Here is a 753,892-nt window from a genome sequence, read left to right as displayed (position 1 = left end):
GGACCAGTAGGGCCAGTAGGACCAGTAGGGCCAGTAGGACCAGTAGGACCAGTAGGACCAGTAGGACCAGTAGGGCCAGTAGGACCAGTAGGGCCAGTAGGACCAGTAGGACCAGTAGGACCAGTAGGGCCAGTAGGGCCAGTAGGACCAGTAGGGCCAGTAGGACCAGTAGGACCAGTAGGGCCAGTAGGACCAGTAGGGCCAGTAGGACCAGTAGGGCCAGTAGGACCAGTAGGACCAGTAGGACCAGTAGGACCAGTAGGACCAGTAGGGCCAGTAGGACCAGTAGGGCCAGTAGGACCAGTAGGACCAGTAGGACCAGTAGGGCCAGTAGGACCAGTAGGACCAGTAGGACCAGTAGGGCCAGTAGGACCAGTAGGACCAGTAGGGCCAGTAGGACCAGTAGGACCAGTAGGACCAGTAGGGCCAGTAGGACCAGTAGGACCAGTAGGACCAGTAGGGCCAGTAGGACCAGTAGGGCCAGTAGGACCAGTAGGACCAGTAGGGCCAGTAGGGCCAGTAGGACCAGTAGGGCCAGTAGGACCAGTAGGGCCAGTAGGACCAGTAGGACCAGCAGGGCCTATGAAGCATATAGGGTCACAACATTTGCATGAATGATTGCAATTGCAATCCCATTCACAACAATCATTGTCTATATTCCAATTATCGCAATCACAGCTATGGTCGTGGCAACTTCTAGATCTGTGATTACTTGATTGTCTAGATAATTTATTTTTCTCCATGTAATAAAATCCTCTCATAAATTAATATTTGGTGCACTTTATTATATGATTGCAAAACCCAAGATGTTACAAGGTTCTACTTGATTTAATCAAATGATTTTTATTAAATGAAGAACTTAAAATTATTTATAACATAGATTAAATAATAAGGAAATAAAACAATAGATTAATTTTGGGAGGCAAGGATGAAGGTAAGTATAATAATACATGTATATAATGTAGAAAAGTATATAGATGAATGTATACTAAGTGCGATAAATCAAACATTAGATGACATAGAAATAATAGCTATAGATGATAAATCAACAGATTCAAGTTTAGATATATTAAATAAATATAAAGAAAAATATGACTTTGTAAAAGTAATACCAAATGAAAAAAATATGGGGATATCGGCTACTAGAAACATTGGAATACAAAGTGCTAAAGGAGAGTATGTATACTTTTTAGATAGCAATGATTGTTTAGATAAAGATGCCATGGGAATTTGCTATAAAAAAGCGAAAGAATATGATTTAGATATAGTTAAATTTGATACAAAATTATTTGAGGATAAGGGATGTAGGATAAATGATTTTAATGAAAGTTATAAAATTATAGAAGCTGAATGTATTAAAGGCGAAGATTTTTTAAAAAAATATTTTACAACAGGAGATTATAATAATCTTGATATATCGAATTTGTATAAAAGAGATTTCATAATTCAAAATAATCTTTTCTTATGTGAAGGAATATTAGATGAAAATAAATTATGCTCTTTTCAATTATTTTTATTAGCTAATAGAGTTTTATATATACCTAAAAAGCTATGTTTCAAAAAAATTAGAGATGATTATATACAGATATCGGATAATTGTAAAAAAAGATTAGAAGATACAGAAACTATATTAAGCGAAATGTACAGATTTTATATGAATAATAAAGATTTATTTAAATCAAATATATCCGATCATATAAAAAATTATATAAAATTTATATTTGATAAAACTATTATACTTTGTGAAAGAGGTAATTTAATAGATGATAGAAGTAGAATAATTGAAAAATTTAAAATAGATGATGAAATTTCATATGAAGAGCCTAATAATAAGAAAAACATATTATTTTTAATGTATTTTTTATACGATGGAGGGGCAGAAAAGGCTCTAATGTCAATATTGGATAATTTAGATTATTCAAAATATAACGTGGATCTAGTATTATTAGCGAAAGAAAAAGAGTATATATACAACATAAATGAAAATGTAAATGTAATTTATATTTATGATAGCCCAGATCAATTAGATCGAGATTATTTATCTGGGAATTTTAATTTAGAATTTAAAAAAGAATATGATGTAGAGATAAGTTTTTTAGGCATATTTACAACATGGGTAATTTGTAGATATGGAAATCCAAATGCAAAGAAAATAACTTGGCTTCATACTGATTTTTCTTTAACTGTAGGTGGAAATACAGTAGATTATGTAAAAGATATATATGGAAGGATGGATAAAATTATAAGCGTATCTGATGGTGTAAGTAAATCATTTACAGATTTTGTAGGAGATAGTTTTAACTCAAAATTACAAAGAATATATGTTCCTACTGATATATATCAAATACGTAAATTATCATTAGAAGATATAGAATATAAAAAAAATAAATTTACTATAATGTCAATAGGAAGATTATCATCAGAAAAAGGATTTGATAGATTAATTAAAGTTCACAAAAGACTATTAGATGATGGAATAGATAATGAACTACTAATAATAGGTAGTGGAGCGGAGGAAGAAAATCTCAAAAGTTTAGTAAAGGAGTTAGAGTTAGAAAATAGCTGTAGACTAATTGAATATCAAAAAAATCCTTATCCATGGATAAAAATGTGTGATGTATTTGTATCGGCATCTTATACAGAAGCATTACCACTTGCAATTATAGAAGCTATGGTATTGGGAAAAGTGGTAGTTGCAACAGATACACATGGATCTAGAGCTTTATTTAAAGATAAATTAGGACTTATGGTTTCAAATAGTGAAGATGGCTTATATTATGGGCTTAGACTTATGATACTAAATCAAGAAATAAGAGAATTATATACAAAAAATTTAAAGGAAGTAGAAAAATTTGATTTTGACAAGTTTATTGTTATGCCTGAAATAGAAAAATTGCTTGACGAAATAAAAAACTAAGCAGGTGCTTAAATTGTACATTAGATAAAAGTTATTTAAATTATAAATATCTAAAAAACTGTATTAAAAAAATTTAAAGATGATTATATTTATACTTTGTGAAAGAGGTAATCTAATGGATGATAAAAATAGAATGATTGAAAAATTTAAAGTAGATGATGAAATTTCATATGAAGGGTCTAATAATAAAAAAAATATATTATTTTTGATGTATATGTTATACGGGGGAGGGGCAGAAAAGGCTTTAATGTCAATATTAGATAATCTAGATTATTCAAAATACAATGTAGATTTAGTGGTATTGGCAAAAGAAAATAGTTACTTATACAATATAAATGAAAAGGTAAATGTAGTATATATGTATGATACTTTAAGGGAAATGTATGAGGAATATGCAAACGGAAATTTCAATTTAGAATTAGGAGCGAAATATGATGTAGAAATAGGCTTTTTAGATTTATTTACAACATGGGCAATTTGTAGGTTTGGAAGTCCAACTGCAAAAAAAATAACTTGGCTTCATGGTGATTTTAAAGTAGTTGTAGGTGCAAATACAGTAGATTATGCAAGAGATATATATGGGAGAATGGATAAAATTATAAGTGTATCTGATGGTGTAAGTAAATCATTTATAGATTTTATAGGAGATGGATTGAATTCAAAGCTGCAAAGAATTTATGTTCCTATTGATATATATCAAATACGCAAATTATCATTAGAAGATATAGAATATAAAAAAAGTAAGTTTACTATAATGTCAATAGGAAGATTATCATCAGAAAAAGGATTCGATAGATTAATTAAAGTTCATAAAAGACTGATAGATGAAGGAATAGACCATGAATTAATAATAATAGGTAGTGGAGCGGAAGAAGAAAATCTCAAAAATTTAATAAATAATCTAGGCCTAGAAAGTAGTTGTAAACTAATTGAATATCAAAAAAATCCTTATCCATGGATAAAGATGTGTGATGTGTTTGTATCACCATCTTATCAAGAAGCATTGGGCATTGCAATTATAGAAGCTATGGTATTAGAAAAACCAGTAGTTGCAACAGATAACCATGGACCTAGAAGTTTATTTAAAGATAAATTAGGGCTTATGGTTTCAAATAGCGAAGAGGGCTTATATTATGGGCTTAGACTTATGATATTAAATCAAGAAATAAGAGAAATATATACAAGAAACTTAAAAAAAGTAGAACATTTTGACTTTGATAAGTCTATTGTTATGCCTGAAATAGAAAGGTTGCTTGATGAAATAAAAATATGATAGATATTATAATTTTAACGTACAAAAATTATTTAAATTATAGATAGTTTTAGGGGGTAATCATGAAGGTAAGTATAATAATACCTGTATATAACGTAGAAAAGTATATAGATGAATGTATTTTAAGTGCGATAAATCAAACATTAGATGATATAGAAATAATAGTTATAGATGATAAATCAACAGATTCAAGTTTAGATATATTAAATAAATATAAAGAAAAATATGACTTTGTAAAAATAATATCAAATGAAAAAAATATAGGCATATCTGCTATTAGAAATATTGGAATACAAAATGCTAAAGGAGAGTATATATACTTTTTAGATATCGATGATTATTTAGATGAAGATGCTATGAAAATTTGTTATGAAAAAGCTAAAGAATATGATTTAGATATGGTCAAATTTGATACTAAAGTATCTGAGGAAAATGATTTTAATGAGAGCTGTAAAAATATAGAATCTGAATGTATTAAAGGTGAAGATTTTTTAAAAAAATATTTTACAACAGCAGACTATAATAATCTTGATATATCGAATTTGTATAAAAGAGATTTCATAATTCAAAATAATCTTTTCTTTTATGAAGGAATATTAGATGAGAGTAAATTGTATTCTATTCAATCGTTTTTATTAGCTAAGAGGGTTTTATATATACCTAAAAAACTATGTTTAAGAAGAATTAGAGATAATTATATAGTGGTATCGGATAACTGTAAAAAAAGATTAGAAGATACAGAATCTATACTAAGAGAAATGTGCAGATTTTATATAAATAATAAAGATTTGTTTAAATCAGATGTAGCAGATAATATAAAAAATCATATAAAATTTATGTTTAATAAAGCTATTATGCTTTGTGAAAGAGGCAATTTAATAGATGATAAAAATAGGATAATTAAAAAATTTAAAATAGGTGATGAAATTATTTTAAAGGAACTAGAATTTGAAGAGAAAATTTCATATAAAGAATATAATAAGAAAAATATTTTATTTGTAATGTATCTTTTATCTGATGGAGGAGCAGAAAAGGCTTTAATGTCGATACTAGATAATCTAGATTATTCAAAATATAATGTAGATTTAGTAGTCTTAGCAAAAGAAAAAAGTTACTTATATGATATAAATGAAAATGTGAATGTAGTGTATATGTATGATACTGTAGATGAAATGTATAAGGAATACTTAAGTGGAAATTTTAATTTAGAATTAGAAAAAAAATATGATGTAGAAATAGGTTTTTTAGGTATATTTACAACATGGGTAATTTGTAGATTTGGAACTCCAAATGCAAAGAAAATAACTTGGCTTCATGGTGATTTTTCTTTGATGGTATGCGGAAATTCAAAAGATTATGTAACTGATATATATGGAAGAATGGACAAAATTATAAGTGTATCTGATGGAGTAAGTAAATCATTTACAGATTTTGTAGGAAATGGTCTAAATTCAAAACTACAAAGAATATACGTTCCTAATGATGTATCTAAAATACGTGAATTATCGTTAGAATATATAAAATACAAAAAAAGTAAATTTACTATAATGTCTATAGGTAGATTGGGATCAGAAAAAGGATTTGATAGATTAATTAAAGTTCATAAAAAACTAATAGATGAAAGAATAGACCATGAGTTAATAATACTAGGTAGTGGAGAAGAAGAAGAAAATTTAAGAAAACTAGTGAAAGATTTGAAGTTAGAAAGTAGCTGTAAATTAATTGAATATCAAAAAAATCCTTATCCATGGGTAAAAATGTGTGATGTGTTTGTATCACCGTCTTATGCAGAAGCATTAGGCCTTGCAATCATAGAGGCTATGGTATTAGGAAAACCAGTAGTTGCAACAGATAATCATGGATCAAGGGCTTTATTTAAAGATAAATTAGGTCTTATGGTTTCAAATAGTGAAGATGGATTATACTATGGACTTAGACTTATGATATTAAATAAAGATATAAGGGATTTATATATAAGAAATTTAAAGGAAGTAGAAAAATTTGATTTTGATAAGTCTATTGTTATGCCTGAAATAGAAAAATTATTTGATGGAGGCAAAGAATGATTTCTATAAGTTTATGCATGATATTAAAAAATGAAGAAGATGTTATAGGAAGATGTTTAGATTGTGTAAAAGACATAGTAGATGAAATTATAATAGTAGATACAGGCTCAACAGATAAAACAAAAGAAATAGTTAAAAAATACACTGATAAAATCTATGATTTTAAATGGATAGATGATTTTGCTGCCGCTAGAAATTATTCTTTTAGTAAAGCTACAAAAGACTATATATTTTGGATAGATGCAGATGAGGTATTATTTAAAGAAGATCAAATCAAGTTATTAGATATAAAGAAAAATTTAACTTCTAATATAGACACAGTTACAATGACAGACCACAGAGGATTAGATGAAAGTGGAGAACCATTGTTAAGATATAAAAGAAATAGATTAGTTAAAAGAAAAAATAATTTTAAATGGGTTGGATTTATACATGAATACTTAGGAGTTAGTGGGAATGTATATGAAAGTGAAGTAGCAATAACACATCAAAAACTACATGATGCAGGAGATAGGAATCTTAGAATTTATAGAAAAAAATTAGATGAAGGTCATAAATTATCAACAAGAGATATTTATTATTACGGAAAAGAGCTTTATTATAATAAGTTTTACGATGATGCTATAAAAATTCTTACTGAATTTAGTAATATGGATGTGTGGGTAGAAGAAAAAATAGATGCTATGTGTAAGGTATCTGATTGTTATTTTTTTAAAGGTGATTACAAAAATGCTAGGGAAAGTATATATAAAACTTTTGAATATACATCTCCTAGAGCTGAAGCAGTGTATAGATTAGCAGATTGCTTTAAAGAGGAAGGTAGATATGAAGAAGCAATAAGTTGGTATGAAAGTATATTCAACTTGGAAATGCCAAAAAATTGTTATGGATTTATTTCTCCAGAATATTGGACTTGGAAACCTCACCTTCAACTTACTGTTTGTTATTATACAATAAATAAAATAGAAAAAGCTATAAAACATCATAATGAGGCTTATAAGATTAACCCTAATAATGAGTATATAGCTCAAAATGAGCAGTTTTTTAACAATGAGCAATAAATTATAAAATTTACATTTATTTATATATATGAATCTTATTAAATAGTATTATTTTTTTTAGAGAGTTTATAAAAAAATAAACTCTCTAGATTATTTTGTTGAAATTTGTTAGAATAATGGAGTATTAGTTAATTTTATAAATCTAAGAAAATTAGAGGAATATAAAGATATTTATAGAATTAATAAATATGTGATAAATTAAATATATCTATTGTAGGTTTTTAGAAATAAGATTAAAAGGGAAAGAGGTTAAAATCCTCTGCAGTCCCCGCTACTGTGAAGCTGATGAAACTTTCAAATACCACTGTAATGTATATTATGGGAAGGGAAAGGAGTAAAATGAAGCCAAGCCAGGAGACCTGCCTACAGTAATTAAATTAGTTTCTTCGGGATGAAGGAAAATAATTAAAAAAGTAATATCTTGGTTTTTTATAGGCTTAGGTATTATTTAAGATGTTATTTAAATCCTAATCCAAAAGTTAGGATTTTTTTTGTACCTGATAAACTTAAAAACTATATTTAAATTTATAAATTAATTTATCACAAAAATTTATATTATTTATAATAAAAAGTGAGGTACTAAAATGAATTATTTAACACTATCCGTAGTAGCCGGTGTTTTAATTGTACTGTTAAACCCGACTACATCAAGCGCTATGCATATCATGGAAGGATTTTTACCAGTAAAATGGTCAATACTTTGGACCATAGTATTTATTCCATTTTTCGTATATGGATTAAAGGCAATTAATGAAATAGTTAAAAAAGATCCAAAGAAAAAGGTATTATTAGCATTAGCAGGAGCTTTTGTATTTGTATTATCAGCACTAAAAATACCATCATTAACAGGTAGTTGTTCACACCCTACTGGAGTAGGATTAGGAGCAATATTATTTGGGCCAGCTGTTATGGCTGTAATAGGGACAATAGCATTATTATTCCAAGCAATATTACTTGCACATGGTGGACTTACTACATTAGGAGCTAATGCTTTTTCAATGGCAATAGTTGGACCTATAGTTTCATATTTAATATTTAAGTTTTGTAGAAAAAGAAATTTAAGTATTGGTGTGAGTGTATTTTTAGCAGCGGCATTAGGCGATTTAGCTACATACACTGTTACAGCAATACAATTAGCACTAGCATTTCCTGATCCTGCAGGAGGAGTGATTGGATCTGCAGTTAAATTCTTAGGAGTATTTTTCACGACTCAAATACCTATAGCTATAGCAGAAGGATTATTAACTACTTTAGTATATAATTTAATAACACAAAATAATGAAGAAGGAGTTGAAGATAATGAGTGCAAATTCGAAAACTAAAACTAAAAACTTTATATTACTTGCTTTAACAATAATACTTATAATAACTCCTTTACTTTTAAATTCTAAAGCTGAGTATGGGGGAGCTGACGGAGAAGCAGAAAATTTAATTTCTGAAATAAACCCAGATTATAAACCATGGTTTAGTAGCTTATACGAACCACCTAGTGGAGAAATAGAAAGTTTATTATTCTCTACACAAGCAGCAATAGGAGCTGGATTTATAGGATATTATTTAGGTTCTAGAAAAGGTAAAAAAGGTAAATGCTAGAAATTGATAAATGTGCTTATAATAGCAATCTAACAAATGCTAATCCAATGATTAAAGTAGGTGTTACTTTTATTTTTATGGCAATTTCTTTAATAACTAATAGTATTAGTCTACATTTATTAATAATGTTATTTATAAGCATGTTAATTGTGTTTTTAGCAAGAGTTGATATTAAATTGTATATAAAGTGCTTAAAGATACCTATATATTTTTTAATTATAGGAACTACACTTAATTTAGTTAATATATCTTTTGAAAATAAAGATTTTTTATTTGATATAAAAATATTTAGTTTTTATATAGGTACGACTAAATTTGCAATTGAGAATTCTATACATATATTACTAAGAGCTATGAGCTCAGTTATATCTATTTATTTTTTAATACTTACTACTCCATTTAATCAGTTAATAATTATATTTAAAAAATTGCATATTCCAGATACATTATTAGAACTTATGGTTTTAATGTATAGATTTATATTTATTTTCTTAGAAGAAGTAAAAAATATATATAAATCACAGCAATTAAAATTTGGGTATACAAATTTAAAAAACTCGTATAATTCAACGGCACTACTTATAAAAGTCTTGTTTTTTAGAATGATGAAAAGATATGAGGAAATGAGTATAACTTTAGATATAAAGTTGTATGATGGGAAATTTCATATATAGGAGAGAACTATGTTTAAGGTAAGTAATTTAACATACAAGTACGATAAATCAAATAAGGCAATAGATAATATAAGTTTAGATTTCTCAAATGGAAATATGATTGGAATAATTGGAGCAAATGGTTCTGGAAAATCCACTTTATTTATGAATTTAGTAGGTATCTTAAAACCGTCTGATGGAAAGATATTTTATAATAATAAAGAATTAAGTTATAAGAAAAAAGATTTATATAACTTAAGAAAAGAAGTAGGTATAGTATTTCAAGACCCAGATAAGCAAATATTTTATTCAAGAGTATATGACGATGTTGCTTTTTCTTTAAGAAACATTGGTTTGGATGAAAAAGAAGTAGATAAAAAAGTACATAGAGCATTAGAGCTTGTTAATGCCCTAGATTTAATAAATAAGCCAGTACATTTTTTAAGTTATGGTCAGAAAAAGAGAATAGCAATAGCATCTGTAATAGCTATGGAAAATAAAGTAGTTCTTTTAGATGAACCAACAGCAGGGCTTGATCCTGAAAGTACAAAGGCTATAGTAAAAATATTAAAAGATTTATGTGATAAAGGAATTAAAATAGCTATATCAAGTCATGATATGGATTTGATATATGAAATTTGTGATTACATATATGTGCTTAATAAAGGAAATGTAGTAATAGAAGGAGATTGTGAAACTGTATTTAAAGAAGATAAAGCTATAGTAAATGCTGGATTAAATCTTCCTTGGCTTGTAAAAGTTCATAAGAATATGAATTTACCTTTATTTAAAAAAGAAGAAGAACTTTATATCTACTTTAATAGTTTAAAAAATAATATTTCTTTAAATGATTAATATTTTGATTAAAAAATTCTTAGATTTATTCTAAGAATTTTTTTGTTTTACACAAAATAAATATATAGTATATACTAAATGGTGTTTTTTTATAAAAAATATGATTTTTTTTATAAAAATAGTTGCACAAAAAAGGAAAAAAGTATATAGTATAACATATAAAGAATAAATTAAATAAATAATATATACTAAATAATGATGGAGGTAATGTTAATGTGTACTTTAATAGCATATGGAAGTAATAATGGAATAACTAAAAATTTAGCAATGTCTTTATCAGAAAAATTAGATTTAGAGGTTGATGTTAGAAATACAAAATATAATTCATCTTTTTATTTAGATAAATATGACAATATTTTAATAGGTATAAACTTAGTTAATGGAGAAATATCTAATGAAATTAAAAAATTTATAGAAAATAATATAGAAGATTTTCAGTTTAAAAAATTAGGATTTTTCACTATAAATAAAGATGATAATCAAATAAATACTATAGATACAAGTTTACCTAAAGAGTTTAAAAATTTAATAGACTTTGAAGGTCATTTTAGTAAAGCTTATTTAGATGAGATAAATTCTTTTGTAGAAACATTAAATCAAAAATTAGCATAACTTGTATATATTAATAAATGCCTATAATGTCTTATATAAAAATATATATTCTAATAAATCACTAGCCAAAATTTAGGCTAGTGATTTTTAATTTTAAAAATGGGTATTATATAAGTAGTTAAATTGTAGATATAATACTTTCAATATATTATTATATAAATAGAGTAAAAATAAATTTTTAGTTAACACTAACGGGATACGCTAAGGAGATATAAATATGGGAAGATTATTAGAATTAAATATGGAATCAGATGCACTTGAACTTGCAAGAAATTTTTGTAGAGATAATGACCTTATGCTTTTAAGTAATAGTATAGAAGATGAAAGTTTACTTGTAATGGATAGAAATTGTGTTACAAAGAGAATATATATAAAAGATGGCGAGTGGTCATTATAATAAAAAAGCATGAGTAAAGTATAACTCATGCTTTTTTATTATAATTTTTTAATTTAATTTGTATATTTTAATTATTCTGTGTCTTCTACGTATTCTAAAATATCACCTGGCTGACATTCTAAAATTTTACATAAACTATTTAACGTAGTAAATCTAACAGCTTTTGCTTTATTTTTCTTTAAAATTGAAAGATTGGCCATGGTAATTCCAAGTTTCTCAGAAAGCTCAGTTGAGCTCATCTTTCTCTTTGCCATCATTACATCTAGGTTAACTATAATAGCCATATTGACCTCCTTATATAGTCTTGTCATTTTCATCTTTTATTTCAATAGCCATAACGAACAATTTACCTAATACTAAACTTAAAAAGCCTATTGCTAAGGATATAAATGAAACTACAACTGATGGAATGATAGTTAATGCATAAAGATATATTCCAAAGAAATAGTATAAACCTATTTGAACAATATTAAATATAAAAATTTCACTAAATGCACATATAGATATTGTTTTTAAGTATTTAGGTATATTTTTAGAAAATGGTTCTTTTTTGTCTATTAATTTGCAAAGTTTTTTTAAGTTAAATAGTGCTATAACATAAGGTATAGCGCATATGTATATGCCTATTGAGATAACCATAGGCATATTACTTCCTACTATGCCTAAAGAACTTTTAAATATAGCAGTTAATCCTAATGGAATAAATAGCAGTACGATAAATGTTAATATTATACCAACTAAGACAATGCTATTTAAAATTTTTGAATTAAGAGATTTATTCATGTATTACTACCTCCGTTTTTTATTTTACAATATTTTTTAATGTTGTACTATATGTAGCTAGAAATTACTTTTATTTAAAAATTAAGTATTTAAATACTTGAAAATAAATAATTAAAAATTAGTTTTTAAATTTGATTTAATAATTTTTTATCATAGATATTATTAACTTTTCATTTTTACTCCTTTCTAAGCATTATAATTTTAAAATTATCCTAAAAATCTCATTTGTCTATTCTAGAATACAATTTATGTTGTTAAAAGTCAATAATTATTTATTGTTTTTCGATAAAAAATTATTGACTAACTTATTTACATATTGTATCTTAAGTAGGGGTTGATCGATTTTACCTAGGACAAAATAAGTAAATTCAAAAGGAGAAACAAATGAAAAAATTAAAAAAAGTATTAATAATATTAGCGATAGTAGTTTTAGGATTAGTTGCAGTCATTCGCTTTTTTGGACCGAGTGATGTAGTTGTACTTACAGAAGAAGAAGAAAAACAACAACAACAAGAACAAATAAAGAAATTTCAAAATGTAAATATTAAAGGATTTAAAGCAAAGGATTTAAATAACAAAGAAATCGATTCTGATATATTTAGTAAAAATAAATTAACTATGGTAAATATTTGGGCTACATGGTGTGGGCCATGTATAGATGAAATGCCAGAAATTTCAAAGCTAAATAGAGATTTGCCAAAAGGTACTAGCATAATTTCAATTTGTATTGATGCAGGAGATGGCAAAGAGTATTTAGATATTGCAAAAGATGTAATGAAAAAATCAAATGCTAATTTTACAACATTAATTCCAGATGAGTTTTTAAAGAAAAATTTAACTGATGGTATACAAATTTTGCCTACAACAATATTTGTAGATAGTGAAGGAAAAGTTGTGGGGACTCCTCACTTTGGAGGAAATACAGCTAATGATTATAGCAAATCTATTAATGATCGTTTGAAATTGATGGAGGAAAAATAATGATTAAAAATATAAATTATTGTAGTAAATATATTTTACTACTAATTTCAATCATTTTTATTTATATTGGTATATTAAGAAACGAACACCTTGTAGTTTTAAAAAAGGCTGTTAAAATTTGTCTTGAATGTATTGGAGTGGGATAATGAAAAGAAGTTATATTCAAATTGTGGCAACCGCACTTTCAAATGGGTATGTTGCTGGATTTTTCAAAGGAAAGATTTACACAGGAAAAACAAAGTATTTTTGCACACCAGGATTAAATTGCTATTCGTGCCCAGGGGCAGTAGGGTCTTGTCCAATAGGTTCTTTACAAGCAGTGTTAGGAGGAAGCAGTTTTAGTTTTTCTTATTATATAGTTGGCATAATGATACTATTTGGAGTAATTTTAGGTAGATTTATATGTGGATTTTTATGTCCTTTTGGATTTTTACAAGATTTAATTTATAAAATTAAGACTCCAAAGATAAAAGTTAAAAAAAGTATTGATAAATCTTTAAGATATGTTAAATATATTGTACTTATTGTTCCTGTTGTGGTTTTTTTCTATATTTGTAACTAATGAATTTGGAACAGCACAACCACATTTTTGTCAATGGATTTGTCCAGCTGGAACTTTAGAGGGTGGAATACCACTTTTAATAAAAAATGAAGGTTTGAGAAATATGGTAGGATTTTTGTTTAACTGGAAGATGAGTTTACTTATATTAACTATAGTTTTTTCTATATTTATATATAGACCATTTTGTAAATATATTTGCCCATTAGGTGCTTTTTACTCACTTTTTAATAAGTTAAGTTTTTATAAAATCAACATTGATAGTATTAAGTGTGATGGATGTAAGGCTTGTGAAAGAGTTTGTAAAATGAATGTAGAGTTAACAAAAGATTGTAATTTGGGGGAATGTATTCGCTGTGGTGATTGCAAAAGGGTATGTTCTAAAGGCGCTATTTCATTGGGATTGAGTATGAAAAAATAATATAAGTATAAAGAGTTTATTTGATAGAAATAAGTAATTTCAATTAATACACTCTTTTAGACCAATTAGGAAACTGATCTTTAATTAAATTTTTTATTTAAGAAATTAATATTATGAGGTCATTAATTAAGTTACATCACTTGTAATTTATAGAGTATTAATCTGAAAATGATATATAATGTTTTTAGTAAAAAAGTACCTAACATGAATTAGGTACTTTCTTTTTACATTTGTATATTATTCTTCTAATACTATTTTGAAATAAATAATACTCTTTTGATAGTTGTTCTATGGATACGTTTTCATTAGCTTATTATAGCATGATATTTATTTTAATTGAAATAAACTATTTGCAAAGGAAAATTTAAGCTAACCTATGTGTTTTTTAACTTTACATATACCAAATTTTTGTAAAAGGTCATCCCATATATCCCCAAAGCTACAACCTATAATTAATTCAAATACTGTAATATATATAAAATAAATTGGAATTATAATTAGATATTTTTTGAAGTTTTTATTAAGATTAATCATCTTATCACCACCAAACTATAGATTTAAATTATACAAATATTATACAACTTTTTTTATTAATTGAGGAGTTTTATAATAATTTGATGAAATTTAATTAGATATTTTATAAGGTACTTTTAGTAAAATATAGTTAATCAAATTTAAATATTTAATGATTATTTAAGATTAAGATAAACTTAATTTAAGTTTTGGTGTTTAAGATAGACTTATAATTTTTTTATAAGGAGATAAATTGTATGAATATTAAAATATATAAAAAAATATTTATTGTTTTAACTATATCATTAGGAATTATAGGGGTAGTAGGATGTGAATCATTAGATAATGTTAAAAGTCAAAATAAGATATATACAAATTCAGATATAAAAAAAGAGATTAAAACTTCTTTAGAAAATATTATGTCACAATCTTTTATTACTACAAAAGAGTTATTTAGTAATAAGGATTTAGATAAGAACGATTTATCATGTATTAAAAATTTATCTGATAAAATTCAAAGTGACGAAAAACTATTTGATAAAATTTCAAATAATACAAATTCAAATGAAAGTAAAAATCTTGCAGAGAGTATATGCAATTCATACAAAAAAATTAGGGATTCTATTAATGAATTTATAAAAGAGATTAAAGCCGATAAAGCAAAAGGGTATACAAAAGCTACTAATGATATATTAGTTGAAATTACAAAGTTATATAGCATATATAGTTCTATAAAGTAAATATATAAATAAAATAGTTATTTAAAATATAAAAAAGGTGTAGCCCAAAATACTTACTACACCTTTTAATTTATTAATAATTATAATATAACCACAGGTTTAATTAAATCTTTTGGTTTATCTTTCATTAACATTAAAGCATCTTCTATTTTATCAAATCCATAAAAACGATGAGTAATTAGTTTTGAAGTATCTAAACGATTTGTTTGTAAAAGTTTAGCTAATTTTTCCATACGAAGTCTTCCACCTGGCATTAATCCGCCTGAAATAGTTTTATGACCCATACCACATCCCCATTCAACACGTGGGATTTTAACATATTCCCCTGAACCAAGGTAATTTACATTTCCGATTATTCCACCAGGTTTTACTATAGAAATAGCTTGAGCCATAGTATCTACATCACCACCGGCTACGATAACTTTATCAACACCTTTTCCATGAGTTTTTGACATAATCTGTTCTACAATATCTCCTTCACGGTAATTTATAATATCTGTTGCACCATATTCTTTCGCAATTTCTATACAATTTGGACGAGAACCAACTGCATATAAATCAGATGCTCCACGAAGTGCTGCTCCAGCAACAGCCATAAGACCAACAGGACCAATACCAATAACACATACACTATCACCAAATTGAACATCTGCTAATTCTACACCATGAAAACCTGTAGGAACCATGTCACTAAGCATAACTGCATCTGCTATATCTATTCCTTCTGGTAATACTGCTAAGTTTGCATCAGCCTCATTTACATGAAAATATTCCCCAAAAACTCCATCTTTGAAATTACTGAATTTCCAGCCAGCAAGCATGCCACCAGAATGCATTGAATATCCTGCTTGTGCTTCTAATGATCCCCAATCAGGTGTTATTGCAGGAACAATAACTTTATCGCCAACTTTTATATCTTTTACAAGTGAACCTATCTCTACTACCTCTCCGACAGCTTCATGCCCAAGAATCATGTTATGACGTTCACCAATTGCACCTTCCCATACAGTGTGAATATCTGATGTACAAGGTGAAATAGCGAGAGGACGAACAATAGCATCTAAAGGACCACATAGTGGTCTTTCTTTTTCAATCCAACCTGTTTTTCCTATACCAAGCATTGCAAAACCTTTCATTTTCAGTACCCCCTTAGACAATTATTTAACACTCTTATCTTAGATTGTAGCACACTTTACATGGAAATAAAGCTTTTTCATAAAAATATAAATCTTTTTTTGTAATAAGGACTAGAAATTGATAATCTAAGTGTGAATATATTATCAGATACAAACTGAATACTATAGTTTGATAAATATGGAGTAGCGTAGGCTTAATTATTGAATTTTTTAATTGATAGAGTAGTGAACTATAAATTATTTTAAAAATAATATAATTAAAGCCAGACTATATTTTAATTTTAAATTTTAAAAATATAGTTTGGCTTATGATTTTCTATAATTTATATTTAATTTTTTTCTGATGGTAATTTTTTATATGATCTAAACTCTATAACTAGCATTATAAATGCTATTACAATTGATGTTGCATCAGATATAGATTGTGCATACCAAATTCCATTTAATTGCATAAATTTAGGTAAAATTAATATCATTGGTATTAAAACTAAAACTTGTCTTAATAAACTTAAAAACATTGCTTGTTTTGCTTTTCCAATTGATTGTAGATAATTTGTACCTAAAACTATTATAGGTAATAAAGGTAGCATTAAGCAGTATTTTCTTAAACCATTAGATGTTACTGCTACTAATTTAGGATCACTATTAAACATGACAACGTAAAATTCTGGGTACATCCAGATAGATATAAATCCGAAAGTTAATAAAATTATTCCAAATATTAAAGATAAGGTAAAAGCCTTTTTAGATCTATCATATTGTTTTTTTCCGTAGTTAAAACCTATTATAGGTTGTGAACCTTGATTTATACCATATAGAGGCATTAAGAATATCATAGCTATTGATGCTATAGTAGCCATAGCTCCAATACCTATATCTCCTCCATATACTTTTAAAGCATTATTACTTATAACTTGAACTAAACTTGCAGCTATTTGCATTGAAAATGGTGAAATACCAATTCCAAATATTGCTTTTATAATATCTTTATCTAATTTTAAATTTTCTTTTTTAAAAGTTAAATTAGATTTACCTTTTATATAATAGTTTAATCCTAATATAGCTGTTACAATTTGAGCTATTACAGTTGCTAATGCTGCTCCTTGTATTCCAATTTTAAGTACAAAAATAAATATATAGTCAAGTACTATATTTACTATACAACCTATAACCATTATCATTGCAGAAAGTCTAGGATTTCCATCTCCTCTTATAGTTGCATTTAATGAAAATGCCATTATATTAAATACAGAACCTAGTAAGATTATATTACAAAATGATTTTGCATAATATAAAGACTGATCACTAGCACCAAATGCTAAAAGGATTTTATTTGCAAATAATATACCAATTAAAGTTAAAATTAAACCTATAATTGCTGATAGTGTAATTGAGTTTGCTAAGATTTTATCTGCATCATCCTTTTTTCCTTGACCTAATTTAATAGATATAACTGTTGTAGAGCCGATACCTATAAGCATACCAAAAGCTAATAAAATTGTCGTTATAGGCATGGTTACACCTACACCAGCTATTGCTAAAGGGCCAGCTCCTGGCATGTTTCCGATAAATATTCTATCAATTACATTGTATAAGGCATTTACTAGCATACTTATAATTGCAGGGATAGAGTATTTTAAGAGTAGTTTACCAATTGGTTCACTACCTAATAAATTTTGTGTTTCATTCATAGTTAAACCTCCTGATGTCTTTATGTTACTTTAAGTTTTTATAAGCCTCATCTGCATTTAAAGAAACTTGCTTTAATACTTTTAAGGCTATTTCTTTTTCATGTTCATCTAAGCCTTTTGTTAGTTTTTTTTCCCATTCACTTAATAGTGTATAGGCTTCTTTTTCTAACGATTTTGCTTTATCTGTTAAGAATAGATTATATAATCTTTTGTCAGATTCATCTTTTCTTTTTACTATATAGCCTAATTCTTCTAGTTTTTTTACACATCTTGTTACACCAGCTTTATCTAGACTTAATTCTTCTGATAAAAAGTCTTGTGTCTTTCCATCTCCTCTATATAAAACTACTAAACACAGTAATTGTGTATTGTTAATGCCGTATTTATTTGTTAGCCTGCTTATATAGATACTAGATCTTCTAGATATCTTTGAGGTGAATTTTCCAATATGACCAGTGTTACTTTTAACCATAGATTACGCTCCTAATACATTTGAAATAGTTGACTTATCAACTATATTAATATATATATAATTAATTGATTTGTCAACTAATGTCGTTTTTACCCAATAATACTCGTAATAAAAGAATTAATCGAATAAATTTAGAATAAAATTTATTTGATTAATTTTTTTATGATATATTTTTATAATTCCATATAAAGAATATGAGATACCTAGTAATTGGTGTAAATTTTAAATGTTATCTATATCTGCAGTATTTTTAATTAATGCAATATATAGTTAACATTTTGAAATGTATATCATACATTATGTAATATAAGGAGGTCATTGATATATATGAAAAATAAAAAAATGAAAATGGCTCGTATTGAGTGTGATATGAAACAAGTGGATTTAGCAAAAGCTGTAGGTGTGACAAGGCAAACTATTGGATTAATTGAATCAGGAGATTACAATCCTACACTTAATCTTTGTATAGCAATATGTAAAGTACTTGGAAAAACATTAAATGATTTATTTTGGGAGGAATAAAAATGAAAAAAAAGAAAATTCAAGATGAAAGAGTTTTATCACAAAAAAGAAAAATTGGAAATGATGCATTTCAAATAATTTCTTTAGGCTTGTTTTTATCAGTTTTAGTTCAACAATATATTTTTGATGCACCATTTTCACAATATGCAGTTGAGATGATTCTACTTATAACTGTTTCTTTGTATGTTATAGTACGTAATATAATGGTAGGAAATGATATTTTTAATTCTAATAAAGTAAATCAAAGGGTTGTTATTATAAATAGCATTATTTGCGGAATTATAATAACCATTGTAAATACTATTCTTAACTATATAAAATTTAGAGAAATATTTACAACTGATATTGTTAATTCAGTAGTTGTTTCATTAGTCACTTTTGTATGTGCATCTGTTGTATCATTTGTAGTTCTTCAGATATTATATGTTATAAATAAAAGAAAACAAATTCAAATTGAAATACAACTAGAAGATGACGATGAAAAAAATTAGTGTAATATAGAAAAGAAAATAAGCTTATACTTTTGTATAAGAGATTGGAAATAATTTTTATATATTGTTAATTAAGGAATATACAAGGGGGATGTTATGAAACATAAAGGAACAAAAAGAATAGAAACTGAAAATTTAATTTTGAGAAAGTTTGAATTATCAGATGCAAAGGCTATGTATGAAAATTGGGCGAGTGATTCTGAAGTTACAAAGTTTCTTACTTGGAAACCAATTGATAGCATTGAAGTTTCAAAGCATGTTATAAAAAGCTGGATAGATGAATATGAAAATGAAAATTTTTACCAATGGGCTATTACATTAAAATCATATGGAGATGATCCTATTGGATGCATAAGTATTGTACGCCAAGATGAAGAAATAGGTATGGTTCAGGTTGGTTATTGTATAGGAAAGAAATGGTGGAATCAAGGAATTACTTCAGAAGCGCTAAAGGCATTAATTAAGTATTTTATAACTGAAGTTAAAGCAAATCGTATTGAAGCAAGACATGATCCTCTTAATTTAAACTCAGGGAAAGTAATGAAAAAATGTAAAATGAAATATGAAGGCACAATGAGAAAAGCAGATATAAATAATCAAGGAATTTGTGATTATTCTATGTACGCTTTACTTGCTGAAGATTATATTAGTGAAGACTTTTAATTTAATTATAATTGTATATTAAGAACTATAAAAAGGGGGAATTAGTATGTATTTTAAAAAACTAATTGGAAATAAAATTTATTTATCTCCGATTGATAAAAATGATTATCCAAAGTATACAAAGTGGATAAATGACATGGAAGTTAGTTTGGGGATGACTTTTGCAAACATGCTAATTGATGAAGAATCTGAGAAAAATGCATTAGAGAGATTAGCAAAAGCACAATTTAATTTTGCTATAATACTTAAAGAAAATGATGTAGTTATTGGAAATGTAGGATTTCCAAAATTAGATTATATTAATCGTACTGGAGAAGTAGGAATATTTATAGGAGATAAAAATTATTGGGGAAATGGATATGGTAAGGAAGCATTAGAATTGTTATTAGATTTTGGTTTTAATTTACTAAATTTAAATAACATATATCTTAAAGTATATTCGTTTAATACACAAGCGATAAAATGTTATAAAAAAATTGGATTTAAAGAAGCTGGAAAATTACGAGAAGCTAAAATTATTGGTGGTAATAAATATGATGAAATATATATGGATATATTAGCTAAAGAATTTAAATCTCCATATGTATTATCAATTTTAGAAAATAAAATTAACTCATAGAAAAAGGCACATTAATATTACTGTGCCTTTAATTTATTTTAAAATAAAAATTTTATTTAAAAATAAATCTTATCTTTTATATAGCATGCCTGTATTCCTTAGGAGTCATACCATTATACTTTTTAAATATAGAAGAATAATAAGTATGATTATTATAACCTACTGATAATGCAACATCTAAAATAGAATCATTATTTTCAAGTAAATATTCCTTACTTTTTTCAACCCTAATTCTATTTAAAAAATCAGAAAATGTATAACCAGTTTCTTTTTTAAATACATGGCAAAAATAACTTTTATTCAAGTTTAGATACTCACAAACTGTATCTAATTTTATATCTGTATAATAGTTTCTATGTATAAAGTCTATTGCATCTTTTATATATGTGCTAAATTTTGCTTTTTTAGAAAGCTTATCTTTTATCATATTCTCTAGCATTGAAGTTATATATTCTACGCATGAGTGGGGTTTATATGGAATATCAAATTCTTTAAAATCATTTTCAGTTTTAAATGGACCTATTAAAAAATATCCATTTTTCTTAGGATTATTTAATATAGGCATTATTATAAAATGAATATTATTTATATACTTAAGGTTAATATTAGATATTAAATTTGGACTTATATCATTTAATACACCTAAGTTTTTACATAGTTTATAAAGATTATCAGAGTACCCCTTACTGTTTATTACTTTCAAATTGTTATCTAAAAGCTGTATAGGTATTTCTACACAAGCATAAAAATCACATAATATATTTTCAAAACACTTCATTAATCAATCTCCTTTTAATACGAATATATTTATAAAATTCAATAATATAGTTAAAGAAATAAATTTCAATAGATTATAAAATGTAATTGTAAATGATAATTAATATCAAATAAAATAAACATAATAATATTATGAAAGAAATTGAGGGGAAAGTCAATGAGAAAAATAGCTATATACGGAAAAGGTGGTATAGGAAAATCAACTACTACATCAAATTTATCCGCAGCTTTATCGAATTTAGGATATAAGGTAATGCAAATAGGATGTGATCCTAAAGCAGATTCTACTAAAAACTTAATGAAAGGTGAATTTATACCTACAGTACTAGATGTAATGGATAAAAAAGGTGATGAAGTTAAGTTAGAAGATATAGTATTTGAAGGATATAATGGAGTGCTTTGTGTGGAGGCAGGAGGACCAACACCAGGAGTTGGGTGTGCAGGTAGAGGAATAATAGCAGCTTTTGAAAAGCTAGAAGAATTAAATGCATTTGAAAATTATAAGCCAGACATAGTTATATATGATGTACTTGGAGATGTTGTATGTGGAGGATTTTCAATGCCAATAAGAAATGGATATGCTAAAGAAGTATATATAGTAACATCTGGAGAAATGATGTCTATGTATGCAGCAAGCAACATTTCAACTGCTGTAAATCAATTTAAAAATAGAGGATATGCATCTTTAAAAGGTCTTATATTAAATGCTAAAAACGTTGAAAATGAAATAGATTTAGTTGAGAATTTAGCAAATGAAATAGATAGTGAAGTATTTCATTATGTACCAAGAGAAAAAATGGTTCAAATATCAGAAAATGATGGAAAGACAGTTATAGAAAAAGATAAAAATTGCGAAATGGCAAATGTTTACTTAGAATTAGCTAAAAAGATAGTAGGTTAAAAACAAATAAATAAAACAAATAAAATAAAACAAAGTAATTACGGAGGGGAAATATTATGAAATTTAGAAAGTTAGCATCAGTTTTTATGGTATCAGCATTATTTTTAACAGGATGCCAAGCATCAAGTACAGGTCAAGATAAAGAAAGTAGTAAAGATAATAAAAAAGTTAGTGTTGTTTCGGCAACAGTATCAGCAACTCAAGTTTTAGATAAATTAGATGCAAATGTTTTAGGTGTTCCTACAACTAAAATGGATTTACCTGAAAAGCTTAAAGATTTGCCAAAGGTTGGGCAAGCAATGAGTCCAGATTTAGAAATAGTAGCATCATTAGAGCCAGATGTGTTCGTTATGGATAATATGTTTAAGGAAAAAGTTGAAGAAAGTATGAAAAAGTATGATTTAAATACGTTCTTCTTTGATACAAGTACATATACAAACTTTGTAAATAGTATAAAAAAATTAGGAGCTGAGATTAATCAAACAGAAGAAGCTACAAAACTTGTAAATGAATTAAAAGAGGTAGAAAAAGAAGCAGTTAAAAATAAAAATGGAGAAGCTCCTACAGTAGCGATAATATTTGGTGGAGGAGAAAACTTCATGTTAGCTACTGAAACATCTTACTTAGGGGATTTAGCTAAGACTGTTGGGGCTAAAAATATAACTAGTAATTTAGATACAAATGTGAAATCTCCATATATACAATTTAGTTTAGAGCAAATATTAGAACAAAATCCTGATTACATATTAAGATTTGCACATGGAGAAATAGAGCAAACTAAGAAAGCTTTTGATACAGCTTTTGATAAAAATCCAGCATATAAAGAATTAGATGCTGTTAAAAACAACAAAGTAATAGATTTAGATCCAAGTATATTTAATGTATCTGCTAACTTACAAGTTAAAGAAGCTATAAAAACTCTTGGAGAAACATTCTACGGTAAATAATTATGAAACTTAATAAAAAGTATTTAACAATAGGAATATCATTAATATTGCTACTTATCCTTTTAGTTTTACTAACTACTGTTGGTAGTGTTAACTTAAGTTTTGGTGAGATTATTAGTGCACTTATTAATGATGATAATAAAATGGTAACTACCATAGTTTATAAAATGAGATTACCAAGAAACATACTGGCTGTATTAGTTGGAGCTAATTTAGCTGTAAGTGGAGTTTTACTTCAGTCAGTTATGAAAAATCCATTGGCAGACCCTGGGATAACTGGGGTTTCCACTGGAGCTAGTGTTGCAGCAATTATTATATTACTAGTTGCACCACAATTTACAAACATATTGCCAATAGCAGCTTTCATAGGAGGAGCTATAGCTTGTATGTTGGTATTTTTAATGGCTTATAAAAATGGATTAAAACCAGGTAGGATAGTTTTAGCAGGGGTAGCTATAAACACTATATTAGGAGGGGTAATTTCATATTTATCAACTATGTATAGTGACAGAATCCAAAGTGCTATGCTTTGGTTAAATGGTAGTTTGGCTACTAAAACTTGGGCAGATGTTGAAATGTTATTTATATATTCAATAGTAGGACTTATAGTATCACTACTTCTTATAAGAAGTGCAAATGTATTACAACTAGGTGATGATGCAGCTACAAACCTAGGATTTAATGTTAACTTAACTAGATTATTAATATCGGTAGTTGCAGTATTTTTAGCAGCAACTTCAACAGCAGTAGTTGGAGTGATAAGCTTTGTAGGGCTTATAGTACCACACATATCAAGAATGATAATGGGAAGTGACCATAAATTTACTATACCTTTTAGTATTATTTTAGGAAGTATGGTGCTTTTAGTTGCAGATACTCTAGGAAGAACTATAGGAGGAGCAGTAGAAATACCAGTTGGTGTAATAATGTCTATAGTTGGAGGACCATTCTTTTTATATTTATTAAGAAAGAGAGGTAACTTTTAATGATTAGCTGTGAAAATTTAAAAGTTGGATATGAAGAAAGAGTAATAATTGATAACTTAAGTTTAAGCATTAAAAAAGGTGAAGTAGTGTCTATAATAGGACCTAATGGATGTGGAAAATCTACACTACTTAAAAGTTTATCTAGGATGATAAAACCAATAAGTGGTGATATATATATACAAAATGAAAATATAAAAAGTTTAAAAAGTAAAACTATATCTCAGAAGGTGTGTTTATTATCTCAGCATAATGATGCACCTGGAGATTTAACTGTTGAAGAATTAGTTTACTTTGGAAGAATACCTCATAAAAAATGGTATGAAAGTAAAAGTAAATCAGATGAAGAATTAGTTAATTGGGCAATAGAAAATACAGGATTAACAAGATATAAAAACACTCCTATAAGTTCATTATCAGGAGGAGAAAGACAAAGGGCATATATTGCTCAAGCTCTTTGCCAAAAACCAGATGTTCTTTTATTAGATGAGCCAACTACTTATTTGGATATATCTTATCAATTAGAACTTATGGAATTAGTAAGAGAAATAAATGAAAAGCTTAATATAACAATAGTTATGGTGCTTCATGAACTAAACCAAGCAAGCAAGTATAGTGATAGGCTAGTTATTATGAAAAGTGGGGAGATTGTTTCTGATGGGTGCCCAAAAGAGATAATAAATAAAGAAACTATTAAAAAGGTATATAACATAGATTGTGATATAGATAATGATCCAATTTCTAATAAGCCAAGAATACATCCTATTCAAACAATAAAAATAGCTTAGGGAAAGGAATAAATATGTATAGTTTAGACGTTTTAAATAAATTAGATGAAATAAATGATGATAAAGATATAAAATCTTTATCACATGCAATATTTCCAGGGACACACTGTCCATTATTTGGGGTAGCGCTTACAGCAAGTTATATAAAAAATATGCCATTAGTAGTTGTTGGAACTAGCGAATGCACATATTATACTAAAAACTTTGCATATCATAGGCAAAAGGGGAATGATAGTGTATATTCAATAGCACTTAAAGAAAAAGATGTAGTGTTTGGAGCTCAAAAAAAAGTTGAAAAAGCTATAAAACAAATTATAGAAATAGAAAATCCAGATGCGATAATGATAGTTACAACTTGTGTTCCAGAACTTATAGGAGAAGATTATTCATCAATTGAATACAGCTTAAGTGAAGAAGTTGATATACCAATATTTGTAGTAAATACAGAGCATTTTAAATGTAATTCTCATATACCAGGAATGACTAGAGCTTTAAAATCTTTAGGTAGTGCTATGAGTAAATCAGAAACTCAAGAAGGTGTAAATATATTAGGTCATAGACAAGCAGAAGTTGAAAAAACTGAACTTGTAAAAATACTTAAAGATAACAACATAAAAATAAATACTGTTATACCATCTAAGTGTGATATAGAAGATATTAAAAATGCTTCAAGTGCAAAGTTAAATATAGTAACTGATATGATAGCACTAGATTTAGCTGAGTATATGAAAAAGAAGTTTGATATAGATTATATATACTTTGATAAGCACATGAACAAAGAAATAATATTTAAAAACTATGAAAAATTAGGTGAAATATTAGATATAAATTTAAATGAAAAATTAAATGAAGAAAGAAAAATGTATGATGAACTTTTCTTAAGTTTAAGTGAAATTTTAAAAGATAAAAAATTAATATATGGAAATACTCCAATGATGTCTTTTGAAACAGTGGACTTTTTAAGTGATTTAGGAGCAATTCCTTTATTTGTTCAAGTTAGAGAATTATATGAACAAGATAAAGTCTTTAAAGAAAACTTAATTAAAAAAGGATACAATCCATATATAAGTAGAATAGCAAATATTGCTCCACTTAGACATTTATATGACACTATAGGAGCTGATTTATATATAGGTCATGAAAATCCTATGTTACTTAAAGAAAAAGGTCTTATGCAAATAACTCTTGATTCACATGCACAAAAAATTGGATATGAGTTACCAATAGGTATGATGAAAGATTTAATAAAATTATTTGAAATGAAAAACAACAATAGGGGAGGGATGATGCATGCAAGCGTATAAGTATTTCCCAGTGGCAAATGATAGAATGGGGATAATTTGGACATTATCTTCTGTAAAAGATGCTTGCGTTATAGAGTTTGGACCAGCAGGAACAACTCACTATGCAGTAGAAGGTATAGGAAGTTTAAATGGTGAAGATGAAGCAAAAATATATTCTACTCATATGGACCAAAGTGATGTTACTTTTGGAAAATATGAAAGACTTGAAAAAGCAATAGTAGAAATTGATGAAAATATTTCACCTAAATACATATTTGTTATGGCATCATCAATATCATCAATTATTGGAGCTGATATAATAAGTGTATGTGAAACTTTGAAAAATTCAACAAATGCAAAGTTAATACCAATAACTACAGGTGGATTAAAAGATGATTACAATGTAGGGGTAGAGTATGCATTAGAGATGTTAGTTAGTGAAATTGTAAAGGAAAATTCTAAGGATATAAATAAATATAATATATTAGGATCTAATATTGATAAGTATAATTATTTATCTGATACAAAAGAGATAGAAAGAATTATGAAAGGTTTATTTGATAAAGAATTAAATACAACTTTTACAGCTAATACAAGTATAGAAGAAATTGAAAATGCATCAAAAGCATCATTAAATATAGTAATTAGAAAAGAAGCTTTAAAAGCTGCTGAGTATATGAAAGAAAAGTATAACATTCCTTATGTTTATAAGAATATATATGGATTAAAAAATACTATTAAATTTATAGAAGCTGTTAAACAAATGGATGGATATGAATTAAATGAAGAAAAGTACAATGAAGAAATAAATTTTGTTAAGAAAAATATGTTTGGAATAAAAAGAAAGTTTTATTTCTATGAAGAAACTAAAGACTGTGCTGTGTTTGGTGATTATGACACAGTTATAGGAATTAGTGATATGTTAAGTGAATTAGGATTTAATATTGATAGAAAAGAAATCCTTTATAAAACTAATTGTGAAGATGAAGAAATTTTAATAAGTACTTCAGAGTTAGAGAGAATGAAGTATTTAAAAGATAAAGAATTATTAATGCTTTTAGGTGATGGACCTAGTATAGATATGAATCATAATTCAAAGTTAGATTTACAAGTTAGTAATCCGAATTTAGAGAAGATAAATATATATCCATATACTCCTTTTGTTGGCTTTAGAGGATGTTTATATATTATGGAAAAGATTTTAAATATAAAAGCTTAGGAGAGATAATATGCAAAAGTTATTAAATACACAAAAGAGTTTAATGATAAGTTCATTAAGTAAAGATAATCAACCAGAAATAAGTTATGCTCCTTTTGTAATGAAGGATAAAGAAATATATATTTATATAAGTAAAGCAGCAAATCATTATTACAATTTAATTGATAATAAGAATTGTTCAGTTATGGCTATAGAAGATGAAAGTGCATGTAAAACTATATTTGCAAGACAAAGAGTAAGTTTTAATTGTGAAGCAAGTATTTTAAAGGAAGATGTTGAAAGTATTTTTGAAGAGTTCGAAAACGTTCACGGATCTTCGATGATGATGGTTTTAAAGAATTTAGATTTTGATGTTTTTAAGTTAGATATAAAAAGAGGAAGACTTGTTAAAGGTTTTGGGCAAGCTTTTGATATTTTAGTTAATGATGGTGAATTTGAGCTAAACCAAGTTATGGGAATGGGTCATAAGTAGGGCTTTGGGTAGTAGTATGATTACAGCACCTTCCTTCACTATAAAGCCTGATAGGGCATAGGCTTTAACGTTTCGTCAGGTTGCTATAATCATACTTACAACTCCTTCGCCAGTTGGAATAAAAAAAGAGGATATCGCGAAATACGATATCCTCTTTATAATTAATAATGATTTTTTTAGAAAAATTTAATTATATTCATTTAAAAAATCTATAAATAGTTTCTTCATGTCTTCAAGATTTTCACTATCTGTATTTATGATATGACCTGTTTTACCATAAGTTAAATTGTACTCTTGTTTATAATAATCTTGAATATCCCAACCTATATCTTTTGCATCTTTAGTTTTTGTAGTTATAAGGTCATGAACAGTTTTTATGTTTTTGCTATCACTTAGATAAATGTTATTTATTTTTTCATCTTTATTAAATACTACAGTAATAGATTCATAGTCATTAACTTTTATTTCAAATGTAGCTCTATCTTTATCGTATGGATTTTCTAATTTCTTAAAATCTGGATTAAATTCAACTAGATCATTAATTGTAAAGTTATCTTTAGATTCAATTGCTTTAAGTAAATTTAGATAAATTTTATATGCATTACCATTAGATTGGTCTAATTTAAGTATTTTAGAGATTTTATCTAAATCGTTAATATATTCAGTAGCAATTTCTAATGAAACAGCTTTTTTATTAGAGGAAATATTTAAGTTAGATAATGTAATTGAGTTTATACTAGGATTTTTAATATTAATTTTGTATTCAATATTTTGAGCATAATAAGATTTTTGTTTATTTAGTTTATTATAATAAACTTTTATTTGTTCATTATTTTTTTCATATATATCAACCATATTATTAAAGTCTAATTCTTCAGTTTTTACTAATGATAAATCTTTAATTTTACTTCTTAGTTTTTCTATAGATATATTTTTATCCATAAATTCAATTAAATCGAAAAAAGTATTTTGAAATTCACTTAATTTATAATTATTTAAAGATATACTTTCAGTTGTAAGTGCATAGGATGTAGCATTTGGATATATAAAAGGGGATAATGCTCCAATTGTTAATACACCTATAGTTGTACATATTAATTTTTTATAAGTAGTTTTTTTTATAAGTTTTAAATTCATTAATTTAGCCTCCATATATTTTAAATTTTAACTCTGGGATGCTTTTTGATATGTTATAAAGCTTATTTAAAAAGATTCATTTATTGGTTGTTTGTATATTTCTTCATATTAACTTTAAAACCTTTAATTATGAATAATTTAATTGAAATTTATTTTTTAATATATTTATAAAACTTAACTTTAATTAACTATTTTCGACATATTTTTTTATAAAAATTTAATATTAATATGATATTTTTAAAGAATATATACTTTAATGTACTGTTTTAACTAGATTTAATTTTTTGCATATTTATGAGATAATATAAAAATAGAAATAATAATTTTGGAGATGATAATATGAATTCTAAAATAGAAAAACTAGTTAAACTAATTGATGAAAGTAACAATATTGTTTTCTTCGGAGGAGCAGGAACTTCTACAGAATCAGGTATTCCAGACTTTAGAAGTTCTAATGGATTATTTAATGAAAAACTAAATAAAAGATTTACACCTGAGCAATTAGTTTCTCATTCTTTTTATGTGATGCACCCTGAGGAATTCTTTAGTTTTTATAAAGAAAAGCTTATATACAAAGATGCAAAACCTAACAATGCACACATAGCACTTGCAGAGCTTGAAAAAAGAGGAAAATTAAAAGCTACAATTACTCAAAACATAGATGGACTTCATCAAATGGCAGGAAGTAAAAATGTTTTTGAATTACATGGATCTGTTCATAGAAATTACTGTGAAAATTGTGGGAAATTTTATGACTTAGACGGTATGCTTAATTTAGAGGGAACTATACCTCATTGTGAAGAATGTGGTTCTATTGTAAAACCAGATGTAGTTTTATACGAAGAAGCTTTAGATGATGAGGTTATTAAGAATGCTGTATCGGCTATAAGTAGTGCTGATTTATTGATAATTGGTGGGACTTCATTAGTTGTTTATCCTGCTGCTGGATTTATTAATTACTTCAAAGGTAAAAATATTGTTGTAATAAATAGAGATGATATAAATATTAATAAAAATAATACTTTAGTAATAAATGAATCAATAGGTGAAGTACTTAAGGAAGCTATCTTAGACTAAATTATTTTAAATAGTGTTAAATTTATACACTATTAAACTAATAAAAAGATGACTAATTTAGCCATCTTTTTATTAGTTTAATATTTAATACTTTCTCTTTAGCAAATCTAAATTCTTTGACTTTTTCACATACTTTTCATAGATTCTATTTTTGGAATTTCAATAGATAGCTGTAAAACAACTATATTAAATATCACCCATAGTGTTGCAAATAAATAACCAGCTATTACACCACTTGGATTTTGGATGTTTAAAGAAATATCAAATATTCCCATAGCTAAACAAATTAATATAGAAATAAATACAGATATATTTTTAATAATTAATCTTTTGTTGTATTTAATTATAAAGTATAATATTGTTCCAACTAATGTTGATATAAAAAAAATATCTTCACTAGGGAAACTATACTTAATAAACTCACGGATTGTAACGTGTAAATTATTAAATTCAAAAGTTTTATTTATTAACTCTATTATAACTGTGCCACCTAATACAGTTATAAGCACAAAACCCATGTTTTTATACTTATTTTCTCTCTTAAATAATATCCAAGCTATTAAAACTACTATTGTAAAAATACCTATGTATATAAAAGAAATAAATCTAAATATATCTATATTTTTAATTATTTCCTTTGAAAAAATAGCTTTAATAATTATTTTTGTAACTTTATCAAATAAACCTAGTTTATGGTTCATAAAATTGTTTATTAGTTCAAATCCTTTTACAAGAAGGTATGTATATCCAATGGCTAAAAGAATTAATATCAATTTTAATTTACCAAGAGAATTATAAAGTATGAAAATACTACTTATTTTCTTATAGATAAATTCACTTATATTTATATTGTATTTTTTATATAAATATATAATAGTAACTATAATCCCTATAATGATTACTCCTAAAACTAGATATTTTGATGCGTATGTATGAAGCAACTTATAGTTATGACCCAAAGCTTTACCTAGAGATATAAATGTAAAAGTCCAAATTAAAGCTCCTAAATATGCATGTAATGCAAATTTTTTATATTTTAAGTTTGTTATTCCAGATACATAACCTGTAATGTGTCTAAGACCAGGTATGAAAAAAGCAATTATTAATAATTTATTGCCATACTTATCAAACCAAGTAGTTGCTTTTTTAATATGTTTTGAGTGTATATGAACGTATTTTCCATATTTAGTTACAATCTCTATATCTAAAAACTTTCCTATTAAATATGAAGTAGTAATCCCACATATTGTTCCAACACTTGCAAATAATATGCTTGTTAGATAGTTTAATTTTCCTTGAAAAGCTAAAAACCCACAGTAACTCATTAGTAATTCTCCTGGCAGAGGAAGTGCCATCAATTCTAAGTATAATGCTATAAAAATAATAATATATCCATAATCATTTAATAGTTGTGTTAAGCTATGCATGTTTATTACTCCTTAATATAAATCTTTAGTTATTTGTCGTATATATTAGCTTATACCCTTATATGGAAGTATAAAAGAGGGCATAGTGAAATACTATACCCTCTTTTTTTAAAAAATAATTAGTTTATAGATTATACTAGTGTAAAATACAATCTTGGAATGAAGTCAAATATTATTATGGAAGTTAACATAAACATACAACCTTTTATTCTATATGTATTAAAAATTACATCCTCATTATTATTTTTGCTTTTTATTCCTCCATATATATTTAATATATTTACTAGAATAAGTCCTAAAGTATTAAACCAATTTCCGTTATTTAAATTTTCTTTAATATTTCCATTCTTTGTGCAGAAATATATAATAAGCAATGATATTAGTATTGAAAAGTAAAAAAGAAATTTTCCTAATTTATCATTACTTTTATTATTCATTGTTATCCCCCTTAAATTTATCATAAATACTATTTCTATCTTTTTGGACAAAAATTGTTTTTTTCATAATCCAACTCCCTTTTGAAATAATCAATATGTAAATATATTATCATATTAAATAAACTTAAAAATATAAATTATTTTGTATTTTTAAAATTAAATATAATTAACACTGAATATGTTTTTTTATATAATTTAAGGGCAATTAGATTAAAAAAATCCAATTGCCCTTAATAATAATAGCAAATAAATTAATTAATGAGTGTGTTATTGTGATTTACTTGCCATATAGACATATTATAACATAAATTAAAGAAAGTGTTATGTATGTAAAAAATATGATAAATATTTATTTTATGATGTTAGCACAAAGTAATATAGTATCTTTGCGTTATTCTATCTTCTTTGGCAATTTCATTTTCCAGTTTACCACCATTATTTATTATAGTTTTTGCTGAGGCAATATTGTTTTTGTCGCAGGTAATTAAAACTTTTTTAATTCCTAAATTTACACATTCTTTTAAGGCTAAATTTAGCATTTCGGTTGCGTAGCCTTTTTGTCTTTCAGATTTCCTAACACTATATCCTATATGACCACCAAAATTTAATAAATAATCATTTAATCTATGTCTAATATCAATCATGCCAACTAATTTATTTTCATTGTTAAAAGCAAGGTATGTAGTTGGTGGAACAAATCCATCTCCTACAGTTTCTTCTTTTAAATTATCTTGAACTGATTTATACCAATTTTCAAAAGTTTTGGCAGTGCTTAATCCAGCTGAACCATCCATACTATCTTTGTTTTCAAGAAACTCTTTTTTATAATCTAGAATAATTTTTTTGTGTTCTTTTTTGGGTAAAATTAATTTTAATCTACTCATTTACCACCTCCCAATATTTAAATAAAGGTTTTAATTTAAGTATAGACTTGGAAATAATTGTAGTAAATAAAATAATGTGTTTAAAGTAATTTATATTTAAAATAAATTAACTATATGTAAAAATGTGTTTTTGGGGATTAGACTTTAGTTTAGGATGAAAAATTCTAAACATTCAACTACAATTTAAAGAAAGTATATGTTTGATAGTATAAATAATTATCAGGGGGGGAGTATGAAGAGTTTAGAGGAAAAAATTAAAAATTATTATGAAGGTTATGATGAGGATAGTAGGTTAATTATTGAAAAGATGATGGATGAAAATGAAATTAAAAAAATTATACATATAGGAACTGATGGTATAGAAGATATGCTTAGAGCGAGTGTAAATGAATTTACAGATGAAGAATTTAATTTATGGATTAAATTTCATTTAGATACTTGTGAAAATCCTAATTTAATAGGATATAGTAAGCACTGATTATATATTGGGAGAAAAAATAATTAAATTATAAATAGGTATCAATTATGAATTAATTTGTGTATTTAATATATAAATAGAAATTTGAAGGGTAGAGGATTTTAAATGAATATTGCTATTTGGATTGCTATAGGAGCTGCTATTTTATGCAGTATAGTTGCTATCAATAAAAAAGATAAGAAATAAATTTTAAATAAACATAAAGCTCTTAAAACTTAAAAAATAGATTTTAAGGGCTATTTTTTATAATTGATTAATGTAACTAAATAAGTCTTTCAAGGTTATAATTTAAATAAATTGATAAACTATAGGAATAAAAAATATCGGAGGGGGATAAATGAAATATATTGACGATATTACTAAATTTATATTTATAAGTGATGAACTAAAAAAATCAGATATTATTTTTATTCCAGGTGGGTCATATGCAGAAATTGCAGAAACAGCAGCTATGCTTTGGAATGATGGATATGCATCATTTATACTACCATCAGGGAAGTTTGGTGTTAATAGAGGATATTTTCCAGGGCCTCGTTCAAAGTCTAATGTATATAATAAAATTTATGATACAGAGTGGGAATTTTTAAATGATGTGTTGATTAAAAATGGAGTAAAACAACAATATATATTAAGAGAAGATAAAGCTACATATACTTTTGAAAATGCTATTTTTTCAAAAAAAATTACTGATGAGTTAGATATTGATGTAAATACAGCAATAATATGTTGTAAGGCTTTTCATGCAAGAAGATGTCTCATGTGTTATGAAAGTGTTTATCCAAATACAAAATTTATAGTATATCCCACAGAAACTCAAGGCATAAATAAACATAATTGGTTTAATACAAAAGAAGGAATTGATAAAGTAATGGGAGAGGTTGAAAGGTGTGGTAGTCAATTTAAAGATGTAATTAAAGAGTATTATCTAACACAAAAAGAGAGCAATAACTTTTAATGTTATTGCTCTCTTAGTTTGCAATTTAATTACATTTAAAGTATGTACTATAACTTTTTTAACATATTTTAAAAGAACCTATTACTGTTGTTCCATCTTTTTCATAAACAGGAATAGATTTATAATAGCCATGTTTTTTTACTTTTTTTTCTACCATTTTAGTATAAGCTACTGCTTCTTCTGGATTTTTAGGTTGATTGGCTGTGTCGTAAAAATCATCTTTATAGACATATCCACTTTTACCATTATCTGCTTCAACTAATATTAAGTCTGGTTCATTACCGTACTCTGTATTAGCTAAATTACTGCCATAAGTTTGACCTTTTTCATTAATTTTTATTTCAAATTTATTTTCATTAATATCTAGGTTAGTAAGTTTATTTTGAGAATTATCGAAGGTATCTAAACTCGTAAATATTAACCCACCTACAATTATTAATCCCAATATATGCACTTTTTTTAATTTCATTTTAAATCTCCTTTTTAACTTAGAAAATTATAATCTTATCATTAATTTAAGTAAAATCAGTATTACTATTAAAAATCTGATGATTAAAATCAAAAAACAATAATTTATAATATATTCTACATAATAGAAATATTTCCTTTTGGATATATCAGAAGAAGAGCTTAGAACAAATTTGATTTTTTATAAAAAATTTAGTATAATTAATTTAATAATAAATTAAATAACAAGCTAGGAATAACGACACATGTGGTGCTTTGCACGTAAATCTGATTACGGTACAAAAGCGCATATGTGTCTTTTTTTGTTGTTTAAAAAATTAAAATAATTATTTTATTAGAAAGAAAGGAAGATGTTTTATGCCAACAACAAAATTTCAACAATGTTTTTTTGCTGTTTTAACCGTAGCAATAACGGTACCTTTATTTGTATTTTACAATATTGCAATTGAAATGGGAGGAATGTCTAATCAAGTATTTATAGCTTCTGTAAAAGTGATTCCAATTGAATTTGTATTTGCAATTTTACTTGAAATGTTTATAGCTGGTCCACTTTCACAAAAGATAGCTTTTAGTATTGTAAATCCAAGAGAAGATAAGCCATATATAATAACTACAGCAATGATATGTTCAACGGTGGTTTTAATGTGCCCAATGATGTCACTTGTTGCAGCTTTTCTTTTTAATGGTATGACTACAGAAATTATTACGCAGTGGATGCAAAATATAGTGATTAATTTCCCATTTGCATTTTTTACACAGTTATTTTTCATACAACCACTTGTAAGATTTATTTTTAGAAATATTTTTAAAAGTCAGCTTAATAAGGAAAATCAGTGTGTAGGAAATGAAGTTATGTAATTATATATAATTTTATATAATAAGGTATAGGTTTATATTAAGAACATAAATTAAAAAAATATAATGATTATAAAAAGAGTGTATCTAATAAAACTAAGTAATTTAAATAGATATACTCTTTTATTTTTAACTATATCATGAATCTAAATTTTAGAGAGTGTTATATTTCAGTGCCAAATTTATAGATTTCAGTCCATTTTAAAATTAAAAGTTACAATTTATGATATTCTATAAGTAAATTAATTTACCAAGATTTTAAAGGTTAAACTTAGGAGGATTTGTATATGTCAAATTTTTTAAAAACACATATTAGTACAAACAAATATATATGGAAACTTTTAAAAGTTTTTAATTCTTCTGATAATCCAAAGTTTATATTGAGACTAGCAAATATCTCTAAATTTTTTAGGATTATCATTTTAGGGTTGTTAGGATTAGTAGAAGTTCCTGTTCTTTATAAAAATTACAGATAAAAAATATAAAATACTATTCTCAAAAAACATATTTAAAGATATCTAGTAAAAAAGCCATTATAATTCAAATAAATGAATTCTAATGGCTTTAAATTTTACGGGTAGTTTACATATTTACATTAGTCTTCTTGTATAAAACTGGTATTGCCGCTACTATAAGTATCATACCCATAAAAGCGGGTGCGGCATGGCCAAGTGATACATAGATTTGACCTCCAATGATAGGACCAATCATTCTTGCTAAGGCCTGAATAGATTGGCTACCTCCTTGAATCCTTCCTTGTTCACTAGAATCAACAGACTTAGATAGCATACCATTAAATGAAGGCCCAAAGATTGAATCACCAAAACCAAATATAAACATTCCAGCGATAAAAATAGGGTAGAATGAAAATAAAGACGATGCTGCAATAAGACTGTAGCCTATAATCTCCGAAACCATTCCAAGAATTGCTATCTGTTTATCACTAAGTATTTTCAAAAGCTTTGGCATTATGAAACCTTGTGAAATGATATCTTGAAAGCCCATAATTGAAAACATAAGTCCGATTATTGCAGGCTTCCAATTGAAAGTATCCATTGTAAATTGTGAAAAAACTGCCTGTAAAGATCCGTTGGGTATCCAAAGTAAGAATGCTGAAATAAGTAGCATTTTTAAGTTTTTCATAGAAAGTATATTTGCAAGTTGTGTAAATGGATTCATTCTTACAAAGGTAATCTCTTTAAGTCTATTATTAATATCAAGACTTTCAGGCATACAAAATGCTCCATAAACAACATTTAGTAAAGTTATTATTGCTCCAAAATACATAGGTACAGAATAACCAAACTTGGCAAGAAATCCCCCTAGAGTTGGTCCAATAACCGTTCCTAGACCTACAACTGCACTGACCCATCCAAAGTATTTGGTTCTTTGTTTTGGAGGAATGATGTCTGCAAAATATGCAAAGATAGTGCTTATGCTACCTCCTGTTATACCTTCTATTATGCGCCCAGCAAATAGTACCCATAGTGCTCCTCCTATACCAAAAACTAAGTACCCAATTGCAGACCCTAAAAGGCATACTAAGAGCAATGGACGACGACCATACTTGTCACTTAAAGCTCCAAGTACGGGAGCTGCAAAAAATACGCAGACCGCATAAACAGAGGTAAGAAGAGTAACAAATATAGCTTGTTGTCCAGGAGTACTTGTATAAGGCTGAACTAAAAATGGAACGACAGGCATTATGATACTAAAGCCTATTCCGCAAAGAAACACAGAGATAAGACCAAATATTAAAGCGTGTTTATCTATAGTTTGTTCTATATTTTGTTTATCCTTTGATTTAAATTTAAACATTTAAATACTCCTTTCAAAAGTTATTATTTTGGTTCCTTGGAAACAAATTTATCGTATCATCATTTTGTTTCCTTGTCAACAAAATGGTGATAAAAAAATACAGCCCGTTCTCAATAGAGTTGGGCTGTTTGTATTTTATTTTCATTATTTAAATTTATTTTGACTTAATATCTATACCAGCTTTCTTTATTTCTGAATCCAAATGCTTACTATACTTTTCTATGAAACTAAGCATACTGTCAAATTGTTCCTCAGTTATTTGTTCAAATACGACTTTATCACGCTCTTGAAACTCTTTGTGCAGTTTTTCATGGATTTTATAAACTTCTTTACCTTGCTCAGTAAGTCTAAAATAGATTTCTTTTTTGTTATCTGGTTTTTGGTAGCTTTCGATAATGCCTTTTTTTAGGAGCTTCTTAGTTATTTTACTCATGGCACCCCTAGTCATATAAAAGGACTCTGCAAGTTTTGTTACGTTGGAATCCACATTTCTTCCAATGTATTCGATGCAATGTACTTCAGAAGACTTATAACTTTTAAGACTATCTTCCATCTTAAACTTATTAAGCCAAACCATCTTGTTAAATAAGTCCCTAAAACCCATTATGACCTGTTCTTCTTTGTTCATGACTTGTCCTCCCAGCCGTTGGCGTATTAACAATATTATATTAAAGTTTTGTTTCTATTTCAACGATATTAGAATATAAAGGTATATAGCTATTCTCATATTTGAGAGTAGCTTTTTTAATTTTAAGATAAGATTTAATTAGGATTTAAAGTAAAATATAAGGGTTTAAATAAAAAAATATTTATGTGTAACTAATGTTACGGAAATTTAATGGTAGAAATTGTATTCTATGTATACCACGTAAATATCATCAAATTGGAGGTAGATACTATGAAACATATAAATATATAGTAAACTACCTCCCAAAAATCTTAGTATATAAATATTTATAATATAACAAATACTTTCTTAAAATAAATTATTGTAAATAAAATATATAAAAAATTAAAAAAAGGAGACAAAATAAAATGAAAGCTTTTGTAGATAGAGACACTTGTATAGGATGTGGAGCATGTGAAATGACTTGCCCAGAAGTATTTAGTATGGATGATGAAGGTAAATCTGTTCCTGTAAAAGAAGATATATCTGAAAATTTATTAGAATCAGCTCAAGATGCTAAAGATGATTGTCCTGTTTCGGCTATAACTATAAATTAATTACAAAAAATAAAGGGAGAAATAAATGATTAATCCAAATTTAGCAAGACAACATAATGAACTTTATAAATTATTAGCTGAAATGAAATCTTTAGGATATAATATAGAATCTAATGCTGATAAAATTGCATTAAATATAAATTTATTAGCTGGAAAGATTAACATTCACTTGCAATCAGAAGATAAATATTTATACTCATTACTTTTAAACTCTCAACATACAGAGGTTAGAAAAATTGCAAAAGATTTTATTGCAGAGATGGGTCATATAGCCAAGACATTTAATGAGTTTAAAATTAAATTTAATACTAAAAATAAAATTTTAAATAATATAAATGAATTTAAGTTAGAATATCCAAAGATAATGAATGCTATTTCTAATAGACTTAATAAAGAAGATAAAAAATTATATGTACTATTATAAATATAATTAAATACATAATAAAAAAGAGAGGATAGTTAGTATAATAGGACTAATTATCCTCTCTTTTTTATTATGAGATGAAGTTTTGAAGAGACACAATTTTTACTAAACAGTTTCATTAAGATATTAATGCAGCTGTTTAAATTATTCAATAAGGTTTATACTATAAGAAAGTTTACAGTTGTTATACATAGTAAAATAAACTATAAGTAATTAAATTATGAACTAGAAAATATAAGGAGATTCAAAAGATGATAAATAATGATACCAACAAATCTTGGGCTATTAGAACATCTACAGACGAATTACTAAATTTTATTATATTTACAGGATGTATGTATAACTTAATTGATGACAAATATTTCAATGAATCAAATAGACCTTGGCCTACTAGTATATTAAATTCAGATTGTAAAAATTTGAATAATGATAAATTAAAATCACAATGGAAACTATGGTTTAATAGTGTAATAGATAAAAAAAGTAATAATATCAACCCAAATAAAATGTGTACACTTATTACTCAAATATATGATGTAAATGATTTTTTAGAACTTGAATATATAGAACTTAGAGAATGTTGTAAAAAATCATATCCATTTTTCATTGAGTGGTGGAATATGCAAGCTGGAGGCAACGCAGCTATTTCTTTCTATGAAATTATAGGGGGTGATAAATTTTGTAATTATATTGAAGAATTAGAATGTAAATTGAATAAAAAAGCTAAGATATTTAATCTTTATATAGATATAGTATATACAGGAGTACCTGATGTATTAGATGTAAATGATGAATATATAATAGTAACTCCTAATGGATATATAAGTTTAGATAAAAAGTGGTGGATAGATAAATTAATTAAGCTAAATGTATTTTAACTATATTGCTTTACAATATAGTAACTTAAATGATAATATATAGCTATATTGTAAAGCAATATAGCTATACAAGAAGGGGAGTGATTATTTTGAAAAATACAATTTCTTCTCAAATGTTAAAAGGTATACTCGAAGGATGTATCTTAAAAATTATAGGTCAAAAAGAAGTCTATGGATATGAAATGAATTTGAAATTAAAAGAATATGGGATTTCAACAGTATCAGATGGAACCATATATCCCTTATTATTGAAACTTCAAAAGCAAGGATTAATAGTAGGTGAGATGAGAAGTTCAGATGAAGGTCCTATGAGAAAGTACTATAGCCTTACTGATAAAGGTAAATTACAACTAGAAATATTTGAGAAAGAATGGGAAGTATTATCAAATAGCGTTAACAATATTTTAAGCATTAAATAAATGGGGAGGATAATATGGGAAACGCAAAAGAACTTATAGAACTTAATAATACATACAGAGAACAATTAAATGAAGAAAATAAAGAATTTTATGATGACATATTAGTTTATATTAGAGCAAAAAGTTTTTTTAAAGATGAAAGACAGGTGGAAGAATCTTTACTTGAAATTTTAACAGATATTATAGAAGCTCAAAATCAAGAAGTTAAAGCTAGTGATTATTTTGGAAAAAATCCAAAGGAAATTAGTGATGAAATATTAAAAAATACAAATAAGATGTCTTTTAAAGATATGATTAAATTAATTTTGAGTACTATGGGATTATATACTTTAGTTACAGTATTACCAAAACTAATAAATCCTAGTGAAGGTTTAGATTTAGGTAAATTTTTTATAGGGTTAGTGATTACATTTTTATTTGTAGAATTTATCATAAATTTTGTTGGTAATACAGTTTACTCAAATAAGTCAAAAAAATTTACATTTACTATAGTTGCTTTGTTTTGTATATATATATGTTTAATTATATCAATGAAACAATTTTTACCTACTATGCTTGAAATTAAATTAACAGGAGTTGTTGGTATTACCATAATTTCAATATTGGGAGTTGTGGGAATAATATATGGTTTAAAAGAAAAGTTATTTTATTCATTTTTACCTATTATTTTAGTAGCTTGTACTTTAGGTATATTAAATAGATTAGAGTTTACCAAGTTTTTAATAAATGAAGAACCTGGAAAGACTATATCTATATTAGCTATGGTAATAGCATTTGTATTAATGTATTTAATAACGTATTTACAAACTAGAGATAAAAAAAATAAAGAATCACAAAAGTAAATATTTTTAAAATAGCTAAAAAAGTGATAAGTTAAAACTTATCACTTTTTTTATTACTTATGATATTTAAAGTTTATAGCTTTAAACTTAATAAATTCCTTATATAAAAATAGGCTTAAAATTGTATAACAAATCATATTCCCTAAATATATACTATTAAGTTTTAAATTAGTTAATTTTACTAATAAATATATTAATACCATGCTTAAAATTGATATGACAGATGAATATACAAATACTAATTTTTCTTTATTAAGTGCTTGAAGGCTATAAGTTAAAATTGTCTTTAGGATATTCATAAAATTAGCAACTACTAAAATAAACATATATTTTGAAGACATTGATATAACTTCATAATCATTGGTTAAAATTTTAGGGATAGAATTTTTAAAAATTATTATGATTGAGCAAAAAATTATATAAATATATATAGGTCTTTTAATACAAGAGTTAATAATAGTTTGTATTTTACTTATATTATTAGCACCAAATTCTTCGCTTACCAAAGTTAATGATACTTGCCCATAAGCATACATAGGCATTAAGGCTATATTTATAATATTAAAAAGTAAGTTATAAACAGCTACTTCTAGTAAACCTATTTGAGCTAAAATATAGGTCATTACAAATACTAATAGTGCTGATTCTATAAATTCTTGTAACATTATAGGAATAGATATTGAAAATATTTCTTTGGTATTTTTAAATAATTTTATTTTAGTTTTTTTAATTAATTTGAATTTTTTAATTACTATTAAGTAATATAATACACATAAAATTAGTGATAGAACTGATCCTATAGCATTGCCTTTTATACCTAATGCTGGAAATCCTAATTTTCCAAATATAAGTATATAATCAAGTAAAACATTTGAAGTACAAGAAATTATGCCTCCATAAAGTATAAATTTTGTTTCTCCTATTATTTTAAAATAAGATGATAAGTTAAATATAATCAAATTTATTCCTAAGGATAAACTAAAAATATTTAAATATTTTACAGAGTCTATTAATGTATTGTCTTTTAAATTAAATATATTTTGTAATACAGATTTACCAAATATTAATGATAAAGTCGTAAAAATAACTCCAATTATTAAGCTATTTAATAAATTAGAGCATAAGCTATTGTTTAAATTTTCAATATCATTTTTACCTTTTGCCCTAGAACCTACTATATTTAAGCCTATGGAAATAGCTCCTAGTACTCCTGTTATTTCATATATATTGTTACCTATTATACCGACAGATGCAAAACCTTCCATATAAGTTCTCCCAATCATAGCTTGGTCGCATAATGTAATAACCATAGAAGTAATATTGTTTAACATTAATGGAATTGCTAATTTATTTATTTTCATATTTTGACCACCCTTCTTTTTTAAAATTTAAAAAAGAAGGGATTTAAAAAGCAGATACAAAAGATCACCACCTTTTTATTTATATTAATAATATATTGCTAAGGATTTTAAAGTATAAATAGACTTATTTGAATTTTAATAGATATGGTTAAAATTAAAAAAGTATTTAATGTTAAGGGAAAAGGGGGTATAGTGAAATGCTATACCCTCTTAAAGTAATGATATAATATTTTTTTGATGGTAAAATTGGTGAAGATATTACTTTTTTTACAAATTCGCACAAGTCATATCCACCCACAACTAAAAAATTGAATGTGAATTTAAAATATAGATTGTTGTATATCTTAAAACATATACTTAAATTAATTAAACTCAGTTATAATGAATATTAGAAAGGAGGTTAAATTGATATGAAAGAAAGGATAGGTATTATTAAAATACTATTTATGTTTTTGATTTTAACAACATGTATAATAAAGAATTTCGATTTAACTAAAACACAAAACCTTGAAGATACTAAAACAAAGACAACTCAGAACAATACACAAAATCAGTCACAAAGCCATCAGTTTAATATGCTTCTACCAAACATATTTGAAAATCCTAAAATAGATACACCATTACCTAATGCACTTAGCGAAATACAAATTGAAAATTTAAGTTAAATCCCTTTTTAAGTTTAGGCTATGTTAGCTAACTTTGTGATAATTGATTCATAAATAGCAACTGTCTCATATATTAAGGTGGGTTCTCAATATTGATGTATTGAAATTACTAAATTTTAAGATTTATTATCACATAATTATTTAACATAGCCTTATTTTAAAATTAATTTCATGGTTTTAACTTTATATTATTAACATTTGGCTTTGAATATCAAAAAACATTTAGCTACTAGATATCCTATAATTGCTAATCCAATTCCAGATACACTTAAACTTGGTTCTATATCTTCAAATAAAAATCCTGCCACTAAACCAATTCCACCAAATATACATGCGACTTGCCAACAGAAACTGTCTTCAGTTGTTTCAATTTCTTCTTCATCATAAATCAATGAATCTGTGGTTACATCAAATATTGTAGCAATTGATTTTAAGTTTTCAATATCAGGCATACTATTTTGAGATTCCCATTTAGTAATAGCTTGCCTTGATACATTAAGTTTTTCTGCTAAATTTTCTTGTGAAAGTTCATGCTTTATTCTTAATGATTTTAATTTTTCTCCAAAATTCATTGCATCCCTCCTAGAACATAATCAATATTTTAAACTTCCTATACATGCTTTTTATAGCAATTGAAGTATTGCATCAATAAAATCTTTAATAATTTGCTTTACATTTCTTTCTGGAAATAAGCCTGTTTTTTTCATATACTTTCCTCCTTTTATGTCTTTTATATTATAACAAATGTATAAATTTACCTTTTAAATTTGGAGTAAAGCATGTAATTTACGCACTAAAATATAACTAATTATTAAAATTTACTTTATAGCATAGTTAAAATTAATATATAATTACATAAAAGTAATTAAATTTTAAAGGGGGATTTGGATATGGAGGATTGGCGAAAAAATAGAATTGAATCAGCGAAAAATGGTACTAATCCAATGTTAATGATTGAAACAAATGGGGGATATGCAGTTTTTGGAGATACACAATTTTTACCTGGATATTGCGTTTTATTACCTAAAAAGAATGTATTTTCTTTAAATGATTTAACTTTAGAAGAAAGAGAAGCTTTTTTACTTGATATGAGTATTTTAGGTGATGCAATTATTAAAGTTTGTAATCCAATTAGAGTTAATTATGACATTTTAGGGAATACAGATAAATTTTTACATGGTCATGTTTTTCCTCGTTATGAGTGGGAAAGTGAAGAGCGAAAGAAAAAGCCAGTATGGTTATATGATGAGTCTAATTGGTTTGACTGTGAAAAACTTTATGATGAAAATAAGCATAAAGAAATAAGAGAAAATATAACTCAATATTTAAAAGATTATTATAGCAAAGTTTAATAAAAGTGAAGGAATATTAATATGAAAATTAAATTAATTATGTGTTTTTTTATTGTAATGGTTTTTGCATGTGGTTGTTCTAAAGAAAAAAATGCATTAAATAATAATGAAATAAATAAAACTGAAATTGAAAAAACTCAAAACATATCTAAATTTCCAGAAGAAATAGTATTAGTTGATGAGGATAATTTACAAATAAATGCAATTAGTAAAGACTTTGTAAATAATAAAGGTCAGATTTTATTAAAGATAATTAACAAGTCAGATGAAAAATTTACTATTTCTTTAGATAAGTTATATTTTAGTGAAATTGAGAAAAAAGCAAATCTTTCATGTGAAATAGATTCTAATTCTACTATTAATGAATATATAAAGATTGAAGATATACATAGTTTAGAGGATTTAAATGATAAAATAGAAGGAGCTTTTATTTTAAATGGTAATGAAAATAATCAATATAAATTTTTATTCAAAACTTAAACACATAAGGATTATGTGTTTGTAATAAAGTTTATGCCCTTAAAATCTATTTAAATAGATTCTAAGGGCATTTTTATTAGATATATTTAAATAAGTTTTTAGGACATAGTATTTTCAAAAGTACCCATGAAAATATCTATTTTAGTGGACATATTGTTAAGCTCTAAATTCTGTTATAATTAAATTAACAATTATTGTATATTTAACGGAGGGGGATAACATGAGAAAGTGTTTAAGATGTGATGAATAAAAGTAAAATTTTTAGCATTTTAATTGCGATTTTTTTATTAAGTTTAGGTTTTGTTGGTTGTGACAAAATGCAAATTACTTTGCCAAGTGAAGCTGATTTAGAAAGCATAATTTTATCGGAATCTACAGAAGGAAATAATGTACAAATTACAATTACTGGTAATGAGGAAATTAAAAGTATTATTGATAACATTAAATTGAATTCTAAAAAAATAAATACTGAATCTGTTAATGACACACCAACAAATGTAGACTATTATATAAAATTAGAGTTTTACCATTCTACAGATGGAAGTAGTGTAGCTTATGTGTATAAAACAAAAGACGGATATTATATTGAACAGCCTTATATCGGCATTTGGGAGATAACACAAAAATCATATGACAATACAGATAAATTACTCAATGCTAAATAGTATAAATTCCAATTTATCAAGTAGATTTAATAGACAATATTATAATAACGAGTTTAATTTATAAATAGTACAAGTAATAAGTAAAAGGAGAATTTATTATATGAACGGAAAAATAATACTAAATTTAGCAATAAGTTTAGATGGATATATAGCAGATGAAAATGGAGGATTTGATTGGATAGTTGGAGATGGAAATAATACATTAAATACAAAAAATAAATGGGACTATTCAGAATTTTTAGGTGATATTGATATTGTAGTTATGGGGAAAAATTGCTATGACCAAGGTTTTCATAACGATTATAAAGACAAAGAAGTATATATAGCAACTTCTAAAAAAATAGATAATTACGAAAACTACCATTTTATAAGTGGTAACATAGTAGAGATTATAAATAATTTAAAAAATCAAGGTAAAAATATATTCTTATTCGGTGGAGGTAGATTAGTTGACAACTTTGTTAAAGCTAATATTATAGATGAGTATATTATAGGAATAATACCTACTATTTTAGGTAAAGGAAGAAAGTTATTCTTAGAAAATAATCCTAAGATAGATTTATCTCTTCAGTATTATTCTGTTGAAGATGGTATTATAGTGATGAAATATTCAAAAAGAAATAAATAAACTTAATATTTTAGTTTATAATATTAATATATTTTCAATGTTTCTAGCCTTTTTCACTTATTATTTATAACGAAATTGTCTAACAGAGCCAAATGATAAAATAGAAGGAGCTTTTATTTTAAATGGTAATGAAAATAATCAATATAAATTTCTATTAAAAACTTAAACACTCATGTATTTGTAATAAAGTTAATGCCCTTAAAATCCAAATAAATGGATTCTAAGGGCATTTTTATTATTAATAGCTAAATAAGTTTTTAGGGAGTATTTATAATCTCTTATCTAATATTCTAAATACTACAATTCCACATATATATATAAATGCCCATATAATACTTAATGTAATTATTACAATTTTATTTACATTCATAATAGTAAATATCGGAATTAAAATTGCTAATAAAAAAAATAATATTATATATGTTATTCTAGCAGATTTTTCTCTTAACATTATTTTTCTTTCATCTTTCAAATTTATTTGTTCTTTTTTTAGTTTTTCCTCATATTTTGGTTTGTTTTCTGGTTTACTCCAATAGAAATACTTATAAATCATAAAAAGTCCTGGAACTATACCTCCTCCTGCTATTGCTCCAATAATTTCATCATTTTCTATACTTGGTCCGAATAATCCAAATAATATAGCACATATCCCTACAGCTAAATAGCATAGTCCTATATACAGAGTACTTTTTTTCATATTAATCCTCCTCATAAATAAATATTTCTTCAATTGACATATTAAAGTAGCGTGCAATTTTAAAAGCTAAAATAATAGATGGATTATATCTTCCATTCTCTAATGAACCTATTGTTTGTCTAGTTACCTCTAAAGCGTTTGCCAATTCTTCTTGAGTTACTTTTTTTTGCTTTCTAATTTCCTCAAGTCTATTTTTCATTCACTAACAAATCCTTTCTATTTAAAAATGGAAAGTTAACTTTACATAAATTGTAATATTTTTCCTAAGTTACGTCAAGTTAACTTTCCCTTTGGATTGGATATGTACCAATACCTAAAATTTTTAATTGATAGACTAGATTAAATAAAGATAATGCTTTTAAATAAGTTTTTTAAGAGTATATGCAAAAACAGGTATAAATACATATTATGGTCCTGCGTTTGTATTATTATTTGTAGAATTAGATTCTTTTGAATGGATTAAATGGGAAAGTAAATCTAGAGAAAAAGGAAAAAAGAGAGCATAAATGTATTATTTGATGAGTATTTAAACTAAAAAAGACAGGTTCCGATGCCTGCCTTTTTTAATATATAAGTAATATTTTAGTAGAAGTATAATAGAAAAATTAAGTAGAAAAATATGAAAAAGTAATTGGATTTACATATGATATTATATACAGATTTTATTATTTAATACCTATAAATTAAAATTTTTTTGAAATTATAATTAATACTATAATTTTTAAAAATAAATTTATTTACATACTCAAACTTGAACTACTATTACTTAATAAATTACTCAATCCATCAAAATTATTTCCTGCTATAACTAATGTATCTTGAGGCAGGATACTAGTCGATCCATTTGGAATTAGTACTTCTCCTTTTCGTTTTATCATTACAATAAGAATATCCTCAGGTATATTAGAATCCATTATAGCTTTGTTTGCAATAGCACTACTATGATCAATAGTTATTTCCATTAATTTTGTACCTATTTCTTCTCTATAATCATTAAATGTTTTTAATACTGGAGATTCATCATCAATTAAATCAAGTTTCTTGGCGACAAAAGGTAAAAGTGTACCTTGTAATGCAACAGAAAAAAGTGCAACAAAGAATACTACATGGAAAATATCACTTTCTATTACAACTCCATAAGTTACTGCATAGATTGCAAAAACTATTGAAGCAGCTCCCCTAAGTCCTACCCAAGATACAAATATTTGTTGTTTTAAAGGAATTTTAAACCAACTTAATATACTAAAAGTTGCAATTGGTCTTGCTACAAATATCATAAACACAGATATAGAAACACCTTTTATAATAACTGAAGGCAATTTAGATGGGAATGCTAACAATCCTAGTATGAAAAATAGCATTATTTGCATAATCCATGATATTCCATCAAAGAATTGAAATATACTTTTTTTATGTGGTATTTTGCTATTACCTACCATAAGACCACTAATATATACAGCTAAATATCCATTTCCCCCAACATGTTCACTTAAAGCATAAGATAAAACTGCAATTCCCATAATAAATATTGGGTAAAATCCATCTATTTCAAAATGGATATGTCTTAATAAATAAATTGTAAGTTTAGATAATAAAACTGCTACTATAACTGCTACTATAACTTGATTTAATAACATAGGTATTATAGTTCCATATCCTTTATTTCCAATTAGCCCTAGTATGATTACAGTTAGCATATATGCTAAAGGGTCATTACTTCCACTTTCAACTTCTAATATTGAAGCAATGGATCCTTTTAAATTTAGCTTTTGAGAACGTAATATTGCAAATACTGATGCAGCATCTGTAGATGCAACTATTGATCCTATCAGTAACCCCTCTAATAAAGAGGTATCAAATACTTTAAAGCAAAATATACCTGTTAAACCAGCAGTTATAACAACTCCAAGAGTTGATAAAAGTATAGAAGGTATGGCAACTGGTTTTGCCATTTCCCAGCTAGTACCAAATCCTCCATAAAACATTATAAATACTAATCCAATGGAGCATAATTGTCTTGTTAATTCGTAGTTGTCAAAATATATTCCAACAATACCGTCAGAGCCAAATAGCATTCCTAAGATTATAAAAATCAAAAGAATAGGAACCCCAAATTTATATAAAATTTTGCTTGAAGTTATGCATATTAGTAAAACTAACGCACACATTATCATTAAACTTATCAAACATTTACCCCCTTTTTAATTTTAGTTTGTTAAATTTTTAATTTTAATTTGAATTTTTAGAATCATTACAGGCAGGATTTTAGAATAATTCACATATTAAAAATTACAGCAGTATTTATATATTATTATGCTTAAACTTAAATTTTTGTCCTTTAATTTAAGATTAATATAAAATTAATAATAATTCTATAATATATATTTTTTTATTTGTAAAATCTATGTTAAGTAAATTAATAACCTTAAAAAATTTTAAATTTAATTAAAACTATCAACAATTTTCTACAAAAAACGAATATAATAGTAAAAGGATTTGGATTATAATGTCAAACTAAGGGAATATATTATTAAAGAAAGTGTATTTTTAGTGCTTAAATATTTTAGATAAATAATAAATAAATTTTTAGAAAGAGGAGGTGAGTTGTAAAATGAGAAAGATTCAAAAAAATATAATTTTAAATAGATTAAAAGGCATAGTTTATATATCTTTGATAAGTATTTTTTTCATTCAATTAATAGAATCAAATCTTTCAAAAGAACTAAAGGATACTACAATTGAAGTAAATACTCAAATTTCAAAAAAAATATCACTAGATATAAATAATAATATGGATAAGTTATGTTACATAGATAGATATATAAAAAATGAAATTTATGAACATAAAGCCAAATATGATGAAAATGAATTATTAAGAAAGATAAATTTTATAAGTGATGGTAAGTTATTTAAATACATAGGTATAGTAAACAAAAATGGATATATTGATTTTGGTACTGATCAAAAAGTATATGTAGGAGATAGAAAATACTTTAAGGATGCTCTTTTAGGAAAAAGTACAGTAAGTGATTTAGTAGAAGATAGGTTTAACAATGAACCATCTATAGTATATTCAAAACCAATAATAATAAATAATGAAGTTAAAGGTGTTATAGTTGGAGTTCAAAGTGAAGAAATTTTACAAAAAAGTTTAGTTGAAAATGTCTTTCCAGATAATATAACTGTAGATATAGTCAGTAAAAATGGTAGACTTTTAATAACTTCAAAAGGAGAAGAAACACTTTATGCAAGTTATATAAAAAAGGGCATATCTAAATATAATGAACAAAACTTTCAAGTATTTAAAAAAGGAAATGTAAAATATGTAATATCATTTAATAAAATAAAAGAAAGTGATTGGTATGTTGTTACAGTAGCATCTGTAAAACAAGCATTTAAAGGTGCATATAATACAATTAGTTTAGCTAGAATATCTATTGTAGTAATACTAATTTCATATATAATTTCATCAACATTAAGAGATTTTAAAAAAGCCAGACAGTTAAAAGAACTGAAAGGCAAAGATGGATTAACAAATCTTAGAAATTTAGAAAATTTTAAAACAGACTGTTGTAAAATTTTAAAAAATAGTAAAAGTGAAGATAAGTATGTGAATATAGTTTTTGATATAAAAAATTTCAAAAGTATAAATGAACTATTTGACTATAAAATAGGAGATAAAATTTTAGTAGGAATTGCTGAAAATATAAGAACTATAGAATTTGAAAATATTAGTGGAAGAATAGGTGAAGATATATTTTCAATATTATTTAAAGTAAAAGATGTAAATGATTTAGATAGTAAAATAAAGTATTTGAAAGATAAGATTTCACTTTATTTTGATAAGAAAAATAAAATAGATTTAGAACTAAATGTTGGAGTATTTAAAATAATAGACAAAGAAATGGAAATAGGTAAAATTATAGATAATTCAAATGCTGCAAGAATGGAAGCCAAAAAACATAGAGAATGTCTATATTATGTATATAATGATGAATTAGAATTAAAAATCCATCAAGAACTAATTGTAAAAAAAGATTTAAAAAATGCATTTAAAAATAAAGAAATAGAAATTTTATATCAACCTAAGGTTAATATTCATACAGAAGAAATAGAAGCTGTGGAAGCTTTAATAAGATGGAATCATAATACTTTAGGATATATTTCACCAGAAATATTTATACCTATAGCAGAGGAAAATGGAGACATCAATTTAATAGGAAGATGGGTTATAAAAGAAGTTTGCAAAGAGTTAAGACAATGCAAGGACAATAATGAAAAAATTGTGCCAGTTGCTATAAATCTTTCAAGAAGAGAATTATATCAAGTAAATTTAATTAAATATATATCAAATATGATTGAAAAATACGATATTGAACCTGAACTTTTAGAATTTGAAATTACAGAAACTGCAGATGTTAATGATTCTAAAATGATAAATAAACAAGTTGAAGATATAAGAAAATTAGGTATGAAAATAGCAATTGATGATTTTGGTAAAGGTCATTCAACTTTAGAAAATTTAAAAAATCTAGAAGTAGATACGGTAAAAATTGATAGATATTTATCACTAGATATAGAAACAAGTGAAAAATCTAGAAAACTTTTAGAGTTAATAATTAATCTTGCAAAAGAATATAACTTTGAAGTTGTATGTGAAGGAATTGAAAATATGAACCAAATTAATATTTTAAAAAATCTAAAATGTAATATTGTTCAAGGCTATGTGTATTATAAACCACTTCGTATAGATAAGTTAAAAGAAATACTTAATTAATATAAAAAAATCCTATATATAAACATAATTTTTCATGTTTAATATATAGGATTTTTTTATTATATTTATATATAATATTTATTAATTTTAAATACTTTCACCAGGAAATTCATCAATTTCACTTTCAGGTATTTCACTAGAAAAATCCTCGACTTCATTTTCAGATGTTTCACTAGGAAAATCTTTAATCTTACTTACAGGCATTTCTTTATCAAAATCCCAAGGATCTCTTACGATTAATTTGTTTGCAAATGGTATGAATGTTGAAAGTAGTGTTGAAATTAATAGTAACTGACAGAACCAAACTAAAGGCATAACTTGCATAGGAGATACTTTTCCATTTGTGAAACTAGTTAAAATTAACATTTGAGCACCATAAGGTAAAAATCCTTGTAAAATAGAAGAAACAGTACTTAAAATAGCAGCGCTTCGTCTAGGGTCAACTTTGTATCTATAACAAAGTTTTTTAGCAACAGGACCATTTATTATAATGGCAACTGTATTATTTGCAACAGCTATGTCTGTTAAGGCAACTAAAACACCTATACCGATTTCTGCTGATTTTTTATCTTTAATAAACTTTTGAACAGCTACAAGAAGTGCCTCTATACCACCAGCATGAGTTACCATTTCGGCAAGACCACCTGTTAAAAGAGATAATAAGAAGATATCTGTCATATTTGTAAAACCTGTATAAATACTTTTTACAAAAGTTAATATTGTTAAATCTCCATAATACATTCCTATTGCTCCAGCTAAAAATATTCCCCCAGTTAAAACTAAAAATACATTCATTCCAGCAACTGCTAATACCAATACAAATAAATAAGGTAAAACTTTAACTAAGTTAAAATCATAAGCTTGCATTGTAGCAGGAACTTCTGGTTTACCAAATACAAATAGTAAAACAATTGTAATAATGGCTGGAACCAAACTTAAATAAAAGTTTATTCTAAACTTATCTTTCATATCACAACCTTGTGTTCTTGTAGAAGCTATTGTAGTATCTGAAATTATAGAAAGGTTATCTCCAAGCATTGCTCCACCTAAAACACAAGCCATTACAAGAGGAAGAGAAGCACCAGTTTTTTCAGCTACTGCAACTGCAATTGGACCAATTGCTGCAATACATCCTACTGAAGTACCTGTAGCAGTAGATATGAAACTAGAAATTAAAAATATACCAATTACGATAAATTGTGAAGGTATGTATGTTAAACCTAAGTTTACTGTTGAATCAACACCACCCATTTGTTGGCAAACACTGGCAAAGGCACCAGCTAATAAATATATTACACACATTATTATAATGTTTGAGTTACCACAACCTTTAACAAAAATATCAAATTTTTCATCAATAGAACCTTTAATTAAGAAAAAAGCGGCTAGAACACCACAACTGACAGCTACGGGAGCTGGGAATTGATAAAAGGCCATTTCTACGCCTTGAGCTTGAAGAATTATACCACTTCCTAAATAAACTGCTATAAAAATTAAAAATGGAATTAAAGCTTTAAAACTCGGTTTGACTTTTTCTTCTTTTCTCATAAGAATTCTCCTTTGTATTAAAATTGTGACAATTAAGACTTTAAAAAAATTGAACCTAGCTTAATTAAACTAGGTTCAATTTTAAAGCCTAAAGTAAATCTAAGGCTTGTTTTAAATCATCTATTATATCTTCAGGGTCTTCAAGACCTACAGAAATTCTTATTAATCCATCTGAAATTCCAGCTTCAGCTCTTTCTTCTGCTGTATAAGGAGAGTGAGTCATTGAAGCAGGGTGTTGTATTAATGTCTCGCAATCACCTAAGCTAACTGCAAGAGCACATAATTCTAAAGAGTTAAGTAATTTTTTACCTGCCTCTAAGCCACCTTTAACTTCAAATGCTATCATACCACCTGGTAAATCCATTTGTTTTTTAGCTAATTCACGTTGAGGGAAGCTTTCAAGTCCAGGATAATTAACTTTTACTACATTTTTATGTCCTTCTAGGAACTTAGCAACTTCTAGTGCATTTTTACTATGTCTATCCATTCTAATTTGTAAAGTTTTCATACCTCTTAATATTAAGTAAGCATCAAATGGGCTAAGTACAGCACCTGTCATATCTTTAACACCAAATAATCTTACTTGGTTTATAAAGTCTTGTTTACCAACAACAAAACCTGCTATAACGTCTCCATGTCCGTTTAAGTACTTAGTTGCTGAGTGAAGTACAACATCAGCTCCCCATTCTAGAGGTCTTTGTATGTAAGGTGTACAGAAAGTATTATCTACCATAACTATACAATCTTTCTTTTCATGAGCTATTTTAGCAACAGCTTCTATATCTATTAATTTTAAGTCTGGATTTGCTGGAGTTTCTAAATAAACAACTCTAGTGTTTTCTTTCATAGCAGCTTTAACTTCTTCTAAATTAGAAGCATCTACAAAAGTTACTTCAACTCCATATCTTGTTAATCCATGATTTAATAATGCAAATGTGCATCCATATAAAGTTTTAGACGCAACTACATGGTCTCCAGCTTTTAAGGCTGTCCATAATGCTGAAGATATAGCTCCTATTCCTGATGCAGTAGACATACAAGCCTCTGCGCCTTCTAGTAAAGCTACTTTTTCTTCTAATTGAGTATTAGTTGGATTTCCTAATCTTGAATATATGTACCCACCTTCTTGAAGTGCAAATCTTCTTCCACCTTGTTCCGCACTATCAAATACGAATGTTGATGTTTGGCATATTGGTGTAGTTAATGCTCCAGATACAGGGTCTTTATGATGTCCTCCATGTATCGCTCTTGTAGCAAATTTTTTGTTTTTTAAGTTTTCCATAGTAATTCTCCTCCTAGATTTGATTAAATAGTAGTGTCTTACTTTGTGAAAACGATTACTTGCGTCTTCTCCTTTAATATAGCACTATTGGAATTTATATACAAATTCAAAAATTTTCAATAAACTTAACATAATAAAAAAATTTCAGATTAAAAATAGGAAAACGTATATAATGAATTATTCTTACTTAAAAAATTTTTTATATATATAAATTTTACTTTATTTATTTCAAAGTTTATACAAAATTAAAAAAATGTTAAAAGTTTCACTACTATAGCTTAAGTTACTGTAATTTCAAGGGATATGAGGAGAGTATAAAAAAACCTATATAGAAACACATCTTTTTCGTGTTTACTATATAGGGTTAATATTAATCTTATTTTAAGGTGAAATTAAAATTTATATTAAAGATTCATGATATAAAAGATTATCATTACTATATAAATACAAAATTTTATCTGAAAATTTTATATAACCCTTATCTTTTTTTATAAAATTAAGCTTAGACATAAGCATAGGATAAGGAACTTCAAGACTATCTGCTAAATCATAAAGATTTGTTTCATATTTTAATTTTTCAACAAGCTCACTATCAGGAATTAAAAAATTACAAGCCCATTTAAGAGCCTTTAATTCCATAGTATCAAGATTAACTCTATCTGTATAATGAGTAAGAACTCCAACAAAATTTCCATCAGTAGTAAAATGATGACCAAGTTCTTCTGATAAAACTTCTAGAGTTTTCTTTTTATCACCTAAAATTATTTTATTTAAAGTTATAATAGGTGGGTAGCCTTCCATTTTTGTATAAAGACCTAACAAAGAAGGCATTAAAGTTGCAGTTTCAAGAACTATCCCATTTTCCTCACATAATTCATATAACTTGTCTAATTTATCCATAAACAATTATCCCCCTAAACATATAAAAAACTAATCTTTCTTTGGATATTTAAACATAAGATAGTTAAGATAACTTTCTAACTGTTCTCTAGCTTCATCTGATAAATCCTCACATAAATTAACCTTTTGACCGTCACTAGTTGTAAAGTATTCTTGTTTATCAAAATCTTTTTCATAAGAATTACTTCTATGAGTTGCAATAGTCATATCCTTATTATCTAGCGTTTTAACTGAATTAGGAACACCTATTAAATAATCTGTTGTAACATTAAAAAACTGTGCTAATAAATTTAGCTTATCAAAATCTGGGTGTTTATCCTTAGTTTCATATCCTGCAATAGTTGCTCTTCCAACACCTAAAAAATCTCCAACTTGTTGCTGAGTAACATTTTTTTCTATTCTTAAATCTTTTAATCTTTGACCAAACGACATGAAAATTCACCTCCAATTACTTTTATATAAAAAATATAAAAATTTATATTATTAATTAAGAATTTATTCAAAATTTTATTGAATATATGTAACGGATTATATACTTATATTTTATATAAAATGTGTCTTAGTGTAAACAAAAATGTGACTCTTATATAAATTTTATAGACAAGGTAACAAAACGTAACTATAATCATAAATATAAAGTCGTGGCTAAAAGACACGATAAATACTTTGGTAACATAAAGACACTTAAAATAAAAGGGGGGAGAAAAATGAGAATAAATTTAAAAGAAGCTAGAAAAAGCAAAAACCTAACTCAACTTCAAGTTGCAAACAAGCTAAACATAGACAGGTCATATTACACAAAAATAGAAAGAGGACAAAGAACACCATCATTAGATATTGCTTTAAAAATTAAAGAAGTTCTAAATTATGAAAGTGATGATATTTTTAAAAACAATTAGGAGGTATTTATATGGAGATTTTTAAAAATAAGGATTTTGGGGAAATCATGGTGCTAAATACAAACAACAAAGAGTACTTTGATGCAGTAGAATGTTGTAGGATTTTAGGTTATTTAAATCCTCATGATGCGATAAATAGACATTGTAAAAAGAAGGGAATAACTTTTTACGAGATAGGCATAGTTTCTGGCAAAAAAAGAAATGGAGAAGACATTATCCAATATGTTAATAGAAAGTTTATAGATGAATCAAATTTATATAGATTAATTATAAAGTCAAAGCTTGAAACTGCTAACAGATTTGAAAGTTGGATATTTGAAGAGGTACTTCCAACCATTAGAAAGCAGGGGGCATATTTAGATAACAAAATTATAAACAATATAATAAATAACCCAGATTTTTTAGAAAACCTAATTGATAGTTTAATAAATAAAAATAATTCTTATAAAGAATTTATAAAAGTCATAGAAGAAACAAAAGAAGTTATAAGCATAGGAACTTTTGCTAAAGTTTTAAGCAACAACAATATACATATTGGAAGAAATAGACTTTTCTTTTGGTTTAGAGAAAATGGATATTTGATTAAAAATGGAATAGATAAAAATCTTCCAAAACAGAAATACATAGACAGAGGATATTTTAAGGTTATAGAAAAAATAATCAAAACTGAAAATGGAGAAAAGTTACAAGCAACAACTAGGATAACTGGGAAAGGACAGACTTACTTTATAAATAAAATAAAAACAGATTATATGAGTGTTTTAAATAAGGAAATTGATAATTGTAATTAAAAGGGGGGTATTATGAAAAAATTTTTAGATGCAAAGATTATATACAATACTAAAAACATGAGTAAAGCTGAGTGGCTAGAAAAAAGAAGATGTGGAATAGGTGGTTCTGATGCTTCAAGCATTGTTAATATGAGTCCTTTTAAAAGTAGGGCTAGTGTTTATATAGATAAATTACATAGTAATAATTATGAAGAATGTGAAAGTTTTAGAATGGAGTTGGGAAATAAGTTAGAAGATTTTGTGGCTCGTGAGTTTATGATAAGAACTGGTAAAAAGGTAAGAAATGTAAATGGAATTTTAAGAAATGATAAATATCCATTTGCTATTGCAAACATTGATAGATATGTATTTGGAGAAAAAGCAATATTAGAGTGTAAGGTTACTAATTCTTTTCAAAAGAAAGAATGGGAAAAACAAGTTCCTATTCATTATCAAATACAATGCCTTCATTATATGGCAGTTACAGGAGCTAGTTGTTGTTACGTTGCAGCACTTATTGGAAATGAGGATTTTGTTATTCATAAATTAGAAAGAGATGAAGAACTTATAAATTACTTAATGGAAGAAGAAGAAAAGTTTTGGAAGGAATATATTTTAGGAGATAAAGTTCCAATTCCTGATGGTAGTGAAGATTATTCTAGGTTTTTAAAAAATAAATATAAAAATCCAAAAAATGAAAGTATTATTCTTTTTATGAAAGAAGAAAAAATCAATAGATATGATGAAGTTTTAAAGCTTATTAAGGAACTTGATTTGGAGAAAAAGTATATTGAACAAGTTATTCAAAATGAGATGGGAGATTATGAAGTAGCTTTTGTTGGAGATAGAAAGATTACTTGGAAAAATCAAAGTAGGTCTAGTTTTGACACTAGAAAATTTAAAGCTGATTTTCCTGAAATTGCTAGTGATTATGTAAAGACTACTACTTCTAGGGTGTTTAGGATGTAGATATTTAGCTTGTTTCGTGGTGGGGGGTGTTATATAGTATTTTCCTTCACTGTAAAGCCTAAAACATGGCTTTAACGTTTCGTCAAATACTATATAACACCTTACCTAGAATTGTAAGGCTTTAGATTAAAATAAATTTATTTATAAATAAAGTTAGAAAAATTACTATAATTAGTCTTATTATACTTTGATAGTCTAGTTTTCCTGTTTTTTTGTAGTCAATGTAATAATCTAAAGCTGTATATATTAAGAGTAGTATTAAAGTTATGACTCCTAGCAACTTATTACCGTAATCTAAAAACATTAAAAAAACTACAAAGGTCATAAAAATAAGACAATATTGCAAAATTTTTAGTTTAGATATATTTTGTGGTTTTAATATAAAAATCACATCCTTAAATTGTATGTTAAGTAAATTATAGTTACATATTTTTTAATTTTCAATAAAGGGGGAATTTTTTATGAATAATTTAAAAAAGGAAATAAAAAAGAAGGAAGAAAAGCTTGAAAATTTGGAGATAAAGCCTGTTTATGCTATGAAGCAAATTATGATAAAGATGAAAAATGATATAGAAAGTAGGCTTTTAAGTAATATTGATTTTGATAAGTTTTTAAATAAAGCTATTAATGTTTTTAATTCCAATGAAAATTTTAAGTCTTGTGAGATTATGACTTTTATTAATGCTATGGTTAAGTGTGCTAGTTTAAATCTTGAGCCTAATAGTGTTTTAGGACAGGCTTATCTTGTACCAGTAAAGTTTGGTGATGATTGTAAGGTTGAGTTTCAAATAGGTTATAAAGGAATGATAGAGCTTGCTTATAGAAGTGGAAAGGTTAAAAGTTTGTATGCTAATGAGGTTAAGGCTAATGATGAGTTTTATATTGATTATGGATTAGAGCAAAAGTTAGTACATAGACCATGCCTAATTGGTGATAGGGGAGAGGTTATAGGCTATTATGCTGTTTATCATTTAGACTCAATGGGATCTAGTTTTGTGTTTATGACTCGTGATGAAATTTTAAGTCACTCTAAGAAGTATAGTAAAATCTTTGGGATTGATTTGTGGGAAAGTGAATTTGATGCTATGGCAAAGAAAACTGTTATAAAGAAGTTACTTAAATATGCTCCTTTAAGTATAGATTTGCAAAAGTCAGTTTTATTAGATGAAAGTATAAAGACTAATTTACAAGGGGGAATATAGATGGCTGTTTATAGGCATATTCATATAGATTTTTGGCAAGATGGTTTTATTTTAGATTTAACTCCTGAGGAGAAGTATTTTTATATGTATCTTATGACTAATAGTAAGACAAGCCAATGTGGAATTTATGAGCTTCCAAAGAGAATTATAGAAACGGAAACTGGATATAACAGAGAAACTGTAGAGAAGCTACTTTCTAGATTTGAGGATTATGGGAAAGTTGTTTATAGTGAGGAAACTAAGGAAGTGTTTTTAAAAAATTGGATTAAGCATAACAAAGTAGTTAGCCCTAAGGTTAGAAAGTGTATAGAAAAAGAGCTTAAAAATATTAAAAGCGATTATCTTGTAGATTTATTTTTAAAAGAGTGTGATAGGTATGGATACAGTATAGATACAGTTAATTTAAAATCTAATAAGGCTATGGATAGTGTATGTATACCCATAGTTGAAGTTGATTTAAGTTTAAGTAACCACTATGGGGAAAAAGAAAAAGAAAAAGAAAAAGAAAAACAAAAACAAAAAGAAAAAGAAAAACAAAAACAAAAAATAGAAAGTGAAAAAGAAAGTATAGGTATGTATATAAAAAATAATATAGATGAGTATGCAAAGCTTTATGAAGAAAATATAGGACTTATAAATGGAATAGTTGGAGAGTGGTTAATTGAGTTAAGTGAAGATGTAGATATTAAACTTTTTAAAAGAGCTATAGAAATAGCTACAGATAATAAAAGGTGTAATAAGGGGTATGTTAATGGAATTATTAGACAGTGGAGAGAAAATAATATAAAAACTTTTGATAATTTAAAAGAGTATGAAGCTAGAAAGCAAAACAAAGGGGGAAGTGAAGGTGGAAAGTATGAACAGTCTAAGTATCAAAGAGAGCTTAAAAAAGAGGACTCAAACCTTTATAGAAAGCCAACAGAAGAAGAAATCAGGGAACTTAGAGCATTTATTGAAGAAGAAATATAAATGTGAAAAATGTAGGGATTTAACTTTTATACTAGATGGGGATAATGCAACTTATTGTGAGTGTAGAGCTTTAAGAGAAGCTAAAGATATTTTAAAATCAAGTGGAATAAGTGATGAATTTAGGAAAAAGACTTTTGATAGTTTTAACTATACTTATGATATTCAAGTTATAGATGCTTATAGAAAAGCTAGGGAATATGTAAAAAAATTTGATGAGATAAAAAACAGTAGGAGAAATTCTATAATGTTTTTAGGGCAAGTGGGTTCGGGGAAAACTCATTTGTCCCTTGCTATTGCCAATAGTCTTATGAATGATTGTGTGGGAGTTTTGTATATGCCTTATAGGGATGTTATAACTTATATTAAGCAAAATATTATGGATAAAGAAGTTTATGAAAGTATTGTTAGCAGGTATAAAAATGCAAAGGTGCTTTTGATAGATGATTTGTTTAAGGGGAGTATTAGTAAAAGTGATGTAAATATTATGTTTGAGATAGTGAATTTTAGATATTTTAATAATTTGCCTATGATTGTAAGTTGTGAGATGGGAATTGATGAGATTTTAGATGTTGATGAAGCTGTGGGGAGTAGGCTTTATGAGATGAGTAGGGGTTATTTGGTGGAGTTTAAGGGGAAGAAGCTTAATTATAGGATGTATAGATAAAAATAAAAGAAACAAAAAAATAAGGAGTGAAGATAAGTATATCTTTACTCCCAATTTTTTATTTATTTAAAAGTTCTTTCTTTTTCATTTCAAATTCTTCTTTAGTTATTGCATCTATATCTAATAACTCTTTATATTCTTTGATTTGCGCAGGAATAGACTTTTCACTAACATTTATGCTAGTTGTTTTATCTAAGTCATCTGCATCAGAATTATCTCCAAGAATTACTCTAAGTCGCTTTAACCCCTTTAAAATTTCCATATAGTTTTCTTGAGCTTCTTCGAGTTCATATGATGAATATCTAAAAGTTAAATCTTCTGTAGAGTTTGTTGTATGAATATATACAATTATTGACTCAATGATTTCTTTAACTTTATTATTAGAACTTTCATATGCACTTCCTATAGTTGCATTGTTAACACAAATTTCTAGTTTAAGTATAGAGTTAAAATCTATAATTTTTTTTGTTTCATAATTATTATGCCCTATACAAATTGTTTTATTTTTAAGCACAATTAATTGGCTTTCTTCGCTATATTTGCTTAAGTTAATATCTATATTATCATTTCCACCAATTTCATCAAGAATATTTTTACTTCTGTCAATACTTGATTCTTCCTTAACAGATTTTCTATCTGTTTCTTTCCAAAACCATAAAAACATGAGAAGTAATACAAATCCTATAATTTCTTTTAATGTCAACTAAGTTCCTCCTTGTATAAATGTAATTTATCTATATAATATCAATATTAGATATAAAAATCTAGATTCAAATTCCATTTAATGGAAAATAATACTTTTAATAAATGTTTCAAATATAGTAGAAGATACCATCAAATATTTGTTGAAGTTACACTATTAAATAAAAAGATAAATCTCTTTGAAGTGTTCTTAATTTTTATTTTAATATATATTAAGTATCTGGAATTCAATCAAAAGATGAAACTGAATAGATGCATATGTTTCCTATTCTAATGATTATATAAATCATCTAGTGAGGAAGTAATCTAATTGACTAAGATAAATAAGTTAAGATAATTATAAGCATAAAATAAGGAGTAAAGATAAGTATATCTTTACTCCTTATTTATTTAAAAGTTCTTTCTTTTTCATTTCAAATTCTTCTTTAGTTATTGCATCTATATCTAATAATTCTTTATATTCTTTGATTTGCGCAGGAATAGACTTTTCATTAAAATTTATGCTGGTTGTTTTATCTAAGTCATCCATACCATAAGTATCTCCAAGAAGTACTTTAAGTCGTTTTAAACCTTTTAGTATTTCGTTATAGTTTACTTGAGCTTCTTCAAGCTCACATGATGAATATCTAAAAACTAGTTCTTCCGTATATTCAGCTGTATGGATATATACAAATATTGATTCAATAATTTCTCTAACCGTATTTTCAGAGTATTGATGAGCAGTTCCTACGTTTGCATTATTTATTCTAATTTCTAGTTTAATAACAGAATCGAAATCTATAAATTTTTCAGTTTCATAATTATTATGTCCTATATGAATAGTTTTATTTTTAAGAACAATTAATTGACTTTCATCCCCATATTTACTTAAGTTGACATCTATATTATCAACACCACCAATTTTATCAAGAATATCTTGACTTCTGTCTGTACTGGCTTCCTCTAGTTTTAATTTTTCTTGTGTATCTGAAGTTTTTACTAACCAAATACCAAAAATCCCAAATAGAATAACTGCACATCCAAGTATCTTAGAATAAGCAACAAAAAATATTATCCCAAAAAATATTATTAGTATACCTGTAGACAATATAAAAAACCTCCCATTTTGCAATTAAATAAACTTTTCTATATTATACCAATATTAAATATTTAATACTATATTAAAATTTACAGAAAATGCGAAAAGTTTATTTTCAAGAATGACAGTTCATCATCAACAGAAAAAAATGAACAAACAATTATGAGATAGCATTGAGAACTTGAAGTTAAATATTAGCAATCTAAGCATATGTTTTGAGGATGGATTAATAAATTTAAATATATAATATTTTTTATACAGAGGTATTTTCTTTTTTTAAATGTAAAAAACTTAAAAAGGACTATGAATTTTAATTCACAGTCCTTCAAATACATCTAAATTTTTAAACTAGTTGATTTTGTGTTTAAACTTTCTGGTGGGAATAACTTAAAAAATATTGTTCTCGCAGATGGCGAAACAATCAATAAATTCAATGGTATTGCAAATACAAAATTTTTAACTATATTACTACCATAAGCTGAAAGTAAGTGTTCATTAAACCCTACATTTACAACAGCTCCATAAAATGACATCCATAATACCATACCACACCCCATAAAAAAGGTCATACAAATAGCTTTCTTTTTAATAGAATCATTAGGTTTAATTATTTTAGGCATTATTTTGCTTACAATTTTCCCAACTATAAAAACATCTCCTACTAGTGCAAATAAAAAGGCAGGAATAAATCCTAATACAGCATGCTTAAGCACATTAAAAGATAAACCTTCCATTAAAGCAATGTTATAACAGCTCATTATAAATACCATTGATGTACATATCATTAAAATAAATATAAAATGTTCTACTTTATTTTTTCCCAAATCATTCATCTCCTTATAATAGTTTGTAAACTTAGTTGACAAAAACTATTATAAATTCTTTGATTAAATATGTCAATTAGGTTGACAAAAATAATGATAATATTAAATTTATAATGTATAATATTCTTAATTGAATATAATATATTTTTAATATAGGAGAAAAAGATGAATTCATATTTAGATAATTTAAATTTAATAGATTTATTAAGTGAAAAACATGCTCAACTTCGTAAAATTGTTAGGGATAAATGGAGTGAAAATGCTGGAGAATATATTACAGACACAGAATCATATATTATAGCTTTACTTGAAAGAAAGCCTATGACAGCTTCGCAACTTGCTAGAATAATTGATATATCTAGGCAAGGGGCACATAAAAATACTAAAAATCTAATTGCAAAAGGATATATAGAAATAGAAAATTGTGATAGCTCTTCAAGAGATAAAACACTTACACTAACTGAAAAAGGTGAAAAATTTTGTAAAGAAACTTTAGTTTTAAAAAATCAATTAGAAAAATCAATTGAAGAAGTTATTGGTACTGAAAATTTAACAGTTTTAAAGTCATGTCTTAAAGAAACTTGGTTTTAATTACCTTAAAATAAAAACTTACTTATAATAGTTACACTAAAAGTCATTGTAAAATATTTTTTTAAGTGTATAATGTATAAAATTAAACAATCAGAAGGGGAATTAACTTGAGTAAAAAAACTATTATTGGAGGCTATATACTAATTGTAATGATGGTAATTTTAGTGTCTATATCTTATTCTTCTAAGATAGATAATCCATTTATTGGACTAAAAGGAATGGCACAAATATCTATCGGCAAAGAAAAAGTCGAAAAAATTTCAGATGAACCACTAAGATATATAAGTAAATCATATGAAGATTTTACAAGTTATATGGAGTCAAAGGGTTATACTGTTGAGCAAATGGGAAGAGGCTTTCAACTGCAAAAAGGTAATGAAAGTAAACTATTAGTATCTGAAGGTTTCATGGGAATGTATGAAATATTTAGCGAATAAAAAGATGGCATCTAATGCCATCTTTTTATTGTTTAAATAATGTTAAATTTCAACACTATATTAAACATAGCCTAATTTTAAAATTTATATTTATACAAATTACTTAGTCTTTATAACATTAATATTCTTACTCAATTCATTAATACTATAACAAAGCACATAAAGCTTCCTCTCAATCCTAATTAATAAATACATACTAATAACAATAGGAAAAACAATATTAGCAATAAGTATTTGAACATCAGAACTCACAAAAATACATACTTCCTTATCCTCACAAAAAAAGTGGCTATAGTAAAGATGGCGAAGGATTAGCGAAGAAATTATATGGATTCTGACGCAACGTTAAAGCCACGCCTCACCGGCTTTACAGTGAAGGAAGAACCATATAATTTCAAGCTAACCCGAAGCCCCCTAACTAGCCACCAACTAACCCACAACTAAATCAAACTCAGTAAGCATTTGAAAAAACACCCTATAAACTACTTATAAATTCTATTTAATAAAGCTAATTATTATTGTTTGCAAAATATAGAAATGATACAATGTGAATAAATAGTAGGGGCTATTAAAAAGGGGGAGATTTATAAATGAATATTAAAAAAAATCATAAAGTAGAGGATATTTCAAAGTATTTAATTGAAAACTTTAACGCCACAGAAATTACAATAGATGAATTTTTAACAAACAATCAAGACATAAGTGAAGATACATTTGAAGATATTTCAAAAATTTTAAAAATAGAAGATGAAAATATTATTCAAAGTTTATTAAGTGAAAATGAAAAAGAAGAAATACAAATTACAATAGAACATTTAAATAAAATAGAAGAGGATTTAAAAGAAGATTGCTCTTCATATGTTAATAAAATAAGCACAGGCAAGCTAATAATTATAATTTTAGAAAGCAAAGATAAAACAACTTTATCTGGATTTATTATGGAAGGCGCTGGTCAAAAATTATTTGATTATTTAATGGGTTTAATTGATGAACCTATTGAAAAAACTTCTAACCCAATAGATGAATTAATAGAAGAATTAAGTCATTTTAGACCTTATGGAAAATACTTTAAGTAAACATAAAAAAGTGAGAGTATTACAAACATACACTCACTTTTTTATATTTATACAAAATTATCTTAAAACTTAAAATACACTACTTAGCTTTCATAACATTAATATTTTTACTCAATTCATTAATACTATCACTAAGCACCTGAAGCTTTCCCTCAATTCTAATTAATAAATACATACTAATAGCAATAGGAAAACCAACATTGGCAATAAGTGTTTGAATTTCAGAACTCATAAAAATACCTCCCTTCACATAAAAAAAGTGGCAAAGCAAGATGGCGAAGGATTAGCGAAGAAATTATATGGATTCTGACGCAACGTTAAAGCCACGCCTCACCGGCTTTACAGTGAAGGAAGAACCATATAATTTCAAGCTAACCCGAAGCCCCTAACTAGCCACAAACTAATCCACAACTAAATCAAACTCAGTAGTATCAGTAACAACTATCTTAGCCTCAACAGCACGAACTAAACTAGAATCATAATGATTAAATATATCCTTAGAAACTATCAAGTCCATACAAGCTTTTATCTCAGCCTCTGTTATATCTTCTCTAGGATCATCAACAGATATAGAAACACCTCTACCTAAATCAGTCATAAAACTCATAACAAGCTTTTTCTTAACCTCCATAAAAACACCTCCTTTCAACTAAACTAAATACTAACTAATTCAAAATAGTATTATCTTGCTTTAAAATTTCAAGCTCATCATGAACCTGAAGATTTATAATAGCCTTAGCAACATCTAATACATCTTGACTAGTAGCATCAGGACGAACATTATTATAAGTCCTACTTTTTACAATAGTCTTACCATCATCATTAAGACCAGCATCTAACTTTATCTTTAAAGCTGATGGATTCTTAGTTTCAGAAACTGCCATTTAAATCACCTCCTTAACTTGTTAACATAAGTATAGAGGTGACATAGAAAAATCATCAAAGAAAGTATTTGAGAAAAAAATAAAACGTATCACTTAATTGTGATACGTTTTATTTACTTGCGATATAGTCAATTCTAAATAACTAAGCTTCACTTTTTTGAGCTATTTTTTCTGTCGTTCTTTTGTCTATTTCTTTTTTTAGCTCTTTTAAATAAGGAGAAAAATCAACCTTATCCGAACCATAAGTAAACTGTAAGTCATATTCTAGCGGAATCCAAGTACTAATATCCGCCTCGTTATGTTGAATGACTGCTTCTAAATTATCTAATGCTTTGTAAAGCTTTGCTTCATCAGTCTTACGTTCATTCATTTCCTTTAAAAGTTCTGTGAATTCCTCACGATAAGGAGTAGGGAAAGTTGAAATCCATTTAAAAAATGCCTCATCCTCTTTTTTACTATCTTCTTCTTTTTTCTCAAAAGTAGGAATATCACCAGTAAAGGCTTCCCCTAAATCATGAATTAAACACATACGAATTACCTTGTCCATATCAATATCCGGGAATTCATCACGCATTAATAATGCCATTAATGCAATACGCCAGCTATGTTCTGCCACACTTTCATGACGTCCGCTTGATGTCCATGAGTGCCTAGTATTGCATTTTAGTTTTTCTGCTACTGTTAATATATCTAGAAATGTCGCTGTATTCACACCAAGTTCCCCCTAGAATTTTTATTTATGAAATATTATAACAAATATACTTATAAATTCATATTTATCTATATGATATCTAAAATATATTTACTTCGCATTATATAATAAAGGCAACCTTTGAGCCAACTAGCCACACCACTTCTTTTAAAATAGCTAATATAATTAAATAAAAGGAGTGAAAAAAATGATTGAAAAAATAACTATCAAAGAAATACCCCAAAACAATCAAGATTTAGCTCAACTAATAGGAATAGAAAACTTTAAAAAACTAGTAAAATACATGGGAGGAAGTTCCATATACATACCAAAAGAACAAACCTTAATCCTAAGCTTAAGAAATAAAAATATAAAAAAAGAATTTAATGGAGATATAAAAATTTTATCTAGAAAATATCAAATAAGCCAATCACAAATAAGAAATATACTAAAAGAAAAGTAATAGAAGGTATAGTGTTTTAATATATCCTCTTAAACAGTACATTTAAAACATAAGTAATAAAAGTGATTTATAATAAAATGACTAAATTTCAAAAAAATAAACAAAATATATTATAATAATACATCTTTTGAGGTGATAAAATGAGTATCTCCAAATTAATTTTATTAATTTTTGCTGTTTTATTAGGTGGATATAATGTATATACTCTTTATAAAAAAGATCAAGGGTAAAATATCTATACTTTAGATGTATTTGTTTATATTGTATTAAAAAAATAGTGTATCTGCCGAAATTAATATATTTCATAAGATACACTATTTTTACTTTTATATTTCTATAAAAATATTTCCCACTAAAGCACTGGATAATAGAATAGTATTTTTTCATCTTATATATTAAGTAAACTATTGTTGATGAAAAATAATGTTTTGAAAAAAATAAACGATTTAGTCCAAAATAAATACATTTTAGTCCACTTTTAAGATTTTTTTAAATCTATAAGTTAAAATAAATCATAGATTTTTCAACTCATATAAGTTTAAAAAATTTATAAAGCATTTAAAAAGGAGTTTTATTATGACATTTTTTAGTTTATTGATTAACTGGGGACAGACTTTATTAATTGGGATTCCTTCACTAATTATCATCTATTTATTATCTGGAAAGAAACCTATATCAAAATCAAAAGTAAAAGAACAAAAATTTTTAATTCGTAGTAATTCAGTATCACAAAGTTGGATTGCTCTTATGATTACAATGATATTTGGAACATTTTATGATTTTTACAATGGTACAAATGTTGAAATTTTAAAATATTCTTCACTAATGTATTTATTAACAGGAATAATTGTATATGCTATTTCTTATATTTTAAATAGAAGAAGGTTTATTTAAGTGATATATAGCATTTAAAAAGAAATTAAAATAAAAAGCTATCTATTATTAATAATATATGCTATAATAATACTTGTAGCGATACAAATAAATTAAAAGAGACCTAGAAATAGGTTCATAGGAGTATATTTAATGATAAATGGAACAGTAAAATGGTTTAACAATGAAAAAGGATTTGGTTTTATATCAGTAGAAGGTGGAGATGATGTATTCGTACATTTTTCAGCTATACAAACTGATGGGTTTAAATCATTAGAAGAAGGTCAACAAGTAAACTTTAATATAGTTAAAGGTGCTAGAGGTCCTCAAGCAGAGAATGTAACTATATTATAATATATATATATTTTCGGGAAAAAGACACATCGAGTGTCTTTTTTTTTATGCTAATTAATAATTTGAATATTATATTTATAAATTATAATGTATTAAATTTCAATATCATGCCAAAACATAGCCTTAATTTAAATTAATGATTGAATAATTCTGTATCACCTATTATATTATTTATATAACAAATGATATAAAATTATAATAATAGGGGGATAATCATATGCTAAAAATTATTAATTTATCTAAATCATATAAAAATAAGAAAGCAATAGATAATATTTCCATTGAAGTAAATAAAGGAGAATTATTTGGTTTTATTGGACACAATGGAGCAGGAAAAACAACTACAATAAAATCAATAGTGGGTATACACAATTTTGAAGAAGGCGATATATTAATAAACTCAAAGTCAATTAAGAAAAATCCCATTGAATGCAAAAAAGATATCGCTTATATTCCAGATAATCCAGATATTTATGAATCTCTAACTGGAATACAATATCTAAACTTTATGGCAGATATTTTTGAAGTAAGTAAAAATGAAAGAGAAGAAAAAATAAAATACTATTCAGAAAAGTTTGAAATAAATAAATCTTTAGGAGATTTAATATCATCTTATTCACATGGTATGAAGCAAAAACTAGTTATAATTTCAGCTTTAATTCATAGTCCTAAAATATTAATATTAGATGAACCTTTTGTTGGATTAGACCCAAAGGCATCATTTATCCTAAAGGAAATCATGAGAGATTTTTGCAATAATGGAGGCTGTATATTTTTCTCAACTCATGTATTAGAAGTAGCTGAAAAAATATGTGATAAAATAGGAATAATTAAAGGTGGTAAATTAATCGCTTATGGCAATACAAATGAAGTAAAAGGGGATAAATCACTTGAAAATATATTTATGGAGATGATTGAGAATGAATAATTTAGCACTTTTAATGAAAATAAATATATTAAATCTAATAGGATATAACAAATTAAAAAATGGTGGTAAAAAAGAAAAGAATAAGGCAGTAGGTATGGCCTTATTAATAGCTTTAACCACAGTAATATTAGTAACATCTGGATTTTCATTATGTTTTTATCTATCAGATTTTTTAATACAAATTAATCAAATAGAGCTACTACTTATAATAGGTATAATTGGATGTAGTTTTTCTACATTATTTACATCTTTATATAAAGCATCTTCATATCTTTTTCAAAGTAAAGACTATGAAATGTTAGCAAGTCTACCAATAAAACAATCTACAATATTAAGTAGTAAAATATTAATACTTATTTTAAATAATTATTTATTTGCAAGTGCTTTTATTTTGATACCAGGTATTGTATTTTTTATAAAAGTAGATACAAGTTTATTATATATACCATTTTTAATTATATTAACTTTAGCAACACCAATAATACCTATTTTAGTTTCATCTTTAATCGCATTTTTAATAACAAATGTATCTTCAAGAAGTAAAAAGAATAATTTCGTTTCAATAATATTAAACTTAGTATTAGTAGCTGTAGTTATGTTATTATCTTTTAATCTTCAAAATATAATAATGAATTTAGTACAAAATAGTTCATCAATTATTGAAGTGACGAAAAAGATATACCCTCCAGCTTATTACTTTGTAGATGCACTTAAAAATATTAACATTATATCGCTATTAATATTTTTATTAATATCTATATTACCAACGGCACTATTTATATTTGTATTTGCAGATAACTTTAATAAAATTAATAGCAAATTAAGTGAAACGTATAAAGCAAATAATTATAAGTTTAAAGAATTAAAAACTTCAAAATCTGTAATAGCCTTATTAAGGAAAGAAGTAAATAGATATTTATCTTCAACTATTTATGTTATAAATAGCTCTATAGGTATGATATTACTACCTATATTTGCAATAGCAATAGTATATGTAGGATATGATAAAATAGCACAATTACTTGAGATGAGTGTAGTAGTGGATATGATGAAAATTCAAATTATAGGATTAATAGCCTTTTGTATAATTATGACTAATACATCTTGCGTATCAATATCTCTTGAAGGGAAAAACCTATGGATATTAAAATCATCTCCTATAGATGAAATGGAAATATTTAAAAGTAAAATATTATTAAATATACTGTTAACCATTCCAATATCAGTAATAAGCTTTTTAGTAATTGCAATAAAATTAAATTTTGAACTTAAGACAATTGTTGTAGTAATACTTTCAATAGTACTATTATCAATATTTATTGCAATATTAGGACTATTTATAAATTTACTTTATCCAAAACTTGAGTTTACTAGTGATGTTCAAGTTGTTAAACAAAGTGCTAGTGTAATAATATCAATGATTAGTAATATACTATATGTAGCTATGCTTTGTGGCATAAGTTATATATTAAAAATAAATAATTTTGAGTTCTTCTTAATAATATCAAATAGTATAACTTTTATTAGTATATTAGTTTTATATAAACTATTAAAAACTAAAGGAGTAGAATTATTCAAAAACTTATAATAAAAAGTCTGGGTATAAACCTAGGCTTTTTTATATATAAATATTAAAAACTTAAATTAATCTACACTCTTAAAATTTTACTCACAATCTATATAAAATTTGATGAATAACTGTATCTTAATGAAATTTTCTATATTTGCTAATTAACTTTAGTTTGTATGAATATTAAAAAAATTCCATAAAAATATTCATTTTAATGTAAAGCAATATTAATAATATGGTATTATTTAACCATAATGTGTAGATTTGGGGGATTTTATGAAGAAAGAGATATTTAAAAGAGAAGAGGTAAAATTAGGAGTTGCATTGATAATTCTAGGATGGATATTTGAGTTATTTGTAAAAGATGGAATGAACATATCAATTTTAATAATGTTTTCATACCTAGGTCACAAATACATTGGGGGAAGTAAAAGCGAAGAATTATATAAAAACTATGAATTTATAGATGAAGAAAAATTCAAAAATGGATTAAAGAAATTCGCTATATTTGTAGATATATACGTAGTAATTAGGATAGTCAGTATAATTTTAAGTAAATACAATGGATACACCATGATAGAAACTTCATTAATTTTTATTTTACTAATACCTTATGAAAACTATTTATCTAAAAAGTACGTTAAATGTATTCACAATAAAGACGAAAATATTAAGAGAGTATTTATAAAATACAAATTTATAACAATAATTCTGTGTATAGCCTTTATGATTTTTACAATAGCATTTTTTAAAGATATAAATGAAGGAAAAGAAAAAGGATTTGTTAAAGTCTTTAATTATGAATATAGTTTAACTTTAAAAAACAATAAAAGAGAAGTTTTAACAAAATCAAATTCTATAGAATCAAAAGCTATTGAAAATAATAAAAATGAAAAATACTTTGATACATATATAAATAAAGCTAAAAGATGGATAGATTTTAAAGTTTTAAAAGTATATTCTTATTTTGGAATGGGATTTATGTTTTTAATGATTCTAATTCAAAATATAAAATACAAAACTGAATATGAAGTAATTTCAACTATACAAATGGTTTTTATAACTGGATTTATAATATTTTCTATGATTGGAATTAACGATATTCACAGTAATATTGAAGATGATTTATTAACTTATATGAGTGAAAATATACATTAGAAAATAAAAAGGAAAACTAACTTACTTAAAAGATAGTTTTCCTTTTTATATTTAACTTTTAATTTTAGATATAAAATTTTCATCATTAGAAAAAATATCAACACCTCTATCATCATATAAAAAGAAAATATTTTTACTTTTATTATCCATAATAAAAACAGAGCAATCTAAAACTGTATCTTCACATATATCAGAAAGAATTATTTTTTCAAAAAGCAATTTAACATCTATTTTATTCGTATTCCAAACATATCTTGTACCGTTGAAATTTTCATCATCATCACTCCACTTAAAATAGTAAACAGAGCATTTAGCTGAATCTAAACAACTTTCTATAAATTCTTTTTCACCTTTATTATAACTGCTGTATTTGTCTTCAAATAAAACTGTTAAATCATTTGAAAATCCACATTTTTTCCATAAATCGTATGCACACTTAACACATAAGTCTACATATTCAGGTCTACAAATAGCTTCATCATTATCATAAATTTCATAATAAGGAGATTCATCTTCAGCTAAATAAAATGAAATACGATTTTTAGTTTTATTTAGGTAATTAATAATTAAATCGTTTTTATATAAATCCATTAAATTTTCATCCTTTACTAAAATTTAAATTATAATATACAATCATTTAAACTCTTATTCAATTATAACATTATTTATAAAATATATATTTAAAATTAAAGCTAAAATTTGTAACATTGGTGAAAAAAACTAAAATAAAATGACTTTGAGATGATAAATAAGAAAATAAGTGTAATAACAAGTTGGTTGCTTACAAAAATTATCCTAGTAGAGCATAGTGATAGGTATTATCCAAAATTAAAGAAAATATGGAGTTATGATTAGATTCGTAGTAAGTAATAATGAAGGATTGTATTATACAAAAATAAAAGCTAATATAAAACTATATATTATTTATAAACAAAAATGGGGGAATTATGGAGAACTTTTTAAGAATCTTATTTGGTGTAGAGAGAGTAAAATTGACAGAAGTACAAGAAAAAATTAATAAGTGTAATATAAATAAAAATCAGCTTATACTATCTTCATGTGGGTCAGGAAAAACAGAAGCTTCTTACTACATGGTAAAAAAATGGAATAAAAAAGTATTGTATGCATATCCTATGAAAACTTTAGCGAGTTCTATACACAATAGGCTAAATAAATATGAACAAATACTTAATTCTGGCAAAGTATGGACAATACAACATTCAAGTGCTAATGAAGATAAATTTTTAAGTGGAGATATGTGTATAACAACTATAGATCAAGTTTTATCTGGATACTTAGCAATAGGTACACAGTCATTTATAAAAGGTAAAAATGTTGTAATAAGTAACTTTATATTTGATGAGATACAATTATTTGAACCAGGCAAAACTTTGAAAACTACTATATGTATGCTTGACAAACTTAAAGATAATGGTAATAAATTTGTCATAATGACAGCTACGATGCCTAAAAAACTAATAGATTTTTTAGCAGATAGATATGATATGCAAGTTACTATAACTGATAAGCCATCTGTAGATAATAGAGAAGTAAAGTTATACTACCAAGAAGATTTAAATATAAAAAAAATTGAAGATTTTGATACAAAACAGATAATAATATGTAACTCTCAAAAAGAACAAGAAGAGATATACAACAATATTAACAATAAAGACAGAGTCATACTTTTAAATAATAAACTTTTAAAAGAAGATAGGGAAAACATAGAGATGCTAGTATTTAAATACTTTGGAAAGGAAAGTGAAGAAAATGATAAGATATTGATAACTACTCAAATAGTAGAAGCTGGTATGGATATATCTGCAACAAGGATGTATTCGTCATTATCTCCTATAGATAGCTTAATACAACGAGAAGGAAGAGTTTGTCGTTGGGGAGGAAATGGGGAGTTAATTGTTTTTAATGGATTTTATGATATATATGATAAACAAGTATGTGAAAATACATTAAAAAAAATAGAGTCAAATCAAGGCCTTATATTTAATTGGGGTACTCAAAAGAAGTGGGTAAATGATATTTTGAATCCATTTTATGAAGAGCATCTTAAAGACTTAAAAAGATTTAGTAAATTTACAATGAAAAGTGGAAATAGAAATGACTTAATAAGAGATATAGAGAATATAAACATAATAGTTTCTAAATTTTATAATAAGGAAGACTTTGAAAAGTGTAGTATATCTATATCTAGAAATACGTTGAAAAAACTATCTACCAATAATACCTTCTATAAAATAAAAGGAAAAGAAGTAGTAGAGATAAGTGAAAGAGATATAGACAATGGAGATACTATAATCATTGAAGGTAATGATTGTATATATGATAAAGTAGGATTTAGATTTAAAGAAGGGTTTGTTGCTAATGAATTTCCATGTGAAAACAAAGAAAAGATAAAGATAAAGTTTGGGGATTACATAAAAGAGCCTTGGATATATCATGCATTAGCTACTAAAGAAATAATGAGATACAAGTTAATAAATTCTAATTTTAAAACATGGACAAATGAAGAAATAGAAAGATATTCTACATTAGGAGCTCTTCATGACTTAGGAAAATTAAATAAAGATTGGCAAAAGTTCATTGGAATGGATGATAAACCTTTAGCTCATAATGTATTCGCCAAACGAAATAGTTCATTAATAAAAGATGCTAGACACAATTTAATATCTGCTTTAGCAATAGATGGATTAATAAATAAAAAGTTAGAGTTTAATCTCATTATAAATCATCATGGAAGAATAATGCCTACTAAAACAATTGAAAATACTAGATATTATGATATGGTAGATGGATATGATGAACTTGTGGCAAAAGTTGGATATGAAGGATTGGTTATAAAGTCACAGCGCAATATAGATATATTAGATAAGCATTTAATGACACCTTCAGATAAAGATTGGGTAGATTTTATATATCTTGAAGGTATATTGATGGAGTCTGATATTGAGGCTATAGATAAAGTGAGAGAATATGAATTAAATAAGTAATTAGTTTATTTTTAATATCTAAAATTACAAATAATGAAATAAGAAAGAACTCTAGAAATAGGGTTCTTTTTTATTGTAGGATGGCTGTGCTTTTAAATATCTGTATGTAAAATATAAATTAAAGTATAAATATGAAGCAAAAATATAGAAAATGAAAATAGATTTAGGACTAATATGAGATATTTGATATAAATTTCTACATAAATTTACAAGGAAGAAGGATTATTATAGAAAAAATGGAATATTATAATTATAAAATATTAATATTATACATGATTAGTTTAACTTATTTTAATATTTAAATAGAGGTGTTATTACTTAAGTAAGAAAGAGGGGGTTGAAGTTGAGGATTAAGGTTAGTGGGGATATAATATCTAAAACAAATATAAATAAAAATAATTATCATCATGGCACATATGCTATGATTTTAGATAAAATAGATGAGAATTTGGCACACAATATACATAACCAAGACTCTAAAGAATACAGATTATTTACTTTTTCGAATATATATATGAAAGAAAATAAGTTTCATATATATATATCAGGATCAGATAACATAATAAACAGCTTTATAGTAAATATAGAAAGAAATAACATAGTTAGAGTAGAGGATATGGTTTTAGCTATAAATAGAATTACTCCATGCAAAGAGCTTATAAAAAAGGACAAGTATTTACTTAAGGGAAAAATAATAACTACAGAAGTTGTTGATGGCAAAAAGAAATTATTAGTATCGGATAAAGATATAAATACTAAACTTAAACTTGTGTCACAAGGTAAGCTAAAATCTATGGGTGTAGATGGAGATATACAATTTGATATACTTAAAAAAAATATTAAAACTTCAAAATATAGGCAAGGAGTTCATATAAAAAGTTATGATGTATTGTTATTAGTATCTGGAGAGTATGAAGCTATTAAAACTATATATGAAGTAGGCATAGGGGAAAATACTGCTTCTGGACATGGGTTGTTGTGGGAGGTATAAGATGACTACTTTAAAAATTTTAAAAGAAGAAAATGAAGTTATGGAGTTATCCATAGCAAATGGACTTTTTTATATACTTAGGGAAAATGATATAGAGTGTAGTCTAATAAATAAAGAAGCTGCTTACATAATAGAAATAAATGGAGATGTAGATTATGAAGAAGATCTATTATTTCCTGAGATGACTAAAGAAAAAATTACAAATAAAAATAGTACTATGAATAAATCTGAATTAGAGAAAATTCTAGTAAAGGTAAATCAATATCTAAACAACCCTAATTACTTAGGCGAAATATTTAAATATTATGAAAGTTTAGATGAGAGTATGCTATCTAAAGATATACTATCTAAAGATGGTGCTTTATTTATAGGTACATCAACCTATACAAAAGGAGTTAGAGGGTATAGTGTAGCAGGAGCTAGCTCATTAAAAATACCATTATATAAAAAACTTATATCATTTGTTGGATTCTTAATGGCTGCTAGCTATTTTTCTATAAAGGATGTAGTTGAAGTTAACCCAATTTTAATACCTAAAAATACAGACGAATTCATAAGGGCAGAATTTATCTCTTATCGAGATAAAGAAACTGGAGATACAAGACATCTAAGGATGATAAGTAAAAAAGATCCTAAAACCATATCTCTAAGTAGACTGTATTTATTAAGTTTAAAAAAGTTAGCACAAAAAACTATACTAGAAGGATATGAAGGTATATGGCTAATACAAGTAGTACCCACAGCTAATAAACCTTTAAATGATAAAACTATAAAACTTCCAGTACATAATTTATCTATAGAATTTATAGATGAACTACTTAAAAAAGTAGAATATTCAAGTACAGATAGAGATGCAAAATTAGCACTATGTGATTATTTATTAAATCAAGACTTTGAAAGCTTTTCAAATATGATATGTGCTTTTTCAAAGAGTCAAACAATTATGATTGATAAATATTTTGAGGAGATGATAGGGATGAGAACAGAGAAGGAAAGTTATATATATAGTAATGAAAGTATAAGAGTTTTAGGAAGAGGATTAAATAGACTTATAAGAGACAAAGTTGGATTTTCTATACAAGTAAACTTACTTAGCTGCTCAAATAAACAACAGCTAATAGAGATAATAAGAGATTTAAATTTATTATACTTTAGAAAGTATAAATCATACTTACTAAATGATAAAAGTTATATAGAAGTGTTAGATTTGGTTGAAGATACTAAAACATTAAAAATAGTAAGAGATTCTATATTAACTTTTAGTACTATATATATAAATTCAAAAAAATATGATGAATAGGGGGATATGCACATGCGAGATTTAAATAATATATGTAAAGATGATTACATGTGGAAGATACAATTTGCTATAAGATTAGATTTGGTTGCAGAAGCTTTAAATAATGAAGATAATCTAGGAAATGTTACTAAGCCTAGAATGATTAAGCTTAATGAAGAAGAAATAAGAAATGCTATAAGTGGAAATATGTTTTCACATATATTTACTAAAAACTTAAGAACATTAGCTGATATAAACGAACTATGTGATACATGTAAAATATTTTCACCTATGAAAAATGGAAAAATAAAAAGTATTGATAAATCACTTTCTTTAAGTGGAAATAGAGTAAAAGATTGTATAATAGATGATATATGTGGATTTATGAATGCAGGTAAAGGACAAAATGAAAAAAGAAATAAGGTATTAAGCTTTGCATGGGCAATAGCAACAGAAGGTACATGTGATACAGTACTCTATAATAGAGTAGATCCTACAGATAAAAATAGTAAAACAAAAGATGAACAAGAAAAAATTATAGATGATAAAGGAAATGAAATAATAGATACAACATCAGAAGCTAATACAAATAAAGATCAGAATGCACAAATGATTTTTCATAGACCTATAAGAAGTTCTGAGTATGCTATAATGACTCAAATAAACTTATCAAGAGTAGGATTTGACGATCAAAAGCAAAAATATGTATTCGAAGATAAAAACATAATTAAAGAAAGAATAAAGAAAGTTTTAATAGCTTATAGAAATACGCTACTAGATATAGAGGGAGCTATGTGTTCTACAAATATGCCACATTTAAAAGGGATATCAGGTGTAGTTGTTGAAAAAACATCTGCTAAAGAACTTATGAGTAAATATTCACCATTAAATGAAGATTTTAAAGAAGTACATGCTAAAGCATCTAAAGGTAAAGAATTTAACAATATACAAGAATTTATAAATGTTATAGATGAGTTATTGGATGAGTCATATTTAGATTACATGATAAATAGAAATATTGAATATGTAAATAAGACTTTCAACGAATAATAATAGGGAGGAATACTTGTGCTAAAAGTAACTTACACTGTACCTTCTGTATTTTCAATAAAGAAATTTAATGATAGTCATCTAGCAGCTCGAAGTTATGAGTATCCAATGTTAACTACTATTAGAGGAGCTATACTTGGGTCTGTAATAGAAAGAAAAGGAAGATTAGCTGCTGAGAAAATATTTAGAAAACTTAAAAATATACAGATATTTATTCAATATCCAAATAGTTTTACTATAGGTCAACAAAAGATAAAGAGAATGTCCAATAAAGGCTATGAATATAAATATAGTGAAGAAAGTAAAGGCGATTGGGAAGGAAAATATACTGTAGGAATAAGAGAGTATGTATATACTGATAAAATAGTTTTTTATATAGATGAAAGTATAGATGATATTATAGAGTATCTTGTTAATATAGATAGGATAGGGGATAGCGAAAGCTTAGTTATGCTTGAAAGTATTGAAAAAGCAACTGAAATGGAGAATGTTTTAGTTGAATGGAATGAAAGTATAGGATATGACACTAGGCTATATGAGCTATATGATTGGGAAACTAAGTTAAATAAAAAAGGTGATAAAGATAGTGGTATGAACTTTGAAGATGTATATATATTTAGTGAGAAGAAAAAGGCTAAATATATAAAAAGGTTGTGTTATATAAAAGATAAAATTGCAGTGAGCGGTATTTTATTAGATAATAATGGAGCATAGTAAATTACAGTGTTTCAGATAGATATATATAAATATAAGAAAACTGAATTGAAGGTTCACTGCAAAATTTAGCTGAAATAAAGTTATATGTATTGAAATAACTGGGTTTGATTTAGGGTTAATATAAAACTATATGTTATTTAAATAAAGAAATATCTGACTTAGCAAAATCATTTGCTAGCGGTTAATATAAAACTATATGTTATTTAAATACTTCTCCGCTGTTGGGAGAAATGCTTTTATTAAATGTTAATATAAAACTATATGTTATTTAAATTATAACAAGTGTTATACACCCGTTATAAGGTTTCTTTAGTTAATATAAAACTATATGTTATTTAAATGGTAGTGGAGAAGTAGGAGTTATCACAGATAAATTTTGTTAATATAAAACTATATGTTATTTAAATTGTAGCACGGGCAAGCGAGCGACCTTGTGCGAGCGATAGTTAATATAAAACTATATGTTATTTAAATTTTACAAGTTCACCTACGTAATAAACACCGTCATTGCGTTAATATAAAACTATATGTTATTTAAATTTGAAAGATATTTCATATATATTTGTATCTCATTCGCGTTAATATAAAACTATATGTTATTTAAATTTTCTAGTTATAGTTACACTATCAGATATGCCATTGAAGTTAATATAAAACTATATGTTATTTAAATCGTTCTCATTTTCTAAGTCTTGAACTTTATCTATCATGTTAATATAAAACTATATGTTATTTAAAAAAAGTAAAAATAGATTTTCTGGAAGGTTTATTAAATGTTAATATAAAACTATATGTTATTTAAATGCAGAGCTTGAATATATAGTTATTGAATTAGCTATAGCGTTAATATAAAACTATATGTTATTTAAATTGAAGCATTCATTTGGGAGTGCTTTGTCAATGTAATGGTTAATATAAAACTATATGTTATTTAAATGAAAACATGCCCCCAACATTAACTGTTAAAATGGACATATTAATATAAAACTGTATGTTATTTAAATCCATGAGTATCTCCTGTTATATATATATTGTAATAATTATTAATATAAAACTAAATGTTATTTAAACGGGTAGGGGTAATACCCTGGTCATATTTATCATAAAAAAATTAATATAAAACTATATGTTATTTAAATTCATTCAGAAGTGTGGAGTTTAGCAACAGAACAACAACTTTAATACTTAAAAAAATATATATGAAGTTTTTTTATGATTTTGAATATTTTTAATTATATTTATTATGTAGGGAGTATTTACATCTAGAAGAGATATGTCTATTTTATTACTTAGCATTTTCAGAATGTCTTTTTTGTTTTCATATTCAAGTGTTATGGGTTATTGTACTTAGAGATTCTTAGTATTTTTAGTTTATAGGCCGATATTAATTTTCCTTAGTACTTTTTCGTCATTGAAGTATGAAATTTATAATAGATAAAAGGGGTATAGTGAAACACTATATCCTCTTTTTATTATCTACAAAAAGATAATTTTTATTAAATTTTAATTTATTTTAATTATTTAAAGCTAAAATTAGAGGAAAATAAAATTAGAAAGTAAATTGTATATAAAGTGATAAATTATAGAATTTGTAATTATAAACAAAGGGGGGAATCACTTTATATGATAAAACACCTAGGAACTAAAACAATAGATACAGATAGACTTATCTTAAGAAGATTTGAAATAAGTGATGCTAATGATATGTTTAAAAATTGGGCATCAGATGCTGAAGTTTCTAAATTTTTATCATGGGATTCACACAAAGACGTTATGGTTACTAAATCACTTTTAGATTATTGGATTAGTGAATATAGTGATGATAAAACTTATCATTGGGCTATTGAACTTAAAGAACTTAAAGAAGTTATTGGGGATATTAAGGCATATAATTTAAAGGATAAGCGTTCTTCTTGCGAAGTAGGTTATTGTTTATCAAGACAGTTTTGGAATAAAGGAATTATGAGTGAAGCATTAAATTCAGTTATTAAGTATTTATTCGAGGAAATAAATTTAAATAGAATTGTAGCTATGCATAATACTGAAAATATTGCTTCAGGTAAAGTAATGATAAAAAATAATATGAAGTATAAAGGGACTTTAAAACAAGTAGGTCAGTTAAATGGTAATTTCTATGATTTAAGCCTTTACTCAATTTTAAAATCTGAATGGAAATCTTAAGGATAAAATGTTAATGTCAGAAGGGAAACTATCCCTCGTTTAGAAAATGCTAAGTACAATCCTTTACTTGAATTAGCAGTCTTTATTTAAAATCGAGGGTTATATTTTGCAGAAGTAACAGAACTTGGAGATTTACCAAATCTTGAAATAGAGGAAATTCAATTTTTTGATAACTTGCCAAGTGAATTAACTTATCCAGAAATTCAGCCTTGTTTACTTGATAAAGTAATTAAATACATTAATGACTAGCATAAAAATATATATTTTAATGCTATAGGAGGGATTAGAATAGAAATTAAATATACCAATACATTAGAAGATTATAAATTATCATATAAATTAGATCCAAAAATAAATAAGCGTTCTTATATAGTATATTGCATATTTTTAATAGTTTTGTTTTCTATGGCTATATTTTGGGGACTAAAACTAACTTTAGATATAATATCAGAACCTTATTTAATACGTTATTACTATCTTTATTTCATAATTATATTTATTGCTCTATTAATTGTGTTTAAAAGAGAAAATCTTATCTTTAATAATAAGCACTTTCAGAAAAGGGTTAAATCTAAAATTAGAGAAATTACATGTATACTTGAAAAAGATAAACTTATATATAAGTATGATACTATAACAAAAACAATTTTACCTGAAGACATTTATAAGGTTATTGAAGAAAACGATACTGTTTATATAGTTAGCTCAAATAAAACAATTCTTTTAATAATTCCTAATAGTGCTTTTAAAGATATTTCACAAAAAAATGAATTTGTAAAAATAATAAAAGAGTTCAATTCTTAGAAATTAAATATGTAGACCTTGTAATAAGGGGGAATAAAGATAGAAATTAAATATACTAATACTGTAAAAGATTATAAATTAGCATATAAATTAATAAATAAATTAGATAAAAATTTATTTCACCATATGTTTTTATTAATGAAAATATTGTGTATCATACTAATAGTTTTTGCCTTGGAGATAATCATTCAAATAATTAGACATCCTGACTTGATAGGTTATTATTGCATACAACTTGTATTTATATGTATATGTATTATAGCTACATATAATACAGAAGATTTATGTGTTAATATTTTTTCTAAAAAGGCTATTAAATCTAAAATAAAAGAAAAAGTATGTACGCTAAATCAAGAAAAACTTGTATGCACTGATAAAAACACTGTAATTGAAATTTATCCTAAGGACCTTAATAATATTATAGAAAAAAATAATACAATTTATATATTTGGTGCTAACAATACACTATATTTAATGATACCTAACAATGCATTTAAAAGCGATAATCAGAAACGTGAATTTTTACAAATACTAAAGGGATTTAACTAATAAAAGTTAAATCCCTTTGTACTTAAATGTAGAGTATAGATCTATAAGCAGTGTAACTTTGAAAAGGTAAAAAATATTAAAACAGTATTACAGTTTATGATTAAAAATAAATCTAATACTAAGAAATTTAAGTATGAAAAAATACAAATAGATATAATAGTTAAATCTAAAAAAGAGTTATATACACCTAGGGTTAAACTAATCTGATTATCTATATAATTAAGGGGGAGTAACTAAAACATATAAAATATATAAACGTATTTTTAGAGTTTTTCAAAAGCCTAAGTCTTATAACTAAAGTTGATACAATCATTGGAATAATAGCATTTATAATTGCTATATCAAGCTATAAAGTTAATAAAGATAAATTGAAAAAAGATAAGATTATTTATAATCAGCAAATGAAATAAAAATAGCAAAAAAATATGATACTCTAAAAAAAGAATCACAAGGACATAGGAATAAAAGAAATTTAGAAATTATCAATCAAATGAGCTTAGAAAAGAGTTATCTAAATGGGTAAGTCCTGGATTAAATGAATATGGGGATATATATTTATTTTTAGTTGACACTCTTACATATCCATATATCCTATAAAATTTTCCTTTTGTTATAAATTTTAGGAGTGCTTTTGAAACTAAGATATGACACCCTTTAATATATTGAAAATACTAGACATAAAAAAAGGTATCAATACCGTTAAGTTATGACACTGTTTTTTATCCCTATAATAAAAACACCTAATTTTTTATTTATTATTTCTATGCTTATTAATATATTCTAGTAATGCAGCTCCCATTAAATCATGTTTATCTATAGGCTTGTTTTCTTCTACTAGCTCATTAAACATATCCCACACTTTTTCATTTATTCTTATAGTAGTTCTTTTAATTGGAGCTTCTGGAAGATCTATTTTTATTCCCTCTACTACTTCGATTACATTTGTATTACTTTTATCATCTTTAGACTTAAACCATTCTATAATATCCCTTAATGTTTCAGTTTCATTTGATAAATAAATAATGTTATCTTTAATATCAGTAAAATTTATTACACTTGTATTCTCTGATGTATTACTTGGTTCATTGTTATTTATTTTTTTGTATGCTCTCGGGGATTACATTTATCATCTTGGAGTACGAATTCATTTACAACTCGCTTATATCCTCGATTTGTGATGTATTTTCTAATAGTACTTTCATTTACTCCTAAGCTATCTGAAACTTTTTTTAAGCTACCTAATTCTAATAATTTTTCATTTATATAACCTACAATATCATCTATTTTACACTTTTTTAAATCACTCCAAATCATAATATTCCTCCTATATATTACATATGATTACATGTGTAATATACTATCATACACACTCTATTTCCTCTATAAAAATAAAAAAAAGCGAGAGTCATAAACTCCAGATTTTTATTTTTTATCTATATTTTGATTGATTACATTAACATTTATATTTACGTCTAAATTTTGAATTACTAATGTACATCTAAGTGTAAATGTTAAACTTATTGCTATAACTAGTGATTTAAATTTGTTCGTCTTTTGTTTTTTCATATTTTTTCCTCCATAATTTATTCAATATATTTAGCTGGAGTATCCCTGCTCGTAATTCATATACCTACTAACTTTTACATATTGTCAAAGTTCATTTAAACTTTTTTGAAATTAATCATAAATTTTGAATTTCTATTTCTACTATTTACACGATTTTTCAAAACGTAAAAGTGTAATCTCATATTTTCATCTTTCATAAGTACCTAAAGAAAGAACTTTAAAATTGTAATTTTACTCCACATTTTGACCATTTTATTCCATTTCTGTTGAAAAATTTGCAAAATTAAATTAATATATCAACTTACAGCGAAAATTTAATGGCATAAAAATTATACAAAGATAGGAGTATGAAAAAATGAATAAAAAATTATTTTTTTCAGCAATTGCGGTTTTCTTAGCACTTACAGTTATATTTATTAAACCATCATTTGCTGTTGAAGAAAACAACACCGCAATTGATTTTAGAGGTGGATTATTAGACGGAAAAACTCTTCGTTTAGGAGCTTGTCCAGGTTATTTAATGTATGATGCCAAGAAAGCAACAGATAATGACCTTTCTACATACGAAAATTTACCAAAATATGATCCATATGGCAGTGATATAGACCATCTAGTTTATATTTTAAACCAACCTGTACATATTAAAGCTTTTAGGCTAAAAACAGAAAATCCCGAAAGCACATTAGATCTATTTTTGCATAAAAAGATAGATAAGGATGTCAAGAAAATTACAATCTCAGCAAAAGATGGTTCTTTACAAAAATTAGATGAAGAATTTAAGGACTATGATGTAGAGTGTATAGCTCTTCGTAATTCTGGAAAAGTTGATGACAAAATATATGAATTTAATGTTTATACAGATGATAAAGAAACAACAAAATCAGTATTAGATATAGAACCAGTAAAAGAAAAGATTAAATTAAATGAAGAAGCAATCGCTAATTTAACTATTAATAACATAACTGAAATAGCAGCAGAAGATATAAGCTTAAAGTATGATAATGAAAAGCTTAAATTTATAAGCTTTGAAGAAGTAGAAGGAGTTAAATTAGTAAAAGATATACAAGATGATAAAAATGGAAAATTAAGAGTCATATTAGCAAGCAAGGGCGAAGCAAATATAATTAATTCTAAAAAAACATTACTTAAATTAAAATTTAAAGGAATCAAAAAAGGAGAGGCTATTGTAGATGTAACAAAAGGTAGAGTCTCTGATGGGATTGAAATGGAAAAAGATTTAACAGATAAGCAATGTGATGAAGGAAAAATAATCATAGAGGAAATAAAAGATGTAAATAAAAGTGGTGAGTTTACACTTTTGGATTTAGCTATTGATGCCAGGCATTTAAACAAAAACCCTAAAGCTCAAGAATTATCTAAATACAACACAGATATATCTATAAATGATGCTATAGATGAAAATGATTTATTAGAAATAGGTAAGTTAATGATAGATAATCCAAGCTATGAGCCAAATAAATACTAATATGACTAATAAATAGCAGGAGAGCACCGTGATCTTCTGCTATTTGCTTCTATAACTTGAAGGTATTTCTATTAAATTATAATTATCTAGTCTTGAACTCATTTAAAAAATAGGATCATTAGAATCTATTTTAACTTGATTAGATAGCAACTCATAATCCTCGAGTAGATAATTCATTATGCTTTTCCCTTCCATGAAGTCAAAAACAAAAAGTACCCACTTTAATGAGTACTTTGTATCTATATAAATTTAATTATTGTTGATTTGCAACTTCTAATTAAATACCTACTAATCCAGCTCCTACTGCTAATATAAATGGAACTATCATTAAACTTCCTAATATTATTGTCATGTATAATTCCTCCAAATGTTTTATTTATTTGATAAGTCTATTATACATACTAACCATTAAAAAAGCCTTTCAGAAACCTTAAGTTATGAAACTCTTTTGATTATTTTTGGAATAAAAAAGTCGTATTGGAAGCACGACTTTTTTATCTGTTTTAAAGAGTTAATATCAACAAGATATTTAAACAGAGACTGTTATTGCCTGAGAAATAAACATTTTCATAATACTAATTATTTTGGATTTTAAAAATATTTTCTAATAACTCTATTAAAAACATATAAAATCTTTCTACTGACTCTATATCAATATGTTCATTAATTGTATGAACATCAAATATATTAGGACCAAAACTTATTATCTCAACATCACTTGGTAATTTTTCTTTAAATACTCCACACTCCAACCCAGCATGCAATGCATTTACTATAGGATTTATATTAAATAATTTTTTATATATTTCTACGCTTAAATCTTTTATTTTTGAATTTGAATTATATGGCCACTCTGGATATTCTCCATATTTGTTAGTTTCAAATCCCATAATTTCACTTATAATTTCAATTTTATTTATAATTTCATACAATTTACTTCTTAATGAACTTCTTAAATCCATTTTAAACTTTATTTTATTACCTTCTGTTTTTATTATTCCTAAATTTATACTACTTTCAACTAATCCATCAATATCTTCACTCATTGTTTGTATTCCATCTGGAAGTAATACTAAAAAATCTATTACCTTATTTGTTATTTCTTTAGTAAATTGATTTTTTTCATTTTCAAAAGCTATTTCATCTATATTTATAAATAAATTTTCAGATTTATATTCATTCATAAATATTTCTTTAATTTTTAGACATTTTTCTTTAACAATATTCTTATCACATTCACTTACACTGATTATAGAACAACAAACGTTTGGGATAGAATTGTATTTATCACCCCCGTCAATTGAAATTATATTAATATCCACTTCTTTTTTTAATGCAAATAGTAATCTTGCCATTAATTTATTTGCATTTGCTCTTTTTCTATCAGCTTGTATTCCTGAGTGTCCTCCCAACAATCCTCCAATTTCTATTTTATATGTAGGATTTTTAATTTCTTCAAACTCTAATAATAACTCTGAGTCCATTAAAATTCCACCAGCACATCCTAATGTAAATACTCCTTCTTCTTCTGAGTCGATATTTAAAAGAATTTTACCTTCTAATAAATTTGTATCTAAATTTTGCGCTCCGTTCATAGTTGTTTCTTCTTCAGTAGTAAAAATAAATTCTAATTTAGGATGTTTTATATCATCTGAATCTAATATTGCTAATCCGTATGCAATAGCGATTCCATTATCTCCACCTAGTGTTGTATTATTTGCATACAAATACTTATTATCTACTAATTTTAATTCCAAAGGATCACTTGTAAAATCATGATTACTATCATTTGATTTTACACATACCATATCCATATGACCTTGAATTATGACAGGTTGCAAATCTTCATATCCCTTTGTTGCCTCTTTTTTTATTATTATATTAAAAGAACTATCTTGTATTACGTCTAAATTCCTATCTTTAGCAAATTTTAAAAGATAATTACTTATATTTTTTTCATTTCCAGAATTACGTGGTATCATTGAAATTTGTTTAAAGAAATAAAATACTTTTTCAGATTTTAAGTTTTTAATTAGCTCCATTATTATTCCCTCCAATTTGATAATCCTTAGTTAAGTTTATACTAACATTAAATAAAAAAGTTTTAAATAGTGACTCTAATTAATATTGGACAAAAAAATTCTATATTTTAATTCATTTTAAAATACGATATCTATTTTTACTATCTACAAAATATAATTTTTACTAAATTTTAGTTTATGCAAATTATTTAAAGCTAAAATTAGAGGAAATTAAAATTATAAAGTAAATTGTATATAAAGTGATAAATTATAGAACTTGTAATTATAAACAAAGGTGAAAATCACTTTATATGGTAAAACACCTAAGAAGTAAAACAATAAATACAGATAAAACTTATCATTGGGCTATTGAACTTAAATAGAATTGTAGCTATTCATAATACTGAAAATATTGCCTCAGGTAAAGTAACGATAAAAAATAATATGAAGTATAAAGGGACTTTAAAACAAGTAGGCAAGTTAAATGGTAATTTCTATGATTTAAATCTTTACTCAATTTTAAAATCTGAATGGAAATCTTAAGGATAAAATGTTAATTATTTTAGGAGGATATAATGAATTTAAAACCAGTTAAGCTTACTGAAGAATTGGCTAAGGAAATAACTACTTGAAGTTATGAAGAAGAGTATGAGATATATAATTTGCCTTCATGGGATGAAATTATAAATAAGCAAATTTCTTTGTGTAAGAAAGAAAAAAGAGAAAATTTTATTGGATATTTAAATGAAGAAAATAATTTAATTGGATTTGTAAACTTAGTAGATGAAGGTGATTCTGTGTTTTTGGGAATAGGTGTTAAACCTGAATACTGTGGTGCTGGAATAGGAAAGCAAATAATTAAGATGGCTTTAGATGAATGTAGTAAAAGATATGAAAGTAAACCAATTATTTTAGAGGTTAGAAGCTGGAACAAAAGGGCTATTAAATGTTATGAATCTCAAGGTTTTAAAATAGTTAAGATTAAAAAGCAGGAAACCTATGCTGGGTTTGGTGAATTTTTTGTTATGAAGTATGAATATAGGTAATTGAATTTTAAAAATATTAATTAAGTGTATTAAGTTTTTGTAATTATATATTTCATAAATTTAATAAATAACTGTGCTCTAGTACTTATATGTATTGAATCACTAGAGTACAGTTTTTTTAATTTAAAATTCAACTAATGGTTAAAAAAACTAAACTATTACTTAACTAGAGTTCCATTGTTTAGCCATTTACAAATATGTATAATTTAAAATATAAGATAAAAATCTATAAATTTAAAAGGAGATAGTATGAAATTGCATATTGGGGGAGTTATATATAAATTAAGAAAAGAAAAAGGTGTAACACAAGAGGTTTTTGCCAATACAGTAGGAGTATCTGTAGCAGCTGTATCAAAATGGGAAAATGAAAATTCCTATCCAGATATAACTATGCTACCTTCAATAGCTAGATTCTTTAATACTACAATAGATAAGCTTTTAAGCTATGAAATAGAAATTTCTAATGAAGAAGTTATGAAACTTATGAAAAAATGTTCAACTATATTTGAAACAGATAGTGTTGAAAACGGAATAAAGGCTTGTGAAGATTATATAAGACTGTATCCAAATAATATGTTTTTAAAGTTTAGAATAGGTTCTTTATATATGATGTCTTTAGCTAGTGCCACTAACGAAGATGAAGCAAATATTATGATTAATAAGGCTATACAATTACTAGAAATATCTTCTAAAAGTGATACACAGGAAATAAGTGAAACTTCAAAGTATATATTAAGTTCTTTATATACTATGAATAACCAAGAAGATAAGGCAGAAGAAGTTTTGTTGAGTTTACCTAAGGTGAATATGGATAGAGAAGATATGTTGATTGGATTATATATTAATCAAGGTAAATATGATAAAGCAAAAAAGAATTTAAGAGATTTGACATATAAAAAAATAAGTAATCTAATAACTTCTTTAGATTGGTATGTTAGTTTAGCTTACAAGGAAGATAATATATCAAAAGTTAAGGATATTTTAGATCTTAAAGATAAACTTATAGAAATCTTTGACTTAGAAGATGTGTATGGAACTAGTAGAAATTTAATGTTTGCTGATTTATATGCAAAAGAAAAAAACATAGAAAAAACTTTAGATTATATTGAAAATATTGTAGAAAATTTAAATAAAGATTATAACTTTAATAATCATTTACTATTTGATGGAATAGAGTTATTCAAAGGAGTTCAATCTAAAGGATATCTTGTATTAAGTCTAAAAAAACTACTAATAAATGATGATAGATATGAATTTATAAAGGAAAATGAAAGATATAAAAATATAGTTGAAAAGTTAGAAGACATAAGTCTGAATTAATTATAATTAAAGCTTAATATGAAAATATATCTATACTAAAACAGGTCTTTTTTTACATATAATATAACTATAATAATAAAATGGAGGAATATAAATGAAACTTCCAATATTAGAAACTAGTAGATTATATTTAAGAGAAATTACCGATGATGATGCAAATGATATATTTGAATATTTATCTAATGATAGGGTTACTAGATATTTAGGAAAAGATTCATTAACTAATATTGATGAAGCATATGATATAATTAACAAAATTAAGATTAACTATGATGAACGTAGAGGTATAAGATGGGGAATAATACATAAAGAAAGCAAAAAATTAATAGGCACTATTGGATATGATGCAATGCATATTAAAAATAAAAGAGCAGAGATAGGATATGATATTAACTTAAGTTTTTGGAGACAGGGATTTGCAACAGAAGCTATAAATAAAGTAATAGAGTTTGGATTTAGTAAATTAGATTTAAATAGAAAGGGATTAATTTATAATTTATATAAATTATATACTAGGGGCTAAAGACATTTCTAATTGAGAAAAAATTAAGATGAAAGATTAAATAAAAAAAATAATAAATTTTAAAGGGGGATTATTATTTGAAAAAAATCCAAATATTAGAGTCTAATAATCAGTTAATAGATAGTCAAATCAATACATTAGATATACTTAAATTTGATGAACTTAATGATTTGAAGAAATACGTTTATGAATCAATTGATTTATCCAATTTAAATGAATTAGAAATATTTATTGAAGTAATGAAATGGGTAAGTGAGCGCTTAGTTCATGATGGTGTAAATGATGCTGGAAATACATCTTCATTAGAAATATTAAAGAGAGCATCTAATGGTGAAAGATTCAGATGTGTAGAGTATGCAAAAGTTGCTAAAGATATATTGCTATCTATGGGATATATTGCTAGAACACTAAATATCCAAAGCAAGGATGCTGACTACGGAGGAGTAGGTCAAGGTCATGTAGTAACTGAAGTATGGTCAAACAATTTAAATAAATGGATTTTCCTTGATGTTCAATTCAATTGTTATGCAATTAAGGATAATTTGCCTCTTAGTTATTATGAAGTTTTTAAATCATTAGATGATATATCATTTATATTTTTAGGTGATAATCCTAAAATTGATGAAAAGAGATATATAGAATTTATTAAAAAATACTTTGGATATATTAAAGTAAAACGTATTTTAAATGGTATTGAATCTCAATTATTTTTACATCTAGATGGAGAACGTCAATTACTAACTTTTCAAGCTATGGAATTATCAAATGCGATATTCACTAAAAAATTAGATGAAATTTATTTTAATCCTAATAGAACAGCTATTTTATTTGAGTATAAGGATTCTATTGATGTTAGCAAAATTATAAAAGAAAATAATATAGTTTCAGAAGAAGATTTTAAAGCAAATTACGATTTATTTTGTGCTAAACCTAATTTTACATTAAGATTTATTAGCAATACTCCTAATATTGATTATTATGAATTACAGATAAATGAAAATGATTCAGTAAAAATAATAAAAAATACATATGACTGGAGTCTTAATGAAGGTATTAACAAGATTAAAGTATGTTCTGTGAACAAACAAGGTATAAAAGGAAGCATTACAGAAATGAAGATACTTTATAATTAATGTTTAAAAAATATTTGTTTTAATATAGATAAATCAAACTACTTTTTAGAGGGTATAGTATTTTACTATACCCTCTTTTTCGGTAATATTTAGGGATATATTAAAATTTATTTAAAAATATATTGTAGAAAGAAAAATAACCTGCTACATTTTAATTATCAAAAGGTAATATAAAGGGGAATATTAGGGATGAGAATTAAAAAAATTTTACCTATAATAGCAGTATCGCTATCAATAGGTATATTAACAGGATGTACAGAAACAAAAACAAAAAGTACAAAAATAAATATACTTGCAACAACAGACTTGCATGGGTCCGTTCCATATAACATGGCAGAGCACATAAGAAAAGAAAGAGAAAATGATCCAAACATATCATTAGTAGATGCAGGAGATTTTTTTGATAGTGACAGCGGTGGAGCTATGGATAAATATTTTTCTGATAGGCGTAGTAAGAAGCAAACTGAAATCGTTACGTTTGAAAATAAGTATGTAGAGTTTCCACTAGCAAAAGATATGAATGAAGTAGGCTATGATGCAGTAGTACTTGGAAATCATGAATTTGTATCAAACAATAAATTTCATTTAGATAATATGATATCTGACTTTGAAAAAAATAATATAGACGTATTATCAGCAAATACTTATAAACAAAACGGTGAAAGCTACACAAAACCATATACTATAAAACAAATAGACACTGAATATGGACAAGTTAAGTTAGGCATATTAGGGCTTACTATAAAAGAAGTTAATGAGGGAGAACCGGGAGACGAAAAACGAGATTTAAAAGACATAGAAAGTTATGCTGGAAAGTTATATATGAATGACTTAGTTGAAGATGCTAAGAAATGGACAAAGATAATGGAAGAAAAAGAAAATCCAGATATAATAGTTGCGGTAGCACATAGTGGAGAAAAACCAAAAAAGCCTAAACACCCAGGTAATAGAATACAAGAATTAGCACAAGAATTAGATGGAATAGATGCAATAGTTGCAGGTCATACTCATACAGCTTTTGAACAACATGACTATAAAAATAAAAGTGGTGAAAATGTAATAGTAACACAGCCTGGAAAACATGGAGAATGTATATCTAAAATAACTTTTGAATTAGAAAAAGATAAAGAAAAGTGGAGAGTAAAAGACAAGTATGTTAAGCTAACAGAGTTTGAAAAAGATAAAAGTTATGATTATGCAAATGAATTAATGGATAAAATTGCAGATATAAAAAGGGGAACAAAAGAGATAAATTTAAAAGAAATAACTCCATTTGAATGGGATAAAGCATATGTATTTGATAAAAACACGACAATAGAAGAAATATATGAAAAAGTAGGATATAAGTGGAAAAGTTTAGCCCAGCAGGAAAAAGGATATGAACTTCAAATTGTATTTATGAAAGATGAAAAAGTTGTATCTTATTTAATTGGAGATAAAGATAAAATAGGGATTAGTATGAAGTTTGATAAATCAAATTATAAAGATGGTATTATAGAAATTGAGCCAAATAAGAATGATAAGTTTAGTGTTAAAAAAGGACAAGAAGATTTTGAAACTCATTTAACTTATATATAGAAATAAATAAGCAATTTGTGAGATAGACATGTATATGAAATAAATTATATATGAATGACTTGGTAGAAGATGCTAAAAAATGAGTCAAAGTAATGAAGGAAAAAGAAAAAGCAGATATAGTAGTAGCAAAACTGTAATAGTAACTCAACATGGAAAGTATGGAGAATGTATATCTAAAATTAATTTTAAGCATAGTGTTATACGTAACTGTATAAAAATGGATATAATATATTTATATATGAAATATGAAAATAGGAGTGATATAAAGTGTATTATTTTGAACATTCATATTATCTAGGTATATTGATGACAATTGTAGGATTGATTATGAGATATGGAGCAGGGGAAAGACCTAATTCATCAGGTTATAAAACATGGAGTTCTTGTAAGAATGGTACTAATTGGGTTATTGCAAATAAGTACGCAGGAAAACTAGGCATAATTTGTGGATTTATTTATACTATAATTTTCTACTTTCTAGATAGATTTTTTAATTTCAAAAATGAAGTAGGTATATCATTGTTTGTATTTTTTACAGTATTTGTGCTTATTATCATAGCCACAGAAATTCGTTTATATAAAGAAAATAAAAAATCACACTAAGTTTGAGTAGTTAAAACTAAGTAATTATATTGAATATATAAATTGGATATTATTTAGAGGGTATAGTGAAATACTATACCCTTTTTTGCTTTAAATTAAGATGCTAATATTTAAAACTTTGGATAAAATACTTTTTTATATATAATATAAGTATTAGTAACAGAATTTCAAGGGGAGATTATTTATGGAAAAAATTATTATCATAGAAGATGAAGAAAAAATAAGAAATGAATTAAAATGCTTTTTAACTAATTATGATTATGAAGTTATTACCATTTCAGACTTTGAAAATGTAGTAGACGAAGTTTTAAGTTTAGAAGCCCATCTAATTTTATTAGATATAAACCTTCCAGTTTGTGATGGTTATTACTTATGTAGAAAAATCAGAGAAAAATCAGACATTCCAATAATTGTAGTTACAAGTAGAGATACTGAAATGGATGAATTAATGAGTATGAACTTAGGTGCTGATGATTTTGTAACAAAACCATACAACACACAAATTCTACTTGCACGCATAAACTCACTTTTAAAAAGAACTTACAAAAAAACTAATCCAGAAATTATTAAATACAAAGATTTAGAACTAGATTTATCTAAAAATAGTGTAAGCTTTAAAAATCAAGAAGTAGAGCTTACTAAAAATGAGTTTAGAATACTAAATTGTCTTATTAAAAATGAAGGAAAGATAGTTTCAAGAGGAGATTTAATGGATTATTTATGGGACCTAGATTTATTTATAGATGACAATACCCTTACAGTTAATATAAATAGACTTAGAAAGAAATTAAGTGAAATTGGATGTAGTGGATACATAGAAACTAAAAGGGGGAGAGGCTATATAATGCCGTAACTATGAATATAAAAGATTATTTAAAAGATAGAATCTTAGCTATATTATTAAATTTTATATTTTTTGCTTTTGTAATTTTTATACTAAAATCATCTCAAGTTGAAAGAGTAACAATAATTTTTACAACTATGCTTTGGATAGCTTTAAGTGGTATAGAATTTTTTTATGGATATTTTAAAAAGAAAAGTTACTACGATCAAGTAATAAATTCTTTAAAGGAACTAGATAAAAAATATTTACTACCAGTAGTTATAAAAAGACCATCTTTTTGTGAAGGAAAAATTTTATATGATGTACTTAGCATTACAGATAAATCTATGAATGAAGAAGTCAATAAATATAAATTTAATCAAGAAGAATACAGAGAATACCTTGATTTATGGGTACATGAAATAAAAACTCCAATAGCAGCTAGTAAGCTAGTTATAGAAAACAATAAAAATGAACATACCTTAAGTATTTTAGAAGAAATAGAAAAAGTAGAAGGTTTTATAGAACAAGCTCTTTATTATTCAAAGTCCAATGAAGTTGAAATAGATTACATAATAAAAGAAACAGATTTAAGAAAGTGTATAAATAATACTATCAAAAGAAATAAAAAATTAATTAGAGAAAAGAGAATTTGTATAGATATAGAAGATTTTAGAGAGACAGTTTATTGTGATGGAAAATGGATGGAGTTTATACTAAATCAAATTATAGTAAATTCTATAAAATACATAGGAGATAAAACTATAAATAAAAAGCTAGAAAAAGAACTTCCAAAGATAACTATATACACAAAGATTAAAGATAATAGTCTAGAATTATACATAAAGGATAATGGAATTGGAATTGATAAAAAGGATTTAAAGAAAGTTTTTAACAAAGGATTTACAGGGATTAACGGAAGAAAACTAAAAAAATCAACAGGAATGGGACTTTATATATCAAAACGATTAGCACAAAAAATGTATTTAGGCTTAGATATATATTCTGTGGTTAATGAAGAAACCACTGTAAAAATAACATTTCCAAAAAGTAATATGATTCAAATATAAACAACCTTACATTATCGTAAGATAGTCGTAAGGTTATCTTATTAATTAAATCCTCTAAAGACTATAAAATAAAGTTATAAATTAAAAAATATGGAGGAGATAAGATGAGTACAGTTCTTAAAGTTAAAAATATAGAAAAATATTATGGGAATAAGAAGAATTTAACAAAAGCTATTAATAATATTTCATTTGAAGTTGATAAGGGTGAATTTATAGGAATTATGGGACCTAGTGGAAGTGGTAAAACTACACTTTTAAATTGTATAGCAACAATAGATAAGGTAACTACTGGAAACATACAAATTGAAGATAAGGATATAACAACTTTATCAAGAAAAAATATAGAAAAGTTTAGAAGAGAACACTTAGGATTTATATTTCAAGAGTTTAACTTACTAGATACTTTAACTGTATATGAAAATATATCCTTAGCATTATCTATATTAGGAGTAAAGGGGTCTGAAATAGATAAAAGAGTAAAAAGTGTAGCAAATAGGCTGGGAATAGCAGATATATTAAGTAAGTTTCCATACGAAATATCAGGAGGACAAAAGCAAAGAGTAGCATGTGCAAGATCTATAATAAATGAACCGTCTTTAATTCTTGCAGACGAACCAACGGGAGCTCTAGATTCAAAATCAGCAAGAGTTTTACTTGAAAATTTATCTGAATTAAATGAAAGTATGAATTCTACAATAATGATGGTAACTCATGATGCTTTTACAGCTAGTTATTGTAAAAGAATTTTATTTATAAAAGATGGGAAAATCTTTAATGAATTGATAAGAGGAAATGATGATAGAAAAGAATTTTTCAAAAGAATCATAGAAGTTGTTACTCTTTTAGGAGGTGACAATAACAATGTTATTTAAGCTTTCCAAAAGAAATGTTCAAAGAAGTATGAAAGATTATAGTATTTACTTTTTTACACTTGTTCTAGGAGTTTGTATATTTTACATATTCAACTCAGTAGAAGCTCAAACAGCTATGATGGATATGACAGAAAATCAAAAAATGTTAATGAAAAGTTTAGATATGATAATTTCAATAGTATCAGTTTTTGTGTCTTTCATATTAGGATTTTTAATAATATATGCAAATAACTTTATAATCAAAAAAAGAAATAGAGAATTTGGTATATATATGACACTAGGTATTAGTAGAAGTAAAATTGCCTTTATGCTATTTTATGAAACTATAATAGTTGGGTTTATGTCTTTAGCATTAGGACTATTTATAGGTGTATTTTTATCTCAAGGATTAGCTTCAGTTACTGCAAAATTATTTTCAGTGGATATGAAAAAATATCAATTTGTATTTTCAAAAGAAGCTTGTATAAAAACAATAATATATTTTAGTATAATATTTTTTATAACTATGATTCTAAATTTTGTAGTAGTTTCAAGATATAAACTTATAAATTTAATAAATAGTCAAAGAAAAAATGAAAAGTTAAAAGGCACAAACTTAATATTATCTGTAGCACTGTTTATAATATCTATAGTTTGTTTAGGATTTGCATATAAATTAATTTTAGAAAATGCTCTTGTAGACATAACAGATAATAATTTTAATTTATCTATACTTTTAGGTATTGTAGGTACAGTATTATTTTTTAGGTCTTTGGCAGGATTTTTTATAAAATTAGTTCAAAATGATAAAAACTTATATCTAAAAAATCTTAACACTTTCACTTTAAGACAATTAAACAGTAAAATTAATACAAACTATATATCAATGAGTATTATATGTTTAATGTTATTTATATCAATTGGTATGTATTCTACAGCAATAGGGCTAAAAAATGCTATGGAAAAATCAGCAGAATCTCAAACCCCATATGATATAACTGTCATAGAAGCATACAATCCTAAGGAAAAGACAAACTATAGTAATGAAAAATTAAGTGAAATACTTAAAAAATTAGATTTAAATGTAAATGATTATTCAAAAGAATATTTAGATTATAATTTTTACAAATCTCCTATAAAGTTTATTAAAATGTTTGAAAATACTTCAGATAATTTTTTATCTAAGCAATTAAAAGTTACGATGAATTATAATATTCCTATTATAAAATTATCAGATTATAATAAGCTAAATAAAATGGCAGGTAAAAAACCAATAAATTTAAAAGATAAAGAAGTAGTTTTTGTTACAAATTCATCTACTATGGAAAATCCAATAAAAGAATATATAAAAAATAATAAAAGTATAAAAATAGGAAATGATGAATTTAAAATAAATGAAAACTATAAGTATGAATCTTTAGAAAATGATTTAGCAAAAGATAATTTTATAACATTTTTAGTTGAAGATAAATACGCAGATAAATATGATATAAGTCAAAAATGTTTAAGTTTTAATTATGTAGGAGATAAAAAAGATACAGAAAATAAGTTAACTAAAAATCTTGAAAAAAGTGAAAATAAACAAATTCAATATCAAAAAGACCATGGTTCAAACTTATTCTTTATAAGTAAACAAATAGTTTTAGACATTAATATGTCTAATGCAGCTATGTTTTTATATATAGGCTTATATATAGGAATAATATTTTTAATATCTAGTGCAGCAGTACTTGCACTTAACCAATTATCAGGAGCAACAGAAAGTTTAGGAAGATATGAAATACTTAAAAAACTTGGAGTAAGCTCAAAAATGATAAACAAATCAATTTTTATACAAGTATTTATATATTTCTCACTTCCAATAGCTTTAGCCTTAGTTCATAGTTATTTTGGAATAAAGGTGGCAAATAATTTAATTAAAATATTTGGAGACTATGATACAGTAGGAACTAATATATTTGCAGTAATAAGTATATGTGTAATTTATGCTATATACTTCTTTGGAACATATAAAGGATATAAGCGTATTGTAAATAAAAATAATTAATTAGAACAAAAAGAGGGATATGTCAAAATATAGGTAGTTTAAAAAAGAAAAAATTAACCCTATTGTTGGTGATGCGGTTATAGTTTATGCATCGATGAAATTGTTATCTAAAATAGATCAAAATAAATTTACAATATAAAAAGGAGTAACGTTTTGTTACTCCTTTTTGCTTTTTAATTTTCTTCAACAGTTTTACGACCTACAAAGTCTGCATATTGAGGTGTTCCAAGATGATAACCACCAGAAACTTCTAATATTGAACCTGTAATATAAGATGAGCTTTCACTAGCAAAGAATAAAACTGCATTTGCAATATCTTCAGGGGTCCCCATTCTATTTAAAGGTACATGAGATAAGAATGATTTTCTAAATGACTCTGGCATATTATCTAAAGCAGCATCAGTTGCAGTTAAACCTGGTAAAACAGCATTACATCTTATATTATGTCGTCCATATTGCATAGCTATTTGCTGAGTTATATTATTAACTGCAGACTTTGAAACACCATATCCTATTCTAGATATATCAGGTACTGTACCTCCTATTGAAGATATGTTAACTATGCTTCCACCACCATTTTCTATCATATGAGGAACCACTAATTTTGATATTCTATAAACACTTCCTACATTGTATTCAAGTAATTCAAAGAATGTTTCTTCACTTCCATTTACTAAATCTAAGTCAGTTTCAGGTCTTCCAGTTCCAAAGTTATTAACTAATATATCTATTTTACCTTCATTTTTTATAACTGTATCAACCATTTCTTTATAACTATCTATGTTATATGCATCAAAGAATACTGGTATCATAGTTAATCCTTCTTTTGCATATTTATCACATATTTCTTGTGTAACTTCTAATCTTCTAACACCCATATAAACTTTGGCACCGTTTTCAGCTAAACTTAAAGCACTCGCTAACCCTATACCTCTAGTTGCTGATGTTACTAATGCTATTTTATTTACTAAAGTCTTCATATCAATCTCTCCATTCCTTTAACAAATTTATAAAGCAAAACTTATATGTAATAAAATCTTATTAAGACTACTCTAATCCTATTAGAATATTTTGTCAATTATTATTTAAAAATTCACAAAAGTAAGACTTATTCAGTTGTTTTTTTAGGTAGATTTGTGTTAGGAGCTAAAATAAATTTAATTAAATTGTTATTAAATAGCATTTAATAGTAAATAATAAATATATTAAATATATTTTAGATAAAAAAATAACTTGAATTTTCAGAAAAATAGAACTACAATATATTTGAAATAATATAAAAAGGAGGATTAAAATGAAAAATTACTTTGTTGATAAAATGTTTAAAATTAGACAATATTCATTCAATATTTCAGAATATAAAGCTGTTAATGGGATAAGTGCGTCTAAAATTAAATATTTGAGCCAATAGAGTAAGTTATAAATTTTAATCCAGATATAATAAATTAAGAATATATATCCGGGCAAGTTTATATTTGCTCGGATTTTTTAGTACACAAATTTACCTTAATTTGTCATGCCTTTAAACCCGAGCAAAAATTTGCTTGGTTTTTTTAATGGAGGTTTTAATTATGATAGAACTAGAAATAAAAAATTTGAAAAAGTATTATGGAGCAAATTTAATATTTGAAGACATTAACTTTGATGTGAAAAGCAAAGAAAGAGTAGCTATAGTAGGGAGAAATGGGTGTGGGAAAAGTAGTATATTCAAAATAATAGTTAATAAAGAAAACCAAGATAAAGGAGAATTATTAATAAGAAAAAATCTAAAAATAGGATACCTAGAATAAATACCAGAATTTGAGAATTACAAGGTAAAAGAAATCTTAAACCTAGGATTTCCTCACTTAATAGAACTAGAAGAAAAACTAAGACTTCTAGAAAAAATATGGAAAATACAGATTGTGATATGGAAAAAACTCTTAAAAAATATAGCAATCTTCAAGAAGAATATGAAAACCTAGGAGTGTATGAAAAAGAAACTATAATTTCTAAGGTATGTACTGGATTAAATATAAATGAAGATTTCTTAGAATCAGAATTTGACTCTTTAAGTGGAGGAGAAAAAACTAGAGTTATGCTTGGAAAAATTTTAGTTGAAAGCCCAGATCTTCTTTTACTTGACGAACCTACAAATCATCTTGATATGAAATCTGTAGAATGGCTTGAGAGCTACTTAAAAGACTATACTGGAAGTGTAATTATAGTATCTCATGATAGATACTTTTTAGATAAAGTTGTAAACAAAGTTGTTGAAATTGAAAACCTAACTTCAAAAACATATATAGGAAATTACACAAGCTATTTAAATCAAAAAGAAGAAATTTTAAACTTATCAAATCACCAATATAAAGAACAACAAAAGAAAATAAAAGATATGGAAGAATCCATAAAACGATTAAAAGTATTTTCTAGAAATGGAGATAATGAAAAATTCGTAAAAAGAGCACAAAGCATGCAAAATAGATTGGATAAAATGGAAAAGATAGAAAATCCAAATAAGAAATTAGATAATATGAAAATAAACATAACAAATAATACAAAACAATCTCAAGATGTAATTTATATAAAAGACGGCAAAAAGTCCTTTGGAGAAAAACTATTATTTAAAGATGTAGAATTTTTAGTAAGAAAAGGAGAAAACATAGCTTTAATAGGTGAAAATGGATGTGGAAAATCAACTCTTATAAAAATTATTTTACAAGAGGAACAACTAGATAGTGGAAGCATAAAAGTATCAAATAGCTCTAAAATAGGGTATTTACCACAAAATGTAGAATTTGAGGATGAGGAAAAAAGCATATTAGATTGGTTTAGACAAGATTTAAACATACTAGAAGGTAAGGCTAGGGAATATTTAGCTAAATATATGTTTTATAAAGAAGATGTGTTTAAAAAAGTTAAATTTCTTTCAGGAGGAGAAAAATGAAGACTTAAGCTTAGTAAAATACTTTACTTTGATGTTAATTTGCTAATACTAGATGAACCTACAAATCATCTAGACATTGAAAGTATAAACAACTTAGAAAATGTTTTAAAAGACTTTAATGGAAGTATATTCTTTGTATCTCATGATAGATACTTTATAAATAAAATTTGTAATAGAATTTTATCAATAGAAGATAATAAAATTTTAAATTGGAATGGAAACTATGACTATTACAAAGAAAAAAGGTAAGAGTTAAGTTAAAAGAGGGTATAGTAAAACACTATACCCTCTTTTAATCAGTAATAAAATCAATAAACTCACTAGCTAAAGTAGAAAGATTAGAATTTTTAAGCTTAATCCATCCAAGAGTAATTTTAGGCAAATTATCAATTTTTATATACTTTCCTTTATGAGAGTCATCGGAAAAGAGCTTTGTACAACTATTATCAAGTTTTAAAATAATAGTTACAGCATTTATAGACTCCATAGTGTAAGTTAAAGCGCCATAATCAGAAACAAAAATATGATTTTTAAAAGAAAGCTCATTTTTATAAATTTCAGTAGAATACAAAGCATTATAATCATCTTGATTACAAGTAACAAGTGGATAATCAAGTAAATCTTTTATACTTAAATTATCTTTATTATATAGTGGATGAGTATCTAAAATATAACCATGTAGCTGACCACAAGTAATAAAATTAAACTCAACATTTTTAGATTTAAAAAGTTTTTCCCACAAATCCATATGTTCATTTGATATAGAAATAATACCAACATCAGCATTTTTTCTAGATACGTCATCTAAAACTTCAAAATAATGAGAGTGATTTATCTTAAAATTAGTAATATAATCTTTATAATTAGAATGTAGCTTTAAAAATTTATCCATAACAAAAGAAAAAGATTGAGTAGATAAAGAAAAACTAACAGGAGCCAAAGATCTATGACCTTTACCTATTAAATTAATATTTTCTATATTTTTATAAATTGATTCAGCATATTTTAAAAACTCAGCACCTTGAGAAGTAACTACAACACCTCTTGGTAACCTTTCAAAAATTTTAAAACCAAGCTCATCTTCTAAATTTTTTATAGACGAACTTAAATTTGGTTGAGTTAAAAAAAGATTTTTAGAAGCCTTACTCATTGACCCAAATTGAGCTATTTCCAAAGCGTATGTAATTTGTTCAAGTTTCATTTTATTCCTCCAAAACTAGGTATAAATAAATTTTATATCTATGTATAAAAAATATATATTTTTTTAAAATTAAAACTGGTAGTAGTATTAAATTATACCTTAAGTAAAAAACATATCAAGACTATTAAAAATAGATAATAAACATTGGAGGGAAAAATTATGCTAAACTATGAAGAAAATATAAGTGAATATATTATTAAATGTAGAAGAGATTTACATAAAATACCTGAAGTTGGATTAAACTTACCTAAAACAGTAGATTATGTAAAAAAAGAACTTGATAAAATGAATATAGAATATAAAGAATTTAAAAACTGTACAGGACTTTCAGCAATAATAGGTAAAAAAGAAGGTAAAGCAATAGCTTTAAGAGCAGATATGGACGCACTTCCTATAAAAGAAGAAACAGATATTGATTTTAAATCAACTAACGGCAATATGCATGGATGTGGTCACGATACACATACATCAATGTTACTTGGAGCAGCTAAAATTTTAAAAGCTAACGAAGATAAATTAAACGGAAAAGTAAAACTTATATTCCAACCAGGTGAAGAAGAAGGTGGGGGAGCAAAAGTAATGATAGAAGAAGGTGTATTAGAAAATCCAAAAGTAGATGCAATGATTGCTCAACATATAATGCCCCTACCAATACTTAAACCAGGTCAAATGGTAGTTAAAAAAGGTGCAATGATGGCATCATCAGATAGATTTAAAATAAAAGTTATAGGAAAAGGAGGCCATGCATCAACACCAGAGCTTACAAAAGACCCTATATTTATGGCAAATCAAATAATGAATATGATGCAAGGTATGTTAACTAGGGAAAATGATGCTCAAAACCCAGTGGTTGTAAGTATATCAAACATTAAAAGTGAACAACCAGAAACACCAGTTTATAATATAATTCCTAATTATGTTGAAATATTAGGAACTGTTAGATGCTTAGAAAGTGAATCAAGAGATTTTATAAACAAAAGATTAGAAGAAATAGTTGATGGAGTTACTAAAACAATGGGTGGAAGTTATGAATATAATTATGAATATGGGTATCCAGCACTTTATAATAACAATAAAATGACTGATTTTATATTAAATACTTGTAATAAATTATATGGACAACATTCTATGATAGCTTTACCAAAAGGTGCTATGGGAAGTGAAGATGCAGCATATTATTTTGAAAAAGTACCAGGGGTTTATTATGGATTAAACACAGCAGTAGAAGGAGAAGATGTATATCCACTTCACAATCCTAAAATGAAAGTAAATGAAAGTGTACTTGAAAAAGGATGCATGTTATTAGCTGAGGGAGCTATAAACTTTTTAAATAGTGATATAAAATTATAATTTTTAATAAATTTCAAAACAAGAATTGTACTATATATTTAGAATTATTGTAAAATAATATACAATACGTTACAATAAAATAATAAAAAATATACTAAATCAGGGGGATTAAAAAATGGAATTAAAACCATTAATAGGGATTTCATACGAACTTATATTTCAAATATTTAATACAATTCTTATTTTAGCAATTTTAATACTAATTATATATATGATATATAACTTTATAAACAAAGTTAGAAATAAAAATAAATATCAAAATAGAATTATAGAATTAGAAAGTAAAGTAAAAGAATTAGAAAACAAAATAAATAATAACAAAGTATAAATTTGTAAATATTTAGAAAAATATACAAAGAAAAAGCCTTATGTTATCATACTGTATGAGAGCTAAAAACATACAGAGGGGGCATAAAAATGTTTAAAAAGTCAATATTTATACCATTAATAGGAAGCTTATTAATATTAACGGGATGTGAAAAAAATTTATCATCATATAACAAAATGATGGATGATGCAAAAGCATCTATTGTAAATAATGACTATGAAAAAGCTGAAGGAATGTTTGATTTAGCACTGGAGAAAAAATCTGATGATAAAGAAGCAAAAATATTAAAAGAACAAACTGAAAAATTAATAAATGCAGTAAAAATGCAAAAAGAGAAAAATTCAGAAGCAGCAAAAAAATTATGTAATGAAATAGATAGTATGGATAGCAAATCAGATGTAGTTAAAAACCAAGCCAATAAACTAAAACAAGAATTAGATAGTTTAAAAAATTTAGATAATAAAGAAGAAAGTTCAAATCAAAAAAGTAAAACTTCAAAAAGTGAAAATGGCATACTTGCAGATAAAAAATACAAATACATAGCAAAACTAGGAGAAATTCAAGATGAGATAGATTCTTATGCTGAAAACTATGAAACAACTCCAGCTATGAAAGAAGGGGAAGCTACTGCATTAAAACTTTGGGACTCAGCATTAAATGAAATATATCAAGAAATAAAAGAAAATACTAATCCTAAAGAAATGGAAATCATAAAACAAAGCCAATTAGATTGGATAAAATATAGAGACAAAGAAGCTGAAGATGGTTCTCTTTCAGGTATAGCTTATGACTCTGCATTAGCAGAGCTTACAAAACAAAGATGTTATGAATTAGTAAATACATATATGAAATAAAAAAGAGGTTGGAAATTTCCAATCTCTTTTTAAATTTCATATAAATAAAATAAAAAACTAATTAGATATCTAAATAGTATTGAAATTAAGTTCTGTTTGTTATACTATATATATAACAAACAGAACTTAATTTAATACAGAAAAGTAAAATTATAACTAGGGAGGAATATCAATGAACGACATAGGGCTTTTGATAATTATGTTACCAACAATATTTTTTACTTATATATATTTAATAAGTGCAGATTTCACTGGAGGAAGTAAATTTTTTTATGGGGTTAGATTATATGGTTTAGTTTTAAGTAAAGAAGATAAGCAAAAAGTAATGAAGCCCTTTAAAAGATGGGTAAGAATATCTTTTTTAATATTTATAATTTTAATTTTAATAGGAGTTTGTACATTAAAAAACAATTTTAAATCATTTATAGATACGATATTCACAGTATACGCTATATTTACGGAAGGACTTTTACTTATAACTTACACTAAAGTTAAAAAATTAAGTCAAAGGTTAATGAAAGAATCAGACTATAAAGAAGAAGAATTACCAAAGAGAACCATAACTTTAGACACAAGATTATTAAATGAAAAAATAAAAATACAAAATAAATTTAAATTAATATTTTCAGTATTATTATTTATATCAGTATTAGCTATAGTATACTTAGCTATAAATTACAATAATCTTCCAAATTTCATACCAACAGATTTTTCAGGAGACTCAACTCCAACAGATTTTGTACCTAAAAACTTAAAAACTGTTTTTGGTGTAGAAATTGCTGGGTTTATAATGATAATATTATTAGGATTTATAGCAATGACTTGTTTAGGTGATGTATCATCTATAAAAAAAGAAAAGTTAGAAAATAGTAAAAATAAAATACTTAAGTATATAAATAACATAGGGTACTCTTTCGTAGCAATAACCTTATGTATAGAGTTTGTAACAACTATAGTTCCTATAATAGCATTTAATCAATATAAATTCCCTGGATATATAATTATATTAGGAATACTTATTTTTATAGGAAGTCTTTTAAATCTTTTTTATTCTTACTTTATGTTAAGTTCATTTAAAGTAAAAGAAAAAGTTGATTATAGCAGTGATGATAGTAAATGGATATGTGGATATTTTTACTTTAACAAAGAAGATCCAACTTTCATAGTAAAAAGAAGATTAGGACCAGGATATACTGTAAACTTATTACATAAAAAAGTTAAAGCTTTAGTAGCTGTAATATTAATATTTTTTATAATAAATAAAATCTTATAAAAATAACCCCTACTAAAAAATATTAAGTAGGGGTTATTATATAAATTTAATTATTTTTTTAAGTCTATTACATTTTGAATTAAAGCCTTACATCTACCGCAACCAGTACCTGCTTTAGTAACTTCTCCAACTTTATCAACTGTATCTGCACCATTTTTAACAGCACTTACAACTTCTTCAAGTGAAACATTCTTACATCCACAAACAGATGCTAATATTTTTTCAATTTCACCAGCACATCTACCACAACCAGTAGAAGCACCTGTCATTTCCTTTATTTCATCTAAAGTACGAGCACCATTTATCATTGCCTTTCTTATATCTATGTAACTAACATTTTTGCAATGACATATTATTTTATCTCCAGCCATAATTAATCTCCTTTTTAATTAATTTAAAATTTAAATTTCATATCATTATAATATGATACCCATATTTATACAATTTAAATTAAAAATATTTAAAAAATTTTATAAATTGATTATATAAACCACTAATACATAAAACTTAACTATAAGTGGTACTTTAAGCAATCACATATTAAACATATACTAATAATATAAATAAACATGAAAATTATAAAAATTAATGACATAAAAGAAATCAATTAGGAGTGAGATATATATGAAAATAGCGATAGTAATGGGTGGGATATCTTCTGAAAGAGAAGTATCTTTAAAATCTGGAGAAGCTGTATTTAATGGCATAGATAAAAATAAATATGAAGTAGTAAAAGTAGTATTAGACGATAAAAAAGATATATTTACTAAAATAACAGACGATATAGACTTTGCATTTTTAGCACTTCACGGAAAGTTCGGAGAAGATGGATGTGTACAATCAATACTAGAAGCAATGGATATACCATACTCAGGATGTGGACCATTAACAAGTGCTTTATGTATGGATAAAAACATGACTAAAAAAATACTAAGAGATTCTAACTTACCAACAGCACCTTGGACAGTAGTTAGAAGTGTTGAAGAAATAGACTATGAAGAAATAGAAAAAATAGGATATCCAGTATTTATAAAACCAAATAGTGGAGGTTCTAGTGTAGCAACATTTTTAGTAAAATCAAAAGACGAAGTATTAAATGCAGTTGAAAAAGGTCTTGAAGTTGACGATTGTGTAATGATAGAAAAATATATAAAAGGTGGAGAATACACATCATTTATATTAAATGGAGAAGTATTCCCAACAATTTCTATAAAAGCTAACTCAGAGTTTTTCGACTTTGAATCAAAATATAGCCAAAATGGTGCAACAGAAGAAGTAGTATACTTAGAAGAAAAATTACAAGATGAGATAAATGAAATATCTAAAGGATGTTGGAAAGCATTTAATTGTAAGGCATACGTAAGAGTTGACGTTATAATAAGTGATGGTGTTCCATATGTTCTTGAATTAAATACATTACCAGGAATGACACAAACAAGCTTAATTCCAAGAAGTGCAAAAGCTAAAGGAATAGAATTTAGTCAATTAATAGAAAAAATAATAGAGTATTCTTTAAACTAAATCATACAAAGCTAGGCAGTGCAATTGAAAGTTAATCAGAAAAAATGAATTTTTAAATTTGATAAAAAGAAAGTCTTTTATAGACTTTCTTTTTTTATGAATAAAATTTATTAAACTAAAGTTTGCTATATATAACTTCCTAAGATTTAAAATTAACTTTTTTTAAAATTTTAATAAAAAATAGTAAAATAGTTACATATTTTTACAAAAATTGGGTAAATATTACATATAAATAAATATAGAGTCACATAAATATAATAAAAATTAAATCCTTTTTAGATGACAATATAATTTTTAGGAGGTAGGACATGTTAAACGAAAATGACAAAGTCAAAAATTCTATGAAAGACATAGAAGAAAAAGCAAAAGAATTTAAAGAATCAACAAGAAAAACCATGGAAAATATAGAAAAGGATGTTAAAGAAACTTTAGAAGCTTCTGATAGACAAAGAGCAGATATAGTTGATGAAATGATGACACCATTTGAAGAAGACGAAGATGTCAAAAAAGCAATAGAAGAAATAGAACAAAACAACGAAAATGAAAAAGATATAACTGAAGAACCTAACAAACCTGAAGAAGGCATAACTTATGGCTCAGTAAAATATAACAAAGGAAAATTAGAATATAAACCTTGTAAAATAGTTAAAAGCTTAGATATAACATCTAAAATAATATTAGTATTAGCTGTAATATCTATGATAATAATAGCAATGCAAAAACAACCTGTACTAGGTACATTTGGCCAATACACAGGATATGAATGGCAACCTATATCTTTAGCATATGGACTTATAAGTGGATTTAGTGGATACGTATTTTACATATTAGTTAATGCTGCATCTAAATTAATAGATGATATAAATAAAAATAGACAATTAAAAGAATTTGAAATTTTAAGCAAATTACAAGAAAATGAAAACAACTAAAATATTAAGTTTTAAATTATAAAATAAACTTAATAAAAAAATCTTGGAATATATAATTATGTATTTCAAGATTTTTTTATTTACTTACATAATAACTTTAGTTTTTCAATATCAACTATCTTTATTACACCTCTTGAAAGCTTGACTAAATTATCTTTTTCAAATCTTTTTAGCATTCTACTAATAACTTCCCTAGCAGAACCTAAATCATTTGCTATACTATCATGAGTGATATAAATGTCATTAGAATTATTTAAGTAGTATTGATTTATTAAATAATTTGAAAGTCTATTATCTAAACTAAAAAACACCACCTGTTCAAGTACATTCATTACTTCTGATAATTTATTTTGAGTTAGATTGAGAAAGAAGTTTTGAACATTAATATTTTTACTCGAAAGATCTTTAAAAAAGTTACTATCAATTATAATAACTGAGGAATCTCTTTCAGCTTCAAGGTTTATATCGCATGTAAGATTTTGAAATACACATGAAGCTGATAGCATACATATATCAAGATCAAACAATCTAAATAATGTTATTTCTTTTCCTGAATATGAAGATAAAAAACTTCTAAGCTGACCATTTACTACTAACAAAACTCCAGTACAAGCTTTATCTTTAGAATATATAAATTCACCCTTACTATAATTTTGTATATAACTTGAGGAAAAAAGTTTTTCTACTTCATTTTTAGATAAATCTTTGAAAAAGGGTAAATTATTTTTTAAATATGATTCTTTATTTATATTTTTCATAACATCACATCCTAACTTACTTAAATTCTATATAAAAAATACTTATTAGTATATATTTATTTAAAATTATTTATATAAATTTATTGTACTTAACTTATATATTAACTTATTAAAATATATATTTTATGTGATAATATCACAGAATGAAAATATCTATTATCATAATATAAATTATGTCTTAAAAATATAAATTAAAAGGAGATATAAAAATGACAAAACCATCAGTATATCATAGTCAAGGATACACATGTGCAGAATCATTAATAAAGTCTTATAATGAAGAATACAATACAGACATACCAATATCAATAGGAAGTGGAATGGGTGTTGGAATGACTGTAGGAAGCATTTGTGGAGCTGTAAATGCAGCTATTGTTATAATAGGATTTTTAAAAGGTAGAAATGATAAATTAGATGAAAATGAAGCTAGAAAATATTCAAGAGAGTTAATGAGTAAGGTTAGAGAAAAATATGATACAGAAATATGTAAAGATTTAAAGAGAAATAAAATTGGATGTGAAGAAATAATAAATTTCACATATGATTCTTTAAAAGAGATATTAGGAAACTAAAATTATTTATATACAAGGTGATTTTTACAATATTAGTAGAAATCATCTTTTTTAGTTTGGAGATTATAAAGGTTATTGATTTTAGCGTATATAGCAATAGCTTAGGTTATTTTTACTTGTTATTACTATATACACTAAAATCATATCATATTTGTATAATAGCCTTTAACAATAATTTAAAAAATTTTTCTAGTTAACTGAATAAGTTACTAACTCATTTTCTCTGACATTTTCTAAAGAGAATTCCATTGTATCTATATGGTTAAAAACACGTAAATATAATTTTCCTAAAGTTTGGTCATATGCACACATATAACTTGTAAAATCTGACTCATCTTTATCTTCAGAAAAACGTACAGCTCCCCTTGGAACCCAAACAGAATTTAAAACACTAAATAATTGACTTGGTGCTTCTTCATCACTAACTTCTCCTATAAGATTTCTTAAATATGCTGCACGTACAAATCTTGATGGTGAAGTATAATCTCCTGGTAATCCAAGCATACCTGAACCATTTGAAATTGGTGTAATTAATGTATTATTATTTAAATGATTTTGTTGTCTATTAAATCCTTGTACTTGAATATAATTTCCTAAATTAGTCATATGCCAATCGAATGTTGGATTATTAGTCATTACACCTACATTATTATCAAAAACTCTAAAACGTCCATTATTTGTTGGTTCTAATACAACTGAATTACCCATTTTATCTGTAAAAGTATAATGGGCAGTTATAGGGTTTCCTTTACCTAACTCTCCTAATGAAGGAATATCATCACCAGTAACGGCAACTTTTGATATGTTTTCTTTTATTTCATTAACACTTTCAAAGTTACTTAAAATCCAAGGAATTATTTCACCACTATTAATAGCTGTAAGTCCTTCCTTTTCTATATTATCTTTTTTATCCCATGTACATGCATTTAAAAATAAAAGTCCTCCAGCAAGCCCTTTTTCATTTACTCCATCAAAAAATAAAGTAGAGTTTGATAAAGTTATACCTAAAAAAGCATATTTTGTTTTCCATGGGTTACTTTGTGTATCTAAAGTGAAATTTTTAGGAACAATAGTTACTTTTGAATCAACATCAAATGGATTAAAAGAAGTATCTAACGTTCTTCCCCAATAAAAATTATTTTTGTTACTTGAAATGTGAACATGTGTACACATTTAAATCATCTCCTATCAAGTTATTATAACCTTTTGTCTAGTATTTTTATATCCTAAATTAACCATTTCAAACAGAAATCAACTAAGTAACTTTAAGTGAATTTTTAAAATTGCTAATTTTTTCATAACATAACTTTGAGATTGATAATTCTATTATTTAATTTAGTTAATATTACTTATTAAGCAAAGTATTAATATCTTTTTATTTTATTTGAAAAATTTTCTAAAATAGTGTTTAATTTAATCAAAAAAAGGTATATATCTAATATAGAAAACTAAACAAATCAAATCTTAGATTAAAAACAGATCTCCTTAAGGAGATAAATATCCTAAGAGCTTAAATGCTATTTGCAGTGAGACTCTAAATGGGTTAATTATTTATAATAGAGAATCTAAATTTGATTTATTTAGTTTTCTTTTTTATATAACTATCAAAAATGTAAGAATTATTTAAGTTTAGTGCAAGGCTTTTTTAAGGTTCAGCATATATAATATACTTATCAAATAAATAAAACATTGGGAGTGATTATATATGACAATAATATTAGGAAGTTTAATGATAGTACCATTTATATTAGCAGCAGGAGCTGGATTATTAGGAAATCAATTAGAAAGTATAAATGAACAATAATTAATATATAGATATAAAGCATCCATAAATCTGGATGCTTTTTTTATTTTATATAAATAAAAAAGATATAAAAATATATTGTTAATAGATTAGATTTGATAAATATATAATTTCCTATTAATAATTTTTTAAGAACAACATATAGCTGATTAACCTAATTTATATATTATTAAAAGTCTTGAAAGTAAGTAATATTTTATAAAAATTCATAAAACAATATGTTTTATGTCTTAAAAATCAATAAAATAAACTAAAGTTTAAAAGTTATATAATTGGTGTTATATGATTTTATATATATGTTTGCATATATTTTTTTAGATTGATACAATTGACTTTTTGTACTAGTTATATGATATAATTTTATTGTGATTACTACATATGGTATAAAAATTTATTAACGTATACAATATGAAATTATAAAAGTCAGCACTTTTGTATAATAAAATTTAATCAATCAAGATGTATTAGACAAAAGGAAATTTTATGAATAAAAAAAATTTTTATACTTTATCACTTATAATTCAATCAATAAAATGCATAGGTTCTTTATTAATTGAATGGTATAAGTAAAAATAAAGGTTGCTATTTAGCAACCTTTATTTTTTATTCTAAATACAGTATAAAGATTTTTTTTATAATTAGTCCCATGAACTTCCCATATAATTAGAGAATTCATATAAAGCCTTAAAATATAAATCCAAATCAGAACTATTTAGTTTACGAATTGTATCCCAAAATTCTTGCTTAGAAATATCAAATCTGCTAAAAATTTCATTATTATTATTTTCGCTATTTTTAAGTGAAAAAATTGAAAACTCATATCCTATATGGTTCTTATAACAACCTTGTGCTAATATATTTCCAATGAATAAATAATTTTCATTTAATTTTACAGACATTCTATTAAGGGTTTGATTATACCTTTCCATAAATAGTATTCACCTCCTAACTAAGTAAAAATAACATTTCCTTTAAAATCTTTCAATATCTAAAACATAAAATAATATCTTTTATGTCATAAGAAATCAAATAAAAAATAACTAAATTAGTCAAATCTCTAAGTTAATTCTACAAATTTCAACATACCTTTTGTGATATTATTAATAAATATCAAATATATATAGTTAGAAAGGAAATTTTATGGATTTATATTTAGTCGTAAAAGGGGCAATAGAATGGCTCGTAAATACAGATAATACAAATTTGACAAACATAATAACATCTATAGGGGTAATATCTAGTTTAATATTTTCTATAATAACCCTTCGAGATTCTAAAAAGGCACAAATAGAACAACAAAAGGAAATTGAAAATAATAGATTTCAAGAGCAAAGAGGAATATTGCAAGTTTACACAGTTACTAATGATGTATCATCTAAGTTGAGTCTAGATTGTATGATTGTTAAAAATATTGGGAGATCGCCCTTGAAAATAACTAAGTTTAAACCTAATGATGAGTTTATGAGTATAGAAAAAGAAAACTGGAAAACTTCTATACTTAGTAAAACCAATATTTGGATATCCCCTGGTCAAACATATAAATATCTATGTAATTTAGATGAGCATATGCATAATAAAAAAAATGATTTAGAAATTTTTTCTGTATATTACGAGTATGAAACATTAGGGGAAAAATTTGAGGAGACTATAAATGACCTAAATTACAAGTATGGCGATCCAGTTAAACTCTATAGTAAATCACCTAATATAGATCAAACGCTCGAAGAAATAAAATATCAACTCTATGTAATGAATACTAAATAAAGAAATGAAAGAGGCATAAAAGTATTACTTTTATGCCTTTTTTTATTTTATCTTTCGAATTCATAAACTTTATAAATACATCTATACCTGTAGTACTATATTTCTTTAGAATTTTATTAAATCCTGATAGTTACTTTAATAAACTATCAAAAATGTAAGAAATGTTTAAGGTTCCTGCAAGGCTTTTTTAAGGTTCAGCATATATAATATACTTATCAAATAAATAAAACATTGGGAGTGATTATATATGACAATAATATTAGGAAGTTTAATGATAGTACCATTTATATTAGCAGTAGGAGCTGGATTAGTAGGAAATCAATTAGAAAGTATAAATGAACAATAATTAATATATAGATATAAAGCATCCATTAACTTGGATGCTTTTTTTATTTTATATGAATAAAAAAGGCTATAAAATATAGCCTTAATAGATTGGATTTGACAAATCAAAAACTCTGAAATTATGATTTATACTTAGCCTGTGATATCAATTGAGTCATTGTACCCATCGGACAATAAACACACCAAGACCTAGGCTTATACAAAATCATAGTTACTACACCAAGAATAGTAGAGGTAACCATTATACTATAAAATCCAAATGCAAACTGAGCAACCCATGAACTAACCATAGAAGTATTAACCCAGTTCCAAGGTAGCTTAAAAGACCAAAGTATCTGAATAACTTCCTTTAACTCACTAGCACCACTAAAAACTAAATAAGTATTAAACAACATAATAAAAAACATACTCATAAAAAATGTTAAAAATCCATACCTAAACCACTTACTTCTCAAAAATACAGGAATATTTTTATTTCTAGATAAATTTAACTTACTTCCCATAAGATTAAGTAACTGACCCCTACCACAGTAAGTATTACAATAAGTTTTACCACCACCAGCTATAGAAATAATTAGTGGTATTAAAAAGCATAATAACCCTAACCAAGCAAATAATATATTAAAAATTCCTAAAAACAAATAAGTTAAACTTAATATCCACATATAATCTTTAAATTTTCTCTTATTCTTTTTCATAATTATTCATCAATCTCCATCATTTTAATTTCTATTACAGATGCAGGGCAAACTTTAGTACATTTACCACATCCAACACATTTACTTAAATTTATTTTTGCAAATACACCTTGTTCAATATTTATAAGTTGAAAAGGGCAGACCTTAACACAAGTACCACAGGCAACACAATAGTCTTTATCTACTACTGCTTTCTTTTTATTTTTTAACATTACTAAACCCTCCATATATATTATCTAATTAAATTATATTATTTCGGTTTTAAAAGATATGTAACTATATCACTAAGTTAGATAATTATTAAAAAATTTTAATAATACTTTTAACTTATATTAATCTTTATTTAAAGTAGATTTCATAATTCATATATATAATAAGCTCATAAGAAAAAATACAAGTAACTTGGAGGAAACAAAATGAAAAGAGAAGATATAAAAAATAAATTAGAAACTTATAAAAACGAAGGATTTGAAAAAAGTAAAGAAATGATAAAAGAGAAAAAAGGAAAAATTAAAAAATTTGCAATACTTACACTAACAGGATCTATAGTACTAGCTGGTATAGGAGCAGGAACTGCTTTTGCTTTTGTAAAATCAAACACTAAATATTCACAAGAAAAGTTAAAAGAAATAGCTTTAAGTAAAATACCTGGAGAAGTTGTTGGAGTTAAAAAAGATATAGACGAAGATAGCATGTCATTAACATATGAATTTAAGATAAAGGATAAAAACAATATGTTAAATGAAATTGAGTTAGACTCAAAAACTGGAGCTATAATAGATATTGAAAATCATAATGACCATAAGGATTACGACGACAATGACCATAAGAAATACAATAGTAATGACAAAAACTATAGCTACAATGATTTAAAAGCTAATATAAAATTTTCACAAGAAGATGCTAAAAAAATAGCTTTAGAGAAAGTTTCTGGAGAAGTTTTAAAAGTTAAAGAAGAGATAGATGAAGATAACAATTCATTAGTATATGAATTTAAAATAAAAACTAAAGATAATACAATAAAAGAAGTTGAAGTAGACTCAAAAATGGGTAATATAGTAGATATAGATAATCATGATGATGATTTTAATTTAGAAAATCAAAATAATAAAGTTGATTCTAATAAAGATTTAAAAAAATAAAAAGATAAGAAGGTGAGTTTTTGTATAAAATATTAATAATAGAAGACGAAGAAAATATAGCATCATTTATTAATATGGAACTATCATATGAAGGCTATAAGGTGGATACCTGTAATGATGGAAAAGAGGGTTTAAACAAAGCCTTAGAAAGTGATTATGATATGATTATACTAGATTTAATGCTACCAACGTTAAATGGGTTAGAGGTTTGCAGACGTCTAAGAAAATCAAAAAACACACCTGTAATAATGTTAACGGCTAGAGATAGCGTTATGGATAAAGTATCAGGACTTCAAATAGGAGCTGATGATTATATTGCTAAGCCATTTGCAATAGAAGAATTATTAGCAAGGATTGAATGTATTTTAAGAAGAGTTAATTTAAATAAAAAAAGTGATAATATATTAGAATTTAAAGATATAGTAATAGATATAGAAGCTAGAATAGTAAAATATTGTGATGAAGTAATTAATTTAACTACTACTGAATATGAACTTTTAGTACAATTAATAAAAAATCAAAATAAAGTATTAAGTAGAGACTATTTACTAGAGCATGTATGGGGATATGATTATGATGCAGAAACTAATGTAGTAGATGTTTATATAAGACATTTAAGAAACAAGCTTAAAAATAGTGATTATATCCAAACTGTTCGTGGTGTAGGATACGTTATAAGGTAGTATGAAGAAAATAAAAAAAATCTCAACCTTTTGGAAAATGTCTTTTATATCCTTTATATCTATAGTATTAATATTTTTAATTACCTATGTGTCACAATTTATAGTATTTAGAATATGGACTGTAAAATATGAAAAAGAAGAAATAGAATCTAGAGCTAGAGAACTTGAACTATTGTTAAATAATAATGATTCAAATGATATTCATGAAAAAATAGTAGATTCTATGGACATAAATGCTATTATTTATAACTCAAATAACGAAATTTTATTAAATACAATGGATAAAATACCTAAAGATTTTAAATATAAGAAACCTTCATCAGTAAAATCAGATGTAATATTTGATATGGATGATGACAAGATAAATTTAATTTCACCTATAAATATAAAAAATAATAATTACTATATGTATATAGAAAAAGAAAGTGATTTATTTGGTGATTTTTTAGAAAGTACAATACCTATAATAATTATTATGCTAATAGTTGGATTGATAATTAGTTTAATAGCTGGAATGTATATATCAAAACAATTTATTAAAAAACTAAATAATTTAAGCAGTACTATGAAAAAAATTCAAGAAAAAGGAATTTCAAATAGGGTAGCTATACAAAATCCAAAGGATGATTTTGATAAGGTAAATATAATTTTTAATGATATGATGGACTCAGTAGAAAACTCATTTGAAGTACAAAAACAATTTGTACAAGATGCATCTCATGAGCTTAGAACACCACTTACTATTTTAAAAGGTCATTTAAAGATGCTAGATAGATGGGGAAAAAACGATCCAGAAATTTTAGATAAGTCATTAAAAATTAGCCTAGAAGAAGTAGACAGACTAACTAAACTTGTAAATGATTTACTTGAACTAGGAAAGTTAGACAAAAAAAATAACTTAGATGAAGAAATAATTAAAATAAATTTATCTAAAATTATAAACGAAGTCATATATGACTTTGAAATTATAAGAAAAGATGTAGTTTTTGACTTTGAAAGTAATGAACTATTATATATTTATATGAGTCAAAAACATTTTAAGCAACTTCTTATAATATTTATTGATAATGCTATAAAATACTGTGATAAAGATGAAAAACATATAAAAATAAGAGTATACGAAGAAAATGATAGAGTTAATATATCAATAAAAGACAATGGAATAGGAATAGAAAAAGATGAAATTCCAAAGATAACGGACAAGTTTTATAGAGTGGATAAATCGAGAAAATACAATAATAGCTTTGGAATAGGCTTATCTATAGCATCACAAATAATAAATATATATAACTGTAAATTAGAAATTAAAAGTGAAGTTGGAGTAGGAACAGAAATTATTATACAAAGCGATATAAAGCAAGGATAAGATTTAAATTATCCTTGTTTTTTTATTGCAAAGATTATCAAAAAGCTTTTAATTGCAAAACATATACAATAATTGATATTATAGTAAGTAACAGTGAGGTGATAAATTGTTATTTTCAGACTTAAAATTAAATGATAAGGAACCAATTTACATTCAAATAAAAAATTACATAGATATTATGATAAACAAAGGGTTAATACCGAATAACAGCAAGCTACCTTCTACAAGAGAGCTTAGTCAATTTTTAAATGTAAGTAGAAACTCTATAATATCAGCATATGAAGAATTAAAAGCTGATGGAACAATATATTCAGTTTCAGGTAAAGGAACTTTTGTAAATCACGAAAATACTACTTCAAATAATTCTTGGAATATAGATTTTGAAAGCTTTGAAAATGAATATAGTAAAATAGCAAATGAAATGGATATTGTAAAAAATGAAATACCTTGGAGGTCTGATTTAGTATCTTTTAAAAGCATATCTCCAAATGGTGATTTATTTGATATAGATGAACTTAAAAAATCCTTTTTAAATAGGATAGCATTAGAAGGGCATAAAATACTAAATTATGGTTATGCAAAAGGATATAAACCACTTATAGATTATTTATTAAGCTATATGAATACAAAAGGGGTAGACACTACCAATAAAGATATATTAATAACTAATGGATTTACAGAAGGTCTTGATTTATTACTATCTTCTTTTACAGAAAAAGGAGATTATATAATATGCGAAAATCCAACTCACAATACAGCAATAAAAATATTTAAATCATTAGGATTAAATATAGTGGGTATAGATATAAATAAAGATGGTCTAGATTTTAAAATGCTAGAAGAGAAGCTATATAGTTTAAAAAATGAAAAAGATATAAAAATAAAATTTGCATATATAACTCCGTCTTATCATAATCCAACAGGAACAGTTATGAGTCCAGAGGATAGATATGAATTTTATAACTTAATGAAAAAACACAATATAGCTATAATTGAAGATGGATTTAATGAAGAATTATTATATTCAAGTTCACATATATTCCCAATAGCATCATTAGATAATCTAAATAATGGGGTAATATATATAGGAAGCTTTTCAAAAATATTATTCCCAGGACTTAGAATAGGATGGATATTATGTGATAAAAATGTTATATCAAGACTTGAAAGTGTGAAAAGATGCAAAAGCATACATGTATCTTTTTTAGATCAAGCAATATTATATGATTATTTAAGTAACGGAGCTTTTGACAAATATGTAAAAAAGATTAAAAAGTTTTATGGAGATAAATTTAACTTTGCATATGATTGTGTAAAAAAATATATACCTAATGATTATATTCTAGGGGAAGGTGGACTTCATATTTTTATTAAATTAAAAAATATAGATTCAAGAAAATTATTAAATATATGCTACGAAAAAGGCGTAATATTTATGCCAGGAGATATATTTTACACAGATGATAAAGGAAAGGACACATTAAGATTAGGAATTTCAAGACTTTCTTTAGAAGATATAGAAAAGGGAATAAAAATAATTGGAGATAGTGTAAAAGAATTAAATTAAAATTTTAGTTATTTTAAATTTCTTAATGGATATTAAAAAAAATATCCATTAAGAAATAGTATCTTTATCTTTTTTAGATCTATATAATTTATTATCAACTAATTTCAATGCTTCATCAAAATTTATATTATTTTTATTAAAATGAGTTATACCAAAACTACAAGTAACATTAATTTTATTGTTTTCATATATAAAATCTGTACTTTTAATAAGATTTTTTAAATTCTTAATTATTTTATAAGTTTCTCTAACAGAAACGTTTTCGATAACGGCTATAAACTCATCTCCACCATATCTACAAGTCCAGCCATTAAAAGTTTTAATATAGTTATCTAATAAATGGGCAACTTCTTTAAGAACATAATCACCACATAAATGCCCATAAGTATCGTTAATAGATTTAAACTTATCAATATCTAACATTACTAAACTAATTGAAAAATTTGATTTGGATAAATTTTTTAAAGCAACTGGGAGATGTTCATCTAGATATCTTCTATTAAAAATTTTAGTTAACTCATCTGTAACCACAATAGTATTAAGTCTATCTATTTCGCGTTTGAGCTCGTCAATTGTTTTATCTTTGTAAAGAGAAAGCATAGTATCATTAGTCACATCCTTTATAAGTTCAATAACATAATTATTTTCATTTAATTTAAATGGTGCAGCTATTATCATATATGTTTTATCGTCTAAAGTCTCTAATTTAGTAAATGAAGCGTTTTCATTTAAAGCTCTCATAGAGATACAATTAGAACATGGAGTTTGATTTTTCCAATAATCATAGCATTTATGACTTTCTGTGGGTCTAATAGTATTGTCAAAGTTTATAATTCTTTTATTTTTAGGATCGATTATTCTTTGAATTATAAACACATTCTTCAAAATCTCAATGCCATTATTTTCAAGAGTCAAACAAATTTCACTTCCTTCCTTAAATAACCCTATTAAATATTATAAAGTGTTATCTATTTATTTGCAAATTTTAGGTTATAATAGTTATTTTTTACAAATAAATAAAATTAAACCTCATAATTTTAGTATATAAACTAAAAAATATGAGATTTAATTTAAAAAGAGTATTAAATTTTACATTAATTTAAATCTAGTAAATAGCTTAATTTATTTATTATCTAAAATAACTATAGACCTAGGTTGTTTGGACTTTCTTTTTATGTAGCCAAGTTTTTCAAGCTTTTGCAAATGGCAAAAAACAGTAGAAGAAGAACTTAAATTAACGCCTTTAGCAATTTCTCGAATAGAAGGTGGGTACCCTGTTTTTGCAGTTGATGATTTTATAAAGTTTAAAATCTCAACCTGCTTATAATATAATTTAGAATACATATGAGTACTACCTCCTTATATTAAATATATGTAAAATTGAGTATAAGATAATTATATAATAACACTTTTTAACAAAAAAATCAAACATATGTTTGGGATGGAATTTAAATTATTGAAAATAATAATATAGTTAAAAACTTATACTTTGATATATAATAGTATATGAATTAATATCAAAAGTGAGGATGCTACAATGTTAAGAAAAGATGAATTTTTAGAAAATTATCAAATAACTGAACAAGAATTAAAAGAAAATAATATAAATTGGAATGAAATAGAAAAAATATATGAAGACTATATAATATATAGAAAAAGTTATGAAACTCAAGCAGAATTAATAGCTACAATACTTAGAAGCCATCCTAAAGTTCACTCTGTAAAAACTAGAGTTAAAGACCCAGAGCATTTAATAGAAAAGATAATAAGAAAAGTAGAAAATAGAAGAAAAAAATACGGTAAAGATTTTCATTTTACAGTAGATAATTATAAAAGTGAAATAACAGATTTAGTTGGTATAAGAGTCATACATATATTTAAAGAAGATTGGGAGGAAATCCATAGTTTTATAACTAGCATGTGGAAAGTTCTTGAAATTGTTTCAAATGTGCGTGAAGGAGATAATACTAAAAAATTTGAAGAGTTAGGAATAGAAGTTTGTTCAAGAATATCAGGTTATAGATCTGTTCATTATTTAATAGAATCTTATCCAACTACACAAAAGATAATAGCTGAAATTCAAGTTAGAACAATATTTGAAGAAGGTTATGGAGAAATAGACCATCAACTTAGATATTCACATAAACAAATACCAGAAGTTTTAGCACAAAATTTAATGCTTTTAAATAGAATAGCAGGAAGCTCAGATGAAATGGCATCTTTAATAAATGTATTAAGTAAAAGCATAGAAGATGTTAAAACTGAATATGAAGAAAAATTAAAAGAAAAAGATAAAGAAATACAAGAGTTATTAAAAATAATAGAAGATAAAAATAACAAATGATAACAAATTTAAATTATTGTGGAAAACATTATAATTTATGATATTATATATATTAATAATTAACTTAAGGTAAAAATTTTAATAAAAAGTTAATTAATAAAATGAATGGAGATGAAAAAATAATGGGATTTTTTAAAAGACTTAAAAATGTTGTAGAAGCCAAAGCTAACAAAGCTATTGAAAAGCATGAAGACCCAATAGAAATGTTAGAGTTATCAATTAATAAAAAAGAAAAATTACTTCAAGATGCTAAAAAACAATGTGCAAACTTTATAGCATCAGTAGATAATATAAGAAATGAAAAGAAAACTTTAGAAGAAAGAATAGATAAATATGAGCAAGCTACTAAAGCTGCTTTATTAAAAGAAGATAATGAAAAGGCTCAAACTTTTGTTAAACAAAAACTAGAAATACAAGAAAAATTAACTCAAACAGTAGAAAGAATTCAAACACAAGATAAAAAGATACAAGAAATCAAGTTTAAAATAGAAGAATTAGAACTTGAAATATCTAAAATGAAATCTAAAAAACAAGAATTAGCTACAAGACTTGATGTTGCTGAGATAAACAATGAAATAAATGAAACATTATCAGGTCTTAGTGATGACCATGGTATAAACTTAGATGAACTTGAAAAGAAAGTTCAACAAAAAGAAAGCTATGGTAAAGCACTTGAAGATATGAAGCCCAAAAATGAAGATTCTATGCTTGATGATTATATTAATAACTCACCTGTAGTTGACTCTAAGGTTGAAGATGAACTTGAGAGAATAAAAAGAGAAATGAATAAATAATTACTACTTAAGGTAGATGGTCAAAGGCTATCTACCTTTTTGGGGAGGGAAACGACATGAATGAAAAGATACTACAAGAAAAGAAAAAATACGATAAGCTATATACTGATTTAGTATTTTCTGTAAATGATTTAAAACAAATTTTAAGCGATAAAGAATTAAATAAAAGAGTTTTTATTAGAAAAGTAGATGACCTTTCTGAATACATGTCTTTTTTAAACAAATTAGAAAAAGAAGATGAACAAGATGATAAAGGTTTATTTTCTAAAATATTTAAGAAAAAATCAGATATTGATACGCAAATCCAAGCTTATTTAACTAAAGATAAAAGAGAATCTATAAATAAACTTGATAAATGTGCTAAATGCAAATGTATAAACTGTGTAAGTGAGTGCCCTTTTAACAGATGCATAAACTGTAGAGAATTAGAATATACTTATGAATGTGATAAAGAAAAATTTTGTTTCACAAAATCAACTGATACTGTAACTTTATACAATGAAGATGAAGAATTTAAATTTGATGTTAAAGGATACTTAATAGAAAAACATGAAGATGGATCTTTAAGTAGATATGTATATTTAGTAGATATTAAAGACAATGATAATCAGCAATTATTACAATACTATAAATTTAAAGGTGAAGAAAGTTATGACTCTGTAATAGAGGGAGATGATGATAGCAATTTAGATAGACTATATAATAAGTTTATAGAAATGGGGTTAAATGTATAATGAAGAATTTAAAAAGAAATATTACCCTTTTTTTAACTTTATTTATATTTACAATAACTTGTGCATTTAGTTTTTCAATTGATAAATCCTATGCTAATACTTATGAAAAAGGAAAAAATACACTAGAATATCAAGTTGCTAAAGGAAGTTCGCATAGTTCGAGGCCAAGGATAAGCTCAAGTTCAAGTAAAAGTAGTTATAGACCTAGTTCAGGAACTTTCAAATCAAAAAGTAGTACGACAAAGTCTAGTTCAAGTGGTTTTACAACAAAACCAAAATCAGATGCTATAAAACCAAAATCAAGTAGTCTAAAGCCAGATTCAGGTAAATTTAGCACAAAGCCAACACCTAAAAGTGAAAGCTCAGATAGTGATGTACAAAAACCAAAATCAAGTAGTATAAAACCAGATTCAGGTAAGTTTAGTACAAAGCCAAGCACAAAACCTAATACAAATAGCAATGATGAATCAGAGTCTAGTAATAATAAAAAGTATTATGATGACGATTATAGAGGTTCAAGAAGAACCTATATACCACATAGTTATGGCGGAGGATTTTTTGGATTTGGTGGATACAATCCATTTAGATATATGGGATACAGACTTGGAATAAGACCTATTATAATGGATGTAGTTTTAATAATAACTGTATTAATAGTTTTATATATAATAATAGATTTTATAAGAAGTAGAAAAAATAGATAAAAATGGAAATTAAATTAAAAAATTAGATTAAATTTCATATATAAGGGCATATAATAAATAAAGTCTAATTAACCACTTATAAATTAAAAAAGCTAAGTTAGTATATAAAAACACTTAAATATAATTTCTTCTGAGAGTTATATAATAACTAAAGTATTTAAATTAAAATTTAAAGGCATACTCTCTTAGTATGTCTTTTTTGTATTTTACATAAAAAATTAATCATCAAATTATACATATATACAAGGAAATGAATATGAAATGTAGAACTATATACTAAAATGAATTAATTTATCCAAGTGGTAAAAATTTAGAAATTATAAGTAAGGAGAAGTAAAATGAAAAAAAGAATTTTAGCATTAATAACAGGTATTTTTGTAGTAATGATGGCTGTTGTTGGATGTGGTCAAAAAGATGTTGTAATAAAAGATAGAGAAGGAAATGATTTTAAAGTTCCAGCTAAAGTTGATAGAATAATATCAACAGCTCCATCAAATACAGAAATATTAGTTGAATTAGGATTAGCTGATAAATTGGTTGCTGTAGATAAATATTCTGCTGATGTAGCAGGTTTACCTAAAAACATTAAATTAATAGATTTTTCAAATCCAGATCCTGAGGCAATAATATCATTAAACCCAGACATGATAATAGCATCAGGACACAATAAAACTGAAAAAGGACAAGATCCATTTAAAGTTATTAGTGAAGCAGGTATAAGTGTTGCTTATATACCAAGTAGTACAAGCATAAATGGTATATATGATGATATAATGTTTATAGCTGATATAACAGGAACTAAAGAAAAAGGTCAAAAAATAGTTGATAACATGAAAAATGAAATTAACGAAATAGCTAAAATTGGAAAAACTATAAAAACTAAGAAAAAAGTATACTTTGAAATAGGACCTTCACCAAACTTATATAGCTTTGGAGATGCAACATTCTTAAATGAAATGATAAACTTAGTTGGTGGAGAAAATATATTTGTAGATCAAAATGGATGGGTATCACCAAGTGCAGAATCTGTAATAGAAAAAAATCCAGATGTAATATTAACTAATGTAAATTATGTTCCAGATGCAGTTAAAGAAATAAAAGGCCGTGAAGGATGGCAAAACATAGCAGCAGTAAAAAATGGAAAAGTATACTTAGTAGATACAAATTCATCTTCTAGACCATCTCAAAATATAGTAAAAGCATTAAAACAAATGGCGGAGTTTATAAATCCAGATGCATATGCAAAACAAAAATAAACAATTAGTGATACTATCAATACCGTTAGTATTTCTAATATTTAGTATTGGAACTTCCATAGGGAGTTCCAATATTCATGTATTAGACACTATTAGTATAATACTTAATAAGATATTTAACATACCTTTAAAAGAAGGAATAGACCCAAAAGACATATCAATAATATGGTTACTTAGACTACCAAGAGTATTACTAGCATTTATGGTAGGAGGCTGTTTAGGAGTTAGCGGTTGTGTAGTTCAATCAATTCTAAAAAATGAATTAGCATCACCTTATACACTAGGAGTATCTTCGGGAGCTTCACTAGGTGCAGGTCTTGTTATAATTCTTGGTATATCAATACCATTTCTCGGGCAATTAACTCTTCCTGTAATAGGTTTTTTATGTGGATTATTAACAGTATATGCAGTAGTAATTTTTTCTTCTAAGATAGATAAAACTATGGCAAATAATACTATTATACTAGCAGGTATGGTATTTTCACTATTTGTAAATGCATTACTTACAACACTTACGGCAATTTTTAGCGAAGACATAAAAAGTATAAGTCTTTGGCAAATGGGTAGTTTTTCTATGAAGGGATGGTCATATGTAAAAGCCTTAATTCCATTTTTAATAATAGGCATCATAGGAGTTTTAAAATATACTAAGGAAATGGATATATTAACATTTGGCGAAGAACAAGCAAAAGCAGTAGGCGTTGATACAAGTAAAGTTAAGAAAAATTTATTTATATTTACTGCAGTTTTAACAGGAAGTGCAATATCTTTAAGTGGAACTATAGGATTTGTAGATTTAATAGCACCACATGTAGTAAGAAAAATATTTGGTTCAAAACATAAATACGTTATACCAATGTCTTTTGTATTTGGAGGTTCATTAATGGTTATAACAGATTTAATAGCAAGAACTATTATTTCCCCAGCAGAACTTCCAGTTGGAGCAATAACAGCTATAATAGGTGCACCATTCTTTGCATATGTGTACTTTAGCAAAGGAAAGAAGTGATAAAATGCTAGAAGTAAAAAATCTTTATTGTGGGTATGATGATACTTTTATCATAAAAAATGTTAATTTTAAAGTTGAAAAAGGAAAAAATCTTTGTATAGTAGGACCTAATGGATGTGGTAAAAGTACGCTTTTAAAATCTATAGCAAACATCTTAGATTACAAAGGAAGTATAACAATAGATAATATGGAAGTTCGTAATTTTTCAAGAAAAGAACTTGCAAAAAAAGTAGGGCTAATGAGCCAAATAACTCAAATTTATTTTCCATACACTATATATGAAACTGTTGCACTTGGAAGATATGCTCATTCAAAAGGCATTTTTAATTCTTTAAGTAAAAAAGATAAAAATATTATTTTAGATTCTATTGATAAAGTAGGGCTTTTAGATATAAAAGACAAGCATATTAATGAATTAAGTGGAGGGCAATTACAAAGAGTATTTTTAGCTAGAACATTTGCTCAAGACCCAGATGTAATATTATTAGATGAACCTACAAATCACCTTGATTTAAAATATCAAATAGAATTACTACAACATTTATCAAAGTGGACTAAAGAAAAAAATAAGATAGTTATTGGAGTAATTCATGATTTAAATTTAGTTCACTATTTTAGTGATGATGTTTGTTTATTAAACCATGGAGAAATAATTTGTCATGGAAATTCTAAAGATGTATTTAATGGAGAGCATTTAAAAGATGTATATAATATAGATATAAAAAAATTCATGCTAGATGTACTTGAAAAATGGAAATAGTTATGCTTTTGGCATAGCTATTTTTTAATTATTAATATATTTTAAAAGGATATTATTTATAGTTAAAGAATATATATAAGCTATATATTTAAAGTTAGGAGAGGATAATATGCTTTTAAAGTTAAATAATGAGCATAAAGATATAGTTTTAAATTATGTAGCAAAAGAACCTAGCATAAATTTATTTATAATAGGTGATATTGAACAATATGGATTTGATAAAGATTTTCAAGATGTTTGGGGAAAGTTTGACGATGAAAATAAATTAAAAGGTGTTTTATTAAGATTTACAAATAACTTCGTTCCATATATAGAGAACTTAAATGAAGATGTATCAGAATTTAAAGAAATCATAAAATCATATAAAGGAAATAAAATTATATCAGGAAAAGATACTATAATAGAGAAATTCAAAGATGTAATAGACGATTATGAAGAAAAGCCTACTTACTTTTGTGAATTAAGAGATAATAAAAAACTTCTACCATGGGATGATAGTATAAAACTTGGGAAAGAAGAAGATGCAAATAGAATATATGATTTATTAATCACAATAGAAGAATTTAATGTAAAAGATAGTGTTGATACTATAAGAGATAGGATACAAGACAATAGTAAAATAGTTTATTATATAGAAAATGATGATAAAGAAATTATAACTATGTCACAAGTAGTAGCAGAAAATAGCAAATCTGCAATGATAGTAGGTGTAGCAACTAGAAAAGGATATAGAGAAAAAGGATATATGAGTAAATGTTTATCAAAATTATGTAATGATTTACTAGAAAGAAATAAGTTTTTATGTTTATTTTATGATAATCCAAAGGCAGGAAAAGTATACCACAAATTAGGATTTAAAGAGATAGGAATATGGACCATGTTGGTTGAAAGAGTATAGATATTTAGATTAGTCAATATATAAGATAAATTAAAAAAACTCCATAATATTATGGAGTTTTTTATTAATTTTTAGCAAACTTTCTTAATTTAAAGCTTCCAGCAGTAACAAATACAAGGCCTATAAGAAGTATCGCTATTAAATTAAAAGTTATATTTGAAGTAGATAAGCTTTCTATTGTCCAATAAAGAGGAGATAATTTAGCTAAGTTATTTAAAAATGATAAATTCTTACTCAAATTATCAAACATCGGTATTATAGATAAAAACATTATAAATATAGAATATATTATAGATACAATTGATACACTAGCTTCATTTTTAAATATTCTAGTCAAAGCTACAATAAATCCAGTAGCTGTAAAACTATTAGCAATAACCATAATAAACATATTAAAACTTATACTTATATCTAGTATAAACTTTAAAATTATTAAAACTAATAAACAACTTAATGATTGTAATAAAAATAAAGCAAAAAAGATACTAAATATTATTTCTATATTTTTATTTTTAGTAGATATCATTCGAGTTAATACATTATTAGAACGAAGATCTAGCAAATCTTTACATAAAACTCCAGAGTTTGCATATAGCCAATAGCAAACAAGTAAAATTGTAATTAGAGATTGTATATCTTCAAACTTATCTTTATCAACTATATTAGCAGTTACAAGTTTAGAATTTATATTAGGGTCAATTTTTTCTTTAAGTTTATCATTTATAAAGTTTTCAATTAGTGACTCATGCCAAATACTACCTCCTCCATCTTTGGTTTTATAGGCTTTTATAGAAGGTTTTACAGACTTATCTATATCACTTGAAAAGTTATTATTAAGAACAAATACAACAGATGTATCATTATTTTCTAATAAATTCATCGCCTCATCTTTCTTATCATAACTAAAAATATCTTTATTATCTATTTTAAGTTTTTTAATAAGCTCAGTTTCATATTTACCATTTGCATTACAAACAATTGAAACATTTGGCGAATACATAGAAGTATTATCACTACTATTAAATAAATTTACAAACATTACCAAAGTAAAAGGAATAACAATCAGTCCTATAAGCAAAGACGTATTTTTAATGTATCTTTTTAAGTTAGCAAAAGTTAATCTAAGTACGTTCATTTAAAGTTCCCTCCAACTATATTTTTCTTTTATAAATGTAGCTAAAAATAATACTAAGGATAAAATCAACATTATAAAAATAGTAAAACTTACAGAGCCTAATGTATTATTAATTGAAAATTTCATAAAAAGCTCACTTATTAAATTTAGTGGAGAAAATTTAATAAAACTAGACAAACCATTTGAAATAGGAAAGAATATACCTCCTAATATAATTTGAATAATCATGATTATACTAATTATTATTGATCCTAATGTTTTAGAAAAAAATGAAGCTATAAATATAGAAATACAAGCTACAAGAGTACAAGAAACTAAGCTGATTATAAATAAATATATTAAATTTTCATCAAAGGCTATATTTAAAAACCTATTAATTAATATATATATAATCACAAATACTAAAGCATATATAACAGATATTAAAAAATCGTATATAAGTTGAGTAGTTCTTTTTATAGGAAAAGAATACATTCTCTTATTAATGCCGTTGCTTTGTGTTATATAGTTAGCAGAAACATTGTTACTCATAAAAATCAATAATAAAAACACTAGCATTGATATAGCATAATATTCATTAGAACTTTGATTTTTAGCAGATTTTATAAAAGTAGTGCTTATACTAGCTTTACTAAATATATTAGCACTTTTATTATCTAAATCTAAATTGCTTAAATATAAATTTTCATGGTAATCATCTACAATATCTTTTAAAAGATTATCTACAGATCCTCTATTTTCTAATTTTTTTATATTTATATTTATTGATTTTTTATTATTTAAACTTTTTTCATAGTTTTTAGGAATAATTAAATTTAAATCGGCATCATCATCATTTATATAAAATAAATTTTTAGTATCATTAATAATAAAATCTTTTAAAGCCATAGATGCATTAGATTTATCATTGTCAGTAATTTTTATAGGTATAGGGTCTACAGATATAGAACTTTCAAAATTAGCATTTAAAATATTACCAAGAAATAATGAAAGTACAAGTGGTAAAAGTAAAAATGTAGAAAATGTAATTAAAAAATTACTTTTTAAAGATTTAAAAAGCATTTTTATATTGGCTAATAATCTCATAAACATCCTCCCTTTATCTTAAAGACTTGCCTGTAAGATTTAAAAATACATCTTCAAGGGTATAATCTTCATAGGATATTTTAATTATAAGTGCATTATTTTTCTCTACAACACCTAAAGACTTTGATAATACAAATTTATTATCTACAGATAAGATTAAACTATTTTCATTTTCAACTACACTTAAAACACCACTTACATTTTTTAAATCATAAATTAAGTTAGCAGATATATTATTAACATCCAAAATCAATTTACTATTACTAAATACTAGCGATTTTAAATAAGCTTTATCACCAAAAGCAACTTCGCGACCTTCATCTATTATAAATATTTTAGAACAAAGATTTTCAACTTCTTCCATATAATGAGAAGTATAAATTATAGTAGTATTTTGTTCTTTTGATAAATTTTTAAGTATTGAAAATATATAATTTCTCGATTGAGCATCAACTCCAACAGTAGGTTCATCAAGTATTAATATTTTAGGGTGGTGAAGCATAGCTATAACTATATTTAATCTTCTTTTCATACCACCAGAAAGTTTTTTTACTTTTTTCTTTTTAACTTCAGTAAGTCCTGCTATTTCTAGTGCTTCATTTACTCTTTCTTTTAACAATTTACCTTTAAGACCATACAAAGCACCAAAGTATTCTAAATTATCATAAGGTGTTAAATGCTCAATTATAGCTAGCTCTTGAGGAACTAGACCTATCATAGATTTTACTTTTACAGGATTTTTAATTAAATCAATACCACCTATAACAATAGAGCCATTGTTTGGAAGCATAAGGTTAGTCATTATATTAATTAAAGTAGATTTTCCAGCACCATTAGGTCCTATAAGTCCAAATATTTCACCTTCATTAACATCAAAGTTAATATTATCTAGTGCAATTTTATCATTAAACCTTTTAGTTATATTTTTAATTTCTATAATACTCATAACAATCTCCTTAAAATATTTATTTATTAATTCTAATAACATTATATAAAAGTAAAAAATCAAAATCTATTACATTAAGTCATTAAAAAAAGTGACCTAAGTCACTTTTAAAGTAATGTAATAATTTAAATAAATAATAAAATTTAAAGACGATAGTCAAGTTTAAAAATTTTTGAAAAGTTATTTTAGCTAAAATTGTGCTTTGATAGGAATCGCAATTTTAGTTATATAATCTTTTGAAGTATAAGATGTCAAACTATCTAAAATACCATATTCAAAAGAAGGTCCAATCATTTTATAATTATTTTTATTAATATTTTTTATTAAAATTTCATAAGTTTTGCCTATACTTGAATATTCACCTTTATGCAAAGCTACAGCATAAAGTCCTTTAGACTTTTCAATAACATTTTCACCTTTTAATTTTTTATAAAGTGGAAAAAATACAGAATCAGCAGTGGTATATTTTTTAAGCAATAAATTTTCAAGAGCAATTATAGTGCCTAACTGATAATAGTAAGGGTATTTATTGTTAGTTACAGTTGTTAACAACTTTTTAAAAGCTATATCAGTTTGCAAAAGGTCAAAAGGAGCTTCAACTTTTTGTAAAACTAAATATTCTAATTCCATTTCTTCAAAATAAACATCATTTTTATAATTATCTAAACTTTCTATTGTATCTATTTTATTTTCTAGTCTTTTAATAGTTCTTTGAATATTTTTAACCTGTTCATCTAATTTTATTTTTTGTTGTTTTAAAAGATGTAGTGCTTTATTATCATCTCTTTTAACTAAAAATTCTTTTATTTCTTTTATAGGTATACCGATTTCTCTTAAAATTAAAATGCTATCTAAAACTTCTAATTGTTCTGAAGTATAATATCTATAACCATTATTTTCATCAACAATATTAGGTTTAAATAAATCTATATTATCATAATATATTAATGTTTGTTTGCTCATACCATGAAGCTTTGCTAACTCACCTACTGTAAATTTCATATATAACACCTGCCATTTTTATTTTAAATTTTTCTTGACAATATAGTTACTATATCCTTCACAATTATTAATGTCAAGTAATATCAATTATTTAAAAATAATAGAGGTGTAAAAATGGAAGATGTATTTGCTAAAAAACAAAATTATAGGCAGTTTTTAAGATATGTATTGCCATCAATTATTACAATGATATTTTTATCATTTTATACAACTATAGATGGATTTTTTGTATCAAGATATGTAAACTCAGATGCTTTAGCATCAATAAATATTGTTATACCAATAACTTGTGTTGTATTTGGTATAGCAGTAATGTTAGCTACAGGTTCTGGGGCACTAGTTGGTATAAAACTTGGTGAAAAAGATAAAATTGGAGCTAATCAACTATTTTCATTTATAACAGTTACATTACTTATTATAGGTATAGTACTTACTGTTTTTGGTGTAATATTTTTAGAACCTATATTAATGTTTTTAGGAACAACTGATAGGTTACTACCATATGCAAAATCTTATGGACTAATAACTGTACTTATGACAATTCCTATGATGTTTAAGTTATACTTTGAGTATTACACTCGTGTAGATGGAAGCCCTAAAGTAGCACTTTTAATGTCTAGTTTAGGATTATTTTTAAATGTAGTTTTCGATTTTTTATTTATAGTAGTATTAAAAATGGGAATAGCAGGAGCTGGACTAGGAACATATATAGCAATAACTTTATCAGCGCTAGTAGGATTATTTTATTTTAAAGGAAGTAAATCACTTTTAAAATTTACAAAACCAAAAGTAGATTTTAAAGCTTTATTTAATTCTTGCTATAATGGAAGTTCAGAAATGTTTACAGAATTATCAACAGGTATAACTACATTTTTATTTAATAAAAGTATATTAACATTTAGTGGAGAAAATGGAATAGCAGCAATGTCTATTATAATTTATATGTACTATTTCTTTATAGCAGTATACTTTGGAGTAGCAGTTGGAATATCTCCTATGATTAGTTATAACTTTGGAGCTAAAAATAAGGAAAAAATAAAAGAAAGTTTAAGACATAGTTTTGTAACTATTGGATGGAGTTCTGTGGTTATATTTTTAATTTCAATGTTTTTAGGAGAAAATATAATAGGATTATTTACAAGGGATTTAGAAGTATATAAAATTGCTGTTTCAGGTATTAAATTATTTTCTTATGGATTTTTAATTATAGGACTTAATGTATTTATGTCTGGATACTTTACAGCAATAGGAAATGGGCAGGTATCTGCAATAATATCAGTATTAAGATCACTTATATTTGTAGTAGCTACAATAACAATACTTCCAGGATTTATAGGTGTAAATGGAATATGGTTAGCTATACCTATAGCAGAATTACTTACTATATTTTTCTCACTAACTTTTTATTTTAGAAAAGGAAGAGATATATTGGAAGAAAAAGGTTGTAAACAGAGGCAAACTCCACTAAGAAATTAAACTTAATAACTTATGGCAGTTAAGTATAAAAAAGGATTATAGCTTAAATTTAAGCTATAATCTTTTTTTAAGATACTATTTTATTTTTAAAAGCAAATATAGCTATTTGAGTTCTATCACGAAGATTAAGTTTACTAAGAATATTAGTTATATTATTTTTTATAGTACCTTCTGATAAATATAAATTCTCACTTATTTCTTTATTGGTAAGTCCATTAGCTATTAAAGATATAATATCTATCTCTTTTTGTGTTAAATTAAATTCTTTGATAACTTTATCTACACATATACTGCTTTCACTAGAAATAATCTTACTTATAACACTTTTATCAAGTACTACATTACCATAAAAACTAGATTTTATCCCTTCATACAAAACTTCATCTGAACTATCTTTTAATAAATAACCAGAAGCTCCAAATTTCATAGCATTTTTAATATACTCATCATCATTAAAAGTAGTAAGAACTAATACACATATAGAATTATCATATTCTTTTATAAGTCTAGTTCCTAAAACTCCATCACAAACTTTCATTCTAATATCCATTAATACTAAATCAACATTATTATTTTTGCAAAACTCTAAAGCATCATATCCATTAGAACAATCCCCTATAACTTCTAAATCATCATAAGAAGATAATATAATTTTTAATCCACTTCTAATTAATTTTTCATCATCAACTATTAAAATTTTTATTTTACTCAATGAAATTACCCCCAGTATTTTTAGGAAAAGTTGCTCTTATAAGAAATCCATCTTCTACATTAAAAAATTCAACCTTTCCCTTTAACTCGTAAATTCTTTCAGAAATACTATTTAAACCATTACCTTTTACAATACTTTTACATCCTAAACCATTATCTTTAATATTAAGTATTAATTCATTAGAATTAAAGGTTATAAAAATATCAATTTTACTACATTTACCATGTCTTATAGCATTAGATAAAGCTTCTTGTATAACTCTATATAAAGTTATAGACTGAACGCTTGATAAGCTCCAAGTATTTTTAGATATAGTCAATTTGACATCTGTATTAGTTAGTTTAGAAAAGTTTTTTACTAATTCATCTATTTTAAATAGATTTTGATAATTCTCATATTCAGTAGGCTTTAACTTTGATATGGCAGTTCTTACTTCACTAAAGCTATCTTTAACAAAATCACGAAGTTCATCAACTAATTCATATAAAGGCGGATTATTTTTTAATAAACGCTTTATAGCTTCAAGTTGAATTATTGTAGTAGATAAAGAATGACCAACACTATCATGTATTTCTCTTGATATTCTATTACGTTCTTTTAATATAGCAAGCTCTTCAACTGAATTTATATATATTTCTAAATCTTGATTAGCTCTTTTTAATTTGTCTTCTGAGATTCTTAGTTTATCATAAGTATTTTGATATTTTAGCTTATTTAAATTTTCCTTATATATGTATAAGCTCATTAAAGTAATTATTAAAAGTACAGATATATCTTTTAATAAATAAAGTATAGAAGTATTTAGATTAATTAAAATAAAGCTTATAAATGTAAGTAAAAACATTATATATTTAATTTTATTTTCAAATAAAAAAGATATATCAAATATTATTGGTATAAAGTAAAAAAAGCTAATACTATTTGTAAATTTAGATAAAAAATAAATTAAAATCAAATCAATAAATAAAGATATTATTTTAAAATTATTATTATTTTTTAGGTTAAAATATCTAAGTTGATTATTTATCATAAAAGCAAAAAAATAAAATATCAATAAGTCATCAACCTTAGAATTTTGACTTAAAATATCTATTATTATTACAAACAAAGGTATATATCTAACTGATATAGACAATGTATTTTTACTCATTAAATCCTCCTATAATTTAGGCATTTAAAAATTTATACTACACTTATAATAATTTAGATTAAGTTTTTATTCAACAAAATTACATATATATAACAATTTCGTTATTTGATTAAATTAACATTTTTGTGTAAAATTTAGATATATAAAAAGGACATCAAGGAGAACTTAGTATGAGTTTGAGAGAATTTGAATATATAGATGAATCAATAGAAATACTTAAAGAAATAACACCTACCCTTAATATGTTATCAGAAGAATTAATAGTTTACTTTGAAAATATACTTAATGAATATGAACAAGAGTATCTAAATGTTAATTCAAGAGTAAAGTCTGAATATAGTTTAAGAGAAAAAATAATAAGAAATAAATATTTAAAAAAATATAAAAATCCTAAAGAATTGATACATAATTTATCAGACTTAATAGGTGTTAGATTAGAATGTAGATTTATAGAAGAAGAAAGAAAGATATATAAATTATTAAAAAATTATTTTAATAAAACAGAAGATAATATTTATTATTATAATGAAGAAAATGAAAATATAAGAATAAGACTTGATAAAGAACAGCCAAGAAAGCAAAAAAATGGATTTGAAATATATAGAATAGATGGATTATTTTTATATAGTGATAAAAAAATTAGTTTTGAAATACAAATAAAATCGATGGTAAACATATTTTGGAGCGATATAGAACATAATGTTATTTACAAAAATAATGCTTATTTAATGATGGATAAATTTTTAAGTGATGTATTAGCATCTATAAAAAACAACTTGACAATGATTGATAATCAATTGTTGTCAGTTTCTAAAACTTTTAGTTCGACAACAACTAAAGATAAAGCATCACAGCAAAAATCCATGGAAAAGTTTTTGGCAAAAATAGCTTATGATACATTTGCTGAAAAAATGGAAGAAAATATAGGTTTTATAATAGACTTTAAAAAACCTTGTGAAACTATAATAAACTATTCTTTTAATAAAAATAATGAAGGTGTAGATTTTAAAGAAGATACTACCATACAAGGGCTTATAAGAATAAATGAAATTTCTAAAAAGGATATTGATTTTAATTCAAAAATAAGATTTGGTAAACTTCCAAAATTTGAAGATGAATTTTGCGAAAGACTTGGAAATTTTATAATACCTAAGTTAAACTGTGAGTTTATATGGAATTTATTTTTTAGAATACTATTTGAAGTAGAGCCACTTAACAATAAAAAAGACTTTGAAAACTTTATTTTATTTATAAAAGAAAAAGTAGTTTCTATAAAACATCAAGCAAAACTTGAGTTAAAATTTAATACTAACAGTAAACATATATTAAATGACATATATATGAAAGTTGTAGATACTTTAATAGAAATTGATTCTATTGAGATTGTATATGAGGAAAATTTAGATAGTATAAATAATATAACTAAAAAAATAATAAATGATATTTGTAAAAATGTAGATTCATATAAAGAATATGAATCTAAAAAAGAAAAGTATATGGAACTTATGAGCAAAAAAATAAAAGATGCTATACATGATTAAATCTAAAAAAGAGATACATTTTTGTAAAAGTATCTCTTTTTTTATATAATTAAATTAAAAATTTGATGATTTTAATTTAAAATATTCATTTTTATCAATACAATAAATTAGATGTTTCATTTTTTTATTATCATATATTTTTATATAACTATCTTGTATTTTCATATTTAATCTATTTGCTACATTACAAGAATTAATATTACTAGGTCTTATTTGTGCAATAACTTTATCAGCATTAAGTTTAGAAAAAGCATAATCAATACAAGCTTTAATACCTTCAGTTGCATACCCATATCCCCAGGCATTTTTATTTAGTATGTATGCTACGCCTATAAATGAATCATTATTTATATATTCAATTAAAGGCCCCATTACACCAATGACTTTATTATCATTTTTATTTAAAGTTAAAAAGTAACTATATCCTTCATCATCATATCTTTTTAAATTTTCATTTATCCAATTTCTAACTTCTTCATCTGAAAAAGATTTTTCCCATGCATACATAACTTCAATATCTTGGAGTATATTAGCAATTTCTCTATAATCATTTTCTGAAATTTTTCTTAAAATCAACCTATCTGTTTCTATTATTATATCTTTCATAAATTGAGTCCCCTTTTTAGATAAAGTATATCACATGATTATTGAAAAAATTCAAAAAAAAGAATACACTTATATTGGGATAGACAAAAAGAGAATGAGAAGAGGGGAATTTAATGGGAAATAAGGGTAAGGTAAAGCTCAGTAAGAATATTAAATTATTTCTTGCTATAAATCTTATAGCTTCTTTTGCTATGGGAATTTTTAATATGTTTGTGGGGATATATCTAAAAGAAATAGGATATCAAGAACAATTTGTTGGAAATATACTTTCAATTAACACTTTTTCAATAGCTATAGCATCTATACTAAGTGCTTACTTAATAGAAAGAATCGGTAGAAAGAAAAGCTTTTACTTAGGTTTTCTATGTATAGCTATTGGATCTAGTTTTATAGTACTTGTTAATAATCCAATCTTAATAGTAGTTATGGCAATAATAAATGGATTTGGTATGAGTATGAAATCAACAGCAGAAGGAATGTATATACTTGAAAATACCACAGAAAAAGAAAGAGTTTCTGTATTTAGTACAAATTTTATAATATCTAATGCTGGTATGATGAGTGCATCATTTTTAGGAGGCGTGATGTCTTCTTATTTAAGCAATTACTTTACATCGAGTGAAGCTATAAAGTATGTATTTATAATATCTGCAATTTTATCTATATTAGCGTTAGTTCCTATATATTTTATGAAAGAACCAGAAAACTTAGAGACTAGAAGTTTAAAAGATTGTTTTAAAGGATATGTATCTATATTTAATAAAAAAGTTGCAAATTTTATGATATATCAATTTTTAATTGGTATAGGTGCAGGTATAATAGTTCCATTTTTTAGTGTTTATTTAAAATATTCAATGAATATAGAAGATAGTATCGTTGGAACTATACTTTCTATATCTCAGTTTGGATGTATTATAGGTGGTATGGTTATTCCTTTTATGTCATCAAAATTTGGAAAAGTTAAATCAGTTATTATTTGTCAGTTATTATCTATACCATTTTTATTATCAATTGCTTTTCCTCAGGGAATAATAATAATAACGATATCATTTTTTATGAGAAATGGACTTATGAATATGGCTATGCCATTAATACAAAACTTATCAATGGAAATGGTTTCAGATAAAGAAAGAACTAATATGAGTAGTTTAATATCTTTATCCAGTAATATAAGTAGAGCCATAGGAATAGCCATTGGCGGATTTTTAATGGAAAATATATCTTATACTGTTCCGTATTATTTTACAGTAGGATTTTATATAATAGCAGTTATATTATTTAGTCATATTTATAAAAGTGAACTTGAGTTTAAGAGAAATTATGAACTTTAAGAATGCAGATTTTAAAGATGGGGTTTTAACTATGATTCATGATGAAAATCCAATGAATCATATGACTACTATTAAATTAAGTTACATATCTAAATAGTAAATTACAATGAAAATTTTAATCAATAAAAAAGGCACATTACTTATTAATGTGTCTTTAACTATATCTTAAATAAAATCTATGCCATATTAACTTGCATTCGAGGTATTATGATTTATTATATATATGTAACTACCTCGTATAATGAGGTATATATAAGGAGGTGAAATTATGGAACTAAATAAAGAAGTTCTAAAAGGTCATATAGATACATTAATATTGGCAATTTTAGATGAAAAAGATTCATATGGATATGAAATAGCAAAAATAGTTAGAGAAAAAACTACATTTGAACTTAAAGACGGAACTATGTATATATCTCTTAAAAGGCTTGAATCAAAAGGATTGATAAAATCTTATTGGGGAAATGAACAAGGTGCAGGAAGTAGAAGAAAATATTATCACATAACTGAAGAAGGAAAAGAAGCTTTAGATATAAAGATAAAAGAATGGAATTTTGTGCAAAATATTATGAATAAATTTTTAAAGGGGAGATTATAGACTATGAAAATAATTGATGAATATTTAAATTCTTTATATATAAATGATAGAAGTAAAGAAGTTAAAGATTTAAAAGAAGAGTTAAGAGGACATTTAGTAACATAAACTAATGAATTTATTTCTAAGGGATATTCAGAAGAAGATGCACAACATGAAGCTATAAATCAATTTGATGATGGGACAGATATGTTAAAGGATTTACATAAAGCCCTTAATGAAAGTAAAAAGGATAATGAAAAACTAAATAAGAAATTTATAAATATCTTTAGAAATATTTTTATATTATCATTAATCGTAGGGCTTGCAACTATGGTTTATGCAGATAGATTAGTTGATAAAGTAGAGTATCTAGCATATGATTTACGTGGAAAACTTTATAAAGCAGGTATTGAAGACAGAATAGATAAGCCAGAAACATATAAAAAGCAATTTGAAAATATATTAAAAGATAAAGAATTTAAATATATAAGATTTGCTAATATTACTTTAGCTTCTGAGAAAAAACCTATTTATGATATAGTGATAATTCAAATCAAACTAAATCTATGGCTATGAGAGGGGTGAGTTTAGGTATTCCAGATAAAAATGGAAGATCGGCCCAACTTGACCTGGGAATAGATTATAGACCTGTTTTAAGAGCTGGGAGTTTTTTTAATTGAGTTTTCTATGTTGGAGTACTTTCTTTAATTATTTATATAGTTTTATTAGTAAGATATAAATTTAAATTTAAAACAACTTTGATTTATAAAAAAGCTTAATGCACTGAGAGTTGGGTTAATTAATTTTGAAGGTAAAATGTTATTTATGAAAAATAAAGTATTACTTGGGGCATTGGGTTTACCTACATTATTAATATCTAGATATAGTTTTACAAAAACGACAAAGATTTTAATCAATAAAAAAGGCACATTATCTATTAATGTGTCTTTAACTATGTCCTAAACAAAATATATTTATTAATAAATATTTATAATTATATTAACTTGTAGTTAAAAAATTTGAATAAAAGTTAAATTTTAGTAAATTGTTTATTCTTAAAAGGTAATATATACTAATTATATAGTATCAAAGGGGGAAAAGATATGGAAAGCTTAAAAATAGGAGAAGTTATAAAAAAACTTAGAAAAGATAAAGGTATGACACAAGAAGATTTAGCTCAGTATGTAGGTGTATCAACTCCAGCTATATCAAAATGGGAAAGTGGTACAACTTATCCAGATATAACTATACTACCCATATTAGCTAATTTGTTTGAAGTTACCATAGATAATCTACTAAACTACAAAGCAGAATTAGAAGATAGTGAAATAATAAAAATAGTTAAAGAATGTGAAGCTTATATTATAAATTCAGACATAGATGGATATTTAGATATACATAAAAAATACATAAGAAAATATCCTTCAAACTATAAGTTACACTATGGATTAGTAGGACTTCATGTTATGGCTTATGCAAATATAACTGATGAAAATGTACGAGAAAACTTAGTTGAAGATAGTATAAAGATACTAGAAAACTCTGTGAAAAACACTAAAGATATGAAAATTAAAGAAGCATCACTAACTTTAATAAGCAGCCAATATTTATTAAAAAATCAAGCTGATAAAGCAGAAGAAGCTATAAAAAAGATATATAAACCAACTTGTAATCCCAATATGGTACTACCTATTATATATACTGAACAAGGCAAAGTAGAACAAGCAAGAAAATTAATGCAAGAAAATTTGCAAACAGCATTAATAGAAGCTATGGGAGCAGCTATAGCACTTGGAACAAACTACTATAATTATAAAGATGGAAAAGAATTAGATTATATTGATTTTGATAAAGCTCAAAAATACTTTGAATTATCTATAGAGATTAAAAAAATATTTGAAGATGAACAAATGACATACTTAAGCTTCATGAGTTTAGCACATATATATTTAAGGCAAGGGGATATAGAAAAAGCTATAAATACTTTAAAGGAAATGATGGTAATTGTTAGAAAGTACAATTTAAATAAGTTTAAAAGTCCAAATACTAAATGGTGTTTTGATAAATTAGATAAAGTAGAAGATAATACAAATGCTTATGATGCATATGAGTTTTTAATAATGAGCTTATTAAAAGACTTTGATGAAATAAAAGATAACAAAGATTTTATTAATATAATAAAAGAAATAAAAGAATTAAAATCTAAAAATAGCTAAATAAAAAGGTTGTGAAAAAATGGGAATTGAAATTTTAAAATTATTAGTAGGAGCAGGAGCAATACTATTAATAGGAACTAGCTTTGCCATATTTGAAAATAGGAGAAGATTAAAGTACATAAAGTTAAATATAATAAATCAGTATGGAAAAGAAATCGACTTAGATGAAGTAATGATAAAAATGAATAACGTATCAAGTTATTTTAGAAATAAAAATGAAAAAAATACAATAGATAATATAACTTGGAATGATTTAAATATGGATGATGTATTTAAGAAGATAAACAATACTCAATGCACAGCAGGACAAGAAGTACTATATGATATATTAAGAAAGCCATTATATAATAAAGAAGTTTTAATTAAAAGAGATAAAGTTATAGATTACTTTAGAAATAATGAAAAAGAAAGACAAGCTATACAGCTTATTTTAGGTAAACTTGGAAAAAGCGATGAATTATATATAACTAATTGTTTATTTAATGAAGCTGATGATAGTAAAAGTAAACTATTAAAATATAGATTAATATCGTGGCTACCAACACTTAGTTTATTATTACTTCTTATAAATCCTATGTTCTTGGCACTAACTATAGGACTTGCAGTAGTAAATGTATTCATAAGTCAGCGAAGTAAAGTTAAAAATTATGATGCTAGTGGATTTAGCTATATGATAAGCATTATAAACGTAGCTAATAAAATAAAAAATATGAATATTAAAGAAATAGAAGAAAATGTATATAGTATAGAAAAAAACTTAAATAATGTTAAGCATATAAAAAGAAAAAGTGTTGGAAGTGAAACTAAATCTATTATGAGTGATATGGATGTATTTTCTGAGTATGCAAATTTAATATTTTTAAAAGAATTAAAAACTTATGAGAAAGTTAAAAATACTATTATAAAAAATAAAGAAGATTTAAAAGCTATATATGAATATGTTGGAATGATAGATGCTTTAATAGCTATAGCATCTTTTAGAGATAGTTTAAGTTTTTATATTAAGCCGATACTTACTAAATCAAAATCAAAAAAAGAAAATTATATAGAATTTGAAAAAATTTATCATCCACTTATAAAAAATCCAGTACTAAACAGCGGGAATTTTTCAAGAGGTGTATTACTTACAGGGTCTAATGCTTCTGGAAAATCTACTTTTATAAAGACAGTAGCTATAAATGCTATCTTAGCTCAAACTATATATACTTGTTTTGCAAAAGAATATAAATCATCATATTTTAATATATATACATCTATGGCTCTAAAAGATGATATAAATAGTAGCGAAAGTTATTATATAGTTGAAATTAAATCTTTAAAAAGGATATTAGATAGTATAAATAATGATATACCTTGCTTATGTTTTGTAGATGAAATTCTTAGAGGAACAAATACAGTTGAAAGGATAGCATCATCAAGTGAGGTTTTAAAAAGTATAGAAAATGATAATACTATATGTTTTGCAGCAACTCATGATGTAGAGCTTACCTATATACTTGAAGATTTATTTGACAATTACCATTTTGAGGAGACTATAACAGATGATGATATTAAATTTGATTATAAGCTTCATACTGGTCGTGCTGAAACTAGAAATGCTATTAAATTATTAGGATTCATGGGATATGATAAAGATTTAGTTGCTAGAGCTGATAGTAGGGCAAAGATGTTTTTAGAAAATGGAGATTGGGAAAATTTTAATAAATATTCACAAATATAAAGCACTTACTTTTTTTAAGTAAGTGCTTTCTTATGCTTGAAATTATAATATATACAAAACATCATAAGTTTTACTTATGATGTTTTGTATATATTTGTATTATCTTTTTATCTAATAAAAATATATAATTATTTAAAAATACTAAATATTTATAAAAATCATTATAAAATTAAAGAAGGAGATATTCTTATGAAAAATAAAAAAGGTCTATTGACATTAGTAATTATTTTTATAGCAGCAAATTTGAGAGGACCTTTAACTATGGTTGGCCCGTTAATACCATATTTGAAAAAAAGTTTTACATGTGACGATTCAATATTTGGACTGTTAACATCAATACCATTACTTGGATTTGCAGTAATTTCAATAATTGCCCCAAAAATAGATAATAAATTTGGTAAAAAAGCTACTATTAAGGGGAGTTTAATATTAATTATAATAGGACTTATAGTAAGATCTTTAGGGTTAGTTAGTACTTTATTTATAGGAAGTATTTTACTTGCTATAGGAATTGGTATATCAAATGTAGTTTTACCAAGTGTTATAGTTGAAAATTCTAAAAAAGATGAAGTGGGAAAATTAACTGGTACTTTTACAATGACTATGGGACTATTTAGTGCGGTTGGATCTGGCTCAAGTATTTTTCTTTACTCAATTTTAGGATGGAGATTAACTTTTGAAGCTTTTATCATAACAACATCTATAGCATTAGCTCTTTGGATAGTTTTTAGTAAAAATATGAATAAAAAAGATGAAAAAACAAATCAAGAAAATGATATTAAAATATCAACTATGTTAAAATCTAAATTAGTAATAGCAATAGCACTGTTTATGGGTATTCAATCGTGGATTGCATATGCAATATTTGCATGGGTACCTTCAATATTGATAAACAGAGGAGTGTCTGCAAGCTTTTCAGCATTAGCATTAATGACCATACAATTATGTAGTATGCCTACAATGTATATAATCCCAATTATAGCAGGAAAGAAAAAAAGTCAAAGTAAATTTGTAACTCTTACAACTATAATTTCACTAATAGGATGTTTATCATTATTTACATCTAATATTCCTACACTTATAATAGGATTAGTTCTTATGGGAGTAGGACAAGGTGCTAGTTTAAGTTTCGCATATTTATTCTTTGCAGTAAGGTCAAAGAGTTCAGCAGAAACATCAGCTTTATCTGGAGTATCACAAGCTATAGGATATTTTTTAGGAGCAACAGGGCCAATACTTTTTGGTTCGATACATGATATAACTAATTCATGGACAAGCTCACTAATTTTAATGATATTTATGCATATTATTTTATTACTTGTAGGTATAATATCAGGTAGAGATAGAAAAATATAAAATATATCATTTTATTAAAAAAATATGGAGATTAACATATGGATTTAAGAAAAATAGAATATTTTTTAGCAGCTGTAGAATACGGAAGTTTCACACAAGCTGCTAAAAATTGCAACATATCACAAACTGCTATAAGTCAACAAATTCAATCTATAGAAAATGAATTAGGAATACAATTATTTGATAGAAGTGAATACAGAGCAAAGCTTACATTTGCTGGTAAAAAGTTTTGCAGAAGATGTAAACATATTATAAATGATTATTACAATGCAGTTGAAGAAATAAAATCATTAGAAAATGGATATTCAGGAAATATAAATATAGGAATTTCTGGAATCATTGAAAAAAGTTTTTTACAAAAAATTTTACAAAACTATAGTCAAAATAATCCTAATATAAATATTGAATTAAAAGAAAATAATCCAAACAACTTAGTTGAAAATGCTAAAAAAAACAACTTAGATATAGTATTTGGAAATGAAAGTAAGCTAAAAGAATTAGAAGAATTTGAGTTATATTCAGTTTTTGATTGTGAGATGTATGTTATTACATCTAAGGACCATCATTGGAATAATCGATTTGAAGTTACTGGAAAGGATTTAGAATCAGAACCACTTATAATTTTTTCTAAGGAATTTAGCTCAAGTTATCATAAAGATACTATAAAGTATTTTGAGAATGATGGATTTGAACCCAATATAACTAAATTGGTTGACTCTTTTGGAGAGTTAATTTTTATGGTAAGCATTAACAGAGGGATAGCTGTTTTACCAAAAGAATCACTTTATAAAGTTGAAAGTGTAAATGCTTTTAAATTAAACAAATCACATCACAAATTTGAATATTGTATTGCAAGAAATAAAAATAGTAAAAATAAACATGTGGATGTATTTGTACAAAATGTATTAGATTTTTTCAATAATGAAGGAGATAAAATTATATAATATATTTAATATTTTTGATTTTCCCAAAATACAGATTAAAGTAAGTAATAACAACATTACTTACTTTTTTGTTTTTAAGCTTAAAATTTTATTTAATTATAATTCTAATACAAAGTTATGGATAATAAATTTATAGAAGATACAATTAAATAAAAATTGGGGGGGATATATGGATATATTAAAATACAATAGAGACGCTTGGGATAATGAAGTCAAGATAGGAAACAAATGGACGATACCAGTAAGTTCAGAAGAAGTAGAAAAAGCTAGAAAAGGAGAATTTAAATTATTATTAACACCTACAAAACCAGTTCCTAAAGAATGGATAGGAGATATAAATGGCAAAAACGTACTTTGCCTAGCTTCAGGTGGAGGTCAACAAGGACCTATATTTTCAGCATTAGGTTCTAAAGTTACTGTATTTGACAATAGTAAAGAACAGCTTTTAAAAGATAATATGGTAGCAAATAGAGATAACTTAGACATAAAATTAGAACAAGGGGATATGAGAGATTTATCAAGATTTGAAAATGAAGGTTTTGATTTTATATTCCACCCGGTATCAAATAGTTTTGTAGATAATATTGAACAAACTTGGAATGAGTGCTATAGAGTATTAAAAAAAGGTGGAATTTTAATATCTGGATTTGCAAATCCAATTTCATATATATTTGACTTATATGAATGGGAAAAAAATAATAAGCTAGTTGTAAGCAATAGCATTCCTTATTCAGATATAGAACAACTTTCTCAAAAGCAATTAGAAGAAAGAATAAATACTCATGATACATTAGAATTCGGACATTCGCTACAAAGCCAAATAGGCGGACAAATTGATGCTGGATTTATAATATGTGGATTTTATGAAGACAATTCTGGTGGTGGGTTATTGGATGAATATATAGATACATATATTGCTACTAAAGCAATTAAATTATAGGCTAAATATGCTAAATATAAGGCTGATAATACGAAATATACAACTTACCATCATGGGAAAATATGATTGAATAGAGATTAATTAAAAAAAACAGTCTAAAATATTATCTAAATAAGATGGTATTTTAGACTGTTCTTTTTTAAGATTTATCTTTGACTATATTATTTTCTTTACTATCTTGTTTTATTTCCCATTCAATAACAAAAGTCATAAGTACTCTAAGTAAAAATACAGCACCTAAAATTACAAGTTCATCTAATGTTTTAACAAGTACTGTTTTTAAAATTTCAGCAGCTAATTTGAATTCTAATCCAGTTGCCATAGCAGTTGCAAATTGATGTTTAAAACCATACTTTTTACTAAAAAGATTATTACTTAAATAAAAGTAAAAAGCTTTAAAAGCACCTATTGTTATAATTATTACGCCCATAATTTCAAATATACTAACCAATATAGGAATATATTTAGTCATTACCTCTTCTAACATAATATCCTCCTAAGTTAAAATTATAACTATTTATATAATTAACTTATTTATCAATTATATTTATTAAATACACCTTTTTTATCAAGTAAAAGAATAATTATTATACCTAAAATTAAAATAAGTGTAGAACAAAGACCAGCTTCAGGACCAAAAGAACCACCTGAAATAAGACTATTTCCAGTTAGATTAAAATCAAATAAGCTTCCTACATTGACATTTAAACCACTAACTTCAAAACCAAATAAATTTCCTTGAGCAAAATTCCAAGCACTGTGAATACCACAAGCACCCCAAAGGTCGTTAGTTTTTATTACATATAAACCAAATAAATATCCAACTAATATTATGTTTAAAATTGCTACATAATTTACATTAGGATTAAGTAGATGTAGAGCTCCAAAAAATACAGAAGAAATAAACAGTCCAAATTTTATACCATATCTAGCGCCTAAAACATTCATAAGCCATCCTCTAGTTAATATTTCTTCCGTACCACCTTGAATTATCCATCCAATTAATAACACAAATACGTTAACTAAGGCAAGTTTACCTATTGGCTGAGTTGGAGTTATATTTATTTTAGCAAACCCAAATAAATATAATATTAAAACAACTAGTCCCATTAATATCAATCCTATTAAAAATCCAATAACATATTTTTTTAGCCACTTTTCTTTAGAAAAACCAATAGATGAAATTTTTCTTTTTTCTATTTTTTTTACTCTGAAAAATACTAATAAAGATATTCCCAAAAAACTAAGCAAAGAAGCTAAAAGTGCTATAAAATTAAATGAAAAAATATGGGAGACACTTAAAAAAATAACAAGTGGTGTAATTATAAGTGAACCAAGTATAGCTCCTACATTTAAAAATACTAAAGCTAGGATAATAGCCCAAATTAAATTAGGCAGCTTCTTAGAATATCTAGCTTTATCGACTAAACTTTCATTTTTAATAAACATAAAAAACCCCCATTAATAAAATATATTTTACTATCAATATTATTTTAACATATATTTTATAAGTTAATAAAATTACAGAAATCTTATAAAAAATGGAATATTTAAATAAATATTGGAAATACTAACTCAGAGAAAAAACTTCATAAGGAGTGTGGTATTATGTTATTAAGACAAATAGCATTAGTATTAGTTATAATAGGAGCTTTAAACTGGGGAACTATAGGTCTATTTAATTTAGACTTTGTAGGAAATTTATTTGGTGGAACTTATTCAATGATAAGTAAAAGTATATTTACATTAGTAGGATTAGCTGGTTTATATTCTATATACACGCTATTTACGTTAAATGATGATAATCGTAAATAACAAAAATATAGTGAAAGATTAAAAGCTTACATCAAAAATAAGGTGTGAGCTTTTTATTTTAGTTAGAAAACTTAAAAAATAAATAAATATTATTGACTCTATACCTACTATAGACTTTATAATTTGATTTAGGAAAAATTATAGGAGGTATAATATGGTTAAAGAATTTTTAAGTTATGCCATTCCATCATCATTGGCAATGTTTATATCGTCATTATATACTGTTATAGATGGAATTTTTGTAGGTCAAGGTGTTGGAAGCTCGGCTTTAGCTGCTGTAAATATAGTACTTCCTTTTACTGTTGTATTATTTGGAATTGCAAATATGCTAGCAGTAGGTGGAGGAGCATTAGTATCTAAAAATGTAGGTGCTGATGAAGTTGATAAAGCAGTAGATATATTTAGACAGGTATTTAAATTATTATTAATAATAAGTATAATAACAAGTTTAGTATGTATTATATTTAATAAACCTATAGTAAGAATGTTAGGAGCAACTGAGAATTTAGAGCCATTAGCAGCTGATTATCTTTTATACTATGCAATATTTTGTACACCTAACTTAGTAGGTATAGTACTTAATAGTTTTGTTAGAAATGATAATAGACCAAAGCTTGCTATGGTTTCGACTATTGCAGGAGCTATAACTAATGTAATACTTGATTATGTATTTATATTCCCTTTAGCTATGGGTATAAAAGGAGCAGCAATAGCTACGGGTCTTGGGCAGATAGTTACAGTGCTTATATTACTTCCTCATTTTATAAAGAAAAGAGGATATTTAAGCTTTGGAAATACATCTTTAGACAAAGCTACTATAAAAGAAGTTTTAAATGTAGGATTCCCATCATTTTTTGGTCAGGCAAGTTTCTCTATAATAGTATTTTTACACAATATAGCTTTATCAAACTTTATGGGAGAAATAGGTATATCAACATATAGTATAATAAATTATATAACTACAAATATATATATGGTTTTACTAGGATTAACATTTGGAGCACAACCACTTATAAGTTACAATTTCGGTAGAAGAGATTCTAAGAAAATGTTAAAGTTTTATAGCATAAACTGTAAGTGTTCACTTATAGTTAGTATAAGTGCAGCTTTAATATGTTTTGTATTTGGTAGAAGTATAGTTGGTATATTTACAACAGATGCTCAAATAGCTAAACTTGGATATCATGGTATCAAAATAGCATGTTTAGCTTATATAATAGGTAGTATAAACTTAAACACTTTAGTTTACTATCAAGCTATAGAAATACCAAAATTCTCAAATTTAATTTGTTTATTTAGATCAATGGTATTTTTACCAATTTGCTTAATAGTATTACCTAAATTATTCGGACTAAATGGTATATGGTCAAGTGTATTAGTTTCAGAATCTATAACATTTATAGTTATGTACGTAATTGCAAATGTTAAACGATACACTGCAAAAGTTATAAATGAAAATGAAAAAATAGAAAGTAACATTTCAGTAGAAGAATTTTCTAATATTTAATATAATAAAAGCTACCCTTATTTAAATAGGGGTAGCTTTTATATGTTAAAATATATTAGAGGTGATGAAATGGGGAAGTATTTATCAATTGGCCAGATGGCTAAATTAAACAATATATCTGTTCAGACTCTGAGGCACTATGAAAAAGTAGGTTTGCTTAAACCATCATATACAAATAAAGAGACAGGATATAGATATTATTCAATGAAAGATTTTAATACTATATACTTAATAAAACAGTGTAAAGCTATGGGTATGTCGTTAGATGAGATTAAAGAAGTTACAAATAACTATAAATCTTTAGAATCTATATTTGATATATTAGGAAATCAAAAGAAAATGATTAATGAAAAGATAAAAGAATTAGAAAATATTAAAAATAAAGTTGAATCTCTTGAAAATAAAATAGGATTTTCATTAGTACAAGGTATAAATAAAGTATTTGTAAAACATAATGAAGAAAGAAAATTTAAAATATATAATTATAAAGATAGATATACAGATGAATTTGAAATAAATTTAAGTAAAGTATTATTAGAAGTGGAAAGAGATTATGAAAATGTAAATGCTGAAATATCTTTTACTACATCTTATAAAGAAATAAAATTAAATGGAAATATAGTATACAACAATGTAATGATAAATTTAGGGGAAAATGTACCTTATAAAGATGAGAATATAATATCTATACCTAAAGGAAATTATTTAACTATGTATTTTGATGATGCTTATAGAGATTCAGGAAAGTATTACGATATAATTATGGACTATATTAAAAAGAATAATATAGAGCCTAAAAGTGATTTTCATGAGATATACATAATGACTAGAGTCGGGATGAATGGTAAGGAAAAGTCATTAGGTCAAATAGAAATTTTAATATAAAATTTAATAAAAGGATACCTTTAGCACTGAGTATAAAACTCTGTGCTTTTTATTTTAAAAAAAAATTTTAAAAAAACTTGTTTTAAAATACCCATAGGGGGTATAATGTAATAGAATCACTTTTAAAGTGAGAAATATTATAATAATAAATTAAATAAGGATGGTGAGGACCAGTGGATGTAAATACACAAAAAGACAGCTACCAAATAACAGGTATGACCTGTGCATCTTGTGCTAAAGCTGTCGAAAGAGCAGTAAAAAAAATAGACGGGGTAGAAGATCAAAATGTAAATATAGCAACCGAAAAAATGACTATACAGTATGATAAAAATAAGGTTAGCTTTGATGATATAAAATCTGCCGTTGAAAAAGCGGGTTATGGAATAAAGTCGGAAAATAAAAATAAAAAACTAGACATAAAAATAGAAGGAATGACGTGTCAATCTTGTGCTAAAGCGGTAGAGAGAAGCATAAAAAAGCTTGATGGAATAGAAGATGTAAATGTAAATATAGCAACAGATAGAGCAACTATAAACTATAATCCATCGATAGTAAAAATTTCACAAATAAAAGGCGCAGTAGAAAAAGCTGGATATAAAGTTGTGGATGAAGCTAAAAAGTTGGATATAAAAATAGAAGGAATGACATGCCAATCTTGCGCTAAAGCAGTAGAGAGAAACATAAAAAAACTTGATGGAATAGAAAGTGTAAATGTAAATATAGCAACAGATAGAGCAACTATACAATATGATCAGTCAAAAGTTAAAGTTTCACAGATAAAAAGTGCAGTAGAAAAGGCTGGATATAAAGTTATAGATGAAGCTAAAAAAGAAGCTATAGATGAAGATAGATTAAGAAAAGAAAAGGAATTAAAGGTATTAAAAACTAAACTTATAATATCAATAATATTTGCAATACCATTACTATATATAGCTATGGGACCTATGATGCCAAAACCATTTGGCCCACTACCTATACCAGAATTTATAAATCCTATGACTAATACTTTAAACTATGCATTAATTCAATTAATACTAGTTATACCAATAGTAGGAGCTGGATATAAATTCTACATTAATGGTACTAAAGCAATGCTTGCAAAAAGTCCTAATATGGATTCTTTAGTTGCAGTAGGAACAGCTGCAGCACTTTTATATAGTATATATACAACAATTCAATTAGCAAGTACAGATACTATGACTATGTCAGGGCATCATCATCAATTATACTATGAAAGTGCAGGTATAATAATAGCTTTAATATTATTTGGAAAATATTTAGAATCAAGATCTAAAGGTAAAACTTCAGAAGCTATAAAAAAACTTATGGGACTTCAACCAAAGACTGCTATAGTAGTTAAAAATAACGAAGAAATTGAAATACCTATAGATGAAGTTGAAGAAGGAGATATAATAGTTGTTAAGCCAGGTAGCAAAATACCTGTAGATGGTGTAGTTATAGAAGGACATACATCAGTTGATGAATCTATGTTAACTGGAGAAAGTATGCCAGTTAGTAAAAAAGTTGGAGATAGGGTAACAGGTGCAAGTATTAATAAAAACGGAAATATAAGATTTAAAGCTGATAAAGTTGGAGATGATACAGCATTAGCTCAAATAATAAAATTAGTAGAAGATGCACAAGGGACAAAAGCTCCTATAGCAAAATTAGCTGATACAGTATCTGGATATTTTGTACCAGCAGTTTTAACTATAGCTGTAATAAGTGCTCTAGCTTGGTTTTTCATAGGTGGAAAAGATGTAGTATTCTCACTTACAATATTTATATCAGTATTAGTTATAGCGTGTCCTTGTGCACTAGGGCTTGCAACACCAACAGCTATAATGGTTGGTACTGGTAAAGGTGCAGAAAATGGTATATTAATAAAAGGTGGAGAAGCATTAGAATCTGCTCATAAAATAGATACCATAATATTTGACAAAACAGGGACTATAACAGAGGGTAAACCTGTTGTAACAGATATAATAACTACAAATGTAGTAAATGAAAAAGAACTTTTACAAATTGCTGCAAGTGCAGAAAAAGGATCAGAACATCCACTTGGAGAAGCAATAGTAAAAAAAGGTGAGGAAGAAAAAATAGAGTTTTTAACTTTAAGTAACTTTAATTCTATAACAGGTCACGGTATAGAAGTTACAATAGATAATCATCAAGTATTACTTGGTAATAAAAAACTTATGAATGACAGAAATATAAGTTTAGAAGATTTACACATACAATCAGATAAGTTAGCTAGTGAAGGTAAAACACCTATGTATATAGCAATAGATAACAATATAGCTGGTATAATAGCTGTTGCAGATATAGTTAAAGAAAGTAGTAAAAAAGCAGTAGAAAGGTTACATGATATGGGAATCAAAGTAGCTATGGTTACTGGAGATAATCAAAAAACAGCTAATGCAATAGCTAAAGAAGTAGGAATAGACATAGTATTAGCAGAAGTATTACCAGAAGATAAAGCAAATGAAGTTAAAAAACTTCAAGATGTAGGAAACTTTGTAGCTATGGTTGGAGATGGTATAAACGATGCTCCAGCATTAGCAAAAGCAGATATAGGTATAGCTATAGGAAGTGGTACAGATGTTGCCATAGAATCTGCAAGTATAGTTTTAATGAGAAGTGACTTAATGGATGTTCCAAATGCTATTAAATTAAGTAAAGAAACTATTAAAAACATTAAACAAAACTTATTCTGGGCATTTGGATACAACACTATAGGTATACCAGTAGCAGCAGGAGTATTATACTTATTTGGTGGACCACTTTTAAATCCTATGATAGCAGCAGCTGCTATGAGTTTAAGTTCAGTTTCTGTTGTTGGTAATGCACTAAGACTTAGAAATTTCAAAGCATATAAATAAAATTAAAGCTACCTAATTTTAGGTAGCTTTTTTATTAGTTAAAAAAATTGTACTTGTTAAAAAAGAAATTGTATGGGTACAAATATTATTGAGTCTTTAAATATAATTACTTATAATTGATGATATAAGGACTTGTTATTGGGAGGTATAATAAAATGAACAATGAAACGAAAAAAATTGTACTAAATGGATTAATGATAGCATTAGTATGTATAGCAACAATGACTATTCAAATTCCTATGCCAGGAACGAATGGTTATGTTAACATAGGTGATAGTGTAATATTTATATCATCAATTTTATTTGGGCCTGTAGTAGGTATGATTGCAGGAGGAATAGGTTCAGCATTAGCAGATATTTTAAGTGGATATGAACACTGGGCAATATTTACTCTTATTATAAAAGGATTAGAAGGATATGTAGTAGGAATTGTTATAAGAAATCACTATACTACTATAAAAAGTTTATTTGCAACAGCTTTAGGAACTATAACTATGGTAACTGGATATTTTTTAGCTGGAATAATCTTAAAAGGAAGCATAATAATTTCAGCAGCATCTATACCAGGTAACTTAATTCAAGGAATAGTATGTATGGCTATAGCTATTTTACTTTCACATTCTTTAGCAAAAGTAAAATATGTTAAGACTTTTAAAGCTCATTCTTAGTATTTAAGTCATATAAAATATAAATTATTATTAAAATAATTTTAAGTAAACATGTTAATAAATTATAAATAAAAAAGACAGGTCTTAAACCTGTCTTTTTGAGTAGTAGAAGAATTTAAATGCATATAAAAGCTTTTCTTTTTGTTTTAATTATATAAATATAATATAGAAATATTTAAGTAATCAAAAAAGTATTTGAAAAACGTCCATGATAGATTATAATAGGTTAGTATAAATAATATTGAAGATACACAATCAACGTGCAAATACTTATGCAAATAATTGACTTAAGGAGACTTACATGGATAAACTTCATTATTTTTTTAGAAAATCTATAGGACAAAATCATTTTGCTACATTTGGCAAATTACATCTAATTATATTAAGTATAGCTTTATTAGTTAGCATGTTTATTATTATAAGAAAAGAAGAAAGTAGAGTTTTTGAACTTTTTGTTGGAGTTGTTTTATTATTTCAACAAATAGTATTATATTTTTGGTATTTCAGAGAAAATTACCATCCACTACAAGAAGGATTACCTTTATTTCATTGTAGAATAGCTATAATTACTTTATTGATAGGATTAATCTTTAAAAAAGATTTTATGGCTAAGATGGGTTCTTATTGGGGAATTTTTGGATCACTATCAGCTATATTATTTCCAGCGCTTGACCCATTTTCATTTCCACATATAACTCAATTTTCATACTTTATAGGACATGTGTTTTTACTTTGGGGTTCTATTTATCTATTATTTGTAAAAAATGTAGGAATGAATAAATATGAATTTAAGAAAATAGTTATCATAACAAATATATATCATGCATTAATATTTATTCTAAATCATATAATAGGATCTAACTATGCATTTATGAGTACATCTCCTATCGGTATAGGAAACAATTTAAATCCATATTTATATGGTCTTATAGTTATGATGATATTTAATATAATTTTAAGTTTAGAATATATAATTATCAATAAAAAACAAGATAAAGAATTAGAAGAATGCTATGATGTGGAAGTTTTAAATACTTAAATTAAAAGGTATGTCATAAAAAATGACATACCTTTTTTAAACTTCAAATTCTTTTTTATTAATACATCTAAATAATGTACTTCTACTATGACCAACCGCCCATATACATACCAATGTTAAACAAAAGGCAATGCCTAGATCCATAATATTTATCATGGAAAAGCAAATACGCATAAGTATCATATAGCAAATACCCATAAAAACTATGTAATTAACGCTAAACAATAAATCTACCATTTTTTCATGCCATCCATACAAATATAGTCTACGAGATTTAATAAGGTTTCTACCCAGATGTTTAATTTCTGAAAATATAGTTTTAATAGAATAAATAAGTATTGAAATTGAAAGCACACTTATACTATATGGAATTTTATAGATAAAGATAATAACACCTGAAAATCCTAGAATAAATAAAGCTAATAATATTTTTTTCAATATATACTTTATAAACATAAATGCAATTATACATGCTATTATGATTAAAATTATTTCCAAAAACTTCACCCCTTTTAAACTTACTGTAAAAACAATTCAATATATATTATTTTCTAAAATTTAGTAAATACTCATTTTTTACAATATTTATAATAAATGATATAAAAATTGTTAATAAAGAAAAAAACAAACCAAGCATTAAAAATAAAAAAATATATAAATTAATCTTAAAAACAATACTACTTGTAAATATATTAGACACCCCTAGTATCTTACCTAAAAATGTAATTACAAAAACAACAATAAAACAAACTAATAAACCCTTAAAACTACCTTTTAAATCTGCCAAACTTAAAGTCATATGAGTAGATATAGAATATATTAAAAATAACATAATCAAATGATTTACATTAAAAATATAATCAAAGGAAAATATAGTCTTAAGTAATAAAAAAACATCATGACCTAAAAGGTCAAAAAAGCCTGAGTAATTAGATGATTGAAGATAATTAGTATATAAACCTATATTCATATAATTTAAAAACATAGTATAAATATTATTAGAGAATATAATGAACAATAGCCATATAGTTAAAGTTCCCAAAATCATAGGAGCAATACCTATAAAGAAATTTCCAACCTGCTGATAAATACTATTAGGATTATAAGTGCTTCTAACAAAGCCCAATATACCATCTTCTTTATATTTTCTAGGTCTAAACAACTCAATTTTAACTATTTTATGATTAAATATCAAAGCCATAATCAGATGACTAACTTCATGTACTACAGTACCTATAAAGCCTGTAAAAATTATAAACTTTTCTCCTAATGATCGTTGAATTAACTGATTATTTTTATTTTCAATTACATTAAAAATAAAACCAAATATCACAAAAATTCCTAAAATACTAGCTAAATTAGCAAAACTATCTATTAAAATATTAAAAAAAATCATAAATCCTACCTCATCTTTTAATAATATAAGTAGATTTTACCATAATATAAATACTTTTAATAAAATATCTTTGATAAAATCAAGTCAACTTATATATAAGAATCGATTGTTATACAATATTTTAGAGAAAATAAGATACAATTAGAGAGAAAGAAGAGATAATATGGAAGATATTTTATAATAGAGGATGAAAAAGTTTTAAGTATAAAAATACAAGTTATAATTAATATAGCCTAGGATTAATACAATTAATATTAACACTAGGCTAAAAGTGTATTTAATTAAAAATCACGAGTAACATCATGTATCCATTTACCTCTGGCAACCCTAAATGCACCAATGAAGCTTTTTAGTATTTCATCACTTCTAATAATTAAAAATACTAAAACTATAGGAAGTTTTAGAACAAAAGCAGCTATAAAACCTAGTGGAATAGCGATAAACCATAAAAAACTCATTTCAAGCAAAAATACAAACCTATTATCTCCACCACCTCGTAATATTCCCATTAAAATATTAGCAGATAATGCTCTAAAAATTGAAACTATAGAAGTTGCTATCATAATTTCACAAGCAATAGCTTTAGTGTCATCAGATATATTATATAAATTAACTGCTATAGGTCGTAAAAAGTAAATTGTAAGACCAGCTAAAATTCCCATAAATATACTAAGTATACAAATAGTATTTGCATATTCCATAACCTTTTTTTTGTCTCCTTCACCAACAGTATTTCCAATAATTACAGAAGATGCACTTGATAATCCATGTATAAATAAAGTTGCAAATTGATTTACAACATTATTTATACTATTTGCAGCTACAACATTTGTACCCATTCTAGCTACTATAATACAAATCATAGAAGATCCTATTGCCCAAAAAAATTCATTAAGTATTATAGGTGTAGAAACTTTTATAAAATCTTTAAACATTACTTTATCTAATAATTTAAGATGTTTAAATTTAAACTTTATTTTACTTTCAAACTTAGACATAAATATTAAAATAACAAGAATTTCACTACACCTAGATAAAACAGTAGCAATAGCAGCTCCAGCTACTCCTAATGAAGGAAATCCTAAATTACCAAATATTAAAACCCAGTTTAAAAATATATTAACAACCAAAGCCACACTATATACTAAAAGTGATATTTTAATAGTTTTAACAGATCTAAGTATTGTTATGGTACAACTTGTTAGAGCATAGAGTATATAACCTAAAGAAATTATTCTTAGATATGTTGCACCTTCAACAATAACTAATTTATCATCTGTAAATATAGATATTAGTTGTTTTGAGAAAAAAAATGATATAAAAGTAAAAAAAATAGCTAAAAGGAGACATATTCTATACATTATAGCCATAATTTTGTGAATTGACTTTATATCTTTTTTTCCAAAGTACTGAGCTCCCATAACGCTAGATGCACTACCAACACCAAATATTATAACTGCTAGTATAAAAAATATATTATTTCCTATAGCTGAAGCAGACAAGCTAATTTCACCAAGTCTACCAAGCATAATAGTATCAACCATACTAATAGCAAAGGTTATTAGATTTTGAGTAGCTATTGGTAGTGATATGCTGAATATAGATTTATAAAATGAACTGTCTCTTGTTAATGTCAATAAAAACTCAGTCCTTTCTTAAAAGTCTCTTTATTAGCTTTTCATATATGTTAAAATTAATTCATAAATGGTAGTAATATATTGTTGTATAATAAAGGTAGTTCATGATAAATTCACATAAAAGTTGTAAAATATAAATAGTAAATTGAAGTAATAATAGGAGATTGATAATGAAAAATAAAAATATATTAGTAATAGAAGATGATAATAATATACAAGAACTTATAGTAGAATTTTTAACAGCAGAGGGATATAATGTAAAATCTGCTAATGATGGACTTGAAGGTATACAAGCTTTTAAAAAAGAAGAATTTGATTTAGTTATATTAGATGTAATGATGCCTAATTTAGATGGATATGGAGTTTGTAAAATGATAAGACAATCTTCAAATGTTCCAATAATATTTTTAACTGCACTTAATCAAGAAAGTGATCAAATAAAAGGTTTTGATTTAATGTGTGACGATTATATAACAAAACCATTTTCATTTACACTATTAATGAAAAGAGTAGAAGCAATTCTTAGAAGAACTAGTAATGAAAATGAATCAAATATATTGAACTTTGAAAAATTGACCCTAGATTTAGATACTTATCAAGTTAAACTTGGAGATAAACCTATAGAACTAACTTTAAAGGAATTTAATATATTAAAAACTTTAATAGAGAGTTATCCACAAGTCGTAACTAGAGAAAATTTACTAGATAGTGTTTGGGGATATGATTACTATGGTGATACAAGGGTTGTTGACGCACATATAAAAAATATAAGAAAAAAAATAGAATTACCATATATAAAAACAGTGAAAGGAATAGGGTATAGTCTTGACAAAAATTAGAGATAAATGGGATGATTTAGCAATAAATAGAAAAATATTTATAATAATAACAACTCTATCTATTGGTCTTATAGTAACTATATATCTAATTTTATCTCTTTTACTTCCATCATATTATGAAAGGTATAAAATAAAATCCTTGGACAATAGACTTATGATTTTATCAGCTAAATCACAAAATCATAATTTAATTAGTTTAAAAGAAGATTTATATAGATTATCACAAAGTGAAAATGTGGGAGTGTTATTAAGAGATGCTAGAGGTGTGGTTGAATATGGAAATAAAGAATTATCATTTTTACCATATTCAAATAATATAAGTGATTCTTATAAAAATCATAAAAAAACTATAGTATTATATATAAAAAATAGTAAAATGCCATATTATCTAGATACAAGCATGCCTTTACAACCAGTAGATGAAGCAACTACTGTAATACTTGATTTAATGCCTATAATATTATGTGTAGCTATAGTTTTATCTACTATAACATCTTATGTATTTTCAAAGTGGATAACAAAGCCACTTATAAACATTATAGAAAATGAAAGAATGCAAGAAGCTAGAAGAAAAGAATTTATAGCTACAGTATCGCATGAACTTAAAACTCCGATAACAATAATAAGTGGACAACTAGAAGGTATGATTTATAACGTAGGAAAATATAAAGATAGAGACACTTACCTAAAAAAATCTTATGAATCTACTCAAGAGTTAAAAACTTTAGTAGAAGAAATGATACAGGTATCAAAATTTGAAATAATAGAAAAAAAGCCTGAAACTAAAGAAATAGATTTATTCAATTTAATAAATAGACTTATAAAAAGACAAATATACTTGATAGAAGAAAAAGAAATAAATTTAGATGTGAAAATGGATAGTGAAGTAGTTGTAAAAGCAGATGAAGAGCGTATAGCAAAGGCTATAAATAATTTAATAAATAATGCTATTAAATATTCACCACAAAAGGCTGATTTAATAATAAGATTATATAAAAAAGAAAATCCAATCTTAGAAATAGAAAACACAGGAGTTACAATAGATGAAAAGCATAAAGATAAATTATTTAAGCCTTTTTACAGGGTGGAAAAGTCGAGAAATAGAAAAACTGGAGGTAGTGGTTTAGGCTTATATATTGTAAGTCAAATACTTAGAGAGCATGGTTTTAAATATAATATTAAAAATGGAAAAGATTCTGTTATATTTACCATAGAATTTAACAAAGATTAATATTATCTCGATCCTTTGAGCGTTAAGTTCAAGGGATTTTTTATTTGTCCACTAATTTTCTTAAAAATTAGTGGACAAATAAATACTAACTGTATATACTGATTATATACAGTTAGTATAATATAAACAATTGATGAAAGGAGCAAATATGAATATAATAATTTCTAACTCATCAGATATTCCTATATATCAGCAAATAGTTAATCAAATGAGAGAAGCTATAATATCTAACAATTTAGAACAAGGTCAAAGTTTACCTTCTATAAGAAGTTTAGCTAAAGATTTAAATATAAGTGTTATAACCACAAAAAGAGCATATGAAGAACTTGAAAGACGAGGGTTTATAGATATAGTACCCGGTAAGGGGAGTTTTGTTGCTATATTTAAAAAAGAATTAGTATATGAAGAAAAGGTAAAAGAAATAGAAACTAAGGTTGAAGAAATTATTGAAATATCAAGAATGATAAATCTTAGTAAAGAAGAAATTATTGAAATATTTAATGTAATTTATGAGGGGTGATAAAATGCTTAGGGTTAAAAATGTTAGTAAAAGTTTTAAAAATTTTAAATTAAAAAATATAAATCTAAACCTAGAAGAAGGCTTTATAATGGGGATAATTGGGCCTAATGGTTCAGGAAAAACTACACTTATAAAAATGATAATGGGACTTATTCAAAGTGATAGTGGAAGTATAAGTTTATTTGGTAAAAGTATAGAAAAAAATCCTATAGATATAAAAAATGATATAGGGTTTGTATATGACAGTTTAGATTTTTATGATCATTTAAAAGTTAAAGATTATAAAAAGATAAATTCATTATTTTATAAAAACTTTGAAAGTAATAAATTTGATTATTATTTAGATAAATTTAATATAAATAAAAATTCATATATAAAAACTTTATCAAAAGGTCAAAGTAGTAAACTTATGTTGACTAATGCACTTAGTCATAATGCAAAACTTTTAATATTAGATGAGCCAACAGCAGGACTTGACCCAATAGTTAGAAAAGAATTTCTAGGGTATTTACAAGAGTTTATAGAAGAAGGAAGTAAAGGTGTAATTATATCAACTCATAACACAGAAGAACTTGATAAAATAGCAGATTACATAACTTTTATTAATAATGGGGAACAAGTTTTTAGCACAGATAAAGAAACACTAAGGGAAAACTATAAGATTATAAATGGAACTAAAGAGCAAATAGATAATATGAATAAAAATGTAGTTGGAAAGAAACATTTAAAATACTACAGTGAGGCTTTAGTTAAAATAGATGAAAGCATGAAACATTATAACGAAATAAAGGATATGAACAATGACAAAATAAAATCACCTAATATAGAAGATATAATGTATTACTATGTAAAGGGGGAGAGTTAATGATTAATTTAATTAAAAAAGATTTTATAGTTAGTATTAGGGGAGAGGGTATACGTAATATAAAATATTTATTAGTATTTTTATTTATGTACTTTTTTTTAAACTCAGCATCATATTATATAACTCCAGTTTTTATAAGTTATCTTATAGTAGCTAATACTTTTTATAATGATTATAAATCAAATAATATGAACTATATAAATAGTATACCAGTAAGTAAAGAAGACATAGTATATTCAAAATATATATTAGCTTTTATAGTTATAATTTTAGTAACTACTATATGTAGTTTGATTAATTTTATACTAGAGCCAATATTTCATAGAAGTAGCGTTTTAAATGATATATATTTTTCTTTAAGTATATTTATATTAATAATATCTATAGTTTTACCTATGTATTTTAAGTTTGGGTATCATAATATAAGAAACATAGCAGGGGGATTAAGTGTAGTTATATTTTTTATAGCATTTATACCTATGGATATGATAGCTACAATGATATATCATTCAAGTATATCAAATGAATCAAGTTATATTTCATTTTCAGGTTCTTTTAGTAACTTATTAAATTTTTTAGTTAACCAATTTAGAGTTATGAATATAAGTATGCCGATTATAGTTATGACAATATCTATTATATTTATACTATCTATGTACATATCTTTAAAAATTATAAATAAAAAAAATAATAAAATAAAAACTAATAAATTTATAAAGCTATCATTTATTATAATTATAATATCTACATTATTTGTTTTAGGAAACAAATTTATATTTAAGAATTTAATACATGAAAATGATTATTTAATAAAAAATGATTTTGAAATTGATATAAAATTAAATAAGAAGTATGAAACTAAAAATGGTCTTAAATTAAGATTTAAGATAGAAAATCCAACTAAATATACATTTAGATTAGAAGAATCTTATATAACTTTTGATATGTATAAAGATAAAAATAAAGAGATGATGACAAATTCACCACTAAAGATTGATATGAAATATCCATTTGAAGAAAGTGATATAAACTGGCCACTATTTTCTAAAGGCATAAAGCCTCATAGTTATACATACATGGAATATACAATACCAAAGGGATTAAACTTAGATGATGATTATTTTTCACTAGATTCAATTGTATATGATATAGAGGGCCAATTTGTAGTTGATTTACCATTTACAGATGGAGGATATATTACAATAAGACCTGATTTTAATATGGGAGGATCAATGAGTGAAGTATCTTTATCAGAATTAAATAAAGATAATAAATAAAATATAAAAATACTATTTGAGGCAAATATAAATTGTTTTAAATAGTATTTTTTATTGCTTAACAATATTTATAGTATAATATACTAATAAATATTTAAATATAAAGGGGGAAAAACTTTGTTTAGTAATATAACTAATAAAAAAATATACCAACAAGTAATAAATCAAATACAAGATATGATATTATCAGGAAAATTAAAAAAAGGGGACAAGCTTATGTCAGAACGTGAATTGTCTGAAAAAATGGGAGTTAGTAGAACATCGATAAGAGAAGCTTTAAGAGTTTTAGAAACTATGGGAATAATAGAAAGTAGGCAAGGAGAAGGTAACTTTATTTGCAACAATATAGAATCATCTCTTATACAACCTATTTCGATGATGTTTATATTAAATAACGGAAGTTATGAGGAGATATTAGAGCTAAGAAATATGATAGAGCTTGAAGCTGTTAAATTAGCTGCTATAAGGGGAACAGAAGAAGAATTTGAAGAGTTGAAAATGATTTCGCAAAATTTAACAAATAATGACGAGAATTGTGATAAAGAAGACATTGATAAAAAGATTCACTACAAAATAGCTTGTATGAGCAAGAACTTTTTAATCAAAAGTTTATACAAAATATCACTAAATTTACTTGAGGATTTCATAGTGAACTCAAGACAAAAAATAGTAAATCACTATAATGAAGAAGAAATTTTAAATAATCAACATAAAAAAATTTGTGATGCAATAATAGCTAGAGAGCCTGAAAATGCTTATAAGTACATGAAAGAACATTTAGATTTAATAAAAATTACTATGGATAAAATATAGATTTCAAGAAAATTTGGAATCTATATTTTTTTATAAAAAATTTAAAAAATGTAAGCTAAAAATTGAAAGTAAATAAAAAATTAAATAATACTATATATTTTGTTAATACATAAACAATACTTGTAAATTATTATGAAGTTTACTATCATAAAAGTACAAACTGGTAAGACCATAATACCAATAAAATTTAAGTTAAAATGTATATATCAATTCATTAAAAACATTAAACTTTATAATTTAACAACCTTCAGGAAAACGATTTAAAAATATTAAAAGATAGTATACCTTGAAGATTTATATTTCAATAGGAGGGAAATAAATGAAGATAAAAGTACCTTACTCAAAGTCTGGTATGAATATAAATATACCAGATGAAAACATGCTAAAAGTTTTGCAGTCTAAAGCTCATGATTTTAAAACAACGCTTAGTCAAGATGAAATTGTAAAAAAAGCTTTAGAAAAACCAATAGGAAGTGATAAGTTAGAGGAACTAGTAAAAGGCAAAAAAAGTATGGTTATAATTACTAGTGACCATACAAGACCAGTACCAAGTAAAGTCACATTACCTATAATGTTAAAAAAAATAAGAAGTTCAAATCCTGATATAGATATAAAAATAATAATATCAACAGGGTGTCATAGACCAAGTACAAGAGAAGAACTTGTATATAAAATGGGAGAAAAGATAGTAGATAATGAACAAATAATAATGCATTTTGCAACAGATGAAAAATCTATGATTAAGGTAGGTACTCTTCCTTCAGGTGGAGACCTAATTGTAAATAAAGCTATAGTTGAAACAGACTTATTAATAGCTGAAGGATTTATAGAACCACATTTCTTTGCTGGATTTTCTGGAGGAAGAAAAAGTGTGCTTCCAGGAGTAGCATCAGTTAAAACAATAATGTATAACCACTGTTCTGAATTTATAGACAGTCCTTATGCTAGAACAGGTAACCTTGAAAATAATCCAATTCATAAAGATATGTTATATGCAGCGAAAAGTGTTAATTTAGCATTTATATTAAATGTAGTTATAGATAAAGATAAAAAAGTTATAGGGGCATTTGCAGGAGATGTAGAAAAGGCACATAAAAGTGGATGTGATTTTGTAACTAAACTATCTAAAGTAGATGCAGTAGATGCAGATATTGTAATTAGTACAAATGGAGGATATCCTTTAGATCAAAACATATACCAAACAGTAAAAGGAATGACCGCAGCAGAGGCTACATGCAAGGAAGGTGGAGTAATAATTATGATATCTGCTTGTAATGATGGCCATGGAGGTCAGTCTTTTTATGATAGTGTAGCAAATGCATCTTCACCTACAGAAATACTTGAAAAAGTAAGAAAAATTCCAAAAAATGAAACTATACCAGATCAATGGGAATTTCAAATACTAGCAAGAATCTTAGAAAAATTTACTGTAATCATGGTTACAGATTTATGTGATCCAAATATGATTAAAAGTATGTATATGAAACACGCAAGTAGCTTTGACGAAGCCCTTAAAATGGCTTTTGACATAAAAGGTAAAAATGCTAAAGTAGCTTTAATACCTGATGGGGTATCAGTAATAGTAAAGTAAAGGGGGAAATAATATGGAAATCTTAGTATGTATAAAACAAGTTCCAGGAACATCAGAAGTAGAAGTAGATGAGAAAACAGGAGTCTTAAAAAGAGATGGAGTAGATTCTAAAATGAATCCATATGATTTATATGCTTTAGAAACAGCTTTAAGAATCAAAAAAGAAAACGATGCCAAGGTTAAAGTTTTGAGTATGGGACCTCCTCAAGCAAAACAAGTAATTCATGAAGCTTTTATGATGGGTGCAGATAAAGGTGCTTTAGTAAGTGATAGAAAATTTGCTGGTGCTGATGTACTTGCAACTTCATATACAATTTCACAAGGTATTAAAAAATTTGGAGATACTGATTTAATAATTTGTGGTAAACAAACTACAGATGGAGATACAGCTCAAGTTGGACCAGAAATAGCAGAGTTTTTAAATATACCTCATGTTACTAATGTAACGAAATTAATAGAAACAAAAGAAAATAGTATAGTAGTAGAAGTAGATATGCCTAATACTAGTGAAATTTGTGAAGTCAAATTTCCTTGCTTAATAACTGTAGAAAAAGAAATTTTCCAACCAAGATTACCTTCTTTTAAATTAAAAATGAAAACTAAAGATAAAGAGATACCTATGATTAGTCTTAAAGATTTTGATGATAAAGATGAAAAACATTATGGACTTAATGGTTCTCCAACTCAAGTTTTAAAAATATTCCCACCAACATCAGACATAGAAAAAGAAGTATGGACAGGTGATGGTGATGAAATAGCATCTAAATTACTTAACAAAATAAAAGAGTTAAAGTTATTATAGGGGGGATTTAAAGTGGCAAAAATAGTTATAAATCAAGATAAAGTTAAAGATATTCAAAAAGTATTAGACATATGTCCTTTTGGGGCTATAGAATTAAATGATGGTAAATTAGAAATAGGTGCTGGATGCAAGATGTGTAAATTATGTGTAAGAACAGGACCTGAAGGTGTATTTGAATTTGTAGAAGATGAAGTTGTTAAAATAAATAAAGATGAATGGAAAGGTATAGCAGTATACGTTGACCATCATGAAGGAGATATACATCCAGTAACATTTGAGTTAATAGGAAAAGCAAAAGAAATGGCTAAAAAAATTAATCAACCAGTTTACTGTGTATTTGTTGGAAACAATATAAAAGATAAAACAGATATATTACTTTCTTATGGAGTAGATGAAGTATTTGTATATGACAATAAAAATTTAGAAGATTTTAGAATAGAGCCATATACTGCATGTGTAGAAGATTTTATAAATAAAGTTAAGCCAACTATATTATTATTTGGTGGAACTACACTTGGAAGAAGTTTAGCACCAAGACTTGCTGCTAGATTTAAAACAGGTCTAACAGCAGATTGTACAATACTTGATGTACAAGAAAATACTGATCTTGACCAAATAAGACCAGCTTTTGGTGGAAATATAATGGCTCACATACATACGCCAAATCATAGACCTCAATTTGCAACAGTTAGATACAAAATATTTACAGCTCCAGAAAAAGTTGAAAATCCAACTGGAAAAGTTACACTATGTGATATAGATGAAAATAAATTAAATTCTAAGATAGATGTTTTAAAGGTTAATAATAAAAATAAAGAAGTAGGAATAGAAGATGCAGAAGTTATAATAGTTGGAAGTAGAGCCATAAAGAAAAAAGAAGATATGGATATGCTTTATAAACTAGCAGACTTATTAGGAGGTCAAGTAGCAGGAACTAGACCTTTAGTAGAAGCAGGATGGATAGATGCTAAAAAGCAAATAGGATTAAGTGGTAGAACTGTAAAACCTAAACTTATAATAACTTGTGGAGTATCAGGTGCTATACAATTTACTGCTGGTATGAATGGTTCTAATTGCATAATATCTATTAATAAAGATGAAAAAGCTCCTATATTTGATACAGCTCATTATGCCATAGTAGGAGATATTTACGATGTAATACCTAAACTTATTGAAGATATAGAATTAGAACAATCAAATAATGATCAAGTTGCAGTTTCAGTAGAATAAGGATTGGGGGAAATCATGATGTATAAAAAAATAGATGAAAAAGATATTGAATTTTTAAGAAATTTATGTGGATATGAAAATGTTTTAGTTGGAGAAAATATAAATGAAGATTACTCTCATGATGAATTAGGGGGAGTTGAAAAGTATCCAGAAGTACTAGTAAATGTTCATAGTACAGAAGCGGTTTCTAAAATAATGAAATATGCATATGAAAACAACATACCTATAACTCCAAGAGGTCAAGGAACAGGATTAGTTGGAGCAGCAGTTGCAATTTATGGTGGTATAATGATTAACTTAAGTCAAATGAATAAAATTCTAGAACTAGATGAAGAAAACTTAACTTTAACAGTAGAACCAGGTGTGTTACTTATGACTATAGGTCAATATGTAACTGAAAAAGATTTATTCTATCCGCCAGATCCAGGAGAAAAAAGTGCTACAATAGGAGGTAATATAAATACTAATGCAGGTGGAATGAGAGCTGTTAAGTATGGAGTTACAAGAGATTATGTAAGAGGACTAGAAGTAGTACTTCCAAATGGAGAAGTTATAAATGTTGGTGGCAAAGTTGTTAAAAACAGTTCAGGATATAGTATAAAAGATTTAATAGTAGGTTCAGAAGGTACTTTAGGAATAGTAACTAAAGCTATATTAAAACTATTACCATTACCTAAAAAAGATATAAGTTTACTTGTACCATTTCCAGATTTAGTTACAGCTATAGAAACTGTTCCAAAAATTATAAAATCTAAGTCTATACCAACTGCCATAGAATTTATGGAAAGAGAGGTAATACTTGCTGCTGAAGAGTTCTTAGGAAAAAAATTCCCAGACAATACTTCAGATGCATATTTATTATTAAAATTTGATGGAAATAGTAAGGAAGACATTGAAAAAGAATATGATAAAGTAGCTAAACTTTGTTTAGAATGTGGAGCATATGATGTATTTATATCAGACACTCAAGAAAGAAATGAATCTATATGGTCAGCAAGAGGAGCATTTCTTGAAGCAATAAAAGCAACTACAACTGAAATGGATGAATGTGACGTTGTTGTTCCAAGAGATAAAGTTGCAGAATTTATAAGATTTACAAATGAACTTCAAGAAAAATTTAATATAAGAATAAAAAGCTTTGGCCATGCCGGAGATGGAAACCTTCACATATATATATTAAGAGATGATTTAGAAAAAAATGAATGGGATAAGAAATTAACAAAAACTTTTGAAAAAATGTATGAAAAATCTAGAGAACTTAATGGGCAAGTTTCTGGAGAACATGGTATAGGCTATGCTAAAAAAGAATATTTACATGAATCTCAAAGTCAAGCATATATGGATTTAATAAAAAATATAAAAATGGCATTTGACCATAAAAATATTTTAAATCCAGGTAAAATCTATTAATTAAATAAAAAATGTAAATAATGCCTCAAAATAATTTATATGAATTATTTTGAGGCATTATTTTTGATAAATTTTATTTTTTGTATATACAAAATCATAAAAATATAGTAGAATAATAAAACAATAAAAAAGTTAGATTTCTAATTAAAAACTGGAGGCAGTCATGAATAAAAAAATACTTATAATAACAACATTAATATCAACTATGATTTTAACAGGATGTTCAAGTAATGACATAAAGAAAAAAGAAAAGACAGAATCAGAAAAAGCAAGTATAAACACTGATGTGGGCAAAAAAATAAGAGAAAAATTTGATGAAATAGATACAGACTCATATGTAAGTTCATTAGTTGATTTTGCTCATGGTTTTTCTGATAAGGTAGATTCAGCAAAAAATACATTAAAAGATGCAAATAAAGCATTGGATTCAGCAAGTGGTTTAGGAGAATCTATAGGTTCAAAACTTAATAGTGCAAATAATAAAATAGATAATGCTGAAAATAGTGTAAACTCAGCAAAACAGAACGTTAATAACAAATTAAATAAAATAGAAAATAAAGCAAATGATGCTTATAAAAAAGGAAATGAAATAAAAGATACAGTTGATAAAGCTAGTGATAAATTAAAAGAAATAGATAAAAATTTAGAAAATAAAAAAGACAAAATAAATGATGGAAAGAACAAAATAGATAATGCAACAAATGATGCATTAAATAAAGGGCAAGAAGTAAAAAGTAAAGTAAATGAGGCTAAAGATAAAGTTTTAGAAGTTAAAGATAAAGTAACTAATAATAAAGATAAAATTAGTAATATAAAAAATGAAGCTTTAGACAAAGCTAAATTAGTTAAAGATATGTTAGGTGAAAACTAAAAATTAAATTATAGTTAACATAAAAATTTAGATTTTGCAAAAAGAGAGTATAAAATATAATTTTATACTCTCTTTTTAATTTTATTAAACTTGCATTTTATGAACATTTATAGCAGATGGACCTTTTGGTTCATCTATAACATCAAAACTAACTTCTTCACCTTCATGCAAATCTTTACAATGTCCATTTTCTTTTACATTAGAATGATGGACAAAAACATCATTTCCATCATTAGCAGATATAAATCCATATCCTCTATCATTGTCAAACCATTTAACTACACCAGTAAATTTAGACATATTAAAGCTCCTTTTTAATGAAAATTAGATAATTTAATAAGTTATCTAAAAATAGTATTTACTATAAAAAGTTTTTTAATAGTGGAAAATATATACCAAAAGAATATAACCTAAAAAATTTTTTAAAGTTAAAATGTAGGTTCATCTATTTTATTACCACGAACATATCTATGAAGGATATGTCTATCATCTCCAATATATATAAATCTTTCCAATCTTTCGATTAAGTTATAATTATCATGGTTTAATTCACTATCATCTATTATTAAAGCATCAAATTCGTAATCTTTTTCAAAACTTCCAACCTTACCAAAGAAACTTCCACCACCTTTAGTAGCTATGTAAAAAGCTTCTGAAAGGTTTAAAAAATCAAGTTCTTTATTAGAATTTACCCAGCAAATCTTAGAACACTGTATAGCATAAACTATCATTTTAAAAATAGATAAATCATGTCCTCCACTAACATCAGAACCAAGAGATAGAGGTATATTTTTATCTAAAAATTTTCTTATAGGCATAACACCACTACCTACATTTAAGTTTGATGTAGGACAGTGAACAGCCATTACATTATTATTTTTCATAAGATTTAATTCTTCATCACTAGAATAAACACAATGAGCCATTAGAGTTTTAGTTTGACCAAATAAATTAAATTTATCATAAGCATCACCATAAAATCTACAATCAGGTTGAAGATTTTTAACCCACTCAATTTCTCCAAGATTTTCAGATAAATGAGATTGAGTTTCTACGTTGTATTCAAGTGCAAGGTTTCCTAATTCTCTTAAAAGTTCACTATCACAGCTAGGGATAAATCTAGGTGTTATAATTGGTTTTACTAAAGAATCTTTACTAAAATTCATATTTAATATATCTTTAGTATCCTCAATAGATTTTTTAGTATTTTCTAAAAGTGAATCTGGACAATTAATATTCATATTAACTTTACCAACGAAAGCTCCAAGACCAGAGGCTTTAAAAATATCCATAAGTCTTATAGAAGCTTCTTTATGTACTGTTGCAAATACAGCAATCCTAGTAGTTCCTTTTTTCCAAACTTCTTTTACAAATCTTTTATACATTTTATCAGCATATTCTATATCAGCATATTTAGATTCTTCAGGAAAAGTATAGTCATTAAGCCAAGGAATTAACTCTTTATCCATAGCCATACCTAAATTTCTAAATTGAGGTGCATGACAGTGTAGATCGTTCATACCAGGGATTATTAACTTATCCTTATAATCTATAATTTCGTTATTTATATATTCTTTTGGAAGTTTATTAAAAACGTTTACAACTTTACCTCTATTAACTACTATAAATCCATTTTCTATTATTTCAAATTTATTTTTATTTTTCGTGAAAATTATATTCCCCTTATATATTTTCATCATAAAACCCTCCTAATTATGTTTAAAGTTATAAAAACTTACAATAGTCATTATAATATATGTACATTTTAATGTAAATGTATAAAAAAGTTCGGAATTGAGTATTTGCATTAAATTACATTTATTATATTAACCATTATAAAAGATAGGATATGAAGTTTATTTGAAGAATAGTATATATAAGCGATTTAATATAAATAGATATTTCAATATATGACAAAATTTAATTATGGGTGATTTGGGATTAGCCTTTGAGTGTGCAATAAATTTATAGTATAGTAGTTATAAGAGCAAGGAGGTAAAAATTTGAAAAATTTGTTTAAAAAACTTCCAACTTTACAGACAGATAGATTAATTTTAAGAAAGGTAGATATATACGATTTAAATACATTATTTATATGTTTATCTAATGAATATGTAAGCAAACATATGCTTGTCGATTTTGATAAAAATATTGATTCAACTCATAAATTTTTAAATTCAATTCTAGATGGATACAAAAATGATAAACCTACTCCATGGGCAGTAGCATTAAAAGAAAATAATGAGTTAATAGGAATTTGTGGATTTTCTAAATATGATGAAAAAAATAAAAAAGCAGAGGTGGGATATATACTAAATTTTGATTATTGGAATATGGGAATAACTACAGAAGCATTACAAAAAGTTATAGATTTTGGATTTAACAATATGAATTTAAAAAAAATTGAAGCTAGATGTGTATCAGGAAATTTAGCATCTGAAAAAGTAATGATTAAAAGTGGTATGAAGCTAGATGGAATACTTAGGAGTGATAAATTATATAAGGGAAATTTTATTGATTTAAAATTATATTCAATTTTAGAAAATGATAAACTTATTTATGAAAATGTAGAAGACTAAAAAGATTATCGTATTTATAAATGTTTTTTATTTGTCATATATGTTATAATATTAAGACAACTATGTTTAAATAAAGGTGGGCTAAAAATGAAGGTAGTAAGAGAAGCTATATCCTCACCGTACCTAGATTATGGTATTGATGAGGATATAGTTATTCATGAAGGAAATTTTTGCATTTACCTAGACAAGCTATATAAATGTAAGGGCCGGATCTACTATAAAATTAGTTCTCCCGTATGTATAAATTTTGAAGCTAAAATACTAGATTATAAAAGCAAAGATTTAGAACCTTTCAAAGATGAATTTTTAGAAGGAATTTTAGAAGTACATGGATATCAACCTATTCATGCAACTATAAATAGTATAAATAAAAATTATATAGATGGATATGTAAGTAGTGGTTTAATAAAATCCAAAAATAGATATGTAGATTATGTAGATTTTCATATTGTAAATTTTGATAAGAAACAAGGGAAATTAATAAAGTCTTTAGATAAGTTATTTGCTGGAAGAATAGAATTTGAAGTTAGTGGATATGAAATAACTATAGACAAACGATATGACTATAGAAAGGAATTATACGAAGAATTAAGGTTTAAAAATGGAAGTATAATAACTCATATTGGAAGAATAAAGAGAAAAGACAATAAGCCATTTAAATCAACATATATATTTAAATTATTAGATGAAATAACTGATGCACTTAGCTTTTTAGCTGGCAGATACGTAGGTATATGTTTAGTTAGAGGATATAAAGATGGAAAGAACAATTTTAGGTTATGGAAAGAATCTATAGTAACTCCATTTAAATATGTTCCAACTTGGGCTGATACAATAGCTAATCATCATAATATAGAAAAATATATAAATTTAATGTGTAGAAAATTACATGATTCTTACTATGGACCAGCACTTAAACATGTTATAGACTGGTATATAGAATCTCTAGATAATATTAGTATAGAAAACAATGTTGTTTCAATACAAATAGCACTTGAAACACTTTCTTATGTTGTAGTTGTTGAAAAATCAAAAGTTTTAAGTGACATAGAGTTTGAACAAAATACTGCATCAGATAATATAAGATTATTACTAAAAATATGTAATATATATAATGGAAAAGAAGAATTAAATGAATTTAATGACTATATTAAAAATAAATTTGATGATGGAATAGATATATTTACATATTTTAGGAATAAAATAGTTCATCCTACTAGAAAAACGAAAAGAGCTAACTTAACGGTTGAAGATATGTGGAATATACTTCAAATAGGAACAAGATATGTAGAACTAGCAGTATTGTACATAATTAACTATAAGGGTGAGTATTCAAATCGATTAAAAGAAAGATGGTATGGTGAAGTTGAGGTAGTGCCTTGGAATGAATAAAATTAGATTTATTTAAAAAATGTTTTAAACTTTCTAAATATGTGTAATAATATAAAAAAGACAGTAAAGGAAAGTGGTAAATATGCTAAAATTTTATGGATATTCTAGATGATCAACAGTTAGAAAGGCCAAGGCTTGGCTTAATGAAAATAATATAGACTTTGAGGAAATAGAAATTGTAAAAAATCCTCCAAGTAAAGAAGAATTAGAAACTATGTACAAAGCTGGTACATATGAACTAAAAAAATTCTTTAATACAAGTGGAGTAAAATATAGAGAGTTAGGTCTTAAAGATGTAGTTAAGACTGAAAGTGATGATAAGCTTTTAGAAATACTAGCAAGTGATGGAATGCTTATAAAAAGACCTATAGCATTTGATGGGAAAAATGTACTTATAGGATTTAAAGAAGAAGAATGGAAAGAAAAACTTTTAAATAAATAATTATAAAAAAGAACTCTATATTAGAGTTCTTTTTTATGTTTTATGAAAAATTATAATATGAATTACTTTATAAAATGTGTTGACAATAAGTATATTTAAGGTATATAAATTTTCGGTATGTATAAAGTAATGCCTTCTAAATTAGTAATAGCATCGTAAATAATTTTTGCATTATCTTCTAAACTATTATTAGAAAGTTCTAGATTTAAAATAATCGTAGATAAATTCTTAATTTCTAAAATATTAGTATCTTCTATAAACCCAATCTTAATGTTTTTATTACACCTAAGTAAATTTTCTAAATGTTTTAACTTAATAGTCATATTATCCCCCCTAATAAATTTATAATATAACATGATAGTAAAAAACTCAAATAAAAACAAATTATTACAATATCGACACATCTTCTAAAATATTTGATTAAAAAGTATATATTGTATATAATTAAAGGTACTATAAAATGGGAGAGTGTATGGGAATGAATACTTCAAACAAGCTAGAGGTATTAAAAGATAAACTTAAAGAACTTGAAAGTGTTATAATTGCATTTTCAGGAGGAGTAGATAGTACTTTTTTATTAAAAGTAGCACATGATACACTAGGAGATAAATGTATAGCTGTAACAATACATGCTATGATGCATTCAAATAGAGAAATAGAAGAAGCTAAGGCTTATACAAAGGCTTTGGGTGTTAAACATATAGTTTTAGAAATTGATAATTTTGATATTAAAGAGTTTATAGATAATGATGAAAAGAGATGCTATTACTGTAAAAAAGCCATTTTTACAAATATAAAAAATATAGCAAAAGAGAGTAATATAAATTACGTTTTAGATGGAACGAACTTAGATGATTTAGGAGACTATAGACCAGGACTTAAGGCTTTAGAAGAATTAGATATAAAAAGTCTTTTAAAGGATAGCTTATTAACTAAAGAAGATATAAGAATCCTATCAAAAGAATTAAATGTACCTACATTTAATAAGCCTGCATTTGCATGTTTAGCCACTAGAATACCTTATGGAGAAACTATAACAAATGATAAGCTTAGAATGATAGAAAAAAGCGAAGAATATTTACAAGATTTAGGTTTTAAACAGTTCAGGGTAAGAACACATAATGATCTAGCAAGAATAGAAGTTGAAGAAAATGAGATACATAAATTTTTTGATAAAGAGTTACTAAAAAATACACATAATAAGTTAAAAGAGATAGGATTTAAATATGTATCCTTAGACTTATTAGGCTATCGTATGGGTAGCATGAATGAAGGAATCAAGCATTAGGAGGAAGCATGAAAAATTATACATTAATAACACCGTGTTTTTTCGGCATAGAAAAAATACTTAAAAATGAGATAACAAATTTAGGATATGAAATAATAAAAACAGAAGATGGTAGAATAACATACAAAACTGATGAAAAAGGTATAGCTATGTCTAACATATGGTTAAGAACAGCTGAGAGAGTACTTTTAAAAGTTGCTGAGTTTGAAGCTAAGACTTTCAATGACTTATTTGAAAATACTAAAGCTATAAACTGGTCAAAATATATTCCATATGGTGGAGAATTTCCTGTATCTAAAGCATCATCAATAAAATCTAAACTTTTTTCTACACCAGATATACAAGCGATAGTTAAAAAGGCTGTAGTTGAAAGCTTAAAAATAAGTTATCAAGAAGATGGTATGCTGCCAGAAACTAAAGAAAAATATCCAATACAAGTATTTATTCACAAAGATATAGTAACATTAGCAATAGATACTAGTGGAATGGCTCTTCATAAAAGAGGTTATAGAGAAGTATCAACTAAAGCACCATTAAGAGAGACTATGGCATCAGCTATGGTACAATTAACACCATGGCAACCAGGTAGAATATTAGTAGACCCTATGTGTGGTTCTGGAACTATAGTTATAGAAGCTGCTATGCTTGGACTTAATATGGCACCAGGGTTAAATCGTGAGTTTATAGCTGAAAAGTGGACTACTATGGATAAAAAGATATGGTGGGATGTAAGAAAAGAAGCCTTTGATAAAATGAACACAGATACAGACTTTAAAATCTACGGTTATGATATAGACAAAGAAGCTGTAATGATAGCAAGAAAAAATGCAGAGCTTGCTGGAGTTGAAGATTATGTAGAGTTTAAGGTGTTTAATGCTAAAAACTTTGAAAGTGAAGAAAAGTTTGGATTTATAATAACTAACCCTCCTTATGGAGAAAGACTTGAAGATAAACAAACTGTTAAAAAGTTATATAAAGATTTAGGATATGCATTTAAAGAACTTAAAACTTGGTCTTATTATATGGTAACTTCATATGAAGACTTTGAAAATGCTTTTAATAAAAAAGCTACTAAGAAAAGAAAACTATATAATGGTAGATTAAAAACTTATATATACCAATATATAGGACCTAAGCCACCAAAATATATAAATAATAACAAATAATTACAAGCCCTCTGAAATATACATATAATGTATAAATAAATTTTAGGGGGAGATATATATGAGAATATCATCAAAAAAAAGTAAAAAGGTTCAACCTAGAAAAAGAGTTAATAAAACTAAAAACAAAAATAAAATAAAAGAAACTTCTAACGAAGAAGTTGTACCAAATGAAGATGTTATATTAAATGAAATTATAGATAAAGAAGATAAAGAGGTTGAAATTGTATTAAATGATTTAGTTCCTGAAAGAGAAAAAGAAAACTATGGAATGAAAAAAAATTCTAAAAATAAGACTAAAAAAGGTGGAATAAAATTGAATATGAATTTATTCCCAAAATCAAAAAAGTCCACTAATTCTTCTAAAAATCATAAAGATAATGATGTTATAAGAAGTGAGCAAATAGCAAATATTAAAGAAGAAGAAACTTTGGAAGAAATAAATAACTCTGAAGAATAAATTAAAATAAGGGCTTAGTTATACCTAAGCCCTTATTTTAAAAGCTTATTAAATTTAAGGATGTGGATTTAATGAATAAAGAATTAATTTTAAAAGAAATTAGTAGTCATTTAATAGAAGATGAAAAACCATCTATATATATAAAAAACATAATATCAAATAAAATTTATGATATTGAGCTTATAGACAAGCTATCAATGCTTGAAAATATAGATCAAAATCCAAAATATCACCCTGAAGGAAATGTATTAAATCATGTTTTAATGGTAGTTGATAATGCTTCAAAACTTAAAAAGAATTCTAGTGATAAGCTTGTACTTATGTGGGGAGCATTACTTCATGATATTGGAAAACTTACAACTACAAGGATTAGAAAAGGAAGAATTACTTCTTATAATCATGATGTTGAAGGTGAAAAAGCTTCAAAGTTAATATTGGACAAGTTAACTGATGATGAAGATTTTAAATATAAGGTATCTAAATTAGTTAGGTATCATATGCAGCCATTATTTTTTGATAAAAATTTACCATTTTTTAGTTATAAAGATATGATAAGAGATACAGATTACAAAGAAATAGCAATTTTATCAACAGCTGATAGATTGGGTAGAGGCAATATAACCAAAGAAGTTGAGGCTAAGGAACTTGAAAACATAGAGAGGTTTAAAGCTTATTTGAGAAACAGAGAGGGGAAATAAATGAAGTTATTTAAATTAATTGTAGTAGTTTTGTGTGCTGGATTATTTAATGTAGGATGTACTAGTACAGAATCTCCAGAACAGTTAATAAAAAAGCCTATATATGATGAGCAACAAAAAAAATTATATGATAAAATAAATGCTGAATTGGAAAAAGATGCAACTACTTTACTACCTAAAAATTCTTCTGAAGTATCAATTATAAATAGTGTTGACTTAGATAATAATGGTTCAAAAGAATTAGTTGTATTTAAAAAATATGAAGATGTAGATGAAGGAAATAATAAAGTTGGATTTGATATTTTAAACGATAGTCAAAATAGTAGTTACTCAAAAACTGATGAATATTTAGTTAATGGTGATAGTATAGAGTATGCTAATTTCTATGATTTAGATAATGATGGTTATAAAGAAATAATTTTATTTACTAAAAAAGGGAATAAAACTAAATTGGAAATATGTAGGTTTAAAAATAATAAAATCACTAGATTAAGTACGTTTGATCCAAGTTGGATAAAAAATTACAATGAATACAGTGAGATGAAAATAAAAGTAAAAGATTTAGATAATGACAAAAAACCATACATAATAATAACAAGTTTTAATCCACAAACACATGAGATGGCAGTTAGTGTAACGTATTTTGATAAATATATAAAACTTAAAGATTTTGCTTTAATTAATGATGTTAAGAGTTTAGATAATACCTATATAGATATAAAAAAAGTTAGTAAAGATAAAAAAGGAATTGTTGTAAGCACAAAACCATTTACAGGAAATGATTCATATATCACTCAAATATTATATTTAGATGATAATAAACTATTAAAAGCTTTTGATGAAAAAGATATAAAAACTAAAAATCCATATTATATGCCTGTACAAGATATAAATGATGATGGAATAGTTGATATACCAATAATAAACAATAATACAAAAGGATATAATAAAAAATTGTCATCTAATGTTAGTTGGTACGATTGGAATGGAAAATCAAAAGAAAATTCAAAACTTATATTTATAAGTCAAATTTATTACAATTATGTAAATAATTTTAAGTTATTTTTACCAAATAGTTTAGCAGATAAAGTATATGTAGAAGAAAATATCAAAGATAATAAAACTTACTTTGAATTTCTTTATTATGATGAAAAACAAAAAGAACCTATAAAATTATTTACTATAGTTAAAGTAGTAAAAAATAAAATAGATAACAATAGCCATTCAAGTACAAATACAAACACAAATAATACTGGATTTATAATACGTGAAAATGAAAATGAATCATTTATGTTATTAGTTAATAATCAAGGGATTTTAGATAAATTAGATATATCTAATGATGCTTTAAAATCATATTTCTTAGAAATTTATTAATTTAGAGGGAGGAAGTATTATGAGTGAAAAAATATTAGTTTTAGAAGATGAAATAGGTATAAGAAGTTTTGTAAGTATTAACTTAAAAAGAGAAGGATATGAAGTAATAGAAGCAGGAACTGGACAAGAAGCCATAGATAAAATATCTAATGAAAAAAATATATCTATAGCTTTACTTGATGTAATGTTGCCTGATATGAGCGGAATAGAAGTATGTAAATATATAAGAACTAATTTTGATTCAGTTGGTATAATAATGCTTACAGCTAAATCTCAAGAAGAAGATAAAATAGAAGGATTTATATCTGGGGCTGATGATTACATGGTTAAGCCTTTTAGTATAAAAGAATTACTTATGAGAGTAAGTGCACTTTCAAGAAGAATAAATAGAGAAGCAAATAGTAAAAACAAAAGTGTAATGGAAAGTGGACCATTTGTATTAGATTTAGAAAAAAGAAAGTTGATTAAAAATAATGTAGAGATAGAATTAACTCCAACAGAATTTTCTATAGTGAAATTTTTAATAACTAATGAAAAGCAATCTCTAAGTAGAGATCAAATACTAGATGAAGTATGGGGAACTAACTATTTATATGATTTTAAAATAGTTGATGTAAATATAAGAAGAATAAGAAACAAAATAGAAGATGATCCATCAAAACCTAAATTTATACAAACTGTTTGGGGATATGGTTACTGCTGGAGAAAGGAAAATGAGTAGTGATACACTTTGAAGGACTTAGGAAAAAGATAATAAAAAATTACTTTATAATAATAATAATTACAGTAACTTTATTTGAAGGGTTATTTATATTTTATGCTCAAAATTATTACTATGATTCTGTAAGACAAACTCTTAGGCATCAAGCTAAAACTATTGAAGATTTATATAGTAGATACTATATGGGTGATATTTCCTTTGAGCAAAAAATAAATAATATATTTGAGAAAAAAGATATAAATACAAACTCAGAAATGGCTGTAGAGATAATAAATAAAGATAAAAATATAATAATAGATCAATATGGATTTAGAAGCAATCAAAAAGCTCATTATGAAGATGTGGATCAAGCACTTAAAAATAATATAACAACAACTACTTATAGAACAAAAAGTACTGGAGAACATGTAATGAGCATATCTGTTCCTTTAAAGTTTAACAATCAAATAGAAGGAATAGTAAGATATACTGTATCACTTAATGAGATAGATAATACTATATTTAAAATAATTTTAGGGCTTATATTAGCAGGTATATTTATACTATTAATAGCCATCTCTATAAGTTTAAAATTTGCATATACATTAATAGATCCTTTAAGTGAGCTTAAAAAATTTGCTAATGAATTAGCACATGGTAACTATAATATAAAATTAAAACCAAGAGCTATAATTGATGATGAAATTGGTGAGCTAGCAGAAACTTTTGAGCATATGGCAAAGGAAATTGATAAAAGTGAAAAGTTAAAAGAGGAGTTTATATCTTCAATTTCTCATGAACTTAGAACACCTTTAACATCTATAAAGGGATGGAGTGAAACATTGGGATATGAAGGTATTGGAAAAGAAGAATTGGATTTAGGTCTAGGTATTATACAAGATGAAACAGAAAGGCTTATAAAACTTGTTGAAGAACTTTTAGATTTCTCAAGATTATCATCAGATAGAATTAAGTTACAAATAGATATGGTAGATGTATGTTCATTAGCTAATAGTGTTGTTAATCAACTTAAAGTTAAAGCAAATGAACAAAATATATCTTTAACTTACGAATTTGCAAATAATAATATGAAAATGATACAAGGAGATAAAAATAGATTAAGACAAGTTCTTATAAACTTAGTTCAAAACTCTTTAAAGTTTACTGATATGCAAGGTTATGTAAAAGTTATTGTAGATCAAAATGAAGAATATACAATTATACAAGTTATAGACAATGGAGAAGGAATAGAAGAACATAACTTAGAAAAAGTATTAGATAAATTTTTCCAAGAAAATTATAACAAAGCAGGAAGCGGATTAGGACTTGCTATAAGTAATGAAATAGTAAAACTTCATGATGGAGAAATGAATATAGAAAGTAAAAAAGGTGAAGGTACATGTATTACATTTACACTTAAAAATATACTAGTAGAGTCTGTGTAGAAAGAGGATTAATATGAGAAATATAAAACTAATCATAGAATATGATGGTTCAAGATATAAAGGATTTCAAAGACTTAAGGATAATGAAAACACTATACAAGGAAAAATAGAATCTGTGCTTAGCAAAATGCTTGATGAACATATAGAGATAATAGGTTCAGGAAGAACTGATATGGGAGTTCATGCTTACAATCAAGTGGCTAATTTTAAAACTAGTTCTACTATCTCAGTAGAAAAAATAAGTGATTACTTATATAAATACTTGCCAGAAGATATTGTTGTAAAAGAAGTTAAAGAAGTTAGTGACAGGTTTCATTCTAGATATAATGCTAAACAAAAAGTATATTTATATAAAATAAATAATGCTAAACATCATGACGTATTTCTTAGGAAATACAGTACTCACATAGACAAGCAATTAGATATAGAGTTAATGAAAAAAGCTAGTGAGTGCCTAATAGGAGAACATGATTTTACTAGTTTTGCATCTTCAAAGTCAAAGAAAAAATCAAATGTACGTAATATTCACAGTATAAATATTAATAAAAATAAAGATGTAATAGATATATATGTAGAAGGTAATGGTTTTTTATACAACATGGTTAGAATAATAGTAGGTGCATTAATAGATGTAGGTTTACATAAAAAAACACCCGAAGATATTAAAGTTATGTTAGAAGCTAAGGATAGAAGTAAAGCTTCAGACACTGCACCAGCTAAAGGATTATATTTATATTCTGTTAAATATTAAAATTAGGCAGCTTTTAGCTGCCTGATTTATTTTTTGGAGGATTTTATGTATTACACATATATAATAACTTGTAAAAATGAAACATATTATATAGGGTACACAAGTGATATAAAAAGAAGAATGGAAGAACATAAAAAGGGTATAAATTCTAAATATACTAGAGCTAATGGATTTAAAAAATTAGAGATATATTGGACAAGTAAAACTAAAAGTGAAGCTATGAAACTAGAATGCTTTTTAAAAAAATTAACTAGAATAAATAAAACTAAAATTATAGAAAATCCTAATCTTTTATACGAAAAATATTGTATCGATAAAGATAAGTATGTATTAGGAAAATAAGAAAGCGAAAATTGATATAAATTTTACTTGGCTTAAAGTTAAATTATATAAATGAAATATAAAATAAAATTAAAAATAAAATTTAAAATATATATTGCTTTCTATGGCGAAAAATGATATTTTAAGTATGTAAACGTTTTACTTAACTTAGGGAGAGGGGGAAGGTGTATTTTACACCTATGGATATAATGGAAAAAGGATTAAAGATTGTTACAATTGGTGGAGGATCTAGCTATACACCAGAGCTTGTTGAAGGTTTTATAAAAAGACATAATGAGTTACCTGTAAAGGAATTATGGCTAGTCGATATTAAAGATGGGGAAGAAAAATTAGAGATAGTCGGAAATCTAGCAAAAAGAATGGTAAAAAAAGCTGGCATAGATATGACTATACATACAACGTTAGATAGAAGAAAAGCTTTAGTAGATGCAGATTTTGTAACTACTCAGTTAAGAGTAGGACTACTAGATGCTAGAATTAAAGATGAAAGAATACCACTATCACATGGAATTATAGGGCAAGAAACTAATGGTCCTGGAGGATTTTTTAAAGCTTTAAGAACAGTTCCAGTAATATTAGATATAATAAAAGATATAGAAGAACTTTGTCCAAATGCTTGGTTAATAAACTTTACAAACCCAGCAGGAATAATAACTGAGATGGTATTTACTCATACTAACTTCAAAAGATTTATAGGGCTTTGTAATGTACCTATAGGGGTAAAAGCAGGAGTTGCAGAAGCTTTAGGAGTTGAAAAAGAAGATTTAGATGTTACATTTGCAGGACTTAATCATATGGTATATGGAGTTAAGGCTTGTTTAAATGGAGTAGATATAACTGAAGAAGCTATAGAAAAATTTGCAAATTCTGAAATGAGTATGAGAAATATAAAATCAACAGCACCTTTTAATCCAAGATTTATAAAATCACTAGGAGCTATACCTTGTCCATATCATAGATATTACTATAAGACTAAGGATATGCTAGAACACGAATTAAATGAATTTGCTAAAGGTCAAACTCGTGCAGAAGTTGTTAAAGCATTAGAGGAAGATTTGTTTGAATTATACAAAGATGAAAACTTAGATATAAAGCCACCACAACTAGAAAAAAGAGGTGGAGCATACTACAGTGACGCAGCTTGTAATTTAATAAATTCTATATACAACGATAAAAAAGATATACAAGTTGTAAATACTTTAAATAAAGGTGCTATAAAAAATATAGGTTATAATCATGCAGTAGAAATAAGTTCAGTTATAACTAAAGAAGGTCCTATGCCATTAGCTATAGGGGAAATGCCAGTAGGAACTATTGGGCTTTTAAATCAAATAAAATCATTTGAAATTTTAACAGCTAAAGCTGCTGTTTTAGGGGATTATGATATTTCAATACAAGCTCTTTCTATAAATCCACTTGTTACAAGCGATGAATTAGCTGAGACTATTATGAATGAAATGTTAATAGCACATGAAAGATATTTGCCTCAATTTGAAGAAAAAATAGAACAACTAAAGGCAGGTGCAGCTAATGACTAAATTAATAATAAATGCAGATGACTTTGGATATTGCGAAGGTGTAAATCAAGGTATAATATCTGCACATAAAAATGGGGTTATAAATTCTTGTACAATAATGGCAGGGATGCCAGGGTTTAATCAAGCAGTAGAACTTTTAAAGGAAAATAAAGAGCTTGGATGTGGAGTACATATGACTTTAAGTTGTTATAAACCTGTTTTAAATACTCATAAGACTTTAGTGGATGAAAATGGATTTTTCTTTAAAAGGATAACTAAAGAAAAAGCTAATGAATTTGATTTAGATGAACTATATAATGAATTTTGTGCACAAATAGATAAGGCTATAAATGCAGGAATAAAAATAACTCATTTAGATAGTCATCACCATGTACATACATTAGAAGAGTTTAGACCAGTAATAGAGAAGATATTAAAAAAATATGATTTACCTATAAGAGGTGGATTTGAGTATGAGCTTAAATATGACAAAATAGTTCCTATGTTAGGAAGTTTTTATAGTAAAAATGTAGAAGCCGATTACTTTGAAAAACATATCGATGAAATTAAACAATATAAAGTTGTAGATGTTATGAGTCATCCAGCATTTGTAGATGCATTTTTATCAAAATCAACTTCTTACTCAATTGAGAGAACTAAAGAGCATGAGATTTTAACTTCAGAGGAGCTTAAAAAGTTTTTTGAAAGTAATGATATAAAAATAACTAATTATAGAAATATAGGGGAAAGTGAAGGTAGTAAAATATGAATGAAAAAATATTTGAAATATCATTTGGAATAATAGGTCATGCAGGAGATGCAAAGAGCACTGCACATGAAGCATTAGCCGAAGCTAAAGAAGGTAATTTTGAAAAGGCTAGAGAACTTTTAAAAGAGGCTAGTGAAACTTTAAATAAGGCACATAGATTCCAAACAGAGTTAATACAAGCTGAAGCTACTGGAGAAAAAACTGAAATGGGGGTTGTTTTAGTTCATTCTCAAGATCATTTAATGACAACTATGAACTTTTTACAATTAGCTAAAGAGTTTGTAGATATGTATGAATTTATATCTAAAAAATTAGGTTAATAAATAAAAAATAAGAGCGCTAATACTAGCGCTCTTATTTTTTATTTATTATAAGGTGTTTTTTTACCAGGAGCATAAGGAACAGGCTTTACTTTACTAGGAGCTACTCCCATTTCACCTTTAGGGCCTTTGGAGCCAGCTTCACCTTTTTCACCTTTGGAACCAGCTTCGCCTTTTTCACCTTTAGGACCTTTGGAACCAGCTTCGCCTTTTTCGCCTTTAGGGCCTTTGGAACCAGCTTCGCCTTTTTCACCTTTAGGGCCTTGAGAACCAGCTTCACCTTTTTCGCCTTTAGGACCTTGAGAACCAGTTTCGCCTTTTTCGCCTTTAGGACCTTGAGAACCAGCTTCGCCTTTTTCACCTTTAGGACCTTTGGAACCAGCTTCACCTTTTTCGCCTTTAGGACCTTGAGGACCAGCTTCGCCTTTTTCGCCTTTAGGACCTTGAGGACCAGCTTCGCCTTTTTCACCTTTAGGACCTTGAGCTCCAGGTAACGTTAATATTTCTAAAGTATTTATATTACATAATGGATTAATATATACTTCTTTACCAAAATCAACGTAATCTATAGCTGATAATTTTACGCATATAGGACCTTTACCAGAAGAAGTCATTCCATATACACTACAAGGTGTTATTTTCATTATTTTAAGTCTTAATATACAATCACTACATGATAATTTAAAACCAAGTGTTCTTCCGATGCAATTTACTAAATTTTTATACAAATCTAGTTCACATGGATAATAAGTATACATAGGTTTAGAAGGTTTTGTATACTCATCTTCATTACAATAATCTAAATAATAGTACTTAGATTTACATTTACTAGGTTTACAATAATTACAGTCACAATTTTTATGCATTTAAAACACTCCATATTAATTTATTTAATAGTCTTATCCTATCATTATACATATATGCAATTTGCATTTTATTTGAAACTAATTTTAAAAATATATATGAATAATTAAATTATTTAAAACATAAGCATAAAATAAGTTATTATATATATAATCGTAGCCCTCTAATGTAAAAATAAGTCATATGAACATTGAAAAAACTATAATAAATAAAATAAAACATAAAATTAAAATAAATTGTAAAAATTTTTAAAAAAATACAATTTACTGTTTCTTTTTTTTAAAATATAATGTAAAATATAGTTAAAGAAAACGTTAACAAAATAAAACCTTAAGTAAGGGGTGAAAATATGGATTATCAAGATAAAATACTAAAGGTTATAATTCATGCTGGAAATGCTAAATCACATATATATGAAGCATTACATTATGCTAAAAAGAATGATTTTAAAAAATGTGATGAATACATGGAAAGTGCAAATGAAGAAATATTAGCAGCACAAAAAATACAAACGAGTTTAATCAATAAAGATTCAGAGGGGAAAAATATAGAGATAAGTATACTTTTAATACATTCTCAAGATCATTTAATGACTTGTTTAAGTGAAAGAAATTTAGTAAAAGAAATTATAGATTTAAGAAAAGAAATAGGCTTAAAAAATAATTAAAATATATAGGTTTTTAGGAGGAAATTAAAATGAACAAAAAAATATATTTATTCTGTAGTGCAGGTATGTCAACAAGCTTATTAGCGAGTAAAATGCAAAATGTTGCAAATCAACATAATTTACCAATAGAGGTAGAAGCATTTCCATATTCTGAAATAGATAAAATAGTAGAACAAAAAAATCCAGATTGCATATTACTTGGACCACAAGTTAAATTTATGTTAAAAGAAGTTCAAGCTAAATTTAACGAAAAAACTCCGGTAGATGTTATAAATAGTGTAGATTATGGTTCTATGAATGGGGAAAAGGTTTTAAAAACGGCTATAAAAATGATAAAAGCTCGTCAAGCTAAGTAATAGGTTTTAATATTTTATGACTAAGGGAGTTTAAGGGGCAAAATCAAAGTTGATATTAAAGAAGCTAATTTAAATTAATTATTATTTATTAGCTTCTTTTATATAAAATTACATATTACATTAGGGGGTAAACATGAATAAGTTTATGTCAACTTTAGAAAAGATGCTTATGCCTATGGCCGAAAAAATCGGTAAGAATAAGTATCTAGTAGCAATAAGAGATGGATTTTTAGTGTCATCTCCACTACTAATAGTAGGGTCGTTTTTCTTACTAATAGCAAACTTTCCAATACCAGGATGGAATGAGTTTTGGGCAAAGTTTTTCGGAGAAAATTGGGCAAGTGGATTAGCTCATGTAACAGCATCTACATTTGATGTAATGACTATTCTTGCAATTATAGGAATAGCTTTTTCGTTTGCTAAACAAATTAAAGCAGATGCTATACAAGCAGCTGCAGTTGCATTAGTTGCATTTTTCATAATAACACCATTTAAAATACCTTATACTCCAGAAGGTATGGACGTTGTATATGAAGTAGGTGGAATACCATTAGGATGGATGGGATCTAAGGGTATGTTTGTTGGAATGATAACTTCTTTCGTATCAGTTGCTATATTCCAATGGGTAGTTAATAGGGGTTGGACTATAAAAATGCCAGAGGGAGTTCCTCCAACTGTTTCTAAGTCATTCGCTGCATTAATACCAAGTGCTATAATAATGATAATATTCTTTTCAATAAAAACTGGATTCGAGTTAACTCCATATGGAAATATACATGAATTTATATATAAGTTTTTACAAATGCCATTGTTAAAGTTAGGAAATACTTTAACGGCTACAGTAATATCTTACATATTCTTACACTTATTCTGGTTCTTTGGAATAAATGGATCAAGTGTTGTTGGTGCAGTTTATAATCCAATATTAAAGTTATTATCAGCTGAAAACTTAGAGGCTTTCCAAGCTGGAAAAGAAATACCTAACATAATAACTGGACAGTTCCAAGATATGTTTGCAACTTTTGGAGGTGGAGGAAGTACACTTTCTTTATTAATTGTAATGCTACTTGTATGTAAAAGTAAGCGTATAAAAGAATTAGCTAAGTTATCTTTCTTACCTGGAGTATTTGGTATAAATGAACCTATAATATTTGGTTTACCTATAATGTTAAATCCAATATTATTAATACCATTTATGTTTGTTCCTATGTTTAACCAGATAGTTACTTACTTCTGTATGGATAATGGATTGGTACCATTAACTAATGGTGTTCAAATACCTTGGACAACTCCAATAATATTTAGCGGATTCTTAGTAAGTGGATGGCAAGCATCAGTACTTCAAGTATTGCTTTTAATAGTGGGATGTTTTATGTATATGCCATTTATAAAAATGTTAGATAAACAATATTTATCTGAAGAACAAAATAATGTTGAAGAAGAAGATGATTTATCATTTGAAGATTTAGAATTTTAATTTAGGAGATAACTAATATGACTAAAATAGTTCTTATATTAGATCAAATACAAGCTGGTGCTGGTGGTAAAGAAAAAGCAAATATACCACCAGGTGGGAAAAAGACTCCATTAGGACCAGGAGTAATGATGGAATCTTATCTAAAAGAAGTTGATTCAAAAGTTGTAGCAAGTCTTTATTGTGGGGATGAATATTTTATAAATAACCAAGAAGAAGTAACTTCTAAAATGGTTGCCATGGTAAAAAAAATAAATCCAGATGTAGTAGTTTGTGGACCAGCATTTAACTATGAAAACTTTGCTAAAATGTCAGCTATAGTAGCTAAAAGTATAAATGATAATACTGATATAAAAGCTTTTGCTGCAATGTCTGTTGAAAATACTGAAATTTTAGAAAAATATAAAGATGAAATATTAATAGTTAAGACACCTAAAAAAGGTGGTATAGGACTTAATGAATCCTTAAAAAATATTTGCCAAATGGCGAAAAAACTTGCTGAGAATGAAGATATATCTACATTAAGACAAGAAGTTTGCTTCTAAAAATAAAGCCTTGGGAAACCAAGGCTTTTATTAAAAATAAGTATTAAAACAAAAATTAAAATAAAAATTAAAATATAAGTAAAATATGGAGGAAAGATATATGTGGGGAATAATAGCTACTTGGAGAATGGCAATAGAAGGAATAACAGAAAGCTCAGAAAAATTAAATGAAGGAATGGAAGCAGGAGATGCTATAGAACTTGCTATTAAAAGAGTAGAAGATTTTCCGTTTTATAAGTCTGTAGGCTATGGTGGGCTTCCTAATGAAAACTGTGAAGTAGAATTAGATGCTGCATACATGGATGGAGATACTCTTTCAATAGGTGCAGTAGCTGGGATAAGAGATTTTGCAAATCCTATATCAATAGCTAGAAAATTAAGTGATGAAAAAGTAAATTGTTTTTTAGTAGGAACTGGAGCAGAGGAATATGCTCATAAAAATGGATTTGAAAGAAAAAATATGTTAACTGATAGAGCTAAACAACACTACAATAAAAGAAAAAAAGAAACTTTAGAACAAGGACTAAGTCCATATGTAGGGCATGATACTGTAGGTATGGTTACATTAGATGGTAATGGTAAAATGTGTGCAGCAACTTCTACTAGTGGATTATTTATGAAAAAAAGTGGTAGAGTAGGAGATTCTCCATTATCAGGTTCTGGATTTTACGTTGATAGTGAGATAGGTGGAGCAACTGCTACAGGTCTTGGGGAAGATCTTATGAAAGGTTGTATATCATATGAAATAGTTAGGCTTATGAAAGAAGGGTTAACTCCGCAACAAGCTTGCGATAAAGCTGTTAACGAATTGGATGAACTTCTTATAAAAAGAAGAGGTAAAGCAGGAGATTTATCACTAGTTGCAATGAATAATAAAGGTGAATGGGGAGTAGCTACTAATATACCAAACTTTAGTTTTTCAGTAGCTACAAAAGATCATGAACCTACAGTTTATGTAAGTAATAGAATAGATGGTAAGAGTGTGCACGAAGTAGCATCAAAAGAGTGGTTAGATGCATATGCTGCTAGAATTATAGCACCTATAGAATAAATAAGAATTGGGGAAATTTTATGGATATCTTAAATAATCAAATAGATGAATTAAAAAATGACTTGTTAAATGATATTGTAGATATGGTAAAAATACCTAGTGTTGAAGGGGAACCGCTAGATGGTTTCCCTTTTGGAAAAAATGTTGGAAAAGCATTAGACAAAGCACTTGAAATATCACAAAAACTAGGATTTAAAACTAAAAATATTGATGGATACATGGGATATGCTGAATTTGGAGAAGGTGAAGATTACGTAGCAGTAGTTGGACATCTAGATGTAGTACCAGAAGGTAGTGGTTGGAAGTATGAGCCATATGGGGGAGAAATAGACAACGGAAAAATTTATGGTAGAGGTGTATTAGACAATAAAGGACCTATAATAAGTGCTTTGTATGGATTAAAAGCAATAGCTAATTCTAATATTAAGCTAGATAAAAAAGTTAGAATAATTTTTGGAACTAATGAAGAAACAGGATTTAATGATATACCATATTACTTAAGTAAAGAAAAACCACCTATAATGGGATTTACTCCAGATTGTAAATACCCTGTAGTGTATGGTGAAAGAGGTATAGGAAGATTAAATATAAAAAAGAAAATTAATTTATCTGGTATAAACGTGTATGGCGATTTTAGGGCTAACGTGATACCAGATAATTGTAATATAGATATACCAAAGATATATATACATGAAGATATTATATGCTATTTAGAAGATAGAACTAGTATAGAAAATGATACTATAAAGATAAGCGACAAAATAGATATAAAAATAAATAGTGAAACTATAACTATAAGCGCTTATGGGAAGCAAGCTCCAGCTAATGCACCGCAAGTTGGAGAAAATGCTATAACTAATGTTATTAAATATTTATTAGAAGAGAACTTTATAAATGATGAAGAATTAAATAATTTCTTCAAATTTATAGATAAATACTTCTACAATGAGTATTATGGAGAAAAATTAGGTATAAATTTTGAAGATAAATTAACTGGAAAGTTATATTTAGCTCCTTATGAGTTAAAATGCAATAATGAAGAAATAACTTTTAGCTTTGGGGTTAGATACCCTATGACTTGCAAGATAGATTATATAACAGATGCTATAAAAAAAGTATTAGACTTTAATATAGTTTTAAATATAGAGAGAAACTTTAATCCAGTAAACTTTGATAAAGATTCACATTTAGTTAAAAGTTTACAACTTGCATATGAAAGAGTTACAGGATTAGATGGAACGCCAACGACTACAAGTGGTGGAACTTATGCTAAAGTTATGCCGAATATAGTTCCTTTTGGTCCTTCATTTCCTGGGCAAAAGGGTATAGCACATAATCATGATGAATATATGGATATAGATGATATAATATTAAATGCTAAAATATTTGCAAATGCTATTTATGAGTTAGCTAAGGAGGACAAATGTTAGAAATTATAGGGATGAGTGTAGAGGATGCAATAGCTATAGAAAAATGTGGAGCAGATAGAATTGAACTTGTAAGTGCATTAACAGAAGGTGGATTAACACCAAGTTTTGGACTTATAGAAGCTGTAGTTAACAAGGTAAATATACCTGTTAATGTTATGATAAGACATCATGCTAAGAGTTTTGTTTATAGTGATGAAGATATAAGTATAATGGTAAGGGATATAGAAAAAGTAAAAGAAATAGGTGCTAATGGTGTTGTATTTGGAATGCTAGATAGTAACAATAACATAAGAGAGGATCAACTTATAACATTACTAGAAGCAGCTAAAGGATTAGATGTTACATATCATAGAGCTATAGATGAAACTGATGTGATTAAGTCTATTAATATATTAAATAAATATAATGGAATAACTAATGTATTAACGTCAGCAGGAAAAGGAAATATAGCTGATAATATAGATAAAATAAATCAGATGAAAAAAAACTCTAAGCACATAAAAGTTTTATTAGGAGGAGGCTTAAATTTTGATAATATAAGAAATATAAAAGAGCTAACTCAAAATACAGATTTTCATTTTGGAACAGCAGTTAGAGTAGATAAAAGTCCTTTTGGGGAAATTGATGAGGAAAAATTGATTAAACTTGTTAATATATTAAATAATTAGTTTCAAAGAGATAAGCAAAATAAAACATTTTTGCTTATCTTTTTTATTATTTAACAAAATGACGACAATACCAAATAATTGCATTAATTTGAAAGAGCTAGATGATATATGTTAAAATATAGTAGTATAGAAAAATATTGAAAAAATATTAATGCATAGAGGAGATTGTAAAAGTGAGCAAACAACTTAATAAATTTACTAAGGGTATCGTCACTTTTGGAATAATATCAGCAGCAACTACTGTAGGTAGCGTGATTCCAGTAAGTGCTAATGGAAATTTAGAATCAGAACTTACATTTGTGATGGATAAATATAAATCAGAAAATATAGAAATGGAAGATGGGATATCACTAAGACAAGGAGAAAAACTTGATTTATCAGCTAATCCAAATTGGGAAGTATCAAACAATAATACCGTACAGATTAGTGAAAATGGTATCGTAACACCTATAAATCCAGGTACAGTATTTTTAAGTCAAAAAATAGGAGATAAAGTACATATAATAGAAGTTCATGTATCTAAAAATACAATAAGATCATATAATTTTGCATCTAGTCCAAAAGTAAATAGAAACTATTATAAAGTGTTTGTTGATCCAGGTCATGGAGGACAAGATAGTGGAGCTGTTGGAAATGGGCACTATGAAGATGAACTTAATCTGGAAGTTGCTAAAAAAGTAGCGCAGAAACTAATAGCTAAGGGTATTGAAGTTAAAATGAGCAGAATAAGTGATAACTTTATATCTTTAAGTGAAAGAGCTAATATGGCAAATCAGTATGCACCAGATGTATTTATATCTATACACCAAAATTCATCAGATTCAACTAGTGCTAATGGTATAGAAACTTACTATCATACAAATAAGGGAGATCATAGACCTTATGCACAAGATATACAAACTAATGCTATAAATGAAACAGGCGTTAGAAGTAGAGGTATTAAAAGAGCAAACTTTGCAGTTTTAAGAGAAACTAATATGCCAGCTGCATTATTTGAGAGTGGATTTATAACTAATCCAACTGAATCAGCAAATTTATCAGATCCTGCATATCAAGATAAGTTAGCTACTGGTATAGCTAATGGAATAGAAAAATACTTAAAAGAAAACATAACACTTAATGGAGATGTAAATAAACCTATTGAACCAGAGACTCCTGAAAATCCAGATCAAAATAATCAAGTTATAGATACAGGAATAGTAACAGCAACAAGTTTAAATGTAAGAAGTGGATCTGGAGCAAATTATTCTAAAATAGGGTCATTAAAAAATGGAGAAAAAGTAGAAATAGTAGAAAGTCAGAATGGATGGCATAAAATAAAATATAATGGAGGATATGGATACGTATCAGGAGATTATATAAAAATAGATGGTTCTATAGTAGCACCACCAACTAATGAAGAACAAAATAAGCCAACGGTAAAAAATACAGGAACAGTAACAGCTAATAGCTTAAATGTAAGAAATGGATATGGAGCAAGTTATGCTAAGATAGGGTCATTAAAAAACGGAGAAAAAGTAGAAATAGTAGAAAGTAAAAATGGATGGCATAAAATAAAATATAATGGAGGATATGGATACGTATCAGGAGATTATATAAAAATAGATGGTTCTATAGTAGCACCACCAACTAATGAAGAACAAAATAAGCCAACGGTAAAAAATACAGGAACAGTAACAGCTAATAGCTTAAATGTAAGAAATGGATATGGAGCAAGTTATGCTAAGATAGGGTCATTAAAAAACGGAGAAAAAGTAGAAATAGTAGAAAGTAAAAATGGATGGCATAAAATAAAATATAATGGAGGATATGGATACATATCAGGAGATTATATAAAAATAGATGGTTCTGTAGTAGCACCACCAGCTAATGAAGAACAAAACAAGCCAATAGTAAAAAATACAGGAATAGTAACAGCTACTAGGCTTAATGTGAGAAGTGGATATGGGACAAATTATCCTGTAATAGGATCTTTATCAAATGGAGCAACAGTAGAGATTATAGGAAGCCAAAATGGATGGTATAAGATAAAATATAATGGAGGATATGGATACATAACAGGGCAATATATAAAAACATCAAGTAGTGCAATTAATGAATCTTTAACAATATCTAAGTCTGGAACAGTAACGGCAACGAGTTTAAATATAAGAAATGGCTATGGATCTAATAAAACTATAATAGGTTCGTTAAAAGATGGTACTAAGGTAGAGATAGTAGAAAGTAAAAATGGATGGCATAAGATAAAATATAATGGAGGATACGGATACGTATCAGGAGATTACATAAAAATAGGATAGATTTATTTTAAAGGAGTATATAAAATATAACTTATTTTGAATTTTATATACTCCTGATTTGTATATTTTATATATTAGTTTTAAATGTTATAATAATAACAAATATACATATAAAAATCCTGAAAGGAGTTTAACATGATATACTTAAACAAGGAAGATATACTAAAATCAATAACATTAGATGAATTTATGGATGCAGTAGAAGAAGCTTATAAAATATATGCAGATAAATCATTTAATATGCCTGATAGAATACAAGTAGAAAATGATGATTTAACAACACTTTATATGCCATGCTTTACAAAAAAAGCGTTTGGGACAAAAATACTTACTGTTGCCCCTAATAATGCTAAAATAAACAAGCCAGTTATAGATGGGGTTATGTTAGTAAATGATATAGAAACTGGTGAGATGGTTTGTATGATGGACGGGAAAACACTTACAGCAGCTAGAACTGGAGCTGTAGGAGGAGTAGGAGTTAGATATACTACAAGTGAAGATGTAAAAACTCTAGGATTAATTGGGACAGGAGTACAAGGTTTTTATCAAGTTTTATATGCATGTAAAGCGAGAAATATAAAGACTGTATATCTATATAATAGAACAAAGGAGAAGGCTATTAAGTTACAAGAAGAACTAAAAAAAGAATTAGAAAACGTAGATGTAATTGTAGTTAATAGCTCTTTAGAATTATTAAAAAATAGTGAAGTTATAATAACTGCTACAACTTCATACCAACCAGTTATAGATAACCAAAAAGAGTTACTAAAAGGAAAACATATAATAGCTATAGGATCGTATAAACCTGATATGAGAGAGTTACCAGATGCTTTGTTTGAAGTTGTAGATAAAGTTATAGTTGATACTGATTTTGCGAAAGAAGAAAGTGGAGATTTATACTTACCTATAAAAAATAATCTTATAAAATCTGAAGATATAGAAAATATGGGGGATTTCATTAGGGACAATAAAGAATTTGATGTAAATAATAAAACGACATTATATAAATCAGTAGGTATGGGTTTATTTGATATGGTAGTAGCTAATAAAATATATAAAAAAGCTATTGAAAAAGGTATAGGACAAAATATAAATTTATAATAGTTAATAGTATGAATAGTTTTTTATTTATGAGATAAGACAAAAAATGCTTAAATATTTTATTTAAGCATTTTTTATTCTATTTCAAAAGGATTTTTTTCAAACTCATTTATTCTATCTAAATAATGTTTAGGTGAAACGCCATAAGATTTTTTAAAAGCTCTAACAAAACTGGAGTAATCTTTAAAACCACACTCAATACATGCATCACTCATAAGATAACCTTTTTTTATTAATGACTTAGCATATATAAGTCGTTTCTGAACTATATAGCTATGTAGTGAACTGCCAGTTTGAGATTTGAATTTTCTCATTAAATAATATTTACTCATAAAAAATTTATTAGCTATTGTATCTATTGATAAATCTTTATTTAAATTTTCATTTATATAATTAAATATTTGCTGAATAGTTTCATCATATTCAACATCATCTGAAGTATTATCATTTTTAAGAGACAATCTATTAATTAGCACTAAAAATTGCATAAATAAAGAGTTTTTAAGTATAACATGACCAAAATCACTAGAATTATCAGCAGCTTTAATACTAAATAATAAATTTTTTATATTATCTAAGTCAGTTTGATTAAGTCTAAGTAAATTAGATTTATTTTTGCTAGATATATTAAAGCAAGTAAATAAATCATCACCGTAATTGTGGCTTTCTATATATTTAGGATTAATCCAAATAACTATTCTTTCATAAAATTTTTCAGGATTTATAATTGGTTTATGGATTTCTGTATTACTTACAAATAAAATATCCCAAGGTTTTAATTTATAAGATTTTCCTTCAACCAAATAATCCACATCTCCAGAGATTAAAATTGTAATTTTATTAAATTCATGATGATGGTAATCAAATTTAATATCCTTCATATCTTTTATATGGAAAATTTTAAAATTTTCGTTTAAATATCCAACCTTATCTATATTTTCTTTACTTATATCCATAAAATACGACCTTTCATATTTACAATTAATATAACTTAAGTATGTGAACTTGTAATATACTATATATATTATAGCATTTTTTGCAATATGAAAAGTAACTTAATCACTGGAAATTGAAAAATTAAGTAGAAATTTAAAAATAAAAATATCATTTTTGGTTAAAAATATAAAAAATAAACAAATAAAAAAGAATGAAATCCTTTCTTTTTTTATCATACATAAACGAAATTATGATATAATAGAGTGTATTTAACTGACCGAAGGGGGCAAGACATGAAGAAATATTATTTATATTATGTGCTTATATATGGAGGATTAGGTGCTTTTATACCATATATAGTTCCATATTTAGATGGAGCACTAAATCTATCTGCATCGCAAATAGGAATAATAACATCTGTCCCATCTATAATAGGTATATTAGTAGTACCATTATGGGGAATTATAACGGATGCAACTAAACAAGATAAAAAAATACTTGGAATATGTGTAGCTATAAACTGTGTAATAATGGGTATGTATTCTAGTGTTAAGATGTTCCCAATATTACTTTTAGTAGCGACTTTAGCTGAAGCTTTTAGATATGCAATATCTCCTTTAGCTGATAATATAGCTACAGATTACTGTAAACATAATAATGTAAACTATGGAATAATAAGAAGTGGTGGATCTGTAGGATTTGCTTTAATAAGTTTTTTAACTGGACAACTTATAAAAGTAACTTCAAATTCTAGAATAATATTTTTAGTATATATAACACTATTTATAGTATCTTTATTAGTACTTCCTTTTTTAAATTCTAAAAAGTATGATGAAGAAGAAAAAATGGAAACATCTACTTTAAAGAAAGATTTAAAAGAGTTATTGAAAGATAAGTCATATTTATGGTTATTACTTATAGTAATAAGTACTATAAGTATTAGTGAAGTTACTAATGCATATCAAGGTCTATATTTAATAGAACTAGGTGCAAGTCAAGGAGATATAGGAACATTAGTAATATTTACTGCTTTACCTGAAATATTCTTTATGGCAAAAATTAATAAGTTAGTATTAAAATATGGATATAAGAATGTATTTAAAATAGGTATATTAACATTCTTACTTAGATGGATAACTTGCTTATTTGCAAGTTCACCAACAATGTTTATAATTACAGCACCACTTACAGCACTTGCATTTTCAATTATGCTAGTAGCATATATAGGTTACATAAAAGAAAAATTCTCAAGTGAAATACAAGCAACAGCTTTAACAATAACATCAATGGCTATAGGAATATCATCATCTATTATAAAGTTACCAGTAGGACTTGGTATTGATGTGTTCGGACTTAAGATATTATATATAATGTCAATTGCTATAACATTTATAGGATTTATAGTTTGTATGTTAAAAAAAGAAAAATCTGATGAAATAAAACTATAGGTTAATTTTAACCTATAGTTTTTTTACTATATATAAAAATTAAGGAAGATATAAAAGTTGAATTTTAATAAATTAACTATTACTAAAAAAATTTCATAATATAACAAAATTACATAGACAATTTTATAACAATATAGTATATTTAAGTTAAGGAAAATGTTTACAAAAAGAGAGGGATAGAATGAACGAACATATAGGAGCTAAAATAAAACATTTAAGAACACAACGAAAAATGACTTTAAAAGATTTAAGTGAAAAAACTAATTTATCTATAGGTTTTTTGTCACAACTAGAAAGAGGATTAACAAGTATAGCAACAGATACTTTAGGAACTATAGCTGATGTATTTGAAGTTGAACTATCTTATTTCTTTTTAAAGCCAAGAACAAAGAAAAAAGCAATAATTAGAAGTTATGAAAAAGAAGTATTTAATATATGTACATCAGGATGCATTCAATATAATTTGTCAAATGACTTAAATGAAAAAAAAATGCTACCTAGACTTGTTGATATACTTCCTAATAATACTGATGAAGATATACAATCATATATGCACGAAGGAGAAGAATTTATATATGTACTAGAAGGAACTTTGACTTTATTTTTAGATGGAGAACAACATGAACTTTACCCTGGAGATAGCATACACTATAATTCTTCACGAAATCACAACTGGGCAAATTACACAAATAAAATGGTTAGAATAGTAGTTGTTGCAACACCAAACCCTTTTAATAATAAGAAAAAATAATATTTGCAGGTGATTAGATGAAAAAACCATTAATAATAAATATACAAAAATATAGTTTACATGATGGAGATGGTATTAGAACTACTATATTTTTTAAGGGATGTCCACTAGAATGTATATGGTGTCATAACCCAGAAAGCCAAGAATATAATAAAGAAGTTTTATATAATGAAGAAAAGTGTTTAAGATGTGAAACTTGTATTAAAAAATGTCCTAATAATGCTATATATACAAAAGAAAATTTGATATGTCTAGATAAAGAAAATTGTAAATTTTGTGAAACTTGTATAGATTATTGTTTAAATAATGCTAGAGAAATAGTAGGTAAAACTTATGAGATAAAAGATTTAATCAAAGAAATAACAAAAGATATGATGTTTTATGAAGAATCTAATGGAGGAGTTACATTATCTGGGGGAGAGGTAATGACTCAAGATATCGAATATATAAAAAGTTTAGTTATTTTATGTAAAGAAAAAGGAATAAATGTAGCTATAGATACATGTGGATATGCAAAATTTGAAAACTATGAAGCTATACTACCATTTGTAGATACTTTTTTATATGATATAAAGCTAATAGACAATGAAAAACATAAGTTATTTACTAATAAGCCTAACGATTTAATATTAGACAATTTAGTTAAATTAAGTGAAAAAGGTGCAAATATAAATATAAGAATACCTTTAATAGAAGGAGTTAATGTTGATAGAGATAATAAGGAAATTATAAAAATAATAGATTTCATAAAATTTTTAAATATCAAAAAAGTTAATTTATTGCCATACCATAATATAGGTATGCATAAATATAAAAAGCTTTATATGAATTACGAAGGCGAAAATTTAAGCAGACCTTCGGATGAAAAATTAGAAGAGATAAAAGCATTATTCGAAAAAAATAATTTTAATACAAAGATTGGGGGATAACTTTATGGAAAGAGGGAGTTTTGATAGAACTAAGAAGTTAAGAAAGCAAAGTGTTGATACACAACCATTTATAACTATTGAAAGAGCAAAACTTATAACTGAAGGATATAAAAAATATGAAGGAAGTGTTGAAATACCAGTACTTAGAGCATTAGCATTTAAGCATTATATGGAAAATAGAACTCTTTGTATAAATGATGGAGAGCTTATAGTTGGAGAAAAAGGGGATTCACCACAAAGTACACCTACTTATCCAGAATTATGTTGTCATACAATGGAAGATTTAGACATAATGGATAAAAGAGAAATTATATCATTTAAAGTAAGTGATGAAGTTAAAAAAATTCATGAAGAAGAAATAATACCTTTTTGGAAAAACAGACAAATAAGACAGAAAATAGTAAACTCTATGGAAAAAGAATGGTTAGATTGCTATGAATCTGGAATATTTACTGAGTTTATGGAACAAAGAGCACCAGGTCATACTGTTTGTGGAGGGAGTATATACAAAAAAGGATTCTTAGATTTTAAAAATGAGATTGAAGAAGAAATATCAAAATTAGATTTTATAAATGATAGTAATGCATATGATAAAAAATCACAATTAGAAGGTATGTCTATTGCTTGTGATGCAATAATATCTTATGGAAAACGTTATGCTGAATATGCTAGAGAATTAGCATCTAAAGAAAAGGATGAAAAAAAGAAAGATGATTTATTATTAATAGCAAAAAATTGTGATGTAGTTCCAGCTAATAAGCCAGAAACATTTCATCAAGCAGTACAAATGTATTGGTTTGTGCATGTTGGGGTTACAACCGAACTTAACATATGGGATGCATTTAGTCCAGGAAGATTTGATCAACATTTAAATCCTTTTTATGAAAAAGATGTTGATGACAATATATTAAATAGAGAAAAAGCTAAGGAAATATTAGAGTGTTTATGGGTTAAATTTAATAATCAACCAGCACCTCCAAAAGTAGGAGTTACGCTAAAAGAAAGTGGAACTTATACTGATTTTGCCAACATAAATACTGGTGGAATAACAGAAGATGGTAAAGATGGAGTTAATGATGTAAGTTATATAATACTAGATGTAATGGATGAAATGAAGTTATTACAACCAAGTTCAAATGTTCAGATAAGTAGAAAAACTCCAAGTAAATTTTTAAAAAGAGCTTGTGAAATATCTAGAAAAGGCTGGGGTCAACCAGCATTTTATAATACAGAAGCTATAATGCAAGAATTATTAGAGGCAGGAAAAACTATAGAAGATGCTAGATGTGGTGGAACTAGCGGATGTGTTGAAACTGGATGCTATGGTAAAGAAGCTTATATACTTACTGGATATTTAAATTTACCTAAAATACTTGAAATAACTTTAAATAATGGTATAGATCCAATGACTAATAAGAAGCTAGGTATAGAAACTGGAGATGCTAGAGAATTTAAATCGTATGAAGAATTATTTGAAGCTTTTAAAGCTCAATTACATCATTTTGTCAATATAAAGGTTAAAGGAAATAATGTAATAGAAAAAATATATCAAAAGCATATGCCAGCTCCTTTAATGAGTGTTATAGTAGAAGGGTGTATTAAAAATGCCAAAGACTATAATGCAGGAGGAGCAAAATACAATACTAAATATATACAAGGGGTTGGAATAGGAACTATAACAGACAGTTTAAGTGCAATAAAATACAATGTATTTGATAAGAAAAAATTTAGCATGGATGAGTTATTAAAAGCATTAAGTGATAATTTTAAAGAACATGAAGCTATATATAATATGGTAGTTAATAAAACTCCTAAATATGGTAATGATGATGACTATGCAGATGATTTGATGAAGGATACATTTGATGCATTTTACAATGAAGTTACAGGAAGAAAATCTCCACTAGGAGCTGATTATAGAATAAATATGTTACCTACAACTTGCCATGTATATTTTGGGGAAGTTATGGGAGCTAGTGCAAATGGAAGACTTAGTCAAAAACCATTATCAGAAGGGATATCTCCAGAAAAAGGAGCAGATACATTTGGACCAACAGCAGTTATAAAATCTTGTTCTAAGATGGATCATTTAAAAACTGGAGGAACTTTACTTAATCAAAGATTTGCACCTGCAGTTGTAGAAGGTGAACAAGGACTTGATAATATGGCTAATTTAATTAGAACATATTTTAATATGGATGGACATCATATACAATTTAATGTATTTGATAAAAATATTTTATTAGCAGCTCAAAAAAATCCGGATGAATACAAAGATCTAATAGTTAGAGTTGCAGGATATAGTGATCACTTTAATAATTTAAGTAGAGCACTTCAAGATGAAATAATAGGAAGAACTGAACAAACTTTCTAAAATAGCTAAAAAAGGGTATGTTTTAAGAATTAACATAAAGTATAAAATTTACTTAAACAATTCTTAAGACAGACCCTATATTTGTTTAATCAAAATGATAAATTTATAACATATAATAAGGAGAGATTTTAAATATGGATAAGAAAATTGGTTTTATAGGTTCAGGGAATATGGCTAAGGCTATGATAGGTGGAATAGTTAAATCAAAATTGGTAGACTCAAATAATGTAATAGCTTCTGATTTAAATGAGTTAGTACTTGAAAATGTTAAAAATGAATATGGCATAAATGTAACTACAAACTCTAAAGAAGTAGTGAAATTTAGTGATATAGTTATAGTAGCTGTAAAGCCTAATGTTTATGATATAGTTTTAGAAGGTGTTAAAGAACTAATAGACAATGAAAAAATAATAGTTACAATAGCTGCAGGAAAAACTATAGAATCAATAGAAAATGTTATAGGTAATGATAAAAAAGTTATAAGAACTATGCCAAATACACCAGCACTTGTAAATGAAGGAATGAGTGCACTTTGCAAAAATAAAAATATAACAGATGAAGAATTAAATATAGTCAAAGAAATTTTTAATTCATTTGGTAAAGCTGAAATAGTAAATGAATATTTAATAGATTCTGTAATAGGTGTTAGTGGTTCAGCACCAGCATATGTATTTATGTTTATAGAAGCTATGGCAGATGCTGCTGTTTTAGCTGGAATGCCAAGAAATCAAGCTTATACATTTGCAGCTCAAGCTGTTATGGGTTCTGCAAAGATGGTTCTTGAAACAGATAAACATCCAGGCGAATTAAAAGATATGGTGTGTTCTCCAGGAGGAACTACAATAGAAGCAGTTAAAACTTTAGAAGCAGAAGGGTTTAGAAGTGCAGTTATAAAAGCAATAGGTGACTGTATAGAAAAATCTAAAGAAATGAGTAAATAATAAAAAAGATGTCTTAAAATTATAATAAATTTTAAGACATCTTTTTTATAGTATATGATCAAGATTATACCTTTCAGATTCTATCATACGATGTAGATATATTTTTATATTTTCTATTTGTTCTAAACAGCTTCCTATATCTTTTAAATAGATACCATCAGATAATATATTAAAAGATAGTTCGATATCTCCTAAATGAGAATGATTTAAAAATTTAAACCAATGTCTAGAGTCTTTCATAAAATTTTTCTTTATTTTGTTATTTAATTTATCGCATTCTTGCCAATCTTCATTTTTTACATATACTTCAAGCTTATTTAAAGATTCTACATAGGTATCTGCAAAATCTTCTGCTTTAAAAGATACAAATAAGCCTAAACTAACAAGTAATATAGTCCAAATCATAGTAAAGATAATAGATTTCAATATATCACCTCTTAAGTAATTATTTTCTTTGTATGAAAAAATTGTCTTTTTCATCTAATATACAAATTAAAGTATCAGAAATAGAGTTGATATTATTTTTTTTAAGTTCTGATAAAAGCCAATTCGTATTTTTATTTATACTTTCAAGATTACATTTTATTAATCGACCATCTAATATCAAAGGAATAGGTAAGTGATTAAAGTTTTCTTTAGGAATTTTTTCATAGCCAGGATTAGGAACTATACTAAGATTTCCATCAGTTTCAAGTATTACATAATAAACATCTTTTAAGTTAAAGTACCCCTGAATTCTAAGTTGTTCTAAAAGTTCATCCATAGTTACTCTTTCAAGTTTTAAAGCATTGTAATTAATTTTACCTTTATCTATAAGGATAGCAGGTTTTCCATTTAATAAGAGTCTAAAACTTCTACATTTTAAAGTTAAATAAGAAATTATTATTTGCATAAATACTAAACCAGTAATAGCTGCAATTCCATAAACTATAGGAATTTCATTATTTTGCATAGGGATAGCAGCAACTTCAGCAATTAAAAGAGTTATAACTAAATCAAAAGAATTCATTTCAGCTATTTCGCCTTTTCCCATAATACGAAGTGATATTAAAACTGCTATATAAAGAACTATACTTCTAATTAAAACAACAATCATAGACTACCATCCTTTATTATATATTTAACGTTGAATTAGATATATAATATTATTTGTAATTATTTAAAATATATACAGTTAAAAATTAAATGATATCTTTAAAATAATTTATAAATTTGGTATAATTAATTTTAAATTCAAAAAATCGACAACAAAATATATAATGAAGTAATTTAAGGAGGGCTAGTTGTGGCTAAAAGAAAACAAGTACACGTTCCTATAGAAAAAATACAAGAACAAGATAGATTTATAGAGGCAATAGCTGAAACTACTAATAGATATTATGCTATACATGGAAGAAAGCCAAGATATATGATACAAACTTTTGGATGTCAAATGAATGAACATGACTCTGAAAAGTTATGTGCAATGCTTGAGGAAATGGGTTATACTCAAGGATTAACTGCAGCTGAGTGTGAATTAGTAATTTACAATACTTGTGCAGTAAGAGAAAATGCAGAGCTTAAAGTTTACGGAAATTTAGGACAATTAAAACCTTTAAAGAAGAAAAATCCAGATTTAAAAATAGCTGTATGTGGATGTATGATGCAACAAAGTCATGTAGTAGATGAAATAAAAACTAAATATAGACATGTAGATCTAGTATTTGGTACACATAACTTATACAAATTCCCTGAGTTATTAGCAAGTTCTATGGACTCACAAAGAACGTTAATAGATGTTTGGGATGTTGATGGAGAAGTTGTAGAAGGTCTTAGAAGTAATAGAAAATTTGAATTAAAAGCATTTGTAAATATAATGTATGGATGTAATAATTTCTGTACTTACTGTATAGTACCGTATACTAGAGGTAGAGAAAGAAGTAGAACTCCAGAAGATATAATAAATGAGATAAAAGAATTAGTTGCAAACGGAACAAAAGAAGTAACATTACTTGGACAAAATGTTGACTCATACGGTAAAACATTAGAAAATCCAATAAGATTTGACCAATTATTAAGAATGGTAAATGATATAGAAGGATTAGAAAGAGTAAGATTTATGACTTCTCATCCAAAAGATATATCTGATGAAGTTATATATGCAATAAGAGATTGTGATAAAGTTTGTGAATTTTTACATTTACCAATTCAGTGTGGAAGTACTAAATTACTTAAAGCAATGAATAGACATTACACTAAAGAATATTACTTAGAAATAATAGAAAAAGCTAGAAAAGAAGTTCCAGATATAGCTTTCTCTACTGACCTGATGATAGGGTTCCCAGGAGAAACTGAAGAAGATTTACTTGATACAATAGATGTAGTTAAAAAAGTTAGATATGATTCTGCATTTACATTTATATATTCAAAGAGACAAGGAACACCTGCTGCTAAAATGGAAAATCAAATACCTGAAAATATAAAACATGAAAGATTTAATAAAGTATTAGAAGAAGTAAATAAAATCTGTGAAGAAATAAGTAAATCATATGAAGGAAAAACTGTTGAAGTTTTAGTTGAAGGAAAAAGTAAAACAGATGACAATAAATTTACTGGTAGAACAAGACAAAACAAACTAGTTAATTTTGAATCTGACAGAGAAGATATAATAGGAACTCTTGTAAATGTTAAAATTACAGAGTCAAAGACATTCTCATTAAACGGAATAATGGTAGATTAGAAAATTATTTAAAAAAAACAGCCACAAAGGCTGTTTTTTTATGTATAATATAGTTGTAAATGATATATAAGTTAATTAATTTTATATACATGAAATCGTATATAACTATCTAGGAAAATGTTATCATTTAGGGGTTGATGTTATATATGATGTATCTAAAATTAAAATATAAATTATTTGGCAGAATGGAGATAGAGTTATGGGAAGTAAAATTGTTAAAAAGAAAAAACTAACAGATAGTATTTATCTAATGGATATAGAAGCTCCAAGAGTTGCAAAAGCTTCTAAGCCAGGACAATTTATTATTGTAAAAAATGATGAAAAAGGTGAGAGGATACCTCTTACAATAGCTGACTATGACACTAATAAGGGAACGGTTAGTATAGTATTCCAAACTGTTGGAGCTAGTACTAAACAACTTGAAACATTTGAAGAAGGGGATTATGTTGCTGATTTTGTTGGACCATTAGGCATGCCTAGTGAGTTTGTTGAAGAAGACATAAATGAATTAAAAAATAAAAAAATGATATTTGTAGCTGGAGGAGTTGGAGCTGCACCAGTATATCCACAAGTTAAGTGGTTTAAAGAACATGGAATAGATGTTGATGTTATAGTTGGATCTAGGACAAAAGATTTATTAATTTTAGAAGATGAAATGAGAGAAGTCGCTGGAAATCTTTATATTTGCACAGATGATGGTACATATGGATTTAATGGAAGAGTTACAGATTGCTTAAAAGATTTAGTTGAAAATCAAGGTAAAAAGTATGATCATGCAGTGGTTATAGGACCTATGATAATGATGAAATTTATGTGTATGTTAACTAAAGATTTAGGTATACCTACTACAGTAAGTTTAAACCCTATAATGGTTGATGGAACAGGAATGTGTGGAGCATGCAGAGTTAATGTTGGTGGTAAAATAAAATTTGCATGCGTAGATGGGCCTGAATTTGATGGGCACTTAGTTAATTTTGACGAGTCTATGAGAAGACAGGCTATGTATAAAACAGAAGAAGGAAGAGCCATACTAAAACAAGAAGAAGGGGATACGCATCAACATGGCGGATGCGGATGTGGAGGTAATTAATCATGAGCAAAGTTAAAGTACCAGTTAGACACCAAGAAGCTGAAGTTAGAGTTAAAAATTTCGATGAAGTTTGTTTAGGATATAATAAAGAAGAAGCAATACAAGAAGCTAGTAGATGCTTAGAATGTAAAAAACCAAGATGTGTAACTGGATGTCCAGTTGAAATTAATATACCGGGATTTATTGGTAAATTAAAAGAGGGTGACATTGAAGGTGCTGCTAAAGTAATAGCTAAAGATAGTTCACTTCCTGCTGTATGTGGAAGGGTTTGCCCTCAGGAAAATCAATGTGAGGGAGTATGTGTTCTTGGAATAAAATCAGATGCAGTAGCAATAGGAAAATTAGAAAAGTTTGTTGCAGATTATTCTAGAGAACATAATTTTGATTTAGCTATAAAACAAGAACCAAATAATATAAAAGTTGCTGTCATAGGAAGTGGTCCTGCTGGGCTTGCTTGTGCAGGTGACTTAGCTAAATTAGGGTATGATGTTACTATATTTGAAGCAATGCATGAACCTGGTGGAGTTTTAACTTATGGAATTCCTGAATTTAGATTACCTAAAGATGGTGTTGTGAAGCCAGAAATAGAAAATATAAAAAATTTAGGTGTACATATAGAAACAAATATAATAATAGGAAGAACTATAACTATAGATGAATTATTAAATGAAGAAGGATTTGAAGCTGTATTTATAGGTTCAGGGGCAGGACTACCTAAGTTTATGGGAATAGCAGGAGAAAATGCTAATGGAGTATGCTCTGCTAATGAATTTTTAACAAGAGTAAATTTAATGAAAGCATATAGAGAAGATTATATGACTCCAGTAAGAGCTGGTAAAAGTGTTGCAGTAATAGGAGGAGGAAATGTTGCTATGGATGCTGCTAGAACTGCAGCTAGATTAGGAGCAGAAACTCACATAGTATATAGAAGAGGAGAAGCAGAGCTTCCTGCTAGACTTGAAGAAGTTCACCATGCTAAGGAAGAAGGAGTAATATTTGATACTTTAACTAATCCAGTAGAAATTTTAACTGATGAAAATGGAGAAGTTAAAGGTATGGTATGTGTAAAAATGGAATTAGGAGAAGCTGATGCATCAGGAAGAAGAAGACCTAAACCTATAGAAAACTCTGAGTTTATTATGGAAGTAGATACAGTTATTATGGCTCTTGGAACATCTCCAAATCCATTAATAACATCTACTACAGAAGGTTTAGATACAAATAAATGGGAATGTATAGTAGCTGATGACAATGGTGTAACTTCTAAAGATGGAGTTTTTGCTGGAGGAGATGCAGTTACAGGTGCAGCAACAGTTATATCTGCGATGGGTGCTGGTAGAAAAGCAGCAAAAGCGATAAATGAATATTTAAAAAATAAAACAGCTGAAAATGCTAATATATAGTTGATAAAAATGAGTATCTCAAAGTGCAATTTAACATTTAGAGATACTCATTTTTTAAATATTTATTTTAATAACTTTAAAAAATTATCAAGTATTTTACCGGTTATTCCCCATATAACATAGTTTTTATACATATAAAATAAAGAATCATAGTATCCTCCTTGAAACTTATAGTTTTTTTTATGAGGAATTAATTCATAAGGAAAATTTTTATTTGGGATAACCTTAACTTCATTTTCATATTTAATAGGTTCATTTTCCAGTAAGTGAGATATAGGAACTAAAAATATATGGTCTACTTCATCTTTATTTATATTTAATATATCTATATTTTTTATAATTCCAACAAATGGATGAATTATAAGATTTGAAGGACTTATAAATAAATCAAGTTCACTTAAAATTTCAATATTGCTAGAAATTGTTCCTAATTCTTCACAGGTTTCTCGTACACAAGCTTCATAGGGAGTTTCATTAACTTCTATTTTTCCTCCAGGAAAAGATATTTCACTAGGTTGAGATTTTAAAGTTTTAGAACGTACTTCAAATAATATAAAGTGAGAATCTTTTAGTTTAATTATTGGTATTAAAACAGATGCTTTTTTCATATTTTCATGGCCATTTATATATGGAGTATAATCTTTAAAAATGTCTTTTAAATCTTTTATCAATGTAAATACCTCGATTCTTATTTTAGTTATATTACTATTATATAACTAAGGTCAGTTTATACACTTAAAAACTTGTAAAAATATATATTCAAAGTTTAAAATATATAAAAATTAATAGCTTATTATAGTGAATAAGCCACTAAAACCTTAAAAATACATGACTAAATTAAAAATTTATGTATAATATTAAATAGGATATTAAATAGTAAGGAGAATTTAAGATGACTGAAGACAACAATGTTCAATCAATAGAGAATATAATAAAAGATAATAATTTAAAAGTATGTTTAAAATATGACAAAAATTACATAGAGATACCTAACATTTTAATAGAAAAATACAAAGATGAAACATCTATTATAAATGATTACATAAGAATATATAATAATTTAACAAAGCTTAAAGAATATATAAGTAAATACTTATTTGATGAAAACAGTAGTATAAGTATAGAAAAAATAGGGAACTTATTACTTAATATAAAATCAGAAGAAAATCTAGAAAAAATACAACCTTACATTAATATAAATATAAATAAATTAGAAGAGAAGTTTAAATATTTATTAGCTTACTTTAATGTAAGAATAGAAGAAATTAATACTTTAAAAGAAGAAATAAAACTTAATTATATAAACAATTCTTATAATGAAGGTAATATTTTGGATAAATCTTATTTAGATGAATTAATATACAAAATTCAAAGTTCAAGAATGTATACTTTAATAAAAAAATCAAGATATGGTTCTATATCTAAAGAATACAACTTATTAGATTTAAGTGATATAACTGATTATAATACAGAAGAAATGGGAGGAGAATATAGTCCTATCTTAGTAATATATAAACCTGCTAAGTATGTAAGAGGAGAGTATGTACTTGATGATATAAATTATATATACATAAAGAGGCAACCATTAAAGGCGCTTATACATCAAGAAAAATTAAATGAAAAAGGTAGAGATGGCATGGGTGCTATAACATATATAAAACTTAAGCATGATTTAACTAATGAAAACTTACAAGAAATAATGGCTGAGCTATATGTTTATGGACAACAAAATAATATATCTTTTGAAAATATAAAACTAGCAGACATAACATCTAATAAAGTATGGTTAACAGCAGATAGATTAAAAAAAGAATTTAAGGAGCTTAGATATTATCACAAAAATTTAACTCAAAAAGTAAAAGATATATATGATTCTACAGGAGTTTATTATACACAAATAAGTGGTAAATATATATTTAGCACAAGGGAATTTTTACATTGTTACAAAGCATATAAAAATAAAGATATAAATGGATAGATAAAAATAAGTAGCTAACATATATTAGCTACTTATTTTTATCTAATTCATATTTAAACTACTTTGTATTCAGTTTTCTTACACTCTTCAATAGTAGCGTTACATTTAATTAAAGTTTCTTCTTTAGATAAAACTTTAAGCCTATTTGGACTATCATATATAACTTAAAAAATATCTACAGTCATACTTTCTATATAAACTTTTTTTATACTATCAACTTCATCTATAACACGTCTAAATGCAGTAAAAATTTATGAGGTAGATGATAGATTAGGGAGTACTGAAGTTGGTAAAGACGTAGATATATCTATATTTACAGAAAATCCTATGGAAGTTTTTACTGAAACTTTATATATAATATAAGAATTAGATAATATAACAATAAAAAGTGCATTAAAATAAAGTATTTATTTTAATGCACTTTTTATTATTGTGTAAATACAAAATATTATGATTTTTAGTGACAGAAAAAGAAGATAAAAAGTAAGTAATTTACAATACATTTGATAATAAAATATATTAAAGTGGGAGGATGATTATACATGACATTTAAAAGAAAAATATCAATTATGGCGCTAATTACAATTTTATCTTTATCTATGTTAGGTGGATGCACTAGTAATGAAAATAGCGGTAAAACAATTAATTCAGCAGAATTATTAAAAAATAAAGATGCAAGACTTGCAATAACAATGGCAGTAGACAAAGAAAAAATAACTGATATTATATTAAATAATGGATCAAATCCTATAAACTATTATACTCCAGAAGGATTAGCTATTAATAATGAAGGAAAAGACTATATAGATAAAATAAAAAATATGGGAAGAGGATATAATTTAAAGCTAGCTATAACACATTGGGATAAAGCCAAAGATGAACTAGATTTTGATAAAGTAACTATAGAAGTACTTACATCAGATGCCGAAAGTAGCAAAAGAGTAGGTGAGTTCTTTCAAAATCAACTGCAAAATAATTTAGAAGGATTGAAAGTAGAGCTAAAGCAAGTTCCTTTTAAACAAAAACAACAGTTAGAATCTGAAAGAGATTATGATTTAGTATATAGTTCATGGGTAGCTGATTATCCAGATCCTTTAACATTTTTAGAAACATTTACTACTAACGGTAAATTTGGTAAAAATAGTGGTTATGATAGCAAAGAGTATAATAAATTGATAGAAGAAGGTAAAAATGAAGCTACAATTGATGGTAGTTGGGATAAGTATTCAAAAGCAGAAGAGATATTACTTAGTGATGCTTTTATAATGCCATTATTTCAAAGCAGTAGTGCCTATATACAAAAAGAATATGTTGATGGAATAACTATAATTCCATATGGAGCAAAATATGCATATAAATGGGCTAGTGTAAATGGGAGAAATGAGTTAAACTTAACTAGCAATTCAGATATACCATCACTAGATATGAGTAGAGCTACAGATTCATTATCATTTAGTGCTGCAAATAATGTAATGGAAGGGCTTGTGAGAGTAGATAATAATGGTAATGTAGTAGAAGGGATAGCTAAATCTTGGAAGTCATCAGAAGATAAGAAAACTTGGACTTTTAATTTAAGAAAAAATGCTAAATGGAGTAATGGTGATAATGTAAGTGCTTATGATTTTGAGTATGCATTTAAAAGAACGTTAAACCCAGATACAGCTTCTCAGTACGGATTTATAATGTATGATATCGTTGGAGCAAAAGATTATAATATAGGAAAAACTAAAGATGCTGAAACTGTAGGAGTTAAGGCTATAGATGACTATACCTTAGAAGTTAATTTAGTAAGACCTGTAAATTATTTTGATAAACTTATGTCATTTCCAGTATTTTTTCCACAGAATGAAAAATTTGTAAAAGGGCAAGGAGACAAATATGGAACAACTAGTAAATCAACATTATATAATGGACCGTTTACATTGACTAAATGGAAATTAGATGACGTTTATGTTATGAGTAAGAATAAAGGTTATTGGGATAAAGATACTGTAAAATTAGAATCAGTCAATACAAAAATAGTAAAAGAAGGATCTGCTGATGTAAACTTATATGAAAATGGAGATATAGATTTTGTAGGTATAACCAATGAATTTATTGATAAGTATAAAAATACTGAAGAATTTATGACTAGTAAAAATGCAACTACATTTTTTATGCTTATAAATGGAAATAAGGAAAATTAACTTATATAATAAAAGGCTATGATTTATAATCATAGCCCTGATAAAAATTAAAATTCAAAGGAAATTATATTTAAACATAAGCTATGAATAAATATAATTTCCAACTTTTAGTCTTTAGTAATATGCAAGTTTAAATTTATATATAGGATATACTAGTAGTCATAACCTCTTCTATTTTTTTTACAATGTTCATAATTATCTCTTTCATAGTAGTCATTTTTTTTCCAATTATCTTTTTCTCTATAATAGTCATTTTCATAGCATTTATCATTATAATATTTGCAATCATATTTAGTTTTATGATCATAGTGATAAACATCATATTCATAGAAGTGATCTGTAACATAATCATAATCAGTTATATAATAATGGTTACATTTTTTGTAGTAATTGTCATAGTAATTTTTATTTTCAACACAGTAGTCTTTACCATCTATATATTTACAATCTTCATAATGATTAACTTTGCCCTTCATTTTTTTACAGCAATCATCATGATGATGTTTTTTACATTCACAATGACATTTTTCATGTCTATCGTGTTCTCTACATTCATGTCTGTCATGTTCTTTCCAGTCACAATGACATTTTTCATGTCTATCGTGTTCTCTACATTCATGTCTGTCATGTTCTTTCCAGTCACAATGACATTTTTCATGTCTATCATGTTCTCTACACTCATGTCGGTCACATTTTTTAAAGTCATACTTGTTATCATATTCATTATAATATCCCATCGATAATAACCTCACTTATTTTATATTTTTTATAGTAAATCCAAGCAGGTAAATAAGCTTTCTTGACTTAAGACCCTTCTTGAAAATCACTATAATACAATATATGGAGAAACACATATAAATGTGACAATTTATAGAAAAAAATAAAAAATAAAAAATAAAAATACATGAAAATATCTAAAAATAACATATAGAATTTATAATGAGTATGTTAATATTAATACATAAAAAAACCCCTTGATTTAAAGGGGTTAATTTAACAATATATAGTTTATAGTAAATTCAATAAGCTAACAAAGTGAAAATTTATTAGAATTTATAATTTTCTTTATATTTTTTACAGTATTCACAGTTACATTTTTCATAGTATTCGTCTTTTTTACCATACTCATCTTCATTATAGTAATTATCTTTTTTGTAGCAATCTTTTTCTTTGTAGTAGTCATCTTTCTTATAATAGTCATTTTCATAGCATTTATCTTGATAATATTTGCAATCATATTTAGTTTTATGATCATAGTGATAAACATCATATTCATAGTAATGATCTGTAATATAATCATAATCAGTTATATAATAATGATTGTATTTTTTATAATAATTATCATAGTAATTTTTATTTTCAATACAATAGTCTTTACCATCTATATATTTGCAATCTTCATAATGATTAACTTCACCTTTTATTTTTTTGCAGCAATCATCATTATGATGATGTTTTTTGCATTCACAATGACATTTTTCATTTCTATCATATTTTTTATAGTCATATTTATTGTCATATTCATTATAGTATTCCATGGATAATAACCTCTCCTATTTTATTATTTTTATAGTAAAATTAAGAAGTGTGCTAAACTTAATTTAGTTTCTATCTTGAAAATTACTATAATACTATATATGGAGAAACGTATATAAATGTGATGCTTTATAAAAAAAATATATAAAAGATAATAATATAGATATAAATATAAGTACTTAAATATGATATAATATGTAGAACATAGAGGAGGAAGAGCGTATGAATATAGAGAAAAATAAATTAACTCCTATGATGAGGCAATATTTTGAAGTTAAAGATAGATATAAAGATTGTATAATGTTTTTTAGACTTGGAGATTTTTATGAAATGTTTTTTGAAGATGCAATAGTAGCTTCAAAGACTTTAGAAATAGCTCTAACAGGAAGAGAATGTGGTATGAGTGAGAGAGCACCTATGTGTGGAGTACCATTTCATTCATCTCAAAACTATATATCAAGGTTAGTTGAAAATGGATATAAAGTAGCTATCTGTGAACAAGTTGAAGATGTAAGTGCATCAAAGGGAATAGTCAAAAGAGATGTTGTAAGAGTTATAACACCAGGGACTGTACTTGAAGGGAATTTACTAGAAAATAAAAAAAATAACTACTTATTAGCGATGTATACTAAAAATGACAAAATAGGAATTTCTTATACTGATATAAGTACTGGAGAAGTTAACTCAACTTACTTAAATGAAGATAAATTAGTAGAAGAAATAGCTAAAATACATCCAACAGAGATAATAGCTAATGATGTTAATACAATAGAACAAATAAGAAATATAGCTAGTTTAAGTAATATATATATAAATGAAAACTTTGATGAAAGTTACCTAAATGAAAATATATTAGGTAAGTATTTTAATAAAGAATACTTAGAAAAATTAAATATGGATGAATATGGACTTATAAGTTCAAGTTTATGTATAATCCTAAATTATATATATAACACTCAAAAGCAAGTAACATCTAATATAAACAATATAAATATATATAACTCACAAGAATACATGATATTAGATATGTTCACTAGAAATAATCTAGAGTTAACTTCAACTATAAGAGGTAATGCTAAAAAGGGTTCATTACTTCATGTTCTAGATAAAACTTCTACAGCTATGGGTGGTAGAATGCTTAGAAAGTATGTAGAAGAGCCATTAGTAAATAAAGTGAAAATAGAAAAAAGACTTAATGTAATAGAAGAATTAAAAGAAGATTTTATGTTAAGAGAAGATTTAATAGATGTATTAAAAAATGTATATGATATAGAAAGAATATGTGGAAAAATAGCATTTGAAAAAGTTACTCCTAAGGAAATGATACATTTAAAAAATTCTGTAGAAAAACTTCCAATGCTTAAAAATATAATAAATTCATCAAATGCAGATATACTTAAAAAGTATATATCAAATATGGATGATTTAAATGATATATATTCTTTAATAGATAGTGCCATACTTGAAGACCCATCTATAACTATAAAAGATGGGAATATAATAAAATCTGAATTTAATGATGAACTAAATGATTTAAGAGATATCTCTAAAAATGGAGCCTTTATGATAAAGGAAATTGAAAATAGAGAAAAAGAAAAAACAGGAGTTAAATCATTAAAGGTAGGATTTAACAAAGTATTTGGTTATTATATAGAAATAACTAAAGCTAATTTAGCTAGTGCAAATATAGATGATAGTTATATAAGAAAACAAACGTTAAGTAATGCAGAAAGATATATAACTAGTGAATTAAAAGAAATAGAAGATAAAATTTTAAATGCTGAAGAAAAAATAAAAAGCTTAGAGTATGAGATATTTGTAAATATAAGAAATAATATATACGAAAATATAGATAGAATACAATCAGTAGCAAAAACTATAGCTAATATAGATGTATTTGTTTCATTAGCTACTGTTGCTTATATAAATAATTATGTAAAACCTATAATAAATGAAGATAATAAACTTGATATAAAAAATGGTCGTCATCCTGTGGTTGAAAGCATTGTAGGAGAAGAAAACTTCGTTCCAAATGACACATATTTAAATCAAGGTGAAAATATTATAAATATAATAACAGGTCCAAATATGGCAGGGAAATCTACTTATATGAGACAAACTGCAGTTATAGCTTTGATGGCTCATATTGGTTCATTTGTTCCAGCAGAGTATGCAAATATTCCAATATTAGATAGAATATTTACTAGAGTTGGAGCTAGTGATGATTTATCTCAGGGTCAATCTACATTTATGGTTGAGATGACAGAAGTTTCTCAGATACTTAAAAATGCAACAGATAAAAGTTTAGTAATCCTTGATGAAATCGGTCGTGGAACTAGTACTTATGATGGTATAAGTTTAGCTTGGTCTATAGTTGAATATATACAAAAAAATATTAAATGTAAAACTTTATTTGCAACACACTATCATGAATTAGTCGAACTTGAAGATGAATTTAGTGATGTTAAAAATTATTCAGTTGCAGTGTGTGAAAATAATGATGGAATAGTATTTTTAAGAAAAATTATAGAAGGTGGAGCGGATAAAAGTTACGGTATATATGTTGCAGAACTTGCTAAGTTACCACAAGAAGTTATAAAAAGGTCAAAAGAAATACTAATAGATTTAGAGAAAAATCATATACAAAATAATTTAAAAGAAAGTAGTAACGATAAAGATTTATCAAATAGTACAAATTTAAACGTATCTGTAAATAACAACGAATTTAAATCAGATGTTATAGATAAAGAATTATATGATAGTTTAAAATTAGAATATGATAATTTAAAAGATAAAATAAATCAAAAAGAAGAAAAATATATTTTAGATATTGAAAAACTAGAAAGTGAAGTAAATAAACTTAAAAAAGAAAATTCTAACACAGATGAAGTTGCTATAACACAAATATCATTTGACACAATTTATGATAATGATTTAATTAATGATATTAAAAATTTAGATATTTTAAATATGACACCATTAGATGCTATGAATGCTTTATATAATTTACAAAGTAAAGCTAAAAAAATTAAGTAAATTTATAAATAATAAGGATTATAGCTAACTATAGTCCTTATTATAATTTTAAAAATTAAATAAAAGTAAATTTCAATATAAAGTGAGGTGAATATATGGCTAGAATTAATATATTAGACGAAGCTACTATAAATCAATTACAAGCTGGGGAGGTTGTAGAAAGACCTTCTTCTGTTGTTAAAGAACTTGTAGAAAATTCAGTAGATGCAGGTAGCAAAAAAATAATAGTTGAGATTGAAGATGGTGGTAAGAAATTTATTAGAATAACCGACAATGGTAGTGGGATAGATTCTAGTGAAGTTGAAAAAAGTTTTTTAAGACATGCTACAAGTAAAATTAATAAAATTGATGATTTATACGATTTATATTCTTTAGGATTTAGAGGTGAGGCTCTAGCTTCCATAGCTTCTGTGGCTAAAATAGAAATGATTACTAGACCTAAAGATGAGCCTGTAGGAACTAAAATTTTAGTTGAAGGTGGAAATATAAAACTAAAAGAACCAGTAGGTACGAACAATGGGACAACTATTATGGTTCGAGATTTATTTTTTAATACTCCTGTTAGACAAAAGTTTTTAAAATCAACTCATGCTGAAACTATAAATATAAGTGACTTAATAAACAAGTTAGCAATAGGAAATCCTAATGTCAGTATAAAATATGTAAATAATAAAAAAACTATGTTAAATTCACCAGGTGATGGTAAACTTATAAACACTATAAGAAGTATTTATGGAAAAGATATAACTGAAAATTTAATAGAGTTAAACCATGAAAGTCAGTTTTTTAAGATAAGTGGTTATATAGGAAATAATAATGTGTATAGAGCAAATAAAAATCTTCAACACATATATATAAATAAAAGATATGTAAAAAGTAAAGTTATATTAGACGCTATAAGTGAAGGATATAAATCACTTATACCTATAAATAAACATGCAGTTTGTTTTTTAAATATAGAAATAGATCCATCTAAAATAGATGTTAATATACATCCAACTAAGCTTGAACTTAAATTTGAAAATGAACAACAAATATATGTAGAGCTTAAAGAGTATATAAGAAGTTCTTTAATAAGGTCTAACTTAATAGGTAAGTATGAAACTTTTGATAAAAAGGAAAATCTAATATCAAAGCCTATAACTAGTCCTAAAAAAATAGAAAATAAAAGTGAGCAAATTAATGTTGATAACTTAAATCAAGGAATACTAAATAACTTAGAAAAAGAATATAAAAATCAAACATATAATTTTGAAGAACTAGAAGAGAGAAATAAGCTTGAAAAAGAATTTAAAGAATCTAAAAATACAATAAATCAATTAAAAACTGATGAAGTTATAGTTTTAGATGAAGCTATAGATTTAAATAAAGTATATAGTTTTAATGATTTACTAGAACTTGAAAAAAAAGAGGAAGCAAAAAAATTAGATGATGATATTTATAAAAAAAATAATGAGATATATACACAATCTAATAATTTAGAAAATCAAAGTATAAATGAAGATAGTATATCTTATGAAAAAAATATGCATCAACCTGAATTTATTGAAGATAAAAAACATCAGTTTTGTCTTAATGAATATATAGTTATAGGGATAATATTTAAAACTTATATAATACTTCAAAGAGGAAGCAATATGTATTTACTAGATCAGCATGCAGCACATGAAAGAGTATTATATGAAAGATATATGGACAAGTTTTATAATATGGATATAAATATGCAAATGTTACTTGATCCTATAGTTTTAGAACTATCTACAACAGATATGTTAAAAATTGAAAAGAACATAGATTTATTTATGAAATTCGGGTTTGAAATAGAGATATTTGGTAAAAATCATATAATGATAAGATGTGTACCAACAATATTTGGAACTCCAGAATCAGAAAAATTTATCTTAGATATAATTGATAATATAGATGAGATAAATAACAATTATGAACTTAAAGGTGAAAAATTTGCATCTATGGCTTGTAAATCAGCTATAAAGGCTAATGATACTATATATGAAGAAGAAATAAATAGTTTATTAAAACAAATAGAAATGTGTAAAAACCCTTTTACATGTCCGCATGGTAGACCAATATTTGTAGAGATATCAAAGACAGAAATAGAAAAAATGTTTAAAAGAATTATGTAAGAAAGAAGGGGAGAGCATGAAGAAAATACCTTTAGTTATACTAACAGGGCCAACAGCAGTTGGTAAGACGAACTTATCAATACAACTAGCAAAGAAACTTAATATGGATATTATATCAGCTGATTCTATGCAAATATATAAATATATGGATATAGGAAGTGCCAAGGTAACGACTAATGAGATGCAAGGAATTAAACATTATTTAATAGATGAAGTTAATCCTGATTTTAGTTTTTCTGTTTCAGAGTTTCAAAAAATGGCTAATAATTATATAGATGAAATAGTAAAAAATAATAAAATTCCTTTAGTAACTGGGGGTACAGGACTTTATTTAAATTCACTTATATATAATATGGATTTTGCAAAATCTGATGCAGATAATAAACTAAGGGAATCTTTAAGATTAGAACTTGAAGAAAAAGGTATAGATTATATGCATAATAAGTTAAAAGAATTAGACGAAGAGGCAGCAAATAGAATTCATAAAAATAATACTAAAAGAGTTATAAGAGCACTTGAAGTTTGTTTAAGCGGGAAAAAAATGAGTGATTTTAGTAATGATCTTAAACTAAATGAAAAATATGAACCTATAATAATAGTATTAAATAGAGATAGAAGTCATTTGTATAAAAGAATAGATATGCGTGTTGATTTAATGATTAAAGAAGGTTTGGAAGATGAAGTTAAAAAATTAATATCTATGGGATATACAAAAGATTTAATATCTATGCAAGGTATAGGATATAAAGAAATAATAAAATATTTAGATGGCGAGTATAGCTATGATGAAGCTATAGAAATTATAAAACGCGATTCAAGAAGATATGCTAAAAGACAATTGACATGGTTTAGAAGATATAAAGATGCAATGTGGTTTGACTTAGATGAATATAAGGATGAAAAAATACTTTTAAATGATGTAATTACTTATATTGAAAAAAAGGTAAATCTTGTGTAATATAGAATATAATATATATAAAATAAATTAAATATGATAAATCATTTTGGAGGGTATTAAACTAATGAAAAGTACAGTTTTAAATTTACAGGACTTATTCCTAAATAATGCAAGAAAAGAAAGAATACCTGTAACAATTTTTTTAATGAATGGAGTTCAAGTTAAGGGATACGTTAAGGGATTTGATAGCTATATAGTATTATTAGAAGGTGAAAATAAGCAACAAAATCTTATATATAAGCATGCAGTATCTACTATAATACCAGGAAAACCTATGAATTTTAATAATAACAATAATAACAATAATCAAGGATACAACAAAAATTACAACGAAAATAAATAATTAATAAGATATATTTAAATTGAAAATCTTGAAAGCTTATAGCTTTCAAGATTTTTTTATTTAAAAATTTTTTATATTATAAAACATAAAATGTTTAATTAACAAAATATAAAGTTATATTAATAATCTTTAATTTATATAATTTATTAGATTATATAAAGAGAGAAGTGATAATATGAATTATTTAAGTTATTTAAATATAAGAAACTTTAGAGGAGTTAAAAACCTAGAACTTAATGATTTATCAACTATAAATATAATAGTAGGAGATAATAATAGTGGGAAAACTTCTCTTTTAGAAGCTATATCTCTTTTAGAAAATCCAGATAGTATAAGGCATATGCTTGTTAATGCATCGAAAAGAGATAGTAATAACACATCAAAATTTGAACTTTTTTTAGAGATGTTTCCTAAAAACCAAGATGAAAATAAAGGTATACATATAAATTCAATTATAAATAAATGCGAAAATGAATTGGAGATAAAAGGTAATTTAAGTGATATTATAGACTTTAATGAAAATGATGCAAATTTTGACTGTAAAGTATTTGAAGGTATCGTTAGGTTAAAGCAAAATGATGAAGAGCTAATAAATAAAGAAATATATATTCAAGAAAATAAGCAACTAAGATCTAGTGGAAGTTATTATCTTATAAAAATAGTATATGTAACTCCATATGATCACTTTAGAGAAAATGTGTTAAATAATACAATAGAAGTTATAAAAGATGGAGACAAAGATAAATTAATCAAATTACTTCAAATGTTTGATGAAAATATTTTAAGTTTTGAGGTTTTGCCTAATAGATATATGAATAATTCATCTATTTATATAAATCATAAAAAATATAAATTAATACCTTTATCTAGTTTTGGAGATGGTGTAAAAAAAGTAATAACACTAGCTTCAGCAATAGTTAGTGCTAAAGATGGAATTTTATTAATAGATGAAATAGAAACAGCTATTTACAAAGATATGGTAAGTGAGGTTTTTAGATGGTTTGTAAAGGCTTGTATAGAATATAAAGTTCAATTGATTTCAACTACTCATAGTTTAGAAGTAATAGATGCAATGATTGAAGGTATAGGTAATAAACTAGATGATTTAACATGTTTTAGAATAGAATCTATTAATGATAATATATACACAACTAGATTTTCAGGTAGTAAGTTAAAAGATATAAGAACTATTCTAGGGCAGGATGTGAGGTAATGAAGAATATATTATTTTTCGTTGAAGGAGTACATGATGCTAATTGTATAGCTAAGATATTAGATATTAATAATTTTAAAGAAATAAAGAGTATTGATAAGTTACCTGATATATGGAAAAGAAAAATATCTAGAACATATCCTTTTGTAAAAGATAGATTAGATAGATATATACTTATACCAACATATTTTAAAAATAAAAATATTATAGTAGTAATTATTTGTGCAAATGGAGAAAGTAGGCTTATAAAGGAAATAGATTTATACATTAGCAATATGAATAAATCTGAACTTGGTCAGATAAAAAGTATATGTGCAATTTTTGATGCAGACCAAAATCTTGCAAAGCAAAGCTTTGAAGAAAAATTTAAAATAAATATGAATGATATGATTATAAAAAAGAGTGATTTTATAAAAGGAAATATTAATATAAAGGGAGAAGATATAAGTTTATATAATTATTTTTTTCCAAACAATGACCAAAAAGGAACTTTAGAAGATTTGCTACTAGAAGGAGCTGAAATTGTTTATAAAGATTTATTAGATGAAGTAAATTGTTACATAAGTAGTATTGAAGATAAGTATAAATACAATTGGAGTATATCTAGTGAAAATAAGGTAAGAGTTGGGTGTATAGCAAATGTATTTCAACCTGGAAGTGCAAATCAAAATTCTATAAGACATGATGATTGGATAAGTGATAAAAGTATATCTTATAGTAAATCTATTAATACTTTTTATAAATTTATTGTTGATATAATAAATAATTAAAAAGTATTTTAAAATTTATATAATATAAAACTAAAAAAATTAATTTTATATGTTTTAAATTTTAATTATTGGGTATATATAAAATGAAAAAAGTAACTATATAAAAATTATTTTATACATATTTAGATAATAATGAAAAAAGTAAACAAATGAAAAGTGAGGTTATAACAATGGGAAGCTGTAATTCATGTCCTTCAAAAGGAAATTGCAATAAACAAGAAACATGCAATATAGAAAATAATCCTAATAATAAAATAAAAAAAATTATAGGTGTAATGAGTGGTAAAGGTGGAGTTGGAAAATCTACTGTAACGGCACTTATAGCTAAAAAGTTAAATAAAATGGGCTATAAAGTAGGTATACTAGATGCAGATATAACTGGACCAAGCATACCAAGACTTATGGGAGTTCAAAATGAAAGAGCAACCTCTCCAAACGGAAAAGATATATATCCTATAATAACTAAAGATAATATAAAAACAATGTCTATAAACTTTATGGTAGGAGATGAAAATCAGGCCATAGTATGGAAAGGCCCTATAATAAGCAATACTGTTAAACAATTTTATAAAGATGTAATGTGGGAAGAATTAGATTATTTACTAATAGATATGCCTCCAGGAACAGGAGATGTTCCTTTAACAGTTATGCAAAATATACCTATAAATGGTGTTGTTATGGTGTCAGTTCCACAAGATATGATATCTATGATAGTTGCAAAAGCTGTAAACATGGCTAAAATGCTTGATGTTAAAGTATTAGGTGTAGTTGAAAATATGAGTTATATTCAATGCCCAGATTGTAATAAAAAGATACATTTATTTGATGGGGAAGAAACTGAAAAATTCTTAAAAGAAATGAACTTAGATCTTTTAGGAGAACTTCCTATGACAAAGGAAATAGTTAATATAACTCATAATGGAGTTGACAATATAAGCTCAGAATTAGATGGAGTTTTAAATTCTATAGTTGAAAAAATAAAATAAACTTATTTAAATAAAATAAAAAAACTACCTTAAATTTAAGGTAGTTTTTTTATTTTATTTAAATAATGCATAAGAAAAGAAAAATGAAATTGAAGTATTTTATAAATTAAAAAACGGAATTTTAAAAATAAATTGAAAATTTAAAAATATTTGTTGTAGTTGATAGAATTAATGTGCTACCATTATAGCAAATAGAAAAAAGGGGGATGTTTTATGGGAAAAGCAGAAGTTAAAAAAAGGAGTCTTTTGATGAAATGTCTAGACTCAGTAGAATATATAGGAAATAAGTTGCCACACCCAGTTACATTATTTGCAATGCTTTGTGTGGCAATAGCAATTATATCTGCAATAGCAGAAAAGATGGATTTAAGTGTAACAGCAGAACTTATAAATAGAGAAACAATGAAAGTTGAAGAACAAACTATAAAAGCGATTAGTTTATTAAATGGAGCTGGGTTTAAATATATGTTAGAAAATGCAGTAACTAACTTTACATCATTTGCTCCTTTAGGCGTAGTGTTAGTAGGTATGTTAGGAATTGGGATTGCAGAAAGTTCAGGATACATAGGGACACTTCTTAAAAAAATTGTAAGTATAACACCAGCAAAGCTGATAGTTCCAACGGTTGTATTCCTTGGAATAATGTCAAATGTGGCGTCTGATGCAGGCTATGTTATATTAATTCCTCTTGGTGCTTTAGTTTTTATGGCTTATGGAAGACATCCTTTAGCTGGTATAGCTGCAGCTTTTGCAGGGGTTTCTGGAGGATTTAGTGCAAACTTACTTATAGGAACTGTTGATCCTATGCTTGCAGGAATAACAAATGAAGCAGCTCATATAATAGACCCAACAGTAAATATAAGTGCTACTGCAAATTATTTTTTTATGTTTGTATCAACATTTTTAATTACTATATTAGGAACTTTGATAACTACTAAAATTATAGAGCCTAAACTTGGAAAATATAATAGTAAAGATGCTAAATTTTCAGATGGAATGTCAAGAGCTAATGATTTACAAACTATAAAACCTGAAGAAGCTAAGGCTATGAAAGCTGCAAACTTAACTTTATTATTTATGGTAGTAGGATTAATAATACTTGTAGCTATGCCAAATTCATTTTTAAGAAATTTAGAAAAACCAAACTTCTTAAATTCTATAGTAGACCACTCTACTTTGATGAATGGTCTTATACCGATAATAGCTATACTATTTTTTGTACCATCTGTAGTTTATGGAAAAATAGCTAAAACTGTAAAAAGTGAAAAAGAAATAGCAGCTCATATGAGTAAAGCAATGAGTTCTATGGGTGGATATTTATGTTTAGCATTTGTTGCATCACAATTTATAAAATATTTTGAGTATACAAATTTAGGTACAATAATAGCGGTAAGAGGGGCTGAATTCTTACAATCAATAAATATAGGTGCAATACCATTATTAGTAGGATTTGTATTTATAACAGGATTTATAAATTTATTTATGGGATCTGCATCAGCTAAATGGGCTATAATGGCACCAGTATTTATACCTATGTTTTTAAAATTAGGAATAAGTTCAGATGTTGTTCAAGCGGCATATAGAATAGCAGATAGTTCAACAAATATAATTTCACCTCTTATGAGTTACTTTGCAATGGTTATAGTATTTATGCAAGCTTACAAGAAAGATACTGGAATAGGAACTGTAATATCACTTATGTTACCATACTCTATGACATTCTTAATAGCTTGGACTATACTATTTATAGTTTGGATGGTTACTGGAATACCGATAGGATTTTAGGTTAATATAAAAAGAGTTATTTTTTAGATAACTCTTTTTTAATTGTTATAAATTTTATGAAGTTTAACTTTTATTGAGATTTTAAAAAAATTTGATATTAGATTTTTCTAAATTTAATAAATATCTTATTTTGAGGATTTTATATTTAACTATATTTGCTATAATTTCACGCATAGCCACATTTTTAGGACTTGGGACTATGGAGATTAATAGTGGATTTAGCTTTTATGATAAGCTAAATAGTTTATTATTATGATTTAATTGTAAACTTATGTAACCTTTAAATATGTTTAATTGTGATAGAATTAATATAAATATAACTATTAATTAGGAGGAATTAAATGTTAGTATTGACTACTGAAAATATTCCAGGAAAGAAGATAACGGAGGTTATTGGTTTAGTAAAAGGAAGTACTGTAAGAGCAAAACATATAGGGAAAGATATAGGGGCTAGTTTTAAACAATTAGTTGGAGGAGAACTAACAGGATATGATGAAATGCTAGAAGAAGCTAGAAAAATATCTATAGAAAGAATGGTAGAAGAAGCTAAAAATAAAGGAGCCAATGCTATAATAGGGTTTAGATTAACTTCAGCTGCAGTTATGCAAGGAGCAGCTGAAATGCTAGCGTATGGAACTGCAGTAATTATAGAAGACAATGAGTAATTTTTTATATAATATAGGAATGTTAGTAATTTACATTTATGCAGTTATATTTATAGGTATTGTAATATTTCTTATTCTAAAAATTAAAGAAAGAAAACGATAAAATAAAAATAATATCTAGATAAGTATGATAATTTTTAAAATAAAAAATCTATAGAAATTTCTATAGATTTTTTGTTTTAAAAATTATATATATTTTGAAATAAATACTTTATGATGAAAAAGTAAACTATTATAATATAGTATACTGAATAATTAAACAAAGTTGTTTGAATAAAAAGCAACAAGGAGGTACAACTATGGAATTTATACTAAATATATTACAAAGCATAGATATCCCACTTTGGATAAGAAATAAAAAAAATCAAATTATTTTTATAAATGATAGTTTACAAAAAAAATTTGATATAAATATAGATGATATAAATTCTAATTTAGAAAAAAGTGAAAGCAAAGAATTAAAAAGTTTATATAAAATGATGATTATGCCTAAATTTAATTCATCTTTTACATATGAAATAAAAGATAAAATATATAAACCATTAATTCTTTTTTGTGATGATAAATCAAAGAATGAAGTAGCAATATTAATAGATATAACTGATGTTTCTTTAAAATCTAATAATCAACAAGTAAATATGTTAAAAAGTGTAATAGATAATATACCTGAATTGATTTTTTATAAAGATGATAAACTTAGATATGTTAGTATAAACAAAGAATTTAAAAAATTTTACGAAAAAATAGGGGTTAAAGATATAATAGGTAAAACAGATTTAGAATTTTCGATAGATAGCAACTTTACTAGAGCATGTAAAGAGCATGATGATATAGTTTTAAAAACAAAAGAAACATTATATTCAGAAGAAGAATTCCTTATACCGGGAAAAGATGAGTTTTGCACTATAAACAGTGTAAAAACACCTATAATAGGAGAAGATGGTAATGTATTAGGATTAATTGGAGTTGCAAGAGATATAACAGAACAAAAAAAATTAGAAAAAAAACTTAGATATTTAAGTTATACAGATAGATTAACAAATTTATATAATAGAGCATATTTTGATGAAAAAGTAAGTGAGTTTATAGAAAATAAAAAATTTCCTATAGGAGTTGTAATAGGGGATGTTAATGGGCTTAAAATAGTTAACGATACATTAGGTCACTTAGATGGAGATAGGCTTTTAAAAGAAATGTCTAGCGTACTTAAAGAAGTATGTGGTGACAATGGATTGGTATTTAGGTGGGGTGGAGATGAATTTATAACACTTATTCCAAATTCAACAGAAAAAGATTGTATAGAATTTATAGAGAAAGTAAATAACCTTTGTGATAAAAAAATTTATGATAATTTTAAATTAAGCATATCACAAGGACATTCTATGATTAATGAACATACAAATTTAGATGATGCATTAAGAGAAGCTGAAGATAAAGTATATAGACAAAAAATATTAGATAACAAAAGTGTTAGAGTATCTATATTAAATACTTTAAGAGAAAGTTTAGAAGAAAAGAATCTAGAAACACAAGAACATACAAAAAGGGTTGCTAAGTATTCTGTAAAGGTAGGAAAGGCCTTAGGATTAAACGATGAAATCTTGGAGAAATTAGCTTTGGTTGGAGAGCTTCATGATATAGGAAAAATTGGTATACCAGAACATATATTATTAAAACCTGAAAAACTAACAAATGATGAGTATGAAATTATGAAAACTCATGCTGAAAAAGGTTATAGATTAGCATTATTACTTCCAGAATTAAGCTATATCGCAAGGGATATATTAACTCATCATGAAAGATGGGATGGAAGAGGGTATCCACTTGGACTTAAAGGAGAAGAAATACCATTAGTTGCTCGAATAGTTTCTGTTATAGACTCATTTGATGCTATGACAAATGACAGGATACATGAAAGAAGAATAAGTAAGTATAAAGCTATCAAAGAAATTAAAGCATGTTCAGGTAAGCAATTTGATCCTAAAATAGTGGAAGTATTTTCAAATATAATTGAAAATGAATTATAAAAATAAAAAAAAATGAATAAATTTAAAAAAGTATTGACAAAATAAATATAATAATCATATTATTAAATTAAGTAAATAAACTAATGCGTTGATGAGAAAAAGTAAAATTAATGTAGTCTTACAGAGAGTTTCCGGTTGGTGAGAGGAGCAAAGGCAAGTTAATTTGAATACCTCTCTAAGCAGCACTCCGAAAGATAACAACCAGTAGGCAGTAGCCGTATTTTGCACACGTTATAGTGCTAGAGTATCCCAAAGTAATTGGCGTACTTGAAGAGGTCGTTATCGTGAGGTAATGATAAATTAAGGTGGTAACACGTGAGTAGTACTCTCGTCCTTTTATATAAGGATGGGAGTTTTTTTATTGTATTGGCGCCGTATAATAATTAAATTACTATCCTTAAAGATTAAATATTAAATTTAAATTTTAGGAGGATTAATTATGAAAGATATACAGGAGCAAATAAGAATCATATCTAAAGGTGTAGATGAAATAATAGGTCTAGAAGATCTTAAAAATAAATTAGAATTATCACAAAAAGAAAATAAACCATTAACTGTTAAGTTAGGACTAGACCCTAGTGCACCAGATATACATTTAGGTCATACTGTTGTTTTAAGAAAAATGAAGCAATTACAAGACTTAGGTCATAAAGTAGTAATAATTATAGGGGACTTTACAGGAAAAATAGGAGATCCAACTGGAAAATCTAAAGCTAGAAAAGCACTTACAACAGAGCAAGTATTAGAAAATGCTAAAACATACGAAGAGCAAATACTTAAAATTTTAGACAAAGATAAAACAGAGATAGTTTTTAATAGTAAATGGTTATCTAAATTAAGTTTTGAAGAAGTTATATGGTTAGCATCAACGACTACAGTAGCTAGAATGCTTGAAAGAGAAGATTTTAAAAATAGATACGAGAGTCAAACTCCAATATCTTTGCATGAGTTTTTCTACCCTTTAATGCAAGGGTTTGATTCAGTTGAAATAAAAGCTGATATAGAATTAGGAGGAACAGATCAAAGGTTTAATGTTTTAATGGGAAGATCTTTACAAAAAGCATTTAATCAAGATTCTCAGGTAACTATATTTATGCCATTATTAGAAGGATTAGATGGAAAAAATAAAATGAGTAAAAGTTTAGGTAATTACATTGGAATAGATGAAGAAGCTAGTGTAATGTATGAAAAAGCGATGACTATACCAGATGATTTAATAATAAAATACTATGAACTTGTAACAGATATACATCCTGATATAGTAGATGATATAAAAAGAAACTTAGAGGAAAATAAAGTAAATCCTAGAGATATAAAAATGAATTTAGCTAAAGAAATAGTGAGACTATATCATGGAGAAGAAAAGTCTAATGAAGCTGAAAATAGATTTAAAGAAGTTTACCAAAAAGGTCAAATACCTAATGATATAAAAACTGTAGAAATTTTAAAAGAAAAATTTGATTTAATAGAAGAATTAGTTAAAAATAATTTAGTAAGCAGTAAAAGTGAAGTTAGAAGACTTATAACACAGGGTGGTATAAAAGTAAATAATGAAAAATTAGAAGATATCAATAAATTAAATATATCTGATACTATGATAATACAAATCGGTAAGAAAAAGTTTATAAAGCTATGCATTAAATAATATTTTATAGAAAATAAACATTTATTTAATATAAATTAATTAATATGAGTATATAGTTTAAATTTAAAACTATATACTCATATTAAAAAAAATTAATAAAAATCTGGTTTTTTATCGTTTAATTCATCTTGTCTTTTTTTTACTACATTTTTAACTTCTTCTTCACTTAAATTTGATTTAGCTATTATATCTGATATTCCCATATTGCTTTCAAGCATTCTTTTTACATGTTCAACAGCTTTTTCATATTCACCTTTTTTTAAAGTATGACTCATATAAACACATCCTTTCTAAACTTAGATTTCCACAAAAAACTTAAGTTATGACTGTAAAATAATACACATAAAAATATTAATATTAATAAAAATTGATATTAAAAGAATATACAGGTATAATTATTTTATAATAAAATTAAATAAAAGGAGGGAATAATAAATAGTTTGTCAAATGAAATAAATAATGTATAATATTAAAATGAGAAACATGGTATAATTAAAAAAATAGAAAAATTAAGTTGCTTTATAAAGGGAGTTATAATATGAGTAATATAAAAATAATCTGCGATACAATGAATGATGTGCCAAAGAACATAATGGATAATTATGATATAGAAATACTTCCTGCTACAATCATATTTGAAGGAAAAGAATATAAAGCAGGAGTAGATATAGATGGAGATGAATTTTACAAGTTATTAAGAAGCACACAAAGTATACCATCGACATCACAAGTAACTTATGCTACGTTTAAGGAAATTTTTGAAAAGTACGTAAGCGAAGGTAAAAAAGTTTTATATCTAGCAGGTTCTTCTGCAGCATCAGGAACTTATCAATCAGCTATGTTAGCTAAAAGCGATATAGAAGGAGACGTATATATATTTGATACATATGGACTTTCTATTGGAGGTGGCCTTTTAATAGGTGAAGCAGCAAAGCTTGCAAGTGAAGGTCATGATATGGACTACATAATGAGTAAATTAGAAGAATACAAAGAGAAAGTACAAGTATATTTTTCAGTTGATTCATTAGATTATCTACAAAAAGGTGGAAGAATATCTGGAACTAAAGCTGCAATAGGTACTCTTCTTAATATAAAACCTATATTAAAAATAGAAGATGGATTAGTTAAGCAAAAAACTCAAGTGAGAGGAAGCAAAAAGATAATATCAACATTAATAGAACAATTAAGATCTGAAGTAGGAGATAATTTTTCTGATAAAGATGTATATGTTGGATATGGAGATGACATAGAAGAACATAAAAAGTTTATGGAAAAAGTAAAAGAAGAATTAAATCCAAGAAATGTATATCCATTTAGAATAGGAGCTTGTGTTGCTTGTCACTCAGGACCTAGTGTTTTAGGAATTGGATGTTTTAAATAAGGAATCATAATATATTTATAAATACAAAAGCCCTCTAAATTTAGAGGGCTTTTATTTGCAATTTTTTTGAATATATCGTAATGAGCTTTTCATATCATTAAATTCATTTTTAGGAATTATCAATCTTTCTATACCATTATAAAAACCATATACATCAAATATTTTATCCACTTTAACTTGTATAATATTATCTATAATATCTATATAAATGCATTTAGAATATTTAGTAAAAGATTTAAATATAAGTAATTTATTACTAGTTAATTTAATCATTTTAAATCCATTAAGAAATAAATTATTATTTAAAAAATTTATAAATTCATCCATATAACTACCTCCAATTTAAAGTATTGACATACAAATAAATTTATATAACTTATATCGTAGTAAAAATCTTTATCTTGTATAAATTTACCTATTGTAGTAAATTAAAATCGTAAATGAGTGACATAATATATACTACTTAGGAGGATTAAGCTATGAAGATTAATAAAGATAAATTCATATATGAATTTACTAGAAATCAAGCTACTCATGAAGAAATACATGAAAATATATTAGAAGGTATGAATGTTCACGGTGCGAATTTTATAATATTAATATGTGCAATAATAATAGCATCAGTAGGACTTAATATGAATGCAACAGCAGTAATTATAGGTGCTATGTTAATATCTCCTTTGATGGGTTCTATAATAGGGATTGGATATGGAGTAGGAACATACAATGTTAAATTATTAAAAGATGCATTTAAAATATTAATGCTTTCAATTGGAATAAGTATAGTAACATCAACACTTTACTTTTCTTTAACACCAATAACAACAGCAGGTAGTGAAATATTATCAAGAACTAGTCCAACAATATGGGACGTTATAATAGCATTTGTGGGAGGTACTGCTGGAATGATAGGTATAACTCGCAACAAACCTAGTAATGTTATACCAGGAGTTGCTATAGCAACTGCACTTATGCCTCCTCTTTGTACAGCAGGTTATGGACTTGCCACTAAGCAGTATGACATATTTTTAGGTGCAGGATATTTATTTTTTATAAATTGTTTTTTTATAACAATATCAACACTTATGGTTACAAAAGCTTTAAATATACCAACTAGAATAAACATATGTGATGAAAAACAAAAAAACGTTAAGAAATTTATAATAATAGCATCTATTATAGTAATAATACCTAGTATGTTTTCTGCTTTTAACATGATAAGAGAAACCATAGATGAAAGTAACTTAAATACTTTTATTAATCAAGAGTTAAATGGACAATATGTAATAAGTAAAAATATAAGTGAAAAAGATAATACAATAACTTTGGCTCTTATGGGTAAAAGAATATCTAATAGTCAATTAGATGAATTACAACAAAGCCTTCATCATTATGGATTTAGCAATAAGAAATTAATTATTAAACAAGATGATAACAATTTTAATGATATAGAAAAATATATAAATGATATAAAAAATAAAAATAGTGATTTTATAAAAGATAATAATATTTCTAATAAGAAAGAAGAAAACAATAAAGAAATATCTAATAAAACAGAAGTAGAAACTATATCTAGCGAACTAAAAGCTATATATCCTAGAATAAATGACGTATATGTAGGATATGTATTTGGAGAACAGGATAAAAATAAAGAAATACCTATACTTATAATATATAGTGAAGATAATTCTTTAAATAGAAATATAGAAACTATTAAAAATTGGTTTAAAACAAGAGTTAAGGCAGATGATGTTAAAGTTTATATACAAAATCCTACTATAAAAGAAGAAGTTGAAACTAACAATTAATAGTAACCTATTTTAATACTTAATACTGGAGGAATATATGAATAAAACTATAGGAGTACTAGCTCATGTAGATGCTGGAAAAACCACGTTTTGTGAACAGTTACTATATCATACAAAGTCAATTAGAAACAGAGGGAGAGTAGACAATAAAGATACCTTTTTAGATAATCATGAAATAGAAAGGCAAAGAGGAATAACCATATTTTCAGAACAAGGAAAATTTATATATAATAACTCAAATTATAATTTAATAGACACTCCAGGACATATAGACTTTTCACCAGATATGGAAAGAGCTATAAGTATAATGGATTATGCAATTGTAATAATAAGTGCTGTAGAAAAAATACAACCACACACTAAAACAGTTTTTAGGTTGCTTAAAAAACATAATATTCCTGTATTTTTCTTTGGGAATAAAATAGACAGAGAAGGTGCAAATATTGAGAAGTTAATAGAAGATATAAAATTAAATTTAAGTGAAGATGTAATAGATATAAGCATTAATTTGAATATAGACAATGAAATAAATTTAAGTGAAGAAATTATCGAATTTATAGCTGAAAGAGATGAAGAATTACTTGATAAATATTTAAATGGAGAATATGATAAAGAACTTTGGATAAATAAATTAATAAAAAGTATAAAAAATTGTGATATATACCCATTTTTTAAAGGTTCAGCATTGCAAGATATAGGTATAGAAGATTTTATAAAAAAGTTAGATTATTTGACATATACCAATTACCAAGGAAATAATAATTTTATAGGTAAGGTATACAAAGTTAGATATGACGAAAATAAAAATAGATTAACTTATATAAAAGCTATTAGTGGGAATTTAAAAGTTAAAGACGAACTTAAATATATAATAAAGGATGAAGTAATTACTGAAAAAATAAATAATATAAGAGTGTATAATTCAAATAAATATGAAAATGTCAATGAAGTTTTTGCAGGTCAAATATTTGCGGTTACAGGACTAACTAATATTAAGCCAAATGAATATATATTAGATAAAAATTTAGATATAAATAAATTTTACGAAAATTACAGTATAGATAAAGAAATTGATATAGTACCAACACTTAAGTCTAAAATTAAATTTGATGAAAGCCTTAATATAAAAGAAGTGTTAAATGTATTTAAAATATTAAATGATGAAGAACCAGCATTAAATGTAAAATGGAATGAAAATTTAAAAGAAGTACATATTCATGTTATGGGAAAGATACAGCTAGAAATATTAAAAGAGATAGTTAAGAATAGATTTAATATAGATGTAGATTTTGGGAAATGTGAAATATTATATAAAGAGACTTTAAAAGTAAAAACTATAGGATATGGACATTTTGAACCATTAGGACATTATGCTGAAGTTCATTTACTTATAGAGCCATCTACTAGAAATAGTGGGATTATATTTAAAAGCAATGCTCATGTGGATGATTTAACTATAGGGCATCAAAATCTAATTAAAACTCATATATTTGAAAAAGAACACAATGGAATACTTGGTGGATATCCTCTTACAGATATTAATATAACACTAATTACAGGAAGAGCACATACTAAACATACTAGTGGTGGAGATTTTAGGCAAGCGACTCTTAGGGCGTTAAGGCAGGGTCTTGAACAAGTTGACAATTTATTACTAGAACCATTTTATAAATTTAAAATTGATATAGGCATTGATTATATAGGAAGAGTATTATCTGATATACAAAAAATGAGTGGTACTTTTAAAGATCCTATTATAAGTGAAGAAACGTGTATTATAGAAGGTAGGGGACCTGTATCTACATTTATGGACTATCAATTGGAATTAATTAGCTTTAGTAAGGGAACTGGAAGCATCAGTTTTATATTTGATGGATATGATGAATGTCATAATAGGGATGAAATTTTAGAAAATAGAAATTATGATAAAGACAGTGATAGTGAGTATACTTCAAATTCTATATTCTGTTCTAAGGGACAAGGATATATAGTAAAAGGAAGAGAAGCTAAAGAATATATGCATTGTTTAAAATAACTTTAAATAAACTACTTAATGATAGTATTCTAACTAAAATATAGGTTAGTATATTAACTTAGGTAGTTTATTTTTTATTAAAATATCATAAAATCAAAGCTTATATATAATAATTTCAAATGGAATATGTATATGTATTCATTAATATAATATAAAGGTTATATAATATATTTATAGGGGGGATAGTTTGTGAAAACATGCAAAAACTGTGGCAAAATCTTAGAACAAGAAGCTCGTTTTTGTGATGGATGTGGTTATGATACTACTAAAGAATTATATAAAAAACCTATGAAAAAGAAAAATAACTTATCAAAAGTAGTTGTGGCTTTATTACTTTTAGGTATAATAGCTGTAATATTATTTTTCACACTTAAAGATACAATTTTATTAAGTTATTATATTAAAAAAGGAGATATAGAAAGTTCTAATATAAAATCTATTGATTATTATATTAAAGCTATAGATATTAAATATACAGAAGAGTTAGTGGAGAAAATAAGAAAAGAAGTAAGTGAATGTAGAAGTTTTGAAGAAGAACTAATTAAATTAGAAAAGATTTTAAATAGTAAAGATTTGAGTAGTATGTATATTGAAAATTATGTAAAAAAAGCAGAAGAACATTTTGAGAATGGAGATTATGACCAAACCTTAAAATATTTATCAAAAGCTAAAGAATATAATTTTAAACAAGAAAATTTTAAATATTATAATAAGCTAATGGAAATTCAAAATCAAAAAATTAATGAACATATAAAAGTAAATAACTTACATGAAAATAATAATGAATATATTATATATGATAGTCATATTAGATATCTAACTAAATCGGAACTATATAAATACAGTAAACATGAATTAGCATTAATTAGAAATGAGATATTTGCAAGATATGGATATATATTTAATAAAGATGAATATTTCAATTATTTTATCAATACTAGTTGGTATATCCCAAATCCAAATTTTAATGGGAGTATAAATGAATTAAATACGATAGAAAGGTATAACGTTGAACTTATAAAAAGTTTAGAGCAAGGCTATTAAGGGGGAGAGTTTTTGTATTGTAAAAATTGTGGAAGTAAGTTAAATGAAAATGCTAATGTTTGTACTAATTGCGGAGTAAAAGTAGGAAATGGCAATAGCTTTTGTAAGTTTTGTGGGAATGAAACTAATAAAGATTCAAAATTTTGTATAAATTGTGGAAATGAATTAAATAAGCCATATATACCAAAGAATACAAATAATAATAAAAATATATATTGCAAAAATTGTTCTAATGAAATGAGTTCACAAGCATCTGTTTGTACTAAATGTGGGGTTAAAAGAGGAAATGGAAATTCTTATTGTCCAGAATGCGGAAAAGAAACTGATAAAAATGCAGATGTATGTGTTAATTGTGGAGTTAATTTAAATAACAAGTTTTCAGTTATAAATAGTATAAATAAATCAAATTCTAAAGTTGGTTCTGTAGGTAGTAAGAGTAAATTATTAGCTATAGTACTATGTTTGATATTTGGAACAATGGGAGTTCATAGATTTTATGTAGGTGATAATTCTCAAGGATTTATTATACTAGCACTTACTTTATCTGGAATAGTTACTTGTGGAATAACTACTATAATTAGTTGTATATGGGTGATTGTAGACTTTATATTAATAATATTAGATAAGATAACAGATGAAAATGGCGAAGCTCTTCAGTGGTAAAAGAATTAGGTTGTGTGTATATATAACAGGAATTATAACTATATATTCTATACCTATTAGTTTTATCGAAAGCAGAAGTTTTTGCCTGTGGTATAATTTACTTGAGAAAAAATGTTTTGGTTGTGGAATGACTAGGTCATTTTTTAATTTATCTAGATTTAAAATATTAAAAGCTATAGATTATAATTTTATGATAGTTTTTATGATTATCCCTATATGTTTAATTATTAAGGATATGTTTAATATATTAAGGTATGAGTTAAAAAAATTAAATAAAAAATTGATTAATAAAAGAAGTATGTAGAAAATTTTCTGCATACTTCTTTTATTGCTATTTATATACAATATGTTACAATAATATACGGCTAAAAACATATTAGGAGGAAGATAATGGTCATTTTAAAAAAATTTCGTAAAGTTATAACGCCGATGATAATTATATTTGTGATTATATCAATATCAGGTTGTTCAAAAGATAAAATTACTGAAGTTAAAAATAAAACTAATGTAAAAGCTTATAATAATGAAAACTTATTAAATACAGAAAATCAAGAAGCACAACTTCACTTTATAAATACTGGAAATAGTGATGCTATACTTATAAAACAAGGAAATCAAGCAGCACTAATAGATGGTGGAGATAATGATGATGAACAAAGAGTTGTAAATTATCTTAAAAATAATGGTGTTAAAGAATTAGAATATGTATTTGCAACACATCCACATGCAGATCATATAGGTGGACTTGATGCAGTAGTAAAAGAAATACCTGTAAAAAATGTATATGTGAGTAATGGAAGTGCAAATTCAAAAACATATTCAGATTTTATAAATGCTATGGCAAATAAAGGATTACATCCTAGTGTGCCGTTATTAAATAGTGAATTTAAATTAGGAACATCAAAATTTAAAGTTTTATCTGTAGCAAATAGTGATGATCCTAATAATAATTCAATAGTACTTGAATATACAAATGGAAATGATAAAGTACTTTTAATGGGGGATGCAGAGTCTGAAATAGAATCTAAGATAAATGTAGAAGATGTTGATTTGTTAAAAGTAGGTCATCATGGATCTCATAGTAGTTCAACTCCTTCATTTATAAATAAAGTAAATCCAGAATATGCTGTTATAACAGCTGGTGAAAACAATAAATATGGACATCCCCATAAAGAAACTATGGAGACTTTAAAAAGTAGAAATATCGAAGTACATAGAAGTGATGAGTGTGGAAATATAATATTTATATCTACTGGAAATGGCTTAAAAGTAGATTGTAAAAAAGGAAGTTATAAAAGTGGTAGTGAAAAAGGATATATAGTTACTTCTAATGATAATTCAAGTGATAAGAACTATAGTAAACACTCTAAAAATAATATATCAGCTACAAAGCCAAAAACATCACAAAAGTTAGAACAAGAACCTGTAAAAAATAAAGGAAAAATTGTTTATTGGACACCAAACGGAAAGTCATATCATACAACTAAACAATGTTCTGCATTAAGTAAAAGTAAAACTATACTTTCTGGAACACAATCTGAATCAGGTAAAAGTGATCCTTGCGATAGATGTCATTAAAACAAAAAACAAATAATTGAAAAATATATTATAACTAATATTTTGATTGAACAATTTGTAGATTCCTGTTATATTATAATACTGTAAATAAATTAGCAAAAATTTAAATTATAGAATTTAGACACAAGGTTTTAGCATCAGGAGGCAAAAATGATAGATATAGCAGATTTAAGATTTGAATTTATAGAGCAGGGAGAGTCTAAAGAAGTTGATTTTATGGGACTTTGTCAAATAACAGAAGACCTTTTATGGTACTGTGAAGATACAGATAATATAGTATTTGGATTTGAAGATGATAGTGAATATAGATTAAGTATAGATGAAGACACAGAATATGAAGATATACAAGATTTTTTTGATAATATAGCTGAAGATCAATGTATATCTGATAGTGTAAGTATAAAATTATTAAATAGTAGAGACTAATTAAACATAATAAAAAGCTAGTAATTTTTACTAGCTTTTTATTATGTTTAATTTACTGAGAGTTAAATGCAAAAAAATAAAAACATAAAAATATTTCTAAAAAACGTATACATATTTGAAATAAGTGTTATAATAAGTATTACAGTAGTTAAAAAGATTACTGATATTAAATAAATGAAGCAAAAGTTTCATGTAGGTATTTAGGAGAACATTTCAATGACTAATGGAATAGTAAAATGGTTTAATAGTGAAAAAGGATTTGGATTCATATCAGTAGAAGGTGGAGATGATGTATTCGCTCACTTCTCAGCTATACAAAAAGATGGATTCAAAACTTTAGAAGAAGGTCAAAAAGTAAGCTTTAATATAGTTGAAGGTGCTAGAGGTCCTCAAGCAGAAAACATAACTATATTATAATTATAAATTGTCTTTAATAAGATCCCGATTAGGGGTCTTTTTTAATTTCTATAATAATTATTTTTTATTTTTAATTAATATATTATTATAATAATATATTAATTTTCAGAATATAATGAATATAAAGTTTTTAAAATTTTAAAGGGGGGATTATATATGGTTTTATTTAATCCAGTAGTGATTTCTATTGCTGTAATGATAGTTCTTTGTTTATTTAAATTCAATGTATTTTTATCAATACTTGTATCAGCAATAGTTGCAGGAGTTTGTTCAGGTATGCCAATAGGAGATACTATGAGCATTTTAGTTGGGGGAATGGGGGGAAATGCCGAAACAGCATTAAGTTATATATTACTTGGAGCTTTAGCTGCAGCAGTTAGCAAAACAGGGCTTGCATCAATTTTAGCGAAAAAAATATCTAAAATAGTTAAGGGCAAAAAATTAACACTTATCTTATTAATAGCGTTCATGTCATGCTTTTCACAAAATCTTATTCCAGTACACATAGCATTTATACCGATATTAATTCCATCACTGTTAGGTCTTATGAATAAATTAAAAATAGATAGAAGAGGTGTAGCTTGTGCATTAACCTTCGGATTAAAAACTCCATATATTGCAATTCCGGTTGGATTTGGATTAATATTTCAAAATATTATAAGAGATCAAATGATAGCTAATGGAATGGAAATAACTACAGGCATGGTGACTAGTGTAATGTGGATAGCTGCAATAGGAATGATTTTAGGTTTATTAGTAGCTGTATTTATAACTTATAGAAAGCCAAGAGATTATAAAGATAAAACTATAGAAGAGATTGAAGAAAATGAAATAGAAGAAAAAATGACTAGCAAGCATTGGTTTGCACTTTTAGGAGCTGTAACTGCATTTATTGTACAAATTTTAACAGGATCATTACCTCTTGGAGGTCTTTGTGCGATAATAGTGTTATTTGTAAGTGGAGCTATCAAATTTGATGAAATAGATGAATTAGTTGATGGTGGGGTAAAGATGATGGGTCTTATAGGATTTATCATGCTCGTAGCTGCAGGTTATGGTAGTGTATTAAGAGAAACTGGAGCTGTTGAAAGTTTAGTAGCATCTGTTTCAGGTTTAGTTGGGAATAGTAAACTTATAGGGGCTTTATTAATGCTTTTAGTTGGACTTTTAGTTACTATGGGCATAGGAAGTTCTTTTGGAACATTACCTATAATAGCTGCTATATACTGTCCATTAGGGGTTAGTTTAGGATTTAGTGTAAAAGCAATAATACTTTTGATAGGAGTTGCAGGAGCACTCGGAGATGCAGGCTCTCCAGCATCTGATAGTACACTAGGACCAACAGCAGGGCTTAATGCTGATAAACAACATGATCATATTTGGGATACTTGTGTTCCAACATTTATACATTATAATATACCGTTGTTAATATTTGGAGTAATAGGTGCAATGATATTATAAAATATATTAAAAAGCTTATCTAAAATAATTAATTGAAAGTAACTATTATTTTAGATAAGCTTTTATTTATTATACACTAAAGAGATTTTTATAAATGCCGATATAGCAAACAGTGTATCTAATCTTTTTATTCATATCAAATATTTATTTTAGTTAAAAATATGGGGAGAATTATGAAGACAATAGAAGTATTAAAAGCATTAAGGAAATATATTAAAGAAATATACGAGGTTATATACAATTTAAAAAGGGACAAAGAAGATGATGTGTTAAAAGAATTAGTAATTCAAGTATATAAAAACAGGACTGAATTGAAAAAGTGTATAAAAAAAGAAAGTTTTATAAGGGACAAAACTATATATTCTTTAGTTATTAATTTAACTAAAGAAGAGAGAAAATCACTTTTAGAAAAATTAAATATGTTTAATGATGTGGATATTGAAAACGTAGAAGATGTATATAAAGCTGTAAAAAGTAATTATCATAATTTAATTTTAAATAAGGAATTAAAAGTACCTATAGATTTGGAAGAAACTATAGAAAAATATGTTTATGATATCATAAACGAAAGAAATAAAAGTTGTGCTAAATATATGATTTTTTTTATTATGATTGTATTATTTACAGGATTTATAGCTTGATTGTATTATAAATAAAAAAACTAGTTTATATAAACTAGTTTTTTTATTTTATATATGCGTTATAAAATTTTGTAGTAATTGTTAATATAACTTAAAAAATAAGAGTAATTAAAGTCTATACAATAAATATAAAGAGAAAATGTATATAAAATAATTAATTAAGATAAAATATTACATTTTATCTTAATTAATTTGATTTATTTTAAAAAATTCAAAAAAAATTAAAATATAATTAAATTTTCTGAAAAAGTAAGTTTTCTAAATAATGTGATATAATGAAATCAATCAAACAAAAGGAGGGTGAACTCTAATGAGTGGTAAAAAATTACCTAAAGGAGCTTATGGAGGAGTATCAGGAAAAGATTACGTTCCTTACATAACAGACAAATCTAGAACGGGTGCAAATATAGCTGTATTAATCATTGGGATTATCTTAGCAGTTATTTTCTCAGCATCTACAGCATATTCAGGAATGAAAGCTGGTCTTACAGTTGCTGCAGGGATTCCTGGTTCTATAATCGGTTCAGCATTCATCGCAGCCTTCGCTAGCGGAAAAGGTATTCTAGGGAAAAATATAGTACAAGGTATGGCCAGTGGTGGAGAATCAGTTGCCAGTGGTATGATTTTCGTACTACCTGCTATCTTATTAATTGGTAGCCAAGTTTCATTTTTAGAAGGATTCATAGTTGGAATAGGTGGAGTTTTATTTGGTATTGGAGTTGCATCCCTTGTTCATAACTATTTAATTATTGAAGAACATGGTAAACTTATGTACCCAGAATCAATGGCAATTTCTGAAACACTTGTTGCTTCAGATGGTGGCGGAGATTCAATGAAATATATGGGTATGGGATTTGGTATAAGTGGACTAATTACTGTATTAACAGGTTCATTCTTAAACGTAGCCAATAACGTTATAAGTTTTATTGGAAACAAGTTTTATAAATTTAAATTTGAAGTTGAAGTTAATCCACTTCTTTTAGGAATTGGATTTATAGTAGGACTTGAAGTAGCATTAACAATGTTTGCAGGTTCTTTATTATCACATTTTGGTATTATGCCTTTAATAGGATACTTTACTGATATGGCAGGAGAAGGAGCTAAAGTATGGAATGACCCAACAATGGCTATTAACCAAATGGATGTAAATGCTATAGCTGGTAACTATGTAAAATACATAGGAGCTGGTATGATGCTTTGTGGAGGTATAATAGGTGCAGTTAAACTTATACCAACTATAATAGCTTCTGTAAAAGAAACATTAAAAGCTAAATCATCAACATCAGGAGATGCTGATGCAAACTCAACTCTTCAAAATATAATTTTATTAAGTGGAGCTGTAATTGCATTTGTAGCAGCATTCTTCATTTCAGGAAGTATAGTGATGGCAATAGTGGGAGTTATAGTATCTCTTTTATTAGCAGCATTATTTGTTATAGTTGCTGGACGTTTAACAGGTACAATAGGTACATCAAATCTTCCAGTATCTGGTATGACAATAGCATCTTTAGTTATAGCAACATTAGTATTTGTTATAATGGGATGGACTGATTTAGCAGATAACAAATCATTATTATTATTTGGTACATTCATAGTTGTTTCTATATCTATAGCTGGTGGATATACTCAATCTCAAAAAGTAACTTACATAATAGGTGGTAGTAAAAATGAAATGCAAAAATATTTTGCAATAGCTGGTATAGTAGGTGTAATAGTTGTTGTAGGTACAACAATATTACTTTCAGATCAACTTGCAGTTGCAGGAGATAATCCTCCATTTGCACTACCTCAAGCAAACTTAATATCAACACTTACTTCAGGTATAATGTCTGGTCAATTACCTTGGGTTATGGTAATCGTTGGAGTATTTATGGCAATAGTTTTATATTTCCTAGACTTACCTATAATGACTGTTGCTATAGGATTTTATTTACCAATTGCAACAACTTCTATAATATTAGTAGGAGCATTAATCCGTGTATTTGTTGAAAAAACTTCTAAGAGTGAAAAAGAAAAAGAAGTTAAAGTTTCTAATGGTATAAGTTTATCATCTGGACTTGTTGCAGGTGGTTCTATAATAGGATTAGTAGGTATAATATTACAAGTATCAGGTGTTATAAAAGGAGCTGGACCTAGTGGATTTGCTGCTGGAAATATGATGGCAACAATTCTATTAATAGTGTTAGTTGGTCTTACTACATGGCCAATTGTTACATCTAAGGTAAAGAATAAAGAATAATGAAAAATAATGAAGATGTTTTAAATATAATATTTAAAAAAAGTGACAAAATCGAATATGAAGTAAATGAAGAGGAAATTGTTACAATACTTGAAAAACAAGATCATAAAATACAAAGATTTTTTAGAAAATTAAAATTTAAAATTCCTATGTATAAAAAGACTGAGCTTGATAAATATGGTAGTTTTGTATTTTTACAAATTGATGGTAAAAAGACTGTTAAAGAAATTGGTGAAAATTTAGAACTAAAATATAAAAAAGAAGCTCATCCACTTTATGAAAGGTTACTTCTTTTTTTAAATCATATAGATGTTAATTGTCATTACATTGAAAAAATAAATTAAAAATAAAAAGGATATCTTAAAATACATTGTTATAAAAACAATAAGTTTTAAGATATCCTCTTTTTATATATTCTAATGTCTATTGTATAATTCGTATACTTTGTTCCAATCTATAATTTTCCACATGTTTTTTACATATTCAGCTCTAAGATTTTGATATTTTAAATAATAAGCATGTTCCCAAACATCAATTGTAAGTATAGGAATTAACCCATCTTGAAGAGTAGTATCTTGGTTTGATGTTGCTTTAATAAATAAGTTTTTATCTTTATCCATAACTAAAGATGCATACCCTGATCCAAATAGACCTATAGCTTTTTTATTTAATTCATCTTTTAAACTTTCAACACTTCCAAAAGTTTGGTTTATTTTTTCTAATAAATTTCCACCTGGCATTGTAAATGCTCTTGGAGATAAAATAGAGAAATATAAGTTATGATTATAAACTCCGCCACCCTGATTTATAACACCTTGTCTTATTTCTTCTGGTAACTCAGATGCATTTTTAAGTAATTCTTCTAAAGTTTTTCCTAGCGTAAATTTTTCATAACCTTTTAAAAGATTATTTAAATTATTTACGTAAGTTTGAAGATGTTTACTATAGTGAGTTTCTATAGTTTTAGCATCTATATGTGGTTCTAATTCATCAAATTCATATGGTAATATTATTTTATCATACATTTTAAACACCTCTTTCTTAGTAATACCATATATATTCCCATTAAATATACAATATAAACCAATTAAATTAAAATTTTTTAAAAGCTTGTTAAGGTATAAAAGTAAATAGTAAATATCATAAACTTAACCATTTTTACTTTTTATCATTATTTATATATAATGATATTAGAAAGCATATTAACAAATAAGTTTTATAAAGTCATAAGGAGATATTTTATGAAAATAACATTTATTCATAAAGATAGAGAAATAAGCTTTAATATAATATATAGAAAAAGAAAGACTATGAGTTTAGAAATTAAACCAGACGGTGTTATTAATGTATTAGCTCCAAATGGAGTGGACAAGAACTTTATAATAGATAGAGTAAAAGATAAAGCTGACTGGATAGTCAAAAAATTAGATGAACTTGAAGATAAAAATGATAAAAAGATTATAAGAAATTATGAAAATGGAGATGTATTTTTGTATCTAGGCAAAGAGTATAAACTTCAAGTTATAATTGATAAAAACTTAATAAGACCTAAAGTAAATTTAGAAAATGAAAAACTAGTAGTTAGAACTAATATTGACAATAAAGAATATATTCAACAAAGTTTAAAAAGATGGTATGCTGATGAAACTTTAGATATAGTAAAAAAAAGAATTGATTATTATAAAAAATATTTTAAAGATAGTGTAACTTCTATTAAGATTAAAGATCAAAAAACAAGATGGGCTAGTTGTACTTATAAAAATGAAATATTATTTAATTTAAGATGTTCTATGGCACCTATTAAAATAATTGATTATATAGTGGTTCATGAAATGTGTCATATGGAACATAGAAATCACTCTAAAGATTTTTATAATGCAGTAGGACAAGTTATACCAGATTATAAACAGAAAATTAAATGGCTAAAAGATAATGGCATAAAAATGAATATTTAAAGAATAAGTGGAAAATAATTATATAAAAGTTGAAATGAAAAAATTTAGAAAATTAAAAAAGTAATTGACAAACTAAATTTAAGTGTATATCATTAAAAATATAAACAAATAAAAAGTTAAATTAAATGCTATGAAAAGGAAAGTAACTTTAAGAATACTTTTACAGAGAGCTTTTATTGGTGAGAAAAAGCAAAGGATATTAAAGTGAAAATGGCCTTGGAGCTGTGTACCGAGATCTTTTAGATTTAGGCTACAACGGGTTCACCCGTTACAGTGATAGAGTATAACCAAAATTTTGGCGTACTTGATGAGGTTTGTATTGTGAGATACAAATAAATTAGGATGGTAACACGAAGTCAACTCTCGTTCCTAAGATTAATTTCTTAGGGGTGGGAGTTTTTTAATACCCAAAATTAAGGTTAGCAAGTAAAAAAATATAAAGAAGGGAAGATTAATAGTATGAAAAAAGAAATTAAAAAAGGAAATCCATTAGCATTATTACCACTAGGAATATTTTTAATATTGTTTGTAGGTAGTGGGATTATAACTGGAGATTTTTATAAAATGCCAGCTTTAGTAGCATTTTTAGTAGCAGGGGGAGTAGCTTTACTATTTAATAAAAAAGAAAGCTTAGAAACTAAAATGAATGTATTTTGCAAAGGAGCAGGAGATAATAACATTATCTTAATGGTAATAATATTTTTACTTGCAGGTGCATTTTCAAGTGTAGCTAAAGCAATGGGTGGAGTAGATTCAACAGTAAACTTAAGTTTATCTATACTACCATCTAACCTTTTAGTAGCAGGACTGTTTATAATAGGATGCTTTATATCTATATCTATGGGAACTTCAGTTGGAACAATTGCAGCACTTTCGCCTATTGCACTTGGAATTGCACAAAAAACTGGCATACCAGTTCCTTTAGTAATAGGAGCAGTTGTAGGTGGAGCGATGTTTGGAGATAACTTATCTATGATATCAGATACAACTATAGCGGCAGTAAGAACACAAGGTTGTGAATTAAAAGATAAGTTTAAAGTAAACTTTTTAATAGTTTTACCAGCAGCTATAGCTACAGCTATATTATTGACTCTAGTAACATTAGGTTATAAAAGTGCAGGGAGCCAAACTTATGAATATGAAATAATAAAAGTATTACCATATATATTAGTTTTAACAGGTGCTTTACTTGGAGTAAATGTATTTGCTTTACTTGGAGGTGGAATTTTATTTGCAGGAATTATAGGACTTTTTTCAAAATCTTTTGATTTACTAGGACTTATAGGTGCAGTATCTGAGGGAATGGCTGGAATGTATGAATTAAGTCTTTTAGTTTTAGTAGTTGGTGGAGTTGTAGCGCTTATTAAATTTAATGGTGGTATAGATTATATACTTTATTTTATAACTAGTAAAATAAAAAGTAAAAAAGGTGCGGAGTTTGGGATTGCAGCATTAGTTAGTATAATAGATTTATGTACGGCTAATAATACTATAGCAATAGTGACAGCAGGACCTTTAGCTAAAGATATTGCTGATAAATATGATATAGAACCAAGAAAAACTGCTAGTATATTAGATATATTTTCATCTTGCTGGCAAGGGGTTATCCCTTATGGAGCTCAACTTTTAACAGCAGCAGGTATAGCTGGTATATCTCCAGTTGAGATATTAGGATATCTTTATTATCCAGGATTAATGTTTTTATGTGGTATAGCATCTATTGCCTTTTCACAAGTAGTACTTAGAAAATCTAAATTAGAAGAAACTATATAACAAAAAAGAACTGTTAAATTTTATATAAGTTTAACAGTTCTTTTTTGTTAATTAGATTTTAGTTAATATAATTTCATCATTTTTAAGTTTAATATTATAATCCGAAAATATAACTAAAGTTTCATGTAGCCCAACACTAGAAATTACACCCATAGCTTCCATAAAAGTAATATTACCCATATCAGAAATCATAGGAGCAAAACCTATAAATCCTAAAAATGCAGAATCATAACTTTTACTTTTAAGAGAGTATTTACATCTATTTCTATCACTATTTTTTATAACTACATTATCAAGAACTTTAAGGCCTTTGATTATTTTTTTATCATCAATAATAATTGTCTTTTCTTGATTATCAAGAGCTTTACTCAACATAGCTTTGTTATTTACTTTATCCATATAAATATCCTTTCTAAAACACTATAAAATAATACCAATATTATAACATTAAATTATAAATTATGAAGTTAAAGCTAAAATTTTGAGGATACAAATCTTAGAATTATTTTTGAAAAAATATATTAAAAGTTATTGATAATCAATTTCAAAAATGCTACCATATACAATATAGTGATAATTAATATCAATTGAAATAAATATATATAATATTTACTGTAAATAAGGGAGGAAATGAATGAGTATTTATGAATTAAATGTAGGTGGTAGTGGTGTAGTAGATTATATAGATGGGGAAAATGATTTTACTAAAAGATTATTGGCATTGGGATGTACAAAAGGAACTTATATAACATTAAAAAAAATAGCACCTTTGGGGGATCCGATAATAATTAATTTTAGGGGATTTGATATAGCATTAAGAAAAAAAGAAGCTAAATATATAAAAATAAAGTAATTAATTAGGGGGATAATTATGATTAAGGTAGCTTTACTAGGTAATCCAAATGTAGGTAAAACTACAATATTTAATGCACTTACAGGCCTTAAACAAAGAGTTGGAAATTGGCCAGGAGTAACAATAGAAAAACGTGAAGGTAAGTTAGGAAATGATATAAATATTGTTGATTTGCCAGGGATATATGCAATGGATACATATTCAAATGAAGAAAAAATTTCTAAAAACTATTTAGAGAATGAAGATGTAGATGTAATAGTAAACATAGTAGATGCATCTAATTTATCTAGAAACTTATATTTAACTACTCAACTGATGAAATACAATAAGCCTATAATATTAGTTTTAAATATGATAGATATGGCAAAAAGTAAGGGAATAGATATAGATGTTAAAAAATTAGAAAAAGAGCTAGGAGTAAAGGTAGTTTGTATGGTAGCTAAGAAAAAAGTAGATAGCACTATAATTAAACAAGATATCATAGAAGCTTCTAAATCACTAGTTATATATAAAAACTACCCAGAAGAAGAAATAAAGGTATATAACGAATTAGAAAAAACTTTAAGTAAATGTCTAAATACTAAAAAAGAAAATAAAAAAACTTTAAGTGATAAGATAGATAATGTTGTTTTAAATCCAATATTTGCATATCCAATATTTATAGGACTTTTATACATACTATTTAAATTTACTTTTGATTGGGTAGGAGGACCATTACAAGAGTTTTTTGCAGGAGCAATAGAAACATACATACAAACACCAGTAAGTGAAATGATGGTAAATTCAAGTGAATGGTTTTATTCTTTAATAGTAGATGGAATAATAGGAGGTCTTGGAGGAGCATTACCGTTTTTCCCACTAATATTTGTATTATTTTTAGGAATAACTTTACTTGAAGATAGTGGATATATGTCTAGGATAGCTTTTTTAATGGATAAAGTAATGGTTAAGGTTGGATTATCGGGAAAAACATTTATACCTATGGTTATGGGAATAGGCTGTTCTTCACCAGCTATAATGGCAACTAGGACATTAGATAGTGAACAAGATAGAAAAATAACTGCACTTATAGCACCACTTATGACTTGTGGAGCTAAGTTACCTATATATGCAATATTTGCATCAATATTCTTTCCAAAAAATGAAGCAATAGTTACGACTTCACTATATTTAGTAGGTATAGTGGTTGCAATAGGAGTTGCATTATTTATAACTAGAAGTCAAAATAGTTATACTTCAGCACCATTTATACTAGAACTTCCTAAATATTCAATGCCAAAAGTTTCTCAATTGCTTAAAAATACTTGGAATAAATCTAAAGGTTTCTTAGTTAGAGTTTGTACTATAATGTTTGCTATGTCTATAGTGATATGGGGATTATCTTCATTTAACTTTAGTGGATTTACAGCTGAAATAAATGAAAGCTTCTTAGCACACCTTGGAAACTTGGTATCACCTTTGTTTAAACCACTTGGATTTGGTGATTGGAGAGCGGGTGTAGCTATATTAACAGGACTTTCGGCTAAAGAAATAGTAGTAGCTACTATGGAAATTTTATATGGCGATTTAAATACGGTATTGCCAACATTGTTTACTTCAGTAAGTGCATACGGATTTTTAATATTTAGTTCATTATATACTCCATGTATAGCAGCACTTGCAACTATGCAAAAAGAGTATGGAACTAAGATGACTTTAATATCATTTTCTTATCAATTCTTTATTGCATGGGTTGGAGCTTTTTATGTATATCAAATAGGAAGTTTAATAACTATAGGGTTTAATATTTCAAATATTATTAACTTAATTGTAGGAACTATAGTTATATTAGGTATATGTTTTGTTATTTATAAGAAATTACAAAAATTAAATTTAAATAAAGAATTAAATTTAAAAGCAAAATTAGAAACAGTTATATAATTAAGTAAAGATGGTGATTTTATGTGCGTATTGATTTTAGGTGGTCACGAATGTATGGAGAAAGATTATAAAAAGATGCTAAATGAAAAGGGATATAATACTAAAATATATACGAAGATGCCTTCAGGACTTAAAAAAAGAATTGGAACCCCTGATGCTATAGTATTATTTATGTCAACAATATCTCATAGCATGGCAGAGATGGCGATAAGAGATGCAAGAAAGAAAAAAATACCTGTTATAAAGGTTAAAAATAGTAGTAAGGTAGCATTTAGTACTTGTATAAAAGATATCGATAGATGTCTAGGAAATTGTAGTGAATGTAAGCTAAAATGTAGGAGCTAGTCAATTTTGACTAGCTTTTTTATTTTAAAATTGTTTACAATAAAGTTAAAGATTAGAAAAATTACTATTAATTTTCTAACTATTAATATAAAATTAAACTATGTCTAAAATTTAACTTAAAAAAGTTAAGTACATAAAGAATAAAGATAATATATATTTTAAATTTAGGGAGATGAATTTTATGAATAAGAAAAAATTAATTATAGGGATAATAGTAGCTATTATAATTTACCATATATTTGCATTAGGTTTAAAATTAGATGAAACTGGTTTCCATGGATTAATTCAATATGGAGATAACTTTATTAATTTATTTTAATGTTTAAAAATGATTATAAATCAATAATTTAAGATAATAAAAATCCATTATATAAATTTATATAATGGATTTTTTTATATGATTTTGGAAAAATTTATAAATATGTTAAAATAATAAGAGAATATTAAATTCAATTTATAAAAATGTAAAAATGAGGTAAAAAGATGGGAAATAAGACATTAGTAAATTTTGAAGAAATACAAAAATTAACTTCAATAGATACAAAGACATTAGTAGAAAGAACATTGAAATTAGCAGAAGAAGTGGGAGAAGCATCACAAGCAGTATTAAGTCATTCTAATGCTTGTGGATGTGGATATAAAAATAAATCAAAAGAAGATATAGTTGAAGAATGTTTAGATGTTATAATAGTTGCTAGCTCAATAATAAGCCAAAGTTATGATAATAATGTAGATATAGAAAGTATAAAAAATGTTTATAACAAAAAACTTAATAAGTGGAAAGAAAAATGCGAGTGTAAAAATGATTAACTAGAAATGATATAAAAAGGTAATAAGGGGATGGAGAATATGAGATTAATAAGTTTAATAGTATTAACTAGTGTATTAGCATTAATGGTTGGATGTAATAGTGATGGAAATAAAAATGAAAATTTAAATGTTTCTAATCAAAAACACTCAAATGAAAATTATGTTGAAAACAACATAAAAAAAGAAGAAAATGATAAAAAAGATTTAAAACAAAAATTAAAAGAAAAATCTTATAGTAGTGAGTCAAATCCTAAAGAACTTACTATGGAAGAATCTTTAAAATATGTAAAAAGTGTTTTACCTAAAGGAATTGAAGAAATTGAAAGTAAATTTGAAAAAGAAGTTGGTGTAACAGAAGTAATATATAAATGTGGAGATTCTAAGTTTGAAGTAAGGTACATGCATCCATATAAACAAGATGGAAATATGGTAGATGAATATGATTTAAATAAAACTGTTGGAATAAGTTTTAAAGAACTAGATAAATAATTAGAAATATTTATAGATTTATATTTTAAATAAATATAAAAGCTGTATCATAAGAAAATGATACAGCTTTACTTATTTTTAATTAGAAATTAAAAATAAGTAAAGCTAATATATAAAATTTGTTGCTAATTAATAAAAAATTCTATAAAGAATCTTTAGAAAATCTTTAGATTTATATACAACTTATCTTAAAAAATTGATACTAACATAAAGGTATAGAAAATCTTTTAAAGGAGGTTAAAACAAAATGTTAAAAACAATGAATGCCTTATGATATTATATACTAGAGAAAATAATATAGTGGGGTAAAGATAATGAATTTTAATATTTTAGTTGTAGAAGATGAAAAAGACATAGCTTATGCTATAAAAGCTTATTTAAATAATCAAGGATATAAAGTATTTATTGGAAACAATGGGATAGAAGGTCTAGAGATATTAGAAAAAGAAACTATACATTTAGGTATTGTAGATATAATGATGCCTAAAATGGATGGTATAGAATTTACTATGAAATTAAGAGAAAATTATGATTTTCCAGTAATAATGTTATCAGCAAAATCTGAAGAAATAGACAAAATAACAGGTCTTAATATAGGGGCTGATGATTATATCACAAAACCATTTAGACCTCTTGAACTTTTAGCCAGAGTTAATTCTCAGCTTAGAAGATATAAAAAATTTTTAAATGTTGTTCAAAAAAGTGTAAATGATGAAAATTTGTATACAATAGGAGGACTAGAACTAGATATAAACACTAAAGAAGTAAGTGTTGATGGTAATTTTGTAAAAACAACTCCTATAGAATTTAAAATATTAACTTTACTTATGAAAAATCCAGGAAGGGTATTTTCAGCAGATGAAATATATGAAAAGGTATGGAAAGAAAGAGCAGTAAACACAGATACAATTATGGTTCATGTAAGAAATATAAGAGAAAAAATAGAAGTGAACCCTAAAAATCCAAAATATTTGAAGGTGGTGTGGGGCGTTGGATACAAAATTGAAAAGCAATAAAACTGCTATAAGTATAATAATAATTATGACAATACTTATAGCTTCAATTGGAATGGTATTAGTATATCCTAATATAAAAAAAGATAGTGATAAATTTTCCTATAATGTTTATGAAGAAAATTATAATTTGATAGATAGTATTGAAAAGTCTATATATAGTCTTTATTATAAGTTATATGATGAAAATAATAATAAAATAAGACCATCAGAACTTATGTTAGAGTTAAAACCAGGAGTAGATAGCACTTATACTGAAGATAAAATGGTAGCTAGAGATAGTTTTGATGAGGATATAGATCAAAATAATGAATATATAAATTCAAATTTAAGAAACTTAGAATATTGCGTATTAGATAAAGAAAATAAGTTAGTAAAACAGAATATGAATTTAGCATTAAATTCATTAGATGGGGATAAAAGCAATAGTTTAAAAGAAAAATTAAAGAATGAATATAGCTTTTATATGATATTAGATTTTGACGATAAAGGAAATATGAAGATTGAGGATATATATGGAGTTAATAAAAATAAGATAGAGCATCAGTTAAGTATAGGTTCAGAAAATAACTTATTTGATTATGATGTAGACAGTAATTATAACTTAAAACCTATAAAAAATATGAAATATGTATATGCAATACCTAAAAATCTTAAGTACATAGATGATATATCTAATAGTGAACAAAGAGCAAAAGATTATTCTTATACTAAGGCTTCATATTTATTTATAAATATAGCTATAACATTTGTTATACTAGTAGCTATAATAATTCCATATAAAGAATTAAAAGAGATAAAGATATTTAAAAAAATATTTAATATACCTATAGAAATATTATTAATAGTAATATATTTAACTTATATATATATATATTGTGAATCTAATCAATTAATAATTAAAACTGTAAATAACGATTCAATTATAAAATTTACACAGCTACAAGTAAGTCAAGATTTTTCAAATATAGTAAATTATTTATTAAATGTTGCCTATTGGTCAGTTTTATTTTCTATAGTATTTATATCAATAGTTTTATTAAAGCATATCTTAAAATCTAATACTAAGAAATACTTAAAAGAAAATTCATTAATTTATAAAATATCAAATTCTATAATTAATAAGTTAAAAGATGCTTACAATATTGAAATAGGTAGGGAAAATAATAAAAAACTGATAACTATATTACTTATAAATTTAATAGTAGTAGGTTTAATATGCGCTACATGGTTTTTTGGACTAGTATTATTACTTCCAATATACACTATTTGTTTATATATGATTATTAAAAAGAAATATTCAATAATAAATAAAGATTATAAAAAGCTATTAAATATAACCAAGGATATTGCAAATGGAAATTTAAATACTAATCTAGAAGAAGATTTAGGTACCTTTAATTTATTAAAAAATGAAATAGGTAATATTCAAATCGGATTTAAAAAGGCCGTAGATGAAGAAGTAAAAAGTCAAAAAATGAAAACGGAGTTAATATCTAATGTTAGTCATGATTTAAAAACTCCTTTAACATCTATAATAACCTATGTAGATTTATTAAAGGATGAAAACTTAAGTGATGAAAAACGTAAGTTGTATATAGATACATTAGATAGAAAATCTGAAAGGTTAAGAGTTTTAATAGATGATTTATTTGAAGTTAGTAAAGCTAACAGTGGAAATGTAAGTTTAAATATTGTCGATGTAGATATAGTTTCTCTTATGAAACAAACTTTACTTGAAGTTGAGGATAAAATGAAATCTTCAAATTTAACACTAAGAAATAATTTCCCAGATGAAAAAGTAATACTTAAGTTAGATAGTCAGCGTATGTTTAGAGTATTTGAGAATTTATTAATTAATATAACTAAATACGCTATGCCAAACTCTAGAGTATATATTGATATAATAGATAAAACTAATAAAGTTGAAATAAGTTTTAAGAATATGACAGCTGAAGAGATTACTTTTAATGTGAATGAATTAGTTGAAAGATTTGTAAGAGGGGATAAAGCTAGAAATACAGAAGGAAGTGGACTTGGGCTTGCTATAGCTAAGAGCTTTGTAGAACTTCAAGGTGGAAGCATTGATGTTAGCATTGATGGAGATTTATTTAAAGTTGTTATAGTTTTAAAAAAATAAATTATTTAATAAATTTAAACCTTGTTAAAATAATGAAATTAAAAAATGATTTAAACGGTAAAATAAAAAGAAGATATAATATATTATATCTTCTTTTATATTATGAAAAAATATTTATAAACATTATTATAGTAGGGAGTGCCACTAAGTCTATTAAGAAAGCGCACACTATAGGAATTGTGAAAAATGCTCTTTGAGAATATCCATATCTACTACATATTGAATTTAAATTCGCAAGTGCATTTGGAGTAGCGCCAAGTTCATGACCTATAAATCCACCAACCATAACAGCTGAATCATAATCTTTACCTAATAATTTAAACATTACAAATACAGTAAACAATACTATAAATAACACTTGCATTAAAACTATAATTAACATTGGAAGTCCAAGTGTTTCTAATTCCCAAAGTTTAATACTCATAAGTGCCATAGTTAAAAATAGTTTTAAACTAACATTACCTAAAAGTTCAAAATATGAGTAATCGACTTTAACAACTTTAAATACATCATTAGTATTTCTAAATATCATAGCTACTATAATACCACCAACATATTCTGGCAGCACATATCCTGTAAGTGTAGTTAAAAATCCACTAATCATATATCCAATAGTCATACAAGTACTTATTATAAATAAATGCTTTATAAATTCTGATGTATCTAACTTAGATGCAGTTGGAAGTGATGCATCTGAATCTGTAACCTCACTATGTATACCTTCCTCATCAGGAATTCCTTCATGAAAATTTACAACAGGTTCTTCTTTAGGCTTTAACTTATATTTTTCTATTAAAAATCTAGAAGTTGGAGCACCAACTAATCCTCCAGATATAAGACCTAAAGTTGCAGCAGCAAGCCCTATTGTATTAGCACCTGTAATTCCCATTGCTTCTAGTGTTGGACCAAAAGTGGCACTTGTACCATGACCACCACCCATTGATATGGCCCCACACATAAGACCAAGTAATGGTTCAATTCCTGTTAAAAACGCACCTAATAATCCGATGATATTTTGTGCAAATATAAGTATTATACAAAATATCCAATATGTAAATACTGACTTTCCGCCTTTTTTTATAAGTGTGAAACTTGCATCTATACCTACAGTTGAGAAAAAGGCGACCATAAATGTAGATTGAAGACTAGTGTCTAATACAATATTTAATATATTAAATTGCTTAAGTAAAAATACTAAAATTGAAAATAGTATACCTCCTATAACAGGACCTGGTATACAGAGTTTATCTATTATCGAAATACGTTTTCTAATAAACCTACCAAGTATCATTAAGAAACAAGCTAGTGATATGGTAGCGACAATATTTAAATTAAGGGTAAAGATTCCTTTGACATAACTAAATTCCATTAAATCACTCCTTTATTTTGTTAAATTGTGTAATTAGATATCTAACTATTATAACATAAAATTATAAAAAAGTAAAATGTTATAATTTTATTTTTAAATAAATTTAATTTTTTAGTTAATTATTATATAAGCTATATTAATTTATACCAAAAAATGATTATATATACAGATACGTAGTCTTTTATATTAATTAATAAATCTACGTAAATATAATTATTTTTATATTGTAAATTTAATATTAAAGATTAGTAGGTTTATAAATTATTAGCTTATTTTTGATATTTTAACCAATAATAGATACTCATAAAATTAGAAGATTATATAAAACTCAAAGTTAAGATTATTTTCTAAAATCGCCTAAATTAGGATAGGATTTAAGTTATAAAACTTAAGTTCAGATTCTATTTTATTTAGTGGACTCAATCTAGGAATCAAATAATAATAATCATTATCAAATATTATGCGAAATGTATTGAAAACGATTATTAATTATGATAAGATAATTACAGTTTGGAGAGTAAGGAGAAAATAAAAATGAATAAAATTAAAAAGTATATATATGTAACAGTAGGATTATTATCATTTGCAATAGGAGCAATAGGAGTGATACTACCAATACTTCCTACAACGCCATTTTTATTATTAGCGTCCTTTTGTTTTGTTAGAGGTTCTGAAAAATTTGATAGATGGTTTAAATCAACTAAGATGTATAAAAAGCATCTAGAAAGCTTTGTAAATGAAAAAGCTATGACAATGAAACAAAAGGTAATTATATTATTATTTGTAAACATAATGTTAGCAATACCAATTATATTAGTAGATAACTTACATATGAGATTGTTTTTATTAGGACTAATTTGCATTAAGCTATATTATTTTATATTTAAAATAAAAACAATAAAGCCTTGTAGCGTTAATGAGTAGAGATTAAGTAATATTAGGTAGGTTATTTGTAAATATTAATTGATAATAATAATCATATGCATGAATGGGATATTAAAAATTTTTAATTTTAAAATAAGAAAGAAGTAAAAGGAGATTTAAATGTTACACAGATTAGGATCAATATTTTTTTTATTAGCTATAATAACTAGTTTTTTTAAGTATTTTAAATTTATAAACAACAAATTAAGTTTAAAGCTACATCTTGCAACAGGTACCATAGGTGCACTAGCAATGATTATTTATTCATTAGTAGATTTTGTTAAGGATAAAGAAATTACAATTTTACTAGTAGGTCTAACTAGTATATTAATAATATTATCTGGAACTAACAAGGTGAGAAAAAAATATAAATGGTTGCATTTAATATCAGTTATAGGTTTTGCAGGAGCACTTGCATTTCACATAATCAGTTAATATAAAAGGAGGAATTATTTATGATAAACAAAAGATTGCTTTCGCTTAGTAAAGAATCTCAAAAATATGTATATCTTACAGTTTTAATGAACTGGATATCTATAATATGTAATATCGGAATAGTACTATTTGTAGGTAATATAATAGATAAATTACATAATAATGATTTAAACTTTAATACAGGAGTTTATGTACTTTACTTAGGTTCATTAATATTAATAAGATTTGTATGCAATTATATGTCAGGAAGATTTTCTTATTATTCATCAGCAAATGTAAGAACATCTATTAGAGAAAGCATCTATAAGAAATTATTAAAATTAGGTGTGAATTACAATGATACAATATCAACTTCTTCAATTGTTCAAATAGCAGTAGATGGAGTAGAAGCACTTGAAATTTATTTTGGTAGATACTTACCTCAATTATTTTACAGCTTATTAGCACCACTTACTTTATTTTTAGTTATTGCACCTATAAGTTTTAAAGCCGCAATAGTACTTTTAATATGTGTGCCACTAATACCCATATCAATAGCAGCTGTAATGAAATTTGCTAAAAAACTTTTAAGTAAATATTGGGGTATATACACTAACTTAGGAGATTCTTTCCTAGAAAATCTTCAAGGTCTTACAACTTTAAAAATATTTGATTTAGATGAAGAAAAAAATCAAGAGATGAATAAAGAAGCAGAAACTTTTAGAAATATAACAATGAAAGTTTTATCAATGCAATTAAATTCTATAACAATAATGGACTTAATAGCATTTGGGGGTTCAGCAATAGGTATATTAATAGCTGTTACTGAATTTTACAATGGGAACATTACAATAGGATCAACAGTTGTAATAATACTATTATCATCAGAATTTTTTATACCAATGAGACTTTTAGGATCATTTTTCCATGTAGCTATGAATGGATTAGCTGCAGCTGATAAGATTTTTGATTTACTTGATACTAAGGTTGAAGCTGAAAAAGAATTATCTGATAAGGATAAAGAAAAGTTAGAGAATATTTCTATATCAATAAATAATGTTGATTTTAGCTATGATAATGAAAGAAAAGTTTTACATAATGTCAATGTAGATATAAAAAATAAGTCTATGGTTGCTTTAGTAGGAGAAAGTGGATGTGGAAAAAGTACAATAACTAATTTACTTTTAAAATTAAATAAAGTTGATAAAGGGGAGATTTTATTAAATGGAATAAATCTAAACAATATACCATTTGATGAATTAAGAAAAAAGGTTAGTTTTATAAGCCATAGCTCATATATATTTAATTCTACAATAGAAGAAAACTTAAGAATGGGCAATGAATGTGCAACTGAAGAAGAATTATATAGTGCCCTTAAAAAAGCAAATTTATATGAATTTGTAATGGGATTAGAGAAAAAATTACAAACTCCAGTTGGAGAAAATGGATCATTCTTATCTGGAGGTCAAAAGCAGAGATTAGCTTTAGCCAGAATGATACTTACAAACCCAGAAGTTTATATATTTGATGAAGCTACATCAAATGTAGATGTTGAAAGTGAAGATTCAATACTTGAAACAATATATGCACTATCTAAAGAAAAAACAGTAGTAGTCATATCACATAGATTAGCTAATATAAAGAATGCAGATAAAATATATGTATTAGAAAAAGGGTATATAGTTGAGAGTGGAAATCATGATAATTTAATGAAGAATAATTCAGTGTATGCTAATTTATACACAAATCAAGAAAAATTAGAAGATATATACAAAGAAGATGTAACTAGGGAGGTGGCTATAAGTGAATAAGGAAAGAAAGAGGTTATCTGGTGGAAAGATAATGCTTAGACTTATAAAAATATTAAAGCCATTAGTGCCTGTAATGATGATAACAATAAGTTTTGGAGTATTAGGATTTTTAGCAGCTATAGCTATAACTACTTTTGGAGCAGTAGCTATGGGAAATATTATAGGTTTGGATATGGGATATACTTTACAAACTTGTGTAAAAATAATAATTGTATGTGGAGTTATTAGAGGAATACTAAGATACATAGAGCAATATTCAGGTCATTATATAGCATTCAAAATACTTGCCATACTTAGAGATAAGGTGTATAAAGCTTTAAGGAAGTTAGCTCCTGCTAAGCTTGAAAGTAAGGAAAAAGGAAATCTAATATCAGTTATAACAAGTGATATCGAGTTACTTGAAGTATTTTATGCTCATACCATAGCACCAATAGCAATAGCTATAATTACATCAGCTATAATAGCAGTATTTTTATATAATATAAATCCATACTTTGGAATAATAGGAGTAGTTTTTTATATAATAGTAGGATATATAATACCAGTTTTATCTTCTAAGTTGGGAAGTGAAGCAGGATTTGATTATAGAAATGAATTTGGAAAAACTAATAGTTTCCTGTTAGATTCATTAAAAGGGATAAAAGAAATACTATTATTTGGGCAAGGAAACAATAGATTAAACTCAATAAACGAAAATAGTAATAAATTAAATGAAAAGATGAAGGTCATAAAAGGCCATGAAGGTTTAATAAGAGCTTTAACTGATATAACGATAATGATAGCAATACTTACAACACTTTATGCAGGTGTTACATTATACAAATCTCAATCTATAAACCTAGGACAATTAGTAGTAGCTTTAGTTTTACTTTCTAGTTCATTTGGTCCTACTGTGGCACTAAGTAACTTATCAAACAACTTAATGCATACATTTGCTTGTGCACAAAGATTATTTGATATACTAGATGAAGTACCTGCTGTTTGTGAGGTAGCTGGAAATGATGATTTAGAAATGAATAATACTAATATAAATAATTTAGAATTTAAGTATTTAGATAGAGAAGAAGTACTGCTTAAAGATGTAAATCTTAACATTAAAAAAGGTGATAAGATTGCAATAATCGGTGAAAGTGGATGTGGAAAGAGTACACTTTTAAAACTTATGATGAGATTTTGGGATGTAGATAAGGGAAGTATTGAAATAGACAATAAAAATATAAAAGCTATTCCAACAAAGTCTTTAAGAAAATCACAATCATTAGTAAGTCAAGAGACATTTTTATTTAATGATACAATTGAAAATAACCTAAAGATTGGTAAAAAAGATGCAACTCGTGAAGAAATAATAAGTGCTTGTAAAAAAGCATCTATACATGAGTTTATAGAAACACTACCAAAGGGATATGAAACTAATGTTGGAGAAATAGGTTCAAACCTTTCATCAGGAGAAAGACAAAGATTAGGTATAGCAAGAGCATTTTTACATAATCCACAAGTTTTAATTCTTGATGAACCAACTAGCAATTTGGATACTCTTAATGAAGCTCAAATATTAAGAAGTATAAAAGAAGAATCAGATGATAAGACAATAATAATGGTATCACATAGGAAATCAAGTACATCTATATGTGATAAAAAAGTTTATGTAAAAGATAATACACTTAAGTTTAACTATTAAAAGTATAATCTCGATTAATTAGAAAATTGTGAGTATAACTCTAAAAGATATTGATTAAAATCAATATCTTTTTTATGTAAATTTTATTTTAGACATGTAAATCTTATAAATAGAAGATTTTGAAATGAAATATATTGAGTGTAGGATTATTAAATATATTGATGAAAAATATAAAAGATAACAAATTTCAATAAAATTATAAAATATTAAAAATATTATAATGTAGACAATATGTGTCAACATTATTTACTATTATCTAAATATAGCTTATCTAAATATCAATAAGTTTAATATATAGATTAAAAGGGGTAAGAAATAAATACTTAATTCAATTGATGAATTAATCTATCAAATATGTAAAAGAATAAATTAAAATCTAAAAATAAAGAAGGTAGAGTTATGAATAAGTTTATAGAACAAGCTAAGTTAATAAAAGAAGATATGATAGTTTATAGAAGAACTATTCATAGTAATCCTGAGGTTGGGGCTAAATTACCTAAAACAAAAACTTATGTGATGGATAAATTAAGAAAATTAGGATATGATCCTAAGGAAATATGTGAAAGTGGTATAGTAGCCACAATTAAAGGAGATAAACCAGGAAAAACTTTTTTATTAAGAGCAGATATGGATGCATTACCAATGAAGGAAGAAACTGAATGTGATTTTAAATCAACTAATGGATGTATGCATTCATGTGGTCATGATATGCATACAGCAATGCTTTTAGGTGCAGCTAAGTTACTAAAACAAAATCAAGATCAAATAGAAGGTACTATTAAATTAGTATTCCAACCGGATGAAGAAGGATTTACAGGTGCCAAGAAGATGATACAAGCAGGTGTACTTGAAAACCCTAAAGTTGATGCAGCCATGGCAATGCATATACACTCTGGAACACCTTCAAATGTAATATTATGTGGCTTAGGAACTAGCATAGCAGGATGTAATAGATTTAGAATTGTTGTAAAAGGATCTGGATGTCATGGAGCTATGCCTGAAACAGGAGTAGACCCCATAAATATAGCTGCTCATATTTACTTGTCTTTACAAGAAATAATAAGTAGAGAAATATCAGCTACTAAGCCGGCTGTTGTGACAATTGGTAAATTTGTTGGAGGAGATGCACCAAATATAATACCAGGAGAGGTTGTTATGGAAGGTACTATCAGAAGTTTAGACAAGGAAGTAGGAGAATTTATATTTAACAGAATAAATGATATAGTTACATCTACTGCTAAAATGTTTAGAGGAGAAGCTGAGTTAATAGAGTTATCTTCAGTACCACCATTAACTAACGATAATAATTTAGCTTATGAAATTACTAATTATATGAAAGATTTAGTAGGAGAACAATCAGTTATATTATTTGAATCTGGAGGAATGGGATCAGAAGATTTTGCTTCTTATTCATATGAAGTTCCAAGCTTATATGTTATGCTAGGTGCAGGTTCAAAACAAGAGAATACTTTATTTGGAGAACCAATGCATAATGAGAAGGTTGTATTTAATGAAGATATATTACCTACAGGAGCAGCTATTTATGCGTATAGTGCAATAATGTGGTTAAAAAATAATAAGTAAATATATAATTAGTAGGTTGAAAGGAAGTATTAATGAGATTATTAGATATTTTATTTTATCTATTAAGGTGTAATTCTAAAGTTACAATTAAGGAGTTATCTGAAATTTTTAATGTATCTACTAAAACAATAAGAAGGGATTTAGATAAGTTATCAATACTAGGAATACCTATAATTATATATAGAGGTGTAAACGGAGGAGTAGAGATTGATAAAAACTATATAATATCAAAGTATATACTAAAATATAGTGATTATGGATCTTTAATATTTGCATTGTATATAGGTGAAAAAATAAGTAAGGATATAAGTGAATCTTTTTTGATTGAAAAATTTAAGTTCGTAGATAATGATAGATGTTCTAAAATTTTAAGTAATCTTAGAGAACGATTTATAATAGATTTATATGAAGAAGAGTTTGACACTAAAAATGAAATATGCAAAGAAATTGATAGATCTTTAGATAATAAGTCATTTATACAATTAGAAGTAAAAGGTAATAAGTTTGAAGTATATCCAATCTCTTATGTACTAAGAAAAGAAGGTTTATGTTTATATTGCTATAGAGAAGAGTATATGATTATTTTAATTAATAAAATATCTAATGCTATGATGTGTAATAAAAGTTATGAAGGTACTATAATCAGCTATTCTGAAAATAAAGATAAAATAAAATTTATTTAATTGCATTTTTATAATAAAGTTTAAGAAAATTATTAGATTAGTAAAAAGTTATTTAGTAAGTGTAAAAATAAATGACTATGTAGAAAATTATAAAGATAAATTGTGTGTATGATTATTGCGAATCATATATAACATTGAAATACACAAAAAATGTATTGTTTTTTACAATACATTTTTTATTTTTGATAATTATAATAAATCAACATAAGATATAGTTGATTTTATAGTAGGAGGGATGGAACTATTGAAGATATAAGTTTAGTATGGATTTTATTGTAGATATTTGTAGTTTTATGTATTGAAAAAATATATACATCACAATATAATGAAAATGCAACATAACATAAAAATTAAAAAAGGATGTGTTATATTGAGGGATACAATATTATTAGAAGAAATAATAAATATAGAGTCATTTCAAAAAATACAAGATGATATAGCTAAAGCTACAGATGTAGCTATAATAATGGTAGATTATAAGGGTAAACCAATAACAAGACATAGCAACTGTACAAAATTTTGCTGTATGGTTAGAGAAATAAATGAATATTCGGCTTTATGTGAAAAGTGTGATTCTAGAGGAGGAGTAGAATCTGCTAGAATTAAAGAAGCATATATATATAAATGTCATAAAGGGTTAGTAGATCTTGCTGTACCTATAATAGTTAGGGGTCAATATTTAGGAGCTATGATGGCAGGTCAGATTTTAGTAGAGGAAAATGATAATCTTGAATTAGAAGAAGTTGTAAAAGTAGACAATACTTTCAAAAATTTGGATAAAAGATTAAAAAAAGAACTTGAGATAGAATATAGTAAACTACCTATTTTAAATTTTGACAAGATAAAATCCATAGCGCAGATGATGTTTCATATAAGTAATTATATAGTAGAAGAAGCATTACTTAAGATGTCCTTAAATGAAATTAACTACGAACATGATAATGAACAAAAGGAAAATAAAGATAGTAGTAAATGTATAGATATAGAAGAAGTAGATGCAAAGGAAAATGTTAATTTAATGATTAACGAAGATGATGGAAAATCTCCAATTATGAAAGCTATTGAATATATTGATAATAACATTTATGAAAGTATAACTTTAAAAAAAATATCTTTTATATGTAATTTAAGTCAATGCTATTTTAGTAAATTATTTAAAAAGGAAACAGGAATTAATTTTATTGAATATTTAAATATGAAAAAGATAGCAAAAGCAAAGCAATTGTTAATAAATACTGATAAAGCAATAAATAATATTTCTTTAGATTTAGGATTTGAAGACTGTGGTTATTTTATAAGGATATTTAAAAAGTTAGAGGGAACAACTCCAAAAAAATTTAGGGATATGTATAAAAAACTAGTGCAATTTAAAAAATAGGATTTTTTTGCTCTTTTTTACCTTTGATACAAAAAAATCCTATTTTTAAAGTTAAAATAGACTAAAATTTTACATAAAAAGTTAAAATATTAAGATGTATTTAATAAGAAAAAAAGTTAAAATTATATCAAGGAAAACGAAAACCTTAAATCAAGGAAGCACACGAAATTGAGCCTCAATAGATTTGAAGCTTTAGCTAAATGTTCAGATTGACAGATATAAATTGGAGGAATATAAAATGGGCAGAATGTATGATTATTTAGTACCAAGTGTTAACTTTATGGGACCAGGATGTTTAAAAGTTATCGGTGAAAGAGCTAAAATGTTAGGTGGAAAGAAAGTTTTAATAGTTACAGATAAATTTTTAAGAACTCAAGAAAATGGAGCAGTTGAACAAACTATAAAATATTTAACACAAGAAGGTATTGAAGTTGTTATATACGATGGAACTGAACCAAATCCAAAAGATACAAATGTAGCTGATGGCTTAAAAATATTCAAAGATGAAAACTGTGATATGATAGTTACAGTAGGTGGAGGTTCTTCTCATGACTGTGGTAAAGGTATAGGTATAGCTGCAACTCATGAAGGTGATTTATATGAATATGCAGGTATAGAAACATTAACTAATGCATTACCGCCAATATTAGCAGTAAATACAACAGCAGGAACTGGAAGTGAAGTTACTAGACACTGTGTTATAACTAATACAAAAACTAAGGTTAAATATGTTATAGTAAGTTGGAGAAACTTACCATTAGTATCTTTTAATGATCCAGAATTAATGATTGGAAAACCAGCAGGACTTACTGCAGCTACAGGAATGGATGCATTAACTCATGCAGTAGAAGCTTATGTTTCTAAAGATGCTAACCCTGTAACAGATGCATCTGCTATACAATCAATAAAATTAATATCTAATAACTTAAGACAAGCAGTTGCTATGGGTGAGAATTTAGAAGCTAGAACAAATATGGCTTACGCATCATTATTAGCTGGTATGGCGTTTAACAATGCTAACTTAGGTTATGTTCATGCTATGGCTCACCAATTAGGTGGATTATACGACATGCCACACGGTGTTGCTAATGCAATGTTATTACCTCATGTTTGTAAGTACAATATAATATCTAACCCACAAAAGTTTGCCGATATAGCTGAATTTATGGGAGAAAACATAGTTGGGTTATCAGTTCATGAATCAGCTGAAAAAGCAATAGATGCAATGTTTAGATTATCTAAAGATATAGGAATACCAACTTCATTAAAAGAAATGGGAATAAAAGAAGAAGATTTCGAATATATGGCTGAAATGGCTCTTAAAGATGGAAATGCATTTAGTAATCCAAGAAAAGGTAACAAACAAGATATAATAAATATATTTAAAGCAGCATATTAATAAAAATATCTCCTTTCAGAACTGAGAGGGGAATTTTTATGGGTGAGATTGGGATAAGTTTTTGCAGGTCTAATGTAAAGACTAGCACATTTTTCAAGTAGCTAACTTGATTGAAAATATAGTTTAATATCAGTTATACCATTTACATGTGAAACTGTAGTTTTATAATATGATAATCAATAATTATAGGTTTAAATGTTGAATAATATGTTTTTTATATTTATAAATAAAAAATAAAAATTAATAAAATAGTAGATATGATTATAATGAATCGTATCCACCATTGAAATTCACAAAAAAGGTATTGATAGATTTAACTATCAATACCTTTTTTATATAGGAAAAATGCAAAAGTAGGAAGAGTATGATAAAATAAAAAAAAGAAAGGAGCGATTATATGAATAGAATATCTAAAAAGATAGATGGATATTTTTTAGGACTAATATTAGAATTATTTATAATTACGGTGTTATTTGTATTTAACTCAAAATTTCAAATACAAAGTTTAAGTTTTATAATGTTTTGCATAACATTTTTCACTATAATTGTAACTTACACAGGAGGAATAATAGTGGGGCTTATATCTACATCAATAGCTATATTTATGTATGCAGCATATATATTTTACATAAGTTTAGCAAATAGTGTAGAGATAACATATATTTCTTATTTATGGATGGTATTTATGCCAATAGTATCTTACACAACTGGAAAATTTACGAACAGTATAAATAATCTTCAACAATCAAACATTAAATTAGAAAGGGAATATGAAAACTTAGTTACTATACATGAAGACACAGGATTATTCAATGTAAAAGCATTTTATATGAACTTGGAAAGAGAAATTAGTAAGGCCAAAAGACATAAAACTGAACTTACTTTAATGCTTGTAAAATTATCATATTATAAAGAAACAAAGAAAATACTTGGAGAATCTAAAACTAATAAACTAATGAAAGATATAAGTAACATAATAACAAAGTCTACAAGAATCGAAGATGAAAGATACACAATAGAAAATGATACTATAGCTATTATAATGCCAAATACGGGGGAAAACGGTGCTAATATAGTGAAAGAAAGAATAAAAACAGGTATAGGTGAAATTAGTTTAAGTCTAAAAAACAATAAAAACTATATAAATATAGACACAAAAATAGCAGCATTAGAATACAAAAAAGGTATACAGTCTCCTATTGAATTCAAAACATATGTACAAGAGGAGCTACAATATGATGTTTAAAAGAACTTTTATAATATCGATAATTTTTATCTCATGTATAATTTTATCAAGTACAAATTTAATTTATGGTGATGACAGTATAAATAAAAAATCTCTTATAGTATATGAAACTAAAACAAATTTTAATTCTAATATTAATACAGTAAATCATCTTAATGAACTATTATATGTATTCAATAAAGATGTAAAAAGTATTAATATAGATGATTATAAAAAAGGAAATTTAAATAATTATGATTATATATTCGTTATAAATATAAATAATGATATAGGTAATAAAATATTTATAGAAGATATTGTTAATAGCAATAAGAATATATACTGGATAGGGGATAAAATTGAAAATTTACTAGAATATAAGAAGAATAAATTTTCAATAAAATATATAGGTAAAAATAATAATATAACAAATCTAAATTACAAGGATAATAATATAATTTTAGAAAATAAGAATAATTATAACATAGTAAAACCATCTAATGAAAGTAAAATTATTTCTACTATGAATGATGGATATAACTCTTATCCATTTGTATTAAAAGAAAAGAACTTATATTATATATCGAATTGGGACATGTATGAATCCTATATATTTGAAGATACGTTAAATGACTTCTTCGAAAAAAAATCTTTTAGTGAAAGCAAAATATTTGTAAGAATAGAAGATGTAAATCCTTTTTCAGACATAACTAAGCTAAAAGAAATATCTAATTATCTATACGAAGAAAACATTCCATTTATAATATCTTTAACACCTACACATATGCAAAAAAATAGTAAAAAAATGATTATGATAGATGATAAGCTTATAAATACTATAAAGTATATGCAACAAAAAGGTGGAAGTGTCATATTAAATGGATATTCACACAACATAAAAAATAAATCAAAAAAAGCAGAGTATGAGTTTTATAATGAAAAAGTATTAAATAGCAATAATACAGACTTAAACACATATGTTAAAGATAGATTATTAAGTGGTATAAGAATATGTATTGAAAATGATATATATCCTTTAGGCTTTGAAGCACAAAAAGATGCAATGACTCAAGCGGGATATAAAGAAATTAAAAAATACATATCAACATATGTAGGTAGATATCAGAATAATGATGAAGTTTTTGAGATAAGTACATTTCCATATATGATAAAGGATAGTAAAAACTTTAATATATTAATACCTGAAAATTTAGGATATTTATCTAGTGATTATAAACTATCATTAGATAAAATAAAGTATAATTATTATAAATTATCTATGGTAAGAGGATATACTGGAGGTTTTTACTTTAATCCCAATATAAATATAAATTATTTAAAAGAATGTATAGACTATTTTAAATCTAAAAATGTAAGCTTTTTAGATTTAAAAAAGAATACTAATTATATAAATATATATGATATAAAAATAAACTCAAATAATAATATAAAAGCAAGTTATGATAAATCTAAATCAATAATAAAAACTGAAAATAATAAAACATTTAATAAAGTTATAAGAAATATAAATGATATAGTTCTTAAATTTGTTATTGCAGTATTAATAGTATTTATACTGATATTTATAGTATTTAAGATTATCAACAGACAAAAGTTTATAAGGAGATAACTATGATAGGTTTGGTAGATATTATATTTTTAATTTCATTAGCATCTATATGGGCAATACTTTTAATAAATATAATATTAGCTATAAATGGATACATCTATTACTTAAGGAGTCTTAAATTTAAAGATGAGAAGTTAAAAGAGTACCCATTTGTATCAATATTAGTACCAGCACATAACGAAGGAAAAGTAATAGGAAAAACAGTAGAATCATTATTATTATTAGATTATCCAAGAGATAAAATGGAGCTTATAGTGATAAATGATAATTCTAGTGATGACTCGAAGGAAATATTAGAATCTATAAAAAATAGATATAGAAACTATAATTTTACGATTATAAATACTGACAATAAAACAGGTGGTAAAGGGAAATCAAATGCACTAAATATTGGATATAAAATATCAAAGGGAGAGTATATTGCAATATATGATGCGGACAATACACCAGAAAAAACTGCTTTAAGATACTTGATACAGACCATTGTTAAAGATGAAAAATTAGGAGCAGTTATAGGGAAATTTAGAACTCGAAATAAACATAAAAATATACTAACAAAGTTTATAAATATAGAAACTTTAAGTTTTCAATGGATAGCACAAGCAGGTAGAAAACAATTATTAGGTCTTTGTACAATACCTGGTACAAACTTTGTACTTAGAAAAAGTACTATGGAAAATTTAGGTGGATGGGATACAAAAGCAATAGCAGAGGATACTGAAATAAGTTTTAGAATTTATAAAATGGGACAACGAATAACTTATGTTCCTCAAGCAGTAACTTGGGAACAAGAACCAGAAACAGTAAATGTATGGATAAAGCAAAGAACAAGATGGGTAAAAGGAAATATATATGTACTACTTAAGTATATTACTAATCTATTTAAGGGTAAACAAAATCGAGTTTTATTTGATATATTATATTTTTTCTCTGTATATTTTTTATTTTTAACATCAGTTGTATTATCAGACATAATATTTTTACTAGGAATATTTAAAATAGTAGTTATAAATATACCTTTTAACTTTTTTACTATATGGATGTTATCATACATACTATTTATAGTACAGGTATCTATAACACTTAGTATGGAAAAAGGAGAAAGCACCTTAAGTAATATATTTTTAGTTGGGCTTATGTACTTTACATATTCTCAAATGTGGTTAATTGTTGCTATAAAAGGAATGATAGGGTATTTTTTAGATGCCATACACAAAAGAGAAGTAAAATGGTATAAAACAGAAAGGTTTTAGGAGAAAATAAAATGAGATTAATAACAATAATGATATCATTAATTATTAGTTTTACAAGCTTTGATATAGTTTTTGCACAGGAAAATGTAAAAAATTATAAATTTGAAAATGATATAACTATGAGTGGGGTTATAAGTAGTACTAACAAATATTTTGATTTGCCTCAAAATGTATCAATTAAAGATGCTAAAATAAATTTAGTGTATACAAAAAGTGAACTATTAGATGTAGATTATTCTACAATAACGATAATTGTAAATGATGTGCCTATACACTCAGAAAGGTTAAGTGGAAACAAGGAATATAAGAAGAAAATAAGTATAGACATACCAAAAGATTTAATAAAAAGAGGATACAATGAAGTAGAAATAAAGGCATATAAGACCATCTCTGATAAGATTTGTAGGGACGATTCAAATACGGCTAACTGGTTAGTAATACATAAAGAATCTGATATAAGCTTATCTTATAACTATAAGCCAGTATCAAATTTAATAAGTGAATACAAAGATACTTACATAAATTTAAATACAGGTAATGAATTAGAAACAAGCATATTAATACCAGATAACTATTCAAATGAAGAATTAACTTCTGCTATGATATTTGCTAATGATTTTGGCGAAAAAATAAAATATGAAAATATAGACTTTAATATAAGTACATACTCTCAGTTTAAAAATAAAGACAAAAATATTATATATATAGGTAAAGAAAGTAACACTTCAATTGACATACTTAACTTGTTAACAGAAAAAGAAAAAGAAAATATAAATAATAATTGTGTTATAAAAAATGTAAACTCAATATTTGATAAAAATAAAAAAATGCTTCTTTTAATATCAAATAATGAAGAATTACTTAAAAAAGCAAGTAAACTTATAAGTAGTGAAGATTTAATAAATGAAATAAATGAAGATAGTATATTAATAAATAAAGATACAGATGTAAATGATATATATGATTATAAAAGTAAAAATACATTATCTTTTAAAGACTTAGGGTATGATAATATCACATTAAAGGGGCCATTTACACAAGAAGCAATAATTGATATAAATGTACCTAAAAGTAAAGAAGTAAAAGAAGGTAGTAGCATAAATTTAGACTTTAGATATGGTGAAAATTTAGATTTTGAAAGATCTCTAGTAACTATATATGTAAATAATATACCGATAGGTAGCAAGAAGTTAAGTAAGGAAAATGCTAATAATGATACATTAAAATTGAATTTTCCCAAAGAGATTTTAGGTCAAAATTATTATCAAATAAAAGTTGTATTTAATCTAGAATTGTTAGATTTAGCTTGCGTAACTAGAGATACTGATAATCCATTTGCATATATATCAAATGAATCATATATAAAATTTGATTATAATGATATTAATAATTTAACTATGACAAATTACCCATATCCATTCGCAAAGGATGATAAGGTTAATGATTTAGTTGTTGTGGTACCAGATAAGTTAAACTCAACAGAGTTGACGCAAATAGGTAGTATAATATCTTATATAGGACATAGTGTTAAATATAATAATGGAGATATGAAATTTATAAAATCAAGCGAATTAAATTCAGATGATAAAAAGGGGAATTTAATAATAATTGGAACTCCAAACAATAATCTACTTATAAAAGATGTAAATAAATACATGAATTTAAAATTTAATAAAGACTATACAGGATTTGAAAATAATAAAAAGATAAAGTTTATAGGAGATTATTCAAAAGAATTGGCAACAATACAAATGTTAAAATCACCATATAATAATGAGAAAGGAATGATGATTTTAGCATCAACACAGATGAAAGATTTAAAATTAAGTAGCAGATACTTAAGTGATTTAGATCTTACAAAATCGCTAAAAGGAGATACAATAGTAATTGATAGGGAAGGTAAAATAAAAGATTTAAATTATAGTTTAGATGATGTAGATGAAGATAAAGAAATAAAAGAATCTAATAAATTGGATGATGATAGTAAGACGTTTATAATAATATCAGGGGTATTATTTTTAATGGTTGCAACAGCAACAGTTTTATTAGCATTAAAGTATAAAAAATAGAAACGATAAATTAAAATATAAAATACTAAGCATTAATTAATGCTTAGTATTTTATACTTTATAAAGATAGGAGAAATATGAAAAAATATGTATTAATAATAGTTAGCTCATTAATAATATTAGGTATTTTCTTTGTTGGCAAAAATAATAATAAAGATAACTATATAAAAGAAAAAATAAAATCTGTTAATTTATCAACCGATTATGATATAGAACAGACCTTAAAAGATGTGGATAATTTAAATGTAAACACTGTTAATGTACCTATAGTTATAAATATACCTAATTTAAACTCCAATAATATGAATATAGATGATAACAGCAAGAAAAAAGCAATAGAACTAATAAAAATACTAAATTCAAAGAATATAAATGTTATATTAGAAGCATATCCATGGATAGATAATGGTAGTAAATATGAGACTGATTATAATCCTAAAAATAAGAAAAAATTCTTTGAGGATTGGAAAAACATATTATATACTTTGATTAAAGAAATAGCGAATAAATATGATGTGGACATAATGATTGTAGCATCAAATTTTTCAAAGCTAGAGAGTTATGAAGATAGTTGGTGTGATATAGTCAAATTTGTTAAAGGAAGATTTAATGGTGAAGTCACATATAAAACTACATGGTGGTATACGGCTACATGGGACAAAAAAAGCAAGGATGATTATTATAAAAAGCTTAACAATAAAGTATTTTCAAAAGTTGATTTTATATCAATAGCAGCTTATTTTGAACTTAGTGATAAAAAAGAAAATACAGTTCAAGAATTAGTAAACTGTCTAAGATCTACTACTATATATAATAGAAATCAAAATGTAGTAGAAGAAATAAACAAATTTTATGAAAAATATAACAAAGAAATTTATTTTGCAGAATTAGGATTTCCTAGAAAAGATAATGCAGCAACACAACCTTGGAATAGCGAAGTATCTAACATAGAAAATGATAAAGAACAGGCAAGGTGTTTTAAAGCATATAAAACTGTATTTGAAGATAAAAAATATATAAAAGGGTTCTCTATATTTGCGGTAGGGGAAAAAGGAAAGGATAAATATTTTTATCCTTCAAATGAAAGTATAGAGGTTATATCTAGTTGGTACAATTAATGTGTAGAGATAAAAAGAGATATTATTGATTAAAATAATATCTCTTTTTTGATTTAAAAAATATGAAGTTAATGAAATATAAATCAATGTCTTATAGATTGTATTTTTAAAAGTCTGAGTGTTATTTTTGTACTTAGGGTATTTATTTTATATAGGTTAAAACTTAAGTTATATTATCATGTAAGTTCTTTAAGCAAATAGTCTTAAAAGTAAACTATTTTTACGAAATTATTTTCTTTTATAGTTAATATATTTTTTATTCTAACAATAAATTTTGACAAAATAAAAGAGTGTAGATTTTATCTACATCTTAAGTACAATAATATATTAATTAACAAATACTATAACATATAGAGTTATTTTAACCCTAAATCTGAAAGCATCTGTGATATTCCATAAATCTCATCATATTTAGAATAATACTCCTTAAACACATCTTCTACATAAGAATCTCGATAAACCTCAAATTTAATACCTTTAAACTCAGATTTAATACAATTTAAAGTAGTATTATTTAAATAATTTTTCAATCTTAATATATAGTCTTTTATATCTTCTTGAGGTAAGACTTTTAACTTTTCAATATTTTGAGCAACTATATATGCAGATTGGTTTATTTCTTCCGAAGAAACACTTTCACTTAATTTAGTTTTTAACTTTTCAATCATTTCTTCAGTAAATTCTAAATCATCTATGTTTTTACCTTCTAAAATTTCTTGTACTTTATCTAAAATCATGGCATCATCCCATGCATACTTACTAGAAGTATATTTATTGTTAAATTCATCTTTCATTTTATAAATCTCCTAAGTTTAATTTAATATTATTATATCAAAATTACACAATTTTATCATTAGTGGTAATTAATATGAAGCTCATATACCTTTAAGTACAGGAGCTTTTAAATTATCAGAAATTCTGAAAATACCTTTTTAAGTATGTATATTGTATTTTGTAATTTTAAGTTTTATTACGTTGAATTATAAATCTGAGACATTTAAACTACACTCTAAAACCGTAGCTGTAGATGAATTTTTAAATAAAAAAAGTAGGACAATATGTTAATTTATAAGATTAAATATATAAGATATGTAATGTTAAATTTATTTTACAATTATATTTTAAAAAAATACTTAATATATGAGAGTAAAAACCGAAAGTATAATTAATCGATTAAAAAAGCAAAGCTTTAAAAAGATATAAAAATAAAAGGAGGAACAATAAATTATGTCTGGTTTAATTTTTTTAATACTAGGTTTCGGTTTTTTAATACTAGGTTTTGTAGGTGAAGGAGGTCATACGACAGCACTACTTTCATGGACTTCGTTTGTAATTGTTTTTGGAGGAACGATTGGTTCTTTAGGTACATCTTTCACTATGAAACAAATAAAAAATATAGGTAGAATTTTACGTGTAGCTTTCACTAGAAAGTCAACAGATTTAGTAGAGCTAATTTTTTATTTTGATCATGTGCTAAGTAAAGTAAGAAAAGATGGTTTTTTAGGCCTTGAAGAGGAATTACAGGAAGATGAAAACATGAATCCTTTTATAAAAAAAGGGCTTCAATCAGCAGTTGATGGTGTGAAGCCTGAAGATATTAGAAACATGTTAGAAATCGAGGCAGCAATGAGTTTTAAAAGACATAAAATTGGTGCAGCTATGTTTGACTCTGCTGGAGGAACAGCACCTACTATGGGTATCGTTGGTACTGTATTAGGTTTAGTACATGTTCTTGGAGGACTAGCTAAAGCAGATATGAATGCATTAGGTGGTAGTATATCAGCTGCATTCTTAGCTACACTTTATGGGCTTGGTAGTGCAAACTTAATATTTCTTCCAATAGGAACTAGACTTAAAAATTTAGCTAAGGCTGAACAATTAGAAAAAGATATTATAATAGAAGCTATATCATTAATTCAAGAAAATGTAAGTCCAACTACTTTAAGAGATACACTTAAAGGTTTTCTAGATAAAAAAGATCAAGTTAAATTAGAATCAAGATATTTTGGAGATGGAAATAAGGAGGTTACAAAGAGTGCATAAAGAAAAAAAGTATGTGGAAGAAGAAGAAGAAGAACATGAAAATCATGAACGTTGGTTACTTTCTTATGCAGACTTTATAACGCTGTTAATGATTTTCTTTATAATAATGTATGCAATGAGTACTATAGATAAAGCAAAGTATGAAAAGCTTACAACAGCGCTAAATCAAGCAATGGGTGATGGTAGTGCTATTGCAGACACTGGAAGTAAAATGGGTGGAGAAATAGGCAACGGATTATCTGAAGATGCAAAATTAAAAAAAGTAAAAGAAAATTTAGATAAATATTTAAAAGAGAATAATCTTTCTAATAGCGTTAGTACTACTATAGAAAAAAGAGGATTAGTTGTTAGTTTTAAAGATTCTTTATTCTTTGATAGTGGTAGGGCAGAAGTAAGACCAGAACAAATTGATAAACTTATTAAGATAAGTAAAATTATAAATCAAGCTATGGGAAGTGGCAGTTATATAAGGGTTGAAGGTCATACCGACTCTGTTCCTGTTCATAATGAAGTATATAAATCTAACTGGGATTTATCAGTAATGAGAGCTAGTAATGTCGCACAAATTTTAATTAAAAAAGCAGATATAAAACCAGAAAAATTATCAGCAATAGGTTATGGCGAATATAGACCAAAAGCTGACAATAGTACAGCAGAAGGTAAGTCAACTAACAGAAGAGTAGATATATTAATTATGAATTCAAAGTTTAATGAAGTTGAAAACAATAAAAAATAAATCTAATGAATTTTGCTAAAGAGTTAGTTATTAAAGATGAATTTATTTTCCCAATGAATTTAACTTAGAATTTATTGGGAAAATGAGTTTCTTAGAAAAAACACCTGAAGGATAGTATTTAATAAAGAAAGTATTTAGTATAATAATGAAGATTAAACACTTATTTAATAAGTGTTTTTATTTTACCTAAAATTTATGAAATTATATGTGGATAAATCAAGTTTTAAATTATGAAACCATTGCATATTTGTATATATAACCTTCAAGGACATCAGAAAAATAAAATTAGATAGTTAATGGAATTTAATGGTTGGATTGTTATGGAGATTTGTTACTTTTATGGTATACTATTTATAAAAGGAAGTATAAAAATCAAAGCATATATTGAAATGGAATAGAAGTTTTGAATAGTCTTATTAAGGAGCTAATGTTCCTAATGTCAAATTGGAGGGGGAAACATGAAAATTACTGAAGGATACATGCCTTTTGAAGGTTTTAAAACCTATTACCGTATAGTAGGTGAAGCAACAGAAGGAAAGAAACCATTAGTACTGCTTCACGGAGGACCAGGTTCTACACATAACTACTTTGAGGTATTAGACAAAGTAGCAAAAAGTGGTAGACAAGTAATAATGTATGACCAAATTGGTTGTGGGAACTCATTTGTAGAAGGTCACCCTGAATTATTTAATGCTGACACTTGGATAAAAGAACTTATTGAACTAAGAAAACATCTAGGACTTGAAGAAATTCATTTATTAGGGCAATCTTGGGGAGGTATGCAAGCTATTTGGTATGCTATTGAGCATAAACCAAAGGGGATTAAGTCATATATTCTTTCATCTACTCTTTCTTCAGCAAAACTTTGGGAAAAAGAGCAAAAAAGAAGAATTTCATATATGGATGAAGCTGACCAAAAGGCTTTACTTGATGCAGTAAATACTGGAGATTATTCCAGTAAAGAATATAGTGATGCATTAGATAAGTTTATGGAAATGTACTGTGCAGGTAAGGTAACTGAAGGTTCTCCAGAATGTTTAAGAAGACCTAAAAAATCAGGGTCTGAAGCATACATTGTAGGATGGGGACAAAATGAATTTTCTCCTACAGGAACTCTTTCTGGATATGAGTTTACAGATAGATTAAATGAAATAAAAGAACCTTGTTTAATAACTAGTGGAGCAATAGATTTATGTTCACCATATATTGCAAAAACTATGTATGACAGAATTCCTAATAGTAAATGGGAACTATTTGAATATTCAAGACATATGCCATTTGTTGAAGAAAATGATAAATATATAGAAGTTTTAACCAAATGGTTAGATGAAAATGATTAAGATTATATAAATTCACATAGAGAAATAGATTAAACATATATGTTTAATCTATTTTTTTATATACTTTTAATTAGGGTTACCGAAAGTAAAAAAGTACATTAGCAATTTTGTTAGTGTACTTTTTAAATTACAAAATATTGCAAATGATAACATTTTTGAATTTAAAATCATAATATATATAGCACTATAATTTTAACATCATAAGGGGGTACATCATGGATAATTCTTGTAAGAAATATGATATCAATAAAATATTTTCTAGTTATAACCCATCTAAGCCAAATGCATATGCTAAAATAAAAGGAGGACCTTTGGCTCCGTGTATAAGGGGAATAGTATACTTATACCAACTAGAAGATGGAGTATATGTAAAAGCTTATATAACAGGAATTCCTAATATAAATAATCAGACTAGTTCCTTCCATGGATTCCATATTCATGAGGTTGGAGATTGTACTGTAGGAAATGAAAGCGATCCATTTACTGCTGCAAAATCTCATTATAATCTAACTAAAGTAGATCATCCAATGCATGCAGGAGATTTACCACCAATTTTATCTGCTGATGGAATAGGAGTTCTTTCTACATTTACTAATAGATTTACTGTAAATGACGTTATAGGAAAATCTTTTATACTTCATAGTGGGTATGATGATTTTACTACACAACCTGCAGGAAATTCAGGTTCTAGATGGGCTTGCGGGGTTATTGTTTCTTATACGGGATAATATAATTAGTAATGTTATTTGATGTATATAAATATAAAAAACTCATATCCAATATATATGAGTTTTTTATTGAGCTTATTTATAACTTTAATCAAAATCAAATATATGTAATAATAGACTTATATCAATACAGCAGGGGGGAAAAGAATGAAAAAAGAAATATATGAAAAACTAGATGAACTACAAATAAAATACAAAGTACTAGAACATGATGAAGTCTTTACGGCAGATGAATTTTATAGCGTAACTAAAGACATGCCAGGACATCACTGTAAAAACTTGTTTCTAAAAAACTCTAACAAAAGCCAAAACTATTTAGTAGTAGTAAAACATGATAAATCAGTAGATTTAAAAGATATAAGAGCACAAATAGGAAGTAGCAGGCTTTCATTTGACTCGCCCGAAAAATTATACGAACTGATGAAGGTAACACCTGGAAGTGTAAATCCATTCAGTATTATAAATGATGTAAATAGTGAAGTAGAAGTATTAATAGACAGTGATTTACTAGATGGTCAAAATCTTAACTTTCATCCTGCTATAAACACAGAGACATTTAATATATCTGGTGATGATTTTAATAAATTTTTAAACTACATTGATAACAATGTAATTAAAGTTAATATATAAATTAAATCTAAAGTTTGAAATCACAGTAGAAAGGATTGATATATACATGGAATACATACCAACCAAAACAATTGTATCTAACTATAAAGACAACCCACGCTGGTTTGGAATAAACTACAATATGAACATATATAAAGGATGTTGCCATGGATGTATATATTGCGATTCTAGAAGCAATTGTTATCAAATTATAGATTTTGACAGAGTTAGAATTAAAGAAAATTCAATTGAAATAATAAAAAAAGATTTAACATCAAAGAGAAAAAAAGGTGTAGTAGGAACTGGAGCCATGAGTGATCCATATAATCCTTTTGAAGAAAAATACCTTTTAACAAGACAAGCTCTAAAACTATTAGATGAACATAGATTCGGAATAGCAATAACTACTAAAAGTGACTTAATAGTTAGAGATATAGATATATTAAAGAGAATACAAAAGCATTCTCCTAATTTAGTAAAAATCACAATAACTACTTTTGATGATGAACTTTGCAAAAAAATTGAACCAAATGTATCTACAACATCTGATAGATTTAAGGCTTTAAAAAAGTTATCAGATAATAATATATATTCAGGTGTATTATTAATGCCAATACTACCATTTATAAATGATACTGAGGAAAATATCAGAAATATTATAAAAAGGGCTTATGAATGTGGAGCTAAATTTATTTTTAGTTATGGAATAGGAGTTACTTTAAGAAGCAATCAAAGAGAATATTATTTTGAGCAACTAAGAAAAATATTTCCAAATCAAATGTTAGATGAAAAATATATAAAAACTTATGGAGAACAATATGAAAATTCCTCATTAAAATCAGAGCGTTTATGGAAAGTATTTAAAGAAGAGTGCGAAAAATACAATTTATTATATGATATGAAAGACATTATAAAAGACTATAAAAGTAGATATGAAAATTCTCAAATTACTTGGTTTTAATAATTTATTTATATCTAAGGAGGAATTTGGATGACACAAAGATATTACTACTACTGCGATTCACCTATAGGAATACTAGAAATAAGCACAACAGAAGAGGAATTAATATCAATTTTATATGTAGATGAAAAAAGAGAAAATACAGAACAACCAAAAATTTTAAAAGAAGTAATAAAACAGATACAAGAGTATTTTAATGGAGAGAGAAAAGAATTTAATATAAAAATTAAACTTAAAGGAACTGAGTTTCAAGAAAAAGTTTGGAATGCTTTAACACATATTCCTTACGGAGAAACTGTATCTTATAAATATATAGCAACAAAAATAGGAAATGAAAAAGCTGTAAGAGCAGTTGGAAATACCAACGGTAGAAATGTTATAAATATAGTTGTACCTTGTCATAGGGTTATAGGAGCTAATAAAAGTCTTACTGGCTATGGTGGAGGATTAGATAGAAAGCTATGGCTTTTACAACATGAAGAAAAATTTTCAAAAACTAAACAGTAAAGAGATTAAAGCTGATTTCTATATTTTATAGAAATCAGCTTTTTTAATTATTAAAATTCATATAAAAAATTTAAGAAGGGAAGTATGAAGTTACCTATTGAAGTAGCTGATAAAGAAGGAAATTTTTCAATCCTATAACAGAAGATAAGGTAGTTCTAAGTTATATAAGTATAGGTGAAGTATCATTAGCAGGATTATATAAATACGAAAAAACGTAAAAAATAAAAGCTGAAATTTCAACAAAAACCCCTAAGTAATTATAAAATTAAAAAAGAAGAATTGTTCAACTTATGAATTTACTATTTATAATTCAAAATAAAAAAGATAGGAGATAAACATGTCTTTTTACCTAATATTTATACTACTAATATTTTTTTAAAACTTATTAACATAATAAAGAAGTATAAGTTAGAAGAATGAAAAATTATTATAGATATAAAATACTAAATTTAATTTATATAAATTAAAAATTACCTGGTAGATATAAAAAGTGAAATTAAACTATATACATTATAGGCTTAATAAAAATATAATTAAAGTTTTATATGAAAATCAACGATAACATTTAATATGGAGTATATTTAATTATATTTTTTATAAAATGAAAGTCTAGTAGAATTACTGAGTTAGTCTTTTAAGTGGGGAAAACAAATATAGAAAGGCAGTAGAAATGAAGAAATTAGCAATTATAAGTATTATAGTGGGAGTTATAAGTGTGACATTAACAGTAGCTTTTTTTATTATGAAATTAAATAATAATGAATTAGTTACGGATAATTCACCAAAGAAAGTTTGTAAAACTGAAAGCAAAAAAACTGAAAAGAAGAAATCTGAAGAGAAAAAGGTTACAAAAACGGATGATGTTCAAAAAATAGAAACTAAAGTTAAACAAGCAAATAAAATAAAGTATAAAAATGGGAAAATACCTAATTTTATAGGATGCAATCAAATTCAGGTGTATGAATTTGCTAAAGAACATGGCATAAAATATGAGTTAGATCAAGCTGTACCTACACCAGTATATAATTTAAAAGGAACAGTTGCTAAACAATCAATTGAAGCAGGTAAAGATATTAAAAAAGAAGAAACATTGAAAATAAGTATATATATATTTGATGGACACTATAATCCTTTGGTTGGAGAAGACCCTTGTCATGATGAAAATGGAAATTTAATAAAAAGTAGTAAATAGAGAAAGTAACATTATAAATAAATTTATAAAAGTAGGATTCAAGGAGATTAGAACAAATGTGTGAGATTAATATCAATTAATTTTAATAGTGGTGGAGGATAATCAGGAGGATCTGGATCAAGAGGTGGTTCTTCAAATTATATGTAACAATCTAATCCTAATTCAGGAGGAGTAGCGACGCTTGCAATGAGCACCACTATTATAATAATATCTAAAACTGATTATATAATTAGTTGGGTTAAAGTAACAAAAAAGAAAAAATAATGTAGACGTGTATTAATGGATTTAAATAAATACAACTCTAATTGGGAGTTGGATAAAATAAATAAAGATATAAAAGATGCTTTTTATATTATGTCAAAAGCTTGGACAAATATGGATCAAGATATAGCAATAGAATACTCAACTAAAAAACTTTATGAAAATCATAAAACTAAACTTGAATGGATGAAAATAAGAAATGAAAGAAATATATTGAAAATGGAAAAATTAATTTCTGCTAAGGTAATTGGAATAGAAAAAAATAATTACGAAAATGTAGATATTATATGGGTATATATAATAGGTTCTATGATAGATTATATAGAAAGAGATGGCCGTATAGTAGGTGGAAATAAATTTAGTTCAAAACCATATGTAGAGTAGTGGAAGTTTAATCAAAAAAATGGAATATGGGTATTAGACGAAATAAAACAACAAGGAAATCCGATTGAATTAGACGAAATTACTATAAAAGTATAAAATTAAATTAATATTAATATATCTCTCTTTATATTTAAATAAATATAAAGAGAGATTTTTTATGTAATTAACAAATATAAATAAGTTTGAAGATTACCCTAGCTATAATAAAGTAGTTAGGATTTTTCATATTACTTAATTGTAAAAATATGGTATAATTAATCTCTAATATACAAATATCCATGATTTTAGTATATGGTATTTTCAGTTATTTAATTATATATGTAAAAATAGAATGAGTTAAGAAATATAAAAGTAAATTAAGGAGGGAAGTTAAATGGGGAAATCTAAATCAAAAATAAAATCGTTATCTGGACCTAAACTAATAAGAATTTTATTTCCAGAAATTCAAGTGATAGATCATATAAAAGAAAATGGGATGATAAATAAAGAATACTTTAAAAAGAATAAGAAAGTATTAAATAATAATATTATGAATACTAAGGATAAGATAGGGGAAAAAGTTGTTTCTAATAAAGATAAAATAAGTAGTTTTAATGAACAATTAGTTTCAAATATGTCAAGTGATTCCAAAAATATTAAAGCTAGCAAAACAGTAAATATTAATAATACAAATAAGGAAGAATTAGACAAGGTATTTAACCTAGTAGAAAATACACTTTCAGATTATGTACTTGGCCAAAAAGAATACTTATCCAAGTTAGCAATTGCATTTAAAAGGCCATTTGTATACGGAAATAAAAATGGTGTAAGTAATACAATTTTAGTAACTGGACCAAAAGGATCTGGTAGACACTTATCAATAAAAGCTATAACTAAATTTTTAAAAGAAGAAAAAATAATAAAAAGAAATGGAGTATATTCAATAGATCTTTCAAAATATAAACTTGAAAAAGATGCAGATAATTTATTTTTATCAGATCTTTATAATGCACTTTATGGTAGTGAACAGGTAGTTGTATTTGATAACTTTGAAAAGTGCCATCAAAGTGTTTTAGACTTGCTTAGCAAACTGGTAATAGATGAGAAGATTAAACTAAATAGAAGATATATGGATCAACTAGGACAATTGGTAGATGTTACAGGAAAAGGTAATCTTACTTTGAATACTACAGATGAGATTTTAGCAAATGGAAAGTATTTAGTGTTTATAACTGAAAAAAATGAGGAATATATTAAAAATACATTTTCAAATAATTTTATGAAAAAAATAAACGATATTATAAGCACAGTAGAACTTACTAGAGAAAGTTTATCTATAATTTGTAAGTTTATTTTAAATGAATACAAAACAAAGATAAATAATAATTTACATATATCTATAGAATTTGATAATTCTGTATTAAATTATGTACTTGAAAAATTTGATAAAAGCATAGGTGCTCATGGGTTAGATGAATTTGTTGAAAAACATATATATGCTCCTTTAGTTGAACTAGAACTAACAGGAAAAATAAATAATGATTATATATATGAATTAAAATTAGAAAATGATGAATTAGTATTAGTTAATCAATTAGAATCTATAAAATTATCATCTATATTAAAAGTTACTGAATCAGATAGTTTATCTGACTTAAATAAAGAACTAGATAATATAATTGGATTAAGTAGTGTGAAGGAATTTATAAGAAAATTAGAAGATAATATAAAAATTCAAAACATAAGAAAAAACAATGGAGCTAAAGAAGCTAAATTATCTCTACATATGATATTTACCGGAAATCCAGGTACAGGTAAAACTACTATGGCTAGAATAATGGCTAAATATTTAAAGGCGCTAGGGTACTTATCTAGTGGACACTTAGTTGAAGTTTCTAGAAATGATTTAGTAGGTCAATATGTAGGAGAAACTGCACAAAAGACTATGAATAAAGTTAACTATGCTATGGGAGGAATTTTATTTATAGATGAGGCTTATGCCATAGCTAGAGATGAAAATGATATCTTTGGAATCGAAGCAGTAGATACTATTGTAAAAGCAGTTGAAGATAACAGAGATAACTTAGTAGTTATATTAGCTGGATACACTAAAGAAATGGAGAATTTCTTAAAAACTAATAGTGGACTTAAGTCTAGATTTAATTATAATGTTGAGTTTGAAGATTATACTCCTATTGAATTGCTTGAAATATCTAAAGTTATAGCAAAATCAAATGGATATACAATAGATGAAAACTTAGATGATAGTTTAATAGAATTATTTGAAGGTAAGCAGATAAAAGGTAAAAATGATAGTGGAAACGGAAGATTAGCAAGAAACATAATAGAACAGGCTATTGCAAATCAATCAAATAGATTAGCTAAATTAGATGAAAAAGATATAAATAAAGATGAAGTAAATAAACTTACAATAAGTGATTTTGGACTAGATAAAAAAGAATCATTTAATCTTGAAGAAGAATTAAGTCAGGTTGTAGGATTATATGAAGTAAAAGAATTTGTAAAAAATTTAGAAAAACAATTAATAGCAAAAGAGAAGAGAAAGCAAGTTGGAGTAAATGTGGAATTATCTCAGTCTCTTAATATGATATTTACAGGAAATCCAGGAACAGGAAAGACTACAGTTGCAAGACTTATAGGAAATCTTATGAAAAACATGGGAATATTAAAATCTGGACAAGTTATAGAAACTGATAGAAGTGGTCTTATAGGACAATATGCAGGTGAAACTACTAAGAAAACGACAGAAGTATTCAAATCAGCTTTAGGAGGAGTATTATTTATAGATGAAGCTTATGCATTAATGTCTTCTGAGAATGACCCTTTAGGAAAAGAAGCTGTAGATACTTTAGTTAAACTCATAGAAGATTTTAGAGAAGATATAGTAGTTATACTTGCAGGGTATGATAAAGAAATGAAAGACTTTTTAAATACAAATTCAGGATTAGAATCTAGATTTCCTTTAAGTATAAACTTTAAAGATTATGATATAGAGGAGTTAGTAAAAATAGGAAAGTTAATGATAAATAGTAAAGGATTTATCTTAGATGGAAATTCAGAAGATGAACTTGAAGATGCTATAAAAAAAGAAAAACATAAAAATTCAACTCAATCTGGAAATGGAAGAATGGTAAGAAATATAATAGAAAAAGCAATAAGAAACCAATCCTCAAGAATTGCTGAGATGGATATAATTGATGAACAGTCAGCTGTATTATTAAAAGAAGAAGATTTTGGCATTTATGCTAAATCAGAAGAAAACTTCAATTTAGATGAAAAGTTAAATGAAGTTGTAGGTCTTAATGAAGTTAAAGAATTTATAAGAAGCCTTCAAGCACAACTTAAAATAAGAGAACAGAGAAAATCTTTAGGGTTACCAGTAGATGAATCACAAACTCTTCATATGATATTTAAAGGAAATCCAGGAACAGGTAAAACTACGATGGCAAGAATAGTTGGAGAAGTTCTGTATAGTATGGGAGTGTTAAATAGTAAGACTTTTGTTGAAACAGATAGAAGTGGATTAGTTGCTGGCTATGTAGGGCAAACAGCTATAAAAACTAAAGAAAAAATAGAGTCAGCAATTGGAGGAATATTATTTATAGATGAAGCTTATGCTTTAGCACAAGATGCAGGAAGTGGTAGTGGATTTGGAAAAGAAGCTATAGATGCTTTGGTAAAAGGGATGGATGATAATAGAGATAATTTACTAGTTATACTAGCTGGATATAGTGATGATATGGATAAATTTTTAGATACAAACCCAGGACTAAAGTCTAGATTTGCAAATATCATAGAATTTAAAGATTATTCAGTTGATGATTTACTGATTATTGCAGATAACTTATTTAGGAATAAAGGATATGTAATAACTAAAGAAGCCAGATTAAAAATGAAAGATATATTTAAAGAAGCTTGTAAAGTTTCTGATTTTGGGAATGGTAGATACGTTAGAAATATATTTGAAAAAGCAGTAAGAAACCAAGCTGTAAGACTTGAAAAAATTGATAATTTAACTAAAGAGTATCTTGTTACTATTGAAGCGTGTGATGTATCTGAAGTTAATTTATAGGAAAGAGGTGAAACTATGAAATTTATATTTAAGATAGTAAGTAATGTAATAACAGTAGCTTATGGTGTAATTTGTATGCCATTATTGGCACTTATTTGTATATTTTTCCCAATCATGACCATAGTAGATGCTTTTAAAATAATAAGTACAGGATATACAGTTTACGGAGATTATATTTCACTACTTATAGGTATGTTAATGATTATGTATATTTCTTTAAGGTTTAGAGCACTAAGAAGAATATATAGTATTTTTCCATCTTTATTTGAAACTCTTAAATATTTAATTATATCAAGTATTTTTATAGGCTTAGGAACTGAAATATTAAACTGGAGTTATGAAGTATTAACTCCAGGTAGAAAAATTTTTGGAATAGTATCATTTGTAATATCAATAGTACTTTGGAGAGTGTTTGTATCGATATATTATAAAAAAAGACCGCTTTCAAAAACTATGTTAGAAGATGTAGAAAAAATGCAAAATTATAATGAAGAACTTATCTAATGGGGGTTATAATGAAAAAGTTTAATAAAAATATACAAAATGAGTTTGAAGAATTAAGTGATACTAATACAAAGAAATCAAAACCAGATGAAATCATAGATAAAGTAAATATATATGAAGAAGATTCATATAAACAATTTAAAGATGATGAAGAGAAGGATGAATATATAACTCCTTCTATGAAAAAGTTTAGAACAGTTATAGGTGGTATATGTATAGCAATGTTTATATTTTTTATGTTTCAAGGAGTATTAAATCAGGATTATAGGGATAATTTAACCTCTGGAGCTATAGAAAATATAAAAGTAGGAGATATATTAAGTAAAGAAAATTTAAAGCTTGATGCGAAAGATGCATCTATAGATGTTGCAAGCGGATTTGGAAATTTAGAAATAGCAATTTGGAATTTTGCAGAAAAAGAAGATAATGACTACGTTCAAGTATTTATAGATGGAGTGGCACAAGGAGCACCTTTTTCAATTAGACATAAACCAGTAAAAATAAGTGTTCCAGACAAAGGGGTTATACAAGTACAAGGTGTAAGAGATGGAAGTAATAATGGTATTACCTATGCTGTTCATTTCAATAAAACAGGAGAAACATATTTAAACACGGTACCATTAAACTCTAAGAATACATATACAATTATAAGTAAATAGCCATAACTATATAATAACTATGCTAATATTACAGTAAAAAATTAAAATGAATTGAACATAATAAAATAGATGTTTAGAGAAAATAAAAGTTCTGCATATTTATATAGTATAAATAACAGACCAGTATCAATTGCAATGGTTAGTGGAGTGTTTGAATATAAAATAGGTCTGGCTATAGGTTATGGAGTTCTTGTAATATTAATAACTACGATACTTAGTTTTTTAATTCAAAAAATAGGAACTATAAAATAATCATTTTTAATCTTTCAAAAATATTATTTTATTAAAAAGCTTTAGTTAAAGTTTTAATAGGCGTATAAATATATAAAATAATGTAGTATGGAGGATAAAATGGCATATAAATGGACTGATGACTTACTAACGGGAAGTACTCAAATTGATAATGAACATAAAGAACTTATAAAAGCAATTAATGATTTATTAGAAGCTTGTAGCAAAGGGAAAGGAAGAGCTGAACTAGAAAAAACAGTAAAATTCTTATCTTCTTATACAAAAACTCACTTTGCTCATGAAGAAGTTTTACAAATAAAATCTAAATATCCAGATTATAATAATCATAAAAAACACCATCAACACTTTATATATACTGTTGAAAATATAAATAAAAAGCTTTTAGAAAATGGGCCGAGTATTGTTTTGGTTGGAGAAATCAACAGTAAAGTTGCAAATTGGATAATTAATCATATAAAAAAAGAAGATGTTAAAGTAGCAGAACATATAAGAAACAACTCTAAATAAGTTTATATATAACGAAATAAAGCGAAAATTTATCACATGGAAATAAACTTAAGTTGATAATAGATAGTAAATGTGCTAAAATTACAATAAAAAATTAAAAGAAAGGGAATGGAATAAAAGAAAATGAACATATAATTTACTTTTTAAATTTACAGTATTATAAATTTTTAAAACCTACTTTGGTAGGGATATTTATGATGCTTAAATTAAGGAGAGTAAATTATAAATTTTACTTTTATTTGCTGTACCTATTAATAGAGTCTCTCCTTATATTTAAGTGCAAATAAGGAGGGATTTTTTATGTTATTAGTAAGCATAGATAAATTAAAAAAATATTATTTAGATCGATTAATACTAGACATATATAAATTTGAAATACAAGAAAATGATAAAATAGGATTAGTTGGAGCTAATGGAGCAGGAAAAACAACTTTGATAAAAACATTAATAAGAGATACTGATATAGATGAAGGACATGTATACTTAACAAATAGCTATTCCTATGTAAGTCAAAATGAGGATATAAAAGATTTATACATTGACAATAAAATAAAAAGTTTATTAAATGCACCAAATAAATTTGAAGATTACTTATCTGGTGGAGAAAAAGTAAAATTAAAAATTGTAAATGCATTAAAAGAAAAAAAGAAATTGATAATAGCTGATGAGCCAACTTCAAACTTAGACCAAGAAAGTATTAAAATTTTAGAAAAAATGTTAAAAAATCATAATGGAGCACTATTGTTAGTGTCCCATGATAGGCAATTTTTAGATTCCTTATGTAATACAATAGTTGAAATAGATGAAGGAAAAATAAAAGTATATAAAGGAAATTACACAACTTATTTAAAGCTTAAAGAAAAAGAGGTAAAAAGACAAGAGTTTGAGCATGAACAATACAAAATAGAGAAAAACAGATTAGAAAATGCTAAAATTCAAAAAAATGAACTTAAAAATAGTATAAGAAAAACTCCAAAGAGAATGGGAAACTCTGAAGCTAGGCTTCATAAGATGGGAGGGCAAAGAGGAAAGAAAAACTTAGATGGAAATATAAAAGCTATACAAAGTAGAATTGATAAATTGGAAGTAAAAGAAAAACCAAAGAATATTAATCAAATAAAAATATATATTCAAGATGGTATGGAGATAGTAAGTAAGAATTTAATAGAAGTAAAAGATTTAACTTTAAAAGTAGATGAAAAACTTTTGCTAAATGATGTTTCCTTCAAGATAAAAAGAAATAAAAAAATTGCTTTAATAGGTGAAAATGGTTGTGGCAAAAGTAGCTTAATAAAAGAAATTCTAAAAAATAACAATGAAGCTATCAAAATAAATGAAAGAGTAAAGATAGGATACTTTTCTCAAAGTCAAGATACACTAAACATGAATAAAAGTATATTAGATAATATAAAAGAAGTATCTTCTTTTGACGAAACTTTCATAAGAATAAATTTAAATTTATTTGGATTTAAAGGTGATGAGGTTTATAAAAAAGTAGGAGTTTTAAGTGGAGGAGAGAAAGTTAAAGTAGCTTTATGTAAAATAATATTAGAAGACAATAATTTACTATTATTAGATGAGCCAACTAATTATTTAGATATTATCTCAATGGAAGCTTTGGAAAAATCCTTAAGAAGTACAAATAAAACTATGTTAATAGTATCTCATGATAGAAGCTTTATTAGTTCTGTTTGTGACTATATAATTGAAATTAAAGATAAAAGTTTAAGGGAGTTTAATGGCAATTTAAATGAATATGAAAAGTCAAAAACTATAGTAAAGCTTGATAAACAAGAACAAATAGACAAAGATAAAATTTTAGTTTTAGAAAACAAATTAAGCCATATAATATCTATGCTATGTATAGAAGATAATATAAATAAAAAGCAAGAATATGAAAAAGAATATGAAAGCTTATTAAATAAAATAAATAAATTGAAAAATAAATAATGTATCAAATATTTATATAGCCATATGAAATATGTAGAAGTAAAAAGTTTTTTTAGTAATAAAAAAGGATGTAGATAAATTTATCTACATCCTTTTTAAAATAAAGTTAAAAATTAATTATACGTTAAGCACATTTTCACTATCTAAATTAAGTGCAATCTCAATGCCTTCAAGAGTAGTGTTTAAAGCTACACGAGGGCTTTTCGCATCTCCAATAATATGGAAAGGTATTTCTAAATCTCTACATTTTGATTGAACGTCTTCTAAAGCTACTGAAGTTGCACCAAGAGCAACCACTACAGCATCACAATTAACGCTAGTTTCAGTTTCATCTTTAACATATACAACTTCATTTTCTTTTATTTCCATAACCTTAGCATTAGTAACTTGATTAACACCTATTACATACATGTTTTCAAGCATATTCATACTTCTAATCCAGCCTAAATCTCCACCTAATCTTTCAGCTTCATCAATAATTGTACATTTTACGCCTTTATTAGTTAAGTATTGAGCAGTTTCTAAACCTACCATTTTTCCGCCAAGTATAACCACATTACCAGAAAGTTCTGCACTACCAGATAAAACTTCTTCATAAGTAAATACGTTTTTACTTTCTATACCTTTTATTTCAGGTTTTGAAGCAACAGCACCAGTTGCTATTATTACTTCATCAGGATTAATTTGAGATATTAATTCAGGAGTTACAACAGTATTCAATCTAACATCAACACATAAACGAGTAGATTCTTTAGCTTCCCAATTAACAGCATCAAGCATCTCACCTTTATATGGAGCAGCTCCAGCTAAGTTAAATTGACCACCTAATTTATTGCTAGCTTCACATAAAATTGGGTTATGACCTCTAACTTTTAGCATGTTAGCAGTCATCATACCACCTATACCACCACCAGCTATTAAAACTGTCTTAGGGCTAGTTGTTTTAGTAATAGGTTGACCTTCTTTACCAACCATAGGATTTCTCATACAAGTAATTGTAGGAATATTTGGATTCATTATAGAGTCAAAGCACCCCTTCAAGCAACCAACACATAAACGTATACTATCAGTTTTACCATCTCTTGCTTTATTACAGAATTCATGATCTGTAATTTGACCACGACCTATGGCAACTAAATCGCATTTTTCTTCTTCTATAAATTTATTTGCAATTTCTGGATGATTGATTCTACCAACTCCAACAACAGGCATTTTAATAGAATCACGTATTTTTTTTACATTTTCAATGTTATATCCACGAGGAGTGTCAATTGAAGGAACTTCATATTTTAAAGCTGCAGACTTATTATTACCTCTTGAAATATCAATTACATCAACACCTTCAGCTTTAGCCATCTTTAAAAACTCAATTACATCTTCTATAGTAAGTCCATTTTGAACATAATCATCTAATGCATCTACGCGCATAAATAAAGGCATAGTTTCTGGCATATTAGCACGCATAGTACGAATAACTTCAAGTGAAAATCTTGCTCTATTTTCTAAAGAACCACTATATTCATCATCACGTTTATTAAAAGCAGCACTTAAGAATGTATGAGGAAGGTAAGTATGAGCAGCATGGAATTCTATAGCATCACAGCCAGCTTCTACTGCCATTTTAGTTGATTTTCCATAACAATCAACAATTTCTTTTATATCTTTATGAGTCATACCTTCTGTAACCATAGGAGTTCTATCTTTTGGAAGTAGAGCTATTGCAACTTGACCACCATGCCAAATTTGAACACCTATTTTACCACCAACGCTATGTACGTTATCTATAAGTTTTTTCATACCTTCAAAATGTTCATCTTTGTAAAGGGCTAAATAACCATTACCATGAGTACTTGTGTGTATAGCACAAACCTCAGTAAAATTAAGTCCACATCCACCTTTCGCAATTGCTACGTGATAATCAATTAATTTTTGAGTAACAAGTCCAGTAGGAGAAGCCATTTTTGTCATCATTGCTGGAAGTATTACACGGTTTTTTATTTCTAAATCTTTTATTTTAAATGGAGAAAATAAAGAATTATAGCTCATAATAATATCACCTTTCACTATTAAAATTTATTATTTAGTTATACGTTATACTTATAAAATTACATTACAATTCCACCGTCAATATTTAATATTGCACCAGTAGTATATGAAGAATCCTCTGAAGCAAGGTATACATAAGCACCAGCCATTTCATAAGGTTCAGCCATTTTTCCAAGTGGAGTCATTTGTCTCATATATTCAACCATTTGATCTGTAACAAATTCTTTTACCATTTCAGTAGCCACAGAACCAGGAGCAACAGCATTAACTCTTATATTGTATTTACCAAGTTCTCTAGCAAATGATCTTGTAAGACCATTTACAGCAAATTTAGAAGCTGTATAAGCACATTGTCTTCCAGCACCATTTACACTTACTAAAGAGCTTGTGTTAATTATATTACCACCGTGGGCTTTCATAATTTTAACAGCTGCTCTTGTGCAACGGAATATTCCTGTAACATTTACGTCCATAACTTTTTCAAATTCTTCATCTGTCATTAAATCAACATCTTTTGTAGCTGTAATACCAGCATTATTGACTAATATGTCAACATAGCCCCATTTATCAACTACTTGTTTAAACATTTCATTGATTTCATCATTATTTGACATATTTGCATGAACTGCCATAACATCAGCATTAGGATATTTTTCTTGGATAAGATTTAGTGCTTTATTTGCAGTTTCAGCTTTACTTCCACATATTGCAACTTTAGCACCTTCTTTGACATATCTATCAACTATAGCAAAACCAATACCACGTGATCCACCAGTAACAATTGCAACTTTATTTTTTAGTTTCATAAAATTAATTCCTTTCAAATTTAGTTTATATGTTATTTACAAAACAGTTACAATGGATTTATAAACTAGAGAAGATAAAACAAAACTAAAAAATTTAATTTAAGATGATAAATAAATTTTTATTCAATTAATAGAATTGAGTATTCGAAATAATTATATTATTAGAAATGATTAAAATTTTCAAAACAACTATTGAGATAATCGTAAGATACATAATTTAATTTGTCAATAAATTTTTAAAAAATTAAAATTATAAATTTTTATAAAAAATTAAAAAAAGCTGCAAAATTTAATATTTGCAACTTTTTTAACTATTAGAAAGCAAATCAGATATTGTTTTTGAAATATCTAATAAATCTTTAATAATATCTTGTTTATGAAACTTATTTAAGTAAGATTTGTGTCCGTATATGCTAAGTGTTGCTATAGCTTTCCCATTATTTAAAATAGGTGCACAGTAGCAAAGTTCATCGAAATGATACTCCCCAGATTCATAAGCATAACCATCATTTTTTACCTTTTTTAAGTAAGTAACTAAATCATCAATATTTGTAAAAAAGTTATCCTTGAATCTGCTATTAGATACTTTTGAAAGGTAAATCTGTATTGCTTTATTACAAGACTCCAACTGGCAGTTATAAGCTAACATACAATGAGCCACAGCAGGACGATAAGCCTCGCAATTTAGAGGGTCATCATGTAGTGAATAAAAAGTTGTAGTGTAGTAACCAGAGTAGTTTCCTATCACAAAAACATTTGAACCTTCAATTACAGATAAAGAAACTGAATTGTTGTATTTTTCAGCTAAAAATGCCATATATGGTCTTGCAGTAGTAGCTAATGGTAAATTATTAGCAGCTGAAAATCCAAGAACAAGAGCTTTATTACCTATTGTATACAGACCTGTTTTAGGATCTTTTGACAAAAAATCTTTTTGATACATTGTGGTTAAAGTTCTATGAACAGTACTTCTGTGTAAGTTCATAATTTCAGCAATAGAAGAAACGGACATTTTACCACCATTTGCATGAATAAGACTTAACATATCTAAAGCCCTATCTAAACTTTGTAAAGAAGACAAACTTATATAAACCCCTTTCGAAATATATAATTTTTTCTTATAGTATAGCATAATTTAATGAAAATTAAAAAAATAATAAAAAACTATTCCACATAGCGCAACAACTGAAAAATAAATAATAGCTAAAAAATTTGAAAAATAAATTAAGCATATAATAAAAATACTGAATTTACAATGTATTAATAATTTTTCATAAGAAAATAGTTTGAAAATAATGTTGCGGTATATGGAAAGTATTGCTAGAATAAAATTGAAATATATTTTAATCACTTAAAAACTTATTATTTTCAGTAAAATTCAAAACAGTTACATTTAAATCAATTCAAATATAATCAGATTAAATTCAATTAATTCAAAATAATAAAATTTAAAACAACTAAATTGGAAATAATTACACTTAATTAAATTCAAAACAACTATTAAAATTTATTTAGGGGAGAAGTAATTATGGATAATTTTAAACTATATACACCAATTAACATCGGTAATGTTGAAATAAAAAACAGAGTTTTAATGGCACCTATGAGCCTTGGTTATGAAGAAAAAGATGGAAATGTAAGTTCCAGACTTAAAGACTTCTGGATTGAAAGAGCCAAAGGTGGAGTAGGTCTTATTGTTGTAGATGCAGTTACAGTAGATAGCTCAGTTCCATATCTAGGATTTACAATTAGTTTAGGAGAAGATAAATTTATTCCTACATTTAAAGAATTTGTAGCTGAAATTCATGCTAATGGTTCAAAATTATTTCCTCAAATTACACACCCGGGACCTGAATCTATTTCATGGATGTTTGGTAAAACACCAGTAGCTTCTTCAAACTATATAAATGGTTTAGGAAAATCAGTTAGAGAACTTAAAGTAGAAGAAATTGAATCTATAATTGAACAATATGGTGATGCTGCAAGAAGAGCTAAAGAAGCAGGTTGCGATGGAGTAGAGTTTCACTGTGCCCATGCATATATGTTAGCAGGTTCTTTCTTATCGCCGCTTAGAAATAAAAGAACAGATTGCTATGGAGGAAATTTAGACGGTAGAGCTAAATTTGCTCTTGATGTAATTAAAAATATAAAGAAAAAAGCTGGAGATGATTTCCCTATACTTATGAGAATTTCAGGTGATGAAAGAGTATTAGGTGGAAACACATTAAATGATATGTTGTATTTAGTGCCTAAATTTGTAGAAGCGGGGATAGATGCTTTTGAAATTTCTGGTGGAACTCAATATGAATTATGTTGGAAGATAATTCCTTGCCACTATGAATCACCAGGAGTAAACATAAAAGAAGCTGAAGCTATTAAAAAAGTTTCTAAAGTACCTGTATTTGTAGTTGGCAAGATTAATGATATAAAACTTGGTGAAAATTTAGTTGAAAGAGACGTTGTAGATGGAGTAGTATTTGGTAGACCTTTACTTGCTGATCCTGAACTTGTAAATAAAGGATTTGAAGGAAGATATGAAGATATAAGACCATGTGCAAGTTGTGGTGGACCTTGTATAACAAGAGAAAGATCTAACCCAGTTGCAAAATGTGCGATAAATCCTGAGCTTGGTCGTGAAAAAGAAATGGCTATTACAGAAGCAAAAATAAAGAAAAATGTAGTAATAGTAGGTGGTGGACCAGCTGGATTAGAAACTGCAAGAATTGCAGCTAAAAGAGGTCACAAAGTTATTTTAATTGAAAAGTCAGATAGACTTGGAGGTCAAATAAATCTTGCATCTATTCCTCCTCACAAACAAGATTTAACAAGATGGGTTAAATACTTAAAAACTCAAGTTGAAAAATCTAATGTTGAAGTAAAATTAAATACAGAAGCAACAGCTGAATATATACAAAAATTAAATGCAGATATATGTATTATCTCAACTGGTTCAACTCCATTTATACCAAAAGTAAAAGGCATAGAAAATATTGAGGTTATTACAGGTAGTGATGTATTATCTGCAAAAGTTAAAGATGCAATACATGGAAAGGTTCTTGTAGTTGGAGGCAGTCTTGTAGGATGTGAAGTTACAGAAACAATATTGCACAATGCAGTAGGACCTGTACAAATCCATATGATTGAAATGTTAGGTGAAATTGCACCAAATCTATGCCCAAATAATAAGGTACCTCTTATAAAAATGCTTAATGAAAAAGGTGTTGTAATGAGTACTAATACAAAACTTTTAGAAATCACAGAAGATGGTACAAAAGTTATAGTTGAAAAAGATGGAAAAGAAGAAGTGCTAAGTGGATTTAGTAAAATAATTTTCTGTTGTGGTGCAAAACCAGTAAATAATTTAGCAGAGGAGCTAAAAGATATTGAAGTACATGTTATAGGAGATGCAAATAAGCCAGGACAAGTGCATCATGCTATTGAGGCAGGAGCAACACTTGCAAGAAAAATAGGAGATGTAGAAAATCCAGATGGCGAAAAAGTACTTGCAAATTAAAAAAGGGGGAGACAGTATGAGTACGATTGAAAAGCTAGAAAAAAGATTAATAGAGATGGAAAAAGAAATTACAAGACTTAAAGATATAGAAGCTATAAAAAGTTTAAAGGGAAAATATTTACGTTGTTTAGATTCAAAGTTATGGGATACAATAGGAGAATGTTTTTGTGAGGATGTAACTACAAGTTACTCAGATGGAAAACTTTCTTTTACAGGAAAAGAAGAAGTTGTAAATTTCTTTAGAACTTGTATGCCACCAGAACATATAACTATGCATCAATGTCATACTCCTGAAATCGAGTTTGAAAGTGATACTAAAGCTTTTGCATACTGGTATTTAGGAGATAATTTAATATTATTAGATAGAAACATGGGAATCAGAGGCGGAGCATTTTATCGTGAAAGCTATGAAAAAATTAATGGAGAGTGGAAGATAAAAACAATTGGATATAAACGTACATTTGAAGAAAGATGGGATAGAAACGATCCCAAAAGTGCAAAAATTACTTATAATATGCATAGTAAAGAATAAAATAAAAACAGGTATTGATAAAAATCAATACCTGTTTTTATTTTATAGATTTTTTATATTTTATAAATTTGATATTCATAGTAATGTAGGATTTGCAATTTTTATATAAAATTATTATATCTTAAATAACCAAGTTATTAACTATTATGTAGGAGATAAAGCTTTTGTATTAAATATAGTGATGGTTTTATTTTTAATAATATGCATTTATATATGTTATTTTGATGGTACGTATTATACATTTAAAAGAAATATTTAAAATTAGAATAGTACAATTAGAATATATAATACATCAAAAATAATAAAACTAGCTAATATTTATTATTTGTGTTATAATAAATATTGTAGTAATACAAAAGTAAATCAAGAAAAATCTTGATCGGTTTATAGGAGATAGTCAAAATGACTAATGGAATAGTAAAATGGTTTAATAACGAAAAAGGTTTTGGATTTATATCAGTAGAAGGTGGAGATGATGTATTTGCTCATTTCTCAGCTATACAAACTGATGGATTCAAATCATTAGAAGAAGGTCAAAGAGTAAACTTTAATATAGTTAAAGGTGCTAGAGGTCCTCAAGCTGAAAACATAACTATATTATAATATATATATTGTTTTTAAAGATCCTTGCGAGGGTCTTTTTTTATATATTTAAAAATAGAGTACAAGTATAATCAGATTTATTGATTTTTATTTTTATATATAAAATATAAAGGAAGATGGGAGATGTAGAGGATGTATAAGATTGGAGAATATATTATTTATGGAAATGATGGGGTATGTAAGGTAGAAGATGTGGGTGTACTCAATATTTCAGGTATTAACAAAAAAAGAATTTACTATACACTTAAACCATTATATGAAAATGGGAAAATATTCACACCAATAGATACTAGTGTCTTTATGAGAAGTTTAATTAATTATGAAGAAGTTCAACAATTAATTGAAAGTATCCCTTATATAAAAGACAAAAAATGTAATGAGAAAAATTCAAGGTTATTACAAATTTATTATAAAAATCTATTGCAAACTCATGAATGTTCAGACTTATTAACTTTAATAGCAGGTATTTATGAAAAAAAAGATAAGGCTATGAAAAATGGGAAAAAACTTGGGCAAATAGATAATAGGTTTATGAAAGTAGCTGAAGGTCTAATCAATGATGAGTTTTCAGTTGTTTTAGGAATACCTAGAGAAGAAGTAGCAGACTACATTAAAGAAAAAATAAAAGAGTATGAAAATAAATAGTGAGTCCATAATTAAATTTATACACTCTTACTTAAATATTGTTACTGTTTTTTAATAAATACAACATTAAAATTTCAATAAATATAATAACAATATTTAAATAAATGGCATATATAAAATAAGTAAGTATTTTAATATTTATATAAAAATTAAATTAAGGGGGAGTGGATATGTTTGATAATATATCTATCACTGGAATTACATCTTTAGATAAATATCCAAACTCTAAATGTGAAAAATACTATAAACAATGTTTAGATGATATTATGTTATGTATTCCAGATGAAAAGCCTGATATAGAGTGCATAAACGAGGTTAATGCTAAAATATGTATTGAGGATTACTCTGTTTTAAATACGATATTAGGTCCTAAATTATTTATAACAGGTAAAAAAAATATCAAAATAATATATACAGCTGATAATTGTCAACAATCTCTTCACTCAGCTCATTGGAGTATTCCATTTTGTGAATTTGTATTGTTAAAAGACCTTTGTTATGATGAGTGCAAAGACATCATAGAATCTATTTTTATTGGATTAGAGAATATATGTGTTAGACATTTTGAAAAAAATATTATTGATATTTCTTTGCTATTTATTATTTGTCCTAAATTATATAATTTTAGTTATTGTCAAGATTGCAGAAATTATTGTAATAATAACCCAAATAAATATTATCAAGACATAGAAGAATATATTTATAGAGAAGATAAAGCATATGGGGGTAATGCAAGTCATGATTTTTATGATTCAAAATGGAATAAACACTACAAGTAAAATATAAATAAAAAAACATTACTGAAAATTAAAACTTTCAGTAATGTTTTTTTATTTATATTTTAAATATTGAATTACCTTCTTTAATTGTTTCTAAAATTTTTATATCTTTAATATCCATAGGATTAACTTTTAATGGGTTTTTATCTAAAATAATTAAATCTGCTAATTTACCTTCTTTTATGGCATCTAGTGGAGCAATTCTTTCATCTTCGCCTAATAATAATTTATTTTTAGTTACTCTATTTACAGAATACCATATAGTTTCTAACATATTAGGTTTTATAACTGGAGAGTCTTGATTGAGTGTAAATCTTATATATTTTTTTCAAGCAAGAATTAGCAAGGCTTATTTCACTAGCTCTTTTAAAACCAAAGTTTTTAATATGAATATCTCCCCAATGGTAAACATGGGCTAAAAAGAAAGATTGTATCATTTTAAGAGATTTTACTGAATCGAATTGATCTTTAGGAAGCAATTAAGCATGTATAATTACAGGTCTGATTTCATTATCTAAATTACATCTAAATCTATCATTTGTGTATTTTTACTTGTGAATTTTAATAAATCATTTTTTCTCCAACTTTAAATATTTTACCATCTTTAACTAAAATTGAATAATGTTTCTCTTTAGCATTATTTAACATTATACTATAAATTTATATTAATTAAAATTATCTCATATATAAGTAATAAGCTATATCTAAAAAGATAAATAACATATATGAGTTGATATTCATTTAAAATAAATGATATTATTTGTTTACTAAATAAATTTATGGGGAGGGAAAAATCATGAAGCAAAATAAATATGATGATAATGAATTTTTCAAAAAATATAGCCAAATGGATCGTTCGACCAAAGGTCTTGAATCAGCAGGGGAGTGGCATATTTTAAAAAATATGTTTCCATTATTTAAAGGTAAAAAAGTTTTAGATCTTGGATGTGGGTTTGGATGGCATTGTAGGTATGCAGCTGAACAAGGGGCAGCTTCAGTACTTGGAATTGATATATCAAAAAATATGTTAAACCGTGCAAAGGAAAACACAAATTATAATAATATAGAATACAGGTGTATATCTATAGAAGATATAAATTTTTCGAAAGAGAAATTTGATATAGTAATTAGTTCTTTAGTATTTCACTATATAAAAGATTTTGATAAGATATGTAAAATTATTTATAATAGTATGAATGACAATGGAGATTTTATATTTTCCGTTGAACATCCGATATTTACATCAAATGAAACTCAAGATTGGAATTACTCAAAAGATGGTGATATACTAAATTGGCCAATTGATAATTATCAAAGTGAAGGTATTAGAAATACAAAATTCTTAGGAGAAGATGTTATAAAATATCATAGAACTTTTGAAAATTATATAAATACACTTATTAAAACTGGATTTAATATTATACAAATTTCTGAACCAGTACCATCAAAACATATGGTAGATGAAAATCCATACTTTAAAAATGAGTTTAAAAGACCAATGTTTCTTATGATATCAGCTAAAAAGAGATAAAAATATGCAAATATCACAGGATATAATAAATATATAAAAAAGCTATTTTAAAATAGCTTTTTTATAATCTCATTTTTACATGAGGTATATTGCACTCATCATAAATATCAGATATTTCGTTAAACCCAAGGGATGAATATAGATTTTTTATGTATTCTTGAGCTGATAAAGTTATATGTTCTTCTTTTAAATTATTTTTGACAAAATTAATAGCTTCAATCATCATATCACGGGCTATACCATATCCTCGAGATTCTTTTAAAACTAATACACGACCGATAGATACATCTTCATAAGAACTAAATTCTTTTGGTATTATTCTGGCGTAAGCAACTATGTTATCATTTTTTTCGAGAAAAATATGATAACAATTTTTATCTACATCATCAAAATCATTTTCTTCAAATATATGTTGTTCACATGCAAAAACTTCATATCTAGCTTTAGCTATTTCATAAAACTCATTTGTACTTAAATCTTTAAAATGTTTTATTTTATACATACAATTATCTTCCTTTCAATAAATAAATTTAAGCATATAAATATATAATAACGTAATGAATATATAATTAGAAGTAGAGATAGTAATTTACAAAACATAGATAATTTACTATTATATAATCAAACAATAAAAGTTATGACTAAAGAAAGGGGAAAATATGAAAAAATTACTAATATCAATTATAATGTTTATGACTGTTGTAATTTTAACAGGTTGTGTAGATTCAGATATAACTTTAAATGTGGATAAAAAAGGAAATATAAGTGTATCTACTCAAATATTAAGTAACGATTATTTAATGGAAAATATAAAAGAGCAAGATTTAAAATCAAAATTTGATAATGTTGAAAAAATAAAAGAATCAGGAAAAAGTGGTTTTAAAATAACTGAAAATCTAGGAAATATTACCGATTTAAAAATAAAGGATAACAAAAACCTTAGTGAATATGCTGACATTATAGACATAAAGAAAAATGAGAAATTCTTATACTCAATGTATGATGTTAATATAAAATTAAAAGACTATATGCAAAAAAATATGAGTAAAGAAGAAATGGGAGTGCTTAATTTATTTGGTTCAGGATTTAATTTAGGACTTCATTTAAATGTACCAATAGAACTTACTGAATCAAATGCTACATCTAACTCTGTAAAAAATGGCATATACACATATAACTGGGACTTTACATTAAATAATTTAAATAACATACATGTGGAGGGAAAAGTACCGAATATAAAAAATATATTAATATTATCAGTAGCTATACTAATATTAATAATAGTATTAGCAATATTAATAATAAGAAAAATTAAAAACAAAGAAGATAAAAAATAGTTGGCAAGTTGCCAACTATTTTTTACTAAATTATGAATATAGTCTATAAACTAAAAATCTTTCACAACAATCTTTTTCATATAATCCATGTAGTCTAACTTCTTCAAATAGTAAAAATCCTGTATTATTTTCAAGAAAATATATATAATCTTCAGAAGGATAATAAAGTATTAAATCTATAACTCTTGGATTTTCGTCATAAGAATCTAAAATATTGTTTATGATTTTTCTAAATATATTAATTGAGAAAGGATTAAAAAAGTAAAATTTATTTTCTAAAGGTTTAATTTTATAATCTTGACCTAGCATACACTTAAAATCTATTTGAGTAGATAACCTTTTATGTTTATCTAAGTAATTCTCTTTATTAATTAAACAGTCTTTGTAATAATTTTCATCCATTTCAATTCCAGTAACACTACATTTAAAAAAACTATTTAGATAAAATATAAGTCTTCCTTTACCACATCCAAAGTCAACTACATAATCACTTTTATTCATAGTATAATTTTTAAATAATATATCAAGGGCGATGTATGAGGTAGCTTGATAAGGATGATAATGAGTTATACTTTCATCCCAAAGTTTCTCACCTGTAGTATTTATATTTAATAATTTCTCATAAAACTTTTCATCCATTTAATTTCCTCTTTCATTAATAAATATTAATTACTATATTGTATAGCTTTTTAAGTATATAGACAACAGTATATTAAATATTTGTAATATTATATGCATATCTTTTAGTTTTTACATTTTTTATGTATAATAATAATAAGTAAAGTCTAGGGGGTAGTGAATGTATTATAATAACAATTTAAAACAACTTAACATAGGATTATGTGTAATTATATTTATATGTGCCTTTTTATCCATGTTAAAAATAATTGCAGGGGAATTTATAACTAAAATGATATTAGTTGGCTTATCGCTTCAACAAATAACATTAGCTTATAATGAATACAAATTAAAGAAAACACATAGAGCGGTTTTTTCTTTATTTGTAGCTATACTTATAGGAATAGTTTTTATAAAAATATCTAAATAAACAGGAGGAGTATCATGGTTAAATTAATAGCAACTGATATGGATGGGACATTACTAAATAGTAATCACGAAATTCCAAATGACTTTAAGGAAACTATAGAAGCTTTAAAAGAAAGAAATATAATATTTGCTATATCTACAGGAAGAAATTATTTAGATATAGTTTATAAATTCAATGAGTATAAAGATGAATTACTATTTATATGCGAAAATGGAACAGCTATATATTATAAAGACAAGTGTATATATTCTAAGTTCTTGGAAAAAGATACTATAGACAAACTTGTAAAAATAGGTCGTGATGTAAAAGATGCATACCCTGTGCTTTGTGGAACAAAGGGGTTATATTTAGAAGATGATAAATCAATAGAATTGCTTAATATACATTTTCCAATGAATGTTCCAGTTATAAAAGTAGATTCATTACTAGATGTAGATGATGTAATATTTAAAGTTAATATGTTTGATATGCAAGATGCAGAAACAAATAGTTATTCTAGATTTAAAAAAGAAAATATAGAAAATGTAACATTAACTCCATCAGGTAAATATTGGCTAGATATGTATAGCTTAGGAGCTAACAAAGGAATAGCAATAAAAAAAGTACAAGAGATGTTTGATATAAGTTATGGAGAAACTATGGTTTTTGGAGATCATTTAAATGATATAGAAATGATGAAAAGTGCGTATTATAGTTATGCCATGAAAAATGGACATAATGATGTAAAAAAAATCGCTAATTTTGAAACTAAGTACACTAATGAAGAATGTGGAGTTACTAAAACTATACAAGAAGAAGTTATACAAAAGGAAACATTATCATTATAAAAAAACTATCTTAAAATACTAAGCTTTATATGTATTTTAAGATAGTTTTTTTATTTAAATAAATTTAGTAAATATTGTTGCGAGTGATATTGAATTATTATACTATTGTATTAAGTAATTAATACAATGAGGAAGTGATAAAACTTGACCTGGGAATTTGACAATAATAAACCTATATATTTACAACTAGTAGATATATTAAAATTTAAAATAATATCAGGGGAATTTGAAATAGGATCTAAATTAAATTCTGTAAGAGATATGGCATCAGAAGCAGAAGTTAATCCGAATACTATGCAAAGAGCATTGGCAGAGCTAGAGAGGGAAGGGCTACTACATAGTCAAAGAACAAGTGGAAGATTTGTAACAAGTGACGAAGATAAGATAAAAAACATGAGAAAAGAAATAGCAGACAAAGAAATAAATTCATTAAAAGAAAAATTAATCCAATTAGGATATAAAAAAGATGAAATTATAAACATTATAAAAATTAATATAATGGAGGGGTAATAATGAATGAAAGTATAGTGGAATTTGAGGGAGTATATAAAAAATATGGGGATAAGGAATTATTTAAAGATTTAAATATAAATATTTCAAAGAGAAAGATAGTAGGACTATTAGGACCAAATGGAAGTGGTAAAACCACTATGATAAAAATGATAAATGGATTAACTCAATGTGATAAAGGCAAAGTTAAAATAAATGGATTAAAGCCATCAGTAAAAACTAAAGAAATAATATCTTACCTACCAGATAGAAATCATTTAAACGAAGATATGAGAGTTAAGGAAATTTTAAAGTTTTTTAGTGATTTTTATAAAGATTTTGACATAAAAAAAGCTAAAAATATGATTAAAAACCTTAACATAGATATAAATGAAAAAATAAAGTCTATGTCAAAAGGAACTAAGGAAAAAGTAGCATTAATATTGGTTATGTCAAGAAATGCGAAATTATATATATTAGATGAACCGATAGGTGGGGTAGATCCAGCATCAAGAGCTTATATAATAAAAACTATATTAAAAAATTTTAATGAAGACTCAACTCTTTTAATATCCACACATCTTATAAATGAAATTGAAAATATATGTGATGAAGTAATAATAATTTCTAATGGAAAAATTATATTAAAGGGTGAAGTAGATGATATAAGAGGAAATAAAGGTATGTCTATAGATGCTTTATTTAAGGAGGAGTTTAAATGTTAAGAAAACTACTGAAATATGAGCTAAGAGCAACTGCTAAAGTTTTAGTACCAATGTATATTTCTATATTAGGTATGTGTATTATAAACAGTATATTTATAAGCAGTGAAATATCATTATCTAACAAAAAAATTTTTGGTATAGTTACTATGGCATTGCTTGTAGCATTAATTACGTTAACAATAGTAATATGTATACAAAGGTTTAAAAAGAATTTATTAGAAGATGAAGGATATTTAATGTTTACTCTTCCTTTAAGTAGTACTAAGTTAATACTATCTAAATATATATCGGCTGTATTATGGATTATGGGAACTATTATAGTTACTTTAATTTCATATAGTTTATTTATGATTCAACAGGCGACATCTATAGGAATGATATATGGTTCAGGAATTACATTTTATATAGGTGATAAAATGATTAGTTTTCAAGAGTTAACACGTACTAATAAAGATTTAATAGTTATTATACTTTCAATATTATTGCTTATAAGTATAGTATCTATAATAATATTTATAGTTTATAATTCAATTGCAATATCTCAATTATCTATATTTGCTAAGTACAAAAACATCTCATCAATTTTGATTTTTATTACAATAAGTAGCTTAGTAACTATTTTAAATACAATAAATAATAATATAGGATTAAAACCAGATATTTCAAATTTAGAATTTATGGGAGCATTTATCAAAGTAATGACTCTTGGAATATTACAAAATATATTTTTAATTATTATTTTGTTTTTAATTTTAAATTATACATTAAATAAGAAGCTTAATTTAAACTAATAAGGTAAATTTTATATCGTTTAAAAAACTTCAAAAATCATAACCTAATCTTAAGAAATTAAGAAAGGGTGATTATATGAAAAAATCTAAAAAATATGATGAGTATAAAAACGAAGCTCAATCATTACAAGCTATGGTAAATCATAATCAAAGAAATCAAGCATTTGAATCAGAATACGAAGAAAGTCAAACAGTAGACAAAAAAGTATCATCAAAAAGACAAGGAGCTTTAACTAAGCAAATAACTAACTAAAATATACATTTAAAGGTAGCCTAAAAAGCTACCTTATTTTTATTTAATAATTATTAAATATTTAGTAGGTATATTAATATGAAAAATAGAATTATTATTAAGAAGATTAAATTTATTTTTAAAATTTAATAATAAGGGGGATAACATGGAAAAATTAAACTTTAGACAAATACATTTAGATTTTCATACAAGTGAATATATTGATGATATAGGTATTGATTTTGATAGCAATAAATTTGCTCAAACTCTTGATAAAGCATGTGTAAATTCCATAACATGTTTTGCAAGATGTCATCATGGATGGCTATATTACCCATCTAGAAATAAACCAGATATGATTCACCCAAATTTAAAAAATAAAAATTTATTAATTGAACAAATAAAAGCATGTCATGAACTAAACATAAAAGTACCAATTTACACGACTGTCCAATGGGATGGATATATAAGTGAAAATTATCCTCAGTGGTTAAGTAAAGATTTCAAAGGAAATCCAATTTGTACTCAGAATGTAGAAAAGCCACATTTTTACAATACAATATGTTTAAATTCACCATATAGAGAATATTTTAAAGAACACATAATTGATATAATTGAATCAGTAGGATGTGAAAATATAGATGGATTTTTTATGGATATTTTATTTGCAGTAGACTGTAGTTGTGATTATTGTAAAGAAAAGATGAAGAATTTAAATATAGATATTAACATAAAAGAAGAAAGACTAGCTTATTCAAATATAATGTTAAATGAATTTAGAAAAGAAGTAACAGATTTAATAAACTCTAAAGTAAAAGATGCTACTATTTTTTATAATAGCTCACATATAGGACCTAGATTTTGGGATTCTTTAGATTCATTTACACATCTAGAGCTAGAGTCACTTCCAAGTGGAGGATGGGGTTATGATCATTTCCCAACAACTGTAAGATTTGCAAGACTTTTAGGAAAGGAAATATTAGGTATGACAGGGAAGTTCCATACTTATTGGGGAGACTTCCATTCTTTAAAAAACCAAGCAGCCTTAGAGTTTGAATGTTTTAACATGCTAGCACAAGGATGTAAATGTTCAATTGGAGATCAATTGCATCCAAATGGGAATTTATCCAAATCAGCTTATGATTTAATAGGAAAAGTATATAAATCTGTTAAAGAAAAAGAAAAATATTTATCAAATGTTAAAGTTATATCTGAAATTGGATTATTAACACCAGAAGGTTTTAACAATGAAAAAGGAACATCTCAAGCTTTAGTAGGAGCTGTTAGAATGTTACAAGAATTATCATATCAATTTGATATTATTGATATGAATATTGATTTTAATAACTACAAATTAATAATCATACCGGATACTATAAAAGGAAATTTAAAATTAAAAGAAAGACTTGAAGCTTATGTGGAAAATGGAGGAAAAGTAATAGGAAGCTATGAAAGTTTAGATTTAAATGAAGAAATAGATTTCTTTGGAAATAAGCGATTAGGAAAATCAAAGTATGATAGAGACTTTATAAAGCCAAATGATAAAATAGGAAGGAGCTTGCCAAAAGAAGAATTTGTAATGTACTTAAGTAAAATAGATACAAAGTGTGTTAATTCAACTATCTTATTAGATACAATAAATCCATATTTTAATAGGGGAGAAGATGGAAAGTTCTGTTCTCACCAACACACTCCATCTAGTAAAAAAATAGGTAATCCAGCTGCTACTTTACATAAAAATAAAATTTATTTTGCTCATCCTATATTTAGTATATATAGAAAAAATGCAGCTAGATGGTGTAAAGAAATTATAAAAGATGCAATTGATTTATTAATGAATAGCAAACTGGTAAGCCACAATGGACCATCTACAATATTATCAACATTACAATATGATTTAGACAACAATGGTTATGTACTACATTTACTTCATTACATAACAGAAAAAAGATCTCAAGATATTTATACTATAGAAGATATAATACCTTTATTTGATACTGAATTTACTTTAGAAATAGAGGATTTTAATATAAGTAGTATTAGAAAATACCAAAGTGATGAAAGTATAAACTTTATTAAAGATAATAACAAAATTAAGTTTAAAATTGATAAAATTTATGGACATGAAATGATAATAATTAGATAAAATTAAAGTAATATAAAGACTGTAGTTTAAAAATAATAAACTACAGTCTTTATTATTTTTAACAAAAAATATATAATAAAAGTCATGACTTAAAAGAAATTAGGTGGGTAAATGGATTTTAAAATAGTAAATGAAGTATTACTACAAAACATAGATAAGTATAGATTAGATAGAGGAAGAGACTATTACAATCAAGGTTACATAGAAGAAAGTAATTATTCTAAAGAAGAAAATAAAATTAGTTTTTATGGAAGCATAGTTTCTAAATACCAAAGAGACATTTATGATAGCTTTTTAATTATAGACATAGATAATAAAGAGATTATAAGTAGTGGTTGTACTTGTGAAGACTTCAATCAAAACACTACACTCCACAATAACTTTATATGTAAGCACATAGCATCAATCACTTTAAAAGGAATTGATGAGCTAAAAGTAAATATAGTTGATAATTTAAAGCTAAAAACTCTTGATATAAAAGAAAAAACTAAACCTAAAGTAAATACAAGATTTATAAATAAAGATTTATTGAATTATTTTAAAGTAATTCCAAAGGAAAAAGTTAATATAGAAGTAGATATAACAAATTACCTAAATGATACATTGGAAGCAGAATTTAAAATAGGCAATGATAAAATGTATGCGCTAAAAGATTTTAAGCAATTTGCAGCAGCGAGAATAGAAGGAAACAGCATAGTTTATGGAAGAAGTTTTGTATACGATCCTAAAAGTAGTTATTTTGAGGATGATGAAAATTTGGCACAGTTTATAGAAGACTATGGATTAAGTTTAGCTGATAATATAAATGCAAGAAAAAATAGATATATGATATTAAACTCAAGTTTACTTAAAAGGCTTATGGAGTGTATGAAGTATAAAGAATTTACTTTTAATTTTGACAGAAAAACTTATAATCCACAAATCATAGATGGTAATGTTCCAATAAATGTAGATATAAAAAAAGTAGAAGATAAAATAGTTATATCAAGTAATAAGAAACTACCAATACCTTTATCCGATAAAGGAGATGTAGTGTTTTATGAATGTAATATTTATTTGCTTTCAGATATGAATGGAATTTATTATAAAAAGATATACGAGGTTTTAAAAGAATATAAAACTATAGCGTTTGAAAAAGAAGAAATAAGTGAATGTCTAACAAGTTTGATACCAAAACTTAAAGAAATATCAAAAAGTATAAATATAGATGACAGTATAACTAATAATATAGCAAAAGATTTAATTGTAAAATATTACTTTGATTTAGAAGAATCTAAAATAATTTGCAATGTAAAAATGTACTACGAAGGTGAAGATGAAGGTAAATTTGTAATTAGAGATGTTGAAAAAGAAGAAGCAGCCATATATAGACTATATACAAATTATTTTGAAAAAGACAAAGATAAGTATGTATTTAGAGGTACAGATGCGCAACTATATGACTTTTTAAGTAAAGAAATAAATAGGCTTAAAAACATTGGAGAAGTTTATTATTCAGATAAATTCAAAGAAAAAAAGGTATATAATTCTTCTAATATAAAAGTTGGATTGGGCGAAGAAATAAATCACTACTTAGAATTTAAATTTAAGATAGAAGATGTAGATAGCAAAGAATATAAAGAAATACTAAAAGCATTTAAAGCTAATAAAAGATTTTATAAACTTAAAAATGGAAACTTCATAAATCTAGAAGAAGATGAAACTAAAGAAATGTTTAAACTTATGGAAAGTTTAGGTTTTACTAATAACATAAAAGAAATGAATATACACCAAAGTAAAGCTATGTATATAAATGAAATATTAACAGAAAAGAAACTTCCATATATAGATGGTATTGAAAATGTTAATAAAATAATTGATAAGTTCAACAATATTGAAAATATAGTTTATGAAGTTCCTGGTGATTTAAAAGCTAATCTTAGAGACTATCAATTAGAAGGTTTTAATTGGTTTAAAACACTAGATTATTGTGGATTTGGGGGTATACTAGCAGATGAGATGGGTTTAGGTAAAACTCTTCAAACCATAACATTTTTACTGTCTAAAAAAGGATGTAAAAGTATTGTCATAACTCCAACATCACTTATACATAACTGGAAAAGTGAGTTTGAAAATTTTGCGCCAAGCTTAAACATAGGTATAGTTCATGGAAGTAAAAAAGAAAGAGAATCAATAATTGATAATCTTGAGAACATAGATGTGTTACTAACTACATATGGTTCACTAAGAAATGACTGTGAAAAATATGAAAATATAAATTTTGATTATATAATTATAGATGAAGCTCAAAATATTAAAAACCCAACATCTATAACTACTGATGCAGTTAAAAGTATAAAAGCTAAATGTAAATTTGCACTTACAGGTACACCTATAGAAAATAATTTATTAGAATTATGGTCAATTTTTGATTTCATAATGCCAGGGTATTTATACAATGTAAGTAAGTTTAATGCTATCTTTATAAGAGATGAAAGTAATATTATAAGATTAAAAAAACTTATAAAACCTTTCATTCTAAGAAGAACTAAAAAGCAGGTTATAAAAGAATTGTCTGATAAAATTGAAAAAAAGTTTTTAGTAGAATTAAGTAAAGAACAAAGAAAAATATATAAAACTTACGTAGATGAAATACAAAGAAAGCTACAAGATAAATATGAAAGTAATGATAAAATTACTGTATTGTCTTATTTAACTAAGCTTAGACAATTATGCTTAGATCCAAGCTTAATTGTAACTGACTATAAAGGAAAAAGCTCAAAAATAAGTGCTTGTATAGAAATACTAAAAGACATCATAGAAAATGATGATAAAGTATTGGTATTTTCTCAATTTACAAGTGTATTACAAAATATAGCAGTTGTCCTTGATAAAGAAAACATAGAATATAATTATTTAGATGGACAAACTAAAGCTACAGATAGAATTAAATTAGTAGATGATTTTAATAAAAATATTAATAAAAAAGTGTTTTTAATATCTTTAAAAGCAGGAGGAACAGGACTAAATTTAACTTCTGCAAATACAGTAATTCACTTTGATCCATGGTGGAACATATCAGTTGAAAATCAAGCAAGTGATAGAGCACATAGATTTGGACAAAAACAAACAGTAGAAGTTATAAAATTAATAGCTAAAGGAACAATAGAAGAAAAAATTGTTAAGCTTCAAGAAAACAAAAGCAAGTTAATAGATGATATAATAAGTAATGAATTGTCAGATTCAGGAGTGCTTAAAAATTTATCTAATGATGCAATATTAGATTTATTGACATAAATAGAAAGGTAAAATAATATGAGTAAAAAAATATTTAACGGAAAGAAACTAAAAAATGCTAGAGTATATAGAGGAAAGACTGTAGATGTTTTAGCAAAGGAAACTAAAATAAACAAAAAGGATATATTAGCTTTTGAAGGAGATAAATATAAGCCAACATTAGAAAATGAAATGAAATTAGCTAATGCCTTAAGTTTCCCAAAAGATTACTTTAGTGAAAAAGATGCTGTAAATGTAGTAGTTGAAAATACGCATATTAGAACGGAATCTACATTACCAAGAGTGGATGATATAGCTTTAAAAGAAAAATTAGTAATGACTCACAGATTACTTAAATTTATACAAGGATATATAAAATTCCCTGAAATGAATTTACCTAATAATTTAAATAGAAATGATGATATAGAAGAATTAGCTCAAAAAGTAAGAGAATTTTTTGATTTAGGCAATGGACCTATAGGAAATATGGTTAGTTTACTTGAAATAAATGGTATATTTATATCAGCTACAAATATAGACAAAAAAGGGGCTTTAGCTTTTAGTCAAAAACAAAGTATCGACAAAGAATCTAGATACTTTATAGCTTTAGGAAATGACAAAAAATCAGCTCCTATAAGAAATTACGACTTAGCTTATGAATTGGCATATATAATATCAGTTGAAGCAAATATCCAATCTAAAAAGTTTTCAAAAGATGAATTCGCATGTGCATTTTTAATGCCAAAAGAAAGCTTTTTAGAAGATTTAGAAGGAGTACATGAATTAGAAGATTATATAGAGCTAAAGAAAAAGTGGATAGTTCCTATATGGGCTATGATTTTAAGAGGATATCAATTAGGAAAAGTAAGTTACAAAAAATATATGTATTTAATGAATCAAATTGATAAAAAAGGATGGTCTAAAAAAGAGCCATTAGATGATAATATAAAATCTACTCATCCAATATTACTTAAAAAATCATTTGATATGTTAATTGAAAGTAAATTAATGAATGAAGGATTATTTATGAATAATTTAGCTAACTATGGTCTTAGCATATATCCACAAGATATAGAAGAGTTATTTGGATTAAAAGAAGGAACTTTATCTAAAAATATAAATAAATATAATAAAGATAATGTTAGAACAGTTAACTTTAGAAAATAAATTAAGATAGGGATGATTTTTGTCATCCCTTAAAAAACATATTAAAATCTACATTAATATAAGCACATAACCCATAGCCACTATTGCAACAGAACACCAAGTTATACCACCTAAAATCATAGGTTTTGCACCTTTTGTAAACAAATCTTTTATATTTATTTTATAACCAACACCTACCAAAGCAGTAGTTACCAAGAATTTATAACCTTTTTTGAAAAATGGAGATATGGATTCAGGAAAAAATCCAAATGTATTTAGTATAGCCATACCTAAAAAGCCTAGTATAAACCAAGGGAATACATCTATAATTATTTTCCCAAAAGATTTTTTAGGTTCATTAGATGAATCGCCTAAAGCGTTTGCGCTTACAAGCTGAGCTTCTTTTCTTTTTTCATTTACAACAACGATTGTAAATACAATAGCTACTACAACTAAGAAAGTAGTCCTAGTAAGTTTAACTATAACTGGTAATTCAGCAGCAGAAGATATACCTATAAGTTTTGCAAAAGTATCACCAGCAGCAACAACACTAGATGTATCACTTATAGCTGTACCAGCAAGTAAGCCAAATTGATCTGGAGTTAAGTTTAAGCTATTAGCTATAAATGGAAATGCTAGAGCCGCAAAAACATCAAATAAAAATATTGCTGTCAAAGCATAAGCCATTTCATCATCATTTGCATTTATTATTGGACTAACAGTAGCTATAGCAGTGCCTCCACATATAGCAGTACCAGATCCAACCAATCTTCTTGTATTTATAGAAACTCCTAGAGCTTTACCAACCAATAAGGCAGTTAAGAATGATATACATATATTTGTAATAATTAGTGGAAGTGCATTTCCACCAGTGTGAATTATTGCATTAAAGTTAAGTGTAGCACCAGCTAAAATAATACCAAACTTTAAAAGTTTTTTTGCTGCATATGTCGTTCCTTTTTTATAGTCTCCTTTTGCAGGCTTTATATTTCCTAATAAAGCGCCTAGAAATAAACCTATCATAGGTGCACCAACTATATGTTGAAGATTTCCTAAAAATGTAGAAATACTAGCTAAAATTGCACAAACTCCTAATCCCATCAACATTCCTGTTGACATAAAAACCCCCCCTAAAAATAAATATTGTTAATTAAATATTTATCCAGCTCTTGATTTGAATTATAGTGCTAAAGAAAAGGTTTTTGCAACAGGTTTTTTAAAATTAAAAAATTAAAATAAATAAAAATATAAATTTAAAATTTCTAAAACGTGAGAATTAACAGTAGTTAAGGTGTTTAAAAATTGTTTATTTTATTAAAAAAGTCCACATATTCTGAAGCGAATATAGAATCTTTTAAATATATAAAATTAAATTCATGAGATAACTTCATAGAATTTATATCTAGCATTATCAATTCTTTTTTTTCTAATTCATCCATTACAGCAACTTTATAAATTATAGATATACCAAAATTATTTTTTACTAAATCTTTTATTAAATTAATATTACCTACTTGAAGTAGGGAGTTAAAATTTTTATGAGAATAATTTTGTTCATAAAGCCACAGCTCAAAGATATCTCGGCTACCTGAACCTTGTTCTCGAAGAATTAAACTTTCTCCAAATAAGTCCTCAATAGATAAATTGGATTTTTTAGCAAGGTGATTTTCAGGAGAAGCAATAAAAATAAAATCTTCATAACTAAATAAGTGAGTTTCATAATCTGCTTTATTAAAATGACCTTCAATAAAACAAAATTCTAAAACACCTTTTTTTAGCATATCCAATAATGTTTTTGTATTATCAACAACCATGGATAAATTAGCATTTGGACAATCTCTTAAATAATTTTTTATAATATTTGGCATAACAAATTCACCAATACTACGAGTTGCCCCAAATGATAAAGATTTAGATATACATTTTGAATTTTTTAAATCATTTTCAATAGATAAAGACATGGTTTTTAATTTTAAAATATTATTTAAAAAATCTTGACCTAGCTTAGTTAGAATTAAATTTTTTCCTATGTAATCAAATAATTTTATATTATATTTAGATTCTATGTATTTGATATGTTGGCTAACGGCAGGTTGAGTAATGCATAGTCTCTTTGCCGTTTTTGTATAACTTCTAGTTTCACATAAGTCTATAAATGTTTTTAATCTAAAATCTATCATAGTATCCCCCAATACACTTTTGATAAATAAAGTGTACTATAAGTTAAATTTATAAATCAATAAGATTTTATAATTTTACATTATACTATACAGTTGATACACTTTAGTTAAATAGAACTTGTTAAAAATATAATTAATATAAATTCTTGGAGGGGTAATATGAAAGTATTAGTAATTGGGGGAGTTGCTGCAGGCACTAAAACAGCTGCAAAACTAAAACGTGAAAATAGAGATTTAGATGTAACTCTTATAACTAAGGGGGAGAATATTTCATATGCAGGATGTGGACTTCCATATTATGTCGGTGGAGTTATAGAAAATAAATCAGATTTGATAGTAAACACTCCTAAGAGTTTTTCTGATTTAACTCAGGTAGAAGTTAAAACAGGAATAGAGGCTTTATCTATAGATAGAAATGAAAAAATAGTAAATGCAATAAATTTAAATAATAATGAAGAAGTTAAATTTAATTATGATAAATTGGTTATAGCAACAGGTGCAGATCCAGTAAAACCACCTATAGAAGGAATAGATTTGGAAGGAGTTTATTATATGAGAACTCCAAATGATGCTATAGCTGTTCGTGAAGTTGTTGAAAATGATAATGTAAAAAGAGCTGTGGTAGTAGGAGGAGGATTCATAGGACTTGAAGTTGCTGAAAATCTTCATGAAATGGGAATTAAAACGACTTTGGTTGAAGCTATGGACCACATAATGCCAGGCTTTGATGATGAGGTATGTTCTTATGTTGAAGATGAATTAATGGAAAATGGAATAATGGTTTTAACAGGAGAAAGATTAATTTCTATAGAAGGAGATAATAAAGTAAAGAAAGTAAGAACAGATAAAAGAGCTATGAAGGCAGATATTATAGTAATGGCTGTTGGCATAAGAGCTAATACAAAGATTGCAAGTGATTGTGGTTTAGAATTAGAGACAAACAAAACTATAAAAGTTAATGAATATATGCAAACTAATGATGAAGATATATATGCAGTAGGTGATTGTGTAACAGTAAAAAATATACTAAGTGGAAAGTCTGTATGGTCTCCAATGGGATCATCTGCAAATAAAGAAGGAAGATGTGTTGCTAAAACTATAAGCGGAGAAAAGACTCCATTTAACGGCGTATTAGGAACTGGAATAGTAAAATTATTAAATTTAAATGCAGCAAGAACTGGACTAACTGAAAAAGATGCAAAAAATTTAGGCTATGAAGTAGAAAGTGTCATAGTTCCAATAGATGATAAAGCACATTATTATCCAGATTCTAAAATGATAATTATCAAGCTTATAGCAGATAAAAACAGTAAAAGGGTATTAGGAGCTCAAATATTTGGAGAAGGAAATGTTGATAAACAAATAGATATAGTAGCAACAGCAATAACTTTTAATGCTACAATTGGTGATTTACAAAATCTAGATTTAGCATATGCACCACCTTTTTCAACAGCTATACACCCATTAGGACATGTGGCAAATGTACTTTTAAATAAAATTGATGGAGCTGTAAAAATAGTAAGGTACAATGATTTTATTGAAAATCAAGAAGATTATAAATTAGCAGATGTAAATAAAAAACCTCAATTAGAAGGTATACCATTTATAGATTTAGCAACACTAAATGGAAAATTAGATGAGTTTGAGTATGATGATAAAATTCTTTTAGTCTGTGCCAGAGGTAAAAGAGCTTATTTAGCATACAATAGAATGAAGCATTTTGGATATAAAGATGTACAAATTTTAGAAGGTGGATTAGCTTTAAATAGAGAGATAAATACTGAAATGGGGGTAAATTAATTATGAAAATAACAGATGCAATGAGAAAAGAAGTTAAGGGGCAAGGATTTTTATCAAATAATGATGGAAAACATTTTTCTTGTAGGGTTATAACTGAAAATGGAGCTATAACTGCAGATCAATTAATAAATGTTGCAGAAATAGCTAAGAAGTACGGAAGTGGAGATATATCATTAACATCAAGACTTACTTTAGAAATACCTGGAATTAAATATGAAGATATAGAAAATACTAAAGAGCATTTAAAAAAGGATAATTTAGTTTCAGGTGGAACTGGTTCTAGAGTAAGACCTATAGTTCCATGTAAAGGCACAGTTTGCACATTTGGACTTTGCGATACACAGGGAATAGGAACTAAGCTTCATAAAGAGTTTTATGAAAAATGGTATGATGTAAAATTACCACACAAATTTAAAATAGGAGTTGGAGGATGTCCAAATAACTGTATAAAGCCTAGTTTAAATGATTTTGGAGTAATAGGACAGTTTGTACCAGACTTTGATGAAGATATGTGTTCAGGATGTAAAAAATGTGCTCCTAGAGATACTTGTAAGGTAGGAGCTATAAGCATAGTTGATGGTAAAGCTTTCATAGATAGAGAAAAATGCAATAACTGTGGGTTATGTATAGGAAAATGTCATTTTGATGCAATTGATGAAGGGAAAAAAGGTTTAAAGATATACTTAGGAGGTAAATGGGGTAAAGCTTCAAGACCAGGAACTCCTATATCAGGAATACATAGTGAAGAAGAAATGATGAATATATTAGAAAAAACTCTTCTTATATATAGAGAACAAGGTAAAACAGGAGAACGTTTTGGGGACATGATAGATAGAATAGGTGTTGAAAACATAGAAGTTCAAGTTTTAGGAGATGAAGTACTTGAAAGAAAAGAAGAAATATTAGAAGCTCAATTGCATACTGTAGGTGGAGCTACTTGTTAATTAAAAAAACTTGCAAAATTTTAATTTTGCAAGTTTTTTTATGTTTAATTTTAATATGAATTTAGAGAATTTTTAAGATTTTATAGACATATTCTTACGGATAAGGTATATTTTTAATGTATATTGTATACTTGAATAATTTTCTAAAATAGGAAAAGTTTATTTTGGACATATTAAATAAGTAAATATGAGTAAAGGAGATACACTATATGGCGAAAAAAGGAAAAGAGTTTGAAGAGGATCCTAGATATAAACAATGTAATAAAGAGGCTATAATGGGACTAGTATTAGGTATAGTCAATTTAATATGGTGGTTTGGATTTGGCTATGGTTTAGGATCAAAACCTGTATCAGAATATACATATATGTTTGGTTTTCCATCATGGTTTTTTATGAGTTGTATAGTAGGAGGAGTACTATTTTCTATACTAACCGTTATAATGATAAATAAATTTTTCAAAAATATGTCATTGGACGGATTAAGTGAAGATGAGTTAAAAGAATATAGAAAGGAATATAAATAATGAAATCTATAAACTTTCAAGTTTTAATTCCTATTATAATATACTTTATAGTTGTGTTTGTAGTAGGTTTTTATTCAATGAAATTTGTAAATAGAGCTAAAAATAAAGCTGCCGGAGAAAAAGGATTTATGGATGAATACATGACAGGTGGAAGAGATTTAGGTGGGTTTGTTTTAGCTATGACATTGGTTACAACTTATTTAAGTGCAGGAAGTTTTATTGGAGGACCTGGAACGGCTTATACTCAAGGATTAGGATGGGTATTTTTAGCTATGGCTCAAATGCCAACAGGTTATTTTACGCTTGCAGTTCTTGGTAAAAAATTTGCAATTATAGCTAGAAAAATAAATGCAGTGACAATCACTGATTTTTTAAGAGAAAGATATAAATCAGACTCAGTAGTTATATTAACATCTATATCTATAGTAGTATTTTTTATAGCAGCGATGGCAGCACAATGGGTAGGAGCAGCAAGACTTTTACAAGGAGCTATTGGAATTGATTATAAATTAGCTCTTACAGCTTTTGGAATAACAGTAATTGTACATACAGTAATAGGTGGATTTAGAGCTGTCACTATATCTGATGCAATACAAGGAGTAATAATGACGATTGCAACCATTGCAATATTTATAGGAACACTAATAGCTGGTGGAGGAGTAGAGAGAATTATAAATAATATGCAAAGTATAAATAAAGGACTTATAACTCCGTTTGGTGTAACTCCAGGGCATATGAGTATGGCATGGGTAACTTCTTTTTGGATTTTAGTTGGGTTTGCAGTAGTTGGTATCCCATCTGTTTCTCAAAGGGCTATGAGTTATAAAGATACTAAGAGTTTGCATGATGGAATAAAATATGGAACTATAGTATCTATGGTATTACTTTTAGGAATGCATTTAGTAGGTGCTTTTTCTAGAACTTTAGTTACAGGTATTGAATCCGGAGATTTAGTTATTCCAACTATAACTATTCAATTATTTCCACCTGTAATAGCAGGTATAGTTTTAGCAGGACCACTAGCTTCAATAATGTCGACTGTTGATTCTCAACTATTAGTTGCTTCTGGTTCTATAGTAAATGATATATATACTAACTATATAAATCCTAAAATAAAAAAAGATGCTAAAAAAACTGCTACTATAAGTTTATTAGTTACAACAGTTTTAGGTATAATTATATACATTGTAGCTATAAAACCACCAGATTTAATAGTATGGTTAAACCTATATGCAAATGCAGGAATAATAGCTACATTTTTATGGCCAATTGTTTTAGGACTATACTGGAAAAGGGCAAATGCAAGTGGAGCTATAGCATCTATAATAACTGGTATTTTAACATATATATTATTTAGCTATACTTGGCCAAGACCATTTGGGATGCACACTATAGTTCTTCCTTTATTAATATCACTACTTTCTTTTATTATAGTATCTAAAATTACAAAACCTCCAACAGATGATACAATTGAAACTTTCTGGGGAGTTTATAAAAAATAGACAATCAAATTTTCATAAGTTTTATTGAATTGACTACATTTTGACGACTTAGCTTTTTATGCTAGGTCGTTTTTTCGTTAATTATAGCACACTTTCAATTACATCAACAGTATTTTTATCTAACTTTTCGCTACTAGTGACATAATTTTGCAGTGTAGTTGTAACGTTACTATGTCTCATTCTATTTTGAATAGCTTTAATTGGGATATTATTATCTAGCATTAATTGAGCGTGACAATGTCTGAATGCATGTGGATTTGCATGTATGTTAAGGTCTATGGATATTCGCTCAACTATATAGCTCAAATTTATAAAAGTCATAGGTCTATACTCTGTATTTATACAAACAAAATTATGATTTAATTTCTTACAATCTATAAAATGTTTGTATGAAAGCAATTCATTGAATAAAGTTTCTGTCATCAATATATCAGCTACGGATGATGCAGTTTTACATTCAACTAACTCTATTTTACCTTTAGCATATAATGCTTGATGTCTAACCTTAATAATTCTATTTTCAAAGTCGATGTTTTCCCATTGTAAACCTAAACACTCACCACGTCTTAAACCAGTGTGTAAAAATATAAGGTAAGCAATGTAAAAATTAAAATAATAATTTTCTTTTAAATAAATCAATACTTTTTTTGCGTCATCTAATGATATTCTATTAATCTTAGGATCTTTAAATTTATACTTTATTTTTACATACTTAGATGGGTTATCTTTTAAGAATTCATAAGGATAAACACTCATATCTAAACTTAACTTTAATACTTTAAAAATAGACTCTAATGTTTTTTTAGATAAACCTTTATCAAATAATGAATCAAGGAAACTCTGTATTATAGCTGGAGTTAATTGATTAAGATAATAGCTACCTAGAAAAGGGCTAATATGGTTTTTGATGAAATTACGATAAGTATGTTGGGTGTTATATCTGCATGATTTGCAAACATAATTATCATACCAATATTGTAAATATTCATCTACGCTTATTTTATTTTCAGATATTACTCTTCCAGAAGTTTCAAAATCTGATATAGCTTGAATTAGTGCCAATTCGCATTCTTTTTTTGTTTTAAATCCCGATTTACTTTTACGTTTACGCTTTACTTTACCATTTTTATCAACTGTTCTACCAATTTCAAATGAGTATTCATAGTAATTACCTCTTTTTCTTACACTTCCTTTCATTTTATTTCATCACCTCACACATTAATATAGCACATACATTTATTTCAATTCAATAAGTATAATTTGGAGGATTTTAGATATTTATATAGAATTAAGTATTAAACTACATATATAGAAAGGAGATTTCATGAAATTAGATACAAAGCAGAAAGTACTAGTAGCAATATATACGGAGTATCAAAAAGATATTCCCAATATGAGCAACAATATTAAAGCTAAAGAACTAGGCATAGACGGAGAGGTCTTTGTAATAGCTTTAGACAAACTCATGAATGAAGGCTTAATTACTGGAGTATATTTTAATAAAGTTAATAATAAGATTTTAGCTACATGTATGGATGAACTAATGATGACTAGAGATGGCATTGAATATGTAGAAACTAAATTAGGTATAGAAAAAACATTAAGTGGAACAGAAAAAGTTCAAGAAATGGCTAAAAAAAGTGTTAACTGGGGATGGCATGAATTTAAGGATATAACGGTTAAAGTTTTATCTGAAATGGGAAAGCATGGAATAGATAAAGCTATGGGTAATTAGAATTAATGCTATAAAATCAGGGGGATTGCTATGAGTAAAGGAAACCAAGTAGATATGATAGAAATAACGTATAAAGACGGTAAAAAGATAAAAATACATGATATATCTTGTGAAAACTTTGATAAAGCGAAACAATGGGTAGAAGACTTTAATAAAGGATTGAAAGTAGAAGATTTAGTTGTAGACAATAAAGATAATACATTTTTAAGACAAAGTGAGATAGAATTAGCAATATTTAATAAGGCTCAAGCTAGGATATTTTGGTAATGTGCAAGTATATGAATTAACTTAAAGCCTATTATATGTAGAGAAGGGTGCTGTATTTCAAAGCCCCTTTTTTATTTTTTTATGATGAATAACAAAAAGTGAGATTTTATTTCCTATTATAATTATGAATGCAAGTAAAACATGCACAAAATCCTTAGGTTAGAGGCATATATAGTGAAGGGGTATAAAAGTATAATACGATAAAAATAACCACGATATATCGCAATTATAAGGTATATATATTGTAAGGGTAGCCAATTAAGGCTATATTTTTTTATGCGTAAAAATTGTCGATATTTGTTTTATGAAAGTTAGTAGAAACGTATTGAATTAAATTACGACTCGTAATATAATGTGATTAAGAGGTGAAGATAGTGAAAGAAAAAAGAGACTTAAATATTATGTTTGCAAAATCTGGATCTGGAGGAAAAACAACTAGATTAACTCTACCAATGAAATGGATTAAATCAATGGACATAACAGAAGATGAAAGATCAGTAGAAGTCATATATGATGACGAAGATAAGTCGATAATCATCAAGAAAAAGTAAAGTCTATCCCTACTCGAAAGGGTAGGGAAATCACACCTCAATAAAACACTAAAAAATAAAAAAGGCACTACTCCAAAAAGGATATAGCACCTATACTCGCAATATAGATTATATCCCTTTGAGAGAAGAGTGTCAAATAAAAACAAGGGGAGAAATGAATATGAAAAACTTATTAACAGAAATGAAAAACAAATTAACTAATGTAGAAGGTGCGAAGGCTTTCTATAATTTATTAGATGAATTACAATTAGATAATTACACAGAAATAACAAAATTTAGTGATGAAAATATCTATTATACAGTAGCTAGATTTGTATTAGATGACTCTATAGAAATATTACTACAATACGAACCGAATTTTTATGACTATGACGATAAAGATTTGGAATGGATACCAAATTTAATAATAAATGACTATAAAAAAGAAGTAGCATAAATACATGAAAATTTGGAATTATTTGTACAGATGAGGAGAGACATAAAATGAATGAGATAAATACTTTTGGTATTTTATTAAAAAAGATGGAAGAAAATTTTGTATCTAATTTACCTGGAGATTATCAATTTGTAAAAATCTTCAAGGAATTAGAAAAATATAAAGAAATTGCATGGGCAGAAAAGATATTAAGTGTAGAATATGAATCAATAGAAAATAAATGGGCTTATTGGATAGTAGGTAAGTTTAAAATAATATTTATAGAACATAACAATAGACATATAAGAATGTATGACGTGGTATTGCAATATGAGTATGATGGGTTTGATATACCAACTAAGCCAACTTTGGTTGTAAGTGATATAACGGATCAATATAAAAAAGAATTAGACGAAAAGATTAATCACTACGATGGGGACTTTGATATATAAATCATTAAAACATTGAAATTTCAACATTCGCCAGAGATGAGCGGAAATATATAAATGAAACTCAGTTATATGATTTTATGTTGGAGATATCGTAAAAAGTGCAACTTTTTTTCCTATTATAATTATGAAGGTACACTCATCCAGGGTATCTCAATGTAAAGATTGTAATTAATAAAAAAATTCGAAAAAAATAACCACGATATATCGCAGTTATAGGGTATATAGAATAGAACGGTAGACCAAAAACAGTTACGAAATCCTTCGATTATAAGGTATATATATTGTAAGGGGTTACAATTAGGACGGATACCCCTAAATTGAGGGGTAATATATTAAAAATTTGGAGGTAAAAGGGAATATGGAACAAATTAAAATTAGAGAAGTTTATCAGAAAAAAGGAAAATTTGAATTAAAGACAGATGTAAATGTTGATGGAACTATTACACTAGGTAGAAGTATGTTCTTAGATATTTTTGAGATTTATATGAAGGATAAGTTAAATAAAGAAGATTACAAAATAGGAGAACAAATAAATGAGATTATAAAGGTACATTTACCTAGCGAAGATAAAGAGGCGGAAGATATATTAAATAAAGGAATAGAATTTGATAACAAACATTATTTATATCTAGTTACTTCAGCAGGCTTAATGAAGAAATCAGATATGGAACTTAAAACTGAGTGTGAATGTTTCTTCATAGAAGATACGTATAAAGATTTTAGAAGTATATTTGAAAGGGTAATATCTTTAGATAAATTAGAAAAGTTAAAAGATAAAAAGCCTATAGCTATAAATAAAGATATCTTATCAAGGATTAGTTTAAGCTTATCTTCGGGGGATAAGGTTTATTTACCAGACATGAAAGTATGTGTATTACCAGAAATGGAATATGAGTTCTTCAACAACTATTTACAATTACCTTCTAAGAAAGAAAAAAATAAGAATGGTAAAAAGATAGATGTATTAGATATAGAAAAAATTACAGCAACATATGAGTCAGGAGATAAAAATTCAATATTAGAAAAGTTTACAATAGAAGATCAAAAAGAAGATCCTATAACACACGTAGCTTTAGATGGTGCAGGTTTTATAAGTCCAGAATACATGGAGATTGTAAAAGAACAATTAAATGACAAGTATAAAGCTAAAATAGATTATGATTTAAGCTGGGTAGGTATTAGAACATCTATGGCTACAAAAGGATTACTTATAAAATTTGACTTTAAAAAATACTTAAAAGAAGAACATGGATTAGAAAATTTAATAGTTAAAGATTTTTGGAACAATGAAGTAGACTTAATGAAAATGGATTGTATAATGAATGCTAGTCAATGCAAATTTGCTAAATTATATGATAGTTATGAAGAATATAAAGGCTTAGTTGAAAGTCTAGGAAGAGGTAGATTAGGAGAATACGGAATTAAAGAAATATTCGAGAGTTTATACATAATTAAATACAATAAAAAACAAGCTAAACATTCTACGGAGACAAACTATCAAATTTTATCAAATATCGCAATCTCTCCTGATGAACTTGATAAAATAGCAGATGAGCATGAGCAAGTATTTAAGAATGCATTAATAGAAACAGATAATGATATAAGTGCAGCAGCTAGAAGACTTATATTAGGTGATGTAGTAGATGAAGATAAGGATGAATTAAGTGCTAGTACAAAAGCACATAAGATATTACAACATGATGATAGCATGAATGAATTAGCATCAACTTTTAACCTTGTAAAGAACTTAGTAAACAAAAAAGTTAATACTCTTGCTGGAGGATCAATAGCACTAGAAGGTAACTATAAAACTATAATGAAAGATCCAATATCTTATATAGACAGTTTAGTTGCATTAAAAGATAATCCTGAAAACTACCTATATAAGAAAGTTAAGAATGAAGATGGAATAGAAGTAGAAAAGTTAAAAGGAATTAAAGGGAAGATATCTAAAAATGGACTACAACCTAATACAAATTACTGTCCAGGAGAGTTAGGAAATAGGACTTTATGTCGTTGTCCGTTAGCAACTGCAACTGAAGTGATTGCAACAAAATTTGTGAAAAATAAAATGTTAGATAAATACTTTGGAGACCTTGCTAATGATATACTTTTTTATGCATTTGACGATACGATGATGAGACAATCAGGAGCAGATGAGGATTTAGATATAACAATTTCATTATCATCACCTATTATATATAACAGTGTAATAGAAGACATAGATGAAAATGGAGTTAAATGGGTATTTAGGAACTCAATAGATGGTGGAACAGATGAGCAAATATACAATAATGAGAACTTATATAAAGCTATAGTAGCAGGTAGAGGAAATAAAATAGGACAAATTTCAAACATATCTGCCATATTATCTGGAGTTAGAATGCAGAAACAATTACCTGATTTAAAATTAAAAAGTGGAGAGTTAATATCTGAATTTGATTTAAGAAAAAGAATTAATGATAAGTATAATAAGTTACATCAAGCTATAGAAGCTGATAAAACTTTAGATGAAATTGATAAAGCTAATGAGCTAAAGAAATTAAATGAGAATAGAAATATGGAAATAGCTATAGTTCTTGCTAATGCCGAAAAAATGAATGAGAAATATACAGATGAAGATCATAAACAGAATATAATAAATAATTTTCAAGCTAATAAAGTAGATATGTATATAGTTTTACAAATTTCAATGTTAGCTATAGATTCACCTAAAACTGGATTATCTATTGATAAAGAAGAAAAATTTATGAAAGAATACATAGCTAAAAAAGATGGAGTAAGAGAACTAAAACCTTTATATATCTACCATGCAAAATATAAACAAGCTGATAAATCTGTGAAATATAATCAAGTTGAATATACAGACAGTCTTTTAAATAACTTTTGTAGAAGAATTATGACAACATATGGATTTAAGGCTAGAGAGGCTTTAAGCAAGGACTATAAAGATAAAAAAATAATAGGCTTATTAAGAAAAATTAAGGGAGAAGTTAATGATGAAGTTAAAGAAAAAATAGAAAAAATAAATAATGATTATCATGATAAATTAGATAATGCAGAAATTGAATTTAAAGGAATGAAAATTAAAATTAATGAAGTAATAAAAGACTTTAGAGAAGAAAGAAAGATTGAAAAATATAAAACTGATGAATCGTATGCATTTGATATAGAAGATAAATTAAAGATATTATATGATTTAAGAAGACCTGTTTACGATAGAATATTACTTGAAACTGATGACTTAATTAAAGAAGTGATACTAGATAAATATCCAACTAAGGTAGTATTAAAGGCATTAGGAGAAGCAAAAGGGAATAAAAAGTATCGTGGGAATTATGTAAATATCAAGTCTACTTTTATAACGAATCATTTCTTTGATCTATTAGATGAATATATGACTGAAAAATTTGATAGTAAACATGCATTTATAGAGGATGAAAATGGTAATTATAGACATCTATTTAAAAACTACTCTAAAAAGGAAGATATAGAGCTTAAAAAAGAGAAGTTAGGCGAAAAACAAATGAATAGAATAGGTGTTAAGAATGGAGATACAGTACCTCTTAAAACAGACCTTAAAATATTAAGTGAAGAGGATAAAAATAAGATAAATATTAATGAAATTAGAGTAGTTACATTTAAAGACGGTTATTTATTAGCTGAAAATGAGGATAAAATTCAAATTTCATTAGGTAAAGTATATGACAATAGTAATAAAGGTAAATACTATCCTGAAGAAAATAGAGACTTTAAAGTTAAGTCGGCCAATATATATCCTAATAGGAAAATGGATAAAGCAGGAATAGAGTTTCACTTGTGGTATTAAAACATATGAGGGTTAGGAATAATTTTCTTAACCTTCTATTATTCTCATAAGGTGCATCGTAACAAACATTGTTACTCGCACATAGGGATGACGAAGAAAGAATATTTACATAGTATTTAAATTTACATACTTATTGAATAACTATAGTTTTTAATATTTGAAGTTATATAACTGTTACGTAGATTTACATAAAAATTGAGTATTGAAGATTATATTTAATTAATAAGTATGCAAATAGTATTTTCAGGAGGTAAGGTATGAGAATATTTGATTTTAAACAAGCAGATTGGTTAATAAAAAATGGTTGTAGAGTGATAGGAGCAGGAAAAGGTAAAAAGGACGGACAAAAATACATATTATTTGATTCAGACGATTATTTTAAATCAATGTTTAAAAAATATAAAGAGAATTTATGTAAGAATAATTAATAAAGGTGGTACATATGGTTATGGAAAAATTATGGTTATCGGAGGCAATGTTAAAGAAGGCGGAGAATGGTGAAAAATTAGAACGTGGGGTTTTAAATATAATAAACTCTCATGCAGGAAGTGGTAAAACTCAATTCATATACAAGGAGTTATTAAAAAACTCTAAAGAATATGTTTCAAATTTAAATTGGAATTATAGTTATAATTTAGATAAATGTATGATGGTATGTGATACATCAACTCTAGTAGACTCTAATTTATTAGATGAAGAAAATAAAGGTAGAGTTAAGATATTAAAAGCTGGGGAATTAAGTAAGTCTAAAAAAAATTATGGATTTGAAAAAATAATAAAAAATAATGGTGAGTGTGGCAAAATGCTTGTTATTACATATCACACACTTGGATTTTTATTAGAAAATAAAGATTGTGAAAATTTGATAAAAGATAACTTCCATTTAATAATATTTGATGAAATCCATAATTTGTTTTTATATGCTAATAAATATGATAATGATAAAAATGGATACAAGTATAGTAGAGTAATACAAAATATTAAGGAAATGATATCTAATAATATATTAATTATTGGACTAACAGCTACCCTAGTAAATACAGAGCATAAACTAGATATGAACGGTGTGAAGAGTAGAATAATATTTAATAAAGAAGATTTAGAAAAAATCATATGTTATGAAGAAGGTGAGAAGTTTTATATTAAATCTGCTTTTAACATAATTAAGGAGTATATTTTAAATAAAGATGAGATATTTGGAAAAGGTGAAAAATTACTGATATATACTAATAAAATAGATCAAGCTGATAAATATAAACAATTATTTATCAAATATGGAATTAAAGCAGAATGGCTATCTTCTAAAAATGCAACAGAAAAAGATAAAATTACATTAAGAATGAATGATTATCAAATTGAACTTAGAAAACAACTATTAGAAGGAAATGATAGAATAAAAAGAGGTATTTTACCTAAGAATATAGATGTTTTAATTATAAATGCTGCTTACGAAACGGGATGGAATTTATATGATGATAAAATTCAACATGTAGTAGTAGATGATATAAAAGATTATACTCAAATACAGGCTAGGAATAGAGTAAGACATGATATAAAAAAATTATATATTAAAGGGGTTTATGATATACAACCATTATGGACTGAATCTGATTTTTATAATAGATGTGAATATGTAGGTATATTAGGAAGATATAAACTTATAAATAATAAAGGATACAGTCCAAGGTATCGCATAGGTGAAAACACAGAGAATTATTTATACACTCCCAATCTCATAAGTAAAATTGATGAAAAGTACTTTAATATAAAATTAACAGATGAAATAAAGGATGAATTAGTTGAGAGATATGGAGTACAATATGTTGACATGAAAGATGAGCCTAAAATAAAAGATGTTATCAAAGACATAAATTCAAGATTAGAATATATAGTTCATAAAAATAAAAAAGGAACTTGGATATTTAAAACAAATGAAATTAAAGAATATATGATAAATAATAATATTGAAAAATATTCAGAAATTGTAGGCGAACAATACAGGAAAAACTTAAATAAAAAAAATAAAATAATTAAGAGAAAAGAAGATAAACCAAGTAAAAAACAAAAAGAAAGATCTGATTTAAAAGTTAAGTCTAAACAACTTAAAGAAGAAGGAAAAAGTATAAGAGAGATTGCTAATATTTTAGGTGTTAGCAAGTCTACAGTAGGAAGATGGCTAAAAGAATAGGTGTCCCATTTCTATAGGGGAAATTGGGGAAAAGCAGTATATCTATTATATAATTATTGAGTTTGCCCCCTTTTTTTAATAGAAATGGGACAGTATAAAAGTAATTAAAAGAATATATTTTCGCTAAGAACTTTGGTTTTTAAGTTCGTAGCGAGGGTGTAAACAGGTTTATCGTTTACGCCCAAAAGAATACAAGAGAACTCATAATAGGGTTCTTTTTTTATGTAAAAATTTAATTGAAAGAAGGTAAAATTATGAAAATAGATTTAATGGTTGCGCAAGAATATATAGCTAAATATAGAGATGAACTAACAAGAATAGAAAATGAAATTGATGAATTATGTCTTGATTATTACGAGGGCGAAGAGTTAAAAGACCAAAAGGTAGAAGAATTTATTTTATCTAAGATTAAAGAAGATGGAATTGAATTTGAGGAGGACAATGAATATGATGAATTTATTGACTTCTAAGGATTTAGATTGGTTTGAGTGTGAGATTAAAGAAACGAAAGTATACATATTAAGCTTTGATATAGATCATGATTTATATTTAGTAGAAAATAGAGTATTTAAGTGTAATAAAAGGTCAAATGAGTTAACTTTAGAATTTGAAAATGATGACTTAGATGAGCTATTAAATGAGATAGAAGATTATTGTAAGAATTCAGGAATTAAATCCTTCTGGAGTCCTGATGAGATGTGGAAAAATTACAAACTATCACCCAAACAAAAGGCTCTTAGTAAGAGTTGGGATGTGAAATTTAATAATTCTTGGGATTTTCATAAATATATGAGTAAATATATAGCTTATAAAGTATTAAATGAGATGTTATAGGCACTTCGCAACAAAGGTTGTTGCTTGTGCATAGGGATGGTGAGAAGACTATATTACTTTTGTATAGTTCTTTAACAAAATTTAATTTGACTATGTAGGCTAGGATGATGAGGATTATCTTAGCCTACCTCCAATTTTTATATGATTTGATAATTTAAAAATTCTTTTTACCTATGCTGGAGTGTGTAGAGGTGCATGCTTCAGCAACCTTTTGAATTATTAAATGATATAAAAATACATTTGCAGTATTAAAACATAATTCTTAAATAATAGAATTCATTTTAATCCTCCCCAATAAGCATGGCTTTTATGAGTCATGTTTTAATATTGCAAAATTTAATCATATGTACTCTCCTTAATGCAGTTTGTGTAGTTCTGCTTAAAAAATTACACACCAATCAAAAACGTGGGTTAGGCCACGAATAAATAACAAATAAAGGTAGGTAATAGGAATATGAAGAGAGATTTACAAGTACAAGGGACAAATAATGAAGAAATGAGAATAAGTACAAGAGAAATAGCTGATATGTTAAAAACAACACATGATATGGTACTTAGAAAGTTAGACGGTAGAAAAGATAGACGCGGAATAATAGCTATTTTAACTGACAACCAAATGGTCGTGAGTGATTATTTTATAGAAAGTACATATGTTGACGCAAGCGGAAAAACAAACAGAGAATACTTAGTATCTAAAATGGGATGTGACTTTTTAGCAAATAAGTTTCAAGGTGAAAAAGGAATGATATTTACAGCTAAGTATGTTAAAAAGTTTCATACTATGCAAAATACATTAAAAGAAGTAAGAGTAGAATCATATATGATAGAAGATCCAATTGCTAGAGCTCAGGCATGGATAAGAGAGCAGCAAGAAAAGAAGGAAGTAGAATTAAAGTTAATACACACTTCTAAAATATTAGATGAAGTAGTTAATAATAATATAACATTTGATGCTTTCAACAAGGAATTAAGTAAGATTATAAATACTATATCTAGACATGTAGGTACTGACTCAGGTTATATATACGGATCATTCTATTCTTTTATAAATAATAAGCTAGGTATAAACTTAACAACTAGACAGACACATAAGAAAAGAAAGTTGAATGAAGAATATTTTGCTAGAACAGGAAGATATTATAAAGACTCTACATTAAAGACTAAAGTATCTAAGTTAAGTTGTATAAAAGTGTCAGAGTATGAACAGGTATTAGAAGTTGCAAAATCATTTGCAGTTGATAATGGAGTAGATATAACAAATTATAATAAATTAACAATAAAAACAGCGTAAAATTCCTCCTTTAATTCTTTTAGGGATTATATATAGAGTTTAGGTACGGTCTCTTAAAAACTGTACCTCCAATTAAAGTGAAGGGGATAGTTTGAATATGAACTTAGAAAAAATAAAAGATAGTATAACTAGTTTCAGTGTCCAATTTAATCAAGCAGAAAAGGGTTTGAGTTATATAGCAATGTTAGATGAGAATGTTGTTAGCAACTATTTTAAATTATATGAGGGCATTGATTTAAATGATAAAGAGCTATTAGAAAATTTAGTAGTTGAAGACATTAAAACTAATTATTTAAGACAATTTATAAAAGAAAATTACAGTACATTATCAGTGCTTGGATTTATAAATGAAGATGAAAATAAGATAATGAAGGAGTTAATATAAGATGAAAGATGTAGAAATAATAGGATGGAGTTCAAATGTAGAGGCAATAATATTTTATCCTCAAAATAGTAAAACATGGCATACATATGTTATGGATAGTTTCACGATTAAAAAGTCAAATATAACAGAAATAAATAATCACGATATTGTTGAATTACATATGAATTATAAGTTAGGTAGCCCTAAATTATCGAAACTTAATAAAAGACTAGTCAATTATGATAATGGATATATGGAAATTATAGTAAGGAATAGAGTATATAAGATTAATGACTTTTATTTCAAACAGGAACTGGAAGGTAGTATAGTGTTTGAAGTTTGTGGTTTAATAAGTAAAGAAGATAGAGATTATAATAAGTATCCATCTCGTAAAAAAAGTAATGAAGATATTAAGATAGAAAAGTTGAATGTAGAATTAAACAAGAAGGACAATAAGAATAAAGGAATCAAGATTAAACGCATAACTAAATCTGAACAAATACTTAGAGAGTTAGACTTTGGAAGAGGCATGACTACAGACATATTAATAGACAGAATAAAAGAGTTAGATAAAATTATTCCTGGTAGATATGAAGGATACTTAGTAAATAAAGGTAAAGAAGAAATGTTTTATTCAGATATATTTGTAGAAAATTTATTAAGGAAAGAGTTTAATAAGTATTTAGATGATGGAAAGGTTGTGATATAAATGTTAAATATACCTGGCCAAAATCAAGAAGGAATGTTAAGTACACCTGTTAAAATAGTTTTAGATAGTGAGAGACTAATAGAAGATATGAGAAATCATATACTAAAAGAATTAGAAGAATATTTAAAGAACATAGATTTTAATAATTATATTAAGAGATAGTCGATTTTATTTTAGGCTATCTCTATTTTTATAGGAGGTAATTTTATGAAGAATGCATTTATTTTTAGAGGAGATATATACAGTTTCAAAAAGGCAGATATAGGAGTTTACATAGATGTATGTAAGTATTTAGATATTAACATAGTAGAACTACATAGAAGACTCAATGATGCAGACTTAGAGGCTATGTTAACTGTCATATATTACAGTTTAAGCAATAGTAAAGAGTTAACAATAGAAGACTTAAAGAGTATGAGTCTAGAAGAGTATGAACTTGTATCTCAAATGTTTAGTGAGGTTCAAAAGTAATGTCAGACTTGGTTAAGTGTCAATATTGTATGAAGATACATGATAGAGAGTATGAGTGCAATGCAAAGAGTAAACATAAGAGAATCAAAAGAATAAATAGATATAACGATGAGAGATACAAAGTATATAATGATTGCTACAATACAAGGCAATGGAAGAGAGTAAGGGAAGAAGTATTAAAGGACAATAACTATATGTGTGAAGTGTGTAGAGAACTAGGCAAGTTGAACCATATAGACATACAAGTACATCACATAGATAAAGTGAAAAATAATAAAGAAAAAATGTATGATAAAGATAATTTAATTGTTGTATGTAGAGATCATCATAGAGAGATTGAAGGAATGAATGAAAATAAAATAGTTGAGTATGTAAATTTACTTAAAGCTAATTTAATTAAGGATTAGTTTTAAAAATTATAGTTTAGATTTAATTTAGCTATAAATATATGTGAAACTGATAAAGATTAATAATTGCTATAAGGGGGAGTGTCCAAACTCATTAAAAACGTGGGAAACGAACAGACGGAAGGGGTTTTCTTTACACAAAATGCAATTTTGAGCTTTTCGTAACCCCCATAAAAAGTAAGGGTAGATTTTGTCTACTCTATTTTAGTATGTAAAAATATAAGCGAGGTGAAATAGATGGCAATGCCAAGTAAACCAGTAGAATTACTAGGTCGAGGATATTCAAAAGAAGAAATTGAAAATAGAAAATTAGCAGAACAAACTTTACAAGGTAATTCTGATAAAGTTAATATACCACCTAGATGGTTATGTAAGGACGGAAAAAAAGAATATAAGAAACTAGTTAAGGAACTTGAAAATGCTAAGATACTTACTAATGTTGATATAGGTGTTGTTGCTACGGTAGCCGACGCTTATGTTAAAATGGCTCAAGCCAATAAAATTATACAAGAAGAAGGATTGATAATTACAAAGTTATCTGATAGGGGTAGTGAAAGTTTAATAGAGCATCCAGCTACAAAAATATACAAGCAGTATAATTCTATATATAAGCAATTCTTATCAGAGATAGGATTATCACCTGCATCAAGGGCTAAATTAAGTATTATCAATGTTGAAAAGGAGAAAGAAAAGAAAAATCCTGTACTTCAAGCTTTAAAAAAGAGAAGTGATACATAATGTATGATTCATATAAAGATTTAAAGTCTTATAAATGGGCTTTAGATGTAATTGAAGGTAGGTTTTTAGCAAATAAATATGTAAAACTAGAGTGTAAAAGATATATTGATAGATTAGAAAATCCTCCAGAGGGTTATTTTTTTGACTTAAATGAGATAGAAATATTACATAGTTTACTTCAAAATATAAACTTTGGAACAGGAGAAGGCGTACAAGGAAAGCCATTTTATGATCATTTAGCAGGATTTCAATTCTTTATACTAGATAATATATGGGGATTTGTAGATTATGAAGGAATAAGAATGATTCAAGATGTTACATTGTTAATGGGTAGAAAGTCAGCTAAATCAGTGTTGAGTGCTTTATTAGAAATATTAATACTGCTTACAGCAGATAAATTCTCACAACATGCATTAGGGGGGTTAACTAGAAATATATCAGCATTAATTAAAGAAGATATTAAGAAAATTATTAAAAATAGTCCTTATATTAAACCTTTATTTAAAATACAAAGAGATAGTATAACTTGTTTGCATAATGAAGCAATACTTAAAAACTTATCTGGTGAAGCAAATAATGAACAAGGATTATTATTATCGAGTTATGTTATGGATGAGGTTGGAAATCAAAAAACACATGATCTAATATCAGCATTAAAATTATCTCAGATGTCAACTAGACAAAGATTGAGTATAAATATATCTACAGGATATCCTTATGAAATTAATGTTATGAGGGATCTGTGTGATTTACATAAAAAGAATTTAGATGGACTATTAGAAGATGAAGGTATGTTTTCACTAATGTTTGAGCTTGATGAGGAAGATATAAAAACTGGTGAATGGCTAGATAATCATAAATTATGGATTAAAGCATCTCCACTTCAAATGACACTAGAAAAAGGTATTAAATTCTTAGAAGGTGAGTTTAAAAAGGCATTAGAATTACCTGGGGCTATGTCAGAGTTTAAGAATAGAATACTGAATATGTGGGTTAATTCCAATATTGGACATTCATATATTAGTGTTGATGATATAAAGACATGTAAAATAGATGGATATAACTGGAAAGATAAAGATGTAATAGTTGGATTAGATTTAAGTTTAAGTTTTGACAACACATCCGTAGTAGTTATGACTAAAGATAAAGATGATTTTATATCTCAGAGCTGGTGTTTTATACCTAAGAATAAGATAGAAGAGAAGTGTAAAGTAGAAAAGGTTGACTATAGAAGATTTATAGAAAAAGAGAATTGTTTTGGCTGTGGAGAAAATAAAATAAGTTATGGATTTGTAGAAAATTTTATATTTCAGTTGGAAGAAAATTTAGGTTGCAATATTAAATATATAGCTTACGATAAACACAATGCTCCATCATCAGTAGATAAGTTTAAAGAGGCAGGATATAAATGTGTTGAAATTGAACAAAGTTTTTTAACGTTACATAAACCTACAAAATTAATGAAAGAATCAGTCGCAGATGGATTATTTAAATTTGTTGATAATGATTTATTTGTGCTTAATGTTAGTAATGCTAAAGAAGTTTGGAATCCTAGTGGAAGTTTATCAATGATTAGTAAAAGGAATAGCCAATTTAAGATAGATATGTTGGCGGCTACATTAAATTGTTTTGCTATTATAGATGAACTAAATACTAAAAAAGCAGATTATTCAGTGTTCATAGGATAGAAGGAGGTGAAATATTGGGATTACTTAGAGATTTAATAAGTGGTAAGAAAGATAAAGTAGAGACAGATATGAGTTCTGATATTAGTAAAACAGGGTTTGATGGATATTCTGATACTAAAGAAGATATTGCTCTGAAGATAAGTGCATTAAATAATGGATTATCCTTAATATCTGAGACATTAGCTAGTTTACCTATATACAAATATCATAGGCTAGAAGATGGATCAAAAGTAAGGGTAAGTGATGATAAATTGCACTATCTACTAAATGTTGCTTGTAATCAAAGTACATCGTCATTTAATATGAAAGATACTTTTTTAAGACAAGCTATATTAGAGGGTAATGGATATTTATATATTCAAAGAAAAGGAAACAGTATATCGAGTTTGCATTTAGTTGAAGATGTTCAGCCAAAAAAGTATATGACTGAAGATGGTTTATCTTGTACATATGAGTTTAAATTAGGGGATAGGGAAATGACTTGCAATAACTACGAAATGATAAACTTAGCTAGATACAGTAAAAATGGGATAGAAGGTAAGGGAATACTTGAACATGGTTCAGATGTGTTAGGAATAGCAAATTCATTAAATCAATACCAGGGCGCAACTCTTGAAAATGGTGCATTTATAAAAGGGATGATGAAAGTGCCTTCTGAAATGAATGCTGATGATAAACGTAACTTAACTTCTAAAATGAGAGAGTTTTTTGCTGGAAAATCTAATGGTACAGTTATGGTTTTAAATAAAGATATAGATTTTATGCCAATTTCATTAAGCCCTAGCGATATTGAGGCATTAAAATCAAGTGAATTTAGTGTTGATGAAATAGCAAGATTATTAAAAGTCCCTCCTGATATGTTAAAAGGCACAGCTAATAGAAGTGAGCAAAGTGATTTATATTTTTTAAAGTATTGTTTATTAGCATACATTAGACAAGTAGAAGAGGTATTTAATCATTATTTACTGCTTGAAAGTGAGAAAAATGGTGAGTATTTTTTTGAATTTAATATAGATAATTTGTTAAGAACTGATAAATCTACTGAAATGAAATATTATAAAGATGGTGTTGAAGGTGGCATATTTACTATAAACGAGGCTAGAAATAAGTTAAATAAGAAATCAATTAAAGGTGCAGATACATTACTACTATCTAAGTTCAATATGATTATTGATGAAAATGGTGAGAAATGGAATACTCAATCAGTTACAAAATTAAATGATATTAAGAAAGAGGTGATAGAGGAATATGAATAAACTCGAATTTAGAAATGATTTTGACATAGAACTTAGGGCAATTGATAACACTGAAAATAAGATGATTATAGAAGGTATAGTTAATGTTGTAGGTCAAAAAAGTAAAGTTATTTGGGGTGAATTTCAGGAAATAATAGCAAAAGGAACATTTGAAAAAGCTATAAATAGAAGTATAGAAAATAACAAAGATATATTTTTATTATTCAATCATAACTCAAACAACTTAATGGCTAGTATGAAGTCTAAAACATTACAACTTGAAGAACGAGAAGAAGGTTTATGGATGAGAGCAGAACTACCAGCAACTCAACTCAATAAAGATTGTTATGAATTAATAAAATCTAAAATATTAAGAGAGTTTAGTTTTGGATTCTGGGGAGTGGAAGACAATTGGACTTATGATGAAAAGGATATGAGAATAAGAACAATAACAGATTTAAATTTAGAAGAAATATCACTGGTTAGTGTTGGAGCTTATAATGATACTACTGTTCAAGCGCGAAGTATAGAATTAAGTAAAATACTACCTAAAAAAGAAGAAGTAAATATGGATTTTTACAAAGCTAAAGTAAAATTACATGAATTAAAATAATAAAGCACTCGAACTAGGGTGTTATTTTTATGCAAAAGAAATAATGGTAATAGTCGGTCGGGGCTATAAATTGAAAGGAATTTACTATGAAAATAAAACAATTACAAGAAAATAGAAATTTAATAGTAGAAGAAATGACTAATATGACTAAAGAAGAAAGAAGTTTTGATCTTAAATTATTTAAGGAAAAAGAAGCTGAAATTGAAAGAATAGATGAAGAAATACGAGCATTAGAAACTGTTGCTAAGCTAAATAAAGTTGAAACTAAAATAGAAGAAAGAAAGGGCGCTGATAAAGTGGAGTTAAGAAGTGAAATAAAAAACGGAAATGAAATAAAATTAGAAGAAAGAGCTAATGAGTATACTAAAGGAACAGATGGTAAAGTTATAAAAACTACATATGCAGATTCTATACTAAAGGGACTAGAGTATGTATCTCCATTATATTCTAAAGTGAGAAAGATTACTGTAAAAGGAGATCATGTTATTCCTGTTGCAAAAGGTAATTTAGGAGAATTCGTATTAACAGAAGAGCTAGGAGAATATGTTGCAAAGAAACAAAATTTTGAAACTGTAGATTTACATTCAGAAAAGATAACGAACTTAGTTATTGCATCAAATGAAATTTTAGAAGATAATGACTATGATTTAGAAGGATTTTTAAAGCAAGAGTTGACTGATTCGCTAGCTAGAAGTTTAGATAAATTAATAGTTAAAGGAAATTCAAAATTAAAAGGATTAGATGGTGTAAATGAATCTGAAGGAGCTCATAAGGTAGTTCAATCATCTAATGGAGTAATAAGCGCAGATGATATAGTGGATATATATCATGCATTACCATTGGCTTATAGAAAAGATGCATGTTGGATATTAAATGATCAAACTTGTAAAGCATTATCTAAATTAAAAGATTCTCAAGATAGACCTCTTTTAGTAAATTCATATGCAGATGTTCCTTTTGGAGAAACTTACAGATTACTAGGAAAACCTGTAATAGTTAACGATTATGTAGAAGGATTAAATGCTGGAGAAAATAAGAAAGCTATATTATTTGCAAATCTCAATAAGGCTATAGTTGTTGGTTTAAGAAAGAATTTAACTATACAAAAAGATACATCCGTTGGATTTTTAAATGATTCTACTGCTATAAAAGCTAATGCTAGATTAGATATAAAAAGATTATTAGGTGAAGCAGTGGCTTATTTAGAGTGTGTAAATTAAATTTGGGGTAGGTGAAATATCCTACCTCTAATATCATTTGGAGGTGATGCAATGGCAACTAAATCTATAATAATACTTAGAAATTTTTCACATGTTTCTACATGTGCTTATGTAAGAGGAGAACATCATAGAATAAATGAGGATTTAGCTAATCAGTTTATAAAAGCTAATTTGGCTGCACCTTGTAACCATAATCATGTTGAAGAAAATGAAGGGATAGTAGATGTTCCTGACTATATAAATGCAGAATCAAAATCTAAAACTAGAGGTAGAAGAAAGAAGGTTGATAACTAATGAATGATGAGAAAGCTAAGTTTTCAACTATAAATATATCACACTGTAAAAAGCATCTAAATATAGAGGAGGAGTTTACGGAAGATGATTTTCTTATAGAGATATGTTTGCATGCTGCGAAAGATTATATTAAGAATTATACATCTCTAACAGTTGAGCAATTAGATGATATAGACTCTATAGTAATAGCCATACTAGTGTTAGTTTCAGATTTTTATTCAAGACGTTCTGCTGCATTTGGATATGATAATAATCGTATTAACTTTATATTAAAGTCCATTTTAGATATGTATAGGAAGTGGTTGTAATGATAAATCCAGGCGAATTAAGACAAGTTATAGAGATACAGGATTTTTCAACTATAACTGATGTAAATGGATTTGAAATAACAGACTATAAGACTATATATAAATTAAGAGCTAAAGTAAAAACTCAAGGAACTAAGGAGTTTATGAGTGCAGATAAAGCAACTACAAAGTTAACCTTACATGTAATATGTCGTAAAAGGAGAAATATAGATTCTGATAAATTTCTACTATATAAAAATAAAAGGTACAATATAAGGCATGTACATATTTTAGAAGATGGTCAATTTCTTCAACTTACTATAGAGGGGGTTGAATAATGGCTTTAAAATGCAACGGAATGGATAATTTATTATCTAAATTCTTGGAGTTGGAAAAAAAGGCTCAAAGAGGAATGGCTGATAAGGCATTAGATAAATCTGCGGATATAATTAAAGAAGAAATTATATCAATAGCACCAGAAGGTAAAACTGGTAAATTAAAAGCTAGTATAGAAAAAGGTAATCTTAAAGGATCGGGAACTAATAGAACTATTGATATAGGTAATTTGAATGCAGACTCGGAAGTTGCAAGATATTTTTATTATCAAGAGAATGGAACAAGTGTTATGCTAGCTAAGAAATTTATGAAAAGAGGATTTCAAAACTCGGTTAAGGATGCTAATGAGGCAATTAAAGAAGTAATTAAAAGTGAATTGAGGTGATAAAGTGATTAATAAAAAAATTAAGGACGCTTTAAGCCCATTAAATATACCAACTTTTTACATGAAGTGTGGAAAACAATCAGATAAGTATATTTTATTTAATATTTACAATGAAAAAGATACGGATAGATTTGATAATAAAAACTTATCAGAAACTTACTATATAGCTTTGAATTATTGGTATACAAATCCTGCTGATTTAAAGTTATATAAAGAAGTTAAGAAATTAATGAAACAGAATAGATTTAAATTTGATGATAGTAGAGATTTACAAGATGGGGACTACTTTGGAAAAAATTTAGATTTCATATATAAAGAATTTATAAGTGCAGACGTTCAATAAGAGCGTCTTTTTTAATTAAAAAATAAAAAGGATACGGTGATAATAATATGAGTTTAGAACAAAAAATAATGTACGGATTTAGTGATATACATGTGGCGAAATTAACAGATGGAGAATATGCTACACCAGTAGCTATAGAAGGGGGGAAATCTGTCGAGGCAGAATTAAGTTTCGAACATACTCCTTTCTATGCAGATAATAGAGAAGTTGCAAGAATAGGTGGTTTTGCAGGAGGAGAAGGAACTTTAGGAGTTTTATCTTTAACTTCAACAGAATATAATCTTTTATTTGGGCATACTAAAGTTGGAGCAGATGGATATGTAGTAAAATCAAACGATGTTGCTCCAGCAGTAGCATTAATGTTTAGCAGAGAGAAATTAGACGGAACTAAAACAGGGTATTGTTTATATAATGTTAAATTTAAACCAACTTCAATATCCGCAACTACAATGGAAGAAGGTAAGGTTGAGGAAGAACCTATAGAATTAGAGTTTACAATAGGAGAAACTTCTGATAGAAAAATATATTATGTAGATAAAGTCACACCAACTTTCTTTGATAAAGTACCTGTAAATCCAGCTGAATAATATATTAGAGGTAGAGTTAAATCTACCTCTTTTTTATGTGTAGAAAGTGGTGATTAGATGATAGAACAAAAAGTGATGTATGGGTTAGATAATATATATGTTGCGAAATTAAACGGTGATAGATACTATACACCGATAAGGATAAAAGGCGCAAAAAGTATAGAGGCACAACTAGACTTTAAAACAGAAATTAAAAAAGCAGGTAAAAGAAATATAAGATTTACTAATTTTGAAGGAGGATCTGGAATTTTATCAGTTATGGGGTTGACTACAGATGAGTATAATCTTCTTTTTGGACATTCAGTAGAAAAAAATAAAGTTACTGTAACAACTACAGATACTTCTCCATATTTAGCATTAATGTTTAATAAAGAAAGGTATGATGGCTCAAAATTAGGATACTGCTTATATAAAGTTATTTTTAAGCCAGTAAATATTGGTGCTAGGACGATAGAAAATGGGATTGCGACAGAAGAAAATATAGACGTAGAATTTGATATAGAACATAATGATGGGAAAATTTATTACATGGATAATTGCGACGAGTCATTTTTTGATTCAGTGAGAATATAGAAAAAGGAAGGTAATGATATATGAACAATACAGTTGAAATAGTATTAGCAGAACAAATTTATAATGGGAAAATGGACATGAGATGTTTAGCAAATGTACAAGCAGAAATGAGAAAGCAAGGTATAGAAATGTCTATGCAAGATATATTTAATGCTATAACTAAACAAGATTTAAATATAGTTTTAGAGATAGTTGTACAATCAATACAAAGATGCCATAAGCAAATAAAAAGAGCATCTATAGAAGATAAGATTACTTTTGCAGAGATGGAAAATATATTTACATATATAGCGAAGTTAGCAGAAGTGAGTATGCCAAAATCTAATGAGGGAAAGTCAGAAGAGGTGAAATAGATCCTCGAAACAAAAGTGAAGATTGGGACTTTGATTATTTAGAATATTTATTTTATCATGTACTTCAGTTTAATCATGTAGATTTTTGGGAAATAACACCTAGATATTTATTTAAGATGATAGATGTACATGTGAAATTTAATAGTCCAAGTAAATCTAAAAATAATAAAAATTATGATAGTAGAGAGATTTTATAAGTAGGGATATAGCTCATATGGGTTGTATCCCTATTTTTTTACAATAGGTGGTGATAAATTGAGTGATGTAATTAGTAAACTGTCCGTACAGTTAGCATTAGAAAGTGGATCTTTTGCTAAACAAATGTCGGCAATTAATAAAGAAGTTAAAAACTTAGATAGAGATTTTAAAAGTGCTGGGAAAGGTGTAGAAGGATTCGAAAAGACATTTGTGGGATTAGATGCTAAGATAACAAAAACATCTAAACAATTAGATTTATATTCAACGAAATTAGATAAGCAAAAGGAAGCATACACTAAATTAGAAAGTACAGTAGAAAAACAAATTAGTAAATTAAATGAACTAGAACAAGCTAATCAAAAAGGGTCGGATGAATGGAATAAGACAGCGGAATTAGTTCAAAAGAATAGTGAAAAACTTAATAAATTAGGGAGCGATATTAACTCTACCGAATCAAATATATCTAAACTTACTTCAGAATTAAATCAAACACAACAAGAATTTCAACAGTTAGGACAAAAAACAGAAACTTTAGATGATAAATTAGCTAAAATAAGCCAAAGTGCTACTTTAGCTGAATCTGAATTTAATAGATTAGCTAGTGAATTAAAACAAAGCGGTGGATATTTTTCTAGATTAGGCAATGAAATGGATAGATTATCAAGCCAAATTGATAGTGGAAAGTCTAAAATAAATGCATATGAACAAGAAATATCTAAAATAGGAAATGTATTAGAAAAAGCTAAATTAGAACATAATGAACTAGGGCAAGCTATCAATAAATGTGAACAAGAATTAAATCAAGCTAAAAGTTCATATGGAGAAAATTCTAATGAGGCGTTACAACTAAAGACTAAACTTTTACAGTTAAAGGATAGTTATAATCATCTAGAAACGGAAATAGAACAAAATGAAAATTCATTAAACGGATATCAAACTGAATTAAATAATACAGTAGCAGATGTAAATAGACTGAGTAATGAATTAAGAACAATGCCTTTTAATAGAGTTGGAACTGATATGAAAACTATGGGGCAAAATATAAAGGGTGTAGGACAAGACTTAATGCCTATTACATTAGCTATAGGTGGAGTTGGAGTAGCATCTGCTAAAGCTAGTTTAGACTTTGAATCTGCATTTACGGGAGTTATAAAAACAGTAGATATGACAACCTCTGAAATGAAAAACATGGAAGATGGTATTAGAAACTTATCTAAGCAGATGCCAACTGCTGCAACTGAAATAGCTGGAGTAGCTGAAGCTGCCGGACAATTAGGTATTAAAAAGGAAAGTATACTAAGTTTCACTAAAACTATGGTAATGCTTGGAGATACTACTAACTTAAGTGCAGATGAAGCAGCATCTTCTTTAGCTAGATTAGCAAATATTACTGGTATGCCTCAAAGTGAATTTGATAAATTAGGTAGTACAGTAGTTGCATTAGGTAATAACATGGCTACAACAGAAGCAGATATTGTTGCTATGGGGTTAAGATTAGCTGGAGCTGGTAGTCAAGTTGGTATGACAGAAGCACAAATAATGTCTTTCTCAGCAGCACTATCAAGTGTAGGTATTGAAGCTGAGGCTGGTGGTAGTGCTTTCTCTAAAGTAATGATAGAAATGCAATTAGCTACTGAAAAAGGCGGAGAGAAGTTAAATAATTTTGCAAAAGTTGCTGGTATGAGTGCTAGTGATTTTAAAAAGGCTTTTGAAACTGATGCAGCAGGTGCAATATTATCTTTTGTACAAGGTTTAGGAAGTGCTGAAGAAAGAGGTTTAAGTGCAATAGGTATCTTAGATGATATGGGTATCTCTGAGGTTAGATTAAGAGACTCTTTGTTAAGAGCAGCAGGTGCAAGTGGAGTATTCTCTGAAGCATTACAAATAGGAACAGGTGCATGGGAAGAAAACAATGCACTGACTAAAGAAGCAGAAACTAGATATAATACAAATGCTTCTAAATTAGAAATTATGAAAAATAAGATGATTGATGCTGCGGTAACTATAGGTAATAACTTAATGCCTGCTATTTTAAGTTGTGCAGAATGGGTAGCTAATCTATCTGAAAAATTCGCAGGATTAGATAGTGGAACTCAAACTGCAATATTGGCTATAGCTGGATTAGCAGCAGTAATACCACCTTTATTAATTTTATTTGGTAGTACTATAACTGCTGTTGGAACAATTGCAACTGCATTTAGTGGGACAGGTGCAACAGCAGGCTTATTATCAGGTGCAATGGGAGCGTTAAGTTCAATTGCATTACCAGCAGTAGTTGCTGCATTAGGATTACTTGCTATAGCTGTTGGAGATAGTTCAGATACACTTTTAATGCTTCAAGACAAATTTGGAAGTCTTGGGGTTATAGTTGGAGGAGTTTGTGAGTTCATATCAGGAATATGGGCTGCTACTTTTTCTCAGTTAGCAAATGTAGCTCAATTAGGTATGGATTTAATAGCAGCTTGTATAGACGGGCCAGGAGGGCAAACTGTTAAGCAGGCATGGGATGACTATAATAATAGAACAATAGCATTACAAGAAGAAGCTGCCGATAAGTTAACTCTAACAACAACTAGAGGATTATCTCAAATGCGTAATGCAACTGATGAACAATTAAATGGTTGTATTACAACAATGGATTCTATACTAAGTCAAGTTCCAGCTATAGTTGATGGAAATTATAAACAAGCAGCATCTACAGTAGCAACTCAATTAGCAACTATGGATTCAACTCAAATATCTACGCTTCAAGCCATGAATGATACCACAAGAATGATGTTCCAAGGTATAAAAGAAGGAATGAATGTAGATGAAGCAACAACTCAGGTTATGAATAATCTTAAGTTAATGCAAGCGAATGGAAAACTAAATACTGAGACTCTTGAAAAAGACGTTTCTTCTGCGATGGAAACCATGAAAAAGAACATGGATAACAAAACTAAAGAAGGATCAAAAGCTATAGACAAAAACACTAAAGAGGCAAAAGATAAGGCTAGTAAGAATACTAAAGACTTGGCAAAAGACGTAGATAAAAATACTAAGGATGCTAAATCTAATGCCGATAAGAACACTAAAGATGCAGCAAATTCAGTAAAAACTAACACTGATAAAATGGCTAAAAATGCAAAGACAAACACTTCTAAAGTAGCAACAGATACAAGCACAGATTTTAAGAAGGCTAATAAGTCTATACAACAAGAATCTACTAACATGTACAACGGAGCAAAACAATCATTTACTAAACTGGCGGAAATAGCTAAACAAGCAGGAAGTGATATGTACAATGGAGTTTCAAAGTCAGCACAAAAAATGGTTCAAAGTGCAAAATCTAGTGCAAGTGATATGTATCGAGGAGTTACCACTTCAACTAGACAGATGGCAAATCAAGCTATATCAGATTGGAATAGAGTAAGGAGTGCATATAGTAGTCCTATTCGTGGAGTTATCAATGTTACTAAGACTCAGACTCAAATAAATAAAACTATAAATGAAACCGTAACTAGAGCTATGAATCAGGCTAGAACATTTGCAAGTAATAATACATTTGATATGCCTATCGCAATAAGATCATCTATAGACGCATTTAAGGTAAGTAGTGAAGATCAACAGATATTAGAGCAGCAATTGAGAACTACTAAATCAGTAGAAGAAAAGATAACTGAAATATTAAGAAAAGAGATTGAAAAGAGAAAGAAATTAATTGATAGTGAGTCTAAAAATAGAATTGATGCAATAAACAAACAAAAAGATGCTTATAATGACGTAAGAAAACAAATTGATTATGAAAATGATTATAACGATCAATTAAATAAAATCAAAGACTTACAAAAGCAATATGATAATATATCAGGAGATAATTCATTAGGCGCTAAGAAAAAGCTTGACTCGATATTAAAACAAATAGAAACAGAACAAAAAAGATTAGAAGATTTAGTTCAGTCTAAAATCGACTCTGATATAAACTCTGCTTTTGATGATGAAATACATAGAATAGAAGCTGAAGCAAATAAAGCTAAGAATGAATTAGATAACTTACTAGAACCAGATGCTTTAAGAGATTTTATAAATCAGACATTAGAAAGTGGAGTTTTTGAACATATCAACGGAGAGGTTTCTAGTTTAAAAGATGCTATGCTTGAATTTGTTGATGAATATGGGGACGGGTTAAGTAGTATAGGAACTTTGATAAAGTCAGAACTAATAGAAAATCTTAACATAGCTATAGAAACTATGAAAAATATGACTAATGTATTAGGTCAATTAGGAGTAGGACAGTATAGAGTTAATACAAGATCTCTATCTTTGGCTGGAATAGATTATTATTCAGATAGATATAGAAATAAACAGGTTTCAAAAAATAAAGATTCAAAAAAGAAAAGTAGCGGTGGAGTATCTATAAATATTAATGCACCTATGATAAATATCGAAGGAAATGCCGATGAGTCTTTAGTTAATGATTTAAAAAGTTTGGAAAATAGATTAGTTGAAAAGATAGCCCAAGAAATAATGAGTAAGCTCAATGGAAGATAGAGAGGTATATTAATTATACCTCTTTTTTTTATGTAAAATTAAATTATAAAGGGGATTGTACAAAAATGGGTTTAATAAATATAGATGAATTATTAAAATTAGATAGATTTAGAGATTTAAAAGAAGATGATAGAGTAATAAAAAAAGGAATAATAGATGAAATTATTAGGCAAGCATATGAAAGTAGGAAACAAAAGTATGCATATAACGCTAAAAAGAAAAAATATGAAATGGTATATGGTACTTATATTAGACATAGAGAATTTGAAAAAGAAAGTTATCTTGATCTATTTTTTAGAACTGTAGAAAAGATAGTTAAAGAATTACATAAAGGTTCAATTTGGGACGATGAAGGAAAAGAAGAATACTTACAAGAAGCAAGAGTTTTAGGTTACATAGCTTTAAATGATTTAGTAAATGGTAAATTTAATAGTAGTTTAGAGAAAAGAGGAATCACAGTAAATTCAGTTGAAGATTTTAAAGAAATACTAAAAGACGAAGAAAAAATAAATGCAATGTGTGCTATGATGTACACCGTTATTAAAAATTTATTAAGAAAACAATTATATCAACATGACAATCAGGGATATTATTTAGAATACTATTGGGATGAAAAAGAGAAGAAAAACATGACTAGAAAAGTAGATAAAGACAATATAAGTTTTGAAATGAACGCTTATAAAGAAGATGACAATGGAAAAACTTTAATTGATAAAATAGGAGAATCAGATTATTATACTATAGATGGTGATGAAAATGACTCTAACAATATATTAGGTTACTTAGTTAGTAAAATAGATTCTATACTTATGAAAAAGCAGAGAGAAACACTAAGTAAATTTGATGAAGATGGTAATTATTTAGGTGCATTCGGCAATTCAAATAGAAAACAAGCTAAAGAATCAATGATGAAATCTTTAAATAAATATGCTAAAACAGATAGAATGTTATACTTATCTAAAGACAGCTATAATGTAAGAGATATTGAATTTATTAAACTCTTTGAAATGATAGTTTTATGTGATAAAAGAAGTGAACAATTTAAATTGATAGCTACAGAATTAGATAATAATAAAACACTATCAAATCTTATATATAATTTAAGTGTAGATATTTATAAACCTATAATTCAATTCAAAAATACAAATCAAATTAATTATAAATACTTAAATACTAAATTTTTAAAGCTACTATATACACTTTTAAATGAGTACAATAATAAAGTTGAAGATAAGTTTTTCATAGAACATTTTGATTTAGATGAAGATGATAAAGTAAAATTTTACATAGATAGATATGTAATGTCATTTGGATTATTAGCTAGAAAAGATAATAAATATGAAATTGTAACAGTAAATCAATTAAGAGAGTTTGTTAACACTGTAAAAGGAGCTAACTATAATAAAACTAAACAGTTAAATAAATATTTAGCAGAAATAGGGTACAATTTAATAACAGATAAAAGAACTTCATGCAAGGATAATATATCATGCTATAAAATCGAGAGGCTATAGATATTCATTAATTTGAGTATTTATAGCCTAATTTTTTCAATAGTATTAAATTGATTGTTCGCAATTATCTGAGTTTTGTTGTATTTGAGAATCGCTTATATTGCCATAAAAATAATTATATGTATAATTTTTAGATGTAGCTATTTCTCTTTCTTTACTTGTAAATGTCATATTTTCACCTAAAATGCCACTACACTCAAGATCTAAAGACCACTCAAGTATTCTATTCTTAACATTGTCAGATATATTTTTAACCTTAGATTTTCCAACAGATAATACATATTTAAAATCATATCCAGTTGAATTTCTTAAATGATTTTCAAAAGTTTCAGGGTAAGATAAAGTCAAGTGCTGTAAACTATTATTTTCTTTAACTAAGTATTCTAACTCTGGTAAAGAATTTTTACATTTAAGTTTTGTTAAAAACTCAACTTCATTATCATTGCTAAGTACAACAGGTATGTAAACGCCACTATAAATGTTAAGAGCTAAACATTCCCCTTTAAGTACTCTATATTTAGGAAGTTCTATATTGATATCTTTATATCCATTTAATTCTGCATAAATCCAGTTTTCAGCATCTTTAATATATAACTTTTTAGATAATACTAATGCATGTCTAAGCAAATCAGAAACTGAAATATTTGAATCTAAACACTTTTGTTGTAATTCTAATACTAAGCTTGACATATAAACCTCCTATTGAAACTGAGATAATTGATAGATTAAACCAGAAGCAAGTAAATTCCCAGATGCTCCTTCTAATACAGTTTTTATAGAAGCAAGTCCTGATTTTATAATACTTGGTTTAGAATTTGTTTTTTCAAGTTCACATTCTACATTTTTTAAAATATTTTCAATAGTATCTAATTTAGCAGACTCTAAAGGTATACTTGATAAATTTTGCTTTAACGTATCATTTAACCAAGCTTTAAGTTCTTCTCTTTTATCATAAACTTCATTCATATTCATAGTTTGAGTTGAATTTTGAACATGTTGTTGTATTTGAGAATGAGAGATATCTCCATAAAAGTTATTTATAGAAGAAGATGTAATTTTTTCTTTATGAATATTCTCTTTTTCAACTTTAACTTGATAATGAGATTGGATACTTCCCATTCCAGAAATAAAACCTCTATCTTTTACTATATAATTTTCGCGTAGGTTATTTGGTAATATACGAACTAGTGTATCTCCTTCTTCTATTGGAATTGATATATCATTTATTAAAATCAAATTCGTTTGTACGCAAGATTTTATATCTTTATATACATCACCGTTTAATTTTAATAAATCTACTTTATCTCTCATAATACGATTACTAAACATAAGAATGACCCCCTTTTTATTGATCAATTAATTTTCTTATATATATATTAGCATAAAATTCCAATATAGAATAATTCATCTTAAATGTTTTTGTCCAAGCAACTTTTGTGCGATTACACATATAATGTATTAGGAACAAACAAACACAATCAAATTTAGTTGAGAAAGGGTGATAACTCACATGTCAAAAAAAAGAAGCGAGGAAGTGAGAATACCTGTATCTTTTAAAAAGACACCAGAGGAATTAAGCATTTATAACTACATCAAAGATAATTCGGCAATGATAGGTCAAAGTGCTTTTATTAAACAATTAGTAATGGAAGAAATGAAACGTAAAGGTGAATGGAAGTTTTAATTAAAATTAAAGGACTCCAGGAGTGCAGTCCATAGAGTCCAAACCTCAAGTGAATTAAAAAATATAATTCGATAATATATTCTATAAATATCTATGATATCCTTTAATTAATGTAATGAATTCTGAATTAAATCTAAGATTCCAACCAAAGAGAACCAGCCTAATGCTTTCCACAAGTGAGGATTCATCATCCTTAAACACCTCCAGATAAATTCTATGAGATTATTATAACCAAAATAGGAGGATCATATTATGAAGATATTAGTAAATGGTAACACAATAACTGAAATGGTATGTGGTCAAGTTTCTAAAGTTAGAGAGTATAAAAAAGTTGAATTAGTTGAATGTGATTTTTATTCAAGAGAAGATGTACTTTTAATTGATAAATTCATAGGACACATCAAGAGAAATAAAGTGATGTATAAGAGGTTAGTAATTCTAATTACAATATTAATTAATTCAAGTACTATAACTGTATATGCTACTGGCGGATTAGGAGATATGGCTATAACTATCATAGATAAGTTAACATATTTAGCTAAATATGCATGTATGGGAATGGGAATCAAGGAAATGATTATTTGCTTATTGAATGGTGGGAACATGAGAGAAGCATCATTTGCAGGTATTCAATTTTGGATAGGTTATTTGTTTTTAGAGTTTTATCCTACTTTATATGATTTTAAATTTTAGGAGGTATGTATATGAGTCCTTTTAAACAAACTTTTGATGTAGAATGGAACTTTAATCCATTTAAAGGAGTAGAAGAGTTTTTCTCAAATAAATGGAATGAGTTTTTAACGGAATTAATAACTACTATAACAGAATTAAGCTCAGATGTATGTTTAATAGCTGGATTAGTAGCTGCAATATTATTTATATTCGGATGGAAGAAAGGAAAAGATATACCAATATTAGCATGGGCTATACATCTTATAATACAAATCATAGGGAAGGTGATTCTAGGTGTTTAAGAATCAAGTCAAATCAATGTCACTTAGTAAATATATCCAGATTAAAAAAGAAGAATATTCAATATATCAACTAATACCTACTAAATCAAATAAGAATAATTCAACAGATTCAATAGCAGCATTAGTTAACAAAATGTTTATTAAGGCAGATAAGTTAATTAAAAGAGAAGATAAGAAACTTATAATACAAAGTTACATGAAATCTAGTTATTATATCCATATTACTAAGGAAGAAGTACAATTCTATTTTATAGTACCTACAGTCCATAACATGAAATTTAGAACTAAGTTCGGAGAATGCTGGAAGAATATAGAGATTAAACAAGTCGATAACATACCTATAGATATCAATTCATGTTCAAAATATGAGTTAACGTATACTCATAATGATATATTAAGTCTCAATGTAGACAAAAGAAGTAATGATTTATTGAACGCTAATATGGCAGTTATAGATATCTTAGATAACGATGACATGACGGGAATATTCTATAATTTTATACCAACAGGAGATAGAGAGGATACTTATTTCAAAAAGTTATATAGAGACAATATAGAGAAGTTTGAAAAAGGGCATTCACTTAAGAAAACTAAAGATATAGCAGATATAGGAATAGGAGCTTTAAAGTTTATAATATCTTATTTTGAGGACTTTATAGGAAGCATTCAATCTAATAAAAAAGCCAAAAAGAAAGAACTATTTCTTAATGTTAATAAAATACCATCTAGTAGCACTAAAAGAAAAGCTAGTAGAGATATATGTAAGAGTCAAACTCTAGTAATATCTAAATCTAAAAATAATAAGAAGGAAAAAGAAATAGGAATAAGTATGTGTAACAGCTTTAAATCTATATCAGATGACAATGAATTTCGTTATAAGGAAGTTAAAAAAGATATTGATATTATGAGACCAGTTATTAATAATGTAGCTATAAATAAGACTACAGTAGAAGAGTGTCAGAATTTTATTAGCTTACCAGGTAGAGAATTAATTGAACAGTATAAAATGATAAATCATAATAAAGTACTAGAGCGTAAAATACCTAAGTGTCTCGAAGATGGAGAGATTAGAATAGGAACGGTTAAATGCAAAGATACAATACAGAAAGCATATTATTCTACAGATAATCAGATATCAAGATTAGGTAGAGTATTATTAGGAAGTATGGGAGCCGGTAAAGATTATTATATGGTAAATATGGCTAAAGATATTATTGCAGCAAATAGAGGACTTATAGTAATTGATTATATAGATCAATGTCAATTAGCTAACAATATAAAAGCTATAACTCCACCTGATAAATTATTAGAAATAGACTGCTCTAACATAAATCAACTCCAATCGTTCGTATTTAATGAACACAAGATAAATCCAAATTTAGATGATTATTCTAAAATAGCTATAGCTATGCAAAAGTCAGAACAAATTCAAATATTATTAGATGCTATAAATGATGATAACACAAAATTAACCCCTAGAATGCTAAGATACCTTTATGCAGCAGGTACAGTAGTATTTTATCTTAAAGAAAACGCAAGCTTTAAAGATGTAATAGATATACTGACTAATCCTAGAAAGAGAGGAAATTTAATAAATCAATTAAGCGAAAATGCAAAAAGTATATTAGTTGATGAATTAGATGATCTTAGAGACTTAACTAAAACTACTAAATCTGGTGTAGAAAACTATGATTCTAAAATTGATGGTATCATAGATAGAGTATCATGGCTTAAGACTAATATGTATACTAAGATTGCTTATTCTAAAGATAGTTCTAGTAATATTGACTTTGTAGATGCTATAAATCAGGGTAAAGTGATATTAATTAAAATTCCTGAAAAACAATTTAACTCTAGAGTAATTCGCAATGTTATAGCTACATTCTATTTAAGTAAAATATGGTTAGCAAAACAATTAGGAGCTACTGAAGTAAAAACAGAGCTATTCGTAAATGAAATACATCAAAGCTATAATTGTCAGCTACTTATGGAAAATATATTAGTTGAGTCTAGAAAATTTAATCTTGTGCCAACTTTAGCTATGCATTATTTGAGCCAATGTACTAGTAAGTGTAAAAATGCCATATTAGCAAGTGGATCATCATTTCTACTTATATCAGGTTGTGATGTTAAGGCATTTAATGAATTAAGAACTCACTTTGAAAAAGATGGCTATGATGAAACTGATATAGTGGAATTAGAAAGATATAATGCATTATGTTTAATAAAAAATGAAGATACAAACTATAGTTCTTTTGTAGCTAAACTACCTGCTTAAAATTGTGGGTAGTTTTTTATTTAATTATATAAGTTCACATCTTGTGAAAAAATTGAAATTCCAATGATTTATATGTATATATAAAATTGAACAGACTGAGCCCAAGACCACTCTAAACGATTAAGCTGGTCGTTCATTACATCTAAACAAGTTTAGAACGCTTACGCTTGCTATTCACTTGCTTAATAGAGTGTATGAAAAAAGTAGGTTAAATTGTGCATGTCCTAATATAAAATTTTATTTTTTATATGCTTCCAGCTTAGTTGTGTAAATTTAATTTTCATTAGGTTAAAAAATAATAAAATAGAGATGTTAACATTAAATTACTTAAAACATATATTAAATTTTGAGAATGTGTTTTATATAAACAAAGAAAATAATTCGCTTTAATTCATTAAATCATACAGATATAAACATAATTTCATGTCAAATAAATATTTAGTATCATCATTAAAATGAAATTTTTGGAGGCATTTATTATGAAAATAAAGAGTTTAATAGCAGGATTAATGGTAATAGGAAGTTTAATAATGGTAGGTTGCGAAAGTGTAGAAAGTGAAGAAATCGAAGAACTATCTAAAGCTGAAACTAATGCTATAGAATGTGCTAAAGCAGATGCTGAGGAATTTAATGATACTATAATTAGTATTGCGGTGATAGATAGATTGGAAGATCTTACAAACGAATATGATGTGTTTTCAACAATGGATTATATTAATGAAATCACAAAACATATAAACTTTGATGATATACCTGAGGAAGAAGAAGTTGATGTTTTAAATAGACAGTGGGATGAAAGAAATTTATTAATCAAAGCAACAGAGTCATTAAATCAAGAGTTTGAAAAATATGGATGTCATGTTATATTAAAACCTGTTCATGGTGTAGATCATATATATGAAGGTACTATATATAATAAAGAAACTGGGGAACAAGTTGGTATAGTTAATCAGTTTGATACACTTACTAACGAATATAATTACTTATTCTATTAAAATTACTATTTTATTTGCTTACCACCTTACCATTTTGGGAACGTGCTATATTACATATGTGAAATACTATTTTAGTAACTCATATTGGGTATGGATAAACAACAAACCCATTAGAATTACTAAAATAGATTATATATGTAATAAATTTAATCTATAATCATAGGTGTATATAAATTAATGTTTACTAATGAATTATCCTTTAATATTAATCTTATTCTTTTATCATTATTCTTTTTTCTAAATAAAATTCACCAAAAGCAACATAAGCTTGTGATATAGAACTAATTTTAATTTGAAATGAGTTAGTTGAACTTTTTTTAGTCATATCTTTAAATCCAGATATCATAATAGAATCATTTTTATAAACTGCTGATTAAAAGTTAAAAGGATTAAGACAATTTATTACTAAATTACCTCCTAAATTAAACTTAAATCAAGCTAATATATCTCATGAAGAAAATGATAAATCCAATGTGATTCAATTCCCAAGTAAAATTAGTTAATAATTTTTTTCTTAAAGTGGAACATTTATCTTGTACAGTTTCATATAGTTTATTAAATGAAACTTGTTGAAGTAATAAACTATATGAACCTACTATATAAAAGTGTAATTAGCTTGTACTATAACTAAAATATATTAAGATATATCTTTAATGTATTCATACATTTTCTCCACTTTTTCTATTCTGTCGTTTATCATATTTATATAATCATAAGCACATGTCTTTTTTTCTGAACTAAAGCAATTATATTTACCTGATAGGTTAGCTATTTTTTCACTATCCTTAGTATCAAACCCTAGTTGATTTGTAAACTCAACAAGTGCATTACTAAGATTAGAATGAATCTCGTCTAATACAACAATCATATCATCACCAATACTATTAATTTTTTCGTTCTTAGTACAGTTATATTGAAGGAATGATTTAAGCTCATTAGTTAATTCTATGTTGTGTTTTATATCCTTTATAGTTGGTTCTAAGTATCCTAACTGAACTCCTTTATTCTTAACTTTTAAACTATCAATTGGGCTAAAAATAATAGTTGGTTCTTTTTCTAATTCTATAAACTCGTTTTTCTTAATATAAGTTTTTAAACTCTTAACATACTTTTTCGTATCAATTTCGTTTATTTCATTAGCTGATATATTAAAAGTACCAAGAGAGAATAGAGTAGCTCCAAGTGCTAATGTTAATATTATTTTTTTCATATTATCACCTCATCTAAAAGTTTTGACAAGATTAATCTTCCCAATATGAATGAAATACATACCTACAAGGGCTTAAAATTTAATTTTTATAACCTCTTAACATCACAGCTAGTGATCTTAATGTAAAATTTTGAACGGGGACATATTAGACGTTCATTTATTGTGCAGTCCATCTTCTGTTAAAAACCACATTTCTCTATTTTGACCTGCTCGGAATAATATTCCGTTCAGTTTTTCATCTTCGGTACTGTCAAATAGACAGTTTGTTTTTCAGCTTCATATACTGAAGGTCGCAGCTACAGACCTTAAAATTCTATATTCCTATATTCAATTAATGCATATACTAAAATGGCATCAATAAGCCATAGAAGACATGTGCTGGCTAAAAGGAGTAATTCAAATCCATATTTAAACACCTCCACGTGTAAATTATAGCCTTATTTAAGTTTATCTAAACAAAGCACATATAAAATCCCAGAAGGAGAATGTAGTTTTGTTGTAGACTTTGTTATATGCTGCACGTTTAGGATCTCTAAGCCATCCCATACCTTTACGTCCATATCCAGGGATAACAGCTTTCTTAACAATCCTCTTAGCTTTACCTGTGGTTCTAGCACTAGTCATTTTCTTTATACTTGGTTTTCTTATTCCATATCTCATAACTCAATACTCCTTATTTAAATTTATTTTACCAACCAAAAGATAATGCTTCTATATCTTCTTTTTCTTTAGCTAAATAAATCTCATAGAAATAAGAGAATGTCATTCCAGCTTTTGCTATTGTTAAGTCTATTGATTTAATAGCTATATCATAAACACATTCATTTAACATTTTTATTTGGGCTTCTGAAACAAGTATATTAAATTCTATAAATTTATGCATAAGAGCTTTTGTATGTTCTGTCATGTATTGAGTATCACTTAGTAAGTTTACTTTTTCTTGAGTAGTTTTAGTTTCATTAAGTTGTATTTCATAAGCTTTTGTTTTTTTCTTTTCAATGCCATTTATAACAACAACTGATTTTTTAAATTCAGTCTTACTAAAATCAGTCTTACTCAATTCTTTATTACTTGACGGTAATTCTGACTGTTCAAGTACGGTACTTTCGACTGTTCTTGTACGGTCAATTTTGCCGTTCAAAGTATTTCCAATAGTTTCAGCGTTTTCTTTTCTGTATTTCTCAATTCTTAATCTTTCCGATTCCTTTTTGTCATCAACTACTTTTTTAAATTCACTTCTATATAAATTTATATTTTCCTTATTAGTTTCAACTATATTTAAGTAAAGTCTATTAGCCTTACCCAAACCTTGTCTTATTTCTTCAAGTAAATTGTAACTTACCAATTCTTTTTTTACATCTCTACCTTTTTTCTCAGATAAGTTTAATATTTCAGCTATAGATTTATCATCAAAGTAAATAAATATATCTCCGTTTTCATCTATGAATCTAGTATCATTTTTTTCAGTAGCATTCCATACAGATAGACGAGTTCTTTCTAATAAAATACCGTAGAGAATTTTAGCATCATTAGAAAGTCCTTTTTTACCAATTTCTTTATTTGGTTTATACTTTGGTTCGTATATTAATGCTGATGGTACCTCTATGTACAATTTTTCTAATTCTTGGCTTATATTAAATCTCTTATTTTTGATAGTCATCTTTTTTCTCCTATTTATGCATAGAAGAAACCTTCAGCACATTCCAAATTTGTTCTTGCATAAAATTAAACTAGTTTGTTATACTATTAGTAATTATATATGATTTATGCAAGTTTTTTGGATTGCTCTTATCTACTGCGAATAGATAAGGGCTTCTTCTATTTTTACCTGTTGTTTTATTTATTTAATTTAGAATGAAAATTTGATTGTCAACAGAGCGTCTACATTTTGTCTACGTAAGTTAAATTAATGAAATAAGAGATTATAATAAAATGTTTTAAATAGTAATAATAACTTTGTTTTTAAGTGAACATATATATTATTTAGCTATACTTGGCCAAGACCATTTGGGATGCACACTATAGTTCTTCCTTTATTAATATCACTACTTTCTTTTATTATAGTATCTAAAATTACAAAACCTCCAACAGATGATACAATTGAAACTTTCTGGGGAGTTTATAAAAAATAGTTTAAAAGCTATCCTTTTAATATATTAAAAGGATAGCTTTTTTATTTATAATCTTATAAATTTGGGCAACCATATAATATAAAGTAAAAATTTTATAAAATAACAAGTAGATGATTGTTAGTATGTAAATATTATAATCATTGAAAAACATAATGATTATAATAGAAAGAATCAATTTCTAATTTGTAGAAAAATGTCATAAAATAAAAATATAGAAAAAATACTTTTATTTCATTGGAAAAGGAGACATAATATGAAAAGTTATAAACAAGTATTATTAGATGAAATTCCAGCTTTTAGAGAAAAAGGGCATAAGTTTTTAGAAAAAGAAATGTCAAAGATGGATTTTAAACATGCTTCTGGAGGTATGGGGGTTTACGCTCAACGTGATGGACAAAGTTTTATGATAAGACTTAGAGTTGCATCAGGAATTTTAAATTTAGAACAATTAAAGTTAGTTCAATATTTTTCACATAAATATAATTTAGAGCAAATACATTTAACTACTCGTCAAGCAATACAACTGCATGGATTAACTATAGATGAAGTTTGTGACATAATGGAAGAAGGTATACATAAGGATATGTACACTAGAGGTGGAGGTGGTAACTTCCCAAGAAACGTTGCTATATCACCTTTATCAGGGGTAGATCCAGAAGAAGCTTTTGATGTAACACCTTATGCAACAAAAGTAAATGAACACTTTATGAGTAAAATCACTACTTATAAATTACCTAGAAAATTAAAAGTATCTTTTTCAAGTTCACCTAAAGATGCAGCAAACGCTACTATAAATGATTTAGGATTCTTAGCAGTAAAAAAAGACGGAAAAGATTATTTTAGATTATTTATAGCTGGTGGAATGGGTAAAAATCCTATAAAAGGTGCTGAATTTGATGAACTAGTTGAGCCAAAAGATGTATTATATCATGTAGAAGCTATGACTAATTTATTTATAGAAAAAGGTAATTATGAAAATAAAAACAAAGCTCGTACAAGATATATACTTATGGAAATGGGAGAAGAAGCTTTAATAGAGTGTTATAAAAAACACTTAAAAGAAGTTAAGGAAAAATGCAATTTAGATTTAAACTTAACTCCTAAAGAATATAATAAAAAGGGTATAGAATCTAATATAAAAGACAATAGATTATTTAGTCAAAAACAAAATGGATTATATTCAGTTTATGTTCATCCAGTAAATGGACAATTAAAAGTATCAGATTTAGATAAAATAATAGATACTGTAAAAGATATGGATGATATAGAAATAAGACTTGCTATGAGTGAAGGATTCTATATAAGGAATTTAAATGGAGAAGAAGCTAAAATAGTTTTAGATTTAACTGAAAACATGACTGGAAAATATAAAATAGAACAAAGTACAGCGTGTATAGGAGTGCCTATTTGTCAGATGGGTATAGCAGAAAGTCAAGATACTTTAAGTGAAATAATAGCTTATTTGAAAGAGAAAAACTATACAAGTGACACATTACCAAGAATACACATTTCAGGATGTAATAACTCTTGTGCAACACATCAAGTATCTCCTATAGGATTTGCTGGTAAGAAAAAAAGAGTTAATGATAAAACAGAAGATGCATTTGAACTTCATATGGGAGGATGCGTAGGAGAAGATAAAACTAAGTTAGGTAAAGTATATGGAGATATATTAAGAAAAGATGTGCCAAACTTCTTATATGATATGTCAAAAGCAATAGAAAGCTCTAACTTAGAGTTTTATGAATATTTATCTCAAAATGAAGATGAAGTAAATGAAATAGTAAATAAATATTTAGTATAATAAATAAAGAACTCTATAAATTTATAGGGTTCTTTTTTGTAATAATCTTGGCTTTAAAGGAAAAGCTAAATCTATAAATTTGTATTTGAAAGGAGAATTATATGAAGGTAAGGCTAGGATATGTAGCTATAGCTTTAAATTTACCAAAGGTAACTTCATCAAGCACATTAACTTATGCTAGATATACTAAATTAAATAATAGTATAGATAGAGTAAATAAACTTAAGGAAGTTACAAGATCAAATATAGAAGATTTAGAAAAAATTTTAAGATATAATATTAATAATAATATACATTTTTATAGAATTACATCTAACTTGATTCCCTTAGGGACACATCCAGAAGTAAACTTTCAATATAGAAAGTATTTCAAAAAAGATTTTGAGTATATAGGCAAACTTATAAAAGATAATAATATGAGGGTTGATACGCATCCAGACCAATTTAATGTAATAAATAGTTTACGAGATGAGGTTGTAGAAAATACTATAAAAAGTTTAAAATTTCAAAGTCGATTATTTGATGATATCAATTATAAAAATGGAAAAATGGTAATTCATATAGGTAGTTCACAAGGTGGAAAAGAAGAGAGTATTAAGCGATTTGTAAATAATTTAAAGTATTTTCCTAAAGAGGTTGTAAGTAGGTTGATTTTAGAAAATGATGATAAAGTATTTAGTGCTAGAGATGTACTTGATATATGTAAGAGTGTAAAATTACCTATGGTTTTAGATGTTCATCATCATATATGTAAAAATGATGGAGAAAAATTAAGTGATATAATAAATGAGGTTTTTGATACTTGGAAGAATGAAGAATTACCTCCAAAAATTCATTTTTCAAGTCCTAAGGAATTTGATAATGATAGAAAACATGCAGATTTTATAGATAGTAAAAGTTTTATGAATTTTATATACTTAGCAAAAGAAAAGAGTAATAGAAATTTTGATATTATGATAGAAGCTAAGAAAAAGGATTTAGCGTTATTAAAATTAGTTGAGGATATAAAATATTTAGATAAAGATATAAAATTTATAGATAATTCAACCTTTGAGATATAAAAAAGCTCCCTATAGGGAGCTTTTAATTACTTTTTAGGTTTAAATGAGCTTTTTAAAGGAACTATTCTATTAAATACTAACTTATCTTCAGTAGTATATTTATCATCTACATTAAAGAATCCATGTCTTACAAATTGGAATTTATCTTGAGGTTTAGCATTTTCTATAGCAGTTTTTTCTACAAGACCTTGAACAATTTCAAGTGAATTAGGATTAATTTGTTCTAAGAAATGCTTACCTTCATTTTCAGGAGCATCATCTAATATTAATGGTTCAAATAATCTAAATTCACAAGGAACACAAGAAGCAGCATCTACCCAGTGAATTGTCGCTTTAACTTTACGTCCAGTAAATCCAGAACCACTCTTAGTTTCAGGATCGTATGTACAATGTATTTCAGTTACATTTCCCTCTTCATCAGTTATAAAGTCATTACACTTAACAAAGTAAGCACCTTTTAATCTAACTTCGTTTCCAGGGAATAGTCTGAAGTACTTCTTAACTGGTTCTATCATAAAGTCTTCTTGTTCTATATATATTTCTCTAGAGAATGGAACTAATCTCTTTCCTTTAGTTTCATCTTTAGCATTGTTTTCTATCTCAAGCATTTCAACTTGGCCTTCTGGATAGTTAGTTATAACTAATTTAAGGGGTTTTAAAACACCCATAGCAAGAGGAGCTTTAGGTTGTAAATCTTCTCTTACAAAGTAATCTAACATTTGGCTATCAACAGTAGAATCAGCTTTAGCTACACCTATTTCATTACAGAAATTTCTTATAGCTTCTGGAGTATAACCTCTTCTTCTAAGACCTGCTATAGTCGGCATACGAGGATCATCCCATCCGTCAGTTACACCTTCATCAACAAGTTGCTTTAATTTTCTTTTACTCATAACAGTATTTGTAAGGTTAAGTCTTGCAAATTCTATTTGACGAGGAACTTTAGGCATTTCGCATTCAGCTACAACCCAATCATATAAAGGTCTTTGATCTTCGAACTCTAAAGAACATAGGGAGTGAGTGATTCCCTCTATAGCATCTTCTAATGGATGAGCAAAAGCATACATAGGATATATACACCATTTATCACCAGTGTTGTGGTGGTGAGAGTGAGAAATTCTATATATTGCAGGGTCTCTTAAGTTGATATTAGGAGAAGACATATCTATTTTGGCTCTTAATACTTTCTCTCCATCTTTAAATTCTCCGTTTTTCATTCTTTCAAATAAATCAAGGTTTTCTTCAACAGTTCTGTTTCTATAAGGACTTTCCTTACCAGGCTCTGTTAATGAACCTCTGTATTCTCTCATTTGTTCAGCATTTAAATCACATACATAAGCTTTACCTTTTTTTATAAGTAAAACTGCTCTTTCATACATTTCATCAAAGTAGTTAGAAGCAAAGTATAAATTAGTCCAGTCAAAACCTAACCACTTTACATCTTCTTTTATAGAGTTTACATACTCTACATCCTCTTTAACAGGATTTGTATCGTCGAATCTTAAGTTTACGTTACCGTTAAATTCCTCAGCTAAACCAAAATTTAAGCATATAGATTTAGCATGACCAATATGTAAATACCCATTTGGTTCTGGTGGGAAACGAGTTATGATAGTATCGTGCTTTTTAGATTCTAAATCATTAACTATTATGTTTCTTATAAAGTTTGATGACTTATTTTCATTTGACATATTCGTTACCTCTTATCTATTAAATTTGTATTATTATTATATAATTACTATTATTAATAATTTTAATTCAAATTGAGAAAAAAATAAAGGACTAGGAGGCAATTTATTGCATTTATAAAGAAAAATATGTAAGGAAAATGTTTTTAAATGATAAAAAATAAAATAAATATTAAACTTAAATTATAAAATTATAATGCAAAAAAGTAATCCACAGACTTACTAACAAAATATTAACAATATTAACAATTTTATAATGAAATTTATATATAACCTTGCTATAATTTAATTAGAGTATTTTTATTAGGGGTGGGGATATGCTAAATTTTAAGTTTTGTAGTGAAGTATTAAAGACATGTCCTTTTCCATATTTATATGGAAAGGTTGAAAAAGATGAAAATGAAATGTTTACTGACTTTATAATAAAAGACTTAAATGATAAAATTTGTGAATTATTAAACCTAGAATTTGCTGACATAGAGGGAAAGAGTATAAAAGATGTAATACCTGGAATATTAGATAAAAATTTAAAAGAAGGGAAAGAAGATCAAGATTCATATATACCTTCCTTAGGTGGATGGTATAAAATATCTATATCGTCAGTATCTAAAGATAGATATGTATTATGGATTATAGAAAATAAAGAACTAGAAAATTTAAAAATTGTACAAACTCTAGTGGATGCTGTGCCAGATTATATATTTTACAAAGATAAAAATAGTAAGTTGATTGGATGCAATAAAAGTTATTCAGATAAATTAATAAAACTTGACAGAAGTGAAATAATAGGTAAAACTGATGGAGAATTACCTGTAGTTGACATAAATTCTAAAAGTTATAGGCTTAAGGATTTAGAAGTAATGGAGTCTAAGACTACTAAAACATATTATGAAAAGGTTACCTTAAATAGCGGAGAAATTATACATCTAGAAACGATAAAAACACCAATAATATCTGAATCTGGAGATGCTTTAGGAGTTATAGGTGTAGCTAGAAATATAAATGAAAGAAAAAAACATGAAGAAGATATAGAAAAAATAAGATCAGAAGCTTTAGCGAATATAGCACATGAATTAAGAACACCATTAAATCTTATATTTAGTTCTGTTCAAATGCTAAATTATAGGTATAATATTCTAAATAATAAAACTGGAGAAAAAGATGATAAATATTTAACTATAATAAAGCAAAATGGGTATAGGTTATTAAAATTAGTTGATAATATAATTGACTCTACTAAATTAGCTTATGAAAACGTAGAATTTAATCCTAAAAATTATGATATAGTAAAGTTTGTTGAAAGTATATGTGATTCTGTTAGCGATTTTGCTAATCAAAATCAGATGAATATAATATTTGATACGGATGTAGAAGAAAAAATTATAGGATTTGACTTAGATAAGATGGAAAGAATAGTTTTAAATTTATTGTCCAATGCATTAAAATTTAATGAAAAAGGTAAAACTATACAAGTAACTATTAAAGACTATAAAAATAATATAAAAATAAGTGTTAAAGATGAAGGAATAGGAATACCAGAACATTACTTACATAAAATATTTGATAGATTCAAGCAAGTTAAACATAAAAGCGTAAATAGTAAAGTAGGAAGTGGAATAGGTCTATCTTTAGTTAAATCATTAGTAGAGTTACATAAAGGAAGTATAGAGGTAAAAAGTGTATTAGGAGAAGGTAGCGAGTTTATAGTCAATATACCTAATAAATTATATAAAAATAAGTTAGAATTAATAGATGAAACAATTTTAAAAGAAAAGTTTGTACAAAAGATAGATGTAGAATTTTCAGATATATACGCTTAAAAGTGGATGATTTATAAATGATCATCCACTTTTTTTATTTTTGTTTCTATATCACTTACTATATATTTAAATCTTTTTTTTACTTGAGAATTATAGAAAAATTTAGTGATACTATCTAAAATTTTATTTGGATTATTATTATTTATAAATTTTTCTATGCAAATAAGTTCTGTTTCATTTTTACTTATTCTATTTAAAACATATTTAGATATAAAAGTTTGTCCATCTGTTGTAAAAGTTATTTCATATAGCTTATCTTTTTTAAAATCTGTTATTTCAAGACATGATTTATATAGTTTTTTGCCTTTAGAATCTCTTTTAACTTCTTTTATAGTTTTACATCCAACTGGATTTTTAATATTTATCTTTTCAAATGTATCTTTAGCATTATTTATAAATACATTAAATATTTTATCAGGGGTTGAATTTATTATTTTTTTATTTTCGTACTTTATCATTTTATCTCCTTTTAAGTTTTAAAATAACGTTTTCTAAATGCATTATAACATAAATTAAAGTAAATAATAAATTTTGGCTATGTTAGACAATTGTGTGATTAATTATACAGAAAATAGGTTATAATATAGGTATCAACTATACTTCGCCATATTATATAGAAAGGATTACTTATATTATGAAAAAAGCAGATATAAAAGCCATAGTTAAAAATTTGAATAAAGATGAACTTAGAGACTTAATTTCAGTAGCACAAGGAGTTTTAAGTGCTTTATTTAGTTCTGATGAAATAGAGGATAATATTAAGGAAAGTAGATTTTCTAAGGGATACGAATGTCCTAAATGTCAATGTAAGGATGTTAATAAAAATGGTAAGACTAGAGGTAGACAAAGATATATTTGTAAAAGGTGTCGTTGTACTTTTGATGAGTTTACTATGTCTCCTTTCTCTAGTACTAACTTAGGATTAGATAAATGGCTTAAATACTGTGAATTAATGATATTAGGACTTTCTATAAGACAATGTGCAACTGAAATTGGAGTTGGAGTTAAAACATCTTTTTATATGAGACATAGGATTTTAGATGTTATTAATCTATCATTAAAAAATGATATGGTTGAAGGTATTGTAGAAGTAGACGAAGTTTTTATTCGTGAATCATATAAAGGTAATCATTCAAAAAGTACTACTTTTAAGATGCCTAGAGAACCTAGAAAAAGAGGTAAGGGAAAAAAGGATAAGAAAAAAAGAGGTATTTCTAACGACCAAATTTGCATTGAAACTGGTGTTGACCGTAAAGGAAATATAGTAATGGGAGCGGTTTGTAATGGTAGAATTACAACTAATGATATTATTAGATTTTTTGATGGAAAAATAGGAGAAGATGTTACTTTCGTAGTCGATAGCCACAAATCTTATTTAAGTATAAATAAAGACCTAAATGTTGAATTAAAACGAGTTCCTAGAGGCAAATCTATGATAGATAGTGTTTATCACTTACAACATGTAAATTCTCTTCATAGTGGATTTAAGAGATGGTTAATGCACTTTAATGGAGTCTCTACTAAATACATTTCGAATTACTTGGCTTGGTTTAAATTCTTGCAATTAAGCAAGAAGAATAAAAAGAGCGATAGAATTAAGGATATGTTAGTTAATGTAGCAACTAAAGAAACTTGCATAACTATAAATACTATTAGAAATAGATATATTGAATTAGCTTAAAGCTAAGAAATTATTGACAGAACTGTGTATTGATTGAAATATTATTTAACAAGTTATATAATGTAGTTCGCAATTGTTATATATTGTGAACTTCGATATACTTTACAGTGAATATTATTTATGTTACTATTAAATTTAATAAAACAAGAAAGGAGTTAGATTTATGATAAATTTATATAGAATGATTAATAAATTAAAAATAATAGATACAACTCCTAAATATAATATTATATAACTATATTTAAGATATATCCACTGGTATACTAAAGTGGATTTTTTATTAACTAAAATAAGGAGGTAGCTATAATGCTTGCATATATCAGATTAAGAGGATAGCGCACGAGTTGTGGCTATCGTTAAACAAATTTAATAAAATGTCATAACTTCGTGCTATTTTATATGAATAATAGAAATAGGAAGGTTATGAACAATGAGAAAATTAAAAAAGATTGAAGTTTTAAGAGAATTACTTAATGAAAATATATCAATACTTAGATGTCCAGTGTGTAAAAAATCTATAAAATATATAAAAGAAAGTAGTGTATTATGTGAAAATAACCATTGCTTTAATATATCTAAAAAAGGATATGTTAATTTAGTAAAGAATAATGCGAAGACAATATATGATAAAAAATTATTTGAATCTAGAAGTAAAATATATGAATATGGTATATATGACGAGCTTTCTAAAGAGATAATAGATATAGTGGATAAATATACGTCAAAAAAGAATGTTAATTTTGTACTAGATGTTGGTTGCGGAGAAGGATATTATTTAAATCAACTATATTCAGATGAAAAAATAAATAGTAGGTGTAAATTGTTTGGAATAGATATATCAAGAGAAGGAATTTCACTTGCTACAAGATACGAAAATAGCATACTATGGAGTGTATCAGACTTATCAAATCTACCATTTAAAAATGATAAATTAGATATAATAATAGATATACTTTCACCATCGAATTATAGTGAATTTACTAGAGTTTTAAACAAAGGTGGAGTTGTAATAAAAGTAATTCCAGATGAACACTATTTAAAAGAGATAAGGTCTGAAATAAAAGGTAAAATAAAAAAAGATACTTATTCTAATAAAAATGTTATAAATTCATTTAAAGATAACTTGGAAATCATCTATGATAAAAGAATCACTTATAAAACAAATATATATAATTTAGAAGATTTTATAAAAATGACACCATTAACATCTGGTTTGAGCAAAGAACAAATAAATGAATTAAATAAATGTGATATAGAAAAAATAACGGTTGATTTAAAAATTATAGTCGGCAAAGTAAAGTAGATAAAGGTTAGGAGGTAATAAGATGAATATACGTGGATGTATACATTCAATAAGATTAAGAGGGTAAGTCACGGATTGTGGCTATTATCTTAATATAATTAAAAGTCATAATCCCGTGATATTTAAATATTAAAGTTTAAATATAAAATTATAGGAGATTATGAATGAAAGCTAAAAGTAATAATTATAGAGGAAAAGTTGATATTAGTGTATCGCAAAATTTTATTACTAGTAAAAATACTATATATAAATTAATAAAAAAAACAAATATATCCAAAAATGATTTTGTTATTGAAATTGGACCAGGAAAAGGTCATATAACAGAAGCTTTATGTGAAAAAAGTTATTGGGTTACAGCTATAGAACTAGATAGAAGTTTATATGGAAATTTAATAAATAAATTTAAAAGTAAAAATAATGTTACTCTTATTAATAAAGATTTTTTAAATTGGAAATTACCTAAAAAAAGAGAATATAAGGTATTTTCTAATATTCCTTTTTATATAACAACAAAGATTATTAAGAAATTATTATTAGAAGAGTTAAATTCACCAACTGATATGTGGCTAGTTATGGAGAAAGGTTCCGCAAAAAGATTTATGGGAATACCTAGAGAGAGTAAATTATCATTACTTTTAAAAACTAAATTTGATATTAAGATAGTGCACTATTTTAATAGAGAAGACTTCCATCCCATGCCTAGTGTAGATTGCGTCTTAGTATATTTTAAAAGAAAATATAAATATGATATATCTAAAGATGAATGGAATGAATATACAAGTTTTATATCTAAGTCTATTAATAACTTAAGAGATGTATTTACAAAAAATCAAATTCATGCAGTAATTAAATACCTAGGTATAAATCTTAATAATATTAGTGAAGTTTCTTATAATGATTGGATACAGTTATTTAGATATAAACAAAAGATAGATTAGTAATAGTAGATTTAAATTAGGAGGTGTTAAAATGATTATGAATGGTGGAATAGCGTCAATAAGATTAAGAGGATAAGTCACGGGTTGTGGCTATTATCTTAATTTAATAAAGAGTCATAATCCCGTGATATTTAAAGTTAATATTTAAATATAAAATTACAGGAGATTATGAAGATGATAAAAAAAGGAATAATTGTAGGAATTAATATAAATAATAAAAATAATTTTGATGAATCTATGGAAGAATTAAAAAATTTATGCTTAGCTTGCAAAATAGAAACTGTTGGTCAAATTAAGCAGAATTCAAAGAAAGTTAACTCTACTTTTTATATGGGTAGTGGGAAGATAGATGAATTAAAAAATTTAGTAGAAGAAAACAATGCAGATATAGTTATATTTAATAATGAATTATCAGCGTCACAAGTTAAAAATATTGAAGAAGAAATAAATTGTAATGTCATAGATAGAACTGCGTTAATATTAGATATCTTTGCAAATAGAGCAAAAACAAGAGAATCTAAATTACAAGTAGAGGTTGCGAAGCTCCAATATGAATTACCAAGATTAGTTGGTTCAAATGAAGATTTAGGTCGTCAAAGTGGTGGAGTAGGGACTAAAAACAGAGGCGCAGGAGAAACAAAATTAGAATTAGACCGTAGAAGAATAGAAGATAAAATTGCTAATTTAAATAAAGAGCTTGAAGTATTAAAAAATCAAAGAGAAGTACAAAAAAGTAAAAGGAAAAAATCTAATATTCCTAATGTAGCTTTAGTAGGATATACAAATGCTGGTAAGTCATCTGTTATGAATGCTTTAGTAGAGAAGTTTATAAATGATGAAGATAAAAAAGTATTTGAAAAAAATATGCTATTTGCAACTTTAGAAACTTATGTTAGAAATATAAAATTAGATAATAATAAATCTTTTTTATTATCAGATACAGTGGGATTTGTTGGGGATTTACCTCATAGTTTAGTAAAAGCTTTTAGGTCTACTCTAGAAGAAGTTTGTGATGCGGACTTATTACTTCATGTGATTGATATATCTAATCCTAATTATGAAAATCATATAAATGTAACAAATGAAACATTAAATCAAATAGGGGCGGATAATATTCCTGTGATTTATGTATATAATAAAGTTGATTTAATGGAATTAGATACATTCAATATAGAAGGGATGCTGGTTTCAGCTAAAAAATATATAGGTATAGAAGAATTATTGGAATCTATATGTAAAAATATATTTATGGATTATATAAAATGTAAGGTTATGGTTCCTTATAAAGATGGTAAAATGACATCTTATATAATTGATAGTTCAACTGTTCTAGAAACTGAATATACTAATGAAGGAACTTTATTTAGTATAGAATGTAGTAAAGAGGATTATGTTAAATACCAGTCATATATAATCTAGAGTGATTCTAGGTATCTATATAAACAATGCATAAATGAAAGAGGATGTCGCATACCAATTGAAAATTGTTCATGTGATAGCCTCTTTTATATTTGATAAGTAATTAGAAATGATTTTATTGTATGTGTTTATTGCAACAATAAAGTAAATAACTACAAATGATGCTAAAGACATTAAAATAGGATAAATAAATACTTCCAAAACCAATTAAGCTAGAGATAAATATACTTGTAAGAATGACTTTGTCTTTGTACGACTACGATGGGGAAAATGTGTATTAAAGAAATAACAAAAATACTTTAAATGAAATGTGTAAATTAAGTTAATGCTATAATATAATAAAGTGAACAATATTAATCTATTGCGAAATAATTTATATAAAAACAGCTAGAGAATGGAGTTCTAATATGTCTAGCTGTTTTTATTATTTATTTATCACACAATTATCTAACAGAGCCTAAATTTTAAATATAAAATTTAATTATAAAAATAAAAGTTTTCATAAATTAGAGAAAAATAAGAATATATTTACATTGACAACATGTGTTTAAACTGTACTTGTAGTGGTATAAAAATATTAAAATTATAGATTAAAAGTTTGGAGGAGTTTTTTATGGAAGTAGATAAAATGACACAAAGAGTCCAAAAAAGCTTAAATGATGCTTTTAGTGAAGCTGTTAAAAATCATAATCAACAAGTAGATACAATTCATTTACTTTATGCATTGATAGACCAAGAAGATGGATTAATTCCTAGAATAATAGAAAAAATGGGGATATCTGTTGAAGGCCTAAAAGCTAGTGTAAAAACTGAACTTTTAAAATTACCTCAAATACAAGGTGAGGCAGCTAGTTCACAAGGTGTAGTAGCTACTAGAAAATTAAATGAGATACTTTTAAAATCAGAAGAAATATCTAAAGAATTTAATGATTTATATATAAGTGTTGAACATGTATTTTTAGCTATAATAGAATTAGAGAAACATTCAAATATAGGTAAAATATTTAAACAATTTAACATAACTAAAAATAATTTTATGGAAGTATTATCAAAAGTTAGAGGAAATCAAAGAGTAGAAACTCAAGACCCAGAAGGAACTTATGACGCATTAGCTAGATATGGGACAAACTTAATAAATTTAGCTAAGAAAAATAAATTAGACCCAGTTATAGGTCGCGATGAAGAAATAAGAAGAGTTATAAGGATTTTATCAAGAAGAACTAAAAATAATCCTGTATTAATAGGTGAACCTGGGGTTGGTAAAACTGCTATAGTAGAAGGGTTAGCAGAAAGAATAGTAAAAGGAGACGTTCCAGAAGGTCTTAAAGATAAAATTATATTTGCACTTGATATGGGTTCATTAATAGCAGGTGCAAAATATAGAGGGGAATTTGAAGAAAGATTAAAAGCAGTACTTAAAGAAGTTCAAGCTTCTGAAGGTAAAATTATATTATTTATAGATGAGATACATACAATAGTAGGTGCAGGAAAAACTGATGGTGCTATGGATGCAGGAAATCTAATTAAACCAATGTTAGCACGTGGAGAGTTAAATTGTATAGGAGCAACTACTTTTGATGAATATAGACAATATATAGAAAAAGATAAAGCACTAGAAAGAAGATTCCAACCAGTTATAGCTGATGAACCTAGTGTAAGTGATACTGTATCTATACTTCGTGGACTTAAAGAAAAATTTGAAATACACCATGGGATAAGAATACACGACTCAGCAATAGTTGCTGCAGCTAAATTATCTGATAGATATATTCAAGATAGATATTTACCAGATAAAGCAATAGACTTAATAGATGAAGCTAGTGCAATGATACGTAGTGAAATAGATTCTCTCCCAACAGAGCTTGACATTGTTAGAAGAAAAATATTTACATTAGAAACAGAAAGAGAAGCACTTCTTAAAGAAGATGATGAAGCAAGTAAAAGAAGAGTTGAAAAACTTCAAAATGAACTTGCAGATTTAAAATCAAAAAATGATGATTTAACTGCAATATACGAAAAAGAAAAATCTCATATAATGAATATAAGAAACCTTAAAGCTAAGCTTGATGAAGCTAGAGGAGAGGTTGAAAGATATGAAAGAGAATATGATTTAAATAAAGCTGCTGAACTTAAATATGGGGTAATCCCAAATCTTGAAAAAGAGATAAAAGAAGCAGAAGATAAAATGGAACAAGACAATGAAACATCTTTATTAAAAGAAGAAGTAACAGAAGATGAAATAGCACAAATAGTAGCTAAATGGACTAATATACCTGTAACTAAGTTAGTTGAAAGTGAAAAAGAAAAATTACTTAGATTAGAAGATGAACTTAAAACTCGTGTTATAGGACAAGATGAAGCAGTAACTGCTGTAAGTGATGCTGTTATTCGTCATAGAGCAGGTCTTAAAGATGAAAACAAACCAATAGGTTCATTTATATTCTTAGGACCTACAGGTGTTGGTAAAACAGAACTTGCTAAAACTTTAGCTAGAAATTTATTTGATAGTGAAGAAAATATAGTAAGAATTGATATGAGTGAATACATGGAAAAACATGCAGTATCAAGACTTATAGGACCTCCTCCAGGATATGTAGGATATGAAGAAGGTGGACAATTAACTGAAATAGTTAGAAGAAATCCATATTCAGTTATACTATTTGATGAGATAGAAAAAGCACATGAAGATGTATTTAACTTATTCCTTCAAATACTAGATGATGGTAGACTTACAGATAATAAAGGTAAAACTGTTGACTTTAAAAATACTATAATAATAATGACTTCAAATATAGGAAGTTCATACTTATTAGAAGGTGAAGGTAAAATAACAGATTCAACAAAAGAACTTGTTATGAATGAAATGAAAAGAAGATTTAAGCCTGAATTTTTAAATAGAGTTGACGATATAATAATGTTTAAACCACTTGATAAAGAAGGTATAAGAAAAATAATAGATATATTCTTAGATGATTTAAGAAGAAGATTAAAAGATAGACGTATAACTTTAAGCATAACAGATAGTGCAAAAGATATATTAATAAATGAAGGTTATGACCCTATATATGGAGCTAGACCATTAAAAAGATATATAGGAAATATATTAGAAACTAAGATAGCTAAAATGATAATAGCAGGTCAAGTATATGATGGTTGTCATGTAATTATAGATGCAAATGATGAAAACATAGACATCAAAGTAGAGGATATGTAATTCGTACAAGGAGATGGCAACAATGATAAAGATCCTAATGAAAGATGGAAATGAATACGAAGCTGACTATAAACATGTAAAAGACTTTATAGAAAACTTTTTAAAAGATAAATTAAATGAAAATGGAGAATTACCATGTAAGTTAGTTGAGCTTAAAAGTGGTGTAAGTATAAACTTAAGTTCAATATCTTCAATAGAAGAGGAAAAGTATATAAATGGAATTGATACATTAATTCCATAAAAAATAAAATGTGTATCTCAGATTTTTGAGATACACATTTTTAAATTTAGAAATTTTATATTTTATAATATATCTAAAATGTCTAAATAATCATTAATGGTATCAGATAAATATTTTCCTTTATAGTAATCTATTTTTACATCTTCAAAATTTTCAAATTTGAGTACTGACTTTGGTCTTTCTTCAAAAATGCCAATTATTTCATAATTTTCATCTAAAAAAGCAATTGTTGGACCTTTAAATTTTTCTTTTTCTATATTCAAAGCCTCACTCATAAATTTTTTGCCTCTACCCATGGTTATGACTGATATATCAAAATTATCATTAATATCAACAAATTTTTTCAAAATAGATATATTAAGTTGAAAATCAGGACACCATATTTCTCCAGAAACAAGGCAGTTAACTTTATTTGGATAAGTAGCTATTTTATTTATAAGTTCTTCACTTAAATTAATTCTAGATGTATTTTTTGGTATTCTAGCTCTTTCAGATTTACTACCACTACCAACACAACTTTCAAAGCTTTCCCCAACTTCATATAAGTCTTTAATACTCATTTCAATTGCCATAACAAATCTCCCTTATTATTATATATTTATAAAAATTATATCTAAATAATTTGAACTAGTAAACCTATATACTTATTAAAAAGTTGACGATTTTAAAAATATAGTTCAAAATATAAAAGTAAGTATTTAGAGAAAGGATTTTTATTAGTATGGCAGATTGTGAAAGATGTACAAAAAATGAAAGTACTATGATGATAGTTATGACATTAGCCGTTATGTTTTTTAACATAATAGGAGCTATAATAGTATATGTTACATGCCAAGTTTATGGAAAACAGTCGACATTTATTAAAAGAAATGGAACAAGACTTATTGATTTTTACATATCTTTTGTAATATATGAAATTATAGTCTTATTACTATGTTTTGTAGAAGTTGGAAAATATTTATTACCTGTAATGACTATTATATATGCAGTAATATGTATAATGGCTATAATACAGTATTATAAACATAAAGAATTTATATATCCTTTAACTTTAAAAATTCTTCAAAAGTTAAAGTAATAAAAAAGAAATATGGACTAATTTAAAATTAGTCCATATTTCTTTTTGTTTATTATCTTATTATAGTATATATTAAGTAAATAAAATAAATTATTACAAAAATTATACCGTGAATTTTAGTAAGTGAGTTATTCTTTTTAATAAATATGTATAAAAGAATTGTTACAGCAGTCATAAAAATAGTATCTATTATGGCTACCACACTAACTGCCATAGGATGTATTAAAGCAGCTAAACCTAAAACTAATAATATATTAAATATATTAGAACCTATAACATTTCCTATAGCAATTTCTGTTTCACCTTTTTTTACTGCTATTACAGAAGTAACAAGTTCTGGAAGCGATGTCCCCATAGCAACTATAGTAAGACCTACTAAATTAGCACTCATACCAAATGATGTCGCTATATTAGTTGCAGAGTTTACAACTAAATCTCCACCAAATACTATTCCAACTATACCAATTAAACAAAGTAGTAATGTTTTAGGCATATGTATAGACTTTGTATCTGTAGCTTCAATAGCTATAGCAGTTTCTCCACTAGAACTTTCAATATCTTTTGAACTTATATTAGATTTTATCATATTTATTAAGAATAAAATAAATAATACTAAAAAAATCACACCATCTAATCTGCTTAAATTAAAATTAAGACTTAAAGCTAAAAGCAATATACTTATAAAAATTAAAAATGGAGTATCTTTTTTTATAGTCTCTTTTTCAACTGGTAATTTAGCTATGATAGATGAAACTCCTAAAACTATAAGTATATTAAAAAAGTTAGAACCCACTACATTAGCAATACTCATATCATTTTGACCAGCTAATGAAGATGATACACTAACGGCTGCTTCTGGAGCACTGGTTCCCATAGCAACTATAGTTAACCCTATTAGCATAGGTGAAACATTAAATTTTTTTGCTATAGAAGATGCCCCATCAACAAATATGTCTGCTCCTTTAATAAGTAGGGCGAATCCAATTAATAAAGTTAAAAATGACATAAGGACCTCCTAAAAATGACATTATCATAATAAATAGTATAACACAAAAAATATCAATATAAAATATTAACCTATGTACAATAAATTAAGTAACTTTTCAAGTTTAGTAGCATAAGATATATAAAAGAGAATAAAGGGGACTTGTAAATGGTAGCAATTGGATGTATTTTAATAGGTATTGGAACAGGTTTAATTTTAGGACAGATACAAGACACCATAATATTATCTTTAGTTGGATTAATAGTTGGAGCTTTTTTATACTCAAGAATGGCGGTATACATTAAGTTAAAATTAAATCCTAAAGTAAAGTCAACAATATATATAATTTTAGGAATATTAATAGGAATAATAGTTGGAATTATAACAGGTGAAATGAAAGGTGCTGTGATTACCGGTATAGGTGTTAGTTTAGTAGCCATAGACATGATGAATTATAGAAGGTATTTAAGGAATAACAATAGTGAAAATAATAAAATTTAAAAAATTAGGATATACCAAAGGAGATTTAAGTGTACAAAAAATTATAGTCACTTTTGGTATATCTATTTTTTATATAATAACAAAATTATAAATATAAAATTTATCCTATGAGTACAAAAATATTAAACATTGCTACAATATAAGTTGAATGTAAAGTAAAATATTGGGGGGTAAAGTATGGAGGCTAAGATTCAAATAAGTCAAAATGAAATAAGAAAAGCCATACAGATAATGGTACTTCCTATAGTTATAGAAAGTATACTTCAAATGACTTCTGGATTTTGCCTAACAGGTATGATGGGAAGACTAGATCCAATATCTATAAGTGCTTTTAGTCTAAGTAACCGAATAATTAATATAACCTGGGCAATTTTAAGAGGAATAACTATGGGAAGTGCAGTGTTCGTTGCACAAGCTTATGGTTCTAAAAATACAAAAAAGATAAAGTATATAATAAAACAGACTATGATAGGACTTAGTATTTTAATATTTTTAATTCAGCAATTCATATTTCTAAACACAGAATTTGTGTTGTCTATATTCGATCCAGGTAGTGAATTAATGTATATAGCATCTAAGTGTTTAAAAACTTCTTCTTGGTCATTATATTTTATGAGTATGATGCTTATATGTACATCTTCTTTACAATCTATGAATAAAGCTAAAATATCTATGAAAATAGCTATGTCTATGAATATAACTAGTATAATTATAGGTTACTTATTTATATTTGGTAATTTTAATATGCCAAATCTTGGAGTTCAAGGTGCAGCTATAGGAACTTTTAGTGGTTATTTTATAGCTTGTTTTTATGGTGTTTATTTAATGTTTAATAGAAAAAAAGGCTATGTATATTTTGGAGAACAAATAGATAAAGTAAAAATTAATATTAAAGAGTTCATAAAAGATTTTAAGCCTGATATAAATCAAATTAAAAATGTATATAAAATAGGAATACCAATATCTCTTGAAAACTCATTTTGGCAATTATCAACTATAATATTAACTCGAGCGATATTAAATTACGGAGAAGTCACACTTGCAGCTTATCAATTAGGGCTTCAAGCAGAATCTATATCTTTTATGCCATCAAACGCATTTGCAATAGCAGCAACTGCATTTGTAGGTCAGTGTGTAGGCGCTAATAATGAAAAATTAGGCAAAAGATATATGAAAGAATTATTTAAATCTACAATAGTAATAACGATACTAACATCCATACCTTTAATATTTTTTCCAAAACAACTTATGTTAATATTAACTAATGATAGTCAGTTAATAAATATATCAGCAAAATATTTAATAGTTATGGGAGTTATACAACTTGCAGGAAATTTAGGTGGGGTAATAAATGGAGCACTTAGAGGTTCTGGTTTTACAAAATTACCGATGCTTATATCTGCTACTGGTATATGGGGAATAAGGGTTCCACTTACTGTTTTAATCGTCTATTTTACAAAACTTGATATTCAATGGGTATGGATTGCTATGGGACTTGATGTTTGTGTAAGGTGGATTATTGGATATGTAGTTTATAAAAAGAAAGATTTATACAATTTTAAAAGTAATTTAGTTGAAGTGTTAGATTAAAATTTTTATAAATTTACAAAACAAAAAAGGGTTATCTATAATTTTTTAAAGATAACCCTTTTTTATAAAAACTGTAAACTTGAATGTAGTTTATTTTTAATATATTAAGATTTATGTAATAATTTTTTTACAAAATTTTAAACTTAATTATAAAAATATGTGATATTAACTTTATTAATTAAGTATATTGTATTGAGGTGATAAAATGAAAAACAATATTTTAGATAAAGCAATGCAAATATATTTTAAATATTTAAGTATATCAAATATTATTTTTTACTGTATATATCTAATATTTGTTAAGCATTCTAATTTAAGTATAAAAAATATAATATTTATAATAATATCTTCAATTTCAATGATATTTATACCAGTACTATATTTAGTAATTAAGACAAAAAAAGAAAAGCTAGAAAATACATATATGTATATGAACATTATAATAGTTACTATGTGTTTTGATATATTATTATTAAGTATGGAAAGAAATTTTAGTTTTATATATTTATTAAAATCTATAGTAATATCGTTAATTTTATTCACTCCAACAAGAATGGTTATATCAGCATCAATTAGTTTTGTTATTAATAGATATAAAAAAGTAAATTTGAAAAATGTATCTAATTAAAATCATTTAAAGGAGATAGGTAATCTATCTCCTTATTTATTATCCATATTGATTTTGGGTGATCTTTTTTTAGAATTTTCAAATAGATTTAGTATATCATCTAGTTCAGCTTTTAATTTTTCTAAATCCATTTTATCTATGTTGTAATTTAAAAATAGTTTCTCGATGTCCAGACAGATAGTATTTAGTTCATTGTTGATTTTTAAGAATAGATCAAAGTTATTACTTTTTTTAGCATTGGTAAATTTTTTTATATCTTTTTCTATAAATGAAACAACTTCATATTCTTTTTCAAATACTCCTTCCGGTATAGGATACGGTTTGATTCTTTGTAAAAAATATTTATTTTTAGCATTTATGTTATAAGTATAGGAAACTTTTAAGTTATTATCAATTTCAAACTCAATAAAATATAAAATTCCATGAACTTTTCTTATTTCAGTAGCACCGATGTATCTAAGTCGAGCTTCTATAGTGTCTCCATAAGCGTTGTTTAAAATGCTCATTTATAAACCTCCTAAAATTTTTTACTAGAAACGAATTACTAGATAAATAGTTGAAATAATTATTGATAAAATCATAAGCGGAAAACCTATTTTAAAGTACTCTTTAAATGTTATTGGATATCCATTTTTTTGACCAATATTAGATAAAACAATATTAGCAGAAGCACCTATTAATGTACCATTTCCTCCTAAGCAAGCACCTAAAGATGTAGCCCACCAAATTGGAGTTACATCAACACCTTGAGATTGCATGGTTAAAATTAGTGGTATCAATGTAGCGACAAATGGTATATTGTCCAGGAAAGATGATATTATAGCTGATAACCAAAGGATTACTAACATAGTAATTATTAAGTGACCCTTTGTAGCATTTATTAAGTATTCAGCTATAAAGTTTATAATACCTACCTCTACAAGACCACCAACCACAATAAACAAACCTCCAAAGAATGCTATTGTAGACCATTCAATACTTGAAAGAATTTCATCTACATCTTGTTTACCTATAAAAATCATTATAGTAGCACCTGTTAGTGCAACTACACTTGATTCAATGTGAATTATGTTGTGAAGAGCAAATCCAAGCAAAATAAATATCATCATAATTATGCTTTTAATAAGCAAGGATTTATCTTTTATTGCTTTATTTTCATCTAGAGATAATATTTCTTCTTTATATATAGCCTCTACAACTAAGTGTTTTTTAAATACAAACTTAAAACAGATAATAGTAGCAAATAGTAATATTATAACTATAGGGCCAAGATTAACTACAAAATCCATAAAACTTAAATTAGCAGCGCTACCTATCATTATATTTGGTGGATCACCTATTAAAGTTGATGTACCACCTATGTTAGAAGCTAATATTTGAGTAATTAAAAATGGAGTAGGGTTTATTTTTAATATTTGAGTTATAACTATAGTCATTGGGCCGATTAACAAAACAGTAGTTACGTTGTCTAAAATAGCAGATAAAATTGCTGTTAATACCATAAAACAAAGCATTATTTTCCATGGATCACCTTTTGATTTTTTTGATGAAAAGATTGCTATATACTCAAATAATCCGGAGTTTTTTACAACTGATACAAAAAGCATCATGCCTATTAAAACACCAATAGTATTGAAATCAATATGTTTAAGTCCGTTTTCAAATGATACGATATTAAATATTAACATAAGCAAAGCACCTGCCACAGCAGCAACAGCTCTGTTTACTTTTTCAGATATAATAGCTATCATAACCAGTAAAAATATAGATATGGCTATTATTTGATTGATGTACATGACTATCGCCTCCTTAGTAAGTTTAAAAACTTAAAGTTAATAATTAAAGTATAGTTAAAAGCTTGAAATGTTACAGAAATTAAAAAAGTTCTTAAAATAATTATTTTTATTAATACTTTAAAGATGTATCTATAACATAAATAATCACTATATACTAAAATAAACATATTATAATGTATAGCTATATGCCACTAAATTAGTTTTAATATAGGGGATGACGATATGAATGAAAATACAAAACAAATAGAATTGAAACTTAAAAAAGAAGAGATAGAAGCTATAAAATTAGTGGATATAGAAAAAATAAAAATAAAAACTTGTGCTAAAAAAATGAAAATGTCAGCGGAAGAATTTAATGAAACATTAAATAGTGCAAGAACTAAAATAGCAAAAAGTATAGGAAAAGATAATGTAATAAAGATTATATTAGAAGAAGAACAAATAGATAATAATTTATACTTTACATTTAGGTGTGCAACTTGTGGAACTATATATAAAGTAACAGGTTATGAAGAAAGAATAGCTTGTCCACTTTGCACAAGTAATAAAGTTATGAGTGCAGAAGAAGCTGGATTTGATAAAAAAAGTTATTGGTTATAAATGCCAGTAACTTTTTTTATGATACAATTAAAGTAATAGTGAAAAAATAGGAGGAATAATATGATTTCAAGAGAAATAGCTTCTAAGGTTTTATCAAAGTGTTTGATAACTGGTGGAGATTTTGCAGAAATATTTGAAGAGGATACAATAAGTAATTCTATAGGATTAATAGATAGTAAAGTTGAAAATGCACTAGGTGGAAGAAGTTATGGTATAGGCATAAGAATATTTAAAAATTTCAAAAGTGTTTATGCTTATACTAATGATAACTCTTTATCATCTCTTTTAGATACAGCTTATAAAGCAGCATTGGCACTAGGTAGTTTAAAAGAAGAGAAATCGATAGTTATAAATAATAGTGTTAACTATGAGAATATGCACAACATAAAATTATATCCAAATGCTATAGACTATGAAAAAAAAATAAAAGTAATGAAAGAAGCGTATAAAAGTGCAAAAGATTATAGTAAAGATATATCACAAGTAAATGTAACTTACTTAGATAAAGCACAAAAAATATTAGTTGCAAATAGTGAAGGTTTATATATAGAAGATGAAAGAATAAGAACAAGACTTGGGATAAGTGCTGTAGCTTCTAAGGGAAATGAAAATCAAACAGGATTTGAAGGGCCAGGCAGAGCAAAAGGATTTGAAATGTTTGAAGAAATAGACCCAATTTTCTATGGAAAAGAAGCTGCAAGAACAGCTCATACTATGCTACATGCAAGAAATTGTCCTGCAGGTAAAATGACTGTTGCAATAGACAATGGATTTGGAGGAGTTATATTTCATGAAGCTTGTGGACATTCACTAGAAGCAACATCAGTAGCTAAAGGAAATTCAGTATTTTCAGGAAAACTAGGAGAACAAATTGCTTCAACAAAAGTAACAGCAATAGATGATGGAACACTAGCTAATCATTGGGGATCTAGCAATATAGATGATGAAGGTAACTTTACAAAGAAAAATGTATTAATAGAAAATGGAATTTTAAAATCATATATGATAGATAAATTAAATGGAAGACGAATGAATATGGAACCAACAGGAAGTTCTCGTAGACAAAGTTATAAATATGCTCCAACATCAAGAATGACTAACACGTACATAGCACCAGGAGATGACAATCCAGAAGATATAATAAAGTCAATAGATAATGGTCTATATGCTAAAAAAATGGGCGGAGGATCTGTAAATCCAGTTACTGGAGAGTTTAACTTTGCAGTAGCAGAAGGATATATTGTAAAAAATGGTCAGATACAAGAACCTGTAAGAGGTGCTAGTTTAATAGGTAAAGGTAGCGATGTACTTATGAATATAGATATGGTTGGAAATAATTTAGCTCAAGCTCAAGGTATGTGTGGTTCATCATCAGGAAGTATACCAACAAACGTAGGGCAACCTATGATAAGAGTTAAAGAAATTACTGTAGGTGGAAGATCGGAGGAATAGTTATGGACTTTAAAGAATTTAAAAATATACTGTTTGAGAAAGCTTTAAATGAAGGTTTTGAAGACTGTGAAATTTATTACACTGATGGTGAAGATATAAGTATAACAGTTTATGAAGGTGAAGTAGAAAAGTATAATTTAGATAAATCTTTTGGATTGTCATTTAGGGGAATGCTAAATGGTAAGATGGGATATTCATATACTGAAATTTTAGATGATAAGGCTATAGATATGCTTATAAAAAATGCAAAGGAAGCATCTAAATGCATAGAGAGTACTGATGAACAGTTTATATATGAAGGTGACAAAAATTATAGTAAAGTTCAAACTTATTCAGAAAAACTAGAAAACATAGATGCGGCGAAATTAATAGAAATTGTATTAGATTTAGAAAAACAAACTAAAGAATATAGTGATAAAGTAGTTAATATAAGTAGTTGTAAAGTATCTTATAGTTCTTCTAAAAATGGAATATATAATACTAAAGGTTTAGAGTTAAGTAATAAGGGGAATTTAATTATAGCATATGTTATTCCTATAGTTGAAGATAATAACGAAAAGCAAGATGGAATGGGATATAAGATAGCTGATTCTTTAGAAGAAATAGATACTAAAGAAATAGCAAAGCAAGGTGTAAAAGAAGCTTTATCTAAATTAGGTGGAAGTACTATTTCTTCAGGTAATTACAAAACTATAATATACAATGAAGCTATGGCTTCTTTACTTGAAACTTTTGCAGATATATTTAGTGGTGAGGCTGCTCAAAGAGGATTATCTTTATTGAAAGGAAAAGAAGGTGAGGTTATAGCATCTAATATTGTTTCAATAGTGGATGACCCTCTGTTAGATAAAGGTTTAGCATCAACGCCTTTTGATGATGAAGGAGTTGCAACATTTAAAAAAGATATAGTATCAAATGGAGTCTTAAATACCCTATTACACAACTTAAAAACAGCTCATAAAGCTAATGTAAAAACTACAGGAAATGGATTTAAAGCATCGTATTCTTCTCCGGTAAGTGTAGAGCCTACGAACTTTTATATAGAAAAGGGAGAAGCTAGTATAAAAGAGCTTATGAAAGAGGTTAAAGAAGGAATTATGGTAACAGATTTTGCAGGACTTCACTCTGGAGCAAACTCTATAACAGGTGATTTTTCTTTAGCAGCTAAAGGGTTTTATATAAAAGACGGGAAAAAAGAATATCCGGTAGAACAAATAACTGTTGCAGGAAACTTTTTTGATTTATTAAAAAACATTAAATTTATAGGAAATGATCTAAGTTTTCCAATAAGTAGTGTGGGTTCGCCATCAGTTATAGTAGAAGGATTATCTATAGCAGGTAAATAGTGTAGAATTTATATAAGTATAAAGTACTCATTAAAATGGGTACTTTTTTATTAAAGCAATAAATATTAAAACTTGAAGAAAATTATCTTTATACATATTGTAATAATATACAAATTTAAATAGTTAAAAGTGAATAGATTTAATAAGTATATGAGAATAATAACTTTAGTTTTTAAAAATAATTTTACACAAGGAGTTATAAAATGAAAAAGATAATTATTTCAATTCTTATAGTAAGTACTTCATTTATGTTTATTAAATTTGATAACTCATATAATATTTATGCTGAAAGATTATTAAATCAACCTCAAAAAATAGAAGAAACTTATTTAAATGAATTGACTAAAATAAGAGATCAAATATATATATTAAGTTCTAATTCACTTAAAGCTGTAATTAATAAGCAAGATAAAACTAGTTTATTTAAGGAATCTACATTTATAAACAGTCAAATAAGAAATCTTAGAATTCAATTATCAGAATATCACAAAACAGAGAGTGGAAATATAGAAAAAAATCCTTTAGCATTAGCATTTTTAAATACATTAAATTATTATAGCATGTCTTTATCTTACTTATTATGCTTTTTAAATACAGACTCATCATCTGAGGGAAATAAATCTTTACAAAGTTATTATTTTAGTAAAGCTTCTGGAGATCAAATTTTACTGTGGGTTAAATCACAAATAAAATAACTTTAAGAATATATCAAAAATGTAAGCAAATTTAAATGTTTTTGTAAGGGTTTTTTTAGGTTAAGTATGTATAATAAACTTGTCAAATAAAACATTGGGTGGAATTATACATGACAATAAGATTGGGTGGATTAATTATAGTTCCATTTATATTAGCAGCATGGGGCTGGATTAGTAGGAAATCAATTAGAAAGTATAAATGAACAATAATTATATAGATATGAAAGTTTAAACAATAAAAAGTAGTAGGCTTATGAACCTACTACTTTTTTACAGTCTATTTATATAAAAAACATATATAATAGTACGATATATAATTTAAATATTTTTATTAGTTGTTTTGGTAATTGTAAATTCGGGATTTCAGATTCTTTGTTAAATGAAAATAAGAGTATACTATCCAAGTATTCTTACTAAAAAACACCAATTTAATTCTAAAAATTTACAATATTTTACATAAATGTTAATATATACTTGTTACGGTTATAAATAAACATGGAGGAGAAGTTATGAAGTTAAAAAAATTGCTTATATCTAGTGTATTAGCTTTAGGGCTAGTGGTAACTAGTATGTCTGTATCTAATGCAGATACTAAGAAAGGTTGGATACAAAATTCAGACAAATGGTACTATTTTGATAGTAATGGTATTATGCAAACTGGCTGGAAGTTAGTTTCAGGTAAATGGTATTACTTAGAATCAGATGGAACAATGGCGACTGGTTGGAAGCAAATAGGTGGTGCATGGTATTATCTAGAGCCAAACGGAGTAATGGCAACAGGTTGGAAACAGTTAGGAAATACATGGTACTATCTTAATCCAAATGGAACAATGGCAACAGATTGGCAACAAATTGAAGGTTCATGGTATTATTTATGTACTTCAGGTGCTATGCAAACAGGATGGTTGGAATCCAATGGCATTTGGTATTACTTAAAACAAAATGGTGTGATGTCAACTGGTTGGGAGCAAGTGAACTATACTTATTATTACTTTAATCGATCAGGAAGAATGAAAACAGGGTGGTTAGATGATATGGGAACTTGGTATTATCTAAATCATAAGGGTATGATGGTTACAGGATGGCACCAATTAGATGGATCATGGTATTATTTCTATGGAAATGGTATGATGGCTACAAATACAACTATAGATGGCTGGCATATAGGATCTAATGGAATCGCTACATATATAAGCAATGGTGGAAATTCAGGTTTATCTGATAATAGTACTGTTTTCATAACTCCAGGTGGAAAAAGCTACCATTCATCTAAGAATTGTGCAACTTTAAAGAATAGTAAAACTATATTAAGCATGACACTAAGAGAAGCCAAAAACAAAGGTAAGAGTGATCCTTGTAATGTATGTGTTAGATAAAAAGTAACGTAGTAGGCTAAATGGCTTACTACATTTTTTGTCTTACTTAGTTGAAAAACTTCCTAAAATAGTGTTTATTTTAAGTAAAACAAGGTATAAATATATTATAGAAAACTAAACAAATCAACTTTAAGATTAAAAACAGATTTCCTTAAGGAGATAAATAACCTTGAGAGCTTAAATGCTATTTGCAGTGATACTCTAATAGGTTAATTATTTATATAGCATGGAATCTAAATTTGATTTATTTAGTTTTCTTTTTTTATGTCTAACAATTATTTAAAGAAAAATGAAACAGAAATAAATGCATCAAAAATGTAAGGAATGTTTAAGGTTGACGCAAGGCTTTTTTAAGATTAAACATGTACAATAGACTCATCAAATAAATAAAACATTGGAGTGGTTATATATGACAATAATATTAGAAATTTTGATGATAGTACCATTTATATTAGCAGCAGGAGCTGGATTAGTAGAAAGCCAATTAGAAAGCATAAATGAACAATAATTATATAGATATAAAGCATCCATCAAGTTAGGTGCTTTTTTATTTTAAAAATTAAAAAATGTAATTTTTATCACAAATTGACAAAAAGTGACACGTGCAATATTGTATACTATTAATGATTTATATTAATTGAAGGAGAATTATCATAATGAGTAAAAAAGTATTAGGATTAGTTTTAGCAGGTGTATTAGCTTTAGGAGTTGTTGGATGTTCTAGTTCAAAAGGAGACACTAAAGCAAATGAAAATATAACTAAAGAGGAAGTGAGTTCTAAGAAAGATATACCAGAAGGGCTAGATAAAGAAATAGGTAATGGTGACGTAGTTTTATCTACAACTGGAGGAACAACTGAAAATGGAAATATTCCAACTGTATTTGTAGGACAAGATACTCAATTAGATCAAATAGGTTTGTCTAGTGAAAATTTAGATGGTAGTAAATTATCGTATGTATATATAGATGGTATGCTTAATACTAAAGAACAACTTGGAGAAATGTCTCAAACTACAATAACATTACAAGATAATTCGTTAAAAGAAGGAAAACACAAGGTAGAAGTTGTGCAATATGATAACGACGAACAGACAGGAACTCCTGTAACTTATAAAGTTGTAAATTATGAAGTGAAAAATAAATAATAAAAATTACTCCAGAGTACATATGTATTTTGGAGTAATTTTTTTATAAGGACCATAAAGATAAAGTTTATGCTAATAAGGATAAAGATTTGCAATCACTACCTCATGTTATAAAAGTTAATACTGAGGAACAAAATGTGGCATAAAAATAGGAGAGCAGACACTCTCCTGTTTATTTTTGTATAATTTAAAATAGCGCAGAATGTGCCTAGGTTGCTATGAGCTAACATAAACACTTCACTCACATTCCGTCAAGTTAACTGCGTTACACTTGCTACATGTTCGCTACGCATGTTATAGCATATGCTAAATGCATATAAAAAGTTGCATGTCCTTGTATAAAAAATTAAAAAAGACTAAGTTTTAGAACTTAGTCTTTTGGAGTAATTTAAAGATTAAAATATTGAAATAAACGATTATTTATTGTAAAATAATTTTTGTTAGTCTAGTTGTAGATAACTTTAAAAGACTAGACAAAAAACTAGACAAAACTTAAAAAATAATTACAGAAACGTTGAAAAATCTGGATAGTAAAAGCCTATCTAGGACTTGTTCGAGAACCTCCAAGTATAAAAAACTAAGGTATTTATATAGTGGCAGTATATAAGATATACCCTTAGCTATGACTTTTAGTTAAAAAGTTGTAAGGTTCTCCTTTATAAATTTTAAGGAGGAGATTTGTTATGCAAAAAAGAAAGGTAATAATTGATTGTGACCCAGGAATAGACGACTCTCTAGCTTTATTATTAGCAATAAACTCACCTGAGCTAGAAATACTGGGAATAACAACTTGTAGCGGGAATGTACCTGCTAAAATGGGAGCTGAAAATGCTTTGTATACACTTCATAGATTTTCAAACGAAAACATAAATATATATGTTGGAGAAGAAAATCCTCTAAAACGAGAACTTGTAACAGCCCAAGACACTCACGGAGAAGATGGATTAGGAGAAAACTTCTACAAGACATCAACTAATAAAAATATTAAATATGGTGGTGTAGATTTTATTATAGAAACATTAAAAAATAATAAAGATGTATCTATAATAGCATTAGGTCCACTAACAAATATTGCAAAAGCACTTATGAAAGATAAAAAAGCTTTTAATAACTTAGATGAATTTATTTCTATGGGAGGTGCTTTTAGAATACATGGAAACTGTTCTCCAGTGGCTGAGTTTAATTATTGGGTAGATCCACATGCAGCAGATTATGTTTACAAGAACTTGCCTAAAAAAATTCATATGGTAGGATTAGATGTAACTAGAAAAATAGTATTAACCCCAAATATAATAGAATTTATAAATAGACTTGATGAAGATTTAGCTAAGTATATTACTGAAATAACAAGATTTTATATAGATTTTCACTGGGAACAAGAAGGTATTATAGGGTGTGTAATAAATGACCCATTAGCAGTTGCTTACTTTATTGATAGAAATTTATGTAGTGGTTTTGAAAGTTATGTAGAAGTAGTTGAAGATGGAGTAGCTATGGGCCAATCTATTGTAGATTCTTTTAATTTTTATAAAAAGGAACCAAATAGTTTTGTTCTTACTCAAACTAATGAAAAAGAGTTTATGTATATGTTTTTAAAAAGATTATTTCCATCACATGTAGATAAAATAAACACTACAGGAGGAATAATTTAGTATGAAAAAAAAATTATCAACAACAAGTTTAACTCTAATATCATTGGGAATAGCTCTAAATGTAATAGGCGCATTTATAGCTTTAAACTTAAAACTTCCTATATATTTAGATTCTATAGGAACTATATTTATAGCATGTATATTAGGGTCTAAGTATGCAATAATTACAGGTGTTTGTGGGAGCATGGTAAGTGGCATGACTTTTGATATTTATTCATTCTTTTTTATGCCAGTTCAAATCTCAACAGGGCTAATAGCTGGATTAATGTATAAAAAAGGATTTTTAAATGGAGTAAAAACACCTATAGGAGTACTTACATTTTCAATTCCAACCTCTATATTAAGTGCTATAATAGCAGCATTTGTATTTGGAGGAGTGACATCATCAGGTTCTTCTTATATAGTGCAAATTTTATCGAGATTTGGAATCAACAAAGTTGTGAGTGTATTTTTAACTCAAGTATTAACAGACTATATAGATAAGCTTATAGCTGTTTTACTTGTAAATAGTGCTGTATTATCAATACCATCTAATTTTATATATAAATTAAAAACTAATAAAAATTAAAACTAATGGAGAAAACAATGGATAGATATAGTGAAGTTACGAATAAAAATCAAAGAGAAATAGTATTATTAAAAGGATTTTCTTGTGTATGGGGTAAATGTTCATTTTGCGATTATACACTAGATAATGATGATAATGAAGATAAAATGAATGAAATAAACTTTAAGACTTTAGAAAATGTAACAGGAAAGTATAAAGTATTAGAAGTGATAAACTCAGGAAGTTGTTTTGAACTTCCTAAAAAAACACTAGAAAAAATAAAAAGTATAATAGAGGAAAAAAACATAGAAAAATTATTTTTAGAAAGTCATTGGTCTTATAAAAACAGATTAAATGAAATGAGAGAATTTTTTAATATACCTATAGTATTTAAAATTGGTGTAGAAAGTTTTGACTATGACTTTAGGAATAATTTTTTAAATAAAAATGCTAAGTTTAAATCAGTTGAAGAACTTAAAAAGTATTTTGACTCACCTTGTATAATGGTAGGTATAAAGGGTCAAAGTAAAGAAATGATTGATAAAGATATGGATATAGTTTTAAATAACTTTGAACATGCAACTATAAATGTATTTGTAAATAACACAACAAATATAAAAAGAGATGAAGAATTAGTAAGTTGGTTTAAAGAAAAGTATAGTTTTTTAGATGAAAATAATAAAATAGAAGTTCTTTATAATAATACTGATTTTGGAGTTGGAGAATAATTAATATAATGGATTAATTTTGAAAAAAGATTACAATAAGATTAAAAAAATGAAAAAAAAATTGTAACTGGAGTCATATATAGTATAATATAATAAAATAGAGATAGAACTGAGGTGCTAATATATGAACGACAGTGTAAAAAAAACATCTATAATATCCATAATATTAATATTTACAGTTAGCATTCTTTCAGGGTGTGCATCAAATGAAAATAATATCAAAGATGATAAAATAAATTTAGAACGTGTAAAATCAGATATGAGTTATAAAGATGCAAATGTATTAGAAATAGGTGAACCAGTAGTTACAGACGATCCTAATGATAACAACAATAATAAGTTTATTGATACAAAAACTAAAGTTAAGAATATAAGTGATTTAAATATAAGAAACATAGAGCTAATATTTAGAGAATATGATAATGAGAATAATGCTTTAGCTAAAACTGAAGCTTTGTCTAAAGTAACTTTAAAACCAGGACAAAGTGTTTATATTCAATCTGCTCACAAAAAATTTACAAAAAAAGTAGAAGTTATAGGTTATTCTTATAACTTAGATAATCAATTAATATATGTAGATTTATTAAAAGATAAATTTAATGTCTTAAATACTAATGAAAAAATTGTTGCATATAAAAAGTATGATGTATTAGGAATATCTGAACCTAAAATAACAAATAAAGTTAAAGGTGGATATAATGCACAAATAACAATAAAAAATATTTCAGATAAAGATATTGGTAGTTTAGTTTTAGAAATTGCAGAGCTTAATGATAAAGGTGAATATATAAATGTAACATATTTAGATTCATATGAAGTAATAAAAAAATCTCAAGAGATAAAACTAAACTCTGTTCACCCTAATGATGCAAAAAAATTAGAGGTAATAGGATATATTTATGATGATATAAGTGATAATACAACTGTAGAAGTAAATTTAAAGTTAAATGAAGCTATATTAATGAAATAAATGGATATTCAAAAGCCTAAAATCTATAATAAAAGATTTTAGGCTTTATTTTTGTATAAAAAGGTAATAATTTTTAAAAGATGAATATAATAAAGTAAATATATATTTAAGTGAATATCTAAAATGTTTATCAGTAATAATAATAGTACTTAAGGAGATGATACTGATGACAGAAGAAAGTAAAAATCAAGGTACTAATTTTAATGAATTAGATTTTCTAAAGCTTAATGAGACACTAGCAAATCCAGAGTTTGCAAATTGGTATTACAATCAAATTTTAAGTGGTACTGATGCAAATTTAGAAATATTAGGATTTGTAGACATTGTAAAGAATTACACAGAAGGAAAATACGATAAGTAAATTTTGATTTAAGAAAAGGATATCAAGATGCTTAAGAAAAAAGATAAACCAAAAGAATTAAACTCATATAAAGAACTTGTAAATACTAATTTTGAACAAGAAGATATCTTAAGTTCTTATATGAGTATACTAAATCAAATGAAGTCATGTTCTTTCAATGGAATGTGCAATGATATAGATTTATATCATAGATATTGTAATGTAAAATTTGAAGATAATAGTTATAAATAAAACCTCACTTTATGTGAGGTTTTATTTATTTATTTTTTTATAAAAAATTCATAGCTTATAATCAATATGATAGATGCTAATAATGCATCAATCATATCAATCATAGTATCGTTAAGGCCTCCAACTTGCATTTTAGTTAAGAAAAATTTATCTACTAAAAATTCAAAGATTTCCCATAGTCCAGCTATAGCTAAATTAAAGAAAAATACAAATGAAACAATCAATTTTCTGTTTTTATAAATATCTACATTCTTGGAATTTAACATTTTGAATAAATCATATCCAAATAGTGTTGCTAAGATTCCTGATAAAAAATGCATTATATCATCATAATGACTAACTATACCATAAAAATCAAAACTAGAACCTAAGTAAGAAGCAATAAAGATAAAGATAAGTATAGCAAATATTAATATTGGAGATACTATATCCAAAAATTTTTTTGAAACAACTTTTATAAAACCAGTTATGATAAGTGAACAAAAGCAAGGTGATATTTGAAAAGTTTTACCATATAAAACAAAATATATTAAAGATATTGTATAAATAAACATTAATATAGTTGTAGTAATATTTAAATATTTTAAAACTTCTTTTTCAGAAAATGACAATTTAAAACACTCCTTATAAATATATATATTAACTAATATATTATATTAAAAATATTTTTATTCATAGCATAAAAATTCCTAATATGACAATAATTAATTGTGTTTTTTTTAGATAATATCAAATACTAATATTAATTAAGTAACAAACTTAAAATCAAAGAAAGGAAAATTTAATTATGCTAGCAACTAGAATGTACAAAGCTGTCAAAGAAGAGAAAAATCAACAAAAAAGAAAACAAAAAAGATATAAAACTGTTAAATTTACTACGCTTACAGCTCTAGGTATAGGAGCAACTATAGGAGCTACTATGATATATAAAAAATCTAAATCAAAACAATGTGGAGTTTATGATGAGTATATGTATAACTTGGAAAACTATAATAATGAAGTTAAAGAAACTTCAGAGTTAGAAGAAAAAATAAATGAATTTAATAGTAATAGATTAAGTTATGAAAATGAAGATCATCCATCAAATGAAGAAATCCAAAAGGTTATGAATAAAATAGATACAGTAGATAACGATTTAAATAAACATTAATACAAAAAACTATTCTAATATATAGGAGGTAACTATGAAAGAATATAAAATAGCTGATTTAAATAAAAAAGAAGAAGATGAAATAAAAAAAGCTGAAAAAATGATTAAGGATATTACAGGTAAAGAATTTATATTTATAGCTTGGGAAAAAGATAATTCTAATTTAAAATAAAAAAACTCCCATATGGGAGTTTTTTAGTAATTTATATCAGCTGCTTTTATATTTTCCTTATTCATAGAACTACAAGGAGTAACTCCATAAGTCATATTACAATGAGGGCATTTATCTACATGAGTATTCATCGTAAAAGATTTAGAACAGTTAACACAAACTATTTCATGAGGTGTTCTTAGTGGAAAATCACCCTTACCTTTACTTCTTACTAAATCAACAACTTGCTTCCCATCATTTTTATTTGTACTTCCGCATCCACAAGACATATAAATTCCTCCTAAACTTTAAATAATTCAATTTATTATAAATTAAATTTTAAAATAAATCTGTAACGTATGTTACAAAAATTAGAAAAATGCAAAATTATCTGAACATATTTATAAATATTATTATGCAAGGAAGTGTAAATATATCAAGTAAAAAAGCACCTACTAAAGGAACTATTAACAAGGCTTTTTCAGATACTCCATACTTATGAGTTATTGAATTCATGTTGGCTAATGCATTTGGAGTATTACCAAGCCCGTGTCCTATGAGACCAGACACCATAACAGCAGCATCAAAATCTTTGCCAAGTAATTTAAAACATATAAAAATAGCATAAAGTAAAACAAATATAACTTGAGTAAGTATTATTATAAACATAGGACCTGCTATATGTACTAAATCCAATAAATTAATACTCATAAGAGCAATAGTTAAAAACATTGAAAGAGATATTTCACTTATAAAATCAAGGAGTTTAAAGTCAAGTTTTATTATGTTTGTTGATTCATTAAAGTTTCTAAATAAAAAAGCAACAAACATACACCCTACAACACTTGGTAAAACTATATTAGTTTTTATAAATAATATTTTTGTAATTAATTCTCCTATATTAATACATAAAAGAATAACTAAAATTTGTTCAAAAAAATTTGTAGTATTAAATTTATTAGATTTAGGATTTCTAGTTAAGTAATTTTTATTAATAAGACTAGATTTAAAATTTGTAGTATTATTGATATATATAGGATTAGGTTTAAGTTTATATCTTTCAATTAAGAATCTAGATACTGGAGCCCCTAGAACACCACCTAAAATTATACCTAAAGTTGCAGCAGCAAGACCTATAGTTACAGCGCCATCTACACCCATACCCTCTATAGTTCTTCCAAAAGCTGCAGCATTTCCATGGCCACCTTCCATAGATATAGTCCCACACATAAGACCTATTAATGGATGAACATTTGTAATCTTAGCCATTACAACTGATATTATATTTTGAAAAAGAGCTAAACCTCCACAGAGTATCCAATATGTAAATAAAAGTTTTCCACCTTTTTTTATAAGCTTAAAACTAGCATTAAGACCTAGCACTGTAAAAAATATACTCATAAAAAAAGGGACAATATTTTCTAAAATATTAATAGTAACTAAGTTTGAAAGTTGTAAAATTAATGATATTAAAGTAAATAATAAACCTCCTATAACTGGAGATGGAATGCAAAATTTATTGAAAAATTCAATTTTATTTTTAAAAAAAGATCCAATAAGAAATAATATTATAGCTATCGAGAGTGTAGCTATTAAATTTAAATTTATAGTTATCAATATATCACCTCCTTAAAAATTATATGTTTTCAAAGAATAATTAATGAAGCTAGTATTAAAAATATTTTATAAATAAATATGAAAGTTTTTTGAAATAATATTTATACATTATTTTTTAAAGGAGTATTAATATGTATGATAATAACATAAAAAAATTCAATGTGGATTATTTCTCAAAGTACTATTTTTATGACTTAGATGAATTTAAAAAAGAGGAGGATTCAGAATATATATTAGAAAAAATTAATGAATGTAATAGATTTAATTACAAAGGTTATACATATAAATATAGTAAATACAACAATATAGTAAAAGGTGAAACTAAAAAAAATATAGACATGACAATAGATGAGTCTAATGGAAATGTAACTATAGAAGGAAAGGTAAATAGGTTAGATTTAATTTATAAATATCAAACAAAACAATTAGAAGATCATATAAGAATAGCTACTAAGGTGTGTGATAATTTAAGTGAGGTTTCTTGTTTAATATATATAGATAATACTCAATGTAAAGAATTTTTAAATTCATTGGATAATATAAAAGAAAATCAAATTAAACTAATGGAAAATGGAATACAACAATCGACAATTAATAAAAATGATAAAATTTAAAATAAAATATTGTTTTATCATGGTAAAATAGGGTAATATATAAATATAAAAATACATTACGGGGTGACAAATATGAACAGACTAAATGAAGTTTTAAAATTATTTAAAGATGAGGTAAAAGGCATAGTGGATACTATGTTAGTAAGTGAGAGAATTAACTCTCAAAGATGTATAGCAAAAGATGTAGATACCACAAAAACTATAATAGACAAAAAAGAAAGCAAGAATAAATTAAGTCAAAGTGAAATGAACAAATTATACAAAGAACTAAGTAATTTAGTAGAAAATTTAAAAGGCATAGGAGAGGAATTGCTAGTAAGTGAAAGAATAAATACACAAAGATGTATAGCAAAAGATATAGATACTACAAAAACTATAATAGATCAAAAAGAACATGAAAATATAGGAATTAAAGAAATAGAAGAATTAGCTGAAGAAGCTAAGGGATTAGTAAATGCAATGGTATCTGAAGAAAAATTAAATACAGAAACTGATTCAATAAAAGGTGTGGATACTACAGAAACAATAATCGATAGAGAAGAAAATTTAGAAAAGACAGAAGAATTTAATAAGCTAGTAGAAGAATTAAAAACTTTAATGTCTACTATTTTAGTAGGAGAAAGAATAAATACACAAAGATGTATAGCAAAAGATATAGATACTACAAAAACTATAATAGATCAAAAAAATAAAAAGTAAAATAGCTATGCTATTTTACTTTTTATTTTTTGTAACAAAACAAATGTATTTAACGTATATTAATGATGATAAAAATTAAAAAATTTGATTAATATGATGTTTATTGGACATAAATTAAAAAGTATAAAGCGTTTGCAAATGAAAAAGAAAATCATTTACGAATGAAATATAAAGTGTTATAATGTAGAATATGAGAATTAAAGGAGGCATGCTTATGAATATATTAATAAATAGTGCTGAAGAAACCTTCTTGCATGTAGGTTCATTAGTTAGTATATCTATATTAGTATTTGGATATATAAACTATAAAACGAGCGGAAATTTTATAGACATAATAAGTAAAAATAAAAAATTACAACCAATTGTAGGAGCTTTGTTAGGGTCGCTACCAGGATGTGGTGGAAGTATAGTATTAATGCCATTATATATGAGTAGTAAAGTTACTTTTGGAACTATAGTAGCTAGTTTAATATCGAGCATGGGAGACAGTGCATTTTTAGTTATGACAACTGATTTTAAAGCATACATAAATTTAACTATAATAAGTTTTTTAGTAGGTATTATAACGGGATACTTAGTAGATTATTTAAAAATGGAACAAAGACTTGATTTACATAAATGCAAAAAAGACTCAAAATGTAATCAAAAAGGTTTAGAATTAAGATCTGAAAATAAAAACGCTTGTGACATAAAAAATCACAATAAATTCTATCATATATCTCATAAAATAGTTCATGGTATTGGTTACAAGATATACTTGTTTTTATTATTAATTGGATTTGCATTTATGGTTTTAGCTCATTCAGGATTAGAGTTTGGATTTATAGAAAAGCTACATTCTTTTGAGGAAGCTATAGCTATATTAGGTATAATATCTTCATTTATATATATGATAATGACTAAAAAAGTTATAGAAAATGAAAGTTTTGAAGAAAATGAACATAAATTGATGTCATTAAAAGAAACTATTATACATTCTGTAAGTGAAATATCATTTGTAATTGTTTGGATATTTATAGCTTATATAATTTATGATGTTGTTATATTTATAGCAGGTGGAGAGGAAGTATTAGTTAACTTAATATTAGGAGCTGGAGTTTTAAGTGTATTTGCAGGTGCTTTTCTTGGAATAATACCAGGTTGTGGTATTCAAATTGTAGTTATGTCATTTTACTTAAAAGGAAGTTTACCATTTGCGGCATTAGTTTCAAATACAATATCTCAGGATGGAGATGCATTATTTCCATTACTTGCACTAGATAAAAAATCAGCTATGTGGGCAACTATAGTAACTACTATACCTGCTGTATTAGTTGGGCTAATAGTATATTTTATTTAACATTAAAAATTAAGTGCTAATATATTAACATATATACATATTCTATAATATAAAATATATTATGGAGGGTATATATGAAAAATAATTCTATGATTGTAGGAATTGTAATAGGCTTATTAGCAGGTATATTATTTACAAAAATTAATTTTACAACGCTTGTTACATTAGGACTTGGAATATGGATTGGACATTATATATCTAACAATAAAAAATAAGAGATATCTTGACAATAAGAGATATCTCTTATTTTTTTTAGTATAATCTAAAGTAAAGAAATATTATTATAAAAATTTTATTAGATTTTTATGTATATATTTAATTTAACTAAAATAAAAAATTATATAAAATAGCTTATAAAATTTGTGTGATCATTGAAAATATTAAATCCTATCAATATAAGTATAATTCCACCTATAAATTTAGCCAACTCTCCTATGAAAGAGCCCATTTTATTTCCTAATAAAACACCTATAAAACAAACTAAGAAAGTTATAATTCCAATACAAATTACTATTGGAATTATAGGTATATTTAAAAATGAAAAGCTAATTCCAACAGCAAGTGCATCTATACTAGTAGCTATTGCCAATATTAATATATCTAGATTAGTGCATTTAAAAGAAGTATTTTTATCATCTTTAGAAAATATCATTTGAAATCCTAAAAAGCATAATAATATAAGTGCTATCCAATGATCTATAGATTTTATATATTCAGAAAGTCCAATTCCTAAACTCCATCCTAAAAGTGGCATTAACCCCTGAAATAAGCCAAATGCGAAACTAATTTTAAGAGCTAATTTAAAATTTATTTTTTTTATATTCATTCCTTTAGATAATGAAACTGTAAATGCATCCATAGATAAAGCAAAAGAAGTCATTAGTACAAATGTTATATTCATAAGAATCCTCCTTTTTAATTAAGTAACAATATAAACAAATCAATATTAATATATATATAAATATATGGATAAATAGTACAAGTTTTATATAAAAAAATAGACTATATAAATTTAATAATTTATATAGTCTATTTTTTTATATATTAATTTTATAACTATTTTTATTTGCTAAAACTAAAGTATTTTTAAATAGGTTAGAGGGACTTGCTATATTTAATACAGAAAATATAGCAAATTTATATTGGTAAATTTATATCATATGATTAAGTTTATAATAATAAAAACTTTGTATATTATTTATTTAATTCTTTTAATTCTTTTCTTAATTTTTTATCTTCTTCTCTCATTTCTTTATCTATTTCTTTTATTATTTTTTTAGCCTCTTTTTCTTCTTCATGTTCTTCTTTTTTCATTTGATGTTTTAATTCTTTTGCGAATTTATGATCTTCATGTTCTTCTTTTTTTATTTCTTTATCTATTTCCTTACCTAATTTTTTAGCTTCTTTTTCTTCTTCATGTTCTTCATGTTCCATTTGATGCTTTAATTCTTTTGCAAATTTATGTTCTTCATGCTCTTCTTTTTTATATTCTTTTTTGCTTTCATGTTTATATTTTAAGCCTTCTACATCTTTTTTTAGTTCTTCTTCAACATGTTTTACTTCTTCTTTGAATTTCATTGTTAACATCTCCCTAAGATAATTTAGATTTATTATAACTACATAGTAGCACCAACAAAAAATATTGTAAATAAGTTTTGTTTTTTGTAGAATGTTTTATATTTTCGAAAATATTATATACATCAAAAATATGAATAAAAAACATATAAATATACTAATGAATAAAAATTTTCAGTATTCTGAAAAAAACAATATACACAAAGATTAGTCAAACTCTAGAAAAAATATATAATAACTAATATAATATGATTGTAGGTATTTATAAAGGGGGAATTTTTATAAAAAAATATAGTGGAGAAATAGGGTTACTTTTAGTATCTTTGATTTGGGGAAGTGGATTTGTAGCAACACAACTAGGACTTGAAAATGGACTTACACCATTTCAACTTATGACAGGTAGATTTTTTATAGGGGCATTTTTAATAAGTATTATATTTTTTAATAAAGTTAAAAATATAAATAAAAGTGATATTATATCTGGAATAATGCTAGGCGTATTTTTATTTACAGCATTTTCTTTTCAAACGTTTGGTCTTAGATACACAACATCGTCAAAAAGCGCTTTTTTAACTGCAGCAAATGTTGTGATGGTACCATTTGTAGGATGTCTGTTATATAGGAGAAAAATTGATAAAATAGGAATTATGAGTAGTTTAATTGCACTTATAGGTATAGGAATAATATCATTAGATTCTAGTTTTAGTATAAGTTTTGGAGATAGCTTGACTTTAATATGTGCAGTTGGATTTGCTATGCACATATTTTTTACAAGTGAGTTTACCAAAAATCATGATCCTGTAGTCCTTACATGTATACAAATGGCAACAGCATTTTTATTATCATTATTATTACAAATATTAGTAGGAGAGATTAATACTCCTATAAATAAATTAACCGTATCATCTGTATTATTCTTAGGTGTATTTAATACAACTTTATGTTTTCTTGGGCAAACTATATGTCAAACTAAAGTTGATGGAACAAAAACAGCTATATTACTATCAACTGAAGCTATATTTGGGATGCTTTTTTCTGTAGTAATAGCAAATGAGGTAATAACTTCAAGAATGATAATAGGTAGTATACTCATATTTACTGCAATTATATGTGCAGAAACCAAATTGTCATTTTTATTTAAAGAAAATAAAGATTTAGACTTAATCAATTTAGATAAAGATTTATAAAAAAATTAGTTATATTAAAATATGAATATTTTAATATAACTAATTTTTTTTTTAGAAAATTTTAAAAAGTAGAAAATTAAAATTATATATGTAAAATAAAGCATATTTTATTGACCTAATATTATAGAATATTTCGGTTGAATATAATATAATATCTTATGTATAGACAATGTTTTCAAAGAGAGGGGAAGTATTATGACAAGACCCACATTAGTGGTTATGGCTGCAGGAATGGGGAGTAGATATGGGGGATTAAAACAAATAGATTCAGTAGGTCCAAATGGAGAAGTTATAATAGATTATTCTATTTATGATGCAATAAAAGCAGGATTTTCTAAAGTAGTATTTATAATAAGAGAAGAATTAGAGGCTGTATTTAGAGATAAAATCGGTAAAAAAATTGAAAATATAATAGAAACTGAATATGTATTTCAAAATATAAATTTTGGAATACCAGAAGATTTTAATTTACCTAAAGAAAGAAAAAAGCCTTGGGGAACGGCTCATGCAATTTATTGTTGCAAAGACTTTATAAATGAACCTTTTGTGGTTATAAATGCTGATGATTTTTATGGTCAAAGTACTTATAAAATAATTTATGACTATTTAGTAAATAGTAAGGATAATTTTGAATATTTGATGGCAGGGTTTGTTCTTGAAAATACTTTAACAGAAAATGGTACCGTAGCAAGGGGTATATGCAAAGTAGATGATTATAGTAATTTATTATCTATAACAGAAAGGACTTCTATTAAACAGTTTAAAAATGGTACTAAATATACTGAAGATAATTTAAATTGGGTAGATATAAAAGAAGGAAGTATAGTTTCTATGAATATATGGGGATTTAAACCAACAATATTTAATGAACTAGAAAAAGATTTTAGATTATTTTTATATAATAACAAAGATAATATTTTAAAAGCAGAATTTTATATACCATCAGTTATTGATAGTATGATAAAACAAAAAAAAGCTAATGTTAAAGTTTTAGTATCTAAAGAGCAATGGTATGGGGTTACATATAAAGAAGATAAAGAACATGTATGTAAAAGTATTAATAATTTAATGGGAAGTATATATCCTGATAAATTATGGGAGGAGTAAAATGATTAAGGAACATGATTTTAAAAATATAGTAAAAAATTTTAAATTCAAAGGGGAATTTATAGAGGCTAAAAGCCATACATGTGGACATATAAATGATACATTTATATTAATTTTTGAAAATAACAATAAAGAAATAGTAAAATATATACTGCAAAGAATAAATACTAATATATTTAAAAAACCAGATGAATTAGTGGAAAATATAAAAAATGTGACTGAGCACATAAAATCTAAAGTAATAAAAGAAAATGGAAATCCACTTAGAGAGACTTTAAACATAATAGAAACTTTAGATAATAAAAGTTATTATGTAAGTAGTGATGGAAATTACTTTAGAGCTTTTGTATATATAACAGATGCAAAAACTTATCAGATTGTTGAAGAACCTATCCATATGTATAAATGTGGAAAAGCTTTAGGGAAATTTCAAAAACAATTATCAGATTTTAAAGTTGAAAAATTATATGAAACTATAATCGATTTTCACAATACTAAAAAAAGATATGAAGCTTTTTTAGAAGCAGTGAATTTAGATCCATTAAAAAGAGCAAATTTAGTTAAAGAAGAAATTGAATTTGTACTAGATAGAGCTGATGATTGTGAAGTATTAGTAAATATGATAGAAAAAGGAAAAATACCTTTGAGAGTTACTCACAACGATACAAAATTTAACAATATAATGATAGATGAAAAAACTGATGAAGCTATAGCTGTTATTGATTTAGATACTGTAATGCCAGGATTAGCTGCATATGATTTTGGGGATTCGATACGCTCTGGAGCAACTACAGCTTTAGAAGATGAAATTGATTTAAGTAAAGTTAATTTTGATATAAATTTATATGAAGAGTTTTCAAAAGGTTTTTTAGAAGAAACTAAAGATTCATTAACAAATTTAGAAAAAGAATATCTTCCATTTGGAGCTAAGCTTATGACTTTTGAATGTGGTATGAGATTTTTGATGGATTATATAAATGGAGATATATACTTTAAAATACAAAGAGAAAATCATAATTTGGATAGGGCCAGAAATCAGTTCAAATTAGTTAAAGATATGGAAGAGAATATGGATAAAATGAAAGATATAGTATTTAAATATTCTTAATAGAAATATAAAAAAGGTTAACTTAAAGGTTTAATTTAAGTTAATCTTTTTTATTTGTTAATTAGAAAAAGACAATATAAAAATAAATAATTTTAACAATTATATAGTTAATTGAATAAAATATTAAAAATAAGTTTTACTAATAGGAGGGAGTATGAAATACTATATAAAAGTTGAAAATGGAGTGAAAATTTTTGTAGAGGATATCAACTCGAAAGGGAAAAAAACTATATTATTTATACATGGTTGGCCTTTAAATCATAACGCATATGAATATCAAATAAATCAATTATCTAAAAGTGGTTATAGATGTATAGCGATAGACCTTAGAGGATTTGGAAAATCAGATAGACCATCTAATGGATATTCTTATGATAGATTTGCTGATGATATTAAGGTAATAATTGATTCACTTAAATTAAATGATATTTTATTAGTAGGACACTCTATGGGTGGGGCTATTTCCATTAGATATATGGATCGTCATAATGGACATGGAGTATCAAAGCTTGCTTTATTTGGAGCAGCTGCACCAAGTTGGGTAAAAACTGATAATTGGCCTTATGGATATACTAAAGATCAAGTAAATCAATTTATTAAAGAAACTTATAGTGATCGTCCAAAACTAATTAGAGATGTAGGAGATTTATTCTTCTTTCAATATCTAACAAGACCTTTTACAGAATGGTTTAGCCAAATATGCTTAGAAGCTTCAGGTTGGGCGACTGCAGAGTGTTTAGTTTCTCTTAGGGATGAACGATTATTTTCGAGCCTTAATAAAATAAAGGTGCCTACATTAATATTACATGGAGTACATGATAAAATTTGTCCATTTGAATTTGGAGAATATATGAATAATGAAATTGAAAATTCAAAGTTAGTGCCATTTGAATATAGCGGTCATGGAGCTTTTTATGAAGAAAAAGATAAAGCAAATAATGAACTTATTAAATTTATAGAGGGTTAGTTAATATAAAGAATACAAAACCTACTTATATAATATACAATTTAGATACATTTATAAAAATATACTAAAAAATAAACTAAATAGAGGAAAATAACGAAATGGGTCATATAAATATAATAGAGAGAAAATAAACTGTAAGAAGAGGTGTTTATATGAGTAAAAAAGTTGCAGTTATATATAAAACAAAATATGGAAGTACTAAAAAATATGCAGGATGGATGACGTTGAAATTAGATGCAGATTTATATGAAATTACTGATATAAGGCCGAAACATTTACTTGAATATGATACTATAGTATTTGGAGCGGGTATATACAGAGGAAAAATAAATGGAATAAACTTTATAAAAGAAAATTATGATAAAGTAAGAGATAAAGAGTTATTTATATTTACTGTTGGAATGGAAAGTATAAATGAATCAAAAAAAGAAGCGATAATAAAAAATAACTTAGATGATTTTAAAGACAAAGATTTCAAATTATATAATTTTAAAGGTTCATTTGAATATAAATCTTTAAATATTTTAGACAAAATTATGATGAAGACTCTTAAGAAGCTTATAGAAAATAAAAATAAGGTAGATTTAACAGAAGATGATTTAAATATATTAAAAGGGTTTGAAGAAAAAGTAGATTTAACTGATAAAAAATCTATAAATGATTTAATTGAAGACATTAATAAAAAAGTAAATAGCTAATGATAATTGTTTATTTGACAATTATCATTAGCTATTTTATTTAATTATATAAATAAAAACATTCTTAAAAATTCATAATAATCATTTGTATAAAAATTAATAGTTTGAGAATTTATAAGTTTAACACCAGGATAAAAAGAAGCTTTAAATGCATCTTGATGTTTCTTAAATCTTATTTCTATATTAAATTCATCTGGAAGTTTTATAATATGTCTAGATAAATCTCCAGACAAAGATTTAAACACACCTTCTTTTATATTTTCAAGTGCAGTTTGAGGATGAATAGATATAGATGCATCTCCAATTCCCTTAGATACAGCAACTGTAACGATATTAGGATTTAACTCTTTTGCATTTTCACAAAGCATTTCATCTCCACTTAAAAAAGCTACAGGAACATTATAATAAGCACTAGTGTAGGCGTTTATCATAAATTCACTAGCTATGTTTTCATTAATTTTCACATAATCATACTTAGAACTATTCATAGTATGTGATAATGGATTTCCACATTGACTGCCACCACTATGATAACCTACAAAAAGTGTAGCATCAAAAGTTTTATTTATGCCTGCCATCATAATATGTGGATCATTGGTCCATCCTCTAATTAAGTGAGTATTTTGAGGAAGTAATGATTGATTTATACTTCTTGCACTTCCATGTGCATCTTTAATTAATATATAATCGCAATTACATTTATTTGCACCATTACAAGCTGAACTTACTTCTTTAGTCATTTGTAACTTATGATATTCTCCAAAAGTAGAATTAAGATGAGTCTCTTCCCAATTTACAATTCCACACGTACCTTCTATATCAGCACTAATATATACTTTCATTATTTTCCTCCATGCACAAATATTATTATAAAGTTCATATCTTTATATAATAGATATAGTATTTGGCATTTAAAAATATACATATTTTATTGATAACTTGCATATTTTTAGTACATAAAATATGTATTTAATAGATTTGAGGTGAAAATATGAATTTACTAAGACCTACCTATGCACAAATTAATCTAGATAATATAAACAACAATATAAATGAAATAAAAAATTATATATCAAGTAAAGTTAAGTTAGCTATTGTAGTTAAAGCAAATGGATATGGGCATGGAGCAGTTGAAATATGTAAAAATATAAATAAAAAGATAGTTGATTATATATGTGTTGCTACTTTAACTGAAGCTTTAGAGTTAAGAAATAGTAATATAGATATACCTATATTAGTAATGGGATATATACCAAAGAATTATTATAATTTAGCTATAAAAAACAATATAACTATAACTGTTTTTTCGATAGAACAAGCTATAATAATTGATAATATTTGTAAGAGTTTAAATATAATTGGTAAAATTCATATAAAGATAGATACAGGTTTTAACAGGTTAGGATTTAAAATAGAAAATGATGATATTAGTAATTTAAAGTATATATTAAATTTAAAAAATATATATGTAGAAGGAATTTTTACACACTTAGCTCTCAAAGATGAAAAGTCAGATTATGAACAGTTTAATAAATTTAAATTATTGACACAAGAACTTTTAAAATACAAAGATATACCTATAAAACATATTTGCGACAGTATAGGTATGGTAGCTTATAAAGAATTTCATTTAGATATGGTAAGAGTAGGAGCTAGTATATATGGATACAACAGCAGAGAATCTAATTTAAATTTAAAAGAAGCTATAAGTTTTAAATCTAAAATTATTCAAATAAAAAAGGTACTCAAAGGAGAAGGTATAAGCTATGATTACTCTTATATAGCGCCTAAAGATATGTATATAGGAGTTATACCTTGTGGATATTATGATGGAATACCAAGAAAGTTATCAAATAAAGGATATGTAACAGTTAATAATAAAACGTGCAAAATAATCGGTAAAATATGTATGGATCAGATGATTATAGATGTAACAAATTTAAAAAAAGAAGATTATGATAAAGATGTTATATTGTATGGGGATAATGGACCAAATGTTTTAGAAATTGCCAATATGTGTGATACGAATAGAAATGAGATACTTAGTTTATTGTCAAGAAGAGTAGATAGATTATATATCAAAGATAATAAGATTATAAAAAAATTAAATTATATATTGGGAGATGATTAATTTGATATATCCAAGAAAGTTAAATAAAGGAGACACTATAGGTATAATAGCACCATCAAGCCCATATAGAGCTTTGTGTAAAGAATCATTAAATTATGAATTATATAATATAAAAAAAACTATAGAGAATTTTGGATATAAAGTTAAAATGGGAAGCACTTGTTATTTAAGTTATAAAGGATATTTAGCAGGTACAGATGAAGATAGAGTAAAAGATATAGAAATTATGTTTGAAGACAAATCTATAGATGCAATATTATGTCTTAAAGGAGGATATGGAACTCCTAGAATACTTGATAAAATTAATTATGATATTATAAAAAACAATCCGAAAATATTTATAGGATACTCAGATATAACAGCACTGCATATAGCATTTAATCAAATTTGTAATTTAGTAACTTTTCATGGAATAATGGCAGCAACAGTTTCTAATTGGGACGAATTTACATATAATTCTTTTATGGATATTTTAGATATGAAAGAAAACTTAGAACTTAAAAATCCAGAAGATGAAGAGTTATACACTTTGGTAAAAGGTAGCGCAAATGGTATTATAATAGGTGGAAATCTATCTTTAATAGCAAGCACTATAGGTACTAGTTATGAAATAGATGTAAAAGATAAAATTTTATTCATAGAAGAAATAGGGGAAAGTATATATAAGATAGATAGAATGTTAACTCAATTAGAGTTATCTGGTAAATTTAATGATTGCAAAGGTATTATATTTGGAGATTTTGAAGATTGCAATAAAGAAAGGGAAGAAGATTATGACTTATATGATTTGTTGTTAAATAAAATTAAAAAGTATAATAAGCCATGTATATATAATTTACAATCAGGTCACTGCAAACCTATGATAAGTATGCCTTTGGGTGTAAATTGTGAGTTAGATGCTACAAATAAGAAGATAATACTAACAAAATAAATATTAAAAATAAAAAACATTCGTATATATACTGTTTTTAGTATATATACGAATGTTTTTTATTATAATAATCGTGATCATTGCTATCTAATATTAGCAAAATATGATAAAATTAGACATGAATATAAATGTAATTTAAGGGGTGAATATATGTTCAATGTTGCAATAATAACTTTAAGTGACAAAGGCTCTAAAGGAGAAAGAAAAGATATAACTGGAGAAAATCTTGTTTATTTTATAAATAATGAAAATAATTATGAAGTTAAATATTATAATATGATTCCCGATGATAAAGTTATGTTGAAAAATGAAATTATAAAACTTTGTGATAGAGATATAGATTTAATATTAACTAATGGAGGAACTGGTTTTTCAAAAAGGGATATAACACCAGAAGCTACAAAAGAGGTTATAGAAAGGGAAATACCAGGTATTAGTGAATATATAAGAATGAAGTCTTCTGAAAAAATTAAAAGAGCTATACTAAGTAGAGGAATTAGTGGTATAAGAAAAAATACAGTTATAATAAACTTACCAGGAAGCCCTAAAGGTGCTATAGAAAGTATAGAGTTTGTAATAGATGTAATAGGACATGGAATAGATATATTAAAAGGTGAAGCTACGGAGTGTGCAAATGATAGACAAGTATAATAGAGAGATTGATTATTTAAGAATTTCTTTAACTGATAATTGTAATTTAAGGTGTATATATTGTATGCCAAATGATGAGAATTTTAATGGTATAAATAAAATATTAAGTTTTGATGATTATAAATTTATAATAAAATGTTTTTCAAAAGTTGGTATAAAAAAGATAAGATTTACTGGAGGAGAACCACTTCTTTATGAAAACTTAGACAAGCTTATAAAATATACAAAAGATGAATGTGGTATAGAAGATATTTGTATGACAACAAATGCTATAGGATTATATGATAAAGTAGAAAATTTAAAAAGCAATGGTCTTAAAAAAATAAATATAAGTATAGATTCTTTAAATGAGAATAAATATAAGAAGATAACTAGAGGTGGAGATTTAAAAGAAGTATTAAAAGCACTTAATAAGTGTATTGATTTAAATTTAAAAGTAAAGGTAAACTGTGTTTTAATAAAGGGATTAAATGATGATGAACTTTATGATTTTATAAATATAGCTAAATACAAAAATATAGATGTTAGATTTATAGAATTAATGCCTTTAGGTGAAGGAATTAAAATGTTTGATAAAGGATATATAAATTTAAAAGAAACTCTAGATAAGATAGATATTTTAAAAACTACAAAGTACAAAGAAAAAAGTGTAGCATCATATTATAAAATAGATAATTCAAATGGTAGGATAGGTATAATTACTCCAATGAGTTGCTCATTTTGCAGTAACTGCAATAGAGTAAGAGTAACATCAAATGGTAGTATTAAGTTATGCTTGCATTCTAGCGAAGAAATAGATATAAAGCCTTATTTAAGAGATGGAAATAAATTATTAAATGTTTTAAAAGAAGTTATATATATAAAACCAGAAAAACATAATTTAGTGGAAAATAAAAAGAGTGATACTAAGAGAAATATGTATCAAGTCGGAGGTTAATATGCTTACACATATAAATGATAAAGGATATGCTAAGATGGTAGATATAAGTGGTAAAGATGATACTACAAGAAAAGCTATAGCAACATGTAAAATATATATGAATAAAGAAACTATACAAAGAATTAAATTTGGTGGAATAAAAAAGGGAGATGTATTATCTGTAGCTCAAGTTGCAGGTATTATGGGGGCTAAAAATACTCCAATAAATATACCTATGTGTCATCAGATAAATTTAGTTGGATGTGATTTAGAATTTAATATAGATGAAGAGAAAAATTATATACAAGTGTTTGCAACTACTAAATCAGTTGGTAAAACTGGAGTAGAAATGGAAGCTTTAAGTAGTGTGTCAATAGCAGCTCTTACAATATATGATATGTGTAAAGCTATTGATAAATCTATGGTTATAAGTGAAATAAAATTAATAGAAAAAACTGGGGGAAAATCTGGGGATTATAGAATTGATGAATAGAATTTAATTGTGGTATGTATTTTTTAATATATACCATTTATTTTTATATAAAAATAAAAATTATAAAAGAGTAAACTACTATACAAATGGAATTTAATGGTATATAATTAAATTGTGTTAAATAAAAAACAAACTAGGATTTGTTTGAATACATATTATCAAGGGGGAATACAATATGAGTTATACATTTTTTATGCCAAATGTAAGTTTAATGGGACCAGGATGTGTTAAAAAAATAGCAGAGGAGATAACTTCTAGAGGACTTAAAAAAGCCTTAATAGTATGTGGAAAAAGATCTTCTAAGAGTGAAGAATTCAAAGGGGTAACTGATCTTTTAAAAGAACATAATATAGAATATGTAGTTTATGCAGGCTCTCAACCTAATCCAACAGTTACTAATGTTATGGATGGTGTTGATATATTAAAAGAAAACGATTGTGATTTTGTCATATCTTATGGAGGAGGATCTCCACATGATTGCGCTAAAGGTATAGCTTTAGTTGCAACAAATGGTGGAAATATAAAAGATTATGAAGGAATAAATAAATCTTCAAAACCTCAACTTCCACTTATATCAATAAATACAACAGCAGGAACAGCCTCAGAAATGACTGTATTTTCTATAATAACAGATGAAGAAAGACATGTTAAAATGGCTATAGTTGATAAAAATGTAACACCAATACTTGCAGTAAATGATCCTGAATTAATGGTAAGTATGCCAAAATCTTTAACTGCAGCAACAGGTATGGATGCGTTAACTCATGCAGTAGAAGCATATGTATCAAAAGCAGCAACACCAATTACAGATGCATGTGCTCAAAAGGCTATAGAATTAATAAGTAATAATTTAAGAGATGCTGTAAAAGATGGTAATAATATAGAAGCTAGGGATATGATGGCTTATGCTGAATATTTAGCAGGTATGGCATTTAATTCAGCTTCACTTGGATATGTACACGCTATAGCTCATCAACTTGGAGGATTTTATAACTTACCACATGGAGTTTGTAATGCAATATTACTTCCAGAAGTGCAAGTATTTAACTCAAAAGTAAGTAAAAATAAATTAAGAGATATTGCTAAGTTTATGGGAGTAGACACTAGCAATATGAATGAAGAAGAAGGAGCGAACGCTTGTATAAAAGCTATAAGAAAATTATCAAAAGACATAGATATTCCTTTAGGACTTAGAGAATTAGGTGTTAAGGAGGAAGATTTTGATACATTAGCTGATAATGCACTTAAAGATGCTTGTGGATTAACTAATCCTATACAAGCAACTCATCAAGATATAAAAGATATATTGACTAAATCAATGGATACTGAAGTTGAATTTGCTTAGTATATAATAGATTTTAAATAAAAAAGACTAGGATAATATCCTAGTCTTTTTTATTTAAAATTATCCAACTATACAAATTTCTTTATCATGGTGATTTAAAATTTCATGACCGTCTTTAGTTACTAAAACTAAATCTTCAATTCTAACTCCAAATTCACCTGGTAAGTATATACCTGGTTCAACAGAGAATATCATTCCTTCTTCAACACAATCAGTATTAACAGAAGATACATCTCCCATATCATGACATTCAAGACCTATAGAATGACCTGTTCTATGAGTAAAGTATTTACCGTATCCTTTTTCAGTTATATAGTCTCTAGCAGCAGCATCTATATCACAGAATCTAACTCCTGGTTTAACTAAAGCTATAGCTCTTTTATTAGCTTCAAGAACTATTTCAAATACCTCTTTAGCTTTTTGAGGAACTTCTTTATAAAATACTGTTCTAGTCATATCAGAGCAGTAATGATCTTTGATGCAACCTATATCAAGTATTATAGCATCTCCAACATTAACTTTTCTATCTCCAGGTGTACCATGTGGATCAGCACCAGTAGGACCAAAACCTATAATAGGAGAGAAAGAGAATCCATCAGCTCCTAAATCTTCATATATACCTGATAACTTATTAGCAAGCTGCTTTTCAGTTAATTCATCAGATATTAAAGCTTTAAGTTTACCCATTGCTTCATCATTTAAAAGAGAAGCTTTTCTCATTAAATCCTTTTCCTCTTCATCTTTAGAAGATCTTAATGTATCTATTATGTAAGATGAATTAACAAACTTATTTTCCTTACATAAATCCATTAAAGCTAATAAAAATCTTGATGGCCAGTTTTTATCAACACCTATAGTACCAGTTTTATCTATGTATTTAGAAATGATTTCAATAGGATTTTGAGTATCATTAAACCAAATCATTTCAACCCCTAAATCTTCACTAACAGGGAATAATTCATTTATGAACATTTTGTGATTTCCATTAACATTTAAATATAATGCTAATAGTCTTTCTCCTGGGTGTATCATTTTACCTGTTAAATAAAATATTGCATATGGATCACTAACTAACATTTGATCTATGCTATCAGCTTTCATTTTATCAAGGACAGAATCTAGTCTTTGAGTTTTCATATATCCATCTCCCTCTTAAATTATTAATTTTTACTACAACTAAATTTTACCATAAATTAGTATTAAATGGGAAAAAATTATAGGTATTTACATGTTAAGTATATAAAATGTATTTTATTAATTCTAAATTAAAAAAAGAAAGGTATCTGCTTTATATAGTATAAGATAGAGGTTAATTATAATATAAGAGATATAAAATGTAGATGATAAAGAAATTAACATTAAATAGATTAGAGATAGGATAAATCTTTTTTTATTATATTTGATTAAGTATAAATTATACTCATCGATACGTATTAATAAATTTAAGTTATTAGTAAATATATGAATTTATATTATACATAAAATCGAAAAAATTAGGAATAATTATTAAAAACAAATGAATTGGTAATATAGAATATTAATAAATTTAGATGAATGAAAATAATTATCAATTTTTATATTGTTTTTATTGATAATTGATATCAATTATGCTAGTATTATAAATAATAAATGAAAATGATTATCAGTTCGGGAGGTTTTAAATGTCTATAAAATGTGATTATTCTTGTAAAAATAATATAAATTCGTCATATATAAAATGGTTATTAGAGATTTTAGGACCAGTAATATTAGGTTCAAAACCATGTGAAATAATCAATATATCATCTAAAGATATTAAAGGTAGAGAAAAAATAAAAGATATAAAGAGTTTTTTTAAAGGTTGTTCAAAAATATCATATGAACTTATAAATTTAAGTGATGATTCTATAAGAGTTTTATTTATAAATAAAGAAGCATTAGATAATGTTTTAATTAATAAAAAATGTCTAAGTTTTTTAAGATTTTTAGGATATCCAAAAGAATACAAAATAGATATGTATATACAAAAATTAATAGAAAAATTAAAAACCAAAGATTTTCCTCATGAAATAGGTATATTTTTAGGATATCCACTTAAAGACGTAGTAGGTTTTATGGGATATGGAAGATATAAATTAAGTAAAATAAATTATTGGAATATATATGGAGATACTGAAATATCAGATAAAGTATATAATAAGTTTTTAGAACATAGAGAAAAAATGAGAACCATAATAGAATTAAATACTTTAGAAACTATAAGAGCTGCAGTTTAATTATATATTTATACTATTAATTTATATAGAAATTATGAGAATATAAAGGATTTATTGGGTAAATGTAGAATATGTAAAAAAATAAAAAATTACGGCTTAAGGAGGAAGTATGACTTATAAATTAATAGTAACAGATATGGATGGAACTTTACTTAATGGAGAACATGAAATAAGCGATGAAAATAAAAATGCATTGAAAAAAGTAGCTGACAAAGGTATAAAGGTGGCTATAGCAACAGGTAGGATATATGAATCGACTATAAAATATGCAAGAGAATTAGATATTAAAACCCCTATAATATGTTGCAATGGAGCCTTAATAAAAGAAGAAAATGGTAATGTAATTTATGTAAGCAAAATAGAGTATGATTTATGTGATAACATTATAGATATATTAGAAAAGCATAATATATATTATCAATGTTTTACAGATGATACTATATTTACTACTTATATAAATGAGTGGCTTAGAAAGTATCAAATGCAAGAAGATTTAAATATAAAAATAATAGAAAGTGATAATATAAAAGAACTTATAAAAGAAAGAGATATTTTAAAATTTTTAATAATAGAAAGTGATTTAAGTTTACTTTCTAAAGTTGAAAATGAATTGAAAAATATTAAAGATATAGAATTAACTAAATCTTTTTTTGATAATATAGAGATTATGAAAAAAGGAGTTAATAAAGGAAGTGCAGTAGAAAGTTTAGCTAAATACCTAGGAGTAGACAAAAGTGAAGTTATAACTTTTGGAGACAATCATAATGACTTATCTATGATAATGTATGCTGGTATGGGGGTTGCAATGGGAAATGCTGAAGATATAGTTAAGGAAAATTCTAACTTTATAACTGATAAAAATACTGAAAATGGAGTAGCGAAGGCTTTAGAAAATATATTAAAGATAGATTTAAAATAAAAGTATAGATATATTTATATCTATACTTTTTTTATTTGAAATCTAATTTTTATACAAATACAATTTAACATTTTTACTTATAGTTACTAAAGAAAGCTTAATTTAGAATATATAAATTACATGGTATTTTTTGTACATGATTTATTAGAATTTAATTTGATAAATTAAGCATAATAAAAATAAGTACATTTTAGAAAGGAAGATGAATAATGACTAATAAGAAAAAACAAAATTTAAGAAAAGTTGAAATTTATAATGACAATAAAGAAGAAATAGCTACTGAATTAGGTATACATGGATATGAAAATACAGAAGTAAATGCAAAGATAGCATCTCAAGGAGAAGCTAAATATAGTAAAAAAACCATGAATAGAAAAAGCCATATAGCAAATGGAAGCGGTAAATACGAAGGGAAAATGGATATATAATTTTAAAAAGACTATATAAGATTTTGCTAATTGATTTTACTTAGCAAATATTTTATGTAGTCTTTTGTTTTAAACTTTAATACTTAGAAAACTAACATAATCCATTGATATATGATATAATAATCTTATAATTAATGTATAATATTAGGAATTATATAAAGAATTAATGGAGGAGTTTATGTTAAAGAGTAATTTTACATTTAAAGGGGAAGAGGATTTAGACATATATGTATATAAATATGAGCCTAAAATTAAAGAAAATATAAAGGGCATTGTTCAAATTTCACATGGAATGTCAGAAGAAGCTAAAAGATATGAAAGGTTTGCTAGTTTTTTAAATAAAAATGGATATATAGTATATGTAAATGATCATAGAGGTCATGGTAAAAGTGTAAAGTCAATTAATGATATAGGAAAATTAGCAGATAAAGATGGACTTAACTGTGTAGTTAAAGATTTATATAAATTAACAAATATAATTAAGAAAGAAAATGATAATTTACCTATATTTTTATTTAGTCATAGTATGGGTTCATTTGCAGCTCAAAAATATATTATGAATTATAGCAGAGAAATAGATGGAGTTATACTTTCAGGAACTAATGGGTTACATGGAATAGAAGTTGATATAGGATTGATTTTATCAAAAATATTAACAAGCGTAAAAGGAAGAGATAATAAGGCATATTTGATAGATAAGCTAGCTTTTGGAAGATTTAACAAACATTTTAAACCAAATAAAACTGAGTTTGATTGGTTAAGTAGAGATGAAAAGGAAGTAGATAAGTACATAGATAATAAAAATTGTGGAGTAGTTTTTAGCAATGGATATTTTTATGATTTGTTTAGATTATTTAAAGAAATTAAAGATATAAATAATATAGATAAAGTTGATAAGAATTTACCCATATATATATTTGCAGGAGATAAAGATCCGGTTGGAAAATTTGGGAAAGGGATAATTAAGTTATATGAAAATTACAAAAAAGTGGGAATAAAAGATATTAAGTTTAAGTTATATAGCGGAGGAAGACATGAAATGCTAAATGAAATAAATAAAGAAGAAGTTATGCAGGATACTATAAAATGGCTTGATTATATAGTATCTAAAACTATGGCAAGTAGCAAAATATAGTAAAAATTTAATCTTTGATATTAAAATATCAAAGATTGTACTAAAAAGTATTTTTTTATGGTAATATATATTTATAGAGTGAATTTATAAATTATATTTTCATGGGGGGAAGAATATGGGAAACTTTAGAGTTAGAAGATGTCACAAATGCAAGTATACTTTAAAAAGTAAAAACCTTGTCCAGCTAAAAGATGGTAAGCCTTTGTGCGACATATATAAAAATGGTATACCAGATGAAATATTCTTCAAAGGGAAATACTGTAGTAAATTTGAGCTAGCATATAAATATAATATAGTCCGAATGATAGAAAATTTAATTGAAAAATTTAAAAATAGAAAATCACCCAAAGTTAAAAATAAAGATAATAACAAAAAGAGTAGAGTAATATCAATAAATAAAAATGCAAATTAGCAAATAAATTAAATAAGAATTTGAAGCTTCTATAGATGATACATTTATAGAAGTTTTTTATTTTAAAATAAAAAAACACATTAAATGACACGTATAAGTGTTAAAAAATATCACTATATGATAAAAGAAAGAGAAAAATAGCTTAGATATAGTGATACCAATGGTTTTATTACCCAGGTAATATATTTACTAAGTGTTATAGTAGCAGATAATATAATAAATACATATAATAAATTATGTTTTTATTATAAAGGGGAGATATATATGAAAGTAAGGATTAATAATGAATCATCATATATAAGAATTTTAAATGCTACACCAAATAGTAATAAGATAGATATATCTATGAATGATATATCAGTATTTTCAAATGTTGGTTATAAGGAGTTTACTCCATATACGCCTACATTACCTGGAGATTACACTGTAAAGGTTTATGAATATGGAAATCAAGATAAGCTAATACTAGAACAAGATTTAGTTATAGCAGGAGGAAATGTAGGGACTTTAGTTATAACAGGGATATTTCCTAATTTGATGATGCTTGCAGTTTTTGAAGATCCAAATGAAAGCATAGATAATGAAGAATCAAAGTTTAGGATAGCACATTTATCACCAACTGCAGAACCGATAGATTTAACAGTAAATAATGTTAAGATGATAGATGAAATACCTTTTGGGAAGAGAACTAATTATGCACAAGTTCCAAGTGGTATATATGATTTTAATATAGAAGAAAGTGATATGGGGATTTATGAAAATAGAAATAAATTAAGAGTAAATAAAAAGATACAATTAAAAGATAAAAAAATATACACTATATATGTAATTGGAGATATACCTAATATTGAAATTATACAATCTTTGGATGTAGTGACATATATGAATAAATAAATATAGAAATGTCTCAAATATTTGAGACATTTCTTAATATAAATTAATTAGGAGATAAACAAACTATGAATATGTATCGAATAAAAGAAAATTTATTTAAATTTCCTTTAATATACAATACTGTAAAAGCAAATCTAAAGGATAGAGATATATTTAGTGAAGATATAAAATATGGAAACCATAAAAGACAATATTATAGGGTTTTTAATTATAAGGAAAATAATCCTATAATATTTTTTGTACATGGTGGTAGTTGGTGGCATGGTAGCCCTAGAAGGTATTCTTATGTTGGAAAATTTTTTTATAAAAAGGGATATAATGTAGTTTTAATTTCATATAGGCTTGTTCCATATTTTACATACCCATCACAAATAGAGGATATATTTAAAGGGTTTAAGCATTTCCTAAGCAATAAATATGTTAAAGGAAATAGAGATAAGATATATGTTGTTGGATTTTCAGCAGGAGGAGAGCTTGCAGCTAATCTAGTGTTTAATAGATGTTTTCATAAAAAATATAATATAGATAGAAATATATTTAAAAAGTTTGTATCTATATCAGGGGTATTAGATTTTAGTAAATGTACTCAAAGATATGCTAAGGCAATTATAAAAAATTATATAAATAATAAAGATTTTAATTTAAAGAATCCAATTAATTTGATTAAAGGCGATGAACAAATACCTGTACTTTGCATACATGGAAAACAAGATACCCTAATAAACCCTAAGTGTTCTATTAGTTTCATAGAAAAAATTAATAATTCAAAATTAACTAGATTAGTTCTATTAGATAATATGTATCATAGTAATATTTTAAATATAATAAGAGGGAATGAGAGTAAAGAGTCGAAGATAATTTTAGACTTTTTAAACTAGAGAAAAGGGGCAATAAAATTGAAAGAATATAAAAATATACAAAATAGAAACTATCTTGTAGACAATTTAAAAGTTATCTTGATATTTGCAGTTGTATTTGGGCATACAATAGAATACTACATAAATCAAAATTACATATTAAGAGGTGCATATATATATATTTATATATTTCATATGCCACTATTTGTATTTATATCTGGGTACTTATCTAAAAAAAGTACAAAATCTAATGAAGATATAGTTAGAAAACTTTTAATACCTTATATATTTTTTAATACACTTTGGTATATTGGAGTATATTTAGCTACAGGAATAAATATGTTTTCTATAGTATATCCAGGATGGACTTTATGGTATCTAATTAGCTTGTTTTTTTGGAGGCTATCACTTAAATATATAACAAATATAAAATTTATAATTCCTATTAGTTTTATATTAGGATTATTGATAGGATTAGATAAGATGGGCGAAGATTTTTTATCACTATCTAGGACTATAGTATTTTTACCATTTTTTCTTATAGGGTATTACACAAATGAAACTTATTTTAAAAAAATAAATAATATTAATAAAGGTATTGGGAGTTTTATAGTTATTATATTTATAATAATAGCTATGTATATAGCAAAATATGAAATAATAGATTATAAATTTTTATACAATTCTCATGCATATGACACTAATAATCTTAGTGTGCTTGAAGGCATTATATCAAGAATTATATTATATATATCTTCGATTATACTTAGTGTGGGAGTAATAAGTTTAATGCCATCTAAGAAGGTTTTTTATAGTAAATATGGTAAAAACACCATGAATGTATATGTATTTCATATATATTTAATTGTAATTGTATTAGGAATCATACCGAGATGGGATATTAATTTAATTTCAAATATTATAATACTTATAAGTCCAGTTATAATATTTGCTATACTATCATTGGAATTTGTAAAAAAAATATATGATTTTATATTTAATCCTATTAATAATATATTTGGATATATTTTAAGTTTAATAAAAAGTTTATATTATAAATTTGTAAAAATATAAATATCAAAAATAATAGACGGGTAAATACCCGTCTTATAAAAGGAGAATGATAAATGCTAAGTTATTAAAATGCAATATAACTAGTTATAGTTTAGACAGTAAATTTAAAAATATACATAATGTATAGATTATAAAAAGTAGAAGTGTTATAATATTCAAAATATAAGATAAATCGTAAATAAAGGGGAATCATATGAAAAAAATAATTAAAACAATTATAATAGCTATATCTATTGTGACTTTAGGTTTAATGATAGGATGTTCTAAGAAGTCTATAAGTAGTAAAGAAGCTACGAATGAACCTCTAGACCCTCCCAAAGAATTACCCATAGCTACTATAAAAGTAAAAGACTATGGAATCATAGAAGCTGAATTATATCCTCATTTAACACCTAATACTGTAAATAACTTTATAGAATTAGCAAATAATAAGTTTTATGACGGTTTGATATTTCATAGGGTAGTAAGAAATTTTGTTATACAAGGTGGAGATCCTGAAGGAACTGGAATCGGTGGACCTGGATATTCTATTAAAGGAGAGTTTGAAGACAATGCATTTAAAAATGATATAAAACATGAAAGAGGAGTGTTGTCTATGGCTAGGAGTCAACATCCAGATTCAGCAGGTAGCCAGTTTTTTATAGTAACTAAAGATTCACCAAGTTTAAATAAGAAATATGCTGCTTTTGGAAAAGTTATAAAGGGTATGGATGTAGTAGATAAAATAGAAAGTGTAAAAGTTAGTGATCAAGAGAAACCAATTAAAAATATTGTTATAGAAAGTATAAGAGTTGACACAAAAGGAATTAATTACAAAAAAGCTGAAAAAATAAAATAATAAAACAAGGGCATTTTATATGCCCTTGTTTTATTTAATAATATAAGTAAAACGAAAAAGTATTGAAAATACATTGATAAATAGTATACTATAGAAGAATAATTTAAATTATTAGGAGAAATAGTATGGATATATTAAGTAAAAGACAAAAAGATATATTACAATATACCTTTTTATTATTTTTAATAGTATTAACTACTTATATTGTATCAACTACATTAGACATAAGTATATTACCAGATATTATAAAAATAATAGATTTTAAATACATATTATTGGGATTTGGATTAGTTTTATTATATATATTATTGGAAGGATATATTATAAAAATAATATTAAATTCTATACACAATACAAAATGTAAATTTTTAGGATTTAAGGTTGGAACAATAGGTTTATATTACAACTTAGTAACTCCATTAGCATCTGGAAGTCAACCTATGCAAGTTTATGTACTTAATAAATTCAACGTACCTATTAGTAAAGCAATAGCTGTGATAGTTAATAAGACTGTAGTGTTTCAAACTATAGTCACTGTATATACGGGGATATTATTACTTATAAATTGTATTTATTTAAAAAATCAAATGAATTCTATAATGTTATTGATATCTACAGGAATGATTATGAATATAATAATGCTAAGCTTTGGATTTTTAATAATATATAATCCTAAAAAAACTAAATTTATAGTTAATTTAATTTTAGACATATTAAAAAAAATAAAGATTTTAAAAAAATTAGAAAATAAAAGAAATAATATTGATAAATTTATAGATGAATACTATTATTCTGTGAGGCTATTTTTAAAAGACAAAAAAAATTTAATAAAAGCATTAACGCTTACTATTATTCAATTAACTTTCCACTTTAGTATAGCTTATTGTATATACAAATCTTTTAACTTAACGTCAGCATCATTTATACAAATGGTAGCACTACAAGCTTTTTTATATATGGCTGTATCACCAGTTCCAACTCCTGGAAATGTAGGAGCTAATGAAATTGTATTTTTTACAATTTTTAAAGGTATATTCCCAAAAGACTTAATAGGGTATTCTGTATTTGTATATGGAATATTTGTATATTACTTTATATTACTATTTTGTGGTATATGTACGATTATAATTCATTATAAAATGAAAAAATGCAAGGCAAGTTATAGTAAATATATATATTAATATTTAAAAAGAAAAGTATTTAAAAATACTTTTCTTTTTAAATATAGAAAAAATTATAAGTTTAAAATAAACATCATATGGACATTCTAGTATTAAATGATATAAAAAGGAAGGTAATTATATGTCCAATAAAAAAAATGTTGATATAAAAAAAGAAGAAATAGATAATAATGTAAAAGTAAAAGAATTATTAAAAGAAAACAATAGTACAGAAGAAATAGCAAATGAAATATCACAAAATAAAAAGATAGCAGATATATTAGGAAATAGATTAGCAAGTAAGAATTTTTTTCCTCCATGCTAAATCAATTTTAAGGAGTGAAGCATATGACAGAAAATAGATTTAAAAAAGGACAATATGATGATGCTTTACAATATACAAAAGATATTTTAAGTAATAGTTCATCTATAAATGAGATAATAAGTAAAAATAACATAAAAGAACATGTTAGTAAAAGTTTAAAAATCAATATAAACAATAAAAAATAGATAAAAAGCTCTTACATATTTATAATGTAAGAGCTTTTTAATTTAAATCCGTACTATTTATTAAAAAAATAGAAAAAAATTCGTATTTTATATTGATAAAAACTTAAAAACTGTTATAATTAACTTATAAATACGAATATTAATTATTGAATTGACTATTAATATACGATAAATAAGGGGGAGAAATTAATTTATGAATGATAAAAATTCAGTTATCTATCAATTAGACGGTAGGCCTAGATTAAAAGAGGCTATACCACTAGGGTTACAGCATGTGCTTGCAATGTTTGTTGGAAATGTAACACCACTAATAATAATTTCTGGAGCTCTTGGTCTTAGTTTAGAAGATAAAACTATGCTGGTTCAATGTGCTATGTTAGTATCGGGATTGGTAACATTAGTTCAATGTTATAGGATAGGTCCATTTGGAGCAAAACTTCCTATAGTCATGGGGACTAGTTTTGGGTTTGTATCAGTTGCAACTGCAGTAGGAAGTAAATATGGATATGAAGGTATATTAGGGGCTTGTTTAGCTGGAAGTATGATTGAGATATTATTTGGTACATATGTAAAAAAAATAAGAAAGTTTTTCCCTCCAGTTGTAACAGGTACTGTAGTATTAGCAATTGGAATATCTTTACTACCTACAGGAATTAATTATTTCGCAGGCGGGGTTGGAGCAAGTGATTTTGGATCTATGTCTAACTTATTGTTAGGAAGCATAGTATTGATAACGGTGTTATTTTGTAAGCAGTATACAAAAGGGATAACTAGTATTGCATCAATATTAATAGGACTTTTAGTAGGATATATAGTAGCTATACCTATGGGTAAAATAGATTTTTCTCAAATATCACAAATGTCTTTAGTTTCTATACCTACACCACTACAATTTGGGTTTGAATTTCATATAGATGCTATATTTGCATTTGTATGTATGTTTATAGTATCAGGGGTTGAAACTGTTGGAGATATAACAGCTATAGCTCATTCTGGAATAGGACGTGATGCTAAGGATGAGGAAATATCAGGAGGAGTAATGGCTGATGGATTTGGAAGTATGATATCAGCACTATTTAATTCTATGCCAACTACATCATTTGGGCAAAATGTAGGACTTATAGCTATGACTAAAGTTATAAATAGACATGTAGTTGCAACAGGAGCTATATTTTTAATACTAGCTGCAATATTTCCTAAATTTGGAGCTATAATATCTTTAATGCCATCAAGTGTATTAGGAGGGGCAAGTGTAATGATGTTTGCTATGATTGCAGTAAGTGGAATAAAGCTTATAACATCAGAGCCTTTGAATAACAGAAATAGTACAATAGTTGCAGTAGCACTAGGTATTGGGGTTGGATTATCTTTAGTTCCTGATGTATTATCTAAAATGCCAGAATCTATAAAACTTATATTTGGAGATTCGGGACTTATAGTAGTTGCTATTATAGCTATACTTTTAAATATAGTATTACCTAAAGAAAATACAGAATTAAAAACGAAAATAGAAGTTGGAAATTCTAATACACAAGTTTCATAAAATAAAGTTTAAACGTTAAATTGTAAAATAATATTAACGAACCTCCTAAAATTTATTTCATATATTTAAGTAAAAATAAATTTTAGGGGGGTTTTTTATGGAAACATCTATTCATACTATAGCTAGTAATAATTTGCTAATATTATTTTCAATAGTTGCTATGACGGGAATAGTATGTAGTAAGTTAAGTGAAAAAATAAATATACCTGATGTAGTATTATTTCTTATTGCAGGTATATTTATAGGACCGTCAGTTTTCAAATTTATAGATATAAGTGCATACCAAATTGAAAATCAATTAATACTTACCTTTGGATCTGCATTTATTTTATATTTAGGAGGAAAAGAAATCAGCTTAAAAGTATTGAAAAATGTTAGGATAACAGTATTGTTATTATCTACATTAGGAGTAATAGTTTCTACCTTTATGATGAAAGAAGTAGTAGGATTAACATTTGAAGTAAGTTCTATGACTGCATTATTATCAGGAGCTATAATTGCATCTACAGATCCTGCTACTTTAGTACCAATTTTTAATAGTATTAAAATTAAAGACAAGGTTAAGCAAACTGTTATAAGTGAGTCTGCATTTAATGATGCAACAGGAGCGATATTAACATCTGCTGTACTAGCTATAATATTATCTGGAAAATTTTCAATTAAAGAAAATTTATATAGTTTAAGTACGATGGTTATTGTAGGAATAATAATTGGTATAATGACAGGAATTTTATTATTGAAGCTAGTAAATGATAAACCTTATGGCATATTAAAAGACTTTGCTCCTATAATTTCAATAATATCTGTTATAATTTCATATGAGTTATCTACTAAATTAGGTGGTAGTGGGTATATGTCATGTTTTATAGTTGGTATTATAAATGGAAATAAGAAAAACTTTAATATATGGTTAACTCAAAAATCATATGATGCAGATGTACATGTTGTAGAAACATTAGGAACTATTTGTAGAATGATGATTTTTATAATATTGGGTAGTCAAGTTGACTTACAAATTTTAATAAAATATTTTGTTCCATCTGTAGTTTCTGTTATATGTCTTATTTTTATAGTTAGACCTGTCAGTGTAATACTATGTACGATATTTGATAAAAATGCCAATTGGAGTAAAAAAGAAATTTTATTTATGATGTGGGTAAGAGAAACAGGGGTAATTCCTGCAGCACTTTGTGGTATAATTACATCTATGAAAATACCAGGATATGAAGTAATATCATCAGTTGTATTTATGACTATATTAATAACATTAATAATTCAAGGTAGTACTACTAAATATATAGCAAATAAATTAGGGTTATTAGAATTAGATAATGAGTAAATATATAAATTTTTCCTTATATATTTGTTTTATCAAATATATAAGGAAAAGTATTAAGTATGTTATAATTAATGAAAAATTATATATATAAAATGGACAATTAAGAGGGAGGAAGAGTATGTTTACACTTACTGAAATAGTACAGCCAAGCACATTAGAAGAAGCCTACTCAATATTAGTTAAAAGAAAGACTAATCAAATTCTTGGAGGAACAGCTTTTTTAAGAATGGGTAATAAAAGAATAGGGACAGGTATAGAACTTTCAAATTTAAATCTAGATTATATAAGAGAAGATGACAAATTTGTGGAAATAGGCTCTATGACTACACTTAGAAGTTTAGAAACTAGTGATATTATAAATAATAATTTTAGTATATTAAAAGATGCTGTTAGAGATATAATTGGGGTTCAATTTAGAAATGTAGTAACAGTAGGTGGGAGTGTATTCTCAAAGTATGGCTTTTCTGATTTAATAGTAGCACTACTTTGCTTAGACACAGAAGTTGAAACTTATAAAGGTGGAAGGATATCTTTAGATGAGTTTTTAAATAAAGAATATGAAAAAGATATATTAACTAAAATATACATAAAGAAAAATAATAAAAAAGCAGTGTATAAATCTATGAGAAATGCTAAAAGTGATTATCCAATACTTAATGTGTCTGTATCTAAAATAGACAATAACTTTAAAATATGTGTAGGTGCAAGACCACAAAGAGCTAAAGTAGCAATAAAAACTAGTGGATTTTTATCAAACAACGAAATAAATGATAAAAATATTGATATTGCTTTAGATATGATGGTAGATGAAATTAGATTTGGTTCTAATATGAGAGCATCAAAAGAATATAGGCTACAAATAAGTAAAGTATTAGTTAAAAGAGCAATCATGGAGGTTACAAAATGCTAGTAGAACTTGAAGTAAATGGAAAATTAAGAAAGCTTGATATAGAGCCAGAAGAGTATTTAGTAGATAGCTTAAGAAAACTAGGGAACTTAAGTGTAAAAAGAGGTTGTGATACAGGATGTTGTGGGCTTTGTTCTATTTGGATAGATAAAAAACCTACATTATCTTGTGCAACATTAACAGTTAGAGCTTTAAATAAAGAGATAACAACTATAGAAGGATTAGAAAAAGAAGCTAGTGAATTTGCTGAAATTTTAGTTAATGAAGGCGCAGAACAATGTGGTTTTTGTTCGCCAGGATTTATAATGACAGTTTTAGCTATGAAAGAAGAACTTAACAATCCTACAGAAGAAGAGATAATACATTACTTAACTGGAAATTTATGTAGATGTACAGGGTATATGGGACAATTAAGAGCAATCAAAAGATATCTGGGGGTAAAGTAAATGAAAATAGTTGGAAAAGGAATACATAAAATAGATGGAATGGCTATAGCTACAGGAAAACCAGTTTATACTGACGATTTAGCATCTAAAGATGCTTTAGTAGTGAAAATATTAAGAAGCCCACATGCATATGCAAAAATAAAAAATATAGATACTTCAAGAGCATTAAAAATAGATGGAGTTGAATGTGTTTTAACGTATAAAGATGTTCCCAATAATAGATTTACACTAGCAGGACAATCCTATCCAGAACCATCTCCTTATGATAGATTAATACTTGAAGATACTGTTAGATATATTGGAGATGAAGTTGCTATAGTTGCGGCAATAGATGAAAAAACTGCTGTAAAAGCTATGAAAATGATAAAGGTTGAATACGAAGTATTAAAACCTGTAATAGATATGGAAAAAGCTATAGATAATGAAGTAGTAGTACATGATGAAGATGTCCACTGTAATTTTGATATAGGTATGGAAAGAACAAGAAATATAGTGGCAAAACACTTATATGAAAAAGGTAATATAGAAGAAGAATTAGAAAAATGTGATTTAGTAGTTGAAGAAACATATTATACTCAAGCTCAAGCCCATGCTATGATGGAAACTTATAGAGCATATAACTATTTAGATCATAATGGCAGATTAGTAGTAGTTAGTTCTACTCAAATTCCATTTCATGTAAGAAGACATCTATCTAGAGCTTTAAATATACCTTCAAGTAAAATAAGAGTTATAAAGCCGAGAATAGGAGGAGGATTTGGTGGTAAGCAAACTGCTTGTGTTGAAATATTCTCAGCTATAGTAACGCTTAAGACAGGTAAACCTGCAAAATTAATATATGATAGAAAAGAAACTTTTAACTGCTCTACAAGTAGACATGCAATGAAATTAACTGTAAGAATGGGAGCTACTAAAGAAGGAGTAATAAAAGTTATAGATATAGATGCATTATCTGATACAGGAGCATATGGAGAACATGCTTCAACTACATTTGGTTTAGTTGGAGAAAAAACTATGCCAATGTATAATAAGTTAACTGCATCAAGATTTAAAGGTAATGTAGTATACACAAACAAAATGCCAGCTGGAGCACTTAGAGGTTATGGTGCAACTCAAGGATGTTTTGCTGTAGAATCAACTATAAATGTTTTAGCTCATAAGTTAAATATGGATCCAACTGAAATAAGACTTAAAAATATAGTTAAAGAAGGGGAAACTAGTTTTGCTTATAATAAAACATTAAATAGTGTAGATTTAGTAAATTGTATAAAAAAAGGTAAAGAACTTATAAAATGGGATGAAAAATATCCTTCTAAAAAAATGAATAATGGCAAAATTAGAAGTGTAGGAATGGCGCTAACTATGCAAGGGTCTGGTATTGCAGGAATAGATACTGCCAGTGCAGAAATTAGGTTAAATGATGATGGAAACTATACATTATTAATAGGATCAACAGATATGGGAACGGGAAGTGACACAATACTTTCTCAGATGGCTTGTGAAATACTTGAAACTTCTATGGAGAAAATAAATGTTATATCGGCAGACACTGATGTAGTTCCATATGATCCAGGTTCATATGCATCATCTACTACATATGTAACAGGTATGGCAGTTGTTAAAGCAGCTACTAAGCTTCGTGAAAAGATAATCGAAGTTGGAGCTAAAAGACTGGGCATAGATAAAGAATATGCTGAATTTGATGGAGAGTATGTGCACAGTGAATGCAATAAAATATCTGTGTTTGATATAGCTGTTGACTTTACAGTTGGCCCAGAAAAAGAGCAATTAATAGGTTATGCTTCTCATGGAAGTGAAGTGTCTCCACCACCTTTTATAGCAGGATTTGTTGAAACTGAAATGGATATAGAAACAGGAAAATATAAGATATTAGATTATGTAGCAGTTGTAGATTGCGGAACAGTTATAAATAAAAAATTAGCTAAAATTCAAGTTGAAGGTGGAATAGTTCAAGGTATAGGAATGGCTATGTTTGAAGAAGTTAGACATACGGATAACGGACAAATGGATACAAATACATTTATGCAGTATAAAATACCTGCTAGATGTGATGTTGGTAATGTAATAGTTGATTTTGTAGAAACTCATGAGCCAACAGGTCCATTTGGAGCTAAATCTGTAGGAGAGGTAGTTATAAATACACCATTACCAGCTATACAAGAAGCTGTTTATAATGCTTGCAAAGTTAGGGTAAATAAACTACCTATAACACCTGAGAAAGTATTTTTAGGAATGCATAAATAATATAAAAAAGTTAGGATATATATCCTAACTTTTTTATTAACAGTCAATCCAAGTAGATTTACCTGTATATATAAATTCTGTATGCTTACACTTAGGGCATACATATATTTCAAACATTAAGTGCTCTTCCACATCAAATATAGCTTTTAAAAAACCTCTATTAGCTTCTTGTGAATCAAATCTATACTCTTTTAAGAATTTAATTTCAGTATTACATCTTAGACATTTCATATGATTACCCCCTAAATAATTGTTAAAATAATTATAAACTATATATTTGTGTAATTGGTTTCAATATAGTTACATATAATTAAAAGATAAAATAGAGGATTGTAGATAAATTTGTAGTATATAAAATTCTAATAAATACATATTTTCAAATTTAATTTTATATAAATTGAAAAGAGGGATATTATGAGTAGAGAACATGATGTAGTTAAGTCAAGTCATAGAGCATACACTAAAAATTCATTGATAAAAGATTTTAAAAGTATGGGTATTAAAAAAGGGATGACTATAATAGTTCACTCATCACTTAGTTCTATAGGGTGGGTTTGTGGAGGTCCTATAGCTGTTATAGATGCACTTATAGAGGTTATAGGAGAAGATGGAAATATAGTTATGCCTAGTCATAGTGGAGATTACTCTGAGCCTTCTTATTGGTGTAATCCTGAAGTACCAAAAAAATGGTATGAAATTATTAGAGAAGAGATGCCAGCATTTAACCCAAAAACAACTCCATGTAGAGGTATGGGAATAATAGCCGAGACTTTTATTAAATATGAAGGAGTTAAGAGAAGTCACCATCCACAAGTATCATTTAGTGCTTATGGCAAGGATAAAAATTTTATAATTGAAAATCATAGTTTGGAATATGGATTGTCAGAAAATTCACCAATTGCTAGACTATATGATTTAGATTCATATGTATTATTACTTGGAGTACCATATGATAACAATACATCGTTTCATTTAAGTGAATATAGAAGTGAATGTAGAGAAAAATTTATATCTGGAGCTCCTATAGTTGAGAATGGTAAAAGAGTTTGGAAAGAGTTTTATGACTTGGAATTAGATTCTGATGGTTTTGGGTACATAGGAGAGTTATTTGAAAAAAATTATAAAGTTGTAAATTATAAAATAGGCAATGCTAATTGTAAGCTATTTTCTCAAAGAGAATGTGTAGATTTTGCAACAAAATTTTTATCGCAAAAAAGTTAAAAGATTATGAAAATTATGGGAATTAAGATATAGAAATGGTTAAATTTATGTTATACTTATAATAATATAGGGAAATGGGGGGATATTAATGAAAAATATAGATTTAAGTAAACTAAGTATAGTGGATGATTTCAATTTAATTAATAGTCTTGTTGCAATGACTAAAGTTTATAAAAATATAGAAAATAAGGATATACCTAGAATTGAAGAATATATACAAAATAAATTTACAGATAAAGAATTACTTGAAATAGGTTTAGATATAGTGAAAAATAAACAAAATAATATGAGTTATGAAGATATAGAATATATAGCTAAAAAAAAGTTAAATGAATATATGGATAAAAAGGATGCACAAAGAGAAGCATTAAAAGTTTAAATATTATATAAATCTAATAAAAAATAAATAAAAGCTATACGAAAGATTAGATTTTCGTATAGCTTTTATTTATTTTTTATATTTCTGTAGTATTAACTTTATTATCATCATAGCTTACCCAGTCACTAAAACTACCAGTATAAAGCTTATGTTTAATACCTGCCTCACTAAGTGCTAAACTATTAGGGCAAGCTGTTACACCAGAACCACAGTAAACTATAACTTCATTATAATCATTTAATTTACTAAAATGTTTTTTTAATTCATCTACAGATTTTAATTTAAAACTATCATCTTTTTTATCTAATATATCCATCCAGAAGTAATTTAAGGCACTTGGAATATGACCTGCTCTTTTGTCAACTGGTTCAAACTCTCCTAAATATCTTTTATGCTCTCTAGAATCAACTATAGCTACATCATCTTTATATAATCTTTCTTTTACATAATTCATATCAACTCTCATAGAGTCATTTACCCTAACTTCAAAAGAACCTTTTTTAATCTCGGGTATTTTATCATCAGTAATACCACCAATTTTTATAAACTCATTTATTCCACCGTTTAATACATAGACTTCACTGTGGCCTAAATACTTTAATATCCACCATAATCTAGAAGGACCAGCTAAATCACCTTCATCATAACAAACTATTAAAGAATCATTATTTATACCTAAGTTTTCAAATGTATTTTTTAAGCTTTCTGAACCTGGGATTGGATGTCTACCACCATGAGCTTTGACTTCGCTAGATAGTTCAGTTTCTAAATCTACTCTTACTGCACCTTTTATATGATTTTTTTCATAACTTCTTTTTCCATATTCTTTATCCATTAAATCAAATCTACAATCGACTATAACTAAATTTTCATTATTTAAATTTTCTTTCAACCATTTAGCATTAACTAAGTTTGTCATAAAATTTCCTCCTAAGTATATATTAATTAGGTAATGGTTTTCATATCATTACCTAATTAATATATACTTAGATTGAAGAAATTTCAATACATTATAAAATTTACTTAAAATACTGAAAATAATAACTTTTTTAGATTTCTAAAAAAACGTTTAACTTATTGGAATAATATGTTAGAATGTTTACAAGAAAAGAAACCTTGTATACTAAATACAGCAAAATACTATTCGTGACAATTAGGAGGTTAAGAGATGAAATTTTCTTCAAGAATAAAATCAGTAGAAGCTTCAACTATAATGGAGCTATTAACTTATGCAGCACAAGCTAAAAAACAAGGAAAAAAAGTATATCATTTAAATATAGGTCAACCAGATATAAAGACTCCAGAAAACTTTTTTGAAGCTATATCTAATGACAGGGAAAACGTATTAGAGTATGCTTTATCAGAAGGGTTACCAGAACTTAGAGAAGCTATACAAAAGTATTATAAAGAATACGATATAAACTTTGATATAGAAGATATATTAATATTAAATGGTGGTAGTGAAGCTTTATTTTTCACTATGATAACATTATGTAATGAAGGGGATAACATATTAGTACCTGAACCATTTTACTCAAACTATAACAGCTTTGCAAATGCAGTTGGAGTTGAAATAAAACCTATAACTACACTTGCAGAAAACGGATTCCACTTACCTGCTAAAGAGGAAATCGTATCTAAGATAGATTCAAATACTCGTGCTATATTATTCTCAAATCCAGGAAATCCAACTGGAGTAGTTTACACTAAAGAAGAGATAAAAATGATATCTGATATAGCTAAGGAAAATGATTTATGGATAATAGCAGATGAAGTTTACAGAGAGTTTGTTTATGAAGGTGAATATACTAGTTTAGGTAATGTTAAAGAAGTAGAAGATAGAGTTATAATAGTAGACAGTGTATCTAAAAGATATAGTGCATGTGGAGCTAGAATAGGTTCGCTAGCTTCTAAAAATAAAGAATTTATGGGCGAAATATTAAAACTTTGCCAAGCTAGATTATCAGTTCCTACATTAGAGCAAGTGGGAGCAGTAGAACTTTATAAAACTCCAAACTCTTATTTAAAAGAAGTAAATGAAGAGTATAGAGAAAGAAGAGATGTATTATATAATGAGCTTATAAAAGTACCTGGAGTTATATGTAAAAAACCAACAGGGGCATTTTATATAGTTGCTAAATTACCAGTAAAAAGTGCTGATGATTTTGTTAAATGGATGTTAAGTGACTTCGAAATAGATGGAGAAACTGTAATGCCTTGTCCAGCAGAAGGATTCTATAAAACAGAAGGTCTTGGAGTTGATGAGATAAGACTTGCTTACATACTAAATAAAGAAGACTTATCTAAAGCAGCTAAGATATTAAAAGAAGGATTAGAAGCTTACTTAAATTTAAATAAATAAATTATAAAAGACTTATACATTTGTATAAGTCTTTTTAATATAGGAAAATACTATGATATAACAAAATATGTGTCTTATACAATTTGATTGTGTATAAGAATTCATTTTTTGAATAGATTTGATATGGGGTGATTTTTTGAATATTGAACTATTTTTACAATTATCATGTGGTATTTTCTGGATTATGACTTATATAATAATAATCTATAAAAGTTTTAAAGATAAAACTTGCGGAATGCCTTTATTTGCATTAGCTCTTAATTTAGCTTGGGAATTTACATTTAGCTTTATATATCCACCAGAAAATTTACTAATGGCTAGAATTATGTTCATTTTATGGTTAATTCTTGATTTAATAATATTATATACATTTTTTAAATATGGATATGAAAATTTAAAATATAAAAATCTTATAACTAAGAAAGAACTAAATATATTTGCTATACTAGATATATTATTTTTAATAATATTTATAATTTTATTTGTTAATGATATTTCAATTTTATATGAAAATAGTATAGTTCAAGCATCAGGATTTATTGCAAACTTACAAAATTTAATTATGTCTATATTATTTGTCAACATGATTTTAAATAGAGGAAATACTTTAGGTCAATCAATATTTATAGCAATCTTTAAGTGGATTGGAACTTTAGCTATAGCTATTTTAAAATTTTCTAATATGTTACCATCAACAAATACAGAATTACTTATTATAATGTTAATTCAAGTGTTTGACATAATTTATATACATCTAACTTATAAAATTTCTAATAGAAAATGCAATTGAAAATTTAGACATATTAATATAAAATCTAAAATATATAAAATATGCTTTGGGGGAGGAAATTATATGTCTAATGAAGTTTTTAATAAGGGAGTAAATCGAATAGGGACAAATTCAGTTAAATATGATAAATATAAAGAAAATTTTAATACAGATAGAGATGATATAATTCCTATGTGGATTGCTGATATGGACTTTGAAACTTGCGATGAAATAACAAAAGCTTTAATTAAAAAAGTATCAACTGGAAATCTTGGATACGATACAGTAAAAGGTTATAAAGAAGCAGTCGTTAATTGGATGAAAAAAAGACACGATTTAGATATAAATACAGAAGATATAGTATATACACCTGGAGTTGTGACAGCTATAAACTTTTTACTTAAAATTCTTGTAAAAGAAAATGATAAAGTATTAGTACAATCACCCGTATATCATTCTTTCTTTAGAGTATTAAATGAAAATAAATGTGATATAATTCAAAGTGAATTAGTAATAAATGATAACAGATATGAGATAGATTTTAATGAATTTGAAAGAAAAATAGCTACAGGGGTTAAGGTATTTATATTATGTAACCCTCACAACCCTATAGGTAGGGTATGGACGTTAGAGGAACTTGAAAGAATAGTAGAAATATGTGAAAGCTACAAAGTATTTATAATAAGTGATGAAATACATTCTGACTTGATATTTAAAGGATATAAACATAATTCTTTAACAAAAGTAGCTCCATATTATAAAGATAATATAGTTACGTTAACAGCACCTAGCAAAACGTTTAACTTAGCTGGATTATACACATCAAATGCTATTATAACTAATGAAAGTTTGAGAAATGAATATAAAAAATTATTTTCAACAGAACCTAATGTACTTGGTGCTGAAGCTTTAATAGCAGCATATAATAAAGGCGAGTCTTGGCTTGATAGACTTCTTATCTACATTGAAAATAATTATAATTATGTAGTTAAATATATAAGTGAAAATATACCTAAGATTAAAGTAATAAAACAAGAAGGAACTTTCTTAACTTGGCTAGATTGTAGAAATTTAGGTCTAGATGATGAAGATTTAGCAAGATTTTTTATAGATAAAGCAGGATTAGCATTAAGTAGTGGAATAGGATTTGGAAATGGTGGAAGTGGATTTATGAGAATGAATATAGGTTGTCCTATATCAACTATTAAAGAAGCTTTAAATAGAATTAAAGAAGCAGTAGATGCTATATAAATACTGGAGGAGTATATGCTAAAAAAATTACTAGAGATAAAAGAAAAAGATATTATAACTGTTGTTGGAGCAGGAGGAAAAACTTCTTTGATAACCTATTTAACTAAAGAATTCTCTAGTGATTATAAAGTTTTATTAACTACTACAACTAAGATATATTTACCTAAGAAAAGTGATTACAATAATATTATATTAATTGACGAGAGTAATACCCTTATTATTAATAAGGGTATTACTCTTTGTGGTAAATATATAAATAAAGAAAAAAAGGTAGTAGGTTTAAATTTTAATGAACTAGATAATATATTAAATAAATTTGATATAAGTTTTATAGAAGGTGATGGTTCTAAAAGAAAAAAGCTAAAAGGATGGAGAGAGGATGAACCACTAGTACATCCCATGACAACTAAAAATATAGGTATAGTAGATATAAGTTCATTTAATATGGATATAAATAATGAAAATATACATAGGCTAGATAAATTTTTAAGTATATGCGGTAATTATACTGATAAAGTTAACTTAGAAAACCTTAAAAATATAATTTTAAATAAAGATGGTTTATTTAAAAATTCAGTAGGAGAAAAAATATTATTTATAAATAAGGTTGATGATAGATTTAAAGAGGTTTTAGCTAAAGATTTAATAAAACTTATTAGAAAGGAAGATGACAGTATAAAAATAATATATGGTAGCTTAATTAAAAATTATTACACGAAAGGATAATTATGATAAATGCAATAGTAATGGCATCCGGTTTTTCAACTAGAATGGGTAATAATAAATTATTACTGGAGTATAGAGGAAAAACTATTATTGAAAATACTTTAGATATATTGAAAAAAAGTAATTTTAAAGAAATTATAGTAGTAAGTCAATATGAAGAAGTTTTAAGCATAGCAAGTAAATATAGTTTTAAAACAGTATTAAATAAAAAAGCTTACTTAGGTCAAAGTGAATCTATAAAGTTAGGAATAAAAAATAGTAGTGAATGTGAGGGATATATGTTTTTTGTAGGAGACCAACCACTGCTAAATAAAATGGATATAGATAATCTTATAAGATGTTTTAAAGATAACAATAAATATATAATAATTCCTAAGTATGAAAATAAGACAGGGAATCCAGTTATATTTCCTAAATGCTTAAAAAATAAATTACTAATGTTAAAAAATGACGAAAAAGGTAAGAAAGTAATAAGTGAGTATGATAAAATAAAATATATATATGTAAAAAGAGAAACTTTATTAGATATAGATACTAAAAAAGATTATGAGAACTTAATAAATATATACAACAGTTAGTGGAGGGGTTATGAAAAAAATAAAGACAGTAGATTCTGTAGGCCATGTATTATGTCATGATATAACGCAGATAATACCTGGAGAATTTAAAGGAAGAGCATTTAAAAAAGGACATGTAGTAAAAGAAGAAGATATTAAAAAACTTCTATCATTAGGTAAAGACCATTTATATGTTTTTGAAAAAGAAGAAGGTATGGTTCATGAAAATGATGGTGCTATATTTTTAAAAGATATAACTGCTGGTAAAAATTTAGAATTTAGTGAAATAAAAGAAGGTAAAATAGATTTTATATCTAAGGTAGATGGACTTTTAAAAGTAGATGTTGAAAAATTATTTAAGTTAAATTGTATTGATGACATAATGATGGCAACTCTTCATAATAATTATATAGTTCATAAAGGGCTTAAGGTTGCAGGAACAAGAGTAATACCTTTAATGGTAGAACAAGAAAAATTGGATAAAGCAAAAGAAGTTGTAGGAGAAGAAAAAATAATAAATGTAGTTCCTTTTAAGAAAAAGAAAGTAGGAATCGTAACTACTGGAAATGAAGTATACCATAAAAGAATCGTAGATAAATTTGGGCCTGTCATGAAAGAAAAAATGAAAGCTTATGATTGTGAGATACTAGGACAAATTATATGTCCAGATGATACTTTTATAATAAAAGAAGCTATAGATAACTTTTTAAGTCAAGGTGCTGAAATAATACTTTGTACAGGTGGAATGAGTGTAGATCCTGATGATTTAACTCCAGCTGCTATAAAGATGTCTGGAGCAGATATAATAACTTATGGATCTCCAATACTACCTGGAGCTATGTTTTTATTAGCTTATAATAAAAATGCTACCATACTTGGGATACCGGGGTGTGCAATGTATTCTAAAACAACTGTTTTAGACGTTATACTTCCAAGAATATTAATAGATGAAAAATTAACTAAAGAAGATATAGCAAGATATGGACATGGTGGTCTTTGCATGAACTGTGAGGTTTGTACTTACCCAGCCTGTAATTTTGCTAAGTAGTTGACTAAGTCATAAATTTATTATATTATTAGAAGAGTTGTAAAATTTTATAAATTTTAGTAGTTAGAAAGGAAATAAGCGAATGTTACAAGTTACTAATGTTGGTCTTAGATTTGGGGATAAAGAGTTATTCAAAGACGTTAACTTAAAATTCACTAAAGGAAATTGTTACGGGATAATAGGAGCTAATGGAGCAGGAAAATCTACTTTCCTTAAAATATTAGCTGGTGATATAGAAGCAAATACTGGAAGTGTATCTATAACTGAAAAAGAAAGAATGTCAGTTCTTAGACAGGACCACTTCAAATACGAAGAAGATACTGTTTTAGATGTTGTTATAATGGGACATACTAGACTTTATGAAATAATGAAAGAAAAAGATGCATTATATATGAAACCAGATTTTTCTGAAGAAGATGGTATAAAAGCTGCTGAACTTGAAGGAGAATTTGCTGAACTTGATGGATGGGATGCGGAAACTAATGCAGAAAAATTATTAATGGGTCTTGGTATAACAAAAGACTTACACTACAAGCAAATGAAAGAATTAACGGGTGGAGATAAAGTTAAGGTATTATTAGCTCAAGCTTTATTTGGTAAGCCAGAAATACTAATAATGGACGAACCTACAAACCACTTAGATTTCCAATCAATAAATTGGTTAAATAACTTCATAATGGATTTAGAAGATTCTATAGTAATAGTTGTATCACATGATAGACACTTCTTAAACCAAATATGTACAAATATAGTTGATGTTGACTTTGGTAAGATACAAATGTATGTTGGTAACTATGACTTCTGGTATGAGTCAAGCCAATTAGCATTACAATTAGCTAAAGATCAAAATAAGAAAGCTGAAGAAAAAATAGCTCAATTAAAAGAGTTCATCGCAAGATTCAGCTCAAATGCTTCTAAAGCAAAGCAAGCAACTTCTAGAAAGAAACAATTAGAAAAATTAGAAGTAGAAGATATACAACCATCAAGAAGAAGATATCCATATGTTGGATTTACACCTGAAAGAGAAATTGGAAATGAAGTTTTAGAAGTAAACAATTTAACTAAGACTGTAGATGGTGTTAAAGTTTTAGATAATGTAACTTTCAGATTAGATAGAGATGATAAAGTAGCATTCTTAGGAGATGAGATAGCTATAACTACATTATTTAATATAATAATGGGTGAAGATACTCCTGATAGTGGAGATTTCAAATGGGGAGTAACAACTTCTCAAAGTTATCTTCCTAAAAACCACAATAAATACTTTGATGGTGTAGAGTATTCACTAGTTGACTGGTTAAGACAATATTCAGAAGAAAAAAGTGAAAGTTTCATAAGAGGTTTCTTAGGTAGAATGTTGTTCTCTGGAGAAGAAGCTTTAAAACAAGCTCAAGTTTTATCTGGAGGAGAAAAAGTTAGATGTATGTTATCTAAGTTAATGTTATCTAATGCTAACGTATTAGTTTTAGATGACCCAACTAACCACTTAGACCTAGAATCTATAACTTCTGTAAACAAAGGTTTAGAAAAGTTCCCAGGAGTATTAATATTTAACTCTCATGACCACGAGATGATACAAACTCTTGCAAATAGAATAATAGAAATAACTCCAAATGGAATAATGGATAGAAAAACTACTCTTGATGAATACTTAGAAAATAAAGATATACAAGCTCAATTAAAAGAAATGTACGGAGACTCTAAAAAATAATTGCTAATAATGTATATATAATAAATTAAAACTTAATAATATAGGTTTTGGAATACCTTTTATATTCGATAAGATGAAGAACGTCTATGTTCTACTTTTTCAAATATAGGAGGTATTTTTTTATGCAATTAATAGATGCAATAACAGAGTATATAGATAAATTAGAAATAACAGATACAAGTAAAGAAACAATAAGGTCTTATAAAAATTCCTTAAATATATTTAGTAAATTTATAAAAGAAAATACAGATGTGAAAAAAATAAGTATATCTGATATTAAGTCATTTCATCAATTTAATAAAGAAAGAGGTCTAAAACAAAAGACTTTGAATACTTACATATCTGCATTAAGAGGAATGTTTAACTACCTTATAGATGAACAAATAATTAAAAAAAATCCAGCTATGAGCATAAAACTAGAAAGAGTAAAAGATAAAAAGATTATAGAAGTATTTACTAATGAGGAAGTAAAACGACTAGTAGATTGGAATAAGAGGTCTAGAAAGTTTTTAGATGTAAGAGATAATTTAATAATTTCATTTTTGATAGAAACTGGATGTAGAAACCATTAGCTGAGCTATCTCAAGGAATCTGATATACATGATGGATTTGTTTATTTTAAAGTAACTAAAAATAGTAAACCTAGGGTAGTACCTATAAGCAAGTTATTAGAAAAGCAAATGAGAAGATACAAAAGAATTAAAGAAGAGTACTTTAAGAAATTAAAAAAAGAAAGTATTATAGAAGATTTTTATATACTTTCAAAAAGTGGAAATAGAATGTGGCAACAAAATATAGGACAGGTTGTTAATAGAGTATGTAAAGATTGTAATATACCTGAGCAAAAAGCTTACCCACATAATTTTAGACATACTTACGTAGTAATGATGCTAAAGAATACTGGGAATGTACATTTAGTATCTAAGTTATTAGGTCATTGTAACTTAAGTATAACAGAGGAGTATCTTCGAGGATTAACTAAAGACGATGTTATAGAAATGGCTAAAGGAAGTTCAATACTTGAAAGTTTAAGATGAATAAAATGTTATACTACATATATCTCTTTGCATATAAAATTATACTCAATCTAATAATACTGGAACAAATTATAGTAGATTTTAAATACTATTTATAGTATTAAGCTTTATACAAAATAACTTATAAAGCTATTAATTTTTTAGACTTAGTGTAAAATTATGGTATAATATTGGTTAGAAAATTATAGAAAGAGGTAATGTTCTTGATTTTGTGCTATACTGGTAATATGGTAGAACTTTCAAAACTGTAAAATATTCAACCAATCGCCAACTGTATGTGGAGCGAAAACTAAGGCATGAAACATACAGAGTTGTTTCTATTCACAAGCCAATTAGGGGGGCTGGGAACGGAAACTGAAGGTTAATTTAAGTGGAGAGTAGTTCGCAGATAAAAAAATATTTAAAGAAAAAAGGGGGATTTAACTTGGCTAAAATTGTAATTAAAAGTGAAATCTTAGAAATGATGCTTTATATTTGGGATTCAGTACATCAAAAGGAAAAGATAGCAGATTCATTTTTTGTAGAACTATCGGATCAAACGGATATGAAATATCTATATGATGAAGACTTTACAAAGGAATCTGTAAGAAAGGTACTTTCCGCAATGTCAAACAGAGAACTTTTAAATAAACCAACAAAAAAGGAAAGTAGATACTGGAATAAAAATATGTGGATGCTTGAAGATTTGGAATTTACAAATATGATGATAGCACCAGTAAAGCAGCTTAATTTAGACTATATGGAAGATAAATTAAGTAAGGAAGAATATGAGGTAATATTTATTCCAGGACATATGGATGAATATTATATTGATGAAAATAAATTAATAATCAATTTCTTTAATATTACAGTAGATTTATTTGGGGAAGGCCCAGTAACAATAGCAGGTAAACCATTTAAGGAATATATAGAAGAAAAGCTTCTTAGTATATAACTAGGAGCGATAAACAGTTAAAATAAATTTATTAAAAGTGTATATAATAAAAAAGATTACCTAAATATTCATAAGGTTATATAGGTAATCTTTTTATCTATTAGATTAACAAGGTTAGATTTTTTAATAGCTTCTTTAGACGGCCCAACTAACCACTTAGACCTAGAATCTATAACTTCTGTAAATAAAGGTTTAGAAAAGTTCCCAGGAGTATTAATATTTAACTCTCATTACCACGAGATGATACAAACTCTTGCAAATAGAATAATAGAAATAACTCCAAATGGAGTAATGGATAGAAAAACTACTCTTGATGAGTATTTAGAAAACAAAGACATACAAAATCAATTAAAAGAAATGTATGGAGATTCTAAAAGTAATTAAGAAGTCTTTAAAGCACTAACTTATTTAAAATAAGTAGTGCTTTTTTATTTGTCAAGTTTTGTAAAAAAATATAAAAATATTGGGGTATAGTGTAAACAAAATATATATAAAGAATATTATATATATTAAGGGCTGGTTATAACTAGTTCTATTTAAGGAGGTATATAATAATGAGTGAATTTTATAATAAATTTTGTTGTGAAGATAATACTAATTCAGATTGGGATGATGTAAAAAATAAGATTAGTAGTGTTTGTTGTAATCCTGATTCATTTATTAAAGAACAATTTACTTTAAGAACAACTGCTACAACAGGAGTTAAAACAGTTTATGTAGCAAATCCAGGAACTGCTTTTGTAAGAGGTACAGTAATCCTGAGAAATTTATCAAGAGCAACTATAAATTTTGTAGTAGATGGTTCAAATATAGTTGTAGAAGCAAATGATGAGGCAGCAATTTCTGTAGCTGCTTTAAATGCTGTAACAGTTCAAATTCTTTCAGGAGCTCAAACAGCTAGAGTTTTATTGTTCTTTGATATAGAATATCCTTCAATTTAAATCTAAATTTGATATGATATAGTATTTTAGGCAGAGATTTAATCTCTGCCTTTTTTATTATAGTAGTCTGTTCCTACAATTACGAATACTAGTAGTAGTGTTAATAAATCTACTTGGTTAGATTTACTAATTCCAGTTTTGCACCATAATCCAAAATGTTCACAATTATTAAATACTAAATTGAAATTTTTTTCCCCTAAACGTGATTTAGCTCTATTTACTACATCACGGGAAGTTATATTACAATTTTTATCATTATATACTTTAAAACTATTTTTGCCAGCTAAAAATCTATCCATATTAGTTTGACGAATGCACATATGTCTTAGAAACTTATCATCAATTTTACCATCATAATGTATAACGCAATCATCGTTTATATATATGCCAAAATGCTTATATAATCCATGATCAACAAAAATTAAATCTCCATATTGAGCATTAGACATAAAAATTCCTCCTAAAATCATGTATATAAATATAAATTATGATTTTAAGAGGATAATGTTGCTAAGCTATAGCTTTAAAACCTTCACCTAAAACTTCATGAACATCAGTGACAATTATAAATGCAGAAGGATCTATATTTTTAATGACTTTCTTTAAATGAACTTCTTCATTTTTAGAAACAACAACTAATAATACATTTTTATCTTCGTTGGTATACCCCCCTTTGCCTTGAAGAAAAGTAACACCTCTTTTAATTTCTTTATTAATACCATCTCTTAAGGCATTTGGTTCATTAGATATAATCATAAATGCTTTGGAATAGTTAAAGTCAGAAACTATAGCATCTACAACTTTTACTATAATATAAAGTGCAACACCTGAATAAAGTGCAGTTTCTAAGTTTTTGCTAGCTAAACCTGCAGATATGACAACCATTCCATCTAACATAATCATAAATTTAGAAAGTGGTATATTTGGAAAAATTTTATTTAGCATTAAAGCTATAAGATCTGTTCCTCCTGTTGAAGCATCCATTTTAAGAATAATTCCAAGTCCAACTCCCAAACAAAGTGCACCAGATACTGAACATAATAATACATCCTCAGTTACATGTGTATTAGATAGTTTGGATGTAAGACTTAATATTGCTGAGAATATACTCATGCCTATAAGGGTTTTGATTGAATCTTTTATGCCTAATATCTTTATTGAAAATATTACTAGAGGAATACCTATTCCTAACATAACTACCGATATAGGGAGACCTGTTAACTTCCCTAAAACTACAGATAAACCGCTAAGTCCTCCAGGAGCTATAGTATAAGGTTTTAAAAACATATTTATACCTATACTCATAAAAATACATCCTAAAATTAATCCTATAGATTCAAATAAAAATTTTTTAAAAATATTTTCTTTCATATAACACCTCACACACTATTTATTATAATTTCGCAAAATATAGTATAACAAATTTGTGTATGTGTTGGGAATATGATTTCCTTATGATGGAATTTTCGAATAATTTCTAATAATAGATAAATAGAGAAAATAAGGAAAAAATAATATTTTGTAAAAAATATTAAAATTCACATAGGAAAAGGTTGACACATGTAAAAAGATACTATAATATGAATAATCGAGGGGGGAATTGGTTAAATAAATAACTAGTTTCAGAAATTATAATATTATACATAATGGAGGACCAATATGGGGGAAAGTTCATTTTTATCACAATTTTTAATGGTAACAGACATTAAAACAGTACTTTTTATGATTGTTTTATTAGGAACATTTTTTATAGTAAAACAGTTTGAAAAGAAAAAAGTAAAGTTCTCAACGAGAACAATTTATGCAACAATTATAGGGCTTGCATTAGGAGTTATAATTCAATTGGTAGCAGGACTTCCAGAAGATCCAACAAAAGTAGTTTGGTTACAAGAAGTAACTAAATGGTATGGATTATTTGGATATGGATTTATGGATTTATTAAAAATGTTAGTTGTACCTATGGTATTTGTATCAATTATAAGAGTTATAATTAATATGAAAGAAGGGGACAATTTACAAGCACTAACATTTAGATCATTAGGTATGTTGCTTGGAACTACAGCATTAGCAGCTATTATAGGTATAGTAGTTGGTAATGTAATGCAATTAGGTGTTGGAACACAAGTGGCAGGAATTGAAGCTCCTGAAATGAGAGAAATAACACCTCTAGTTGATACTTTAAGAAGTTTATTACCATCAAACCCTGTAGGGGCTATGGCAGAGGGTAATATAGTTGCTATAATAGTATTTGCTACTTTCTTAGGACTTGCAACAAATAGAATGAAGAAAAAGTATATGGATGTTGTAAAGCCATTTATAAACTTAGTAGAAGCTTTCTACAAGATAATAGTAAGCGTTGCTATGACAGTTATAAAGTTTATGCCTTATGCAGTAGTTGCATTACTTGCAAATACAATAACTGCAAGAGGTATATCATCTATGATATCAGTGGTTGAGTTTGTAGTAGCTTTATATGTTGCAACAGCTATATTATTTGTAGTGCATTTAGTTATAGTAACTTTAAATGGATTAAATCCAATAACTTACATAAAAAATGCTGCAGAACCTTTATTATTAGCATTTACATCTCGTTCAAGTTTAGGGACACTTCCTGTGACTATAGAAGCACTTGTTAAAAATCAAGGAGTTGACGAAGGTGTATCAAGTTTCACTGCAAGTTTAGGAGCTAATATGGGGATGAATGGTTGTGCTGGTATATACCCTGCGTTAATGGCTATAACTATAGCTAATATGGCTGGAGTAGATAAAGACATAAGTTTTTATGTTATGCTTTTAGTAGTTATAACAATATCTTCACTTGGTATAGCAGGTCTTCCAGGAACAGCTACAATGGCAGTTTCAGTAGTTGTGTCAGGTGTAGGATTAGGTGCATATTTCCCACTAGCTGGAGGAATACTTGCTATAGATCCAATTCTTGATATGGGTAGAACTATGATAAACGTAAACGGTGCTACTACATCATCTATAGTAGTCGGTAATTCACTAGGAAAATTAGATAAAGAAATATTTAATTCAAAAAATGATTAAATAAAAAAGCTTTGTTCACTATAATGGACAAAGCTTTTTTTATTATATATTTTTATATGTAATTGTATAAATATGAGAATATATAATATTAGAATAGGAAAACTATAAATGCCTATTGAAATTTTAGCCAAAAGTATAAATTCGTGAGTTAGGCAGGTGTTAATATATGGAGCAAATAATATATAACTTTCAAGATTATAAATTATTAGTAGCTGTGATTGGGTTTGTAATAATAATAATAGAGACTTTTATACCAGCTTTACCACTTGTTGCAATAATTGGAGCTAATGCTTTTGTTTTAGGTGTATGGATGGGTTTTTTTATATCTTGGGTAGGCTCAGTTTTAGGTTCTATTGCATTATTTTTATTAAGTAGCAAATTTTCTGAATGCAAATTTATAAAAAAAATAAATAATCAAAAAGTAGATAACTTTAAAGCTTGGGTTAAAAAGCAAGGGTTTAGTATGATATTTATAACATATTTATGTCCTTTTATACCAGATTTTTTGGTTACTATAACATCAGGCATATCAAAAATGAAATTAAGTAATTTTGTTCCGGGTATGATATTAGGAAAGTTTATAATGTTTTTAGTGATAAGTTATATAGGCAATGATATAGAAAACTTTATAAAAAGTCCTATAAAAGTTACATTTTTAATAGTATTAATAATAATATTTTGGATATTAGGAAATAAAATAAATAAAAAAATTAATGATAAAAAATAAGATTATACTTAAGTATAATCTTATTTTTTATTTGATAAACAATTTGGACATAAGTTAGATTTAAAATTTTTAATATTTGTATTTATTTCAAAATAATTAGAATAAGATAAACCATTTAGTTTACAACCGCATTCTATACATCTATTATCTCTTTTTAATATTAGTTGTTCTTGATTAAGTTTCATATAATTACCTCCAATAAATTACTTAAAAAAATAAAGTTATAAATAATATTATTTAATATATTAAATAATATTATTACGTAAATTTTAAATATACTATATTATATTAAATAATATTGAAAATGAGATACATTTAGACAAGTTCTTAAAAAAGGTAAGTAAAAATAAAAAAACTTATATAAAACAAAGGGATAATGCATATATATATTTATTAAGAATAATAAAGTACTGAATTTACATGAAATTCTAAAAAAGGAAATGCAAATTATAATTTAATCAATGGTTAAATTTATAACAAAAACAATATTTGAAGTTTGATTAAAATGGTGATAAAATAGAGTAGTTATCATACAGTAGATTATAAAGTTAGATTGTGGGGGTTAATAAAATGCAGAAGATATATATAATAACAACATATACGGGAACTGCTCTTTCTTATTTAATAAAAAGAATAACCAAAACTCCTTATGCACACGTATCAATAGCACTTAATAAGGATTTAAGACCTATGTATTCATTTGGAAGATTAAATCCTAAAACTCCTTTATTTGCAGGTTTCGTAGAAGAAAATATAAATGAAGGATTATATGCTATAAAAACAAATACAAGATGTAGAGTATACTCTTTATATGTAACAAGTGAACAATATAATAATTTATATAAAAACATACTAAATGTAAGTGCAAATAGAAACAAATATGATTATGATGTTTTAGCACTTATATACTTATCTAGAAATAAACCTAGAGAAGCTGAATATAAGTACGTGTGTTCTCATTTCGTAGCAGATATGCTAGAGAAAAGCAATATAAGTTTATTTGATAAACCATCATATGCGATAAGACCAAGTGATTTTTTTAATCATAGTGATTTGACTTTAGAATATGAAGGGTTATTAAGTGAATATAAAGCGAAGGAAAAAATATTTGAATATAGTTTAAGTAGTGTATAAAATTTATTTAAAAATACTCCTTATAATCGTGAGGAGTATTTATTTTTTTACAAAAAATGGATATAATCAATATTAACAAATATTAAAAAAATTAGAAAAATTAGGAAGGAGTAATAAATGAAAAGGTTTTTACGAACGTATGGGTTATCTTTAATAATTGTGGGGATATATGCAATAATACAATTGCCTGTACTTAGATTGGATTTCACTTCATTATTTTCGACTTTAGCTATATTTTTTGTATTAGCAGGAGTATTAGACATGATGTTTGATAAGGGAGAACAAACATCTAAATTAGCAAAAACAAATTTTTCAATAGCTATAGTATTGGTAATTTATATAATTGTTGTTCCATTTATAACATCATCACCGATATTACATTCTAAAGCGTATAGAAATTTATTAGGAGAAGTTAAAGAAAGTAATTTTAATAAAGATGTAAGTCCTGTCAGTGTAAATGAAATTAGATTAGTTGATGAAGAAATGGCTATGAAACTTGGAGATAAGAAGTTAGGAGAAGTTCCTGCAATAGGGAGTGTATCTAAACTTGGTAAGTTTCATATACAAAGTATAGATGGAGAATTATATTGGGTTGCTCCATTAGTTCATAGAGATTTAATAAAATGGGTTACTAATATGAGTGGTACAAATGGGTACGTTATGGTATCAGCTACTGATCCTCAAGATATAAGATTAGTACAAGATGTTGATGGTAAACCTATAAAAATAGTTTATCAGCCAGATGCATATCTACATCAGGATTTAAAACGACATATGTATTTAAACGGATATGTTAATGTAGGAATGACAGATTTTACTTTAGAAATAGATGATAAAGGAAAGCCGTATTGGGTAGTTACACTTTATGAAAATGTTATTGGATATGAAGGTAAAAATGCCAAAGGTATCGCAACAGTAGATGCTCAAACAGGAGCAGTTAAAAGTTATGATATAGACAATGCACCAAAATGGATAGATAGAATACAGCCGCAAGAATTTATAACAGATCAAATAAATGATTGGGGAACATATGTTAATGGCTTTTTAAATTCTGTTATATCAGAAAAAGATGTATTAGTTGCTACAGAAGGGACATCTTTAGTGTATGGAGATGATGGTAAATCTTATTGGTATACAGGAATAACATCAGCTGGAGCAGATGATTCTACAATAGGATTTATGTTAGTTGATACGAGAACTAAAGAGGCTAAGTTGTATAGACAGCCAGGTGCTACTGAAACTGCGGCTATGGTATCTGCAACTGGTAAAGTTCAAGAAAAAAATTATGAAGCTACATTTCCTGTAATGTATAATATATTAGGAAAACCTACATATGTAATGTCTTTAAAAGATAAAGCTGGATTAGTTAAAATGGTGGCATTTGTATCAGTTGAAGACTTTAATATTGTTGGAATAGGGGACACTACAGAAGAAGCGTATAAAAATTATAAAGAACAGTTAAAATCAAAAGGAAATAACATAGAAGTAGAAAATGAAACTAATAAGGAATCAAAAACTGGAATAATTCAAAGAATAAATTCAGATGTAGTAGATGGAAATACGTCTTATTATTTTACTGTGGATACTTTAAAAGATTCTATATTTGTAGTATCATCTAAAGTGTCAAATGAAGTTCCTTTAACTAAAGAAGGTGATAGTGTCAAGATTGGATATGAAAAAGGACAATCAGGTTCAATAGATGTTACTGATTTTGATAATCTTAGCATGAATGATAATAAAAATGAAGTTAATATAGATAAAAATACGCAAGATAACACTACTACCCAAAATAATGATTAGAAAAAGAAGTCGCATATGTATGCGACTTCTTGTATTGTTAGAAAATAAAAACGTATTTAAATTTATAAAAAATTTTTTAAAAAAAGTAAAAAATAGTTGCAATAACAACTAAATTAATGTATACTGATTTAGTTGTTGTTGCAACTATTTGGTGTTTTAATTTTAGGGAGGCTTTAATATGAAGAAAGAGTGTGAACATATTGGAAGATATATATCCCAAATATATAGAAAAGGTGGATCATTTATATCTAAAGAACTTAGTGATTTAGGAATAGGATCAGGTCAAGTAATGTTTTTATTAGAACTTTATAGAGGAGATGGTAAAAATCAAGAAGAAATTGCAGATGCACTTAATATAGATAAAGGAACAACTGCAAGAGCTATAAAAAAACTAGAAAAAGAAGGATTTTTAATAAAAGAGAAAGATAAAACTGACAAAAGAGCTTATAAAATATATTTAAGCGAAAAAGGTAAGTCTACTAAAGATACTATATATAGTATTATGGATAAGCTAGAAGAAAAAAGAACTGCCAATTTAAATGAAGAAGAAAAAAATACATTAAAAATTCTTCTTAAAAAGATTTGTATAAAAATGTAAAGGAGGAAGTATATGAGGAATGAAAACATATTAGGTACAGAGTCAATACCAAAACTTTTATTAAAATATTCTGTACCTGCAATTATAGGTATGATGGTAAATGCACTTTATAATGTAGTTGATAGAATTTTTATTGGTAATATACCTAATATAGGGCCACTTGCTATAACAGGTGTTGGAATTTGTTTACCTATAATGACTATAATTTTAGCCTTCTCAATGCTTATAGGGATAGGTGCTACTACAAATATATCTATAAAGTTAGGTCAAAGAAAAATAGAAGATGCTCAGAAAATTATAGGAAATGGTATATCATTATCAATAATCATAGGACTTATAATAAGTATATTAGGTATACTATTTGGAGATATAATATTAAAATTATTTGGAGCAAGCGAAGCAACACTTCAATATGCCAAAGATTATATATATATAATCTTAGCTGGAAGTATATTTAATATGTTAGGGTATACATTAAATAACACTATAAGAGGTGATGGAAATCCTAAACTAGCTGCTATGATAATGATTGCTGGTTGTATGACAAATATAGTTTTAGATGCTTTATTAATATTTGTATTTAAATTAGGTATACAAGGAGCGGCAATTGCAACAGTTATATCTCAAATAGTAACAGCTGTATGGGGGCTTACTTATTACATTAAAGGTAAATCTAATTTAAAATTTGAAAAAGCTAGTTTAAAACTTGATAAGTCATTAGTAAAAATAATTTTTGCTATAGGATCAGCACCATGTGCCATGCAGTTAGCTACAAGTTTAGTTCAAGTTATATCAAATAATGCATTAAAAACATATGGTGGAGATTTGGCAATAGGTGCAATGGCTACTATATCATCTATATCTATGATATTCTTAATGCCTATATTCGGGCTTAATCAAGGAGCTCAACCTATAATAGGTTTTAATTTTGGGGCAAAACAATATGATAGGGCTAATAAAACATTTAAGTTATCTGCATTAGCAGCAATAATTATAATGACTACTGGATGGTTATTAGTTCAGACTATACCAGAAGTTTTAGTAGGATTATTTAATAAAGATCCTAAACTTATGAAGATATCAATAAATGGTGCTAGAATATACTTATTAATGCTACCTATAATAGGTATATCAATAACTGGTTCAAACTACATTCAATCAATAGGTAAAGCTAAAATTGCTATGGTACTTAGCTTACTTAGACAAGTAATTTTATTAATTCCTATGATATTAATATTGCCTAGAATTTTTGGGTTAAATGGAGTTTGGTATGCACAACCAGTTGCAGACTTTTTAGCAACTGTTATAACAGCAATTATACTATATAAAGAATTAAAAAGTTATAAGATAGAAAAAGTAAAAGAAATAATTATATAAAATAAAAAAAGTATAGACGAAAGTCTATACTTTTTTTTATAAAGTGTAAATTTTATTTTAAAGATTTAATATAATGAAATTAAGACTTGTCATAATATACATCAAGGAGAATATCATAATGCTAGGGATGGAAAAGGAGATATTAGTTTTAATGAGCCAAGTAAGGTGTGCAACAGAACAACAATTTAATAAGTTTTTTTCTAAAAGAAGAAAAATAGTAAAATCTCCTTACAAAAAGACATTGAGGAAGATGTGTAGAGAATTTACTTTAAGAAAGTACCCATGCAATATAGTATATGGAGAGTATAAAGACAGTTCTGGAATATATTATTTAAATGGGGGAAAAGTTTATAAAGGGAAAGAACTTTTAAAAGTAATAATAGGCTCAGAAGTTGCACTAAAGATGGAAGCTTCAGGATATGAAATAAAAAGGTTTTATAGAAATATAACTATTGATAAAGATAAGTATGATATATATATTGAATATTTAGATAAGGATAAAAAATTAAGACAAAAATTGATAGATATTAAATTAAGTGATGTTTTTAAGGGAAGCAAATATAAAAATTTGCCATATAAAATCACAAATTCGACTATACCTTTTTTTGAAATACCTGAAGTATTAATAATCACACAAGAAAGACTAATAGATGAATATAGAATAAAACCTATAAATCAAAATGTAAAAATAATAGACCTGAGTTTGAATAATTTAACATATTATTTATAAATATAAGACCATTTGGTCTTATATTTATAAATACATAAATTAAATATAATTTTAAAGATTATTAAATAAAAATAAATACGAAAACATACAAAAAAATATATTTTTCCCTAAAATGATATATTTATGATAATATATATATCTATAAGGAGGGATTTAATGAAGAAAATTATATTATTAATAGCTGTAATTTCCATTATGACTGTTGGATGTTCTAAAAAATCTAAAGATGATAATGAGTTTAGTTTAGGTCAAGCTGCATTAGAAAAAGGAAACTATAAAGAAGCTATTGAATACTTACAAAAAGCAGTGAATAAAAATAGTGAAAATGATGATGCTAGAACTATGTACATACAAGCTATGAACATAAGTAAAGCTATAAAATATAAAGAAGAAGGAAATTATCATAAGGCAATAAAACTACTAGATGAAACAGTAAAATTAAGTGGTGGTAGTTTAGAATCTAGAGAAAAAGCAATGGAGATGAAAGAAGAATATCAAAATTTATTAGAGCAAAAACTATCTCAAGCAAAAAAAAGAAAAGAAAGTGCAAAAGAATCTATTAAAAAAGACACAGAACGAGTTAATAATGAGGCATTAAAAGCTCAAAGACAAGCTTTAGAAGAGCAAGCTAAAAAACAAGAAGAAATACAAAAAAAAGAAAATCAACAAAATGGTATTTTTGATACAAATAATCAAAATATAACTGATAATATAGTAAATCCAGGAGATTTACAAAATAATACTATAATAAATCAAGATCAAGTTATTCAACAAGATAATAATCAAAATTTTGAAAATAACCAAATGTCACAAAGTAATATAGGATTGGGTAATCAATAAAATTATAGATTCAAAATAAAAAAGAGGTATTACCTCTTTTTTATTTTGAACTTTTTATATTTAAATTTTTATCTATATACTTGCATAAATACACTTTAATAATAGCAGCTATAGGAACTGATAAAAATACGCCAACTAATCCAAATAAAGATCCTCCTATTAATACTGCACAAATTATCCAAAGTGGACTAAGTCCTACATAATCTCCCATAACTTTAGGTCCTATTATATTGCCATCAATTTGTTGTAGTACAAATAAAAACAATGCTACCCAAAGAGCCTTTATAGGACTATAAATTAAAGTCATAAAAATTGGGAAAATAGCACCTATAAAAGGGCCAAAGTAAGGTATCATATTAGTTATAAATATAATAAATGATAAAAATAGACTACTTTTTATATTTATAAAAAATTTAAATCCTATAAAAGCTATTATTCCTATAATTATTGAATCTATAAATTTTCCTATTATATAATGATAAAATGTTTCATTAACTATATCAAAAAATTCAATTATTTTAGTGGATCTTTTTTTAGACACACTAGAATACAATAGTTTTTTTAAATTGATTAATATATTTTCTTTATCATATAAGATATATATAGATAAAATTATACCCATTATCATATTAAAAAATAAAGATGTTATACTAAGTATATAAATTAAAAGATTAGATGAAATTTTACTTAATATATCAACTATGTTTTTTAATATAGAGTCTAAATTTTGTTGAACATGTGGTATTAAATTATCAAATATATCTGTTTTAGACATAGATTTATTTAAAAATAAATCTATATTATTTATATAATTAGGTATTTCTGAAATAATTGTATTTAAAGTATCTAATAATGAAGGTATTAATAAATTAAGTCCAAATCCTAATAATAAAAATAGTAGTATATAAGATATAAATATACTAAAAAGTCTAGGCAAGTTAAATTTATTTTCTAAGTACATAATTAAAGGGTTTATTAGTAAACACATTATCACAGCTACTATAAATGGACTTAGAAATCTAATTACTCCATTAATACTTAATATAAATGCATAAGGATTATCTATCGCTTTATATATTAATAAAGAAATAAACACCACAAATATACAGTACTTAATATTATCTCTTGAAATCAAAATAGTACCTCCTTTAGGAGTATTTATAATAATATTATTAATTTAGCCAAATATTATTAATAAAATAATATGAAATTATAAAATTATTTTAAAAATTATAGTATAATAATCTAATGTGAAGAATTTAAATATAAGGAGAATATCATGAGAATTAATAAATATATAGCTTCTTGTGGAATAGCATCAAGAAGAAAAGCAGAAGAATTAATACTTGAAAATAGAGTTAAAGTAAATGGAAACTTAATAAATGAATTATCATTTCAAATAAATGAAAAAAAAGATAAAGTAGAAGTTGATGGAAAGTTAATTGGATTAGAAGAAAAATTAGTGTACATAATGTTAAATAAACCTGAAGGATATGTAACAACTGTTAAAGATCAATTTGATAGAAAAAGTGTTATAGATTTAGTAAAAGATATAGATGCTAGAGTATATCCTATAGGAAGATTAGACTATGAAACTAGTGGATTATTACTTTTAACTAATGATGGAGATTTGACATACAAGTTAACTCATCCAAAACATGAAGTAGATAAAACTTATATAGCTACAGTTAAAGGAATTCCAACACAAAATGAAATAACAAATTTTGAAAAAGGTTTATATATAGAAGATTATAAAACTTCACCAGCTAAAATAAAGATAGTTAAGAAAAATATTGAAAAAAATTATGCTGTATGTGAAATAAAAATTCATGAAGGAAGAAATAGACAAGTTAGAAAAATGTGTAAAGCTATAAATCACCCAGTTATGAATCTAAGAAGAAAAGCTATGGGTAAAATTGTATTAAAAGATGTTGAAATAGGTAAATATAGACATTTAACAGTTGAAGAAGTAAATTATTTAAAGAATTTAAAATAAAAGGATGAATAATATGATTAAAGCAAAATATTTAACTAAAGTTACAGATTTAACTAAAGTATTGCTTGAAGATGTGATAAGTGAAGGTGATACAGTTATAGATGCTACAATGGGTAATGGATATGATACAAAATATCTTGCACAAAAGGTTGGGGAAAACGGAGTTGTTTATAGCTTTGATGTACAAGAAGAAGCTATAAAAAGTACTAAAAAAAGATTAGAAAAAGAAAATTTATTAAATAGAGTAAATTTAGTTCTTGATGGACACGAAAATATAGATATATATGTAAAAGATGAAGTTAGTTGTGTTTTATTTAATTTAGGATATTTACCTAGAGCTAAACATCAAATAATAACTAAACCAGATACAACACTTAAAGCTATAAAGAAAAGTTTAAATTTATTAAAGCCACATGGTGTTATAAGTATCGCTATTTATACAGGACATGAAGGTGGAATGGATGAATGCAATGCAGTATTTGATTATGTAAGTAAATTAGATCAATCTAATTTTAATGTATTAAATTGCAATTTTGTAAACCAAGTAAATAACCCACCAAGACTTATACTTATAGAAAAGAAAAAAGAATATTAAAAAAAGGTATAGCTGCTATATTTAAATATAGCAGCTATACCTTTTTTATAAAATAATTTATTTGTAATATATTTTTATTATAGAAAGAAGAGAAGTTTATAAAATGCAAGTAAAAAATTATGTATTGATTAGGACGAGCAATATCATAAATGTATACAATATATTTTTAATTTTATACGAAAAAATTTGAGAAAATAATGCTTTATATTGAAAGAAAAAATTAGATGAATTCTTTTTGAAAAAATAAAATATAAATCAAAATATAAATGAAAATTTTGAATTGAAAAATAAAATATATGTGAATAAGTAAATACAATGGAGTTAATATAACCTTAAATTTTAATTTTAAAATACATAATAATTTTTAAAAAAGATTATGAAATTATAATAAGTAAAATTGCAAAATTGAATAAAAATTATGAATAATGAAATGATAATTGCATTTTATATATAAAATCGTTACTATTTATAGTGAAAGTAAAAGTTTTGGGGGGATAATTTTGAATAAGGGTAAACTTGTGTTAAATACTAACTGGTGTAAAGGATGTGGTATTTGCGTAGAATACTGCCCTAAAAATATTTTAAAATTAGAAAAAAACATAATAGGTGTAGAAGATATAGAAAAATGCATACTTTGTGGATTATGTGAACTTAGATGTCCAGATTATGCTATTTATATATCTAGAGATGAAAATTAACAAGGGGGGATAATGGCTATGGTTAAAAAGGTTAAATTGTTACAAGGAAATGAAGCTTGTGTACATGGAGCATTATATGCAGGGATGAAGTTTTTTGCAGGTTATCCAATAACACCATCTACAGAAATAGCGGAAATTTCATCATTTATGCTACCAAAGGTAGGGGGAAAATTTATACAAATGGAAGATGAAATCGCATCTATGGCAGCTACTATAGGAGCATCTCTTACAGGACTTAAATCTATGACTGCTACTAGTGGACCAGGATTTTCATTAAAGCAAGAAAATATTGGATACGCATCACTTGCTGAAATACCATGTGTAATAGTAAATGTTCAAAGATGTGGACCAAGCACAGGACTTCCTACATCTCCAGCTCAAGGAGATTTAATGCAAGCTAAGTGGGGAACTCATGGAGATCATCCTATAATAGCATTATCACCAACAACAGTAAGAGATACATTTGATTTAACAGTTAAAGCTTTTAATTTTTCAGAAAAATATAGAACACCTGTAATTTTATTACTAGATGAAGTAATAGGGCATATGAGAGAAAAAGTAGAAATGCCTGAAGAAAATGAACTTGAAGTATATAATAGAATGAAAATTAACATAGATAAAAATGATTATAAGATATACGATCAATCAACTCTAGTACCACCAATAGCAAACTTCTCAGATGGATATAGATATCATGTAACAGGTCTTATGCACGATGAAACAGGATTCCCAACAAACAGTACAGAACAAACTCGATTATTAATGGATAGATTAATGAATAAGATAGATGAAAATTTAGAAGATATTTTAATTTATGAAGAATACAAAGTAGATGACTGTGAAGAATTATTTATAACTTTTGGGTGTATGAGTAGATGCACAAAAGATGCAGTAGATATTTTAAGAGATAAGGGAATAAAAGCTGGGTTATTTACGATAAAAACAGTTTGGCCATTCCCAGAAGAAAAAGTAAATATGTTAAGTAAAAACGTTCAAAATATATATGTTCCAGAATTAAACTATGGGCAAATGCTACTAGAAGTTAAAAGAGTAGCTAATAAAGATTGTAATGTAATCGGAATTAATAAATACAATGGAGATATTATAACACCAGATGAAATAGTAGATAAGATTATGGAGGTGAAAAAATGCCAAGTCGCATTATAGAAAATAATTTTAGATCAGATAGATTACCACATATATGGTGTCCTGGATGTGGGCATGGAATTCTTATGAGATCAATAGCACAAGCTATAGAAGAGTTGAATCTTGATAAAGATAAAGTATGTGTAGTTTCTGGAATAGGATGTTCATCAAGAGCATCTGGATATTTAGATTTTAACACACTTCATACCACTCATGGTAGAGCGATACCATTTGCAACAGGCGTTAAATTTGCAAATCCTAATATGCATGTTATAGTTGTAACTGGGGATGGAGATTGTACAGCTATAGGAGGAAATCATCTTATACATGCATGCAGAAGAAATATAGATATAACAACTATAGTATTTAACAATAATATATATGGTATGACTGGAGGTCAGTATTCTCCTACAACTAACACTAATGATTTTGCAACAACAGCTCCATATGGAAATATAGATAAACCATTTGATATATGTGAATTGTCAAAAGGTGCAGGAGCTACATTTGTAGCAAGAGGAACTGCATATCATGCAAAACAAATGATAGAATACATAAAAAAAGGTATAAGTCATAAAGGGTTTTCTATAGTGGAAGGAATGAGTATATGTCCAACTTATTATGGTAGAAAAAATAAAAAAGGATCTGCTGTTGCTCTTATGAACTTATTAAAAGATAATTATGTAGATGTAGCGTTAAAAGATAAATTGCCTAAAGAAAAATTAGAAAATAAAAATTTCTATGGTATATTTATGGATATTGATATGCCAGAGTACACTAAAGAATATGAAAAAATAATAGAAAGGGTAAAGTGATTATAAGGAGATATGAATATGAGAAAAGAAATAAGACTTAGTGGTTCAGGTGGTCAAGGACTTATTTTAGCTGGTATAATACTTGCAGAAGGAGCGATATTATCAAATTTAAACTCTGTTCAAACTCAATCATATGGCCCTGAAGCAAGAGGTGGAGCAAGTAAAGCTGAAGTAATAATAAGTGATGGAGATATAAATTTTCCAAAGGTTAGAAAAGCAGATATACTATTGTGTTTAACACAAAAATCTTTTAATGAATATATTAATACTGTAAAAGAAGATGGAATTATAATTGTAGATTCTACTGTAGAAATAAATAATTTAGAAAAAAGAAAAATGGAAATATTTAATATACCTATAATAGAAAGTAGTAAAAATAAGCTTGGAAAAGTTATGGTTTCTAATATAGTTGCACTAGGAGTTATAAGTGAGTTATTAGAAGGCATAGATAAACAAATGTTAAAAAAAGCTATATTAGCTAGAGTTCCGAAAGGGACTGAAAATTTAAATGAAAGAGCTTTTGAACTTGGATGTTCATTAATTGCTTATGCTAATTAAAAAGAGAAGTATTAATCCTTTCTTTTTAATTATAAAGTGAAAATTATTTTTCATATTTTAAGATAATTTTTTATTAAAACTTAAAATATGAAAAATTTTTATTAGAAATTTTCAGAAAATAAAATCAAAAGAAATGAAATATTAAAATTATTCGTTAAATTACAATGAATATAGTATAAAATTAAAGGGGGTATGTTATGTTTGAATTTTCAAGTGAATTAGGAATGTTTACAATGAATTTAGATATAGTACAAAGTATTGCATTTACTACTATTGTACTTATTATAGGTTCTTTTATAAAAGAAAGAGTCAATATATTTAAAAAATATTGTATACCAGCACCTGTAGTTGGAGGTTTCTCTTTTGCGATTATAGCATTTATACTAAGGCAAAATAATATAGTTGCAATTTCATTTGATACAACTCTTCAAAATATTCTTATGACAGCATTTTTTACGACTGTGGGATTTACTGCAAGTCTTAAGGTTTTAAAAAAAGGGGGGGCAAAAGTTATTAAATTTTTAATAGTAGCAGTTTTATTAGTTTTGTCACAAAATTTATTAGGGGTAATATCTGCTAAAATTATTGGAGTTAATCCATTGCTTGGACTTATTGCAGGTTCTGTATCTATGACTGGTGGTCATGGAGCATCAGGTGCTTTTGGTCCACTTATAGAAGCCAATGGATTAGAAGGTGCACTTAGTATAGCTATGGCTTGTGCAACTTTTGGATTAGTTGCAGGTAGTGTTATAGGAGGACCTTTAGCTAATAAATTAGTTGTAAAATATAATTTAAAATCAGAAGAATATGAAAAAAACAATTATGAAGAATTAACGGAAGTTAGCTTAGAAGGTGATGGAACTTGTTGCAAAGTTTCTCAAAAATTATCTGAAAGTAATTTGACAAGTTCAGCTATTCAAATAATAATAGCTATGGGATTTGGAACTGTAGTATCATCTATATTTTCTGTAATAGGAATAACTATGCCTGAGTATATTGGAGCAATGATAGTTGCTGCAATTATGAGAAATATTTCAGACCTAAAAGGGATATGGACTACATCAGAAGCGGAGATATCCAGTATTGGATCAATTTGCTTATCACTTTTTTTATCAATGGCAATGTGTAGTTTAAAATTATGGGAACTTGTAGACTTGGCTATACCGATAATAATTTTATTAGCTTTACAAACAATTTTAATGGCTATATTTGCATACTTTGTTACATTTAGAGTTATGGGAAAAGATTATACAGCAGCAGTGTTATCAGCAGGACATTGTGGTTTTGGTATGGGAGCTACTCCTAATGGAATAGCTAATATGGAATCAGTAACAAATAAGTATGGGCCATCTCCAAGTTCATTTTTTATATTACCTTTAGTAGGCGCACTATTTATAGAATTTTTCAATTCTGCAGTTATAACAACTTTCATTAATTTATTATGATAAAAAGCTTATATATTATTCAAAATATATGAAAAGGTGATATAATATATTTGTTATATGAAAAACAAAGTTAAAGATTAATATGTAAATTAAAAATCATTAGTAGATATGAGGAGATAAATATGAACGAAACTAAAGATTTTAAAGATAGCAAACAGTTAATTGATGATATTCAAAAACAATATCCAAGACTTAGTAAAGGGCAAAAACTTATAGCTCAATACCTAATATCAAATTATGATAAGGTAGCATTTATGACAGCTTCAAAGCTTGGAGAAGAAGTAGGAGTAAGCGAATCTACTGTAGTAAGATTTGCAAATGCTTTAGGATTTTCAGGATACCCTAAACTTCAAGATGCACTTCAAGAACTTATAAAAAATAAGTTGACTACAGTACAAAGAGTTGAAATGAATCAAGAGTACTCAGATGATTGTAAAATATTAAATAAAGTATTAAAAAGTGATATAGACAATATAAGACATACTTTAGATGATCTGGATGAAGAAATATTTCAACAAGCTTCTGATAAACTTTTAAAAGCTAGAAAAATATATATATTAGGGATGAGAAGTTCATTTAGTATAGCACAATATTTAGGATTTTACTTAGATATAATATTAGATAATGTGCATATTATAAGAATGGATATGGGAGATGCTTTTGAACAAGTAGTAAGAGTTACAGAAGAAGATGTAGTTGTGGCTATAAGTTTTCCTAGATATTCAAAGAAAAGTTATCAGGTTGTAGATTATGCAAAAGGCAAAGGAGCTCATGTAATATCTATAACAGATAGTTTATTTGCTCCAATAGCTACAATATCAGATACTACTCTTTTAGTTAAAAGTAATATGGCATCATTTGTTGATTCACTGGTTCCAGCACTTAGCATTTGTAATGCACTTGTAGTATCTATAGGAATGAAGGAAAAAGAAGATATAAAATCATATTTTGATGATTTAGAACAAATATGGGAAAGATATTCAGTATATGAATAAGAAGTTATTTCGCAAGCAATATATTCATTGAAAATGAGTATATTGCCTGCTTGAACTTTATAAAATTATGTTTTATCAATATATTACTCAATGATTTTAATTTATAAATAATTTTAAATTTAATAGTCTTAAAATTTAAAATTATATATCAAAAATGTAAGAAAATTTAAAGGTTGAGGTAATGGTTTTTAAAAGAGATTTAACATGTATAATATACTTATTAAGTAATGAATTATAAATGAATAATTATTATACATAGTACTCATTAAAGGAGTGCTTTTTTATTTTATAAAAATATTTTAAAGAAGGAATTTAAAAGAAATAATATAAATTAAAAGTAAGAAAGATTTTCTAGCTAATAGCTTTAAGATTAAAATAAAAATTTAGGAGTAGATTTATGAACATATTAATAACTAATGATGATGGAATCCAAGCTGATGGTATAATTGCTTTAGCTAAAGCAATAAAAGAAATAGCTAATGTTTATGTAGTTGCACCAGATACTCAAAGAAGTGCTACAGGACATGCGATAACAATACATAACCCAATAATGATTAAAGAAGAATATATAGATGATAATATTAAGGCGTATTCTATAAGTGGGACTCCTGCAGATTGTGTAAAACTAGGGATAGAATCTATTTTTAAAGATGTAAATATAGATTTAGTTTTAAGTGGAATAAATAATGGAGCAAATCTTGGAACTGATGTTATATACTCAGGAACTGTATCAGCAGCTATAGAAGGTCTTATACAGAATAAGCCAGCAATAGCTATATCTTATGATTCATTTAAAGTATCAAATGAAGAATATATAACAGCTTCTAAGCATGTAGTTAATCTTGTTAATAACATTAAAAATAATATGCATATATTTGATGATTGTATATTAAATGTGAATATACCAGATAGAGATATAAAGGGATTTAAAATAACTAAATTAGGTATAAGAAAATATGAAAATGATATAGAAGAAAGACAAAGCCCACATGGTAAAAGGTATGTTTGGATAGGAGGAAAAATAAAAGAGATTATTCAAGAAGAAAATAGTGATATAAGTGCAATTGAAAATGGTTATATTTCAATAACTCCTATAAATATAGATATGACTAATATGAATAAGATAGAGATTTTAAAAAATATAGATTTATTATAGAATAAAAAAGTATCTAAGTAGTTATAATCACTTAGATACTTTTTATTAAAGAGACTATTATTAATATTTTTTAGGAGTTGTTAAAAACTCTTCAATTCTTTTAGACTCACTTAGTTTTTTCAATTCAGTAGCTTGTCTTTCATTTTCCAGTTCATTTTCATACTTTATATACTCAACACCAGATTCTTCTAGGAGTTGAAGCCCCAAACCTGTAGGATATTCACCTTTAAATACTACTTTTTTTATACCTGCTTGTATTATAGATATGCAACAAAATACACATGGCTGAGTAGTTACGTATAAAACAGCTCCATTGCAACTAGTTCCATTTTTAGCACATTGAATAATAGCATTTGCTTCAGCATGACCTGCCCTACATAGTTCTAGTCCTTGACCTGATGGGATATTTCTTTTTCTTCTCTCACAATAACCTATATCTGTGCAATGTATAGCACCAGAAGGAGCTCCATTATAACCTGTACTTATTATTTGCTTATCCATGCAAATAACCGCACCGACCTGTCTAGATACACAAGTACTTCTAACTTTAGTTTGCTCAGCTATATTCATAGCCCACTCTGTGAATAGTATCCTCATAAATATCCTCCTTCTAAAATTTATTATATTAATAATAACATAAAATAGATATAAATAATAAAAATAAAATATAAAAAAATAAATTTTAATTAAAAATTAAAAAGGCAGACTAAATTTTAAATTTATACAAAAATTTAGTATAGTATAAAAAGTTAATAGAAAGAAAAGATAAAGATATAGTTAAGCTACCTGTAGGGTCAGTAGAATAGCATGGACCAAATTTCCCATTATCTACTAATAAAATAATTTAAAGAGTCTATTTTAAATAGGCTCTTTTTTTATAAAAAAAATTTACGATTATATTAGCAAGAAGATAAATATGGAGGGGAATATATGCATGATTTGGAGTTAATTGATAGGCTTAAGAAAAAAGATGAAACATCTTTGATAGATTTAATTGATCTATATGGAGATTTAATATACAGAGCATCATATAAAATATTAAATAATAAAGAACTTAGCGAGGAGTGTTTAAATTTAGTACTGATGAAGATTTGGGAAGGTATTGAATTTTATAATAAGGATGAAGGGTTATTTAAAAATTGGATATATACATTATCAAAGTATACAGCAATAGATATTATGAGAAAAGAAATTAAGTATATTAAAAACACTTTAGAACTTAAAGAAAACATAAAGGATAAATCTACAGTGGAAGATACAATTTTAATAAAAGAGGTTATATTTGAAATAAAAGAAAATATTGAAAAGTTAAGTGAATTAGATAAAGAAATATTTACTCAACGGTATGAAAATGATAGAAAAGTAAAAGATATAGCACATAACTTAGGAATTACTCCAAAGGCAATTAGTCTTAGAATTATGAGAATAAAAAATAAATTAAGAAGAAATGATTAGGGGTGATGTTTATGAGCAAAAATAATAAAAAATATGATTATAAATTTGAAATAGAGGAATATACAGAAGCTGGCTTATTTGAAGACGGATTAGATAAAAATCAGAAAGAAAAAATTAAAAAAAGAATGAGCATGTTATTAGAAGAATTAAAAGAAGCAAATAGTAAGTTTAATATAAATGTTTCTTTAAGTGAAGTATTAAAGATTAAAAAGTATCTAGGTGAATCTGGAGATATATCTGAGCATGGGATAAAAAATAGCAATGTATTAAAATATATAATTTTAAAAGTTATAGATAAAGATATGGAATCACTAAAGAATGAAATTATTGATGAATTATTTGTACCAAGTTTTATATCTATGCCAGGTGTAAATACATCATATATTAATCATGGAGCTTCATATTTTTTTAAACTATATCTAACAAAAGATAAATTAATATATTATGGTATTACTGAAAATTTTAAAATAGTAAATAAAAAGATTATAGAGGTAAAGGAAGTAAAAAGCATAGGAAAAGCTATAGAAAATAGACGTTGGTCAAAAGGATTAGCATGGGGAGTCAATACAACTAGTGGATATATGTCATTTATAGAAACCAATGATAAAAACATTATATACTTGAATCATTTGAAAAATAAGTATAGAAAAAGTGTAATTAGATTTTTATCAAGTTTAGAAAGGATAACGGGAATAAAGGCAGTTAAAAAATCGCCATTAACTTATGAAGATAAGTTTGTATTAGGATTAGAAATAGTAGCACTAATATTAGTATTAACCTTAGTGGTTCCAAGGCTTATTGAATTATGTATCAATATGAGTTTGATTAGATAAATAAAAAAGTATCTTAAAATGATTTTTATGGTTTTAAGGTACTTTTTTATTTATCTAATTAATATAGTTTATACATTTTGCAAATACTAATTAAGATACAATACAAAAGGAGTATTTTATATGGAAAAAAAGTTTACAACAAGAACAGAACTTATAATAGGAAAAGATGGAATAGATAAATTAAAAAATTCACATGTATTAGTAGTAGGTGTAGGGGGAGTAGGAAGTTTTTGTGTAGAAGCTTTAGTTAGAGCAGGCATTGCTAATATAACAATAATAGATTATTCAGAAGTTGAAGTAACAGATATAAATAGACAACTTCCAGGACTTAACTCAAATATAGGAAAAGATAAGGTAAAAGTAGTAAAAGAAAGATTAAAGGATATAAATAAAAATGCAAATGTATATGATATAAAAGCAATATTTAATAATGAAACTAGTCAAAGTATATTTAATAATCATTATGATTATGTAGTAGATGCAATAGACATGGTTTCATCTAAAATACATTTGGTCGAAGAATGTATTAAAAGAAATATACCTATAATTAGTTCTATGGGAATGGGAAATAAGTTAGATCCAACTAAAATTGAAGTAAGCAATATATCAAATACACATACATGTCCACTTGCTAAAGTAATGAGAAAAGAATTAAGAGATAGAGGAATAGATAATTTAAAAGTAGTTTTTTCAACAGAACATCCAATAGAGTTAAAAGAAAAAGTATCCAATGGACACAGAATATTACCTGGAAGTATATCTTTTATGTCTTCAAGTGGTGGATTAGTTTTAGCATCTGAGGTAATAAAAGATATACTATTTAACTTATAATTAATTAAATACTAATTAGATTGAAAAATTATAAAATTTAAATTGTTTAAAAATTAGATTATTAAAATTTATTAATTAACAAAAAAGGAGTTAATATTATGACACATAAGAAGCTATTTTTAAAAGATATAGAAATGAATAAGCAATTTAAAACATCACTTATGGTAATGAAAAGAATACACAAAGATAGTAATATGACAACTTATATACTTACCGATAGAAGTGAGCAAATAAAAGCTAGAATACCTAATAAATTCAAATTAAAACCAGGACAAGTTATAGAAATAGATAGTAAAAAAGAACCAACTATGGATGAAGTCAAACATGTAAATATAATTAATGAAAATTATGAATTAGATGATTATCTTCCAACAGTAAAAAGACCTATAGAAGATATAATGAAAGATATAGATGATTTAAGTGATGAATATATAAAATCAGAAGAAGCTAAAATGCTAAATGATTATTTTTTTAAAAATAAAGAATTTTTAGATAAGTTTAAGATGGGGATAGGTGGGGTAAGTATGCATCATAACTATATAGGCGGATTGGCGGAACATACACTAGGCGTTATGTATCTGACTAAAGTACTTTGTGAGAGATATGATTGTAAATATAAAGAAATAGCAATATTAAGTGCAAAATTACATGATATAGGGAAACTTTACGAATTAGATTTTAATGGCCCATTTAAATACACATTACAAGGTGAGCTAGAAGGTCATATAACTATTGGAGTTCAACTTATAGATAGAGCAATAAATGAAATGGACTATAAATTTAGTGAAGATTTCATAAGAAGAATTAAAGGTTGTATTGTACAACATCATGGAAAACTTGAATATGGTTCACCTAGAGAATGTAATATGGAAGAATCATTCATATTAAATTTTGCAGATGGTATAGATGCTACAATGAATAAAATAACTCAGATAAAGGATAATTCAGATGGTGATGGTTGGTCTGATTATGATAGAAGATTAGAAACAAAGTTATACTTATAACTTTAAAGGAGGGGATATAAATGATTAGTATAAATGATAAATTTATAGATATTCAAAAAAGTTTAAATAAAGAACTTATAGGTCAAAAAAGTTTCATTAGTGACTTATGCAATTACTTTAGAGATAAACTTACAAAAGGAGAAAAAGGAGTATTAGTTTTAGTAGGAGAAAAAGAAACAGCGAAAAAAACTAGTATAAGACGAATATTTGAATATCTTAAAGATACAGATATAATAGAAAATTCACAAGTAGATGAAATAGATTTAGCTTCATATAATTTTAATTTAGGATATAATGCATTTTTAACAGATTTGTATGAAAAGTTAGGGTCTAACTCTGCTTGCGTGATGTTTAAAAATATAGAAAAAGCAAGTAGTGAAATATTACACGTACTATCTAGTGTATATCCAAACACTTGTTTTAATCTAAATGATGAATATATTATAAAAAATAAATTTTTAGTAAGAGCAGATAATCAAGATAAAAATAAAATAAATAAGATAGTTTGTCATAATAAATTTTTAGTATACATTAGCAATGATGAAGACTTTGAGTTAGATAAATATTTTAACAAAACTTTTAAATCTAATGTAGATAATGTATTACATACAAAACCACTTAATAATATTGAAAGAAACAAAATAGTAAAAAAAGAGGTTTTAGAAACTATTAAAAATAAAGAATTAGAATATGATATAAAAGTCACATTAGATATAAATGAAGATGATAAAGAGGATGAATACTTTGGTATATGTAGATTTTTGCAAGAAACTTATAAAAAAGATTCAAACTTTGGAATAAGTGAATACGTATCATATAAGTTAAGCAGACCATTGACTAATTTTATAAGAGAAGAGCAATTAAAAGCAGGAACAACTATAATAATATACGTAAAAGAAAATGATATATATTGCAAGGTAAATAAAGAAGAGTTTAATTTAAGTTCTTACTCAATGCCAACCCTTGAAGAAGCAGAGTATAAATTAAATTCTATAATTGGAATTGAAGATTTAAAAAATTTCCTTAACAATGTAAAAAATAATTACAAAGTCCAAAAAATAAGAGAAAGATTGGGACTTAAAACTTCAAATATATCTTTGAATATGATATTTGCAGGTAATGCAGGTACAGGTAAAACGAATGCTGCTAGAGTGACTTTTGAGTATTTAAATGCACTTGGTATATTATCTAGAGGAATATATAAAGAAGTTAGTAAAGCAGACTTTGTATCAGAAAACGCATCAGATATTTCTAAAAGAACAATAGATATTATAAATTCTGCTATTGGAGGAGTATTATTTATAGATGAAGCTTATTCTTTATGTGAGAGTGATGATGATAAAGTAGGTAAAGAAATAGTTGATGCATTACTTAAAGGAGTAGAAGATAATAGAGATAATTTAATAGTAATTCTTGCTGGATATGAAAATGATATGGAGGAATTTTTAGCATTTAATCCAGGTCTTAAATCAAGATTTGCAAATATTATTCATTTTCATGATTATACTCCAATACAGATGTATGAGATAGCTGTTAATATTGCTAAATCTAAAGGATATAGAATTGCTAAAAATGTTAAACATGATTTAATAGACTTATTTGCTAAAAATCAAATAAGTGGTAAAAATGATTTAGGTAATGCCAGATTTGTTAGAAATATAGTTGAAAATGCTATACTTGACGCTTCTAAAAAATACTTAACTGACAAATCAAAGCAAATTGATTTATTAGAAAGAGATAACTTTAATTTTAAAGCAAAAACAAAATTTGACTTAGAAGCAAGATTAAGTGAAATAGTAGGATTAAATGAAGTTAAAAGCTTACTAAGAAGTCAATATAAATTAATAGTAGCACAAGAAAAAAGAAAATCAGCTGGAGTAAATACAAAAATAGAGCAAAATTTAAATATGGTTTTTGCAGGTAATCCTGGTACAGGAAAAACTAGTATAGCTAGATTAGTTGCAGAAATGTTAAATAGTATGGGTCTTTTAAAAGTAGGTCAGCTTATAGAAACAGATAGATCTAGTTTTGTTTCAGAAATACCTGGACAAACATCAAGAAAAACAGAAGAAAAATTTAAAGAAGCTATTGGTGGAGTGTTATTTATAGATGAAGCCTATACACTAGCTAATGATTCATTAGGTAGAGAAGCTATAGAAACATTACTTAAATTAATTGAAGATTATGGACAAGATGTTGTAGTAATTCTTGCTGGATATGAAGAAGAAATGGAAGATTTCTTTGATGTTAATATAGGTCTTAAATCAAGATTTCCTATATGGACAGTATTTAAAGATTATAATCCTAATGAATTATTAGAAATGTCCATAAAATTAATAGAAAATAAAGGATTTAAACTATCTAAAAATGCTTATTTGTCTCTTAAAAAGAGCTTTGAATCTATTTACGAGGAAGCAGATTCACAATCAGGAAATGGTAGAATGGTTAGAAATTATGTAGAAAGTCTAATTAGAAATCAAAGTATTAGAATTGCTGAAGAAGAAATAAGCGTTTATGAAATGAATTTAATAACAGTTAAAGATATAGAAAAAATAAATGTACTAGAATATGAAAATACATTTAACTTAGAAGAAAAATTACAAGAATTAAAAGGAAATAATAAAGCTAAAGAGTTTTTAAAAAATCAATATAAGTTTTTAAAAATACAAGAAAAAAGAGAAAAACTAGGGAAAAGAAACAATATAAATAAATATAAAAATATGATATTCACAGGAGATGTAGGGACAGGTAAAAAATCAGTACTTAATATATTAGCTGAAATGTATTATAGCAAAGGTATTTTAAAAGCTAAAAGTATTGTGGAAATAGATAAAGATGAGATAGTATCTAATATAAATAATGGGTTAGATTTGGAAGATGTATTAAATAAATCTATAGGTAAAATGGTTTTAATAGATAAATTTGATTTGCTTAAAAATGAATATAATTATAGTGAAATAATATCTATGCTTATAAAATTTATTGATAGTAATAAAAATAAAATAATATTAGTATTATCTGGAAATAAAGAAGGTATGGATGAGGTAGTTTTACAAAATCAATCTTTAAATTATAGATTTCCAATATATCTTAATTTTGATGGGTATGATGAAACAGAAATTTATGATATATGCATAGATACCTTAAATTGCAAAGGATTTACACTAAATTATGAGGGACAAGCTGTATTAAAAGAAACTATAAATGAATTATATAAAAATAAAAATATAATTTTAAAAAATGCCCTTATGGTTAAGAGTTATTTAGATATTCTTGTAAGAATACAAAGTGCTAGGGTATATGATGAAGAAGTTACTCAGAAAAATATAAACAATATAGAAAAAATAGATATTATAAAAAGTAAAAAAGAGTTTATAGATAAAAATTCTTTGAATAAGGAAATTTATAAAAATAAAGATTTAAACGAAAATAAAGAAAGAAACTTAAAATGTAATCAAGAAGAAAAAATACCTAGTAGAGATAAGAATGCTTATATAGATGATTTATTAAAACTAAAAAATTTATTAGATCTAAAAGTTATTGATGAAAGTGAATTTAAATTATTAAAACATAAACTTATAAGTAATATATAAATAAAAAATTGTTAGGCTTAAGTTAGTCTAACAATTTTTTATTTATTAGGATATAATAATAGTAAATAAGGAGGCAGATATGGGAAATAAAATAAAAGATTGTATATATGGAGAGTTTGAAATAGATGATGTATTAATAGAACTTATAAATTGTGGAGCAGTACAAAGATTAAAAAATATACATCAAGTAGGAGCAACTTACTTAGTTAATAAAGATTTAAATGTAACCAGATATGAACATTCGGTTGGTGTAATGTTATTAATTAAAATGTTAGGAGGCAGTTTAGAAGAACAAATAGCTGGATTGCTTCATGATGTATCTCATACTGCTTTTTCACATGTTATAGATTTTGTATTAGATAATAATGAAGAAGATTACCATGAGATAATTTTTAATTAAGTAGTTATGAATTCGGAAATACCTAATATACTAAAACGATATGGATATAACTATAAAGATATATTAATGAATGAGGAAAAATGGACTATACTTGAAAGAAAAGCTCCTAGATTATGTGCAGATAGAGTAGATTATACATTAAGAGATATGTATAGATATGGATATACAAATAAATCTGAAGTTGATTTATTTGTAAAAGATATGTGCATAGCAAATGGGGAAATTGTTGTTAAGAGTATAGATAAAGCCAAGTGGTTTTTAGATTTATACTATAAAGAAGTTGTAGATTTTTTTATGAGTCCATTAAATGCTTATGCATATGATAAATTAGCTAAAGCCATAAAATTTGCTATAAATACTAAAGAATTACATATGAAAGATATTTTAAAAACAGATGCTGAAGTTATAGAGATATTAAATAAGTCTAAAAATAATGATTTATTAAATTTAGTAAACTCATTAAATAGTGATATAAAAGTTAGAATAAATGAAAATAAATACGATATACATATAAAAGGTAAAGTAAGATTAATAGATCCTAGTGTATATATAAATAATAAAGTTTTTTCTTTATCAAATTTGGATTACAATGTAAATGAGATAAATAATAAAGTTAAAGATATTATAAATAAAGGTGTATATGTAGAAGTTTTATAATGAAAGAAATTAAATATGTTTAATTAGTAAAAAATAATAATATTATGTAAACTTTTGGATGAAATTTACTGATATAAAAAATATGCAAAATATTAATCACTTAGTATTTCTATTATAAGTTATAATAGAATATTAAGTGATATTTCTTTTATTATGTCAAATATTAATATATAATAGTGATTACTAAAATTTTCTTAAGAAAGGAAGAGATAAATGAATAAAAAAACAGCATTAATTACAGGAGCATCTAGAGGAATAGGTAAAGCTATTGCAACTTTATTTGCTGAGAATGGATATAATGTTTTAATAAATTACAATAATTCAGAAAAAGAAGCTCTAGATTTATATAACGAGTTAAAAAGCAGAGGATTTGCAGTTGATACATATAAAGCAGATGTTTCGAAAAAAGAAGAAGTTAATCTTATGGTAAATTACTGTATAGGACAGTTTGAAGGAATAGATGTTTTGGTTAATAATGCAGGAATAAGTAAAACTAATTTGTTTACAGATATAAGTTATGAAGAATGGGATGAGGTTATAAGTACAAATTTAAATAGTGTATTTTATACAACTAAAAAGGCATTACAATATATGATTCCTCAGATGAGTGGGAAAATAATAAATATATCATCTATATGGGGAATGGTTGGAGGTTCTTATGAAGTACACTATTCAACTAGCAAAGCAGCAATTATAGGAATGTCAAAAGCACTTGCTAAGGAACTTGGTCCTTCAAATATTCAGGTAAATTGTATAGCTCCAGGGGTTATACAAACTGATATGTTAGATAATATTGAAGATGATGCACTTGAAGCTTTAAGACAAGAAACACCTCTTATGAGACTTGGAACAGTAGAAGATATAGCAAATTGTGCTTTGTTTTTAGCAAGTGATAAATCTAATTTTATAACAGGGCAGGTTATAAGCCCTAATGGTGGATTTGTTATAGTATAAATTTTGGGAGAATATTAAAATGGAATATAGTTTTAAAAGACTTATTCGTCTAATTATAGGCTTATTTGTTTGTTCAGTAGGAATAGTTTTAACCATACATTCAAATTTAGGATTATCTCCTTGGGATGCATTTTATCAAGGTTTATCAAAAAACTTAGGTATAACAATGGGGCAAGCTAGTATATCAGTAGGAATGATAATTATTATTGTGAATATAATATTAGGCGAGAATTTTGGAGTAGGGACTATATTAAATATGATACTTATAGGTGTATTTATGGATATACTTATGTTAAATAAAATAGTGCCAATATCTAAAAATATAATAACTGGAATCATAATGATATTTATAGGAATGTTTATAATAGGTGTAGGTTGTGTTATGTATATAGGTGCAGGTTATGGAAGTGGACCAAGAGATGGAATGATGATAGCACTTCAAAAAATAACTAATAGACCTGTAAAACTGATAAAAACTATTATAGAGATGTTTGCATTAATATTTGGATATTTACTTGGAGGAAGTATCGGTATAGGAACTGTGATAACTACAATATGCTTTGGATTAGTTTTACAATATTCTTTTGATATTTGTAGATTTGAAACAACTAAAGTTAAGCATAGATACATAATTGACGATATTAAATACATAAAATCTAAATTACTAAATAGATCACATGAAACATGTATTACTAAAAATTTAGAAGAAAATATAGATGATTAAAAGAAAGCTTATGCTTTCTTTTTTTATTTATATATAAAAATGTAGAAATAGATAACACAATTGCGAAAATTGATACATATAGTATAAAAAGAAAGGAAATTATATAAGGAGGATTTAAATTGAAAGTTTGTATACCAATAAAAGATGAAATACAATTTCAACTATACAATGATATAAATAATACTCCAAATATAATTATATTCGATACAGGGACTAGAGATTATTTTATTAAAGATACATCAAAAATGACTTTAGGAAATATAATTCAATATTTAATTGATAATAATATAAATAGAATAATATCTAGTGTAAGTAATATTAATCATAATAAATATATATCCTGTAAAGATATAATAATATACAAACCAGATAAAAGTGTAGATGCTTTTTCTAATATAGATTTATTTATGTCAAATAGATTAAAAGTAGATAAAAAAGATCACTGACATTTTAAATAAAAAGCTGGAAGCTTTAAATATATAAATGGGATTTAATAATCCCATTTTACATAAAATATAAATAAAAACTTAAAAAATGAGAAGAATATATATCATAAATAATAATTTATAGTGATATATGTAAATTAAATTATAAAAAATGATAAAAAGTGGTAGAAAAATGTCGAAAATAGTGTATAATATATATAATAAATAAAACTAAAGAAAAAGGAGAAATCTATGTCAATAATATTCAATATTTTAGGAATCATAGTATTATTAGGTGGGCTTTACCTAGTATCTACTGACAAATCGTCGGTAAATAAGAAACTTATAGGAAAGGCTTTGCTAATACAATTTGTACTTGCATTTTTCCTGGTTAAGTTTCCTTTAGGAAGAAACATTGTAATGGTAGTTTCTGATTTTGTAACTAATGTATTAAATTATGGAGTAGAAGGTTTAACTTTTGTATTTGGACCATTAGCTAATACTAGTAATGGAATGATATTTGCTATATCAGTACTTGGAAACATAGTATTTATAGCAGCATTAGTATCAGCACTTTATTATTTAGGAGTTATAAACTTTGTAGTTAAAATAATAGGTGGAGCAATACAAAAAGTTTTAGGAACTAGTAATGTAGAAAGTTTTGTTGCTGTTGCAAACATGTTCTTAGGGCAAACAGAATCTCCAATACTTGTAAGTAAGTATTTACATGTAATGACTACAAGTGAACTTATGCTAGTTTTAATATCTGGTATGGGAAGTATGTCAGCTACAGTTTTAATGGGATATGTAGGAATGGGTATACCTATGGAATACTTACTTATAGCAGGGGCATTAGTTCCATTAAGTAGTATAATGGTTTCTAAGTTATTAATACCTGAGACTCAACAAGAAGAGGTTGTTGAGAATGTTGTTATGGATAGAAAGGGTGCTCACACAAATATAATGTCAGCTATATCAGAGGGTGCTACTAATGGTATGCAAATGGCGTTTGGAATAGGAGCAGCATTAATTGCTATAACAGGATTAGTTGCATTAGTTAATGGGGCATTAGGAGTAATAGGATTATCATTACAACAAATACTATCTTACGTATTTGCACCACTTGGGTTCTTAATGGGTCTTGATCCATCAAATGTATTAAAAGCTGGGGAATTATTAGGGACTAAGATAGTTTTAAATGAATTTATTGCCTTTGGTGACTTAGGAACTATAATAAAAACTCTTGATCCTAGAAGTGCTTTAGTTATGTCAATTTCTTTAGCTGGATTTGCAAATATATCAAGTATAGGTATATGTATATCAGGTATATCAGTATTCTGTCCAGAAAGAAGAACGGAAATATCTAACATAGCTTTTAAAGGTATGATAGGTGGATTTTTAGTTAGTACATTATCAGCTATGATAGTAGGATTAGTATTATTATTTTAATTTCAATTGCAATAAAAAAAGATTTGAGTTATCTCAAGTCTTTTTTTATTGCGATTTTTATATTTTATTTCAGTTTATTTATTAAAAAGGATGGGGATTATGAAATTTATGATAATAGTAAGTTGAAGCTGTGTTAGTTTGCCAAGGCTTTTATGTAATGTAGTGTATGTTTAGAAATAAGATATAAAGGTACGTATAATATTAAAAGAATAATAATAAGACATCTTAAGCTGCATAAATTAAGCTTAGTAAAATTTGTATAAAAGTTTAAAATGAAATTTATGTCGAAATATAGAAAAATATAAGTAAATATGTTAATATTAAAAAACATAACAAAAAAGTATAAAGGGTAAGGGGGACGATTAAAATAAGTATATCAGATCTGATTTTTATGGGTATACCTGAAGCTATAGCTATTTTTTCATCTGCAAGCATAGCTTTAAACAATGTAAAACGTAAAAATTTAATTTATATGATATTAACATATTTATTAGTAATATATTTTTTAAAAAATACATTACCATTGGGAATTAGTAGTTTATTTTTATATATTTCTATTGCTATTATACTTCATATATTTTCAAAGGTTAAAATAGAACGTTGTTTTATTTTAACAGCGATAATATTGGGAATTAAGATATTAACTGAAGTAATGACTGTTACTTTGATAAATTTTATGGGTATAAATCTTCAGTCAATATTAGATAATAGTACCCTAAAAAATTTATCATGTTATGTATCATTATTATTTATGTTTATTATAATGAAGTTAGTAAAATATAGGTATTTTATTAAGAGGTTAGATTTAAGAAATATATCTATAAAAAATAAATATACACAGCAAGTACTTTTTTATATAAGTATATTAATAATGGCTATAACAGGAATTTTAATATTATTAATATATAGTCTTAGTGAAATGCACTATAATATTGAAATTCTTATGAGAATATTTGTAGCACTTTCATTTATTTTTATATTAATAGCATTAATTATCACTTTAATAAATTATGATAAAAGAAAAGTATTAAATGAATTAGAGAAGAATTTAATGGAAAAAAGTCTCAAACAAATGGAAGATAGTGTAGATGCATTAAGAGTGCAAAGACATGATTATATGAATCATTTACAAATAATATTAATGCAAATGTCAACTGGAAAGATAGAAGATGCAAAAAGGTACATACTTGGGATGGCAGACTATGATAGTGATGTAGATATAGACTTCATTACAGGAAATCACTTTTTAGATGCTATATTAAATACAAAAAAATTAAGAGCTTCAAGATATGATATAGATTTAACTGCATGTATAGATAGTTTACTAGATGATATAGAGTTATCAGATTCTGAGGTGAGTTCTATACTTTTAAATATAATAGATAATGCAATTGATGAACTTAAAACTTATGAAAAAGACTATAAATATGTACATATTGATATATATAAATGTGAATATTACCATAATATATCAATTAAAAATAATGGGTCTAAAATAATAGATACAAAAAAAATATTTGAACTTGGATATTCGTCTAAGGATGAAGGTAGAGGCTATGGGTTATATTCTATTAAAAAATTACTAGAATCATATAAATGTATGATAGAAGTAGATAGTGATGATTTAGAAACTGAATTTTACATTCAAATACCGATTAATAAAAAATAGTTTAGTATATAAAGAAAGACTATATTTTAGGATATCTAAAATATAGTCTTTAATTTATTAAAAATTAATAATTAGAATCATCTGCCTCATATTGTAAAATTAAATTTTCGTTTATTATAGCATAAGTATAAAATAGTAAAAGTAGAAATAAAAAAATATATATCATAATAACCCCCCTTAAACTAAATCCAATTAATACTATATTATACTAATCATTACTATATCCTTTAAAATTTAATAATTGAATTTAAATTATTATGATATCTAGAGAACTATCTTTAATATTTATTAATTTATCTGAGATTTTTCTATAAAAATTCACATCAAATATGATTATAAGTATAGTTATAACTTTTTTTTATTTTGTTTAAAAACATTGATTGAAAGGATGAATTTATAATTAGTTATAAAAATGATTAAAATTTATTTAGACACTATAAAATGAGTATGTTCTGTAGCGTCTTTATATTCTTTCATTTCACATGTGTTTATACAAATTTGAATTAGATTTTCATAAGCTTTTTTTTCATATTCAGACATTCTTGTAATATCATAATGAATACCTGAGGCAAAACTTTCTGCTCCAAAGTATGTTACTATATTTAATCCAACGCTTTTTATTTCATTAATAGAATCAGATGGTATGGATAAATAGGTTTCAGTAAAGGATTCTTCGTTACTCCAAGATTGTGATGAAAATAATCTTTCTATATTAATTATATTTTCAAATTCTAAACTACATTCATGAATTGCAGCTTTAAGAATTCCCAATCCATTTAAGTAGGATATCATACAAAGTCCATCTTGTTTTAAAATACGTTTAATATCATTAAGTATACTCAATCTAAAATTTTTATTTTGTATATGATACATTGGTCCCATTAATAAAACTATGTCAAAACTATTATCCTTAAATTGACTTAAGTCACTACAATCTCCACATATGTAATTGTCTGCTTTTAGGTTATTATTTTCAATTTTAGATTTAGCTAAATTAAGTTCTTTTTCTGATATATCATACAAAGTTACATTATACCCTTTTTGTAATAATTCTATAGAATATCTGCCAGGTCCACAGCCTATATCAAGTACTTTACCTGATTTTCTAAAGTACTTATCCATCATAGCAAGTGTTGTTTTAAATTCAATTATACTATATGGATTAGACAATCTATTGAATTCTCTTGTGGCATTTTCATTATAGTAATCTCTAACTATATTACTCATTTTATACCCCCTTATGTAATTAATAATATTAAAAAGTTTATGATAATTATAGCTAAGTTTGAGTAAAAATATAACTTAAATATATTTAAATTATGAAAAAATTTATATTATACATTGTTCTATAATTAGTTTAAATAATCATAAAAATAAAAAAGATAAAAGTAAAAATTATTCTTGTGATTTTTTTATTAGGAATATTAAAAAAAATAAAAAAGGAGTAGATTATGATTAAATTTTCTGATTCTAAGGATATTGATGTAAATAAGATTAAAAATTTTTATTGCAGATATGCAACTTGGAAAGTAAATGATAATAAAAAAGACTGGGAAAAAATTTTAGAAAAATCATCTTGTATAATAACTGCTTGGGATGAAGACAAATTAGTAGGAATGGCTAGAAGTTTAAGTGATGAAGTTAGATGGGCAACTATTATTGATGTATTAGTACATCCAAGTTACAGAAAACAATCTATAGGAAGAAATATTATAGATAAATTATTAAATCATAGTACTATGAATGTCAGAACAGTGTATTTAGCTACTCCTGATAAAGAAAATTTTTATAAAAATATGGGATTTAAAACAGTTAATGAGCATTGCTCCTATATGATTAAGTTAAATTTAGATAATGAAGAACGTTATTTTTTACCTAAAGAAAAATGATTTTAATTTTATAAGTTAATTAATTATTTAATTGGGGTAATAGTATTGTGAGGTGATAAAATGAATAAATTAACGAACAATATTATAAACAATGAAGATAATGGCTTAGAATGTTCCAATATAAAGCTTGTTTTAAAAAGTATTTTGGTCGGGGCAGCTGCTGGGTTTATAGTTTCCTTGTATAGATTATGTTCAAATTATGCAAGTCAAATTAGCTTAAGTGCATACAATTTCATGACAAATCATTATATATACATAATTTTAGGAATATTAGTATTTGCTACAATTGGATATATAGTAGGATATTCGCTTGAGAAAAATCCTATGATATCAGGAAGTGGTATTCCACAAATTGAAGGATATTTAAAGGGAAAATTAAATATATTACATTCTTTTAAAATTTTATTAAGTAAATTTGTAAATGGGGTTTTAGCTATGGGTGCTGGATTATCTCTTGGTATAGAAGGACCTTCAATTCAACTTGGAGCTAGCTTTGCACATGGTTTTTCAGAAAAATTAAGAATATCAAAAAAAGAACAAATTTATTTATATTCAAGTGGAGCAGGAGCTGGGCTTGCTGCTGCATTTAATGCTCCATTTGCTGGAGTTATGTTTGTTTTAGAAGAAGTACATAAAAGTTTTTCTCCGATGCTATTTTTAACTGCAGTTTTTTCTTGTGTAACTTCTGATTTAGTTACATGGATATTTTTCGGACAGAAATATACTTTAAGTGTAAAAAAGCTATTAAACATGCCACCTAAGTATTATGTAGTTTTAATATTACTTGGAATAATAATTGGATTATGTGGCGTTATATATAATAAAGGTTTACTTAAAACTATAGATATTTATGGAAAGTTAAAAATTAGCTCAAGATATAAAATGATTATACCTTTTATGTTTGCTATTATATTTGGTATGTTTTTACCACAAGTTTTAGGTGGTGGAGATAAACTTATAAATAATATTCTTGGAAGTGGAATTGCTATTAAGCTAGCTATTATACTATTAATAGGAAAGTACATATTTTCACTTATAAGTTTTGCACCAGGAACTCCTGGAGGAATATTATTCCCTATTTTAACTTTGGGTGGTTTAGTTGGATTAATTTGTGCTAAGATTTCAATATTTATGATTGGAGTAGATCCATCACTTATAAATAATTTTGTTCTTTTATCTATGGCTGGCATGTTTTCAGCAGTCGTAAGAGCTCCTATTACTGGATTTATATTAGTTTGTGAGATGAGCGGATCAATTTCACAGTTAGGACCAGTTATAGTTGTTTGTGCAGTTTCATATATGGTGGCTAATTTACTTAATTGTCCTCCTATTTATGATTCCTTATTAGAAAATAAGATAAAAGTAAAGAAAAATTTAGAAATGAGTAATAATTAATTATACATATTATTAAAAAAGAGAGAGTAGATAAGCTCTCTCTTTTTTTATGATATATTAACAATCAGATAAAAAATACAGATTATAATTTAAAATAAAATATTATAGTAGGTGTTTATATTGGATAATATGTATTTTTGTGGTTTAAGTGGAGAAGTTGTAACTAAAGGTGACTACAATTATGAAGTTCTTAGACAAATGTGGAATCGTGCAATACAAAAATTTCCCATAGCTATAGTTTATTGTGAAAATTATTATGATGTTAGGAATGCTATATTATGGGCCAATGATAGATCTGTGCCTATTAGAATAAGGTCAGGAGGACATAATTATGAAGGATACTCTAATGGAAATAGCATGCTAGTTATAGATATAAGTAAAATGAACAATATAAGCATTAATTATAAAGAAAATACAGTTAAGATAGATGGTGGTGTTAGGAATTCACAACTATATAATTTCATTTCTGAAAAAGGTTACCCATTTCCAGGAGGAACTTGTCCTACTGTTTGTGTTAGTGGCTACTCATTAGGTGGTGGATGGGGATTATCATCAAGAAAATTAGGTCTTGGTTGTGATAGTTTACTTGAAGTTGAATTAATAGATTATAAAGGAGATTTGATAGTAGCCAATAATTATAAAAATCAAGATTTATTTTGGGCAGTTAGAGGAGCTGGTTGAGGTAATTTTGGAGTTGTAGTATCTATAAAATTTAAATTACCAAGTAAAGTAGAAAATGTTACTTTTTTTGAAATAAATTATGATAATCCAAGCATAAATACTCAATGTAAGTTTTTTGATATATGGCAAAGATGGATTGATAGTGTAGATAATGATATAAATATGAGAGCAGGAATATATAATACATTAGATGATGGAATGTATATATACACAATAGGAATTTGTTATAAGGATATAAGAGAAACTAAAAAACTTTTACAGCCGTTCTCTAATATAGAAGGGGCAAATATGAATTTAAGATATGTATCATTTTTAAAAGCTATTAATGAAGTAGCTAATATATATCCTAAATATGAACATTTTAAATTTCCTGGTAGATTTGCAAATGAATATTTATCATCATCACAGATAAGGGAAATTATAGATATTGTTAATAGAAAAAGACCAAAAGGCTCTATTTTAACATCAATAAATATGTATGGATTAGGAGGAGAAGTATCTCAAGTAGACAATCATGCTACAGCTTTTTATTATAGAGATGCAAAATATATATTACTTTTACAGTCAGAATTTAAAGGTAATTATTACAAAGAAATAAATGAAAAATGGGTAAATGAAAATTTCCCACATATATATAATTTAACTAAAGGATCTTATGTAAACTTTCCATATAATAAACTTAATAATTATAAGTTTGAGTATTATGGTGGTAATATAATTAAATTAGATCATATAAAGAAAAAATATGATCCATATAATATTTTTTCTTTTCCACAAGGAATAGGAAATTAGATAATTTGAATAAAAATCCTAAATATATTTAATAGATAACCGTATTATTTAGTATACGGTTTTTTATTTTAAATATTCATTATAGGTAATTACAAAACAAGGGAGATTTAATATGGATATTAATCAAATAGTAACGATTAAACTTTTAAATGCTATTAGTCAAGTTAACTCAAATAATAGAGGTTATTCAAATAATCAATCAGATATGTTTGATTTTATATTACAAGATGCATTAGGTGGATTGGTAAATTCTAGGCAAACATGCCAATGTAATCATAACTTCCAAGGAAGTTTAGAAACTTTAGATACATTATTAAGTTCTATAAATAGTAGTAAATTAAATACAAATGAAGTTTCTAATATAGAAAGTAAAGATGAAAATAAAGTTGAATTAAATAAAAAAATAAATATAACTGAAAGTAAACCTAAAGAATCTAAAGTAGTAAATACAATTAAAGAAAATATAGAAAATATTGTAGATACTACTAAAAAATCATCTAATAAAATGGAAAATGCAGTTAAGTTGTTAGAAAGTAAAGTAGGAAACAAGTATGTATGGGGAGCTACTGGACCAAATACATTTGATTGTTCAGGATTAGTTCAATATGTTTATAAAAATGCTTTAGGAAAAAATATACCAAGGACTTCATATGAACAAAGTAAGTTTGGACAAGCTGTTAATAAAGAAAACTTGCAGGTAGGAGATCTAGTATTTTTCGATACTATGGGTAAAGGCAGAGTAAGTCATGTTGGGATGTATGTTGGGAATAATGAATTTATACATGCAGCTAATGAAAAGGATGGAATTAAAAAATCTAAATTAACAGGATATTATCAAACTCATTACAGAGGAGCTAGAAGACCATAGTTTACTTAATAATTAAATATAAATTACAAGATAAGAAAGCAAGCATAGTAGTTTAAAAAACTTTACTATGCTTGTTTTTACATAAAAATTTAATAAATAACAATGATATAATAGTATATAAATAAAAGAAAAATTTAACAGATATTTATTATTAGAAAAAAGGTTTTTATATGTGAAAAATAGGGGGATAAAATGGAAGTTAAAAGAATTTTGGAGGATAAAAAAAGATTTCTAGATTTATTACTATTAGCAGATGAGCAGGAAGATATGATTGATAGGTATTTAGACAGAGGAGATTTATTTGCTTTATATGATAACAAGTTAAGAAGTATTTGTGTAGTAACCAAAGAAGATAAAGATACATATGAACTTAAAAACTTAGCAACTTATAAAAATTATCAAGGAATGGGATATGGAAGCTATTTAATAAAATATATATTAAATTACTATAAAGATAAGGGAAAAATCATGTTTGTTGGAACCGGAGATAGTCAGGTAACTATTGGATTTTATAAACATTGTGGTTTTAAGATTTCTCATAGGATTGAAAATTTTTTTATAGATAATTATGATCATGAGATTTTTGAAGATGGAGTCAAACTTATAGATATGGTGTATCTAAAAAAAGATTTATAAATAAAATTTTAATTAAAGATGAGATGTCTAAATGACACTCATCTTTTTATTTATTGGTATCAAATTATAATCGTATATATTGATTTAATAATTTATATAGGTTAAACTTATTAGTTGGAAATCTAAGTAAGAAAGGATGATAGACATAAAGACAAATAGTATCACATTTAAACTATTCTTACTAATATTTGTACTAATAGTTTTAATAACAGGAATTATTAGTGCATGGGTTATAAATGATAGCAATGAAATAATACAAGAAGAAATGCAAGGCATGAGAAGTCAAATTTTAGATGAAGTATCCAATAATATTTCAATACTACTATCTAATGTAGAAAGTATAGGAAATAACATTGTTGTAGATAGTAAATTGATAAATATATTATCTACTCCAAAAGAAAATATTTCTTCTGATGAAAATAAAACTAAAGCCAATGATTCTTATGTAGAAGGATTGCTTATGGATCAAGTTTTTAAATATGGAAAATTTAATATGAAACCAGAGTTATATATAATAGGAGAAAACGGTTTGACATATAGTACATACTCTAAAAGCAAATATGATATTAATAGTATAAAGAATGAAAATTGGTATGAAAAAATTGTAAAAGCAAATGGAAAGACAGTGCTTATAAATACCTATAAGGATGAAAATGGTATAGGTCCTTATAAAAATATATTTAAAATGGGTAGAATTATAAAAGATTTAATAACCAATGAAACATTAGGAATATTAATAATGGATATAAGTGAAACAATGCTTTATGATAGATATTCAGATATAATAGATGAGGGAACTTCTATTTATATAATTGACTCTAATAAAAAGATAATATCTAGTAGAGATAAAAGGTTAATAGGTAGTAATTATGAAAAGGTTATAAACCCAAATAAAACAAATGATATTTTTGATGAAAATATAAAGATAGTATCTAATATTGATGAATATGGATGGAGTATAATTCAAGAAATACCTTCAAATATAATGAAAGAAGTATCAAATAAAATAGCTCAAAGGACATTCTTTATAATTGCATTAACAAGTATTCCAGCTTTAATAATTACCTATAAAATTTCATTATGGATAACAAATCCTATTTTGAATATGAAAAATAAAATGGATGAAGTTATGAGTGGTAATTTAAAAGTCAAGGTAGATGTAGATAGAAGTGATGAGATAGGAGAACTACAATCATCTTTTAATAGTATGGTAAGTTGGCTAGATTCATCTATAGAAAATATAAAAAAGTATGAAAAACAAAAAAGAGTAGCAGAACTAAGTTTTTTACAAGCTCAGATAAATCCACATTTTTTATATAATACTCTAAGTGGAATAAGATTTTTAGTATCTATGAACAAAACAGAAATAGCAGAGGAAATGCTTTATAGATTTACTAAATTACTTAGAAGTATATTACCAAAAGCTAGTGAAATGATTAGTTTAGAAGAAGAGTTAGAAAATATTAAAAACTATGTGGAACTTCAGAAAATGAGATATCCTGATTGTTTTGAAGTAAATTACGAAATAAATGATAATATAAAAGATTTTAAAGTTCCTTCTTTTATACTACAGCCAATTATAGAAAATGCTATTTTATATAGTATGGAAAAAGAAAATAATAAAGGCTTAATAAGCTTAATTGGATACAAGGATAAAGATAGTATAAAAATAGTTATAAAAGATAATGGAATAGGTATGTCTAAAGAAAAATTAGAAAGTGTATTAACTAAAGAAGCTAGTATAAACAGGGTAGGTGTTATAAACGTACACGAAAGAATACAGCTAAACTATGGACAAAATTATGGACTAAAAATAGATAGTGTAAAAGATGAGGGGACTAAAATTACCTTTGTACTACCAAGTTAGGAGGAGCAAATATGTTAGATATATTAGTAGTAGAAGATGAAGCACCAATAAGGGATTGGATAGCATATACTATTTCAAATATTTCTAAAGACTTTAATGTAATAGCTAGTGCACAAAATGGTAAAGAAGCATATGAACTAGCAGTTAAGTTAAATCCACAAATTATTATAAGTGATATCAAAATGCCTATAATGGATGGAATTGAACTTACTAAGGAAATAAAAAAAGTTATTCCAAATATTTATATAGTTTTACTAACTAATTATGCAGAGTTTTCTTATGCAAAAGAAGCTATAAGTTGCGGGGTTTATGAATATTTAATAAAATCAGATATAAGACCTAAGGAATTAAAAGAGGTTATTGACAAAATACATAATAGTGTAAAAAAAAATAAAAATATAGAAGTAGAAAAAGAAATAAAAACTGATGATAATAAATTAGAAAATAAATATTCTAAAGCAATAAAAAAAGCAATAGAGTACATAGATATAAACTATAAAGAGCATATTTCCTTAAATGATATAGCAAACCACGTATATTTATCTCATGAGTACTTTTCAAGGTTATTTAAAGAAGAAGTTGGAGAAAACTTTAGTACATACCTTACAAATTATAGAATGAAGAAGGCTGAGTATCTTTTGAAAAATACAAATATGAAAATTTCTCAAATATCCAAAGATGTAGGATACTTAAATGCAGGATATTTTTCTAAAAGCTATAAAAAATTTAAGGGGGTATGCCCGGAAGAAGATAGATAGTAATTATTTTGATAATCTTACTTATGTCAAAAATATCCATAAAATGTCAATATTTTTCATTATAAGTAAGGTTATCATTCTAAAAGTATCAATATTATTTAATGAATTGTCAATAGAGTTTATGGAAAGAAAACGTTTCATTGAATATAATGTTATTAAAGCAGAGGGGAATAATTAATAAATGAAATTACACTACAAGAAAATAATGGGATTAATTATTTTAATATTAATTATGATAATTGCTTATTTATATGAACAAAATCAAAATAAATCAAAAATTAAAAATGATAATACAACAAAGGTTGCAATCATATTTAATGAAGCTGGTTTAGGAGATAAAGCTTTTAATGATTTATGCTATGATGGTATGTTAAAAGCACAAGAAAATCTTTCAATTGAATTTGATTATTCTCAATCTAAAGGTAATTATGAGAAATTAGCAAGAGAATATGCAAAAACTAAAGATTATGATCTTATAATCTCTGTAGGGGGAGAGCAAGAAAAGGCTGTATCTAAGGTTTCAAAAGAGTTTTTAGATCAAAAATTTACTATAATTGACTCAAAACTAGACTTACCAAACGTAAGTTCTATAAGCACAAATTGGGCACAACAAACTTTTTTTAATGGTATTATAGCAGGATTATCTATTTCAAAAGAAAACGATAATAAAACTGTAGGTGTTATTTTAGGAAAAAACTTAGACCATTTAAAAGAAGGAGCCATTGGATTTGAAGCAGGAGTTAAATATGTAAATCCTAATATAAAGGTTATGAAAGCTGTAGTTGGAGATTTTTCAGATCCAGTTAAAGCAAAAGAAATTGCACTTTCAATGTATAATAAAGGAGTAGACTATATACAACAACTAGCAGGACAGTCTGGACTTGGAGTATTTATAGCTGCTAAACAAGTAAATAAGTATGCATTTGGAGTTGATGCAAATCAAAATTCTTTTGAGCCTGATAATATAGTAGCAACAGCAACTAGATATACAAATAATATAATATACAAAGAAATAGAATCTGTAATAAATAATTCTTGGAAGCCAGGAGTACATAAGCTTGGACTTAAAGAAGATGTTATTGGGTATGAAAGAGAAGGATCTAATGTATATATAGATTCAGATATAATTAAAAATTTAGAAGAAATAAAAAAATCTATAGTAAATAATAAGATCATAATACCCAAAACTTATAAAGAATTAGATTTATGGATTAAGTCAAATCAATATAGTATTAATAAGTAGAGGTATTAAAAATTTATAGATTAGGAAATCGTTTTAAAAAATATAACAGAAACTGTGAGGTAAAGAAAATGAACAACTTATATGAAAAAATAGTAGAAAGTGCAAAGTACATAAAATCTAAAACAGATACAAAACCTACTATAGGTCTTATACTAGGCTCAGGACTTGGAGTTTTAGGAGATGAAATAGAAAACCCAGTAATAATAAGTTATGATGAAATACCAAATTTTCCAGTATCAACAGTTGAAGGACACAAAGGCCAATTAGTTATAGGTAAGTTACAAGGAAAAGATGTTGTAGCTATGCAAGGAAGATTCCATTTTTATGAAGGATATAAAATGCAAGAAACAACTTTCCCAGTAAGAGTAATGAAAGAACTTGGAGTAGAAACTGTATTTGTAACTAATGCAGCTGGTGGAGCTAATAAGTCTTATAAACCAGGAGATTTAATGATAATAAAAGATCATTTGAACTTAGGAGGAAATAATCCTTTAATAGGCAAAAATGATGATAGATTAGGAGTAAGATTTCCTGATATGTCAACTGCATACACTCCAAAGTACATAGATATTGCTAGAAAATGTGCAAAAGAATTAGATATAGATATAAAAGAAGGGGTATATGCATTCTTTACAGGACCAACTTATGAAACTTCTGCAGAAGTAAAAATGGCACAAATATTAGGTGCTGATGCAGTAGGAATGTCAACAGTTCCAGAGGTAATAGTTGCATCTCATAGTAATTTAAACGTTGTAGGTATATCATGTATAACTAATATGGCAGCAGGAATATTAGACCAACCTTTAAACCATGAAGAAGTAATAGAAACTACACAAAGAGTAAAACAACAATTCTTAAATCTAGTTAAAAGCATAGTTCAAAACATATAATCAAGATAATATTTTATAAATTTTAAATAAAAATAATTAGTTGTACTAACATTTAAGTTAGTACAACTAATTAATAAAAATTTTATATAATCTATTAAATTATCATATAGAAAAACGAGGACAAGAAGATGGCAATAATATTAAACATAATAGGGATAGCTCTTTTACTAGGTGGATTATATCTTATATCACCTAATAAAAAAGATGTAAATAAAAAAATGATATTAAAAGCTTTAATAATTCAAGTAATAGTAGCATTTTTATTACTAAAATTTCCTCTTGGTAGAATAGCTGTAGAGAAAGTATCAGACTTTGTAACTAATGTATTAAGTTATGGAGCACAAGGTTTAGGTTTTGTATTTGGACCTTTAGCAGATGCAGGAGCTCCAACAGGTATGATATTTGGAATTCAAGTTTTAGGAAATATAATATTTATATCAGCATTAGTAGCAGCGCTTTATTATATAGGGCTTATAGGATTTGTCGTTAAAATAATAGGAGGTGCAATAGAAAAAGTACTAGGAACTAGTAAGGTCGAAAGTTTCGTTGCAGTTGCTAATATGTTTTTAGGACAAACTGAATCACCAATTCTTGTAAGTAAGTATCTATCTGGAATGAGCGAAAGTGAAATAATGCTAGTTTTAATATCTGGTATGGGAAGTATGTCAGCTACTGTACTTGGAGGGTATGCAGGACTTGGTATACCTATGAAGTACCTTTTAATAGGAGGAGCACTAGTTCCTCTTGGAAGTATAATAGTATCAAAAATTATTTTACCAGAAAAAGTACAAGAAATTGCAAGTGTAGAAACTACAACTATAGAAAATAAAGAAGATACTGAAATTATGGTAGATGTTGAATGTGCTGCAACTAAGATAAACAGTGATGAAGTAACTATAGATAATAAAGGAAATAATAGTAATATAATGGAGGCTATATCACAAGGAGCTACTGATGGACTAAATATGGCACTTGGTATAGGGGCATCTTTAGTAGCTATAATAGCTTTAGTTGCATTAGTTAATGGTGGACTTAGTATAGTTGGATTATCATTAGAAGGTATATTATCTTACGTATTTGCACCTATAGGATTCTTTATGGGAATACCTAAGGATAGTATATTAACAGCAGGACAATTACTTGGAAGTAAGTTAGCACTTAATGAGTTTGTTGCTTTTGGTGAATTAGGACCAATGTTAAAAACTCTAGATTATAGAACTGGATTGATGATGGCTATATCTTTAACAGGATTTGCAAATATATCTAGTATGGGTATATGTATATCAGGAATATCAGTATTTTGTCCAGAAAAAAGAGGACAATTGGCAGAACTTGCATTTAGAGGAATGATAGGTGGATTTTGTGTAAGTGTTTTAAGTTCATTAATAGTAGGAGCAATAGTTGCTTTATAAAAATAAAAACATAAGGGAGATTAAGACAATGAAAATATTTATAGATACAGCAAATATAGACGAAATAAGAGAAGCAAATACTTGGGGAATAATAGATGGTGTTACTACAAATCCATCCCTTATAGCAAAAGAAGGAAGAAATTTACAAGAAGTAATAAATGAGATATGTTCAATAGTAGATGGACCGATAAGTGCAGAGGTAATAAGCTTAGAAGCTGATAAAATGGTTGAAGAAGCTATGGAGCTAGTTAAATTACATAAAAATATAGTTATAAAAATACCTATGTGTATAGAAGGATTAAAAGCAGTTAAAATGCTGAATGAAAAAGGAATAAAAACTAATGTAACTTTAATATTCTCATCTCAACAAGCACTACTTGCTGCAAAAGCAGGAGCAACTTATGTTAGTCCATTTGTAGGTAGACTTGATGATATCGGAGCTAGAGGTGTAGAATTAATAAGTGAAATATCAACTATATTTAAGGTACATGATATTAAAACAGAAATAATAGCTGCTAGTATAAGAAATCCAATACACGTATCAGAATGTGCAATAGAAGGGTCTGATATAGCTACAATACCATTTAAAGTGTTAGAACAAATGGCTAAACATCCTCTTACTGATATAGGAATAGAAAAGTTTTTAAGTGATTACAATAAATCTAAATAAACTATATTATTAATATAAATATAATGAAAGATCCCATAGAGGGATCTTTTTTAATATAGAATTAGTAATTTTTAAATAAGTAAATTTTTTATGATATTATGTTAAAATGAGAATGATTAGTACCAAGTATAAGTATAGGAGGATAAATAATTGCTATTTACTATAGGCCAAGTAACTAAAATGTACAACATAAGTCATGATACTTTAAGGTATTACGATAAAATAGATTTATTAAAACCAAGTGTTAAAAAGGAAAATGGATATAGATATTATACTATAAGAGAAATAGAGTTATTAGAAATTATATTAATAGCTAAACAATTAGAAATACCTATTAAAGATATAAAAGATATAGTACAAAAAGAAGAGGAAGATGCTTATGTAGAGCTATTTACAAGACATGAAAAGTTTCTAGAGGATAAAATAAAATATTTAACTGATTTAAAATATCGTGTGAAAATATCTAAAGATATGGCATCAAAAATGAGTGAATTTAAAAATAAAGAAATTAAAGATGGATTTAAATCTGAATATATAAATAAAAAAGTAATATTTTTTAATCAAAATGGAAATTCATACATAGCAACTGTGGTAAAAACTAAGAATTTAATGATACTTTTAAATAAAGATGATAAAGGGAATATAGTAGGAGATTCAAGTAGAGTAGGAATTGAAGTATTTGAAGATGAAGTGTTTGAATATAAAAAATATACAGATTTTACGGAAAAAAATTTTAGAGGAGAGTATATAGTTATAACTAGAAAAGATACTTTTTCTAATATAGAAAAACTTACAAAAGAAATTTTAAATAACATAAATTGTAAAGATAAAAAAGTTGAAGTTTTAGTAGAAACTATGTTTACATTATCAAGAAAAGAAAAAGAAAATATATATTTAGTTAAATTATATATTCCAAAAAATTAATAAATTTTACTTGACTCTAGACTTACTCAAGACTTTATTATTAATGTAGACATAATAAATGATATGGAGGAGATTAGAGTGCAAGATAATATGCTATTAAATGGAAAGATTTCAACGGTATTTTTAAAGTTTGCAGTACCTGCCATAGTAGCTATGCTTATATCTGGAATGCAAACTATGGTAGATGGACTCTTTGTAGGTAATATATTAGGGCCAAATGCTATGGCAAGTGTAAATATTGCAAATCCATTTGTACAGTTGATAATGGGAATAAGTTTCATAGTGAGTGTAGGAGCTCAAAGTTATATGGGCCTTAATTTAGGAAATAAAAATATAGAAAAGGCACAGAATGTTTTTAAAACATCTATAATATTTATTTTAATAATGGGAGCAAGTATAACTTTATTAGGACTTATATTTAATGAAAAACTTGCAATATTATTAGGTGCAAATGATGTATTAGTTAAAGATGTTTCAACATATATAAAAATGATTGCTATATTTACAATCCCGATAAACTTAATGCTTTTATTTGGCTTTTCAAATAGAATAATAGAAAAACCAGAACTATATTTTAGAGGTATGATATTAAGTTTATTTACAAATATTGTTTTAAACTATATATTAACGGCGAAATTAAATTTAGGTATAGTAGGGACAGCTACAGCTACTGGATGTTCATATTTAGCTGCTTTTATGGTTGTAGTTTGGCCAATGCTTGATAAAAAAAGTTTTATAAATATATTTGTTGGTAAGTTTGATAAAAGTGTTATATATCCTATGTTATATAATGGATCATCAGAAGGGATAAATTCAATATCTACTGCAACTTGTGCTTACCTTTTTAATATGGCTTTTATGAATATAGCCGGTGAAGGTGGAGTAGCCGCTTTTACATCAATAAACTATATAGCACAGTTTGGTATACTTTTAATGTTTGGTATATCTGATGGTATATGTCCAATAGTTAGTTACAATTATGGAAGTAAGCAATATGACAGGGTTGATAAAATATTAAAATTAGCTTTTAAGATATGTATAGTAGCAGGTATTTTTATATTTGTAACATTATTTTTCTTTGGTAAAGATTTAGTTGAATTATTTGTAAAAGGAAATAATGATATAATATCTTTATCAGCAAGTGGAGCTAAAGTATATGCCTTTGCGTTTTTTATGAATGGCTTTAATATAGTTAATTCTGGGTACTTCACAGCAATTGGGAATGCAAGATTATCTGTTATAGTAGCAGTTAGTAGAGGGTTATTATTTATAATTATAGGTATAGTTATGCTGCCTATGATATTTGGAGTTAGTGGAGTTTGGATGAGTGTACCTTTTGCTGAAGTTTGTACATTCTTTATAGGATTTTATTTAACGTATAAGTCTAGCAAGTCTATTTGTATTAATATTTAAGGTTTATTTTTTGATATAAATTATTGTATGGATAAATTATCCATACTTTTTTATTATAAGGAAGTTTTATATATTAAGTGTTATTTTGACTAGTGATTATGTAACTTATTCGTTACCGAATTTGGATGTATAAAAGCTACAATTTAATTGTATTGTAAGAAATATTATTAATTTAAAAGGGTATACAAATTATAGGAGGGGAAAATGAAAGTAAAAAAACTTTTATTTTTGGTTATAGGAGTTAACTGTATTGTTTTATTTAGTACTGTATCAATATCTAGTTTAGAAAATAAAAATTTATCTCAATTACAGAACTTATATTTTGACACTGTAGATACAGATATCAAAGGCAAAGAAATGAATTTAAAAAAATTAAAGGATATAAATTCAAATTTAGATTTAAAAAATAATAAAAATAAGGTCATAGATGAAAATGAAGAATTAAATATATCCTATTTAGAAGGTGAAAATCAAATAAATCGTATATCTTATGAATTTAAGAAAGAAAATAGCGATGATATTTATTTACATACAGATTACATAAAGTTAAAAAATGGAAAGTTGGATTTGAATTTAGGGATATACTTAAAATCTTTAAAAGAACAAAAAGATTTAGCTAATTTAATAAATAATGGACAAAAACTTGATACAATATATGAAATTTATTATAAAATAGCTGAATCTATAGAGAATGATGCAAGTTTGAGTATAGCAAAAATAAAAAATTTATTTAAAGAAAATAAGTTTGTTCAATTTAAAGATTACAATAAAGAAAATACAAATTTAAAAAATTATTTAATTGAGGAAAATGGATATAGATTATTTATCGTACATGATACAAAGTTAAATAAATGTAAAGATGTTTTAATTGAAAATGAAGATACTAATAAAATATCGATGTGTTATTACAAAGGAAATAAAAGTGATATTCAATTGTGGAAAAGTAGTGATAATTTGAAAGAACAAGAAGCTATATTTAAAAATTTAATGAAATAATAAATACTATAAATTTTTGATAAATATACTATTTTTATTATATACTTGTAATAAAATTTAAAATTAACTGCAAAGGAGATTGGTTATGTTTAGACAAATGAGAAGACAAAATAGAAAAATTGAAATTAAAGAAGAGATAGACCAAATATTAAACAAAGGGGAATATGGAACACTTGCAACTATAGGTGAAAATGGATATCCACACTCTGTGCCTATAAGTTATGTATACTATGAAAAATGTATATATTTTCATAGTGCAAAAGTAGGACACAAAATTGATAATATAAAAAATCATGAAAAAGTATCTTTTAATGTAGTAGGAGATACAGAAGTTTTACCAAGTAAATTTAGTACAAAATATGAAAGTGTTATAGCTTTTGGTATTGCAACTGAAATTGATGGAGAAGAAAAAGAGATGGCTTTACTTAAGCTTATAGAAAAATATTCACCTGAATTTTTACAAGAGGGTAAACTATACATATCAAGAGCTAAGGATGCTACGAGCGTTATGAAAATTAGTATAGAACATATGACAGGTAAAGCTATAAAATAATTAAAAGCTATTAAAACTAAATGTAAAATAGATAATAAAAAAGCACCTAGCATAAAAGTTAGGTGCTTTTTTATATCTAAAATTGACTAAAAGTATTTTGTGAAAATGGTTGCATTATAAAATGTATTTATATACCATATAGATATATAGTTAATTACTTAAGTAACTAACCAAGTAAGGAGGTGGTAAGTTGAAATTAATACTTAATGACAATGAACCAATATTTATACAAATAGCAAAGGCGATAGAAGATGAAGTGATATCTGAAGGTATTATGGAAAATGAACAAATTCCATCAACTACAGAACTGTCAAAGCTATATAAAATAAATCCAGCAACTATACTTAAAGGGGTTAACTTGTTGGTTGAAAAGAATATTTTATACAAAAAAAGAGGGATAGGTATGTTTGTATGTGAAGGGGCTAAAAAGATAATAGGTGATAGTAGAAAAGAAAATTTCAAAGAAGTATATATTAAAGAGCTAGTAAAAGAAGCTAAAAAACTTGGAATTAGCAAAACTGAATTATTAGAAATGATAAATAAATCTTTGTAAAGGGTGATAATTTTGAATAGAGTAATAGAGATAAAAGATTTAAACTATAAATTTAAAGATAAACAAGTATTTAAAAACTTGAATATAGAATTTGAAGAAAATAAAATTTATGGTCTTTTGGGGAAAAATGGAGCAGGTAAAACTACATTAATAAACATAATGACAAATCAACTTATGAGTAAAAATGGAGATATAAAAGTACTTGGCTTAGACCCAAGAATAAATCCTGAGGTTTTAGAAAATATATGTGTAGTTAGAGAAAGAGAGTTTTACAATAATGAAGCCAAAGTAAAAACTATATTTAATATGTATTCAAGTTTTTATAGTAATTATGATAAGGAACTTGAAAAAAAGCTTTGTGAAGTATTTGATATAAATCAAAAGGCAAGATATAAAAAATTATCAAGAGGAATGAAAACATCTGTATCTAATATTGTGGGAATATGTTCAAATGCTAAAATAACTATATTTGATGAACCTACTATAGGACTTGATGCTTTAAATAGAAAAGAGTTTTATGATATTTTGCTAGAAAGTTATGTAAATAAAAAAAGAAGTATAATAATATCTACACATCTAATAGAGGAGATAGGGGAATTATTAGAAAAAGTAGCAATAATAAAAGATGGAAGTGTTTTAGTAAATGACTATGTAGAAAATATAAATACAAAATCTTATTATATAAGTGGAAATAAAGAGGACTTAAAAAGACTTAAGATATTAAAAGGGGTAAAAGAAGTCAGGTCTTTTGGAAATATAGCTACTTATTCTTATTATGGAGATATTGGTGAAGGTGATATGAAAATTATAAATGAATGTAATATAGAACTAGATAATATGAATCTTCAAGATTTATTTATAAACATTAATAAAAAGGGGGTAAAGGTTTATGAATAGGATAAAACCACATATTATGTTTTTAAAACATAGTTATATATACTATATGATATTTATATTAATTTTTATATCTTTGCAAGTAAGTGCATTTTTGATAGAGGGACTAAGTAGAGGGGAGTCATTAGGAGAATCACTTATTCTTTATAAGACACAGCTTAGTGTGCTTGGAATTTTATTTCCAACTATATTTTCTTTAAGCATAGCTGTAAAAGAGTTTTCAGGAGCTATGAGTATAAGAGCCGATAGAAAATCATTTATAAAAGCATCTATTATATATATTATAATTATTAGTCTATCTACATTAGTATTTGTAACTTTAATAGAGGAGCTAATTAATCTATTATCTAACAATGTAAGTAGTGGTACTGTAAAATTAGATAATGAAACTGAACTTATAAATATGATTGTGGGGGATGAAGGTATAATAGGAAGCTTTTTTGGGATGTTCATATGTCAACTAGCTTTTAGTTCATTAGGATTTATGTTTGGAGCTATATTTTATAGAATTGATATAAAAACCAATATAATTTTATTTATAGTATTGCCAATTATAGCTGTATTATATATAACTAGACTTAGTTATATCAATGCGGATATAATAAGTAAGTTTGGAGAAAGGATATTATGGATAGTTGATTATTTTATAAATAACCCAAGTAAATTGTATGCTTTAGAGGTAATAGTATTCGTAGTAGCAATGGGATTAGCTAGTCTAATGCTTAAAAATGCTCCTATAAAAGATTATGCTCATAATAAGTTAAGAATAAAGTTATGGAGTTAAAAAATGAGGTTGATTAAAACCTCATTTTTTAAATTACAAGGAAACATCTGTTTTAGTGGGCACTTGCTAAATATAAAAATTACAAGGGGAAATATTTTATATGATTAATGTTAATTTCTTTAAATGGGATGAAATAGACGATAATGATTTATTATTTGCTGTAATAGTATCAAGATTTCAAAATAAATGGATTCTAGCAAAACACAAAGATAGAGAAACTTGGGAAATTCCAGGTGGACATAGAGAAAAAGGGGAAGAAATAAGTATTACAGCATCAAGAGAACTGCAGGAGGAAACAGGAGCAAAAGAGTTTAAAATTATACCTATCTGTATTTATTCTGTTACAAAAGAAGATAGTGATAACATTAAACACCCAGTGTCAACCTTTGGAGGTTTATATTTTGCAGAAGTAACAGAACTTTAACTTATCAGGATTTACTATTCAAGAAAGTGGTGAAAGGTTATATAATTATCTTTTAAGTATTATTGGAGAAAAATTAGAAAAAATTTTAAATTCATTAGATGAAACTATATATAAATTAAATCAGTTTAGACCATATGGTAAGTACTTTAAATAAATTTAAAATTAAGGCTATAATCAATTGATTATAGCTTTAATTAATTTAATATAGATTTGATTAATAAGTCTTATAAAGTGCTTTATTGACTAATTTAGGAAATTTAAGGTATAAGTATAATATAACAATAAATAAATTCTCCCTACTTAAGATTAAACAATAAAAACTTAAGAAAGCTTAAGAATTATTTATAAATTACTTAAAGTCTATATCTTAGAATAAATATATCAAATCAAAAGGAGATAATAGACTATGAAATTTAACAAATTAATATTAATAACTTCGGCAATTTTAGCTTTTAGTATGTTTATAATAAAGGGAGATGCAATAAACTTGAGTATGAGTAGTGAAACAAGTACAAAAACTTTTAAAGAAAAGAAACCTGATATACTATTAGTTAATAATGATAATAAAATCGGATCATATAAACCCAAAGAACTTAGGACTTTAGATGTAGAATTTATTGACGATACTATAAAAGAAGAAAAGCAACTAGAAAAAGTAGCTGCTGATGCTTTAGAGAAATTATTTAAAACAGCAAAAGAAGAAGAAAGTATAAACTTTTTAGCAACATCAGGTTATAGATCTTATAAAACTCAAAAGGAAACATATATATAAAGAGTAATAGCTCAAGGTAAAAAGAAAGCAGAAGAATATGTTGCAATACCTGGGACAAGCGAGCATCAAACAGGATTTGCTATAGATGTTACAAATGAAGATAGATGGTTTGTAGAAAGCACAAAAGAAGCTCAATGGTTAGCAGAAAATGCACATAGATTTGGATTTATAATAAGATATCCAAAAGGAAAAGAAACTATAACAGGTAAGAAATATGAACCATGGCATATAAGATATGTAGGCAAAGATATAGCAAAGGACATTTTTGAAAAAGGAGTAACTTTAGAAGAATATGTTGAAAATAAAGCTATATAAATATTATAAAAATGAAGGGAAAGTTAAAGTTGGAAAAGAAAATTCTTGTTGTAGATGATGAAAAAGAAATAAGAAATCTTTTAGATATATATCTTTCTAATGAAGGATATAAGGTAGTAAAAGCTAGTGATGGTGAAGAAGCCCTTAATATATTAGAATCAGATAATATACAATTAATTGTATTAGATATAATGATGCCAAAAATGGATGGGATAGAAGTTTGTAGAAAAGTTAGGGAGAAACTAAGTATACCAATACTTATGCTTAGTGCTAAATCTGAAGATATGGATAAGATTCAAGGTATAATGACTGGAGCAGATGATTATATGACTAAACCATTCAATCCATTAGAACTAACAGTTAGGGTGAAGGCTCTTTTAAGAAGAGCTTACTACTTTAATAATACTGTTGATACAGAAAATGTTATAAATATTGAATCTTTAACTATAGATAAAAATAAGCATAGAGTAACTGTAGATGATAAAGAAATAACTTTAACATCTAGAGAGTTTGATATTTTATACTTATTAGCAACTAATAGAGGAGTAGTATTTAGTACAGAAGATATATTTAAAAAAGTATGGAAAGAAAAATATTATCAATCTAATAATACAGTTATGGTTCATATGAGTAGAATAAGAGAAAAAATAGAAAAATATATGAATGGCACTAAAATAATACATACTGTATGGGGAGTTGGTTATAAAATTGAAAAATAAACTATCATATAACTCACGAATATATAAGTATATGTTTCAACCTATTTTTGATCTTTTAATAAGTTGTATTTTATCAGGAGTATTGCTTTATACATTACGTGCAATTATAGATAAATTATATAGAACATCCAGATATGATTTAATAAACTATATTGTTGATTATTTTATGTATTTAAAGCATAATTCACCAGGAGAGTTAGTTTATACAGTGCTATTTATAGTTGTTACTACATCAATATACATACTTATCACATATAAGAAAAGTAAAAATATAGTATCACTTATAGAAAGTGTAGAGATAATGGCAAATGGTAATTTAGAACATGTAATAGATGTAAATGATTCAGGAAATATAAAAAGTCTAGCAGATAATATAAATAATATAGTTTCACAATTAAGAAATATAACAATAGAAGAAAGAATGGCTCAACAAACAAAAACAGATTTAATTACTAATGTATCTCATGACCTGAGAACTCCTTTAACATCAATAATAGGATATTTAAGTCTTATAGAAGATGATAAGTATAAGGATGAAGTTCAGCTTAGATATTATACAAGTATAGCTTATGAAAAGTCAAATACTTTAAAAATACTTATAGACGATTTATTTGATCTTACAAAAATGCAAAATAATACAATGAAACTTAATAAAGTTAAAATAAATTTGGTTGAGTTAATAGGTCAAATAGTATCTCATTTTGAGTATCAATTTAAAGAAGCACACATGGAAGGCAGATTAAATTTTTCCGAAGATAAATGTATAATAGAAGCTGATCCTATTAAATTAGTAAGAGCTTTTGAAAATTTAATTACTAATGCAATGAAGTATGGAAAAGATGGCTACTATATTGATATTGTAACTGAGAAAAAAGGTGAAATGGCAATAGTTAAAGTTATAAATTATGGAGAGCCAATACCTGTACTGGATTTACCTCATATATTTGATAGATTTTATAGAGTAGAAAAATCTAGAAATAGAGATGATGGAGGCTCAGGGTTAGGACTAGCTATTACTAAAAATATTATAGAAATACATGGTGGAGAAATTTCAGTTACTAGCGATAGTAATGAAACGGTATTTGAAGTTAAACTACCTTTAATAAATGATGAATTAAAACTTGGAAATGAACAATAATTAAATTTATATAAATAAAAAGCATCCATTAAGTTGGATGTTTTTATTTTTAAATACTAATTAATTTTTTATAAATTAAGAAATGACTTAGGTTGGATGTTTAAATAATTATTTCACTCCAAAATATCCATATATTAATCCAAATTTATTAATAAATAATGGATTTGTGATAATGTTAAAAATGATATTTCAAAATTAAATGGAGGGGATGAAATGGCTAAACTATCGATAATAGTATTTATAGTCTTAGTTTTATTATCTATTATAATAAAAAACATATATTTATTTACTATATCAACTACTGGCTTTACTATATATCTAATATATGTATACATAACATGTGTAATTAATAGGAAGATTTATAAGGGGGAATTTTCTGAAAAAATCAATCTATATTGTAAAAGTAGATTAGAAGATAGTTTTTCTTTTACTTACATATCTGCGATTGTACCTATTATTAATTTTGATATAGATTTTAAGTATATAATTGGAAATTTTTTTACAGCTCCTTTTATGGATCAATTTGAATTTATATATATTATAAATGCTATTGTATGGTTATTAATGTTTATATCAATAGAGAGAGATATTAAAATCGATTCAAAACAAGGAATATTATATAAAGAAGGTTTAATATTAGAGAATGGTAGATTATATCGTTTTAGCAGTGTAAAGAGCTATGAGTTTAAAACTTCTTTTAAAGGAATTAAGTATAGAGAATTAGTATTAACTTTTGATGATAATAAAGTTAAAACTGTATATATTTATAAAGATGATATTGAAAAATTTAAAGAATTATTGAAATAAAACTAATAAAAATATAAATTGCGGCATTTTTATATCTATCAAAAATGTAAGGAATATTTAAGATTGACGCAAGGCTATTTTAAGGTTGAGCATGTATAATAAACTTATCAAATAAATAAGACATTGGGAGTGATTGTATATGACAATAATATTAGGAACTTTAATGATAGTACCATTTATATTAGCAGCAGGGGCTGTACTATTAAATGATGAATTAAAAATTGCAAATGAACAATAATTAAATTTATATAAATTGATAAGCAAAAAATACTTATATAATTAGAAGGTTATTAGTATTAAAACCGTAGATGATATTACTAATGATAATAATGTAGAAAAAGAAGAAATATATAGTAAAGATTATAGTACAGAATGAAATTTTTCAAATGAAGTTTTAATAAAAAATAAAGCGGATGAAAATGCCTTTAAATCTCGTAAGATTACTGGTAATGAATAGATATTGTAATTGATTAAAATTGTATAGAAGAAGTTTATGAAATAACTAAAAGGAAGAGTGTGCAATACATCAATCCTTTTAGTTATTTTTATTTACTTTAAAATATTCATTTTGTACAAATCTACAAAAAAGTATAACTAGTAAAAAGAAAGCTATATAACCAACTTCTTTTAAAGTGTCTATATTAGGTATTACAACTAAATTTATAACAGCTTGAAATTGACTAGATTTTTTTGAGATATATTAAAGGAGAGTTTTAGTAGAGTTTAATTTGGTTTGAAAAATATAAAATCCTGATATCAACATTATTGCTACAATCAAACAAAATATTTTAGATTTAAAATTAACTTTCATATTATACCCCTATATTTTATATTATGAGTAAATTGTAGCAGAATAGGACAATATTTTCAGTGTGTAAATTTATACAAATGACGGGAATAATATACGAAAGATATAAAACGACAAAAGTGAAGTCATTGAAATTAAGTAATTCTAATGACTTCACTTTTTATCTTACTCTAAATCTTGAATATTCATCCTATCTATAGCACTGTTTTTCTTTATTTTTTTACGACTAAAATAATAAATTGCTAACAATACTAGTGTAGGGATATTAAATAAAATTAATGTTAATATAAAAGTAAAAATTCCACTAACGTCTAAACTATCTATAGAGAAAGTAAAACTAATCAGTAAAATAGAAAATATAAAACTAATTGATGGAAAAACCAACCCTAAAAATTTATTCTCATTACTAGAAAGTTTAGTTTGAGCTATTATAACAACAACTATTAATAATAAGCTAATTAAAATATTTGTAATTAATAACATACTATTTACCTTCTTTCTTTAGGTTTTTGTATTCTGAAATTAAAATTTTAGCAGTATCAAAATCTAGTTTATCTTCTAATGCTAATTTTTTTATCAACATAATATAAGGTTCATTAGTTTTAGACTCATTTAATTTTATTTTTTGAATCAACTTATCCAATCTCAATCTTACAGTTGGATAAGTTACTCCATACAAAGTAGCAACTTCTTTTAATGAGCCAGATGAAAGTATAAATTTTTTTATGAAATTTATATCTTCCTCATCTAAGTTTTCTATCCATTCTGGTAATTTATTCATATGTATCACCTCTTGCATAAATTTAAAGACTTTAATATAATTAATATAAATTTTAATAATATTAAAGTCAATACTAAAGTTATCTTGAATAAAATTAAAAAATTAAAAAAATTTTTAAATACATAAAGGAGAATAAAAAACTAATGAAAAAAAAGCACAATAAGATATTTATAGGAGCCTTTGTTATTATGATTGTATTACTTGGAGTTGTAGCAATTAATATTATATTAAATAAAACCTATAAGACTAAATATGAAGATTTTAATTCATTGGATAAGAAGATGTTTGAACAATTATCAAATATATATAATCAGTTTGAGAAAAATAGTGATAAGTTATGGAATGATAATTATAGACTAAATGAATTACCAATAATTTTAATAAGAACTAACCAAGATAAAGGCGTTATGAGAAAGTATGCATATGCTATTAATGTTAAAGGAATAAAAAATAGTATAATTTCAGAGAAAATAGATATGCCTAAATCTTTAAATTTGCCTCCAGTTTATAGAGTTAGTAAATTTGATATAGACATGATTTCAACTTGGTTTCCTTCAAACTTTGGGACTTTAGACATTGATGGAGAAAATGTATTTTATTTTAAGTATCATCATAAAATGATAGAAAATCCAGATTTATATTTTGATTTTTCATCATTTTTATTACACGAATCATTCCATGTATATAATCAAAAAGATTGGACATATGATAAAAATGATGGTGAATATATAGAAAACTACCCAGAAAGTAAAGAAAATTATGCATTGATGGGATTAGAATTTAAACTTTTAGATAAATATATGGAAAGTACCAATAAAGAAGAAATTAAAAAGTATTTAAAAGATTGGACCATTGTACGTACTTATAGATACGAAAAGTGGCCACAGTTAATGGCAGAAACAAATACAGAAGCTATAGAAGGAGTTGCAAGATATATAGAGTATAGATACAGTAAATTAACAGGTGGAAGATTAACCGTTCTTGCAAATCAAGAAAAGCCATATCATGTTACTTTCTCACATGCATTTGATTGCTTTGCAGATGGTACAGCAAAACCTATATCTTACTTAAAAAGACCTATTAAGTATGAAACAGGGTCAGCACTAGGTTTAATAATGGATAAATTAGGTATTAACTGGAAAGAAGATATAGAAGACGGAAAAGGCAAAGATGGAAAAACTCAGTATGAGATATTAAAGAAGTATTTTAATATTTCAAATGATGATATTACAGAAGGTAAGATGAATGAAATAAAACAAGAAAATAGTTATAACGAGTTATTAAGAAAAGGACAAAATCTATGTAATTTACAAAAATAAAACTATACAATTTTTAAAAATAAGTTAGCCTAATTTTTTGGATACCTTATTTTATTTTAAGCATTATTAAAAACATACTTAGAAATATAAAAAATAATTATTTACATTTATATAAATTGAATATAATCAAAATCATATAAATAAAACCATGCAATCAATAGAAAATGCTATAAACTAATAGACCTAATATAGGTCTATTTTTATATGAACTTTAAACATATATTCTAGTTTGATAATTTAACTTTTATTTAATTGTAAAATGTTAATAATATATTATATAGTAATTTGTATTTATATTAATTTGAGAGGTGAATAATACATATATGATTATTTTTATAAATATACTTGTAGTATTTTTTCTTGTATTTTTAAATGGATTTTTCGTTGCTACAGAGTTTGCTATGGTAAAAGTGAGAAAATCTAGGATAGAAACATTAGCACTTCAAGACAATAAACGTGCTAAGAACACTTTAATCGTTGTTAAAGATTTAAATTCATATTTATCAGCTTGCCAGCTTGGAATAACTTTAGCATCTTTAGGTCTAGGATGGGTAGGAGAGCCTGCTGTGTTACGTCTATTAATGCCAATATTTAATCTATTTCATTTACCACCAAGTGCCGAACATTCAATTGCATTTATTATTGCATTTTCAATTATAACTGGTTGTCATATTGTATTTGGGGAATTGGTTCCTAAATCACTAGCAATTGTAAGTTCAGAAAAAATAGCTTTAAGCACAGCTTTTCCACTTATACTTTTTTATAAAGTAACATATCCAGTTATGTGGATATTTAACCATAGTACTAATTGGATATTAAAGATATTTGGGCTTTCTCAAGTTGATGAACATGAATCAGTTCATACTGATGAGGAAATAAAGTTATTGATTGAAGAAAGTTATAAGCATGGTTTAGTAGATAAAACTGAATTAACTCTTGTTGATAATATATTTGATTTTTCTGATAAAACTGTAAAAGAAATAATGGTCCCACGTACTGATATTATAAATATTTTCATAGAAGACTCTTTTGATGATATTATATCATACACATTAAATGAACAGCTTACTAGATATCCTGTATGTAAAGGTAATAAAGACAATGTTATTGGATTTATACATATAAAGGATTTATATAAGCAAAAGATTGAAGGTAATGGCCAAGATATAAAAAATATTATTCGTGAGATTAAACTTGTTCCAGAATCTATGTTAATAAGTTAACTTCTTAAAATATTTAAAAAAGAAAAAGTACAAGTAGCTTTAATTATTGATGAGTATGGAGGGACTGCTGGATTAATAACTATCGAAGATATTTTAGAAGAAATTGTGGGTGAAATTCAAGATGAGTTTGATGAGGAAGAAGATGCAATTATTAGAACTGAAGATAACAGTTATATTGTAGATGGGAAGGTACTTATTGAAGATATAACCGAACTTTTATATATAAACATTGAAGATGAAAACATCGATACTATAGGAGGATGGGCTTATATTCAATTAGAGTCATATCCACAAGTTAATGACAAGTTTACTTATAAAAATTATGAGTTTATTATATTAAAATGTGATAGAAAAAGAATAAACAAATTATTGATTAAGGATTTATCTGATAAATAATAAAAATATAGTTATGAGCGTAATATAATCAGTTGTTATAAGTGTAATAAAAAGTGTATATATAAATAATAAAAACTAAGATAGCGAGGAGCATATGAAAAAAACATTACATGAATATGAAGAAGTTATAAAACAGCTTCCTATAAAAGATAAATATGAAAAAAATGAATTATTAATAGATGATTTACTTATAGAAAAAAGTGGGAATATAAAAATATATTATGCTCCACATAATGATTATTTAAACTCAAAAGCTAAGATATTTATTGTTGGAATAACACCTGGATTTCAACAAATGAGCACAGCTATTTCCACTGCTCGAAAAGAACTAGAGTTAGAAACTAATATTGAAGAAATTCAATATAAATGTAAGGTGGCTGGTAGATTTAGTGGAAGCTTAAGAAAAAATATAATTAGTATGTTAGATTATATAAAACTTAATGAGGCGTTAAGTATAAATAGTTGTACTGACTTATTTGAAGACAAAGATTACTTACTACATACTGTATCATTGGTACCTTACCCTGTATTTGTAAAAAAACAGAATTATTCAGGACATACACCTAAATTATTAAAAAGTGAGTTTTTAATGAAATATGTATATGATAATTTTATTAAAGAGGTTAACAACATTGAAAATTTAAAAGATATATTAATAATACCCTTAGGCAGGGCTGTTGAAGAGGTACTGTATAAATTATCGGAAGAAGGAATTATTTGTGAAAAACAGATTCTTAAAGGATTTCCACATCCATCAGGAGCTAATGTAAATAGAGTTATTCAACTGGAAGAAAATAGAGAAAATTTAATAAAGCAAATTAAAGAAAATAGTGGGTTTTAGTAAAGTATATAATATATTTAATACTCACCTAACAAATAATAAGTAATTACCCAGTTTTTGTGTTGAGGAAAATATCTGTTTTATTGTGCAATTTACGTTGGATAAGTTAGTGAATATATATTTTAAAATGAATTTATAAATAAAAGGTGATATCTAATCTAAAAAGGAGCTTTATTGAAATGAAGCTCCTTTTTTACATAAAGAATTAGGTAAATCAATATTTAAGCAATTGGAAAATATAGTGTATTTGCATTATTAATATTGTTAGTTTTAATTAATTCCAATAGTAAATGATAGAGACTTATTTGAAAAAACTATAGGAAATAACAGAAAAAATTATATGTGTTACGGATTGATGAATTTAAATAGAATTAGAAATTGAGGATGAGAGAATATAGAATATAAAAAATACGCAGGTTTATATTACCTAGTAGGAAATAACGAAAAATATCTATAATAAATAATAAAAATAAAATTTATACGTAAAGAAAAGTATAGATTTATAATATTGGATTTTAGATTTCAAGAAAAAATAGATGGACTTAAAAAAGTTTAAATTAAACAATAAATAATTTAAACTTTTTTTTATGGAAATATTGCATAAATATGTTAATTGTAATATAATAAAACATCTATTGATTTTGAAAGTGAAATTGAAATTGGTAAATAAAATCTACAAAAAATATTTATATAACTACTCTTTTATTAAGTGCTACCATAATTTTTATGGTAGTATTTTTTTTAGAAATACATAAGTTTTTTCACAGTACAAATTTAGTTATTAAGATAGAATTGATAATAATAATTTATTATATTAATAAACATTAAAATGTCGAATTTTGCAATACAAAATAAATGGGTAATAGTATTATAAATTTATAACATTAGGAGGTAATGACATGATAAATAAAATAGGAAAAATAACTTTATACGTTAATAATCAAGAACAAGCGAAAGAGTTCTGGACAAATAAACTAGGATTTGTAGTTAAATTTGAACAACAAATCGGGCCTAATATGAAATGGTTAGAAGTGGAACCAAGTGAAAGTGAATTTACTACTTTTGTTTTATATGAAAAAGGTTTAATGAAATCTCAAAATCCAAATATAAACATAGAACATCCTTCTGTAATATTAAGTACTAATGATATAGATGCTACATATAAGGAACTTAAAGAAAAAGAAGTTGCAGTAGGAGAACTTATGAAGATGTCTTATGGAAGTATGTTCTCATTTAAAGATCAAGACGGTAATGAATTTTTAATTAGAGAAGATAGATATTAATTAAAGGTAGATTAAAATGGAAAAGTTTAAGGCAGAAATTAAAAAAATAGAAGCTAAAAATGGAGCTTATGTAGAAATCCCATTTGATGTAGAGAAGGTATATAACAGTAAACGGGTTAAGGTAAAAGCAACTTTTGACGATTATGAGTATAGAGGTTCTATAGTTAGTATGGGTGGTTGTTATATTATAGGAATTACTAAGGATATAAGAAATCACATTCAAAAAGAGGCTGGAGATATTATAGACGTAACAATTGAAAAGGATGAAGAAGAAAGAGTAGTTAATCCTCCAGAGAAATTATTAGATAAAATAAACTCTGATAAAGAAATAGGAAAGTTTTGGAATAGTTTATCATTTTCTATGAGAAGGAAGTGTGTAATGTGGATAGAGAGTGCTAAGAAAGAAGAAACAAGATTAAAACGTATAGATACAACTATAGAAAAGTTAAAGAATAAAGAAAAGTTATAAACTACCATAAATTTATGTTAGTTTTTTATTTAAATTAATATTATAAAAAGCTTATGGATTAAATTTAAATCAAGTTGTATAATAAAGAATATAGTTGACATTATAGTTGAGAGGATTGATTAATATGATTAAACAAGAGAAAAAGTCTAAAAATTTAGTTATGAAAAGAGTAGCAATATTTATGATAATATTAGCTTTTGTTATAACAGCGATAGCACCATTAGCTAATTTTATAATGTAGATAATTATAAAAAGGTGATGATTTGATTGATAAGTCATAAAGCAAAGGCAGAAATATTATTAGTATTATATTTGATAATAGTACTATGCATAATGCAATACTATATACAGATATCAGTATATAAAAGCCCAATGTGGTTGATATTTTATGGTTTGAAAATTATAATTTGTATAAAAACCATATCTATGTCTTTATTGTGGTATTGGGAATTACTGCGTAATGAGATATAAATTTATATTAATTATTTAACAAAGAAAGTATCTTAAGTAATTAAATTTAAAATATAGCATAAAATATAAATATAGATACAAATATCAAAATATTCCATGTCAAATTAATCTAATGCCAGTAATCAAATTACTGGCATTTGTTTTATTAGAAACTTCAGTAAATACAGATTTAAAATTGATAGACATAGAAAAAAACTCAAAATAATAATATAAAAAACTACCTCATATTAGGGTAGTTTTTTACTTTTAAAATAAAGGAAAACATACTATAGAGTCGAAGTAAATTAAATAAAAGAGAGATATAAGCAAAAAATGATAATATTTAACTATTAGGAGGATAGTTTATTGAAAAAAATAAAGATTTTAGGCACTATATTATTATTTATGCTAATTCCTATTGCGTTAATAGTATATTTAAGTACTCCGTATAAAACAGAACGTAAATACTTAAGTAATAATAAATCAACTGTAAATTTAGATGATATAGATGATTTTTCAGGACTTGAATTGATTAAAAAAGATTTAAAAAATAAGAAGATAGTATTTACAGGAGAAGATCATGCTTTGAATAAGGATAATTTATTTAAAATAAAAATGATTAAATATTTAAAAAAAGAAATGGAATTAAATTACTGTTTGGATGAAATCCCTTATACTAGTGCTTACTTTATAAATAAGTATTTAGAAACTGGAGATGAAAATATTTTAAAGCGAGTTTTTAAAAATTCAAAAGGAACTGCATTTTGTAATAAAGATGATTATCGTAGTTATAAACAGTTGTATGAATTTAATCAGACCTTGCCTGAAAATAAAAGAATAAAAATATTAGGTCCAGATATAGAACATAGTTCTAAAACTAGTTTAGATTATATAGTAGACATAATGAAAGATAAAGATTTGTGTACAACTTCTTTAAAATATTTAATGATAAATTTGAAGAACTATGATAATTCTAATGATGATAAGGTAAAATTAAAAACATCTGTAGAAAATCTTTTAAAAGATATATCTAAAAATGAAGATATTTATAAGAAGATATTTAAAGAAGAGTTTGAAAATTTTAGGTATGTATCAAACAATATACAACAAATGTGTATATCTTATTTACAACCTCACAACAAATGGAATATTATTAGGGATAATTATATCTATAAAAACTTTAAATATTTAGACTCTAAGATAAATGATGCAAAGTACTTTGGTCAATGGGGAGGGTTTCATATCTTACAAGAAACTTTTTATGATGAATTTAATAAAAGCAAAATAGATTTTTTTGCAAGTTTATTAAATAAGGATAAAAAGTATAAAGGTAAAATATTATCTATTCATTATGGATATCAAAACTCTGGAGCAGTTGATAAAATAACTAGCTCACAAATAGATTCAATTTTATTTGATGATTATATAAATAGTCAAGATGATGCTATATTATTTAAACTTAATAATAAATTTACACCATTTAGTTCAAAATTTATATGGCCATTTGAGCATAAGTTTAAAGCTAAGAAAGATCAATATACATCAGATTATATACAGTACTTGCTTATGATAAAGGATAGTAAAGTTTCAAAACCACTTTATAAATAATGGAGGATTTTATGATAAATAAAAAATATATAATTACAGTGGTGGTAGTATTAACATTAGTTATAATATCATTAGTTATTTTTACAAACTCAAAAAATAAAAAAGCTCAAATAAGTATAGAAAATGACAGTCCTACAAAAGTTGTAAATCCTAATGATAAAATAGAACTTGAAAATAACCATACAGAAGTTATGTATGATAGTATAAAAGTTTTTGATAACGAAGAAGTATTAAAAAGATATAAAGAAGTTAATAAGAAATATTTAACTTATGACAACACTATGAAAAACTCAGATGACTATTTTTATGAATTTAAAAATGGGCTTGCTTATAATCATAAAGCAAATAAAGATTTAAAACCATTAAATAATAAAAAATATGCAATGATTCTAAAAGGATATAGCTATTCGAATATAGAAAAATCATTTACTAATGAAGAAGCTTTAGATACAGTTTCTAAAGTATTACCAAATGACTCAAAAGAATTAACTTCTAAAGTTTTTGATGATGAAAAGTATATTTATTACACATCATCAAAAGGAAATTTTATAGTAAGGTTTGGATATGAAAGATTATATGATTCACAAAATTCATTTATAGGGACAAATAAAGACAAAGTAGATTCTATTTCTTATTTTAAAGAAATATACGTAAATTAAATATATTAAAAAGCATAAAAATAGTTTTAAAATATATACTTAAACAAAGTTAAATATTAGTTGACAAATACAACTAAATATAACTATAATTTTCTTAGATAAATTACTTTAACCAAAGCCATGAAGGTTTTAAAACCTTCGTGGCTTTTTTTGATTTAAAAATTAAGGGGGAAAATATTTATGAACCAAAGAGATTTTTTCGATAATATCTCAAAAGAATGGGACAATATTATCGAAGTAAATAAGGAGAAAATCAATACTTTACTATCTAAATTGGATATTAAAGAAAATGAAAGAGTACTTGATGTAGGTACAGGAACAGGAGTATTAATACCATTTATAAAGAAACTTAATAAAAATGGTTATATAAGAGGAGTAGATTTTTCTAATGGAATGCTAGAAGTTGCAAGAAAAAAATACAAACATATACAAAACTTAGATTTTGAAATTATAGACGTTGAAAATGAAGTTATAAAAGAAAAGTACAATAAAATAATTCTTTACTCTATGTTTCCACATCTAGAAAATAAAACTAAAACAATTAAAACATTAGTTAAAAATAATTTAAGTGAAAATGGAAAACTTATGATAGCACATTCAAATAGTAGGGAGTTTTTAAATAACATGCATAAGGAAAAAAATGAAGCAGTAAGTGAAGCTAGATTAATACCTATAGATAATCAAGTTAAATTATTTGAAGATATTGGACTAAATGTGGTAGAAGCTTTTGAAAATGATCAAATGTATTATTTAGTTTTAAGTAATAATTAAATTCAAGGGGTATAAGCAATGAAAAGTAAGAAAATAGTTTTATCATCAATATTTATAGCTTTTGGAATAATAATGCCTATGATATTTCATACAGTAAACTTAGCAGGAACAATATTTTTACCAATGCACATACCAGTATTAATAGCAGGTTTTTTACTAGGACCTACATGTGGAGCTTTAGTAGGAATAATAACACCTATACTAAGTGGATTAATGACAGGAATGCCTCCTATAATTCCGATGATGCCTATAATGACATTTGAATTATGTGCTTATGGATTTTTAACTGGAATTTTATTTGATAAAATACAAAACATATACCTATCACTTATAACAGCTATGATTGGTGGAAGATTATTTGCAGTAGTTGGAGCTTTTTTAGTATCTGTAACAATAGCACCTCAAGTAAGTCCTTTAATATTTATATTTGGGAATATATCTAAAGCTATACCAGGGATATTAATACAATTAATATTTATACCAATACTTATTAAATATTTAAAGAAAAACCATGAGATAAAAAAAGTTATAGCTTAAAAATGACCTTATTAGTAGGTCATTTTTTATATCAAAATATATTATCTGATTAATTTATAATAATCATTAAATAATGACAATTTTATTTTAGATATAATATAATATTATTAGTTAAATTTTAACTATATAGAAATTATAAATGATTTAACTTTTAAAAATATGTGTATATATACAAATAGCGAGTTTATATAAAATAAATTTATAATTATAGGGGGCGGATGTTAGTTGAGTAATACAATATTTGTAAAATTAAAAGATTTAATGATGGATAAGGTATTTAGAATATATAAAAATTATGTACCCGAGCATATAAAGGTTTGTGACTTAGAAAAAGATGATATAGTAACTTTATCTGAACAGTTACTCAATATAAGCTATACGCTTCCGAAATTATTTAAAGAAAGAATTCATACGGTTGATAAAATATATGATAAGCATAAACCTAATGAAGTAATTTATGAACTATTTGCAGAAGATCATAAAGTAATTTTATTATTAACTAAGAATGTAAAAAATGGAAGTTTGACAATAAAATGGGTAGATAAATTATGGCTATATTCAATATAGATATGGAGTGAGTAATTTGAAAAGAAAAATAGCAGTTCTAAGCTTGACAACAATTATTGCATTAACAGTAGTGGGCTGTTCATCAGAAAAAAATAAAGAAATGAAAAATACTATGATTGATGTTAGTCATCAAATAGGTAATATAGATAAAAATAAGGATAAAACAAATAACGATATAAAATTGACATATAAGCAAGCTCAAGAATTGATGGAGAAAATAAGCTTTAAGTTAAGCGAATTTAAACCAGAGTTAACACCTGATAAGCAAACTATAATTTTAAATCTAGCAACTAGGGAAGAATTAGGAAAATTAGAACAAGAATATATAATAATAAATATGATAGCAAATAAATCAAATTATGATATTAAAGTTGAAGGTAGTATGTTTAAAGATAAAGATATATTGAAAAATGATTCCGCAGTTCGTGTACTATATGATTTATTAACTTCGACTAAAAGTATAAAAGATATAAGTATTTCAAAATTTAGATATGAAATTAATGATAAAAAAGCAAATAATATAAAATTAGATAAAAATTCAACATCTTTTAATAGTATAAATTTTAAATACTATGATGATATTGTTAAGTTTAATATTGAAAAAACTTATAAAAGAGAAATTTTAAAAACTAATGAAGTTAAATACACATATGAAGAATATAAAAATCAAAGAGAAATTTTAAAAACTAAGCTAACAAAATATTCGGAGGAATTTGCTAAATCAAATAATTTAAGACCTGTTGTATATGAAGCTGAAAGTTCAGAAAACTCTAAAATAAGTACTTTTGGTGTAGAAGGAGATAATCATTTTTCAACTTATATATCAGTAAATACAGATATACCTAGATCAGATGTAAAAAGTGTATCAGATGTATGTAAATTTAAGGTGCCAACGAATATAGAAGATGCTAAAGCTCGCCAATTAAGTAGAGATTATTTAGTTGGAGCTATAAAAATAATAAACTCTGTAATAAATTCTAATATAAATTATGGGGATATTGAGAATTTAGTAAATTCAAATAATATAAGAAGTAAGTATTTAAGTGATGATTCAAATCTAGATACAATATTTGAACTTTCTAATAATACAGAAAAATCTTTAATAAATAATGAGTATACATACAAGCAAAAGATAAATATCATCTAAGTTAAATCACAATCAATATGGTTGTGATTTTTTATTATAAATAAGGTAGAAGATTGATGAATATTTTTAACATTTCGAAATTGATTAACTTGGTTACCAAAAAAATGTAATCATGATATCATCATATTAACAATAAAAAAGGAGGTATAGTTATGAAAAATAAGAAAAAGTTTTCCTTTCCTACAGCATATACTGTAATTCTAATAGTAATGCTAATAGTAATGGGGTTAACTTACATTATTCCTTCAGGTAAATATTCTAAACTTAGCTATGATACTAATAGTTCAAAATTTATAGTAGATTTACCTAATGGAGGAACGAAGGAATATCAAGCAACTCAGCAAACATTAGACAAGTTAGGTGTAAATGTAGACTTAAAACAATTTACAAGTGGTTCAATATCAAAACCAGTTGCTATTCCAAATACATATGAGCAATTAAAAAAAGAAAATACAACAATATTTGGAGCAATAACAACATTTTTAAAAGCTCCGATACAGGGGTTATATGATTCTATAGATATAATAGCCTTTGTTTTAGTAATTGGAGGTTTAGTAGGTATTATCAATAGTACAGGAGCTTTTACAGCAGGGATAAATGCATTGTCTAAAGCTTTAAAAGGAAAAGAAAAATGGATGATAGTCATAATAGCTTCATTAGTAGCACTTGGTGGAACTACTTTTGGTTTAGCAGAGGAAACTATAGCCTTTTATCCAATAGTTGTACCAATATTTATAGCAGCAGGGTATGATGCAATAGTTGCAATCGCTACTATATTCTTAGGTTCATGTATAGGTACAATGGTATCTACTATAAATCCATTTTCTACTGTAATAGCTTCGAATATAGCAGGTGTAACTATAGCAGATGGACTGCCTCTTAGAATATTAGCGTTAGTTTTAGGAATGGTAGTAACATTAATTTACATAATAAGATATGGTGAGAAAGTAAAAAAAGATCCAACCAAGTCTTTAATATACTTTCAAAAAGAAGAAATAGAGAATAAATTTTTATCAGAAGAAAATGATGAAGAATTAGTTAAATTTACTTTCACAAAGAAATTAATGTTATTAATTTTTGGTTTATCTTTTGTAGTAATGATTTATGGAGTTAAAGAATTAGGTTGGGGATTCATTGAAATGACATCTTTATTCTTTGGTGTAACATTTGTAATGTTTCCACTAACTAAGCAAAAAGAAAGTGAATTTGTATCTAATTTTGTACAAGGTGCAGCTGATTTATTAGGAGTAGCTCTTATTATAGCATTAGCTAGAGGTGTTACTATAATAATGGATGGAGGATTAATAAGTGATACTTTATTACATTCACTAAGTGGAGTAGTATCTAACATGAGTGGAGTAATATTCTCTGTAGTAATGTATTTTGTGTATATAGTTTTAGGGTTCTTTATAAACTCTTCTTCAGGACTTGCGGTTTTATCTATGCCAATAATGGCGCCTCTTGCAGATGTTGTAGGAGTTAACAGAGATATAATAATAACTGCATATATGTTTGGACAGGGATTAATCAGTATAATAACTCCAACAGGATTAATACTAGCATCTCTTGCTATGGTAGATGTAACTTATGATAAGTGGTTAAAATTTGTTTTACCACTTGTAGGAATAATCATGGCATTATCTGTAGCAATGCTTTGTATAGGTTCATTGATATAAGACTAAAAAGGTGCTAGTTTAAATTAGCACCTTTTTAATATATAGTAACAAAATTATGAAATTTTAAAATTTAGCAATAAAAATTGCTTTTTATTTAATTAATTGCATTATAATACTTACGTTTAAGTAAAAAGTACCGATATATGGTAATAGGCTCAAAATTTGAGTCAAAAGTTTTTATAGAAGGGAGGTGTATTTATGATTATAGGAGACAAGACTTATCTTAGACATTATGAAATAAATATACAAAATGATTTAAACAAAAGAATAAGGACAGAGAAACAAAATAAAATTAACAAAAAGATAAAGCGTAAAAAAGGTAAAAATCCAGATAATAATATTTGTAAAGATTTAAAAAGAAGAATCGATATAGCAAATAGAAGTCAAAAAACTATAAAAGAAAAGTTAGAGTTAGCAAAATTTCATGAAAATAAATTGCGTAAAATGGAAAATACTTTAAAAGAAATAAAATCACATTGTCAAAAAGATAAAAAAGATGATAAACAAAAGCAAATAAAAAATAAAATAAAAATAAAGAAAATAAAAAAAGAAACAAATGATTTAGGGCATGAGTATAACGTAGTGAGAAATTTTTTAAATGATGATAAAAATATGATAGCAAGTTTAAATGAAGCTTTAGAAAATATAAATCATATAAAAAAGAAGCTATCTGATTATAAGTCTAAACTACTTGATATAGAAAAATATGTAAATAGAACTAAAAAAGAATTTGAATCAAAGGAAAAAATTATAAAAAAACACATAGAATCAGAAGAATATATAAATGAAAAGGTATTAATAAATCCTCTAGATTTTATTTTTATTGATGATGATTTAAATATTGGTGTTAGTGTTAATATTTTTGTTTAAAATTAATATATAAATCCTTATTCCAAAAAAGGAGATATCTTTATATAAAGATATCTCCTTAAAATAATCTATTCAAATATATCTAAATCCAGATCTTTAGATAATTGTTGTAGTATTTTAACTCCAGCTATGCTATTTCCCATAGAGTCAAGTGCAGGTCCAAATATACCAATGCCCATTTTATTAGGTACAGCACCTAAAATTCCTCCACCAACACCAGATTTAGCTGGTATACCTATATGAACAGCAAAATCTCCAGATTCATCATATAATCCGCAAGTAACCATTATAGATTTAACAATAGTACAAATATCCATAGGTATTAACCTTTCATTACTCCAAGGACAAATTCCTTTATTTGCTAGTACTGAACCTATTCTAGCCAAATCTATAGCAGTAACAGATATAGAGCATTGTCTAAAATAAGAGTCAAGAATATCTTCTACATCACCATCAATAATGTTACATCCTTTCATATGATAAGCTAAAGACCTATTTATATCTCCAGTTCTTTTTTCAGATAAATATATATCTTCAATTACTTTGATATCAGGGTTATTAGTTAATTTTTTTGTAAATTCTAAAATTCTTTTAGTTCTCTCATCACTATCTTTACCTTTTACTAATGAGTTGACAACTATAGCTCCGGCATTTATAAAAGGATTAGAAGGAACAGGTTTATTGTTTATTTCCATATTAAGGATAGAATTAAAAGCAAATCCACTTGGTTCCATGCCTATTTTTTTAAATACATATTCAGGGTTGTTATCCATCATAGCCATTATTAAAGTTATAACTTTGGAAGTACTTTCTATTGCGAAGACTTTGTTATAATCTCCAGCAAAATATTCTTTATAGTTATTATTTCTTAAATCAACAATAGCTACACCTAATTGATTTTCATCAACCTGAGCTAGAGCAGGTATATAAGTGGCAACGTGACCATCTTTTATATATTTTTTATTTTCTTTAACTAGGTTTTTAAGTAAATCAAACATTAAAATCGCTTCCTTTTTATAAAATTTAAACCTAGTATTTAATTACCCTAAAATTATTTAGCAAAACTTTTCTATTAAAATACTTAAATGTAACAGAATTTGATATTTTTCATATTATAAATTGTAACTCTTTTAAAAAAGTTACAGTGGTGGTTATTGTGATACAAAAATTTGTGAAAAGAATCTATGATGAATTCAAAGATTTTTATAATGAATTAGGCATAGTTTGTAAATATCTAATTCCTTTAGGTATATTATACTTCTTTGTTGTTTGCATATCAGTATTTAATCCGGAATTAGATGAAAAAGAACATTTGATTACTATAAGATCAATTTTTTCTTCAATATCAGGATATATATTAGAAAAATCAACTAAAACTTGTACTTCAAATCCTAAATTATTAAAAAATAAAATTTTATTAGTTGGAAGTTTTTCTGTAATATCTACAATTGTTATTATCTTTGCATGTATAGTAGATGTGAGTGTAGATAATCAATCTCTTTTGCTTATTAAAAATTTATTATTTTCATCTATAGGTTTTTTAACAAGTGCGAGTAATGATTTTTTTAAGAAAGATAACTAAAAAATTATGGTCTATCATATTAATTATGGTAGACCTCTTTTGGTTTTAAATTCATATTTTGGGGGAGATTAATTGAAAACTTTAAGTATTTGTATGATAGTTAAAAATGAAGAAAAAAATATAGGGCGATGTTTGGATAGTATAAAAGAAATATCAGATGAAATTATAATTGTAGATACTGGTTCTACTGATAGAACTATTGAAATATGCAAAAGTTATTGTGCTAAAATAATACAATACAAATGGAACAATGACTTTAGTGAAGCTAGAAATATATCCATAGATTATGCAACTAAAGACTATATATTATTTTTAGATGCAGATGAAGAAATACCTAAAGAAGACTTAATTAAAATAAAAAATTTATTAAGTAGTAATAATTTATCTGAAGGTTACTTTTTAAGACTTGTAAATATTATAAAAGAAACTAATGTTGGAGATTATGTAGTTTTTAGGTTATTTAAAAATAATAAAAATTACATATTTAAAGGAAAAGTACATGAACAAGTAGCAAACTCGATACAAGAATACAATAAATGTAATTGTATTAAGATATTAGATGTACGTATATTTCATTATGGGTATGATCCAAATACAACTGATATACAAAGTAAATATAAAAGAAATATAAGCATATTAAAAAACTATGAAGAAGAAGAAAAAGATGCTTATTATTACTATGTTTTAGGTAATGAGTATTCAAGAATGAAAGATTTTGAAAATGCAATAGCTTCCTATGAAAAAGCTATTAAGGTACTTGATATGAAATATAATTATCTATTTTATCCATGCTTAATATTAAATACGGTCAAAGCTTATTCAAATACTAGACAGTTCTATAAATCATTAAGATTTATAGAAAGTATAAAATCTACAACACCGAATTTTAAAGATTTATACTTTATGGAATGTTTAGCTTATATCGAGTGTGGTAAAGTAAGCAAAGCTTTAGAGTCTATTAATAATTATATAAATTGCCCGCCAGAAAAAATTTATAAATATCCAAATAATAATTTTGATAATATTTATGATATAAATGAACTGAAAGAAAGGCTTATACGTGTGAATATATTAAATTACTACGAATGAGGCTACAATTTTTAAAATATTAAACGTATAATCTAATATGACAAAGTAATAATTATAGAATTCCAAAATTTATATATTTACTATGATACATAATAAAAACATAACGCTTTAATAATAATTATAAAAATGATAAACTAATATACAAGAATTACCTAAAGGAGAAATAATATGAAGAAACTAATGATAATAGAAGATTCTCAAATTATAAGAGAAGAACTAAAATCACTACTTACAAGATATGGATATGAAGTTATTACTTCTGAAAACTTTGAAAATATAATAGAAGATATAAAAAGCGAAAATCCAGATCTTATACTATTAGATATAAACTTACCAGTATATGATGGATTTTATATATGTAGAGAAGTAAGAAAAAACTTAAATATACCTATAATAATAGTAACAAGTAGAGATAGTGAAATAGATGAACTTATGAGTATGAATTTAGGAGCAGATGATTTTGTAACCAAACCTTATAATACACAAATATTGCTTGCTCGTATAAGTGCAGTAATCAAAAGAACATATAATGATAGCTCAAATACTGATATATTAACATATAAAGATTTAAATCTTGATTTATCTAAAGGCATAATAACTGCTTTTGACAAAAGTGTAGAATTAAGTAAAAATGAAATGAAGATACTAGCATATCTTATGAAAAATAAAGAAACAATAGTATCTAGAGATGAATTGATGAATTATATGTGGAATTCAGATGTATATATAGATGATAACACTTTATCTGTAAATATGACTAGGATAAGAAAGAAATTAGAAGAATTAAATTTAAAGGATTATATAGAAACTAGAAGAGGATTAGGGTATATAATGAAATGAAGCTAAGTGAATATTTAAAAGATAGATTGGTATTTTTAATTATTAATACATTATTATTTTTTATAGTGTCTATAGCTCTTTTAGCAGCTAAAACTAGTATTCAAATTATATTTTTAGTTTTTGTAATATGGTTTGGTCCATTTACAACTTATATGATTTTGGATTTTATAAATCAAAAGAAATATTATGATAACATTATTGGAATATGTGAAAATTTAGATAAAAAGTATTTGTTATCAGAAGTTATAGACAAACCGAAACATTTACATGAAAAAATAGTTTATGATCTATTAAAAGAAACCAATCGTTCAATGAGAGATAATATAAATTATTATAAAAATATGCAAAATGACTATAAAGAATATATAGAAACCTGGGTACATGAAATAAAAACACCTATAGCTTCTACTATGTTATTTATAGAAAATAACTCTGATACAATACCATTTCACATAAAATCAGAAATTCAAAAAATAGAAGACTATGTAGAACAAGTATTGTATTATTCAAGAAGTAATGATGTTAATAAAGATTATATAATTAAAAACTTCAATTTAGAAAATATAGTAAGAAAAGTTATAAGAAAAAATGCTAGAGATTGTATAAGTAAAAAAATTGCTATAAACATTGGAAATATTAACAATATAATATATAGTGATCCTAAGTGGGTTGAATTTATAATAAATCAGATAATAATAAATTCTATAAAATATTCTAAAAGTAAAAATGCTGTAATAGATATAAATTCTATTGTAAATAAAAATAATATAGTATTGACCATAACTGATAATGGAGTAGGTATAGACGAGAAAGATGTATTTAGAGTTTTTGAAAAAGGATTTACAGGAGAAAATGGAAGAAAATATTCAAAGTCAACAGGTATAGGTTTATACTTATGTAAAAAACTATGTGATAAATTAGGTCTTAATATAAATCTAACTTCGAAAAAAGATGAAGGAACTAGTGTAAGTATAGTATTTCCAGTAAATAATGAAGTATTTAAATAAAAATTATAAAATATTTTTAAAAATAGGTATGTATAAAAATACATACCTATTTTTTATTAAGTTAATATTATTATTGATAGTGAGGTAATATGTGTTATACAATATATATAACAAAGTAAATAAATATTTTAGATAATAAGAGAGGTGATAAATTTGATATTAAACTTAGACTTTAATAGTGATAAGCCTATATATATACAAATAAGAGAAGAAATAATAAAATCAATAGCTAAAGGTGATTTAGAGGTAAATGAATCACTACCATCAGTTAGAGCATTAGCAGATGAAATAGGTATCAACTTACATACAGTAAGTAAAGCATACAATTTACTCAAAGATGAAGGGTATATAAATATAGATAGAAGAAAAGGAGCCATAGTAAATAATCTACCTATAAAAAAAGAAGAATCCAACTTTAATAATATTAAAGAACAAATAGAGCTTCTAGTAGCAGAAAGCTATTTAAAAGGGATAGAGAAAGATGAATTTATTGATTTATGTGAAAATTATTTTAAAATGTATGGGGTGAAAAAATAATGAAAAATATGGTAGGTCTTATCATATTAGCTCCAATATTAATATTTACACACTTACTTATGGTATATATACAGATGATAAGTGGTAAAAACTATTTTTATGGAGTATACGTTAAAAATGTAGATTTAAATGAGGATGACAAAAAGCGTATAGATAAAAGTTATAAAAGAAGAATGAATTATACATTAATACTTACAATAATTTTAAGTATTTTACTAATTAAAACCTTTGGAAGTGAAACTATTGTAATTCCAATAGCATTAACTATTTATGTAGGACTTAGTTATTGGTATTTAAGAGATAGTTATATAGAGGTAAAGCATATAAAGAGTCAATTAATATCTTATTCTAACGGGGAATCTATTAAAAATCAAGGTAAGCAAAGTGTTACTATAGATACTAAATTTATAAACGAAAAAGAAAAGCTTAAAAAAAAGTTTAAAATATTATTTGGTATATGTATATCTATATCTATAATGTCATTTTTATATGTAGCTATAAACTACAATAATTTGCCACAAACAATACCAATACACTGGGAAATAGATGGTAAAGCAGATGCTTATGCACCAAAAAATCTTAAAAATGTATTCTTCATAAATATATTAGATATAGGTATGGTGTTAATGCTTAGTTATATGGGAGTAGGAACGATAGGATATAGAAGTTATATAGATACTCAAAATAAAGAAGAAAATAGAAAGAAAGCTTTAAAATATTTAAATAATATAGGATACTCATTATTTACTTTAACTATAAGTATGCAATTGGCAACTTCTATAAACCCTATACTCACGGTTAATAATATGAATATACCAATGCCATTAGTTCTTATAACTATATTTATACCGATAATAGTAAGTATATTTTTAATTTATAGTTTTATAATGTTATCAACATTAAAATCAAAAAATAAGAATACTTATATGATAGAAAGTGATGATGAAAAATGGATATATGGATTTATATATTACAACAAAGAAGACCCATCACTTATAGTAGAAAGAAGATTAGGGGCTGGATGGACATTTAATATGGCTCATAAATCAGCTAAAATCATAACTATATTTTTAATTTTAATAACTATATTTAGTTTAACAGCGTTTTAAAAAAGAGCTATATCAATATAAGCTTAATTATTTAACTTATATTTAGATATAGCTCTTTTTATATATTATAAATTTAATTATTAAAATCCTTAGGCAAATGAACTTTAACAAGTTCCTTATCTTTAACTAAATAAGTCTCATCAGACTCAGCTGCAATATCCTTATTATGAGTAACCATAATAACAGTCTTATTTTCATTTTTAACAATATCTTTAAACAAATCGATAATCTCTTTAGAAGTATTTTCATCTAAGTTACCAGTAGGCTCGTCTGCAATTATTAACTCACACTGACAACAAAGTGCTCTAGCTATAGCAACTCTTTGTTGTTGACCACCACTTAAGGTTAAAGTCTTTTGCATACCTTGAGTTTCACTTATACCAACTCTTTTTAGCATATCTATAGCAGCTTGTTTATTATCTTTTGTTTTTATGCCTTTTATGCTCATAGCAGATGTTATATTTTCTATTACATTCATGTAGTTAAGAAGATTATAACCTTGAAATATTATTGAAACATATTTATTTCTGTATTTTTCAAGGGAAATGCTTTTCAAACTCCTTCCTTTATAGCTAATATTTCCACTAGATGGAGAATCTAGTCCACAAGCAAGAGATATAAGTGTAGTCTTACCAGAGCCAGATTGTCCTATAATTGTATAAAACTTTCCAGCTTCAAACTCTATATCAACATCTTTTAAAACTTTCATATTTGAATTATACGAATAAGATACATTTTCAAAACTTAATATATTTTCCATGATAACCTCCTAGCTATGTTTACTTAATATATTTTTAGGGTTTAACCTCATTATAAATGCTGCTGGTATAATGGTTGCCACTACAGATATAACTAGTGAACATAAAGACATTTTTAAAATGTCTTTACCATTTGCTTTTATATCTAAGTCATTTATAGGATCAACGTCTTCTAATGGTTTGTTAGTATTCATAAAATTACCTTTTCCACCACCCATATTTCCTCTATCAAATCCAAGGTGTTTTGATGATGATTCTTGTGATTGAATAGATATTTCATTTTGTATAAGTTTATCTCCAACTATATTGCTTATAGATTTTCCACATAGAGTAGATATTCCTATAGCAAGTGCTAAAACTAGTACTACTTCGGTTAATAACTGACCTATAATCTTAATCTTTTTTTCACCTAGAGCCATCAATATACCAATTTCATGGATTCTATCTTTCATAGATAACATTATAATAAGTGATAATATAATACCTCCAAATATAGCAATCACAACTAAAGCAGTTTTAGAAAATGACGCTACGTTATCTATTGGACCCATCATAGCTTCATAAGCTCTATCTCCTGCATCTAGTTTGAATTGCTCAAAATCTATATTAGTTTTTTTAGCTTCAGCTATGAACTTATCTACATTTACAGGGTCATTTAATGAAAATGTCATAGAATCTACTGAATTTTCATAATCAGAACCTTTTAATTTATTAGCTAATGTATAAGGTACATACATAGTATTATATGGTAGCATAGATATAAATCTATAAGCATGATCATCTATTTCACTATCATCTTTAAAAATCCCTATTATTTCAGACTCTATAGAAGTATTTTCATCTTCAGTGGAAGCTAATTTTATTTTATCTCCTACCTTTAGTTCATTCTCATCTGCAAAAGTTTCTTCAACTAATACTACATTTTTATCTAAATCATTTTCAGTAAAAGCTCTACCTTCTTTTAGAGTTATAGTTTGAGAGTTTACTTTTTCTTCCATATTAAAATCATTTAATCCACATATAGTAACATCACCATTATTTTTCATATCCATAGGAGGCATAGGTCCCGACTCTTGTTCAGATTCTTCATCAGCTCCAACTGCTGTCAAATTATCTAAGTTGGCAGATGTGTTACTTTTTAAAGAATATTCAGTTACATATTTTGAATTTTTTAATTCATTTAAATATTCAAGGGGTATTGGTACTTTTATTGGTTCAAACTTAGGCTTTTCGCCATTATTAATGTCTTTAGCATCTTCTTGATTTTTTTTCATTAACTTATCTATATCTAAAGATAAAGTAACTTCAGAACCAAGTTTTTGTCTAGCCATTACAGAAGCTAATTCTGTAGCTGATTGGATACTAAAGCTTGTTAGTATTACTAAGCATACGGTTAGCATTATAGCTAAAATTATTAATGTTTTTCCTTTCCTTTCTTTTAAAGATTTAATTGATCTAAATACAAAATTCATACATTTCATCCTTTCTTCTCCTGTTTGATAAATAATTTATATTCCTTACCTTAAAAAAATCTTAAATAAGGAAATTAAAAATGTGAAAATTTAAGTTTAGCTAAAGGTATGATGTTTATACTTAGATTATTAAGTTAACAGTTTCAGGAGGAAAATTTATGAGAATTTTAGTGGTTGAGGATAATATCGTTTTAGCAGAAACTATAAAAGAAGAGTTATGTAGTAACAGTAATTTAGACGTTTCTATTTTAAATAATGGAGAGGATGCTCTTTATGATATAGAAAGGAGTATATACGACATTATAATACTAGATATAATGTTACCTGAGTTAAGTGGAATAGATATATTAAAAGATATAAGAAATAAAGGTATAAAAACACCTGTTTTAATGCTTACTGCCAAAGAAGCATTAGATGATAAAGTTGGTGCTTTTTCAATTGGAGCTAATGATTATATTACTAAGCCTTTTTATATGGAAGAGTTAATTGCTAGAGTTTATGCAGTTCTTAGAACTACAGGATATATATCTAATGAAAATATGTTGGAGTTTAAAGACTTAAAAATTAATCTAGAGGCTAGAAAGGTTTATATAAATGACACTGAGGTAGAGTTATATAAAAAACAGTTTGATATACTTGAATTTTTTTTAATGAATAAGGGACAAGTTCTATTAAAAGAACAAATATATGATAGGATCTGGGGCATAGATAGTGATATTCCACTTGAAATAGTTGAAGTACATATTAGCGGTCTTAGAAAAAATTTATTAGCTAGTGGATACAATAAATATATAAAAACTAAAAGAGGGATAGGGTATATATTTGATGATGAATAAAAATATATTAAAGAAAACAAGAAAAAAACTAATAACACTAAATACACTAGTTGTTGGAGTTATATTTATAGTATTTACTTTATTTATATATAGCTATTTTTATAATTTAACTTATAAAGGTGTAGATAAAGAACTATATATGCAGTATGAAAAAACTGTACATAATATAAATAAAGGGAACCTAGAATTTAAAAGGAATATTCCTCCAGATATTATGTTAAGAGGAACTATGGTTTATATATCAAAAGATAATAAGCTTTTAAAAGCTTATCCTGAAAATATACAAAATTATATAAGGCCCTTTAATTTGAGTAAAAATTTAAAAGAAGGAATAACTAATTATAAATATGATGAACACAGTTTTAGACAAGTTAAAATAGACTACAATTCATATACCATAGAAGTAATAAAAATAGTAGATACTGAGGAGATGCTTTTAAGTCAACTTAAATTTGTACTTATTACATCAATAATGCTCGCATTAATAGCTGTTTATTTTATAAGTGGTTTTTTAACAAATAAATCATTGGAACCTATAGAAGAGTCTTGGAAGAATCAAGAACTATTTGTACAAGATGCATCTCATGAACTTAGAACACCACTTACTATAATATTTTCTAAGGTAGAAAGTATTATAAAAAGGCCTAAAAATAAAGTAGAAGATGAAATGAATAATTTAGTGATAGTCATGAAAGAAGTAAGAAGACTTAGTAAGTTAGTATCTGATTTATTAAAGTTAACTAAGGAAGATGCAATAATAACTATAAACAAATCTAAGTTTGATATTGTAGAAATGATAAATGATATATTAAAGCAATATGAAGATATATTTGAATTACAAAATAAAAAGTTAAAAGTTAATTATACTTTAAAAGATAATAATATTTACTCAGACAAGGAAAAACTAAAGCAAATATTTATAATTATTATAGATAATGCTATGAAATATACGAAGGAAAAAGATTATATACAGGTATGCTTATCTGAAGAAGGTTCAAATGTGAAAATAGAAGTAAAAGATAGTGGGATAGGTATAAAGGAAGAAGAGATTTCTTTAATATTTAATAGATTTTATAGGGCAAGTTCTCATAGAGAAACAAATAAAGAAGGTTCAGGTATAGGTTTATCTATAGCTAAGTTATTAGTAAGTAATTTAAAAGGAGAAATATGTGTAAATTCTAAATATAAAAAAGGGAGTACTTTTAGTATATATATTCCTAAAAAATAATTTTATAATTTAAGTTTAACCATTTTAAATGCAAATTCTAAGTTCTTTATTTATTTTATTATACTTACTAAATTGTAAGATTAGTTAAACTTTTATGTAAGGCTTTTTTTCTAAAAAAGGTGTAAAATTAATTTATAATAATAAGCCAGGAGGAAAAAAATGAAAAATATATTAAAAGTAGAAAATATAGAAAAATACTACGGAAATAAAGATAATATAAGTAAAGCAATAGATAATATAAGCTTTAATGTACTTGAAGGAGAATTTGTTGGAATAATGGGACCTAGTGGTAGTGGTAAAACTACTTTACTTAATTGTATATCAACAATAGATAATGTTTCTAGTGGAAAGATAATAATAAATGACCAAGATATAACAAAACTTAAATCAAAGAAATTAGATAAGTTTAGACAAAATGAATTAGGATTTATATTTCAAGACTTTAATTTGTTAGATACATTAACTGCATATGAAAATATAGCATTAGCACTTACTATTAAAGGAGAAAAAAGTTCTTTAATAGATTCAAAAATAAAAGAAGTAGCAAAGTATCTTGAAATAGAAAAAGTACTTAATAAGTATCCGTATCAAATGTCTGGAGGACAAAAACAAAGAGTAGCTTCAGCTAGAGCTATAGTTACTAACCCATCTTTAGTATTGGCAGATGAACCGACAGGAGCACTTGACTCCAAATCTGCAAGATTATTACTTGAAAGGTTTGAAAGTTTAAATAAAGATTTAAAGACAACTATACTTATGGTGACACATGATTCTTTCACTGCAAGTTATGCTCACAGAATACTCTTTATAAAAGATGGTAAGATATTTAATGAATTAGTTAGAGGAAATGATAGTAGAAAAGAATTTTTCAATAGAATAATGGATGTAATAACCTTACTTGGAGGTGATGAGAATGTATTCTAAAATTGCCTTTGGTAATGTAAAAAAAGTTTTAAAGATTATAGTATATACTTTCTAACTTTAACACTTGCAGTTAGTATATTTTATAGTTTTAACTCTATAGAATCTCAAAAAGCTATACTTGAAATGAATCAATCTACGTCTAATACTATAGACATACTATCCGATTTAATAGGAGGTTTATCAGTATTTGTTTCTATTATTTTAGGAGGTTTAATATTATATGCTAATAACTTTTTAATAAAAAAGCGTAAAAAAGAATTAGGAATATATATGACATTAGGTATGGGAAAATTTAAAATATCTAAGATATTAGTATTTGAAACAATTATAGTAGGTATAGCATCATTAATTAGTGGTTTATTAATTGGATTTGTCTTTAGTCAAGGATTATCAGTTTTAACATCTAAATTATTTGAAGCTAATATGAGTGAATATAAATTTATAATTTCGCAAAGTGCAATTATAAAAACTATTATTTACTTTGGTATAATGTTTTTATTAGTAATGATATTTAATAGTATAGTAATATCTAAATATAAAATAATAGATTTATTAACAGCTGGTAGAAAAAATGAAAATATAAAGTTTAAAAATCCACTAATGTATTTAATAACTTTTATATTATGTATTTTATTTTTAGGATTTGCTTATAAATTTATTATTGATGTAGGCTTAGATGTTAAAAATCCTAAATTTATGATATCAATAGTTTTTGGAGTTTTAGGTACATTATTGTTTTTCTATAGTTTAGCGGGAGCACTACTTTTTATAGTTAAAAAGAATAAAAAAATATACTTTAAAAATTTAAATATATTTATAGTTAAACAATTAAACAGTAAAATTAATACAAACTTTTTATCAATATCAGTAATATGCTTAATGTTATTTTTAACTATAGGTATATTATCAACTGGGATGAGTTTAAAAAATGCTTTAGAAAGTAGCTTGAAAAATACTACACCTTTTGACGCAAGTGCTTATATGTATGTAGATAAAAATGATAAAATAAAAAGTGTAAAAGAATCTTTAGATGCTCTTGATTTTAAATTTGATAGTTCTGAACCTCATGTATATTTTAATACTTACACTTCAAAAGTTACAATTGCTGATGTTTTAGGAAAAAATGCAATTAAGTCAGGAGATAAGATGTTAGGCCAATTGGATGGTCAGTATGTAGAGTTTATAAAGATTTCAGATTACAATGATATAAGAAATTTAACTGGTAAAAAAGCCGTTAACTTAGGAAGTAATCAAGTTTTATTAATGTCGAATAATAATACAATACTAAATATGATTAATAATTCATCAGAAAAAAATAGTACTGTAAAAATAGACGGAAAAGATTATATTATACAAAATAAAGAACCAATAAAAGATGCTCTTCGCTCTACAGGTTTTACAGACAATTTATTAACTTTGGTAGTTAATGATAATTTGACTAATAATTTACCAATTCAAACATCTAATTTAGATGTCAATTTCAAAGAAAATTATAATAAGTCAGAAGAAAAGTTCTCAAAGTTATTTAAAGACTTTATGGATGGAAAGATAAATTATGATAAGTTCGGTTTTGTTCATGGTTATACTAAAAAAACTATATATGAAAATAATAAAGGATCAGTTACTGTAGTACTATTTACAGGAATATACCTAGGTATAGTATTTTTAATATCTAGTATGGCAGTTTTAGCTCTTCAACAATTATCAGAAGCTAGTGATAGTATAAACAGATATAAAGCTCTTAAAAAGTTAGGTGCAAATGATAAGATGATAAATAAAAGTATATTTGCTCAAACGTTAATATACTTTAGTTTGCCAGTATCTCTGGCTTTCATCCATTCAATTGTAGGTATAAAAGTAGTTAATGAATTTATAGCTTTATATGATAAACCAGATATAGGAGGTTCTTCATTATTTACAGCTATAGTATTTATAGTAATATATGCTGGGTACTTCTATGCAACATATACAGGATACAAAAATATAGTTAAAAATTCATAATAAGCATTATGTAAAAGCACTTTAAATTATTTTAAAGTGCCTTTTTATTATAAATTTTCATCAGTAAAAGTGATATAATTATATAATAGATAAATTAATAAGGGGGTAATAATATGTTTGAATCAAATCGTAAAAATTTAGTAAAAAATATGAAAGAAAACTCACTTCTTATAATGTTTGCAGGGGATGCTCCATATAGAAGTGCTGATCAACAATATAAATTTACGCCAAATAGAAACTTTTATTATTTAACAGGTATAGATGATACTAAAGTCATATTAACTATATTAAAAACTGAAAATGAAGTAATTGAAACAGTTTTTGTTCAAAGAGAAGACGAACTTATGGCAAAATGGATAGGAAGATCTATAAGTAAAAAAGAAGCAAGTGAAGTAAGTAAAGTAAAAACTATTAAATATTTAGATGAATTTGAAGATGTGATTTCATCTTATATAAATAGATTAGGTATAGATAAAATATATCTTGATCTTGAAAGACAGTCTATAGATATACAATCAACACAATCTCAAGACATGGCAAATAAATTAAGAATTAAGTATCCGTATTTAAAAATTAAAAATATATATCCTAAAATAGTTAAACTTAGAATGGTTAAGTGTGATAAGGAAGTAGAAATAATTAAAAAAGCTATAAATATAACTAAAGAAGGAATAATATCTATGGCTAAAAATATTAAGCCTAATATGAAAGAGTACGAAGTTGAAGCATACTTTGACTTTGAAATAAAAAGGTTAGGTGCATCTAGTCATGCATTTAATACAATTTGTGCTTCAGGTAAAAATGCTACAGTACTTCATTATGAAGATAATAATCAAGTTGCAAAAGATGGAGATTTAATATTGTTTGATTTAGGAGCAGAGTTTGAGTACTATTGTTCCGATATATCAAGAACTATTCCTGTTAATGGAAAATTTACAAAAAGACAAAAACAAATATATTCAATAGTATTATCAGCTATGAAGGAAGTAGAAAAAGAAGCTAAACCTGGTTTAAAATTAAAAGATTTAAATGATATAGCTAAAAAAGTATTAGCTAAGGGATGTATAGATATAGGACTTATTGAAAAAGAAGAAGAAATATCTAAATACTATTTCCATTCAGTGAGTCATTCACTAGGACTTGATACTCATGATGTATGGAATTTTGATAGCAAATTAGAATGTGGAGCAGTTATAACTAATGAGCCTGGGCTTTATATCGAAGAAGAAGGTATAGGTATACGCCTTGAAAATGATTTATTAATAGTGAAAGAGGGTTGTGTAAATTTATCTAAAGATATACCTGTTGAAATAGAAGATATAGAAAATTTAATGAAATAAAATATATAATTACTTTAAATAAATTTTTTTTAATAATGTTATAGAAATTCCTTTTTTTGAAACTATAAGTTTATGAAAGGAAGGAGATATACTTATGAAAAAATTTATAAAAGAATTTAAAGAATTTGCTGTTAAAGGAAATATAATAGACCTTGCAGTAGGGGTTGTTATAGGAGGTGCATTTTCTAAGATAGTTACTTCTTTAGTTAATGATATTATAATGCCTGTAGTTGGAATATTAACTGGAGGTATAAATTTTTCAGAATATAAAATAACTTTAAAAGAAGCTATTGGAAACCTACCTGCCGTTACCTTAAATCTAGGTAATTTTATACAAACAACAGTTAATTTCTTTATAATTGCATTTTGTATTTTCTTATTTATAAAAGCTATAAATAATATGAAGCTTTCTAATAATAAAGTAGAAGCTTCTGTAACTAAGGAAAAAGAGGCATCAGAAGAAGTTTTATTGCTTAGAGATATAAAAGAACTATTAAAGAAAAAGTAATTTATAAAATAAGGGTATATAGTTTAGCTATACACTCTTATTTTTATTTATAAGTATTTATAAATTTAAATTTATTTTTTGCATAATATATGGTATGATATAAATACTATTTTAATATGAAACATTTTAAAATATTAAAGGGGTGCCATAACATGAAGAAAAGTAATTCAATCAAAAGAACAATGTCCTTTATGCTTATATTCAGCATTGTATATACAGTTTTTGAGGGGAATTTGTTATTTTTAACTCCAATATTAACGGTATTAATACCATTTAGATTTATGAAAAATAAAGAAAATACAGATAAAGATTTTTTTGATAATCAAAAAACTTTAACTAGGTTATTATTATTTAATTTTATTTGTATTGAATTAGTAAGTTTAGTAACTCAAAATGGAAACTATGAAACATTTAATATAAGTGTAATGATGCTAATTTATTTACTTTATTTTAAGATGTTGTCATTTAATGAGAAAAAGGTTTTGACACTAAAAAATAATCCTCAAGCTGTATACGAAAAAATGAAGCTAAAAATAGATACTTTAGAAAGTGTATACAATAAAGGTTTGGAAGAACTAGAAAATACAGAGGATGAAAAAGTTAAGATGTCAATGAAATCTAAATTAGATAAGCTAAATGTAAAAATTAATACATCAAAAAAACAACTTGCTATGATAGAATCTATAATAAATTCTGATAAAAATAGTAAATAAAAAGGTGAACTCATATGAGTTCACCTTTTATAGTTTATTTATTAAACTTGAAATCCTAAGTATAACTCAAATATACAAGATATTATAAAATATATACCTATTATATATGGAGTTGCTAATAGAGTTACTATTGGATTTGATAATATTAATAAACCAAGTATTATAAGTACTACATTATATAAAGTATTAGTATTAAAGCCTATATTTTTTCTCTTAATTGACATTATTAATAAGTATATACCTCTTATTAATGCCCATACACCATAGAATAATATTAATGTTTCTGTAGTTGATATAGGTGTAAACCAAACTATAATACCAAATAGTATGTTTATAATACCACTAAATATGTAATATGCTTTTTCAGTAGTTTTAAATGCTCTTATTATTGTAAATATACCTATTATAATTAGCATTATACCGGCTACTGTTGTAAAACTAAAGTAAGATTCTATTGGATTTATAAAAAATAATATACCTATTATTCCAAATAGAATTCCTTCTAATATTAATGTTGCTTCTAATTTTGAATCTTTTTTCATAGTATTTCATCTCCTCGCAAATGAATATACCCACTAGTTATATATTAATAAACATATTAGTCTTAAGTTTTAATATTCTAAAAGTTAAAAAAATTGCTTATAGAATTTATAAAAAATTATTGATTTTATATTATAGATATTTAACAGTAACTTATAAATTTTTTGATTTATGAATGATTCAAGTGTTAAAGTTTAATAATCAAAAAAATTAAATTTTAACACTTTATTTATAAAAATGACTATTTCAAATAAATAAATAAATGAAAAGTTTATTTTGAAATAGTCATTTTTAATTATTTATTATGTTTTTCGGGATGACAATTTTTAGAATATATCTCAGGTGATTTTTTTAAAGTAGATGTCCATTGGTTGTCGTTTTCATCCTTTTGTTTTACTCCTGTTTTGCTTGTTAACGAGTTAATTCCACTAGCCCATTGGTTGTTAGTTTCTGTTTTAGATCTTTTATTCATTTTAAAATCTCCTTTATAGGTGTTTTAATTATTTTGAACATGTAGTTATGATTATATACTTACTAGTATTTATATTTAATATTATAATAAAACTTAATGTAAATTTATTCTCAAAGCTATTGACACTTACTATGATTTAATGTTTATAATAAAACGATATGAATTTACAATTAAATAGGAGGCTAAGATGAAAATAGATTGGAACAGTAAATACACAACAATATCTATATACTCATTTATAGTTGTTTGCTGTAGTATTATTTTTTATCGCATAGTTTGGGATACAAGTATGTTCGCCGGTAAAGTAAGTGAGATTATATCAACTTTGCAACCGTTTATAATAGGCGGAGTTATAGCTTATTTATTAAACTTTATATTAGTGTTTGTTGAAGATAAACTACTAAGTAAAGAAAAATTTAACAATCTCAAACCTAAAAGTAAAAGAGCCCTAGGTCTTTTAGTTACTTATATAGTAGCTTTTATATTAATTTACTTATTTGTACAATTTGTATTACCTCAATTGGTATCAAGTATAATGGGATTAGTTAATGACATACCAATGTATATAGCTAATTTATCAGATCTTATAACTAGTTATACACATGATTTAAATGTTAATAAGGAACAACTAAACTTAGCCGTTGACAAACTTACGGACCTTATTAATTATTTTATATCAGTTGCAGCTGGTTTGATTCCTGTATTAGGTGAAGCCTTAAGAATAGTAGCCTCTAGTGTTTGGAATATAATACTTGGGTTTATAGTTTCAATTTACTTACTTATTGATAAAGAAAAGTTTTTTGGATTAGGCAGAAAAGTTATATTTGCTGTATTTAGTGAAAAGCATGCAAAAAGAACACTAGAATTAATTGATAGAAGTAATGATACTTTCGGTAGATTCTTAAGTGGTAAAATAATAGATTCTGCTATAATTGGTGTTTTAACATTTATAGTTCTTACAATATTTAAAATGCCATATGTATTATTAATATCAGTTATAATAGGTATAACTAATATAATACCATTTTTTGGTCCATTCTTTGGAGCTATTCCTGCAACAATAATAATATTGTTTGTATCTCCTATAAAAGCCTTATGGTTTATACTTATAATAATTATTATTCAACAAATAGATGGAAATATTATAGGACCTAAAATATTAGGTGATTCTATAGGTATATCTGCATTTTGGATATTATTTTCATTATTAGTGGCAGGTAAGGTTTTAGGTTTAGTCGGAATGATTATAGGTGTCCCTTTATTTGCTATAGTATATTCTATTATAAAAGAAGTAGTAGAAGAAAAGCTAGATAAAAAGGGGCTTCCTATAGATACTAAGGATTATATGAATAAATAATTTTAAAATATCTATCTAAATTTAATTTTAGATAGATATTTTTTTATTTAAATAAAAAAGTTTGGATTCATATGTATTTTATATAAAATATTTTTTCTAAAATATGTAATCATACTACTTAACCCTATATTTTGTTTTTAAAAGTATGTGTGGTACCGAATTTTATTGAATTTGAATAATATAATAAATCTGATAAAATTATAATATTAACATCAAATATTAATCAATCATTCGTAAAAGGAGAAAATTATGAGAAAATTAATTTTATCAAAAACTATAATGTTTATATTCATTTTAGCATTTATAAATTTATTTATAGCTGGATTTGGATCAGAAAATACTTTAATAGGTGTAACAGTAATAACTGCAATGTTAATGTTACTTGAAAGAGATTTAACTATATCACCTATTAAAAATACGTTAAAACTTATAAGTATTAATGTATTCTTAGGGGTATTGTCTTTTATAGCTATACAAAATATATTTTTAGGAGTTGTATGTAATTTTGTAGCTTTATTTATAATTGGTTATATATTTAGCTATGATCTTAGAAGTCCTTTATATATAGCATTTGGGTTACAATATTTATTTACTGTAGCCACTCCTATAAGTATAGAACAGTTACCAATACGACTTTTAGCTTTAATAAGTGGAGCATTAATAATTATGGTATCTCAATTGATCGTTAATAAAAATAAACTAGTTAAAACTAGTAATAAACTACTTGTTAATATTTGTAATGATATATTACAAAAAATCAATTTATTACAAAATTATAAATATGACACTAAAGATTTAGATTTTAAAATAAATTCATCTTTAAAAACTTTAAAAAAGCTTCTTTATGATAACAGAAAAGAAAATTTCTTTATGACTCACAAAGGAGTAAGCCTTTTAAATATTTTATTTAACTTTGAAAGAATATCTATATTATTAGATAAGTATAAGTGTGAAGATGGTAATGAAGTTATGGATAGAGAAAAATCTCTCTCTATTATAAAAAAAGAGTTAAACAATTTAAAAGAGTATATAAGTGAAAATGTTAATGAAATAAAGTTCATCGATAAAGAAACAAATTGTATAGATTTATATGAATTTTATGATTCACTAGAGGATATATATTATCAGTTTGATGAATATAAAAAAAATGAAGTAGAAAAAGATATAGAAAATAAATTAGATGTGCCTCATGAATTTAAAATGTCATATGTCTATAAAAAAAATCTTAATACAAACTCTATAAAATTTTCATATGCTATAAAAGTAGCTGTCGGGGTATCTATTGCAAGTTTTATAATGGACTATTTTAAATTAAGCGAGGGTAGATGGATAATGTTTACTGTATTTTCGCTTATACAACCATATTATGAAAATTGTATAACCAAATCTAAGAAAAGAATAGTATCGACAATTATTGGAGGTATGATAGTTTTTATATTGTTTTCGATATTTAAAGATCAAAGTTCAAGAGGTATGATTATACTTTTAGCAGGATATATAAGTACTTATACTAAAGATTATAGAGATTTAATGATATGTAATACTATATCTGCAATAGGAGCTGCATGTCTTATTACTTCTCCAGGGGTATTTGTTTTAAATAGAATTGCTTTTGTAATATTAGGTACAGTAATAGCTTTATTAATAAACAAAATACTGCTTCCATATAATGCACAAAATGCATATAAATATTTAATAACTATGTATAAAAATGTTATAGCAGAAATGTATAAAGAAATTACCTTATGTATAAAGAAAAAAAGTGATTTACATAAGGTAAAAAATCTTTTATTAATATCTACATTAATAGAAGATAAAATATTATCTATGAATAGCTTAGTTAAAGATGATAATCAAGACAAAATACTATCTAAAAAAAGAATGCTTATGAATAATATGTATAGTTTATATTTAAAATTAAATAGTAGCAAAAATAAAGAAATAGAATCTATATTTGTAAATAATAATTATATATTGACTTATAATTTAGATGAATTAGAAGAAGCTAAGGATTTAATATTAGAAGGTATAAACAATACAGATGATAAAAACAATAAAATAATATATAAAAACTTATTGCACATACTAGAAACTTCATCTTCAGAAGAAACAAATTCTTATGCTTAAAAATGTGTTTAAGTATATAAGAGTAGGGTATTTAATAATGATAATATGTAGTTTAGTTTAAATTTGATAAAGAAAAAGGAGTAAATCATATGATTTATTCCTTTTTCAATTTTAACTACATTAACTTATTTCTTTTAGAATAATCTTTATGTCTATTGTTATCATAACTTAACTTTGCATAAACACTTACTGTATGTCTACTTCTATTGTGTTTTATTTGTAAATCACTAAACTCTGCATCATCAGCATTACTTCTTAAATAGTTTCTAACGACATCTTCTGCAGCTTGATGGTCTACATCTTCATAAATTTGAAAATAATTATTTTCACCTATCTCAAGTGTTAAATCATAATTACCATTATCTAATCTATTTCTCATTTCACTCATATTGTCCATTAGTTTACCTCCAAGTTAAATAATGTAGTCATAATTAAGTTTATCCAAAGTAAACTAATTTTATTATACTTATAGAAGTTTCAGTATTGCTTTTTTAAATTCATTCTCATTTATATCTTCATTAAAATTTATAGAACCAATAACAGTACAATATTTATTTTCACTACCTTCGTCCCACATAATAGAATGATTTAATATATCTTTACAAACTTTGTTTAAATCAATCCCCATAGCTTCCATGCTAAATCTTATTTTTTGAGGATATCTACAAGGTAGGTTATCTGTATATGTACACTTCTCACAATATTTACAACGACCACCATCTGTTAATAATCCATTAAATTCTTTTTCTAAAGGTATAAGTATATCAGATAAAACTTTTCTTAAGTATGAATGAAAATTATCTATAGTTTTTTCTTCATCTAAATTTATATACATTGCTATTACTAAAGAGTATTTAAAATCTTTAGTGTAATCATCAAATCTAGGACTATTTGGAGGACATGTATAACTTAAATTGTAGTGAGGACATCCACTTTTACAAAGTTCTGTAAAGTAATCAAAATCCATATATTTTGATAATATTTCATTTTTACATATATTGGCTTTTAAAATTATATCATTATTATCTTTATTAATATTTAAAATTATCATATTTACACTCCTATAGATTATATTAATTAAATACTAATATTTCGTTTTTGCTATGTCAATATATTCATCTTACAACTTTGTTACATTAAAAAATTATATAAAATGGTATAATTATCTATAGACTTTAATTCTCAATAATAATTAGCATGAATATGGAGGGATGTATTTTTGAGTAAAAAAAGAATTTTATTAGGTTTTGTAGTATTATTAATAATTATAGCTATTGCTTTTTTTATAAAAATGTTTAATTTAAGAGAAATAAATAAAAAAGAAATAGACGTAGAAAAGTTTATAAAATGTACTGATCAAGTTAGTTATTCTAAGGCACAAGTAAATTGGAAGTATGTAGCTAGTATAATAGGAGTTTTAGATGACAATAAATTTAAAAATGTATCTAATAACCAAATAAAAGAAATTGCTAATTTATTTATAATCAAAGATAAAGATACATACAAAATAGAACCATTAAAAAACGTACTTTCTAAATTAAAATTTAATAAAAGAGAGATTAAAAGAGTTAATAAATATATAGGCGATTTAAAATATTATGGATTAAAACCATCAAGATTAAATCCCGATGGAAAGTATATGGCATTTATAGACTCTATAGAAAATAGTGCAATAGATAATTATAAAAATTATAAAATATTGCCATCTATAACTATAGCCCAAGCTATACTTGAATCCAATTGGGGAGAATCCGAATTATCTTCTAAATATAATAATTTATTTGGGATAAAAGCTCATTCTTCTTGGAAAGGTGATTCTGTAAATATAGAAACTAGTGAATTTTATAATCAAGTTATAAACGATCAATTTAGAGCCTATAAATCAAAAGCTGATTCTATAAAAGACCATGCTAAGTTTTTAAGTGAAAATCCTAGATATAAAGGTGTTTTTAATAAACCTACATATATAGAGCAAGCTCAAGAACTTCAAAATTCTGGATATAGTACAGTATCTGATCAAAGTGGAAATTTAACATATAAAAAGCTATTAAATCAAATAATTGAGCAATATAACTTGCAATTAATAGATAGCAAGGTTCAAGAAATAAAGGGATAGAGGTTTTAAACCTTTATCCCTTTAAATTTATATAATTATTTTTCGATAACTACCTTTATCTTTTTATTTCCCACAAACTTGAGGATCACATTTTATTCTATTTTTTCTTATACACGTTTTTATTTACAATTTCTTCCCTAATTTTATTGCCTTCTTCATCTAAATATATTCTTAATGTATCTACTTTTATTTTATCTTTTTCGTATATAGTTTTAGTGGTTATATATATTTTTTCTCTATCTTCATCACACCCATATATCTTGGATGTAATAACACCATTATTAACTATATTTTTAATATATATAGGATGTTTTAGAGGATTTTGAAATTTAAAGTCAGTATATCCATATGAAACAGCAGCATCACGTCCGATTGGAGCATACCTTGATGCAAATGTATGATTATGAACTTCAGTTATATCCATGCCTGAAATTAAAGCAGCATTGTATATAGTGGTAGATACTTGGCAAACACCACCACCTTCACCATTAACATATTTTCCATCTATTATTACTTTTGCAGTTTTATATCCGTTATGCCATGTTCTAGATCCAGTTGATTTATTATATGAAAACTCATCATGAGGCATTATTAATTTATCACTAGTACTTTTACCTGCTATATTTATATTGCTACCTCTTGATGTGGTATGGTTAAATGTAGTACTAAACTGACCTAGTATTGTATTTATAGAGTTAACATCTTCTGTGGATATTTTAGGTGTAGTTATATCAACTGGTATATTTATATCACTAAGATTTTTATTTACTATCATATCATAGATAGTTTCTTTTAATTTTATTTTATTTACCTTTTTCCCATTTTTTGCTTTAGTTCTTTTAATAGAACCATTATCATTTATATTTATAGTTGCATCAGTTTTTTCTATATCTATATCTTTACATATATTATTTATAATAGAACTTAGTTTATATTCATTATAAGTTGATACTAATTTTATTTTATTTTTATCTTTTAAACGAAGATTAAATTTTCTTTTTACATTTGTGAATATATCATCATGTCTTGTGTATAAAAAAGCTTTTTTTACAGCTTTATCTATATTAAAGCTTAAATCTATATCTTTGGGGTTTAAAGTGTATGTTTTATCTTCATAAGTTAATTTAATAGTTTTTTCTTTATATTTAGATTTAACCAAATCAATTGCATCTTTCATATTTAAAAATGATACATCTATATCTTCTATATATATGTTTTTGTATATACCATTATCTTTTGATAGTGCAATAACTTTATTGCTAAAACCTAATAAAAAACTAGATACAATAACTATACTTATCAAATATTTAAATTTGTGTTTCATATATATAAAACTCCTTTATAATTATTCTCATATATGTTGTCCTTAAAGATAGTTTTATATGTTTAAGTTTTTAAATTTGTCAAATTATGATATAATAAAATTTTGATGAATGTTAAAACTAAATACGTACAAATATAGGAGGCTACTTATGGCAAATACATTTTATATAGTAAGACATGGTCAAACAAATTGGAATATTTTAGGTAAGACTCAAGGACATGGAAATTCTGATTTAACAGTTAAAGGAATAGAACAAGCAACTGAGTTAGCTGAAAGTTTAGTAAAAAATCACCAAATAGACTACATATTTTCAAGTGATTTAGGAAGAGCTGTTCAAACTGCAGATATACTTGGAAAAAGTTTAGGAGTTGAAGTTGAAAAAACTCCTGCACTTAGAGAGATGGGATTTGGTAAATGGGAAGGTCTTCTAATAGATGAAATAAAAAGTAAGTATGCTGATGTATATACTACTTGGAGAAATGAACCACACTTAGTAGAAATACCAGAAGGAGAAAATTTACATATAATAAAAGAAAGAGTAGATAAATTTATAAATGAACTTAATGAAAAGTATGATAATAAAAATATACTACTTGTTACTCACTCAGTAACAGTTAGAGTTATGCTTTTATCTTTCTTAAATTCAGGAATGGAAAATATATATAGAATAAAACAAGATAATACAGCTTTGAATATAGTAGAATTCAGAAACTATGGACCAGTTATAATAAAAATGAATGATACAACTCATATAAAAAACAATGAGAAAATTAATAACTCAGCACTTGAATAAGGAGATATACATATGGCAAAGGTTATAGTTGTTGGAGCTGGTCCTGCTGGAATAATGGCAGCAATTTCATCTTCAAAACAAAATGAAGTAATATTAATAGAAAGAAATAATGAAATAGGGAAAAAACTTAGACTTACAGGTGGTGGTAGATGTAATATTACCAATAATAGAAATATAGAAGATTTCTTTGATAAAATTGTAAATAATAATAAGTTTTTATATAGTTCATTTTATACTTTTTCAAATTATGATTTACTAGAATACTTTAGTAAAAATAATTTAGATTATAAAATTGAATATGATGAGAAAGTATATACAAAATCTGATAAAGCAGATGAAGTTATAGATACACTAAAAAAAGACCTTTTAAAAAATAAAGTTAATATAATGTATAATACAAAGGTTTGTGATTTAATAGTAGAAAATAATGAAGCTATAGGAGTTATAACTGATAATGGCGAAAAAATATTTTGTGATAAACTTATAATAACTACTGGTGGTAAAAGTCATCCTACAACTGGGTCAGATGGATTCATGTTTGATATACTAAAAAAACATGGACATACTATAAAACCTTTATACCCTGCATTAATACCTTTAGTTACAAAAGAAAACTTTGTTAAAAATCTTCAAGGTGTAGCTATGAAAGAAGTAATTATAAGAACTAAAATTAAAAAGAAAAAAATAGAAACTCAAGGAGATATGATATTTACTCATTTTGGTATATCTGGGCCTGGTGTTTTAAAGTTTTCTTCATATATAAATAAAGAACTAGATAATGGTGAAATAGAAATAACATTAGACTTTTTACCGCATATTTCAAAGGATAAAATAACTAGGATAATAAGAGAAAATCCTAATAAAAATGTTTTAACAAATTTAAAAGGAATACTACCTCAAAACTTTTTAAAAGAAATTTTAAGCTTACTTAATTTAAGTGAAGCTAAACCTAATGAACTAAAAAAAGAAGATGAAAATAAAATTATAGAATGTATAAAAGAAATGAAATTAACAATAACAGAAATGTTAACAATTAAAGCTGCTATGGTAACTAGTGGCGGTGTTAGTGTAAAAGAAATTAATGCATCAAATATGGAATCAAAATTAATTAAAAATTTATTCTTTGCTGGAGAAGTTATTGATGTAGATGCTGAAACAGGAGGATATAACCTTCAAATAGCTTTTTCAACAGGATATTTAGCAGGAAGTGACTATTAATGAAAGTATTAGCAATTAGAGGAGCAACGACAGTTAAGAAAAACTCAAAAGACGAAATATTAAATGAAACTAAAGTATTAGTTGAAAGTATTATAAAAGAAAATGACTTAAATATAGATGATATAATAAGTATGATATTTACAATGACTAACGATTTAGATTCAGTATACCCATCTGTAGCAGTTAGAGATATGCTAAATATTTGTGATACTCCGCTACTTAACTTTGAAGAAAAGTGTATACAAGGTAGTCTTAGAAAATGTATCAGAGTTATGGTTAATGTAAACAGTGAAAAGAAAAAAAGTGATATAAAACATATATATTTAAATGAAGCAAAAAAATTAAGACCAGATATAAGTGAATAGGAGTGAATGATATGAAGAATTTAGTAATAGCAGTAGATGGACCAGCAGGAGCAGGGAAAAGTACAATAGCTAAAATAGTAGCAGATAAATTAAATATAAATTATATAGATACAGGGGCTATGTATAGAGCAATAACATACAAAGTACTTCAAAATGATATTGATGTAAATAATGAAGATCAAATAATTGAAATAGCAAAAAATAGCGATATAGATTTTAAAGATAATAATATATATTTAGATGGTAAAATATTAAAAGAAGAAATAAGAACTCCAGAAGTTAGTAATAATGTATCTAATATTGCACAAATAAAAGAAGTTAGATATTTAATGGTTGATGTTCAAAGAGAAATAGGAAATAAAAGTTCTGTTATCTTAGATGGTAGAGATATAGGATCTTATGTGTTTCCTAAAGCAGATTATAAGTTTTTCTTAGTTGCATCTCCTGAAGAAAGAGGAGAAAGAAGATATAAAGAACTTATAAAAAAAGGATATGATACTTCTTTAGAAGAAGTTATTAAAGATGTTATAAGAAGAGATGAAATAGATTCAAATAGAGAATTTGCTCCTTTAGTAAAAGCAAGTGATGCAATAGAGATTGATACTACAGGAAAAAGTATAGACGAAGTAGTAGAATCAGTTATAAGTAAAATAAGATAGGTTGAAGGGAGATTAATGTGAAATTTTATAATGTTGTAACGGGAGTTTTAAGAGTTTTCTCAAAGTTGTTTTTTAAATTTGAGATAATAGGTCTTGAAAATGTTCCTAAAGAAGGATCTATTATATTAGCTGCCAATCATAAATCAAATTTAGATCCTATATTTTTAGCAGCTTCTATGCATAAAAATAGAGAAGTTACTGCTGTTGCTAAGAAAGAATTGTTTAACATAAAGCCTTTAGGATATATATTAAATAAAATAAATGTTATTCCTGTAGATAGAGATAATCCTACAGCATCCACTGTAAAAAACATTTTAAAAGCTTTAAGAAATGGTGGATGTATAGGTATGTTTCCTGAAGGTACTAGAAACAAAGATGCAGGATTTTTAAAAGCTAAAGCAGGGCTTGGAATGTTTGCTGTAAAAGGTAAAGCTTTAGTAATACCTGTATCTATAATAACTACATACAAAGTATTTAATAAAGTAACTATATATATAGATAAGCCTATATCTTTTGAAGACTATTATAAGGAAAAACTAAATACAGATGATTATCAAAGATTATCTCAAAATGTTTTAGAGGTAATAAAAGAAAATTACCATAAATATGCTAAGTAAGGGAGAAGTTTAAATGGAAGTTAAAATAGCTAAAAATGCAGGATTTTGCTTTGGAGTTAAGAGAGCTATGAAAATGGCTTGGGATGAACTAGAAAAAAGCAATGATGGCATATACGCACTTGGTCCACTTATTCATAATAAACAAGCTGTCTTAAAATATGAAGAAAATGGTTTGAGAACTATAAATGAAGTAAATGATGTTCCTACATCAAATCGTATGATTATAAGAAGTCATGGGGTAGGGGAGAGTGTTTATATAGAATCTGATAAAAAAGGATTAGATGTTATAGATACTACTTGCCCATTTGTAAAAAAAATTCATGAAATAGCTAAAAATTATTATTCTAAAGGTTATAAAGTCATAGTTATAGGAGATTATAAGCACCCAGAGGTTATAGGTATAAATGGATGGTGTAATAATGAAGCTATAATAATAAAGACTATTGAAGATTTAGAAAATGTTGAACTTGAAAAATCTAATAAATATTGTATAGTAGCTCAAACTACTATACATGTGGATTTATATAATAAGATAGTAAAAGCTTTATCTGATAAGCTTGAAGAAGTTGTTTTTAATAATACAATATGTTCTGCAACTAAGGTTAGACAAGAAGCTGCAAAAGAAATATCAAAAGAAGTTGATATGATGGTAGTTGTTGGAGGTAAACATAGTTCTAACACTCAAAAGTTAGTTCAAATATGCATGGAATATGTTCCAACTTTAGCTATAGAAACTGTGGATGAACTAAATGAAGAAGATTTTAAAAATTATAATACTATAGGATTAACTGCTGGAGCTTCAACTCCAGATTGGATAATAGAAGAAGTTATAAATTATATAGAATCTTTATAGATTTAAATAAAAAATAGGTTACAATTGTAACCTATTTTTTATGCCCAATTTCCATTTTTAAAAATTTCTATTTCTTTGCCATCAGAAGTTACACCTATTATATTCATATCACTTGAGCCTATCATAAAATCCTCATGAGTTATACTATCATTTATACCTAATTTATCCATATCTTCTTTAGGGATTTTACTACCATTTTTTATACTTGTTTTATATGCAGAACCTAAAGCTAAGTGACAAGATGCATTTTCATCATATAATGTAGTATAATAAATTATTTCTGTATTAGATATAGGGGAGTTATTTTCAACTAGTGCAACTTCACCTAAGTAGCACGAACCTTCGTCTAACTCTAATAATGATTTTAATGATTCATACCCCACTTTAGCAGTGTAATCCACAACCTTACCATCTTTAAATGTCAAAGTAAAATCATCTATAATAGTTCCGTTATATATAAATGGTTTTGTATTAGACACTATACCATTTACCTTATACTTATGAGGTAGAGTATAAACTTCTTCACTTGGAATATTTGCATTAAATTCTATACCATTGGGGTCGCTACTTGCGCCACCTGCCCAAATATGCCCTGCAGGTAATTCTATATGTAAATCAGTTTTAGCTGATTTAAAATGCATAGATATAAAATTATTTTCATTTAAAAACTTAACTTTTTCATTAAGTTTATTATTATGTACCTCCCATTCTTTTATAGGATCATCTTTATCTATTCTGGTGCATTTAAATATATAATCCCATAATTTGTTTACAGCTTCATCTTCATTTAAATCACTAAATACTTTAGATGCCCATTCTTTACTAGGCACTGATACTATAGTCCATCTTATTTTATCAGTTATTATAGATTCTCTCCATAAAGGTATACTTTTACTATAGGCTTTACTAACTCTTTGCATTCTTGATGGATCAACATCTTTAAATATTGTTGGATTAGATGAATCTATGTTTATAATACAAGCTCCTTGTTCTAGTAAATGATTATATTTTTCAATTTTCCACTTAGGAAATTCATCAAATACCTCACTTGGAGCTTTTAAATATCTTATTAAAGAAGCTTCTTCATCATTCCATTCTATTTCAACATCCCTAGCACCTAATTCATAAGCTACATCTACGATTTTTCTAGCAAAGTCTTTACATGATATAGGTGTTCTCAAAAGAAGTATTTGTCCTTTTTGTAAATTCACTCCTGTTTCAACAGCTAAACGCGCATATTTTTTTAATTTATTTTCAAAACTCATAATAACCTCCACATATATTTATTAATTAAATTATATAACAATTTTTTGCAATATAGTTATTTTTTATTACTATATAAAAAATAATAATTAATAGATTTACATAATTATATTATTTGAAACATTAATTAATAATTTTATATAAATAAGTAATAATTTCTTATATAAGGCTCTATACGACTTTTTATTATGGAATGATATATATTATTGTTTAAAATAAATAAATTCGTTAAAATCCAATATATTGAGTCAAATTTTTAAATAATCATATAGAACATCTGTTCTTTAGGTGAAATATACTTTATTAAAATAAATTATTTATATTTTAATAAAGTATATTATTTAAAAGGTAATTGAATTAATAATTAAATTAATATACATAATATAATTATAATAATTTCGGGGGTGATTAAATGAAAATATTAAACTTAAATACTCAAACATATTTAGAAAACTTTGAAGAAGATTTTTATAATCAAGATTTTTCTTATTTAATATTATCTGTTCCATATGAACTAAATAGAATTCAAGGAGTTTTAAATATAGATGACATGACATTTACAGATTGTCTTGATTTTGATGAAAATATAAAATTAGATTTATTTGATAATTATGATTTTTTAAGTTTAAACACTTTTGAGCTTAAAGATAACAAAGCAGTAATAAAAGAAATTAATATCTATTTAGCTGATAATTATATATTGGTAGTAGCAGAGAAAGATCATTTTATATATAATTATATGTTAAAATTGATGAAATCAAATTTTGTAATCAATAGTGAGTCAGATGTAGTTTTATTTAAAACAAACTATTTAATATTTAAAGAACTAATAGTAAATGAATTTGAAAATTTAGAAAAATTAGAAGATATTATACTAGATATGGAAGATAAGATGTTAGAAGGAGTAAAAGATAAACACTTTCATCAAATAAGTTATATAAGAGGCTTAACTAGAACTGTAGTAAAAAACATAAGACCGCTTCTTTATATAGGAGATAGGATATTAAAAGAAAATATAAGATACTTAACATATACAGATATAAAAAAACATAATTTAGAAAATTTACAAAGTATAGATTTTGGAATAGATAAACTTTATAATTTTGCTATTTCAACAAGAGAATTAGCTGATAAGCTTTTAGATATATATTCCTCACAAGTAGCTGAGAAAACTAATAGTTTAATAACCAAGTTAACTTTACTTACTGCTATTTCTGCTCCCTTAACTATAATAACAGGTATATATGGTATGAACTTTAAATTTATGCCTGAACTTGGATGGTATTTTGGATATCCGTTAGCATTAGGTGTTATGTTTTTAATTATGGTTATAAGTATACTGATATTCAAACTTAAAAAACTACTTTAAAATTAAGTTTTTTATTTGATATTAAAGTTATTATTATGTATTAGTTATTTTGATATAATATTAATACACTAATACATTGGAGGTAACTATGTTTATAAAAACTAGAGATAATATAAACTTATATGTAAATAAAGTAGGTAATGGATATAGCTGTATATATATACATGGAGGTCCTGGTGCTTGGAGCAAGGATTTTGAAGTTTTTTGCAGTGATTATTTAAGCAATCATTTAAATATGGTTTATTTAGATCAAAGAGGTTGTGGTAGATCAGAAGGAACTATGTATTCTGATTATTCTATAGATACTATAATAGAAGATATAGAAGATATTAGAAAAGAACTTAAAATAGATAAATGTATATTGCTTGCACATTCATTTGGAGGTATTATAGCTACTGAATACGCTTATAAATATAAACAGCATATAAAAGGGATTATACTTATGAATTGCACATTAGATCTGAAAGAATCTCTTAAAAGCCAAATAAATGAAGGTTGTAAACTTTTAGGTATTGATTCTATATATTATTGTGATAATTTAATAGAAGTCTGGAAAAAAATAGCTTTTAATCTTGTTAAAGAAAATAAGTATTATAAATTACAGTATAAAGAATATGAAAACTTCCTTAAAGTAGAAGATATAGATAAGGGAATATTAAATACTAATATGTCTAACCAAGCTTTTAATAATGAAAGTTATTTTTATGATTACAGAAATATTAGCAGTGAAATAGAAGTTCCTACCTTGATTATATGCGGAAATAAAGATTACGCTATTGGAATTAATCATTATAAAACTTTTAATTTTAAAAATAGCATAGTTAAAATTATTAATGGTAAACATAATCCATATATAGAGGATACTTTTGAATTAGTTGATATTATTAAAAATTTTGCTTTATCTTTATAGTAAACAATAATTAATAGCCAAAGTTAAAATTAGACTCAATATAAGCTTTTTTAATGTAAAACAACAATTAGTTTACATAATTTTATTATTTTATACATCTTTTAAAATTCAAAATGAGATTTTAGTGTAAACTCGTTAAAATAAAATATAAAACAATTTATGTATTAAATCGAATAAATATATAATAAATTAAAATCCGACGCCTTAAAATGGAATTTAAGAGGTCGGATTTTTACGGTTTTAACCTAAATTAAATAGTACTTCGGAAATTTTATCGCTAGCTTCTTTATCCATTTCTTTGAGTACGTGAGAGTATATGTTAAGTGTTGTATTTATATTTGAATGACCAACCCTTTCAGAAATTACTCTTATAGGAACTTTAGAATTTATAAGTAAAGTTACATGAGTATGACGCAAATCATGAAATCTTATATGCTTTAAATTATTATCTTTTAAAAATCTATTAAATTTTTTACTAAGTACATCTTGAGCTATAGGGTTTTCGTTTTTATCAAAGAAAAGTAAATTTAATTTGTTCTTTATTTTTCCTTGTAACTTCATTTCTATTTGTTCTTTTTTATAACTTTTCAAGCGATTCATTAGTTCATTTGGTGCTGAAATAGTTCTTGCTGAACTTTCAGTCTTAGGATCTTTTAATATAACTTCACCGTTGTTTCTCACTGTTATTTTTTCTATTGTAACAGTATTATTACTAAAATCGATATTATTCCATGTCAATCCTAATATCTCAGATATTCTAAGACCTAAACCGCTTGCTAAAAAAATAGGTAATTCTAAAGGAGTTCCATCACATTTTTCAAGAAGCTTATGCATATCATCTTGATTATATATATTATTTTTGAATTTTTTCACTCTAGGTATTTCTATATATTCAACTACATTTTCTCGTATAAGTTTTAATCTATATGCTTTTTTTATAGCAAGTTTTAATATATTTATATGTATTTTTAATGTCTGAGGGCTAAGTATACCTACCAAGTCATCGACATAATTTTGTATATGTATAGGTTTTATATCTTCAATTTTATATCTTCCTAGCATAGGAATTATATATTTATTGCATATTCTAAGATAACAATTGTATGTGGTGATGGATATATTTACTTTATATTTTTCTAAAAAATCTTTTAAAAAAACTTCTAGTGTCATCGTATTTGGTAGCAATAAATCATTGTTGTAAATGTTATCTTTTAGTTCTGTTAGCCTTTTAGATGCATCCCTTTTTTTATCGTATGAACCCATATTTTTCTGTATTTTTTTCTTAGTTTCTGGATCCTTATATTCTAAATAAACTATATAGTTTTTACTTCTTTTTCTTATAAATGCAAAACTCATCTCTTTCCTCCAATAAAATACATTATAGTATTTATTGTAACATAAAAATAAAATAAAAAACATTTAAATATCTGACATAAAACTGACATAAATATATTTTATATTGATAAAAACATTGAAATTACTATTTTTTAAAAATTTGACATAAAACTATATATTTTATGTCTTTAAATATATAAAGGTATATCTAAGAAGTTATAATTTTTAAAATTATACTATATTCTTAAGATATACCTTTACGGTTTACTTAACTAAAAAAGAGCAACAATTAGTTTGTTTATAATTTTCAGCTTCATTTCCAGATACAAATATATTGTCACATCTGCACTCTCTATTTTCATTATGAACGCAGTGAGTAACATTACACATTACATGCTCACATTCACTTTCTATATTACTTTTCATACTTTTATGTACACTGATAAATGTTGTACAATAAACTTCTTTTAAATTATCAGGATGAGGACCATCAACTTTTATAGCCCCACTATGGCAATTTTCATTTTTATTATAACAGCATGTAGTTGCACTACAGTTAATCTTTGGCATAATAAATTCACTCCTTATATTTTTATCGTTATTACTAGTATGTGCATAAATCAAATAAAAAATTGATAAAAATAAGTACTATTTTTAAGATATATATTTAGTGTCATGTAATGATGATTAACCATATATTATACTGTGACTAATATATAAAAGGAATGATAGACATTGGAAAAAAATACGAACCATTCATATATCAGTAGCAACCTTAAATTAGCTTTGGCTAAAAAATTTAACATGCATATATCTGAAATAACAAAAGAATTTTTAAGTACATTAACCGAAATAGATTTACCTGGTAACAATATCAAAAATATAGAAGGGATAGAGTTTGCTAAAAATGCAAAATATATAAACCTTACAAGAAATAATATTTATGATGCTTCTTATTTAAGTAACCTTAAAAACTTAACGACGTTAGAACTAAACGAAAATAAAATAGAAGATATAAGCTTCTTAAAAAACCTTAAAAATCTAAAGAGTGTAGGATTAGAAAGTAATAATATAAAAGATATACCTAATCTAAAAAATAATATTAAATTAGATATGATTAACCTAGATAATAATACAATATTAAATTTATCAAATTTAACTAATGATAATTTTAAAAATTCAACTATATTAGCTAGTGATCAAAATATTTTACTAGAACCTATAGAAATTGAATTTGGAAAAACTGTATTATTTTCATCTAAAGTAAAATGGGATGATGATACATTAGTATTTTTAGATAATATTCAAGTGAACGGAGATTACGATAGAGTACATACAGATGAGGTTCCATCTATTTTGTATTCTATATCAGAAGTTTTTATAACAAATATAAAATCAGATTGTGTATTGAAAGCAGACTTTTATCATGAAGATATATCCAACACCCCACGAATATTAAGCGGCACACTTATTCAACCTATTTATTTAACCAAAAATTCAAATGTAATAAATAAAAAGTATGAATTAAATAAAAAATTAGAAACTTCTCAAGTACAAGGTTGTATCAAATTAGAAAATCCTAAAAATTCTAAAAAAATTAATAATTTATATATATTTAACAACAAGATAATAACTCTTATAAATGATAAGGGTGATACTTTATATACTACAACTAACGAAGTAGGAGAATATGTATTTAATGATGTACCTTTAGGTAAATACACATTGTTATTTCCTGTTTTATCTGATTATAATTACACTTCAGCTAGCGTACATTCTTTAAACATAAAAAGTAAAGATAAGTATATAGTAAATGCATCAACTGAGTTTATAAATTGACAGAGTAGTAGTTAATTACTACTCTTTTTTTGACTTGCTTTGAAATATTAACCAAATATTAAATATTTTTGAAAAAATGTTAAGTTTTTTAAGAAAAAAGTTTGATTATATATATTATGTAGGTATATAATATATATAAATTTGTTTTTTTACAAAAATTTTTATATAAACAGAAAGGATGTATTAAGATGAAAGTTAAAGTTGCAGATACTGCTGTAAGTACTTTAAAAGATATTTTAGCTGACAATCAAGATAGACCTACAAACATAAGAGTTTATTTTGCAGGTGTTGGATGAGGCGGTCCATCATTTGGACTTGCTCTGGATGAGCAAAACGGAGACGATTTAACATATGAAGTTGAAGGATTAAACTTCATAATGAGTAAAGAAGATCATACTAAGTATGGAGATATAGTTATAGAAGACACTGGATATGGCTTTAGAGTTGCACCTGAAAATCAAGCTGATGGTGGATGTGGCGGAGGATGCTCTGGCTGCGGACATTAATAACTATTTTAAAGAGTATTGGTTATCCAATACTCTTTAATTTTGAATAAAATAAATATTAGGAGTACATTATGAGAAGACGTAAGAAAAAAGGAGCTGATACTAAATTATTAAGTTATGATAATTTAGTTATAAAAGGTGATACATTGGATTTAAAGGGTAAATGGAATGAAAGATTTAAAAATAATAATCCCATACATGCTGAATTTGGAACTGGTAGAGGTAAATTTATAACTACTTTAGCTAAGCAAAATCCAAATATAAATTATATAGCAATGGAAATAAAAGAAGAAGTATTATTAAAAGCTGTAGAAAAAGCTGTTGATAATAAATTAGATAATATATTATTTATTTGGGGAGATGTAAATAAAATTCTAGATTATTTTGATAATAGCGAACTATGTAGAGTTTATGTTAATTTCTGTGATCCATGGCCAAAGAAAAGATGGTACAAAAGAAGATTAACTTATAGAGGATTTTTAGAAAATTATAAAACTATATTAAATGAATCTGGAGAAATACATTTTAAAACAGATAATGAAAAACTGTTTGAATTCAGTCTAAACGAATTTTCAGAAGCTGATTTAAAACTTAAAAATATAACACTTGATTTAGCAAATAGTGATTATGAAGGAAATGTCACAACTGAATATGAAGATAAGTTTATGTCTTATGGTATGAAGATATATAGAGTAGAAGGTATAAAAAGATAAAATGGAGTTAAAAAACTCCATTTTTTCTTTTTATACAATAAAGTCCAAATAAAACTATTAATATGTACACTAAATATAATATTATTCTGATACTTTGTATGTTAATCCCAAATATATAATTTACAAATGTAGTGTCTGGTAATAAAACTAAAATAGCCGATATAGAAATAAGCAGAGGATTTATAACTATTTGTTTATCACTTCTTAAAACCATAATTTTCCCAACCCATATAAAAGATAAAATGGTAAATAATATTTTAAGTATAGTTTCAACAGTGTTCAACATAATCATACTCCCTTGTTAATTAATTGATAAGTTGTTTTAACAGTAATTACAACCTATCAAAAGTATACACAAAAGAATTAACTTTAACAAGTTAAATTTATAATATATATTAAAGTAAATTTTAATAATTTGTATTATATATTAAATAAATATATATACTATTAATAAAATACTTTAATAAAGGAGGTTAACATGTGTATAAACTTATATAAAAATAAAATATCATCATCTAATCAAATGATTGATAAAGAATATGATCTATTAAGAAAAATCTACACATCTATAGAAAACAATAATCTAGAAAATACAAAAGTATTTACACAAGAGCTAATAGATCAACAATCAGAAAAAAACAATGAAAATATATCATATCTAGAAGAAGCTCTAAATAATTTAAAATATCTTTAATATACCTCGTAATAAGTGCATATTATCTTATATGATAATATTTTATTACGGGGGAACTAATATGGATAGAGCATTTTTAAATTGGTACACTCAATCACTCGGAGGAATTCTAGGATTAATTGCATGTATATGGGCTTATTTAAATGGGGATATGGCTGTATATGGTCATATATTTAAAAATTTAGATGAAATTGGTATAGGTGGATTTATAGCTAGTTATATATTAATACCTTTGTGTATAATAATAACACTATTAGGAGCTATTGAATCTTATTCTAAAAATACTACTTTATCATATTTAAATAAAATTTTGATAATAGCAACTAGTGTAGTAGGTCTTTTAGGTTCTAAAATATATTTTATAATTCCATCTATATTTATTTTATTTAAAAATTATAGTCATATTATATTTGCTGATGAAAGCTTAGACACAGAAAAAGCTAATTCAGACACATTAAAAGATTTTAAAATCAGAAAAATTTCTTATGATTCTACTAAATTGTATAATATACCAAAAAGTAGAAGACCTAATAAAAAACTTGAAAAAACTAAAGGTGAAATGGCTGTAGAACTGCTTCTTAAAGGTGCAGATAAAAATTTTATATGTGAAATAACAAGTTTAACTCTAGAAGAATTGAATTCTATAGAGAAAAAAATAAACTAAGTTAAGTGTTACTTTTTATAAAAGTAGCACTTTTTTGTTTTATAAATTTAAAATTATGATATAATATTAGTACCTGATGTTAATACAAGGAGGTAATTATGAATTTAAAAGAAATAAAAGAAATATTATTGACTATAGATAAAACGAATTTGACATATGTAAACCTAAAAGAGAAGGATTTTGCTTTAGAAGTATCTAAATCACAAAATACTAAAGATGAAATACTGTTAACCGATTCTATCACTAATAAATCAGATTTTGTAGAGACTATTAACTCAATTGCAGTTAGTGATGATATACACTTAATTAAAACGCCTATTATGGGAACTTATTATGAATCACCAAGTCCCGAATCTAGTTCTTTTGTTAGAGTAGGGGATAAAGTTAACAAAGGAGATACACTTTGTATAATAGAAGCTATGAAGCTTATGAATGAAATTCATAGTGATGTAGATGGAGAAATAGTTGAAGTATTACTTAAAAATGAAGATTTAGTTGAATACAATCAACCATTATTTAAAATAAAAACAATTTAGTTTAGGAGGCAGTTATATGATTAAAAGATTATTAATTGCAAATAGAGGAGATATAGCTGTTAGAATAATACGTACATGCAAAGAATTAAATATAGAAACAGTTGCTATATACTCTGAAATAGACAAAGAAAGCTTACATAGATACTTAGCAGATGAATCAATATGTATAGGACCTAATAATATAAGTAAAAGTTATAACAATATAGATAATATAGTATATTTAGCAAAAAAGATGAATTGTGATGCAATACATCCAGGTTTTGGGTTTTTATCAGAAAATGTTAACTTTGCTAAAGCTTGCATAGAAAACGATATAACGTTTATAGGCCCAACACCTAATCAAATAGAACTTATGGGTAATAAGTCAAAAGCACGTGAGACTATGATGAATTTAAATGTACCTGTTGTACCTGGTTCAAAATCTGTTTTAAAAAGCAAAGAAGAAGCAAAGAAATTAGCTAATTCAATTGGATATCCAGTTATGATTAAAGCCTCTAGTGGTGGAGGCGGAAAAGGAATGAGAATCATATATAATGAAAGCGAATTTAGTTCATTATTTGATATAGCAAAATCTGAAGCTTTATGTTCTTTTGGAGATGATTCCTTGTATATGGAAAAGTATATAGAAAATCCAAGACATATAGAAGTTCAAGTATTTGGAGATAGTTTTAATAATGTTATACATCTTGGTGATAGGGATTGTTCTATGCAAAGAAGAAATCAAAAGCTTATAGAAGAATCATTAAGTACTTATTTAGATGATACTCAAAGACAAAAACTTTATGATGTATCATTAGCATTAACAAAAGGTATAAATTATATAGGAGCTGGAACTATAGAGTTTATAGTTGATAAAAATAAGAACTTTTACTTTATAGAGATGAATACAAGAATACAAGTAGAACATCCAGTTACAGAAATGATTACTGGAATAGATCTTATAAAGCTACAAATACTTATTGCAAGTAAAAAAAGAATACCTTATAAACAAGAAGATATAAACTTTAGAGGTCATGTTATAGAGTGTAGAATAAATGCAGAAGACTCTAATGACGACTTTAAGCCGTGTCCTGGTAAAATAGAGTCTATACACGTTCCAGGTGGATTTGGAGTAAGGTTTGATACATTTATATATCCGGGATATTCAATACCTCCTATATATGATTCTATGCTAGGCAAATTAATTTGTATAGCTGATACTAGAGATGATTGTATAAGTAGAATGAGTAGAGCTTTAGATGAGCTAATTATAGAAGGAATTACTACAAATATAGATTTTCAAAGAGATCTTATTAACTCAAGTGAATTTATAGACAATTCCCATCATACAAAGTTTATTGAAACTAACTTTATTAAAAGTTTAAATGCTTAGTTAAGGAGATTTTAATATGATTAAGAAATTCTTAAATAAAAAAGAAAAAAATTATGCAGTTGTTAATCTAAATAAAAACTTTAAAGAAAACAGTGTAGATGATAAGTTTTGGATTTATTGTGATTCTTGTAATACCCAAATATTTAGAAAAGATCTTGAAGATAACTTAAATATATGTCCAAAGTGCAATAAACATTATGATTTTGAAGCTAGAAATAGAATAAATTTGCTAATCGATTATAATACTTTTGAAGAATTTGATTATAATTTAGAATTTAAAAATATACTAGACTTTCCTGATTATGAGAAAAAGTTATTAAAATACAAAAAATCTACAAATGAAAAAGAAGCTGTAATAACAGGTATAGGTCTTATAAATAATATAAAGGTTGTTTTATGTGTTATGAATCCAAATTTTATGATGGGCAGTATGGGTGCTATAGTAGGTGAGAAGCTAACTTTAGCTATAGAGTATGCTATAGTTAACAAACTTCCTATTATAATTTCTTGTGCATCTGGAGGAGCTAGAATGCAAGAAGGAATTATATCCCTTATGCAAATGGCTAAAACATCTCAAGCTCTATCTAAGATATCAAATTCAGGTCTTTTATATATTTCTATACTTACTAACCCAACAACTGGAGGAGTTACAGCAAGTTTTGCAATGCTTGGAGATATAATTTTAGCAGAACCAAATGCTTTAGTTGCTTTTGCAGGGCCAAGAGTAATAAAGCAAACTATTAAACAAGACTTACCTAAAGGATTTCAAACTTCTGAGTTTTTATTAAAACATGGATTTGTAGATATGATAGTAAATAGAAATGAAATGAAAGAAAGCTTATATAACATACTTAACTTACATGGTTATACTTGTGAAAAAAATTTTTGTGAAGAAGGTGACTTAATTGTATATACAGAACATTAGTTCGGATAACGGAATAAATAAACTAAAAGATAGTATAAATCAGTTAAAAGAAATATCTATTCAAAATAACTTTGATTTAAGTAAAGAAATAAAAAAGTTAGAAAATAAGCTTATATGCATTGAAAAAACTAAATTTGAAGAATTATCACCTTGGGATAAAGTTTCTATAAGTAGAGATATCAAAAGACCAAGTGCCAAAAATTACATAAAGAACATATGTTCTTTGTTTGTAGAACTTCACGGAGATAGGTTATACAAAGATGATCCTTCTATAATTGGAGGGATTGGGAAGATAGGAGATTTCAACGTCACACTAATCGGGCATCAAAAAGGTAAGGATCTAAATGAACAAGTAAAAAGAAACTTTGGTATGCCTCACCCTGAGGGCTATAGAAAAGCTTTAAGGTTAATGGAACAAGCTGAAAAGTTTAATAGACCTATAATAACACTCATAGATACTCCAGGTGCATTTTGCGGCATAGAAGCTGAAGAACGTGGTCAAGGTGAAGCTATTGCTAAAAATTTACGTGAAATGAGCTCTATTACTGTACCTATAATATCTATCGTCATTGGAGAAGGGGGAAGTGGTGGAGCACTAGGGATAGGAGTAGCAAATGAGATAGTCATGCTTGAGAACTCCATTTATTCTGTAATTTCTCCAGAGGGTCTTTCAAGCATACTTTTCAAAGACTCTTCTAAATCAAAAGAGGCGAGTAATCTTATGAAGCTTACAAGTCTAGATTTAAAAGAATTGGGTGTTGTAGATTATATAATAAAAGAGCCTTTAAATACGGCTTATAGTGATATAGAAGCTGTATCAAGCGATATGAAAAAATATATTGTAAGCAGGCTTGATTTTTATAAAGATTTTAGCAAAGATGATATAGTAAATCACAGATATAATAAATTTAGAAATATAGGAGTCTATTAGATTATAACTTAATAGATTTTTCCATATTAAAATAGAGGGTTTTTTAGTTTTGTTATAGAATTTGTAGTTAAATAGCACAACATATAAAGATATAATAGGGGGATGTTGAAATGGAAGTATTAAAAGTTTCATCAAAATCTAATCCAAATTCTGTGGCAGGAGCTTTAGCTGGGGTAATAAGAGAAAAAGGTAGTGCAGAAATTCAAGCAATAGGTGCAGGTGCTTTAAATCAAGCTATAAAATCAATAGCTGTTGCAAGAGGTTTTGTTGCACCAAGTGGCATAGACTTAGTATGTATTCCATCATTTACTGATGTATATATAGACGGAGAAGAAAGAACGGCAATTAAGCTTTTAGTTGATTGTAAATAAGTATTAAGAGACTATTTAAAAGTAGTCTCTTTTTTGTTTTTGAATAAGATAAGTATAATGGGAAAACATAAGTTAAGAAATGTAAGGAGGTGTTTTTATGCAACTTAGAAGAGCAGTTGAAATATGCAATAATAATGATAATGACAACGTCACATTGTATTATTACAATAAACCAGTAAAATTAGTTAGCGTAGACAATAATATTGGAACAGCTTATGTAAAAGCTTTAAATGATGATTCACAATTTGAAGTAAACTTAGAATCATTACATGAAAATGAAAAAAAATAAATTATAATCAAAAAGTCATTTAAAAGCTTATTTTAGCTTAAAATGGCTTTTTGATTTTTAATTTATTTAGATTTAGATATATGAAATTATAATTATATATTTTATATAATTATTGTTAGGAAGTAATTTTATTATATAGATAAAAAAGATATAAATTATATATTAATATATAATTTTAAATACATTTAAATAGAGAGTAGTCCTTATTTTAAAACATAACTATTCTTTAAATGTATATTTAGGGAATAGTTAGTATTGTATAAAACATATATGCTTAAATTTATATATATTTTTAGTATTTTTACTAAAATATATAATTATATATATTTCTTCTCTTTTTGTTTTTTATTTTATTAATTTTTATATTTTATAACCAAAATTATTTACGAATCAAACTTATATTTAAAGTTATATTTTATATAAAACATATATTCTATAAATTTTATTAATACATGTTAGATACTTAATTTAACTATAATATTTGTTTTATTTAATATTTATATTTTTCAGATAACTTAGCTTCTTTAACGCTTTTAAAATCTTCACTTTTTATCTTAATTGTAAATTTAAGGAATAGTTGAATTCAAAAAAACTCTATGCTATATTTAAAATATTAATAAAATTACTTATTGGAGGTATTTACCAAGATATGTCACAACATAAGGTTATAAAAATACATAATAAATCAGATAAACCAGACAATATAGTTTTAAGAGATAATAAGGTTATAGAAAAATGTATACAAGTTGAGCATAACCTTCCTAAGTTTATGAAAGATTACTGCATCTATTTAAAAGGATCTGTATCAGTTACTACTAGACTTGCTTATTTAGAAGATATACAGTTCTTTTGTAATTATTTATTAGAAACTAAGGAAGTTACGATAGCTGATGAAATAAAAGACATTACACTTGATGAATTTAATAAAATTAAAGCAAGAGATGTTAATTTATTCTTAGGAGATTATTGTACACGTTATTACAAACAAACTGATAAAAGTACTCTTATTTATGAGAATAACAATCGTGCTTTAGCTCGTAAAAAGTCATCCTTGTCTACTCTATTTAAGTTTCTTTATAGAAATTCACAACTTGAAAATAACATAACTGATGGATTTAATCCTATTAAGCTTCCTAAGCCTCAACCAGATGCAATTAAGCGTCTTGAAATAGATGAAGTTGCTAAGATGTTAGAAGCTGTTGAAACTGGATATGGACTTACTGATAAAGAAAAAGTTTATTGGAAAAAGACTAAGCTTCGAGATAAAGCTATACTAGCATTATTTGTTACTTATGGTCTTAGATTAAATGAGCTTCGTGAACTTAATATTTCTTCATTTAACTTTTCTAGAGGTGAATTCAAGATTTACAGAAAACGAGGTAAAGAAGTTTTAATGCCTATAAACAAAACTTGTGAATTGGTTATTAAAGACTATATATTAAATGAAAGACCTAAAAGTGAAATACTTAATGAAGATGTTGAAGATGCTTTATTCTTATCCCTTCAAAATAAAAGAATGGATCCTAAGTCAATAAGACAGTTAGTTAAAAAATATACATCAATTTCTATGGAGACATCTAGAGATAATGGATATAGTCCTCATAAGTTAAGAGCCACAGCTGCTACGTCTTTAATTCAAAATGGTTTTTCTATATATGACGTTCAAAACCTATTAGATCATGATAATGTCACAACAACTCAGTTATATGCAGCACATAAGAAAAATGTTAAACGAGATATAGTAAATAATTTTGAGTGGATAGATGAATCAGACGATAATAATGAGTAATTTAAACTCTAAGAACAAATGTTTGTATAAAAGTACTTGATATGATAATATATATAGTATAAGAATAAATTAAATTAATATTAGAAATGAGATGATAACATGTATCTAGATTTAACTAATAAACAAATAATGATACTTGAGTTTATAAAAGACCAATTAACTCAAAAGGGATATCCACCTTCAGTAAGAGAAATATGTGCTGCGGTAGATTTAAGATCAACATCTACTGTACATTCCCACTTAAATAAACTTGAAAAATTAGGTTACATAAGAAGAGATGCTACAAAACCTAGAGCAATTGAAGTATTAGATTCAAATAAAGGTGAAGGTATTAATGGACTTAATCAGGAAGTACTACACTTACCTGTTATAGGTCAAATAACAGCAGGTGAGCCAATTTTTGCTGAACAAAATATAGAAGAATACATACCCCTTCCTGCAAATCTTGTTATAGGTAAAGAAAATTTCATATTAAAAGTTAAAGGTGAAAGTATGATAAACTCTGGAATATTAGATGGTGATTACGTTATAGTAGATAAAGCTAGCACTGCTTCTAATTCACAAATAGTAGTTGCTTTAGTTGGTCAAGATAGTGCTACTGTTAAGCGTTTTTTCAGAGAAGAAAATCATATAAGATTACAACCAGAAAATGACTTTATGGAACCTATAATACTGGATCCATCAGAAGTTAATATAATAGGTCATGTAAAAGGAGTTTTTAGAGTAATAAAATAAAGAGATATGTGTAGGTTCACATATCTCTTTATTTTTTATACTAACTTAATTACATATTATACCACTTTTTTCATCTATATATGGATTTATATAATAAAATGACGTATTAAATAAGTTAACATTTTTATATAAATATACTATAATATTAACATATAGAATTTATAGATTTTTCAGTTAATTTGCAGGAGGGAGATTATGAGAAGAAATTCTGAAAAGATAGCTATATTTATACTTATCCCTATGCTCTTGTTTACTTTATTCATGACTCTTAGCAATATGTAATATATAGATAAATGAGCTATATATTTTATATAGCTCATTTATTTTTTATTAATACTTATATTAAGTTTTTATATTGTTTTAAAAAATCTTTTATAGCTTGTGTAATTATTTCTTGTTTAGAATACTTAGAGTTACTACATAATCTTTCAAACTCTTCCCATGTAGATTTTTCTACTTGTACCCTAGTCGCCTTTAAATTGTTCATATTACATTTTTCTATAGTAATATCTTTTTTAGTTTTAGGGTTTAGAGATTTTATATCTTTTACACTTAAATACCAGTCATAAACCTCACATAGCTTATCTAAGTCTTCTGCACTAACATTTACTCTAGCAGGTTTAGATTTATAAACCTTATTAGTTTTTGTATAAATTTTTTTTGCTTCTTTTTTAGTATCTATAGATTTATCTTTATTTGTATTTTTTTTATCAACTTTTTTGCCAGAATCTATAGTGAGTTCCAATTGTTTAATATTATTAGAACTATTGTCTTCTTCTTTTTTAACATATTTTCCTTTAACTGACTTATAACCATGTTTATTTAAAAAACGTCTTAAAGGTCTAACTTCACAGTTCAATTCAATAGCAATCTCATCTATTGTCATTCCTTTATCTTGTAACTTTAGAAACTTATCTAATTTTTGTTTTTCTGTCACTTTTCATCCCTCCAAACTAATCAATATAAATTATACCATGTATTTGGTATTAAATACAAAAAAACTCCAAACATACATTCGGAGTTTAATTAACATTAACTTCATATTTTATTTCTACTCTTCTAGATTTATTTCTATCTATACTTCCATTTTTACTTTCTATTAGTTCAGCTTTAGATCTACCTACAGCTATTATATCATTGGTTAGCTTATCTTTATATCTATAATCCCCTATTTCTTCTCCAACAATATAATTAACTACACTAAAAGCTCTTCTTTGTGATAAATCAAGATTATATATATATGTACCTACATCATCTGTATGACCTTCTACAACTATCTTAGATATGTAGTCTCCATAGTCCTTATATATAGTTTCAACATACTTTGGAACAAATATTTTTAATATTTCTTTAGCTTCTGGTTTTAACTCATAGCTATCTGTATCAAATAAAGCTGTTTCTCCAAATGTTACTTCTCCACTTTCCTTATCAATCTCTACCGGAATTCCATTTTCTTTTAAGGTTGTTTTTACTGACTCATTAATACTATTGGCAATACCTTGTTCTACCCCACCAACCATACTTTCAGAACTAATTAAAAGCATTATAACAACCATTAAAACAGTTGCTAATAAATCTGTAAAAGTAGGCCAAAAATTGCTATGTTCTTCTTCTTTATTTACAGTTCTTTTATATTTATTTATCATATCTTAATTCCTCAACTTGATCTAATTCCTCTTCATCTAACTCATCTAAATCAAAAGTTTGGTTGGGATTTTCTAATTCATTTGATTGATCTGCTTCATTTGTATTATCATATTGATAAGTTTTGTTAGCTTCTAATGATTTTGAAATATCTAAAGCTTCTTTGTATAGGTCTATATACTTAAATACAAGTTCTAATTGACTTGTTATTGACTTAGCTTGTTCATCAATAGTCTTAGTTAGAATTTTTATATCATCTTTTAAATTAGTATTAACTTCGTTCATATTCTTCTGTTTTAAAAGTAAATTATTTTCATGAGATATTAATTTCATCATAAGATCTTGTATATTTCTTTCATATAAAGCAAAACCTGCATTAACATCTCTTATATATTCTTTTATAGTAATTTGACTTTGATTTACAGATTTAATATAATTAGATGATTCTTTTATATTTAAAATAATTTCATTGTAAATTTCACTTTGAGACTCATATGTATCAAATAGCTTAACAAATTTTAAATTAAGTATACTAAATTGCTTATCTAATTTTCTTACACTTTGATCAAAATTCTTTATAGAATCATGAGATCCATTTAACATTATTCCTAGCTTTTCTATAGAAGATATAAAATCATCATTAAAATCATGTAAATCTTTAGATATTTTATCAAACCTTTCTATGGCACTTATAGCTTTACTTATATCTTTTATACAAACTTTTATTTCATTAAGCTTAGATTCTAGTACTTCTCCTTTATCATTACTAGATTTAACTGTCATTATATTTTCTAACTTAAGCATTAATTGAAGTAATACATTTTCACAGTTTTTAAATTTTATATATGAATTAATAAGTATAGAGCATATTATACCCACTATACTAGTAGCAAAGGCTATTTGCATACTTCCTATAGCTAATGTCATTGAATTAACTATATCACTTTTATCAATACTTGCAAGAGTTATAGTAAGACCTACAAATGTACCTAAAACCCCTAATAAAATACAAAGTGATGGTGAATGCTTAATTGCTTTTATCTCGTCTATTATTATTTTCTTATCTTTTGAAAAATCAGATATTACCTCTTCAACAAATGTATTCATATTTATTTGTGAGTAAGGATACGATGCTTTATAATTTTCATATTTACTATTAGCTATTTTTAATATGCTACTTTCCTCTTGATTTAAGTTCAGTTCTTTTAGCTTCTCATTTATAAAGCTATAAATATTATTATTTTTAATTATATTTAGTACTGAATATAATAATGTTATACCTATAAAGATTAATGTTATAGGATTTGTAAATATAGATGCAAATAAATTAATTATTATATTGACCATATTAACCTCCTTAATTGTATTTTAATAATATATATGTACAAATTTATAAAAATAGACAAAAATTAAGGAGATGACTTAAATATAAATTAAGCACATCTCCTAAGATAAATACTATTTTTATACTCATTCTACTTCTGATGAATTTATGGGTTTTATCTACATTAATTAAGATAACTTAGAAGCTAAAATTTAATGTAGTGAGTATTTTTAATAGTTAAATATTTAATCTTAATAAATATTATGTATTTTTTATTTAATATGTTACTTATTTATAGTATAAAAAAATTATTTCAGTAAATAATACTATTAGTTAGATTTGAAGTTGGAAAGGCTCCAATGCTCTACTTAGGATTTAAGTAATGATGAGAGATGCAGGATAAAGCTGCCCTGCCAAATCTAATTTAGATAGAAGAGTACCTATTTGGGTGCTCTTCATTTATTTAAAATTGTATAAACTAGACATTGACATAAATTTCTATATTATGTAAAATGTTAAAGGAATTGAATAAACTTTACTTGCTCTTGTTGAGGGAGTAGCTAGCACAAAATGTGTGATTAGATCAACATAATGACTATCTAAAGTCTGGTCTAATCTTAAATAGCGAGACTCATACACGATTTATTTCGTGTATAAGTCTCGTTTTTTTTGTGCATATTAAAAAAAGTTAAGGAGGAATAAATTTATGAGTTTAGTATCAATTTTATTAACTTCATTTGCTCTATCTATGGATGCATTTGCAGTATCGGTAACAAAAGGTATAACAATAAAAAATATAACTAAAAAAACTGCATTTAAGATTGCATTTTTCTTTGGATTATTTCAAGGTGGGATGCCTTTAATCGGATGGTCACTTGGTATAAAATTTGAAGGATACATAAAGGCTTTTGATCACTGGATAGCACTAATTCTACTTTCATTTTTAGGAATCAAGATGATTTATGAATCTATAAAAGATAGTAAAGAACACAATAGCAATGATAATTTGGAAATTGCAATGGACGTAGACAAATCTATTAATCATGATATTAATATGAAAGATTTAATTGCTTTATCTATAGCTACTAGTATAGATGCACTTGCTGTTGGAGTTAGTTTTGCATTTTTAAGCATTAATATAACACCAGTTGTTATCACAATAGCTGTTATAACATTTATAATGTGTTTTATAGGTGTTTTAATAGGAAATAAAATAGGTTATAAGCTAAAAGATTATGCAGGAATTGTAGGTGGCGTGATACTCATAATTATAGGATTTAACATTTTTAATGAACATACTGGATTTTTATTTGATTTATTTAAGTAAAAATCTGTATAAATGCATAAAAAAGGCTATAAGAACATATGTTCTTATAACCTTTTTTATGCATTATTTTGTTAATCCAAATTTATAATTAGTAGTTTGTATATATTTTTCACCTTTTTTTAGAATAGAATTTTTTAAAAAAGTTTGGTTATATCCTATTGGAGGATTTTGAGTTTCAAAACAAATTCCATACCTTGTATTATTTTTAGTATTATTATATAAAAGTTCTCCATTAGTAAAATTCATACTATATATAACTACATAATTTTGATTTGTTGTTATTTTCATATACCTTCCTGAATCAATATCTTTCATACATATAATATCTTGTGTTTTATTGTCTTTTAATACAAAAGGATGATCATAGCCATTTGCTAACTTTATTTGGTTATGATTAGAATCTATCCTATCCCCTATTTTAGTTATTTTTCTAAAATCAAAAGGGGTATTAGATACATCAAGTTGTTTACCTGTTGGAACTCCTGTTTCATCTATTTCTAATATATAATCACTGTCAATTTTTAAAATTTGATTTGTTATAGGATTTTTTAAGTTTCCACTTAAATTAAAGTATGTATGATTAGTCATGTTAACTAAAGTATCTTCATCACTAGTAGCTTCGTAAACTATACTTAAATTATTATTGTTATCTAGTGTATAAGTAACCACCATATCTAAATTACCTGGATATCCTTCTTCCATATGATAACTTTTAGATTTAAGTTGTAAAGAAATTTTATCCTTATATTTTACAACATTTAAATCCCATACTTTTTTATCAAACCCTATATTTCCTCCATGTCCTTGATTATTTTCATAGTTTTTAGATAGTATATACGTATTTTTGTTTAATTTAAATTCACCTTTATATATTCTACCTGCTGTTCTTCCTATTATAGCTCCAAAATAAGATGGATTTTTTATATAATCCTTAATATCTTTAAATCCCACTACTATGTTTTCAAATTTTTTATTTTTATCAGGAGTTAATATTCTAGTTATTATTCCTCCGTAATTAAGAACAGATATACTTATTTCGTTATCATTTTTAATTGTATATAAATATATATCTGATTCTTTGTATTTTAATACAAACTCTTTATAAACCTCTATAGTTATCCCCCCCTAAATAAATTATTTAGTTATATTATCAACATTAAATTCTAAAAATCCATCTACAATCATGTTATGTAATTTTTCTTCATATAGATTACTTAAATTTTCATCTATATATAATATATACTTTGGAACATACTCATCTTCCTCTTCTAATTTATTATCTATAACTTCAAAAGGAGTAAGTAGTATTTGATCAAAATTTAAAATTAGTTCTGGTAACTTATCAAATACTTCTTTACTGTTATCATAGTCTTCATCTGCTAATTTTTCATAAGTCTCATAACTCTTTTTATAATATAAGCTTGCTAACATATACTGGCATTTTTTATTTCCAAGCTTAGCACCTTCTTTAAAATATTTCTCAGCCTCTAAATCTTCATTTAACTTTAAACTTAATTGTCCTAAGTTAAATATTGATTCTATACATTCTTTTAATCTTGGCTTTTCATACCAGTACTTAGCACTTACATAATCTTTATAATAAATACTATATATTATACCTAACATATGCTGTGAATAGATATTATCTTCATTTGCAGGAACTTCAAACATCTTTTTAGCAAGTTCATAATCTTCATTTTCAAAAGCAATTTTTCCTAAATGTATTCTAGCATTTATATGTTCATTATTAACTGCTTTTTCATAGAAATTACTAGCTTCTTCATAGTTTTCTAAATTTTCATATATAACACCTAACCTATACAATGATTCTACGTCATTATTGTCAGATGCTTTTTTATAAAATTTTATAGCATTATCATAATCTTTTAAATCCTCGTATATATTCGCTAATTTAATTTGTACCGATAAAAAATCATCTATTTTTAAATAATATTTTATAGCTTTGTCTAGTTCATTAGTTTGAGCATATAAATCTCCCATATTTTCTATGGCTTCAATTATGCCACCTTCTATAGCTTTTTCATATAATTTTATAGCTTCTTCATAATTCTTCTCTTCAAATAAAATTCCAGCTAAGTTATTTGTAGCCTGAATTATATTATTTTCTGATGCTTCTTTATAGTATTTCTTAGCTTCTTCTAAATTACTATCTTTATTGTATATATTTGCTAATTTATAACCTGCTAACTTATTATTTTTTTCATAAGCATTTTTATAATATTTTATAGCATCTTCATAATGCTCTTGTTCATCATATATATAAGCCAATCTGTAATTGCAATCTATATTTCCTTTTTCTGCACCTTTTTTATAATAAATTTTAGCTTCATCTAAATCATTATCCTCTTCTAGTAATAGCCCTAAATTAAAACATGCTTTTTCATATCCTATTTTATATAGTTGCTTGTAGTAAGATATAGCTTCCTTATAATCATCATGTTCTTGATAAATTAAAGCTAGATTATATTTTGCATAAGTATTTCCTAATATAGCTCCTCTTTTATAACTATCAAAAGCTTTATCACAATCATTTAGAGTCTCATATAATATCCCTAAATTATAAAATGCATCTGATAGTTTACCTTCACTAGCTTCCTTTAACCATTTTAAAGATCTATTATAATCTCCTAGTTTATAGTGCACTACACCTAAATTGTTTTGTGCTTTTAAATGCCCTAATATAGCTACTTTTTCATACCAGTATATAGAATATTCATAAGCATTTAGCTTATAATACATATTACCTAAGTCATAAGCAGCTTCTTCTATCCCGTTTTTAAAAGCTGTCTTAAACCATTTTTCAGATTCTTCAAGATTACCTTCATCTTTATATATTTTAGCTAAATTATATTGAGCTTTATTATAATCACTTACAGAAGCTTGAGTTAGTAACTCGATAGCTTCATTTAGTTTTCCTAATTTAATATAGAAATTTGCCTTAGTATATAAAACCTTAGGGTCTGTTGGTATATTTTTAATTTTTTTTATTGAAAATTTAATATTATTCATAAGCTACTCCATACCTACCTTTAAAATTTATACTTATACAATATTTTACCATAATACCTATATATTATATTAGTTAAAGTTTGTATATAGGTATTTTTTATTGATATTTTGGTATAATCTTATATAGTATTAGTAGGAGGATTATTATGAATTTAGATTTATTATTTAAGATATTAGTTGCTATAGTAGCTATTGGAATAATTATAAAATGTATTAGATTTATTGGAGGAATGTTGTTTAGAATTGCTTTGATAGGACTTTGCATATTATTTTTATATAATTTATTAATACATATTTAAATATAAAAATTACCATCGTAAAAAAATTTACGATGGTAATTTATTTATAATTGAAAACTTATATGTGTTAAAAGTGATTATTTTATACTATTTAAATCTATGTAAGCTTCTATTTGTGGTATATATAACATATTATCTTTTATATGGGTATTTCCAAATTCCTTTAACTCTAATCCTTTATCATCTTTAGTTATCTTATACTTTACAACCAGATTTTCTTCATTTACATCACCAAAGAAATATGTACCTTCATATTGTTTAAATCTAAAATTGAAATTATCTCTAGTTAGCTTTATTTTTAAATTTTTCATAACTTATTCCTTTCGATAATAATTTAATGTTTACACTATATTATAAGAAAAAATAAATTTATTCAAGGGTATAAATGAATTTAAATTTTTAAATCTTAGTTCTAACTTATAGTTATTTTTATTGAATCATTACCTTTAGTTTGTATATGAGCTATATCACCAGTTAAATTAAAATCTAGTGCATGAGTTACAACCTTAGCCAAATTTTCAGTGTCAATTAAATCACTTTTTAAATTTAACCAATTAAATCCATTAATTTTAATCATTCTTTTTACAAACTCAACGGGAAACTTAAGATAAATTTTATCTCCACTATTTGATAAAATTCTTATTCTAAAAAGCATATTTTCTTCTAAATTATTAAATCTATTAACCACCTAATCCCCTCCTCTTCTTACTTTTATTAATATGACTTAACTATTTAATAATATAACTTTTATTTAGTGTATTATTTTTAAAAGCCTAGTTATAAAGGAACTAGCTTTAGTTAGTTCCTTTTATTTTATATAAATAAAACTTTTATTAAATTTTATTTTATGTTAAAATCTTTCTAGTATATAATTGAAATATTGCTACTATATTTATAGTATGCGTGAAGGGAAGATTGATTAAATTGTTTAATTATATTAAGTTTGCTATTTTCCAATTTATTGGGTTTATATTATCATTATTTAAGTTAAATAAGTTTTTAAAATCTCCTGATAAATATACAATGGAAAATAAATTTAGCTTTTTAAAAAATCAAGCTAAAAATTCTTTAAAACTAGTAAATATTAATGTTAATATACTTGGCAAGGATAAAATACCTAAAGAACCGGTGTTATTTGTTGTTAATCATTCTAGTATGTTAGATAGCTATATATTAATTTCTAGTGTTGATAGACCTATTGGATGTATAATAGCCGATGAACCAATTTGGAAAAAGATGCCTATAGTTAATAAATGGGCTTCTGTAATAAAATGTATATATATTAATAGGCATAATAATAGAGAGGCTTTAAATAGCATTTTAGAAGCTTCTAATAATATTATAAATGGTCACAGTATGGCTGTATTTCCAGAGGGAGATTTAACATGGATAAAAGATTCAAAATCTTTGGTTTCTGAGTTTAAAAGTGGAGCCTTAAAGATTGCATATAAGGCAAAATGTCCTATAGTTCCATTAGTTATAAAAAATTCTAGAGAAACTTATAGCGGATATGAACCTATAGGCAAAATTAAATCTATAAATGTTGAAATAGAATTTTTAGAACCTGTATATCTACATATAAATAATCCTAAAATGAAAACTATGGATTTAGCAAAATTAATAAGAGAAGATATGATAAATACTATTTTAGAATTTGATAATAAATATAATAAAAGTGCTACATCAATATAGATGTAACACTTTTTATATTTATAATACTTTTATTTCATCATTAGGGTATATTATACCTTCTTTTATAACTTTTACAAATATGCCTTCTCTTGGCATAACACAATCTCCAGTTTTTTTCTTTATCTCACAACCACCATGACATTTTTTGCCTATTTGTGTAACTTCAACTTCACATTCCCCAATTTGAAGTCTCTGTCCTACTGGCAATTTATAAACATCTATGCCTTCTGTTGTTATATTTTCCGCAAAATCTCCAAATTTTAATTCATTAAATCCTTTAGATTTCATCTTATCTATACTTTCTTTTGATAATAAGCTTATTTGTCTATGCCAATTACCAGCATGAGCATCTCCAACTATCCCATAGTCAACTTTTAACTTGGCTTCATTTATAGGTGTTTTAATTACACCTTTTCTATCGCTTATATTTATTGATACAATCTTAGCCATAATATGCCCCACTTTCAATGTTATTTTTATCTTTTGTATATATAGCTTGTCTAACTATTTCTTTAAACATAAGAGGTTTATTTATATAATTTTTTATATCAACACCAGTATTTGAATGAATACAGGTTTTTATATATCCATTTTCATCTAATATAATCTCATTGCATCCTCTACAAATATTAAAGTCATTATGAGTATCTATGCTTATTATTCCCTTAGCATTATTTAAACTATAATATCTATACCTTTGGTTTACATAATTCATTTCATGTAAACCTTCTATATTATTTATTATATTTTGTATATTTACATATCCTCTTTTAAAAAAGTTAATAGAGCTAGATTCTGGAATTAATTCTGTAAAGTTTACTTCTACTGGTAAGCATTTTGTTAAATAAATAAAATCTAATATTTCATCAATATTAAAATCATTTATAAGAGTACAAATTATTTTTGTATTTAATCTTATATTTATACATTTATCTATAGTTTCTAAAACTTCATTAATATTTATTTGATGGTTTAATTTTTTGTATTTATATTGTTTTAAAGACTCTAGCCTTACAGCTATATTAGTAAGTCCATAAGATTTTAATTTACTTACTTTATCGCTAATTCCTTTTCCATCAGTTATTATACTTATATAATCTATATTGCACTCATTTTTTATATAGTAAATTAAATCATATAATTTTAATTCATCAATACTGTCATCTAAATCTAAATCAATCATATTTATACCAAGTTTAGTTACACCATCTATAATAAACTTCAAATCATTTACACTTAAAATAGAATTTTTACCTAATGATATAATAAGTTTATTTACTTCTCTATTATACCTATCCATCATAATTACAACACCTCTTTATAAGAAGTATATATTACTTCCTATCTTTTCTATGAGAAAGTTCTCCATTGTTTTTTACTAATAATATTTCAGCCATTATGCCAAATGCTATTTCTTCTACACTACTTGAAGATATATTAAGTCCTATAGGCGCATAAACTTTATTCAATAAGTTACTAGATACTCCTTCACTAATAAGTTCATCTTTTAAAGACTTCCATTTTTTTCGACTACCTATCATTCCTATATAGGCTACATCAGAATTTATTATTTCTCTTAAAGCTTCTATATCTTTTTCATATCCTCTAGTAGCTATAACTACATATGTATTATCACTTAAATTAATTTCATTTAATATTTCTTTTATGCTTCCTGAATAAACTTCATCTACACCTTTAAATCTTTCTTTATTAGCAAATTCACTTCTATCATCTACTACTATAGAATAAAAATCTAAACTATTAGAAATTTTATATACAGCATGACCTATATGCCCGCCTCCAATAATTAAAAGTTTAGGCTTTGGCTTAAATACTTTTATATATCCTTTAATATAGCCACCACACTTCATAGTAGCTTCTAAAGATTCTTCATTTAAAGAATATTCAAAGTTAAAATCTTCTCCACTTTTTATACAGTCTCTACATTTATTTATAACAGAATGTTCTACAAGTCCACCACCAATAGTTCCCTTTATTGTTCCATCTTTGAAAAACGCCATAATAGCACCTTGTTTTCCTGGACTAGATCCTTTGACTTCTGTAAGTGTAACAAAACAAACACGGTTTCCTTTTTCTAGCTCTTCATATACTTGCTTTAATATACCTTCATACATTTATATGTCACTCCAATTCATTAAAATAGCCTCTAATACTCCGCCAGCTACACACCTTGCTTTATCTGATATAGTATCACAATTTTTAATTTCATCAACCCTAGGATCTATATCAGCGATTTTCAAGTTTTTACTTACATTACTTCCATCCCTTATCATACCTCTTAAAAGTCCATCCATAGTAGCTAATACTTCTACATATTTATTACCCGTATTTATAGTTGCTATAACTTGATTTTTCTTTACTATATCACCTATATCACAAATGTTTTTTATAATTCCCGATTCTTTTGAGTACACTACTCTTTCTTTACTAAATCCATTTATATTACCAGGTATTCCTGTATTTTTAATTGCAAAACCGTTGTCTATTATCTTACCTAAATTATGACCTCTCATAGTTTCTATAACAAAATCAACATCTTTTCCTGCAAAGAAGCCAGGTCCTAATCCAATAGTAATAGGTGCCATATTAATATTAGTTCCTATATTTTTTTTAGCTATTATTGCATCTACTACAACTTTAGGCTTTAGCTTATAAATTAAATCTCCCTTTGGATCAATGGCCACACAAGCCTTTCTTAAATTAAAAGCATCTTTTAATTCTTGTTCATTTTTTACAAATTTACATGTAACATTATCTATGCATACTTCACCATCATAAATAGCTTCACTAAAGCATACTTTTCGTCTTATAGACAAGGGGTTTTTAACTTCTAATGCTAATACATTAAAACCACATCTATGAAGTTTATGAATAACACCAGTTGCTATATCTCCAGCACCTCTAACTATAATAAGATTATCAATCATTTTGTCCCCCTTAGTAACTTTTAAAATATTAATACCATTATACAATATATATACATATTTTTTAAAAAAATTTTGCATAATTCTGCAAATAAAAAAATGAATATCTAAAATTTTAGATATTCATTGATATAATTACTTATTTAATGCTAATTTCTTAGATTTTTTACAGTATATCTTTACTATCTTAGGCATAGTTTCTATACCAATATAGGCTAGAGTACAAGATAAAAGTGATGCTATCAAAATTGAAAATTTAGCTAAATTTATAGCTTGTAAATTTCCTTCAAATGCAATTTCTGTTACAAATATAGACATTGTAAATCCTATACCAGCAATTAAAGAAACTAAGAATATTGATGACCATCTAGCATCTTTTGGCTTTTCAGCTATGTGAAACTTAGTTGATAAATATGTAAATAACATAATTCCAAGTGGTTTCCCTATAACAAGTCCTAATATTACACCACTCATTAAATTCTCAGCACTTGCCATATTAAAACTTATATCTAAACTTATGCCTGTATTTGAAAAAGCAAATATAGGAAGTATTATAAGGTTACATAAAGGCGTAAAAAATCTTTCTACTTTTTTAGTTACATCAACCTTGCTATTTTTATTTTTTCTCTTAGTAGGAAACATCATAGCTAATATAACTCCAGCTATAGTTGCATGTATACCACTTATATAAAGCGAAACCCAAAGAATTAATCCTAGAATCAAATAAGGTGTTAAAAAATCTTTTTTACCTAGCTTATTTAATAACACTATAAAACCTACAATTATAAGTGCAAATCCTAAAGCATAATAGTTAAAATCTGATGAATATAAAAGTGCTATCATGAGTATTGATAATAAATCATCTACAACTGCCAATGATAATAAAAATATTTTTAGTGAAGAACTTAATTTATTTTTAAATATCATAAAAACTCCAATAGCAAAAGCTATATCTGTAGATATAGGTATACCAATTCCTAAAGAATAAGGAGTTTTTGAGTTGAATAAGAAAAAAATTATAGCAGGAAAAATAACACCTCCACAAGCGGCAATTATAGGAAATGCAGCTTTTTTTATATTTGAAAGATTTCCATACAATATTTCTTTTTTTATCTCGCATCCAACAACTAAGAAAAATATAGCCATGAAAAAATCATTAACAATCATATGTAAATTAAAATGATTAAATATAATTATTCCTTCAAATAAGTAATTATAAAAACTAACCAAAGGGCTATTGGCAATTATTAATGCAGCTACAGTAGCTATAAATAATAATACTCCTGGTAAAAGCCTCAGATTCTGTTAGCCTTATCTTTTTTTTGTTAAATGATTTTAAAGTTTTAGTATTTTGATAATTTAAATTCATTTCTATTCCCTCCCTAAGTACTGTTAAATATCAAAACTAACATTAATTCTAGTACAATATAGTTCGTATTTCTAGTAATTTAGTACTATATATATTGATTTTCGTTTTACCTTTTTCGATATTTTAGTACAAAATCATTTTTAAATCATATATTATTCGTGTTTTTAAAATTATATTAATATTAAAGGAATAAATTTATTTTAAATTCATTTCAAAGTTAATTTATTTGATGTATTTTGTCATAAGGCTTAGGAAGTTAAACAAATCACTAATATTTAATAAAACTCATATTATATTTAATAAAACTAAGGAGGTTTTTTATGACATCTTTTATTCTTTATGGCATTTGTATAATTCTTTGTATTATTTCTTTTATAAAAGATAAAGAAAAAACTAAACAAGCTTTTATAAATGGACTTAAATCCCTGGAGAATATAATGCCGCAATTTCTTTTTATAGCTATACTAGTGGGAGTAATTTTATCTATTTTAGACCCAGCTTCTATATCAAATCTCATAGGTAAAGATTCTGGTCTATTTGGAATAACCATTTCTTCTGCCATAGGGTCTATTACTACAATACCTACATTTGTGGCATTTTCTACTGGAGATTCATTACTAAAAAGTGGTGCTGGATATGCTCAAGTTGCAGCTTTTATTTCAACTTCTACAATGGTTGGAATATTGACTTTATCTTTAGAAGCTAAATATATAGGTAAAAAAGCAGCTTTTTATAGAAACTGTCTTGCGTTTATATTTTCATTTGTAGTTGCAATAATGATAGGAGGTATTTTAGGATAATGAATGCACAATTTTTAATTAATAGATATAAGTACTTCTTAATAAGTTTTTTGATATGTATAATAATATACTTTGTAGATAGTAACTTGGGAATCAATATTTTTATTAGTACTAAATCTAGTATAGACCAAATGTTATCTGTATTACCAGCTATAATGATACTTTTAGGCCTTTTAGATGTATGGGTTCCTAAAGAGTATTTTATAAAATATATGGGATCAAACTCTGGAGTTATAGGAATTACCTTGACATTTTTAATTGCATTTTTTTCTGCTGGACCTATGTATGCAGCATTTCCATTTACTGCTGTATTGATAAAAAAAGGAGTTAAATTTTCTAATATGATAATCTTTTTAAATGCCTGGTGTGTTACTAAATTTTCTACTTTATTATTTGAAGTTAGTGCGCTAGGCTCTGATTTTACTTTAATAAGACTTATTATTGATATTCCAGGGGCTATAATTATGGGATATGTAGTCGATTATATTGTAAATAGAAAAAGGACTATAGGTTAAGCCTATAGTCCTTTAATTTTATCATTTAAAATTAAAATTCTAGTATCTTTTTGTACTCATCATTATTTAATCTTTTTATAAACTCACTCATAAGTTTTACTGTGTTATCATAGTCATCTTTGTGTATTATACTAGCATGAGAATGTATATATCTAGTAGGAATTCCTATACTAATACATGGAGCTCCATCATGTGCTAAGTGCATTTGACTTGCATCTGTTCCACCAAATGGAAGAGCATTTATTTGATATGGTATTTCAAGCTCTTCAGCCAAATTGACTAAGTAATTTTTAAGACCTATATGACCTACAGTTCCTCCATCAAATATATGTATTTGAGGGCCATTACCAAGTTTACCATCACCTAATCTAGTGTCATTTCCAGGAGTATCATTAGCTATACTTACATCTAGTGAAAAACCTACATCTGGGTTTATTACTTGAGAAGCTGTTTTTGCACCTCTGCATCCAACTTCTTCTTGTACTGTTCCTACAGCATATACTATATTTTCATGTTTTTGATTTTTAATTTCTTTCAATATATCTATGCATAATGCGCATCCAACTCTATCATCCCAAGCTTTAGCTAATAAGTATTTAGTATTTGCCATTTTAGAAAATTCAAAGTATGGAGTAATCATATCTCCTTGCCTTATACCTAATTTTTCAACTTCTTCCTTTGAGTCAACTCCTATATCTATAAACATAGTATCTTTATCTATAGAGGCTTTAGCATCTTTACTTGGCTTTGAATTTATTATACCTATGTATTCATCACCTTTAGAAGTCGTTATTATAACCTTTTGACTCCCCATAACTTTACCATTCCATCCACCTAGTGTTTGAAAAGTTATAAAACCTTTATCATCTATATTTGCAACTAAAAAACCAATTTCATCCATATGCCCTGCCAACATAATTTTAGGGCCATCTTCATTTCCTATTTTTTTGCATATAAGACTTCCTAGTTTATCTGTTGAGATTTCATCTACATACTGATTTATATAATCTTTCATTAAATTTCTTATATCTTTTTCATTTCCTGGTATCCCCTTAGCTTCTGTTAACTTTTTAAACATTTCTAACTGGTTATTCATATTTTATCCCCCTTAATGTATAATCTCTATAAGTATATCTATGTTTTAATAGTATTTTAATTATTTTCTGAATTTTCTAATAAATTATCCTTTAAAGATATAAAAAATACAGTATATGCCTTATTTTATCCTTGTATATATATATCTATAGTTCTTCTTCCCCAATCATAGGCTTTACCCTCACTATTCATAAAGATATCTATCTTATTACCTTTTATAGCTCCACCACAATCTTCAGCTATAAAAGTTTGGCCAAACTGAGGTATATAAACTCTAGTTCCATAAGGTATAATTCTAGGATCAACTGCTATAGTTCCCCATTTAGGAACTGTTCCTGTAGCAGTTATAGTATCTCCTGCGTAAGCTGTTGCTACTACACTCATATGGTTTCCAGAAGATGAGTTGCTTGAAGCTACTACAGTGTTTGAAGAATCGCTTGAATTTTTATCTGAATTGTTATTTGTTGATGTGTTTAAAGATGTTTTAGACTCTCTTTTCATATTTTCGCCTCTAGCTGTAGCTACTACAACTTCTTCAACTACCTTAGTTCCTTTTTTAATTATCTTATCTTGAGGTTTTTTAGATACTAGCTCTTTTGAAAAATTCTTTTCTACTAGCTTTCCATTGTGATATACAACATCGTATACTAAACTATTTTTCCCTTTTTCTCCTTCTTGAGATACTACTGATTTACCTTTTAATAAGTTTTTGTCTGACACAACCTTGGTTTCAAAATCTATTTCTTTATATTCAGATATAGTTCCTTTAGATACATTTACAAGTTCTATAACCATATTGTCCTCTAATTTAGTATCTAATTTAGCATTTTCTTTTTTATTTTCATTTAAAGTCAAATTTATTATATCATTTTTATCAAATTTTAAATTGTGCTCTTTTATAACTTCATCTATAGTATATTTAAAAGTAGAGATTTCTTTTGCTTCTTTATTAGAGATTATTTTTATTTCTTTCTTTGCTGTTTCATAACCGTAAAATAATCCTCCAACTATAGCTAATACACTACATAATCCTATTAAAATTTTCTTATTTTTTAGCTCCATATAAAATCTCCTTTCTTATTTTTATTAATCTTGTATAGTAATGTATATTAAAGGGATTTTCAAAATATGTAACCTTTTTGTAACTTTTATATTCCGTTTAAATATAAAAAATGGTGTAACCTAGTTAATAACTAAGTTACACCATTTAAAACTTTATAAAATAACTTTTATTTTTTCATTTATACTTATAGATTTATAATCTACATTACAATCATAAGCAAGTACAATTACTTTATTTAAACTAGCATTTTTTAATACATTTGCAAATTCTTCATGCATTTTAGTATTAGGTGTAAAGTACTTAACACCTTTCATTTGTATTACGAATAGTATATAGCTTATATATCCATCTTTACTAGCTTCTACAAGCTCATTAATATGCTTAACGCCTCTTTCAGTCTTTGCATCTGGAAATAATACAACACCATTTTCTTCTAAAGTAACACCTTTTACCTCTACAAAAGCTTTTTTATTTTCAGTTTCTATATAAATATCAAATCTAGAAGATTTATATGTTTTTTCAGCTTTTATATAGGTAATTTCTTCATCTAAACCTGGTAGTATTATATCTTTATTTACTAAAGCCTCATAAACCACTTTATTTGGAACTTGAGAGTCCATATTAATAAGTCTATCTCCTTTTAAAACACTTATTAAAGAATATTTTGTTTTTCTATTTGGATTATCGTGTTCTTGAAGATAAACTGTACACCCTTCAATTAGTAGTTCTCTACATTTGCCAGTGTTTTTAACATGAACTATTTCTTCTTTTCCATTTACAATACAATGTGCTATAAATCTATTAGGTCTTTTTATAAATGTAGCCTTTACCATATTTTCATATATCATTTTATATATTCCTTTACTAATCTACAGATTTTAATGATTCAACCATTTTAATTTTCTTTAACTTATAATACATACACAAGTTTACTAGCGTTGCAAATACAAATGTTAGTAAAGCTGATAATATAAAGCTTATAACTTTTATTTCTCTTCCAAACATAACAAAATCTAACTCTGCTGTAGTCATTATAAAGCTATGTAGAAAAATCCCTAGGAAAAGACCTAAAATTGTTCCTATTATAGTTAAAATTATATTCTCTCTAAATACGTAAGAAGATACTTCTTTATCATAAAATCCTAATACTTTAATAGTAGCTATTTCTCTTATTCTTTCACTTATATTAACATTTGTAAGATTGTATAAAACTATAAAGGCTAGTGTTCCAGCCGATACTATTATAAGTATTACAACACTGTTTAAATTAGATATCATATCAGAAAAAGATACTTTTGCATTTGTATTAAATGTAGCTGAACTTATATTCTTTAACTTCATCATATCTTTTCCTAACTCGTCTTCTGATATTTTATTATTCTTTGTATTTATAAGTATTTGATTGAATTTAACATTTACTTTAAATGTTTTTTCGTATAATTTAGGACTCATGTATATATAGTGACCTACATAATTTTCAACTATTCCATCTACTTTAACTTTAAAAGTTTTATTTTCTTCATTTTTTATAGTTATTAAATCTCCTGTTTTAACTTTAAGTAGCTTAGCTAGTTTTTCAGAAATTAAAACACCATTATCATTTAATTTATACGTTTTATTACTTACCCTATTCTTAAGACTTATAAATTTATTTATATTATCTTTATTTTCAGGAACTATAATATTTACATCTTTTTGATTAGAGTTTTTACTTACTTTAAAGCTTTTACTTTTAATATTTAAATAGTCGTTAATTCTACTATCTTTACTTATACTATTTATTTCATTGCTTTTAACATTTTTGTTCACATCTTTACTATAAGTCAGTGTTAAATTGTACTTCATTACATTATTGTATTGATTATCTACTATAGAAGATATGGAGTCTTTTATTCCAAATCCAGTAACTAAAAGAGCACTACATCCTGCTACACCTATTACAGTCATAAAAAATCTCTTTTTGTATCTAAATATATTTCTACAAGTTACTTTTTGTGTAAAGTTTAATCTACTCCATATAAATGGTATACGTTCAAGTAATATACGTTTCCCTTCTTTAGGAGCCTTAGATCTCATCAATGTAGATGGAACTTCCTTTAATTCTTTGTAACAAGAATATACAGAAGCTAACGTAGTTGTTAGAACTGCTATTATAGTAGATATTAACAATAATTTCATATCAAAACTTAAATTAACACTTGGAAGTGTATAAGTCGTGCTTGTATATGCATTGTATATTATTGAAGGAAAAACTGTAAGCCCTATTATATTTCCTAAAATACTTCCTCCTACACTAGCTATTAATGAATATAATACGTATTTAAGCACTATAGAGCTTGAGTTATATCCCAACGCTTTCATAGTACCTATATTTATTCTTTGCTCGTCCACCATTCTAGTCATAGTAGTTAAACATATTAATGCTGCTAATGAGAAGAAAAATACAGGGAATATTTTAGATATTGATTCTATACTTTCTGCAGAGTTTTTATAATCTACAAATCCGTAGTTTGCATTTCTATCAAGTACATACCACTTTCCAGATTTTATATCCTTAATCTTTTGCTCCTCTCTTAATATTTTAACTTCTGCTTTTTCTAATTCAGTTTCAGCTTTTTCTTTATTTTTATTATATTCTTTTTTACCTTTATCTAGAGCTTCTTTACCTTTATTTAGTTTGGCTTTAGCTTTTTCAAGTCCATCTAATGCTTCTTTCTTATTAGTTTTTATATTGCTTTTTTGATGATTTATTTCTTCTTTTCCTTTTTCTACAGCATTCTTAGCCATTAATAATTTTGACTCTGTTTCTTTAAATGATTGTTCTTTAGCCTTTAGTTTTTCATTAGAATCGTTTAATAAATCTTCTGAGATTTTTAATTTCTCTTTACTTTGATTCAATATGACTTCTAGCTCTTTTCTTTTAGCATCATCTACATACTCATTAGACATTAAACTTTCTATACTAACTATATAATCTTTAAGAGTTATAATTTCACTTTCTTTTACCTTTAACTCTTCCTTAGACTTATCTATTTGTTGTTGAATAGAATCTTTATTTTTATTGAATTCTTCTATTTTTTCATTTAGATGTTTTTCACTATCTTCTAATTTATTTTCTTCTTCTTTTATTTTTTCTTCTGATAAAGAAAAAGTATTGTTTAATTCTTTTTCTTTTTGATTTAATTCATTTAAACTATTATTAAGATCTTTCTCAGATTTTTTGAGATTATTATTAGCTAGAGAAAGTTCTTCATATACTTTTTTCTTTTGATTTTTTAATTCATTTTTTCCTTCATTTAATTTTTTATTAGCTTCATTTTTAATATCTTCATATCTTAAATTTGCTCTTAAATTTCCTATATCCTCTATAGTATTTTTAGTTTCTTTTATGTGATCTTCATACTCATTAACATAAGAATTAAACTTCTTAGAATCTTTAGCTGTAACATAAATTTCTGTATAATCATCTAACTTAAATTCCTTATCAGGAACCATTATAAAGCTATCTAGTTGTCCATTACCTATATTACTACTACCTTTAGCATTTGATATATAATATGGAGTTTCAACTTTTCCTACAACTTTATATTCTGTATTTCTTAAAGTATCACTTAGATCTTCTTTATTATCACCATAAAGCTTTAGGGTACTTCCTATTGGAATATTTAACGAGTCTTCTATGACACACTCTCCTAAGTTTTTAGGATATCTTCCTTTTGTTATTTTAACTTTATTTATGTAATCTTTGTTCTTTTCATCATCAGGTAATCCATGAACCTTTAAAACTAATTGATTGGTACCAATACTTGTTAAAACTTCCTTGGAGTGTGTAGGATATACATTGTCAACTTTATCCACATTAGAAATAGCTTTAATATCTTCATCTGTTAATCCTAAATTTGATATTACAGTTATATCCATTAAATTATTGTCATCATAATATTTATCTGCAGTTAGCTTCATAACTGGTGATGCGACTTTTATACCAGTAAAAAAAGAAACCCCTAATGTTATTATGGCAAATACAGATATAAATCTCCCTTTAGATTTTTTTATTTCTCTAAATGTATCTTTAAGTAAAGGGTTTTTCATTCTTACCACTCTATCCTTTCTATAGGAATAGGCTTTTCATTCTTTAATACATTATGTACTTTACCATTTTTAACTGTTATAACTTTATCCCCCATAGGAGCTATTGCCATATTATGGGTTATTATTACCACAGTCATTCCAAGGTTTTTATTTGTATCTTGAAGTACTTTTAGTATATTTTTGCCAGTGTTATAATCTAGTGCTCCTGTTGGTTCATCACATAGCAAAAGTTTTGGATTTTTGGCTAATGCACGAGCTATAGCAACTCTTTGTTGCTCTCCTCCCGATAATTGAGATGGGAAGTTATTTTTTCTATGATCAAGGCCTACAGAACTTATAACATCTTCAGGACTTAAAGGGTTTTTACATATTTGAGTTGCTAGTTCAATATTTTCTATTGCAGTTAAATTTTGAACTAGGTTGTAAAATTGAAATACAAATCCTATATCATGTCGTCTATACTTAGTTAATTCTTTTTCATTATATAAACTTATATCATTATTATCTACTAATACACTCCCTGATGTTGAGGTATCCATTCCGCCTAGTATATTCAATATAGTACTTTTTCCGGCTCCACTAGCTCCTACAACTATCACAAGTTCTCCTTTATCTATAGTGAAGTCTACACCATCTAGTGCATTTATTTTTACTTCTCCCATAGAATAGGTCTTTTTTACATTTTCAAATTTTATGTAGTTTTGCATATCATCTCCTCCTGTTTCTCCTAGTAATTATACACTATTTAAGCTAATAACTGAATGTAGTTATATATTTAAATTAAATATTTAAGGGAGCTATTTAATAGCTCCCTTAATATTATCATATATAAGTTTTATATTAACTTATACATGGAGTAAAAAGCCTTGAGTGTACACTCAAGGCTTGGAAATACTACATAAATATAAAACTTTTAAAATTCACTCCTCATTTATCGACAATTTAGAAGTTTAACTATCTTACAACTTTTCTAGTTAATGTACCTATTCCTAATCCCATCATAATAATACCAATTAAAATTTCTAAATTAGTTAAAATATAGCTTGTTTGGGTTGGCTCGCAATTTATTGTTCCTACTCCTCCAAATGCTCCTACACTTAAAGTTATGGCTTCATTAAAATGAGTTAAAAATGTTGGTAATGATAAATTTTTCATTGTACTCATATTATATATAACTACTTGTTCATCTACTTCAACTCCTAAAAATAAATATAAAATCGCAAATACTAATATAATAACTAAAGATGAATATATTGCATATTCTGGTCTTTCTCCATATCCACATGTTAGCCAATATAAATAAGATTCAATTTTAGGTATAAATTTAAGAGCTTTTCTTTGTGTAGTTTTACATAAATAATAATATTCTCCAAAATTATTATCTAAAGAGTTTTCTTTAAATTTATCAGCTATAGTTTCATATACCATATAAATACCTTCGTATTCTTCTTTAGTTTTATTTCTTATAGATATTTTATCAAAAAAGCTTTTTTCATCTAGTTTAGTTTGAAACTTATCTCTAAACTCTAAATCTTTAATATATGTTGAAAAAACTTTAACTCCACATAAATCACAATCTGAAATAATTATCATATTTAATTCACTATCTTTAATTATTACACTATTCATATCACTTTGTTCAAAATTTGTATTTTTAATTTTACAATGTTCAAAAATTACAAAGGCTAATACACAATTTAAAAATTTTGCATATATATCACACTGTATAAAAGTACATGAGAAGTTATCATATTTATTCAAAGATGGCTTACTATTACTATCTTCTTTTAGAAAACTACAATTTTCAAAAGCTACTCCGCCTTTTCCAAATTCACAACCTTCAAATGTACATCCTATAAATCTACATTCTTTAAATTTTATATTATCAAACTTACATCCTATAAATTTTGAACATAATATATCCTTATTTTCTATAGTAGAAAATTTATCTTCATCCAAGATTCCTTTTTTACCAAACTCATCTTCATTAAATATTTTATAACTATAAGTTTTACAAGGTTTATAGTTTTTAGCTAAATCTTTATGTTTTACCATATCATTAAATAAATTTTCATTATTCTTTTTTCTATTTTTTAATTGTTTTTGAGCTACAAAAACTTCTTCTTTAAAATTTATATAACCCATATAAATTCTCCTAGCATTAATTTATTTTGGTTGCGATCCATGTATGTTTTTTATTTCATTATTATCTAGTATAACAGATTTACCATATGCAGCTTTTGTAAATAATTTTTCAGCCTTTTTAAGTTCAATTCCTTTAATAATCATATTTTCAACCTTAGCTTCTCCGATACCATCGTTGTATAGTTTATACAGGTATGCAATTGCTTGAGGTAAAAAACCTAATAGCCTTGCACCTATAGTATCTACTGCTACAGGATCTGTTCCAACTATTATAAGTCCATTTGTATCAATTGGTATTCCTCCTGTAGGTCCTGTTCCAATCATAGCTTTATCACAACTTACAATAGATATATCTATAGGAATCTTATTCATTATACAACTTATAAATCCATGTAAATCTTCATGTATACCAGTTTTTTTCTTAGGATATCCATGAATCTCTGCTGGTGGCCAACCCATTGCTATGTTTTTAATACTTGCTGTTATAGTAGCTTCTTCGTGCATTTTAAGTTGAGTAAAAGATATTATAACATCAGCTTCATTTACAATTTTATTTATAGGAGTAGATTTTATTATATTATGATTTATATCTAAATCTATATATGGACCATAATTCATGTCAACAAATTCTATATTTTCTTCCTCAAGTATTTTATCATATCCTACGTTCTTCATAACATCTGGTGTTTTAGCCCCTCCAGCTCCAACTGCTATAGTTATGCTTTTAGGATTTTTCTCTTTAATATATCTTATCAATGTTCTTAAGGTATTAGGTCCTACAACTGTTCCTGAGCTTGGCTTATAATCTTTAACCCAGTTTGGAGCAATTACTACTTTATCTCCTGGTTTTATAATTTCATTAATGGGTAACATATCTAGTGCTTTTTCTAAGGACTTCCCTTCACTAATACCTTTTTCTATAGCAACTATGGGTTTATTTATTCTTCTTTCTCTTATCATAATATCACCTCCGTACAATACTCTTAATATGTAGTTTAAACATTTAATTACATATTATTCCTATTATAGTGATTTATATAAAAAAAGAACCGTAATAAACAATCACTTAACTAGTTAAATTTGTTTATTACGGTTTTTTTTAATAACCAAAACTTTCATTTAAAAATATAACATGTATTCTATCTTTTGTTCTTTGTCTTTTTATTACTGAATATTCACAACATATCCTATCACTACTGTTACAATCCATACAACAACCTGTTATTTTACAAGGAGTTTTAGTGTCTAACCTTTTAGCATTTGCTGGTCCTGATAATAATTCATTTCTTTTTATAGCCTCATCAATATTTTTTACTATTTTATTTATACCGCATATAACTATAACTTTATCTGGTCCATAAAGCATAGCAGCTATTCTATTACCATTGCCATCTACATTATACAATTCACCATTTTCTGTTATAGCATTAGTACTAGTAAAATATGCATCTGATAGAAAAGCTTTTCTATGCATGTCTTTTAAGTCTTTAGGAGTTAAGTTTTTTAAATATCTATCTAAAAAATTATATCTTCCACTTCTTAAATGATCTATTATACCTGTTTCAAAAAGTGTTTGAGACCCTCCACATGCAACTAATGAATCTTTTTTAACCAATTCAGTTATTTTCTGAATTAATTCTTCATTTGAATTTACTAAATATCCATTCATATTGTTATTTTCAAGTGACTTAATAGTTCTTTCAATTCTTTTTTCATTTACCCAATTTAAATTCTTATCCATGTTTATCTCCCTTATTTATAATTTTTTAATATCTTTCACCCTTATAATATATAAGAGCGTTTATTTCACATCCTAAAAGCATAATCCAACTACTCAAATAAAACCATGTAAGAAGTGCTATTATACCTCCTATACTTCCATATATAACTTGATAATTAGAAAAATTATTAGTATAAAAAGAAAATACAACTGATACTAATATCCATCCAAATATAGAAAGTACAGCCCCTGGCATAGCCTCTATCAATGTAATCTTTTTATTTGGACCGTATCTAAAAAGAGAACTAACTATCCATATTGTTATCGCTATTACAAATGAATATCTAAATAAGTTCCATGTTGGAATAAATATCTTACTTAATCCTAAGAATTTAAATACTACAAATCCTACTTTTTCTCCATATAATAAAAATACCATAGATGAAACTATTAAAACTATAAGTTCTACTGTAAAATAAAAAGAGATTAATATAAGTTTAAAAAATGATCTTGTCTCTTTAAGACTATAAGATTTATTTATGCCTTTTATAAACACTCTAACAGCCCTAGATGAACTCCATAAAGTAAAAATAAAACTCACAACTGTCAAGCTTATATTTCTATCATGTATTGCCGATTTTATTATAGATTCTATAAGTGCAAAGGCACTATGTGGAATTAAATCATCAAATGAGTGCAAAAACTTATTTATATGTATTATAGGTATATATCCTAATAAATTTATCATAAATATCAAAAATGGAAATATAGAAAGCAATAAATAATAAGACATAGCTGCAGCTCTTGAATTTACGTCATTTATATTTATTTGTTTGTATATGATATTATTTTGCACATTACTTTTTATATTATTTTTTATATTATTTATAAGATCTACCACCCTTCACTCTTGTGATATCATAATATATTATATATCAAAAAATAAAAGTATTGCTAGTTCAAAACAATACTTTTTTTTTGGTTATTAATTTATATAATCTCTTAATTTGTTTTTAGTATTTTCATCTGCAAAAGAAGCTTCTACACTATTTAAATATATTATTTTATAGTCTCTCTCATTCATATTAAATCCATTTAATATTATATCGTACTCATTACTTAAATCTATATCTGAAACTGTTCTATTATCTGTATTTAAAGATACTTTAATTCCGTCTTTATGAAAATCTTTTAAAGGATAGTTAACTATATCTTTTATAGCTTTAGTCTGTAAATTGCTTGTAGGACACATTTCTAAGGTTACATTGTTTTGTTTAACTACATCATAAGCTTTTTTACAATCTTTTATAAATACACCATGTCCTATTCTTTCTGCTTTTAAGATTTCAACAGCTTCTAATACATTTTCTCCTATTCCAGTTTCCCCTGCATGTATAGTAACTCTATATCCGTATTTTCTAGCTAAAGCTATAGGTTCTTCAAATTTTTTAGAGAATCGTTCATTTTCACTTGAACATAAATCAATAGCTACAACACCTTTGTTTAAAAATTCTTTTCCTGCTTCTATAACATCATAACTACTTTCAACGTCCATAGTTCTCATACATGATAATATTAAATTACCTTTTATATCGTATTTTTCTTCTGCTCTTTTTATACCATTTAATACACTCTCTATTACTTCTTTAGTATTTAATCCTTTATTTATATGAAGAAGTGGTGCAAATCTTATTTCCATATATACCACATTTTCATTAAATGCATCTTCCATTAATTCAAAAGCTATTCTATCTAAACTTTCTTTATCTTGCATTATAAGTCCTGGTAATTTAAATCTTTTTAAATATTCATCTAACGATTTACAATCCTTAGGAGCTACCATCATAGATTTTATTTCTTCTAAATCTTTAGAAGGTATATCTATATTGTTTTTATTAGCTAAATCTATTATTGTGCTTGGTCTGACACTTCCATCTAAGTGGCAATGTAATTCTATTTTTGGTAAATTTTTAAAGTTCATATTATCCTCTCCTTAATCTTTGTTTATATAAATTAATATTTGTTTTATTTACTTTTAAAAATATATATAAAAATCCTGATTACAAAGAAAATACAATTAAAGTATTTTCTTTGTAATCAGGATTTTTCGGAACCTGGTAGAAACTCCCAAACCATATTATTGGGATTATACAAAGTTATTTCTCATTTTTTATTTTTATCATTGTATCATATTTGCTAACAATGTCAATATAAAATGTAAATATAATAAAAAATCTTTTATTAATTATGTTATTAAGTTTAGTTTTACTAAATAAAACAAAAATTAATATAAACATAAGATTAGAAAAACTAAACTTAATAACAATTAATATAAATTTTTATTTTTATAGAATTCGATTTAACTGTTGAAAATACTGAGATTCAACAATATATATTTTTTATTTAAAAAAACATAGAAAAAACAGTTGCAAATAACATTGTTTTTTCGTATAATATTATGTTTGTTTTTTTGATGTATACAAATATACCTTTATTCTATATAATAATAGTAAATCAAAGAAAAGGAAGGGATATTATGGCCAGGCGGCGATCATTAAAACAAATTTTATTAGTATTAGTTGGTTCACTAATACTGGCATTTGGAGTTTATAATTTCAACTATCAAAATAATATTACAGAAGGTGGAGTGTTAGGTTTTTTACTACTGTTAAAAAATATTTTTGACATTAAACTTTCACTAGCAAATCTTATTATTGATTTATTGCTACTGCTAATTGGGTTTAAGTTTTTTGGTAAAAAATTTATTAAGTACTCTATAATAGCTACTATAAGTTTTTCTATATCATTTAGCTTTTTCGAAAGTATAGGACCAGTTATACCTAAATTCGATAATTTAATACTAGGAAGTATAATTGCTGGATTATCTGTTGGATTAGGTTCTGGATTAGTAGTTAGAGCAGGAGGTGCAGCTGGTGGAGATGATGCTTTAGCATTAGTAATTTCTAAGACTACATCTTTAAAAATCGGTAACGTTTATATGATAACTGATTTTTGTATATTAGGATTATCTTTGGTTTATTTATCATTTTCCCAAATAGCTTTATCTTTAATTTCCGTTAGTATAAGTGGAAAAGTTATAGATTTTGTTTATTCATATAAAAATAAAGAAATTTTAAATACTTAACATAAATAGACTATCTTAAGATAGTCTATTATTTATATAATAAAAAATACTATGGATTAATCCATAGTATTATCTTTTATTTTCAAATATAGTTTTTGTTGTATCTAAATCTTTCGCTATACATCTTTGACTATTTACTCTCTCTAGAGCAAGTATTTGTCTTGACACCCCATTTAATAATGTTGATATTTTTTTAAACATATTAATTTCCCCTTTCGTTTACATATTGTATACAATATACTGTATATGATTTTTAGGAAAAAGTCAAGATGTTTTCCTGAAATTTGTTACTTTTTATAAATTTTTTACTTACATATAAAAATCCATAACTATTTTAGCTATGGATTTATCACTTTAATTAATATATCTTATTTTATACAATAATAATTTTCTAATATAACTGCTCTTATAGTTTCATATTTTATATTATCAGGTAACTTCTTTTTTATATTACTTACTTTATCTATTCCCTCTTCTTCACATATACTTAATATCATATTTTTTTCATCATCATTATAGTACTTATTTAAATTTACTTTAAAATCTATTTCCTTACCTGATTTTATCATATCAGTTATATATCCAAGTATAGTAGATATTGATACTTCTATTTCTTTAGATATATAATCTAACTCATTATTGTCTTTTATCATATCTATTGCTATTTCTTCATTACTTCTACTATCTCCATCTATTATTACTTTTAACTTCTTTTTCTCTATCCAACTTGTAGATATTTCTTTATCTTTTATATAATCTAGTACGATTTCTAGAAAATCATCTCCATATTTATCTACTTTAACAGGTCCAAATCCAGTTATATCTTTTAGTTGTTTTTTGTTTGTAGGATATCTACCACTTATTTCTTTTAAAGAATTTTTAGATATTATCATAGATGGTAATACTCTTTCTTTATTAGCTAGCTCTTGCCTTTTAGCATTTAATTGTTCATATAATTTTTTATCTGTTGTAACTTCTATAAAATTTAATTCTTTAGTATCGCTTTTATATGTATTGTTAGGCACTATATTGTGTTCTTCTACATATCTTAATATAGCACTTTCAAATGGCTTAGCATACTTTTCATACTTTATTTCTCCTACTCCAGATATACTCAACATAGTTTCTTTAGTTGTAGGATATTTACTAGCCATCATTTTTAAAGTTCCATCTCCAAATACCATATAAGGAGCAACTCCTTCTTCTTTTGCTATATTGTATCTAGTTTGTTTTAAAATATCATAAAGTTCATTAGATACCTCTAAAACTTTAGACACTTTGCTTTCTTTAAATTCTACTTTTAAGTCCCCTTTTAAAACTTTTATAGAGTTATCATTTAACTTTATAGTAGGATATGTACCATCTATTGAATCTATAAATCCATGAGATATCAAGGTATTTATAAAAGTTTTTAATTCATCTTGAGAGTAGTTTTTTATTATTCCATAAGTCGATAGTTTATCAAAACCAAATTGAATAACTTTTTTATTTTTAGATCCTCTTAAAACATCTATAATCATTGTTATACCAAAACTTCTTTTCATCCTAGCTATACATGATATAACTTTTTGGGCATCTAATGTTTTATCTATTATCTCTCCTTCATCTAAACAATTACTACAGTTGTTACATTTTTCCTTAAATTCTTCCCCAAAATAATTTATAATATTTTTTCTATAACAATCATTGCTATATACTAAGTCAGACATTTCTCTCAACTTTTTATACTGTATATTTTTTCTTTCAGGGTTATCTGTACCTAATTCTATTAAATATTTTTGTATATGTATATCTCCTGGAGTAAATAGTAATATACACTCACTTTTTTCTCCATCTCTACCAGCTCTTCCTATCTCTTGATAATAGTTTTCTATACTTTGTGGCATATTATAGTGAATTACATACCTTATATTAGGTTTATCTATTCCCATACCAAAAGCGTTAGTTGCAACCATTATATTTATATTATCTTTTATAAACTCTTCTTGGTTTAACTTTCTCTCTTCAATTGAAAGGCCTGCATGGTATCTAGATATGCTATATCCTCTTTTAAGTAGTCCTTCATATATTTTATCTACTTCTTTTCTTGTAGATGCATATATTATTCCACTTTCATTTTTATGATTTTCTATGTATTTTAATAAGTATTCATCTTTACTTGAAGATTTTTCTATAGTAATATTTAAATTTTCTCTGTTAAATCCTGTTATAAATAGTTTAGGCTTATTTAAAGATAATAAATTTATTATATCTTCTCTAACTTCTAATGAAGCTGTTGCCGTAAAAGCAGTTATAATAGGTCTAGTATCTAAACTACTTATAAAGTGTGATATTTTTCTATAACTTATCCTAAAATCATGCCCCCATTGAGATACACAGTGTGCTTCATCTATGGCTATTTGACTTATATTTTTACATCTTATAATATTTGTAAATTCATAAGAATCTAATCTTTCAGGTGCTATATATATAATCTTATACTCATCTTCTTTTATACCATTTATAATGTTATTAAATTCACTTGAAGATAACGAACTATTTATAAAGGTTGCATTAATACCCATAGCCTTTAAAGCATCAACTTGATCTTTCATAAGGGATATTAATGGAGATATAACTATAGTCATTCCACTTAACATAAGGGCAGGTATTTGATAGCATATAGACTTACCTCCACCTGTTGGCATAATAGCAAGTATGTCCTCTCCTTTTAAAATTGTGTTTATTATATCCTCTTGCCCTTTTCTAAAACTTGTATATCCGTAATATTTTTTTAATATATCTAAAGCTTTTATATCCAATTTATTCGCTCCTAACTAATTTATACCAAATCGAACATTTGTTCTTTAAGCTAATTTTATCCATTCTTTATAAATTTTATTCTTAATTGGAAGATTAAATAGTTTTTTAAACAAGAAAACTCCTTAAATATGCAAGCATACTTAAGGAGTGTTATATACTATATTATATAAATTATGCTAAAGTAACGTTAGCAGCTTGAGGTCCTCTAGCACCTTCAACTATTTCAAAGTTAACAGCTTGACCTTCTTCTAATGATTTGAATCCATCTTTTTGTATAGCTGAGAAATGTACGAATACATCATCTCCACCTTCTACAGATATAAATCCAAATCCTTTTTCATTGTTGAACCATTTTACTATTCCTTGTTTCATTATGGAATCCTCCTAAAAATTAAAGCACAATCTTTCAGCACTTCTTTACTATTTGTGTTAATAATATCATATATAATTATTAATTACAAGCGTTTTACTAAATAAATGTTTAAAAATTTCATTTAATTGGTAATTAAGTTGATTAATTCTTCTTTAGATAACATTTTTATCAAACTTTCATTTTTAAAGTCTTCACTTATAACTTTTTGTATAAGTTCTTTTTTATCTTCTTGTAATTTTAATATATTTTCTTCTATACTTCCTTTGGCAATTAATTTTATAACTTCAACAACATTTTTTTGACCATATCTATGTGCTCTATCTGTTGCTTGATTTTCAATTGCAGGATTCCACCATGGGTCAAAATGTATAACAATATCAGCTGATGTAAGATTTAATCCTGTTCCTCCAGCTTTTAAAGATATTAAAAATACTTTAATATCCTTATTTTGATTAAATTCATCTACTAACTCTACTCTTTCTTTTGGATTAGTTCTTCCATCTAAATATAAATAGATTATATTTTCTTTTTCAAGTTCTTTACTTATATTTTGTAAAACTGATGTAAATTGAGAAAATATTAGTATTTTATGATTATTTTCAATATTTTCTTTTATTAACTCATTTAAAACATCTATTTTACCGCTATTGCCTTTATAATTTTCTACTTTTATAGAAGGATCTAAACAAAGTTGTCTTAAAGTTGTTAGATATGAAAGTATAGTTATTTTATCTTTTTCAAAATCAGTTTCTCTCATTTTATCTTTTATATCTTCTACATAAGTTTTGTAAACTTTCTTTTGCTCATCAGTCATTTCTACAAAAAACTTAGTTTCTATCTTTTCAGGAAGCTGGGATAAAACTTCTTTTTTAAGTCTTCTTAACATAAATGGCTGTATTTGTTTTTTTAGTTCCTTAATATTATCATTAGTTTTTATGAATTTTTCTTGGAATTTATTTTTTGAATATAAATATCCAGGCATAATAAAATCAAATATTGACCATAGTTCTAATAAGTTGTTTTCTATAGGAGTCCCAGTAAGTGCAAATCTGACTTTTGCATTTACTTTTTTTACAGCTTCTGAATTTTGAGAATAAGGATTTTTGATATTTTGAGCTTCATCTATTATACAGTAATCAAATACTATATCTTCTAATTCTTTAAAGTCATTTTTTAATATTGTATAAGTTGTAAGTACTAAATCATTATCTTTTATAGTTTTTATTAATTCTTTTCTTTCATTTTTATTACCGTGTAAAACCAATACATTTAAATCTGGAGCAAAAGTTTCAAGTTCATTTTTCCAATTATATATAAGTGATGTAGGCGCTACTACTATACTTTTTTTACCTTTTTCAGAAAGTAAAAATGCTATTGTTTGAATAGTTTTTCCTAGCCCCATTTCATCTGCTAGTATACCTCCAAATTTTAGATGATTTAAATTTTTGAACCATTTAAATCCTTGAATTTGATATTCTCTAAGATTTGCTTTTAAATTTTTTGGTAAGCTAACTTCTATATCACCAATTGTTTCAAATTTATCTGATATTTCATTTACCTTTTCGATACCGTTTATAAAGTTAAATTCATTTTCATCTATTAAGTTTTTTAAATATATAGAACTAGCACTACCTAAACTATAAGATATCTTATTATCTTCTTCATTAAAATCTATTTGATTATAATTTTCTACATTTCTATTTTTGATATCATCTACTAATTCTAAGAATTTAACCATTTTATCTTCTTCAAGGTCTATATAGCTTCCACTTCCTAATTTATAGTATTTTCTTTTATTTCTTAAAGCCCAAAGTATATTTTCAAGTTCTTCTTTTGGTATATCATCTATATTAAAATTAAACTCTAAATAGTTTTGTTTGTTTAAATTAAAGCTTGCTTTTACATCATTACTTTTGTAGACTTTAACTTTTTTTAGCTTATCTGAGTAGTATATATCTCCTATTTTATTAAGTTCATATATCTTTTCTTTGAAAAATTCAAATAACTCATCTTGAGAAAGTTTACATAGTAACTTATCACCATATCTTTCAAATCCATATGCGCAAACTATATCTTCTATTTCATTTTCTTTTGTAAAGTTTCTTATTACATAGCCTTTATTTTCATTCTCATTTTCATTTTCATCTGTATATACGTAGTCTATAAAACAAGATATATTGTGATTTATTTTATCAAAGTAAAATTTCACATCTAAATTATTTCTTATTTGTTTTTCTAAGTTTTCATCAAAAGCTATGTCTTTTGATGCTCTTTTAAGTACAGGTAATAAACCATTAAAAAGTGAATCTGCATCTTCTTTTTTAAAATCTATATGACCATCTTTTGCTAAGATATTATGAAATGGTATGTAATTATAACATTGTTTATCTGATATAAGATATATCTTTTCATTAAATAACAATATATCTCCTTTATTGTTTAGAGGATAAATATTTTTACTATTGGAATTCAATGTAAGTTTATCTTTAGATTCATTTATATAAAAATTTATATTTATATCTTTGTTTTCTATATTAGTTTTATACTCTTTCTCTTTATACAAAAACACAAATTCTTTATTTTTAAAATTTAAAAGAAATTTTTTTAATCCACTTTCCAATATGTTTAAATTTTTGCCATCTATAAGCTTTACATCATTTTTAAATTCTTTGTATATATTTTGTTCTATATTTATATATTCTTCTATAAAGTTAACTATTAATTCATCTTCTTTAGAAAAATAATCTGTTATTGGATTATATTCAAAATCCTTACCATATTTTATAGTATTCTTTTCTTTCCTTGCATATATAAATTCAGGAATGCTTTTAAGTACGTACATTTTTTCACTACCTATTTTAAAATTAGCTTGATAGTATGTACCGATGCTTCCTTCTTTTTTACTTAAATATACATCTAAATTTACTTTTTTATTTTGTGTTAATCTTTCTTTAGCAAGTTTTAACATTTGTTTAGCTGGATCTAGTTCTTGAGCTTTTTTCTTTTTATCTAGTTTTTGCTGTTTTATTTGTTTTTGTAAAGTATCTATATAAAGAAGAAAAGATGCTATATTATGTTTACATATAAAATTTGAATTTTCAGCTTCGTTATTTACAAAATCTATGCAATTACATTTAGCTTTTATTATTTCTTTTTTCTTTAAATCTATTTCAAGCAATGTATAGTAAATTTCATTTGAGAAATCTGCACCTATTATTCCATCAATTGTTAATATTCCATTTTTCATATGTGGAGTGGCTTGATCTACTATTCCTTTTTTATAATAAGTATATCCTCTAGCCCACATAGATTTTTGTGTATTTTCTCTTACTATATCTATAAGTTCCTTAAGTTGCAATTTTCTCACCTCTCATTTTTTGGACATCTTTTTATTATACCACATTTATCCTATTTATACTAAATTAAGCTTTATTAATATTTAATTTTTTTATCCTTTTATATTCATAAACATTGTATTTATAATCATAATAAAAAATGCAAATTTTAAAATTTGCAATAAAAAGTAATGGATGTTAAAAGTCATATTAATATGATTTTTAACATCCATTACTTTAACAATTAATATATTAAATCATCTGGTTTAAATTCTATAAAATCTAGTATTTTTTTAAATACTTCTTCTCGCTTAGGTCCTAGTGTTAAACTATGAGTTGCCCCATCAATCCATTCTAGTTTTTTATGTTTACTTGATATGCCATTATATAATGAATAAGCACCTTCTTTTTTTACTTGAGAGTCATTTGTATCCTGCATTATAAGTATATCAGAAGTAATACTTTTTAAGCAACTACTTGCAGCCCTTGATGCAAGATATAGTTGATATACTGAATGTATTGGAAAAGTTTTATAGTTAAGTCTATATTTATTATATTCTTCATCGACAAAATTACTAGTATTTTTCCATTCCGTGTATTTTTTAAAATATTTTAATATGCCCGTATATTTTACCCATCGATTATTTGGTTTAAGTGCACAAGCTAAGCATATAAGTTTATCTATATGGTAATTAGAAGCTAACATTAAAGCCAAAAGCCCTCCCATAGAATGTCCTATAACCACTACTTTTTCACATTCAAATAAGAGTTCTTCATATGCTTTTTCTACATCATTATACCAATCTATATATGATACTTTCAAAAGTTCCTCATGATTTGTTCCATGTCCACTTAAAAGTATTGAATGCACTGTATATCCTTTATCATTTAATACCTTAGCCAATGGGTACATTTCTGCTGGGGTGCTTGTAAAACCATGAATTAATAAGCAACCTGTATTATTACCATTTAACTTATATGATTTTTTTAAATCCACTTTATCACCTCTAATCTAATAGCTTTATAAACTTTGTAAAAGCTTTAATACCATTATCATCCCTTTTAAATACTCCAGCATGAGATAGTGCAGTTAAAAATTTGACACCGATTTCCTCTTTTAAAATATCATCTACATTTTCTTTTGTTATGTAATTATATTTATCTATAATATAATTATACCATTTTCCATGTTTTCTTACAAATTCATCATCATTAATATCAGAAACTTTATTTAGTAAATAACCTTTTAATATATTAATTTCTTTTTCAAGTCTTGCAGGTAATACTGCAAGCCCCATAACTTCTATAAGTCCTATATTTTCTTTTTTTATATGATGAACATCTTCATGAGGGTGAAAAATTCCAAACGGATTTTCTTCATTAGACCTATTATTTCTAAGAACTAAATCTAATTCATACATATTATTCTTTTTTCTAGCAATAGGTGTTATAGTATTATGAACTTCACCATTACTTTGGCTTATTATATCAATTGATTTATCAGAGTAAGTTTTCCAAGTTTTAAGAATTTTTGAAGCTAAGGCTATAATTTCATTTTTGTTTTTTCCGCTTAATCTAATTACTGACATAGGCCACTTTAAAGTACTAAGTTTGATATTTTCATATCCATTAACTTTAAATACCATTTCTTCTTTTGCTATTTCCATAGGGAATATATAATTTCCTCCTTGATAATGTTCATGTGATAAAATAGAACCTCCAACTATTGGCAAATCAGCATTTGAACCTATAAAATAATGTGGAAATTTATCAACTAAATTAAATAAATTTCTAAAAGTATTTTCATTTATTTTCATAGGCTCATGGTATTCATTAAATATTATGCAATGTTCATTATAGTAAACATAAGGTGAATACTGTATAAACCATTTGTTTTCTGAAAGATAAATTGGTATAATTCTATGGTTTTGTCTTGATGGATGATTTATATTACCAAAAAAACCTTCATTCTCTTTGCATAATAAACATTTAGGATATGATGCACTTTTAGTAATCTTAGCTTTTAATATTTCATTAGGATCTTTTTCTGGTTTTGATAAATTTATAGTTATATCCAAATCCCCATAATTTGTTTTAGTTTTCCACTTTATATTTTTATCTGTTCTAGATTTTCTTATATAATTTGATTGTATACTTAAGTTATAATAATAGTTTGTAGCTTGTTTTTTATTTTTAATATATAGTTTATTAAAGGTTTTAATAACTTCTGATGGTCTAGGCATAACACAATTCATTATCTGGGTATCAAATAAATCCCTTTGTGTAGTAGTATTTTCAATCAGATTTTTATCTACTGCATAATCTAATATATTTTCAAGTATAGGAGTTGGAGTATCTAAGTTTTCAACTACATCGACTTTATAAAACTCATCTACTTTTAATAACCCAAGTAATAAATTGGTAGAATATATAATATCATCTTCATGAATCATTTCTTCAGATAGAGCGAAATTTATTAGTCTATTTATTTCGTAATTAATCATAACATACTCCTAACTAAATTAATTTTTTTGCACCACAACTTATATTAGCTACATAAAAGCTTGGTGAATATCCGATTGACTCTTCATATAACTTGCCTACATTTTTTATAAAATCATCCACTTTATCTTCTTTAACTATACTTACACTACATCCTCCAAATCCTGCACCTGTCATACGAGAACCTATAACACCTTCTTGTTTTAAAGCTATATCTACCAATGTATCTAATTCTATTCCAGTAACTTCATATTCATATTTTAATGAATTGTGTGAATCTATCATAAGTTTTCCGAATAATTTTAAATCACTTTCTTCTAAAGCTTTAACAGCTTTTAAAACTCTTTGGTTTTCATATACAGCATGTTTTGCTCTTTTTTTATCTGTATTATTATTTATTAAATTTATATTTTCATTAAATTCATCTTCTGTTAACTCTCCTAAAGTATTGATATTTAATTTGGATTTTAAATTTTTAAGAGCTCTTTCACATTCACTTCTTCTTTCATTATATTTAGAATCTGCTAGTTTTCTTTTTTTGTTAGTATTTGATATAACTATTTTATAACCATCCATATTTATTTTGCTATATCTATAATTTAGAGTATTGCAATCAAGTAAAATTGCACAATTTTCCTTCCCCATACCTATTGCAAATTGGTCCATTATTCCACAATTAACACCTATAAATTTATTTTCAGCTTCCTGGCACATTTTAACTAAATCTATCCTATTTATATTTAAATTGAATACATCATTTAATATAATTCCCATCAAAATTTCTATAGATGCTGATGAAGATAAACCAGCTCCATTTGGTATATTTCCATAAAATAAAATATCTAGTCCAAAATTTATTTTATAGTTATGATTTTTTAATGTTTTTATAACCCCTTTTGGATAGTTAGCCCAATTGTGAATCTTTTCATTTATCATATTATCTAAATTAAACTCAATTATTCCAAAATCTTTAAAATTCATTGAATACACTCTCATTAAGTTATCTTTTCTTTTACTAATTAATCCATATGTACCAAAAGATAATGCACAAGGAAATACATGACCTCCATTATAATCTGTATGTTCTCCTATTAAATTTATTCTACCTGGAGAGAAGTATGTATTATCACTTTTTTTATTAAATATAATTTCAAATTCTTTATTTAAATCTAAATTCAAATCGCTTCCCCCTTTTGATAACTTTTTCTTAATTTTCTATAAATAATGGTAGTATATTAATATGTATAAGTAAAGCTATTAAAATAAAAAATAGACTATATAAAGGAATTTCATTATAGTCTATTTTTATATTTATTAATGTGTTTTCAAAAACTTATCTATATTCATTCCAGTTATAAAAACTATGAGAATTATTTATAATTTTTATTAAATAATTCTACTAAGCATCCTTTTCCTTGAAAACCTAAATCTTTTAAACTGCTATCTAATATATTTAAAATATATATTATTCTTTCTAGTTTAGCATTTTCACCCATATGTCCTAATCGCAATAGCTTATTTACATACTCTCCTAAAGAAGTACCTATAATTGTATTATATTTATTTAATATATGATTAGTTAAATTTAAAGCTCCAATATTTTTAGGTATATTTATAGCTGTTACAGTATTTGAGTACCCATCTTCTAAAAAAAGTTCTAGTCCATATTCTTTTAATGCAGTTCTTGTAGAATTAGCTATTCTTCTATGTCTCTCAATTACATTTTCTATTCCTTCTTCTAAAATGTTATCTAACGCTTTATCTATACTTACTATATCACTTATGGGCATTGTATATGGGAATTTCTTATTTTTATAGTAGTTTTCCCATATACTTAAATTGCAATAAAATCCAGTTACTCTAGTTTTTCTACTTCTTATAAAATGCTTAGCATCTTCACTTACGCTTACTATAGTTAATCCAGGTTGTGCAGATATTGCTTTTTGAGAACCACCAAGTGCTATATCTATTTTCCATTCATCAACTAAAAGTTTTTCTCCTACCATAGCAGCTACTGAATCTACGACTGTAAGTATATTGTATTTTTTAAGTAGTGGGCATATTTTACTTAAATCATTTAATACTCCTGTAGGTGTATCACAATGAACTAATGTTGCATATTTAAAATCATTGTCTTTTTCTAAAAAGTTTTTTAATTTATCTATATCTATTGATTTTTTATGCGTTTCGCTAAATAGTATAGCTTTTCCACCATACATACTTACAAAGTCTTCAAATCCCTTTCCAAACACTCCATTATCTATTATTAATACTCTATCTCCCTTTTCAGTTAAAGATGCACAAGCAGCTTCAAGTCCAAGTATACCTTCTCCATTTAGTATATATACATCATTTGTAGTTTTTATTATTTTTCCTATTTTGTCACAAGTGTTTTTATAAAACTCTACAAACTCAATATCTATATCAGGGTTTGTAGTTTTTATAGATCTAGCTTGTCTTACATTTTCCTTAATATTAGTAGGTCCTGGCATATATACAGTTTTGTTATTCATTTAATATCACTCCCCTATTAAGTCTTCTATACCTTGATTGTATATTATTATTAACTACTATGATACAATTTAAATTTATTTTTTATTTGTATCCATACATTCTGCTATAATTTATATACAAAAAAATAGATGCATACAAATGCATCTATTTTAAAGGGTTAATGTTTGTTTTTAGGGTTGTAACATTGATTATTTGGGAGGTATTTATCCTATATATAAATATTACTATGGTTTTATGAATTTTGTATGAATTTGACATGAATAGTTTTTAATTTTAGTTATTTTTGGTTTCTTAGCCTTATATCTACTAGGTAATTATTTCATCATTTGTTTTATTTATACTTTTTATGAAAAATAAAGCTATATTAGATTGGTCTTGTAGACTGATATATATTAAATTTACAACTTTCAGTTATTTCTTTTGCATCTGCTATTAAATATTTGTCTAACTCTCTAACTCTAACTAAATTACCATATAGAGTTTTTACAATTATTACATCATCACCTATTTGTTCTCCTGAAAATCTACTAGCTTCTTCTATATTTTTAGTATCTGCAACTAAAACTAAATCATCTCTAACTCTTACATAATATCCTTGCGAAGTTTTAAGAATAGATTCTCCTCCTAAAAATTGGAATAACGTAAATTCTTCATTTTCAGATTGATCAAATTCAGTTGCTACTAAATAAGATCCTCCTCCATTTATAGCACTTACAAAACGTTCTTCTGATAAAGATATCATAACTATATCATTATAAATTATCTCAACAACTTCTTTAATTTTAAAAACAGTTTTTTCATTTTGCATAGATTCATCTGCTATTAATCTTTCTTCTTCTCCAACTTTTACATAATTGCCTTTATCTGTTTTAAGAGCTACTTCTTTCTCATTTATAGGTATTAAAGTAAATATAGTTGCATCTTTTATATTAAATTCATTTGCATATACCCTATTATCATCATCATCAACTCTTATATAAAATCCTTCTTGAGTTTGTAATATAGCATTACCTCCGCCTATATTTATAAGTACAAATCTATCCGATAACTCTACATCTTTTTCACCAGCTATCAATTCATTTAATTCTCCATCTACAGATATATACTCATCATTATAGACTGATTTTATAGTAACCAATTTATTTTTTTCTTCAGTAATATCTCTTATTATTTTGTTATAAGTATCTTTTTTAATTATTCCTTTTTTATATAGATATTCAAAATACATCAAATCCATATTAATATTTCTCATATTAAATCCCCCATTTAATTTATTTAATAATATATATTTTTAATATATGAATTCTTTATTTATTTTGCATTATGTCCAAGTCATAAATATGTGTAAAATAAAAAGACTTAAAGCAAAATTATAATTATCATATAATTAATGCTTTAAGTCTTTTTACTTAAGTTTTTTTATTTTGTTTAATTTTATATAATTTATATAAATTATATATGTTGATAATTATTATAACTCCATTTGCTATTGCAACTGGGTATACACCTACATAAATTCCATATACAACAAATAAAAAGCATCCTATAGAATTTATTATTCTAAGTGGAACAATGGATGTCATAGTTAAAGATATTGCAATTAATATAGATGCACAATATCCTATCCATTCAATAGGATCAACAATAAACATAAATCTGCTCCTTTTTGAATTTATTATGTTTATTCTTTGATATTTTCCATTGTACTATTCACTAATATAAAATCTCTAATTAACAAATGTATTGTTTTAATAACTATATATCCTATAACAATAACTGATACTATAACTTGAATGTATAATATATATCTTAAAACTATTTCTAAATTAGAGCCTATATGATTTAAATATTTTATGTATCTTTGAGCTGCAGTAACTCCAATTCCTAAAGGAAATGTTAAAGGTGCAAGTGCTAGTGTAAAAGGTGTGTTTATAAGTCTAGGTAATAATACAAAACTATATATTATAGATGCATATCCTAGTAAAGCTAAAAATTTAAGTAACATAATATTGGGTTCTTCATAAACAGCTAAATATCCAGCTAAGCAAATATTAGCTGGTGCTGTCATTATCATTAAAGTAAACTTTTTATTACCTTCGAGCTTATCCATAAATATAAGTCTATAAATCATTATTATTCCTAACACTATAAATAACACTAATGAATAATAAAATATTATTCTCGATAAATAAGGCATCTTCATAGGTTTACTTGTAACAGCTGCTAAACCGATACCTACTGTAGATATAAACCAACTAGGTAACATATTTGTTAACCTAAAATCTTTTAACATATGTATAGTAAACATAATAAAAATTATAAAATGTAAGATAGTTGCACTTATCCATAATGTTTTTGCAAATTGTAAATTAAATTTAACCACATACACAGCTATTAACATAATAGTCATAGAAATAGTTGGATATATACTTCCTGCTAATGGATTTTTTAGTTCATTCCAAACTTTATTTGGATGGAGTATAGCTTTTATAATTAATATTAATATGGATATAGTTGAAAATAAAACCGCTAAATGTCTAACCCATAAAATATTAAATTCCACAAGTGCTGTTGATATACTCATAAATCCAAGCGATATTCCAGCTATTGCTATAGGTATATTTTCAAAATCACTCTTAGAAATTCCTTTTCTTATAGTTTTCATACTCAATCACCTATTACTTTAATTTATTATCTTCTATTAATTTTTCAGCTATATAAGCTGCTACTTCTCCAGTTATTTTTATACAATGAGCTTTTCTTTCTGGTGATTGAAACTCAAAATTTCTAGTCATAACTCTACAACAAGTGCTTTTATATATATTTTTTATATGATCATGTAAACCTGCTGAAGCTACAAACATCTTATCATTCATAGGCTCTTTATGGCATCTTCCATAAACCATCCCAAACGCCATTACTCCTCCACTTACAGCTCCACATAAACATCCTGATTTACCTATTCCAATAGGAAATCCTGATGCTAATTTAGTCACATCATCGCTAAATGGTTTTCCTAGTTCATCATTTATAGTTTTTAATACAGCTTCTGAACAAAAAAATTCTCCTCTTTCAAAATAACCTTCTGCTATACGTCTTACTTCTTCTACTCTTTCTTTTTTTGTCATAATTATTCCTCCACTTCGTATTGTTTGACATTTTTCTACATTGGTAATTATAAGTCAATTATATATTTTTGTAAAATAGTTAAAATCTATAGCTATTTTTAACTTTATAGATTTTAACTATAAAAAGATTACCTAAATGGTAATCTTTTTCATTCAATACATATATATTCTGTATTTAAGTATTTTTTAAATTCTTTAAAGGATAATTTAAACCTAGGAATGGATACATAATATGGTGCTATTTCATATATATCAAAATAGATAATTATTCCATCATTAGATATATAAAATTTTTGATTATCACTTATACCCTTAAAACCCTCATCATCTTTAAAAAATAATTCTTCATTTCGTTTTATAGCTTTTTTTATAGAGTTATTTATAATAATTTTATAATCTACTCCTTTTTTAAATAAATCCTTTAACTTAATTTCTTCTCCTGTTTTTAAATTATAATTATATCCTACCAAATAAGTCATACCGTGTGCTCCACCTGTAAATACATATCTTTCAGTGGTTATACTTATAATGTCATTTTTATCATAATTTACTTTAAAACTCATATATCCCTCATATTGATATTTAATATTTTCTTTATTATAGTTTTTTTCATATTCTTCTGATTCTTTCTCTATACTCTGTTTAAATGTTATCATATCATTGTATATAATTTCATTTATCTTTTGAATTTTATATATATCATAGTCATTATGATATATAAATTTAGGATAAATTAATTCATATTTTAAAAACTCAGTATCCCTAGATAACTTATTTTCGGATATACATGAATAGTTATTCTTGCATTCTAAAGTATTTCTCATATTTCTCCCCCTAAAATATAAATTATAGTTTAGAATATGTATTGTTATACAATTTGTTGCAAATAAAAAAAGGATACATCTGTAAAGATATATCCTATATAACTTATGAGTTTACTGTTATTGGTACTTGTATATTAAATTCTGTTTCCATATCATCACTATATACATCTATACTACAATTGTATGATTCTAACAATTTTTTAATAGCATATAATCCATACCCTCTATTTATTCCTTTTGAGGAATATCCTAGTTCAAATATTTTTTTCTTATCTTTAATTATACTTCCATTGTTTTTAATTGATATATTATGGTAATATTCTTCTTTATATACATCAATATGTATGTACTTATAATCTTTATTGTGTTTTTTAAGTTCATCTATTGCATTATCAATTATATTTAAAAGTATAGAACTAATCTCCGAATCTGATAGTTCTATATCTTCTAATAAACTATCTATACATGCTGTCAGTTGTATATCATATTTAAGCGCTCTTCTTTTTTTAGTATTTAATATAGCATCTATATACGAATTTCCTGTACTGAAATAAGTAATTCCACTACTATCATCATTAGATATTCCGAGTATGTAATTTCTAGCATCTTCATTTTTCCCATTTGATATTTGCAATAATATAACTTGTAAATGATTCATATAATCATGTCGTTGAAGTCTTAAAACATCTACTGTATCTTTCATTTGTTTTAAATTGTTTTCTATTAAATTTCTTTCTACTTCATCTAATACTTTTCTTTTATTATAATTTATTAATATTAATATTAGTCCTATTAGTATTAGTATAAATGAAAAAGTTAAAAATAAAATTAAAAAACGTTCTGTACTATAAACTAAACTTTTATTATTGTAAACAAGTAATACAACAATACCCATAATAATCATTATTAATGCACTTATGTAAAGTATCATACTTTCTATTTGTTTATTTATGTACATTTTACTACTATTATCTACTTTTTTAATAAATTTTTTATACTTAAGTAATCGGATTACTATAAACATTACTGATATAGGTATATAATAAACCAATATTTTTAATATTTGATTTTCTAATACACTCTCTAAATTAATTCCTATAAAACTTATGAAAACGATTGATAACATTTCAAAAAAAAGTATTGTAGATAAAGTTATAATTGTTGCAATACAACATCTTGCAAGGTTTACCTTAGAATATAAATATATTATGATAGCTATTGAAATACTCATAAAAATATTATTTAACCCCACTGGAAAATTATTTTTTAATATAAAACATATTACTGAGTATATTAAAGCCATATAAATTATATCTTTTTTTCTTATCTCTTTTTCAACAATTACGCTAAGAGATGAAAATATTACTAAAGCTTCAGGTATGTTTATTAAAAAAAAATCTGCTATATTTATCGCCTTCACCCCTTCCCCAATTTTAATATTAGCATATTTTAATTAATACTTCTATATTATAACAAAATATTATATATTTTGATTTTATTAGATTTAACCTGTGTTTGTGTATTAGTGTATATATATCTTTTAATAAAAAAAGAAGATTTATTATCTTCTTTTTTTTATTAAAGCTAATATAATTAAAACTCCTACAGATCCTGATATAGGATACATAAACTTAACTAAGTAAGAAAATGGAAGCATCCCTCCAAATATGCCTAATATAGTACATATTATAGCCATTATATTGAATTTTTTGGACTTTTCTTCATAACAGCTATTACATACACTCCACAGTAAAGGTGCTGCTGTTGTATATATTCCACCTATGAGTATTAATGAAAATATATTACCTATTAATGGTGATATTTGTTTTGACATATATAAAGTTGGTATTTCTTGCATATGTACATTTTGTATATCAGCTAAAATAGCTATATTTATAAACATTGCAGATAATATAAGTATAAATCCTCCTATTATACCTGCACTTTTGCAATTTTTTATATTTTTTGCAGTTTTACCTGCTCCAACTAAAAAAGGTGTTGCAAATATTATATTAAGTCCACTATATACTATTGCAGATATAGGCCAATTGTCAATTGCTTTTACAATACCTAGATTATTTATTGTATAATCTATATTACTTAAATTTTGATAATTTTTAGTAATATAAACTATACTTACCCCTATAGCAATAATAGATATTATAGGCCCTAAATTTCCTAATATATCTAGAACCTTATTCATTCCCATAATAACCGATATCATTGTTATTATTGCTAATATGATTCCACCTATAGTTTTATTTATTCCATAATATTGATTAATAGTTGCTCCTGCTCCTGATATCATAACAATAAAACTACATAAAGAAAATACAGGTATAATTATTTTAAATATACTTCCCATAAAATCTCCAAATAAATATGTAAAGATGTCATTACTATACTTTAATTGAATGTTTTTTCCTATTTCAAATAATCTAGCACCACAATACATCATAAGAACCATACATATAATTCCAGCTAATATACTTTTACTACCTTGTGCTGAGAAAAATTGTAATATTTCTTGTCCTGTTGCAAACCCTGAGCCTATACAAACTGATATATATGCTCCTGCCAACATAACAATTTCTTTCATATTTTTAACTATATTAATCCCCTCCTATATACTAATACTAAATATATAATGTTTCATTATTAATATATAAACGGATTAAGACTTATATTACTTATTATTTAAATATATAAAAACAAAACCAGAAGCTATTATATAGCTTCTGGTTTTGTTTTTATTATAAGGTATTTATAGAAGTTATTGGTTTTCTTAACATATAATATTCTTCTACTTCTACATCTAACTTCATTTTAACTATTTGCTTAGCATGAGGAGCTGATTCGATACTTTCTCCTTCTTCATTGTACATTTCTAATATAGTAGCATGTACTGTTTCTTTTCCTGGTCCTATTATTTCTATCTTATCTCCTACAAACATTCTATTTCTTTGTTCCACTATTGGTAATCCAGTTTTTTCATCATGCCCTCTAACTACTCCGATAAAATCATAATTTCTAACATATGATGCTGATTCGTAGTTTTGATCCTTTGTACTTGTTTTGTCTAAGAAGAATCCTGTACTAAAGTGTCTGTGACTTCCTTTTTTAAGTTCTTCTAGCCACATAGGATTAAACTTCCAGTTTTCAGGGTCTTTTAAATATTCATCTATTGCCATTCTATAAGCTCTAACTGTAGTTGCTACATAGTATGCAGTTTTCATTCTTCCTTCTATCTTAAAACTATTTATACCACTTTCTATAATTTCTGGTATATATTCTATCATACACATGTCTTTAGTGTTAAAGAAAAATTCTGCATCTACATCATCTAATACTTTTTTATATTCTCCGTTATCTTGTTCTTCAACTAAAGTATATTTCCATCTGCAAGATTGTGCACATGCTCCTCTATTTGCATCTCTACCTGTAGTGTAATTACTTATTACACACTTTCCTGAGTACGACATACACATAGCTCCATGTATGAAAGCTTCTATATCCATATCTGCTGGATTATTATCTCTTATCTCTTTAATTTCTTTAAATGAAAGCTCTCTTGCCATAACAACTCTTTTAGCTCCTTGATTATACCAAAATCCTGAAGCTATTGAGTTACTTGTACTAGCTTGCGTACTTATATGTATTTCCATATTTGGTATAACTCTTTTTACTACACTAAATACACCTGGATCACTTACTATAACTGCATCTACGCCTATTTCATCTAATTCTTTTAAGTAAGCTTCTAATTGTTCAAATTCTTCATTTCTAGGTATTATATTTACAGTAACAAACACCCTTTTTCCTCTTTCATGTGCAAATCTTACACCTTCTGCCATATCTTCTTTATTGAAGTTTTTAGCAGCAGATCTCATACCAAATATTTCTCCACCTATATATACTGCATCCGCTCCATATACAAAAGCTGTTTTTAATCTTTCTAAATCACCTGCTGGTGCTAATAATTCTATATTTTGCATAGCGTCTCCTTTATTAAGATATTTTTATCTAAAATACCCTCCTTAAAAATTTTTAATTATTTAAAAGAGGGCTGTCGTCTGTTTATTAATAATTTATATTATATACTAAAACTATTTTATTATATCAAAGTGTATAAATAAAATCTAGTTTAGATTTATTTTTTTACATCTATATATTTATCTACAAATAACTTTGATACAATAATCTACATTTAATTTATCTATTTTTATGTAATTACAATCTTTACTGTAATTCAAATAAGAGTATATTATATTAGACATATCTAATTTTTCTTTTTTTATATAGTTTTTATATATTTTTTTATTATTATTTAAACTTTTATTTATATGCTTTGAAAGCTCATTTTTTAAATTATTATCTTTTAATTTTTCATTTTTTACTAACTTTGAATAAAATACTTCTATCCCATTTAATATATAAAGTTTACTTTTAAAACTATCTATATTAACTTTGGCTAATATGGCTTTATTTTCTTTTATATAATTTATTGCTTCACTTTTGTAAATTATTGTTTTAATAGATTCTATATCATTTCTATATTTAATTGCTTTTTCAAAATTTAAAGCTTTAGTTGCTTCTTGCATTTCTTTGTTTAAATCATTGATTATACTATAATCTTTCCCATTTAATGTATTTATAAGTTTTTCAATAAAAAAATTATAGCTTTTCTTATCGTTAAATTTACAGGGCGCTATACAAAATCCTAAGTCATAATTTATACACCCTTTTTGTTTCATATATCTGTTACAGCTTCTGATTTTAAAATACTTTCTAAGAATATTTACTATCTCTTCTAATTTAGATACTGATGTATATGGTCCAAAATATAAATTATCATCAGTTTTTTGTAATGTACATTCTATATCTGGATATTCTTTATCTATATTAACTTTTATATATGCATATCTTTTATCATTATTCATAAGAGTATTATACATGGGTTTAATCATTTTTATTAATCTACATTCTAAAATTAATGCATCTAACTCTGTATCTGTTGTAATTATTTCTATATCATTTATAAAACTAATCATCTTAGTTATTTTTTTAGATGGTGCATAAGATGGTGTAAAATATTGTGATACTCTATTTTTTAAACATTTTGATTTACCTATATATATAACATTTCCATCTTTATCCTTCATAAGGTATACACCAGATGTCTCTGGTAATTTTTTTACTTTTTCATTTAGTTTCACTTTGTCACCTACTTTTTGAGTGTATATTATTTATAATACCATATTATTTTAATTAATTTACACAACACTTTATCTCTACTAGGTGATATTTTAAACTATATCTTTATTTAAACTTAATAATTAAAATTTCTTAAATACGTGGTATTATAAATATATATAATTTTTTGGAGGTGTGCATATGAAAAACTTTGTAGACTGTTCTTTTATAACAAATTTTAGTGATACTACTAACTTATTTATATTAGATTGTAGATTTGATTTATTTAATAAAAATGCTGGATATGAGTACTATAAAAAGGAACATATACCTAATGCTTTTTACTTAGATATCAATAAAGATATTTGTGGAAAACAAAGTGTTCATGGAGGTGCTAGACCTTTAGCTAATATATATGATTTATCTAAAAAATTAACTAGCATTGGTATAGAAATGAATTCTACTATAGTTATTTATGACACAATGATATATAGCTCTCCTCGTACATTTCTTCAGTTAAAGTATATGGGTTATAAAAATGTATATATATTAAATGGAGGTTTTAATGCTTGGAAATCTAATAAACTTCCTACCACTAGCAAAATTCCACTACCTCGTGGTAATTCTACATTTAAAGAAAATTTAAATACTACTATGGTTTGTGATATGAATTATATAAAAAATTCTATTGAAAATAACAATGTAGTATTAATAGACTCTAGAGATAACGATAGATATACAGGTAAAGTTGAACCTCTTTATTCAAAACCTGGACATATACCTGGAGCCATTAATATACCTTGGCATAAAAATATAGATAATTTTGGATACGTAAAAGATTTAAGTGAAGTTGATGCTAATTTTAATAACTTAAGAAACAAAGAAATAATAACTTACTGTGGTTCTTGTATTGAAGCTTGTATAAACTATGCTTTACTTGATGAACTTTCATATAATGTTAAAACTTATGTTGGTAGCATAAGCGATTGGATTAGTTATGATAATAATATAGTTCAAAGTTAATAATTTTAATTTTGAAATATTATATTAATATGTTAAAATAACATAGTAAATTTACAACAATAAAGGAGCAAGTCATGAAAAGAGAATTTTTAACTAGTGATAAAGTATTTATACACCCTACTAAATTTGCTGATGTATTGTTAAATAGCTTAGGGTATTCAGATTTACACGATAATTTAACTAAAAGTGATTTAGAATATAGTGATGCTAAAGTTCACGAAGTTGCACCTAGTGGGTTTGTTGATTTTAACCAACATTTATATAGTGATATAAATCATATGAACTCTATAAGCTGTGGAATATATATAGAAAGTTCTTTAGTTACTTTTAGAATATTTATCTGGGGATCTAAGGGTGAAGGATTTGAAATATTTAAACATGTTTTACGTGGAGAAGAAATAGAAGCTTTAAAAACTATAGACGATATAAAATCTTACATACATAAACATTTAGAAGAGTTAGAAGATGGTATATTAAAAACTTACGGTGAAAATGCTAAATATGCTTTTGAACAATTTGGTATGGGGATAGAAAGTAAAAAACTTCCTTTACATAGCATACTTCAATTTATGAGTATAGAAAATAATATAGCTGACTTTAGATAATATATAAATTAAAATTAAAAAAAGGCTGTCTAAATTTAGACAGCTTTTTTATTTAATATTAGTTATATAAGATACCCATTCTTATTTTATCTTTTAAGTTTTCGTTTAAAGCTAGTGTAAATATTAAATCACATTTATTATCTATCTTACCTTGTATATTTTCTAACATTTCATTTAACATGTGTAATACTTCTTCTATCTCACAGTATTCATTTCCAAGGCTTATAAACACTATACCTTTTTTCTTAGTTAAATCTTCATCTGTTTTTAATATACTATCAAATAACATTTCAACTAATTCTTCTTTATTTACTGATTTATCACTTTCAATAAATCCATGAGCTAATCCTTTTTCTTTAGATAATATTTCTTTTAAATCTGTTAAGTCTATATTTATAGTACACTCTTCTGAAACAGATTCAACCATCATATCTATTAGTTCACATATTAAGTTTCTATTTTCATCAGTCATTATAAATTCAGCATTAAAATCAAACTCAACTTTTTTCTTGTCTTGATTAACATCAATACCTATAGATACTATTCTTCTTTCCTTTGCCATGTAGTTTACAGCTTTTACTATATCACAAGTTCTTTGTTCTTTTGAATTATATGTTATAAATAAAATTTCTACTTCATCTAAAATTTTAGCTGCATAATCTTTATCTATATCTTGGTTTATAGATATTTTTTCTGTAGATAATATTTCATTATTATTTTTATAATTTGTTATGTATTCTAAGTTTTTTATACCATCTTCACTTACACCTATTATTTTTGCAAATTTATTATTAAAATTCATAGTCTTACTCCTTAAATTATTTATTAATATAGTATTTATTATAAACATTTATATATATTAATCTACTATAATTTTCTAGTAATATATTACTAAAATAATAGTTTGTAGTAAAGTATTGATTTTTATGTAAGCATTTTCAAAACTTTTGTAGTATAATGTAATATGTATTTTTATTTTAACTTATTAAGGATTTATTAGGGGGTAATAATGAGTAAACTACTAGCATCAGATATTGATGGTACACTTCTTTTAAATAGGAAAATCCATCATAAAAGTATAGAAAATATAGATAGATTTAAAAATGACGGAAATTTATTTATATTATCTACTGGAAGGGCATTGTGTGAATTAGATAGTATTATAAATGAATATAAATTAGATGTAGATGCATACGTGTTGTGTAATGGTGCATTTATATTAGATAAAAGTTTAAATATTATAGAAGATTTTAAGATAGACTCTGATATTGTATATAAAATTTCTAAGTATGTATTAAGCACTAATAATTTTACACTTTCTGTACTTGATGGATATAAAAGTTATTTAATTAAAAGTAAAAATATTTTAAAAGCTAGAAATTTATTTAATTTAAACAGCTTAAAAAAAATTTATAAAATGCTTATTAATAAATCATCCAACTTAGAACTTTTAAATTTAAATCATTTGAAAGATAATGATTTAAATATCAATATTATGAGTATATATTCTTTAAATGATAATGTTGAAAAAGCTGAAAATTTAAAAAATCATTTAAATGATGAATTTGGCGAGTATATAACAGCTTATAGAAACAAATACTTTGTAGATGTAGTATTTAAAGGCTGTTCTAAAGCTACAGGTATAGAAAAAGTATGTAAAAATTTTAATCTAGCCGATAATAATGTGTATGTAATAGGCGATTCTTGGAATGATTTAAGCATGTTTGAAAGATATGATAATTCATATACTTTTACTTATGCTGAAAAAACTTTACAAAAAAAAGCCAATAAAGTTATAGATTCATTTCATTATTGCATAGATGATATACTGAGTTAATAATTTAAAAGGAGCTATTAATAATTATTAAATAGCTCCTTTTATGTGTTTAAATTTTCGGTGTACACCTTTTATCCTCCTACTACCTACCTTTTATAGATTTTAAAATCATTATACTTCATAGTCTGGTGAATAATCGTAATCCAAGTCCATTTCATACCCAAAATATTCCACAACTATATAATTTTCCATATTTACTATCTCCTTATAATTTTTCATTTTGAAATTTATTAATTAAATTTCATCATATTTACTATAAACTTGATAATAATAATATAAATATTTTTTATGTTTATAGTTCATATTTATATTATTATTGAAATTTAATTATATGATTAATCATCAAACTTTTAAATTTGATTTTTAAATTATTAATTAATTCATCTAATCTAATTTATAATCTGGTGAATAATCATAAATTAATTCTTCTTCATATTCAAAATACACTAAACTAGTCATTTCTCTCATTTTTATCCTCCTTATTATTTGCAATTTATCTTTTATATCTTTCACTATATATTTAATATATGCATATTAAAATAAAAATTCCACATTTTTGAAATTTTTATTTTTTAAATTTTAATAATAAATAAAAAAGAGTATGCAACTACATACTCTTTTTCTTGCTTTTTATTGTATTAAATATATTAATTATTGTAATTCAATCTTTTCTATATTTTCTTTCATAACTTTTATAGATTTATCAAATTTTTCTTTTTCTTCTTTTTCTAATGGTAATTGTATTACTTCTCTTACTCCATCTTTGTTAACTACACTAGGTGCTGCTATATATACATCATTATGTCCGTATTCTCCATTTAAATAAGATGATACTGTAAGTATGCTATTTTCATTTTCAAGTATAGCTTTAGTTATAGCAGTTAAAGCCATTCCTATACCATAGTAAGTAGATTTTTTACACTTAATTATTTCATAAGCTACATTTTTAACTTCATCTTCTATTTTTTCTAAATCATCAAATGTTATTTTACTATCTTTTCTAGAGGCCATTTGATAGATAGGTTGAACCCCTTGTAATGCATAACTCCATGCTACAAATTGAGAATCTCCATGTTCTCCCATAACATAAGCATGTACATTTTTAGGATTAACATCTAATTTTTCACTTAAAGTATATCTAAGTCTTGATGAATCTAGAGTTGTACCAGATCCAATTACTTTATGTTTATCATATCCAGAAAGTTTGGCAGCTATATAAGTCATTATATCTACTGGATTTGTAGCTATTAACAATATACCATTAAATCCAGATGCTTTTATATTATCTATTATATTTTTCATTATTTTTGTATTTTTATTTAATAAATCTAGTCTAGTTTCTCCTTCAGCTTGTATAGCACCAGCTGTTATACATATAATATATGCATCACTACAATCTTTGTAATCACCTGCATATATTTTCATTTTTCTTTTGCCAAAGTTTAGACCATGATTTAAATCCATAGCTTCTCCTTTAGCTTTGTCTTTATCTATATCAATTAAAACTAATTCTTCACAAGTTCCTTGATTTACCATAGAATAAGCATAACTCATTCCAACCATTCCTGTACCGACTATTACTACCTTATTTTTCATATATCTTTTCCTCCAAATGTTTATATCATTATTTTGTCCTATTTTTTCTATTTAATAACACTTTAGTATTTATTAAATTTTAATCCAGATTTTTATTATATACAATTATTCCCATAGAGTCATTAAATTAAACTTATTTTTTGAATTTAATTTTATTTTTTAATAAAAATTACAAAATAACTATTATAAACTTTAATATAAAAACTTTTAATAATTCATTTCTATATTGTTTGATTGTATTATATAATCTTTAAATTTCTTTGCAATAGGTGACATGTAAGAATTTTTAGAATATGCCATATATATAACTCTCTCTTTTATATTTTCCTTAATTTTTATTTTGGACAATGCATTTGTATTAATCATTGGCGTATTTGGAACTATAGAAATTCCAGCACCCGCAGATACTAATCCTTCAACTACACTTCCTATATTTGCTCCATCAGGCTGAATAGCTATCTTAGGAGTATAACCTAAAAGTTCACTATATGATATCAATCGGTCTTTACTATTTTCACAAAATGCTATAAAGTATTCATCTTTCAATTCTTTTAAAGAAATTTCTTCTCTATTTGAAAAAATATGATTTTTAGGTACAATTAAAACATATTCTTGTTTCTTTATTGGAATAGACTCTATATCGTAATTATCATCAATTTTATATTCACTATCATAAAATCCTATATCTATTTTCCCAATTTTTAAATTTTCTACTATACTATCTACAGATTGTTGGTTAAATTGAAATTTAGTATCAGGATTATTATTTAAAAAATTACTTATAAAAAAATTCATAAAATAAACGCCTATCCTAGGCGTAGATGATATAGATATAGTTCCTCTATCCTCACTAATCATTTCTTTTAATTCATTAATACCTTTATCAATTTCTGTTAAAGCTCTATTTGCATAAATTAAAAATATTTTCCCAAAACGTGTAAGTTTTATATTTCTACCTTTTTTCTCAAATAAGGGAACTTTTAACTCATCTTCTAATTTGGATATTGCTTTGCTTAATGCTGGTTGAGTTATTGATAAAAGTTTAGCTGATGTTGTAAAGTTCTCTGTTTCAGCTATAATTTTAAAATACTCTAATTGCTGTAAATTCATTTTTCCTCCTTATTCTAATTTTCAAACCTATAACTAAAAGTTATATTTATATAAATAATTTGAATTAGACATATATGATATATAGGTGCTATAATCTCATTAAATATATAATTTTATTATATAAATGAAGTATAAATTTTATTTATTGATATGTCAAAATATATAAGTAATTTGGGAGGGTTTAATTTATGATGAAAGTTGATAAAGACCTTTGTATAGGTTGTAGTTTATGTGTTAATGATTGTATAGTAAAAGATATAGAACTTGTAGATGGCAAAGCTCAAATTAATAATGTAAACTGTTTTAAATGTGGCCACTGCATTTCTATATGTCCTAAAAAAGCAGTATCAACAGATGATTATAATATGGATGAAATTTTAGAGTATAATAAAACTGATTTTTCTATAGATGCTGATAACTTACTTAATTTTATAAAGTTTAGAAGAAGTGTAAGACACTTTAAGAAAAAAGATGTTGAAAATGAAAAGATTGAAAAAATTATAGAAGCTGGAAGATTTACTCAAACATCTACTAACGCTCAAAATGTATCTTATATAGTAGTAAAAGATAATATAGATAAGTTAAAAAAAATGACTTTAGAAAGCTTAAATGAATTAGGTAAAAAGTTGCTAGATAATTTAAATCCACAAACTATTCCATATGAAAAATATGCTAAAATGTGGATTAATATGTACGAATCTTACAAAACTGACCCTAAGGGCATAGATGGATTATTTTTTAATGCTCCTGCTGTAATACTTGTGGTATCTGATTCTCCGGTAAATGCATCACTTGCTTCTTCAAATATGGAGCTTATGACTAATGCACTAGGTCTTGGTACGTTCTTTAGTGGATTCTTTATAAGAGCAGCTGATAAAAACAAACAAATTATGGACTTTTTAAGTCTTAATGAAAATCAACATATAGTTACTTGTATGGTAATCGGATATCCTAATGTAAAATATCAAAGAACTGCTCCTAGAAAAGATGCAGTTATATCTTGGAAATAGATTTTGTAAAAATAAAAGCAATATAAAAATCTTACTCTAAAAAAATTTTATATTGCTTTTATTTAATTTAATTATAATTCTATGTAATTTAGTTCTTCTTCATCTTTAACTGATATCCATTCTTTTTCAAGAAGATTTTCATTTTCTATAATTTTATTTACTGGCATTTTCATATACTTACCAGTAGCAGTTACTGCTATTTCTCCATTTGGCAATATAATTTCTCCCGTTCCTTCAAATAACTTTCTATTTTCTTTTATTATTCTTCCTACTACTTTTATAGTACAGTCTGTTGGCACAGGCTTTTTATACTTTATATCTAAAGATACAGTAACACCCCAAATTTCATCATTTGATAAACTTATAGCTCTACCTATAGTTTCATCTAATATAGCAGCAGACATACCTCCATGCATTCTTCCTGGGTAACTTTGATGCCACTCTTTAGTATCACATATAGCTACTAATTCGTTATTTTCTAGTTCGTAAAAATTTGCTTTTAATCCCAAATCATTTTCAATCCCACAAACTAAGCAATTACTGCTGATATTTTGCTTTTTTAACACTTTGTATTTCATAGTGTTACCTCCAATCTTGTACTACTAATTCCCTAAGTATTATATCATAACAAAAATATGAATGTAATTTAAAATGGCTAAGGTTATGATAACTCACCTTAGCCATTTGTTTATTTAGTAACTAACTGTAATTCAACTGGAATAAATTTATCTACTTTTTCACCTTTTAAATATTGATTAGCTATCTTTACCGCTGTTTCTCCTATAAGTATCGGTTGTTGAGCTACAGTTGCTGCCATAGTACCTTTCTTAACTGCATCAACAGCATCATCCGTTGCATCAAATCCTACTACTAGTACATCTTTCATATTCGCATCTGCAAGTGCCTTTGATGCACCTAAAGCCATTTCATCATTTTGGGCAAATACAGCATTTATATCCCCCTTAGATTGTATAATATTTTCCATAACACTAAGACCTTTTGTTCTATCAAAATCTGCTGATTGTTTGGCTATTATATCTAAGTTACTACCTTTTACACCATCTTCAAATCCCTTACCTCTATCTCTTGTTGCTGATGAACCTGCTATTCCTTCAAGTTCCACTATATTACCTTTATTTCCTAATTTGTCTATTAAGAATTTTGCTGCCATGTCACCACCAGCTATATTATCAGAAGCTATATGAGATACTACATTTCCACCATTTGCAACTCTGTCTACAGTCATGACTGGAATATCTGAGTTGTTAGCTATCATTACTGACGCCACTGCTGAGTCTGAATCAACAGGGTTTAATAAAACTATAGATACACCTTTTACACTTATATCTTCCATATTAGATACTTCTTTTGCTGGATCGTTTTGAGAATCTAGTACTACAACCTCATAACCTAGTTTTTTTGCTTCTTTTTCAACACCTTTTTTCAAATCAACAAAGAAGGGATTATTTAATGTTGATACTATAAGCCCTATTTTCTTTGTATTATTATCTTTTTGACTACATCCTACTAGCATGAAACTTGATAAGACTATAGTCATTATTATTGAAAGAAATTTTTTCATTATTATCTTCCTTTCTTAGTTACTTTTTCTGTCTAATAATACAGCAATTAGTATAACTATACCTTTAACCATCATTTGATAGTACGATGATACATCTAATATATTAAGAGCATTACTTAGTACCCCTATTATAAGAGCACCTATTATTGTTCCACTTATCTTACCTTTTCCACCTGTAAGCTTCGTTCCTCCAAGTACTACTGCTGCTATTGCATCAAGCTCATATCCTGTACCTGCAGTAGGTTGAGCTGAGTATAATCTAGAAGTTATTATTATACCTGCTACAACTGATAATATACCACTTATAGTGTATACCCATATTTTTATTCTATCTGTATTAAGTCCTGATAACTTAGTTGCTTCTTCATTTCCACCTAGTGCGTATGTATATCTACCCATTTTAGTGTGGTTTAAAATATAATAACATGTTATAAATACTACTATTGTTATAATTACTGGCGATGGTACCTCTAATATTGTTCCTCCACCTATTTTACCAAATGCCATTGCTAATGCATTACTTCCTAAAGTTATCGGCTTTCCATCTGTAAAAACTAAAGTTATACCTCTAAGTATTGTCATTGTTGCAAGAGTTGCTATGAATGGCTGTAACTTTCCTTTAGCAATTATAAATCCATTTAAAAATCCAACTACTGCTCCAACTACTATAGCTGCAATTACTGCTACTATAATGCTTTGCCCTGATGCTAAAAGCGATGCTGCAAAAGCTCCACTAAGAGCAAGGACTGATCCAACAGAAAGATCTATTCCTCCTGTTAATATTACAAATGTCATACCGGCTGCTATTATAGCATTAACTGATGTTTGTCTAAGTATGTTTAATATGTTTCTAGTACTTAAAAACGATGGACTAAGAATCGAAACTACAACTATTAATAATAATAATCCTACTAACGACTTATACTTTATTAATAAACTCTTTAAATCTAATTGTTTATTTTTATTTTGACTTATTTTAGCTTCCATATTTAAGCCTCCTTCACTTTAACTGCATATTTTAATATACTCTCTTGAGTTGCATCTTTGATATCTAATTCTCCAGTTAATCTGCCTTGACTTAAAACTAGTATTCTATCACTTAAACCAAGTATTTCTGGCATTTCAGAAGATATCATTATTACTGCCTTACCTTGGCTTTTAAATTTATTTATAAGATCGTATATTTCTTTTTTTGCACCAACGTCAACTCCACGAGTTGGTTCGTCAAGTATAAGTACATCAGGATCAGTCATAAGAGCTTTCGCTATTGCAACTTTTTGCTGATTTCCCCCACTTAAATTTTTAATGATTTGTTCTTCACTTGGAGTTTTTATATTCATTTTCTTTATATAATCTTTAACTTGAGTATTTTCTTTAGCCTTATTTAATTTAAATAAACTAGATAAGCTATCTAATGATGATATAGTCATATTTTCTCTAACTGATAATGAAAGAATTAATCCATCGCCCTTTCTATCTTCAGATACATATGCTATCTTATTTTTAAGTCCATCTTTGGCTGACTTATTATTAACTTCTTTTCCATTAACAATGACTTTTCCATTTTCTTTTTTTATGTGTCCGTATATAGTTTTTGCAAGTTCAGTTCTTCCCGCTCCCATAAGCCCTGCAATACCTACTATTTCTCCGCTTTTTACATTAAAAGATATATTATCTACATATTTATTAGAAATATTTTTAACATCTAAAATTACATTTCCTTTTTCAACTTCATGTCTTGGGAATTGATCTGTAAGTTTTCTTCCAACCATCATTTCTATCATTTTATCTTCATCTAGATTGCATATTTCTTCACTTCCCACATATTTTCCATCTCTTAAAACTGTTATGTAATCACATACTTCAAAAATTTCCTTTAATCTATGTGATATATACACTATGGCTTTTCCTTCATTTTTTAAATCTTCTATTACATTAAATAAACTTTCTGTCTCTTTATCTGTAAGAGCATCTGTTGGTTCATCCATTATTATTATCTTTGCATCTAATGATAAAGCTTTTGCTATCTCTACCATTTGCTGTTGCCCTAAACTTAAATTTCCAACTAATTCTTTTGAACTAGTTTTTATATTTAATTTATTTAAATATTTATCAGATTCTTCATAAATCTTTTTAAAGTCTATTTTGAATCCTTTTTTAGGTTCTCTTCCTAAAAATATATTTTCACCTATAGTTAAATCTTGTATTAAATTTAACTCTTGATGTATTATTGCTATACCTTTTTCTTGTGCATCTTTAGGTCCTTTTATATCTTCTAAGTCTCCATTATAGTAGATTTGACCACCATCTTTTTTATATACACCACTTAAAACTTTCATAAGTGTTGATTTTCCTGCACCATTTTCTCCCATAAGAGCCATTACTTTTCCTTGATAAAGTTCTAAATTAACTCCATCTAGGGCTTTTACTCCAGGGAACTCTTTAACTATATTTTTCATCTGCAAAATAGGACTTTTCATATAGTGCTCCTTCCGAATTTAAAAGTTTTACTAAAATACAACTCCTGATTTTAATATTATGTTTGAATATGGAGTGCATTCTCCTGTTCTAATTACTGCGTGAGAGTCTTTAGTCATTTTCTTAAACTCTTCATGTTCTACCATTGTTACTTTTACATTTTCAAATCTATTTAATATTTCTTTATACATCTCGTTTGCAGCATCTTTTATTTCTACTGCTATTATTATTTCTTCTACACATAGTTCTTCAAGTACTGTATCTAATGTATCTAAGAAAGTTGGAACTCCATACTTTAAAGCTAAATCTATTCTTTTGACATCTTTAGGTATAGGTAAACCACAATCTCCAATAGTTAAGCTGTCTGTATGTCCCATTTGAGATATAACTGCCGATATTTCGCTATTTAATAATTTTCCTTTTTTCATATCTTTACCCCCTAAATTTATTAACTTCTTCTAATGTTGGTAGAGAACTTTGCGCGCCTTCTTTTGTAACACATAAAGCACCTACTCTTGATGCAAAATCCATAGCTGTTTCTATATCTTCATTCTTTGAAAAAGCTACTGCTAAAGCACCTGTGTAACTATCTCCTGCTGCAGTAGTGTCTACAGCTTCTACTTTGTATGATTTTTTAAACATTGATTTGTCTTTATTTATATATAAACTACCTTTAGACCCTAGAGTTACTATTAATTCTTTAACCCCTTTTTCTATCATAGTTTTAGCTGCATCTAAAATATCATCTTCATTGTTTATACTTACTCCACTTAATATTTCAAGTTCTGTTTCATTAGGTGTAAGTAAATCTACATTTTCTATTATAGAATCTTCTAACTTAACAGCAGGCGCTGGATTTAATATTGTATATTTTCCAAACTCCTTAGCTTTTTTTAATGTATATTTTATAGTATCAAGTGGTGTTTCTAATTGAACAACTACTATGTCACTTCCTTTTATAGCTTCTATATTTTTATCTATGTCATTTTTGCTGACTTTAAAGTTTGCTCCTGGTGCAACAACTATTGCATTTTCTGCATTTTTATCAACAGTTATCATAGCTACACCAGTTGGTCCATTTTCTTTATGTACATAAGTTGTATCAACATTATTATTTTTAAGTGCATCTATTAAAGTTTGTCCAAAACTATCAGTCCCAACTTTACCTATCATTGTTACATCTCCACCAAGTCTTGCCATTGCAACTGCTTGATTTGCACCTTTGCCACCCGGTACTTCCTTAAAGTCGCTTCCTATTAATGTTTGTCCTTTTTTAGGCATGTTTTCTACGTTTACTACTAAGTCCATATTTAAACTACCTATTACACATATCTTTTTCATAATCGTCCTCCCCTAAAGTTTTGAGATGTTGAACTTCTTATTACAAGTTCTGGTTTAAAAATCATTTTTTCTATATTATTAATTTCTTTATTTTCTAAGTTATTTATAAGTATACTTGCCGACTCATATCCCATATCATAGGAATTTTGTTTTATAGTTGTAAGTTGCGGCTCAATTATATTCGCAGTTTGAATATCATCAAATCCAACTATGCTTATATCTTGTGGTATTTTTATACCTCTTTCTTTTAAAGCTTTTATAGCTCCTATTGCTATTAAATCATTGGCTGCGCATATTGCAGTAAAATTTATTTCATCTAGATTTTTAACTACTTCATAGCCCGATTCAAATGAATATTCTCCTTGTATTACAAGATCTTCATTGAATTTTATATTTGATTCCTTCAAAGCTTTTTTATATCCTTTTAATCTATTTATAGATATTTCACTTTTTAATGGTCCACTTAAGTAAAGTATATCTTTATGGCTTATTCCTACTAGGTGTTTTGTTCCTAAGTAAGTTCCTTCTTCATTATCTAAACTTACTACGCCTTTAAGATTTTCTATATTTAACTCTTTATCAACTAATACAATTGGTTTTGATGATATTTTATATTCATTTGAGTTAACTTCAGTTTTAGAGGATGGTGCAAATATAATTCCATCAACCATCTTCTCTGTTAATGTGTTAAAAGCTCTTGTTTCTTTCTCTATGTTTTCATCTGTATTACAAAGTATTATATTGTAACCTTCCCTCACAGCCTTATCTTCTGCTCCCCTTGCTATATCTGTGAAAAATGGATTTCTGATATCCGGAATTATAAGCCCTATCGTTTTAGTTTTCTTTGTTACTAAGCTTTGTGCCATTTTATTAGGTACATAGTTATTTTCTCTTACGATATTAAGTATTTTTTGCCTTGTACTCTCACTAATCTTTTGGTCCTTATTATTTAATACTTTTGATACTGTAGTTTTTGATACCCCTGCTAAATTTGCTATATCTTTTATAGTTACCAATTAAATCCTCTCCCAAGTTTATTTAGTGTATTATTTTTAGGGTTACCGGTTATCCTTTTTTATAAATATACCATACTATATCCATTTAATGCAACATATTTTTATTTGTATATCATTTTGAAATCACTTTCCTAGATTATTCAACACAAAATAACAGCTATTACTATAGCATTTTCAATATTTTTGATGATTACTTAATATTTTTTCATTTTATTATTTTTTTATGATATACTTTTAACCTTATCATTTAAATATTCCTTTTCATTGGATTTTAAAAAAAGATTACCCTAAATTAGAGTAATCTTTTTTTGATATAAACTTTTCTAGAAAAAACATATTATGACCTATAGAATGTATTTGTATTTCAAAACATATACCAAATATTCTTTGTTTAAAGTTATTTCAGAACTCCCATATATTTTTTGAAGCTTTCTATGTATGCTTCTTGCTTCGAATCCAACTTTATCATATTTAAATACTCCACAATCCTCTAGGGCCTTTTTAAATATAATACCTACTTCATATCTTAAGATTTCATCTATATAAAAAGAGCTATTCTCTAATAGAGATAGCCCTCTTTTTATAGTTTAAAATAACTGTAAAAATCCGAAATAGATTTATATCGTTCTTCTCTATTTGGATTTATTGCCTTAACCACTATATGGTATAGTTCTTTAGAAGCTTCCCACTTTTCATATGAATGGTCTTTATCATCTCCAAGTATTCCAAAAATTAAAGCACCTAAATTAAATACATTAGTTTTCTCATCGATTGGTGAATTTAATATATACTCTTCAGGTGATTTAAATCTTTTTGAACCCCAAAAATCTTTTCCTATATCATTTATAGTTGGTTTTTTCCTAAAAAGATCTATATCGCATATTTTAGTTATATGATTATCAAAATCATACATAATACTTCCATCGTATAAATCTACTGCTACATATCCTAACTGTTCAACATTTAAAAGAAATTTAAATATTTCATTTATGGATTTAATTCGCTTATCTATTGGAAGTTTTTTATATCTATAGTAAGCTGATTTTGGATGTGTATACTTTGGATATTTATCAAAGTTCCAGTGTTCATGTAAATTTTCTCCTTCTATCCATTCAAATACTACTCCATATCCATTATCTGTTTCGAAGCTTTCTTTTAATTTTATTAACTGATCGCACTTAAGATCTTTATAAATATTGCTAGTTCTTTTTAAATTTTCTACAGCTGTATTTATATCTCTATCATAATTTAAAGTCTTAGCCCCAGCATATTTTATAAAAAGTTTATCAGATCCTCGCTTTACTCCAAAACATATATTCCCAGAATCTTGTTGGTCGAATACACGAAATACAGTTCCAAATTTTTTTAACCAATTAAAGTCATATTCTTCTCTCAGTTCAAAACAAACGCCATCTAATTCGTACTTAATAGTATTTTTCACCATTAATTTCCCCCTTACTTCAATCCTCTATACTTAATTAATTATTAATACTTAATATAACTTTAATTTCATCAACTATATCCTCTATACTCTTATTTGATGTATCAATTTTTATAGTATCCATCTTGTTGTATAATTCTAGTCTATCTAAACTTCTTTTTATATTATCCTCATATCTTAAACCAAGTTTAATATCTTTGTTTATTCTATTTATAAGATTTTCTTTAGAGCACATTAAAGTTATTTTATAAACATCAACACTAGAAGAATCTATTTTATTTAATATATCTTTCATTATATCCTCAGTATGTATCACCCAGTTAAATATAATATATTTAGATTTAGAATTTTTTATAAAATTATTTAGTATGTATGATATATTATCTAATACCATAAATTTATTTTCATCTGTAACTTCAAATGGGTTCATCATCCAGCAGTTATCTCCATCTAACCAAAATGAATTATCTAATTTTTTATACAATGCTTTACTTATGGTAGTTTTTCCAACTCCCATAACTCCATTTATAATGATTAACTTCTTTTCCATTAATTCTCCCCTTTAATCTATATATCTTATTTTTAATTTAATACTTAAGCTATCATAGTTATTATAAATTAATATCTATAATAAAAAAGGATTCTCCTAAAAATTAGGTAATCCTTTTTTACAATTAACAGTTATACTCTTCATTTGCAATATTCATTTTAGATATTATTTTAAAACATATAATTCCACCTACTATAATTCCTATTCCGCCTATAATTCCTATAGGCATAGGTCCTATAAATAAGTTAGGATTTTTTATGGCACTAAACATCATACCTATACCTGCAAATCCATTTACCATTGCATGCCCAATAGCTGCAGGTATGCAACTTTTAGTTTCTAAAGTTAAATATGCTAATAGTGAACCTACAAATATACAAAATATTATCATTGCCAATATTCCACCCCAAGGAGCTGTAGGATATGAAAGTCCATAGTTGTGACCCATAGCAATCATAGGAGCATGCCATATTCCCCAAATTATACCACTAATAAGAGTTGCTTTAATTGGAGAATATCTTTCTAAAAAATTTGGTAGTAAATAACCCCTCCAACCAAGTTCTTCTCCTAAACAAGGTATAAAATTTGCAATAGGAGCAATTAATATACCAGATGCCATTTGGAAAATTAACATAGATTTAATCTCACTATCACTAGGCACAGCCTGACCAAGAGTTGTTAATTGAGCTTTTGTATTATTTATCATATTGCTCATATTACCATCAAAATGTGCAGGGAATATTATAAAGTATACTATAGCCCCAAATACTATAAGTAAAATAGGTAAAAGCCATGCCATTAAATAGTACTTAATATTTTTTTTAAAATTAGGTTTTATCCATAATTCTTTAAATTTTTCCTTAGTTATTAATGTAGTTATTATAACTCCTATAGTAGGCACAAACATACACCCAGTTATTATAACTCTTGCATATGGATTTTGATATCCCCCATTAAACATCAACCCAAAAGTCATAATCCAAGTTAATAAAAAAGTTATTACAATAAAAATATTTACTTTCTTCATATTCCATCCCCCCCATAGATTCTAATTTAGGAACATATGTTATGCATAAACTATAACAGATATAAATATTACCTGCAATATATATAATTTTATAAAATATATATGATATATTGATTGCTATTTAAGTATAAATAAAAAGTACCTCGCAAAATACGAGATACTATATTATAAAATCTTCATCTTCTAGTTCTTCATATATACCCTTTTGATATCCATTGCCTTTAGTTGAAAAGAAATCATGTGATTTAGTTTCTGTGCTTAGACCATTTAATACAATAGGGTTAATCTCACTTACTTTATAATAATCCTCAAATCCTAGGTTTTCTAAAGCTCTGTTAGCATTATATTGTAAGAAATTTATAACTTCATCTATAAGTCCACTACCTTCATAAATCTTTTTAGTGTAATTTATTTCATTTTCCATAAGAGCTTCAAATATTTCATACATTTTAACTTTTAATTTAAATTTTTCATCTTCATTAAATGTATCATATATCTCTTGAGCTAAAAGACCTATATACTTACCATGGAGTGATTCATCTCTAAGTATAAGTGATATTATTTCTCCACTAGCTACCATTTTTCCTTGTCCTGCTAGATATAGTGGATAGAAAAATCCTGAGTAAAATAAAAAGCTTTCTAAAAATACACTCGTAACCATTGATAAGTATAAACTTCTTTGGTCTGTTGTATTTTCATATTGAGCTAATACTAAATCTGCTTTTCTTTGTAATGTAGGCTCACTTTCTATCCAATCAAATAATTCATCTATTTGAGTTGTAGTCAATAATGTCATAAATATAGAAGAATAACTTTTCGCATGTATTTCTTCCATAGTTCCCATAAAAGATAACACTGCTTTTCTTTGTAGATTATCAGTTAAGCTCATCATTGAAGGAACTCCGTTATTTCCTTGCTTTGTATCAAGCAGTGTAAGTCCTGCTAGTACTTTTTTATATAGTTCTTTTTCACTTTCTTTTAAATCATTCCAGGTTTTTAAATCTTTTGATACTGATATTTCTTCTGGTAGCCAAAATTGTTTTACATTTTGATCCCAAAACGCTTGCGTAAATCCATCATCTTCTTTGTTCCAGTTAACAGCTTTGTGTACTTTATTTAAATTAAATGTCATACTATTTTCCCCCTTATACTGAACACATTAGACATTCATTGTTATCTCTTGTCATTTTTGTTCTTGTGTAATACAAACTTTTTAAACCTTTTTTATATGCATATATATAATATCTTGCTATATCTCTAGTAGTTTTATCATCTGTTACAAATAGCGTCGTTGATATTCCTTGATCAACATGTTGTTGTACGGTTGCTACTACATCTATAACATTTTTCATATCCATCCTATATGCTGATTGATAATATAGCATATTTTCATTAGTTAAAAATGGCATAGGATATATTGTCGTTGAATCACCATAAGTTCTAACTTCTACAGGTTCCATAATAGGCATTATACTTGATGTTGCATTTTGAACATAACTTATGCTTTGTGTTGGTGCAATAGCTGTTAAATATGCATTATATATTCCATTTTCTTTTACTTTATTTAATAAATCAGCCCAATCTTTAGACGTTGGTATATCTATTCCTTCAAATAGTTTAGATACTTTATTGGTTTTTGGTAAATATGAATTATTATAATATTTTGAAAGTACACTACTAGCTTGTCCTTTAGCATATTCAGATTTTTCAAATCCATCAAAAGTAGTATTTTTTTCTATAGCTATTTCCATAGAAGCTTTAATCGCATAATATCTTATCATTGCAAAAAATACATTTGAAAAGTCTATAGCTTCTTCTGAAGTATATAAAATATTTTCTCTTACTAAATATCCGTGTAAGTTCATAGCCCCAAGCCCTATTGCATGAGAAGCATTATTCCCTTTTTTTATAGTAGGAACTTCTTTAATATCAGTTTTATCCGATACAAAAGATAATGCTCTTATAGCTGTATTTACTGTATTTTCAATATCTTTATTATCCATAACATTGGCTATATTTAATGAACCTAAATTACAACTTATGTCTTGCCCCCATAAGTTTTCGCCTCCATAACCTTTTATGTCTGATGGTGTTTGATATTGAAAAATCTCACAGCAAAGATTAGACATTTTAATATTTCCCACATCTTTTAAAACATGTTCCTTATTTGCAATATCAATAAATACTACATAAGGATATCCGCTTTCTTGTTGCATTTGTGCTATTTTAGTTAACATCTGTCTAGGGTTTATTTCCTTTTTTAGTATGTCTTCATCATTTTTTAACTTATCATACCAATCATCCATTTTTATATCATCTAAATGGACTTTATACTTTTTATATACTGAATGAGGATAAAAAGCATAAGCAATTTCATTTTTTTCTGCAAGTTCCATAAATTTATTAGGTATAATTGCTCCAAGTGATAAAGATGCTAATCTTATCTTTTCATCCGCATTTATCTTTTTGGTATCCATTAATATTTCAAAGTCTGGATGAAATACTGTTAAGTAAACTGCTCCTGCTCCTTGTCTTGCTCCCATTTGATTAAAATATGTGAAAGATTGTTCTAGCATTTTTGCAACACCTACTACTCCTCCAGCAGCTCCAGCTATGTCTTTTATTGGTTCTCCACTAGCTCTAAGCCTTGATAAGTTTAGAGCTACTCCTCCACCTATCTTAGATAAATGATTTGATGATGATATAGCATATGATATACCTTCTGTACTATCTTCTACTGATAGTAAAAAACAAGAAACCATTTCTCCTGCTCTTTTTCTACCTGCATTTAAAAATGTTGGTGTAGCTGGTTGAAACTCTTGTTTTATAAGTTTTTTAGATAAATTTAAAGCTAATTTTTTATCTCCATTACCTAATGCTAACGCTACAATTAGAACTTTATCATTATAATTTTCTAATATTTTTTTTCCATCATTAGTTTTTAAAGCATAGTTTTGATAAAATTTATTTGCACTCATATATGACTTAAACTTAAAGTTTTCTTTTTCTATATTGTTATAAATTTCTTTTATAAAATCTATAGAATATTTATCTATTACATCTTTTGAATAGTAGTCATTCTCTATTAAATAATTTAATCTAGTTTCTAGATTTTCAAATTTTTTCATTCTAGGATTTATATATTCTTCTAAGTAACTATTAAGAGCTTCTTTATCTTTTTCTAGTTGATATTTTCCTTGTTTATCTTTAATTATTACTTCATTATTGAGCTTAATATAATTCATTTTTTCCCACCTTTACAAAATAGATAAATAAATTCACTTTCAAAATACAATATGTAGTTATTTTTCCTTTTCCTTATACTACATATTGTATATACACCACTTTTAGAATTTTTAATCTACTATTTTTTTAAATTAATTTTTTAATTTTAATTTACTTAGCTATTTCAAGGTTTTTAGTTTTTTAAATTTTTCAAATAAATTTATTTGTTTACAAAAATCATATTTTGTATTATACTAACTTTTAGTGGGAACTTATGCTCAGACATAAGTATACGCTAGCCCATAAAAAACACCTATCTTTTGATAGGTGTTTTTTCGTTAACTAAAGAAATTTATAAATGTTACTATTGTTGGTATGGCTACTAAGTCTATTAAGAATGCCCCTACTAATGGAACTATCAAAAATGCTTTAGTTGAATTACCATATTTTGATGTTACTGAATTTATATTAGCTAATGCATTTGGCGTTGCACCTAATCCATGACCTAACATTCCTGAAACCATTATAGCTGCATCAAAGTCTTTCCCTAATACCCTAAATGCTATAAACACTCCATATAATGCTATAAATATAACTTGAGATGCTACTATTACTATCATAGGTCCTGCTAATCCTGACAGTTCCCATAATTTTATAGTCATTAACGCCATGGTTAAAAATATTCCTAAGCAAATATTACTTATTATATCAATTGAATACAAATCTAAATCAATTATTTTAAATCTATCATTTATATTTCTAAATATTACTGCTATAAACATAGCCCCAACATATCCTGGAAGCACTATTTTAGTTACAGATGAAAACCAAGTTCCAACTACACTTCCTACAGTCATACAAGATGCTATTACTGCTATTTGTACAATCATAGTATTTGAATTAAAAGAATCACTAAGTTTTATACCAGCTACGTCTTCTACTGAAACATTGTTATTAATTTCATTTTCATTTGGTGTTAATTTATATTTATCTATCAAATATCTGGATATAGGTCCACCTATAAGTCCTCCACACATTATACCAAATGTAGCAGCTGCCATACCTATTGTAATTGCGCCATTTACTCCTAAGGATTCTATCGTTGCACCAAAAGATGCTGCAGCTCCATGACCACCTTCCATAGAAACAGCCCCACACATTATACCTATTAAAGGATTTATATTTGTAATTTTAGCGCCTATAACTCCTATTAAATTTTGTGCTATTGAAAGTAATCCACATAAAATCCAATATATTATAAGTAGTTTACCTCCTTTTTTTAGCAAATTAAAGCTAGCTCCTAATCCTATTGTTGTAAAAAAAGCTATCATGAAAGGCGATTGAAGTGTTGTATCCATAGATATATTTAGCATATTAGAGGTTTTTAATATAAAAATAATAATTGCAAATAACAATCCTCCAATTACTGGTCCTGGTATGCAAAATTTTTCTAATAATTTTATTTTTCTTTTTAGAAAATTACCAAATAGTAAAAGTAAACTTCCTAATGCAACTGTAGCTATCATATCTAAATTTATATTATTTATTCCATCTATTATTTCAAATTCCATATACACTTCCCCTTTATTTTATAAATATTGAGCTTTATAAATATATACTCATCAAAATATAAAGTTAGAATCTAAAATTTATAAAATAAAAAATGCTTTGATTAACAAATTAGTCAACCAAAGCATTTTTAAATAATTATTTTTTAATTTTCATTACCAAACCTTCTATATCCATCATTCTATCGAGATAATACCATTTACATTCACTTTTAATTTTTGCATATCTATCTTTTTTATCATAATTAGAAGCTTTTTTAGTATAAAACTTATATTCTTTTTTCCCATCTTTTTTAGTTATAGTTTCATATCTTAAACTATCTAAAAATCTAGCTTCTAAGTATCCATATACTTGTACTCTTTTTATATCATAAAGATTTTTAACTAAGTATTTCTTAATAGGATGTTTTTTATCTTCTACTTCTAAGTTTAAATGTACACCTATATAGTAATTTTCTTTATTATTTGAATCAAATTCCTTTTTATCTATTATAAGTCTATTATGTATATCTTTATCTATACAAGTTTTTATACCTATTTTTTTACTTTTTAACACTTCAGGCTTAAGTCCTCTATATTTAAAGTAATTTAATACTCCACATTCTCCTATTTTTTGAGCAAATATCATCTGCTCTCCTATTTGCTTTTGTAATTTTTCATCTTTAATAGATGATGGAACTAGTTTTTTATAATCTTTAGATTCGTCTATACATTTTTTTGCATATTCTATACATTCTTTAACTTGATCATCTGTTAAACTAACAGATTTAGTTACTAGTTTATCAAATTTATGTTTTATATTAATGTTTTTTACATTTATTAAATATTTACTCTTTGCATTTATATATGTCACTTTTATTTCTCCTTAAAGTTTATTCTTAAAATTGCACACAATAATACATTACATTAAAATTATTTTATTTTCAAGAACTATGTTTATTTATGTTAACATATTTATATAGTAGTATTTTAGTTATTAGGAGGGATTTTATGACTTATTCATTAGTACTTTTAATGTTATTATCTCTAGTTATTCTTTTATATTTTACATATAAACCTCATAAAAATTTTAGAGGTATTTTTAAGACTATAACTAGTATACTCTTTGTAACTATAGCTATAAGTGGATATTTAGAAAAAAGTAGCAATTTTATTTATTTTATTTTTATTCTTTTAGGTCTTTTATTTTCTCTATTTGGAGATATATTTCTTATATTTAAAAATGAAGATAAAAATCATATAAGTAAATTTTTTATCTATGGTCTTTTAAGTTTTAGTCTAGCTCATGTATTTTTTTCACTAGGATTTATATATCTTAGTAACTTTGGCTTTGACACTATACTATTTACTTTTTTACTAGCATTTGTAGTTTTATTTATTTTAAAGTCTATAAAAAAACTTGATTTTAAAGATTCCTTTTATTATGTAGCTTTTTATTCAGTTGTAATTAGCTTTATGTTTATTCAATCTTTAAATTTATACTTTTCTAGCAACTTTTATAACCCTTATGTTATATGGATCACAATTGGTGCATTATTATTTGTTTTATCAGATTTAATATTATCATTTGACTACTTTTATAAAGATTGTCCTAAGTTTATAGCAGTTCTTAACCTTTTAATTTACTATATAGCACAATTGCTTATAGCTTTAAGTATCTTGTATATATAAAAAAAGCTTATTTGAAATAGATTATGTCTACTTCAAATAAGCTTTTTATCTTAAGACGTATGAAGTGAAATTTTTGGCTTGACTCCAACATTTAAAGATTTACAAGTCTTAGTATATAATAAACTTAAATTTGGTAAATTTTTATTCTTTAATTTATCAGTTGTAAAATCTGTAAATAATTTAAAATATAAAAATTTCCAACTACATATAAACAATAAAACTCCAACCAAATTGTCTATAAGTAGCCATTTATTATTAATTTTAATGCTATCTTCATATATCTTAGGCAAGCTTAATAAAGAGTCGTATACTTGTCTTCTTTCATAATTATTTATTGATATTTTCCCTAATTTATTTTGTATTTTCTCATCTAAACTTGCACTAGACTCCCAGTTGTAATATTTATACCCATTTACATAATATTTGATATTTCCATCATCTTTTTCTAATTGAGAATATAAATTGTCAGTTACTACTACAATCCATATCCCAATCCCTTTTGGAAGTATTTTACCATCTGCTATACCTTTTACTTTTAGATTATAAAGACCTATTTCAAAATTAGTAAATTTACTTATATTTTTCTTATATCTTTTATTATCAAATCTTGGTACTATTAATGTTTCATCGTTATTTAACTTAACCTTTCTTAAGTTTAACTTTTTTGCTACCTTATTAAATTCTGAGTTTTTTATTACATATTTTCCTTCATTATTTATATTTAATATTTCAAATGCAGTTTTATCATAATCGTATCCAGCTTTATTTAATGTATTTTCTATAACTTCTACTTGTTGTTTTTTCACGTAATTATAATTTGAAGATATATAGTTTAATACAAATGGATAATCAGCTTTTTTTACTTCCAGTTTATTAGCTAACACTATATGTAATATAATTACACATCCTAAGCTTGCCACTAAAAGAGTACTAGTTAAAAATAACAATTTTAAGTTTTCTTTTGATATATTATTTATTTTTAACATTTCCATATTTATCTGCTACCTTTCCTTTTGTTTATGTAATAATAATATATCAATTCTATTTTTTTTAGTATTTATCTAGATTACATTAAAGTTACTTTTTTGTAAGATAAAATACATAAATAAAAAAACTTCTTTAAAATATACTATAGACATTTTCTAAAGAAGTTTTTATTAACTTTTATTATTAATTAATTTTATAATTAACTATTTTCGAAAAATTCTTTAGCATATACTACCTTTCCAGATACATCTTTAAGTGCATTTTCTTCAAATTCTATTGCCATAAAGTTTGAACTTAAAACCTCAAAAGGTGCTTTTATTCCAAAGTTTAGAGCCTATTTTATTAAAAATAAATTATATCTATATCTTCTATATTTTTTCTAATATTTATATTCATATAATTTTTAATCCCTATAAAAATAAAAAAATATTACATAGAGTATTTCAGATTCAACCTACTTATGTAATATTTTTTTATTGGATTTTTTATTTATAATTTAATTTTATACAACTTGTTTTTTACCAATTCTATTAATAAAGTACAGTACTATTGGTATACTAATAATCCCTATTGTAACTATTACATTTAAATATAAAACTGGCTTTCCAAATATGTTATATGTACTTATACTTCCAAACATACTTATTGGTCCTATTAAATTTTCTATATTTAGTTCTGCGAAAATCTTAGTTAAATTATATGTTGGCATAAATCTACCTATAAATTCTGGACCTAATAACATAGCTACACTTACTGCAAAAGATATCATATTATTTTTACTTATTAATGATACTAACATAATTAATAATGTAAATAATACAGTACCTATAAAACTTACTATCAATCCATAAACATAGAAAGTTCCTATATTCATAGTATATGGAGTTCTTACATAAGATGCTAAAAAGCTCATCGGTACATCCCACCCCTTAAATCCATGCATTGCAAGTATTATCACCTGTATTCCGTTCATAATTAAAAATACAAATGTAGAAAATATCAAACCTGTTATTATCTTAGCAGTAGTTAATTTTTTTTGCCCATTTTTAGAACTTAATACTATTGATGCCGTATTACTTTGATATTCATTACTAAATATGGTACATATAGAAACAAGTATTAATATAGATATCCACATACAATTCATATTAAAATTTGTTGCCTCTCTCCATCCAAACTTAAAGTAATATTTCGGAGTTTCTTTTTTAGATACTAAGTCATGTATATATTTTAATTCTTTATATTGGTAACTATTAGTATCTCCTTCTTTTTCTAATCTTTTTAGCTCTTTTTTCATATCATCAAATTTATAAAGTTTTCCATTTATCATATATTCAGGATTGATCCATATTAAATAATCTGTCATACCAAAAGCTTTTACTTTTTCTTTGTCACTCAGCATCTTTCCATTATTATATTTTGTAAGTAAATCACCGCATTGTTTTTTAAATATATCATGTTTCTTCTCTGTTATGATTTTACCTTCATATTCTTTACCTATTTTCTGTATACTGGAGTAGCTTAATCCCTTTGACCTTATATCTAAATAGCTTGTTACTGTATTTGATAAAGACGCTACTATACATCCAACTAATAATACTAATACTATTTTTTTTGAAAAAATCTTATACAACTCAAATTTAACTAAATCTTTCATATTTATCCCCCTTTATAAGTCAGTACTAATCTCAAAGTAATATAAAAATAAATCTTCTAAATTAGGTGATTCTTCTATAACTTCAATTCCATCTATTAATGGATATTCATCTCCTACAACTCTAACTACAATATGCTCATCATCTCTTATAATATTAGAAACTTTAAATTTACTTTGTACTTTATGTAATAAATCCTCCTTTATCTTTAAACTATGTACTTTTCCTCTAATACTATTTAATATTTCAACTGGAGTAGCTTTTTCAACCAACTCTCCATTTCTCATTATCAATATTTCATTTGCTATAAATTCTACATCAGATACTATATGCGTTGATAGTATTACAATCTTATCTCTTGATATCTCTGATATTAAGTTTTTAAATCTTATTCTTTCATTAGGATCAAGCCCTGCTGTTGGCTCGTCTAATATTAATATCTTTGGATCATTTAAAAGAGCTTGAGCTATACCTAACCTTTGTTTCATTCCACCAGAAAACTTACCTATTTTTCTTTTTCTATCTTTTTCTAAATTTACAAACTTTAAAAGTTCATCAATCTTAACACTAGCTTCTTCTCTATCTATTCCTTTTAATGTTGCTACATATTCTAAGAACTTTTGTGCTGTAAAACTTTTATAAAATCCCACATCTTGTGGTAAATAACCTAAAACATCTCTATAATCTGCTCCTAGTTCAGTTTTACTTTTTCCATTTAAATAAACCTCTCCACTAGTAGCATTTGAAACATCTGCAATTATTCTCATAAGTGAAGTTTTTCCTGCTCCATTAGGTCCTAATAATCCATATATTCCATTAGTTAAAGTTACATTAAAATCATTTACTGCAACCTTATCTTTAAATGATTTTGTTATATTTTTTAAAGTTAATTCCATATCTTTTCTCCCCTAAAAATCAAATTTCTTATACTCTGTAAAATTTATACTTTTTTTATAAAATACTTTTAACGAAATTATAGTTAATACCCCTAGTATTGCTACTATTGCAAATAGCTTTAAGTTACTTACATTTGCAATATTTTTAAAAGTATTACTATCTACCATGTTCGAACATATTATCCATATTCCAGTTGATAATGCTATACTGTTCATGCTTCTATATATAGATGCTGTTAATAATGAAACAGTAGATATAAAACAAATTGGTATTAAGCTTGTATTTATTAATTTTAATAAATTAACTTCTGAGTAAGTATTTGATAATATAAAACTAACAAACAAACTTATAGCTATTGAAGTAATACCTATTATTGTTAATTTAGCAAATACTATTTCTCTAAAAGAAAATTTATAGCTAAGTTCTAGTTCCCAAACTCCTTCTTCTTTTCCTCTTAAAATTTCTACAAACCCTAGTAGTACTGGTATAGGTGAAATTGTATAAGAATATACATATGGATTTAAATTATATTTTATAGTTCCAATCAATCCCCCTAAAGTAAGTATTAATGATACTATAATATACATTTTATTAAACACCATAAATTGTATTTTCATTAATTCTATATTTGTCTTTATTTTATTTACTAAGTATGTATTTTTATTTACTACTAAATCTTCACTTGTACTTTGTGGCATGTAGTTTATTAATGTTTCTATAGTTAAATCAATTTTTTCTTCATCAACTGTTTTTACAACATAACTATCTAAAAAGTTTTCTATATCCAATAAATCTTCTTCTAATAGATTTTCAAATTCATAATCATTTATATCATCACATCTCATGTTGTTTATTTTTGATGGTGTTTTTTTCATAGTTATCACCTCCAAGTAATCTTTTTAAGTTTTTAACACCATTAAATAATCTTGATTTTATGGTGTTTTCATTTTCTCCTGTAATATAACTTATTTCTTTGATTTTTAAATCATTGTAATATTTTAATATAACTGCTTCTCTTTGAAGCTTAGGTAAATTTCCAATAGCTTCTTTTATCTTAATTGCCTCTTCCTTTTTCGATAAAATATCTACTACGTTAGTTCTATCTTCTATTTCCTGATTAGATATATCATAGCTTTGTGTCCTTTGTTTATAAGTCTTACTTCTGAAGTAATCCTTTGTCGTATTTACAGCAATTTTTAATAGCCAACTTTTAAATTTCCCATTTTCTATTTGATATTTATCTATATTTTTCATCATTTTTATAAATACATCTTGGGTTATATCATAGGCTATATTATAATCACTAGTATTTCTGTAAATAAAGCTATGTACTAAATCGTAATATCTTTTAACTAAAATCTCCATTGCACTTTCATTACCTTGTAATAATTCCTTTATTAACTTTTCATCTGTTTGTGCCAATTTATTTCCCTCCTTTCACTTATATAACGAGGTTAACTTATAAAAAATTTTATTTTATCTATTTTATTTTACCAAATTTTTACTGACATTATTTTTCCCATAGTAATTTAGCGAAGTATTTATTAAATAAGATGTATTAACTATAAATTTGAATTAATATTTATTTTAGGGAGGGAATTTTTATGAATAATAATGAAAAGTATCAGAGCAATAATAAAGTTGTAGTTCAAAAGTCAGTAAAGTCAGGGCTTTCTTTTGGAGCTGGTCTAGCAATGGTCATTTCTTATTCGGCATGGAAGTCAATACCTTGGGCTATATTTCACGGTATATTAAGTTGGATTTATGTAATTTATTACTGGATTAAATATACATAATTTTAAATAAAAAAGCCACAATCTAATTTAGATTAGTGGCTTTTTTATTTCTATATTTATTAATTTTTTAATTATAATTTTCTATAAGATACTTCATAGTTTGTTTATCCATAGCACCTGGAACATATTGAGTTATATAACCTTCTTTGTCTATTATAAAAGTCGTTGGATATGCACTTATTCCATATTGATAAGCTAATTCTCCATTATTATCCATAACTACAGGAAAAGTATATTTCTCTTGTTGTAAAAATTCTATAATATCTTCTTTAGATCCTTCACGATCTAAATTTGGTGATGCTACTCCTAGTATTACTACATCTTTATTATTTTTATTGTATTCTTTGTATAATTGTTCTATATATGGCATTTCTGCTTTACATGGAGGACACCATGTTGCCCAGAAATTTAAAAATACAGTTTTACCTTTGTAATCACTTAGTTTATGTTCCTTACCATTTTGATCATATAAAGTAAAATCTATAGACATTATTTTTTCATTTTTATTTTCTTTATCTATACTTTGGCTATTTGAATTAGAATTATTAGAATCATTTAAGTGTTTGTATACACCAAAAGAGCCATTTATAAACATAATTAATCCTGATAATATAAGTATAATCCCACCTATCTTTTTTATTAATCCCATATAATTTTTCATTTTATCAAATGTTTTAAATAATTTATTATAAAATAATGATGCTAGTATAAATGGTAATATGAATCCAATTGTATAAACTAGCATAAGTAAATTTGACGTTCCTATATTATCAGCACTTGATGACATAATAAGTACAGATGTTAGTATAGGTCCTATACAAGGTGTCCATCCAAAGCTAAATGTAAATCCAAATAAAAATGCAGATATAGGATTTATTTGCTTAGTATTTATATTAAATCTTTTTTCTCTATTTAATAAGGAAGATTTTATTACTCCCATATAAAATAGTCCCATAAAAATTATTATTAATCCACCAAAAATCATTATTAAATCTTTATTAGTATCAAAAAATGATTTTAAAGCATTTACTGATGATCCTAATATAAAAAATGTTAAAGATATACCTAATGCAAAAAACAAAGTATTTTTAAATAATAAACTATGTATAAAATTACTTTTATCTTCTTTCAAACTTTCAATACTACTATTTGATAATATACTTAAGTATATCGGTAATATAGGTAATATACATGGTGAAAAAAATGATAATACCCCTTCTACAAAAACTACAATCAAGTTTAGTTTTTCCATAATCCCCCGTTAATCAAAAACTTTAATTTAGTTTTGATAACATACTCCTCTCTTATTAATTTTAATTTTCTTAAGTTAAATTTCTAATATTAAAACACATGTATTATTAATAATTGTATCAATATTTATGAATTTTTTAATAGGTTACTTTATAGTAACTTTATTATTTTTTTAATTCAAATCCTCCATCAAGTGTTATCTTTGCTGATATTGTACTTTTTGATTTTATTTTTTTTATATCTATATTAGGTTGTGTTCTAGCATTTAATGGGTATTTATTATCTTTAAATTTAAGTATTGTATTATATTGATTTTCTATACCATCTCCACTTATATTTACAATAATATCATTGTATCCATTAGTTTTATGTTCACTTATAACTATTGGTACATTTACTAAGTTCGTTTGTGATATTAATTTATACTTATTATTATTTTCTTTAAATATCAACATAGTTCCTTCTTTTATATTACCAAAATCAGGTCCCCAAAGATAAGCAATTGTTTCATCTTTATTGTCATTATTTAAATCTTTATAAAAATACATATATCTATTATCATCATTTTGTTGTACTTTTGTTTCTTTTAATATAGCATTTACTAACTCTTTATTAGATTTACTGCTGTCTTTATTTTTATACTGGCTACAACCTATACTTAACATAGATGCACATATTAAAACTAGTATACTTGTTTTTTTCATACTACACCTCTTTTATTTCATTATATATAAATTATTCCCTAATATATTTAAATAATTTCAAATTTGTTTTTATAAATAAAAAAAACTGATATAGGATAAATATATCCCATATCAGTTTTAGTTTTTATAATCCAGATTCTTTAAATTTATTATTCATAAACTCAGTCATATTATGGAAAACTCTTTTAAATATTACTAATAATAAAAATACTATAAAGAATATAGCTAACATAACTAAATCATGATGAACTGCAGTCATGCTAGGTCCTGCTATAGCTTCTCTAAATCCATCTATCGCATAAGTAAATGGCCAAAATGGTTGTAATACTTCAAAGATTTTAGGGTTGGTTTGTATAGGATATATTCCTCCAGACCCAGCAATTTGAAATACCATAATAACTATCGCAATAGCCTTACCCACATTTCCAAATAAAGAAACTAATGTAAATATTATTGTTGTAAATAATATTGAAGATACTATTGTAAATATATATAAAAGTGGTACGCTTACAGGAGCTTGAAATATAAATATATCCCCTGTTGCAATTATTAATGATTGTATCAATGATACCGTCATAAATGTAAGCATCTTTCCAAAGTGTTTTTGAAGTAAATTTGTTCTTTCACCTTCTAATTCTTCACACTCTGTAGTAAGTATAGATGTTGATAAAAGCGCTCCTACCCATATAGCAAGTACTGAGTAAAATGGCATTAATGCAACTCCAAATATTCCTGCTTTATAAAGTTCTACTGTTTTTACTTCAACAGGTGATGATATAAATGACGCTATCTCTTTTGAATTTTTATTAAGCGTTTGAATTATCTTATCTAAATTTTTATCTGTTAATACTTTTGTTTTTTCTATTAATTTGTCTAAATCTTTTTCAAATTTATCAAGTTCTTTAGATATATGATTTGCTTGTTTTACAGCAACATCACTACTTGATATACCATAATTAGAAAGTGCATTTAACTGTGGTACTATAACATTTATACTTGCTAATACATTGTTAATATTATCAGAACTAGAATTCATAGCATTGCCTACACTATTTAAAACATTAGATATATCAGTTGAAAAGCTACTGCTTATTAAATTTAATTTATTATTAAATGAACTTGATAAATCAGATAAAGAGTTAAGTTGTTCATTTATTTGATCTTTAGTTGCTCCATTTTGTATTAATGATTTTATATTTTCTAACTTATCACTTTCTGAAGAAAGTACAGTTTTTAAATCATTAAGTGAGCTAATTATATTTTCTACTTTATTACTTTGATGTATATTATTTAATTTTTCTAATCCACTTAAAAGTTTATCTATAGATGTATTAGAAGATGAAATTAATTTTTGCGTAGAATCTATAGTTTTATTTATTTCTTCATTAGAAACACTATCGTTTATATTTTTTAAATTATTAATTTCATTTTGAAGTTTACTATTTATATCATTTATAGAAACCATGCTACTATTTAAATTTTGTGTGGCATTATTTACATTATCTTGTGAAGCTGTAATTAAACCTTTACTATTATTTACTACATCTTGAAGGTCCTTTACTTCTTTCGTAATTTTAGGAAGATTTCCTTTACTATCATTTAAATACTTTTTAAGTGTATCTGCATGAGTGTTTGCTTGTTTTACATAATCATTTATTTTTTCTAAATTATTATATGTACTGTCTAATGCATCTTTTAATTGTATTATTTGTGGTTTATTATCTTCTAATTTAACGCCTAGTGAAGATAAAAATTCAAAAGCTTCTTTATTTACTGTGTCTACAAAGTTTGCTTTTACCTCTTCTACTAATTTATCCTTTGCAACATCTGTTATTTTAGTAGCTATTGCATTTACTTTTTCATTAGCTTTATATATTATATTGGGCTTTTGTGGGTCTGAAGTTGTAAGTGTTGATAAATCTTTTGAAAAATCACTTGGTATTTCTATTAAAGCATAAAATTTACCTTCATTTAATTGATAATTACCTTGCCAATCATCTACAAACTTCCATCCTATACTATGATTTTTCTTAAGTTGATCTACAATCTCATTTCCTACATTTACAAATTTTCCTCCAACAGAAGCTCCTTCATCTTTATTAACTACAGCTACCGGAAGATTTCCTGTGTTTACATATGGATTCCAACAGGCTTTTATATTAACCCATGCATATAAAGAAGGTATTAAACAAAGCCCACCTATTATTATAAAGGCTGCTGGAATAGTTACTATGTGTTTTAAATCTCTTAAATAAATTTTAAAAACTTTCTTCATATCCTCACCTCTATAATTACTCTGACAATCCAGATTCTTCAAATTCTTTTTCAAATTTTCTAACAGCACTATTAAGTCTTTCTTTTAAGAAATAGCCTATAAGTATTGTTATAATCGCAAATCCTGTTAATACAACAACATTAAACATAACTGTACTTAAAAGTGGTCCCGCTATTGCTTCCCTTAAGTTGCTTAGTGTATATGTAAAAGGGAAAAATGGTTGAAGTATTCTAAATATTAAAGGGTCTACTTGTATTGGGTAAGTTCCCCCAGATCCTGCTATCTGAATAACCATAAGAACTATACCTATAGCTTTTCCTATATTTCCAAATAGTGATACTAAGTTATATAAGATAACAGTAAATACTGCTGAAGAAAATACTGTTGTAAATATAAATAACATTAAGTTTTCAGTTTGAACTCCAAGTACAAACTTATCACCTATGCCTACTATAAATCCTTGTATCATTGCAAAGAATACAAATGTTATCATTTTACCAATATATTTTTCTTTTATTGTCAATTCATTAAACTTTTCTGCTTCAGTTGTTAAAAGTGACGTAAGTACTAATCCTCCAACCCATAAAGCAAGTGTTGTATATATAGGTGCCATACCAGAACCGTAATTTGCTATTGGATAAATTGGTTCTGATTTTATGTTAAATGGATTAGATATGTAATTTCCCATAACTTGTGGTTTACTTTGAAGTATTCCTATTATGGCATCTAAATCATTGTCATTAACTTTTTTTAGCTCTGTACTTAATAAATGTATTGTATCTTTAAACTGATTTAATTTAGAATCTAAATCCTTAGACATTTGTGCTGTTAAATTACTTCCTTTTGATGCATATCCTAACATGTCATTAACAGCTTGTACTAATCCTTTAGAACTATCTACTAATTTAGATGCATCAGATGTTGCTGTTACTAAACTATCTGCTGTTTTGTTTAGTTCAGGTCTAACATTTGAATCATATAAATTTATAGAATTATTAACTTTGTTAGATAAATCATTCGCAGTAGAGTTTATAGAGTCTATTGTACTTTTTATAGATTCTTTAGAATCATTTAATTGATCTTTAAGTGAATCTAATCTATCTTGTTCTGAGCTAATTCCAGTTTTTATTTTGTTTAAACTCTCAATTAATTTATCTATATTTTCATTAGGCTTAACTTTATTAAAATCACTTAAATACTTAATAATAGAATCTATTTGAGATTTACTACTATTTATCTGATTTTTAATTTGAGATATAGCTGATTCTATTGTTTCTTTTGATATAGAATCTGAATTATTTAAATTATTTACTATATCTTTTATTTGATCATTTTGACTATTAATTTGGTTTAAAGTTGATTTAATATTATCAAGTGATCCATTTAAATTATTTTTTATGTTGCTTATATTCTCACTAGTGTTTAAGTTGCTATTAGATACTGCACTTATTCCATTTGTTACTTGTGGAAGAGTACTTTGTATACTTTTTAAAAATTCAGTCAAGTTTTTAGAATTATTATTAACACTATCAAGTGCAAAGTTTATAAGACCCATATGCTCATCAAGTTGTATTATAGCTTTTTTAAGTTCTATTATCTTATCTTTACTATCATCAATATCTTTCCCATACTTATTTAATGATGAGAAGATAGTTTTATTGACAGTAGCTATAAAGTTTGAGTTGATTTGATTTACAAGAGTTTCTTCTGCAACTTCTGTTATTTTCCCAGCAACTGGATTCGATTTTGTATCAACCTTATAAACGATAGTTGGCTTTATAGGTTTTCCAGTTTTAACACTAGTTAAATCCTTTGAAAAGTTGCTAGGTATTTCAATCATAGCGTAATAAGTTCCATCTAAAACTCCTGCGTTACCTTGTTTAGAGTTTACAAACTTCCATCCAATTGATTTGTTCTTTTTAAGTTCTTTAATAACACCATTTCCTATGTTTATGTTTTTGCCATCTAATTTTGCACCTTTATCATTATTTACTATGGCAATTGGCACTGTGCTAGTATTCTCGTAAGGATTCCAACAAGCTTTTATATTTATCCAAGCATAAAGAGATGGTATAAAGCATAAACCCGTTACTATTATTAAAGCTATTGGGTTTTTTATTAGATTTTTTATATCTCTTTTGAAAACCTTAATTGCATTTTTCATAATTACCTCCATTTCTCTGACATTCGTTAGAAATCTAAGCATCAATGTATACATTATAACATTTTTTTACATATAATTTAATATTTAATATAATGTGTTTCAGTTCTGAATATTTAGTATTTTAAAACAAAAAGGACAGGTTATTAATAACCTGTCCTTTTTATATTTTAACTTTATAATTATAATGTATAAATATCTGAAAATTCTACATTCATCATATTTATCTTACTTAAACACTTAGGCGATTCACATAAGTTTAAATTTTCATCTTCCACTAAATGATCTGGTAAAGTAATTATAAATTCACTACCTTCTCCCAATACACTATTTACATGTATACTTCCTCCATGCATTTCAACTAAAGATTTAACTAATGTAAGTCCTATCCCACTGCCTTCTTTTTCTCTTTTTAATTTATCTTTTACCTGTTCAAATCTTTTGAATATGCTTTCTAACTTTCCTTTAGGTATACCTATACCACTATCTTTAACGCTTATTTTTATATTATCATTACAATTTACAGTTACTTCTATTTTTCCACCTGGATTGTTAAATTTTATAGCATTAGATATTAAATTTAACATAATTCTTTCCATATTATCTTGATCAAAGCTAATTATCTTTTCTTCTACATTTGTATCAAATATTATACTTAATTTATTAGACTCTACAAATTCAAAAACAGATAAACATATATTTTCAATACAACTTATAATATCCTTATTTTTAGGTGCATAAGCAAAGCACCCTGCATCTAATCTTGTAGTATCAATTAAATTATTTACAACTTTAACAAACGATTTGTATTTTGCCCAACTATTCTTAAATATTTTTTAAAATATTCAAAATTTCCATCATCTAACTTATCCATTCTTAAATAAAGAACTTGAAGTGAGCTTGCTATTACATTTATAGGTGTTCTAAGTTCATGAGATAAATTAGCAAAAAAATCCATCCTTAATTTTTCTAACTCTAATTCTAGCTTCTTATTTTGAGTAATATCACTTAGTATGCCTATTTTTTTCACTACATTACCATTTTCATCTAATAAAGGTACAAATTTAGCAAATATCCATTGTTCTTCTTTTCCTTTTCTTTTTATTTTAAATGTAAAGCTATAACTCTCTTTAAATTCATAGTTTTTAGGCATTGTTTCAAATTCAATTTGATGCCCATTTTTACGCCATTTTTCTACATCGTTATACGTTTCTCCTAATTGAGTTCCAAATACTTTTCAAAAGAAGGACTTATATATTGAGTCTTTTCTTTATCAATTATAATAATAGAATCTTCTATGTTATTAGCAATCTCTAAAAATATTTTCTCATTTTTTTCTATATTTTTAAATAATTTAACTTTATTAGTCATCTCTATAGATATACCTATAGTACCTAAAATTGTATCATTATAATATTCAGTAAATGGCCATTTAATAGTTTGGAAATATCCAATTTTATTAAAATTTGAGTTTATAAAATCTTCATATGTATTTAGTTTATTATTTTTGATGATATCGTTATCTTGAATGGTAAATTCCTTTGCAAAATTTTTAGGCATTATATCATAATCAGTTTTTCCTATTACTTCATTATAAGTTTTACTGAAAAATTCCAAAAACTTTTCATTCACGTCTACATATACACCATCTCTATCTTTAATCCAAGTCATATATGACGATTTTTTTAATAATGAAGGTAATTTAAGATACTTATTTCTAATTTTATTAAATATTATATGAAATTCATAATCTTCAACACGATAAATATCTATGCTAAAATGTGTATTTATCTTTTCTACATATACTTTTTTTGTATATTTTTCACTTTCATTTGCTTCTATAAATATTTTTTCCCATTCTAGTTTCTCTTGTCTTGGCATGCAATTTAATATGTATTTATTGATTGTATTTTCATCATGGTTTCCAAAAAATTTTTCATATGACTTATTAAAATCTCTAACTTCTACTCCTGTATATCTACCTTTATTATCATTTATTACTTTTATATACATATAACCCATAGGGCTATCTTCTATAATTTCTCTATATATCTGATTCATTATTGCCCCCCTGATAAAAAAGTGTCCATTATAATAATATATACTTTTTTATCAGGTTTCAAGTAAATGATTTATTTTATATAAAATTTTGTCAAAATTCTTTATTTTTGTATTGTTTTTTTAATTTATATTTATATTTATAATCATTTTATTTTTAGTTCTATTAGGATTTTTTGAAATTATAAAAAATTTAATGATTCATAACATATTCTAAAAATTTTGTTTCTTTATTTATCTCTTCACTTAAAATTTTAAAATTTTTGTTTTTATAAAAAGCAAATGCATTTTCATTATCTTTATATACAGATAAACTTAAATTCCCATAAATACTAATTGCATAATCTATTAATTTACTTCCTATTCCCATTCCTTGACTATTAACATCAACAAATAATGCACCTATAAAATCATTATTTATAATAGATATAAATCCTTTTATCCTACCATTATCTTCATATACAAAAGTATCTGATATAGGAATATAAATATTTTTAACATTGTTATAATTTTTTCTCCAGTAATTTTCATCTATAAAATTATGAGCTTTTATAGTACTTTTTAGCCAAATATCCATTATTATATTTATATCTTTATTTTCTAACTTTCTTATCATTTAATGCTCTCTCCTAGTTTAAATAATATTTAATATATTATAACATTTTTTATTTTATTAAATAAAACAATATCTCTTAAGATATGGTTTTTATATTGATATTTTATTTTGCATATTTAAAAATTGCATCTCTTAAAGTCTGTGCTGCTTTTGGTCCTTTTTTATCATTGTAATATTTTTTAAATCTTTCATCATCTACATACATTTGAGCTAATCCTTTATGTGATTCATTAGAATCTGTCGGCCATGAATAACATAACCACTCTTTATGTTTTTCATATACTTTTTTAGCAACATTACTTTCTAAATCTTGAGTTTTTATAAGTTCTTCTAAAGCTTCAAACATGTCTTCTTCTATTTGTTGCATATTTGAAAATTCTTTTTCGCTTAAGTTTAAAAACTTCTTATTTGATTTTTCAATAGTTTCTTTCCCGTACTTTTCTCTTATTTCTTTTCCGTGTTTAGCTTCGTTTTCTTCTAATTTTTCTTTTTTAAATCCTTCAAACTTTTCTTTATTTGACATATCTATTTCTCCTTTATTATACGCTAATGTTTTTTCAACAGTTAATATAAGCTTATTAAGTTGGTCACGTCTAGAGATAAGTTTTTTATAATGCTCTTTAAGTGCATTATTTATATCAAAATTTGGATTTGAAATTAATTCTCGTATATCTTCTAGCTTCATATCCATAGACTTATAAAATAGTATTTGTTGTAATAAGTCTACTTCTTTTTGGCCATATATACGATACCCTGATGAATTTATACGACATGGTTTTAGCAAGTTAATCTCATCATAATATCTAAGAGTTCGTGCACTAACTCCTGCTATTTCAGATAATTTCTTTATTGTATATTCCATTTTAACTACCTCCTGACAATTTAATAATAAAGGATTACGTTGGGTAAAGGTCAATAGTAAATTTTCTATTATAAGTTTATAATTTTCTACTTATGATTTCAACTTACTTAATTTTTTGTATGTAACTAATAAAGGTTATATGTCATATAATTAACTATCACTTAAAAGGGGGATAAGCATAATGATATTAACAGGAGCCCATTACATTTACATTTTCTTTATCTTAATAATATTAATTGCTATGATAATGAAAAAAGACACAATCGTACCTTGTATGCTTGGTGTATTTTGTCTAGCTTTATTTTACACTAATAATTTAGCTAAATCAGTTGGAGCTATTTTTGATGGTTTAATAATATCTTTAGGGGAATTAGGTCCTATTATAATGATAATTGCTATGATGGTGTCATTATCAAAAGCCTTGGAAGATAATTATGCTATAGAGTATATGGTTAAACCATTTTTAAAAGTAATCAAAAATGAAACGACTGCATTTTTTACAGTTGGTATATCTATGACAATACTTTCTTGGTTTTTCTGGCCTAGCCCAGCAGTAGCTTTAGTTGGTTCAATATTTTTGCCTATAGCTGTAAGATCTGGCCTTCCTAATATTGGTGTTGCCATAGCTCTTAATTTATTTGGTCATGGATTTGCGCTTTCAACTGATTTTATAATTCAAGGTGCACCTAGTATAACTTCTGGAGCTGCTGGTTTAAAAGTATCTGATGTAATAAATAATGGTATGATTTTATTTTGGGTTATGTCTATAGTTACCATAGGTGTAGCTTTTTATATGCTAAAAAAAGATATCAAAAAAGGATTGTTTAAAAATGAAATAAGTAAAAGTAAAGAAATAAACATAAAAACATTTAACATTAAAGCAAAAATAGCTACATTTTTAGTATTAATTTTATTTTTATTAGATATAATTGCTATGTTAGTTTTTGAGTTAAAAGGTTCAAATGCAACTGCACTGCTTGGAGGAACAGCTATATTTTTATTAATTATTATAAATATAATAAACCACGGTAAAAATAGTTTAGATAAAATATGTGAAAATATAACTGATGGATTTTTATTTGGAATGAGAATATTTGCAGTAATTATTCCAATAGGTGCATTTTTCTATATGGGTGAAGTTGCTCCTTTAACTAACCTTTTAGGAGATGTACTTCCTCAAGCTTCACAAGGTTTGTTATCTGATATAGGTGTTGCTTTATCTGAAGCTATCCCATTAAATAAATATATCGTTTGTGGTATTGAGACTATAGTAGGTTGTATAACTGGTTTAGATGGATCTGGATTTTCAGGAATGGCTTTAGCTGGTTCTACTGCTTCAGTATTTGGTAATGCTGTAGATGTTAATGTTGGAACTTTAGCTGCTCTTGGTCAAATTGGTGCTATATGGACAGGTGGAGGTTGTTTAGTTCCGTGGGCTGTTATTTCTTCATCAGCTATATGTGGTGTTGACCCTATAGAACTAGCAAAGAGAAATTTGATTCCTGTTGGAACTGGCTTAATTGTTACTACTATAGTTGCTATGTTTATTATATAAAAAAACTCTTATATCAAAAGATATGAGAGTTTTTTACATATTGGTTGCAAAGGCAGGACTCGAACCTGCAACATTTGAGTTACGAGCCCAACGAACTGCCAACTGCTCCACTCTTCGATGTTATTTTTCTTATTTTAAATTAATTTGAAAGTTATAAGTATACTTGACAATATAAAAAAAAAGATTTATTATGTTAATAGTTAAATCTATTAAATATATTAACAATAGAAAAAGGTGATGATCAATGAAAAAAAATATTAACTTGATCGGGCAATTTAAATCCGATTGGATTAGGTATAGCGACTACGAAATAAAAGAAAATAAAAAAGGAAAAAAATATATTTGCCCAATTGAATCTTCTTACTTTACTATGTATAATCCTTTTGATAATGCAAATGAATTAGTTTTTGACTTAATAAAATTAGGTGATTTTGCATTAGATAAATCTATTGAAAAAAGTACTATTGAAAATAAATTAATAGTATTTGCAAAAAAATATGGTTTATTAGGTTTAATAGCTTCTAGTGTTTACAATAGAAACATAATAGGTGAAGAAAAGGTACTTTTTGTAGAAAACAACTGTATAAAAAAAGAAGGTATTATGGACGTAGATAAATACCTTGATTTATTCTTACCATTTTGTGAAGAAGAAGAATTATATATTAGAAAAATGGGTAAACACTTAACAGTACATAAGTTAGAAGATTCTCCTAAATTTTATGGTAAAAGACCACTTATATTAGACCTTGTATTTTCAAGATTTTACTGTGAAGAAGTAGATTGGATTTTAGATTTTGCGAAAAATATCTCTACACATATTAACCAACTACTTATATACAAAAACGCTAACTTAACAGAAGCTGTTACTATTATGGCGGGTAAATTTAAAGCAGAAAAAATAGGAATAACTATAGGAGTATTAGATAAGCCAATTATTGAATGGGAATTTGATTCGCTTAAAACTACTATAGAAACTATATATGCTTTTGCAGTGACTGATGAAAATAATATATTAACTAGATGTGAATATTGTAAAAGTGCTTTTATAGCTAAAAGTGAAAGAGAAAAATATTGTACTCCTTCTTGTAGAAATTGTTCTAACGTTATTAAAAGTAGAAATAAGAAAAAAGCTTTAGAAAATAAAAAAGCTAATGATAATAAAGTAGGTGATGAAAAAATGAGTAATAAAGAAAAAAGAAAAAAAGAATTTGTTATGGAATATAAAGAACGCCCTGTTACTGGTGGAATTTATAAAATAACAAATACAATTAGTGGTAAGTATCTATTAATGAATGATATAGATTTAAAAAGCACTAAAAATAGATTTGACTTTAGTGTAAAGACAGATATGGGTATGCACCCTAAAATGAACAAAGATTGGAAAGAGTTTGGTGCAAATTCCTTTACATTTGAAGTTTTGGAAGAAATAGAAAAAAAAGACACTCAAAGCAAAGAATCTTTTAAAGAGGATTTAAAAAAATTAGAAGAAATTTGGGCCGAAAAATTAGATTCAACTAAAAGATATTAATAAATATATAAAAAACTACCAATATGTTATTTATCTTAGCAGATTGGTAGTTTTTATTTAACATTTAATTATAATGCTTTTTCAATTACTTTACGACTTATATCTAATCCTAAATCACCAGTTTCTGATAAATTAGTCATACCATGACGATTTAGTGAATCTACTACAGTATCTACATCATCTTTTGTAAGTCCATATTTAGATAAATGAGTTGGCATATCTAAGCTTTCAAAGAATTCACGAGTTTTACTTATAGCTAAGTCAATTTTTTCATCATCGCTACCTTCTTTTATGTCCCAAACACGTTCAGCATATTGAACTATCTTAGCTCCTTTTTCTTTTCTTCTAACTTCCCAAAGTGCTGGAAGTATAGTGGCTAAGGTTTTAGCATGGTCTATTCCATATATAGCAGTTAATTCATGTCCTATTTTATGAGTTGTCCAATCTTGTGGTACTCCAGCAGCTATAAGTCCGTTAAGTCCCATAGTTGCACACCAGACAAGATTTGCTCTTGCATCATAATCAGTTGGATTATCTATAGTTTTTCTTCCTATTTCTATTAAAGTTTTTAAAATACCTTCCGCTGTTCTATCTTGGAATCTTGCATCTACTGGATATGTAGCATATTGTTCAAGTACATGTATAAAAGTATCAACAACACCATTTGCAACTTGTGTTTTTGGTAATGTATATGTTAATGTTGGGTCTAGTATTGAAAATTTCGGAAATGATAATGGACTTCTTACTGAGAATTTTCCACCATCGTAACTAATAACTGCCCCTCCGTTCATTTCTGAACCTGTTGCAGGTAAAGTAACTACAGTTCCTATAGGTAATCCTTTTGAAACTGGTACTGGTGTAAATCCATATTTTAATAAATCTGTTTTGTCTTCACCATCATAATTAGCTGCTAAGTTTACAAACTTTGTTCCATCCATTACAGATCCACCACCAACAGCTAATAAAAAGTTTATATTTTCTTTTTTTACTACTTCTACTGCTTTCATTAACGTTTCGTACTTAGGATTTGGTTCTATTCCTGAGAATTCAAATATTTCACGACCTTTTAAAGCTTCTTTTACTTTATCTAAAGTACCAAACTTTTTGATACTTCCTCCACCATAAAGAATTAATACTCTAGCATCTTTATCAACAAGATCGTTTAATTTTTCTATTTTATCTTTTCCAAAGACGATTTTAGTTGGATTATAAAACTCAAAATCTAGCATAATATTCATCTCCTTTTGCTTTATGTATTTATAATACCATATTTTTTTAATTGTTCTCAAATTTTTACATAAAAATTCAAATCAAATTTAATAACTAGCCATAAATCCCCCAACAATTATATTTTTAATGTAATTACAAAATTAAGAAATTTATAAAGAAAAATTTTTAAAAATTCTTATATCAAAAGCCATTTATTTGTAGTTTTCTTGATATTACAAATAAGTTTACTATGTAGGTAGTTGGTGTAGTAGTATAAAAAACACTCATAAGTTATAACCTATGAGTATTTTTATAAACCTTAGTTCCTTATTAATATAAGTATTTTATAAATATATATCATTAAATAACTTTTCTGTTATATTTTCGGTATTATTCAGTATGTTTTTCATTCCAAAAAATATACTTCCTTTAACTTCTTTATATTTTCTATTTATATTTATTTGTTTATCTATTTGCTTTACTATATCTATATCACTTATGTTTTGCCCTATATACAGTTTAACATTCGTACATTTTACTACATCTGACCACCATTTTACTAAAACTTCATATGGACTATTTTTATCTTTTATAGTCCAGTAAATTTGTGGCGCTATATAATCTATAATCTCTTCCTTTATCCAACTTAAAGTATCTGCATATAAACTATAGTAACTTTCTAAATTGTTAGTTTCTGATCCCTTAATATCACTACTTTTATTTTTCCATACTCCAAAAGGACTTATTCCAAATAAAACGCATGGATTTGTTGATTTTATAACTTTATTTACTAATCTAATCATATTATTTACAGCTTCACGCCTAGAATTAGCAAGTACCCCATCCTTATCTTCGCCTTGTGGTAATGGATAGTTGTATGGATAAAAATAATCATCAAAGTGGATGCCATCTATATTGTAATTTGATACTATTTCAAAAATAGTTGTAGCTATATAATTTATAACTTCTAAATTTTTAGGATCATAAAAAAGTGAATTATTATATGACAGTACCCAACTTGGATTTAATTTTGCTGGATGATTATTTGATAAATCATCTAAATTTATTCCTTGCGTAGTTATTCTGTATGGGTTTAGCCAAGCATGAAACTTCATATTTCTTTTATGTGTTTCTTTTATAAAAAATTCAAGTGGATCATATCCAGGATTTTTCCCCTGTGTTCCTGTAATATATTTTGACCATGGATTTATTTTTGATTTATAAAAAGTATCTGATGTAGGTCTAATTTGAACAAACACAGAATTAAATTTTAGACTTTGTAATTTATCTAAAATTTCTATGAATTCTTGTTTTTGAGCATCTATATTATTTTGTGTTTTTGGCCAATCTATACCGTAAACTGTCGCTATCCATGCACCTTTTAGTTCACATAATTTATAATTTTCATTCATTTTATAGCACTCCTATTATATAGTACTTTAAAAATTTAATATATATCTTAAACTGTGCTTGTTGTTAAGATTTGTGACTTTGTATCTTCTTCATTTAAGTTTCTAAACGAAGTAGACAACATCAGTTTAATTCTATTTAATTGGTTAACCTCACTAGCTCCTGGATCATAATCAATAGGTACAATGTTTATATTAGAATAAACTCTCTTAAGCTCTTTTATTACACCTTTTCCAGTTATATGATTTGGTAGGCAAGCAAAAGGTTGCATACATATAATATTTTTCACACCACTTTCAATAAGTTCCATCATTTCTGCAGTTAAAAGCCATCCTTCTCCTGCTTGATTTCCAAGAGAAATAACTTTTGAAGCTGTTTTTCCTAAAGCTTCAATATTTTTTGGCATACTAAATCTTTTACTATTTTTTAAAGCTTTCATATAATGTTTTTGGTACATTGCTATAGCATTTATAGTAAGCTTTCCACAAAGTTTTTTATATTTTTTATCTAAATAATTGTCAGCTTTATAATAGGTATTAAACGCACAACTTAAAAAGAAATTTATAAGTTCTGGAACAACTGCCTCAGCACCTTCTTGTTCTAATATATCTACAATATTATTATTTGCTAATGGATGGAATTTAACTAAAATCTCTCCTACTAACCCTACTCTAGGTTTTTTCTCATCTGTTATAGGTAATTCATCAAAATCTTTAACTATATTATATATATTTTCTTTAAATTGAGATAAACTTCCTTTTTCTAAACTTTTCTTACAAATATCTAAATGTTTTTGATAAAGTTTATTAGCACTTCCTTTTTCTACTTCATAAGGTCTTACTCTATATAAAACCTTCATAAGTAAATCCCCATAAATAGCACCCATTAAAACTTTATTTATAAGACTCAATGAAAATACACTATATAAATTACTTTTTTCATCTCCATTTACTGATAATGATATTACAGGAATATCTTTATAGCCAGCATCACTTAATGCTTTTCTTAAAAACCCTATATAATTAGTTGCTCTACAAACTCCACCTGTTTGAGTTATTGCTACAGAAGTTTTGTCTAAATCGTATTTTCCACTTTTAAGAGCTTTAATTATTTGGCCTATAACAATTATTGCAGGATAACAAGCATCATTGTTTACATATTTTAATCCTTCTTCAATAGCCCCTTCATAACTTTTAAGTAAAATCATATTATATCCGCAAGATTTTACACCATGTTCTACTAATTCAAAGTGTATAGGTGACATTTGAGGAACTAAAATATTGTAGTTTTCTTTTATTGATTTACTTAAGCTTCCTTTTGTATATGTTTTTTTAATTTTTATACCTTCAATATTATTCTTTTCTCTTTCTTTTATAGCTGCTTTTAAGGATCTTAGTCTTATTTTTGCTGCACCTAAGTTATTACCTTCATCAATTTTTATGCAAGTATATATCTTACCTTCGCTATTTAAAATTTCTTGAACCTGATCAGTTGTAACTGCATCTAATCCACAACCAAATGAATTTAATTGTACAAGAGATAAATCATTTCTAGAACTTACAAAATTTGCTGCTCTATATAATCTTGAATGATATGCCCATTGGTCAACAACTCTTAAAGAATTATCTAATTTTCCTAGATGGCATATGCTATCTTCTGTTAAAACAGCCATATCTAAAGAGTTTATAAGATCTGGTATTCCATGATTTATTTCAGGATCGATATGATATGGTCTTCCAGCTAAAACAATTCCTTTTATATTATTTTCTTCAATATGTTTTAAAGCTTTTTCCCCCATTTTTTGTATATCTTTTTTAAACTTATCATACTCTTTAAATCCTAGTTCTACACTTTTATTTATTTCTTCTTTGCTTATTTCTATAAATTCTTTATCATAATTTTTAATTTTATTTAGTTCTTCATATAATTTTTTCTTTAATGCGTTTTTATTGTTCATAGGTAAAAATGGATTCATAAAATTAATATTATTTTCTTTTATTTCGCTAACATTGTTTTTTATGACTTCTGAGTAAGACATAACTACAGGACAGTTAAAATGGTTATCTACATTTTCAAATTCTTTGTGTTCATGTCTTATGCATGGATAAAAAATATTTTTGATACCTTTTTCTATTAAATCATTTATATGACCATGTACCATCTTTGCTGGGTAACAAACTGATTCTGAAGCAATTGAATCCATTCCTTTTTCATATAAATTTTTAGAAGATTTACTAGAAAGTACAACTCTAAATCCTAAATTTGTAAGTATTGTATGCCATAGTGGATAATCTTCATACATATTTAAGACTCTTGGTATCCCTATTTCTTTTCGTTTTGCTTGATTTGCGTCTAGACTTTCGTAATTGAATACTCTTTTATATTTGTATTTAAATAAATTAATGTTTTTGTTTTCTGCTTTTTCTAATCCTACTCCTCTTTCACATCTATTTCCTGATATGAATTTATCCCCATTTCCAAAACTATTTATAGTTAATAAACAGTTGTTAGAACATTTTTTACATCTAGTAGTAGTTATTTTTAATTTTATTAAATTAATAGATTCTTTATTTAATAAAGATGTTTCATATCCTTTTTCATATTTTTCTTTTGCAATAATACTAGCTCCAAAAGCTCCCATTATTCCGGCAATATTAGGTCTTACGACTTCTCTATCAGTTAATATTTCAAACACTCTTAAAACAGCATCATTATAAAAAGTTCCACCTTGTACTACAGGAAATTCACCTATATCTTCTTTTGATTTTACTTTTATAACTTTATATAATGCATTTTTTATAACTGAATAAGAAAGCCCTGCACTTATATCATTTACTGAATTCCCTTCTTTTTGTGCTTGCTTTACTCTTGAGTTCATAAAAACCGTACATCTTGAACCTAAATCTACTGGATTTTTAGAATATAGTGCCTTTTCTGAAAATTCTTTTATGTCTAATTGTAATGATTTTGCAAAAGTTTCTAAAAAAGATCCACATCCAGAAGAACAAGCTTCATTTAATATTATTGTCTCTATAACTCCATTATTTATTTTAAGACACTTCATATCTTGGCCACCGATATCTAATATAAAATCTACATTAGGTGAGAAAAATTTAGCCCCTTTATAATGTGCTATTGTTTCTATTTCTCCGATATCAATTTTTAAAGCTTTTTGAAGTAATGCTTCTCCATAACCTGTAACTGCAGAATTAACTATTTTTGCTGTAGGTGGTAAAATATCATATATTTTATTTAAAATATTTATAGTAGAATCTAGCGGATTACCTTCATTGCTTTTATAATCTGAATATAATAAATTTCCATCTTCATCAACTAATGCAACTTTTGTAGTTGTTGATCCTGCATCAATTCCTAAAAAGCAATTTCCACTATAATTAGATATGTCCTTAGTTTTTACAATATTTTTATCGTGTCTTTCTTTAAAGTTTATGTAAACTTTTTCATTTTCAAATAAAGGCTTAAGACCACTACTATCTTTGCTTTCATCATAATTTGAATTTTTTAATTTTGATAGTAAATCACTTAGCATAATAGTTTCATTTTTACATGATAGCGCGGCTCCCATAGCTATATATAATTGAGCATCTTTTGGGAATACAATATCTTCATCTTTTAAATTAAGTACATCTATAAATGCTTTTCTTAACTGTGATAAAAAGTATAATGGTCCTCCTAAAAATGCTACTTTTCCTTGTATCTTTCTTCCACAAGCTAAAACACTAATTGTTTGAACTACTACAGCGTGGAAAATACTCATTGCTATATCTTCTTTTCTAGCACCTTCATTTATAAGCGGTTGTATATCAGTTTTTGCAAAAACTCCACATCTTGCAGCTATATTGTATATATTTTTATAATTTTTTGCTAATTCATTTAGTCCACTAGCATCTGTTTTTAAAAGTGTTGCCATTTGATCTATAAATGATCCTGTTCCACCTGCGCATATTCCATTCATTCTTTGTTCTATGCCATTTGTTAAATAAATTATCTTTGCATCTTCTCCACCTAATTCTATAACTACATCTGTTTCTGGATTATAGTTTTCAATAGCTTTTGTACTAGCTATTACTTCTTGAACAAATTCTACACCTAAATCATTTGCTAAATTCATTCCACCTGAACCAGTTATAACTATAGATACACTTTTATTTCCAATAACTTCATAAGTATCACTTAATACTTCTGTAACAGCTTTTTTTATATCTGATAAATGTCTTTTGTATTGTTTAAATACTATGTTTTTGTTTTTATCTAATACAACTACTTTTACTGTAGTTGATCCAACATCAATTCCTATATTGAAAATGTCCATCATACCTATCACCCCATTATTTTTGTTGTATTTTTGTCTATATTTGTCTTTTTAGATGGATTTTTAGGATTAATTATCGTTCCTTGTTACATTTTACCATAAAAGAAATGTATTATCTAATATTAGATAATACATTTCTTTTATGGTAAAATGTAACACACAATTTAAAACATCCATTTTTAATAATTATATGCTTCGTACTGTGTGTTTTATTATTTATATTTATTTTTTTATAGTTTTTATTTTATCTCCTTATAATTTTGTTTTTTTCAACTTTATAAAAAGCTTATATATAACTATTCCTATAAGTGCTCCTATAGTATTGAAAATAACATCATCTATATCGCATACATTTCCCATTGTAAATATTTGTAGTATTTCTATACTTAAAGATGCGAAAAAACCTATCAATGTAACTTTAACTATTTTTTTAAAATTAGGATTTATTATAGGTATAAAAAAAACTAAAGGTATAAATATCAATATATTTCCTACTATATTTCTTATAGGATTCATTATAGGTATTGAGTTATCACTTAAAGTTTCTATCGTTTCTTTAAAAGGTATTATGTTTATTAAACCTCTTAAGCCTTCTATTTTATACATATATGTGTCAAATGGGTTTATGAATTCTAAATATGGGAATTTAAATAATGTAAAAAATAGTAGTATTAATATATACAAAGTAAATAAAGTAATTTTAACTTCTTTAAAAACTTTTAGATTTCTACTTTTTATAAATTCATAACTCCTGTATATAATTAGGCTAGATACAATGAATATTGAAAATGCTTTAAAACTTAATGTCATGGTATTATATCTCATTTATATGCTATACTTTCTAGACCATTTAGATAATACCATATTTCCCCATACAACTATTTGCAATATAGTTAAAAAGTTAATTTTATATTATATTTATTGATAATTTAAATTTGAAGTCCATACAAAATTTATAGGAAATACTGATTTAATAAACTTACTTATATTTTTTAAGTCTTCAAGTTCATTTTCAACAACTTCTTTACCTTCTAAGAATAGTTTATTTAATTTATCAATATCATCTATAATCAATTCTTCATCCTTGTATCTGATAATGTACTTTTTATCTATAGTTTTAAATTCAATTTCATCTACAAAATCTTCATCTACATATTGTTTAAAATAACCATTTAAATTTCTACATAACTTTTCATAATTTATTATCTTTATACTTCCATCTAAATAAGATAATTCTTTTTTATCAAAGTTGTCAGGTTGATTTATAAAATCTTTTATATGTACACTTTGAACTATATACTCTAAATTATACTTATTTGCAATATATTGGACTACTTCATAGTTATATTTAGAATTTATATATATTTCTCTAATCTCTCCAATCAAAATTTCTTCATTTATTATTCTTAAAACTATATATCCAATTAATTTATTTTCTTTTAAAACTACTAACTTTTTATAAGTAAAGTTACCCCAAGGTATTGTTGCACTTTCTAATAAAACTTCAAATTGATTTTTAGTTCTTAAAAATCTAGTGCTATTTTGATTGTATATTTCAATCATTTCGTTTAAGTAGGTTTCGTCATATTCTTTTACTTCTAAATCAATAACTATATCTTTAGGATAAGTTGTATACTTGTAGCAATTTTTAACTAAACTACAATTTCTTCTTGTGTATAAAGTTCTTGTCCCTGAAATACTAACCATATCTACACTGCCATTGAACATTTTTTCTTCAACATAATCTAAAATAGTAGATGAATATCTATTTCCTTCATAATCTGGATCTGTACATACAGCTCCTATTGCTGCAACTTTTATGTCATTTCCTTGAATAGTTACATCTTGTATAAGATAATTTACATCTGAAACAATCTTATCGTCTTTTGAAATTACTATCATGTTGTCTACATTATTTTTATTTAGTAGTAAAGGAAACTCTTGTTGCATAGTTGGTTTATGTCCTCTTAAGTCTCTAAAGACTTTATTTATAAGATTTATAACACTTTCAAACTCTTCTGGCTTTGCACTTCTTGGATTAACTCTATTAATTAGATTTTTTCTTAAAGTCATATACTCTCCATGGCTTATAGAGTAGTTCATTTTTATATCTCTTTCACCTAAAAACTTCATTTTAGATTTTTTTCCTAATAATCTTTCTATTTCTTTATTTATAACTTCTTTACCTAATTTAGCTTCCATACTTTTAAGTATTTCAAAGTCTTGTATTCCAAATAATAAGTTTCTGCATCTTACAGAATCCATAGGCTTCATATCTTTGCCTGGATAAACTAAAAACATATCTCCAGCTTTCCATTTTTCTTTTTTATAACTGGCATTTTTAAATAGATCTTCTGGCCAAACACCATAAGCCCATCTTAAAAAACCATCTAAATTAAAATAATATGTAAACCATCCTTTAAGTCTTGATTCTATCAATGGTGAATCTAAAAATACATTTAACTTATCAGGAAAACAACAAGAATACCAAGTAAAATATCCGCCTCTATCTTCTAATTTCTTTTTAATTTCATCTAACTTATTTATGTTATTTATAAGCTCACAAGTATTTAAAGATAAGTTTTCTATGTTTATCTCACACTTTTCAAAAAACTCTTGGTGATGTATTGCACATTTATATTTTATATCTTTATTTCCTGAACTTTTCTTTATAAAATCTACATTTTCATTAAATACTTCTATGTTGTCTGGCTCATCTACTATGATTTTGGTTATATCTAGTAAACCTCTAGATTCTAAGTGACTAAATAGCAAATTTAAATATTTAGCAAAATCAGTTTTATCTTTTATATAATCAAAAACTTTTCTATCTTCATCATAATAGTTGATTCTTATAGCATCTTTGTAATCCTCTAGCGGACTTCCAAATTTAAAAGCATCCCAGTTTCCTACAAGTCCAAATAAATTTATTTCTTTATTTATTTTATGCTTAAAGCATAAATCTATATATTTATCTAAATTTGAAAAATCACATAGTACTTCTCCATCTTTTTTTAATACTTTAACTATGTTCATTTCAAATAAATTGTTCGCATTCTCATGTACTTCATAACATCTTTGCCCTGCCCATGGGTAATCAGTTACTATTAAGTCTACTACTTTTTGTCCTAAGTCTGACATTTTTTCTAAGAAGTTATCTAATATAGTAAAATGTTGTTCACTATAGTACGGTACTTCATAGTAACGAGCCCAGTTACATGGATGTTGCCATAAATCTAAGAAAAACTCACTTTCTTTTACTGGTTTTACTATGTGGTTTAATACTTCTATTTTTACAATTTCTTCTTTTAATAAAGTTTCTGTTTCATATCCACTTGTATAGTAAGCTTTTACCTTTACTTGTATATAGTCTTTGTTAAAATCTTTAGGTATTTTACCATCTATCCATATCATTTGATCTTCTTCTATATACATATAGTTTTGATTTAATATTTGATCGCCTATATATTCTTTAATATCATTTTGTATATATCCCAAAAAAGACATTTTAAAGTTGTTTTTTAAACTTTCTTCTAGTTCTATATCTATTCTTATTTTATTATTAAGACCTAGATAATGAATATCGTTTATATTTCCTAATTGACAAAAGAATTTTTCATCACTTTTTAACATAACTTGAAATGCAAAAGCTTCTTCTCTCGCTACACATAGTTGTGTTGTCGTTTCGTATAAATTGTTTTCAATATTTTTTATGTGTTTAAATGAACTATCGTATATGTCTAATTTTAGTTCCATCTCTATCTCCCTTTATATCAAATAGTCAAGCAAATTTTTCCAAATTTTCTTGAATTCATTATATGTTAAATTTATTATAGTGTAAAATAGATAAAATCTATAGCTGAAGTCTCAACTATAGATTTTATAAATAATTTATTTATCATATTCATCTTTATACAACTCATATATGTCTGAAAGTTCTAATTGTATTCTTTGTAAATCAACATGATAATCTTTATGCACTTTTTTATCTTCTTCTTCAACCAATTTGTTAGGAAGTAAAACAGTAAACTCTGTACCATTTTTACCATCACTTTGTAAATATATTTTTCCATCCATCAATTCTACAAGTGACTTAACTAAACTAAGGCCTATTCCACTACCTTCTTTTTTTCTTCTCATAGACTTGTCCCCTTGCACAAATCTATCAAATATTTTATCTTGAATATTAAGTGGAATTCCTATTCCATCATCTTTTACTTTTATACCAACCCAAGTTTCATCGCTAAATATTTCAACTAAAATACTTCCTCCTTCTTCGCTAAATTTTATAGCATTAGAAAGTAAATTTAAGACTATTCGCTCTAACATATCTGGATCACACTTGATATCAAGTTCTTCTACATCTGTATCAAATAAAACCTCAATACCTTTTATATTTGCATAGCTTGCAACAGATAAGGTCATATCTTCAACAATTTTTACTACATCATAATTATCAAATTCTGGATATTTAAATCCTACATCAAGTTTTGTAATATCAACTATATTGTCTATTAATCTAAGCATTCTCTTGCAATTTATATCTAAACAATCTTTATATTTTATATATATCTCTTTAAAATTACTTTTTTGTACACTAACACCTAATAATTGATTAGCTGAATATATTATATTTAAAGGCGTTTTTAATTCATGACTTATATTTGAGAAAAATTCATTTTTTATTATATCCTCTTGTTTAATTTTTTCATATTCTAATAAAGCTTTTTCTAATTCATATTTTTCTGATACATCTTTTATTGTTAAAACTCTATATTTTTTATTACATATTTCAAATACCTGTATTGAAATATCTAATATCTTATCTATATCTTTAATATATATATCCTTGCTATAGCATCCAAGTTTTGATATTTCATATTCAATCTCATGAATATTTAATTCACCTTTATATATTTTTTCTATATCAAATTTATTCCCTATTTTTATTTCTAAGTTATTAAAATACTTACTTTCTTTCATATCTTTTAAAGTTTTTGTATTTTTATATATTATATTGTAGTTATCATCACAAATTATAATATTACTATGCTTATTTTCATCAATAATTTTTATAAATAGACTTCGCTGTTGATCTAAAATTTTATTTATTTTTATACTTTGGCTAAGTTCAATGAATAATCCAAGTATAAAAATTATAAATCCTAAAAATATTGTTGAAGATGATGTTAAAGCTATTTCTTTACTTGGATTTAATATATAATAAAAGTCATATATAGATTTTATTGAAAACATTAATGCACTTGATCCAATTACACTGTATATATACTCTTTTTTATGTAAACTTTTTTCAAAAAACTTAATAGCTATTATTATGTATAATATAGCTAAAAATATATTGTAGTACTTATAAAATTTAATTACACTTAAATTGTATATAGGTATATAATTATACTCTATGTATGTAGATATTAAAGTTATTATTGTTATTATTAAAAATGATTTTAATTTATTATTTATAATAATAACTTTTAAATGATTAAAATTACTTACTGCTATATATACAATAGTTACTCTTATAAAAGATGTTATTATTGCATAGTATTCATGTAATTTAGGATATAAGTAATGTAATGCATTTGAAATACATATATCTAAAAAGAACATAGTGTACATAAGTGACATTATAAATAATTCTTCTTTTTTATTGCTCATATAAGATAACAAGCAACTTAAAACACCAAGCATAGATAAAATTGCGATAAATATCCTAATAAAATCGGTATTTGTCAATTCAAATATCGCCTTAGGACTTGCAAGTTCTACAAGTCTTAAAATATATCCTCCAAATACGAATATCGATATTATAAGTATAACTATTATATTAATTCTTTTTTTTTCTTTTATAGTTTCTAAAGTATTTGTGTGCCCCATGTTGTTTCCCCTTTATTTGATAATTTATATATTTAAATTATAATGTATAGTTTATTAATTCCCATCATTTAATAGTATTAAAACACTTAATTTTATTCATTAAACTTCTTTATTTATTTTTTAAAATCCATTTTATTAACAGCTCGTGTGTAAACTTTGGCATAGATGATGCTCTTAATCTAAAATCTTTACTTGTTTTTTTGTGTTTTAAAAAACCTTTGTAATAAATTTGTTTACATAATCTACTACTACTGAAATATCCATTAAATCATTTTTTATGTATCCCCTTTTTAGTTTTTGTTTATATATAAGTATATATTAACATAAAAAAGTACTATCTAAAATTCAGATAGTACTTTTAAACTAAATTAATATTCTATTTTAAATCTTACTTTACAGATATTTTTATATTATCATTTTCCTCATCTACTATTATAGTACATCCATTATATATATCACCAGCTATTAACTTTTTAGCTATCATAGTCTCCAATACATTGCTTATATATCTTTTTAATGGTCTTGCTCCATAAATCGGGTCGTAACCTTCTTTAACCATTATGTCTTTTGCACTATCTGTAACTTCAATTTTTATATCTTTATCATGTAATCTATTTTTTAAAGACTTCATAAATATATCTATTATTTGCTTGATTCCCTCTTTATCTAATGGTTTAAACATTATAATATCATCAACTCTATTTAAAAACTCTGGCTTAAATCTTATTTTCATTTCATTCATAACTAACTCTTTAGCTTCATCATTTATATTCTCACCAGCTTCTAATAAGTATGAACTACCTATATTTGAAGTCATTATTATTATAGTATTTTTAAAATCTACTGTTTTACCTTTATTATCAGTAAGTCTTCCATCATCTAATATTTGAAGGAATAAGTTAAATACATCTTCATGTGCTTTTTCTATCTCGTCAAATAATATTACAGAATATGGATTTCTTCTAACAGCTTCTGTTAGTTGTCCACCTTCTTCGTATCCTACGTATCCTGGAGGTGGTCCTATAAGTCTAGATACTGCATGTTTTTCCATATATTCAGACATGTCTATTCTTATTATATTTTCTTCACTATCAAATAAGTTGTTAGCTAAAGTTTTTGCAAGTTCTGTTTTACCAACTCCTGTAGGTCCTAAGAATATAAATGAACCTATTGGCTTATTCTCATCTTTAAGTCCTGCACGAGCACGAATTACTGCATTACTTACAGCAGTTACTGCTTCATCTTGACCAATTACTCTTTTGTGAAGTTCATCTTCTAATTTTAATAATTTTTCTCTTTCTCCTTCTATAAGCTTAGTAACTGGTATTCCTGTCCATTTAGCAACTATTTGAGATATTTCATTTTCAGTAACTTCTTCTTTTAATAAAGCATTTTCATAACTTTCACTAATTTTTTCTTCATGTTCTTTTATTTGTTCTTCTAATTTTGGTATTATACCGTATTTAACTTCTGCTGCTTTATTAAAATCATATTCTCTTTCATATTTTTCTACATTACCTTTAGCTTCATCAAGATTCGCTTTTAAGTTTCTAATTTCTAATATTTGACTTTTTTCTTTTTCATACTTAGCAGTCATTTCATCGTTCTTAGATTTTAACTCAGCTAATTCTTTACCTAAGTTTTCAAGTCTTTGTTTACTTTTCTCATCATTTTCTTTAAGTAGTGCTTCTCTTTCTGTTTCTAATGTTAATAACTTTCTTCTAACAATATCTAATTCTGTAGGAAGAGAATCTATTTCACTTCTTATCATAGCTCCAGCTTCGTCTATTAAGTCTATTGCTTTATCTGGTAAAAATCTATCTTGTATATATCTATCTGAAAGTTTTGCTGCTGCAACTATTGCACTATCGTGTATTCTTATACCATGATGTATTTCAAATCTTTCTTTAAGACCACGAAGTATTGATATTGTATCACTTACGCTAGGTTCTTCTGCCATAACTGGTTGGAAACGTCTTTCAAGCGCTTTGTCTTTTTCTATATATTGTCTATATTCATCAAATGTAGTCGCACCTATACAGTTTAGTTCTCCTCTTGCTAGCATAGGTTTTATTAAGTTACCTGCATCCATCGCTCCATCAGTTTTTCCAGCGCCAACTATTGTGTGTATCTCATCTATAAATAGTATTATCTTACCTTCAGAACCTTGAACTTCTTTAAGTACTGCTTTTAATCTTTCTTCAAATTCTCCTCTATATTTAGCTCCTGCAATTAAAGCTCCCATATCTAGTGAGAATATTACCTTATCTTTTAATCCTTCGGGAACATCTCCTCTGACTATTCTTTCAGCTAATCCTTCAACTATTGCTGTTTTACCAACTCCAGGCTCACCAATTAAAACGGGGTTATTTTTAGTTCTTCTTGATAAAATTCTTATAACTCTTCTTATTTCTTCATCTCTTCCTATTACAGGATCTAATTTATTCTTTTTAGCTAATTCTACTAAGTTAGTAGCATATCTTTCTAATGCTTCATATGTTCCTTCTGGGTCATTAGTTTCAACTCTTTGACTTCCTCTAACCTTTGATAAGACATTTAAAAAGTCATTTTTATTTAAATTAAATTGTTTAAATATTTTTCCTACATTAGTTTTAGCTTCTATTTCCATCATTGCAAGCATAACATGTTCTACACTTATGTATGCATCTTTAAACTCCTTAGATATTTCTTCAGCTTTTATTAATATTTCATTTACTTTTCTTGTAGCTGTTACACCTTGTGAGCTTATTCCTTCACCATGTATTTGTGGTAATTTATTTAATTCTATATTTATACTATTATTTAATGATGCTACAGATATATTCATTTTTTCTAATATATTTGGAATAAGTCCATCTTCTTGATTTACAAGTGCACTTAATAAGTGGATTACATCTACTTGCTGATTATTGTTTTTTACTGCTATATCATAAGCTTGATTTAAGCCTTTTTGTACTCTTACTGTCATTTTCTCTATGTTCATATTAAAATACCTCCAATATTCAGTTTTATGTTAACTATTTTAAATAGTAAAATTTAAAATCCATCTTTGTTATCACTCTCTTTGATAGAGTGCTAATAATTTGTTATTAATAATATATACATATATTTACATTTTGTCAATAACATTTTTTTATTTTTATTCTTTAATATTCTAATATAAGTAATAATATAAATTATAAAACTGACTAAGTAAATCAAGTTAATACTATATAAAAATCATTGAATACGATTTCACAGTATGGTAAAATTTAAATAAAAGGATGTGATCATATGCAAAAAATTTTAATTCCTATTGATGGAAGTGATAGAAGTCAAAAGTCCTTAGATTTTGTTTTAAGTAAATTTTCTAAAGATATGGCTAACATAACCTTAATGAGTGTTAATGATGTTAGTTTAACCAATTTAACAAACCCAATGATTATAGATATAAAAATAAGAGAATCACAAGAAAAAATAGATTATATGTTAAAAAGTTTAAAAAATAAGTTATCAGGATATGAAGTAACTACATATTCTGTATTTGGTGATGCAGGTCAAGAAATTATAAAAAAATCAATAGAAGATAATTTTGATTTAATAGTTATGACTAAGTCAACAAAGAAAAATTTTATAGATTCAATAGGATCTGTAACTTTATATGTAGTTAAAAAATCAAAATGTACCGTTGTTATAGTACCTGAATAAAATTTAAGTTTTATATTGAATTTTGACTATTTTTATACTTTAATCCATAATAAAACCATTTCAGTCCAGATTTCGTACAATTTCTAACTATTATGTTATAATTTCAAGTGTAGATTATTGAGTATACTAAGTTTATATATTATAGATAATTTTAAAGAGTTTTATCAACATATAATATTTTGTTGTAAAATCAATTAAATCTAATTAAACAAAGTTGCTTATTTGTATTGTTCTACAATATAGTTAGAAAGGTAGGTAGTATTATGAGTATTTTACATGATATAGGAGATTTTTGTAGTGTTTTAGGAGCAATTGTTGTGTTATTTGTATTTATTAAAAATTTTAAAAATTTAACTTCAATACAAAAGTTAGGAATTGCTTCACTTTTATTAGGTATTCTTATTCCTGCTTCAATTGATTTTACTAATGGATTTATTTCTGGTTTTTCTTCCATTGCTAATATATTGTAAAATCATTCTGGTAATAAATCATTTATCGAATATAATAAATAAAAAGAGTAAATATAAATTTATATTTACTCTTTTTATTTATTATCTAACTATTTTAACGTCTAAGCTGTAGGATTCTTCTTTTTACCCTTAGAGCTTATTCCCCCATTTTTTTTAATATACTCATTATGAACAGCCTTAACAGTTCCAGTAAGAGCTAATAATGCAACTAAGTTAGGAATAACCATAAGACCATTAAACATATCTGACATTGTCCATACAATAGATACTTCTCCCAACGTTCCAAGTAATACACAAACACATACAAGTACTGCATATATCTTAACAGCCTTTGCTCCAAATAGATATTTTATATTCGCCTCTCCAAAGAAATACCATCCAATAATAGTAGAAAATGCAAAGAAGAACATACAAATAGCTATGAATATATCTCCAAACTTACCAAACACTGACGAAAATCCTGCTTGAGTAAGTGCAGTACCTATAATAGAACCATCTGGAGTTACTGAACGAGTAGTAATAATAACTAAAGCTGTTAAATTTAGTATAACAAAAGTATCTATAAATACTCCCATCATAGCAACAAATCCTTGTTCTGATGGATGATCAACCTTTGCCACTGCATGGGCATGTGGTGTAGATCCCATCCCAGCTTCATTTGAAAATAATCCACGTGCAACCCCTTTACTCATAGCCTTTTGGATAGTAGCTCCAATAACCCCACCTGCTATTGACTGAGGTGCAAATGCTCCTACAAATATTTCTTGGAATGCTAAAGGAATATTTCTAAAGTTAACTAGTATAACAATTAAAGACCCTATAATATAAAATAATGCCATGATAGGTACAATTGTTTCTGTAACTTTAGCTATTCTACTAATACCACCTGAAAATACTACAAATGATAATACTGCTAATATAATACCAGCTATAATTGGTTTTATACCAAATGCAGTGTCAAATGCAGCTGCAATAGAATTTGATTGTACTGCATTTCCCATAAATCCTAAAGCTAGTATAATAAATACTGCAAATAAACTTGCTAAAATCTTACCAAATTTACCTTTAAATGCTCCTTCTATATAATAAACTGGACCACCTGTTACTGTTTTATCTTCGCCAACTTGCTTATACTTTTGTGCCATTACAGCTTCTGCATAAATTGTTGCCATACCAAAGAAGGCACTAACCCACATCCAAAATATTGCTCCAGGCCCTCCAACTGCAATTGCTGTAGCTGCTCCTGCTAAGTTACCAGTACCAACTTGTGCAGCTATTGCTGTAGCTAATGATTGAAACTGTGACATTCCATCTGCACCAGCTTTTTCACTCTTTTTAAATAGTCCTCCAAAAGTTCTTCTGAATCCTTCTCCAAAACCTCTAATTTGAATAAATTTTAATTGAATTGTGTACCATATGCCTGTTCCTACAAGTAAAAATAATAGGATATTTTTATCCCATAAGATACCATTTACAGCATCTACAATTTTTGATATTACTTCCATCGCAAACTCCCCCCTCGTTATTGAATCTAGTATGACTAAGTTTTTTAATTTAAATACTCAGTCTAACCTATATTTATATCAAAGAATTTTTCAAATTTTATTATAGATTTTATATAATAAAATTACTTATATGAAAAATTCCGTGATAGCATAAAACTAATATTCTATAACTTAATGGACTTATTTGACGAGTTTACTTATGAATCTATGCCTAAGTTATCTTATCTATAGTTTAACTTAGTAAGTGTAGTTTGAATTGATATTATTAGAAATAATAAATCTTTTTTATATCTATATTGTATATATTTTTTTCAGTTTTCACAATATAAATATAGTCATTATCAATTTTTATAATATTAAATATAGATAATGACTATATTTACATAAATCAAAAAATAATTTACTATGCAAAGTTTTAATTCCTTTTTCTAGTACTATATACATAAATCAAAATATTATGACTAAATAAAAAAGGTATTGATTATTCATCAAATACCTTCTTTTGAACTATTTTAATTTTTATCTAATAAAATTAGTTCTTAATCTATCTTCTTTTTCAGGTATATTTATACCATTTGCTTTTCCTAATTCAATACATTTCATTAACCATGCCATATTATTACCTAAAACACGCATAGTTTGCATACCTTCTAAATCTTTTCTAACCTCATCTGGATTGCTTCCATGAACCATATTCCAGTATTGAGAACTTACCACTGGCATATTATTTATTGTAAAATACTTATTTATTTGATCAAAAGTTGCAGTAGTTCCACCTCTTCTAGCACTTATTATACATGCTCCTGGTTTATATGAAAGATGTTTTCCTCCACTATAAAATGCTCTATCTAAAAATGAAGTTAACGCACCAGATGCTGCTGCATAGTGAACTGGTGATCCAAATACAAATCCATCGGCTTCTTTTGCTTTCTCTGTAAATTCATTTACTACATCATCCATAAAGCATTTCTCAGTCTTATAGCATGAACCACATCCTATACATCCACAAATTGGTTTCGTTCCTACTTGAAATATTTCTGTTTCTATTCCATTTTCTTCTAATGATTTAGCTACTTCTGTAAGTGCTGTATAAGTACATCCTTTTAAATGAGGACTTCCATTTACTAATAATACTTTCATATTTTTCTCTCCCTTATATTTTATGTTAAATTTAATATACATTACGATTATATCATAAAATATATTATTTAAATTATATGAAAGTACCTTATTTAAGTATTACCTAAAATTCCCCATTTCTTTTCCTATCATCATCCTTGATAAAATAAAAAAGTAGTTTTGACAACTGAACTTACATTATCAAAACTACTCGTTGTATAATTTAATTTTTTAATATAGTTTATTTTTTACATACTAAAACGCTAATAAATGTTTTTATAATCTGTATAAGAACTGTTATTCCAATTATAAAACTCATATAATAAAATGCTCTTATTTCTTCTGCTGAATACATTAACATAAATCCTACAAAAGAAAGTACAAATATAATCATAGTAATAACCATAATAGTAACTATATTTTTTAACATTAGCCTTCTTTTCATATAAAGTATTAATACTATTAACATCAGTATAATAAACGTTATTATAGTGGTATTTATTATATTTGCTATAGGATATTTTTCTTCCCAAACATAATTTTTATGTATAACATGTCGTAGCATTCCCATTTTACTTTGGGTAAAGTAATTTACCATATATGCTCCAATTAATAGCAAGCATTCTAATATAGTAGTTAGTGCATAACATATTTTTTTTGCTTTTTGCATATTACATCAACCTCTTTGTCTATAATTTAAGATAAGCACTGTAATTATTACAGTGCTTATTTTATATAATTTATTTTGCTGCTTTATCTGTTGGTAATTTGCCTACTGTAGTATATTGACAGTTCCCGCTATTTGGATCTCCTACTTGTACAGGAAGGTTATTATTCATTTGCCATTCATTCCAACCTCCATCATAAACAGTCATTCCTTCCCATCCTGCATCATATGCAATTAGCCAAGGAACTGCAGCTCTCCAACCAGTTCCGCAATAGAATGAAAGTTCATTACTCTTATTAAAATTAGAATCTGACCATAATTTTTCCATTTCATTAGCAGTTATAATAGTTCCATCTTTATGTAAATAGTCTTGCATATTGTATGGGTCACTTCCTGCATGTCCCCAAACTGCACCCTTAGGTTCACCAGCTCTATCAATATAGCTGTATCCACTTGTCTTACCATCAAACTCTGCTTTACTTCTTATACTTACTAAACGGAAATTTTTATCATTTTTTAATTTATCTTGAACTGTTTCTATTGACATCAAATATTCTGGATGTGCTGGAACAGTTGTACCAAAATCTTTTGCTGGTGTTGCTTTTTCTACTGTAGTTTCTGTTTTATAACCAGCTTTTTTCCATGCATCAATTCCTCCGTTTAGAACTTTTACATTGTCAACCCCTGCCCAAAGATATGCATATGCCACTCTACTCGCCGCTGAAATATCATTTCCATATATAATAACAGTTTTATCTTTTGTTACTCCTAAATCTAACATACCTTTTTCAACTACTTTAGGATCTGATATATTCCAAATAGGTTCAGATTCTACACTTGAAGTATCTACATGTAAAGCTCCAGGAATATGCCCTTTTTTGTAAGTTGGACTGTCTTTATAAGTTCCCCATGAAGCTTCTAATATAGTATAATTTTTAGATTCTGGTTGATTTCCATCTATTACACTTTGTACCCACGCTGGTGAAACAAACACTTTTTTAGTGTCTACTTGCTCTGCCTTTACATTTGACTTTTCTCCAGTCGTTTTTTGAGAATCGTCCGAAGGCTTGCTACATCCTACTACCATTGTTGCTACCATCGTGATACCAACTAGTGCACTAATTAATCTTCTTTTCATAATCATCCTCCGTCATTTTTTCATCAGCTTAAAATAATTATACTGTATCGCAGTTTAAAATTATTCTCTATTTTTTGAATTAATAGAAAATAATATTCAAAAAACAAATCTAAAAGACTTCTTTTTACGAAATTTGCTATCGACAATTTTATCATAATTTCTGCAATTCTCCAATATATATAGAAAAAATAAATACTTGACCTTAGTAGTATTTATTTTTTCTATATATAAAACATTTGTATACAAAAAAAGATATTGACACAAAGTAATGTCAATATCTTTTCGTGAAATTTATCAAATATAATTTATATTATTATTTATTTAATTATAAAAATCAAAAAAGTTTTTTATTATTTATTTTCAGCTTTTTCTCTTCTTCCAATTAAACTCCAGTATAATACAAATGCTACTGCAGAAATAATTGCTAATACAATTAGCACATTGCTATATTGTATGCATATTTCATTATTAAAAAGACCTGTAATATTTTTCCCTAAAGGCTTAGCTTCCATAAGTACTGCTACATATGTTATACCAATTGATGTAGCTATGTTTAAACAAAAATTATAAAAACCAATAGCAGTTCCTGAGTTTTCTTTAGGTATTGTTTTTATCAATGTATCAATCATAGGAGCATACATAAATGCAAATGAACTAGAAAATAATATCATTACAAAAACAAATACATATACTGATGTTTGTATAAATAAACTACCAAAAATAAGACTTATTATTATACCTATTATAGCCATTTGAATACATTGCTTACTTCCAAATCTTTTTGCAACATTTCCAGACATTGCTCCTACAATAGCTGCTAAAACATAAGATGGAACTAAAAGTAGTGAAACTTGATCTAATCTATAATTGTATATATATTCAATTAAGAATGGGAACATAAATATAAATGCAAGTTGAACACTATATATAACAAAAGCTACAAGTAGTACTGATATAAAATTTCTGTTTTTAAAAAATTCAATACTAATAAAAGCTTTTTTATTTTTACTTATATATGTAATAAATAATACAAGTGCAATTATTAAAGCTACTAAATACATCCATTCAAATCCTGAAACAAAAAGCATTAATGATGCTGAAACTGCTGAAACTAATATAAATCCTACAAAATCAATACCTTTACCTGTAGCTTTTTCTTTAGGAATATACTTTAATATAAAAGGTAGTATTAATAAAGTTAATAATGGAATTAAAAATAATACTGTCCAATGTAAGTATGTTGATATATATCCACCTGTAAGAGTACCAATTACTTGTGATATAGCAAAACTACTTGTACTAAATCCTAAATATTTCTTTTGTTCACTATCTTTAAAGTATTTTGCAACAAATATTACATATAAAGTTTCTGCACTTCCTAATCCTGCTGCTTGAATTATTCTTGAAACGATTATCATAAAAAATGATTTTTGAAAAATAAATCCTAATAGTGATCCAATACAAATTAATATAATTCCTAATACTAGTAAACTTCTAATGCTTATTGAATCTGCTAAAGAAGCATATACAATTGCTCCAATACCAATAACTAATCCAGCTAAAGTTACTTGCCAACTAACTGCAGTAGCTGATAAATTAAAAGCACTTGCTAAGTCTGCAGAAATGATTTTAAATGAATTGTCTATAACTAGCGCGAAAATCATTAAGGCCAATACTGCAGGTACTGCTTTTTTTATTTGTACCTCATTCATCTCCTTTGAAGTACTAAGTGAATTTTCCATGTTGACACCTCTTTTATTCTTTTTTCATCTTAGTCTTTTTTCAAAATCGTTTGCAGATTCATTATTAATAATCTGCTTATTTTGATTCGACATTTTTAGACAGAATTAATATTAACACACATTATTCTCAATTGCAATACTTGTTAAACTATGTGTTTTACTATATTTAAAACCCTTATTTTAAATTTTCACATTTATATATAATCAATTTTGAAAATTTATTATATATATTTATAAAAATATTTTAAATTTAATTTAAATTTTTATTTTTTAATAAATATAAAAAAGACCATGTTGAATATTTTTCAACATGATCTTTTAAAATTCATTATAAAATTGGGGCTTGATTGTTCATTGAGTAACCATCACTTCTAACATCACTCATATCTAATGTATCTTCTTTTATTTTAACCTTACTAAGTTTTTTAACTGCTCCATAAGACTCTCTTAATGAAAGTTTGTCTCCTCTTCCAGAGATAACCCATAAAATTTTATAACCTCTAGGTATAACTTGTAACTTGTCTTCTCCTTTACCATCAGTAAAATATACCAATAAATTAATCTTTTTATTATTAGCATATTCAAAAACTGGGCTAAATTTAGTTGAACCTCTTCTTTTAAGTCTTTCTTTTATATCCTTTACAGATTTGACTTTATACACACGTCTAATTTCATTATCACATTCTATAATAGTGATTTCATGATTATAATTTTTTACTATATTAAGTACTTCCTTAATAGCTTGTTTAAATTCTTCATCACTAATACTTCCACTTATATCAAGTGCAACAGCTATTTCTGCTTTATGTGATCTTAACTGACCTCTTAAATCTAATCTATTTGGTTGTCTTCTATTTCTTCTTGTTATAGTTTTCTTTTTATTACTTTCAACTGTTCCCATTAATCTACTTAAGTATAAGTTCCAAGGTAATTCTCCTTTACTATTTTTAAGTGATGCTATCATACCATCTAAATATTCTGGAATTTTACCTTTTTGAGAATTGTTAATAGCTTTTTCTGTAAACTCTTTAAGAGTTTTTTCATCTATATCACTAAAATCATCCCAAATATCATGAGTTTTTTCTGGATTGTACTCAGTTTCTATATCATCAGATTGACGAGTATCATCTTCTTCGCCTTCTTCATCATCTTCTTGTAAATCTAATTCAGTTTGAATTTTTTCTACATAGTATTCAAAAGGCTCATAAGGCTCAAGTTTTAAATTATATGCTATATTTACACTTTCTAAAGTAGTAGCATATGGTGGTAAATTATTTAAATATTTATTTACTACTATATCCATTGCCATGTTAATAGCTAAGGTACTGTATTTACCTTTTAATTCTTTTGCTCTTACTAAATGCATAGATATTACATGAAGAATTTCATGCTTGATTGTACTTTCCATTTGTCTCATGTTAAGGTCTAGAAAAATTATTGGATTAAAGTATATAACATACTTAGCACCTTTAAAGTTTATAGCTGTAGGACTACTTATATCAAATCTTATTTCTCTTGATGTTTGAAATAGAAAATATCCATAAAAGTTATCTTTGTCTTCCATAAGACTTAAGTTAACTTTATCTACTAAACTAAAAAACTCATTTTTGAAATCTTGTGGTATATCTATTTCAAATTTCTCACCCTTGCGATTTGCTTTTAACATAGCATAAGCGTTAATAATTTTTTCCGCTTTATCATAAAGCTCTCTTTTTTGTTTATCAAAATAAGTTTCCATATACTATCCCCTTATTGAGCTATAAGATTCAAAGTAAGCTTTAACAAATTCTTCATTTTCTATAGCTTTTTCATATACCTTTTTATAACTATTTTTAATATCCTTCATAATTCCTACCATTAGATCTATAGGATATTCTTTTAAAAATTGTACAAATCTATTTATATAAAAGTTTGAATCATAGCTATCATTTTTAATATTTAATTCTAAATCTCTTAAAATATTCATTGCTGCTAAATAAAGTCTTGTATGACTTTCAGTTTTTACTTTTTCTATAACAGATTCACTTAAAGTTTCTCCAGAAAAAACATCTTCATAAGATATTAATGGACTATAATCTGCTTCAATAAAGCTTATAAATTCTTCTGCAATAACTTTTCCTACATTTCCTTTTATAACATTTAAAAATACAGCTTTTGGTATTGATTCTTTTTGTTCTTTGTATACTTTATAACTTTTAGAAACTCTTTCATAGCTTCTTGGAGTTGCAGATACATCTTCTTCATTTATTTTGTGTAAGTATTCTGGGAAAGTAGATATAAACTCTATAACTTTTTGTTCAAGTCCTTTGTCTATTGCCCATTTTATCCATTGATTATGATCTGGTTCCATATTTAACCAAACAAATCTATTTTCTTGAGCTGCATCCATATCTACAACTTGATAATCAAAATCTGAACCATACTTACTTGATGGATTCATTGCAGCTAATATCTTTACTTCATCACTTAACTTATATCCGTTTATTTCTCTATTTAATATTAAGTTCATAAGTTCTTGTTGTACTGTATGTTCACAACGGTTTATTTCATCTATAAATAAAAGAACATTTCTTCCTTTAGATAATTCTTCATCAATTTCTCTTAATTTAGTATGAACAGCATATACTGTTGTTTTCTTTACTGTTTCTTCACCATTAGAATTATTTACTACATAAGATTCTACAGTTGGTAAACCTCCTATTTCACCTTCTTTAAGTAAGTTTCCATCAATAACAATTAAACTCCAATTATTTTCATAAGCTAGTTTTTTTGCTAATGCAGTTTTTCCAATTCCACTTTCTCCAACTACTAAAGGTACTTCTCCAGTAGCTAGTACTAAGTCAACGCTTTTTAATGTCTCTATAAAATTCATTTTCTCTCTCCTATATCATTTTTAGTTTTTCATCTACAGCTATTCTTTTAGCTTTTTTACTTCCATATTTATAAATAAACATTACCTTGTCCATTTGCATAGTATCACTATTTCTATCTATGATACTGCAATTTAAAAAATCTCTTACGTATTTTTCATCAACATCTTCTTTTGATAAAACTTCCTTTAAAACTTCTTCTAAGTCTTCTTTAGTTATTTTCCTTACAATATATTTAATTACTAAGATATTTTCTTTTAAAAATGCTAGCATTTTTTCTTTATCTAATTCATCTATAAAAGTTATAGCTTTTTCGTCATTTTTAATGGCTATAAGTTGTACTTTAAACGTTGGTGAACTTATATCTCTTAATGCTCTATAATTTATTTTTACAGCTTCTTCTTGTACACTTTCATAAGGCTCCTTTATATATTTTATTGCGTCATAATTTTTTTTTACTGCTAATAGTTGTAATTCTTCACTTGGATTTTTAGCATATTGTATAGCCCATCCAGATTGATTTATAGCTAATTTTATTACCTTTTCCGTTGGATTTTTTATATATTCTAATAAACTCCATCCAGAGTTTACAGCTTTTATCATCATCTCTTCACTTGGATTATTTATATATTTAATTGCTCTAATATTATTACTCATTGCTAACTCTTGCATCTTTGTAGTTGGATTTTTTATATATTCTAATACAAGTCCATTTTTTTCAAGCGCTAATAATTTCATTTCTTCTGTTGGATTATTTATAGTTGATATAATATTAGGATTATTTGATATCATTTTAATAATTTTTGATTCTTCCATAATATTCCTTTCCTTCTGTTGTTACTTTTCTTTGGGTGTAATTTTCCCTATTATATTAATATACTTTTTTTATAAGTTTAAACATAATAATTATTCCAAATATAAAATAAAATACCTAAAGCTATAATAGCATTAGGCATTTTTTATGCAAATTATTTAATTTTTACAATCTTTTAACTAATATTACTTTCACTTTCTTCATGTATTCTTTTGAGTATTTACTTGTTTTGTATATATGAGTTAATACCATATTCATTAAAATATTTAACTAAGGTTCTTCCATTTATAAGAGTTATATTATTATCTGCTGCAAATTTTTCACATTGCATACTAAAGTTACTTGTAGATATAAATAACCCCTTCATAGCATCGGAGTTTCTTAGCACAGATTCAAACTCTCTAAGCTTTGGTATATCAATATTATTTTTATATCGCTTTACTTGACCTATAACTTTTCCACCTAATATAGGATCATTATGATTTAATAAACAATCAATTCCTCCATCATGTGACTTTTTAGTTTCTTCTACTGTATAACCCATATTTCTAAATAAAATAGTTACTAGACTTTCTAACTCATAGGGATCAACTTCTAGTAAGTTAATACTTTCATTACTTACAATAGAATTATTTAAATAATCATACTTACATATAGGGACAATGCTTTTAAGTTCTAAATTTGAATTGACATTTATTCTACTTTGCATAGTTTCTTTCAAACACTTTAACTTATCTACTCTTGTTAAATCTATTTTTCTAAAATCATATTTATCTATCATTGATGATATTATATAAGGCTTTATATCTTGACCTGTAGATAAATCTACGTCTTCTATGTATCCATTAAATACAATACTATCTATATTATTATATATATCTGACTTAAAAACTTCATCCATAGATCTAAGCGCTATTGAATATATTACTTCGTTGTATATATTATTTATATCTTTATTTTTTCTTGGTACTTCTCTTATCTCGTCTAGCTTAATCATGTACTTATAACTATGCACATTTTGGACTATATCTTTTTGGGGTAATAAGTAATCTATTACTAACCTTTTAGTATCTTTGCAGTATCCAATATTTATATTTTTATTAAATTCAAATGGATAATTTGAATTATTTAGTAGATCTTTTTTATAGGAGGTTGTCATACCTACATCTCCATTTATATATAAATCTTTTTTTATAGCTATTATTTCACTGACTTTTAATTCATGAGATTTTTTTAAGTTTTTAATTTCATTTTTTCTTTTTAATTCATTTTCTTCATACCATTTATATTCTTTTTCATAATTAGTTTCTAGTTCATTTAAATAGGCATTGTATTTTAATTTATGAACTCTAAATAACTTTTCAAATATATTAGCTTTTCTTATTGTAGGTTTAATTGGCTTTGCATACTCTATATTTAGTTCTTTTGGTATTTTAAATTCTTGTATATCTTTTTTTATAAACTCGTTTATAGGTATAGGCTTATATTCATTAATTCCATTTATGATTAAGTTATTTAGCTCATCTAATTCGTTGTTTATTGATAAATTTAATTTATTTACTTCTTCATATCTACTTTTTATATAATCTTCTTTTTGTTGTTTTTCTAATTCTTTTTTGTATCTTTTTTCTAGTTGTTCAGATTCTTTAGATTTTCTTTTTTGTTCTTTTATTGATTCTTTTGCCACTTGATTAATGAATGTTGATACTCCTTTTTTTCTTGCCATAATTTATGCTCCTTATTTTATTTCTCATTTTAAAATTATTTACATAAATTTAGCATTTTATAATAAAAGATACATAATCAAATAAAAAACTCATATACACTAATAATTTATACTTCTTTTGAATTTATTATATCTAATTATCACAAGAAAGATTTTCGTTACTCCAATATATCATATTTTTCATTATAGGAAGTAATTTTAACCCTGATTCACTTAAATAATAAGTAGACTCTACTGTGTTTTTATATGTTTTTTTATCATTTATTACAATATTGTGTTTAATTAATAAATCTAACTGTTGAATTAACATTTTTTTCGTACATCCCTCTACAGCTCTTTGTAATTCTCCAAATCTCATTTTGTTACTTTGTAGTTCCCATATTATTATAGCAACCCATTTTTTGCCTAATATAGTTGATAAGGCTTCTACTGGACAGTCGTATATGATTTCATCTATATTGTACATATTTTAATCTCCTATTTTTATAGTTATTTGGATATAAATTATAGCATATTACTTGTAAAAACTATATTATTTATTTTATATTTTTACAAATGTAAGCTATATATAATGATTGAATAAATTGTAATGCAGAGGATAAAATATATCTACATAACTAAGGTGTGAAAGGAGATAAAAATGAAAAAAAAATATGTACTCATAGCTGTATTATTACTTTCATTTGTAATAACAAATAGTTCTATAGTTTTGGCAGAGCAATCTAGGTCAACAGTTCCTCCAATGCTTAAAAATCTACAAGGAAAAGATGAATTAGTAAGTTTCCTTAATGAAGCAAAAAGAATTAGATCAAATATAAGTACTATTAATATAAATACAGTCAATGCAAAAGATAATGCAACGGAAATCCAAAAACAAATAAATTTTTATTTAACTGAAATTTCTGGTTTAGAAAAATCACTATCTGACTTTGATAAAAAATACGCTAATTCTCAACCTGACTTATTATTCTCAGAACAAATTGAAGCCTTACTAAATTCCTACAAAATGAGCTTAAATCAGCAATTATCTTTATTAAATGCACTTGTAAATAATGAATTTGATGCATCTAAGCTATTTTACTCTGAGTATCTAACTTATATATACTATTACTTAAATCTTGGTGATCAAATGATAGCATATATAAATACATTTTATAATTTACAATAATTTTTAAAATTAAAACCTTATATAATTACCAATATGATTTTATTTATATTTAATATTTGTTATATAAAAGCGTAGAGTTAACTACGCTTTTTTAGAATTATTTTTAAGATTATATATATTTCCTATAATAAAAAAGCACTGATTTGATAGACTATGCTTTCAAATTCAGTGCTTTTTTAAGGAGTAATATTAATTACATCCTTATCCTCTATGACTATTATTAAATATAGTTTGCAAGCTAGCTCGGACTCTAACCTTTGGTATTAGACAAAAACTATTTGCACTCTAGTAGACCGAGGATATCTAGTAGATTCATTATATTTAATATGATATTTTTTCAAATATCTAGTCCCAATCACTTCCAAAGATACTATCAAAAGGTTAGATATAATCTAGCTTTTGCCTAGTAAGTGTTGGTAGATAATTAACTTTCATTAACTATCTGATTATATATTAACCATTCTTATAAAAAATATACATATGATTTAAATTTAATTATACTTATAAAAGTTAACTTATTCCAAATCAACTCTAAAGCTAGATAAAGCTTTAGAGTTTTGGTCTTCATCAGTAAGATTTTTTAATACTAAAATATCAATGTATTTTGGAATTTCACCTAAATTAACCAATTCATTTATTTGAGTATAAATTTTGTTTTCTCCTTCACTACCCACAGACATTTGTAGTTCTCTTTTTTTATCATCCTTAACTATTACAAAGTTATTGTGAGGATTACCTAGAGATGGTTGAAAAGGAAGTTGTATTTTAATCTCAACATAAGTCTTAGATACATCTACACCTTTTAATATATAGTCCCCATCTTTTTTATTAACTTCTATATGTTTTTTGCCGTCATCTACAGATTTTATATTAAAATCAAAAAACCATCTTCCTTTAATCTTACCTGTAAAATTAGGATGTTTATATTTAGGAATACCAAAAGTTATTTTAAAATTAGCATCTTCTATACTATTATTAGGATCTAATTCTATTAAACATGTGAATTTAGCACTGTATTCATCAATAAATTCAATAACTCCAGGTCCATAGGAATAAGAGTTTGGTTCAATTTCGTTTATAGTCATTTTCAGATCATCTAAATACATATTTTTTTCACCATCTCCATAAGGCGAATCAGATATTGCTTTTATGTACTCACTTTTTTTAATAGGTTTATCTGTTTTTAATGTCATATCTAAGTATATTTTCTTTTTATCATACATTGCTTTATCTATAGTGATTTTTAAACCGTTGCTTTTACTTGATACATTAACAGTAGTTGCTATTAATTTATTTTTTTCGTTTTTTTTCTTCTCTTTTTCTCTTTCAGGATAAATCTCTGTATTAGACTCAATACCATCTTCATCATTAACAGATTTCTTGATTTTATCTAACATAGTTTGAAAATCAGATATATTTTGTATAATATTATCTGCTAAAGAAGGATTGATAACTCCAATTCCTACTACTATTATTGATATTAATGCAATAGTTGATATTAATATATTAATTTTTTTCATTTTTTTCTTTATTCTTTCTGATGAATTTAATCTATCTTGCATTTTTATTGTTAATTCTTCATTATTATTAACTTCCACTTCTTTATACTTATCTATATCTATTTTTATTTTATTGAAAACTTTAAACTTATCTATCATAATTTCACCCTCCTATTTTAAAATACTTTTGCGGATTTTTTTTCGTCCTCTAGACAATCTACTATGTAAATTAGTTACATTTGTATTTGTGTCTTTGGCTATTTCTTCTAACTTATATCCGTTTAAATAGTATCTAATAAAAAGTTCTTTATCTTTATCATTTAGACAGTTTAAAATTTCATTTATTTCTTCTTCTAATTCTAATCTAGCTAAGTTTATATCTATGTATGAAGTGTTAGAATCTATTTCTAAATTTATTTTAGATATATATTTTCTTTTGTAATCTATTGCTTTGTATTTTGCTATTGCACAGATCCAATTTTTAAAAGTACTTTCTTTACTATTAAATCCATCAATATTTTCCCATATTAAAAAAAGCACATCACTTATACATTCTTCCTCATAATCTATTAATGGATTAAGATGTGTACGAATCACTGATGCCAATAGACCACCGTAAGTGTCTATTAACATTTCCATTCCCCGTTGATTACATTTTTTGATATATTTAATTATCAATTTATCTTTCAAACTTGCACCCTCCCCCTAAAAACCTTTTACAACATTTAATACGAATTTTATCATAAAAAACTGACAAAAACTAAAATAATTTTTATAAAATTCTTATTATTTAATCAAATATTAATATAATTTTTCTTACACTATAAATACAAATAAAAAAAGCACTGATTTGATAGCCTAAAACTCCAAATTCAGTGCTTTTTTAAGGAGTAATATTGATTACATCCTTATCCTCTATGACTATTATTAAATATAGTTTGCAAGATAGCTCGGACTCTAACCTTTGGGTATTAGACAAAAACTATTTGCACTCTAGTAGACCGAGGATATCTAGTAGATTCATTATATTTAATATGATATTTTTTCAAATATCTAGTCCCAATCACTTCCAAAGATACTATCAAAAGGTTAGATATAATCTAGCTTTTGCCTAGTAAGTGTTGGTTTGACAGTTAAGTTTTATTAACTGTTTAATTATATATTAACCACTATTATAAAAAATATGTATATGATTTAAAAATATTATTTTTTATAGTCATCTGTTGTTTACTTCCTGATATAATTTCATTTGAACAAGTCTTTGTTAACTCTTTCATACATATTCTAGCTGTACCTTTATAATCTATAATATAATACGTAATTTTTATTATTTAAATTATTTTCTAATTCTTTCATAGCATTTATTGTACTTTAAAAGTATGTATCTAGTATATAAACTTTATCTTTATAACTAGAATTTTTACCTAATTCTTGTAATATTGTTAACTTATTTATAGTCAAATCTAAAAATTCTTTATCTAATCTAGTTTCTTCTATCTGACCCATAGAAGTATATGATTATAAAAACTTAGTAGATTAATAACTATCAATTTATTTTTACCATAATATACCAATAAGTTTATATTCCATAAGATTTAAGATAAAAATAAAAGCTAGTAATACAAACTAGCTCTTGTTTATCACAAATTTTTTAATTTATTATACGAAAAAAGTCTGAGGTTATCTAGCAATTTTACAAAACGTTAAAGCCCTGCTCTTTAGTCTTTACAGTGAAGGAAAATGCCATATAATCTCAAACTCATTATATTATTTATAAACTCTTCTTATATTTCTAACCATATGTCCTTGTTTTTTCATTACTCTAAGTATAAACTTAACTACTTCATTTAAAACAAGTACCATTGATGAAAGAAGTATTATTTTTATCCACATAAAATTGCTAAGTGCTACTGAATTAAAAAAGCTTCTAAAAACTTGTGTAAATAAAACTTGTACTATACCAGTTATAAAAATTACATACAATGCTAACTTATTCTTAAAGAAATTTGGTATTACACTGTTAAGGCCAAACTCACGACAACTTAGGGCATTAAACAATGCACTAAATGCGAAAACTGAGAATACTACTGTTCCTTGTTCTTCTGGAGTAGCGTTTAACACATTGAAAAATGATTGAAGGTTCACTATTGATATTATAAGTACTGCATTTATAATTATATTTACTAACATACCTTTTGCTATAATACTAGCCTTTCTTTTAATTGGCTTTCTTTTAAGAACATAATCTCTAACTGGTTCTAATCCTAAAGCTAATGCTGGTGGTCCATCCATTATTATATTTACCCATAATAGTTGTATCGTAGTAAATGGCATTTCCGTACCCATAATTTGAGATATTACAGCTATCATAAAAGCTACTATATTAACAGTAAGTTGAAACTGTATAAATCTTTGGAAGTTCTCATATATACCTCTTCCCCACTTTATACCATCAACTATAGTACTAAAGCTATCATCTGTCAGTATTATATCTGATGCATTTTTTGAAACCTCAGTTCCTGATATACCCATTGAAATTCCAACATCTGCTTTACTTAAAGCTGGTGCATCATTTATACCATCTCCAGTAACTGCTACTACTTCTAAATTAGCTTGAAGCGCTTGTACGATTCTCATCTTCGTATCAGGCTTAGATCTAGCTACAATAGAAATATCATTTATTTCTTCTCTTAATTCTTCATCTGATAATATATCTATGTAAGTTGCTTCTACTGCTTTTTTCCCATCGTCTAAAAGACCTATCTCTTTTCCTATAGCCTTTGCTGTATTTATATTATCTCCCGTAAGCATTTTCACCTTTACACCTGCATCATAGGCTATTTGAATGGATTCTTTTACCCCTTCTCTTAACGGGTCAACTATACCAACAAAACCTCCAAAAATTAAATCTCTGCCTCTTTCATAAATTCCTAAGTCTTCAGTGCTAGCAATTTCATCTTCATAAGTTAGCGCAACCTGCATAGATGATTTATCTATAGTTTTATAAGCAAATCCCAATGTTCTCATAGACTTAACTTGAAGCTTTCTAATTTCATTAAGTATATTTCTTTTTATTTGAGGAGTCAAAGTTACTATATCCTTCCCTTTTTGCATATATGCACATTCTTCTAATAAAACTTCTGGAGCTCCTTTACTTAAAAATACTCCATTATCCTCCATATTTATCAACGATGACATTCTCTTTTTATCTGAGTTAAAAGGAACTTGTGATACTAAATTAACTTCTTTTCTAAATTTGTTATAATCTTTATTTCTATGATATAAAAGTAATGCACATTCAGTTGCACTACCTATGTATTTGTAATCTTTATCCTCTTTTTCAATATCAGCAGTCGAGTTTACTATACAATTTTCTTCAAAGTAACTATTACTATGATACTCACTACTATCAATATATTTTCCATCTATATACGCAACTTCTACCATCATTTTATTTTGAGTTAAGGTACCAGTTTTATCAGAACAAATTACTGATACACACCCTATAGTTTCACAAGCTTCTTTTTTAGTTACCAAAGCATTTATCTTTGCCATCTTCTGCATAGTTATAGCCAATGTAATATTTACCATAGTGGGTAAACCTTCTGGTACAGTTGCTACAATTAATGCTATGCAAACCATATATGCTCCTTTTGCTGGTTCTAGTGATTTTAAAAATGGTATTATTCCTGAAGTATCTAATATTATTTCTCCATTTGCATTCATTTTCATAATCATATACATACATAGTAAAAATGCTACAATCCCTGAAACAATAGCTATTCTAGCTCCTAATTTTCCAAGCTTTAATTGAAGAGGAGTTTGGATATCATCATCACCTATATTTTGTGCTATTTTACCCATTTCTGTTTTATCTCCTATAGTTGTTACCACCATAATTCCTCTTCCATAGGCTACAAGTGTTCCTCCAAATACCATATTAACTTGTTTTGCTGGTATTGTATCTTGTTCTATTATTTCAGTTTTTCCATATACTACATCCATATCTACTATCTTCTCTGCATTTTTTAAAACATCTGCAGATTCGCCTGTAAGCATGTCCTCTCTTAACTTTAAGTTAATAGCCTGAATAAGCCTACCATCTGCAGGTATCATATCTCCACTTTCTATATAAATAATATCGCCAGGTACTAAATCTCTTTTGGATATTTGATGTATTTTTCCATTTCTTAATACCTTTACCTCTATATTTTCAGTTAATTTTGATAATGCTTGGGCTGCTTTTTTAGATTTGCTTTCTGTTGCTGCTCCTATGGATAGTCCTAAAATTATTGCTCCTAAAATTCCAAATGCATCATGAACTTCACCTACAAAGGCACTTATTACTGCAGCAGCTAATAAAATCAATATCATTGGCTCCATGATACTGTCACTTATTGATTCTATTAATGATTTACCTTCTTTGATTTTAAATTCATTGTAACCATACTTTTTCCTTCTTTCTTCTACCTCATTAGTGCTTAATCCAATTTCAGGATTTACTTTTAGATATTTTAAGGCTTCATTAGTAGATTTACTGTAATATCTCATACGCTCATCCCCTTCGTTAATTTGCTTTAAAACTTATATATTTATATGTTTTTATACTTATATATATTACAAATTTATTTATATTAAAAAAATACACTAAAAAAAGCACTGATTTGATAGCTTAAGACTTCAAATTCAGTGCTTTTTTATGGATTAATTAATTTAATCTTCTTATACTATATTAGGTTAAATAATATCTTATATATTTTCTTTGTAGAAAACATCTAATTTTTCAATAGCTTTTCTAACTGACTCTTCTTTATCGTATAAATCATAGTGACTTACACCTTCAAGAATGAATAAATCCTTTTTCTTTGAAGCCGCTTTATTATAAAGTTCATGACCATCTCTATATGAACCAAAAGCTCCTTGTACATCTCCAACAATTATTTGTAAAGGTTGAGTTAGTAAACTTTCTGCTAAATGAAAAGCATCAAAAGCTATTACTGATGCTACACTAGTAAAGTTTAACTTATTTGGAGAGTTAGGACTTTGACCTCTTGAAGTTGTATAATAATCAACAGCTTCTATAATGTCTATATCATTAATACCTGCTTGTTCTCTTTCCTCTTGATTTTTAGGAATCCAATTTGTAATCATTGTTTCATCCCCACGAGCTTCAGCAGTACGTTGCTTAGCAATTGCTTCTAATGTTTTTATAGGATCATTACTTTCACGATATACACGACCAATATTAGCACCAACAACTGTACCAATAGCTTTGATTCTCTTATCTGTCATAGCAGCATTTACTGCATAACCTCCTCCTGCACAAACACCTAATACACCTATACGATTTTCATCTACAAAATCAAGTGTTGTTAGATAATCTACTGCTGAGCGGATATCTTCAACCCTTGCAGCTGGTTCTTCAATATATCTAGGTTCTCCTTCACTTTCTCCTTGATATGATGCATCAAATACAATAGTTACATATCCTAGTTCAGTAAGTTTTTTGGCATATATTCTCAAGGTTGATTAAATAATACTTAAATCCTTATATTTTTAATGTTAGATATTTTATTTACCACTTTACTTTCAATATCACCAACCATTTTACCTATAGCTGCGGATAATACCAACGGTATTACAGTGTTAATTGGAAAGAAAAATATCAATAAAAATATAGCTACATACATATTTCCTATAGCCTTACTTGCAAGCCCTGTAACTATTATAGACAAACAAAAAACTGGATCTATTGAAAATAACTTGGACAATCCATAAGCTAGACAACTCCCAGAAAATATCAAAGGAAATATATGTCCACCTCTATGCCCTGTTGATAAACATATCTCTGTCAATAAAAGTTTTACTAATGATAATAGAATAAGCATATATGCAGATATGTTATTCCACTCAACAACTAATTCTCTTAATTCATGTTCTCCAGAAAATAATGTCCACGGAAAAATAGTTCCTAATATACCTATTCCTAATCCTCCAATTATTCCCTTTATTACTTTTTTATTTTCAATAGGTTTTAATATTTTATGTAGTACTAAAGCGTACATTTTGTATACATATGCAAGTAACATCGCTATAAAAATTAATGGTATAAACCACGTAATCTCTTTCAATCCAATATTACTTTGTCCAAATTTAACTATAAATGAAGGTCTATTATCAAATTTTGATAATAATATAAATACTAAAAAACCAGCTATCGTTGTTACAGTATAAACAATTGTTTTTATTTTCTTTATTACTTTTCTATTTTCTGAACTTTTTTCGCTTAGTGTATATATTCCAAATAAAGGTGCGTTAAATATAATCCCTGTACTAACTTGCATACTACATTCTATTAATTCATCTGAATACTGATTAACAACATTCTTTTTCTTAAATCGTTCTTTCATTTTATCTCCAACAAAGGTAATTACTCCTCCTACAATGCCTGATAGTGCAGCCTCTGGTCCAACACTTGCACCAAAGAATAATATTGTTAAAGAATTTATTATAGAATGTTTTACCGATTTATACTCTACTCTTTTATTTTTCTTAAACTCAGCTAAAGTTTGGTCCATATATTTTGGATATCCTCCAAAATATTTTTGCGTGATTCCGACTAAAATACCACCTATGCTGGCAACTATTAAAGTCCAATATTTTATATTAAAAAAATCTTTTAAAGTATGCCATATAAAGTGTATACCTATATTTACAATTCCTAAAAACGTCCATGTAAAAAGTCCTACAAATGCACCCATAAGTGCGCTATTGAGCATTAAAGCTAAATCTAACTTTACAATTTTTCTATCCAATGCTATTTCCTCCTTAAGTTGCTTTTGAGTAAAGTTTTCTTCTATATTATACTCTATATTATAAATGAAATATCATATTTTTTACTTTATATATTTCCTCTTGTCAAAATTCTTCAATAGACATAAAGCTATATTTATTATTGTACTTAACAATTTTTGTGATACATAGTTCTTCTTTATTTAAGTTTTTATATGATACTGTTGATCCTAATGTAACAGAAAATGGATATTTCTTTATCTAAATAGTCTAAGTGGTTTTTTATTTGGGATAATGCTTTTATTTTTTCTTCTACTATTTTTGATTGATTTCTTATATTTTGTACCATAAAATCTAGAGTAGCTTGTGAGCTTAAAATTTTTTTATTACATTTAGTGACATTCCTGTAGATTTAAACAACTTTATTAAATCTATGGTTGTTAATTGTTCTATGGAATAGTATCTATAATTATTTTCTTGATTTATATATTTAGGTTTTAGTAATCCAATTTCATCATATTATCTAAGTGTTTTTAATGAAATACTAGATAATTTTGATATTTTACCTATTGTAAAGTAGTTTTCCATAATAATCTCCTTATTTGTTAAAATTCAAATTAATAGTTATATAGATTATTTTAATATAAATTTTAAATAACTACATTATTATCTATAAATATATCAAAAAAACACATTGATTAAATTATCAATGTGTTTTCGCTTATTTTAATAGTTAGGATAAATCTGATAAATACTCTACATTTTATTATTATCAAGGGATAAATAATAATCGGTTAAATCTTTATATGCTATGTTACCGTCAGCTTCATAAAGTATACTTAACTTTCCATTATTGAAAGATAAACAAGAATATCCTCCACCACTTGGATTCCCATTTTCAGGATATGGAATACATAATTCTTTAACCCCTTTAGATAAATCATCAAAGTCAATCATATAAACAGTTATATTATCTCTAATATACCCACCTTTTGTATTTTTAGGTGCTGAAATAAATCCTAGCCTATGCCCATCTTTAGCAGTAACTTTAATAAATGAACCTTGGCATCCTGATCCATTACCAGTTAATATTTTGCCATGTAAAGGCTCATATACTTTCCATGTAGTTCCTAAATCATAAGATATATATGATGATCTATAATTATTTCCGTCATTTCTAGAACTCATAATTAAAGCTCCATCTAATTCAATTACCATGTTTTCAGAAGTTTTAGAATTAGGTACTTTGTTTCCCATAGTCCACGTTTCGCCATTATCTTTAGAATATATAACTGATGAATAGTAGTTATTAGCATTGTTTTCTCTTAGTGCAATTTGTATTGGCATTACTATTGTTCCATCAGACATTACAGTACCAGCTCCAACACCGCCTAACCATCCAATAGTATTACTTGGTTGATTTTTTATTCTTGCTGTATTTGTAGTTAGATCAATTTTGTCAGACCATGTTAATCCATTATCATCAGAATAAACCATTTGAACAGACCAGTCACTTCTTAATGAAGTTGTACTGCTTGCCCAATTTCCATTTTTATTCCATGATCCTGCAATTAATATTATTCTACCTGTGTCTGTAACAACAGTTGTTGAATCCATTACACGAGAATAAGTTGAGTCAACACGATCATTTTCCATTACTGTTTTATAATCCCATGTTTTTCCCCCGTCAATACTTCTAGCAGCTCCAATATCTATATATGCATGATCTTGAGCTCCATTATAACGAATATCTGAAAATGCTAGCATTGTGCCATCAGATAACGTTTGTAAGCTAGGTATTCTAAAATACTTTGCATTCCACATGTTATCACTTTTATTAAATACAGTTGTTTTATAAGGCTCATTAGTTGTGTTTAAATTACTTGCAAAGACACCATTGATACTACATAATGACAAAACAATTGCCATACTTAATACTTTTAAATTTTTAATAATTTTTTTCATAAGTTTCCCCCCTTAATTTAAACTTTTCCTTATATATCTCTTTACATATTAAGTATAGCATAATTTTGTTTATTTTTTGTCATAATAAATAATTCATATTTATATTTTTATTTAAAATATTATATGAAGATTAATATGTTTATAATTTACTACTTTAATTTTGGGCAACCCCACATAAACATCAACCTTATATTAACTTAAAATTTTACCATCTTTAATAGTTATAATTCTATCTGCCATATTAGCTACCTCGTCATTATGAGTTATCATAACTAGAGTTTGATTAAACTCCTTAACACACATTTTTAAAATATCCATTACTTCACCTGTAGTCTTTGAATCAAGATTTCCAGTAGGTTCATCTGCAAATATTACTGATGGTTTATTTGCAAGAGCACGAGCAATTGCTACCCTTTGTTGTTGTCCCCCTGATAATTCATTTGGAAATTTCTTAATTTGTGATTTAAGACCTAGTTTAATTACTAAATCTTCTATATACTTTTTATCTACCTTTTTACCACTAAGTGAAATAGGTAATACTATATTATCATAAACATTTATAACAGGTATTAGATTAAAGCTTTGAAATATAAATCCAAATTCATCTCTTCTTATCTTAGATAACTTATCATCATTTAAAGTATACAAATCTAAATCATCTATAAACACTTTGCCTAAGGTCGGTTTATCAAGTCCTGCCATACAGTGAAGTAATGTACTTTTTCCCGAACCACTTTGTCCAATTATAGCTGTAAACTTATGAGGTTCTATTTCTAAAGTTATTCCATCAATAGCTTTAACTTCACTATCACCTGTCCCGTATGTTTTTCTTAAATCTATAGTTTTTAAAGTTTTCATAACTTAACCTCCCAAATTAATCATTATCTTTTATTCCCTCAATAATACTCATATTTTTTAACTCCCTACTGCTTGTAGTTATTGCTATAATACACACAGTAACTGATAAAGCAAAGAATACTATTGATTCTTTAACTGGAAATATAAAATCCATAAAGTGCTCTATTCCGAAATTTGTATAAGCGTTGTTATTCCAATTTACAAATTTAATTAAGTTTATCATTGATGGAATTAAAGCTATTATGTTGCTTAAAATTGCATATGTTAATGCTTCATAAAGAACCATTTTCTTCATATTTTTAATGCTCAATCCTATTGCCCTAAATGTTGAAATTTCTTTTTTTCTCATTAATAAATTTGTTCTTATTGTACAGAATACATTAATTCCTGCTATTATTAAAACTAATGCTATTGTTGATATTTGAGACTTATAATACTCTCTACTAGAATCTATCCCTCTTTCTCTAAAATTAAATCTACTGTCGAATCTAGATAAATGAATATTATTAGAAATTTTTTCTATTTTCTTATTTACATTCTCATCATATGAATCTTTTAAATTTATACCTATTTTAGTATATTTATCTTTACCTGTAAGAGCTATAGCATGATTTTGAGATGTTATAATTTCAATACTATTACCACCATCTCCATTAGACATCCAATTTGGTGTTAAAGTTGCACACACTCTTACCTTATTTTCTTTATATACAGTTTCACCATTCTCTGTAGTTTGAACTTTTACTGTTATGATGTCCCCTATCTTTAAATTTTTATAAATTTCTTTATATGTATGATCTGTAACTATATCATAAAAATAATTATATACTGCTACATTAATATAACCATCGGTAACTTTTCCAATGTCTTTTAAACTTCCATCTTGTATGAAATCTTTTATATTTTTATTTAAATCATTATTTTCATATAATTTTAAAGTAAACTCAGCTTCCATATTATCTTGTTCTTCTACTCCAAAATATTTTGGAAATTCTTTATTTACTTCATTCTTTTTAAAATCAAACAACCCACTTACTATTTGCATAGATTCTATGCTTTTTACTCCATCTATATTTTTTATCTTATTTATATCACTATCTATATATTCTAAATTATCTACATCTGAAATTGATGGAATAAACTGCATTGTTATATCATATTTATTGTATATATCTTCGATTTTATTATTTACCTCAAACTGCATACTTGAAAATGTAGTTAAATATACATATCCTCCTAGTGCAATTGATAACATAGATATAACTGCTCTAGTTTTATTTCTTCCAATATTTTTAATCCCCATATACCCATAAAATCCAAATATTTTATTTAGAACCTTACTTAATTTATAACTTTTGCCACTACTTTTCATCTTGTCTGTTGTCTTTGTAGATTCAATAAGTGATATATTTCCAATCTTTATAATAGGTAAAATACATGAGATAAGTACAGAAATTATACCTGTTATTATAGACGTCATAATAATTCCTTTACTTACATATAACTTTGGTTTAATTAATGCTTCTTGATATAGTGAAAAATTGTATTTGCTAATTCCTACATATGAATATATAACCCCAAATACTAATCCAAGTGTTATACCTAAAGCCATTATAAATAAGCCTTGATATATTATAATACCTCTTACACTTTTTTTACTTGAACCTATTAATCTAAGTAAAGCAGTTTCTTTTATTGTCTCATTTAGAGTAATATTAAAGATATTAAATATTAAAATAGCTGATGTAAGTACAATTAAAATTTGAGTTTGAATAACTTGAGGACTATCAAGTCTTTGTTCTACTTCCATTGTATTTTGCATAAGTAAAATATTTGGTGTATAGCTATTTTTCCCTAAGTCATTTCTTTTCGTAATAGTTTTAATCTGACCATTAATATTTCTCCATCCACTTTTTAAAGTTACTATACAATCATAACTAATTGTACCTTCTGGTATAATATTGTTATTTTCGCCATCTCCATAAGTAAATGCTTCAAGAATTAAGTTCATATCATAAAATTTTTGTGGCTTTTCTATAATTCCTACAAGTTTAAATTTTTTATCTTCAGTGTATATGTTTTGATTTCCTTGTGAGTCTTTATATTTCTTTTTTATTTTTAAATCTATATTAGAATTTAACTTATCAGATATACCCATCGCTTTTAAAGCTTTCTTTTCAAGTACTATCTCATCGTTATTTTTAGGAAGCCTTCCATTTATTAATTTATTTAACTTACCTTTTACATAGTTTTCATCTACTGATTTTAACTGAAATGAATTTCCTTTTTTATCTAATACATTCCCTAAGTTTTGTACTGTACTAGTTTTTAAAACACCCTTGTCGTTTTTTAATTTTCCAACTTCCTCATAATTTAAATCATTAAATTCTGCATGATATCCTCCATAAAGTTTATTTACGGCATTTAAATCATTTTTAGTTTGAGATTCTCTTACTGTACGTGTCCCAAATGTTAAAGCTACTCCTAATGCTACTGCTAGTATTAAAAGTCCCGTTCTAAGTTTATTTTTTCTTAAATATGCTATTGATAATTTTAAGTATATTCCCATAAAACCCCCTCTTTTTTATAATTTATTTAAATATGTTGGAGGATACTTTACCTTTTTTAAATCCTCTCTTTCTAATCGCTTATTATCATTTAAATTATAAATTTTTAATACAACTTTATTTATTTTATCTAGAGCATAAATTTCATCACTATAAAAATATTGATATTCATGCTCCGAATCATCTTTATAAATTACCTTATAAAGAATTCCATTATAACTTTCTAATTTTGATTTTTCTTTTGTAATTTCACTTATATCATCTTTTGAAACTCCTTGTTTTATCATATATTTATTAATATTTTCCTCAGCTTCCTTCCAGGGCTTAGAATAATTATTATATATAAATAACCCTATAAGTCCTATAATTACTATAATTAATGCTAATAAAATAGCTTTATATTTTTTCATATAAACCTCCTTATTTTAATATAAATTCATCCTTAAATCTTAACTCTAAAATCTTGGTTTTCTTATCAATTTCTTTAACTGAAATATGTATATCACCCATATCAGGAATTTCTACAATACCTTCACCTTTATTAACTACATTTTCAACTTCATTAAAAAATTCCTTTTCAGTTAAATTAGTATCCGTTAAAGACTTAAATATGTTATAAATTGCTTTAACAAACTTATCATCTTTTGATAAGTTTTCATCCTTTAGGTAGTCCTTAACACAATGAATAAATAGTATTTCCTTATCTTTTTTCTTATCTAAAGTTACAGAATAATTTAAAACTTGCTTAGGTTGTTCTTTAGAATATTCTAAATTACCTAAAGATAACACAAAACTCCCATCTGGTTTTTCTTCAGCCACTCGAAGACCACTATCTTTTATAGCTTTTGAAATCTTCTTTGATAAATCTTTTTTAATCTTTGATACTTCTGTTGTTGTATAAGCTTTTTTATCCATATCAATTGTAGAAGATTCACAGCCCACCATAAAAGCTGAACTTATACTTGTAGCTAATAATATAGCTAGTATAATTTTTTTTACTTTCATATACATTTTCCTCCATTATTTTAATTTCATAAATTTATTAATTACCTTTGTATTTCAAAGCTTTATAGCCATTTAATCATAAAAAATAAGGACATTACCTTTTTCTATTAAAAGATAACATCCTTATTTTTTAGACTCAATACATATGCCCCAACTAGCACCTTAATCGACCCAACTGTCAGTATTTTGATTAAGTGGTATGCATATATTTATTATAAATTTATCCTTCTCATCTTCAAATAATAATTCTCCATTATATTTTTCTAAAGATGATTTAATACTTTGAGTTCCTATTCCATGTACAAACTTGTCCATTTTATCTGTTATTAATTTATTTTTCTTAAACTTAATATTATTAACTTTGCTGTTTTCACATTTAATTACAAAATATAATTTTGATATAGTTCCCTTAATTCTAATATACTTTTCAATATTTTCATCATGTATTTTATCACAAGCTTCTATTGCATTATCTAAAATATTAGCAAATATGCTTGATACATCTATAGGTTTTATAAAATTAACTTTTGAAAAGTTTATATCACAAATAAACTTAATTCCTTTTTTAGTGCATATATCACTTTTTTCATTGATTATAATATCTAGTATCATATTCCCTGTATTGTAATTATCTTTAAAAGATTTAATTTCATCTTTTAAATTACTTATGTATTCACTAACTTCTTTATTATTATTTTTAAGATTATCTATACAGCAAATATGATTATTTATATCATGATAAAGCTTTTTAACCTTCATATGAGAATCTTGAATACTTAGATAATGTTCATATTGCATATCTAGCTTATTTTTCATAAGTTCATATTGAGTTTTTTTCTTATTTTCTTTTACTATTTGTCTAAATAATAATATAAGAACTATACTACTAGCCACTACTAACTTTGGAGTTAAAAGAAAATCAAATACATAACGTTCTGAATATAAACTTAAAAATCTCTCAAGTTTGTAAAATATATAATTTCCAACTATACTAATTGAATTAACCATTAAAGCAAATATCAAATATATATAATTTCTTTTTTCGCTATCAAATAATTGTAACCGATTATTAAAAAAAGCAAATATCAAATATATAAATAAAATAACCAAGTTAGTGTATATATCAACTTTTAATTGTTCAAAATTAGATACTAAAAGCGCTTCTTTTGATGATATAATATACCCTGTAATTAAAAAAAATAAAATTCTCTCTAATAGATAGCTTTTAATCAAATCGTAATATACATTAAATAAACAAAAGAAGGTTATATATTTAATATATCTTATCTTATAAAAATACTTATAGTAACCTCCAAAAGCTATAAGTACTAAAGCATTAAATAAATAATTTCCATTTTTAAAATAACTATAACTCCCTTCTATGTTAGACAATAGAGCTATAATATAAATTAAAAATAATAAAATATAAAATACAGTTTTTCTATAGTCCTTTCCATCTTTTTTATAAACTAATATGCTATTAAATATAGTAAAGCGTATAACTATTGATAAAACTAATAATAAATTAGTCATAAAATTTAACATATTGAATCACCAAGAAATTTTAAAAACTTCTCCTTAACATCTTTATATCTATATCTACTAACAGGTACTTCTTCTCCACTTTCTAAAATTGCAGTGTTTAACTTTATATTTTCTACATAACTTAGATTAACTAAAAAGCTTTTATGGCATCTTACAAATTTGCCTAGCTTTAAGTCTTTTTCTATTTTTTCTAGGCTATACCTTACATCAAAAGTCTTATTTATTGTATGTATTAACATATTCTTTTTTTGAACTTCTATATACTTTATTTCATTTGATTGAATCTTGTATGTATTAGACTTATTTTTTATTAATATATAATTGTTTTTATTTTCAATCTCTTTGATACATGTTAATACATGTTTTTTTAATTCCTCTAATTCTATAGGTTTTAATAGATATCTATAAGCTCTTACTTCATATCCATCTTGAACATAATCTATTAAAGAAGTTATAAAAATTATCTCCATTTTATTATCTACTTCTCTAATTTTTCTTGCAGTATCCATCCCATTAATTTGTCCCATTTGTATATCTAAAAGTAATATATCTATTTCTTTTTAAATTACTTTCAAGTAACTCTTCTCCTAAGCTATATTTTTGTATTTCATATTCTATATTTATATTTTTTAATATATTGTGAAGATAATTTTCTATTAGACTTTGTGTTTCTTTTTCATCTTCACAAATCGCTATCCTAATCATAAGTTCCCCCCTATGCCTACTAGTTTATATATTCAAATATGACTTTATACCTTATGTTTTAGGATAACATTTCCAAACTATTTTTATCAATACTTAAATCTAATTTATGCTTTTTAACTCTTTAAATAAAAAACAGGACATTGTCTTTTAAAGTTAAAAGATAACACCCTGATTTTTTAGTTTCAAATTCTATTGCTTTTCTTTAAAAGCAACTATACACTTAAATAATGCTACTATTGAAATTATACATAGTATTCCTAAATTCACTAATTCCATTAAAAGCCATATATCTCCACCAACTAATTTTATAAGAGACATATTATAACTATCAGCTAAAAACTTATAGTGAAAAAATAATCTCCCTGATAACATTAAACTCGTTAAACTTAATAAAAATATAACAACTGAACTTGCTTTTTTCATATCACATACTCCTTATAATCGATTTTAAATTTTAGTATTTATTATAATAATGGGTGTTACCTTTACAAAAAAAAGTAACACCCCTGTGCTTTATGTTCAATATATACGGTGTAAGTGGTATTTATATAAGCGCAACTGTCATGTTTTTTATTACTTAATCTTTAGTGGTATATATATTTTTAATGTAAATTTATTTTTTTCATCTATAATTTCCATATCTCCATCATACTTTTTTAGAGATTCTTTTATACTTGAAATACCTATACCATGAAGAAATGAATCCTTTTTGCTACTAATTATTTTATTATTTTTTATTTTGATTTCATTTGACTTGCTATTTTCACACTTTATCACATAATAAGATTTAACTATAGTTCCTCTCATATTTATATACCTATCATTTTCAACTTTTTTACACGCTTCTATTGCATTATCTATCATATTTACAAATATAGCTGATACATCTATCATTTCTATAAAATCACATTTTTCAAAGTTTATATCACAAAACAAATCTATATTGTTTTTTATACATTCTGAATGTTTGTCACTTAAAATTATATCTAATATTCTGTTCCCACTATCAAATGTACTCTCAAAGCCCTTAAGCTCTTTTTTTATACTGTCTATGTACTCATTTATATCTTCACTTTCAATTTGCTTAATGCAAGATATATGGTTATTAATGTCATGATGTAATTTTCTTACTTTCATTTGAGATTCTTGCATATTTAAATAATAGTTATATTGCATATCTAACTTATCATTGATAGCTTTTAGCTCTGATTTAGATTTCATACTTTTTATTAACTTATTTATAACTTTTACTAAAAATATATTGCAAAATATCATAATTACTGGTACTGTATTTTGAATTACCTTTATAAAGCTAGATAATCCAAAATTCACCTCATAGTTTGTGTAATTGGGCAAATTATTCGCAATAATGTTATATAAATCTAAAATAAGATTTCCACCCACAAATATAAAAAATATACTTGTAGCATTTATAATTATGATTAAGCCAATATACAAATAGTATTTTTTATTTATATCTAAGTCTACAATTTTATTAAAATATTTGATAAATATTATCAATATAGTATTTACTACTAAAAACTTAGCTAACTTATACCTTAATGCAGTATAAGTTATTATTAAGTCAAATACTCCTTCTAGTAATAAAAAACTTACCACATTCTCAAGTATAATATATCCAAATGAAAATACCATACTATAAATCAAAGAATCTTTTATGGAAATTTTAAATAAACTTTTGCATAATAAAGATAGTATTACGCCTTGAAAAATACAATACTCTATTTTTATAAATTCAATCTTTGGAAGTAGCAATATTAATATTATAAGTATTGATACTAATATGTACTCCCACTTTTTTATAAGGTGTTTCCTATCTGTTAATTTATTTATCATTAGATAAAATATTCCAAGGTAAAGTATAGAGTTTATAATATATATTATTGATAAAATCAAAATTTCCCTCATTATAATACACTTCCTATGTAGCTTAAAAATCTGGCTTTTGTTTCTTTGAATCTATAACGACTTATAGGTACTTCATCTTTATTTTCAAGGATTGCTATGTATTGTTTTATATTTTCAATATAACTAATATTAACTAAAAAACTTTTATGACATCTGAAAAAATTATATATACTTAACTCTTTTTCTATTTTATCTATACTCATTTTTATATTATAATCTTTATCTATAGTATGTATTGTCATATCTTTATTTTGAATTTCTATATATGTAATATGACTTATATTTATTTTGTAAACATCATTTTTTCCATTTATCACTATGTAGTTCTCTTTCTTCTCGTTTATTTCTTTTATACATGATGTCAAATGCTTTTTCAAATCATCAAACTTTATTGGTTTTAGTAAATATCTATATGCCCTTACCTCATACCCATCTTGAATATATTTTACTAGTGATGTTGTAAATATTATTTCCACTTCTTTTTTGTCTATTTCTCTAATTTTTTTAGCTATTTCCATTCCATTTAGTTTGTCCATTTTTATGTCTAGTAAAAATATATCTACATTTTCAGGATAGTTTTCAAGTAACTCTTCTCCTGAGGTAAATGTTAGTATTTCATAGTCTTTTGTTATTTCTGTTAATATTTTATCTATGTATTGTTTTAAAATTTCTTGTTGTTTTAGTTCATCTTCACATATTACTATTTTTAACATTACGTCATCCCCCAATTGTTATCTGCTACTTACTAAAGTTAATTATATATCAAAAATGCAATATAATTCTAGTTGTATAGCTTTATAAATTATAATTTGAATAAATTTGTATTAACGTAAAAAAGACATTGATTTTTTAATCAGTGCCTTTTCGTATATTTAAATAGTATATATAAATCTCAAGTATCACACCAAAAATTAAGCTTCAACATTAGGTTTGATACTATAGATAAAAAATCGTCTGTAATTAAGATTTATTTTTTATCATATATGTTTTGTGCATTTGTTTCTTTTGTGAAAAACGAAGCCACAACACTTACAGCTATTATCATAATTAAAACAAAGTATGCCTTTTCATAACCAACCAAAGGTGTATCTTGATAACTATCTAAAACCTTACCCATAATAACTGGAACAACAGCTGCACCTAAAAATCCTACACAGTTTACAACACCTGTAGCCATACCTGAAAGTCTTCTGTCATTTACCTCATTTCCCATTGTCCAACACATAGTAAATGCTGATGAAACAAATCCAAATATAAATAAGAATGGAACAAGTATATTAATAGGTATATCAACATATACAAGTGCTATCCAGCATAATAAAGTTAAAGTTCCTGCAATAGTTAATGGTAGCTTTCTACTTTTAAAATAATCTGAAATTTGCCCAAGTACTAAAGAACTTACAAGTGCACCTGATATAGTCACTATAACATAATTTGCTGATTGTACATTTGTTAAACTGTATTTTTCTATTAAGAATGAAACTCCGTATGTACCCATAAATACAGTATATGCTGTCGATAAACCGAAATATGCAATAGATATAACCCAAGTTCTTTTGTTTGATAAGATTGATTTTAATGCTGGCATGACTTTTATATTAGATGAATCTAGCGGTCTATTCTCAAGTTCATCCATTCCTGGAAGCCCCATATCTTTTGGATCATCTTTAACAAATATAAGGGTTAAGATTGTGAAAAATACCATTGCTACTCCCATAAAAATAAAAGTATTTCTCCATCCAAATTTTGCTGAAACTAGTGCTAGTGGAGTTTGTGCTAACATCGATCCTAAATTTGCAACTACTCCAGATAAACCAACCATTAATGCAAAGTTTTTTGAATAAAACCAACGCGACTGTATTTTTACCAAGCATATAAATACAACAGATACCCCCGATTCCTACCATAAAGCGCCCTACATAAGCGACATTTATATTAGGTGCCATACCAAAAGTTATAGAACCTATTGCAGCTAATATAGAAAACATTGATACTGTTTTTTTAGGACCTAGTTTATCAGCAAGTATTCCTGATGGTATCTGCATAAGAAAATATGCGTAAAAATACATTGAACCTATATTTGCATACTCTAGTGCTCCAATACCAAATTCATTTTGTAAATCATTTTTTACAACACCAACACCCATACGATGAAATGTTACAAATATATATACAGATGCTAATATTAACCAAACTACCCACCTATATCTTTCTATCTTCTTAATGTCATTATTCTTAACTCCAACACTTTTTAATCCCATTGAATTATCCCCTTATAAAATTATTTTTAGTTTTTATTTAAAAAATCTAAAGCAAATTGAACATGTAGTGCTGTACCATACTTAAAACAATCTTCATCTATTTTAAACTTTTCATGATGTGGATAGTAAATACTATCTTTCTCCTTATTGTTATATCCAAGATATGCATATACTCCTTTTGCATATTTTAAGTAATAAGGAAAATCCTCTGATCCCATTAGTTTAGGCCCAGATACGGTTTTTCCCTCACCAAATACTTTTTTAGCTGAATTCTTTGCAATAATTGATAATTCTTCATCATTATAAAGACTTATTGCACTTTCCTCTACATTTACATCAACCTTAATTTCATAAGCCTCTGCAATTGCTTTTGCATGTCTTTTTATACTTTGGTGAATAGTTTCTCTAACTTTAGGGTTAAAGTATCTCATTGATATATCAAGATTTGTATATTTAGGAATTATATTAGCTTTAGTTCCTCCTATAAACTTTCCTACTGTAAGTACTACTGGCTCTTGTGGATCAATATTTTTAGTTGCTATTGCCTGTAATCCTGAAACAAAAGCACAAGCAGGATAAATAGTATCTTTTGCAAGGTGTGGAGAAGATCCATGTCCTGATACTCCTTCAAATTTAACATAAATAGTATCACAACCTGCCATTTTATATCCTGAATCAATATTTACAAATCCAGTTTCAAGATCAGGCATACAATGTAGTCCAAAGCAGGCATCTACTCCATCCATTCCTCCACCTTTTATGATTTCTTTTGCTCCTGTAAAAGTTTCTTCTCCTTCTTGGAAAAAGAATTTAATATTTCCATTTATATCATTTTTCATTTCAGAAAGTATTTTTGCTGCTCCAAGAAGCATTGCAGTGTGAGCATCATGTCCACAAGCATGCATCAATCCATGTGTTTTTGATGAAAATTCAACACCTGATTCTTCTATTATAGGAAGTGCATCCATATCTGCTCTTAAAGCTATAGTTTTTCCATCTTTTTTTCCATTTAACATAGCTACCACTGATGTATTTCCTACTTTTTTATAAGGTATTCCCATATTTTCAAGTTCTTTAATAACCATTTCTTGAGTTTTAAATTCTTTTCCACTTAATTCAGGATACTTATGAAATTCTCGTCTTAAATTAATTACATATTCTTCAATATCTTTAGCTTTGTTTAATATTTCAGACATTTAAACACCCCTTTAACTTATTATCATTTTTTAACATTATTTTCTTTGATTTAATATTATCAGTTAAAGCAAACTTACATCAACGTAAATAATTTTCTTATATTTGACAGATATTATATAAATGAATAAATTTTCATTTTACTATAATGATCAAGAAATTTTTTTCATACTATATTAATTATATTTACAAAAAAATAAGATATCCGTATCTATTACGAATATCTTATAATAATTTATTTATTTTCTTGTCTAATAAAATAAATTAAGTAAAATTTCTAATTTCAACCTATTCATAGGATCTTCTAAATCTATCTTTAGTAAATAAGTAATATCCTCTATTCTTTTTCGAACAGTATTTATATGTAAATATAAATTTTTAGCAGTAAGACTAAAGTTCATCTTACATTCTAAATACACTTTTAATGTATGTATATATTCTTTATACTTCTCGTCCTTTAATAAAACTCTAATATCTCTTAACATAATGTTAACTTCATCATCTTTTATATCCATCCAAGCAAAAGCTCCTAAGTTTGAATAAGAACAAAACTCTTCTTTAGGATATAAAAGTTTTCCAATATTAATAGCTTTCTCTGCCCTCTTATGGCTTTTCTTTGTTTCATAAATAAAGTCTGGAATATCTGATATACCAAAACTTAGTTCTAAATTATCTATTTCTAATTCCAAGCGTTTTTTTAAATTAGATAACTTTTCTTTTATAAACTTAATATTTTGTTTTTCTGAAAATCCACTATTTTCTTTAATTAAAAATAAACAACTATTATCATCTACAAAAGATATTTTATAATCTTCAAATCCAAAAGCATTTCTTGTACAATTCTTTAAAGTTTCTCTTAGTCCTGACAAGATAACTTTCTCGTTAGTTTGCTTCATTACAATAGTATAAAATTTATTATTTATACTAATATTTAGATCATTAGCTATATTTATTATATTGTCTTTGTCTTCTAGTTTGCCATTTAAAATATTTTCTATGAATTTTTCAAATTCACTATCTTCCATAATTTGTTTAACAAAAATTTGTTCATATAACTCTTGTATTAATAAAAATCCTATTCTTAAAGAAAATTGGTCAAAATAATCAATAAGACCTGTGGCTTCAATAACAACAAAGTATGCTTTTACTTTATTATCTATAGTTATAGGAACTGTTATCCAACTAAATGGAGCTTCATATTTACTATCATAGAACCTATATCTTGACATTTTTATATCTTTGCACAAAATCTCTTTACTATAATCAAAAGAAGGTCTCCAAAAGTCTTCTATATTTAAATCCTTAGAAACTTCTTTAAATTTATTTGAACTATAATAGGCCTTATTGTTTGATAAATCATAAAGCATTGCGGAAAAATTCATTTCATATTCAACTGCATTTAAAATTTTATTAATTTTTCTAACTTGATACGATAAATCTAAAGACTTATTAGAATTTATTTCCTTAATGTTAAAACGATTTATATTTTTATTCATTACTGTAACATTTAAGGCATTCATTATATCCATCCAAGAATCTTTGTATGGAATATCTATTAAAGGTATTTTATGTTTATTAAAATGTTCAATAATATTTTCAGGTATTTCTTTTAAAAATCTCCCCAATTTAATTCCAAAACAAGCTGTTCCTTTGAAGTGTTTAGAGTTAATGTATTCTTCAAATAGATTTGGATTTTTCATAAAAACATAGCCTGAACTAATTACAAACTCTTTCTCTCTTGACCAATGAAATCCATCATCAGCATCAAGTACAGTTACCCCTTGAATTTGATTGTTTAAACCATTTTTGCCTGCTAAAATTTTGTATTCTTTAAAAAACTCTGCCTCAAGCATTTCTTTAACTGATATACCCATACTTCACCAACCTTAGACATTTAAATAATATTAACTAAAAGTATAGTCCTTTTATATATTGATTATATACTAAATTAAGATAATTTTCTTATAATTTAAAAATACTACTATAAAATTATAGTAGTATTTTTCGTAGATTTAAATATTAGGGATAAATTACATAAATTAAGTTGAGACTTTTTATTTATTCTATTTAATTAACTCATTATTTTCCATTATTATTGGCTTTGATGAACCGTTACCAGATGTATCATTATCCAATCTATCCATTAAATATTTCTTTAATTCTGATTTATTTTTAAATTTTGAAACTTGGAATGGTAAAGCTGATGCATATTTTTCAATAAATAATAATCCATCTTTTGTTTGTAATAAAAGACCTGCATGTCCTACAAATACTTCATTATCTTCTGGTTCATGTAAAAATACATTTATCATTGATATATTTTTATTATCTACAAATGATATTTTTCTTTTTTGCCATTCTTTTTTTATAGCTTGTGCATGCTTATTTACATCTTGTGTATTTTCCACTTTTACAGCTGAATATAAGTTAATAAATTTATCTGTATCTTCTTTGCTAAATTTGCTTATAGGATTATTATTTATTGCATCTTTATCAAATACTAATCTAGTGGAATCACCTATAAATTTATCTTCTGATTTAATGTAATTTTTAAATATTGAAAATGCAGTTAATCTACAGTTAAAATCCATATAGTTCAATTTATTAGGGTCCCATTTTTCGTCTAAATACACTTCATCGTATGGAACTTGCTGAGTTTTTATACTTGTAAAACCTTGCTTAGATGTTTTTAGCTTATTTATATCTGATTTGTCATTATAATTTTTTACAAGTTTAATAAAATAATCTACTTCTTTTTTATCTATTTTATTTTCTATTAATATGTCTCTTATTTCATTTTGAGTTTTTTCATCTATTAAATTAGAATACGTAAGTTTCGTTGATTCTTTAGTATCCTTTGTTTCTGATTTAGTTTTTGTACAACCTGTCATAAGTAATATTGCAGATAGCATTACTGGAATTATGCGTTTTATCATATGTTTTATCCTCCGATGTAAAATTTTATTTTAAATTGATTCATTTTGTCGACTTTTGTAGTATAAAACATATAACAGTATACTTTCAACAGGTTTTTAGTTACAAATCTGTTATAAAAAATTTTACTTTTTTTAAAACTTTTTAGACATATACATAATTCCCTTTTATTTCTATATAATATAAAATTTACCTGTCATAAAATATTATTTTATCCTAAGATCTAAAGCAAAAAAGATATTGACTTTTTAGTCAATATCTTTTTCGTGAAGTTATTATCTTATTTAAAAACTTATTTTAATAATTAGAAAATGCATCTTTAACAAATTTTCCAACAGATGTTAATTCATCATCATTCCAATTGCTCAATTTATCAATATCATGTCTAATAAATGAATGTGTTTCGTCTTTGTTACTTAAAGACCAATTAATCCAACTAATATTATTCTGATTTAAAAATTCTAGAAATTCTCTTCCTTTTTTAAAATTTATTTCTCCACTATTTTTTTCTGGACTAAATCCCCATTCAGAAATAAATACTGGTATATTGTTTTTTAATGCATCACTTAATAAATATTTATAACCTCCATCACTTGTTCCCGTGTATAAATGATAAGTATACATTATATTTTTATAGTCTAAAGGATCATTTATAGCACTCTTTATATCTACACAATAATTAGGAGTTCCTACAAGGATTATAGCATTTGGTGAATTTTTTCTTATTATCGGTATTATAGTATTTGCATATTTTTTTATATCGTTCCATGAAGTTTTCCCATTTGGTTCATTAAATATTTCATATATCACCCTTGGTTCATCTTTATATCTAGTTGATATTTCATCAAAGAACTCTTTAGCTTCTTCTATATGTATGTTAGGATCATTATCTTTTAGTGTATGCCAATCTACTATGGCATACATATCTGCACCTAAAACATTTTCTATTCCTTGAAGTAAATTTTTCATTGATTCTTTTTTATTATAAACATATCCTTTATTTTGATCTGTATACATCGCCAATCTAATAGTATTAGCTCCATATTCAGATAATGTATTTAGACTTCTTGTATTTATATATTCTGGATACCACATAAGACCATGGCTACTCATTCCCTTTAATCTTACTATATCGCCTTTCTCATTTACAAGATTTGTTCTCTTTACTGATAATTGTCCATTTTTATCTGAGCTGTTTTTATTTACATCTAATTCACTATAATTTGGCTTTTGTAATAAAAATATATTTAACAATATACTTATTAATAATGTAATAAGTATAATTACATTAAATCTAGATTTTCTTATTTTTTTATCAAACATTAGCAAGTTCCTCTTTATTTTCTATAGCGCTATCCCAACTTAGTACCATCTCTCTAAAGCGTTCATCATTTGAAATATTTTTCCAGTCATCTATTTTGTATAAGGTATTGTCTTCTACTGTAGATTGATCACATTTTAAACACTTTAAAACTAAATCATCTCTCAATTCTATATTAATATTTTTATCATCTAACTTTCCTTTAAATAGTATATACTCGTAGTTAAAGTTAACTACTTCAACTATATTTCCAATTGTTGTGCTAACATTTACTTTTAATGGTATCCTTGGCAACTTTCTATTGGAAGCCCTATGTTTTTTACTTCTATTAATCATATTTAATTTGATTTCCTTAATAGTATTTGATTTCATCTTATTCGCCAAAGTATGCCCCCTATCATATACTATCTGATAATACTCATTTTTATCTTTTTGTGATACATGATTTAGTTTGATGCTATATTTCCATTTATCCATAAATTTATCCACATGAACTACTCTACCTTTTAAATTTGCTTTGTAATGTAAATATTTAATATTTATATCTATATCCTCATCATATGGTATATACTGTGGAGTATCTATTGTAAAGCTCATTCCATATTCTGAAATATCGGATGTAGTAGCTTTTAATAATCTTTCATTAAAACTTACATTTACATCTAGATTGGTATAATATCTTTCCTCACTTCTGTAATTTATACGACTGAGCATGAAAAATACAGCCATAATTAGAAAATACATATTCATAACTAACCAAAATATAATTACTAGATTACCTAAATGTTTGTATTTAATAAAATCTTCTACTGAGAATACTAAACCAAATACTGATGCAAATATTAAAATAATATGGGGTATTGAATATTTAAAAGCTACATTCTTTGATGATATTCTTTCTTTTGATGTTACATTGAATTTTCTAAGAGTAATACCTATAGTTTCAAGTAGTATTGGTATTACCAAGTATGGAAAAACTATAGTATCAACTATATTACTCCACTTTTGATTTCTTAAATTACTAGATAAATATTTTAAAGATATATTGTATAGTAAATATGATGGCAGCCAAATAAACATTAGCTCTTTTACACTACACTCTACTATAAGTAACCCAAATAAAGAATATAATATTGGAGATATTATATATATAAATCTCCTAAAAAATGTAGTCCAATATAAAAAACATGTGATATAACTTAACTTAGCTCTAATACCTAAACTTGAAAATAAAAATTTAAAACTTCTTATGGTTTGAACACATCCTCTTCCCCATCTTTGACGCTGTTTTATCAAACTCTTAAAATCAGTTGGTGATAATCCATGTGCTAATACTTCTGATATTGCAAAACATTTATATCCTTTACTTTGTATTTTTATACCTGTTGCAAAATCTTCTGTTATATTTTTTATCGCTATACCACCAACTTCTTCTAAAGCTTCTCTAGATATTAAAGTATTCGAACCTGCATATATAGGTGAATTCGTACGATTTCTACCTACATTTACTTCCTTGAAGAAGTAATCCTGTTCATTAGGAATGTTCTGTTCTGAATATAAATTATATTGGAATAAATCTGGATTATAAAAACTTTGAGGTGTTTGTATAAACCCGATTTTATAATTTTCATCTACTTTTTCCCTTCTTATCCATTTATTATCTTTATCCTTTTTCATAAGTGGTAAACTAAAATATGGAACAGTCTTCATTAAAAAATCACTTCGTGGTATCATATCTGCATCAAAGGTAGCTATAAGAGGCGATGTAGTTTTACTTAATGCGTTGTTTAGATTTCCTGCTTTTGCATGCTTATTTTCAGCTAACCCTATATATCCTATCCCCATTTTATCTGCAAGTTTTTTCATTTCTATTCTATTTGTATCATCACATATATAAATATGAACTTTACTTTTATCTGGATATTTCATATGTGTACAACCATTAACTGTTTTATATAATATTTCTGTTGACTCTGAATGAGTTGCTATTAATACGTCAACATCTGGGTAAAGTTCTATCGGTATTTCTGGCATTTCTGGTTCTTTATTTGAGCTTAAATTTTTATAATGTGAAAAAGCTTCTATTACCCCTACAGTTTCTGCTATTGCAAGTGATAATCCTGCTATTAAGGATATCATTCCGTGCTGTGTTGGAATGGTAAAAAACAATCTCCAGAATATGTATATAAATGCAGTTATACTAGATGCTACTAATAAAATTTTTCTCTTTATACTAGTACTCTTTTTCACAGCAATCCTCCTTATTTTTTAATCTCTTTGTACAAGGATTATAGATAATATAAATATACTTATGAATATTACTGATAGTATACTAATAGCTATTGTTTTTTTATCATCACCTAATATGAAATCTTTTGCTTTTTCTAATTCACTTTTATTTATCCCTTTTTCACTAAATTCACTAAATTGGTATAATGAATCTATATTTTCATCTAACCATTTTCCATGTTCCTTTATAACTAATTTAATTTTTTCAATTTCAGTATTATATTCGCCCTCATATTTCCATCTACGTTTATCTCTTTCGATACTAGGCCCTAAAAAGTTCACAGTATCATCTATATATTTTATTAAATTCGTCTCACTTAATATGTCTTTTCTTAAATATTTATATCTATCTATAACTTTTTTAGTGAAATTAGCATCCTTTAATAGTTGCCTAAACCAAGGTGCATCATGCATAGCTGTAGAATCAACTTTTAATGCATTTTCTAACTTTATATCATTATCTAAACACATATCAAAATCCCAAACTGGACCCATGCTAATTTTAGAACCATTTTCTTTATATATATAAGTTGAATGATATCCAGAGTCATAATTAGCAAAAAATTCATTTATTATAAAATAATCTATAAATGATTCCACATCTATATAATCTCTATACTTGTAAAACTTATCAATGTCATTAGAATAAATACATTCTTCAAACTTATTTATATCGTTAGTTATATATTCTATAGTTTTTTTTGTTATTTCATCCTTTTGTGGATATTTAACCTCTAAATATCCTACGGGAAGCTCATTTTTAGTTGAATAATTATCTAAAAATATAGCATCTTCTTCAAATCTATCTCTTCTTAGTAAATATGATGATTTTGTAAACTTATTATCATACTTAGAAATATTAACTCTATCTTCTCCTTGTTTTACATTTTCCATCATAAGGTATACACCTTCATAAGTATACTTATCATCATCCTTCATTACCACTTCACAGTACCTTACATCTGGAGTATATGGCATTATTTCTCCTGCAATATTTAAAGCCATATAATTTCTAAGTAGAGTTTTATCTATATAAGATATATTCAGTACCCATTCCCATTCTTCTCCCATGCCTAATATATCTTGCTTATTTTTGCTTCCATCTTTATTTATTGTTTTTATTAAATATTGTTTTTTAGGAAATCTAGTTGAGGTGTTACCTCTTTGCTTGATTAATATATCTGATTTATTAGTAGGCTTATCTTTAATATTATTTATGCTTCCCTCATTATCAATAATACTTATACTTCCATCAACGTATGGATCTATATCTACCGGTGTAAAGTACCTTTTTTCTGGATCCCAAGTAACACCAGACTTTGGGCTTTCACCATTAGTATCTATAACTACTAATGGCAAATGAGTACTAAAAGAATCACTTATAGTATAATCCTCTTTCATATCAAATTCTCTTGGCTGATTTTTTATATCTTTTTGTCTATGATTATGTACTCTTTTTTGAGAATTTTTTTCTATAAGTATAGATAGTGAAATACTTGATACTAGTAATCCTATTGCTACCAATATACTTAGATTTCTTTTACTAGCTAATATTTTTCTTATCATCTATTTATATCCTCATTTTGGCAAACTAAGTTAACGCTTTCTACTCCATCTAGTTCATATAGTTTTTTATTGATATGTCCTTTGTCTTTAGAAGAATTTATTATACGTTGTGAAAGTTCATATATATATTCAACTCTTTCACTTGTAGTATTTTTTACACGCATATTAGCTTCACCATTATAAAATACTAAGATAGCTTTTTCTATTTCTTCTTCAACTTTTGCCTTTGCATGTATTACAAGTAAATACCTATCATTTGACTTTATATGCCCAAATATAAGTAAGAATATAAATAATATTGCACTTCCTATACCTGCTATTGTATATTCAGATACTCCACAACAAATACCTACTACTATACACCAAAAGATATAAACTGAATCTCTTGGGTCTTTTATAGCTGTTCTAAAACGAACTATAGACAGTGCCCCCACCATACCTAGAGATAGAGCTATATTATTTCCAATTACATTCATAACCATAGTAGTTACTATAGTTAACATGGAAAGCGATACATTAAATCTTTGACTATATACTGCCTTTGAATGAGAATATCTATATGCCAAATATATTACTATAGACAATATTATTGATACTAAAAAATTAAGTAATACCTGTTCAATACTCATTGATGAATTACTTTCTTGAAAGTATTTTAAAATCATTTCTTTCATTTCTAGTTTTTTCCCCCTTATAAGTAGCTAATATATCTCGACATACAATATTTACTAGCTGATGTTTGAGATTTATTAGTATTATCTATTATGTCTTTTACATAACTTAATAAAAAATTGTTGTATTTTACTTCCAGTATTGTTTTACTAGTTACCTTATTTAGAGATAGTGAAGGATTAAATATATCCATATTTGACTCACTAGATTTCAAATCACTATCTATAGTTATCCTTGTATTGTTTTCTTTAACTATATAAGCTAATCTTTTATACTCTACTATACATTTTGGCCTATATAAATTAGTCTGCATTATAGTGTACAATTTATCTGCAAAACTATTGTTTAGTTCTTTTAATACTTCATAGTGTCCATCTAAAAGTCTTTGAGCCATGTTTTTTGGTATAGTTAATGAATGTTTATGCTGATATTCACCTTCTTTTTGTTTAAGTTCTAATTTTAGAAATTGCGCCCTTGGATCATATGTCCTAAGTCTTATTTTTCTTCTATATTCTAATCCATTTTCTTTGTCAAAATAGTCATTATTGTAAAATGTATCAAAATATAACGATCTAACCATATACCCATCATTGGTATTATGCGAATCTTGAATTAATGTTTTACATAAAATGCTTTTTAAGTTCATTGCAGTAAATGCATTTATTTCATATTTCTTTTCTACCCGAGTTACAACATTTTGATCTATCACTTTATCACCCTCTTTCCCTCAGATATTATATCAATAGTTATTGTCGTATATTGTAAAAATTTGCAGTGTATTCCGAAAATTTTAGTTATATAATTAATTGGGAATTTTGGCATATCTTTTCCATAATTAAGATATATTAAATCAAAAATAGTATTGACTATATAGCCAATACTATTTTCATGGTTTTAAATGGTGGAAATGAATCTCACTAAACCCATATTTACTACATATTATTTATTTTATGTTTATAGCAAAAAATTTGTTTGTAAGTTCATGATTTATTGCAACCCTTTGTTATTGACCTCCTAAAAGTTTATTCTGCTAAAAATGCTATATTAAAACCCTATATATAATCCTGTTGTTAAAAATACCATTGTAGTAATTACTAGAACTAAAATTAAAGGCATTATAAATCTAATCCACTTTGACCAAGGAATATTAGCTAGTGCTAGTGCTCCCATTAAAACTCCAGATGTAGGTGTTATTAAATTAGTTATACCTATGCCAAATTGATAAGCTGTAACTATCATTTGTCTAGATACATCTACTAAATCTCCAAGTGGTGCAAGAACAGGTATTGTAAGTGATGCAAGTCCTGATGCTGATGGTATTAAAAATGCTATTAAACCTTCTATTAAGAAAGTTAAATTTATAAATATAGCTTTTGGTAATCCATTTAATACATTTGCTGCAGAATTTAAGATTGTATCTATTATATATCCATTTTCTGCAATTATAACTATTCCACGTGCAAATGCTATACATAATCCTGCTGACATTAAATCTTTTGCTCCACTTGTAAACGAACTAACTATTTCATCTTGTTTAAGTCCTGCTGCTAATCCTGATATTACACCTATAGCTGTAAATACCATTGCAATCTCAGTGATGTACCAACCTAATTGTAAAACTCCATACACCATAATTCCCATACCTATTGTAAAAATTGCTATTACCATAGCTTCTCTTTTTGTAAACTCCTTTATATTTATATCACTACTATCTATTGCTTCTTGATTTAATGATATATTCTGAACTAAAGACTTTGTCGGATCCTTTTTAACTTTATTAGCATACATCATAACAAATGCTATACTTATAGACATGAATATTACAAACATAATAACTCTATACTCTATTCCAGAACCTGGTGCTATATTTGAAAGTGCTTGAGCTATTCCTACAGAGAAAGGATTAGTAGTAGCTGCTCCAAATCCAGCTGTTGCTCCTATAAAAACTGTTGCCACTGCTGTTAGTGAATCATATCCCATGCTAGTCATAAGTGGAATAAATATCATATAAAAAGGCAGTGTTTCTTCACTCATTCCAAACGTTGTCCCGCCTAATCCAAATAGTATCATTGATATAGGTATTATTAGGAATTGGAATTTTTTCATTTTGTTTACAGTATGAGCTATAACGGCTTCTATAGCTCCTGTTTTATTAACTATTCCAAAAGCTCCTCCAACTATTAAAACAAATCCAACTACTTCAGCTGCATCTATAAATCCATTTATAGGTGCTGTAAATACATCTGTAACCCCTTGTGGATTTGATTTTACTTTTTCATAAGTTCCAGCTACAACAACCATTCTTCCTTCTATGTCTTCTCTTTCAAAACTTCCACTTGGCACTATCCAAGTAAGAATTGCCATTACTACTATTAGTAAAAATATTATAGTAAGTGTATTTGGCATAGTAAACTTTCTTTTTCTTAAAATGTTCATTTTTAATCTCCCCCCATTTTTTTAAGTAAGACAATTAATTGTCTTTTTCCCTTTTTCTATCTTAGTTTATATAGATGTAAAAGTTTGCTTCACGCATATATTAAAAAAGCTCAACATGAGTACATGTTGAGCTGAATATGCCAAATACAACATACCTACATCTTCCCTATATCTTACTTAAGATAGCTCTCCATCAAAACTCGGGATAATTTTGATGACAGTACTGTACTTATTAAATACAGTCCCAGCACTAGCTTTGGACACTAGCACTTCGGCACTTACTCCTTTTATATTGAGTCATTGGATTCCGACCTCTTCAATATTACTCTTAGCAAATGCGACCTCTACCTCAATCTTTTTTTAGATGAGGTAATTTATATTAAGTTTTATTTATTATAAATTATTATAGCACAATTTCACAGTATTGTAAATATTTAGAATTTTTTATATTTTTAATAATTTTTCATATCAGTAATCATAATACTATATGCATTAGCATATACTGGATAAGATCTACCTTCTATTTTTTCAAATTTAACTTCTAATCTCTGATTTTGTTTTATATCTGATGCTTTAAGTACTTTATCTGAGTCTGATTTTTTGATTATCGTATTTTTATTTATTATAACGTCTGCTATGTCATATCTAGCTTCTGGTTTTAAGTTTAGTGTAGCAATTCCATCTTTAATGTTCTCATCTTTAACAGCTTCTACTCTTATTATTAAGTTATCTCCTTCATGTTTTATATTTGTTATTGTCCCCATAACATCTAGTTGTTCTGGTGTTATTTGTACAGGATGATTTTTAGAGTCTTGTTTATTATTTGATGAGTTATTGTCTGCAAATACTAAGGTTCCACTTATTGAAACTAATAACGCTGCTACTAGTATACTTATTTTATTTTTCATAATTTTACCTCCAATAAATATTTATGTTTTTTTCCTTTCATATATAAATACAATTTTAAAATATATATTGTTGCAAATGCTATTTAAATTTTTTATTTTATTCAATAAAGTAATACATAGTTAAATAAACTCATCTATAATCAATTTTAACGAAAAAAAAGGTAAGCAAATCAGCTTAGCCGAAAAAAACTTACCTTAAAAATCACAGCTATATTAATATAAAACTTTACCATCCTTAATAGTTATAACTCTATCTGCCATATTAGCTATATCATCATTTATTTTTCTAGAATGACGGAGGCGTTACTGCAAATATAACTTCACAATCTTCATTGGTATTATTCTCCCACTTATGATTTGAATGTGGCGGTATTTTTACACTATCTCCACAGTTTAATTCAATAACTGTGTTCATTAAATGTAAACTCACACAACCTTTCATAACATAAGCTACTTCTTCTCCCTTATGACTAAAAAGTTCCTTTGAAGATGACTCTCCTTTTGGTATCTTCATAAGCATAAACTCTATAGCTCCTTGAGAATTTGGAGTCAATAATTCATATGCAAAACTATCGTCCTCAGCAAACATTATTTTTTTACGACTATCTTTCCTAACTACTAAATCTTCAGTTGTATTATCATTTATGAAAAATTTAAATAGTGGTATATCTAAAGCACTTGAAATTTGTTTTAGTGTGTTTATAGATGGGTTTGATGTTCCCTTTTCTATTTGACTAAGTAAAGAAGGTGTTACACCTGTTAAGTTAGCTAATTCCTTTATAGTTAACTCTTTTTTCTTTCTATACTCAGTAATGTTTCTTGATATATCTACTTCATTCATACATTAATTACCTCATTCATTTATTTAAAATTATTATTACATAATTATATCAATATAACTTATTCTTAGCAATTTAATTAAATTATATTTAATTTTTATAAAAATAATTAAATTCTATTGACATAAATAATAAAAAAATGTTAGTATCAATTAAGTGTTATTTAATTATTTTAAATTTAATTAAGTATTTATTAATAAAATTAACAAATAAAGTTAATATAAACTTCAACTTTTAAATTAAATGTATATAAATATTTATATTTAAGAGTTGAAAATAAGAATATAAGGATGGTTATGATTATGTCTAATGAAAAAGTTTTAAACAAAGAAATATCAACTTGGATCGAAGAATATCCTTTATTACAAGAAATAATAGATTTAAAAGAATCTATATGGATAAATCCACTTCATACTTCTTTTGATAAGGGTATGGAAAATGTTTCTCTTTCTGAATCTGATGTACTAGATGCACAGGAAAGATTAAATAGATTTGCTCCATATATAGCTCAAGTATTCCCTGAAACTCAATCAGAAAACGGAATAATAGAGTCTCCAATAGCTAAAATAGATAACATGAAAGCTAAGTTAGAAGAAATATGTGGTGAAGAACTTGCTGGAAACTTATTATTAAAGTGTGACAGTCACCTTAAAGTATCTGGATCTATAAAAGCTAGAGGTGGAATATACGAAGTATTAAAGCATGCGGAAGATTTAGCTTTAGCAAACAACATAATATCATTAGAAGATAACTATGTTAAATTAGATAGCGATGAAGTTAGAGATTTCTTCTCTCAATATTCTGTAGTAGTTGGTTCTACAGGAAACTTAGGTCTAAGTATAGGTATAATGAGTGCTAAACTAGGTTTTAAAGTTACAGTTCATATGTCTGCAGATGCTAGACAATGGAAAAAGGACTTATTAAGAAGCAGAGGTGTTGAAGTTATAGAATATGAATCTGACTACAGTAAAGCTGTTGAAGAAGGTAGAAACCAAGCTGATGCAGATCCTAATAGCTACTTCGTAGATGATGAAAACTCTAAAAACTTATTCTTAGGATATTCTGTTGCTGCTAAAAGATTAGATAAGCAATTAAAAGATATGAACGTAAAAGTAGATTCTGATCATCCATTATTTGTATACTTACCATGTGGTGTTGGTGGAGGTCCTGGTGGAGTTGCTTTCGGACTTAAACTTTTATACAAGGATAATGTACACTTCTTCTTTGCTGAGCCAACACATTCTCCATGTATGATGATAGGATGTATGACTGGTGAGCATGATAATGTATCTGTTCAAGACTTTGGAATAGATAATATAACTGCTGCTGATGGATTAGCAGTTGGTAGAGCTTCTGGATTTGTTGGTAAGACATTAGAAAAATTAATGAGTGGATGCTACTCTGTTACTGATGAAAATATGTACAGATTATTAACTAAGATGGCTGATAGCGAAAACATATTCTTAGAACCATCTGCTCTTGCTGGTGTTCCAGGTATGGTAAATGTACTTACTTCAAAAGAAGGTAAGAAATATTTAAAAGATAATAATCTTGAAGATAAGCTAGAAAACATAACTCATATAGCTTGGGCAACTGGAGGAAGCATGGTTCCTAAAGATATGATGGATGAATACTATAACAAAGGTGTTTCATTACTTAAGTAATAGATAAAAGGTATTATCGAAATTTTGATAATACCTTTTTTAGGTGGCTTTTTATTAGGTATACCTATTATAGAATTAAACATTAATTTTTCACCTATTTAATAGTAATGTTTTATTTAATTTACTATTAATTCTTCAATTCTGTCAAATAGATGCAAAACTGCATAAAATGTAGTTTCATAATGCATATAATCTAAGATATTTTCATCCCATAAAATTTTAAATTCCGCTGGGAAATCACAATCTTTTTCATAAAAAATAACCATTAATGGTAAATTTTCAAAGAGATCAATTATATAACCCATATCACCCTTTTTAACTTCTTTTGCACCTAACTTTTCACAGGCTTTTTTTAAATCATTTATTCTACCTGAAAATTTATTAGCATATGGCAAAAATAAATCATTGTGATTGGTAATACTACCCGTTTGAACTGTTCCCTTTAAGCTAGTAACATTCGTCCAATTACCTGATAATTGTAAATTATCTTTTGAATAACTAAGTAAATCTAAAATAGTCATAACTTCATTATGTTTTGCTCCAATGTAGTTTACTTCATCATAGGTTTTTTCAATATTTCCCGTAGTTTTATTTAGTCTATATTTTTGCTTTAAAAAATAAATATATAAATAATTCTCATCATATTCTAAGTCAAACTTTTTTGCAATTTTTATATGATCCCACTTTATAAATTCTAACTTACTTTTTTCTGCTTGAATCTCGTAATTTGATTTTATTTCCATTATATTTCTTCCCTCCTTATTTTTATACTTATAAAATTATGATTGCTATACTATTTAACTTTCATTTATATATCAAAAAAATCCTCCTATAAAAATAACTCTTATAACTTTTTTGTTATCTACTAAAAAAATTAGATTAAATATAAAAAAAGAGATATTAGACTAATTATCCAATATCTCTTTTTTATTTAACATTTATCAATACCCTTATATTTCATATTTTTCAGTTTTAAATTGATTAGAATCAGATTCATTCAATCTTTTAATAATTATCTAGCTATTTTTCCAGCTCCATTTTTCATTAAGTTTTCTACATCATCTATATTAACTAAGTTTGCATCTCCATATATACTATGTTTTAAAACTGATGCTGCTGTTGCAAACTCTACTAGGTACTCAGCTTCTTTATTATTTAATATAGAATATATTACTCCAGCAGTTAAGGCATCCCCTCCACCTACTCTATCTACTATATCGTCTATAATATATTCTTTAGATGTATAAAGCTTACCTTCAGTATAGTAATTACATTGTAAAGTATTTACTGATACTGACTGTATAGTTCTTATTGATGAAAACATATGATTTATATTTGGATAAGTTTCATTTATTTCATTATAATAATGACTTAACTTTTCATACTTATCTTCATGTTCACAATTCATTTTTAATATATTTTCAGCATCTAATATTCCTGCTGATAGTATATTTACGAAAGGCAATATATCTAATGTAGCTTGTCTTGCTTCTTCTATAGTCCAAAGCTTTGCTCTATAATTGGAGTCATAACTTACTAATATATTGTTCTTTTTACAATGCTTTAGTATATTCATAGTTAATTCCCTTAGTTCTTTAGATAAAGCTAAAGTTATTCCTGAAAAATGAAACAAATCTACATCTTCTAAAGCTTTTTCTATATCTAAATCAGTAACTTTCATATTACTAAATGCTGAGTTTGCTCTATCATAAATTACTTTTGATGCTCTATTTCCACTTCCTGATTCTAAAAAGTATATTCCCGTTCTTTCTTCACTTTTTTGAACTTGGTTAGTATTTACTCTATGGCTATTTAAGTAACTTATGATTCCTTCTCCAATGTCATTATTAGAAACTTTGGTTATCATTTTTGTATCTATCCCAAACTTTGATAAAGATATTAAAACATTTGCTTCTCCTCCACCATAATTTGCATTATAGTTGTTTGTATTAGATACAATAAAACCTTTATTAGTTGCTAGTCTAAGCATTATTTCTCCAAATCCAGCTACTCTCATTTTATTATCCTCTTACTTTGTTTATTTTTTCTATATACTTTTTGCATATTGATGTTATCTCATCAAATTTACCTTCTTCTCCGATAGAATTTAACTCTCCACCTATTCCTACTAAATCAGCTCCAGCATTTATCCATGTATCTAAGTTGTCTATGTTAACCCCTCCAGTTACCATTACATTTGCATATGGAAGAGGTCCTTTTATAGCTTTTATATAGCTTGGTCCAAATGCACTTCCTGGGAATAATTTTATAACATCAACTCCACTTTCATGTGCTGAAACTATTTCATTTATAGTCATAACTCCTGGTATATAAGCTACTTTATATCTATTACATAAAGCAGCAGTTTCTAAATTAAATGATGGTGATACTATATATTCAGCTCCTTGTAATATAGCAAGTCTTGCAGTTTCAGGATCTAGTACTGTTCCTGCTCCTATTACTACATCATCTTGAGTTTTAAATTCTTCACTTAATTCACGTATTATTTCATTTGCAAATTTATTAGTATAAGTTACTTCTATTGCTTTTACATTTCCTTTTATACAAGCTTTTGCAATGTTTATTCCTGTTTCTTTTGTATTTCCACGAACAACAGCAACTACTCCACACGCTTGTAGTGCTTTTAAAACCTTCATCTTCTTCATAATAAATTCCTCCGATTAAACTTATATATTTAAAAACTAATTACATAAGACCTGGTAAAAAGTTTTGGAATAAAGATAGTATAGATATAAATGCAAGTGCTGATAAACCTGCTATAAATCCACCTATTGTCCAACCTCTTATAGTGTCTTGAACTGATATTTTAAAGAATCTACTTATAGCCCAGAATCCCGAATCATTTGGAAGTGATAACCCTATTCCGCCTGCACATATTGCTATTGCACATAATACAGGAGATACAGAACTTGCTGCTATTGTTCCACCTAGTATAGATGCTGTTGTCATAAGTGCAACTGTTGTTGACCCTTGTGCACAACGTATAATTTGTGATATTAAGAAACAAAGCAGTAATATTGGTATACTAAATTGAGATAATGAACCAGCTATATAATCTGCTATTCCTGTTGCCTGTAAAACTTTTCCGAAAGCTCCCCCTGCTCCAGTTATTAGTAATATAAGACCAATTTGGTCAGCTGCGTCATTCATAATATCAGATACACTTTTAGTTATATAAGGTTTTGATATAAGCGCTGCATATATAACACCTATTAGCATTGCAACATTTTTATCTCCCAAGAACTTAAACAAAGGTACTACCGAATTGTCATCCCCCAATACTAAAGGTATAAAACTCCCTAAAAGTATAAGCATTATTGGAACTAATAAGATTGATAAAGACTTCATAAAAGATGGCATAGCTCTAGTTTCTTTTGTCGCTTCTAATTCATCTTCTACTTCTTCTATATCTTCAAAAGTATAGAAATGCCCATTTTTCTTATCTTGCTTATCTAAAAACTTCCCATATAATATTCCACCTGTAAGTGTTGCTACAAAAGCTGTTAAAATTGCATATACAAAGAATATTCCTACATCTACTCCTAAACTTTCTGAAACAACAAGTGGTGCTGGTGTAGGTATTACTAATGAATATGTACAAGTTGTTGCTACTGATATTGCACATGCGAATGTTACCATTGATATATTAGTTTTTCTAGATAACACTCTTAACATAGGCGCAAACATTATATATACTACATCCCCAAATACTGGTATCCCAGTTAAAAATCCTGATATAGCTATTGCTGCTGGACTATTTTTCTCACCAAACTTTTTAAGTATTGCATTAGATATAGTTTCTATTGCTCCACATTCAAACATGAACTTTCCTAACATTACACCTAATCCAGTTACTATACCAATTCCACTTAATGTAGAACCAAATCCACCTGAGATAGTAGAGGCTATATCTCCTATTGGCATTCCAACTAAAATAGATGTTACTAATGATGTTATTAATAATGCTATAAATGCATTAAGTCTAAACTTTATTATTGAAACTAATAATATAGCGATTGCTAATAAAAATACACCTATTAATAATGGTCCCGTTAACATATTTTTCCCCCATTTTATAATTGATTTTTAATTATTTCATATATCCACCTAGCATTGGATCAACTGCATTCTTAGAGTATATACTTAGTATTCCTGATTTGTATTTTTCCTCTTTAGGAACCCAATTTTTTCTACGTTCTTCAAATACTTTTTCAACTTCGTCTAAGCTACATTTTTTACCATTAATTCCTATAACCTGTAATTTTCTACTTTCTATATCAATTTCTATTAAATCATTTTCACAAACTAAAGCTATTGGTCCCCCTACTGCAGCTTCTGGTGATATATGCCCTATTGCAGGCCCTTTAGACGCCCCAGAGAATCTTCCATCTGTTAATAATGCTATACTTGCTGATAATTCTTCATCTGATGATATAGCTTCTGTTGTATAAAACATTTCAGGCATTCCACTTCCCTTTGGTCCTTCATATCTTATGATAACTGCATCACCTGGCTTTATAGCTTTTGTTAATATTGCATTTATAGCTTCTTCTTCACTATCAAATGGTCTAGCTTTTAATATAGCTTTGTGCATTTCTTTTGGAACTGCAGAGTGCTTAACAACAGCTCCTTTCGGTGCTAGATTACCTCCAAGTATAGCTATTGCACCATTGTCACCTATTGGATTTGTATTTTTACGTATTACGTCTTCTCTTTTTAATCCAACTTTACTTAAATACTCATCACACTTTTCATAATACCCATTTGTTTTTAAATCTTCTAAGTTTTCACCTAATGTTTTTCCTGTAACTGTCATAACATCTAAATGTAAATAATCTTTTATTTCTTCCATTATTGCAGGAACTCCGCCAGCATAGTAGAAGTACTCTGCTGGCCATTTTCCAGCAGGTCTGATGTCTAGTAGATACGGTATATTTCTATGTATTTTATCAAATTCATTTGCATCAAGTTCTATTCCAAATTCACGTGCAATTGCTGGTATGTGTAATAATGAATTACTTGAACCTGAAATTGCTGCATGAATCATAATAGCGTTTTCAAAAGATTTATAAGTTACTATATCTCTTGGCTTTAAATTTAACTTAGCTAACTTCACAGCATAACGTCCTGCTTCTTTAGCTACATCCTCTAAATCTTTGCATGTTGCTGGCATTAAAGAACTTCCTGGTAACATTAATCCTAATGCTTCTGCCATAACTTGCATTGTTGAAGCCGTTCCCATAAATGAACATGCACCACATGAAGGACATGCATTATGCTTGTAATATGTTAACTCATCTTCTGTTATTTCTCCCCTTTGATACATAGCGCTATACATTCCTATTTGCTCTAATGTAAGTAAATTAGGCCCAGCTTCCATAACTCCACCAGTAACAACTATTGATGGAATATTTACTCTACCTATTGCCATTAAATGAGACGGAACTCCCTTATCACAGCTTGATATAAATACTCCAGCATCAAAAGGCGTTGCATTTGCATGTATTTCTATTAAAGCTGCTAGTATATCCCTTGATACTAAAGAATAATTTATTCCATCATGGCCTTGTGCTTGACCATCACATATATCAGTTGCATAAAATCGAGAACCTTTTCCCCCAAGTTCATTAACACCTTTAATAGCTTGATTTACAAATATATCAAGGTGCGCACTTCCTGGATGGCTATCTCCAAAAGTACTTTCAATTATTATTTGTGGTTTAGATAAATCATCCACACTCCATCCCATACCTCTTCTTAAAGGATCCATTTCAGGAGCTATTTTTCTAACTTCTTGACTAATCATATCTTACTCTCCTTATTGATTTTTTATAATACGTCAGACGTCTTTCTTTTCTTAATATTAACACGTCTGATGTATTTTTACAATATTTTATCTATTTTTCCATAAAAAACTTTTTCCTAAGCTATTCAAGCAGTTTTAATCGACATATCATTAGATACAAAAACAAAAATACATCCGATTAATCAGATGTATTTTTGTTTTATTTATTTAATTTGTTTTCAGCTACTATCCTGTTTATATTTCTACGGTTGTATGCTAAGTGAAGTAACATAGCATCATGTGCTTCATTTGCATTCTTGTTTTTTATTGCATTTAAAATTTCTCTATGCGTTTCTATTGTTTCATTTTTTAGTTGTGTATTTGTAATGTCTATAAATACTGATATGGATTTATTTATTATTGGAACTAAGTTTGTTGTTACTAAGTTTTTGCTACTTCTAGCTATTGCTGTATGAAATTCTATATCTTTTTCCATATGTGGTATGCCATTTAATATAAGTTCTTCTACTTCATCACATAGTTTTGACATTTCTTCTATATCTTCTTTAGTTGCGTTTATAGCTGCTAAACTTGCTATTTTAGGCTCTATCATAAATCTTATTTCTAGTAAGTCAACCGCTAGTTTTAGTTTGTCTTTTACAAATATTAATCCTAATGGATCATCTGCTACCCCACATCTTATAAATGTTCCCGAACCTCTTTTTATTTCTAGTATATTTCTTGATACTAGTGCTTTTATTGCTTCTCTTATTGTACTTCTACCTACACCTAATTTATCTGCTAGTTCATATTCGTTGGGTAATTTGTCTCCTATTTTTAGGTTGTGGTCTACTATTAACTTTATTATTTTTTCTGAAGTTACTTCGCCTAATGGTTTTGTTATTTCTTCCTTCATGTTTTACTCCTCTTGTTTTTGGATATGTATTTTATTTATAACTTTTTATATTATTTTACAATTATTCTCTTATATAGATTAGCATATGAAGTTATATATGTTCAATATTGTGTAAAAATAAATAATTATAAACTAACTTCATAATAAACTTTAAATACATCCTATCTATTTCATTTTGAACTTCTTACTTACCTAAAGTGTGTACTACTATATATTTTTTTTATAGTAAAATATATATAGATTAATATATTAAGAAATTAGGAGTGAATTTTCATGAAATATACAAGACCAACTTTTCGTCCACCATTTGAATCTGAATCATTATTACTTCAAGTAACAGTTGCTTGTGGTCATAATAAAAGAGATATTAGACTAATTATCCAATATCTCTTTTTTATATTATTAAGTTTTTTTATACTAAATCATTCCCATAAGTTTAGGTATAAATAAACTTATTTCTGGTATAAATGTTACTAATATAAGTACAACCAATATACCTATATAAAATGGTAATAAGTGTTTTATTACTTCTTCTATTTTTGTTTTACCTACTTTACATCCAATAAATAGTGTATTTCCAACTGGCGGTGTTATATTACCTATACATAAGTTAAATATAAGCATTATACCAAATTGGATAGGATCCATTCCAAAGTTTTTAGCTATTGGTAAAAATATTGGTGTAAATATTAATATTGCTGGAGTTAAGTCCATAAATGTACCAACTATTAATAATATTAAATTCATTATTAGTAATATTACAACTGGACTTGAAGATATTCCTAATAATAATTCTGTTATTGCACTTGGAATATTTGTAAATGCCATAACCCAAGACATTATTGATGATACACCTATTAAGAATACTATTATACCTGTCATTTCAACTGTTTCTAATAATATTCTTGGAATATCTTTTACTTTTATAGATTTATAAAAAAAGAATGATAATACGAAAGAATATACAACTGCAACAGCTGCTCCTTCTGTAGCTGTGAATATTCCACCTACTATACCACCTATTATTATAAATATTAAAGCTAAACTAGGAAGTGCCTCTATAAATACTTTCATAGCTTCCTTAAAGCTTATATTATATTTATTTGAATACTTATACTTTTTAGCAAGTATAAATGCTACTATAATTACTGATAATCCCCATAATATACCAGGTATATACCCAGCCATAAACAGTGCTGCTACTGATGTTCCTCCACTTACTAATGAATATATTATAAGTGAGTTACTTGGAGGAATTAAAAGCCCAGTTGGTGCAGAGGCTATATTAACTGCTGCACTATAGTTTTTATCATAACCTTCCTCAGCTTGAAGTGGAGCCATTGTTCCACCGATTGCCGCCGCTGCTGCAACTGAAGAACCACTTACTGCTCCAAATAACATATTTCCTACTACATTTGTATGAGCTAAAGATCCTGGCAATTTACCACTTAATATTTTTGCGAAATTTACTAATTTTAATGCAATACCACCATTATTCATTATTATTCCTGCTAATACGAAAAATGGTATTGCCAATAATGAAAAACTACCTATTCCCGTAAATATTCTTTGTGCCCCAGTTAATACTGCTACATCCCACGATAGTGTAGTGATTATTCCAAATATAGATGCTATACCTATAGTCACAGATATTGGTATTCCTAATAAAAGTAGTATAGGAAACACAATAGCTATAGCTGAACCTGCTTGAAATGCTAATTCCATAATCTTATCTCCCTCGGATTAATTATTATTTTTAATTTCTACATAACATTTACATTCTTTTTATTTGATTGACCGATTTCTTGCTTTAAATCCATTAAGTTTAATATATTGTAAATGATTGTTATCACTCCAGATAATGGAAGTGATAAATATATATATCCCATAGATATTCCTAGTGCTGGTGATATTTGACCCATAGCTAACATACTTATTTGGAATCCTCCTAGCACTAAAACGAATGCCGAAAATATCATTACTAGTAATTCTGTAATTACATTTAATATAATTTTTACCTTAGGACTTTTTGATTCAAGTTTTTGTCTAAAAAACACCATAGTCATGTGATCTTTTTTACCAAATACATAAGCTGAACCTAGTAAAGACATCCATACAAATGAATATATTAGCAAATCTTCCGATACTGTACTTGGATTATTTAAAACATAACGAGTTATTATTTGCCAAGTACCTAAAACTACCATAAATGCTAGTAGTGTAATACATATTACTTCTATTACTTTGTTTAATATATTTCTGAATTTATTCACCTTTGTTCCTCCCTACTAGTATTTATTTACTTTTTGGTGCTTTTGCTTGTATCTTATCGTATACAGCTTTAACTTCTTTGTCTTTTTCAGTCAGTTCTCTGTGAAGTGGTAAAACTTTTTCTTTAAATGGTTCTATATCTGGATAGTAAAATTTTACTCCCATCTTTTTTGATTGTTCTACTGCTTCATTTACTTTATCTTCCCAAGCATCAACTTCAAATTTATTTATTTCATCAACTGCATCTAATATTATATTTCTATGTTCTTCACTTAAATTTTCTAATAGCTTAGCATTCATTATTAATATATCTGGAATCATACCATGTTGGTTATATGAATAATGTTTCGCAACTTCTCCATGCTTATTATTAGTAAGTGCTAATTCATTATTTTCAGCTCCATCTATAACCTTTTGTTGAAGAGCAGTATAAACTTCTCCGAAACTCATTGGTGTAGCAGAACCACCTAATAATTCCATCATTCTTATGTTTGTTTGACTTTGTTGAACTCTTATTTTCTTACCCTTTAAATCTTGTGGCTTCATTATAGGTTTATCTGTTGTATACATATTTCTTGAACCTGCATCAAACCATGTAAGACCAACAAATCCAGATTCTCTAGTTGATTCATATATATCGTTCATTATATTTTCGTCATTCATTACAGAATGGTAGTGTTCTTTACTGTCAAATAAATATGGAAGGTTAAATACACTATATGATTTGTTAAAGCTTTCAAGCAAACTTATACTTCCAACAGCTATATCTATAGCTCCTGTTTGAGTAAGCTCTACTGACTCACGCTGTCCACCTAATAATTCATTTGGGTATACTTGTATATCTATTTCATTATTAGTTTTATCTTCTACAATTTCCTCAAACTTTTTTAGTGCTAGATGTATTGGATGATCCTCACCTTGGTTGTGAGCAACTCTCATAACTCTTGCTTCATTATCTTTACTTGAACTACATCCAACTACTGATAAACTAGTTATAGCCACAAGTAAAAGCGCTTTAATCCTTTTATTCATATTTAAATTCCCCCTAGGATTATTTTGTAAAATATTTTTTAGCATTGTTGTAACATATATCTTCTACTATATTTCCTAATGTTTCTAAATCATATGGATACTCTCCATTTTCAACTAACTCTCCTAAATAATTACAAAGAATCCTTCTGAAATATTCATGTCTTGTAAATGATAAGAAACTTCTTGAATCTGTAAGCATTCCTACAAACTTACTAACTAGACCTAATTGTGAAAGTGCTATAAGCTGTCTTTCCATTCCATCTTTTTGGTCGTTAAACCACCAGCCAGATCCAAATTGAATTTTTCCTGCAACTTGTCCTCCTTGGAAATTTCCTATCATAGTTCCTAATACTTCATTATCTTTTGGATTTAAACAATAAAGGATAGTTTTTGGTAACTTGTGTTCTACATCTAAGCTATCTAATAACCTCGATAACGAGAAAGCGATTTCTCCATCGTCAATACTATCAAATCCTGCATCTACTCCAACAGCATTAAACATTCTAGTATTGTTATTTCTAAGCGCCCCTATATGAAGTTGCATTACCATGTTTCTTTCACTATACATTTTCCCTAATTCTATTAATGTAAATGTTGTGTATTTTTGAGCATCTTCTATACTTATTTTCTCTTTCGCTAAAACTTTAACAAAAATATTTTCGACTTCTTCTTTGCTAGCAGGTTTAAAATAAACTCTTTCTAAACTATGATCTGTTATATTACAGCCATTTTCTACAAAGTAATTTAACCTTTTTTCTAATATTTCTATTAATTTATCATAGTCTTTAATTTCTGTATTTTCTGTTTCCCCTAATAACTTTATATAATCACAGAAATCTTCATTTTGTATTTTTAATGCTTTATCTGGTCTAAATGTAGGTCTTACCTCACACTCAAAACTATCATCACTATTAATTTCTTTGTGGTATCTTAAATCATCAATTGGATCATCTGTAGTTCCTATATAAACTACATTAGACATACGTATTAAGTTTCTTGCAGTTAAATTATTTTTAACTATAGCATTATTACATTTTTCCCAAATATCTTTTGCAGTCTTTGCACTTAAAGTTTCTTCTACATTGAAATATCTTTTAAGTTCTAAATGTGTCCAATGATATATAGGATTTCCTATTAAGTACGGCATCATATTGGCAAATTCATAAAATTTTTCAAAATCACTAGCATCCCCTGTTATATACTTTTCGTCTATCCCAAAACTTCTCATTGCTCTCCACTTATAATGATCATGATATAACCATAATTGAGTTACATTTTCATATTCTTTATCTTGTGCTATTTCAATTGATGGCAAATGACAGTGGTAATCAAATATCGGCATTTTTGAAGCATTATTATGATATAAGATTTTAGCTACTTCATTTGATAATATAAAATCTTGGTCCATAAACTTTTTCATAATTTTCTCCTAAATTAGTATTTTAGTTTTCACTTTTTACTTTTTTATGCTATTTTTATAAGTAGTGTTTTAAAATAAAATTTATTTTAAAACACTACTTAATTATTTTAATTATTTATTTTTATTTATTGCTTCTATTAATCCGTTTATATAAACAGCTCCTAGTGCTCTATCATATAATCCATATCCTGGTCTTCCAGTTTCTCCCCATATCATTCTTCCATGATCTGGTCTGTATGGACCTGTAAATTCATAATCACAGTATGCTTTTACTATTTCATAAAAATCTAGTGACCCTGCCTCAGATAAATGAGCAACTTCGTTGAAACTGCTATCTCCTGTTATTAAAACATTTCTTAAATGAGCAAAGTTTATTCTGTTCTTTTCTTTACCAAAGTAATTTACCATTTTTACTATATCATTAGTTTTAGTGCATCCTAATGATCCTGTACATAAAGTTATACCATTATATTCACTATCATAAAGATTTATAAATCTTTCTAAGTTTTCAAAATTAGTTATTATTCTTGGAAGTCCAAATATTGACCATGGTGGATCATCTGGATGTATAGCCATTTTTACGTTACTTTCTTCAGCTACAGGTATTATTTCTTTTATAAAATACTCCAAGTTTTCCCATAATTTTTCTTCATCTACATCCTTGTATTTATCAAGTAATGCACCTAATCCACCTTCTCCATAAGATGTATCCCATCCTGGAAGTTCTAATTCACCTAATGCTGGGTCCATCTTCTTAACTGTTTCTTCATCATATATTAAGCAAGTTGAACCATCTTCAAGCTCATAGTTTAGATCTGAACGAGTCCAATCAAATACTGGCATAAAGTTATAACATACTGTTTCTATACCTGCTTTTCCTAAGTTTCTTAATGTTTCCTTGTAATTTTCTATGTATCTTTCTCTAGTTGGTAAACCTAATTTTATATCCTCATGAACTGGTACACTTTCTATAACTGAAAGCTTTAATCCATTATCTTCTACAGTCTTTTTTAACTCTAATATTTTTTCTAATGGCCAAACTTCTCCTACTGCTATATCATATATTGCAGTTACTATCCCTTTCATACCAGGTATTTGTCTGATGTACTCTATCTTTACAGGGTCATCTTTTCCATACCATCTAAACGTCATTTCCATATTCTTATTCTCCCCAATTATCTTTTTATATTTTGCAATCCTTTTCCTATCAAGCTTGTTACGCTATCTTTATCTATTATGTTTATATCACCCTTTATAGAGTGCTTTAATGCACTTGCGCAAACTCCAAATTCTATGATATCTTTTTTATCTAAATTATCTAAAATTCCGTGAAGTATACCTGCTGTAAATGCATCTCCTCCACCAACTCTATCTAATATATCGAATTTGTATTCCTTTGAACTATATAAGTTTTCATTATCAAACAAATAACCTTTTAATGAATTATTATTTATTGAATGAACAGTTCTCTTTGTACAAGCTGCATATTTTATATTTGGATATTTTTCAAATAATCTTTTATATAAATTTTTAAGGTTATCTTCAAATTCCAAACCTAAATCTTCATATTTTAATATATTTGTCATATCTAAACTTCCTAAAAAAGCTATATCTACAAAAGGAAGTATTTCTTCTAAAAATCCTTTAGCATCCTCTAAGCTCCAAAGTTTCGCTCTATAATTAGAATCCAAGGATACTAGTATACCAGTATTATGACAATGTTTTGCTATCTCTATAGTTAATTCATATAATTCTTTACTTAACGCTGGTGTTATCCCTGATAAATGAACCATTTTAACATCTTTTAGCATATTCTCTATATCAAACTCATCTTTATTAGCCATAGATATAGCGGAATATTTTCTATCATATATAACTTCAGTGCTTCTAAGTCCATGCCCAATTTCTAAAAAATAAATACCAAGTCTTCCATCACCTTGTAATATATCACTTGTATCTACATTATAACCCCTTAAATCTCTTATAACTTTATCACCTAAAGAGTTATTAGGTAATTTCGTCACAAACTTAGTTTGATGTCCAAAACTTGCTAAACTCGCAACTACATTTGCTTCTCCTCCACCATAAGTTGCATCAAATGAATTAACTTGTATAATCTTTTGATTATTAGGAGGTGTAAGTCTTAGCATTATTTCCCCAAATCCTAAAACCTTTTTATTATTTGCTTTTAACATCTTTTATTTTCTCCACAAATTCTTTAGCTAGTTTTTCTATATCTTCTAAGCTTCCTGCTCCAAATAATGAACTACCTACTCCTACACAAGAAACTCCCATTTCAAACCACTTATCTACATTATCTATACTAACTCCACCTGTTGGCATTATTTCAACGTGAGGTATTGGAGCTTTTATAGCTTTTACATATTTAGGTCCAAATACGTCTCCTGGGAATAATTTTACCATCTGATTTCCATTTTCTATAGCATTCATTATTTCAGTTACTGTCATACATCCTGGTAAATAAAGAGTGTTTAATTCCTTACATACTTTATTAACTTCTTCATTATACCCTGGACTTACAACATATTTTGCTCCAGCTAAAATTGCATCTTTAGCCATTTTTTTATTTAAAACACTTCCAACACCTAATATTAATTTTTCATCACAGCTTAATTCATTTATTAAGTCAACAACATTAGGTATTGAATACGTTAATTCTACTGCTCTTATTCCACCATTTACACAAGCATTTATATATCCTTTAGCTTCATCATGGTCCTTTGCTCTTATTACTGCAACAATTCCCTCATTTTTTATAGTATTTAACATAATCTATCTCCTATACTCCTGAGTAAGCACTAAATGCTCCATCTACTGGTATTACTACACCATTTACAAATCCTGATGCCTCACTACTTACTAAATATAATAATGTTCCTATTAATTCTTCAGCTTCACCATATCTTCCCATTGGTGTACTATTTAATATTTTTTGACTTCTTTCTGTTGGAGTTCCATCTTCATTAAATAATAACTTTTCATTTTGAGCTGTTACAAAGAATCCAGGTGCTATAGCATTTACTCTTATTCCAACTCTTGACATATGTACAGCTAACCATTGAGTAAAATTACTTACTGCAGCCTTTGCTCCTGAGTATGCTGGTATTTTAGTAAGAGGAGTATATGCATTCATTGAAGATATATTTATAATTGTACATCCTTCTCTATTTATCATATCTCTACTAAATTCTTGTGATGGAAGTAATGTTCCTAAGAAATTTAAATTAAATACAAACTCTACCCCTTTTTGATCTAGGTCAAAGAATGATGTTAATTCTTCATTATCTAAATCTTCTTCAAGTAAGTATTCTTTAGTTGTAGTTCCTTTTGGATGGTTTCCACCAGCTCCATTTATTAATATATCACATGGTCCAAATTCTTTTAAAATTATCTCATGTGCTCTTTTTAAACTTTCTTTATCTAAAACATTAGCTTCTATACCTATAGCACATCCACCGTTGTCTACTATTTCTTTAGCTTTAGCTTCACAAGCTTCTTTCCCTAATGCAAGTATAGCTACTTTAGCTCCACATTCAGCTAAAGCATCAACCATAGCCCCACAAAGTATACCTGTACCACCTGTTACTACAGCTACCTTATCTTTTAAGTCAATACTAAATGGTAATTTCATATATTGTACCTCCACTCTTATGATATACTTGTATACTAGCATATCAATTTTACTAATGCAATACCTTTTCCTAAAATTCTACAATAAATTGCAAATATTTCTACAATTCATTATAAATAAAAAGTATATAAAACATACACTTGTAATTTATTGATGTATGTTTTATATACTTTTACTTAAAGAACGCCTTTAGTTCTTCATTTTCATTTATTAATGTTTCCCATTTACTTGCAGGTTCTACTATATGTTTGTTTATGTACGTATCTATCTTATCAAATTCTTTATTTTTAATTATATCTAGCATTTCTTCATGCTGTTTTATTATCTGCATTTTATTGCTTTTCATTTCAGCTAAAAGCCGCATTCTATTGTAGTGAGTACCTATATTCATAATAGCATCCCATATATTTGCTTTATTACATCCTAAGAATATTAACTTGTGAAAATTTTTATCTAAATCATGAAACTCGATTTCTTTTCCTGGTTTATCAACAACTAATTTTTGTGCAAATAAATTCTTTTCTAATTCTATAAATAATTCTTCTGGAAATGTATTACAAGCTTGTATTAAGACTTCTTTTTCTAGTACAGATCTCATAAATATGGCTTCATTTATAAGGTCCATATCTATCAGTGATACATAAGTACCTGCTTGAGGTTTAACTTCAATAAGGTGTTCATTTTTTAATTTCATTAAAATTTCTCTTATTGGTGTTCTAGAAATTTTTAATTTTTCAGATAAATTAGACTCACTTAATAATTCCCCTGGTTTTAAATCTAAATACATAATATTATCTTTTAAAACCCTATAAGCATATTCTTTTGCTATTTCTTTGTGTTTTCTCTCGTAAAGTATCATTTTCCCTCCAATATATTACTTTAATGTATGTTATAAAATTAACATTAATATAATAAAATATTAACATATACATTCTTTTTTATAATATATCTTAATTGGATAAATTTAAAGTATAAAAAAGAATTTATTACATTATTTTTAATATTTTAACTAATTATTAACACCTATAACTCTATGAAAATCATAAGTTTCATATATTATAGCTTTTTAATTATATATGAATTATTTTGAAGAATGGATTAGTGTTAATCTATTATAAATATTAAAAATAAAAAAGGTATTGATTTTTTAATCAATACCTTTTCGTAGATTTCAATGGTTGAGACGATTTTCTTAACTATTATTTATTAGCTTTTCCTTTGTTATTAAATACTATTTACTTTTCAATGTACTGACAAAAGAATCTAAATCTTGCTCAGCTTTTTCCATATCAATATACTTTTCTACCTGATTATCTTCACTATTTGCCTCATACATTTTTAAGTTATCTAGCTTATATATAATATAACCTATCCCCCAAATAGCTATAGTATAAAATACATATGGCATCGATGCATTTATGTAATAAGATATAACACTCATTAACTGTTCACTTATAACTAAACCCTTGTTATTTACAAGTCCCGAAATGTATATATATGAATTATATATACTAAATAATGTGTATATAGCTGTAATAGAAGATATAACATATAATACTACAACTATAAAATTCTTATTTTGTTTACTATATTTTCTCATAATTAATCCTCCTTTTTATAAATTTAAATTTCTACTAAATCCCTATTTTTTAATCTTAGTATCACATCAGCTTCTTTAGCCATTTCTTTGCTATGAGTTACAACAATTACACACTTTCCATGTTCATGTGCACTTGACTTTAATATCTCTACAATTTCACTTGCTGTATCACTATCTAAGTTTCCAGTTGGCTCATCAGCTAGTATTATAGGTGAATTAGCAACTAATGCCCTTGCTATTGCAACACGTTGTTGTTGTCCTCCTGATAACTGTAAAACATTTCTATTTATCTCTTCTTCTTTTAATCCAAGTACCTCTAAATCCATTTTGCTAGCTTTTGGATTTACTATTTTTATATTTTCTAATGGTGTTAAATAATCTATTAAATTATAATTTTGGAAAACTAAAGATACATTATTTTTTCTATGGTATTCATATCCTTTTTCTTTTATATCTGTATTTTCGAATAAAATTTGACCATTTTTAGGTTCATCTAATCCTGCTAATAAGGATAATAATGTACTTTTCCCAGCTCCTGATGTACCTAAAATTGTATAGAACTTACCTTGCTCAAATTCCATATTTATATTTTTTAATACATTTTTTCCATTTTTATATGAATAATCAATTTGATTTAATTTTAAAATAGACATATTCTTCACTCCTAACTCATTTTAGATAATATTTCTTTTGGTTTTAAACGTATTATAGATAATGATGATATAGCTACTGATGCAGTTATAACTGCTGATCCTACAGCCCATACATATACCATTTCTTTAGGAGTTATTTTAACTTCTATATCTTTTGATGTGTGAGTAAGCATCTTAGTGTCAGGGTCATTTCCTAAAGCAAATCCAGCTTCTTGTTTTATACTTTGTACAGTTTCATTTGCTGCCTTTTGCATTAATGAATCCCCAACATTTTGAGCTATTAATTGCCCTGAGAAATATGATAAACTAAATGCTAATACACTAATTATCAATAATTCGCTTATATATTGTGCTATTATCTTAAACTTTGAAACTCCAATAGATAATAATATTCCTGTTTCATGAATTCTTCCTTGAATCCAGAATGTTAATATTAGTGATAATATAACTACACCAATTACTGTACTTCCGATTAACATCATATTTACTATTTTATCCATTGTCTCAAATGACTTAGATAATGCAAGGAATATATCCCCGCTCTTGTCGATTCTTGCACCATTTAAGTTTATAGGTGATTGTTTTACCTTAGATATAACAGAATCTATATTAGTATTTTTATCTGCATAGAAACTTGTTGTATAAAATACATCATCATTATCTGTATATCCATAAAACTCTTGTATAGAATTATTATCAGTTAATAAATAATTTTCTATTAAATCTAAATAAGTCCCTTCTCTTTCTGCTTGTTCTATTACATTATCAAATATACCAACAATTTCAAGTGTCATTTGATCTTGACCTTTTCCTGAAACTGCATGACTATCTCTTCCATGCATTTTATTTATAGTTAATTTATCGCCTATCTTTAAATTATTAAGTTTAGCTAAACTCTTATGTACTAGCACTTTGCCTTTATCTCCAGGCTTTATGTGCCTTCCTTCAACTAATTTAATACTCTTATTAACAAACTTAAGATCTGATTCTGTATCATCATTTCCAGTTGCTATAAAAGTTTTTTCTAATCCTTCATAGTCATATGGTGCTTCTTTAGTTGGCTTTACTTTTTTAAGCCCATCAATATTTCCTCCACCATCTATTGATGCATTATAGTTTTTAATATCTTTAATCTTTAATATCTCTTCTATAGTTTTTCTTGAAATTCTTTGCGAATTTATACTAAAGAAGTTGCTTAACCCTGAGGTAGCATTCTCTTTTGCTATATTTGTAGCTTTTTTTACTGCTATACCACTTAATATAGCTGTAGCTATTGCAAATAATATAAATAGCATTATTAAACTTTTCTTCTTCTTCCTAGTTATATATAACCAAGCTCTCTTTAGTACGTCCATTATTTATCCTCCTTAAATAATATTTCTTTTGTTTATAGCTAAATAATATAATTCCAATGTGAAACAAATATAAAATTAAATAACTAATCATGTGTATTTTATATATTTCTTCTTCTATTTCTAAAAAAAAGAACACTGCTAAGTGTTCTTTAATAGTTTCTATACAATTATATTATTTAAAAGTCATAGTAAATTTCATACCTGTTTCAGTAGCATCAAATGAATATGGTATATCTAATGTATTTAATATCTGTTTAACAATATATAGACCTAATCCATTTCCTCCAGTATTTTTATTTCTATCAAATTCCGCTCTATAAAAAGCTTCAAATATTCGCTCTAAATGTTCTTTTGAGATTGGCTCACATTCATTTTCTATAATCAATGAATTGTTGTTAAAGTATATATTTATATTTTTTCCTGAATCTGTATAGTTTACTGCATTAGAAATAATATTTGATAAAGCTTTCTTTAATAAACTTTCATCTGTATTTATATTTAATGAATTAGAATAATCAATACTCATGTTAATATTCTTATATTTTGCTGTAATTTTATATGGCTCTATAGTTTTCTCTAATACATTTTTTATGTTTATAATTTTATATTCACTATGCTCACTTAAAGTATTTAGCCTTGATGTATCTAGTATCTCTTGAACCATGTTACTTAAATCAACCACTGCATCCTTACATTTAGGTAAATAAACATCATGATTTTTATATTTCCCAATATTAAGCATCATATTTTCTAACATTATATGAATACTCATAAGAGGTGTCTTAAGTTCATGAGAAGCACTTCTTAAAAAGTCTACTTTACTTTGCTCAGATTTACTTACATTTTCAATTTCTTGTTTTAAAGAATGTATAGTATTCCAAAGGGTTTTATATAAACTATTTATATTGGTTGCTAATAATTCTATTTCATCACCTGTATTTATATTACAATAAGCATCTTTATTTAAGTCCTTCATTTCTTTTGTTACTTCACATATTTCTTTTATTGGATCAGTTATTATTTTTACATAAACATATGATGCAAATAGTGAAATAACTAAACTTATCCCTATAGAATAGGGTAATATCATAAATACAATACTTCTAGCTTCTTTAAAAGACTGTAAATCCATTACAATTTTTACGGACCCATTTATATTACCTAATGTATTAAATTTTTTATTAGTAATTATTGAGTTGCCTTTTGCCTTGAAGTAATTAGCATTTTGTTCTATTTTATTAGGTAAATTATTTACTCCTTCTGAGTTTATAACTTTTTCTACTTCAGGAATTATTAAAGGTTTTTCATTAAGTAATTCAGGCTCTATATACACATCAGCTTGCTTAATACCTTCAAATACGGAGGTTTCATCTTTTATAGTTAATGAAATATTAACATTATATCTATTAGCAAAATCTTTTGCTATACTCTTACTAGCATTTTCATCACTGTCTTCTAACTTTTCTATCAATTGCCTACTAATATTCTCTAAGTCTTGTTGCTTTTTATTAATATAAAATGTAGGTAATAGCATATATAGTAAGGTATGAGAGATAATAATTATTATCCCCATTAATATCATTGTAAATAAATAAGTTTTTTGAAATAGCTTTAATTTTTTCATATCTGCTCCTCAAACTTATATCCAATTCCTTTAACTGTTACAATACAGTCTATCAACAACTTCTTACGAAGGTTTTTAATATACACATCTATTACACGATCAGTTGGAGCTTCATCAATATCCCATAAATTGTCTAATATTTGACCCCTAGTTAATACTTGATTTTTATATTTTAATAGTAGCTCCAATAATTTAATTTCCTTTGGCTTTAAATCTACTGATTCTCCTTGCTTTTTTGCTGAAAAACCTAAGAAATCTACCTCTATATCTTTATACACCCATTTGTTTGTATTTTCTACATCTTGACTACGTCTTAATAGTGCCTCTATTCTTTTATGAAGTATTATTACAGAGAAAGGCTTAGTTATATAATCATCCGCCTTTTCATTAAAGCTCATAATTTGAGTATAATCATCGCTCATAGCAGTTAACATAATTACTGGTACATTACTTATTTCCCTGATTTGATTTAAAACACCAAATCCATTTAATTTTGGTAGCATTATGTCTAATACTACTAAGTCAAATTTACTTCCTTTAAATAAATCTATTCCTTCTTGTCCATCTTCGGCTACCATAACTTCATATCCCACCTCAGATAAATATTCACTTATTCCTTCTCTTATATCTCTTTCATCTTCTACAATTAATATCTTTGCATTCACTTTTAATACCCTCATTATTATTTTAATTAATATAGGCAAAACATAATATAGTATATTATAATTGCCATTAGTAAATTTTAAATATTTAACTTCTCCTTTAAACCTTTAGATTGAGAAAAAGTAGTTGTTATTGCATTTTTAGGACATACGTCTATACACTTTCCACACCTTATACATTCTACACTATTTGGTGTCTCATGCACAATTACATTCATATCACATTTTTTATGACATAAATTACATTTAGTACATTTATTGTGGTCTATTTCATATCTATAAATAGAATATTTATTAAATAAACCATATATAGCTCCTAACGGACATATATATTTACAAAATGGTCTGTATATCTTAATCGATAAAATAATAATACTTATTAAAATTAACATTTTCCAAGCAAATAGAGGTCCTATTATACGTCTAAGTGAACTATTCATTGATATAAGTGGTATACCTGCAAGCAGTGTACCAGAAGGACAAATTAATTTACAGAACCATGGCTTCCCATCACCTGAATAGTTAGATATAAATAATGGCAATATAATTACAAATACTACTAATATAATATATTTTAAAAACCTTAGGTACTTATCATTAGGTACTTTTTTTATTTTCTTAATACCTGAAATCTTATATAATAAATCCTGTACTAATCCAAATGGGCATAGCCAACCGCATACAAATCTTCCGATAAATGCACCTATAATCATTAAAAAACCTATTATATAAAACGAAATTTTAAAATCTCTACTTCCCAAAACTGCTTGAAGAGATCCAATCGGACAAGATGCTATTGCACCTGGGCAAGAATAACAATTTAACCCTGGTACACATAGTTTTTTACTATTCCCTTTATATATCTTACCATTCATATATCCTAGTAAGTAACCGTTAGTTAAAGCTGTAAATACAATTTGAAAAATTAGTCTAAAATTAGATTTTATTTTGGTTATTAAATTCATAGCTATCCCCTATCCAATTCCTATGCATTCAAGACATATAATATTAGATTTTTTGGCTACAGTTAAATGTTCATTTCTATGAATACCAAGAAATAATGATAAAGCACCTAAGATTATTAAAGCTATGCCTATTTTATTTTTTCTCATAAATTTACTCATTTATATCAACCTTTTTTAATACGTCTTCTATTCTAGATTTCCATCCTTCATAATCACTAGAACCATCTATTTGATCTACAATATTTCCATCCTTGTCTATAAAAAATGTGGTAGGAAATGCTGCTATGTTTTTAAAAATATCATCTTCTAACATCTTCTTTGACATAGTTATCTGTTGATAACTTGATTTAGATTTACTTAATATTTCCTCTACTACTGATTTTTCTTGTTCAGTTAGTCCTACCCCTGACTCTAACAATAACCCTTTTATTGAAACACCTTTTTTCTCATACTCTTTATTTAATTTGTCTAAAACTGGAATTTCATCTATACAAGGAGTACACCCTGTATTCCATACATTAACTAATGTAAGTTTCTTTTCTGAGAAGATAGAACTATCTACTGTATTCCCATTAATATCTGTAGTTTGCATCTCTTTAAAAATATTACTAGATGAAATATTTTGGTCATTATTTCCTGAATTTGTACACCCAACTATTAAAAATATAGTTATAGCTGATAATAATAGTGTCACACTCTTTTTTAATTTACTTTTATTCATATATTTCCCTCCTAATATTTGTCTTTATAAATAATATAGTGTTTTAATGTAAAACCAATATGAAATTTAATGCTTATCTTTATAAAATAAACAGACAACTCACATACTTATGTCTAGAAGAATAACCTATTAATAAATGATTTTCATTAATGGAGGTGTTTGTATGGGATATTATGTTAAAGTAGAATCAAAGGTAAAAGTTTATGTAGAGGATCTTAATCCAGAGGGCGATAAGACAATCTTATTTCTACACGGGTGGCCTGGGAATCATAATTTATTTGAATATCAGTTTAATTATCTTCCAAAAATGGGATACCGATGTATTGGTATAGACATGAGAGGATTTGGTAAATCAGATAAACCTTATACAGGTTACGACTATGATAGATTATCAGACGATGTTAGATGTGTAGTTAATGCTTTAAATTTACATGATTTCACACTGGCAGGTCATTCGACTGGGGGAGCTATAGCTATTCGATACATGTCTCGCCATAAAGGATACGGAATATCTAAACTTGCTCTTTTTGCAGCAGCAGCTCCTAGCCTTATCAAACGTCCAAATTTCCCATATGGTTTAGAAAAAGAGGATGTAATCAAAATAATTGAGGAAACATACACTGATCGACCTAAAATGCTGAGTGATTTCGGTGATACTTTTTTCTTTCAACATATAACTGAACCATTCTCTGATTGGTTCCTTCAATTAGGCTTTCAGGCGGCTGGTTGGGCAACTGCAGCTATAGCAAATACTTGGATAGAGGAAGTACTGTTTTCTGACTTAGAAACAATAAATGTTCCAACTTTAATTATTCATGGCATTCATGACAAAGTTGTTCCATTTCCACTAGCTAAAATACAAAATCAATATATTAAAAATTCAAAGCTTATGCCATTTGAGTTTAGCGGTCACGCATCTTTCTATGATCAGCGAGAGAAATTTAATGAAGAATTGACCAAATTTATTGAAGAATAAAAAGTTAGAGGCTATATAGCAATCCGACGAAACGTTAAAGCCCGCTATATAACCTCAAACTCCCCCCCAAAGCCAAACTAAACTTTCACATAATAAAGCACTAACTCAAAGCCTAAGCTTTAAAATCAGTGCCCTAAAAATTAATCTACCAACTTCCAATATCCAGTCCTAGGACTTACAAATAACTCAGTCCCATCAAACTCCTTATACTCAACACATCCTCTTTTTAAAATCTTTTGTACTATAAAACTAGACTCAGCCATACCTGAATGTATAATAATTTTTGCTAACTTTCCAAATCTCATTTCTCCATTTTCATCTAATATCTCTATTATCTTAGCCTTAATCTCATCTAACTGCGCTTTAGTATAATCCATAATCTATCTCCTTTAATCTTTTATACATCTATATTAACAAAACACACCTATAAATTAAAGTTTAAAGTACTAATCCAAGACACTTAAGAAATCTATTGCTTGTTTCTATATTGACAGTCTTGCAATAAAGTTATAATATCAATAGGATTGTAGTTTTTTATATTACATAGAAAATTAAGTTCATTTTAAAACTATTAATCAATATAATTTATATAATAATAAAATTAAAATAAAGGATGATAAAAAATGACAGAACAAAATTTAAGTTTGACTGATGAGATTAAAAGAAGAAGAACCTTTGCAATCATTTCCCATCCCGATGCAGGAAAAACTACATTAACTGAAAAGTTTCTATTGTATGGAGGTGCCATTCGTGAAGCAGGTTCGGTTAAATCAAGAAGATCTCAAAAACATGCAGTATCTGACTGGATGGAAATTGAAAAGCAAAGAGGTATATCTGTTGCCTCAAGTGTTCTTCAATTTGAATATAATAACTTTTGTATAAATATTCTTGATACTCCAGGGCATCAAGATTTCAGTGAGGACACTTATAGAACTCTTATGGCAGCAGACAGTGCAGTAATGGTTATTGACTCTGCTAAAGGTGTTGAAGATCAAACTAAGAAATTATTCCAAGTTTGTAAAATGAGAGGAATACCAATTTTCACTTTTATCAATAAAATGGACCGTAAAGGAAAGGATCCTTTTGAACTACTTGAGGATATTGAAAATGTTCTAGGAATTCGCTCTTGCCCAGTAAACTGGCCAATTGGTTCTGGTAAAGAGTTTAAAGGTGTGTTTAACCGTCATAAAAACCAAATTGAAGTATTTGATGATGGTAACCATGGGCAAGATATTGCTAAGTCTATAACTGGAGAGGTATCTGATGAAAAATTTAATACTTTATTAGGTGATGCTCTTCATGAACAACTACTAAATGATATTGAACTTTTAGATATTGCTGGAGATAATTTTGATTTAGATGCAATATTAAATGGTGAATTGACTCCTGTATTCTTTGGAAGTGCCCTTACTAACTTTGGTGTAGAGCCATTTTTAGAATCATTCCTAGAAATAACATCACCACCAAGTCCTCGTAGCAGTAATTTAGGCGATATTGATCCTAACTCTAATAATTTCTCAGGATTTATATTTAAAATTCAAGCTAATATGGATAAAAATCATAGAGATAGAATTGCATTCCTTAGAATTTGCTCTGGTAAATTTGAAAAAGGTATGACAGTAACTCATGTACAAAGAAACAAAAAGGTCAAACTTTCACAACCTCAACAGTTTGTGGCACAAGACCGTGTTATAATAGATTCAGCTTATCCAGGGGACATTATAGGTATACATGACCCAGGAATATTTAATATTGGTGATACATTAAGTGAAAAACAATCAAATTTACAATACACTAATATACCACAATTTGCTCCTGAACACTTTATGAGAGTATCTACAAAAAATGCCCTTAAAAGAAAACAATTCGTAAAAGGTATTACACAATTATCAGAAGAAGGTGCGATTCAGGTTTATAGACAACCTAATGGTGGTATGGAAGAACTTATTATAGGAGTAGTTGGAGTTCTTCAGTTTGAAGTTTTAGAATATCGTCTAAAACAGGAATATAATGTTGATATACTAATGAACCCACTACCTTACCGTTATGTACGTTGGATTGAAAATGATCTTTCTAAATTTGGTAAGCTTTCAATGACAATGGATACATTACTAGTTGAAGATAAAAATAGCAATCCAGTATTGTTATTACAAAACGAATGGTCTATTAGACATCTACTTGAGAGAAATGAAGGTTTAATTTTAAAAGAAACTTCTTTATAAAAAATAAATTTTAATCCCCTTGCGTCTATTTTAAACGTAAGGGGGATTAAAACAAAAAAACTACTAAATTATAAACTTAGTAGTTTTTTTATCCTCTTTTCGAGGGTTTAAAAAGAGTTTTATGTTTATAGTAATCTAACAAAATTAAAATAAGCCTAATTATTAACACCTACACTCCTAAGAAAATCATAAGTCTCGTCTAAATTCTTATCATCAGGAACATACAAAATCATTCCTTTTCTACTTCTCGTCAATAAAACTCTATAAATATTTTCCATAATCAATTTAGGATTTTTATACTTCTTCAAATGGTATCCAAGCTTATTTTCATCAAAATCAAATTTACCATTTCTAACAACATAATCTCCACCAAATATAACAATAGGAAAATCTATCTCTAACCCCTGACATGCAAACTCAGAAGCAGCAGTTTCCATTTCATTACAATCTCTTAAAAACCATTTACCTGCCTCTCTTGAATCTATATAACTTGTAAAATTACTTTTTCCTAAAGCTTTCTTAACATTTTCAAAATCATTGCCCTTTACCTTTGAAGATATAAGAAGACCATGCTTTAAATTCTTATTTTCAAGATTTTCAACATACTCCATACACTTATTAAAATCGCGGCTTACCTTAATAACAAAACCTTTAGACTTTATATGATCTAACTCTTTTCTTGCCTCAAAAACATTACAACTTAAAACTGATTCAATAAACTTTGATATATCTATAAAATTATTTCTAATAGACACATCTAGGTGCAACTCATTTACTATATTTAAATTTTTAACCTCTGAAAAATCCTCTTTAAACTTATCAGGTAAATATATATCATAATCTATTCTATCTTTTAGCACCTCTACCCAGAGCTTAATTCCTTTTTCCTCTCCTTCATGGATAGATTGTCCATTTCCTACAAAACAAACTAAAGTAACATCACCTTTAGCTTTGTAGATTTTATCACATATATCAATTAAAGCTTGCGGCTCACTTATACCACCTGAATTCATCTTTTCTTCATCCCAAGCTCTTTGGGCTTCATCAAATAATAAAACATTATAATTAGGAATTTTATTATTGTTCATAAACTCTCTTTTAAACTTAATAGCTCCTTTTATATAAGCTTTACCTAAACCTTCTTTTCCAAGTGCTTCATCAATTTGAGCTTCTATAACATTTACAAGAGGTCCATTTCCTGATAAATATATAGCTCCACCTTCATTAGTGTTCTTGCTTTGTATATACTTGTTGTAATTGTATAAAAACTTAAGAGCTACAAGAGTTTTTCCCGCACCTGGAACTCCACTTATAAAAACTATATTTTTGCCACGATTTTTTGTCATGTTATTAAATACTATTTTCTTAAGTTGTGTATAGGCTTTTTCGATATCTCCATCTGAAATACTTTGTATATGTGGTAACTTACCACTTTTAAATAAATCATAAGTAGCACTTAGTATATCTGGTAATGGTTCATATTCAGAATTTATAAACTCCTGTGCTTTTGATTTATTTGATGGTGTTAGATTTTTAAAATCTATTTTCTCTAGGAAATTTTCTTTATTTAGAATTTGAAAATTATTTATGTTTTCACTTAGGTTTCCTTTAGTTAATACTAAGTAACTTTCCACTTCTAGATTATTTTCTCTTGTGAAATTGTGATAGTTATATAGATCTTCTCTATATCCTATAGCCTGAGATATATCATCTTCTGTGTAGTTTTGTTTATTTTTAAATTCTAAGATTATTACTTTTTCATCAAATAACATAATAACATCCGGTCTTCTTCCACCCTCTAGTGGTAGAAAGTATTCAAATATACATGTTATATCGTAAGTTGTATTGTTTAATAATTCATTTTGGTTATTAAGAAAATCTATACAGGCATCCCAAGCTGCTATTTGACCTTCTTCTACTATAAAACCTTTAGCTTCTGTATATTCTTTTATTTCATCTATTATATCTTTTTTATTTAACTTTTTTAGCTCATTTAATTTATATATTAATCCGTTCATAGTTCTCCTCTTATAAATACTTTAACTTTTTATCAATACCATTATATTCCATATTTATTAAGTAATAAACCTTTAGTATAATTAATTGTATACAAAGAGGTGATTTAAATGAAAAAAATGATAAAAGTAGTTGCATCTATTATAGAAAATGAAAATGAAGAGATATTATGTGCTTTAAGATCTCCTGAAATGACTTTGCCTAATATGTGGGAGTTTCCTGGTGGTAAGGTTGAAGAAAATGAGTCTTTATTTGAGGCTATTGAAAGAGAGATTAAGGAAGAACTTGATTGTGATATAAAGGCTTTAGAGGTTTTTAATGATAATACACATGATTATGGTAATTTTATAGTTAATCTTATAGCGATTAAGTGTAATTTAGTAGGTGGTGTTCCTGTTGCTGGTGAACATTCTAAGCTTATTTGGTTAAAAAGAGAAAACTTAGAATCATTAAAATGGGCCCCTGCTGATGTACCTGCTGTAAGTCAATTAATTAAAGAGTGTGATAAAAAATAAGAAGATAAGTTTATACTTATCTTCTTATTTTTTATAGTATTATTAATTATCTATTGCTTTTAAGATGCTCTATATCTTCTTGTGAATTAATTATATGCATTTTCCTATGACAATTTGGACATAAAGCTGCTGTGTTTTCTATAGTATCATCCCCACCTCTTGATAACCATACTATATGGTGTACCTCTAGATATGGTTCTCCTTTTGAATTTTTAAAAGGAGCTTCATTTCCACAAAGTTCACAAATTCCGTTAGCTCTTCTTCTTGTATATTCAACTACATATTGATCTCTATCATATTGTATAACCTTACTTTCTTTTGATTTAGGCTTTCCTTTTGCTTTTTGTGCTTTATTTTTCACTTCATCATCAGGTAAGTTGCAAATATATATTTCTTTTATATTTTCATTTAGAGAATCTACATCATTTCCTTTTCTACAGATTATATCTATCAAATAATCTCCTAAATTATCATTTATAGGATATAAATATCCTTGATTTCCTCTCCCATTTTTATTAATAGGAGCGTATTTTTGACCTTGTTTCTTCATTATATCGTCTAAAAAATCATCTATTTTTATAGGATTTTTTAATTTATGATAATCTACTAATATAATCCACCCTTCTTCATTCCAAAGTCCAAATTTTTCTATCTCTTTTGGTCTTGTGTGGCTAAACCCATCTCCTTTAGCTATATTTACTGATACAATTTTTCTATTTACACAACTAAAAATTATATCTCCTAATTTAACGTCCTCCATCCTACTCCAATGGTGAACTTTCTTACCTCCTGAATCTATCTTTGGAGCCCATAAATATTGGCCGCTATACTCTTCTGCATAACTTTTGTTTTGAAACACCCAAAAATACCTCATGCTATTACTCCCCATATATAAAATTTAAATTGTTAAAACTCTTTTATATAATATATACTGTAGTTTCTAATATTTATCTATAAATAATACTTCTTAAATCATCCAAAGTATTTTCCATGCTATCTAATCTTGCAACCCTTATTTCAATGTATTTATTTTCTTCATCAACCTCCCAAATAGGATAATCAATGTTACCTTTTAAGCTAGGGTATAATATAATACATCTTTTACTATCTTTGTAAGCGTTGACGTATGCATACATCTGATAAATATCTGACTGGCTATAATTAAGTCTACCGTTATAATCTATTTGTTTCCATTTTGTATCAATAATTATGCTAGCCATGTCATTTTTATATAATACTATATCAGGCTTTAAGGATATATTCCTTTTATTAGTCTTAATATTTTTTAATAATCTTTTTCCATTATCCTGCAATAATACTTTTGTATTTTTATCTGTAAAGTTTTTCAAAACTAATTTACCTATATACTCTTCATATAAAATATTCATTTCAAATAAAATAGAAAAAGCATTTTTATTTCCATAAGTATTTTTGCTACTTTCATTTTTTATTATTAACTTTGCAAACTCATAAGACAATTTAAATCTTTCATTTTTTCTATCAAATTTAAAGATATTAAGCTTTTCTTTTAAAATAAAATCTTCACTTACATCTGCAAATAATTGTAGTATCTTTTTTATCTTACTTTTTACTTGTTCGTCACTTATTTTATTTAATACTATACTACAAGCATGTTTAAATGTTTGATTTAAAAAGTTGTCATAACTATAAATATCATACTTACAATAAACTTTACTCTTGTTTGTATAATTTTTATTTATATGCTCTTTTAATAAAAGTTTTCCTTTTAAAGTATTTATATTATCACTTTCACTTATATACTCTAAATTAACACCTTTTCTTATTTCATTTTCTAAATTCTCAATATACATCTTAACAAGCACTTCAAGTAAATTATTTTTACTAGTATTAATGCTGGCACTTTGTTCAATATTTAAAGGTAACCTATTACACATAGATAACATTTTTATAAGCATTTTTCTATCATTATCAATATCATCTCCTAAAGATATTTTAGGCAATATTTCTATTAATAAATTATCAAGTGCTATTATACCTGTGTAATTTATAAATCTAATTTTATCAATATTAAGTTCAATTATATTTTTATTATTGTATTTATAGTTCAAATAAGAAGTTAGATTTTTAAGTTCCTTGTAAGATAAGTTATCTTTTTTATCTCCTAAGTCAATATAGTCATAAGATTCTCTAATGCATATATATTTACATTTCATATATATTTTTTATCTCCTTAGTGCCTATATCTGACTTAATTTTATATATATTTTTATTAGATAACTCACCTATAACACCACTTTTAAATAAATTTTCTACCTCTATTTCTTCCTTATATACTATATAATCATCTTCTTCACGTTCCCCTATTCCACCCAGTATTAAACCTATTTTTTCAAAATCATCATAGAAATACTCTTGAAGTAAAGGTATAATTTTATATTTTAAGCAATCTGATAAATCGTCTATAGTTTCTATGCTTTTGAAATACGCATGTCCAATCATATGATCTCTATCGTAAAAATACTCTATTCTTTTATTCACTATTTCTAATAGTTTGGATAAATCTATATCTTCTATTGGTTCTAATAAACTTTCATCAGGTATTATTTCTATAAAATTAAATCTCCTTCTAAGGGCTATATCCATAAGAGCTATTGATCTATCAGCTGTATTCATAGTTCCTATTATATATAGATTGGGTGGTAGTGAAAAATCATCTTTTGTATATGTAAGTTTACATGTTACTTGATTTTCTTTAGTTATTCTCTTATCTTCTTCAAGTAAAGTTAATAGCTCTCCAAATATTTTTGAAATATTCCCTCTGTTTATTTCATCAATTATAAGAACATATTTATCTTTTCCTTTAAAATCAAACTTTTCTTTATCTTTTATGTTTTTCTTTACTATTTCTTTTTTGCTATTTAAATCAAGTGCATTAGAACTTTTATCTATTATACCTGAATAAGATGCTCTCGTAGCTATTTCTTTTAAAACACCATCTTCACATACAAAACTTCCTTTGCCATCTGATTTTAAACCTTCGATAAATTCTTCATATCCATATGATTGGTGGAATGTACAAAAAGCAATTTGACCTTTTGCCATTAGTTTATTAAATTCATCTACAATTTTTATCCGATTATCATCACTGTCTGAGTTTAATAAATCTTTATAATATTCCTTATCTATTATTTCCAAAGCTTTATTTACCACATTGTAAGTTTTGCCTGTGCCTGGAGGTCCATAGAATATTATATTTTTATTATCATTTATTTCTTCATAATTCACATTGTTAGTATCTTGATTTGATTTATTTTCTATATTTTTAAATACTCTATTAAGTACCTCTTTATTTCTAACCTGACTTATAGCTTTTAAGTATGTTATTTTTTCATATACCTTACTTTCTGTAGTAATCCACTCTACAGGTAAAGTATGTACTAAATCTTCATCAAACTCATATCCATTGATAGGATCCTCTGTTACTTTTCCTATGGCATCAATTCTTATCATACCTACAGAATTTTCTCTAGGTCCCTGTGTATAGCATGCTTTTAATGCTACAATATCACCTTTTCTTATTTTTAAGAATTTTAATAATGGATCTTTAGATTTTGGTTCATTATTTTTATCAATAAATTTTTCTAACTCTTCATTATCATCTATATAGTCACTTATATCATGTTTAAAGCATCCTATTGCTATTTTATTTTTTTTAATAAACTCTAATGCCTTAGAACCTTTTTCATCATAAGTTGATCCTAACATCCAATAATTAGATTTCTTTTCCGGTTTATTATAAAGTGTGTATATAAACTTACCAAGCTTTTCATAATTCCAATTTTTAAAAATATCTTGCTTTTTTAGTACTTTCGTAGCTTCATAATTTAAGAGTATTATATTATCTGAGTTTATATCAAACTTATCATCCAAACCTAAGTCTTGTGCCAATGGTATAATAAACTCTGATGAAAGTAGTGATATAAATTTTTCTGGAACATAAATACAAAGTAATTTCAATAATACCATATTCCATAAAGGCGTATTTATTTTTAGTACTTCCTCTATTTTATCTTCTTTAGCTAATATGATAGAATTGTAAATATCATTTTTTAATTTTGCAAATTCTTGTTCTAAAGCTTCTCCTTCTAAAATTTCTTTATTTTTAGAACGACCTTTACAATATTTTCCTTCTTTATTCATATATATATGAAACTTGCTGGAATTGCCTCCACCTATTCCTGCTAATATATTCTTTCTTTCTAGATAATAAATCATAGTTTCTTTATATTTATCAGGTGCATTATCTTTTTGTAAGGCATACTCTTCTATTTTGAGATCCTTAATTTTTTCTAGTGGAAATTTTTTTATAAAAGATTGTCTTTTTATTTCTGCTTCTTCTATTAATTTTTGATCAAATTCATACTCTTTTGCTTTTTCAATTATTCCCTCTATGTTCATCTTTTTCTCCTATATTTTGACTTATTATTTATTTTTAGTAAAATATCTAATAAATTGATACCCTTTTATACTTTCATTTTAGTACAATTTTATTTATTTTTCAATTTATCAGATTGTATGAATACTTATATATACTAATTTTTCTAATTAATTTTTACTAAGGACCCTATTTATAAAAAAGCGTAGTTAAATACTACGCTTTTTTATAAATAATGCATATCTAGTTAATTTTTTATTTACTCTGTTACTGCAACTTCATCTTCTTCTATATTTTTTTCTATTAACCTTTCTAGCTCTATTTTAATCTCTTTATTATCCCTATCGAAATTACAAGCTTTTGTTAGCATTTCTTTTGCTTTAATATATTGTTTCTCTTTTAAATATATATCAGCTATATTCTTATATGCATTTATATTTTTTTCATCAATCGCTATTACTTTCATATAGTCAATTTTTGCTTTATCATAATCACCTTTAAACTTATATATTTCACCCCTCTTTTCATATGCTTCTATATTATTTTCATCTTCTTCTATAGCCCAATCATAAAGCTTTATAGCTGAGTTATATTCAGAAGATTTTTTTAATAAATTACCTTTATTTAACATAAGTTTACTCTTATCTACATTTAATTTATTTTTTAATTTTCTAAATCTATTTCTACTAATTCTACGTCTATCTATAATAATTTGAGCGAATTCTATGTAGTTTTCACTCTCTATATAATTTATTAAACTATTTTCAACATTCAAAGCTGCCATCTCATCTGAAGTCAACATATTTAATAAACATACAAAGCATTCTGCTTTTAAATTTTCGTCTATGCTTTCATTATTAGATATATATTTCCAGATTCCACTATATTTTAAAGCTATATCTTTAAAAACAACTTCTCTTTCTTCTATTCTTGCAATAAATTTATCTAAAAAATTTTTATATTTATTTGTAATAATTTCATACGTTTTACCAAAAACACCATCAATTATAGAATCTAATATTAGTTCATAGTATTTACTATATTCTTCTTTGTTTTTAACTAAAAACTTAAATAATTTATAGTTCAGAATAGATGTTTTTTTACAATCTAATTCTTTAATTCTATTAATTATATATTCTGGATTTTCTATGTCATAATTAAAACTTATATCTTCATTAGCTCTAATAAGTTTTATAAATTCTATATCTTTTTTGCTACCAGTTCCATTTTTATTTTGAACTATGTATGAGTTATAACTTTCATCTATATAGCCTTTTTCAATTAAATAAATTAGAAACTTTTCTTTTTTTACATCCTCATCTAATATTATCTCATCAACTCCAAATCTTTTTATCAATTCACAAACTTTCCCATTTGTTATAATCTCCTCATCTGTAATTAATTCAAACTTTATTTTTTCTAATATTTTATTTTTCCAATTGTCAATAATCCTCTTTTTATCGTAGTATCCATTAGCTTGACCTACTTCTAATAATTCTTCTTTGCTAATTACTTTACTATAATCTATAAAGGTTAAGCCATTGAATTTCTCATATACATACTTTATTTTAGTTTTTAAATCAAAACAATCTTTGAATATCTCACTTATATCATCAATATCATATTCTTCTCCATTTATATATAATACTTTAATACCTATATCTAAAATTTTTTTAATATATTCTTCTTGTAATTCATTTACCTTTAATTCATACTCTTTATTTATCTTCTCTACTTCTGTGCAATTATACTGCTTAATATTGCTTAGAAGAATTTCTCTATTTTTAAAACTTAAAGCCTTACTTAATAGACCTTTATTAAACTGGAGTTGCGAAAAATCTCTAGGATATATATTTTTGTAAACTATAATAGAAAATAATTTATCTATCTCTTTATAATTTATAACCGATTTATATATTTTAAATTCATTGCATATATTTTTAATCGTTCTCATGTCATCTATATATATACTTATATTTTCTATTAATTCTTCACTTATTTTAAAATGACCCAATCTATCTTTTATATATTTTTCTGAGTTTGATGAATTTACCATAGGTATTATAGGAATTATAAAATCAAAAAATTTGGTTCTATCTTTATAATCATTAAAAATATCATCTCTAATTGAGTATATGAAAGATATCTTTCGCTCTATATGTTCTGAGTTATTAATAATTTCATTTAGTTCCCTCAGATTTGTAAATATTTCTATATTATTGAATCTATCTAAATCTTCAAATATAACAACATCATATTTAGTTACTTCAAAAAAGTATAAAATTTCCTCTATATTTTTATTAAATATAGATTCTTTATTATCTGCATGTGATATATCTATATTTTTTGTTTTTACATTATTAAACTTTAAGTTAGCTTTTGTATATTTTATTCCTTTAATTATAAAATTAGTTCCTATATATATAAATAGTCCTATCATTAAAATCAGTATCACAATATTTGTATCTTTATAATCATTTTTTTTTATATCAATTATATTTTTTATAATTTGGGGATTATATAAAAAAGTTCCTATTAACAACAAAGATATTATTTTTATAATAGTAATTACTATATTCTTAGTATTTAAGTTCTTAATACGTTTATATCGTGAGTATGGTATCTTTTTATGATGTACTTTATAAAACATTTGCTTTAATATACTAGCCTCTAATTCATTGGTTATACTTGACTTATTTTTCATTTCAATCTCAGAGTTTTGAACAGTATTGTCTATTCCTCCATTAGGTTCTTTTTTTACAATGTCATTTGAATTTTTATCCATTGATATTTCAAAATTTGCTAATGATATATTTATATAATTATGTATTGGCCTTTTGTTAGTGTATGTTTTTAATATACTACTTTTTCCTACTCCATAAGGTCCTGACAATGCAATATTTTTGATATCTTTATCAAATAACCCTTGATCTAATTCATTAAAATATAACTCATCATCTATTTCCATAGGTGATAGCTTTTCATATTTCTCTTTTTCTTCACTATTTCCATCATTACTTATTAATGAGTATAATCTTTTATTTAAGTATTTCCTTAATTTATCTAGCATGTTTATGTTAATCTCAATTATTTTACGTTTTAATTTCAAATTACTCCTCCTGAATTAATACTTTATCTCTATATATTATATACTATTGTAATTTTTTGGAAAATAATCTTTAAAATTTTTAATGATCTAAACCTATTTATTTTCATATTGAAACTGAATTTTTTATTTGATATAAATTTTCTATAAAAATTGAGGAAAAGTTTGAGGTTATATAGCAATCTGACGAAACGTTAAAGCCTGCACTTTAGGCTTTACAGTGAAGGAAGATGCTATATAACCTCAAACACCCCCACGAAACCAACTAAAAATTACCTAACAATCTTTCTAACCTGCATATCACTAATCCCAAACTTACTAGAAAGCTCCCTAAAATTCCCCCCATCAAACTCCTCCTTAATAATCCTATTTCTAGCCTTTTTCACAACAGACCCCTTACTAGGCAAATAAACCGTACTCCCACCACAAAACTCAATCAAACTAATAAAAACCTCCATCCCAAACACCTCAACCAAATCTCTACACCCCTCTGGAACATCCTCAACCTTAACAAACTCTAAAATCTTATCCTCCATAAACTCACCCTCCTAAAAATTTTTTCTAAACTTCTTTAATATAGAAAAAAACAAACTCCTTCTATAATTAAATTAGAAGCTAACACTTCAAATAAAACTTAAAGATACCCCCATATCTTTAAAGAAAGGAGAACAAAATGGCAGTTAGTGAAACTAAAAATCCATCATCTTTAAAAATAAAATTTGACTGTGGACTTAACGATGACGGAAAAACAATAGTTAAATCTCGTACATTCTCAAACGTAGCAGACAATGCTACTTCTCAAGACATACTTGACGTAGCAAACGCATTAATAGGATTACAAAACCACGACGTTCTTGAAATCTTAAAAGTAGATAACACTATATTAAACTAGGACTTTAAAATTTTGAAAGGTAGGTGAAATAAATGGAAACTAAAAAAAGATTAGTAATGACCTTCTTAACTGGTGTAGGTAGAAAAATATCTATATCAATAGATGATCCAAAAGAAGATATAACTGAAGCAGAAATAGTAGATGCTATGAACTTAATAGTTGAAAAAAACATATTCGCTCCATATGGATCTGAATTAGTTGCTACTGTAGATGCGAAAGTAATAGTAACAGATACAGAAGAATTCGACTTAATAACTGCATAGTTTTATCCAAGGGATATTTCAAAATGAAATATCCCTTTTTTAGCAACGGACGAAGTCGTTGGCGCCATGAAGTAATTCGCCGACACGTCGCTCAAGCGAAGCGAATTTTAGTGTTGTCAAATAAATTTTTCTATAACTTATTTATGTATTAGATAATTTTTTTTTAATTATTTTACCTACTCAACTACTCTTTATAAATATTTGTATAATTAGACTACATCATATTATAAGTATTGATAAAACTATATTTAACCGTTCCCTAAAGGTGTTACCTTAAGTGTTGTCCTAAATATTCGTTAACACCTACATCTAAACTTAGTGATGTCAAATTATAACTTTCGACAACACTTAAAAATACTATGGTAACATCTACTTATCTCTTACAAAAGCCCTTTGAACTCCATAATTTTTCCCAAACCTAAGTTTCCCTTCTCCATTTCTCAATGCACTCCATCCTTCTATCTTTCTCAATATATCATTAATCTCTCTAGCATTACTTCCATAAAACATCTTCATATCACCACCAAACAACTCAACCCAAATCTCAGCACTACAAACCTTCTCACGAACTACACATCCTTCTTTTCTCAAAGTATTATTTTCACCTATATAAATCCGTCTTTCATATATATCCATCTTGTCCCAATTTTTAGGAAGCTTCATATCTAAAAACTCTCTTATCATACCTTCCTTGCTATTGCTTTCTAAATGTTGTTCTTGTTTTAAAGTAGCTTCCTTTTGAACATCTGCCTCCAAAATTAACTTTTCACCACATCTATATAAATACAAAGCCTCCGCCCATATTTGATCTATCTCATATTTAGTTAGATCTTTAAACAAATTCTTTATAACTTTATTTCTTCCAACCATCAAAGGCCAATATCTTCTATTACCTGTTCTATCTTTTAAAAACTCACTTTCATTGGTAGTACCAAAAAATACACACTGTCTTTTAAAAGTCTCAACCCTTCTTCCATAAGCTTGCCTATAACTATCTTCAGTTTTTGATATAAAATGCTTAACTGCTTCTGCCTCAGCTTTTTTAGTAGCCGAAAGCTCTGCCATTTCCACTATCCATGCATTTTGTAATTGTTCATAGGCTTCTTTTCCATAAACAGTATTTAAAGAATCTGAATACCACATTTTACCTAACAAACTTATAATATGACTTTTTCCTATACCCTGTTTTCCAACCAAAACCAACATATAATCAAACTTAACACCTGGATTAAAAACACGAGCAACTGCTGCAACAAGCATTTTTCTAGTTACATTTCTTGTGTATTTACTATCATCTGCACCTAAATAATCAATCATTAAACTATCTACTCTACTAACTTTATCCCATGTATTAGAATTTAAATAATCCCTTATTGGGTGATATTGATTTTTCTTTTCTATAATAGATACCCCATCATTAATCTTGTAGGGAGCAACTATTCCATAAGCTATATCTATATAAACTCTAAGATTTGCATCATCACTATCTTGCCAAACATCTCCATTTTCTTTATCAATAATTTCACGCCAAGGCAAATCACCTTTGACCATAGTTCTGTTTGAAAATAAGTTATAAGCAATCTTTCCTTTTAAATTCACATCATTTTCTAATATAGTAACTATATTTTTATTACTAGCTTTATACATACCTTTTTTATCTACTTCAAGCTTTGTAACCCAACTATTTTCATAATTTTTATTTACATTAGTTTCTTGTATATTATAAAAGTCACTAAAATCTTCTTTAGCTTTTTTTAGTTTACTATTTCCAAGTTCTAACATAACTTTTTCATCTTGACTTACAAACTCAATCATCTTTATATAAGAAGGTAGTTTGTTAATAGGAGTATCAGCACTTACTTTTTCATCTAAGCTTGAAAACTTATGTAATCTTAATAAATCAAATGAATTACAAAGCTTATCTAAGCATACATCTGTACTATGATGAGAATATGCAAAATCTCCATTTTCATAAATAATCAAACCATTAGAACTGCTTCCATTTATATAAGTGTATCTATGCTCACTATCACCTTTTTTATAAATATGACTTAAAAACTTTTCAATAACATCAAAGACATTATAAACTCTGCAAAAAGCTCCTATAATTCCTTCTTTTAATCTAGGATTTTCCTTAAGTTTGTTAGAGTTATAATTAATAATCTTTGGCTTTGTTCTTGAAGAAACAGGCCACAAACTTTCATCTTTATAATTTTCATAAGTATTTAATATATCATCTGGGTCTAGCCACTTTTTATCTATAATTTTAAAAATGTATTCACCACCTTTACTAGTAGATGGAAAATACATAAGCCTAGAAGGAGAATAGGTAGTATCGTCAAAATAGTCTATACCTATATCAAAAGCTATCTTTCTAGCTATAGCTTCATACTCTATAGAATCCACTTCTTTACTTAAAGGAATAACTATCCTAAACCTTGGATTTTCTTTGGTATGCTTATGAGTTGTATATATACACATACCAAAATCACAATTTTTCTCAATATCCTCTATCATATTTTCATAAGCAAAATCTGCATCTAAAGTTAAAAGACTTCTACTTATAACAGTGTCTTTTCTTCTTTTACCGTTTTTTAAAACTCCACCTACAAACCCACCAACATCTTTTATATTATCTTGTATGTCTTTTGAAAAGTTCATATACTCTTTAAAAGTTTCATTTGTATATGTAGTGTTTCTTAAATTATAATTTATAAAATCTGAATATCTAATACTTTTATTAAGATAATTAATTTCTTTTCTACTTCTCCCTATAGCTATATTTATAACCTTGTCATGCTTCATATTATCCCCCATTATAATCTTAATTACTTTTTATAATACATACTTTCAAATCCATCTGCTCTTAAAGTTAAATCTTTTAAATATGGATTTTCTTCACACATTATTTCACAAATTTCTTCTACACTAGAAACTTTATTTTCTACTTCAACTACAATCTCATCATGTACATGCATAACAATATTAAAGCCC

748 protein-coding genes, 1 tRNA gene, 6 pseudogenes, 1 CRISPR repeat array, 4 riboswitches and 2 other annotated features (1 of these 762 only partly in view) are annotated in these 753,892 nt (G+C 26.0%); of the genes and pseudogenes, 482 read left to right on the top strand and 273 right to left on the bottom strand.

Annotated elements, in window-relative coordinates; genetic code table 11:
- The 11 genes from H8891_RS15290 to H8891_RS07795 all read left to right on the top strand — a co-directional run.
- Window positions 1–618: hypothetical protein (locus H8891_RS15290; RefSeq protein ID WP_243207781.1), on the top strand; the 618-nt coding region annotated here is incomplete at its 5' end.
- A 310-nt stretch (window positions 619–928) separates the two neighbouring features.
- Window positions 929–2,917 (top strand): glycosyltransferase, encoded by a 1,989-nt coding sequence (locus tag H8891_RS07840; RefSeq protein WP_187005919.1) that lies wholly within the window; start codon window positions 929–931, stop codon window positions 2,915–2,917.
- 115 nt (window positions 2,918–3,032) lie between these two features.
- Window positions 3,033–4,190, top strand: a complete 1,158-nt coding sequence (locus H8891_RS07835) for a glycosyltransferase (protein ID WP_187005918.1) — start codon at window positions 3,033–3,035, stop codon at window positions 4,188–4,190.
- Between the two features lie 62 nt (window positions 4,191–4,252).
- Entirely contained in the window at window positions 4,253–6,256 is a 2,004-nt protein-coding gene (locus H8891_RS07830) for a glycosyltransferase (protein ID WP_187005917.1), read from the top strand.
- Window positions 6,253–7,317, top strand: coding sequence for a glycosyltransferase (locus H8891_RS07825; RefSeq protein WP_187005916.1), 1,065 nt, complete (start codon window positions 6,253–6,255; stop codon window positions 7,315–7,317). The genes H8891_RS07830 and H8891_RS07825 overlap by 4 nt, the downstream gene beginning before the upstream one ends.
- A gap of 198 nt (window positions 7,318–7,515) precedes the next feature.
- Window positions 7,516–7,698: riboswitch (cobalamin riboswitch) on the top strand.
- 203 nt (window positions 7,699–7,901) lie between these two features.
- Window positions 7,902–8,639: an energy-coupling factor ABC transporter permease gene (locus H8891_RS07820; RefSeq protein ID WP_187005915.1), complete on the top strand. Its 738-nt coding sequence runs from the start codon at window positions 7,902–7,904 to the stop codon at window positions 8,637–8,639.
- On the top strand, window positions 8,617–8,910 hold the full coding sequence (locus H8891_RS07815; RefSeq protein ID WP_187005914.1) for an energy-coupling factor ABC transporter substrate-binding protein: 294 nt from the start codon (window positions 8,617–8,619) through the stop codon (window positions 8,908–8,910). Before H8891_RS07820 ends, H8891_RS07815 begins: the two co-directional genes overlap by 23 nt.
- Window positions 8,904–9,584, top strand: a complete 681-nt coding sequence (gene cbiQ, locus H8891_RS07810; RefSeq protein ID WP_187005913.1) for a cobalt ECF transporter T component CbiQ — start codon at window positions 8,904–8,906, stop codon at window positions 9,582–9,584. Before H8891_RS07815 ends, cbiQ begins: the two co-directional genes overlap by 7 nt.
- A 9-nt stretch (window positions 9,585–9,593) precedes the next feature.
- Entirely contained in the window at window positions 9,594–10,418 is an 825-nt protein-coding gene (locus H8891_RS07805) for an energy-coupling factor ABC transporter ATP-binding protein (protein ID WP_187005912.1), read from the top strand.
- 213 nt (window positions 10,419–10,631) lie between these two features.
- A complete protein-coding gene (locus tag H8891_RS07800; protein WP_187005911.1) occupies window positions 10,632–11,030 on the top strand; it encodes a flavodoxin domain-containing protein in 399 nt (132 codons plus the stop codon).
- Between the two features lie 217 nt (window positions 11,031–11,247).
- Window positions 11,248–11,427 (top strand): hypothetical protein, encoded by a 180-nt coding sequence (locus tag H8891_RS07795; RefSeq protein ID WP_147543529.1) that lies wholly within the window; start codon window positions 11,248–11,250, stop codon window positions 11,425–11,427.
- Window positions 11,428–11,498: 71 nt separating this feature from the next.
- On the opposite strand, the gene H8891_RS07790 is transcribed toward H8891_RS07795, so the two are convergent.
- Both H8891_RS07790 and H8891_RS07785 read right to left on the bottom strand, forming a co-directional pair.
- Window positions 11,499–11,711, bottom strand: coding sequence for a helix-turn-helix domain-containing protein (locus tag H8891_RS07790; protein WP_147543531.1), 213 nt, complete (start codon window positions 11,709–11,711; stop codon window positions 11,499–11,501).
- A 10-nt stretch (window positions 11,712–11,721) separates the two neighbouring features.
- Window positions 11,722–12,210 carry a DUF2975 domain-containing protein gene (locus H8891_RS07785; RefSeq protein ID WP_187005910.1) on the bottom strand — a complete coding sequence of 163 codons (489 nt, stop codon included), beginning with the start codon at window positions 12,208–12,210 and terminating at the stop codon, window positions 11,722–11,724.
- A 384-nt stretch (window positions 12,211–12,594) separates the two neighbouring features.
- Between H8891_RS07785 and H8891_RS07780 the strand changes: the two genes are divergently transcribed.
- From H8891_RS07780 to H8891_RS15590, 4 genes are read left to right on the top strand one after another with little or no spacing between them, the layout of a single operon-like run.
- Complete coding sequence (locus H8891_RS07780) at window positions 12,595–13,191, top strand: TlpA family protein disulfide reductase (RefSeq protein WP_187005909.1); 597 nt, start codon at window positions 12,595–12,597, stop codon at window positions 13,189–13,191.
- Window positions 13,191–13,337: a CD1871A family CXXC motif-containing protein gene (locus H8891_RS15710; RefSeq protein WP_276510612.1), complete on the top strand. Its 147-nt coding sequence runs from the start codon at window positions 13,191–13,193 to the stop codon at window positions 13,335–13,337. The genes H8891_RS07780 and H8891_RS15710 overlap by 1 nt, the downstream gene beginning before the upstream one ends.
- Window positions 13,337–13,753, top strand: coding sequence for a 4Fe-4S binding protein (locus tag H8891_RS15595; protein WP_306432363.1), 417 nt, complete (start codon window positions 13,337–13,339; stop codon window positions 13,751–13,753). The genes H8891_RS15710 and H8891_RS15595 overlap by 1 nt, the downstream gene beginning before the upstream one ends.
- Window positions 13,725–14,171, top strand: a complete 447-nt coding sequence (locus H8891_RS15590) for a 4Fe-4S binding protein (protein WP_306432364.1) — start codon at window positions 13,725–13,727, stop codon at window positions 14,169–14,171. Before H8891_RS15595 ends, H8891_RS15590 begins: the two co-directional genes overlap by 29 nt.
- Window positions 14,172–14,540: 369 nt before the next feature.
- Here the strand turns inward: H8891_RS15590 and H8891_RS07770 are convergent, their stop codons facing one another.
- Window positions 14,541–14,705: a hypothetical protein gene (locus tag H8891_RS07770; RefSeq protein WP_187005908.1), complete on the bottom strand. Its 165-nt coding sequence runs from the start codon at window positions 14,703–14,705 to the stop codon at window positions 14,541–14,543.
- 236 nt (window positions 14,706–14,941) lie between these two features.
- On the opposite strand from H8891_RS07770, the gene H8891_RS07765 reads away from it, so the two are divergent.
- The gene (locus H8891_RS07765) at window positions 14,942–15,424 is read left to right on the top strand and encodes an MCP four helix bundle domain-containing protein (RefSeq protein WP_187005907.1); all 483 of its coding nucleotides are present in this window, start codon (window positions 14,942–14,944) and stop codon (window positions 15,422–15,424) included.
- An 80-nt stretch (window positions 15,425–15,504) separates the two neighbouring features.
- On the opposite strand, the gene H8891_RS07760 is transcribed toward H8891_RS07765, so the two are convergent.
- The 3 genes from H8891_RS07760 to H8891_RS07750 form a co-directional block, all read right to left on the bottom strand.
- A complete protein-coding gene (locus H8891_RS07760; protein ID WP_147543537.1) occupies window positions 15,505–16,560 on the bottom strand; it encodes an NAD(P)-dependent alcohol dehydrogenase in 1,056 nt (351 codons plus the stop codon).
- Between the two features lie 329 nt (window positions 16,561–16,889).
- Window positions 16,890–18,251 (bottom strand): MATE family efflux transporter, encoded by a 1,362-nt coding sequence (locus H8891_RS07755; protein ID WP_187005906.1) that lies wholly within the window; start codon window positions 18,249–18,251, stop codon window positions 16,890–16,892.
- A 25-nt stretch (window positions 18,252–18,276) separates the two neighbouring features.
- Window positions 18,277–18,723 (bottom strand): MarR family winged helix-turn-helix transcriptional regulator, encoded by a 447-nt coding sequence (locus H8891_RS07750; protein WP_147543541.1) that lies wholly within the window; start codon window positions 18,721–18,723, stop codon window positions 18,277–18,279.
- Window positions 18,724–19,050: 327 nt separating this feature from the next.
- Between H8891_RS07750 and H8891_RS07745 the strand changes: the two genes are divergently transcribed.
- The 4 genes from H8891_RS07745 (at window position 19,051) to H8891_RS07730 (ending at window position 21,018) form a co-directional block, all read left to right on the top strand.
- Window positions 19,051–19,245, top strand: coding sequence for a helix-turn-helix transcriptional regulator (locus H8891_RS07745; protein WP_187005905.1), 195 nt, complete (start codon window positions 19,051–19,053; stop codon window positions 19,243–19,245).
- Window positions 19,246–19,247: 2 nt separating this feature from the next.
- Window positions 19,248–19,736 carry a DUF6773 family protein gene (locus H8891_RS07740; RefSeq protein WP_187005904.1) on the top strand — a complete coding sequence of 163 codons (489 nt, stop codon included), beginning with the start codon at window positions 19,248–19,250 and terminating at the stop codon, window positions 19,734–19,736.
- Window positions 19,737–19,832: 96 nt separating this feature from the next.
- Window positions 19,833–20,399: a GNAT family N-acetyltransferase gene (locus H8891_RS07735; protein ID WP_187005903.1), complete on the top strand. Its 567-nt coding sequence runs from the start codon at window positions 19,833–19,835 to the stop codon at window positions 20,397–20,399.
- 46 nt (window positions 20,400–20,445) lie between these two features.
- The gene (locus tag H8891_RS07730) at window positions 20,446–21,018 is read left to right on the top strand and encodes a GNAT family N-acetyltransferase (protein WP_187005902.1); all 573 of its coding nucleotides are present in this window, start codon (window positions 20,446–20,448) and stop codon (window positions 21,016–21,018) included.
- 76 nt (window positions 21,019–21,094) lie between these two features.
- Here the strand turns inward: H8891_RS07730 and H8891_RS07725 are convergent, their stop codons facing one another.
- A complete protein-coding gene (locus H8891_RS07725) occupies window positions 21,095–21,796 on the bottom strand; it encodes a helix-turn-helix transcriptional regulator (protein ID WP_187005901.1) in 702 nt (233 codons plus the stop codon).
- A gap of 156 nt (window positions 21,797–21,952) precedes the next feature.
- Between H8891_RS07725 and H8891_RS07720 the strand changes: the two genes are divergently transcribed.
- From H8891_RS07720 to H8891_RS07690, 7 genes are read left to right on the top strand one after another with little or no spacing between them, the layout of a single operon-like run.
- Window positions 21,953–22,696 (top strand): nucleotide-binding protein, encoded by a 744-nt coding sequence (locus tag H8891_RS07720; RefSeq protein ID WP_187005900.1) that lies wholly within the window; start codon window positions 21,953–21,955, stop codon window positions 22,694–22,696.
- A gap of 56 nt (window positions 22,697–22,752) precedes the next feature.
- Window positions 22,753–23,643: an ABC transporter substrate-binding protein gene (locus H8891_RS07715; RefSeq protein WP_187005899.1), complete on the top strand. Its 891-nt coding sequence runs from the start codon at window positions 22,753–22,755 to the stop codon at window positions 23,641–23,643.
- A 2-nt stretch (window positions 23,644–23,645) separates the two neighbouring features.
- On the top strand, window positions 23,646–24,629 hold the full coding sequence (locus H8891_RS07710; protein ID WP_187005898.1) for a FecCD family ABC transporter permease: 984 nt from the start codon (window positions 23,646–23,648) through the stop codon (window positions 24,627–24,629).
- On the top strand, window positions 24,629–25,414 hold the full coding sequence (locus H8891_RS07705) for an ABC transporter ATP-binding protein (RefSeq protein WP_187005897.1): 786 nt from the start codon (window positions 24,629–24,631) through the stop codon (window positions 25,412–25,414). Before H8891_RS07710 ends, H8891_RS07705 begins: the two co-directional genes overlap by 1 nt.
- Before the next feature lie 14 nt (window positions 25,415–25,428).
- On the top strand, window positions 25,429–26,718 hold the full coding sequence (locus tag H8891_RS07700) for a nitrogenase component 1 (RefSeq protein WP_187005896.1): 1,290 nt from the start codon (window positions 25,429–25,431) through the stop codon (window positions 26,716–26,718).
- Window positions 26,705–27,916 (top strand): nitrogenase component 1, encoded by a 1,212-nt coding sequence (locus tag H8891_RS07695; RefSeq protein ID WP_187005895.1) that lies wholly within the window; start codon window positions 26,705–26,707, stop codon window positions 27,914–27,916. Before H8891_RS07700 ends, H8891_RS07695 begins: the two co-directional genes overlap by 14 nt.
- A gap of 10 nt (window positions 27,917–27,926) precedes the next feature.
- A complete protein-coding gene (locus H8891_RS07690; RefSeq protein WP_187005894.1) occupies window positions 27,927–28,388 on the top strand; it encodes a HugZ family pyridoxamine 5'-phosphate oxidase in 462 nt (153 codons plus the stop codon).
- Window positions 28,389–28,574: 186 nt separating this feature from the next.
- Here H8891_RS07690 and H8891_RS07685 read toward each other — a convergent pair whose 3' ends face one another.
- On the bottom strand, window positions 28,575–29,525 hold the full coding sequence (locus tag H8891_RS07685) for a hypothetical protein (RefSeq protein ID WP_187005893.1): 951 nt from the start codon (window positions 29,523–29,525) through the stop codon (window positions 28,575–28,577).
- A gap of 339 nt (window positions 29,526–29,864) precedes the next feature.
- Between H8891_RS07685 and H8891_RS07680 the strand changes: the two genes are divergently transcribed.
- A complete protein-coding gene (locus H8891_RS07680; protein ID WP_187005892.1) occupies window positions 29,865–30,602 on the top strand; it encodes an NAD-dependent protein deacylase in 738 nt (245 codons plus the stop codon).
- Between the two features lie 125 nt (window positions 30,603–30,727).
- Here the strand turns inward: H8891_RS07680 and H8891_RS07675 are convergent, their stop codons facing one another.
- The 3 genes from H8891_RS07675 to H8891_RS07665 all read right to left on the bottom strand — a co-directional run bounded on the left by H8891_RS07675 (window position 30,728) and on the right by H8891_RS07665 (window position 33,350).
- A complete protein-coding gene (locus tag H8891_RS07675; protein WP_187005891.1) occupies window positions 30,728–32,029 on the bottom strand; it encodes a VTT domain-containing protein in 1,302 nt (433 codons plus the stop codon).
- 131 nt (window positions 32,030–32,160) lie between these two features.
- On the bottom strand, window positions 32,161–32,466 hold the full coding sequence (locus H8891_RS07670; protein WP_147543575.1) for a hypothetical protein: 306 nt from the start codon (window positions 32,464–32,466) through the stop codon (window positions 32,161–32,163).
- 362 nt (window positions 32,467–32,828) lie between these two features.
- Window positions 32,829–33,350: a GNAT family N-acetyltransferase gene (locus H8891_RS07665; RefSeq protein ID WP_187005890.1), complete on the bottom strand. Its 522-nt coding sequence runs from the start codon at window positions 33,348–33,350 to the stop codon at window positions 32,829–32,831.
- A 232-nt stretch (window positions 33,351–33,582) separates the two neighbouring features.
- Here H8891_RS07665 and H8891_RS07660 point away from each other — a divergent pair, with 232 nt between their 5' ends.
- Both H8891_RS07660 and H8891_RS07655 read left to right on the top strand, forming a co-directional pair.
- Window positions 33,583–33,828 carry a hypothetical protein gene (locus tag H8891_RS07660; RefSeq protein WP_187005889.1) on the top strand — a complete coding sequence of 82 codons (246 nt, stop codon included), beginning with the start codon at window positions 33,583–33,585 and terminating at the stop codon, window positions 33,826–33,828.
- Window positions 33,829–34,165: 337 nt separating this feature from the next.
- Window positions 34,166–34,783 (top strand): YdcF family protein, encoded by a 618-nt coding sequence (locus tag H8891_RS07655; protein WP_187005888.1) that lies wholly within the window; start codon window positions 34,166–34,168, stop codon window positions 34,781–34,783.
- 58 nt (window positions 34,784–34,841) lie between these two features.
- On the opposite strand, the gene H8891_RS07650 is transcribed toward H8891_RS07655, so the two are convergent.
- Window positions 34,842–35,252 (bottom strand): hypothetical protein, encoded by a 411-nt coding sequence (locus H8891_RS07650; RefSeq protein ID WP_187005887.1) that lies wholly within the window; start codon window positions 35,250–35,252, stop codon window positions 34,842–34,844.
- Between the two features lie 356 nt (window positions 35,253–35,608).
- On the opposite strand from H8891_RS07650, the gene H8891_RS07645 reads away from it, so the two are divergent.
- Window positions 35,609–36,109 (top strand): DUF2798 domain-containing protein, encoded by a 501-nt coding sequence (locus H8891_RS07645; protein WP_187005886.1) that lies wholly within the window; start codon window positions 35,609–35,611, stop codon window positions 36,107–36,109.
- Between the two features lie 284 nt (window positions 36,110–36,393).
- On the top strand, window positions 36,394–36,582 hold the full coding sequence (locus H8891_RS07640; protein ID WP_187005885.1) for a hypothetical protein: 189 nt from the start codon (window positions 36,394–36,396) through the stop codon (window positions 36,580–36,582).
- A 106-nt stretch (window positions 36,583–36,688) separates the two neighbouring features.
- Here H8891_RS07640 and H8891_RS07635 read toward each other — a convergent pair whose 3' ends face one another.
- Together H8891_RS07635 and H8891_RS07630 are read right to left on the bottom strand one after the other, a co-directional pair.
- Window positions 36,689–37,924, bottom strand: coding sequence for an MFS transporter (locus H8891_RS07635; RefSeq protein WP_187005884.1), 1,236 nt, complete (start codon window positions 37,922–37,924; stop codon window positions 36,689–36,691).
- 154 nt (window positions 37,925–38,078) lie between these two features.
- Complete coding sequence (locus tag H8891_RS07630) at window positions 38,079–38,552, bottom strand: MarR family transcriptional regulator (protein WP_187005883.1); 474 nt, start codon at window positions 38,550–38,552, stop codon at window positions 38,079–38,081.
- Window positions 38,553–38,959: 407 nt separating this feature from the next.
- On the opposite strand from H8891_RS07630, the gene H8891_RS07625 reads away from it, so the two are divergent.
- The 5 genes from H8891_RS07625 (at window position 38,960) to H8891_RS07605 (ending at window position 41,711) form a co-directional block, all read left to right on the top strand.
- Window positions 38,960–39,148, top strand: a complete 189-nt coding sequence (locus H8891_RS07625; RefSeq protein ID WP_187005882.1) for a ferredoxin — start codon at window positions 38,960–38,962, stop codon at window positions 39,146–39,148.
- A gap of 25 nt (window positions 39,149–39,173) precedes the next feature.
- Entirely contained in the window at window positions 39,174–39,572 is a 399-nt protein-coding gene (locus H8891_RS07620; protein WP_147543600.1) for a hemerythrin domain-containing protein, read from the top strand.
- A 251-nt stretch (window positions 39,573–39,823) separates the two neighbouring features.
- Window positions 39,824–40,450 carry a hypothetical protein gene (locus tag H8891_RS07615; protein ID WP_187005881.1) on the top strand — a complete coding sequence of 209 codons (627 nt, stop codon included), beginning with the start codon at window positions 39,824–39,826 and terminating at the stop codon, window positions 40,448–40,450.
- 89 nt (window positions 40,451–40,539) lie between these two features.
- The gene (locus tag H8891_RS07610) at window positions 40,540–40,869 is read left to right on the top strand and encodes a PadR family transcriptional regulator (protein ID WP_243207780.1); all 330 of its coding nucleotides are present in this window, start codon (window positions 40,540–40,542) and stop codon (window positions 40,867–40,869) included.
- Between the two features lie 14 nt (window positions 40,870–40,883).
- Entirely contained in the window at window positions 40,884–41,711 is an 828-nt protein-coding gene (locus H8891_RS07605) for a DUF1129 domain-containing protein (protein ID WP_187005880.1), read from the top strand.
- A 53-nt stretch (window positions 41,712–41,764) separates the two neighbouring features.
- Here H8891_RS07605 and H8891_RS07600 read toward each other — a convergent pair whose 3' ends face one another.
- A complete protein-coding gene (locus H8891_RS07600; protein ID WP_187005879.1) occupies window positions 41,765–43,072 on the bottom strand; it encodes an MATE family efflux transporter in 1,308 nt (435 codons plus the stop codon).
- A 410-nt stretch (window positions 43,073–43,482) separates the two neighbouring features.
- On the opposite strand from H8891_RS07600, the gene H8891_RS07595 reads away from it, so the two are divergent.
- Window positions 43,483–43,737 (top strand): hypothetical protein, encoded by a 255-nt coding sequence (locus H8891_RS07595; RefSeq protein ID WP_187005878.1) that lies wholly within the window; start codon window positions 43,483–43,485, stop codon window positions 43,735–43,737.
- A 191-nt stretch (window positions 43,738–43,928) separates the two neighbouring features.
- On the opposite strand, the gene H8891_RS07590 is transcribed toward H8891_RS07595, so the two are convergent.
- On the bottom strand, window positions 43,929–44,309 hold the full coding sequence (locus tag H8891_RS07590; protein ID WP_187005877.1) for a helix-turn-helix domain-containing protein: 381 nt from the start codon (window positions 44,307–44,309) through the stop codon (window positions 43,929–43,931).
- A gap of 318 nt (window positions 44,310–44,627) precedes the next feature.
- On the opposite strand from H8891_RS07590, the gene H8891_RS07585 reads away from it, so the two are divergent.
- The 4 genes from H8891_RS07585 to H8891_RS07570 all read left to right on the top strand — a co-directional run bounded on the left by H8891_RS07585 (window position 44,628) and on the right by H8891_RS07570 (window position 46,862).
- A complete protein-coding gene (locus H8891_RS07585; RefSeq protein WP_187005876.1) occupies window positions 44,628–45,089 on the top strand; it encodes an HIT family protein in 462 nt (153 codons plus the stop codon).
- A 39-nt stretch (window positions 45,090–45,128) separates the two neighbouring features.
- A complete protein-coding gene (locus H8891_RS07580; RefSeq protein ID WP_187005875.1) occupies window positions 45,129–45,569 on the top strand; it encodes a hypothetical protein in 441 nt (146 codons plus the stop codon).
- 242 nt (window positions 45,570–45,811) lie between these two features.
- Window positions 45,812–46,234: a DUF5301 domain-containing protein gene (locus H8891_RS07575; protein WP_187005874.1), complete on the top strand. Its 423-nt coding sequence runs from the start codon at window positions 45,812–45,814 to the stop codon at window positions 46,232–46,234.
- Between the two features lie 100 nt (window positions 46,235–46,334).
- The gene (locus H8891_RS07570; protein ID WP_187005873.1) at window positions 46,335–46,862 is read left to right on the top strand and encodes a dihydrofolate reductase family protein; all 528 of its coding nucleotides are present in this window, start codon (window positions 46,335–46,337) and stop codon (window positions 46,860–46,862) included.
- 268 nt (window positions 46,863–47,130) lie between these two features.
- Here the strand turns inward: H8891_RS07570 and H8891_RS07565 are convergent, their stop codons facing one another.
- From H8891_RS07565 to H8891_RS07555, 3 genes are all read right to left on the bottom strand, one after another.
- Complete coding sequence (locus H8891_RS07565; protein WP_187005872.1) at window positions 47,131–47,559, bottom strand: DUF6442 family protein; 429 nt, start codon at window positions 47,557–47,559, stop codon at window positions 47,131–47,133.
- Window position 47,560: 1 nt separating this feature from the next.
- Window positions 47,561–47,758: a helix-turn-helix transcriptional regulator gene (locus H8891_RS07560; RefSeq protein WP_187005871.1), complete on the bottom strand. Its 198-nt coding sequence runs from the start codon at window positions 47,756–47,758 to the stop codon at window positions 47,561–47,563.
- Between the two features lie 538 nt (window positions 47,759–48,296).
- Window positions 48,297–49,745: a potassium/proton antiporter gene (locus H8891_RS07555; protein WP_187005870.1), complete on the bottom strand. Its 1,449-nt coding sequence runs from the start codon at window positions 49,743–49,745 to the stop codon at window positions 48,297–48,299.
- A 425-nt stretch (window positions 49,746–50,170) separates the two neighbouring features.
- Between H8891_RS07555 and H8891_RS07550 the strand changes: the two genes are divergently transcribed.
- Entirely contained in the window at window positions 50,171–52,336 is a 2,166-nt protein-coding gene (locus H8891_RS07550; RefSeq protein WP_187005869.1) for a bifunctional diguanylate cyclase/phosphodiesterase, read from the top strand.
- An 87-nt stretch (window positions 52,337–52,423) separates the two neighbouring features.
- Here the strand turns inward: H8891_RS07550 and H8891_RS07545 are convergent, their stop codons facing one another.
- From H8891_RS07545 to H8891_RS07530, 4 genes are all read right to left on the bottom strand, one after another.
- Window positions 52,424–53,884 (bottom strand): Na+/H+ antiporter NhaC family protein, encoded by a 1,461-nt coding sequence (locus H8891_RS07545; protein WP_187005868.1) that lies wholly within the window; start codon window positions 53,882–53,884, stop codon window positions 52,424–52,426.
- Window positions 53,885–53,972: 88 nt separating this feature from the next.
- Entirely contained in the window at window positions 53,973–55,166 is a 1,194-nt protein-coding gene (gene megL, locus H8891_RS07540; protein ID WP_147543643.1) for a methionine gamma-lyase, read from the bottom strand.
- Between the two features lie 399 nt (window positions 55,167–55,565).
- Window positions 55,566–56,066, bottom strand: a complete 501-nt coding sequence (locus tag H8891_RS07535; RefSeq protein ID WP_147543644.1) for an ImmA/IrrE family metallo-endopeptidase — start codon at window positions 56,064–56,066, stop codon at window positions 55,566–55,568.
- A gap of 30 nt (window positions 56,067–56,096) precedes the next feature.
- Window positions 56,097–56,498, bottom strand: a complete 402-nt coding sequence (locus H8891_RS07530; RefSeq protein WP_187005867.1) for a helix-turn-helix domain-containing protein — start codon at window positions 56,496–56,498, stop codon at window positions 56,097–56,099.
- 275 nt (window positions 56,499–56,773) lie between these two features.
- Here H8891_RS07530 and H8891_RS07525 point away from each other — a divergent pair, with 275 nt between their 5' ends.
- The 6 genes from H8891_RS07525 to H8891_RS07500 all read left to right on the top strand — a co-directional run bounded on the left by H8891_RS07525 (window position 56,774) and on the right by H8891_RS07500 (window position 61,539).
- Entirely contained in the window at window positions 56,774–56,965 is a 192-nt protein-coding gene (locus tag H8891_RS07525) for a helix-turn-helix transcriptional regulator (RefSeq protein ID WP_187005866.1), read from the top strand.
- Between the two features lie 11 nt (window positions 56,966–56,976).
- Window positions 56,977–57,756 carry a phage antirepressor KilAC domain-containing protein gene (locus H8891_RS07520; protein WP_187005865.1) on the top strand — a complete coding sequence of 260 codons (780 nt, stop codon included), beginning with the start codon at window positions 56,977–56,979 and terminating at the stop codon, window positions 57,754–57,756.
- A gap of 12 nt (window positions 57,757–57,768) precedes the next feature.
- Window positions 57,769–58,704: a YqaJ viral recombinase family nuclease gene (locus H8891_RS07515; RefSeq protein WP_187005864.1), complete on the top strand. Its 936-nt coding sequence runs from the start codon at window positions 57,769–57,771 to the stop codon at window positions 58,702–58,704.
- Between the two features lie 461 nt (window positions 58,705–59,165).
- Window positions 59,166–59,906 (top strand): recombinase RecT, encoded by a 741-nt coding sequence (locus H8891_RS07510; protein WP_187005863.1) that lies wholly within the window; start codon window positions 59,166–59,168, stop codon window positions 59,904–59,906.
- Window positions 59,907–60,875 carry a DnaD domain protein gene (locus tag H8891_RS07505; protein WP_187005862.1) on the top strand — a complete coding sequence of 323 codons (969 nt, stop codon included), beginning with the start codon at window positions 59,907–59,909 and terminating at the stop codon, window positions 60,873–60,875. It abuts the gene before it with no gap.
- Window positions 60,859–61,539: an ATP-binding protein gene (locus H8891_RS07500; protein WP_243207779.1), complete on the top strand. Its 681-nt coding sequence runs from the start codon at window positions 60,859–60,861 to the stop codon at window positions 61,537–61,539. The genes H8891_RS07505 and H8891_RS07500 overlap by 17 nt, the downstream gene beginning before the upstream one ends.
- Before the next feature lie 58 nt (window positions 61,540–61,597).
- Here H8891_RS07500 and H8891_RS07495 read toward each other — a convergent pair whose 3' ends face one another.
- From H8891_RS07495 to H8891_RS07485, 3 genes are all read right to left on the bottom strand, one after another.
- A complete protein-coding gene (locus H8891_RS07495) occupies window positions 61,598–62,242 on the bottom strand; it encodes an SHOCT domain-containing protein (protein WP_243207778.1) in 645 nt (214 codons plus the stop codon).
- Between the two features lie 381 nt (window positions 62,243–62,623).
- Window positions 62,624–63,328, bottom strand: a complete 705-nt coding sequence (locus H8891_RS15130) for an SHOCT domain-containing protein (protein WP_207723570.1) — start codon at window positions 63,326–63,328, stop codon at window positions 62,624–62,626.
- A 326-nt stretch (window positions 63,329–63,654) separates the two neighbouring features.
- Window positions 63,655–64,143 carry a DUF2798 domain-containing protein gene (locus tag H8891_RS07485; RefSeq protein ID WP_187005860.1) on the bottom strand — a complete coding sequence of 163 codons (489 nt, stop codon included), beginning with the start codon at window positions 64,141–64,143 and terminating at the stop codon, window positions 63,655–63,657.
- A gap of 165 nt (window positions 64,144–64,308) precedes the next feature.
- Here H8891_RS07485 and H8891_RS07480 point away from each other — a divergent pair, with 165 nt between their 5' ends.
- Together H8891_RS07480 and H8891_RS07475 are read left to right on the top strand one after the other, a co-directional pair.
- A complete protein-coding gene (locus H8891_RS07480) occupies window positions 64,309–64,734 on the top strand; it encodes a MarR family winged helix-turn-helix transcriptional regulator (RefSeq protein ID WP_187005859.1) in 426 nt (141 codons plus the stop codon).
- A gap of 107 nt (window positions 64,735–64,841) precedes the next feature.
- Window positions 64,842–65,171, top strand: a complete 330-nt coding sequence (locus H8891_RS07475; protein WP_187005858.1) for a hypothetical protein — start codon at window positions 64,842–64,844, stop codon at window positions 65,169–65,171.
- A 99-nt stretch (window positions 65,172–65,270) separates the two neighbouring features.
- Here H8891_RS07475 and H8891_RS15635 read toward each other — a convergent pair whose 3' ends face one another.
- A complete protein-coding gene (locus H8891_RS15635) occupies window positions 65,271–65,423 on the bottom strand; it encodes a YvrJ family protein (protein ID WP_187005857.1) in 153 nt (50 codons plus the stop codon).
- Between the two features lie 338 nt (window positions 65,424–65,761).
- Here H8891_RS15635 and H8891_RS07465 point away from each other — a divergent pair, with 338 nt between their 5' ends.
- Complete coding sequence (locus H8891_RS07465) at window positions 65,762–66,247, top strand: hypothetical protein (RefSeq protein WP_187005856.1); 486 nt, start codon at window positions 65,762–65,764, stop codon at window positions 66,245–66,247.
- Window positions 66,248–66,326: 79 nt separating this feature from the next.
- Here H8891_RS07465 and H8891_RS07460 read toward each other — a convergent pair whose 3' ends face one another.
- From H8891_RS07460 to H8891_RS07445, 4 genes are all read right to left on the bottom strand, one after another.
- Window positions 66,327–66,479 carry a YvrJ family protein gene (locus tag H8891_RS07460; RefSeq protein WP_187005855.1) on the bottom strand — a complete coding sequence of 51 codons (153 nt, stop codon included), beginning with the start codon at window positions 66,477–66,479 and terminating at the stop codon, window positions 66,327–66,329.
- A 168-nt stretch (window positions 66,480–66,647) separates the two neighbouring features.
- Complete coding sequence (locus tag H8891_RS07455) at window positions 66,648–66,878, bottom strand: DUF2922 domain-containing protein (protein WP_187005854.1); 231 nt, start codon at window positions 66,876–66,878, stop codon at window positions 66,648–66,650.
- A 34-nt stretch (window positions 66,879–66,912) separates the two neighbouring features.
- Window positions 66,913–67,131, bottom strand: coding sequence for a DUF1659 domain-containing protein (locus tag H8891_RS07450; RefSeq protein WP_147543679.1), 219 nt, complete (start codon window positions 67,129–67,131; stop codon window positions 66,913–66,915).
- Window positions 67,132–67,273: 142 nt separating this feature from the next.
- Window positions 67,274–67,843 carry an HD domain-containing protein gene (locus tag H8891_RS07445; protein WP_187005853.1) on the bottom strand — a complete coding sequence of 190 codons (570 nt, stop codon included), beginning with the start codon at window positions 67,841–67,843 and terminating at the stop codon, window positions 67,274–67,276.
- Between the two features lie 187 nt (window positions 67,844–68,030).
- Between H8891_RS07445 and H8891_RS07440 the strand changes: the two genes are divergently transcribed.
- The 6 genes from H8891_RS07440 (at window position 68,031) to H8891_RS07415 (ending at window position 73,168) form a co-directional block, all read left to right on the top strand.
- Window positions 68,031–68,285: a Mor transcription activator family protein gene (locus tag H8891_RS07440; RefSeq protein ID WP_187005852.1), complete on the top strand. Its 255-nt coding sequence runs from the start codon at window positions 68,031–68,033 to the stop codon at window positions 68,283–68,285.
- A gap of 576 nt (window positions 68,286–68,861) precedes the next feature.
- Window positions 68,862–69,179 carry a hypothetical protein gene (locus H8891_RS07435; RefSeq protein WP_187005851.1) on the top strand — a complete coding sequence of 106 codons (318 nt, stop codon included), beginning with the start codon at window positions 68,862–68,864 and terminating at the stop codon, window positions 69,177–69,179.
- A gap of 132 nt (window positions 69,180–69,311) precedes the next feature.
- Window positions 69,312–69,512: a cold-shock protein gene (locus tag H8891_RS07430; protein WP_147543689.1), complete on the top strand. Its 201-nt coding sequence runs from the start codon at window positions 69,312–69,314 to the stop codon at window positions 69,510–69,512.
- Between the two features lie 217 nt (window positions 69,513–69,729).
- Window positions 69,730–70,440 carry an ABC transporter ATP-binding protein gene (locus H8891_RS07425; RefSeq protein ID WP_187005850.1) on the top strand — a complete coding sequence of 237 codons (711 nt, stop codon included), beginning with the start codon at window positions 69,730–69,732 and terminating at the stop codon, window positions 70,438–70,440.
- Entirely contained in the window at window positions 70,433–72,028 is a 1,596-nt protein-coding gene (locus H8891_RS07420; RefSeq protein ID WP_187005849.1) for a putative ABC transporter permease subunit, read from the top strand. The genes H8891_RS07425 and H8891_RS07420 overlap by 8 nt, the downstream gene beginning before the upstream one ends.
- A 258-nt stretch (window positions 72,029–72,286) precedes the next feature.
- Window positions 72,287–73,168, top strand: coding sequence for a hypothetical protein (locus H8891_RS07415; protein ID WP_187005848.1), 882 nt, complete (start codon window positions 72,287–72,289; stop codon window positions 73,166–73,168).
- 51 nt (window positions 73,169–73,219) lie between these two features.
- Here H8891_RS07415 and H8891_RS07410 read toward each other — a convergent pair whose 3' ends face one another.
- Window positions 73,220–73,759, bottom strand: coding sequence for a DUF3885 domain-containing protein (locus tag H8891_RS07410; protein WP_187005847.1), 540 nt, complete (start codon window positions 73,757–73,759; stop codon window positions 73,220–73,222).
- Between the two features lie 356 nt (window positions 73,760–74,115).
- Between H8891_RS07410 and cas3 the strand changes: the two genes are divergently transcribed.
- From cas3 to H8891_RS07370, 8 genes are all read left to right on the top strand, one after another.
- Complete coding sequence (gene cas3 / locus H8891_RS07405; RefSeq protein ID WP_187005846.1) at window positions 74,116–76,173, top strand: CRISPR-associated helicase Cas3'; 2,058 nt, start codon at window positions 74,116–74,118, stop codon at window positions 76,171–76,173.
- 343 nt (window positions 76,174–76,516) lie between these two features.
- Entirely contained in the window at window positions 76,517–77,164 is a 648-nt protein-coding gene (locus H8891_RS07400) for a CRISPR-associated endoribonuclease Cas6 (protein ID WP_187005845.1), read from the top strand.
- 1 nt (window position 77,165) lies between these two features.
- Window positions 77,166–78,464 carry a hypothetical protein gene (locus H8891_RS07395; RefSeq protein ID WP_187005844.1) on the top strand — a complete coding sequence of 433 codons (1,299 nt, stop codon included), beginning with the start codon at window positions 77,166–77,168 and terminating at the stop codon, window positions 78,462–78,464.
- A gap of 12 nt (window positions 78,465–78,476) precedes the next feature.
- Complete coding sequence (locus H8891_RS07390; RefSeq protein WP_243207777.1) at window positions 78,477–79,493, top strand: DevR family CRISPR-associated autoregulator; 1,017 nt, start codon at window positions 78,477–78,479, stop codon at window positions 79,491–79,493.
- An 18-nt stretch (window positions 79,494–79,511) separates the two neighbouring features.
- Window positions 79,512–80,207 (top strand): type I-A CRISPR-associated protein Cas5a, encoded by a 696-nt coding sequence (gene cas5a / locus H8891_RS07385; protein ID WP_187005843.1) that lies wholly within the window; start codon window positions 79,512–79,514, stop codon window positions 80,205–80,207.
- Between the two features lie 117 nt (window positions 80,208–80,324).
- Window positions 80,325–81,349: a CRISPR direct-repeat array (repeat unit 29 nt; unit sequence GTTAATATAAAACTATATGTTATTTAAAT).
- 484 nt (window positions 81,350–81,833) lie between these two features.
- Complete coding sequence (locus tag H8891_RS07380; protein ID WP_187005842.1) at window positions 81,834–82,391, top strand: GNAT family N-acetyltransferase; 558 nt, start codon at window positions 81,834–81,836, stop codon at window positions 82,389–82,391.
- A gap of 513 nt (window positions 82,392–82,904) precedes the next feature.
- Complete coding sequence (locus tag H8891_RS07375; RefSeq protein WP_187005841.1) at window positions 82,905–83,195, top strand: YcxB family protein; 291 nt, start codon at window positions 82,905–82,907, stop codon at window positions 83,193–83,195.
- Between the two features lie 174 nt (window positions 83,196–83,369).
- Window positions 83,370–83,744 carry a YcxB family protein gene (locus H8891_RS07370; RefSeq protein WP_187005840.1) on the top strand — a complete coding sequence of 125 codons (375 nt, stop codon included), beginning with the start codon at window positions 83,370–83,372 and terminating at the stop codon, window positions 83,742–83,744.
- A 1,092-nt stretch (window positions 83,745–84,836) separates the two neighbouring features.
- Here the strand turns inward: H8891_RS07370 and H8891_RS15285 are convergent.
- Both H8891_RS15285 and H8891_RS07360 read right to left on the bottom strand, forming a co-directional pair.
- Complete coding sequence (locus tag H8891_RS15285) at window positions 84,837–85,058, bottom strand: hypothetical protein (protein ID WP_243207776.1); 222 nt, start codon at window positions 85,056–85,058, stop codon at window positions 84,837–84,839.
- A 108-nt stretch (window positions 85,059–85,166) separates the two neighbouring features.
- Window positions 85,167–85,310: a hypothetical protein gene (locus H8891_RS07360; protein WP_187005839.1), complete on the bottom strand. Its 144-nt coding sequence runs from the start codon at window positions 85,308–85,310 to the stop codon at window positions 85,167–85,169.
- A gap of 355 nt (window positions 85,311–85,665) precedes the next feature.
- On the opposite strand from H8891_RS07360, the gene H8891_RS07355 reads away from it, so the two are divergent.
- Window positions 85,666–86,796: a cohesin domain-containing protein gene (locus tag H8891_RS07355; RefSeq protein WP_187005838.1), complete on the top strand. Its 1,131-nt coding sequence runs from the start codon at window positions 85,666–85,668 to the stop codon at window positions 86,794–86,796.
- Between the two features lie 575 nt (window positions 86,797–87,371).
- Here the strand turns inward: H8891_RS07355 and H8891_RS07350 are convergent.
- Window positions 87,372–88,838, bottom strand: a complete 1,467-nt coding sequence (locus H8891_RS07350) for an aminoacyl-histidine dipeptidase (RefSeq protein ID WP_187005837.1) — start codon at window positions 88,836–88,838, stop codon at window positions 87,372–87,374.
- A 348-nt stretch (window positions 88,839–89,186) separates the two neighbouring features.
- On the opposite strand from H8891_RS07350, the gene H8891_RS07345 reads away from it, so the two are divergent.
- The 12 genes from H8891_RS07345 (at window position 89,187) to H8891_RS07290 (ending at window position 99,811) form a co-directional block, all read left to right on the top strand.
- Window positions 89,187–89,360 carry a GNAT family N-acetyltransferase gene (locus H8891_RS07345; protein WP_187005836.1) on the top strand — a complete coding sequence of 58 codons (174 nt, stop codon included), beginning with the start codon at window positions 89,187–89,189 and terminating at the stop codon, window positions 89,358–89,360.
- A gap of 119 nt (window positions 89,361–89,479) precedes the next feature.
- Window positions 89,480–89,863, top strand: a complete 384-nt coding sequence (locus H8891_RS07340; RefSeq protein ID WP_243272242.1) for a GNAT family N-acetyltransferase — start codon at window positions 89,480–89,482, stop codon at window positions 89,861–89,863.
- Window positions 89,864–90,112: 249 nt separating this feature from the next.
- Window positions 90,113–91,183 (top strand): helix-turn-helix domain-containing protein, encoded by a 1,071-nt coding sequence (locus H8891_RS07335; protein ID WP_187005835.1) that lies wholly within the window; start codon window positions 90,113–90,115, stop codon window positions 91,181–91,183.
- A 94-nt stretch (window positions 91,184–91,277) separates the two neighbouring features.
- A complete protein-coding gene (locus tag H8891_RS07330) occupies window positions 91,278–91,706 on the top strand; it encodes a GNAT family N-acetyltransferase (RefSeq protein ID WP_187005834.1) in 429 nt (142 codons plus the stop codon).
- A 77-nt stretch (window positions 91,707–91,783) separates the two neighbouring features.
- On the top strand, window positions 91,784–92,839 hold the full coding sequence (locus tag H8891_RS07325) for a transglutaminase domain-containing protein (protein ID WP_187005833.1): 1,056 nt from the start codon (window positions 91,784–91,786) through the stop codon (window positions 92,837–92,839).
- Between the two features lie 189 nt (window positions 92,840–93,028).
- Entirely contained in the window at window positions 93,029–94,417 is a 1,389-nt protein-coding gene (locus H8891_RS07320) for a metallophosphoesterase (protein WP_187005832.1), read from the top strand.
- A 79-nt stretch (window positions 94,418–94,496) separates the two neighbouring features.
- Window positions 94,497–94,715, top strand: coding sequence for a hypothetical protein (locus tag H8891_RS07315; protein WP_187005831.1), 219 nt, complete (start codon window positions 94,497–94,499; stop codon window positions 94,713–94,715).
- On the top strand, window positions 94,685–95,020 hold the full coding sequence (locus H8891_RS07310; RefSeq protein WP_187005830.1) for an SdpI family protein: 336 nt from the start codon (window positions 94,685–94,687) through the stop codon (window positions 95,018–95,020). Before H8891_RS07315 ends, H8891_RS07310 begins: the two co-directional genes overlap by 31 nt.
- A gap of 184 nt (window positions 95,021–95,204) precedes the next feature.
- The gene (locus H8891_RS07305) at window positions 95,205–95,873 is read left to right on the top strand and encodes a response regulator transcription factor (RefSeq protein ID WP_187005829.1); all 669 of its coding nucleotides are present in this window, start codon (window positions 95,205–95,207) and stop codon (window positions 95,871–95,873) included.
- Window positions 95,874–95,875: 2 nt separating this feature from the next.
- Entirely contained in the window at window positions 95,876–96,913 is a 1,038-nt protein-coding gene (locus H8891_RS07300) for a sensor histidine kinase (RefSeq protein WP_187005828.1), read from the top strand.
- Window positions 96,914–97,017: 104 nt separating this feature from the next.
- Window positions 97,018–97,785, top strand: coding sequence for an ABC transporter ATP-binding protein (locus H8891_RS07295; protein WP_187005827.1), 768 nt, complete (start codon window positions 97,018–97,020; stop codon window positions 97,783–97,785).
- Complete coding sequence (locus H8891_RS07290) at window positions 97,775–99,811, top strand: ABC transporter permease (RefSeq protein WP_187005826.1); 2,037 nt, start codon at window positions 97,775–97,777, stop codon at window positions 99,809–99,811. Before H8891_RS07295 ends, H8891_RS07290 begins: the two co-directional genes overlap by 11 nt.
- 173 nt (window positions 99,812–99,984) lie before the next feature.
- Here the strand turns inward: H8891_RS07290 and hdhA are convergent, their stop codons facing one another.
- Window positions 99,985–100,791: a 7alpha-hydroxysteroid dehydrogenase gene (hdhA, locus tag H8891_RS07285; protein ID WP_187005825.1), complete on the bottom strand. Its 807-nt coding sequence runs from the start codon at window positions 100,789–100,791 to the stop codon at window positions 99,985–99,987.
- Window positions 100,792–101,382: 591 nt separating this feature from the next.
- On the opposite strand from hdhA, the gene H8891_RS15485 reads away from it, so the two are divergent.
- The 3 genes from H8891_RS15485 to H8891_RS07270 all read left to right on the top strand — a co-directional run bounded on the left by H8891_RS15485 (window position 101,383) and on the right by H8891_RS07270 (window position 102,989).
- Window positions 101,383–101,601 carry an ATP-binding cassette domain-containing protein gene (locus H8891_RS15485; protein ID WP_187005824.1) on the top strand — a complete coding sequence of 73 codons (219 nt, stop codon included), beginning with the start codon at window positions 101,383–101,385 and terminating at the stop codon, window positions 101,599–101,601.
- Window positions 101,602–101,699: 98 nt separating this feature from the next.
- The gene (locus H8891_RS07275; protein WP_187005823.1) at window positions 101,700–102,740 is read left to right on the top strand and encodes an ABC-F family ATP-binding cassette domain-containing protein; all 1,041 of its coding nucleotides are present in this window, start codon (window positions 101,700–101,702) and stop codon (window positions 102,738–102,740) included.
- A gap of 39 nt (window positions 102,741–102,779) precedes the next feature.
- Window positions 102,780–102,989 (top strand): ABC-F family ATP-binding cassette domain-containing protein, encoded by a 210-nt coding sequence (locus H8891_RS07270; RefSeq protein ID WP_187005822.1) that lies wholly within the window; start codon window positions 102,780–102,782, stop codon window positions 102,987–102,989.
- Between the two features lie 43 nt (window positions 102,990–103,032).
- On the opposite strand, the gene H8891_RS07265 is transcribed toward H8891_RS07270, so the two are convergent.
- The gene (locus H8891_RS07265; protein WP_187005821.1) at window positions 103,033–103,941 is read right to left on the bottom strand and encodes a LysR family transcriptional regulator; all 909 of its coding nucleotides are present in this window, start codon (window positions 103,939–103,941) and stop codon (window positions 103,033–103,035) included.
- Between the two features lie 159 nt (window positions 103,942–104,100).
- Between H8891_RS07265 and H8891_RS07260 the strand changes: the two genes are divergently transcribed.
- From H8891_RS07260 to H8891_RS07245, 4 genes are all read left to right on the top strand, one after another.
- Window positions 104,101–105,291, top strand: coding sequence for a M20 metallopeptidase family protein (locus tag H8891_RS07260; protein WP_187005820.1), 1,191 nt, complete (start codon window positions 104,101–104,103; stop codon window positions 105,289–105,291).
- Between the two features lie 115 nt (window positions 105,292–105,406).
- Window positions 105,407–105,619: a hypothetical protein gene (locus H8891_RS07255; RefSeq protein ID WP_187005819.1), complete on the top strand. Its 213-nt coding sequence runs from the start codon at window positions 105,407–105,409 to the stop codon at window positions 105,617–105,619.
- 89 nt (window positions 105,620–105,708) lie between these two features.
- Window positions 105,709–106,473, top strand: coding sequence for a lysozyme inhibitor LprI family protein (locus H8891_RS07250; protein ID WP_187005818.1), 765 nt, complete (start codon window positions 105,709–105,711; stop codon window positions 106,471–106,473).
- Between the two features lie 172 nt (window positions 106,474–106,645).
- On the top strand, window positions 106,646–107,746 hold the full coding sequence (locus tag H8891_RS07245) for a hypothetical protein (RefSeq protein ID WP_187005817.1): 1,101 nt from the start codon (window positions 106,646–106,648) through the stop codon (window positions 107,744–107,746).
- Between the two features lie 50 nt (window positions 107,747–107,796).
- On the opposite strand, the gene H8891_RS07240 is transcribed toward H8891_RS07245, so the two are convergent.
- Window positions 107,797–108,117, bottom strand: coding sequence for a (2Fe-2S)-binding protein (locus tag H8891_RS07240; RefSeq protein ID WP_187005816.1), 321 nt, complete (start codon window positions 108,115–108,117; stop codon window positions 107,797–107,799).
- A 253-nt stretch (window positions 108,118–108,370) separates the two neighbouring features.
- On the opposite strand from H8891_RS07240, the gene H8891_RS07235 reads away from it, so the two are divergent.
- Both H8891_RS07235 and H8891_RS07230 read left to right on the top strand, forming a co-directional pair.
- Window positions 108,371–109,267: a D-alanine--D-alanine ligase gene (locus H8891_RS07235; protein ID WP_187005815.1), complete on the top strand. Its 897-nt coding sequence runs from the start codon at window positions 108,371–108,373 to the stop codon at window positions 109,265–109,267.
- Between the two features lie 308 nt (window positions 109,268–109,575).
- Window positions 109,576–110,196, top strand: a complete 621-nt coding sequence (locus tag H8891_RS07230) for a hypothetical protein (protein ID WP_187005814.1) — start codon at window positions 109,576–109,578, stop codon at window positions 110,194–110,196.
- An 80-nt stretch (window positions 110,197–110,276) separates the two neighbouring features.
- Here H8891_RS07230 and H8891_RS07225 read toward each other — a convergent pair whose 3' ends face one another.
- Window positions 110,277–110,954: a Crp/Fnr family transcriptional regulator gene (locus H8891_RS07225; RefSeq protein ID WP_187005813.1), complete on the bottom strand. Its 678-nt coding sequence runs from the start codon at window positions 110,952–110,954 to the stop codon at window positions 110,277–110,279.
- 209 nt (window positions 110,955–111,163) lie between these two features.
- On the opposite strand from H8891_RS07225, the gene H8891_RS07220 reads away from it, so the two are divergent.
- A complete protein-coding gene (locus tag H8891_RS07220; protein ID WP_187005812.1) occupies window positions 111,164–111,526 on the top strand; it encodes a C-GCAxxG-C-C family (seleno)protein in 363 nt (120 codons plus the stop codon).
- A 189-nt stretch (window positions 111,527–111,715) separates the two neighbouring features.
- Here H8891_RS07220 and H8891_RS07215 read toward each other — a convergent pair whose 3' ends face one another.
- Window positions 111,716–112,699 (bottom strand): linear amide C-N hydrolase, encoded by a 984-nt coding sequence (locus tag H8891_RS07215; RefSeq protein ID WP_187005811.1) that lies wholly within the window; start codon window positions 112,697–112,699, stop codon window positions 111,716–111,718.
- Window positions 112,700–113,968: 1,269 nt separating this feature from the next.
- Entirely contained in the window at window positions 113,969–114,259 is a 291-nt protein-coding gene (locus tag H8891_RS07210) for a hypothetical protein (RefSeq protein WP_187005810.1), read from the bottom strand.
- 211 nt (window positions 114,260–114,470) lie between these two features.
- Here H8891_RS07210 and H8891_RS07205 point away from each other — a divergent pair, with 211 nt between their 5' ends.
- Complete coding sequence (locus H8891_RS07205) at window positions 114,471–115,094, top strand: hypothetical protein (RefSeq protein ID WP_187005809.1); 624 nt, start codon at window positions 114,471–114,473, stop codon at window positions 115,092–115,094.
- Window positions 115,095–115,558: 464 nt separating this feature from the next.
- On the opposite strand, the gene H8891_RS07200 is transcribed toward H8891_RS07205, so the two are convergent.
- Together H8891_RS07200 and H8891_RS07195 are read right to left on the bottom strand one after the other, a co-directional pair.
- Window positions 115,559–116,137 (bottom strand): 4Fe-4S binding protein, encoded by a 579-nt coding sequence (locus H8891_RS07200; RefSeq protein ID WP_187005808.1) that lies wholly within the window; start codon window positions 116,135–116,137, stop codon window positions 115,559–115,561.
- Between the two features lie 2 nt (window positions 116,138–116,139).
- Complete coding sequence (locus H8891_RS07195) at window positions 116,140–116,349, bottom strand: 4Fe-4S dicluster domain-containing protein (protein WP_187005807.1); 210 nt, start codon at window positions 116,347–116,349, stop codon at window positions 116,140–116,142.
- Between the two features lie 204 nt (window positions 116,350–116,553).
- Between H8891_RS07195 and H8891_RS07190 the strand changes: the two genes are divergently transcribed.
- The 4 genes from H8891_RS07190 (at window position 116,554) to pdxR (ending at window position 120,895) form a co-directional block, all read left to right on the top strand.
- Window positions 116,554–117,279, top strand: a complete 726-nt coding sequence (locus tag H8891_RS07190; RefSeq protein ID WP_187005806.1) for a PepSY domain-containing protein — start codon at window positions 116,554–116,556, stop codon at window positions 117,277–117,279.
- A 20-nt stretch (window positions 117,280–117,299) separates the two neighbouring features.
- Window positions 117,300–117,962 carry a response regulator transcription factor gene (locus tag H8891_RS07185; protein WP_147543777.1) on the top strand — a complete coding sequence of 221 codons (663 nt, stop codon included), beginning with the start codon at window positions 117,300–117,302 and terminating at the stop codon, window positions 117,960–117,962.
- Window position 117,963: 1 nt separating this feature from the next.
- Window positions 117,964–119,328: a HAMP domain-containing sensor histidine kinase gene (locus tag H8891_RS07180; protein WP_243207774.1), complete on the top strand. Its 1,365-nt coding sequence runs from the start codon at window positions 117,964–117,966 to the stop codon at window positions 119,326–119,328.
- A 106-nt stretch (window positions 119,329–119,434) separates the two neighbouring features.
- Entirely contained in the window at window positions 119,435–120,895 is a 1,461-nt protein-coding gene (gene pdxR, locus H8891_RS07175) for a MocR-like pyridoxine biosynthesis transcription factor PdxR (RefSeq protein WP_187005805.1), read from the top strand.
- A gap of 48 nt (window positions 120,896–120,943) precedes the next feature.
- Here pdxR and H8891_RS07170 read toward each other — a convergent pair whose 3' ends face one another.
- A complete protein-coding gene (locus tag H8891_RS07170; RefSeq protein WP_187005804.1) occupies window positions 120,944–121,810 on the bottom strand; it encodes a GGDEF domain-containing protein in 867 nt (288 codons plus the stop codon).
- Between the two features lie 207 nt (window positions 121,811–122,017).
- Window positions 122,018–122,239, bottom strand: a complete 222-nt coding sequence (locus H8891_RS07165; protein WP_187005803.1) for a LexA family protein — start codon at window positions 122,237–122,239, stop codon at window positions 122,018–122,020.
- A gap of 193 nt (window positions 122,240–122,432) precedes the next feature.
- Here H8891_RS07165 and H8891_RS07160 point away from each other — a divergent pair, with 193 nt between their 5' ends.
- The 8 genes from H8891_RS07160 (at window position 122,433) to H8891_RS07125 (ending at window position 129,394) form a co-directional block, all read left to right on the top strand.
- A complete protein-coding gene (locus H8891_RS07160; RefSeq protein ID WP_147543787.1) occupies window positions 122,433–123,239 on the top strand; it encodes a RelA/SpoT domain-containing protein in 807 nt (268 codons plus the stop codon).
- A gap of 101 nt (window positions 123,240–123,340) precedes the next feature.
- Window positions 123,341–124,033 carry a PspA/IM30 family protein gene (locus tag H8891_RS07155; protein ID WP_147543789.1) on the top strand — a complete coding sequence of 231 codons (693 nt, stop codon included), beginning with the start codon at window positions 123,341–123,343 and terminating at the stop codon, window positions 124,031–124,033.
- Between the two features lie 56 nt (window positions 124,034–124,089).
- Window positions 124,090–124,767: a hypothetical protein gene (locus H8891_RS07150; RefSeq protein WP_187005802.1), complete on the top strand. Its 678-nt coding sequence runs from the start codon at window positions 124,090–124,092 to the stop codon at window positions 124,765–124,767.
- A complete protein-coding gene (locus H8891_RS07145; protein ID WP_187005801.1) occupies window positions 124,767–125,471 on the top strand; it encodes a hypothetical protein in 705 nt (234 codons plus the stop codon). The genes H8891_RS07150 and H8891_RS07145 overlap by 1 nt, the downstream gene beginning before the upstream one ends.
- A 338-nt stretch (window positions 125,472–125,809) precedes the next feature.
- Window positions 125,810–126,727, top strand: coding sequence for an ABC transporter substrate-binding protein (locus tag H8891_RS07140; RefSeq protein WP_147543795.1), 918 nt, complete (start codon window positions 125,810–125,812; stop codon window positions 126,725–126,727).
- Window positions 126,711–127,736, top strand: a complete 1,026-nt coding sequence (locus tag H8891_RS07135) for a FecCD family ABC transporter permease (RefSeq protein ID WP_147545960.1) — start codon at window positions 126,711–126,713, stop codon at window positions 127,734–127,736. Before H8891_RS07140 ends, H8891_RS07135 begins: the two co-directional genes overlap by 17 nt.
- The gene (locus H8891_RS07130) at window positions 127,708–128,496 is read left to right on the top strand and encodes an ABC transporter ATP-binding protein (RefSeq protein ID WP_330604951.1); all 789 of its coding nucleotides are present in this window, start codon (window positions 127,708–127,710) and stop codon (window positions 128,494–128,496) included. Before H8891_RS07135 ends, H8891_RS07130 begins: the two co-directional genes overlap by 29 nt.
- A gap of 109 nt (window positions 128,497–128,605) precedes the next feature.
- Entirely contained in the window at window positions 128,606–129,394 is a 789-nt protein-coding gene (locus H8891_RS07125) for a GNAT family N-acetyltransferase (protein WP_187005800.1), read from the top strand.
- 64 nt (window positions 129,395–129,458) lie between these two features.
- On the opposite strand, the gene H8891_RS07120 is transcribed toward H8891_RS07125, so the two are convergent.
- From H8891_RS07120 to H8891_RS07105, 4 genes are all read right to left on the bottom strand, one after another.
- Window positions 129,459–130,529, bottom strand: coding sequence for an ABC transporter permease (locus tag H8891_RS07120; RefSeq protein ID WP_187005799.1), 1,071 nt, complete (start codon window positions 130,527–130,529; stop codon window positions 129,459–129,461).
- Window positions 130,530–131,615 carry an ABC transporter permease gene (locus H8891_RS07115; protein ID WP_187005798.1) on the bottom strand — a complete coding sequence of 362 codons (1,086 nt, stop codon included), beginning with the start codon at window positions 131,613–131,615 and terminating at the stop codon, window positions 130,530–130,532.
- A gap of 13 nt (window positions 131,616–131,628) precedes the next feature.
- Window positions 131,629–132,561, bottom strand: a complete 933-nt coding sequence (locus H8891_RS07110; protein ID WP_187005797.1) for an ABC transporter ATP-binding protein — start codon at window positions 132,559–132,561, stop codon at window positions 131,629–131,631.
- 189 nt (window positions 132,562–132,750) lie between these two features.
- Window positions 132,751–133,563, bottom strand: a complete 813-nt coding sequence (locus H8891_RS07105) for a MerR family transcriptional regulator (protein ID WP_187005796.1) — start codon at window positions 133,561–133,563, stop codon at window positions 132,751–132,753.
- A gap of 114 nt (window positions 133,564–133,677) precedes the next feature.
- On the opposite strand from H8891_RS07105, the gene H8891_RS07100 reads away from it, so the two are divergent.
- The gene (locus H8891_RS07100; RefSeq protein ID WP_187005795.1) at window positions 133,678–135,039 is read left to right on the top strand and encodes an MATE family efflux transporter; all 1,362 of its coding nucleotides are present in this window, start codon (window positions 133,678–133,680) and stop codon (window positions 135,037–135,039) included.
- Window positions 135,040–135,106: 67 nt separating this feature from the next.
- Here the strand turns inward: H8891_RS07100 and H8891_RS07095 are convergent, their stop codons facing one another.
- Both H8891_RS07095 and H8891_RS07090 read right to left on the bottom strand, forming a co-directional pair.
- Window positions 135,107–135,751: a response regulator transcription factor gene (locus H8891_RS07095; RefSeq protein WP_187005794.1), complete on the bottom strand. Its 645-nt coding sequence runs from the start codon at window positions 135,749–135,751 to the stop codon at window positions 135,107–135,109.
- Window positions 135,744–136,901 (bottom strand): sensor histidine kinase, encoded by a 1,158-nt coding sequence (locus tag H8891_RS07090; protein WP_187005793.1) that lies wholly within the window; start codon window positions 136,899–136,901, stop codon window positions 135,744–135,746. The genes H8891_RS07095 and H8891_RS07090 overlap by 8 nt, the downstream gene beginning before the upstream one ends.
- A 170-nt stretch (window positions 136,902–137,071) precedes the next feature.
- On the opposite strand from H8891_RS07090, the gene H8891_RS07085 reads away from it, so the two are divergent.
- Entirely contained in the window at window positions 137,072–138,442 is a 1,371-nt protein-coding gene (locus H8891_RS07085) for a GTP pyrophosphokinase (RefSeq protein WP_187005792.1), read from the top strand.
- A 54-nt stretch (window positions 138,443–138,496) separates the two neighbouring features.
- Here the strand turns inward: H8891_RS07085 and H8891_RS07080 are convergent, their stop codons facing one another.
- Window positions 138,497–139,048, bottom strand: coding sequence for a GNAT family N-acetyltransferase (locus H8891_RS07080; protein ID WP_187005791.1), 552 nt, complete (start codon window positions 139,046–139,048; stop codon window positions 138,497–138,499).
- Window positions 139,049–139,161: 113 nt separating this feature from the next.
- Here H8891_RS07080 and H8891_RS07075 point away from each other — a divergent pair, with 113 nt between their 5' ends.
- The 8 genes from H8891_RS07075 (at window position 139,162) to H8891_RS07040 (ending at window position 148,132) form a co-directional block, all read left to right on the top strand.
- Window positions 139,162–140,379, top strand: a complete 1,218-nt coding sequence (locus H8891_RS07075; RefSeq protein ID WP_187005790.1) for an MFS transporter — start codon at window positions 139,162–139,164, stop codon at window positions 140,377–140,379.
- Between the two features lie 268 nt (window positions 140,380–140,647).
- Window positions 140,648–140,977 carry a PadR family transcriptional regulator gene (locus H8891_RS07070; protein WP_147543819.1) on the top strand — a complete coding sequence of 110 codons (330 nt, stop codon included), beginning with the start codon at window positions 140,648–140,650 and terminating at the stop codon, window positions 140,975–140,977.
- Window positions 140,978–141,163: 186 nt separating this feature from the next.
- Window positions 141,164–141,532: a hypothetical protein gene (locus H8891_RS07065; protein WP_187005789.1), complete on the top strand. Its 369-nt coding sequence runs from the start codon at window positions 141,164–141,166 to the stop codon at window positions 141,530–141,532.
- Window positions 141,533–142,059: 527 nt separating this feature from the next.
- Entirely contained in the window at window positions 142,060–143,172 is a 1,113-nt protein-coding gene (locus H8891_RS07060; protein ID WP_187005788.1) for a helix-turn-helix domain-containing protein, read from the top strand.
- Between the two features lie 19 nt (window positions 143,173–143,191).
- On the top strand, window positions 143,192–144,892 hold the full coding sequence (locus tag H8891_RS07055; protein WP_187005787.1) for a MutS-related protein: 1,701 nt from the start codon (window positions 143,192–143,194) through the stop codon (window positions 144,890–144,892).
- A 189-nt stretch (window positions 144,893–145,081) separates the two neighbouring features.
- Window positions 145,082–146,248, top strand: coding sequence for an MFS transporter (locus H8891_RS07050; protein ID WP_187005786.1), 1,167 nt, complete (start codon window positions 145,082–145,084; stop codon window positions 146,246–146,248).
- Between the two features lie 38 nt (window positions 146,249–146,286).
- On the top strand, window positions 146,287–147,192 hold the full coding sequence (locus tag H8891_RS07045; RefSeq protein ID WP_187005785.1) for a LysR family transcriptional regulator: 906 nt from the start codon (window positions 146,287–146,289) through the stop codon (window positions 147,190–147,192).
- Window positions 147,193–147,361: 169 nt separating this feature from the next.
- A complete protein-coding gene (locus tag H8891_RS07040; RefSeq protein ID WP_187005784.1) occupies window positions 147,362–148,132 on the top strand; it encodes a class I SAM-dependent methyltransferase in 771 nt (256 codons plus the stop codon).
- A 139-nt stretch (window positions 148,133–148,271) separates the two neighbouring features.
- On the opposite strand, the gene H8891_RS07035 is transcribed toward H8891_RS07040, so the two are convergent.
- Window positions 148,272–148,619 (bottom strand): DUF1622 domain-containing protein, encoded by a 348-nt coding sequence (locus tag H8891_RS07035; RefSeq protein WP_187005783.1) that lies wholly within the window; start codon window positions 148,617–148,619, stop codon window positions 148,272–148,274.
- Window positions 148,620–148,669: 50 nt separating this feature from the next.
- A complete protein-coding gene (locus H8891_RS07030) occupies window positions 148,670–149,581 on the bottom strand; it encodes a CPBP family intramembrane glutamic endopeptidase (RefSeq protein ID WP_187005782.1) in 912 nt (303 codons plus the stop codon).
- Window positions 149,582–149,740: 159 nt separating this feature from the next.
- On the opposite strand from H8891_RS07030, the gene H8891_RS07025 reads away from it, so the two are divergent.
- The 6 genes from H8891_RS07025 (at window position 149,741) to H8891_RS07000 (ending at window position 156,928) form a co-directional block, all read left to right on the top strand.
- On the top strand, window positions 149,741–149,947 hold the full coding sequence (locus H8891_RS07025; protein WP_147543835.1) for a DUF378 domain-containing protein: 207 nt from the start codon (window positions 149,741–149,743) through the stop codon (window positions 149,945–149,947).
- A gap of 154 nt (window positions 149,948–150,101) precedes the next feature.
- On the top strand, window positions 150,102–151,454 hold the full coding sequence (locus tag H8891_RS07020; protein ID WP_147543838.1) for an MATE family efflux transporter: 1,353 nt from the start codon (window positions 150,102–150,104) through the stop codon (window positions 151,452–151,454).
- Window positions 151,455–151,496: 42 nt separating this feature from the next.
- Window positions 151,497–152,339, top strand: coding sequence for a MerR family transcriptional regulator (locus H8891_RS07015; RefSeq protein WP_243207773.1), 843 nt, complete (start codon window positions 151,497–151,499; stop codon window positions 152,337–152,339).
- A 173-nt stretch (window positions 152,340–152,512) separates the two neighbouring features.
- Window positions 152,513–155,221, top strand: a complete 2,709-nt coding sequence (locus tag H8891_RS07010) for a heavy metal translocating P-type ATPase (RefSeq protein WP_330604924.1) — start codon at window positions 152,513–152,515, stop codon at window positions 155,219–155,221.
- Window positions 155,222–155,376: 155 nt separating this feature from the next.
- Window positions 155,377–155,889, top strand: coding sequence for an ECF transporter S component (locus H8891_RS07005; protein WP_187005781.1), 513 nt, complete (start codon window positions 155,377–155,379; stop codon window positions 155,887–155,889).
- A 301-nt stretch (window positions 155,890–156,190) separates the two neighbouring features.
- The gene (locus tag H8891_RS07000) at window positions 156,191–156,928 is read left to right on the top strand and encodes a YwaF family protein (RefSeq protein ID WP_187005780.1); all 738 of its coding nucleotides are present in this window, start codon (window positions 156,191–156,193) and stop codon (window positions 156,926–156,928) included.
- 544 nt (window positions 156,929–157,472) lie between these two features.
- Here the strand turns inward: H8891_RS07000 and H8891_RS06995 are convergent.
- On the bottom strand, window positions 157,473–158,324 hold the full coding sequence (locus tag H8891_RS06995; protein ID WP_187005779.1) for a hypothetical protein: 852 nt from the start codon (window positions 158,322–158,324) through the stop codon (window positions 157,473–157,475).
- Between the two features lie 281 nt (window positions 158,325–158,605).
- Complete coding sequence (locus tag H8891_RS06990; RefSeq protein ID WP_187005778.1) at window positions 158,606–159,961, bottom strand: MATE family efflux transporter; 1,356 nt, start codon at window positions 159,959–159,961, stop codon at window positions 158,606–158,608.
- A gap of 170 nt (window positions 159,962–160,131) precedes the next feature.
- Here H8891_RS06990 and H8891_RS06985 point away from each other — a divergent pair, with 170 nt between their 5' ends.
- From H8891_RS06985 to H8891_RS06935, 11 genes are all read left to right on the top strand, one after another.
- Window positions 160,132–160,800, top strand: coding sequence for a response regulator transcription factor (locus H8891_RS06985; RefSeq protein WP_147543850.1), 669 nt, complete (start codon window positions 160,132–160,134; stop codon window positions 160,798–160,800).
- Entirely contained in the window at window positions 160,787–162,031 is a 1,245-nt protein-coding gene (locus tag H8891_RS06980) for a sensor histidine kinase (RefSeq protein WP_187005777.1), read from the top strand. Before H8891_RS06985 ends, H8891_RS06980 begins: the two co-directional genes overlap by 14 nt.
- A 148-nt stretch (window positions 162,032–162,179) precedes the next feature.
- Window positions 162,180–162,551 carry a GntR family transcriptional regulator gene (locus H8891_RS06975; RefSeq protein WP_187005776.1) on the top strand — a complete coding sequence of 124 codons (372 nt, stop codon included), beginning with the start codon at window positions 162,180–162,182 and terminating at the stop codon, window positions 162,549–162,551.
- Between the two features lie 4 nt (window positions 162,552–162,555).
- Window positions 162,556–163,416 (top strand): ABC transporter ATP-binding protein, encoded by an 861-nt coding sequence (locus H8891_RS06970; RefSeq protein WP_187005775.1) that lies wholly within the window; start codon window positions 162,556–162,558, stop codon window positions 163,414–163,416.
- Window positions 163,416–164,693, top strand: coding sequence for an ABC-2 transporter permease (locus H8891_RS06965; RefSeq protein ID WP_187005774.1), 1,278 nt, complete (start codon window positions 163,416–163,418; stop codon window positions 164,691–164,693). The genes H8891_RS06970 and H8891_RS06965 overlap by 1 nt, the downstream gene beginning before the upstream one ends.
- A gap of 117 nt (window positions 164,694–164,810) precedes the next feature.
- Window positions 164,811–165,506 carry a FadR/GntR family transcriptional regulator gene (locus H8891_RS06960; protein ID WP_187005773.1) on the top strand — a complete coding sequence of 232 codons (696 nt, stop codon included), beginning with the start codon at window positions 164,811–164,813 and terminating at the stop codon, window positions 165,504–165,506.
- Window positions 165,507–165,825: 319 nt separating this feature from the next.
- Window positions 165,826–167,097, top strand: a complete 1,272-nt coding sequence (gene larA / locus H8891_RS06955) for a nickel-dependent lactate racemase (protein WP_187005772.1) — start codon at window positions 165,826–165,828, stop codon at window positions 167,095–167,097.
- Window positions 167,098–167,110: 13 nt separating this feature from the next.
- Window positions 167,111–167,899, top strand: a complete 789-nt coding sequence (locus H8891_RS06950) for an electron transfer flavoprotein subunit beta/FixA family protein (RefSeq protein WP_187005771.1) — start codon at window positions 167,111–167,113, stop codon at window positions 167,897–167,899.
- A gap of 12 nt (window positions 167,900–167,911) precedes the next feature.
- Complete coding sequence (locus H8891_RS06945) at window positions 167,912–169,129, top strand: FAD-binding protein (protein WP_187005770.1); 1,218 nt, start codon at window positions 167,912–167,914, stop codon at window positions 169,127–169,129.
- Window positions 169,130–169,147: 18 nt separating this feature from the next.
- A complete protein-coding gene (locus H8891_RS06940) occupies window positions 169,148–170,539 on the top strand; it encodes an FAD-binding oxidoreductase (protein WP_330606205.1) in 1,392 nt (463 codons plus the stop codon).
- Window positions 170,540–170,702: 163 nt separating this feature from the next.
- A complete protein-coding gene (locus H8891_RS06935; protein WP_187005768.1) occupies window positions 170,703–171,410 on the top strand; it encodes a coiled-coil domain-containing protein in 708 nt (235 codons plus the stop codon).
- An 84-nt stretch (window positions 171,411–171,494) separates the two neighbouring features.
- On the opposite strand, the gene H8891_RS06930 is transcribed toward H8891_RS06935, so the two are convergent.
- Together H8891_RS06930 and H8891_RS06925 are read right to left on the bottom strand one after the other, a co-directional pair.
- On the bottom strand, window positions 171,495–171,710 hold the full coding sequence (locus H8891_RS06930) for a cold-shock protein (RefSeq protein WP_187005767.1): 216 nt from the start codon (window positions 171,708–171,710) through the stop codon (window positions 171,495–171,497).
- Window positions 171,711–171,838: 128 nt separating this feature from the next.
- Entirely contained in the window at window positions 171,839–173,107 is a 1,269-nt protein-coding gene (locus tag H8891_RS06925) for an amidohydrolase family protein (protein WP_330604925.1), read from the bottom strand.
- A 306-nt stretch (window positions 173,108–173,413) separates the two neighbouring features.
- On the opposite strand from H8891_RS06925, the gene H8891_RS06920 reads away from it, so the two are divergent.
- From H8891_RS06920 to H8891_RS06910, 3 genes are all read left to right on the top strand, one after another.
- Complete coding sequence (locus H8891_RS06920; RefSeq protein WP_187005765.1) at window positions 173,414–173,989, top strand: GNAT family N-acetyltransferase; 576 nt, start codon at window positions 173,414–173,416, stop codon at window positions 173,987–173,989.
- Window positions 173,990–174,076: 87 nt separating this feature from the next.
- The gene (locus H8891_RS06915) at window positions 174,077–175,381 is read left to right on the top strand and encodes a hypothetical protein (protein WP_187005764.1); all 1,305 of its coding nucleotides are present in this window, start codon (window positions 174,077–174,079) and stop codon (window positions 175,379–175,381) included.
- A gap of 82 nt (window positions 175,382–175,463) precedes the next feature.
- A complete protein-coding gene (locus H8891_RS06910) occupies window positions 175,464–175,823 on the top strand; it encodes a Spx/MgsR family RNA polymerase-binding regulatory protein (RefSeq protein ID WP_147543866.1) in 360 nt (119 codons plus the stop codon).
- Window positions 175,824–175,918: 95 nt separating this feature from the next.
- Here the strand turns inward: H8891_RS06910 and H8891_RS06905 are convergent, their stop codons facing one another.
- Complete coding sequence (locus tag H8891_RS06905; protein ID WP_147543867.1) at window positions 175,919–176,146, bottom strand: hypothetical protein; 228 nt, start codon at window positions 176,144–176,146, stop codon at window positions 175,919–175,921.
- A 155-nt stretch (window positions 176,147–176,301) separates the two neighbouring features.
- Here H8891_RS06905 and larE point away from each other — a divergent pair, with 155 nt between their 5' ends.
- From larE to H8891_RS06845, 12 genes are all read left to right on the top strand, one after another.
- Window positions 176,302–177,111 (top strand): ATP-dependent sacrificial sulfur transferase LarE, encoded by an 810-nt coding sequence (gene larE, locus H8891_RS06900; RefSeq protein ID WP_187005991.1) that lies wholly within the window; start codon window positions 176,302–176,304, stop codon window positions 177,109–177,111.
- A gap of 8 nt (window positions 177,112–177,119) precedes the next feature.
- Window positions 177,120–178,277 (top strand): THUMP domain-containing class I SAM-dependent RNA methyltransferase, encoded by a 1,158-nt coding sequence (locus H8891_RS06895; RefSeq protein WP_187005763.1) that lies wholly within the window; start codon window positions 177,120–177,122, stop codon window positions 178,275–178,277.
- 58 nt (window positions 178,278–178,335) lie between these two features.
- Window positions 178,336–178,734, top strand: a complete 399-nt coding sequence (locus H8891_RS06890) for a hypothetical protein (protein ID WP_147543869.1) — start codon at window positions 178,336–178,338, stop codon at window positions 178,732–178,734.
- Between the two features lie 71 nt (window positions 178,735–178,805).
- Entirely contained in the window at window positions 178,806–179,432 is a 627-nt protein-coding gene (locus tag H8891_RS06885) for an HD domain-containing protein (protein WP_187005762.1), read from the top strand.
- Window positions 179,433–180,809 carry a hypothetical protein gene (locus H8891_RS06880; RefSeq protein WP_187005761.1) on the top strand — a complete coding sequence of 459 codons (1,377 nt, stop codon included), beginning with the start codon at window positions 179,433–179,435 and terminating at the stop codon, window positions 180,807–180,809.
- A gap of 19 nt (window positions 180,810–180,828) precedes the next feature.
- The gene (walR, locus tag H8891_RS06875; RefSeq protein WP_147543872.1) at window positions 180,829–181,530 is read left to right on the top strand and encodes a cell wall metabolism DNA-binding response regulator WalR; all 702 of its coding nucleotides are present in this window, start codon (window positions 180,829–180,831) and stop codon (window positions 181,528–181,530) included.
- Window positions 181,530–182,954, top strand: coding sequence for an ATP-binding protein (locus H8891_RS06870; protein WP_187005760.1), 1,425 nt, complete (start codon window positions 181,530–181,532; stop codon window positions 182,952–182,954). The genes walR and H8891_RS06870 overlap by 1 nt, the downstream gene beginning before the upstream one ends.
- 13 nt (window positions 182,955–182,967) lie before the next feature.
- Window positions 182,968–183,705 carry a tRNA pseudouridine(38-40) synthase TruA gene (gene truA, locus H8891_RS06865; protein WP_187005759.1) on the top strand — a complete coding sequence of 246 codons (738 nt, stop codon included), beginning with the start codon at window positions 182,968–182,970 and terminating at the stop codon, window positions 183,703–183,705.
- A gap of 45 nt (window positions 183,706–183,750) precedes the next feature.
- Entirely contained in the window at window positions 183,751–184,047 is a 297-nt protein-coding gene (locus H8891_RS06860; RefSeq protein WP_187005758.1) for a GIY-YIG nuclease family protein, read from the top strand.
- Between the two features lie 188 nt (window positions 184,048–184,235).
- A complete protein-coding gene (locus H8891_RS06855) occupies window positions 184,236–185,585 on the top strand; it encodes a 6-phospho-beta-glucosidase (protein WP_187005990.1) in 1,350 nt (449 codons plus the stop codon).
- On the top strand, window positions 185,578–186,333 hold the full coding sequence (gene chbG, locus H8891_RS06850; RefSeq protein WP_147543876.1) for a chitin disaccharide deacetylase: 756 nt from the start codon (window positions 185,578–185,580) through the stop codon (window positions 186,331–186,333). The genes H8891_RS06855 and chbG overlap by 8 nt, the downstream gene beginning before the upstream one ends.
- Entirely contained in the window at window positions 186,330–186,653 is a 324-nt protein-coding gene (locus tag H8891_RS06845; RefSeq protein WP_187005757.1) for a PTS lactose/cellobiose transporter subunit IIA, read from the top strand. The genes chbG and H8891_RS06845 overlap by 4 nt, the downstream gene beginning before the upstream one ends.
- A 41-nt stretch (window positions 186,654–186,694) precedes the next feature.
- On the opposite strand, the gene H8891_RS06840 is transcribed toward H8891_RS06845, so the two are convergent.
- A complete protein-coding gene (locus H8891_RS06840) occupies window positions 186,695–187,519 on the bottom strand; it encodes a collagen-like domain-containing protein (protein ID WP_207723566.1) in 825 nt (274 codons plus the stop codon).
- Between the two features lie 347 nt (window positions 187,520–187,866).
- On the opposite strand from H8891_RS06840, the gene H8891_RS06835 reads away from it, so the two are divergent.
- From H8891_RS06835 to H8891_RS06795, 9 genes are all read left to right on the top strand, one after another.
- Complete coding sequence (locus H8891_RS06835; protein WP_147543878.1) at window positions 187,867–188,184, top strand: PTS lactose/cellobiose transporter subunit IIA; 318 nt, start codon at window positions 187,867–187,869, stop codon at window positions 188,182–188,184.
- 29 nt (window positions 188,185–188,213) lie between these two features.
- Window positions 188,214–188,540: a PTS sugar transporter subunit IIB gene (locus H8891_RS06830; protein WP_147543879.1), complete on the top strand. Its 327-nt coding sequence runs from the start codon at window positions 188,214–188,216 to the stop codon at window positions 188,538–188,540.
- Between the two features lie 133 nt (window positions 188,541–188,673).
- On the top strand, window positions 188,674–190,017 hold the full coding sequence (gene celB, locus H8891_RS06825; protein WP_187005756.1) for a PTS cellobiose transporter subunit IIC: 1,344 nt from the start codon (window positions 188,674–188,676) through the stop codon (window positions 190,015–190,017).
- A 17-nt stretch (window positions 190,018–190,034) separates the two neighbouring features.
- Window positions 190,035–190,559 (top strand): GrdB-related putative oxidoreductase, encoded by a 525-nt coding sequence (locus H8891_RS06820; RefSeq protein WP_187005755.1) that lies wholly within the window; start codon window positions 190,035–190,037, stop codon window positions 190,557–190,559.
- Window positions 190,560–190,659: 100 nt separating this feature from the next.
- Complete coding sequence (locus tag H8891_RS06815) at window positions 190,660–191,610, top strand: N(4)-(beta-N-acetylglucosaminyl)-L-asparaginase (RefSeq protein ID WP_187005754.1); 951 nt, start codon at window positions 190,660–190,662, stop codon at window positions 191,608–191,610.
- A 20-nt stretch (window positions 191,611–191,630) separates the two neighbouring features.
- Window positions 191,631–193,040 carry a dipeptidase PepV gene (pepV, locus tag H8891_RS06810; RefSeq protein WP_187005753.1) on the top strand — a complete coding sequence of 470 codons (1,410 nt, stop codon included), beginning with the start codon at window positions 191,631–191,633 and terminating at the stop codon, window positions 193,038–193,040.
- Window positions 193,034–193,708 (top strand): copper homeostasis protein CutC, encoded by a 675-nt coding sequence (locus tag H8891_RS06805; RefSeq protein ID WP_187005752.1) that lies wholly within the window; start codon window positions 193,034–193,036, stop codon window positions 193,706–193,708. Before pepV ends, H8891_RS06805 begins: the two co-directional genes overlap by 7 nt.
- 173 nt (window positions 193,709–193,881) lie before the next feature.
- The gene (locus tag H8891_RS15480; protein ID WP_187005751.1) at window positions 193,882–196,008 is read left to right on the top strand and encodes an SH3 domain-containing protein; all 2,127 of its coding nucleotides are present in this window, start codon (window positions 193,882–193,884) and stop codon (window positions 196,006–196,008) included.
- A gap of 135 nt (window positions 196,009–196,143) precedes the next feature.
- Window positions 196,144–197,109: an ornithine cyclodeaminase family protein gene (locus H8891_RS06795; protein ID WP_187005750.1), complete on the top strand. Its 966-nt coding sequence runs from the start codon at window positions 196,144–196,146 to the stop codon at window positions 197,107–197,109.
- A 74-nt stretch (window positions 197,110–197,183) separates the two neighbouring features.
- On the opposite strand, the gene H8891_RS06790 is transcribed toward H8891_RS06795, so the two are convergent.
- Window positions 197,184–198,065 carry an AraC family transcriptional regulator gene (locus H8891_RS06790; RefSeq protein WP_187005749.1) on the bottom strand — a complete coding sequence of 294 codons (882 nt, stop codon included), beginning with the start codon at window positions 198,063–198,065 and terminating at the stop codon, window positions 197,184–197,186.
- 273 nt (window positions 198,066–198,338) lie between these two features.
- Here H8891_RS06790 and H8891_RS06785 point away from each other — a divergent pair, with 273 nt between their 5' ends.
- The 5 genes from H8891_RS06785 to proC all read left to right on the top strand — a co-directional run bounded on the left by H8891_RS06785 (window position 198,339) and on the right by proC (window position 204,488).
- Window positions 198,339–199,493, top strand: a complete 1,155-nt coding sequence (locus H8891_RS06785; RefSeq protein ID WP_187005748.1) for an MFS transporter — start codon at window positions 198,339–198,341, stop codon at window positions 199,491–199,493.
- Window positions 199,494–199,674: 181 nt separating this feature from the next.
- Window positions 199,675–200,244, top strand: coding sequence for a helix-turn-helix domain-containing protein (locus tag H8891_RS06780; RefSeq protein WP_147543888.1), 570 nt, complete (start codon window positions 199,675–199,677; stop codon window positions 200,242–200,244).
- 17 nt (window positions 200,245–200,261) lie between these two features.
- Entirely contained in the window at window positions 200,262–201,173 is a 912-nt protein-coding gene (locus tag H8891_RS06775) for a trans-4-hydroxy-L-proline dehydratase activase (RefSeq protein ID WP_187005747.1), read from the top strand.
- A 4-nt stretch (window positions 201,174–201,177) separates the two neighbouring features.
- Window positions 201,178–203,547, top strand: a complete 2,370-nt coding sequence (gene hypD, locus H8891_RS06770; RefSeq protein WP_187005746.1) for a trans-4-hydroxy-L-proline dehydratase — start codon at window positions 201,178–201,180, stop codon at window positions 203,545–203,547.
- 134 nt (window positions 203,548–203,681) lie between these two features.
- Window positions 203,682–204,488: a pyrroline-5-carboxylate reductase gene (gene proC / locus H8891_RS06765; RefSeq protein ID WP_187005745.1), complete on the top strand. Its 807-nt coding sequence runs from the start codon at window positions 203,682–203,684 to the stop codon at window positions 204,486–204,488.
- A 45-nt stretch (window positions 204,489–204,533) separates the two neighbouring features.
- Here proC and H8891_RS06760 read toward each other — a convergent pair whose 3' ends face one another.
- The gene (locus H8891_RS06760) at window positions 204,534–204,914 is read right to left on the bottom strand and encodes a DUF4363 family protein (protein ID WP_187005744.1); all 381 of its coding nucleotides are present in this window, start codon (window positions 204,912–204,914) and stop codon (window positions 204,534–204,536) included.
- A 19-nt stretch (window positions 204,915–204,933) separates the two neighbouring features.
- Window positions 204,934–205,584: a DUF421 domain-containing protein gene (locus H8891_RS06755; protein ID WP_187005743.1), complete on the bottom strand. Its 651-nt coding sequence runs from the start codon at window positions 205,582–205,584 to the stop codon at window positions 204,934–204,936.
- 189 nt (window positions 205,585–205,773) lie between these two features.
- On the opposite strand from H8891_RS06755, the gene miaB reads away from it, so the two are divergent.
- The 3 genes from miaB to gltA all read left to right on the top strand — a co-directional run bounded on the left by miaB (window position 205,774) and on the right by gltA (window position 209,700).
- Window positions 205,774–207,207: a tRNA (N6-isopentenyl adenosine(37)-C2)-methylthiotransferase MiaB gene (miaB, locus tag H8891_RS06750; RefSeq protein WP_187005742.1), complete on the top strand. Its 1,434-nt coding sequence runs from the start codon at window positions 205,774–205,776 to the stop codon at window positions 207,205–207,207.
- 199 nt (window positions 207,208–207,406) lie between these two features.
- Window positions 207,407–208,297: a sulfide/dihydroorotate dehydrogenase-like FAD/NAD-binding protein gene (locus tag H8891_RS06745; RefSeq protein ID WP_187005741.1), complete on the top strand. Its 891-nt coding sequence runs from the start codon at window positions 207,407–207,409 to the stop codon at window positions 208,295–208,297.
- 2 nt (window positions 208,298–208,299) lie between these two features.
- A complete protein-coding gene (gltA, locus tag H8891_RS06740) occupies window positions 208,300–209,700 on the top strand; it encodes an NADPH-dependent glutamate synthase (protein ID WP_187005740.1) in 1,401 nt (466 codons plus the stop codon).
- 62 nt (window positions 209,701–209,762) lie between these two features.
- On the opposite strand, the gene H8891_RS06735 is transcribed toward gltA, so the two are convergent.
- Window positions 209,763–210,371: an NUDIX hydrolase gene (locus tag H8891_RS06735; RefSeq protein ID WP_187005739.1), complete on the bottom strand. Its 609-nt coding sequence runs from the start codon at window positions 210,369–210,371 to the stop codon at window positions 209,763–209,765.
- 221 nt (window positions 210,372–210,592) lie between these two features.
- Between H8891_RS06735 and H8891_RS06730 the strand changes: the two genes are divergently transcribed.
- On the top strand, window positions 210,593–211,678 hold the full coding sequence (locus H8891_RS06730) for a hypothetical protein (protein ID WP_187005738.1): 1,086 nt from the start codon (window positions 210,593–210,595) through the stop codon (window positions 211,676–211,678).
- Between the two features lie 542 nt (window positions 211,679–212,220).
- Entirely contained in the window at window positions 212,221–213,864 is a 1,644-nt protein-coding gene (locus H8891_RS06725; protein ID WP_187005737.1) for an ABC transporter substrate-binding protein, read from the top strand.
- Window positions 213,865–214,016: 152 nt separating this feature from the next.
- Here the strand turns inward: H8891_RS06725 and H8891_RS06720 are convergent, their stop codons facing one another.
- Window positions 214,017–214,601: a hypothetical protein gene (locus H8891_RS06720; RefSeq protein ID WP_187005736.1), complete on the bottom strand. Its 585-nt coding sequence runs from the start codon at window positions 214,599–214,601 to the stop codon at window positions 214,017–214,019.
- A 309-nt stretch (window positions 214,602–214,910) separates the two neighbouring features.
- A complete protein-coding gene (locus H8891_RS06715) occupies window positions 214,911–215,402 on the bottom strand; it encodes a hypothetical protein (RefSeq protein WP_187005735.1) in 492 nt (163 codons plus the stop codon).
- Window positions 215,403–215,622: 220 nt separating this feature from the next.
- Between H8891_RS06715 and mutS the strand changes: the two genes are divergently transcribed.
- The 11 genes from mutS (at window position 215,623) to tyrS (ending at window position 230,972) form a co-directional block, all read left to right on the top strand.
- Window positions 215,623–218,436, top strand: a complete 2,814-nt coding sequence (gene mutS, locus H8891_RS06710; protein ID WP_187005734.1) for a DNA mismatch repair protein MutS — start codon at window positions 215,623–215,625, stop codon at window positions 218,434–218,436.
- A 95-nt stretch (window positions 218,437–218,531) separates the two neighbouring features.
- Window positions 218,532–220,580, top strand: coding sequence for a DNA mismatch repair endonuclease MutL (mutL, locus tag H8891_RS06705; RefSeq protein ID WP_187005733.1), 2,049 nt, complete (start codon window positions 218,532–218,534; stop codon window positions 220,578–220,580).
- Between the two features lie 16 nt (window positions 220,581–220,596).
- Entirely contained in the window at window positions 220,597–221,538 is a 942-nt protein-coding gene (gene miaA / locus H8891_RS06700) for a tRNA (adenosine(37)-N6)-dimethylallyltransferase MiaA (protein WP_187005732.1), read from the top strand.
- Between the two features lie 64 nt (window positions 221,539–221,602).
- Window positions 221,603–221,881: an RNA chaperone Hfq gene (gene hfq / locus H8891_RS06695; protein ID WP_147543905.1), complete on the top strand. Its 279-nt coding sequence runs from the start codon at window positions 221,603–221,605 to the stop codon at window positions 221,879–221,881.
- 175 nt (window positions 221,882–222,056) lie between these two features.
- Window positions 222,057–223,094 (top strand): AAA family ATPase, encoded by a 1,038-nt coding sequence (locus H8891_RS06690; RefSeq protein WP_187005731.1) that lies wholly within the window; start codon window positions 222,057–222,059, stop codon window positions 223,092–223,094.
- Complete coding sequence (locus H8891_RS06685) at window positions 223,094–223,864, top strand: DUF3226 domain-containing protein (RefSeq protein ID WP_187005730.1); 771 nt, start codon at window positions 223,094–223,096, stop codon at window positions 223,862–223,864. Before H8891_RS06690 ends, H8891_RS06685 begins: the two co-directional genes overlap by 1 nt.
- 170 nt (window positions 223,865–224,034) lie before the next feature.
- Window positions 224,035–224,850 carry an Mrp/NBP35 family ATP-binding protein gene (locus H8891_RS06680; RefSeq protein WP_187005729.1) on the top strand — a complete coding sequence of 272 codons (816 nt, stop codon included), beginning with the start codon at window positions 224,035–224,037 and terminating at the stop codon, window positions 224,848–224,850.
- Between the two features lie 213 nt (window positions 224,851–225,063).
- Entirely contained in the window at window positions 225,064–226,635 is a 1,572-nt protein-coding gene (locus tag H8891_RS06675; RefSeq protein WP_187005728.1) for an AbgT family transporter, read from the top strand.
- A 341-nt stretch (window positions 226,636–226,976) separates the two neighbouring features.
- Entirely contained in the window at window positions 226,977–227,300 is a 324-nt protein-coding gene (locus H8891_RS06670; protein ID WP_187005727.1) for a heavy metal-binding domain-containing protein, read from the top strand.
- Window positions 227,301–227,599: 299 nt separating this feature from the next.
- Window positions 227,600–229,327, top strand: a complete 1,728-nt coding sequence (locus H8891_RS06665; RefSeq protein ID WP_187005726.1) for a sensor domain-containing diguanylate cyclase/phosphohydrolase — start codon at window positions 227,600–227,602, stop codon at window positions 229,325–229,327.
- Between the two features lie 79 nt (window positions 229,328–229,406).
- Window positions 229,407–229,666, top strand: a binding site (T-box leader).
- A 100-nt stretch (window positions 229,667–229,766) separates the two neighbouring features.
- Window positions 229,767–230,972 carry a tyrosine--tRNA ligase gene (gene tyrS, locus H8891_RS06660; protein WP_187005725.1) on the top strand — a complete coding sequence of 402 codons (1,206 nt, stop codon included), beginning with the start codon at window positions 229,767–229,769 and terminating at the stop codon, window positions 230,970–230,972.
- Window positions 230,973–231,064: 92 nt separating this feature from the next.
- Here the strand turns inward: tyrS and H8891_RS06655 are convergent, their stop codons facing one another.
- The gene (locus H8891_RS06655) at window positions 231,065–231,247 is read right to left on the bottom strand and encodes a hypothetical protein (protein ID WP_187005724.1); all 183 of its coding nucleotides are present in this window, start codon (window positions 231,245–231,247) and stop codon (window positions 231,065–231,067) included.
- A 263-nt stretch (window positions 231,248–231,510) separates the two neighbouring features.
- Here H8891_RS06655 and H8891_RS06650 point away from each other — a divergent pair, with 263 nt between their 5' ends.
- A complete protein-coding gene (locus tag H8891_RS06650) occupies window positions 231,511–232,353 on the top strand; it encodes a DegV family protein (RefSeq protein ID WP_147543914.1) in 843 nt (280 codons plus the stop codon).
- Window positions 232,354–232,404: 51 nt separating this feature from the next.
- Here the strand turns inward: H8891_RS06650 and H8891_RS06645 are convergent, their stop codons facing one another.
- Window positions 232,405–232,680, bottom strand: a complete 276-nt coding sequence (locus tag H8891_RS06645) for a hypothetical protein (protein WP_187005723.1) — start codon at window positions 232,678–232,680, stop codon at window positions 232,405–232,407.
- A gap of 152 nt (window positions 232,681–232,832) precedes the next feature.
- On the opposite strand from H8891_RS06645, the gene H8891_RS06640 reads away from it, so the two are divergent.
- The 12 genes from H8891_RS06640 to H8891_RS06585 all read left to right on the top strand — a co-directional run bounded on the left by H8891_RS06640 (window position 232,833) and on the right by H8891_RS06585 (window position 245,009).
- Window positions 232,833–234,161 (top strand): DUF389 domain-containing protein, encoded by a 1,329-nt coding sequence (locus H8891_RS06640; RefSeq protein WP_187005722.1) that lies wholly within the window; start codon window positions 232,833–232,835, stop codon window positions 234,159–234,161.
- A 37-nt stretch (window positions 234,162–234,198) separates the two neighbouring features.
- The gene (locus H8891_RS06635) at window positions 234,199–236,196 is read left to right on the top strand and encodes an elongation factor G (RefSeq protein ID WP_187005721.1); all 1,998 of its coding nucleotides are present in this window, start codon (window positions 234,199–234,201) and stop codon (window positions 236,194–236,196) included.
- Window positions 236,197–236,385: 189 nt separating this feature from the next.
- Window positions 236,386–237,240: a YARHG domain-containing protein gene (locus tag H8891_RS15585; RefSeq protein ID WP_187005720.1), complete on the top strand. Its 855-nt coding sequence runs from the start codon at window positions 236,386–236,388 to the stop codon at window positions 237,238–237,240.
- 12 nt (window positions 237,241–237,252) lie between these two features.
- Window positions 237,253–237,903: a TM2 domain-containing protein gene (locus tag H8891_RS06625; protein WP_187005719.1), complete on the top strand. Its 651-nt coding sequence runs from the start codon at window positions 237,253–237,255 to the stop codon at window positions 237,901–237,903.
- Window positions 237,875–238,207: a DUF2752 domain-containing protein gene (locus tag H8891_RS15705; RefSeq protein ID WP_408637154.1), complete on the top strand. Its 333-nt coding sequence runs from the start codon at window positions 237,875–237,877 to the stop codon at window positions 238,205–238,207. The genes H8891_RS06625 and H8891_RS15705 overlap by 29 nt, the downstream gene beginning before the upstream one ends.
- Window positions 238,208–238,293: 86 nt before the next feature.
- Window positions 238,294–239,481, top strand: a complete 1,188-nt coding sequence (locus H8891_RS06615) for a ComEC/Rec2 family competence protein (RefSeq protein WP_243207772.1) — start codon at window positions 238,294–238,296, stop codon at window positions 239,479–239,481.
- Window positions 239,482–239,631: 150 nt separating this feature from the next.
- On the top strand, window positions 239,632–239,907 hold the full coding sequence (locus tag H8891_RS06610; RefSeq protein ID WP_187005717.1) for a hypothetical protein: 276 nt from the start codon (window positions 239,632–239,634) through the stop codon (window positions 239,905–239,907).
- Between the two features lie 216 nt (window positions 239,908–240,123).
- Window positions 240,124–240,324, top strand: coding sequence for a cold-shock protein (locus H8891_RS06605; protein ID WP_021125716.1), 201 nt, complete (start codon window positions 240,124–240,126; stop codon window positions 240,322–240,324).
- A gap of 156 nt (window positions 240,325–240,480) precedes the next feature.
- On the top strand, window positions 240,481–241,785 hold the full coding sequence (locus tag H8891_RS06600; RefSeq protein WP_187005716.1) for a Na+/H+ antiporter family protein: 1,305 nt from the start codon (window positions 240,481–240,483) through the stop codon (window positions 241,783–241,785).
- 173 nt (window positions 241,786–241,958) lie between these two features.
- The gene (locus H8891_RS06595) at window positions 241,959–242,426 is read left to right on the top strand and encodes a hypothetical protein (protein WP_187005715.1); all 468 of its coding nucleotides are present in this window, start codon (window positions 241,959–241,961) and stop codon (window positions 242,424–242,426) included.
- Window positions 242,427–242,736: 310 nt separating this feature from the next.
- Complete coding sequence (locus H8891_RS06590; protein ID WP_147543924.1) at window positions 242,737–244,665, top strand: OPT family oligopeptide transporter; 1,929 nt, start codon at window positions 242,737–242,739, stop codon at window positions 244,663–244,665.
- Entirely contained in the window at window positions 244,665–245,009 is a 345-nt protein-coding gene (locus H8891_RS06585) for a PqqD family peptide modification chaperone (protein WP_187005714.1), read from the top strand. Before H8891_RS06590 ends, H8891_RS06585 begins: the two co-directional genes overlap by 1 nt.
- A 72-nt stretch (window positions 245,010–245,081) precedes the next feature.
- Here the strand turns inward: H8891_RS06585 and H8891_RS06580 are convergent, their stop codons facing one another.
- Entirely contained in the window at window positions 245,082–245,690 is a 609-nt protein-coding gene (locus tag H8891_RS06580) for a superoxide dismutase (protein ID WP_187005713.1), read from the bottom strand.
- A gap of 216 nt (window positions 245,691–245,906) precedes the next feature.
- Here H8891_RS06580 and H8891_RS06575 point away from each other — a divergent pair, with 216 nt between their 5' ends.
- Both H8891_RS06575 and H8891_RS06570 read left to right on the top strand, forming a co-directional pair.
- Window positions 245,907–246,620 carry a M48 family metallopeptidase gene (locus tag H8891_RS06575; protein WP_187005712.1) on the top strand — a complete coding sequence of 238 codons (714 nt, stop codon included), beginning with the start codon at window positions 245,907–245,909 and terminating at the stop codon, window positions 246,618–246,620.
- Between the two features lie 121 nt (window positions 246,621–246,741).
- Window positions 246,742–246,994, top strand: a binding site (T-box leader).
- An 85-nt stretch (window positions 246,995–247,079) separates the two neighbouring features.
- The gene (locus tag H8891_RS06570; protein WP_187005711.1) at window positions 247,080–248,393 is read left to right on the top strand and encodes a Na+/H+ antiporter NhaC family protein; all 1,314 of its coding nucleotides are present in this window, start codon (window positions 247,080–247,082) and stop codon (window positions 248,391–248,393) included.
- Window positions 248,394–248,444: 51 nt separating this feature from the next.
- Here the strand turns inward: H8891_RS06570 and H8891_RS06565 are convergent, their stop codons facing one another.
- Window positions 248,445–248,792, bottom strand: a complete 348-nt coding sequence (locus H8891_RS06565) for a hypothetical protein (protein WP_187005710.1) — start codon at window positions 248,790–248,792, stop codon at window positions 248,445–248,447.
- A 235-nt stretch (window positions 248,793–249,027) separates the two neighbouring features.
- On the opposite strand from H8891_RS06565, the gene H8891_RS06560 reads away from it, so the two are divergent.
- The 8 genes from H8891_RS06560 (at window position 249,028) to H8891_RS06525 (ending at window position 255,963) form a co-directional block, all read left to right on the top strand.
- A complete protein-coding gene (locus tag H8891_RS06560; protein ID WP_187005709.1) occupies window positions 249,028–249,246 on the top strand; it encodes a FeoA family protein in 219 nt (72 codons plus the stop codon).
- An 18-nt stretch (window positions 249,247–249,264) separates the two neighbouring features.
- Window positions 249,265–251,166, top strand: coding sequence for a ferrous iron transport protein B (gene feoB / locus H8891_RS06555; RefSeq protein ID WP_187005708.1), 1,902 nt, complete (start codon window positions 249,265–249,267; stop codon window positions 251,164–251,166).
- A gap of 21 nt (window positions 251,167–251,187) precedes the next feature.
- Window positions 251,188–251,511: a DUF2325 domain-containing protein gene (locus tag H8891_RS06550; protein ID WP_187005707.1), complete on the top strand. Its 324-nt coding sequence runs from the start codon at window positions 251,188–251,190 to the stop codon at window positions 251,509–251,511.
- 181 nt (window positions 251,512–251,692) lie between these two features.
- Window positions 251,693–251,830, top strand: a complete 138-nt coding sequence (locus tag H8891_RS06545; RefSeq protein WP_187005706.1) for a hypothetical protein — start codon at window positions 251,693–251,695, stop codon at window positions 251,828–251,830.
- 164 nt (window positions 251,831–251,994) lie between these two features.
- Window positions 251,995–252,321 carry a MazG-like family protein gene (locus H8891_RS06540; RefSeq protein WP_187005705.1) on the top strand — a complete coding sequence of 109 codons (327 nt, stop codon included), beginning with the start codon at window positions 251,995–251,997 and terminating at the stop codon, window positions 252,319–252,321.
- Between the two features lie 39 nt (window positions 252,322–252,360).
- A complete protein-coding gene (locus H8891_RS06535) occupies window positions 252,361–252,810 on the top strand; it encodes a hypothetical protein (RefSeq protein WP_187005704.1) in 450 nt (149 codons plus the stop codon).
- Window positions 252,811–253,124: 314 nt separating this feature from the next.
- The gene (locus H8891_RS06530) at window positions 253,125–253,826 is read left to right on the top strand and encodes a response regulator transcription factor (RefSeq protein ID WP_207723564.1); all 702 of its coding nucleotides are present in this window, start codon (window positions 253,125–253,127) and stop codon (window positions 253,824–253,826) included.
- Complete coding sequence (locus H8891_RS06525) at window positions 253,801–255,963, top strand: sensor histidine kinase (protein WP_187005703.1); 2,163 nt, start codon at window positions 253,801–253,803, stop codon at window positions 255,961–255,963. Before H8891_RS06530 ends, H8891_RS06525 begins: the two co-directional genes overlap by 26 nt.
- Before the next feature lie 100 nt (window positions 255,964–256,063).
- Here the strand turns inward: H8891_RS06525 and gltS (H8891_RS06520) are convergent, their stop codons facing one another.
- A complete protein-coding gene (gene gltS, locus H8891_RS06520) occupies window positions 256,064–257,332 on the bottom strand; it encodes a sodium/glutamate symporter (RefSeq protein ID WP_187005702.1) in 1,269 nt (422 codons plus the stop codon).
- Between the two features lie 534 nt (window positions 257,333–257,866).
- On the opposite strand from gltS (H8891_RS06520), the gene H8891_RS06515 reads away from it, so the two are divergent.
- The 13 genes from H8891_RS06515 to H8891_RS06455 all read left to right on the top strand — a co-directional run bounded on the left by H8891_RS06515 (window position 257,867) and on the right by H8891_RS06455 (window position 274,498).
- On the top strand, window positions 257,867–258,256 hold the full coding sequence (locus tag H8891_RS06515; protein ID WP_187005701.1) for a YbaN family protein: 390 nt from the start codon (window positions 257,867–257,869) through the stop codon (window positions 258,254–258,256).
- Window positions 258,257–258,376: 120 nt separating this feature from the next.
- On the top strand, window positions 258,377–258,691 hold the full coding sequence (locus H8891_RS06510; RefSeq protein ID WP_187005700.1) for a hypothetical protein: 315 nt from the start codon (window positions 258,377–258,379) through the stop codon (window positions 258,689–258,691).
- Window positions 258,692–258,711: 20 nt separating this feature from the next.
- Window positions 258,712–260,481 (top strand): ABC transporter ATP-binding protein/permease, encoded by a 1,770-nt coding sequence (locus tag H8891_RS06505; RefSeq protein ID WP_187005699.1) that lies wholly within the window; start codon window positions 258,712–258,714, stop codon window positions 260,479–260,481.
- The gene (locus H8891_RS06500; RefSeq protein WP_330604928.1) at window positions 260,474–262,159 is read left to right on the top strand and encodes an ABC transporter ATP-binding protein; all 1,686 of its coding nucleotides are present in this window, start codon (window positions 260,474–260,476) and stop codon (window positions 262,157–262,159) included. The genes H8891_RS06505 and H8891_RS06500 overlap by 8 nt, the downstream gene beginning before the upstream one ends.
- A gap of 399 nt (window positions 262,160–262,558) precedes the next feature.
- Window positions 262,559–263,743 (top strand): M20 metallopeptidase family protein, encoded by a 1,185-nt coding sequence (locus tag H8891_RS06495; protein ID WP_187005698.1) that lies wholly within the window; start codon window positions 262,559–262,561, stop codon window positions 263,741–263,743.
- A gap of 32 nt (window positions 263,744–263,775) precedes the next feature.
- Window positions 263,776–264,426: a helix-turn-helix transcriptional regulator gene (locus H8891_RS06490; RefSeq protein ID WP_187005697.1), complete on the top strand. Its 651-nt coding sequence runs from the start codon at window positions 263,776–263,778 to the stop codon at window positions 264,424–264,426.
- A gap of 370 nt (window positions 264,427–264,796) precedes the next feature.
- The gene (locus H8891_RS06485; RefSeq protein ID WP_187005696.1) at window positions 264,797–265,804 is read left to right on the top strand and encodes a PocR ligand-binding domain-containing protein; all 1,008 of its coding nucleotides are present in this window, start codon (window positions 264,797–264,799) and stop codon (window positions 265,802–265,804) included.
- Between the two features lie 238 nt (window positions 265,805–266,042).
- Window positions 266,043–267,203 (top strand): iron-containing alcohol dehydrogenase, encoded by a 1,161-nt coding sequence (locus H8891_RS06480; protein ID WP_187005695.1) that lies wholly within the window; start codon window positions 266,043–266,045, stop codon window positions 267,201–267,203.
- Window positions 267,204–267,600: 397 nt separating this feature from the next.
- The gene (locus tag H8891_RS06475) at window positions 267,601–268,449 is read left to right on the top strand and encodes a diguanylate cyclase domain-containing protein (RefSeq protein ID WP_187005694.1); all 849 of its coding nucleotides are present in this window, start codon (window positions 267,601–267,603) and stop codon (window positions 268,447–268,449) included.
- A complete protein-coding gene (locus H8891_RS06470; protein WP_187005693.1) occupies window positions 268,439–270,058 on the top strand; it encodes a DUF2334 domain-containing protein in 1,620 nt (539 codons plus the stop codon). Before H8891_RS06475 ends, H8891_RS06470 begins: the two co-directional genes overlap by 11 nt.
- Window positions 270,059–270,060: 2 nt before the next feature.
- A complete protein-coding gene (locus tag H8891_RS06465) occupies window positions 270,061–271,311 on the top strand; it encodes a glycosyltransferase (protein WP_187005692.1) in 1,251 nt (416 codons plus the stop codon).
- 11 nt (window positions 271,312–271,322) lie between these two features.
- Entirely contained in the window at window positions 271,323–273,380 is a 2,058-nt protein-coding gene (locus H8891_RS06460; protein ID WP_187005691.1) for a cellulose biosynthesis cyclic di-GMP-binding regulatory protein BcsB, read from the top strand.
- A gap of 77 nt (window positions 273,381–273,457) precedes the next feature.
- Entirely contained in the window at window positions 273,458–274,498 is a 1,041-nt protein-coding gene (locus H8891_RS06455; protein WP_187005690.1) for a glycoside hydrolase family 113, read from the top strand.
- Between the two features lie 356 nt (window positions 274,499–274,854).
- Here the strand turns inward: H8891_RS06455 and H8891_RS06450 are convergent, their stop codons facing one another.
- On the bottom strand, window positions 274,855–275,292 hold the full coding sequence (locus tag H8891_RS06450) for a hypothetical protein (protein ID WP_187005689.1): 438 nt from the start codon (window positions 275,290–275,292) through the stop codon (window positions 274,855–274,857).
- Window positions 275,293–275,725: 433 nt separating this feature from the next.
- On the opposite strand from H8891_RS06450, the gene H8891_RS06445 reads away from it, so the two are divergent.
- The 15 genes from H8891_RS06445 to cplR all read left to right on the top strand — a co-directional run bounded on the left by H8891_RS06445 (window position 275,726) and on the right by cplR (window position 291,203).
- On the top strand, window positions 275,726–276,541 hold the full coding sequence (locus H8891_RS06445) for a motility protein A (protein WP_187005688.1): 816 nt from the start codon (window positions 275,726–275,728) through the stop codon (window positions 276,539–276,541).
- Window positions 276,534–277,277 (top strand): flagellar motor protein MotB, encoded by a 744-nt coding sequence (locus H8891_RS06440; protein WP_330604929.1) that lies wholly within the window; start codon window positions 276,534–276,536, stop codon window positions 277,275–277,277. Before H8891_RS06445 ends, H8891_RS06440 begins: the two co-directional genes overlap by 8 nt.
- A 458-nt stretch (window positions 277,278–277,735) precedes the next feature.
- Window positions 277,736–278,617 carry a proline iminopeptidase gene (pepI, locus tag H8891_RS06435; RefSeq protein WP_187005686.1) on the top strand — a complete coding sequence of 294 codons (882 nt, stop codon included), beginning with the start codon at window positions 277,736–277,738 and terminating at the stop codon, window positions 278,615–278,617.
- A gap of 215 nt (window positions 278,618–278,832) precedes the next feature.
- A complete protein-coding gene (locus H8891_RS06430) occupies window positions 278,833–279,345 on the top strand; it encodes a superoxide dismutase family protein (protein WP_187005685.1) in 513 nt (170 codons plus the stop codon).
- Window positions 279,346–279,492: 147 nt separating this feature from the next.
- Entirely contained in the window at window positions 279,493–279,975 is a 483-nt protein-coding gene (locus tag H8891_RS06425) for a prolyl-tRNA synthetase associated domain-containing protein (RefSeq protein WP_187005684.1), read from the top strand.
- A 46-nt stretch (window positions 279,976–280,021) separates the two neighbouring features.
- Window positions 280,022–280,915, top strand: coding sequence for an SPL family radical SAM protein (locus H8891_RS06420; protein ID WP_187005683.1), 894 nt, complete (start codon window positions 280,022–280,024; stop codon window positions 280,913–280,915).
- 30 nt (window positions 280,916–280,945) lie between these two features.
- On the top strand, window positions 280,946–281,422 hold the full coding sequence (locus H8891_RS06415) for a methylated-DNA--[protein]-cysteine S-methyltransferase (RefSeq protein ID WP_187005682.1): 477 nt from the start codon (window positions 280,946–280,948) through the stop codon (window positions 281,420–281,422).
- A gap of 670 nt (window positions 281,423–282,092) precedes the next feature.
- Window positions 282,093–282,614 (top strand): PASTA domain-containing protein, encoded by a 522-nt coding sequence (locus H8891_RS06410; protein ID WP_187005681.1) that lies wholly within the window; start codon window positions 282,093–282,095, stop codon window positions 282,612–282,614.
- Window positions 282,615–282,893: 279 nt separating this feature from the next.
- Window positions 282,894–283,259, top strand: a complete 366-nt coding sequence (locus tag H8891_RS06405) for a Tim44 domain-containing protein (RefSeq protein WP_187005680.1) — start codon at window positions 282,894–282,896, stop codon at window positions 283,257–283,259.
- Window positions 283,260–283,632: 373 nt separating this feature from the next.
- The gene (locus H8891_RS06400; protein ID WP_187005679.1) at window positions 283,633–287,331 is read left to right on the top strand and encodes an AAA family ATPase; all 3,699 of its coding nucleotides are present in this window, start codon (window positions 283,633–283,635) and stop codon (window positions 287,329–287,331) included.
- 15 nt (window positions 287,332–287,346) lie between these two features.
- The gene (locus H8891_RS06395; protein WP_187005678.1) at window positions 287,347–287,835 is read left to right on the top strand and encodes a hypothetical protein; all 489 of its coding nucleotides are present in this window, start codon (window positions 287,347–287,349) and stop codon (window positions 287,833–287,835) included.
- A gap of 11 nt (window positions 287,836–287,846) precedes the next feature.
- Window positions 287,847–288,494 carry a hypothetical protein gene (locus H8891_RS06390; RefSeq protein WP_187005677.1) on the top strand — a complete coding sequence of 216 codons (648 nt, stop codon included), beginning with the start codon at window positions 287,847–287,849 and terminating at the stop codon, window positions 288,492–288,494.
- Window positions 288,495–288,563: 69 nt separating this feature from the next.
- Window positions 288,564–288,746, top strand: a complete 183-nt coding sequence (locus H8891_RS06385; protein WP_187005676.1) for a hypothetical protein — start codon at window positions 288,564–288,566, stop codon at window positions 288,744–288,746.
- 99 nt (window positions 288,747–288,845) lie between these two features.
- A complete protein-coding gene (locus H8891_RS06380) occupies window positions 288,846–289,253 on the top strand; it encodes a bacteriohemerythrin (protein WP_187005675.1) in 408 nt (135 codons plus the stop codon).
- 300 nt (window positions 289,254–289,553) lie between these two features.
- Window positions 289,554–291,203 carry an ABC-F type ribosomal protection protein CplR gene (cplR, locus tag H8891_RS06375; RefSeq protein ID WP_187005674.1) on the top strand — a complete coding sequence of 550 codons (1,650 nt, stop codon included), beginning with the start codon at window positions 289,554–289,556 and terminating at the stop codon, window positions 291,201–291,203.
- Between the two features lie 117 nt (window positions 291,204–291,320).
- Here the strand turns inward: cplR and baiCD are convergent, their stop codons facing one another.
- The 3 genes from baiCD to H8891_RS06360 form a co-directional block, all read right to left on the bottom strand.
- Entirely contained in the window at window positions 291,321–293,249 is a 1,929-nt protein-coding gene (baiCD, locus tag H8891_RS06370) for a bile acid Fe-S flavoenzyme BaiCD (protein ID WP_187005673.1), read from the bottom strand.
- Between the two features lie 59 nt (window positions 293,250–293,308).
- Entirely contained in the window at window positions 293,309–294,055 is a 747-nt protein-coding gene (locus tag H8891_RS06365; RefSeq protein ID WP_147543964.1) for an SDR family NAD(P)-dependent oxidoreductase, read from the bottom strand.
- Between the two features lie 307 nt (window positions 294,056–294,362).
- A complete protein-coding gene (locus H8891_RS06360; protein WP_276510611.1) occupies window positions 294,363–295,187 on the bottom strand; it encodes an IclR family transcriptional regulator in 825 nt (274 codons plus the stop codon).
- Between the two features lie 396 nt (window positions 295,188–295,583).
- Here H8891_RS06360 and H8891_RS06355 point away from each other — a divergent pair, with 396 nt between their 5' ends.
- The 5 genes from H8891_RS06355 (at window position 295,584) to H8891_RS06335 (ending at window position 300,128) form a co-directional block, all read left to right on the top strand.
- Window positions 295,584–297,569: an FAD-dependent oxidoreductase gene (locus H8891_RS06355; RefSeq protein WP_187005671.1), complete on the top strand. Its 1,986-nt coding sequence runs from the start codon at window positions 295,584–295,586 to the stop codon at window positions 297,567–297,569.
- A 16-nt stretch (window positions 297,570–297,585) separates the two neighbouring features.
- The gene (locus tag H8891_RS06350; protein ID WP_187005670.1) at window positions 297,586–298,101 is read left to right on the top strand and encodes a nuclear transport factor 2 family protein; all 516 of its coding nucleotides are present in this window, start codon (window positions 297,586–297,588) and stop codon (window positions 298,099–298,101) included.
- A gap of 402 nt (window positions 298,102–298,503) precedes the next feature.
- A complete protein-coding gene (locus H8891_RS06345; RefSeq protein WP_187005669.1) occupies window positions 298,504–298,704 on the top strand; it encodes a cold-shock protein in 201 nt (66 codons plus the stop codon).
- A 132-nt stretch (window positions 298,705–298,836) separates the two neighbouring features.
- Window positions 298,837–299,349, top strand: a complete 513-nt coding sequence (locus tag H8891_RS06340; protein ID WP_187005668.1) for a CarD family transcriptional regulator — start codon at window positions 298,837–298,839, stop codon at window positions 299,347–299,349.
- Between the two features lie 170 nt (window positions 299,350–299,519).
- Window positions 299,520–300,128, top strand: coding sequence for a DUF3794 domain-containing protein (locus H8891_RS06335; RefSeq protein ID WP_147543970.1), 609 nt, complete (start codon window positions 299,520–299,522; stop codon window positions 300,126–300,128).
- A 55-nt stretch (window positions 300,129–300,183) separates the two neighbouring features.
- Here the strand turns inward: H8891_RS06335 and H8891_RS15255 are convergent, their stop codons facing one another.
- The gene (locus H8891_RS15255; protein WP_243207771.1) at window positions 300,184–300,402 is read right to left on the bottom strand and encodes an amidohydrolase family protein; all 219 of its coding nucleotides are present in this window, start codon (window positions 300,400–300,402) and stop codon (window positions 300,184–300,186) included.
- A gap of 522 nt (window positions 300,403–300,924) precedes the next feature.
- Between H8891_RS15255 and H8891_RS06325 the strand changes: the two genes are divergently transcribed.
- A complete protein-coding gene (locus H8891_RS06325) occupies window positions 300,925–301,659 on the top strand; it encodes a class I SAM-dependent methyltransferase (RefSeq protein WP_187005667.1) in 735 nt (244 codons plus the stop codon).
- Window positions 301,660–301,720: 61 nt separating this feature from the next.
- Here the strand turns inward: H8891_RS06325 and H8891_RS06320 are convergent, their stop codons facing one another.
- Complete coding sequence (locus H8891_RS06320; protein WP_187005666.1) at window positions 301,721–302,161, bottom strand: GNAT family N-acetyltransferase; 441 nt, start codon at window positions 302,159–302,161, stop codon at window positions 301,721–301,723.
- A 157-nt stretch (window positions 302,162–302,318) separates the two neighbouring features.
- Here H8891_RS06320 and H8891_RS06315 point away from each other — a divergent pair, with 157 nt between their 5' ends.
- Entirely contained in the window at window positions 302,319–302,996 is a 678-nt protein-coding gene (locus H8891_RS06315; RefSeq protein ID WP_187005665.1) for a hypothetical protein, read from the top strand.
- Between the two features lie 30 nt (window positions 302,997–303,026).
- Here the strand turns inward: H8891_RS06315 and H8891_RS06310 are convergent, their stop codons facing one another.
- A complete protein-coding gene (locus tag H8891_RS06310) occupies window positions 303,027–303,635 on the bottom strand; it encodes a methyltransferase (RefSeq protein WP_187005664.1) in 609 nt (202 codons plus the stop codon).
- Window positions 303,636–303,795: 160 nt separating this feature from the next.
- On the opposite strand from H8891_RS06310, the gene H8891_RS06305 reads away from it, so the two are divergent.
- The 9 genes from H8891_RS06305 to H8891_RS06265 all read left to right on the top strand — a co-directional run bounded on the left by H8891_RS06305 (window position 303,796) and on the right by H8891_RS06265 (window position 313,676).
- Window positions 303,796–304,044 (top strand): hypothetical protein, encoded by a 249-nt coding sequence (locus tag H8891_RS06305; RefSeq protein ID WP_187005663.1) that lies wholly within the window; start codon window positions 303,796–303,798, stop codon window positions 304,042–304,044.
- Window positions 304,045–304,058: 14 nt separating this feature from the next.
- Window positions 304,059–304,871, top strand: a complete 813-nt coding sequence (locus H8891_RS06300) for an HAD family hydrolase (RefSeq protein WP_187005662.1) — start codon at window positions 304,059–304,061, stop codon at window positions 304,869–304,871.
- Between the two features lie 144 nt (window positions 304,872–305,015).
- Entirely contained in the window at window positions 305,016–305,381 is a 366-nt protein-coding gene (locus tag H8891_RS06295) for a GntR family transcriptional regulator (RefSeq protein ID WP_187005661.1), read from the top strand.
- 2 nt (window positions 305,382–305,383) lie between these two features.
- Window positions 305,384–306,085, top strand: coding sequence for an ABC transporter ATP-binding protein (locus H8891_RS06290; RefSeq protein WP_187005660.1), 702 nt, complete (start codon window positions 305,384–305,386; stop codon window positions 306,083–306,085).
- Entirely contained in the window at window positions 306,079–306,876 is a 798-nt protein-coding gene (locus tag H8891_RS06285; RefSeq protein WP_187005659.1) for a hypothetical protein, read from the top strand. The genes H8891_RS06290 and H8891_RS06285 overlap by 7 nt, the downstream gene beginning before the upstream one ends.
- Before the next feature lie 76 nt (window positions 306,877–306,952).
- On the top strand, window positions 306,953–307,129 hold the full coding sequence (locus H8891_RS06280) for a hypothetical protein (protein ID WP_187005658.1): 177 nt from the start codon (window positions 306,953–306,955) through the stop codon (window positions 307,127–307,129).
- Window positions 307,130–307,274: 145 nt separating this feature from the next.
- Window positions 307,275–309,254 (top strand): alpha-amylase family protein, encoded by a 1,980-nt coding sequence (locus H8891_RS06275; protein ID WP_187005657.1) that lies wholly within the window; start codon window positions 307,275–307,277, stop codon window positions 309,252–309,254.
- A 111-nt stretch (window positions 309,255–309,365) separates the two neighbouring features.
- On the top strand, window positions 309,366–312,530 hold the full coding sequence (locus tag H8891_RS06270; protein ID WP_187005656.1) for a DEAD/DEAH box helicase: 3,165 nt from the start codon (window positions 309,366–309,368) through the stop codon (window positions 312,528–312,530).
- 18 nt (window positions 312,531–312,548) lie between these two features.
- Window positions 312,549–313,676 carry an XRE family transcriptional regulator gene (locus H8891_RS06265; RefSeq protein ID WP_187005655.1) on the top strand — a complete coding sequence of 376 codons (1,128 nt, stop codon included), beginning with the start codon at window positions 312,549–312,551 and terminating at the stop codon, window positions 313,674–313,676.
- Window positions 313,677–313,724: 48 nt separating this feature from the next.
- Here the strand turns inward: H8891_RS06265 and H8891_RS06260 are convergent, their stop codons facing one another.
- Both H8891_RS06260 and H8891_RS06255 read right to left on the bottom strand, forming a co-directional pair.
- The gene (locus H8891_RS06260) at window positions 313,725–314,774 is read right to left on the bottom strand and encodes a YeiH family protein (RefSeq protein ID WP_187005654.1); all 1,050 of its coding nucleotides are present in this window, start codon (window positions 314,772–314,774) and stop codon (window positions 313,725–313,727) included.
- A gap of 176 nt (window positions 314,775–314,950) precedes the next feature.
- A complete protein-coding gene (locus H8891_RS06255) occupies window positions 314,951–315,835 on the bottom strand; it encodes a LysR family transcriptional regulator (RefSeq protein WP_147543987.1) in 885 nt (294 codons plus the stop codon).
- Window positions 315,836–315,994: 159 nt separating this feature from the next.
- On the opposite strand from H8891_RS06255, the gene H8891_RS06250 reads away from it, so the two are divergent.
- The 4 genes from H8891_RS06250 to panF all read left to right on the top strand — a co-directional run bounded on the left by H8891_RS06250 (window position 315,995) and on the right by panF (window position 320,605).
- The gene (locus H8891_RS06250; protein ID WP_187005653.1) at window positions 315,995–317,635 is read left to right on the top strand and encodes an FAD-dependent oxidoreductase; all 1,641 of its coding nucleotides are present in this window, start codon (window positions 315,995–315,997) and stop codon (window positions 317,633–317,635) included.
- A gap of 2 nt (window positions 317,636–317,637) precedes the next feature.
- Window positions 317,638–318,579: a 4Fe-4S binding protein gene (locus H8891_RS06245; protein WP_187005652.1), complete on the top strand. Its 942-nt coding sequence runs from the start codon at window positions 317,638–317,640 to the stop codon at window positions 318,577–318,579.
- A gap of 209 nt (window positions 318,580–318,788) precedes the next feature.
- On the top strand, window positions 318,789–319,103 hold the full coding sequence (locus tag H8891_RS06240) for a YhdT family protein (protein ID WP_187005651.1): 315 nt from the start codon (window positions 318,789–318,791) through the stop codon (window positions 319,101–319,103).
- The gene (gene panF / locus H8891_RS06235) at window positions 319,103–320,605 is read left to right on the top strand and encodes a sodium/pantothenate symporter (protein WP_187005650.1); all 1,503 of its coding nucleotides are present in this window, start codon (window positions 319,103–319,105) and stop codon (window positions 320,603–320,605) included. Before H8891_RS06240 ends, panF begins: the two co-directional genes overlap by 1 nt.
- Window positions 320,606–320,686: 81 nt before the next feature.
- Here panF and H8891_RS06230 read toward each other — a convergent pair whose 3' ends face one another.
- Window positions 320,687–321,802, bottom strand: coding sequence for a tyrosine-type recombinase/integrase (locus tag H8891_RS06230; protein WP_187005649.1), 1,116 nt, complete (start codon window positions 321,800–321,802; stop codon window positions 320,687–320,689).
- Window positions 321,803–321,929: 127 nt separating this feature from the next.
- Between H8891_RS06230 and H8891_RS06225 the strand changes: the two genes are divergently transcribed.
- The 31 genes from H8891_RS06225 (at window position 321,930) to H8891_RS06075 (ending at window position 349,012) form a co-directional block, all read left to right on the top strand.
- On the top strand, window positions 321,930–322,340 hold the full coding sequence (locus H8891_RS06225; RefSeq protein ID WP_187005648.1) for a YjcQ family protein: 411 nt from the start codon (window positions 321,930–321,932) through the stop codon (window positions 322,338–322,340).
- A 30-nt stretch (window positions 322,341–322,370) separates the two neighbouring features.
- On the top strand, window positions 322,371–322,607 hold the full coding sequence (locus H8891_RS06220) for a hypothetical protein (RefSeq protein ID WP_187005647.1): 237 nt from the start codon (window positions 322,371–322,373) through the stop codon (window positions 322,605–322,607).
- Window positions 322,608–322,981: 374 nt separating this feature from the next.
- Entirely contained in the window at window positions 322,982–323,158 is a 177-nt protein-coding gene (locus H8891_RS06215; RefSeq protein WP_187005999.1) for an AbrB/MazE/SpoVT family DNA-binding domain-containing protein, read from the top strand.
- Between the two features lie 160 nt (window positions 323,159–323,318).
- Entirely contained in the window at window positions 323,319–323,594 is a 276-nt protein-coding gene (locus tag H8891_RS06210; protein ID WP_187005646.1) for a hypothetical protein, read from the top strand.
- A 47-nt stretch (window positions 323,595–323,641) separates the two neighbouring features.
- Window positions 323,642–324,025: a hypothetical protein gene (locus H8891_RS06205; protein ID WP_187005645.1), complete on the top strand. Its 384-nt coding sequence runs from the start codon at window positions 323,642–323,644 to the stop codon at window positions 324,023–324,025.
- A gap of 358 nt (window positions 324,026–324,383) precedes the next feature.
- Window positions 324,384–327,854, top strand: a complete 3,471-nt coding sequence (locus H8891_RS06200) for a hypothetical protein (protein WP_187005644.1) — start codon at window positions 324,384–324,386, stop codon at window positions 327,852–327,854.
- A 257-nt stretch (window positions 327,855–328,111) separates the two neighbouring features.
- Complete coding sequence (locus H8891_RS06195; RefSeq protein WP_187005643.1) at window positions 328,112–328,282, top strand: hypothetical protein; 171 nt, start codon at window positions 328,112–328,114, stop codon at window positions 328,280–328,282.
- Window positions 328,283–328,302: 20 nt separating this feature from the next.
- Entirely contained in the window at window positions 328,303–330,042 is a 1,740-nt protein-coding gene (locus H8891_RS06190; RefSeq protein WP_187005642.1) for a DEAD/DEAH box helicase family protein, read from the top strand.
- A gap of 254 nt (window positions 330,043–330,296) precedes the next feature.
- The gene (locus tag H8891_RS06185) at window positions 330,297–330,512 is read left to right on the top strand and encodes a hypothetical protein (RefSeq protein WP_187005641.1); all 216 of its coding nucleotides are present in this window, start codon (window positions 330,297–330,299) and stop codon (window positions 330,510–330,512) included.
- Window positions 330,490–330,876, top strand: coding sequence for a hypothetical protein (locus H8891_RS06180; protein ID WP_187005640.1), 387 nt, complete (start codon window positions 330,490–330,492; stop codon window positions 330,874–330,876). Before H8891_RS06185 ends, H8891_RS06180 begins: the two co-directional genes overlap by 23 nt.
- A 454-nt stretch (window positions 330,877–331,330) precedes the next feature.
- Entirely contained in the window at window positions 331,331–332,167 is an 837-nt protein-coding gene (locus H8891_RS06175) for a Rha family transcriptional regulator (protein ID WP_207723562.1), read from the top strand.
- Between the two features lie 97 nt (window positions 332,168–332,264).
- On the top strand, window positions 332,265–332,552 hold the full coding sequence (locus tag H8891_RS06170; RefSeq protein WP_187005639.1) for a hypothetical protein: 288 nt from the start codon (window positions 332,265–332,267) through the stop codon (window positions 332,550–332,552).
- Between the two features lies 1 nt (window position 332,553).
- Window positions 332,554–333,240 carry a hypothetical protein gene (locus H8891_RS06165; RefSeq protein WP_187005638.1) on the top strand — a complete coding sequence of 229 codons (687 nt, stop codon included), beginning with the start codon at window positions 332,554–332,556 and terminating at the stop codon, window positions 333,238–333,240.
- The gene (locus tag H8891_RS06160) at window positions 333,241–333,402 is read left to right on the top strand and encodes a hypothetical protein (protein WP_187005637.1); all 162 of its coding nucleotides are present in this window, start codon (window positions 333,241–333,243) and stop codon (window positions 333,400–333,402) included.
- A 45-nt stretch (window positions 333,403–333,447) separates the two neighbouring features.
- Window positions 333,448–333,711 carry a hypothetical protein gene (locus tag H8891_RS06155; RefSeq protein WP_187005636.1) on the top strand — a complete coding sequence of 88 codons (264 nt, stop codon included), beginning with the start codon at window positions 333,448–333,450 and terminating at the stop codon, window positions 333,709–333,711.
- Window positions 333,711–334,118 (top strand): HNH endonuclease, encoded by a 408-nt coding sequence (locus H8891_RS06150; protein ID WP_187005635.1) that lies wholly within the window; start codon window positions 333,711–333,713, stop codon window positions 334,116–334,118. The genes H8891_RS06155 and H8891_RS06150 overlap by 1 nt, the downstream gene beginning before the upstream one ends.
- Window positions 334,119–334,355: 237 nt before the next feature.
- Window positions 334,356–334,856, top strand: coding sequence for a phage terminase small subunit P27 family (locus H8891_RS06145; RefSeq protein ID WP_187005634.1), 501 nt, complete (start codon window positions 334,356–334,358; stop codon window positions 334,854–334,856).
- A complete protein-coding gene (locus tag H8891_RS06140) occupies window positions 334,856–336,544 on the top strand; it encodes a terminase TerL endonuclease subunit (RefSeq protein ID WP_187005633.1) in 1,689 nt (562 codons plus the stop codon). The genes H8891_RS06145 and H8891_RS06140 overlap by 1 nt, the downstream gene beginning before the upstream one ends.
- Before the next feature lie 14 nt (window positions 336,545–336,558).
- Window positions 336,559–337,800, top strand: coding sequence for a phage portal protein (locus H8891_RS06135; protein WP_187005632.1), 1,242 nt, complete (start codon window positions 336,559–336,561; stop codon window positions 337,798–337,800).
- Window positions 337,793–338,392 carry an HK97 family phage prohead protease gene (locus H8891_RS06130; RefSeq protein ID WP_187005631.1) on the top strand — a complete coding sequence of 200 codons (600 nt, stop codon included), beginning with the start codon at window positions 337,793–337,795 and terminating at the stop codon, window positions 338,390–338,392. The genes H8891_RS06135 and H8891_RS06130 overlap by 8 nt, the downstream gene beginning before the upstream one ends.
- Before the next feature lie 86 nt (window positions 338,393–338,478).
- The gene (locus tag H8891_RS06125; protein WP_187005630.1) at window positions 338,479–339,612 is read left to right on the top strand and encodes a phage major capsid protein; all 1,134 of its coding nucleotides are present in this window, start codon (window positions 338,479–338,481) and stop codon (window positions 339,610–339,612) included.
- A gap of 51 nt (window positions 339,613–339,663) precedes the next feature.
- Window positions 339,664–339,906 (top strand): hypothetical protein, encoded by a 243-nt coding sequence (locus H8891_RS06120; protein ID WP_187005629.1) that lies wholly within the window; start codon window positions 339,664–339,666, stop codon window positions 339,904–339,906.
- Window positions 339,906–340,214 carry a head-tail connector protein gene (locus tag H8891_RS06115; RefSeq protein ID WP_187005628.1) on the top strand — a complete coding sequence of 103 codons (309 nt, stop codon included), beginning with the start codon at window positions 339,906–339,908 and terminating at the stop codon, window positions 340,212–340,214. Before H8891_RS06120 ends, H8891_RS06115 begins: the two co-directional genes overlap by 1 nt.
- Entirely contained in the window at window positions 340,214–340,531 is a 318-nt protein-coding gene (locus tag H8891_RS06110) for a phage head closure protein (RefSeq protein WP_187005627.1), read from the top strand. The genes H8891_RS06115 and H8891_RS06110 overlap by 1 nt, the downstream gene beginning before the upstream one ends.
- Entirely contained in the window at window positions 340,531–340,914 is a 384-nt protein-coding gene (locus H8891_RS06105) for an HK97-gp10 family putative phage morphogenesis protein (protein WP_187005626.1), read from the top strand. Before H8891_RS06110 ends, H8891_RS06105 begins: the two co-directional genes overlap by 1 nt.
- Before the next feature lie 4 nt (window positions 340,915–340,918).
- Window positions 340,919–341,257, top strand: coding sequence for a hypothetical protein (locus H8891_RS06100; RefSeq protein WP_187005625.1), 339 nt, complete (start codon window positions 340,919–340,921; stop codon window positions 341,255–341,257).
- A 47-nt stretch (window positions 341,258–341,304) separates the two neighbouring features.
- A complete protein-coding gene (locus H8891_RS06095; RefSeq protein WP_187005624.1) occupies window positions 341,305–341,844 on the top strand; it encodes a major tail protein in 540 nt (179 codons plus the stop codon).
- A 57-nt stretch (window positions 341,845–341,901) separates the two neighbouring features.
- Window positions 341,902–342,417, top strand: a complete 516-nt coding sequence (locus H8891_RS06090; protein WP_187005623.1) for a major tail protein — start codon at window positions 341,902–341,904, stop codon at window positions 342,415–342,417.
- A gap of 20 nt (window positions 342,418–342,437) precedes the next feature.
- Window positions 342,438–342,770, top strand: coding sequence for a hypothetical protein (locus H8891_RS06085; RefSeq protein ID WP_187005622.1), 333 nt, complete (start codon window positions 342,438–342,440; stop codon window positions 342,768–342,770).
- A 255-nt stretch (window positions 342,771–343,025) separates the two neighbouring features.
- Window positions 343,026–347,498, top strand: coding sequence for a phage tail tape measure protein (locus tag H8891_RS06080; protein ID WP_243207770.1), 4,473 nt, complete (start codon window positions 343,026–343,028; stop codon window positions 347,496–347,498).
- A gap of 65 nt (window positions 347,499–347,563) precedes the next feature.
- Window positions 347,564–349,012, top strand: coding sequence for a hypothetical protein (locus H8891_RS06075; RefSeq protein WP_187005621.1), 1,449 nt, complete (start codon window positions 347,564–347,566; stop codon window positions 349,010–349,012).
- Window positions 349,013–349,057: 45 nt separating this feature from the next.
- Here the strand turns inward: H8891_RS06075 and H8891_RS06070 are convergent, their stop codons facing one another.
- Window positions 349,058–349,702 carry an AbiTii domain-containing protein gene (locus H8891_RS06070; RefSeq protein WP_187005620.1) on the bottom strand — a complete coding sequence of 215 codons (645 nt, stop codon included), beginning with the start codon at window positions 349,700–349,702 and terminating at the stop codon, window positions 349,058–349,060.
- Window positions 349,703–349,711: 9 nt separating this feature from the next.
- Window positions 349,712–350,341 (bottom strand): hypothetical protein, encoded by a 630-nt coding sequence (locus H8891_RS06065; protein ID WP_187005619.1) that lies wholly within the window; start codon window positions 350,339–350,341, stop codon window positions 349,712–349,714.
- 205 nt (window positions 350,342–350,546) lie between these two features.
- Between H8891_RS06065 and H8891_RS06060 the strand changes: the two genes are divergently transcribed.
- From H8891_RS06060 to H8891_RS06040, 5 genes are all read left to right on the top strand, one after another.
- Window positions 350,547–350,696 (top strand): hypothetical protein, encoded by a 150-nt coding sequence (locus tag H8891_RS06060; RefSeq protein ID WP_187005618.1) that lies wholly within the window; start codon window positions 350,547–350,549, stop codon window positions 350,694–350,696.
- Window positions 350,697–350,948: 252 nt separating this feature from the next.
- A complete protein-coding gene (locus tag H8891_RS06055) occupies window positions 350,949–351,389 on the top strand; it encodes a hypothetical protein (RefSeq protein ID WP_187005617.1) in 441 nt (146 codons plus the stop codon).
- A gap of 11 nt (window positions 351,390–351,400) precedes the next feature.
- Window positions 351,401–351,670 (top strand): hypothetical protein, encoded by a 270-nt coding sequence (locus H8891_RS06050; protein WP_187005616.1) that lies wholly within the window; start codon window positions 351,401–351,403, stop codon window positions 351,668–351,670.
- A complete protein-coding gene (locus tag H8891_RS06045; protein WP_187005615.1) occupies window positions 351,663–353,948 on the top strand; it encodes a type IV secretory system conjugative DNA transfer family protein in 2,286 nt (761 codons plus the stop codon). The genes H8891_RS06050 and H8891_RS06045 overlap by 8 nt, the downstream gene beginning before the upstream one ends.
- 479 nt (window positions 353,949–354,427) lie before the next feature.
- Window positions 354,428–354,943: a hypothetical protein gene (locus tag H8891_RS06040; protein ID WP_187005614.1), complete on the top strand. Its 516-nt coding sequence runs from the start codon at window positions 354,428–354,430 to the stop codon at window positions 354,941–354,943.
- 211 nt (window positions 354,944–355,154) lie between these two features.
- Here H8891_RS06040 and H8891_RS15475 read toward each other — a convergent pair whose 3' ends face one another.
- From H8891_RS15475 to H8891_RS06025, 4 genes are all read right to left on the bottom strand, one after another.
- Entirely contained in the window at window positions 355,155–355,289 is a 135-nt protein-coding gene (locus H8891_RS15475; protein WP_276510610.1) for a hypothetical protein, read from the bottom strand.
- Window positions 355,290–355,580: 291 nt separating this feature from the next.
- Window positions 355,581–356,153: a hypothetical protein gene (locus H8891_RS06035; RefSeq protein WP_187005613.1), complete on the bottom strand. Its 573-nt coding sequence runs from the start codon at window positions 356,151–356,153 to the stop codon at window positions 355,581–355,583.
- A 447-nt stretch (window positions 356,154–356,600) separates the two neighbouring features.
- Complete coding sequence (locus H8891_RS06030; RefSeq protein ID WP_187005612.1) at window positions 356,601–356,813, bottom strand: hypothetical protein; 213 nt, start codon at window positions 356,811–356,813, stop codon at window positions 356,601–356,603.
- A gap of 28 nt (window positions 356,814–356,841) precedes the next feature.
- On the bottom strand, window positions 356,842–357,813 hold the full coding sequence (locus H8891_RS06025) for a replication initiator protein A (RefSeq protein WP_187005611.1): 972 nt from the start codon (window positions 357,811–357,813) through the stop codon (window positions 356,842–356,844).
- A 725-nt stretch (window positions 357,814–358,538) separates the two neighbouring features.
- On the opposite strand from H8891_RS06025, the gene H8891_RS06020 reads away from it, so the two are divergent.
- On the top strand, window positions 358,539–360,089 hold the full coding sequence (locus tag H8891_RS06020) for a nitrite/sulfite reductase (protein ID WP_187005610.1): 1,551 nt from the start codon (window positions 358,539–358,541) through the stop codon (window positions 360,087–360,089).
- Between the two features lie 101 nt (window positions 360,090–360,190).
- On the top strand, window positions 360,191–361,150 hold the full coding sequence (gene uvsE / locus H8891_RS06015) for a UV DNA damage repair endonuclease UvsE (RefSeq protein WP_187005609.1): 960 nt from the start codon (window positions 360,191–360,193) through the stop codon (window positions 361,148–361,150).
- Between the two features lie 26 nt (window positions 361,151–361,176).
- Here the strand turns inward: uvsE and H8891_RS06010 are convergent, their stop codons facing one another.
- Window positions 361,177–362,841, bottom strand: a complete 1,665-nt coding sequence (locus tag H8891_RS06010; RefSeq protein WP_187005608.1) for a glutamine--tRNA ligase/YqeY domain fusion protein — start codon at window positions 362,839–362,841, stop codon at window positions 361,177–361,179.
- Between the two features lie 314 nt (window positions 362,842–363,155).
- On the opposite strand from H8891_RS06010, the gene H8891_RS06005 reads away from it, so the two are divergent.
- The gene (locus H8891_RS06005) at window positions 363,156–364,658 is read left to right on the top strand and encodes a PAS domain-containing sensor histidine kinase (RefSeq protein ID WP_187005607.1); all 1,503 of its coding nucleotides are present in this window, start codon (window positions 363,156–363,158) and stop codon (window positions 364,656–364,658) included.
- An 11-nt stretch (window positions 364,659–364,669) separates the two neighbouring features.
- On the opposite strand, the gene H8891_RS06000 is transcribed toward H8891_RS06005, so the two are convergent.
- The gene (locus H8891_RS06000) at window positions 364,670–365,116 is read right to left on the bottom strand and encodes a DUF3284 domain-containing protein (RefSeq protein ID WP_187005606.1); all 447 of its coding nucleotides are present in this window, start codon (window positions 365,114–365,116) and stop codon (window positions 364,670–364,672) included.
- A gap of 176 nt (window positions 365,117–365,292) precedes the next feature.
- Here H8891_RS06000 and H8891_RS05995 point away from each other — a divergent pair, with 176 nt between their 5' ends.
- The 6 genes from H8891_RS05995 (at window position 365,293) to H8891_RS05970 (ending at window position 373,454) form a co-directional block, all read left to right on the top strand.
- On the top strand, window positions 365,293–366,339 hold the full coding sequence (locus tag H8891_RS05995) for an IS1595 family transposase (protein WP_006439031.1): 1,047 nt from the start codon (window positions 365,293–365,295) through the stop codon (window positions 366,337–366,339).
- Window positions 366,340–366,769: 430 nt separating this feature from the next.
- A complete protein-coding gene (locus tag H8891_RS05990) occupies window positions 366,770–367,642 on the top strand; it encodes a methyltransferase domain-containing protein (protein ID WP_006439032.1) in 873 nt (290 codons plus the stop codon).
- Window positions 367,643–367,806: 164 nt separating this feature from the next.
- On the top strand, window positions 367,807–368,580 hold the full coding sequence (locus tag H8891_RS05985) for a 23S rRNA (adenine(2058)-N(6))-methyltransferase Erm(Q) (RefSeq protein ID WP_007286427.1): 774 nt from the start codon (window positions 367,807–367,809) through the stop codon (window positions 368,578–368,580).
- A 174-nt stretch (window positions 368,581–368,754) separates the two neighbouring features.
- On the top strand, window positions 368,755–369,999 hold the full coding sequence (hflX, locus tag H8891_RS05980; RefSeq protein ID WP_162214182.1) for a GTPase HflX: 1,245 nt from the start codon (window positions 368,755–368,757) through the stop codon (window positions 369,997–369,999).
- A 613-nt stretch (window positions 370,000–370,612) separates the two neighbouring features.
- Window positions 370,613–373,213 (top strand): ATP-dependent chaperone ClpB, encoded by a 2,601-nt coding sequence (clpB, locus tag H8891_RS05975; RefSeq protein ID WP_147544033.1) that lies wholly within the window; start codon window positions 370,613–370,615, stop codon window positions 373,211–373,213.
- 22 nt (window positions 373,214–373,235) lie between these two features.
- Window positions 373,236–373,454: a hypothetical protein gene (locus H8891_RS05970; RefSeq protein ID WP_187005605.1), complete on the top strand. Its 219-nt coding sequence runs from the start codon at window positions 373,236–373,238 to the stop codon at window positions 373,452–373,454.
- A 62-nt stretch (window positions 373,455–373,516) separates the two neighbouring features.
- Here the strand turns inward: H8891_RS05970 and H8891_RS05965 are convergent, their stop codons facing one another.
- Window positions 373,517–374,026: a thioredoxin family protein gene (locus H8891_RS05965; RefSeq protein ID WP_187005604.1), complete on the bottom strand. Its 510-nt coding sequence runs from the start codon at window positions 374,024–374,026 to the stop codon at window positions 373,517–373,519.
- 149 nt (window positions 374,027–374,175) lie between these two features.
- Here H8891_RS05965 and H8891_RS05960 point away from each other — a divergent pair, with 149 nt between their 5' ends.
- The gene (locus tag H8891_RS05960) at window positions 374,176–374,532 is read left to right on the top strand and encodes a DUF4870 domain-containing protein (protein WP_187005603.1); all 357 of its coding nucleotides are present in this window, start codon (window positions 374,176–374,178) and stop codon (window positions 374,530–374,532) included.
- A 52-nt stretch (window positions 374,533–374,584) separates the two neighbouring features.
- Here the strand turns inward: H8891_RS05960 and H8891_RS05955 are convergent, their stop codons facing one another.
- Window positions 374,585–375,538 carry a calcium/sodium antiporter gene (locus H8891_RS05955; RefSeq protein ID WP_147544037.1) on the bottom strand — a complete coding sequence of 318 codons (954 nt, stop codon included), beginning with the start codon at window positions 375,536–375,538 and terminating at the stop codon, window positions 374,585–374,587.
- Between the two features lie 147 nt (window positions 375,539–375,685).
- Here H8891_RS05955 and H8891_RS05950 point away from each other — a divergent pair, with 147 nt between their 5' ends.
- From H8891_RS05950 to H8891_RS05940, 3 genes are all read left to right on the top strand, one after another.
- Window positions 375,686–376,018: a hypothetical protein gene (locus tag H8891_RS05950; protein WP_147544038.1), complete on the top strand. Its 333-nt coding sequence runs from the start codon at window positions 375,686–375,688 to the stop codon at window positions 376,016–376,018.
- Between the two features lie 177 nt (window positions 376,019–376,195).
- A complete protein-coding gene (locus H8891_RS05945) occupies window positions 376,196–377,608 on the top strand; it encodes an MATE family efflux transporter (protein ID WP_187005602.1) in 1,413 nt (470 codons plus the stop codon).
- 205 nt (window positions 377,609–377,813) lie between these two features.
- Window positions 377,814–378,236 (top strand): hypothetical protein, encoded by a 423-nt coding sequence (locus tag H8891_RS05940; RefSeq protein ID WP_187005601.1) that lies wholly within the window; start codon window positions 377,814–377,816, stop codon window positions 378,234–378,236.
- Between the two features lie 32 nt (window positions 378,237–378,268).
- Here the strand turns inward: H8891_RS05940 and H8891_RS05935 are convergent, their stop codons facing one another.
- Both H8891_RS05935 and H8891_RS05930 read right to left on the bottom strand, forming a co-directional pair.
- Window positions 378,269–378,742: a hypothetical protein gene (locus H8891_RS05935; protein ID WP_187005600.1), complete on the bottom strand. Its 474-nt coding sequence runs from the start codon at window positions 378,740–378,742 to the stop codon at window positions 378,269–378,271.
- 24 nt (window positions 378,743–378,766) lie between these two features.
- Complete coding sequence (locus H8891_RS05930) at window positions 378,767–380,032, bottom strand: ArsB/NhaD family transporter (protein ID WP_187005599.1); 1,266 nt, start codon at window positions 380,030–380,032, stop codon at window positions 378,767–378,769.
- Between the two features lie 222 nt (window positions 380,033–380,254).
- On the opposite strand from H8891_RS05930, the gene H8891_RS05925 reads away from it, so the two are divergent.
- The 13 genes and pseudogenes from H8891_RS05925 to H8891_RS05870 all read left to right on the top strand — a co-directional run bounded on the left by H8891_RS05925 (window position 380,255) and on the right by H8891_RS05870 (window position 391,135).
- Window positions 380,255–380,632 carry a DUF134 domain-containing protein gene (locus H8891_RS05925; protein WP_187005598.1) on the top strand — a complete coding sequence of 126 codons (378 nt, stop codon included), beginning with the start codon at window positions 380,255–380,257 and terminating at the stop codon, window positions 380,630–380,632.
- Window positions 380,633–380,692: 60 nt separating this feature from the next.
- Window positions 380,693–382,084: a TldD/PmbA family protein gene (locus H8891_RS05920; RefSeq protein WP_187005597.1), complete on the top strand. Its 1,392-nt coding sequence runs from the start codon at window positions 380,693–380,695 to the stop codon at window positions 382,082–382,084.
- Between the two features lie 2 nt (window positions 382,085–382,086).
- Complete coding sequence (locus tag H8891_RS05915) at window positions 382,087–383,430, top strand: TldD/PmbA family protein (RefSeq protein WP_187005596.1); 1,344 nt, start codon at window positions 382,087–382,089, stop codon at window positions 383,428–383,430.
- 203 nt (window positions 383,431–383,633) lie between these two features.
- Window positions 383,634–384,125 carry a hypothetical protein gene (locus tag H8891_RS05910; RefSeq protein WP_187005595.1) on the top strand — a complete coding sequence of 164 codons (492 nt, stop codon included), beginning with the start codon at window positions 383,634–383,636 and terminating at the stop codon, window positions 384,123–384,125.
- Window positions 384,126–384,634: 509 nt separating this feature from the next.
- Window positions 384,635–385,078, top strand: a pseudogene (locus tag H8891_RS15700) (hypothetical protein); the annotation flags it as partial.
- A complete protein-coding gene (locus H8891_RS15695; protein WP_408637162.1) occupies window positions 385,076–385,501 on the top strand; it encodes a hypothetical protein in 426 nt (141 codons plus the stop codon). The pseudogene H8891_RS15700 and the gene H8891_RS15695, both read left to right, overlap by 3 nt.
- Window positions 385,502–386,157: 656 nt before the next feature.
- Window positions 386,158–386,646 carry a hypothetical protein gene (locus H8891_RS05900; protein WP_187005593.1) on the top strand — a complete coding sequence of 163 codons (489 nt, stop codon included), beginning with the start codon at window positions 386,158–386,160 and terminating at the stop codon, window positions 386,644–386,646.
- A 542-nt stretch (window positions 386,647–387,188) separates the two neighbouring features.
- Window positions 387,189–387,233, top strand: a riboswitch (PreQ1 riboswitch).
- Between the two features lie 96 nt (window positions 387,234–387,329).
- Entirely contained in the window at window positions 387,330–388,298 is a 969-nt protein-coding gene (locus H8891_RS05895; RefSeq protein ID WP_187005592.1) for a nucleoside hydrolase, read from the top strand.
- Between the two features lies 1 nt (window position 388,299).
- The gene (locus tag H8891_RS05890; RefSeq protein WP_187005591.1) at window positions 388,300–388,866 is read left to right on the top strand and encodes an ECF transporter S component; all 567 of its coding nucleotides are present in this window, start codon (window positions 388,300–388,302) and stop codon (window positions 388,864–388,866) included.
- A gap of 17 nt (window positions 388,867–388,883) precedes the next feature.
- Window positions 388,884–389,573, top strand: a complete 690-nt coding sequence (locus H8891_RS05885; protein WP_187005590.1) for a radical SAM protein — start codon at window positions 388,884–388,886, stop codon at window positions 389,571–389,573.
- Between the two features lie 124 nt (window positions 389,574–389,697).
- Window positions 389,698–390,543 (top strand): hypothetical protein, encoded by an 846-nt coding sequence (locus tag H8891_RS05880; RefSeq protein ID WP_187005589.1) that lies wholly within the window; start codon window positions 389,698–389,700, stop codon window positions 390,541–390,543.
- A gap of 166 nt (window positions 390,544–390,709) precedes the next feature.
- Window positions 390,710–390,904, top strand: a complete 195-nt coding sequence (locus H8891_RS05875; RefSeq protein ID WP_147544052.1) for a hypothetical protein — start codon at window positions 390,710–390,712, stop codon at window positions 390,902–390,904.
- A gap of 27 nt (window positions 390,905–390,931) precedes the next feature.
- Window positions 390,932–391,135 carry a hypothetical protein gene (locus tag H8891_RS05870; RefSeq protein WP_187005588.1) on the top strand — a complete coding sequence of 68 codons (204 nt, stop codon included), beginning with the start codon at window positions 390,932–390,934 and terminating at the stop codon, window positions 391,133–391,135.
- A 29-nt stretch (window positions 391,136–391,164) separates the two neighbouring features.
- Here the strand turns inward: H8891_RS05870 and H8891_RS05865 are convergent, their stop codons facing one another.
- Window positions 391,165–391,746 carry a hypothetical protein gene (locus H8891_RS05865; RefSeq protein WP_187005587.1) on the bottom strand — a complete coding sequence of 194 codons (582 nt, stop codon included), beginning with the start codon at window positions 391,744–391,746 and terminating at the stop codon, window positions 391,165–391,167.
- Window positions 391,747–391,922: 176 nt separating this feature from the next.
- Between H8891_RS05865 and H8891_RS05860 the strand changes: the two genes are divergently transcribed.
- The gene (locus H8891_RS05860) at window positions 391,923–392,285 is read left to right on the top strand and encodes a hypothetical protein (protein WP_187005586.1); all 363 of its coding nucleotides are present in this window, start codon (window positions 391,923–391,925) and stop codon (window positions 392,283–392,285) included.
- A 34-nt stretch (window positions 392,286–392,319) separates the two neighbouring features.
- Window positions 392,320–392,457: a hypothetical protein gene (locus H8891_RS05855; RefSeq protein ID WP_187005585.1), complete on the top strand. Its 138-nt coding sequence runs from the start codon at window positions 392,320–392,322 to the stop codon at window positions 392,455–392,457.
- 23 nt (window positions 392,458–392,480) lie between these two features.
- Here the strand turns inward: H8891_RS05855 and H8891_RS05850 are convergent, their stop codons facing one another.
- On the bottom strand, window positions 392,481–392,726 hold the full coding sequence (locus H8891_RS05850; protein WP_187005584.1) for a hypothetical protein: 246 nt from the start codon (window positions 392,724–392,726) through the stop codon (window positions 392,481–392,483).
- A 97-nt stretch (window positions 392,727–392,823) separates the two neighbouring features.
- Window positions 392,824–394,053: a sodium/glutamate symporter gene (gene gltS, locus H8891_RS05845; RefSeq protein WP_187005583.1), complete on the bottom strand. Its 1,230-nt coding sequence runs from the start codon at window positions 394,051–394,053 to the stop codon at window positions 392,824–392,826.
- A 131-nt stretch (window positions 394,054–394,184) separates the two neighbouring features.
- Here gltS (H8891_RS05845) and H8891_RS05840 point away from each other — a divergent pair, with 131 nt between their 5' ends.
- The 4 genes from H8891_RS05840 (at window position 394,185) to H8891_RS05825 (ending at window position 396,920) form a co-directional block, all read left to right on the top strand.
- Complete coding sequence (locus tag H8891_RS05840) at window positions 394,185–394,667, top strand: hypothetical protein (protein WP_187005582.1); 483 nt, start codon at window positions 394,185–394,187, stop codon at window positions 394,665–394,667.
- Window positions 394,668–394,739: 72 nt separating this feature from the next.
- Entirely contained in the window at window positions 394,740–395,366 is a 627-nt protein-coding gene (locus H8891_RS05835; RefSeq protein ID WP_187005581.1) for a coiled-coil domain-containing protein, read from the top strand.
- 214 nt (window positions 395,367–395,580) lie between these two features.
- Window positions 395,581–396,705 (top strand): putative manganese transporter, encoded by a 1,125-nt coding sequence (locus tag H8891_RS05830; RefSeq protein ID WP_187005580.1) that lies wholly within the window; start codon window positions 395,581–395,583, stop codon window positions 396,703–396,705.
- A gap of 74 nt (window positions 396,706–396,779) precedes the next feature.
- Complete coding sequence (locus H8891_RS05825; RefSeq protein WP_187005579.1) at window positions 396,780–396,920, top strand: hypothetical protein; 141 nt, start codon at window positions 396,780–396,782, stop codon at window positions 396,918–396,920.
- Between the two features lie 122 nt (window positions 396,921–397,042).
- On the opposite strand, the gene H8891_RS05820 is transcribed toward H8891_RS05825, so the two are convergent.
- Both H8891_RS05820 and H8891_RS05815 read right to left on the bottom strand, forming a co-directional pair.
- Window positions 397,043–397,606, bottom strand: coding sequence for a manganese efflux pump MntP (locus H8891_RS05820; RefSeq protein WP_187005578.1), 564 nt, complete (start codon window positions 397,604–397,606; stop codon window positions 397,043–397,045).
- Window positions 397,607–397,899: 293 nt separating this feature from the next.
- Window positions 397,900–398,283 (bottom strand): hypothetical protein, encoded by a 384-nt coding sequence (locus H8891_RS05815; RefSeq protein WP_187005577.1) that lies wholly within the window; start codon window positions 398,281–398,283, stop codon window positions 397,900–397,902.
- A 245-nt stretch (window positions 398,284–398,528) separates the two neighbouring features.
- On the opposite strand from H8891_RS05815, the gene H8891_RS05810 reads away from it, so the two are divergent.
- The 5 genes from H8891_RS05810 to H8891_RS05790 all read left to right on the top strand — a co-directional run bounded on the left by H8891_RS05810 (window position 398,529) and on the right by H8891_RS05790 (window position 403,347).
- The gene (locus H8891_RS05810; protein WP_187005576.1) at window positions 398,529–399,467 is read left to right on the top strand and encodes a DMT family transporter; all 939 of its coding nucleotides are present in this window, start codon (window positions 398,529–398,531) and stop codon (window positions 399,465–399,467) included.
- A gap of 195 nt (window positions 399,468–399,662) precedes the next feature.
- Window positions 399,663–400,574, top strand: coding sequence for a nucleotidyltransferase family protein (locus tag H8891_RS05805; RefSeq protein WP_187005575.1), 912 nt, complete (start codon window positions 399,663–399,665; stop codon window positions 400,572–400,574).
- Window position 400,575: 1 nt separating this feature from the next.
- Window positions 400,576–401,682 carry a phosphotransferase enzyme family protein gene (locus H8891_RS05800; RefSeq protein ID WP_187005574.1) on the top strand — a complete coding sequence of 369 codons (1,107 nt, stop codon included), beginning with the start codon at window positions 400,576–400,578 and terminating at the stop codon, window positions 401,680–401,682.
- Window positions 401,683–401,836: 154 nt separating this feature from the next.
- A complete protein-coding gene (locus H8891_RS05795; RefSeq protein WP_187005573.1) occupies window positions 401,837–402,649 on the top strand; it encodes an alpha/beta fold hydrolase in 813 nt (270 codons plus the stop codon).
- Window positions 402,650–402,801: 152 nt separating this feature from the next.
- A complete protein-coding gene (locus H8891_RS05790; RefSeq protein ID WP_187005572.1) occupies window positions 402,802–403,347 on the top strand; it encodes a flavodoxin domain-containing protein in 546 nt (181 codons plus the stop codon).
- A 44-nt stretch (window positions 403,348–403,391) separates the two neighbouring features.
- Here H8891_RS05790 and H8891_RS05785 read toward each other — a convergent pair whose 3' ends face one another.
- Window positions 403,392–404,189, bottom strand: coding sequence for a M55 family metallopeptidase (locus H8891_RS05785; RefSeq protein WP_187005571.1), 798 nt, complete (start codon window positions 404,187–404,189; stop codon window positions 403,392–403,394).
- Window positions 404,190–404,338: 149 nt separating this feature from the next.
- On the opposite strand from H8891_RS05785, the gene alr reads away from it, so the two are divergent.
- From alr to yiaY, 6 genes are all read left to right on the top strand, one after another.
- Window positions 404,339–405,478, top strand: a complete 1,140-nt coding sequence (gene alr / locus H8891_RS05780; RefSeq protein ID WP_187005570.1) for an alanine racemase — start codon at window positions 404,339–404,341, stop codon at window positions 405,476–405,478.
- A complete protein-coding gene (locus H8891_RS05775) occupies window positions 405,471–406,409 on the top strand; it encodes a S66 peptidase family protein (RefSeq protein ID WP_187005569.1) in 939 nt (312 codons plus the stop codon). Before alr ends, H8891_RS05775 begins: the two co-directional genes overlap by 8 nt.
- Before the next feature lie 150 nt (window positions 406,410–406,559).
- The gene (locus tag H8891_RS05770; protein WP_187005568.1) at window positions 406,560–407,060 is read left to right on the top strand and encodes a MogA/MoaB family molybdenum cofactor biosynthesis protein; all 501 of its coding nucleotides are present in this window, start codon (window positions 406,560–406,562) and stop codon (window positions 407,058–407,060) included.
- Window positions 407,044–407,997, top strand: coding sequence for a GTP 3',8-cyclase MoaA (gene moaA, locus H8891_RS05765; protein WP_187005567.1), 954 nt, complete (start codon window positions 407,044–407,046; stop codon window positions 407,995–407,997). The genes H8891_RS05770 and moaA overlap by 17 nt, the downstream gene beginning before the upstream one ends.
- Window position 407,998: 1 nt before the next feature.
- A complete protein-coding gene (gene moaC / locus H8891_RS05760; RefSeq protein WP_187005566.1) occupies window positions 407,999–408,472 on the top strand; it encodes a cyclic pyranopterin monophosphate synthase MoaC in 474 nt (157 codons plus the stop codon).
- Window positions 408,473–408,647: 175 nt separating this feature from the next.
- A complete protein-coding gene (gene yiaY, locus H8891_RS05755) occupies window positions 408,648–409,817 on the top strand; it encodes an L-threonine dehydrogenase (RefSeq protein WP_187005565.1) in 1,170 nt (389 codons plus the stop codon).
- 60 nt (window positions 409,818–409,877) lie between these two features.
- On the opposite strand, the gene H8891_RS05750 is transcribed toward yiaY, so the two are convergent.
- Window positions 409,878–410,954, bottom strand: coding sequence for a M24 family metallopeptidase (locus tag H8891_RS05750; protein ID WP_187005564.1), 1,077 nt, complete (start codon window positions 410,952–410,954; stop codon window positions 409,878–409,880).
- A 524-nt stretch (window positions 410,955–411,478) separates the two neighbouring features.
- Here H8891_RS05750 and H8891_RS05745 point away from each other — a divergent pair.
- The 17 genes from H8891_RS05745 to H8891_RS05665 all read left to right on the top strand — a co-directional run bounded on the left by H8891_RS05745 (window position 411,479) and on the right by H8891_RS05665 (window position 426,799).
- Entirely contained in the window at window positions 411,479–412,072 is a 594-nt protein-coding gene (locus tag H8891_RS05745; protein WP_147544075.1) for a DUF3793 family protein, read from the top strand.
- A 109-nt stretch (window positions 412,073–412,181) separates the two neighbouring features.
- Window positions 412,182–412,991: a Cof-type HAD-IIB family hydrolase gene (locus H8891_RS05740; protein WP_187005563.1), complete on the top strand. Its 810-nt coding sequence runs from the start codon at window positions 412,182–412,184 to the stop codon at window positions 412,989–412,991.
- A 209-nt stretch (window positions 412,992–413,200) separates the two neighbouring features.
- Window positions 413,201–413,419 (top strand): hypothetical protein, encoded by a 219-nt coding sequence (locus H8891_RS05735; protein WP_147544077.1) that lies wholly within the window; start codon window positions 413,201–413,203, stop codon window positions 413,417–413,419.
- Window positions 413,420–413,597: 178 nt separating this feature from the next.
- Complete coding sequence (locus tag H8891_RS05730) at window positions 413,598–414,554, top strand: alpha/beta hydrolase (protein ID WP_187005562.1); 957 nt, start codon at window positions 413,598–413,600, stop codon at window positions 414,552–414,554.
- Between the two features lie 115 nt (window positions 414,555–414,669).
- On the top strand, window positions 414,670–414,966 hold the full coding sequence (locus tag H8891_RS05725; RefSeq protein WP_187005561.1) for a hypothetical protein: 297 nt from the start codon (window positions 414,670–414,672) through the stop codon (window positions 414,964–414,966).
- A 264-nt stretch (window positions 414,967–415,230) separates the two neighbouring features.
- Complete coding sequence (locus H8891_RS05720) at window positions 415,231–415,860, top strand: DUF4397 domain-containing protein (RefSeq protein WP_147544080.1); 630 nt, start codon at window positions 415,231–415,233, stop codon at window positions 415,858–415,860.
- Between the two features lie 65 nt (window positions 415,861–415,925).
- Window positions 415,926–416,738, top strand: coding sequence for an alpha/beta hydrolase (locus H8891_RS05715; protein ID WP_187005560.1), 813 nt, complete (start codon window positions 415,926–415,928; stop codon window positions 416,736–416,738).
- Window positions 416,739–416,756: 18 nt separating this feature from the next.
- The gene (locus H8891_RS05710) at window positions 416,757–417,791 is read left to right on the top strand and encodes an acyltransferase family protein (RefSeq protein ID WP_187005559.1); all 1,035 of its coding nucleotides are present in this window, start codon (window positions 416,757–416,759) and stop codon (window positions 417,789–417,791) included.
- A gap of 193 nt (window positions 417,792–417,984) precedes the next feature.
- The gene (locus tag H8891_RS05705) at window positions 417,985–418,629 is read left to right on the top strand and encodes a peptidylprolyl isomerase (RefSeq protein WP_187005558.1); all 645 of its coding nucleotides are present in this window, start codon (window positions 417,985–417,987) and stop codon (window positions 418,627–418,629) included.
- Between the two features lie 125 nt (window positions 418,630–418,754).
- Entirely contained in the window at window positions 418,755–419,810 is a 1,056-nt protein-coding gene (locus H8891_RS05700; protein WP_187005557.1) for a lysylphosphatidylglycerol synthase transmembrane domain-containing protein, read from the top strand.
- A gap of 121 nt (window positions 419,811–419,931) precedes the next feature.
- On the top strand, window positions 419,932–420,114 hold the full coding sequence (locus H8891_RS05695) for a hypothetical protein (protein WP_147544085.1): 183 nt from the start codon (window positions 419,932–419,934) through the stop codon (window positions 420,112–420,114).
- Between the two features lie 23 nt (window positions 420,115–420,137).
- Window positions 420,138–420,299, top strand: coding sequence for a hypothetical protein (locus tag H8891_RS05690; protein ID WP_187005556.1), 162 nt, complete (start codon window positions 420,138–420,140; stop codon window positions 420,297–420,299).
- Window positions 420,300–420,492: 193 nt separating this feature from the next.
- Window positions 420,493–421,842, top strand: a complete 1,350-nt coding sequence (locus tag H8891_RS05685; RefSeq protein ID WP_147544086.1) for a uracil-xanthine permease family protein — start codon at window positions 420,493–420,495, stop codon at window positions 421,840–421,842.
- 97 nt (window positions 421,843–421,939) lie between these two features.
- On the top strand, window positions 421,940–423,181 hold the full coding sequence (locus H8891_RS05680; protein WP_187005555.1) for a cation:proton antiporter: 1,242 nt from the start codon (window positions 421,940–421,942) through the stop codon (window positions 423,179–423,181).
- A 118-nt stretch (window positions 423,182–423,299) separates the two neighbouring features.
- On the top strand, window positions 423,300–424,091 hold the full coding sequence (locus tag H8891_RS05675) for an FAD binding domain-containing protein (protein WP_187005554.1): 792 nt from the start codon (window positions 423,300–423,302) through the stop codon (window positions 424,089–424,091).
- Entirely contained in the window at window positions 424,085–424,534 is a 450-nt protein-coding gene (locus H8891_RS05670; protein ID WP_187005553.1) for a (2Fe-2S)-binding protein, read from the top strand. Before H8891_RS05675 ends, H8891_RS05670 begins: the two co-directional genes overlap by 7 nt.
- Window positions 424,535–426,799 carry a xanthine dehydrogenase family protein molybdopterin-binding subunit gene (locus H8891_RS05665; RefSeq protein WP_187005552.1) on the top strand — a complete coding sequence of 755 codons (2,265 nt, stop codon included), beginning with the start codon at window positions 424,535–424,537 and terminating at the stop codon, window positions 426,797–426,799.
- A 36-nt stretch (window positions 426,800–426,835) separates the two neighbouring features.
- Here the strand turns inward: H8891_RS05665 and H8891_RS05660 are convergent, their stop codons facing one another.
- Entirely contained in the window at window positions 426,836–427,030 is a 195-nt protein-coding gene (locus H8891_RS05660) for a zinc ribbon domain-containing protein (RefSeq protein ID WP_147544091.1), read from the bottom strand.
- A 183-nt stretch (window positions 427,031–427,213) separates the two neighbouring features.
- Here H8891_RS05660 and H8891_RS05655 point away from each other — a divergent pair, with 183 nt between their 5' ends.
- Both H8891_RS05655 and H8891_RS05650 read left to right on the top strand, forming a co-directional pair.
- Window positions 427,214–428,020 (top strand): aminoglycoside N(3)-acetyltransferase, encoded by an 807-nt coding sequence (locus H8891_RS05655; RefSeq protein WP_187005551.1) that lies wholly within the window; start codon window positions 427,214–427,216, stop codon window positions 428,018–428,020.
- A gap of 88 nt (window positions 428,021–428,108) precedes the next feature.
- Window positions 428,109–428,399, top strand: a complete 291-nt coding sequence (locus H8891_RS05650; RefSeq protein ID WP_147544093.1) for a hypothetical protein — start codon at window positions 428,109–428,111, stop codon at window positions 428,397–428,399.
- Between the two features lie 76 nt (window positions 428,400–428,475).
- Here the strand turns inward: H8891_RS05650 and H8891_RS05645 are convergent, their stop codons facing one another.
- Window positions 428,476–429,318, bottom strand: coding sequence for a sulfurtransferase (locus tag H8891_RS05645; protein WP_187005550.1), 843 nt, complete (start codon window positions 429,316–429,318; stop codon window positions 428,476–428,478).
- Window positions 429,319–429,567: 249 nt separating this feature from the next.
- Here H8891_RS05645 and H8891_RS05640 point away from each other — a divergent pair, with 249 nt between their 5' ends.
- The 12 genes and pseudogenes from H8891_RS05640 (at window position 429,568) to H8891_RS05585 (ending at window position 439,735) form a co-directional block, all read left to right on the top strand.
- A complete protein-coding gene (locus tag H8891_RS05640; RefSeq protein ID WP_147544095.1) occupies window positions 429,568–430,761 on the top strand; it encodes a pyridoxal phosphate-dependent aminotransferase in 1,194 nt (397 codons plus the stop codon).
- 136 nt (window positions 430,762–430,897) lie between these two features.
- Window positions 430,898–431,551 carry a transmembrane-type terpene cyclase gene (locus H8891_RS05635; RefSeq protein WP_187005549.1) on the top strand — a complete coding sequence of 218 codons (654 nt, stop codon included), beginning with the start codon at window positions 430,898–430,900 and terminating at the stop codon, window positions 431,549–431,551.
- 63 nt (window positions 431,552–431,614) lie between these two features.
- Window positions 431,615–432,781 carry a MalY/PatB family protein gene (locus tag H8891_RS05630; RefSeq protein WP_187005548.1) on the top strand — a complete coding sequence of 389 codons (1,167 nt, stop codon included), beginning with the start codon at window positions 431,615–431,617 and terminating at the stop codon, window positions 432,779–432,781.
- Between the two features lie 15 nt (window positions 432,782–432,796).
- Window positions 432,797–433,507: a selenium cofactor biosynthesis protein YqeC gene (gene yqeC / locus H8891_RS05625; protein WP_187005547.1), complete on the top strand. Its 711-nt coding sequence runs from the start codon at window positions 432,797–432,799 to the stop codon at window positions 433,505–433,507.
- Window positions 433,508–433,509: 2 nt separating this feature from the next.
- Window positions 433,510–434,085 carry a molybdenum cofactor cytidylyltransferase gene (gene mocA, locus H8891_RS05620; RefSeq protein ID WP_187005546.1) on the top strand — a complete coding sequence of 192 codons (576 nt, stop codon included), beginning with the start codon at window positions 433,510–433,512 and terminating at the stop codon, window positions 434,083–434,085.
- A gap of 10 nt (window positions 434,086–434,095) precedes the next feature.
- Window positions 434,096–435,112 carry a molybdopterin-binding protein gene (locus tag H8891_RS05615; RefSeq protein ID WP_187005545.1) on the top strand — a complete coding sequence of 339 codons (1,017 nt, stop codon included), beginning with the start codon at window positions 434,096–434,098 and terminating at the stop codon, window positions 435,110–435,112.
- A gap of 82 nt (window positions 435,113–435,194) precedes the next feature.
- Window positions 435,195–436,823, top strand: coding sequence for an ABC-F family ATP-binding cassette domain-containing protein (locus H8891_RS05610; protein WP_187005544.1), 1,629 nt, complete (start codon window positions 435,195–435,197; stop codon window positions 436,821–436,823).
- A 122-nt stretch (window positions 436,824–436,945) separates the two neighbouring features.
- Entirely contained in the window at window positions 436,946–437,395 is a 450-nt protein-coding gene (locus H8891_RS05605; protein ID WP_187005543.1) for a tyrosine-type recombinase/integrase, read from the top strand.
- Window positions 437,396–437,860: a tyrosine-type recombinase/integrase gene (locus H8891_RS05600; RefSeq protein ID WP_187005983.1), complete on the top strand. Its 465-nt coding sequence runs from the start codon at window positions 437,396–437,398 to the stop codon at window positions 437,858–437,860.
- A gap of 424 nt (window positions 437,861–438,284) precedes the next feature.
- Window positions 438,285–438,794 (top strand): TDE2712 family protein, encoded by a 510-nt coding sequence (locus H8891_RS05595; protein ID WP_187005542.1) that lies wholly within the window; start codon window positions 438,285–438,287, stop codon window positions 438,792–438,794.
- Between the two features lie 135 nt (window positions 438,795–438,929).
- Window positions 438,930–439,178 (top strand): annotated as a pseudogene (locus H8891_RS15690) (ABC transporter ATP-binding protein); the annotation flags it as partial.
- A 170-nt stretch (window positions 439,179–439,348) separates the two neighbouring features.
- Entirely contained in the window at window positions 439,349–439,735 is a 387-nt protein-coding gene (locus tag H8891_RS05585) for a hypothetical protein (protein ID WP_187005541.1), read from the top strand.
- Window positions 439,736–439,773: 38 nt separating this feature from the next.
- On the opposite strand, the gene H8891_RS05580 is transcribed toward H8891_RS05585, so the two are convergent.
- Window positions 439,774–440,184: a lecithin retinol acyltransferase family protein gene (locus tag H8891_RS05580; RefSeq protein ID WP_187005540.1), complete on the bottom strand. Its 411-nt coding sequence runs from the start codon at window positions 440,182–440,184 to the stop codon at window positions 439,774–439,776.
- A 61-nt stretch (window positions 440,185–440,245) separates the two neighbouring features.
- Window positions 440,246–441,106 carry a YitT family protein gene (locus tag H8891_RS05575; RefSeq protein WP_187005539.1) on the bottom strand — a complete coding sequence of 287 codons (861 nt, stop codon included), beginning with the start codon at window positions 441,104–441,106 and terminating at the stop codon, window positions 440,246–440,248.
- Window positions 441,107–441,394: 288 nt separating this feature from the next.
- Between H8891_RS05575 and H8891_RS05570 the strand changes: the two genes are divergently transcribed.
- Both H8891_RS05570 and H8891_RS05565 read left to right on the top strand, forming a co-directional pair.
- A complete protein-coding gene (locus tag H8891_RS05570) occupies window positions 441,395–442,783 on the top strand; it encodes a cation:dicarboxylate symporter family transporter (RefSeq protein WP_243207768.1) in 1,389 nt (462 codons plus the stop codon).
- 166 nt (window positions 442,784–442,949) lie between these two features.
- The gene (locus H8891_RS05565) at window positions 442,950–443,510 is read left to right on the top strand and encodes a TVP38/TMEM64 family protein (protein WP_187005538.1); all 561 of its coding nucleotides are present in this window, start codon (window positions 442,950–442,952) and stop codon (window positions 443,508–443,510) included.
- 20 nt (window positions 443,511–443,530) lie between these two features.
- Here H8891_RS05565 and H8891_RS05560 read toward each other — a convergent pair whose 3' ends face one another.
- Window positions 443,531–443,695, bottom strand: coding sequence for a hypothetical protein (locus H8891_RS05560; protein ID WP_187005537.1), 165 nt, complete (start codon window positions 443,693–443,695; stop codon window positions 443,531–443,533).
- Between the two features lie 385 nt (window positions 443,696–444,080).
- Here H8891_RS05560 and H8891_RS05555 point away from each other — a divergent pair, with 385 nt between their 5' ends.
- From H8891_RS05555 to H8891_RS05530, 6 genes are all read left to right on the top strand, one after another.
- Window positions 444,081–444,644, top strand: a complete 564-nt coding sequence (locus tag H8891_RS05555; protein ID WP_147544111.1) for a hypothetical protein — start codon at window positions 444,081–444,083, stop codon at window positions 444,642–444,644.
- Window positions 444,645–444,761: 117 nt separating this feature from the next.
- Complete coding sequence (locus tag H8891_RS05550) at window positions 444,762–446,444, top strand: hypothetical protein (protein ID WP_187005536.1); 1,683 nt, start codon at window positions 444,762–444,764, stop codon at window positions 446,442–446,444.
- 178 nt (window positions 446,445–446,622) lie between these two features.
- Window positions 446,623–447,042 (top strand): MarR family winged helix-turn-helix transcriptional regulator, encoded by a 420-nt coding sequence (locus tag H8891_RS05545; protein ID WP_187005535.1) that lies wholly within the window; start codon window positions 446,623–446,625, stop codon window positions 447,040–447,042.
- A 12-nt stretch (window positions 447,043–447,054) separates the two neighbouring features.
- Window positions 447,055–448,419, top strand: coding sequence for an MATE family efflux transporter (locus tag H8891_RS05540; protein WP_187005534.1), 1,365 nt, complete (start codon window positions 447,055–447,057; stop codon window positions 448,417–448,419).
- A 118-nt stretch (window positions 448,420–448,537) separates the two neighbouring features.
- Window positions 448,538–449,149, top strand: a complete 612-nt coding sequence (locus tag H8891_RS05535; RefSeq protein ID WP_147544119.1) for a hypothetical protein — start codon at window positions 448,538–448,540, stop codon at window positions 449,147–449,149.
- Between the two features lie 156 nt (window positions 449,150–449,305).
- The gene (locus H8891_RS05530; protein ID WP_187005533.1) at window positions 449,306–449,989 is read left to right on the top strand and encodes a tetratricopeptide repeat protein; all 684 of its coding nucleotides are present in this window, start codon (window positions 449,306–449,308) and stop codon (window positions 449,987–449,989) included.
- A gap of 40 nt (window positions 449,990–450,029) precedes the next feature.
- Here H8891_RS05530 and H8891_RS05525 read toward each other — a convergent pair whose 3' ends face one another.
- Window positions 450,030–451,124 (bottom strand): AI-2E family transporter, encoded by a 1,095-nt coding sequence (locus H8891_RS05525; RefSeq protein ID WP_207723560.1) that lies wholly within the window; start codon window positions 451,122–451,124, stop codon window positions 450,030–450,032.
- A gap of 144 nt (window positions 451,125–451,268) precedes the next feature.
- Between H8891_RS05525 and H8891_RS05520 the strand changes: the two genes are divergently transcribed.
- The 9 genes from H8891_RS05520 to surE all read left to right on the top strand — a co-directional run bounded on the left by H8891_RS05520 (window position 451,269) and on the right by surE (window position 459,393).
- Window positions 451,269–451,985, top strand: a complete 717-nt coding sequence (locus H8891_RS05520) for a pseudouridine synthase (protein ID WP_147544123.1) — start codon at window positions 451,269–451,271, stop codon at window positions 451,983–451,985.
- A 13-nt stretch (window positions 451,986–451,998) separates the two neighbouring features.
- Complete coding sequence (locus tag H8891_RS05515) at window positions 451,999–452,580, top strand: class I SAM-dependent methyltransferase (RefSeq protein WP_187005532.1); 582 nt, start codon at window positions 451,999–452,001, stop codon at window positions 452,578–452,580.
- A gap of 500 nt (window positions 452,581–453,080) precedes the next feature.
- Window positions 453,081–453,278, top strand: a complete 198-nt coding sequence (locus tag H8891_RS05510) for a 4Fe-4S binding protein (RefSeq protein ID WP_207723558.1) — start codon at window positions 453,081–453,083, stop codon at window positions 453,276–453,278.
- A 12-nt stretch (window positions 453,279–453,290) separates the two neighbouring features.
- Window positions 453,291–454,445, top strand: coding sequence for a 2-oxoacid:acceptor oxidoreductase subunit alpha (locus H8891_RS05505; protein WP_330594165.1), 1,155 nt, complete (start codon window positions 453,291–453,293; stop codon window positions 454,443–454,445).
- Window positions 454,427–455,239, top strand: coding sequence for a 2-oxoacid:ferredoxin oxidoreductase subunit beta (locus H8891_RS05500; protein WP_187005531.1), 813 nt, complete (start codon window positions 454,427–454,429; stop codon window positions 455,237–455,239). The genes H8891_RS05505 and H8891_RS05500 overlap by 19 nt, the downstream gene beginning before the upstream one ends.
- Before the next feature lie 18 nt (window positions 455,240–455,257).
- Window positions 455,258–455,797: a 2-oxoacid:acceptor oxidoreductase family protein gene (locus H8891_RS05495; protein ID WP_270648066.1), complete on the top strand. Its 540-nt coding sequence runs from the start codon at window positions 455,258–455,260 to the stop codon at window positions 455,795–455,797.
- A 197-nt stretch (window positions 455,798–455,994) separates the two neighbouring features.
- Entirely contained in the window at window positions 455,995–457,242 is a 1,248-nt protein-coding gene (gene gltS / locus H8891_RS05490; RefSeq protein WP_243207767.1) for a sodium/glutamate symporter, read from the top strand.
- A gap of 122 nt (window positions 457,243–457,364) precedes the next feature.
- On the top strand, window positions 457,365–458,237 hold the full coding sequence (locus H8891_RS05485) for a MurR/RpiR family transcriptional regulator (RefSeq protein ID WP_147544132.1): 873 nt from the start codon (window positions 457,365–457,367) through the stop codon (window positions 458,235–458,237).
- Between the two features lie 397 nt (window positions 458,238–458,634).
- A complete protein-coding gene (gene surE, locus H8891_RS05480) occupies window positions 458,635–459,393 on the top strand; it encodes a 5'/3'-nucleotidase SurE (protein ID WP_187005529.1) in 759 nt (252 codons plus the stop codon).
- 60 nt (window positions 459,394–459,453) lie between these two features.
- Here surE and H8891_RS05475 read toward each other — a convergent pair whose 3' ends face one another.
- A complete protein-coding gene (locus tag H8891_RS05475) occupies window positions 459,454–459,990 on the bottom strand; it encodes a deoxycytidylate deaminase (RefSeq protein ID WP_147544136.1) in 537 nt (178 codons plus the stop codon).
- A gap of 333 nt (window positions 459,991–460,323) precedes the next feature.
- On the opposite strand from H8891_RS05475, the gene H8891_RS05470 reads away from it, so the two are divergent.
- The 12 genes from H8891_RS05470 (at window position 460,324) to H8891_RS05420 (ending at window position 473,387) form a co-directional block, all read left to right on the top strand.
- The gene (locus H8891_RS05470; protein ID WP_187005528.1) at window positions 460,324–460,848 is read left to right on the top strand and encodes an RNA polymerase sigma factor; all 525 of its coding nucleotides are present in this window, start codon (window positions 460,324–460,326) and stop codon (window positions 460,846–460,848) included.
- A gap of 11 nt (window positions 460,849–460,859) precedes the next feature.
- On the top strand, window positions 460,860–461,681 hold the full coding sequence (locus tag H8891_RS05465) for a hypothetical protein (protein WP_187005527.1): 822 nt from the start codon (window positions 460,860–460,862) through the stop codon (window positions 461,679–461,681).
- A 120-nt stretch (window positions 461,682–461,801) separates the two neighbouring features.
- Window positions 461,802–462,512 (top strand): tRNA threonylcarbamoyladenosine dehydratase, encoded by a 711-nt coding sequence (locus H8891_RS05460; protein ID WP_147544142.1) that lies wholly within the window; start codon window positions 461,802–461,804, stop codon window positions 462,510–462,512.
- Between the two features lie 98 nt (window positions 462,513–462,610).
- Window positions 462,611–463,516, top strand: a complete 906-nt coding sequence (locus tag H8891_RS05455) for an HD domain-containing protein (RefSeq protein ID WP_187005526.1) — start codon at window positions 462,611–462,613, stop codon at window positions 463,514–463,516.
- A gap of 20 nt (window positions 463,517–463,536) precedes the next feature.
- On the top strand, window positions 463,537–467,109 hold the full coding sequence (locus tag H8891_RS05450; RefSeq protein WP_187005525.1) for an AAA family ATPase: 3,573 nt from the start codon (window positions 463,537–463,539) through the stop codon (window positions 467,107–467,109).
- A gap of 79 nt (window positions 467,110–467,188) precedes the next feature.
- Window positions 467,189–467,509 (top strand): HD domain-containing protein, encoded by a 321-nt coding sequence (locus H8891_RS15120; protein ID WP_207723557.1) that lies wholly within the window; start codon window positions 467,189–467,191, stop codon window positions 467,507–467,509.
- A 6-nt stretch (window positions 467,510–467,515) separates the two neighbouring features.
- Complete coding sequence (locus H8891_RS05445; protein ID WP_207723556.1) at window positions 467,516–468,166, top strand: hypothetical protein; 651 nt, start codon at window positions 467,516–467,518, stop codon at window positions 468,164–468,166.
- A gap of 213 nt (window positions 468,167–468,379) precedes the next feature.
- A complete protein-coding gene (ymfI, locus tag H8891_RS05440; protein ID WP_187005524.1) occupies window positions 468,380–469,120 on the top strand; it encodes an elongation factor P 5-aminopentanone reductase in 741 nt (246 codons plus the stop codon).
- A gap of 19 nt (window positions 469,121–469,139) precedes the next feature.
- Window positions 469,140–469,844: a YczE/YyaS/YitT family protein gene (locus H8891_RS05435; protein WP_187005523.1), complete on the top strand. Its 705-nt coding sequence runs from the start codon at window positions 469,140–469,142 to the stop codon at window positions 469,842–469,844.
- A gap of 119 nt (window positions 469,845–469,963) precedes the next feature.
- On the top strand, window positions 469,964–470,290 hold the full coding sequence (locus H8891_RS05430; RefSeq protein WP_187005522.1) for a hypothetical protein: 327 nt from the start codon (window positions 469,964–469,966) through the stop codon (window positions 470,288–470,290).
- Between the two features lie 231 nt (window positions 470,291–470,521).
- Window positions 470,522–471,718: a NupC/NupG family nucleoside CNT transporter gene (locus H8891_RS05425; RefSeq protein ID WP_187005521.1), complete on the top strand. Its 1,197-nt coding sequence runs from the start codon at window positions 470,522–470,524 to the stop codon at window positions 471,716–471,718.
- Window positions 471,719–472,109: 391 nt separating this feature from the next.
- Window positions 472,110–473,387 (top strand): sensor histidine kinase, encoded by a 1,278-nt coding sequence (locus H8891_RS05420; protein ID WP_187005520.1) that lies wholly within the window; start codon window positions 472,110–472,112, stop codon window positions 473,385–473,387.
- Between the two features lie 423 nt (window positions 473,388–473,810).
- Here H8891_RS05420 and H8891_RS05415 read toward each other — a convergent pair whose 3' ends face one another.
- Entirely contained in the window at window positions 473,811–474,614 is an 804-nt protein-coding gene (locus H8891_RS05415; protein ID WP_187005519.1) for a class I SAM-dependent methyltransferase, read from the bottom strand.
- Between the two features lie 224 nt (window positions 474,615–474,838).
- Between H8891_RS05415 and H8891_RS05410 the strand changes: the two genes are divergently transcribed.
- The 24 genes and pseudogenes from H8891_RS05410 (at window position 474,839) to H8891_RS05300 (ending at window position 496,780) form a co-directional block, all read left to right on the top strand.
- Window positions 474,839–475,276 (top strand): GNAT family N-acetyltransferase, encoded by a 438-nt coding sequence (locus H8891_RS05410; RefSeq protein ID WP_187005518.1) that lies wholly within the window; start codon window positions 474,839–474,841, stop codon window positions 475,274–475,276.
- A 60-nt stretch (window positions 475,277–475,336) separates the two neighbouring features.
- On the top strand, window positions 475,337–476,671 hold the full coding sequence (locus tag H8891_RS05405) for a ClC family H(+)/Cl(-) exchange transporter (RefSeq protein WP_187005517.1): 1,335 nt from the start codon (window positions 475,337–475,339) through the stop codon (window positions 476,669–476,671).
- Window positions 476,672–476,800: 129 nt separating this feature from the next.
- Window positions 476,801–477,352, top strand: a complete 552-nt coding sequence (locus H8891_RS15240) for an FAD-binding oxidoreductase (protein WP_243207807.1) — start codon at window positions 476,801–476,803, stop codon at window positions 477,350–477,352.
- 162 nt (window positions 477,353–477,514) lie between these two features.
- Entirely contained in the window at window positions 477,515–478,144 is a 630-nt protein-coding gene (locus H8891_RS15235) for a BBE domain-containing protein (protein WP_243207766.1), read from the top strand.
- 112 nt (window positions 478,145–478,256) lie between these two features.
- The gene (locus H8891_RS05395; RefSeq protein WP_187005516.1) at window positions 478,257–479,012 is read left to right on the top strand and encodes a C40 family peptidase; all 756 of its coding nucleotides are present in this window, start codon (window positions 478,257–478,259) and stop codon (window positions 479,010–479,012) included.
- A gap of 192 nt (window positions 479,013–479,204) precedes the next feature.
- Window positions 479,205–479,648, top strand: coding sequence for a GNAT family N-acetyltransferase (locus tag H8891_RS05390; RefSeq protein WP_147544168.1), 444 nt, complete (start codon window positions 479,205–479,207; stop codon window positions 479,646–479,648).
- A 136-nt stretch (window positions 479,649–479,784) separates the two neighbouring features.
- Window positions 479,785–481,515, top strand: a complete 1,731-nt coding sequence (locus tag H8891_RS05385; RefSeq protein WP_207723555.1) for a sensor histidine kinase — start codon at window positions 479,785–479,787, stop codon at window positions 481,513–481,515.
- Between the two features lie 11 nt (window positions 481,516–481,526).
- Entirely contained in the window at window positions 481,527–482,273 is a 747-nt protein-coding gene (locus H8891_RS05380) for a response regulator transcription factor (protein WP_187005515.1), read from the top strand.
- A gap of 181 nt (window positions 482,274–482,454) precedes the next feature.
- Complete coding sequence (locus H8891_RS05375) at window positions 482,455–483,516, top strand: BMP family lipoprotein (protein ID WP_187005514.1); 1,062 nt, start codon at window positions 482,455–482,457, stop codon at window positions 483,514–483,516.
- Between the two features lie 68 nt (window positions 483,517–483,584).
- Window positions 483,585–484,406 carry a purine-nucleoside phosphorylase gene (locus tag H8891_RS05370; RefSeq protein WP_187005513.1) on the top strand — a complete coding sequence of 274 codons (822 nt, stop codon included), beginning with the start codon at window positions 483,585–483,587 and terminating at the stop codon, window positions 484,404–484,406.
- 128 nt (window positions 484,407–484,534) lie between these two features.
- Window positions 484,535–485,818 (top strand): NupC/NupG family nucleoside CNT transporter, encoded by a 1,284-nt coding sequence (locus H8891_RS05365; RefSeq protein ID WP_187005512.1) that lies wholly within the window; start codon window positions 484,535–484,537, stop codon window positions 485,816–485,818.
- Window positions 485,819–485,846: 28 nt separating this feature from the next.
- Window positions 485,847–486,488 carry a fructose-6-phosphate aldolase gene (fsa, locus tag H8891_RS05360; protein WP_187005511.1) on the top strand — a complete coding sequence of 214 codons (642 nt, stop codon included), beginning with the start codon at window positions 485,847–485,849 and terminating at the stop codon, window positions 486,486–486,488.
- Between the two features lie 150 nt (window positions 486,489–486,638).
- Window positions 486,639–487,412 (top strand): MerR family transcriptional regulator, encoded by a 774-nt coding sequence (locus tag H8891_RS05355; protein WP_187005510.1) that lies wholly within the window; start codon window positions 486,639–486,641, stop codon window positions 487,410–487,412.
- Between the two features lie 78 nt (window positions 487,413–487,490).
- Window positions 487,491–488,825: an MATE family efflux transporter gene (locus H8891_RS05350; protein ID WP_187005509.1), complete on the top strand. Its 1,335-nt coding sequence runs from the start codon at window positions 487,491–487,493 to the stop codon at window positions 488,823–488,825.
- Between the two features lie 204 nt (window positions 488,826–489,029).
- Entirely contained in the window at window positions 489,030–489,821 is a 792-nt protein-coding gene (locus H8891_RS05345) for a hypothetical protein (protein WP_187005508.1), read from the top strand.
- Between the two features lie 85 nt (window positions 489,822–489,906).
- Window positions 489,907–490,374, top strand: coding sequence for a pyridoxamine 5'-phosphate oxidase family protein (locus H8891_RS05340; protein WP_187005507.1), 468 nt, complete (start codon window positions 489,907–489,909; stop codon window positions 490,372–490,374).
- Window positions 490,375–490,564: 190 nt separating this feature from the next.
- A complete protein-coding gene (locus H8891_RS05335; protein ID WP_187005506.1) occupies window positions 490,565–490,927 on the top strand; it encodes a GntR family transcriptional regulator in 363 nt (120 codons plus the stop codon).
- 12 nt (window positions 490,928–490,939) lie between these two features.
- Window positions 490,940–491,824, top strand: a complete 885-nt coding sequence (locus H8891_RS05330) for an ATP-binding cassette domain-containing protein (protein ID WP_187005505.1) — start codon at window positions 490,940–490,942, stop codon at window positions 491,822–491,824.
- Entirely contained in the window at window positions 491,817–492,605 is a 789-nt protein-coding gene (locus H8891_RS05325) for a hypothetical protein (protein WP_187005504.1), read from the top strand. Before H8891_RS05330 ends, H8891_RS05325 begins: the two co-directional genes overlap by 8 nt.
- 100 nt (window positions 492,606–492,705) lie before the next feature.
- Entirely contained in the window at window positions 492,706–493,029 is a 324-nt protein-coding gene (locus H8891_RS05320; protein ID WP_187005503.1) for an NUDIX domain-containing protein, read from the top strand.
- A 406-nt stretch (window positions 493,030–493,435) separates the two neighbouring features.
- Window positions 493,436–494,116: pseudogene (locus tag H8891_RS05315) on the top strand (M15 family metallopeptidase).
- Window positions 494,117–494,145: 29 nt separating this feature from the next.
- Window positions 494,146–494,835, top strand: a complete 690-nt coding sequence (locus H8891_RS05310) for a response regulator transcription factor (RefSeq protein ID WP_187005976.1) — start codon at window positions 494,146–494,148, stop codon at window positions 494,833–494,835.
- Window positions 494,825–495,973 carry a sensor histidine kinase gene (locus H8891_RS05305; protein ID WP_330604933.1) on the top strand — a complete coding sequence of 383 codons (1,149 nt, stop codon included), beginning with the start codon at window positions 494,825–494,827 and terminating at the stop codon, window positions 495,971–495,973. Before H8891_RS05310 ends, H8891_RS05305 begins: the two co-directional genes overlap by 11 nt.
- Window positions 495,974–496,186: 213 nt before the next feature.
- Window positions 496,187–496,780, top strand: coding sequence for a hypothetical protein (locus tag H8891_RS05300; RefSeq protein ID WP_187005502.1), 594 nt, complete (start codon window positions 496,187–496,189; stop codon window positions 496,778–496,780).
- 973 nt (window positions 496,781–497,753) lie between these two features.
- Here H8891_RS05300 and H8891_RS05295 read toward each other — a convergent pair.
- Both H8891_RS05295 and H8891_RS05290 read right to left on the bottom strand, forming a co-directional pair.
- Window positions 497,754–498,071 carry a hypothetical protein gene (locus H8891_RS05295; protein WP_187005501.1) on the bottom strand — a complete coding sequence of 106 codons (318 nt, stop codon included), beginning with the start codon at window positions 498,069–498,071 and terminating at the stop codon, window positions 497,754–497,756.
- 1 nt (window position 498,072) lies between these two features.
- Window positions 498,073–498,369, bottom strand: coding sequence for a DUF2089 family protein (locus tag H8891_RS05290; RefSeq protein ID WP_207723554.1), 297 nt, complete (start codon window positions 498,367–498,369; stop codon window positions 498,073–498,075).
- Between the two features lie 143 nt (window positions 498,370–498,512).
- Here H8891_RS05290 and H8891_RS05285 point away from each other — a divergent pair, with 143 nt between their 5' ends.
- The 14 genes from H8891_RS05285 (at window position 498,513) to H8891_RS05225 (ending at window position 512,185) form a co-directional block, all read left to right on the top strand.
- Window positions 498,513–499,688, top strand: a complete 1,176-nt coding sequence (locus H8891_RS05285; protein WP_187005500.1) for a hypothetical protein — start codon at window positions 498,513–498,515, stop codon at window positions 499,686–499,688.
- 323 nt (window positions 499,689–500,011) lie between these two features.
- Window positions 500,012–500,911, top strand: a complete 900-nt coding sequence (locus H8891_RS05280; RefSeq protein ID WP_330604934.1) for a hemolysin family protein — start codon at window positions 500,012–500,014, stop codon at window positions 500,909–500,911.
- A gap of 105 nt (window positions 500,912–501,016) precedes the next feature.
- Entirely contained in the window at window positions 501,017–501,307 is a 291-nt protein-coding gene (locus H8891_RS15575; RefSeq protein ID WP_330604935.1) for a transporter associated domain-containing protein, read from the top strand.
- 94 nt (window positions 501,308–501,401) lie between these two features.
- Window positions 501,402–502,148 carry a hypothetical protein gene (locus H8891_RS05275; protein WP_187005499.1) on the top strand — a complete coding sequence of 249 codons (747 nt, stop codon included), beginning with the start codon at window positions 501,402–501,404 and terminating at the stop codon, window positions 502,146–502,148.
- 899 nt (window positions 502,149–503,047) lie between these two features.
- Window positions 503,048–503,431: a VOC family protein gene (locus H8891_RS05270; RefSeq protein WP_187005498.1), complete on the top strand. Its 384-nt coding sequence runs from the start codon at window positions 503,048–503,050 to the stop codon at window positions 503,429–503,431.
- A gap of 16 nt (window positions 503,432–503,447) precedes the next feature.
- On the top strand, window positions 503,448–503,900 hold the full coding sequence (locus H8891_RS05265; RefSeq protein ID WP_207723553.1) for a YdeI/OmpD-associated family protein: 453 nt from the start codon (window positions 503,448–503,450) through the stop codon (window positions 503,898–503,900).
- Between the two features lie 816 nt (window positions 503,901–504,716).
- On the top strand, window positions 504,717–505,958 hold the full coding sequence (locus H8891_RS05260) for a hypothetical protein (protein ID WP_187005497.1): 1,242 nt from the start codon (window positions 504,717–504,719) through the stop codon (window positions 505,956–505,958).
- 11 nt (window positions 505,959–505,969) lie between these two features.
- Window positions 505,970–506,617, top strand: coding sequence for a hypothetical protein (locus H8891_RS05255; RefSeq protein WP_187005496.1), 648 nt, complete (start codon window positions 505,970–505,972; stop codon window positions 506,615–506,617).
- A gap of 180 nt (window positions 506,618–506,797) precedes the next feature.
- Complete coding sequence (locus H8891_RS05250) at window positions 506,798–507,388, top strand: methyltransferase domain-containing protein (protein ID WP_187005495.1); 591 nt, start codon at window positions 506,798–506,800, stop codon at window positions 507,386–507,388.
- A gap of 18 nt (window positions 507,389–507,406) precedes the next feature.
- On the top strand, window positions 507,407–507,925 hold the full coding sequence (locus H8891_RS05245; protein WP_187005494.1) for an ECF transporter S component: 519 nt from the start codon (window positions 507,407–507,409) through the stop codon (window positions 507,923–507,925).
- 225 nt (window positions 507,926–508,150) lie between these two features.
- Window positions 508,151–508,492 (top strand): hypothetical protein, encoded by a 342-nt coding sequence (locus H8891_RS05240; protein ID WP_187005493.1) that lies wholly within the window; start codon window positions 508,151–508,153, stop codon window positions 508,490–508,492.
- A 16-nt stretch (window positions 508,493–508,508) separates the two neighbouring features.
- Window positions 508,509–509,639 (top strand): hypothetical protein, encoded by a 1,131-nt coding sequence (locus H8891_RS05235; protein WP_187005492.1) that lies wholly within the window; start codon window positions 508,509–508,511, stop codon window positions 509,637–509,639.
- A 152-nt stretch (window positions 509,640–509,791) separates the two neighbouring features.
- Window positions 509,792–511,315 carry a YfcC family protein gene (locus H8891_RS05230; RefSeq protein WP_187005491.1) on the top strand — a complete coding sequence of 508 codons (1,524 nt, stop codon included), beginning with the start codon at window positions 509,792–509,794 and terminating at the stop codon, window positions 511,313–511,315.
- 198 nt (window positions 511,316–511,513) lie between these two features.
- Window positions 511,514–512,185, top strand: a complete 672-nt coding sequence (locus H8891_RS05225) for a hypothetical protein (protein ID WP_187005490.1) — start codon at window positions 511,514–511,516, stop codon at window positions 512,183–512,185.
- 68 nt (window positions 512,186–512,253) lie between these two features.
- Here H8891_RS05225 and glsA read toward each other — a convergent pair whose 3' ends face one another.
- The gene (glsA, locus tag H8891_RS05220) at window positions 512,254–513,183 is read right to left on the bottom strand and encodes a glutaminase A (RefSeq protein WP_187005489.1); all 930 of its coding nucleotides are present in this window, start codon (window positions 513,181–513,183) and stop codon (window positions 512,254–512,256) included.
- 173 nt (window positions 513,184–513,356) lie between these two features.
- On the opposite strand from glsA, the gene H8891_RS05215 reads away from it, so the two are divergent.
- The 6 genes from H8891_RS05215 (at window position 513,357) to H8891_RS05190 (ending at window position 518,349) form a co-directional block, all read left to right on the top strand.
- On the top strand, window positions 513,357–513,767 hold the full coding sequence (locus tag H8891_RS05215) for a hypothetical protein (RefSeq protein ID WP_187005488.1): 411 nt from the start codon (window positions 513,357–513,359) through the stop codon (window positions 513,765–513,767).
- Between the two features lie 72 nt (window positions 513,768–513,839).
- Window positions 513,840–514,856 carry a tetratricopeptide repeat-containing glycosyltransferase family 2 protein gene (locus H8891_RS05210; protein WP_187005487.1) on the top strand — a complete coding sequence of 339 codons (1,017 nt, stop codon included), beginning with the start codon at window positions 513,840–513,842 and terminating at the stop codon, window positions 514,854–514,856.
- 168 nt (window positions 514,857–515,024) lie between these two features.
- Entirely contained in the window at window positions 515,025–515,696 is a 672-nt protein-coding gene (locus H8891_RS05205) for a response regulator transcription factor (protein WP_187005486.1), read from the top strand.
- Window positions 515,693–516,703 carry a sensor histidine kinase gene (locus tag H8891_RS05200; RefSeq protein ID WP_187005485.1) on the top strand — a complete coding sequence of 337 codons (1,011 nt, stop codon included), beginning with the start codon at window positions 515,693–515,695 and terminating at the stop codon, window positions 516,701–516,703. The genes H8891_RS05205 and H8891_RS05200 overlap by 4 nt, the downstream gene beginning before the upstream one ends.
- A 153-nt stretch (window positions 516,704–516,856) precedes the next feature.
- Entirely contained in the window at window positions 516,857–517,240 is a 384-nt protein-coding gene (locus H8891_RS05195) for a GntR family transcriptional regulator (RefSeq protein ID WP_187005484.1), read from the top strand.
- Window positions 517,240–518,349 carry a DUF1648 domain-containing protein gene (locus H8891_RS05190; protein ID WP_187005483.1) on the top strand — a complete coding sequence of 370 codons (1,110 nt, stop codon included), beginning with the start codon at window positions 517,240–517,242 and terminating at the stop codon, window positions 518,347–518,349. The genes H8891_RS05195 and H8891_RS05190 overlap by 1 nt, the downstream gene beginning before the upstream one ends.
- Before the next feature lie 73 nt (window positions 518,350–518,422).
- Here H8891_RS05190 and H8891_RS05185 read toward each other — a convergent pair whose 3' ends face one another.
- Together H8891_RS05185 and H8891_RS05180 are read right to left on the bottom strand one after the other, a co-directional pair.
- Window positions 518,423–519,109, bottom strand: a complete 687-nt coding sequence (locus H8891_RS05185) for an ABC transporter ATP-binding protein (protein WP_187005482.1) — start codon at window positions 519,107–519,109, stop codon at window positions 518,423–518,425.
- A gap of 9 nt (window positions 519,110–519,118) precedes the next feature.
- Window positions 519,119–520,588, bottom strand: coding sequence for an ABC transporter permease (locus tag H8891_RS05180; RefSeq protein WP_187005481.1), 1,470 nt, complete (start codon window positions 520,586–520,588; stop codon window positions 519,119–519,121).
- Window positions 520,589–520,737: 149 nt separating this feature from the next.
- Here H8891_RS05180 and H8891_RS05175 point away from each other — a divergent pair, with 149 nt between their 5' ends.
- From H8891_RS05175 to H8891_RS05145, 7 genes are all read left to right on the top strand, one after another.
- Window positions 520,738–521,415 (top strand): response regulator transcription factor, encoded by a 678-nt coding sequence (locus tag H8891_RS05175; RefSeq protein ID WP_187005480.1) that lies wholly within the window; start codon window positions 520,738–520,740, stop codon window positions 521,413–521,415.
- A complete protein-coding gene (locus H8891_RS05170) occupies window positions 521,408–522,643 on the top strand; it encodes a sensor histidine kinase (protein ID WP_187005479.1) in 1,236 nt (411 codons plus the stop codon). Before H8891_RS05175 ends, H8891_RS05170 begins: the two co-directional genes overlap by 8 nt.
- A gap of 159 nt (window positions 522,644–522,802) precedes the next feature.
- Window positions 522,803–523,567 (top strand): ABC transporter ATP-binding protein, encoded by a 765-nt coding sequence (locus H8891_RS05165; RefSeq protein ID WP_147544245.1) that lies wholly within the window; start codon window positions 522,803–522,805, stop codon window positions 523,565–523,567.
- A gap of 123 nt (window positions 523,568–523,690) precedes the next feature.
- Window positions 523,691–525,568 (top strand): ABC transporter permease, encoded by a 1,878-nt coding sequence (locus H8891_RS05160; protein WP_330606161.1) that lies wholly within the window; start codon window positions 523,691–523,693, stop codon window positions 525,566–525,568.
- A 113-nt stretch (window positions 525,569–525,681) separates the two neighbouring features.
- Window positions 525,682–526,908 (top strand): aminopeptidase P family protein, encoded by a 1,227-nt coding sequence (locus H8891_RS05155; RefSeq protein WP_187005478.1) that lies wholly within the window; start codon window positions 525,682–525,684, stop codon window positions 526,906–526,908.
- A gap of 94 nt (window positions 526,909–527,002) precedes the next feature.
- Complete coding sequence (mscL, locus tag H8891_RS05150) at window positions 527,003–527,416, top strand: large-conductance mechanosensitive channel protein MscL (RefSeq protein WP_187005477.1); 414 nt, start codon at window positions 527,003–527,005, stop codon at window positions 527,414–527,416.
- Between the two features lie 152 nt (window positions 527,417–527,568).
- Window positions 527,569–528,129, top strand: a complete 561-nt coding sequence (locus H8891_RS05145) for a hypothetical protein (protein WP_147544254.1) — start codon at window positions 527,569–527,571, stop codon at window positions 528,127–528,129.
- Window positions 528,130–528,170: 41 nt separating this feature from the next.
- Here H8891_RS05145 and H8891_RS05140 read toward each other — a convergent pair whose 3' ends face one another.
- Both H8891_RS05140 and H8891_RS05135 read right to left on the bottom strand, forming a co-directional pair.
- Window positions 528,171–528,671 (bottom strand): HdeD family acid-resistance protein, encoded by a 501-nt coding sequence (locus tag H8891_RS05140; protein WP_147544256.1) that lies wholly within the window; start codon window positions 528,669–528,671, stop codon window positions 528,171–528,173.
- A gap of 293 nt (window positions 528,672–528,964) precedes the next feature.
- Window positions 528,965–529,141, bottom strand: a complete 177-nt coding sequence (locus tag H8891_RS05135) for a hypothetical protein (protein ID WP_187005476.1) — start codon at window positions 529,139–529,141, stop codon at window positions 528,965–528,967.
- 187 nt (window positions 529,142–529,328) lie between these two features.
- On the opposite strand from H8891_RS05135, the gene H8891_RS05130 reads away from it, so the two are divergent.
- The gene (locus H8891_RS05130) at window positions 529,329–530,498 is read left to right on the top strand and encodes an AI-2E family transporter (protein WP_187005475.1); all 1,170 of its coding nucleotides are present in this window, start codon (window positions 529,329–529,331) and stop codon (window positions 530,496–530,498) included.
- A 249-nt stretch (window positions 530,499–530,747) separates the two neighbouring features.
- Window positions 530,748–532,625, top strand: coding sequence for an FUSC family protein (locus H8891_RS05125; RefSeq protein WP_187005474.1), 1,878 nt, complete (start codon window positions 530,748–530,750; stop codon window positions 532,623–532,625).
- A gap of 115 nt (window positions 532,626–532,740) precedes the next feature.
- Here the strand turns inward: H8891_RS05125 and H8891_RS05120 are convergent, their stop codons facing one another.
- Both H8891_RS05120 and H8891_RS05115 read right to left on the bottom strand, forming a co-directional pair.
- A complete protein-coding gene (locus H8891_RS05120; protein ID WP_147544262.1) occupies window positions 532,741–533,022 on the bottom strand; it encodes a hypothetical protein in 282 nt (93 codons plus the stop codon).
- A 69-nt stretch (window positions 533,023–533,091) separates the two neighbouring features.
- Entirely contained in the window at window positions 533,092–533,676 is a 585-nt protein-coding gene (locus tag H8891_RS05115) for a DUF2284 domain-containing protein (RefSeq protein ID WP_187005473.1), read from the bottom strand.
- A gap of 168 nt (window positions 533,677–533,844) precedes the next feature.
- Here H8891_RS05115 and H8891_RS05110 point away from each other — a divergent pair, with 168 nt between their 5' ends.
- Window positions 533,845–534,741 (top strand): glycoside hydrolase family 73 protein, encoded by an 897-nt coding sequence (locus tag H8891_RS05110; protein ID WP_187005472.1) that lies wholly within the window; start codon window positions 533,845–533,847, stop codon window positions 534,739–534,741.
- A 97-nt stretch (window positions 534,742–534,838) separates the two neighbouring features.
- Here H8891_RS05110 and H8891_RS05105 read toward each other — a convergent pair whose 3' ends face one another.
- Window positions 534,839–536,065 (bottom strand): VanW family protein, encoded by a 1,227-nt coding sequence (locus H8891_RS05105; protein ID WP_187005471.1) that lies wholly within the window; start codon window positions 536,063–536,065, stop codon window positions 534,839–534,841.
- A 148-nt stretch (window positions 536,066–536,213) separates the two neighbouring features.
- Between H8891_RS05105 and H8891_RS05100 the strand changes: the two genes are divergently transcribed.
- Genes H8891_RS05100 through H8891_RS05075 form a run of 6 tightly spaced genes read left to right on the top strand, consistent with a single transcriptional unit; the run spans window position 536,214 to window position 540,570 of the window.
- Window positions 536,214–536,858 (top strand): histidine phosphatase family protein, encoded by a 645-nt coding sequence (locus tag H8891_RS05100; RefSeq protein WP_187005470.1) that lies wholly within the window; start codon window positions 536,214–536,216, stop codon window positions 536,856–536,858.
- Between the two features lie 12 nt (window positions 536,859–536,870).
- The gene (locus H8891_RS05095; RefSeq protein WP_187005469.1) at window positions 536,871–538,076 is read left to right on the top strand and encodes a BaiN/RdsA family NAD(P)/FAD-dependent oxidoreductase; all 1,206 of its coding nucleotides are present in this window, start codon (window positions 536,871–536,873) and stop codon (window positions 538,074–538,076) included.
- Window positions 538,076–538,441, top strand: a complete 366-nt coding sequence (gene aroH, locus H8891_RS05090; protein ID WP_187005468.1) for a chorismate mutase — start codon at window positions 538,076–538,078, stop codon at window positions 538,439–538,441. Before H8891_RS05095 ends, aroH begins: the two co-directional genes overlap by 1 nt.
- 11 nt (window positions 538,442–538,452) lie before the next feature.
- Window positions 538,453–539,100 (top strand): (d)CMP kinase, encoded by a 648-nt coding sequence (gene cmk / locus H8891_RS05085; protein ID WP_147544277.1) that lies wholly within the window; start codon window positions 538,453–538,455, stop codon window positions 539,098–539,100.
- Window positions 539,101–539,117: 17 nt separating this feature from the next.
- Window positions 539,118–539,717, top strand: coding sequence for a 1-acylglycerol-3-phosphate O-acyltransferase (locus H8891_RS05080; protein ID WP_187005467.1), 600 nt, complete (start codon window positions 539,118–539,120; stop codon window positions 539,715–539,717).
- Window positions 539,718–539,730: 13 nt separating this feature from the next.
- On the top strand, window positions 539,731–540,570 hold the full coding sequence (locus H8891_RS05075; protein ID WP_187005466.1) for a 4-hydroxy-3-methylbut-2-enyl diphosphate reductase: 840 nt from the start codon (window positions 539,731–539,733) through the stop codon (window positions 540,568–540,570).
- A gap of 38 nt (window positions 540,571–540,608) precedes the next feature.
- On the opposite strand, the gene H8891_RS05070 is transcribed toward H8891_RS05075, so the two are convergent.
- Window positions 540,609–541,835: an aminopeptidase gene (locus H8891_RS05070; RefSeq protein WP_187005465.1), complete on the bottom strand. Its 1,227-nt coding sequence runs from the start codon at window positions 541,833–541,835 to the stop codon at window positions 540,609–540,611.
- A gap of 410 nt (window positions 541,836–542,245) precedes the next feature.
- On the opposite strand from H8891_RS05070, the gene H8891_RS05065 reads away from it, so the two are divergent.
- Window positions 542,246–543,202, top strand: a complete 957-nt coding sequence (locus H8891_RS05065) for a magnesium transporter CorA family protein (protein ID WP_187005464.1) — start codon at window positions 542,246–542,248, stop codon at window positions 543,200–543,202.
- 88 nt (window positions 543,203–543,290) lie between these two features.
- Window positions 543,291–544,112 (top strand): alpha/beta fold hydrolase, encoded by an 822-nt coding sequence (locus H8891_RS05060; protein WP_187005463.1) that lies wholly within the window; start codon window positions 543,291–543,293, stop codon window positions 544,110–544,112.
- 240 nt (window positions 544,113–544,352) lie between these two features.
- On the opposite strand, the gene H8891_RS05055 is transcribed toward H8891_RS05060, so the two are convergent.
- Window positions 544,353–545,468 carry a tyrosine-type recombinase/integrase gene (locus H8891_RS05055; protein WP_187005462.1) on the bottom strand — a complete coding sequence of 372 codons (1,116 nt, stop codon included), beginning with the start codon at window positions 545,466–545,468 and terminating at the stop codon, window positions 544,353–544,355.
- A gap of 243 nt (window positions 545,469–545,711) precedes the next feature.
- On the bottom strand, window positions 545,712–546,017 hold the full coding sequence (locus tag H8891_RS05050) for a DUF1540 domain-containing protein (RefSeq protein ID WP_187005461.1): 306 nt from the start codon (window positions 546,015–546,017) through the stop codon (window positions 545,712–545,714).
- A 165-nt stretch (window positions 546,018–546,182) separates the two neighbouring features.
- Between H8891_RS05050 and H8891_RS05045 the strand changes: the two genes are divergently transcribed.
- From H8891_RS05045 to trmB, 3 genes are all read left to right on the top strand, one after another.
- Entirely contained in the window at window positions 546,183–547,286 is a 1,104-nt protein-coding gene (locus H8891_RS05045; protein ID WP_187005460.1) for a hypothetical protein, read from the top strand.
- Window positions 547,287–547,663: 377 nt separating this feature from the next.
- A complete protein-coding gene (locus H8891_RS15465) occupies window positions 547,664–547,792 on the top strand; it encodes a hypothetical protein (RefSeq protein WP_270648037.1) in 129 nt (42 codons plus the stop codon).
- 71 nt (window positions 547,793–547,863) lie between these two features.
- A complete protein-coding gene (trmB, locus tag H8891_RS05035) occupies window positions 547,864–548,505 on the top strand; it encodes a tRNA (guanosine(46)-N7)-methyltransferase TrmB (RefSeq protein ID WP_187005459.1) in 642 nt (213 codons plus the stop codon).
- Window positions 548,506–548,512: 7 nt separating this feature from the next.
- Here trmB and H8891_RS05030 read toward each other — a convergent pair whose 3' ends face one another.
- A complete protein-coding gene (locus H8891_RS05030; protein ID WP_147544298.1) occupies window positions 548,513–548,791 on the bottom strand; it encodes a hypothetical protein in 279 nt (92 codons plus the stop codon).
- A gap of 192 nt (window positions 548,792–548,983) precedes the next feature.
- On the opposite strand from H8891_RS05030, the gene H8891_RS05025 reads away from it, so the two are divergent.
- The 10 genes from H8891_RS05025 (at window position 548,984) to lexA (ending at window position 556,811) form a co-directional block, all read left to right on the top strand.
- On the top strand, window positions 548,984–549,199 hold the full coding sequence (locus tag H8891_RS05025) for a hypothetical protein (RefSeq protein ID WP_187005458.1): 216 nt from the start codon (window positions 548,984–548,986) through the stop codon (window positions 549,197–549,199).
- 61 nt (window positions 549,200–549,260) lie between these two features.
- Window positions 549,261–549,863 carry a hypothetical protein gene (locus tag H8891_RS05020; protein WP_187005457.1) on the top strand — a complete coding sequence of 201 codons (603 nt, stop codon included), beginning with the start codon at window positions 549,261–549,263 and terminating at the stop codon, window positions 549,861–549,863.
- A 98-nt stretch (window positions 549,864–549,961) separates the two neighbouring features.
- Window positions 549,962–550,399 carry an acetyl-CoA carboxylase biotin carboxyl carrier protein gene (gene accB, locus H8891_RS05015; RefSeq protein ID WP_187005456.1) on the top strand — a complete coding sequence of 146 codons (438 nt, stop codon included), beginning with the start codon at window positions 549,962–549,964 and terminating at the stop codon, window positions 550,397–550,399.
- Window positions 550,400–550,415: 16 nt separating this feature from the next.
- Window positions 550,416–551,771, top strand: a complete 1,356-nt coding sequence (gene accC, locus H8891_RS05010; RefSeq protein WP_187005455.1) for an acetyl-CoA carboxylase biotin carboxylase subunit — start codon at window positions 550,416–550,418, stop codon at window positions 551,769–551,771.
- A gap of 16 nt (window positions 551,772–551,787) precedes the next feature.
- Window positions 551,788–552,696: an acetyl-CoA carboxylase, carboxyltransferase subunit beta gene (gene accD / locus H8891_RS05005; protein ID WP_187005454.1), complete on the top strand. Its 909-nt coding sequence runs from the start codon at window positions 551,788–551,790 to the stop codon at window positions 552,694–552,696.
- On the top strand, window positions 552,677–553,627 hold the full coding sequence (locus tag H8891_RS05000) for an acetyl-CoA carboxylase carboxyltransferase subunit alpha (RefSeq protein WP_207723552.1): 951 nt from the start codon (window positions 552,677–552,679) through the stop codon (window positions 553,625–553,627). Before accD ends, H8891_RS05000 begins: the two co-directional genes overlap by 20 nt.
- Window positions 553,628–553,737: 110 nt before the next feature.
- Complete coding sequence (locus H8891_RS04995) at window positions 553,738–553,998, top strand: stage V sporulation protein S (protein ID WP_187005453.1); 261 nt, start codon at window positions 553,738–553,740, stop codon at window positions 553,996–553,998.
- 97 nt (window positions 553,999–554,095) lie between these two features.
- Window positions 554,096–554,287, top strand: a complete 192-nt coding sequence (locus H8891_RS04990; RefSeq protein WP_147544315.1) for a small, acid-soluble spore protein, H family — start codon at window positions 554,096–554,098, stop codon at window positions 554,285–554,287.
- 649 nt (window positions 554,288–554,936) lie between these two features.
- A complete protein-coding gene (locus H8891_RS04985) occupies window positions 554,937–556,076 on the top strand; it encodes a tyrosine-type recombinase/integrase (RefSeq protein WP_187005452.1) in 1,140 nt (379 codons plus the stop codon).
- Between the two features lie 99 nt (window positions 556,077–556,175).
- Complete coding sequence (gene lexA / locus H8891_RS04980) at window positions 556,176–556,811, top strand: transcriptional repressor LexA (protein WP_147544319.1); 636 nt, start codon at window positions 556,176–556,178, stop codon at window positions 556,809–556,811.
- Between the two features lie 337 nt (window positions 556,812–557,148).
- On the opposite strand, the gene H8891_RS04975 is transcribed toward lexA, so the two are convergent.
- The 3 genes from H8891_RS04975 to H8891_RS04965 all read right to left on the bottom strand — a co-directional run bounded on the left by H8891_RS04975 (window position 557,149) and on the right by H8891_RS04965 (window position 559,802).
- Window positions 557,149–557,748 (bottom strand): DNA-binding protein, encoded by a 600-nt coding sequence (locus H8891_RS04975; protein ID WP_187005451.1) that lies wholly within the window; start codon window positions 557,746–557,748, stop codon window positions 557,149–557,151.
- Window positions 557,749–557,833: 85 nt separating this feature from the next.
- Window positions 557,834–558,457 (bottom strand): OmpA family protein, encoded by a 624-nt coding sequence (locus H8891_RS04970; protein WP_187005450.1) that lies wholly within the window; start codon window positions 558,455–558,457, stop codon window positions 557,834–557,836.
- Window positions 558,447–559,802, bottom strand: a complete 1,356-nt coding sequence (locus H8891_RS04965) for a MotA/TolQ/ExbB proton channel family protein (RefSeq protein ID WP_187005449.1) — start codon at window positions 559,800–559,802, stop codon at window positions 558,447–558,449. The genes H8891_RS04970 and H8891_RS04965 overlap by 11 nt, the downstream gene beginning before the upstream one ends.
- Before the next feature lie 683 nt (window positions 559,803–560,485).
- Here H8891_RS04965 and H8891_RS04960 point away from each other — a divergent pair.
- The gene (locus H8891_RS04960) at window positions 560,486–561,106 is read left to right on the top strand and encodes a manganese efflux pump MntP (RefSeq protein ID WP_187005448.1); all 621 of its coding nucleotides are present in this window, start codon (window positions 560,486–560,488) and stop codon (window positions 561,104–561,106) included.
- Window positions 561,107–561,169: 63 nt separating this feature from the next.
- Here H8891_RS04960 and H8891_RS04955 read toward each other — a convergent pair whose 3' ends face one another.
- Together H8891_RS04955 and H8891_RS04950 are read right to left on the bottom strand one after the other, a co-directional pair.
- On the bottom strand, window positions 561,170–562,159 hold the full coding sequence (locus H8891_RS04955; protein WP_330606213.1) for an aldose epimerase family protein: 990 nt from the start codon (window positions 562,157–562,159) through the stop codon (window positions 561,170–561,172).
- A gap of 81 nt (window positions 562,160–562,240) precedes the next feature.
- Window positions 562,241–564,136 (bottom strand): tetratricopeptide repeat protein, encoded by a 1,896-nt coding sequence (locus tag H8891_RS04950; protein WP_187005447.1) that lies wholly within the window; start codon window positions 564,134–564,136, stop codon window positions 562,241–562,243.
- Between the two features lie 146 nt (window positions 564,137–564,282).
- Here H8891_RS04950 and H8891_RS04945 point away from each other — a divergent pair, with 146 nt between their 5' ends.
- Window positions 564,283–564,435 carry a hypothetical protein gene (locus tag H8891_RS04945; RefSeq protein ID WP_187005446.1) on the top strand — a complete coding sequence of 51 codons (153 nt, stop codon included), beginning with the start codon at window positions 564,283–564,285 and terminating at the stop codon, window positions 564,433–564,435.
- 77 nt (window positions 564,436–564,512) lie between these two features.
- Here H8891_RS04945 and H8891_RS04940 read toward each other — a convergent pair whose 3' ends face one another.
- Complete coding sequence (locus tag H8891_RS04940) at window positions 564,513–564,746, bottom strand: hypothetical protein (protein WP_147544438.1); 234 nt, start codon at window positions 564,744–564,746, stop codon at window positions 564,513–564,515.
- 101 nt (window positions 564,747–564,847) lie between these two features.
- Window positions 564,848–565,123, bottom strand: coding sequence for a hypothetical protein (locus H8891_RS04935; protein ID WP_147544440.1), 276 nt, complete (start codon window positions 565,121–565,123; stop codon window positions 564,848–564,850).
- Between the two features lie 236 nt (window positions 565,124–565,359).
- Between H8891_RS04935 and H8891_RS04930 the strand changes: the two genes are divergently transcribed.
- Window positions 565,360–566,127, top strand: coding sequence for a lysophospholipid acyltransferase family protein (locus H8891_RS04930; RefSeq protein ID WP_187005445.1), 768 nt, complete (start codon window positions 565,360–565,362; stop codon window positions 566,125–566,127).
- 18 nt (window positions 566,128–566,145) lie between these two features.
- Here H8891_RS04930 and H8891_RS04925 read toward each other — a convergent pair whose 3' ends face one another.
- The 5 genes from H8891_RS04925 to nhaA all read right to left on the bottom strand — a co-directional run bounded on the left by H8891_RS04925 (window position 566,146) and on the right by nhaA (window position 570,371).
- Complete coding sequence (locus H8891_RS04925; protein WP_187005444.1) at window positions 566,146–566,577, bottom strand: MOSC domain-containing protein; 432 nt, start codon at window positions 566,575–566,577, stop codon at window positions 566,146–566,148.
- The gene (locus H8891_RS04920; RefSeq protein WP_147544446.1) at window positions 566,570–567,430 is read right to left on the bottom strand and encodes a radical SAM protein; all 861 of its coding nucleotides are present in this window, start codon (window positions 567,428–567,430) and stop codon (window positions 566,570–566,572) included. Before H8891_RS04920 ends, H8891_RS04925 begins: the two co-directional genes overlap by 8 nt.
- Before the next feature lie 31 nt (window positions 567,431–567,461).
- Window positions 567,462–568,262, bottom strand: coding sequence for an XdhC family protein (locus H8891_RS04915; protein ID WP_187005443.1), 801 nt, complete (start codon window positions 568,260–568,262; stop codon window positions 567,462–567,464).
- The gene (gene yqeB / locus H8891_RS04910) at window positions 568,263–569,075 is read right to left on the bottom strand and encodes a selenium-dependent molybdenum cofactor biosynthesis protein YqeB (RefSeq protein ID WP_187005442.1); all 813 of its coding nucleotides are present in this window, start codon (window positions 569,073–569,075) and stop codon (window positions 568,263–568,265) included.
- A gap of 132 nt (window positions 569,076–569,207) precedes the next feature.
- Complete coding sequence (nhaA, locus tag H8891_RS04905) at window positions 569,208–570,371, bottom strand: Na+/H+ antiporter NhaA (RefSeq protein ID WP_187005970.1); 1,164 nt, start codon at window positions 570,369–570,371, stop codon at window positions 569,208–569,210.
- 390 nt (window positions 570,372–570,761) lie between these two features.
- Between nhaA and H8891_RS04900 the strand changes: the two genes are divergently transcribed.
- Window positions 570,762–571,241, top strand: a complete 480-nt coding sequence (locus tag H8891_RS04900) for a permease (RefSeq protein WP_187005441.1) — start codon at window positions 570,762–570,764, stop codon at window positions 571,239–571,241.
- The gene (locus H8891_RS04895) at window positions 571,241–571,756 is read left to right on the top strand and encodes a permease (RefSeq protein WP_187005440.1); all 516 of its coding nucleotides are present in this window, start codon (window positions 571,241–571,243) and stop codon (window positions 571,754–571,756) included. The genes H8891_RS04900 and H8891_RS04895 overlap by 1 nt, the downstream gene beginning before the upstream one ends.
- Before the next feature lie 31 nt (window positions 571,757–571,787).
- Here H8891_RS04895 and H8891_RS04890 read toward each other — a convergent pair whose 3' ends face one another.
- The 10 genes from H8891_RS04890 to add all read right to left on the bottom strand — a co-directional run bounded on the left by H8891_RS04890 (window position 571,788) and on the right by add (window position 583,852).
- On the bottom strand, window positions 571,788–572,852 hold the full coding sequence (locus H8891_RS04890) for a M42 family metallopeptidase (RefSeq protein WP_187005439.1): 1,065 nt from the start codon (window positions 572,850–572,852) through the stop codon (window positions 571,788–571,790).
- 125 nt (window positions 572,853–572,977) lie between these two features.
- Window positions 572,978–573,913 carry a G5 domain-containing protein gene (locus H8891_RS04885; protein WP_187005438.1) on the bottom strand — a complete coding sequence of 312 codons (936 nt, stop codon included), beginning with the start codon at window positions 573,911–573,913 and terminating at the stop codon, window positions 572,978–572,980.
- Window positions 573,914–574,066: 153 nt separating this feature from the next.
- Window positions 574,067–574,762, bottom strand: coding sequence for a DNA/RNA nuclease SfsA (gene sfsA / locus H8891_RS04880; RefSeq protein ID WP_187005437.1), 696 nt, complete (start codon window positions 574,760–574,762; stop codon window positions 574,067–574,069).
- Window positions 574,763–574,778: 16 nt separating this feature from the next.
- The gene (locus H8891_RS04875; protein WP_187005436.1) at window positions 574,779–578,006 is read right to left on the bottom strand and encodes an ABC transporter permease; all 3,228 of its coding nucleotides are present in this window, start codon (window positions 578,004–578,006) and stop codon (window positions 574,779–574,781) included.
- 2 nt (window positions 578,007–578,008) lie between these two features.
- Entirely contained in the window at window positions 578,009–578,713 is a 705-nt protein-coding gene (locus tag H8891_RS04870) for an ABC transporter ATP-binding protein (RefSeq protein WP_187005435.1), read from the bottom strand.
- A gap of 247 nt (window positions 578,714–578,960) precedes the next feature.
- Entirely contained in the window at window positions 578,961–580,151 is a 1,191-nt protein-coding gene (locus tag H8891_RS04865; protein ID WP_187005434.1) for a pentapeptide repeat-containing protein, read from the bottom strand.
- 21 nt (window positions 580,152–580,172) lie between these two features.
- On the bottom strand, window positions 580,173–581,111 hold the full coding sequence (locus tag H8891_RS04860; protein WP_187005433.1) for a DUF362 domain-containing protein: 939 nt from the start codon (window positions 581,109–581,111) through the stop codon (window positions 580,173–580,175).
- Between the two features lie 139 nt (window positions 581,112–581,250).
- Window positions 581,251–581,892 carry a lactate utilization protein gene (locus H8891_RS04855; protein ID WP_187005432.1) on the bottom strand — a complete coding sequence of 214 codons (642 nt, stop codon included), beginning with the start codon at window positions 581,890–581,892 and terminating at the stop codon, window positions 581,251–581,253.
- Window positions 581,893–581,917: 25 nt separating this feature from the next.
- Window positions 581,918–582,727, bottom strand: coding sequence for a YihY/virulence factor BrkB family protein (locus tag H8891_RS04850; protein ID WP_187005431.1), 810 nt, complete (start codon window positions 582,725–582,727; stop codon window positions 581,918–581,920).
- Window positions 582,728–582,856: 129 nt separating this feature from the next.
- On the bottom strand, window positions 582,857–583,852 hold the full coding sequence (add, locus tag H8891_RS04845) for an adenosine deaminase (protein WP_187005430.1): 996 nt from the start codon (window positions 583,850–583,852) through the stop codon (window positions 582,857–582,859).
- A 93-nt stretch (window positions 583,853–583,945) separates the two neighbouring features.
- Window positions 583,946–584,045: riboswitch (purine riboswitch) on the bottom strand.
- Window positions 584,046–584,329: 284 nt separating this feature from the next.
- Here add and H8891_RS04840 point away from each other — a divergent pair.
- Window positions 584,330–585,016: a YitT family protein gene (locus H8891_RS04840; RefSeq protein ID WP_243207764.1), complete on the top strand. Its 687-nt coding sequence runs from the start codon at window positions 584,330–584,332 to the stop codon at window positions 585,014–585,016.
- Between the two features lie 69 nt (window positions 585,017–585,085).
- On the opposite strand, the gene H8891_RS15460 is transcribed toward H8891_RS04840, so the two are convergent.
- The 17 genes from H8891_RS15460 to H8891_RS15565 all read right to left on the bottom strand — a co-directional run bounded on the left by H8891_RS15460 (window position 585,086) and on the right by H8891_RS15565 (window position 605,710).
- Complete coding sequence (locus tag H8891_RS15460) at window positions 585,086–585,217, bottom strand: hypothetical protein (protein ID WP_276510609.1); 132 nt, start codon at window positions 585,215–585,217, stop codon at window positions 585,086–585,088.
- A 167-nt stretch (window positions 585,218–585,384) separates the two neighbouring features.
- Window positions 585,385–587,817 (bottom strand): DNA helicase RecQ, encoded by a 2,433-nt coding sequence (gene recQ / locus H8891_RS04835; protein WP_187005429.1) that lies wholly within the window; start codon window positions 587,815–587,817, stop codon window positions 585,385–585,387.
- 172 nt (window positions 587,818–587,989) lie between these two features.
- Window positions 587,990–588,190 (bottom strand): cold-shock protein CspD, encoded by a 201-nt coding sequence (gene cspD / locus H8891_RS04830; protein ID WP_147544479.1) that lies wholly within the window; start codon window positions 588,188–588,190, stop codon window positions 587,990–587,992.
- Window positions 588,191–588,312: 122 nt separating this feature from the next.
- Complete coding sequence (locus tag H8891_RS04825; protein ID WP_187005428.1) at window positions 588,313–591,549, bottom strand: DEAD/DEAH box helicase; 3,237 nt, start codon at window positions 591,547–591,549, stop codon at window positions 588,313–588,315.
- Window positions 591,550–591,770: 221 nt separating this feature from the next.
- Complete coding sequence (locus H8891_RS04820) at window positions 591,771–592,523, bottom strand: alpha/beta fold hydrolase (protein WP_187005427.1); 753 nt, start codon at window positions 592,521–592,523, stop codon at window positions 591,771–591,773.
- A 10-nt stretch (window positions 592,524–592,533) separates the two neighbouring features.
- A complete protein-coding gene (locus H8891_RS04815) occupies window positions 592,534–594,030 on the bottom strand; it encodes a UDP-glucose--hexose-1-phosphate uridylyltransferase (protein ID WP_187005426.1) in 1,497 nt (498 codons plus the stop codon).
- Between the two features lie 13 nt (window positions 594,031–594,043).
- A complete protein-coding gene (locus H8891_RS04810) occupies window positions 594,044–595,207 on the bottom strand; it encodes a galactokinase (protein WP_187005425.1) in 1,164 nt (387 codons plus the stop codon).
- Between the two features lie 191 nt (window positions 595,208–595,398).
- Window positions 595,399–596,541 carry a pyridoxal-phosphate-dependent aminotransferase family protein gene (locus H8891_RS04805; RefSeq protein ID WP_187005424.1) on the bottom strand — a complete coding sequence of 381 codons (1,143 nt, stop codon included), beginning with the start codon at window positions 596,539–596,541 and terminating at the stop codon, window positions 595,399–595,401.
- 365 nt (window positions 596,542–596,906) lie between these two features.
- Entirely contained in the window at window positions 596,907–597,794 is an 888-nt protein-coding gene (locus H8891_RS04800; RefSeq protein ID WP_187005423.1) for a fascin domain-containing protein, read from the bottom strand.
- 157 nt (window positions 597,795–597,951) lie between these two features.
- Entirely contained in the window at window positions 597,952–598,194 is a 243-nt protein-coding gene (locus H8891_RS04795; RefSeq protein ID WP_147544493.1) for a YgjV family protein, read from the bottom strand.
- A gap of 29 nt (window positions 598,195–598,223) precedes the next feature.
- Window positions 598,224–599,207, bottom strand: a complete 984-nt coding sequence (locus tag H8891_RS04790; protein WP_187005422.1) for a TDT family transporter — start codon at window positions 599,205–599,207, stop codon at window positions 598,224–598,226.
- Window positions 599,208–599,220: 13 nt separating this feature from the next.
- On the bottom strand, window positions 599,221–599,670 hold the full coding sequence (locus H8891_RS04785; protein ID WP_147544497.1) for a C-GCAxxG-C-C family protein: 450 nt from the start codon (window positions 599,668–599,670) through the stop codon (window positions 599,221–599,223).
- A gap of 149 nt (window positions 599,671–599,819) precedes the next feature.
- Window positions 599,820–600,494: a DUF3298 and DUF4163 domain-containing protein gene (locus tag H8891_RS04780; RefSeq protein WP_187005421.1), complete on the bottom strand. Its 675-nt coding sequence runs from the start codon at window positions 600,492–600,494 to the stop codon at window positions 599,820–599,822.
- Window positions 600,495–600,597: 103 nt separating this feature from the next.
- Window positions 600,598–601,914 carry a GHKL domain-containing protein gene (locus tag H8891_RS15570; RefSeq protein ID WP_187005420.1) on the bottom strand — a complete coding sequence of 439 codons (1,317 nt, stop codon included), beginning with the start codon at window positions 601,912–601,914 and terminating at the stop codon, window positions 600,598–600,600.
- A gap of 141 nt (window positions 601,915–602,055) precedes the next feature.
- Window positions 602,056–603,093: a YkvI family membrane protein gene (locus tag H8891_RS04770; RefSeq protein WP_187005419.1), complete on the bottom strand. Its 1,038-nt coding sequence runs from the start codon at window positions 603,091–603,093 to the stop codon at window positions 602,056–602,058.
- Window positions 603,094–603,247: 154 nt separating this feature from the next.
- Window positions 603,248–604,489, bottom strand: coding sequence for a peptidase U32 family protein (locus H8891_RS04765; protein ID WP_187005418.1), 1,242 nt, complete (start codon window positions 604,487–604,489; stop codon window positions 603,248–603,250).
- 177 nt (window positions 604,490–604,666) lie between these two features.
- Complete coding sequence (locus tag H8891_RS15565) at window positions 604,667–605,710, bottom strand: UvrB/UvrC motif-containing protein (protein WP_187005417.1); 1,044 nt, start codon at window positions 605,708–605,710, stop codon at window positions 604,667–604,669.
- Between the two features lie 178 nt (window positions 605,711–605,888).
- Here H8891_RS15565 and H8891_RS04755 point away from each other — a divergent pair, with 178 nt between their 5' ends.
- Window positions 605,889–606,710 (top strand): sulfurtransferase, encoded by an 822-nt coding sequence (locus H8891_RS04755; RefSeq protein WP_187005416.1) that lies wholly within the window; start codon window positions 605,889–605,891, stop codon window positions 606,708–606,710.
- Window positions 606,711–606,784: 74 nt separating this feature from the next.
- Window positions 606,785–607,315 carry a hypothetical protein gene (locus H8891_RS04750; protein WP_187005415.1) on the top strand — a complete coding sequence of 177 codons (531 nt, stop codon included), beginning with the start codon at window positions 606,785–606,787 and terminating at the stop codon, window positions 607,313–607,315.
- Between the two features lie 58 nt (window positions 607,316–607,373).
- Here the strand turns inward: H8891_RS04750 and H8891_RS04745 are convergent, their stop codons facing one another.
- Window positions 607,374–608,117, bottom strand: a complete 744-nt coding sequence (locus H8891_RS04745) for an FtsZ/tubulin family protein (RefSeq protein WP_187005414.1) — start codon at window positions 608,115–608,117, stop codon at window positions 607,374–607,376.
- 207 nt (window positions 608,118–608,324) lie between these two features.
- Here H8891_RS04745 and H8891_RS04740 point away from each other — a divergent pair, with 207 nt between their 5' ends.
- Window positions 608,325–609,152 carry an HAD-IIB family hydrolase gene (locus tag H8891_RS04740; protein ID WP_187005413.1) on the top strand — a complete coding sequence of 276 codons (828 nt, stop codon included), beginning with the start codon at window positions 608,325–608,327 and terminating at the stop codon, window positions 609,150–609,152.
- 384 nt (window positions 609,153–609,536) lie between these two features.
- On the opposite strand, the gene H8891_RS15445 is transcribed toward H8891_RS04740, so the two are convergent.
- The 3 genes from H8891_RS15445 to H8891_RS04730 form a co-directional block, all read right to left on the bottom strand.
- Window positions 609,537–609,665 carry a hypothetical protein gene (locus H8891_RS15445; protein WP_276510608.1) on the bottom strand — a complete coding sequence of 43 codons (129 nt, stop codon included), beginning with the start codon at window positions 609,663–609,665 and terminating at the stop codon, window positions 609,537–609,539.
- Window positions 609,666–609,803: 138 nt separating this feature from the next.
- Window positions 609,804–610,748 (bottom strand): L-lactate dehydrogenase, encoded by a 945-nt coding sequence (locus H8891_RS04735; RefSeq protein ID WP_187005412.1) that lies wholly within the window; start codon window positions 610,746–610,748, stop codon window positions 609,804–609,806.
- 207 nt (window positions 610,749–610,955) lie between these two features.
- Complete coding sequence (locus tag H8891_RS04730) at window positions 610,956–611,858, bottom strand: LysR family transcriptional regulator (RefSeq protein WP_187005411.1); 903 nt, start codon at window positions 611,856–611,858, stop codon at window positions 610,956–610,958.
- A gap of 188 nt (window positions 611,859–612,046) precedes the next feature.
- On the opposite strand from H8891_RS04730, the gene H8891_RS04725 reads away from it, so the two are divergent.
- The gene (locus tag H8891_RS04725) at window positions 612,047–612,868 is read left to right on the top strand and encodes a nitroreductase family protein (RefSeq protein ID WP_187005410.1); all 822 of its coding nucleotides are present in this window, start codon (window positions 612,047–612,049) and stop codon (window positions 612,866–612,868) included.
- A 71-nt stretch (window positions 612,869–612,939) separates the two neighbouring features.
- Here the strand turns inward: H8891_RS04725 and H8891_RS04720 are convergent, their stop codons facing one another.
- The 14 genes from H8891_RS04720 to H8891_RS04655 form a co-directional block, all read right to left on the bottom strand.
- Window positions 612,940–613,446, bottom strand: coding sequence for a PaaI family thioesterase (locus tag H8891_RS04720; RefSeq protein ID WP_187005409.1), 507 nt, complete (start codon window positions 613,444–613,446; stop codon window positions 612,940–612,942).
- Between the two features lie 110 nt (window positions 613,447–613,556).
- Window positions 613,557–614,450, bottom strand: coding sequence for a ribose ABC transporter substrate-binding protein RbsB (gene rbsB / locus H8891_RS04715; RefSeq protein WP_187005408.1), 894 nt, complete (start codon window positions 614,448–614,450; stop codon window positions 613,557–613,559).
- Window positions 614,451–614,465: 15 nt separating this feature from the next.
- Window positions 614,466–615,437: a ribose ABC transporter permease gene (rbsC, locus tag H8891_RS04710; protein WP_187005407.1), complete on the bottom strand. Its 972-nt coding sequence runs from the start codon at window positions 615,435–615,437 to the stop codon at window positions 614,466–614,468.
- A gap of 2 nt (window positions 615,438–615,439) precedes the next feature.
- Entirely contained in the window at window positions 615,440–616,930 is a 1,491-nt protein-coding gene (gene rbsA, locus H8891_RS04705; protein WP_187005406.1) for a ribose ABC transporter ATP-binding protein RbsA, read from the bottom strand.
- Window positions 616,931–616,960: 30 nt separating this feature from the next.
- A complete protein-coding gene (rbsD, locus tag H8891_RS04700) occupies window positions 616,961–617,356 on the bottom strand; it encodes a D-ribose pyranase (protein ID WP_147544531.1) in 396 nt (131 codons plus the stop codon).
- Window positions 617,357–617,360: 4 nt separating this feature from the next.
- Complete coding sequence (gene rbsK, locus H8891_RS04695; protein WP_187005405.1) at window positions 617,361–618,269, bottom strand: ribokinase; 909 nt, start codon at window positions 618,267–618,269, stop codon at window positions 617,361–617,363.
- Window positions 618,266–619,285, bottom strand: coding sequence for a LacI family DNA-binding transcriptional regulator (locus tag H8891_RS04690; protein ID WP_187005404.1), 1,020 nt, complete (start codon window positions 619,283–619,285; stop codon window positions 618,266–618,268). The genes rbsK and H8891_RS04690 overlap by 4 nt, the downstream gene beginning before the upstream one ends.
- A 580-nt stretch (window positions 619,286–619,865) precedes the next feature.
- Window positions 619,866–620,729, bottom strand: a complete 864-nt coding sequence (locus H8891_RS04685; RefSeq protein WP_187005403.1) for a protein kinase family protein — start codon at window positions 620,727–620,729, stop codon at window positions 619,866–619,868.
- 34 nt (window positions 620,730–620,763) lie between these two features.
- Window positions 620,764–621,276: an AAA family ATPase gene (locus H8891_RS04680; RefSeq protein WP_187005402.1), complete on the bottom strand. Its 513-nt coding sequence runs from the start codon at window positions 621,274–621,276 to the stop codon at window positions 620,764–620,766.
- Between the two features lie 124 nt (window positions 621,277–621,400).
- Entirely contained in the window at window positions 621,401–622,303 is a 903-nt protein-coding gene (locus tag H8891_RS04675; protein WP_187005401.1) for a CPBP family intramembrane glutamic endopeptidase, read from the bottom strand.
- 160 nt (window positions 622,304–622,463) lie between these two features.
- Window positions 622,464–623,435: a class 1b ribonucleoside-diphosphate reductase subunit beta gene (gene nrdF, locus H8891_RS04670; protein ID WP_187005400.1), complete on the bottom strand. Its 972-nt coding sequence runs from the start codon at window positions 623,433–623,435 to the stop codon at window positions 622,464–622,466.
- Between the two features lie 13 nt (window positions 623,436–623,448).
- Window positions 623,449–625,548, bottom strand: coding sequence for a class 1b ribonucleoside-diphosphate reductase subunit alpha (gene nrdE / locus H8891_RS04665; protein ID WP_187005399.1), 2,100 nt, complete (start codon window positions 625,546–625,548; stop codon window positions 623,449–623,451).
- 318 nt (window positions 625,549–625,866) lie between these two features.
- Complete coding sequence (gene gltS / locus H8891_RS04660) at window positions 625,867–627,099, bottom strand: sodium/glutamate symporter (RefSeq protein ID WP_147544543.1); 1,233 nt, start codon at window positions 627,097–627,099, stop codon at window positions 625,867–625,869.
- Window positions 627,100–627,235: 136 nt separating this feature from the next.
- Window positions 627,236–627,949: a hypothetical protein gene (locus H8891_RS04655; RefSeq protein WP_187005398.1), complete on the bottom strand. Its 714-nt coding sequence runs from the start codon at window positions 627,947–627,949 to the stop codon at window positions 627,236–627,238.
- A 137-nt stretch (window positions 627,950–628,086) separates the two neighbouring features.
- Here H8891_RS04655 and H8891_RS04650 point away from each other — a divergent pair, with 137 nt between their 5' ends.
- Window positions 628,087–628,767 (top strand): lysoplasmalogenase, encoded by a 681-nt coding sequence (locus tag H8891_RS04650; protein WP_187005397.1) that lies wholly within the window; start codon window positions 628,087–628,089, stop codon window positions 628,765–628,767.
- 50 nt (window positions 628,768–628,817) lie between these two features.
- Here H8891_RS04650 and H8891_RS04645 read toward each other — a convergent pair whose 3' ends face one another.
- The 5 genes from H8891_RS04645 to H8891_RS04625 all read right to left on the bottom strand — a co-directional run bounded on the left by H8891_RS04645 (window position 628,818) and on the right by H8891_RS04625 (window position 633,728).
- Complete coding sequence (locus H8891_RS04645) at window positions 628,818–629,759, bottom strand: hypothetical protein (RefSeq protein WP_187005396.1); 942 nt, start codon at window positions 629,757–629,759, stop codon at window positions 628,818–628,820.
- A gap of 497 nt (window positions 629,760–630,256) precedes the next feature.
- Window positions 630,257–631,411: an ABC transporter permease gene (locus tag H8891_RS04640; RefSeq protein ID WP_187005395.1), complete on the bottom strand. Its 1,155-nt coding sequence runs from the start codon at window positions 631,409–631,411 to the stop codon at window positions 630,257–630,259.
- A gap of 12 nt (window positions 631,412–631,423) precedes the next feature.
- Window positions 631,424–632,305, bottom strand: a complete 882-nt coding sequence (locus H8891_RS04635; protein WP_187005394.1) for an ABC transporter ATP-binding protein — start codon at window positions 632,303–632,305, stop codon at window positions 631,424–631,426.
- A gap of 12 nt (window positions 632,306–632,317) precedes the next feature.
- Window positions 632,318–633,181 carry a hypothetical protein gene (locus tag H8891_RS04630; RefSeq protein WP_187005393.1) on the bottom strand — a complete coding sequence of 288 codons (864 nt, stop codon included), beginning with the start codon at window positions 633,179–633,181 and terminating at the stop codon, window positions 632,318–632,320.
- Complete coding sequence (locus H8891_RS04625) at window positions 633,141–633,728, bottom strand: RNA polymerase sigma factor (RefSeq protein ID WP_187005392.1); 588 nt, start codon at window positions 633,726–633,728, stop codon at window positions 633,141–633,143. The genes H8891_RS04630 and H8891_RS04625 overlap by 41 nt, the downstream gene beginning before the upstream one ends.
- Window positions 633,729–633,910: 182 nt before the next feature.
- Between H8891_RS04625 and H8891_RS04620 the strand changes: the two genes are divergently transcribed.
- Entirely contained in the window at window positions 633,911–634,102 is a 192-nt protein-coding gene (locus tag H8891_RS04620) for a hypothetical protein (RefSeq protein WP_187005391.1), read from the top strand.
- A 67-nt stretch (window positions 634,103–634,169) separates the two neighbouring features.
- Here H8891_RS04620 and H8891_RS04615 read toward each other — a convergent pair whose 3' ends face one another.
- The 10 genes and pseudogenes from H8891_RS04615 to H8891_RS04575 all read right to left on the bottom strand — a co-directional run bounded on the left by H8891_RS04615 (window position 634,170) and on the right by H8891_RS04575 (window position 644,029).
- Complete coding sequence (locus H8891_RS04615) at window positions 634,170–635,354, bottom strand: cytochrome c biogenesis protein/redoxin (protein WP_187005390.1); 1,185 nt, start codon at window positions 635,352–635,354, stop codon at window positions 634,170–634,172.
- Window positions 635,355–635,517: 163 nt separating this feature from the next.
- Window positions 635,518–636,057, bottom strand: coding sequence for a hypothetical protein (locus H8891_RS04610; RefSeq protein WP_187005389.1), 540 nt, complete (start codon window positions 636,055–636,057; stop codon window positions 635,518–635,520).
- A 124-nt stretch (window positions 636,058–636,181) separates the two neighbouring features.
- Window positions 636,182–638,332, bottom strand: coding sequence for a YhgE/Pip domain-containing protein (locus H8891_RS04605; RefSeq protein ID WP_187005388.1), 2,151 nt, complete (start codon window positions 638,330–638,332; stop codon window positions 636,182–636,184).
- Window positions 638,333–638,348: 16 nt separating this feature from the next.
- Window positions 638,349–640,496, bottom strand: coding sequence for a YhgE/Pip domain-containing protein (locus H8891_RS04600; protein WP_187005387.1), 2,148 nt, complete (start codon window positions 640,494–640,496; stop codon window positions 638,349–638,351).
- Between the two features lie 179 nt (window positions 640,497–640,675).
- Window positions 640,676–641,092 carry a sensor histidine kinase gene (locus tag H8891_RS04595; protein ID WP_187005386.1) on the bottom strand — a complete coding sequence of 139 codons (417 nt, stop codon included), beginning with the start codon at window positions 641,090–641,092 and terminating at the stop codon, window positions 640,676–640,678.
- Between the two features lie 185 nt (window positions 641,093–641,277).
- Window positions 641,278–641,568 (bottom strand): histidine kinase dimerization/phospho-acceptor domain-containing protein, encoded by a 291-nt coding sequence (locus tag H8891_RS15685; RefSeq protein ID WP_408637161.1) that lies wholly within the window; start codon window positions 641,566–641,568, stop codon window positions 641,278–641,280.
- Window positions 641,566–641,667 (bottom strand): annotated as a pseudogene (locus H8891_RS15220) (hypothetical protein); the annotation flags it as partial. The gene H8891_RS15685 and the pseudogene H8891_RS15220, both read right to left, overlap by 3 nt.
- A 41-nt stretch (window positions 641,668–641,708) precedes the next feature.
- The gene (locus tag H8891_RS04585) at window positions 641,709–642,554 is read right to left on the bottom strand and encodes a PAS domain-containing protein (protein WP_187005384.1); all 846 of its coding nucleotides are present in this window, start codon (window positions 642,552–642,554) and stop codon (window positions 641,709–641,711) included.
- Between the two features lie 190 nt (window positions 642,555–642,744).
- Window positions 642,745–643,167, bottom strand: a complete 423-nt coding sequence (locus tag H8891_RS04580) for an N-acetyltransferase (protein ID WP_187005383.1) — start codon at window positions 643,165–643,167, stop codon at window positions 642,745–642,747.
- A gap of 103 nt (window positions 643,168–643,270) precedes the next feature.
- Window positions 643,271–644,029 (bottom strand): MerR family transcriptional regulator, encoded by a 759-nt coding sequence (locus tag H8891_RS04575; RefSeq protein ID WP_187005382.1) that lies wholly within the window; start codon window positions 644,027–644,029, stop codon window positions 643,271–643,273.
- A 181-nt stretch (window positions 644,030–644,210) separates the two neighbouring features.
- Between H8891_RS04575 and H8891_RS04570 the strand changes: the two genes are divergently transcribed.
- Window positions 644,211–645,584 (top strand): hypothetical protein, encoded by a 1,374-nt coding sequence (locus H8891_RS04570; protein ID WP_187005381.1) that lies wholly within the window; start codon window positions 644,211–644,213, stop codon window positions 645,582–645,584.
- Between the two features lie 41 nt (window positions 645,585–645,625).
- On the opposite strand, the gene H8891_RS04565 is transcribed toward H8891_RS04570, so the two are convergent.
- A tRNA-Thr gene (locus H8891_RS04565) sits at window positions 645,626–645,701 on the bottom strand.
- A 127-nt stretch (window positions 645,702–645,828) separates the two neighbouring features.
- Here H8891_RS04565 and H8891_RS04560 point away from each other — a divergent pair.
- Window positions 645,829–647,112 carry a GIY-YIG nuclease family protein gene (locus H8891_RS04560; RefSeq protein ID WP_243207763.1) on the top strand — a complete coding sequence of 428 codons (1,284 nt, stop codon included), beginning with the start codon at window positions 645,829–645,831 and terminating at the stop codon, window positions 647,110–647,112.
- A 68-nt stretch (window positions 647,113–647,180) separates the two neighbouring features.
- On the opposite strand, the gene H8891_RS04550 is transcribed toward H8891_RS04560, so the two are convergent.
- The 7 genes from H8891_RS04550 to clpB (H8891_RS04520) form a co-directional block, all read right to left on the bottom strand.
- Entirely contained in the window at window positions 647,181–648,341 is a 1,161-nt protein-coding gene (locus H8891_RS04550; protein WP_147544575.1) for an iron-containing alcohol dehydrogenase, read from the bottom strand.
- A gap of 324 nt (window positions 648,342–648,665) precedes the next feature.
- Window positions 648,666–649,733 carry a glycoside hydrolase family 10 protein gene (locus tag H8891_RS04545; protein ID WP_187005380.1) on the bottom strand — a complete coding sequence of 356 codons (1,068 nt, stop codon included), beginning with the start codon at window positions 649,731–649,733 and terminating at the stop codon, window positions 648,666–648,668.
- Between the two features lie 47 nt (window positions 649,734–649,780).
- Window positions 649,781–654,067 (bottom strand): 2-hydroxyacyl-CoA dehydratase, encoded by a 4,287-nt coding sequence (locus tag H8891_RS04540; RefSeq protein ID WP_187005379.1) that lies wholly within the window; start codon window positions 654,065–654,067, stop codon window positions 649,781–649,783.
- A 249-nt stretch (window positions 654,068–654,316) separates the two neighbouring features.
- Complete coding sequence (locus H8891_RS04535) at window positions 654,317–654,889, bottom strand: VanZ family protein (protein WP_187005378.1); 573 nt, start codon at window positions 654,887–654,889, stop codon at window positions 654,317–654,319.
- 93 nt (window positions 654,890–654,982) lie between these two features.
- Window positions 654,983–657,820, bottom strand: a complete 2,838-nt coding sequence (locus tag H8891_RS04530) for a GNAT family N-acetyltransferase (protein WP_187005377.1) — start codon at window positions 657,818–657,820, stop codon at window positions 654,983–654,985.
- Between the two features lie 135 nt (window positions 657,821–657,955).
- Window positions 657,956–659,959, bottom strand: coding sequence for a sensor histidine kinase (locus tag H8891_RS04525; RefSeq protein ID WP_187005376.1), 2,004 nt, complete (start codon window positions 659,957–659,959; stop codon window positions 657,956–657,958).
- A gap of 388 nt (window positions 659,960–660,347) precedes the next feature.
- The gene (gene clpB, locus H8891_RS04520; protein ID WP_187005375.1) at window positions 660,348–662,942 is read right to left on the bottom strand and encodes an ATP-dependent chaperone ClpB; all 2,595 of its coding nucleotides are present in this window, start codon (window positions 662,940–662,942) and stop codon (window positions 660,348–660,350) included.
- 290 nt (window positions 662,943–663,232) lie between these two features.
- Here clpB (H8891_RS04520) and H8891_RS04515 point away from each other — a divergent pair, with 290 nt between their 5' ends.
- A complete protein-coding gene (locus H8891_RS04515) occupies window positions 663,233–663,646 on the top strand; it encodes a universal stress protein (RefSeq protein ID WP_187005374.1) in 414 nt (137 codons plus the stop codon).
- 263 nt (window positions 663,647–663,909) lie between these two features.
- Window positions 663,910–664,116 (top strand): hypothetical protein, encoded by a 207-nt coding sequence (locus H8891_RS04510; protein WP_187005373.1) that lies wholly within the window; start codon window positions 663,910–663,912, stop codon window positions 664,114–664,116.
- Between the two features lie 101 nt (window positions 664,117–664,217).
- Here H8891_RS04510 and H8891_RS04505 read toward each other — a convergent pair whose 3' ends face one another.
- The 10 genes from H8891_RS04505 to H8891_RS04460 form a co-directional block, all read right to left on the bottom strand.
- Window positions 664,218–665,621, bottom strand: coding sequence for an alanine/glycine:cation symporter family protein (locus H8891_RS04505; protein WP_187005372.1), 1,404 nt, complete (start codon window positions 665,619–665,621; stop codon window positions 664,218–664,220).
- Window positions 665,622–666,140: 519 nt separating this feature from the next.
- Entirely contained in the window at window positions 666,141–666,761 is a 621-nt protein-coding gene (locus H8891_RS04500; protein WP_187005371.1) for a flavodoxin family protein, read from the bottom strand.
- Window positions 666,762–666,981: 220 nt separating this feature from the next.
- Window positions 666,982–667,410, bottom strand: a complete 429-nt coding sequence (locus H8891_RS04495) for a hypothetical protein (RefSeq protein WP_187005370.1) — start codon at window positions 667,408–667,410, stop codon at window positions 666,982–666,984.
- 70 nt (window positions 667,411–667,480) lie between these two features.
- Window positions 667,481–668,545, bottom strand: coding sequence for a sulfurtransferase (locus H8891_RS04490; protein WP_187005369.1), 1,065 nt, complete (start codon window positions 668,543–668,545; stop codon window positions 667,481–667,483).
- Between the two features lie 350 nt (window positions 668,546–668,895).
- A complete protein-coding gene (locus H8891_RS04485; protein ID WP_408637160.1) occupies window positions 668,896–670,257 on the bottom strand; it encodes an MFS transporter in 1,362 nt (453 codons plus the stop codon).
- A gap of 358 nt (window positions 670,258–670,615) precedes the next feature.
- On the bottom strand, window positions 670,616–672,025 hold the full coding sequence (locus H8891_RS04480; RefSeq protein WP_187005367.1) for a vWA domain-containing protein: 1,410 nt from the start codon (window positions 672,023–672,025) through the stop codon (window positions 670,616–670,618).
- Window positions 672,026–672,028: 3 nt separating this feature from the next.
- Entirely contained in the window at window positions 672,029–673,159 is a 1,131-nt protein-coding gene (locus H8891_RS04475; protein ID WP_187005366.1) for an ATP-binding protein, read from the bottom strand.
- A gap of 10 nt (window positions 673,160–673,169) precedes the next feature.
- Entirely contained in the window at window positions 673,170–673,973 is an 804-nt protein-coding gene (locus H8891_RS04470) for a hypothetical protein (protein WP_187005365.1), read from the bottom strand.
- A 218-nt stretch (window positions 673,974–674,191) separates the two neighbouring features.
- A complete protein-coding gene (locus H8891_RS04465) occupies window positions 674,192–675,697 on the bottom strand; it encodes a restriction endonuclease (RefSeq protein ID WP_187005364.1) in 1,506 nt (501 codons plus the stop codon).
- A gap of 133 nt (window positions 675,698–675,830) precedes the next feature.
- Window positions 675,831–676,163 carry a winged helix-turn-helix transcriptional regulator gene (locus H8891_RS04460; RefSeq protein WP_187005363.1) on the bottom strand — a complete coding sequence of 111 codons (333 nt, stop codon included), beginning with the start codon at window positions 676,161–676,163 and terminating at the stop codon, window positions 675,831–675,833.
- A gap of 174 nt (window positions 676,164–676,337) precedes the next feature.
- Here H8891_RS04460 and H8891_RS04455 point away from each other — a divergent pair, with 174 nt between their 5' ends.
- Window positions 676,338–676,865: a hypothetical protein gene (locus H8891_RS04455; RefSeq protein WP_187005362.1), complete on the top strand. Its 528-nt coding sequence runs from the start codon at window positions 676,338–676,340 to the stop codon at window positions 676,863–676,865.
- A 515-nt stretch (window positions 676,866–677,380) separates the two neighbouring features.
- Here H8891_RS04455 and H8891_RS04450 read toward each other — a convergent pair.
- From H8891_RS04450 to H8891_RS04315, 29 genes and pseudogenes are all read right to left on the bottom strand, one after another.
- Window positions 677,381–678,523, bottom strand: a complete 1,143-nt coding sequence (locus tag H8891_RS04450; RefSeq protein WP_187005361.1) for a DUF4179 domain-containing protein — start codon at window positions 678,521–678,523, stop codon at window positions 677,381–677,383.
- Window positions 678,524–678,535: 12 nt separating this feature from the next.
- Window positions 678,536–679,054 (bottom strand): sigma-70 family RNA polymerase sigma factor, encoded by a 519-nt coding sequence (locus tag H8891_RS04445; protein ID WP_187005360.1) that lies wholly within the window; start codon window positions 679,052–679,054, stop codon window positions 678,536–678,538.
- A 681-nt stretch (window positions 679,055–679,735) separates the two neighbouring features.
- Entirely contained in the window at window positions 679,736–679,870 is a 135-nt protein-coding gene (locus tag H8891_RS15440) for a hypothetical protein (protein ID WP_276510607.1), read from the bottom strand.
- A 261-nt stretch (window positions 679,871–680,131) separates the two neighbouring features.
- Window positions 680,132–682,915 (bottom strand): calcium-translocating P-type ATPase, PMCA-type, encoded by a 2,784-nt coding sequence (locus H8891_RS04440; RefSeq protein WP_187005359.1) that lies wholly within the window; start codon window positions 682,913–682,915, stop codon window positions 680,132–680,134.
- 198 nt (window positions 682,916–683,113) lie between these two features.
- Window positions 683,114–683,887, bottom strand: a complete 774-nt coding sequence (locus tag H8891_RS04435; RefSeq protein WP_187005358.1) for an alpha/beta hydrolase — start codon at window positions 683,885–683,887, stop codon at window positions 683,114–683,116.
- A gap of 17 nt (window positions 683,888–683,904) precedes the next feature.
- Window positions 683,905–685,179 (bottom strand): chloride channel protein, encoded by a 1,275-nt coding sequence (locus H8891_RS04430; RefSeq protein ID WP_187005357.1) that lies wholly within the window; start codon window positions 685,177–685,179, stop codon window positions 683,905–683,907.
- 349 nt (window positions 685,180–685,528) lie between these two features.
- A complete protein-coding gene (locus H8891_RS15680; RefSeq protein WP_408637159.1) occupies window positions 685,529–685,666 on the bottom strand; it encodes a MerR family transcriptional regulator in 138 nt (45 codons plus the stop codon).
- Window positions 685,667–685,912: 246 nt separating this feature from the next.
- Complete coding sequence (locus tag H8891_RS04420; protein ID WP_276510606.1) at window positions 685,913–687,121, bottom strand: sialidase family protein; 1,209 nt, start codon at window positions 687,119–687,121, stop codon at window positions 685,913–685,915.
- A 192-nt stretch (window positions 687,122–687,313) separates the two neighbouring features.
- The gene (locus H8891_RS04415; protein WP_187005356.1) at window positions 687,314–687,979 is read right to left on the bottom strand and encodes an ABC transporter ATP-binding protein; all 666 of its coding nucleotides are present in this window, start codon (window positions 687,977–687,979) and stop codon (window positions 687,314–687,316) included.
- A 16-nt stretch (window positions 687,980–687,995) separates the two neighbouring features.
- Window positions 687,996–690,548 (bottom strand): ABC transporter permease, encoded by a 2,553-nt coding sequence (locus H8891_RS04410; RefSeq protein ID WP_187005355.1) that lies wholly within the window; start codon window positions 690,546–690,548, stop codon window positions 687,996–687,998.
- A gap of 15 nt (window positions 690,549–690,563) precedes the next feature.
- On the bottom strand, window positions 690,564–690,956 hold the full coding sequence (locus tag H8891_RS04405; RefSeq protein WP_187005354.1) for a DUF3139 domain-containing protein: 393 nt from the start codon (window positions 690,954–690,956) through the stop codon (window positions 690,564–690,566).
- Window positions 690,957–690,966: 10 nt separating this feature from the next.
- Complete coding sequence (locus tag H8891_RS04400) at window positions 690,967–691,551, bottom strand: hypothetical protein (protein WP_187005353.1); 585 nt, start codon at window positions 691,549–691,551, stop codon at window positions 690,967–690,969.
- Between the two features lie 162 nt (window positions 691,552–691,713).
- Entirely contained in the window at window positions 691,714–692,559 is an 846-nt protein-coding gene (locus tag H8891_RS15215) for an ATP-binding protein (RefSeq protein ID WP_243207762.1), read from the bottom strand.
- 530 nt (window positions 692,560–693,089) lie between these two features.
- Window positions 693,090–693,801 (bottom strand): annotated as a pseudogene (locus tag H8891_RS04390) (LytR/AlgR family response regulator transcription factor).
- Window positions 693,802–693,990: 189 nt separating this feature from the next.
- Window positions 693,991–694,224: a hypothetical protein gene (locus tag H8891_RS04385; protein ID WP_187005351.1), complete on the bottom strand. Its 234-nt coding sequence runs from the start codon at window positions 694,222–694,224 to the stop codon at window positions 693,991–693,993.
- Window positions 694,225–694,374: 150 nt separating this feature from the next.
- Complete coding sequence (locus H8891_RS04380) at window positions 694,375–695,658, bottom strand: sensor histidine kinase (protein ID WP_187005350.1); 1,284 nt, start codon at window positions 695,656–695,658, stop codon at window positions 694,375–694,377.
- Window positions 695,659–695,729: 71 nt separating this feature from the next.
- Window positions 695,730–696,443 (bottom strand): LytR/AlgR family response regulator transcription factor, encoded by a 714-nt coding sequence (locus H8891_RS04375; protein ID WP_187005349.1) that lies wholly within the window; start codon window positions 696,441–696,443, stop codon window positions 695,730–695,732.
- Window positions 696,444–696,697: 254 nt separating this feature from the next.
- Window positions 696,698–697,877 (bottom strand): annotated as a pseudogene (locus H8891_RS04370) (MFS transporter).
- Between the two features lie 140 nt (window positions 697,878–698,017).
- The gene (locus H8891_RS04365) at window positions 698,018–699,187 is read right to left on the bottom strand and encodes an amidohydrolase (protein ID WP_187005348.1); all 1,170 of its coding nucleotides are present in this window, start codon (window positions 699,185–699,187) and stop codon (window positions 698,018–698,020) included.
- Between the two features lie 249 nt (window positions 699,188–699,436).
- Window positions 699,437–701,059 carry a PucR family transcriptional regulator gene (locus tag H8891_RS04360; protein WP_187005347.1) on the bottom strand — a complete coding sequence of 541 codons (1,623 nt, stop codon included), beginning with the start codon at window positions 701,057–701,059 and terminating at the stop codon, window positions 699,437–699,439.
- Between the two features lie 189 nt (window positions 701,060–701,248).
- Window positions 701,249–702,121 (bottom strand): DUF4300 family protein, encoded by an 873-nt coding sequence (locus H8891_RS04355; RefSeq protein ID WP_187005346.1) that lies wholly within the window; start codon window positions 702,119–702,121, stop codon window positions 701,249–701,251.
- Between the two features lie 295 nt (window positions 702,122–702,416).
- On the bottom strand, window positions 702,417–703,442 hold the full coding sequence (locus H8891_RS04350; protein WP_187005345.1) for a glycoside hydrolase family 5 protein: 1,026 nt from the start codon (window positions 703,440–703,442) through the stop codon (window positions 702,417–702,419).
- Window positions 703,435–705,690, bottom strand: a complete 2,256-nt coding sequence (locus tag H8891_RS04345) for a glycosyltransferase family 2 protein (protein WP_330604937.1) — start codon at window positions 705,688–705,690, stop codon at window positions 703,435–703,437. The genes H8891_RS04350 and H8891_RS04345 overlap by 8 nt, the downstream gene beginning before the upstream one ends.
- Before the next feature lie 18 nt (window positions 705,691–705,708).
- Window positions 705,709–707,295 carry a CotH kinase family protein gene (locus H8891_RS04340; protein WP_187005344.1) on the bottom strand — a complete coding sequence of 529 codons (1,587 nt, stop codon included), beginning with the start codon at window positions 707,293–707,295 and terminating at the stop codon, window positions 705,709–705,711.
- Window positions 707,292–707,969: a DUF4956 domain-containing protein gene (locus tag H8891_RS04335; protein WP_187005343.1), complete on the bottom strand. Its 678-nt coding sequence runs from the start codon at window positions 707,967–707,969 to the stop codon at window positions 707,292–707,294. The genes H8891_RS04340 and H8891_RS04335 overlap by 4 nt, the downstream gene beginning before the upstream one ends.
- Window positions 707,970–707,986: 17 nt before the next feature.
- Window positions 707,987–708,676: a VTC domain-containing protein gene (locus H8891_RS04330; RefSeq protein WP_187005342.1), complete on the bottom strand. Its 690-nt coding sequence runs from the start codon at window positions 708,674–708,676 to the stop codon at window positions 707,987–707,989.
- Window positions 708,677–709,011: 335 nt separating this feature from the next.
- Complete coding sequence (locus H8891_RS04325; RefSeq protein WP_187005341.1) at window positions 709,012–710,403, bottom strand: YfcC family protein; 1,392 nt, start codon at window positions 710,401–710,403, stop codon at window positions 709,012–709,014.
- Window positions 710,404–710,578: 175 nt separating this feature from the next.
- A riboswitch (Lysine riboswitch) is annotated at window positions 710,579–710,758 on the bottom strand.
- 97 nt (window positions 710,759–710,855) lie between these two features.
- Entirely contained in the window at window positions 710,856–711,311 is a 456-nt protein-coding gene (locus H8891_RS04320) for a hypothetical protein (protein WP_187005340.1), read from the bottom strand.
- 286 nt (window positions 711,312–711,597) lie between these two features.
- A complete protein-coding gene (locus H8891_RS04315) occupies window positions 711,598–712,152 on the bottom strand; it encodes a helix-turn-helix domain-containing protein (RefSeq protein WP_187005339.1) in 555 nt (184 codons plus the stop codon).
- A 300-nt stretch (window positions 712,153–712,452) separates the two neighbouring features.
- On the opposite strand from H8891_RS04315, the gene H8891_RS04310 reads away from it, so the two are divergent.
- Entirely contained in the window at window positions 712,453–713,814 is a 1,362-nt protein-coding gene (locus H8891_RS04310; RefSeq protein WP_187005338.1) for a D-serine ammonia-lyase, read from the top strand.
- Between the two features lie 116 nt (window positions 713,815–713,930).
- On the opposite strand, the gene H8891_RS04305 is transcribed toward H8891_RS04310, so the two are convergent.
- The 23 genes from H8891_RS04305 to H8891_RS04195 form a co-directional block, all read right to left on the bottom strand.
- Window positions 713,931–714,557 carry a DUF3786 domain-containing protein gene (locus H8891_RS04305; protein ID WP_187005337.1) on the bottom strand — a complete coding sequence of 209 codons (627 nt, stop codon included), beginning with the start codon at window positions 714,555–714,557 and terminating at the stop codon, window positions 713,931–713,933.
- 269 nt (window positions 714,558–714,826) lie between these two features.
- A complete protein-coding gene (locus tag H8891_RS04300; protein ID WP_187005336.1) occupies window positions 714,827–715,831 on the bottom strand; it encodes a sugar kinase in 1,005 nt (334 codons plus the stop codon).
- 4 nt (window positions 715,832–715,835) lie between these two features.
- Window positions 715,836–716,480: a bifunctional 2-keto-4-hydroxyglutarate aldolase/2-keto-3-deoxy-6-phosphogluconate aldolase gene (locus tag H8891_RS04295; protein ID WP_187005335.1), complete on the bottom strand. Its 645-nt coding sequence runs from the start codon at window positions 716,478–716,480 to the stop codon at window positions 715,836–715,838.
- Between the two features lie 40 nt (window positions 716,481–716,520).
- Entirely contained in the window at window positions 716,521–717,894 is a 1,374-nt protein-coding gene (locus tag H8891_RS04290; protein ID WP_187005334.1) for a GntP family permease, read from the bottom strand.
- A gap of 31 nt (window positions 717,895–717,925) precedes the next feature.
- A complete protein-coding gene (gene ilvD, locus H8891_RS04285) occupies window positions 717,926–719,641 on the bottom strand; it encodes a dihydroxy-acid dehydratase (protein WP_187005333.1) in 1,716 nt (571 codons plus the stop codon).
- A 199-nt stretch (window positions 719,642–719,840) separates the two neighbouring features.
- Window positions 719,841–720,536: a FadR/GntR family transcriptional regulator gene (locus tag H8891_RS04280; protein ID WP_187005332.1), complete on the bottom strand. Its 696-nt coding sequence runs from the start codon at window positions 720,534–720,536 to the stop codon at window positions 719,841–719,843.
- Window positions 720,537–720,953: 417 nt separating this feature from the next.
- Window positions 720,954–722,261 carry a TRAP transporter large permease gene (locus H8891_RS04275; protein ID WP_147544698.1) on the bottom strand — a complete coding sequence of 436 codons (1,308 nt, stop codon included), beginning with the start codon at window positions 722,259–722,261 and terminating at the stop codon, window positions 720,954–720,956.
- Between the two features lie 38 nt (window positions 722,262–722,299).
- On the bottom strand, window positions 722,300–722,809 hold the full coding sequence (locus tag H8891_RS04270) for a TRAP transporter small permease subunit (protein WP_187005331.1): 510 nt from the start codon (window positions 722,807–722,809) through the stop codon (window positions 722,300–722,302).
- 22 nt (window positions 722,810–722,831) lie between these two features.
- Window positions 722,832–723,839, bottom strand: a complete 1,008-nt coding sequence (locus tag H8891_RS04265; RefSeq protein WP_147544700.1) for a TRAP transporter substrate-binding protein — start codon at window positions 723,837–723,839, stop codon at window positions 722,832–722,834.
- 19 nt (window positions 723,840–723,858) lie between these two features.
- The gene (gene uxaC, locus H8891_RS04260; RefSeq protein ID WP_187005330.1) at window positions 723,859–725,259 is read right to left on the bottom strand and encodes a glucuronate isomerase; all 1,401 of its coding nucleotides are present in this window, start codon (window positions 725,257–725,259) and stop codon (window positions 723,859–723,861) included.
- 111 nt (window positions 725,260–725,370) lie between these two features.
- Entirely contained in the window at window positions 725,371–726,417 is a 1,047-nt protein-coding gene (gene uxuA, locus H8891_RS04255; RefSeq protein WP_187005329.1) for a mannonate dehydratase, read from the bottom strand.
- Between the two features lie 17 nt (window positions 726,418–726,434).
- A complete protein-coding gene (locus tag H8891_RS04250) occupies window positions 726,435–727,454 on the bottom strand; it encodes a sugar kinase (protein ID WP_187005328.1) in 1,020 nt (339 codons plus the stop codon).
- The gene (locus H8891_RS04245) at window positions 727,438–728,049 is read right to left on the bottom strand and encodes a bifunctional 4-hydroxy-2-oxoglutarate aldolase/2-dehydro-3-deoxy-phosphogluconate aldolase (protein WP_207723551.1); all 612 of its coding nucleotides are present in this window, start codon (window positions 728,047–728,049) and stop codon (window positions 727,438–727,440) included. Before H8891_RS04245 ends, H8891_RS04250 begins: the two co-directional genes overlap by 17 nt.
- A gap of 10 nt (window positions 728,050–728,059) precedes the next feature.
- A complete protein-coding gene (locus H8891_RS04240) occupies window positions 728,060–728,911 on the bottom strand; it encodes an SDR family oxidoreductase (protein ID WP_187005327.1) in 852 nt (283 codons plus the stop codon).
- A gap of 172 nt (window positions 728,912–729,083) precedes the next feature.
- Window positions 729,084–729,770, bottom strand: a complete 687-nt coding sequence (locus H8891_RS04235) for a GntR family transcriptional regulator (RefSeq protein WP_187005326.1) — start codon at window positions 729,768–729,770, stop codon at window positions 729,084–729,086.
- 372 nt (window positions 729,771–730,142) lie between these two features.
- The gene (locus H8891_RS04230) at window positions 730,143–730,511 is read right to left on the bottom strand and encodes a hypothetical protein (protein WP_187005325.1); all 369 of its coding nucleotides are present in this window, start codon (window positions 730,509–730,511) and stop codon (window positions 730,143–730,145) included.
- A 23-nt stretch (window positions 730,512–730,534) separates the two neighbouring features.
- The gene (locus tag H8891_RS04225; protein WP_187005324.1) at window positions 730,535–731,164 is read right to left on the bottom strand and encodes an ABC transporter ATP-binding protein; all 630 of its coding nucleotides are present in this window, start codon (window positions 731,162–731,164) and stop codon (window positions 730,535–730,537) included.
- Between the two features lie 11 nt (window positions 731,165–731,175).
- Complete coding sequence (locus H8891_RS04220) at window positions 731,176–732,519, bottom strand: ABC transporter permease (protein ID WP_187005323.1); 1,344 nt, start codon at window positions 732,517–732,519, stop codon at window positions 731,176–731,178.
- 172 nt (window positions 732,520–732,691) lie between these two features.
- Window positions 732,692–734,053 carry a sensor histidine kinase gene (locus H8891_RS04215; protein WP_243207761.1) on the bottom strand — a complete coding sequence of 454 codons (1,362 nt, stop codon included), beginning with the start codon at window positions 734,051–734,053 and terminating at the stop codon, window positions 732,692–732,694.
- An 86-nt stretch (window positions 734,054–734,139) separates the two neighbouring features.
- A complete protein-coding gene (locus tag H8891_RS04210; protein ID WP_330604938.1) occupies window positions 734,140–734,808 on the bottom strand; it encodes a response regulator transcription factor in 669 nt (222 codons plus the stop codon).
- Window positions 734,809–734,885: 77 nt separating this feature from the next.
- Window positions 734,886–735,770, bottom strand: coding sequence for a 4Fe-4S binding protein (locus H8891_RS04205; RefSeq protein ID WP_187005321.1), 885 nt, complete (start codon window positions 735,768–735,770; stop codon window positions 734,886–734,888).
- A gap of 9 nt (window positions 735,771–735,779) precedes the next feature.
- On the bottom strand, window positions 735,780–735,929 hold the full coding sequence (locus H8891_RS04200) for a CD1871A family CXXC motif-containing protein (RefSeq protein WP_187005320.1): 150 nt from the start codon (window positions 735,927–735,929) through the stop codon (window positions 735,780–735,782).
- Window positions 735,922–736,491 (bottom strand): TlpA family protein disulfide reductase, encoded by a 570-nt coding sequence (locus H8891_RS04195; RefSeq protein WP_187005319.1) that lies wholly within the window; start codon window positions 736,489–736,491, stop codon window positions 735,922–735,924. Before H8891_RS04195 ends, H8891_RS04200 begins: the two co-directional genes overlap by 8 nt.
- Window positions 736,492–736,654: 163 nt before the next feature.
- Between H8891_RS04195 and H8891_RS04190 the strand changes: the two genes are divergently transcribed.
- Window positions 736,655–737,467 (top strand): alpha/beta fold hydrolase, encoded by an 813-nt coding sequence (locus H8891_RS04190; RefSeq protein ID WP_187005318.1) that lies wholly within the window; start codon window positions 736,655–736,657, stop codon window positions 737,465–737,467.
- 140 nt (window positions 737,468–737,607) lie between these two features.
- Here H8891_RS04190 and H8891_RS04185 read toward each other — a convergent pair whose 3' ends face one another.
- Window positions 737,608–737,844, bottom strand: coding sequence for a hypothetical protein (locus tag H8891_RS04185; protein ID WP_187005317.1), 237 nt, complete (start codon window positions 737,842–737,844; stop codon window positions 737,608–737,610).
- A gap of 246 nt (window positions 737,845–738,090) precedes the next feature.
- On the opposite strand from H8891_RS04185, the gene H8891_RS04180 reads away from it, so the two are divergent.
- On the top strand, window positions 738,091–739,689 hold the full coding sequence (locus H8891_RS04180) for a peptide chain release factor 3 (RefSeq protein ID WP_187005316.1): 1,599 nt from the start codon (window positions 738,091–738,093) through the stop codon (window positions 739,687–739,689).
- Between the two features lie 155 nt (window positions 739,690–739,844).
- Here the strand turns inward: H8891_RS04180 and H8891_RS04175 are convergent, their stop codons facing one another.
- On the bottom strand, window positions 739,845–741,707 hold the full coding sequence (locus tag H8891_RS04175; protein ID WP_187005315.1) for a DNA/RNA helicase domain-containing protein: 1,863 nt from the start codon (window positions 741,705–741,707) through the stop codon (window positions 739,845–739,847).
- Window positions 741,708–741,815: 108 nt separating this feature from the next.
- On the opposite strand from H8891_RS04175, the gene H8891_RS04170 reads away from it, so the two are divergent.
- The gene (locus H8891_RS04170; RefSeq protein ID WP_187005314.1) at window positions 741,816–742,220 is read left to right on the top strand and encodes a (deoxy)nucleoside triphosphate pyrophosphohydrolase; all 405 of its coding nucleotides are present in this window, start codon (window positions 741,816–741,818) and stop codon (window positions 742,218–742,220) included.
- 46 nt (window positions 742,221–742,266) lie between these two features.
- Here the strand turns inward: H8891_RS04170 and H8891_RS04165 are convergent, their stop codons facing one another.
- The 5 genes from H8891_RS04165 to H8891_RS04145 all read right to left on the bottom strand — a co-directional run bounded on the left by H8891_RS04165 (window position 742,267) and on the right by H8891_RS04145 (window position 750,279).
- Complete coding sequence (locus H8891_RS04165; protein ID WP_243207760.1) at window positions 742,267–743,094, bottom strand: HNH endonuclease; 828 nt, start codon at window positions 743,092–743,094, stop codon at window positions 742,267–742,269.
- A 73-nt stretch (window positions 743,095–743,167) separates the two neighbouring features.
- Window positions 743,168–744,415: an McrC family protein gene (locus H8891_RS04160; protein WP_187005313.1), complete on the bottom strand. Its 1,248-nt coding sequence runs from the start codon at window positions 744,413–744,415 to the stop codon at window positions 743,168–743,170.
- Window positions 744,405–746,660, bottom strand: a complete 2,256-nt coding sequence (locus H8891_RS04155) for an McrB family protein (protein ID WP_187005312.1) — start codon at window positions 746,658–746,660, stop codon at window positions 744,405–744,407. Before H8891_RS04155 ends, H8891_RS04160 begins: the two co-directional genes overlap by 11 nt.
- Window positions 746,661–746,896: 236 nt before the next feature.
- A complete protein-coding gene (locus H8891_RS04150; protein ID WP_187005311.1) occupies window positions 746,897–749,746 on the bottom strand; it encodes a tetratricopeptide repeat protein in 2,850 nt (949 codons plus the stop codon).
- A 269-nt stretch (window positions 749,747–750,015) separates the two neighbouring features.
- A complete protein-coding gene (locus tag H8891_RS04145; RefSeq protein ID WP_187005310.1) occupies window positions 750,016–750,279 on the bottom strand; it encodes a Mor transcription activator family protein in 264 nt (87 codons plus the stop codon).
- Between the two features lie 137 nt (window positions 750,280–750,416).
- On the opposite strand from H8891_RS04145, the gene H8891_RS04140 reads away from it, so the two are divergent.
- Together H8891_RS04140 and H8891_RS04135 are read left to right on the top strand one after the other, a co-directional pair.
- Window positions 750,417–750,635 (top strand): DUF1659 domain-containing protein, encoded by a 219-nt coding sequence (locus tag H8891_RS04140; protein WP_187005309.1) that lies wholly within the window; start codon window positions 750,417–750,419, stop codon window positions 750,633–750,635.
- A 32-nt stretch (window positions 750,636–750,667) separates the two neighbouring features.
- Window positions 750,668–750,898 (top strand): DUF2922 domain-containing protein, encoded by a 231-nt coding sequence (locus tag H8891_RS04135; protein ID WP_187005308.1) that lies wholly within the window; start codon window positions 750,668–750,670, stop codon window positions 750,896–750,898.
- A gap of 369 nt (window positions 750,899–751,267) precedes the next feature.
- Here H8891_RS04135 and H8891_RS04130 read toward each other — a convergent pair whose 3' ends face one another.
- Both H8891_RS04130 and H8891_RS04125 read right to left on the bottom strand, forming a co-directional pair.
- Window positions 751,268–753,703, bottom strand: coding sequence for a virulence-associated E family protein (locus H8891_RS04130; protein WP_187005307.1), 2,436 nt, complete (start codon window positions 753,701–753,703; stop codon window positions 751,268–751,270).
- 23 nt (window positions 753,704–753,726) lie between these two features.
- Window positions 753,727–753,892, bottom strand: partial view of a DNA polymerase gene (locus H8891_RS04125; protein WP_187005306.1) — the 3' end only. The gene runs 1,814 nt beyond the window's last position; only the last 166 of its 1,980 coding nucleotides appear in the window; the start codon falls outside the window, past its right edge; its stop codon occupies window positions 753,727–753,729.

Origin of the sequence: Paeniclostridium hominis, from assembly GCF_014306135.1 — a bacterium.
GTDB classification, from domain to species: domain Bacteria; phylum Bacillota; class Clostridia; order Peptostreptococcales; family Peptostreptococcaceae; genus Paraclostridium; species Paraclostridium hominis.
This window is presented reverse-complemented; position numbering and strand designations above follow the sequence as displayed.

Excerpts from the sequence above, each read along its gene's own strand:
- H8891_RS07840 (WP_187005919.1), top strand. The coding sequence starts at position 929 with ATGAAGGTAAGTATAATAATACATGTATATAATGTAGAAAAGTATATA.
- H8891_RS07835 (WP_187005918.1), top strand. The coding sequence starts at position 3,033 with ATGGATGATAAAAATAGAATGATTGAAAAATTTAAAGTAGATGATGAA.
- H8891_RS07830 (WP_187005917.1), top strand. The coding sequence starts at position 4,253 with ATGAAGGTAAGTATAATAATACCTGTATATAACGTAGAAAAGTATATA.
- H8891_RS07825 (WP_187005916.1), top strand. The coding sequence starts at position 6,253 with ATGATTTCTATAAGTTTATGCATGATATTAAAAAATGAAGAAGATGTT.
- H8891_RS07820 (WP_187005915.1), top strand. The coding sequence starts at position 7,902 with ATGAATTATTTAACACTATCCGTAGTAGCCGGTGTTTTAATTGTACTG.
- H8891_RS07815 (WP_187005914.1), top strand. The coding sequence starts at position 8,617 with ATGAGTGCAAATTCGAAAACTAAAACTAAAAACTTTATATTACTTGCT.
- cbiQ (WP_187005913.1), top strand. The coding sequence starts at position 8,904 with ATGCTAGAAATTGATAAATGTGCTTATAATAGCAATCTAACAAATGCT.
- H8891_RS07805 (WP_187005912.1), top strand. The coding sequence starts at position 9,594 with ATGTTTAAGGTAAGTAATTTAACATACAAGTACGATAAATCAAATAAG.
- H8891_RS07800 (WP_187005911.1), top strand. The coding sequence starts at position 10,632 with ATGTGTACTTTAATAGCATATGGAAGTAATAATGGAATAACTAAAAAT.
- H8891_RS07795 (WP_147543529.1), top strand. The coding sequence starts at position 11,248 with ATGGGAAGATTATTAGAATTAAATATGGAATCAGATGCACTTGAACTT.
- H8891_RS07790 (WP_147543531.1), bottom strand. The coding sequence starts at position 11,711 with ATGGCTATTATAGTTAACCTAGATGTAATGATGGCAAAGAGAAAGATG.
- H8891_RS07785 (WP_187005910.1), bottom strand. The coding sequence starts at position 12,210 with ATGAATAAATCTCTTAATTCAAAAATTTTAAATAGCATTGTCTTAGTT.
- H8891_RS07780 (WP_187005909.1), top strand. The coding sequence starts at position 12,595 with ATGAAAAAATTAAAAAAAGTATTAATAATATTAGCGATAGTAGTTTTA.
- H8891_RS15710 (WP_276510612.1), top strand. The coding sequence starts at position 13,191 with ATGATTAAAAATATAAATTATTGTAGTAAATATATTTTACTACTAATT.
- H8891_RS15595 (WP_306432363.1), top strand. The coding sequence starts at position 13,337 with ATGAAAAGAAGTTATATTCAAATTGTGGCAACCGCACTTTCAAATGGG.
- H8891_RS07770 (WP_187005908.1), bottom strand. The coding sequence starts at position 14,705 with ATGATTAATCTTAATAAAAACTTCAAAAAATATCTAATTATAATTCCA.
- H8891_RS07765 (WP_187005907.1), top strand. The coding sequence starts at position 14,942 with ATGAATATTAAAATATATAAAAAAATATTTATTGTTTTAACTATATCA.
- H8891_RS07760 (WP_147543537.1), bottom strand. The coding sequence starts at position 16,560 with ATGAAAGGTTTTGCAATGCTTGGTATAGGAAAAACAGGTTGGATTGAA.
- H8891_RS07755 (WP_187005906.1), bottom strand. The coding sequence starts at position 18,251 with ATGAATGAAACACAAAATTTATTAGGTAGTGAACCAATTGGTAAACTA.
- H8891_RS07750 (WP_147543541.1), bottom strand. The coding sequence starts at position 18,723 with ATGGTTAAAAGTAACACTGGTCATATTGGAAAATTCACCTCAAAGATA.
- H8891_RS07745 (WP_187005905.1), top strand. The coding sequence starts at position 19,051 with ATGAAAAATAAAAAAATGAAAATGGCTCGTATTGAGTGTGATATGAAA.
- H8891_RS07740 (WP_187005904.1), top strand. The coding sequence starts at position 19,248 with ATGAAAAAAAAGAAAATTCAAGATGAAAGAGTTTTATCACAAAAAAGA.
- H8891_RS07735 (WP_187005903.1), top strand. The coding sequence starts at position 19,833 with ATGAAACATAAAGGAACAAAAAGAATAGAAACTGAAAATTTAATTTTG.
- H8891_RS07730 (WP_187005902.1), top strand. The coding sequence starts at position 20,446 with ATGTATTTTAAAAAACTAATTGGAAATAAAATTTATTTATCTCCGATT.
- H8891_RS07725 (WP_187005901.1), bottom strand. The coding sequence starts at position 21,796 with ATGAAGTGTTTTGAAAATATATTATGTGATTTTTATGCTTGTGTAGAA.
- H8891_RS07720 (WP_187005900.1), top strand. The coding sequence starts at position 21,953 with ATGAGAAAAATAGCTATATACGGAAAAGGTGGTATAGGAAAATCAACT.
- H8891_RS07715 (WP_187005899.1), top strand. The coding sequence starts at position 22,753 with ATGAAATTTAGAAAGTTAGCATCAGTTTTTATGGTATCAGCATTATTT.
- H8891_RS07710 (WP_187005898.1), top strand. The coding sequence starts at position 23,646 with ATGAAACTTAATAAAAAGTATTTAACAATAGGAATATCATTAATATTG.
- H8891_RS07705 (WP_187005897.1), top strand. The coding sequence starts at position 24,629 with ATGATTAGCTGTGAAAATTTAAAAGTTGGATATGAAGAAAGAGTAATA.
- H8891_RS07700 (WP_187005896.1), top strand. The coding sequence starts at position 25,429 with ATGTATAGTTTAGACGTTTTAAATAAATTAGATGAAATAAATGATGAT.
- H8891_RS07695 (WP_187005895.1), top strand. The coding sequence starts at position 26,705 with ATGCAAGCGTATAAGTATTTCCCAGTGGCAAATGATAGAATGGGGATA.
- H8891_RS07690 (WP_187005894.1), top strand. The coding sequence starts at position 27,927 with ATGCAAAAGTTATTAAATACACAAAAGAGTTTAATGATAAGTTCATTA.
- H8891_RS07685 (WP_187005893.1), bottom strand. The coding sequence starts at position 29,525 with ATGAATTTAAAACTTATAAAAAAAACTACTTATAAAAAATTAATATGT.
- H8891_RS07680 (WP_187005892.1), top strand. The coding sequence starts at position 29,865 with ATGAATTCTAAAATAGAAAAACTAGTTAAACTAATTGATGAAAGTAAC.
- H8891_RS07675 (WP_187005891.1), bottom strand. The coding sequence starts at position 32,029 with ATGCATAGCTTAACACAACTATTAAATGATTATGGATATATTATTATT.
- H8891_RS07670 (WP_147543575.1), bottom strand. The coding sequence starts at position 32,466 with ATGAATAATAAAAGTAATGATAAATTAGGAAAATTTCTTTTTTACTTT.
- H8891_RS07665 (WP_187005890.1), bottom strand. The coding sequence starts at position 33,350 with ATGAGTAGATTAAAATTAATTTTACCCAAAAAAGAACACAAAAAAATT.
- H8891_RS07660 (WP_187005889.1), top strand. The coding sequence starts at position 33,583 with ATGAAGAGTTTAGAGGAAAAAATTAAAAATTATTATGAAGGTTATGAT.
- H8891_RS07655 (WP_187005888.1), top strand. The coding sequence starts at position 34,166 with ATGAAATATATTGACGATATTACTAAATTTATATTTATAAGTGATGAA.
- H8891_RS07650 (WP_187005887.1), bottom strand. The coding sequence starts at position 35,252 with ATGAAATTAAAAAAAGTGCATATATTGGGATTAATAATTGTAGGTGGG.
- H8891_RS07645 (WP_187005886.1), top strand. The coding sequence starts at position 35,609 with ATGCCAACAACAAAATTTCAACAATGTTTTTTTGCTGTTTTAACCGTA.
- H8891_RS07640 (WP_187005885.1), top strand. The coding sequence starts at position 36,394 with ATGTCAAATTTTTTAAAAACACATATTAGTACAAACAAATATATATGG.
- H8891_RS07635 (WP_187005884.1), bottom strand. The coding sequence starts at position 37,924 with ATGTTTAAATTTAAATCAAAGGATAAACAAAATATAGAACAAACTATA.
- H8891_RS07630 (WP_187005883.1), bottom strand. The coding sequence starts at position 38,552 with ATGAACAAAGAAGAACAGGTCATAATGGGTTTTAGGGACTTATTTAAC.
- H8891_RS07625 (WP_187005882.1), top strand. The coding sequence starts at position 38,960 with ATGAAAGCTTTTGTAGATAGAGACACTTGTATAGGATGTGGAGCATGT.
- H8891_RS07620 (WP_147543600.1), top strand. The coding sequence starts at position 39,174 with ATGATTAATCCAAATTTAGCAAGACAACATAATGAACTTTATAAATTA.
- H8891_RS07615 (WP_187005881.1), top strand. The coding sequence starts at position 39,824 with ATGATAAATAATGATACCAACAAATCTTGGGCTATTAGAACATCTACA.
- H8891_RS07605 (WP_187005880.1), top strand. The coding sequence starts at position 40,884 with ATGGGAAACGCAAAAGAACTTATAGAACTTAATAATACATACAGAGAA.
- H8891_RS07600 (WP_187005879.1), bottom strand. The coding sequence starts at position 43,072 with ATGAAAATAAATAAATTAGCAATTCCATTAATGTTAAACAATATTACT.
- H8891_RS07595 (WP_187005878.1), top strand. The coding sequence starts at position 43,483 with ATGAAAGAAAGGATAGGTATTATTAAAATACTATTTATGTTTTTGATT.
- H8891_RS07590 (WP_187005877.1), bottom strand. The coding sequence starts at position 44,309 with ATGAATTTTGGAGAAAAATTAAAATCATTAAGAATAAAGCATGAACTT.
- H8891_RS07585 (WP_187005876.1), top strand. The coding sequence starts at position 44,628 with ATGGAGGATTGGCGAAAAAATAGAATTGAATCAGCGAAAAATGGTACT.
- H8891_RS07580 (WP_187005875.1), top strand. The coding sequence starts at position 45,129 with ATGTGTTTTTTTATTGTAATGGTTTTTGCATGTGGTTGTTCTAAAGAA.
- H8891_RS07575 (WP_187005874.1), top strand. The coding sequence starts at position 45,812 with ATGAATAAAAGTAAAATTTTTAGCATTTTAATTGCGATTTTTTTATTA.
- H8891_RS07570 (WP_187005873.1), top strand. The coding sequence starts at position 46,335 with ATGAACGGAAAAATAATACTAAATTTAGCAATAAGTTTAGATGGATAT.
- H8891_RS07565 (WP_187005872.1), bottom strand. The coding sequence starts at position 47,559 with ATGAAAAAAAGTACTCTGTATATAGGACTATGCTATTTAGCTGTAGGG.
- H8891_RS07560 (WP_187005871.1), bottom strand. The coding sequence starts at position 47,758 with ATGAAAAATAGACTTGAGGAAATTAGAAAGCAAAAAAAAGTAACTCAA.
- H8891_RS07550 (WP_187005869.1), top strand. The coding sequence starts at position 50,171 with ATGAGAAAGATTCAAAAAAATATAATTTTAAATAGATTAAAAGGCATA.
- H8891_RS07545 (WP_187005868.1), bottom strand. The coding sequence starts at position 53,884 with ATGAGAAAAGAAGAAAAAGTCAAACCGAGTTTTAAAGCTTTAATTCCA.
- megL (WP_147543643.1), bottom strand. The coding sequence starts at position 55,166 with ATGGAAAACTTAAAAAACAAAAAATTTGCTACAAGAGCGATACATGGA.
- H8891_RS07535 (WP_147543644.1), bottom strand. The coding sequence starts at position 56,066 with ATGGATAAATTAGACAAGTTATATGAATTATGTGAGGAAAATGGGATA.
- H8891_RS07530 (WP_187005867.1), bottom strand. The coding sequence starts at position 56,498 with ATGTCGTTTGGTCAAAGATTAAAAGATTTAAGAATAGAAAAAAATGTT.
- H8891_RS07525 (WP_187005866.1), top strand. The coding sequence starts at position 56,774 with ATGAGAATAAATTTAAAAGAAGCTAGAAAAAGCAAAAACCTAACTCAA.
- H8891_RS07520 (WP_187005865.1), top strand. The coding sequence starts at position 56,977 with ATGGAGATTTTTAAAAATAAGGATTTTGGGGAAATCATGGTGCTAAAT.
- H8891_RS07515 (WP_187005864.1), top strand. The coding sequence starts at position 57,769 with ATGAAAAAATTTTTAGATGCAAAGATTATATACAATACTAAAAACATG.
- H8891_RS07510 (WP_187005863.1), top strand. The coding sequence starts at position 59,166 with ATGAATAATTTAAAAAAGGAAATAAAAAAGAAGGAAGAAAAGCTTGAA.
- H8891_RS07505 (WP_187005862.1), top strand. The coding sequence starts at position 59,907 with ATGGCTGTTTATAGGCATATTCATATAGATTTTTGGCAAGATGGTTTT.
- H8891_RS07480 (WP_187005859.1), top strand. The coding sequence starts at position 64,309 with ATGAATTCATATTTAGATAATTTAAATTTAATAGATTTATTAAGTGAA.
- H8891_RS07465 (WP_187005856.1), top strand. The coding sequence starts at position 65,762 with ATGAATATTAAAAAAAATCATAAAGTAGAGGATATTTCAAAGTATTTA.
- H8891_RS07460 (WP_187005855.1), bottom strand. The coding sequence starts at position 66,479 with ATGAGTTCTGAAATTCAAACACTTATTGCCAATGTTGGTTTTCCTATT.
- H8891_RS07455 (WP_187005854.1), bottom strand. The coding sequence starts at position 66,878 with ATGGAGGTTAAGAAAAAGCTTGTTATGAGTTTTATGACTGATTTAGGT.
- H8891_RS07450 (WP_147543679.1), bottom strand. The coding sequence starts at position 67,131 with ATGGCAGTTTCTGAAACTAAGAATCCATCAGCTTTAAAGATAAAGTTA.
- H8891_RS07440 (WP_187005852.1), top strand. The coding sequence starts at position 68,031 with ATGATTGAAAAAATAACTATCAAAGAAATACCCCAAAACAATCAAGAT.
- H8891_RS07435 (WP_187005851.1), top strand. The coding sequence starts at position 68,862 with ATGACATTTTTTAGTTTATTGATTAACTGGGGACAGACTTTATTAATT.
- H8891_RS07430 (WP_147543689.1), top strand. The coding sequence starts at position 69,312 with ATGATAAATGGAACAGTAAAATGGTTTAACAATGAAAAAGGATTTGGT.
- H8891_RS07425 (WP_187005850.1), top strand. The coding sequence starts at position 69,730 with ATGCTAAAAATTATTAATTTATCTAAATCATATAAAAATAAGAAAGCA.
- H8891_RS07420 (WP_187005849.1), top strand. The coding sequence starts at position 70,433 with ATGAATAATTTAGCACTTTTAATGAAAATAAATATATTAAATCTAATA.
- H8891_RS07415 (WP_187005848.1), top strand. The coding sequence starts at position 72,287 with ATGAAGAAAGAGATATTTAAAAGAGAAGAGGTAAAATTAGGAGTTGCA.
- H8891_RS07410 (WP_187005847.1), bottom strand. The coding sequence starts at position 73,759 with ATGGATTTATATAAAAACGATTTAATTATTAATTACCTAAATAAAACT.
- cas3 (WP_187005846.1), top strand. The coding sequence starts at position 74,116 with ATGGAGAACTTTTTAAGAATCTTATTTGGTGTAGAGAGAGTAAAATTG.
- H8891_RS07395 (WP_187005844.1), top strand. The coding sequence starts at position 77,166 with ATGACTACTTTAAAAATTTTAAAAGAAGAAAATGAAGTTATGGAGTTA.
- H8891_RS07390 (WP_243207777.1), top strand. The coding sequence starts at position 78,477 with ATGCGAGATTTAAATAATATATGTAAAGATGATTACATGTGGAAGATA.
- H8891_RS07380 (WP_187005842.1), top strand. The coding sequence starts at position 81,834 with ATGATAAAACACCTAGGAACTAAAACAATAGATACAGATAGACTTATC.
- H8891_RS15285 (WP_243207776.1), bottom strand. The coding sequence starts at position 85,058 with ATGATTTGGAGTGATTTAAAAAAGTGTAAAATAGATGATATTGTAGGT.
- H8891_RS07360 (WP_187005839.1), bottom strand. The coding sequence starts at position 85,310 with ATGAAAAAACAAAAGACGAACAAATTTAAATCACTAGTTATAGCAATA.
- H8891_RS07355 (WP_187005838.1), top strand. The coding sequence starts at position 85,666 with ATGAATAAAAAATTATTTTTTTCAGCAATTGCGGTTTTCTTAGCACTT.
- H8891_RS07350 (WP_187005837.1), bottom strand. The coding sequence starts at position 88,838 with ATGGAGCTAATTAAAAACTTAAAATCTGAAAAAGTATTTTATTTCTTT.
- H8891_RS07335 (WP_187005835.1), top strand. The coding sequence starts at position 90,113 with ATGAAATTGCATATTGGGGGAGTTATATATAAATTAAGAAAAGAAAAA.
- H8891_RS07330 (WP_187005834.1), top strand. The coding sequence starts at position 91,278 with ATGAAACTTCCAATATTAGAAACTAGTAGATTATATTTAAGAGAAATT.
- H8891_RS07320 (WP_187005832.1), top strand. The coding sequence starts at position 93,029 with ATGAGAATTAAAAAAATTTTACCTATAATAGCAGTATCGCTATCAATA.
- H8891_RS07315 (WP_187005831.1), top strand. The coding sequence starts at position 94,497 with ATGAGTCAAAGTAATGAAGGAAAAAGAAAAAGCAGATATAGTAGTAGC.
- H8891_RS07305 (WP_187005829.1), top strand. The coding sequence starts at position 95,205 with ATGGAAAAAATTATTATCATAGAAGATGAAGAAAAAATAAGAAATGAA.
- H8891_RS07300 (WP_187005828.1), top strand. The coding sequence starts at position 95,876 with ATGAATATAAAAGATTATTTAAAAGATAGAATCTTAGCTATATTATTA.
- H8891_RS07295 (WP_187005827.1), top strand. The coding sequence starts at position 97,018 with ATGAGTACAGTTCTTAAAGTTAAAAATATAGAAAAATATTATGGGAAT.
- H8891_RS07290 (WP_187005826.1), top strand. The coding sequence starts at position 97,775 with ATGTTATTTAAGCTTTCCAAAAGAAATGTTCAAAGAAGTATGAAAGAT.
- hdhA (WP_187005825.1), bottom strand. The coding sequence starts at position 100,791 with ATGAAGACTTTAGTAAATAAAATAGCATTAGTAACATCAGCAACTAGA.
- H8891_RS15485 (WP_187005824.1), top strand. The coding sequence starts at position 101,383 with ATGATAGAACTAGAAATAAAAAATTTGAAAAAGTATTATGGAGCAAAT.
- H8891_RS07275 (WP_187005823.1), top strand. The coding sequence starts at position 101,700 with ATGGAAAATACAGATTGTGATATGGAAAAAACTCTTAAAAAATATAGC.
- H8891_RS07265 (WP_187005821.1), bottom strand. The coding sequence starts at position 103,941 with ATGAAACTTGAACAAATTACATACGCTTTGGAAATAGCTCAATTTGGG.
- H8891_RS07260 (WP_187005820.1), top strand. The coding sequence starts at position 104,101 with ATGCTAAACTATGAAGAAAATATAAGTGAATATATTATTAAATGTAGA.
- H8891_RS07255 (WP_187005819.1), top strand. The coding sequence starts at position 105,407 with ATGGAATTAAAACCATTAATAGGGATTTCATACGAACTTATATTTCAA.
- H8891_RS07250 (WP_187005818.1), top strand. The coding sequence starts at position 105,709 with ATGTTTAAAAAGTCAATATTTATACCATTAATAGGAAGCTTATTAATA.
- H8891_RS07245 (WP_187005817.1), top strand. The coding sequence starts at position 106,646 with ATGAACGACATAGGGCTTTTGATAATTATGTTACCAACAATATTTTTT.
- H8891_RS07240 (WP_187005816.1), bottom strand. The coding sequence starts at position 108,117 with ATGGCTGGAGATAAAATAATATGTCATTGCAAAAATGTTAGTTACATA.
- H8891_RS07235 (WP_187005815.1), top strand. The coding sequence starts at position 108,371 with ATGAAAATAGCGATAGTAATGGGTGGGATATCTTCTGAAAGAGAAGTA.
- H8891_RS07230 (WP_187005814.1), top strand. The coding sequence starts at position 109,576 with ATGTTAAACGAAAATGACAAAGTCAAAAATTCTATGAAAGACATAGAA.
- H8891_RS07225 (WP_187005813.1), bottom strand. The coding sequence starts at position 110,954 with ATGAAAAATATAAATAAAGAATCATATTTAAAAAATAATTTACCCTTT.
- H8891_RS07220 (WP_187005812.1), top strand. The coding sequence starts at position 111,164 with ATGACAAAACCATCAGTATATCATAGTCAAGGATACACATGTGCAGAA.
- H8891_RS07215 (WP_187005811.1), bottom strand. The coding sequence starts at position 112,699 with ATGTGTACACATGTTCACATTTCAAGTAACAAAAATAATTTTTATTGG.
- H8891_RS07210 (WP_187005810.1), bottom strand. The coding sequence starts at position 114,259 with ATGGAAAGGTATAATCAAACCCTTAATAGAATGTCTGTAAAATTAAAT.
- H8891_RS07205 (WP_187005809.1), top strand. The coding sequence starts at position 114,471 with ATGGATTTATATTTAGTCGTAAAAGGGGCAATAGAATGGCTCGTAAAT.
- H8891_RS07200 (WP_187005808.1), bottom strand. The coding sequence starts at position 116,137 with ATGAAAAAGAATAAGAGAAAATTTAAAGATTATATGTGGATATTAAGT.
- H8891_RS07195 (WP_187005807.1), bottom strand. The coding sequence starts at position 116,349 with ATGTTAAAAAATAAAAAGAAAGCAGTAGTAGATAAAGACTATTGTGTT.
- H8891_RS07190 (WP_187005806.1), top strand. The coding sequence starts at position 116,554 with ATGAAAAGAGAAGATATAAAAAATAAATTAGAAACTTATAAAAACGAA.
- H8891_RS07180 (WP_243207774.1), top strand. The coding sequence starts at position 117,964 with ATGAAGAAAATAAAAAAAATCTCAACCTTTTGGAAAATGTCTTTTATA.
- H8891_RS07165 (WP_187005803.1), bottom strand. The coding sequence starts at position 122,239 with ATGTATTCTAAATTATATTATAAGCAGGTTGAGATTTTAAACTTTATA.
- H8891_RS07160 (WP_147543787.1), top strand. The coding sequence starts at position 122,433 with ATGTTAAGAAAAGATGAATTTTTAGAAAATTATCAAATAACTGAACAA.
- H8891_RS07155 (WP_147543789.1), top strand. The coding sequence starts at position 123,341 with ATGAATGGAGATGAAAAAATAATGGGATTTTTTAAAAGACTTAAAAAT.
- H8891_RS07150 (WP_187005802.1), top strand. The coding sequence starts at position 124,090 with ATGAATGAAAAGATACTACAAGAAAAGAAAAAATACGATAAGCTATAT.
- H8891_RS07145 (WP_187005801.1), top strand. The coding sequence starts at position 124,767 with ATGAAGAATTTAAAAAGAAATATTACCCTTTTTTTAACTTTATTTATA.
- H8891_RS07140 (WP_147543795.1), top strand. The coding sequence starts at position 125,810 with ATGAAAAAAAGAATTTTAGCATTAATAACAGGTATTTTTGTAGTAATG.
- H8891_RS07135 (WP_147545960.1), top strand. The coding sequence starts at position 126,711 with ATGCAAAACAAAAATAAACAATTAGTGATACTATCAATACCGTTAGTA.
- H8891_RS07130 (WP_330604951.1), top strand. The coding sequence starts at position 127,708 with ATGTGTACTTTAGCAAAGGAAAGAAGTGATAAAATGCTAGAAGTAAAA.
- H8891_RS07125 (WP_187005800.1), top strand. The coding sequence starts at position 128,606 with ATGCTTTTAAAGTTAAATAATGAGCATAAAGATATAGTTTTAAATTAT.
- H8891_RS07120 (WP_187005799.1), bottom strand. The coding sequence starts at position 130,529 with ATGAACGTACTTAGATTAACTTTTGCTAACTTAAAAAGATACATTAAA.
- H8891_RS07115 (WP_187005798.1), bottom strand. The coding sequence starts at position 131,615 with ATGAGATTATTAGCCAATATAAAAATGCTTTTTAAATCTTTAAAAAGT.
- H8891_RS07110 (WP_187005797.1), bottom strand. The coding sequence starts at position 132,561 with ATGAGTATTATAGAAATTAAAAATATAACTAAAAGGTTTAATGATAAA.
- H8891_RS07105 (WP_187005796.1), bottom strand. The coding sequence starts at position 133,563 with ATGAAATTTACAGTAGGTGAGTTAGCAAAGCTTCATGGTATGAGCAAA.
- H8891_RS07100 (WP_187005795.1), top strand. The coding sequence starts at position 133,678 with ATGGAAGATGTATTTGCTAAAAAACAAAATTATAGGCAGTTTTTAAGA.
- H8891_RS07090 (WP_187005793.1), bottom strand. The coding sequence starts at position 136,901 with ATGAGTAAAAATACATTGTCTATATCAGTTAGATATATACCTTTGTTT.
- H8891_RS07085 (WP_187005792.1), top strand. The coding sequence starts at position 137,072 with ATGAGTTTGAGAGAATTTGAATATATAGATGAATCAATAGAAATACTT.
- H8891_RS07080 (WP_187005791.1), bottom strand. The coding sequence starts at position 139,048 with ATGAAAGATATAATAATAGAAACAGATAGGTTGATTTTAAGAAAAATT.
- H8891_RS07075 (WP_187005790.1), top strand. The coding sequence starts at position 139,162 with ATGGGAAATAAGGGTAAGGTAAAGCTCAGTAAGAATATTAAATTATTT.
- H8891_RS07070 (WP_147543819.1), top strand. The coding sequence starts at position 140,648 with ATGGAACTAAATAAAGAAGTTCTAAAAGGTCATATAGATACATTAATA.
- H8891_RS07065 (WP_187005789.1), top strand. The coding sequence starts at position 141,164 with ATGTTAAAGGATTTACATAAAGCCCTTAATGAAAGTAAAAAGGATAAT.
- H8891_RS07060 (WP_187005788.1), top strand. The coding sequence starts at position 142,060 with ATGGAAAGCTTAAAAATAGGAGAAGTTATAAAAAAACTTAGAAAAGAT.
- H8891_RS07055 (WP_187005787.1), top strand. The coding sequence starts at position 143,192 with ATGGGAATTGAAATTTTAAAATTATTAGTAGGAGCAGGAGCAATACTA.
- H8891_RS07050 (WP_187005786.1), top strand. The coding sequence starts at position 145,082 with ATGAAAAATAAAAAAGGTCTATTGACATTAGTAATTATTTTTATAGCA.
- H8891_RS07045 (WP_187005785.1), top strand. The coding sequence starts at position 146,287 with ATGGATTTAAGAAAAATAGAATATTTTTTAGCAGCTGTAGAATACGGA.
- H8891_RS07040 (WP_187005784.1), top strand. The coding sequence starts at position 147,362 with ATGGATATATTAAAATACAATAGAGACGCTTGGGATAATGAAGTCAAG.
- H8891_RS07035 (WP_187005783.1), bottom strand. The coding sequence starts at position 148,619 with ATGTTAGAAGAGGTAATGACTAAATATATTCCTATATTGGTTAGTATA.
- H8891_RS07030 (WP_187005782.1), bottom strand. The coding sequence starts at position 149,581 with ATGTTTATTAAAAATGAAAGTTTAGTCGATAAAGCTAGATATTCTAAG.
- H8891_RS07025 (WP_147543835.1), top strand. The coding sequence starts at position 149,741 with ATGTTATTAAGACAAATAGCATTAGTATTAGTTATAATAGGAGCTTTA.
- H8891_RS07020 (WP_147543838.1), top strand. The coding sequence starts at position 150,102 with ATGGTTAAAGAATTTTTAAGTTATGCCATTCCATCATCATTGGCAATG.
- H8891_RS07015 (WP_243207773.1), top strand. The coding sequence starts at position 151,497 with ATGTTAAAATATATTAGAGGTGATGAAATGGGGAAGTATTTATCAATT.
- H8891_RS07005 (WP_187005781.1), top strand. The coding sequence starts at position 155,377 with ATGAACAATGAAACGAAAAAAATTGTACTAAATGGATTAATGATAGCA.
- H8891_RS07000 (WP_187005780.1), top strand. The coding sequence starts at position 156,191 with ATGGATAAACTTCATTATTTTTTTAGAAAATCTATAGGACAAAATCAT.
- H8891_RS06995 (WP_187005779.1), bottom strand. The coding sequence starts at position 158,324 with ATGATTTTTTTTAATATTTTAATAGATAGTTTTGCTAATTTAGCTAGT.
- H8891_RS06985 (WP_147543850.1), top strand. The coding sequence starts at position 160,132 with ATGAAAAATAAAAATATATTAGTAATAGAAGATGATAATAATATACAA.
- H8891_RS06975 (WP_187005776.1), top strand. The coding sequence starts at position 162,180 with ATGAATATAATAATTTCTAACTCATCAGATATTCCTATATATCAGCAA.
- H8891_RS06970 (WP_187005775.1), top strand. The coding sequence starts at position 162,556 with ATGCTTAGGGTTAAAAATGTTAGTAAAAGTTTTAAAAATTTTAAATTA.
- H8891_RS06965 (WP_187005774.1), top strand. The coding sequence starts at position 163,416 with ATGATTAATTTAATTAAAAAAGATTTTATAGTTAGTATTAGGGGAGAG.
- larA (WP_187005772.1), top strand. The coding sequence starts at position 165,826 with ATGAAGATAAAAGTACCTTACTCAAAGTCTGGTATGAATATAAATATA.
- H8891_RS06950 (WP_187005771.1), top strand. The coding sequence starts at position 167,111 with ATGGAAATCTTAGTATGTATAAAACAAGTTCCAGGAACATCAGAAGTA.
- H8891_RS06940 (WP_330606205.1), top strand. The coding sequence starts at position 169,148 with ATGTATAAAAAAATAGATGAAAAAGATATTGAATTTTTAAGAAATTTA.
- H8891_RS06935 (WP_187005768.1), top strand. The coding sequence starts at position 170,703 with ATGAATAAAAAAATACTTATAATAACAACATTAATATCAACTATGATT.
- H8891_RS06930 (WP_187005767.1), bottom strand. The coding sequence starts at position 171,710 with ATGTCTAAATTTACTGGTGTAGTTAAATGGTTTGACAATGATAGAGGA.
- H8891_RS06925 (WP_330604925.1), bottom strand. The coding sequence starts at position 173,107 with ATGAAAATATATAAGGGGAATATAATTTTCACGAAAAATAAAAATAAA.
- H8891_RS06915 (WP_187005764.1), top strand. The coding sequence starts at position 174,077 with ATGAAGGTAGTAAGAGAAGCTATATCCTCACCGTACCTAGATTATGGT.
- H8891_RS06905 (WP_147543867.1), bottom strand. The coding sequence starts at position 176,146 with ATGACTATTAAGTTAAAACATTTAGAAAATTTACTTAGGTGTAATAAA.
- larE (WP_187005991.1), top strand. The coding sequence starts at position 176,302 with ATGAATACTTCAAACAAGCTAGAGGTATTAAAAGATAAACTTAAAGAA.
- H8891_RS06895 (WP_187005763.1), top strand. The coding sequence starts at position 177,120 with ATGAAAAATTATACATTAATAACACCGTGTTTTTTCGGCATAGAAAAA.
- H8891_RS06890 (WP_147543869.1), top strand. The coding sequence starts at position 178,336 with ATGAGAATATCATCAAAAAAAAGTAAAAAGGTTCAACCTAGAAAAAGA.
- H8891_RS06885 (WP_187005762.1), top strand. The coding sequence starts at position 178,806 with ATGAATAAAGAATTAATTTTAAAAGAAATTAGTAGTCATTTAATAGAA.
- H8891_RS06880 (WP_187005761.1), top strand. The coding sequence starts at position 179,433 with ATGAAGTTATTTAAATTAATTGTAGTAGTTTTGTGTGCTGGATTATTT.
- walR (WP_147543872.1), top strand. The coding sequence starts at position 180,829 with ATGAGTGAAAAAATATTAGTTTTAGAAGATGAAATAGGTATAAGAAGT.
- truA (WP_187005759.1), top strand. The coding sequence starts at position 182,968 with ATGAGAAATATAAAACTAATCATAGAATATGATGGTTCAAGATATAAA.
- H8891_RS06860 (WP_187005758.1), top strand. The coding sequence starts at position 183,751 with ATGTATTACACATATATAATAACTTGTAAAAATGAAACATATTATATA.
- H8891_RS06855 (WP_187005990.1), top strand. The coding sequence starts at position 184,236 with ATGGAAAAAGGATTAAAGATTGTTACAATTGGTGGAGGATCTAGCTAT.
- chbG (WP_147543876.1), top strand. The coding sequence starts at position 185,578 with ATGACTAAATTAATAATAAATGCAGATGACTTTGGATATTGCGAAGGT.
- H8891_RS06845 (WP_187005757.1), top strand. The coding sequence starts at position 186,330 with ATGAATGAAAAAATATTTGAAATATCATTTGGAATAATAGGTCATGCA.
- H8891_RS06840 (WP_207723566.1), bottom strand. The coding sequence starts at position 187,519 with ATGCATAAAAATTGTGACTGTAATTATTGTAAACCTAGTAAATGTAAA.
- H8891_RS06835 (WP_147543878.1), top strand. The coding sequence starts at position 187,867 with ATGGATTATCAAGATAAAATACTAAAGGTTATAATTCATGCTGGAAAT.
- H8891_RS06830 (WP_147543879.1), top strand. The coding sequence starts at position 188,214 with ATGAACAAAAAAATATATTTATTCTGTAGTGCAGGTATGTCAACAAGC.
- celB (WP_187005756.1), top strand. The coding sequence starts at position 188,674 with ATGAATAAGTTTATGTCAACTTTAGAAAAGATGCTTATGCCTATGGCC.
- H8891_RS06820 (WP_187005755.1), top strand. The coding sequence starts at position 190,035 with ATGACTAAAATAGTTCTTATATTAGATCAAATACAAGCTGGTGCTGGT.
- H8891_RS06815 (WP_187005754.1), top strand. The coding sequence starts at position 190,660 with ATGTGGGGAATAATAGCTACTTGGAGAATGGCAATAGAAGGAATAACA.
- pepV (WP_187005753.1), top strand. The coding sequence starts at position 191,631 with ATGGATATCTTAAATAATCAAATAGATGAATTAAAAAATGACTTGTTA.
- H8891_RS06805 (WP_187005752.1), top strand. The coding sequence starts at position 193,034 with ATGTTAGAAATTATAGGGATGAGTGTAGAGGATGCAATAGCTATAGAA.
- H8891_RS06795 (WP_187005750.1), top strand. The coding sequence starts at position 196,144 with ATGATATACTTAAACAAGGAAGATATACTAAAATCAATAACATTAGAT.
- H8891_RS06790 (WP_187005749.1), bottom strand. The coding sequence starts at position 198,065 with ATGGATATAAGTAAAGAAAATATAGATAAGGTTGGATATTTAAACGAA.
- H8891_RS06785 (WP_187005748.1), top strand. The coding sequence starts at position 198,339 with ATGAAGAAATATTATTTATATTATGTGCTTATATATGGAGGATTAGGT.
- H8891_RS06780 (WP_147543888.1), top strand. The coding sequence starts at position 199,675 with ATGAACGAACATATAGGAGCTAAAATAAAACATTTAAGAACACAACGA.
- H8891_RS06775 (WP_187005747.1), top strand. The coding sequence starts at position 200,262 with ATGAAAAAACCATTAATAATAAATATACAAAAATATAGTTTACATGAT.
- hypD (WP_187005746.1), top strand. The coding sequence starts at position 201,178 with ATGGAAAGAGGGAGTTTTGATAGAACTAAGAAGTTAAGAAAGCAAAGT.
- proC (WP_187005745.1), top strand. The coding sequence starts at position 203,682 with ATGGATAAGAAAATTGGTTTTATAGGTTCAGGGAATATGGCTAAGGCT.
- H8891_RS06755 (WP_187005743.1), bottom strand. The coding sequence starts at position 205,584 with ATGATTGTTGTTTTAATTAGAAGTATAGTTCTTTATATAGCAGTTTTA.
- H8891_RS06745 (WP_187005741.1), top strand. The coding sequence starts at position 207,407 with ATGGGAAGTAAAATTGTTAAAAAGAAAAAACTAACAGATAGTATTTAT.
- gltA (WP_187005740.1), top strand. The coding sequence starts at position 208,300 with ATGAGCAAAGTTAAAGTACCAGTTAGACACCAAGAAGCTGAAGTTAGA.
- H8891_RS06730 (WP_187005738.1), top strand. The coding sequence starts at position 210,593 with ATGACTGAAGACAACAATGTTCAATCAATAGAGAATATAATAAAAGAT.
- H8891_RS06725 (WP_187005737.1), top strand. The coding sequence starts at position 212,221 with ATGACATTTAAAAGAAAAATATCAATTATGGCGCTAATTACAATTTTA.
- H8891_RS06720 (WP_187005736.1), bottom strand. The coding sequence starts at position 214,601 with ATGGGATATTATAATGAATATGATAACAAGTATGACTTTAAAAAATGT.
- H8891_RS06715 (WP_187005735.1), bottom strand. The coding sequence starts at position 215,402 with ATGGAATACTATAATGAATATGACAATAAATATGACTATAAAAAATAT.
- mutS (WP_187005734.1), top strand. The coding sequence starts at position 215,623 with ATGAATATAGAGAAAAATAAATTAACTCCTATGATGAGGCAATATTTT.
- mutL (WP_187005733.1), top strand. The coding sequence starts at position 218,532 with ATGGCTAGAATTAATATATTAGACGAAGCTACTATAAATCAATTACAA.
- miaA (WP_187005732.1), top strand. The coding sequence starts at position 220,597 with ATGAAGAAAATACCTTTAGTTATACTAACAGGGCCAACAGCAGTTGGT.
- hfq (WP_147543905.1), top strand. The coding sequence starts at position 221,603 with ATGAAAAGTACAGTTTTAAATTTACAGGACTTATTCCTAAATAATGCA.
- H8891_RS06690 (WP_187005731.1), top strand. The coding sequence starts at position 222,057 with ATGAATTATTTAAGTTATTTAAATATAAGAAACTTTAGAGGAGTTAAA.
- H8891_RS06685 (WP_187005730.1), top strand. The coding sequence starts at position 223,094 with ATGAAGAATATATTATTTTTCGTTGAAGGAGTACATGATGCTAATTGT.
- H8891_RS06680 (WP_187005729.1), top strand. The coding sequence starts at position 224,035 with ATGGGAAGCTGTAATTCATGTCCTTCAAAAGGAAATTGCAATAAACAA.
- H8891_RS06675 (WP_187005728.1), top strand. The coding sequence starts at position 225,064 with ATGGGAAAAGCAGAAGTTAAAAAAAGGAGTCTTTTGATGAAATGTCTA.
- H8891_RS06670 (WP_187005727.1), top strand. The coding sequence starts at position 226,977 with ATGTTAGTATTGACTACTGAAAATATTCCAGGAAAGAAGATAACGGAG.
- H8891_RS06665 (WP_187005726.1), top strand. The coding sequence starts at position 227,600 with ATGGAATTTATACTAAATATATTACAAAGCATAGATATCCCACTTTGG.
- tyrS (WP_187005725.1), top strand. The coding sequence starts at position 229,767 with ATGAAAGATATACAGGAGCAAATAAGAATCATATCTAAAGGTGTAGAT.
- H8891_RS06655 (WP_187005724.1), bottom strand. The coding sequence starts at position 231,247 with ATGAGTCATACTTTAAAAAAAGGTGAATATGAAAAAGCTGTTGAACAT.
- H8891_RS06650 (WP_147543914.1), top strand. The coding sequence starts at position 231,511 with ATGAGTAATATAAAAATAATCTGCGATACAATGAATGATGTGCCAAAG.
- H8891_RS06645 (WP_187005723.1), bottom strand. The coding sequence starts at position 232,680 with ATGGATGAATTTATAAATTTTTTAAATAATAATTTATTTCTTAATGGA.
- H8891_RS06640 (WP_187005722.1), top strand. The coding sequence starts at position 232,833 with ATGAAGATTAATAAAGATAAATTCATATATGAATTTACTAGAAATCAA.
- H8891_RS06635 (WP_187005721.1), top strand. The coding sequence starts at position 234,199 with ATGAATAAAACTATAGGAGTACTAGCTCATGTAGATGCTGGAAAAACC.
- H8891_RS15705 (WP_408637154.1), top strand. The coding sequence starts at position 237,875 with ATGAAAATGGCGAAGCTCTTCAGTGGTAAAAGAATTAGGTTGTGTGTA.
- H8891_RS06615 (WP_243207772.1), top strand. The coding sequence starts at position 238,294 with ATGGTCATTTTAAAAAAATTTCGTAAAGTTATAACGCCGATGATAATT.
- H8891_RS06610 (WP_187005717.1), top strand. The coding sequence starts at position 239,632 with ATGATAGATATAGCAGATTTAAGATTTGAATTTATAGAGCAGGGAGAG.
- H8891_RS06605 (WP_021125716.1), top strand. The coding sequence starts at position 240,124 with ATGACTAATGGAATAGTAAAATGGTTTAATAGTGAAAAAGGATTTGGA.
- H8891_RS06600 (WP_187005716.1), top strand. The coding sequence starts at position 240,481 with ATGGTTTTATTTAATCCAGTAGTGATTTCTATTGCTGTAATGATAGTT.
- H8891_RS06595 (WP_187005715.1), top strand. The coding sequence starts at position 241,959 with ATGAAGACAATAGAAGTATTAAAAGCATTAAGGAAATATATTAAAGAA.
- H8891_RS06590 (WP_147543924.1), top strand. The coding sequence starts at position 242,737 with ATGAGTGGTAAAAAATTACCTAAAGGAGCTTATGGAGGAGTATCAGGA.
- H8891_RS06585 (WP_187005714.1), top strand. The coding sequence starts at position 244,665 with ATGAAAAATAATGAAGATGTTTTAAATATAATATTTAAAAAAAGTGAC.
- H8891_RS06580 (WP_187005713.1), bottom strand. The coding sequence starts at position 245,690 with ATGTATGATAAAATAATATTACCATATGAATTTGATGAATTAGAACCA.
- H8891_RS06575 (WP_187005712.1), top strand. The coding sequence starts at position 245,907 with ATGAAAATAACATTTATTCATAAAGATAGAGAAATAAGCTTTAATATA.
- H8891_RS06570 (WP_187005711.1), top strand. The coding sequence starts at position 247,080 with ATGAAAAAAGAAATTAAAAAAGGAAATCCATTAGCATTATTACCACTA.
- H8891_RS06565 (WP_187005710.1), bottom strand. The coding sequence starts at position 248,792 with ATGGATAAAGTAAATAACAAAGCTATGTTGAGTAAAGCTCTTGATAAT.
- H8891_RS06560 (WP_187005709.1), top strand. The coding sequence starts at position 249,028 with ATGAGTATTTATGAATTAAATGTAGGTGGTAGTGGTGTAGTAGATTAT.
- feoB (WP_187005708.1), top strand. The coding sequence starts at position 249,265 with ATGATTAAGGTAGCTTTACTAGGTAATCCAAATGTAGGTAAAACTACA.
- H8891_RS06550 (WP_187005707.1), top strand. The coding sequence starts at position 251,188 with ATGTGCGTATTGATTTTAGGTGGTCACGAATGTATGGAGAAAGATTAT.
- H8891_RS06545 (WP_187005706.1), top strand. The coding sequence starts at position 251,693 with ATGAATAAGAAAAAATTAATTATAGGGATAATAGTAGCTATTATAATT.
- H8891_RS06540 (WP_187005705.1), top strand. The coding sequence starts at position 251,995 with ATGGGAAATAAGACATTAGTAAATTTTGAAGAAATACAAAAATTAACT.
- H8891_RS06535 (WP_187005704.1), top strand. The coding sequence starts at position 252,361 with ATGAGATTAATAAGTTTAATAGTATTAACTAGTGTATTAGCATTAATG.
- H8891_RS06530 (WP_207723564.1), top strand. The coding sequence starts at position 253,125 with ATGAATTTTAATATTTTAGTTGTAGAAGATGAAAAAGACATAGCTTAT.
- gltS (WP_187005702.1), bottom strand. The coding sequence starts at position 257,332 with ATGGAATTTAGTTATGTCAAAGGAATCTTTACCCTTAATTTAAATATT.
- H8891_RS06515 (WP_187005701.1), top strand. The coding sequence starts at position 257,867 with ATGAATAAAATTAAAAAGTATATATATGTAACAGTAGGATTATTATCA.
- H8891_RS06510 (WP_187005700.1), top strand. The coding sequence starts at position 258,377 with ATGTTACACAGATTAGGATCAATATTTTTTTTATTAGCTATAATAACT.
- H8891_RS06505 (WP_187005699.1), top strand. The coding sequence starts at position 258,712 with ATGATAAACAAAAGATTGCTTTCGCTTAGTAAAGAATCTCAAAAATAT.
- H8891_RS06495 (WP_187005698.1), top strand. The coding sequence starts at position 262,559 with ATGAATAAGTTTATAGAACAAGCTAAGTTAATAAAAGAAGATATGATA.
- H8891_RS06490 (WP_187005697.1), top strand. The coding sequence starts at position 263,776 with ATGAGATTATTAGATATTTTATTTTATCTATTAAGGTGTAATTCTAAA.
- H8891_RS06480 (WP_187005695.1), top strand. The coding sequence starts at position 266,043 with ATGGGCAGAATGTATGATTATTTAGTACCAAGTGTTAACTTTATGGGA.
- H8891_RS06475 (WP_187005694.1), top strand. The coding sequence starts at position 267,601 with ATGAATAGAATATCTAAAAAGATAGATGGATATTTTTTAGGACTAATA.
- H8891_RS06470 (WP_187005693.1), top strand. The coding sequence starts at position 268,439 with ATGATGTTTAAAAGAACTTTTATAATATCGATAATTTTTATCTCATGT.
- H8891_RS06465 (WP_187005692.1), top strand. The coding sequence starts at position 270,061 with ATGATAGGTTTGGTAGATATTATATTTTTAATTTCATTAGCATCTATA.
- H8891_RS06460 (WP_187005691.1), top strand. The coding sequence starts at position 271,323 with ATGAGATTAATAACAATAATGATATCATTAATTATTAGTTTTACAAGC.
- H8891_RS06455 (WP_187005690.1), top strand. The coding sequence starts at position 273,458 with ATGAAAAAATATGTATTAATAATAGTTAGCTCATTAATAATATTAGGT.
- H8891_RS06450 (WP_187005689.1), bottom strand. The coding sequence starts at position 275,292 with ATGAAAGATGAATTTAACAATAAATATACTTCTAGTAAGTATGCATGG.
- H8891_RS06445 (WP_187005688.1), top strand. The coding sequence starts at position 275,726 with ATGTCTGGTTTAATTTTTTTAATACTAGGTTTCGGTTTTTTAATACTA.
- pepI (WP_187005686.1), top strand. The coding sequence starts at position 277,736 with ATGAAAATTACTGAAGGATACATGCCTTTTGAAGGTTTTAAAACCTAT.
- H8891_RS06430 (WP_187005685.1), top strand. The coding sequence starts at position 278,833 with ATGGATAATTCTTGTAAGAAATATGATATCAATAAAATATTTTCTAGT.
- H8891_RS06425 (WP_187005684.1), top strand. The coding sequence starts at position 279,493 with ATGAAAAAAGAAATATATGAAAAACTAGATGAACTACAAATAAAATAC.
- H8891_RS06420 (WP_187005683.1), top strand. The coding sequence starts at position 280,022 with ATGGAATACATACCAACCAAAACAATTGTATCTAACTATAAAGACAAC.
- H8891_RS06415 (WP_187005682.1), top strand. The coding sequence starts at position 280,946 with ATGACACAAAGATATTACTACTACTGCGATTCACCTATAGGAATACTA.
- H8891_RS06410 (WP_187005681.1), top strand. The coding sequence starts at position 282,093 with ATGAAGAAATTAGCAATTATAAGTATTATAGTGGGAGTTATAAGTGTG.
- H8891_RS06405 (WP_187005680.1), top strand. The coding sequence starts at position 282,894 with ATGGATTTAAATAAATACAACTCTAATTGGGAGTTGGATAAAATAAAT.
- H8891_RS06400 (WP_187005679.1), top strand. The coding sequence starts at position 283,633 with ATGGGGAAATCTAAATCAAAAATAAAATCGTTATCTGGACCTAAACTA.
- H8891_RS06395 (WP_187005678.1), top strand. The coding sequence starts at position 287,347 with ATGAAATTTATATTTAAGATAGTAAGTAATGTAATAACAGTAGCTTAT.
- H8891_RS06390 (WP_187005677.1), top strand. The coding sequence starts at position 287,847 with ATGAAAAAGTTTAATAAAAATATACAAAATGAGTTTGAAGAATTAAGT.
- H8891_RS06385 (WP_187005676.1), top strand. The coding sequence starts at position 288,564 with ATGTTTAGAGAAAATAAAAGTTCTGCATATTTATATAGTATAAATAAC.
- H8891_RS06380 (WP_187005675.1), top strand. The coding sequence starts at position 288,846 with ATGGCATATAAATGGACTGATGACTTACTAACGGGAAGTACTCAAATT.
- cplR (WP_187005674.1), top strand. The coding sequence starts at position 289,554 with ATGTTATTAGTAAGCATAGATAAATTAAAAAAATATTATTTAGATCGA.
- baiCD (WP_187005673.1), bottom strand. The coding sequence starts at position 293,249 with ATGAGCTATAATTCTTTATTTTCTCCATTTAAAATAAAAGATTTAGAA.
- H8891_RS06365 (WP_147543964.1), bottom strand. The coding sequence starts at position 294,055 with ATGAAACTAAAAAATAAAGTTGCAATTGTTACTGGTGGATCACGTGGT.
- H8891_RS06360 (WP_276510611.1), bottom strand. The coding sequence starts at position 295,187 with ATGCTATACTATAAGAAAAAATTATATATTTCGAAAGGGGTTTATATA.
- H8891_RS06355 (WP_187005671.1), top strand. The coding sequence starts at position 295,584 with ATGGATAATTTTAAACTATATACACCAATTAACATCGGTAATGTTGAA.
- H8891_RS06350 (WP_187005670.1), top strand. The coding sequence starts at position 297,586 with ATGAGTACGATTGAAAAGCTAGAAAAAAGATTAATAGAGATGGAAAAA.
- H8891_RS06345 (WP_187005669.1), top strand. The coding sequence starts at position 298,504 with ATGACTAATGGAATAGTAAAATGGTTTAATAACGAAAAAGGTTTTGGA.
- H8891_RS06340 (WP_187005668.1), top strand. The coding sequence starts at position 298,837 with ATGTATAAGATTGGAGAATATATTATTTATGGAAATGATGGGGTATGT.
- H8891_RS06335 (WP_147543970.1), top strand. The coding sequence starts at position 299,520 with ATGTTTGATAATATATCTATCACTGGAATTACATCTTTAGATAAATAT.
- H8891_RS15255 (WP_243207771.1), bottom strand. The coding sequence starts at position 300,402 with ATGTTAGAAACTATATGGTATTCTGTAAATAGAGTAACTAAAAATAAA.
- H8891_RS06325 (WP_187005667.1), top strand. The coding sequence starts at position 300,925 with ATGAAGCAAAATAAATATGATGATAATGAATTTTTCAAAAAATATAGC.
- H8891_RS06320 (WP_187005666.1), bottom strand. The coding sequence starts at position 302,161 with ATGTATAAAATAAAACATTTTAAAGATTTAAGTACAAATGAGTTTTAT.
- H8891_RS06315 (WP_187005665.1), top strand. The coding sequence starts at position 302,319 with ATGAAAAAATTACTAATATCAATTATAATGTTTATGACTGTTGTAATT.
- H8891_RS06310 (WP_187005664.1), bottom strand. The coding sequence starts at position 303,635 with ATGGATGAAAAGTTTTATGAGAAATTATTAAATATAAATACTACAGGT.
- H8891_RS06305 (WP_187005663.1), top strand. The coding sequence starts at position 303,796 with ATGTATTATAATAACAATTTAAAACAACTTAACATAGGATTATGTGTA.
- H8891_RS06300 (WP_187005662.1), top strand. The coding sequence starts at position 304,059 with ATGGTTAAATTAATAGCAACTGATATGGATGGGACATTACTAAATAGT.
- H8891_RS06290 (WP_187005660.1), top strand. The coding sequence starts at position 305,384 with ATGAATGAAAGTATAGTGGAATTTGAGGGAGTATATAAAAAATATGGG.
- H8891_RS06285 (WP_187005659.1), top strand. The coding sequence starts at position 306,079 with ATGTTAAGAAAACTACTGAAATATGAGCTAAGAGCAACTGCTAAAGTT.
- H8891_RS06280 (WP_187005658.1), top strand. The coding sequence starts at position 306,953 with ATGAAAAAATCTAAAAAATATGATGAGTATAAAAACGAAGCTCAATCA.
- H8891_RS06275 (WP_187005657.1), top strand. The coding sequence starts at position 307,275 with ATGGAAAAATTAAACTTTAGACAAATACATTTAGATTTTCATACAAGT.
- H8891_RS06270 (WP_187005656.1), top strand. The coding sequence starts at position 309,366 with ATGGATTTTAAAATAGTAAATGAAGTATTACTACAAAACATAGATAAG.
- H8891_RS06265 (WP_187005655.1), top strand. The coding sequence starts at position 312,549 with ATGAGTAAAAAAATATTTAACGGAAAGAAACTAAAAAATGCTAGAGTA.
- H8891_RS06260 (WP_187005654.1), bottom strand. The coding sequence starts at position 314,774 with ATGTCAACAGGAATGTTGATGGGATTAGGAGTTTGTGCAATTTTAGCT.
- H8891_RS06255 (WP_147543987.1), bottom strand. The coding sequence starts at position 315,835 with ATGATAGATTTTAGATTAAAAACATTTATAGACTTATGTGAAACTAGA.
- H8891_RS06250 (WP_187005653.1), top strand. The coding sequence starts at position 315,995 with ATGAAAGTATTAGTAATTGGGGGAGTTGCTGCAGGCACTAAAACAGCT.
- H8891_RS06245 (WP_187005652.1), top strand. The coding sequence starts at position 317,638 with ATGAAAATAACAGATGCAATGAGAAAAGAAGTTAAGGGGCAAGGATTT.
- H8891_RS06240 (WP_187005651.1), top strand. The coding sequence starts at position 318,789 with ATGGCGAAAAAAGGAAAAGAGTTTGAAGAGGATCCTAGATATAAACAA.
- panF (WP_187005650.1), top strand. The coding sequence starts at position 319,103 with ATGAAATCTATAAACTTTCAAGTTTTAATTCCTATTATAATATACTTT.
- H8891_RS06230 (WP_187005649.1), bottom strand. The coding sequence starts at position 321,802 with ATGAAAGGAAGTGTAAGAAAAAGAGGTAATTACTATGAATACTCATTT.
- H8891_RS06225 (WP_187005648.1), top strand. The coding sequence starts at position 321,930 with ATGAAATTAGATACAAAGCAGAAAGTACTAGTAGCAATATATACGGAG.
- H8891_RS06220 (WP_187005647.1), top strand. The coding sequence starts at position 322,371 with ATGAGTAAAGGAAACCAAGTAGATATGATAGAAATAACGTATAAAGAC.
- H8891_RS06210 (WP_187005646.1), top strand. The coding sequence starts at position 323,319 with ATGAAAAACTTATTAACAGAAATGAAAAACAAATTAACTAATGTAGAA.
- H8891_RS06205 (WP_187005645.1), top strand. The coding sequence starts at position 323,642 with ATGAATGAGATAAATACTTTTGGTATTTTATTAAAAAAGATGGAAGAA.
- H8891_RS06200 (WP_187005644.1), top strand. The coding sequence starts at position 324,384 with ATGGAACAAATTAAAATTAGAGAAGTTTATCAGAAAAAAGGAAAATTT.
- H8891_RS06195 (WP_187005643.1), top strand. The coding sequence starts at position 328,112 with ATGAGAATATTTGATTTTAAACAAGCAGATTGGTTAATAAAAAATGGT.
- H8891_RS06190 (WP_187005642.1), top strand. The coding sequence starts at position 328,303 with ATGGAAAAATTATGGTTATCGGAGGCAATGTTAAAGAAGGCGGAGAAT.
- H8891_RS06185 (WP_187005641.1), top strand. The coding sequence starts at position 330,297 with ATGAAAATAGATTTAATGGTTGCGCAAGAATATATAGCTAAATATAGA.
- H8891_RS06180 (WP_187005640.1), top strand. The coding sequence starts at position 330,490 with ATGATGAATTTATTGACTTCTAAGGATTTAGATTGGTTTGAGTGTGAG.
- H8891_RS06175 (WP_207723562.1), top strand. The coding sequence starts at position 331,331 with ATGAAGAGAGATTTACAAGTACAAGGGACAAATAATGAAGAAATGAGA.
- H8891_RS06170 (WP_187005639.1), top strand. The coding sequence starts at position 332,265 with ATGAACTTAGAAAAAATAAAAGATAGTATAACTAGTTTCAGTGTCCAA.
- H8891_RS06165 (WP_187005638.1), top strand. The coding sequence starts at position 332,554 with ATGAAAGATGTAGAAATAATAGGATGGAGTTCAAATGTAGAGGCAATA.
- H8891_RS06160 (WP_187005637.1), top strand. The coding sequence starts at position 333,241 with ATGTTAAATATACCTGGCCAAAATCAAGAAGGAATGTTAAGTACACCT.
- H8891_RS06155 (WP_187005636.1), top strand. The coding sequence starts at position 333,448 with ATGAAGAATGCATTTATTTTTAGAGGAGATATATACAGTTTCAAAAAG.
- H8891_RS06150 (WP_187005635.1), top strand. The coding sequence starts at position 333,711 with ATGTCAGACTTGGTTAAGTGTCAATATTGTATGAAGATACATGATAGA.
- H8891_RS06145 (WP_187005634.1), top strand. The coding sequence starts at position 334,356 with ATGGCAATGCCAAGTAAACCAGTAGAATTACTAGGTCGAGGATATTCA.
- H8891_RS06140 (WP_187005633.1), top strand. The coding sequence starts at position 334,856 with ATGTATGATTCATATAAAGATTTAAAGTCTTATAAATGGGCTTTAGAT.
- H8891_RS06130 (WP_187005631.1), top strand. The coding sequence starts at position 337,793 with ATGAATAAACTCGAATTTAGAAATGATTTTGACATAGAACTTAGGGCA.
- H8891_RS06125 (WP_187005630.1), top strand. The coding sequence starts at position 338,479 with ATGAAAATAAAACAATTACAAGAAAATAGAAATTTAATAGTAGAAGAA.
- H8891_RS06120 (WP_187005629.1), top strand. The coding sequence starts at position 339,664 with ATGGCAACTAAATCTATAATAATACTTAGAAATTTTTCACATGTTTCT.
- H8891_RS06115 (WP_187005628.1), top strand. The coding sequence starts at position 339,906 with ATGAATGATGAGAAAGCTAAGTTTTCAACTATAAATATATCACACTGT.
- H8891_RS06110 (WP_187005627.1), top strand. The coding sequence starts at position 340,214 with ATGATAAATCCAGGCGAATTAAGACAAGTTATAGAGATACAGGATTTT.
- H8891_RS06105 (WP_187005626.1), top strand. The coding sequence starts at position 340,531 with ATGGCTTTAAAATGCAACGGAATGGATAATTTATTATCTAAATTCTTG.
- H8891_RS06095 (WP_187005624.1), top strand. The coding sequence starts at position 341,305 with ATGAGTTTAGAACAAAAAATAATGTACGGATTTAGTGATATACATGTG.
- H8891_RS06090 (WP_187005623.1), top strand. The coding sequence starts at position 341,902 with ATGATAGAACAAAAAGTGATGTATGGGTTAGATAATATATATGTTGCG.
- H8891_RS06085 (WP_187005622.1), top strand. The coding sequence starts at position 342,438 with ATGAACAATACAGTTGAAATAGTATTAGCAGAACAAATTTATAATGGG.
- H8891_RS06075 (WP_187005621.1), top strand. The coding sequence starts at position 347,564 with ATGGGTTTAATAAATATAGATGAATTATTAAAATTAGATAGATTTAGA.
- H8891_RS06070 (WP_187005620.1), bottom strand. The coding sequence starts at position 349,702 with ATGTCAAGCTTAGTATTAGAATTACAACAAAAGTGTTTAGATTCAAAT.
- H8891_RS06065 (WP_187005619.1), bottom strand. The coding sequence starts at position 350,341 with ATGTTTAGTAATCGTATTATGAGAGATAAAGTAGATTTATTAAAATTA.
- H8891_RS06055 (WP_187005617.1), top strand. The coding sequence starts at position 350,949 with ATGAAGATATTAGTAAATGGTAACACAATAACTGAAATGGTATGTGGT.
- H8891_RS06050 (WP_187005616.1), top strand. The coding sequence starts at position 351,401 with ATGAGTCCTTTTAAACAAACTTTTGATGTAGAATGGAACTTTAATCCA.
- H8891_RS06040 (WP_187005614.1), top strand. The coding sequence starts at position 354,428 with ATGAAAATAAAGAGTTTAATAGCAGGATTAATGGTAATAGGAAGTTTA.
- H8891_RS15475 (WP_276510610.1), bottom strand. The coding sequence starts at position 355,289 with ATGATATCTGGATTTAAAGATATGACTAAAAAAAGTTCAACTAACTCA.
- H8891_RS06035 (WP_187005613.1), bottom strand. The coding sequence starts at position 356,153 with ATGAAAAAAATAATATTAACATTAGCACTTGGAGCTACTCTATTCTCT.
- H8891_RS06030 (WP_187005612.1), bottom strand. The coding sequence starts at position 356,813 with ATGAGATATGGAATAAGAAAACCAAGTATAAAGAAAATGACTAGTGCT.
- H8891_RS06025 (WP_187005611.1), bottom strand. The coding sequence starts at position 357,813 with ATGACTATCAAAAATAAGAGATTTAATATAAGCCAAGAATTAGAAAAA.
- H8891_RS06020 (WP_187005610.1), top strand. The coding sequence starts at position 358,539 with ATGAAAAGTTATAAACAAGTATTATTAGATGAAATTCCAGCTTTTAGA.
- uvsE (WP_187005609.1), top strand. The coding sequence starts at position 360,191 with ATGAAGGTAAGGCTAGGATATGTAGCTATAGCTTTAAATTTACCAAAG.
- H8891_RS06010 (WP_187005608.1), bottom strand. The coding sequence starts at position 362,841 with ATGTCAAATGAAAATAAGTCATCAAACTTTATAAGAAACATAATAGTT.
- H8891_RS06005 (WP_187005607.1), top strand. The coding sequence starts at position 363,156 with ATGCTAAATTTTAAGTTTTGTAGTGAAGTATTAAAGACATGTCCTTTT.
- H8891_RS06000 (WP_187005606.1), bottom strand. The coding sequence starts at position 365,116 with ATGATAAAGTACGAAAATAAAAAAATAATAAATTCAACCCCTGATAAA.
- H8891_RS05995 (WP_006439031.1), top strand. The coding sequence starts at position 365,293 with ATGAAAAAAGCAGATATAAAAGCCATAGTTAAAAATTTGAATAAAGAT.
- H8891_RS05990 (WP_006439032.1), top strand. The coding sequence starts at position 366,770 with ATGAGAAAATTAAAAAAGATTGAAGTTTTAAGAGAATTACTTAATGAA.
- H8891_RS05985 (WP_007286427.1), top strand. The coding sequence starts at position 367,807 with ATGAAAGCTAAAAGTAATAATTATAGAGGAAAAGTTGATATTAGTGTA.
- hflX (WP_162214182.1), top strand. The coding sequence starts at position 368,755 with ATGATAAAAAAAGGAATAATTGTAGGAATTAATATAAATAATAAAAAT.
- clpB (WP_147544033.1), top strand. The coding sequence starts at position 370,613 with ATGGAAGTAGATAAAATGACACAAAGAGTCCAAAAAAGCTTAAATGAT.
- H8891_RS05970 (WP_187005605.1), top strand. The coding sequence starts at position 373,236 with ATGATAAAGATCCTAATGAAAGATGGAAATGAATACGAAGCTGACTAT.
- H8891_RS05965 (WP_187005604.1), bottom strand. The coding sequence starts at position 374,026 with ATGGCAATTGAAATGAGTATTAAAGACTTATATGAAGTTGGGGAAAGC.
- H8891_RS05960 (WP_187005603.1), top strand. The coding sequence starts at position 374,176 with ATGGCAGATTGTGAAAGATGTACAAAAAATGAAAGTACTATGATGATA.
- H8891_RS05955 (WP_147544037.1), bottom strand. The coding sequence starts at position 375,538 with ATGTCATTTTTAACTTTATTAATTGGATTCGCCCTACTTATTAAAGGA.
- H8891_RS05950 (WP_147544038.1), top strand. The coding sequence starts at position 375,686 with ATGGTAGCAATTGGATGTATTTTAATAGGTATTGGAACAGGTTTAATT.
- H8891_RS05945 (WP_187005602.1), top strand. The coding sequence starts at position 376,196 with ATGGAGGCTAAGATTCAAATAAGTCAAAATGAAATAAGAAAAGCCATA.
- H8891_RS05940 (WP_187005601.1), top strand. The coding sequence starts at position 377,814 with ATGAAAAACAATATTTTAGATAAAGCAATGCAAATATATTTTAAATAT.
- H8891_RS05935 (WP_187005600.1), bottom strand. The coding sequence starts at position 378,742 with ATGAGCATTTTAAACAACGCTTATGGAGACACTATAGAAGCTCGACTT.
- H8891_RS05930 (WP_187005599.1), bottom strand. The coding sequence starts at position 380,032 with ATGTACATCAATCAAATAATAGCCATATCTATATTTTTACTGGTTATG.
- H8891_RS05925 (WP_187005598.1), top strand. The coding sequence starts at position 380,255 with ATGAATGAAAATACAAAACAAATAGAATTGAAACTTAAAAAAGAAGAG.
- H8891_RS05920 (WP_187005597.1), top strand. The coding sequence starts at position 380,693 with ATGATTTCAAGAGAAATAGCTTCTAAGGTTTTATCAAAGTGTTTGATA.
- H8891_RS05915 (WP_187005596.1), top strand. The coding sequence starts at position 382,087 with ATGGACTTTAAAGAATTTAAAAATATACTGTTTGAGAAAGCTTTAAAT.
- H8891_RS05910 (WP_187005595.1), top strand. The coding sequence starts at position 383,634 with ATGAAAAAGATAATTATTTCAATTCTTATAGTAAGTACTTCATTTATG.
- H8891_RS15695 (WP_408637162.1), top strand. The coding sequence starts at position 385,076 with ATGTCAACTGGTTGGGAGCAAGTGAACTATACTTATTATTACTTTAAT.
- H8891_RS05900 (WP_187005593.1), top strand. The coding sequence starts at position 386,158 with ATGAGTAAAAAAGTATTAGGATTAGTTTTAGCAGGTGTATTAGCTTTA.
- H8891_RS05895 (WP_187005592.1), top strand. The coding sequence starts at position 387,330 with ATGCAAAAAAGAAAGGTAATAATTGATTGTGACCCAGGAATAGACGAC.
- H8891_RS05890 (WP_187005591.1), top strand. The coding sequence starts at position 388,300 with ATGAAAAAAAAATTATCAACAACAAGTTTAACTCTAATATCATTGGGA.
- H8891_RS05885 (WP_187005590.1), top strand. The coding sequence starts at position 388,884 with ATGGATAGATATAGTGAAGTTACGAATAAAAATCAAAGAGAAATAGTA.
- H8891_RS05880 (WP_187005589.1), top strand. The coding sequence starts at position 389,698 with ATGAACGACAGTGTAAAAAAAACATCTATAATATCCATAATATTAATA.
- H8891_RS05875 (WP_147544052.1), top strand. The coding sequence starts at position 390,710 with ATGACAGAAGAAAGTAAAAATCAAGGTACTAATTTTAATGAATTAGAT.
- H8891_RS05870 (WP_187005588.1), top strand. The coding sequence starts at position 390,932 with ATGCTTAAGAAAAAAGATAAACCAAAAGAATTAAACTCATATAAAGAA.
- H8891_RS05860 (WP_187005586.1), top strand. The coding sequence starts at position 391,923 with ATGCTAGCAACTAGAATGTACAAAGCTGTCAAAGAAGAGAAAAATCAA.
- H8891_RS05855 (WP_187005585.1), top strand. The coding sequence starts at position 392,320 with ATGAAAGAATATAAAATAGCTGATTTAAATAAAAAAGAAGAAGATGAA.
- H8891_RS05850 (WP_187005584.1), bottom strand. The coding sequence starts at position 392,726 with ATGTCTTGTGGATGCGGAAGTACAAATAAAAATGATGGGAAGCAAGTT.
- H8891_RS05840 (WP_187005582.1), top strand. The coding sequence starts at position 394,185 with ATGTATGATAATAACATAAAAAAATTCAATGTGGATTATTTCTCAAAG.
- H8891_RS05835 (WP_187005581.1), top strand. The coding sequence starts at position 394,740 with ATGAACAGACTAAATGAAGTTTTAAAATTATTTAAAGATGAGGTAAAA.
- H8891_RS05830 (WP_187005580.1), top strand. The coding sequence starts at position 395,581 with ATGAATATATTAATAAATAGTGCTGAAGAAACCTTCTTGCATGTAGGT.
- H8891_RS05825 (WP_187005579.1), top strand. The coding sequence starts at position 396,780 with ATGAAAAATAATTCTATGATTGTAGGAATTGTAATAGGCTTATTAGCA.
- H8891_RS05820 (WP_187005578.1), bottom strand. The coding sequence starts at position 397,606 with ATGAATATAACATTTGTACTAATGACTTCTTTTGCTTTATCTATGGAT.
- H8891_RS05815 (WP_187005577.1), bottom strand. The coding sequence starts at position 398,283 with ATGAAATTCAAAGAAGAAGTAAAACATGTTGAAGAAGAACTAAAAAAA.
- H8891_RS05810 (WP_187005576.1), top strand. The coding sequence starts at position 398,529 with ATGATTGTAGGTATTTATAAAGGGGGAATTTTTATAAAAAAATATAGT.
- H8891_RS05805 (WP_187005575.1), top strand. The coding sequence starts at position 399,663 with ATGACAAGACCCACATTAGTGGTTATGGCTGCAGGAATGGGGAGTAGA.
- H8891_RS05800 (WP_187005574.1), top strand. The coding sequence starts at position 400,576 with ATGATTAAGGAACATGATTTTAAAAATATAGTAAAAAATTTTAAATTC.
- H8891_RS05795 (WP_187005573.1), top strand. The coding sequence starts at position 401,837 with ATGAAATACTATATAAAAGTTGAAAATGGAGTGAAAATTTTTGTAGAG.
- H8891_RS05790 (WP_187005572.1), top strand. The coding sequence starts at position 402,802 with ATGAGTAAAAAAGTTGCAGTTATATATAAAACAAAATATGGAAGTACT.
- H8891_RS05785 (WP_187005571.1), bottom strand. The coding sequence starts at position 404,189 with ATGAAAGTATATATTAGTGCTGATATAGAAGGTACGTGTGGAATTGTA.
- alr (WP_187005570.1), top strand. The coding sequence starts at position 404,339 with ATGAATTTACTAAGACCTACCTATGCACAAATTAATCTAGATAATATA.
- H8891_RS05775 (WP_187005569.1), top strand. The coding sequence starts at position 405,471 with ATGATTAATTTGATATATCCAAGAAAGTTAAATAAAGGAGACACTATA.
- H8891_RS05770 (WP_187005568.1), top strand. The coding sequence starts at position 406,560 with ATGTTCAATGTTGCAATAATAACTTTAAGTGACAAAGGCTCTAAAGGA.
- moaA (WP_187005567.1), top strand. The coding sequence starts at position 407,044 with ATGATAGACAAGTATAATAGAGAGATTGATTATTTAAGAATTTCTTTA.
- moaC (WP_187005566.1), top strand. The coding sequence starts at position 407,999 with ATGCTTACACATATAAATGATAAAGGATATGCTAAGATGGTAGATATA.
- yiaY (WP_187005565.1), top strand. The coding sequence starts at position 408,648 with ATGAGTTATACATTTTTTATGCCAAATGTAAGTTTAATGGGACCAGGA.
- H8891_RS05750 (WP_187005564.1), bottom strand. The coding sequence starts at position 410,954 with ATGAAAACTCAAAGACTAGATTCTGTCCTTGATAAAATGAAAGCTGAT.
- H8891_RS05745 (WP_147544075.1), top strand. The coding sequence starts at position 411,479 with ATGTCTATAAAATGTGATTATTCTTGTAAAAATAATATAAATTCGTCA.
- H8891_RS05740 (WP_187005563.1), top strand. The coding sequence starts at position 412,182 with ATGACTTATAAATTAATAGTAACAGATATGGATGGAACTTTACTTAAT.
- H8891_RS05735 (WP_147544077.1), top strand. The coding sequence starts at position 413,201 with ATGACTAATAAGAAAAAACAAAATTTAAGAAAAGTTGAAATTTATAAT.
- H8891_RS05730 (WP_187005562.1), top strand. The coding sequence starts at position 413,598 with ATGTTAAAGAGTAATTTTACATTTAAAGGGGAAGAGGATTTAGACATA.
- H8891_RS05725 (WP_187005561.1), top strand. The coding sequence starts at position 414,670 with ATGGGAAACTTTAGAGTTAGAAGATGTCACAAATGCAAGTATACTTTA.
- H8891_RS05720 (WP_147544080.1), top strand. The coding sequence starts at position 415,231 with ATGAAAGTAAGGATTAATAATGAATCATCATATATAAGAATTTTAAAT.
- H8891_RS05715 (WP_187005560.1), top strand. The coding sequence starts at position 415,926 with ATGAATATGTATCGAATAAAAGAAAATTTATTTAAATTTCCTTTAATA.
- H8891_RS05705 (WP_187005558.1), top strand. The coding sequence starts at position 417,985 with ATGAAAAAAATAATTAAAACAATTATAATAGCTATATCTATTGTGACT.
- H8891_RS05700 (WP_187005557.1), top strand. The coding sequence starts at position 418,755 with ATGGATATATTAAGTAAAAGACAAAAAGATATATTACAATATACCTTT.
- H8891_RS05695 (WP_147544085.1), top strand. The coding sequence starts at position 419,932 with ATGTCCAATAAAAAAAATGTTGATATAAAAAAAGAAGAAATAGATAAT.
- H8891_RS05690 (WP_187005556.1), top strand. The coding sequence starts at position 420,138 with ATGACAGAAAATAGATTTAAAAAAGGACAATATGATGATGCTTTACAA.
- H8891_RS05685 (WP_147544086.1), top strand. The coding sequence starts at position 420,493 with ATGAATGATAAAAATTCAGTTATCTATCAATTAGACGGTAGGCCTAGA.
- H8891_RS05680 (WP_187005555.1), top strand. The coding sequence starts at position 421,940 with ATGGAAACATCTATTCATACTATAGCTAGTAATAATTTGCTAATATTA.
- H8891_RS05675 (WP_187005554.1), top strand. The coding sequence starts at position 423,300 with ATGTTTACACTTACTGAAATAGTACAGCCAAGCACATTAGAAGAAGCC.
- H8891_RS05670 (WP_187005553.1), top strand. The coding sequence starts at position 424,085 with ATGCTAGTAGAACTTGAAGTAAATGGAAAATTAAGAAAGCTTGATATA.
- H8891_RS05665 (WP_187005552.1), top strand. The coding sequence starts at position 424,535 with ATGAAAATAGTTGGAAAAGGAATACATAAAATAGATGGAATGGCTATA.
- H8891_RS05660 (WP_147544091.1), bottom strand. The coding sequence starts at position 427,030 with ATGAAATGTCTAAGATGTAATACTGAAATTAAATTCTTAAAAGAGTAT.
- H8891_RS05655 (WP_187005551.1), top strand. The coding sequence starts at position 427,214 with ATGAGTAGAGAACATGATGTAGTTAAGTCAAGTCATAGAGCATACACT.
- H8891_RS05650 (WP_147544093.1), top strand. The coding sequence starts at position 428,109 with ATGAAAAATATAGATTTAAGTAAACTAAGTATAGTGGATGATTTCAAT.
- H8891_RS05645 (WP_187005550.1), bottom strand. The coding sequence starts at position 429,318 with ATGACAAACTTAGTTAATGCTAAATGGTTGAAAGAAAATTTAAATAAT.
- H8891_RS05640 (WP_147544095.1), top strand. The coding sequence starts at position 429,568 with ATGAAATTTTCTTCAAGAATAAAATCAGTAGAAGCTTCAACTATAATG.
- H8891_RS05630 (WP_187005548.1), top strand. The coding sequence starts at position 431,615 with ATGTCTAATGAAGTTTTTAATAAGGGAGTAAATCGAATAGGGACAAAT.
- yqeC (WP_187005547.1), top strand. The coding sequence starts at position 432,797 with ATGCTAAAAAAATTACTAGAGATAAAAGAAAAAGATATTATAACTGTT.
- mocA (WP_187005546.1), top strand. The coding sequence starts at position 433,510 with ATGATAAATGCAATAGTAATGGCATCCGGTTTTTCAACTAGAATGGGT.
- H8891_RS05615 (WP_187005545.1), top strand. The coding sequence starts at position 434,096 with ATGAAAAAAATAAAGACAGTAGATTCTGTAGGCCATGTATTATGTCAT.
- H8891_RS05610 (WP_187005544.1), top strand. The coding sequence starts at position 435,195 with ATGTTACAAGTTACTAATGTTGGTCTTAGATTTGGGGATAAAGAGTTA.
- H8891_RS05605 (WP_187005543.1), top strand. The coding sequence starts at position 436,946 with ATGCAATTAATAGATGCAATAACAGAGTATATAGATAAATTAGAAATA.
- H8891_RS05585 (WP_187005541.1), top strand. The coding sequence starts at position 439,349 with ATGAGTGAATTTTATAATAAATTTTGTTGTGAAGATAATACTAATTCA.
- H8891_RS05580 (WP_187005540.1), bottom strand. The coding sequence starts at position 440,184 with ATGTCTAATGCTCAATATGGAGATTTAATTTTTGTTGATCATGGATTA.
- H8891_RS05575 (WP_187005539.1), bottom strand. The coding sequence starts at position 441,106 with ATGAAAGAAAATATTTTTAAAAAATTTTTATTTGAATCTATAGGATTA.
- H8891_RS05570 (WP_243207768.1), top strand. The coding sequence starts at position 441,395 with ATGGGGGAAAGTTCATTTTTATCACAATTTTTAATGGTAACAGACATT.
- H8891_RS05565 (WP_187005538.1), top strand. The coding sequence starts at position 442,950 with ATGGAGCAAATAATATATAACTTTCAAGATTATAAATTATTAGTAGCT.
- H8891_RS05560 (WP_187005537.1), bottom strand. The coding sequence starts at position 443,695 with ATGAAACTTAATCAAGAACAACTAATATTAAAAAGAGATAATAGATGT.
- H8891_RS05555 (WP_147544111.1), top strand. The coding sequence starts at position 444,081 with ATGCAGAAGATATATATAATAACAACATATACGGGAACTGCTCTTTCT.
- H8891_RS05550 (WP_187005536.1), top strand. The coding sequence starts at position 444,762 with ATGAAAAGGTTTTTACGAACGTATGGGTTATCTTTAATAATTGTGGGG.
- H8891_RS05545 (WP_187005535.1), top strand. The coding sequence starts at position 446,623 with ATGAAGAAAGAGTGTGAACATATTGGAAGATATATATCCCAAATATAT.
- H8891_RS05540 (WP_187005534.1), top strand. The coding sequence starts at position 447,055 with ATGAGGAATGAAAACATATTAGGTACAGAGTCAATACCAAAACTTTTA.
- H8891_RS05535 (WP_147544119.1), top strand. The coding sequence starts at position 448,538 with ATGCTAGGGATGGAAAAGGAGATATTAGTTTTAATGAGCCAAGTAAGG.
- H8891_RS05530 (WP_187005533.1), top strand. The coding sequence starts at position 449,306 with ATGAAGAAAATTATATTATTAATAGCTGTAATTTCCATTATGACTGTT.
- H8891_RS05520 (WP_147544123.1), top strand. The coding sequence starts at position 451,269 with ATGAGAATTAATAAATATATAGCTTCTTGTGGAATAGCATCAAGAAGA.
- H8891_RS05515 (WP_187005532.1), top strand. The coding sequence starts at position 451,999 with ATGATTAAAGCAAAATATTTAACTAAAGTTACAGATTTAACTAAAGTA.
- H8891_RS05505 (WP_330594165.1), top strand. The coding sequence starts at position 453,291 with ATGGCTATGGTTAAAAAGGTTAAATTGTTACAAGGAAATGAAGCTTGT.
- H8891_RS05500 (WP_187005531.1), top strand. The coding sequence starts at position 454,427 with ATGCCAAGTCGCATTATAGAAAATAATTTTAGATCAGATAGATTACCA.
- H8891_RS05495 (WP_270648066.1), top strand. The coding sequence starts at position 455,258 with ATGAGAAAAGAAATAAGACTTAGTGGTTCAGGTGGTCAAGGACTTATT.
- gltS (WP_243207767.1), top strand. The coding sequence starts at position 455,995 with ATGTTTGAATTTTCAAGTGAATTAGGAATGTTTACAATGAATTTAGAT.
- H8891_RS05485 (WP_147544132.1), top strand. The coding sequence starts at position 457,365 with ATGAACGAAACTAAAGATTTTAAAGATAGCAAACAGTTAATTGATGAT.
- surE (WP_187005529.1), top strand. The coding sequence starts at position 458,635 with ATGAACATATTAATAACTAATGATGATGGAATCCAAGCTGATGGTATA.
- H8891_RS05475 (WP_147544136.1), bottom strand. The coding sequence starts at position 459,990 with ATGAGGATACTATTCACAGAGTGGGCTATGAATATAGCTGAGCAAACT.
- H8891_RS05470 (WP_187005528.1), top strand. The coding sequence starts at position 460,324 with ATGCATGATTTGGAGTTAATTGATAGGCTTAAGAAAAAAGATGAAACA.
- H8891_RS05465 (WP_187005527.1), top strand. The coding sequence starts at position 460,860 with ATGAGCAAAAATAATAAAAAATATGATTATAAATTTGAAATAGAGGAA.
- H8891_RS05460 (WP_147544142.1), top strand. The coding sequence starts at position 461,802 with ATGGAAAAAAAGTTTACAACAAGAACAGAACTTATAATAGGAAAAGAT.
- H8891_RS05455 (WP_187005526.1), top strand. The coding sequence starts at position 462,611 with ATGACACATAAGAAGCTATTTTTAAAAGATATAGAAATGAATAAGCAA.
- H8891_RS05450 (WP_187005525.1), top strand. The coding sequence starts at position 463,537 with ATGATTAGTATAAATGATAAATTTATAGATATTCAAAAAAGTTTAAAT.
- H8891_RS15120 (WP_207723557.1), top strand. The coding sequence starts at position 467,189 with ATGGGAAATAAAATAAAAGATTGTATATATGGAGAGTTTGAAATAGAT.
- H8891_RS05445 (WP_207723556.1), top strand. The coding sequence starts at position 467,516 with ATGAATTCGGAAATACCTAATATACTAAAACGATATGGATATAACTAT.
- ymfI (WP_187005524.1), top strand. The coding sequence starts at position 468,380 with ATGAATAAAAAAACAGCATTAATTACAGGAGCATCTAGAGGAATAGGT.
- H8891_RS05435 (WP_187005523.1), top strand. The coding sequence starts at position 469,140 with ATGGAATATAGTTTTAAAAGACTTATTCGTCTAATTATAGGCTTATTT.
- H8891_RS05425 (WP_187005521.1), top strand. The coding sequence starts at position 470,522 with ATGTCAATAATATTCAATATTTTAGGAATCATAGTATTATTAGGTGGG.
- H8891_RS05420 (WP_187005520.1), top strand. The coding sequence starts at position 472,110 with ATGGGTATACCTGAAGCTATAGCTATTTTTTCATCTGCAAGCATAGCT.
- H8891_RS05415 (WP_187005519.1), bottom strand. The coding sequence starts at position 474,614 with ATGAGTAATATAGTTAGAGATTACTATAATGAAAATGCCACAAGAGAA.
- H8891_RS05410 (WP_187005518.1), top strand. The coding sequence starts at position 474,839 with ATGATTAAATTTTCTGATTCTAAGGATATTGATGTAAATAAGATTAAA.
- H8891_RS05405 (WP_187005517.1), top strand. The coding sequence starts at position 475,337 with ATGAATAAATTAACGAACAATATTATAAACAATGAAGATAATGGCTTA.
- H8891_RS15240 (WP_243207807.1), top strand. The coding sequence starts at position 476,801 with ATGTATTTTTGTGGTTTAAGTGGAGAAGTTGTAACTAAAGGTGACTAC.
- H8891_RS15235 (WP_243207766.1), top strand. The coding sequence starts at position 477,515 with ATGAGAGCAGGAATATATAATACATTAGATGATGGAATGTATATATAC.
- H8891_RS05395 (WP_187005516.1), top strand. The coding sequence starts at position 478,257 with ATGGATATTAATCAAATAGTAACGATTAAACTTTTAAATGCTATTAGT.
- H8891_RS05390 (WP_147544168.1), top strand. The coding sequence starts at position 479,205 with ATGGAAGTTAAAAGAATTTTGGAGGATAAAAAAAGATTTCTAGATTTA.
- H8891_RS05385 (WP_207723555.1), top strand. The coding sequence starts at position 479,785 with ATGATAGACATAAAGACAAATAGTATCACATTTAAACTATTCTTACTA.
- H8891_RS05380 (WP_187005515.1), top strand. The coding sequence starts at position 481,527 with ATGTTAGATATATTAGTAGTAGAAGATGAAGCACCAATAAGGGATTGG.
- H8891_RS05375 (WP_187005514.1), top strand. The coding sequence starts at position 482,455 with ATGAAATTACACTACAAGAAAATAATGGGATTAATTATTTTAATATTA.
- H8891_RS05370 (WP_187005513.1), top strand. The coding sequence starts at position 483,585 with ATGAACAACTTATATGAAAAAATAGTAGAAAGTGCAAAGTACATAAAA.
- H8891_RS05365 (WP_187005512.1), top strand. The coding sequence starts at position 484,535 with ATGGCAATAATATTAAACATAATAGGGATAGCTCTTTTACTAGGTGGA.
- fsa (WP_187005511.1), top strand. The coding sequence starts at position 485,847 with ATGAAAATATTTATAGATACAGCAAATATAGACGAAATAAGAGAAGCA.
- H8891_RS05345 (WP_187005508.1), top strand. The coding sequence starts at position 489,030 with ATGAAAGTAAAAAAACTTTTATTTTTGGTTATAGGAGTTAACTGTATT.
- H8891_RS05340 (WP_187005507.1), top strand. The coding sequence starts at position 489,907 with ATGTTTAGACAAATGAGAAGACAAAATAGAAAAATTGAAATTAAAGAA.
- H8891_RS05325 (WP_187005504.1), top strand. The coding sequence starts at position 491,817 with ATGAATAGGATAAAACCACATATTATGTTTTTAAAACATAGTTATATA.
- H8891_RS05320 (WP_187005503.1), top strand. The coding sequence starts at position 492,706 with ATGATTAATGTTAATTTCTTTAAATGGGATGAAATAGACGATAATGAT.
- H8891_RS05300 (WP_187005502.1), top strand. The coding sequence starts at position 496,187 with ATGGCTAAACTATCGATAATAGTATTTATAGTCTTAGTTTTATTATCT.
- H8891_RS05295 (WP_187005501.1), bottom strand. The coding sequence starts at position 498,071 with ATGTTATTAATTACAAATATTTTAATTAGCTTATTATTAATAGTTGTT.
- H8891_RS05290 (WP_207723554.1), bottom strand. The coding sequence starts at position 498,369 with ATGAATAAATTACCAGAATGGATAGAAAACTTAGATGAGGAAGATATA.
- H8891_RS05285 (WP_187005500.1), top strand. The coding sequence starts at position 498,513 with ATGAAAAAAAAGCACAATAAGATATTTATAGGAGCCTTTGTTATTATG.
- H8891_RS05280 (WP_330604934.1), top strand. The coding sequence starts at position 500,012 with ATGATTATTTTTATAAATATACTTGTAGTATTTTTTCTTGTATTTTTA.
- H8891_RS05275 (WP_187005499.1), top strand. The coding sequence starts at position 501,402 with ATGAAAAAAACATTACATGAATATGAAGAAGTTATAAAACAGCTTCCT.
- H8891_RS05270 (WP_187005498.1), top strand. The coding sequence starts at position 503,048 with ATGATAAATAAAATAGGAAAAATAACTTTATACGTTAATAATCAAGAA.
- H8891_RS05265 (WP_207723553.1), top strand. The coding sequence starts at position 503,448 with ATGGAAAAGTTTAAGGCAGAAATTAAAAAAATAGAAGCTAAAAATGGA.
- H8891_RS05255 (WP_187005496.1), top strand. The coding sequence starts at position 505,970 with ATGATAAATAAAAAATATATAATTACAGTGGTGGTAGTATTAACATTA.
- H8891_RS05250 (WP_187005495.1), top strand. The coding sequence starts at position 506,798 with ATGAACCAAAGAGATTTTTTCGATAATATCTCAAAAGAATGGGACAAT.
- H8891_RS05245 (WP_187005494.1), top strand. The coding sequence starts at position 507,407 with ATGAAAAGTAAGAAAATAGTTTTATCATCAATATTTATAGCTTTTGGA.
- H8891_RS05230 (WP_187005491.1), top strand. The coding sequence starts at position 509,792 with ATGAAAAATAAGAAAAAGTTTTCCTTTCCTACAGCATATACTGTAATT.
- H8891_RS05225 (WP_187005490.1), top strand. The coding sequence starts at position 511,514 with ATGATTATAGGAGACAAGACTTATCTTAGACATTATGAAATAAATATA.
- glsA (WP_187005489.1), bottom strand. The coding sequence starts at position 513,183 with ATGTTTGATTTACTTAAAAACCTAGTTAAAGAAAATAAAAAATATATA.
- H8891_RS05205 (WP_187005486.1), top strand. The coding sequence starts at position 515,025 with ATGAAGAAACTAATGATAATAGAAGATTCTCAAATTATAAGAGAAGAA.
- H8891_RS05200 (WP_187005485.1), top strand. The coding sequence starts at position 515,693 with ATGAAGCTAAGTGAATATTTAAAAGATAGATTGGTATTTTTAATTATT.
- H8891_RS05190 (WP_187005483.1), top strand. The coding sequence starts at position 517,240 with ATGAAAAATATGGTAGGTCTTATCATATTAGCTCCAATATTAATATTT.
- H8891_RS05185 (WP_187005482.1), bottom strand. The coding sequence starts at position 519,109 with ATGGAAAATATATTAAGTTTTGAAAATGTATCTTATTCGTATAATTCA.
- H8891_RS05180 (WP_187005481.1), bottom strand. The coding sequence starts at position 520,588 with ATGAAATGTATGAATTTTGTATTTAGATCAATTAAATCTTTAAAAGAA.
- H8891_RS05175 (WP_187005480.1), top strand. The coding sequence starts at position 520,738 with ATGAGAATTTTAGTGGTTGAGGATAATATCGTTTTAGCAGAAACTATA.
- H8891_RS05170 (WP_187005479.1), top strand. The coding sequence starts at position 521,408 with ATGAATAAAAATATATTAAAGAAAACAAGAAAAAAACTAATAACACTA.
- H8891_RS05165 (WP_147544245.1), top strand. The coding sequence starts at position 522,803 with ATGAAAAATATATTAAAAGTAGAAAATATAGAAAAATACTACGGAAAT.
- H8891_RS05160 (WP_330606161.1), top strand. The coding sequence starts at position 523,691 with ATGAATCAATCTACGTCTAATACTATAGACATACTATCCGATTTAATA.
- H8891_RS05155 (WP_187005478.1), top strand. The coding sequence starts at position 525,682 with ATGTTTGAATCAAATCGTAAAAATTTAGTAAAAAATATGAAAGAAAAC.
- mscL (WP_187005477.1), top strand. The coding sequence starts at position 527,003 with ATGAAAAAATTTATAAAAGAATTTAAAGAATTTGCTGTTAAAGGAAAT.
- H8891_RS05145 (WP_147544254.1), top strand. The coding sequence starts at position 527,569 with ATGAAGAAAAGTAATTCAATCAAAAGAACAATGTCCTTTATGCTTATA.
- H8891_RS05140 (WP_147544256.1), bottom strand. The coding sequence starts at position 528,671 with ATGAAAAAAGATTCAAAATTAGAAGCAACATTAATATTAGAAGGAATT.
- H8891_RS05135 (WP_187005476.1), bottom strand. The coding sequence starts at position 529,141 with ATGAATAAAAGATCTAAAACAGAAACTAACAACCAATGGGCTAGTGGA.
- H8891_RS05130 (WP_187005475.1), top strand. The coding sequence starts at position 529,329 with ATGAAAATAGATTGGAACAGTAAATACACAACAATATCTATATACTCA.
- H8891_RS05125 (WP_187005474.1), top strand. The coding sequence starts at position 530,748 with ATGAGAAAATTAATTTTATCAAAAACTATAATGTTTATATTCATTTTA.
- H8891_RS05120 (WP_147544262.1), bottom strand. The coding sequence starts at position 533,022 with ATGGACAATATGAGTGAAATGAGAAATAGATTAGATAATGGTAATTAT.
- H8891_RS05115 (WP_187005473.1), bottom strand. The coding sequence starts at position 533,676 with ATGATAATTTTAAATATTAATAAAGATAATAATGATATAATTTTAAAA.
- H8891_RS05105 (WP_187005471.1), bottom strand. The coding sequence starts at position 536,065 with ATGAAACACAAATTTAAATATTTGATAAGTATAGTTATTGTATCTAGT.
- H8891_RS05100 (WP_187005470.1), top strand. The coding sequence starts at position 536,214 with ATGGCAAATACATTTTATATAGTAAGACATGGTCAAACAAATTGGAAT.
- H8891_RS05095 (WP_187005469.1), top strand. The coding sequence starts at position 536,871 with ATGGCAAAGGTTATAGTTGTTGGAGCTGGTCCTGCTGGAATAATGGCA.
- aroH (WP_187005468.1), top strand. The coding sequence starts at position 538,076 with ATGAAAGTATTAGCAATTAGAGGAGCAACGACAGTTAAGAAAAACTCA.
- cmk (WP_147544277.1), top strand. The coding sequence starts at position 538,453 with ATGAAGAATTTAGTAATAGCAGTAGATGGACCAGCAGGAGCAGGGAAA.
- H8891_RS05075 (WP_187005466.1), top strand. The coding sequence starts at position 539,731 with ATGGAAGTTAAAATAGCTAAAAATGCAGGATTTTGCTTTGGAGTTAAG.
- H8891_RS05070 (WP_187005465.1), bottom strand. The coding sequence starts at position 541,835 with ATGAGTTTTGAAAATAAATTAAAAAAATATGCGCGTTTAGCTGTTGAA.
- H8891_RS05065 (WP_187005464.1), top strand. The coding sequence starts at position 542,246 with ATGAAAATATTAAACTTAAATACTCAAACATATTTAGAAAACTTTGAA.
- H8891_RS05060 (WP_187005463.1), top strand. The coding sequence starts at position 543,291 with ATGTTTATAAAAACTAGAGATAATATAAACTTATATGTAAATAAAGTA.
- H8891_RS05055 (WP_187005462.1), bottom strand. The coding sequence starts at position 545,468 with ATGAGTTTTGCATTTATAAGAAAAAGAAGTAAAAACTATATAGTTTAT.
- H8891_RS05050 (WP_187005461.1), bottom strand. The coding sequence starts at position 546,017 with ATGCCAAAGATTAACTGTAGTGCAACTACATGCTGTTATAATAAAAAT.
- H8891_RS15465 (WP_270648037.1), top strand. The coding sequence starts at position 547,664 with ATGAGTAAAGAAGATCATACTAAGTATGGAGATATAGTTATAGAAGAC.
- trmB (WP_187005459.1), top strand. The coding sequence starts at position 547,864 with ATGAGAAGACGTAAGAAAAAAGGAGCTGATACTAAATTATTAAGTTAT.
- H8891_RS05030 (WP_147544298.1), bottom strand. The coding sequence starts at position 548,791 with ATGTTGAACACTGTTGAAACTATACTTAAAATATTATTTACCATTTTA.
- H8891_RS05025 (WP_187005458.1), top strand. The coding sequence starts at position 548,984 with ATGTGTATAAACTTATATAAAAATAAAATATCATCATCTAATCAAATG.
- H8891_RS05020 (WP_187005457.1), top strand. The coding sequence starts at position 549,261 with ATGGATAGAGCATTTTTAAATTGGTACACTCAATCACTCGGAGGAATT.
- accB (WP_187005456.1), top strand. The coding sequence starts at position 549,962 with ATGAATTTAAAAGAAATAAAAGAAATATTATTGACTATAGATAAAACG.
- accC (WP_187005455.1), top strand. The coding sequence starts at position 550,416 with ATGATTAAAAGATTATTAATTGCAAATAGAGGAGATATAGCTGTTAGA.
- accD (WP_187005454.1), top strand. The coding sequence starts at position 551,788 with ATGATTAAGAAATTCTTAAATAAAAAAGAAAAAAATTATGCAGTTGTT.
- H8891_RS04995 (WP_187005453.1), top strand. The coding sequence starts at position 553,738 with ATGGAAGTATTAAAAGTTTCATCAAAATCTAATCCAAATTCTGTGGCA.
- H8891_RS04990 (WP_147544315.1), top strand. The coding sequence starts at position 554,096 with ATGCAACTTAGAAGAGCAGTTGAAATATGCAATAATAATGATAATGAC.
- H8891_RS04985 (WP_187005452.1), top strand. The coding sequence starts at position 554,937 with ATGTCACAACATAAGGTTATAAAAATACATAATAAATCAGATAAACCA.
- lexA (WP_147544319.1), top strand. The coding sequence starts at position 556,176 with ATGTATCTAGATTTAACTAATAAACAAATAATGATACTTGAGTTTATA.
- H8891_RS04970 (WP_187005450.1), bottom strand. The coding sequence starts at position 558,457 with ATGATAAATAAATATAAAAGAACTGTAAATAAAGAAGAAGAACATAGC.
- H8891_RS04965 (WP_187005449.1), bottom strand. The coding sequence starts at position 559,802 with ATGGTCAATATAATAATTAATTTATTTGCATCTATATTTACAAATCCT.
- H8891_RS04960 (WP_187005448.1), top strand. The coding sequence starts at position 560,486 with ATGAGTTTAGTATCAATTTTATTAACTTCATTTGCTCTATCTATGGAT.
- H8891_RS04950 (WP_187005447.1), bottom strand. The coding sequence starts at position 564,136 with ATGAATAATATTAAATTTTCAATAAAAAAAATTAAAAATATACCAACA.
- H8891_RS04945 (WP_187005446.1), top strand. The coding sequence starts at position 564,283 with ATGAATTTAGATTTATTATTTAAGATATTAGTTGCTATAGTAGCTATT.
- H8891_RS04940 (WP_147544438.1), bottom strand. The coding sequence starts at position 564,746 with ATGAAAAATTTAAAAATAAAGCTAACTAGAGATAATTTCAATTTTAGA.
- H8891_RS04925 (WP_187005444.1), bottom strand. The coding sequence starts at position 566,577 with ATGGCTAAGATTGTATCAATAAATATAAGCGATAGAAAAGGTGTAATT.
- H8891_RS04920 (WP_147544446.1), bottom strand. The coding sequence starts at position 567,430 with ATGATGGATAGGTATAATAGAGAAGTAAATAAACTTATTATATCATTA.
- H8891_RS04915 (WP_187005443.1), bottom strand. The coding sequence starts at position 568,262 with ATGTATGAAGGTATATTAAAGCAAGTATATGAAGAGCTAGAAAAAGGA.
- yqeB (WP_187005442.1), bottom strand. The coding sequence starts at position 569,075 with ATGATTGATAATCTTATTATAGTTAGAGGTGCTGGAGATATAGCAACT.
- H8891_RS04900 (WP_187005441.1), top strand. The coding sequence starts at position 570,762 with ATGACATCTTTTATTCTTTATGGCATTTGTATAATTCTTTGTATTATT.
- H8891_RS04895 (WP_187005440.1), top strand. The coding sequence starts at position 571,241 with ATGAATGCACAATTTTTAATTAATAGATATAAGTACTTCTTAATAAGT.
- H8891_RS04890 (WP_187005439.1), bottom strand. The coding sequence starts at position 572,852 with ATGAATAACCAGTTAGAAATGTTTAAAAAGTTAACAGAAGCTAAGGGG.
- H8891_RS04885 (WP_187005438.1), bottom strand. The coding sequence starts at position 573,913 with ATGGAGCTAAAAAATAAGAAAATTTTAATAGGATTATGTAGTGTATTA.
- sfsA (WP_187005437.1), bottom strand. The coding sequence starts at position 574,762 with ATGATATATGAAAATATGGTAAAGGCTACATTTATAAAAAGACCTAAT.
- H8891_RS04875 (WP_187005436.1), bottom strand. The coding sequence starts at position 578,006 with ATGAAAAACCCTTTACTTAAAGATACATTTAGAGAAATAAAAAAATCT.
- H8891_RS04870 (WP_187005435.1), bottom strand. The coding sequence starts at position 578,713 with ATGCAAAACTACATAAAATTTGAAAATGTAAAAAAGACCTATTCTATG.
- H8891_RS04865 (WP_187005434.1), bottom strand. The coding sequence starts at position 580,151 with ATGGGTTATATAAATTTTAAAGAAGAAGTTTTTGTAGCTCAAAAACAA.
- H8891_RS04860 (WP_187005433.1), bottom strand. The coding sequence starts at position 581,111 with ATGATAAGAGAAAGAAGAATAAATAAACCCATAGTTGCTATAGAAAAA.
- H8891_RS04855 (WP_187005432.1), bottom strand. The coding sequence starts at position 581,892 with ATGGATAAGAATTTAAATTGGGTAAATGAAAAAAGAATTGAAAGAACT.
- add (WP_187005430.1), bottom strand. The coding sequence starts at position 583,852 with ATGAACTTTAAAAATTTACCAAAAATAGAATTACATTGCCACTTAGAT.
- H8891_RS04840 (WP_243207764.1), top strand. The coding sequence starts at position 584,330 with ATGTTTGTTTTTTTGATGTATACAAATATACCTTTATTCTATATAATA.
- H8891_RS15460 (WP_276510609.1), bottom strand. The coding sequence starts at position 585,217 with ATGTTTAAAAAAATATCAACATTATTAAATGGGGTGTCAAGACAAATA.
- cspD (WP_147544479.1), bottom strand. The coding sequence starts at position 588,190 with ATGAAACAAGGAATAGTAAAATGGTTCAACAATGAAAAAGGATTTGGA.
- H8891_RS04815 (WP_187005426.1), bottom strand. The coding sequence starts at position 594,030 with ATGATTAATTACGAAATAAATAGACTAATAAATTTCGCTCTATCTGAA.
- H8891_RS04805 (WP_187005424.1), bottom strand. The coding sequence starts at position 596,541 with ATGAATAACAAAACTGTATATATGCCAGGACCTACTAATATTAAGGAA.
- H8891_RS04800 (WP_187005423.1), bottom strand. The coding sequence starts at position 597,794 with ATGAGAAATATTAATATGGATTTGATGTATTTTGAATATCTATATAAA.
- H8891_RS04795 (WP_147544493.1), bottom strand. The coding sequence starts at position 598,194 with ATGTTTATTGTTGATCCTATTGAATGGATAGGATATTGTGCATCTATA.
- H8891_RS04790 (WP_187005422.1), bottom strand. The coding sequence starts at position 599,207 with ATGAAAACTATAAGAAAAGGAATTTCTAAGAGTGATTTTGAAAATATA.
- H8891_RS04785 (WP_147544497.1), bottom strand. The coding sequence starts at position 599,670 with ATGACAAAAAAAGAAAGAGTAGAAGAAGTAAGACGTATAGCAGAAGGT.
- H8891_RS04780 (WP_187005421.1), bottom strand. The coding sequence starts at position 600,494 with ATGAGAAATACTTTAGAATGCAAGAATAACTATTCATGTATATCCGAA.
- H8891_RS04770 (WP_187005419.1), bottom strand. The coding sequence starts at position 603,093 with ATGAAAGAAATTGTTATGTTGGCAGGAGCATATATATCAGTTTGTATA.
- H8891_RS04765 (WP_187005418.1), bottom strand. The coding sequence starts at position 604,489 with ATGCAAAATATAGAATTATTAGCACCAGCAGGTGATTTAGAAAGATTA.
- H8891_RS04755 (WP_187005416.1), top strand. The coding sequence starts at position 605,889 with ATGAAAAACTTTGTAGACTGTTCTTTTATAACAAATTTTAGTGATACT.
- H8891_RS04750 (WP_187005415.1), top strand. The coding sequence starts at position 606,785 with ATGAAAAGAGAATTTTTAACTAGTGATAAAGTATTTATACACCCTACT.
- H8891_RS04745 (WP_187005414.1), bottom strand. The coding sequence starts at position 608,117 with ATGAATTTTAATAATAAATTTGCAAAAATAATAGGTGTAAGTGAAGAT.
- H8891_RS04740 (WP_187005413.1), top strand. The coding sequence starts at position 608,325 with ATGAGTAAACTACTAGCATCAGATATTGATGGTACACTTCTTTTAAAT.
- H8891_RS04735 (WP_187005412.1), bottom strand. The coding sequence starts at position 610,748 with ATGAAAAATAAGGTAGTAATAGTCGGTACAGGAATGGTTGGAATGAGT.
- H8891_RS04730 (WP_187005411.1), bottom strand. The coding sequence starts at position 611,858 with ATGAATTTACAGCAATTAGAGTATTTTAAAATTATAGCTGAAACAGAG.
- H8891_RS04725 (WP_187005410.1), top strand. The coding sequence starts at position 612,047 with ATGATGAAAGTTGATAAAGACCTTTGTATAGGTTGTAGTTTATGTGTT.
- H8891_RS04720 (WP_187005409.1), bottom strand. The coding sequence starts at position 613,446 with ATGAAATACAAAGTGTTAAAAAAGCAAAATATCAGCAGTAATTGCTTA.
- rbsB (WP_187005408.1), bottom strand. The coding sequence starts at position 614,450 with ATGAAAAAATTTCTTTCAATAATAATGACTATAGTCTTATCAAGTTTC.
- rbsC (WP_187005407.1), bottom strand. The coding sequence starts at position 615,437 with ATGGAAGCTAAAATAAGTCAAAATAAAAATAAACAATTAGATTTAAAG.
- rbsA (WP_187005406.1), bottom strand. The coding sequence starts at position 616,930 with ATGAAAAGTCCTATTTTGCAGATGAAAAATATAGTTAAAGAGTTCCCT.
- rbsD (WP_147544531.1), bottom strand. The coding sequence starts at position 617,356 with ATGAAAAAAGGAAAATTATTAAATAGCGAAATATCGGCAGTTATATCT.
- rbsK (WP_187005405.1), bottom strand. The coding sequence starts at position 618,269 with ATGAAAAAGATATGTGTAATAGGTAGTTTAAATATGGACTTAGTAGTA.
- H8891_RS04685 (WP_187005403.1), bottom strand. The coding sequence starts at position 620,729 with ATGGTGAAAAATACTATTAAGTACGAATTAGATGGCGTTTGTTTTGAA.
- H8891_RS04680 (WP_187005402.1), bottom strand. The coding sequence starts at position 621,276 with ATGGAAAAGAAGTTAATCATTATAAATGGAGTTATGGGAGTTGGAAAA.
- H8891_RS04675 (WP_187005401.1), bottom strand. The coding sequence starts at position 622,303 with ATGAAGAAAGTAAATATTTTTATTGTAATAACTTTTTTATTAACTTGG.
- nrdF (WP_187005400.1), bottom strand. The coding sequence starts at position 623,435 with ATGACATTTAATTTAAATAAAGTACACAAAGCTGTTAACTGGAACAAA.
- nrdE (WP_187005399.1), bottom strand. The coding sequence starts at position 625,548 with ATGAATTATATTAAGCTCAATAATGAAGTAATAATTAAAGATAAACAA.
- gltS (WP_147544543.1), bottom strand. The coding sequence starts at position 627,099 with ATGGAATTTGAAATAATAGATGGAATAAATAATATAAATTTAGATATG.
- H8891_RS04650 (WP_187005397.1), top strand. The coding sequence starts at position 628,087 with ATGACTTATTCATTAGTACTTTTAATGTTATTATCTCTAGTTATTCTT.
- H8891_RS04645 (WP_187005396.1), bottom strand. The coding sequence starts at position 629,759 with ATGGAAATGTTAAAAATAAATAATATATCAAAAGAAAACTTAAAATTG.
- H8891_RS04640 (WP_187005395.1), bottom strand. The coding sequence starts at position 631,411 with ATGAAAGATTTAGTTAAATTTGAGTTGTATAAGATTTTTTCAAAAAAA.
- H8891_RS04635 (WP_187005394.1), bottom strand. The coding sequence starts at position 632,305 with ATGGAATTAACTTTAAAAAATATAACAAAATCATTTAAAGATAAGGTT.
- H8891_RS04630 (WP_187005393.1), bottom strand. The coding sequence starts at position 633,181 with ATGAAAAAAACACCATCAAAAATAAACAACATGAGATGTGATGATATA.
- H8891_RS04620 (WP_187005391.1), top strand. The coding sequence starts at position 633,911 with ATGAATAATAATGAAAAGTATCAGAGCAATAATAAAGTTGTAGTTCAA.
- H8891_RS04615 (WP_187005390.1), bottom strand. The coding sequence starts at position 635,354 with ATGGAAAAACTAAACTTGATTGTAGTTTTTGTAGAAGGGGTATTATCA.
- H8891_RS04610 (WP_187005389.1), bottom strand. The coding sequence starts at position 636,057 with ATGAAAAAAACAAGTATACTAGTTTTAATATGTGCATCTATGTTAAGT.
- H8891_RS04605 (WP_187005388.1), bottom strand. The coding sequence starts at position 638,332 with ATGAAGAAAGTTTTTAAAATTTATTTAAGAGATTTAAAACACATAGTA.
- H8891_RS04600 (WP_187005387.1), bottom strand. The coding sequence starts at position 640,496 with ATGAAAAATGCAATTAAGGTTTTCAAAAGAGATATAAAAAATCTAATA.
- H8891_RS04595 (WP_187005386.1), bottom strand. The coding sequence starts at position 641,092 with ATGGAAAGAATTATGTTAAATTTAATATCTAATGCTATAAAATTTAAC.
- H8891_RS04585 (WP_187005384.1), bottom strand. The coding sequence starts at position 642,554 with ATGAATCAGATATATAGAGAAATTATAGAAGATAGCCCTATGGGTTAT.
- H8891_RS04580 (WP_187005383.1), bottom strand. The coding sequence starts at position 643,167 with ATGATAAGAAAGTTAGAAAATAAAGATATAAATATAATAATGGATATT.
- H8891_RS04575 (WP_187005382.1), bottom strand. The coding sequence starts at position 644,029 with ATGGAATATACAATAAAGAAATTATCTGAAATAGCAGGAGTTAGTGCA.
- H8891_RS04570 (WP_187005381.1), top strand. The coding sequence starts at position 644,211 with ATGATATTAACAGGAGCCCATTACATTTACATTTTCTTTATCTTAATA.
- H8891_RS04560 (WP_243207763.1), top strand. The coding sequence starts at position 645,829 with ATGAAAAAAAATATTAACTTGATCGGGCAATTTAAATCCGATTGGATT.
- H8891_RS04550 (WP_147544575.1), bottom strand. The coding sequence starts at position 648,341 with ATGCTAGATTTTGAGTTTTATAATCCAACTAAAATCGTCTTTGGAAAA.
- H8891_RS04545 (WP_187005380.1), bottom strand. The coding sequence starts at position 649,733 with ATGAATGAAAATTATAAATTATGTGAACTAAAAGGTGCATGGATAGCG.
- H8891_RS04540 (WP_187005379.1), bottom strand. The coding sequence starts at position 654,067 with ATGATGGACATTTTCAATATAGGAATTGATGTTGGATCAACTACAGTA.
- H8891_RS04535 (WP_187005378.1), bottom strand. The coding sequence starts at position 654,889 with ATGAGATATAATACCATGACATTAAGTTTTAAAGCATTTTCAATATTC.
- H8891_RS04530 (WP_187005377.1), bottom strand. The coding sequence starts at position 657,820 with ATGGAACTAAAATTAGACATATACGATAGTTCATTTAAACACATAAAA.
- H8891_RS04525 (WP_187005376.1), bottom strand. The coding sequence starts at position 659,959 with ATGGGGCACACAAATACTTTAGAAACTATAAAAGAAAAAAAAAGAATT.
- clpB (WP_187005375.1), bottom strand. The coding sequence starts at position 662,942 with ATGAACATAGAGAAAATGACAGTAAGAGTACAAAAAGGCTTAAATCAA.
- H8891_RS04515 (WP_187005374.1), top strand. The coding sequence starts at position 663,233 with ATGCAAAAAATTTTAATTCCTATTGATGGAAGTGATAGAAGTCAAAAG.
- H8891_RS04510 (WP_187005373.1), top strand. The coding sequence starts at position 663,910 with ATGAGTATTTTACATGATATAGGAGATTTTTGTAGTGTTTTAGGAGCA.
- H8891_RS04505 (WP_187005372.1), bottom strand. The coding sequence starts at position 665,621 with ATGGAAGTAATATCAAAAATTGTAGATGCTGTAAATGGTATCTTATGG.
- H8891_RS04500 (WP_187005371.1), bottom strand. The coding sequence starts at position 666,761 with ATGAAAGTATTATTAGTAAATGGAAGTCCTCATTTAAAAGGATGTACT.
- H8891_RS04495 (WP_187005370.1), bottom strand. The coding sequence starts at position 667,410 with ATGCAAAAAGCAAAAAAAATATGTTATGCACTAACTACTATATTAGAA.
- H8891_RS04490 (WP_187005369.1), bottom strand. The coding sequence starts at position 668,545 with ATGAAAAGAAGATTAATTAGTGCACTAGTTGGTATCACGATGGTAGCA.
- H8891_RS04485 (WP_408637160.1), bottom strand. The coding sequence starts at position 670,257 with ATGAATGAGGTACAAATAAAAAAAGCAGTACCTGCAGTATTGGCCTTA.
- H8891_RS04480 (WP_187005367.1), bottom strand. The coding sequence starts at position 672,025 with ATGGAAACTTATTTTGATAAACAAAAAAGAGAGCTTTATGATAAAGCG.
- H8891_RS04475 (WP_187005366.1), bottom strand. The coding sequence starts at position 673,159 with ATGAATTTTATAGAGACATTAAAAAGCGTTGACTTAGTACTAGCTACT.
- H8891_RS04470 (WP_187005365.1), bottom strand. The coding sequence starts at position 673,973 with ATGGAAGAATCAAAAATTATTAAAATGATATCAAATAATCCTAATATT.
- H8891_RS04465 (WP_187005364.1), bottom strand. The coding sequence starts at position 675,697 with ATGGCAAGAAAAAAAGGAGTATCAACATTCATTAATCAAGTGGCAAAA.
- H8891_RS04460 (WP_187005363.1), bottom strand. The coding sequence starts at position 676,163 with ATGTACAATATAGATGAAATCATATACGACTGTCCAGTAGAAGCCTTA.
- H8891_RS04455 (WP_187005362.1), top strand. The coding sequence starts at position 676,338 with ATGAAAAAAAAATATGTACTCATAGCTGTATTATTACTTTCATTTGTA.
- H8891_RS04450 (WP_187005361.1), bottom strand. The coding sequence starts at position 678,523 with ATGATAGATAAGTTTAAAGTTTTCAATAAAATAAAAATAGATATAGAT.
- H8891_RS15440 (WP_276510607.1), bottom strand. The coding sequence starts at position 679,870 with ATGGGTCAGATAGAAGAAACTAGATTAGATAAAGAATTTTTAGATTTG.
- H8891_RS04440 (WP_187005359.1), bottom strand. The coding sequence starts at position 682,915 with ATGAGATATTACAGTAAATCTACTAATGAAGCCTTAAAATATCTAAAA.
- H8891_RS04420 (WP_276510606.1), bottom strand. The coding sequence starts at position 687,121 with ATGAAAAAAATTATTAAAAATTTAAAAGTATTAAGTATGGCAATTGTT.
- H8891_RS04415 (WP_187005356.1), bottom strand. The coding sequence starts at position 687,979 with ATGAAAACTTTAAAAACTATAGATTTAAGAAAAACATACGGGACAGGT.
- H8891_RS04410 (WP_187005355.1), bottom strand. The coding sequence starts at position 690,548 with ATGGGAATATACTTAAAATTATCAATAGCATATTTAAGAAAAAATAAA.
- H8891_RS04405 (WP_187005354.1), bottom strand. The coding sequence starts at position 690,956 with ATGAAAAAATATAAAGCTATTTTATTAGCATTAATTATAGTAATTATA.
- H8891_RS04400 (WP_187005353.1), bottom strand. The coding sequence starts at position 691,551 with ATGAAAGTAAAAAAAATTATACTAGCTATATTATTAGCTACAAGTATA.
- H8891_RS15215 (WP_243207762.1), bottom strand. The coding sequence starts at position 692,559 with ATGGTTAATTCAATTAGTATAGTTGGAAATTATATATTTTACAAACTT.
- H8891_RS04385 (WP_187005351.1), bottom strand. The coding sequence starts at position 694,224 with ATGAAAAAAGCAAGTTCAGTTGTTATATTTTTATTAAGTTTAACGAGT.
- H8891_RS04380 (WP_187005350.1), bottom strand. The coding sequence starts at position 695,658 with ATGATAAATAAATTAACAGATAGGAAACACCTTATAAAAAAGTGGGAG.
- H8891_RS04375 (WP_187005349.1), bottom strand. The coding sequence starts at position 696,443 with ATGTTAAAAATAGTAATATGTGAAGATGAACTAAAACAACAAGAAATT.
- H8891_RS04365 (WP_187005348.1), bottom strand. The coding sequence starts at position 699,187 with ATGTCTGAAATATTAAACAAAGCTAAAGATATTGAAGAATATGTAATT.
- H8891_RS04360 (WP_187005347.1), bottom strand. The coding sequence starts at position 701,059 with ATGGGTATATCAGTTAAAGAAATGCTTGAGGCAGAGTTTTTTAAAGAA.
- H8891_RS04355 (WP_187005346.1), bottom strand. The coding sequence starts at position 702,121 with ATGATAAAACGCATAATTCCAGTAATGCTATCTGCAATATTACTTATG.
- H8891_RS04350 (WP_187005345.1), bottom strand. The coding sequence starts at position 703,442 with ATGTTTGATAAAAAAATAAGAAAATCTAGATTTAATGTAATTATACTT.
- H8891_RS04340 (WP_187005344.1), bottom strand. The coding sequence starts at position 707,295 with ATGATAAGAAAAATATTAGCTAGTAAAAGAAATCTAAGTATATTGGTA.
- H8891_RS04335 (WP_187005343.1), bottom strand. The coding sequence starts at position 707,969 with ATGAAAGAAATGATTTTAAAATACTTTCAAGAAAGTAATTCATCAATG.
- H8891_RS04325 (WP_187005341.1), bottom strand. The coding sequence starts at position 710,403 with ATGAACATTTTAAGAAAAAGAAAGTTTACTATGCCAAATACACTTACT.
- H8891_RS04320 (WP_187005340.1), bottom strand. The coding sequence starts at position 711,311 with ATGAAAAATAAAATAAGTATACTAGTAGCAGCGTTATTAGTTTCAATA.
- H8891_RS04315 (WP_187005339.1), bottom strand. The coding sequence starts at position 712,152 with ATGAATGAAGTAGATATATCAAGAAACATTACTGAGTATAGAAAGAAA.
- H8891_RS04310 (WP_187005338.1), top strand. The coding sequence starts at position 712,453 with ATGTCTAATGAAAAAGTTTTAAACAAAGAAATATCAACTTGGATCGAA.
- H8891_RS04305 (WP_187005337.1), bottom strand. The coding sequence starts at position 714,557 with ATGGAAATAAAATCAAATTACGAGATTCAAGCAGAAAAAAGTAAGTTA.
- H8891_RS04300 (WP_187005336.1), bottom strand. The coding sequence starts at position 715,831 with ATGAGAGTAGCTGGATTTGGAGAAATAATGCTTAGACTAGCAACTAAT.
- H8891_RS04295 (WP_187005335.1), bottom strand. The coding sequence starts at position 716,480 with ATGAAGAAGATGAAGGTTTTAAAAGCACTACAAGCGTGTGGAGTAGTT.
- H8891_RS04290 (WP_187005334.1), bottom strand. The coding sequence starts at position 717,894 with ATGTTAACGGGACCATTATTAATAGGTGTATTTTTATTAGCAATCGCT.
- ilvD (WP_187005333.1), bottom strand. The coding sequence starts at position 719,641 with ATGATTAGTCAAGAAGTTAGAAAAATAGCTCCTGAAATGGATCCTTTA.
- H8891_RS04280 (WP_187005332.1), bottom strand. The coding sequence starts at position 720,536 with ATGAAGGAAGAAATAACAAAACCATTAGGCGAAGTAACTTCAGAAAAA.
- H8891_RS04275 (WP_147544698.1), bottom strand. The coding sequence starts at position 722,261 with ATGGAATTAGCATTTCAAGCAGGTTCAGCTATAGCTATTGTGTTTCCT.
- H8891_RS04265 (WP_147544700.1), bottom strand. The coding sequence starts at position 723,839 with ATGAATAAAAGGATTAAAGCGCTTTTACTTGTGGCTATAACTAGTTTA.
- uxaC (WP_187005330.1), bottom strand. The coding sequence starts at position 725,259 with ATGAAAAAGTTTATGGACCAAGATTTTATATTATCAAATGAAGTAGCT.
- uxuA (WP_187005329.1), bottom strand. The coding sequence starts at position 726,417 with ATGGAAATGACGTTTAGATGGTATGGAAAAGATGACCCTGTAAAGATA.
- H8891_RS04250 (WP_187005328.1), bottom strand. The coding sequence starts at position 727,454 with ATGTTAAAAGCAAATAATAAAAAGGTTTTAGGATTTGGGGAAATAATG.
- H8891_RS04245 (WP_207723551.1), bottom strand. The coding sequence starts at position 728,049 with ATGTTAAATACTATAAAAAATGAGGGAATTGTTGCAGTAATAAGAGCA.
- H8891_RS04240 (WP_187005327.1), bottom strand. The coding sequence starts at position 728,911 with ATGAAATTACCATTTAGTATTGACTTAAAAGATAAGGTAGCTGTAGTA.
- H8891_RS04235 (WP_187005326.1), bottom strand. The coding sequence starts at position 729,770 with ATGATACTTTACGAGAGAAAACACAAAGAAATAGCAAAAGAATATGCT.
- H8891_RS04230 (WP_187005325.1), bottom strand. The coding sequence starts at position 730,511 with ATGAGAAAATATAGTAAACAAAATAAGAATTTTATAGTTGTAGTATTA.
- H8891_RS04225 (WP_187005324.1), bottom strand. The coding sequence starts at position 731,164 with ATGTCTATTTTAAAATTAAATCAAATTGATTATTCATATAAAAATGGA.
- H8891_RS04220 (WP_187005323.1), bottom strand. The coding sequence starts at position 732,519 with ATGGACGTACTAAAGAGAGCTTGGTTATATATAACTAGGAAGAAGAAG.
- H8891_RS04215 (WP_243207761.1), bottom strand. The coding sequence starts at position 734,053 with ATGCTATTACCTACATTTTATATTAATAAAAAGCAACAAGACTTAGAG.
- H8891_RS04205 (WP_187005321.1), bottom strand. The coding sequence starts at position 735,770 with ATGAATTTAATAACCAAAATAAAATCTAATTTTAGACTAATTTTTCAA.
- H8891_RS04200 (WP_187005320.1), bottom strand. The coding sequence starts at position 735,929 with ATGAGTAAATTTATGAGAAAAAATAAAATAGGCATAGCTTTAATAATC.
- H8891_RS04195 (WP_187005319.1), bottom strand. The coding sequence starts at position 736,491 with ATGAATAAAAGTAAATTAAAAAAGAGTGTGACACTATTATTATCAGCT.
- H8891_RS04190 (WP_187005318.1), top strand. The coding sequence starts at position 736,655 with ATGGGATATTATGTTAAAGTAGAATCAAAGGTAAAAGTTTATGTAGAG.
- H8891_RS04185 (WP_187005317.1), bottom strand. The coding sequence starts at position 737,844 with ATGGATTATACTAAAGCGCAGTTAGATGAGATTAAGGCTAAGATAATA.
- H8891_RS04180 (WP_187005316.1), top strand. The coding sequence starts at position 738,091 with ATGACAGAACAAAATTTAAGTTTGACTGATGAGATTAAAAGAAGAAGA.
- H8891_RS04175 (WP_187005315.1), bottom strand. The coding sequence starts at position 741,707 with ATGAACGGATTAATATATAAATTAAATGAGCTAAAAAAGTTAAATAAA.
- H8891_RS04170 (WP_187005314.1), top strand. The coding sequence starts at position 741,816 with ATGAAAAAAATGATAAAAGTAGTTGCATCTATTATAGAAAATGAAAAT.
- H8891_RS04165 (WP_243207760.1), bottom strand. The coding sequence starts at position 743,094 with ATGAGGTATTTTTGGGTGTTTCAAAACAAAAGTTATGCAGAAGAGTAT.
- H8891_RS04160 (WP_187005313.1), bottom strand. The coding sequence starts at position 744,415 with ATGAAATGTAAATATATATGCATTAGAGAATCTTATGACTATATTGAC.
- H8891_RS04155 (WP_187005312.1), bottom strand. The coding sequence starts at position 746,660 with ATGAACATAGAGGGAATAATTGAAAAAGCAAAAGAGTATGAATTTGAT.
- H8891_RS04145 (WP_187005310.1), bottom strand. The coding sequence starts at position 750,279 with ATGGAGGATAAGATTTTAGAGTTTGTTAAGGTTGAGGATGTTCCAGAG.
- H8891_RS04140 (WP_187005309.1), top strand. The coding sequence starts at position 750,417 with ATGGCAGTTAGTGAAACTAAAAATCCATCATCTTTAAAAATAAAATTT.
- H8891_RS04135 (WP_187005308.1), top strand. The coding sequence starts at position 750,668 with ATGGAAACTAAAAAAAGATTAGTAATGACCTTCTTAACTGGTGTAGGT.
- H8891_RS04130 (WP_187005307.1), bottom strand. The coding sequence starts at position 753,703 with ATGAAGCATGACAAGGTTATAAATATAGCTATAGGGAGAAGTAGAAAA.